The sequence below is a fragment of the Mycolicibacterium wolinskyi str. Jessa 2025 genome (genome assembly GCF_049241375.1).
In the GTDB taxonomy this organism is placed as follows: domain Bacteria; phylum Actinomycetota; class Actinomycetes; order Mycobacteriales; family Mycobacteriaceae; genus Mycobacterium; species Mycobacterium wolinskyi.
This window is the reverse complement of sequence record NZ_CP185960.1, coordinates 4,477,430-5,392,393: the sequence shown is the minus strand read 5'-3', so window position 1 is coordinate 5,392,393 and position 914,964 is coordinate 4,477,430. Positions and strand designations below refer to the sequence as shown.

The 914,964-nt window shown below is 65.5% G+C and carries 908 protein-coding genes, 6 tRNA genes, 1 other RNA gene and 8 pseudogenes (2 of these 923 only partly in view); 569 read left to right on the top strand and 354 right to left on the bottom strand.

The genetic code is table 11. From position 1 onward, the window contains the following. The 4 genes from fdh to ACOI2T_RS26620 all read right to left on the bottom strand — a co-directional run. Positions 1-560, bottom strand: the beginning of a protein-coding gene (gene fdh, locus ACOI2T_RS26635; protein WP_409506339.1) for a formate dehydrogenase. 2,707 nt of this gene lie to the left of the window's left edge; the window shows 560 of its 3,267 coding nt (coding positions 1-560); it begins with the start codon at positions 558-560; its stop codon lies beyond the left edge, outside the window. Between the two features lie 73 nt (positions 561-633). Next, on the bottom strand, positions 634-2,313 hold the full coding sequence (locus ACOI2T_RS26630) for a SelB domain-containing protein (protein WP_409506338.1): 1,680 nt from the start codon (positions 2,311-2,313) through the stop codon (positions 634-636). Beyond that, the gene (gene selA / locus ACOI2T_RS26625) at positions 2,304-3,581 is read right to left on the bottom strand and encodes an L-seryl-tRNA(Sec) selenium transferase (RefSeq protein ID WP_409506337.1); all 1,278 of its coding nucleotides are present in this window, start codon (positions 3,579-3,581) and stop codon (positions 2,304-2,306) included. The genes ACOI2T_RS26630 and selA overlap by 10 nt, the downstream gene beginning before the upstream one ends. A 51-nt stretch (positions 3,582-3,632) precedes the next feature. Further along, positions 3,633-3,727: transfer RNA gene (locus tag ACOI2T_RS26620), tRNA-Sec, on the bottom strand. A gap of 39 nt (positions 3,728-3,766) precedes the next feature. On the opposite strand from ACOI2T_RS26620, the gene selD reads away from it, so the two are divergent. Continuing rightward, the gene (gene selD, locus ACOI2T_RS26615) at positions 3,767-4,759 is read left to right on the top strand and encodes a selenide, water dikinase SelD (protein ID WP_409506336.1); all 993 of its coding nucleotides are present in this window, start codon (positions 3,767-3,769) and stop codon (positions 4,757-4,759) included. A gap of 85 nt (positions 4,760-4,844) precedes the next feature. Next, complete coding sequence (locus ACOI2T_RS26610; protein WP_409506335.1) at positions 4,845-5,726, top strand: LLM class F420-dependent oxidoreductase; 882 nt, start codon at positions 4,845-4,847, stop codon at positions 5,724-5,726. Here ACOI2T_RS26610 and ACOI2T_RS26605 read toward each other — a convergent pair. Continuing rightward, positions 5,681-6,526: a helix-turn-helix transcriptional regulator gene (locus ACOI2T_RS26605; protein WP_409506334.1), complete on the bottom strand. Its 846-nt coding sequence runs from the start codon at positions 6,524-6,526 to the stop codon at positions 5,681-5,683. The two genes, ACOI2T_RS26610 and ACOI2T_RS26605, sit on opposite strands and share 46 nt — an antisense overlap. Before the next feature lie 129 nt (positions 6,527-6,655). Here ACOI2T_RS26605 and ACOI2T_RS26600 point away from each other — a divergent pair, with 129 nt between their 5' ends. From ACOI2T_RS26600 to secA, 10 genes and pseudogenes are all read left to right on the top strand, one after another. Then, positions 6,656-7,885, top strand: coding sequence for an AAA family ATPase (locus tag ACOI2T_RS26600; RefSeq protein ID WP_067854622.1), 1,230 nt, complete (start codon positions 6,656-6,658; stop codon positions 7,883-7,885). Beyond that, on the top strand, positions 7,882-8,904 hold the full coding sequence (locus ACOI2T_RS26595) for a tetratricopeptide repeat protein (protein WP_409506333.1): 1,023 nt from the start codon (positions 7,882-7,884) through the stop codon (positions 8,902-8,904). The genes ACOI2T_RS26600 and ACOI2T_RS26595 overlap by 4 nt, the downstream gene beginning before the upstream one ends. Positions 8,905-8,935: 31 nt before the next feature. After that, on the top strand, positions 8,936-9,331 hold the full coding sequence (locus tag ACOI2T_RS26590; RefSeq protein ID WP_409506332.1) for a hypothetical protein: 396 nt from the start codon (positions 8,936-8,938) through the stop codon (positions 9,329-9,331). 82 nt (positions 9,332-9,413) lie between these two features. After that, complete coding sequence (locus ACOI2T_RS26585; protein WP_409506331.1) at positions 9,414-10,046, top strand: dTMP kinase; 633 nt, start codon at positions 9,414-9,416, stop codon at positions 10,044-10,046. A 53-nt stretch (positions 10,047-10,099) separates the two neighbouring features. Further along, positions 10,100-10,786 carry a two-component system response regulator MtrA gene (mtrA, locus tag ACOI2T_RS26580; RefSeq protein WP_018601429.1) on the top strand — a complete coding sequence of 229 codons (687 nt, stop codon included), beginning with the start codon at positions 10,100-10,102 and terminating at the stop codon, positions 10,784-10,786. Continuing rightward, entirely contained in the window at positions 10,783-12,435 is a 1,653-nt protein-coding gene (gene mtrB, locus ACOI2T_RS26575) for an MtrAB system histidine kinase MtrB (protein WP_409506330.1), read from the top strand. Before mtrA ends, mtrB begins: the two co-directional genes overlap by 4 nt. Beyond that, positions 12,432-14,192, top strand: coding sequence for an MtrAB system accessory lipoprotein LpqB (gene lpqB, locus ACOI2T_RS26570; protein WP_085147160.1), 1,761 nt, complete (start codon positions 12,432-12,434; stop codon positions 14,190-14,192). Before mtrB ends, lpqB begins: the two co-directional genes overlap by 4 nt. Positions 14,193-14,242: 50 nt before the next feature. Further along, positions 14,243-14,872, top strand: coding sequence for a ComF family protein (locus ACOI2T_RS26565; RefSeq protein ID WP_409506329.1), 630 nt, complete (start codon positions 14,243-14,245; stop codon positions 14,870-14,872). A gap of 286 nt (positions 14,873-15,158) precedes the next feature. Continuing rightward, positions 15,159-15,836 (top strand): ribosome hibernation-promoting factor, HPF/YfiA family, encoded by a 678-nt coding sequence (gene hpf / locus ACOI2T_RS26560; RefSeq protein WP_067854607.1) that lies wholly within the window; start codon positions 15,159-15,161, stop codon positions 15,834-15,836. A 197-nt stretch (positions 15,837-16,033) separates the two neighbouring features. After that, positions 16,034-18,933, top strand: a pseudogene (gene secA, locus ACOI2T_RS26555) (preprotein translocase subunit SecA). Here the strand turns inward: secA and ACOI2T_RS26550 are convergent. Beyond that, a complete protein-coding gene (locus ACOI2T_RS26550) occupies positions 18,911-19,417 on the bottom strand; it encodes an Rv3235 family protein (protein ID WP_409506327.1) in 507 nt (168 codons plus the stop codon). The pseudogene secA and the gene ACOI2T_RS26550 overlap by 23 nt on opposite strands. A 178-nt stretch (positions 19,418-19,595) precedes the next feature. Here ACOI2T_RS26550 and ACOI2T_RS26545 point away from each other — a divergent pair, with 178 nt between their 5' ends. The 6 genes from ACOI2T_RS26545 (at position 19,596) to ACOI2T_RS26520 (ending at position 26,834) form a co-directional block, all read left to right on the top strand. Then, a complete protein-coding gene (locus ACOI2T_RS26545; protein ID WP_409506326.1) occupies positions 19,596-21,005 on the top strand; it encodes a WS/DGAT/MGAT family O-acyltransferase in 1,410 nt (469 codons plus the stop codon). 61 nt (positions 21,006-21,066) lie between these two features. Beyond that, the gene (locus ACOI2T_RS26540) at positions 21,067-22,824 is read left to right on the top strand and encodes a BCCT family transporter (RefSeq protein ID WP_409506325.1); all 1,758 of its coding nucleotides are present in this window, start codon (positions 21,067-21,069) and stop codon (positions 22,822-22,824) included. 9 nt (positions 22,825-22,833) lie between these two features. After that, positions 22,834-23,331 (top strand): DUF6912 family protein, encoded by a 498-nt coding sequence (locus ACOI2T_RS26535; protein WP_067854591.1) that lies wholly within the window; start codon positions 22,834-22,836, stop codon positions 23,329-23,331. Between the two features lie 80 nt (positions 23,332-23,411). Further along, entirely contained in the window at positions 23,412-24,548 is a 1,137-nt protein-coding gene (locus ACOI2T_RS26530) for a ferredoxin reductase (protein WP_409506324.1), read from the top strand. 68 nt (positions 24,549-24,616) lie between these two features. Further along, positions 24,617-25,864, top strand: coding sequence for a fatty acid desaturase family protein (locus ACOI2T_RS26525; RefSeq protein WP_409506323.1), 1,248 nt, complete (start codon positions 24,617-24,619; stop codon positions 25,862-25,864). A 340-nt stretch (positions 25,865-26,204) separates the two neighbouring features. Next, positions 26,205-26,834, top strand: coding sequence for a TetR/AcrR family transcriptional regulator (locus ACOI2T_RS26520; RefSeq protein ID WP_067854578.1), 630 nt, complete (start codon positions 26,205-26,207; stop codon positions 26,832-26,834). A gap of 8 nt (positions 26,835-26,842) precedes the next feature. Here ACOI2T_RS26520 and ACOI2T_RS26515 read toward each other — a convergent pair whose 3' ends face one another. Continuing rightward, positions 26,843-27,112, bottom strand: coding sequence for a hypothetical protein (locus tag ACOI2T_RS26515; protein WP_067854742.1), 270 nt, complete (start codon positions 27,110-27,112; stop codon positions 26,843-26,845). A 232-nt stretch (positions 27,113-27,344) separates the two neighbouring features. Between ACOI2T_RS26515 and ACOI2T_RS26510 the strand changes: the two genes are divergently transcribed. Then, positions 27,345-27,770 carry a hypothetical protein gene (locus ACOI2T_RS26510; RefSeq protein WP_409506322.1) on the top strand — a complete coding sequence of 142 codons (426 nt, stop codon included), beginning with the start codon at positions 27,345-27,347 and terminating at the stop codon, positions 27,768-27,770. A gap of 5 nt (positions 27,771-27,775) precedes the next feature. Here the strand turns inward: ACOI2T_RS26510 and ACOI2T_RS26505 are convergent, their stop codons facing one another. Genes ACOI2T_RS26505 through aroA form a run of 3 tightly spaced genes read right to left on the bottom strand, consistent with a single transcriptional unit; the run spans position 27,776 to position 31,047 of the window. Next, entirely contained in the window at positions 27,776-28,702 is a 927-nt protein-coding gene (locus ACOI2T_RS26505) for a class I SAM-dependent methyltransferase (RefSeq protein ID WP_409506321.1), read from the bottom strand. A 53-nt stretch (positions 28,703-28,755) separates the two neighbouring features. Next, positions 28,756-29,736: a ribosome small subunit-dependent GTPase A gene (gene rsgA, locus ACOI2T_RS26500; RefSeq protein ID WP_409506320.1), complete on the bottom strand. Its 981-nt coding sequence runs from the start codon at positions 29,734-29,736 to the stop codon at positions 28,756-28,758. Between the two features lie 6 nt (positions 29,737-29,742). Further along, on the bottom strand, positions 29,743-31,047 hold the full coding sequence (aroA, locus tag ACOI2T_RS26495) for a 3-phosphoshikimate 1-carboxyvinyltransferase (protein WP_409506319.1): 1,305 nt from the start codon (positions 31,045-31,047) through the stop codon (positions 29,743-29,745). Between the two features lie 45 nt (positions 31,048-31,092). On the opposite strand from aroA, the gene ACOI2T_RS26490 reads away from it, so the two are divergent. Continuing rightward, a complete protein-coding gene (locus ACOI2T_RS26490) occupies positions 31,093-31,842 on the top strand; it encodes an SOS response-associated peptidase (protein WP_409506318.1) in 750 nt (249 codons plus the stop codon). Beyond that, positions 31,842-33,332, top strand: coding sequence for a DUF7782 domain-containing protein (locus ACOI2T_RS26485; RefSeq protein WP_409506343.1), 1,491 nt, complete (start codon positions 31,842-31,844; stop codon positions 33,330-33,332). Before ACOI2T_RS26490 ends, ACOI2T_RS26485 begins: the two co-directional genes overlap by 1 nt. A gap of 24 nt (positions 33,333-33,356) precedes the next feature. On the opposite strand, the gene ACOI2T_RS26480 is transcribed toward ACOI2T_RS26485, so the two are convergent. The 6 genes and pseudogenes from ACOI2T_RS26480 to ACOI2T_RS26455 form a co-directional block, all read right to left on the bottom strand. Further along, positions 33,357-34,016 (bottom strand): class I SAM-dependent methyltransferase, encoded by a 660-nt coding sequence (locus tag ACOI2T_RS26480; RefSeq protein ID WP_421877413.1) that lies wholly within the window; start codon positions 34,014-34,016, stop codon positions 33,357-33,359. Positions 34,017-34,187: 171 nt separating this feature from the next. Further along, a pseudogene (locus ACOI2T_RS26475) lies at positions 34,188-35,552 on the bottom strand (13E12 repeat family protein); the annotation flags it as partial. A 155-nt stretch (positions 35,553-35,707) separates the two neighbouring features. Continuing rightward, on the bottom strand, positions 35,708-37,030 hold the full coding sequence (locus ACOI2T_RS26470; RefSeq protein ID WP_409506317.1) for a DUF2339 domain-containing protein: 1,323 nt from the start codon (positions 37,028-37,030) through the stop codon (positions 35,708-35,710). Positions 37,031-37,113: 83 nt separating this feature from the next. After that, positions 37,114-38,172 (bottom strand): GNAT family N-acetyltransferase, encoded by a 1,059-nt coding sequence (locus ACOI2T_RS26465; RefSeq protein ID WP_409506316.1) that lies wholly within the window; start codon positions 38,170-38,172, stop codon positions 37,114-37,116. Between the two features lie 143 nt (positions 38,173-38,315). Further along, positions 38,316-39,164 carry an SDR family oxidoreductase gene (locus tag ACOI2T_RS26460; RefSeq protein ID WP_085147186.1) on the bottom strand — a complete coding sequence of 283 codons (849 nt, stop codon included), beginning with the start codon at positions 39,162-39,164 and terminating at the stop codon, positions 38,316-38,318. A gap of 9 nt (positions 39,165-39,173) precedes the next feature. After that, a complete protein-coding gene (locus ACOI2T_RS26455) occupies positions 39,174-40,052 on the bottom strand; it encodes a LysR substrate-binding domain-containing protein (RefSeq protein WP_085147188.1) in 879 nt (292 codons plus the stop codon). A 143-nt stretch (positions 40,053-40,195) separates the two neighbouring features. On the opposite strand from ACOI2T_RS26455, the gene ACOI2T_RS26450 reads away from it, so the two are divergent. From ACOI2T_RS26450 to ACOI2T_RS26435, 4 genes are read left to right on the top strand one after another with little or no spacing between them, the layout of a single operon-like run. Beyond that, positions 40,196-41,359 carry an acetyl-CoA C-acetyltransferase gene (locus ACOI2T_RS26450; protein WP_421877409.1) on the top strand — a complete coding sequence of 388 codons (1,164 nt, stop codon included), beginning with the start codon at positions 40,196-40,198 and terminating at the stop codon, positions 41,357-41,359. Beyond that, positions 41,356-42,117: a 3-oxoadipate enol-lactonase gene (gene pcaD / locus ACOI2T_RS26445; RefSeq protein ID WP_409506314.1), complete on the top strand. Its 762-nt coding sequence runs from the start codon at positions 41,356-41,358 to the stop codon at positions 42,115-42,117. Before ACOI2T_RS26450 ends, pcaD begins: the two co-directional genes overlap by 4 nt. Next, positions 42,114-42,902: a CoA transferase subunit A gene (locus tag ACOI2T_RS26440; protein WP_085147194.1), complete on the top strand. Its 789-nt coding sequence runs from the start codon at positions 42,114-42,116 to the stop codon at positions 42,900-42,902. The genes pcaD and ACOI2T_RS26440 overlap by 4 nt, the downstream gene beginning before the upstream one ends. Further along, positions 42,899-43,549 (top strand): CoA transferase subunit B, encoded by a 651-nt coding sequence (locus ACOI2T_RS26435; RefSeq protein ID WP_409506313.1) that lies wholly within the window; start codon positions 42,899-42,901, stop codon positions 43,547-43,549. The genes ACOI2T_RS26440 and ACOI2T_RS26435 overlap by 4 nt, the downstream gene beginning before the upstream one ends. An 18-nt stretch (positions 43,550-43,567) precedes the next feature. On the opposite strand, the gene ACOI2T_RS26430 is transcribed toward ACOI2T_RS26435, so the two are convergent. Both ACOI2T_RS26430 and ACOI2T_RS26425 read right to left on the bottom strand, forming a co-directional pair. After that, a complete protein-coding gene (locus ACOI2T_RS26430) occupies positions 43,568-44,128 on the bottom strand; it encodes a M15 family metallopeptidase (protein WP_409506312.1) in 561 nt (186 codons plus the stop codon). A gap of 10 nt (positions 44,129-44,138) precedes the next feature. Then, complete coding sequence (locus ACOI2T_RS26425; RefSeq protein WP_409506311.1) at positions 44,139-46,820, bottom strand: helix-turn-helix transcriptional regulator; 2,682 nt, start codon at positions 46,818-46,820, stop codon at positions 44,139-44,141. A gap of 142 nt (positions 46,821-46,962) precedes the next feature. Here ACOI2T_RS26425 and ACOI2T_RS26420 point away from each other — a divergent pair, with 142 nt between their 5' ends. Then, positions 46,963-47,154, top strand: coding sequence for a hypothetical protein (locus tag ACOI2T_RS26420; protein WP_131807582.1), 192 nt, complete (start codon positions 46,963-46,965; stop codon positions 47,152-47,154). On the opposite strand, the gene benC is transcribed toward ACOI2T_RS26420, so the two are convergent. Genes benC through benA form a run of 3 tightly spaced genes read right to left on the bottom strand, consistent with a single transcriptional unit; the run spans position 47,145 to position 51,243 of the window. After that, positions 47,145-49,364, bottom strand: a complete 2,220-nt coding sequence (gene benC, locus ACOI2T_RS26415; protein WP_409506310.1) for a benzoate 1,2-dioxygenase electron transfer component BenC — start codon at positions 49,362-49,364, stop codon at positions 47,145-47,147. The two genes, ACOI2T_RS26420 and benC, sit on opposite strands and share 10 nt — an antisense overlap. Positions 49,365-49,372: 8 nt before the next feature. Further along, complete coding sequence (benB, locus tag ACOI2T_RS26410) at positions 49,373-49,891, bottom strand: benzoate 1,2-dioxygenase small subunit (protein WP_085147204.1); 519 nt, start codon at positions 49,889-49,891, stop codon at positions 49,373-49,375. Beyond that, positions 49,888-51,243 carry a benzoate 1,2-dioxygenase large subunit gene (gene benA, locus ACOI2T_RS26405; protein ID WP_409506309.1) on the bottom strand — a complete coding sequence of 452 codons (1,356 nt, stop codon included), beginning with the start codon at positions 51,241-51,243 and terminating at the stop codon, positions 49,888-49,890. Before benA ends, benB begins: the two co-directional genes overlap by 4 nt. Positions 51,244-51,461: 218 nt before the next feature. Here benA and ACOI2T_RS26400 point away from each other — a divergent pair, with 218 nt between their 5' ends. The 4 genes from ACOI2T_RS26400 (at position 51,462) to catC (ending at position 54,675) form a co-directional block, all read left to right on the top strand. Beyond that, positions 51,462-52,364 (top strand): LysR family transcriptional regulator, encoded by a 903-nt coding sequence (locus ACOI2T_RS26400; RefSeq protein WP_067854727.1) that lies wholly within the window; start codon positions 51,462-51,464, stop codon positions 52,362-52,364. Then, positions 52,361-53,464: a mandelate racemase/muconate lactonizing enzyme family protein gene (locus tag ACOI2T_RS26395; RefSeq protein ID WP_409506308.1), complete on the top strand. Its 1,104-nt coding sequence runs from the start codon at positions 52,361-52,363 to the stop codon at positions 53,462-53,464. The genes ACOI2T_RS26400 and ACOI2T_RS26395 overlap by 4 nt, the downstream gene beginning before the upstream one ends. Before the next feature lie 70 nt (positions 53,465-53,534). Then, positions 53,535-54,386, top strand: a complete 852-nt coding sequence (gene catA / locus ACOI2T_RS26390) for a catechol 1,2-dioxygenase (RefSeq protein WP_409506307.1) — start codon at positions 53,535-53,537, stop codon at positions 54,384-54,386. Between the two features lie 7 nt (positions 54,387-54,393). Continuing rightward, a complete protein-coding gene (gene catC, locus ACOI2T_RS26385; RefSeq protein ID WP_085147212.1) occupies positions 54,394-54,675 on the top strand; it encodes a muconolactone Delta-isomerase in 282 nt (93 codons plus the stop codon). Here the strand turns inward: catC and ybaK are convergent. Beyond that, entirely contained in the window at positions 54,672-55,163 is a 492-nt protein-coding gene (gene ybaK, locus ACOI2T_RS26380) for a Cys-tRNA(Pro) deacylase (protein ID WP_085147214.1), read from the bottom strand. The genes catC and ybaK overlap by 4 nt on opposite strands. Positions 55,164-55,379: 216 nt before the next feature. Between ybaK and sigH the strand changes: the two genes are divergently transcribed. Both sigH and rsrA read left to right on the top strand, forming a co-directional pair. Then, the gene (sigH, locus tag ACOI2T_RS26375) at positions 55,380-56,027 is read left to right on the top strand and encodes a sigma-70 family RNA polymerase sigma factor SigH (protein WP_067854725.1); all 648 of its coding nucleotides are present in this window, start codon (positions 55,380-55,382) and stop codon (positions 56,025-56,027) included. After that, positions 56,024-56,329 carry a mycothiol system anti-sigma-R factor gene (rsrA, locus tag ACOI2T_RS26370; protein ID WP_085147218.1) on the top strand — a complete coding sequence of 102 codons (306 nt, stop codon included), beginning with the start codon at positions 56,024-56,026 and terminating at the stop codon, positions 56,327-56,329. Before sigH ends, rsrA begins: the two co-directional genes overlap by 4 nt. A 12-nt stretch (positions 56,330-56,341) precedes the next feature. Here rsrA and ACOI2T_RS26365 read toward each other — a convergent pair whose 3' ends face one another. After that, the gene (locus ACOI2T_RS26365) at positions 56,342-56,416 is read right to left on the bottom strand and encodes a 50S ribosomal protein bL37 (RefSeq protein WP_011728008.1); all 75 of its coding nucleotides are present in this window, start codon (positions 56,414-56,416) and stop codon (positions 56,342-56,344) included. 128 nt (positions 56,417-56,544) lie between these two features. Between ACOI2T_RS26365 and ACOI2T_RS26360 the strand changes: the two genes are divergently transcribed. Together ACOI2T_RS26360 and ACOI2T_RS26355 are read left to right on the top strand one after the other, a co-directional pair. Further along, positions 56,545-56,760: a biotin/lipoyl-binding carrier protein gene (locus ACOI2T_RS26360; protein WP_029373615.1), complete on the top strand. Its 216-nt coding sequence runs from the start codon at positions 56,545-56,547 to the stop codon at positions 56,758-56,760. A gap of 48 nt (positions 56,761-56,808) precedes the next feature. Continuing rightward, positions 56,809-58,308 carry a two-component system sensor histidine kinase PdtaS gene (locus ACOI2T_RS26355; RefSeq protein ID WP_409506306.1) on the top strand — a complete coding sequence of 500 codons (1,500 nt, stop codon included), beginning with the start codon at positions 56,809-56,811 and terminating at the stop codon, positions 58,306-58,308. A gap of 293 nt (positions 58,309-58,601) precedes the next feature. On the opposite strand, the gene whiB1 is transcribed toward ACOI2T_RS26355, so the two are convergent. The 7 genes from whiB1 to pcaH form a co-directional block, all read right to left on the bottom strand. Beyond that, positions 58,602-58,856, bottom strand: a complete 255-nt coding sequence (whiB1, locus tag ACOI2T_RS26350) for a transcriptional regulator WhiB1 (RefSeq protein WP_003882795.1) — start codon at positions 58,854-58,856, stop codon at positions 58,602-58,604. A 258-nt stretch (positions 58,857-59,114) separates the two neighbouring features. Continuing rightward, positions 59,115-60,077: a diacylglycerol/lipid kinase family protein gene (locus tag ACOI2T_RS26345; protein ID WP_409506305.1), complete on the bottom strand. Its 963-nt coding sequence runs from the start codon at positions 60,075-60,077 to the stop codon at positions 59,115-59,117. Positions 60,078-60,112: 35 nt separating this feature from the next. Continuing rightward, a complete protein-coding gene (locus ACOI2T_RS26340; protein WP_409506304.1) occupies positions 60,113-60,499 on the bottom strand; it encodes a YchJ family protein in 387 nt (128 codons plus the stop codon). A 10-nt stretch (positions 60,500-60,509) separates the two neighbouring features. Further along, positions 60,510-60,878, bottom strand: coding sequence for a 4-carboxymuconolactone decarboxylase (gene pcaC / locus ACOI2T_RS26335; protein WP_067854506.1), 369 nt, complete (start codon positions 60,876-60,878; stop codon positions 60,510-60,512). Next, positions 60,875-62,071, bottom strand: coding sequence for a lyase family protein (locus ACOI2T_RS26330; protein WP_409506303.1), 1,197 nt, complete (start codon positions 62,069-62,071; stop codon positions 60,875-60,877). The genes pcaC and ACOI2T_RS26330 overlap by 4 nt, the downstream gene beginning before the upstream one ends. Next, positions 62,068-62,622, bottom strand: a complete 555-nt coding sequence (gene pcaG / locus ACOI2T_RS26325; RefSeq protein WP_409506302.1) for a protocatechuate 3,4-dioxygenase subunit alpha — start codon at positions 62,620-62,622, stop codon at positions 62,068-62,070. Before pcaG ends, ACOI2T_RS26330 begins: the two co-directional genes overlap by 4 nt. A gap of 1 nt (position 62,623) precedes the next feature. Then, complete coding sequence (gene pcaH / locus ACOI2T_RS26320) at positions 62,624-63,403, bottom strand: protocatechuate 3,4-dioxygenase subunit beta (protein WP_409506301.1); 780 nt, start codon at positions 63,401-63,403, stop codon at positions 62,624-62,626. 70 nt (positions 63,404-63,473) lie between these two features. Here pcaH and ACOI2T_RS26315 point away from each other — a divergent pair, with 70 nt between their 5' ends. After that, positions 63,474-64,223 (top strand): IclR family transcriptional regulator, encoded by a 750-nt coding sequence (locus ACOI2T_RS26315; RefSeq protein WP_409506300.1) that lies wholly within the window; start codon positions 63,474-63,476, stop codon positions 64,221-64,223. Positions 64,224-64,236: 13 nt separating this feature from the next. Here ACOI2T_RS26315 and ACOI2T_RS26310 read toward each other — a convergent pair whose 3' ends face one another. From ACOI2T_RS26310 to ACOI2T_RS26300, 3 genes are all read right to left on the bottom strand, one after another. Beyond that, positions 64,237-65,577: an MFS transporter gene (locus ACOI2T_RS26310; protein ID WP_067854491.1), complete on the bottom strand. Its 1,341-nt coding sequence runs from the start codon at positions 65,575-65,577 to the stop codon at positions 64,237-64,239. 38 nt (positions 65,578-65,615) lie between these two features. Next, complete coding sequence (locus ACOI2T_RS26305; protein WP_409506299.1) at positions 65,616-66,500, bottom strand: shikimate dehydrogenase; 885 nt, start codon at positions 66,498-66,500, stop codon at positions 65,616-65,618. A gap of 104 nt (positions 66,501-66,604) precedes the next feature. Next, positions 66,605-67,249 (bottom strand): TetR/AcrR family transcriptional regulator, encoded by a 645-nt coding sequence (locus tag ACOI2T_RS26300; RefSeq protein WP_067854484.1) that lies wholly within the window; start codon positions 67,247-67,249, stop codon positions 66,605-66,607. 107 nt (positions 67,250-67,356) lie between these two features. On the opposite strand from ACOI2T_RS26300, the gene ACOI2T_RS26295 reads away from it, so the two are divergent. The 3 genes from ACOI2T_RS26295 to ACOI2T_RS26285 are packed head-to-tail and all read left to right on the top strand — an operon-like array spanning position 67,357 to position 69,964. After that, the gene (locus ACOI2T_RS26295; RefSeq protein WP_409506298.1) at positions 67,357-69,153 is read left to right on the top strand and encodes a bifunctional sugar phosphate isomerase/epimerase/4-hydroxyphenylpyruvate dioxygenase family protein; all 1,797 of its coding nucleotides are present in this window, start codon (positions 67,357-67,359) and stop codon (positions 69,151-69,153) included. After that, positions 69,150-69,590 carry a type II 3-dehydroquinate dehydratase gene (gene aroQ / locus ACOI2T_RS26290; protein ID WP_409506297.1) on the top strand — a complete coding sequence of 147 codons (441 nt, stop codon included), beginning with the start codon at positions 69,150-69,152 and terminating at the stop codon, positions 69,588-69,590. The genes ACOI2T_RS26295 and aroQ overlap by 4 nt, the downstream gene beginning before the upstream one ends. Then, the gene (locus ACOI2T_RS26285) at positions 69,587-69,964 is read left to right on the top strand and encodes a hypothetical protein (protein WP_409506296.1); all 378 of its coding nucleotides are present in this window, start codon (positions 69,587-69,589) and stop codon (positions 69,962-69,964) included. The genes aroQ and ACOI2T_RS26285 overlap by 4 nt, the downstream gene beginning before the upstream one ends. Here ACOI2T_RS26285 and ACOI2T_RS26280 read toward each other — a convergent pair. Further along, a complete protein-coding gene (locus ACOI2T_RS26280; RefSeq protein WP_409506295.1) occupies positions 69,948-70,799 on the bottom strand; it encodes a helix-turn-helix transcriptional regulator in 852 nt (283 codons plus the stop codon). The genes ACOI2T_RS26285 and ACOI2T_RS26280 overlap by 17 nt on opposite strands. A gap of 84 nt (positions 70,800-70,883) precedes the next feature. Between ACOI2T_RS26280 and ilvD the strand changes: the two genes are divergently transcribed. Continuing rightward, positions 70,884-72,872 (top strand): dihydroxy-acid dehydratase, encoded by a 1,989-nt coding sequence (gene ilvD, locus ACOI2T_RS26275; protein WP_409506294.1) that lies wholly within the window; start codon positions 70,884-70,886, stop codon positions 72,870-72,872. Here the strand turns inward: ilvD and ACOI2T_RS26270 are convergent. From ACOI2T_RS26270 to ACOI2T_RS26260, 3 genes are read right to left on the bottom strand one after another with little or no spacing between them, the layout of a single operon-like run. Then, positions 72,769-73,248, bottom strand: coding sequence for a GNAT family N-acetyltransferase (locus ACOI2T_RS26270; RefSeq protein ID WP_409506293.1), 480 nt, complete (start codon positions 73,246-73,248; stop codon positions 72,769-72,771). The genes ilvD and ACOI2T_RS26270 overlap by 104 nt on opposite strands. Next, the gene (locus ACOI2T_RS26265) at positions 73,245-74,336 is read right to left on the bottom strand and encodes an isochorismate synthase (RefSeq protein WP_409506292.1); all 1,092 of its coding nucleotides are present in this window, start codon (positions 74,334-74,336) and stop codon (positions 73,245-73,247) included. The genes ACOI2T_RS26270 and ACOI2T_RS26265 overlap by 4 nt, the downstream gene beginning before the upstream one ends. Further along, on the bottom strand, positions 74,333-74,950 hold the full coding sequence (locus ACOI2T_RS26260; protein ID WP_421874765.1) for an acid phosphatase: 618 nt from the start codon (positions 74,948-74,950) through the stop codon (positions 74,333-74,335). The genes ACOI2T_RS26265 and ACOI2T_RS26260 overlap by 4 nt, the downstream gene beginning before the upstream one ends. 28 nt (positions 74,951-74,978) lie before the next feature. Between ACOI2T_RS26260 and ACOI2T_RS26255 the strand changes: the two genes are divergently transcribed. After that, the gene (locus ACOI2T_RS26255) at positions 74,979-75,806 is read left to right on the top strand and encodes a ParA family protein (RefSeq protein ID WP_207626443.1); all 828 of its coding nucleotides are present in this window, start codon (positions 74,979-74,981) and stop codon (positions 75,804-75,806) included. Between the two features lie 54 nt (positions 75,807-75,860). Beyond that, positions 75,861-76,946: a MerR family transcriptional regulator gene (locus tag ACOI2T_RS26250; protein ID WP_409506290.1), complete on the top strand. Its 1,086-nt coding sequence runs from the start codon at positions 75,861-75,863 to the stop codon at positions 76,944-76,946. Positions 76,947-76,957: 11 nt separating this feature from the next. Here ACOI2T_RS26250 and ACOI2T_RS26245 read toward each other — a convergent pair whose 3' ends face one another. From ACOI2T_RS26245 to ACOI2T_RS26235, 3 genes are read right to left on the bottom strand one after another with little or no spacing between them, the layout of a single operon-like run. Further along, on the bottom strand, positions 76,958-78,175 hold the full coding sequence (locus ACOI2T_RS26245) for an Rv3212 family protein (RefSeq protein ID WP_409506289.1): 1,218 nt from the start codon (positions 78,173-78,175) through the stop codon (positions 76,958-76,960). 17 nt (positions 78,176-78,192) lie between these two features. After that, positions 78,193-79,719 (bottom strand): DEAD/DEAH box helicase, encoded by a 1,527-nt coding sequence (locus ACOI2T_RS26240; protein WP_409506288.1) that lies wholly within the window; start codon positions 79,717-79,719, stop codon positions 78,193-78,195. 32 nt (positions 79,720-79,751) lie between these two features. Beyond that, a complete protein-coding gene (locus tag ACOI2T_RS26235; RefSeq protein WP_264051909.1) occupies positions 79,752-79,874 on the bottom strand; it encodes a hypothetical protein in 123 nt (40 codons plus the stop codon). A 158-nt stretch (positions 79,875-80,032) separates the two neighbouring features. Between ACOI2T_RS26235 and ACOI2T_RS26230 the strand changes: the two genes are divergently transcribed. After that, complete coding sequence (locus tag ACOI2T_RS26230; RefSeq protein WP_409506287.1) at positions 80,033-80,731, top strand: ferritin-like fold-containing protein; 699 nt, start codon at positions 80,033-80,035, stop codon at positions 80,729-80,731. Between the two features lie 9 nt (positions 80,732-80,740). Here ACOI2T_RS26230 and ACOI2T_RS26225 read toward each other — a convergent pair whose 3' ends face one another. Beyond that, entirely contained in the window at positions 80,741-81,532 is a 792-nt protein-coding gene (locus ACOI2T_RS26225) for an MmpS family transport accessory protein (RefSeq protein ID WP_409506286.1), read from the bottom strand. Positions 81,533-81,774: 242 nt separating this feature from the next. Between ACOI2T_RS26225 and ACOI2T_RS26220 the strand changes: the two genes are divergently transcribed. Next, positions 81,775-82,026 carry a DUF3107 domain-containing protein gene (locus ACOI2T_RS26220; RefSeq protein WP_067854448.1) on the top strand — a complete coding sequence of 84 codons (252 nt, stop codon included), beginning with the start codon at positions 81,775-81,777 and terminating at the stop codon, positions 82,024-82,026. A gap of 4 nt (positions 82,027-82,030) precedes the next feature. Here the strand turns inward: ACOI2T_RS26220 and ACOI2T_RS26215 are convergent, their stop codons facing one another. After that, on the bottom strand, positions 82,031-82,690 hold the full coding sequence (locus ACOI2T_RS26215) for an HTH-type transcriptional activator FasR (protein WP_067854445.1): 660 nt from the start codon (positions 82,688-82,690) through the stop codon (positions 82,031-82,033). A gap of 218 nt (positions 82,691-82,908) precedes the next feature. Between ACOI2T_RS26215 and ACOI2T_RS26210 the strand changes: the two genes are divergently transcribed. The 3 genes from ACOI2T_RS26210 to ACOI2T_RS26200 all read left to right on the top strand — a co-directional run bounded on the left by ACOI2T_RS26210 (position 82,909) and on the right by ACOI2T_RS26200 (position 86,135). After that, the gene (locus tag ACOI2T_RS26210; protein WP_409506285.1) at positions 82,909-83,946 is read left to right on the top strand and encodes a DUF3152 domain-containing protein; all 1,038 of its coding nucleotides are present in this window, start codon (positions 82,909-82,911) and stop codon (positions 83,944-83,946) included. 119 nt (positions 83,947-84,065) lie between these two features. Next, a complete protein-coding gene (gene moeZ, locus ACOI2T_RS26205) occupies positions 84,066-85,244 on the top strand; it encodes an adenylyltransferase/sulfurtransferase MoeZ (RefSeq protein ID WP_110883803.1) in 1,179 nt (392 codons plus the stop codon). Positions 85,245-85,280: 36 nt separating this feature from the next. Continuing rightward, positions 85,281-86,135 (top strand): TIGR02569 family protein, encoded by an 855-nt coding sequence (locus tag ACOI2T_RS26200; protein WP_067854440.1) that lies wholly within the window; start codon positions 85,281-85,283, stop codon positions 86,133-86,135. A gap of 88 nt (positions 86,136-86,223) precedes the next feature. Here the strand turns inward: ACOI2T_RS26200 and ACOI2T_RS26195 are convergent, their stop codons facing one another. From ACOI2T_RS26195 to ACOI2T_RS26185, 3 genes are all read right to left on the bottom strand, one after another. After that, entirely contained in the window at positions 86,224-87,621 is a 1,398-nt protein-coding gene (locus ACOI2T_RS26195; protein ID WP_421874146.1) for an IS30 family transposase, read from the bottom strand. An 84-nt stretch (positions 87,622-87,705) separates the two neighbouring features. Then, positions 87,706-88,002 carry an MGMT family protein gene (locus ACOI2T_RS26190; protein ID WP_085144884.1) on the bottom strand — a complete coding sequence of 99 codons (297 nt, stop codon included), beginning with the start codon at positions 88,000-88,002 and terminating at the stop codon, positions 87,706-87,708. A gap of 2 nt (positions 88,003-88,004) precedes the next feature. Continuing rightward, a complete protein-coding gene (locus tag ACOI2T_RS26185; RefSeq protein ID WP_409505936.1) occupies positions 88,005-88,778 on the bottom strand; it encodes an alpha/beta fold hydrolase in 774 nt (257 codons plus the stop codon). Positions 88,779-88,833: 55 nt separating this feature from the next. Here ACOI2T_RS26185 and ACOI2T_RS26180 point away from each other — a divergent pair, with 55 nt between their 5' ends. Further along, positions 88,834-91,977 carry an ATP-dependent helicase gene (locus ACOI2T_RS26180; RefSeq protein WP_409505937.1) on the top strand — a complete coding sequence of 1,048 codons (3,144 nt, stop codon included), beginning with the start codon at positions 88,834-88,836 and terminating at the stop codon, positions 91,975-91,977. Then, positions 91,974-95,249 (top strand): ATP-dependent helicase, encoded by a 3,276-nt coding sequence (locus ACOI2T_RS26175; protein ID WP_409505938.1) that lies wholly within the window; start codon positions 91,974-91,976, stop codon positions 95,247-95,249. Before ACOI2T_RS26180 ends, ACOI2T_RS26175 begins: the two co-directional genes overlap by 4 nt. A 6-nt stretch (positions 95,250-95,255) precedes the next feature. On the opposite strand, the gene ACOI2T_RS26170 is transcribed toward ACOI2T_RS26175, so the two are convergent. After that, positions 95,256-95,645, bottom strand: coding sequence for a DoxX family protein (locus ACOI2T_RS26170; RefSeq protein WP_421874760.1), 390 nt, complete (start codon positions 95,643-95,645; stop codon positions 95,256-95,258). A gap of 69 nt (positions 95,646-95,714) precedes the next feature. Here ACOI2T_RS26170 and ACOI2T_RS26165 point away from each other — a divergent pair, with 69 nt between their 5' ends. Together ACOI2T_RS26165 and nudC are read left to right on the top strand one after the other, a co-directional pair. After that, the gene (locus tag ACOI2T_RS26165) at positions 95,715-96,809 is read left to right on the top strand and encodes an NAD-binding protein (protein ID WP_067854423.1); all 1,095 of its coding nucleotides are present in this window, start codon (positions 95,715-95,717) and stop codon (positions 96,807-96,809) included. Further along, complete coding sequence (gene nudC / locus ACOI2T_RS26160) at positions 96,806-97,741, top strand: NAD(+) diphosphatase (RefSeq protein WP_409505939.1); 936 nt, start codon at positions 96,806-96,808, stop codon at positions 97,739-97,741. Before ACOI2T_RS26165 ends, nudC begins: the two co-directional genes overlap by 4 nt. Positions 97,742-97,750: 9 nt before the next feature. Here nudC and ACOI2T_RS26155 read toward each other — a convergent pair whose 3' ends face one another. Genes ACOI2T_RS26155 through ACOI2T_RS26145 form a run of 3 tightly spaced genes read right to left on the bottom strand, consistent with a single transcriptional unit; the run spans position 97,751 to position 99,112 of the window. Continuing rightward, positions 97,751-98,017 (bottom strand): hypothetical protein, encoded by a 267-nt coding sequence (locus ACOI2T_RS26155; protein WP_409505940.1) that lies wholly within the window; start codon positions 98,015-98,017, stop codon positions 97,751-97,753. A 53-nt stretch (positions 98,018-98,070) separates the two neighbouring features. After that, entirely contained in the window at positions 98,071-98,319 is a 249-nt protein-coding gene (gene mrx1, locus ACOI2T_RS26150) for a mycoredoxin Mrx1 (RefSeq protein ID WP_409505941.1), read from the bottom strand. A 46-nt stretch (positions 98,320-98,365) separates the two neighbouring features. After that, entirely contained in the window at positions 98,366-99,112 is a 747-nt protein-coding gene (locus tag ACOI2T_RS26145; RefSeq protein WP_409505942.1) for an IclR family transcriptional regulator, read from the bottom strand. 127 nt (positions 99,113-99,239) lie between these two features. On the opposite strand from ACOI2T_RS26145, the gene ACOI2T_RS26140 reads away from it, so the two are divergent. The 8 genes from ACOI2T_RS26140 (at position 99,240) to ACOI2T_RS26105 (ending at position 107,432) form a co-directional block, all read left to right on the top strand. Beyond that, positions 99,240-100,478: a CaiB/BaiF CoA transferase family protein gene (locus ACOI2T_RS26140; RefSeq protein WP_409505943.1), complete on the top strand. Its 1,239-nt coding sequence runs from the start codon at positions 99,240-99,242 to the stop codon at positions 100,476-100,478. Next, positions 100,475-101,617, top strand: coding sequence for an acyl-CoA dehydrogenase family protein (locus ACOI2T_RS26135; protein WP_067854412.1), 1,143 nt, complete (start codon positions 100,475-100,477; stop codon positions 101,615-101,617). Before ACOI2T_RS26140 ends, ACOI2T_RS26135 begins: the two co-directional genes overlap by 4 nt. A gap of 31 nt (positions 101,618-101,648) precedes the next feature. Further along, positions 101,649-102,668: an acyl-CoA dehydrogenase family protein gene (locus tag ACOI2T_RS26130; protein WP_421874756.1), complete on the top strand. Its 1,020-nt coding sequence runs from the start codon at positions 101,649-101,651 to the stop codon at positions 102,666-102,668. 10 nt (positions 102,669-102,678) lie between these two features. After that, complete coding sequence (locus tag ACOI2T_RS26125) at positions 102,679-104,022, top strand: MFS transporter (RefSeq protein ID WP_409505945.1); 1,344 nt, start codon at positions 102,679-102,681, stop codon at positions 104,020-104,022. 11 nt (positions 104,023-104,033) lie between these two features. Further along, a complete protein-coding gene (locus ACOI2T_RS26120) occupies positions 104,034-104,813 on the top strand; it encodes an enoyl-CoA hydratase/isomerase family protein (protein ID WP_409505946.1) in 780 nt (259 codons plus the stop codon). Between the two features lie 109 nt (positions 104,814-104,922). After that, positions 104,923-105,480: a flotillin family protein gene (locus ACOI2T_RS26115; RefSeq protein ID WP_409505947.1), complete on the top strand. Its 558-nt coding sequence runs from the start codon at positions 104,923-104,925 to the stop codon at positions 105,478-105,480. Positions 105,481-105,514: 34 nt separating this feature from the next. Beyond that, positions 105,515-106,189, top strand: a complete 675-nt coding sequence (locus ACOI2T_RS26110; RefSeq protein WP_409505948.1) for an IF2 family translation initiation factor — start codon at positions 105,515-105,517, stop codon at positions 106,187-106,189. Positions 106,190-106,256: 67 nt separating this feature from the next. Further along, positions 106,257-107,432, top strand: coding sequence for an acyl-CoA dehydrogenase family protein (locus ACOI2T_RS26105; RefSeq protein WP_409505949.1), 1,176 nt, complete (start codon positions 106,257-106,259; stop codon positions 107,430-107,432). Here the strand turns inward: ACOI2T_RS26105 and ACOI2T_RS26100 are convergent. Further along, entirely contained in the window at positions 107,426-107,902 is a 477-nt protein-coding gene (locus ACOI2T_RS26100; RefSeq protein ID WP_409505950.1) for an RrF2 family transcriptional regulator, read from the bottom strand. The two genes, ACOI2T_RS26105 and ACOI2T_RS26100, sit on opposite strands and share 7 nt — an antisense overlap. Positions 107,903-107,967: 65 nt before the next feature. Between ACOI2T_RS26100 and ACOI2T_RS26095 the strand changes: the two genes are divergently transcribed. From ACOI2T_RS26095 to ACOI2T_RS26080, 4 genes are all read left to right on the top strand, one after another. Beyond that, positions 107,968-108,720 (top strand): SDR family oxidoreductase, encoded by a 753-nt coding sequence (locus tag ACOI2T_RS26095; RefSeq protein ID WP_409505951.1) that lies wholly within the window; start codon positions 107,968-107,970, stop codon positions 108,718-108,720. A gap of 37 nt (positions 108,721-108,757) precedes the next feature. Continuing rightward, the gene (locus ACOI2T_RS26090; protein ID WP_409506027.1) at positions 108,758-110,884 is read left to right on the top strand and encodes an ATP-dependent DNA helicase UvrD2; all 2,127 of its coding nucleotides are present in this window, start codon (positions 108,758-108,760) and stop codon (positions 110,882-110,884) included. A 108-nt stretch (positions 110,885-110,992) separates the two neighbouring features. Continuing rightward, a complete protein-coding gene (locus ACOI2T_RS26085) occupies positions 110,993-111,223 on the top strand; it encodes a hypothetical protein (RefSeq protein WP_131807581.1) in 231 nt (76 codons plus the stop codon). 146 nt (positions 111,224-111,369) lie between these two features. Beyond that, a complete protein-coding gene (locus tag ACOI2T_RS26080; protein ID WP_110775093.1) occupies positions 111,370-111,666 on the top strand; it encodes a WhiB family transcriptional regulator in 297 nt (98 codons plus the stop codon). A gap of 51 nt (positions 111,667-111,717) precedes the next feature. On the opposite strand, the gene ACOI2T_RS26075 is transcribed toward ACOI2T_RS26080, so the two are convergent. Beyond that, on the bottom strand, positions 111,718-113,463 hold the full coding sequence (locus ACOI2T_RS26075; protein ID WP_409505952.1) for a helix-turn-helix domain-containing protein: 1,746 nt from the start codon (positions 113,461-113,463) through the stop codon (positions 111,718-111,720). A 147-nt stretch (positions 113,464-113,610) separates the two neighbouring features. Here ACOI2T_RS26075 and ACOI2T_RS26070 point away from each other — a divergent pair, with 147 nt between their 5' ends. The 7 genes from ACOI2T_RS26070 to ACOI2T_RS26040 are packed head-to-tail and all read left to right on the top strand — an operon-like array spanning position 113,611 to position 119,657. Next, positions 113,611-114,636 carry an ABC transporter substrate-binding protein gene (locus ACOI2T_RS26070; RefSeq protein WP_421874752.1) on the top strand — a complete coding sequence of 342 codons (1,026 nt, stop codon included), beginning with the start codon at positions 113,611-113,613 and terminating at the stop codon, positions 114,634-114,636. Continuing rightward, entirely contained in the window at positions 114,633-115,472 is an 840-nt protein-coding gene (locus ACOI2T_RS26065) for an ABC transporter permease (RefSeq protein WP_409505954.1), read from the top strand. The genes ACOI2T_RS26070 and ACOI2T_RS26065 overlap by 4 nt, the downstream gene beginning before the upstream one ends. Further along, positions 115,469-116,257, top strand: a complete 789-nt coding sequence (locus ACOI2T_RS26060; protein ID WP_409505955.1) for an ABC transporter permease — start codon at positions 115,469-115,471, stop codon at positions 116,255-116,257. The genes ACOI2T_RS26065 and ACOI2T_RS26060 overlap by 4 nt, the downstream gene beginning before the upstream one ends. Positions 116,258-116,285: 28 nt before the next feature. Continuing rightward, positions 116,286-117,023, top strand: coding sequence for an ABC transporter ATP-binding protein (locus ACOI2T_RS26055; protein ID WP_409505956.1), 738 nt, complete (start codon positions 116,286-116,288; stop codon positions 117,021-117,023). After that, positions 117,020-117,991: an amidohydrolase family protein gene (locus tag ACOI2T_RS26050; RefSeq protein ID WP_409505957.1), complete on the top strand. Its 972-nt coding sequence runs from the start codon at positions 117,020-117,022 to the stop codon at positions 117,989-117,991. The genes ACOI2T_RS26055 and ACOI2T_RS26050 overlap by 4 nt, the downstream gene beginning before the upstream one ends. Then, positions 117,984-119,204: an FAD binding domain-containing protein gene (locus ACOI2T_RS26045; protein WP_085144904.1), complete on the top strand. Its 1,221-nt coding sequence runs from the start codon at positions 117,984-117,986 to the stop codon at positions 119,202-119,204. Before ACOI2T_RS26050 ends, ACOI2T_RS26045 begins: the two co-directional genes overlap by 8 nt. A gap of 18 nt (positions 119,205-119,222) precedes the next feature. Continuing rightward, a complete protein-coding gene (locus ACOI2T_RS26040) occupies positions 119,223-119,657 on the top strand; it encodes a cupin domain-containing protein (RefSeq protein WP_409505958.1) in 435 nt (144 codons plus the stop codon). 461 nt (positions 119,658-120,118) lie between these two features. Here the strand turns inward: ACOI2T_RS26040 and ACOI2T_RS26035 are convergent, their stop codons facing one another. The 3 genes from ACOI2T_RS26035 to ACOI2T_RS26025 form a co-directional block, all read right to left on the bottom strand. Continuing rightward, positions 120,119-121,453 carry a macrolide-binding ATPase MABP-1 gene (locus tag ACOI2T_RS26035; RefSeq protein ID WP_067856401.1) on the bottom strand — a complete coding sequence of 445 codons (1,335 nt, stop codon included), beginning with the start codon at positions 121,451-121,453 and terminating at the stop codon, positions 120,119-120,121. Positions 121,454-121,495: 42 nt separating this feature from the next. Next, entirely contained in the window at positions 121,496-122,338 is an 843-nt protein-coding gene (locus ACOI2T_RS26030) for a cyclodehydratase (RefSeq protein WP_409505959.1), read from the bottom strand. A 62-nt stretch (positions 122,339-122,400) separates the two neighbouring features. Next, on the bottom strand, positions 122,401-123,831 hold the full coding sequence (locus ACOI2T_RS26025; protein ID WP_409505960.1) for a zinc-dependent metalloprotease: 1,431 nt from the start codon (positions 123,829-123,831) through the stop codon (positions 122,401-122,403). A gap of 91 nt (positions 123,832-123,922) precedes the next feature. On the opposite strand from ACOI2T_RS26025, the gene ACOI2T_RS26020 reads away from it, so the two are divergent. The 5 genes from ACOI2T_RS26020 to ACOI2T_RS26000 all read left to right on the top strand — a co-directional run bounded on the left by ACOI2T_RS26020 (position 123,923) and on the right by ACOI2T_RS26000 (position 133,294). Then, positions 123,923-124,951: a YlbL family protein gene (locus ACOI2T_RS26020; RefSeq protein ID WP_067856411.1), complete on the top strand. Its 1,029-nt coding sequence runs from the start codon at positions 123,923-123,925 to the stop codon at positions 124,949-124,951. Between the two features lie 96 nt (positions 124,952-125,047). Continuing rightward, a complete protein-coding gene (locus ACOI2T_RS26015; RefSeq protein ID WP_085144909.1) occupies positions 125,048-128,065 on the top strand; it encodes a UPF0182 family protein in 3,018 nt (1,005 codons plus the stop codon). Between the two features lie 101 nt (positions 128,066-128,166). Further along, on the top strand, positions 128,167-131,565 hold the full coding sequence (locus tag ACOI2T_RS26010; RefSeq protein ID WP_409505961.1) for an ATP-binding protein: 3,399 nt from the start codon (positions 128,167-128,169) through the stop codon (positions 131,563-131,565). 185 nt (positions 131,566-131,750) lie between these two features. Continuing rightward, positions 131,751-133,145 (top strand): FAD-binding oxidoreductase, encoded by a 1,395-nt coding sequence (locus ACOI2T_RS26005; protein WP_409505962.1) that lies wholly within the window; start codon positions 131,751-131,753, stop codon positions 133,143-133,145. 75 nt (positions 133,146-133,220) lie between these two features. Next, positions 133,221-133,294, top strand: a tRNA-Met gene (locus ACOI2T_RS26000). Positions 133,295-133,627: 333 nt separating this feature from the next. Here the strand turns inward: ACOI2T_RS26000 and ACOI2T_RS25995 are convergent. Further along, the gene (locus ACOI2T_RS25995; RefSeq protein WP_409505963.1) at positions 133,628-134,092 is read right to left on the bottom strand and encodes a VOC family protein; all 465 of its coding nucleotides are present in this window, start codon (positions 134,090-134,092) and stop codon (positions 133,628-133,630) included. Between the two features lie 352 nt (positions 134,093-134,444). On the opposite strand from ACOI2T_RS25995, the gene ACOI2T_RS25990 reads away from it, so the two are divergent. The 3 genes from ACOI2T_RS25990 to ACOI2T_RS25980 all read left to right on the top strand — a co-directional run bounded on the left by ACOI2T_RS25990 (position 134,445) and on the right by ACOI2T_RS25980 (position 137,743). Continuing rightward, on the top strand, positions 134,445-134,726 hold the full coding sequence (locus ACOI2T_RS25990) for a MarR family winged helix-turn-helix transcriptional regulator (protein WP_409505964.1): 282 nt from the start codon (positions 134,445-134,447) through the stop codon (positions 134,724-134,726). A 92-nt stretch (positions 134,727-134,818) separates the two neighbouring features. After that, positions 134,819-136,264 carry a DHA2 family efflux MFS transporter permease subunit gene (locus ACOI2T_RS25985; RefSeq protein ID WP_067856440.1) on the top strand — a complete coding sequence of 482 codons (1,446 nt, stop codon included), beginning with the start codon at positions 134,819-134,821 and terminating at the stop codon, positions 136,262-136,264. A gap of 96 nt (positions 136,265-136,360) precedes the next feature. Next, a complete protein-coding gene (locus ACOI2T_RS25980; protein WP_409505965.1) occupies positions 136,361-137,743 on the top strand; it encodes an AAA family ATPase in 1,383 nt (460 codons plus the stop codon). A gap of 92 nt (positions 137,744-137,835) precedes the next feature. On the opposite strand, the gene ACOI2T_RS25975 is transcribed toward ACOI2T_RS25980, so the two are convergent. The 4 genes from ACOI2T_RS25975 to ACOI2T_RS25960 are packed head-to-tail and all read right to left on the bottom strand — an operon-like array spanning position 137,836 to position 141,958. Beyond that, positions 137,836-138,276 carry a DUF5078 domain-containing protein gene (locus tag ACOI2T_RS25975; RefSeq protein ID WP_409505966.1) on the bottom strand — a complete coding sequence of 147 codons (441 nt, stop codon included), beginning with the start codon at positions 138,274-138,276 and terminating at the stop codon, positions 137,836-137,838. Beyond that, positions 138,269-138,604, bottom strand: a complete 336-nt coding sequence (locus ACOI2T_RS25970; protein ID WP_409505967.1) for a DUF732 domain-containing protein — start codon at positions 138,602-138,604, stop codon at positions 138,269-138,271. The genes ACOI2T_RS25975 and ACOI2T_RS25970 overlap by 8 nt, the downstream gene beginning before the upstream one ends. Further along, positions 138,604-141,501, bottom strand: a complete 2,898-nt coding sequence (locus ACOI2T_RS25965; RefSeq protein WP_085144922.1) for an MMPL/RND family transporter — start codon at positions 141,499-141,501, stop codon at positions 138,604-138,606. Before ACOI2T_RS25965 ends, ACOI2T_RS25970 begins: the two co-directional genes overlap by 1 nt. Before the next feature lie 31 nt (positions 141,502-141,532). Next, positions 141,533-141,958: an MmpS family transport accessory protein gene (locus tag ACOI2T_RS25960; RefSeq protein ID WP_067856458.1), complete on the bottom strand. Its 426-nt coding sequence runs from the start codon at positions 141,956-141,958 to the stop codon at positions 141,533-141,535. Between the two features lie 203 nt (positions 141,959-142,161). Between ACOI2T_RS25960 and ACOI2T_RS25955 the strand changes: the two genes are divergently transcribed. From ACOI2T_RS25955 to ACOI2T_RS25935, 5 genes are all read left to right on the top strand, one after another. Then, the gene (locus ACOI2T_RS25955; protein WP_067856462.1) at positions 142,162-142,833 is read left to right on the top strand and encodes a TetR/AcrR family transcriptional regulator; all 672 of its coding nucleotides are present in this window, start codon (positions 142,162-142,164) and stop codon (positions 142,831-142,833) included. 204 nt (positions 142,834-143,037) lie between these two features. After that, positions 143,038-144,087: an alpha/beta fold hydrolase gene (locus ACOI2T_RS25950; RefSeq protein ID WP_067856693.1), complete on the top strand. Its 1,050-nt coding sequence runs from the start codon at positions 143,038-143,040 to the stop codon at positions 144,085-144,087. A 31-nt stretch (positions 144,088-144,118) separates the two neighbouring features. Beyond that, positions 144,119-144,865 carry an SDR family oxidoreductase gene (locus tag ACOI2T_RS25945; RefSeq protein ID WP_409506028.1) on the top strand — a complete coding sequence of 249 codons (747 nt, stop codon included), beginning with the start codon at positions 144,119-144,121 and terminating at the stop codon, positions 144,863-144,865. A 12-nt stretch (positions 144,866-144,877) separates the two neighbouring features. Beyond that, positions 144,878-145,696: a hydroxypyruvate isomerase family protein gene (locus ACOI2T_RS25940; RefSeq protein WP_409505968.1), complete on the top strand. Its 819-nt coding sequence runs from the start codon at positions 144,878-144,880 to the stop codon at positions 145,694-145,696. A gap of 44 nt (positions 145,697-145,740) precedes the next feature. After that, the gene (locus ACOI2T_RS25935; RefSeq protein WP_409505969.1) at positions 145,741-146,685 is read left to right on the top strand and encodes a mechanosensitive ion channel family protein; all 945 of its coding nucleotides are present in this window, start codon (positions 145,741-145,743) and stop codon (positions 146,683-146,685) included. A gap of 495 nt (positions 146,686-147,180) precedes the next feature. Here the strand turns inward: ACOI2T_RS25935 and ACOI2T_RS25930 are convergent, their stop codons facing one another. Next, a complete protein-coding gene (locus ACOI2T_RS25930; protein WP_409505971.1) occupies positions 147,181-147,759 on the bottom strand; it encodes a TetR/AcrR family transcriptional regulator in 579 nt (192 codons plus the stop codon). A 74-nt stretch (positions 147,760-147,833) separates the two neighbouring features. On the opposite strand from ACOI2T_RS25930, the gene ACOI2T_RS25925 reads away from it, so the two are divergent. Further along, positions 147,834-148,658, top strand: coding sequence for an alpha/beta fold hydrolase (locus ACOI2T_RS25925; RefSeq protein WP_409505972.1), 825 nt, complete (start codon positions 147,834-147,836; stop codon positions 148,656-148,658). 13 nt (positions 148,659-148,671) lie between these two features. Here the strand turns inward: ACOI2T_RS25925 and ACOI2T_RS25920 are convergent, their stop codons facing one another. Continuing rightward, positions 148,672-149,214: a putative immunity protein gene (locus tag ACOI2T_RS25920; protein WP_409505973.1), complete on the bottom strand. Its 543-nt coding sequence runs from the start codon at positions 149,212-149,214 to the stop codon at positions 148,672-148,674. 76 nt (positions 149,215-149,290) lie between these two features. Further along, complete coding sequence (locus tag ACOI2T_RS25915; protein WP_409505974.1) at positions 149,291-150,817, bottom strand: APC family permease; 1,527 nt, start codon at positions 150,815-150,817, stop codon at positions 149,291-149,293. A gap of 162 nt (positions 150,818-150,979) precedes the next feature. On the opposite strand from ACOI2T_RS25915, the gene ACOI2T_RS25910 reads away from it, so the two are divergent. The 10 genes from ACOI2T_RS25910 (at position 150,980) to ACOI2T_RS25865 (ending at position 160,381) form a co-directional block, all read left to right on the top strand. After that, positions 150,980-151,720: a FadR/GntR family transcriptional regulator gene (locus ACOI2T_RS25910; protein ID WP_067856484.1), complete on the top strand. Its 741-nt coding sequence runs from the start codon at positions 150,980-150,982 to the stop codon at positions 151,718-151,720. Beyond that, a complete protein-coding gene (locus ACOI2T_RS25905; protein WP_409505975.1) occupies positions 151,717-152,448 on the top strand; it encodes a PDC sensor domain-containing protein in 732 nt (243 codons plus the stop codon). Before ACOI2T_RS25910 ends, ACOI2T_RS25905 begins: the two co-directional genes overlap by 4 nt. Positions 152,449-152,584: 136 nt before the next feature. Then, positions 152,585-153,787, top strand: a complete 1,203-nt coding sequence (locus ACOI2T_RS25900) for a cytochrome P450 (protein WP_409505976.1) — start codon at positions 152,585-152,587, stop codon at positions 153,785-153,787. A 24-nt stretch (positions 153,788-153,811) separates the two neighbouring features. Beyond that, complete coding sequence (locus tag ACOI2T_RS25895; protein ID WP_067856493.1) at positions 153,812-154,000, top strand: ferredoxin; 189 nt, start codon at positions 153,812-153,814, stop codon at positions 153,998-154,000. Continuing rightward, positions 154,000-155,223: an NAD(P)/FAD-dependent oxidoreductase gene (locus tag ACOI2T_RS25890; protein ID WP_409505977.1), complete on the top strand. Its 1,224-nt coding sequence runs from the start codon at positions 154,000-154,002 to the stop codon at positions 155,221-155,223. The genes ACOI2T_RS25895 and ACOI2T_RS25890 overlap by 1 nt, the downstream gene beginning before the upstream one ends. A gap of 36 nt (positions 155,224-155,259) precedes the next feature. Continuing rightward, on the top strand, positions 155,260-156,645 hold the full coding sequence (locus tag ACOI2T_RS25885; protein WP_409505978.1) for a glutamine synthetase family protein: 1,386 nt from the start codon (positions 155,260-155,262) through the stop codon (positions 156,643-156,645). Then, positions 156,642-157,352: an ABC transporter substrate-binding protein gene (locus ACOI2T_RS25880; protein WP_409505979.1), complete on the top strand. Its 711-nt coding sequence runs from the start codon at positions 156,642-156,644 to the stop codon at positions 157,350-157,352. Before ACOI2T_RS25885 ends, ACOI2T_RS25880 begins: the two co-directional genes overlap by 4 nt. Then, on the top strand, positions 157,349-158,062 hold the full coding sequence (locus ACOI2T_RS25875) for a gamma-glutamyl-gamma-aminobutyrate hydrolase family protein (protein WP_409505980.1): 714 nt from the start codon (positions 157,349-157,351) through the stop codon (positions 158,060-158,062). Before ACOI2T_RS25880 ends, ACOI2T_RS25875 begins: the two co-directional genes overlap by 4 nt. Beyond that, on the top strand, positions 158,059-158,895 hold the full coding sequence (locus ACOI2T_RS25870) for a gamma-glutamyl-gamma-aminobutyrate hydrolase family protein (RefSeq protein WP_409505981.1): 837 nt from the start codon (positions 158,059-158,061) through the stop codon (positions 158,893-158,895). Before ACOI2T_RS25875 ends, ACOI2T_RS25870 begins: the two co-directional genes overlap by 4 nt. Before the next feature lie 10 nt (positions 158,896-158,905). After that, positions 158,906-160,381, top strand: a complete 1,476-nt coding sequence (locus ACOI2T_RS25865) for a PucR family transcriptional regulator (RefSeq protein WP_409505982.1) — start codon at positions 158,906-158,908, stop codon at positions 160,379-160,381. A gap of 172 nt (positions 160,382-160,553) precedes the next feature. Here the strand turns inward: ACOI2T_RS25865 and ACOI2T_RS25860 are convergent, their stop codons facing one another. From ACOI2T_RS25860 to ACOI2T_RS25840, 5 genes are read right to left on the bottom strand one after another with little or no spacing between them, the layout of a single operon-like run. Next, a complete protein-coding gene (locus ACOI2T_RS25860) occupies positions 160,554-161,654 on the bottom strand; it encodes a CaiB/BaiF CoA transferase family protein (RefSeq protein ID WP_409505983.1) in 1,101 nt (366 codons plus the stop codon). Then, on the bottom strand, positions 161,651-163,111 hold the full coding sequence (locus ACOI2T_RS25855) for an aldehyde dehydrogenase family protein (RefSeq protein ID WP_409505984.1): 1,461 nt from the start codon (positions 163,109-163,111) through the stop codon (positions 161,651-161,653). Before ACOI2T_RS25855 ends, ACOI2T_RS25860 begins: the two co-directional genes overlap by 4 nt. Continuing rightward, on the bottom strand, positions 163,111-164,304 hold the full coding sequence (locus ACOI2T_RS25850; RefSeq protein ID WP_067856516.1) for an acyl-CoA dehydrogenase family protein: 1,194 nt from the start codon (positions 164,302-164,304) through the stop codon (positions 163,111-163,113). The genes ACOI2T_RS25855 and ACOI2T_RS25850 overlap by 1 nt, the downstream gene beginning before the upstream one ends. Before the next feature lie 13 nt (positions 164,305-164,317). After that, positions 164,318-165,670, bottom strand: a complete 1,353-nt coding sequence (gene gabT, locus ACOI2T_RS25845; RefSeq protein ID WP_409505985.1) for a 4-aminobutyrate--2-oxoglutarate transaminase — start codon at positions 165,668-165,670, stop codon at positions 164,318-164,320. A gap of 52 nt (positions 165,671-165,722) precedes the next feature. Continuing rightward, a complete protein-coding gene (locus ACOI2T_RS25840) occupies positions 165,723-166,904 on the bottom strand; it encodes an NAD(P)/FAD-dependent oxidoreductase (protein ID WP_409505986.1) in 1,182 nt (393 codons plus the stop codon). Between the two features lie 123 nt (positions 166,905-167,027). On the opposite strand from ACOI2T_RS25840, the gene ACOI2T_RS25835 reads away from it, so the two are divergent. Further along, positions 167,028-167,294: a YdeI/OmpD-associated family protein gene (locus ACOI2T_RS25835; protein ID WP_409505987.1), complete on the top strand. Its 267-nt coding sequence runs from the start codon at positions 167,028-167,030 to the stop codon at positions 167,292-167,294. On the opposite strand, the gene ACOI2T_RS25830 is transcribed toward ACOI2T_RS25835, so the two are convergent. Together ACOI2T_RS25830 and ACOI2T_RS25825 are read right to left on the bottom strand one after the other, a co-directional pair. Continuing rightward, complete coding sequence (locus tag ACOI2T_RS25830; RefSeq protein ID WP_409505988.1) at positions 167,291-170,158, bottom strand: MMPL/RND family transporter; 2,868 nt, start codon at positions 170,156-170,158, stop codon at positions 167,291-167,293. The two genes, ACOI2T_RS25835 and ACOI2T_RS25830, sit on opposite strands and share 4 nt — an antisense overlap. Next, positions 170,155-170,442: an MmpS family transport accessory protein gene (locus ACOI2T_RS25825; RefSeq protein ID WP_421874739.1), complete on the bottom strand. Its 288-nt coding sequence runs from the start codon at positions 170,440-170,442 to the stop codon at positions 170,155-170,157. The genes ACOI2T_RS25830 and ACOI2T_RS25825 overlap by 4 nt, the downstream gene beginning before the upstream one ends. Positions 170,443-170,747: 305 nt before the next feature. Between ACOI2T_RS25825 and ACOI2T_RS25820 the strand changes: the two genes are divergently transcribed. The 6 genes from ACOI2T_RS25820 (at position 170,748) to ACOI2T_RS25795 (ending at position 178,060) form a co-directional block, all read left to right on the top strand. Then, positions 170,748-171,269, top strand: coding sequence for a TetR/AcrR family transcriptional regulator (locus ACOI2T_RS25820; RefSeq protein WP_234790989.1), 522 nt, complete (start codon positions 170,748-170,750; stop codon positions 171,267-171,269). A gap of 76 nt (positions 171,270-171,345) precedes the next feature. Beyond that, complete coding sequence (locus ACOI2T_RS25815) at positions 171,346-173,376, top strand: acyltransferase family protein (RefSeq protein WP_409505990.1); 2,031 nt, start codon at positions 171,346-171,348, stop codon at positions 173,374-173,376. A gap of 277 nt (positions 173,377-173,653) precedes the next feature. Then, on the top strand, positions 173,654-175,039 hold the full coding sequence (locus tag ACOI2T_RS25810) for a GntP family permease (protein WP_409505991.1): 1,386 nt from the start codon (positions 173,654-173,656) through the stop codon (positions 175,037-175,039). A 16-nt stretch (positions 175,040-175,055) separates the two neighbouring features. Next, positions 175,056-176,273 carry a CaiB/BaiF CoA transferase family protein gene (locus tag ACOI2T_RS25805; protein ID WP_409505992.1) on the top strand — a complete coding sequence of 406 codons (1,218 nt, stop codon included), beginning with the start codon at positions 175,056-175,058 and terminating at the stop codon, positions 176,271-176,273. After that, entirely contained in the window at positions 176,270-177,235 is a 966-nt protein-coding gene (locus ACOI2T_RS25800) for a hydroxymethylglutaryl-CoA lyase-like TIM-barrel protein (RefSeq protein WP_409505993.1), read from the top strand. Before ACOI2T_RS25805 ends, ACOI2T_RS25800 begins: the two co-directional genes overlap by 4 nt. A 39-nt stretch (positions 177,236-177,274) precedes the next feature. Next, on the top strand, positions 177,275-178,060 hold the full coding sequence (locus ACOI2T_RS25795; protein WP_067856541.1) for an IclR family transcriptional regulator: 786 nt from the start codon (positions 177,275-177,277) through the stop codon (positions 178,058-178,060). A gap of 221 nt (positions 178,061-178,281) precedes the next feature. Here the strand turns inward: ACOI2T_RS25795 and ACOI2T_RS25790 are convergent, their stop codons facing one another. Genes ACOI2T_RS25790 through ACOI2T_RS25780 form a run of 3 tightly spaced genes read right to left on the bottom strand, consistent with a single transcriptional unit; the run spans position 178,282 to position 180,702 of the window. After that, a complete protein-coding gene (locus ACOI2T_RS25790; protein WP_374214013.1) occupies positions 178,282-178,707 on the bottom strand; it encodes a nitroreductase family deazaflavin-dependent oxidoreductase in 426 nt (141 codons plus the stop codon). Next, a complete protein-coding gene (locus tag ACOI2T_RS25785; protein WP_409506029.1) occupies positions 178,700-179,950 on the bottom strand; it encodes a Cmx/CmrA family chloramphenicol efflux MFS transporter in 1,251 nt (416 codons plus the stop codon). The genes ACOI2T_RS25790 and ACOI2T_RS25785 overlap by 8 nt, the downstream gene beginning before the upstream one ends. After that, positions 179,950-180,702, bottom strand: a complete 753-nt coding sequence (locus ACOI2T_RS25780) for an SDR family oxidoreductase (RefSeq protein WP_409505994.1) — start codon at positions 180,700-180,702, stop codon at positions 179,950-179,952. Before ACOI2T_RS25780 ends, ACOI2T_RS25785 begins: the two co-directional genes overlap by 1 nt. 77 nt (positions 180,703-180,779) lie before the next feature. Between ACOI2T_RS25780 and ACOI2T_RS25775 the strand changes: the two genes are divergently transcribed. Then, positions 180,780-181,367, top strand: coding sequence for a TetR/AcrR family transcriptional regulator (locus ACOI2T_RS25775; protein ID WP_409505995.1), 588 nt, complete (start codon positions 180,780-180,782; stop codon positions 181,365-181,367). Between the two features lie 86 nt (positions 181,368-181,453). Here the strand turns inward: ACOI2T_RS25775 and ACOI2T_RS25770 are convergent, their stop codons facing one another. Beyond that, positions 181,454-182,008: a TetR/AcrR family transcriptional regulator gene (locus ACOI2T_RS25770; protein WP_409505996.1), complete on the bottom strand. Its 555-nt coding sequence runs from the start codon at positions 182,006-182,008 to the stop codon at positions 181,454-181,456. A 109-nt stretch (positions 182,009-182,117) separates the two neighbouring features. On the opposite strand from ACOI2T_RS25770, the gene ACOI2T_RS25765 reads away from it, so the two are divergent. The 5 genes from ACOI2T_RS25765 (at position 182,118) to ACOI2T_RS25745 (ending at position 186,399) form a co-directional block, all read left to right on the top strand. Beyond that, the gene (locus ACOI2T_RS25765) at positions 182,118-182,975 is read left to right on the top strand and encodes an SAM-dependent methyltransferase (RefSeq protein WP_409505997.1); all 858 of its coding nucleotides are present in this window, start codon (positions 182,118-182,120) and stop codon (positions 182,973-182,975) included. A gap of 85 nt (positions 182,976-183,060) precedes the next feature. Continuing rightward, positions 183,061-183,588 (top strand): helix-turn-helix domain-containing protein, encoded by a 528-nt coding sequence (locus ACOI2T_RS25760; protein WP_409505998.1) that lies wholly within the window; start codon positions 183,061-183,063, stop codon positions 183,586-183,588. Between the two features lie 331 nt (positions 183,589-183,919). Next, positions 183,920-184,705, top strand: coding sequence for an aldolase (locus ACOI2T_RS25755; RefSeq protein ID WP_085144943.1), 786 nt, complete (start codon positions 183,920-183,922; stop codon positions 184,703-184,705). A gap of 24 nt (positions 184,706-184,729) precedes the next feature. Beyond that, the gene (locus ACOI2T_RS25750; protein ID WP_409505999.1) at positions 184,730-185,611 is read left to right on the top strand and encodes a dihydrodipicolinate synthase family protein; all 882 of its coding nucleotides are present in this window, start codon (positions 184,730-184,732) and stop codon (positions 185,609-185,611) included. A gap of 32 nt (positions 185,612-185,643) precedes the next feature. Beyond that, positions 185,644-186,399, top strand: a complete 756-nt coding sequence (locus ACOI2T_RS25745; protein ID WP_409506000.1) for a YggS family pyridoxal phosphate-dependent enzyme — start codon at positions 185,644-185,646, stop codon at positions 186,397-186,399. Positions 186,400-186,407: 8 nt separating this feature from the next. Here the strand turns inward: ACOI2T_RS25745 and ACOI2T_RS25740 are convergent, their stop codons facing one another. Next, positions 186,408-187,379, bottom strand: coding sequence for an NADPH:quinone oxidoreductase family protein (locus ACOI2T_RS25740; protein WP_409506001.1), 972 nt, complete (start codon positions 187,377-187,379; stop codon positions 186,408-186,410). A gap of 83 nt (positions 187,380-187,462) precedes the next feature. Here ACOI2T_RS25740 and ACOI2T_RS25735 point away from each other — a divergent pair, with 83 nt between their 5' ends. Both ACOI2T_RS25735 and ACOI2T_RS25730 read left to right on the top strand, forming a co-directional pair. Then, positions 187,463-188,551 carry an NAD(P)-dependent alcohol dehydrogenase gene (locus tag ACOI2T_RS25735; protein ID WP_409506002.1) on the top strand — a complete coding sequence of 363 codons (1,089 nt, stop codon included), beginning with the start codon at positions 187,463-187,465 and terminating at the stop codon, positions 188,549-188,551. Between the two features lie 41 nt (positions 188,552-188,592). Next, on the top strand, positions 188,593-189,516 hold the full coding sequence (locus tag ACOI2T_RS25730; protein ID WP_409506003.1) for an alpha/beta fold hydrolase: 924 nt from the start codon (positions 188,593-188,595) through the stop codon (positions 189,514-189,516). Here the strand turns inward: ACOI2T_RS25730 and ACOI2T_RS25725 are convergent. Beyond that, on the bottom strand, positions 189,509-190,861 hold the full coding sequence (locus ACOI2T_RS25725; protein WP_409506004.1) for a flavin monoamine oxidase family protein: 1,353 nt from the start codon (positions 190,859-190,861) through the stop codon (positions 189,509-189,511). The two genes, ACOI2T_RS25730 and ACOI2T_RS25725, sit on opposite strands and share 8 nt — an antisense overlap. 28 nt (positions 190,862-190,889) lie before the next feature. Between ACOI2T_RS25725 and ACOI2T_RS25720 the strand changes: the two genes are divergently transcribed. Both ACOI2T_RS25720 and ACOI2T_RS25715 read left to right on the top strand, forming a co-directional pair. Then, positions 190,890-191,861, top strand: a complete 972-nt coding sequence (locus tag ACOI2T_RS25720; protein WP_409506030.1) for an LLM class F420-dependent oxidoreductase — start codon at positions 190,890-190,892, stop codon at positions 191,859-191,861. A gap of 44 nt (positions 191,862-191,905) precedes the next feature. Beyond that, a complete protein-coding gene (locus ACOI2T_RS25715) occupies positions 191,906-193,393 on the top strand; it encodes a flavin-containing monooxygenase (protein ID WP_409506005.1) in 1,488 nt (495 codons plus the stop codon). A gap of 90 nt (positions 193,394-193,483) precedes the next feature. On the opposite strand, the gene ACOI2T_RS25710 is transcribed toward ACOI2T_RS25715, so the two are convergent. After that, positions 193,484-194,224: a helix-turn-helix domain-containing protein gene (locus ACOI2T_RS25710; RefSeq protein ID WP_409506006.1), complete on the bottom strand. Its 741-nt coding sequence runs from the start codon at positions 194,222-194,224 to the stop codon at positions 193,484-193,486. A 45-nt stretch (positions 194,225-194,269) separates the two neighbouring features. Between ACOI2T_RS25710 and ACOI2T_RS25705 the strand changes: the two genes are divergently transcribed. Beyond that, complete coding sequence (locus ACOI2T_RS25705) at positions 194,270-194,635, top strand: DUF4345 domain-containing protein (RefSeq protein WP_409506007.1); 366 nt, start codon at positions 194,270-194,272, stop codon at positions 194,633-194,635. A 273-nt stretch (positions 194,636-194,908) separates the two neighbouring features. Here ACOI2T_RS25705 and ACOI2T_RS25700 read toward each other — a convergent pair whose 3' ends face one another. Both ACOI2T_RS25700 and ACOI2T_RS25695 read right to left on the bottom strand, forming a co-directional pair. Continuing rightward, positions 194,909-196,024 carry an Rv3169 family protein gene (locus ACOI2T_RS25700; RefSeq protein WP_409506008.1) on the bottom strand — a complete coding sequence of 372 codons (1,116 nt, stop codon included), beginning with the start codon at positions 196,022-196,024 and terminating at the stop codon, positions 194,909-194,911. Next, positions 196,025-197,161 (bottom strand): phosphotransferase family protein, encoded by a 1,137-nt coding sequence (locus ACOI2T_RS25695; protein WP_409506009.1) that lies wholly within the window; start codon positions 197,159-197,161, stop codon positions 196,025-196,027. It lies immediately after the preceding gene. A 45-nt stretch (positions 197,162-197,206) separates the two neighbouring features. Here ACOI2T_RS25695 and ACOI2T_RS25690 point away from each other — a divergent pair, with 45 nt between their 5' ends. Genes ACOI2T_RS25690 through ACOI2T_RS25675 form a run of 4 tightly spaced genes read left to right on the top strand, consistent with a single transcriptional unit; the run spans position 197,207 to position 199,978 of the window. Continuing rightward, on the top strand, positions 197,207-197,812 hold the full coding sequence (locus ACOI2T_RS25690) for a TetR/AcrR family transcriptional regulator (protein WP_409506010.1): 606 nt from the start codon (positions 197,207-197,209) through the stop codon (positions 197,810-197,812). A 33-nt stretch (positions 197,813-197,845) separates the two neighbouring features. Continuing rightward, entirely contained in the window at positions 197,846-198,250 is a 405-nt protein-coding gene (locus ACOI2T_RS25685) for a YybH family protein (RefSeq protein WP_409506011.1), read from the top strand. Beyond that, the gene (locus ACOI2T_RS25680) at positions 198,247-198,921 is read left to right on the top strand and encodes a PIG-L deacetylase family protein (RefSeq protein ID WP_409506012.1); all 675 of its coding nucleotides are present in this window, start codon (positions 198,247-198,249) and stop codon (positions 198,919-198,921) included. The genes ACOI2T_RS25685 and ACOI2T_RS25680 overlap by 4 nt, the downstream gene beginning before the upstream one ends. 19 nt (positions 198,922-198,940) lie before the next feature. Further along, positions 198,941-199,978 carry a zinc-dependent alcohol dehydrogenase family protein gene (locus ACOI2T_RS25675; RefSeq protein WP_409506013.1) on the top strand — a complete coding sequence of 346 codons (1,038 nt, stop codon included), beginning with the start codon at positions 198,941-198,943 and terminating at the stop codon, positions 199,976-199,978. Here the strand turns inward: ACOI2T_RS25675 and ACOI2T_RS25670 are convergent. The 18 genes from ACOI2T_RS25670 to ACOI2T_RS25585 all read right to left on the bottom strand — a co-directional run bounded on the left by ACOI2T_RS25670 (position 199,975) and on the right by ACOI2T_RS25585 (position 217,880). Continuing rightward, positions 199,975-200,742 (bottom strand): enoyl-CoA hydratase, encoded by a 768-nt coding sequence (locus ACOI2T_RS25670; protein ID WP_421874731.1) that lies wholly within the window; start codon positions 200,740-200,742, stop codon positions 199,975-199,977. The genes ACOI2T_RS25675 and ACOI2T_RS25670 overlap by 4 nt on opposite strands. A gap of 95 nt (positions 200,743-200,837) precedes the next feature. Beyond that, complete coding sequence (gene nuoN, locus ACOI2T_RS25665; RefSeq protein WP_409506015.1) at positions 200,838-202,403, bottom strand: NADH-quinone oxidoreductase subunit NuoN; 1,566 nt, start codon at positions 202,401-202,403, stop codon at positions 200,838-200,840. Between the two features lie 2 nt (positions 202,404-202,405). After that, positions 202,406-203,992, bottom strand: a complete 1,587-nt coding sequence (locus tag ACOI2T_RS25660; protein WP_409506016.1) for an NADH-quinone oxidoreductase subunit M — start codon at positions 203,990-203,992, stop codon at positions 202,406-202,408. Beyond that, on the bottom strand, positions 203,986-205,866 hold the full coding sequence (nuoL, locus tag ACOI2T_RS25655) for an NADH-quinone oxidoreductase subunit L (RefSeq protein ID WP_409506017.1): 1,881 nt from the start codon (positions 205,864-205,866) through the stop codon (positions 203,986-203,988). Before nuoL ends, ACOI2T_RS25660 begins: the two co-directional genes overlap by 7 nt. Before the next feature lie 7 nt (positions 205,867-205,873). Beyond that, the gene (gene nuoK, locus ACOI2T_RS25650; protein ID WP_036428167.1) at positions 205,874-206,173 is read right to left on the bottom strand and encodes an NADH-quinone oxidoreductase subunit NuoK; all 300 of its coding nucleotides are present in this window, start codon (positions 206,171-206,173) and stop codon (positions 205,874-205,876) included. A gap of 7 nt (positions 206,174-206,180) precedes the next feature. Continuing rightward, complete coding sequence (locus ACOI2T_RS25645; protein WP_409506018.1) at positions 206,181-206,966, bottom strand: NADH-quinone oxidoreductase subunit J; 786 nt, start codon at positions 206,964-206,966, stop codon at positions 206,181-206,183. Beyond that, positions 206,963-207,487 (bottom strand): NADH-quinone oxidoreductase subunit NuoI, encoded by a 525-nt coding sequence (gene nuoI / locus ACOI2T_RS25640; protein ID WP_067856618.1) that lies wholly within the window; start codon positions 207,485-207,487, stop codon positions 206,963-206,965. Before nuoI ends, ACOI2T_RS25645 begins: the two co-directional genes overlap by 4 nt. Continuing rightward, positions 207,480-208,703 carry an NADH-quinone oxidoreductase subunit NuoH gene (nuoH, locus tag ACOI2T_RS25635; RefSeq protein ID WP_409506019.1) on the bottom strand — a complete coding sequence of 408 codons (1,224 nt, stop codon included), beginning with the start codon at positions 208,701-208,703 and terminating at the stop codon, positions 207,480-207,482. The genes nuoI and nuoH overlap by 8 nt, the downstream gene beginning before the upstream one ends. Continuing rightward, positions 208,700-211,087, bottom strand: coding sequence for an NADH-quinone oxidoreductase subunit G (locus tag ACOI2T_RS25630; RefSeq protein ID WP_409506020.1), 2,388 nt, complete (start codon positions 211,085-211,087; stop codon positions 208,700-208,702). Before ACOI2T_RS25630 ends, nuoH begins: the two co-directional genes overlap by 4 nt. Positions 211,088-211,179: 92 nt before the next feature. Next, positions 211,180-212,496, bottom strand: a complete 1,317-nt coding sequence (gene nuoF / locus ACOI2T_RS25625; RefSeq protein WP_409506021.1) for an NADH-quinone oxidoreductase subunit NuoF — start codon at positions 212,494-212,496, stop codon at positions 211,180-211,182. Beyond that, positions 212,493-213,359: an NADH-quinone oxidoreductase subunit NuoE gene (gene nuoE / locus ACOI2T_RS25620; RefSeq protein WP_409506022.1), complete on the bottom strand. Its 867-nt coding sequence runs from the start codon at positions 213,357-213,359 to the stop codon at positions 212,493-212,495. Before nuoE ends, nuoF begins: the two co-directional genes overlap by 4 nt. Then, positions 213,356-214,693, bottom strand: coding sequence for an NADH dehydrogenase (quinone) subunit D (gene nuoD / locus ACOI2T_RS25615; protein WP_409506023.1), 1,338 nt, complete (start codon positions 214,691-214,693; stop codon positions 213,356-213,358). The genes nuoE and nuoD overlap by 4 nt, the downstream gene beginning before the upstream one ends. Then, on the bottom strand, positions 214,693-215,409 hold the full coding sequence (locus tag ACOI2T_RS25610) for an NADH-quinone oxidoreductase subunit C (RefSeq protein ID WP_409506024.1): 717 nt from the start codon (positions 215,407-215,409) through the stop codon (positions 214,693-214,695). Before ACOI2T_RS25610 ends, nuoD begins: the two co-directional genes overlap by 1 nt. Continuing rightward, positions 215,406-215,960 (bottom strand): NuoB/complex I 20 kDa subunit family protein, encoded by a 555-nt coding sequence (locus tag ACOI2T_RS25605; protein ID WP_067856638.1) that lies wholly within the window; start codon positions 215,958-215,960, stop codon positions 215,406-215,408. The genes ACOI2T_RS25610 and ACOI2T_RS25605 overlap by 4 nt, the downstream gene beginning before the upstream one ends. Next, positions 215,951-216,319, bottom strand: coding sequence for an NADH-quinone oxidoreductase subunit A (locus tag ACOI2T_RS25600; protein WP_067856642.1), 369 nt, complete (start codon positions 216,317-216,319; stop codon positions 215,951-215,953). The genes ACOI2T_RS25605 and ACOI2T_RS25600 overlap by 10 nt, the downstream gene beginning before the upstream one ends. Before the next feature lie 171 nt (positions 216,320-216,490). Then, positions 216,491-216,889, bottom strand: a complete 399-nt coding sequence (locus tag ACOI2T_RS25595; protein ID WP_067856644.1) for an Rv3143 family two-component system response regulator — start codon at positions 216,887-216,889, stop codon at positions 216,491-216,493. Between the two features lie 64 nt (positions 216,890-216,953). After that, on the bottom strand, positions 216,954-217,472 hold the full coding sequence (locus tag ACOI2T_RS25590; RefSeq protein ID WP_409506025.1) for a YceI family protein: 519 nt from the start codon (positions 217,470-217,472) through the stop codon (positions 216,954-216,956). A gap of 18 nt (positions 217,473-217,490) precedes the next feature. Then, entirely contained in the window at positions 217,491-217,880 is a 390-nt protein-coding gene (locus ACOI2T_RS25585; RefSeq protein WP_409506026.1) for a nuclear transport factor 2 family protein, read from the bottom strand. 61 nt (positions 217,881-217,941) lie between these two features. On the opposite strand from ACOI2T_RS25585, the gene ACOI2T_RS25580 reads away from it, so the two are divergent. Next, a complete protein-coding gene (locus ACOI2T_RS25580) occupies positions 217,942-218,571 on the top strand; it encodes a class I SAM-dependent methyltransferase (RefSeq protein WP_421874725.1) in 630 nt (209 codons plus the stop codon). A gap of 4 nt (positions 218,572-218,575) precedes the next feature. On the opposite strand, the gene ACOI2T_RS25575 is transcribed toward ACOI2T_RS25580, so the two are convergent. The 10 genes from ACOI2T_RS25575 to ACOI2T_RS25530 all read right to left on the bottom strand — a co-directional run bounded on the left by ACOI2T_RS25575 (position 218,576) and on the right by ACOI2T_RS25530 (position 228,198). Next, complete coding sequence (locus ACOI2T_RS25575) at positions 218,576-218,914, bottom strand: DUF6285 domain-containing protein (RefSeq protein WP_067856656.1); 339 nt, start codon at positions 218,912-218,914, stop codon at positions 218,576-218,578. Then, on the bottom strand, positions 218,911-219,873 hold the full coding sequence (locus ACOI2T_RS25570) for a phosphotransferase family protein (RefSeq protein ID WP_409505934.1): 963 nt from the start codon (positions 219,871-219,873) through the stop codon (positions 218,911-218,913). Before ACOI2T_RS25570 ends, ACOI2T_RS25575 begins: the two co-directional genes overlap by 4 nt. Positions 219,874-219,878: 5 nt before the next feature. Beyond that, positions 219,879-221,123, bottom strand: a complete 1,245-nt coding sequence (locus ACOI2T_RS25565; RefSeq protein WP_409505925.1) for an acyl-CoA dehydrogenase family protein — start codon at positions 221,121-221,123, stop codon at positions 219,879-219,881. Between the two features lie 20 nt (positions 221,124-221,143). After that, the gene (locus tag ACOI2T_RS25560) at positions 221,144-221,755 is read right to left on the bottom strand and encodes a TetR/AcrR family transcriptional regulator (protein WP_067856662.1); all 612 of its coding nucleotides are present in this window, start codon (positions 221,753-221,755) and stop codon (positions 221,144-221,146) included. Between the two features lie 7 nt (positions 221,756-221,762). Next, positions 221,763-222,665 (bottom strand): hydroxymethylglutaryl-CoA lyase, encoded by a 903-nt coding sequence (locus ACOI2T_RS25555; RefSeq protein ID WP_409505924.1) that lies wholly within the window; start codon positions 222,663-222,665, stop codon positions 221,763-221,765. Then, positions 222,665-223,867 (bottom strand): CaiB/BaiF CoA transferase family protein, encoded by a 1,203-nt coding sequence (locus ACOI2T_RS25550; RefSeq protein ID WP_409505923.1) that lies wholly within the window; start codon positions 223,865-223,867, stop codon positions 222,665-222,667. The genes ACOI2T_RS25555 and ACOI2T_RS25550 overlap by 1 nt, the downstream gene beginning before the upstream one ends. Beyond that, positions 223,864-225,090 (bottom strand): alpha/beta hydrolase family protein, encoded by a 1,227-nt coding sequence (locus ACOI2T_RS25545; protein WP_409505922.1) that lies wholly within the window; start codon positions 225,088-225,090, stop codon positions 223,864-223,866. Before ACOI2T_RS25545 ends, ACOI2T_RS25550 begins: the two co-directional genes overlap by 4 nt. A 2-nt stretch (positions 225,091-225,092) precedes the next feature. Further along, positions 225,093-226,184, bottom strand: a complete 1,092-nt coding sequence (locus ACOI2T_RS25540; protein ID WP_409505921.1) for a homogentisate 1,2-dioxygenase — start codon at positions 226,182-226,184, stop codon at positions 225,093-225,095. 240 nt (positions 226,185-226,424) lie between these two features. Further along, positions 226,425-227,012 (bottom strand): GrpB family protein, encoded by a 588-nt coding sequence (locus tag ACOI2T_RS25535; RefSeq protein ID WP_409505920.1) that lies wholly within the window; start codon positions 227,010-227,012, stop codon positions 226,425-226,427. 19 nt (positions 227,013-227,031) lie between these two features. Further along, entirely contained in the window at positions 227,032-228,198 is a 1,167-nt protein-coding gene (locus tag ACOI2T_RS25530) for an acyl-CoA dehydrogenase family protein (RefSeq protein ID WP_409505919.1), read from the bottom strand. Positions 228,199-228,621: 423 nt separating this feature from the next. Here ACOI2T_RS25530 and ACOI2T_RS25525 point away from each other — a divergent pair, with 423 nt between their 5' ends. Next, on the top strand, positions 228,622-229,599 hold the full coding sequence (locus tag ACOI2T_RS25525; protein WP_067856681.1) for an esterase family protein: 978 nt from the start codon (positions 228,622-228,624) through the stop codon (positions 229,597-229,599). Between the two features lie 66 nt (positions 229,600-229,665). Here the strand turns inward: ACOI2T_RS25525 and ACOI2T_RS25520 are convergent, their stop codons facing one another. From ACOI2T_RS25520 to hisN, 4 genes are all read right to left on the bottom strand, one after another. Then, a complete protein-coding gene (locus tag ACOI2T_RS25520) occupies positions 229,666-230,664 on the bottom strand; it encodes an oxidoreductase (RefSeq protein WP_409505918.1) in 999 nt (332 codons plus the stop codon). A 90-nt stretch (positions 230,665-230,754) separates the two neighbouring features. Further along, positions 230,755-231,975, bottom strand: coding sequence for an acyl-CoA dehydrogenase family protein (locus ACOI2T_RS25515; protein WP_409505917.1), 1,221 nt, complete (start codon positions 231,973-231,975; stop codon positions 230,755-230,757). Between the two features lie 14 nt (positions 231,976-231,989). Next, complete coding sequence (locus ACOI2T_RS25510) at positions 231,990-233,387, bottom strand: acyl-CoA dehydrogenase family protein (RefSeq protein WP_409505916.1); 1,398 nt, start codon at positions 233,385-233,387, stop codon at positions 231,990-231,992. A 185-nt stretch (positions 233,388-233,572) separates the two neighbouring features. Next, positions 233,573-234,355: a histidinol-phosphatase gene (gene hisN / locus ACOI2T_RS25505; protein WP_409505915.1), complete on the bottom strand. Its 783-nt coding sequence runs from the start codon at positions 234,353-234,355 to the stop codon at positions 233,573-233,575. A gap of 23 nt (positions 234,356-234,378) precedes the next feature. Between hisN and ACOI2T_RS25500 the strand changes: the two genes are divergently transcribed. After that, on the top strand, positions 234,379-234,732 hold the full coding sequence (locus ACOI2T_RS25500) for a hypothetical protein (RefSeq protein WP_067857411.1): 354 nt from the start codon (positions 234,379-234,381) through the stop codon (positions 234,730-234,732). Positions 234,733-234,865: 133 nt separating this feature from the next. On the opposite strand, the gene ACOI2T_RS25495 is transcribed toward ACOI2T_RS25500, so the two are convergent. Then, entirely contained in the window at positions 234,866-236,245 is a 1,380-nt protein-coding gene (locus ACOI2T_RS25495) for an FAD-dependent oxidoreductase (RefSeq protein WP_409505914.1), read from the bottom strand. Positions 236,246-236,399: 154 nt separating this feature from the next. Between ACOI2T_RS25495 and prfB the strand changes: the two genes are divergently transcribed. The 11 genes from prfB (at position 236,400) to ACOI2T_RS25440 (ending at position 245,338) form a co-directional block, all read left to right on the top strand. Beyond that, on the top strand, positions 236,400-237,506 hold the full coding sequence (gene prfB / locus ACOI2T_RS25490; protein ID WP_067857417.1) for a peptide chain release factor 2: 1,107 nt from the start codon (positions 236,400-236,402) through the stop codon (positions 237,504-237,506). Beyond that, entirely contained in the window at positions 237,496-238,503 is a 1,008-nt protein-coding gene (locus tag ACOI2T_RS25485) for a mechanosensitive ion channel family protein (RefSeq protein WP_067857420.1), read from the top strand. The genes prfB and ACOI2T_RS25485 overlap by 11 nt, the downstream gene beginning before the upstream one ends. After that, the gene (locus ACOI2T_RS25480) at positions 238,500-239,012 is read left to right on the top strand and encodes an Rv3103c family proline-rich protein (RefSeq protein ID WP_409505913.1); all 513 of its coding nucleotides are present in this window, start codon (positions 238,500-238,502) and stop codon (positions 239,010-239,012) included. Before ACOI2T_RS25485 ends, ACOI2T_RS25480 begins: the two co-directional genes overlap by 4 nt. 45 nt (positions 239,013-239,057) lie before the next feature. After that, positions 239,058-239,747, top strand: a complete 690-nt coding sequence (gene ftsE, locus ACOI2T_RS25475; protein WP_067857426.1) for a cell division ATP-binding protein FtsE — start codon at positions 239,058-239,060, stop codon at positions 239,745-239,747. Next, positions 239,748-240,641, top strand: coding sequence for a permease-like cell division protein FtsX (ftsX, locus tag ACOI2T_RS25470; RefSeq protein WP_067857429.1), 894 nt, complete (start codon positions 239,748-239,750; stop codon positions 240,639-240,641). Positions 240,642-240,643: 2 nt separating this feature from the next. Next, the gene (gene smpB / locus ACOI2T_RS25465) at positions 240,644-241,129 is read left to right on the top strand and encodes an SsrA-binding protein SmpB (protein ID WP_067857432.1); all 486 of its coding nucleotides are present in this window, start codon (positions 240,644-240,646) and stop codon (positions 241,127-241,129) included. Positions 241,130-241,298: 169 nt separating this feature from the next. After that, positions 241,299-241,667, top strand: a transfer-messenger RNA (tmRNA) gene (gene ssrA / locus ACOI2T_RS25460). 223 nt (positions 241,668-241,890) lie between these two features. Further along, positions 241,891-242,745, top strand: a complete 855-nt coding sequence (locus ACOI2T_RS25455; protein WP_421874717.1) for a cutinase family protein — start codon at positions 241,891-241,893, stop codon at positions 242,743-242,745. A 57-nt stretch (positions 242,746-242,802) separates the two neighbouring features. Continuing rightward, positions 242,803-243,531 (top strand): YwaF family protein, encoded by a 729-nt coding sequence (locus ACOI2T_RS25450; RefSeq protein ID WP_409505933.1) that lies wholly within the window; start codon positions 242,803-242,805, stop codon positions 243,529-243,531. 55 nt (positions 243,532-243,586) lie between these two features. Further along, entirely contained in the window at positions 243,587-244,285 is a 699-nt protein-coding gene (locus ACOI2T_RS25445) for an Ntn hydrolase family protein (protein ID WP_409505911.1), read from the top strand. Between the two features lie 78 nt (positions 244,286-244,363). Further along, complete coding sequence (locus ACOI2T_RS25440; protein WP_409505910.1) at positions 244,364-245,338, top strand: YihY/virulence factor BrkB family protein; 975 nt, start codon at positions 244,364-244,366, stop codon at positions 245,336-245,338. On the opposite strand, the gene ACOI2T_RS25435 is transcribed toward ACOI2T_RS25440, so the two are convergent. Further along, positions 245,335-246,291 (bottom strand): DNA polymerase domain-containing protein, encoded by a 957-nt coding sequence (locus ACOI2T_RS25435; RefSeq protein ID WP_409505909.1) that lies wholly within the window; start codon positions 246,289-246,291, stop codon positions 245,335-245,337. The genes ACOI2T_RS25440 and ACOI2T_RS25435 overlap by 4 nt on opposite strands. 182 nt (positions 246,292-246,473) lie before the next feature. Here ACOI2T_RS25435 and ACOI2T_RS25430 point away from each other — a divergent pair, with 182 nt between their 5' ends. From ACOI2T_RS25430 to ACOI2T_RS25410, 5 genes are all read left to right on the top strand, one after another. Next, positions 246,474-247,382, top strand: coding sequence for a metal-dependent hydrolase (locus ACOI2T_RS25430; RefSeq protein WP_409505908.1), 909 nt, complete (start codon positions 246,474-246,476; stop codon positions 247,380-247,382). A gap of 1 nt (position 247,383) precedes the next feature. Beyond that, a complete protein-coding gene (locus ACOI2T_RS25425; protein ID WP_409505907.1) occupies positions 247,384-248,541 on the top strand; it encodes a PDR/VanB family oxidoreductase in 1,158 nt (385 codons plus the stop codon). Positions 248,542-248,719: 178 nt separating this feature from the next. Further along, positions 248,720-251,554: an MMPL/RND family transporter gene (locus ACOI2T_RS25420; protein ID WP_409505932.1), complete on the top strand. Its 2,835-nt coding sequence runs from the start codon at positions 248,720-248,722 to the stop codon at positions 251,552-251,554. A gap of 158 nt (positions 251,555-251,712) precedes the next feature. Beyond that, a complete protein-coding gene (locus ACOI2T_RS25415; protein WP_409505906.1) occupies positions 251,713-251,982 on the top strand; it encodes a hypothetical protein in 270 nt (89 codons plus the stop codon). A 467-nt stretch (positions 251,983-252,449) separates the two neighbouring features. Further along, complete coding sequence (locus ACOI2T_RS25410) at positions 252,450-253,901, top strand: glycoside hydrolase family 183 protein (RefSeq protein WP_409505905.1); 1,452 nt, start codon at positions 252,450-252,452, stop codon at positions 253,899-253,901. On the opposite strand, the gene ACOI2T_RS25405 is transcribed toward ACOI2T_RS25410, so the two are convergent. Further along, a complete protein-coding gene (locus ACOI2T_RS25405) occupies positions 253,873-254,535 on the bottom strand; it encodes a TetR/AcrR family transcriptional regulator (RefSeq protein WP_421874713.1) in 663 nt (220 codons plus the stop codon). The genes ACOI2T_RS25410 and ACOI2T_RS25405 overlap by 29 nt on opposite strands. Continuing rightward, positions 254,532-254,771 carry a hypothetical protein gene (locus ACOI2T_RS25400; protein WP_409505935.1) on the bottom strand — a complete coding sequence of 80 codons (240 nt, stop codon included), beginning with the start codon at positions 254,769-254,771 and terminating at the stop codon, positions 254,532-254,534. The genes ACOI2T_RS25405 and ACOI2T_RS25400 overlap by 4 nt, the downstream gene beginning before the upstream one ends. Before the next feature lie 100 nt (positions 254,772-254,871). On the opposite strand from ACOI2T_RS25400, the gene ACOI2T_RS25395 reads away from it, so the two are divergent. Then, on the top strand, positions 254,872-256,632 hold the full coding sequence (locus tag ACOI2T_RS25395) for an N-acyl-D-amino-acid deacylase family protein (protein WP_409505903.1): 1,761 nt from the start codon (positions 254,872-254,874) through the stop codon (positions 256,630-256,632). Between the two features lie 270 nt (positions 256,633-256,902). Here ACOI2T_RS25395 and ACOI2T_RS25390 read toward each other — a convergent pair whose 3' ends face one another. The 3 genes from ACOI2T_RS25390 to ACOI2T_RS25380 all read right to left on the bottom strand — a co-directional run bounded on the left by ACOI2T_RS25390 (position 256,903) and on the right by ACOI2T_RS25380 (position 261,939). Next, complete coding sequence (locus ACOI2T_RS25390; RefSeq protein ID WP_409505902.1) at positions 256,903-257,553, bottom strand: nitroreductase; 651 nt, start codon at positions 257,551-257,553, stop codon at positions 256,903-256,905. 135 nt (positions 257,554-257,688) lie between these two features. Beyond that, positions 257,689-258,867: an NAD(P)/FAD-dependent oxidoreductase gene (locus ACOI2T_RS25385; RefSeq protein WP_409505901.1), complete on the bottom strand. Its 1,179-nt coding sequence runs from the start codon at positions 258,865-258,867 to the stop codon at positions 257,689-257,691. Between the two features lie 294 nt (positions 258,868-259,161). Next, entirely contained in the window at positions 259,162-261,939 is a 2,778-nt protein-coding gene (locus ACOI2T_RS25380; RefSeq protein ID WP_409505900.1) for a helix-turn-helix transcriptional regulator, read from the bottom strand. A gap of 223 nt (positions 261,940-262,162) precedes the next feature. Between ACOI2T_RS25380 and ACOI2T_RS25375 the strand changes: the two genes are divergently transcribed. The 5 genes from ACOI2T_RS25375 (at position 262,163) to ACOI2T_RS25355 (ending at position 266,179) form a co-directional block, all read left to right on the top strand. Further along, positions 262,163-263,110, top strand: coding sequence for an alpha/beta hydrolase (locus ACOI2T_RS25375; protein WP_409505899.1), 948 nt, complete (start codon positions 262,163-262,165; stop codon positions 263,108-263,110). Next, the gene (locus ACOI2T_RS25370; protein ID WP_409505898.1) at positions 263,107-263,859 is read left to right on the top strand and encodes an SDR family oxidoreductase; all 753 of its coding nucleotides are present in this window, start codon (positions 263,107-263,109) and stop codon (positions 263,857-263,859) included. The genes ACOI2T_RS25375 and ACOI2T_RS25370 overlap by 4 nt, the downstream gene beginning before the upstream one ends. Beyond that, complete coding sequence (locus ACOI2T_RS25365) at positions 263,856-264,587, top strand: SDR family NAD(P)-dependent oxidoreductase (protein WP_409505897.1); 732 nt, start codon at positions 263,856-263,858, stop codon at positions 264,585-264,587. The genes ACOI2T_RS25370 and ACOI2T_RS25365 overlap by 4 nt, the downstream gene beginning before the upstream one ends. A gap of 15 nt (positions 264,588-264,602) precedes the next feature. Then, complete coding sequence (locus ACOI2T_RS25360) at positions 264,603-265,025, top strand: cupin domain-containing protein (RefSeq protein WP_409505896.1); 423 nt, start codon at positions 264,603-264,605, stop codon at positions 265,023-265,025. Between the two features lie 134 nt (positions 265,026-265,159). Continuing rightward, complete coding sequence (locus ACOI2T_RS25355; protein WP_409505895.1) at positions 265,160-266,179, top strand: NAD-dependent epimerase/dehydratase family protein; 1,020 nt, start codon at positions 265,160-265,162, stop codon at positions 266,177-266,179. Between the two features lie 95 nt (positions 266,180-266,274). On the opposite strand, the gene ACOI2T_RS25350 is transcribed toward ACOI2T_RS25355, so the two are convergent. Next, on the bottom strand, positions 266,275-266,892 hold the full coding sequence (locus ACOI2T_RS25350; RefSeq protein WP_067857449.1) for a TetR/AcrR family transcriptional regulator: 618 nt from the start codon (positions 266,890-266,892) through the stop codon (positions 266,275-266,277). Between the two features lie 129 nt (positions 266,893-267,021). Here ACOI2T_RS25350 and ACOI2T_RS25345 point away from each other — a divergent pair, with 129 nt between their 5' ends. From ACOI2T_RS25345 to ACOI2T_RS25325, 5 genes are all read left to right on the top strand, one after another. Further along, positions 267,022-267,957, top strand: coding sequence for a metal-dependent hydrolase (locus ACOI2T_RS25345; protein ID WP_409505894.1), 936 nt, complete (start codon positions 267,022-267,024; stop codon positions 267,955-267,957). Further along, on the top strand, positions 267,950-269,101 hold the full coding sequence (locus ACOI2T_RS25340; RefSeq protein ID WP_409505893.1) for a hypothetical protein: 1,152 nt from the start codon (positions 267,950-267,952) through the stop codon (positions 269,099-269,101). The genes ACOI2T_RS25345 and ACOI2T_RS25340 overlap by 8 nt, the downstream gene beginning before the upstream one ends. Before the next feature lie 35 nt (positions 269,102-269,136). Further along, complete coding sequence (locus ACOI2T_RS25335) at positions 269,137-270,096, top strand: LmeA family phospholipid-binding protein (RefSeq protein ID WP_409505892.1); 960 nt, start codon at positions 269,137-269,139, stop codon at positions 270,094-270,096. Between the two features lie 76 nt (positions 270,097-270,172). Continuing rightward, positions 270,173-270,808 carry a hypothetical protein gene (locus ACOI2T_RS25330; RefSeq protein ID WP_409505891.1) on the top strand — a complete coding sequence of 212 codons (636 nt, stop codon included), beginning with the start codon at positions 270,173-270,175 and terminating at the stop codon, positions 270,806-270,808. Then, the gene (locus ACOI2T_RS25325; protein WP_409505890.1) at positions 270,805-271,200 is read left to right on the top strand and encodes a hypothetical protein; all 396 of its coding nucleotides are present in this window, start codon (positions 270,805-270,807) and stop codon (positions 271,198-271,200) included. The genes ACOI2T_RS25330 and ACOI2T_RS25325 overlap by 4 nt, the downstream gene beginning before the upstream one ends. A gap of 8 nt (positions 271,201-271,208) precedes the next feature. Here ACOI2T_RS25325 and ACOI2T_RS25320 read toward each other — a convergent pair whose 3' ends face one another. After that, positions 271,209-272,774 carry a PTS transporter subunit EIIC gene (locus ACOI2T_RS25320; RefSeq protein ID WP_409505889.1) on the bottom strand — a complete coding sequence of 522 codons (1,566 nt, stop codon included), beginning with the start codon at positions 272,772-272,774 and terminating at the stop codon, positions 271,209-271,211. 147 nt (positions 272,775-272,921) lie between these two features. On the opposite strand from ACOI2T_RS25320, the gene ACOI2T_RS25315 reads away from it, so the two are divergent. From ACOI2T_RS25315 to ACOI2T_RS25300, 4 genes are all read left to right on the top strand, one after another. Then, the gene (locus ACOI2T_RS25315) at positions 272,922-273,392 is read left to right on the top strand and encodes a PTS sugar transporter subunit IIA (protein ID WP_409505888.1); all 471 of its coding nucleotides are present in this window, start codon (positions 272,922-272,924) and stop codon (positions 273,390-273,392) included. After that, positions 273,393-274,178 (top strand): glucosamine-6-phosphate deaminase, encoded by a 786-nt coding sequence (gene nagB, locus ACOI2T_RS25310; RefSeq protein WP_409505887.1) that lies wholly within the window; start codon positions 273,393-273,395, stop codon positions 274,176-274,178. Continuing rightward, on the top strand, positions 274,179-275,324 hold the full coding sequence (gene nagA, locus ACOI2T_RS25305; RefSeq protein WP_409505886.1) for an N-acetylglucosamine-6-phosphate deacetylase: 1,146 nt from the start codon (positions 274,179-274,181) through the stop codon (positions 275,322-275,324). A 123-nt stretch (positions 275,325-275,447) separates the two neighbouring features. Continuing rightward, complete coding sequence (locus tag ACOI2T_RS25300) at positions 275,448-278,063, top strand: helix-turn-helix transcriptional regulator (protein WP_409505885.1); 2,616 nt, start codon at positions 275,448-275,450, stop codon at positions 278,061-278,063. Here the strand turns inward: ACOI2T_RS25300 and ptsP are convergent, their stop codons facing one another. From ptsP to ACOI2T_RS25280, 4 genes are read right to left on the bottom strand one after another with little or no spacing between them, the layout of a single operon-like run. Beyond that, a complete protein-coding gene (gene ptsP / locus ACOI2T_RS25295) occupies positions 278,064-280,493 on the bottom strand; it encodes a phosphoenolpyruvate--protein phosphotransferase (RefSeq protein ID WP_409505884.1) in 2,430 nt (809 codons plus the stop codon). Continuing rightward, positions 280,490-281,125, bottom strand: coding sequence for a dihydroxyacetone kinase subunit DhaL (gene dhaL, locus ACOI2T_RS25290; protein ID WP_409505883.1), 636 nt, complete (start codon positions 281,123-281,125; stop codon positions 280,490-280,492). The genes ptsP and dhaL (ACOI2T_RS25290) overlap by 4 nt, the downstream gene beginning before the upstream one ends. A 1-nt stretch (position 281,126) precedes the next feature. Then, positions 281,127-282,125, bottom strand: a complete 999-nt coding sequence (gene dhaK, locus ACOI2T_RS25285) for a dihydroxyacetone kinase subunit DhaK (protein ID WP_409505882.1) — start codon at positions 282,123-282,125, stop codon at positions 281,127-281,129. Between the two features lie 11 nt (positions 282,126-282,136). Next, the gene (locus tag ACOI2T_RS25280; protein WP_409505881.1) at positions 282,137-282,895 is read right to left on the bottom strand and encodes an MIP/aquaporin family protein; all 759 of its coding nucleotides are present in this window, start codon (positions 282,893-282,895) and stop codon (positions 282,137-282,139) included. 117 nt (positions 282,896-283,012) lie between these two features. Here ACOI2T_RS25280 and ACOI2T_RS25275 point away from each other — a divergent pair, with 117 nt between their 5' ends. Next, positions 283,013-283,765, top strand: coding sequence for an IclR family transcriptional regulator (locus ACOI2T_RS25275; RefSeq protein WP_409505931.1), 753 nt, complete (start codon positions 283,013-283,015; stop codon positions 283,763-283,765). Positions 283,766-283,767: 2 nt separating this feature from the next. Here ACOI2T_RS25275 and ACOI2T_RS25270 read toward each other — a convergent pair whose 3' ends face one another. Then, complete coding sequence (locus ACOI2T_RS25270) at positions 283,768-283,968, bottom strand: hypothetical protein (RefSeq protein WP_067857495.1); 201 nt, start codon at positions 283,966-283,968, stop codon at positions 283,768-283,770. Positions 283,969-283,987: 19 nt separating this feature from the next. On the opposite strand from ACOI2T_RS25270, the gene ACOI2T_RS25265 reads away from it, so the two are divergent. Together ACOI2T_RS25265 and ACOI2T_RS25260 are read left to right on the top strand one after the other, a co-directional pair. Beyond that, the gene (locus tag ACOI2T_RS25265; RefSeq protein WP_409505880.1) at positions 283,988-284,347 is read left to right on the top strand and encodes a DUF488 domain-containing protein; all 360 of its coding nucleotides are present in this window, start codon (positions 283,988-283,990) and stop codon (positions 284,345-284,347) included. A gap of 62 nt (positions 284,348-284,409) precedes the next feature. Further along, positions 284,410-285,024 (top strand): GNAT family N-acetyltransferase, encoded by a 615-nt coding sequence (locus ACOI2T_RS25260; RefSeq protein WP_085145004.1) that lies wholly within the window; start codon positions 284,410-284,412, stop codon positions 285,022-285,024. Positions 285,025-285,100: 76 nt separating this feature from the next. Here ACOI2T_RS25260 and mbtN read toward each other — a convergent pair whose 3' ends face one another. The 6 genes from mbtN to crcB (ACOI2T_RS25230) form a co-directional block, all read right to left on the bottom strand. Continuing rightward, the gene (gene mbtN / locus ACOI2T_RS25255; RefSeq protein ID WP_409505879.1) at positions 285,101-286,285 is read right to left on the bottom strand and encodes a mycobactin biosynthesis acyl-ACP dehydrogenase MbtN; all 1,185 of its coding nucleotides are present in this window, start codon (positions 286,283-286,285) and stop codon (positions 285,101-285,103) included. Further along, entirely contained in the window at positions 286,282-287,853 is a 1,572-nt protein-coding gene (gene mbtM, locus ACOI2T_RS25250; RefSeq protein WP_409505930.1) for a long-chain-fatty acid--ACP ligase MbtM, read from the bottom strand. Before mbtM ends, mbtN begins: the two co-directional genes overlap by 4 nt. 5 nt (positions 287,854-287,858) lie before the next feature. Then, positions 287,859-288,128, bottom strand: a complete 270-nt coding sequence (locus ACOI2T_RS25245; RefSeq protein WP_409505878.1) for a mycobactin biosynthesis acyl carrier protein MbtL — start codon at positions 288,126-288,128, stop codon at positions 287,859-287,861. An 80-nt stretch (positions 288,129-288,208) separates the two neighbouring features. Continuing rightward, a complete protein-coding gene (locus tag ACOI2T_RS25240; protein WP_409505877.1) occupies positions 288,209-289,273 on the bottom strand; it encodes a putative PII-like signaling protein in 1,065 nt (354 codons plus the stop codon). After that, positions 289,270-289,638: a fluoride efflux transporter CrcB gene (gene crcB / locus ACOI2T_RS25235; protein ID WP_409505876.1), complete on the bottom strand. Its 369-nt coding sequence runs from the start codon at positions 289,636-289,638 to the stop codon at positions 289,270-289,272. Before crcB (ACOI2T_RS25235) ends, ACOI2T_RS25240 begins: the two co-directional genes overlap by 4 nt. After that, positions 289,635-290,033 (bottom strand): fluoride efflux transporter CrcB, encoded by a 399-nt coding sequence (crcB, locus tag ACOI2T_RS25230; protein WP_409505929.1) that lies wholly within the window; start codon positions 290,031-290,033, stop codon positions 289,635-289,637. Before crcB (ACOI2T_RS25230) ends, crcB (ACOI2T_RS25235) begins: the two co-directional genes overlap by 4 nt. Positions 290,034-290,112: 79 nt before the next feature. On the opposite strand from crcB (ACOI2T_RS25230), the gene pgm reads away from it, so the two are divergent. The 3 genes from pgm to ACOI2T_RS25215 all read left to right on the top strand — a co-directional run bounded on the left by pgm (position 290,113) and on the right by ACOI2T_RS25215 (position 293,202). Beyond that, complete coding sequence (pgm, locus tag ACOI2T_RS25225; RefSeq protein WP_409505875.1) at positions 290,113-291,774, top strand: phosphoglucomutase (alpha-D-glucose-1,6-bisphosphate-dependent); 1,662 nt, start codon at positions 290,113-290,115, stop codon at positions 291,772-291,774. 31 nt (positions 291,775-291,805) lie between these two features. Beyond that, positions 291,806-293,071 carry an MFS transporter gene (locus tag ACOI2T_RS25220; protein ID WP_409505874.1) on the top strand — a complete coding sequence of 422 codons (1,266 nt, stop codon included), beginning with the start codon at positions 291,806-291,808 and terminating at the stop codon, positions 293,069-293,071. Between the two features lie 55 nt (positions 293,072-293,126). Beyond that, positions 293,127-293,202: transfer RNA gene (locus tag ACOI2T_RS25215), tRNA-Ala, on the top strand. Between the two features lie 682 nt (positions 293,203-293,884). On the opposite strand, the pseudogene ACOI2T_RS25210 reads toward ACOI2T_RS25215, so the two are convergent. The 14 genes and pseudogenes from ACOI2T_RS25210 to ACOI2T_RS25145 all read right to left on the bottom strand — a co-directional run. Next, a pseudogene (locus tag ACOI2T_RS25210) lies at positions 293,885-294,847 on the bottom strand (recombinase family protein); the annotation flags it as partial. Between the two features lie 68 nt (positions 294,848-294,915). Next, positions 294,916-295,572 carry a helix-turn-helix domain-containing protein gene (locus tag ACOI2T_RS25205; protein WP_421874703.1) on the bottom strand — a complete coding sequence of 219 codons (657 nt, stop codon included), beginning with the start codon at positions 295,570-295,572 and terminating at the stop codon, positions 294,916-294,918. Next, a complete protein-coding gene (locus tag ACOI2T_RS25200) occupies positions 295,511-296,128 on the bottom strand; it encodes an antirestriction protein ArdA (RefSeq protein WP_421874701.1) in 618 nt (205 codons plus the stop codon). The genes ACOI2T_RS25205 and ACOI2T_RS25200 overlap by 62 nt, the downstream gene beginning before the upstream one ends. Positions 296,129-296,265: 137 nt before the next feature. Continuing rightward, positions 296,266-296,592: a hypothetical protein gene (locus tag ACOI2T_RS25195; RefSeq protein ID WP_421874699.1), complete on the bottom strand. Its 327-nt coding sequence runs from the start codon at positions 296,590-296,592 to the stop codon at positions 296,266-296,268. Between the two features lie 86 nt (positions 296,593-296,678). After that, entirely contained in the window at positions 296,679-297,710 is a 1,032-nt protein-coding gene (locus ACOI2T_RS25190; protein WP_421874697.1) for a DNA-methyltransferase, read from the bottom strand. Further along, complete coding sequence (locus ACOI2T_RS25185) at positions 297,707-298,462, bottom strand: replication-relaxation family protein (RefSeq protein ID WP_421877399.1); 756 nt, start codon at positions 298,460-298,462, stop codon at positions 297,707-297,709. The genes ACOI2T_RS25190 and ACOI2T_RS25185 overlap by 4 nt, the downstream gene beginning before the upstream one ends. 239 nt (positions 298,463-298,701) lie before the next feature. Beyond that, entirely contained in the window at positions 298,702-300,894 is a 2,193-nt protein-coding gene (locus tag ACOI2T_RS25180) for a type IV secretory system conjugative DNA transfer family protein (protein WP_421874695.1), read from the bottom strand. Beyond that, entirely contained in the window at positions 300,887-301,141 is a 255-nt protein-coding gene (locus tag ACOI2T_RS25175; RefSeq protein WP_421874693.1) for a hypothetical protein, read from the bottom strand. The genes ACOI2T_RS25180 and ACOI2T_RS25175 overlap by 8 nt, the downstream gene beginning before the upstream one ends. Before the next feature lie 160 nt (positions 301,142-301,301). Continuing rightward, the gene (locus ACOI2T_RS25170; protein ID WP_421874691.1) at positions 301,302-301,505 is read right to left on the bottom strand and encodes a hypothetical protein; all 204 of its coding nucleotides are present in this window, start codon (positions 301,503-301,505) and stop codon (positions 301,302-301,304) included. Further along, positions 301,502-302,050 (bottom strand): hypothetical protein, encoded by a 549-nt coding sequence (locus tag ACOI2T_RS25165; RefSeq protein ID WP_421874689.1) that lies wholly within the window; start codon positions 302,048-302,050, stop codon positions 301,502-301,504. Before ACOI2T_RS25165 ends, ACOI2T_RS25170 begins: the two co-directional genes overlap by 4 nt. Further along, positions 302,047-302,850 carry a hypothetical protein gene (locus ACOI2T_RS25160; protein WP_421874687.1) on the bottom strand — a complete coding sequence of 268 codons (804 nt, stop codon included), beginning with the start codon at positions 302,848-302,850 and terminating at the stop codon, positions 302,047-302,049. The genes ACOI2T_RS25165 and ACOI2T_RS25160 overlap by 4 nt, the downstream gene beginning before the upstream one ends. Then, entirely contained in the window at positions 302,847-303,959 is a 1,113-nt protein-coding gene (locus tag ACOI2T_RS25155; RefSeq protein WP_421874685.1) for a hypothetical protein, read from the bottom strand. Before ACOI2T_RS25155 ends, ACOI2T_RS25160 begins: the two co-directional genes overlap by 4 nt. Next, positions 303,943-304,725 (bottom strand): hypothetical protein, encoded by a 783-nt coding sequence (locus ACOI2T_RS25150; RefSeq protein WP_421874683.1) that lies wholly within the window; start codon positions 304,723-304,725, stop codon positions 303,943-303,945. Before ACOI2T_RS25150 ends, ACOI2T_RS25155 begins: the two co-directional genes overlap by 17 nt. A 254-nt stretch (positions 304,726-304,979) precedes the next feature. After that, entirely contained in the window at positions 304,980-305,249 is a 270-nt protein-coding gene (locus ACOI2T_RS25145) for a hypothetical protein (RefSeq protein WP_421874681.1), read from the bottom strand. 165 nt (positions 305,250-305,414) lie between these two features. Here ACOI2T_RS25145 and ACOI2T_RS25140 point away from each other — a divergent pair, with 165 nt between their 5' ends. Continuing rightward, the gene (locus ACOI2T_RS25140) at positions 305,415-305,720 is read left to right on the top strand and encodes a hypothetical protein (RefSeq protein ID WP_421874679.1); all 306 of its coding nucleotides are present in this window, start codon (positions 305,415-305,417) and stop codon (positions 305,718-305,720) included. A 12-nt stretch (positions 305,721-305,732) separates the two neighbouring features. Next, entirely contained in the window at positions 305,733-306,323 is a 591-nt protein-coding gene (locus ACOI2T_RS25135; RefSeq protein WP_421874677.1) for a CYTH domain-containing protein, read from the top strand. 53 nt (positions 306,324-306,376) lie between these two features. On the opposite strand, the gene ACOI2T_RS25130 is transcribed toward ACOI2T_RS25135, so the two are convergent. The 5 genes from ACOI2T_RS25130 to ACOI2T_RS25110 form a co-directional block, all read right to left on the bottom strand. Further along, on the bottom strand, positions 306,377-307,858 hold the full coding sequence (locus ACOI2T_RS25130) for a deoxyguanosinetriphosphate triphosphohydrolase family protein (protein WP_421874675.1): 1,482 nt from the start codon (positions 307,856-307,858) through the stop codon (positions 306,377-306,379). Between the two features lie 8 nt (positions 307,859-307,866). Continuing rightward, the gene (locus ACOI2T_RS25125; protein ID WP_421874673.1) at positions 307,867-308,094 is read right to left on the bottom strand and encodes a hypothetical protein; all 228 of its coding nucleotides are present in this window, start codon (positions 308,092-308,094) and stop codon (positions 307,867-307,869) included. Positions 308,095-308,402: 308 nt separating this feature from the next. Next, complete coding sequence (locus ACOI2T_RS25120) at positions 308,403-309,401, bottom strand: SIR2 family protein (protein ID WP_421874671.1); 999 nt, start codon at positions 309,399-309,401, stop codon at positions 308,403-308,405. A 140-nt stretch (positions 309,402-309,541) separates the two neighbouring features. Beyond that, on the bottom strand, positions 309,542-310,063 hold the full coding sequence (locus ACOI2T_RS25115; RefSeq protein WP_421874669.1) for a hypothetical protein: 522 nt from the start codon (positions 310,061-310,063) through the stop codon (positions 309,542-309,544). A 230-nt stretch (positions 310,064-310,293) separates the two neighbouring features. Continuing rightward, positions 310,294-311,451 (bottom strand): hypothetical protein, encoded by a 1,158-nt coding sequence (locus ACOI2T_RS25110; protein ID WP_421874667.1) that lies wholly within the window; start codon positions 311,449-311,451, stop codon positions 310,294-310,296. A 305-nt stretch (positions 311,452-311,756) separates the two neighbouring features. Between ACOI2T_RS25110 and ACOI2T_RS25105 the strand changes: the two genes are divergently transcribed. Beyond that, entirely contained in the window at positions 311,757-312,008 is a 252-nt protein-coding gene (locus ACOI2T_RS25105; RefSeq protein ID WP_421874664.1) for a helix-turn-helix domain-containing protein, read from the top strand. A gap of 21 nt (positions 312,009-312,029) precedes the next feature. On the opposite strand, the gene ACOI2T_RS25100 is transcribed toward ACOI2T_RS25105, so the two are convergent. The 3 genes from ACOI2T_RS25100 to ACOI2T_RS25090 form a co-directional block, all read right to left on the bottom strand. Beyond that, positions 312,030-312,587: an SLOG family protein gene (locus ACOI2T_RS25100; RefSeq protein ID WP_421874662.1), complete on the bottom strand. Its 558-nt coding sequence runs from the start codon at positions 312,585-312,587 to the stop codon at positions 312,030-312,032. A 567-nt stretch (positions 312,588-313,154) separates the two neighbouring features. After that, on the bottom strand, positions 313,155-313,550 hold the full coding sequence (locus ACOI2T_RS25095; protein WP_421874659.1) for a hypothetical protein: 396 nt from the start codon (positions 313,548-313,550) through the stop codon (positions 313,155-313,157). A 257-nt stretch (positions 313,551-313,807) separates the two neighbouring features. Beyond that, positions 313,808-314,005 (bottom strand): hypothetical protein, encoded by a 198-nt coding sequence (locus ACOI2T_RS25090; RefSeq protein WP_421874657.1) that lies wholly within the window; start codon positions 314,003-314,005, stop codon positions 313,808-313,810. A 200-nt stretch (positions 314,006-314,205) separates the two neighbouring features. On the opposite strand from ACOI2T_RS25090, the gene ACOI2T_RS25085 reads away from it, so the two are divergent. The 3 genes from ACOI2T_RS25085 (at position 314,206) to ACOI2T_RS25075 (ending at position 315,926) form a co-directional block, all read left to right on the top strand. Beyond that, complete coding sequence (locus tag ACOI2T_RS25085; protein WP_421874654.1) at positions 314,206-314,751, top strand: hypothetical protein; 546 nt, start codon at positions 314,206-314,208, stop codon at positions 314,749-314,751. A gap of 92 nt (positions 314,752-314,843) precedes the next feature. Beyond that, positions 314,844-315,284, top strand: a complete 441-nt coding sequence (locus ACOI2T_RS25080; protein WP_421874651.1) for a hypothetical protein — start codon at positions 314,844-314,846, stop codon at positions 315,282-315,284. Positions 315,285-315,332: 48 nt separating this feature from the next. Continuing rightward, entirely contained in the window at positions 315,333-315,926 is a 594-nt protein-coding gene (locus ACOI2T_RS25075) for a DUF7255 family protein (protein ID WP_421874649.1), read from the top strand. Between the two features lie 85 nt (positions 315,927-316,011). Here ACOI2T_RS25075 and ACOI2T_RS25070 read toward each other — a convergent pair whose 3' ends face one another. Beyond that, on the bottom strand, positions 316,012-316,209 hold the full coding sequence (locus ACOI2T_RS25070) for a hypothetical protein (protein WP_421874646.1): 198 nt from the start codon (positions 316,207-316,209) through the stop codon (positions 316,012-316,014). A gap of 146 nt (positions 316,210-316,355) precedes the next feature. Here ACOI2T_RS25070 and ACOI2T_RS25065 point away from each other — a divergent pair, with 146 nt between their 5' ends. The 5 genes from ACOI2T_RS25065 to ACOI2T_RS25045 all read left to right on the top strand — a co-directional run bounded on the left by ACOI2T_RS25065 (position 316,356) and on the right by ACOI2T_RS25045 (position 320,015). Beyond that, positions 316,356-316,637: a hypothetical protein gene (locus tag ACOI2T_RS25065; protein ID WP_421874644.1), complete on the top strand. Its 282-nt coding sequence runs from the start codon at positions 316,356-316,358 to the stop codon at positions 316,635-316,637. Between the two features lie 5 nt (positions 316,638-316,642). Then, the gene (locus ACOI2T_RS25060; RefSeq protein WP_421874641.1) at positions 316,643-318,580 is read left to right on the top strand and encodes an HNH/ENDO VII family nuclease; all 1,938 of its coding nucleotides are present in this window, start codon (positions 316,643-316,645) and stop codon (positions 318,578-318,580) included. A 21-nt stretch (positions 318,581-318,601) separates the two neighbouring features. Further along, the gene (locus ACOI2T_RS25055) at positions 318,602-319,132 is read left to right on the top strand and encodes an ankyrin repeat domain-containing protein (protein ID WP_421874638.1); all 531 of its coding nucleotides are present in this window, start codon (positions 318,602-318,604) and stop codon (positions 319,130-319,132) included. A gap of 5 nt (positions 319,133-319,137) precedes the next feature. Beyond that, positions 319,138-319,503, top strand: coding sequence for a DUF2185 domain-containing protein (locus ACOI2T_RS25050; RefSeq protein WP_421874635.1), 366 nt, complete (start codon positions 319,138-319,140; stop codon positions 319,501-319,503). Between the two features lie 164 nt (positions 319,504-319,667). Then, entirely contained in the window at positions 319,668-320,015 is a 348-nt protein-coding gene (locus ACOI2T_RS25045; RefSeq protein WP_421874633.1) for a histone-like nucleoid-structuring protein Lsr2, read from the top strand. A 365-nt stretch (positions 320,016-320,380) separates the two neighbouring features. Here the strand turns inward: ACOI2T_RS25045 and ACOI2T_RS25040 are convergent, their stop codons facing one another. Then, positions 320,381-320,959 carry a uracil-DNA glycosylase family protein gene (locus tag ACOI2T_RS25040; protein WP_421874631.1) on the bottom strand — a complete coding sequence of 193 codons (579 nt, stop codon included), beginning with the start codon at positions 320,957-320,959 and terminating at the stop codon, positions 320,381-320,383. Between the two features lie 134 nt (positions 320,960-321,093). Here ACOI2T_RS25040 and ACOI2T_RS25035 point away from each other — a divergent pair, with 134 nt between their 5' ends. Together ACOI2T_RS25035 and ACOI2T_RS25030 are read left to right on the top strand one after the other, a co-directional pair. Further along, on the top strand, positions 321,094-322,539 hold the full coding sequence (locus tag ACOI2T_RS25035) for a hypothetical protein (protein WP_421874629.1): 1,446 nt from the start codon (positions 321,094-321,096) through the stop codon (positions 322,537-322,539). A 51-nt stretch (positions 322,540-322,590) separates the two neighbouring features. Beyond that, on the top strand, positions 322,591-323,505 hold the full coding sequence (locus ACOI2T_RS25030) for a hypothetical protein (RefSeq protein WP_421874627.1): 915 nt from the start codon (positions 322,591-322,593) through the stop codon (positions 323,503-323,505). A gap of 356 nt (positions 323,506-323,861) precedes the next feature. On the opposite strand, the gene dndA is transcribed toward ACOI2T_RS25030, so the two are convergent. Then, positions 323,862-325,058 carry a cysteine desulfurase DndA gene (dndA, locus tag ACOI2T_RS25025; RefSeq protein WP_421874625.1) on the bottom strand — a complete coding sequence of 399 codons (1,197 nt, stop codon included), beginning with the start codon at positions 325,056-325,058 and terminating at the stop codon, positions 323,862-323,864. Between the two features lie 228 nt (positions 325,059-325,286). Here dndA and dndB point away from each other — a divergent pair, with 228 nt between their 5' ends. Genes dndB through ACOI2T_RS25000 form a run of 5 tightly spaced genes read left to right on the top strand, consistent with a single transcriptional unit; the run spans position 325,287 to position 331,681 of the window. After that, positions 325,287-326,309 carry a DNA sulfur modification protein DndB gene (gene dndB / locus ACOI2T_RS25020; protein WP_421874623.1) on the top strand — a complete coding sequence of 341 codons (1,023 nt, stop codon included), beginning with the start codon at positions 325,287-325,289 and terminating at the stop codon, positions 326,307-326,309. After that, a complete protein-coding gene (gene dndC, locus ACOI2T_RS25015; protein WP_421874621.1) occupies positions 326,306-327,844 on the top strand; it encodes a DNA phosphorothioation system sulfurtransferase DndC in 1,539 nt (512 codons plus the stop codon). Before dndB ends, dndC begins: the two co-directional genes overlap by 4 nt. Further along, positions 327,841-329,817 carry a DNA sulfur modification protein DndD gene (gene dndD, locus ACOI2T_RS25010; RefSeq protein ID WP_421874619.1) on the top strand — a complete coding sequence of 659 codons (1,977 nt, stop codon included), beginning with the start codon at positions 327,841-327,843 and terminating at the stop codon, positions 329,815-329,817. Before dndC ends, dndD begins: the two co-directional genes overlap by 4 nt. 2 nt (positions 329,818-329,819) lie before the next feature. After that, on the top strand, positions 329,820-330,212 hold the full coding sequence (gene dndE / locus ACOI2T_RS25005) for a DNA sulfur modification protein DndE (protein ID WP_421874616.1): 393 nt from the start codon (positions 329,820-329,822) through the stop codon (positions 330,210-330,212). After that, positions 330,209-331,681 (top strand): DNA phosphorothioation-associated putative methyltransferase, encoded by a 1,473-nt coding sequence (locus tag ACOI2T_RS25000; protein ID WP_421874612.1) that lies wholly within the window; start codon positions 330,209-330,211, stop codon positions 331,679-331,681. Before dndE ends, ACOI2T_RS25000 begins: the two co-directional genes overlap by 4 nt. 147 nt (positions 331,682-331,828) lie before the next feature. Here the strand turns inward: ACOI2T_RS25000 and ACOI2T_RS24995 are convergent, their stop codons facing one another. The 7 genes from ACOI2T_RS24995 to ACOI2T_RS24965 all read right to left on the bottom strand — a co-directional run bounded on the left by ACOI2T_RS24995 (position 331,829) and on the right by ACOI2T_RS24965 (position 341,261). After that, positions 331,829-333,136: a DNA sulfur modification protein DndB gene (locus ACOI2T_RS24995; RefSeq protein ID WP_421874608.1), complete on the bottom strand. Its 1,308-nt coding sequence runs from the start codon at positions 333,134-333,136 to the stop codon at positions 331,829-331,831. Positions 333,137-333,165: 29 nt separating this feature from the next. Continuing rightward, complete coding sequence (locus tag ACOI2T_RS24990) at positions 333,166-333,570, bottom strand: GIY-YIG nuclease family protein (protein ID WP_421874605.1); 405 nt, start codon at positions 333,568-333,570, stop codon at positions 333,166-333,168. A gap of 712 nt (positions 333,571-334,282) precedes the next feature. Further along, positions 334,283-334,756 (bottom strand): DNA phosphorothioation-associated protein 4, encoded by a 474-nt coding sequence (locus tag ACOI2T_RS24985; protein ID WP_421874602.1) that lies wholly within the window; start codon positions 334,754-334,756, stop codon positions 334,283-334,285. Beyond that, positions 334,753-336,810: an AAA family ATPase gene (locus tag ACOI2T_RS24980; protein ID WP_421874599.1), complete on the bottom strand. Its 2,058-nt coding sequence runs from the start codon at positions 336,808-336,810 to the stop codon at positions 334,753-334,755. The genes ACOI2T_RS24985 and ACOI2T_RS24980 overlap by 4 nt, the downstream gene beginning before the upstream one ends. After that, positions 336,807-336,968: a hypothetical protein gene (locus ACOI2T_RS24975; RefSeq protein ID WP_421874596.1), complete on the bottom strand. Its 162-nt coding sequence runs from the start codon at positions 336,966-336,968 to the stop codon at positions 336,807-336,809. The genes ACOI2T_RS24980 and ACOI2T_RS24975 overlap by 4 nt, the downstream gene beginning before the upstream one ends. A 43-nt stretch (positions 336,969-337,011) precedes the next feature. Further along, positions 337,012-339,150, bottom strand: coding sequence for a DEAD/DEAH box helicase family protein (locus ACOI2T_RS24970; RefSeq protein ID WP_421874593.1), 2,139 nt, complete (start codon positions 339,148-339,150; stop codon positions 337,012-337,014). Next, positions 339,147-341,261, bottom strand: a complete 2,115-nt coding sequence (locus ACOI2T_RS24965; protein WP_421874590.1) for a sigma factor-like helix-turn-helix DNA-binding protein — start codon at positions 341,259-341,261, stop codon at positions 339,147-339,149. The genes ACOI2T_RS24970 and ACOI2T_RS24965 overlap by 4 nt, the downstream gene beginning before the upstream one ends. A gap of 244 nt (positions 341,262-341,505) precedes the next feature. On the opposite strand from ACOI2T_RS24965, the gene ACOI2T_RS24960 reads away from it, so the two are divergent. From ACOI2T_RS24960 to helR, 5 genes are all read left to right on the top strand, one after another. Continuing rightward, complete coding sequence (locus ACOI2T_RS24960; protein WP_421874587.1) at positions 341,506-342,153, top strand: hypothetical protein; 648 nt, start codon at positions 341,506-341,508, stop codon at positions 342,151-342,153. Continuing rightward, the gene (locus ACOI2T_RS24955) at positions 342,150-342,569 is read left to right on the top strand and encodes an HIT family protein (protein WP_421874583.1); all 420 of its coding nucleotides are present in this window, start codon (positions 342,150-342,152) and stop codon (positions 342,567-342,569) included. The genes ACOI2T_RS24960 and ACOI2T_RS24955 overlap by 4 nt, the downstream gene beginning before the upstream one ends. Positions 342,570-343,211: 642 nt before the next feature. After that, on the top strand, positions 343,212-343,412 hold the full coding sequence (locus tag ACOI2T_RS24950) for a hypothetical protein (protein WP_409505873.1): 201 nt from the start codon (positions 343,212-343,214) through the stop codon (positions 343,410-343,412). 805 nt (positions 343,413-344,217) lie between these two features. Next, positions 344,218-345,411, top strand: a complete 1,194-nt coding sequence (locus ACOI2T_RS24945) for a trypsin-like peptidase domain-containing protein (protein ID WP_409505928.1) — start codon at positions 344,218-344,220, stop codon at positions 345,409-345,411. Between the two features lie 258 nt (positions 345,412-345,669). After that, positions 345,670-347,922 (top strand): RNA polymerase recycling motor ATPase HelR, encoded by a 2,253-nt coding sequence (gene helR / locus ACOI2T_RS24940; RefSeq protein ID WP_409505872.1) that lies wholly within the window; start codon positions 345,670-345,672, stop codon positions 347,920-347,922. On the opposite strand, the gene ACOI2T_RS24935 is transcribed toward helR, so the two are convergent. Continuing rightward, a complete protein-coding gene (locus ACOI2T_RS24935; protein ID WP_409505871.1) occupies positions 347,867-349,363 on the bottom strand; it encodes a potassium/proton antiporter in 1,497 nt (498 codons plus the stop codon). The genes helR and ACOI2T_RS24935 overlap by 56 nt on opposite strands. Before the next feature lie 81 nt (positions 349,364-349,444). On the opposite strand from ACOI2T_RS24935, the gene ACOI2T_RS24930 reads away from it, so the two are divergent. Together ACOI2T_RS24930 and ACOI2T_RS24925 are read left to right on the top strand one after the other, a co-directional pair. Next, a complete protein-coding gene (locus tag ACOI2T_RS24930; protein ID WP_409505927.1) occupies positions 349,445-350,137 on the top strand; it encodes a potassium channel family protein in 693 nt (230 codons plus the stop codon). Positions 350,138-350,158: 21 nt separating this feature from the next. Then, the gene (locus ACOI2T_RS24925; RefSeq protein ID WP_409505870.1) at positions 350,159-350,455 is read left to right on the top strand and encodes a hypothetical protein; all 297 of its coding nucleotides are present in this window, start codon (positions 350,159-350,161) and stop codon (positions 350,453-350,455) included. Between the two features lie 4 nt (positions 350,456-350,459). Here the strand turns inward: ACOI2T_RS24925 and ACOI2T_RS24920 are convergent, their stop codons facing one another. Continuing rightward, positions 350,460-350,981, bottom strand: coding sequence for a methyltransferase family protein (locus tag ACOI2T_RS24920; RefSeq protein ID WP_409505869.1), 522 nt, complete (start codon positions 350,979-350,981; stop codon positions 350,460-350,462). A 90-nt stretch (positions 350,982-351,071) separates the two neighbouring features. On the opposite strand from ACOI2T_RS24920, the gene ACOI2T_RS24915 reads away from it, so the two are divergent. Beyond that, positions 351,072-351,668, top strand: coding sequence for a TetR/AcrR family transcriptional regulator (locus ACOI2T_RS24915; RefSeq protein ID WP_409505868.1), 597 nt, complete (start codon positions 351,072-351,074; stop codon positions 351,666-351,668). Positions 351,669-351,674: 6 nt separating this feature from the next. Here ACOI2T_RS24915 and ACOI2T_RS24910 read toward each other — a convergent pair whose 3' ends face one another. Together ACOI2T_RS24910 and ACOI2T_RS24905 are read right to left on the bottom strand one after the other, a co-directional pair. Next, positions 351,675-352,454, bottom strand: coding sequence for a Fic family protein (locus tag ACOI2T_RS24910; RefSeq protein ID WP_409505867.1), 780 nt, complete (start codon positions 352,452-352,454; stop codon positions 351,675-351,677). Further along, positions 352,451-353,464, bottom strand: a complete 1,014-nt coding sequence (locus tag ACOI2T_RS24905) for a putative nucleotidyltransferase substrate binding domain-containing protein (RefSeq protein ID WP_409505866.1) — start codon at positions 353,462-353,464, stop codon at positions 352,451-352,453. Before ACOI2T_RS24905 ends, ACOI2T_RS24910 begins: the two co-directional genes overlap by 4 nt. 168 nt (positions 353,465-353,632) lie before the next feature. Between ACOI2T_RS24905 and ACOI2T_RS24900 the strand changes: the two genes are divergently transcribed. The 5 genes from ACOI2T_RS24900 to atzF are packed head-to-tail and all read left to right on the top strand — an operon-like array spanning position 353,633 to position 360,271. Further along, the gene (locus ACOI2T_RS24900; RefSeq protein ID WP_409505865.1) at positions 353,633-355,177 is read left to right on the top strand and encodes an amino acid permease; all 1,545 of its coding nucleotides are present in this window, start codon (positions 353,633-353,635) and stop codon (positions 355,175-355,177) included. After that, positions 355,178-356,017 carry an urea amidolyase associated protein UAAP1 gene (locus ACOI2T_RS24895; RefSeq protein ID WP_409505864.1) on the top strand — a complete coding sequence of 280 codons (840 nt, stop codon included), beginning with the start codon at positions 355,178-355,180 and terminating at the stop codon, positions 356,015-356,017. Continuing rightward, positions 356,014-356,622 (top strand): urea amidolyase associated protein UAAP2, encoded by a 609-nt coding sequence (locus ACOI2T_RS24890; RefSeq protein WP_409505863.1) that lies wholly within the window; start codon positions 356,014-356,016, stop codon positions 356,620-356,622. Before ACOI2T_RS24895 ends, ACOI2T_RS24890 begins: the two co-directional genes overlap by 4 nt. Then, on the top strand, positions 356,619-358,616 hold the full coding sequence (locus ACOI2T_RS24885; RefSeq protein ID WP_409505862.1) for a 5-oxoprolinase/urea amidolyase family protein: 1,998 nt from the start codon (positions 356,619-356,621) through the stop codon (positions 358,614-358,616). Before ACOI2T_RS24890 ends, ACOI2T_RS24885 begins: the two co-directional genes overlap by 4 nt. Further along, positions 358,613-360,271 (top strand): allophanate hydrolase, encoded by a 1,659-nt coding sequence (gene atzF, locus ACOI2T_RS24880; protein WP_409505861.1) that lies wholly within the window; start codon positions 358,613-358,615, stop codon positions 360,269-360,271. Before ACOI2T_RS24885 ends, atzF begins: the two co-directional genes overlap by 4 nt. A gap of 216 nt (positions 360,272-360,487) precedes the next feature. On the opposite strand, the gene ACOI2T_RS24875 is transcribed toward atzF, so the two are convergent. Then, the gene (locus tag ACOI2T_RS24875) at positions 360,488-361,066 is read right to left on the bottom strand and encodes a TetR family transcriptional regulator (RefSeq protein ID WP_165765976.1); all 579 of its coding nucleotides are present in this window, start codon (positions 361,064-361,066) and stop codon (positions 360,488-360,490) included. A 190-nt stretch (positions 361,067-361,256) separates the two neighbouring features. On the opposite strand from ACOI2T_RS24875, the gene ACOI2T_RS24870 reads away from it, so the two are divergent. After that, complete coding sequence (locus tag ACOI2T_RS24870) at positions 361,257-362,852, top strand: FAD-dependent oxidoreductase (RefSeq protein WP_409505860.1); 1,596 nt, start codon at positions 361,257-361,259, stop codon at positions 362,850-362,852. On the opposite strand, the gene ACOI2T_RS24865 is transcribed toward ACOI2T_RS24870, so the two are convergent. The 3 genes from ACOI2T_RS24865 to ACOI2T_RS24855 are packed head-to-tail and all read right to left on the bottom strand — an operon-like array spanning position 362,830 to position 366,171. Then, on the bottom strand, positions 362,830-363,726 hold the full coding sequence (locus ACOI2T_RS24865) for a DMT family transporter (protein WP_409505859.1): 897 nt from the start codon (positions 363,724-363,726) through the stop codon (positions 362,830-362,832). The genes ACOI2T_RS24870 and ACOI2T_RS24865 overlap by 23 nt on opposite strands. A 48-nt stretch (positions 363,727-363,774) precedes the next feature. Continuing rightward, entirely contained in the window at positions 363,775-364,926 is a 1,152-nt protein-coding gene (locus ACOI2T_RS24860; protein ID WP_409505858.1) for an acyl-CoA dehydrogenase family protein, read from the bottom strand. Positions 364,927-364,938: 12 nt separating this feature from the next. Beyond that, complete coding sequence (locus ACOI2T_RS24855; protein WP_409505857.1) at positions 364,939-366,171, bottom strand: acyl-CoA dehydrogenase family protein; 1,233 nt, start codon at positions 366,169-366,171, stop codon at positions 364,939-364,941. Between the two features lie 193 nt (positions 366,172-366,364). On the opposite strand from ACOI2T_RS24855, the gene ACOI2T_RS24850 reads away from it, so the two are divergent. Further along, positions 366,365-366,727 carry a PAS domain S-box protein gene (locus ACOI2T_RS24850; RefSeq protein ID WP_409505856.1) on the top strand — a complete coding sequence of 121 codons (363 nt, stop codon included), beginning with the start codon at positions 366,365-366,367 and terminating at the stop codon, positions 366,725-366,727. A gap of 9 nt (positions 366,728-366,736) precedes the next feature. Here ACOI2T_RS24850 and ACOI2T_RS24845 read toward each other — a convergent pair whose 3' ends face one another. Next, entirely contained in the window at positions 366,737-367,393 is a 657-nt protein-coding gene (locus tag ACOI2T_RS24845) for a ScbR family autoregulator-binding transcription factor (protein WP_409505855.1), read from the bottom strand. A gap of 23 nt (positions 367,394-367,416) precedes the next feature. Beyond that, a complete protein-coding gene (locus ACOI2T_RS24840; protein WP_409505854.1) occupies positions 367,417-368,127 on the bottom strand; it encodes a TetR family transcriptional regulator in 711 nt (236 codons plus the stop codon). A 555-nt stretch (positions 368,128-368,682) separates the two neighbouring features. Between ACOI2T_RS24840 and ACOI2T_RS24835 the strand changes: the two genes are divergently transcribed. Next, positions 368,683-369,576 carry an FAD-binding protein gene (locus ACOI2T_RS24835; RefSeq protein ID WP_409505853.1) on the top strand — a complete coding sequence of 298 codons (894 nt, stop codon included), beginning with the start codon at positions 368,683-368,685 and terminating at the stop codon, positions 369,574-369,576. On the opposite strand, the gene ACOI2T_RS24830 is transcribed toward ACOI2T_RS24835, so the two are convergent. The 3 genes from ACOI2T_RS24830 to ACOI2T_RS24820 are packed head-to-tail and all read right to left on the bottom strand — an operon-like array spanning position 369,526 to position 374,302. After that, on the bottom strand, positions 369,526-371,373 hold the full coding sequence (locus tag ACOI2T_RS24830) for a bifunctional diguanylate cyclase/phosphodiesterase (protein ID WP_110775106.1): 1,848 nt from the start codon (positions 371,371-371,373) through the stop codon (positions 369,526-369,528). The two genes, ACOI2T_RS24835 and ACOI2T_RS24830, sit on opposite strands and share 51 nt — an antisense overlap. Before the next feature lie 20 nt (positions 371,374-371,393). Then, the gene (locus tag ACOI2T_RS24825; RefSeq protein ID WP_409505852.1) at positions 371,394-373,553 is read right to left on the bottom strand and encodes an Rv1355c family protein; all 2,160 of its coding nucleotides are present in this window, start codon (positions 373,551-373,553) and stop codon (positions 371,394-371,396) included. After that, positions 373,550-374,302 (bottom strand): hypothetical protein, encoded by a 753-nt coding sequence (locus ACOI2T_RS24820; RefSeq protein ID WP_067857596.1) that lies wholly within the window; start codon positions 374,300-374,302, stop codon positions 373,550-373,552. Before ACOI2T_RS24820 ends, ACOI2T_RS24825 begins: the two co-directional genes overlap by 4 nt. 495 nt (positions 374,303-374,797) lie before the next feature. On the opposite strand from ACOI2T_RS24820, the gene purU reads away from it, so the two are divergent. The 4 genes from purU to ACOI2T_RS24800 all read left to right on the top strand — a co-directional run bounded on the left by purU (position 374,798) and on the right by ACOI2T_RS24800 (position 378,590). Then, positions 374,798-375,688 carry a formyltetrahydrofolate deformylase gene (gene purU, locus ACOI2T_RS24815; protein ID WP_409505926.1) on the top strand — a complete coding sequence of 297 codons (891 nt, stop codon included), beginning with the start codon at positions 374,798-374,800 and terminating at the stop codon, positions 375,686-375,688. 22 nt (positions 375,689-375,710) lie between these two features. Further along, entirely contained in the window at positions 375,711-376,163 is a 453-nt protein-coding gene (locus tag ACOI2T_RS24810; RefSeq protein ID WP_409505851.1) for a MaoC family dehydratase, read from the top strand. A 220-nt stretch (positions 376,164-376,383) separates the two neighbouring features. After that, the gene (locus ACOI2T_RS24805; protein ID WP_421877395.1) at positions 376,384-377,643 is read left to right on the top strand and encodes a flavin-containing monooxygenase; all 1,260 of its coding nucleotides are present in this window, start codon (positions 376,384-376,386) and stop codon (positions 377,641-377,643) included. Further along, positions 377,640-378,590 carry an alpha/beta hydrolase gene (locus ACOI2T_RS24800; RefSeq protein ID WP_409505849.1) on the top strand — a complete coding sequence of 317 codons (951 nt, stop codon included), beginning with the start codon at positions 377,640-377,642 and terminating at the stop codon, positions 378,588-378,590. Before ACOI2T_RS24805 ends, ACOI2T_RS24800 begins: the two co-directional genes overlap by 4 nt. Before the next feature lie 94 nt (positions 378,591-378,684). On the opposite strand, the gene ACOI2T_RS24795 is transcribed toward ACOI2T_RS24800, so the two are convergent. Beyond that, positions 378,685-379,506, bottom strand: coding sequence for a mycofactocin-coupled SDR family oxidoreductase (locus ACOI2T_RS24795; RefSeq protein WP_409505848.1), 822 nt, complete (start codon positions 379,504-379,506; stop codon positions 378,685-378,687). Next, positions 379,503-380,660 (bottom strand): acyl-CoA dehydrogenase family protein, encoded by a 1,158-nt coding sequence (locus ACOI2T_RS24790; RefSeq protein ID WP_409505847.1) that lies wholly within the window; start codon positions 380,658-380,660, stop codon positions 379,503-379,505. The genes ACOI2T_RS24795 and ACOI2T_RS24790 overlap by 4 nt, the downstream gene beginning before the upstream one ends. Before the next feature lie 115 nt (positions 380,661-380,775). Between ACOI2T_RS24790 and fabG the strand changes: the two genes are divergently transcribed. Genes fabG through ACOI2T_RS24760 form a run of 6 tightly spaced genes read left to right on the top strand, consistent with a single transcriptional unit; the run spans position 380,776 to position 386,548 of the window. Continuing rightward, positions 380,776-381,516 carry a 3-oxoacyl-ACP reductase FabG gene (fabG, locus tag ACOI2T_RS24785; protein WP_409505846.1) on the top strand — a complete coding sequence of 247 codons (741 nt, stop codon included), beginning with the start codon at positions 380,776-380,778 and terminating at the stop codon, positions 381,514-381,516. Beyond that, positions 381,513-382,733: an acetyl-CoA C-acetyltransferase gene (locus ACOI2T_RS24780; RefSeq protein WP_409505845.1), complete on the top strand. Its 1,221-nt coding sequence runs from the start codon at positions 381,513-381,515 to the stop codon at positions 382,731-382,733. The genes fabG and ACOI2T_RS24780 overlap by 4 nt, the downstream gene beginning before the upstream one ends. Beyond that, entirely contained in the window at positions 382,730-383,923 is a 1,194-nt protein-coding gene (locus ACOI2T_RS24775) for an acyl-CoA dehydrogenase family protein (protein WP_409505844.1), read from the top strand. Before ACOI2T_RS24780 ends, ACOI2T_RS24775 begins: the two co-directional genes overlap by 4 nt. 3 nt (positions 383,924-383,926) lie before the next feature. After that, positions 383,927-384,595 carry a GntR family transcriptional regulator gene (locus ACOI2T_RS24770; protein WP_409505843.1) on the top strand — a complete coding sequence of 223 codons (669 nt, stop codon included), beginning with the start codon at positions 383,927-383,929 and terminating at the stop codon, positions 384,593-384,595. A 22-nt stretch (positions 384,596-384,617) separates the two neighbouring features. Further along, positions 384,618-385,325: an alpha/beta fold hydrolase gene (locus ACOI2T_RS24765; protein ID WP_409505842.1), complete on the top strand. Its 708-nt coding sequence runs from the start codon at positions 384,618-384,620 to the stop codon at positions 385,323-385,325. Between the two features lie 35 nt (positions 385,326-385,360). Further along, a complete protein-coding gene (locus ACOI2T_RS24760) occupies positions 385,361-386,548 on the top strand; it encodes a CaiB/BaiF CoA transferase family protein (RefSeq protein ID WP_409505841.1) in 1,188 nt (395 codons plus the stop codon). Between the two features lie 59 nt (positions 386,549-386,607). Here ACOI2T_RS24760 and ACOI2T_RS24755 read toward each other — a convergent pair whose 3' ends face one another. The 6 genes from ACOI2T_RS24755 to ACOI2T_RS24730 are packed head-to-tail and all read right to left on the bottom strand — an operon-like array spanning position 386,608 to position 393,378. After that, a complete protein-coding gene (locus ACOI2T_RS24755; RefSeq protein ID WP_409505840.1) occupies positions 386,608-388,098 on the bottom strand; it encodes a class I adenylate-forming enzyme family protein in 1,491 nt (496 codons plus the stop codon). Continuing rightward, entirely contained in the window at positions 388,091-389,554 is a 1,464-nt protein-coding gene (locus ACOI2T_RS24750) for a class I adenylate-forming enzyme family protein (RefSeq protein ID WP_409505839.1), read from the bottom strand. Before ACOI2T_RS24750 ends, ACOI2T_RS24755 begins: the two co-directional genes overlap by 8 nt. After that, positions 389,547-390,995, bottom strand: coding sequence for a class I adenylate-forming enzyme family protein (locus ACOI2T_RS24745; protein ID WP_409505838.1), 1,449 nt, complete (start codon positions 390,993-390,995; stop codon positions 389,547-389,549). The genes ACOI2T_RS24750 and ACOI2T_RS24745 overlap by 8 nt, the downstream gene beginning before the upstream one ends. Next, complete coding sequence (locus tag ACOI2T_RS24740) at positions 390,995-391,774, bottom strand: enoyl-CoA hydratase/isomerase family protein (RefSeq protein WP_409505837.1); 780 nt, start codon at positions 391,772-391,774, stop codon at positions 390,995-390,997. Before ACOI2T_RS24740 ends, ACOI2T_RS24745 begins: the two co-directional genes overlap by 1 nt. Continuing rightward, a complete protein-coding gene (locus tag ACOI2T_RS24735; RefSeq protein ID WP_409505836.1) occupies positions 391,771-392,574 on the bottom strand; it encodes an enoyl-CoA hydratase/isomerase family protein in 804 nt (267 codons plus the stop codon). Before ACOI2T_RS24735 ends, ACOI2T_RS24740 begins: the two co-directional genes overlap by 4 nt. A 9-nt stretch (positions 392,575-392,583) precedes the next feature. After that, on the bottom strand, positions 392,584-393,378 hold the full coding sequence (locus tag ACOI2T_RS24730; RefSeq protein WP_409505835.1) for an enoyl-CoA hydratase/isomerase family protein: 795 nt from the start codon (positions 393,376-393,378) through the stop codon (positions 392,584-392,586). A gap of 108 nt (positions 393,379-393,486) precedes the next feature. On the opposite strand from ACOI2T_RS24730, the gene ACOI2T_RS24725 reads away from it, so the two are divergent. The 3 genes from ACOI2T_RS24725 (at position 393,487) to ACOI2T_RS24715 (ending at position 396,383) form a co-directional block, all read left to right on the top strand. Continuing rightward, on the top strand, positions 393,487-394,254 hold the full coding sequence (locus ACOI2T_RS24725) for a FadR/GntR family transcriptional regulator (RefSeq protein ID WP_409505834.1): 768 nt from the start codon (positions 393,487-393,489) through the stop codon (positions 394,252-394,254). Continuing rightward, positions 394,244-395,134, top strand: coding sequence for an enoyl-CoA hydratase/isomerase family protein (locus tag ACOI2T_RS24720; RefSeq protein WP_409505833.1), 891 nt, complete (start codon positions 394,244-394,246; stop codon positions 395,132-395,134). The genes ACOI2T_RS24725 and ACOI2T_RS24720 overlap by 11 nt, the downstream gene beginning before the upstream one ends. 73 nt (positions 395,135-395,207) lie before the next feature. Further along, positions 395,208-396,383 (top strand): thiolase family protein, encoded by a 1,176-nt coding sequence (locus tag ACOI2T_RS24715; protein WP_409505832.1) that lies wholly within the window; start codon positions 395,208-395,210, stop codon positions 396,381-396,383. 55 nt (positions 396,384-396,438) lie between these two features. Here ACOI2T_RS24715 and ACOI2T_RS24710 read toward each other — a convergent pair whose 3' ends face one another. Continuing rightward, on the bottom strand, positions 396,439-397,212 hold the full coding sequence (locus ACOI2T_RS24710; protein WP_198539019.1) for a TetR/AcrR family transcriptional regulator: 774 nt from the start codon (positions 397,210-397,212) through the stop codon (positions 396,439-396,441). Positions 397,213-397,472: 260 nt separating this feature from the next. On the opposite strand from ACOI2T_RS24710, the gene ACOI2T_RS24705 reads away from it, so the two are divergent. From ACOI2T_RS24705 to ACOI2T_RS24660, 10 genes and pseudogenes are all read left to right on the top strand, one after another. After that, complete coding sequence (locus tag ACOI2T_RS24705) at positions 397,473-398,234, top strand: crotonase/enoyl-CoA hydratase family protein (RefSeq protein WP_409505831.1); 762 nt, start codon at positions 397,473-397,475, stop codon at positions 398,232-398,234. Between the two features lie 10 nt (positions 398,235-398,244). Then, positions 398,245-399,042: an SDR family NAD(P)-dependent oxidoreductase gene (locus ACOI2T_RS24700; RefSeq protein WP_409505830.1), complete on the top strand. Its 798-nt coding sequence runs from the start codon at positions 398,245-398,247 to the stop codon at positions 399,040-399,042. 11 nt (positions 399,043-399,053) lie between these two features. Further along, a pseudogene (locus ACOI2T_RS24695) lies at positions 399,054-399,251 on the top strand (dihydrodipicolinate synthase family protein); the annotation flags it as partial. Between the two features lie 186 nt (positions 399,252-399,437). Next, complete coding sequence (locus tag ACOI2T_RS24690) at positions 399,438-400,265, top strand: enoyl-CoA hydratase (protein WP_409505829.1); 828 nt, start codon at positions 399,438-399,440, stop codon at positions 400,263-400,265. Between the two features lies 1 nt (position 400,266). Beyond that, on the top strand, positions 400,267-401,514 hold the full coding sequence (locus tag ACOI2T_RS24685) for an amidohydrolase family protein (RefSeq protein ID WP_409505828.1): 1,248 nt from the start codon (positions 400,267-400,269) through the stop codon (positions 401,512-401,514). Between the two features lie 8 nt (positions 401,515-401,522). Next, positions 401,523-403,145, top strand: a complete 1,623-nt coding sequence (locus ACOI2T_RS24680) for an acyl-CoA synthetase (protein ID WP_409505827.1) — start codon at positions 401,523-401,525, stop codon at positions 403,143-403,145. Next, complete coding sequence (locus tag ACOI2T_RS24675; RefSeq protein ID WP_409505826.1) at positions 403,142-403,978, top strand: amidohydrolase family protein; 837 nt, start codon at positions 403,142-403,144, stop codon at positions 403,976-403,978. The genes ACOI2T_RS24680 and ACOI2T_RS24675 overlap by 4 nt, the downstream gene beginning before the upstream one ends. Beyond that, positions 403,979-405,022, top strand: coding sequence for an acyl-CoA dehydrogenase family protein (locus ACOI2T_RS24670; RefSeq protein WP_409505825.1), 1,044 nt, complete (start codon positions 403,979-403,981; stop codon positions 405,020-405,022). It abuts the gene before it with no gap. Positions 405,023-405,024: 2 nt separating this feature from the next. Then, positions 405,025-406,215: an acyl-CoA dehydrogenase family protein gene (locus ACOI2T_RS24665; RefSeq protein ID WP_409505824.1), complete on the top strand. Its 1,191-nt coding sequence runs from the start codon at positions 405,025-405,027 to the stop codon at positions 406,213-406,215. 317 nt (positions 406,216-406,532) lie between these two features. After that, positions 406,533-407,588 (top strand): IS110 family RNA-guided transposase, encoded by a 1,056-nt coding sequence (locus ACOI2T_RS24660; protein ID WP_421874559.1) that lies wholly within the window; start codon positions 406,533-406,535, stop codon positions 407,586-407,588. A 34-nt stretch (positions 407,589-407,622) separates the two neighbouring features. Here ACOI2T_RS24660 and ACOI2T_RS24655 read toward each other — a convergent pair whose 3' ends face one another. Next, positions 407,623-408,228 (bottom strand): CGNR zinc finger domain-containing protein, encoded by a 606-nt coding sequence (locus ACOI2T_RS24655; protein ID WP_409506546.1) that lies wholly within the window; start codon positions 408,226-408,228, stop codon positions 407,623-407,625. Between the two features lie 95 nt (positions 408,229-408,323). On the opposite strand from ACOI2T_RS24655, the gene ACOI2T_RS24650 reads away from it, so the two are divergent. After that, positions 408,324-409,214: an alpha/beta fold hydrolase gene (locus tag ACOI2T_RS24650; protein WP_421874556.1), complete on the top strand. Its 891-nt coding sequence runs from the start codon at positions 408,324-408,326 to the stop codon at positions 409,212-409,214. A gap of 30 nt (positions 409,215-409,244) precedes the next feature. On the opposite strand, the gene ACOI2T_RS24645 is transcribed toward ACOI2T_RS24650, so the two are convergent. After that, entirely contained in the window at positions 409,245-411,569 is a 2,325-nt protein-coding gene (locus ACOI2T_RS24645) for an MMPL family transporter (protein ID WP_409505541.1), read from the bottom strand. A gap of 104 nt (positions 411,570-411,673) precedes the next feature. Here ACOI2T_RS24645 and ACOI2T_RS24640 point away from each other — a divergent pair, with 104 nt between their 5' ends. Further along, on the top strand, positions 411,674-412,264 hold the full coding sequence (locus ACOI2T_RS24640; protein WP_409505540.1) for a TetR/AcrR family transcriptional regulator: 591 nt from the start codon (positions 411,674-411,676) through the stop codon (positions 412,262-412,264). Here ACOI2T_RS24640 and ACOI2T_RS24635 read toward each other — a convergent pair. Beyond that, on the bottom strand, positions 412,261-413,445 hold the full coding sequence (locus ACOI2T_RS24635; RefSeq protein ID WP_409505557.1) for an amidohydrolase family protein: 1,185 nt from the start codon (positions 413,443-413,445) through the stop codon (positions 412,261-412,263). The genes ACOI2T_RS24640 and ACOI2T_RS24635 overlap by 4 nt on opposite strands. A 132-nt stretch (positions 413,446-413,577) precedes the next feature. Beyond that, entirely contained in the window at positions 413,578-414,726 is a 1,149-nt protein-coding gene (locus tag ACOI2T_RS24630; protein WP_409505539.1) for a thiolase family protein, read from the bottom strand. 225 nt (positions 414,727-414,951) lie between these two features. Between ACOI2T_RS24630 and ACOI2T_RS24625 the strand changes: the two genes are divergently transcribed. Continuing rightward, on the top strand, positions 414,952-417,078 hold the full coding sequence (locus ACOI2T_RS24625) for a molybdopterin-containing oxidoreductase family protein (protein WP_409505556.1): 2,127 nt from the start codon (positions 414,952-414,954) through the stop codon (positions 417,076-417,078). A 41-nt stretch (positions 417,079-417,119) separates the two neighbouring features. Beyond that, the gene (locus ACOI2T_RS24620) at positions 417,120-418,658 is read left to right on the top strand and encodes an aldehyde dehydrogenase family protein (RefSeq protein WP_409505538.1); all 1,539 of its coding nucleotides are present in this window, start codon (positions 417,120-417,122) and stop codon (positions 418,656-418,658) included. A 32-nt stretch (positions 418,659-418,690) separates the two neighbouring features. On the opposite strand, the gene ACOI2T_RS24615 is transcribed toward ACOI2T_RS24620, so the two are convergent. The 3 genes from ACOI2T_RS24615 to ACOI2T_RS24605 all read right to left on the bottom strand — a co-directional run bounded on the left by ACOI2T_RS24615 (position 418,691) and on the right by ACOI2T_RS24605 (position 421,512). After that, on the bottom strand, positions 418,691-419,407 hold the full coding sequence (locus ACOI2T_RS24615) for a TetR/AcrR family transcriptional regulator (protein ID WP_409505537.1): 717 nt from the start codon (positions 419,405-419,407) through the stop codon (positions 418,691-418,693). Between the two features lie 9 nt (positions 419,408-419,416). Next, positions 419,417-420,637 carry a cytochrome P450 gene (locus tag ACOI2T_RS24610; protein WP_409505536.1) on the bottom strand — a complete coding sequence of 407 codons (1,221 nt, stop codon included), beginning with the start codon at positions 420,635-420,637 and terminating at the stop codon, positions 419,417-419,419. An 89-nt stretch (positions 420,638-420,726) separates the two neighbouring features. Beyond that, on the bottom strand, positions 420,727-421,512 hold the full coding sequence (locus ACOI2T_RS24605; RefSeq protein WP_409505535.1) for an SDR family oxidoreductase: 786 nt from the start codon (positions 421,510-421,512) through the stop codon (positions 420,727-420,729). A gap of 145 nt (positions 421,513-421,657) precedes the next feature. On the opposite strand from ACOI2T_RS24605, the gene ACOI2T_RS24600 reads away from it, so the two are divergent. Then, positions 421,658-423,145: an aldehyde dehydrogenase family protein gene (locus tag ACOI2T_RS24600; protein WP_409505534.1), complete on the top strand. Its 1,488-nt coding sequence runs from the start codon at positions 421,658-421,660 to the stop codon at positions 423,143-423,145. Here ACOI2T_RS24600 and ACOI2T_RS24595 read toward each other — a convergent pair. The 3 genes from ACOI2T_RS24595 to ACOI2T_RS24585 are packed head-to-tail and all read right to left on the bottom strand — an operon-like array spanning position 423,129 to position 426,418. Continuing rightward, complete coding sequence (locus tag ACOI2T_RS24595) at positions 423,129-424,772, bottom strand: medium-chain acyl-CoA ligase Mig (RefSeq protein ID WP_409505533.1); 1,644 nt, start codon at positions 424,770-424,772, stop codon at positions 423,129-423,131. The two genes, ACOI2T_RS24600 and ACOI2T_RS24595, sit on opposite strands and share 17 nt — an antisense overlap. 18 nt (positions 424,773-424,790) lie before the next feature. After that, entirely contained in the window at positions 424,791-425,408 is a 618-nt protein-coding gene (locus tag ACOI2T_RS24590) for a cysteine hydrolase family protein (RefSeq protein WP_409505532.1), read from the bottom strand. Beyond that, positions 425,405-426,418 carry an aromatic ring-hydroxylating oxygenase subunit alpha gene (locus ACOI2T_RS24585; protein WP_409505531.1) on the bottom strand — a complete coding sequence of 338 codons (1,014 nt, stop codon included), beginning with the start codon at positions 426,416-426,418 and terminating at the stop codon, positions 425,405-425,407. Before ACOI2T_RS24585 ends, ACOI2T_RS24590 begins: the two co-directional genes overlap by 4 nt. Before the next feature lie 117 nt (positions 426,419-426,535). Between ACOI2T_RS24585 and ACOI2T_RS24580 the strand changes: the two genes are divergently transcribed. The 4 genes from ACOI2T_RS24580 to ACOI2T_RS24565 all read left to right on the top strand — a co-directional run bounded on the left by ACOI2T_RS24580 (position 426,536) and on the right by ACOI2T_RS24565 (position 430,765). Further along, positions 426,536-426,970, top strand: coding sequence for a nuclear transport factor 2 family protein (locus ACOI2T_RS24580; protein ID WP_409505530.1), 435 nt, complete (start codon positions 426,536-426,538; stop codon positions 426,968-426,970). Positions 426,971-427,051: 81 nt separating this feature from the next. Next, a complete protein-coding gene (locus tag ACOI2T_RS24575) occupies positions 427,052-428,065 on the top strand; it encodes an NAD-dependent epimerase/dehydratase family protein (protein ID WP_409505529.1) in 1,014 nt (337 codons plus the stop codon). Further along, positions 428,062-429,678 carry a flavin-containing monooxygenase gene (locus ACOI2T_RS24570; RefSeq protein WP_421874549.1) on the top strand — a complete coding sequence of 539 codons (1,617 nt, stop codon included), beginning with the start codon at positions 428,062-428,064 and terminating at the stop codon, positions 429,676-429,678. The genes ACOI2T_RS24575 and ACOI2T_RS24570 overlap by 4 nt, the downstream gene beginning before the upstream one ends. Beyond that, positions 429,671-430,765, top strand: coding sequence for an alpha/beta hydrolase (locus ACOI2T_RS24565; RefSeq protein WP_409505527.1), 1,095 nt, complete (start codon positions 429,671-429,673; stop codon positions 430,763-430,765). The genes ACOI2T_RS24570 and ACOI2T_RS24565 overlap by 8 nt, the downstream gene beginning before the upstream one ends. On the opposite strand, the gene ACOI2T_RS24560 is transcribed toward ACOI2T_RS24565, so the two are convergent. Beyond that, positions 430,748-431,347 carry a TetR/AcrR family transcriptional regulator gene (locus ACOI2T_RS24560; RefSeq protein WP_409505526.1) on the bottom strand — a complete coding sequence of 200 codons (600 nt, stop codon included), beginning with the start codon at positions 431,345-431,347 and terminating at the stop codon, positions 430,748-430,750. The two genes, ACOI2T_RS24565 and ACOI2T_RS24560, sit on opposite strands and share 18 nt — an antisense overlap. Before the next feature lie 70 nt (positions 431,348-431,417). Here ACOI2T_RS24560 and ACOI2T_RS24555 point away from each other — a divergent pair, with 70 nt between their 5' ends. From ACOI2T_RS24555 to ACOI2T_RS24545, 3 genes are read left to right on the top strand one after another with little or no spacing between them, the layout of a single operon-like run. Continuing rightward, the gene (locus tag ACOI2T_RS24555; protein WP_409505525.1) at positions 431,418-432,482 is read left to right on the top strand and encodes a phosphotransferase; all 1,065 of its coding nucleotides are present in this window, start codon (positions 431,418-431,420) and stop codon (positions 432,480-432,482) included. Then, complete coding sequence (locus ACOI2T_RS24550; protein WP_409505524.1) at positions 432,479-432,853, top strand: nuclear transport factor 2 family protein; 375 nt, start codon at positions 432,479-432,481, stop codon at positions 432,851-432,853. The genes ACOI2T_RS24555 and ACOI2T_RS24550 overlap by 4 nt, the downstream gene beginning before the upstream one ends. Further along, positions 432,850-433,908, top strand: coding sequence for a TIGR03857 family LLM class F420-dependent oxidoreductase (locus tag ACOI2T_RS24545; RefSeq protein ID WP_409505523.1), 1,059 nt, complete (start codon positions 432,850-432,852; stop codon positions 433,906-433,908). The genes ACOI2T_RS24550 and ACOI2T_RS24545 overlap by 4 nt, the downstream gene beginning before the upstream one ends. Here ACOI2T_RS24545 and ACOI2T_RS24540 read toward each other — a convergent pair. Continuing rightward, positions 433,883-435,973 carry a PAS domain-containing protein gene (locus ACOI2T_RS24540; protein ID WP_409505555.1) on the bottom strand — a complete coding sequence of 697 codons (2,091 nt, stop codon included), beginning with the start codon at positions 435,971-435,973 and terminating at the stop codon, positions 433,883-433,885. The genes ACOI2T_RS24545 and ACOI2T_RS24540 overlap by 26 nt on opposite strands. Positions 435,974-436,166: 193 nt before the next feature. Between ACOI2T_RS24540 and ACOI2T_RS24535 the strand changes: the two genes are divergently transcribed. From ACOI2T_RS24535 to ACOI2T_RS24510, 6 genes are all read left to right on the top strand, one after another. Continuing rightward, positions 436,167-436,517, top strand: coding sequence for a response regulator (locus ACOI2T_RS24535; protein ID WP_409505554.1), 351 nt, complete (start codon positions 436,167-436,169; stop codon positions 436,515-436,517). Between the two features lie 167 nt (positions 436,518-436,684). Next, a complete protein-coding gene (rox, locus tag ACOI2T_RS24530; RefSeq protein ID WP_409505522.1) occupies positions 436,685-438,151 on the top strand; it encodes a rifampin monooxygenase in 1,467 nt (488 codons plus the stop codon). Positions 438,152-438,282: 131 nt separating this feature from the next. After that, positions 438,283-439,329: a cupin domain-containing protein gene (locus ACOI2T_RS24525; protein ID WP_067857131.1), complete on the top strand. Its 1,047-nt coding sequence runs from the start codon at positions 438,283-438,285 to the stop codon at positions 439,327-439,329. Next, on the top strand, positions 439,330-441,534 hold the full coding sequence (locus tag ACOI2T_RS24520) for a xanthine dehydrogenase family protein molybdopterin-binding subunit (RefSeq protein WP_409505521.1): 2,205 nt from the start codon (positions 439,330-439,332) through the stop codon (positions 441,532-441,534). It abuts the gene before it with no gap. Then, entirely contained in the window at positions 441,531-442,052 is a 522-nt protein-coding gene (locus tag ACOI2T_RS24515; RefSeq protein ID WP_421874544.1) for a (2Fe-2S)-binding protein, read from the top strand. Before ACOI2T_RS24520 ends, ACOI2T_RS24515 begins: the two co-directional genes overlap by 4 nt. After that, positions 442,049-443,044 carry an FAD binding domain-containing protein gene (locus ACOI2T_RS24510; protein WP_409505519.1) on the top strand — a complete coding sequence of 332 codons (996 nt, stop codon included), beginning with the start codon at positions 442,049-442,051 and terminating at the stop codon, positions 443,042-443,044. The genes ACOI2T_RS24515 and ACOI2T_RS24510 overlap by 4 nt, the downstream gene beginning before the upstream one ends. Here ACOI2T_RS24510 and ACOI2T_RS24505 read toward each other — a convergent pair. Further along, positions 443,021-444,517, bottom strand: coding sequence for an acyl-CoA carboxylase subunit beta (locus tag ACOI2T_RS24505; RefSeq protein WP_409505518.1), 1,497 nt, complete (start codon positions 444,515-444,517; stop codon positions 443,021-443,023). The genes ACOI2T_RS24510 and ACOI2T_RS24505 overlap by 24 nt on opposite strands. 87 nt (positions 444,518-444,604) lie before the next feature. On the opposite strand from ACOI2T_RS24505, the gene ACOI2T_RS24500 reads away from it, so the two are divergent. Both ACOI2T_RS24500 and ACOI2T_RS24495 read left to right on the top strand, forming a co-directional pair. Further along, entirely contained in the window at positions 444,605-445,642 is a 1,038-nt protein-coding gene (locus ACOI2T_RS24500) for an LLM class F420-dependent oxidoreductase (RefSeq protein ID WP_409505517.1), read from the top strand. An 11-nt stretch (positions 445,643-445,653) separates the two neighbouring features. Further along, a complete protein-coding gene (locus ACOI2T_RS24495; protein WP_409505553.1) occupies positions 445,654-446,868 on the top strand; it encodes a cytochrome P450 in 1,215 nt (404 codons plus the stop codon). Positions 446,869-446,946: 78 nt separating this feature from the next. Here ACOI2T_RS24495 and ACOI2T_RS24490 read toward each other — a convergent pair whose 3' ends face one another. The 6 genes from ACOI2T_RS24490 to ACOI2T_RS24465 all read right to left on the bottom strand — a co-directional run bounded on the left by ACOI2T_RS24490 (position 446,947) and on the right by ACOI2T_RS24465 (position 454,423). Beyond that, a complete protein-coding gene (locus ACOI2T_RS24490) occupies positions 446,947-448,233 on the bottom strand; it encodes an amidohydrolase family protein (RefSeq protein ID WP_409505516.1) in 1,287 nt (428 codons plus the stop codon). 92 nt (positions 448,234-448,325) lie between these two features. After that, positions 448,326-448,463 (bottom strand): CstA-like transporter-associated (seleno)protein, encoded by a 138-nt coding sequence (locus ACOI2T_RS24485; protein WP_234791007.1) that lies wholly within the window; start codon positions 448,461-448,463, stop codon positions 448,326-448,328. Continuing rightward, positions 448,463-450,769, bottom strand: a complete 2,307-nt coding sequence (locus ACOI2T_RS24480) for a carbon starvation CstA family protein (protein WP_409505515.1) — start codon at positions 450,767-450,769, stop codon at positions 448,463-448,465. The genes ACOI2T_RS24485 and ACOI2T_RS24480 overlap by 1 nt, the downstream gene beginning before the upstream one ends. Before the next feature lie 92 nt (positions 450,770-450,861). Further along, positions 450,862-452,397, bottom strand: coding sequence for an ATP-dependent DNA ligase (locus ACOI2T_RS24475; RefSeq protein ID WP_409505514.1), 1,536 nt, complete (start codon positions 452,395-452,397; stop codon positions 450,862-450,864). A 21-nt stretch (positions 452,398-452,418) separates the two neighbouring features. Further along, positions 452,419-452,787, bottom strand: a complete 369-nt coding sequence (locus tag ACOI2T_RS24470) for a GatB/YqeY domain-containing protein (RefSeq protein WP_409505513.1) — start codon at positions 452,785-452,787, stop codon at positions 452,419-452,421. A 115-nt stretch (positions 452,788-452,902) separates the two neighbouring features. After that, positions 452,903-454,423 (bottom strand): molybdopterin-dependent oxidoreductase, encoded by a 1,521-nt coding sequence (locus tag ACOI2T_RS24465; protein ID WP_409505552.1) that lies wholly within the window; start codon positions 454,421-454,423, stop codon positions 452,903-452,905. A 205-nt stretch (positions 454,424-454,628) separates the two neighbouring features. Here ACOI2T_RS24465 and ACOI2T_RS24460 point away from each other — a divergent pair, with 205 nt between their 5' ends. Together ACOI2T_RS24460 and poxB are read left to right on the top strand one after the other, a co-directional pair. Continuing rightward, a complete protein-coding gene (locus ACOI2T_RS24460) occupies positions 454,629-455,396 on the top strand; it encodes an SDR family NAD(P)-dependent oxidoreductase (RefSeq protein ID WP_067857157.1) in 768 nt (255 codons plus the stop codon). Between the two features lie 24 nt (positions 455,397-455,420). Then, entirely contained in the window at positions 455,421-457,157 is a 1,737-nt protein-coding gene (gene poxB, locus ACOI2T_RS24455) for a ubiquinone-dependent pyruvate dehydrogenase (RefSeq protein WP_409505512.1), read from the top strand. Positions 457,158-457,161: 4 nt separating this feature from the next. Here poxB and ACOI2T_RS24450 read toward each other — a convergent pair whose 3' ends face one another. Then, positions 457,162-457,836, bottom strand: coding sequence for a winged helix-turn-helix transcriptional regulator (locus ACOI2T_RS24450; RefSeq protein ID WP_409505511.1), 675 nt, complete (start codon positions 457,834-457,836; stop codon positions 457,162-457,164). A 154-nt stretch (positions 457,837-457,990) separates the two neighbouring features. Here ACOI2T_RS24450 and ACOI2T_RS24445 point away from each other — a divergent pair, with 154 nt between their 5' ends. Then, positions 457,991-458,809, top strand: a complete 819-nt coding sequence (locus tag ACOI2T_RS24445) for a class I SAM-dependent methyltransferase (RefSeq protein WP_409505510.1) — start codon at positions 457,991-457,993, stop codon at positions 458,807-458,809. Positions 458,810-458,832: 23 nt separating this feature from the next. Continuing rightward, complete coding sequence (locus ACOI2T_RS24440) at positions 458,833-459,894, top strand: phosphotransferase family protein (RefSeq protein WP_085145181.1); 1,062 nt, start codon at positions 458,833-458,835, stop codon at positions 459,892-459,894. A gap of 77 nt (positions 459,895-459,971) precedes the next feature. Here the strand turns inward: ACOI2T_RS24440 and ACOI2T_RS24435 are convergent, their stop codons facing one another. The 3 genes from ACOI2T_RS24435 to ACOI2T_RS24425 form a co-directional block, all read right to left on the bottom strand. After that, positions 459,972-460,733 (bottom strand): sulfite exporter TauE/SafE family protein, encoded by a 762-nt coding sequence (locus ACOI2T_RS24435; RefSeq protein ID WP_409505509.1) that lies wholly within the window; start codon positions 460,731-460,733, stop codon positions 459,972-459,974. A gap of 82 nt (positions 460,734-460,815) precedes the next feature. Beyond that, positions 460,816-461,784 carry an isopenicillin N synthase family dioxygenase gene (locus ACOI2T_RS24430; protein WP_409505508.1) on the bottom strand — a complete coding sequence of 323 codons (969 nt, stop codon included), beginning with the start codon at positions 461,782-461,784 and terminating at the stop codon, positions 460,816-460,818. Positions 461,785-461,816: 32 nt separating this feature from the next. Further along, positions 461,817-462,980, bottom strand: coding sequence for a nitrate ABC transporter substrate-binding protein (locus ACOI2T_RS24425; RefSeq protein WP_409505507.1), 1,164 nt, complete (start codon positions 462,978-462,980; stop codon positions 461,817-461,819). Positions 462,981-463,281: 301 nt separating this feature from the next. Between ACOI2T_RS24425 and ACOI2T_RS24420 the strand changes: the two genes are divergently transcribed. From ACOI2T_RS24420 to ACOI2T_RS24395, 6 genes are all read left to right on the top strand, one after another. After that, on the top strand, positions 463,282-464,046 hold the full coding sequence (locus ACOI2T_RS24420) for an ABC transporter ATP-binding protein (protein WP_409505551.1): 765 nt from the start codon (positions 463,282-463,284) through the stop codon (positions 464,044-464,046). Next, entirely contained in the window at positions 464,043-464,912 is an 870-nt protein-coding gene (locus ACOI2T_RS24415) for an ABC transporter permease (protein ID WP_409505506.1), read from the top strand. Before ACOI2T_RS24420 ends, ACOI2T_RS24415 begins: the two co-directional genes overlap by 4 nt. Positions 464,913-464,937: 25 nt before the next feature. Further along, a complete protein-coding gene (locus ACOI2T_RS24410) occupies positions 464,938-465,999 on the top strand; it encodes an isopenicillin N synthase family dioxygenase (protein ID WP_409505505.1) in 1,062 nt (353 codons plus the stop codon). Beyond that, complete coding sequence (locus ACOI2T_RS24405) at positions 465,996-466,640, top strand: GntR family transcriptional regulator (RefSeq protein ID WP_409505504.1); 645 nt, start codon at positions 465,996-465,998, stop codon at positions 466,638-466,640. Before ACOI2T_RS24410 ends, ACOI2T_RS24405 begins: the two co-directional genes overlap by 4 nt. 2 nt (positions 466,641-466,642) lie before the next feature. Next, the gene (locus tag ACOI2T_RS24400; protein ID WP_409505503.1) at positions 466,643-467,884 is read left to right on the top strand and encodes an amidohydrolase family protein; all 1,242 of its coding nucleotides are present in this window, start codon (positions 466,643-466,645) and stop codon (positions 467,882-467,884) included. Between the two features lie 153 nt (positions 467,885-468,037). Beyond that, complete coding sequence (locus tag ACOI2T_RS24395) at positions 468,038-468,514, top strand: 2-isopropylmalate synthase (RefSeq protein WP_067857190.1); 477 nt, start codon at positions 468,038-468,040, stop codon at positions 468,512-468,514. Between the two features lie 92 nt (positions 468,515-468,606). On the opposite strand, the gene ACOI2T_RS24390 is transcribed toward ACOI2T_RS24395, so the two are convergent. Continuing rightward, complete coding sequence (locus ACOI2T_RS24390; protein ID WP_067857194.1) at positions 468,607-470,088, bottom strand: cytochrome P450; 1,482 nt, start codon at positions 470,086-470,088, stop codon at positions 468,607-468,609. 128 nt (positions 470,089-470,216) lie between these two features. On the opposite strand from ACOI2T_RS24390, the gene ACOI2T_RS24385 reads away from it, so the two are divergent. Both ACOI2T_RS24385 and ACOI2T_RS24380 read left to right on the top strand, forming a co-directional pair. After that, positions 470,217-470,879 carry a TetR/AcrR family transcriptional regulator gene (locus ACOI2T_RS24385; RefSeq protein ID WP_409505502.1) on the top strand — a complete coding sequence of 221 codons (663 nt, stop codon included), beginning with the start codon at positions 470,217-470,219 and terminating at the stop codon, positions 470,877-470,879. 22 nt (positions 470,880-470,901) lie between these two features. Continuing rightward, complete coding sequence (locus ACOI2T_RS24380; protein WP_067857198.1) at positions 470,902-471,777, top strand: SDR family oxidoreductase; 876 nt, start codon at positions 470,902-470,904, stop codon at positions 471,775-471,777. On the opposite strand, the gene ACOI2T_RS24375 is transcribed toward ACOI2T_RS24380, so the two are convergent. Genes ACOI2T_RS24375 through ACOI2T_RS24365 form a run of 3 tightly spaced genes read right to left on the bottom strand, consistent with a single transcriptional unit; the run spans position 471,774 to position 474,636 of the window. Then, complete coding sequence (locus ACOI2T_RS24375; protein ID WP_409505501.1) at positions 471,774-472,952, bottom strand: AAA family ATPase; 1,179 nt, start codon at positions 472,950-472,952, stop codon at positions 471,774-471,776. The two genes, ACOI2T_RS24380 and ACOI2T_RS24375, sit on opposite strands and share 4 nt — an antisense overlap. Positions 472,953-472,961: 9 nt before the next feature. After that, on the bottom strand, positions 472,962-474,023 hold the full coding sequence (locus tag ACOI2T_RS24370; protein WP_409505500.1) for a DNA polymerase IV: 1,062 nt from the start codon (positions 474,021-474,023) through the stop codon (positions 472,962-472,964). A 4-nt stretch (positions 474,024-474,027) separates the two neighbouring features. Beyond that, positions 474,028-474,636 (bottom strand): TetR/AcrR family transcriptional regulator, encoded by a 609-nt coding sequence (locus ACOI2T_RS24365; RefSeq protein ID WP_409505499.1) that lies wholly within the window; start codon positions 474,634-474,636, stop codon positions 474,028-474,030. Between the two features lie 96 nt (positions 474,637-474,732). Here ACOI2T_RS24365 and ACOI2T_RS24360 point away from each other — a divergent pair, with 96 nt between their 5' ends. Continuing rightward, complete coding sequence (locus tag ACOI2T_RS24360; protein WP_067857210.1) at positions 474,733-475,275, top strand: NADPH-dependent FMN reductase; 543 nt, start codon at positions 474,733-474,735, stop codon at positions 475,273-475,275. Between the two features lie 64 nt (positions 475,276-475,339). Here the strand turns inward: ACOI2T_RS24360 and ACOI2T_RS24355 are convergent, their stop codons facing one another. Continuing rightward, positions 475,340-476,128, bottom strand: a complete 789-nt coding sequence (locus tag ACOI2T_RS24355) for an SDR family oxidoreductase (protein ID WP_409505498.1) — start codon at positions 476,126-476,128, stop codon at positions 475,340-475,342. A 47-nt stretch (positions 476,129-476,175) separates the two neighbouring features. On the opposite strand from ACOI2T_RS24355, the gene ACOI2T_RS24350 reads away from it, so the two are divergent. The 4 genes from ACOI2T_RS24350 (at position 476,176) to nrdE (ending at position 480,150) form a co-directional block, all read left to right on the top strand. Then, positions 476,176-476,868: a TetR/AcrR family transcriptional regulator gene (locus ACOI2T_RS24350; protein WP_409505497.1), complete on the top strand. Its 693-nt coding sequence runs from the start codon at positions 476,176-476,178 to the stop codon at positions 476,866-476,868. A 424-nt stretch (positions 476,869-477,292) separates the two neighbouring features. Continuing rightward, complete coding sequence (locus tag ACOI2T_RS24345; RefSeq protein ID WP_067857222.1) at positions 477,293-477,532, top strand: redoxin NrdH; 240 nt, start codon at positions 477,293-477,295, stop codon at positions 477,530-477,532. A 39-nt stretch (positions 477,533-477,571) separates the two neighbouring features. After that, positions 477,572-478,015 carry a class Ib ribonucleoside-diphosphate reductase assembly flavoprotein NrdI gene (gene nrdI, locus ACOI2T_RS24340; RefSeq protein WP_067857223.1) on the top strand — a complete coding sequence of 148 codons (444 nt, stop codon included), beginning with the start codon at positions 477,572-477,574 and terminating at the stop codon, positions 478,013-478,015. Next, complete coding sequence (gene nrdE, locus ACOI2T_RS24335) at positions 477,982-480,150, top strand: class 1b ribonucleoside-diphosphate reductase subunit alpha (protein ID WP_084356963.1); 2,169 nt, start codon at positions 477,982-477,984, stop codon at positions 480,148-480,150. Before nrdI ends, nrdE begins: the two co-directional genes overlap by 34 nt. Positions 480,151-480,232: 82 nt before the next feature. Here the strand turns inward: nrdE and ACOI2T_RS24330 are convergent, their stop codons facing one another. After that, positions 480,233-481,066 carry a MerR family transcriptional regulator gene (locus ACOI2T_RS24330; protein WP_409505496.1) on the bottom strand — a complete coding sequence of 278 codons (834 nt, stop codon included), beginning with the start codon at positions 481,064-481,066 and terminating at the stop codon, positions 480,233-480,235. A gap of 121 nt (positions 481,067-481,187) precedes the next feature. Between ACOI2T_RS24330 and ACOI2T_RS24325 the strand changes: the two genes are divergently transcribed. Continuing rightward, a complete protein-coding gene (locus ACOI2T_RS24325; RefSeq protein WP_409505495.1) occupies positions 481,188-481,325 on the top strand; it encodes a hypothetical protein in 138 nt (45 codons plus the stop codon). 17 nt (positions 481,326-481,342) lie between these two features. On the opposite strand, the gene ACOI2T_RS24320 is transcribed toward ACOI2T_RS24325, so the two are convergent. Then, entirely contained in the window at positions 481,343-481,729 is a 387-nt protein-coding gene (locus ACOI2T_RS24320) for a DUF5997 family protein (RefSeq protein ID WP_084356964.1), read from the bottom strand. A gap of 54 nt (positions 481,730-481,783) precedes the next feature. On the opposite strand from ACOI2T_RS24320, the gene ACOI2T_RS24315 reads away from it, so the two are divergent. From ACOI2T_RS24315 to ACOI2T_RS24300, 4 genes are all read left to right on the top strand, one after another. Then, positions 481,784-482,494, top strand: a complete 711-nt coding sequence (locus ACOI2T_RS24315) for a LysR family substrate-binding domain-containing protein (protein WP_409505494.1) — start codon at positions 481,784-481,786, stop codon at positions 482,492-482,494. A gap of 208 nt (positions 482,495-482,702) precedes the next feature. Then, positions 482,703-484,112, top strand: a complete 1,410-nt coding sequence (locus tag ACOI2T_RS24310; RefSeq protein WP_409505493.1) for an OFA family MFS transporter — start codon at positions 482,703-482,705, stop codon at positions 484,110-484,112. Continuing rightward, on the top strand, positions 484,109-484,252 hold the full coding sequence (locus ACOI2T_RS24305) for an MFS transporter small subunit (RefSeq protein ID WP_110775112.1): 144 nt from the start codon (positions 484,109-484,111) through the stop codon (positions 484,250-484,252). The genes ACOI2T_RS24310 and ACOI2T_RS24305 overlap by 4 nt, the downstream gene beginning before the upstream one ends. Positions 484,253-484,315: 63 nt before the next feature. Further along, positions 484,316-485,161: a GNAT family N-acetyltransferase gene (locus tag ACOI2T_RS24300; protein ID WP_409505492.1), complete on the top strand. Its 846-nt coding sequence runs from the start codon at positions 484,316-484,318 to the stop codon at positions 485,159-485,161. Here ACOI2T_RS24300 and ACOI2T_RS24295 read toward each other — a convergent pair. Continuing rightward, a complete protein-coding gene (locus ACOI2T_RS24295; protein ID WP_409505550.1) occupies positions 485,139-485,912 on the bottom strand; it encodes a 1,6-dihydroxycyclohexa-2,4-diene-1-carboxylate dehydrogenase in 774 nt (257 codons plus the stop codon). The two genes, ACOI2T_RS24300 and ACOI2T_RS24295, sit on opposite strands and share 23 nt — an antisense overlap. Beyond that, complete coding sequence (locus tag ACOI2T_RS24290; RefSeq protein ID WP_409505491.1) at positions 485,912-487,279, bottom strand: MFS transporter; 1,368 nt, start codon at positions 487,277-487,279, stop codon at positions 485,912-485,914. Before ACOI2T_RS24290 ends, ACOI2T_RS24295 begins: the two co-directional genes overlap by 1 nt. A 125-nt stretch (positions 487,280-487,404) precedes the next feature. On the opposite strand from ACOI2T_RS24290, the gene ACOI2T_RS24285 reads away from it, so the two are divergent. Next, positions 487,405-488,205, top strand: a complete 801-nt coding sequence (locus tag ACOI2T_RS24285) for an IclR family transcriptional regulator (protein WP_409505490.1) — start codon at positions 487,405-487,407, stop codon at positions 488,203-488,205. Between the two features lie 68 nt (positions 488,206-488,273). Here ACOI2T_RS24285 and ACOI2T_RS24280 read toward each other — a convergent pair whose 3' ends face one another. Continuing rightward, entirely contained in the window at positions 488,274-489,458 is a 1,185-nt protein-coding gene (locus ACOI2T_RS24280; RefSeq protein ID WP_067857251.1) for an NAD(P)/FAD-dependent oxidoreductase, read from the bottom strand. A 152-nt stretch (positions 489,459-489,610) separates the two neighbouring features. On the opposite strand from ACOI2T_RS24280, the gene ACOI2T_RS24275 reads away from it, so the two are divergent. The 3 genes from ACOI2T_RS24275 to nrdF all read left to right on the top strand — a co-directional run bounded on the left by ACOI2T_RS24275 (position 489,611) and on the right by nrdF (position 493,022). Further along, positions 489,611-490,351, top strand: coding sequence for a TetR/AcrR family transcriptional regulator (locus tag ACOI2T_RS24275; protein ID WP_067857253.1), 741 nt, complete (start codon positions 489,611-489,613; stop codon positions 490,349-490,351). Between the two features lie 91 nt (positions 490,352-490,442). Next, positions 490,443-491,984: a flavin-containing monooxygenase gene (locus ACOI2T_RS24270; RefSeq protein ID WP_409505489.1), complete on the top strand. Its 1,542-nt coding sequence runs from the start codon at positions 490,443-490,445 to the stop codon at positions 491,982-491,984. A gap of 75 nt (positions 491,985-492,059) precedes the next feature. Beyond that, the gene (nrdF, locus tag ACOI2T_RS24265; protein WP_067857259.1) at positions 492,060-493,022 is read left to right on the top strand and encodes a class 1b ribonucleoside-diphosphate reductase subunit beta; all 963 of its coding nucleotides are present in this window, start codon (positions 492,060-492,062) and stop codon (positions 493,020-493,022) included. Positions 493,023-493,095: 73 nt separating this feature from the next. On the opposite strand, the gene ACOI2T_RS24260 is transcribed toward nrdF, so the two are convergent. Beyond that, complete coding sequence (locus ACOI2T_RS24260; RefSeq protein ID WP_085145492.1) at positions 493,096-494,547, bottom strand: LLM class flavin-dependent oxidoreductase; 1,452 nt, start codon at positions 494,545-494,547, stop codon at positions 493,096-493,098. Between the two features lie 144 nt (positions 494,548-494,691). On the opposite strand from ACOI2T_RS24260, the gene ACOI2T_RS24255 reads away from it, so the two are divergent. Continuing rightward, on the top strand, positions 494,692-495,018 hold the full coding sequence (locus ACOI2T_RS24255; protein ID WP_085145202.1) for a DUF3349 domain-containing protein: 327 nt from the start codon (positions 494,692-494,694) through the stop codon (positions 495,016-495,018). A 3-nt stretch (positions 495,019-495,021) separates the two neighbouring features. Here ACOI2T_RS24255 and ACOI2T_RS24250 read toward each other — a convergent pair whose 3' ends face one another. The 3 genes from ACOI2T_RS24250 to ACOI2T_RS24240 form a co-directional block, all read right to left on the bottom strand. Next, the gene (locus ACOI2T_RS24250; RefSeq protein ID WP_085145203.1) at positions 495,022-496,071 is read right to left on the bottom strand and encodes an NAD(P)-dependent alcohol dehydrogenase; all 1,050 of its coding nucleotides are present in this window, start codon (positions 496,069-496,071) and stop codon (positions 495,022-495,024) included. A gap of 153 nt (positions 496,072-496,224) precedes the next feature. Next, on the bottom strand, positions 496,225-496,500 hold the full coding sequence (locus ACOI2T_RS24245; protein ID WP_067857267.1) for a YciI family protein: 276 nt from the start codon (positions 496,498-496,500) through the stop codon (positions 496,225-496,227). A 9-nt stretch (positions 496,501-496,509) separates the two neighbouring features. Next, on the bottom strand, positions 496,510-497,577 hold the full coding sequence (locus ACOI2T_RS24240; RefSeq protein ID WP_409505488.1) for an iron-siderophore ABC transporter substrate-binding protein: 1,068 nt from the start codon (positions 497,575-497,577) through the stop codon (positions 496,510-496,512). Positions 497,578-497,741: 164 nt separating this feature from the next. Here ACOI2T_RS24240 and ctaD point away from each other — a divergent pair, with 164 nt between their 5' ends. Genes ctaD through ACOI2T_RS24225 form a run of 3 tightly spaced genes read left to right on the top strand, consistent with a single transcriptional unit; the run spans position 497,742 to position 501,068 of the window. Beyond that, entirely contained in the window at positions 497,742-499,469 is a 1,728-nt protein-coding gene (gene ctaD / locus ACOI2T_RS24235) for an aa3-type cytochrome oxidase subunit I (RefSeq protein ID WP_067857392.1), read from the top strand. 34 nt (positions 499,470-499,503) lie between these two features. Beyond that, entirely contained in the window at positions 499,504-500,757 is a 1,254-nt protein-coding gene (gene serB / locus ACOI2T_RS24230) for a phosphoserine phosphatase SerB (RefSeq protein WP_085145206.1), read from the top strand. Between the two features lie 17 nt (positions 500,758-500,774). Then, entirely contained in the window at positions 500,775-501,068 is a 294-nt protein-coding gene (locus tag ACOI2T_RS24225) for a hypothetical protein (protein ID WP_409505487.1), read from the top strand. A 7-nt stretch (positions 501,069-501,075) separates the two neighbouring features. Here the strand turns inward: ACOI2T_RS24225 and yczR are convergent, their stop codons facing one another. Continuing rightward, positions 501,076-502,515, bottom strand: coding sequence for a MocR-like transcription factor YczR (gene yczR / locus ACOI2T_RS24220; RefSeq protein ID WP_409505486.1), 1,440 nt, complete (start codon positions 502,513-502,515; stop codon positions 501,076-501,078). A 215-nt stretch (positions 502,516-502,730) separates the two neighbouring features. Between yczR and yczE the strand changes: the two genes are divergently transcribed. The 7 genes from yczE (at position 502,731) to ACOI2T_RS24185 (ending at position 508,740) form a co-directional block, all read left to right on the top strand. Next, on the top strand, positions 502,731-503,429 hold the full coding sequence (gene yczE / locus ACOI2T_RS24215) for a membrane protein YczE (protein ID WP_409505485.1): 699 nt from the start codon (positions 502,731-502,733) through the stop codon (positions 503,427-503,429). After that, positions 503,375-504,229, top strand: a complete 855-nt coding sequence (locus ACOI2T_RS24210) for an ABC transporter ATP-binding protein (protein WP_085145210.1) — start codon at positions 503,375-503,377, stop codon at positions 504,227-504,229. Before yczE ends, ACOI2T_RS24210 begins: the two co-directional genes overlap by 55 nt. 74 nt (positions 504,230-504,303) lie before the next feature. Continuing rightward, entirely contained in the window at positions 504,304-505,095 is a 792-nt protein-coding gene (locus ACOI2T_RS24205; RefSeq protein ID WP_409505549.1) for an NUDIX hydrolase, read from the top strand. Further along, the gene (locus tag ACOI2T_RS24200) at positions 505,092-505,763 is read left to right on the top strand and encodes an enoyl-CoA hydratase (RefSeq protein ID WP_067857288.1); all 672 of its coding nucleotides are present in this window, start codon (positions 505,092-505,094) and stop codon (positions 505,761-505,763) included. The genes ACOI2T_RS24205 and ACOI2T_RS24200 overlap by 4 nt, the downstream gene beginning before the upstream one ends. 91 nt (positions 505,764-505,854) lie before the next feature. Beyond that, on the top strand, positions 505,855-506,811 hold the full coding sequence (locus tag ACOI2T_RS24195; RefSeq protein ID WP_198539016.1) for a class I SAM-dependent methyltransferase: 957 nt from the start codon (positions 505,855-505,857) through the stop codon (positions 506,809-506,811). Beyond that, positions 506,769-507,971 carry a THUMP-like domain-containing protein gene (locus ACOI2T_RS24190; protein ID WP_409505548.1) on the top strand — a complete coding sequence of 401 codons (1,203 nt, stop codon included), beginning with the start codon at positions 506,769-506,771 and terminating at the stop codon, positions 507,969-507,971. Before ACOI2T_RS24195 ends, ACOI2T_RS24190 begins: the two co-directional genes overlap by 43 nt. A 70-nt stretch (positions 507,972-508,041) precedes the next feature. Beyond that, positions 508,042-508,740 carry an esterase gene (locus ACOI2T_RS24185; RefSeq protein ID WP_085145212.1) on the top strand — a complete coding sequence of 233 codons (699 nt, stop codon included), beginning with the start codon at positions 508,042-508,044 and terminating at the stop codon, positions 508,738-508,740. On the opposite strand, the gene ACOI2T_RS24180 is transcribed toward ACOI2T_RS24185, so the two are convergent. Further along, the gene (locus ACOI2T_RS24180; RefSeq protein ID WP_409505484.1) at positions 508,737-510,020 is read right to left on the bottom strand and encodes a BamB-related PQQ repeat family beta-propellar protein; all 1,284 of its coding nucleotides are present in this window, start codon (positions 510,018-510,020) and stop codon (positions 508,737-508,739) included. The two genes, ACOI2T_RS24185 and ACOI2T_RS24180, sit on opposite strands and share 4 nt — an antisense overlap. A gap of 95 nt (positions 510,021-510,115) precedes the next feature. Between ACOI2T_RS24180 and ACOI2T_RS24175 the strand changes: the two genes are divergently transcribed. Genes ACOI2T_RS24175 through ACOI2T_RS24165 form a run of 3 tightly spaced genes read left to right on the top strand, consistent with a single transcriptional unit; the run spans position 510,116 to position 511,546 of the window. Continuing rightward, entirely contained in the window at positions 510,116-510,856 is a 741-nt protein-coding gene (locus ACOI2T_RS24175) for an acyltransferase (RefSeq protein WP_409505483.1), read from the top strand. Positions 510,857-510,866: 10 nt separating this feature from the next. Continuing rightward, complete coding sequence (locus ACOI2T_RS24170) at positions 510,867-511,235, top strand: YidH family protein (RefSeq protein WP_409505482.1); 369 nt, start codon at positions 510,867-510,869, stop codon at positions 511,233-511,235. After that, positions 511,232-511,546 (top strand): DUF202 domain-containing protein, encoded by a 315-nt coding sequence (locus ACOI2T_RS24165; RefSeq protein ID WP_409505481.1) that lies wholly within the window; start codon positions 511,232-511,234, stop codon positions 511,544-511,546. Before ACOI2T_RS24170 ends, ACOI2T_RS24165 begins: the two co-directional genes overlap by 4 nt. Here ACOI2T_RS24165 and ACOI2T_RS24160 read toward each other — a convergent pair whose 3' ends face one another. From ACOI2T_RS24160 to ACOI2T_RS24140, 5 genes are all read right to left on the bottom strand, one after another. Then, complete coding sequence (locus ACOI2T_RS24160; RefSeq protein ID WP_409505480.1) at positions 511,547-512,305, bottom strand: ArsR/SmtB family transcription factor; 759 nt, start codon at positions 512,303-512,305, stop codon at positions 511,547-511,549. Then, entirely contained in the window at positions 512,298-513,659 is a 1,362-nt protein-coding gene (locus ACOI2T_RS24155; protein ID WP_409505479.1) for an MFS transporter, read from the bottom strand. Before ACOI2T_RS24155 ends, ACOI2T_RS24160 begins: the two co-directional genes overlap by 8 nt. Before the next feature lie 45 nt (positions 513,660-513,704). Beyond that, positions 513,705-514,946: a glycosyltransferase family 4 protein gene (locus ACOI2T_RS24150; protein ID WP_409505478.1), complete on the bottom strand. Its 1,242-nt coding sequence runs from the start codon at positions 514,944-514,946 to the stop codon at positions 513,705-513,707. Between the two features lie 109 nt (positions 514,947-515,055). After that, on the bottom strand, positions 515,056-516,603 hold the full coding sequence (locus ACOI2T_RS24145) for a 1,4-alpha-glucan branching protein domain-containing protein (RefSeq protein ID WP_409505477.1): 1,548 nt from the start codon (positions 516,601-516,603) through the stop codon (positions 515,056-515,058). Next, positions 516,600-517,373 (bottom strand): class I SAM-dependent methyltransferase, encoded by a 774-nt coding sequence (locus ACOI2T_RS24140; RefSeq protein WP_409505476.1) that lies wholly within the window; start codon positions 517,371-517,373, stop codon positions 516,600-516,602. The genes ACOI2T_RS24145 and ACOI2T_RS24140 overlap by 4 nt, the downstream gene beginning before the upstream one ends. 226 nt (positions 517,374-517,599) lie before the next feature. Between ACOI2T_RS24140 and ACOI2T_RS24135 the strand changes: the two genes are divergently transcribed. From ACOI2T_RS24135 to ACOI2T_RS24085, 11 genes are all read left to right on the top strand, one after another. Further along, the gene (locus ACOI2T_RS24135; RefSeq protein ID WP_085145221.1) at positions 517,600-518,391 is read left to right on the top strand and encodes an electron transfer flavoprotein subunit beta/FixA family protein; all 792 of its coding nucleotides are present in this window, start codon (positions 517,600-517,602) and stop codon (positions 518,389-518,391) included. A gap of 36 nt (positions 518,392-518,427) precedes the next feature. Continuing rightward, positions 518,428-519,384, top strand: coding sequence for an electron transfer flavoprotein subunit alpha/FixB family protein (locus tag ACOI2T_RS24130; protein WP_067857337.1), 957 nt, complete (start codon positions 518,428-518,430; stop codon positions 519,382-519,384). Positions 519,385-519,555: 171 nt separating this feature from the next. Then, positions 519,556-520,299: an SDR family oxidoreductase gene (locus ACOI2T_RS24125; protein WP_067857340.1), complete on the top strand. Its 744-nt coding sequence runs from the start codon at positions 519,556-519,558 to the stop codon at positions 520,297-520,299. A 1-nt stretch (position 520,300) separates the two neighbouring features. After that, a complete protein-coding gene (locus ACOI2T_RS24120) occupies positions 520,301-520,951 on the top strand; it encodes a nitroreductase (RefSeq protein WP_409505475.1) in 651 nt (216 codons plus the stop codon). 100 nt (positions 520,952-521,051) lie between these two features. Continuing rightward, complete coding sequence (locus tag ACOI2T_RS24115; RefSeq protein WP_409505474.1) at positions 521,052-521,900, top strand: GNAT family N-acetyltransferase; 849 nt, start codon at positions 521,052-521,054, stop codon at positions 521,898-521,900. Further along, positions 521,897-522,739, top strand: a complete 843-nt coding sequence (locus ACOI2T_RS24110; protein WP_067857348.1) for a lysophospholipid acyltransferase family protein — start codon at positions 521,897-521,899, stop codon at positions 522,737-522,739. Before ACOI2T_RS24115 ends, ACOI2T_RS24110 begins: the two co-directional genes overlap by 4 nt. Positions 522,740-522,787: 48 nt before the next feature. Beyond that, a complete protein-coding gene (locus tag ACOI2T_RS24105; RefSeq protein WP_409505473.1) occupies positions 522,788-523,999 on the top strand; it encodes a cysteine desulfurase family protein in 1,212 nt (403 codons plus the stop codon). Then, entirely contained in the window at positions 523,999-525,066 is a 1,068-nt protein-coding gene (mnmA, locus tag ACOI2T_RS24100; RefSeq protein ID WP_409505472.1) for a tRNA 2-thiouridine(34) synthase MnmA, read from the top strand. Before ACOI2T_RS24105 ends, mnmA begins: the two co-directional genes overlap by 1 nt. Positions 525,067-525,070: 4 nt before the next feature. Continuing rightward, positions 525,071-526,081, top strand: coding sequence for a uroporphyrinogen decarboxylase/cobalamine-independent methonine synthase family protein (locus ACOI2T_RS24095; protein ID WP_409505471.1), 1,011 nt, complete (start codon positions 525,071-525,073; stop codon positions 526,079-526,081). A gap of 71 nt (positions 526,082-526,152) precedes the next feature. Beyond that, complete coding sequence (locus ACOI2T_RS24090) at positions 526,153-526,647, top strand: SRPBCC family protein (protein WP_409505470.1); 495 nt, start codon at positions 526,153-526,155, stop codon at positions 526,645-526,647. After that, a complete protein-coding gene (locus ACOI2T_RS24085) occupies positions 526,644-526,964 on the top strand; it encodes an ArsR/SmtB family transcription factor (protein WP_067857363.1) in 321 nt (106 codons plus the stop codon). Before ACOI2T_RS24090 ends, ACOI2T_RS24085 begins: the two co-directional genes overlap by 4 nt. Positions 526,965-527,621: 657 nt before the next feature. Here ACOI2T_RS24085 and ACOI2T_RS24080 read toward each other — a convergent pair. Both ACOI2T_RS24080 and ACOI2T_RS24075 read right to left on the bottom strand, forming a co-directional pair. After that, positions 527,622-529,196 carry a 4-coumarate--CoA ligase family protein gene (locus tag ACOI2T_RS24080; RefSeq protein ID WP_409505469.1) on the bottom strand — a complete coding sequence of 525 codons (1,575 nt, stop codon included), beginning with the start codon at positions 529,194-529,196 and terminating at the stop codon, positions 527,622-527,624. 12 nt (positions 529,197-529,208) lie between these two features. Then, the gene (locus ACOI2T_RS24075; protein WP_409505468.1) at positions 529,209-529,610 is read right to left on the bottom strand and encodes an MmcQ/YjbR family DNA-binding protein; all 402 of its coding nucleotides are present in this window, start codon (positions 529,608-529,610) and stop codon (positions 529,209-529,211) included. Between the two features lie 97 nt (positions 529,611-529,707). Between ACOI2T_RS24075 and ACOI2T_RS24070 the strand changes: the two genes are divergently transcribed. The 9 genes from ACOI2T_RS24070 (at position 529,708) to ACOI2T_RS24030 (ending at position 539,679) form a co-directional block, all read left to right on the top strand. Continuing rightward, entirely contained in the window at positions 529,708-530,301 is a 594-nt protein-coding gene (locus tag ACOI2T_RS24070) for a class I SAM-dependent methyltransferase (protein ID WP_409505547.1), read from the top strand. 40 nt (positions 530,302-530,341) lie between these two features. Continuing rightward, positions 530,342-532,453, top strand: a complete 2,112-nt coding sequence (ligA, locus tag ACOI2T_RS24065) for an NAD-dependent DNA ligase LigA (RefSeq protein ID WP_409505467.1) — start codon at positions 530,342-530,344, stop codon at positions 532,451-532,453. A gap of 239 nt (positions 532,454-532,692) precedes the next feature. Then, positions 532,693-533,928: a hypothetical protein gene (locus tag ACOI2T_RS24060; protein WP_409505466.1), complete on the top strand. Its 1,236-nt coding sequence runs from the start codon at positions 532,693-532,695 to the stop codon at positions 533,926-533,928. 50 nt (positions 533,929-533,978) lie between these two features. Continuing rightward, positions 533,979-534,983 carry an AAA family ATPase gene (locus ACOI2T_RS24055; protein WP_085145236.1) on the top strand — a complete coding sequence of 335 codons (1,005 nt, stop codon included), beginning with the start codon at positions 533,979-533,981 and terminating at the stop codon, positions 534,981-534,983. A gap of 6 nt (positions 534,984-534,989) precedes the next feature. Next, the gene (locus ACOI2T_RS24050) at positions 534,990-535,865 is read left to right on the top strand and encodes a DUF58 domain-containing protein (protein ID WP_409505465.1); all 876 of its coding nucleotides are present in this window, start codon (positions 534,990-534,992) and stop codon (positions 535,863-535,865) included. After that, a complete protein-coding gene (locus ACOI2T_RS24045; protein ID WP_085145238.1) occupies positions 535,852-536,328 on the top strand; it encodes a hypothetical protein in 477 nt (158 codons plus the stop codon). Before ACOI2T_RS24050 ends, ACOI2T_RS24045 begins: the two co-directional genes overlap by 14 nt. Beyond that, positions 536,319-537,410 carry a vWA domain-containing protein gene (locus ACOI2T_RS24040; protein WP_409505464.1) on the top strand — a complete coding sequence of 364 codons (1,092 nt, stop codon included), beginning with the start codon at positions 536,319-536,321 and terminating at the stop codon, positions 537,408-537,410. Before ACOI2T_RS24045 ends, ACOI2T_RS24040 begins: the two co-directional genes overlap by 10 nt. After that, positions 537,407-538,474, top strand: coding sequence for a vWA domain-containing protein (locus ACOI2T_RS24035; protein ID WP_067853975.1), 1,068 nt, complete (start codon positions 537,407-537,409; stop codon positions 538,472-538,474). The genes ACOI2T_RS24040 and ACOI2T_RS24035 overlap by 4 nt, the downstream gene beginning before the upstream one ends. Beyond that, positions 538,471-539,679: a hypothetical protein gene (locus tag ACOI2T_RS24030; RefSeq protein WP_409505463.1), complete on the top strand. Its 1,209-nt coding sequence runs from the start codon at positions 538,471-538,473 to the stop codon at positions 539,677-539,679. Before ACOI2T_RS24035 ends, ACOI2T_RS24030 begins: the two co-directional genes overlap by 4 nt. A 7-nt stretch (positions 539,680-539,686) precedes the next feature. Here the strand turns inward: ACOI2T_RS24030 and ACOI2T_RS24025 are convergent, their stop codons facing one another. After that, a complete protein-coding gene (locus tag ACOI2T_RS24025) occupies positions 539,687-540,355 on the bottom strand; it encodes an ACT domain-containing protein (RefSeq protein ID WP_409505546.1) in 669 nt (222 codons plus the stop codon). A gap of 82 nt (positions 540,356-540,437) precedes the next feature. On the opposite strand from ACOI2T_RS24025, the gene gatC reads away from it, so the two are divergent. The 3 genes from gatC to ACOI2T_RS24010 all read left to right on the top strand — a co-directional run bounded on the left by gatC (position 540,438) and on the right by ACOI2T_RS24010 (position 543,312). Continuing rightward, positions 540,438-540,737: an Asp-tRNA(Asn)/Glu-tRNA(Gln) amidotransferase subunit GatC gene (gene gatC, locus ACOI2T_RS24020; protein ID WP_067853980.1), complete on the top strand. Its 300-nt coding sequence runs from the start codon at positions 540,438-540,440 to the stop codon at positions 540,735-540,737. Beyond that, a complete protein-coding gene (gene gatA, locus ACOI2T_RS24015) occupies positions 540,734-542,215 on the top strand; it encodes an Asp-tRNA(Asn)/Glu-tRNA(Gln) amidotransferase subunit GatA (RefSeq protein ID WP_409505462.1) in 1,482 nt (493 codons plus the stop codon). Before gatC ends, gatA begins: the two co-directional genes overlap by 4 nt. A 65-nt stretch (positions 542,216-542,280) precedes the next feature. Further along, positions 542,281-543,312, top strand: a complete 1,032-nt coding sequence (locus tag ACOI2T_RS24010) for an ATP-dependent 6-phosphofructokinase (protein WP_067853986.1) — start codon at positions 542,281-542,283, stop codon at positions 543,310-543,312. A gap of 55 nt (positions 543,313-543,367) precedes the next feature. Here ACOI2T_RS24010 and ACOI2T_RS24005 read toward each other — a convergent pair whose 3' ends face one another. Then, a complete protein-coding gene (locus ACOI2T_RS24005; protein WP_198538961.1) occupies positions 543,368-544,066 on the bottom strand; it encodes an isochorismatase family protein in 699 nt (232 codons plus the stop codon). A 312-nt stretch (positions 544,067-544,378) separates the two neighbouring features. Here ACOI2T_RS24005 and ACOI2T_RS24000 point away from each other — a divergent pair, with 312 nt between their 5' ends. Next, positions 544,379-545,152, top strand: a complete 774-nt coding sequence (locus tag ACOI2T_RS24000; RefSeq protein ID WP_409505461.1) for an SDR family NAD(P)-dependent oxidoreductase — start codon at positions 544,379-544,381, stop codon at positions 545,150-545,152. Positions 545,153-545,206: 54 nt separating this feature from the next. Here ACOI2T_RS24000 and ACOI2T_RS23995 read toward each other — a convergent pair whose 3' ends face one another. Both ACOI2T_RS23995 and ACOI2T_RS23990 read right to left on the bottom strand, forming a co-directional pair. Next, complete coding sequence (locus tag ACOI2T_RS23995; protein WP_409505545.1) at positions 545,207-546,472, bottom strand: MmgE/PrpD family protein; 1,266 nt, start codon at positions 546,470-546,472, stop codon at positions 545,207-545,209. Between the two features lie 8 nt (positions 546,473-546,480). Next, positions 546,481-547,377, bottom strand: coding sequence for an NAD(P)-dependent oxidoreductase (locus tag ACOI2T_RS23990; protein ID WP_409505460.1), 897 nt, complete (start codon positions 547,375-547,377; stop codon positions 546,481-546,483). 411 nt (positions 547,378-547,788) lie between these two features. On the opposite strand from ACOI2T_RS23990, the gene ACOI2T_RS23985 reads away from it, so the two are divergent. Both ACOI2T_RS23985 and gatB read left to right on the top strand, forming a co-directional pair. Further along, positions 547,789-549,198: an MFS transporter gene (locus ACOI2T_RS23985; RefSeq protein WP_421874503.1), complete on the top strand. Its 1,410-nt coding sequence runs from the start codon at positions 547,789-547,791 to the stop codon at positions 549,196-549,198. Positions 549,199-549,252: 54 nt separating this feature from the next. Further along, the gene (gene gatB / locus ACOI2T_RS23980; protein WP_409505459.1) at positions 549,253-550,767 is read left to right on the top strand and encodes an Asp-tRNA(Asn)/Glu-tRNA(Gln) amidotransferase subunit GatB; all 1,515 of its coding nucleotides are present in this window, start codon (positions 549,253-549,255) and stop codon (positions 550,765-550,767) included. A 6-nt stretch (positions 550,768-550,773) separates the two neighbouring features. Here the strand turns inward: gatB and ACOI2T_RS23975 are convergent, their stop codons facing one another. Both ACOI2T_RS23975 and ACOI2T_RS23970 read right to left on the bottom strand, forming a co-directional pair. After that, on the bottom strand, positions 550,774-551,403 hold the full coding sequence (locus tag ACOI2T_RS23975; protein ID WP_409505458.1) for a TetR/AcrR family transcriptional regulator: 630 nt from the start codon (positions 551,401-551,403) through the stop codon (positions 550,774-550,776). A gap of 131 nt (positions 551,404-551,534) precedes the next feature. After that, positions 551,535-552,656, bottom strand: coding sequence for a PQQ-dependent sugar dehydrogenase (locus ACOI2T_RS23970; RefSeq protein WP_198538962.1), 1,122 nt, complete (start codon positions 552,654-552,656; stop codon positions 551,535-551,537). A gap of 135 nt (positions 552,657-552,791) precedes the next feature. Between ACOI2T_RS23970 and ACOI2T_RS23965 the strand changes: the two genes are divergently transcribed. Continuing rightward, the gene (locus ACOI2T_RS23965) at positions 552,792-553,643 is read left to right on the top strand and encodes a DoxX family protein (RefSeq protein WP_067854009.1); all 852 of its coding nucleotides are present in this window, start codon (positions 552,792-552,794) and stop codon (positions 553,641-553,643) included. A 13-nt stretch (positions 553,644-553,656) separates the two neighbouring features. On the opposite strand, the gene ACOI2T_RS23960 is transcribed toward ACOI2T_RS23965, so the two are convergent. After that, positions 553,657-554,055, bottom strand: coding sequence for a PH domain-containing protein (locus ACOI2T_RS23960; protein ID WP_067854012.1), 399 nt, complete (start codon positions 554,053-554,055; stop codon positions 553,657-553,659). Positions 554,056-554,357: 302 nt separating this feature from the next. On the opposite strand from ACOI2T_RS23960, the gene ACOI2T_RS23955 reads away from it, so the two are divergent. From ACOI2T_RS23955 to ilvC, 3 genes are read left to right on the top strand one after another with little or no spacing between them, the layout of a single operon-like run. Further along, positions 554,358-556,232 (top strand): acetolactate synthase large subunit, encoded by a 1,875-nt coding sequence (locus ACOI2T_RS23955; RefSeq protein WP_067854015.1) that lies wholly within the window; start codon positions 554,358-554,360, stop codon positions 556,230-556,232. 33 nt (positions 556,233-556,265) lie between these two features. Beyond that, the gene (gene ilvN / locus ACOI2T_RS23950) at positions 556,266-556,778 is read left to right on the top strand and encodes an acetolactate synthase small subunit (protein WP_085145249.1); all 513 of its coding nucleotides are present in this window, start codon (positions 556,266-556,268) and stop codon (positions 556,776-556,778) included. A 41-nt stretch (positions 556,779-556,819) separates the two neighbouring features. Continuing rightward, complete coding sequence (ilvC, locus tag ACOI2T_RS23945) at positions 556,820-557,833, top strand: ketol-acid reductoisomerase (protein WP_067854021.1); 1,014 nt, start codon at positions 556,820-556,822, stop codon at positions 557,831-557,833. 72 nt (positions 557,834-557,905) lie between these two features. On the opposite strand, the gene wrbA is transcribed toward ilvC, so the two are convergent. Further along, positions 557,906-558,505 (bottom strand): NAD(P)H:quinone oxidoreductase, encoded by a 600-nt coding sequence (wrbA, locus tag ACOI2T_RS23940; RefSeq protein WP_409505457.1) that lies wholly within the window; start codon positions 558,503-558,505, stop codon positions 557,906-557,908. Between the two features lie 76 nt (positions 558,506-558,581). Here wrbA and idi point away from each other — a divergent pair, with 76 nt between their 5' ends. After that, complete coding sequence (idi, locus tag ACOI2T_RS23935) at positions 558,582-559,130, top strand: isopentenyl-diphosphate Delta-isomerase (RefSeq protein ID WP_067854044.1); 549 nt, start codon at positions 558,582-558,584, stop codon at positions 559,128-559,130. On the opposite strand, the gene ACOI2T_RS23930 is transcribed toward idi, so the two are convergent. The 10 genes from ACOI2T_RS23930 to ACOI2T_RS23885 form a co-directional block, all read right to left on the bottom strand. Beyond that, positions 559,063-560,139 (bottom strand): DUF5914 domain-containing protein, encoded by a 1,077-nt coding sequence (locus ACOI2T_RS23930; RefSeq protein ID WP_409505456.1) that lies wholly within the window; start codon positions 560,137-560,139, stop codon positions 559,063-559,065. The genes idi and ACOI2T_RS23930 overlap by 68 nt on opposite strands. Then, positions 560,136-561,665 carry an FAD-dependent oxidoreductase gene (locus ACOI2T_RS23925; protein ID WP_409505455.1) on the bottom strand — a complete coding sequence of 510 codons (1,530 nt, stop codon included), beginning with the start codon at positions 561,663-561,665 and terminating at the stop codon, positions 560,136-560,138. Before ACOI2T_RS23925 ends, ACOI2T_RS23930 begins: the two co-directional genes overlap by 4 nt. Next, the gene (locus ACOI2T_RS23920; RefSeq protein WP_409505454.1) at positions 561,662-562,369 is read right to left on the bottom strand and encodes a class I SAM-dependent methyltransferase; all 708 of its coding nucleotides are present in this window, start codon (positions 562,367-562,369) and stop codon (positions 561,662-561,664) included. Before ACOI2T_RS23920 ends, ACOI2T_RS23925 begins: the two co-directional genes overlap by 4 nt. Further along, positions 562,353-562,694, bottom strand: coding sequence for a lycopene cyclase domain-containing protein (locus ACOI2T_RS23915; protein WP_409505453.1), 342 nt, complete (start codon positions 562,692-562,694; stop codon positions 562,353-562,355). The genes ACOI2T_RS23920 and ACOI2T_RS23915 overlap by 17 nt, the downstream gene beginning before the upstream one ends. Further along, the gene (locus tag ACOI2T_RS23910; RefSeq protein ID WP_409505543.1) at positions 562,691-563,038 is read right to left on the bottom strand and encodes a lycopene cyclase domain-containing protein; all 348 of its coding nucleotides are present in this window, start codon (positions 563,036-563,038) and stop codon (positions 562,691-562,693) included. Before ACOI2T_RS23910 ends, ACOI2T_RS23915 begins: the two co-directional genes overlap by 4 nt. 2 nt (positions 563,039-563,040) lie before the next feature. Then, positions 563,041-563,985, bottom strand: coding sequence for a phytoene/squalene synthase family protein (locus ACOI2T_RS23905; RefSeq protein WP_409505452.1), 945 nt, complete (start codon positions 563,983-563,985; stop codon positions 563,041-563,043). Beyond that, the gene (gene crtI, locus ACOI2T_RS23900; RefSeq protein ID WP_409505451.1) at positions 563,982-565,493 is read right to left on the bottom strand and encodes a phytoene desaturase family protein; all 1,512 of its coding nucleotides are present in this window, start codon (positions 565,491-565,493) and stop codon (positions 563,982-563,984) included. Before crtI ends, ACOI2T_RS23905 begins: the two co-directional genes overlap by 4 nt. A gap of 117 nt (positions 565,494-565,610) precedes the next feature. Continuing rightward, complete coding sequence (locus ACOI2T_RS23895; protein WP_409505450.1) at positions 565,611-566,036, bottom strand: hypothetical protein; 426 nt, start codon at positions 566,034-566,036, stop codon at positions 565,611-565,613. Next, on the bottom strand, positions 566,033-566,248 hold the full coding sequence (locus tag ACOI2T_RS23890; protein WP_409505449.1) for a hypervirulence associated TUDOR domain-containing protein: 216 nt from the start codon (positions 566,246-566,248) through the stop codon (positions 566,033-566,035). Before ACOI2T_RS23890 ends, ACOI2T_RS23895 begins: the two co-directional genes overlap by 4 nt. Positions 566,249-566,273: 25 nt before the next feature. Beyond that, positions 566,274-567,710 (bottom strand): phytoene desaturase family protein, encoded by a 1,437-nt coding sequence (locus tag ACOI2T_RS23885; protein WP_409505448.1) that lies wholly within the window; start codon positions 567,708-567,710, stop codon positions 566,274-566,276. An 88-nt stretch (positions 567,711-567,798) separates the two neighbouring features. Between ACOI2T_RS23885 and serA the strand changes: the two genes are divergently transcribed. The 3 genes from serA to ACOI2T_RS23870 all read left to right on the top strand — a co-directional run bounded on the left by serA (position 567,799) and on the right by ACOI2T_RS23870 (position 571,067). Further along, a complete protein-coding gene (gene serA / locus ACOI2T_RS23880) occupies positions 567,799-569,385 on the top strand; it encodes a phosphoglycerate dehydrogenase (protein ID WP_067854072.1) in 1,587 nt (528 codons plus the stop codon). Beyond that, entirely contained in the window at positions 569,382-570,392 is a 1,011-nt protein-coding gene (locus ACOI2T_RS23875) for a 3-isopropylmalate dehydrogenase (protein ID WP_409505447.1), read from the top strand. The genes serA and ACOI2T_RS23875 overlap by 4 nt, the downstream gene beginning before the upstream one ends. Before the next feature lie 99 nt (positions 570,393-570,491). Next, the gene (locus ACOI2T_RS23870) at positions 570,492-571,067 is read left to right on the top strand and encodes a hypothetical protein (protein ID WP_409505446.1); all 576 of its coding nucleotides are present in this window, start codon (positions 570,492-570,494) and stop codon (positions 571,065-571,067) included. Between the two features lie 11 nt (positions 571,068-571,078). Here ACOI2T_RS23870 and ACOI2T_RS23865 read toward each other — a convergent pair whose 3' ends face one another. Beyond that, positions 571,079-572,272, bottom strand: coding sequence for an MFS transporter (locus ACOI2T_RS23865; protein WP_067854329.1), 1,194 nt, complete (start codon positions 572,270-572,272; stop codon positions 571,079-571,081). Between the two features lie 206 nt (positions 572,273-572,478). Here ACOI2T_RS23865 and ACOI2T_RS23860 point away from each other — a divergent pair, with 206 nt between their 5' ends. The 5 genes from ACOI2T_RS23860 to ACOI2T_RS23840 all read left to right on the top strand — a co-directional run bounded on the left by ACOI2T_RS23860 (position 572,479) and on the right by ACOI2T_RS23840 (position 576,284). After that, positions 572,479-573,642 carry an alpha/beta hydrolase family protein gene (locus tag ACOI2T_RS23860; protein ID WP_421877384.1) on the top strand — a complete coding sequence of 388 codons (1,164 nt, stop codon included), beginning with the start codon at positions 572,479-572,481 and terminating at the stop codon, positions 573,640-573,642. 50 nt (positions 573,643-573,692) lie between these two features. Then, positions 573,693-574,469 carry a fumarylacetoacetate hydrolase family protein gene (locus ACOI2T_RS23855; protein WP_067854079.1) on the top strand — a complete coding sequence of 259 codons (777 nt, stop codon included), beginning with the start codon at positions 573,693-573,695 and terminating at the stop codon, positions 574,467-574,469. After that, on the top strand, positions 574,469-575,929 hold the full coding sequence (gene gltX, locus ACOI2T_RS23850) for a glutamate--tRNA ligase (RefSeq protein WP_409505444.1): 1,461 nt from the start codon (positions 574,469-574,471) through the stop codon (positions 575,927-575,929). The genes ACOI2T_RS23855 and gltX overlap by 1 nt, the downstream gene beginning before the upstream one ends. A 116-nt stretch (positions 575,930-576,045) precedes the next feature. Then, a tRNA-Gln gene (locus tag ACOI2T_RS23845) sits at positions 576,046-576,117 on the top strand. Positions 576,118-576,211: 94 nt separating this feature from the next. Continuing rightward, a tRNA-Glu gene (locus ACOI2T_RS23840) sits at positions 576,212-576,284 on the top strand. A 261-nt stretch (positions 576,285-576,545) separates the two neighbouring features. Here the strand turns inward: ACOI2T_RS23840 and ACOI2T_RS23835 are convergent. Then, positions 576,546-577,247, bottom strand: coding sequence for an IclR family transcriptional regulator (locus ACOI2T_RS23835; protein ID WP_067854085.1), 702 nt, complete (start codon positions 577,245-577,247; stop codon positions 576,546-576,548). A 108-nt stretch (positions 577,248-577,355) separates the two neighbouring features. On the opposite strand from ACOI2T_RS23835, the gene leuC reads away from it, so the two are divergent. The 3 genes from leuC to ACOI2T_RS23820 all read left to right on the top strand — a co-directional run bounded on the left by leuC (position 577,356) and on the right by ACOI2T_RS23820 (position 580,260). Continuing rightward, positions 577,356-578,810: a 3-isopropylmalate dehydratase large subunit gene (leuC, locus tag ACOI2T_RS23830; RefSeq protein WP_409505443.1), complete on the top strand. Its 1,455-nt coding sequence runs from the start codon at positions 577,356-577,358 to the stop codon at positions 578,808-578,810. A 13-nt stretch (positions 578,811-578,823) separates the two neighbouring features. Then, on the top strand, positions 578,824-579,417 hold the full coding sequence (gene leuD / locus ACOI2T_RS23825; RefSeq protein ID WP_067854092.1) for a 3-isopropylmalate dehydratase small subunit: 594 nt from the start codon (positions 578,824-578,826) through the stop codon (positions 579,415-579,417). Between the two features lie 204 nt (positions 579,418-579,621). Then, positions 579,622-580,260, top strand: a complete 639-nt coding sequence (locus ACOI2T_RS23820; protein WP_067854095.1) for an HU family DNA-binding protein — start codon at positions 579,622-579,624, stop codon at positions 580,258-580,260. A 57-nt stretch (positions 580,261-580,317) separates the two neighbouring features. On the opposite strand, the gene mutT1 is transcribed toward ACOI2T_RS23820, so the two are convergent. From mutT1 to cofC, 3 genes are read right to left on the bottom strand one after another with little or no spacing between them, the layout of a single operon-like run. Further along, positions 580,318-581,262 carry an 8-oxo-(d)GTP phosphatase MutT1 gene (gene mutT1 / locus ACOI2T_RS23815; RefSeq protein ID WP_409505442.1) on the bottom strand — a complete coding sequence of 315 codons (945 nt, stop codon included), beginning with the start codon at positions 581,260-581,262 and terminating at the stop codon, positions 580,318-580,320. Positions 581,263-581,310: 48 nt separating this feature from the next. Then, entirely contained in the window at positions 581,311-583,518 is a 2,208-nt protein-coding gene (locus tag ACOI2T_RS23810; RefSeq protein ID WP_409505441.1) for an RNA degradosome polyphosphate kinase, read from the bottom strand. A gap of 29 nt (positions 583,519-583,547) precedes the next feature. After that, positions 583,548-584,210 (bottom strand): 2-phospho-L-lactate guanylyltransferase, encoded by a 663-nt coding sequence (cofC, locus tag ACOI2T_RS23805; protein WP_409505440.1) that lies wholly within the window; start codon positions 584,208-584,210, stop codon positions 583,548-583,550. A gap of 82 nt (positions 584,211-584,292) precedes the next feature. On the opposite strand from cofC, the gene ACOI2T_RS23800 reads away from it, so the two are divergent. The 3 genes from ACOI2T_RS23800 (at position 584,293) to ACOI2T_RS23790 (ending at position 587,630) form a co-directional block, all read left to right on the top strand. Further along, the gene (locus ACOI2T_RS23800) at positions 584,293-585,273 is read left to right on the top strand and encodes an NAD(P)H-dependent glycerol-3-phosphate dehydrogenase (RefSeq protein ID WP_458127393.1); all 981 of its coding nucleotides are present in this window, start codon (positions 584,293-584,295) and stop codon (positions 585,271-585,273) included. Between the two features lie 27 nt (positions 585,274-585,300). Then, positions 585,301-586,419 (top strand): cystathionine gamma-lyase, encoded by a 1,119-nt coding sequence (locus ACOI2T_RS23795; protein WP_409505438.1) that lies wholly within the window; start codon positions 585,301-585,303, stop codon positions 586,417-586,419. A gap of 89 nt (positions 586,420-586,508) precedes the next feature. Further along, positions 586,509-587,630: a D-alanine--D-alanine ligase family protein gene (locus ACOI2T_RS23790; RefSeq protein WP_409505437.1), complete on the top strand. Its 1,122-nt coding sequence runs from the start codon at positions 586,509-586,511 to the stop codon at positions 587,628-587,630. 3 nt (positions 587,631-587,633) lie between these two features. Here ACOI2T_RS23790 and ACOI2T_RS23785 read toward each other — a convergent pair whose 3' ends face one another. Further along, positions 587,634-588,203, bottom strand: a complete 570-nt coding sequence (locus ACOI2T_RS23785) for a DUF3515 domain-containing protein (RefSeq protein WP_409505436.1) — start codon at positions 588,201-588,203, stop codon at positions 587,634-587,636. A 10-nt stretch (positions 588,204-588,213) separates the two neighbouring features. After that, positions 588,214-588,456: an Lrp/AsnC family transcriptional regulator gene (locus tag ACOI2T_RS23780; RefSeq protein ID WP_085145280.1), complete on the bottom strand. Its 243-nt coding sequence runs from the start codon at positions 588,454-588,456 to the stop codon at positions 588,214-588,216. Positions 588,457-588,561: 105 nt separating this feature from the next. On the opposite strand from ACOI2T_RS23780, the gene ACOI2T_RS23775 reads away from it, so the two are divergent. Beyond that, on the top strand, positions 588,562-589,533 hold the full coding sequence (locus ACOI2T_RS23775) for a thiamine-phosphate kinase (protein ID WP_409505435.1): 972 nt from the start codon (positions 588,562-588,564) through the stop codon (positions 589,531-589,533). A 24-nt stretch (positions 589,534-589,557) separates the two neighbouring features. Then, a complete protein-coding gene (locus ACOI2T_RS23770) occupies positions 589,558-590,268 on the top strand; it encodes a uracil-DNA glycosylase (RefSeq protein ID WP_085145282.1) in 711 nt (236 codons plus the stop codon). On the opposite strand, the gene ACOI2T_RS23765 is transcribed toward ACOI2T_RS23770, so the two are convergent. Further along, positions 590,269-590,553 (bottom strand): hypothetical protein, encoded by a 285-nt coding sequence (locus tag ACOI2T_RS23765; RefSeq protein ID WP_409505434.1) that lies wholly within the window; start codon positions 590,551-590,553, stop codon positions 590,269-590,271. It abuts the gene before it with no gap. A 181-nt stretch (positions 590,554-590,734) separates the two neighbouring features. Continuing rightward, complete coding sequence (rpmB, locus tag ACOI2T_RS23760) at positions 590,735-590,929, bottom strand: 50S ribosomal protein L28 (protein WP_067854126.1); 195 nt, start codon at positions 590,927-590,929, stop codon at positions 590,735-590,737. Between the two features lie 247 nt (positions 590,930-591,176). Between rpmB and ACOI2T_RS23755 the strand changes: the two genes are divergently transcribed. The 6 genes and pseudogenes from ACOI2T_RS23755 (at position 591,177) to ACOI2T_RS23730 (ending at position 599,167) form a co-directional block, all read left to right on the top strand. Continuing rightward, entirely contained in the window at positions 591,177-592,817 is a 1,641-nt protein-coding gene (locus tag ACOI2T_RS23755; protein ID WP_409505433.1) for a fatty acid kinase ATP-binding subunit FakA, read from the top strand. Beyond that, entirely contained in the window at positions 592,817-595,051 is a 2,235-nt protein-coding gene (gene recG, locus ACOI2T_RS23750; RefSeq protein WP_409505432.1) for an ATP-dependent DNA helicase RecG, read from the top strand. The genes ACOI2T_RS23755 and recG overlap by 1 nt, the downstream gene beginning before the upstream one ends. Then, a pseudogene (locus ACOI2T_RS23745) lies at positions 595,048-595,314 on the top strand (hypothetical protein); the annotation flags it as partial. The gene recG and the pseudogene ACOI2T_RS23745, both read left to right, overlap by 4 nt. Before the next feature lie 445 nt (positions 595,315-595,759). After that, positions 595,760-597,070 (top strand): HEPN domain-containing protein, encoded by a 1,311-nt coding sequence (locus ACOI2T_RS23740; protein WP_409505431.1) that lies wholly within the window; start codon positions 595,760-595,762, stop codon positions 597,068-597,070. 28 nt (positions 597,071-597,098) lie between these two features. Then, a complete protein-coding gene (locus ACOI2T_RS23735; protein ID WP_409505430.1) occupies positions 597,099-598,211 on the top strand; it encodes a hypothetical protein in 1,113 nt (370 codons plus the stop codon). A 728-nt stretch (positions 598,212-598,939) separates the two neighbouring features. Then, complete coding sequence (locus tag ACOI2T_RS23730) at positions 598,940-599,167, top strand: hypothetical protein (RefSeq protein ID WP_409505429.1); 228 nt, start codon at positions 598,940-598,942, stop codon at positions 599,165-599,167. Between the two features lie 34 nt (positions 599,168-599,201). On the opposite strand, the gene ACOI2T_RS23725 is transcribed toward ACOI2T_RS23730, so the two are convergent. Beyond that, on the bottom strand, positions 599,202-599,525 hold the full coding sequence (locus tag ACOI2T_RS23725; RefSeq protein ID WP_409505428.1) for a hypothetical protein: 324 nt from the start codon (positions 599,523-599,525) through the stop codon (positions 599,202-599,204). 144 nt (positions 599,526-599,669) lie between these two features. On the opposite strand from ACOI2T_RS23725, the gene ACOI2T_RS23720 reads away from it, so the two are divergent. The 7 genes from ACOI2T_RS23720 (at position 599,670) to ACOI2T_RS23690 (ending at position 604,458) form a co-directional block, all read left to right on the top strand. After that, positions 599,670-599,969, top strand: coding sequence for a WXG100 family type VII secretion target (locus ACOI2T_RS23720; RefSeq protein WP_409505427.1), 300 nt, complete (start codon positions 599,670-599,672; stop codon positions 599,967-599,969). A gap of 9 nt (positions 599,970-599,978) precedes the next feature. Then, positions 599,979-600,266 carry a WXG100 family type VII secretion target gene (locus tag ACOI2T_RS23715; RefSeq protein ID WP_409505426.1) on the top strand — a complete coding sequence of 96 codons (288 nt, stop codon included), beginning with the start codon at positions 599,979-599,981 and terminating at the stop codon, positions 600,264-600,266. A 9-nt stretch (positions 600,267-600,275) separates the two neighbouring features. After that, entirely contained in the window at positions 600,276-601,616 is a 1,341-nt protein-coding gene (locus tag ACOI2T_RS23710; RefSeq protein ID WP_409505425.1) for a putative toxin, read from the top strand. 33 nt (positions 601,617-601,649) lie between these two features. Next, entirely contained in the window at positions 601,650-602,513 is an 864-nt protein-coding gene (locus ACOI2T_RS23705; RefSeq protein ID WP_409505424.1) for a HEAT repeat domain-containing protein, read from the top strand. Next, on the top strand, positions 602,510-602,977 hold the full coding sequence (locus ACOI2T_RS23700; protein ID WP_421874481.1) for a YbaB/EbfC family nucleoid-associated protein: 468 nt from the start codon (positions 602,510-602,512) through the stop codon (positions 602,975-602,977). The genes ACOI2T_RS23705 and ACOI2T_RS23700 overlap by 4 nt, the downstream gene beginning before the upstream one ends. A 660-nt stretch (positions 602,978-603,637) precedes the next feature. Further along, positions 603,638-603,787 (top strand): hypothetical protein, encoded by a 150-nt coding sequence (locus ACOI2T_RS23695; protein WP_409506282.1) that lies wholly within the window; start codon positions 603,638-603,640, stop codon positions 603,785-603,787. Between the two features lie 110 nt (positions 603,788-603,897). Beyond that, on the top strand, positions 603,898-604,458 hold the full coding sequence (locus ACOI2T_RS23690) for an HNH endonuclease (protein ID WP_409506281.1): 561 nt from the start codon (positions 603,898-603,900) through the stop codon (positions 604,456-604,458). Between the two features lie 1,071 nt (positions 604,459-605,529). Here ACOI2T_RS23690 and ACOI2T_RS23685 read toward each other — a convergent pair. Continuing rightward, positions 605,530-605,781: a hypothetical protein gene (locus tag ACOI2T_RS23685; RefSeq protein WP_409506280.1), complete on the bottom strand. Its 252-nt coding sequence runs from the start codon at positions 605,779-605,781 to the stop codon at positions 605,530-605,532. A 198-nt stretch (positions 605,782-605,979) separates the two neighbouring features. On the opposite strand from ACOI2T_RS23685, the gene ACOI2T_RS23680 reads away from it, so the two are divergent. Beyond that, positions 605,980-606,549, top strand: coding sequence for a tyrosine-type recombinase/integrase (locus tag ACOI2T_RS23680; RefSeq protein ID WP_409506279.1), 570 nt, complete (start codon positions 605,980-605,982; stop codon positions 606,547-606,549). Between the two features lie 103 nt (positions 606,550-606,652). Here ACOI2T_RS23680 and ACOI2T_RS23675 read toward each other — a convergent pair whose 3' ends face one another. Together ACOI2T_RS23675 and vsr are read right to left on the bottom strand one after the other, a co-directional pair. After that, entirely contained in the window at positions 606,653-608,287 is a 1,635-nt protein-coding gene (locus tag ACOI2T_RS23675) for an Eco57I restriction-modification methylase domain-containing protein (RefSeq protein ID WP_409506278.1), read from the bottom strand. Continuing rightward, positions 608,274-609,926: a DNA mismatch endonuclease Vsr gene (gene vsr / locus ACOI2T_RS23670; protein WP_409506277.1), complete on the bottom strand. Its 1,653-nt coding sequence runs from the start codon at positions 609,924-609,926 to the stop codon at positions 608,274-608,276. The genes ACOI2T_RS23675 and vsr overlap by 14 nt, the downstream gene beginning before the upstream one ends. 273 nt (positions 609,927-610,199) lie before the next feature. On the opposite strand from vsr, the gene ACOI2T_RS23665 reads away from it, so the two are divergent. The 4 genes from ACOI2T_RS23665 (at position 610,200) to ACOI2T_RS23650 (ending at position 614,777) form a co-directional block, all read left to right on the top strand. Then, positions 610,200-612,533: an ATP-binding protein gene (locus ACOI2T_RS23665; RefSeq protein ID WP_409506276.1), complete on the top strand. Its 2,334-nt coding sequence runs from the start codon at positions 610,200-610,202 to the stop codon at positions 612,531-612,533. Then, on the top strand, positions 612,530-613,768 hold the full coding sequence (locus ACOI2T_RS23660) for a hypothetical protein (RefSeq protein WP_409506275.1): 1,239 nt from the start codon (positions 612,530-612,532) through the stop codon (positions 613,766-613,768). The genes ACOI2T_RS23665 and ACOI2T_RS23660 overlap by 4 nt, the downstream gene beginning before the upstream one ends. A gap of 9 nt (positions 613,769-613,777) precedes the next feature. Next, on the top strand, positions 613,778-614,482 hold the full coding sequence (locus ACOI2T_RS23655; protein ID WP_409506274.1) for a hypothetical protein: 705 nt from the start codon (positions 613,778-613,780) through the stop codon (positions 614,480-614,482). A 160-nt stretch (positions 614,483-614,642) separates the two neighbouring features. Further along, positions 614,643-614,777: a hypothetical protein gene (locus ACOI2T_RS23650; protein WP_409506273.1), complete on the top strand. Its 135-nt coding sequence runs from the start codon at positions 614,643-614,645 to the stop codon at positions 614,775-614,777. Between the two features lie 19 nt (positions 614,778-614,796). On the opposite strand, the gene ACOI2T_RS23645 is transcribed toward ACOI2T_RS23650, so the two are convergent. After that, positions 614,797-615,303 carry a GNAT family N-acetyltransferase gene (locus tag ACOI2T_RS23645; protein ID WP_409506272.1) on the bottom strand — a complete coding sequence of 169 codons (507 nt, stop codon included), beginning with the start codon at positions 615,301-615,303 and terminating at the stop codon, positions 614,797-614,799. 54 nt (positions 615,304-615,357) lie between these two features. On the opposite strand from ACOI2T_RS23645, the gene ACOI2T_RS23640 reads away from it, so the two are divergent. Further along, positions 615,358-615,942, top strand: coding sequence for a TetR/AcrR family transcriptional regulator (locus ACOI2T_RS23640; RefSeq protein WP_409506271.1), 585 nt, complete (start codon positions 615,358-615,360; stop codon positions 615,940-615,942). A 62-nt stretch (positions 615,943-616,004) separates the two neighbouring features. On the opposite strand, the gene ACOI2T_RS23635 is transcribed toward ACOI2T_RS23640, so the two are convergent. Beyond that, complete coding sequence (locus ACOI2T_RS23635) at positions 616,005-616,856, bottom strand: aldo/keto reductase (RefSeq protein WP_409506270.1); 852 nt, start codon at positions 616,854-616,856, stop codon at positions 616,005-616,007. Positions 616,857-616,861: 5 nt separating this feature from the next. After that, positions 616,862-617,689 carry an aldo/keto reductase gene (locus ACOI2T_RS23630; RefSeq protein WP_085145297.1) on the bottom strand — a complete coding sequence of 276 codons (828 nt, stop codon included), beginning with the start codon at positions 617,687-617,689 and terminating at the stop codon, positions 616,862-616,864. A gap of 13 nt (positions 617,690-617,702) precedes the next feature. On the opposite strand from ACOI2T_RS23630, the gene ACOI2T_RS23625 reads away from it, so the two are divergent. The 11 genes from ACOI2T_RS23625 to mutM all read left to right on the top strand — a co-directional run bounded on the left by ACOI2T_RS23625 (position 617,703) and on the right by mutM (position 628,489). After that, positions 617,703-618,827 (top strand): alpha/beta hydrolase, encoded by a 1,125-nt coding sequence (locus tag ACOI2T_RS23625; protein WP_409506269.1) that lies wholly within the window; start codon positions 617,703-617,705, stop codon positions 618,825-618,827. A gap of 33 nt (positions 618,828-618,860) precedes the next feature. Continuing rightward, positions 618,861-619,613: a thioredoxin domain-containing protein gene (locus tag ACOI2T_RS23620; RefSeq protein ID WP_085145299.1), complete on the top strand. Its 753-nt coding sequence runs from the start codon at positions 618,861-618,863 to the stop codon at positions 619,611-619,613. Beyond that, positions 619,610-620,242, top strand: a complete 633-nt coding sequence (locus ACOI2T_RS23615; RefSeq protein WP_409506268.1) for a vitamin K epoxide reductase family protein — start codon at positions 619,610-619,612, stop codon at positions 620,240-620,242. The genes ACOI2T_RS23620 and ACOI2T_RS23615 overlap by 4 nt, the downstream gene beginning before the upstream one ends. A 34-nt stretch (positions 620,243-620,276) precedes the next feature. After that, entirely contained in the window at positions 620,277-623,660 is a 3,384-nt protein-coding gene (locus tag ACOI2T_RS23610; RefSeq protein ID WP_409506267.1) for a pyruvate carboxylase, read from the top strand. After that, complete coding sequence (rsmD, locus tag ACOI2T_RS23605; protein ID WP_409506284.1) at positions 623,657-624,211, top strand: 16S rRNA (guanine(966)-N(2))-methyltransferase RsmD; 555 nt, start codon at positions 623,657-623,659, stop codon at positions 624,209-624,211. The genes ACOI2T_RS23610 and rsmD overlap by 4 nt, the downstream gene beginning before the upstream one ends. Positions 624,212-624,247: 36 nt before the next feature. Next, positions 624,248-624,724, top strand: coding sequence for a pantetheine-phosphate adenylyltransferase (gene coaD, locus ACOI2T_RS23600; RefSeq protein ID WP_409506266.1), 477 nt, complete (start codon positions 624,248-624,250; stop codon positions 624,722-624,724). 85 nt (positions 624,725-624,809) lie between these two features. Beyond that, entirely contained in the window at positions 624,810-625,376 is a 567-nt protein-coding gene (locus ACOI2T_RS23595; RefSeq protein WP_409506265.1) for a hemerythrin domain-containing protein, read from the top strand. 187 nt (positions 625,377-625,563) lie between these two features. Beyond that, positions 625,564-626,301, top strand: a complete 738-nt coding sequence (sepIVA, locus tag ACOI2T_RS23590; protein ID WP_067854155.1) for a cell division protein SepIVA — start codon at positions 625,564-625,566, stop codon at positions 626,299-626,301. A 58-nt stretch (positions 626,302-626,359) separates the two neighbouring features. After that, complete coding sequence (locus tag ACOI2T_RS23585) at positions 626,360-626,950, top strand: YceD family protein (protein ID WP_085145303.1); 591 nt, start codon at positions 626,360-626,362, stop codon at positions 626,948-626,950. Further along, a complete protein-coding gene (gene rnc, locus ACOI2T_RS23580) occupies positions 626,947-627,639 on the top strand; it encodes a ribonuclease III (RefSeq protein ID WP_067854160.1) in 693 nt (230 codons plus the stop codon). The genes ACOI2T_RS23585 and rnc overlap by 4 nt, the downstream gene beginning before the upstream one ends. Continuing rightward, complete coding sequence (gene mutM, locus ACOI2T_RS23575; RefSeq protein WP_409506264.1) at positions 627,632-628,489, top strand: bifunctional DNA-formamidopyrimidine glycosylase/DNA-(apurinic or apyrimidinic site) lyase; 858 nt, start codon at positions 627,632-627,634, stop codon at positions 628,487-628,489. The genes rnc and mutM overlap by 8 nt, the downstream gene beginning before the upstream one ends. Positions 628,490-628,493: 4 nt before the next feature. Here mutM and ACOI2T_RS23570 read toward each other — a convergent pair whose 3' ends face one another. Further along, positions 628,494-629,249, bottom strand: a complete 756-nt coding sequence (locus tag ACOI2T_RS23570; RefSeq protein WP_409506263.1) for an Rv0361 family membrane protein — start codon at positions 629,247-629,249, stop codon at positions 628,494-628,496. Between the two features lie 140 nt (positions 629,250-629,389). Between ACOI2T_RS23570 and ACOI2T_RS23565 the strand changes: the two genes are divergently transcribed. The 7 genes from ACOI2T_RS23565 (at position 629,390) to ACOI2T_RS23535 (ending at position 639,606) form a co-directional block, all read left to right on the top strand. Next, on the top strand, positions 629,390-629,797 hold the full coding sequence (locus tag ACOI2T_RS23565; protein ID WP_067854169.1) for an OsmC family protein: 408 nt from the start codon (positions 629,390-629,392) through the stop codon (positions 629,795-629,797). Next, positions 629,794-630,090, top strand: a complete 297-nt coding sequence (locus ACOI2T_RS23560; RefSeq protein ID WP_409506262.1) for an acylphosphatase — start codon at positions 629,794-629,796, stop codon at positions 630,088-630,090. Before ACOI2T_RS23565 ends, ACOI2T_RS23560 begins: the two co-directional genes overlap by 4 nt. Positions 630,091-630,116: 26 nt before the next feature. Next, positions 630,117-633,704 carry a chromosome segregation protein SMC gene (smc, locus tag ACOI2T_RS23555; protein WP_409506261.1) on the top strand — a complete coding sequence of 1,196 codons (3,588 nt, stop codon included), beginning with the start codon at positions 630,117-630,119 and terminating at the stop codon, positions 633,702-633,704. Between the two features lie 54 nt (positions 633,705-633,758). Continuing rightward, positions 633,759-635,129: a signal recognition particle-docking protein FtsY gene (gene ftsY, locus ACOI2T_RS23550; RefSeq protein ID WP_409506260.1), complete on the top strand. Its 1,371-nt coding sequence runs from the start codon at positions 633,759-633,761 to the stop codon at positions 635,127-635,129. Positions 635,130-635,325: 196 nt separating this feature from the next. Beyond that, positions 635,326-636,675 (top strand): ammonium transporter, encoded by a 1,350-nt coding sequence (locus ACOI2T_RS23545; protein ID WP_067854182.1) that lies wholly within the window; start codon positions 635,326-635,328, stop codon positions 636,673-636,675. Positions 636,676-636,708: 33 nt separating this feature from the next. Next, the gene (locus tag ACOI2T_RS23540; protein WP_003881099.1) at positions 636,709-637,047 is read left to right on the top strand and encodes a P-II family nitrogen regulator; all 339 of its coding nucleotides are present in this window, start codon (positions 636,709-636,711) and stop codon (positions 637,045-637,047) included. Positions 637,048-637,146: 99 nt separating this feature from the next. Then, positions 637,147-639,606, top strand: a complete 2,460-nt coding sequence (locus tag ACOI2T_RS23535) for a [protein-PII] uridylyltransferase (protein WP_409506259.1) — start codon at positions 637,147-637,149, stop codon at positions 639,604-639,606. A gap of 7 nt (positions 639,607-639,613) precedes the next feature. On the opposite strand, the gene ACOI2T_RS23530 is transcribed toward ACOI2T_RS23535, so the two are convergent. Then, positions 639,614-641,797 carry a molybdopterin-dependent oxidoreductase gene (locus tag ACOI2T_RS23530; protein WP_421874464.1) on the bottom strand — a complete coding sequence of 728 codons (2,184 nt, stop codon included), beginning with the start codon at positions 641,795-641,797 and terminating at the stop codon, positions 639,614-639,616. An 84-nt stretch (positions 641,798-641,881) separates the two neighbouring features. On the opposite strand from ACOI2T_RS23530, the gene ACOI2T_RS23525 reads away from it, so the two are divergent. The 3 genes and pseudogenes from ACOI2T_RS23525 (at position 641,882) to ACOI2T_RS23515 (ending at position 645,189) form a co-directional block, all read left to right on the top strand. Beyond that, complete coding sequence (locus ACOI2T_RS23525) at positions 641,882-642,514, top strand: TetR/AcrR family transcriptional regulator (RefSeq protein WP_409506257.1); 633 nt, start codon at positions 641,882-641,884, stop codon at positions 642,512-642,514. A gap of 44 nt (positions 642,515-642,558) precedes the next feature. After that, positions 642,559-644,118: a signal recognition particle protein gene (gene ffh, locus ACOI2T_RS23520; protein WP_409506256.1), complete on the top strand. Its 1,560-nt coding sequence runs from the start codon at positions 642,559-642,561 to the stop codon at positions 644,116-644,118. Then, a pseudogene (locus ACOI2T_RS23515) lies at positions 644,118-645,189 on the top strand (amidohydrolase family protein). Before ffh ends, ACOI2T_RS23515 begins: the two are co-directional and overlap by 1 nt. A 61-nt stretch (positions 645,190-645,250) precedes the next feature. On the opposite strand, the gene ACOI2T_RS23510 reads toward ACOI2T_RS23515, so the two are convergent. The 3 genes from ACOI2T_RS23510 to ACOI2T_RS23500 all read right to left on the bottom strand — a co-directional run bounded on the left by ACOI2T_RS23510 (position 645,251) and on the right by ACOI2T_RS23500 (position 648,762). Continuing rightward, positions 645,251-646,864 (bottom strand): diflavin oxidoreductase, encoded by a 1,614-nt coding sequence (locus ACOI2T_RS23510; RefSeq protein WP_409506255.1) that lies wholly within the window; start codon positions 646,862-646,864, stop codon positions 645,251-645,253. Between the two features lie 101 nt (positions 646,865-646,965). Then, a complete protein-coding gene (locus tag ACOI2T_RS23505; protein WP_085145313.1) occupies positions 646,966-647,781 on the bottom strand; it encodes a D-alanyl-D-alanine carboxypeptidase in 816 nt (271 codons plus the stop codon). Between the two features lie 93 nt (positions 647,782-647,874). Then, positions 647,875-648,762 (bottom strand): D-alanyl-D-alanine carboxypeptidase family protein, encoded by an 888-nt coding sequence (locus ACOI2T_RS23500; RefSeq protein WP_409506254.1) that lies wholly within the window; start codon positions 648,760-648,762, stop codon positions 647,875-647,877. Positions 648,763-648,794: 32 nt separating this feature from the next. Between ACOI2T_RS23500 and ACOI2T_RS23495 the strand changes: the two genes are divergently transcribed. The 5 genes from ACOI2T_RS23495 to trmD all read left to right on the top strand — a co-directional run bounded on the left by ACOI2T_RS23495 (position 648,795) and on the right by trmD (position 651,338). Continuing rightward, positions 648,795-649,214, top strand: coding sequence for a nuclear transport factor 2 family protein (locus ACOI2T_RS23495; protein WP_085145315.1), 420 nt, complete (start codon positions 648,795-648,797; stop codon positions 649,212-649,214). A 183-nt stretch (positions 649,215-649,397) separates the two neighbouring features. Beyond that, the gene (gene rpsP, locus ACOI2T_RS23490) at positions 649,398-649,865 is read left to right on the top strand and encodes a 30S ribosomal protein S16 (RefSeq protein ID WP_409506253.1); all 468 of its coding nucleotides are present in this window, start codon (positions 649,398-649,400) and stop codon (positions 649,863-649,865) included. Between the two features lie 8 nt (positions 649,866-649,873). Beyond that, positions 649,874-650,116: an RNA-binding protein gene (locus ACOI2T_RS23485; RefSeq protein WP_003881089.1), complete on the top strand. Its 243-nt coding sequence runs from the start codon at positions 649,874-649,876 to the stop codon at positions 650,114-650,116. Positions 650,117-650,126: 10 nt separating this feature from the next. Beyond that, positions 650,127-650,648 (top strand): ribosome maturation factor RimM, encoded by a 522-nt coding sequence (gene rimM / locus ACOI2T_RS23480; protein WP_067854213.1) that lies wholly within the window; start codon positions 650,127-650,129, stop codon positions 650,646-650,648. A 12-nt stretch (positions 650,649-650,660) separates the two neighbouring features. Then, on the top strand, positions 650,661-651,338 hold the full coding sequence (gene trmD, locus ACOI2T_RS23475; protein ID WP_409506252.1) for a tRNA (guanosine(37)-N1)-methyltransferase TrmD: 678 nt from the start codon (positions 650,661-650,663) through the stop codon (positions 651,336-651,338). Positions 651,339-651,348: 10 nt separating this feature from the next. On the opposite strand, the gene ACOI2T_RS23470 is transcribed toward trmD, so the two are convergent. Then, the gene (locus ACOI2T_RS23470) at positions 651,349-652,293 is read right to left on the bottom strand and encodes a serine hydrolase (RefSeq protein WP_409506251.1); all 945 of its coding nucleotides are present in this window, start codon (positions 652,291-652,293) and stop codon (positions 651,349-651,351) included. Between the two features lie 311 nt (positions 652,294-652,604). Here ACOI2T_RS23470 and rplS point away from each other — a divergent pair, with 311 nt between their 5' ends. From rplS to ACOI2T_RS23445, 5 genes are all read left to right on the top strand, one after another. Next, entirely contained in the window at positions 652,605-652,946 is a 342-nt protein-coding gene (gene rplS / locus ACOI2T_RS23465) for a 50S ribosomal protein L19 (RefSeq protein ID WP_067854222.1), read from the top strand. Positions 652,947-653,013: 67 nt separating this feature from the next. Further along, entirely contained in the window at positions 653,014-653,850 is an 837-nt protein-coding gene (gene lepB, locus ACOI2T_RS23460; protein WP_409506250.1) for a signal peptidase I, read from the top strand. 28 nt (positions 653,851-653,878) lie between these two features. Further along, the gene (locus tag ACOI2T_RS23455) at positions 653,879-654,661 is read left to right on the top strand and encodes a ribonuclease HII (protein WP_084356865.1); all 783 of its coding nucleotides are present in this window, start codon (positions 653,879-653,881) and stop codon (positions 654,659-654,661) included. A 65-nt stretch (positions 654,662-654,726) separates the two neighbouring features. Continuing rightward, entirely contained in the window at positions 654,727-655,032 is a 306-nt protein-coding gene (locus tag ACOI2T_RS23450) for a DUF2469 domain-containing protein (protein WP_019346355.1), read from the top strand. A gap of 5 nt (positions 655,033-655,037) precedes the next feature. After that, positions 655,038-656,261, top strand: coding sequence for an amidohydrolase (locus ACOI2T_RS23445; protein ID WP_409506249.1), 1,224 nt, complete (start codon positions 655,038-655,040; stop codon positions 656,259-656,261). Here ACOI2T_RS23445 and ACOI2T_RS23440 read toward each other — a convergent pair. Both ACOI2T_RS23440 and ACOI2T_RS23435 read right to left on the bottom strand, forming a co-directional pair. After that, on the bottom strand, positions 656,248-656,952 hold the full coding sequence (locus ACOI2T_RS23440; protein WP_409506248.1) for a dienelactone hydrolase family protein: 705 nt from the start codon (positions 656,950-656,952) through the stop codon (positions 656,248-656,250). The two genes, ACOI2T_RS23445 and ACOI2T_RS23440, sit on opposite strands and share 14 nt — an antisense overlap. Before the next feature lie 42 nt (positions 656,953-656,994). Continuing rightward, positions 656,995-658,470, bottom strand: a complete 1,476-nt coding sequence (locus tag ACOI2T_RS23435) for a protein adenylyltransferase SelO (protein WP_409506247.1) — start codon at positions 658,468-658,470, stop codon at positions 656,995-656,997. A gap of 103 nt (positions 658,471-658,573) precedes the next feature. On the opposite strand from ACOI2T_RS23435, the gene ACOI2T_RS23430 reads away from it, so the two are divergent. Next, a complete protein-coding gene (locus ACOI2T_RS23430; protein WP_409506246.1) occupies positions 658,574-659,239 on the top strand; it encodes a DUF899 domain-containing protein in 666 nt (221 codons plus the stop codon). Between the two features lie 11 nt (positions 659,240-659,250). Here ACOI2T_RS23430 and ACOI2T_RS23425 read toward each other — a convergent pair whose 3' ends face one another. The 3 genes from ACOI2T_RS23425 to ACOI2T_RS23415 form a co-directional block, all read right to left on the bottom strand. Beyond that, on the bottom strand, positions 659,251-659,637 hold the full coding sequence (locus ACOI2T_RS23425; protein ID WP_409506245.1) for a DUF2237 family protein: 387 nt from the start codon (positions 659,635-659,637) through the stop codon (positions 659,251-659,253). A gap of 24 nt (positions 659,638-659,661) precedes the next feature. Next, positions 659,662-659,967, bottom strand: a complete 306-nt coding sequence (locus tag ACOI2T_RS23420; RefSeq protein WP_409506244.1) for a DUF2218 domain-containing protein — start codon at positions 659,965-659,967, stop codon at positions 659,662-659,664. 235 nt (positions 659,968-660,202) lie between these two features. Further along, positions 660,203-661,843, bottom strand: coding sequence for a PucR family transcriptional regulator (locus ACOI2T_RS23415; protein ID WP_409506243.1), 1,641 nt, complete (start codon positions 661,841-661,843; stop codon positions 660,203-660,205). Between the two features lie 121 nt (positions 661,844-661,964). Here ACOI2T_RS23415 and ACOI2T_RS23410 point away from each other — a divergent pair, with 121 nt between their 5' ends. The 5 genes from ACOI2T_RS23410 to ACOI2T_RS23390 all read left to right on the top strand — a co-directional run bounded on the left by ACOI2T_RS23410 (position 661,965) and on the right by ACOI2T_RS23390 (position 667,067). Beyond that, positions 661,965-663,458 carry a CoA-acylating methylmalonate-semialdehyde dehydrogenase gene (locus ACOI2T_RS23410; RefSeq protein WP_409506242.1) on the top strand — a complete coding sequence of 498 codons (1,494 nt, stop codon included), beginning with the start codon at positions 661,965-661,967 and terminating at the stop codon, positions 663,456-663,458. A gap of 13 nt (positions 663,459-663,471) precedes the next feature. After that, a complete protein-coding gene (locus ACOI2T_RS23405) occupies positions 663,472-664,857 on the top strand; it encodes an aspartate aminotransferase family protein (RefSeq protein WP_409506241.1) in 1,386 nt (461 codons plus the stop codon). 138 nt (positions 664,858-664,995) lie between these two features. After that, entirely contained in the window at positions 664,996-665,769 is a 774-nt protein-coding gene (locus ACOI2T_RS23400; protein WP_085145324.1) for an HAD-IIA family hydrolase, read from the top strand. 111 nt (positions 665,770-665,880) lie between these two features. Next, complete coding sequence (locus tag ACOI2T_RS23395) at positions 665,881-666,609, top strand: GntR family transcriptional regulator (RefSeq protein ID WP_409506240.1); 729 nt, start codon at positions 665,881-665,883, stop codon at positions 666,607-666,609. After that, positions 666,606-667,067 carry a RidA family protein gene (locus ACOI2T_RS23390; RefSeq protein WP_409506239.1) on the top strand — a complete coding sequence of 154 codons (462 nt, stop codon included), beginning with the start codon at positions 666,606-666,608 and terminating at the stop codon, positions 667,065-667,067. Before ACOI2T_RS23395 ends, ACOI2T_RS23390 begins: the two co-directional genes overlap by 4 nt. Position 667,068: 1 nt before the next feature. On the opposite strand, the gene ACOI2T_RS23385 is transcribed toward ACOI2T_RS23390, so the two are convergent. After that, positions 667,069-667,656: an SRPBCC family protein gene (locus ACOI2T_RS23385; protein ID WP_409506238.1), complete on the bottom strand. Its 588-nt coding sequence runs from the start codon at positions 667,654-667,656 to the stop codon at positions 667,069-667,071. A 146-nt stretch (positions 667,657-667,802) separates the two neighbouring features. On the opposite strand from ACOI2T_RS23385, the gene ACOI2T_RS23380 reads away from it, so the two are divergent. The 15 genes from ACOI2T_RS23380 to ACOI2T_RS23310 all read left to right on the top strand — a co-directional run bounded on the left by ACOI2T_RS23380 (position 667,803) and on the right by ACOI2T_RS23310 (position 684,004). Then, positions 667,803-668,750, top strand: coding sequence for an LLM class flavin-dependent oxidoreductase (locus ACOI2T_RS23380; RefSeq protein WP_234790960.1), 948 nt, complete (start codon positions 667,803-667,805; stop codon positions 668,748-668,750). Next, positions 668,743-669,027, top strand: coding sequence for a hypothetical protein (locus ACOI2T_RS23375; protein WP_067854256.1), 285 nt, complete (start codon positions 668,743-668,745; stop codon positions 669,025-669,027). The genes ACOI2T_RS23380 and ACOI2T_RS23375 overlap by 8 nt, the downstream gene beginning before the upstream one ends. Before the next feature lie 54 nt (positions 669,028-669,081). Then, positions 669,082-670,065 carry an ABC transporter substrate-binding protein gene (locus ACOI2T_RS23370; RefSeq protein ID WP_409506237.1) on the top strand — a complete coding sequence of 328 codons (984 nt, stop codon included), beginning with the start codon at positions 669,082-669,084 and terminating at the stop codon, positions 670,063-670,065. Positions 670,066-670,099: 34 nt separating this feature from the next. Continuing rightward, positions 670,100-670,900 (top strand): ABC transporter ATP-binding protein, encoded by an 801-nt coding sequence (locus ACOI2T_RS23365; protein WP_067854262.1) that lies wholly within the window; start codon positions 670,100-670,102, stop codon positions 670,898-670,900. After that, positions 670,897-671,748 (top strand): ABC transporter permease, encoded by an 852-nt coding sequence (locus ACOI2T_RS23360; RefSeq protein WP_409506236.1) that lies wholly within the window; start codon positions 670,897-670,899, stop codon positions 671,746-671,748. The genes ACOI2T_RS23365 and ACOI2T_RS23360 overlap by 4 nt, the downstream gene beginning before the upstream one ends. After that, positions 671,745-672,542 carry an ABC transporter permease gene (locus ACOI2T_RS23355; protein ID WP_409506235.1) on the top strand — a complete coding sequence of 266 codons (798 nt, stop codon included), beginning with the start codon at positions 671,745-671,747 and terminating at the stop codon, positions 672,540-672,542. Before ACOI2T_RS23360 ends, ACOI2T_RS23355 begins: the two co-directional genes overlap by 4 nt. After that, a complete protein-coding gene (locus ACOI2T_RS23350) occupies positions 672,521-674,854 on the top strand; it encodes a xanthine dehydrogenase family protein molybdopterin-binding subunit (protein WP_409506234.1) in 2,334 nt (777 codons plus the stop codon). Before ACOI2T_RS23355 ends, ACOI2T_RS23350 begins: the two co-directional genes overlap by 22 nt. After that, positions 674,851-675,732, top strand: a complete 882-nt coding sequence (locus ACOI2T_RS23345) for an FAD binding domain-containing protein (protein ID WP_409506233.1) — start codon at positions 674,851-674,853, stop codon at positions 675,730-675,732. Before ACOI2T_RS23350 ends, ACOI2T_RS23345 begins: the two co-directional genes overlap by 4 nt. Then, positions 675,719-676,225 carry a (2Fe-2S)-binding protein gene (locus tag ACOI2T_RS23340; protein ID WP_409506232.1) on the top strand — a complete coding sequence of 169 codons (507 nt, stop codon included), beginning with the start codon at positions 675,719-675,721 and terminating at the stop codon, positions 676,223-676,225. The genes ACOI2T_RS23345 and ACOI2T_RS23340 overlap by 14 nt, the downstream gene beginning before the upstream one ends. Beyond that, positions 676,225-677,223: an FUSC family protein gene (locus ACOI2T_RS23335; RefSeq protein WP_409506231.1), complete on the top strand. Its 999-nt coding sequence runs from the start codon at positions 676,225-676,227 to the stop codon at positions 677,221-677,223. The genes ACOI2T_RS23340 and ACOI2T_RS23335 overlap by 1 nt, the downstream gene beginning before the upstream one ends. Positions 677,224-677,308: 85 nt before the next feature. Then, a complete protein-coding gene (locus ACOI2T_RS23330) occupies positions 677,309-678,529 on the top strand; it encodes an amidohydrolase family protein (RefSeq protein WP_409506230.1) in 1,221 nt (406 codons plus the stop codon). Positions 678,530-678,559: 30 nt separating this feature from the next. Further along, positions 678,560-679,750 carry an acyl-CoA dehydrogenase family protein gene (locus tag ACOI2T_RS23325; RefSeq protein WP_409506229.1) on the top strand — a complete coding sequence of 397 codons (1,191 nt, stop codon included), beginning with the start codon at positions 678,560-678,562 and terminating at the stop codon, positions 679,748-679,750. A 49-nt stretch (positions 679,751-679,799) separates the two neighbouring features. After that, complete coding sequence (locus tag ACOI2T_RS23320; RefSeq protein ID WP_409506228.1) at positions 679,800-681,959, top strand: dehydrogenase E1 component subunit alpha/beta; 2,160 nt, start codon at positions 679,800-679,802, stop codon at positions 681,957-681,959. 12 nt (positions 681,960-681,971) lie between these two features. Then, positions 681,972-683,204, top strand: coding sequence for a CoA transferase (locus tag ACOI2T_RS23315; protein ID WP_409506227.1), 1,233 nt, complete (start codon positions 681,972-681,974; stop codon positions 683,202-683,204). After that, entirely contained in the window at positions 683,201-684,004 is an 804-nt protein-coding gene (locus ACOI2T_RS23310; RefSeq protein WP_409506226.1) for an acyl-CoA thioesterase, read from the top strand. The genes ACOI2T_RS23315 and ACOI2T_RS23310 overlap by 4 nt, the downstream gene beginning before the upstream one ends. Here ACOI2T_RS23310 and ACOI2T_RS23305 read toward each other — a convergent pair. Then, the gene (locus ACOI2T_RS23305) at positions 683,888-686,455 is read right to left on the bottom strand and encodes an AMP-binding protein (protein ID WP_409506283.1); all 2,568 of its coding nucleotides are present in this window, start codon (positions 686,453-686,455) and stop codon (positions 683,888-683,890) included. The genes ACOI2T_RS23310 and ACOI2T_RS23305 overlap by 117 nt on opposite strands. A 151-nt stretch (positions 686,456-686,606) precedes the next feature. Here ACOI2T_RS23305 and ACOI2T_RS23300 point away from each other — a divergent pair, with 151 nt between their 5' ends. The 4 genes and pseudogenes from ACOI2T_RS23300 (at position 686,607) to ACOI2T_RS23285 (ending at position 691,126) form a co-directional block, all read left to right on the top strand. Next, positions 686,607-688,949 (top strand): arylsulfatase, encoded by a 2,343-nt coding sequence (locus ACOI2T_RS23300; protein ID WP_409506225.1) that lies wholly within the window; start codon positions 686,607-686,609, stop codon positions 688,947-688,949. 119 nt (positions 688,950-689,068) lie between these two features. Beyond that, on the top strand, positions 689,069-689,437 hold the full coding sequence (locus tag ACOI2T_RS23295) for a YraN family protein (protein ID WP_067854298.1): 369 nt from the start codon (positions 689,069-689,071) through the stop codon (positions 689,435-689,437). A 1-nt stretch (position 689,438) separates the two neighbouring features. Continuing rightward, positions 689,439-690,365, top strand: a pseudogene (locus tag ACOI2T_RS23290) (YifB family Mg chelatase-like AAA ATPase); the annotation flags it as partial. Between the two features lie 434 nt (positions 690,366-690,799). Next, entirely contained in the window at positions 690,800-691,126 is a 327-nt protein-coding gene (locus ACOI2T_RS23285; protein ID WP_409506224.1) for a hypothetical protein, read from the top strand. A gap of 135 nt (positions 691,127-691,261) precedes the next feature. Here ACOI2T_RS23285 and ACOI2T_RS23280 read toward each other — a convergent pair whose 3' ends face one another. The 9 genes from ACOI2T_RS23280 to ACOI2T_RS23240 form a co-directional block, all read right to left on the bottom strand. Continuing rightward, positions 691,262-691,759: a DUF3846 domain-containing protein gene (locus tag ACOI2T_RS23280; protein WP_409506223.1), complete on the bottom strand. Its 498-nt coding sequence runs from the start codon at positions 691,757-691,759 to the stop codon at positions 691,262-691,264. Positions 691,760-691,822: 63 nt separating this feature from the next. Next, positions 691,823-692,233, bottom strand: a complete 411-nt coding sequence (locus ACOI2T_RS23275; RefSeq protein WP_409506222.1) for a VRR-NUC domain-containing protein — start codon at positions 692,231-692,233, stop codon at positions 691,823-691,825. Beyond that, positions 692,226-692,492 (bottom strand): hypothetical protein, encoded by a 267-nt coding sequence (locus tag ACOI2T_RS23270; protein WP_421874437.1) that lies wholly within the window; start codon positions 692,490-692,492, stop codon positions 692,226-692,228. The genes ACOI2T_RS23275 and ACOI2T_RS23270 overlap by 8 nt, the downstream gene beginning before the upstream one ends. A 685-nt stretch (positions 692,493-693,177) precedes the next feature. Next, positions 693,178-693,264: transfer RNA gene (locus tag ACOI2T_RS23265), tRNA-Met, on the bottom strand. A gap of 867 nt (positions 693,265-694,131) precedes the next feature. Further along, complete coding sequence (locus tag ACOI2T_RS23260; RefSeq protein ID WP_409506220.1) at positions 694,132-694,842, bottom strand: hypothetical protein; 711 nt, start codon at positions 694,840-694,842, stop codon at positions 694,132-694,134. Continuing rightward, on the bottom strand, positions 694,842-695,420 hold the full coding sequence (locus tag ACOI2T_RS23255) for an ATP-dependent Clp protease proteolytic subunit (RefSeq protein WP_421874433.1): 579 nt from the start codon (positions 695,418-695,420) through the stop codon (positions 694,842-694,844). The genes ACOI2T_RS23260 and ACOI2T_RS23255 overlap by 1 nt, the downstream gene beginning before the upstream one ends. A gap of 145 nt (positions 695,421-695,565) precedes the next feature. Continuing rightward, a complete protein-coding gene (locus ACOI2T_RS23250) occupies positions 695,566-695,766 on the bottom strand; it encodes a winged helix-turn-helix domain-containing protein (RefSeq protein WP_409506548.1) in 201 nt (66 codons plus the stop codon). Between the two features lie 184 nt (positions 695,767-695,950). Continuing rightward, positions 695,951-697,270 carry an IS256 family transposase gene (locus ACOI2T_RS23245; RefSeq protein ID WP_064961518.1) on the bottom strand — a complete coding sequence of 440 codons (1,320 nt, stop codon included), beginning with the start codon at positions 697,268-697,270 and terminating at the stop codon, positions 695,951-695,953. A 192-nt stretch (positions 697,271-697,462) separates the two neighbouring features. Continuing rightward, positions 697,463-697,771, bottom strand: coding sequence for an HNH endonuclease signature motif containing protein (locus ACOI2T_RS23240; protein WP_421877340.1), 309 nt, complete (start codon positions 697,769-697,771; stop codon positions 697,463-697,465). 323 nt (positions 697,772-698,094) lie between these two features. On the opposite strand from ACOI2T_RS23240, the gene ACOI2T_RS23235 reads away from it, so the two are divergent. Next, the gene (locus ACOI2T_RS23235) at positions 698,095-698,721 is read left to right on the top strand and encodes a hypothetical protein (protein ID WP_409506535.1); all 627 of its coding nucleotides are present in this window, start codon (positions 698,095-698,097) and stop codon (positions 698,719-698,721) included. A 45-nt stretch (positions 698,722-698,766) separates the two neighbouring features. On the opposite strand, the gene ACOI2T_RS23230 is transcribed toward ACOI2T_RS23235, so the two are convergent. Together ACOI2T_RS23230 and ACOI2T_RS23225 are read right to left on the bottom strand one after the other, a co-directional pair. Further along, entirely contained in the window at positions 698,767-699,174 is a 408-nt protein-coding gene (locus tag ACOI2T_RS23230) for a hypothetical protein (protein WP_421874430.1), read from the bottom strand. A 473-nt stretch (positions 699,175-699,647) separates the two neighbouring features. Next, on the bottom strand, positions 699,648-700,223 hold the full coding sequence (locus tag ACOI2T_RS23225; RefSeq protein WP_409506537.1) for a beta clamp domain-containing protein: 576 nt from the start codon (positions 700,221-700,223) through the stop codon (positions 699,648-699,650). 73 nt (positions 700,224-700,296) lie between these two features. Between ACOI2T_RS23225 and ACOI2T_RS23220 the strand changes: the two genes are divergently transcribed. Then, positions 700,297-700,623 (top strand): hypothetical protein, encoded by a 327-nt coding sequence (locus ACOI2T_RS23220; protein WP_421874427.1) that lies wholly within the window; start codon positions 700,297-700,299, stop codon positions 700,621-700,623. Here ACOI2T_RS23220 and ACOI2T_RS23215 read toward each other — a convergent pair. The 7 genes from ACOI2T_RS23215 to ACOI2T_RS23185 all read right to left on the bottom strand — a co-directional run bounded on the left by ACOI2T_RS23215 (position 700,620) and on the right by ACOI2T_RS23185 (position 704,820). Next, positions 700,620-700,904, bottom strand: coding sequence for a hypothetical protein (locus ACOI2T_RS23215; RefSeq protein ID WP_409506538.1), 285 nt, complete (start codon positions 700,902-700,904; stop codon positions 700,620-700,622). The two genes, ACOI2T_RS23220 and ACOI2T_RS23215, sit on opposite strands and share 4 nt — an antisense overlap. A gap of 221 nt (positions 700,905-701,125) precedes the next feature. Further along, the gene (locus ACOI2T_RS23210; protein ID WP_064961518.1) at positions 701,126-702,445 is read right to left on the bottom strand and encodes an IS256 family transposase; all 1,320 of its coding nucleotides are present in this window, start codon (positions 702,443-702,445) and stop codon (positions 701,126-701,128) included. A gap of 209 nt (positions 702,446-702,654) precedes the next feature. Then, complete coding sequence (locus ACOI2T_RS23205) at positions 702,655-702,891, bottom strand: hypothetical protein (RefSeq protein ID WP_409506542.1); 237 nt, start codon at positions 702,889-702,891, stop codon at positions 702,655-702,657. Then, complete coding sequence (locus ACOI2T_RS23200; RefSeq protein ID WP_421877380.1) at positions 702,855-703,097, bottom strand: KGG domain-containing protein; 243 nt, start codon at positions 703,095-703,097, stop codon at positions 702,855-702,857. Before ACOI2T_RS23200 ends, ACOI2T_RS23205 begins: the two co-directional genes overlap by 37 nt. Positions 703,098-703,109: 12 nt before the next feature. After that, entirely contained in the window at positions 703,110-703,607 is a 498-nt protein-coding gene (locus ACOI2T_RS23195) for a hypothetical protein (RefSeq protein ID WP_409506540.1), read from the bottom strand. 11 nt (positions 703,608-703,618) lie between these two features. Next, entirely contained in the window at positions 703,619-703,861 is a 243-nt protein-coding gene (locus ACOI2T_RS23190; protein WP_421874424.1) for a hypothetical protein, read from the bottom strand. After that, positions 703,840-704,820, bottom strand: coding sequence for a hypothetical protein (locus tag ACOI2T_RS23185; RefSeq protein ID WP_421874421.1), 981 nt, complete (start codon positions 704,818-704,820; stop codon positions 703,840-703,842). Before ACOI2T_RS23185 ends, ACOI2T_RS23190 begins: the two co-directional genes overlap by 22 nt. Positions 704,821-705,692: 872 nt before the next feature. Here ACOI2T_RS23185 and ACOI2T_RS23180 point away from each other — a divergent pair. From ACOI2T_RS23180 to ACOI2T_RS23140, 9 genes are all read left to right on the top strand, one after another. Continuing rightward, positions 705,693-706,418, top strand: a complete 726-nt coding sequence (locus ACOI2T_RS23180) for a replication-relaxation family protein (protein ID WP_409506495.1) — start codon at positions 705,693-705,695, stop codon at positions 706,416-706,418. Positions 706,419-706,527: 109 nt separating this feature from the next. Then, positions 706,528-706,827: a hypothetical protein gene (locus ACOI2T_RS23175; RefSeq protein ID WP_409506494.1), complete on the top strand. Its 300-nt coding sequence runs from the start codon at positions 706,528-706,530 to the stop codon at positions 706,825-706,827. A gap of 184 nt (positions 706,828-707,011) precedes the next feature. After that, positions 707,012-707,263: a hypothetical protein gene (locus ACOI2T_RS23170; protein ID WP_409506493.1), complete on the top strand. Its 252-nt coding sequence runs from the start codon at positions 707,012-707,014 to the stop codon at positions 707,261-707,263. A 681-nt stretch (positions 707,264-707,944) separates the two neighbouring features. After that, positions 707,945-708,130: a hypothetical protein gene (locus ACOI2T_RS23165; protein WP_409506492.1), complete on the top strand. Its 186-nt coding sequence runs from the start codon at positions 707,945-707,947 to the stop codon at positions 708,128-708,130. Positions 708,131-708,142: 12 nt separating this feature from the next. Further along, a complete protein-coding gene (locus ACOI2T_RS23160) occupies positions 708,143-708,805 on the top strand; it encodes a Mom family adenine methylcarbamoylation protein (RefSeq protein WP_409506491.1) in 663 nt (220 codons plus the stop codon). Between the two features lie 498 nt (positions 708,806-709,303). Continuing rightward, positions 709,304-709,720 (top strand): PH domain-containing protein, encoded by a 417-nt coding sequence (locus tag ACOI2T_RS23155; protein WP_421874417.1) that lies wholly within the window; start codon positions 709,304-709,306, stop codon positions 709,718-709,720. A gap of 338 nt (positions 709,721-710,058) precedes the next feature. Continuing rightward, the gene (locus ACOI2T_RS23150; protein ID WP_409506489.1) at positions 710,059-710,418 is read left to right on the top strand and encodes a hypothetical protein; all 360 of its coding nucleotides are present in this window, start codon (positions 710,059-710,061) and stop codon (positions 710,416-710,418) included. 4 nt (positions 710,419-710,422) lie between these two features. Then, positions 710,423-711,028, top strand: coding sequence for a GIY-YIG nuclease family protein (locus ACOI2T_RS23145; RefSeq protein WP_409506488.1), 606 nt, complete (start codon positions 710,423-710,425; stop codon positions 711,026-711,028). Next, positions 711,025-711,276, top strand: coding sequence for a hypothetical protein (locus tag ACOI2T_RS23140; RefSeq protein WP_409506487.1), 252 nt, complete (start codon positions 711,025-711,027; stop codon positions 711,274-711,276). Before ACOI2T_RS23145 ends, ACOI2T_RS23140 begins: the two co-directional genes overlap by 4 nt. On the opposite strand, the gene ACOI2T_RS23135 is transcribed toward ACOI2T_RS23140, so the two are convergent. Then, positions 711,277-711,543, bottom strand: coding sequence for a hypothetical protein (locus ACOI2T_RS23135; protein ID WP_409506486.1), 267 nt, complete (start codon positions 711,541-711,543; stop codon positions 711,277-711,279). Positions 711,544-711,636: 93 nt separating this feature from the next. On the opposite strand from ACOI2T_RS23135, the gene ACOI2T_RS23130 reads away from it, so the two are divergent. From ACOI2T_RS23130 to ACOI2T_RS23120, 3 genes are all read left to right on the top strand, one after another. Continuing rightward, on the top strand, positions 711,637-712,197 hold the full coding sequence (locus tag ACOI2T_RS23130) for a hypothetical protein (RefSeq protein ID WP_409506485.1): 561 nt from the start codon (positions 711,637-711,639) through the stop codon (positions 712,195-712,197). A gap of 89 nt (positions 712,198-712,286) precedes the next feature. Beyond that, positions 712,287-712,757 (top strand): YopX family phage-derived protein, encoded by a 471-nt coding sequence (locus ACOI2T_RS23125; RefSeq protein WP_409506484.1) that lies wholly within the window; start codon positions 712,287-712,289, stop codon positions 712,755-712,757. Positions 712,758-712,820: 63 nt separating this feature from the next. Beyond that, on the top strand, positions 712,821-713,579 hold the full coding sequence (locus ACOI2T_RS23120; RefSeq protein WP_409506483.1) for an ArdC-like ssDNA-binding domain-containing protein: 759 nt from the start codon (positions 712,821-712,823) through the stop codon (positions 713,577-713,579). A gap of 62 nt (positions 713,580-713,641) precedes the next feature. On the opposite strand, the gene ACOI2T_RS23115 is transcribed toward ACOI2T_RS23120, so the two are convergent. Further along, entirely contained in the window at positions 713,642-714,961 is a 1,320-nt protein-coding gene (locus tag ACOI2T_RS23115; RefSeq protein WP_064961518.1) for an IS256 family transposase, read from the bottom strand. A gap of 314 nt (positions 714,962-715,275) precedes the next feature. On the opposite strand from ACOI2T_RS23115, the gene ACOI2T_RS23110 reads away from it, so the two are divergent. The 8 genes from ACOI2T_RS23110 to ACOI2T_RS23075 all read left to right on the top strand — a co-directional run bounded on the left by ACOI2T_RS23110 (position 715,276) and on the right by ACOI2T_RS23075 (position 718,813). Further along, complete coding sequence (locus ACOI2T_RS23110) at positions 715,276-715,485, top strand: hypothetical protein (RefSeq protein WP_409506482.1); 210 nt, start codon at positions 715,276-715,278, stop codon at positions 715,483-715,485. Next, positions 715,478-715,825, top strand: a complete 348-nt coding sequence (locus ACOI2T_RS23105; RefSeq protein ID WP_409506481.1) for an HNH endonuclease signature motif containing protein — start codon at positions 715,478-715,480, stop codon at positions 715,823-715,825. The genes ACOI2T_RS23110 and ACOI2T_RS23105 overlap by 8 nt, the downstream gene beginning before the upstream one ends. Positions 715,826-716,036: 211 nt before the next feature. Further along, positions 716,037-716,351: a hypothetical protein gene (locus ACOI2T_RS23100; RefSeq protein ID WP_409506480.1), complete on the top strand. Its 315-nt coding sequence runs from the start codon at positions 716,037-716,039 to the stop codon at positions 716,349-716,351. 512 nt (positions 716,352-716,863) lie between these two features. Then, the gene (locus ACOI2T_RS23095; protein ID WP_409506479.1) at positions 716,864-717,118 is read left to right on the top strand and encodes a hypothetical protein; all 255 of its coding nucleotides are present in this window, start codon (positions 716,864-716,866) and stop codon (positions 717,116-717,118) included. Beyond that, a complete protein-coding gene (locus tag ACOI2T_RS23090) occupies positions 717,115-717,399 on the top strand; it encodes a hypothetical protein (RefSeq protein ID WP_409506478.1) in 285 nt (94 codons plus the stop codon). Before ACOI2T_RS23095 ends, ACOI2T_RS23090 begins: the two co-directional genes overlap by 4 nt. A gap of 115 nt (positions 717,400-717,514) precedes the next feature. After that, a complete protein-coding gene (locus ACOI2T_RS23085) occupies positions 717,515-717,832 on the top strand; it encodes a hypothetical protein (protein WP_409506477.1) in 318 nt (105 codons plus the stop codon). Positions 717,833-718,061: 229 nt separating this feature from the next. Beyond that, on the top strand, positions 718,062-718,487 hold the full coding sequence (locus ACOI2T_RS23080) for a hypothetical protein (protein WP_409506476.1): 426 nt from the start codon (positions 718,062-718,064) through the stop codon (positions 718,485-718,487). A gap of 44 nt (positions 718,488-718,531) precedes the next feature. Beyond that, complete coding sequence (locus tag ACOI2T_RS23075; protein WP_409506475.1) at positions 718,532-718,813, top strand: hypothetical protein; 282 nt, start codon at positions 718,532-718,534, stop codon at positions 718,811-718,813. Positions 718,814-719,152: 339 nt separating this feature from the next. Here the strand turns inward: ACOI2T_RS23075 and ACOI2T_RS23070 are convergent, their stop codons facing one another. The 8 genes from ACOI2T_RS23070 to ACOI2T_RS23035 form a co-directional block, all read right to left on the bottom strand. Further along, the gene (locus tag ACOI2T_RS23070; protein ID WP_409506474.1) at positions 719,153-719,305 is read right to left on the bottom strand and encodes a hypothetical protein; all 153 of its coding nucleotides are present in this window, start codon (positions 719,303-719,305) and stop codon (positions 719,153-719,155) included. Continuing rightward, positions 719,298-719,528: a hypothetical protein gene (locus tag ACOI2T_RS23065; protein WP_409506473.1), complete on the bottom strand. Its 231-nt coding sequence runs from the start codon at positions 719,526-719,528 to the stop codon at positions 719,298-719,300. The genes ACOI2T_RS23070 and ACOI2T_RS23065 overlap by 8 nt, the downstream gene beginning before the upstream one ends. Continuing rightward, positions 719,529-719,906 carry a hypothetical protein gene (locus ACOI2T_RS23060; protein ID WP_409506472.1) on the bottom strand — a complete coding sequence of 126 codons (378 nt, stop codon included), beginning with the start codon at positions 719,904-719,906 and terminating at the stop codon, positions 719,529-719,531. A gap of 8 nt (positions 719,907-719,914) precedes the next feature. Next, positions 719,915-720,061 carry a hypothetical protein gene (locus tag ACOI2T_RS23055; RefSeq protein WP_409506471.1) on the bottom strand — a complete coding sequence of 49 codons (147 nt, stop codon included), beginning with the start codon at positions 720,059-720,061 and terminating at the stop codon, positions 719,915-719,917. Then, entirely contained in the window at positions 720,058-720,288 is a 231-nt protein-coding gene (locus ACOI2T_RS23050) for a hypothetical protein (RefSeq protein ID WP_409506470.1), read from the bottom strand. The genes ACOI2T_RS23055 and ACOI2T_RS23050 overlap by 4 nt, the downstream gene beginning before the upstream one ends. A 274-nt stretch (positions 720,289-720,562) precedes the next feature. Next, positions 720,563-720,826, bottom strand: a complete 264-nt coding sequence (locus tag ACOI2T_RS23045; RefSeq protein WP_409506469.1) for a hypothetical protein — start codon at positions 720,824-720,826, stop codon at positions 720,563-720,565. Continuing rightward, a complete protein-coding gene (locus tag ACOI2T_RS23040) occupies positions 720,823-721,017 on the bottom strand; it encodes a hypothetical protein (protein ID WP_409506468.1) in 195 nt (64 codons plus the stop codon). The genes ACOI2T_RS23045 and ACOI2T_RS23040 overlap by 4 nt, the downstream gene beginning before the upstream one ends. Before the next feature lie 569 nt (positions 721,018-721,586). Continuing rightward, entirely contained in the window at positions 721,587-722,021 is a 435-nt protein-coding gene (locus ACOI2T_RS23035) for a hypothetical protein (protein ID WP_409506467.1), read from the bottom strand. 160 nt (positions 722,022-722,181) lie between these two features. Between ACOI2T_RS23035 and ACOI2T_RS23030 the strand changes: the two genes are divergently transcribed. The 19 genes from ACOI2T_RS23030 to ACOI2T_RS22940 all read left to right on the top strand — a co-directional run bounded on the left by ACOI2T_RS23030 (position 722,182) and on the right by ACOI2T_RS22940 (position 740,661). Further along, a complete protein-coding gene (locus ACOI2T_RS23030; RefSeq protein WP_409506466.1) occupies positions 722,182-725,388 on the top strand; it encodes an Eco57I restriction-modification methylase domain-containing protein in 3,207 nt (1,068 codons plus the stop codon). 43 nt (positions 725,389-725,431) lie between these two features. After that, positions 725,432-725,974 (top strand): terminase small subunit, encoded by a 543-nt coding sequence (locus ACOI2T_RS23025; protein WP_409506465.1) that lies wholly within the window; start codon positions 725,432-725,434, stop codon positions 725,972-725,974. Continuing rightward, positions 725,937-727,148: a PBSX family phage terminase large subunit gene (locus tag ACOI2T_RS23020; protein ID WP_409506464.1), complete on the top strand. Its 1,212-nt coding sequence runs from the start codon at positions 725,937-725,939 to the stop codon at positions 727,146-727,148. Before ACOI2T_RS23025 ends, ACOI2T_RS23020 begins: the two co-directional genes overlap by 38 nt. A 176-nt stretch (positions 727,149-727,324) precedes the next feature. Continuing rightward, positions 727,325-728,140 carry a hypothetical protein gene (locus tag ACOI2T_RS23015; RefSeq protein WP_409506463.1) on the top strand — a complete coding sequence of 272 codons (816 nt, stop codon included), beginning with the start codon at positions 727,325-727,327 and terminating at the stop codon, positions 728,138-728,140. A 59-nt stretch (positions 728,141-728,199) separates the two neighbouring features. Beyond that, positions 728,200-729,600, top strand: coding sequence for a phage portal protein family protein (locus ACOI2T_RS23010; RefSeq protein ID WP_409506462.1), 1,401 nt, complete (start codon positions 728,200-728,202; stop codon positions 729,598-729,600). Next, positions 729,578-730,357: a phage minor head protein gene (locus ACOI2T_RS23005; RefSeq protein ID WP_409506461.1), complete on the top strand. Its 780-nt coding sequence runs from the start codon at positions 729,578-729,580 to the stop codon at positions 730,355-730,357. The genes ACOI2T_RS23010 and ACOI2T_RS23005 overlap by 23 nt, the downstream gene beginning before the upstream one ends. 340 nt (positions 730,358-730,697) lie before the next feature. Further along, positions 730,698-731,909, top strand: a complete 1,212-nt coding sequence (locus ACOI2T_RS23000; protein WP_409506460.1) for a phage protease — start codon at positions 730,698-730,700, stop codon at positions 731,907-731,909. Next, a complete protein-coding gene (locus ACOI2T_RS22995; protein ID WP_409506459.1) occupies positions 731,910-732,287 on the top strand; it encodes a capsid cement protein in 378 nt (125 codons plus the stop codon). It abuts the gene before it with no gap. 19 nt (positions 732,288-732,306) lie between these two features. Further along, on the top strand, positions 732,307-733,239 hold the full coding sequence (locus ACOI2T_RS22990) for a hypothetical protein (RefSeq protein ID WP_409506458.1): 933 nt from the start codon (positions 732,307-732,309) through the stop codon (positions 733,237-733,239). 9 nt (positions 733,240-733,248) lie between these two features. After that, the gene (locus ACOI2T_RS22985) at positions 733,249-733,527 is read left to right on the top strand and encodes a hypothetical protein (protein WP_409506457.1); all 279 of its coding nucleotides are present in this window, start codon (positions 733,249-733,251) and stop codon (positions 733,525-733,527) included. A gap of 11 nt (positions 733,528-733,538) precedes the next feature. After that, positions 733,539-733,895 (top strand): DUF7210 family protein, encoded by a 357-nt coding sequence (locus tag ACOI2T_RS22980; RefSeq protein ID WP_409506456.1) that lies wholly within the window; start codon positions 733,539-733,541, stop codon positions 733,893-733,895. 446 nt (positions 733,896-734,341) lie between these two features. Beyond that, positions 734,342-734,821: a hypothetical protein gene (locus ACOI2T_RS22975; protein ID WP_409506455.1), complete on the top strand. Its 480-nt coding sequence runs from the start codon at positions 734,342-734,344 to the stop codon at positions 734,819-734,821. A 38-nt stretch (positions 734,822-734,859) separates the two neighbouring features. Next, entirely contained in the window at positions 734,860-735,354 is a 495-nt protein-coding gene (locus tag ACOI2T_RS22970) for a restriction endonuclease (protein WP_409506454.1), read from the top strand. 262 nt (positions 735,355-735,616) lie between these two features. Further along, positions 735,617-735,991, top strand: coding sequence for a hypothetical protein (locus tag ACOI2T_RS22965; RefSeq protein ID WP_069427966.1), 375 nt, complete (start codon positions 735,617-735,619; stop codon positions 735,989-735,991). Between the two features lie 19 nt (positions 735,992-736,010). Beyond that, entirely contained in the window at positions 736,011-737,789 is a 1,779-nt protein-coding gene (locus ACOI2T_RS22960) for a hypothetical protein (protein WP_409506453.1), read from the top strand. 5 nt (positions 737,790-737,794) lie between these two features. Continuing rightward, positions 737,795-738,331 (top strand): hypothetical protein, encoded by a 537-nt coding sequence (locus ACOI2T_RS22955; RefSeq protein ID WP_409506452.1) that lies wholly within the window; start codon positions 737,795-737,797, stop codon positions 738,329-738,331. A gap of 89 nt (positions 738,332-738,420) precedes the next feature. Beyond that, positions 738,421-739,740, top strand: coding sequence for an IS256 family transposase (locus ACOI2T_RS22950; RefSeq protein ID WP_064961518.1), 1,320 nt, complete (start codon positions 738,421-738,423; stop codon positions 739,738-739,740). A 109-nt stretch (positions 739,741-739,849) separates the two neighbouring features. After that, a complete protein-coding gene (locus tag ACOI2T_RS22945) occupies positions 739,850-740,188 on the top strand; it encodes a phage protein Gp36 family protein (protein ID WP_409503702.1) in 339 nt (112 codons plus the stop codon). Between the two features lie 2 nt (positions 740,189-740,190). Continuing rightward, positions 740,191-740,661: a hypothetical protein gene (locus tag ACOI2T_RS22940; RefSeq protein ID WP_409503683.1), complete on the top strand. Its 471-nt coding sequence runs from the start codon at positions 740,191-740,193 to the stop codon at positions 740,659-740,661. Positions 740,662-741,006: 345 nt separating this feature from the next. Here ACOI2T_RS22940 and ACOI2T_RS22935 read toward each other — a convergent pair whose 3' ends face one another. Beyond that, a complete protein-coding gene (locus ACOI2T_RS22935) occupies positions 741,007-741,987 on the bottom strand; it encodes a hypothetical protein (RefSeq protein ID WP_409503682.1) in 981 nt (326 codons plus the stop codon). Positions 741,988-742,064: 77 nt separating this feature from the next. Here ACOI2T_RS22935 and ACOI2T_RS22930 point away from each other — a divergent pair, with 77 nt between their 5' ends. The 14 genes from ACOI2T_RS22930 (at position 742,065) to ACOI2T_RS22865 (ending at position 751,957) form a co-directional block, all read left to right on the top strand. Further along, a complete protein-coding gene (locus ACOI2T_RS22930) occupies positions 742,065-742,238 on the top strand; it encodes a hypothetical protein (RefSeq protein WP_165618244.1) in 174 nt (57 codons plus the stop codon). Next, the gene (locus tag ACOI2T_RS22925) at positions 742,228-743,403 is read left to right on the top strand and encodes a phage tail tube protein (protein ID WP_409503681.1); all 1,176 of its coding nucleotides are present in this window, start codon (positions 742,228-742,230) and stop codon (positions 743,401-743,403) included. The genes ACOI2T_RS22930 and ACOI2T_RS22925 overlap by 11 nt, the downstream gene beginning before the upstream one ends. Before the next feature lie 12 nt (positions 743,404-743,415). Next, positions 743,416-743,754, top strand: a complete 339-nt coding sequence (locus ACOI2T_RS22920) for a hypothetical protein (RefSeq protein WP_409503680.1) — start codon at positions 743,416-743,418, stop codon at positions 743,752-743,754. 199 nt (positions 743,755-743,953) lie between these two features. Next, the gene (locus ACOI2T_RS22915) at positions 743,954-745,651 is read left to right on the top strand and encodes a phage tail tape measure protein (RefSeq protein ID WP_409503679.1); all 1,698 of its coding nucleotides are present in this window, start codon (positions 743,954-743,956) and stop codon (positions 745,649-745,651) included. Then, entirely contained in the window at positions 745,648-746,535 is an 888-nt protein-coding gene (locus ACOI2T_RS22910) for a phage distal tail protein (protein WP_409503678.1), read from the top strand. Before ACOI2T_RS22915 ends, ACOI2T_RS22910 begins: the two co-directional genes overlap by 4 nt. A 4-nt stretch (positions 746,536-746,539) precedes the next feature. Further along, entirely contained in the window at positions 746,540-747,646 is a 1,107-nt protein-coding gene (locus tag ACOI2T_RS22905) for a hypothetical protein (RefSeq protein ID WP_409503677.1), read from the top strand. Continuing rightward, positions 747,637-748,149 (top strand): hypothetical protein, encoded by a 513-nt coding sequence (locus ACOI2T_RS22900; protein ID WP_409503676.1) that lies wholly within the window; start codon positions 747,637-747,639, stop codon positions 748,147-748,149. Before ACOI2T_RS22905 ends, ACOI2T_RS22900 begins: the two co-directional genes overlap by 10 nt. A gap of 8 nt (positions 748,150-748,157) precedes the next feature. After that, positions 748,158-748,376: a hypothetical protein gene (locus ACOI2T_RS22895; RefSeq protein ID WP_409503675.1), complete on the top strand. Its 219-nt coding sequence runs from the start codon at positions 748,158-748,160 to the stop codon at positions 748,374-748,376. Between the two features lie 7 nt (positions 748,377-748,383). Then, a complete protein-coding gene (locus ACOI2T_RS22890; RefSeq protein WP_409503674.1) occupies positions 748,384-749,484 on the top strand; it encodes a hypothetical protein in 1,101 nt (366 codons plus the stop codon). A 115-nt stretch (positions 749,485-749,599) separates the two neighbouring features. Then, on the top strand, positions 749,600-749,863 hold the full coding sequence (locus tag ACOI2T_RS22885) for a hypothetical protein (RefSeq protein WP_409503673.1): 264 nt from the start codon (positions 749,600-749,602) through the stop codon (positions 749,861-749,863). Beyond that, a complete protein-coding gene (locus tag ACOI2T_RS22880; protein ID WP_409503672.1) occupies positions 749,860-750,405 on the top strand; it encodes a hypothetical protein in 546 nt (181 codons plus the stop codon). Before ACOI2T_RS22885 ends, ACOI2T_RS22880 begins: the two co-directional genes overlap by 4 nt. An 18-nt stretch (positions 750,406-750,423) precedes the next feature. Continuing rightward, on the top strand, positions 750,424-751,209 hold the full coding sequence (locus ACOI2T_RS22875) for a hypothetical protein (protein ID WP_409503671.1): 786 nt from the start codon (positions 750,424-750,426) through the stop codon (positions 751,207-751,209). A gap of 7 nt (positions 751,210-751,216) precedes the next feature. Next, entirely contained in the window at positions 751,217-751,426 is a 210-nt protein-coding gene (locus ACOI2T_RS22870; protein ID WP_409503670.1) for a hypothetical protein, read from the top strand. A 153-nt stretch (positions 751,427-751,579) separates the two neighbouring features. Continuing rightward, on the top strand, positions 751,580-751,957 hold the full coding sequence (locus tag ACOI2T_RS22865) for a histone-like nucleoid-structuring protein Lsr2 (protein WP_069425999.1): 378 nt from the start codon (positions 751,580-751,582) through the stop codon (positions 751,955-751,957). Positions 751,958-752,160: 203 nt separating this feature from the next. Here ACOI2T_RS22865 and ACOI2T_RS22860 read toward each other — a convergent pair whose 3' ends face one another. The 6 genes from ACOI2T_RS22860 to ACOI2T_RS22835 all read right to left on the bottom strand — a co-directional run bounded on the left by ACOI2T_RS22860 (position 752,161) and on the right by ACOI2T_RS22835 (position 755,789). After that, complete coding sequence (locus ACOI2T_RS22860; protein WP_069426000.1) at positions 752,161-752,457, bottom strand: hypothetical protein; 297 nt, start codon at positions 752,455-752,457, stop codon at positions 752,161-752,163. 12 nt (positions 752,458-752,469) lie between these two features. After that, entirely contained in the window at positions 752,470-754,815 is a 2,346-nt protein-coding gene (locus ACOI2T_RS22855; protein ID WP_409503669.1) for a type IV secretory system conjugative DNA transfer family protein, read from the bottom strand. A 21-nt stretch (positions 754,816-754,836) separates the two neighbouring features. Next, positions 754,837-755,064 (bottom strand): hypothetical protein, encoded by a 228-nt coding sequence (locus tag ACOI2T_RS22850; RefSeq protein WP_409503668.1) that lies wholly within the window; start codon positions 755,062-755,064, stop codon positions 754,837-754,839. Then, positions 755,061-755,237, bottom strand: a complete 177-nt coding sequence (locus ACOI2T_RS22845; RefSeq protein ID WP_409503667.1) for a hypothetical protein — start codon at positions 755,235-755,237, stop codon at positions 755,061-755,063. The genes ACOI2T_RS22850 and ACOI2T_RS22845 overlap by 4 nt, the downstream gene beginning before the upstream one ends. Further along, the gene (locus ACOI2T_RS22840; protein WP_409503666.1) at positions 755,237-755,464 is read right to left on the bottom strand and encodes a hypothetical protein; all 228 of its coding nucleotides are present in this window, start codon (positions 755,462-755,464) and stop codon (positions 755,237-755,239) included. The genes ACOI2T_RS22845 and ACOI2T_RS22840 overlap by 1 nt, the downstream gene beginning before the upstream one ends. Positions 755,465-755,561: 97 nt before the next feature. After that, complete coding sequence (locus ACOI2T_RS22835; protein WP_409503665.1) at positions 755,562-755,789, bottom strand: hypothetical protein; 228 nt, start codon at positions 755,787-755,789, stop codon at positions 755,562-755,564. A gap of 342 nt (positions 755,790-756,131) precedes the next feature. Here ACOI2T_RS22835 and ACOI2T_RS22830 point away from each other — a divergent pair, with 342 nt between their 5' ends. Continuing rightward, the gene (locus ACOI2T_RS22830) at positions 756,132-756,842 is read left to right on the top strand and encodes a hypothetical protein (RefSeq protein WP_409503664.1); all 711 of its coding nucleotides are present in this window, start codon (positions 756,132-756,134) and stop codon (positions 756,840-756,842) included. On the opposite strand, the gene ACOI2T_RS22825 is transcribed toward ACOI2T_RS22830, so the two are convergent. Beyond that, positions 756,839-758,314, bottom strand: coding sequence for a recombinase family protein (locus tag ACOI2T_RS22825; RefSeq protein WP_409503663.1), 1,476 nt, complete (start codon positions 758,312-758,314; stop codon positions 756,839-756,841). The genes ACOI2T_RS22830 and ACOI2T_RS22825 overlap by 4 nt on opposite strands. Positions 758,315-758,359: 45 nt before the next feature. On the opposite strand from ACOI2T_RS22825, the pseudogene ACOI2T_RS22820 reads away from it, so the two are divergent. From ACOI2T_RS22820 to ACOI2T_RS22785, 8 genes and pseudogenes are all read left to right on the top strand, one after another. Then, positions 758,360-758,959, top strand: a pseudogene (locus tag ACOI2T_RS22820) (ATP-binding protein); the annotation flags it as partial. After that, positions 758,959-760,077, top strand: a complete 1,119-nt coding sequence (gene dprA / locus ACOI2T_RS22815; RefSeq protein WP_409503662.1) for a DNA-processing protein DprA — start codon at positions 758,959-758,961, stop codon at positions 760,075-760,077. The pseudogene ACOI2T_RS22820 and the gene dprA, both read left to right, overlap by 1 nt. Positions 760,078-760,155: 78 nt before the next feature. Beyond that, positions 760,156-761,028, top strand: a complete 873-nt coding sequence (locus tag ACOI2T_RS22810) for a siderophore-interacting protein (RefSeq protein ID WP_409503661.1) — start codon at positions 760,156-760,158, stop codon at positions 761,026-761,028. A 24-nt stretch (positions 761,029-761,052) separates the two neighbouring features. Continuing rightward, on the top strand, positions 761,053-762,213 hold the full coding sequence (locus ACOI2T_RS22805; protein WP_409503660.1) for a lactate 2-monooxygenase: 1,161 nt from the start codon (positions 761,053-761,055) through the stop codon (positions 762,211-762,213). 114 nt (positions 762,214-762,327) lie between these two features. Continuing rightward, a complete protein-coding gene (locus ACOI2T_RS22800; protein ID WP_409503659.1) occupies positions 762,328-762,477 on the top strand; it encodes a hypothetical protein in 150 nt (49 codons plus the stop codon). Next, positions 762,477-763,310: a DUF5995 family protein gene (locus ACOI2T_RS22795; protein ID WP_409503658.1), complete on the top strand. Its 834-nt coding sequence runs from the start codon at positions 762,477-762,479 to the stop codon at positions 763,308-763,310. The genes ACOI2T_RS22800 and ACOI2T_RS22795 overlap by 1 nt, the downstream gene beginning before the upstream one ends. Before the next feature lie 79 nt (positions 763,311-763,389). Further along, entirely contained in the window at positions 763,390-764,277 is an 888-nt protein-coding gene (locus ACOI2T_RS22790; RefSeq protein ID WP_409503657.1) for a tyrosine recombinase XerC, read from the top strand. A gap of 6 nt (positions 764,278-764,283) precedes the next feature. Continuing rightward, positions 764,284-765,153 carry an alpha/beta fold hydrolase gene (locus ACOI2T_RS22785; RefSeq protein ID WP_409503656.1) on the top strand — a complete coding sequence of 290 codons (870 nt, stop codon included), beginning with the start codon at positions 764,284-764,286 and terminating at the stop codon, positions 765,151-765,153. Here the strand turns inward: ACOI2T_RS22785 and ACOI2T_RS22780 are convergent. Further along, on the bottom strand, positions 765,150-766,079 hold the full coding sequence (locus ACOI2T_RS22780) for an LLM class F420-dependent oxidoreductase (RefSeq protein ID WP_409503701.1): 930 nt from the start codon (positions 766,077-766,079) through the stop codon (positions 765,150-765,152). The two genes, ACOI2T_RS22785 and ACOI2T_RS22780, sit on opposite strands and share 4 nt — an antisense overlap. Positions 766,080-766,134: 55 nt before the next feature. Next, on the bottom strand, positions 766,135-766,614 hold the full coding sequence (locus ACOI2T_RS22775) for a M23 family metallopeptidase (RefSeq protein WP_409503700.1): 480 nt from the start codon (positions 766,612-766,614) through the stop codon (positions 766,135-766,137). 506 nt (positions 766,615-767,120) lie between these two features. On the opposite strand from ACOI2T_RS22775, the gene ACOI2T_RS22770 reads away from it, so the two are divergent. From ACOI2T_RS22770 to ACOI2T_RS22755, 4 genes are read left to right on the top strand one after another with little or no spacing between them, the layout of a single operon-like run. After that, positions 767,121-767,432, top strand: a complete 312-nt coding sequence (locus ACOI2T_RS22770) for a PE family protein (protein WP_409503655.1) — start codon at positions 767,121-767,123, stop codon at positions 767,430-767,432. A 1-nt stretch (position 767,433) separates the two neighbouring features. Beyond that, positions 767,434-768,993, top strand: a complete 1,560-nt coding sequence (locus ACOI2T_RS22765; RefSeq protein WP_409503654.1) for a PPE family protein — start codon at positions 767,434-767,436, stop codon at positions 768,991-768,993. 55 nt (positions 768,994-769,048) lie between these two features. After that, positions 769,049-769,342 (top strand): type VII secretion system protein EsxG, encoded by a 294-nt coding sequence (esxG, locus tag ACOI2T_RS22760; protein ID WP_085147856.1) that lies wholly within the window; start codon positions 769,049-769,051, stop codon positions 769,340-769,342. Positions 769,343-769,371: 29 nt separating this feature from the next. Next, the gene (locus ACOI2T_RS22755; protein ID WP_067852580.1) at positions 769,372-769,659 is read left to right on the top strand and encodes a WXG100 family type VII secretion target; all 288 of its coding nucleotides are present in this window, start codon (positions 769,372-769,374) and stop codon (positions 769,657-769,659) included. A gap of 129 nt (positions 769,660-769,788) precedes the next feature. Here the strand turns inward: ACOI2T_RS22755 and ACOI2T_RS22750 are convergent, their stop codons facing one another. Then, positions 769,789-770,199: a nuclear transport factor 2 family protein gene (locus ACOI2T_RS22750; protein ID WP_409503653.1), complete on the bottom strand. Its 411-nt coding sequence runs from the start codon at positions 770,197-770,199 to the stop codon at positions 769,789-769,791. A gap of 114 nt (positions 770,200-770,313) precedes the next feature. Here ACOI2T_RS22750 and ACOI2T_RS22745 point away from each other — a divergent pair, with 114 nt between their 5' ends. The 23 genes from ACOI2T_RS22745 (at position 770,314) to ACOI2T_RS22635 (ending at position 793,732) form a co-directional block, all read left to right on the top strand. Then, a complete protein-coding gene (locus ACOI2T_RS22745) occupies positions 770,314-771,810 on the top strand; it encodes a sugar ABC transporter ATP-binding protein (RefSeq protein ID WP_409503652.1) in 1,497 nt (498 codons plus the stop codon). A gap of 113 nt (positions 771,811-771,923) precedes the next feature. Continuing rightward, the gene (locus tag ACOI2T_RS22740; protein ID WP_409503651.1) at positions 771,924-772,829 is read left to right on the top strand and encodes an ABC transporter permease; all 906 of its coding nucleotides are present in this window, start codon (positions 771,924-771,926) and stop codon (positions 772,827-772,829) included. A gap of 7 nt (positions 772,830-772,836) precedes the next feature. Next, positions 772,837-773,748, top strand: coding sequence for an NAD-dependent epimerase/dehydratase family protein (locus tag ACOI2T_RS22735; RefSeq protein WP_409503650.1), 912 nt, complete (start codon positions 772,837-772,839; stop codon positions 773,746-773,748). 41 nt (positions 773,749-773,789) lie between these two features. Beyond that, positions 773,790-774,881: a substrate-binding domain-containing protein gene (locus ACOI2T_RS22730; RefSeq protein WP_409503699.1), complete on the top strand. Its 1,092-nt coding sequence runs from the start codon at positions 773,790-773,792 to the stop codon at positions 774,879-774,881. Next, the gene (locus ACOI2T_RS22725) at positions 774,878-775,612 is read left to right on the top strand and encodes an IclR family transcriptional regulator (protein WP_409503649.1); all 735 of its coding nucleotides are present in this window, start codon (positions 774,878-774,880) and stop codon (positions 775,610-775,612) included. The genes ACOI2T_RS22730 and ACOI2T_RS22725 overlap by 4 nt, the downstream gene beginning before the upstream one ends. Before the next feature lie 146 nt (positions 775,613-775,758). After that, entirely contained in the window at positions 775,759-776,727 is a 969-nt protein-coding gene (locus ACOI2T_RS22720) for a substrate-binding domain-containing protein (protein ID WP_409503648.1), read from the top strand. A gap of 13 nt (positions 776,728-776,740) precedes the next feature. Then, positions 776,741-777,742: a dihydroxyacetone kinase subunit DhaK gene (locus ACOI2T_RS22715; protein WP_421874378.1), complete on the top strand. Its 1,002-nt coding sequence runs from the start codon at positions 776,741-776,743 to the stop codon at positions 777,740-777,742. Then, positions 777,739-778,401, top strand: a complete 663-nt coding sequence (gene dhaL, locus ACOI2T_RS22710; protein WP_409503646.1) for a dihydroxyacetone kinase subunit DhaL — start codon at positions 777,739-777,741, stop codon at positions 778,399-778,401. Before ACOI2T_RS22715 ends, dhaL (ACOI2T_RS22710) begins: the two co-directional genes overlap by 4 nt. 11 nt (positions 778,402-778,412) lie before the next feature. Beyond that, positions 778,413-778,946 (top strand): VOC family protein, encoded by a 534-nt coding sequence (locus ACOI2T_RS22705; RefSeq protein ID WP_409503645.1) that lies wholly within the window; start codon positions 778,413-778,415, stop codon positions 778,944-778,946. Further along, positions 778,943-779,797, top strand: a complete 855-nt coding sequence (locus tag ACOI2T_RS22700; protein ID WP_409503644.1) for a class I fructose-bisphosphate aldolase — start codon at positions 778,943-778,945, stop codon at positions 779,795-779,797. The genes ACOI2T_RS22705 and ACOI2T_RS22700 overlap by 4 nt, the downstream gene beginning before the upstream one ends. A 7-nt stretch (positions 779,798-779,804) precedes the next feature. Continuing rightward, the gene (locus ACOI2T_RS22695) at positions 779,805-780,908 is read left to right on the top strand and encodes an alcohol dehydrogenase catalytic domain-containing protein (protein WP_409503643.1); all 1,104 of its coding nucleotides are present in this window, start codon (positions 779,805-779,807) and stop codon (positions 780,906-780,908) included. A 244-nt stretch (positions 780,909-781,152) separates the two neighbouring features. Further along, positions 781,153-781,986, top strand: coding sequence for a 30S ribosomal protein S2 (rpsB, locus tag ACOI2T_RS22690; RefSeq protein ID WP_409503642.1), 834 nt, complete (start codon positions 781,153-781,155; stop codon positions 781,984-781,986). A gap of 19 nt (positions 781,987-782,005) precedes the next feature. Continuing rightward, on the top strand, positions 782,006-782,821 hold the full coding sequence (gene tsf, locus ACOI2T_RS22685) for a translation elongation factor Ts (protein WP_067852284.1): 816 nt from the start codon (positions 782,006-782,008) through the stop codon (positions 782,819-782,821). 121 nt (positions 782,822-782,942) lie between these two features. Continuing rightward, the gene (locus ACOI2T_RS22680) at positions 782,943-783,818 is read left to right on the top strand and encodes an LLM class F420-dependent oxidoreductase (protein WP_409503641.1); all 876 of its coding nucleotides are present in this window, start codon (positions 782,943-782,945) and stop codon (positions 783,816-783,818) included. Then, positions 783,815-785,266, top strand: a complete 1,452-nt coding sequence (locus ACOI2T_RS22675) for an amidase (protein ID WP_409503640.1) — start codon at positions 783,815-783,817, stop codon at positions 785,264-785,266. The genes ACOI2T_RS22680 and ACOI2T_RS22675 overlap by 4 nt, the downstream gene beginning before the upstream one ends. Positions 785,267-785,387: 121 nt before the next feature. Next, a complete protein-coding gene (locus ACOI2T_RS22670) occupies positions 785,388-786,572 on the top strand; it encodes an FtsX-like permease family protein (protein WP_409503639.1) in 1,185 nt (394 codons plus the stop codon). Between the two features lie 2 nt (positions 786,573-786,574). Beyond that, positions 786,575-787,141 (top strand): FtsX-like permease family protein, encoded by a 567-nt coding sequence (locus ACOI2T_RS22665; RefSeq protein ID WP_067852292.1) that lies wholly within the window; start codon positions 786,575-786,577, stop codon positions 787,139-787,141. A 2-nt stretch (positions 787,142-787,143) separates the two neighbouring features. Further along, positions 787,144-787,863 (top strand): ABC transporter ATP-binding protein, encoded by a 720-nt coding sequence (locus tag ACOI2T_RS22660; protein ID WP_409503638.1) that lies wholly within the window; start codon positions 787,144-787,146, stop codon positions 787,861-787,863. A 24-nt stretch (positions 787,864-787,887) separates the two neighbouring features. Continuing rightward, the gene (locus ACOI2T_RS22655) at positions 787,888-789,435 is read left to right on the top strand and encodes an APC family permease (protein ID WP_409503637.1); all 1,548 of its coding nucleotides are present in this window, start codon (positions 787,888-787,890) and stop codon (positions 789,433-789,435) included. Next, entirely contained in the window at positions 789,432-791,402 is a 1,971-nt protein-coding gene (locus ACOI2T_RS22650; protein ID WP_067852296.1) for a primary-amine oxidase, read from the top strand. Before ACOI2T_RS22655 ends, ACOI2T_RS22650 begins: the two co-directional genes overlap by 4 nt. Positions 791,403-791,519: 117 nt before the next feature. Beyond that, entirely contained in the window at positions 791,520-792,068 is a 549-nt protein-coding gene (locus tag ACOI2T_RS22645; RefSeq protein WP_110775330.1) for a hypothetical protein, read from the top strand. Next, positions 792,069-793,232, top strand: a complete 1,164-nt coding sequence (locus ACOI2T_RS22640; RefSeq protein ID WP_409503636.1) for a glutathionylspermidine synthase family protein — start codon at positions 792,069-792,071, stop codon at positions 793,230-793,232. A 44-nt stretch (positions 793,233-793,276) separates the two neighbouring features. Continuing rightward, positions 793,277-793,732, top strand: coding sequence for a DUF350 domain-containing protein (locus tag ACOI2T_RS22635; RefSeq protein WP_067852307.1), 456 nt, complete (start codon positions 793,277-793,279; stop codon positions 793,730-793,732). 67 nt (positions 793,733-793,799) lie between these two features. Here ACOI2T_RS22635 and ACOI2T_RS22630 read toward each other — a convergent pair whose 3' ends face one another. From ACOI2T_RS22630 to ACOI2T_RS22605, 6 genes are read right to left on the bottom strand one after another with little or no spacing between them, the layout of a single operon-like run. Next, complete coding sequence (locus ACOI2T_RS22630) at positions 793,800-794,924, bottom strand: glycerate kinase (RefSeq protein WP_409503635.1); 1,125 nt, start codon at positions 794,922-794,924, stop codon at positions 793,800-793,802. 6 nt (positions 794,925-794,930) lie between these two features. Continuing rightward, positions 794,931-795,884 carry a 2-hydroxyacid dehydrogenase gene (locus ACOI2T_RS22625; RefSeq protein WP_409503634.1) on the bottom strand — a complete coding sequence of 318 codons (954 nt, stop codon included), beginning with the start codon at positions 795,882-795,884 and terminating at the stop codon, positions 794,931-794,933. Next, on the bottom strand, positions 795,881-797,374 hold the full coding sequence (locus ACOI2T_RS22620) for a xylulokinase (protein ID WP_409503633.1): 1,494 nt from the start codon (positions 797,372-797,374) through the stop codon (positions 795,881-795,883). Before ACOI2T_RS22620 ends, ACOI2T_RS22625 begins: the two co-directional genes overlap by 4 nt. Before the next feature lie 7 nt (positions 797,375-797,381). Further along, positions 797,382-798,224 carry a class I fructose-bisphosphate aldolase gene (locus ACOI2T_RS22615; protein ID WP_067852315.1) on the bottom strand — a complete coding sequence of 281 codons (843 nt, stop codon included), beginning with the start codon at positions 798,222-798,224 and terminating at the stop codon, positions 797,382-797,384. A 42-nt stretch (positions 798,225-798,266) separates the two neighbouring features. Next, on the bottom strand, positions 798,267-799,355 hold the full coding sequence (locus ACOI2T_RS22610) for an alcohol dehydrogenase catalytic domain-containing protein (RefSeq protein WP_409503632.1): 1,089 nt from the start codon (positions 799,353-799,355) through the stop codon (positions 798,267-798,269). After that, positions 799,352-800,245 (bottom strand): DeoR/GlpR family DNA-binding transcription regulator, encoded by an 894-nt coding sequence (locus ACOI2T_RS22605; RefSeq protein ID WP_421874365.1) that lies wholly within the window; start codon positions 800,243-800,245, stop codon positions 799,352-799,354. Before ACOI2T_RS22605 ends, ACOI2T_RS22610 begins: the two co-directional genes overlap by 4 nt. A gap of 261 nt (positions 800,246-800,506) precedes the next feature. Here ACOI2T_RS22605 and ACOI2T_RS22600 point away from each other — a divergent pair, with 261 nt between their 5' ends. Next, positions 800,507-801,841 (top strand): MFS transporter, encoded by a 1,335-nt coding sequence (locus tag ACOI2T_RS22600; protein WP_409503631.1) that lies wholly within the window; start codon positions 800,507-800,509, stop codon positions 801,839-801,841. 63 nt (positions 801,842-801,904) lie between these two features. On the opposite strand, the gene ACOI2T_RS22595 is transcribed toward ACOI2T_RS22600, so the two are convergent. Next, complete coding sequence (locus tag ACOI2T_RS22595; protein WP_067852318.1) at positions 801,905-802,333, bottom strand: MarR family winged helix-turn-helix transcriptional regulator; 429 nt, start codon at positions 802,331-802,333, stop codon at positions 801,905-801,907. A gap of 36 nt (positions 802,334-802,369) precedes the next feature. On the opposite strand from ACOI2T_RS22595, the gene ACOI2T_RS22590 reads away from it, so the two are divergent. The 6 genes from ACOI2T_RS22590 to ACOI2T_RS22565 all read left to right on the top strand — a co-directional run bounded on the left by ACOI2T_RS22590 (position 802,370) and on the right by ACOI2T_RS22565 (position 807,572). Beyond that, positions 802,370-803,050 (top strand): class I SAM-dependent methyltransferase, encoded by a 681-nt coding sequence (locus ACOI2T_RS22590; RefSeq protein ID WP_409503630.1) that lies wholly within the window; start codon positions 802,370-802,372, stop codon positions 803,048-803,050. 127 nt (positions 803,051-803,177) lie between these two features. Next, positions 803,178-803,924, top strand: a complete 747-nt coding sequence (gene pyrH, locus ACOI2T_RS22585; protein WP_067852321.1) for a UMP kinase — start codon at positions 803,178-803,180, stop codon at positions 803,922-803,924. 14 nt (positions 803,925-803,938) lie between these two features. Further along, positions 803,939-804,496, top strand: coding sequence for a ribosome recycling factor (gene frr / locus ACOI2T_RS22580; protein WP_067852322.1), 558 nt, complete (start codon positions 803,939-803,941; stop codon positions 804,494-804,496). Then, positions 804,496-805,374, top strand: a complete 879-nt coding sequence (locus ACOI2T_RS22575) for a phosphatidate cytidylyltransferase (RefSeq protein ID WP_409503629.1) — start codon at positions 804,496-804,498, stop codon at positions 805,372-805,374. Before frr ends, ACOI2T_RS22575 begins: the two co-directional genes overlap by 1 nt. A gap of 39 nt (positions 805,375-805,413) precedes the next feature. Next, positions 805,414-806,511 (top strand): dual-specificity RNA methyltransferase RlmN, encoded by a 1,098-nt coding sequence (gene rlmN, locus ACOI2T_RS22570; RefSeq protein WP_409503628.1) that lies wholly within the window; start codon positions 805,414-805,416, stop codon positions 806,509-806,511. Between the two features lie 62 nt (positions 806,512-806,573). Beyond that, positions 806,574-807,572, top strand: a complete 999-nt coding sequence (locus ACOI2T_RS22565) for a DUF4365 domain-containing protein (RefSeq protein WP_409503627.1) — start codon at positions 806,574-806,576, stop codon at positions 807,570-807,572. Position 807,573: 1 nt separating this feature from the next. Here the strand turns inward: ACOI2T_RS22565 and ACOI2T_RS22560 are convergent, their stop codons facing one another. The 4 genes from ACOI2T_RS22560 to ACOI2T_RS22545 form a co-directional block, all read right to left on the bottom strand. Continuing rightward, on the bottom strand, positions 807,574-807,999 hold the full coding sequence (locus ACOI2T_RS22560; RefSeq protein ID WP_067852328.1) for a nuclear transport factor 2 family protein: 426 nt from the start codon (positions 807,997-807,999) through the stop codon (positions 807,574-807,576). Next, entirely contained in the window at positions 807,999-809,483 is a 1,485-nt protein-coding gene (locus tag ACOI2T_RS22555) for an aldehyde dehydrogenase family protein (protein ID WP_409503626.1), read from the bottom strand. Before ACOI2T_RS22555 ends, ACOI2T_RS22560 begins: the two co-directional genes overlap by 1 nt. 177 nt (positions 809,484-809,660) lie before the next feature. Further along, positions 809,661-810,212, bottom strand: a complete 552-nt coding sequence (locus ACOI2T_RS22550) for a TetR/AcrR family transcriptional regulator (RefSeq protein ID WP_067852588.1) — start codon at positions 810,210-810,212, stop codon at positions 809,661-809,663. Between the two features lie 44 nt (positions 810,213-810,256). Then, complete coding sequence (locus ACOI2T_RS22545; RefSeq protein WP_409503625.1) at positions 810,257-811,396, bottom strand: phosphotransferase; 1,140 nt, start codon at positions 811,394-811,396, stop codon at positions 810,257-810,259. A gap of 55 nt (positions 811,397-811,451) precedes the next feature. Here ACOI2T_RS22545 and ACOI2T_RS22540 point away from each other — a divergent pair, with 55 nt between their 5' ends. Further along, on the top strand, positions 811,452-812,663 hold the full coding sequence (locus ACOI2T_RS22540; RefSeq protein WP_409503624.1) for a CaiB/BaiF CoA transferase family protein: 1,212 nt from the start codon (positions 811,452-811,454) through the stop codon (positions 812,661-812,663). On the opposite strand, the gene ACOI2T_RS22535 is transcribed toward ACOI2T_RS22540, so the two are convergent. Both ACOI2T_RS22535 and ACOI2T_RS22530 read right to left on the bottom strand, forming a co-directional pair. After that, a complete protein-coding gene (locus ACOI2T_RS22535; protein WP_409503623.1) occupies positions 812,644-814,842 on the bottom strand; it encodes a glycoside hydrolase family 3 C-terminal domain-containing protein in 2,199 nt (732 codons plus the stop codon). The genes ACOI2T_RS22540 and ACOI2T_RS22535 overlap by 20 nt on opposite strands. Next, the gene (locus ACOI2T_RS22530; protein ID WP_067852341.1) at positions 814,839-815,390 is read right to left on the bottom strand and encodes a TetR/AcrR family transcriptional regulator; all 552 of its coding nucleotides are present in this window, start codon (positions 815,388-815,390) and stop codon (positions 814,839-814,841) included. Before ACOI2T_RS22530 ends, ACOI2T_RS22535 begins: the two co-directional genes overlap by 4 nt. A gap of 86 nt (positions 815,391-815,476) precedes the next feature. Here ACOI2T_RS22530 and ACOI2T_RS22525 point away from each other — a divergent pair, with 86 nt between their 5' ends. Then, entirely contained in the window at positions 815,477-816,733 is a 1,257-nt protein-coding gene (locus ACOI2T_RS22525) for a cytochrome P450 (protein ID WP_409503622.1), read from the top strand. 85 nt (positions 816,734-816,818) lie between these two features. On the opposite strand, the gene ACOI2T_RS22520 is transcribed toward ACOI2T_RS22525, so the two are convergent. After that, entirely contained in the window at positions 816,819-817,625 is an 807-nt protein-coding gene (locus ACOI2T_RS22520) for a thioesterase family protein (protein WP_409503621.1), read from the bottom strand. Position 817,626: 1 nt separating this feature from the next. After that, positions 817,627-818,490, bottom strand: a complete 864-nt coding sequence (locus ACOI2T_RS22515; protein ID WP_409503620.1) for an SMP-30/gluconolactonase/LRE family protein — start codon at positions 818,488-818,490, stop codon at positions 817,627-817,629. A 75-nt stretch (positions 818,491-818,565) separates the two neighbouring features. Here ACOI2T_RS22515 and ACOI2T_RS22510 point away from each other — a divergent pair, with 75 nt between their 5' ends. The 8 genes from ACOI2T_RS22510 (at position 818,566) to ACOI2T_RS22475 (ending at position 826,875) form a co-directional block, all read left to right on the top strand. Then, positions 818,566-819,270: an NIPSNAP family protein gene (locus ACOI2T_RS22510; protein WP_409503619.1), complete on the top strand. Its 705-nt coding sequence runs from the start codon at positions 818,566-818,568 to the stop codon at positions 819,268-819,270. A gap of 7 nt (positions 819,271-819,277) precedes the next feature. Continuing rightward, entirely contained in the window at positions 819,278-820,507 is a 1,230-nt protein-coding gene (locus ACOI2T_RS22505; RefSeq protein WP_409503618.1) for a cytochrome P450, read from the top strand. A gap of 1 nt (position 820,508) precedes the next feature. Continuing rightward, positions 820,509-821,477 (top strand): zinc-binding dehydrogenase, encoded by a 969-nt coding sequence (locus ACOI2T_RS22500; protein WP_409503617.1) that lies wholly within the window; start codon positions 820,509-820,511, stop codon positions 821,475-821,477. Further along, positions 821,474-822,259 (top strand): HpcH/HpaI aldolase family protein, encoded by a 786-nt coding sequence (locus ACOI2T_RS22495; RefSeq protein WP_409503616.1) that lies wholly within the window; start codon positions 821,474-821,476, stop codon positions 822,257-822,259. The genes ACOI2T_RS22500 and ACOI2T_RS22495 overlap by 4 nt, the downstream gene beginning before the upstream one ends. Further along, positions 822,256-822,987 (top strand): SDR family NAD(P)-dependent oxidoreductase, encoded by a 732-nt coding sequence (locus ACOI2T_RS22490; protein ID WP_409503615.1) that lies wholly within the window; start codon positions 822,256-822,258, stop codon positions 822,985-822,987. Before ACOI2T_RS22495 ends, ACOI2T_RS22490 begins: the two co-directional genes overlap by 4 nt. After that, entirely contained in the window at positions 822,969-824,501 is a 1,533-nt protein-coding gene (locus tag ACOI2T_RS22485) for a flavin-containing monooxygenase (protein WP_409503614.1), read from the top strand. The genes ACOI2T_RS22490 and ACOI2T_RS22485 overlap by 19 nt, the downstream gene beginning before the upstream one ends. After that, a complete protein-coding gene (locus ACOI2T_RS22480; protein ID WP_409503613.1) occupies positions 824,491-825,426 on the top strand; it encodes an alpha/beta hydrolase in 936 nt (311 codons plus the stop codon). Before ACOI2T_RS22485 ends, ACOI2T_RS22480 begins: the two co-directional genes overlap by 11 nt. A gap of 195 nt (positions 825,427-825,621) precedes the next feature. Beyond that, positions 825,622-826,875, top strand: a complete 1,254-nt coding sequence (locus ACOI2T_RS22475) for a MinD/ParA family ATP-binding protein (protein ID WP_409503612.1) — start codon at positions 825,622-825,624, stop codon at positions 826,873-826,875. A gap of 12 nt (positions 826,876-826,887) precedes the next feature. On the opposite strand, the gene ACOI2T_RS22470 is transcribed toward ACOI2T_RS22475, so the two are convergent. Together ACOI2T_RS22470 and ACOI2T_RS22465 are read right to left on the bottom strand one after the other, a co-directional pair. After that, positions 826,888-827,361, bottom strand: coding sequence for a polyketide cyclase (locus ACOI2T_RS22470; protein WP_067852592.1), 474 nt, complete (start codon positions 827,359-827,361; stop codon positions 826,888-826,890). Between the two features lie 28 nt (positions 827,362-827,389). Then, positions 827,390-828,097, bottom strand: coding sequence for a DUF427 domain-containing protein (locus ACOI2T_RS22465; RefSeq protein ID WP_409503611.1), 708 nt, complete (start codon positions 828,095-828,097; stop codon positions 827,390-827,392). A gap of 233 nt (positions 828,098-828,330) precedes the next feature. On the opposite strand from ACOI2T_RS22465, the gene ACOI2T_RS22460 reads away from it, so the two are divergent. Together ACOI2T_RS22460 and ACOI2T_RS22455 are read left to right on the top strand one after the other, a co-directional pair. After that, positions 828,331-828,915 carry a hypothetical protein gene (locus tag ACOI2T_RS22460; RefSeq protein ID WP_085147971.1) on the top strand — a complete coding sequence of 195 codons (585 nt, stop codon included), beginning with the start codon at positions 828,331-828,333 and terminating at the stop codon, positions 828,913-828,915. Next, a complete protein-coding gene (locus tag ACOI2T_RS22455; RefSeq protein WP_409503610.1) occupies positions 828,915-829,781 on the top strand; it encodes an acyl-CoA thioesterase in 867 nt (288 codons plus the stop codon). Before ACOI2T_RS22460 ends, ACOI2T_RS22455 begins: the two co-directional genes overlap by 1 nt. A 10-nt stretch (positions 829,782-829,791) precedes the next feature. Here the strand turns inward: ACOI2T_RS22455 and ACOI2T_RS22450 are convergent, their stop codons facing one another. Together ACOI2T_RS22450 and ACOI2T_RS22445 are read right to left on the bottom strand one after the other, a co-directional pair. Next, on the bottom strand, positions 829,792-830,046 hold the full coding sequence (locus tag ACOI2T_RS22450; protein ID WP_067852596.1) for a DUF2631 domain-containing protein: 255 nt from the start codon (positions 830,044-830,046) through the stop codon (positions 829,792-829,794). 106 nt (positions 830,047-830,152) lie between these two features. Further along, positions 830,153-831,484: a cryptochrome/photolyase family protein gene (locus ACOI2T_RS22445; RefSeq protein WP_409503609.1), complete on the bottom strand. Its 1,332-nt coding sequence runs from the start codon at positions 831,482-831,484 to the stop codon at positions 830,153-830,155. Positions 831,485-831,533: 49 nt separating this feature from the next. Here ACOI2T_RS22445 and ACOI2T_RS22440 point away from each other — a divergent pair, with 49 nt between their 5' ends. Together ACOI2T_RS22440 and ACOI2T_RS22435 are read left to right on the top strand one after the other, a co-directional pair. Next, positions 831,534-832,397 (top strand): TIGR03619 family F420-dependent LLM class oxidoreductase, encoded by an 864-nt coding sequence (locus tag ACOI2T_RS22440; RefSeq protein ID WP_409503608.1) that lies wholly within the window; start codon positions 831,534-831,536, stop codon positions 832,395-832,397. A 73-nt stretch (positions 832,398-832,470) separates the two neighbouring features. Further along, on the top strand, positions 832,471-833,967 hold the full coding sequence (locus ACOI2T_RS22435; protein ID WP_409503607.1) for a hypothetical protein: 1,497 nt from the start codon (positions 832,471-832,473) through the stop codon (positions 833,965-833,967). 4 nt (positions 833,968-833,971) lie between these two features. Here the strand turns inward: ACOI2T_RS22435 and ACOI2T_RS22430 are convergent, their stop codons facing one another. Beyond that, positions 833,972-835,054, bottom strand: a complete 1,083-nt coding sequence (locus tag ACOI2T_RS22430; protein ID WP_409503606.1) for a hypothetical protein — start codon at positions 835,052-835,054, stop codon at positions 833,972-833,974. 105 nt (positions 835,055-835,159) lie between these two features. On the opposite strand from ACOI2T_RS22430, the gene ACOI2T_RS22425 reads away from it, so the two are divergent. From ACOI2T_RS22425 to ACOI2T_RS22410, 4 genes are all read left to right on the top strand, one after another. Next, positions 835,160-835,630: a histidine kinase gene (locus ACOI2T_RS22425; protein WP_409503605.1), complete on the top strand. Its 471-nt coding sequence runs from the start codon at positions 835,160-835,162 to the stop codon at positions 835,628-835,630. 22 nt (positions 835,631-835,652) lie between these two features. Then, on the top strand, positions 835,653-836,471 hold the full coding sequence (locus ACOI2T_RS22420) for a DUF4097 family beta strand repeat-containing protein (protein WP_409503604.1): 819 nt from the start codon (positions 835,653-835,655) through the stop codon (positions 836,469-836,471). A 258-nt stretch (positions 836,472-836,729) separates the two neighbouring features. Then, a complete protein-coding gene (locus tag ACOI2T_RS22415) occupies positions 836,730-838,007 on the top strand; it encodes an IS481 family transposase (protein ID WP_067860046.1) in 1,278 nt (425 codons plus the stop codon). Positions 838,008-838,098: 91 nt separating this feature from the next. Continuing rightward, positions 838,099-840,021 carry a DUF222 domain-containing protein gene (locus ACOI2T_RS22410; protein ID WP_409503603.1) on the top strand — a complete coding sequence of 641 codons (1,923 nt, stop codon included), beginning with the start codon at positions 838,099-838,101 and terminating at the stop codon, positions 840,019-840,021. A 47-nt stretch (positions 840,022-840,068) separates the two neighbouring features. Here ACOI2T_RS22410 and ACOI2T_RS22405 read toward each other — a convergent pair whose 3' ends face one another. Together ACOI2T_RS22405 and ACOI2T_RS22400 are read right to left on the bottom strand one after the other, a co-directional pair. Next, entirely contained in the window at positions 840,069-840,521 is a 453-nt protein-coding gene (locus ACOI2T_RS22405) for a nitroreductase family deazaflavin-dependent oxidoreductase (protein WP_409503602.1), read from the bottom strand. Positions 840,522-840,534: 13 nt separating this feature from the next. Next, positions 840,535-841,377 (bottom strand): NmrA family NAD(P)-binding protein, encoded by an 843-nt coding sequence (locus ACOI2T_RS22400; protein ID WP_409503601.1) that lies wholly within the window; start codon positions 841,375-841,377, stop codon positions 840,535-840,537. A gap of 81 nt (positions 841,378-841,458) precedes the next feature. On the opposite strand from ACOI2T_RS22400, the gene sigI reads away from it, so the two are divergent. From sigI to ACOI2T_RS22375, 5 genes are read left to right on the top strand one after another with little or no spacing between them, the layout of a single operon-like run. Then, positions 841,459-842,310: an RNA polymerase sigma factor SigI gene (gene sigI, locus ACOI2T_RS22395; RefSeq protein ID WP_409503600.1), complete on the top strand. Its 852-nt coding sequence runs from the start codon at positions 841,459-841,461 to the stop codon at positions 842,308-842,310. 36 nt (positions 842,311-842,346) lie between these two features. Further along, a complete protein-coding gene (gene dxr, locus ACOI2T_RS22390; protein WP_409503599.1) occupies positions 842,347-843,519 on the top strand; it encodes a 1-deoxy-D-xylulose-5-phosphate reductoisomerase in 1,173 nt (390 codons plus the stop codon). Continuing rightward, complete coding sequence (locus ACOI2T_RS22385; RefSeq protein ID WP_067852379.1) at positions 843,516-844,736, top strand: M50 family metallopeptidase; 1,221 nt, start codon at positions 843,516-843,518, stop codon at positions 844,734-844,736. The genes dxr and ACOI2T_RS22385 overlap by 4 nt, the downstream gene beginning before the upstream one ends. A gap of 10 nt (positions 844,737-844,746) precedes the next feature. Continuing rightward, a complete protein-coding gene (gene ispG, locus ACOI2T_RS22380) occupies positions 844,747-845,904 on the top strand; it encodes a flavodoxin-dependent (E)-4-hydroxy-3-methylbut-2-enyl-diphosphate synthase (RefSeq protein ID WP_110775331.1) in 1,158 nt (385 codons plus the stop codon). A 55-nt stretch (positions 845,905-845,959) separates the two neighbouring features. Next, the gene (locus ACOI2T_RS22375; RefSeq protein WP_409503598.1) at positions 845,960-846,814 is read left to right on the top strand and encodes a GNAT family N-acetyltransferase; all 855 of its coding nucleotides are present in this window, start codon (positions 845,960-845,962) and stop codon (positions 846,812-846,814) included. A gap of 2 nt (positions 846,815-846,816) precedes the next feature. On the opposite strand, the gene ACOI2T_RS22370 is transcribed toward ACOI2T_RS22375, so the two are convergent. Continuing rightward, positions 846,817-847,359, bottom strand: coding sequence for a peroxiredoxin-like family protein (locus tag ACOI2T_RS22370; RefSeq protein WP_409503698.1), 543 nt, complete (start codon positions 847,357-847,359; stop codon positions 846,817-846,819). Between the two features lie 81 nt (positions 847,360-847,440). Between ACOI2T_RS22370 and ACOI2T_RS22365 the strand changes: the two genes are divergently transcribed. Next, a complete protein-coding gene (locus tag ACOI2T_RS22365) occupies positions 847,441-848,049 on the top strand; it encodes a TetR/AcrR family transcriptional regulator (RefSeq protein WP_409503597.1) in 609 nt (202 codons plus the stop codon). A 3-nt stretch (positions 848,050-848,052) separates the two neighbouring features. Here ACOI2T_RS22365 and ACOI2T_RS22360 read toward each other — a convergent pair whose 3' ends face one another. After that, positions 848,053-848,964: an arginase family protein gene (locus ACOI2T_RS22360; RefSeq protein ID WP_409503596.1), complete on the bottom strand. Its 912-nt coding sequence runs from the start codon at positions 848,962-848,964 to the stop codon at positions 848,053-848,055. Positions 848,965-849,080: 116 nt separating this feature from the next. Between ACOI2T_RS22360 and ACOI2T_RS22355 the strand changes: the two genes are divergently transcribed. Both ACOI2T_RS22355 and ACOI2T_RS22350 read left to right on the top strand, forming a co-directional pair. Next, a complete protein-coding gene (locus ACOI2T_RS22355; protein ID WP_409503595.1) occupies positions 849,081-850,904 on the top strand; it encodes a penicillin-binding transpeptidase domain-containing protein in 1,824 nt (607 codons plus the stop codon). A gap of 56 nt (positions 850,905-850,960) precedes the next feature. Continuing rightward, positions 850,961-851,548, top strand: a complete 588-nt coding sequence (locus tag ACOI2T_RS22350; RefSeq protein ID WP_409503594.1) for a DUF1707 SHOCT-like domain-containing protein — start codon at positions 850,961-850,963, stop codon at positions 851,546-851,548. A gap of 19 nt (positions 851,549-851,567) precedes the next feature. Here ACOI2T_RS22350 and ACOI2T_RS22345 read toward each other — a convergent pair whose 3' ends face one another. Beyond that, complete coding sequence (locus ACOI2T_RS22345) at positions 851,568-851,960, bottom strand: PaaI family thioesterase (RefSeq protein WP_409503593.1); 393 nt, start codon at positions 851,958-851,960, stop codon at positions 851,568-851,570. Between the two features lie 99 nt (positions 851,961-852,059). Here ACOI2T_RS22345 and map point away from each other — a divergent pair, with 99 nt between their 5' ends. Both map and ACOI2T_RS22335 read left to right on the top strand, forming a co-directional pair. Then, entirely contained in the window at positions 852,060-852,917 is an 858-nt protein-coding gene (gene map, locus ACOI2T_RS22340; RefSeq protein ID WP_409503592.1) for a type I methionyl aminopeptidase, read from the top strand. Between the two features lie 73 nt (positions 852,918-852,990). Further along, positions 852,991-854,427: a cobyric acid synthase gene (locus ACOI2T_RS22335; RefSeq protein WP_421877375.1), complete on the top strand. Its 1,437-nt coding sequence runs from the start codon at positions 852,991-852,993 to the stop codon at positions 854,425-854,427. 7 nt (positions 854,428-854,434) lie between these two features. Here the strand turns inward: ACOI2T_RS22335 and ACOI2T_RS22330 are convergent, their stop codons facing one another. Beyond that, on the bottom strand, positions 854,435-854,845 hold the full coding sequence (locus ACOI2T_RS22330; protein WP_409503590.1) for a PTH2-like family protein: 411 nt from the start codon (positions 854,843-854,845) through the stop codon (positions 854,435-854,437). Positions 854,846-854,914: 69 nt separating this feature from the next. On the opposite strand from ACOI2T_RS22330, the gene ACOI2T_RS22325 reads away from it, so the two are divergent. The 3 genes from ACOI2T_RS22325 to ACOI2T_RS22315 all read left to right on the top strand — a co-directional run bounded on the left by ACOI2T_RS22325 (position 854,915) and on the right by ACOI2T_RS22315 (position 857,041). Next, on the top strand, positions 854,915-855,727 hold the full coding sequence (locus tag ACOI2T_RS22325; RefSeq protein WP_458127389.1) for a helix-turn-helix domain-containing protein: 813 nt from the start codon (positions 854,915-854,917) through the stop codon (positions 855,725-855,727). 9 nt (positions 855,728-855,736) lie between these two features. After that, entirely contained in the window at positions 855,737-856,414 is a 678-nt protein-coding gene (locus ACOI2T_RS22320) for a hypothetical protein (protein ID WP_409503589.1), read from the top strand. A 63-nt stretch (positions 856,415-856,477) separates the two neighbouring features. Then, positions 856,478-857,041, top strand: coding sequence for an alpha/beta fold hydrolase (locus ACOI2T_RS22315; protein ID WP_067852395.1), 564 nt, complete (start codon positions 856,478-856,480; stop codon positions 857,039-857,041). Positions 857,042-857,045: 4 nt separating this feature from the next. Here ACOI2T_RS22315 and ngg read toward each other — a convergent pair whose 3' ends face one another. Continuing rightward, positions 857,046-858,842 (bottom strand): N-acetylglutaminylglutamine synthetase, encoded by a 1,797-nt coding sequence (gene ngg / locus ACOI2T_RS22310; protein WP_409503588.1) that lies wholly within the window; start codon positions 858,840-858,842, stop codon positions 857,046-857,048. Beyond that, entirely contained in the window at positions 858,839-860,644 is a 1,806-nt protein-coding gene (locus ACOI2T_RS22305) for an N-acetylglutaminylglutamine amidotransferase (protein ID WP_085148016.1), read from the bottom strand. The genes ngg and ACOI2T_RS22305 overlap by 4 nt, the downstream gene beginning before the upstream one ends. Before the next feature lie 342 nt (positions 860,645-860,986). Between ACOI2T_RS22305 and ACOI2T_RS22300 the strand changes: the two genes are divergently transcribed. Genes ACOI2T_RS22300 through ACOI2T_RS22280 form a run of 5 tightly spaced genes read left to right on the top strand, consistent with a single transcriptional unit; the run spans position 860,987 to position 866,018 of the window. After that, entirely contained in the window at positions 860,987-862,354 is a 1,368-nt protein-coding gene (locus ACOI2T_RS22300; protein ID WP_409503587.1) for a glutamine synthetase family protein, read from the top strand. Positions 862,355-862,382: 28 nt separating this feature from the next. After that, positions 862,383-863,090 carry a gamma-glutamyl-gamma-aminobutyrate hydrolase family protein gene (locus tag ACOI2T_RS22295; protein ID WP_409503586.1) on the top strand — a complete coding sequence of 236 codons (708 nt, stop codon included), beginning with the start codon at positions 862,383-862,385 and terminating at the stop codon, positions 863,088-863,090. Beyond that, positions 863,087-864,454, top strand: a complete 1,368-nt coding sequence (locus ACOI2T_RS22290) for an aldehyde dehydrogenase family protein (protein ID WP_409503585.1) — start codon at positions 863,087-863,089, stop codon at positions 864,452-864,454. The genes ACOI2T_RS22295 and ACOI2T_RS22290 overlap by 4 nt, the downstream gene beginning before the upstream one ends. Positions 864,455-864,467: 13 nt before the next feature. Then, positions 864,468-865,241 (top strand): 3-oxoacyl-ACP reductase, encoded by a 774-nt coding sequence (locus tag ACOI2T_RS22285; protein WP_067852407.1) that lies wholly within the window; start codon positions 864,468-864,470, stop codon positions 865,239-865,241. Between the two features lie 42 nt (positions 865,242-865,283). Further along, positions 865,284-866,018 (top strand): FadR/GntR family transcriptional regulator, encoded by a 735-nt coding sequence (locus tag ACOI2T_RS22280; protein WP_409503584.1) that lies wholly within the window; start codon positions 865,284-865,286, stop codon positions 866,016-866,018. A gap of 13 nt (positions 866,019-866,031) precedes the next feature. Here ACOI2T_RS22280 and ACOI2T_RS22275 read toward each other — a convergent pair whose 3' ends face one another. Then, the gene (locus tag ACOI2T_RS22275) at positions 866,032-866,796 is read right to left on the bottom strand and encodes a 2,3-bisphosphoglycerate-dependent phosphoglycerate mutase (RefSeq protein WP_409503583.1); all 765 of its coding nucleotides are present in this window, start codon (positions 866,794-866,796) and stop codon (positions 866,032-866,034) included. Next, positions 866,793-867,293 carry an RpiB/LacA/LacB family sugar-phosphate isomerase gene (locus ACOI2T_RS22270; RefSeq protein ID WP_409503582.1) on the bottom strand — a complete coding sequence of 167 codons (501 nt, stop codon included), beginning with the start codon at positions 867,291-867,293 and terminating at the stop codon, positions 866,793-866,795. The genes ACOI2T_RS22275 and ACOI2T_RS22270 overlap by 4 nt, the downstream gene beginning before the upstream one ends. Before the next feature lie 115 nt (positions 867,294-867,408). On the opposite strand from ACOI2T_RS22270, the gene ACOI2T_RS22265 reads away from it, so the two are divergent. Both ACOI2T_RS22265 and ACOI2T_RS22260 read left to right on the top strand, forming a co-directional pair. Beyond that, positions 867,409-867,729, top strand: coding sequence for a 2Fe-2S iron-sulfur cluster-binding protein (locus tag ACOI2T_RS22265; RefSeq protein ID WP_409503581.1), 321 nt, complete (start codon positions 867,409-867,411; stop codon positions 867,727-867,729). A 2-nt stretch (positions 867,730-867,731) separates the two neighbouring features. Then, positions 867,732-868,976, top strand: a complete 1,245-nt coding sequence (locus tag ACOI2T_RS22260) for an NAD(P)/FAD-dependent oxidoreductase (protein WP_409503696.1) — start codon at positions 867,732-867,734, stop codon at positions 868,974-868,976. Here ACOI2T_RS22260 and ACOI2T_RS22255 read toward each other — a convergent pair. Then, positions 868,973-869,893 (bottom strand): ABC transporter substrate-binding protein, encoded by a 921-nt coding sequence (locus tag ACOI2T_RS22255; protein ID WP_409503580.1) that lies wholly within the window; start codon positions 869,891-869,893, stop codon positions 868,973-868,975. The genes ACOI2T_RS22260 and ACOI2T_RS22255 overlap by 4 nt on opposite strands. Before the next feature lie 81 nt (positions 869,894-869,974). Here ACOI2T_RS22255 and ACOI2T_RS22250 point away from each other — a divergent pair, with 81 nt between their 5' ends. The 16 genes from ACOI2T_RS22250 to phtC all read left to right on the top strand — a co-directional run bounded on the left by ACOI2T_RS22250 (position 869,975) and on the right by phtC (position 887,913). Further along, positions 869,975-871,099, top strand: a complete 1,125-nt coding sequence (locus ACOI2T_RS22250) for a zinc-dependent alcohol dehydrogenase (protein ID WP_409503579.1) — start codon at positions 869,975-869,977, stop codon at positions 871,097-871,099. A gap of 2 nt (positions 871,100-871,101) precedes the next feature. Further along, positions 871,102-871,794, top strand: coding sequence for a 4-carboxy-4-hydroxy-2-oxoadipate aldolase/oxaloacetate decarboxylase (locus tag ACOI2T_RS22245; RefSeq protein ID WP_067852419.1), 693 nt, complete (start codon positions 871,102-871,104; stop codon positions 871,792-871,794). Then, a complete protein-coding gene (locus tag ACOI2T_RS22240; RefSeq protein ID WP_409503578.1) occupies positions 871,791-872,813 on the top strand; it encodes an amidohydrolase family protein in 1,023 nt (340 codons plus the stop codon). The genes ACOI2T_RS22245 and ACOI2T_RS22240 overlap by 4 nt, the downstream gene beginning before the upstream one ends. Beyond that, on the top strand, positions 872,813-873,799 hold the full coding sequence (locus ACOI2T_RS22235; RefSeq protein WP_409503577.1) for a substrate-binding domain-containing protein: 987 nt from the start codon (positions 872,813-872,815) through the stop codon (positions 873,797-873,799). The genes ACOI2T_RS22240 and ACOI2T_RS22235 overlap by 1 nt, the downstream gene beginning before the upstream one ends. Before the next feature lie 102 nt (positions 873,800-873,901). Beyond that, entirely contained in the window at positions 873,902-875,005 is a 1,104-nt protein-coding gene (locus ACOI2T_RS22230) for an ABC transporter substrate-binding protein (RefSeq protein ID WP_421874333.1), read from the top strand. A gap of 42 nt (positions 875,006-875,047) precedes the next feature. Continuing rightward, on the top strand, positions 875,048-876,115 hold the full coding sequence (locus tag ACOI2T_RS22225) for a cupin domain-containing protein (RefSeq protein ID WP_409503576.1): 1,068 nt from the start codon (positions 875,048-875,050) through the stop codon (positions 876,113-876,115). After that, positions 876,106-877,026 (top strand): AAA family ATPase, encoded by a 921-nt coding sequence (locus tag ACOI2T_RS22220; protein WP_409503575.1) that lies wholly within the window; start codon positions 876,106-876,108, stop codon positions 877,024-877,026. Before ACOI2T_RS22225 ends, ACOI2T_RS22220 begins: the two co-directional genes overlap by 10 nt. After that, positions 877,023-877,643 (top strand): isochorismatase family protein, encoded by a 621-nt coding sequence (locus tag ACOI2T_RS22215; RefSeq protein WP_085148052.1) that lies wholly within the window; start codon positions 877,023-877,025, stop codon positions 877,641-877,643. The genes ACOI2T_RS22220 and ACOI2T_RS22215 overlap by 4 nt, the downstream gene beginning before the upstream one ends. Before the next feature lie 81 nt (positions 877,644-877,724). Continuing rightward, a complete protein-coding gene (locus ACOI2T_RS22210; RefSeq protein WP_409503574.1) occupies positions 877,725-878,753 on the top strand; it encodes a cupin domain-containing protein in 1,029 nt (342 codons plus the stop codon). Between the two features lie 348 nt (positions 878,754-879,101). After that, positions 879,102-880,208, top strand: coding sequence for an ABC transporter substrate-binding protein (locus ACOI2T_RS22205; RefSeq protein WP_409503573.1), 1,107 nt, complete (start codon positions 879,102-879,104; stop codon positions 880,206-880,208). A gap of 51 nt (positions 880,209-880,259) precedes the next feature. Beyond that, positions 880,260-882,011 (top strand): ABC transporter permease, encoded by a 1,752-nt coding sequence (locus ACOI2T_RS22200; protein ID WP_264051481.1) that lies wholly within the window; start codon positions 880,260-880,262, stop codon positions 882,009-882,011. 25 nt (positions 882,012-882,036) lie between these two features. Further along, positions 882,037-883,209: an ABC transporter ATP-binding protein gene (locus ACOI2T_RS22195; protein WP_409503572.1), complete on the top strand. Its 1,173-nt coding sequence runs from the start codon at positions 882,037-882,039 to the stop codon at positions 883,207-883,209. Between the two features lie 8 nt (positions 883,210-883,217). Continuing rightward, complete coding sequence (locus ACOI2T_RS22190) at positions 883,218-884,462, top strand: MFS transporter (RefSeq protein ID WP_409503571.1); 1,245 nt, start codon at positions 883,218-883,220, stop codon at positions 884,460-884,462. A gap of 60 nt (positions 884,463-884,522) precedes the next feature. Continuing rightward, positions 884,523-885,668 carry a cupin domain-containing protein gene (locus tag ACOI2T_RS22185; protein WP_409503570.1) on the top strand — a complete coding sequence of 382 codons (1,146 nt, stop codon included), beginning with the start codon at positions 884,523-884,525 and terminating at the stop codon, positions 885,666-885,668. Then, positions 885,665-887,200, top strand: a complete 1,536-nt coding sequence (locus ACOI2T_RS22180; RefSeq protein WP_409503569.1) for an ethanolamine ammonia-lyase reactivating factor EutA — start codon at positions 885,665-885,667, stop codon at positions 887,198-887,200. Before ACOI2T_RS22185 ends, ACOI2T_RS22180 begins: the two co-directional genes overlap by 4 nt. Continuing rightward, positions 887,197-887,913, top strand: a complete 717-nt coding sequence (gene phtC, locus ACOI2T_RS22175) for a 3,4-dihydroxyphthalate decarboxylase (protein WP_409503568.1) — start codon at positions 887,197-887,199, stop codon at positions 887,911-887,913. The genes ACOI2T_RS22180 and phtC overlap by 4 nt, the downstream gene beginning before the upstream one ends. Here phtC and ACOI2T_RS22170 read toward each other — a convergent pair. Further along, a complete protein-coding gene (locus tag ACOI2T_RS22170) occupies positions 887,908-888,762 on the bottom strand; it encodes an NAD(P)-dependent oxidoreductase (protein WP_409503567.1) in 855 nt (284 codons plus the stop codon). The two genes, phtC and ACOI2T_RS22170, sit on opposite strands and share 6 nt — an antisense overlap. A gap of 172 nt (positions 888,763-888,934) precedes the next feature. Here ACOI2T_RS22170 and ACOI2T_RS22165 point away from each other — a divergent pair, with 172 nt between their 5' ends. The 4 genes from ACOI2T_RS22165 to ACOI2T_RS22150 are packed head-to-tail and all read left to right on the top strand — an operon-like array spanning position 888,935 to position 892,369. Then, positions 888,935-890,167 (top strand): aromatic ring-hydroxylating dioxygenase subunit alpha, encoded by a 1,233-nt coding sequence (locus tag ACOI2T_RS22165; RefSeq protein ID WP_234790932.1) that lies wholly within the window; start codon positions 888,935-888,937, stop codon positions 890,165-890,167. After that, positions 890,164-890,673 (top strand): 3-methyl-2-oxobutanoate hydroxymethyltransferase, encoded by a 510-nt coding sequence (locus ACOI2T_RS22160; protein ID WP_409503566.1) that lies wholly within the window; start codon positions 890,164-890,166, stop codon positions 890,671-890,673. Before ACOI2T_RS22165 ends, ACOI2T_RS22160 begins: the two co-directional genes overlap by 4 nt. 11 nt (positions 890,674-890,684) lie before the next feature. Then, complete coding sequence (locus ACOI2T_RS22155; protein ID WP_409503565.1) at positions 890,685-891,512, top strand: 3-methyl-2-oxobutanoate hydroxymethyltransferase; 828 nt, start codon at positions 890,685-890,687, stop codon at positions 891,510-891,512. Further along, complete coding sequence (locus ACOI2T_RS22150; RefSeq protein ID WP_409503564.1) at positions 891,509-892,369, top strand: alpha/beta fold hydrolase; 861 nt, start codon at positions 891,509-891,511, stop codon at positions 892,367-892,369. The genes ACOI2T_RS22155 and ACOI2T_RS22150 overlap by 4 nt, the downstream gene beginning before the upstream one ends. Here the strand turns inward: ACOI2T_RS22150 and ACOI2T_RS22145 are convergent. Then, complete coding sequence (locus ACOI2T_RS22145; protein ID WP_409503563.1) at positions 892,355-893,101, bottom strand: FadR/GntR family transcriptional regulator; 747 nt, start codon at positions 893,099-893,101, stop codon at positions 892,355-892,357. The genes ACOI2T_RS22150 and ACOI2T_RS22145 overlap by 15 nt on opposite strands. A gap of 112 nt (positions 893,102-893,213) precedes the next feature. Between ACOI2T_RS22145 and ACOI2T_RS22140 the strand changes: the two genes are divergently transcribed. From ACOI2T_RS22140 to ACOI2T_RS22120, 5 genes are read left to right on the top strand one after another with little or no spacing between them, the layout of a single operon-like run. Beyond that, positions 893,214-893,537: an ArsR/SmtB family transcription factor gene (locus ACOI2T_RS22140; protein ID WP_198538928.1), complete on the top strand. Its 324-nt coding sequence runs from the start codon at positions 893,214-893,216 to the stop codon at positions 893,535-893,537. Between the two features lie 58 nt (positions 893,538-893,595). After that, complete coding sequence (locus ACOI2T_RS22135) at positions 893,596-894,297, top strand: energy-coupling factor ABC transporter permease (RefSeq protein WP_409503562.1); 702 nt, start codon at positions 893,596-893,598, stop codon at positions 894,295-894,297. Further along, the gene (locus ACOI2T_RS22130) at positions 894,294-894,653 is read left to right on the top strand and encodes a PDGLE domain-containing protein (RefSeq protein ID WP_409503561.1); all 360 of its coding nucleotides are present in this window, start codon (positions 894,294-894,296) and stop codon (positions 894,651-894,653) included. Before ACOI2T_RS22135 ends, ACOI2T_RS22130 begins: the two co-directional genes overlap by 4 nt. After that, positions 894,650-895,435: a cobalt ECF transporter T component CbiQ gene (cbiQ, locus tag ACOI2T_RS22125; RefSeq protein WP_421877371.1), complete on the top strand. Its 786-nt coding sequence runs from the start codon at positions 894,650-894,652 to the stop codon at positions 895,433-895,435. The genes ACOI2T_RS22130 and cbiQ overlap by 4 nt, the downstream gene beginning before the upstream one ends. Further along, a complete protein-coding gene (locus ACOI2T_RS22120) occupies positions 895,432-896,187 on the top strand; it encodes an energy-coupling factor ABC transporter ATP-binding protein (RefSeq protein ID WP_409503559.1) in 756 nt (251 codons plus the stop codon). The genes cbiQ and ACOI2T_RS22120 overlap by 4 nt, the downstream gene beginning before the upstream one ends. On the opposite strand, the gene mtr is transcribed toward ACOI2T_RS22120, so the two are convergent. The 3 genes from mtr to ACOI2T_RS22105 are packed head-to-tail and all read right to left on the bottom strand — an operon-like array spanning position 896,184 to position 899,551. Further along, positions 896,184-897,569 carry a mycothione reductase gene (mtr, locus tag ACOI2T_RS22115; RefSeq protein ID WP_409503558.1) on the bottom strand — a complete coding sequence of 462 codons (1,386 nt, stop codon included), beginning with the start codon at positions 897,567-897,569 and terminating at the stop codon, positions 896,184-896,186. The two genes, ACOI2T_RS22120 and mtr, sit on opposite strands and share 4 nt — an antisense overlap. Before the next feature lie 8 nt (positions 897,570-897,577). Then, positions 897,578-898,597 (bottom strand): alpha/beta hydrolase, encoded by a 1,020-nt coding sequence (locus ACOI2T_RS22110; protein WP_067852469.1) that lies wholly within the window; start codon positions 898,595-898,597, stop codon positions 897,578-897,580. A gap of 27 nt (positions 898,598-898,624) precedes the next feature. Further along, positions 898,625-899,551: a TIGR03564 family F420-dependent LLM class oxidoreductase gene (locus ACOI2T_RS22105; RefSeq protein WP_409503557.1), complete on the bottom strand. Its 927-nt coding sequence runs from the start codon at positions 899,549-899,551 to the stop codon at positions 898,625-898,627. Between the two features lie 96 nt (positions 899,552-899,647). On the opposite strand from ACOI2T_RS22105, the gene ACOI2T_RS22100 reads away from it, so the two are divergent. The 10 genes from ACOI2T_RS22100 (at position 899,648) to ACOI2T_RS22055 (ending at position 911,639) form a co-directional block, all read left to right on the top strand. Next, positions 899,648-900,262 (top strand): TetR/AcrR family transcriptional regulator, encoded by a 615-nt coding sequence (locus ACOI2T_RS22100; protein ID WP_409503556.1) that lies wholly within the window; start codon positions 899,648-899,650, stop codon positions 900,260-900,262. A gap of 80 nt (positions 900,263-900,342) precedes the next feature. Next, entirely contained in the window at positions 900,343-901,875 is a 1,533-nt protein-coding gene (mqo, locus tag ACOI2T_RS22095) for a malate dehydrogenase (quinone) (RefSeq protein ID WP_409503695.1), read from the top strand. Between the two features lie 13 nt (positions 901,876-901,888). Then, on the top strand, positions 901,889-902,362 hold the full coding sequence (locus ACOI2T_RS22090) for a GNAT family N-acetyltransferase (RefSeq protein WP_409503555.1): 474 nt from the start codon (positions 901,889-901,891) through the stop codon (positions 902,360-902,362). Further along, positions 902,359-904,227 (top strand): magnesium chelatase subunit D family protein, encoded by a 1,869-nt coding sequence (locus ACOI2T_RS22085; protein ID WP_409503554.1) that lies wholly within the window; start codon positions 902,359-902,361, stop codon positions 904,225-904,227. The genes ACOI2T_RS22090 and ACOI2T_RS22085 overlap by 4 nt, the downstream gene beginning before the upstream one ends. Positions 904,228-904,239: 12 nt before the next feature. Further along, positions 904,240-904,854 (top strand): cob(I)yrinic acid a,c-diamide adenosyltransferase, encoded by a 615-nt coding sequence (cobO, locus tag ACOI2T_RS22080; RefSeq protein WP_409503553.1) that lies wholly within the window; start codon positions 904,240-904,242, stop codon positions 904,852-904,854. 72 nt (positions 904,855-904,926) lie between these two features. Continuing rightward, positions 904,927-906,300, top strand: coding sequence for a cobyrinic acid a,c-diamide synthase CobB (locus ACOI2T_RS22075; RefSeq protein WP_409503552.1), 1,374 nt, complete (start codon positions 904,927-904,929; stop codon positions 906,298-906,300). A 19-nt stretch (positions 906,301-906,319) separates the two neighbouring features. Beyond that, complete coding sequence (cobA, locus tag ACOI2T_RS22070) at positions 906,320-907,531, top strand: uroporphyrinogen-III C-methyltransferase (RefSeq protein WP_409503551.1); 1,212 nt, start codon at positions 906,320-906,322, stop codon at positions 907,529-907,531. 33 nt (positions 907,532-907,564) lie between these two features. Next, on the top strand, positions 907,565-909,169 hold the full coding sequence (locus tag ACOI2T_RS22065) for an MFS transporter (protein WP_409503550.1): 1,605 nt from the start codon (positions 907,565-907,567) through the stop codon (positions 909,167-909,169). A gap of 24 nt (positions 909,170-909,193) precedes the next feature. Next, a complete protein-coding gene (locus ACOI2T_RS22060; protein WP_409503549.1) occupies positions 909,194-909,868 on the top strand; it encodes a VOC family protein in 675 nt (224 codons plus the stop codon). A 25-nt stretch (positions 909,869-909,893) separates the two neighbouring features. Further along, positions 909,894-911,639 carry a proline--tRNA ligase gene (locus ACOI2T_RS22055; RefSeq protein ID WP_409503548.1) on the top strand — a complete coding sequence of 582 codons (1,746 nt, stop codon included), beginning with the start codon at positions 909,894-909,896 and terminating at the stop codon, positions 911,637-911,639. Positions 911,640-911,646: 7 nt separating this feature from the next. Here the strand turns inward: ACOI2T_RS22055 and ACOI2T_RS22050 are convergent, their stop codons facing one another. Beyond that, on the bottom strand, positions 911,647-912,114 hold the full coding sequence (locus tag ACOI2T_RS22050; protein WP_409503547.1) for a ferritin-like domain-containing protein: 468 nt from the start codon (positions 912,112-912,114) through the stop codon (positions 911,647-911,649). Next, positions 912,111-912,686, bottom strand: a complete 576-nt coding sequence (locus tag ACOI2T_RS22045) for a hypothetical protein (RefSeq protein ID WP_409503546.1) — start codon at positions 912,684-912,686, stop codon at positions 912,111-912,113. Before ACOI2T_RS22045 ends, ACOI2T_RS22050 begins: the two co-directional genes overlap by 4 nt. Before the next feature lie 127 nt (positions 912,687-912,813). Between ACOI2T_RS22045 and rimP the strand changes: the two genes are divergently transcribed. The 4 genes from rimP to infB form a co-directional block, all read left to right on the top strand. Beyond that, a complete protein-coding gene (rimP, locus tag ACOI2T_RS22040; protein ID WP_067852489.1) occupies positions 912,814-913,362 on the top strand; it encodes a ribosome maturation factor RimP in 549 nt (182 codons plus the stop codon). Next, positions 913,359-914,387, top strand: coding sequence for a transcription termination factor NusA (gene nusA, locus ACOI2T_RS22035; protein ID WP_067852491.1), 1,029 nt, complete (start codon positions 913,359-913,361; stop codon positions 914,385-914,387). Before rimP ends, nusA begins: the two co-directional genes overlap by 4 nt. Before the next feature lie 51 nt (positions 914,388-914,438). Then, entirely contained in the window at positions 914,439-914,789 is a 351-nt protein-coding gene (locus ACOI2T_RS22030; RefSeq protein ID WP_110883755.1) for a YlxR family protein, read from the top strand. A gap of 102 nt (positions 914,790-914,891) precedes the next feature. Further along, a protein-coding gene (infB, locus tag ACOI2T_RS22025; RefSeq protein WP_085148120.1) for a translation initiation factor IF-2 crosses the window boundary here: on the top strand, positions 914,892-914,964 show its beginning. 2,726 nt of this gene lie beyond the right edge of the window; only the first 73 of its 2,799 coding nucleotides appear in the window; its start codon is at positions 914,892-914,894; the stop codon falls past the right edge of the window.

Sequence of the window (914,964 nt, the reverse complement as noted above, 5' to 3'; positions counted from 1 at the left end):
GCCTGGTTCTCGATCTGCAACGCCCCCAAAGCCGTGAACAGCTTTTTGATCAGGTAATTCTCTTCGTTGTCCAGCGTGGCTCCGCCGAGGCTCGCGATGCCCATGGTGCGGCGCAGCGTGTTGCGGTCGGCGTCGAACTGCTGCCAGCCCTTGTCGCGGGCGTCGAGAACGCGGTCGGCGACCATGTGCATCGCGGTGTCGAGGTCGACCTCGCGCCACTGCGTGGCATACGGCGCGCGGTAGCGCACCTTCGTCAGCCGCTGTGGACCGGTGACGAGTTGCTTGCTTGCAGATCCCTTGGGGCACAAGCGTCCCCGCGAGATCGGGCTATCCGGGTTGCCCTCGATCTGGGTGACCTTGCCGTCTTTGACGTAGACCTTCTGCGCGCATCCGACGGCGCAGAACGGGCAGACGGAATGCGCTATCTCGTCGGCGTCGGCCGTCCGTGGCGTCAGTGTCAGCGAGCGGTCCGACTGGGCGGCCTTGCCGCGGCCCAACTTGTCGGGGCCGGTGAGCTGCCGGTACACCGGCCACGACTCGATCAGCTTCCGGAAGTCCATGGCGTCCTCCTACCCACTTGTCCGCAATCAAACCATCGTCGGCTGGTTGTTGCCTGCGAGTTGGTGCGCGGTGTCAGAGCGTGTGGCGGGTGCCGTCGTCGCCGCGTCGGGTGCAGCCGCGGGCATCGAGCTGTTCGAGTAGTGGGACCGCGACCCGCCGCGTGGTGTTCAGCGCGCGTTTGGCTTCGGCGACGGTGAACGGCTGCGGAAGGGTCTTGAGAACTTCGACGGCGCGGTCGTATGCGTCCGGGCCGAGCACGATGCCGTCGGCGATCCTCGTCAACCGGCCCGCCCGCACCGCCGCCGCCAGTTCCCGGGTGCCAAGGTCCAATTCCGCGAGCTCGTCGGCGTCCGGCGCCCGGAAAGGCTCCGCCGCCAGCCACTTCTGCACGGCCCGCACGGCCTCGTCCACCCGTGGTGGCAGCTGCGCGCCCGGCCGCTGTACGAGCCCGTCCCGCACCTGCAGGCCCGTGCCGGCGAGCAGCGCGGGCACAAGCTCCAGCGCGGGCAATCCCAACTGCGAGCGTACGGTTTCCAGCGGCATACCCGCTGCGACATCGTGTTCGGCGAACCATTGCGTCACCACCTCGAGCAGGTGCCCGCGGCGCTGTGCCCACCATCGCTCATCGACCACCCAGTCGCCGATTCGCTCACCTTCGACTGCAAACCCCATGGCGTGCAGCTCTTTTGCCGTCGCACACACGGGCGGGGCGGCCCGCCCGCCGGCGAGTTCGGCAGCACGGGCCCTGGCGTCACCGCGTCGGCGCAATGGTGCGGGTCGCACGTCGAGCACCCGCACGCCCGCCGCGATCCGGTGCTCGCCGGGATCCCGCAGCAGCCCGACGTCGCCGATTCGTAACGGCAGCGGACGGGCCAGCCGCAGCCGCGCGGCAGCGTCGCCGAGCGGGCGCACGTGCACCGGTACCGCGGCCGACCCGATGTGCAGCATCAACCGTTGGTGCAGCTTGTCCGCCGACCGCAACGCGACGTCGACCGCTGACGTGTCGAGCCACGCGCCGGGCGTTCGCACGGTATGCCCGCGGCCGATGAGGTTGCGGTCGACGCCGCGTAGGTTCACCGCAACTCGTGCGACCGCGCCGACCGCCGTCTCGGCCCGGCCCAGCGACTGCACGCCGCGCACGGTGACCTGCCTGCCCTCGTGTTCGAGTTCGTCGCCGACGCGGATCGTTCCCGCCCCGAGTGTTCCGGTCACCACTGTCCCGGCACCCCGCACCGTGAACGAGCGATCGACCCACAGCCGCACATCGGCGTCGGGGTCGGGCACAGGCAGCCCGTCGACGAGCGACATCAGTTCGGTGCGCACCTGATCCAGGTCGGTGCCGATCACCACACGCGAATCGGGGAACCGTTCGCGCGCGTGCGCCACGGCAGGGGCCGGATCGGCGAGGTCGGCCTTGCTGATCACGACGAGCGTGTGCTCGACGCCGAGTGCCCGGACCGCGGCGAAATGCTCCTGGGACTGCGGCATCCAGCCCTCGGTCGCGGCGACGACGAACATGACCGCCGGGACCGGACCGACCCCGGCCAGCATGTTGGCGACGAACCGCTCGTGGCCCGGCACGTCGACGAACGCGATGTCGCGGCCGTCGATCGTCGTCCAGGCGAAGCCGAGATCGATCGTGAGCCCGCGGCGCTGCTCCTCGGCGAGCCGGTCGGGCCACATGCCGGTGAGCCGGTGCACGAGCGTGGATTTGCCGTGATCGACGTGGCCGGCCGTCGCGACTACGTACATGCCAGCACCGCGTGCGCCAACGTGTCGTCGTCGGCTTCAGCCACCGTTCGCAGATCGAGCAGGCAGCGGCCGTTCTCGAGTCGCCCGACCACCGCCGGGGTGCCCATGCGCAGCGGCGCCGCGTACCACTCGGGCAGGCTCACGGCGGCGCTCGGCAGCGCGACGCCGGGTGCGCCACCGCCGCCCACGGCGGCGATGCAGTCGACCGCGTCCGCATCCGGTAGTCGGGCCGCGAGCCGCGCGGCCCGCACCCGCAGTGATTCCACGTCGACGCGCAGCGCCTCGGCGACCGGCGGTGGTGGACCGGTCAGCGTGGCCTCCAGCGCGGCCAGCGTCATCTTGTCCACCCGCAGGGCTCGCGCCGCCGGATGACGACGTAACCGCTCGATCACTTCCGCCCCGCCGAACAGCAGACCCGCCTGCGGGCCACCGAGCAGTTTGTCGCCGGAGGCGGTCACCAGGTCAGCTCCGTCGCCGAGCACCGTCGTGGCGTCCGGTTCGTCGGGCAGGAGCGGGTGCGCGGTCAGCAACCCCGAGCCGATGTCGACCACCAACGGCGCGTCGAGCGTTGCGAGTTCGGCGACCGGAACCGATGACGTGAAGCCGGTCATCGCATAGTTCGACGGATGCACCTTCAGGACGAAGCCGGTGTCGGGCCCGATCGCGTCGGCATAGTCGCGCAGATGCGTGCGGTTGGTGGTCCCGACCTCGCGGATACGCGAACCGGTTGATTCCATCAACGCCGGAAGGCGGAAACCGTCACCGATCTCGATGAGCTCGCCGCGGCTGATGATCATCTCCTTGCCCGCGGCCAGCGTCATCGCGGTCAGCAGCAGCGCGGCCGCGTTGTTGTTCACGACGTGGACGCCGCCCGCGGTGGGGACGGCCCGCGCCAGGGCGGCCATCGCACCGCGGCCCCGGCGTGCACGACGGCCGGTCTGGAGGTCGAACTCGACGTCGGTGGCGCCGCTCGCCGTCACCACAGCGTCGATCGCCGCGGTCGACAACGGTGCCCGGCCGAGGTTGGTGTGCACGACGACACCCGTGGCGTTGATGACCGGACGCAGGCTCGAGGCGCTCGACGGCAGTGCCGCGACAGCGACGTCGGCTACTCGGTCGGGAGCGATCTCCCCGCTGCGCGCCTTCTGCTGTGCTTCGGCGATCACCGATTTCACCAATGCGCGCCCCAGTGTCCGCTCGGCTTCGGCGAGGCGCGGATCGGCCAACAGTGTGTCGGTGCGGGGCACCCGGCGGCGAGGGTCGGTCATGTGGTTGGTGGGGGGTGAGCAATTTGGCGGAGGCGGACGCGAGGAGCAATATGGCGGAGGCGGACGGGAATCGAACCCGCCAGCGGCAGAAACTGCCGCTCAGCGATTTTGAAGACCGTGCCGGTCACCAGACCGGATACGCCTCCCTGACCCATCGCCCCATCATGACAGGCAACATGGGGTTCATGGCCTACCGACTGACCCAATACGCCCACGGTGGCGGCTGCGCATGCAAGATCCCGCCCGGCGAATTGGAGGAGGTCGTTCGCGGGCTCACCCACGCGGAGCCAAAAGATCCGCTGGGTGAGCTGCTGGTCGGGCTCGATGCCGGCGACGACGCGGCGGCCGTGCGCATCGCGGGCGGGACTGCGCTGATCGCGACGACGGATTTCTTCACACCTGTCGTGGACGACCCATACGAGTGGGGCCGGATCGCCGCCGCCAACGCTCTGTCGGACGTCTACGCCATGGGCGGGCGGCCTGTCGTCGCGGTGAATCTGCTCGGCTGGCCGCGTGAGGTGTTGCCGTTCGAACTGGCCGCCGAAACGTTGCGCGGTGGGCTCGACGTCTGCGGTGCCGCGGGCTGTCACCTTGCCGGCGGACACAGCGTCGACGATCCCGAACCCAAGTACGGCCTGGCTGTCACCGGCATCGCCGACCCGAACCGGTTGCTGCGCAATGACTTCGGCAAGGCTGGTGTCCCGTTGTCGCTCACCAAACCGCTCGGTGTCGGAGTGCTCAACAGCAGGCACAAGAGCACCGGCGAGGTCTTCCCGCAGGCGATCGAGGCGATGACGACGCTGAACGCCGAAGCCTCCGCGGCGGCACTGGCGGCCGGCGTCGAATGTGCCACCGACATCACGGGTTTCGGGTTGCTGGGGCATCTACACAAGCTTGCCCGCGCGAGCGGCGTGAGCGCGGTCATCGACTCGACGGCAGTGCCCTATCTCGACGGTGCGCGAGAAGCGTTGCGCGACGGCTACGTAAGCGGCGGTACCCGCCGTAACCTCGAGTGGGTGGCGCCGCATGTGGACCTGTCCGCCGTGAGCGAGGACGAGGCGCTGCTGCTGGCGGACGCGCAGACCTCCGGCGGGCTGTTGATCGCGGGGGAGATCCCGGGCGCACCGGTCATCGGCGAGCTCGTGTCGCGCGGTGAACACACCATCGTGGTGCGGTGACCGCCAGGATCGGTGAACGTGGTGGTGTCAAACCCACGATGACTGCGCACTGGTGGATCGGCGGACCGGTCGGCACCGTGGAGGCATGAAGTTCGGTGTCAGCACATTCATAACCGACGAGGGGTTGTCGCCCGCGGATCTGGCGGTCGCGCTTGAGGATCGCGGTTTCGACTCACTGTTCGTGGCCGAGCACACGCACATCCCGGTCGACGGTCCGCGCCCGCCCGACGGCGACCTGCCGCCCCACGACTACTACCGCTCACTCGACCCGTTCGTCGCGCTCACGGCCGCGGCCGCCGTCACCGAAAGGCTGCTGCTCGGTACCGGAATCGCCCTTGTGGTTCAGCGTGATCCGATCACTCTCGCCAAAGAGGCGGCCAGTCTGGACCATCTGTCGAATGGGCGGTTCCAGCTCGGTGTCGGCGCGGGGTGGCTGCGCGAGGAAATGCGAAACCACGGTACCGAGCCGCGCACCCGCCTGGCGCTCATGCGTGAGCGAGTGCTGGCGATGAAGCAGATCTGGACCACCGAGCAAGCCGAGTTCCATGGTGAATTCGTGGATTTCGGCCCGATCTACTCCTGGCCGAAGCCGCGGCACGTGCCGGTCCTCGTGGGTGGCAACGGGCCGACAGTGCACGATCGGGTGCTCGAATACGGCGACGGTTGGGCGCCGAATCTGGTCGGGCCGCCCGAAGAACTGGCGGCGCGGGTCAAAGAGTTGCAGCGGCGCGCGGCCGACGCCGGACGCGATCCGATACCCGTCACACTGATCGGCGCCGACCAACGCGGATACCTCGGACCCGACCGGCAGGGCGCCATCACGCCACTGGGTGAGCGCGAGCTGGCGATCCTGGCCGACGGCGGCGTCGATCACTGCGTGTTCTTCCGCGACGCGGGCGCGCCCGAGGGGGAGGCGCTGCGTTATCTCGACGAGCTCGCTGAGCTGACAAGGCCGTTGCGCGACTGAGTCATCAGATGGTCGAGCCGGTCGGCGGTGCCGGTTCCTGGGCGTGGGTTGTATAGCACGAGGTGCCAGCCCGGATGGTCGGTGACGGCCAGGGTGGTCTTGTCGAACACCAGCTCGCCCGCGTCGGGGTGACGCACCGCCTTGACCGCCTGCAGATGCGGACCGACATCGTGCTGCTGCCACAGCTTTTCGAACTCCGGGCTGATGACGCTCAGATCGTTCACGATCTCGCCGAACGCGGCGTCGTCCGGGTAGAGCGCGGCGTCGGCGCGGAACGCGGCAACGACACCCGGCGCGGCCGACGCCCAGTGGACGTACATGTCGCGATAGCGGCTGTTGGTGAAAAACGTGACGAGACAGTTGCGGTCGGTGTCGCGGTAGCCGAACGCCTGCCGCGTCGCGTCGTTGACCGCGAGCAGGTTCCAGTACCGGTCCTGCAGCATCGCGGGCCGCGGCGACCACGCATCGATCAGGTGCCGTAGCTCCGGTGTCACCGGGCTGTCGCGCAACCCGGCCGCAGGCGGCGGGTTCGTCCCCGCCAGCGAGTACAGGTGCGCCCGCTCGGGCTCGGTGAGTCGCAGCGCCGTGCTGATGGCGTCGAGCACGCTCGACGAAACGGTGATGTCGCGGCCCTGTTCGAGCCACGTGTACCACGACGTCCCCACCCCGGCCAGCAGTGCGACCTCCTCACGCCGCAGTCCCGGGGTGCGGCGCCGTCCGCCGTCGACCAGGCCGACGTCGGCCGGTTTGAGCCGGGCCCGGCGGGTACGCAGGAAATCACTGAGCTGCTCGCGCCTCATATGGCGATGGTAGGAGCGCTGCGCGCGTGCTCGGCCACCCCAGCCTGGTGGTGTGAGTCCCCGGATCAGGCGTCGGGACAGGTGCGCGGGGGCGGATAGGATTCTGCTGAGCGATCGACGGGGGTGCGAATGGCTGAGGACGCGGTCATCGAAGAGCTGGCTGCCGCCGTCGAGCGCAGCCCCGAGCTCGCCGAGCTACGCCTGCACCTGGCCACCCTGCTGGTGGAGCGCAGGCGCTATGCCGAAGCGCTCACGCATTGCAGCGCGGTGCTGGCACAAGACGCGGCCAACGCCCGCGCGGTCGCGCTGCTGCAACAGTGCACCGCGGGCCTGGCGGGGGCACCCGCACCGGCCGCTCCAGCAGCGCCCGCCGATGCCGCCCGGACGTTCGACTGGTCGGCGGCCGAGGAACAAGTCGCCGACATCGTCAAGCCCGCGTTCGTCGAGGAACCGGCCGAGGCGGTCAACGAGTACGACTTCGATGCGGTCCGATCCAGCGCCGTCCGGCTGTCGGACATCGCCGGCATGACGGATGTGAAGACCCAGCTGGAACTGTCACTGCTGGGGCCGATCCGCAACCCCGAGTTGATGAAGGCCTACAAGGTTTCGGCGCGCGGCGGTCTGCTGCTCTACGGCCCGCCCGGGTGCGGCAAGACTTTCATCGCCAAGGCGGTCTCGGGCGAGTTGGGTGCCAGCTTCTATCAGGTCGGCATCGCCGACGTGCTCAGCCGCTGGCTCGGCGAGAGCGAGCGCGCCATCCGCTCGGTGTTCGACACCGCCCGCCGCAAGGCGCCCTGCGTGCTGTTCTTCGACGAGGTCGACGCACTCGGGCACCGCCGGTCGGCGCTCGGTGGAAGTTCGGGTCTGCGGTCGGTCGTGAACGCCCTGCTCGAAGAGATGGACTCGGCCACGTCGACCAATGACGGCGTCTATGTCCTCGGCGCCACGAACGCGCCGTGGGACGTCGACCCGGCGCTGCGCAGGCCGGGACGATTCGACCGGATGATCTTCGTCCCGCTTCCGGACGCCGACGCTCGGGCGGCGATCGTCCGATTGCACTTGCAGGACCGCCCCGTCGAGGGCATCAATTTGGCGACGGTTGTCAAACGCACCGACGGTTTCTCGGGTGCGGATCTGGCCCATATGTGCGACAGTGCAACGCAATTGGCGATGGCGGACTCGATGCGGACCGGGCAGGTGCGGCCGGTCCAGATGCGTGACGTCGATGCCGCGCTCAGCCAGATTCGCCCGTCGGCCGGCGCCTGGTTCGACACCGCGCGCAACGTCGTGGATTTCGGCAACCGGGACGGCTCCTACGACGATCTCGCAAAATACCTGCGGCACAGAAAGATCCGGTGACCTCCACAACCGGCGGCGCCGGGTTCGTCGCGCAGGCCTATCTGGACTCCGGCAACTACGCACGCGCCGAGGACGTGCTGCGGTCGGCGCTGACCGAAGACCCCAACAATGCCGACCTGCTCGCCGGCCTGGCGCGCGCCAAGATCGGGCAGAAGGACTACTACGCGGCGGCTTTGGCCGCCCATTCCGCATTGGCGGCCGCACCCGACAGTGAGTACACCAAGCGCCTGTATGCGTTGGCGCTGCAAGGGCAGGGCAGGCTTCCCGAGGCGCTGTGGATGGCGTGGAAGACCGTCACCGAACACCCCGACGTCTATCTCGCCCACTATGTCTACGCGAGCATGCTGTACTCAGCGGGCCACGCCCAGCAGGCACTCGTGGCGGTCAACGAGGCGCTGCGCTTGAACCCGGCATCGGCCGACTCCTGGGTGCTGCGCGGCGACATCTACCGGTCGTTCTGGGGGTTCGCCGCGGCCGAAGCCGACTATCACGAGGCAATCCGCTTGGAACCCGACCATGCGTCCGCGGTGAACAACTTGGCGGTCAGCCGATTACGGCGCGGGAAGACGGGTATGGCACTGCACGGATTTCTCGGCGCAGGCCGGCTCGACCCTGGACTGGGGGAGTTGGCCCGCCGCAACGTCGGTGTCGCACTCACCGGGGTGCTGCGATGGACGACGGCGTCGGTGCTGTTCATGGCGGTTGCGTTGATCGTCGTGGCGGCCATGCACGAGGAAGGCCGCGCCACCGTTGTCCCCAGGCTGTTCGCCGCGGCGCTGACCGCCGGATTTGTGGCCGTGATCGTGTGGGTGTTTCGCCGGGTGCCGTGGCCCGCGCTGCGTGCGGTGCTGCGAGAACGGCTCCTGCTCGCCCTCCGGCTGCTGTTCGTGGGGTTCGCGGTGCTCGCCGGGTTGGCCGTGACGGTGGTGGGCCCGACTCCGCTCACCGATGTCCTGGGTCCGTTGCTGTTGATGGGCGTCGTGGGTTTCACGGTGCTCGGATGGCTGACCGGACAATAGCGATGCCGTCAACACGAGAGGGTTGCCGACGTTGAAGACCATCACCATCGCGTTCGACGTCGACGGAACGCTGCGCGACAACACCATCACCGATGCCTATGTCGCCAACGAGCGCATCCGCACGCTGCTGATCACGCTGGCCGGCATGAAGAACACCAGGATCATGGTCTGGTCGGGTGGCGGCGAGGGATATGCCCGGCGGGCCGCCGACGCGATGGGCATCGTGAAGTACGTCGACGTCTACGCAGACAAGGGCTACGGCGGATACGACGCCGAAGGCAGGCCGATCTTCCACACCGATCTGTTGCCCGACATCGCGTTCGACGACATCGAGGAATGTGAGCTCGGCGCGCTCAATCTGATCGTCGACGAGAGAGGTTTCACGCCCGGCTACGTGCCGCCGGGCGATCGTCCGAGCCGAACGTGAAGAAGATCGCGAGATCAGGCGAGAATCTCGCGATCTTCTTCACGCTCGGCACCCGGTCGTGCGCACCAATTACGCTGCCCGTGTGCTCATCGCGATCGAGGGTGTCGACGGCGCAGGCAAACGCACATTGACCAACGGGCTGCGCGCGGCGTTCGAGTCCGCGCACAAGTCGGTCGGCAGCCTGGCGTTCCCGCGCTATCACCATTCGGTGCCCGCCGACCTGGCCGCCGAGGCGCTGCACGGCGCCCATGGGGATCTCGCCGAGTCGGTGCACGCGATGGCGGTCCTGTTCGCGCTCGACCGCGCCGGCGCGCGCGAGGAGATCGAACACCTGCAGGCCGCCTATGACGTCGTCATCCTGGACCGCTACGTCGCGTCCAACGCCGCCTACAGCGCCGCCCGGCTGCATCAGGGCGCCGACGGCGAGGTCGTCGCGTGGGTCCGCGAACTCGAATTCGACCGGCTGAAGCTGCCCGCACCCGACTGGCAGGTGCTGCTCGACGTGCCGACCGAGCTCGCCGCGAAGCGGGCCGAACACCGCGCCAACACCGAAGCCGGCCGCGCCAAGGACGCCTACGAGCGCGACGGGGGTCTGCAGCGGCGAACCGGGGAGGTCTATGCCGCCCTTGCGGCCGCCGATTGGTGCGGGCGGTGGGCCGTCGCGGGCCCCGATGTCGATCCGGCGGCGCTGGCAGGTCAGTTAAGCAGCGGATAAAGGCGAGACACCCCGCGTGTGGTAGCCCAGTTTTATCGCGAACTGGTGACACCATGGACACCATGAGGCAAAGGATCCTTGTCGTCGATGACGACCCATCGCTGGCCGAGATGCTCACCATCGTGCTGCGCGGTGAGGGGTTCGACACGGCGGTCATCGGCGACGGCAGCCAGGCGCTCACCGCGGTCCGCGAACTGCGGCCCGATCTGGTGTTGCTGGACCTGATGCTGCCCGGCATGAACGGCATCGATGTGTGCCGCGTGCTCCGCGCCGATTCGGGTGTGCCGATCGTCATGCTCACCGCCAAGACCGACACCGTCGACGTGGTGCTCGGCCTCGAGTCCGGTGCCGACGACTACGTGATGAAGCCGTTCAAGCCGAAGGAGCTCGTCGCGCGGGTGCGCGCCCGGCTGCGCCGCAACGAGGACGAGCCCGCCGAACTGCTGTCGATCAGCGACGTCGAGATCGACGTGCCCGCCCACAAGGTGACCCGGCAGGGCGAGCAGATTTCGCTGACACCGCTCGAGTTCGACCTCTTGGTGGCGCTGGCACGCAAACCCCGGCAGGTGTTTACTCGTGATGTGCTGCTCGAACAGGTGTGGGGATATCGCCACCCCGCCGACACCCGTTTGGTGAACGTGCATGTCCAGCGGTTGCGGGCAAAGGTTGAGAAAGACCCGGAGAACCCGCAGGTGGTACTTACCGTTCGAGGAGTGGGATACAAGGCCGGACCCCCGTGATCTTCGGCCCCAGACGGCGCCGCTGGGGAGGCTCCGGCCCACTTTTGCGCGGATTGGGGACACTGGGTAGAGCCCTCAGTCTGGTGTGGCGTCGCTCGCTGCAACTACGTGTGGTGACGCTGACGCTCGGGCTCTCCCTTGCGGTCATCATGGTCCTCGGTTTCGTGCTCACCAGCCAGATCACCGACCGGATCCTCGAGGTCAAGGTACGGGCCGCCACCGAGGAGGTCGAGCGCGCCCGCAACACCGTCAGCGGCATCGTCGGCGGCGAAGAATCCCGCTCCCTCGACAGCAGCCTGCAGCTCGCGCGCAACACGCTCATCGACCGCAAGGCCGACGCACGCGCGGATCTGGCCGGTGCGTTCGACGCCGTGCTCGTGGTGCCCGGGGACGGTCCGCGCGCGGCGACCGCCGCTGGACCCATCCAGCAGGTGCCCAACGCGCTGCGCGACTTCGTCAAGGCCGGGCAGGTCAGCTATCAGTACGCCACGGTGCACACCGACGGGTTCTCCGGTCCGGCGTTGATCGTCGGCAGCCCGACGTCGTCGTCGGTGCCCAATCTTGAGCTCTACCTGATCTTCCCGCTCAACAACGAGGAGAGCACCATCTCGCTGGTGCGCGGCACGATGCTCACCGGTGGTGTGGTGCTGCTGGGTCTGCTCGCGGCGATCGCGCTCGTGGTGGCGCGCCAGATCGTGCAGCCGGTCCGCTCGGCGTCGCGGATCGCCGAGCGGTTCGCCGAGGGTCACCTGACCGAACGCATGCCGGTCCGCGGTGAAGACGACATGGCGCGCCTGGCGGTGTCGTTCAACGACATGGCCGAAAGCCTGTCACGCCAGATCCAGCAGCTCGAAGAGTTCGGAAACCTGCAGCGCCGCTTCACCTCTGACGTCAGCCACGAACTCCGCACGCCGCTCACCACGGTGCGCATGGCCGCCGACCTCATCCACGACCACAGCGAGGATCTCGATCCCGCGCTGCGCCGCTCGACCGAGTTGATGGTCAACGAACTCGACCGGTTCGAGACCTTGCTGGCCGACCTGCTGGAGATCTCGCGCCACGACGCCGGTGTCGCCGAACTTTCGGTCGAGTCGGTGGATCTGCGTTCGACCGTCCAGAGCGCACTGGACAACGTCGGTCATCTGGCCGCCGACGCCGAGGTCGAACTCGACGTCGACATGCCCGCCCACGAGGTGATCGCCGAAGTCGATCCGCGCCGGGTGGAACGGATTCTGCGCAATCTCATCGCCAACGCGATCGACCATGCCGAGCGCAAACCGGTGCGGATCCGGATGGCCGCCGACGAGGACACCGTCGCGGTCACCGTCCGCGACTTCGGCGTCGGGTTGCGCCCCGGCGAGGAGAAGCTGGTGTTCAGCCGGTTCTGGCGCTCCGACCCGTCGCGGGTACGCCGTTCCGGTGGCACCGGCCTCGGCCTGGCCATCAGCATCGAGGACGCCCGCCTGCACCAGGGCCGGCTGGAGGCCTGGGGCGAACCGGGCAAGGGCGCCTGCTTCCGGCTCACCCTGCCGTTGGTCCGCGGCCACAAGGTCACCACCAGCCCCCTGCCACTCAAACCGGTTGCGCCGCAGCGGGGTACCCGGCGACGCGCCGCCAGGGACCGGGAGCCAGCGGAGGAGAGCGTGTGAAGCGCCTGCTGACGGTGTTGATCGTCGGCCTGGTTGTACTGACGTCCGGTTGCGCGGGGATTCCCAGCTCGTCCTCGCCGCAGGCGATCGGCACGGTCGACCGGCCCGCGCCGCCGAGCCTTCCCAAGCCGTCGCCGGAGATGGACCCCGACGTGCTGCTGCGCGAATTCCTCAAAGCCACCGCCGATCCCGCCAACCGGCATCTGGCAGCGCGCCAGTTTCTCACCGAATCGGCCTCGAGCACGTGGGACGACGCGGGCAGCGCGTTGTTGATCGACCGCGTGGTGTTCGTCGAAACCCGGAGTTCGGACCGTGTTTCGGTGAGCATGCGCGCCGACATCCTCGGCTCGCTTTCGGACATGGGCGTGTTCGAGACGGGGGAGGGCGCGCTGCCCGACCCCGGACCCATCGAACTCGTCAAGACGTCGGGCGGCTGGCGCATCGATCGGCTGCCCAACGGCGTTTTCCTTGACTGGCAACAGTTTCAGGCCACCTACAAACGCAACACGCTCTACTTCGTCGACCCGACCGGCACCACCGTCGTGCCCGATCCGCGGTACGTGGCGGTGTCCGATCCCGACCAGTTGGCCACCGAGCTGATCTCGAAACTGGTCGCAGGCCCGCGACCGGAGATGGCCAAATCCGTCCGCAATCTGCTCGACGCGCCGTTGAAGATGCGCGGGCCGGTCACCCGGGCCGACGGCGGCAAGACCGGCGTGGGCCGCGGTTACGGCGGGGCCCGCATCGACCTCGAAAACCTGTCGACCACCGATCCGCACAGCCGGCAATTGCTTGCCGCGCAGATCATTTGGACGCTGTCGCGGGCAGGCATCGCCGGGCCGTACGTGATCAACGCCGACGGTGCCCCGCTCGACGACCGGTTCGCCGAAGGCTGGGAGACCTCCGATGTGGCGGCCACCGATCCGGGTGCGGCGCCGGGCGCGGCGGCCGGATTGCACGCACTCGTCAACGGCTCGCTCGTCTCGCTCGACGGGCAGCGGGCACCGCGGGTGCCCGGTTCGTTCGGGCAGGCGCCGCACCAGGTTTCGGCCGCGGTGTCGCGCAACGGGCAGGACGCGGCCTCGGTGGTGGTGCTACCCCCCGGCGCGCCGGACGCCACCGCCACGCTGTGGATCGGGCCGTTGGGCGGTAGCGCGGTCCAGGCCATGGAGGGGCGCACGCTGTCGCGGCCCAGCTGGTCGCTCGACCAGGCAGTATGGGTCGTCGTCGACGGCATCAACGTCGTCCGCGCGATCCGCGACGCCTCCGGCGCGCCGGCCCGCATCCCGGTGGACGCGGCCGCGGTGTCGACGCGCTATCCGGGCCCGATCACCGAACTGCAGCTGTCGCGCGACGGCACCCGCGCGGCGATGGTGATCGGCGGTCAGGTGATCCTGGCCGGCATCGAGCAGACCCAGGACGGCCGGTTCCTGTTGACCTATCCACGCCGCCTCGGCTTCGGCCTCGGCGACACCGCGGTGTCACTGTCGTGGCGCACCGGCGACGACATCGTCGTGAGCCGCACCGATCCGCAACACCCGGTGTCCTACGTCAACCTCGACGGCGTGAACTCCGATGGGCCGAGCCGCAATCTGCTGATGCCGGTGACCACCGTGGCCGCCAACCCGTCGACGGTGTACGTGGCCGACCAGCGCGGCGTGCTCCAGCTGTCGGCGTCGGCCGCCGAGGACAATCCGGGCTGGGTCGAGGTGCGTCCGCTCATGGTTGCCGGGTCGCTTCCGGTGTTGCCTGGCTGACCCGCGAAAAAGGGGCCGAGGTTGTCACCCCTGACGACCACACTGCGGGCATGCTCGACCTCATCCTTCCGCTCGAATGCGGTGGTTGTGGCGCGCCGTCGACGCGGTGGTGTGCCACCTGTGCCAAAGAGCTGACCGTGCGTGACGACGAACCGCACCTGATCACCCCGCGCCTTGATCCGGGGGTGCCGGTGTTCGCACTCGGTCGTCATGCCGGTGCGCGGCGCCGCGCGATCGTCGCGGTCAAGGAGAAGGGCCGAGCTGATCTCGTGTCGCCGCTCGCGAGCGCGTTGCGCACCGGGCTGGACCGGCTCGTCACCTGGGGAGTCGTCGGGGCGCCGCTGACCGTCGTCCCGGCGCCCACCCGCCGGGCGGCCGCGCGGCGCCGCGGCGGCGACCCGGTGACCAGGATCGCGGCGAGTGCCGCGACCGGACTGCCCGGCGTCGGCGTGGTGCCTGCGCTGCGGTTGCGGCCGTGGGTGCGCGACTCGGTCGGGCTCTCGGGGGTCGACCGCCAGCGCAACATCGCCGGGCGGGTCCGGATCGTCAAGCACCTGACGGGCGAGGTGTTGCTCGTCGACGACATCGTCACGACGGGAGCCACCGCGGCCGAATCGGTCCGCACGTTGCGAGCCGCCGGGATCTGCGTGTCGGCCGTCCTCGCGATCGCGCATGCTTGACGGCCGCGACGATTACCCGCGCATCAAACGCAAGTGAAGAACTGAAAACACGTCGCCGAAATTACTGGCACGATCCGGTGAACACGGACTACCGTCGGCAGCAACCACCCGTGAACACCTCACGGCGGCGCTCAGACCGCAGCGCCACTTCACCGCACACCGGTAGGAGGTGAGTACTCGACACCTTGCGCCGATGGGCGGAGTGACAATTCTGGGCCCATCGCCGCGATTCGTTAAAGCCCGGCACGCTGAGCGTGCGACGTGTGAGAGAAACGAGTTGCCAAGTATGTCAACCCATTCGCTGGATTCAAGCCGCACCATGGTTGTCGAGGACGACCAGGAGAGCACCGCCGAGCCTCGCGCCGAGGTGGTGGTCAAGGGACGCAATGTCGAGGTCCCCGACCACTTCCGCATCTACGTCTCCGAAAAGTTGTCGCGTCTGGAGCGCTTCGACAAGACCATCTACCTTTTCGACGTCGAACTTGACCACGAACGCAACCGCAGGCAACGGAAGAACTGTCAGCACGTCGAGATCACCGCCCGTGGCCGAGGACCGGTCGTGCGGGGCGAGGCTTGCGCCGACAGCTTCTATGCCGCCCTCGAATCGGCGGCAGGCAAACTCGAAAGCAGGCTGCGCCGCAGCAAGGACCGGCGCAAGATCCACTACGGCGACAAGACCCCGGTATCGCTCGCGGAGGCCACCGCGCAGGACCCGCTGCCCGGCCTCGCACCGCCGGTGCGGGACGAGACCCCGGAGTTCACCGACGGCGTCGCCACCCACGAACCCGGCCGCATCGTGCGGACCAAGGAGCATCCGGCCAAACCCATGACAGTCGACGACGCGCTCTACGAGATGGAACTCGTCGGCCACGACTTCTTCCTGTTCCACGACAAGGAGAGTGACAAGCCGTCAGTGGTGTACCGCCGGCACGCCTACGACTACGGGTTGATACGCCTGGCCTGAGCCGGCCGCCCGCCAAAATCGCACCCCGGAGCCTTCCGGGGTGCGATTTTGCTTTTGGGTATGCCCGACGGGTGCCACGCCCGTGGACTCGGCGCGGACTGAGACCGGTCACCGGCGCGTGTCACCTACGATGGATCTCGACTGAAACCCGTGCGATCCCGCCCACGGGATCCATCGAAACCCACAGGGGAAATAGCGTGCTGTCGAAGTTGCTCCGTCTCGGTGAAGGCCGCATGGTCAAGCGCCTCAAGAAGGTGGCTGACTATGTCAACACCTTGTCCGACGACGTCGAGAAGCTCTCTGACGCCGAGTTGCGAGCCAAGACCGACGAGTTCAAGAAGCGGATCGCCGACGGGGAGGACCTCGACGACCTGCTGCCCGAGGCCTTCGCGGTGGCCCGCGAGGCCGCTTGGCGGGTGCTCAACCAGCGTCATTTCGATGTTCAGGTGATGGGTGGCGCGGCGCTGCACTTCGGCAATGTCGCCGAGATGAAGACCGGTGAGGGCAAGACCCTGACCGCGGTGCTGCCGTCCTATCTCAACGCGTTGTCCGGCGACGGTGTGCACGTCGTCACCGTCAACGACTACCTGGCCAAACGCGACAGCGAGTGGATGGGCCGGGTGCACCGGTTCCTGGGCCTCGACGTCGGCGTCATCCTGTCGGGCCTGACCCCCGAGGAGCGCCGGGCCGCCTATGCCGCCGACATCACGTACGGCACCAACAACGAGTTCGGCTTCGACTATCTGCGCGACAACATGGCGCACTCGGTCGACGACATGGTGCAGCGCGGCCACAACTTCGCGATCGTCGACGAGGTCGACTCGATCCTGATCGACGAGGCCCGTACCCCGCTCATCATCTCCGGCCCCGCCGACGGCGCCTCGAACTGGTACACCGAGTTCGCGCGACTGGCCCCGCTGATGGAGAAGGACGTCCACTACGAGGTCGACCTGCGCAAACGCACGGTCGGCGTGCATGAGCTGGGCGTGGAGTTCGTCGAAGACCAGCTCGGCATCGACAACCTGTACGAGGCGGCCAACTCGCCGCTCGTCAGCTACCTCAACAACGCGCTCAAGGCCAAGGAGCTGTTCCAGCGCGACAAGGACTACATCGTCCGCAACGGCGAAGTCGTCATCGTCGACGAGTTCACCGGCCGTGTGCTGGTGGGCCGGCGCTACAACGAGGGCATGCACCAGGCCATCGAGGCCAAGGAGCACGTCGAGATCAAGGCCGAGAACCAGACGCTGGCCACGATCACGCTGCAGAACTACTTCCGCCTCTACAACAAGCTGTCCGGCATGACCGGTACCGCCGAGACCGAGGCCGCCGAGCTCCACGAGATCTACAAGCTGGGCGTCGTCCCGATCCCGACGAACCGGCCGATGGTCCGCCAGGATCAGTCCGACCTGATCTACAAGACCGAGGAAGCCAAGTACATCGCGGTCGTCGACGACGTCGCCGAGCGCTACGAGAAGGGCCAGCCGGTCCTGATCGGCACCACGAGCGTCGAGCGCTCGGAGTACCTGTCGCGGCAGTTCACCAAGCGCAAGATTCCGCACAACGTGCTGAACGCGAAATACCACGAGCAGGAGGCCAACATCATCGCCGAGGCCGGCCGCTCGGCGCGATCACGGTCGCCACCAACATGGCCGGCCGCGGCACCGACATCGTGCTCGGCGGCAACGTCGACTTCCTGGCCGACAAGCGGCTGCGCGAGCGCGGCCTCGACCCGGTCGAGACGCCCGATGAGTACGAAGCGGCCTGGGAGGACACTCTCAACACCATCAAGGAAGAGGCCAGCAAGGAAGCCAAGAAGGTCGTCGAGGCCGGCGGCCTGTACGTGCTCGGCACCGAGCGCCACGAATCCCGCCGTATCGACAACCAGCTGCGTGGCCGCTCCGGCCGTCAGGGTGACCCGGGTGAATCGCGGTTCTACCTGTCGCTCGGTGACGAGTTGATGCGGCGATTCAACGGCGCGACGCTGGAGTCGCTGCTGACGCGTTTGAACCTGCCCGACGACGTCCCGATCGAGGCCAAGATGGTCACGCGCGCGATCAAGAGCGCGCAGACCCAGGTCGAGCAGCAGAACTTCGAGGTCCGCAAGAACGTCCTCAAGTACGACGAGGTGATGAACCAGCAGCGCAAGGTCATCTACGAGGAGCGCAGGCTGATCCTCGAGGGCGAGAACCTGCAGGAGCAGGCCCACAAGATGTTGATCGACGTGGTGACCGCCTACGTCGACGGCGCGACCGCCGAGGGCTACGCCGAGGACTGGGACCTCGAAACCCTGTGGACCGCGCTCAAGACCCTCTACCCGGTCGGCGTCGACCATCACGACCTGATCGACTCCAACGCCGTCGGCGAGGCGGGCGAGCTCACCCGCGAGGAGCTGCTCGAAACCCTCATCAAGGACGCCGAGCGGGCCTACGCCGAGCGCGAGAAGCAGCTTGAGGAAATCGCCGGTGAAGGCGCGATGCGCCAGCTCGAACGCAACGTTCTGCTCAACGTGATCGACCGCAAATGGCGTGAGCACCTCTACGAGATGGACTACCTCAAGGAGGGCATCGGCCTGCGCGCGATGGCGCAGCGCGACCCGCTCGTCGAGTACCAGCGCGAGGGCTACGACATGTTCGTCGGCATGCTCGACGCGCTCAAAGAGGAGTCCGTCGGGTTCCTGTTCAACGTCCAGGTCGAGGCTGCACCCGCCGCCCCCAGCGCTCAAGTCGCTCCGGTGGCCGCACCGCAGGGCCTGGCCGAGTTCGCTGCCGCGGCCGCGGCAAAGGCGTCCGACAAAGCGCAGTCATCGGATTCCGAGCCGGCCGCGGTGGCGACCAAGGAACGCCGCGACGCCGAAGCGCCGGCTCAACCGGCGCCGGCCTTGCGGGCCAAGGGAATCGACAACGACGCGCCGCCGCTGACCTACACCGGGCCGTCCGAGGACGGTTCCGCCCAGGTCCAGCGGACCAGCGGCGGTGGGCGGCATGCCGCGCCTTCCGGTGGTACCCGGCGTGAGCGTCGTGAGGCCGCGCGTCGGCAGGCCAAGACCGGCGGCCGGCGAAATCCCACCGCAAGCCCTAGCCGATCTGCAGGGCCGTGAATTTCCAACGGCCACTGTGGAATTCGATCCGGCCGGCGATCGCGCGCACGCGGGTTCCCCGGGTGTAGGTGGCGAACACCTCGGCCGCCGCCGGATCGGTCACCGCGCGTAGGCGCACCCGGCGCAATGTGGCCGCGGTGCCCTGCCGCGACCGGGTGAGTGCGACGACGGCGTCGAGCAGCAACGGGTTCATCAGCGTCCGGAGTTGGGCCGGTGGTCTGCGCCGGTCGACGACCTCGAGTACGCGGCGCAACGCCAGGTCGGCGAATTCCACGGCGCCGGCGTGCGGTTGGCGCTCCTGCGGCGGCTCGACCAACCGCAATCGACGCGCCGTGTGCCGGCGCAGTGCGGTGGGCGCCGGGCACACCGGCGTCGGTGGTGCCTGCGCGTGCAACGGCAACGCCGGCGGTTCGCAGTCGATCACCGGCGAGGTCAACGATGGCAACTCGGTGGTGGGCCCGGATGTGGCTTCAGGGGTGGTCAATGCAGTCTCCAGCGGTCGGCAGTACAGGGCGACATCTGCTGGAGAGGTGCAGACCTACATATGATCTCACGCGTCGAGCGGGCTCGAAGCACCCATGATGCGCGGTCGCAGAACCGCCGGTTACCGTGACGGAGTTCGACGCGAGTTTCATGGGAGTTGATATGGAGGTTGGCGCCGCATGGTGACCAGGCTGTCGGCGTCCGACGCAACGTTCTACCACCTGGAGAACACCTCGACCCCCATGTACGTGGGGTCGCTGTCGATCCTGCGCAAACCCCGTGCGGGCCTGAGCTACGAGACGCTGCTGGCCACCGTCGAGCAGCGGCTGCCGCAGATCCCGCGGTACCGCCAGAAGGTGCGCGAGGTGGCGCTTGCCCTGGCCCGGCCGGTGTGGGTCGACGACCGGGACTTCGACATCACCTACCACATCCGGCGTTCGGCGCTGCCGTCCCCGGGCAGCGACGCCCAGCTGCACGATCTGGTGGCCCGGCTCGGGTCGCGTCCCCTCGACAAGACCCGTCCGTTGTGGGAGATGTACTTGGTCGAAGGGCTGACCAAGAACCGCATCGCCATCTACACCAAGAGCCACCAGGCGCTCGTCAACGGCATGACGGCGCTGGAGATCGGGCATGTCATCGCCGATCGGACGCAGAAGCCGCCCGAATTCGGTGAGGACATCTGGATCCCGGCCCGCGAGCCCAGCGACCGTCAGTTGGTGATGGGCGCGATCGGCGAGTGGATCACCCGGCCGACGAGCCAGCTGGCGGCCTTGCGCGACACCGTCACCGAGGTGGCCACCAACGCCGGGGAACTGGCTGCGGTGGGACGCCGGGTCGCCGACGTGGCCCGCACCGTCGCACGCGGCACGGCGCCGAGCAGTCCGCTCAACACCAGGGTGTCGCGCAACCGCAGATTCTCGGTCGCCGAACACCGGCTCGACGACTACCGCATGGTGCGCGCCCGCTACGACTGCGATGTCAACGACGTGGTGCTCGCGGTGGTCGCCGGGGCCCTGCGCAACTGGCTGTTGTCACGCGGCGAACCGGTGACGCCCAGCACCACCGTGCGCGCCATGGCGCCGATGTCGGTCTATCCCGATGCCGAACTCGACACCGCCGGACCCGGGCAGGCGATCAGCGAAGTATCGCCGTTTCTCGTCGATCTGCCGGTGGGGGAGGGCAACGCCGTCGTCCGGCTGTCGCAGATCGCGCATGCCACCGAATCGCATTCGACCGCGGCCAGCCTGGTCGATGCGCGCACCATCGTCACGTTATCGGGATTCGCCCCACCGACGTTGCACGCCATGGGAATTCGGGTGGCGACGGGTTTCTCGGCCCGCCTGTTCAACCTCCTGATCACCAACGTGCCCGGGGCCCAGAAGCAGATGTATGTCGCAGGCACCAAACTGCTGGAGACCTATGCGGTGCCGCCGTTGCTGCACAACCAGGTGCTGGCGATCGGGGTCACCTCCTACAACGGCATGCTGTACTTCGGCATCAACGCCGACCGCGACGCCATGAGCGACGTCGACGTGTTGCCGAGCTTGCTGCGGGAGTCCCTTGAGGAACTGCTGGAGGCGGCCAAATAAAAGTTGGCAAACCCACGAAGCATTTGACCTGAGTCGCGGTTCGCGGTCTGATGAATTCACCATGACCGCTGAGATACGAAAAAGTAGATCCGACAAGCACACGCAAGAAGCCAAGAAAACAGAAAAAGCACTCAAGTCACCTACCGGCGAGGTGGTACCGCACCACCCTGTTCTCGACATCCCGGTCGAGGAGAAGGCCTATACCCGCAGGGAGGGACTTGACTGGGTGGTCTTCGGCGTCACCGCCGTGATCGCCCTCGGATTCCTGGTGTGGGGATTTCTCAGCACCGACTCGCTCGCCACCGCCTCGACCAGCGCACTCGGCTGGGTGATGAACAACACCGGCTGGCTGTTCGTGCTGACCGCGTCCGGGTTCGTGGTGTTCGTCGTGTGGCTGGCGATCAGCCGTTACGGCAACATCCCGCTGGGCCGCGACGACGAGGAGCCCGAGTTCCGCACCGTGTCCTGGGTGGCGATGATGTTCTCCGCCGGTATGGGCATCGGCCTGATGTTCTTCGGGGTCTCCGAGCCGCTCTCGCACTTCGTGACGCCCCCGCCCGGCACCGGTGAGCCGGGCAACCCCGAAGCCGTGCAGACGGCGATGGCCACCACGCTGTTCCACTGGACGCTGCATCCATGGGCGATCTACGCCGTCGTCGGCCTGGCCATCAGCTACGGCGTCTACCGCAAAGGCCGGCTGCAATTGATCAGTGCGGCGTTCGAGCCGTTGCTGGGGGAGCGGGCCAACGGGCCGTGGGGCAAGGTCATCGACATGCTGGCGATCTTCGCCACGCTGTTCGGTTCGGCGGCGTCGTTGGGCTTGGGCGCGTTGCAGATTCGTAGCGGACTGCAGATCGTCGGCGGTCTGGGGCAGACCGGCAACGCGATCCTCATCGGCATCATCGTCGTACTCACCATCGCCTTCGTGCTGTCGGCGGTGTCGGGCATCGCCAAGGGCATCCAGTGGCTGTCCAACATCAACATGGTGCTGGCGGTCGTGCTCGCATTGTTCTTGTTCGTCGTGGGCCCGACGGTGTTCATGCTCAACCTGATTCCCACCTCGATCGGCAGCTACATGCAGGACCTGGCGATGATGTCGGCCCGCACGGGAGCCGAGGGCGCCGAGGTGAAGACCTGGCTGCAGGCCTGGACGGTCTTCTACTGGGCGTGGTGGATCTCCTGGACCCCGTTCGTCGGGATGTTCATCGCGCGAATCTCGCGCGGCCGCACGATCCGGCAGTTCGTCGCAGGCGTGCTGTTCGTCCCGAGTGTGGTGTCGCTCGTGTGGTTCTGCGTTTTCGGCGGGGCCGCGATGCGGGCGCAGCAAGAGGGCGCAAACCTGGTCGGCGACGAGATCGGTATCGAGCAGCAGTTGTTCGGCGTGCTCGACCAGTACCCGATCGCCACCGTGGCGAGCGTTCTGGTGATGATCCTGGTCGCCATCTTCTTCGTATCGGGTGCCGACGCGGCGTCGATCGTGATGGGTTCGCTGTCCGAGCGGGGCACGATCAAGCCGACCCGGCCCACCGTCATCTTCTGGGGTGTGGCCACCGGTGCGGTGGCGGCGGTCATGCTGCTGGTGGGCGGCGAGGATGCGCTGAACGGCCTGCAGAAGATCACGATCATCGCGGCGTTGCCGTTCGTCGTCGTGATGGTGGGCCTGGCAGTCGCGCTCGTGCGCGACCTGCGCAACGACCCGTTGGTGGTGCGACGCAAGTACGCCGTGGAGGCGATGAACGACGCGGTCGTCGCCGGTGTCACCCAACACGGCGACGACTTTGTCATCGCGGTGGAGAAAGATCCCGCGGCGGACGGCTAACCTCGCGGGGTGCGCGTCTACATCCCGACGACCCTGGCCGCTCTGCAGCAACTCGTCGCCGACCGGTCGTTGCGCGTCGTCAACGGGACGGCATTCGCGGTGACCCCGACACTGCGTGAGGCCTACGCCGAGGGCGACGACGACGAGCTCGCCGAGGTAGCCCTGCGCGAAGCCGCGCTGGCGTCGATTCGGCTGCTCGCCACCGGGGGCACCTCGGAGCTGCCCACGCGCCGCGCGGTCGTCGTGGCCGAAGTGCCCGAGGCGACCGGACGTCCCGACCTCGACGACGCGGTGGTCCGGTTGAGCGGGCCCGTCGACCTCGACGCCGTGATCGCCGTGTACGTCGACAACGCCGACGCCGAACCGGCGGTGCTTGCCGCGGTGGACGTCATCGACGAGGCTGATCTCGGCGACGAGGACGCCGAACTGACCGTCGGCGACGCACAGGATCACGATCTGGCCTGGTATGCCCCGCAGGAGCTCCCGTTCCTGCTCGAGCTGTTGTGACCTACTGAGTCTGTGACGTCGCTGTCAGATTCAGACGTAGGGCTGGCTACGACACCGTAGGTTACGGTACCGTAGGTTGCATGGCCAAGAACTACATCAAGATCTCGGCCAATGTTGCCGATACGGTCCGCCCCACCATCGCGGGAGCCAAGGAAAACCCTGGCTGGCATGCGGTGCGCAACATCGTCGGGCGGATCACGACGCCGTTGTTGCCGGACGACTATCTGAAGCTGGCCAACCCGTTGTGGTCGGCTCGGGAACTGCGCGGCCGGGTGCTGGAAGTGCGGCGCGAAACCGTCGACTCGGCCACGTTGGTCATCAAACCCGGATGGGGCTTTTCGTTCGACTATCAACCCGGTCAGTACATCGGCATCGGTGTGCTCATCGACGGGCGCTGGCGGTGGCGGTCTTACTCGCTCACGTCGAGCCCGGTGACCGGTGCACGCACCATCACCATCACGGTCAAGGCGATGCCCGAGGGGTTCCTCTCGACCCACCTGGTCGGAGGGCTGGCACCCGGGACCGTGGTGCGGCTGGCCGCGCCGCAGGGCAACTTCGTCATGCCCGATCCGGCGCCGGCCTCGGTGCTGTTCCTGACCGCCGGTTCCGGCATCACCCCGGTGATGTCGATGCTGCGCACGCTGGTGCGCCGCGACCAGATCACCGACATCGTCCACTTGCATTCCGCGCCAACGGAATCCGATGTGATGTTCGGCGGGGAACTAGCGGCCCTGCAAGAGGCGCATCCCGGCTACCGGCTGCAATTGCGCCGAACCAGGACCGAGGGCAGGCTGGATCTGCATCGGCTCGGTGACGAGGTGCCCGACTGGCAGGACCGTCAGGCCTGGGCGTGTGGACCCGAAGCCATGCTCAACGACGCCGAAAAGGTGTGGTCGGCGGCCGGGGTGCCCGACAATCTGCATCTCGAACGCTTCGCGGTGAGCCGCGCCGCCCCGCACGGTGCCGGTGGCACCGTCACGTTCGAGCGCAGCGGCAAGGAGATCGAGGTCGACGGCGCGACGCCGCTCATGGATGCCGGCGAAAAAGTCGGGATCCGGATGCCGTTCGGCTGTCGGATGGGTATCTGTCAGTCGTGCGTGGTGGGCTTGGTCGACGGGCATGTCCGTGACCTGCGGACCGGCGTGGAACACGATCCGGGCACCCGGATTCAGACGTGTGTCTCGGCCGCCTCCGGCGACTGTGTGCTCGACGTTTAGACTTTACTGACTGGTAACCTACGGATTCGTAGGTTACGGTAGCGTAGGTAGGCGAAAGGAGGCTGACGATGGCTGTTACCGACGTTCCCGCGTTCGCGCATCTCACCGATGCCGACATCGAGAATCTGGGCATCGAGCTCGATGCAATCCGTCAGGACATCGAAGACTCCCGCGGCGAGCGCGACGCGCGCTACATCCGCCGCACCATTGCGGCACAGCGTGCCCTCGAGCTCGCGGGCCGGCTCATGCTGGCGGCCAGCTCGCGCCGCTCGGCATGGTGGGCAGGTACCGCGACCCTGGGCGTGGCCAAGATCATCGAGAACATGGAGATCGGCCACAACGTCATGCATGGCCAGTGGGATTGGATGAACGATCCCGAGATTCACTCCTCGACGTGGGAGTGGGACATGAGTGGGGCGTCCAAGCACTGGCGGTTCACCCACAACTTCATGCATCACAAGTACACCAACATCCTCGGCATGGACGACGATGTGGGCTACGGCCTCATCCGGGTGACGCGCGACCAGCGCTGGAAGCCGATGAACCTGCTCAACCTGTTCTACAACACCATGTTGTGCACGTTGTTCGAGTGGGGCGTCGGGTTGCAGCACCTGGAGCTCGGGAAGATCTTCAAGGGCCGCGACGACCGTAAGGCCACGCTGGTCCGCGTGCGTGAGTTCGGCGTCAAAGCCGGCGCGCAGGTGTTCAAGGACTACGTGGCATGGCCGGCGGTGACCTCGCTGTCGCCGGGTGCGACCTACAAGTCCACCTTGAAGGCCAACGCGATGGCCAACATCATCCGCAACGTGTGGGCCAACGCGGTGATCTTCTGCGGCCATTTCCCCGATGGCGCAGAGAAATTCACCAAGACGGACATGGTCGGCGAAACCAAGGGCCAGTGGTACCTCCGGCAGATGCTCGGCAGTGCCAATTTCGACAACGGCCCGGTGCTGCGGTTCATGAGCGGCAACCTGTGCCACCAGATCGAACACCACCTGTATCCGGATCTGCCGAGCAACCGGCTCTACGAGATCTCGATCCGAGTCAGGGCACTGTGCGAAAAGTACGACCTGCCCTACACCACCGGCTCGTTCCTCGTGCAATACGGCAAATCCTGGCGCACCATCGCCAAGCTGTCATTGCCGGATCGGTTCCTCCGCGACACCGCTGACAACGCGCCGGAGACCCGAAGCGAGCGGATGTTCACCGAGCTCGAGGGATTCGGAGTCACCGATCCCCAGACCGGTCGCCGCCGCGGTTTGAAGACCGCGATCGAGACCGTCCGCGGCTGGCGCCGCACCAAGCGCGCCGCGTAGTTTTCGTCCGACCGTGGGCTGTGCCGAATTTCGGTGCAGCCCACGGTTTTTTCTGTGGACGGCTTCGTTGCCGAGTGCCGTTTTGCCCGAGTGCCGACTGCTTCGCTGCCGATTGTCACGCTGGAGTGGCTGTGGGCGTCGTTTGTCACGCTAGCGTGGCTGGCGGTGCTGAGGGTCGCGGCAGCTGGGTGCCTTCGCCGCCGATTGTCACGCTGGAGTGGCTGTGGGCGTCGAATGCCACGCTAGCGTGACAACGGGCAGGGCATCGCCCAGTGCCCCATCAGAAGCCCGCGCCAGCGTCGGGTGAAGTGGACCGGACTGTTCGGTTTACAGTTGAGGCGTGCCGTCGGAACAGGAACCCGCTTCGCGGCCTCGGCTGACGTCTCGGGGCGTGGCGACCCGCAATCGCATCGTGGCGGCCGCTGCCGAGCTGATGCACGTCAAGGGAGTGGCGGCAACGACGATCGACGAGGTGCTGGCTGCGGGCGCGGCCAGTAAATCGCAGTTCTACCAGCATTTCGATGACAAGTCCGAGCTGGTGTATGAGGTGATCAACCTCCGCGCCGACGAGATTCTGTCGTGGCAGCGGCTGCGGCTGGAGAAGGTCGACAGCTTTCGGGGCTTGGACCAGTGGAGAGACGCCATGGTCCAACGGTGTGCGCTGCGCCGTGGCTTGTGGGGATGTGAACTCGGCTCGCTGGCCGCCGAGCTGTCCGACTCTGACGACAAAGCACGCGTATCGCTGGCCGAGCACTTCGCGCAGTGGCGCGATCTGCTGGCGGCCGCACTGCAGCGCATCCGTGACAGCGGAGCCCTTCGCGCCGACATCGACGCGAAGGGTCTCGCGACCGGGCTACTCGCTGCGGTCGAGGGCGGTTACCTGCTGTCTCAGACTGCGCATGATCCGCGTCTGATGCAGTCGGCGCTCAATATGGCGATCGACCACATCAAGTCGTATCAGGCTGCCTGACAAGGGTTTTAGTGGCCGCCCTTGCCGCCGCCGGTGGGCGGTGCCGGGGTGACGATGTGCGTGGGCGTGAACTTGTTCCCGCCGTCGGGGTTCAGTCCCTTCTCGGTGGGCGCCACGCTCGGGGCGGTGGTCGTCGTGGTTGTGGTCGTCGTGGTCGTCGGAGTGCTGGGAGCTTCCTCGCCACCGGTGCCGCAGGCCACGGCGAAACCGCCCATGCCGATGAGGGCGGCCAGGCCGGCCGTGGCGGCAAGGCGGCGGGGTAAACGACGTGAAGTCATCACGAATGTCCTGTCTGTGAGCCGCAAATATCCGAACTGAACTGTATCGTCCAGTTCCGTGACGGTCAATTGCGGTTAGCTGGTATTGACATGTCTAATGCGACACTTTTTCGGACGCGAAAGTCCAAACCGCATCCGATTCCAAGTATTCACCGGCTGTTCTCCCAGGGCCCTCGCAGACACCGCTCCTAACCTCTGGCTCTCAACACGTCGGGTTTGACCGGAGGTCGAAATGAAGAAGCTGCTCGCGAAGGCCGCGGTCGCGGTCGGAATGTCCGGCGTTCCCATGGGGTTGTTGGCCACCGGTGTCGCGGCCGCGGATGACTATGCCGGCCAAACGTATGCCGATGCCCAGTCCGCGCTTGCCGATGCCGGGATGAAAGGGGTTGTCTCGACCCGGTCGGGCGACTCGTTATCGGACGACGACTGTGTCGTCACAAGTTCTGAGCAGGCGCCGTGGCTCAAGGGTGACGACTTCGCACCGGTCACCGACACCGTGCTGCTCAACCTGAACTGCAACGCCGGGGTGGCGACAGCCAAGGCGTCGGGGAACTCCGCCGCCAGCCCGGAAGGCCGGGCGGCGCTCAAGAAGGCGAAGGACGAAGCCGAGCAAGAGCAGGAGCAAGCGGCGGCCGACCAGGCCAAGGCCAAGCGCTGACCGTCCTATTTCCTGACAGCGGTGCTGTAGTAGTTGTCGCTCAGCGAATGCCTGCCGTCGATAGGTGGGGGCACGGCCAGTCCGGTATCGGCGAGCAGGGCGGTGAGCTGCGTACGAACCGTCGTCCAGCCGCGGGCGCCGAGGTAGTCGTCGACGTCGTTGCGCGGGCCCGGATAGCCGAGCTCGCCGAGTTCAACGTCGAAACCGTGTTCCTGCCAGCGTGCGGTGATCGGATCCAGCTCCCGGGTGCTCGCACCGTCCGGGTCGCTTCCGATCAGCGAAACCTCGCAGGCCAGTCTGCTTCCAGAGGCACTCAGTGCGGTGATGTTGTCGAGCAACCGGTCCTGGGCGTCGGCGGGCAGGAACGGCAACAGGCCTTCGGCGCTCCACGCCGAAGGAGCAGTCGGGTCAAAACCGCTCGCGCGCAAGGAAGTCGGCCAGTCGTCGCGCAGATCGATCGGCACCTCCCGGATGTCGGCGGTCGGTGCGGCCCCGAGCTGGGCCAGCGTGCGCGCCTTGAAGGTCAACACGTCGGGAACGTCGATCTCGAACACCACGGTTCCGGCGGGCCAGGCCAGCCGGTAGCCCCGCGCATCGAGGCCCGAGGCCAGGATCACCGCCTGCCGGATGCCCGCTTGCGCGGCATCGGTGAAGAACGCGTCGAAATACCTGGTGCGCGCGGCCAGCAGGTCGGTCATCTGCTGCATGCCCCACGGCGCACCGGGGATGTCGACAGTCGCGGCGTCGAGATCGCCGCTGGCCCAACGGGTGAAGAAGTCGATGCCGACGGCGCGCACCAGCGGTTCGGCGAAAGGATCGTCGATGAGGGCAGGTTCGGCTCGGGTGGCGCGAGCCCGCCCCGCCGCGACCATCGTCGCCGTGGCGCCGACGCTGGTGGCCAGATCCCAGGTGTCGTTGTCGGTGCGTTCCATGCCATCGATTTAACGCTTAGCCGAGCTAACCAGCAAGGTCGGTGGGGGAACTGTCAGCTTTCTTTCAGCGCTGCCAAGAGCCGTCGCGCGGCAGCCACCCGGTCGGCCGCCGCGCCCGAGAGCGTGTCGAGCGCACATTCCGGATCGGCAGGCGGACCCATGTGCCCGCATCCCCGTGGGCAGTCGTCGATGGTGTCGGCCAGATCGGAGAACGCCAGTATCACGTCGTCTGGCTCGATGTGGGCAAGGCCGAACGAGCGGACGCCGGGGGTGTCGATCACCCAACCGTCGCCGTCGATCGGCAACGCGACCGACTGCGTCGACGTGTGCTTGCCCTTGCCGACACCAGAAACCTCACCGGTAGCCCGATCTGCCTCCGGCACAAGGCGATTCACGAGTGTCGACTTGCCGACCCCGGAGTGGCCGAGAAACACGGTGACCTGACCGGTCAGCAGTGGGGCGACGGCGTCGAGCGGGTCGTCGCGGCCGGCGTTCACGATCGTCAAATCGAGCCCGTCGAACTGCGCCGCGAAGGGCTCGGGTGGCGCCAGATCCGATTTGGTCAGACACAGGATCGGTTGCAGGCCACCGGCATACGCGGCGATCAGCGCACGTTCGACGAATCCGGTGCGTGGTGGCGGATCGGCCAGCGCCACGACGATGAGCAGCTGATCGGCATTGGCGACCACCACCCGCTCGGTGGGATCGGTGTCATCGGCCGTGCGGCGCAAGACCGTTCGGCGTTCACCGCGCCGCACGATGCGGGCCAGGGTGTCAGGGCGGCCCGACAGGTCTCCGACGACGTCGACGTCGTCGCCCACGACGATCGGGGTGCGGCCGAGTTCGCGGGCCCGCATGGCGGTCACGCGATGGTGCGGATCGCGGGCGAGCGCACAGCCCCAGCGGCCACGATCCACGGTCACCACCATCGCGGACCGGGCGTCGGCATGGTCGGGCCTGGTCTTGGTGCGCGGGCGGGTACCCCGACCCGGTCTGATGCGGACGTCGGATTCGTCGTATTCCCGCGCGCTCAACGGCTGTCAATCCCCAGGCGAGTCCGCCAGCATGTTCACCCACATCAGCGGAAAGTCGGGCAGCGTCTTGGCCGTCGTCTCGATGTTCTCCACCTCGACACCGGGCACCCGTAGGCCGATGATCGCGCCGGCCGTGGCCATCCGGTGATCGGCGTAGGACCGCCACGTTCCGCCGTGCAGTGGCCGTGCGGTGATGAGCAGGCCGTCCTCGGTCTCGGCGCAGTCCCCACCGAGGCCGTTGATCTCGGCGGTGAGCGCGGCGAGGCGATCGGTCTCGTGCCCGCGCAGGTGGGCGATCCCGCGCAACCGTGACGTGGCGCCCTCCCGGGCCAGGGCCGCCAGCGCGGCCACGGTAGGTGCGAGTTCGCCGACGTCGTGCAAGTCGGCGTCAAAGCCGTCGTACTCCTCGGCGCCGGTGACTTCGAGGTGTGAATCCACCTGTCGGGCAGAGGCGTTCACCTTGGTCAGCAGATCGAGGATGGTGTCGGCGGGCTGGATGCTGACCGTGGGCCAACCGGCGATCCGCACGGTCCCCCCGGTGACGAGTGCCGCGGCCAGGAACGGGGTGGCGTTGGACAGATCCGGTTCGATGTTCCAGGCCCGCGCGGCGATCGGGCCCGGATCGACGTGCCAGCGGTTGGCCACCGAGTCGTCGACGTCCACTCCGGCATCGCGCAGCATCGCCACCGTCATGGCCACGTGCGGGGCCGAGGGGACCGACTCGCCGGTGTGCACGATCGTCAGTCCGTCGGTGAACGACGCACCCGACAGCAGCAACCCGGAGACGAACTGCGAGGACCCCGACGCGTCGATCTCGACAGTCCCGCCGCTGACCGAGCCATTTCCGCGCACGACGAACGGCAGGCCGTCACCGTCCACGTCGACGCCGAGGTTGCGCAGCCCGTCCAGGAGCGGCGCGATCGGGCGCGCCCTCGCCTGCTCGTCACCGTCGAACGTGACCGACGCCGTGCTCAGCGCGGCGACCGATGGCACGAACCGCAGTACCGTGCCGGCCAGACCGCAGTCGACGCGGGCGTCCGGGGCGGGGGCGATGGCGCCGCCGACGGTCAGTTCACTGCCGTCGCCGGTCACGTTCACACCCAGCGTGCGGATGGCCTCGATCATGAGGTCGGTGTCCCGGCTGCGCAGCGCCCCGCTGACCGTCGAGGTGCCCTGCGGGGTGGCCAGCGCGGCGAGGATCAGCGCTCGGTTGGTCAGTGACTTCGAGCCGGGCACCGTCACCGTCGCATCGACAGGCGTGGTGGTCGACGGGGCAGCCCAGGCTGCTTTCTGCTCGTCGTGTCCGCTCACGGCCTATATCCTGCCTTGTCGCCCGATTCTGCAACCATGGGCTCTATGTGTGGACGTTTCGCGGTCACCACCGACCCGGCGCTGCTGGCGCAGAAGATCCAGGCCATCGACGAGACCACCTCGGCCTCCGGTGACAAAGACGTCGCGGGCGCCAATTACAACGTCGCTCCGACCACGACCATCAGCAGCGTGGTCAAACGCCACACCGAGCCGGATGACGAGTCCACCCGGCGGGTGCGGTCGATGCGCTGGGGTCTGATCCCGCCGTGGGTCAAGACGGCAGAGGACGGCACGCCGGACAACAAGGGCCCGCTGCTCATCAACGCACGCGCCGACAAGGTGACCAGTTCGCCGGCGTTCCGCAACTCCGCCAAGAACAAGCGCTGCCTCGTGCCGATGGACGGCTGGTACGAGTGGAAGGGCCAGAAAGGCGAGAAGACGCCCTTCTACATGTACGGCGCGGACGGTGAGCCCCTGTTCATGGCGGGGCTGTGGACGACGTGGCGACCGGCCGGCGCGCCAAAGGACGCACCGCCGCTGCTGAGTTGCACGATCATCACGACCGACGCGGCCGGGCCCCTCGCCGACATTCACGACCGCATGCCGTTGACCATCAGCGCCCCGGACTGGGATCGCTGGCTCGATCCCGATTCCCCGATCGACGAGGGGCTGCTGCGGGGGCATGGCGACCTCGATCGGATCGCGATCCGTGAGGTGTCCCGGTTGGTCAACAGTGTGCGGAACAACGGCCCGGAGCTGATCGAGCCGGCCGAGCCGGAAGCATCCCTGTTTTGATCATCGAGCCTGGCGTCGTCGACGCGATCGGCACTGATCTGCGCGCAGCGCAGTACACGGTCGACGGGGTGGCCGACCTGCTGGGGGCGGACGTGAACGCGGCGCTCGGCCGCGGAGTGTGGTGGCCGGCCCTGCGCGCCACGAACGCCGCACCCGCCGATCGGCAGCGGTTGGCCGTCCTCGTGCGGCTGTTTCTGCTGGGCAGCGACGAGTCCCGGGAACAGGTCGAGACGGCGCTGCCGTCCGTGTCCGTGGAGGCCCTGGCCGCCAACGGTGTGGTCGAAGTGTCCGGCGGTGCGGTGAGCGCGGCTCTCGATATCCGCCCGCACAGCGACGGAGCCCACGATTTGATCGTCGTGTCCGACCAGGACGCCGCGCTGCGCAGTGGCCCGCTCCGGCACGACCACGTGCTCGGCATCGGTGGCGCGTCGATTTCTCTGGCCCGTGCCGTGATTCGCACACCCGTCAACCGCGCACTGGACCTGGGCACCGGCTGCGGCATCCAGGCGCTGCACCTCGACGCGCACTGCGCCGAAGTCGTGGCGACCGATACCAATGAGCGCGCGCTGGCGCTCGCCGCTGCGACGGCGCGCCTCAACGGCATGTCGTGGGATCTGCGCCACGGCAGCTTGTTCGAGCCCGTCGCGGGGGAGCGCTTCGACCTGATCGTGTCCAACCCGCCGTTCGTGGTGGGGTCCGGTGCGCGGGACTACATCTACCGGGATTCCGGGATCGCCGGAGACGCGTTGTGCGAGAGCCTGATCGAACAAGTCGGCGATCATCTGCTGCCGGGCGGCACAGCGCACATCATGGCCAATTGGATCGTCGGCTCGGAAAACCCCGACTGGCGGGATCGCGTGCGCGGCTGGCTGGCCGGCACCGGCCTGCACGCCTGGGTCGTGCAGCGTGAGCTCGCCGACCCGATCAGCTACGTCTCGCTGTGGCTGGCCGATGCCGGTGAGACACCCGAACAGATGGCCGACCGCGGCGGGCAGTGGTTGGACTGGTTCGCCGAACAAGGCATCGCCGGTATCGGCATGGGCCTGATCTCGCTGCGGGCACCGCGCAACGGCGAACGCCCCGAGCAGATTCTCGAAGAGATCACGGCCGCCGACGAACTGGTCACCGGATCGGAAGTCGACGCGTTCTTCGCTCGCCGCGCGTACCTGCGCGACACCTCCGATGACCAGCTGCTGGCCGCCCGGCTCTCGACGGCACCGGTGTTCCTGGAAGAGCAATCTTTGCCCGGCCCGGACGGGTGGCAGCAGATCGGGGCAGCGGTCCGCCGCCCGGGCGGTCCGGCCGCGGTCATCGGCGTCGACGAAGTGTTGCGGGCTCTACTCGCCGGATGCCGCGGAGAAGTCCCGCTCGGCACGCTCATCGAACTGCTCGCGACACATCATGGCGTCGACGCCGATGCGCTCGCCGAGGCCGCGCTGCCGGAGGTCCGCGAGGCCATCGGCCGCGGGATCCTCTATCAGGCGCAGTAACCGAGCCGTCAGGACGCGGCTAGCTCACCGGCGGCGTGCGGTCGCAACCAGGTAGGGACTGGTGAACGACACCTGCCCCGCGTCGTCAGCGCATTCGGTCAGCGCGGTCTCGAATGCCGTCAGCAGCTGACCACGCTGCGGCTCGTCGAGCCGCCCCAGCAGATCGACGTGCATGGGCGACTCCTGGCCGATGAAATGCATCGCGCTCGACACCGATCCGAATTGCCAAGTGTGCAACCGCTTTTCGATCGCGAGGTCGTCGAAGTCGGCGGCCAGCCGTGTCGCCACGATGTCCGGATCGCCCCAGTCGTCGGGGGAGTGGCCGGACGCCGGCGGCTGCCCGAGCGTCTGGACGATCGGGTTGTAGAACGGGCTGCCCGCCCCGTCGCGGATCCATGAGGAGAACCCGAACACGCCGCCGGGCCGCAACAGCCGCGCGACCTCGGCCACCAGACTCTTCGGTTCGACGAAGATGATGCCCATGTTCGACGTCACCGCGTCGAAGCCGGAATCCGGCAGTCCGGTACTGGCGGCGTCGGCCACCACCCAGTTGACTTCGGCGCCGCCCGGCCGGTTGGAGGCGATCTCGATCAACTCGGGCGTGAGGTCGACGCCCGTCACGCCGGCACCGGCGGCCGCGGCTGCCAACGCGGCGCTGCCGGTACCGCACGCAAGGTCGAGCACCGTGGCGCCGTGGATCGGACGACGGCTGTCGACGGCGGCGACGACTTCACCCGCGATGGCTGCGATACGTTCGGCGACGGCTTCATAACGCCCGCCGGCCCAGTTGGTGGGTTTGGCTTCAGTCACAGATCGAGTATGCCTATCGGCTTTCGCGCCATCGTCGCCCTCGCCGGGCGGGGCGGGGTCGTGCAGGAGTTCGTCGGGGTGGTGGACGTGGTTGGTCTGGAGTGCAGTCGTGCCGTCGGTCCAGCCGAGGCGACCGTTGGGCATGACTTCGGTGATGAGTTCGCCGCGGGTGACGCGGGCATGGTCGGGCCCGCATGCGAAGAACAGTTTGTTGGCATCGGTGGCGCCGGCCGGATCCCAATCCGGACTGTGGTGGACCTCGGAGTGATAGCCGGGTTCTGAGCAGTTCGGCCGGGTGCATCCGCCGTCCCGGGCATAGCAGATGATGCGTTGGTCGGCGGTGGCGATGCGGGCCTGGCGGGCGAGGTAGAGGGGACGCTCGGAGTGGTCGTCGAAGATCGCCAGATAGTGGATGGCATCAGCGGCCATGCGGATCAGATCCCGCATCGGCAGTGCGGTATCGCCGCCGGTGCGGGCGGGAGTCGGCATCGGAATGCCGGGGTCATGGACGGCATGCGCGGCCTGATTGAGTTCGGCCAGTGTGGTGCGGGCGATCACGGTGACCGGATGGCCGCGGTGTGAGCCCATGCCGCCGGACGCGATGCCCAGTTTGAGGCCGAGCTTGATGCCGTCGTGGCAGCGCTGATCTCGGGTGCGGTCGTCCTCGACCTTGGCAAGCGTGCCGTCGGGCAGATGGCGGCCGGGGCGAACCGCGGCGGTGGACGCTTCCACAAAGCTGCGGGCTTCGGGGTCGATCCAGCCGTCCAGTCGCGACATGCCGTCGGGGCCTTGCGGGCCGAGGTGCAGGCCGCGGCGGCGCGCCCGGTCTTCTTCGTTGTAATGGCCGTCGGGGTTGAAGATCTCATCGATGCGCCGCCCCGCGGTTTTGACGATCTCGGCGTCGTTCTTTCGGGCTTCGCGCACGAGGCTGCGTTCGACTTCGGCGCGGTCGTCATCGGACACACCGGACGGCAGGGTGTCGACGGCCCGGCAGATGGCGCGTAGATGATCTTCACCGATGGCGCCCTCCTCCAATGCTGCTGCCACCAGTGGGAGTTCGGGCGGGGCCGGCGGGCCGGTCAGCCGGCGGCGCGGACGAAGCCGGGCGGCAGCCTTCATGCGGCGCTTGATCTCTTTCGGCGGAATGCGCAGCCGCGCCCACAGGCTGTCGGCAACCGCCGGTCCCATCCCGGCTTCGTCCGGCGGATCGGCGATCTCGCCGAAGATCCGGTACATCAGGCCTCGGTTCGTGCGCTCTTGAGTCTCCAGTCGCTCGGCCATCTCGACGCGAAACTCATTGCCCACCCCATCCGAGGACAGGCTTGCCATCTCGGCGTAGGCGGCGTCCACGTGGTCGGCCAGCGCACGAAGGTGCTCAAGTGCTGCCTCTGCGGTGGTGAACTGAGCCATGACCCCAACGTATCGAACACACGTGCGAAACGCCGTGCGTATTCGACCTGCCAGGCCGAATCTGTGGACGAAAACGAAACTGGGGATAAAGGCGGGCTTCAGACGGTCCGTGCGCCGAAGGTGTCAGTGGCACGTGGTATGTGGCCACGCGCGTTCTACGGCAACCGGCCGGCGAAACCGGGCTCGACGTCGGGTTGGACGAAGCGGAAATGCGAGTTGGACTTCTGGAGGAATCGGCGTTCGAATTGCCCTTCGATCCGCTTGCCGTCGAGCATGCCGGTGAGCACGAGCCGATCCGGCGCGTCCTGGCGGTAGTAGAGGACGATCGGCTCGGCTCGCCCGGGATGCTTGAGTTCGATGCGGTCGTCGTCGATTTCGAACTCGTGTGACGTGACGTAGCCGGCGGCGTTCTGGGTGACGATGCTCCTGAAATCGCTGGCCCGGTACGTGATCGCGACGTTGATCCAGGGCTCCGGTGCGGTGTCCTGCAGTGTCGCCTGCCGCCCGTCGATGGTGAATGACGTTGTCCGCCAGACCCCGTCGATCTCCGATTTGCGCTCGTGCATGTAGTGGAGCGCCACGATGCTGAAGGTCGTGGTGAGCGCGATGAAAGCGCCCGCGAGCACCCACTTCGTCACCGTGCCGGTGCGGCGCACCCACCGTGTGCCCGAGCCGAGCGGTGCCCACAGCGTCACGGGTTCGACGGGTCCACGCTGCAACAGCATCGCCGCCAGGCTGCGCCAGTACGGTGCGGTGATGCCGATGGCGATGAGCAGGAGCTGTCCGGAAATCTGTTTGACCGGCACGTCGTAGAACAGGTTCAGCAGGAAAACCTGGCCCATCGCGACGATGGCGAGCAACGCACCCATCAACCATGTGCGACGCCACAGGAGCAATACTCCGGACACGAATTCGACCAGACCCGCCGCGATGGAGTATGGAGCGGAGGCGCCCATGAACCCCCACAGGGTGTTCATCAGGCTGACGTCGCCGACGAGCTGAATCTGGTAGGCGGGCAACGCCATGTAGCCCATCTGGGCCGGGATGACTTTGGCCAGCCCGTACAGCAACATGGACACCGCGAGCGCGAATCGCGCGACGACCAGCAACAGCGCCGCAAGGCTGCGGTAGTTCGGCCGTTGCTTGTCGAGCGCGGTCCAGACGGCGGTGATCGCAAGGGCCATAAGGATCCAGCCCAGGTGGAAGTACCAGGTGGCCAGCGAATCACCGGAGCCCGAAAGGGTCAGGGTTGCGCCCGAACCGCCGGCGACGCGCTCGCCCAGGTGTGCGAGCGCGTCCAACAGCGGCTTCCACAACACGCCGAGGCCGAGATTGCCGTAGACGGAGAGAACGACGATGCCTCCGCCGATCGTGAACAACAGTCGAAAGGCGAGCTTCTGCAATGGCGTCCAGGCCGGGACGGGCGGCGTGGATTCTTCTGCTATCTGGTTGTCTGAGAGACCGGCTGCGCTGCTCACGCCAGAACGCTATCTGAGCGCGACGGGTCCGTCGCGGGGGTTAACCTCCAAAATCGTCTGGCACTAGGCGATTTGGATGCGCGTCAGAGTTGTTTGACCAGACTCACCGAACGGTCCACCGTGGTGAAACCCAGCTTCTCGTACAACGCCAAAGCGCCTGTGGGACTCTCGAAGTCGACATCGAGGACCGCACGGTCGAGTCCGTCAGCCCGGTAGGCACGCATGGTGTGGGTGAGGAGCGCCTGGGCGAGCTTGCGGCCGCGCCATTCCCGCGCGACACCCACCGAGTTGATGTATCCGAACGAGTGGCCGACGAGCGCCCATTCTTCCTTGTTCACCTCGCTCAGCACGTAGGCGACCACCTGGTCGTTGCCATCGACGTCGGTGGCGACCGCCAGGAAGGACAGGTCGGGCCGCGTGGTGCTGAGCCGGTCGCCGATCTGCCAGTCCTCTTCGGTGATGGGCTGGCTGCCCCAGTGGTCGCGGAACGCGTCGTTGTGCGCGTGGCGGGTCGGCTCCGACCACTCGGGACCGTAGTTGACGATACGCACCGAGTTATCCAGGGCGACATCGGGAATCGGCTCGGCAAGATTGCGTTCCAACTCGTGCCACCATCTGACCGACTCGTAGCCGTTGCGGTGCAGCAAGCGCACTTTCGCCGTGGCGATCTCGTTCGCCCCCGACCCCAGCCATCCGGGCAGGCACTTGTCCGAGCCGGCGAGGTGCTGCAAGCCACGCTGTTCCTGCCAGCGCAGGAGCGCGGTTCCGATGCCCTCGCCACGACGGTCGGGGTGTACCGCGCCGTCGAGGGCTACCTGCACGAGTGATTCCTGACTCGAGTTCAGGGTCGAGGTCCCGTACGCGACAGCCTGTCCGGATGAGTCGAACGCGATGATCGTGTCGGCTGCGGGATCGAAGTCGGATCGCGTGAATTCCTCGGTGATTTCTTCCTTCGTGACCAGATACCGCGGGTGGTCGACCGTGCCCGCGGCGCCCAGGAGCGCCCAGATGGCCACGATGTCGTCCTTCGTCGCCGCGCGCCACGTCAGGTCGTCGCCGACGGCCGGAATGTCAACCGTCGCAGGGGCAGTGACTCTGGCGCTGAGGGGCAGATCGGGGGCCGGGGTATGGCCGGATGTCATCGTGGTCCTTTCACCATCGTCGTGACATCGCCGACCATACCGACGGCACGCGCAGCGAGCGACTGAATTTTCCACGCCAGCCGACCGCTCGCGAAAGGCTGTCCTCAGTTCCGTTGGCGGCCAACACCATTCAGTCGGCGGTGCTAGGGCTGCACGTAGCCCGGCGGGTTGGGGGTGTCCACCCACAGATCCACACCGAGGTCCGAGCCCGGCACACAGTCGTAGACCGACAGATCGGTGACGCCGTTGTCGAGCAGCACGTCCTCACACAGCAGGCTGTGACCCGTGTACTCACGAGCCGGTTTGTTGAAGATCGCGTATGCGGCGTCGGCGTACACCGCGGGCTTGCGGGCCCGTGCCATCGCCTCGTCGCCGCCGAGCAGGTTCTGCACGGCCGCGGTGGCCACCAGGGTGCGCGGCCACAACGTATTCGACGCGATACCCGCCTCACGCATCTCTTCGGCAATGCCCAACGCGCACAACGTCATCCCGAATTTCGCCATCATGTACGCGGTCGGCTTGAGCCACTCCGATTCCAGCCGGATCGGCGGCGACAGCGTCAGAATGTGCGGATTCTCCCGGCCTTTCATGTGCGGGATACAGGCCTGCGACACGGCGTACGTACCGCGGATCTGGATACCGTTCATCAGGTCGAACCGCTTGAGCGGCACCTCTTCGATCGAGCCGAGGTTGATCGCCGACGCGTTGTTGACGCAGATGTCGATGCCGCCGAAGTGCTCGACGGCCTTGGCCACCGCACCGGCGACCGAATCGCCGTCACGCACGTCACCCACGATCGGCAGGGCCTGCCCGCCGGCCTCCTCGATCTCCTTGGCGGCGGTGTAGATCGTCCCCTCGAGTTTGGGGTGCGGTTCGGCGGTCTTGGCGACCAGCGCGATATTGGCGCCGTCGGCGGCCGCCCGCTTGGCGATCTCGAGACCGATACCGCGGCTGGCACCGGAGATGAACATGGTCTTTCCGGACAGTGTCATGAGGTCACCCTATTCCGTGAGCTCGCGCAACACTCCCAACACATTGGCGATGACGGCCGAATCCTGAGTCCGGGCGGCGACCAGGTCGACGCCCAACGACGCAGGCGCCAACGGCACGTAACGCACCCCGGCGATGTCGAGCGCGGCCGTGGGGGCGGGGACGATCGCGACGCCGATCCCGGCCGCGACGAGCGTCACGAGGGTCGAGGTTTCGGAGACCTCCTGACGGATCCGCGGCACGTACCCGGCATCGGCGCATATCGCCGCGACCAGGTTGCTCATGACCGAGCGGCCATGGCCGGCGTGAACGACGAAATCCTCGTCGCGCAGATCGTCGACGGTCACCTCGGCGCGGCCGGCCAGGCGATGGTCGGCGGGCAGCGCGGCCAGCAACCGGTCGCGGCGCACTGTCTCGGTCACGACGCCGTCGTGCATCACCGGCGGACGCAGCAGCGCGAGATCGATGCCGCCCGAGACGAGGGCCTCGAGCTGGGCGGGCGCCAGCATCTCGCCACGCACACTGACCTCGACACCGGGCAACGATTCGCCGAGCGCCCGGACCAGCTGCGGAAGCAGTGAATACGTGGCCGAACCGACGCATCCAATCGCCACCCGTCCCTCGATACCCGCGGCGATCCGCCGGGCCTGGCCGGCCGCCTCCTCGACGGCGTCGAGAATCTCGACAGTGCGCTGCAGGTAAGCGCGGCCGGCCGGGGTCAGCTCGACCGTGCGGGTGGTGCGGATCAGCAGCTCGACACCGAGCTCACGTTCGAGCTGTCGGATCTGCTGGGACAATGGCGGCTGGGCGATGTGCAGGCGTTCCGCCGCGCGGCCGAAGTGCAGTTCCTCGCCGACGGCCCGGAAGTAGCGCAGGTGACGCAGTTCCACTATTAGGACTCCGTGCATATCAATGGGGCAGATCTGAGTATTTCAAAATATGTGTCCGGTTGCCTAACGTCGAAGGCGTGACTTCGGCTTCATCCGCGTCCCAAGTGGTGATATGCAGCCCGATCCGAACCCCGGTCGGCCGGATGGGCGGCGCGCTGGCAGCCCTGACGGCGACGGATCTGGCCACGATCACCCTGCGTGAACTCGTCACCCGCACCGGCTTGGGTGAGAACGACATCGACGACGTCGTGCTCGGCAATGGATACGCCAGTGGTGAGGCCCCCGCGATCGGCCGGATCGCCGCACTCGATGCCGGCCTCGGCACCGGCGTGCCGGGCCTGCAGATCGACCGCCGCTGCGGGTCGGGATTGCAGGCGGTGCTCTACGCGGCCGGACAGGTCGCGACTGGTGCGGCCCGCACCGTGGTCGCCGGCGGCGCCGAATCGATGTCGAACGTCGAGCACTACGCGCTCGGGCTGCGCACCGGTGTGCGGCAGGGCGGCATCGCCCTACAGGACCGACTGGATCGGGCGCGCGAAACCGCCGGTGGCGCAAGCCATCCCATTTCAGGCGGAATGATCGAGACCGCTGAGAACCTGCGCCGCGAATACGCCATCTCGCGCGAGGAGCAAGACGCACTGGCGCTGCGCTCGCATCAGCGCGCGGTCGCCGCGCACGAGGCCGGCCGGTTCGCCGATGAACTCGTGCCGGTGACCGTGCCGGGTAAACGCAAGCCTGACATCGTCGTCGACCGCGACGAGCATCCCCGCGCCGACATCAGCATCGAGCAGCTGGCGTCGTTGCGCCCGATCCGCGGCAAGGTCGACGCCGAGGCCACGGTGACGGCCGGCAACGCCTCTGGCCAGAACGACGGCGCCGCGATGTGCGTCGTCACCACCCGTGCCGAAGCCGAAAAGCACGGTCTCACACCGCTTCTGATGGTCAAGTCGTGGGCGGTCACCGGATGTGCACCGGAAACGATGGGCATCGGGCCCGTCGACGCGACGGCCGCGGCGCTGGACCGGGCCGGCCTGGTGCTCGACGAGATCGACCTCATCGAGCTCAACGAGGCGTTCGCCGCTCAGGTGCTCGCGGTCCTGGACCGGTGGAAGGTCGACCCGCTCGACGACCGGGTGAATCCCAACGGTTCTGGGATCTCGCTGGGCCATCCGATCGGCGCCACCGGCGCGCGCATCCTGGCGACCGCGGCCCACGAAGCCGTCCGCCGAGACGCCCGCTACGTGCTCGAAACCATGTGTATCGGTGGGGGACAGGGCCTCGCGGCAATTTTCGAGGCGGTGCGATGAGCGTCCACCACATCGTCAGCGGGCGGCCCGATGCGCCGGTCGTCGTGTTCTCCAACTCGCTCGGCTCGACCCACCGCATGTGGGATGCCCAGTTGGCCGCGTTCGAGGAACGGTTTCGCGTGGTGCGTTACGACGCGCGTGGGCACGGCCAGTCGCCGGTGCCCGACGGCCCCTACTCGATCGACGACCTCGCCGATGACGTCGTCACGCTGATGGACGCCCTCGACGTGGAACGCGCGCACGTGGTCGGGCTGTCGCTGGGCGGCATGACCGCCATGCGGCTCGCCGCGCGCAACCCCGAACGCGTCGACCGGTTGGCCGTGCTGTGCACGGGAGCGCAATTGCCGCCTGCCTCGGCGTGGACCGACCGAGCCGCCACCGTGCGGGCCGACGGCACCAAGGCTGTCGCCGAAGCCGTCGTGGCGCGGTGGTTCACGCCCCAATTCCTCGCCGAGCGGCCCGACCTCAAAACTGAGCACGAAGCCATGGTCGCCGCGACGCCGGCCGAAGGCTACGCGGGCTGCTGCGAGGCCATCGCGGCACTCGACCTTCGTGCCGACCTGCCGAACATCACGGCACCGACGTTGGCGATCGCCGGAACCGACGACCCGGCAACCCCGCCCGCGAAACTGGCCGAGATCGCCGACACCGTGCGCAACGGCCGCCTGGTCGAGGTGGCGCATGCGGCCCACCTCGCCAACGCCGAGCAACCCGGCATCATCACGCCCGCCCTCATTGATTTCTTGGAGCGATCATGACCCTCAACAAGGTGGTCGAATCGGCGGCCGTCGCCGTCGCCGACGTCCCCAGCGGCGCCAGCCTCGCCGTCGGCGGATTCGGCCTGGCCGGTATCCCGTGGTTTTTGATCGAGGCACTGTTGGAACAGGGCGCGGACGATCTGACGATTGTCTCCAACAACTGTGGCGTCGACGGCGCCGGGCTCGGCCTGCTGCTGGAGGCGGGCCGCATCAGCCGGGTCATCGCCTCCTACGTCGGCGAGAACAAAGAGTTCGCGCGTCAGTACCTCGCAGGCGAACTCACCGTCGAACTCACCCCGCAGGGCACCCTCGCGGAGCGGATGCGGGCCGGCGGCAGCGGGATCGGCGCGTTCTTCACGCCGACGGGCGTGGGCACGCTCGTCGCCGAGGGCGGCCTGCCGTGGCGCTATCACCCGGACGGCACCGTCGCGCTGGCCTCGCCCGCCAAGGAGGTTCGCACCTTCGGCGGCAAGGAAATGGTGCTCGAGGAATCCATCGTCACCGACTACGCGCTCGTGCGGGCCGCCGTCGTCGACAAGGCCGGCAACTGCAAATTCCACGCCGCCGCACGGAACTTCAACCCGCCGGCCGCGATGTCGGGGCGGGTCACCGTGGTCGAGGCCGAGCAGGTCGTCGAGGTCGGCGAGCTGCATCCCGACGAGATCCACCTGCCTGGCATCTTCGTCAAGCGGATCGTCGCGCTGACGCCGGAACAGGCCGCGCACAAGGACATCGAGAAACGCACGACCCGGGCCCGCCCGGGCTCCGAGGAGGCAGCACGATGAGCTGGACCCGCGAACAGATGGCAGCACGCGCCGCGGCCGAACTGCACGATGGCGACTACGTGAACCTCGGCATCGGGTTGCCCACCCTCATTCCGGACTACCTGCCGGAGGGCTCGGACGTCACACTGCACGCCGAGAACGGCATCCTCGGCGTCGGGCCGTTTCCGTATGACGACGAGGTCGACCCGGATCTCATCAACGCGGGCAAGCAGACCGTGTCCGTGGTTGCCGGTGCGTCTTTCTTCGACTCGGCAACAAGTTTCGCGATGATCCGCGGCGGGCACGTCGACGTCGCGGTGCTGGGCGGTATGCAGGTCGCGGCCAACGGTGACCTGGCCAACTGGATGGTGCCCGGATCGATGGTCAAGGGCATGGGTGGCGCGATGGATCTCGTCAGCGGAGCCGGCCGCGTCATCGTGCTGATGGATCACGTCGCCAAATCCGGTGCTGCCAAACTTGTTTCGTCATGCAACCTGCCGCTCACCGGCAAGGCCGTGGTGAGCCGGGTGATCACCGACCTCGGCGTCTTCGATGTCACGGGTGACGGCTTCCGCGTCGTCGAGCTCGCGCCCGGCGTTGACTACGACGACGTGGTGGCCAAGACCGGCGCGACGGTCATCGGCGGCCGCGTTCCCGCGGGCGTCTAGGGTCCGTCAGCGAGTAGATCAGCCCGCCGCGTTGGGCAGCAGTGGCGGACAGTGGCCCCCCGGGTCGGCGACCAGTTCGAAGTGCCACAGTTCGTTGGCGTAGATCTGGCACAGCCCGAACCGGGAGCCGTTGGCGATCAGCCATTGATCGGCGCCCGCGCCGCCGATGTCGACGGCCTCGCCGGTGACGTGCCGGGATGCCGCCGGAGTCTGTACGTACTCGCGCGCGGCGGCCAGGCTGCCGTACGTCTGCACCGCGTCGTCGAGCAGGCTCTGCTGGAACTCCGCGGACCGCCACCCCGAGGTGACGGTCATCGTGATGCCCTCCGCAGCCGCGGCGGTGGCAGCGTTCTGGATGGCGGTCAGAAGCCGCGGGTCGAGCCGGTTGATGGCCGGATTCTGCACGTCGAACGGGGTCAGGGTCTGACCGTTCGCGAGGGACCCGTCACCGGGATCGATTGCGATCGTGTTGTCGGCGAGCTCGATCTGCGGGGTCGCGGTCGGTGTGCCGAGCGCCGCGACCACCACACCTGCGACCAGCGACGCGACCGCACCGGACCCCAGAAACCTCCCCATCATCGTGCCCACATTACGCACCGTCGGGTGATCTGCGAAGTGCAGCTAACTCTGCACGGGACCGAACGCCCAACTTTGCGTACACCCGGGTCAGGTGGTACTGCACCGTCTTGGGGGAGACGAACAGTTCGGCAGCTACTTCACGGTTCGACAAGCCCTGCGCCACGAGTGAGGTCACCGCGTCTTCCTGCGGGGTCAGTTCGACGCTGTCGCGCGAGCCGCGCAGTTGGTGCAGGCCGCCGGCCTTGAGTTCGCGCTCGCAGCGGGCGACGACGGCGTGCGCGCCGAGCGACAAATACAGGTCGCGAGCAGTGCTGATGACGGCGTCGGCCTCACGGCGCTTCCCGGCCCGGCGCAGGGTCTGACCGTAGGCGAAGTTGATGCGTGCCCGGTCATAGCGCAGTGGCAGGCCGTCGATCAGGGCCAGGGACTCCTCGAACTTCACGCGTGCCGCCGCGAGGTCTCCCTGGGCACCCAGGAGCCTGCCGCGCGCGTATCCGAGACGTGCCATGGCCGAGCGATGCCCACGTTCCTCGGCCTGCTCTTCGTGCGGGCGCAGGAATACGTCTGCGGCCTCCAATTTCCCGTCGATGACCAGAGCGTTGGCCATCAGGTCGGGCCACGGCCAGTAGCCGGGTTCGGCGAGTGAGGTGCCCGACGCCATCGCGGCGAGTGGCTCCACGACGCGTAGTACCTTCGCGTAGTCCGCCTCGGCCTCCGCGACCTGCGCCCGCGCGAGAATGGTGGGTATCCGCATCATCTCGTAGTCCTGGGTGACCACGTCGGCCGCGCGTACCGCGGATTCCGCTGCGGCCCAATCGCCGCGTAACGCATGTATCTGTGCGGCAGTCCATTCCAGGAGCGGTGTGACGATCACGATGCCGCTGGAATCGGCCAGGTCGAGACCGGATTCGACGGTGGCCAGGGCGGCATCCCAGTCCCCGCTGACGAATTGCACGCGGGCCAGCCAACCCTTCGCCCACAATGTGATTCGCGTAGATCCGCCCAAACCTGCCGTGGCCACCGCGCTTTCCAAGTTACTGCGGGCCGCGTCGACGTCGTCGCGAATGAGTTGCAGCCAGCCCCGGCCCATCGTGATGCGCTGCGCCTGCGCACCGTGCCGAAGCCGGCCCGCCAGTGCGTCGTAGGACGCGGTTGCTTCATCCGGACGTCCTGCGGCGGCCAGTCCGAGTCCGCGGATCGCGGCGGACTCGATCCCGGTCGGGGAGTCTCGATCGGCCAGGCGCAATGCGGTATCAGCCCAGCCGACCAGTTCGTCGCCGCGGCAGCGGATGAGGGAGTGCAGCACGTAGCGCCGCGCGATGAGCGCGGCGATCTCCGGATCGCGCTTGCTGTTGACGATGTCCCAGGCTCGGCGCAGCCGGACCTCGGCTTCGGTCGCGCGACCCCGCAGTATTGCGAGATACGCCAGAACGGCGTTGCGCAAGGGAGTTTCGCGGAGAACCTCGACCGAAGGCACGAGGGATGCGGCAGCCGAACAGTCGCCCGCGGCCACGAGCGCGTCGACCGAGCGCGTGAGGCGTTCGTCGCGCAGCAATGGATCCGGTGTCAGCCGACTCGAGTCGCGAAACAAGATCGCGGCTTGCGCCCACGCTCCCTCGTTGCCGCGCGTGTGGGCCAGTGCGTTGACCTCGTCGGCGAGCGTTTCGTCCGGCAGGGGTGCGGCGGCGACCCGGTGCCGAAGCTGCCGCGCCTGGTCGGTGACGATCTCGGCAGCACGGCGATGCGATTCGGCAACGGCGCGTACCCCCATGAGCTGCAGCACCGCGGTCCGGCAGAGTGGATCGGGTAGGCTGGGCTCGAACTGCGTTGTCTGCACCAGTAATCCGGCCGACACGCCGGCGTCGAGGCCGACCAGTGGGTCATCGGCGCCCGCCAGCGCGGCGGCCTCGGCGAGGGATGCGCCAGCACCCAATACGGCGAAGGCCTCCACCAGGGCGCGGCCATCGGTTCCGCAGTGCAACAGCGCGGCCTCGACGGAAGCCAGGACGTGCGAAGGCGCAGGCAGGGTCGCGTCCGGGCGGGACCACACCGCCGCAGGCGCCTCGTCGAGCAGGGCCAGCGCGTGCCGCGGGTTGCCCCGAGTATGGCGGGTCAGTGCGTCGACCATCGCGGGATGCAGTGTGACACCATGCCTGCGGGCGATCTCACCGATCGCGTTCGGAAGCAGCCCGGCCAACCGGATCTGGTGCGCGGCGATGTCGGCGGACACGTCGTCGAGGGTCTCCATGCCGAGTGCGATCAGCACGGGGATCTCACTCTGATGTCGCACCAGGGTCGAAATAGCCTGCAATGAAACAGGATCAGCATTGTGGGCATCGTCGATCACCAGCAGTAGCGTGCCGCGACCGGTCAAATGGTCGACCAGGTGCGCCGCGGCGTCGAGCGGATCCGCGGGCATCTCGTCCTGGAGCAGTTGGGCGAGCACGCCGGCGGGCATCTCGTCCTGGAGCAGTTGGGCGAGCACGCCGGCGGGCAGATCGGACTCCCATGCGGTGGCCTGTGCCCACCGGCCGGACCGTTGTGCCGCGAGTTCCCTCAGCACGGCGGTCTTGCCGATGCCGGGTTCGCCGGTCACTGCGACCACGACCGCGCCGTGCTCGGCCTCGGCGAGCAGGTCTGACAGTTCAGCCAGTTCGCGCTCCCGGCCGATGCATCCTGTCGAACCGACCACATCCACATCGTACGGCGCACGTCCGGGCCGTCAGGCCGAAGAAATTCGATTGCGTGTGTGGACCTTCCGGAGTACCCACATTGGTTGGGTGGAGATCCGATAGAAGGGTTGGGGGATTGTGCGCTGCCGCAAAGGCGACGCCGTGACTGCGCGCCGCCAGATCGAAGGGATTGATGTCCCGGTCGTACCCGCAGGGTCCCGCGGGACGGTGTTGACGACGACCATGCTCGGCAGGCCCAAGAGGGTGTTCTTCGCCGTCTCGGATGGCTGGGGACTCAAGCGGTTTCAGGTGACGGTCCGGCCAGGCGACGTGCAGGTGGCCGATCAGCCCTGATCGCCGCCCGCCACCGGCAACACCGACCCGGTGATGTAGGACGCCTCATCGGAGGCCAGGAAGCAGATCGCCGCGGCTTGCTCGGCCAATGTGCCGTAGCGATGCATGAGCGAGGATTCCAGCGTCTGGTCGATATGGGCTTGGAACCACGCTCGTTCGGTGTCGGTCGTGGCCTGCGGGGTGCCGCGGGATATGCGCCGGGGCGGAGCCTCGGTGCCACCCGGGGCGGTCGCGACGACGCGGATGCCGGCATCGGCATACTCCATGGCCAGCGACGCGGTGAGCGCGTTGATGCCGCCCTTGGCCGCCGAATACGGGATGCGATGAACACCGCGCGTGGCCGCCGAGGACACGTTCACGATCACGCCGGTGCCTCGCTCGACCATCGAGGGCAGCACGGCTCGGCAGGCGTACAGCGTTGTCATCAGCGATCGGGTGATCTCGGCTCGGATCTGTTCTGCGGTGAACGTCGTGAAGGGCTTGAAATTGATGGCTCCGCCGACGTTGTTGATCAGCACGTCGATGCGGCCGAACTCCGTGATGGCCTGCCGCACCAAGGTGTCTGCGCCATCGTCGTGCTCCAGGTCTGCGGTCACCGCCAACGTGCGGGGCCCGGCGGCGGCCAGCTCGTCGGCCAGTTCTTCGACCAGTTCGGAGCGGTCGGCGAGGACCAGGATGCCGTCTTCGGCGCTGATGCGCCGCGCGGTGTGCTCACCGATACCCTGTGCCGCACCGGTGACCACGACGACCTTGCCCGCGAATCGGCCGGGGGTGATGAACTTCGGCCTGCGCGCGGCACGGGCCTGTTCGCTGTCGGCCATCGCGCGCCGCATCGTCTGCTTGGACCGGCCTGCGTGCGCGGTGATCAGTGCGCGCGGCGGCGCGAAAACCGGTTGGCCACCCACCGAACGGGACGCGGAAGCGATGAGCGTCCCGCTGTCGTCGTCGAGTGGATGGATGACACCGTCGGTGACCGGGGCCATCAGTTGGCCAGCGATGCGACGGGCGGTGTCGCCGGTGTCACCGACGGTCACCGGGCGCGGCCATGGGGTGATGGCGGCAGTGGCGTTGCGGGCCAGCATTTCCTGGCCCGCGACCGCACGGACATCGGGGGCAGGCAACAGCGTTTCTCCGCCACCGGTGGCCGTCGTGGTGTCCTGGGCGTGGTCGGCGGGGGAGCCGCCGTGGGCGAGCGCGAACTTCTCGTAGTAGAAGCCCGTCGGCTCGATGCCGGTTGCGGTGACGTGCTTGCGGACCGACTCGACCATGGCGGGTGGCCCGCACAGATAGATCGCCACGTCGCCGTCATAGAGCTGGGCCGGCTCGATCAGCGTCATCACCCGGCCCTGGTTGGCAGCCCGGGTCTGCGGATCGGACACACAGTGATCCCAGGTGAAACCCGGTACTTGCGAGGCGATCTCGCGCAGTTCGTCGAGTGCCACGACATCGTCGTCGGTCTTGGCGCCGTAGATCAGGTGTGCCTTGCGGCGGCTGCCGTCGGCCGCCATCTTGCGCAACATGGACAGGATCGGCGCCAGGCCGGTGCCGCCGGCCAGCATCAGCACCGGACGTTTCGCCTCGCGCAGGAAGAACGAGCCGTTGGGCCCGGTGAACGTGAGGGTGTCACCGACGGCCGCGCGGCGGCTCAGGTAATCCGACATCGCGCCGCCCTCGGTCAGCTTCACCAGGAAGGTCAGCCGGGGCTCATGCGGCGCATTGGCGAACGAGTACGACCGGTGCACGTCGGTTCCCGGGACGGCCACGTTGACGTACTGCCCGGGCAAGAACGCCAACTCGGATCGATTCGGGATCTCGACCGCGAACCGGACGATGGTCGGTGACAGACGGGTGAGTTCGACGAGCGTGCCGGTGTACGTGGCGGCCTGGGTCTTGGCGACGTCGGACGTGCCGGCGATCTGCAGCACGAGATCCGAACGCGGCTTCATGCTGCACGGCAACACATAGCCGGCCTCGGCCTCGTCGGCAGGCAACGCGTCGTCGATGTAGATGCCGCCGTCGTAGCTGCCGGATTCGCAGTGCGCCTTGCAGGTTCCGCAGGCGCCGTCGCGGCAGTCCAGCGGGATGTTGATGCGCTGGCGGTAGGAGGCGTCGGCCACCGTCTGGTCTTCGCGGCATGTGATGAAGCGGGTCACGCCGTCCTCGAAGGACAGTGCCACGGAATAGTTCTGGGGTTCGGTTACGGCAGTCATGGCTGTCCCTAGAAGTGGTAAACGTCCACCACGTGGTGGATGTAGTCGTTCTTGAGCACCACCGTCTTGCGCCGGATCAGCGGCTGCTCACCGGAGAAGTCGATAGTGTAGAACGACGTCCCGTAATACGGGTCCACCGTCTTGTACCGGAAATACATGGTGTGCCAGTTGAACCGGACATCCACGAGGTCGCCGCGGCGTTCGATCACCTCGACATTGCTGATGTTGTGGCTCGTGCGCGGTTCGGGCAGCGACGTCGCCGACGACCGCTCGGTGCGGATACGGAACACGCGATCCTCGAGCCCGCCTTTGTTGGCGTAGTAGATCAGGGAGATGTCGCGTTGCGGATCCTCGACGAGCCGGTCGTCATCGCTCCATGACGGCATCCAGTAGACGACGTCGTCGGCGTAGCACTCGAGCCATTTCTCGAATTCGCGGTCGTCGAGGTAGCGGGCCTCGCGGTAGAGGAACTGCTCGATGGCGTTCTGCGTGATCAGTTTTGCGCCGGTCTGCTGTGCGGTGTTCATCGCTCCGCCCCTTCCTCGTCCGCCAGCGCTTGTCGCATGGTCTGCAGCCAGTACCCGTGCTGGACGGGGTAGAGGCCCTCGTCCTCGTTGCGGATCCCGGCCGACACGATGCCCGTCATGCCGAGCGATTCGGCGAGCGGATCAGGACCGGACAGCCAGTGTTCGGCGCCGCGGCTCATGTCGTTCCACGGTGCGGCCTGGGCCCGGAACGTGAGCTGACATGAGCGGAACTCCTCCAGATCGTCGGGTGTGGCCATCCCGGAGGCGTTGAAGAAGTCCTCGTACTGCCGAATTCGATGTGCGCGGGCCTCGTCGCTCTCACCCTTGGGGGCGATGCAGTAGATCGTCACCTCGGTCTTGTCCGGGGCGATCGGCCGGAAGTGCCGGATCTGCGTCGAGAACTGATCCATCACATACACATTGGGATACACACACAGGTTGCGTGAGCCCTTGACCATGAACTCGCCCTTGGCTTGGCCGAATTGCGCCTTCAGTTCGTCGAGCTTGTCCCACAGTGGACGGTCCTGCGGATTGGCCGCCCAGGTCCACAGGCACAGGTGCCCATGCGGGAACGACCAGTAGCCTCCGCCGGACTTGCCCCAGCCGCCGGCGTCGAGTGCCTTGGTGTCGTTCTTCGATTCACCGGTGTTGCGCCGACTCGTGGTGGCGGCGTAATTCCAGTGCGTCGCGGTGACGTGATAGCCGTCGGCCCCGTTCTCGGCCTGCACCTTCCAGTTGCCGTCATAGGTGTAGGTCGACGAACCACGAAGCACCTCAAGGCCTTCCGGCGACTGATCGACGAGCATGTCGATCACGGTGGTGGCGTCGCCGAGGTGTTCGGTCAGCGGAAGGACATCGGCGTTGAGGCTTCCGAACAGGAATCCCCGGTAGTTGTCGAACCGGGCCACTTTGGTCATGTTGTGGGATCCGTTGACGTTGAAGGTGTCCGGGTAGCCGGCCCCCTCCGGGTCCTTGACCTTGAGCAGGGTGCCGTCGTTGCGGAACGTCCACCCGTGAAACGGGCACGTGAGCGTCGTACGGTTGTCGGTCTTGCGGCGGCAGATCATGGCACCGCGGTGGGCGCAGGCGTTGATCAGACAGTGCAGTTGCCCGTCCTTGTCGCGCGTGACGACCACGGGCTGACGTCCGATGTAGGTGGTGAAGTAGTCGCCCGGGTTGGGCAGCTGGCTTTCGTGGGCCAGGTAGATCCAGTTGCCCTCGAAGATGTGCTTCATCTCCAACTCGAAGATCTCATCGTCGGTGAAGATGCGGCGGTTGGCGCGGTAGATGCCGGCGGCAGGGTCGTCGATCACGGCGTCGGCCAGCACGCTGGCCAGATGGGTGGCTGTCATATCGGTCCTCCAGGTGTGCGCGACGATGCGCGATAACAGCACTGTGGCAGCGAGTGGTCGGCGTCACACTAGGCAGACTCCTAGTCCTGACTCAGGCGCCTATTGATAAAGGTCCGCGATTAATAGAGCGGAAAGAAGTCCTTGTTCGATATCTATCCCGGAGCTACCGTCGATGTGTCAACCATCACAATCGCTCGGACAGCCGGAAGGAGGGCAGCGTGGAGCTCAGGCATCTTCGATACTTCGCAGCCGTGGCCGACACCTGCCACTTCGGCCAGGCGGCCGAACAGCTGCACGTCGCGCAGCCCGCGCTGTCGTATGCGATTCGCCAGCTCGAAGCCGAGCTCGACGTGACGTTGTTCAACCGGACCACGCGCCAGGTCTCGCTGACCGCGGCCGGGGAGTTCCTGCGGGGCGAGGCAATTCGCATACTGGCCGGCGTCGACGATGCCGAGCGCGGGGTGCGCCGCATCGCCCGTGGACGCGGCGGCCTGTTGCGGCTCGGACTGACCGGCACCGCCGCGTTCTCCCATCTGCCGCGCATCGCCCGCATGGTCAAACGCGAACTGCCCGCCGTGGCGCTCGAGATCCAGGCGGATATGTTGACCCCCGAACAGTGCGACGGTTTGCGAACGGGCGCACTGGATCTCGGCGTGCTGCGGCCCCCCGCCGTCGGTGAGGGCATCGAGATGGCGACCATCGACGTCGAATCACTCGTGCTCGCCGTCTCGGTTGACCACCGGCTTGCCGTCGAACCCGTCGTCTCGCTCACCGACCTCCGCACCGAACCGTTCATCGCCTACGCCAGTCGTGACTCCGCGGTCAACGACGCGGTGCTGCGCAGCTGCCGCAGCGCCGGATTCGTCCCGCACCGCGAGCACGCCGCACCGGGCACCGCGGTGCTTCTGGCGCTCGTGGCCGCCGATCTGGGTGTGGCCGTCGTCCCCGAGTCGGTGCGGGCGCTGCCCCTGGACGGTGTGGTGTTCCGCGATCTCGTCGACGGCGGGACCATCGAGCTCGCACTGGCCTGGCGCCGGGATACCGACAACCCGGTCGTCGACACCGTCGTCGAGATCCTTGCATCGGCGCTGCGCCGAGAGCCGCTTGAGGAGAAGCTGTGAAAATCACTGCGGTTGAAGCGATTCCATTCGCGATCCCGTATGTCAAGCCATTGCGATTCGCCTCCGGCGAGGTGCATGCCGCCGAACACGTCTTGGTGCGCGTTCACACCGACGACGGCGTCGTCGGGGTTGCCGAGGCGCCGCCGCGGCCCTTCACGTACGGCGAGACGCAGACCGGCATCGTCGCGGTGATCGACCAGATCTTCGCACCCGCGCTCGTCGGTCTGGCCTTGACCGAGCGTGAGGTCGCGGGCACCAGGCTCGCCCGCACGGTCGGCAACCCGACCGCGAAGGCCGCGGTCGACATGGCGATGTGGGATGCGTTCGGGCGCACCGTCGGGCTGCCGGTCAGCGAGCTGCTCGGTGGCTACACCGACCGCATGCGGGTCAGCCACATGCTCGGCTTCGACGATCCGGCGAAGATGGTCGCCGAGGCCGAACGGATGCGAGACACCTTCGGTATCAGCACCTTCAAGGTCAAGGTGGGGCGGCGTCCGGTGTCGCTGGACACCGCGGTCGTCCGTGCGCTACGCGAACGTTTCGGATCGGACGTCGAACTCTATGTCGACGGCAACCGCGGCTGGTCGGCGTCGGAATCCATGCGGGCGATGCGCGAGATGGCCGATCTGGACCTGCTGTTCGCCGAGGAGCTGTGCCCGGCCGACGACGTGCTCGGGCGGCGCTGGCTGGTCGAGAAGCTCGACATCCCGTTCATCGCCGACGAATCCGTGCCGACACTGGCCGACGTTACGCGCGAGGTGCTCGGCGGTTCGGCGACCGCGATCAACATCAAGACCGCGCGCACCGGCTTCACCGGCTCGGCCCGGGTGCACCACCTCGCCGAAGGACTCGGCCTGGAGATGGTGATGGGCAACCAGATCGACGGACAGCTCGGCACCGCCTGCGCGATCGCGTTCGGCACCGCCTACGAGCGCACGTCGCGCTACGCCGGTGAGCTGTCCAACTTCCTGGACATGAGCGATGACCTGCTGACCATGCCGCTGCAGATCACCGACGGGCAGCTGCACCGCAGGCCGGGCGCGGGCATCGGCGTCGACATCGATCCCGACAAGCTCGCGCACTACCGCACCGACCTGTGATTTGTGCACGTTGAGCGGCGCTGGGCGCCGGTGACTGTGCACAAATCGCCGCAGAGAGAAAGGAATTCACATGACAACCGTTGAAAAGGCGTCAGCCGCCGCCTCGGGCGCGTCGGCCACCGAGCGCTTTCACACCGACAAGTCGCCGTTCGAGGCGGTCCGCGACGTTCCGGCCGAGCGCGTCGACATGCTTGCGCGTGAGGTCCTCGACGCGGTGCACCACACCATCCGCAAGCACAAAGTGACCTACGACGAGTACAACGCGCTCAAGGCCTGGCTCATCAATGTCGGCCAGGACGGCGAATGGCCGCTGTTCCTCGACGTCTGGGTCGAGCACGTCGTGGAGGACGTCGCGACGTCACACCGGCACGGCAACAAGGGCAGCATCGAGGGGCCGTACTACGTCCCGAACGCGCCCGAACTCGGCGCGGACGCAACGCTGCCCATGCGCGACGGCGAGGCGGGCACCCCGCTGGTGTGGGAAGGCACGATCACGTCGACCGACGGGCGCCCGCTGGCCGGCAAGGTCGAGCTCTGGCACGCCGATTCCGACGGGTTCTACTCGCAGTTCGCGCCCGGTATCCCGGAATGGAACCTGCGCGGCAGCATCTCGACCGGGGCCGACGGCAAGTTCCGGATCACCACGATCCGGCCCGCGCCGTACCAGATTCCCACCGACGGCTCGTGCGGCAAGCTCATCGCGGCCGCCGGCTGGCATGCGTGGCGCCCGGCGCACCTGCACGTGAAGGTCTCGGCGCCCGGGCATGAACTGCTCACCGCGCAGCTGTACTTCCCGGGTGATCCGCACAACGGCGACGACATCGCCACCGCGGTCAAACCCGAGTTGATGCTCGCGCCCGTGCCGCGGCCCGGTGGGGGCGAGACCGTCGAGTACGGCTTCGTCCTCGACCCGGAAAGCTGAGCCGCCCGTGCTGTTTCATGTGCGGATGGACGTCCATCTTCCCCACGACATGGACCCTGACGCACGCACGCACCTCGTCGCGCGGGAGAAGGCTTACTCGCAGCAGCTGCAGCGGTCCGGGAAATGGCCGCACATCTGGCGGATCGTGGGGGAGTACTCGAACTTCTCGATCTTCGACGTCGAGAGCAACGACGAACTGCACAACCTCATCTCGGGCCTACCGCTGTTCCCGTACATGGACATCCACGTGACACCGCTGGCGCGGCACCCCTCCGACGTCAAAGACTAAGCGGGAACGCTGATTTCCGCGGTGACCGCGCTGGTGGCCCGGATCAGGTCGGCCGGTGCGAGCGCGACGTCCCAGCCGCGCTTCCCGGCGCTGCACAGCACCTTGTCGAAGTGCAGCGCGGATGCGTCGACGACGGTGGGCAGCGGTTTGCGCTGGCCCAGCGGCGAGATGCCGCCGACCACGTAGCCCGTGGACCGCTGAGCGGCGGCCGGATCGGCCATCTCGGCCTTGGGAACCCCCAGCGCGGCGGCCGCGGCCTTCAGCGACAGCTTGGTGGGCACCGGCAGCACCGCCACCGCGAGACCTTTGGGCAGGGCGATCACCAGAGTCTTGAAGACCTGCTCGGCCACGATGCCGTCCGCGGCGAGCTGGGCCACCGCCTCGGCGCCGAAGGAATCGTTGCGGGGATCGTGGTGGTAGGCCACCACCTCGTGGTCGATGCCTGCGGCCAGCAGAGCCGCGATCGCCGGGGTTGCTGCGCGTGCCACGCGGTCAGCGTAACCGGGAACACCCGGGCCCCTGCGTGCTGTTATTGCTGTCAGCACCGGCGCCGGATGGCAGTCGGCGCTACTTGTCGGTAGCAGGCTCTAGGATCTTAAGGAGGGATTTTGGTGCCAACCGTGTGCCTGGAACGTCCGGCGGATACCGCGTGGTATTCCGGCTCGTCTGGTGGCGCCGCAACAGAAGGGAAGGTGTTTCCCACGATGACTGACGTCGACCGGGTAGAACCCGAGACGCCGGAAGCGACGCACGAGACGGATGCCGAGCTCACCGCGCGGTTTGAACGCGATGCGATCCCGCTGCTGGATCAGCTCTACGGCGGTGCGCTGCGCATGACGCGCAACCCGGCCGATGCCGAGGATCTGCTGCAGGAAACCATGGTCAAGGCCTATGCCGGTTTCCGGTCGTTCCGCGAAGGCACCAACCTGAAGGCGTGGCTGTACCGGATCCTGACGAACACCTACATCAACAGCTACCGCAAGAAGCAACGGCAGCCTTCGGAGTATCCGACCGACGAGATCACCGACTGGCAGCTGGCGTCGAACGCCGAGCACTCGTCGACCGGTCTGCGCTCGGCCGAGGTGGAGGCGCTGGAGGCGCTGCCCGACACCGAGATCAAGGCGGCGCTGCAGGCCCTGCCCGAAGAATTCCGGATGGCGGTGTACTACGCCGACGTCGAGGGGTTCCCCTACAAGGAGATCGCCGAGATCATGGATACGCCGATCGGGACAGTGATGTCTCGTCTGCACCGCGGCCGCAAGCAGTTGCGTGACCTGCTGTCCGATGTGGCCAGGGACCGCGGCTTCATTCGCGGTCCACAGCTTGGTGAGCCCGAGGAGGTGTCGTCATGAGCGAGGGTCGTGAGTCGGACGAGCGATGGTCTCCGCCCATCGGGCCCGTTGATCCCGAGCATCCGGACTGCGCTGCGGTGATCGCAGAGGTATGGACGCTGCTGGACGGCGAGTGCACGCCCGAAAGTCGTGACAAGCTCAAGCACCACCTCGAAGAATGCCCGGCCTGCCTGCGGCATTACGGGGTCGAGGAACGGGTGAAGCGGCTGATCGCGGCCAAATGCAGCGGTGAAAAAGCCCCGGATAGCTTGCGTGAGCGGCTGCGCATCGAGATCAGCCGCACCACGATTATCCGGGGCTAACGGGCGAACAGGTCAGGCGTTGGGACGCTTGCCGTGGTTCGCCTTCGAATGCTTACGGTCCCGCTTCTTGCGGCCGCGCTTGGCCATGATGTTCCTCCAGACGTTTAGAGCTTGCTCCCAAGTGTCTCATGGCCCGGCGACACCTCCCTCCACACGGGGTTGTGGTTCGATATAGGGCGGCAGGCAGACAGCAAGCCGGAGTGAGTGGGGTGAAGATGGCCGAGGACGTTCGCGCTGAAATCGTGGCCAGTGTGCTCGAGGTCGTGGTTCATGAGGGCGATCAGATCGGCGAAGGGGACACCCTGGTGCTGCTCGAGTCCATGAAGATGGAGATCCCGGTGCTCGCCGAGGTGGCCGGCACGGTCACCAAGGTCAACGTCGCCGAGGGCGATGTCATCCAGGCCGGCGACCTCATCGCGGTGATCGACTAACTCTGCGGGGCCCAGCCATTTTGTTGCTCCTCACGTGCGCGGTGGCTGATGTCCACTCTCGGTGATCTGCTCGCCGAGCACACGGTCTTGCCCGGTAATGCCGTCGACCACCTTCATGCGGTGGTCGGGGAGTGGCAGCTGCTCGCCGACCTGTCCTTCGCCGACTATCTGATGTGGGTGCGCCGCGACGACGGTGCGCTGGTGTGCGTCGCGCAGGTGCGGCCCAACACCGCCCCGACGGTGTTGCTCGCCGATTCGGTGGGCACGCTGGCCGGCGCCGAGGACCTCCCGGTGGTCACCACAGCCTTCGAGACCGGTGCGATCGGCAGGGGAAGCGATGGCGCGCAACGAGATTCGTACGACGCGCCAGGCCTGAACGTGGAGGCGGTGCCCGTGCGCCACGGCGGCCGCGTGGTGGCCGTGTTGACCCACCAGACCGCGTTGGCCGCGCGCCGCATGGCCAGTCCGCTCGAGGGTGCCTACCTGGACTGCGCGACCGATCTGCTGCACATGCTGTCGGAGGGCACGTTCCCGAACGTCGGCGATCTGGCCATGTCACGGTCCAGCCCGCGCGTGGGCGACGGCTTCATCCGGCTCGACGAGGTCGGTGACGTGGTGTTCGCGAGCCCCAACGCGATATCGGCCTATCACCGCATGGGCCTGGCGTCCGAACTCGACGGGCACAATCTCGTCACGGTCACGCGCCCGCTGATCTCCGACCCGTTCGAGGCGCAGGAGCTGGCCAACCACGTGCGTGACTCGCTGGCCGGCGGTTCGAGCATGCGCATGGAGGTCGACGCGGGCGGTGCAGCGGTGCTGCTGCGCACCCTGCCGCTGGTCGTGCACGGCGCTGCCGTGGGTGCCGCGGTGCTCATCCGCGACGTCACCGAGGTCAAGCGGCGCGACCGGGCACTGCTCAGCAAGGACGCCACGATCCGCGAGATCCACCACCGGGTGAAGAACAATCTGCAGACCGTTGCGGCGCTGCTGCGGCTGCAGGCCCGCCGCACCAACAACGTCGAAGCCCGTGAGGCGTTGATCGAATCGGTGCGCCGGGTGTCGTCCATCGCGCTCGTGCATGATGCCCTGTCGATGTCGGTCGACGAGGAGGTCAACCTCGATCAGGTGGTGGACCGGATCCTGCCGATCATGAACGACGTCGCGTCGGTGGACACGCCGATCCGGATCAACCGCGAGGGCGATCTCGGGGTTCTCGACGCCGACCGCGCCACCGCGCTGATCATGGTGATCACCGAGCTCGTGCAGAACGCCATCGAGCACGCCTTCGACACCAGCCAGCCGCAGGGGTGTGTGACCATCCGGGCCGAACGTTCGGCGCGTTGGCTCGACGTCGTCGTGCACGACGACGGGCGTGGGTTGCCCGCCGGGTTCAGCCTGGAGAAATCCGACCGGTTGGGTCTGCAGATCGTGCGGACGCTCGTCTCGGCCGAACTCGACGGCTCACTGGGAATGCATGATGTCCCGACCGGGGGTACCGATGTGGTCCTGCGCGTGCCCATCGGCAGGCGCAGCCGCGGCGTTCAGTAGGCCCGCTTTGGCCCCTGTGGTGCGCGCTGCGTCCACCCCGTGCACCTGTTGGCCCCATTGTCACGTTGGAGTGGCGGTGGGTGCTGACAGCCACGCCAGCGTGACAGTGGGCGCCACAGGCAGTCAGCAGGCGGCTGGCAGGCCCGGTGCAGCCACGCCGATTAAATAGGCAGATTCGTCAATGCGAAATGTGACGGCGATTACTCAATTCGCTATTGAATTCGTCGGGAAAAAGGTTACGGCCCCGACTTTTTCGTCGGGGCCGTAGGTGCTTCGGGAAGCTGTGCGAAGGCTCAGACTCCCGTGCGAGCCTTGGTGCGGGCGTTGCGACGCTTGAGCGCACGACGCTCGTCCTCGCTCATCCCGCCCCACACGCCGGCGTCCTGACCGGAGTCCAAGGCCCAGGTGAGGCACTCGGTGGTCACCGGGCAGCGATTGCACACCAGCTTCGCGTCAGCGATCTGGGCCAGCGCCGGGCCGCTGTTCCCCACGGGGAAGAACAGCTCCGGATCCTCGTCGCGACAGACCGCCTTGTGGCGCCAATCCATAAGATCAAACTCCTCGTCAGATTTGTCATGTGTGCGCAGCGAAGCGCACGAGTTTTTCTTCGGCTGTTAACGCGTGCACACGAAATGTTTCTGCACTGTTGCATCCGATGCTTTCACAGGCTGAACAGATGTCAATAGCAGTGAGTTAACACGTGGGCAATGTCACTACCTAGGGCTGTTACCAGAACCCTCATTCGTTTGTACTACACTGAACCCACCTGCGCCCTAAATTGCCGGGTGTGAGATTATTCTCCCAGCTCAGAGCGGTTTTGCCGGTGGTGCGACCACGCGCAGAGCGTCCGGAACCGCGGTGAAGGTCACACTTTCGCGCAAACCGGCGTAATCCCCGTCGATCTGGCACGAAACGGGCGTGTCGCTCGTCACTGTCACGGTCGAGACGTCGTCGTTGCGGATCAGGTGCTTGCCGGTGATCCGTGGATTCTTGGCGACCATCTGGCGTACGAGGCGCAGGTTCGCCCAGAGGTTCATGCTCGTCGTCGCGAACACGCCCAGCCCCGTCTCGAACGTCGTGCCCGGATTGGTCCACACCGGGCGGGTGTTGGCGTACGTCCACGGGCTGGAGTTGGACACGAACGCGAAATGCACGCCGGTGATCGGTTCGATGCCGGGCAGGTGCAGCGTCAGTTCCGGCTCCTTGCGGGCGCTCGCCAGGAACTGCCGAACCGCCACCCGGATGTAGCGGCCCGCGGTGACCTTGCGTCCCTTGGCGCGCTGCGCTTCCACGGCCGCCACGACGTCGCCGTCGACGCCCATGCCCGCGGTGAACACGCCCCACCGCTCGCCGCAGTCCATCAAGCCGATCCGCCGCCACGGCCGGCCCTTGCGGTAGTCGCTGAGCAGGTCGACGAGCTGGTTCGTCGCCTCGATCGGGTCCGGGCTGATGCCGAGGGCGCGGGCGAACACGTTGGCCGAGCCACCCGGCACCACCGCGACTGCGGGCGCCGATGCGGCATCCGGACGGGTGCCGCACGTGGGCAGCACGCCATTGACCACTTCGTTCACCGTCCCGTCACCGCCGTGCACGATCAGCACGTCGACGCCGTCGCGTGCGGCATCGCGGGCGATCTCGATCGCGTGACCGCGATGGTCGGTATGCGCGACGGTGAGCGTGACGCGGCTTTCGAGTGCGTGGGCGAGGAGGTCACGCCCGGCAGGGGTGGTCGAGGTCGCGTTCGGGTTGACGATCAGCACGGCGCGCACGGGGCACCACCCTATCCGGGCAATGTGAAGGACAGTCAGTCCAACAGATCGCCGTCGACGTACATCCACCTTCCGCCGGTACGGGCGAACCGGCTGCGTTCGTGCAGGATGTGCCGTTTTCCGCCGCTCGCGTACTGTGCGCGGAACTCGACGACGCCGTGAGCGTCGTCACCGCCACCGGCTTCGGCGTCGACGATCTGCAACCGCCGCCAGACGACGGTGTCGTCGAGCGTGAGCGTCTTCGGGCGCGTGGTGTGATGCCACGTCGCCATCAGGTAGTCGGCGTCACCGACCGCGAACGCGCTGAACCGTGAGCGCATCAGCGCGAGGGCGGTGGCGGCGTGCTCGCCACGATGCAGCGGACCGCAACAGGCGTCGTAATCGGCGCCCGATCCGCATGGGCAGGCTTCGGTACGCGGCACCCGCCGATTATCACGCCTCCTCGGCGAGCACCCTGCCCGCGATCCGAAACGCCGTGTTGGCGTCGGGCACTCCGCAGTAGATCGCACTCTGCAACAGGACTTCCTTGATCTCGTCGACGGTCAGCCCGTTGCGCAGGGCGGCGCGCACGTGCATGGCCAATTCGTCGTGGTGGCCACGCGCGATCATCGCGGTGAGGGTGATCATCGAGCGTGACCGCCGGTCCAGGCCGGGCCGCGTCCAGATCTCGCCCCACGCATACCGGGTGATGAGGTCTTGGAAGTCCGCCGTGAAATCCGTTGTGGCCGCGACGGCGCGATCGACGTGATCATCGCCGAGTACCTCGCGGCGCACGGTCATGCCGTCCTCATGGGTGGTCATCGTGCATCCTTCAGATAGTGGCGTGCGCGTTCCAGCGCGGTGTCGATCAAGAGGTCGGTGGCGCCCAGATAGCCCGGCGCGGGTTTTCGTCCGGTCAATTCCGCCATCTTCTGTTGTTCGGCGCGAATGTCTTGTGCGGCAGCGAGGTTGGCGGCAGCGCGGTCGGTGCCCACTCGGAGCCCGGCCAGCAGGTCGGCGGCCTCCGACGCGGCCACCACGCTGCGCCGCGTCAGCGTGGCAAGCGTGGCCCATTCGGCGTGCCATCCGCCGTCGGAGCGTTCGTCGACACTCGCGGCCGATGCCGCGTGCAGCGTGGCGCCCAGTGGGGGTGCGGTCAGTGCCGCCCGGCGCAGCAGCACGGTGAGTACCGGATTGTTCTTGTGCGGCATGGTCGATGAGCCACCGCCGGACTCTTCGGACAGCTCGCCGGTACGGGTTGCGGCGGCGATGTCGTTGGCCAGGTGCCCCCAGGCGTCGCAGCAGCCGACCAAGGCATCACCGGCCCGCGTGATCACCGAACGCGTGGTGTGCCAGGGATGGGCCGCCGCGAGTCCGAGACCGTCCGCCCATCGCCGGGCCAACGCCAACGCGGCCTCGGGTGACCCGGCGAGCTCGGTGGTGGCGGCAAAGGTTCCGGCCGCGCCACCGCTCGCAACGGGCAAGGGCGGCAATGCTTTCAGGCCTTCGGCGGCATCGAGAACGGCGGTCAGCCAAACCGAGAACTTCCGGCCTGCGGTGCCCGGTAGCGCGGGCTGAGTCAGGGTGCGGGTCAGCATCGGGGTACCGCGGTGTTTCTCGGTCAGTTCCACCAAGGCGTGAAGCTGCCGACCGATGTCGTCGGTGATGGCCTTCATGGCGTCACGCAGGCACAGCACCAGGGCCGTGTCGAGTACGTCCTGGCTCGTCAGGCCGCGGTGCAGCCACTGAGATGCCTCGCGCTCGGCCCGGTTCCGCAGCAAGGCCACCAGCCCGGTGACCGGGTTGCCGTCGCGTTCGGCACCGGCGGTGATCTCGTCGAGGTCGCCGGGACGCATCAGGGCACGCAGATCGGCCGCGGCCGCACGTGGCGCGATGCCCGAGTCGACAAGTGTTGCCAGCCAGGCGTTCTCGGCGGCCACCAGGGCGTCCAGGAAGGCGGTGGTGCTCATCACGTCACCGGCCCGGTGGTGACCCGGCCAGAACAGATCGCTCATTGGCCCGAGAAGCGCAGGAAGACGGTTTCGTTCTCGCCCTGCAGCCGGATGTCGAATCGCAGCCCTTGCGTGTCGCGTTCGGCGATCAGGGTCTGGCGGCGGTCCTCGGGCAGACTCGTCAACAGCGGCTCATCGGCGCAATCGGGCCCGGGCACGTACGCGCGGGTGAACAAGCGGTTGAGCAGTCCGCGGCCGAACACGGTGACGGCGATGAACGGAGCACGGCCTGGATCGGTCGCGCCGGGCTCGACCGTCGTGAAGCTGTAGTGGCCTTCGTCGTCGGTGGACACCCGACCCCAGCCGGTGAACGTCCAGCCGTCCCGATGCAGCGAGCCGCCCGACCGGGCGACCTTCCCGTCGCCGTCGGCCTGCCAGATCTCCAGCATCACATCGGGTACCGGCTTGCCCTGACCGTCGGTGACCTGGCCGTGGAATCGGATGGATCCCGGAACGCCCGGCGGCACAAGCTCATTGCCCCGGTCGTACGGAAGTGCGTAGCCATAGAAGGGGCCGATGGTCTGGCCCGGGGTGGCGGTCAGGAGTGTGCCCATGTCAGTCCTCCTCGAAGTGCGTGCGGTGTGCGCCGGTCAGGACGATGTCCCAGCGGTATCCGGTGGCCCACTCATGGGTCGTGACGTCGTGGTCGTAGGCCGCGACCAACCGGTCACGGGCCTTCTGATCGGTGATCGACTGGTAGATCGGGTCCAGCGCGAACAAGGGGTCGCCCGGAAAGTACATCTGGGTGATCATTCGCTGCGTGAAATCGGTTCCGAACAAGGAGAAGTGGATGTGCGCCGGGCGCCAGGCGTTACGGTGGTTCTTCCACGGGTACGGGCCCGGCTTGATGGTGGTGAATCGGTAGGTGCCGTCGTCGTCGGTGAGGCACCGCCCGACGCCGGTGAAGTTGGGATCGATCGGCGCGTGGTGCTGGTCGCGTTTGTGGATGTAGCGCCCGGCCGAATTCGCTTGCCAGATCTCGACGAGCTGGCGGCGCACCGGCCGTCCTTCGCCGTCGACGATGCGTCCGGTCACCACCATCCGCTCGCCGATCGGCTCACCGTCGTGCTGGATCGTCAGATCCGCTTCCAGTGGGTGCACGTCGCGCGCTCCGAATACCGGGGCCCATGTCTCGATGGTCTCCGGGTCGGCGTGGTGCAGGTCTTTGGTGGGGTGGCGCAACAGGCTGCTGCGGTAGGGCGCGTAGTCCAGGCGGGGCTGTGTCTCCTCGATACCGGTTTGCAGATACCCGGTTTCGATGGCGGCGATCTCGGCGTTGATCTCCGCCTGGCTCGTCGACGCACTGTCGGGATTGGTGTCGATGGGGGCTGTCATGGATGTGACGCTAATTACCCCGGGGGTTCCGGGGAAGACTAGACTTTCGCTCAGTGAAAGGAATGTGCGGATGGCCGGCAACACTTCGGTTCCTGGCGCCACCGTGGCGTCGCGGCTGCTGGCGATCATCGCCGCCTTCGATGAACGGCACCGTGCGCTCACCCTGACAGAGCTTGCGCAGCGCGCGAATCTCGCGCTTCCCACCGCTTCTCGACTGGCGGGGGAGCTCGTTGCGGGCGCGGCTCTGGACCGCCGTGCGGACGGGCGCTACGTCATCGGCAGACTCTTGTGGGAGGCCGGTCTGCGTGCCCCGGTCGAGGGCAGGCTCAAGCAAGCGGCGGAGCCTTTTCTGCACGACGTATATGCGGCCACGCTGGCGACGGTGCATCTGGCCGTACGTGACGGCGCCCAGGTGCTGTATCTGGAGCGCATGTCGGGCCGTGCATCGGTGCCGATCGTCAGCACGGTCGGCAGTCGGTTACCCCTGCATTGCACGGGTGTCGGCAAGGTTCTGCTCGCCCATGCCCCGAAAGATGTCGAGCGGCAGGCGCTGGCCAACCTCACGCGGGTGACGCCCTACACGATCACCACACCCAATGTGCTTGTGGCACAACTCGAACAGATCCGGCGCGACGGCGTGGCCACGACCGTCGAGGAGATGTCGCTTGGTGCGTGTTCGATGGCGGTCCCGGTTATCCGGGCCTCCGACGACACCGTGGCGGCCGCGATCGGGGTGGTGGTGCCCACCCTCAAACGCGACCGCCAGCGGTTGCTCGGCGCCCTGCAGGTCGCCGCGCGGGGGATCGGGCGCCTGCTCTGATCGACGCGGTGAATCAGTGGTGCACAAGCTCTTTCGCGGAGCCCGGTACCTTGTGCCCCAGCATGTCGGTGGGGATGTCCTTGGTTTCGCGTGCGGTCAGCGCCGCACCCGCGGCGATCAGGCAGACGACCGCGGTGAAGATACTGATCACCACCCAGCCGCCTTCGCGCACCCCGCCCATCGCGGTGACGATCGACGGTGCGAAACCGGCGACCAAAAAGCCCAATTGGGTGCCGATCGCCATGCCGGAGAAGCGGACCTGCGTCGAGAACATCTCGCCGTAGAAAGCCGGCCACACCGCGTTGGCGGCGGCGTAGCCGAACGAGAACGTGGCCACCGCGAGCGCGAACGTCAGCAGTTGGTTCCCGCCGCTCATCGAGAGCATGTAGAACGGCATCAGCGCGGCCGATGACAGTGCGCCGTAGATGAATACCGGCTTGCGGCCGATACGGTCGGCGAGGATGCCGAACATCGGTTGGGTGCCGAGCGCGACGACGTTGGCGACGACGACGAGCCACAGGGTGACGTCGGCGTCCAGGCCGACCTTCTTGCCGTAGGCGATCGCCAGGTTGCCGAAGACCGTTGAGACGGCCGCGATGAACGCGCACAGGATCACGCGCAGCACGTCACGCCAATGGTTGCGCAGCAGCGGCACCAACGGCACCCGGGCGATCGTGCCCGCCGCCTTGGCCTCGGTGAACTGCGGTGTCTCGTGCAGCTGGCGGCGGATGAAGTACGCCACGACCACCACGACGGCGCTCAGCCAGAACGGAACCCGCCAGCCCCAGCCGTATTTGGCCTCGTCGGGCAGCGACACGAACGGAATCAGGACGAGCGAGGCGAGGATCAGGCCGCCCTGGGTTCCGGTCAGCGTCCACGAGGTGAAGAACGCGCGCTGGTGATCGGGGGAGTGCTCGAGGGTCAGTGAGCTGGCGCCGGCCTGCTCACCGGCGGCCGACAAACCTTGCATGAGGCGGCAGACGACCAGCAGCGCGGGGGCGGCCCACCCGATCGTGTCGAAGCTCGGCAGGCAGCCGATGAGGAATGTCGACAGGCCCATCAGCACCAGCGTGAACATCAGCACGCGCTGGCGACCGATCCGGTCGCCGAAGTGGCCGAGGATGAACGCGCCCACCGGGCGGGCCACGTAGGCGAACCCGAACGTCGCGAACGACATCACGAGCGCCGCTTCGTCGTCGGAGGGGAAGAACACGTGCGGAAAGATCAGTGCGGCAGCCGATCCGAACAGGAAGAAGTCGTAGTACTCGACGGCGCTACCCATGAAGCTGGCCAGCGCGGCCCGCTTCGGGGTGCGTGCGCCCGGCCCGTCAGACCGGGATGCGGTGGTGGTCATCAACTGCTCCTTAGCGAATTGTGCTGGGCGGTGGGGCTTCACGCGGCGGTTTGAGCGACGAGATCGCGAAAGTGGGCCGACATTCTGTCGGCGTCGGGGGTGAGTCCGGTGATCAGGGCGAAGGCGTCGACGGCTTGGTATACGGCCATATGGCCGCCGTCGAGGGTCCGGCAGCCGGCTGCCCGGGCCGCCTGCAGCAGCGCCGTGTCGAGGGGGCGGTAGACGATGTCGGCCACCCACAGGCCGGGGTGCAGCAGGGCCGCGTCGAACGGCAGACCGGGGTGTTCGGCCATGCCCGTCGGCGTCGCGTGTACGACGCCGTCGCTGTCGGGCAACAGCGCCGAGAGTTTGTCGAGTGACGAGGCGTCGACGCGCGACAACGCGTGGCGGTCGGCGAGTTCGTGGGCCAGTGTGGCGGCCCGGTCGACGTCGAGGTCGACGACGGTCAGGTGGCCGACGCCGATGCGTAACAGCGCGTCGCCGACGGCAGAACCCGCGCCGCCTGCGCCGACCAGCACCGCGGAGGCCATGGGAACCCCCGGCAGGCCCCCGGCGAATCCGTGCGCGAATCCGGTGGTGTCGGTGTTGTATCCGATGGCGCGCCCGCGGTCGAAGACGACGGTGTTGACCGCGCCGAGCGTGCGCGCGGTTTCGTCGACGTCGTCGAGATGGTCCAGGACGAGCTGCTTGCACGGGTGGGTGATGTTCAGTGCGTCGTAGCCAAGGGTCCGGGCCCACGCCAGCACCTCGCCGATCTGGTGGGGCGCGATCCCGCACGCGTGGAGGTCGACGGTCCGGTAGACGTAGTCCAAGCCCTGGGCGCGGCCTTCGGCCATGTGCAGGGCGGGCGTCAGAGAGGGACCCACACCGGTGCCCACGAGGCCTACGAGGTAGGGCCGCCCTGCATCCGACTTGGGGGTCATCAGGTGCCTTCCTTAATGTACGAACTAGTACGTTCGCAAAGTAGAGCACTGTGTTGCGCGTCGCGTCAAGAGGCGGATGTGAGGTGGCTCTCGCCGAGGCGCCGTTACGGCCGGCTGGTGAGCCAGCCGACCACCATGTCGCCGAGCATGCGACGCAGGTGAGCGCGCTGCGACGTCTCGGTGAGGTCGACGTCGAAGAGGTAACCGAAGGTGTAGCGGTTGGCGACCTGGAACACGCAGTACGAGCTGATCACCAGGTGCACGTCGAGCGCGTCGACGTCGTCGCGGAACACGCCCGCTTCACGCCCGTCGCGCAGGATCTCGTCGAGCAGTGACGTCGCGGGCCGGGAGAGGTCCGGGAGTTCGCGCAACTGCCGGATGAACTCGCCGCGATGGATGTTCTCGATGGACACCAGCCGGATGAACGCGTCGTGGGCGATGTGGTGGTCGAACGTCACCTCGGCGAGCCTGCGGATCGCGATCACGGGATTGGCGTGATCGACGCGCAACCGCTGCTCAGCAGCGCGGATGCCGCGGTAGGCGTTTTCCAGGACGGCGAGATACAGCTGCTCCTTGCCGCCGAAGTAGTAGTAGATCATCCGCTTCGTCGTGCGGGTGCGCTCGGCGATCTCGTCGACGCGCGCCCCTGAGTATCCCGATTCGGCGAACACCTCGGTGGCCACCTCCAGCAGCTCCGCCCGCGTGCGTTCGGCATCGCGTTGCAGTTCGGCTTTCGGCTTGGCGGCCATGTCGGCAGAGCTTACTGGGGCAGGCGTCCATGCCTGCGCAACTCTTCCGCCTCAATTAACTATTTGGTACATTGAGGTCGGTAGTGGCCCCCGTCACAGGAGGAATGATGAAGACGTCGATCGCCACGGTCTCGCTGTCCGGATCGCTCGTCGAAAAACTGCACGCCTGTGCCGACGCCGGATTCGACGGCGTGGAGATCTTCGAACCCGACCTGATCGCCAGCGAGCACTCGCCCGAGGAGATCCGGCATCTCGCACACCGCCTCGGGCTGTCGCTCGACCTCTATCAGCCGCTGCGCGATCTTGAGGGGGTCGACGAGGTGACCTTCGCCGACAACCTGCGCCGCGCCGGTGCCACGTTTGCGACGGCGCAGCGCCTCGGCATCGACACCGTGCTCGTCTGCAGCAACGTCGCGACCGCCAGCGTCGACTCCGATGAGGTCTCGGCCGGCCAACTGCGCCGCATCGGCGATCTGGCCGCCACCTACGGCATCCGCATCGCGTTCGAGGCGCTGGCCTGGGGCCGGTTCATCGACGACTACCGCCGGGCCTGGCGGATCGTGCAGCTCGCCGACCACCCGGCGGTGGGAATCTGCCTCGACAGCTTCCATGTGCTGTCCCGAGGGCACGATCCGGCGGCGATCGCCGACATCGACGGACGAAAGATCTTCTACCTGCAGCTCGCCGATGCCCCGGCACTCACCATGGACGTGTTGTCCTGGAGCCGCCACCACCGGCTGTTCCCCGGTGAAGGCGCCTTCGACTTGGCCGAGTTCGTCCAGTACACCCTCGACACCGGCTACACCGGCCCGCTGTCGCTTGAGGTCTTCAACGACACCTTCCGCCAAACCGACCCGGGCCACACCGCCGTGCACGCGTTGCGGTCGGTGCTGTGGTTGCGTGACCAGGTGTCGTCGACACTCACCGACGCCAAACCTCCCACCGGGTTCGACTTCGTCGAGATCAAAGCCGAAGACACCAGCGAGGTCGAAGTCCTGCTCGGCCAACTCGGTTTCACGCCGCGCGGCAGGCATCGCACCAAGCCGGTGTCGCTGTGGTCGGCCGGCGGAGCGCGCGTCGTGCTCAACGAGCAGCAGGCGCGCGACGAGGTGCCGCACGTCGCCGCCGTCGGCCTTCAGGTGCCCGACGCCGACGCGACCTCCAAACGGGCCGCCGAGCTGATGGCACCCGTGGCATACCGGCGCACGTTCGCCGCCGAGCAGCCGTTCGGTGGTGCGGTAGCCCCCGACGGCACCGGTTTCTTCTGGGTCACCGAGCCCGCCGGCGACGGAATCCCCGCTTGGGTCGCGGAATTCGAACGCGGCCTGCCGGAAGCGGGCCCGAGCTGCGTCCGCGCGATCGACCACGTGAACCTGACCCAGCCGTGGCAGACCGCCGAGGACGCGAGGCTGTTTCTGACGAGCGTGTTCGGCATGACTGCCGACGCGCCTGCCGACGTGCCGGGCCCGACCGGCTTGGTCCGCAGCCAGGTCATGCGCAATGCGGACTCGTCGGTGCGGTTGCCGCTCAACGTCGCCCCGCACATCCTCGACGGTGCCGGCCTGCCGCAGCACATCGCGTTCGCCTGTTCGGACGTCATCGCGCTGGCTCGTGCCGCCGCGACCGCCGGACTGGTGTTCCTGACGGTGCCGGACAACTACTACGACTACCTGTCGGGACGGTTCGGCCTGCCCGACGACACCGTTGCCGAGCTGCGCGAGCTCAACCTGCTCTACGACCGCAGCCCCGACGGGGGGCATTTCATCCACTTCTACACCCGCACGGTCGGCACGGTGTTCTTCGAGTTCGTCCAGCGATTCGGGGGATACGACGGCTACGGCACCGACAACGCGCCGGTACGCCTTGCCGCGCAGCGCGGTGGCGTCGGTACCGTACGCATGTGACCGATCGCCGCCTGCTGCTCGTCAACGGACCGAACCTCAACCTGCTCGGCACCAGGCAGCCCGAGATCTACGGCTCCACGACGCTCGCCGACATCGAACACTCGGCGACCGAGCTGGCCGCCGAACTCGGGTTCGACGTGCGCGCGGTGCAGAGCAACCACGAGGGCGAGCTGATCGACGCGATCCACGCCGCCCGCACCGACTGCGCGGGCATCATCATCAATCCCGGTGCCTACAGCCACACTTCGGTCGCGATCCCGGACGCCTTGACCGCCGTGGAGCGACCGGTTGTCGAAGTGCACCTGAGCAACATCCACCGTCGCGAAGCGTTCCGCCACCACTCGTATGTGTCGGCGGTGGCCGAAGTGGTGATCGCGGGCGCCGGGCCGGCCGGATACGAGTACGCGGTGCGATACCTCGCGGGGCGGGTGTCGTGATTCAGCCGCCCGCGGTCCGGTACGCCGGCTTCCTGACCGCCGCGGAAGGGGTGGCGGCGTTCGTGATGGCCGTCGTACTTGTGGTGCGCGCGGTCGGCGGCGCCGACCAGCACATCGTCAGCGGCTACGGAACCGCGATCTGGTTCGTGCTCATCGGCGGTGGTGTGCTCGCGGGCGGCTGGGCGCTGATCACCGGACGGCGGTGGGGCCGCGGCATCGCGGTCCTGACCAACCTGCTGTTGCTGCCCGTCGCCTGGTACGTCGTCACCTCGCATCACATCGTCTACGGCGTGCTGGCCGGCCTGTTGGCGGTGGTGACGCTGGGCCTGCTGTTCAGTCCGTCGGCGGTGGAGTGGCTCACGAGCCGCGACTGACGGCCCGGCCGTCGGCAAGCCGGCCGAGCTGTTCGGCGGCCCGAGCCGTCGCCGGTGTATACACCACGATGTTGAGGTCCGGGAGATCGGCAGGCGACAGCCGGTGGTATTCCAGATCCATCTCACCGGTCACCGCATGGCGGAACCGCCGGACGCGGGTCTGGAATCCCTCGATCGTGTGGTCGTCCCACGTCCCTTCGAACTCGGGGCTTGCTGCGCGTAAACGGTCGAGCAGCCGTGTGACGGGCCCTTCATGGAGCCTGGCGCCGTTCTGCATTCGATACTCCGAGACGAACCGCCGGCTTTCGACGCCCCAGTCCGGCATCAGTTCCTTGATCGAGGGGTCGGTGAACACGAGCCACAACAGGTTTCGCTCGTCGGCGGGTACCGACTGCACCCGCGGATAGAGCGCTGCGTAGGCGGGATTCCAGGCGACGATGCCCCAGTCCGGATCGATCGCGAACGCGGGGGAGGATCCGAAGGCGTTCAGAAGTCGCTGGATGTGCTCGGGTGGTTCGCCGGGAGCCGGGAGGTTGTGGTGTGTGCCGCCGGACGAAAATCCGGCCAGCGAAAGCAGATACGCCTGATCGGTCGGGGACAGGGTCAGGGCGCCGCCGATCGCCTCCAGCACCTGGCGGGACGGATTGATGTCGCGGCCCTGCTCCAGCCACGTGTACCAGGTGACGCTGATCGAGGACAGATAGGCCACTTCTTCACGGCGCAAACCGGTTTGGCGTCCGCGGATCGGGGGCAAGCCGTGTTGGGCGCGGTCGACGGATTCGCGGCGGATCCGCAGGAACCCGCCGAGTTCGCGGCGAGCAGCCTCGTTGGGCATCAACCGATTCTAGAACCTGGTACTGCCAGTACTAGTGCCAAGAGCGTCTTCGCCGATTACGTTCCGACGGCCACCATGGCAGTCATGCCGGAACTGAGATCGAGAACCATCACCCATGGCCGCAACATGGCAGGCGCCCGGGCGCTGCTGCGTGCCGCCGGCGTATCCGCGAGCGACTTCGGCAAGCCCATCGTTGCGATCGCCAACAGCTTCACCGAGTTCGTCCCGGGCCACACGCATCTGGCGCCGGTCGGGCGGGTGGTCAGCGAAGCCGTATCCGCCGCAGGGGGTATCCCGCGCGAGTTCAACACGATTGCCGTCGACGACGGCATCGCCATGGGGCACGGCGGCATGCTGTACTCCCTGCCGTCGCGCGACCTCATCGCCGATTCGATCGAATACATGGTGAACGCGCACTGCGCCGATGCCCTGGTGTGTATCTCGAACTGCGACAAGATCACTCCGGGCATGCTGATGGCTGCCCTGCGGCTCAACGTGCCCACCGTTTTCGTGTCGGGCGGGCCGATGGAGGGTGGCACCGCGACCCTGGTCGACGGCACCGTGCGGACCCGGCTCAACCTGGTCTCGGCCATGGCGGATGCGGTGGCCGCCGACGTCTCCGACGCCGACATCGGCCGCATCGAAGAGGCCGCGTGCCCGACGTGCGGGTCGTGCTCGGGCATGTTCACCGCCAACTCGATGAACTGCCTGACCGAGGCAATCGGTCTGGCACTGCCCGGCAATGGCAGCACCTTGGCCACTCACACGGCACGTGGTCGTCTGTACGAGCAGGCGGGTGCTGTGGTCGTGGAACTTGCGCGGCGCTATTACGACGAGGACGACGCGCGGGTGTTGCCGCGCAGCATCGCCTCGCGCGCGGCGTTCTCCAATGCGATGGCAGTAGACATCGCGATGGGCGGGTCGACCAATACGATCCTGCACCTGCTGGCCGCCGCACACGAGGCCGAGGTCGATTTCACGTTGGCCGACATCGAGGCGATGTCGAAGCGGATTCCGTGCATCTGCAAGGTCGCTCCGAACGGCGACTACCTGATGGAAGACGTGCACCGGGCGGGTGGGATACCGGCGGTGATGGGCGAGTTGTTGCGCGCCGGGCTGCTCGACACCGGTGTGCGGTCGATTCACGCCGATTCGCTGGTCGACTGGCTGAGCGCATGGGATGTGCGCGGCCCGGCGGTCTCGGCGCAGGCCGTCGACCTCTTCTACGCCGCGCCCGGCGGACAACGTTCGAGTTCGGCATTCTCACAGTCGTGCCGGTGGGAAAGCCTCGATCTCGACGCGGTGTCGGGATGCATCCGCGACATCGCCCACGCCTACTCCGCGGACGGCGGGCTGGCGATCCTGCGTGGCAACCTCGCCGAGGACGGCTGCGTGGTGAAAACCGCGGGCGTCGACGCCTCGATCCTGCGGTTCAGCGGCCCGGCCGTTGTCGTCGAGTCCCAGGAGGAAGCCCAGGAAGTCATCCTGTCCGGTCGGGTGCAGGCGGGCGATGTGCTCGTCGTTCGCTACGAAGGACCTCGCGGTGGACCGGGTATGCAGGAAATGCTTTATCCCACTTCGTATTTGAAAGGAGTCGGGCTCGGCAAGGCGTGCGCCTTGATCACCGACGGCCGCTTCTCGGGCGGATCGTCGGGCCTGTCCATCGGGCACGTGTCACCCGAAGCGGCGGCCGGCGGCACGATCGCGCTCATCGAGAACGGCGACGTCATCGACATCGACATCCCGGCTCGCAGCATCGAACTTCGGGTCGCGACAACGGAACTCGACGAGCGTCGACGCCGCCTGCAGGACAGCGGCGGGTTCTGGCCCAAAGATCGGGATCGGCGTGTCTCACCCGCGCTGCGGGCCTATGCCGCGATGGCGCTGTCGGCCGACAAGGGTGCCGTGCGCGACGTGTCGATGCTCGAGGCCGCGAGCCGGGCCCTCCCGCCGGCCGTTGCCGTCAGTCCTAACCTTCGGCGAGCGCGGTCAGCTCGGCGCCCGAGACGCGGTAGGTGGTCCACTCGGTCTGGGGTTTGCCGCCGACCGCGTCGTAGAGCGCGATGGCATTGACGTTCCAGTTGAGCACGGCCCATTGCAGCCGCGAGTACCCGTTCGTCACGCACTCTCGGGCCAACGTCGACAACAATTTCCGGGCCAGACCGCGCCGCCGGAACGCCGGCCGCACGTACAGATCCTCGAGATAAATGCCCGCCACGCCATCCCACGTCGAGAAATTGAGGAACCACACCGCGGTCGCGGCAACCTGCCCGTCGACCTCGACCATGTGCGCGTAGGCAACCGGCTGGTCACCGAAAAGTGCGTTGTGCATGTGCTTTTCGGTGACGGTGCACTCGTCGCTGGCGCGTTCGAACTCGGCGAGTTCGTGGATCATCGCGGTGATCTCGACCTCGTCGCCGGGCCGTGCCCGGCGGATCAGCTCGGTCATGCTGCTGCCCCCAGTCCAGTCAGGATGGTCCGGAACTTCGTCGTGGTCTCGGCGACTTCGTCGTCCGGATCGGATTCGGCGACGATACCGCCGCCGGCGTGCGCCACTGCGGTGCGGCGATCGGCCGACAACACCGCGCAGCGGATCGACACCACCCAGCGGCCGTCGCCACGACTGTCGCACCAGCCGACGGCCCCCGCGTAAAAGCCCCGATCGCCCTCGATCTCGCCGATCAGTGCGGCGGCCGAATCGGCAGGCACCCCGCCGACCGCGGGTGTGGGATGCAGCGCCATCGCGAGATCGATTGCGGTCGTGTCCTTTTCCCGCAGGCGCCCGCGGATGGGCGTGCTGAGATGCCACAGCGCGTCGGTGCCGTGCAGGTCGGGTTCGGCGGCGATCTGCAGGTCGACACACAACGGGTCGAGGGCCTTGCGCATGACGTCGACCACGAGCTGGTGTTCGTGACGGTTCTTCGCCGAGGCGGCGAGCGCGACGGCGTTGGCCCGGTCGGTCTCCGGATCGGCCGCGCGCGGCGCCGAACCCGCGAACGGTTGGCAGATCACCAGTTCGCCCTCCCGGGCGACGAGCAGCTCCGGGCTGGCGCCGACCAACGCGGTGCCGGAGTGCGGTCCGCCGGCCGGGGTCAGGTCCGTCAGATACACCGTGGCGGCCGGGTCGGCATCGGCGAGCCTGCGCAGTACGGCGCGCGGGTCCCAGGCTGACCGAGCCGTCAGCCGCAAAGCCCGCGCCAGCACCACCTTGTCCAGCGCGGTCTGGGGGTCACGCAGTCGTCGCACGGCTTCGGCCACGCGCTCGCGATGCACAGCACTCGGCGGCATCGTCTCGCGGCCGAGCAGCTCAGGAGCCGGGCCCGTGGCCCAGTGGGGTAGGGCGTCCTCGAAGCGGACGGCGTCCGGTTCGTGCAGCGCCGCGGCAGTCGACAAGTCGAAGGGCAACGCGCCCAACACAATTGACGATGCCCCCGACCGCAACGCGGACTGAGCCGCGGCGATCTCGGCGTATGGCGTCCGGATTCCGTCGGCGATCACCGTGCCGGACGGGCCGGCCAGGACGAAGGATGGGGTCATTGCGGAAGGCACGGGTTGGGATGGGCGGTCAGGCCGAGCGCGGTGATCTGGCGGACCCCGTGCTCGAACCCGCACACCGCGATCGACGCGGGCACCATCGAGACCCGGATACCGTCGGCGACCGGCAACTCCACCCAGCGGGTCAGCATCGCGCGGGAGAAATGACCATGTCCGACGAACACCACGTCGCGGTTCTCCATATGGCTCAGCGCGAGGGCCACGGCACGGTCGGCGCGATCACTCACGTCCGCGACGCTCTCCCCGCCGGGGCAGCCGTGTGTCCACACCAGCCAATCCGGCTCGGTCTCGCGAATCTGCGGGGTGGTCAGGCCTTCGTAATCGCCGTAGTCCCACTCCGCCAGCAGCGGGTCGATCTCATCGACCGTCAGCCCGGCGAGTTCGGCCGTGACCAGCGCGCGGTGGCGCGGGCTGCTGACCACCAAAGGATCCTGCAGCTGCAGCTGCAGCTCGGCGAGGGCTTCGGCGGCCAACTTGGCCTGGTAACGGCCGGTGTCGGTGAGGTCCAGGTCGGTGCGCCCGGTGTGTCTTCCGCTGGCGGACCACTCGGTCTCACCATGCCGAAGCAACATAAGGCGGTGCTGCGTGGCGCTCACACCGGCGATTCTGCCGCACGTCGGGTCGATGCCGCGCAGAGCGTGCTTGGATGAACATGTGACGCGAGTATTAGCGGTCGCCAATCAAAAGGGTGGGGTAGCCAAGACGACGACAGTGGCGTCGCTGGGTGCGGCGATTGCGGAGAAAGGCCGGCGCGTGCTGCTGGTCGACCTGGACCCGCAGGGCTGTCTGACGTTCTCGCTGGGGCAGGACCCGGACAAACTGCCGGTGTCGGTGCACGAGGTGCTGCTCGGCGAGGTCGAGCCGAGTGCGGCGCTCGTCGCGACCGACGAGGGCATGACACTTCTGCCTGCCAACATCGACCTGGCCGGGGCCGAGGCCATGCTGTTGATGCGGGCCGGGCGGGAGTACGCCCTCAAGCGGGCGCTGGCCAAACTCGAATCCGACTTCGACGTGGTGATCATCGACTGTCCGCCGTCGCTGGGGGTGCTGACCCTCAACGGATTGACGGCTGCGCACGATGTGATCGTGCCGTTGCAGTGCGAGACGCTGGCCCATCGGGGTGTCGGCCAGTTCCTGCGGACGATCTCCGACGTCCAGCAGATCACCAACGCCGACCTGAAACTGCTCGGCGCGCTGCCGACGCTCTACGATTCGCGCACCACCCACAGCCGTGACGTGCTGCTCGATGTGGCGGACCGGTACGAGCTGCCGGTGCTGGCCCCGCCGATCCCGCGCACCGTGCGGTTCGCCGAGGCAAGCGCATCTGGCTCGTCGGTACTGGCCGGACGCAAGACCAAGGGCGCGCTGGCCTATCGCGAACTCGCAGAGGCGCTGCTCAAGCACTGGAAGTCGGGCAAAAAGCTGCCGACCTTCACCCCCGAGGTGGGGTAGCGCGCTAGGCGCGTCCTTGACCTTGCCCTACGGGCAGCCGCAATCCTTGGCGGCATGAACGAGGAACTGCTGAGCATCGGGGAGTTCGCAGCCAAGTGTGGTCTGTCGGCGAAGATGCTGCGGTCATACGCGGCGATGGGGGTTCTGGTTCCCGCCGCCGTCGATGAGCTGACCGGCTATCGCTATTACAGCCGCCACCAGATGGCAGAGGCCCGTATTGTCGCGCTGTTGCGTCAGGCGCACGTGCCGGTGGCCGAGATCGAGGCGTACCTCCGGGAGCCGAATGAACCGCAAATCGCCGCTTGGCTGGCCGCATTGGATGCCGAATACGACATGCGCCGCATGGCGCTCGGTACGGTCGGCGCGGAGCTGGCCACACGACCCGCTCCGGTGGTGGCGCACCGCCGGGCGCAACCTGACGACGAGAGGACGTTTCTGATGGCATCGGTTGTCGCGGCAGCCACCGCCTCCGACCAGGGTCCGGTGCGGGAGAGCAACCAGGATGCCGTGCTGGCCGACGGCATCCTCTATGCGGTTGCCGACGGCTTCGGTGTCTGCGGTGAACACGCCAGCCGCATCGCGCTCGAAGTGCTCGCCGCCGGGTTCGCGGCCGCCCCGGACCGGGCCGGGCTGATCGAGGCCGTGCAGCAGGCCAATCAGCAGGTGTGGGATTTCGTCACCGGAGACGGCGCCGTATCCGGTGCCACGCTGACCGCGGTCGCGCTCTTCGGATCCGAGCACGGTGGCCCGCTGGCCGTCAACATCGGTGACTCGCCGCTGCACCTGATCCGTGACGGGGGGATGGACCAGCTCACCGACGACCACAGCGTGGCGGGCGAATTGGTGCGAGCCGGTGAGATCACCCGCGATGAGGCACGCTCGCACCCGCAGCGGCATCTGCTCACCCGGGCGCTCGGCATCGGCCCGCACGTTCAGCCTGATCTGCTCGACATCGACTGTCGCCCCGGCGACCGGTTGCTCATCAGCACCGACGGCCTGTTCGCGGCCGCCGCGGACGCGGCGATCGTCGACGCCGCGGCCACGGCCGGGCCCGAGGCGGCCGTACGTCGCCTCGTCGACGTGGCCAACGACGCGGGCGGCCATGACAACACCACCGTCGTCGTCATCGACATCGGTTGAGCCGCAAGCTTTTACGCAGCGCCGAGCGCCACGAGTTCGGTGCCGCGCTGCTCGAGCACGGTGGAGCCGGCCACCGCGGGCACGACCGGTGACACGCTGGGCTCCCTGGCCACCGCGATGTGCCGCTCACCCGTGCCGGTGGCCGGATCGAAGACGTCGTAGCCGTCGTCGACGGGGACCAGCAGGCGCCCGGCCATCAGCGTGGCCGGTCCGACCGGTACGTGCGGCCCCGACGGGGTGACGGTGAACTTGTAGCGCAAGCCACTGGCACTGAACACGAGCACCGAGTCGCCGGTCCACCAGGTGATCAGATCACCGGCCTTCGTGGTCGTCGACTGCGGTGCGGCCGGCTTCGCCAACAGCGTGCTGGCCACCGTCGCACCCGTCTCGTCGATGATGTTGACCGTCGGTCTCGGTGTCGGCACATACACCGCCGTCGTGGTCTCCGACACGGCGATCACCTGCGCGCCGGAATCGTCGGTGACACCCGGCAACTCGACGTAGCGCACCTCGGGGGTGTCCTCCTCGTCGGCCGGCCGCAGCAACGTCAGCCGCACGTCTTTCTGCTTCGGGCACGCTTCCAGCACCGACACCGCCGACGAACTCGCGGCTGCCGACAGCTTCCGGCACACCGGCGACGCCGGAACGTCCGGCTTGATCCGGGCGTCGAGCGCGCCGTAACTGAGCATCCGAACCATGTCGGAACGCCACAGCTCCAACCGGCTGTCGCCGGCCGACAACACCGTCACACCGTCGGAGGCCAACCTGACCTCGGGATCGGAGTAACCGGAGCGGGCCGGCCCACGACGACCGGTCTTGCCGTCGATCGTGCTGACCTGCCCACAACCGCGGACGTCCGGATAGACCGCCACCGCGTACTGGTACACCGACGTCACACCGCACAACTCGACGTCACGCGCATAGCTCCACAACACCGCGCCGCTGACCGGATCGCGTCCATCGACGGTCCGGCCGTCGCCGGTCACCACGGCGCCACCGGCGACGACCGGGGCGGTGGTCTTCGGGCTCGGCGTGGCCCACAGCTGTTGCAGGCCCGCGGGCACCTGGTCGGCCGGGGTCAGGTACGGCACCGGTGATGCCGCAGGTCGACTGATCGTCGCCCGCGCATCACTGGTCCACCAGATCAATCCGGCGGCGACGGCGACCACTACGACTATCGCCGCGGCCGCGACCATATCGCCGCGCGTGCGGCGTTCGGGTTTGACCATCGGGTGGTGAGTTTAGGTCAGCCCGTGGTTGCTACCTGAGTGGCTGCTTCGGTCTTGCGCGGACGGCGCCGACGCCGACGACGTCCGGCATGCGAGGCTTCACCGGCGGTGTCGTCGGATTCGGCGACCGGCGCGGCGTCACCCTCGTCGGGCGTGGCCGCACCCTCGACATGACCGGTGACGGGCTTGCCGCCGCGCGTGCGACGACGGGTGCGGTTCCTGGTCCTGGCCGGACGGTCCGCCGAGTCGGCCGACGACGAGATCCGCGTTTCCGAGCCGTCGGCGTCGTCGCTGCGGCGCTTGGCGCCGGACCGGCGGGCCGCACCGACATTGCCGGTGGCGTCGGTCGGGATGCCGAGCTCCTCGTAGATGTGCGGCGAGCTCGAATACGTCTCGGCCGGGTCGGGGCAGCCGAGGTCCAGCGCCTTGTCGATCATCTCCCAGCGGGGCAGCTCGTCCCAGTCGACCAGGGTGATCGCGACGCCGGTCTTGCCGGCGCGGCCGGTGCGCCCGATGCGGTGCACATAGGCCTGCTCGTCTTCGGGGCACTGGTAGTTGATGACGTGCGTGACGTCGTCGATGTCGATACCGCGTGCCGCCACGTCGGTCGCGACGAGCACGTCCACCGCGCCCGTACGGAACGACTTCAGGGCCTTCTCCCTGGCACCCTGGCCCAGGTCGCCGTGCACGGCGTCGACCTTGAAGCCGCGTTCGGCGAGTTCGTCGGACACCTTCTGCGCGGTGCGCTTGGTACGCGTGAAGATCATCGTGGCGCCGCGGCCCTCGGCCTGCAGAATCCGGCTGACGAGCTCGGCCTTGTCCAGGGCGTGGGCCCGGTAGGCGAACTGCTCGGTGGTGTCGTGCGTGGCCGCCGAATGGGGCGCCTCGGCGCGGATATGGGTCGGCTGGTTCATGAACGTGCGGGCCAGCGTGATGATCGGGTCGGGCATGGTCGCCGAGAAGAGCATCGACTGCCGGTCGTCGGGCGTGAGCCGCAGGATGCGCTCGATGTCGGGCAGGAAGCCGAGGTCGAGCATCTCGTCGGCCTCGTCGAGGACGAGCACCGAAAGCCCGCCGAGCTGGAGGTGACCCTGCTGGGCCAGGTCGAGCAGTCGTCCCGGGGTGCCGACGACGACGTCGACGCCTTTGCGGAGCGCTTCGATCTGGGGCTCATAGGGCCGTCCGCCGTAGATCGACGTCACGGTGAACTTGCGGTCCGGTCCGGACAGGTACTTCGACGCGGCGGCCAGATCGTCATAGACCTGCAGGCACAGCTCGCGGGTCGGTACCACGACCAGCGCCCGGGGCGTCCCCGTCAGCGGGCGGCTTTCGTCGGTCGAGACGCGGTGCAGCAGCGGAACGCCGAATGCGTAGGTCTTGCCCATACCGGTGCGGGCCTGGCCGATCAGATCGTCGCCGGCGAGCGCCAACGGCAGGGTGAGCTCTTGGATGGCAAAGGGGTGTTCGATGCCGTTGTCGGCGAGTGCGCGGACTATTTCGTCGCGAACTCCGAGTTTGGCAAACGATGGATTGAGTTGAGTCATATGCGGTGGACGTAGCCTTTCACTGTCAAACCTCATGGGCATCCAGCGCGCACGAGTTCGACGATGAAACGGCCGGGTTCGCCGGGATACATCTCGTATCCGGTGGCGCTGCCGATCCGCTGGGCCCAGCTCTCGTGGCGGGCCAACGCGTGCACGCGCATTTCCTGGTAGCGGTTCGTGCGGCCCAGAAACGACTCAGCATCGATCCAAAAGTCGGCCCGAAGCCGTTACCACATGCCATTGTAGCTGGTCGGGGTGATCACGCTGATTTGCCGGCAAGTCGGCACGCCGCGCGGCGTCTAAAGTTGGCCCCATGAACGCGCCGCAGCCTGCCGCAGAACAGATCGTCGAGTCGGTCACCACGGGCGTGACGGCCGACCATCCTGGCGTCAACGAGCTGTTCGCGGTGCTCGCGTACGGAGAGGTCGCGGCGTTCTACCGGCTCACCGAGGAGGCGCGGATGGCGCCCAATCTGCGCGGCCGGATCAACATGGCCAGCATGGCCGCCGCCGAGATGGGTCACTACGAGCTGTTGCGAGATGCGTTGGAGCGCAGGGGAGTTGATGTTGTCCCGGCGATGACGCGATACGCCTCGGCGCTGGAGAACTACCACCGGATGACGACGCCGAGCACGTGGCTGGAGGCGTTGGTGAAGACCTACATCGGTGACGCGCTGGCCGCCGACTTCTATCTGGAGATCGCCGACGCGCTGCCCGACGAGGTGGCTTCGGTGGTGCGTGCGGTGCTGGCCGAGACCGGTCACTCGCAGTTCGTCGTCGCCGAGGTGCAGGCCGCGGTGACGGCCAGCGATCGCCAGCGGCACCGGCTCGCGCTGTGGGCGCGCCGGCTGCTGGGCGAGGCCGTCACCCAGGCCCAGTTCGTGCTCGCCGATCATGATGAGCTCGTCGACCTCGTCATGTCGAGCGGTGAGGGGCTCACGCAGCTGGCCGAGTTCTTCGGCCGGCTGCAGAACACCCACCACAACCGCATGCAGGAGCTCGGCCTGGCGTGATCGCCCGCGCTACTGCGTGCAGGTGGCGATCATGCTGTTGTTGGCCTGCTGCACCAGCACGGCGCCTGCGGCGTCGGTGATCGCGCAGTTGAGCTGGCCGGCCACGCTCGTCGCGGTCACGGACTTGAGCTGCACACCCGGGTTGAGCACCACGGTCTTGGTCCACGGCAGCGCCACGTTGATGTCGGTCTGCAGCGCGCCCTGCGCGTCGGTGTAGACGATCGTCACCAGGTCGATCAGCTGGCGGTTGCCGGTCACCGTGTAGGTGATGGTGCGCGGGTCCGGTGGCGGCGGCGCGGCCTCGGCGGGCGGTGCGGCCGGTGCGGGTGCGGCGGTCGCCGACGGCGCCGGAGCGCTCGGCGTCACCGTCGTCACGGTCTCGGGGGACAGCGGTCCGGTGGGTGCCGCGCGCGGCGGAACGGGCTTCGACGTCGCATCCTGCGGCGCGGTGGTCGCGGGCTGGCTCGTCTGCGGCGGTGCGGCCACGGTGGCCGACACCGAACCGCTGTCTCCGCCGCCGAGGATGACGACCGTGCAGATCACCGCCACGAGCAGGATCGCGCCCGCCACCCCGGCGACCCAGATCCAGCGCCGGTCGATCGACTCTTCGTAGAACTCGATGTCGTCGTCGACGAAGTCGTCGTAGTTCTCGTAGTCACCTGCGTAGGCGCCGTAGTCGCTGCCGTCGTACCCGGGGGAGCCAGGGTACGAGGTGTGCTCGCGGTAGCTTCCCGGCCCCTGCGGGCGTTCCCCGAAGCGTTCGGTCGGCGCGGTGTCATACGGCGAATAAGGCCTGGTCATGCGGCTATCCCAGTCGTCTCGTCCAATGTCGCTGCTGATGCTATCGAGGCTGATGTGACAGATGAGGTTGAGCACGGCGCGTGTCGATCACGGTCCGGACTCGGTTCGGTCGCCGAACATCACTGCGATGTCGCGCGGCTTCGCTCACCGCGAACCGCCTGCGGCGGCAACTCACCCCGTCCGTCCACTAGCCTGCTGATGGACACGAAGTCCAAGAAGAGAGATAGAGAAGGGGTTCCAGCGTGGAGGTCAAGATCGGTGTCACGGACAGCCCGCGTGAGCTGACCTTCAACAGTGCGCAGACACCCAGCGAGGTGGAGCAGCTGGTCACCGACGCACTCGGCCAGGGTTCGGGTGTGCTCGCGCTGACCGACGAGAAGGGCCGCCGTTTCCTGGTGCAGACCGCCAGGATCGCCTATGTCGAGATCGGTGCCGCCGATGTGCGGCGGGTCGGATTCGGTATCGGCTCGGAGCCGGCCGGGGCTTCCGTCTGAGGTTCTAGGAGCGCGTGAGCGGCACGTGTGACAGTCCGCCCCAGGCGAACTGCACCGTGCCCTCAACGGCCGCGTCCTTGTCGATCGGCCGCTCGTTGTTCAGCCAGTAGCGTGCCGAGTCGACGCTGATGGCAACCAGGCCGACCGCGATCATCCGGGCGCGATGGGCCTCGAGTCCCGAGTCACGGCTGATCAGGTCGAACACCGCATCGGTGCACGCTTCGGTGGCCACCTTCACCTGCGAGGCGACCTGCGGTTCGGTCACATAGTCGTTCTCGAAGATCAGCCGGTAGCCCTGGCTGTCATGTTCGATGAAATCGAAGAACGCCTCCACCGCGGCGCGAAGCCGTTGCCGGTTGTCGGTCGTGGTGCGCAGCGCCTGGCGCACGCCCGAGACCAGATTGTCGACGTGGCGTTGCAGCACGGCCAGGTAGAGCTCGAGCTTCGATGAAAAGTGTTGGTACAGAACAGGCTTGCTGACGCCTGCGCGTTCGGCGATCTCGTCCATGCCGGCCGCGTGGTACCCGCGGTCGACGAAAACCTCGCTCGCGGCGACCAGAAGCTGCCCCCGGCGTTCGTCGCGGGGCAGCCGGTTTCCACGTCGTCCACCACCGGTCGCCGGTTTCTCACCTCTCTTCTCGGCGGTGTTGGCGAGATCGCTCATCAAGTCCTCAATCTGTATTGCTCTGGCGCACTTGGACATGTTCGTCCAGGCGGCTCATCGCAACGACATTACTACCGTTGCGCCATACGTTGCGAAATGCCGGCGCCCAACCGCGCTGCGCGGGCGCGCGGCGACCGTTGTTTCGAATTGGCAGCGGCGTGGTTACGGACCAGATGCACAGGCGACAGATCCTCAGGTGGCTATGCCATCCTGGTTCGGTGACCTACGACCCGGGACATCGCGGGGGTGGCCGTGTCCCGGCGCTGCGCAACGAATGGCGGGAGCCGCTGCGCGCACAACGCGATCCGCTCGCGGTGGACTCGGGCCGCCCGCGGTCCAACCGCGACGAGCACCAGCACTGGCGCAAGCAGACGTGGATCGGGCGCTTCGTCTCCACCTACGGCTGGCGCGCCTACGCCCTCCCGGTGCTCATCGTGCTGACCGTGGTGGTCGTGTACCAGACGATCACCGGCACCAGTAGCTCGTCGCCCGCCCATGAGGCCGAAGGCCCCGTGCAGGGCCCACCGACCATCGACGCTGCCAGCACCGCGATCATCGGCGCCCCGCCCAAAGGCCTGACCCAGTTCGACGCCAATCTGCCCACCGGGATCCTGCCTGCGGGCGGGCCGTTCACCGAGGCAGGCGCCAGGACGTGGCACATCGTGCCGGGCACGACGCCGAAGGTGGGCGAGGGCACCACGAAGTCGTTCACCTACACCGTCGAGGTCGAGGACGGTCTGGACACCACGACCTTCGGCGGAGACGAAGGCTTCGCGCGGATGGTCAGCGAGACGCTGGCCAACCCCAAGAGCTGGACGCACAACGGGCTGTTCGCGTTCACCCGCATCGACGCCACCAGCGGGATCGAGCCCGATTTCCGGGTGTCGCTGACCTCGCCCATCACGGTGCGCGAGGGCTGCGGGTACGACATCCAACTGGAGGCGTCCTGCTACAACCCGTCCTTCGACGGCAACCAGCCGCGGGTGTTCGTCAACGAGGCCCGCTGGGTGCGTGGCGCGGTGCCCTTCCAGGGTGACATCGGCTCCTACCGGCAATACCTCATCAACCACGAGGTCGGTCACGCCATCGGCTACCAGCGGCACGAGGCGTGTGCCGCGAACGGAGAGCTCGCGCCGATCATGATGCAGCAGACGTTTTCGACGTCCAACAACGACGCGGCGAAGTTCGACCCGGAAACCGTCCAGGCGGACGGGTTGACGTGCCGGTTCAATCCCTGGCCATACCCCATCGCCTAGCGGGCGTGCACGCGGCTGCCGGAGTACGGGAAGTATGGCGGCCGGATTACCGTTGTGGTTACGAGCACCTGGGATCATGTAGTGACCACAAACTGAGGAGACGTGCGGTGTCCGCGAATTTGGATGTGTCGTTACCGCCGCTGGTTGAGCCGGCTGCCGAGCTGACCCGGGAAGAGGTGACCCGCTACAGCCGGCACCTGATCATCCCGGACGTCGGTGTGGACGGCCAGAAGCGGCTCAAGAACGCCAAGGTGCTGGTGATCGGTGCGGGCGGGCTCGGATCGCCCGCGTTGCTCTACCTGGCCGCGGCCGGGGTGGGCACCATCGGCATCGTCGAGTTCGACGTCGTCGACGAATCGAATCTGCAGCGCCAGATCATCCACGGCCAGTCCGACGTCGGGAAGTCCAAGGCACAGAGCGCCAAGGAATCGATCAACGAGATCAACCCGCTGGTGCAGGTCAATCTGCACGAGTTCCGGTTGGAGCCCGACAACGCCGTCGAACTGTTCAGCCAGTACGACCTGATCCTGGACGGCACCGACAACTTCGCGACCCGCTACCTGGTGAACGATGCCGCGGTGCTGGCAGGCAAGCCGTACGTATGGGGTTCGATCTACCGGTTCGAGGGCCAGGTCTCGGTGTTCTGGGAGGACGCGCCCGACGGACTGGGCCTCAACTACCGCGATCTCTACCCCGAGCCGCCGCCCCCCGGCATGGTGCCGTCGTGTGCCGAGGGCGGCGTGCTGGGCATCCTGTGCGCATCGATCGCCTCGGTCATGGGCACCGAGGCCATCAAGCTCATCACCGGCATCGGGGAGCCGCTGCTGGGCCGGCTGATGGTCTACGACGCACTGGAGATGTCGTACCGCACCATCCGTATCCGCAAGGATCCGGCGACGCCGAAGATCACCGAGCTGATCGACTACGAGGCATTCTGCGGTGTGGTCTCGGACGAGGCCGCGGCCGCTGCGGCCGACTCGACCATCACGCCGCGTGAACTCCGGGAGCTGCTGGACTCCGGAAAGCCGTTGTCGCTGATCGATGTCCGCGAGCCCGTCGAGTGGGATATCAATCACATCCAGGGTGCCGAGCTGATTCCGAAGCCGTCGTTCGAATCGGGTGACGCACTCGCCAAACTCCAGGTGGACCGCACCCCGGTGCTGTATTGCAAGACCGGTGTCCGGTCGGCTGAGGTGCTGGCCATCGTCAAGAAGGCCGGATTCTCCGACGCGGTGCATCTGCAGGGCGGCATTGTGGCGTGGGCCAAGCAGCTCGAGCCCGACATGGTCATGTACTGACGGCCGGTTTGCGGGCTCACACCTTAGGCTGAGCTTGTGACTGTGGAACGCCCGCCGGAACATGTGCTGGCGGCGTTCGGCCTTGCCGGGGTGCGCCCGGTACCGCTCGGCTCTAGCTGGGAGGGTGGCTGGCGCTGCGGCGAAGTTGTGCTGTCGATGGTTGCCGACCACGCCAGGGCGGCGTGGTCGGCCAAGGTCCGCGAAACCTTGTTCGTCGACGGAGTCCGGCTGGCCCGGCCGGTGCGCTCGACTGACGGCAGGTACGTGGTCGCCGGTTGGCGGGCCGACACCTACGTCGCCGGCACGCCCGAACCCCGCCATGACGAAGTGGTCTCGGCCGCGGTGCGATTGCACGAGGCCACCGCCAAACTCGAACGGCCCCGCTTCCTGACGCAGCCGCCGGTCGCGCCGTGGGCCGATGTCGACGTGTTCATCGCCGCCGACCGCGCGGCATGGGAAGACCGTCCGTTGCATTCGTTGCCGCCCGGTGCCAGGGTGTCGCCGGGCTCGGCCGACGGTCAACGCTCCGTCGAACTGATCAATCAGCTCGCCGGGCTGCGCAGGCCGACCAAGAGCGCCAGTCAGCTGGTGCACGGAGACCTCTACGGCACAGTGCTTTTCGCCGGCACGGCGGCTCCAGGCATCACCGACATCACCCCGTACTGGCGCCCCGCGCCGTGGGCCGCGGGCGTCGTCGTGGTCGATGCGCTGTCCTGGGGCGATGCCGACGACGGACTCATCGAGCGGTGGGAATCGCTGCCGGAGTGGCCGCAGATGCTGTTGCGGGCGTTGATGTTCCGGCTCGCCGTTCACGCCCTGCATCCCCGCTCCACCGCGGCGGCGTTTCCCGGGCTCGCGCGCACGGCGTCGCTGGTCCGGCTGGTGCTCTGACTTTTCCCCGGGCTGCCAATTGTCCGGTGGCGGAGCCGTGTCTGAGTGTGCGGTTGTGCGGTTTCATCCGCGACTCGCCGGCTTGGATTCAAGCGGTGGCTGCAACGAATGTGGACGGGTCTGACAGTAGTCGGTGGAGTTCTTCGGCGGGGGTGCGCCATTTGTGGCGTTTGCGGGGTCGGGCGTTGAGTTCGGCGGCGACCTGGTCGAGCCAGCCGGGGCCGTAGAACGACAGGTCGGTGCCTTTGGGGAAGTACTGGCGGAGCAGGCCGTTGGTGTTTTCGTTGGTGCCGCGTTGCCAGGGACTGTGGGGGTCGCAGAAGTAGATCGGCAGGCCGGTGGCTTCGGTGATCTTGGTGTGCAGCGCCATTTCGCTGCCTTGGTCCCAGGTCAGCGAGCGGCGCAGAATCTCGGGTATCTCAGGGACCTTGATCGACATGGCGTTGGCCAGGGTGGCGGCGGTGCGGTCTTTGGGCAGGTGCAGCAACACGACGAATCCGGTGGTGCGCTCGACCATCGTGCCGATCGCTGAGCCTGAGGCGGTACTGCCCAAGATCAGATCACCTTCCCAGTGCCCGGGGATCGCGCGGTCGTCGGCTTCCTTGGGACGATCTGCGATATTGATCATGCCGGCCTTGAACCGATCTCGATCTTCTATCGGTTTGCGGCCCTGTGCTTTTCGCCGAGTTCTGCCGGTGCGCAGCGCGGTCTTGACCAGTCTCGCCAGCTCCCCGCGGGGTTGGACATAGAGGGCTTGATAGATCGTTTCGTGTGACACCCACATCTCCGGATCGTCGGGGAAATCCTGGCGCAGCCGGTTGGCGATCTGCTCGGGACTATGGCCCAGCTTCAAGCGTGCCACCACTTCAGCCAGTAGTCGCGGACGGGTATCGAGGTGGCGTGATTTGGGACGCTTGAGATTGGCTTCGGCGGTGTCTTGCCCCACCCGCGCCCGGTATCCGGCCTCGGTCTTACCGCGATCCATCTCCCGGCTAATCGTGTCGGGATGGCGTTGCAGCACCCCGGCTGCCTGGGCTGGTGAGTGCCCGGTTTCCAGGAGTTGCTCTAACCGGCAGCGCTCGATAAAGGCCATCGGGCCCTTCGGCGGTGACCGATCGGACTCGAGGCCAACAGGCATCGGTGTTCGTGGCACGAATCCAGCCTGTTGAACCCAGCGCCCCGCGGTGTGTTCCGACACGCCGGCGATTACCGCGGCCTCAGCCACCGTGGCCGCTGAATGCAGCGCCTGCCAGAAGCTATCCCGCGCGAGCTGCGAATATCGCCTGCCATAGTGCTTCGGATTGGTCTCATAACCCGCGTCCTTGGCCCACTTGCGGCCCGTCGACCCATGCACCCCAGCAACCGTGGCCGCCGCCGTCGGCGACAGCCCCGAATTCACCGCCTCCCAGAACCGCTCCCGCACCCAATCTGCCAACCCGCCGCCCGGCGGTACACCACGACCACGAAACCCCGTCTGGAAACCCATAAAAGCAACACCCTTCGAATCAAGGTGTTGCAGCCACCACTTGAGTCTGAGCCGCTGCGCGTGTATGGACGCGCACACTCGCGCTCAGAACCTGTGTCGGTACTCGCGCAGCGGCACCCGGCCGTCGGCCGCCAGGACACCTTCGGCGCGCAGTCGTTCCAGCTGGCGGGTGGCCAGATGCGGGGCTGGTCGACCCGACGCGGTGATCACGCGGTGCCAGGGCAGATCCGACGAATCCGTGCGCATGATCCAGCCGACGATGCGTGGGCTGGAAAGCCCTGCCGCATCGGCGATGTCGCCGTACGTCGACACCCGCCCCGCCGGGATCGCAGCGACCAGCCCGCGCACTGTCTCCACCTGTTCCTCGGTCACCGCGGGCATGGCTACCCCAGCCGTTCCCGGATCAGCGCGGCCGTGTCGGCAGGCTTCGCAACCGGCACCATGTGATCGCAATCCCAGTCCAGCAGCGTGAAATCCGCACTCAGATGTGCGGCCAGCCCGTCGATCAACGCTTCCCGCGCGTACGGTGGGTCGGTGCGGGTCGCGCGCACCAAAGCGGTGGGGGTTCCCTTGCGCGGCAGGGCAACCGGCCTGGCGAGTTCGCTCCAGTAGGCCATCATCGCCGGGATGCTGATGCGCCAGCCCCAGCGACCGCCGGGCAGCGCCACCAAATGCTCGTCGAGTTCACGCTCCAACTCGGCGGGCTCGACCTCACCCCACGAACCGTTGACCTTCTCGTCGCGTGCCTCGCCACGGTCCGGGTAATCCGGCGAGGCCATCATGTTGTCGGCGATGTCGCGCATCCATTCCCCGTCGAGCTCGACCGCCGGATCCAACAGCACCAGCCCACTGACGAGATCGGCGTGAGCGGCCGCCAGATTCAGTGCGACGGCACCGCCGAACGAATGCCCCACGACGAGCGTCGGGCCGTCCAGCAGACCCGACAGTGCCGCCACATTCGCGTCCAGTGTCCACGGCGCGGCCCACGACGACCGGCCATGCCCGATCAGATCGGGTGCGACGATCGAGAATTCGGCCAGGTGCCGGGTTGCCAGCGTCTTCCAGCGCCGGCCATGACCGGTCAACCCGTGAACGAGCAAGACCTGCGGAGACCCCGGCGGGCCGAAACGGTGTATGTGCAAAACATCGGCTGACACCCTGTCGATGCTAGATAGCCGCTACTTGTCGGTCCCTTCTGGTGTCATCCCTTCCATGACCGCACAACACGTCGAGTCCGTATCGCCGGCGGGCACCGCCCTGCTCGAACCGGGGCGCAGCGGTGTGGTGCGCCTGCTCGGCGGGCCCGGCACCGGCAAGAGCTCGCTGTTGCTGAGCACCGCTGTCGAGCACATCGTGGCGGGCACCGACCCGGAATCGGTTCTGCTGTTGACCGGTTCGGCCCGGCTGCGCACGGCCGCACGCGCCGCCATCACAGCACGTCTGCTGGGCGCAGGAGAACAGGGCGTCGTACGTGAGCCGCTGATCCGGACGGTGCACTCGTACGCGTTCGCGGTGCTGCGGCTGGCCGCACAGCGCAACGGCGATCCGCCGCCCCGGTTGATCACGAGTGCCGAGCAGGACGGCATCATCCGCGAGCTGCTGGCCGGTGATCTCGAGGACGGCCCGAACTCGCCGGTGGGCTGGCCCGAGCAGTTGTGGCCCGCGCTGAGCACGGCGGGCTTCGCCACCGAGCTGCGCGACCTGATGGCGCGGTGCACCGAGCGTGGGGTGGATCCGATTGCCCTGCAACGCCTCGGCCGTTCCGCTCGGCGGCCGGAATGGCTGGCCGCGGGCCGGTTCGCCCAAGCCTACGAGCAGATCATGTTGCTGCGCTCGGCGGTCGGAATGGCCGCCCCGCAGGCCACCGTGCCCGCCTTGGGAGCCGCCGAGCTCGTCGGCGCCGCCCTGGAGGCGCTTGGCACCGACGCCGAGCTGCTGGCCACCGAACGTGCCCGCATCAAGCTGCTGTTGGTCGACGACGCGCAGCACCTCGATCCACAGGCCGCCCTTCTCGTTCGGGTTCTGGCGGCAGGCGCCGGCCTCACCGTCATCGCAGGTGACCCCGACCAATCCGTATTCGGTTACCGTGGTGCCGATCCGGTGTTGTTGCGCGACGACACCCACCCGGCCATCACCCTCACCGAATCGCACCGCTGTGCGCCCGCGATCGCGTCGGCCATCTCCGGGCTCGCGCAGCGGTTGCCCGGTGTCGGCGCCACCCGGGCACTGACCGGAAACTCAGAAACCGATGGCACGGTGAGCATGCGGCTGGCCGCGTCCCCGCATGCCGAAGGCGCGTTGATCGCCGATGCCCTGCGCCGTGCGCATCTGGTCGACGGGGTGCCCTGGTCGCAGATGGCCGTCATCGTCCGGTCGGTACCGCGTGCCGGCGCCTCGCTCGCGCGTGCCCTGACCGCGGCGGGGGTGCCCGTGCAGGAACGGGCCACCGGTGTGCCGCTCGCGCGTCAGCCCGCCGTCGCGGCGATGCTGACGGTGCTCAGCGCCACCGCGGCAGGCGGCCTGGACGCCGACGGCGCGCTGAATCTGCTCACCGGGCCCATCGGCCGGGTCGATCCGGTGACGCTGCGCCAACTGCGCCGGGCGCTGCGGCGCGCCGACGGCTCAACGCCGCCAAAGGATTTCGGCCAGTTGCTGATCGAGGCGATCGATGCCGATCCGGACGGGTTGTCGGCCGAGCTGCTGCGGCCGTTGCGGCGGCTGCGTTCGGTACTGACCGCCGCACGCCGCAGCGCGGCCGACGGCGCCGATCCCCGGTTCACACTATGGCAGGCCTGGCACGCAAGTGGATTGCAGCGTCGGTGGCTGGCGGCCAGTGAGCGCGGGGGAAGTACGGCCGTGCAGGCCGATCGCGACCTGGACGCGGTGACAGCTCTGTTCGACGTCACCGACCAGTACGTGAACCGGACCGCGGGGGCCTCGCTGGGCGGCTTGGTCGACCACGTGACACGTCTCGGCGCTCCGGCAGGTGACGACAAGCGTCAGGACAATGCGGTCGCGGTCCTCAGTGCGCACGCCGCGCTCGGCGGCGAGTGGGAGTTCGTGGTCATCGCCGGCGTGCAGGAGGGGTTGTGGCCCAACACCATTCCCCGGGGCGGCGTGCTGGGGACGCAACACCTGGTGGATGTGCTCGACGGGGTGGCGACGCCGGCGGATCGCGCGGTGTCGACGCGGGCGCCGCTGCTGGCCGAGGAGCGGCGGCTGCTGATGGCGGCGATGGGTCGCGCCCGCACCCGGCTGCTGGTCACCGCGGTCGACAGCGACGCCGGTGACGAATCCTTATTGCCCTCGCCGTTCTGCGCCGAGTTGGCGGAGCTGGCCACCGAGCCGGTGCCCCAGCCGCCGTTGATCGCGCCCCGCGTGCTGGCGCCCTCGGCGCTGGTCGGCCGGTTGCGGGCGGTGGTCTGCGCTCCCGCAGGCGCCGTCGACGACGATTCGCGGGCCTGCGCGGCAACACAATTGGCCCGGCTGGCCGCGGCTGGCGTGCCCGGCGCCGACCCGGCCCAATGGCACGCGATGACTCCGCTGTCCACTGAGGAGCCGTTGTGGTCGGAAACGGATGGCGCGGTCGCGCCCGTTGTCTCGCTGTCGCCGTCGACGTTGCAGATGCTCACCGACTGCCCGTTGCGCTGGCTGCTCGAACGTCATGGCGGCAGTGACGGCCGCGATGTGCGGTCCACGGTGGGGTCACTGTTGCACGCGCTCGTCGCCGACACGCACAAGACCGAGAGCCAACTGGTCAACGAGCTCGAAAAGGTATGGAGCCAACTGCCTTACGAGGCGCAGTGGTATTCGGACAACGAGCTGGAACGCCACCGCGCGATGCTCGAGACATTCACCCGCTGGCGCGCCGAGACCCGGCGTGAGCTCACCGAGGTCGGCACCGAGATCGACGTCGAGGGTGTCATCGTCGAGCCGGGGGAGGGCGCGCCAGGAATCCGGGTGCGGGGCCGCCTGGACCGCCTCGAACGCGACGAGGCGGGTCGGCTCGTGGTGGTCGATCTCAAGACCGGCAAGAGCCCGGTGACCAAGGACGATGCGCAGAGCCATGCGCAGCTGGCCATGTATCAGCTCGCGGTGGCAGCCGGGCTCCTGCCCGACGGGGACGAGCCGGGCGGTGGGCGATTGGTGTACCTCGGTAAGGCCGGTGCCGCCGGCGCGACCGAACGCGAGCAGGACCCGATGACACCCGCGACCCGGACCGAGTGGTTGGAGTCGGTACGGCAGGCGGCTTCCGCGACGGCGGGCCCGCAGTTCCTCGCGCGCGTCAACGACGGCTGCTCGAACTGCCCGGTGCGGTCGAGTTGCCCGGCACAATCTGGGGAAGGACGGTCATGACCGCTGCGATCTCCGCGCCGGCCGGCGCTCGGTACAGCCCGGCCGAATTGTCCAAAGCGCTGGGCCTTTTCCCGCCCACCGACGAGCAGGCCGCCGTGATCGCCGCGCCGCCGGGGCCGCTCGTGGTGATCGCCGGTGCCGGGGCAGGCAAGACCGAGACGATGGCGGCGCGCGTCGTCTGGCTCGTCGCCAACGGGTTCGCCACCCCGTCGCAGGTGCTCGGCCTGACGTTCACGCGCAAGGCGGCAGGGCAGTTGCTGCGCCGGGTCCGGACGCGGCTGGCCCGGCTGGCCGGCGCGGGGCTGGCGCCGGTGTCCGGCGTCGCCGACGAAGCCGCTGAGTCCGTGACAGTCGGCACCTACCATGCGTTCGCCGGCACGCTGCTGCGCGAGCACGGCCTGCTGTTGCCGGTCGAGCCGGATACGCGCCTGCTGAGCGAGACCGAGCTGTGGCAGCTGGCCTTCGAGGTGGTGTGCGCACATCCGGGCGAGCTCGCCACCGACAAGACTCCCGCGGCGGTCACGGCGATGGTGTTGCGGCTGGCCGGTGCGCTGGCCGAGCATCTGGTCGACACCGACCAGCTCCGCGACACGCACGTCGAACTCGAACGGCTGGTGCACACCCTTCCCGCCGGGCCGTACCAGCGCGACCGCGGGCCGAGCCAGTGGCTGCTGAAGATGTTGGCCACTCAGACCGAACGCACCGAGCTGGTGCCGTTGATCGACGCCCTGCATGAGCGGATGCGCGCCGACAAGGTCATGGATTTCGGGATGCAGATGGCGGCCGCGGCCCAGCTGGCGGCGCGATTCCCGCAGGTCGGCGCGCAGCTGCGCGAGCGTTACCGGGTGGTGCTGCTCGATGAATACCAGGACACCGGTCACGCCCAGCGGGTGGCGTTGTCGGCCCTTTTCGGCGGCGGCGCCGATGACGGGTTGGCGCTGACTGCCGTGGGCGATCCGATCCAGTCGATCTACGGCTGGCGCGGTGCGTCTGCGACGAATCTGCCGCGATTCACCACCGATTTCCCGTACTCCGACGGCACCCCGGCGCCCACGCTGGAACTGCGTACGAGTTGGCGCAATCCGCCGAGCACTCTGCATGTGGCGAACGCGGTGTCGGCCGAGGCGCGGCAGCGCTCGGTCGCGGTGCGCGCACTGCTGCCTCGACCCGACGCCGACCCGGGCACGATCCGGTGTGCGCTGCTATCCGACGTCGTGTCCGAACGTGATTGGGTGGCCGATCACCTGGCGCGGATCTATCACGACGCCACCGGTCGCGGCGTGGCTGCGCCGACGGCGGCGGTATTGGTGCGGCGCAACGCCGACGCCGCGCCGATGGCGGCTGCGCTCACCGCACGCGGGGTGCCGGTCGAGGTGGTCGGCGTGGCGGGCCTCTTGGCGGTGCCCGAGGTCGCCGATCTGGTGGCCATGCTGCGGCTCGTGGCAGACCCGACTGCGGGGTCGGCCGTCATGCGTGTTCTCACCGGACCGCGGTGGCGGTTCGGAGCCCGCGACATCGCGGCGTTGTGGCGGCGCGCGGTCGAACTCGACGACCGGCAGTCGGGGGAGTTGAGCACCGCCGACATCGTCGCGCAGGCCGCGCCCGACGCCGACGCGGCCTGCCTGGCCGATGCGATCTGCGATCCCGGTGCGCCCGAACAGTATTCGGCCACCGGCTATCAGCGCATCGTGGCGCTGAGCCGGGAGTTGACCATGCTGCGGGCGCACCTGAGCCATCCGCTGCCCGAACTGGTCGCCGAGGTTCGGCGGGTCCTCGGCCTCGACGCCGAAGCGCGCGCGGCCCGGCCCGTGACGTCGGGATGGGCCGGCACCGAGCACCTCGACCGGTTCGGCGATCTGGTGGCGGATTTCGCCAGCAGGCCCAGCGCTTCGGTGCTGGCACTGCTGGCCTACCTGGACGCCGCGATGGAGGTGGAGAACGGTCTCGCCCCCGCCGAACTGACTGTCTCGCACGACCGCGTGCAGATCCTCACCGTGCACGCCGCCAAAGGGCTCGAGTGGCAAGTGGTCGCGGTGCCGCACCTGAGTGGTCGGGTGTTTCCGTCGACGGCGCAGGCCCGGACGTGGCTGACCGATGCCGCGGATCTGCCGCCGCTGCTGCGCGGGGACCGGGCAACCGTCTCCGAGATCGGTGTGCCGGTACTCGACACCTCGGACGTCAACGACCGGAAGATCTTGTCGGACAAGATTTCCGATCACAAGCGCAGTCTCGATCAGCGTCGCGTCGACGAGGAGCGCCGGCTGCTCTATGTCGCGATCACCCGCGCCGAGGACACCCTGCTGCTGTCGGGTCATCACTGGGGTGCGACCGAGAGCAAGCCCCGCGGGCCCTCGGAGTTCCTGTGCGAGCTCAAGGCCATCATCGACGAGGCCGCCGCCGAAGGGCTGCCGTGCGGAGACATCGAGCAGTGGGCGGCCGACCCGGCAGCCGGCGAGCAGAACCCGTTGCGCGACAAGGCTGTCGAAGCGATGTGGCCGGCCGTGGCCGCCAATGGCGCGGATGTCGGCGGCGGCGCCGAGCTGGTGACCCGCGCGATGGCCGGTGACCTCGAGTCAGGCGCCGACCGCGAAGACTGGGCCGCCGACGTCGACGCGTTGCTGGCCGAGCGCGACCGCGGGCCACAGTCCGTCGTGGCGGAACTGCCCGGCCAACTGTCGGTCAGCACCCTGGTCGAGCTGAGCCGTGACCCCAAGGCGGCGCGGGAGCGGCTACGTCGGCGGCTACCCCAACGGCCCGATCCGCACGCCTTGCTGGGCACCGCATTCCACGAGTGGGTGCAGCGGTTCTTCCACGCCGAGCGGTTATTCGACCTCGACGATCTACCGGGCGCGGTGGACAGCGACAGCGGACGGGCGTGCGCCGAGGACCTCGCCGATCTGCAGGACGCGTTCGTCAAGTCTCGCTGGGCGGCGCGCACACCGGTCGAGGTGGAGGTTCCGTTCGACATGGTGATCGGGGAGACCCGCAAGACCATCGTGCGCGGCCGCATCGACGCCGTGTTCACCGAGCCCGACGGCACCACGACGGTGGTGGACTGGAAGACCGGCGAACCTCCGGCCACTCCGGAAGCGATGGCACAGGCAGCTATTCAGCTCGCGGTGTACCGGCTGGCGTGGGCCGCGCTGCGAGGCTGCCCGCCGGAATCGGTGCGGGCGGCGTTCCACTACGTGCGTTCCGGCCAGACCGTCAGTCCCGACTCGCTGCCCGGCGCAGACGAACTGGAGGCGCTGTTGGCCGAGCAGCCGGAGTAGGTCCGCTCAGGAGTTGCGATAGACCTTGAGTGCCGTGGTGATCATCGGGATCTGCAGCGGCAGCCGGGCGATCGCGCCGATGCGCATCGGCCACGGCTTGTCCCACCACAGCCGCACCATGTTGACGTTGCCCGGGAACACCGCGACGAACAGGGCCACGGCGGCCAGCGCCCCCAGTCGGCGAGTGCGTGGCGCGGCCAGCAGTGCACCCGTGGCCAGTTCGCCGACGCCCGAGGCGTACATGTAGAACCGGGCACTGCCGGGCAGCTCGGCCGGGATGATGGAGTCGAACGGTTTTGGTGCGACGAAGTGCAGAACTCCCATGCCGAGCAGAAGCCCGGAGAGTCGGCGCGCGGTCGGTGCCACGGAGATCTGCTGAGGCGAGGGTGCGGTCATGGTTACATTGTGGCGTGCGTCTGCTCGGACCGATCCCGGCGCTATCCGGGTCCTGGGTGAATAGTTCGCGTGGCTAAAGGCAGGCTGCGGCGCCGGCTCGCCGCCATCGACCCCAACCTGACCTCGCGGCCGGACGCCGCGCTCGTCGACGTGCTGCGGATTCCCGAGCCGTTCGTCAGCCCGGGGCGCAAGATCGCGATGCGTGTCATGTATGCGCTGGGGGCGCTGTTCGCCGCCGTCTTGATCGTCTACCTCGACCGGCACGGCTACCGCGACATCGAAAGCGCGCCCGACGAGAACAACCCGCTGTCGTTCCTGGATTGCCTCTACTACGCGACGGTGTCGCTGTCGACGACCGGCTACGGCGACATCACGCCCTACACCGAGTCGGCGCGGCTGGTCAACGTCCTCGTGATCACGCCGCTGCGGGTGGCTTTCCTGATCGTCCTCATCGGTACCACGGTGGAAACGCTGACCACCCAGTCGCGGCAGGCGCTGAAGATCCAGCGATGGAGGAGCAGAGTGCGTAACCACACCGTCGTCATCGGATACGGCACCAAGGGCCGCACCGCGGTCGCCGCCATGGTCGGTGACGAGGTCGCACCGGCCGACATCGTCGTCGTCGACGAAAGCCTTTCTGCGCTGGAACGCGCCCGCAGCGCCGGTCTGGTCACCGTGCACGGAGACGCCACCAAGTCCGACATCCTGCGGTTGGCCAGTGCCCAGCACGCGAAGGCGATCATCGTCGCGACCGACGACGATGCGAGCGCCGTCCTGGTGACGCTGACCGCGCGCGAACTTGCCCCGAAAGCCAAGATCATCGCCGCGGCGCGCGAAGCCGAGAACCAGCATCTGCTCAGACAGTCCGGCGCCGATTCCACCGTGGTGTCCTCCGAGACGGCCGGCCGCCTGCTGGGTATCGCGACCCAGACGCCCAGCGTGGTGGAGATGATGGAAGATCTGCTGACGCCCGACGCCGGGTTCGCCATCGCCGAACGTGAGGTCAGCCCGAAGGAGGAGGGCGGCTCACCGCGGCACCTGCACGACATCGTGCTCGGCGTGGTCCGCGAAGGCCGCCTGGTCCGGGTCGACGCGCCGGAGGTGGATGCCTTGGAGGCGGGGGACCGGTTGCTCTACATCCGCAGTGCGGACGCCGAACGATGACCGATCGCCGGTCTTTCAGTCTCCGTAACGTCCCGCTGTTGTCCCGCATCGGTGCTGACCGCGCCGACACCGTGCGCACCGATGTCGACGCCGCAGCGGCCGGTTGGCCGGATGCGCTGCTGCTGCGGGTGGACCGGCGCAATCAGGTGCTGATCTCGGAGGGGCGGGTGGTGCTGGGCAAGGCGATTGCCTACGCCGAGAAGCCGCCCGAGAACGCGGTGTTTCTGGGCCGCCTCTATGACGGCCCGCACGTGTGGGCGGTGCGTGCCGCACTCGAAGGGCCCGAGGACCCCAGCGAGGAAACCGAGGTGTTGGATCTGCGCCGCGCCGGTCAGGTTTTCGACGACACGAGCGCTCAGCTCGTGGCAACCGCAACTGCCCTGCTCAACTGGCATGACCATGCGCGCTTCAGCCCTGTCGACGGCGCGGTGACCAAGCCGGCGCGGAGCGGCTGGGCGCGAGTCAACCCCGACAACGGTCACGAGGAATTTCCCCGCATCGACGCGGCCGTGATCTGTTTGGTGCACGACGGTCATGACCGGGCGGTGCTTGCCCGTCAAGCGGTGTGGCCGGAGCGGCTGTTCTCGATCCTGGCCGGTTTCGTCGAGGCGGGCGAGTCCTTCGAGACGTGCGTGCAGCGCGAGATCGCGGAGGAGATCGGGCTGACGGTCACCGATGTGCAGTACCTGGGCAGCCAGCCGTGGCCGTTCCCGCGTTCGCTGATGGTCGGGTTCCACGCGATCGGCGACCCGGAACAGCCGTTCTCCTTCAACGACGGCGAGATCGCCGAGGCTGAGTGGTTCACGCGCGCCGAGATCCGCGAGGCACTCGACCACGGCGACTGGAACAGTGAGTCGCCGTCACGGTTTCTGCTGCCCGGATCGATCTCCATCGCGCGCGAGATCATCGAGTCCTGGGCTGCCCTGGACTGACCGCACGGTCTACGGCTCGGCGAGCGCGACCTCCCTCAGCAGTCGCCGGGCCTGGTCGCGGTTGATGTTGAGTCGACTCGACAGCACCTCGACCCAAGACCGAGCGCCCAGCGCCGTAGGTGTCGTGAGCGCCTTCAGTCGCGCGATCGCCTGGACCTTGGCTGCATGTGCCTCTTTGACCCGACGGTCGTAATAGGCGATGCCTTCGTGTAATTGCTCGTCGCTCAGTGACGGCAACGATGCGCTGTCGTAATCGCGCCATTGGAAATCCATCATGCATCGAACATTAGTTCGATGGTCCGACAAGTTGGTCGATATGACGGGGCGCCTTAGCCCAGCTTCGCTTTGACCTGTTTGATGCTCGGGTTGGTCAGCGTCGTCCCGTCGGCGAACTTCACGGTCGGCACGACGTGGTTTCCGCCGTTCACCGAACCCACGAATTCCGCTGCACTCGGATCGGCCTCGATGTCGATCTCGGTGTAGGGAATGCCTTCGGCCTTCAGCGCGGTCTTGAGCCGCGAGCAGTAGCCGCACCACGTCGTGGTGTACATGGTCAGCGCCGTGGATGAAGCAGTCATAGTCCTGACAACGTAACCGAACGCCCGGGTATGCCGGTATCCGCGGTCAACCGGTCTGCCGTGCCGACCACTGCCGGGCCTGGTCGGTCAAGATCGCGGTCAGCTCGTCGCGACGTGAGGAAATCTCCTCGTGCGTCGAGATGATGCCCACGGCCGCGACGGTCTTGTCGTTTTCGCGCACGGCGATGGAAATGCCGTCGCCGTGCTCGGAAGCGTTGGGCGCCGCGCAGACTCCCGTCTGCTCGATCTGTGGCAGCGTCGCGAAGAACCGGTCGATCAGCGGCCGCTCGGCGTCCTCCACGCCCCTCAGGTACGCCCACTGATCACGCTTGTCCATGCCGGCGAGCAAAACCCAGCCCGCCGAGGTGCGGATCAACGACCGCTGCACATAGTTCTCGGCGAGGTAGGCGAACCGTGGGTCCGATGAGCAGTAGTCGACGTAGAAGATGTTGGGGCCGACGGCAATCGACAGCACGGTCGTCAGCCCGGACTGCTCGTGGATGTGCGACAGATCGGTGTGGGTGACGGTCGACACCGGTTGGCGTCCCGCCATGCGATTGAGCAGATATGGCGCGCTGCCGAGCACGTATCGGCGGTTGTGCTCGTCGAGGTAACCGGTCGCGACGAGTCCGTTGACCAGTCCCTGCACTGAACTGACCGGTGCGCCAAGCTTTTTGGCGATCTCGCTCAGGGTGGTACCGCCGTGGGCGCGCGCCGCGAACTCCAGGATCTCTGCGACCCGGTCGACGGTGCGATGCCTCGCACGGGGTTTCGCGTCGGATGGCTGTGTCACGGGCGGTCCTCTCGCTGGTGCCACAATCGTACTGTCTATGTATATACGTAAAACAATCCGCTATTGCGTAAATCTCCGACAACTGCGATAGTTTCCGTGCCGCCCGTCACAGCGAAAGGACCTTTCGATGCACATCACACCCGGCGCTCTGGCAGGTCTGCGGGTGATCGATCTGACGACGGTGATCATGGGTCCGTTCGCGACCGCGACGCTCGCGGACCTCGGTGCCGAGGTCATCAAGGTGGAAAACCTCGACGGCGACATGAGTCGCGACATCGGTGCCCGCCGGCATGAGGGCATGGGCGCACTCACGATGAATCTGCAGCGCAACAAACGCAGCATCGCCGTCGATCTCGGTAGTGCCGAAGGCCGGCGGATTCTCGACGATCTGGTGCGTGATGCCGATGTGCTCGTGACCAATCTGCGACCCCGCTCACGCGACAAACTCGGCATCACCTACGAACGGATGTCCGCGCTCAACCCCGGCCTCATCCTGTGCACGGCGCAGGCGTACGGATCGCAGACGGCCTACCGCGACTATCCCGCCTACGACGACATCGTCCAGGCCGCATCGGGCGCCGCGAAACTGTCCGAACTCGTCGATGGCGCTCCGCGGTACGCGCCCTATGTCATCGCCGACAAGGTGGTCGCGCTCTACATCGTCATCGCCGTGCTCGCGGCTGCGATGGAGAAGAAGGTCACCGGCCTGGGCCAAGCGGTCGATGTGCCCATGGTCGACGCGATGATCGGGTTCAACCTCGTCGAGCATCTCGGCGGGCATACGTTTGCTCCCGCCGAGGCGGACTTCGGCTGGACGAGAGTACTGACACCCGAGCGCGTCCCGCACCGAACGGCCGACGGCTGGATCTGCATCATGCCGTACTCCGCACAGAACTGGCGCGACTTCTTCACCGCGGCCGGCCGCCCTGACCTGGTCGACCACCCGCGCTACGCCACAGTCGACGACCGGCACCGTCACATGGGCGAACTGCTCACGGCGGTCCGCGAAGCCGCCCCGAGCAAGACGACCGGGGAATGGCTGAAAATCTGCGAAGCACACGGCATCCCGGCGTCCGATCTGCTCGACCTCGCCGATGCCCACAACGACGACTACGTCACGGGTCAGGAACTGCTCGCCAAGCACACACACCCCACCGAGGGGGACTACTACGCCACGCGGACGCCGTTCGCGATGTCGCGCACCCCGGTGCGGTTGCGGCGACACGCCCCACTGCTCGGCCAGGACACCGCCGAAATCCTCGGCGGCCTCGGCTATCCGGAGGCCGAGATCGCCGCGCTTCTCGATGCCGGCGTCGTGAAAGCCACTTCAACGGTCGCATCGACGGCGACCCAGGGAACGGAGTGAACATGACCAGGCTCGTACCACCGGTGGCCGGTGATCCGCACGACTTGGACGAATTGCGCCTCGAAGTGCGGCAATTCGTCACGGAGCAGCAGCGGTCCGGCAAGATCGGACGTTACGCCGACAGCTGGCTGACGGGCTGGGACGAGGACTTCAGCCGGGCACTGGCCGCGCGGGGCTGGCTCGGCATGACCGTGCCGATCGAGTACGGCGGGCACGGCCGAAGCCATCAGGAACGGTTCGTCGTCACCGAGGAACTCCTGGCCGCCGGTGCACCCGTGGGCGCCCACTGGATCGCCGACCGCCAGATCGTGCCGTCGTTGCTGAAGTACGGCACGGAGGTGCAGAAGCGAAAGTTCCTGCCTGCCATCGCCAAAGGCGAATGCTACTTCGGCATCGGCATGAGTGAGCCGGACTCCGGGTCGGACCTCGCCAGCGTGCGAACCAAGGCCGTACAGACCGACGGCGGCTGGCAGCTCACCGGCACCAAGGTGTGGACCTCGGGTGCACACCTGGCCCACGCGTTCATCTGCCTGGCCCGCACCGCGCCCGTCGACCCCGCACACCGCCACGACGGACTGAGCCAGTTCATCGTCGACTTGCGCGCGCCCGGCGTCGACATCCGCCCCATCATCTCGATGAACGGCAAGCACCATTTCAACGAGGTCATCCTCGACGACACGTTCGTGCCCGACGACATGGTGTTCGGCACGATTGGCAACGGCTGGCAACAGGTGACGTCGGAGCTCAGCTTCGAACGCAGTGGCCCGGAACGCTTTCTGTCCACGTTTCCGTTGCTGGCCGACGTCGCCGGGCACATGGCCGACGGAACTCTGGCCCGGCACACCGATCTGGGTCGCTACGTGGCACGCATCGCCGGGCTTCATCAGATGTCGATCGCGGTCGCCGGCGCGTTGGAGCGCCATGAACCCGCCGATACCGCCGCCGCAGTCGTGAAGGTGCTCGGTACTTCCACCGAGGGCGACATCGCCGATTTCGCCGACCTGCTCGGTGAGACCGACGACGACGCGTACAACGTCATGCTCGCCGATGCCGTGGTCCAACGGCCCGGGTTCACGCTGCGCGGCGGTACCAACGAGATTTTGCGTGGTGTGATCGCGCGGGGATTGGGGTTGCGCTGATGAGCGCTTGCGCGAAGAAGAGAGGGCGCTGATGAAGAGCGTTGACGCCGAACTGGTCAACATGATGTCTGCGGTGTTCGCCGCCCATCGCGAGCGGTACGAACCCGGGCACGGCCTGGACGAATTGTGGGGCCAGTTGAGCGAACTCGGCCTCGTGCGGCTGACCGGATCGGAGGAGTCCGGCGGGAGCGGGGCCGGCTGGCCCGAAGCTGCCGAGTTGTTGCGTGCCGCGGCGTGGCACGGCGTGAGTGCCCCGTTGGCCGAACACGATCTGCTGGCCTGCTGGCTGTTGGAGACGGCTGGTCTGCCGGTGGATGATTCGCGGCGGACGGCGTGCGTGCTCGACGACGGCAGCGCCCGCGGCGTGCCGTGGGCATCGACTGCCGAGCGGCTCGTCATCGTCTGGCACGACGGAGCGTCCTATCGCGTCGAAGATGTGGCAGCCGATTCGGTGTCGGTCAACAGCGGCGAAAACGGTGCGGGTGAACCGCGAGATGAGGTCCGTGTCGACACCGCGGGCCTCACCGGTACGCCCATGCCTGACAACGTGATCCGGCAGTGGCATCTGCGCGCGGCGTTGGTCCGTGCGATCCAGGTGTGTGCGGTGCTCGACCGGATCTTGGAGTCGTCGGTCGCCCACGCGATCGAGCGCACGCAGTTCGGCAGGCCGCTTGCGAAGTTTCAGGCCGTGCAGAACCTCGTCGCCGACATCGCCGCCGAAGCGGCTCTGGCGCGTGCGGCGACCGATGGCGCCCTGGCTGAGGCGCTGCGCAGCGACTGGGGTTCGCCGAACCTGGAGTTCCTTGTCGCCGTTGCCCGTTCGTGTGCGGGGCACGCCGCATCGGTGGTCGTGCGCAACGCGCATCAGGTGCACGGCGCCATCGGCACCACCCGCGAACACCGCCTGCACGAGTTCACCAAACCCGCACTGTCCTGGCGTTCGGAGTACGGCTCCGTACAGCACTGGGACGACAAGCTGACCGATTTCGCCACTGCCGCCGGCGCCGAGGGGCTGTGGGCCCTGACGACCGCGACCGCAGCCCGCCAGTAAGGACATCAGCATGACGACTCACACCGAGCCGCAGCACTCACGCGGCTACTACCTGCGGATGGTGATCGCAGGGTCGATCGGCAACATGATCGAGTGGTACGACTGGTTCGTCTACACCACGTTCGCGATCTACTTCGCCGGACAGTTCTTTCCCAAGGGCGACACCACGGCGCAATTGCTCAACACCGCAGCGATTTTCGCGGTGGGCTTCCTGGCTCGCCCACTCGGCGGCTGGCTGCTGGGACGGTTGAGCGACCGCAGCGGCCGCAAGGCCGGCCTGACCATCACCGTCACGATGATGTCGTTCAGCGCGCTTCTCATCGCGGTCGCGCCGAGCCATGCCACTGCCGGGTATGTGGGCGCGGCAATGCTGCTCATCGCCCGTATCCTGCAGGGCCTTTCGGTCGGCGGCGAGTATGCGACATCGGCGGCCTACCTCACCGAGGTGTCGAAGAAGGGCTGGCGGGGCCTGGGCGCCAGTTTCCAGTACATCTCGGTCACGCTCGGTCAGATCGCCGGTGTGCTGCTGCTGGTGATCTTGCAGTTCGTCCTCACCGACGAACAGCTCAACGACTGGGGTTGGCGCGTCCCGTTCGTCATCGGCGCGGTCGCCGCCGTCGCCGTGTTCTACCTGCGCCGCGGCATGCACGAGACCGACGCGTACTCGACTGTGGAGCAACAGGATTCGCACAACCGCCGCGGCACCCTGGCCGAGGTGTGGAAACACCGCAAGGCTGCGTTCCTGGTGCTGACGCTCACGCTCGGCGGTTCGGTCGCCTATTACACCTACACCACCTACCTGTCGAGCTATCTCGTCAACAGCGTCGGACTGTCGAAGGAGGACGCGGCGCGCGTCAACTTCATCGCGCTTGTGGTGTTCCTGTTCCTGCTGCCGCTCGGCGGCTACATCTCCGACAAGGTCGGCCGCAGGCCGGTGCTCATCTTCTTCGGCCTGGGCACCACGCTGTTCACCTACCCGATCCTGCAGGGCATGCAGAACCAGCCGACCTGGTTGTGGTGTCTGGCCTACACGCTGCTGGGTCTGCTGTTCGTCGCCGGGTATTCGTCGGTCAACGCGGTGGTCAAAGCGGAGCTGTTCCCGACCGAGGTCCGCACCGTCGGCGTCGCGATCCCGTACAACATCGCCCAGGCGGTGTTCGGCGGGACGGCGTCCTACGTCGCCCTCGCACTGCGCGACGCCGGCCACGAACCCTGGTTCTTCGTCTACGTCTCGGTCTGCGCGGCCATCTCGCTCGTGACCTACCTGGTGATGCGCGAGACCCGTGACGTCGAACTGATCGCCGAGCCCTCGAAATCCACTGCCTCCGAGGCCCGGTCCTCGGCCAAAGTCTAGAAAGTCACACGATGTCTGATCTGGAGTACACCGTCGCCGACGGGGTCGGCACGATCCTGCTGAACCGTCCGCACCGCAAGAACGCCTTCACCCTCGACATGCTCGACCGGTGGGCCGAGGCGTTGCGCTCGGCGCGCACCGATCCGGATGTGCGCGTCGTGCTGGTCACCGGCGCCGGCGGTGCGTTCTGTTCGGGCGTGGATCTCGACGACTTCGCTGAGATCACCACGACTCTCGGCCGTCAGCAGGTGCTGCAGGACCGGGTGCACCGGGTGGCGGCGGCTGCCCTCGATCTCGACAAGCCCCTGATCGCCGCGGTGGACGGCGTCGCGGTCGGCGCAGGCATGGACATGGCGCTGGCCTGCGATCTGCGATTGGCCTCGACCCGGGCCCGGTTTTCGGAAGGCTACGTGCGGGTCGGCCTGATTCCCGGCGACGGCGGCGCGCATCTGCTGCCGCGCATCGTCGGGCAAGCCCGCGCGCTGGAGTTGCTGTGGACCGGACGTTTTGTCGAGGCCGATGAAGCCCTGTCGCTCGGCCTGGTGTTGTCGCTACACAGCCCGGCCGACTTCCCGGCCGCGGTCGATGACCTGTGCCGCCGACTGGCCGCCGGTCCACCGGTGGCGATCCGCGCCATCAAACGCTTGGTGCGCAACGGCGAGCGCGTCGACTTCCTCACCTCGCTGTCGATGGTGGCTGCCGAGCAGGCAGTCGTGCAGTCCACCGCGGATTCCGCCGAAGCGGTTGCCGCGTTCCGGGAGAAGCGCAAGCCGGTGTTCACCGGCCGCTGACCGGGTCCTACCGGGACCGGATTCCCGATTGAGTGGCGCACGCCACATTGGGGTTAGGCATTCGGCATGCGTGGAACCCAGGGGGTCAGTTACCGAAGGGGACGCACACATGACTGAGGACAGCAAGGCTGACCAGGCACGCAAAGGTTTCATCGACTCGGTCAAGGGAACCGCGAAAGAGGTCGTCGGTGCCGTGACCGGAAACGACTCACTGACCGCGGAAGGCCAGCTGGAAAAGGCCGAAGCCAAGGAACGCAGGGAAGCCAGCCGGATCGAGGCGGTCGCGGACGCCGAGGCCAAGCAGGCGCAGGCCGAGGCCGAGCAAGCCAGGACAGACGCCGCCCGTGAGCGGATTGCGGCCAAAACCGAGGCTGCGGCCGCCGAGAACGCCGCGCAGGCCGAGAAGGTCGCGCAGAAGCAGGCCGCCGAGCGTGCCGCGCATCGCGATGCCGAACGCGAGAAGTCGCGGGCCGATGTCGAGGCGCAGCGTGACGTGGAGCAGGCCAAGGCCGAGGAGCGGTTGGACGTCGCAGCGGCCCGCGAAGAAGTCGTCGAGGCGGTCGAAGACCATCAGGACGCCGTCAAGGAATCGGCAAGCGCCCGAGCGGAAGCCGACCGCAAGCGGCGGGCAGCCGAGAAATTGACCGACGAAGCCGACCTGCCCTGAGGCCTGGCGGGAACCCGACAATCAGGAGTGACAAGTGAGAATCACCGAAGTTCCTATCGCGGTGCTGCGATTCCAGTACCAACTCGCCCGGCTGCCGCTCCAGTTCATCGAGGATCAGGTGGTCACTCGCATGGACTCCGAAGCGCCCGCCCGACTTTTCTACGAGCGCTCACTCGGCATGCTCGATGTCACGGTCGGCGGCGCGCTGGGAGCGCCGGAGCTGGAGAAGCGGGGCGCGGCACTGATCGAGCGCAGTGATGCGCTTCGCCAGGCAGCGCAACTCGATGCCGAGGCGACCGCGAACGTCGAACAGGCGGATGCCGATATCAAGAGCGCCCGCACGCGCGCGAAAGACGAACAGGAACAGGCCCGCAAGGACAAGGAGCAGGCGGTCAAAGAGGCACGTTCCACCGCGCTCCAGAAGAAGACCGCCGCGACCGAAGCCGCCCAGAAGCGCACTGCCGCCGCCAAGAAGCGGGCCGACGAAGTCGCTGCCAAGCGCACCCAAGCCGCCGAGACCGCCAAACAGCAGGAGGAGGCGGTGATTCGCGCAGCCGAGCAGGCCGAGACCATGGTCGCGCGAGCCAAGGCCAACGATGCGCAGGACAAGCACGCCGACGCAGCGGCCAAGCGGGCGCGTGCCGACGACATGGACGACTTGGCCGACGCCGAGAAGCAGAAGCGTCAGGAAGAACGGGCGACCGACTGACCGACGCCCCGCGATGTCGACCACCGGCGACCGAATATCGTCGGTGGTCACAGCGAGGAGGCGCCTGATGAGTTCGACGAAGCTGACGGCCGAAGAAGAGACCATCGTCAAGACGGTCCACGATTTCGTGGAGAAGCAGGTCAAGCCGGTCGTTCGGGAACTTGAGCACGCCAACACCTATCCCGAAGAGCTGATCGAGACCATGAAGGAGATCGGCATCTTCGGGCTCGCGATCCCGGAGCCCTACGGTTTTGGCGCGGTGTCGATGCCGTGCTACGTGCAGGTCGCCGAGGAGTTGGCGCGCGGCTGGATGAGTTTGGCCGGCGCGATGGGTGGCCATACCGTGGTGTCGAAGTTGTTGCTGCTGTTCGGCACCGAGGACCAGAAGCAGAAGTACCTGCCGCGGATGGCGACCGGTGAACTGCGCGCCACGATGGCGCTCACCGAACCCGGCGGCGGATCGGACCTGCAGGCGATGCGGACCGTGGCCCGCCGGGGCAGCGAAGCCGGGGACGGCTATGTCATCAACGGCAGCAAGACCTGGATCTCGAATGCCCGTCGCTCGGATCTCGTTGCGCTGCTGTGCAAAACGGATCCCGACGCGCATCCTCCCCACAAGGGCGTGTCGATTCTCCTGGTCGAGAAGGTGCCGGGTTTCGAGATCTCGAAGGACCTGCCGAAGCTCGGCTACAAAGGCGTCGAGAGCTGCGAGCTGAACTTCACCGACTGCCACGTGCCTGCGGATGCGTTGTTGGGCACCGAAGAGGGCCGGGGGTTCGCGCAGATGATGAAGGGACTCGAAGTGGGCCGGTTGCAGGTGGCTGCCCGGGCCACCGGGGTGGCGCGGGCGGCATTCGAGGACGCGCTGCGCTACGCGCAGGACCGGGAAAGCTTCGGCAAGCCCATCTGGCAGCACCAGTCGGTGGGAAACCTGTTGGCGGACATGGGAACCAAGCTCTATGCCGCCCGGTCGCTGCTGTTGAGCGCCGCCGAGAAGTTCGACGCAGGCGAGCGCTGCGACATGGAGGCAGGCATGGCCAAGCTGTTCGCGTCCGAGACGGCGATGCAGATCGCGCTCGACGCCGTGCGGGTGCACGGCGGCTACGGCTACTCGACCGAATACGACGTGGAGCGGTACTTCCGGGACGCGCCCCTGATGATCGTCGGCGAGGGCACCAACGAGATTCAGCGCAACGTCATCGCCAAGCAATTGGTCGCGCGCGGCGGTCTCGACATCTACTGACGGTCCCGGGTGAGCAGTGAGCGCGTGCGGGCGGGCGCGGTGGCGGGCAGGTCGGCGAGGATGTCGGCAAGGGTGACGCCGTCGAGGCTCGCGCGCCACGCCTGGTGAGCGTCGGCCATTTTCACCGCGAGAATGCACGTGTGCCGGCACCAGCTGGCAGGCAGTGCGCCGCGCCCCTGTTTGCGGATCTCGCGGCATTCGTATGGCGCTGACGCACCGTCGACCGCCTCGACGATTTGTAGCAGCGTGATGTCGGAGGCCGCCCGGCCGAGCCGAAATCCGCCGCGCGGACCCGTCGTCGCGGCGAGCACGCCCGCGCGGGTCAGCGCCTGCAACTGCTTGGCCAGATAGGCCGCCGGAAGATCGAAGTACTCGGCGAGATCGGCCGCCGACGCGGTCGCGCCCGGCTCCAGCTGCGCCAGCGATGTCGCGCAATGCAGCGCCCACTCCGTGGCTACGGGAAGTTTCACAGCCCGTATTCTATTACAGCTATTAAGGACCTATATTGTCCGAGATATCGACCGAAGGAGTGATCATGCGAATCGCAGTTGCGGGAGCCACCGGAAACATCGGCGCCCGGGTGGTGAGGGCCCTGGAAGCGTCGGGCCACGATGTCGTGCCCATCAGCCGTGCCCGCGGCGTCGACCTGACAACGGGGGACGGCCTCGACGCCGCGCTGGCCGGTGTGCAAGCCGTCGTCGACGCCATCAGCGCCCCGCCCACCGACCGGGACAGGACCGTGGACTACCTCGGCACGGCCACCGCGAACCTGCTCGCCGCCGAGGAGCGCGCGGGCGTCGGGCACCACGTCCTGTTGTCGATCGTCGGTATTCACGCGATCGAGGGCAATCCCCACTACGCGGGTAAGCGCGAGCAGGAGCGGCTCATCGAGGCCGGCCCGGTGCCGTGGACGATCGTGCCCGCGACGCAGTTCCACGATTTCGCCGAGATGGTGGTGGGCTGGACCGCACAGGACGGCCCCGATGGCGTCACCGCCCCGATCGCCCCTCTTCTCGTCCAGCCGATCGACCCCGATGACGTCGCCGCCGTTCTGGCCGAGGTCGCCACCGGCACGCCGCAGGGCCGGTACGCCGACGTCGCCGGTCCGCAGACGCAGGATCTCGTCGACATGGCGCGCCGCACGTTGGCGGCGCGCGGGCGTGACGTCACGCTCGTGCCGACGTGGTCGGCGGTGTTCGGCCTGGACATGTCCGGCAACGCGTTGCTGCCCGGGGACGGCGCGCGCATCGCCCCGACCACGTTCGAGGAATGGTTGGCGCGGCTCTAGAACGGCACGGCGGGCCCCGATGTCGGCCGCCCCTGCCATGATGGGAGCCATGCCGTTGGAGGCTCCTCCCTCAACCCTGAGCGATCTGGACGATGAGCAGCGGGAGGCGGTGCTGGCTGCCCGTGGCCCGGTGTGCGTGCTGGCCGGGGCGGGCACCGGCAAGACCCGCACGATCACCCGCCGGATCGCCCATCTGGTTGCGGCCGGGCATGTCGCCGCCAGCCAGGTGCTGGCGGTGACCTTCACCGCGCGCGCGGCCGGTGAGATGCGGGGCCGGCTGCGTCTGCTCGGCCAGGAATCCGGGGTCGGCACCGGGGCCGTGCAGGCGGTGACGTTTCACGCCGCCGCGCGGCGCCAGCTGCAGTACTTCTGGCCGCGACTCGTCGGCGATACCGGCTGGGAGTTGCTCGACAGCAAGTTCTCCGTCGTCGCGCAGGCGGCCAGCCGGTCCGGGATGCAGCCGAGCACCGATGACGTGCGCGACCTCGCGGGCGAAATCGAATGGGCCAAAGCGTCTTTGATCACGCCGGAGGCATACGGCGCGGCCGTCGCGAAGGCCGGCCGCGACATTCCGTTCGACGCCGCGAGGGTCGCGGCGGTCTACGCCGGGTACGAGGCACTCAAGGCCCGCCGCGACGGATCGGCCCTGCTGGATTTCGATGACCTGCTGCTGCACACCGCGGCGGCCATCGAGAACGACCCCGCGGTCGCGCAGGAGTTCCGCGACCGCTATCGCTGCTTCGTCGTCGACGAGTATCAGGACGTCACCCCGCTGCAGCAGCGGGTGCTCGACGCCTGGTTGGGGGACCGGGACGATCTCACCGTCGTCGGCGACGCCAACCAGACCATCTACTCGTTCACCGGGGCCACCCCGCGCTACCTGCTCGACTTCTCCCGGCGGTTCCCCGACGCCGCCGTCGTGCGGCTGGAACGTGACTACCGCTCCACCCCTCAGGTGGTGTCGCTGGCCAACCGGGTGATCGCCGCGGCGCGTGGCCGGATGGCCGGAAGCAAGCTGCATCTGGTGGGGCAGCGTGATCCGGGCCCGGTGCCGACGTTCTCCGAGTACTCCGACGAGGTGGCCGAAGCCAACGCGGTGGCCAAGGCGATCAAGAAGCTCATCGAATCCGGTACGGCCCCCGCCGAGATCGCGGTCCTGTACCGGATCAACGCGCAGTCCGAGGTGTATGAGGAGGCGCTGACCGAGGCAGGCATCGCGTTCCAGGTGCGTGGCGGGGAAGGGTTCTTCAGCCGTCAGGAGATCCGCCAGGCGCTCGTCGCGCTGCAGCGCAACGCCGATCGGGAGGCCGGTCCGGCAGAGCTGCCCGCTCTCGTACGCGAGCTCCTGGAGCCGTTGGGGCTGACGGCCGAACCACCGTCGGGCACCCGCGCCCGCGAACGCTGGGAAGCCCTGACCGCGCTGGCCGAGTTGGTCGACGAAGAGGTCGCGGTGCGGCCCGACCTCGACCTGCGCGCGCTCGTCGCCGAACTACGCCAACGCGCCGACGCCCGGCATCCACCCGTCGTGCAGGGCGTGACGCTGGCCTCGCTGCACGCGGCGAAGGGGCTGGAGTGGGACGCGGTGTTCCTCGTCGGCCTGGCCGACGGCACGCTGCCGATCTCGCACGCACTCGCACACGGCCCCGACAGCGAGCCGGTCGAGGAGGAGCGCAGGCTGCTCTACGTCGGCGTCACCCGGGCGCGCGTCCATCTGGCGCTGAGCTGGGCCTTGGCGCGCACCCCTGGCGGGCGGCAGGGGCGACGCCCGTCGCGGTTCCTCAACGGCATCGCACCGCAGACCCAGGGGTCGAAGTCCGCCGGGCCCGACCGGCCCCGTCGTCAGCGCGGCCCCGCTCCGCGCTGCCGGGTGTGCAACGCGACGCTGACCACGCCGTCGGCGATCATGCTGCGGCGGTGCGAAACCTGCCCGGCCAATCTCGATGAGCAGCTGCTCGCCGAACTCAAGGACTGGCGCCTGCGCGTCTCCAAGGAGATGAAGGTGCCCGCGTTCGTGGTGTTCACCGACAACACGCTGATCGCCATCGCCGAAACGCTGCCGACCGACGACGCGGCACTCGTCGCCATCCCCGGTATCGGCGCCCGAAAACTCGAGCAGTACGGCCAGGACGTACTGGAGTTGGTCAAAGCCCGCCAGGAATCGTAAAAATCGTGCCAAAACCGCAGGTAGAAAATAGGTTGTGCGATCCGGCTGTTAGGCTTTAGCCTCAAGATCACACTCAGGCGACGAGACGGAAGGAGGGTGCCCGCAATCATGGATATCAACATCACGTTCAGCGGTGTAGCGGTTGCAGGCATGCCGGCGTCCTTCCGTGCGGTTGAAACCGTCGCCAAAGCGGCTTACTTCGTGCCGCAGAGGCTCGCCGAGCACCCCACCGCACATGCCGCTGGCGCTGGATGGCCGGCCGCTGCTGCCGTTGCACCGCAGCGCAAGCGCCGCCCCGCCGCCGCGAACCGCGCGTCCGTGGATTGGAGCCCTCTTTAGGTAGAGCTCCATCACCCGCCGAAATGGCCACGGACCCGCAGTCAACCCGGATCCGTGGCCATATTTGTCGGTAACCCCGAGAAACCTGGTCGCAGATCCAACAACTTCTCCGACAAACAACGACCAGGAAGTAGGGGGACAAGCACATGTCCATTGCGATGAGCGCTCCGGGGATGAGCGTCGCGCCGGTGACATGCGAAGAGCGGCTGCCGGCGGTGCCGTGCCACATCGGTGATCCGGATCTGTGGTTCGCCGAAAGCCCCGTCGAACTCGAGCGCGCGAAGGCGCTGTGCACGGATTGCCCGATCCGGCGCGAATGCCTGTCTGCCGCGCTGGAACGGCAGGAGCCGTGGGGTGTTTGGGGCGGCGAGATCCTCGACCGCGGCACCATCGTGGCGCGCAAGCGGCCGCGTGGACGTCCGCGTAAGGTCGCGGCGGCCTGACACCGGGAACGGCGCCGGGTGCGGATACGCACCCGGCGCCGTTTCGCGCGTTCACCCGATACCGGCGATACGGGCGACGGTCAGTGCGGCGGTGAGCCGTAACAGGTCGCGGGGACGCGAAATTCGCAGTCCGGTCAGTTCTTCGAGCCGATGGATTCGCTGCTGAACCGTGTTGGGATGCAGGTGAAGAACAGCCGCGGCGGCCCGGCGGTCGAGATTGTGATCGAGCAGGATGCGCGCGGTTCGCAGCAGCTCCGTCGACCGGTCACGGTCGTAGTCCAGGGCCGAACCCAGTACCGCAGAGGCGAATTCGCGCAGCCGCCGCGGATCGTCCAGTTGCAGCAGCAGATGTTCGATCGCGACGTCCTGCAGGTCGATGACACGGGACCCGCCGTCGTCTGCGGCGAGCCCGAGCACCCCGCGCAACGTGCGGTAGACGCCGGGAAGCTCGCCAGGTTCGGCCGCGGGCGCGACGGCGGCGATCGCGCGTTCGATACTTCCTGTGGCGGTGAGGGTTTCGACGAGCCGGGCCGCGGCATCGTCGGTGTGGAGTCCGGTCGAGTGTGCATCACGCGGCCAGACGAGAATCAGATCCCCGCGATAGATCGCCGCGAGCGGCCGTGGCGTCACCTGGGCGATGAGCCGGTCCGCGGCGGCGAGCATGCGTTCGGTGGCCGGCCTGCCCGCGGACGCCCGCGCATCGACGCACCGCAGTCCCAGTAGCAGGTGCTCGCCGGAGAGGTCCCAGCCGAGCCGGCGGGCCCGGTCGAGCAACCCGTCGATGTCGGTGCCGTCCGAACTGAGCAGATCGGCCACGAGCGATCCCCGAAGTCGTTGCTCCACTTCGGCTGCCGTGCGTGCGCGCAACAGTTCGAGCGCCGCGACCACCGCGGTGTGCTCGATCGCCCGCACATCGAGCCCGCTGAGGACGTGGCGCTGTGCGTCGACGTGAATGTGGGCCACGACGGCGCCGTCGAGGACGACACCGGCCACCGTGGTGTCGTCGACGCCGACGACCTGGCCGCGTACGAGGTCGTCGGACGCGGGAGTGCTGGGACTCGGCCCCGCCCAGCCTGCTGCGGCGAGGGTTTCCCGGTAGACGTCTGTGATGAGCACGGCCCGTCCGAGCAACTCGGCGAGGGCCTGCGCGACGCCCGTCAGGCCCTCGCCCCGCAGCGCGGTCGCCGTCAGCAACTCGTGCACCTCCTGGGCGCGGCGCAGCTCGCGGATCGTGTTCTGCTCGCTGGCGCGCAGCTGTGCGGTGCCCAGCGCGATCGCAACCTGGGTCGCCAGTGTCGTCACGAGACTGATCTCGGCCGCATCGAATCGATGCGGCAACGCGTGGTAGCCGTTGAGTGCTCCGACGGCATGGCCGGCGCGCCGCAGCGGAACCGAGATCAGTGCGCGGTAGCCCTGTTCGTGTGCGACACCGCCCCACGCGAAGCCGGGATATGCCTCGATGTCCTCGATCGCGACGACGTCGCCGGTCCGGTAAGCGATGCTCGTCGGTGCCTCGTCATCGCCGCGGACATCGAGCAGGATGGGCCGATCGGCGTTCACCTGGGCGATGTATTCGGCCGATAGCCCGTGCGAGCCGACGATCGTGAGAGCGCGGCCGCTGGCATCCGGCAGGAAGGCCGCGCAGAAGTCGTATCCGAGCAATGTGCACGCCGTGCGCGTGACGCGGTCGAGCAGATCGGCGACCGGTTCGTCGCTTCCGACGGCCTCGCCGATGCTGGCCAGCGCGTCGAGCCAGCGCTCCAGAGGCGGGCCGACAGGCGATGTTTCAGCAGACACAACCGACAGCATAAGAGTGTGTAGCCAGACATTGTCGGTGGTTGCGTTTTCCCGGATCGTTGGGGTGCGACGGTGACAGCCGTCACAGACGGTGATCAAGGAGGTTCTCCGTTGCGAAACCCACTACGCGGCCGACGGCTCCGGTCCGTGCTCGCATGGGGACTGGCGGCAGTGACGGTGGCGGGCACTGCCGGCTGCGCAGCCGGCCTCGGCGGCCCGGCCTCGTCACGCGCCGCGCAAGACGGCGTCATCCGCTTCACGTTCGCGCCCGACCCGGTCTGGGACTACATGAACGACACCGGGCTGCTCGAGGAGTTCGAGCAGCAGAACGGCGTGCGGATCGAGACGAGCGCGACATGGGATGAGTTCGGCCTGTTCGCCGGCGGCCACGCCGACATCATCTCGTCAGCGTCGTTCGAGGTGCCCGGCCTCGAGGAGCAGACCGAGCGCGACACCGTGGTGATCGGACGCTACAACTCCGAGCGCAGCCGAATCCTGGTGCGCGCAGACGATCCCGCGCAATCGCTCGCCGATCTGAAGGGCAAACGACTCGGGGTGTTCACCACGGTGTCGGGCACGCTGGTGTGGAGCGCCCTTGTCAAGGAACTGCACGATCTCGATCTGCGCAGTGGGGGAGGCGATTTCGACCTCGTCGTGGCCGATATCCAGAACCTGTCGAACCTGTTGGCGCGCGGCGAGATCGACGCGTGCATCTGCTACCCGGATCTGTCCGCACGCGAACTGAGAGAGCAGACCGTGCGCCCGCTCTACGACGGGAAATCCTCGGCCGAGTTGTTCGCCGAAACGAACGCGCCCGGCCACGACGGCCCGATGGGCAACGTTTTCGTCGCGCGACGCGACTGGGTCGAGAACCACCCCCGCGAGGTGTCGGAGTTCCTCGATCTGTGGAACCGCGGGCTGGCCGAATGGCGCGCGCACCGCGACGAGATCATCGAACGCTACCCGCAGCATTTCGCCGTCGAATCGCCTGTCGACGTCGCGTTCATGAAAGATTATGTCGCCCAGCACGACTGGGTGGTCGACGATGTCCGATTCGACGAGCAGTGGGCCACCGACGAGAGTTCGATCTTCGACCTGATGCGCAAGACCGGGGTCATCGGTGACGACGTCAAGGACCCGGACTTCCTGCCGACCGAAGGAGTCGACAAGTGACCCAATCACCGACCATTGCCCCACCCGAACCCGAGGCGGTCACACTGGCCCGAACCCGGAAGCCGTCTGTCGCCGGCGGGTCGCGTGGGCCGGCCCGCTGGATGATCTCGCTGATCTCCCTCGCGGCGGCGGTCTGCGCCTGGGCTGCGGTCGCCGCCTGGATCGACGACCCCATCGTGCCCTCGCCGGGCGAGGTGTTCGGCCGCGTCGTCGCGATCACGATGTCGGGGGAGGCGTTCACCAACTTCGCTTCCAGCATCGGCAAGATCGCCGTCGGATTCGCACTGGCCATGTTCGGCGGCCTGGTCGTCGGATTCCTCATGGGCCGAAGCTCGTTCATGACCTCGTATTTCTCGTTGCCGTTGTTCGTGATCGGCAACATGCCCGGGCTGACGTATGCGGTGTTCGGACTGCTGATCTTCGGCGTCGGCGCGACCGGGCCGATCGTCGTGTCCGCGCTCGTGGCGCTGCCGTTCATCGCGATGAACGTCGCGGAAGGCGTGCGGTCGGTGGACGGCAAGCTGCTCGACATGTGCCGCGCGTTCGAACGCAACCGGTGGGACATCGCGCGCCACCTCTACCTGCCTGCCCTGGTGACGTTCGTATTCGCCGGTGTGCGTTACGGATTCGCGATGGCCTGGAAGGTCGAGGCGCTCACCGAGGTGTTCGGCGCGCGCGACGGTGTCGGCTTCATGATCCGGCGCGCCTACCAGGAGTTCCAGGTCGACGACATGCTCGCCTGGACCATGCTGTTCATCGTCGCGATGATCCTCATCGAACGCGGACTGGCCCATCTGGAGAACCGGTTCTTCGCCTGGCGGAAGGAAATCGCATGACCACCAGCGCGCTGCCGGTACAGTTCCGGCGCCGGGTCAAAGCCCACACCTCGTCGGCGATCGCCGTGCTGGCCGCGGTGGCCACGCTCGTCGCCGGATGGCAGGTCGCCGTCGTCGTCGGCAACCGGATTCCGTCCCTGGCCGACACCTTCGACCGGTTGGCCGCCGAGCAGGCGGCAGGTGAGCTGTGGCACCAACTCGCCATAAGCACCAACAGATTTCTGCTCGGCCTGGCGCTCGCCCTCGTCGTCGGTGCGGCGCTCGGCGTACTGATGGGGTTGTCGCGGTTGGCCGATCTCGCCTTCTCCGACCTCACGATGGCCGGGTTGGCGATCCCCGCGGTGATCTGGGCGCTGTTGACCACCATGTGGTTCGGATTCGGTTGGCTCACACCGGTTACCACGGTTTTCCTGTCCGGCTTGCCGTTCGTCGTCGTCAACATCGCCAAGGCGACCCGTGCGGTGCCTGCCGATCTGGTGCTCATGGCGCGCGCATTCGGGGTGCCGCGGGTGCAGGTGCTGCGGCAGATCGTGGCGCCCGCCGTCGCCGGTTCCAGTGTGGCGGCCGTGCGGTTCGCGATCATGAGCGCCTGGAACGGGCTGCTGTTGGCCGAGTGGTTCGGCTCCACGTCCGGCGTGGGCTGGCGCTCGCGCTACTGGTACGACGCCAACCAACTCGACGGTTTCTTCGCGTGGGTGCTCGTATTCGTGCTGCTGCTCGTCATCGCCGATCAGCTGATCCTCGGCCCGCTCGAGCGCTACGTCACCCGCTGGCGCTCGGCCTGATCCCTTCCCAACGAAAGCGAGACATCACATGGCATCCATCGAAGTTCGCAGCCTGGTCAAGGATTTCCATGACCGGCACGGCCATCGCACCCGCGTGCTCGACGGTATCGACCTGACCATCTCCGGCGAGACCTTCGTATCGGTCGTCGGGCCGTCCGGCAGCGGCAAGACCACGCTGCTCAACATCGTCTCCGGCATCGAGACCCACACGTCGGGATCGGTCCGTTTGCGCTCGGGCGAGCGGGATGCCCGCGTCGGGTACGTGTTCCAGGATCCGCGACTGCTGCCGTGGCGCACCGTCACGGGCAACCTCGGATTCGTCCAACGGGAGCGCGACGGCTGGGAGCAGCGTGCGCAGCACTACCTCGACCTGGTCGGCCTCGGTCACGTCGGTGAGCGTTATCCCGCACAGCTTTCCGGCGGGCAGCAACAGCGCATCGGCATCGCCAGGGCCTTCTCCGTCGAGCCCGACGTGCTGCTGATGGACGAGCCGTTCAGCCACCTCGACGCCATGACCTCGCGCACGCTACGCGAGCACCTGGAACGGATCTGGCTGGAGACCCGCCGCACGGTCATGTTCGTGACCCACGACGTGACCGAGGCCGTGCAGCTCTCCGACCGGATCGTGGTGCTGGCGCCCGGCGGACGGATCCACGAGATCATCGAGGTCGACCTGCCCCGGCCGCGACGCGCATCCGATCCGGCGGTGGCGGTGCTGCAAGCCGAAGTGCTCGCCCGCTTCGAGGCACTGGAGGTCGCGGCATGAGCGTCGACGTGCACGCACACTGGCTGCCCGAGGAGCTGTTCTCACTGCCTCCCGGCTCACCGGTTCCGCCGTTGAACGGCCGTGACGGGCAACTGCATCTGGGTGACCTGCCGTTGTCCATCGAGACCGCGGCGATGAGCGACGCCGACCGCGTGCTCGCCGACACCGATGCGGCCGGGCTCGCGTCGCGGGTGCTGTCGGCGCCGCCGTTCGCGTTCCCGGTGGCCGACGCGGCCGGTGTGGCCGAATACGTCGGGTCGTTCAACGAGCACCTGGCGCGCGTGTGCCGCGACAGCGATGGCCGGCTGCTCGGGCTCGGCCTGGTGTCGCTGCACGATCCCGCCGCGGCGGCCGCACAGATGGATACGATCAAACGTTCGGAGTTGTTGCGCGGCATCGCCGTACCACCACTCTTGGGTGCGACGTCGTTCGACTCCGGGCCGCTGCGCGAGGTCGTCGAGATCGCGGCCGACCGCCGACTGGCCGTGCTGGTGCACCCGATGCAGCTGCCGCGACCGGAGTGGTCGTCGTACTACCTGGCGAACCTGATCGGCAATCCGACCGAGACGGCAACCGCGGCAGCGGCATTGGTGCTCGGCGGCGTCCTCGACAAGCTGCCCGACCTTCGCATCTGCCTGTTGCACGGCGGTGGCTGCGCACCGGCGCTGCTCGGCCGCTGGCAGCACGGTTGGCAGCAGCGGGCCGACGTACGCAGCGGCGGCGGCCGTCCGCCCGTCGAGGGCTTCGCCGGATTGTGGTTCGACACCCTGACCCATGACGGGCCGACGCTGGAACTGCTGCGGGCACATGCCGATCCGGACCATCTGATGTGCGGCAGCGATTACCCGTTCGACATGGGTGTGGCCCGCCCGCTGGAACTTCCGCGCGCCGCAGGGCTCACCGACGACCTGCTGGCACGCAACGCACGCCGATTCCTCGGCCTCGACGAAGGAGAGACACATGCCTGAACACATCGACCGCGGCTCGACCCGGCAGGACTGGAGTGGGCACCGCGCCCTGGTCATCGGCGGGTCGATCGGCGGCCTGACGACGGCATTGTTGTTGCGCCGCCTGGGATTTGACGTGTCGGTGTTCGAACGGACCCCCACCGCACTCGAGCACCGCGGCGGTGGCATCGTCCTGCAGCCAGACACGTTGCGCTGGTTCGCCGAGTGCAGCACACAGCATCCCGAACAGGTCAGCACGGCCACCGAATACGTCCAGTATCTCGACGCCGCCAATGGTGTGCTCCATCGCGCGGCGGCGCCGTGGCGCTACACGTCGTGGGGCACGTTCTACCGGGCCCTGCTCGCCGACTTCGGAACAGCCGACTATCACCTCGGCGAATATGCCGCCGGGTTCGACGAAGATGCCGACGGCGTCGAGGTGCGGTTCGCGTCCGGTCGCCGCGAGCGCGGTGACCTCGTCGTGTTCGCCGACGGCATCACCTCGCCGAGCCGGCGGCGAATCTCACCCGGCACCGATCTGGTGTACTCCGGCTACGTGGGCTGGCGCGGCACCGTGCCGGAATCCGAGGTGTCACGCGAAACCTTTGAGCTGATGCGTGATTCGATCACCTACAGCGTCGCGCCCCACACGCACATCGTCATCTACCCGATCCCGTCCCACGACGGTGGCCTCGCGGTCGGCGAGCGGTTGCTCAACTACGTCTGGTACCGCAATGTCGCCGAAGGTCACGAGCTCGACGAACTGATGACCGACACCCGCGGATTTCCCACCAAGGTGTCACTTCACGCGGGCCAGGTTCAGGATCGCTTCGTCGGCGAAATGCGCTCGGCGGCAACAGAGTTGCTGGCACCGGCGGCGGCCGAGGTCGTCAACCGCACCGAGCAGCCCTATCTGCAGGCGGTATACGACGCCGGCGTCGACCGGATGGCGTTGGGCCGAGTCGCGCTGATCGGCGATGCTGCCAGTGCCGCGCGGCCCCACGCGGCGGCCGGCACGGCGAAGGCAGCGGCCAATGCGTGGGCGTTGTTCGACGCACTCGCCGACTCCGGTGACATCGCCGAGGCGCTCGCGAAATGGGAGCCCGGACAACTCGAACTCGGGCAACGGCTCCTGCGTCGGGTCAAGGACATGGGCACCCGGTCACAGGTCTCGTGCACCTGGACGCCCGGCGACCCGGATCTGCGGTTCGGCCTGTACGGGCCGGGCCGGTAACAACGAAAGGACGAAAAGTTGACCAGCACACACGAATACCTGACCGACGCGCCACTCGCGGGCACCCTGGTGGCCACCGACTTCGAGGGCTGGACACCCGAGCTGCGGGCCGAGTTCGACGCCCACGCCCACGACGGGCATGTCGGGTCACGGCTGCTCAGCCAGAACGAACGCGTGCGAGTGTGGGAGATCCGGCTGGCACCGGGGGAGCGGTTCCACGCCCACCGCCATGTGCTCGACTACTTCTGGACCGCGGTCAACGCCGGCCGCAGCCGTCAACACACCGCCGACGGCACCACCCGCGAAGTGTCCTACGGCGCCGGTGAAACCCGCCACTTCCACTTCGCCGAGGGCGAATTCCTGCTCCACGACATCGAGAACGTCGGGTCAGGTGACCTGGTGTTCACGACCGTCGAGCATCTCGACTCAGCCAATCGCCCGCTGCCGCTGTAGGTTTCATTTGGTTGTGGGTGCCTGCGCGCCCTTGGCGGGCATGCCGGGGTTGGGTTTGCCCGCCATTGTCACGCTGGAGTGGCTCGGGTGGCTGACTGTCACTCTGGCGTGACACTGGCGGGTGTGCCGGGGTCTGGGTTTGCCCGCCATTGTCACGCTGGAGTGGCTCGGGTGGCCGGGTGTCACTCTGGTGTGACAGTGGCGGGTGTGCCGGGGTCTGGGTTTGCCCGCCATTGTCACGCTGGAGTGGCTCGGGTGGCCGGGTGTCACTCTGGTGTGACAGTGGCGGGTGTGCCGGGGTCTGGTGTGGTGTGCCCGCTGCCGTTTGTCACGCTGGAGTGGCTCAGGTGGCCGGGTGTCACTCTGGCGTGACAATCGTGGGCCAGCCGTGACAATCGCGGGCCAGCCGAGCGACCGCACGCAAGCCAAACGCAAGCACGCCAGGCAAGCGCCCCAAAAAGCTAGGCCGCTTCCTCGGCGAAGCCCGGAACCAGTTCTGTAGCAATGGCTTTCACTGGCACATGGGCGTCGAGTTGGCAGCAGATCGCGATCGTCGATGCGATCACGCGCAATGGGATCGCGAGGTTGGGCGGCAGATCGAGTTGGCGGGCCATCTTGATCTGGGCGACCGAATTGTCCATCTGGCCGGCGGCCATCCGCTGGATCCACCGGCGGGTGTAGTGGAAGACGTCGACCTCGATGGGCTCGACGTACTGGCGCAGCATGTCGTCGACTTCCTGCACCGAAACCTGTTGGCCCTTCTGGATGAAGCCGGCGCCTTCCATGACCGGGATCAGTTGGTCGTAGTCCTTGTCGCGGGCCAGCCGGATCGTCAAGCCGAGCGAGGGCGGGAATCCGCCGGGCAACGGTGCGACGGCGCCGAAGTCGATGACGCCCATACGGCCGTCGGGCAACAGCATGAAGTTGCCGGGATGCGCATCGCCATGCATCATGTCGAGCCGCGCCGGCGCCCCGAAGGTGAGTTCGGTGAGGCGCGTGCCCATCAGATCGCGCTGTTCGGGCGTGCCCTCGCGGATGATCACGGACATCGGGATGCCGTCCATCCATTCGGCGATAACGACTTTCGGCGCGCTCGCGATGACGGCGGGGACGGCGAAGTGCGGGTCGTTGCGATAGGCCTTGGCGAATGCACGCTGGTTGTCGGCTTCCAGCCGGTAGTCCAGCTCCATCTCGGTGCGTTCGATGAGCTCGTCGACCACGCCTTGGATGTCGGCACCGGGTGCGAGCTGCTTGAACACGCCGACGAGCCGCTGGATGGTCTTGAGGTCGGCGCGCAACGCCTCGTCCGCGCCGGGGTACTGGATCTTGACGGCGACCTCGCGGCCGTCAGACCAGACGCCCTTGTGCACCTGGCCGATGCTGGCCGAGGCCACCGGAGTGTCGTCGAACGAGGTGAACCGGTCACGCCACTTGGTGCCCAGCTGCGCGTCGAGGACGCGATGCACCTTGGCCGCCGGCAGCGGGGGAGCGTCTTTCTGCAGTTTGGTGAGTGCTTCGCGATACGGTTTGCCGTATTGCTCGGGGATGGCGGCTTCCATCACCGACAGCGCCTGGCCCACCTTCATGGCGCCGCCCTTGAGCTCGCCCAGAACGGTGAACAATTGCTGAGCGGCCTTGTCCATCAGCTCAGCGGTGACTTCATCCTTGGACTTGCCGGTCAGGCGTTTGCCGAAGCCCAACGCGGCGCGGCCGGCCATGCCGACGGGCAGGCTAGCCAACTTCGCATTTCGGGCGACGCTTCCCCGTTTGATGTCAGACACCAGACCATCATCCACGACTCGGCTGAACGGCCCACAACCAACTGGCAACATTCGTTTTCAACAGGGGCACTCCGGATGCCGTGACCAGCGGCGCGCAACGATCGAGTAGCCGTCGGCGTCGAGTTCGAGCGTGGTGTTCAGGGTCGGCGGCGGATCGGTTGCGGGCGCGGCGGCGTCGCCGACGGCGCGAATCACGAGATCGACCTGGCGCAGCGCGAGCGCGGCGGTGGCCAGGAGAGTAGCGCGGTTCGCGCTGCCGACCGCCCCGCGCAATTGTGCGGCGACCGCGGGCCAGGCCGCGTCTTTGTCGCTGCGGTGCAGGTCAGCGCATTGCAGGCAGCTGGTCACGCCGGGCAGGACCAGTGGACCGACGAGTCCGGCGCCATCCCGAACCCGGACGGGGAGATGTGCGACGCCGGTGCGGTGCAACTCGCGCACCACGCGCGGTTCGGTGATCAGGTAGTCGGCCAGCACCACCAGGTCGGTCTGATCCGGGACGGCCGCCGCGTGTGGCTGGGCGCTGCGCCGGACTCGGGCGCCCGAGCAGCGCAACGCACTGGCCATCAGCTCCGACAGCGGTCCTCGGCCGTGGATGCGAATCGATGCCGTGCGCGCCGGAGGCGGAGGAGGGACGGTGAGCAGCGCCGCTGCGGCGAGCGCGGCGATCACCTCGTCGAGCGCCGCGCTGTCGGGAAAGCCGCACTGCGCTGCCGCAGTGGTCAACTCGTCCCGGCTGATCCCGGCCTGCAGTGCCCGCAGCAGGGCGGCGAGCTGGGTTTGCGTCGTTCCTGCCGGTGGGTGCACGAGCACCGCGCGGCGCGGATCCCAGCCGATCTGAACTGCGCCGTCGGGCCGCAGCAATACCGGCTTGTCCGCCGCCAACACATAGCGCGCCGTCATGCGACGACTCTGCCATGTCCAGCAGGTATGGCGATTCAGTTATCCACAGGCACAAGCCGGCGTCAGTTGTCAGGCTTGTCTTCGCCCTTGGCGGGGCCGTCGTCAGGGCCCTTGCCCTGCTCCTTCTCGAGGTCGGCCAGGCCCTGTTCGAAAGCCTGCTCCAAGGCGCTGTCGATGCCGCTGGTGTCGCCGCCGACCATCCGGTCGATGAATCCGGCGGGTTCGTCGAGATCGGACGAGTTCGGCAGCAGGTCGGGGTGTTGCCACACGCCGTCGCGGGCATCGGCGCCGACGGCCTCGGTCAGCCGTTCCCACAGCGCAGCGGCTTCCCGCATCTTGCGGGGCCGCAGTTCGAGGCCGACGAGCGTGGCGAAGGTCTGTTCGGCCGGGCCGCCGGTCGCGCGGCGCCGCCGCAGGGTCTCCGACAGTGCCGAGGTGCCGGGGATGCGATCGCCGAGTGCGGCGCTGACGACGGTCTGTACCCAGCCCTCGATGAGCGCCAGCAGGGTTTCGAGCCGCTCCAGCGCGGCCTCCTGCTCGGGTGTGGCCTTCGGCTCGAAGATGCCCTGGTTGAGCAGCTGCTCCATCTCCGACGGATCGCTCAGCGACGCCGGATTGAACCCGCGGGCGAAGTCCTCGATGCCCGACATGTCGACCTTCATGCCCTTGGCGAACGCCTCGACGGCACCCAGGAGCTGGCTCGACAACCACGGCACGTGGCTGAACAGCCGGTGGTGGGCGGCTTCGCGAGCGGCCAGGAATGTCAGGATCTCGCTGCGTGGGCGTTCGAGCCCCTCGGCCAGCGATTCGACCGCTTCCGGCATCAGCGCGGCCACGCCCTTGGGTCCCAAGGGAAGCCCGATATCGGTGGAGGTCAACACTTCTCGCGACAACTTGCCCAACGCCTGCCCGAGCTGCGAGCCGAACGCCATGCCGCCCATCTGCGACATCATGGCCAGCAGCGGCCCCGCCATGCTCCTGGCTTCCTCGGGCAGCGCCGAGGCCCAGACCGCCGAAATCTGCTCGGCCACCGGATCACACAACCGCTTCCAGGTCTCCAGCGTGTTGTCGAGCCAGTCGCTGGGCGTCCAGGCCACGGCCTTCGTCGTACCCTCGGGCAACGGCGTCACCCCGTCGAGCCACGTCTCGGCCAACCGGACGGCGTCGGCCACCGCGCCACGGGTCTTCTCGGGCACCGGCGCCACGAAGCCGATCGAGCTCGACGCCAACTGCCGGGCCAGGTCGTAGTTCACCGGCCCCGACTTGCCGCCTGCCATCGCGCCGCCCGCGCCGCTGAACATCTCGCCGAGCTTGGTGAAAATCTGGCCGAGGTCGCCCATGTTGAAGTTGCCCCCGGCCGTGCCGAAGCCGAACGGATCCGACCCCGGACCAGGTCCGGGATTGCTCGGGCCGGACCCCGAATCAGGGTCCTTTTTGGGCTTGTCTTTGTCGGGGTCATCCCCGGCGGAGAAGCCGAAGGGCAGGTCAGCCATACCCTCAACGGTACTCATGCCGGGGTGTCCGCGTGCCCGTGCGGGTCACGCTCTAAGTGAACCTGTAACCGCAGGCTTTACTGTGGGCGGCGTGAACAGGCGGATTTTGACGCTGCTGGTCGCGCTGGTGCCCCTCGTGGCGTTCGGCGTGCTGCTGTCGGTGGTGAAGGTTCCCTTCGTGTCGCTGGGGCCCGGTCCGACGTTCGACACCCTCGGCGAGGTCGAAGGCAAGCAGGTGGTCGACATCGAGGGGCCGGACGCGAATGTCCACCCCACGACGGGGCATCTGAACATGACGACGGTGTCGCAGCGCGACGGGCTGACGCTGGGGCAGGCGCTCACGCTGTGGATGTCGGGTCGCGAGCAGCTGGTCCCGCGTGATCTCGTCTATCCGCCGGACAAGTCCAAGGACGAGATCGACGAGGAGAACACCGCCGATTTCAAGAGCTCCGAGGACAGTGCCGAATACGCCGCACTGTCTTTCCTGAAGTACCCGATGGCGGTGACGGTGCAGGGCGTCACCGATCCTGGTCCGTCGGCAGGCAAGCTGCACGACGGTGACGCGATCGACGGAGTCAACGGCAAGCCCGTCGCCAACCTCGATGAATTCCAGGCGATCCTCAAGGCCACGAAGCCGGGCGACACGCTCGTCATCGACTACCGCCGCAAGAACGCCCCGGCCGGTGTTGCCACGATCACGCTCGGCGACAACCCCGACCGTGACTACGGCTATCTGGGCATCGGGGTGCTCGACGCGCCATGGGCGCCGTTCGACATCGACTTCAACCTGGCCAACATCGGCGGGCCGTCGGCCGGTCTCATGTTCAGCCTGGCCGTTGTCGACAAGCTGACCACCGGCGATCTCAACGACGGCAAGTTCGTCGCGGGCACCGGAACCATCACCGGGGACGGCAAGGTCGGGTCGATCGGCGGCATCACCCACAAGATGCTCGCCGCCAGGGAGGCCGGCGCCACGGTGTTCCTGGTGCCCGCCGACAACTGCACGGAGGCCCGTTCGGCACCGCAGGACGGGCTGGAGTTGGTGAAGGTGGAAACCCTCACCGGAGCCGTCGACGCCTTGCACACGCTTTCCGCTGGTGGCGAACCTCCTCGCTGCTGAGCCGCATGTCGTCGGCACATGACTAGAGTTGTAGAAAATCGGTCGGGCCGCATGGGGCTCGTCACGTTTCGAAGAATCTGAGACTGGAGTTGACGAGTGGGTATGCGGCCCGCGGCAAGGATGCCGAAGCTGACGCGACGTAGCCGGATTCTCATCGGCCTGGCACTGGTCGCGGTGCTGCTGTTGCTCATCGGGCCGAGGTTCATCGACACCTATGTCGACTGGCTGTGGTTCGGCGAGCTCGGGTACCGGTCGGTGTTCACCACCGTCCTGGCCACCCGGATCATCGTGTTCCTCGTGGTGTCGGTGTTGATCGGCGCGATCGTGTTCGCCGGCCTGGCGCTGGCCTACCGGACCCGTCCGGTCTTCGTGCCGACGGCAGGCCCGAACGACCCGGTGGCCCGCTACCGCACCACCGTGATGGCGCGGCTGCGGCTGTTCGGCATCGGCATTCCGGTCTTCATCGGGCTGCTCGCCGGCATCGTCGCGCAGAGCTACTGGGTGCGCATCCAGCTGTTCCTGCACGGCGGCGATTTCGGCGTCACCGATCCGCAGTTCGGCAAGGACCTCGGCTTCTATGCATTCGATCTGCCGTTCTACCGGCTGGTGCTGAGCTACCTGTTCGTGGCGACGTTCCTGGCGTTCGTCGCGAACCTGCTCGGCCACTACCTGTTCGGCGGCATCCGGCTGACCGGTCGCACCGGTGCGCTCAGCCGCGCCGCGCGCATCCAGCTCATCAGCCTGGTCGGCACGCTCATCCTGCTCAAGGCGTTCGCCTACTGGCTGGACCGCTATGAACTGCTCAGCAACACCCGCGCGGCCAAGCCGTTCACCGGTGCCGGCTATACCGACATCAACGCCGTGCTGCCGGCCAAGCTCATCATGCTGGCCATCGCGGTGATCTGTGCGGTGGCGGTGTTCTCGGCAATCGTGCTGCGGGATCTGCGGATTCCGGCGATCGGCGTGGCGCTGCTGCTGCTGAGCTCGCTCGTGGTGGGTGCGGGCTGGCCGCTGATCGTCGAACAGTTCAGCGTCAAGCCCAACGCCGCGCAGAAGGAGAGCGAGTACATCAGTCGCAGCATCGCGGCGACCAGGCAGGCGTACGGGCTGACCGACGAGACCGTGACGTATCGCAACTACGAGAGCAGCGGTCAGACGACGGCGGCCCAGGTCGCCGCCGACCGGGCGACCACGTCGAACATCCGGCTGCTCGACCCGACGATCGTCAGCCCCGCCTTCACACAGTTCCAGCAGGGCAAGAACTTCTACTTCTTCCCCGACCAGCTGGCGATGGACCGCTATGTCGGCCCGGACGGCAATCTGCGTGACTTCGTGGTCGCGGCTCGCGAGCTCAACCCGGACCGGTTGATCGACAACCAGCGCGACTGGATCAACCGCCACACCGTCTACACCCACGGCAACGGCTTCATCGCCTCGCCGGCCAACACGGTGCGCGGAATCGCCAACGACCCCAACCAGAACGGCGGCTACCCCGAGTTCCTGGCCAGCGTGGTGGGCGCCAACGGCAGCGTCGTGTCGCCCGGCCCGGCCCCGCTCGATCAGCCGCGGGTCTACTTCGGCCCGGTCATCGCGAACACGCCCGCCGACTACGCGATCGTCGGCAAGAACGGCGACGTCGACCGCGAGTACGACTACGAGACCAACACCGAGACCAAGAACTACACCTACACCGGCAGCGGCGGTGTGCCGATCGGCAACTGGCTGACGCGCAGCGTCTTCGCCGCGAAGTTCGCCGAACGGAACTTCTTGTTCTCCAACGTGATCGGCGAGAACAGCAAGATCCTGTTCAACCGTGACCCGGCCGAGCGCGTCGAGGCGGTGGCGCCTTGGCTGACCACCGACACGAGCGTGTACCCGGCGATCGTGAACAAGCGGATGGTGTGGATCGTCGACGGCTACACGACCCTCGACAACTATCCGTATTCGGAGCTGACCACGCTGTCGAGCGCGACGGCCGACTCCAACGAGGTCGCGGTCAACCGGCTCGCGCCCGACAAGCAGGTGTCCTACATCCGCAACTCGGTGAAGGCCACCGTCGACGCCTACGACGGCACGGTCACGCTCTACGCCCAGGACGAGAACGATCCGGTGCTGCAGGCGTGGATGAAGGTGTTCCCCGACACCGTCAAGCCGAAGGCCGACATCTCCAAGGAGTTGCAGGACCACCTGCGTTACCCCGAGGACCTGTTCAAGGTGCAGCGGGCCCTGCTGGCCAAGTACCACGTGGACAACCCGATCACGTTCTTCTCGGCGCAGGACTTCTGGGACGTGCCGCTCGACCCGAACCCGACGGCAAGCAGCTTCCAGCCGCCGTACTACATCGTCGCGAGAGACCTTGCGAGCAACGACAATTCGTCGTCGTTCCAGTTGACCAGCGCACTCAACCGGTTCCAGCGTGACTTCCTGGCGGCCTATGTCAGTGCGAGCTCGGACCCGTCGACGTACGGCAAGCTCACCGTGTTGACCATTCCGGGCCAGGTCAACGGTCCCAAGCTGGCGTTCAACGCGATCAGCACCGACACCGCGGTCAGCCAGGACCTCGGTGTGATCGGCCGCGACAACCAGAACCGGATCCGGTGGGGCAACCTGCTGACACTGCCGGTTGCCGACGGCGGTCTGCTCTACGTCGCGCCGGTGTACGCGTCGCCGGGCGCCAGTGATGCGGCCTCGTCGTACCCGCGCCTGATCCGCGTCGCGATGCTGTACAACGACCGAGTCGGATACGGCCCGACGGTCGGCGACGCGCTGACCGAGCTGTTCGGCCCCGGCGCCGCGGCCACCGCGACGAACGTCGCCCCGACCGACGGCCGGCCGCAGGCCGCACCACAGCAGGCGCCGACCGACGGGCAGGCACCCGCCGCGCAACCGCCTGCCGACCAGGACGGCAGGCCGGCCCAGGCCCCGCCGCCGGCAGCCGCGGTGCCGCCGAGTGGTCCGGTGCAGCTCTCCGGACCGAAAGCCGCGGCGCTGCAGGAAGTCCAGTCGGCGCTGACCGCCGCGCAGGAAGCGCAGCGCAGCGGTGACTTCGCCGAGTACGGCGAGGCGTTGCAGCGCCTCGACGACGCGATGAAGAAGTTCGACAGCACCCGCTAACTTCGCACCGCGAGCGACCGTGTTTGTACGCCGACACTCCGTGTCCGGGCGTACAACCACGGTCGCTCGCGCGGCCGGACGCCGACATTTACGATGCCCCGGTGCACTATCGCGTGCTGGGGCCGTTGCAGGTGGTGCACGGAGGCTCGCCCGTCGACATCGGCGCGCCCAAACAGCGTGCCGTGCTGGCGATGCTCCTGCTTGCCGACGGCCGCGTCGTTTCCGTCGATCGCCTGATCGACGCCGTGTGGGGCGACGACCCACCAGCGAGCGCGACGGCCAGCCTGCAGGCCTACATCTCGAACCTTCGCCGGGCGCTGCGCCACGAAACCGCAGTGTCGCCGATCGTGCGTCAACCCCCGGGCTACTTTCTCGACGTTCCGGCGGATGCGGTCGATCTCACGGTGTTCGCGTCCGGGTGCGCGCAGGCCGCCGCGGCTGTGGAGGAGGCCCGCTGGGCCGACGCGCTGGCCGCCGCCGACGACGCACTGGCGTTGTGGCGCGGCAACTTTCTCGACGACCTGCGGGATCAGGAGTGGGTCACCGAGGACGCCGCCCGTGCCGCCGAGATGCGCACCGAGTGTGTCGATCACCGCATCACCGCGTTGCTGGCGCTCGGGCGCGTACCCGCGGCACTCGCCGCCGTCGTGGAGCTGCGCGCGGCCGAGCCGCTGTCCGACCGCGCCTGCTGGTTGCACATGCTGACGCTCTACCGGTCCGGTCGGGCCTCGGACGCGCTCGAATCCTATGGCCGCTACGCCCGACTGCTCGATGAGGAACTCGGCCTTGCACCGGGAGCGGAGGTGCGCGCGCTGCAGTCCGCGATCCTGCGCCAGGCACCTGAGTTGGCGGCGTGGCCGCGGTCTCCTGAATGGACCGGTGCGGGGGAGGTCCACACACCAGCCGGCCCGATGCCGCCGCCTCCGGCAACCGAGGTGCGGCGTGCGGTGATGATCGGGCGGGATCGCGAATTATCCGTGGCTGCAGACCTTCTCGCCGATGTCCGGGCGGGGGAGACCCGCTGGCTGGTGCTGTCCGGCCCGCCGGGTATCGGCAAGACCCGCCTGGCCGAGGAGATCGACGATCGGTTCGATCTCGGGGCGATCTGGGTGACGTGCCCCGACGAGCAGGCTCCGCCGTGGTGGCCGATGCGCCAACTGGTCCGCGGCCTGGGCACTGACCCCGACGAGGTGCTGGAGGTGCCCCCGCACGCCGACCCTGACACCGCGCGGTTCCGCGTCTATGAGCGCGTGCAGACGCTGTTGGAGCAGGCACGACGGCAGGTGGTCGTCGTGATCGACGATGTGCAGTGGGCGGATTCGACGTCGGCGGCCTGTCTGGCCTACATCGCCGGTGCGCTGTGGGGACATCCGGTCGCGGTGCTGCTGACCGTCCGCGACGGCGAGCACAGCGCCGAGGTTTCCCGCCTATTGGCGACGGTCGCCCGCGGCGAAGGCAATCGCCACCTCGTGCTGTCCTCGTTGTCGTCTGAAGATGTTGCCGCACTTGCCAATCAGATCGCCGAGGACGGAGTCGACGAGGACGAGGCACATGTGCTGGCGGAACGGACCGGTGGAAACCCGTTCTTCGTCTCGGAGTACGCACGGCTACCGCGCGCCGAGCGCGGCGAGATACCGGTCGCGGTCAAGTCGGTGCTTGAGCGCCGACTCGCCGGACTCGACCCGGCCGTGCTCGGCGTGCTGCGCGTGGCCGCGATCATCGGTGACGCGATCGACGCCGACGCCGTTCCGGTGCTGGCGCAAGTGGCCGGTCTGGATTTCGACAGTCTCGCAGACCATCTCGACGCCGCAGCCGACGAACGCATCATCGTGAGTGCGCATTCGGCTGACGGCTATGCGTTCGCACATGGGCTCCTCCGCGAGCACCTCGTCGCCGACCTGCCGGCGCTCCGCCGCCAACGGTTACACGCGCAAGTGGCAAAGGTTCTGGCCGACAGCGCATCCGAGGATGCGGTGCCGCGGCGGGCTCAGCACCTGGTGGCCGCGCAGCCGTTGGCCGATCCGCAGGACGTGGTCGCAGCTTGCCGGCTGGCCGCCGAGCAGGCGACCGCGCGCTGGAGCTCGGACATCGCCGCCAACTGGTGGCAGGCCGCGCTGGACGCCTACGACCGGCTGCCCGCGACCTCACGCAGCGATACCGAGCGTGACGCGCTGACCGTGGCGATGCTGGAAGCGCATTCACGCGCCGGCCGTGGCCGGTTGGTGCTCGACACCGTGGAACGCCATCTTGCCGACGCGCTGCGCAGCGAGCGGGCCGAGACGGCGGGCCGGGTCGCGAGTGCGCTGCTGCGGGCCAGTGGGGGCTGGCCGTGGCTGGCTCCCGGCGACGATTCGGGCGCGCTGCTGGCGTTGCTGGAACGTGCGGCGAGGATGGCCGACGCGCATCCGGCCGCAGGCGCGCGTGTGCTCGCTGCGCTCGCCGTCGGCCTCTGCTACCACCCGGATTCGGCGCTGGCCGCCGGGCACCTCGACCGGGCCGAGGAATTGGCCGACAGCACAGGCGATCCCGACATCATCGCCGATGTCGTGATGGGCCGGCTCATCACCTACTCCGGCGTGGCCTCCTTCAGCCGCCAGACGTTCGACTGGATCGCGCGGTTGAACTCCTTGCGCCACACCAGGTCCCGTGAGGACGCGGTGATCGCACACTCGGTCGCGACGATGGCTGCCATGACGCTGGCCGACGTCTCGCTCGCCGAACACCATCTGCGAGCCGGCGTCGAGGGCAGTGAAGAACTGCAACTTCCCGTGCTGCGGGCCCAATTGCGGTGGATGGAAGCGGTGTTGGCGATGTGGCACGGCGACTTCGCCGAAGCGCAACGCCACCACGCGATCGCCGCGCACGTCCATGAGCAGACCGAACTCTACGTCGCCGGTAGCGGTCTCGTCGCGGTCGTGACACTGCTGCGCGAACAGGGCGGACCGATCGGGCCGGGCTGGTCAGGCCTGCAAGCCAGTAGCGAGACCGGCGGCCAGAGCATGGAGGCTCTCGTCCACACCGCGCTGCTCACGATCGACACCGGTTCACGCGCCGAGGCCGTCGCACGGCTCGACGGCTGGCTCGCCGACGGGAATCGCGCCGAGGTGTGGACCACCCTCGGCCATCTGACCTGGCTCGCACATCTGGCGGCCGATCATGAGCTGACTGAGTACGCGACGCCGCTGGTGGCCGCGCTCGAACCGTTCATCGACTGCATCGCGGTGATCGGCCAGGTCGGTCTCGCCGGACCGGTTTCGTTGGCGACGGCGCGCCTACAAGCACTACAAGGGGACCGCGAGCGTGCGCTGGCGGACCTGGCCCGGGCCGAGGACATCGGCCGCCGCCACGGCGGCAAGCCCACGCTGCTGCGGTGCGCGCTGCTGGCCTGCCAACTCGACGAGGACGGGCAGGCCCGCCGCGAGGCAGCCCGTGCCGTCGCACGCGAAGCCGAGGCACTCGGCATGCGCGGCATCGCCGCCCGCGCACTGCTGATTACTTGACACCGCGTGATTACTTGACACCGCGAGCGACCGTGTCTGTACGCCGACACTCCGTGTCCGGGCGTACAAACCCGGTCGCTCGCGCGGCATCGGCTTGCCACATTCTTGAGCTCGGCGCCAAGTGAAAACCAAGCGGGCCGAGCGATGCTGTGCGCAACTCGCCTGGACTGCTTGGAGGACATCCGATGACCCTGACCGACCTGCCGCACGACGGACTTGCCGACGCCCTCGGTGAACTGCGCACCCACGTCGCTGCACCCGTCGCGCTGCCCGGCGAAGCCGGCTACGAACGCGCCACCCCGTGGAACGTGGCCGCAGCCGTCGAGCCCGGCGCGGTCGTGCTGGCGACCTCCGCGTACGACATCGCCAACACCGTGCGCTTCGCGGTGGCGCGCGGCCTGCGGGTCGCCGTGCAGGCCACCGGCCACGGCGCCCTCGCCGTCACCCGTGACACCATCCTCGTGGTCACATCCGGAATGACCAGCTGCACAGTCGATCCCGCCACCCGCACCGCCCGAGTCGCGGCCGGCGCCAAATGGCAGCACGTGCTCGACGCGGCCGCGCCACACGGCCTCGCCGGACTGTGCGGATCCTCACCCAACGTCGGTGTCGTCGGATTCCTCACCGGCAGCGGGATCGGGCCTCTGGTCCGCACCGTCGGAGTGTCCTCGGATTACGTACGCTCCTTCGAATTGGTCACCGGTAAAGGGCAATTGCTGCGCGCGACGCCCGACGAAAACGCCGAGCTGTTCTGGGGCTTGCGCGGCGGCAAGTCGACGCTCGGCATCGTCACCGCGGTCGAGATCGACCTGCTACCGATCCCCGAATTCTACGGCGGTGCACTCTATTTCGACGGCGCCGATGCAGCGGCCGTACTGCGGGCGTGGAGCGGCTGGTCGGCCACGCTGCCCGACTCGATCAACACATCCATTTCCCTGCAACAACTTCCGCCGCTGCCCGGTGTGCCCGAGCCGTTGGCCGGACGGCTGACGGTCGCGGTGCGCTACACGGCGGTTGGTGATTTCACCCGCGCCGAGCGACTGTTGGAGCCCATGCGCGCGGTTGCGACGCCTTTGCTGGATACCGTTGCCGTGCAACCATATGCGGCCATCGGCGCCGTGCACGCCGACCCGGTCGATCCCATGCCGATCTACGAACATCAGACACTGCTGCGTGAGTTCAACGCTGATGCGGTCGACGTCATGTTGGCCGCGGCAGGCCCGGACACCGGATCTGTCCAGACGATCGTGGAAGTGAGAATGGTCGGCGGCGCGCTCACGCGTGAGCCCCGTCACCGCAGTGCCTTCTGCCACCGCGACGCCGCCTATGCGGTGACGATCATCGGTGTGCCCGTGCCACCCGTCGCCGACGAGGTCCGCGAGCAGGCAGCGGCCCTCGTGGCCGCACTCGCGCCATGGTCCACCGGTGGTCAGCTGCCAAACTTCGCGCCATCGCACGATGCGGGCCGGGCCGCACGCGTCTACGACGAAGACACTCGGCACTGGCTGGCCGCGCTCGCCGACCGCCACGACCCCGCGGGGGTGTTCCGATGCGGTCAAGTCGTCCGGTTCATCGAGTGATCTCCGGGCAAAAACACCCACTGACCATACGATTTGGAGCACGCCTCACGCCCCCGGTAACCTTGTGTTCACCGACGCGGGGTGGAGCAGCTCGGTAGCTCGCTGGGCTCATAACCCAGAGGTCGCAGGTTCGAATCCTGTCCCCGCTACTAGCGAGAATGGCCCTCGGACGAAAGTCCGGGGGCCATTCTCTATGGGATGGGAACAATTTTGGGAACAATCGCAACCCAATGACCTTGTTGGGAACGGATCCGGAGATTCCGACCAGCAGCCGACATCGAGGCCCGTCCCCGGCAACAAGTGCTGGCGGATCTCCGCAACGTCTCGGTACTCATTGTCGGCACGGTTGCCGCGGGTGCGGTAGTCGCGGAGATAAGCGTTGTGGACTCGAACTCGGCTGCCGACCCCAGCGCAGATGGACGGCTGTGCTGCGACGGAGGCCGGTTACGAATCAGACAGGCTCGAGAAAGCGACCGGTGACTTCAACCGAGGTCGAAGTGGACAAATTCCACCTGGCTTCCGTCCGGATCGACGAAGTCGAACATCGTTCCCAAGTCCCCGGCTACTTTCCGGATCTCCGATCGCGCAACGCCAGAGGTATCAAGCCAACTCGCCCATGCCTGAAGGTCAGCCAAAGACTCAGCCTCGAGTGCGAAATGATCCAGACCGGTACGTACAGGGTCGAACCGTTCACGTGCGTTGCTTGAATGCTCACATAGGTCAAGCACCTGGCCGCCCAGGCTCAGAATCGCCGCGCGTCCCGAGAAACGACGTTGGTCCTCGCCCTCGGGTGTATCCGCCACCAAAACTGCAGCGCCGAGCACATCGCAATAGAAACGAATGCTGCGCTGAAGGTCGGCAACTGAAAGCCCAAAGTGATGCAGTCCGGCCAAGGGCGGACGAGTTGAATCGCTTCCCACGGGCTTTGATGGTGCCAGCAGCGGCACCTGATGACCTGTCGTTTCGGCGTCTTGGGGCGATGGTGGGCCTCCCACAGCCTTATCGCAGCATTGACAAACGGCAGCCGGCCAAGCAAAAGGGCCGTGGATCCGAGCGGCTCATGCGTCTGGCAGAGCGTGTGAGAATCTGCTGGCGGAAGGGACGTTGCTGGAGCTTGCCAGTTAACACTCAACTATGTCTGAACTGCGCATATGAGACTTGGCGGCACTTCAGAATTTCGGTAAAGCCGGAGTTAGAGCCCAGAGGCCGCAGGTTCGAATCCTGTACCCGCTAATTAGGGAGAACAGCCCTCGGAGCCGGGGGCCAGTTCTCTTTGGGTTAGGTACCCAATTCAGCCTGGTGTACCCGAGATCTGCGCGCGTCGGCGCGGCAGTCGGCATCGCGCAAGGCACCGCGTCGACACTGCTTGAGGCGCTCGTGCGTGATGGGCTCGTGGCGCGCTCCGAGGACTCCGCTGATCGACGCGTAACAAAGATGGTCGCGACTCCGAAAGGCGTGCAGCAGGCAGAGTTATGGCTGCGGGCCTACGAGGCCGCCGCCGAGGAGTTGTTCGCGCCGCTTCCGCGATCCCGCTGGACCGAACTCGTCGACATCATGTCGCTCCTCAGCAGCCAGGACTGAGCGCCACTGCGGCAAAAACGATTTTCGGCCCCAAGGTTTCACACATACCCTGGGGAGCCGCGCAGACGAAGTCGGGGGAGTAGGGAGAGGTAATGACGACGGGCCCGAGCACGGGGGAGACGGTGACGTTGCAGCGTCCCCAGCCGAGCGCCAATGTGATCATCGCGCTGCTGGTCGGTTCGGCGTTCGTGATGATCCTCAACGAGACGATCATGAGCGTCGCGTTGCCTGCCCTGATCGTCGATCTCGACATCGCCGCCAGCACCGCGCAATGGCTGACGAGCGGCTTCCTGCTGACGATGGCCGTGGTGATCCCGATGTCGGGCTCGCTGCTGCAACGCTTTCCGGTGCGCGGCATCTACCTGACGTCGATGGGATTGTTCTGCACGGGCACATTGGTGGCCGCGCTCGCGCCCGGTTTCGCGGTCCTGTTGGTGGGCCGGATCGTGCAGGCGTGCGGTACCGCCGTGATGGTGCCGTTGCTCATGACGACGGTCATGACGCTGATTCCCGCCGAACGGCGTGGGCAGACGATGGGCACCATTTCCATCGTCATCGCCGTCGCGCCGGCGATCGGGCCCACCTTGTCGGGGTTCATCCTCGGTTCGCTCAACTGGCGCTGGATGTTCTGGATCGTGCTGCCCATCGCGCTTGTGGCGCTGACGGCCGGCCTGACGTGGCTGCGCGTCGACGACGAGAAACAGGAGCCGACACCGATCGACGCCGTCTCGGTACCGTTGTCGGCGATTGCCTTCGCGGGCTTGGTGTTCGGGCTCTCGCTGATGGGTGAGTCAAGTCACGGCGAGCAGAGCGTACCCGCGTGGGTACCGATGACGGTGGGCGCCGTCGCGATGGTTCTGTTCGGCGCGCGGCAGGTGCAGTTGCAGCGACGTGATCGCGCGTTCCTCGACCTGCGCCCGTTCACCTACCGACGGTTCTCGGTGTCACTGGCGCTCGTGATCCTCGGCTTCATGGGTCTGTTCGGCGCGATCATCATGGTGCCGCTCTATGTCCAGGATGTGTTGGGGCAGAGCGCGTTGGCCGCCGGTCTGACGAGCCTGCCGGGCGGTGTGCTGATGGGGTTGGCCGGCCCGATCGTCGGCCGGGCCTATGACCGTCACGGTGCCCGGCTGCTCGTCGTGCCGGGTTCGGTGCTCTTGTGTGCTTCGCTGTGGGGTTTCACGATCCTGTCGGCGGCGTCCCCGATCTGGGAACTGATCATCGTGCAGACGATCATGATGGTGGGCCTGTCGATGATGTTCACGCCGTTGATGACCGACGCACTCGCCGTCCTGCCCGACCGGCTCTACTCGCACGGCAGCGCCATCCTGACGACGCTGCAACAAGTCGCGGGCGCAGCGGGTACGGCATTGTTCGTGACGGTCATGACCAAGGCCTCTCAATCGGGTGGCGCCCCGGATCTGCCTGGCGTGCATGCGGCTTTCCTGGTCGCGGCGATCATCAGCATCGCTGCCGTCATCGCGGCGTTCTTCACCGCGCCCCGCCCGAGCCCGGCCGGTGGTACGCCGACGCATTGAGGACGAGCGGGCCCACCGCGCGAAAAACACTTGACCGCACACCCGTCGCGGTGAGACCCTGTTCGACTTGCCTTGTTCCCGAACAACCACGAACTGATGACTCTCACTGAATCCGATACGGATACGACCGCGACGACCGGCGGCGTCGACGCACACCGGCACCCCATCGCAGACGTGGCTGGGTGGCTGGATGGTCTCGACGGGAGCGTGCGGCCTACCCTGCGCGCGCTCGGAGAATTGCTTCTGGGTGTCGCTGAGAGCGAAAGCAGTGAAACCGCAGAACGATTCACTGCCCGGTGTCTGGGCGTTTCAGACTGCGGCAACCTGCTCGATGAGGAACGCTCGTTGAATCCGGTGTCGCGCTTGACGACTGCGGTCGCGCTGGCGCACTGGATCGATGAGTACGCCGACCTCTGTGAGATCGGCCCTGGCGAATACACCAACCCGCCGAAGTGGACTCAGACCGAGATCAGCGGACAGCGCTTTCGTCATCCGATGTGTCTGCGTGTGCATTTCCCCGCAGGCACCCTGCTCGATGACGGCGGGTGCGTCATCCATATCGAGGTCCGCGAGAGTGTCCTGTACTCAGCCGAGGTCAGCGCCTACGTAACGCCGGACCACCAAGGAGATGCGCGCGCCGTGCTGGATCGGCTCGCCGAGCGCGCGAACGCACTCAATCCGTACCGAGGCCGGGCGGTCCGCGCCACCTATGACCAGGGCTTGAGTCTTTCTGTCATTGAACTGCCGTCCACGGCGACCCGCGCGAACGTCATCGTGCCCGACGAAGTATGGAACGAGGTGGACCTCGGCATCACAGCGGTGCGCGACCGGCATGACGTGCTCAACGCGCACGGCCTCGGCGCGAGGCGCGGTGTCCTGCTTTGCGGTCCGCCCGGCACTGGCAAGTCGGCAGTCAGCGCGGTCGTCGCGCGGGCGGTTGTCGGGGAATTCACCGTCATATACGTCGAAGCCAAGGCTGGGGCAGCGCTGCTCACCGCTGTCGTCGAAGAGGCCCAACGGCTGGGCGGCCCGGTGTTACTCGTGTTGGAGGATGTCGACCTGTGGTGCCAGGACCGCGCCGGCGGACAGTCCGGTCTGTCGGAACTATTGCAGGCCATGGATATCGAACCTGAAGCCCGTATCCTCACGCTCGCCTCGACCAACGATGCCGCGACGCTCGATAAGGCAGCGATCCGCACCGGGCGCTTCGACTCCATCGTCGAAGTCGGCTACCCCAACCGCGCAGACGCGGCCCGCATCTTGGCGGCACTCACCACTGGTCTGCCCGGCGGCGGAGATGTCGACGCCTCGGCGGTGGTCAACTCCCTGCCGGAGAACACCAGCGGCAGCGACATTCGCGAAATCGTCCGCCGCGCCGTTCTAGCCGGCGACGACGGCCATGTCAGCACCGCGTCCTTGATGGCTGAGGTGAGTAACGGACGCTACCGGGCTACCGTTCCGACGGGGATGTATCTGTAGTCACCGGCTTCGTCGGCGTCGAGCGTGAACTTCTTGGTGATTATGGGCGAGATTCTCGCCAACAAGCTCACATTCGCGTGGCGCGCCGCGCCTCATCTCCAGTTCCAGACGGACATGTCGTCCGGCGGGTACTGCTGGCAGACGTCGGTGGTGTTGGCGGCGACGCCCTTGTTGTTGAAGAACAGCTTTGCCCAGTTGGGCCAGCGCCAGGCCATGCTCTCGTAGAACGCATTGGTGGCCGTGTTCTCGGAGTACTGGCGACGTCCGGCGTAGTCCAGCGAGAAGAACCAATGGATCCGGTCTCGGGCGCCTTGTTGATCGGCGGCAGGTTTGTTGTTGTAGTCGATCATGTAGCGCTCGTAGTAGACCGGCTCGACGTCGCGCGCGGCCGCCATGATCTGCTCGGCCGTGCACGGCGTCTTGAGAATCCGATTCGGAATCGGGTAATCGTCGGTGGCATCGGCCGACGCCACCCCGGGCGCCGCCGAAAGTGCCACCACCGCAGCCAGACCCGCGATCAGCCGCTTACCCACGAGCTGCCAGCTGTTCCAACACCACTCGCTTCTCCGGGCAGTAGTAGTTGACGGCAGTGCCGAGGAACTGCCACGCCTGCTCCGTGGTGCTGTCCTTGTCGAGTTGATCGGATACAAACTTGGCCGACTCGTGGGCGTCGGCGTCGACACCCTGATACATCCGCTTGCACGTCAACTTCCCGATCCACGCGTTGTAATCCCTCGGCCCGTAGATCCCGTGGATGTGCAACTCGTTGGCGAAGTCGGTGTCCGGGTCCGCATAGGCCGGTGCCGACCACGCCAGAGCCGTTGCTGCACAGGCGATCCCCGCTGCCGCAAGACGCTTCATCAGACGACCGCCTCCTGGGGATCGCGCTGGATCGGCTTCGGCCAGGGCTGTGGTACCGGCCGAGGCCGCACCCGCAGTGGCCACCAGAACCAGCGCCCGAGCAGTGCCGCCAGCGACGGTGTCATGAGCGAGCGCACCACGAGCGTGTCGAACAACAACCCGAGACCGATCGTCGTACCCACCTGGCCGATCACGATCAGATCGCTGACCGCCATGGACATCATGGTGAAGGCGAACACGAGACCGGCGGCCGTGACCACGGATCCGGTGCCGGCCATGGATCGGATGATCCCGGTGTGTAACCCGGCGTGGATCTCCTCCTTCATGCGGGACACCAGCAGCAGGTTGTAGTCCGCACCGACGGCCAGCAACACGATCACCGACATCGGCAACACCATCCAGTGCAACGGGATACCGATCAAGTGCTGCCAGATCAGCACCGAGAGGCCGAACGAAGCACCGAGGCTCAGTACAACGGTCCCGACGATGACGGCAGCGGCCGCGATCGCTCTGGTCAGCACAACCATGATGAGGAAGATGAGGACCAAAGAGGCGACCGCTGCGATGAGTAGGTCGTAGTCGGCACCCTGCTGCATGTCCTTGTACATGGCCGCAGTGCCGCCCACGTACACCGTCGACCCTTCTAGGGGAGTGCCCTTGATGGCGTCGGCGGCAGCGATCTTGAGCGGTTCGATATGCGCGGTGCCTTCTTCGGTCAGCGGATCGCCTTGGTGGAACACGGTGAACCGCACCGCATGTCCGTCTGGCGACAGGAACAGCTTGATACCGCGCTGGAAATCGGCCGTCCCGAAGGCTTCGGGCGGCAGATAGAAGAACTCGTCGTTGAGTGACGCGTCAAATGCCTGCCCCATCGCCGTCTGGTTGTTCTGGTTGGCGATGTTCTGATCCTGCTGGGCCTTTTGCGCCTGGTACTGGTTCAGCAAATACTGCTTCTGGTTCTTCATCGTCTGGATCATCGCCGGCATCACAGCCGCCATCTGAGGCGTCAGCTCTGCCATGCGGTGCAGATCCGGGACGATATCCGCGAAATCGTCGGACATCGTGCTGATGCCGTCCAGCGCGTCGAAGATCGACCGGAGCGAATGGCACATCGGGATGTCGAAGCAGTGCGGTTCCCAATAGAAGTAATTGCGCAGCGGGCGGAACTGATCGTCGAAATCGGCGAGGTGGTCACGCACCTCGTCAAGGTTCTGCGAGGTCTTGTCCATCTTGTCGGCCATGCTGCGGGTGACCTCTGCCAGCTGCAGCGTGATGCCGTAGAGCTTCTCCTGCGAGTCGATGGTCGTCTGCAGCTCGTTGGCCTGCTTGAGCGTGTTGTCCAGGACCTTCTGCTGGTAATCGTTGTTCATCAAAGTGCCTGTGCCGCTTTGGCTCATCGAGTAAGGCAGCGACGCGTGCTCGATGGGCTTGCCGTCCGGCCGGGTGATGGTCTGCACCTGGGCGATGCCGTGCACGCGGGCCATGGCCTTGGCGATCTTGTCGATCACCAGGAAATCAGCCGGGTTGCGCAGGTCATGGTCGGTTTCCACCATCACCAGTTCAGGGTTCATCTTGGCTTCGGAGAAGTGCCGCGTGGCCGCGGCCATGCCGACATTCGCCGGAATGTCGGCGGGCAGGAAGATCCGGTCGTTGTAGGTGGTGTGGTAACCCGGCAGCGTCAAAAGGCCGACGAGGGCCAGTACCACAGCCATGACCAGAACCGCACCGGGCCAACGGACCACGGCCGCACCGACCCGCCGCCAGCCGCGGGCCCGGTCCATGCGTTTGGGGTCGAGAACTTTGCCGAACCGGGTGACGATAGAGATGAGCGCGGGCCCCATCGTCAACGCCGCGGCAACCACGATGGCCATGCCGATCGACAACGGGATACCCATGGTCTGGAAGTACGGCAACCGGGTGAAGTGCAAGCACAGTGTGGCGCCGGCGATGGTCAGACCCGAGGCCAGCACGACATGCGCGGTGCCGTGGAACATCGTGTAGTAGGCCGATTCTTTGTCCTCGCCGATCCGGCGAGCCTCCTGATATCTGCCTATCAGGAAGATCGCGTAGTCGGTGGCCGCTGCGATCGCCAGCGTCACCACCATGTTGGTGGCGAACGTGGTGAGGCCGAACACATTGTGATAGCCCAGGAACGCGACGAGGCCGCGCGCTGAGGACAGTCCGACCACCACCATGAAGAGCGTGATGACCACGGTGATGATGGACCGGTACACGACGAGCAACATCACGGTGATGACCGCGAAGGTCAGCATTTCGATCGTTCTCATGCTGGCATCGCCGACGGCGTTCTGGTCCGTCGTCGTCGCGGCCGGGCCGGTGACGTAGGCCTTGACACCAGGGGGAGCCGGGGTGCTGTTGACAATATTGCGAACAGCTTCCACCGACTCGTTGGCCAGCGTCTCGCCCTGGTCGCCCGCGATGTACACCTGGACGTAGCTCGCCTTGCCGTCGATGCTCTGTGCGCCCGCGGCGGTCAGCGTGTCGCCCCAGAAATCCTGCACATGCTGAATGTGTTTGGTATCGGCACGCAGGGTCCGGACCATCTCGTCGTAGAACGCGTGGGCATCCGCGCCCAGCGGATTCTCGCCCTCCAGCACGATCATCACCGAGCTGCTGGTGTCGTACTCATCGAACACCTTGCCGACGTGCTTGGTCGCGATGAGTGCGGGTGCGTCGTTGGGGCTCATCGACACCGCGCGCATCTTGCCGACTTCTTCGAGCTGTGGCACAACGGTGTTGAGCAGCCCAACGATGACCAGCCAGCCGAGGACGATCGGGATCGAGAAGGTGCGGATGAACCGCGGTAGCCAAGGCCGCGCCGAGTGGCGCGCCGGAGGAATGGAGTCGGTCGGGGTTTCGTCGGTGAACGTGCTCATGCGCGATCCGCCTTCGGGTCCTCGCTGATGCTCATGCGGCCTTCACCAAGCAATACGTCGCAGCGTTCACGCCGTGCGCCGTCCTTTCGTCTTTGACCTCGTCGTCGACGGTGACCCGGCAGCTGATCGAATCACCGTTGCCCTGCACCATGAGGTTGGGCTGTACGGACGGGATCGTCGTCTCCAATCGGAGGGTCCACGGCAAGCTGGCGGATTCGACTCGCTGCGGCAGGCCCTGTAGATCCATGTAATTGACGGTCGCTGTCGTGCCGGTGCCGAAAACCTCGTAGACGACAACCTTGGGATTGAACTTCTGTGCGGTATCGGCTCCCACCGGCGTCACCACTGCCCCATCTGAGCCGAACACCGACCGCAGGTTGCTCACGGCCACGGCGCCGATGGCGATGGCGACCACGATGAGAATCGGTAACCACGCGCGTTTGACTACGGCGTTCACGGATGCGTCCGTCTGTGCGAAGCGGCGCGGTGTCCGGAAATGGTTTTGCGCACAGGACGGCGCTCCGGGACGACGGTCACAGTCGAGCCTTTCCATATGGGTCCGCGGCCGGCCGGGACGGGACGTGTTAGCTAGGTAACCTAAACGGAAAAAGTGGATCGAGTCAATCCACTTATGATGATCATCACCTAAACTTGCGGGTCATGACCACCTATGAGCCTCAGCGCGCATTGCGAAAGGATGCGGAGCGCAACCGGCAGCGCGTGCTCGACGCCGCGCGCGAGCTGTTCGCCGAAAAGGGTCTCGAGGCGACGCTCAATGACGTGGCGCGTCACGCCAATGTCGGTGTGGGCACGGTGTACCGGCGATTCGCCACGAAGGAGGAACTGCTCGACGCGGTCTTCGAGGACGGTATCGACCAGGTTGTCGCCCTCGCGGAATCCGCTCTGGAGTACGAAGATTCGTGGGACGGGTTCGTGTGGTTCGTCGAGCACATGTGCGAACTGACGGCCACCGACCGCGGCCTGCGCGAGATGGTCTACAGCAAGGCCTACGGCGGCTGTGGGGTCGAGTCGTCGCGGCTGCGCCTCATCCCGCCGATCTCGAAACTGGTCGAACGCGCCCGCAATGATGGCCACCTGCGGCCCGATGTGGAACATACGGACATGCCGATCTTGGGCCTGCTGGCCGGCACTGTGAGCGAGTGGTCCGGCCACGTCAAACCCGAACTGTGGCGACGGTATGTCGCATTGTTGCTCGAAGGCATGCGCCGACGGGACGGGCAGCCTCGGCTGCAAGTCGAAGCACTCTGCGAGGAGCGGATGGAAGCCGCGATGCAGGGGTGGCGCCCCGCTGGGTGCCCGATGCAAAGCTGACGCACACAACCGCAGCGGCGATTTCGCCGTCTTCGCTTGACGCGGCTCGGCGAGCGTGTATGTTCAGTCGTGTTATTCCCATTTGGAAGTAACTGACTCGTCACGCCACGGAAGGTGCGACATGGCCCGCCATTGAAGCGCCTGTGGCACAAGCGGATTCAACGATTGTCGGTATCCGGTCCCATCCGCCCGAAGGAGCTCATCGTGCCGCCACCCACCGATGCCGAGTACTTCGACCTCGGCGACTTCACCCTCCAGAGCGGTTTCACGCTGCGCAACGCGCGCCTCGCGTACAAGACCTACGGCACGCTGAACGACGACAAGTCCAACGTGATCGTCTATCCCACTTGGTATTCGGGCTGGCACACGGACAACGAATGGTTGATCGGCACCGACAAGGCGCTCAACCCCGACGAGTGGTTCATCATCGTCCCCAACATGCTGGGAAACGGACTGTCGTCGTCGCCGTCGAACACTCCGGCACCATACGATCGGGCCCGCTTCCCGGCGGTGACGTTCTACGACCAGGTAGAGGCACAGCACAAGCTCGTCACCGAGAAGTTCGGGATATCCACGATCGCGCTCGTCACGGGATGGTCGATGGGTGCGGGCCAGACCTACCAGTGGGCGGTCAGCCACCCGGAGATGGTGCAACGCGCGGCACCGTTCTGTGGTTCGAGTATCACGGCGCCGCACAATAAGGTGTTCCTGGAATCGCTCATCTGCGCGCTCACCGCGGACGCCGCGTGGGCCGACGGCGATTACTCGCCGGAGGCGCTTCCCATCAAGGGTTTGCGGGCATTCGCTCGCGTGTACTCCGGCTGGGGATTCTCGCAGGCGTTCTACTGGGAAGAAACGTGGCGCGAGCTCGGCTTCACGTCATTCGACGACTTCCTCTACGGATTCTGGGAGAACTTCTTCCGCGACGGACGCGACCCCAACAATCTCATCGCGATGCTGCGCACCTGGCACAGCGGAAACGTCGGCAACACACCGGGTTTCGGCGGTGACGTCGAGAAAGCGCTGGCTTCGATCAAATGCCCGTTGCTGGCGATGCCTGCCGAGAAGGACCTGTACTTCCCGCCCGAGGACGAACAGTGGGCGAGCCAGTTCATCGCGCACGGTGAGGTGCGGGTCATCCCCGGTGTCTGGGGCCACTTCGCCGGGGGCGGAGCGAACCCCGTCGACACAGCGTTCATCGATGCGGGCATCCGCGACCTGATGTCGAAGCCGGGTTATTCGCCCGCGGGCTGATTCACGTGGCCTGAGCGCATCTCAAGGCACAATCGACCACGTGCGAAAAGTCGTCGTCATCACCGGGGCAGGAAGCGGAATCGGACGGGCCACGGCGCGGGTGCTGCTGGATGCCGGCCACGATGTCGTCCTGGCCGGTCGGCGTGCCGACAGGTTGTCCGAAACGGCGCAGAACCGGCCCGACGCCCGGATAGTGCCGACCGACGTCACGGATGTCGGGTCGGTTAAGGCACTGTTCGCAGACGCGGTCGCGACATTCGGACGAGTCGATGTGTTGTTCAACAACGCCGGAGTGTTCGGGCCTTCGGCCTCCGTCGCGGACATCGACGATGAGCACTGGCACGCCACGTGGCGGACGAATGTCGATGGGGCGGTGTTCTGCGCGCGCGAGGCCGCACGGGTCATGGCGGGGCAGCTGCCGCGCGGTGGGCGGATCATCAACAACGGCTCGCTGTCGGCACACCGGCCCCGCCCGAACAGCTTGGCCTACACGGTCACCAAACACGCGATCAGCGGGCTGACCGCGTCGATGTTGTTGGATTTACGTGACATTGACATCTGCGTGACGCAGATCGACATCGGCAATGCCGCCACCGATATGACCGCGGGCTTCGGCAACCAGACCCGGCAAGCCGACGGAAGTCTCGCTGCGGAGCCGATTTTCGATGTCGAGCATGTCGCGCGCGCTGTCGCGCATCTCGTCGATCTGCCGTTGGAGGTGTCTGTCCCGTCGCTGACCGTGATGGCGCGGGCGATGCCGTACTTCGGCCGCGGCTGACGTGGGGGACGCGTGACTGCGCACTTCGTCGTCAACTGTTCGACGTTGTTCACCGATCTTCCGGTGCTGCAACGTCCGCAAGCCGCGCGCGACGCGGGCTTCGAAGCCATCGAGTTCTGGTGGCCGTTCGCCGATGCGGTACCTGGCGACACCGAGGTCGACGTGTTCGTGCGGGCAGTCTCAGACGCGGGGGTCACGCTCACGGCACTCAACTTCGCAGGCGGCGACATGGCGGCGGGGGAGCGGGGGTTGGTGTCAGATCCCCGACAGCGCAACGTGTTCCGCGACAACGTCGACATAGCGATCGGCATCGCGGAACGACTCGGCACCACGGCGTTCAACGCGCTCTACGGAAATCGCGTCGACGGCGTAGATCCACGTCAGCAAGATGAGGTCGCCGTCGAAAACCTCGCGTACGCGGGCCGCGTGGCCGAACGCGTGGACGCGACCGTGTTGGTCGAACCCCTCAGCGGTGTCGCCGCCTACCCGCTGCGCACGGCCGCCGATGTCATCGCCGTGACCGATCGTGTCCGCGATGCCGAAGCAGTCACCACGCTGCGGCTCCTCGCGGACCTGTATCACCTGCACGTCAACGGCGATGACCTCGGCACCGTGATCGACAATTACATCCACCGCATCGGCCATGTTCAGATTGCCGACGCGCCCGGGCGTGGTGAACCGGGCTCGGGCACCATCGATTTCGCTGGACATCTCGCGCATCTGAAAAACCGTGGATATCGCGGAAACGTCAGCCTGGAGTACTTTGCCACCGGCCCGGATCCATTCGCGTGGCTACCACCGTCGCGGCGTGGCGCGAGTCCCTGGAGCTGAAACAGGCCTTTGAATGCATAGATGCAGTCCGTACGGTCGGGCATATGCATGTGTACAACCTGGCTTTCGAATGGACGGACACCAATCGACATTGGCTCATCGAAGTACCCGTGCGGATCGTCGCGTACATCGTCATCGCACTGATCGCGCGCTATGTGCTGCACCGGCTGATCGACCGGGCCACCACCGGCCGACCGCATAAGGCCGGGGCGGCGCCCGACCAGGAGAAGACCAAGCCGCCGCTGCTGCGGCATTTACGCGATCGCACCCCGAAAGCGGCCAGCGGTCAGCGGATCGCCGAGCGACGCCAGCAGCGCGCGCAGACGATCGGATCCGTCCTCAAGTCGACGGTGTCGATCGTCCTGCTGGTCTGGGTCGTCCTGACGGTCCTCAACGTCCTCGGCGTCAACATCGCGCCGTTCATCGCGTCGGCCGGTGTGGTCGGGCTCGCGATCGGCTTCGGTGCGCAAAACCTCGTGCGTGATTTCGTCACCGGTGTATTCATGCTGCTCGAAGATCAGTACGGCGTCGGCGACAACGTCGACCTCGGCGAGGCCGTGGGTGAGGTGCAGAGTGTGGGCTTGCGGATCACGACCGTCCGCGACATCGACGGCACGCTCTGGTACGTGCGCAACGGTGAGATCGCGCGTGTGGGAAACATGAGTCAGGAGTACGCCGTCGCGCGCATCGAGGTGCCGGTCGCGTTGACCGCTGACATCGATCGGGCCGAAGAGGTCGCAGTCGAGGCCGCCGAAGCCGCCATCGCCGACCCGTCGTTGGCCAACAAGGTGCTGGGCAAGCCCGAGATGCTCGGCGTGCAGGAACTGTCGCCCGACCTTCTCAAGTTGCGGATGACCGTGAAGACGAAGCCCAACGCGCAATGGGCGGTGCAGCGCAAGCTTCGCCGCGAGGTCTTACGGTCGTATGACGAGCACGGGATCGACCTGCCCTATCCCAGCGGGCGGTTCCAAGCCGTGGTCGGGGGATGACGGCACCCCGGAAAACAACAGAGCCGGGGCCTGTGGGCCACCGGCTCTGTAAGGCGAATCTGTCGCGTCAGCGACGAGCTTCCTCAAGCTCGTACCGCTGGGCCACTGCGATCAACTCTTCGCGGACCGTCGACTCGGGCAGTGCGCTGATCCGTGCATACAGGCGCCGCCGATTGTTGGCACGCTTCATATTTGCGCGAAACTGCGCGAACGGCATTTCTTCTCACTCCTCGTAAAGTTCCCCGGATCGCGGGGAACCGTTTGATTCCATCGCCCACAGGCTGGGGGTCTCCCAAAATGTGGAACACTTCGATCCTCCTTGTTAATTCTGAGTAAAGCAACTTTCCCGATGTGAGTTTCACTACAGCACTTTGCGGTTCTGAAATCGCGTGCCATTTCGATTGTGTCTCCGCCACTTTCAGATTGAAATGTCGCGCAGGTCACTTCCGATGACTATCGCATTACCGCACAACGCCATTCGACTGACCGAGGCCACTACTTCGCTGCGCGTACGGCATCCACGGCGGCCTGCACGCCGATGCCGGCGTCGATCATCGGCTCGGTCGACCGCAGTGTGCGGCACAACACGAACGCCCCCTCGAGAGCGGTCAGCGTGATCGCCGCCAAGCGCCGGCTCTGCTCGGCGGTGAGCTCAAGTTGCATGAACCAGTCCGCGAGCCGCGCCAACCAGCTCTCGAACACCTCCGCGGCTTCAACGCGCAGCCGTTCATTGGTGCTCGCCACTTCCAGGGCGATGGTCTCGATCGAACACGCCTCGCTGTAGTCCTGCGATTCCAGGAGCCGGCCCGCGTTCTCGAACAGCTGTGGGATGCCGTCGGCCGGGTCGGTCTGCGCGAGCTGTGCACTGACCAACTCGCCGTACCGCACCCCCTCGCACCGGATGACCTCAACGCTGATCGATTCCTTGCCGCCGGGGAAGTGGTGATAGATCGAACCGAAGGGCGCGCGGGAGGCCCTCGAGATCTGTTTGAGTCCGGTGGCCGCCATGCCCTGGCGCCGGTACAGCTCCGCCGTCGCTTCCAAGATCCGGTCGCGGGTCCCGATATCGGCCATGGCATCTGTCCTTGCGCGTGGTGTCGGGACAGCATATCGTCAGCTGAGTAGAACGATCTTTCTAGGAGCGTCGAATGCCCACAGTCGACCTGCCTGCGGGACCCGTCGCGTACGAAGACACCGGTGGTGACGGCCCCGTCCTCGTCTTCGGTCACGGCCTGCTCATGGACGGCAGGCAATGGCGCAAGGTCCTGCCGTTGCTTCCCGGGTACCGCTGCATCACCCCGACGCTTCCGATGGGGGCGCACACCACACCGATGAACGACGACGCGGTCCTGACCGAAGTCGGCATGGCCCACATCCTCGCCGACTTCCTCGACGCCCTCGGCCTCGACGACGTGACGCTGGTCCTCAACGACTGGGGCGGAGGGCAATTCGTGATCTCGGAAGGCCGCGACAAGAGGGTGGGCAAGCTGGTGCTCGCATCCTGCACGGCGTTCGACAACTACCCGCCCAAGCCGGCACGTCCGGCAGCGCTGCTGTGCCGTATGCCGGGCGGGGGATGGCTGCTGAGCAGAATGTTCGGCACGAAGTTCTTCCGGCGCAACCGCCGGGCCTTTGGTGCGATGAGCAAGAAGGGACTGCCCGACTCCCTGTACGACGACTGGTTCCGGCCCGCTGTCGAGAACCCGGCGATTCGCCGCGACCTCGTCAAGTTCGCTACCGGCGCGCCCTCGCGCCGCCGGCTGCTCGAAATGTCCGAGCAGATGCGGACATTCACCCGACCCGTGCTCGTCGTCTGGGCGCGCGAAGACCTGATGATGCCGCTTGAGCACGCGGACCGCCTGATGGCGCTCTATCCCGACGCCACCAAAATCGTCATCGACGACTCGTGGACGCTCATTCCCGAGGATCAGCCCGAAGCGATGGCAAAAGCGTTGCGGGAGTTCGTACCGTGATCCGACTCCGGCCTCACCGCGCGCCGCGGCGCAGTTGAGAATCCAACTGGCGCATCAACTCACCGACTCGGCCGCCACCGGCCGGCGCGTACGGGAATCGGCGGAGGACGGCGACGACGGTCGGCGTCGCTCGCTTTGCCGCCTCATCGAGGTGGGCGGCGCCGACGGCGGGATCGCCGCCCGTGACGAGTTCAGCCGCGCGTGCCGCGAATGCGCCTGCCCCGACAATGTGTTTCACTTGCGTGGCCTTCGCCAAGGGATGTAGGTAGGCGGCGCCCGCGGCGCACATCGCTGCCATCGCCGCTTCCCGCGCAGCGGTGTCGTCGGTCTCCTTGGCCGCTCGGAGTGCCGCCCATGCGGTATCGCGCAGCGCTTTGCCGCGCCGCCCGCCCCGCGCGAACTCCCACGCAGCCTCGATCGCCGCGCGCGGGCGCGTGTCGTCGGGCCGATCGGCCTGAAAGATCTCGAGCGCACCCTCCGCGCAGCCGGCGGCGAACGCCGTGACCTCACGGAGGTCCGGCACGCTCAGGACGATATCGGTCGCGTCGGAGGTCATGACGCCATTGTGAGCCAATGCGAAACGGCCCAGGAGCGGACTCCGGGGCCGTTTCGTCGGGCGACTTCGTCGGGCCTTACGCCGTCGGAACCTTGCGCGCCTCGGTCTTCTGCGGGATGGCATCGCTGAAGGGTGCGGTGCTGCGGTCGTGCAGCGGATGAATCGTCATGTACACCAACCCGATTCCCACGACGACCACCGCAGACAACGCGACGATCCAGTTGTCGTACCACGGGGCGTCCGGGGTCCGCGGCCACGCCATGTTGATCATCGCGGTGACGCCGTAGGCCAGGGCCGCGATGTTGACCGGCAGACCCCATTTTCCGAGCGTGTACTTGCCGCTGGGCACCGAGCCCTTGAGGCGGGCCCGCAGAGCCGCGAGCACCACCATCTGGAATCCGAGGTAGATGCCGAAGGCCGCGAAGCTGATGATCTTGGTGATCGCGTCGGTGGACACCTTCGAACCGATCACGATCACGGCCGGCACCAGAGCCGCAAGCAGCAGCGCATACGGCGGGACGTGGCGCGTTGCCGAGAACTTCTTGAGCAGCGAGCTGCCCATGATCATGCCGTCGCGGCCGTACGAGTAGGCCAGCCGGCTCGCCGCGGCCTGCAGGCTCATCGCGCAGGACAGGAACGAGATCAGAACGATGACGAGGATGACCTTCGAGCCAACCGGGCCGAACGCCTCGTTGAGCACGGTGCTCACCGGGTCGGTGTCCTCGCCGGCGATGACGGCGGGGATGTCGGCGACCGCCAGCACCAAGGCGAGACAGACGAAGGTCGCGGCGGCGCCACCGATGTAGATCGTGCGGCGCATGGCCTTGGGGATGAGACGTCCCGGATTGGGAACCTCTTCGGCGACGTCGCCACAGGCCTCGAAACCGTAGTACTGGAAGACGCCGATCAGTGCCGCGGCGGCGAAGGCCCACAGGTAGTTACCGTCGCCACCGGCACCGAAGCTGTCGAACAGGACACCGAGGTTATGGTGGCGGTGGGCGATGAGCAGCCAGCCGCCCACGATCAGCGCGCCGATGATCTCGGCGCTGAAGCCGATAATCGCCGCTTTGGCAAGGACTTTCGTGCCCATGAAGTTGACGGCCGTGGCCAGTGCCAGCAGGGCGAGGGCGAATGCGATGGTGTTGTTCACGGTCGCTTCGAACCCGAATGTCGCGGCGATGAACGGGCCCGCGCCGTAGACCACGGAGGCGATGGTGACGAGCAGTGCCACCAGGTAGACCCAGCCGGTCATCCATGCGTATCGACGGCCCCACAGTCGCCGGGCCCACGGATACACGCCGCCCGCCACCGGGAACTGCGCGACGATCTCGCTGAAGATCAGTGCGACCAGCAGCTGGCCGACGCCGACGATGAGGAAGCTCCAGATCATCGGCGGTCCGCCGGTCGCCAAGGCGAACGCGAACAGCGTGTAGACGCCGACAACCGGGGACAAGTAGGTGAAGCCGAGCGAGAAGTTCGCCCACGGGCTCATGTCGCGCTTGAACTCCGACTTGTAGCCGAGAGCGTGCAGATGCGCGGCGTCGTCCTCATCGTGGTACGAGTAATACCCCTCGTCGGGGCGGTCTGGGCTGGAGGTTGACATCGCCCTACTTTCTTGGGTGATTGAGGTCACTGTAGTGAAGTAGTGCGAAAAACTACAGTCCTATTGTTTAACCGGCAACCGGAACGGCAGAATTCGTTCAAAATCGGGTAGATTGCCGACGACGGACTCTCCAGTGAGGGTGTTCGCGGAGGAGGAGCGCCGGTGTCGTCGTTGTCACCCCTCGTCGCGCCAGAGGCCCCGGTGGGCCGGGCCGACGAGATCGTGCAGCGCATCACCGAGGCGATCCATCTGGGGTTGCTCGACGACGGTGAGCGGCTGCCGGTCGAGGTCGACCTGGCCGCCCAGTTCGGTGTCGCACCCATGACCGTGCGGGAAGCGCTGGCCACTCTGCGCGAACAGGAGTTGGTCGAGACGCGGCGCGGACGCAGCGGTGGATCGTTCGTCCGGCGGCCCGCGGGCCCGCCCGTCGACCAGCTCGCCGCGCGGCTGTCTGCGATGAGTGCCTCGGACCTGCGTGATCTGTTCGACGAGCACACCGCGATCGCCGGCCAGGCGGCCCGGCTCGCGGCCGAACGGGCGGCCCCGTATGTGGTGCGTCGGCTCTTTGCCTTCACCGATCAACTCGACTCGGCCACCACATTGGGCGACCGCATCCGCGCCGACAGCCGGTTTCACATCGAGGTGGCCGTGGCCTCCCAATCGGCACGGCTGGCGCGCCGGGAAGCCAACCTACAGGCCGAGGTGGCGGGCCTGATCTGGCTGCCGATCGGCCCGCCGATAGACGTCGGCGCATATGTCGAGGAGCTGCACGCGATCGCCGCGGCGGTGGCCGCCGAGAACCCGCTCGAGGCGCGTCGCCTTGCCGAAGACCATGTGATGGGCCAGCTTCCGCGTCTGACTTCGGTCCATCTCGACCTGACGACCCAGGAATCCGCCGGATGATCGACGACACGCTGGCACACCGCCTCGCCGAGCAGGCCTCGCAGCCCTTGGAGCCGATCTATGCGCTGCTCGGCCGCATCGCCGAGGTGGTCCTGCGCAGCCGCCCGCCCCGGGCCGCGCTGACCGAGGGCCACTTCAGTGGACTGCAGCGCATGCTCGCCGAGCTTCTGCAGGACGAGCGGGGCGTGTGGGGCATGGGTTTCATCGCGGCCCCGTTCGTCGTCGAAGGTCGTGAGCGCTATCTGGCCTGGTGGCAGCGACGCGACGACCGAGTGGCCCGGCTGCGCCTCAACTTCGACCCGACGAGCGTCGACGTCTACGACTACCTGCAGATGGACTGGTATCAGCTCGCGCTGCGAGGTCAGGCGCGCGTGGCCTACGGCCCCTATGTCGACTACAGCGGGTCGGACATGTACACGATCACCGCGACGATTCCGATCGTCACCGACGACGGGACCTTCCTCGGGGTGGCGGGCGCTGATCTGGTGGTCGGCGACGTCGAACGCAAGCTGCTCGAGGTGCTGCGGCAGACGAGCGAGGACGCCGTCGTGATCAGCACCGAACGGCGAGTCATCGCCGCGAACACGCCCCGCTGGATCGTCGGCTCACGGCTTCCCGCCATGCCCACCGCGGGCCCGGCAGGCGATTCGTCGGCATTCCGCGAGGTGGCCGAGATGCCATTGGGCATCGGCTGGGTTCTGGCGATCGCCTGGCCCGAAGCCCGCTGAGACCAGCGCTCAAACCGGCGGTGAACTCTTCGTAATCGGTACTTAACGACCAACTCGCATTCACCTATTGACATTAAGAATCTACTTCTAGAGTATTTAGTGACCATTCGGTCCCGAGATCTCGGAGGTAATCCCGATGTCGTCCACCACCCTCGGCCCCGTCCCCGTCTTCGACGTCGCCGATCCGGCGTTCTCCATCACGTCGGCCGAGGTGCACGAGGCCCGCGAGCAGAGCTGGTATGCCACCACCCCGTACGGCATCGCGGTGCTGCGCTACGAGCAGGTCAGCCGCCTGCTCAAACACCCGAAGCTGCGGCAGGGCAGCGTCGCCTGGCCTGCGCACAACGGCGTGACCGAGGGTCCGTTCGCCGAGTGGTTCGCCAGCTGGATCCTCAATAAGGAGGGCGAAGAGCACCACCGGCTGCGCCGGCTCATGAATCCCGCGTTCTCGCCCAAGCTCATCGGTGGTCTGGTGCCGAGATTCCAGGCGCTGGCCAACGAGCTCATCGACAACTTCGCCGAGCCGGATCGCTGCGAATTCGTGAGCGAGTTCGCCGAACCGTATGCCGCGCGGGTGATCGCGATCATGCTCGGCATCCCCGAGGGCGAGTGGCGGATCATCTCCACCGAATCGGTGACGATCGGGCTCGCGCTGGGCGTGACGCTGCGCGAAGACCTGCCCAAGATCGAGGCTGCGTTGCAGCGGCTCTACACCTACTGTGACGACCTCATCGCCGATCGCCGGAAGAACCCGCGCGACGACTTCGTCACGGCACTGGTCAACGCGTCACGCCCCGAAGACGGCAGGTTCAGCGACACCGAGCTGCGAGATGCCATGGTGCTCTTGATCTTCGGCGGATTCGACACGACCCGCAACCAGCTCGGCCTCGCGATGCAGACCTTCATGGCCAACCTGGAGCAGTGGCGGCTGCTCGCCGACCAGCCGGACCTCGGCGGCAAGGCCGTCGAGGAGGTCATGCGGGTCAACCCGACCGTGCGGTGGGTGACGCGAGAAGTGCTGGAGGACTTCGAATACGAAGGCGCCATGCTCACGGCGGGCACCACGGTCCATCTCTACAGCGAGTCGGCAGGCACCGACCCCCGCGTGTTCGAGCCGGGGTTCGACATCACCGCTGAGCGTAAACCGCACTTCGGGTTCGGCGGCGGCGCCCATCACTGCCTCGGACACTTCGTGGCCCGCTCGGATATGAGCGAGGCGCTGCCCCTGCTCGCCCGCCGGCTGCGCGAACCCCACGAATTGCCCGGTGCCACCTGGTTGCCCGACTCGGGGAACACCGGGCCGATCCAGCTGCCCATCGGCTTCACCCCAGCCCCCTGACCGAACAGCACGAAAGGACTATCCATGCGCGTCACCGTCGATCTCTCGCTCTGCCAGGACCATGGCCAGTGCGCCATCGCCGCCCCCGCCGTCTTCACGATGAACGACGACGGAAAGCTCGAATTCAACGGCAACCCCGATGATTCCGAGCGCGACTACGTCGAGGAAGCCGCGGACGTATGCCCGGCCCAGGCCATCTTCATCGAGGACTGATGTCGGCCCCGCGTCACGTCGCCGTCGTCGGCGGCTCGCTGGCCGGCCTGCGGTCTGCCGAGCAACTGCGCGCGCTCGGCCACGCCGGACCCATCACGGTGTTCTCCGCGGAGCCGCACTTTCCCTACAACCGCCCGCCGCTGTCGAAAGATGCTCTCGCCAAACCTGATTCGGTGACACCCGACGAGCTGGCCGGCCGTCTGGCCTTCCGCCGCCGGGCCAGTGTGGCCGACGTCGACTTCCACTTCGGCGCGTACGTGCGGGACGCCGACCTCGACGCCCACACCGTCACGGTGGATTCCGGCGAGACGGTGTCCTACGACGGGCTCGTGATCGCGACCGGGTTGCGGCCGCGCCGGCTCACCGTGCCCGGCCCCGAGCGGGGACGCCACGTGCTACGCACCGTCGAAGACTGTCTCGGCCTGCGCAATGCGTTGCCGGCCCACGGCCGTGTCGTCGTCGTCGGTGGCGGGTTCATCGGCTGCGAGGTGGCGGGAACCCTGAGTGCACTCGGGCACCACGTGACCGTCGTCGAACCGGTCGGCCCACCGATGCAGCGCGTCCTGGGCACCGAACTGGCCACCGCGATCCAGCGCCAACACACCGCCAAGGGCATCGACTTCGTCATCGGAACCGGGGTTGCCGCGTTCACCGGCGACGACGTCGTCACCGGCGTCGAACTCGGAACGGGCGAAACCTTGTCCGCCGACGTCGTGGTCGAGGCCGTCGGATCGGTCTGCAACGTCGAGTGGCTCGACGGCCATGGGCTCGACCTCGGCGACGGCGTCCTGACCGACAACCATCTCGCGGTCGTCGGGGCCGCCGATGCCGTCGCGGTCGGAGATCTCGCCCGCTTCCCCAACCCGCTCTTCGACGACGTGGCCCGCCGCGTCGAGCACTGGTCGATTCCGAGCGACACCGCCAAACGGGCCGCGGCGACCCTGGCCGGACGACTGGCCGGCGAGCCCGACGACACCACGCCGTTCGCACCCATTCCGGCGTTCTGGAGCGATCAGCTAGACCTGCGTCTGCAGAGCTACGGATCGCCCGCTCTCGCCGACGAAATCCGTTTCGACGACGGCACTCTCGACGACCTCACCGGCGGCGTCATCGCGACCTACCACCGCGACGACCGGCATGTCGGGACGGTCGCCGTCAACCTCAGCCCCGCACGGTGCCGCGTGCTCCGTGAAGCCTTCACCGCCGTCGACGTGACGGCGTGAGAACTTCCGATCCCTTCCCAACAAAGAGGTGACCCGATGACTACGACACCACTCGACTCGCATCGCCAGACGAACGCCACCAGTCCCGATCTCGCCGCGGCCCTGGACACGATCGCCGACCGCGGCGTGGAATTCGTGTATTTCCAGGCGATCACGATCACCGGTCGGGTGGTCGGCAAGGTCGCCCCGGCCCGGCACTTCGAACGACTGGCCACCAAGGGCGTACAACAGCACCAGACCGCGGTCGCCAACCTGCAGGCCACCCGCGAGGGTGTGCTCCTCGCCGGCGGCGTGAACGCCCCCGAATACACCGCGGTCCCGGACCTGGAGACCTTCGCGGTGCTGCCCTGGGACACCACGTTCGCCCGGGTGTTCTGCCGGCTCTACGAGCCCGACCACCTGGCCGAGGGTGCCGGCGCCGAATTCGCCTGCGACACCCGAGGTTTGCTGCGACGCATGCATACCGCGTTCATCGACCGCACCGGGCTGGAACTGCGCACCGGCTGCGAACCCGAGATGACATGGCAGGGCGAGGGTTTGGAGGCGAGCTTCCGGCCCGGATCGAGCCCCGCGTATCACATCGAGCACCTCGAGCGGAACCGGCCGATCGTCAAGAGGGTGATCGAGTACGCGCAGGCGCTCGGTCTGGACATGATCGAAGGCGACTACGAAGACGAGTTCCAGGTCGAGCTCAACTTCATGTACGACCGCGCCGATCTCACCGCCGACCGGCTGACCACCTACCGCCAGATCTGCAAGCAGGTGGCGCGCGAACTCGGTATCCACGCGAGTTTCATGCCCAAACCGGCCACCGGGATGATGGGCAACGGCTGCCACCACAACTTCAGCTTCTGGCGCGACGACGTCAACGTGCTCGCCGATCCTGGGGTCACCGAGCTGCACCTGTCCGAGATCGGCCAGCACGCACTCGGCGGACTGCTGGCGCACACGGCCGGCGCCATGCTCGTCAACGGTTCGACCGTCAACTCCTACAAGCGGTATTGGGACGCAGGGCAGTTCGCGCCGTCGCGGATCAACTGGGGACTGGACAACAAGACCTGCACGGTCCGGTTGTCGGCCAACGGCCGCCTCGAGTACAAGCTGCCCGACGCGAGTGTGAACCCCTACCTGTCGCACGCGGTGATCCTCGCGGCTTGCGAGGACGGGATGAAGAACGCCATCGACCCGGGACAGCCGACCCAGGGCTCGTCGTACGACACCGCGCAGGACACACGGTTCCCCGCCCTGCCGCTGACGCTGGGTGAGGCCATCGATGCCTTCCGGGCCGACGAGGTGCTGACGCAAGCCTTCGGACCGAAGTTGTCGGATCTGCTCATCGACTTCCATGCCGATGAGTGGGCTCGATTCTGTGGATACGTCACTGATTGGGAGCGCGATATGTACTGGGATGACACGCCGTGAGCGCCACGCTGAGGCTGGCTTGCCTCGACGCCGAAGCACCGCCGCTGTTTTCGCTGTGGACGCCGGAGCACGGCCGTACGGGCTACGAACCCGGCGTCGCCGAAGCGCTGGGCGCCGAACTCGGCCGGCCCGTCGAGTGGGTACGGGTGCCGTGGGTCGACATGATCCCCGCCGTGCAGCGCGGCGACGCCGACGCGGTGCTGTGCGGTCAGGGCATCACGGCCGAGCGGCAGGCGCAGGTCGACTTCACCCGGCCGTATGCGATCTTCCACGAGGGGGTGTTGGTCCGGCGAGGTGCCGGCATCCACACACCCGAGGATCTCGTGGGCCGCAAGGTCGCCGCGATCGAGAACAGCACCAACATGGCGCTCGTCGAAACCTTCACCGGCGCAGTGCCGGTGGCGTTCGGACCCGGCTCCGACGACGTGTACGCCGACATGTTGGCCGCATTGCTCGCCAAGGACGTCGACGCGGTGGTCGACGACGACGTGGTGTTCGTCCCGCTCGGCACGACGCACCCCGACTACGAACTGGCCTTCACAGTGCAGACTGCCAACAAGTGGGGGATCGCGGTCGCCAAGGGCCGGCCGGACACGTTGGCCGAACTCGACGGCGCACTCGGCCGGCTGATCGATTCGGGACGCCTGCACGAGGTATGGAAGGAATGGCTGCCGACCCTCGACTATCCGTTCGGCGGGTCGCAGTGATCAGACCGCTGGTCGCCGTCATCGGCCGGCGGGCCGTGCAGGTGCCGATCCTGCGCTTCTCGGCAACCCTTGCCGCCGAAGCCATCTGTGAAGCGGTGTGGGCGGCGGGCGGCGAGCCCGTCGTCCTGCACGGCCCCGCCGCCGATCCGGTGGCCGAATTGCCGGGCCGCTTGGCGGCTTTCGACGGCGTTCTGCTTCCGGGCGGCGCCGACATCGAACCCGGCCGCTACGGGCAGGAACCCGCCGACGAGACGCACGATACGGTGGCGTTTCAGGACGACTTCGATCTCGGCGTCACCCGTGCCGTCATCGAACTCGACATACCGGCCCTGGCCATCTGTCGGGGTATGCAAGTGCTCAACGTCGCGCTCGGCGGCAGTCTCACGCAGCACGTGTGCGAAACGAACACCCTGCACCACAACGCCATTCACGACGTCGAGGTCGTGACGGGCTCGCGACTGCACGCCATCGTCGGTTGCGAGAGCATTGCGGTGTCGTCCTACCATCATCAGGCACTGGACCGATTGGGCACCGATTTGACGGTGACTGCCGTCGCCGCCGACGGCATCGTTGAGGCGGTCGAGCACCGGCGGTCCGACATCGTCGCGGTCCAATGGCATCCCGAGGACCGGCATGCCACATCGGACACCGACGCCGCACTGTTCGCCGATCTGGTCGATCGTGCCCGCAAACGAAAGGAAACCAAGTGAGCAGCCCTCAGTCCGCGGCAGACCGGGTGAGCGGTCAAGACGTCACCCCGGATCTGGCGATGCCGCAGACGCCCCGTGCCCACGTGTGCGTGCTGGCCTCGCTCAACTTCCCGGACATCAGCGCCGAGGACGTCGCGCTCATCCGCCGGTTTACGCGCCTCGCATTGACAACGTTGATCGAGCTCGGCGCGTCGTACGAACTGTGGGACACCACCGAAGCGCTCGACAACCCGTCGGCTGCAGCAGAATTCGACGGTCTCCTGCTGCTCGGCGGGGGCGACATCGACGGTTCGTGCTACGGCGTCAGCACGCCGAACCCGAAGGCGTACGGTGTCGACGCGCGTGCCGACCGCGACGCGTTCGCCGCCATCGCCGCCGCGGAGGCCGCCGAACGTCCGATATTCGGAATCTGCAGAGGCTCGCAACTGCTCAATGTCGCGCGAGGCGGCACCATCATTCCCGACATCGTCGACTACAAACTGCATCACGGCGCACCCGGCGAACCCGAGTTCGTCGACGAGCCGATCGACATCGTTGCGGGCACGCGACTGGCGTCGATCCTCGACGCCGAGCGGATCACCGGGCGGTCCGGCCACCACCAGGCGGTCGACCGTGTGGGCGAAGGACTCGTCGTGGCCGCTCGGGCGCTGGACGGCATCGTCGAAGGCATCGAGGATCCATCGCGCTTCTACCTCGGCGTGCAGTGGCATCCCGAAGACGAATACGGACCGGAAGCCGACCGGCTGCGGTTGTTCAGTGCGTTCGTCTCCGCTGCGGAGCAGGCTCGGCAGGGGAGGGTGGCCTCGGTGGCTTGTGCGGCAGTGAGCGAGTAAGACTGCTCCTGTGGCGATCACTGCACGGGACCTGGCTCAAGTCGAGAGCCTTGGCCTGTCGTTGGTCGCCGGAACGCAGGCCGCCGACCGCGAAATCTCCTGGGCGCACGCGATCGAGCTCGCCGACCCCACCCCGTACCTCGCGGGGGGCGAGCTCGTGATGACGACGGGTATCAACATCGGGGCTGATGCCGCTGCACAAGCCGAATACGTCGCGCGACTGGCAGCGGCAGGCACCGCTGCGCTCGCCGTCGACACGGGCACGACCTTCACCGATGTGCCGGCCGGTGTGCGCGCCGCCAGTGAACAGGCCGGCATTCCGGTGCTGAAGGTGCCCGCCTCGACACCGTTCATCGCGATCGCGCGGGTGGTGATCGATGCGCTCAAGGCCGACGAGCTGCGCTCGGTCCAACAGGTCGTCGACCAACAGGAAGTGCTCGCCCGCGCGACGTTGCGGGGCGGCATCCCCGGCGTGGTGAGTGCACTCGCGGACTGCTTGTCGGCGACCGTCGTCGTCGTCGACACCGACAACACCGTGCTGGCCGCCGCAGGCGCCGAACAGGAGCGGCTGATCGGGGTGCTGACCGAGTCGGTTCCACCGGGCCGCCGGCACGGCGGCTACGTGACCGCTGACGACGACGCCTTCGTCACGATCCAAAACCTCAGGGCCGCCCAACCGGTGCGCGGTCAGCTGGCGGTGCGGTCGGCGGGGCCGATGACCAACTCGGACCGCCTGCTCGTGGCGCACGCGGTGTCCCTCATTTCGATCGCGATCGAGAAGCCGGCACGAGTGAGCGACGCCGAACAACTGTTACGCACCGCGGTGACGCGTGAACTGTTGTGTGGCTCCGGGTCGGTGGACAATGCGGTGTTGCGCTACTTCGGTTTTGAGCCGGACAGCGAAGTCGTCGTGGTGGTGTTCAACAGCGTGGGGCCGGTCCTGGAGGCCGAACAAGCGCTGGGGCGGCTGCTGAGCAGCTTCCTGATGGCGCCGATCGGCGACGAACTCGTGATCGTGCTGCCGGCCGACGGCAGCCGGCGTCGGTTTCTCAACATCATCTCCGATGACAAGTTGCCACCAGGCGGCGGAGCCAGCCTGCCCGTCCGGATCTCGGATGTCACCGTGGGCCTGGAGCAAGCGCGTCTCGCGGTGCGGTCGGGTTCCGGTTTCACCGAGTTCGGCGAATTGGGCGCCTACGGCGTGCTTCTCGGCGGCCGCAGTAGCGCCGAGCTCCGGGTGCTCGCGACTCCCGTGGATCCTCTCGTTGGTGACGAACTGGTCGATACGCTCGAGGCGTTCCTGCGGCGCAATGGCCAGGTCGAAGCCGCCGCATTGGATCTCGGGGTCCACCGGCACACCCTGCGCAATCGCCTGCGCCGCATCAGCGAGGTTTTGGGCGACGACCTCGAATCCGCGGACAGCCGGGCGCAACTCTGGTTGGCGCTCAAGGCGCGACGGCTGCTCGCGAGCCGGCGGTCCGGCTAGATCTGTCGGGTGAGCCCAGGCCCACCAGGTTCGGACCTCTTTGTGCTGCACTGTGACGAACGTGCAGGCTCTTGCGCCCGGAATGCGGCGACATCGCAACAGGCTGCACGCTCGTCACAGGAATCGGCCCAGCACATATCGACATCCCCGCAGGCGCCGTCTCCCCAGGGACCTATCCCAGTGCGGGCGGCCCGCTGCGATAGGTGACCGGAGTCGCCGACAACGTGACCGGGTTCGCCACCTGCGGGGTGGGCGAATCGGGCACCGACACCTCGGCCTCGATCCCGAGCTCACGGGCGAACGCGAACGCTTCGGCGAGGTCGTTGATCGGGCCGGCCGGCACGCCCACCGCGGTCAACACGGTGTACCAGTGGTCGGCGCCGTTGCTCTTCAACTCGGTTTCGATCAGCGCGCACAACGCATCGCGGTTCGCCACGCGTTGGGGATTCGACGAGAACCGGGGATCGTCGGCAAGCTCGGGGCTGCCGATGGCGGCGGCGAAAGCGCGGAACTGCTTGTCGTTTCCGACGGCGATCGCGATGGGCCGGTCGGCGGTGTCGAAGGTTTGGTAGGGCGCGATGCTGGGATGACGGTTACCCATGATCTGCGGCACCGCGCCCGCCCCGAGGTATCCCGAGGCCTGATTCACCATGGACGACAACAAGACCGACAACAGGTTGGTGTCGACGCGCTGCCCTTCGCCGGTGCGGTTGCGGTGGTTCAGCGCGGCCAGGATGCCGCTCAACGCGTGCAGGCCCGACAGGACATCCACCAGCGCCACACCGGTTTTGGTGGGATCGCCCGGCTCGGTGCCGGTCACGCTCATCAAACCGCCTACGGCCTGCACCAGCAGGTCATACCCGGGCAGGTCAGCACCGCCGTCGCGGCCGAATCCGGTGATCGAGCAGTAGATGACGTCCGGGCGGATCGCGCGGAGATCGTCGTACCCGAGCCCGAGTTTCTCCATGGTCCCCGGCCGGAAGTTCTCCACCACGATGTCGGCCCCGGCCACCAGGTCGCGGGCCCGGTGCACATCAGCCGGATCGGTCAGGTCCAGCACCACAGATCGTTTGTTGCGGTTCACGGCGTTGAAATACGTTGCCACGCCGGCCGAATCGTATGGCGGTCCCCACTGGCGCGTGTCGTCGCCGACGCCGGGGCGTTCGACTTTGATGACCTCGGCGCCGAAGTCACCCAGCATCATCGTCGCGTACGGGCCCGCGAGCACCCGGCTGAAATCCACCACGACCACGCCGTCGAGCGCGCCAGTCATACGCCTGCCTTTCCACCGCGCAGATACACCGTGGTGGTGTGGGTGAAGAACTCGCGAGCCGCGCCACCCTGTTCTTTCGGACCGAGCCCGCTCTTCTTGGCCCCGCCGAACGGTACGTGCGGATCGGCGCCCGCCGACTCGGAGTTGATGTGCAGCACTCCGACGTCGATGTGGTCGACGGCCTGCAACGCCCGCGTGACGTCCTGCGTGAACACCGCTGCCGACAGCCCGAATTCGCTGTCGTTGGCCAAGGCGAACGCCTCATCGGCATCGCCGGCCCGTTTGACGGCGAGTACGGGGCCGAACAACTCCTCGGTCCAGACGTCCGCGGATGTGCCGTTGAGCTCGACGACCGTCGGAGGAATGAAATAGCCCTCGGTGAGCGGACCGTCGGTGTAGGGAACACCGCCGGCCACCAGCGTGGCGCCCTGAGCGGTGGCGGCCTCGATGCCCGTCGAGATCGACTTGTGTGCGGAGTCGTTGACGACGGGGCCCATCTGCGTCGCATCGTCGGTCGGGTCGCCGACGGTGAGCGCCCCCGCCCGCTCGGCCAGCACGGCCAAGAACCGGTCGGCGATCCCGCCGGTGACGATCAATCGTGATGTGGCCGTGCACTTCTGGCCCGTCGACCGGAACGCGCCCAGCATCACCTGTTCGACGGCGAGGTCGAGGTCGGCGTCATCGAGCACCACCGCGGCGTTCTTGCCGCCCATCTCGGCCTGCACCGGCACCCCGCGCGCGGCAGCGGCTGAGGCGATCCGGCGCCCGATTCCGGTGGACCCGGTGAAGGTGATGGCGTCGATGCCGGTGTGGCCGACGATCGCATCGCCGATGGCCGAGCCGCCGACGAGCAGGTTGAGCACGCCGGCAGGTAGCCCGGCGGTCGTCAGCGCCTCGGCAAGCCGCATCGCCAGCAGCGGAACGGTGCTCGCGGGCTTCCACACCACGGCGTTGCCGTACACCAGAGCAGGCGCGATCTTCCACGCCGGGATAGCGATCGGGAAGTTGAACGGCGTGATCACCCCGACGACACCAATGGGCTTGCGCGTCACCAGGATCTGTTCACCGGCCCGCGGTGAGGCGAAGATCTCGCCGGCCTGGCGATCGCCCTCGTTGCCGTAGTACCGCAGGATCTGCGCGGCCCGGCGGACTTCGCCCACGCCCTCGGCGCGCGTCTTGCCTTCCTCGGTGGCCAGCTCAAGACCCCACGCCTCGGCATTACGGTCGGTCACGTCAGCGGCGGCGAGCAGCACCGCGCCGCGCTGGTGGATCGGCGTGGCTGCCCACGCGGCGAACGCCTCGCCGGCGGCGGCCACGGCCGCGTCGACATCGGATGCGACGGCGCCTGCGCCCTCGGCCACGACGATGCTGGGGCGGGCCGGGTTGAGGCTGCGCAGTTCACCGCCGCTGCCCGTCAACCACTCGCCGCCGATGAGGTGCTGGATCTGTGCGCTCATCAGCGAAAGGCCGCCTGACCGGTCAACGCCTTACCGATCGAGAGCAGATGCATCTCGGACGTACCCTCATAGGTCAGCACCGATTCCAGGTTGTTTGCGTGCCGCAGCGGCGAGTACTCCAACGTGATTCCGCTGCCGCCCAACAAGGTTCGGCATTCGCGGGCGATCGCGAGGGCTTCGCGGACATTGTTGAGCTTGCCCAGCGACACCTGCTCGGGACGCACGCCTTCGGCATCCTTGATGCGGCCCAGGTGGATCGCGAGCAGCATGCCCTTGCCGAGCTCGACGGTCATGTTGGCGAGCTTCTCCTGCGAGAGCTGGAAACTCGACAGCGGCCGGTCGAACACCTCGCGCGACTGCGCGTAGGCGATCGCGGTTTCCAGGCTGTCGCGGGCCGCGCCGAGCGAGCCGAACACGATGCCGAACCGGGCCTCGTTGAGGCAGGACAGCGGCGCGCTGAGCCCTTCGGCAAGCGGCAGCTGTGCCGATGCGGGCAGGCGGACGTTGTCGAGCACCAGCTCGGAGGTCACCGAAGCCCGCAGCGAGAGCTTGCGGTGGATCTCGTTGGCGGTGAATCCCGGGGTGTCGGTGGGGACGAGGAAGCCCCGGATGCCGTCGTCGGTCTGCGCCCACACGGTCGCCACGTCGGCGAGATTGCCGTTGGTGATCCACATCTTGGTGCCGTTGAGCACCCAGTCGCTGCCGTCACGGCGAGCACGCGTGCGCATGCCTGCTGGGTTGGAGCCGAAATCGGGCTCGGTCAGGCCGAAGCAGCCGATCGCGTCACCGGTCGCCAGTCGGGGGAGCCATTCGTTCTTCTGCTCCTCGGATCCGTAGCGGTGGATCGAGAACATCGACAGCGAGCCCTGCACCGACACGAAACTGCGGAAACCGCTGTCACCGGCTTCGAGCTCCATGCAGGCCAGGCCGTAGCTGACGGCATTGGTGCCGGCGCAGCCGTAGCCCTCCAGATGCATGCCGAGGACGCCCAGCTTGCCGAATTCCTTGCCGAGTTCTTTTGGCAGCGTTGCCGATTCGAACCACTGCTCGACGTTGGGCTTGAGCTGGGTGTCGACGAACTTGCGGACCGTGGCGGCGATGTCGCGCTCGTCTTCGTCGAGCAGCCGGTCGGTGTCGAACAACTCGAGCGGCGCGTAGGTGGCCTTCTTGGCCGGTGCGGTTGTAGCGGTCATGGTCAACTCCTTGTCAGAGATTCGCAAAGCCGTCGCGTACGACCTCGAAGGCCTCGGCGAGCAGGTCGTCGGAGATGGTCAGCGGTGGCAGGAAGCGTAGGACATTGCCGAAAGTTCCTGCCGTCAAGGTCAATACCCCGTTGTCCTGGCAGTGCCGCTTCAGTGCGGCAACGGCCTCGCGGTTGGGTTCGCGCGTGCCGGGCTGCACCAGCTCGGCGGCGATCATGGCGCCGCGGCCACGGATGTCGCCGATGACGTCGGCGGTGGTGGCGATCTCGCGCAGTTGTCGGACCATCAGATCGCCGATCGCGCGGGCACGCTCGATCAGACCGCCGGCCTCGATCTCCTCGAACACACCGAGTGCGGCGGCGCACGCGACCGGGTTGCCGCTGTAGGTGCCGCCGATACCGCCCGCGTGTGCGGCGTCCATGATGTCGGCGCGGCCGGTGACCGCGGCCAGCGGCATACCGCCGGCCAGTCCCTTGGCCGTGGTGATGAGGTCGGGCACCAGGCCTTCGTGTTCGCAGGCGAACCAGGCGCCGGTGCGGGCGATGCCCGTCTGAACCTCGTCGGCGACAAGCAGGATGCCGCGGTCGCGGCAGAAGTCGGCCACCTTCGCGAGGAACCCGTCGGCCGGCACGATGAACCCGCCCTCGCCCTGGATGGGTTCGACCACGACGCAGGCGACGGCGTCGGCGCCGAGCTGGGCGTCGACGAGCTGGGTGAACTGGCTGAAGGCTTCGGCGGCGCAATTCTCGGGTCCCGACGGCCACCGGTACGGGTAGGCCATCGGTGCCCGGTACACCTCGGGGGCGAATGGCCCGAACCCGTGCTTGTACGGCTGGTTCTTGGCCGTCATGGTCATGGTCAGCAACGAGCGGCCGTGGAACGCATGGTCGAACACCACGACCGCTGGGCGGCCGGTGGCCGCGCGCGCGTATTTGACGGCGTTCTCGACGGCTTCGCTGCCGGTGTTGAACAGCGCGGTGCGTTTCTCGTGGTCACCCGGCGTGAGCCGGTTCAACGCCTCGGCGACCTCGATGTACGGCTCGTACGGGGTGGCCAGAAAGCACGTGTGGGTGTACTGCGCGAGCTGCGCGGCCGCCTTGGAGACGACGGCCGGCGCGGCGTTGCCGACGGTGGTGACTGCGATGCCGCTGCCGAGGTCGATGAAGGAGTTGTCGTCCACGTCGACCACGACACCGCCGCCTGCCGCGGCCACGTACACCCCGGCCGCGCTCGCCAGCCCGGCCGGCAGTGCCGCTGCGCGGCGTTCGGCCAGTTCGAGCGAGCGGGGGCCGGGTATGTCGGTGCGGACGCGGCGCACTTGCTGCAGTGCGGGTCCGCCCACCAGAGACGCAGTCATGCGTCCAGGCTAGGCCCGCCGACCCGATCAGCCGATGGCCGATCCGTACAGCTCAGGAGTAAAGGCTGTCCAACTCGGCGATAGCGGGTCGGGTGCCACCCTTCGGCCAGACCGTCGAGCCCGGCTTGCGAGCCTCGCGGCGGATGCCCCACAGCGTGCCCTTGGTGACCGCCTCCTTGAGCGAGCCGGCGATGCGGCTGCCGATCCGGCCGCCGAGATAGATGTTGACCGGGGTGTCGTCTTTGCGGGTGAGCTGGAAATGCGCTGCTCGCCGGCCCAGGCCGACATTGGTGGCCATGTACGCCAGGCTGAGCAGGCCGGGCTCGACGCCGGCGATACGGCTGAGGACCGTGTCCGCAGCGGTGGCGGCCGTCGGTCCTGCCGTATAGCAGCTCATCCGCAGCGGTTGTCCCGACGGGGCGACCGCGTCGCCTGCCGCCACGATGCGGTCGTCGTCGACGCTGGTCAGTGTTTCGTCGGTCAGCAGCCTGCCCAACGGGTCGGTGCGCAGCCCACTGCGCACGGCGAGATCGGGTACACCGAACCCCGCGGTCCACACCGTGACGGCGCTCGGCAGGTCGGTGCCGTCGGCAAGCACCACACTGTCGGGGCGCACCTCGGCCACCACGCCGGACTCGACCACACCGACACCGTGTTTGGTCAGCCAGTTGGCGACCGAACGCCGGGCGGGTTCGGAGAACGACGGAGCGAGCCTGCCGCCGCAGGCCAGGATGACCTTGTGGCCCTGTTCGGCGAGTTCGGCCGCCGTCTCGATCCCGGTGAGGCCACCGCCGACGACGGTGATCCAGGCGTCCGGGCCCAGGTCGGCGATGGCGCTGCGAAGACGGGCGGCGTGCTCCAATTCCGCTATGGGATAAGCGAACTCGGCGGCACCGGGAACCGTTGCCGGGGTGGCGCCCGTGCTGCCGACCGCGTAGACGAGGTAGTCGTAGGTGAGCGCCCGGCCCGAGGCCAGATGCACTGTCCGCGCGGACGCGTCGATACGGTCGGCGTTGTCGACCACCAGATCGACCCGGCGGCCCAGAAGCGCGCCGTAGTCGGCCGTGGCGTCGCCGGTGCCCGCGGCGAACTGGTGCAATCGCAGGCGCTGGACGAATCGCGGGCGCGGATTGACGAGCGTGATGTCGATATCGCTGTTCTGCTGCAGCCGGTTGGCCGCCAGTGTTCCGGCATAGCCACCGCCGATGACGACGACGTGCGTGCGGGCGTTCATGGTGTCTCCTGTCCTCACGGGTTTCGTGCACACCAGATGCCGCCCACCGCCGAACTGTGACACGGTGTGACGGGAGTCACTGTCATGTCTCGGGGGAGCGCACGCACGGGTTACCGTGACTGCATGAGCGGCCAGCGAGTTCCCGGAGGCGTCGTGCACAACCTTCCCGCGGACCTGCGGGAGGCGCTGATCGGCAACGACACGGCCCTGGCGGCGTGGAAGGACATCACGCCGCTCGCGCGCAACGAGTTCATCTGCTGGGTCGAAGACGCCAAGCAGCAGGCGACTCGCGAGCGCCGGATCCGCCGCACCCAGGAGGAATTGGAGGAGGGCATGCGCCGGCCGTGCTGCTGGCCCGGCTGCAAGCACCGCGAGCGCAACGGCCGCTAGCGGTCGACTGCGGCTCTCCGCCGAAGGATGTTCTCGGGCCACCAGAACCAGCGACCGGTCAGGGACGCGATGGCGGGGATGACATAGGAGCGCACGATCAGGGTGTCCAGGAAGAGGCCGATGCCGACGACGGTGCCGATCTGGGCGATATTGTGGGCCGAGCTGGCGAGCATGCCGAACATCGTGAGCCCGAAGACAAGTCCGGCGGTGGTGACGACGCCACCGGTGTTGACCATGGATCGGATGATGCCGGTTTTGATCCCCGCGGGAAGCTCTTCTTTGAAGCGCGCGACCAGCAGTAGGTTGTAATCGGCGCCGACGGCGACCAGGAACGTGAATGCGATCGGCGCGACCGACCAGTGCAGCGGATTGTCCAGCAGGTGCTGCCAGATGAGGATCGACAGCCCGAGCGCGGACAGATAAGCGATTGCCACCGTTGAGATCACGGTGATCGCCGCCACCAGACTGCGCAACAGGATCAGGATCACGCAGAACACGAACGCGAACGCGGCGACCACGCTGGTGGTGAAGTCCTCCTTGGTGAAGGCTTCCAGATTCAGCAGCGTGCCGCCGGGCCCGCCGACGCTCACGGTGCTGCCGGCCAGCGATGTGCCCTTCATCGCCTGCAGCGCAGTCGGAACCAGTTCGGCGGCCACGTCCATGGCTTCCCGGCTGAAGCCTTCCATCTCCGGTGTGACGATCATGCGGGTGACCTTGCCGTCGGCCGAGAAGAACAACGGCAGGGCGCGATGAAACAGCGGGCTTTCGAACGCCTGGCTCGGCAGGAAGAAGAACTCGTTCGGAGTGCCCTCGGCGAAGGTGTCACGAATTTCGTTGGTGAACTCGGTGATCTGCGAGATCTGTGGGATGAGCACACCGAGCGCGGCCTGCAACGGTGAGATCAGCTGTGTCAGCTGGTCGACGAACGATGTGAGACTTCCGATCTGGGTCGACAACTGGGGCAGCGTCGACGATGCCGTGCGAGCGCCGTCGGCCAGTCCGGTGATCGGCGCGTTGATGCGGTCGACGTCGTCGAGGAGCGCGAACCCGGTGAGCACCGATTGGCACGGTGCCAGGGTTTGGCAATTGGGCAGCGAGCCGATGAACTGCCGTGCCGGTTCGGCCGTGCCGCGGATGTCAGCGAGTTTCGTTGTCACATCGGTGAGTTGTGACTGCAACTGCGCAGCACTGTCGTTGACCCGGTCGAAGCCCTGGTTGGTGTCCGTCAACGCTTTTCGCGCGCCCGAGATCGTCCCGTTCAGCCGGCCGAGAAGTGCGCCGAGCGCGTTGAGATCGTCGAGCCGTTGCGTCAGCAGCGACGTGATCTGGTCGATGCGGTTGCCGATGTATCCGGCCTGATTGGGCAGGGTCGCCTGCTCCAGTGGTATGCCGAGCGGGCGGGTGATGCCTTGGACGTTGTCGATGCCGCGGATCTGCAGGATCGCGTTGGTGACCTTGGCCAGTGCGAGCAGATCGGCCGGGTTGCGCATGTCATGATCGGCTTCGATCAGAAACAGACTGGGCGCCATGATGTTCGGTGGAAAGTGGCGGTCGGCCGCGGCGAACCCGAGGTTCGCCGGGGTGTCGCCGGGCTGCGTGATGCGCTCGTTGTAGCTGACACGCAGGGTGGGCACCAGCAGCATCAGCACGATGAGAACCGACATCGCACCCACCAGGACGGGGCCCGGCCAGCGGACGACCGTGGTGGCGATACGCCGCCACCGGCGCAGCGACGGTTGAGGTTTGGGTTCGAAGAATCCCAGGCGGCTGCCGAGCGCGAGCAGGGCAGGGCCGAGCGTCAGGGCGGCGGCCAGTGTCGCCGCGATGCCGATCGTGCAGGGCAGACCCGCCGTGCTGAAAATGGCCAAGCGCGTCACGCACATGCACGCCGTCGCACCGGCGACCGTGATCCCGGAAGCCAGGATGATGTGCTGTGTGCCGCGCATCGCGGTGTAGTAGGCACTGGCGGGGTCTTCCCCGGCGCGACGGGCTTCTTGGTACCGGCCGAGCAGGAAGATGCCGTAATCGGTTCCGGCGCCGAGGACGATGACCAACAGCAGCGCGGACGCGAAGATGGACACGCCGATGATTCCGTGGTCGCCGAGGAATGCGACGAGTGGCCGCGCGACGGCGATGCCCATGCCGACGGTCAAGAGCGGAAGCGCCACGGTGATCGGCGAGCGGTAGACCCAGAACAAGATGATCGCGATCAAGGCGGCGCAGGTCACCATGATGATCAGAATCGAATCGTTGATTTCGACCAGTTCGTCGTTGACGATCGCCGACGGCCCGGTGACATGCACCTGGATGCCTGGCGGAGCGGGCATGCCGGCGATGGTGTCGCGCACCGCCTGCGTCGACTCCATGGCCAGCGCCGTGCCCATGTTCCCGGCCAGATTCACCAGCGTGTAGGCACTCTTGCCGTCAGCGCTCTCGTTGGCCGCCGCGAAGTCGGGCTCCGACCACAGGTCCAATGCCGACACGACGTGTTCGGTGTCGGCGGTGAGCGTGGCCAAGAGCTTGTCGTGAAACTCGTGGGCCTGCGAGCCGAGCGGCTTGTCACCTTCCAGCAGCACGTAGACGAAGTTGTTGGTACCCGTCTGCCCGAAGTACTGGCCCATCTTCGAAATCGCCTGCACCGACGGGGCGTCGTCGGGCAGGAAGGACCGGGCGTGCTCCTTGATGACGGTTTCCAGTTGCGGCACCGCAAGATTCAGCACCCCCGCAAGCGCGACCCAGCACACGATGACCGGGATCGCCAACACATAGAGCGCGTGTGCGAACCGGGGCCGTCCCGGTTCGCGGCGGAATCGATTGCGGTCGAACAGAAGTGCGAGTTCGTTGCGCACGTCGTCGATCTTCATGACACCAGCACCTGGCAGTTCACGGCTCCCGGTTGGGTTTCCGACTGACGTTGATCGCGCACCGCGCCGTCGATCACGATCCGGCAGGTCAGGCCGCCTGCCTCGGACTGCGCGATCACGCCGCCCGTCACAGTGAGGCTGCGGGTCTGCAACTGCAGTGTCCACGGCAGCGCCACGGTGGTGTTCCGGGCAAACCCGGACTCATCGAGATACGACACCGTCGTCGGCGCCCCGACGGGTCCTTGCACCTCGTAACTGATCACTTTCACCCGTGATTCGGCCATCGAGGCCGGGCGGCTCGAAGTGACCGATGGCGAGATCGGGGATATGGCTCAACCTCAGGCTGGCGATGAACAAGCCGGTGGCGGTCAATACGAGCACGACCGTGATCGGCACCCATCGTTGTCGCATCGGCAAACCCCCAGCCGCCTCGCGTCAGTACAGCCTCCAGCTATACCGATCGGTCTACGTTTGTTTACGGCAAAGTAGTAGACCGATCGTGATAGTGTCAATGGGCTGTCGGGGGACGAACAAGAAGGGCTCCACCGTGGCCGTACGAGACCGCCTCATTGCCAGCGCTATTGGGTTGATGCGCCGGCATGGCGTCGCGGGCACCGGAATCTCCGAGCTCATCGACCAAGCCGGCATCGCGCGCCGTTCGTTGTATCTGAACTTTCCGGGCGGCAAGGCCGAGCTGCTCGCCGAGGCGACCGCGGTGGCCGGCCACACCATCACACAGACCGTCACCGCGCTGTCCGGGCACGGGCCGGTACGTGCCCTTCAGACGTTCATCCAGGGATGGCGTGACATGCTCGCCGACAGCGAATTCACCGCGGGCTGCCCGATTGTCGCAGCGGCGTTGGGGCGCACCGAAGCCCCCGAAGTGGCAGAAGCCTCGGGGCAGGTCTTCACCGAGTGGGAGCGCAAGCTCACCGACGAGTTCTGCGCCGCCGACATCGAACCGGCGACGGCCCAAGATCTCGCCACCACGACGCTCGCGGCCGTCGAAGGCGCCATCGTGATGGCGATCGCCACCCAGACGGTCACACCGCTCGATCGCGTCGGGCGGGTGCTCACGGAGTTGATCGGACAGCACGTCGACGTCAGATGACCGCGATGAGCGGTCCGGCCGCCGGGCCGCTGCGGTCGTTATGCTCTGTGCGGCGAAAGGCGCAGGAAACTTCACCGTGCAGACGACACAAACACATTCGGTTCCCACCCAGCCCATCGAGCGGACGAGACGCGACGACCTGACCGGTTTGGCCGGCGTCGCCGTTCTCTTGGTGGTCGTCTGCGGTGTCTGGTTCGGACGGGCGTCCAGTGGCATCGACGTGCTGCTGGTCCTCGCGGGATATGTGGTCGGGGAGCGCGTGCTGCGCACCCTCGGCACTGCGCGGGCGGGCGGATTGCGCGAAGACTTGGCCTGGGCGGCCCGAAGGCTTTTGCCCGCACTGGTTCTCGTGCTTGCGGTGTCTGCGGCGTTGACGGTGATCGTGCAACCGCAAACGCGTTGGGAGGCGTTCGCCGATCAGACCCTGGCGAGTCTGGGTTTCCACCAGAATTGGTTGTTGATCTGGACGGCAAGCGACTACCTGCAGGCCAGTGAGGCGGTAACGCCACTTCAGCACATGTGGATCGTGTCGCTTGCCGGGCAATTCGTGGTCTTCATGTTCGTACTCGCCGGGATGGTCACCCTCGCAACGGCGCGGGCCGGTCACCGCCATCGGCGGAAATTCTTCGTGGCGGCAGCAGCTTCGGCGATGATCGTGTCGTTCGGGTACGCCGTTGTCGAGCACACGGGCGATCAGTTGACCGCCTACTACAGCACCCTCACCCGGGCATGGGAGCCGTTGGCCGGTGTCATGGCCGCGGTGGTTGCGTCGCGCATTCACTGGCCGCGCTCGCTGCGTGCGGTCACCGCGGCCGTCGGGTTGTCGGCAATTGTGTTGTGTGGCCTGCTGGTAGACGGAGCCGTGCCGTACCCGAGCATGTGGTCGCTGATATCGGTGGGTGCGACGGTGGTGATCATCCTCAGCGGCGCGCAGGGTGTCACGACGGCGAACGAATTCCTCGGCAGCCCAGCGTTGGTGGCATTGGGATGGCTGACTTCTCCGGCGTATCTGTGGCATTGGCCGTTGCTGATCTTCTGGCTCGCCCACACCAACAACGATGCCGTCGGACTCGTCGACGGCGGCGTCGTCATCGTGCTGACGGTCGTGGTGGCCTACCTGACCACGCGCCTGCGTCCGGTGCGGGCGAGGCTGCTGTCGGGCTCGTTGATCCTTCTCGTCGTCTTGGTGCTCGCCGGCCTGTCGATCGGCTGGCGCGGGCACGTCGCCCAGGCCCGCTCCAACGGCGTGGAGCTGACGACGTTGTCGGCGCGGGACTATCCGGGCGCACGCGCGTTGCTCGACCAACGCAGGGTGGCCAAGCTGCCGATGCGTCCCACTGCGTTGGAGGCGTCGGGCGACGTGCCGCCGTCGACGGTCGACGCATGTGTCACGGGATTCGACGGCTCGGATGTCGTCAGTTGCGTATACGGCAATCCCAAGGCGCACCGCACCATTGCATTGGCCGGGGGATCGCATTCAGAGCATTGGCTCACCGCTCTGCACCTCATCGGGCGACAACACGGCTTCAAGGTGACGACGTATTTGAAGTTGGGCTGCCCGCTCACGACCAAGGAGGTGCCGCTCATCGCGGGGCCGTTCGAGCCCTACCCGTCGTGCCGGGCGTGGTCGGACAATGCGCTGGCGCGCATCATCGCCGACCGGCCGGACTATGTGTTCTTCACGACCACCCGGCCGATCCTCAACGGCCCAGGCGATTACGTGCCCGATTACTACCTCGGTATCTGGGATGAGTTGTCCGCCAACGGAATTCCCATGCTTGGGATACGCGATACTCCGTGGATGCTGCGCGAGGGCATGTTTTTCTCGCCCGTCGACTGTCTGTCCGCGGGCGGCGACGCCGACACCTGCGGGTCGCCCCGCCACGAAGCGCTGGCCGACCGCAATCCGACTCTGGATCATCTCGCCGACCATCCGTTGTTGAAGCTGCTCGACCTCAGTGACGCGGTCTGTCGCGAGGACATCTGCCGGGCCGTCGAGGGCAACGTGCTGATCTATCACGACGCCCACCACCTGTCCGCGACGTATGTGCGGACGCTCGCCGACGAACTCGCCCGTCAACTCTCGGACGCCACGGCGTGGTGGTGAGGGTGCCGCGCACCCGCGCCGGCTAGGGTTCGACCTTCGCCCTGTGACGCACTGTGCCGAACGTGCAGGCTTTTGCGCTCAGCGATCGAGATCGCCACAACAGGTTGCACGTTCGCCACAGGAATCGCATCAGCGCATGCCCATGGATCGAACGTGGCCAACGAGCTTGTTTATATTGTGGGTGTGTGCTCATAATGTGAGTGAGCCGTAGATCACACCGCGCTGTGCCAGTGATGTGACCCACCGGCTGGCAAGAGTCGATCTAGGGAGTTCGCCCATGTCACACACCGCAGTGTTGATCAATACCGCGGTCGCGATCCTCGCCGTTGTCGTGATGATCGTGAAGTTCAAGTTCAACCCGGTGGTATCGCTCGTGATCGGGTCCGCCTATCTCGGGTTGGCGGTCGGTCTCGGTGTCGAGAAGACCATCGAAGCCATCACGGTCGGATTCGGCGACATCATGGCCGAGGTCGGGTTGTTGATCGCCTTCGGTGTCCTCATGGGAGCGATCCTGCAGCAGACCGGAGCCATCGAGCGTCTCGTCGAGATGCTGCTGCGCCTGTTCGGCCCGAAACGGATGCCGTATGCGATGTCGCTGACGATCGCAACCGCCCTGCAGTCGATCTTCCTCGACGTTCTCCTCGTCATCTCGGCGCCGCTGGCGCGCAACCTCGCCAAGCGCATCGGCAAGAACGGCACCGCACGGATGGCCGTGGCGATGGCGATCGGCCTGGAGTGCGGCATCGTCTTCACGGTTCCCGGGGTGGGCGCGCTCGCGCTGGCCGGACTGCTCGGTGTGCCGCTCGGCAAGATGCTGCTGTTCGGTGTGTGCCTCGTGATCCCGACGGTCGCGATCTCGGTGGCCATCATGTCGTTCCTGTTCAACCGCGGCTGGTGGGACGCCGACCGCGACGAGCAACCGTTCCTCGGCGATGAGCCGACCACCGACGAGGCCGGTGACACCGACACCGACGCGACCGGCGGCGTGGCGGTCAAGACGACGACGACACCTCGCACGCAGACCCCGCTGCTCGTGTTGTTCGCCCCGATGCTCGCCGCGCTGGTCCTCATCGCGACCGGCGCGATCCTCGACGCGGCCGAAATCCACAATCCCATCGTCAAATTCGTGTCCTCGCCGGTCATCGCGCTGCTGATCGGTCTGGTCGGCACGAGTTTCGTCGGCCGTCACGCGCTGGGAGCCGAGCCGATTCAGAAGGCGATCGCGACGGGCTTCAAGGAGAGTGGGCAGATCCTCATCCTGACCGGTGTCGGTGGTTCGCTCGCCGCGACCATCAAGGCCGCCGGTCTCGGCGACATCCTCGGTGAGTACTTCACCGCCAGCACCGCGGCCCCGCTGTTGGTGGTGTGGGCGATCGCCGCGGCGCTGCACATCGCGGTCGGCTCGGTCACCATCTCGGCGATCACCTCGGCCGGGATCCTGGCCCCCGTCGCCCCGATCATCGGACTGGACCCGGTGCTCATCGCGCTGGCCGCCGGTGCGGGCTCACTGTTCGCCGTCCACGTCACCAGCAACACGTTCTGGCTGCTGCAGTCGCTGATGGGGCAGTCCACCCGCGGTGCGCTCAAGACCGTGACGGTCGGCGTGTCGGTGGCCTCTGTCGTCGCGATCCTGCTGATCCTGCCGGCCAGCCTCCTGTTCTGATAGCTACGGAAAGACCATGACTGACAACGATATTCGGGTTATTCGCCCGCTCGCCGGTGTGCGGGTGCTCGAGCTGGGCAACTACATCGCCGCACCGACCGCGGGCCGGATGCTCGCCGATTTCGGAGCCGAGGTGATCAAGGTCGAGCGCCCGGTCACCGGTGACGAGCTGCGCAACTGGAGGCTCTACGCCGGCACCACATCGATGCTGTACCGCACGATCAACCGCAACAAGAAGTCGATCGTCCTCGACCTGAAGACCGAGCAGGGCCGGGGCGTCGTGCTCGATCTGCTCAAGCACTGCGATGTCCTGCTGGAGAACTTCCGGCCCGGCACGCTCGAGAAGTGGGGGCTGGGACCAGAACAACTCGACGAGGCGAATCCGAATCTGGTGATCACGCGCATCTCGGCGTTCGGCCAGACCGGTCCGCTCGCCCAGCGGCCCGGCTTCGCGGCCGTCGCCGAAGCCTACGGCGGGTTACGCGAACTGGTCGGCGATCCCGACCGCCCGCCGGTGCGCACCGGGGTGTCCATCGGTGACTCGATCGCAGGCATCTACGCCGCGTTCGGCACCGTCATGGCGCTCTTTCAGCGCGAGCGCACGACTGTGCCGCTGGAACAACGCATCGTCGACGTCGCACTCAACGAGGCGATTCTGTCGGTGATGGAATCACTGGTCCCGGACTATCTGGCCTACGGCGTCAAGCGGCAGCGCGTCGGCGGACGGATGGAGGGCATCGCGCCGAGCAATGCCTACCCGTGCGCGGACGGCACCAGCATCATCGTCGCGGGCAACGGCGACGCGATCTACCAGCGTTACATGACCACGATCGGCCGCCCGGATCTCGCCGCCGATCCCGACTTGCAGACCAACGCCGGACGTTGGCAGCGTCGCGACGAACTCGACGCCGCGATCGCCGAATGGTCGAGCCGGCTCACGCGCGACGAAGCGCTCAAGCTGCTCGACGAGGCCGGGGTGCCGTCCGGGCCGATCTACACGGCCGCCGACATCTGCGACGACGAACAGTACGAGTCGCGAAACATGATCCAGCACTTCGAAGTCGACACCGGTGGCGCCGAACCGCAATCGGTCGGATTCCCCGGCATCGTGCCGGTCATCGGCGGCGCATCGCTGCCCATTCGCAGCGTCGGACCCGACCTCGGCGAGCACACCCACGAGGTGTTGTCGAACCTGCTGGGTCTCGATGACGATGAAATCGGAGCTCTCACATGACCATTCCGCAGCCCCGTTCATACACCCCGCAAGCCGAGCTGCGCGATGTGACGTTGCGCGACGGCCTGCAGCTGACCGCCAAGATGCTGCCCACCGAGCTCAAGGTCGAAGTCATCCGTGAGCTGCTGGCGATCGGCGTACCGGCACTCGAGATCGGTTCGATGGCCCGGCCCGATCTCGTGCCGCCGCTCGCCGACACCCTCGACGTCGTGTCGGCGTTGACGCCCGAGGAACTGGACAAGTGCTGGATCTGGGTGGCCACCCCGAGGCACGTCGAGAAGGCGGCAGCGGCGGGTGCGCGTCACTTCCAGTACTGCTTTTCGGCATCGGACTCCCACAACAAGGCCAACATCGGCCGCGACACCGAGACCAGCGTCGCCGCGATGCCCGACGCCGTGCGCATCGCGTCCGAAGCGGGCGGCTCGATCCAGCTGTGCATCGCGACCGCGTTCACCTGCCCGTTCGAAGGGCTCATCGACCCTCGGCGAGTGTGGGCGATCGCGGCGGACCCGCGCACCGACGGTGCGAGTGACGTCGTCGTGTGCGACACCATCGGCCAGGCCATCCCCACCCAGGTCGGCGATCTGATTCGCGGCCTGGCCACGTCGAATGCCGAGCGCCGCATCGTTTTTCACGGCCACGACACGTGGGGCCTCGGCGTGGCCAACAGCTTGGCGGCCATCGACGCCGGTGCGACGATGGTCGACGGCTCCCTCGGCGGCCTCGGCGGTTGCCCGTTCGCGCCGGGTGCCAGCGGCAACACGTCGAGTGAGGACCTGCTGTTCGCCTTACGGCCGCACTGGCTGACCCCGGATTCGTTGGCGTCGCTTGTGCGCCTGTCCGAGAAGGTCCTCGCCGAGATCGGTGAACCGAATCGGTCGAAGACCGCGCAGGGCGCGCGGTCGAGTGCCACCGCATTCCCGTGGGTCATCGGTGGGGCAGCCGCGGAGAGCACTGTCTGAACACCGCGTCCGGCACGAGCGGTTGGGTAGATTCACGGCATGGCCAAGGAAGACGTGGATTCGTCCGGCAAACAGCAGACCCTGTTGGTGCTGGCGAAGATCACCGAGATCCTCAACGCGTTCACCTTGGCACGGCCCGCGATGACCCTAGGGGAGATCCAACAGGCCACCGGGCTTCCGACCTCGACCGTTCAGCGCCTGGTCAGCAACATGGTCGCGCAGGGCATGCTGGACCGCATCGGCGACCAGATCCGCATCGGCATCCGGATGTCGTACTGGGCGGCCACCGCGCGCAAGGACGTCGACGTTCTGGCAGTGGTCAATCCGGTGCTGAAGGAAGTCCGCGACAAGACTGGCGAGACCGCATGCTTCTTCACGGTGGAGCAGAACTTCCGGGTGTGCGTCGCCGTCGCCGAAACCCATCACGCGCTTCGCCGGGACATGTATGTCGGCAAAGTCATTCCGCTGCACGTGGGTTCGGCCTCGCGCGTGCTGCTCGCGTGGGACCCCGACCTCGCCAGACGCATTCTGAGCGCGCCCTTGGAGCCGATGACCGAAGGGACCGTCACGAGCGCCGACGAGCTGGCCGGTCTGATCGCGGCCACCCGGTCCGACGGCTACGCCATCACGGCGGGGGAGCGTGAGGACTCCGCGTCCGGACTGTCCGCGCCGGTATTCGACTCTGCGGGCGACATTCTCGGGGCGCTGACGGTGAGCGGTCCCACGGTCCGCATGCCACGCGAGCAATGCGAGGCCTGGGTGGACCTGGTGGTCGGCTATGCCGAGCAGATCACCAGGACGCTGGGTGGCCGGCCACCGCAGTGAACCGTTGATGGTTTTGTGCAATGCGGCACGGAATTCGAAGGCGCTCGATGAGCGCGTCTCCTACGGTCGTCACGCGTCCTGTGAAAAGGCGTCGGGGACGCGCTACCCGGTCGCCCGGTTGACCTCCGTGGTGTGACTGGGTTCTGCCCTCGGGCGGAGAGCACAAAGCGGCCCCGGATTTCTCCGGGGCCGCTTTGGTGTCTTCAGGTGTGGGCGAAGCTCTACTCGACCACGAAGACGGGGATCAGTCGGTCGGTCTTCGTCTGGTATTCGGCGTAGGGCGGGTAGGCCTCGACAGCGAGCTTCCACCAGTGTTCGCGCTCGTCACCTTCGAGCTCACGGGCGGTCAGGTCCTTTGCGACCTTGTCGCCGTCCTGCACCGTCACGGTCGGGTTGGCCTTGACGTTGAAGTACCACGACGGGTGCTGGGGATCGCCACCCTTCGACGCGACCATGGCGTAGCGGCCGTTTTCCTCGACGCGCATCAGCGGTACGTAGCGCTTCTTACCGGACTTCGCGCCCGTGGTGGTGAACAGGACGATGGGCCGGTCCAAAACCTCGACCCCGTCGGTGGTGCCCTGCTCCAAAATGCGTTCGGTCTGCTCGCGAACCCAATCGGTGGGGCTCAACTCGGCGTGTTCAGTCACCCACCGCGCAACACGCGCGACCCCGCCCGTATTCCCCCTGCACCGCGACTGTCCGTGTCGGCTGCCCGCCACGCCGCGGATCCTCGGCAGTTTGCGCACGCTCGCGGCCACCCACGCGTACGTCGATGACCAGCAAGACCAGGGCCAACACCGCCAACGCCGCGCCGATCCACGGCACCGCCGGGTATCCGAGACCCGCGGTCAGGGCGATCCCGGCCACCCACGGGCCGACGCTGATGCCGACGTTGAACGACGCCACGTTGCCGGCGGCGGTCAGCGTCGGCGCGGACGGTGCAAACGCGAACACCCGCGAGTTGAGAGCCGGGTTGGTCCCGAAGCCCGCGAAACCGAGCAGGCATGCGAGCGCGCTGACGGCGGTGACGTGGCGGGTGGTGAGTGCGAGTGCCACGAGGACCACCAGCAGGGTCGTGAAACCGGCCGCGAGCGTCGCGCGCGGCCAGCGGTCGGCCGCCTGGCCACCCACCGCCATGCCGACGAGCGCGCCCAACCCGTACCCGAGCAATACGGCGGGCACCCACTGCGGCTGCAGCCCGCTCGTCGTGATCAGCATCGCGGCCAGGTAGGTGAATGTGCCGAGCAGCGCCGCCGTCGAGACCGCGGTCATGGCATAGGACAGCCACAGCCGCGGCACGGCGAGCCCGCGAAGCTCGTCACCGATACGCGGTTCGGTGTCCGGGCGGGTGTCGGGCACCGCGGCGAGCACGGCGCCCGCGGCGACACAGGACAGTGCGGCCACCGCCCAGAACGCACCGCGCCAACCGAGGTGCTGGCCGATCCAGGTGCCGGCGGGCAGACCGATGACCGTGGCGACCGTGAGCCCGCCGGCGACGATGCTCATGGCCCGGCCGCGTCGCTCGGCGCCGACCAGTGCCATCGCGGTCCCGGCGCCGACCGCCCAGAACCCGGCGTACACGAACGCTGCGACGAACCGAGCGGTCATCAGCACCGCGTACGAACTGCTCAGGGCGCTGACGATGTGCGCGACGACGAAGATCGCCAGAAACGCGACCATCGCACGGCGGCGGGACCACCGCAGGGTGGCGATCGCGAGAATCGGTGCACCGACGAGCATTCCGAGGGCGAACACCGAAACCAGAAGGCCCGCCTGAGGAATCGTCACACCGAGGTCGTCCGACATCTCGGGCAGCAGGCCGGCGAGCATGAGTTCGCTTGTTCCCTGGGCGAAGATCGCCAGGCCGATGATCCAGATCGCGACCGGCATCAGAGCATCGACCCGCCGCTCGCGTCGATCCATTGGCCGGTGACCCATCTCGCGTCGTCGGACGCGAGGAAGGCGACGATGTCGGCGATGTCGTCGGGTCGAGCGACGCGGTTGAACGGAGACTGCGCCGCGACCGTCGCGCGGCCTTCCGGAGTGGCGAGCCGGGCCGCGTTCATGTCGGTGTCGGTACTTCCCGGGCCCACCGCGTTGACGGTGATGTTGCGGGCGGCGAGTTGTTTGGCCAGCGTCGCGGTGAACGAGTCGATCGCTGCCTTCGTCATCGCGTACGTCATCAATTCGGGTATGCGGGAACCGTGCGTGAAGCGCGTCGACAGGTTCACGATGCGGCCGTTGTCCCGTAGCCGCGCCAATCCCTGCTGGGTGACGAAGAACGGCGCTTTGGTGTTCACGGCGAAGATCTCGTCATAGGCCGGTTCGGCGACGTCGGTGAATGCGACCCGCCCGCCGAGGATTCCGGCGTTGTTCACCAGGATGTCCACGCCGGCGGCGTGTGCGTCGAACGCGGACCACAGGGCAGCCGCATCACCGGGGACACCGAGTTTTGCCTGCACCGCGAACGCGTCGCCGCCGCTGTCGACGATGTCTTGCACGGTCTGCTTCGCGGCGTCGGCACTCGCGCCGAAGTGCACGCCGACCCGCGCGCCGTCGCGGGCCAGCCGCAAGGCGATCGCACGGCCGATCCCGCGGCTGGCGCCCGTCACCAGTGCAGTTCTGCCAGTAAGAGCGGACACGCTGAATCCTTTCTTTAGCGAGTGATACAAAATTCGACGCTAGCACATTATCTAGCGACCGCTATAGAATGGTGGGCATGGCACCGGTGCGCGGGCGCCCCCGCTCTTTCGATCGCGATGCCGCCCTCGACAAGGCCATCCGGCTGTTCTGGGAGCGGGGTTTCGAGGCGACGTCGACGCGCGACCTCAGTAGCGCGCTCGGCGTCGGAATCCCCAGCATCTATGCGGCTTTCGGCGACAAGCAGCAGCTGTTCACCGAAGCCGTGGCGGTCTACGACACGCGATACGGCGGATTCATCGAAGCGGCGCTCACCGAAGAACCGACCGCACGCCGGGCCGTCGCGCGGATCCTCACCGAAGCGCCCGGGCGCTATACCCGGCGCGGGCTGCCCAGCGGATGTCTGGTCGTGAGCGGCGACGACGGCACTGCCGACGAGGGCGTGAAAGCGTGCCTGCGCTGCATCCGCCGTCAGAAGACAGACATGCTCGCCGACAAGATTCGCACCGACATCGCCGCCGGCGACCTACCCGACGACACCGATGCCCGAGCACTGGCGCAATACGTGATGACCACGCTCAGCGGTATCGCGCAGGCCGCGTCCGACGGCACGTCGCGGGCCATGCTCGACCGCGTCGCGGCGATCGCGCTGCGTGCCTTCCCATGACCCCTGCACCGCGAGCGACCGTGTCTGCCCGTAGACACGCCGCGAAATAGCGGTGTTTTGCGGTCGCTCGCCGGCGTGCGAGACCGTCAGCTCCGGTTGTAGATGCCGAGCGCGATCGTCAGCGCGGTTTCGTTGCACTGTTCGTCGGTCAACGGCAGATCGCCCATCATCGCCACGCTCCACGACATCGTCAGCAGCGCCTGGCGCGCATGGAACACCGCGAGGGGGTCGTGGTCGGGTGCGGTCATCGCGTCCGCGACCGCGCGGAACTGATAGCGCAAGTCGGTACCGATGCCGAGCCGATTGAACGCGGCATAGTTCTCGTTCATGAATCGCGTCATGGCCCGACCGGTGCCGTGCAGCACCGCGCCGTAGCGGTGAAGGATCTCGCGGCCGGTGCGCTTGCCGGGCGGTTGGCCGGCGGCCCAGGACAAGATGTCGTCCACGCCGGTGCGCAGATCGTTCGACAGGCTCACCACGATGTCTTCCTTGGCGGAAAAGTGGTAGTAGATCGCCGCTTTGGTGATGCCGAGTTGTTCGGCGATCTGCCGGATGGAGGTCTGGTCATAGCCATGGGTCGAGAACAGATCCAGCGCGACGGATCGGATCTTGTCTCGTGTGTCGGTGCGGCGACCCGCCACGGCCGGGCTCCCATCATTACTTGACGACCGGTCAGCAATGAGCCTAGCGTTGCGGCCAGGCGATCAATACTTACCGGCCGTCAAGTAATGACATGGACCAGGGGGACCCATGACAACGCGACCACTACCCGAGATCTTGAGCGGCGCGCCGTTGACGGCTGTGGGCGTCGCGGTGATCAGGGCCAGAGAATCCGAGCGTGACGATCGGCTGTACGACGATCCCTATGCGCGCCGGTTCGTCGAGGCGGCCGAACAGGCGTATCTGAGTCCCAATGCACCCGCGGGGGCGGCCGAGACCTGGGCGTCGGTGCTGCGACTGGCCGATGTCATGTACGAGCCCCGCACCCTGGGGGTGCGGATCGCCGACGATGCGTTGCTGCAGGCGGCGGCCGAGGGTCGCACCCAGATCGTGCTGTTGGGGGCGGGTCTGGACACCCACGCATACCGGCTGTCCTGGCCGAGGGCGGTGCACCTCTTCGAAATCGATCTGCCGCAACTGTTCGCGTTCAAAGAGCCGGTGCTCGAAGGGATCCGGCCGGCGTGTGATCGACACGTCGTACCCGCAGATCTGGGCGGCAGCGAGTGGCCGAGAGCCCTTCTCGACAGTGGTTTTCAGCCGGAAGTCCCCACCCATTGGGTGGATCACGCGTTGATGACCCTGCCCACCGACGTGGCTCGTGCGGGGGTTCGCGCCGTGACCGAGCTCTCGGCTCCGGGTAGCCGGTATGGCTTTCCGGTCATGGCCGGTGCCGCGTTCCGCAACACCCTGCGGTCGGTGGCGGCCGAGGGCCTGTATCGGGATATGCCGAACACCGAGCGGGGACTTGGTGAGGATGCCCGGGAGTGGCTTGAGAGCATCGGTTGGACAACGTCTTTCAAATCCACAGCTGAACTGACCGAAGGATATCCGCGCCAGGTCGCTGCCGAAGACTCCGGCGGACACGTCGTCGCGACCCGGCGCGGATAACCGGTGACACCTCCACAGGACACCTGATGTCCTGTAGTGGATATGTCACACTGTCAGGCGTGGCACCGACGACTGCTGAGCAATCATGAGCGCCCTGCTGCGTGCCGTGCGTCAGCAGCGGGGGATGACGCTCGATGAACTGGCCGAGGCCACCGGCTTGACCAAGAGTTACCTGTCGAAGATCGAACGGCAGCGCTCCACACCGTCCATCGCCGTTGCGATGAAGGTCGCGCGGGTCCTCGAGGTCGACGTGGCTCAACTGTTCGCCGAGGACCCGGCCGCCGCGACGTTGTCGGTCGACCGCGCCGACGAACGGCCGGACGCCCGTTACCACGCTGTCGCGTCCGCCATGCTCGGGAAGACGATGTCGCCGTTCATCGTTCGCCCGACACTCCGGTTCGCCGAGCATCCGCATCCAGCTCATGCCGGCCAGGAAATGGTCTTCGTGCACCGCGGGACAGTCGAATTGCGCTACGAGGACCAGCTGGTGACGCTCGAGGCCGGCGACAGCGCCTACTTCGACGCCTCCCGCCCGCACCAGCTGCGTCAACGGGGAAGTGCCCCGAGTGAGGTGCTGGTCGTTACCCACACGGAGTACCCCCGTAACCGCTGAATCCGGTCAGCAATTGAGGCTGATGTGCACGGTGTGGATGGGCTCGAGGTCGGGCAGACCGTGGATCGTGACGGTCTTTGCCTGAGGACGCACCGCACTGACTCAGCGGGCCGGTGCCGACCTTGTCAGGTGCTTCATCTCGGTTCTCCTCGTTGTTCGCATTGATAACGCAGGGGCGATGATAGGACACAAAGTGTCCTTCCGGTAGCCGCCAACCTCCGGCGGACGGGTGCAGATCCGTCGGGTGGGAAACGATCTTGACTGAAGGACACAAAGTGTCCTAACGTCGGCGGTGTGTCACCGATCGCGAAATACTGGAAAGGGGCTCCCCATGACGAGCACACTTGGTGATTCGAAGCAGGTCTTGATGCAACGCGCCCTCGACGGACTGGCGAATCACATCGAGGACTCTGCGCTGACCATCCGGCAGAAACTTGCGCTGACGTGCCGGGCGCTGTTCGACGCCGGTCATGATTCAGGCCTGGCCGGTCAGATCACCGCGCGCGCCGAAGCGCCGGGAACCTATTACACGCAACGTCTCGGTCTTGGTTTCGACGAGATCACCGACGAGAACCTGCTGCTCGTCGACGAGGACCTCAATGTTCTCGACGGCAGCGGAATGGCCAACCCCGCCAACCGTTTCCATTCCTGGATCTATCGTGCCCGCCCGGACGTGCAATGCATCGTCCACACGCATCCGTTCCATGTGGCGGCGCTGTCGATGCTGGAGGTTCCGCTGAAGGTGTCGCAGATGGACATCGCCCCGCTCTACGACGACTGCGCGTTCCTCGCCGATTGGCCGGGTGTGCCCGTCGGCAACGAGGAAGGCGAGATCATCAGCGCGGCGCTTGGCGACAAGAAAGCCATTCTGCTGGCCCACCACGGACATGTGGTGGCAGGCGCGAGCGTCGAGGAGGCGTGCTCGCTGGCGATGCTGATCGAACGCGGCGCCAAACTGCAGCTCGCCGCGATGGCCGCAGGCACCGTGGCCGACCTTCCGCCGCGGCTGGCCCGCGAAGCCCATGACTGGACGCTTCGCCCCAAACGCAGCCAGGCCAACTTCGCCTATTACGCGCGGCGTGCCCTCGTCCGCCATCCCGACGCGATCACCAACTAGACCCGAGCCGAAAGAGAGAAATAAATGTCCACGAACGAAATCCACGGCATCCTCGCCTATCCCGTCACGCCGTTCACCGCGGACAACGACGTCGACACCGGAAAATTGGCCGCACTCGTCGAACGCCTGGTGGCCGATGGCGCGCACGGGATCGTTCCGCTCGGCAGCACCGGCGAGTCCGCCTACCTCACCGAGGCCGAGTTCGATGCCGTCGTCGACACCACGATCGGCGTGGTGGGCCGTCGCGTGCCGGTCATCATCGGCGCGTCCGATCTGACCACCGCCAACACCATTCGTCGCGCAAAGTATGCCGAGCGCGCCGGTGCCGATGCGGTGATGGTGGTGCCGATCTCGTACTGGAAGGTGTCGGAGCGTGAACTGCGTCAGCACTATGCGGCGCTCGGCGCAGCCATCGGCATTCCCATCATGGTGTACAACAACCCGGCGACCAGCGGCATCGACATGAGCCCTGAACTGCTGGTGTCGATGTTCGACGACATCGACAACGTGACGATGGTCAAGGAATCGACCGGAGATCTATCGCGCATGCAGCGGATCGCCGAGCTCAGCGACGGGCAGCTGCCGTTCTACAACGGCAACAACCCGTTGGCGCTCAAGGCATTCAACGCGGGGGCCAAAGGCTGGTGCACCGCGGCGCCGAACCTGCGCCCACAGCCCTGTCTCGACCTCTACGAGGCGGTCCGGGCCGGTGACGGCTCACGTGCTGAAGCGTTGTACGAGGAGATGCGGCCGTTGTTGGAGTTCATCGTGGCCGGCGGGCTGCCGACGACGGTCAAAGCCGGCCTCGAGCTGCTCGGGCAAGGTGTGGGCGATCCGCGCCCGCCGCTGCTCCCGCTCGACGACGACGGCCGGGCACAACTCAGCCGTCTGCTGACCACCGCGTAACCCGGACGGCTGGCCGGAGGAGAATTCGGTTCATGAGTCACCCGACCGCTTACCCGCAGGCTCGCACCGTCGCCGACTTCGCCCACAACCTCCGTGAGGTCGGTGAGCGGATCGAGGCGGCGCTGCAGCGGGCCGGCCGCGAGCCCGGTGACGTGCGGCTGTTGCCGGTGAGCAAGACGGTCGACGAGGATCGGCTGCGACTCGCGGCCGCCGCCGGATGCACGATGTTCGGGGAGAACAAGGTGCAGGAGGCCAAACGCAAGTGGCGCAACCTGTCCGACCTCGACGTGCAGTGGTCGGTGATCGGCCACCTCCAGACCAACAAGGCCAAAGACGTCGCGGAGTTCGCCGCGGAGTTCCAGGCGCTCGACAACGCGCGGGCGGCGCAAGCCCTCGACCGGCGCCTGCAGGCCCTGGGTCGCTCTCTAGACGTCTTTGTCCAGGTCAACACCTCGGGTGAGGACTCGAAATACGGCTTGGCGCCCGACGACGTGATCGGGTTCCTGCGGACACTGCCGACCTACAGCGCGCTACGCGTTCGCGGGCTCATGACCATCGCCGTCTTGAGTTCCGATGTCGAGCGCATCCGGCCCTGCTTCGTACTACTGCGCAAGTTGCGCGATCACGCACGCGAACTCGACGTCGTCGGACCCGGCGAACTGTCGATGGGTATGTCCGGTGACTACGAGGTCGCGATCGAGGAAGGCGCGACGTGCGTGCGGGTCGGGCAGGCGATATTCGGCGCCCGCGCGACTCCGGACAGCCACTACTGGCCCACGAGCCAATAGCACCGGACTCACCGCAGCTTCAGCACCACCTTGCCCTTGGCGGTCCGATTCTCAAGGGACGCAATGGCTTCGGCGGCCTGTTCCAGTGGATACACCTCGGGTTGCGGTGCCGCGACGGCTCCGGAGGCCAACAGCGGTTCGAGCTCGGCCCACTGCTCGGCGAGGTAGCCGGGGTGCGAGAAGCTCCACGCACCCCAACCGGCACCGACCACGTCGACGTTGTTGAGCAGTAGGCGATTGACCTTGACGGTGGGAATCTCACCACCGGTGAAGCCGACCACCAAGAGTCGCCCGCCGACCGCGAGCGAGCGCAGGGAATCGGTGAAGCGGTCACCGCCAACGGGGTCGAGGACGATGTCGACGCCCCGCTCACCGGTGAGTTCTTTGACCGCGTCGCGAAAACCGTCGGCCAGAACCACGTCGGAAGCTCCTGCGCTCCTGGCGATTTCGGCCTTCTCCTCGGTGGACACCACCGCGATGGTGCGTGACGCGCCCAGCGCGGGCGCCAGTCGCAGCGCCGAGGTACCGATGCCACCGGCCGCGCCGTGCACCAAAACCGTCTCGCCCTGCGCGAGTCTGCCGCGGGTACGCAGCGCGAACTGCACCGTCAGGTCGTTGAACAGAATGCCCGCACCGGCCTCGAACGACACCGCATCGGGCAGCTTGAACACCCGATCGGCAGGTAGCGCAACCACTTCGGCCATCCCGCCGGACAACATCGTCAGACCGAGTACCCGGTCACCGGCCGCCACGTGCGCATCGGCCGGTGCAGTGCGCACCACGCCGGCGATCTCGGCACCCGGGCTGAACGGCAACTCCGGCTTGTACTGGTAGAGCCCGCGGGTCAGCAGCGCGTCGGGAAACGCCACCCCGGCGGCGTGGACGTCGATGACGACGGCGTCGTCGCCTGCCGGCTCGTCCACGTCGGCCACCTGCACCGCATCGGGACCGTCGAGGCGGGTGATCAGTGCTGCACGCATGAGGGCCTTCCTGTTGTCGTCGTGCCACATTCTGCCCGGAACCGATTGTGACAGGTGTCAAGTTTGTCGCTTAACATCACCGGATGCTCACTGCCCGCGCCGCGGTCCTGCTCGACGCCGGAGCCGATCCGCAATTGACCGACGTGCAGATACGCCCGCCGGTCGAGGACGAAGTGCTGGTCAAGATCGATGCGGTGGGCATCTGCCACACCGACGTCAGTGTGGCTGCACGCTTCCGCAAGCTGCCGATGGTGTTCGGACACGAGGGAGCGGGGACTGTCGTCGAGGTCGGCCCCAAGGCGCAGCGGCGGGTTGGCGAACGGGTGGTGCTGACCTTCGCGAGCTGCGGAGCCTGCACGAACTGCGTCGCGGATCGTCCGGCCTACTGCGACCAGTCCACGGACCTCAACATGCGTGGCAGCCGCCGCGACGAGTCCAGCGCGCTGCGGCTTGACGGTGCCCCGATCGGCGGCGGATTCTTCGGCCAGTCCAGTTTCGCCACGTACGCGATCGCCCGAAGCCGCAACGCCGTCGTCGTACCCGAATCGATCGATCCCGCGCTGGCCGCCCCGCTCGGCTGCAGTGTGCAGACCGGCGTCGGCGCGGTGCTCAACGTGCTCGCATCTCGACCCGAGGACGCGGTCGTCGTGTTCGGCGCTGGCGCGGTCGGTTTGTCGGCCGTCATGGGCGCCCGCATCGCGGGGTGCCGGACCATCGTCGCGGTCGATCCGATCGAGCAACGACGTACGCTTGCAACAGAATTGGGCGCGACCGCGACCGTCGATCCGACTGCCACCGATGCCGCGGCTGCGGTGCTCGAGTTGACCGGGGGAGCGGCGGGCGCCGTGGACACCACTGCGCGGCCCGACGTCATCGCGTCGGCCGTCGCGGTGTTGCGATCCCGCGGGACGCTGGCGCTGCTGGGCCTGGGCGCACTGACCGCCGAGCTTCCGGTCGCCCTCATCATGGGCCGGGGCCTGACGGTGCGCGGGGTGGTGGAGGGCGACAGCGAGCCGCACACCTTCATCCCGCGACTCGTCGATTTCTACCGAACTGGCGAACTGCCGCTCGACAAACTGGTCACGTCGTACCCCTTCGGCGACTTCGACCGGGTGTGGGCCGCCGCCAAGGCCGGTGAGGTGGTCAAACCAGTGTTGGTTACCGAGCGGTAGGATCGCACGACCAGGCAATGAAGCCGATGAACGGAGCAGCCATGTCTCTTCCCCAGCTACCTTCCGGGCGCACCGTGGAGGTGCGTGCCGTCGACGGGGTCAAGCTGCACGCGCAGGTGTTCGGGCCCGAGGACGGCTATCCGGTCGTGCTCGCACACGGCATCACGTGCGCCATCGAAGTCTGGGCTCATCAGATCGCCGACCTGGCCGGTGATTACCGGGTCATCGCCTATGACCACCGCGGGCACGGCCGCAGCGAGACGCCCCGCGGCCGCAACCGCTACAGCCTCAATCACCTCGCCGCCGACCTGGACGCGGTGCTCGACGCCACGCTGAAGCCCGGCGAGCACGCCGTCATCGCCGGTCACTCGATGGGCGGAATCGCGATCACGTCCTGGTCTCAGCGCTACCCGAACCGGGTTCGGTCGTGCGCGGATGCCGTCGCCCTGATCAACACCAGCACCGGCGACCTGCTGCGCGACGTCCAGCTGGCCCAGGTACCCGCCCGCCTCACAGCGACCCGGATCCGCACCGCCGGGACGGTACTACGGACGTTCGGCAGCACCCGTATGCCGAAGATGGCCGAGGGACCCAACAAGCGCTTCGTCGCGCAGCTCGCGGTCGGCCGGGACGCCGAGCCGTGGGTCGCCGACTTCGTCTACCAGCTGTTCGCCGCGACCCCGCCGGCCGGGCGCGGCGCCTGGACGCGCGTACTCGTCGACAACCTCGGCCCCAAGCACATCTCGCTGCGCAACCTCACGGTGCCGACGCTCGTGATCGGCAGCGCGAAGGACCGGTTGCTGCCGATCAACGCGTCACGGCGCATCGCCGCCGACGCCCCCAATCTGGCCGGGTTCGTCGAGCTGGGTGGCGGGCACTGCGCGATCCTCGAACGCCCCGACGACGTCAACGCCCAACTGCGGTCACTGACCGAGTCGGTGACGGCCGCGCAGCGGATCAGCTAGCCAGCCGCTCGGCCACCTCGACGGCCGCGCGCCGGCCGGACCGTACGGCGCCGTCGAGGAATCCGGTCCAGGCGTCGGCCGTTTCGGTGCCCGCCCAGAAGATTCCGTCGACGGGTGTGCGCAGCCAGCGCCCGTAGGTGGTCCAGGCCAGGGGCGGCACCGCCGCGGTAGGCCCGCCTGGCGCGAATTCTTCTGTGCCCCAACAATGATCGATGTAGTCGATGGGATTGAGCGCGGCGTCGCCGAACAACGCCGCGAAGCCGGCGAGTGCCTGCTCGCGGCGCTGCTCGGACGGCAGCTCGTCGAACGACCGGGAGTCGGTGAAGCCGAGCAGGATGCCCGGGCCGTCGTCGCCGGGACTGACGTCGAACGTGATGAACACCGGACCCTCGTCCGACAGCGCCTCGCCAGAACAGCCGTTGGCGCGCCAGTACGGGCGGTCATACGCCGCGTACGCCTTGCTCAGGCTGCCCTGCGGCCAGTGCGCCGCCAACTTGTCATAGTGCTCGGGCAGCGGCGGGTCGAACTCGATACCCGAGCGGTGTTGCGGTGCGATCGCCACGATCACCGCCCGAGCGCTCACATGGCCGTCCGAGCAGCTGACGGCCACCGTCCCGTCGGCGAGCCGCTCGATCCGCTCGACGGGCGCCTTCAGCACGACGCGGTCGCCCAGCTCATCGGCCATCCGCACGGCGATCTTCTGGGTGCCCTCGGGGAACCGGTCCTGCTGCGCACCGCCCCTGACGTCGAGCAACCGGTCCAGCCCGCCGGCAGCCTTCACGTAGCGCACGGCGTGCAGCATCGACACCGCCTCCGGTTCGGCGCCCCACGTGACCCGCGACATGATCGCCATCAGATTCCGCGTCGACGCGCTCGCATGCAACGAGCGCAGCCACCGTTCCAAGCTGATCTTGTCGAGCTTGTGCGCCTGGGGGCCGCTCCATGGCTCGTCGACGCGGATACCGCGGCACAAGCGCTCGAACCGCCACTGGATGCGGGACACGTCGAGCAGTTCCAGGATCGACAGCCGCGGGATCGTGCTGCGGTAGGACCGCACCTTGCCGTGCCAGCGGATCAAATTCTTACCGCGGCTGTAGGTGGGGACGGTCTGGCAGCCGAGCTCGGCCGCCAGGGCCAGTACGGCATCCTGTGTGGGGCCGACGAACGTGCCGCCCAGATCCACCGGCACCCCGGCGATCGTGGCGGTCGACGAGCGGCCACCCACCCGGTCGCGGCCCTCGAGCACCACCACCTTGTGGCCGAGGCGGACCAATTCGCGGGCGGCTGAGAGCCCGGCGAAGCCTGCTCCCACGATGACGACATCGGCACTCGGTGGAATGCTCACGTGACTAGGCTCTCACGGCGTGAAGGTCATGACGGCGTTGTTCGGGCCGATGGATGCAATTGAGCGGGCGCAAGCACTGCGAGAGGCCGGGGCGAGCGGGGTGTTCACGTTCGAAGGCCCGCACGATGTGTTCGCGCCGCTGACACTGGCCGCCACGGTGGGTGGCCTCGACCTCATGACCAATGTGGCAATCGCATTTCCGCGCAATCCGATTCACCTGGCGCACCAGGCGATCGACCACCAGCTGCTGTCCGGCGGCCGGTTCACCCTCGGACTGGGCACGCAGATCCGCACGCAGATCGAAAAACGGTTCGGCGCCGACTTCGACCGGCCGGTGGCCAGAATGAGCGAACTGATCGGGGCGCTGCGCGCCATCTTCGCCGCGTGGCAAACCGGCGAGCGGCTTGATTTCCGCGGCGAGTTCTACCGGCACACGCTCATGACGCCCACGTTCAGCCCCGGCGCGAACCCGTACGGGCCGCCACCGATCTACGTCGGTGCGCTCGGGCCTCGGCTCACCCGGGCCACCGCCGAGTTGGCCGACGGCCTGCTGGTGATGCCGTTCGGCTCCAAGCGCTTTTTGAACGAGGTGACGATGCCTGCGGTGCGTGCCGGCCTGGCCGCGGCCAATCGCGATCCGGACGCCTTCGCCGTCGTGCCGGAGATCATCGTGTCGGTCGGCGACGACCACGACGCCGCACGACGGCTGCTGGCGTTCTACGGGTCCACCCCGGCGTATCGGCCGGTGCTCGACGTGCACGGCTGGGGTGAGTTGCAGCCCGAGCTGAACGCGCTGTCCAAGCAGGGCCGCTGGCTGGAGATGGGTTCGCTGATCGACGACAAGGTGCTGCACACCATCGCGGCGTGCGGTAGCCCCGCCGAGATCGCCGCACACATCGCCGATCGCGTCGCCGGTGTGTCCGATCGGATCTGTCTGTATCAACCCGGTCCGATCGCGGTGGATTCGCTCGCGCAGATCGTTGACGCGCTGGCCACCTGAGCACCTAATGTGGTGGTACGCAGCGGGACCAAAGGAGGTTCGCCATGGGTGCCAACGAGCCGGGAGACCCGGAGTATTCGGACGTGCTCATCATCGGCGCGGGGATATCCGGATTGGGCGCGGCCTACCGCATCCACGAGAAGTGCCCGGGGTTGACCTACACGCTGCTGGAACGCCGTGCGCGCATCGGTGGCACATGGGACCTGTTCCGCTATCCGGGCATTCGGTCCGACAGCGACATTTTCACGCTGAGCTACCCGTACGAGCCGTGGACCCGGCCCGAGAACGTGGCCGACGGCGCCGATATACGCGAATACCTCACGCAGACGGCTCACAAGCACGGCATCGACCGTCATATCCAGTTCAACACCCATGTGCTGTCGGCGGATTGGGACTCGACCACCGACACCTGGACCCTGCACACCGAACGGGACGGTGAAGCCAAGGACTACCGCGCGCGGTTCGTGTTCTTCGGTACCGGCTATTACAACTACGACGAGCCGTACACCCCGGAGTTCCCCGGCATCGAGAACTTCCGCGGCGACGTCGTGCACCCGCAGTTCTGGCCCGAATCGCTGGACTACACCGGCAAGCGTGTCGTCGTCATCGGTAGCGGCGCCACGGCCATCAGCCTGATCCCGGCGCTCGCCAAACAGGCCGGGCACGTGACGATGCTGCAGCGCTCACCGACCTACATGATGTCGATGGCCCGGATCGACCCGATGGTGCAGGCCATCCGGAAAATATTGCCGCGCAGGCTGTCTCATCAAGTCGTGCGGTTCCGCAACGCGATGGTGCACGTGTTGATGTACTTCTTCTTCCGTAAGGCGCCCAAGGCGGGGCGGTGGCTGATCCGCAACCGGAACACCGCCGCGCTGCCGCCGGGCTACCCGGTCGACGTCCATTTCAAGCCGCGCTACAACCCATGGGATCAACGCATGTGCCTTGTCCTCGACGGCGACCTGTTCGAGCACATCAGCGACGGCCGCACCGAAGTGGTGACCGATCACATTGACCACGTCGACGCCGACGGCATCGTCCTCAAGTCCGGCAACCGCATCGACGCCGACGTGATCGTCACCGCCACCGGCCTGCAACTCCAGGCACTCGGCGGTATCGCACTGCGGGTCGATGGCACCGAGGTCAAGCCGACCGAACGGTTCGTCTACAAGGAATTCCTCCTCGAAGATGTCCCGAACATGGCGTGGTGCATCGGATACACCAACGCGTCATGGACGCTGCGCGCCGACATGACGGCACGTGCCGTCGCTAAGCTCTTGGCGTACATGGGTTCTCACGGCTACACCCATGCCTACCCACACAAGGGCGCGGTACCCATGCCGGAGAAACGGACGTGGGACCTCGAGGCGGGTTACATCCAGCGATCCGAACATGCGTTGCCGCGCTCCGGCACCCGACGTCCATGGCACGTCCGCCACAACTACATCCTCGATGCCATCGACCACCGGTTCGACCGCATCGAGGAGTCGATGGTCTTCGGCCGCGCCCCCGCCGCGCAGTCCGTCGCTTAGTTTTTTCTGGGTGCTTGGCACCTTGGCACCGCGAGCGACCGTGTTTGTACGCCGACACGCCGCAAATTCCCGGCATTCAGCGGTCGCTCGTCAGGGTATCCGGACCGCCAAACCCGTCGCGAGAAGCTGTGTCGCAGAAAGTCCGAACGTCGTCTTGAACCGGTCGGCGAGGTGCGATGGGCTGGCGAAGCCCGCCTCGACGGCGGCAGTGGTGAGGTTTCGCCCGGCAGCGATCTCGGCCCCCGCCCGTAATAACCGACTCCACAGCCGGTAGCGACGCAGACTCGAACCGATCTCCTGTCGGAACAGATGCAGGAACCGCGATTCGGACAGTCCCGCCGTCGCCGCCAACTCGCGGGCCGACACATCAGCAGCGAGATCCTCTCGAATCTGCTTGGCGGCCAACTCAATACGCGGATCGATATCGTGCACCGCCGATGGCGCAGCCGTGTCCAACCAGCGCAGTGCGGCACCGTCGTCGTCCGGTGGTACCAGCAGCAGGTCCTCGGCCCGGTGGCCTACCCCGATGCCGTGATGCGTTGCGTCGAACTGCTCCCGGCACGATGCCGCGCGGTGTGAGGCCGGATCCAGGTAGCAGGACACGAGGGGTCCGGTCATCACGAGGTGATGGGTCAATCGCGGTGGGATCAGCACCGTCCGCGCGACGACCGTCTCGCCATCGACAATCACCGTCAACGGCGCGTCGACGCCTACCGCCAGACACCACACCGATCCGGAGTGCGGTTCCAACCCCAGGCCGGGCCCGGAGTAAAGAGCCTGCCCCGGCCACAGCCACACCGCCGGATAGCAGGTTTGTGGAAGCGCTGTCATGGATTCAGTCTGCATGCTGATCGGACAACTGATCAGGAGGCTACCGTGGTTATCGCAGTGATCGTCGTCGTCGGGGTGTTCTTCCTCGGCATGGGTGTGTATGCGTTGGCCGCTCCGCAGGCGATGCTGCGTCCGTTCGACTACACGCTCAAGACGGGGGCGTCTCGTGCGGAAGTGCGTGGTGTGTATGGCGGTTTCGGCCTCGCGATCTCGGCGGTGTTGGTCTATGCGGCCGCCACACCGGGGGACATACGGACGGGGATACTCGTTACGGTCGGCGCTGCCCTGGCCGGAATGGCAGTCGGCCGCAGCGTCTCGGCGGTCTTCGATGAACGGACCGCGTTCTACCCCAACTGGTTCTACTGCCTGGTCGAGATCGTCGGCGCGGCAGCGTTGCTCTGGGCGGCGTGATGGCTTGGGCGAGTGTGTTTGGGGCTTGGCGCGGTTGTCACGCCAGAGTGACGCGGGTGGTCGAGGGCCACGCTGGCGTGACAACGGGCGCGGGATAGGCCCGCCGAGCGCATGCTTAGCCCGCGGTTGTCACGCCAGAGTGACGCCGGCAGCCGAGAGCCACGCTAGCGTGACAATCGGCGGGGAAGTGACAATCCGCGGAAAAGTGACAACCGGCGGGGAAGTGACAAGCCACGCTGGCGTGACAATCCGCGGGAACTCACAATCGCGCAGCTAAGGCGCGACCGTCAACCAGTCAGCAAAACCTGACGGATCATGCCGCCCGAGCGCGCCATGCTCGAACAGCCCCCAACCCTCGGCGCGCGGAGCATCGCCTTCTGTGCACACCGCACGGCCGACATGGTCGATGACGCCGAACCCGGACCGGCCGATGATCGCCGGATCGTTCATGTCGTAGGTGAGTCGCTCGGTGAACTTCTCGCCCTTCCACACGCCGTGAATCCAGTCGGAGTCGCCGCCGTAGCCGCCGCCTACGTGAATCGGCACGGGCAGTTTGGATTCCACGTCGAACCGGACGGGCGAACCGTCGGCTGCGGTGGCGTCGATCGTGGCCCCGGTGGGAATACGAGTTCCCGACCGGTAGTGAATCTTGATGCGCGGCCAACCAAGCTGCTCGATACGGCCGTCCTTCCAGATCCTCGTGCAGTCGTTGAGCGATCGGAACCCGTTGGGCTCCTCCTGGATGATGATGACGATCGAGAACTCGTCGAACGCCATCGGCACGTACAGCCACCACATGCCCTCGAATGGCGGATCGGCGGGTCGGCCCGCGGGCTCGGCCTCACCGATCGGGCGGATGCCCCATGACCGGTCGCGTGATCCGATCCAGCTGGCGGGGTCGACGGCGATGCGCTCGCCGTCGATTGTCAAATGTCCGCTCCACGAACCCAATTGAGCGAACCGCTGAGCGTTCAAGGTGACCCGGTTGCCCGAGCGCAGGATGTGTGGTTGTTCCTGGACGACGTCGAACAACCCGCTCCACGTGAGATCGGCAGAGATGCCCTCGGTCTCGTCGAGCGTGATGCGCAGCTTGTGCAGCGGTTGCTCGACGTCGACGCGGTAGCCCATCACGTGCTGGTTGAGCCGGTCCTGGTCGATCGCATCGGACAGATGCACAGCGGTCTGGGTGTCGCCGCGGCGCACCAGCAGAAACGCATCCTTCACCCCGAGGTTCGGGTAATAGCCGATGCCCGTGATGACGAAGATGTCGCCGGTGCGGTCGTGGGCGTTGAAGTATGAGCGGTCGTAGAAGTTCCGGTCCGACGAGCCGGGCCACGCGATCGGCTGCGGAACCTGGTGTACCGGAAACTCATCCATCGGGCCGAGCATCTAGGACTCCTCGATCAGTCGGCGCAGCAGAGACGCGTGGTAGAAGGTCGACTCGACGTCGTCGGGCTTTTCCATCTCGCCGAACCGCACCCTGCGGGCCGACGTTCGCATGAACACGCAACACCAGATCACCCCGGAGTAGATGTAGAACCACTTCAGGTCGCCGAGCCGTGCGCCGGTCAGTTCCTCGTAGGTGGCCCGCACATCGTCCTCGCGCATGACATCGGGCAGTCCCGGCAGCCCGGCCAAGCCGGACAGTTCCTGGAACACCATGTGCGCGAAGATGATCCAGGCCACGTCGAGCTCGCGGGGACCGACGGTGGCCATCTCCCAGTCCAGCACCGCGACCGGCCGGAAGTCGTCGTATAGCACGTTGCCGATGCGTGAATCACCCCATGCCAGCACCGGTTCGGAGGCGGCGACGTCCTCTGGGAAGTGGTTGTCGAGCCATGTCAGCGCCTGTTCGACCAGCGGGGAACGCCCGATGTCGGGAACGGAGAACTCGTACCATTCCTTGAGCCAGCCGAAGTGCCGGTGCAGCGGGGTGTCGCCGGGCGGGTCCACTTCGGTGAGGAACCCGAACCGGTTCTGCGCGTCGGGAATCGAATGCAGCTTGGCGAGCACGGCAACAGTGCTGTCCTGAAGTTCGCGACGCCGTTCGGCCGGTGCGTCGAAGAACCAGTTGTCGCCGAACGTATAGGGCATCACGTCGGGCGGCACGACGCCGTCGACACGGTCCATGAGGAAGAACGGCGTCCCCAGCACCGCGCCGGTGGTCTCCAGCCAGCGCACCCGGGGGACCGGGACGTCGGTGAGTTCGGCGACCTGACGCATCAGCTCGAATTGGTGATCGAGCCGGTACGACGAGAACACCGGCACGTCCTCGTCGGTCGGTGCGACGCGCGCGACGAGGCGCTGCTCGACGGCCGAGCCGTCCTCGTCCCAGCGTGCGGTGAGCAGAATGGTCTCCGACGACATGCCGTTGGAATCCACCCCGCTCTCGACGGTGACCTGTGGGTTCGCCCCGCCGGGCAACACCGTCGAGAGCCAGTCCGCCAGAGCGATCGGCAGGGTGGTGACGTCGCGACTCGAATGCTGCAGGCGGCTGACATCTTCGACAGCCGGTTCATGTGCCATGCGATTCTTCCTTACGACCGCAATTACGATACTGTTAGTAGCGTTATGAAAGCAGAGCCATCAATCGTTGGCAAGACTGCCGGCGCAGGACGTCCCCGCGACCCACGTATCGACGCTGCCATATTGCGCGCCACCGCGGATCTGCTTGTGGAAATCGGTTATTCGAACGTCACGATGGGCGCCGTCGCCGAACGGGCCCAGACCACGAAGACAGCGCTGTACCGGCGCTGGTCGAGTAAGGCCGAGCTCGTCCACGAAGCGGTGTTCCCCGCCGCCCCGACCGCGCTTGCCACGCCCGCCGGCGACATCGCCGCCGACGTCCGCGCGATGATCGGCGCGGCTCGCGACGTGTTCACCAGCCCGGTGGTGCGCGCCGCGTTGCCCGGGTTGGTGGCCGACGTCGCCGCGGATGACGATCTCAACGCCCGGGTGATGGGTCGGTTCACCGACATGTTCGCCGCCGTACGGGAGCGCATCGTCGACGGCATCGCACGCGGCGAGGTCCACGCCGACGTGGACCCCGATCGGCTGGTCGAGATCATCGGCGGGGCCACCATGCTGCGGATGCTGCTGTGGCCCGATCGGGACCTCGACGACGACTGGGTGGCGCAGACCTCGGCGATCGTCGTGCACGGCGTCACCAAGGGTTGACCTCAATCACTGTTCAGGTTCCACACTGGACGTGTGAACGCGAAAGATGAACAGGACATCAAGGCCGTCATCGCCGCGACCACCGATTTGTGGATCGCGCACGATATGGACCGGTGGGGTGAATACTTCACCGACGACGCCGACTTCGTCGCGCACAGCGGGCGGTGGTGGACCTCGCGGGACGCCAACGTCGCCGGCCACAAAGACGTCCCGGAATCCGTTGTCGCACAGAAACGCAACTACCGCCAGCAGGTCGTCTCGGTCGCCGACGTGGCGCCGGGTGTCGTGCTGGTACACACGCACTGGTCTTGGCCCGACCATGTGCAGCCCGGAGCGGATGCGCAGGACCGGTCCGGCATCATTACCTACGTAATGGTCAAGCGGAACGGCCAGTGGCTGATCCGCGCCGCCCACAACACCCGAGTGAGCCAGCCATGAATATCCAGCCCTTTCCGACAGATTGGCGCACCGCACTGGTCCTGGTGCCGCATCCCGACGACCCCGAATACGGAATCGGTGCGGCCGTGGCGAAATGGACGACTGAGGGCAAGTCCGTCCATTACGCGCTCGCATCACGCGGCGAGGCCGGTATCGCGGGAATGCCCGCCGAACAGGCCGGTCCGATACGCGAAGGTGAGCAGCGACGGTCCGCGGCGATCGTCGGGGTCGACGACGTCGTGTTCTGGGACTTCCCGGACAGCGCCATTCGCAACACTGCCGAACTGCGCGCCAAGATCGCCGAAACCATCACCGCGATCGCTCCCGATCTCGTCATCACCATTTACAGCGGGCCGAGTTGGGCTCCCGACGCACCGAACCAGAGTGATCACATCGAGTTCTCGCATGCCGTCGCGGCGGCTTTTGACAGCTTGGCCGCCCCGCCGCGGTGGCTGTTCGAGAACGGTCCGGAACCCACCCACGGGGAGGTGATCGACGACTATGTCGACGTCGCCGTGGAGTCTCTTGCCGCGCACAAGGTCTACCTGGAGGTCCTCGACCCCGGCACGCCCGTCGTCGAGCAGGCACGTCGGCAGGTGGACATGTCGACACCGAAGAGCTCCGAATTGGGCGGGCGCATCGCCGAGTTCATCCTCAAGCGACACCGCTGAGCGAACGTACGATCAGACGGTGCGTGCAGTCGTCTATCCCGATGTCGGCGTGGTACCGGCAGTTGTCGACGTGGCCGACCCGGAGTGTGCCGACGATGGGGTGATCGTCGAGGTGGCGGCCACGGGGGTGTGCCGTTCGGACTGGCACGCCTGGCGCGGACACGATCCCGTTGAGTTGCCGATCATTCCCGGCCACGAATTCGCCGGTGTGATCGCGGCGGGGGGCGCCGACGTGTCCGGCTGGCGGATCGGCGATCGGGTGACCACACCGTTCGTGCTCGGGTGCGGCTGCTGCGAATTCTGCCTGGCCGGTGACGCGCAGGTGTGTCCCGATCAGCTGCAGCCCGGTTTCACCCTGGCGGGCACGTTCGCGCAACAGGTAGCGGTACCGCGCGCTCAGTTCAACCTCGTGCGCCTGCCCGACACCGTCTCGTTCGTCGCGGCAGCGTCGCTCGGGTGCCGGTTCGCCACATCGTTCCGCGCGGTGGTGACACACGGACGGGTGCAGCCGGGACAATGGGTGGCGGTCCACGGCTGTGGCGGGGTTGGTTTGTCGGGGGTGATGATCGCGAAAGCGTTCGGAGCCAAGGTCATCGCGATTGACGTCAGCGCCGAGGCGCTGGCGATCGCTGGGCGCCTCGGCGCCGACGAGCTCGTCAATGGCAACGAAACCCCCGACACGGCAACCGAAATCGTGCGGCGAACCGGTGGCGTGCACATCGGGATCGATGCCGTCGGCCATCCCGCGCTCGCCGCGGCGTCGGTTTCCTCACTGCGCCGACGCGGCCGGCACATCCAGGTAGGTCTGCTGCTCGGCGCGGCCGCCCAGACCGCGTTCCCGATGGACCGGGTGATCGCGCAGGAGTTGGCGATCCTCGGATCGCACGGGATGCCTGCCGTCGACTATCCCGCGATGCTCGAACTCCTCGCGTCGGGTGCCCTGGACCCCGAGCAATTGGTGACACGCCGGATCGGGCTCGACGGCGCCGGTGCCGCACTGGCGGATATGGACAACCCTGCCGGGCACGGCATGACCATCATCGAACCGGGCGCTTAGCCGCCGATCTGGTTCTTGTTGCGTTGTGCGACGGCCCGGTACTGGTCGCCGAGGGCATCGAAGTCGCGTTTCTGGGCGCCGGCGATCTCTCGTTCGGCGGCCAGTGCGGGCGAGATGACGGGATCGGTGCCGCGCACGTAGATCTCCTTGAGTCCGGCCATGATCGGACCAGGCACCTCCGCGATCTGACCGGCCAGTTCGAGAGCCCGCTCCATGAGTTGCGAATGAGGAACCACCTCGGTCACCAGACCGAGGCGTTCGGCGCGCACCGCGTCGACAACCTCACCGGTCATCGACAGCCGGCGTGCCATCGCGGCCCCCACCACATGGGGAAGCCGAGCCGTCATACCGCCGCCCGGCAGGATGCCCACGCGAGCATGGGTGTCCGCGAACACGGCGTGCTCGGAGGCGATCAGGAAGTCACAGTCCAACGCCATTTCCAACCCGCCGGTGAACGTCGCACCGTTGATCGCGCCGACGATCGGTGTGCGCATCTGACCGGTCTTGGCGATGCAGTTGTGGGTCTGGAACCGCTCGAAATACTCGAGGCCGAGCGACTGCGCCTGCTTGAGGTCGACCCCCGCGCAGAAGGCGGGATCGGTTCCGGTCAAGACGACCGCCCGGACCGCCTCATCGGAATCGGCGGCATCGAGCGCCGAGTACAGCGCCTCGATCAACTCCGCGCCCAGCGCGTTACGCGCCTCCGGACGGTTCATCGTCACTACGCGGACGGCGCCGTGGTCGGCGGTGAGCACGATGGTCATGGATCGAACGTAGCCCTCGGTAGCACGACCAGACGCTAAGGCACCCTGGATTGCGCATTCCCGGGTGCCTGCACGTCTGCTCGCGCAGGGAAGGTTCAGCGCAGGAACGCCTCGGCGTTGTTGGCGAGGTCCAGCAATGGTTGTGGCAGTGCGCCGAGCGCGAAGGTGACTGCCGCGGTGACGGTGACGACGGCGGTCGTGAGCCCGCTCGGCACCACCACCTCGGGTGCGTCGTCGGGCGGGTCGGTGAAGAACATCAACACGATCACCCGGACGTAGAAGTAGGCTGCGACCGCGCTGGCGATCACGCCGACGATCACCAACGGAATCGCCCCGCCTTCGCCCGCTGCCTTGAACACCGCGAACTTGCTGACGAATCCGCTCGTCAACGGGATACCGGCGAAGGCGAGCAGGAACAACGAAAAGACCACGCCGACAAGCGGATAGCGACGGCCGAGCCCTGCCCACGCCGACATCGCGGTCTCCTCGTCACCGGCGGCGTTGCGCACGAGCCCCACCACCGCGAACGCGCCGAGTGTGCTGAACCCGTAGGCGAACAGATAGAACAGCGTTGACGACACCCCGGCGGCGTTGGCGGCGATCACGCCGGTGAGGATGAAGCCCGAGTGCGCGACGGCCGAATACGCCAGCATGCGCTTGACGTCGTTCTGGGTGACCGCGGTGACGGTGCCGACCACCATGGTCAGGATCGCGATCGCCCACAGCACCGGCCGCCAGTCGTCGCGTAGCTGCGGGAGCGCGACATAGAAGATGCGCAGCATCGCACCGAACGCCGCGATCTTGGTGGCTGCCGCCATGAACGCGGTGATCGCGGTCGGCGCACCCTGGTACACGTCGGGAATCCACGAATGGAACGGCACCGCGCCGACTTTGAACAACACCCCGACCAGCAGCAGACCCACACCGATCAGCGCCAGCGGTGTGTTGCCGGCACCGGCATCGACCGCGTCGGCGATTCCGCCGAGGTCCAGCGTGCCCGAGTAGCCGTACAGCATCGCCGCGCCGTACAGGAAGAACGCCGACGAGAATGCGCCGAGCAGAAAGTATTTGAGTGCCGCCTCCTGTGACAGCAGCCGGCGCCGGCGGGCCAGCCCGCACAACAGGTACAGCGGCAGCGACAGTACCTCGAGCGCGATGAACATGGTCAGCAGATCGTCGGCCGCCGGGAACAGCAGCATGCCGCCGATCGCGAACATGGTCAGCGGGAACACTTCGGTCTGCATCACACCGGTCTTGGTGGCGAGCTGTTCGGCAACGCTGCCGGCCACCGCCGAGGCCTGCGGCGTGAACCCGTCCAAACCTCGTGCACCGTCGGCTGTTTGGCTGACCTTCTCTCGTTCGGCGATCAGCAGGATTCCGAGAATGCCGACCAACGCGATCGTGCCTTGCAGAAACAGCGCAGGCGCGTCGAGCACGACCGCGCCCAGCACCGCCGGCTTGCCCGCCGTGCCGTGCAGGTCGCGGGCCACCAGCACCACGGCCACCACTGCGGCGACCAAACCGCCGAGGGCGATGGTCACCTGGGCGGGGTAACGGGCTTGGCGGGGTGCGAACGCCTCGATGAGTACGCCGAGGACCGCCACGCCGAACACGATCAGCATGGGGGAGAGCAGGCCGTATTCGATACTGGGTGTGACCATGTCTAGCGTCCCCCCTCTGCCACGGTCGGCGCACTCGGCGGTGGATCGGTCTCACCGATCGTGGTCATGGTGTGCTCGACGGCCGGGTTGATCACGTCGAGTGCGGGCTTGGGGTAGATGCCGAGCACGAGCAACAGGGCGATCAACGGTGCCACCACGACGAGTTCGCGCGGCACCAGATCGCGGATCCGGTGCTCACCGTCCGCGAGGCCGTCGCGCACCGGGCCGGTCATCATCCGCTGATAGGTCCACAGGATGTAGACGGCCGAGAGTACGAGGGCCGTCGCGGCGAACACCGCGAGAACCGGGTATCGCGTGAATGTCCCGATGAGAACCAGGAACTCGCTGATGAACGGCGCCAGCCCGGGCAGCGAGAGGGTGGCCAGACCGGCGACCAGGAAGGTCCCGGCCAGCACCGGCGCCACTTTCTGGACTCCGCCGTAGGCGTCGATCAGTCGGGTGCCACGCCGGGACACGAGGAAGCCGGCGATGAGGAACAGTGCGGCCGTGGAGATTCCATGGTTGACCATGTAGAGCGTCGAACCGGACTGTCCCTGGCTGGTCATCGCAAAGATGCCGAGGATGATGAACCCGAAATGCGATATCGACGTGTAGGCGATCAACCGCATGACGTCGACCTGACCGATCGCCAGGATTGCGCCGTACACGATGCCGATCACCGCCAACGTGATCACGACGGGACGGAAATACGTTGATGCGTCCGGGAACAACTGCAAGCAGTAGCGCAGCATGCCGAATGTGCCGACCTTGTCCATGATCGCCATCATCAGCACCGCACTGGCCGGCGTGGCCTCCACTGCCGCGTCCGGCAGCCATCGGTGGAACGGCCACAGGGGTGCTTTGACGGCGAACGCGAACATGAAGCCGAGGAACAGGAAATTCGCGACGGCCGGGCTGATCACCAACTCACCGGACGAGACAGCTGCGACGATCTCACGGAAGTCGAACGTCCCTGACGCGAACGCGTCGCTGCCCGCGGTCACCACGTACAGCCCGATCACCGCGGCCAGCATGACCAATCCGCCGAACAGGTTGTACAGCAGGAACTTCACGGCCGCTCTGGACCGGTTCTCGCCGCCGAAGCCCCCGATCAGGAAGTACATCGGGATGAGCATCGCCTCGAAGAACACGTAGAACAACAGGATGTCCAGCGCCACCAGGGACATGAGCACCAAGCCCTCGACGGCGAGCGTGAGCGCAAGGTAGGCCTGCACCGACCGGCCCGCCAATCCGGACTGCCCGGCGGCGTCGTTCCAGCCGGCGACGATCAGCAGTGGCACCAGGACGACGGTCAGCACGATCAGAGCCAGTGCGATGCCGTCGACCCCTAGGATGTACCCCGTCCCGAACGACGGTATCCAGCGGTGGGATTCGACGAACTGATACTGCTCACCGGCCGGTTCGAAACCCACTGCGATCACAACGGTGAGGCCAAGGGCCGCCAGCGAGATTGCCAGTGCGAGCCACTTGGCCAATGCCCGCTGGGCAGCAGGCAACAGCATGACCACGGCAGCTCCGATGGTCGGGGTCGCCCACAACGCCGTCAGCCACGGGAAGGAATTCACCACAGTCGCACCGCCAGGATCGCCGCCACCACCAGGGCCGCACCGCCGAGCATCGACAGCGCGTAACTTCGGGCGAACCCGGTCTGCAACTGCCGCAGGCCGTTCGAGGTTCGGCTCACCAGTGCGGCCAGCCCACCGGCGGCGCCGTCCACGCCCTTGTCGTCGACCACCACCATCGCCGCGGTCAACGCCTGGCCACCCCGCATGAACACCGCCTCGTTGAATGCGTCGCCGTAGAGGTCGCGGCGCGCGGCCACGGTCAACTCCGAACCCTCCGGAACCTCGACCGGCACAGCCTGCTGCGCGTACATCCGGTAGGCCACGGCGATGCCGATCGCCACGACCGCGAGCACCACGATGGTGACGACCCATACCGGCACCGCGTGATGGGCCTCGTGTGCGCCGACGACCGGTTCGAGCCAGTGCGACAGCGTGCCGCCGATGGCCAGTGCGCCACCTGAGACCACCGAGCCGATCGCCAGCAGGATCATGGGCCAGGTCATGACGGCGGGTGCCTCATGCGGATGTGCGCCGTCGGCCCAGCGCTTTTCACCGAAAAAGGTCATCAGCATGACGCGCGTCATGTAGAACGCCGTGATGCCCGCGCCCAATATGGCCGCACCGCCGAGGATTACGCCGCGGACACCGCCCGCACCCAAGGCGGCCTCGATGATGCCGTCTTTGGAGAAGAACCCGGCCAGCGGCGGCACGCCGATGATCGCAAGATACCCCAGGCCGAATGTCGCGAACGTTATCGGCAGGGCCTTGCGCAGGCCGCCGTAGCGGCGCATGTTGACCTCGTCGTCCATCGCGTGCATGACGGAGCCGGCGCCGAGGAACAGGCCGGCCTTGAAGAAGCCGTGCGTGAGCAGGTGCATGATCGCGAAGGCGTATCCGGCCGGGCCGAGCCCGGCGGCGAGCACCATGTAGCCGATCTGGCTCATGGTCGAGGCGGCAAGGGCTTTCTTGATGTCGTCCTTCGCGCAGCCGATGATCGCGCCGAACAACAACGTGACTGCACCGACGAGCACGACGCCGGTCTGCGCGACCGGCGCCAGATCGAAGATGGGCCCCGACCGCACGATCAGATAGACGCCGGCCGTCACCATGGTGGCCGCGTGGATGAGCGCCGACACCGGTGTCGGACCTTCCATCGCGTCGCCCAGCCAGGACTGCAGCGGTACCTGTGCGGACTTACCGCAGGCGCCGAGCAGCAGGAGCAGCCCGATCGCGGTGAGTGTCGGTTCGCCGAGTGCCGGGGCGGATCCGAACACGGCGGCGAACGAGATCGAGCCGACGGAGGCGAACATGACCATCAGTGCGATGGCCAATCCCATATCGCCGACGCGGTTGACGATGAACGCCTTCTTGGCCGCGGTGGCGGCTGACGGCTTGTGCGACCAGAACCCGATCAGCAGGTACGAGGCCAGGCCGACACCTTCCCACCCGGCGTACAGGCCCAGGTAGTTGTCGGCGAGAACCAGCAGCAGCATGGCCGCGAGGAACAGGTTCAGATAGGCGAAAAACCTTCTCCGGTCCGGATCGTGGGCCATGTAGCCGACCGAGTAGATGTGAATCAGCGAGCCCACCCCGGTGATCAACAGCACGAAACACATCGACAGTTCGTCGAGTTGCAGGCCGAAGTCGACCTGGAGGCCGGCCACCGGAACCCACGAGAACAGATTCTCGTGGACCGCGCGGTCCTCCCCGTGGCGCCCCAGCATGTCGACGAACAACAACGCGCCCACGACGAACGACGAGAGCGCGGCGGCGCAACCCAGCAGGTGCCCCCACCGGTCCGCGCGCCTGCCCGCCAGCAGCAGGATCGCTGCGCCAGTGATCGGTAGGTCGATCAGCAACCACACTGGAAGTGACATGGCGCCCTTAGTTCTTCAGCAGACTGGCGTCGTCGACGGAAGCCGACCGGCGGGTGCGGAAGATCGTCATGATGATGGCCAGGCCGACGACGACTTCGCACGCGGCGACCACCATGGTGAAGAACGCCACCACCTGACCGTCGAGGTGGCCGTGCATACGGGAGAATGCCACGAAGGCCAGGTTGGCCGCGTTGAGCATAAGCTCGACGCACATGAACATCACGATGGCGTTGCGCCGCAACAGAACCCCCGCCGCACCGATGGTGAACAGCAGCGCCGACAGATACAGGTAGTTGTCGGGATTCATCCTGGCATCACCCCTCCCCGTTCCTCGAATTGCTCATCGCCCGCTGCGGCAGGATCGAGCTGACCGATATCGCGGCGTCCGAACCGTCGGGCAGCCGCGCCGGGATGTCGACGGCATTGTGCCGGGCATAGACACCGGGATTCGGCAACGGTGTCGGGTGTCCGCCGCCCTGGAATCGCTCGACGGCCAGCTCACGCTGAGTTTTGCGGCGTTCGAAGCGCTCGCGGTGCGCGAGCACCATCGCCCCGAGTGCTGCGGTGATCAGCAGCGTGCTGGTCAACTCGAACGCCCACAGGTAGCGCGTGAAGATCAGTGCCGCCAAGCCTTCCACGTTGCCGCCGGCGTTGGCCTCGGCCAGGCCGGTGAACCCGGCGACCGAGACATTGCCGATGCCGGCGATCAGCAGCACTCCGAAACCCACTCCGGCGGCCAGTGCCGCGACGCGCTGCCCGCGCAGGGTTTCCACGAGTGACTCCGACAGATCGACGCCGATGAGCATGAGCACGAACAAGAACAGCATCATGACGGCGCCGGTGTAGACGACGATCTGCACGACACCGAGGAACAGCGCGTCCTGGGCGATGTAGAGCACGGCGAGCACGATCATCGTGCACGCCAGGAATACCGCCGAGTACACGGCTTTCGGCGCGGCCACCACCCCGATCGCCCCGAGCACCGCGACCGCCCCGAGAATCCAGAACAGCACGGCCTCGGACGTCGACGTGCGGGCCACGCCGTCGACCGCGGCGAGCCGCGAAATATGCTCCGCCAGCAGCACCACCTCCGGCGTCATCGAACGTCCTCCGTGATCGGGGTGATCTTGCCCAGGTAGTAGTCGTCATCGGTGCTGCCGGGCGCCATCTCGTGCGGCGGTGCCTGCATGCCCGGCTGCAGGGGAGCGAGCAGCTTGTCCTTGCCCCAGATCAGATCTGCCCGGTTGTCGTCGGCCATCTCGTACTCGTTGGTCATCGTCAACGCCCTGGTGGGGCAGGCTTCGATGCACAACCCGCAGCCGATGCAGCGCAGGTAGTTGATCTGGTACACCCGGCCGTAGCGTTCGCCGGGCGAAAAGCGTTCGCCTGCTGCGTTGTCGGCGCCTTCGACGAAGATCGCATCGGCCGGGCAGGCCCAGGCACACAATTCGCAGCCGATGCACTTCTCCAGTCCATCGGGATATCGGTTGAGTTGGTGGCGGCCGTGATAGCGGGGCGCGACCGGTCCGGGTTTCTCGGGATACTCCTCGGTGAGCGGCTTTTTGAACATCGAACGGAACGTCACCGCGAACCCAGCGAGCGCGTCGAGGAACTTAGGCATCAGCGGTCTCCTTGCTGGCAGCCGGCAGCGGTGGCACGGGATAGGCTCCCGAACTCTGCTGCGGCGCCGGTTGAACAGTTCTGCGGCGCAGGGTTTTCCACAGCGCCCAGGCGAGCACGACGATCGCGATCACGGCTGACGTGACCAGCCAGGTCGCCCAGTTGTGGTAGCCGTGTTCGCGCAGGCTGTGCGTGGTAGCGACGATCATGATCCAGGCCAGTGACACCGGTATGAGGACCTTCCAGCCCAGTGCCATGAACTGGTCGTAGCGCAGCCGGGGCAGTGTCGCGCGCAGCCAGATGTAGAAGAACATGAACGCCCACACCTTCGCGGTGAACCACAGCAGTGCCCACCAGCCGCTGTCGGCGCCGTCGATCATGTTGAACGGGAACGGTGCGTGCCACCCGCCGAGGAACATCGTCGTGGCGAGGGCCGAGACCGTGGTCATGTTGACGTACTCGGCGAGCATGAACATCGCGAACTTCAGCGACGAGTACTCGGTGTGGAATCCGCCGACGAGCTCACCCTCGGCTTCGGGCAGATCGAATGGGGCCCGGTTCGTTTCGCCGACCATCGACGTCACGTACACCAGGAATGACGGCAGCAGCAGGAAGACGAACCACGTACCGTCCTGCGCGGCGACGATGCCCGACGTCGACATCGTGCCCGCGTAGAGGAACACCGCGGCGAACGACAACGCCATCGCGATCTCATAGGAGATCACCTGCGCGCTCGAGCGCAGGCCGCCCAGCAGGGGATAGGTGGAGCCCGATGCCCAGCCGGCCAGCACGATGCCGTACACGCCGATCGAGGTGACCGCGAGGATGTAGAGCACCGCCACCGACAGGTCCGTCAACTGCAGCGGGGTGCGAAGCCCGAACACCGACACCTCGCCGCCCATCGGGATGACCGCGAACGCCATGAACGCCGGGATCACCGAGATGACCGGGGCCAGTAGGTAAATGGGCTTGTCGACCCCGGCCGGGGTGAGGCCCTCCTTCAGCGCGAGCTTGATGCCGTCGGCCAGCGATTGGAGCAGGCCCCACGGGCCGACGCGGTTGGGGCCGGGCCGCATCTGCATGCGGCCCAGGACTTTACGTTCGATCAAAATCGCCGACAGCACCGTCAGGAGCAGAAACACGAAGATGGCGAGTGCTTTGGCGAGAATCAGCCACCACGGGTCGTGGCCGAACAGCGTCGGGTCCGGATGTGTCATGAGGTGGCCCGTCCGATCGATACCAGGGCGCCTGCCGTCACGCCGAGTTGGGCATGCACGGCCGAGCCGGGGGAGTTCATCGGCAGCCACACCACGCGTTCGGCCATGTCGGTGATGGCCAGCGGCAGCGTGATCGCACCGCGGTCAGTGCCGACTGTCACCGGATCGCCATCGGCCGCGCCGATTTCGGCGGCGGTCGCCGCGGAGAGCCGCGCGACGGCCGGCCTGGCGGTTCCGGCCAGATGCGGTTCACCGTCTTGCAGCCGGCCGGCGTCGAGCAGCATGCGCCAGCTGGCAAGTACCGCCTGACCGGGTCCGGGCTCGACCGGCTCGGTCGACGGCACCGTTGGTGCAGGTGCGCGCGCGCCGGTCCATGCCCCGAGACGGGTCAGTTCGGCGTCGGCGGCATCTGCGGTCGTGAGGCCGAGGTCGACGCCGATTTCGTCGGCGAGATAGTGCAGCACCCGCAGGTCCGGTATGGCGTTGGACTGCAGCGACGGCTTGAACGGCCGGAATCGGCCCTCCCAGTTGAGGTATGCACCGGCCTTCTCCACCACCGGTGCGACGGGGAACACCACGTCGGCCAGATCGGTGACCGCGCTCTCGCGCAACTCGAGGCTCACCACGAACGGCGTCATGCGCAACGCGCTGAGTGCCAGCTCAGGATCGGGCAGATCGGCGATGTCGACGCCGCCGAACAGCAGGGCCGCGAGGTTGCCGTCGGCGGCCGCGGCGAGGATCTCGGCGCCGTCACGCCCTGGCGATCCCGGCAACTCTCCGGTGTTCCAGGCTTCGGCGGTCTGTGCGCGGGCGGTCGCATCGGCGACCGGACGGCCGCCGGGCAGCAGATTGGGCAGCGCACCGGCTTCCACTGCGCCACGCTCGCCGGCTCGCCGCGGAATCCACGCGAGCCGGGCACCTGTGCCGGCCGCAAGCCGCACGGCGGCGGACAACGCACCCGGTGAGGTGGCCAGCCGTTCGCCGACGAGGATGACCGCACCCGGCCGGCGCAGCCGGTCGTCGTCGGCGAGGCTGTCCAGGGCCGCAGCTTCGCCGCCGGGCGCGGCGGGGATCAACGTGCCCGCCATCTTCGTCAGCCCGCGACTGGCGAACGGCGCCACCGACAGCACCCGAACCCCGTTCTTGCGGGCACCTTTGCGCAGCCGTAGGAAAACGATCGGCGATTCTTCTTCGGGCTCGAAACCGGCAAGCAGCACCGTCGGCGCCTGTTCGAGTTCCGCGTAGCGCAGCGCCATCGCCGTACCAGCCACCTGCGCGGCCAGGAACTCGGCCTCCTCCGCGGAGTGCGGGCGCGAACGGAAGTCGATGTCGTTGGTGTTGAGCACCATCCGAGTGAATTTCGAGTACGCGTACGCATCCTGAACGGTGCACCGACCACCCACGAGCACGCCGGTGCTACCCGCCGCCGCGAGAAGTCCCGCTCCCGCCACCCCGAGCGCTTCCGACCACGACGCCGGACGCAACACCCCGTTGTCCCGCAGCAGCGGTGTGGTGATCCGATCGCCGACGGTCGCATAGGTGAAGGCCCAGCGACCCTTGTCGCAGTTCCACTCCTCGTTGACCTCGGGATCGTCACCGGCCAACCGGCGCATGACTTTTCCGCGCCTATGGTCGGTGCGCTGCGCGCATCCCGACGCGCAGTGCTCGCACACGCTCGGACTCGAGACGAGGTCGAAGGGACGGGCCCGGAACCGGTACGCGGTGCCGGTCAGTGCGCCCACGGGGCAGATCTGAACGGTGTTGCCGGAGAAATAGGACTGGAACGGCTCGCCGGGCGCGATGCCGACCTGCTGCAGCGCCCCTCGTTCGAGCAAGTCGATGAACGGATCGCCGGCGATCTGCGCCGAGAACCGTGTGCAGCGGGCGCACAGAACGCACCGCTCGCGGTCCAGCAGCACCTGGGACGAGATGTTGATCGGTTTCGGGAAGGTCCGTTTGACGTCTTCGAACCGGGTCTCCGGGCGCCCGTTGGACATCGCCTGGTTCTGCAGCGGACATTCGCCGCCCTTGTCGCAGACCGGGCAGTCCAGTGGATGATTGATCAGCAGCAGCTCCATCACCCCGCGCTGCGCCTTGTCGGCGGCCTCGGAGCTGAACTGAGTGCGCACCACCATGTCCGGCATGACCGTGGTGGTGCACGACGCCATCGGTTTACGCTGACCTTCCACCTCGACCAGGCACTGCCGGCACGCCCCGACCGGATCGAGAAGGGGGTGGTCGCAGAACCGGGGAATCTGGACGCCCATCAGCTCGGCGGCGCGGATCACCAACGTGCCCTTGGGAACGCTGATCTCATGCCCGTCGATGGTCAGCGACACCATTTCCACCGGCGGGCTGTCCTTGGTCGGTTCGGCCAGCGTCATCGACGTGCCCCCTTTCCCTGCGCGAGAAGACGCGTAGGTACCCGTACCGGCGGCGTTTCGGGTACCTGCGTGTCTGCTCGCCGAATGGACATCTACACACCGACCTCTTCGGTCGCCATCAACGTCGAGGCGTGTGGATCGAATGGACACCCGCCGCTCAGGTGCGCCACGTATTCGTCGCGGAAGTGCTTGATGGACGACATGATCGGGCTCGCAGCGCCATCACCCAACGCGCAGAACGACTTACCGAAGATGGTGTCGGAGATGTCCAGCAGCTTGTCGATGTCGGCCTCGGACGCGGCACCGGTCTCCAGCCGCGCATAGATCTGTGCGAGCCAGTAGGTGCCCTCGCGGCACGGCGTGCACTTGCCGCAGGATTCGTGCGCGTAGAACTGAGTCCAGCGGCGCACGGCCCGCACCACACACGTCGTCTCGTCGAAGATCTGCAATGCCTTGGTGCCCAGCATGGACCCGACCGAGGCCATGCCTTCGTAATCCAGTGGCACGTCGAGATGTTCACCGGTCAGCAGCGGCGTCGAGGATCCGCCCGGTGTCCAGAACTTCAGGGTGTGTCCCGTTCGGATGCCACCGGCATAGCCGAGGAGTTCGCGCAGCGTGATGCCGAGCGGCGCCTCGTACTGTCCGGGCCGATTGACATGTCCCGACAGCGAATACAACGTGAAACCAGGGGATTTCTCCGATCCCATGGAGCGGAACCAGTCGACTCCGTTGACCAGGATCGGTGGGACGCTCGCGATGGATTCGACGTTGTTGACCACGGTCGGGCAGGCGTACAGGCCGGCGACGGCCGGGAACGGCGGCCGCAGACGAGGTTGTCCGCGCCGGCCTTCCAGGGAATCCAGCAGCGCGGTCTCCTCGCCGCAGATGTACGCGCCCGCGCCGGCGTGGACCGTCAGCTCCAGGTCGAATCCCGAATCGAGGATGTTCGAGCCGAGATACCCGGCGTCGTAGGCCTCGGCGACCGCGGCCTGCAGGCGCCGCAACACCGGAACCACCTCGCCGCGCACATAGATGAACGCGTGCTTGGCGCGGATCGCGTACGCCGCGATGATCACGCCCTCGATCAGGAAGTGCGGAGTGGTCAGCAGCAGCGGAATGTCTTTGCAGGTGCCGGGTTCGGACTCGTCGGCGTTGACCACCAGGTAATGCGGCTTCGCGCCGGCACCGTCGTCACCTTGGGGAATGAACGACCACTTCGTGCCGGTGGGGAATCCCGCGCCCCCACGGCCGCGCAGGCCGGAATCCTTCACGAGCGCGATCACATCGTCGGGTGCCATCGACAGCGCGCGCTGCAACCCCTGATAACCGTCGTGACGGCGATAGGTGTCCAACGTCCACGGATCGGGTTCGTCCCAGAACCGGCTGAGTACCGGCGTCAGTGCGGTCATGAGCGCGAATCCGTTGCGTCCGGGTCGGTTTCGGTGGTGTTGGGCTCTGGCGGCACGGTGGCGGACGGCCCGGGCGCCGGCGCGTCCTGCGTGGCCTCCGCGGCCGCCTGCTCGTCGTCGACGGTCTCCTCCGAGGACGCGGATGCGTTGCTGTCGGGTGCCGTCATGCCGCGTTCCCGCGCGACGCGCAGCCCGGCGAGGGTGGCATCGCCTGGCGCGCCGCCGGGGACGCGGGGGTCACCCAGCCCGGCCAGCGTGCGTGCGGTCTCGCGAAAGTTGCACAACGGCGCGCCGCGACTGGGTGCCGGTGCGTCACCGCTGCGCAGCCCGTCGACGAGATCGCGCGCCGACGAAGGAGTCTGGTTGTCGTAGAACTCCCAGTTGACCATCACGACCGGCGCGTAATCACAGGCGGCATTGCATTCGATGTGCTCGAGCGTGACTCGACCGTCGGCAGTCGTCTGTCCGGCGTGGATGTCCAGATGATCCTGCAGCGCGTCCAAAATCGCGTCGCCGCCCATGATCGCGCACAGCGTGTTGGTGCACACGCCGACGAGGTATTCGCCGGTAGGTGTGCGCCGGTACATCGAGTAGAACGTGGCCACCGCGGTGACCTCGGCCTCGGTCAGGCTCAATTGGTCGGCGCAGAAAGCGATTCCGGCCGGTGTCAGGTAACCGTCCTCGGCCTGCACGAGGTGCAGCAGGGGAAGCAGGGCTGATCGGGCATCCGGGTAGCGGGCGGTGATCTGCTCGGCGTCGGCGCGCAGGCGAGTCGTCACATCGTCGGGATATGCCACGGGCCCGTTGATCGGCGGGCCCGCTTCGTCGGGGCGCTGCCCCAGTTCCAGGAACACTTCTGTCACCTGTCAACCCCTCCCATGACCGGGTCGATCGACGCCACCGCCGCGATCGCGTCGGCCACCATGCCGCCTTCGCACATCGCCGCCACGGCTTGCAGGTTGGTGAACGACGGGTCGCGATAGTGCACCCGATACGGCCGGGTTCCGCCGTCGGAGACCATGTGCACCCCGAGCTCGCCACGCGGCGATTCCACCGCGACGTAGACCTGACCCGCAGGCACCCGGATGCCCTCGGTGACGAGTTTGAAGTGGTGGATCAGCCCCTCCATCGAGCGGCCCATGATCCGGGCGATGTGTTCGGGCGAGTTGCCCAAACCGTCCGGACCGAGCTTGAGATCGGCAGGCCACGCCAGCTTCTTGTCGGTGATCATCACCGGTCCCGGGCCGAGCCGCTCCAGCTTGTCCACGCACTGCTCGACGATCTTGAGCGACTCCCGCATTTCCTTCACGCGAATGATGTAGCGGCCGTAGGAGTCACACCGGTCGTCGGTGATGACGTCGAATTCGTAGTTCTCGTAACCACAGTACGGTTGCGCCTTGCGCAGATCGTGTGGCAGGCCGGTGGATCGCAACACCGGGCCGGTGATGCCGAGCGCGATGCAGCCGGTCAGGTCGAGGTAGCCCACGTCGACGGTGCGGGCCTTCCAGATGTAGTTCTCGTTGAGTAGATTCTCCAAGTCGCGCAGACGTTTCGGGAGCAGTTTGAGAAGGTCGCGAACCTGGCCGATCGCCTCGTCGGGCAGGTCGGCGGCCAGGCCGCCGGGCCGGATGTAGGCGTGGTTCATCCGTAACCCGGTGATGGTCTCGAAGACCCGCAGAATTTCCTCGCGTTCGCGGAAACCGTAGAACATCGCGCTCATCGCGCCGAGTTCCATCCCGCCGGTCGCCAATGCCACGAGGTGCGAGCTGATCCGGTTGAGCTCCATGAGCATCACGCGGATGACGCTGGCACGCTCGGGGATGTCGTCGGTGATGCCGAGCAGCTTCTCGACGCCGAGACAGTAGGCGGTCTCGTTGAAAAACGGTGAGAGGTAATCCATCCGGGTGACGAACGTGACGCCCTGGGTCCAGTTGCGGTATTCGAGGTTCTTCTCGATGCCGGTGTGCAGATAGCCGATGCCGCAACGGGCTTCGGTGATGATCTCGCCTTCGATTTCGAGGATCAGCCGGAGGACCCCGTGTGTCGACGGGTGCTGGGGACCCATGTTGACGACGATCCGCTCGCCGGCCTGGGCGGCGGCGCTCGACCGGGCCGCGGCCACCACCTGGTCCCAATCCGCGCCGCCCACGACGACGACTTTTTCCCCGCCCTCGGGCGGCATCGTTGAGGTGCTCATCAGTTGTAGGACCTCCGCTGATCTGGCGGTGGGATCTGGGCGCCGTGGTACTCCACCGGAATTCCGCCCAGCGGATAGTCTTTGCGCTGCGGATGGCCCACCCAGTCGTCGGGCATCTCGATGCGGGTCAGTGCCGGATGGCCGTCGAAGACGATGCCGAAGAAGTCGTAGGTCTCGCGTTCGTGCCAGTCTGTGGTGGGGTAGATCGCGTACAGCGACGGTATGTGCGGATCGGCGTCGGGTGCGGCGACTTCCAGCCTGATCCGCCGGTTGTGCGTGATCGACATCAGCGGATACACCGCATGGAGTTCGCGGCCGGTGTCGTCGGGATAGTGCACGCCGCTCACCCCGAGGCACAACTCGAAACGCAGGGCGGGATCGTCCCGCAACACGCTTGCCACCGCGGGCAGTTGGACACGACTCACTTCGAGGGTCAACTCGTCGCGGTACACCACCACGCGCTCGATCGACACGGCGTAGCGTTCCTCGCCGAGGACCGCGGCCAGTTGGTCGACCACCTCGTCGAAGTAGCTGCCGTACGGCCGGGGAGAACTCCCCGGCAGGGCGACCGGACGGACGAGGCGTCCGTAGCCGGACGTGTCACCGGTGCCCTTGGCGCCGAACATGCCCCGCCGCACACCGATCACCTCGGGCGTGTCGCCGATCCCGTTCCGGATGCCGTTGGTGCCGTTGGAGGATTCGTTGGAATTACTCACCGCAGCAACCCCTTGAGCTCGATGGTCGGGGTGACGGAGAGCGCGGCCTGTTCGGCTTCGCGGATGGCTTCCGCACGGTTCACCCCGAGCGGCATCTGCTGAATCTTGTCGTGCAGCTTGAGAATTGCATGCAGCAGCATCTCCGGGCGGGGCGGGCAGCCGGGTAGGTAGATGTCCACCGGGACCACGTGGTCGACACCCTGGACCACCGCATAGTTGTTGAACATGCCGCCCGACGACGCGCACACACCCATCGCCAACACCCATTTCGGCTCGGCCATCTGGTCATAGATCTGCCGCAGTACCGGCGCCATCTTCTGGCTGACCCGGCCCGCGACGATCATGAGATCGGCCTGCCGCGGGGTGGCCGAGAACCGTTCCATGCCGAACCTGGCGATGTCGAACCGCGGCCCCGCCGTGGACATCATCTCGATCGCACAGCAGGCCAGGCCGAAAGTCGCGGGCCACAGCGAGCCTTTGCGGACGTATCCGGCAACCGTCTCGACCGTCGACAGCAGGATCCCGCCGGGCAGCCGTTCCTCTAGTCCCAATTCAGGCCTCCTCGGCGCCAGACGTACGCGTACGCCACGAAGACTGTCAGCATGAACAACAGCATCTCCACCAGCGCGAACAGGCCGAGACTGTCGAACGCGACGGCCCACGGGTAGAGGAAGACGATCTCGATGTCGAACACGATGAACAACATCGCCGTGAGGTAGTAGCGGATCGGCATCCGTTGGCCGGTGGCCCCGGCCGCGCCGGCCGGCATCGGCTCGATACCGCATTCGTACGCTTCGAGTTTGGCCCGGTTGTAGCGCCTGGGTCCGATGACGAGCGCGATCACCACGGACACGACGGCAAAGGCAGCCGCAATCGCTCCGAGAACCAGGATCGGCGTGTAGAGATTCATGCCTCGCGGTCGCTCCCTCGGTGGGCTGTCGATGTGAGCTAACCCACAGCCTAGCGAGGTTTGCGGCCCGTGCCACATATTTTGGTTAGTATCGTTTCATACCGCGGCAGCGCACAGCTGCGCCACAGCCGTGCCGTGAAGAACCAACGGCTACAGGGTAATTCGCTGGAATTACTGAACCGGGGCGCGCAACAGGCGCACGACCGCGTCGCCCAGCCGGATCGGATCGATCGGGTGGGGGACAGCGGCTTCGGCGCGCGACCAGCTCGCGAGCCAGGCATCGTCGGGACGTCCGGTGAGCACCAGGATGGGCGGGCACACGTCGAGTTCGTCCTTGAGTTGCTTGGCGACACCCATACCGCCGGCGGGTGTGGCCTCGCCGTCGAGGATTGCCAGGTCGAATCCGCCGGCGTCCATCTGCGAAATCACCATCGGCGCGGTGGCCACCTCGACGTAGGTGAGCTCCGGCAGATCGGGGTGGACGCGTTTGCCCAGCGCGAGTCGCACCTGTTCGCGGGTGCGTGGGTTGTCGCTGTACACCAGGATGCGCAGCGGCGCGGGGCCGGCCATGCCGCCGATGCTACTGCGTGCCGGGTCGGCGATCGGGCAACTCGCCGAATCCTGTTGCGCCGCTTCAGGCGCGGACGAATACCAACGTCGCCGACAGCGCGGTCGCCGGTCCGACCATGCCGAGCAGGTTGCCCGAAACGCCGAATTCGCCGCGGTCGACCGTGCACTGCCCGGCCATCTGCACCGCGCCGTCGTCCAGAACCTGCACGCTGACCGGCAATTCGATCGGCCGTGTCGCACCCCGAACGGTCAATGTCGCTGCCAACCGGGCATCGTCCGGACCCGACGGCTGCGCGTCGCTCACCTCGACGGTGATCTCCGGGTGATTGTCGACGTCGAAGAAATCGGCGGAGCGCAGGTGCTCGTCGCGCTTGCGGATTCCGGTTCGCAGCGACGCCGCGTTGATCACCACCCGGCCGCTCACCCCGCCGTTTGCCCGGCCTTCACCGCGGAACTCGGCAAATCTGCCGGTCACGGTTGCCAAACCCCACATGGTCTTGTTGCGGAAGGTCACCGTGGACCGGTCAGGCGCCAAGGTCCAGTTGCCCGCACTGGCGGTGAGGATGTCCTGCAGCGTCGTCATGTTGCCTCCGTGGTGAACTCAGCCGAGCAGTGGTGCGATGTCCTTGGGGTCGAAGTACTCGTCGATGCGATGGATCAAACCGTCGGGTCTCACCTTGATCACGATGCAGACCCGCAGCGCGATCGACGCACCGTCGCGCCCGGTCGCGTGTACGACATGCTGCTGCACGAATCCACCGTCGAAAACCTGTCGGTCGAGCACCTCGTAGCGGCGCTCGGTGGTGGCGTCGATGAACCAGTCGATGACCCGCAGGGCGCGGGCGCGTTCGTTGTCCCTGCGGTCCCCGGAATGCCACACCGTGACATCGTCGGCCCACATCCCGGCGATCGTGGCGCGGTCGCTGCGTTCGATCGCGTCGAACAACCGATCGGCTACCTGGTCGATGGCCTCCGCGTCGGTAACGGGCATCAGTTCACCTTCTCCGGCTGGTGCTTGACCTCAAGCGACATTGAGGTTGAAGACTTGGTCCATGGATACGACACCGGCACTCTCCCTGTTCGATGAAGCGTACGAGTCCCGCACCGCCCCGTGGGTGATCGGCGAGCCGCAACCTGCGATCGTCGAACTGGAACGGCGCGGCTTGATCCGCGGCAAGGTGCTCGATGCGGGCTGCGGGACGGGTGAACACACGATGCTGCTGACGCGCCTCGGCTACGACGTGCTCGGCATCGACTTCTCGCCGCAGGCGATTGCTCAGGCTCGCGAGAACGCAGCTCAACGTGGCGTTGACGCCCGTTTTGCGGTTGCCGACGCGACGCGGTTGGATGCCGAGCCGGGCTACGACACGATCATCGACAGCGCGCTGTTCCACATTTTCGACGACACCGACCGGCCTGCGTATGTCGCGAGCTTGCACACGGCGTGCCGGCCCGGCGGGTATGTCCACGTGCTGGCACTGTCCGACGCCGGGCGCGGCTTCGGGCCCGAGGTCAGCGAGGACGTCATCCGCGGTGCGTTCGCCGACGGCTGGGAGCTCGAGGCGCTGGACACCACGACGTACCGCGGGGTGGTCGGCCCGGCCCAGACCGAGGCCATCGGTCTGCCGGCGGGCTCGCATGTCGACGAGCCCGCATGGCTCGCGCGAGCACGCCGGGTGTGAGCGCTCAGGGCACGTCATAGCCCGGGTGTGCGGCCGCCAACCGCTGCCGTACCAGCACGCGTAGACATGCGGTGACGTCCTCGGCTCGGTCGTCGAGTTCGCCGGACCTGATGGCCGACGCGAGCGCAGCCTCGCCGGAAAAGCCGAGCTCGGCCAGGGCGGCATCGCAGTCGACCGGATCACCGGCGAGCAGTTCGCGTTCGACCATGCGCAGCGCGTTGGCCGCGACACGGGCGTGGAAATTGACCGCTCCGCCGGTCTCGGCGCGCACCTCGGTCTCGAGGAACTCGGCCACCGCGGCGACGAGTTCGGCGGCCGTGGGCCGGCCGTAGAGGTCACTCATGGCGCGCTCCCGTCCAGCAGGTCGAGCAGATCCCACTCCGTTTCGCAGACCCGGCGCCCGATGGTCGCCAACTCCACCGACCTGGTCTGGCCGCTGAGATGGCGTTCGGCCTGGTAACGGCAGATGATGCCCCAGCGCAGGGTCGCCTGCACGAGCCACCAGCGGATCGCGGCGCGGTCGAGCGGCATCCCGCCGGCCTCTTCGTAGGCGGCCAGGAAACTCTCGATGCTGCCGAGCCCGCCTGCGCCCATGGATTGCGGCGCCCCGAACCGCCATGCGCGGATGCAGAACCAGGCCAGGTCTTCGTACACCTCACCCAGGTGCACTAGCTCCCAGTCCAGTACCGCGGCCAGGTCGGAGCCGTCGACGATCAGATTGCCCATCCGGAAGTCGCCGTGGACCAACCGATGTGGTGACGGCGGCGGCCGGTTGGCCGCCAGCCAGCGAAACGCCCACTCGAAAGTGGCTGTGGTGTCGCCCATCTCGTCGAGCTGAGCGCGCCACTGGGCCAGCTGGTCCTGTTCGGCCAAACCGGGCAGCTCCGGTGGTTCTGCTCGGTGGATCGCGGCGAGGGCATGCGCGCACTGGGTGAGCAGCTTGGCGCGCCCGGCGTCGTCGAGCTGACGCTGGATGCGCCGCACGATCGTCTCCCCGGCGATGAAATCGCAGATGAGATACGGATTGCCCAGCGCGGCAGCCGAATTGTCGGCGACGAGGACATGGGGGACGGGGGCGCCTGCCGCAGCGGCCGCACGCTGCGTGCCCGCCTCCAACTCCATGCCGGCGTGGACTTCGTCGGGTGGTCCGGTGCGCAGGATCAGCGCACGACGTACCGAGGACGTGATGGCGTCGAACGACCACGTCGTGCGGCTGGCGCCGCCGGTGAGTTCACGCAGGTTCTCGACGGTCACGTCCGGGCCGAGCACCGGCGCGAGCACCTTGGCCAGCGCACCCGGCAGGTCGGTCACTTCGCGGCCTTGCCGAACCCGAAGAGCCGCTGCGCGACCCGGCGCATCTGGATCTCCTCGGCGCCCTCGGTGATCCGGTAGCGGCGGTGGTGGCGGTAGATGTGTTCGAACGGCTCATGGCGGCTGTAGCCGATACCGCCGTGCACCTGCATCGCCCGGTCGGCCGCCTCGCACACCAACCGGTTGGCGCGGTAATTGGCCATCGACACCTTGTCCGACACTTCCATGTGGTGGTTGGCGTCCAGCTGGGTTGCGGCGTACCGCACGAGCAACCGCACCATCTGTGCTTCGGTCTGCAACTCGACGAGCGGCCACTGGACCGCCTGGTTGACCGCCAGCGGCTTGCCGAACACGACGCGGTCACCGGCGTAGGCGACGGCGCGGTCGATGCAGTACTGGGCGGCCCCCAGGCTGCTCGCGGCCTGGCGAATCCGGTTCTCGTGCAAGAAGGTCTGGCCGACCTCCAGCCCCCGGTCGACCTCGCCGAGCACCGCGTCGCCGGGAACCCGGACGTCCTTGAGCTCGACCTCGCCGTGGTCGGTGGGCATGTTGAACGTCCACCAGTAGAAGGGGACATGAAAGCCCGGCGCATCGGTCGGGACGAGGAACGCCGTGATCCCACGGGCCTGGCCCGGTTCACCGGACGTGCGGGCGAAGATGAGGTCGTGGGTGGCGCGGTGCACGCCGGTGTTCCAGCGCTTGGTGCCGTTGATGATCCAGCCGTCCCCGTCGGCCACCGCGGTGGTCTCCAGCCAGGTGGCGTCCGAGCCGTGGCCGGGCTCGGTCAGCCCGAAGGCCATCGAGCGCTTGCCGGTCAGCATCGCCTCCACCCATTCGCTCTTCTGCGCTTCGGTGCCGAACCGGTCCATCATGATGACCTGTGGGAAGTTCCCGACGATCGACGACTCGTCCTGCAGATCGTTGTGCAGGCCAAGACCCTTGTGCGCGAGGTGTTCCCGGATCACCGCCATGTCGAGGTTGCTGCCGTCCCGGCCGCCGAACCGGGCGGGCAGCCCATACCGCAGCCAGCCCGCGGCGTCGGCACGCCGACGCATCTCGTCGAGAAGGTCCTCCCACTCCCGCCGGGGTATGCCACCGTTCTCCCAGTCGGTGCGGGCGTATTCGCGCCGCTGGTCGAAGTACTGGATGTGTTCGCGTTCGAGCGGCTTGATCTCCGCCTCGATGAACGCGTCCATTTCCGCGAGCAGACCTGGAAGGTGTTCTGGTAAAGCGAAATCCACGGTGATCTCTCTTCCTGGCTTCAGAAGCCGTACAGGGTTTTCTTCCAGATCGTCGACAGCGTGGTGATGGCCTCGGAGTCGGTGAGTTCGATGCCGAGCGTGGAGGGTCCCACGAACACCGTGGTGAAGTTCTCGAACAGCAACGCGATCGCCGCCGCCACATGTTGGGGATTCAGGTCTCTGGCGTGGCCTTGTTCCTGTGCGCGCTCGACCGACGCGGCGACGATGTCGATACCGAAGCGGCGGAACTCGTTCTGCACGTCGGCGAACCGTTGCTGGGTCGCGGCCAACTGCGCGACGGCGATCATGATGCCGATGTTCTGTTTGAAGATGTTCCAGTAGCCGGTGACGACGGCTGTGAAGAACTCGGTGTCGTCAGGGGAGTCCGGCAGGTGCAGGTTGAGTCCGGACGGTTCGACGACGTCGTGGAGGAACGATTCGGCGAGTGCCGCCAGCAGATCCTCCTTGTCGTCGAAATAGCGGTAGAACACCGCCGGACTCTTGCCTGCCGCCGATGTGATGTCGGCGAGGGTCGTGCCGTGAAAGCCCCTCTCCGCGAAGAGCTTCCGGGCGGCCAGCTCGATCGCCGAGCGGGTCTGGCGTCCCTTGGAACTCAGTTCACCGGCAGCCATGGCGGGTTCAGTTCAGGATCCGGTCACCGGCGCGCAGCAGCGCGCTGGGTAGGTCGTGCCCGACGGCTCGCTGAACCACCCGAGCCGCGTCGATGGCCGCGGTCAGGTCGACGTCGACACCGATGCCGCAGTCCCGCAACAGATACACCAGATCCTCGGTGGCGATGTTGCCGCTGGCTCCCGGCGCGAAGGGGCAGCCGCCCAGACCGCCCACCGATGCGTCCAGGCGGGTCACCCCGGCCTGTACCGCGGCGTAGGCACTCGCCAGGCCACAACCCCGGGTGTTATGGAAGTGCGCGCCGAGCGGTGTCGCGCCCAGCAGCGGTGTGACGGCGGCGACGAGTTCGGTGACCCGTTTCGGCGTCGCGGTGCCGATGGTGTCGGCCACCGCGATGCGGTCGACGCCGAGATCGACGGCCGCGGAGACGATATCGAGCACGCGGTGCTGCGGCGTCGGGCCGTCGAACGGGCAGTCCCACGCAGTGGCGACGATGACTTCGATCGAGGCGTCACTGTCGTGCGCGATGCGCGTGACGTCGGCTATGGCGACGGTCGCCTCGGCAGTCGACCGCCCGACGTTGGCGCGACTGTGGCTGTCGGCCGCCGACACCACATACTCGATCGAGTTCAACCCCGCGGCGATCGCGCGTTTCGCGCCGTTCGGGCTCGCTACGAGCGCCGAGAACTCCACGGCGGGGAACCGGTGCAGTTCGGCGGCCAGTTCGGCCGCGTCGGCCAGTGCGGGCACCTTCGACGGCGACACGAACGCCGTCGCCTCGATCTCCTTCACCCCCGTCGCGACGATGGCCTCGAGGATCTCGAGCTTGGCGGCCAAGGGAATTGGATCCTCGATCTGCAGGCCGTCGCGCAGGCAGACCTCGCGGATGTCGACGTGGGCGGGCAGGTTCATCACAGCACCCCCTCGGCGCGTAGGGATGCGAGCTCGTCGGCGCTGCGCCCCAGCAGCCCGCGATACACCTCGTCGTTGTGCTGCCCCGGCCGGGCCGGACCCGCGTTGCGGATGCTGCCGGGTGATTCGGAGAGCACGGGGACGATGCCCGGACCCTTGACGGCCCGTTCGACGCGTTCGTCCCAGTGATCGGCGATCATGCCGCGCGCCTGCAGTTGCGGGTCGTCGACCACCTCGGCGACGGTGTTGATCGGACCGCTGATCACCCCGGCCGCCGACAGTGTGGCGATGATCTCGCCGGGTTCGCGTTCGGCCGCCCAGGCGCCGATGATCTTGTCCAGCTCGTCCTGATTGCGGCCACGCGCAAGGTGATTGGCGAACCGCTCGTCGGTGGCCAGCTCTGGGCGGCCCATCGCCTCGCACAGCCGCCGGAAAACGGTGTCCTGGTTCGCCGCGATGACAACCCAGCTGCCGTTGGCGCTCTGGTAGATGTTCGACGGCGCGATACCCTCCAGCCGGGTGCCCGACGGACCGCGGACCACGCCGCCGATGTCGTAGTCGGGGATGGTGGATTCCTGGATGGCCAAACATGATTCGGTCAGTGCGGTGTCGACGATCTGGCCCTCACCGGTGACGGTGCGCCGGTAGAGCGCGGCCAGTGCGCCCTGTGCGGCGAACATTCCGGCCAGGCTGTCACCCAACGACAGGGCGAGTCGCGGGGGAGGACCGCCGGGAAAACCGTTCATATGCCGCAGCCCGCTCGCGGCCTCGGCGACCGAGGCGTATCCGGCCTTGCCTGCGTCTGGCCCCGTCTGCCCGTAACCGGACACCCGAACCAGGATGATGCCCTTGTTCCGTTCCCGCAGAACGTCGTAGCCGAGGTCCCACTTCTCCAGCGTGCCGGGGCGGAAGTTCTCGACGATGATGTCGGAGTGCTCGACGAGGTCGAGGAAAATCTCGCGGCCCCGCGGAGCACGCAGATCGAGGGTGACGGCTTTCTTGTTGCGGGCGTGCACCGTCCAGAAGAAGTGGTGCCCGTCGAGTTCGGCCTGGCCCCAGGTGCGCAGTGGGTCAGGCGTTTTCGGCAGCTCGATCTTGATGACCTCGGCCCCCATGTCGCCGAGCAGCCGCCCGGCGAACGGCCCGGAGATCAGGGTGCCGAGTTCGATGACCCTGACCCCGTCCAGCGCTCCGGTGCTCACTGTGCCGAATCCCCGTCCGTCGCGGTTCCACCCTCCGATGAAAACCCGTGCCGGTGCAGCCAGTCGGTACAGACCTCGACGGCCTGGCGCAGCTTGTCGCGCTGGTCCGGCCCGGAGTAGTAATGGTTGGCGCCGGGAATCTCGTGCATCTCCTTGTCCGGGTGTCCGATCGCCTCGTACAGGCGGCGGGTGTGGCTCGGCGTGCAGGCGTCATCGGCGAGATTGCCGATGACGAGTGCCGGAACCGCGATGTCCGGGCCTGCCTTGACCGCGTCGCCGTTCGCGTCGTCGTAGCTCCACTGCGAGAGCCAGCTGCGCAATGTGCAGAACCGCGCCAGTCCGACCGGGCTCATGTTCACCACCTGAGGATCGCCCAGATAGCAGGTTCCCGGGGTGCGTTCGTTCGGATCGACCGTCGGGTCGAGCCAGCGCGGGTCGGCCATCGTGCCGTGCACCACGAACGCGAACTCGTCATCGGGCCGGCCGGCTGCTTTGAGTTCGGCGAGTTTGTCCTTGACCCACTTGGTGATCCGCCGGTTCCGCGCGATCTGCGCCCGGTGATAGCGCTCCAGGAACTCCGGTGTGTAGGGGGGCTGGTTCGGGTTGTCGGGGTTGTAGATGTCGAGCTCTGGGTCGCGTCTGGTCGGGTCGTTCTCGTCGAGGATCGACGCGTCCATCCATTCGGTCATGGTGCCGTGTCTGCTGATGTGCGCGGCCAGCAACATGATCCCGTCGGCGGGGATCAAACCGAGCTTGGTCAGGTCGGGACCGTCGCCCGACGGGCTCGCGGTGACGGTCGGATGCTGCGCCTGTTGCTGATAGAACACCGAGAGCGAGCCGCCGCCGCTCCAGCCGGCGAGCACCACCTTCTCGTAGCCCAGGCGGTTCTTGGCGTCCTTGATGCATTCACCGAGATCCTCGACCACCTTTTCCATCAGCAACGCGGAGTCGGTTCCGCGGAACCGGCTGTTGCAGTAGATGACGTGATGTCCGGCGCGGGCCAGCGCGTTGATCATCGGCAGGTAGGCGCCGCCGCCGATCGGGTGCATGAACACGAGCACGGTGTCACTCGGCCTGGCCTTGGGCTTCAGCAGATAGCTTTCCAGGACCACCAGCTCGGCGACGCCGCCATAGACGTCACGCACGGACGAATTGTTCTGGTAGGCCACCAGATACGGGATGCGGTCGTACTCGAATCTCACCGGCGCTTCGGTCGTCGTCATGTCTAGTGCTGCCCCAGGTCGTTGGCCAGAATCTCAGCGGACGGGACGAGTCGACGGCGCGTGTCGATCGCGATCACCGACCAGTCCACCCGGTCATATTCGTTGAACTTGCGGCGAGCCCGCTCTCGCGCCTTCTCCGGTGCGCCGTGATGGACTCCTTGTGGCGCATGGGAAATCAGACCCGGCGGCATCGGGATGCCGTACAGCGAGCCGGCATGGAAGAACGCGATCTCGTCGTAGTCGACGTTGCGGTGATACCACGGGGTGCGTTCGGTGCCCGGCACACTTTCGGCGGGTTTGGGCAGGAAGTTCATCACGTACACGCCGGTTGCCTGCATGAACAGGTGCACCGTCGGCGGCAGGTGCACGCTTTCGGACGTGATGACGGTGTAGTCCTCGATGTTGAAGGTGAACGGGAAGTTGTCGCCGCGCCACCCTTCCACGTCGAGCGGATTGTGTTGGTAGAACAGAGAAGTCGGGCCTCCGTCATGGACAAGCCGGACCTCGTACTCATCGCGGCCGTCGTCGTCGATCGGTGCCGGCTCGGGGATGGTGACCTGTGCGGGATCGAACGGGAAGTGGCGCCCAAGAGTCCCGGCCGGCGGGACGCGGAAATCGTCGGTCGCCTGGATCATGAGCCACGTGGACTCCGCATCGGGCACCTGACGGAACGTGCAGGCCTTGGGGATGTACACCCAGTCGCCCTCGCGGTAGCGCAACGGTCCGAATTCGGTCTCGAGCAAGCCGGAACCCTTGTGAACGAACAGCAGCAGGTCGCCGTCGACGTAGCGGACGAAAAATGGCATCTCCTCGCCACGTCGGCTCAGCAGCACCTGGCAGTCGGCGTTGGAGAACATCAGCAGTGGGCCGCCGTGAGCGTCGGTGCTGTCGCTGGGCTTGAGCTCACTGGACAGCACGTCGGTGGGGCGAAGAGGGCCCACGGTCCGGTAGGCGGTCGGATCGTTGCGGCGGTACATGTTCGCGGTGCGGCCGACGAATCCTCCGCGGCCGAGTTCGTCATCCTTGAGGCCGTCGAGATCAGCGTGTATTCGCTTGGGCGTCTTGCCTTTGCGGAGGTGAACGAAGGATTCCATGCCAGCTCCTGAGCATTTTCTGAGGGAGTTCACGGCGAAAACTGAAAGTGACTTTACTTTTCGTTTCGGTGCTGGGCAAGACTGTTTCGGGATTCGACTCTGGCGCTCTTACGGTCGGATGTCGATCCCTGTGGCGAGCGTGCAGCTTGTTGCGCTGCTCGCCGACCGCTGAGCGCAAAAGCCTGCACGTTCGTCACAGTGCTTCGTGAGAGGTGCGACCCGGCCTGGCCCGCCGGCGTCCTACAACAATCCGTGTGCGCGAAAGATCCGGTCGTAGATCTCGCGGATCACGGGCTGCTTGCGCAGGTTGTAATCCATCACGTGGCCGCCGCCGGGCGCGGCGGATCGTTTGGCCTGCTCGTATCGCATCCGATCGTCGGGATGAATGCGCAGCCAGTCGCGAAACAACTTGTGCCGGATCGTCTCCGGGCAATCGGGCCCGAAGACGTGAAGATTCACCCGCGGATGGTCGAGACGCAGGCAGCGGTGCTCGTGCCAGCCGGGTTCGCGGATGGTCAGGCGATAGCCGACGGTCTGCAGCCTGGGGACGTATGCCTCTTCATCGCGAGGGTCGGCGACTGTGAGATCGATGTCGATCACGTCCTTGGCGGCCAGGCCAGGAACCGCGGTCGAGCCGACGTGTTCGAGGTCGAGCAAGTCCGAGCCCATCGTCGCCCGGATGTCGGCCGCCAACGTGTCGTAGCGGGCCGGCCACTGCGGGTTGTACGGCACGAGTTCGATCAACTCGGGCGACGGTGGCCCGTCGACCCAGGGGTTCTCGTCGGGGTCGGGATCGTGGTGGCGGGTGATCTGTTCAGGCGTGGGCACTCGATCGAGGCTATGCGATTCAGACCATGGCGATCGGGGAGATCTTCATGCCGACCGAGAGCGCGCCCGCGAGTTCGCGGCTGGTGTCGTAATCGAAGATCACGTGTCCGGAGAGCACGCCGACGTCACGGCTGATCCGCTGCAGCGGATTGGCGAGGAAGTGTGCGCTTGCTCCGGACGACGCCAGCAGGAGCGCGATGACGGCTTTCGACTCGTGGACGATGTGGGCTGCGGCCAGTCGCGCCTGGCCCCGGACGTCGCGTGACACCGGGTCGCCGGTCGCCAGGATGTCCTCGATCTGCCCGACGGTGTCGGCCAACAGGCCACGCAACGCCCGAAGTCGCACACGCGCCTCGCCGAGATGTGCTTGGGCGGCCGGCTTGTCCTTCTGTTTCACCCCTTCGTATGCGATCACACGTTCGGCCAGTCGTTCGGCGTAGACGTCGGTGGCGCGTTCGGCACTACCGAGGGCGGGCATCGCCGCCAGCAGGGCGAGCGCGGGGACCATGGGCCAGCGGTAGGTGGCCGCGTGGTGGATCTTCGCGCCGGGCGCGGTACCGGAATAGATGTCGACGACGCGTACGAGCCGATGCTCGGGCACGAAGACGTCGGTGACGACCACATCGTTGGACCCGGTGGCCCGCATCCCGTCAGTGTGCCACACGTCCTCGACGCGGATCTCGGAGGCGGGCAGCAAGGCCAGAGCGGGATATATCGCGTCGTCCGGCCCGCACAGTGCGCCGACCATGATCCAGTTGGCGTTCATCACGCCCGTCGCCCACGACCATCGCCCGGTGAGGCGTACGCCGCCGTCGGCGGGAACGCCGCGTCCGGTGGGTGCGAGCGGGGCCGGGGCCAGGAACGGCCGGGTCGCGTACGCCTCGGCCTGGGCCTGCTCGTCGAACAACGCCAGCATCCAGTTGTGCAGCGCGTAGAAGCCGATGGTCCACGCGCTCGACGCGCAGCCGTGAGCCATGCGCCGGACCGGGTCGAGGATGGCTCCGAAATCCGCCTGTTCGCCGCCATAGCGCGCGGGCACCAATAGATCAGTGAATCCGGACTCGGCGAGGTCGGTGACGGTCGCGTGGGGCAGCTGCCGTAGTTCCTCGGCTTCGCGGGCCCGATCGGCCAATCGCGCGACGAATTCATCCGTGATCGACGACGCCACGGAGGTGCTGGAGGTCATGGCCGGAACGTAGCATACTTTTTAGTATGGACAGGCGGCATACGTATTCGGCGACGATCGGATAACCCTCCGGACACCACTTGTGAACGGATCAGAATCGACGGTTCGGCGACAGCCGCGGCACGCTCGGCGAAGTATCGGCATTTCCCCAGGCAGCGGCCCTGCCGGCCGCGGGACGGCGGGTCGGCGCGCGCCTTTTGTTTTCGACAGATGCGCTGCTCGACGGCGCGCCGCGGGTTTTCCCTAATTGCAGCCCCATGATTTACTCATGGCGCAACAACTGAATTCTCTCGGTCCGCTCTTCCGAGGCACCGGCTCAGTCGAGCGGGCGCGACGCCGCAGTGAAACCATCGCTGCGGTGCCGCTGAATGATCGATGATCGCGCCTCAGGCGTAATGACCGGATGACGGATGGATTCGCAGTATGACCTTCATTGACAAGATTCGTGGCCGTTGGGCGCGCCGGATGACGGTGGCGGCCATGGCAGCACTGTTGCTGCCTGGCTTGATCGGCGTTGTCGGCGGATCGGCGACCGCGGGAGCCTTCTCCCGCCCGGGTCTGCCGGTTGAGTACCTGATGGTCCCGTCGCCGTCGATGGGCCGCGACATCAAGGTTCAGTTCCAGAGCGGTGGGCCGGGTTCGCACGCGGTGTACCTGCTCGACGGCCTGCGGGCACAGGACGACTACAACGGCTGGGACATCAACACCAACGCCTTCGAGATGTTCCTCGACTCGGGCCTGTCGGTGGTCATGCCCGTCGGTGGCCAGTCGAGCTTCTACAGCGACTGGTACAACCAGGCGTGCGGCAAGGCCGGTTGCACCACTTACAAGTGGGAGACCTTCCTGACCAGCGAGCTGCCGAACTGGCTGGCCGCCAACCGCGACGTCGCAGCGACGGGTAACGCCGCTGTCGGTCTGTCGATGGCCGGCTCCGCCGCGCTGATCCTGGCGACCTACCACCCCGACCGGTTCATCTACGCCGGTTCGATGTCGGGCTTCCTGAACCCCTCCGAGGGCTGGTGGCCGTTCCTGATCAACATCTCGATGGGCGACGCCGGTGGCTACAAGGCCAACGACATGTGGGGCCGGACGGAAGACCCGAACAGCGCCTGGAAGCGCAACGACCCGATGCTGCAGATCCCGACGCTGGTGGCCAACAACACCCGTCTGTGGATCTACTGCGGTAACGGCCAGCCCAACGAGCTCGGCGGCGGCGACCTTCCCGCCACCTTCCTTGAGGGCCTGACCATCCGCACCAACATCACCTTCCGCGACAACTACATCGCCGCGGGCGGCAACAACGGCGTGTTCAACTTCCCGGATGCCGGTACCCACAACTGGGCGTACTGGGGTCAGCAGTTGCAGGCCATGGTTCCGGACCTGCAGCGGGTCCTGGGCTAACCTCACGCGATAACGAAATCGCCCAGAACACTTGATGTTCTGGGCGATTTCGTTTGTTCGGGACTCTCAGAACCCGCCGGCCACCTTCACCACGGCCCGGCCGGCATAGCGGCCGGCGCGCACCTCGTCGAGCACACCCACCACGTCCTTGACGTCCACTTCGTGCGTGACGTCGTCGAGGTGGCGTGGCTTGAGCGGCCCGCCGAGCTGCTCCCACAGCGCCCGCCGCGGCCCGATCGGCATGAGCACCGAGTCGATCCCGAGAAGAGCGGCGCCGCGCAGGATGAACGGCATCACGGTCGTGTTGAGCGCCGCCCCGCCGGTGAGGCCGCTTGCCGCGACCGCGCCACCGTACTGCAGCGTGCTCAGTACGTCGGCCAGCGTCGCACCGCCCACGCAGTCCACCGCACCCGCCCACTGTGCCTTGCCCAGCGGCCGCGGTTTGGCGTCCGGATCGGCGGGCAGCCTGCCGATCACGTCCGCGGCCCCCAGCGCCCGCAACTCATCGGCCCGGTCGGCCTTACCGGTCGACGCCACCACGTGATAGCCCGCGGCGGCGAGTAGATCCACGCTCACCGAGCCGACGCCGCCCGTCGCGCCGGTCACCACTATCGGCCCGTCCTGCGGCGTGATGCCGCGGTCTGCCAGCGCCTGCACACTCATCGCCGCGGTGAACCCGGCGGTGCCGATGGCGGCGCCTTCGCGCGGGGTCAGGGCGCCCAATGCGACCACCTGATCGGCGGGGAGGCGGGCGTATTCGGCGTACCCACCGTGGTGGCCGGTGCCGATCTGGTAACCGTGGGCGAGGACGAGGTCGCCGGGTTTGAACTCGCCGGAGTCCGAGGCCACCACCTCACCGGTCAGGTCGATACCCGGCACGATCGGATAGTCGCGGACCACACCGCCTTTCGGCGTCAGCGCCAGCGCGTCCTTGAAGTTGACGCTGGAATACAGCACCCGGACGGTCACCTCACCCGGAGGAAGATCTGACTCCTGCAGGGTTTCGACCGACGCGGTGATGTGGTCGTCGTCTTGCCGTGCGATGAGCGCCTGAAACGTGTCCATGCCGCCCACCCTATTGGCCGAGCAGACGTGAAAGTGCCCGGTTTTCATGAAAACCGGGCACCTCAGCGTCTGCTCGCGCAGAAGGAAGGACTACTTCAGTTCGGCCGAGGACAGGCCGAGCAGGCGGCGGGCGACCACGAGCTGCTGGATTTGCTGGGTGCCCTCGAAGATGTCGAGGATCTTGGAGTCGCGGGCCCACTTCTCCAGCAGGGTCTGCTCGGAATAGCCGGTGGTTCCGGCCATTTCGACGGCCTTGAGGGTGATGTCGCTGGCCACCCGGGCGGCCTTGGCCTTGCCCATCGAGGCCTCTTTGGAGTTGGGGATGCTGTTGTCGGCCTGCCATGCCGAACGCACCGTCAACAGGTAGCCGGCCTCCCAGTCCGCTTCCATCCGAAGGAACTCCGCGGCCGCGGCGCTCTGCGCGTGTGCCGGCTTGTCGTAGGAGATCTCCACACCGGCGTCCGTGAGGATCGCGCGCAGATCCTCCAACGCGGCGCGGGCGATGCCGACGGCCATGGCCGCCACGATCGGCCGGGTGTTGTCGAAGGTCTCCATGACCCCGGCAAAACCCTTCTCCACGTGGATCTCCGGATCGCCCAGCAGGTTGTCCTTGGGGATGCGGGCGTTCTCGAAGCGGATCACCGCGGTGTCCGAAGCCTTGATGCCGAGCTTGTGCTCGAGACGCTCGACGGTGACGCCGGGATGTTCGCGCGGCACGATGAACGACTTGATCGCCGCCCGGCCCAGTGACTTGTCCAGGGTCGCCCACACCACGATGTGAGTGGCCCGCGAACCGGCCGTGACGAAGATCTTCTCGCCGTTGATCACATACTCGTCGCCGTCGAGGACCGCGGTGGTGGACACCGCCGCCGAGTCGGAGCCGAAGCCCGGTTCGGTGATGGCCATCGCGGCCCAGACATCCTTGCCGAGCCGTTCGAGCTGCTCGGGCGTCGCCACCGACGAGATCGCGGCATTGCCGAGGCCCTGCCGCGGCACCGAGAGCAGCAGGGCCACATCGCCCCAACTGATCTCCAGCGCGTTCAGCAGCGCGGACATGTTGGCGCCGTTGACGGTGGTCTTGTTGCCGTCGCCGTTGGCGTCGTCGCGGAACGCCTCGGCACCCGCGAACGAGATGGTCTTGGCGCTCGAGATCCCCTCGAACAGGTTGGCCAGGGTGTCGAGCTCGACGGGGTAGGCGTGCTCGGCGAGGTCATACTTGCGCGAGATCGGGCGAAGCATCTCGGCGGCGCCCTGATGGCCCTTCTCGATGACTGCCTGGAGCTTGCGGGGCATTTCCAGATTGATTGCCATGATTCGTCTTTCGCTTAGAGGACCACGACACCCTCGGCGACGCCGATGGCCCGCAGATCGCGGTACCAGCGCTCGACCGGGTGTTCCTTGGTGTAACCGTGACCGCCCAGCAGCTGCACGCCGTCCAGGCCGATCTGCATGCCCTTGTCGGTGCCGAGCTTGCGGGCCAGCGCGGCCTCGCGGGCGAACGGCAGGCCCTGCTCGGCGCGTGCGGCGCCGCGCCAGGTGATCAGCCGCAGACCGTCGAGCTCGATGGCGATGTTGGCCGTCATGAACGCCACCGACTGGCGGTGGGCGATGGGCTCGCCGAAAGCCTGGCGTTCCTTGATGTAGGGGATCACGTAGTCGAGCACCGCGTGCGAGGTGCCGACCGCCAGCGCGGCCCAGCCGAGCCGTGACAGGGCGATGGCCTCGGAGTAGTCCTGATCGGACGCGCCGTCCTCGCCAAGCCGGGCGCTGAGCGGCACGGCCACGTTGTCGAGCTCGACCTGGCCGAGCGCGGCGGCCCGGATCCCCATGCTCGGATCGGCCTTGACGGTCAAGCCCGCAGACGACGCCTCGACGATGAACAACGCCGGCTTGCCGTTGAGTTGTGCTGCCACGATGAACAATTCGGCATCGGCGGCGGCGGGCACCAGCGACTTGACGCCGGACAGCCGGTAGCCGCTGGGGGTGCGGACCGCGGTGGTCTTGAGTGCGGTGGGATCGAACAGGGCGTGCGGCTCGGCGATCGCCACGCACGCTTGCGGGACGTTCTCGCCTGCGAATTCCTTGAGGTAGGTGGCCTGCTGATCGGCGCTGCCCCAGTGGGTCAGGGCGGACGCGACGCCGCCGGGTGCGAGGATCGGCAGCGCCAGCCCCATGTCGCCGTATGCGAGCGCCTCGGCGACCAGGGCGTTCGTTACCGTGCTGCGGTGCTCGGCGATGCCGTCGAAGTCCTCGGGGACGTTGACGGCCGTGATGCCGAGCTCGGCGGCCTTGGCGATCAGATCCGCCGGGTAGGCCGCGGCCTCGTCGGCGTCGTGCGCGGCGGGCCGCAGGATCTCCTCGGCGAACTCGCTGACGGTCTCGACGATCATCTTCTGGTCGTCGTCAGGCGTCAGGTCGAACAGGTCGGCACTGCCCGCCTTGAGCCGGGTCGGCGCCTTGCCGAGCCCCTGGATCTTCTTGAACTGCCGGGTCGACGCGCCCGCGACTGAAAAGACTTGCTTCACACCGTATTTCAGGCCGCGGTTGAGTGGGTCGCGCAGTCCGTAGCGATCCAGGAACTCCTGGCCGACGATGGGGGTGATCAGCGCCAACCCGATGTCGGTCGCTGTCCGCTTGTGCTTTTGCAGGCCCACGGCACTTTGCTGGCCGGAGCGGATGGGACGAGTTGCAGAGCCGTTCTTGGACGGCAGGGTGTTGGTCATGTCAGCTGCCTCTGGTGGTAGTGGCGACGCTTCTGACCGTATCTTACTCCGGAGTAAGATACGGTGGCGCTGTTACCAACCTCACAACTATCGACTGACAACACGGTGAGACTGCGCACGGGGTCGTGATCCCCGCCGAACCACAGCCCAGTGCGCAGTTTGGACGCGAGAAGCCGCGTCGGCCCTCAGTCGGTGGACAGCCTGTCCAGCACGGCGCCATGTAGCAGACCGTTGGTGGCCAGCGCACTGCCGCCGTGCGGGCCTGCCTGGCCGTCGATGCTCGTGAACGTGCCGCCGGCCTCGCGGATCAGGATGTCGAGCGGTGCGATGTCCCACAGCTTCACCTCGGGCTCGCACGCGATGTCGACCGCGCCCTCGGCCACCATGCAGTACGACCAGAAGTCGCCGTAGGCCCGAACCCGCCACACCGCGTCGGTCAGTTCGACGAAGCGCTGCCGACGGTCCTCCCACCCTGTCGTCAGGTCCGAGTACGACAGGCTCGCCGATTCCAGCTCCTTGACGCCGGACACCGCCAGTTTGCGGGTCACGCCGCCGAACGAGCCGAACGCGCCCTCGCCCTGCCCGGCCCACCACCGGCGCGCCAGGGCAGGCGCGCTCACCACGCCGACCACGGGAACTCCGTCGGCGATGAGCGCGATCAGCGTGCACCACACCGGGACCCCGCGCACGAAGTTCTTGGTGCCGTCGATCGGATCGATGACCCACTGCCGGCCGCTGAAAGTCGTTGTACCGCCGAACTCTTCGCCGAACACCGTATCGTCGGGACGCGCGGCGGCCAACGCCTCGCGCAGCGCTTCCTCGGCGCCGCGATCGGCATCGGTGACCGGTGTGAGATCGGGTTTGGTCTCGACATGCAGATCCATCGCACCGAACCGGTCCATGGTGAGTGCGTCGGCCTGATCGGCCAGGGCCAGTGCCAATGTCATGTCATCTGCGACGGTCGTCATGGGAGCAGTCCTACCATGGCGGGGTGTGGGAATTCGGCATGCTCGTGTTGCTCGTCGGTGCGCTCGTGTTGCTGCTCGCGCCTCGGATCATGCGGCGCCGCGGAATCGGCGGTGAACTGGCGAACGGCACCTTGCTGGTGACGGGGGTGAGCCCGCGGCCGGACGCGACAGGGGAGCAGTTCGTCACCATCACCGGCGTCATCAACGGGCCGACCGTCCGAGAGCACGTCGTGTATCAGCAGATGGCCGTCGATGTGAACGAATGGCCGACGATGGGCTCACTGTTCCCGGTGGTGTACTCGCCGAAAAACCCCGACAAGTGGGCGTTCGCGCCGGCAGACCCGCCACCGGCACCCCACGAGCCGCCGCCCGTCTGACCGCGGAACTGCATTCCCGGTCGTAACCGGCGCCGCGCAACAGCCGTGACGTCAGTTTGGGCGTACAGCGGCGTTCAGCCGTGTTGGATGGGCTGATTCCTCCGCGGGGCTCGTTCCTCGCCTCGCATCGTCATCAGCCGTGCCCGATCCGCAACAACTCCGCCACACTCGCGAGCTTCACCCGCGGCCGGCCCGTCGGCTCCCCGGCGGCCCGCTCGTGGGAGTCGATGAGCTTCCAATGGTCGCCGGTGACGAGTTTGGGCTGACGTTCCAACAGCCACGCAACGAGTTTCTCGTCGTGGTCGGGCCCGAAGTCGGGTAGCTCGCGGGAGTGCAGATCGTCGAGCAGGGTGTTGACGGTGTCCTGCGAGTCCTTCTTGTTGCTGCCGATCACGCCCGACGGCCCGCGCTTGATCCAGCCGACGACGTACTCGTTGGCGCTGCCGTCTACACGGCCGTCGGTGTGGGGGATGGTGCCCGACCGTTCGTCGAACGGCAGGCCCGGCGTCGGCACACCGCGGTAGCCGACCGCACGGACCACCAACTGGACCGGCAACTCCTCGCGGTCGCCGGTGTCCTTGGCGACAACTCGTCCGTCGGCGTCGCGCACAAGTTCGTTGCGGCCCAACACGATCGATTCGACTCGCCCGTCACCCCGCAGTTCGATCGGCGAGGTGCGGAACCGGAACACGATGCGCCGCTTGGCACCTCGCGGTTCTTGTTCGGCATAGCCCCGCAACACCTTGATGTTCTGTTTGACGGTCTTGCCCGCCGCTTCGAGGTCCTCGTCGGTGATGTCGGCGAAGTCGGCGGGGTCGAGGATGACGTCGACGTCGTCGAGCCCGTCGAGATCGTGCAGCTCACGCAGCTCCAGCGTCGTGAACGTCGCCTGCAGGGGCCCACGGCGCCCGATGACGACGACCTCCTCCATGCCCTGCGCGCCCAACGACTCCAGGGCGTGGTCGGCGATGTCGGTGTTGGCCAATGCCCGCGGATCACTCACGAGGATGCGCGCCACGTCGAGGGCGACGTTGCCGTTGCCCACGACGACCGCGCGACCGCCCGACAAATTCGGCGCCATCTCACCGAAATGGGGGTGGGCGTTGTACCAGCCGACGAAATCGACGGCCGCGACGCTGCCCGGCAAGTCCTCGCCCGGGATCTTCAGTGCGCGATCGGACTGTGCGCCCACCGCGTACACCACGGCGTCGTACTGCTCGGCCAGTTCGGCGGCCTGCACGTGCTCGCCGACGGCGATGTTGCCGAAGAAGCGGAACCGGGGATCGGCCGCGGTCTTCTCGAACTGGGCGCTGATCGACTTGATCTTGGGATGGTCGGGCGCGACCCCGGACCGCACCAGACCCCACGGGGTCGGCAGCATCTCGAGCATGTCGACGCGCACATCGCGGTCGGCGTCGGGGGATTCGGCAAACTTCAGCAGTGATGCGGCAGCAAAGAAACCCGAAGGTCCTGAGCCGACGATCGCCACGTGGTATGGGCGCATCTTGGGCATGTAGTGCCTTACTCATCGACGACAATCGCTCGCCCTGCCACGCGCAAGGGGCTGTCGCGACGCGGCAGGGCCGGGTACACCCCGATGCTAAACGCGGAGGCGCCGCCCTGCCGCCGGTCGGGAAGAACTGCCTCGACCGGTACCCTGAACCGTTGTGGATCCAGACCGTCAAGCCGATATCGCCGCACTCGACACCACTCTGACAACGGTGGAGCGGGTGCTCGACGTGGATGGTCTGCGCGGCCGGATCGAGAGGCTCGAGGCCGAAGCGTCGGACCCGAACCTGTGGGACGACCAGACCCGCGCGCAGAAGGTGACCAGTGAGCTGTCGCATGCGCAGGGCGAACTGCGCCGCGTCGAGGACCTGCGCAGCCGGCTCGACGACCTCCCGGTGCTCTATGAGCTGGCATCGGAAGAAGGCGGTGCCGACGAGCTCGCCGAGGCCGACGCCGAGCGCAAGAAGCTGCGCGAGGACATCGAGGCGATGGAAGTGCGCACGCTGCTGTCGGGGGAGTACGACGAACGCGAAGCCGTTGTCACCATCCGATCTGGCGCCGGCGGCGTCGACGCCGCCGACTGGGCCGAGATGTTGATGCGCATGTACATCCGCTGGGCCGAACAGCACAAGTACCCGGTCGAGGTGTTCGACACGTCCTACGCCGAAGAAGCGGGCATCAAGAGCGCGACGTTCGCGGTGCACGCGCCGTTCGCCTACGGCACGCTCTCGGTCGAGCAGGGCACCCACCGGCTGGTGCGGATCAGCCCGTTCGACAACCAGAGCCGCCGCCAGACGTCGTTCGCCGATGTCGAGGTGCTGCCCGTGGTGGAGACCACCGACCACATCGACATCCCGGAAACCGACGTGCGTGTCGACGTGTACCGCTCGTCGGGTCCGGGCGGGCAGTCGGTCAACACCACCGACTCCGCTGTTCGACTCACCCATATCCCGACCGGTATCGTGGTGACCTGCCAGAACGAGAAGTCGCAGCTGCAGAACAAGGTCTCGGCGATGCGAGTTCTCCAAGCAAAGTTGCTGGAGCGCAAGCGCTTAGAAGAACGTGCAGAGCTCGACGCGTTGAAGGGCGACGGCGGCAGTTCCTGGGGCAACCAGATGCGCTCCTACGTATTGCATCCGTACCAGATGGTGAAGGACTTGCGCACCGAGTTCGAGGTCGGCAACCCGGCAGCGGTACTCGACGGAGACATCGACGGATTCCTGGAGGCAGGGATCAGATGGCGCAACAGAAAAGATGACGATTAATACTCTGGCCTCCAACTGGGCCGCCACCACGCTCGCCTTCCCCATGGCCGAACGCTGGCACGACTTCTGGCACGGCGAGATCGGCGCCTGGATCCTGACCAAGGGTCTGCGGATCGCACTGCTGCTGATCGGTGCGTTGCTCGCCGCCCGCTTCATCAACTGGGCGGCACAGCGGGTCGTGCGGCGCATCGACGCGGAGTATGAGGAAAGCGATCAGCTGGTGCGCTCGGAGAGCGCCAAGCACCGGCAAGCCCTCGCATCGGTGATCTCGTGGGTGTCGGTCGCGTTGTTGTTCGTCATCGTGCTGGTCGAGGTGACCGACGTGCTGGCGGTGCCGATCGCCTCACTGGTCGCGCCCGCGGCGGTGCTCGGCGCCGCCCTCGGTTTCGGTGCGCAACGCATCGTCCAGGACCTGCTCGCCGGGTTCTTCATCATCACCGAGAAGCAGTACGGCTTCGGTGACCTCGTCAGGTTGACGATCGGTGCGGCCAACGAAGCCGAGGGCACCGTCGAAGACGTCACCCTGCGCGTCACCAAGCTGCGCTCGTCCGAAGGGGAGATGTACACCGTCCCCAACGGCCAGATCGTCAAGGCACTGAACCTGTCCAAGGACTGGGCGCGGTCGGTCGTCGACATCCCGGTGCCGGTGGGCGCTGATCTCAACCTCGTCAACGACGTGCTCAACGAGGTCGCGGAGAAGGCCGCCGAGGATCGTGAGCTGTCGAAGCTGGTGTTGGACAAGCCGCAGCTGATGGGTGTCGAGAGCATCGGCGTCGACACCGTGAACCTGCGGATGGTCGCACGCACGCTGCCCGGCAAACAGTTCGAGGTGGGCAGGCGGCTGCGCGTGCGGGTCGTGCGGGCCCTGCGCCGGGCGGGCATCGTGACCGCGTCCGACGGTTCTGTCGCCGCCGCGGGCGACATCGTGCATCCGGTCGCCGTCGCCGAGGTGCAGAAAGCCGCACCACCGGCCGCGTCCGAGGAGCAGAAGAAGTGAAGTTCCATCTGAGTGCGGTCACCGACTGGGGTGCGCGCCTGTGGCGCAGCCGCCTCGGCAGGCTGCGGACGTCCACGCTCGTGCTGATCGTGGCGTTTATCGCGCTGTCGTGGGTGCAGCAGAACTATGCGCCCAAGCCGGCGAGCACCGAGTCGCCCGCCACGCAGGTCGTCCCGCCCGGCTTCGTGCCCGACCCGGATTACACGTGGGTGCCGCGAACCAACGTCGCGCCGCCGCGCACCACGACGTCGACGACGACTCCGACGACGACACCGGAAACCACCACGACGACCGAGGAGACGCCCACCACGACGTCCCCGACGGAGACCACGAGCCCGACAAGCCCGGCGACAACAACACAAGGGCCGCAGACCACGGTCGTCGACCCCGACGGCCCCGGCCTGCTGCCGCCGATCACGCTTCCGGTTTTCCCTGGCCCCGCGCCGCAGACGCCCGCGGGCCAGCCGCAAATCACCGACGAACCGGTGGCACCGGCACCGCCGCGATAGCTTGGCTCGCTCTATTAGTTCACACCGCTACACTGGCGTGCCGTGATGATCACCCTCGACCACGTGACGAAGCAGTACAAGTCTTCGGCGCGCCCAGCACTCGACGATGTCTCGTTGAAGATCGACAAGGGTGAGTTCGTCTTCCTCATCGGCCCGTCGGGGTCGGGCAAGTCGACGTTCATGCGGCTGCTGCTGGCGGCCGAACATCCGACGGCCGGCGACATCCGGGTGTCGAAGTTCCACGTCAACAAGCTGCGCGACCGGCACATCCCGAGCCTGCGTCAGGTGATCGGGTGTGTGTTCCAGGACTTCCGGTTGCTGCAGCAGAAGACGGTGTTCGAGAACGTGGCGTTCGCCCTCGAGGTGATCGGCAAGCGTTCCGACGTCATCAACCGGGTCGTGCCGGACGTGTTGGAGATGGTCGGCTTGTCCGGCAAGGCCAACCGCCTGCCCAGCGAGCTCTCCGGTGGTGAGCAGCAGCGTGTGGCGATCGCCCGCGCGTTCGTCAACCGCCCGCTCGTGCTGATCGCCGACGAGCCCACCGGAAACCTGGACCCCGAGACCAGCAAGGACATCATGGATCTGCTTGAGCGGATCAACCGCACCGGGACAACGGTGCTGATGGCCACCCACGACCATCACATCGTCGACTCCATGCGGCAGCGGGTCGTCGAACTCGAACTCGGCCGGCTGATTCGTGATGAGCAGCGCGGTGTCTACGGAATGGATCGCTAAGTGCGCTTCGGCTTTCTCGTCAATGAAGTTCTGACCGGGCTTCGTCGCAACGTCACCATGACGGTCGCGATGATCTTGACCACGGCGATCTCCATCGGCCTGTTCGGCGGTGGTCTGCTGGTGGTGCGGCTCGCCGACCAGTCGCGCGACATCTATCTGGACCGGGTCGAGAGTCAGGTGTTCCTGACCGACGACATCTCGGCCAACGACGCCACGTGCGACTCGGACGCGTGCAAGGCGCTGTACCGCGAGATCGACGACCGTGACGACGTCCGGTCGCTGCGGTTCCTCAACCGCGAGCAGGCCTATGACGACGCGATCAAGAAGTTCCCGCAGTACAAGGACGTCGCAGGCAAGGATGCGTTCCCGGCCTCGTTCATCGTCAAGCTGAACGACCCCGAACAGCACGAGGCGTTCGACAAGGCGATGGTCGGCCAGCCCGGCGTGCTCAACGTGCTCAACCAGAAGGACCTGATCGACCGGTTGTTCGCGGTGCTCGACGGCCTCAGTAGCGCGGCGTTCGCCGTCGCGCTCGTGCAGGCGATCGGCGCGGTGCTGCTGATCGCCAACATGGTCCAAGTCGCGGCCTACACGCGCCGAACCGAGATCGGCATCATGCGGCTGGTCGGCGCGACCAGGTGGTACACCCAGCTGCCGTTCCTCGTGGAGGCGATGCTCGCGGCCCTGATCGGTGTCGTCATCGCCGTCGTGGGATTGATCGTGGTGCGGGCGGTGTTCCTGGAGAAGGCGCTCGACCAGTTCTACCAAGCGAATCTGATCGCCAGAATCGACTACGCCGACATCCTCTACATCTCGCCGATACTGTTGTTCGTCGGCGTGGCAATGGCCGGTGTCACCGCGTATGTCACCCTGAGGCTTTACGTACGAAGGTAATTGTGACCAAGAAGTCCAGCCCCGCCGGCAACAAACAGATTGTGGCAAGCAATCGCAAGGCGCGGCACAACTACACCATTCTCGACACCTACGAGGCCGGCATCGCCCTGATGGGCACCGAGGTGAAGAGCCTGCGCGAGGGCCAGGCATCGCTCGCCGACGCGTTCGCGACCGTCGACGACGGCGAGATCTGGCTGCGCAATGTCCACATCGCCGAGTATCACCACGGCACCTGGACCAACCACGCGCCGCGGCGCAACCGCAAACTCCTGCTGCACCGCAAACAGATCGACAACCTCATCGGCAAAATCCGCGACGGCAACCTCACCTTGGTCCCGCTGTCGATGTACTTCTCCGACGGCAAGGTCAAGGTCGAGCTCGCGCTGGCGCGCGGTAAACAGGCCCACGACAAACGCCACGACATGGCCAAACGCGACGCCGAACGCGAAGTGATCCGCGAACTCGGCCGCCGCGCGAAAGGGATGTGACCCCGTCACCCCGCACCGCGAGCGACCGTGTCTGTACGCCGACACGCCGTCAATCCTCGGCATGTTGCGGTCGCTGACCGGCCGCGAGCGACACGGAATAATCACTTGGCATTCCCGGTTGAGACTGGCGTACCATTGACTGTCCTGCCGAAAGTCGGCGGGGATGCGAGGGGCTGATCGGTTTCGACTTCGCGCATCGAATCAAGGGAAGCGTGCCGGTGCAGGCAAGAGACCACCGTAAGCGTCGTTGCAACCAATTAAGCGCCGATTCCAATCAGCGCGACTACGCCCTCGCTGCCTAAGCGACGGCTGGTCTGTCAGACCGGGAGCGCCCTCGGCCCGGACCCTGGCATCAGCTAGAGGGACCCACCCACGGGTTCGGTCGCGGAACCCATGGGGACATCAAACAGCGACTGGGATCGTCATCTCGGCTTGTTCGCGTGACCGGGAGATCCGAGTAGAGGCATAGCGAACTGCGCACGGAGAAGCCTCGAGGACATGCCGTAGGACCCGGGTTCAATTCCCGGCAGCTCCACCGAGAAGATGCAGGTCAGGGACACAGTCCCTGACCTGTTTTCTTTTGTCCTCCCCGCCCGGTGCGGGGCAGGGCGAGACACCGCAAAGCATCCACAGCCATCGTTGCTGGAAACACGTTAGATTGAGGCGTGTTTTCTCGCCGCTTACACAGCCCCCGGTCGGGCAGTACGCGGTCAAGTGGTCGCTGGGTCGGGCTTGGCGCTACTGCACTTTTGGCCGCGGGCATGCTGCTCGTGGCACCGAGCACGCCGCAGGCGTCTGCCGCCGACTGCGCCGACGCGGAGGTCATCTTCGCGCGCGGCACGGATGAGCCGCCGGGTCTCGGCCGTGTCGGCGCTGGCTTCGTCGATTCCCTGCGTAAGCAGACCGCCGGCATGGACATCGACACGTACGCGGTCGACTACAAGGCCGGCAAGCTGCAGCTGAGCGGTGGTGACGGCGCGAAAGACGCGATCTCCCACATCAAGTCCACGGTGTCGTCCTGCCCTGACACCAAGATCGTGTTGGGCGGCTACTCGCAGGGTGCGAGCGTGATCAACATCGTCGCCGGCAACCAACTGGGCGGCATCACGTGGGCCGATCCTCTTCCGGCCCAGTACGCGACCAACGTTGCGGCGGTCGCGACCTTCGGTGACGTGGCCACCCGCACGGGGGAATCGCTCGCGAGCCGAAGCACGCTGCTCAGCTCCAAGGCGATCGACCTGTGCAACCCCAATGACCCGATCTGCCATGCCGGTCCGGGCAACGAGTGGAGCGGACACACCGACGGGTACGTTCCCGTATACACCACCCAGGCAGCGGTTTTCGTTGCGGCCAAGTTGCTCGCCGGGTTCGGTCAGACGCTGCCCGGGTATGGCCCGGACCTCGGGTACGGCCCGGCGAGCCCCGCGTACGGACCGCCGACGGGATACGGCCCCGGGACGCCGGGGTACGACCCGAACACGACGCTGCACGGCCCGCCGCCGGGGTACGTTCCGGAGACACCGGGGTACGGCCTGCAGCCGCCCGGGTCTGTCCCGTCGACAACCGCGCCTGCGACGCCGTCTCCGGAAGTCGGATTGGTCTCCGCGGTTCGCTGACGCGGTGGCCGCCGTCAAGCAGCGGCAGAGGCGTGGACGACACAGGAAGTGATCGAACTGATCTCGGCGGAACGGGAATTCACGGCGTACGGCCCATCGCATTTGGTCGTGCTCGCAATATTCGCGATCGGCGCGGCGTTGCTGGTCTGGTTCGGACGTCGGCAAACCGATTCGCAAGCCCGGCTGTTCGGCCGCGTCCTGGCGGTGTTGATTGTCGTGGCGTTCGGCGTGGCGCTGGTCTACAAACTGATCAGGCCGAATCTCGAGACGTCGATACCGCTGCAGCTGTGCGATATCGCGGAACTGATGGCGGCCTATGCGTTGTGGTCGCGGCGGCAATGGGCGTTTGTGCTCACCTATTACTGGGGACTCGTGCTGAGTTCGCAGGCGCTGCTCACACCGGACGTGGGCACGCCAGAGGAGGGTGCGCCGGATTTCCCCCACCACCTGTTCCTGACGTTCTTCACACTGCACGTACTCGTCGTGTGGGCGGCCATCTATCTCACGTGGGGCAGGGGGATGCGCCCGACGTGGGCCCACTATCGCTTCGCGGTGGTCGTGACCCTGGCGTGGGTGATCTTCACCTTCACGTTCAACGCCATCACCGGAACCAACTACGGCTACCTCAACAGAAAGCCACCAACGGCGTCCATCCTCGACGTGTTGGGCCCGTGGCCGATCTACCTGCTGAGTGAGGTCGCGGTCGTGCTCGTCGTGTGGGCGCTGATGACCTGGCCGTGGGAGCGGATGCGTCGGCACTCCGAGAAGAGTGCGACCGCGGTCTGAGCCCCTTTCGCTTTTCTCGGCGTCAAGGCCACCCAAGCGTGGAACCATCGCAACGGTGACCGTGGTTCTTGCATTGCGTTGTGCCGACGGAGTCGTGATGGGCTCGGATTCCCAGATCACCGACCCGGGCCGCGGCCTGAGCTATCCCGCGCAGAAGCTACATCCGTTGGGCAAGCGCGCGGCTTGGGGTGGCAGTGGGTCGCGCGCCGTCCTCTACGATCTGGAGCGCATTTTCAGTGCCGAGCCCGAGGCCATCCTGGAGGCCGACGACGTCGGCCGGGCACTACAGCAGCGCACCGTGCCGGTGCTCAAGCACCACTACGAGAACTTCATCGAAGATGTGCCCGCCGCGAAGTCCGAGGGCGCGACGCCGTCCACCTATGTGCTCGCGGCAGGCTTCACGGCCGACCGGCCTTTCATCGTCGATATCGACCCCCACGGTCTGATCGGGCATCACGAGGAGACCGGCTTTCAAGCCGTCGGCAGCGGAGCACCGATGGCGCAGCAGGCATATGCGCTGCTCGCGAACTTCCGGATGATCGAACGCGGCGTCGATTACGGCTTGGTCGCGGCGCTGCGGGTGCTCGATGCACTGGACGCGTCGTCGCCCAGTGTCGGCGGCCCCATGGACCTTTGCCGGATCACCGCCGACGAGGCCCGTCACCTCGATCCCGAAGCAATCGACGATGTCCGCGACCTGGTCGGCCGCTGGTTCAAGCTCGAGGAACACGCCCTCGACACGTTGTTCGACTGAACCACGATTCCCGTTTGCGCGGCCTGGGTATTCCAGCCACGTGCGGACCTTGCCGCACGTCGTGCGGTGGGGTTCATCATGGTGGGTTGGCTCGATCGACTGCAGCGGCGGAGCCGCGTCGCCGGCTTCCTGATCGCCGTCGTGTACAAGTACGTCGACGACCAAGGTAGCTACCTGGCCGCGCTCATCACGTATTACGCGTTCGTATCGCTGTTTCCGGCACTGCTGCTGCTGACCACCGTGTTGGGCGTCGTGCTGGTGGGCCGTCCCGATCTGCAGGAGCAGATCCTGCAATCGGCCGTCGCCCAATTCCCGGTCATCGGTGACCAACTCGGGCAACCCCAAGGGCTCAGCGGCGGGACGATCGGGGTGGTCATCGGCATCGCGGGCGCGCTGTACGGCGGTCTCGGCGTCGGGCAGGCCGTGCAGAACGCGATGGACACGCTGTGGGCGGTGCCGCGCAACAACAGACGCGATCCGATCCGGGCGCGGCTCCTCAGCTTCCTCCTGCTTCTGGTCCTCGGCACAGCGCTGATAGCGACGACGATTCTCGCGGCCGTCGGGCGCGCGTCGGCGTCGTTCGGAATCGCCGGACGCGTGGGCATCGTGGTGGTCTCGGTACTGATCAACGCCGGCGTGTGCCTCATCGTCTTCCGGTTCGCGACGGCAAGGACCGTGACGTTCCGGCAAGCCGCGCCGGGTGCCTTTCTGGCAGCGGTCATCTGGCAGCTTCTGCAGTGGTTCGGTGCCGTTTACGTCGCGCAGATCATCAAGACGTCGAGCGCGACCAACAGTGTGTTCGCTCTCGTGCTCGGCCTGTTGGCGTTCCTGTACCTGGTCGCGACGACGTTGCTGCTGTGCGCCGAAGCGAATGTGGTGGCCGCCGACCACTTGTATCCACGTGCGCTGCTGACTCCGTTCACCGACAACGTGAAGCTGACACGCGGTGACCGCAAGACTTACACAGGTCAGGCTAAAGCACAGCGCGCCAAGGGTTTTCAGCGTATCGACGTCAGCTTCGACGATCGCAGGCCCAAAGACGGGGAAAGCTAGTCTTGCGCACGGCGGGCGCGGGCGCGGCGCTTGCCCTCGTGCATGGCGGCGACTCGGGCCACCGGGATGGTGTGGCCTTGTTCGATGAGGTCGCTCGGCAGCCGCTGGGTTGCGGGCATCGTGTCGGTCCACGACCGCCGGCCCGCCAGCGCGTCGAGCGCGGTGTGAACCGTGAAATCAGTTGGCTTGACGTGCTTTAATTCCGGCCACTCCACCGGGAAGGACACCGGCAGGCCCGGGCGCAGACGTGGACTGTAGGCCGCGGCGACGGTCGCGCCACCGGACCGCGTCGAATCCACGAACACCTTTCCATGCCGGTCCTCGACGATGAATGCCGTTGTCGCGATGGACGGGTCGAGCGCCTCGGCCCGGGCGGCCAGTGCGCGGGTGGCTGCGGCGACGTCGTCGACGGGGGAGCCGGCGTCGATCGGCACGAACACGTGCAAGCCGCGGGATCCGCTGGTCTTGACCGCGCCCGCCAAACCACAATCTGCGAGCGCCTGCCGCGCCAGGTACGCAACGGCGACGACTGCGGAGAAGTCGTCTCCGGCAGGCGGATCAAGATCGAGCACCAGATGAGTTGGCCGGTAGATGTTGTCGGCAAGGCCGAGCGCGGGGTGATATTCGACGGCGCGCTGATTGGCGAGCCACAGCAGTGTGCGTCGGTCGTTGCACACCGCGTAGTGGATCTCGCGTTTGGACGCCTCGGCCCAAATCGGAACTCGTGGCACCCACTCCGGGGTGTATTTCGGAATGTTCTTCTGGATAAAAGGTTTTTGCCCACGCAAGATTCTGAGCACCGTCAGCGGGCGGTCGGCGAGGACCGGCAGCAGATACTCGGCGACGCCGTCCAGGTAATCCACCAGATCCCGCTTGGTGGCCTCGACATCCGGCGCCAGCGGCTCGTCCAGATTCGTCAGGCTCACCCCGGCGCGCTGCTCTCCGACGCTCATGAATACAACCCTACGGAACTCGAAACACCGAGGGCACGGCGGAACTTATGACGTTTCGTCGTTTGTCGGCGAAAGACGCCAACCGGCGAGCGGGGCGACGTTAGGGTGGCCGGAATTCTGACGCGAACGTCGACATCCGGACCATCCGTTTGGTTCGTGCGGTGGGCGGGAAAGCAGGGGCGATGAACACACACCGGCGCTTGCCGGCCGCCGCGGACGAATTCGAACCTGAAGAAGTCGCCTTGCGCCCGAGAAACGTCCGCTTCGACTTAGCCACCGCGCCGCTGCACTGGATTCCCGGCGATCGCTACGCATCGCACGCTGCCACCGCGTTGAACCTCTTTCTGCCGGTCGCGGAACGATGGTTCAGCAAGTTGCTGGCCGACTCCCTGGAGTACGTACGCGACGACCACCTCCGGGAGGAGATCGTCGGATTCATCGGTCAGGAGGCGGTGCACGCCAAGACCCATGACGACGTCCTGGTCGAGTACCTACACCGGCACGGGATCGACCCGGCGCCGTTTTTGAGCCAGCTCGAATGGGTGGCCGAGCAGTATGAACACCGGATATCGCAGGCGTCCCCACTGCGCAGGCGCAAGGCTCTGGCCTCGGGGACACATGCGCTCAGCGCGGCTGAGCATTTCACCGGAGTCCTCGGGCAGTGGTCGCTCAACAACGCATGGGACGGCTTGGGAGTCGATCCGACGCTGGCCGACCTCTACCGCTGGCATGGCGCCGAAGAAGTCGAACACCGCCACGTCTCCTACAACGTCGCAAAGTACTTCGGCATGGATTATGTCGCTCAGGCGGTGGCCGGAGTCATGGTGAGCTTCGCCTTCTTCGCGATGATCTTGCGTGGCCTGAAGTTCATCGTTCACGAGGACCCGACGCTGCCGAACGACGGATATCTCCGGATCTTGTGGCACCTGCGCAAATCGGGCCGCAGCGGTGCCATACCGACGATGGGCTTTCTGGTCCGCTCGGGGCTGACGCTGCTCCGGCGTGATTACAACCCGGCCGACGAGGGGAGTACCGCACAGGCGGTTGCCTATCTGGCCACCTCCCCGGCCGCCCGGGCCTGCGATGGATGAGATGTCGCCAGACCCGGTCAGGCGGACGGGTTTGGGGCGGCGCCTTTCGGCATTGACCAAGCCGTATGCGGGCGAACCGCCGCCGGGCCTGTATAACCGCGCCACGCCGGACCTGTTGATCCGCGTGGCCGGAACCGCGATACCACACTTCCTCTCGGTGGTGATGCGCCTCGGCGGTGACCGGGAGTTGCCGGACCTTCCGACGGCTGTCAACCGCAGGGAGGTACGCGTCATCGGCAGGAAAATCGTTGCGCACGACCCGATCACGGTTGAGTTGATCTTCGCCGCACCAGACCGCGGTGAACTCGGACGCTGGCACGCGGGTGCTCATGTCGACCTGCACCTGCCGTCCGGACGCACCCGGCAGTACTCGTTGTGCGGAGACCCGAGCCGTCGCGATGAGTATCGAATCGCCGTGCGGCGCATCGCCGCTCCCGACGGCGGGTCCGCGGAGGTGCATGGTCTCTCGGTCGGCCAGAGCGTAGAGGTCGGCGATCCGCGCAACGCCTTCATGATGCCGCTGCCGGGATCCGGGTCGCGGGCCGCGAAGTTGCGTTTCATCGCAGGCGGTATCGGGATCACCCCCATCCTGCCGATGACGAAGATCGCCGAAGGACGCGGTGTGCCATGGACATTGCGCTACACCGGTCGCCACCGTGGCAGTCTGCCATTCCTCGACGAGCTGCAGACGTACGGGGACAAGGTACACGTGCGGACCGATGACGAGTGCGGCCTGCCGACCGCGGCCGATCTGCTCGACGGGGTGGACGAGAAAACCGCGGTGTACATGTGTGGTCCCCCTCCGATGATGGAGTTGGTGCGGCGGAGCATTCCAGTTGGCTTCGAGGTGCACTCCGAGCGGTTCTCGCCACCGCCGGTGGTCAACGGAGCACCGTTCGAGTTGAAGCTCGCGCGCACCGGGGAAGTGGTGCCGGTCCGCGCGGACCAGAGTGCCCTCGCTGCGTTGCGGGAGGTCAGGCCGGATGTGAGTTATTCGTGCCGCCAAGGCTCTTGCGGCACGTGTGTCCAGCAGGTGACAGCGGGCGAGGTGGAACACCGCGACAGTACCCTCACCGGACGGCAACGTGAGCTCGGCCAGATGTTGGTGTGTGTATCGCGCGCCAAATGCAACGGTGGGCAACTGGTCCTGGACATCTAGCCGAGCCGAAACCTGCGATCAAGCTGTGAGAATGCTGTCAGCGGGCCCGGATATCGGTGATTGACACCCGACACTTCGACCGGCTAGGTGTATTACACGCGAGGGCGGATGTGTATCGCCTGCGACCTGTCCACGGGGCGACAGTGGCCTGATCGAAGGGCGGGCGTGGGTGAGCGGTATCGATGCCACAGGCACGCGGCCGAGATCGGGCATCGCCAAGATCATCCGGGCACTCGCGCTCCCCATCCTGCTCGGTTGGCTGGCCGTGACCGTCCTGACCAATGTGCTCATCCCGCCGCTGGAGAAGGTAGGGGAGGCGAACACTGTCGGCCTGAGCGCCAAGGACGCACCCGCGATGGTCGCGATGCGCAAGATTGGCAGCGACTTTCAGGAATTCGATTCCGACAGCAACGCGATGGTGGTCCTGGAAGGCGAGCAGCCGCTCGGTGACGACGCCCATCACTACTACGACGGGGTTGTCGCCAAGTTGGAAGCCGACACCGCTCACGTGCAGCATGTGGCGGATTTCTGGGGTGATCCCCTCACGGCATCCGGCGCCCAGAGCAACGACGCCAAGTCGGCATACGTCCAGGTCTACCTCCGCGGAAACCAGGGCGAGACGCTCGCGAACGAGTCCGTCGCGGCGGTGCGGGAGATCATCTCGCATTCGCCTCCGCCGCCAGGGATCAGCGTGTATGTCACCGGCGGAGCGCCGTTGGTCTCCGATCAGCACCATGCGGGTGACAAGAGCATTGCGAAGGTCACGGCGATCACTCTCGTGGTGATCGCCGTGATGCTTCTGATCGTCTACCGATCGATCGCGACCATGATTCTGGTGTTGCTGATGGTATTCCTCGAGCTCGGGGCTGCCCGCGGAATCGTGGCCACTCTCGCTCACTTCGGGATCATCGGACTGTCGACCTTCGCGGTAAATCTGCTGACGCTGATGGTGATCGCGGCTGGGACCGACTACGCGATCTTCGCGATCGGTCGCTATCAGGAAGCGCGGGGCGCAGGGGAATGTCCCGAAGCCGCTTACTACACGATGTTTCGTGGCACCGCCCACGTCGTTCTCGGGTCCGGCATGACGATCGCGGGTGCGATGCTGTGCCTGAGTTTCACTCGCCTGCCGTACTTTCAGACGATGGGTGTGCCGTGCGCGGTGGGCACATTCGTCGCTGTCGTCGCCGCGTTGACGATGGGCCCCGCGGTCATCGTGCTCGGCAGCCGGTTCGGACGGTTCGAACCCAAGCGCAGCATCCGCTCGCACGGTTGGCGTCGCGTCGGCATCGCGGTCGTGCGGTGGCCTGGGCCGGTTCTGGCCGCAACAATGGGCCTGGCGCTCATCGGCCTGCTGACCTTGCCGGGCTACAAGACGAACTACGATGCGCGCAAGTACCTGCCTGCCGATCTGCCGGCGAACGTCGGATACGCCGCAGCCGAAAGGCATTTCAGTGCCGCTCGGATGAACCCCGAGCTGCTGATGGTCGAGACGGATCACGACCTGCGCAATCCCGCGGACTTTCTCATCATCGACAAGGTCGCCAAGGCAATCGTCCGGGTGCCCGGCATCTCCCGGGTTCAGGCGATCACCAGGCCGAACGGTCGTCCGATCGAACACACGTCGATCCCGTTCCTGTTGAGCCGGCAGGGCACGACCAACACGATGAACCGGAAGTATCAGCAGGATCGGATGGCCGACATGTTGGTACAGGCCGACGAGATGCAGAAGACCGTCGACACGATGGAACAGATGTCGCACCTGACCCAGCAGATGGCCGACACAACGCATCAGATGGTGGCCAAGACCAAAGCGATGACGATCGACATTGCCGAATTGCGCGACAACATAGCAGATTTCGACGATTTCTTCCGGCCCATCCGAAATTACTTCTACTGGGAGCCGCACTGCTCCGACATCCCGGCATGCTGGTCGATCCGGTCGATCTTCGACACGCTCGACGGTATCGACACCATGACCGACGACATTCAGGCGCTGTTGCCAGACTTGGAACGCCTCGATTCTTTGATGCCGCAACTCGTCACGCTGTTGCCGCAGCAGATCGAGACCATGAAGACGATGAAGACCATGATGCTGACGATGTATGCGACCCAGAACGGTCAGCAAGATCAGATGGCTGCCATGCAAGAGAATTCGACAGCCATGGGCAAGGCGTTCGACGACGCGCGCAACGACGATACGTTCTATCTTCCGCCGGAAGCCTTCGACAACAAGGACTTCAAGCGCGGTATGGAGAACTTCATCTCACCCGACGGTAAGTCGGTCCGGTTCATCATCAGCCACGAAGGCGACCCCGCGACGCCCGAGGGTGTCGACCATGTGGATCCGATCAAGTTGGCTGCCAAGGAGGCGATCAAAGGTACACCACTGGAGGGCTCGAAGATCTACCTGGCCGGCACGGCGGCAACGTACAAGGACATGCGAGACGGTTCGTTCTACGATCTGCTGATCGCCGGAATCGCCGCGGTGTCATTGATTTTCATCATCATGTTGATCATCACCCGGAGTGCGGTGGCTGCGGCCGTGATCGTCGGGACCGTACTGCTGTCGCTCGGCGCATCGTTCGGTTTGTCCGTGCTCGTCTGGCAGCACCTACTGGGGCTTGAGTTGCACTGGATGGTGCTCGCCATGTCGGTCATCCTGTTGCTGGCGGTCGGTTCGGACTACAACCTGTTGCTGGTGTCGCGTTTCAAGGAAGAACTTCCGGGCGGGCTGAAAACCGGAATCATCCGAGCGATGGCGGGCACCGGATCCGTCGTGACTTCGGCGGGTCTCGTGTTCGCCTTCACGATGGCATCCTTCGCGTTCAGCGATCTACGGGTCATGGCGCAGGTCGGCACGACGATTGCCCTCGGATTGCTGTTCGACACACTGATCGTGCGGTCCTTCATGACCCCCGCGATCGCGGCCTTGCTCGGACGTTGGTTCTGGTGGCCACAGGTGATCCAGTCGGCCGCGTCGAAGCGTCGCCTCGCGCAGTTGCGTACGTGATCGCAATATGCAAAGCGGGCACACAGCCGGTACTTAATAAGCAGACCTAATCTATTGAGTGGAGTGGCCAGCCAGCAGGTGGGATGAATCCACTCCGGTGACTCTGGACCGACGGGGCGATCCACAGTCTTGGGTGAACAAGTCACGGAGGGTTTGACATGGTGAAATCCATCGCGATCGGTGCTATTGCGGCCGGGGCAATGGGCCTCGCCGCCCTCGGCGTCGGCGCGGGCGTCGCAAATGCCGCGCCTGCACCGGCGGGTCCGGGTTGGGCAGAGCGCCCCGGTTGGGGTTGGGGACCCGGCGGGCCCGGCCCTTGGGGGCCGCCGCCTCCGCCGCCGCCCGCATACGCGGGCCCCGGTTGGGGTTACGGTGTGCCGGCCGTGTGTGCGACCGGCCCGCTGCGCCTCGTGCAGGTGTGCACCTGAGCGACAGCCGAAACTGCCCGCTTGCGAATGCAAATCGCGCGCAAGCGGGCAGTGCCCATATAGGCGTCGTCAACCCGCGCGCCGGCCGGGACAGTGCCTGGTCACGCGCGGATAGCGTCCTGGATCAGGTGGTTACTTGTCTTTGCGTCCAGGGCGTGGCGGTGGCGGCGGCTGTGCCTTGGTGGTCGGCGAGAACTTGCCGCCCTTCTTCGGGTCGTACGTTCCTTTCTCGGCCATGGTGACCTCCTTTTCGTTCGACCAACTTCCACGCTAGCGAAGGATTCGGCACCCGGTCGCGGAACGGTCGATTGCACACGCGACACGCCGACCGTGACTTATCCGGTTGCGACACGATCACGGATACATCTCTATCAATGCATCACTGGGCACAGCAGCCTCTTTGATCACTATCGTCACACCTGCTAACTGTTGACGTCTCTGCGGCGTCCCCTCTGGGAAGGTGTGACATGTCGCGACGTCCTCCGTTCACCTCCAAGTCAGTGGCGACGGCGGCTGCCATCGGACTGACGGTCGCGATCGGCGTTGCCGCGCCGGCCGCCGCCGAACCGTGCACCGGGGCCGCCGCGGCGGTGCAACCGCCGGCAGCCCCGAACGCCGCCGCGACACCGGCCTTGCCCGGTGGTCTGCCGCGCGGACACCGGCCCGCCGGTGCGAACGAAGCAGCGCCGTTGCCCAGGCTGGGACAGCTGTCGCGGGCGCTGCTCAATGCGCTGTCGCCGCGTTCCGCGCCGGTGCGCCAGCAAGCGCAAGTGCTACCGCCACAGCCGGTTCCGCAACCGCAGTCTGCCGTTCAGAACACTCAACCGGTGCCGAACGTCGCTCAGCCTGCGCCCAATCCGGCTCCCGCACCGCCATCGCCGCCCGGTACGACACTTGTCGGCTGGGTCACCGGACCGGAGAGCCCGAACGACACCATCAAACGCTTCGCGATCACGGGCACCGATCTCGGGATCATGTGGGACAACGGCGATCCCAATGCCCATCAGGTACTGATGGCCTTCGGTGATACCTACGGGTATTGCAGTGTCCGCGGCCAGCAATGGCGCTACAACGTGCTGTTCCGCAGCCAGGACGGCGCGTTGTCGAAAACCATCAGCGTGCCCAACGGCGCTGCCGCCAACAAGTATTCGGGCTCGCCGGTGTGGGGTCCTGGCCTGTCCAAGCAGATCATCAACAGCACGAAGTGGGCGGCGACCGAGAAGGGGATCATTCCGACTGCGGGCGTCGCCGTCGGAACGACGCAGTACCTCAACTTCATGTCGATCAGGAACTGGGACAGCGACGGTCGGTGGACCACGAACTACTCGGCGATCGCCGTCTCCCCGGACAACGGTGAGAACTGGGGCGTCTATCCCGGTACGGTTCGCACGCCGGCCGACGGCAGCGTCGCGGGTGCGCGGTATGTGCGGGGCAACGAGAACTTCCAGCAGGGCGCGTTTCTCAAGCCGGGACCGGGCGATCCGTACCTCTATACGTTCGGGACACCGTCGGGGCGCGGCGGTGCGGCCTACATCGCGCGGGTGCTGCCGGGTTATGTGCCCGACTTGACGAAGTACGAGTACTTCAACGCTCCGTCGAACTCCTGGGTCCCGCGGGATCCGGGCGCTGCGACACCGGTGATCCCGGGCCCCGTCAGTGAGATGTCAGCCCAGTACAACACGTATCTGAAGCAATACCTGGTGCTCTACGGCAACGGTGCCAACGACGTCGTGATGCGGACTGCGCCGACCCCGCAAGGCCCGTGGAGCCCTGAGCAGCTGCTCATTCCGTCCTCGCAGTACCCGGGCGGGATCTACGCACCGTTCCTGCACCCGTGGTCGACCGGCAAGGAGCTGTACTACAACCTGTCGCTCTGGTCGGCCTACAACGTCATGTTGATGAAGACCGTCCTGCCTTGACGATTCGCCGACCGCGCAGCGACACGAGCAGGGCGTCGAGCCCGTATTCGAACACCGCGTCGTAGTCGGTCGGCGACTGCAGGGCTGCGACGAGCTCCTGATCGGGCCACTCCGCGGTCCACAGCGAAGGATTCTCTTCCTGGTGCGCGGGACCGCGGACGGCCGAGAACTGCATGACCGCAGAGGAAATCACGTGCACCTCGACGGCGCGCAGCGCGAGCGCCGCATCGGTTCCCGAGATCCCGAGTTCGGCGAGCTGGGCCGCCAGACGTTGCTGGACCGGCAGGAACAACGTGGGCGTGCGGTCGCGTTCGTGGGCGAGTGCGAGAAGGTGCTGGCGTTCGATCAGCAACCTGCGCTGGGTTCTCGCGAGTGAGGCGATGCGCTCCAGCGGCCCGGTGCCGTCCATGGGCAGATTGGCCATCTCACCGAGCAGACGATCGACCAGGCTGTCGAACAGTTTGTCGCGTCCCCCGACATGCCAGTAGATCGACGTGACGGCAACGCCCAAGCGTTCGGCCAGGCCGCGCATCGAAAACCCGGCCACGCCATCGCGTTCGATGAGCGCCGCGGCGGTGTCGAGGATGAGCTCGGCGTCGACGGTGTTCGGGCCGGCCTTCGGTTTTCCGCTCATGTATCCATCCCGGTGACCAGTGCGTCCTCGAACAGCTGGAGATATCGCTCAAGGTTGCGGTGCACGTTGATGATTCGCCGTTCCTCGCCGGACAACACGAGGTGGGTGAAACCGGGCGCGGGGGAGTAGTAGCGCTCGGCCGGTATCAGGGTGGGCCGCTCGGGTGGAGTGCCGATCGCGTCCTCGCGCCGAGGGCGAGCCGTGTCGCTGATGGTCTCGCCGGTGTGCGTCGCCATGGGAACTCCTCCACGAGATGGGTTCAAACTCGGCACGGACGTTCTGTAACGGTGTTACATTGCCACCGTAGCGGCCGGCAGGCATCCAAGGGAGTGAAACGTGTTCGATCTGAAGATCACGGGCGGCACCGTCGTCGACGGCACCGGTGCCGACAGATTCACCGCTGACGTGGCACTCAAGGACGGAAAGATCGTCGAGGTCCGCCGTCGTCGTCCCGGCGACCCGACGCTGGCGGGGGATGCCGTCGAAACGATCGACGCCACGGGCAAGATCGTCGCGCCCGGGTTCGTCGACATCCACACCCACTACGACGGCCAGGTCAGCTGGGACGACGTGCTCGAGCCGTCGAGCAACCACGGGGTGACCACGGTTGTCGCCGGCAACTGCGGCGTGGGGTTCGCACCCGTGCGCCCCGGGCAGGAGCAATGGCTCATCGAGTTGATGGAGGGTGTCGAGGACATCCCGGGCACCGCGCTGACCGAAGGCATCACCTGGGGCTGGGAGAGTTACGCCGAATACCTCGACGTGATCGGCAAGCGTGAACTCGCCGTCGACATCGGCAGCCAGATCGCGCACGGAACCGTGCGGGCCTATGCGATGGGCGAGCGCGGCGCGCGCAACGAACCCGCGACGCCGGAGGACATCGCGGCGATGAGCCGATTGGTCCGGGAGGCGGCCGAGGCCGGGGCACTGGGCTTTTCGTCATCGCGCACGCTGGCCCATCGGGCGATGGACGGCGAGCCGGTGCCGGGAACGTTCGCCGCGGAAGAAGAACTGTTCGCCCTCGGCCGCGCGATGGCCGCCGGCGGCGGCGCGGTGTTCGAGCTCGCCCCTCAGGGCGCGGCGGGCGAGGACATCGTGGCGCCGAAGAAAGAACTTGAGTGGATGCAGCGCCTCGGCGCCGAGATCGACTGTGCGTTGAGCTTCGCGCTGATCCAGGTGGACGCCGATCCGAAGCTCTGGCGCGAGCAATTGGACATCTCGGCGGCGGCCCACGAGAAGGGTGCCCGCCTGCACCCGCAGGTGGCCGCCCGGCCGTTCGGGATGTTGCTCGGATTCCCCGGCCATCATGCGTTCACGCATCGCCCGACCTACCGCAAGCTCAAGGCCGAATGCACTCGCGAGGAGCTGGCCGCCCGCCTCGCCGAACCCGCGGTGCGCTCGGCGATCCTGTCCGAAGACGACCTTCCCATCGACCCGAATGTGTTGTTCGACGGGATGTTCGCGCTGGCGCAGTACTCGGCGGAGCGGTTGTACGCGCTCGGTGAGCCGCCCGACTACGAACCCACCGCCGAGCGCACCGTCGCGGCGATCGCACGCGAACGCGGCGAGGATGTCTTGACGACGATGTACGACCTGATGCTGGAAGCCGATGCCGGGTCGATGTTGATGCTGCCGATGTTCAACTACGCCGACGGCAATCATGACGCGATCCGCGAGATGATGACCCACCCGGCGGCCGTACTTGGGCTCTCCGACGGCGGCGCGCACTGCAGCATGATCTGCGACGCGTCCTATCCCACGTTCCTGCTGACACATTGGGCGCGGGACCGGCATCGCGGCGAGAAGTTGCCGCTGGAATACGTCATTCGCAAGCAATCCCATGACACCGCACAGCTTTTCGGCTTGTCCGACCGCGGCGTGATCGCCGTCGGGAAGAAGGCCGACGTCAACGTCATCGACTTGGACGCGCTGACATTGCACGCCCCGCGGATGGCCTATGACCTTCCTGCCGGGGGCCACCGCCTCGTCCAGGGCGCGTCCGGCTACACCGCCACGATCGTCAACGGAGTTGTCACGCGCCGCGATGGCGTCGACACCGGCGCGCGACCGGGCCGGCTGGTGCGCGGAGCCCGCTGAAACACAGTCAGATACGATCCGCGCCGTCGACCCACCGGCGGACCGCTTCACGATCCATCATGCAGTCGTCGCGGAGGCGTTTCGCTCGCATATGTCCGAGAAGGGCTGGCTGGGTGGGGCGCCACTGCTGTTGGTCCACGGATACATCGTGCCGAATGTGCGCAGGCTGGAAGCTGAATCGCGGGGGTCTCTTCGTAGGTCGGCTGCGCGGGCGGTGCTCGCAGGGCAATTATCGGGTCGGCCGGTGTCGAGGGATAGCGCGGGGGCCATCTAGTTTTCGGCGAGTGTGACGTTCTCGGTCAGCGGGTTTCGTGGAGTCTGAATGTAGTTGGCAGGAAAGGCGGGATCGGCGTATCCGATACAGAGGCCGCACAGCACGGCGTATTCGGCTGGGATGCTCAGCTGCTCTCGCGCCACGTCGGGGTACAGCGCGGTGGAGACCTGCACGCAGGTATCGAGGCCACGCTCAGTCAACGCCAGCAGAAGCGTTTGCAGAAACATGCCTACTCCCACGGCGTCAGGTAAGCCGAGATCCTGGTGCATGGCCACGATTCCGGCGACTGGGGCATTGAAGAAGTCCCAGTTGCGCAGCTGAGCGTTCCATCGTCCTTCGTCGTCATCGTGGGCTACCCCCATGGTGCCGTACAACAGTGCGCCTAGTTGGCGGCGGAGGTGGCTGTGCGATTCGGGAAGACCTAGCGTGGGAGGCGGGGTGGTCCGCACCCGCTTCGCCAGTGCCGCGGCGAGCCGGTCACGTCGAGTGCCTGACGCCAGGAACAACCGCCATGGTTGGACGTTGGAGTTCGATGGCGCCCGCATGGCCAGTGTCAACGCTTCGCGTAACAGCTCAAGCGGAACGGGCTTGTCCAACAGAAACATTCGTGATGAGTGGCGGCGCTGAATTACGTCACCGAGTTCCATGCGAGTCCTTTCACACGTCGGTGACACCTGTCACCGTCGAACGTGCCGGTCATTAAGCAGCCAGATTCACTCGCCGTGAGGCCGACCGGTCCGTCCGCGACCACGCGTCGTCATCCGGCGACGCGCCACAGCTGATTATCGATTGCCTTGCCATGCATTGTGTTTCGTCAGGGTCTTCTGCCGTTTGCCGCCTCGCGGCCAAAAGTAGCTGCCCGGCTTGCGGGCTTCTTTGGCAAGGAACGACAATGTGCCCTTGCACACTGACTCTTTAATGCTCGCCGCGAGGTGACCGCCGATGTGCATAGGCAAGGCCTCGTCGTTGAGACGCGACATCTGGATCGTGCCGGCGTGGCGGCCAAGGCTGATGCACTGACCTACTGAGGCGGGGCTCAGGGTTCTGGTCTTTGTGCCGGCGATGCGGGCCAGCACGGTATCGGCGGCGTGTGAGGCTAGCGGCATGGCGAGTTGACAGCTCATCCGCAACGGCTGTCCCGACGGGGACGCGGCGTCGCCCGCGGCGATGATTGTGGGATCGTCGAGGCTGGTGAGGGTTTCATCGGTGAGTAGCCGGCCGAGTCGGTCGGTGCGAAGACCACTGTCTGCGGCCAGTTTTGGTACACCGAATCCAGCTGTCCACACCGTGACCGCGCTCGGTACTTCATGCCCATCTCGCAAATGGATTCGGTCAGCATCGATCCGGGCGACGGTGGCGTTGTCGCGGATGGTGACACCCATTTTCTTGAGTCGCCTGGCCACCGAGCGGCGGCCACCTTTGGCCAACGTTGGCCCCAGCGCGCCGGTCACAAGGGTGATGTTGCGGCCCGCCTCAGCGAATTCGGCGGCGGCTTCGATACCGGTCAGGCCGCCACCGACGACAACGACCGGAGCGTGCGGCGGGATGCCGGCCATTCGAGCCGTCAGGCGCTGTGCTGCCTCGAGTTCTCCGAGTGGGTAGGCGAATTCGCTGGCTCCTGGCACCTCTGCTGGTGTTGGGGCGGTACTGCCGACGGCGTAGATCAGGTAGTCGTAGACCAGCGTGGCGCCCGAGGCCAATCGCACTTTGTGGGCGGTGCTGTCGATGCGTTCGGCGCTGTCGACCACCAGCTTTGCGCGGTCGGTGAGGATCGTCGTGTAGTCCGCTACGGCGTCGTCGTTTCCGGCCACCAACTGATGTAGGCGAATTCGCTCGACAAAGGTTGGTCGCGGGTTCACGACGGTGATGTCGATGTCGGAGCGCTGGCTCAGGCGGTTCGCGGCCAGCACGCCGGCGTAGCCGCCGCCGATGACCACGACGCGGGTGGTAGGGGTCGTCATATTTTCTCCTCGGTCATTCTGCGTTTCTGGAAGCGGCCAGCTTCCGTCGGCAGCGCTTCGGTATCGGTGGGATAGATTCACGGCGACACGCTCGCCGCGATCGCGTGGGTCAGAGGTGAGAAGCCGCCTCCGAAAACGTTCTTCGTACTGTCATCGCTTTGGGCCAGACTCGATGATGGGCATGGTTGACGATGGCACGGCTTGGGGCGGTGAAGGACCACGGAAAACCCGTAGTTCTAGGAGTCAGCGGTCGAGCTGGACCGTTTCGTTTGCGCGTCGTCGATCAGACGCGTGTCAATTGATAGGTGAGTTGCGCAGTTCTCGGCGCGAGCGGATCTGCAGTTTGGCGAACACTTTACGTAGGTGCCAGTCGACGGTGTGGGCGCTGATGAACATCTGCGCTGCGATTTCTTGGTTGGTGAGGCCGGTGCTGGCGAGTTGGGCGATTTGACGTTCTTGTGGGCTGAGGTCGCTGCCGGCGGCCGGTCGGGTGCTGCGGGGTTTCTCGCCGGCGGCGAGGAGTTCTCGGCGGGTCCGTTCGGCGAAGGCAGTAGCGCCGATGTGGGTGAACTGTTCGTGGGCCGTGCGCAGTGGTTGGCGGGCGAGGGTGGGGCGGCGTTCGCGGCGCAGCCATTCGCCGTAGAGAAGGTGAGCGCGGGCCAGGTGGGTGGCTAGTGGTGTCTGTTGTAGGCGGTGAATCGCTTCGAGGTAGAGGTCTTCGGCAGCAGGGCCGGTAGTGAGCAGGGCGCGTGAGCGGGCAAGCGCTCCGAGGGCCCATTCGGTGCCGCTGGCGGTGGTGCGTTCCGTGAGGTGTTCCAATGCCTCGGTGGCGGTCGCGTGGTCGTCGGCGCGGGTGGCGGCTTCGATCAGTTCGAGAAGTACGCGCCCATGGATGCCGAGGTCGTCGTACTGGTGGGCGGTGATGGCGGCTTGTAGTGCAATTTGATAGCGGCCGAGGCCGTTGTTGAGAACTGCGGTGGCGTAGTGGGCCAAGCCGGCGAGCCGGCCTTCTCCGTGTAGGGCGGCGTCGCGGTGGGCGGCGGTGACGAGCTGCATGGCCGATGCCTCGTTGCCGCTCCAGGCGGCGAGGGTGAGCCTGTGGTATCTCGGCGGGGTGTAATTGATTGCGGCGTAGATGCTTTCGGCCTCGACGATGAGGGTGTTGGCGTCGGTGTATTGCCCGGCGTCGATGTGGGCGCCGGCGCGTGAGATCAACGCGGCAGGCAGCATGGTGAGGGCGCCATTGATGGTGGCGTTCTGTATCGCATGGTCGGCCAACTCGGCCCAGCTGTGGTCGTCCCATGTTTCGTGGACGAGGGCTTCGTGCGCGATGGGGTAGGCGCGCCAGAACCACTCCATCGTGGTGTGGTCGTCGCCGTGTAAGTGGTTGCTGACGGTTCTGATTGCGCGCTGCATCGCCGACATCGCGGCGGCGGGTCCTTCTGTGAGCCGGGTGGCCAGCGCGAAGGTGAGGTGCTGTGCCGGTGTCGTGACGGTTCGACGTGGCGTGCGAGAGATGAGAGTCCGTGCAATGGTGCCGATGGCTCCGGTGGTGTCCTGGCGGCCGACGTACATTGCCGCACTGAGCGCTTCGAGCGATGTTTCGGTCGCCAATGTGGGATCCAGCGCTGCGGCGTGCTGTGCGGTTTGGGCGAACTGCGCCACGGTGTCGGCGAGCGCATCGGCGCTGCGGCTGGTTCGTGCGGTCGAGAAGGCCAAACGTGTCTGGAGTTGGGTCAGTCGTGCGCGTTGGTGGTTGGTAAGTGGGGCCAGGGCCGCGGCGGCGAGGAGGCGGCCCGCAGTGTCGAAGGATGCGATGTGGCGGTGCGCTTCGGCGGCGTCGAGGGCTCGGTTGCCACGGGCGGCGGCGTCGGGCGTTAGTTCGACGGCGCGGGTAAGGAAGGCGGCGGTGGCGGCAGTTCCGCCGCGTTGGCGTGCTCGGCCGGCTGCGGATTCCAGCTCGCGTGCGACGTCCTCATCGGGGGCATCGGCAGCGGCGGCGCGATGCCATGCTCGCCGGTCGGGGTCGAGTTCGGCGTCGGTGGTCGCAGCCAACGCGGCGTGAACCTCGCGGCGTGCTTCGGGGGTGGCTGCGCGGTAGGCGGCTGCTCGCAGTAACGGGTGCCGGAACTCCACGCGTGCGGCGATCCTGATGCGGTTGGCCGCTACGGCTGCATCTAGTGCGCTGTGTTTGAGCCCCAGGTGTGCCATGGCGCGATAGAGCAGGGCGGGGTCACCGACCGGTTCGGCCGCGGCGAGGAGGAGGAGGTGACGGGTGTCGTGGGGTAGGTCGCGCAAGGCGCGGCTGTAGTGGCGCTCGATCGCGGTGGCGGTGGGATGTGCATCAGGGTGGTGGTAGCCGCCAGCCAGATCGGCGGCGGTCAAGCCTTTGGGAATCTCCAGCAGCGCCAACGGATTTCCGCGGGTCTCGGCCACGATGCGGTCGGCAACGGCTTCATCGAATCGCCCGGGAAAGGTGGCGGCCAGGAGTTGTTTCGCGGCGCTGTCAGACAGTCCGGTCACGCTCATGGTGGGGATCCCGTTGATGTTGTGAATCGCGTCGCGCAACGCGAATATCATCCCGACCGGCTCGGCGCTCAGTCGGCGGGCGATGAAGAACAGCGTGTCTTGTGAGACGGTGTCGAGCCAGTGAACGTCATCGATAAGACACAGCACGGGGCGCTGACGGCCGGCAGCGGCGAGCATGCCCAACACGGCCAGGCCGACGAGGAAGCGCTGCGGCGCGGCGCCATCTCGTAAGCCGAATGCGCATTCCACGGCGCGACGCTGCGGCGGCGGCAACGCGGCACGGTGGTCGAGGACTGGCCCGCACAGCTCGTGCAGGCCGGCATAGGCCAGTTCGACGTCGGATTCGATGCCGCGGGCGCTGAGGACGTGGAAGCCATCAGCTGTTTCGCGCAACCAGGTCATCAGCGCCGTCTTGCCGATGCCGGCTTCACCGCACAAGACGACAGCTCGGCTGCTCCCTGACCGGATCTGGGTGAGCAGTTCGCGCAGGCATCCTTCTTCTGCTTCTCGCCCGCGCAGAGCTGGAGCTGATTCGGGGGCCATGCCGTCTTCGCTGTCCTTCGTCGCCGTGGGGTGAGGCTCACCCTGGGTGTTTGCGGCCGACCCCCGGCCACATCTCTGACTGGTGTCGATGGTGGCATACGTGAATGGGGCTCGCACGGCGTTGCGGGTGGTTGTCGACGTGAGGTGCGGCACGCTGCCCGGGTAGCAGAACTACGGGGTTTCCGTGGTCCCTGACACCGCATTGCGTTGGCAGGCTGACGGAATGACTGATCACGTGCTCGAACCGGCGGCCAAGGAGTTCGCCGATGCGACCGCGAACCCTCCGTTCCTCTACGAACTGGGTCCTGAAGGTGCTCGTGAGGTACTCGACGAGGTGCAGGCCGCGCCGATCGACAAGCTCGACGTCGAGGAACGCTGGGTCACGGTGGCATGTGATCACGGTGATGTGGGGGTGCGGATCGTGACGCCACTGGCGGCGCAGGGCCCGCTGCCGGTGGTGCTTTACATCCATGGCGGCGGCTGGGTGCTGGGCAACGCCGCCACCCATGACCGGCTGGTGCGTGAGCTGGCCGTGGGTGCGGAGGCGGCGGTGGTGTTCGTCGAGTATGACCGCTCGCCGGAGGCGCAGTACCCGGTGGCGATCGAACAGGCCTACGCCACCGCGCAGTGGATCACTGAGCGCGGCGCCGCGGAGGGGTTGGACACCGCGCGGATCGCGGTGGCCGGTGATTCGGTAGGCGGCGATATGGCTGCGGCAGTGGCGATCATGGCCAAGCAGCGCGGCGACGTCACGTTCATCCATCAGTCCCTGTACTACCCAGTGACCGACGCCGGCCAGGACACCGACAGCTACCGTGAGTTCGCCGACGGGCCGTTTCTGACCGCCAAGGCAATGGCGTGGTTCTGGGACTGTTATCTGCCCGAGGTCGCGATGCGCGCGGAGATCACCGCCTCACCGCTGCGCGCCACCGTCGAGGACTTGCAGGGTCTGCCGCCGGCACTGGTGATCGTCGACGAGAACGACGTCCTGCGCGACGAGGGCGAGGCCTACGCCCGCAAGCTCACCGCGGCCGGTGTGCGCACCACCAGCGTCCGGTTCAACGGCATCATCCACGACTTCATGATGCTCAACCCTGTCCGCGAGACCGCGGCGACGAGTGCGGCGATCGAACTGGCCATCCACACTCTGCAAAAGGCGTTCCAGAAATGAGAGTCACCGTTGTCGGAGCCACCGGCCAGATCGGGTCGAAGGTGGTAGATCTGCTCAGTGCAGTTGGGCATCAGGTTGTTAGCGCGTCGCGGCGAACAGGCATTGACGTGCTGACCGGCGAGGGACTGCAGGAAGCGCTGGCCGGTGCGCAGGTCCTCGTCGACGTCACGAACTCTCCGTCGTTCGACGACGAAGCGGCGATGGCCTTCTTCACCGCGTCGTCGGCGAATCTCACCACGGCGGCCAAGGCCGCAGGTGTGGGCCATTACGTGGCGTTGTCGATCGTCGGTGCCGATCGACTGCCCGACAGTGGATACATGCGCGCCAAAGTGGTGCAGGAACACACCATCACCGATTCCGGGGTGCCCTACACCATCGTGCGGGCCACACAGTTCCATGAGTTCGCCGAGATGATCGTCGGCTCCCTTGTGGTCGGGGACGAGATCCACGCGCCAGATGCGCGCATTCAGCCCATCGCGGCGGCCGATGTCGCGGCCGAGGTCGCGGAGGCGGCCCAACGCGAGCCGACCGATGCGGTGATCAATATCGGTGGCCCGGACAAGATGACCTTCGCGGACCTGGCTGAAGCGGTGACGACCGCGCACGGCGAACAAACCGCGATCTTGGTCGACCCGGCCGCCACCTACTTCGGCACGCCGGTGGACCAGCACAGCTTGGTCACCGGTGACGATGACCTCGACGCCGTCATCACGTCCACCCGGTTCGCCGACTATCTCGCCGCCCGATGAGCAGCGGAGAACTCGCGGGCTTGACGGCTCTGATCACCGGCGGAACCGCCGGCATCGGGTTGGCCTGCGCGGCGCTGTTCACCCGCGTAGGCGCCACCGTGGTCGTCAGCGGGCGTGACCAGGACCGAGGTCAACGGGCGGTGGAGTTGCTCGGGCCAGCAGCACGATTCGTCGCCGCGAATATGGCCGACCTGGGATCGGTGGGCTCCCTGGCCGACCAGGCCGGCGAGGTCGACATCTTGGTCAACAACGCCGCATACTTCCCCGGCGCGATGACCGTGGACGAAGATCCGGGTGTCTTCGACAAGGCCTTCGCCACCAACGTGCGCGGCGCCTATTTCCTCACCGCGGCCCTGGTGCCCGCGATGCTGCACCGTGGCCGGGGAAGCATCGTCAACGTCACCTCCATGGTGGCGCACAAAGGCGTGCCTGGTGCCTCGACCTACAGCGCCTCCAAGGCGGCGCTGGAAGCGTTGACCAAGACCTGGGCCGCTGAGTTCGGCGCCGCCGGTGTCCGGGTCAACAGCGTGGCGCCCGGACCCACCGACACCGAAGGCGTCGTCACCGAGTGGGGTGACACCAACGACGAACTTGGACGGCAACTACCCCTCGGACGCACGGCACAACCTGAGGAGGTCGCCGAGGCGATTCTGTTCTTGGCCCCGCCACGGGCACGCTTCATCACCGGATCCACCTTGCACGCCGACGGCGGCGGCGCCGCCATCTGAAGAGGAACCCGCATCATGTCTGACACCGCTCATGGTCATGTCCCCGACTTGACGACCGCGCTGACTGTTCTGCAATCCGTTACACCACCGTTCATTCCGACCCAAGCCGACGTCATGGCCGTGGTCATCGAATGGCCTCCCGGTGGCGCCGGTGCACCCCCGCACCGCCACCCGGGCGGGCCTGCGTTCGGCTACGTCATCGAAGGCGAGATGCTGTTCGAACTCGAAGGCGAGCCGCCCCGCATCATCAAGGCCGGAGAAGCGTTCTGGGAGCCGGGCGGTGATGTCATTCATTACTCCGACGCCAACAACCGAGACGACATCCCGCTGCGCTTCGTGGTCACCATGATGTGCACCCCAGGCCAACCGATGCTGGTTTTCGTTGACGCCGACGAAATCAGCCGACGTCGGCACCGCCGAGTCGCAGCCGGTGGATAGCTCCGACGTTCCGACCGCGGTGACGTCATCACCGCATCGTCGACGGCGGCAGAAGTGATAGCGGACGTGTATATGTCCGGCCGTAAACGAAACGGACTGCGATACAAGCGTTTTACGCAAGAGTGAGGAACATCATGGCAGAAAAGTCGTTAGTGCTGGTGACTGGGGCGGCGGGCTACGTCGGCAGCCACGTTGTCAACAAACTGCTGAGGGACAACTACCGGGTACGCGCCGCGGTGCGCAGCGAAGCCCGCGCCGACGAAGTGCGCCACAACGTCGACTCCCAAGGACTTGATCCCAGCACGGTCGAGTTCGCCTTCACCGATCTGGGTGTCGACGACGGATGGGTCGATGCGGTCAGCGGCGCCCGCTACGTGCTGCACATCGCCTCACCGTTCCCCGCGCAGAATCCGCTCAATGATGACGAAATCATCACCCCCGCCCGCGAAGGCACCCTGCGCGTGCTGCGCGCCGCGCGTGACGCCGAATGTGCGCGTGTGGTGCTCACCTCGTCATTCGCCGCGGTCGGATATTCACCCAAAGGCACCGACGACTGGACCGAAGACGATTGGACCGACCCCGCCGACGACAACATCGCCTACATACGTTCCAAAGCCATCGCTGAGCGAGCGGCCTGGGACTTCATCGCCGACCAACGGGCAAACCTAGAGCTGACAGCCGTCATTCCAGTAGGAATCTTCGGGCCCACCATCGGCACGCACCTGTCCACCTCGGTGCAGTTCGTACAGGCAATGCTCACCGGCCAACTGGAACGGGTCGTGCCGCAATACTTCGGTGTCGTCGACGTACGCGATGTCGCTGACGCACATATCCGCGCCATGACTGCTGAAAACGTCGCCGGCGAACGCATACTCCTCGTCGCTGACGGCCCGCCGCAGAGCTTCCTAAGCCTCGCCACCATCCTGCGAACCGGACTGGGAGATGCTGCCAGCAAGGTTCCGGTCAGTGAATACTCCGAAGACGAGGTACGCCAGCTCGCCCGAACTGAACCCTCTTTCCGTGAGTCACTGACCCAGTTGGGTAAGCGCCCTCGAATCAGCAACGCCAAAGCCAAAGCGCTGCTGGGCTGGTCACCACGACCGGTCGAAGACACCATCCTTGACACCGCCCGTTCGCTGCTGGACCGGCGGTGAACGGCTGTCACGCTTTGGATTTGAGCAACACGACGCTTAGCGGCTGCGAGGGCGAACTCGCGAATACGTCCCGCCCGCGGCTGCCTTCGCTGACGTCACCGCCCGCCATCGACCGGTTGAGCCAGGATGGCGCCACCCAGCCAGCGTCTGATGAAGCGCCGCAACTCATCTCGGGACCGCGTCGACTCGTTCGGTGCGACGAAGAACGACATCATCACGCGCAGCGTGAACTCGACGAGTTCGCGTTGCGCCGGCTCGTCGTAGCCGTACTTGTCCCAGTCGACGTCGAATCGCGTCAGCATCCGCATGCCGAAGGTCTGGGCCTCATCGGAAGCCAGATTGCCGGAATGTGAATGCAGGTAGGGCTCGGAGAGCAGGATTCCGAGGTGAGGTGTTCGGGTGACTTCCTCGAGTGTGAAGACGACCCCTTCGGTCATCGCCTCCGCCGGATCGGTGATACCGCGGACAGCCTCGGCGAGTCGATCGAAGAATCCGTCGACCGAGGCCAGGGCTGCCGCATGCATGAGCGAATCGGCCGTGGGAAAGTAGCGGTACACCGTCTGCCGGATCACGCCGAGTGACGCGGCGACGTCGGCGATGCTGACGTCGGATCCCGTCTCGGAGATCAGCTTGACCGCGGCATCGACGATGCGCGCGGTGGCCTCTTCGTCGCTGCTCGGTGGGCGTCCGTCCCACCCGCGCCTACGCGCCACCGACCAGATCTCCTGCCAACGACATTCCTGCAGGATATCGCCCCGGCCGTTGACGATCGGCGTCTCGTGAAGTAATCATACAACCACTGCGAGTTTTGTATGATTACTTCGATCGAACGAAGGTGCTCGATGACTGACCTGATAGTGCGGAAGATGCGGTTCGCGTTCGCCGACCACCACGTCCCGTTCCTGTGGAACGAAACCAACCCGGCGTTCTCGAGCATGGCCAACGCGGTGTCCTTCCTGGCCATCGCCTTCGAGAAGATGATCGGCCACATGATCACCGAGGCCATGCCGCACATCACCGACCCCGAGATCGCCGAGGAAGCACAGGCTTTCGTCCGGCAGGAGGGCCAGCATTCGATGGCCCACCGCCAGCACGCGAAGGGCCTCATCAAGAGCTATCCCGCGCTGAAAGGGACACTCGACGAGGTGATGCGCGCGTTCGACGACCTGACGGCCAACACGCCGCTGAAATACCGGCTCGCCTACACGGCCGATCTCGAGGCGACGTTCACGCCGGTGTTCAAGCTGATGCTCGATCACGACGACACGCTGTTCGCGCCGGGGGACGACCGCGTTGCGTCGCTGTTCCTGTGGCATTTCGTCGAGGAGGTCGAGCATCGCAGCTCGGCATTGATCATCTACGACGCGGTGGTCGACGATCCGTGGTACCGCATGCGGGTGGCGCCGTCGATCTTCAAGCACGTGTGGGGCGCGCTACGGATCGCCTGCGAAGGCTTCAACCAGCATGTCCCGCTCGAGGAGCGCAAAATCGACGCGCTGTCGATGTTCGGGATGCAGGCGAGGAAAAAGGCACTGATGCAACGGCTTCCGTTCTTCGATGTGCCGAACGACGGGCCGTTCGCCAATGCCTTCGGCCACCTGCCGGTCCGTGAGATGCTCACCGCGCTGAGCGGCGTGGTGCGCAGTCAGATCCCGGGCCACAACCCCGCCCACGAGAAACTGCCGGCGTTGGCCGACGAGTGGTTCGCCCGCTACGAAGCCGGTTACGAGGTCACCCAGTGGTACACCGCGGGGAAGAAGGACACCGCCAATGTCTGACCTGTGCACTCCGACGTTCGCCGATCTGGCAGCGCGACTTGGCTTTTCCTGTGACAGTGCGGGCGGCCTCGTCGAGTTCCGCAACCCCTTCGGTCTGGAGAACTGGACGCTGCCCGTCCTGGAACTCACCGTGATCGTCGGGGCGGTGCTCGCCCTGGTCTACGCGATCACCAGGCTGCGCCGCCACAACGACCCGACCAACCTCGTCCTGTGGTTCGGCGCGATCGCATACTTGTTGATCATCGAACCGCCCCTGTACTTCCCGGGTGCGTTCGGCATCAGCGAGTATGTCGATACGATGTTCGCTCACAACGTGTTCACCGTCGATTTCCTCTGGGGCCGGCTGCCGCTCTACATCGTCGCGATCTATCCGATGATGGCGACCGTGGCGTTCGAGATCGTCCGTACCCTGGGGGTTTTCCGGCGATACAGTGCGTTGGTGGGCGCGGTCTGTGTTGGATTCGTTCACCACGCGTTCTATGAGATCTTCGACCATCTGGGACCGCAATTGCGTTGGTGGGAGTGGACTTTGGACCACCCGATGAATCAGCCGTTCTTCGATTCGGTTCCGCTGCCCAGCGTCGTGGTGTTCGCCGCGCTGTGGCCGATGTCGCTGGCGTTCTGCGTGCAGATCTTTGTCGGCCGCTACGTGGACGAGGGCAAGACTTTCACCGGACCGCAGCTGCTGTGGCGGACGATCGTCGTCGGCGTGCTGGCATCGATCGGCACCGCGGTGCTTCCCATGCCCGCGACGATCGGCGCGGCGATATCCGGCAGCACCGGCGTCGGCGGGTTCATCTACGCCGCCGAGCTCGTGGTGCTCAGCGTGGTGGCGATACCGGTCCTCATCAGGCAGTGGTCGGTGGTGCGTCACCAACCGACCGAGCCGTATTCGAACCCGCTGATCCTGCGCTATGCCGTGGTTTACCTGGGTGTCATGGCTGTCCTGTGGGCCACCGCCCTTCCGGCGTACTTCGGCGCCGTCGACGGTGTCACCGCCGACGGCGATCCGATCGGCAGCCTCTGGTACACCGTGGCGTGCCTGGTGATCGCGGGGTTGTCCATCGCGGCGGCCGCGACGGCAACCAACGCTGCCCGCCGAGACTGCACAGAGATCGCAACTGTCGGCGAAAACGCGATCTGAGCGCAGGCTCGCGCAGATGGGGCACAATTGCGGAGGTGCCGACACCGCCGCAACGCCCAGGGCAGCCTGGCTGGCGCGGGCAGGGGCGTCCGCCGTCTGACCCGGCCACCCGGCGGTTGCCTCGTGCCGGCCGGCCGGAACCGCATACCGAGCAACTCCGGGCGCGTTACCGGCCGCCCGACGCGGCGACAGAGAAGATCGCTCGGCCCCGCCCGCCCGAAGCGGCGACCGAGAAGTTGACGCGACCCGCCGCCTCACCTCCTCGTGGTGGTCAGCGCCGCAATCGGCAAACCATCATTCTCGTCGTCGTCATCGCGTTGGCCGCGGTGGTCGGCGGTCTGGCCGCCGCCGAACTGTACGCGCGGCACCGGGCAGGCAATCTCCTCGTCGGGGTGGCCGAGTGCGTGGTGCAGGATTCGGCGTCGGTGTCGTTCGGCGTGAACCCGCCTTTCCTCTGGCAGCACATCACCGGTCACTACACCAACATCTCGGTGGACACCGGAGGCGCGAGGGTGCAAGCAGCCGAGGGCATGACCGCCGACGTGACGCTGGAAGACATCCGGCTGCAGGGTACGGCGGACTCCAAGGGCACCATCGGATCGCTCAACGCAACGCTGGCCTGGACGGCGGCAGGCATCAAAGACACTGTCGCCGCCAACCTGCCCGGCGTGGGCAGCCTGGTGACGGGAGTGAGCACGGACCCCGCCGCCGGCACCATAACCCTGGAGGCCGCAGGCGATACGCGAATCACCGCGCAGCCTGTCGTCGCCGACGGCGACCTCAACCTCCAGGTGCTCGACGTCACCGGTCCGTTCTCGAAAGAGACCGTGCAGACGGCGCTGAACGAACTGACCACAAAGCTCAACGACAACTACCCCCTCGGGATCCATGCCGACAGCGTCGCGGTCACCGAATCCGGCGTCGTCGGCAAGTTCTCCAGCCAGGACGCGCAGATCCCCAACGACGACTCCGAACCCTGTTTCGAGCGACTCTGACAGGGCGCGTGACCGCCCGAAAATTGACGTTTCTGCAGACAAGTAGCGGGTATTCCGCCGTGCAGGAGGTCTGGAAATGCCTACGTGGAGTTGGATTGCAATAGCAGTGGTTGTCGCGGTCATCGTCATCCTGGCGTTGATCGTCGCCGTGTCGATGAGCCGTCACAAACGGTCGGAGCGGTTGCGCGACCAGTTCGGTCCGGAGTACGAGCGCGCAGTCGACGCGACCGGTGACGAACGCGCCGCGGAGAAGGAGCTTCTTGCGCGTCAACGCAAACGGAAGAAGCTGGACATCGTCGGCTTGACCCCGGAGTCACGAGCGAGGTACGCCGAGGCCTGGGCCACCACCCAAGCCGGCTTCGTCGACAACCCGTCACGTGCGGTGGACGAAGCCGATCGCCTCGTGACCGAGGTGATGAACGAGCGCGGTTACCCGGTAAACGATTTCGAACAACAAGCGGCCGACATCTCGGTCGATCATCCCAAGGTCGTCGAGCACTACCGGGCCGCACACATCCTGCAGATGGCGCAGGCACAGGGTGACATCGGCACCGAGGCCCAACGGGAGGCGATCGTCCACTATCGAGCGCTGTTCGAACAGTTGCTGGGCGGCGCAGAGCAGGGTCTTCACGCCGACGAGCAGCGTCGTCCCGTCGCTGAGCAGCGTCACGATGTCCCGCCTGCCGACTCGCCGAAGGAGGCGCGCGCATGACCACCCACGAGCGGCCGATGTCGACCGCCCAACCGGGACTCCAGGAAGCCGACGCCTCGGACGGCCAGGTCCGGGACACCGGCACGCCCGCACAGCCGGCCGGTGATCAGGCCCTGGAGGACAACACCTTGCTGTTCGCCGACGAACATCGCTCCGGACTACGGTCGCGCTGGGATGAAGTCCAGGCCGGGTTCGTCGACGATCCGAAGCAGTGCGTTCAGAAGGCGGACAACCTCGTGGCCGAAGTGGTCGAGCAGCTCACGGCGAGCTTTGCCGACACGCGGTCGCACCTGGAGGCGCAATGGGCGCGTGGTGAGGACGCCTCGACGGAGGATCTTCGCCTGGCGCTCAAGCGGTATCGCGATTTCTTCCAGCGGTTGCTGTCGGTCTGAGGAGCGGGCTAAAGGCTCTCGATGATGGCGTTCTTGATGGCCTCGGAGTTCGTGCCGAAGACGGCCTGAACGCTGTTGCCGACTTCGACGACGCCCGCGGCGCCGAGAGCCTTCAGCCGGTCTTGATCGACCTTGCTCTTGTCGGCGACTTCCATCCGCAGACGCGTGATGCAGGCGTCGACATTCACCAGGTTGTCGCGCCCCCCGAACGCCGCGATGATCTGTTCGGCCTGGGTTTCGGCGCGCGCGGGCGCGGCCAGTGTGCCGCCGGCGGTGACGGCCGTGGTCGACTCGTCGCCTTCGCCGAGGTTCGCCGCTTCGTCGGCCTCAAATTCCGATTCGGGTTCGCGCCCCGGTGTGCGCATGTTCCATCTCGTGATCGCGACGTAGAACAACACGAAATAGACCACGAAGAACACCGCGCCCATCGCGATGAGCAGCCAGATGTTCTTCGCCGCGGGCGCCCCGCCGTAGAGCATCAGGTCGATGAGCCCGGCCGAGAACGAGAAGCCCAGATGGATGTCGAGCAGATACGCGATCGCGAGCGACAGTCCGGTGAGCACGGCGTGGATGACGTAGAGCGGGAACGCCACGAACATGAACGCGAACTCCAGCGGTTCGGTGACGCCCGTGAGGAACGCGGTGAGTGCCGCGGCCGAAAGGATGCCGACGGCGAGTTTGCGTTGCTTTCTGTTGGCGGCCAAGATCATCGCGAGCGCGGCCGCGGGCAACCCGAACATCAGCACCGGGTAGAAACCTGAGGTGAGAATGCCCGCGGTCGGGTCGCCTGCGGCGAACCGGGTGAGCTCACCGGTGACGACCTCGCCGTCGGCGGTCTGGTAGTCGCCGTAGATGAACCACACGTACGAATTCGGAATGTGGTGCAGCCCCAGGGGAATCAGCATGCGGTTGGCGAAGCCGTACACGAACGCGCCCAATGCGCCGCTGCCGCCGATGAACTTGCCGAGCGCTGTCAGACCGGCATCGAAGATCGGGTAGAAGTAGCTCATCAGGAAGGCGATGAACAAGCTCGCCAGTGACACCACGATCGGGACGAACCTTCTGCCGCCGAAGAATCCGAGATACGACGGCAGCTGGATGGTGTGGTAGCGGTCGAACAGCCATGCGGTCAGCAGGCCGACGACGATGCCCGCGAACACGCTGTAGTTGATCAACGCCTGCTCGCCTGCCTTGTCCACCTCGCCCGCCAGCACGATCGGCGACATGGTCTCGAACACCGCATCCATCACGAGATAGCCCACGACGGCGGCCAGTGCGGTCGAACCGTCGGCCTTGCGCGCGAACCCGATCGCGACGCCGACGGCGAAGAGCAGCGGCAGGTTACTGAAGAGCGCGTCACCTGCCGCGCTCATCGCCTTGAAGAACGGGCCGATGACCGGTGACTCGATGCGGCCCAACAAGTCGGGCTGGCCGAGTCGCAGCAGGATGCCTGCGGCGGGCAACACTGCGATGGGCAGCATGAGGCTCTTGCCGAGCCGCTGCAGCTGGGCGAACCCCGGTATGCGCATCCGGGTGTTGGTCTGTGCGCCTTGCGGTTTCGTTGTGCTGTTCATCGCATCATCGCCCTTCCGGTCGCGTATCGCGACCCGCCGCCCAAGCTGAGCGGAAGCTTAGACGAGAACATGCGCAGAAGAGGCGAAGTCCAGTCCATCGGTGGATCGCGCTCGTATTGTTGAAACACGAGCAAAGGAGTCACGACCGTGAGCACAACCCAGGTATTGGCCCCCGTCGCCGGTCGGGCCGTCGCACTCGCCGATGTGGACGACCCCGTGTTCTCGGCGGGCATGGTGGGTTACGGCGCGGCGGTGGATCCTCCGCATGGGGTGGTCGACGCGGTGGCCCCGGTCAGCGGCAGGATCCTCAAACTGATGCCGCATGCGTACGTCGTGATGACGCCCGACAACGTGGGTGTGCTGGTCCATCTCGGCCTGGACACCGTGCAGCTCAACGGCGAGGGGTTCACCACCCACGTGAGCCAGGGCGACGACGTCACCGCGGGCGATGTCGTCGTCACTTATGACGTCGGCGCAGTCGTGGCCAAAGGCCTCAATCCGATCGTCCCGGTGGTGGTCATGGACGAACGCGAACCCGGCAACATCGTGCCGTCGCAAGCGGTGGCCGCCGGGTCCGACATCGACTCGGGCACCGCACTTTTCGTCGCGAACAAGTAGATGGAAGTCATCATCCTCCCCGATGCCGAGCAGATCGGCACCGTCGCCGCGGATGCGATCGGCGCACTGCTCGGCCGCAAACCGAATGCGGTCCTCGGCTTGGCCACCGGATCCTCGCCGTTGGCCATCTACGACGAACTGGTGTCGCGCTACGACGCCGGGCTCATCTCATTCCGGCAGGCCCGGGGCTTCACCCTCGACGAATATGTCGGCCTGCCCGAAGATCATCCCGAGCGATACCGCAATGTCATCGACTCCGTGTTCGTCTCGCGCGTCGACTTCGCGCCCGGCGCGGTTACCGGCCCCGACGGCCTGGCCGCGGACATACCCGCGGCCTGCGCGGCATTCGAGGAGGCGATCAACGACGCGGGCGGTGTCGACCTGCAGATCCTCGGGATCGGCACCGACGGACACATCGCGTTCAACGAACCGGGGTCCTCCCTCGGATCGCGTACCCGGATCAAAACACTGACCAGACAGACCCGACTCGACAACGCCCGGTTCTTCGACGGCGATCCCGACAAGGTGCCCACCCACTGCTTGACGCAAGGGTTGGCCACGATCATGGCGGCCCGTCATCTGATTCTCGTGGCCACGGGCCGCAGCAAGGCAGAAGCCGTGCACCATCTGGTCGAGGGCGCGGTCAGCGCGATGTGGCCGGCGACCGTACTCCAACACCATCCGCACGTGACGGTATTGCTCGACGATGCCGCGGCGCAGCGTCTGCAGCTCGTCGACTACTACCGCGAAACCTACCGCGCCAAGCCGGAATGGCAGGGCCTCTGAGTGCTGTTGACGGCTGACACCGTGCTCACGGGCACAGAACTGTTGCGGCCCGGGTGGATCGATGTCGCGCATGGCGTCGTGACGGCCACCGGCGCAGGCATCCCGCCGCGCGCGGCGGACCGTCACCTCGGCGCGGTGACGGTGGTGCCGGGCTTCGTCGACACGCACGTGCACGGCGGGGGAGGAGGAAACTTCTCGGCGGCGTCGACCCGCGAAACGTCCGCTGCGGTGGACCTCCATCGTCGGCACGGCACGACGACACTCGTGGCGTCCTTGGTCACCGCCGCCCCCGACGAACTTCTGCGCCAGGTCACCCAATTGGCGGGAGACGTCCGCAACGGCCTGATCGATGGAATCCACCTGGAAGGTCCGTGGCTGTCGGTCAAACGGTGCGGCGCGCATCAACCCGCGCTCATGCGGGATCCGGACCCGGCGGAGATCGATCGTGTGCTGACAGCGGGCGCCGGCACCATCCGGATGGTCACCATCGCGCCGGAACGCGATGGCGCACTTGCCGCGATCGCTCAGTTCCTCGACGCGGGTGCGGTGGCCGCGGTCGGCCACACCGAGGCGACGTACGAACAGACGCGCGCCGCCATCGCGGCAGGCGCGACGGTAGGAACGCATCTGTTCAACGCGATGCGTCCGATCGATCGCCGTGAGCCGGGCCCCGTCATCGCGCTGGTGGAGGACGAGCGGGTAACTGTCGAGGTCATCACCGACGGTGTGCACGTCGCTCCGGCGATCTACCGGCACATCACGCAAAGCGTTGGTGCGCAACGGCTGTCGATGATCACCGACGCGATGGCCGCGACCGGCATGTCCGACGGTGTCTACCGCCTGGGGCCGCTCGCGATCGACGTGGTGGCCGGGGTCGCGCGAGTTGCGGGAACCGACACGATCGCAGGCAGCACCGCGACGATGGACCAGCTGTTCCGATTCGCCGTCGCCCACTGCGGCCTCGCCGGAGACGAGGCACTGATGCTGGCCGTGCGCCAGTCTTCGCTCAACCCGGCCCGAGCGCTGGGGCTGCCGGACGCCGGGCTCGTGCCGGGCAGCCCGGCCGATCTCGTGGTGTTGGACTCTGCCCTCACTGTCGTGGCGGTGCTGCGTCACGGCGCATGGGTGGTCGAGCCGACAGAGTAAGCGCCCCGCAGAAGTGGTTTCGGCCGCAAGGATCCGAGAGGCGGCAGCCCCAAAACACCGATACAAATATTTGCGGGAGCGTAAAGTCAGGCCGGCACAACGGGCTCACGTTGGGGGTTGCCGGTGTCGGGTTGGCCGTTCGTCGCGCGGGGAGTGGAGCTCAGCGAGGCTTCGCTCGCGTTGCGTGATGGATCCCGTGGGGTCGTGCTCGCCGGGCCGGCCGGTGTGGGAAAAACCGCGCTCGCTCGTGCGCTTGCCGGTGAACTCGAAGCCGACGGCTACCCGACGCGCTTTGTCCTCGGTACCGAGACCGGACAGGCCGTGCCGTTCGGCGCCTTCCACCATGCGCTGACGCTGTCCGATGCGCACGAACCGACGGTCATGCTCGCCGCCGCCCACCAAGCGCTGTCGTCCGTGCCGAACCTCGTCATCGTGGTCGATGACGCCCAGCATCTCGACCCGTTGTCGGCGTTGCTCGTCCAGCAGCTCGCCGTGCACGGGTCGACGAAACTGATCGTCACGATCCGTTCCGGTGAAACCCCGTCGGATGCGGTGACCGCGCTGTGGAAAGAACAGTTGCTGCTGCGGCTCGACATCGAACCGTTCACTCGCGCGCAGACGGCTCAGCTGGTCTCGGTGGTGCTCGACGGCGAGGTCGACGACCGGGCCGTCGCCGAACTGCACCGGTTCTCGTCCGGCAGCCCGCTGTATCTGCGTGGGGTGCTCACGGCGGCCATCAGTGATGGCGTACTGGTACGTGACCACAACCGCTGGCGGTTGCGTGGCGAATTACGTCCCAGCGCAGATCTGCACGAGCTCGTGGCGACGCGACTCGACGCCCTCGCCGACGACGAACGCGATGTCGTGGAAGTGGTTTCCACGGCGGAGGTGCTCGACTGGGGCGTTCTCCTCGGGATCTGCGGAGCCGACGCGCTCGCGCGTGCCGAGCGGCGGGGCGCGGTGCAGGTCACGACCGACGCCGTGCACGCCCTGGTGCAACCGGGTCATCCGATCATCGGCGAGGTCACCAGGCGCCGCTGCCCGGTCGCGCGGGCGCGTCAGATCAACACGATTATCGCCCAACATCTTTCGGAACATCTGCGCACGACGGGTAACGGTCCCGCCGCGGACGTGCGGGCCCGGATCCAACTGGCCCGGATCATGACCCGCGCCGACGTGCCCCCGGATGCATGCGCGATCACCGACGCCGCCGCCAGTGCCGTGACCATGTCGAATCTGGTTCTCGGCGAGGAACTTGCGCGGTTCTCGCTCGACCATGGCGGCGGCCTGCATGCCGCGATCGCCCTCGCCGATGCGATCAGCTGGCAGGGCCGCGGCCAGGAGGCCGAAGACCTGTTGGCGCGGTACGAGCCAGACGACGACGAGTTCACCGTGGCGCGATGGGGTTGTCTGCGCGCGGCGAACCTGTTCTTCGGTTGCGGCCGACTGGAGTCCGCCCGGTCGGTGCTGGCCGCCGTCCGCGAGCGGGTGCAGTCCGGCCAGATGTTGAGCCTCGTCGTCTCGATGGAGGTGGCGTTCGCGTTCTTCTCCGGCGATATGCCCGCTGCCATTGCGCTCGGCACGCAGGCACTGGAATCGGACATGTTGCCGCCCGCTACGGTGTGGGCCGGGCTCGCCACCGCGGGTGCGTTGGCGCTGTCCGGCCGGTTCGATGAGGTGGCCGCTGCGGTGGCGGCCGGCGAGCGTGCGGCCGAGCAGTGCGAGTCGGGGCCGCAGCGTTATTCGCTGGCCCTCGCCGACGTGCTCGCCGGAACCTGTTCGGGTCAGCTGAGCAGCGCGCAGCGCGTCTGCGATCGGTATGCCGGCGCCGCGGCCGGTGCGCTGCAGGCAGATTCGATCGTGACCGCCCTGACCGGCAAGGTGCAACTGACGCGGGGGCGCCTGTCGCAGGCTTGCGAGGCGTTGCAGGCCTCGGTGTGGACGATGTCGGACGGTCTACCGCCGGGCTGGCTGATGCTCGTCGCCTCGTGGCTGGCGCAGGGCGAGGCGGCCCGCGGCAATGTCGATGCCGCCGCGGCTGCACTGGCCCGAGCCGAGGCCGCCTACGGGCCGCAAGTCGACGTGTTCGTGCCCGAACTCGAGCTGGCCCGCTCGTGGTTGGCGGCCGCGACCGGCGAGACCACGGTCGCCCAGCAGCACGCGCTTCGCGCTGCCCAGATCGCCGGTACCGGCGGCATGCGCGCGGTCGAACTCACCGCATTGCACACCGCGCTGCGGTTCGGCGACCGGTCACACCATGCGCGGATCCAGCGGTTGGCCGGACAGCTGGACTGCCCGCTGGCCGACACCATCGCCGTGCACAGCCGCGGGCTCGCCGAACACGACGGTGTGCTGCTCACACAAGCCGCCGAGGAGTTCGAGCACCTCGGTGCGCTGGTCCTCGCCGGTGACGCGGCCGCACATGCCGCGCGAGAGCACGGCCGTGCGGGCCGTCGGGGAAGCGAACTCGAAGCGGCGACCCGAGCGCACTGGCTGGCCAGTCAATGCGGGGCGGTCACGCCGGCACTTCGCTGTGCCGCCGATCCGTTGCCGCTCACCGACCGGGAATGGGAGATCGCCAATCTGGTCGGTGTCGGGCTGAGCAACCGGCAGATCGCCGACCGCCTGTGCCTGTCGGTCCGCACCGTGGACGGTCACCTCTACCGCATGTTCGCCAAGCTCGGCGTCGAGGACCGCGACCAACTGTCGCGGCTGGTCCGCTTCCGGCCCGCGACCTGATCAGCCGAGCTGTTCGCGCACCGCGGCCGCACTGTCGGCAGCCAGTGCCGATTCGGCTCCCCCCTGGGCCTGTTGCCGGTCGACGTTGCGCACCGCTTCCTTGGTCGCGGGGATGGCCGGGGGAGTGACACTCAACGCATCGACGCCGAGACCGATGAGAAGCGTGGTGGCACGCTCGTCGGCGGCGAACTCACCGCACACCGACACCGACGCGTGCCCGGCCGCGCCGCGGCAGGTCGCGGCGATCAGGCGCAGCAGGCCCGGATCGAACGTGTCGCCGATGGTCGCGACGGCGTCGTTGTTGCGGTCGGCGGCCAGCGCGTACTGCGTCAGATCATTCGTGCCGATGGACAGGAAGTCGACGTGGCGGGCGAATGCTGCTGATTTCAGTGCTGCGGCGGGCACTTCGACCATCATGCCCACCTGCAGCCCCGTCGGCGGCCGCGGCCCGGCACGCCGTACCGCCTCGTCGAGTGACCGGCGCGCGGCTAGCAGCTCGTCGAGCGTGCTGACCATCGGGAACATCACGCTCACCGGCGTCTGTTGTGCGAGCCGGGCCACGGCCAACAACTGGTCGGACAGCAGTTCAGGATGGGCCAGCGCGAGCCGGATGCCCCGCACGCCGAGGTAGGGGTTGAGCTCGGCCGGCGTGGGCAGGAACTCGAGAGGTTTGTCGCCGCCGACATCGAGTGTGCGCAGCGTAATACGCTTGCCGTCAAGCGATTCGGCGATCTTGCGGTATACCGCGAGTTGTTCGTCGACATCGGGTGCCTGCGCGCGCCCCAGGAACACGAACTCGGTTCGGATCAGGCCCGCGAAGTCGGCGCCCTGGGATGCCGCAGCCCGCGCATCGTCGACCGAGCCGATGTTGGCGCCGACGCCGATGGTCACGCCATCGCGGGTGACCGCCGGTTCGGCTGCGCGTGCCCGGGCCTCGCGCTGACGCCGCGCCGATAGCGTGACCCTGGTCTGGAAATCCTCGCGGACATCCTCGGCCGGGTCGACGATGAATTCGCCCCGGGTTCCGTCGACGGCGACAGTGGTCCCGTCCGGTATCGCGAGCACGCCGGGACCGGCTCCGACCACCACCGGAATCCCTTTGGCGCGCAGCAGGATCACGTTGTGGGCGTGTGGGCTGCCGAATGCCAGCAGGACCGCGGCGACGCGGTTCGGATCGAGTTCGGCGGCCTCGGCCGGGGTGAGGTCGCTGGTCACCAACACACCGCTGGCCGAAGCTGAGCCTGCGGCGGTGCCCAGTATGGCGCGCAGCACCTGATCGCCGACCGCGCGGACATCCTCGGCCCTGGCCTGCTGATACGGGTCGGGCAGTGCGGCGAACTGTGCGGCCAGCTCGGACACTTCCGCCGACCAGGCGGCTGCGGCGTTGTGGCCCTTGTCGATTCGCTGCCTGGCACCGCCGAGCAGCGCGTCGTCGTCGAGGAGTAGTAGGTGAGCGTCGAAGATCGAGGCCTCGTCCTCGCCGACCTCACGTGCCGTTCTGGCCCGTAGCGTGGTGATGGCGCGGCGCACCTCGGCGATCGCGGTGCCGAGCCGGCGCCATTCGACCGCCGGCTCCTCGCCGGGGGTGTCCGGGACCGAGATCGCGCCTGCGCGTGCCGAATACGCCGGGCCGATACCCAGGCCGGGTCCCGCGCCGATGGGCTCGTGTGACGTGGCGGGAGCCGGTGCCGGTGGTGTGTCGGACGTCGACTCGTCGAAGTTACGGGCGGCCAGCGCGAGAATGTGGTCGAGTGCCTCGGCGGCCTGACTGCCCGACACGGCGATTTCGACCTCGTCACCGCAGCGCACCCCGAGCGTGGCGATCGCCGACAGGCTGCCGGCATCAACCCACGGTGACCCGGTGCGCTGGTTGCGGATCCGGACGCGGGCGTCGCGGCGTCGCACCTCACCCGCGAGCCGGGCGGCCGGGCGGGCATGCAGCCCATGGGGGTTGGCGACGACGAAGGTGCGCGTGAGTTCGTCGGCGCCCGCGGTCATGTCGGCTGCCGGCGCCGGCGCTGCTTGACCGAGATGTGCGATCTTGCCTGCCAGCGCTCCGGACGCCTCGGCGGCGACCTCGGCTGCCGAGGCCCCGCCCGCCGCCGCGACCGCGGCCACCACCAAGCCCTCCACCAACGGTGCCGGGCACAGGACGGTGCGGGCCCGGGCCTCGTCGTCGAGCAGTTCCAGCGCGAGTTCGGCAGACAGCACCGCGCTGCCGAGGTCCATCAGCACCACTGCGCCGTCACCGGTATCGGCGCCGGTCACGGCGTCGAGGATCTCGGCGGCATCGGTTCCGAACGTGGTCTCGTCAAGACCCGCCGCGACCGCGATGCGAATCTGCTTGCCGTGCAGCATTTCCTGCGCCAGTGCCACGGCGGCGCGGGCCAGCGGCCGGCTGTGGGATACGACGACCAGACCAACCGTCATGTCGCGCTCCCGCCTGCCACCTTCGCCGCGGCGGCGATCAGCAGCGCGGCCGACGTCGCACCCGGGTCGACGTGTCCCACGCTGCGCTGCCCGAGGTAGCTCGCGCGCCCTTTGCGGGCGACCATCGATTCGGTGGCGTCCCTGCCCTTTTCGGCGGCTGCGGACGCGGCGGCCAGACCCTCTGCCAGGCTCGCGCCCGAGGACAGCGCAGCGTCCAGCGCGTCGAGCGCCGGCGCCAAGGCGTCGAACATGGTCTTGTCGCCGGCCTCGGCGCGTCCGCGCTGCACGACGCCGTCGACACCGGCCCGCAATGCCTTGGCGAAGTCTGCGCCGCTCACCGCGTCACCGGAACCCAAGGCGGGTGCCATTCTCAGGAAGAATGTGCCGTAAAGCGGGCCGCTGGCTCCGCCAACGGATTTCACGAGCGTCATGCCCACCTGCTTGCACAGGGCCGCCATGTCGGCCGGCGCCGATTCCTCGAAGGCCGCGATCACCGCTGTCATGCCGCGCTCCATGTTGATGCCATGGTCGGCATCGCCGATGGCCGCGTCGAGATCGCTGAGATTCTGTGCGTTGTCGGCGATGACCCGGGCATATTCGCGGATCCATTCGGTGAGTGTGGTCAAATCCATGTCAGCATCCCTTCCGTAGCGCGGGCGTGTTCACCGGGTGATCCCACAGCCGCAGCAGCTCGTCGTCGGCCTTCAATACCGTCACCGAACAACCCGCCATGTCCAGGCTGGTGATGTAGGGGCCCACCAGGGAGCGTGCGATCCGGACCCCGGCTTTGTCCAGGATGGCCGCGAATTCCGAATACATGACGTACAACTCGATGAGCGGCGTGGCGCCCATGCTGTTGACGAACAAGATGACCCCGTCCTCCCCGGCGAAGTCGAGGTCGGCCAGGACGGGCTCGGCCATCAGTTCGGCGACCGCCCGCGCCGGTTGGATCGGCACTCGCTGACGGCCGGGTTCGCCGTGGATTCCGATGCCGACCTCGATCTCGGATTCGGGAAGGTCGAAGGTGGGATGGCCGACCGCGGGCACGGTGCACGAGGTCAGGGCCACACCCATGCTGCGGGATGCGGCATTGACCCGGCGCGCGACGTCGGCGACCTCGGCCAGCGACCGGCCCTGCTCGGCGGCAGCGCCTGCGATCTTCTCGACCAGCACGGTCGCGCCGACGCCGCGCCGTCCGGCGGTGTACGTGCTGTCCTGCACCGCGACATCGTCGTCGACGATCACCGATTCGACCGTGATGCCTTCCGCGGCAGCGAGTTCGGCGGCCATCTCGAAGTTCATCACGTCGCCGGTGTAGTTCTTGACGATGTGCAGCACCCCCGCACCACTGTCGACGTTCGTCGTCGCCTCCAGCATCTGATCCGGCACCGGCGAGGTGAACACCTCACCGGCGCATGCGGCGTCGAGCATGCCCGCGCCCACGAACCCGCCGTGGAGTGGTTCGTGCCCCGACCCGCCTCCCGAGATGAGGCCGACCTTGCCGGCCACCGGCGCGTCGCCGCGGTAGACGATGCGGTTGGCGTGGTCGATGCGCAGTTCCGGGTGAGCAATGGCCATGCCGCGCAGGGCTTCACCGATCACGTCGGCGGGATCGTTGATGAGCTTCTTCATGGTGGGCGTCCTCAGGCTGCGGTGGTCTGGGCGGGGGCGGGTGCGGTGGCCGGCGGGGCGTCGGAGCGGGTTCGGGAGATGGCGACGTAGGCGAGCGCCGCCAGGGCGCCGGCGAGGAATTCGGCGGCGAGGTAGACGGGCAGTTGGTTCCACGACACCGAACCGCCCGCGATCTGTTGGACGAGCATGGGGCCGAATGTGCGGGCGGGGTTGATCGAGGCGCCGGTGGTCGGTGCCACCGGGATGATCGCGGCGAACACCACGAGGCCGATCGCGACGCCGGCGAAGCCCGCGGTGGCCTTGCGGTGTATCACGCCGAAAACGGTGAACACGAGAATGAACGTACCCACGAACTCTGCGAATAACGCCTGTACTGCGCTGATGTCGGCGGTGTAGGTCGCGATGCCGAGTCCGGCGTCACGGGCCGCAGTGCCGAGAACGCCGATGATCGCGGCCGCACCCGCGATCGCACCGAGTGCCTGTGCGCCGATGTACGCCGGGACACGGGACCACGGGAACTGCCCGGTGACAGCGAGTCCGAGCGTGACAGCCGGGTTGATGTGATTGCCGGATATGTGTCCGAGCGCGTAGATCGTCGCCACCACGACCGTCGCGAAGGCGAACGAGATCATGCCCAGGTCGGCCATGGTGAACGGGGCATCGCCGTTGACGATGATCGTCGCAGGCACCGATCCCACCCCCACGAAGACCAAGAAGGCGGTTCCGAATGCCTCGGCCGCCAGTTTCTGGATTAACGAGGGTTCGTCCATGACGTTCTCCTGGAGTGTGAGTCGACCATCTCGGATATCATTCGACAATGTCGAATGTGATCTGGAACATACGCTTATGCTTCGGTGAGCACAAGACCCGAGTCGAAGGGGGCAGCGATGATCCAGGCGGTGGATCGTGCGCTCCGCATCCTCACGGTGCTGGGCGGCGGGCGGCGGATGAGCCTGGGTGAGATCGCCGCCGCGATCGAACTCGCGCCGTCGACCGTGCACGGCCTGGTGCGCACGCTGCTCGCGCACGGCATGGTCCAGCAGGAGCTCGACAGTGGCCGTTACCGGCTCGGCCCGGCGACGCTGCGGCTGGGCAACGTCTACCTCGACACGCTCGAACTCCGCTCGCGCGTGACGATTTGGGCTGAGAACCTCGCGCGGCGGACCGGCTGCGCGGTTCGGACCGGCGTACTGCTGTTCGACGAGGTCGTTGTCGTCGCCCACGAACCACGGCCGGACGGAACCCGGCAGATGCCGGAAGTCGGGATCGTCATACCGGCGCACGCGAGCGCGCTCGGCAAGGCCCTGCTCGCGTTCCAGGCGGAGCGGCCGCCGGTGACATCGCTGCGCAGCATGACCGGTGAGACCATGACCGATCCGGCGGCCTTGGCCGATCAGCTCGTGCAGGTGCGGGCGACGGGTATCGCCACCGAAGCCGAAGAAGCGGTGCTAGGCGAATGTTCGGCGGCCGCAGCGGTTTTCGACACGACCGCCGAGGCGGTCGGCGCGATCAGCTTGGTGGTGCCCGCCGCGCGGTGGCCGCTCGAACCCGACGCGCTCGACGCGTTGCGCGACACCGCCCGCACCATTTCCCGGGAACTGGGCGCGCCGGTGTGGCCGCCGCGCCCTGACTTGCCGTAGGTCTACTCGGGTTCCTGGCTGCTCGAGCGACCACCCACGTAGTCGAGCAGGCTCGGATCGATCGAGGTGAATCGGTCGACTTCTTCGCCGCCGTCACAGCGCAGGAGCGCGACGGTGAGGCCGTCTTTGGTTCGCGCGATCACCTGCCAGTGGCCCCCCGAGTCCTCCCAGCGCTGCAGATCGGCGACGCGATCTTCACTCATCCTTCTACGATGGCACGCCATGGGGGATGAGCGGCAGGTGCGATTGGCGCGGGTCTATGAACAGCCCGAACCCGGCGAGGGAACTCGGGTCCTGGCCGACCGCCTGTGGCCCCGTGGCCTGCGGAAAACCGATCCGCGGGCCGGCAAGTGGTTACCCGGTGTGGCACCCTCCACCGAACTTCGCCGCTGGTATGACCACGCGCCGGAGCGGTTCGACGAGTTCGCCGAGCGCTATGCCGAGGAACTGTCGGCACCCGCGGGCGCCGCGGCACTGGAAGAGCTGCGGGAGATGCTGCGGGACGGGCCGGTCACGCTGGTGACGGCCACCCGCGAGCTCGAACTGAGTCACTTGACCGTGCTCGCCAAACTCCTGGTCTGACGTGTGACGGGCCGGAGGAAGGTAAACCTATCCTCACTGGCTACGGTAGGCTCGGCGCTCAAATGACCGAGATCGATGAGGCGCTTGAACCTGTTCTGAAGCGCGAGCTGACGGATATTGCCGATGCGGTGCGTGTTGTCCCCGCACCCCCCATACCGGTCGTGGCCGAGCCGTACGGCATTCGGCTGGCGGACGCGGACGCCGATGCCGAGATGGTGTCGGAGTGGATGAACCGCCCGCACCTGGTGGAGGCCTGGGAGTACGACTGGCCGCCGGAGCGTTGGCGGCGTTATCTGCAGGCGCAGCTCGACGGTGAATACTCGCGACCGTTGATCGCGAGCTTCAAAGGCACACCCGCCGGCTACATCGAGGTCTATCGCGCCGCGAAAGATTCGATCGCGCCGCGCTACGACGCCGATCCGCACGACATCGGCGTGCATGCCGCGATCGCCGATCTGAATCTCGTGAACAAGGGCATCGCCCCGTTCCTGCTGCCCAAGGTTGTGGCCAGCGTGTTCGAGCTCGATCCGAACTGCAGGCGCATCATGTTCGATCCCGATCACCGCAACACCGGGGCGCGCCGCGTCTGCGAGTGGGCCGGTTGTACGTTCCTCGGCGAACATGACATGTCCAACCGGCGCATGGCCCTGTACGCGCTGCCGCGCACCCCGGCCTGACTCCCGGCGAGCAGACGCGCAGGTACCCAAGAACGCTCGTTCTCGGGTACCTGCGCGTCTGTTCGCCGAAGGGAACTCAGTCCTGCCCGAACTCGGCGTATCCCTCGTAGTCGGGTTTCATGGCCGCGGCCACCAACTCCCACAGCACTTCGTCGGTGCCGCCGCCAACCCGCGCCAACTTCATGTCGCGCCACCACTTGCCCAGCGGTGTCTCGTCGACGAGATAGCCCGAGCCGCCGAAGATGTGCATGCACTCGGAGAGCACCTCTTCGCCGAGCCGGGCCGCGGTGACCTTGATGGCTGCCGCGGTACGCAGGTCGAGCTTGCCGCCCGCGGCGATCCCGGCCAGGCCGTGGCGCAGCAGGTCCACCCGCGCCTGGAGGTCGGCCATCCGCATCCGCAGCGCCTGGTGCTCATACAGCGTGTGGCCGAACTGGCGCCGTTTCATCATGCGGGCCAAGGTGATTCCGAGGACGCGCTGTGCTCCGGCGGCCACCTGGCCGGCGATCGACATGCGTTCGTGCGCCAAGCCCCACGAGATCGCCGCCAGCCCCGTACCGGCCCGGGCCACGAGCGCATCGGCGGGCACCCAGGTGTCGATGTGCACCGCGGCCGTGTCGAGCGGTCCGGCGCCGACTTTGCGGTACGGCGTCTGCACCTCGACCTGCGCGGTGGGGACGGCGATGACGACGACGTTGCCGTGCCGGCTGGTCGGGTCGTGATCGAGGCTGCGCGCCACCACCATGATGTGGTCGGCGATCGGTGACAGCGAGACGAACTTCTTGATGCCCTTGATCTCGAAACCGTCCCGGGCCGTGCGCACTTCGGTCTCGACGATCTGCAGATCGGAGCCGCCGGATTCTTCCGAGGCGCCGATGCACAGCACCGCTTCGCCGCGGACAGCCTGCTCGCAGATGGTGCGCAGGTAGTCGTTCTTGCCGAAGCGGCGCAGGATCGAGATCGCCGAGTCGTGCAGGCTCACGCCGACGCCGATGCCCGCCGAACCGGTGCGGCCCAGTGAGAATGCGAGCTCGATCAGCTTGGCGACATCGGGTTGTTGACCGTCGCCCCACTTCTCGGTGAACACGCCGTTGCGTCCGAGGTGTTCGATGAGTTGGCGCGGAAAGCGTTCGGTCTCTTCGGCTTCCGCGGTCCAGGCCTTGACCTGGTCGTCGAAGACCCGGTCGAGCAGATCGCGGTATTCGTCGATCGTGGTGGTGGCCGGTGTCCGTTCCGCAGTGGTCGGTGTTGTCGCGGTCATGACTTCACACTCTCCAGATGTTGTTTGACCTCCAGTCGGCGCAGCTTGCCCGAGGAGGTTCGTGGTAGTGAGCCGGGCGGTAGGAACACCACATCTGCCGGCACCACACCACATTCGGATGCCACCCGCTGCACCACTTCGCTGCGGGCGCCGGCCTCGTCGGTGCCGCGGAACTCCGCGGCGATCACCAGTCCCGGCCGTACGGCGCGCTCGTTGGTTCCCACGGCCACCACCGCGCCTTCGCGAACACCCTTCACCTGGGCGGCAATCCGCTCGATCTCGGTGGGGAAGATGTTGCGCCCGGCAACGGTGATCAGCTCCTTCTTCCGGCCGCATATCACCAGCCCGCCGTCGACGAAGTAGCCGAGGTCGCCTGTCGGGAACCAGTCGTCGCGGTTGAGTGACGGCTCGCCCCGGTATCCCGACATCATCGAGGTGCCGCGGATCTCGAGTTCGCCCACCTCGCGGTCGGAGATACCGGCGTTGTCGGCACTGGGCCGCAGCCGCATCTCCATGCCCGGGATGGCTTGCCCGAGGACGGCCAGCTGTTGCATGTTGGCGCCGTTTTCGGTTTCGACCTTGATCTCGTCGATCTGAAGTCCGACACCGGGAACGGGAATCGTGACCGCACAGTTGGATTCGGCGAGGCCGTAGGACGGGCACAGACTGCCCGGGTCGAATCCGAATCGGGCCAGCTCGCTGCCGAACCGCGCCGTACCCTCACAGTCGACCGGCTCACCGCCGTTGAGCGCGAACCGCAGCGATGAGAGATCGACGTCGACGAGCCGTCGCGTGTACTTGCCGATCAGGCCGTACGCCATGTTCGGTGCCGCGGTCAGCGTGGCCCGGCTTTCGGTCAGCCAATGCACCCAGCTGAACGGTGAGGCCGCGAACGCCGTCGTCGGTGCCTGCCATACCTCACAGCCGGCGAACACCCCGGTGAGGAGGAAGGTCAGGCCCATGTCGTGGTACAGCGGCAGCCACGAACAGCCGACATCGTTGCGCGACAGGCTGATTCGTTCGCCGAGACCACGCAGGTTGGCCAGCACGGCGTCGGGAGCGATCTGCGCCGTGCGTGGCACTCCGGTCGAGCCCGCGGTGCCCTGCAGGACCGCGAACTCGCTCGCCGGTGCACCGAGGTTCAGCGTGGACGAGCGCTTGTCGTGGGCGACCTCGGTGTCGTCGTGGATCACCAGTGTGGTTTCGCCGCCGCGCAGTTGTTCGAGATATTTGCCGTGGCTGAACACCGTTCCCACGCCGATGCCGGCGAGGCGGTTCAGCGTCGACTGTGCCCACTGGCCGGGATCCGCGCCGCGCACTGGCCCAGGCAGAATCGACAGCGCCGCACCGGATACCAGGGTGCCGATGATGGCGGCGATGGCTTCGACGGTCGGTTCGGCGACGACGCCGACGGCCGAGGACCCGTCCTGCCCGATCCGCTCTGCGACATTCTCCGCACGCGCGTACACCTGGCCCCACGGATGGCGGCTCCAGGTGCGGGCTTCGGAGTCGAAAACGACGAGATCGGCGCTGCTGGACGTCAGCGACTCCGTCAGCGCTGCGGCCAGCGGGTTCACTGGTTGCTCTGGGCGGCAGGCACTTTCGCCAGGATGGCGGCCTCCAGATCGCCCACGGTGTCGCAGCTCAGCAGGTCTTCTTCGGAAAGCGCCACGCCGAGCTTGTCTTCGATTGCCACCATGCCGACCGCGAACGCCACCGAGTCGAGGCCGACGTCGTCGACGAGCCGGGAATCTCGGGTCACCCTGCCGATGTCGACATTCATGTCGTCGCGCAAGATCTCGGTGAGGGCGGCGCTGATCGCTTCAGGGGATGTTGACTGCATGGGTTGGGACGGTACACCTGAAAGTAAAGTTAGGCTAGGCTTACATCAAGCTGTGAGTCTCCTGAAAGGATGCTGGGAACTCAGTAGTTGTATCGGCCGAGATCGGTGCTGCCGGAGCGGTATCCGGCATCGACCGTCGTCGCCGACGGAACCAATTCGGCGGTCACGAGGCCGTGGTCGGCGGTGAGTGCGTCCACGATGTCGAACGTCGCGGCGATGCGGTCCGGGGTGTCCACCACGACCGTGGTCAGCGGAACCTGGCGACCGATTTGAAACAACCTGTCGCCGTGAGGTTTCCCGTCTCCGCTGAACCCCCAGACGCCACGCAGCACGGTGGCGCCTCCGGCGGCGCCGGATTCCAGCAGTCTGCGCACGATGGCCCGGTGGATGGGCACACCGCCGTGCAACGCGGTCTCGGACGTGTGGATCATGAGTTTCTGCCACAGCGCCCGGCCCTGCTTGTCTTGCCCCGGAAGCGCTTTCGGTCGACTCAATAGTTCGCCGTTGCTCTTGCACAGCTGCGCGCGTTCGACGGTGAACAGCGGCTCCGCCAACAGCTCGGCCAATTCGCCGAGCACCGCGGCAACCTGATCACCGGTCCCGATCGCGACGATCATCATCGGCACATCGGCGTTGGGGCTGAAGAATCGGGCGCGGCGTCGCTGTCCGTGCTCGGTGCCATCGACACCGAGGAACACGGTGGCACCGGCGAACCCGTGGCGATGCAGCACCGCGCAGACGGCGCGATATGCCGGCGTGCCCGCGACGCGGTGGTGGCGGCCGACATAGATGGTCAGTTTGGCCGTCTCGGGTACGGCCGCCGGTGATCCGGCGCTCACCAGGACAGCGCGCTCGTGGGTGATGAGCCCGCGGGGGACCATCTCGACTGCTCGGTCGGCCAGTGCCGAAATCTTGTCGGCGGTGTCGACCGCCGCGATCGCCACCGGCGGATCCTCGGACATGCTCAGCGTCTCGTCGCTGCGCAGCTGGTGGCGCGGACCAAAGCTGGCGATGCCGCGCAGCATGACACTGGTGGCGACGTCGGCCTCGCCGAACAGGTCGAGCAGTGCGTCGGCGGCGAACCGCCGCCCGTGACGCTGCCGTTCGCCGAAGTAGGCGGTCAGCTTGAGGTGGTCCGCTCTCACAGCCGACCGCCCAACCACATGCCCAACCATGCAGCGGTCAGACCCAGTGCGACGCTGACCACGATGTTGGCGGCCGCGGGCCAGCCTTGACGTTCCTCGGTGAGGCGCTGGGTTTCCAACATCCACGTGGAGAACGTGGTGTACGAGCCGACGAAACCGGTGCCCACCAGGAGTGCGGTATGCGGGCTGAGCGCCAGCCCGGCGAGAAAACCGAGCAGCAGCGCACCACTGATGTTCACGACGAGGGTGCCGAACGGGAAGCCGCGCTTGAGTCGCGTCGAGACGGCTCGGTCGATCAAGAACCGGCAGACCGCGCCGGCCCCACCGAGGAGCGCAACGCCGGTCCACACCAGTGCGTTTGTCATGCGCGCACACTCACCCGCCGCACCACGGCGGTGCCGATGACCACCGCGAGCAATCCGGCGACGATGCTGGCCGCCGTATAACCCGCGGCCAGCGCCCAATGCCCGTGCTCGAGCATCGTTATGGTCTCGACCTGCATGGTCGAGAACGTGGTCAAACCGCCGCAGAAACCGGTGCCCAGCAGCGGCCTGCGGTAACTCGACACCGGCAGGCGTTCCAGCAGCCGGGTGGTGAAATAACCCAAGAGGAACGCGCCGACGATGTTGACGCAGAACGTCGGCCACGGCCACCGGCCGGGATCGGGAGCCAGGAGCGTCTCAAGGCCGGCGCGGGCCAGCGTGCCCAGGGCGCCGCCGACGAACACGGCGGCAAGCTCTCGTGGGTCGTGGCCGAACATCCGAAACACGGAGTAAAAGTATGGCGGCAACTCGGCGACTGTCGCGCACCGACATTCGCCAGGGAGCAGAATCGAGATCATGGCTGCCAATCCACGAGCCGGACAACCGGCACAACCCGAGGATCTCATCGACGTCGCACAGGTGGTGACCGCCTACTACACCAAGCGACCCGACCCGGAGGACGTGGCGCAGCAGGTGGTGTTCGGCACGTCGGGGCATCGCGGTTCGAGCTTGGACGCGGCGTTCAACGAAGCTCACATCCTCGCCACCACGCAGGCCATCGTCGAGTACCGCGCGGCGCAGGGCACCACCGGCCCGTTGTTCATCGGCCGCGACACCCATGCCTTGTCGGAGCCGGCGTGGGCGTCGGCGCTGGAGGTTCTCGCCGCCAACGACGTTGTGGCGATGATTGATTCGGCTGATCGCTACACGCCGACGCCCGCGGTCAGCCACGCGATTCTGACGTTCAACCGGGGCCGAGGCTCCGGCGGTACATCCTCCTCGCGTGCGGGCGACCTGGCTGACGGCATCGTCGTCACCCCGTCCCACAATCCGCCCCGCGACGGCGGGTTCAAGTACAACCCGCCCAACGGCGGGCCCGCCGACACCGATGCGACGGGCGCCATCGCCAAGCGGGCCAACGAGATTCTGCGCGACGGGCTCAAGCCGGTGAAACGCATGCCGCTGGCCCGTGCCCTGCAGACCGCGCAACGCCACGACTATCTCGATGCGTACGTCTCGGATCTGCCGAATGTCGTCGACCTGCATGCGATCCGTGCCGAGGGCATCCGGATCGGCGCCGACCCGCTCGGCGGGGCCAGCGTCGACTACTGGGCCGCGATCGCCGAACGGCACAACCTCGACCTCACCGTGGTCAATCCGCTCGTCGATGCGACGTGGCGGTTCATGACACTCGACACCGACGGCAAGATCCGGATGGACTGCAGCTCGCCGAATGCGATGGCCTCGCTGATCGCCAACCGGGAGCGCTACCAGATCGCCACCGGCAACGACGCCGACTCCGACCGGCACGGCATCGTCACCCCCGACGGCGGCCTGCTCAACCCGAACCATTACCTCGCCGTCGCGATCGACTATCTGTACACGCACCGGCCCAACTGGCCGGGCAGCACCGCGGTGGGCAAGACCGCCGTCAGCAGCTCGATCATCGACCGCGTGGTCGGCGGGCTGGAACGCAAGCTCGTGGAGGTTCCCGTCGGCTTCAAGTGGTTCGTGGACGGGCTGATCGGCGGCAGCATCGGGTTCGGCGGAGAGGAGAGTGCCGGCGCGTCGTTCCTGCGCACCGACGGCTCGGTGTGGACCACCGACAAGGACGGCATCATCCTGGCGTTGCTGGCCTCGGAAATTCTCGCGGTGACCGGTTCGACGCCGTCGCAGCGCTACGCCGAACTCGCCGAACGTTACGGCGCGCCGACCTACGCCCGTATCGATGCGCCCGCCGACCGCGAGCAGAAGGCGCGGCTGGCCAAATTGTCGCCCGAGCAGGTGGCCGCCACCGAACTCGCCGGCGAGCCGATCACCGCGAAACTCACCGCCGCGCCCGGCAACGGCGCCGCGCTGGGCGGGCTGAAGGTGACGACCGAGAACGCGTGGTTTGCCGCCCGGCCGTCGGGCACCGAGGACGTCTACAAGATCTACGCCGAGTCGTTCCGCGGTGCCGACCATCTGGCAGAGGTGCAGCAGGCCGCCAAGGACGTGGTTAATACAGTCATTGGGTGAGTATTCAGCGAGAAGCGCAGCGGGATCGCGCGTGAGTTCTGTAGCGGAGGGTGACTGTTCCAGCCAGACCAAGCCGAAGCTGCCCGGTGAAGTCTGGGTCCTGATCGTCGCGAATGCGGTGATCGCCCTCGGCTATGGCGTCGTCGCGCCGGTGCTGCCGTCCTACGCACGGCACTTCGGCGTCAGCATCAGCGCCGCGACCTTCGTCATCACCGCGTTCGCCCTGATGCGGCTGTGTTTCGCGCCGGCCACCGGCATGCTGATCCAGCGCATGGGGGAGCGGCGGATTTACGTCAACGGGCTCGTCATCGTGGCCTTGTCCACCGGCGCGTGCGCCTTCGCCCAGACCTATTGGCAGTTGCTGCTGTTCCGGTCGTTGGGCGGGATCGGCTCGACCATGTTCTTCATCTCGGCGCTCGGACTGATGATCCGGGTGAGTCCAGAAGACGCCCGTGGCCGCGTGGCCGGGATGTTCTCGTCGGCGTTTCTGGTCGGCTCGGTCGGCGGGCCGGTGCTGGGCAGCCTCACCGCGGGGCTCGGGCTGAGCGCGCCGTTCCTGATCTACGGCGCAGCCCTGCTCGTCGCGGCGGCCGTCGTGTTCATCAGCCTGCGTCACTCATCGCTGGCCGCGCCCGCCCCGGAGGAGGGCGACAAGGTCACGTTGCGCACCGCGCTGCGCAACCGGGCCTACCGCGCCGCGCTGCTGTCGAACTTCGCCACCGGATGGTCGGCTTTCGGGCTGCGGATCGCGCTCGTGCCGCTGTTCATCGCCGAGGTGTTCCACCGCGGTGCCGGCATGGCCGGGCTGGCCCTGGCCACCTTCGCGATCGGCAACGTGTCCGCCGTGATCCCTAGCGGCTACCTGTCCGACCGGGTGGGCCGGAAGATGCTGCTGATCGTCGGGCTCACGGCAGCGGGGATCTCGACGGTGCTCGTGGGCTTCACCGATGGTCTGACGCTGTTCCTCGTCAGCGCCTATATCGCGGGCTTCGCGACCGGCATCTTCACGTCGCCACAGCAGGCCGCGGTCGCCGACATCATCGGCAACAAGGCCCGCGGCGGCACGGCAGTCGCGACATTCCAGATGATGGCCGATGTCGGTTCGATCGGCGGTTCACTGCTCGTCGGCTTGATCGCGCAGTACCTCTCGTTCTCGTGGGCGTTCGTGATCAGCGGGGCGATCCTCCTGCTGGCCGCCCTGGGCTGGACATTTGCGCCCGAGACCCGCCCACGGCCGCCCGCGGAGCACACTCCGGCCCGCGCGCTCGGTCCAGAGGCCGGCGGCGAGGTCCCCTGACCAGCGATTTTGAACCAGGGGTAGCCGTGGTGTAACTTCGATGAGCACGACATCAGGGGCTATGGCGCAGTTGGTAGCGCACCACACTGGCAGTGTGGGGGTCAGGGGTTCGAATCCCCTTAGCTCCACCAAAGAGTTCTTACTCGAACCCGCGTCCGAAAGGATGTCGGCGAGAGTAGGAGCTGAATCAGATGTTGAATGATCCGCTGCTCGTTTCAAGGCTCCCGTAAGGGGTCCTTGTTTCGTTGTATTGGGTGTCGAGGGCGACGACGCTGGTGATGGGGTCCGTCTCATCGTTGCGAATGCCAAATGGATGTCCTCGAAGGGCTGGTTCATGTCACTTGCTTGGACTCCATGCTCATCGAGGTAGATGCGTTGGTAGAACGTCTCGTTGAGGTTCCGGCGAATGCTGTTCGTGCCGTTGGCATAGCTGGACTCAGGGTTGGACATCAAGTCAAGAGCATTAAGCAGCACGCCTGCCCCAGCAGCCAGTTCTGCGCTCGTGTTTGCAAGGCTTGCTTCGGCGGCAGCGCGCTCGTTTTGGATCTTGCGAAGCTTGGCCTTCACCACAGTCGTGGGAAGGGCGTCGTCGGCAAGCAGGTCCACTAGGCGGCTTTCTTTAGCTTCGAGTTCTTTGAGTTTGCGACTGACGGCAGCGTGAAGATCTGCGACGCTGCGATGTTCGTGGTTAAGCGTTTCCTGGAGCAGTTCGCGGATGTCGGACACGAAGGTCGTGGGCAAGTTCAGCTTTGCGTAATGGTCAACGACGGCTTGTTCGACTCTGTCGGCTGGAAGGTATGGCAGGTCGCACACCCCGTCCTGGCGTCCGCGGCAGAGGAAGTACCCGTAGCGGGTTTTGAAGCGGTTGGTTGCCTCGGTGTAGATCAGTCGTGATGTCCGCTCTCGCCGCTCGCAGCGGTCGCAGAACAGCATTCCCTTAAGGTAGTGCTGAAGCACTCGATCGCGCTGACCGCTCTTGCTGCGCAACTCGATGACCTCTTGTACGCGGTCAAACAGAGCCTGGCCGACGATCGGCTCATGGCGACCAGCGTAGATTTCGCCTTTGTATACGATGCAGCCGGCGTAGTACGGGTCGCGCAGCATTCGGTGTAGCCACTTGAAGGTGACCGGTCGTTCGGGGTGTTTCCCGGTGGCGCGTGCAGTTAGTCCGAGGTCCGCCATGGTGGCTTCTAGCCGCTGCAGACCGTAATCGCCAGTAGCGTAGAGCTCGAATGCTTTACGGACGAGCGGGGCACGTTTCGGGTCGGCCTGCACGGTGTTCATGAGTCGGCCGTCGTGTTCGACCCTCACGTTGAGATAGCCCAGTGGCGCTTTGCCGGTCGTACCGCCGTTCTCGGCCTTATGTTGCAGTTTGATGCGGATGTCTTGTCCACTGAGCTGGTTCTGCGTGTAGTTGAAGATGTCGGTGATGCCCTCCATGGCTTCGGCGTACACGCCGTCGCCGAAATCCTCGCGCGCCGATACAAGTTTGACATTGAGCTTGTCGAGCATGCGTTTGGTAATCGCGGCATCGATGTAATTGCGGAATGCGCGCGATCGCGCGTACACGACGACGTAACGGACATCCGTGTTTTCCTGCAGGAACGTCAACATGTCCTGAAAGGCTTGGCGTTTCTCGATTGTGGATGCCGAGACACCCGGCTCGACGAACTCCCGAACGACAACGGCATCTATGGCGTCGGCCTTTCGAGTGCTTACCTCGCGTTGCGTAGCAATGGAGTTGCCGTCCGGATCGATGTCAGCAGCAGTGCCCATTTGCTTCTTGCTTGATACACGAAGGTACAGAACCGCTTTGGCGGGCTCTTCGAATCTGTCCGATACGCTCATGATAATTCCTCCTTTTGTGGCGGCTGAGTATGCGGTGGAATCTGGGCGCGGTTGCCTATCAGTTTTGTGGCCGCGGATGCAGCGCGAGCGTGGCTGTCAGCCAGGCTGTACACGTAAGTTGTTCGGTGGACGTAGTGCTCGATGTCGCTGATCGCAGCGTCCGAAAGATGGCCGAACTTGGCCCGCAGGTAGGTGCCGAGTGATGGCAGGTCGTCGCCGGTAAGCCAACCTACGGCGGTGAACAGATCCACAGTGTTGATGTCGAGCACTCGGGCGATCGCAACCAGGCTCTCCATCCGTGGTTTTGCGATCATGCCCTGCTCTATTCGCCAGACGGTCCCAGGGTCGACGCCAGCTTGCCGCGCAACTTCGTTGACGCTTAGGTGCAATGCACCACGTTTTTCTGTTAGTAGATTGATTAGTTTTACCGTTTGTTCTGGTGTCATTCTAATGGCGCCCCCTTGTATCCATAATTGTACGACAGGGTATTGATTCAAATCAATATTGATTTGCCATTCACCGACGGTAAATACGCCTAATTCATAAAGAGCTATTGCAATAATTAAACGTCCTTTGGTGGAATCGCCGCTGCTATGTGTCGGCGCGAAAAACCCACAGCCCGCCCTGTGGAGCCGACACAGTGGCGATTTCACCGGATGCCTCCATGTCGCGGGCGATGGCGGCATAGTCGATACGGACGAAGCTGCGCAGGTGCTCTGGCAACTTATCGAGTTCCTCCTCGTAGCCGAGGTCGCCGACCATCTGCTCGACGTATGCGGTGATCGAGTCGTAGTGGCCGAGGTAAGACTCGTGGAAGCTGGCGTCGTCGGCGCCGGTGTCGTCAACGTCGAAGACGTTTGCCCACGCTGAGTAGGCGTAGCCGTGTTCGACGATGCCTTTCGCCACGCGGGATACCTGCTCGACGGTTTCGTACTCGCCGACTTTCCAGGTTCCGAACTGTTCGTAGTCGTGGATGGCCCATTCTTCGGCGTCCGGTTCGCGGGAGCTGGCCAGGATGGCATTGATGTCGGAGTAGATCTCGTCGGGGTCGCGGGCGGCGTCGATCCACTTTCCGTGGAGACGCCCGTTGTTGTGGTCGGCCAGGCTGGCGACGTAGATCGCCGGCGATGGTTTTGATTCAGCTTCATGATGTAACTCTGCGTCTGGCTGCTGTGTGGGTCGTGTTGATTCGTGGTGGGATTCATTCATTCTCACCTCCTCTCATGATCTTGTTTGGTTGTGCGGGGCCGGTCGGGAAGCAGTGAGCGCGGTGGCTCGAGCTGCTTCCCGCCGGCCCCGTGGGGTGCGCCGTAAGTGTCACGAACGCCTATGTCCTACCGGCACACTCAGGTGTCTGATGGGCTGTCGCCTCCCTTCGTGCTCCGGCGTGGCCGGGGTGTTGCGGGTTCACCGCCGTCGGCAAACAGGGTGGCGATGGCCTGCTGGCGGGCCGCAGCTTCCCGCTCGATTTCGGCGCGAGCTTCGGCGGCCTTGCTGGCCAGTTCCGGATCGGTTTTCGCGCGGGCGACGTGCTCGGCGATGGCGATCTGGATTTCATCGGTGATAGTGCCGTCGCGCAGCTGGGCGATGAAGCTCAGTTGAGCGTGGACATCGGGCTTGAGTTTGATGCCAAGGGTTTTGAAGCCTCGGTTCAACTCGTCGGGTGCGGACATTGCGACCTCCTCGGTGCGTTGCGGCCGGCAATCACGGGTTGTGGTTACTGTTGCGGCCGCATGACACCGACGAGGCAGCCGCCGATTCATGCGGCTGCCTTTTTGGGTGGGGATGATCGTGACTTCCTTTGAGTGGCAGCGATACGTTCGCGGGCAGCAGTGGCGAAGTCAGGGTTGAGTTCGATACCAATCCAGTCCCGCCCGAGCCTCTCGGCCGCGACGGCGGTGGTGCCGCTGCCCATGAAGGGGTCAAGCACCACACCGAGCTCAGCCGCCTTGGGGCACGTACAAGTGGGCGCCAGTGCCGTACGGGTGGCCGTGCGGCCGAGCTGCCGGATGACGCGGCGTTTCCATGGCAGGCGGCAGTAGACGCAGCGGGCTTCGGGGCAGCCGGCGGCGATCATGCGTTCGGCGAGTGCCACCGGATAGATGGCGTGGTGGGTGCTGCGGTAGCCGCCGGGGGCGATCGTCCAGACGTCCCCGGGGTTCTTGCCGAGTGGATGACCGACCTGTCCTGAGGCTTTGACTGCGGCAAGCCCTGTGGCGGTGTCGGCGTTCGGTCCGCGCCAGCTGTCATTGCGGTGCGCCACGATGCGCGACGACTTAGCAGGACCGGTGCGGTGCGGGACGCGGACGGCCTCTAGGTCGAAGAAGTACTGCGGTTGTCGGGCCAAGACGTAGATGACCTCGTAGGTACAGTTCAGCCGGTCGGGAACGCTGGTCGGCATCGGATTCGGTTTGGCCCATACGATTTTGTTGCGGATGATCCAGCCGTCGCGTTGCAACCGCAGCGCCAGCCGCTCGGGCGCCATGAGCAGACTTTTGCGTCCAGCGCCCTCGCGCGGATGCGTGGCGTAGGTGTCGCCGACATTGAGCCAGTACGTGCCGGTGGGCACCAGGATCCGGGCGACTTGTGCGCTGATCACCCCTAACTGCTCGACCCACTGATCGACGTGTGCTTCGAGGCCAAGCTGTCCGTCGGCGGCGTAATCGCGTAGTCGGAAGTACGGCGGACTGGTGATTACGCAGTCAGCCGATGCTGCCGGCAGGCGTGACAGCTTGGTGAGGGCGTCGCCGACGATGATGCGGTTGCGCGGTAGCGCGCTCGGCCGACTCATCGACCGCCTCCGAGAAGCACCGTCAGCACATTGTCCGGGGCAACAATCCGGAACAACGCGCTCGGAAGCCGTGGGTCGCGGGCGATGGCGTTAGTGAGCATGTCACGGCGCCGTTGGGCCGTTGCTTGGTCGGTGTGCGCCATGGACCAAATCACCAGTGGAAATGCGCCGTGGTGGTCCTGTTCGATGCCGGTCTGTCGGTAGGCCTCGTACTCTCGGCATTTGGTGAGCAGCGTCGGGATGTGTTCGGTGCCGAGGTCGACCTCGATGAACCAGGCTCGCACCATGTCGCCGCCTCCGTGCGGTGCGGTTTCGGCGAACAGGTCGGGTTTGAGGATGCGCCGTGCGGCACCGATGCCGGTGTAGCGGCGCCAGGTGCTCGGTTCGACTGCGCTGTCGATGAGTTCGAGTGCCTTGTTGCCGTCGGCAACGACGATCGCGATGTGGGCGTCGGCGACCGCCAGCCGGTGCGCGAGGAATCGTGTCGACGGTTCGTAGCGCAGTCGTGCCCCGCGCCGGACGGGTCGCTCCAGGATCCGGTCTCCGGAAACGCCGACGTGATATATCAGGCCCTGGGAGCCAGACCGGATGCCGCCAATGTGGCGGTCGAGGACATCGAGCACGCGCAGACTGCGGAGCCGGGCCAGCACGCGCCGGGTAATGCGCCCGCGAGCAGTAGGAGTGATCGAGGCGAAGTGCAGGGTCTCGATGTGGTGGACGGTTAGGAATTGGTGCTGATCGACAGAGCGCAGGATGGCTCGGTCACGATCCGTGAGTTGACGGTTGATGGCATCGATGGCGGATGCGGAGATTCGTTGGTCTGGGGTGCGGCTGGCGGATGCTGTGGTGCCCTGTGGGGCACCACTATTCCCTGACGGTATCGACGGGGATTGGCCGTCTACCGGCGGGGATGTGACCCGGGTGGTCGACGCGAGCGGACCAGCGACCGGACCAGTTGCCGGGTTCTGCCGCATACCGTTCATCGGGCGATTCATGGTTGCCTCCTGCGGCGTGGTCCGCCGATGTCGGCGGCATCGGCACCACCTGCGCCCTCGATCAGCGCGGCGAAGCCGGCTTCGATGTCGGCGATCGGCTGGCCATATCGCTCGCGGCTGAGGCGGCGCATCGTGGCGGGATCGCACGTCGGTGCTGGTGCGGGTTTGGTGACACCGGAGGCCCACGGCTGCACGGCGTTGTCGCGGACGAGGCTGGCGTAGACGTGGTGGGCCGGGAGATTGGTGAAGTCCTCCACAGTGAGCACGGATTGGCCGGCGGTCATCTCCTTGGCGTCACCGGATTGGAGTTGGAAACAGACGCGGGAACGGGCGTTGTTACGGAAGGCGTCGAGCATCGAAGGCGGCAGTTGCTTTTCATACTGATGCGCCAGATGGAAGCCAGCGCCGAGGCTGCGGGCGGTCGCCAGCGCGTCACCGAGATCGGTCGGCAGCCGTAGGTAGTCCTGGACCTCGTCGACGTAGACCATCACCGGATCGCGGGTGTTTTCCGGCGTACCGGCGCGTTCGCGGATCGCCTGCCAGAGTTCGGCAATGACCAGCGCGCCGAGTAGTTGAGCGTTCTCCGGCCCGATGACGCCCTTCTGCAGCGGCACCAACAGGACCTTCTTCTCACGTAGGACTTGGCGAACGTTGAACTTCGGATGCTGCTGGGCCAGCACATCGCGCAGTGGTTTGCTCAGGAGCGGACGCAGCTTGTTGCTCAGCGGCGCGATGGTGGTTGCGGTGGCTTCGGGGGAGAGGCTGTCGAACCATTGCCAGAACGGTCCGGCGGCAAACGGATCGGACTGCATGACCCCCTTGGTGAGCCGACGGCGAAAGCCCGGATTGGTCAGCAGCAGTGGCAATTGCACGAGCGTGGCGTCGTCGCGGCGGGCCAGCAGATCCAGGCAGTTGCGCAGGATGTCGGATGAGCGTGGTCCGAGGCTGTCGCCCCAAATGGCTTTGAAGGTGCCGAAGAGGCTGTCGGCGACGACTTCGGGAGCGCGACCGCGCCGGTGCGCGGCGTCCAGCGGGTTGATGCCGACCGGTGCCTCATCGAACGGATCGAGGACCACAACGTCGCCTCTGCGTTTCTCCGGGATGCGCGCCAGCAGATCGGCGATCAGATCCTTGGGTTCGACCACCACAACCGGACGGTCGGCTTCCAGATCCTGCAGGATCAGGTTGAGCAGCAGCGTTGACTTACCTACTCCGTTCGGTCCGATCACCCAGGTGTGGCGCAGTGCGTCGATCGGCTCGTAGCCGACGGTGCCGCCCGCACCAGGAGCCGAAGCATCAGCGACCACCCGAGTACCGGATTGCATAGCTGGGCTGGGGCGCACGGGTCGCGGATGCAGCGGGGGCTGGCCGGGAAAGTGCTCATCCTTATCGGCGATAGGCCAGCCGGACAGCCGGGCGATTTCGGTAACCGTCAGTTTCTGCGATGGGGTGAACAGCGACCAGGACGCGCGCGGGGTGTTCATCCGGTCGGGCTTCTCGTTCTTCACCGTGACGCGTACATCTGGGGATTCAGCGGTGCCGATAGCTGAGGCGAGGCTCAGCAGCAGGCTGCGGCGGCGCTCAGCCGTTGCGGCGTGTACACCGAGGCGCACTGCGGCGGTGAAGGCGTGCTGGCCAAGCTTGTGTGCCAGGGCTTGCCGTGCACCGGGCCGGGTGTCGGTCTGCACGCCGTGGAGCAGTCTGGAGATGACCTGTTGGTTCTCCCGTTTGGCCTCCCGTGGTGGGGATTTAGGGTGATGGCGCGGGCCGAGCACGATCTGGATGGTGAGGCGCTCGCCTTTTCTGGCGGCGGTCAGCGCATGCAGGATGGAGCGCTGCGATGCCACCGCGTCAGCGGGTTCAAGCTGGCGAGTAGTGGTGCTCAACTGGATGCGCCGGGCCGTGGCCACGTGGTCGCGATCGGCAGCTTCGAAGCTGGTGACGATGGCGCCATCGACCAGCTGCTCGACGGCACGGCGGACGGCCGCATGGTGCCGGAGCTGGCAGCCGAGAAGGTATTCCACGCCGCGGTCGTCGGCCCGGGCCTCCAGGATAAGCTGCGGCGCGTGGGTGCGTGCGGCGAAGTACCGCAGCAGTCCGAGGGCCGTCGCCTCACTAAGGGGTTGTGGCCAGAACAGCTGCAACCACACCAGCGATCCCGCTGACACGGGGGCACTGTGGTCAGTCATTGGCGGGCTCCAGGTGGTCGCCGTTTGCGGCCGGAGTTGCGTCGACCCTGGTTTGATCGGCGCTCGTGAGGGCCTGGCGGGCTTCGGCTTCGGCCTCGGCGTCACGCAGCGCCATGGCGATGACCGCGCGGCTCAGCTTGCGCAGATCGGGCGGGTCGCGGCGGACGCTTCTCACCGTGATCTGGCGCTCAGGTTTGGGGGTGCCGCGTGAACCGCGGCGGTAGTTGGGGCGTCCTGTTTTCGACATAGGTATCCTCCATTCGGAATTAGTGCTAAAGGGATTTCGGCTATTGCTTCAATTCAATGCCGTGGCCGCATTGTCTATTGAATTGATTCAATAAGCAATAGGTGGAGAATTTCGCAAAACATGTTGGAGCATCTGTCAATAGAGGTCAGAAGCGCGAAAATCACCATCGATTTCGCCATGTATTAATTACAACAACAGCACCAATCGCGAGCCCGATGAGTGCCAGAACGCCGATGATCACGATGAGTGTCGGTAGGATCGACTCGATCAAGCTGAACGCGCAGTAGAGCGCGACGACGCCGAACAGAATGCCTAAGCACCAGCCAATCATGCGGTCTACCCAGCTGCCCGGGTCCTGGCTCACGACGGCTCCGAGCGTTTGAGCTCGGCGAGCAGGCCGTGGTCGAATCCCGCAGTGACGCAGCCGGTCACGAACCGATGCTGATCGAACGGAAACCGCTGTGCGAAGGCCTGGACGTAGGCTTGGCCGGTGAGATCGGCATGCAATAGTCGCCAGACCAGTGATCCCCGCGGGTGGCCAGCCTTCTCCAGTTCACCCAGGTGCCACAGCGACAGTTCGAGCTCGTCGACCAACCCGAAGTCGAGCTGGCGGCGGACGTGGTTGACGTCATGCCAGAAGCGCAGTGCCCCATTGACGCTCGCTGGACTGTAGATGACGTCGTCGCTGTTCTCCGAGGAGATCGGCAGCGGTGCCCCGGTGGCCAGACTCTCGGCGTAGGCGGCGCTCAACATCGGGAACGTGTCCGGCGCGTCCGGGACGAGGACGTAGCCGAAACCGAGCTGTTCGGCGGTCAGCGCGGCGGCGCTCATGATGAACACCGACAAGGTGTCGGCGGCGTCAAGGAAGTCGTCGCCGAGCCGGTCGCGGAGGTCGGTATGGACGGTCATGCGATGAGTTCTCCTTCGCTGTCGGGTGTTTCATGGGAGCGATGGGCGGCGCTGCCTGGATCGGTGTCCGTGGTGGTGCGGAAGCGTGTGAGCCCTTCCAAGACCGCGCGGGCTGCGGCGCCGGGCGGCGACGTCGGCGTCAGGCGGGTGACGGTGACGTTCGGATCGGTCACCAGGACGCTCGGCGGCTGCGCGCCGAGCACTACGGCGTGCACGTGACCCGGGAATGCGCGCAACCGGGACATCACGTTGGTCGGGTTGTGATCGGTGAGCAGGAAGTCGGAGAACACCACGATCCCGGTCTGCGCGTCCCGCTTCGCTGTCTGCATTTCGACGCGATCCAACGCCGGGCCGAGTTGGCTGGACATCCCGCACGTGGCGGCGAGGCGTCGCAGGCCTCGGTCGAGGCGGCGTACTCCGCGGGTGGTGAGCGGTTGCGGCGCCACATGCCCCGGCGATCCGGTGTCGAAAGGCTCCAGGGCGATACGGTCGCGGCCACACCGGCACGCCGCAGCGACGTGGCGGATCGCCAGCGCCGTCTCGTCGTAGCGCCGCGAGAGCGGATCGTTGCCGTCGCTGCCCTCGACGCTGGGAGAGCTGTCGATGAGCACCCATGTCTGCGATCCACAGACAGGGCAGGAACCGGGGTCACCCAAGACGATCGGCTCGCGACCAGTACCTGCCACGTACTCCTTGGGGGCGGGACTGGCGGCGGCACCGAGGATCTGGGGTGGCAGACGCTGCCCGTCGAGCAGTCCGGTCGGCAGCGGCGACACGATGCGGGGCGTGGTAGCGATCATGCGGACTTTGCCCGCTTGATCGGCTGCGTGGGAGGCATCGGGGCCGGTACCGAGGCTGGTGCGGGGCCGTGCCCGACCACATCGGGACTGGCCAGCAGTGCCCGGTATTTGTCGGCCTCGATGTGGGCGCCAGCGGCCACGCCGCGGTGCGTGTACTCGGCGACGATCGACTTCTCCTGCGCCCCGGCCTGTTCGGCTTTGCGGATCAGCTGGCCTCGGGCCAAGCGCCGGTGACGTCGATCTGCGACGAGTGCGTCGTGGAGAGCTGATTCGATGACGTCGGCGATCAGGTCGGCGTGGTACCAGCTGTTGATGAAGCTGGCCAGTGCGATGGCGGCGGCCAGCCCGCCGAACGTCAGCCCGGAGATTGGTCCCTCGATCGCGCTGCGCAGGGCGAAGATTCCGACCGAGACCAGCAGCACGATCACTGCCGCCAGCAGGAACACCACGCCGTGCAGCCGCATGTTCTTGGCCGGTCCGTTGAAGAGATGCCGGTACGGTGTCAGCGCCTCGGGCAGATCATCGGTCTGGCGTTCGGCGGCCTGCTGGGTGTGGCGCAGCTGCGTTGCGGCCATCCCGGCCGTCACGGTGGCCACCCCTGCCGAGATCGCCTGAGCCACCGCCAGTGCCGGGTATTCGCCCAGTGCGATCCCTGCCCCGGACAGCCCGGTGACATCGCCGAGAAGCAGCGCTGCGGTGCGTGCGACGTAGCCGCGCGAGGAGGTCGCTTTGCGACGTGCGTAGGACCCAAGATGGTCGCGGATCTGTTCATAGCGACCCGATGCCTTGTCCGCAGCCAACCTTGCCCGCGCCACCGACGCTTTCATTTCGCCGACCGCGTAGGCCAGCGACTTGGCGGTGCCCGCGTCGGTGCGGGAGTCGACCTCGCCCTTGGCGGCGAACAGCTGCTCCTGTTCTACAGATAGGGCGTCCCGAGCCAGTTCGAGGTAGGTCTTCTCAATGGACTCCGGGCGGGCCGTCGCCGTCGCGGACTCAACCGGGATCAGCCGTGCGCCTTCAGGACGCGATGTCGCGGCACGTGGGGCAGGACGTCCGACGCCTCGCCGGATAATGGACGGGATACGGGGCATGTCAGGCACCCGCCGCATCGGTCACCACGGTGCACGTTGCCCCGGTGGCTTCGCAGATCGTGGTGTGGAAGGCGCGCAACGCGGCGATGTAGGGCGTCGGCAGGGGCGTGTTGTCAGCTTGGCGTCCGATCCCGATCAGACGCACCGTCGCGCCGGTCAGATCGGGCATCGCGAAGGTCGCGGCCAGCGACTCGGCTTGCGCGACGGTCAACGAGGGGTCGCTGAGATCCTTACCGGCGGTTTGGATACCGTCGGTCAGGATGGTCTGCTCCAACACGGCGGGGCCTGTCGCGGCGAGCTGCGCCGCGTACTCCGCGCCCAGCCGGTACTGACTCACGATGTCGGTCGAGCTGCCTACCAGCTCATTCCCGGCATCGGGAAGTGCGGCATCGATCTGCTCCAGCACCGTGTCGACGGCCTTGGGCGCCTTGCGCAGACGGGCGTTGGCTGTAGCGCCGTCCAGTTGCAGGTCGTCGTCGAAGACGGTCACGCCGATCATCGAGCTGGAGAACAGCGTTACCCGCAGACGCCCGCGGCAGATAGCGGTGCGCTCGGCGGTCACCCGCATGACCTGCTGCTCATCGGGGGTAGCCTCGGTGCTGCGGCGGCTGCCCGAGCGATCGACCTGTACGAGGGCGGCGATTCGTGTTCCATCGGCCGGGCAGGAAGCGGCGATGTGTTCGGCGTGCGCCAGAGAGGCGGGTGCGCGGGTGTCGCAACCGCACACCATCCCGGCGACGGTGGACGCCGCCACGAGGAGGTGGACACTCCTGTACTTGTGCATCGGAGACTCCTTCTATTGGTCGGATATCAGCGGCGCTGACGACGGGCACCTCGCTGCTGTGCGAGCCAGGTCTCGCCGACGAATCAAGGCGGAATCGGCGGGTTCGATTCGGGTTGAGCGACTCGTCCAGACCGGGTACCGCGCAACGCATCTCCCTGGTTGCGCCCTCTTCGTCGGGGAACGCGGCGAATGGTTTGCATGGTTAACGGCTGCGGGAAGCCGATGTTGAGAAGCGTTATGGAAATGAGCGGACTTCACACCTGACCCACTTCGATGTCGATGAACATTGCGAAGTGGGCCAGCGCTCCGGCGACTTGATTTGGAGGATCGAGCAGAACTGGGCGGCGGTTGACCTTCCCGCTGTCGCTTATGAGTGCTTCCTGAGGTGCTAGCCCCGCTCCGTTCTCTCCTCGTCTGCAAACGCGATCGCCTACCGCGTGGCAGCGACAACTCGTGCACAGGCCCGCATTTCTGCGCTGCACCACTTCGTTGCTGCTGTTTGACGGATCGCCCTGGTTGCTCATGCGACTGGAACCTCCTCACGTGTCGGTAGCCGTATGTCAGTTGGCGTTGGTAGTCTGTTGACGTTCTTCAAGGAGATCGATCATCTATCAACGGCATGTGGTCTTCATCAACACATGTTGATAGTATGACGATCTCGCCGAGTCGGCAAGAGGAGGTAGCAACGTATGGCAGACGACGACGTCGGCGAGGAGCCAGAAACCGCGGGCATCGTGCGGCAACTGCTCGATTCAGCCGCATACCGTCAGAGCGCGTCCGACAGGCAGGCCGAGTTGCTTGATGCGATTCGTCGGCTGCATGTCGAGATTGAAACGAGGCAGCGCGACCTCTTTCGTCTCGTGGAGGAAGCGCAACGCCAAGGTGTCAGCTGGAGCAAAATTGGTCAGGCGCAAGGCGTTTCGGCGCAGGCGGCGCAGCAGCGGGCTAAGCGCCGCCAAGCGGTAGGTTCCCACAAATCAACTCAGAAGAGATAGGCGGTAACAGCATTGTCCAACGCAGACCAGCCCACGTACGAACGTGAGCGCAAGTTCATTGTGGCCGATAAAACGATACTGAAGGGAGCAAGTTGGGAGCTCATCGAGCAAGGTTACGTGTGGGCAAAGGACGGATTCGCGATCCGCGCACGCGTCGTTCTTGATCCCGTTCGTGAGGGGGGGGAGCTTACTTACGTAGATAAGCTCGCCCGTATCACAGCCAAAGGGCCAAACTATGGCGATGAGCGTGAAGAGTACGAAATGTCGGTACATCTGCCGTTCGCGCGCGACATCATCAAACTGACAGATCAGATAATTCGGAAGCGTCGGTATCATATCGTCGATCAAGATTCGGAACAGACGTGGGACATCGACGAGTTCTTGGGCGACAACGAAGGATTGATAGTCGCAGAGCTCGAAGGAGCTAAAGGCGCGGGTTTGGAAGAACTTGATTCCGTTCGAGCCACGAAGATGCCCAAGTGGGCCTACCGGGAAGTAACTGGCGATTCGCGTTTTAATAACGAGAATCTTGCGGCGAATCCGGTGAGCAAATGGAAGGAAGAGGGCGATTGGAAGCCTGAATCACCCTGGGACTGGGACTAGAAGCGATGAGCGTGTCGAGACAGCTAGTGTCGTGTCGACACGCTCATCGCATACTAGAGTTTGAATGCGTATGGCGACAGCGCAATAGGGCTATCGCCGACGATTCGCTGATGTATGATTCGCGCCTGCCTGTCGGTTAACGAGCACATGAAGTCGACAGTGGCTCTTGCTAAGCGTGATTCATCGTTGCGATAGCCACTGTCCCCGAGGTCTGCGCGTAGGCTAAGGTTTGCGTACTCCACTAGCCGTGCAGGTAATACACTCTCTTTTGCTCGTCCATCAACAAACACTTTTACCGTTGTATGATGGAGATATGAGAATATTTCTCTAATAGCAACGCGCTGGCCTTGTTGCATGGTATGTATCAGCGGGTTCTCGATCACGTAGAATGCCGTAAGCGCCTTAAGGAACTCGGCAATGATCCGCGAGCGAAGAGTTACCTTGAAGCTTAAGTCATGTACATCAGTTCCGACCAGGGAGCACCCGGCTTGCAGCTGGTCGATCATCCCACTCGCGAAGCTTTGGACATTAGCATGAGATTCGCGCGTGCCCTGAAACTCGATTTTAGGGATGTACCTAAGAATGACTTTTTCAAACACGACTCCACACATTTTGCGAAGACTTGTCTCTGTTTCGTGGTTATTCTTGGATACTTCCATATTCAGCTCCGGCAAGAGCTTGTAAACTTTGTCACAGGCATAATCGAAAAGGTTATTCCACTCAGACGATCGGACTGAATGAAAATATGGCAAATAGTTGAGAGGCGTGCGTCCCGATTTAAAAAAGTCTTCTAAATCATGGACGGCATACGAAATGTCATCGGCGAAGTCCATAATCTCGGCTTCGATACAGCGGCGCGGTGGTGCGAGTTCAGAACTGGGAATTAGTCCCGTCGCCTTTAAATGATCCAGGTGTGATTTTTCGCTGCCATAGAATCCCCATTTCTTCGCGAGTTTAGGCACCTCGCTTGGGTGCTCACCTCGGAGCCATGGATACTTAGACGCAGCAGCAAGCGATCGCCAAGTTAAGTTCAATCCCAGCGGATCGCCAGCGGGCTTCCTCAAACTAAGGACTGTGACGGTTCTAAAGGACTGGGCGTTTCCCTCAAACGAGTCTGAAAGAATCGGGCGATTAGTTACGGTACCAAGGGATGCCGATTGTTCCAGTATTTCCTGGAGGACGGACTCTGCGCCATGTCCAAAGGGCGGGTGCCCGAGGTCGTGAATCAGCGCTGCAACATAACAAACTTGGGGGTCAATCGGAATGTCACGCTTCTTGATTTTCTGTGAAACCGAATAATTCCGGATCACATAGCTCGCCAAACGCTGGGCGACCTGGGCAACTTTTAGAGTGTGTGTCAATCGGTCATGAAAAACATACTCTTCTTGGGGTGGAATAACTTGGGTGACACCAGCCAACCGGCGAAACTCGGCGGAATAGAGAATGCGGTCAGCATCGACTTCGTATGGAGAACGTCCGTCGTCGTTAGGGGGAGTGTCTACAGGACGATCTTTGCCAAATGAAGGTGTTGTCATCTGACGTATCAGCGACTAGATTTTTCAAACTTGTCGTAGGCTAAATTGACAGTCGCTAGGCTGATGCCCGTCTTCCGCACCACTGCCAGCATCAGGTCCATGGGAGGCCAATCGCTGTGCTTCTTTGCCAGGTTCGCCAATTCCGCTTCTGCCGCTTTCAGTGCCTGAATTTCGTGCTGCTCGCGCTCCCGGGCCCGTTTCATGGCCGGGGTTGAATAAGGCGAGGTAATGGTCATTTCAACGACCTTTTGCGCTAGTGCCGATCCCGGCGGCGGCAAATCCAATTCGTGCCCACATTGAGGGCATTGGGAGAGCTCGTGTTGATGGGATGTCGGGGCGCGTTCCATGTACTGTTCCCATTATCACGATATCTAACCCCTTGTCAAGAGCCTGGCGAAATTTTCTGGTGCCCCCGTGGCACGAGGACGATGTTACTGGTGGTTGCCGACATCTGTGGGATCTCGGCAGGTCTGTCACCTGCTTGTACCGAAAATGCTGCGGAAACGGCAGGCCGCAACATGCTTTCATTGCGGGCCCGTGCGCGCTAAAGCGGGATGAGCGCCTCCTGCACGCTCATGGCGATACCCGTTTTTGCCGATGCTGGTACGTGCCGAAGCTGGAACGCCGGCGCTCTCCCGGCATGGGTGATCAGCCACTGCCCCGTCGACGTCTTATGCCAGTTAGTACTACGCGACACGATAATCAGGCGTTTCGGTTGTTCGGTGCGGGCCCATTGGATGAGGAGCCCATTTACGTGTGTGTCGGCGAAGGCGTACCCAACGATGATGAGCCGTGAGCACTTGGCTAGCTCGGAGCGCCAGCGCCAAAGCAGGTCCAAGTATGGGCCCCGGGTGGTGAGCTTATTGCGGCCTCCGAAAATGATTCCTGGTTCAGTCGGATTAACGGTCACGATCCGCCGTCGGTAGTGGTCCTCTGAATCCCGTTGCCAGTTCAGTGAGCCGTGAAGCTTGTGAAGTGCGATGTCGGCGGTTTCAAATATATCCGTCTCGCCGTCAATCCAGCTTTCGAGACCATCTGAAACAGTAACGCCGCTCTCGGCGCAGATCGTTTCGAGCCCTAGGTCGTAGTTCAACGTGGCAACCGCAAGCTGCTTGCGGCCATCAACAAGTGCGAAGAGATCTGCTAAGTATGAAAGTTTCGTCGTGGCTGGAACTTCCAGGAGTTCCGCAACAATCCGTGGTAGTTGGTCCCGCAGCTTTATAAGTAACGAGTTACTAGCGCTAGGGCGCATTGCGGCGACTAGGTCTGCCGCCCATTTAGACCAGTCCTCATGGATAGTGTCGATGTCTCCGATAGAGGCGTCAATGAATTTCCGCTGGAGCAGCTTCGCGACTCGTTGAGTACTTCCGATCGAGATATCGTCTGCTTCATCGACATGCCGGAGCAGTGGGTTCCACGAAGCTACGAATGGCCCGATATCTGAACTATCTCTTTCAATTAATGCATCAACAGAGTTGGCTACATCCTCAATAGTCGGCCATGTCGGCTGGCGCCCAGTTATTTGCGCGGATGCTGTGCGCATGAGACAGCCAGCATGAACGGCGTCGAAAAGGGCACGTAAGCGCACATCCTCTAGGTGGTCCCCGACCTTCTCGAGCAGCTGCGAGGACGTTGGGATGCCACCGTCCATCGATGCACCGGCCCCGAGCAACACACTAGTGGTCAAAATGGCTCCTGGATCCAGGTGCAGTCCTCATAAGCGAGGTTCTCGTTGTTGTACCGCGTATCGGCTGTGACCTCCAGATCCGCCCATTTAGGTGGAGTGATCGCGTCGATTGCCGCACGGTCAGGAGAATGAACTTCAGCGATTATTAGGCCAGCGTGCTTACCATGAAACTCGTCGAGCTCCCATGTCACCCCGCCCTCATCGAAGAAGGAACGGGTCTTGTCGATCGCATACGGCTGCCCGGTTCCCAGCAACGCTGTGAGGAGAGGGAGAGTCTGGATTTTCTCATCATCAGACATACTTTCGAAAATCGGCATTCTCATCTCAGGCCGATCCGAGCCCTTCCGGGGGCCTTTAATTGCGACTGTTTGTTTGTAATCAGTAGGTTCGTCTTCCTGACGTATTCGGAGCGACCATCCGTGTCCGAGCCGCCAGTAAACCTGATGGATTCGAACGGTTCTTGTGAACGCAAAGTTCTGCTTCTGACCAAGCCTAAACCTGCGCTCGAAGGTGCTCATCGCTCTCCTCTGTGTCCGATGCCGCATTCTAAGCATTGAAATGCTGATCGCGCTTGATCATCGTAACCACAGGGATTCGACGCCCTTCGACACTCTGAGGTAATCCTTGCAAAGCGGCAGCCGCGGTAGCTCGATTTTCGCCCTATGCTTCGGCTCACCGATTCGTGCGTTGTCGGACGGTTCATGTTGATGCGAGGCTCGGCGATCCCTGCGGATATCCTTGGTTCGATTCAGTTAGAAGTGGCGGTCGGACGTTCGAGCTGTCGGATGGCCTTCCGATGGCTAATCCAGACGAATCCGACTCCGTTGCGTGGAAAGGCCCACCCATCGAACGACACGCGAACCGACCTCTCTGGCACCGAGACTGGCGTTCGTTCCACTCGTGTTGACTTACTGCTGGCAATCAGATCGAGGACACTCACCCGCTCGATGTCGCAGTCTCCGTAGTCCAGGTCCACCTCGATGCCGCGAGTCGGCTGTTCGATGTCGATATAGAGCAGGTGCCCGCGCTCGGCGGTCACAGTGCGGTAGGTGTAGCTGAGGTTGACTGGCGATTCGTCGCCAGCTGCAGTGCCGATGCCAACCGTGTAGACCTGCCCGCCCTTGCGCTCGGTCCTGCGGATAGGCCGTTCTTCGCCGTTGACCGCGAACTGGACCACTTCGAAAGCCTCTTTGGAGTTGGCGTCGACTCCGCCCTTGGGTGTGAAATACCAAGCGCTGGTGCCGTCATACTCCTCGATCAGGTCGCGATATTCGTCTTTGTCCGAGATGCAGACGAAGCGGCGCGTATGGAATCGGGGAACGACTGTGTACTCCCAGCGCACGGTGACGACGTATAGGGATTCTGGGTCGCCGTTTGCAGAGGCGGATCCTTCGGCAGTCCCTGTCGGTGTCGCTAGGGGAGAGAGCTGGACCTCGACCCTGGCGTCATGCCAGCGTTCGGGCGCTTTGACGGCCTGGTCGCGGATGTCGTTGTAGACCTCTTCGGCGAAGCTCTTGTCGCCGAGGCGAAGTGCCAGGCTGTTGCGAATGACGTTATCGAGCGTCTCGGGATTGGATACTCGTGAGAGATCGTCGTGGCCGAAAGCGAACCCGTCGATAACGGCGTCCCGGATCGCCGGCGCGGATTCCTGAAGCACGCTCCGTAGTCGCTCGGTGTCGCGGGCTTCTTTGTCCTTGTTGATGAGGTAATCAAAGACGATCCCCACCAGGGCCAGGGTGATGAGGGTGTCGCCTATGCCGGACCAGGACACGAAGCCTAGCCACTGCAGCGCGGGGGTGCGCTGAAGTTGATCGTCGAAGACCATGAGTGCAATACCGCCGATCGCGACGGCCAGTGCGAAGAGGACGGTCTGAAGCTTGATAATGCGTTGAAGCGGGCTATGCATGAACTCACTACATTGTAGCAAGCATTGTTGTGCGTGAACAGTCGGATAATAGCTCAAAGGAAAAGGGGTGCAGCGCAATTCGCGCTACACCCCTTTTCTGATGCGCCGTGACGGATTAGCCGTCACCGCCGCCAACGAAACCATCGCCGCCGCCCATGCCGTTCACCCGCCTCCCATGGTTCGCCGTGCCACCCGATCCGGTTCTCCGGTCGGTCCGACAACCGTACGAGGAAATCTACCAGGATTCAAGGGCATGGGATTCATTGTCTCTGGATTGATAGTCATGCTACCTATGGGCTTGGGTCATGCCCGCGCCATCCCAATCGCCAATCTCGGATACGACCCGAGAATTCGGCCGCCGGGTCGCCGAACGACGGAACGAGTTGGGATTGAGTCAGGAAGCCGCTGCCGAGCGGATCGGCCTGCACTGGACCTATCTCGGTCAGGTGGAACGCGGGCGACGAAACCTGACGCTGCACAACATCATCAAGATCGCGCGTGGCCTCGAAACTGATGCGGGCAAGCTTGTAGAGGGATTGCCCTCGCCGCCTGAGTAAGCGTCGAGCGGCAGAATCGATCTACACGAGGTCCATCGGATCCACCTGGTACCCAGTGCAGCTGCAGTCATCAAAGCAGCCGTACACCTGGCAGCCGTGAGCATCGTGGTCGATCGCCGGATGCACACAGTCCGCGCAGCAAAGGGTGCGGTGATCGACCTGTGGGCCGGAATCGAGTTGGTGCTCGATGACGGGAATGCCCGCGATGCGTGCGCGGGTCATGCAGTCGATGGAACCCTTCGAAGCCGTGCTGATGAAGGCGAGGCACAGATCGGCGCCGCGGTCGACCATGCGCTGATTGCGTGCCGCGATGCCACCTATCCCGTCGGCGCGCAGGTCAACGGGGTAACTTTCCTCCAGCTGGCGCATCACCCGTTGAATCTGCGGATCGCAGCACGGCTTGTCACATACCGGATCATCGAGATAAAGCCATGCGTGAGCGAGGGCGTCAACGCCGGCTGGCAGCCCGCCGTGGACAAGCACGACCGGGCCGTGGTCTCGCACCTGCTCTGAGAGCGCACCCCAGACGAGGCGGTCATCTGGCCAGTCGCGGGCACCCGTTACCAAGATGACGCGCATGGTTGTCCATGGTGGCCGACGACGCTTTCCGCAGCAACCGAATTGCGCCGCCGCTCAGGTCGGCTACCAGAACCGGGTACGACCCGGTTCGGTGAGGTCATCGAACGCCGAGTCGTCACCAGCGGACCACTGTTGCGCCGCAGTGCGCAGCGCGATCCGGCTGCGCTGCCGGACGCGGCGGTTTGATCGGCGAAAGTCCCAGCCTGCGTGGCACATCCAGCATGAGCAGATGGCGGTGCCGGTATAGCGAAACGACCAGTGGCACTTCGTGGCTGGTCGGTGTGTTAGCCGTTCGACCGACGGGCGCTCGGGAAGATCGCAGTGGTCATGGGCGGACGCATGATGCGCCTCGACAGCGAGTTCGCCGCGTAAGAGACGAATCCAAAGTGGGCGTGGGCATCGGTACGAGACAAGGCAAAGCCTCCGGGGACAAGGCCCCTGCCCGTTACCCCCGGATGAGGACGAACAGGGGCCGCGGTGTCTCCACCGAGTCCCGTGGCCTGCGCCGCCCCATGTTCATGTCTGCGAACTTACCGCCGAGCACTGACACCACGCCAGCAGTTTCACCTACCCGTTGATCGCCGGACGGCGGTCAACGACGCGCTCTGATGCGACGTGGCGGGTGCGCAGGCTGTTCACTACGTCAGCGACCCACTCCGCATCGGCCGGCGCCACCGAGACGCGGATATTCAGTCCCGCATAGTGTCCGGCACCGATGACAGCTTTGGCGGCGTCGCTGATCACTGAAGTGAACTCGTCGGTCTGCACCTGGTCGTAGAACTCCGGCGGCACCTCCAGGACGGCCTCGTACTGCCCACCGTCCCAATTGTCGACGTGCTCGGGGTGGTACACGGACAATGCAACGATGGCCGCTGCCTGCGGTTCACCTCGGGCTTGCAGAAGCCGCGCGATTGCGTGGCGGTCGGCTTCGGACGGATCGGCATGGTCTGGCCAAGCAGACATGAGCGGCTCCTCTCCTCTTGTGGGCCTGCGAGCATGACACGGCGGTCTGACAAGCCGAGCTGATCGGGATCGGCCTGCGCTGGGGGATCGCTTGGGCCCCGCTGAAGGCCGCCAGCCATGATTCGGCACCTGCGCGGAAATGTGTCCGCTGTCATCACCCAGCTGCCCACGGCGAAAGCTCGCCGTTCCTGGCCTTGGCGCGATGTGGCCGAACTGGGCTCGGCGGAAGGTCGTGTACTGCGCCATCCCGAGATGTGTCAGTGGGGAGCGGTAGCGTCGATGTTGAGCGAAAACCAACACGACGACACGCGGGAGGTGATGAAAATGGCAGGACGAAAGACAAGCGCGAAAGCGGCAAAGGCGGCTTCGAAGGTGCTGAGGAGTTCCGGCACGAGCAAGGCGTCGAAGACCGCCGCCGCGTCCGCGCTGAGCCAGCGCGCGCCGAAGGCGGGCAAATGTAAGTAGCAAGGCTCGCTGGCGAAAGTCGCTGCAGCAGAATCGCTCGGCGTCCGCTGCTACGTGCAATCCGCCCGCTTATGGCCCCTTCTCTGCAGGTGGGCAGCATTCGAAGCGCTGCAGGTTCAGCGACGGTGCGCTAGGTTTTCGTGCCAGGTGCACTGTCCGGTTTCAACTAATTAGGGTATCCTAAGTGCAGATGGAACGGCGTCCTCAGCAAGCGGCCAACGATGAAACGCCGCTCCCTGAGCGGGAGCGCCATCTTCGCGTGGTCGGCGAGGCAGCCATGCACTCCACCGACGTCGTACCCCTGCCCTTGCCTGACCTTTCCGTCACGAGCGAGATGGAGCGTCGGCTCAACTGGCCGACGCACCGCGTCGCGATTCAGATGTGGGTCAGTTCCGACACACAGTCGCATCCGCGGGTTCTGTACCGCGTTTCGGAGCGGTTGCGCGGCCGGCATTCGGCAAGCTGGTTCATTCCCCCGAACGGAGTCCGCATCCATTTTTCACTGGGCGACTGGGAAGGCAACCTCGATGAAGCCATCGGCAGTTTCACCGAAGAACTCGGGGAACTGCTGGGCGCGGATCCCAGTTACACGCGGTGCGATCGGATACCGGTCGATATCCCGGCCGCGTTGGCGAAAGCGCGTGAGTTAGGTATCGAGGCCGCAGAAATGTTCGTGGCTGGTGGGTCTCCTGTTGCCGCTGGAGCGCCTGAGGCGACCGACCTTACTTCAAAGTAACAATTCGGCATCTCAAACTGCCCTGACCTGCGGTGACGTCGTATGCTCATCGTGTCCGGCGCGTAACACTGCTACGTCGGGAGGCGGGCACCATGGAACAACCACCCCCTCGGGGATTCGGCTCTCACTCCGATGCTTACCAGGCCATCCTCCAACAACTTTCCGCTCTGGGGCGAGTCGTGGCGTACCTCAGCGAGCAGGGCGGTCCAGGTGGTCCTGCCGCTCCGCCGCCCGGTGATGAATCTTCTGGCAACCCGAACCCCGTCGTATTGCGCGACGGGGTTCGTGTTTTAGACATGCTCTTCGATGACCAGATCACGGCCGCCTCGACGGGTAGCGCCGACGTGCGTGCAGAATCGGTTGATGGCATCGCCCTTCGTGATGTTTTTCGAGAGGGCCAGTTTCCGACGAGTGTGGTGAAAACGATGGTCGCGATGGCCGTGAGGGACCAGCGCGGCGAGCTGCGACTGCCGTTCGAGAGCCGCGAAGCCGCGATGGGGTTCATCGACGCGCTGATGGCAAAGAAGCGGTAGCCGAGCGGAACGGCTGCCGCGAAGCACTGCGGCTGACACAATGTGGGCGTGCCGGTTGGCGAGACGCAGCGAATGTTCGCAGAGGCCGCGGCGGACGACGGTATCGAGTTATCAGGCCAATCGGTCGACTGGCTCACTCAGCGCGGCCACCTCGGGCTACCTACTGACCAGGAACGCCGTCCCATCGTCGAGGTGCTCGAACGCATCTATCTCGCACTGGGTGGTGATCTCGCGGTGCTTGACACCGCCCGCCCCACTCGACTCCGTGGCGACTTCATCCATGCAGCGACTCAGACGTTGATCGAAGTCGATGAGTCACAACACTTCACGTCATTCCGATTGCAGACACTGGAGTTGTACCCGCCGGAGACACCGCTCGGTTTCGGCCTCCAGGAATACAAAGAGCTATGCCGAAAATGGCAGCGCCAGTCTGATGGCTACTTTCGCACCAAAGCTGCGCGTGGCTTCGGCACCGGAGGCAGGCAGCGCCAGCGCGCCTACTACGACGCGCTCCGCGACCTCGCGACACCGGCGATGGGCTATCCACCACTGATCCGCATTGAAGCGGCCGATCGAGATCCTGCCGATGCATACCGCCGTCACCGTGGATCGCTGAGGGCCACACTCAAGCTCGATCCGTAGGGCTTGCCCCGTCGGCGTGTGTCGAGGTGTGAGCACTGTCTGCAACGCCCTTTGAAATGACAGACCCGGCTGCAAGTGGTCTCCGTCAGTTGGCGGCCAGGCGTAGTTCGAGCCCCACGATGGCCAGCGCATCGAGCATGCGCCTGCCCTCCTCGTCTCGGCTCACGGCGGCGAGACGTTCGGCCATTATCTCGTCGGGGTAGCAGCCGGCGTCGAGGTGCGAAACGAAATCCATCGAGTACGGCGGTTCGAACTCGATCGGCGGTATCGGCTGGTCGTACATTCCTCGATTGTGACCGGGTTGGAGATCCACTCGGCGCACGCTTTGCGTCGTCGGCAAACTGGAGAAGCGGCGGACATTTTCCTGCGCATCGCACCTCACGACGTCCGGTAGCGTGCTCGGTAGGCATACGTCGGGTTGGAGGGGCCATGGCGGACGAACTTGAAGTCGACAGCAGTGGGCTGCGGACGGCCGCGTTCGATAGCGAGCAGATTGCCGCGGACGTGCTGGCGGATGGCGCCGAGGCCGGGCCTGTCGGCGCTCGGCCGAGCGGCACGGGTATCGCAGCGCTGGATGCTGCCGCCGCCGCAGTGCGCCAGCGCCAAGCGACCAGGATCACGGGGCAGTCCGGAGATGTGTCAGCGGCCAGCCACAGTTACGACGAGACAGACGGGGGCAGCGCCGAGGCCATCACCTCGGTGTCAGTGTGAGCCCAGTGGCCGCACCGGGCACCGGGGCGGCCGTGCCGACCCGTTCCCAGGTGCAGGACTGGGACACCAAGGATCTTGACGCTGCAGCCACGCGGTGGCGGGCTGCTGCTGCGACCGGTGAGACTGCCTTCGAATCGCATCGGCAGAACATTCTGCATCCCGGCGGCACGACCTGGGCGGGTGACGCGAAAGATGCCGCTCTCGACCGGGTGACCGCCGATCTGGCAGTAGCGCGCCACCACGGCGATGTGCAGCGAGAAGGTGCCGAGATCGCCGCCCAGGGTGCGCAGGACATCGCGGGTGCGCGCAGCCGGGTGCTCGACGCAATCGCGGAAGCTGAAGCCGACGGCTTCACTGTCGGCGAGGATTTGTCGGTTACGGACACCCGCGCATACGACGTGGAGACCGCCGCTGCACGAGCGACCGCTGCAGCAGAGCACGCCGAGTACATCCGCTGGCGCGCTGAGCAACTCGCGGCCACCGATGCGCTTGTCGGACAACGGCTTCAGGACAAGGCCGCCGAGCTGGAAGGCATTCGCTTCGAAGGCGAGGCTTCAGCCGACGGCCGTGACCCCACGATTCAGCTTGTCGACAATAAAACCGAAGCCGCTGGCCCGGACTCCGACGAGCCCGGCAAGACCTGGCAGGACATGCTGCTGCCCCCGGAGTCAATAACGGAGGAAGTCGGAGACACCGGCACGGAACCTGCCACCGCCGCCGATGAGGCCAAGAGCCCGTTGGATGAGCTCCTCGTTCCAGAGAAGACCACCGACCCTGACCAGCCCGAGAACCTCAACGAAGCGTTGGACGAGGTCGCCGGGCAACCAGTTCCTGCTGCCACCGGACCTCGTCTTGATCCGGCCAAAGTCGAGGAGTTCAAGGCGACTGCCCGAAAGCTGATGCAGCAGGACGGCGTGCCGGCCGATCAGATCGAGCAGCGTCTCAACGACATGGTGACCAACGCCCAGAAACCGCTCGTGCCCTACTCTCCACCCGAAGCGCCGCCCTTGGACCGTCCCACCTTTGGTGAAGGCGTCGGTAATCGGTTGCGCGAAATCGAGGACAGCGTCGACAATCTCGCCGGGCAGAACGGGTGGGACACGTTCAAGGAGTCGTGGGAGAACGTCGGTACCGGCCTTGCCGAGACGGCATTGGATCCGTACGGCACGGCGGCACGAACCGCCGTTGAGGAAGCTGAGATGGCCCGCCGCTACCCCGAGTATTGGCTCGGTGGGAAAGCGGTCGACGTCGGCGCTACCGCGGCGACATTGCCGTTCGGTGCGGAAGGCGCGGCCGCAGCGCGTCTGGGCGCACTCGACGATGTCGCACGCAGTGGCATTCCGCATGAGGTGATCGATGTTCCTCGGACAGCACACAACCCGACGCCGATTTTCGATCAGTCCACACCTGCCCTGCATCCTGGCTCGCTCGACAATCCTGTCGCTACCGGGTCCGGCGGAGATCACAGTTCGCCGCCGACTGGGCATCTACCGCTCCAGGGAGAGCCTGGCTCCTTTGGCTACGACGCCAGCGGCGACCGCCTTCCGTATGCGAACAGTCGGCCTGACTTCGCACCCGGGCAAGTGGCAAGCGTCTGGGACCTCTCACGCGATGAGCAACTGTTCGATATACGTGACAGCAGAGTCGGACTGCCCGAGCCAGGGCCGAATCAACAATGGGTTCGCCTGCATCCCGACGGTCCGATTGGTGAGGATTGGATCATCGAAGATGGCCACCGTCTCATCGAATGGCAGCCTGGAGATCCACGAAAAGGGTTGTGGGATATGGGGCATGTCGAAGGTGGGGAGTACCGTTTCCTCCGCGAAGACTATCTGAGCGGTGTCACAACCTACGAGGAATTCCTTGAAACGTTCCGCGATCCCGCGCAATATCGAGTGCAGGACCCGTTCAGGAACCGATCGCATATCGACGAGGGGCCGTGAGAGTGAGAAGGACGGGATGAAGTGAGTCTGCAGTACCAAGCTCAGTCAGGGTCCTATGACGACTTCATGGGGGAGTACTCGCCAGCTGACGCGACTCGCCTCGCCGCAGGTGGCAGATCACTGCTATTCAAATCCGTTGCGAACAAGGACATCGACGCCCGGGTGGCGATTACCAACCAACTCCTTGACGACGGTGCTGATCCATCGATTGTTTCGAACGGGATCAATGTGCTGCATGTCCTGTTTGGCTCTCGCTATCACGATGCAGCGAAGGAAGCGCCGATGCTGCGCCGCCTAATCGAAGGCGGAGCCGACATTAATCAGGATTCGAAGCGTTCGGGGCCACCGCTTGCGGTTCTCATCCAGCACGGGCCGAGGCCCGAAACTGCATGTGAGCCGTTCTACGACGTCATCTTCGCGCAGCCGAACCTTGACCTAAATGCACCGTACGAAAAAGGGACCCTCCACGAACTCATCTTCGATTCGGTGTGGAATCTCCCCCTGCTACGCGAGCGGGTACGCGCCTATGAAATCGCAGTAGGGACGAGCTAGTAACCGTGAGCGACTATATCGAATTTATCCCCAAGGCTGGGGTGTGCCTGGCTACCAGGAACGTCATGGAGCGTCGAGGTGTGGTGCGCTGGATGGTGCGGCACCCGTCCCAGCGGCCAGCAGACAACGGCTGGCGAATCATGAGTCATATCGACACAAGTGAGTACCTCGACGTGCCGACTAACTGGCAGATCGTGGACTTTAACGAGGTCTGCTACATCGAACCGGCGCTTATTGGAATCTATGACTTCCCCGTTGGCTCAGACCTTCAGATCGTTCGCGATGACGAAGGAATCCACATCGTCGAGACGGCGTCAGGGCGCGAGATCCCGCACGAGAACTTCTACGTACCGCCACAGTTTCGAGCGTAGTCACGCGTGGCGTCGGCTCGTGGCCGCATAAGTTTTGGCTAAGGATAGGAATATCTCGAGACTATCGTTATGCGTCGACCGTGAGGCTTTGGCTAGGTGTTCGGAACCGTCGGTATCGTTTAGTGGTAGCGTGTCCGTGCACGTTCTAATAGATGAGGAATACCATGGCTGAGCGCATTGTCCGCCAACTTATTGACGATATCGACGGCTCTGAAATCTCCGATGGTGGTGGTGAACGTATCGAGTTCTCGCTGCGCGGCGTTCAGTACCAGATCGACTTGTCGAGTGCGAATGCTGCCAAGCTCGATAAGGCGCTAAAGCCGTATGTCGATGCTGCAGCGAAGGTGCGCGGCGGCGGTGCCCGGCGAGTGAAATCGACTGGCGCCAAGGCAGTTAGCTCGAAGGAACAACTCTCTGCGATTCGTGAGTGGGCCCGTAACAGTGGTTATGATGTGGCTGACCGGGGGCGCGTCAAAGCGGAGATCGTTGAGGCATTTGAGGCCGCGCATTAGCCATAGCTGGTGAGTATGAAATCGATCGATGAGTGGTGGCCACTTCTTCATGAAGAAGTTCGCCGTTGGATCGTAAATAATTTGTGGTCGTCGCTCCCTGAGTATTCGCTGTTCGAAATTGAGCGGCTAGGCGGACCGTCCAGCGCTGACGACTATTGGAAGCATCAAGACCGCGAGATCTACTTACCCGGCGAAGCGGTGCAGTGGATCGCGCGTTCTTCAGATTTCAATCGACTCAACATCCCGAAGGAGCCAGATCCCCGCGCGGCATACTTCCGGCGGGGATGGCCTCGGCGCCAGCCCTAGCAGGGGCTTGCCGTTCGACGGTGACGGCAACCTCGCACGAGGACGAACAGCTGCACTGCTCAATCGGCGGAGATCATCGCGGCCACTCGGGCGTAGGCCGCAGTCTGTTTGTTGATTCGCGCTTGGCGTTCTGTGGGGTTCGGAGTCCACAGCGCTTGCCTGCCCGGATGAATGCTCTCGACGGCTTCGATGCCTCGCTCCTGCGGGAGCGTCGGTGACAGCTTGAGCATGCGGTGCCACACATCGACGGCGTGGGTGCCTTGAAGTAGTACGACGCAGCACGTTGGCACCAGGTCAAGGAGCTGCAGGAGCACGGCTGCGCCGGCATTGAGCTCACCCGCCTTCGGCGCGCGGTTGACATACCAGGGATATGCGTTCCACGGCAGGACTTTTCGGGGTGAAATGCCGTGCTGCTCAAACAGCTGTAGTTGGCGCTCGGCCGTCGGGTCGTCGTTCTCGATGCAGAGAAACCCTGAGCCGCTGCCGAGTTGCGTCTTCGGGCCAGGGTCGCGGAGGACCGAGAGCACTTGCGCATCGATCCCGCCGTGCATCGGTGCGACCTCGGGCAACCAGAGGTTGTTCGCCACATCCCGCAGGTCAGCGACGAATTGATTGATCGGCGCGATATGTGAGTCCATGCGGTGGTGTTGCTGGTGGAGTAGAAATGTTTCGTTTGCCATCAGTCGGCCATTCTTCGACGATAGGTGCTCGACCCGACTGAACCGACCCCATTGAATCGCGTCTCGCGGCGGGATCGCAGACAATCACGGCTATGGCGCTTGATGCTCCGCTGAATGCACGTCAGATTGAGGTCCTCAGCTGGATCAGCGACGGCTGCCCAGACGGACGCTGGAGCGACTTCACCTTCAAGACTACGGCCACGGCCCTGTCGTCTCGCCGGTTGGTGGCGGTCTCCAAACGCGGCGGCATGTGGAGCGCGACGATCCTGCCCGCGGGCGAGCACTATCTGGCCAAAGGCGACTACCCCGCGGGCCACTGGACCAGGGCGCGTCGCAGCCAGGGCGTGAATGTGATCACCGTCGACCGTCCCACAGGTGCTGCTGTGCGACCCGTCGCAGACCGATGTCAAACTACCGCGGCAGTCGAGACCGGCGATCAGCGCCTACACAGTCGGGCTCGCGAACTGGTCGATACGGTGATCGAAGCTGGTGGGGAGATACATCGTGAGTCGAAAGACGGCACAAGGACGTACTCGTCGCTGATCGCGGCGGTGAACCGCCACAAGCTTGCGCCCGAGGGCAAGAAGCTCACGATCGAGATGGGCAGCCGCTGGGAAATTGCCGTCATCCGCCTGGAGAACGCACCGTACTGGCGAACAATGCCTGCGTCCGAAGTCGTTGAGGCTCAACGTATCGGCAAGTGGCATCCCGCACTGGCGCCGCTTCGCGCAGTCGAGTTCGTGTCCATGTCTGTCACGGCAGAGCGCCGGATGCTGCGCATCCTGCAGGCCGTAGCCGTGGAATGCGAGGCACGTGGGTGGGGGGTCGAATCCGCGAACCCCGAGCGCAGCTATCACTACAGGCAGTCAAGAGCTGGTCATGTGGCGATCGGCATTCGCGATCACCGCTACCTGATCGGGGTGTGGCAGAAATACCGAGAGGTACCACCGCCGCGGTGGGGCCAACCTCCCAAGCGTCCACCGTCCGATCCGCAAGAATCGCTCGCGGTCGGGCTGCTCTGGGAGGCACATGGGCGATCCGGGATTACCGAGTCATGGTCGGACTCGCCCGCCAAGCGTGGCCGAGTCGAACGATTGCTTCCCAAGGTGCTCTGGGAACTGGAGCGACGGGCCGATCAGACCGATCGGCGGCAAGAACAAGAGCGACTGGCTGCAATTGAGCGAGAACGCTTGCTGACTGAAGCCGAGCGGCGGGCGCGCGTCGTGCACGCCGAGAATGTCCGTGGCGAAGTACTCAGAGCGCAGCACGCACAATGGCGCGAAGTACTCCAGCTTCGCGAGTACCTCGGTGCCATGGATATGGCGATCGATCAACTGCCCGAAGTGGCCGACCGCACAGCGGCATTGGAGTGGAGAGATTGGTGTCTGGGCTACGTCAACGCAACGCTCGATCCCCTTGCCCATCGTCTAGAGCTGCCTGACATCCGCGAGTGGACTCTTGAAGAACGAGATAGTCTGGTAAACAGCATGCTTCGACAATTGAAACGGGAAGAATCGCAACCAGGCCCCTTCGCGTAGTTGTGTGCTGTCGCTGCGCAGCGCTGCTCATACCCTGCAACGATCGAGACCATGGAAATCGGCGACGAATGGATCTACCGACTGAGGACCTACAGCCCGACCGAGCGGGTTAGGATCCTCGGGATCGAGAAACGCAAGCAGTCGGTACGGGTCGATATCGAGTTCCTTGACGGTAATGACGCTGGACGGCACGAAAACGTACCGGGCTCACGACTGCACGGTCCGTGGAGCACCCTCGCCGCGTTCGATGAACGCTGGGCGAACTGGCAGCGCTTAGACGGCGACGGCCTCGATGACGTTGAACAGCGCGCGGTCCTCATGGTCCTCATCGCGCTGATACCGGAAGAGATCGTCATGTATGACAACTCACCAGCTCGACACGGCGTTACGGTCAGCGACACGGCGGCGCTGGAGAAGCTGATGAAGCGGCCGATGTCGGATGTCCTGGGGCAGGTTGACTGGTTCGAATGCGACGGGGATATCGAATTATCTTCTTACGGAACGCTGCTAATAGCGGAGTACGTCTGCGCCGCGAATCCAGTACCACTCCTGGAAGCTGTCATGGCAGAGGAAGCAGAAGCGCGCGAGCACTGCAAACGCGGGTGCGAGCGTGACTTCTTCGACGGGTCCGGCAAGCAGATGTCCTCTCCTGAGCGCGAATTCTTTGTGTACCGCAAGTACGTACGTCCCAAGCACGAGCTTGTCCGGGCTTGGTGCGGCCACCGCTCGGTGAGCTTTGTTGAACGGCTGGAAGCCGCAGAAGGAGAGGTCCGCCGACTCGACGTTCTCGTTGCAGAGCTGATCGATGTAGTGCGAGAACACAACACATTCAGCGCTCAAGCCTTCGAGATCCGGCACAACGATGACCGAATTCGACCAGAAACAGTTCGCCCGCTTATCGACCGGCCGCTTGCCCCGTGGGAAATTCCAGTGAAGGAGATTCGGGTCCGAGGGCGGCGGTGGTGACCAAGCGACCGAGAGATGCGGCGAACGTTCAGCCGCAGAGACTCGATCGGTGCGAGGTCATTATTCTTCGCCGCTGAAATCAAATAGCTCGCGTGCTATTTCGCCCTCTGTGATTGACAGTAGTAAGTAGTCGATCGCTTCCTGGATATGGTCCAGATCAGTCTGTTCGTGTGTGATTTCGTCAGTTTTTCTATCCGAAATATGAACGGTCGCACCACTATACGTGACGGTTATCTGGACATCGTATTCTTCGGGAAATGCATCCAATGCTCAGCGTCCTCTCAGGCGACGGATGCGCAGGAATTCTATGCGCGTATCCCAGCGAATTCAACCCCCGAATTCGACGGTCGCACCCGTCATGTCAATTGCGAAAGACGCTGCGCGACAACATCCCACGGTATATCGTGAGTCAGATAGCTCCACGAGAAGCGGAGGGCGCCGTCGATCTGCGTCTGCGGGAGGCCGGCGGCAACGAGTACATGACTCGGTTCGTATTTCTGCGAGGTGCAGGCCGATCCATTTGAAACTGCGACCACATCTTTCAGTGCGACGATGGCAGCCTCGGCATCGACGCCGGGGACTGAAAAATTCAATGTATGGGGGACCGTTCGCGACTCGTCTCCACTGGTTTGAATGCCGAGTGTTGAAAGTGCCGCCAGCGCGTCACGCTTGATCGCGGCGACAAGTTCTTCACGTGATTCGTGCTCCTTCAATGCCAGTTCGGACGCGAAGCCGAGGCCCGCGATGAGTGCGACGGGGAGCGTTCCCGGTCGAAGCCCTCGCTCCTGGCCACCGCCAAACATCAGTGGTTCCAGCGGGATGCGGCGAAAACCGCGTCGCCGTGCGACCAGCGCGCCGATGCCTTTCGGTGCGAACACCTTGTGGCCGGAGATGCTCAGCATGTCGATTCGTGGGTTCTGGAGGGGCTCGATGATCTTCCCGAATGCCTGAGCGGCGTCGACGTGGAAGTGCGCATCGTGCTCTTCGAGCGCGGAAGCGATCTCAGCAAGTGGCTGAATGACGCCCGTTTCATTGTTGACCGCCATGGTCGACACCAAGAGCGTGTCCGGACGCAGTGCCGCGGCGATGTCTCGCGGCTCGACCCACCCGCCGCGCGTGGGGGCCACTAACGTGACCTCGAAGCCACGGCTGGCGAGAACATCGAGTGGCTCCAGGACCGCCTTGTGTTCGATCTGGGTCGAGACGATGTGCCGGCGGCCTGATTTCTCGCCGGACGGCGCCAGTCCGAGGATCGCCAGATTGTTGCTCTCAGTCGCCCCGCTGGTGAACGTCACTTCGTCCGGCTGAGCGCAAACCACTGCCGCAACCTGGTCGCGGGCACGCGCCACCCGCTCTTTGGCGATTTGGCCGTAGCCATGCGTACGGCTTCCAGAGTTTCCGAACTCGTGGGCCATGTACGTCATAACTTCGGCGGCCACCCGCGGGTCTACCGGGGTGGTCGCATTGGAGTCAAGGTAAACGGGCCGACCTGCGGTTTCGTCGGCCGGGAATCGCATCTGGGCCGGTCTGTCGGTGGGCGTGTCTACCGTCATGGCGAAGACGTTACGCGTAGGTTCGGACAGGTGTTTGGAGAATCGCCGTCGCCTGTTCGGATCATTTGTTCCGAACAACGAGATATGGTAGGAAAGTGAGAGGTGACACCAAATAACACCGTCTCGCCGCCACTGCCTCGATCTCCGGGTCGCCCCCGCACGGGTGAATTCGAGTGGGTGTTCCCCGCGATTCGGGGCGTCCAGGCTGGACGCGAGTACTACGTGACAATGTGCCCGTTGCGGCTGATTCCCCGGATGTTCTTGTTCGATGAGGAAGAGCTGACGGCAGAGATGCGTGCGCAGCGCACATTGAATAAGAGCCGCGTACCTGAGATCGCTCGGTACATCCTCGAGAACAGTGACAGCTACGTATTCTCCGCGTTGACTGCGTCGGTGGATGTCGACGTGCGATTCGATCCGATTGCGACGGACGGGCCCAGCGAGCGAGTAGGTACCCTCGTCATCCCGATGTCGGCGCGCTTTGTCATCAACGACGGGCAGCATCGACGCGCCGCCATACAGCAAGCATTGATAGAGAATCCCGCACTGGGTGACGAGAGCATCGCTATGGTGTTATTCCTCGACGTGGGCCTCGAACGCTGCCAGCAGATGTTCGCTGATCTCAACCGTTATGCGGTTCGGCCTGCGAAGTCGATCGGCGTGCTGTATGACCACCGCGATGAGATGTCCGCGCTGACAAGGCTTGTCGTAATGCGGTCAGCTTTCCTGCGTGATCTCACTGAGATGGAAACGTCGAACTTGGCTCAGCGCTCGCGAAAGCTGTTTACGCTATCTGCGCTTCACTCAGCCACAAAGGCACTCCTGGATGGGATCGAGGAGAGTACTTTTGAGCGCCGCGTGGATCTGGCGGCGAAGTACTGGGAGCTGGTAGCTGACCAGTTCCCTGAGTGGGACCTCGTTTTCAACCGCGAGATCACCGCAGGCGAGGTCCGCCGGGACTTCATACACACGCATGGAATCGTGCTCCACGCGTTGGGCAAGGTCGGCAATAGTCTGCTGAGTCAGGGCAAAGGTGTTCGGTCCTGGACGCCGGCGGTGAAGAGGTTGCGCGAGGTGGACTGGCACCGTTCGAGCAGCCTTTGGGAAGGCCGGGCTGTCATTGGCGGACGCGTCTCGAAGAGTGCAGCGAACGTCCTGCTGACCACTGCCGCGATGCGCACGGCCATGGGACTTCCACTGCCACCTGACGAGCAGCGTGCTGAAGACGCATTCCGAGGAGGAAACAAATGATACGTAGCCTGCCGATCACGCCTAAGAGACGTTCGGCATTCGATGAGTTGGGGTTCGCGGCGACCGTCGATGCGGTTGTGACCAAGACGCAAGAGCTCTACGCGGCGGACAACGTGCCGTGGGTTGTGGGCTATTCGGGTGGCAAGGACTCAACCGCGGTGCTTCAGATCGTGTGGCTAGCGATCCAGGGACTTCCGGAAGAGCAGCGGCACAAGCCTGTCCACGTGATCAGCACTGACACCCTCGTTGAGAACCCCGTCGTGGCAGCGTGGGTGACGCATTCGCTGGAGGTCATGGAATCAGCTGCGCGCGACGCGGCCCTGCCAATCACGCCGCATCGGTTAACTCCAGCCGTTGCAGATACATTCTGGGTCAACTTGATCGGCCGTGGTTATCCGGCACCGAGGCCGAAATTTCGGTGGTGCACGGAGCGGCTGAAGATCAAGCCGTCGAACTCGTTTATCCGCGAGATGGTGAAGACCCACGGCGAGGCGATTCTGGTGTTAGGCACCAGGAAAGCCGAGAGTTCGGGCCGGTCTCATCGGATGACCGAACTTGAGTCGCGCCGGGTGCGAGATCTACTGAGCCCTAACAACTCACTGCCGAACTGCCTTGTGTACTCGCCAGTTGAGAATTGGTCTAACGATGACGTGTGGACTTTCCTCATGCAGGTGGCCAACTGCTGGGGGTACTCGAACAAGGAACTGCTCACGATGTACCAAGGCGCGTCACCTGACGGTGAGTGCCCACTGGTGGTCGATTCGACCACGCCAAGCTGCGGTGACAGCCGTTTTGGGTGCTGGACGTGCACACTCGTCGATAAAGACAAGTCGATGTCGGCCATGATCCAGAACGACGAGGAGAAGGAGTGGATGCTTCCACTGCTCGATCTGCGTAACGCGCTCGATGTTGCCGACGACCGGCATCTTCGTGATTTCCGCAGGATGAACGGCTCCGTTCAGCTGTTTCACGGCAAGCCGATTCCAGGCCCGTACACGCAAGCGTCACGCGAAGATTGGTTGAGGCGATTGCTTGAGGCGCAGGCGTTTATCCGGACGGAGGGTCCCGAATACGTCCGCTCGATTGATCTCATCACCCAGCCGGAGCTGGATGAAATCCGGCGCATTTGGGTGGTGGAGAAGCACGAGTTCGAGGACCGCCTCCCTGCGATCTACGAGAAGGCAATGAACGTACCCTATCCCGGCGGGCCTCTTGACGAGCATCTGCCACTTGGTGCCGAGCTGATTGACACGCTCCGAGACGTGACGGACGGCGATCGGCTCCATTTCGAACTCGTGCGAGAACTGCTTGACGTCGAGCAGCGTTACCGATCTCAGGCGCGTCGTGCCGGACTGTTCGATTCGCTCGAAGGGGCGATTCGGCGGAACTTCTACGACAACGAAGAGGATGCTCTCATGCTTGCTCAGCGGCGAAAGGCCGCAATGGAACGCAGCGACGAGCTGACAGATGAACCCGATCCGCTCGATGTCATCGACGGGTACGTGCGACAGACCGCGGAGGAGGTCGTCCAGTGATTCTCGATTCGATCGTCTTGGAGAACGTTGGGACGTTCCGCGGAAAGAACGAAATCAAGCTCACACCAACGTCTTCAAAGAAACCGGTTATTCTGATCGGTGGCTTGAACGGCGCCGGCAAAACGACGATCCTGGAAGCGATCCACCTGGCCCTGTATGGCCCTTTGTCTCAAGGGCGTGGCCGACGGACCGGCAGCTATGACAGCTACTTGCGGAGCTTGATCCACCACGGCGTCCCCGCCTCCGAGGGCGCCGCCGTCGAGCTGACGTTTCATGTCTTTCAGCAAGGTGCGAAGCGTTCTTACCGGATTCGGCGCCGATGGCAAGGTGCTGGGGCGGCCCTACGGGAGTTCGTTCTCGTATGGGTTGACGGCAAGTTTGACGAGTCCCTCGCATCTACGTGGAGCGAGTATGTGGAGACGTTCATTCCCCGAGGCATCGCCGGCTTGTTCTTCTTCGACGGCGAACAGATCGAAGCGCTGGCCGACCTTGAACAGTCGCGGCATGTTCTCCAATCCGCGCTGGCTGCGCTGCTGGGACTCGACCTGATCGATCGCCTGGCGACCGATTTGGCGGTCATCCGGCGGCGGCATCGTGGTGCCGAGGTTCCAGAAGAGTTGCGGCAACTCGTCGAGGCCAACCGGACGACGGTTGCGTATGCGCGGCAGACGGCCGAACTTGCCTACGAGCAGGTGGGCACTGCGAAGGTGGAGGCAGAACGCGCCGAAAAGCGCCTGCACAAAGTCTCTGAACAGTACCGAGCCGCGGGCGGCGGACTGTTTGAACAGAGGGAGACTGCCGAAGCCCGACTAATGGTGGCGCGCCAACAGATGACTACCGTGGACGAGGAGCTGCGGAGCGAGGCCGCGGAATCGGCTCCATTTCTCCAGGTCGCTGAGCTTCTCACGTCCTTTGCGAACCAGGTTGCCTCGGAACAGGGTGCGCACCGGGATTCCCTTTTATTGGACGTCGTTTCCAGGAGAGATCAGGACCTACTGGACCAGCTGCGAAAAGCCAAGGTGCGAAGCGCGGCTCTCCTGGCACTCGAATCTTATATGTCGAGCGATGTAGCCAAGCGGCAGGAAGCGTCGAGCAACGTACCGATGATCAGTGGACTCCGCGATAGCCACGGCCTTGAGGCGTTGCATTCGACCATCTTGCCATCGGTGCGGAAACGTCTCTCCGCGTTGATCAATCGCAGGGAAAAGCTCGCCGCAGAGTTGGTGCAGGCCGAGCGGGCGATCGTTTCCATTCCTGACCCGGAAGCTTTGGCAACGTTGAAGCGCGAATTCGATGACGCGTCGGATGATGCGATACGTTGCCGCGCTTTGCTTCGCCAAGGTGAGGAACGGCTAGAAGCGGCGCGGCAGGAACGCGCCCGTGCTGACACCGTCTACGAGGCTGCGATGGATAAAGCAGCGAAGGCGACCCTTGACGCCGACGACGACCGCCGCCTCGTCGAGCATGCCGAACGCGCGCGGACGACGTTGGAGTCCCTAAAGGTCAAGGCGACGGAGCGGCACCTCGGACGGATATCGCAGTTGGTGCTCGAAGCCCTCGGCCGACTGCTGCGGAAAGATCGCCTCGTTACCGACGTGCAGATCGACCCCTTAACCCACGCGGTGGAGTTGGTCGGTGCTGACGGACAGAGCCTCGCGGCGACCGAACTGTCGGCGGGGGAGCGTCAGCTGCTCGCGGTAGCGCTGCTTTGGGGGCTCGCGCAGGCAGCTGGCCAGCCACTGCCGATGGTCATTGACACCCCGCTCGGGCGGCTGGACGGTGCGCACCGAGAACGGCTCATCGAACGGTACTTCCCACATGCGGCCCACCAGGTCGTGCTGCTGTCGACCGACACCGAGGTCGACGAAGGGGCCTTGAAATTGCTGCGGCCCTTCGTGGGACGGATGTACCGGCTGGACTTTGACACCGAGAGCAATGCCACAACGGTCCGTTCTGGCTATTTTTGGGAGTGAGTATGAGTATTGAGCACATCCGACTGACCACGACGGCCCGTGATCAACTCAACACCCTAAAGCGCCGCACAGGAATTAAACAATGGAATGTTCTGTGTCGCTGGGCATTGTGTCGTTCACTCGCGGAACCAGCACCTCCTCCAGCGGCGAAACTGGTATTCGACAGCAATGTTGAGATGACGTGGCGGGTATTCGCCGGGGACCACGGCGACGAGTTGCTCGCACTGGTGCGCTATCGCTGCCACATCGACGGTCTCGGGACTGATGAGGAGACGGTGGCGAACCAGCTCCGTCTGCATCTTCATCGTGGCGTCGGGTATCTCGTTGGCGATCCAAGGGTTACCAACATCGCAGGACTCGTATCCCTCGCGCTGGACCAACCGCCTGCGGCATGAGTGAGCAGGTCGCGCGTCACCGAACGGCAATGACGCGGGCAGCATTGTCCCGTCCGGTGGCTCTGGCGATGGCTGACGGCGTGCTGAGCACAGCCCTGTCCGTCTTCGATTACGGATGTGGACGAGGGGACGATCTTCGGAACCTGAGCGCGCTGGGATATCGCATCGATGGTTGGGACCCGAGCCATCGACCCGGAACCGCGCTGTATCGAGCCGATGTCGTCAACATTGGATACGTGGTCAACGTCATCGACGACCAGGCGGAACGCCGAGAGACGTTGCAGCGTGCATGGGACCTCGCCCAACAGGTGCTGATCGTATCCGCCAGGTTGGTATGGGAAGCCCGAGATCTCGAAGGTCGTCCCCACGCAGATGGACTCGTCACGCGCACAGGTACATTCCAAAAGTTCTATGAACAAGCGGAATTGGCGGGTTGGATCGAGGATTCCCTAGGCGTCAAGCCGGTCGCGGCCGCTCCAGGCATCTTCTATGTATTCAGAGATCCCGGGCGTGCTCATGAGTTCCTCGCAACACGGGCGTACACATACCGGCCTCGTATGCGTGTCGATCCGCATGCGGTGTATGAAGCGCACCAGGAAACCCTGGCGCCTCTGATGGAGTTTCTCAGTGTGCACGCTCGCCCCCCGCGTGCGGGTGAGCTAGCCCCTCTCGCTGAGAGATTGATCCGGGAGCATTTTTCCTCGATCCCGCGCGCTACCAACCTCATTCGGCAGGTAACCGACGACGGATACTGGGATCAGGTCACGTTGCAGCGGCGTCAGGAGCTGCTCGTCTACATCGCAATGTCTAGGTTCGGCCGACGTCCTCGATTCGGTGAGCTTGCGAAAATGCTTGCTGCAGACATCAAGACGCACCTCGGGAAGTACAGCGATGCCTGCCTCCAAGCCGACCGGCTTCTTCTTGCTACCGGCGATCCGGCGATCGTCCTCGTCTCGGCACGAAGCAGCAGCGTGGGCAAACAAACGCCGTCCGCGCTTTACGTGCACCGATCCGCTCTTGGCCATTTGCCGCCGGTGCTACGCGTGTACGAGGGCTGTGGTCGTGTCCTGGCTGGCACGGTGGAGCACGCGAATCTAGTCAAGTTGTCGGTGACAGAGCCGCAAGTCTCGTACTTGACCTACCCTGACTTCGACCGCGATCCGCATCCGACGCTGCGGTCGGCGGTCACCGTGAACCTCCGAAGGCTGAGTGTCGACTGGCGTGACTACAGCCGCTCAGACAATCCGCCGCTGCTCCACCGCAAGGAGGAGTTCCTCGGCGCCGATCACCCGAAGCGTCCGCTCTACGAACGCCTGACCCGTGCGGAGGTGAGAGCGGGACTCTACGAGCATCCCGAACGTATCGGTACACGTAACGGATGGTTGACGACTATGCGTGAAGCTGGTTTGGCGATCCGAGGACACCGACTGGTGGCGGCAGGCTCCGGAGGAGCCGTAGACCACCAATAAGGTGCTCAGGCCAAATCGTTATGTACTGCAAGGCCAAGATCCGCCGTTCCGAATGGCTACGCCAGGCCCGCCGAACATCCCGAGGGTTCAATGGATGGAGTCACGTGGCGTCAATACATGCACAGGTACGTGTTGGGTAGTCCGGCATCACAGCTCCTTCACGACGGGCTTGAGCAGCTCGGAGATCTGATCCAGGTCGGTGTGCCCGCCGAGGGGAAGATTGCCCTCCCCGCCCTTGATCTTCACGACACGCTTGCGCACGTTTTCAACTGCATCGTGCTTCATCCTGTCTCCGGCAATGAGGTAGGCGATGAGATCCGCTGCGGTCTCGTAGTTCTCGTTGCGGGCGATGATGCGGCCGTTGGGTGCGATGAGTACGTCCTTCCACTGCTCGCTCTGGATGTTCCAGTCGATCTTGTTGGCTCGGACGATCGCTTCGTCGAGAGTGAGCCCGAGGTCCACTGCTCGCACGAGTGCCCGGAAGAGCACGATGTGGGCAGCGGGCTTGAGCAGCAGACTCCACTTCTGGCCATCCTTGCGCATGGCAGGGATCTCGACGGGATTCGCCAACGCCTCCTTGAAGGCATCCATCCCATGAAGAGCGGCCAACCACCAGTCCTTGACGTGCTCATAGGCTTCGTCAAGTCGTTCTTCGGCGGGACGCACGACGTTCTTCTTCTCGTTGAACTCTTCAATCATCTTGAAGTGCGCGAGAATTGATTGCACGGTGTCGTATACGGCACTGATCGTCGTGAACTGGGCGCTGCGATCGGCAAGTGTGTTGCTCTTCCAGTTGACGATCAAATTGCCCTTTGCATCCTTTTGCCCTAAAGGCTCACCTTCCCGCAACAGCCACCGAGTCAGGATGGCATACCCGTCGTCCTCGCTGGTGATGATGTTGTCGCCGCGAGAAGTGGGCTTTGCGTTGCGGTTGATCTTGTTGAAGATCCGCCGGATGTGCTCCGATTCGTTGAGATCGACGAAGATGACTGCCAGCTCGTCGTTGGCGACCTCCTTCGTGAACTCCCCCAGGTCGACCTTGGACTTGATGACCTTGCCTAGCGCCGACGTACGGTGCTGACCGTCCAGCACGACGAGTTCGCCGCCGTTGATGGTCAAGAATCCGATGTCCTTGGCGACCGACTTGTACGCCGCCGGCAGACCCTTGGGGATGATGTCGGACAGGGACTCGTACGTGACGTCGGCGTTGCAGATGAGGACCAAGATGGACGAGAAAAACCTGTCGCTGGATTTGGCCAGGTAGGGAACGATCTCGTCATCGACGCGCTTGTCATTGAGTTCACGCTGTAGGCGCTCTTCGAGTGAGAAGTTCGCCCAGCCGTCCATGTCCCGGGGAGCCCGGGTGGAGGCCACTAGTTCTCGGGCGCTCATCTTCGCTTCGTAGAACTCCGTAGATCCCATCTGGCCCTTGATCACGGGCACTGTTGTAGCCATTGTCGTAATTCCCTTTCGGTGTGTGTGAATTAGATGGATTTGTAGAGCAATTGGTTGCACAGCGGCTGGATGGCGCGAATCAAGTCACGTTCTACGCGAACCTGTTCGCACAGGTCGACCCTCATCCAGCTGAACTCCAACCGACCCAAAGGGCGCCGCTGCACCGCGGTGACGCCGGAGTTGTGACTGTCGAAATAGTGCTGCAGATAGCGCTTGTACAGGTTTCCGGTTCGCCCGATGTAGAGCACGCCACGCAAATCGTGGATGAGGTACACGCCCGGTTCCTCGGGCACCGACAGCGATCCGCCGATCGTGTAGGACACTGTGCCGTCCAGCACGACTTCGGGGGGATTGTGTACGAGTGCTTCCCGTGCCTTGTTGAGCGCATCTGCTTCGGCGGTCGCCCGGGGCAGGGCTACCTCGTTACTGATCACGCGAGCGCGTCCTTTCGTCTAGTACGTGTAAGTGGCGGGATGGGCCGGACGGGGCGTTTACCGTCCCGGCGGTGAACTGAGCTCATCGACGGACCACGGGGTGCTCCTTATCTCCAGTGGTGTTGGTAGAACCTTGGGCGGTCGCCCTGAGCGTGCTTCGCCGTCTGCGCCGGAACCGGATAGCGATTCGGCTCGTCGATTCGAGCGCTGAGCCATGGAGCTACGAAGGTCCCTGTGCGAACATCTCTGCTGTTTGCATAGTTATGACGAATGTTTGCGACTTCGAGCTCGATGCTACCAGCTGTTCCTCTAGTTTGCAAGTATATTGCTAGTGTTTGCGCAAACGTGTCGGAACGCCTTGGGCTGTTTCTCTACAATCGCAGTCGGCGACATGCCTGGGCCGCAAGCCAGCACTGGCACACGCCGCTTTGCAGCCCCGATCGACGCCGTCAAAGCGCCATAGGACTGCGGGGGCTGGGGGCAGGGGCGGCCAAGTTCTAACGGCCGCGTTCCTCGCAGTGCCGGCTGCCGAAGCAAGCGCAGAACACAGCCCGGAGCGACTTCCGGCAACCGGAATCGCCGACGGAAGTGTCAAAGAACCGTGACCACTTTGCATGATCCCTTGATCGCATTGGCAGTGCGTGTTGCTTCTTGGCGGCAAGCGCCAGGACAGCAAAACTGGGTCTACATAGCCAACGCTGGCGGGCTGATGTCAGCTCCAGCTGACCCCGCCTAGGAGTTCATCAACCGACAGCGGCTTCGCTCCACCACTAGCGGTGAGAACCTCCGTCACGAGGTCGATGAGGACGAGGTCAACCGGTTGGTGCCGGACGTTAATCTGCTCCTGAATGTATTCGAGGCCGCCGTTCGCGAATTCTTCGAAGATCTTGATGCGCTCCTCCAGCCGGGAGCCGTCCATAATTTCAGGATCATCCGAGACGACGTTGGCGGCAATCATGTTGATGAGCGTGTCGCTGAATCCCGGATATGTCAGTACCTCGTACCGAATTGGGTCACCTGAGCTTGCAGTGAACGCAACTCGTCGCTGCTGGTGGAAGCCCACTGCCGCGGCGAACAGGAGGATGTCGCGGTAAGTCGGGAACTTGGCCTCGCTCTGCATCTCCAGCATGAGCGCCTCATGCTGCTGTGGTCGGCGGGCGCGAATCTCGCCTGGTGCAGTGGTCACTTGATCACCTTCAGCTCGGAATGGTCAGAGTCGTCGGACCGGATGTACGGATACGACATTCCTTCGAGCTCGATGTCTTCGGCGATGCCGCCTTCAACGGTGGTGTGAGCCTCGATGACACCGAGATGACTGACGTATGGGAGCAGCTCCGTGACGACCTTGCCAAGACCTTGGCTCTTGCTCACAAGCACCACCAACTGCGGGGCCATCTTCGCCAGTGCCCGTGATACCGCTTCCTGGTAATCCTGATCGAGCGATCCGAACGCTGCGTCCATCACGATTGGGAAGGTGCCGGCATCGACAGCGGCGTCGCCTTCGGCGCGGCCGCCCTTGCGTATCTCGCGAGCTAGTTTGGAGACCGCTGCCACGAAGCTTAGACTGAGGATCTGGTTCTCTCCGGTGGACTTTGGAACCGGCAGCTCCACTCCATTGACGTTCTGGTGAAGCGTCAGTTCAAAGCCCTCGTTGAGGGTGGGGACGTACGGCTTAAACGTAATTCCCTTGAACACATTCTTGACCTCAGCGTCGAGTCGGTGGCGCATATCCTCTTCGCGGAACGCGAGGATCTCTTCCAGCGCCTTCTTCACGGACTGCACTAGGTCGGAGCGTGAACGAGCCTTCTGAGCCAATTCGTCGGTCACTTCTGCCCGCGAACGCTCCTTTGACTTCTGTTCGATGTCCTTGGCGATGGAGTCCAGCTCGGTTTGAATCGAACCTTTGCGCTGGTTCCCAACCGCGATACGGCCTTCGAGGTCTATGCGCTTCGTCTCCAGCTCGGGGACACCCTCCATCCGACTGCCCTTGAGCTTTCCGTCGAGTTCGGATTTACGCGCCTCAAGACGCGAAACCCGTTCGCGTTCAATCTGAATACGATTCAACAGTGTGCTGAGGGCATCCTTGAGATTGCCGCGGGCGTCGGCCAGCGGCGCGATCTGACCGCTAACTTGCTGCCAGGCCGTTTCTACGGCTTGCAACCCCGCCCGCTGCCGCCACTCCTTGACGTGGCCCCACGCAGCACTGTGCTCAGAAAGCGCTGTGCCACAAATGCATGAGCCTTCATCAAGTAACTGATCGACAAATTCGCGTTTCAATGGTGCGGGTAAGGCACCCCGCTGATAGAGGTTGTCTGCCATTGCCTTGGTCTTTTCACCGAGTATCTCGGTGAACGCCTGGAAGCCCTTGGTTGCGATTAACACCGAACGCTCGGTCAGCGCGGCATCTCTAGCAGACCGCGCTTCGTCAAGTTCAGTCGAAACTTTGTCGCGCTCTTCTTGGATCGGAGCCGCCTCGGCATGCTGTCGCAGCAATTCCGTTGTGGCGTCTCGTTCTTCGGTCAGTGTGGCGATCCGGCCCTCGGTCACCTTCAGTTCATCTTTGGCCTTCTCCTGCCTGTCGGTAAGCGAGTCGATTGCATCCTGGATTGCGCTCGCGGTTTCGCCTCCGTGCTTCTTCAGTTCGTCGGTGAGCTTCCGGTTCACTTTCGGCAAGTGTGCGATAGCGCGCTCCACCTGCTCCAGGTCCAGCAGGACCTTGATGTCTTTCTGAACCTCCGCGTAAGCGCCTTTCTTAACTAGGTTTTCGATGCGCTCGCCGTTGAAGAAGAAGAACCGACTGACGCCGATCGGAAGAATGCTCAGGATCGTCTCTTGCGGGGCATGGCTGATGTCGGATGAGCCATCGGATCGCGTCGTCCACAATTCCAATGTGGGGGACATCGGGCCTTGGTTATCCGACTCCTTTCGGAGGTTCGCGCCGCGACGCAGCCGATAGTCCCGCCCCTCGTGGTCGAATCGGATCTCCACCGCGACCTCAATCGAATCGCCGATGGGGAGCGCACGCCAGACGCTGTCTGTGATCATGCGGTTTTGTTGCTCGACGTCCTCGGACATGCTGCCGTACAGGCCCCACGTGAACGCATTGAGCAGCGTAGTCTTACCTGCACCATTGGCACCGAAGACGAGTGTCACTGGCTTAATGCCATCGGAGGTCATATCAAGGGTTTGAGTTCCCCTGAACTGTCGGAAATTCGTCAGGGTGATGGACTGCAATTTCACGGAATGATCTCCTTCACCGCGGCCAGTAAGTCGTCGGTCGCGTCGTACGCGGCGATATGAAGCTTGGCCCGCTCGATCTCCAGCACTCTTTTGAGGAGCGCCAATTCTTCAGGGCTCAACTCTTCGAGCACCTGTCGTTCGGTACGCTTATCCGTCACACTGTCCCCTCACTTTCGGTTCCTCACCAGCAGCGTCTGTTACTCACATGTCCATGAGCTGGTAGCGCTCTTTGAGTGGACGCAATACTTGCAGCGTCGTCTCGTAATTTTCCGATAGCTTCCCGAACTCGTTGGCCCGCTCCAGCTCTCGAACGAGGAGGGCGCGTTCAATCGTAAAACTAATCGGTGTTCCATCTGGCGGAACGGCCAGGTAATCGAGGATCTCGGCACGATCCTTACCCGGCGCACGGCGGAGCAACCGTCCGCGGCGTTGGATGAACTGTCGGGGATTGCTGCTGCTCGCCAGCAGGTAGCCGATTCGGGCGTCGGGGATATCGACTCCCTCATCAAGGCAGCGCATCGCGATCAGGGTGCGGAGATCGCTTCCGCTGCCGAACCGCCGCAGTAGCGCTTTGCGCTCGCTCCGCTGTGTGTCCGACACGTAGGTGTGTCCCGACAAGTGGAGTTCATTGCCAACGAGGTGCATCACCTCGTCGACCTGCTTCGGTCCTGGCGGCTCGCCCGGCTCTGCCGGTCGCCGACCTTCGGCGCAGTAGATGAGTTGGAACCACTCGTCGCGCCGTGCAGTCAGATCGTCCCTCAAGGCAGCAATTTTACCTTCGGCGTGTCCCAGCACCCCAGCTCGTTGACGTAGTAAAAACCCCAAAGGTGAAGTGGGATCCGAGTTCCGGAGGTCATCGCCCGACGCGATCCGCTTCGCGATCTGTGCCGAGAGGTCGACGTAGAGATTGGTTTCAGCGTAGTTCAGCTCGATCAGCCTCGGGACGTAAAGGTATCGCGTGAGCGCGCCCATCTCGATTGCCTTAGCAAGTCCGAGCTCGAAGCAGACTGGCCCGAAATATCCGGTAAGTGCATCTGTACCTTCGTCATCGAACCAACGTTCGGGTGTCGCTGACAATCCCAACCGGTATGTAGCGTTCTGGGGGAGCGACGAACGGAAGGTCTGAGAGCCGAGATTGTGTGCCTCGTCGGCGATTACGAGAAGCGGCTGCGAAATACGCGCCAAGACCGATTGGAATCGCTGGCCTGAAAAGGAGTCATTGGTGGCGACGATGGCGACTACAGGACGCTGCCCCATACGTGCTGCGGCGAGCTGTTCTTCTAGGACAGGAAGCCACTTCTCGCTCGATTCATATACGGCAATCGGCCGGACGCCAAAGCCTTCGACCTCGGAGATCCACTGATCCACGAGGTGGGTGAGCGGCGCCAAGACTAGCAACACCAACGGCTGTTCACGCTGCCGAAGTAGATCGCCAAGCTTGGTCGCTGCGATCATCGCCGTCTTTGTCTTACCCGTGCCCGTGGCCATCTTGAGGATGCCGCGGCCTTGCTGTCCTAGCCACGCGACGACCGCATCCCGTTGATAGTCACGGACTTCAAGGCCTGAGGGAATGCTCAGGCGAGATGGCTCGCTGACCACCGCCGACGCTGGAGTCAAGGCGTTGTCGACGCCCGGCAGCGGCCGGTGCGGCCTGTCGTTTCCTAGCTTGATGAGCCGGTCGCGCGCCACGTCAGGAAAACGCTCTATCTGGAGATTCGGAGTCTGGTTCGACCACAATGATTGAAAGTCGCTCTCCAATCGCAGCGCTCGCACGCCGTCTCCAGAGACCCACCCGCTGTAGACCTCTACCGACTCGAAATTGGCCATTAGGCCGCCGTACGTCTCGTTGCTGCTGCCGGTGAACCCGATAAGGTCTCCGAGATCGTCGCGGAAGATCCCGATCTTCTCGTGGTAGATGCCGACCCGCCCATCCTGCTCCACGAACGCCAGCTTGATGTCGAGTCGGCCCTCGGCAATAAGTCGCCCCAGCAGACCGAGCCCGTCAAGCACTGTGACCGGCTGATCGTCACTTTCCAGCTCCCGCAGCGTGGCGCGCTCCATGACGGCGCGCACATCGTAGCCACGTTCGATATCGACGATGTCGTCCTCGTTCAGGTGAGGCGACGCGATGAGCCGCATTGATCCACCGCGCCCGGCGAAGACCTCGATACCGCGGGCATAGAGCGCCAGGCTGGTGGAAGTGAAATAGCCAACCGCTCGGCTATAACTCGTTGCCACGGTGAACGCAGGTACGAAGAAACTACCGACGACGTCTTCCCTGTCACTGCGATAGCGATTGTGCAGTGTGAGTGATCGGAGGCCGCGGGGTTTGTCGGTCACAGAAGGTCCAGGATCTCGTCCACTTCGGCGCTATGGGTGCGGACCGCCGGAACATGGCCCGTCTCAAGTTGCTCGCGAATAGCGAGCAGCAGATCCGCGACGTCATTATCGCCGCGGGCGCGGTAGTCACCAATGATGCTGGCGACAGGAGCGTCCTCAGGTAGAGCGATCGCCGTCGCCAGGGCGATGCGGGCCGCCGCTGGGTCAGACGTTGGTTGCGCTCCGACTAGCGACAGAGCGTCAGCAAGTGGGTCACCGATAAGGTCCCGCGCCTGCTCGAAACTAAAGGTGTGGTCGTCATAGATGACGAGGAACGCCTCGGTGTCGGCCGCCACGTCTTCCTCCATAAGGAACCGACGAATCGTTCCGAATTGCGGTTGGATGCCAGTCCAGGCGATTGACTGTGGTCCGAGCGCAGAATCGAGCTGCAGCGTCTCGCCCTCACTGAGATCGAGGATCGTCGTGATAGCCATCGGCGCAACGGAACCACTGCCGCGCAGATGGTCGGTGGTAATGCGCACGCGATAGCTCCACGCGCCCAACCGCCGGAAGAGACGCCGAGTCTGCTGGGGTGATTTGCGGACGGTACGTTCTCCACCTAACTGCACAATTCGGTCCTTGGTGGTGAACGGTGCCGCAGCTGCATAAGCGATCACACTGCTGCCGCTGACGCTATATCGAGCGGTGATGTACTCGACAACGTCCTCCAATCGCGCGCGACCACCGCCACGTGCGACGAGTTCTCGGATCATCGACCGGATGCCCGTGTATGCTTCCATGCCCCACTCTTTGAGTGCCCAGCGGTCCCGGTCCACACGTTCGAATCGAACATCTGCGCCCAAAGCGTTGCCCAGTGAACGAGCGCTCCGGTCGAAGACGAATTGATCGACGATCTCTTGAGAACTGAGCGGCGATCCCGCCAAGGACAGGACTGCGGCTGCGTAGTCGCCCACGGATGATGTGCGCGTCAGGACAGACTCGCCCTGAATGACGTACCCGCAGTGCGCCAGCCACGACGCAGTAAAGCTAGGTCGATGCTCGGTCCGCTGCGACTCGATCAAGTCCAGGTCGCCGAGCAGAACGACACCGAATTGATCTGCTCGCTCGGCCAATTGGGTCCGTGTGAACTCCAGCGCGGCGGTCATCGTGGGTACGACACACCACCCGCCCTCAATCTCATATGCGTCATCTAGTCGGTCGAGCACTCTCCAGGCGGGTTGACCCGCACGGTCGACATTCTTGCCGAGTGCCGGCATTGTTTCCAGGAGATCGTCGAGTGGTCGGATAGTCCCGATGAGGTCGCGCGCACTCTCGGCGGCCATTGCCAAGGGTCCCTCTTCGGAGATCACCGTCATCATGGTGCCGCGTGCCTTACCCTCGATCTGGCGGATTCGCTCGCGCGTGACGTCATACTTCTGGCCAAGCTGGTCAAGAGTCGGCGGATCATCGGCGAACAGTCGCGCCTCTAGAATGTCCATCGCACGGGAATCGAGCACGCTGAGGGCCTCGTCGAACAGTGCTGCGATGTCACGTTCGGTCTCCGGCTCGCTGGAGACATCGCTCACTCGAAGTGCCTCGATGCGTTGTCTAGCCTTGACGATCTCGTCGGGCGTCCCGGGAGGGATGTGGCCGCCTATTAGTGGCTGATCGACCCTCCCTACCGTGCGGTACCAAGCGGCGATTCTGTTGACGTCCTCAATTAGGGATGCCGCCCACGCAGGATGTGCCGGTACAGAGAACGACACAGAGATAGAATCGTGCCCGGAAGGCGTCGCCCTGATGGTGGCTGTCGCTTGTGACGTCGATACGTCGGCCAATGCCTGCAAGATCGCGTCAGCAGTCCCGACGCCCATGTTCTGCCAGCCGAGCATGTCGTCGAGACTGATGGACTGCAGTCGGCCCGGCTTCGAACGTCCGTATTTGCCGAATGCATTGCGTGCACGTGCCGGAATGTCCAGCCCAAGCACATCAATATTGCCCGGCAGGCCTGGGAAGATCTCACCGATGGTCCAGCGCGTCAACCGCTCCATCGCCAGCGCCGAAATTTGGGCTAGGCGTGCTTGCCGAGCGTCAGCACTGGTGCTTTCGATCGGCTCGTTCCACCAGTCCACGGCCCCGATTCCTGAGGCTCCAGATATCCATGGAAATGCATCTGACCAGCTCCGCGGCTGTACCTCGTCCGGCATCGTGTCATCTATCATCGCGGTCTCTGCCCCCTTCATCCGACGCACCGTCTGTATAGCAGCGAACTGTGACAGAGGGGGGCGAGCCGGTCGAAAGTAGTGGTACTAGCACGGAACTTTCACGTTCTAATGAGGGGACGAACTTGTCGGTGGGCGTCGATACGCTCGTGGCATGGCAATCTCGGAACCTGTGACATTCCTGGCATCAGTGGGACACGTCGTACTAGCTGCAGCCGAGACGACTTCGACGAGCGGGATGGACACATCGAAGGGCTGGTGGGAGACATACGGCGGACCTGCCGTCATCGCTGCACTGATCACCGTTGTTCTTGGCAGCGTGATCCAGTACCTGTTCACCATGCGGAAAGAGCGCACAACGGCCCTGCGTGACCTTCGGGTGAAGGCGCTCAACGAGTTCTACGCCCCGATTAAGACGCTGCTCGGTGGCAACCTGGTGCTCCGAGACGCACTCTTCGACGAGCTTGGCGTTGTGGCCGGAGAAGAGTGGCACATGTTGGACCACCTTGACGAGATCCGTGGGAACGCGATGGCACGGGAGATCGTGGAGGAGGTGCTGGGTATCAACAAGAAGATTGGGGAGATCCTCGAATCGAAATCAGGGCTTGACCTGGGGCAATCCGCATTCAAGGCGCAATGGGAGGTTCACCGGAGGCTCCTTGACCGCGCATTTAGTGGGGCGCCCGGTCAGATCAAGGGAAAGCTAACTTACTTTCCGAAGAGCTTCGAAGACGACATCAATCGGATGCACGATGAACTACTTCGCGCAGTTAAGTCGGGCGTTGGGATGAAAACAGAATGACCGACGGCTGCAAGTTCTGCGCATTGTCCGCCGCGCCAGAGGCGCTCATCGTCGGCTCCGTCTATGTCCTGCCAGACGCCTATCCCGTAACACCGCATCATGTTCTAGTCATACCGCTGCGTCACTGCAGTGATTACTTCGAGATGACGCAAGTTGAGCTAGCAGACACCCACCGGGCGCTCCAGCGATTGCGGGCCGATTTGGTCCGTATTGGCGTGGACGGCTTCAATGTTGGGTGGAATTGCGGCGACGCCGCCGGCCAGACTGTCGGTCACGCTCACTGCCACCTCATTCCGCGGCAGTCAGGTGACATGGTTGACCCGACCGGCGGAGTCCGGGGCGTCATTCCTTGGCGCCAGAAGTATGGGGAGATGGAGTCGATTGGGAGCCAGCGCGGAGTCGCAGCACGTCTCTAAAGGATTCGGTAGTTAACCCTGTGAGCGCTGTCCCCATCCTGGGCGCGGTCGTAACCTGACTCCCTGCGTCCGCAGTGCGGCCGCAACAGTGGTGTGCGAAACCCCCAATCGATCACCGATCCAAGCAAGAGACTTGCCGGCGGCGTAAAGCTCGGCGGCTTCCCTAGCTTGGTCGGCAGTTATACCTTTGCGTCGGATAACAACACCGTGTTCGCGGAGGATTGTCGCGACTCTCGTCTTGGACATGCCGTAGTGCCTGCCTATATCCGCTGTGGTGTTCCCGGCTTCGTAGCGCTCGACGATGATGGCTATGTCATCTGGGGTGAGGAAGCGTTTGGAGCGAGGTATCTGGTCACCCCGCCTGGGCGGTTCGGATCGGGATGGCGAGGTATTGATACGTTCTTGCAGGTCATGCCACTTTTTTGACAAGTGCGCAAGGTTCGAGTTTCTTCCTATTAGCTCCACGTTTTGAAGCCCGCGTTCAGCGGGCTTTTTCATTGGGTGGACGTGGCGCTGCTTGGTCACATGCGTAACACCGGTAACGCCAGGACAAGGCGAAGTGCTTTCTCAAGTGCGATATCGCGGGTGATATCGCTCTCGAAGGAGCGTTCACCGGAAACCGCGGGAAACCAGAAATCATCCATGGTTCAACGACCCCGGCAGGGGACCGCTGCCGGCCGCGAAGGTCTGCGGGCGTTGTTTGCCCGTGATCAAGCGGTTGAATCCTGGCTTCGCGATGAGGTGGCCGCCGCCTATGACGCCGTGGTTGCGGATCGCGCACGGGCGATTACCGCGCAGGCCGTGCGGGCACGCTTGGCCGCGGAGCAGGCCGGAACCGTGTGACGGTCAGCGTCGCCTTCACACCGGCGGCGGAAGATCAACTCATCGAGTTGTACCGCTATATAGCCGCGAGTAGCACGGCAGTCGCGGCGCGGTATGTGGACGATCTCGTGACGACCCCCGGTAGGGGCTCCGGGTCATAGGGCTTCAAGCGCCGAGCGATCGTCGCGTTCGCAGTACTGGGCGAACAGGGTGGTGATTGTCGGCATCTTCTATGGGGGAGGGGACTACGAAACCATCCTGAAGCATTCGGAATTGGAGCCGGAGTAGCGGACCCGTCGACGAGTTTGGTTTATGGGGCGTTGCGCCCCGCACAGACGTCTACATCCCACCGGTTTGGGGGTAGGGGGTTCGAATCCCCTTGGCTCCGCTAGTCGAAAGTCATCTGTCATCTCCGCGGGTCGCAACCCCCACCAAAGGTCTCGGCAAAGTCTTGGCGTGCGCAGAACGTCTTCTCAGCACACCCTCAGCGAACACGGGCACCTTGGAGGAGAGCGCGGCGCGGCCGCGCAGCTCGTCGTCGACTCTTAGAGGAAGAAGAACGTACGCCATGACGCATCGGCCAGAGTACCCGCCGTCTCCGGACAATTACGAGGCGGTTCCGGGACATCATGCGAGAAAGCAGTATCCGAGCCCGTGGTCGCGGGAAGGCTATCGGAGGTACGGCGGTGCGCGCGCCATCTCGCAGCCGCCGTTCCCGGAAGGATCCGCGGATATCAATGACACACAACGCATCCCGGTGCAATTTCCCGATAATGACCAGCCGCAGAAGCGATCCCGGGGCCGCGTCGGCGCGCTCGTCGCAGGCATGGCTGCCGTTGCGGTGACGTCTGGTGCGGTCGCGGGCATCGCGGTGGTCAACCACGAAGCCCAGCCGACGGCAAACTCCGCGACACCGGCAGCGACCGCGCCGAAGCCGGCTGACGTCCCGCGGCTTCCCGCGGCGGCAGCGCCGAACGGTTCGGTCGAGCAGGTCTCGGCCAAGGTGCTGCCGAGCGTGGTGAAGCTGCAGATCGACCTGGGCCAGGGAAGCGCCGAGGGGTCGGGCATCGTCATCAGCCCGGACGGCATGATCCTGACCAACAATCACGTGGTGGCCGCGGCCAAAGAGGCTGCCTCGCAACAAGGCCCGCTGCCCGGCCTCGGTGGGCCGATGGGCTCGGACGGCCAGGATCCATTCGGCGGCCTGTTTGGTCCTGGATCGGACACTCCGACGGCGCGCACCGCTGCGGCTCCGCAGGCCACGGTGACCTTTTCGGATGGTCGCACCGCACCGTTCACGGTGATTGGGACGGACCCGGCCGATGACCTGGCCGTGGTCCGCGCCGAAGGGGTTTCGGGACTCACCCCGATCGCGATCGGATCGTCGAAGGACCTCAAGGTCGGCCAGGACGTCGTGGCGATCGGCTCCCCGCTGGGACTGCAGGGCACCGTGACGACGGGCATCATCAGCGCCCTGGACCGTCCCGTGGCCACCGGTGACGAGGAGACGGGCCAGGCCTCGGTGATGAACGCGATCCAGACGGATGCCGCGATCAACCCGGGTAACTCCGGCGGTGCCCTGGTGAACATGAACGGCGAGCTGATTGGCGTCAACTCCGCAATCGCGTCTCTCGGCGGGGGACAGGGTTCCGGTGGGGCACAAAGCGGTTCGATCGGGTTGGGTTTCGCGATCCCGGTGGACCAGGCCAAACGCATTGCCGATGAACTGATCTCGACGGGCACGGTCCAGCACGCGTCGCTGGGCGTGCAGCTCAGCACTGCCGGCGGTGCCAACGGCGCCGCGATCGCCGGCGTCGCCAACGGTGGCCCGGCCGCGCAGGCGGGGCTGCGCAGCGGGATGGTCATCACCAAGATCGACGACCGTCCGATCGACGGGCCGGAAGCGCTCATCGCCGCGGTCCGCTCGAAGGCCCCCGGCGACCAGGTGACGTTGACGTACGAAGATCCGTCGGGCGACACGCAGACCACCCAGATCACGCTCGGGGCCGTGCAGGCCTGATTCGTGCACCCATCCGTCTCGTGACAACGGCGAGGCGACCGTCGAAGAAGCAGCGACCGGAACAATTGGGTACCGGGCCTCGTTGACTAACGGTCGCGAGCCCGCACCCACGGATGGCTATGGGAAAGAATAAGGAGGAGCTGCTGCTCCGTTCCCCTTCCAACGTATAGCGGACAGGGGGCTTGCGGCAAGGCCGGGGTGATGGCGCAAAATCGCTGGCCGGAGCCGGACGCGGAGAGATGGGATAACGAGAAGCACGTGTCGAATCGAGAGTACGAAGACGAACTGCAGTCCGAGCGCAACTATGTGGCCGGGTTGTATGCGCGACTCGATGCCGATCGTGCTGACGCCAAGCGCCGGTACCAGGACGCGCTGCGGAGCCCGGTCGACGCCCAGGACGGCGGGGCTTTCGTGGGCCGCGACGCAGAGGTGCGCGCCATGGCCAAGGAGATGCAGCGACTCGACGTCGCCGACAACGGCCTGTGTTTCGGCCGGTTGGAAACCGTTGAGGGCGAACATCTCTACATCGGCCGCCTCGGCATTCTCGACCGTGACAACGACTACGAGCCGTTGTTGCTCGACTGGCGTGCGCCGCTCGCGCGCGCGTTCTACGTCGCGACGGCCGCGAGCCCCGAGAACATGCGCCGCCGTCGCCAATTCCACACGCGTGGCCGGCGGGTGATGGATTTCACCGACGAGATCCTCGGCAGGCCGACCGGGGCCGAACTCGGCGATGAGCGCGACGGTCCCGGGGATGCCGCGCTGCTGGCCGCGGTCAACGCCCCGCGCGGTGAGGGCATGCGTGACATCGTCGCGACGATCCAAGCCGAGCAGGACGAGATCATCCGGTTCGATCACTCCGGGGTGCTGGTGATCGAGGGCGGTCCCGGCACCGGCAAGACCGTGGTCGCGCTGCATCGCGTCGCCTACCTGCTCTACACCCAGCGCAAGCAGATGGAGCGGCACGGCGTGCTTGTGGTCGGGCCGAGCCCGGCATTCCTCAACCACATCGGCCGCGTGTTGCCGTCGCTGGGTGAGTCGCAGGCCGTGTTCATGACGACGGGCGACTTCGTGCCGGGTCTTCGCGTGACGGCCGAGGACACGCCGGCTGCGGCACGGCTGAAGGGTTCGTTGAAGATCCTCGACGTGCTCGCCGCGGCGGTCGCGGACCGCCAGGAACTGCCGGAGGATCCGATCCCGATCAACCTCTCGGACGTCACGGTGCAGATCGACGCCGAGACCGCGAAGTGGGCCAGGGACGAGGCGCGTAAAACGGGCCTGCCGCACAACGAGGCCCGTGCCGAATTCGTCGACGTCGTCACGTACGTGGTCATCGAACGGGCCGTCGCCCGGATCGGCCGGGGGTGGCTGACCCGCGAGGACAAGCACGCGTGGGAGCAGATGCGCGCCGACGTGCTCAATGAGCTCGAAGACCACGAACAGTTCGCCGCCGCACTCGACAAGTTGTGGCCGGTGCTGACGCCGGAAAACGTTCTGGCAGAACTGTATACGTCATACGAGCGGCTCCGGGCCGCGGGTGCCGACGAGGCCCTGTGGCGCTCCGACGGCGAAGCGTGGACAGTGTCGGACGTACCGTTGCTCGACGAGCTCGTCGACCTGCTGGGGCGTGACAAGGCCGCGGACCTGGCCGCCGAGCGGGAACGGAGGGTCGAGGAGGCGTACGCCGCGGGCGTGCTCGAACTGATGGTCGCCCGTGAGGATCTGATGGACGACGAGGACCGCCTGCTCGCCGGCGACCTGCTCGCCGCCGAAGATCTCGCGGAGCGTTTCCAGGAACGCGACAACCGTGAACTCGACGAACGAGCCGCTGCGGACCGGGACTGGACCTACGGGCACGTCGTAGTCGACGAGGCCCAGGAACTGTCGGAGATGGACTGGCGGGTACTCATGCGCCGTTGCCCGCGCCGGTCGTTCACGATCGTCGGCGATCTCGCCCAACGCCGGTCCGCGGCCGGGGCGACGTCGTGGGATCAGATGCTGCAGCCCTACGTGCCCAATCGGTGGGTGTACCGGTCGTTGACCGTGAATTACCGCACCCCCGCGGAGATCATGGCAATCGCCGCCGCGGTGCTCGCCGAATTCGCCCCGGATGCGCAGCCGCCGGAATCGGTTCGTGCGTGCGGTGTGGTGCCGTGGTCACGACAGGTTTCAGGCGATGAACTCGCCTCTGCCATAGCTGAATTCAACCAGGACGAAGCCGGACGCGAGGGCACCTGTGTCGTGATCGGCCCACCGGGCGTGCCTGGCACGGTACCGGCCTCGGAGACCAAGGGTCTGGAGTTCGACGCCGTGTTGGTGGTCGAGCCCGAACGCATCCTCGCCGACGGGCCGCGCGGCGCGGCCGAGCTCTACGTCGCGCTCACGCGGGCGACGCAGCGCCTCGGCGTCCTGCACGTGGGTCCGCTGCCGCAGGCGCTGAGCGGCCTGGTCGCGATCAGTCCGGATGGCCGTACTCGTCGAACCAGTACGCAAGCTTGCCCCGTCGACTGACGGCCCGCAGCCGAGCTTCTGCGGCAGCGCGGGTTCTGCTGGTCGTGACGATCAGCAGTTCGTCGCCCACCGCGATGCGCGTGTCGGGCAGCGGGACGAACGTGTGACCGTTGCGGATGATCAGGGTGATGACCGCGGGGTCGGGCAGTCGCAGTTCGAGAATCGTGACGTTGTGTAGCCGCGATCCCGGGCGCACCGTCATGGTCAGCAGATCTGCGTCGATCACGTCCAGCGGTGCGGCTTCCACCTGAATCTCGCGGGTGGTATCCCGGCTCACCAGGCCGAGCCCATGCGCGACGATCCGCAGGCTGGGTGCCTGCACCAGGGTGAAGATCACCACCAGGACGAAGACGATGTTGAGCAGCCGGTAACTGTCGGGGACGCCCGCGACGATCGGAAAGGTCGCGAGCACGACGGGGACGGCGCCGCGCAGCCCGGCCCAGGACAGGAAAAGCTGTTCGCGAAACGGGATTCGAAAGGCGACGAGCGACAGCATCACCGACAGCGGCCGGGCGACCAGAAGCAGGACGAGGCCGATCACGATCGCCGGGATGATGTCGGAGCCCAGATCGTGCGGGTTCACCAGCAGGCCCAGCAACACGAAGAGCCCGATCTGTGCGAGCCAGCCGACGCCCTCGGCGAACGATCGGGTCGCCGACCGGTGTGGCAGCCCGGAGTTGGCCAGCACCACCGCGGCCAGATACGCGGCGATGAAGCCGCTGGCGTGCGCACTGCCTGCGGCGGCGAACGCGACGAGCCCCAGCCCGAACGTCGCGATCGGGTACAGACCGGAGGCCGGCAATGCGATACGACGAAGCGCCTGCGCTCCGACGAATCCGACCGCAAGACCGAGCGCGATGCCGGCGAGCAGTTCGTAGATGAGGTCGGTGACCGCGCCCTCCGGATCCAATACGAACGGCACCACGCTGAACATCAGCACGAGGATCACCGCGGGCGCGTCGTTGAACCCCGATTCGGCCTCGAGCAGCCCCGCCAGGCGGCGGGGCAACGGCAGGACGCGCAGGACCGAGAACACCGCCGCGGCATCGGTCGACGCGACGATCGCGCCCAACAACAACGCGAGCTGCCAGTGCATGTCCAACAGCAGATGAGCCCCGACCGCGGTGACGAGTGTGCTGATGAGGACGCCGAGGGTGGCCAGCGAGGCCGCGGGAGCCAACACCTGGCGGATGTCGGAGTACCGCGTGGTCAAACCGCCTTCGACGAGGATCACCGCGAGCGCCGCAGTACAGACGTTCCTCGCCAGTTCGACGTTGTCGAAGTCAAGCCCGATACCGTCCACGCCGAGCACGACACCGACCAGAAGGAACAACAGAAGGCTCGGAAATCCGACCTTGGTTGCCACGCGCGTGCCGACGATGCTCGCGAGCAACACAAGGCCGCCCACCAACAGGGTGAGGTACAGCTGATTCAAGCTCATTGTGCGGTCAGTTAATCACCGACCAAGCGCATCGGGTGGGCGGTGCGGATAGGTCAAAATGACTGAGTGGCGGAACGAAAGATGCGCATCGGGGTTGCAGGTGCGGGCAACGTGGGTCGTTCCGTCGCGCGCGAGTTGTTGGATTACGGCCACAAGGTCCTGCTGATCGAACGGGAGCGCCGCAGTTTCGAGCCGCAGACCGTGCCCGCCGCCGACTGGTTGCTGGCCGACGCCTGCGAACTCTCCGCGCTGGAGGAGGCGGGCACCGAAACCTGCGACGTGCTCATCGCGGCGACCGGCGACGACAAGGCCAACCTGGTGGTCGGGCTCCTCGCCAAGTCCGAGTTCGGGGTGCCTCGTGTGGTGGCCCGTATCAATGACATCCGCAACCAGTGGCTGTTCAGCCAGCAGTGGGGTATCGATGTGGCCGTGTCGACGCCGGGCGCGCTGGTTGCCGGTGTCGAAGGCGCGATCGACGTCGGGCACCTGGTGCGGTTGATGGGGTTGCGCGAGGGCCGGGCGGAGCTGACCAAACTGACGCTCCCCGAAGACAACCCGGTGGTGGGGCAACGGGTGGACCGGTTGGATCTGCCGGCCGACACCGCGCTGGTCACGGTGGTCCGGGGCAGCAAGGTCATCCTGCCGAAACCCGACGATGTGCTGGAAGCCGGCGACGAGATGTTGTTCGTGGCCAATCGCTCGTCGGAAAGCTCACTGCTGGCCGCGATCCACGGTCGCGAGTTCCTTCGTGAGGTGATCGGCGACGAGGCATGACCGCCGTTCTACCCTCGTGCCATGGATGCCATCGAGGACGCACCGCCCGCTCCGGAGAAGCGATTGGTCATCAGGGTCAATTCGAACGCCAAGATGTCCCGGGGCAAGGCCGCCGCGCACGCCGTTCACGCGGCGCTCAAGCTCTACGGCATCGAGTACGAACATCCGGTGATCGTCATCGGGGGCAAGCCTGACGAGATCCTGGCGCAAACGGTGCACATCCGTGATGCCGGACGGACCGAGCTCGAGCCCGGCACCCTGACCGCGGGCGCGAGCTGGGAGTGGCGCGACCGCGGCGAACCAGATCCCACGCAATAGCCCGTCAGTCAACATATTTCGGCACCCACGGCGTCACGCGGGGAATCCACCGGGGGACATTCTGCCGGTATGCCTCGTATTCCGCACCGAACCGGCGGAGCAGGTGTGGCTCCTCGACGGTGGGGATGGCGATCGTGACGACCGTGCAGAACAGCACGAACCAACCGAACAACCACGGCGAGGCGGTCGCGACCGCCGTCCCGAGTTGGATGGAGAACACGGCCGTCATCATCGGATTACGGACGTATCGATAGGGACCACGCAGCACCAGGTGAACCGGTGAACCGATCGCCAGCGTGCCTTCGCCGACTCGGTCGAACAACACGACCGTCCACACCAGAAACCAGAGCCCGAGCCCGATGAGGGCGGCCCCCGCGACCGCGAGCAGCAGGCCTTCCGTCGTGCCCAGATCGGGTGCATTCACCTCGGTGAACTGGGCGATCACCGCCGGTATGAACACCGTCATCGTCGCAGGGGCGATCAGCACCGAGATCAGATGCCGCCACCACAGCCGTCGTCTCGTCATCGTCGGATCCTTTCTTCAACCGCTGTTGAAGAAAAACGCTACGCCGCCGGGGTGCGAAAGGTCAACGCTTGTTGAAGTAAACTTCGGAGCATGTCGGAGACCCGGCGCAGCGGCCGGTGGCGGACCGGCCAGCAGAGCAGACAACGCGTCATCGACGCCGCGCGCGAGCACTTCATGCGTGACGGCTACGAAAAAGCGACGGTCCGGGGCATCGCTGCCGCGGCCGGCGTGGACGTCGCGATGGTGTACTACTTCTTCGGGAACAAGGAAGGCCTGTTCACCGCGTCGGTGCTCGACACCCCCGAGCATCCGCTGCACCAGTTGGCACATCTGCTCGACGACGGTCCCGACGACATCGGTGCGCGACTCGTGCGGGACTTCATCCAACGGTGGGACGAGGGAGCGTCGTTCGACCCGCTGCTCACGGTCTGGCGGTCGGCAGCCATACAGCCCTTGGCGCGCAAGCTGTTACACGATTCCCTCGCCGGACCGGTGGCAGAACGGGTTTCGGCTCAGTTCGGCGTGACCGATGCCGAACTGCGCGTCGAACTGGTGACGACGCATCTGGTGGGCCTGGCGTTCGCGCGCTATCAGCTCAAGATCGAACCACTGGCTTCGGCGAGTGCCGATGAATTGGTCGAGTGGGTTGGGCCGACGATGCAGCGTTACCTGACCGAGCCGAGATAGTTGGCCTCATATGTCGCAGTCCCGTAGGCAATTCCGCAGGATCGGGATGAACGGTCGCGGATCTGGCGGTCCGTCACGCCGAAAGGGCAGCGAGTCGCGGGACGCGGTGATCCAATCGGCGCGCGAGACGTCGGTCAGGCACAACCGTCGGCGGGCTCGGACGGTCAGCAGGTGCAATAGCAGGGTCCCGGTGCGGCCGTTGCCTTCCCGGAACGGATGAATCTGGTTGTAGACAGCGTAAATTCGGGCGAGCCGATAAGCGAGCTCGCCGCCGTCGAGGGCGGCCGCCGCTCGCGCCAGCGAGTCGATGTCGCTCTGCAGCGCCCGCAGCGCGCGTGGGATGCGTTCGCACGAGCCGAACGTGCTGTCGCCGCGGCGGAGTTCGACGATACGCGGCTCGCCGGCCCACGCGTACACGTCACCGAACACGTGCTGGTGCAACCTTCGGGCGTCGAGGTCATGGTCTTCGGGTCGTAGGTGAACCTGCACAATCCGGCCCGCTGTGGCCACGAACTCGAGCCGGGCCAGCGTCGCGGCGTCATGGACGCCGAAATTGTTGCGCAGCACCGTGGTACCCGGGATGAGATAAGGCTTGCGCCGCGCAAAGAGCGGCCGCCGGTACCGGTGGATCTCGTGCGGCAGATGGCGTCCGAGATACTGCCCGAAAGTGACTGCCCCCGTGGCGAGTTCGGTGAGATCGGAAACCTCCGCGGAAGTGGGCCGCCAACCTTCGAGGCGTTCTGCGGCAAGTGTCTGGGCGAGCGCATGACGCTCGCGCCTGCTCACCACTCCGAAAACGTCGACGTCGACGCCAGATAGTCGAGTTTGCGCCGGACGCCGTTGAGTTCGCGGCCGATGCTGCGCAGCGCGGTGCGGTCCTGGGGCGAGAGCTCCGACAAATCGGTGCGATCGTCGACAGGCCCATGCGGTGTCCAGCGGGTGGCGCGTAACCGCCAGCGGATGCTCGAGCCGATCGCGTAACACTTCTCCAGTGCCGTGGCATCGTCTTCGTCGAGGTAGCGGCTGCCTGCCGCGTCGCGAATCCGCTCGCTCGTCGGCAGTGCCGTCGAGCCGCAACTGAGTGCGGCCCAGCGTGCGATGCGCACCACCGGGTCGACGGCCGCGTACTTGACGTCCACGCCGCTCTCGCCGGTGGTCAGCACCCGCAGTCGGGACGGGACATGGCCACGGGCATGCGTCGCATCTTGCAACATGGCCGCCAACGCGCCGGGATGCCGGCGGGCCGCGACACCGAGCCGGCCGCGCAGGTCAGGTCCATCGGTGACCGGGACCGCATCGGCGAGCAGTCCCATCATCACCACGCCGCGGTCGGCCGAAGCGTCGGCGGTCCACGTGTCGATTCCGGCGGTCCACTCGTGCGCGGAGCGGTTGAACCGGGCCCGCGCCGCGGTCGCGCCCTTCGCGTCGGCGGGAAAGCCGCACTCGGCGAGGAGGTCGTGAACTTCGATCGCATGGCCGAGGCCGGCATCCGGCGGGGTGGTGTCCGCGCGTACGAAGAGCGTGTCGAGGTCCGAACCCGGCAGCGCGTCGCCTCGTCCGATGCTGCCCGACGCGTACCACGTTCCTGCTGCCGCATGGGAGAGGGTCCGCGCGGCGCTGGCAAGCGCGGACCGTCCGAGGGCCGACCAGGCGGCCGCGACGGTCGCTGCGCCCGTGCGGGTTTCAAGCAGGTGGCGGACCCCGTCGTGCGCTGACCGGCACGCCGTCAGCAGCGCTTGTGCACTGCCTGCCGCCGCTACCTCGCGCTGCGCGCGTTCCAGCAGACCCTCGGGCATACCGGCGATTCTGACAGGCCAGACCGCCGTGAGGTTTCGGCAACCAAATCCTTACCGGCGGCTACATGAACGAAACATCCGGGTGACGCTCACGACATGCGCAAACGGTTATCTGTCGTCTGACAGTTAAGCCCGTGGCGGCAGCGCCCCAACCCGAGAGAAACGCTTATGACCAGCAGCGCAACGGCGCCGGGAAACGACGTGTCGGACGGTCACTCCGGCGATCACCAGGACCTGGCCGAGTTTGGTTATGACCAGCAGTTGCACCGCAGGCTCGGCAAGTTCGAGTCGTTTGCGGCGGGCTTCTCGTTCGTCTCGATCCTGACGACGATCTTCCAGTTGTTCGGCCTCGGGTTCGGGTTCGGCGGGCCGGCGTTCTTCTGGACGTGGCCCGCGGTGTTCCTCGGCCAGTTCCTCGTCGCGCTCTGTTTCGCAGAGCTCGCCGCGCGCTACCCGATCTCGGGGGCCATCTACCAATGGTCGCGGCGGATGGGCGGCGAGGTGGTCGGTTGGTTCGGCGGCTGGTTCATGATCCTGGCGCAGATCGTCACCGCCTCGGCCGCCGCGATCGCGCTGCAGGTGGTGTTGCCGTCGATCTGGTCCGGGTTCCAGATCCTCGGTGACGATCCGGCGCTGACCTCGCCGAGCGGCGCGGCCAACGCGGTACTGCTCGGCACGGTGCTGCTCGTGGTCACCACGACGATCAACTGCCTTGGTGTGAAATGGATGTCACGTGTCAACAGCGCGGGCGTCGTCTGCGAGATCGTCGGCGTCGTCGCCGTCATCGGGGTGTTTTTCACCCACGCCCAGCGCGGACCGCAGGTGGTGTTCGACACCGGCCATGCCGGCGGTCAGCCTGGCTACATCTGGGCCTGGATCGTGTCCGGTCTGATGGCGGCTTACGTGATGGTCGGCTTCGGCTCGGCCGGTGAGCTTGCTGAGGAAACCCGCAACCCACGCCGGGTCGCACCGCGCACCATTCGTCTTGCGCTTTCGGTGTCGGCGCTCGGTGGCGGGCTGATGATTCTCGGCGCACTGATGGCCGCGCCGAGCCTGACCGACGGCCGGCTGGCCGCCGAGGGACTGCCGTACGTGCTCGACACGGTGCTGTCCTCGCCGTGGGGCACGGTCCTGCTGATCGACGTCTGCATCGCGATCATGATCTGCACGTTGGCAATTCAGACTGCCGCGTCACGACTGATGTTCTCGATGGCCCGCGATGACCGGCTGCCGGCGTCGGCGATCCTGTCCCGCGTCAACGGGCGCACCGGTACCCCGATCTGGCCGTCGGTGCTCATCGGCGTGCTGTGCATCGCGGTGCTACTGGTCAACATGGGCAACTCGGCGATCTTCGCGACGCTGGCCAGCGTCTGCATCATCCTGATCTACCTGGCCTATCTGCTGGTGACCGCGCCGCTGCTGTATCGCCGCCTCAAAGGCTGGCCGGTGCAGCGCAGCCAGGTGGATGCCGAAGGGCTGCCGCTGTTCTCACTCGGCCGGTTCGGCCTCGTGGTGAACGTTCTCGCCGTCGTCTACGGCGCGCTGATGATCGTCAATCTGGGCTGGCCCCGCGCCGAGATCTTCAACCCGACCGGGGAACTGCCGATCCTGCAATGGGCGGGACCGCTCAGCATCGCGGCCGCCGTGCTGCTCGGCGCGCTGTGCTTCCCACGCGGCAAGACCCACCCCAAGCCCGTCACGATTGGAGCCTGAATGTCCACCACGACAGAGACATCCACAACCGCGGGTGCGCGTGAACACGCGCGCGCTCAAGCAACAGCGATCACCGACTCGATGCCGGTGGTGCCGGCGTCGAGCTGGCCGTCGCCGCCAGACGGGATCGCCGCCGAGAAGCTGACGTGGGCCGAAACGGTTCCCGGTGGCCGCTACACCACGAAGGTGCTCGCGCGCGGAACCCGGCTGCGGCTGCGTGACCTGCACGGCACGGCGTGCGCGCACCTGCTGCTCTGGCGTGCCGACGCACCATGGGAGCGGCTCAATGTCGCCGACACCGTGAAAGTGCCCTGGCAGGCGTATCTTTCGTCCGGACACCCCCTGCTGAGCGATCAGGGCCGCGTGCTCGCTACCATCGTCTCGGACACCTCGGGCCATCATGACGCGGTCTGCGGCACCACCACGCTGTCCGGCAACAACGCGAAATACGGTGCGGGAAGCCCGGAATCGGCCAGCCCGGCCGGAGGCGAACTGTTGGCGCTTGCCGCGCTCAAGAACGGCCTGACCCGGCGGGACGTGGCGCCGAGCGTGTCGTTCTTTCACGGCGTGCGGGTACAACCCGACGGGGCGTTGGTGTCGACCGGATCGGCAGGCGCGGGAACGGCCGTCGAACTGCTCCTGCACCTGCCGCTGATCGTCGCGATCGCCAATACCGCACACCCACTCGATCCGGCGCCGACCTTCGACGTGGGCTCACTTGAGGTGCTGGCGTGGTCGGCACCCGACGACCTCGCCGAGATCGGTGCCCACCTCACCGATCGGGACCCCGAATACCAACGTGCCTTTCTCAATTCCGAAGATGTCTGGAGTGCCCGATGACCGCGACAATCGTTGACGAAATCGTCGCCCCCCGGGGGCGATGGTCGAAGATCGTGACGGCCGGAGACGTGTTGACCATCATCGACCTGCACGGAAACCAGGCCGTCGACACCCTGTTCTACGGTGCCGACGATCACGGTGTCCGATACAGTGCGCCCGCCACCGTCGCCGCGCAAGGCAACATCTTTCTGACCAGCGGATCGGTACTGCGCGACAGTGATGGCGAGCCCATGCTCACGATCATCGACGACGAAGTCGGCAATCACGACACGCTCGGTGGCGCATGCTCGCAGGAGTCCAACACCCTGCGCTACGGCCACCACACCAAACACCAGCACGCGTGTGTGGAGAACTTCATCGGCGAGGGTGCGCGGTGGGGCCTGACGAAGGCCGACATCGTCAGCAACATCAACTTCTTCATGAATGTGCCCGTCGATCCCGACGGATCGCTTGGCATCGTGGACGGGCTGTCTGCTCCCGGCAAGAAGTTGTCGTTGCGTGCCGAGATCGACACCCTCGTGCTCGTCTCGAACTGCCCGCAGATCAACAACCCCTGCAACGGATTCGACCCGACGGCGGTGCGGATGGTTGTGACCCGCTCATGACGAGCGGTATCGAGGTCATCCGCCCCGGCATGGCCACCACGGTCCAGGACTGGCCGGGCCGCATCGGGTACTGGCAGGTCGGCGTACCGCCGTCCGGACCGATGGACGACGTGTCGTTCCGGCTCGCCAACATCGCGGTGGGTAATCCAGAGGGCGCGCCGGGTTTGGAGGCCACGATGGGTGGCCCGGCACTGCGCTTCGACACCGACACGTGGGTGTGCGTAGCAGGTGCGCCGGCCCCGGTGACCGTCGATGGCAGGCGGGTCCCGCAGTGGGAGCCGGTGTTGGTCGAGGCCGGTCAGGTGCTCGACGTCGGTATGGTCGACGGTCCAGGCCTGCGCATCTACCTCGCCGTGGGCGGGGGCCTGGCTGCCGACGAATACCTCGGCAGCGCAGCGACATTCACGCTGGGCCGGTTCGGTGGCCATGAAGGTCGCGTGCTGTGTGCCGGCGACAAACTGGAAACTGCCGGCACGCCGGTGGGCAGGCGTCGGCGCATTCTGTTCGACGAGCAACCGGCCATCGGCAAGCACTGGTTCGTCGCCGTGACCGTCGGTCCGCACTCGGCTCCCGAGTTCTTCACGCGCGACGACATCGACACCATGCTCAGCCATGACTACGAAGTGCACTTCAATTCCGACCGCACCGGTGTCCGGCTCATCGGGCCGAAGCCGGAGTGGGCCCGTCCCGACGGCGGCGAGGCCGGGCTGCATCCGTCGAACATCCACGACAACGCCTACTCGGTAGGCTCGCTCGATTTCACCGGCGACACCCCGATCCTGCTCGGCCCCGACGGACCCAGTTTGGGCGGCTTCGTCTGTCCGGTCACCGTCACGGCCGCCGACCGCTGGAAGTTGGGTCAGCTGGCTCCGGGTGCCACGGTGCGGTTCGTACCGGTGCGGACCGCGGCAGCGCCGCCGGCCGCGACGGTCGGACGCGAGCGGCGCGCGTTCCTCCCCGCCGTGTTCTCCGCGGGCGGCGACCAGGACAACGGGATCCTCGCCCGCACAATATCATCGGACGAAACCACGAACGTCACCTACCGCCGGATCGGGGACGACAACGTCCTCGTCGAGTACGGCGAGATGCGCCTCGACCTGGCGTTGCGTGCACGTGCCCATGCACTGCACGCCGCGCTGGAACAGCACCGGCCGGATGGCCTGATCGATCTCACACCCGGTGTGCGATCGCTGCAGGTCAAGGTGGATCCGGGGCGGCTCCCGTTGTCGGCGTTGGTGCCGATGCTCATCGAGATCGAGGCGTCATTGCCCGCCGCGCAGGAGCTCGTCGTGCCGAGCCGAACGGTCCGGCTCCCACTGAGCTGGGACGATCCTTCCACCCGTGAGGCGATCGAACGTTACATGCACGGCGTGCGGGCCGATGCCCCGTGGTGCCCGTGGAACATCGAGTTCATCCGGCGGATGAACGGGCTGGCCTCCACTGACGACGTGCACCGGATCGTTTACGACGCCGAGTATCTCGTGCTTGGGCTCGGCGACGTCTACCTCGGCGCGCCGGTCGCCACGCCGCTGGATCCCCGCCACCGCCTGGTGACCACGAAGTACAACCCGGCCCGCACGTGGACGCCCGAGAACGCGGTGGGTATCGGTGGCGCCTATCTGTGCATTTACGGCATGGAGGGGCCGGGCGGCTACCAATTCGTCGGTCGGACAACGCAGATCTGGAATCATCGGCATCCGCTCGCCGCACAGGGATTCGAACCGCAGCACCCGTGGTTGTTGCGGTTCTTCGACCGGATCCAGTGGTACCCCGTGTCCGCTGAGGAGTTGTCGGATCTGCGCGCCGACATGGCGGCAGGCCGAGGTCAGGTCGAGATCACCGACGGCGTGTTCTCGCTCGCCGAGCACGAGGAGTTCCTCGCCGCCAACGCCGACGACATCGCCGCCACCCGTGCCATGATGGAGGCCGCGCGGGCCGGGGAACGCGAACGTTGGGCGGCGGCAGGAGAATTCGTGAGGAAGGAGTCCGCATGATGCGCATCGCCGACATCTACGGCCGGATCGAGCAGAGCGGGCGCAGTGAAGTCTTCATCCATCTGCGTCCACAGGATGACGTTGAGGCCGAATATCGCGCTGCCGAGGGCCCGTTGGCGGGTCTGGTGCTGGCGGTCAAAGACAATGTCGACGTCGCCGGGGTGCCGACGACGGCGGCCTGCCCCGGGTTCAGTTACACCCCCGATGCCGACGCACCGGTCGTCTCCGCTCTCAAGGCGGCCGGTGCCGTCGTCATCGGCAAGACGAACCTCGATCAGTTCGCGACCGGACTCGTCGGAACCCGTAGTCCCTATGGGCCCGTGCGGGATTCACGTCGTCCCGACTACATCTCCGGCGGCTCCAGCTCCGGGTCGGCGGTGGCGGTCGCGTTGGGCTTCGCCGACATCGCGATCGGCACCGACACCGCAGGATCGGGCCGGGTACCTGCCGGGCTGCAGGGCATCGTCGGGATCAAACCGACGATCGGGGTGGTGTCCACGGCCGGTGTGGTGCCGGCATGCGCGAGCTACGACTGTGTGACGATCCTCGCCGGGGACCTGAACACGGCCCAGCGGGCGATGGCGGTCATGAGTGCCGGTGCTCCGCAACGCCATTGGGCACCGGACACGCCGCTCGCCGGCGCATCGGCTCCGCGTGTCGCGATACCCGATCAACTGCCCGAACTCGATGCGGATTGGCGCGATGCGTTCGGCGCGGCGGTGCGCCAGGCGCAGGCGGCGGGCTTTGAGACCGTGCCGATCGCAATGGACGCGTTCTTCGCGGCGGCCGATCTGCTGTACAACGGCGCGCTTGTCGCTGAACGATTCGATGCCGTAGGCGAATTCGTGACCACCGCAGAAGCAGACGCTGGTCTCGACCCGACCGTGACGGCCATCGTCGCGGCCGGCGGTTCCTACTCGGCGGCGGATCTGCTACGAGACCGCCGTCGAGTAGAAAAGCTGCGGCATGAGGCATTTGCACAACTGGCCGACTGCGACGCCCTGCTCGTGCCGACGGCACCCGCGCATCCGACAATCGCCGAGGTCGCCGCCGATCCCATCGCGGTGAACGCCCGCATGGGGCGATACACCAACTTCTGCAATCTGTTCGACATGTGTGCCATCGCGGTTCCCGCCGGCACAGTGTCCGACGGTGCCCAGTTCGGTGTCACGCTCTTGGCGCCGGCATTCCATGACGGTGTGATCGCTGATCTGGCGGCACGTTTCCTCGCCGAACCGGCAGGTGCCGCCTGGCCGGAATTCGCAGGGACGCCCGTCACCGAACTCGCGGTATTCGGCGCCCACCTGCGCGGGCAGCCCCTGGAGCATCAACTCACCGAACGTGGAGCGCGGTGGGCCGGGCCACTCGCGACCGCACCGCGATACCGGCTGTTCGCACTCGACACGGTTCCGCCCAAGCCGGGGCTCGTGCGCGCCGACGACGGCGGTGCGGCGATCGTAGGGGAGCGGTGGGTGCTCTCAACCGCGGCGCTCGGCGAATTCCTCGCTGAGCTCCCCGCCCCGATGCAGCTGGGCAAGGTCGAACTGGATGACGGCAGCTGGGTCACCGGCTTCGGCTGCGACCATGTCGCGCCGGCGCATGGTCGCGATATCACGGAATTCGGAGGATGGCTGGCAGCGCAAACCCGGGTCTGACGGGGTTGTGGATCGGCCGGCGCTCGCGATTGTCACGCCAGCGTGACGCAGGCGCTCGATTGTCACGCCAGCGTGGCGCAGGCGCTCGATTGTCACGCCAGCGTGGTTGACGCGCGATTGTCACGCCAGCGTGGCGCAGGCGCTCGATTGTCACGCCAGCGTGGCGCAGGCGCGCCAATGCCACGCCAGCGTGACAATGGCGGGCGTGGGCGGCTGCTAAGCCTCGGGCACGATCAACGCGACCATGGTCTCGAGTTGGCGGGCCATCTGCCGATAGCTCATCGCTCCGGTTTGGGCCTGCAGCAACGCGCCCCAGAACACCGACTCCAGCGTCGCGAGCACCTCGGGCCATGCGCCCGCGCCGAGTGCGGTCGAGATGCGTCGCCGCACCTCGGCCACGATCCGTGACCGGACGTCGGCGACAGCGTCATCGTCGCTGCGAACGAGGGCCTCGGTGCACGCACGCGCCAGGCGGGGCTCGTCGGCCAACAGCAGCGTGATCGCCGAGAGCTGCTCGCTGACTCGGGTGGCGTGGTTTGCGGCGGGATCTATGACGAGCGGCAACACCGAGAGCCGGTGCAGGTAGAGCTCGGCGAACACCACCTCGACCGTCGGGAAGTGGGCGCACAGGGTTGCCGGTGCCATCTTGGCGCGTGCGGCCAGCGCCGGTACCGAGACGTCGCTTTGCGTGTCGAGCAGTTGTGCGGCCGCACCGAAGACCCGCTGGTAGGTGTGCGTGCGTTGGGCATGCGCGTCGCGCAGACGAGTGACAGTGGTCACCGCTGAACTGGACATGTGTCCAGGGTATGGCGCATCTGGGCGCATGGCAATGCCTTGATCAAAGTCGCGGTCAATCACTACTTTTCGGTGCAAGCGTAGGTTGCCGGGCCTCATGGATCCGCGACTGGGAATCAGGAGTTCCAATTCTGCATGTGCAAACCGGACAGGTGTCCAGTAAGCTTGCCGATCGTTGAGAGGGGGCCGCGTGGCTTATGTGATCACCCAGAACTGCTGCAAAGACGCCAGCTGCGTACCGGTGTGCCCGGTGGACTGCATCCGTCCGGCCGACGGATCCGGCGAGTTCAGCGGCAGCGAGATGCTCTACATCGACCCCGAGTCGTGCATCGACTGCGGGGCCTGCTTCGAAGAGTGCCCCGTCGGCGCGATCCACTACGAGGAAGACCTGCCCGACGAGCTGCGGCGCTTCAAAGACCTCAACGCCGAATACTTCGAGCGGCACCCTCTTCAGCCCGACACGACGCCGGCGCGCGCGTCCCGACCGGGCATCGCGGCGGGCGCGCTGCGGGTGGCGATCGTCGGTTCTGGCCCGGCGGCCTGCTACGCGGCCGCCGAACTCATCGAAGTCGACGGCGTGGAGATCAATCTCTTCGAGCGCCTGCCGACACCGTTCGGTTTGATCCGCGCCGGGGTGGCGCCGGACCATCAACAAACCAAGTCAGTCGTCGGCATCTTCGATCGGATGTTCACCAACCCCCGGTTCACATGTCACTTCAATGTCGAGATCGGCAGAGACGTCAGCCACGACGAACTGTTGGCGCACCACCACGCCGTCATCTACGCCGTCGGCGCCGCAGACAGTCGCCGGCTCGGCATCCCGGGTGAGGAGCTGGCGGGCAATCACCCGGCCGCGGATTTCGTCGGCTGGTACAACGGTCACCCCGACCACGCCGGGCACACATTCGACTTGTCCACCGAGCGTGCGGTCATCGTGGGCAACGGCAATGTCGCCCTCGACGTCGCCCGCGTGCTGTTGATGAGTCGCGATGCGCTTGCGGCGACGGACATCGCCGAACATACGCTGGAAGCGTTGGCCGACAGTGCAATCGACGAGGTTGTCGTGATCGCCCGGCGCGGTATCCGGAATGCGGCGTTCTCGGTCGGCGAGTTCGCGGCCCTCGGGCACCTCGACGGCATCGACGTCGTGATAGATCCCGCCGACCTGCCGGACACCGACGAGGACGACGATGTCGAAACCTCGTTCAAGCTGAGGGTCGCCCGCGAGCACGCACACCGCGAACACGTTGCGGGTAACAAGCGCATCGTGTTCCGGTTCGGCACGTCACCGGTTGCCGTCGTTGGCGAACATCGCGCAGAAGGACTGGAGGTGCGAAGCGACCGGTACGGCACAGAGTTGATCGAGACGTCGCTCATCCTGCGTTCGATCGGGTACCGCGGGCAGCCGATCGACGGGCTGCCCTACGACGAGCGCACCGGGACGGTGCCCAACGATGCGGGCCGGGTCATCGACGGTGCTGCGGGAACCTACGTCACGGGGTGGATCAAACGCGGCCCCCGCGGTGTCATCGGCACCAATCGGCTGTGCGCCGAACAGACCGTCGCGCAGTTGTGGGCGGACTTCGACGCCGGCGTGCTCGCGCGGGAGATCAACGACGGCGAATCGTTGACCGCGCTGCTGACCCGCCGCGGGTGCGAGGCGGTGGGCTGGTCCGGTTGGCGCGCCATCGACGCCGCCGAACGCTCTCGTGGCGAGCAAGAGGCCCGTCCGCGCATCAAGTTCGTCACGATCGACGAACTGCTCACCGCGGGCCGGCCCGGCTAGGTTCGGTGAGCTCGGGCTCCGGTTCGCGTGGCTTGCGGGTGGCGAGTACCGATCCGGTGAGGATGAGCGCGAGGCCGGCGACGTTCCATGCGGTCAACGGCTCACCGAGCACGATGACCCCTGCGGCCAGTGCCACCGCGGGGTTGACATAGGTGAAGACCAGCGCCCGCGCGGCGCCGACCTCGCGGATGAGCGCGAAGAACACGATGAAAGCCAGCGCCGTGCAGATGACCGCGAGCGCGGCGAGCGCGAAAAGCACGCGTTCGGACGGCATTTCGTCGGGCCACGTCAAGGCGGCCGGGGTCGCGTAGATGAGCGCGGCGACCGTCAGGCACGCCGCGGTCAAGGGAAGCGTCGGAACGTCACCCAGATAGCGGGCCGCCACGAGCGGCGCGATCGCGTAGCACGTCGCCACCAGCAGAACCTCGGCGATCGGCCAGGCGTGCCCACCGGCCAGGCCGGGCCCGGCGAGCACCGCAACGCCGGACAGCCCGACACCGAGGCCGACGATCCGCTTGGCGCCCAGCCGTTCGCCGCCGGTCACGCGGTCGAGCACCGCGGCGATGATCGGCGCGGCAGCGATGAGCAAGCCCGTCATCGAACTGCTCAGATGCCGTTCGGCGTCGGTCAACAACAGCCAGGCGGCGATGATCTCGAAGAACGCGAAAGCCAACACCGGTTTCCAATGCCGCAGAACCGGAGCCCAGGCCGCGCGCGACATCGCCAATGGCAGCAGCACGGCCGCGCCGACCGCGGTGCGGGCCAGGACCAGAACCGGTACCGAAACCCCTTCGACCGCGATTTTGATCAGCAGGTACGGAATGCCCCAGATGATGCTCATCGCGCCGAACAGCAACCAGCCGCGAAAGCTCACCGTTCCACCCTACGGCTGGGGTACGACAGGGCTCACCGCCCGCCCTCGTTATCGACTACGGGGCCGCGTGAGCTCCGCGTATCGAGTGACGTGGTAGTCGGTCGAGCCGAACTCGTACTGCATCGCCGTGAGCCGCTTGAAATAGTGACCGATCGCGAGTTCCTCGGTCATGCCCATCCCGCCGTGCAGTTGCACCGCGTTCTGGCCGACGAAGCGGGCGGCCCGGCCCACCGTCGCCTTGGCGGCCGACACCGCTTTGGCTCGCGCGGCGGGTTCGGCGTCCAGGTTCAATACCGCCAGATAGACGGCGGCGGCGGCTTGTTCGACCTCCATGTGCATGTCCACCATGCGGTGCTGCAGCGCCTGGAAACGGCCGATCGGCTGGCCGAACTGCTGGCGCTGCTTGCAGTACTCGACGGTGTCGGCGAGGACCTTGCGCATCCCGCCGACGGCCTCCGCGCACACCGCCGCCGCACCTTCGTCGCGGGCCAGGTCCAGCGAGGGCCAGGCCCGGCCTTCTTCGCCCAACAGCGCGTCGCCCGGCAACCGGAGGCCGTCGAAGGTCAGATCCGACGCCCTGCGGTCGTCCACGGTGCGGTAGTGGTGTGCCGTGAAACCGCTGGCCGCCGCGCCCAAATCCACGAGGAACAGCGAGATCCCGTCGGCGTCGCCGCGTTCCCCCGAGGTACGCGCCGTGACCAGCAGGTGGGTCGCGAGCGGGGCGCTCACGGCCATGATCTTCGTGCCGTTGAGCACCCAGTCGTCACCATCGCGCCGAGCGGTCGTGGCGACATCGCGCCAGTTGTCCCCGGACGCCGGCTCGGTAGCCGCGAGTGCGACGACGGCTGCCCCGGCGACCAGGTCCTCCAGGAGTGTCTGGGCGCCTTCGGTGCCCGCCCGGTGCAGCAGGCCACCCGCGACCACCACGGTGTCCACGAACGGTTCGACGACCAGCGCGTGTCCCAGCGTCTCGGCGATGACCATCGCCTCGACCGGTCCGCCGCCGATCCCGCCTGCTTCCTCGGGCAGGGGCGCGCCGAGGATGCCGAGCTCGTCGGCGAATCCGCGCCAGATCTCCGGTTGCCAGCCGGCGCCCAACTTGGCCGCGGATCGGCTCGATTGCATGTCATAGCGGCTGGACAGGAACTTGCTGAGCCCGTCGCGCAGCAGTTCCTGTTCCTTGGTCAGGTTGAAGTCCATCACTGGTTCCTGTCAGAGTCCGAGTGCCGCTTTGGCGAGGATGTTTCGCTGAATCTCATTGCTGCCGGCGTAGATCGAGCCGGCCCGGTCGTTGAAGTACCGCAGCGGTGCCACGGCCTGCCATGGCTCGCCGCTGACGTATCCGTCCGCCGGGGGCTGGTACTCGGCGATCGGGCCGCCCGGGCACGTCGCATGCGGTTGATAGGCGCGGCCACGTGGGCCTGCGGCCTCCATCGACAGCTCGGTCAGCGTCTGGCTCAGTTCGGTGGCCAGAACCTTGAGCATGGACGACGCGGTGCCCGGGTTGCGTCCTTCGGCCACTGCCGCGAGCACTTGGTACTCGAGGATCTCCAACACGTCGGTGCGGATCCGGGCGTCGGCGAGCTTGCGGCTGAACGCCGGATCGTCGATCAGCCTGCCGCCACTCGGACCCGGCTGATCTGCGGCCGCCCCTGCGATTTCCTCCGCGAGCACCTGCAGCGCCGGTGCGGACGCGCCGCCGCCTCGCTCGAACTCGAGTAGATACTTCGCAACCGTCCAACCATCGTCGATCGTGCCGATCACATTGGATTTCGGCACTCGTACCTCGTCGAAGAAGACCTGGTTCTGGACTTCCTCGCCGGACGTCATGACGAGCGGCCGGATCTCGATCCCCGGTGCGGACATGTCGATCAGCACGAACGTGATGCCCTGCTGCTTCTTGCCCGTGCGGGAGGTGCGGACCAGGGCGAACATCCAGTTCGCCTCGCGCGCGTGCGTGGTCCAGATCTTGCTGCCGGTGCAGACGAGGTCATCGCCGTCGGAGATTGCGGACATGGACAGCGCGGCCAGATCCGAGCCGGCCTCGGGTTCGGAATAGCCTTGGCAGAAGAACACCTCACCGGTCAGGATGCGGGGGAGGAAGTATTCCTTCTGCGCGTCGGTGCCGAACGCGATGATCGCGTGGGCCACCATCCGAATACCCATGGGGGACAACGATGGTGCGCCGGCCAGCGTCGATTCTCTGCTGAAGATGTAGTGCTGGGTCAGGCTCCAGTCGCAGCCGCCGTGCTCGACCGGCCAGGCCGGCGCGGCCCAGCCCCGCTCATGCAGGATCGCCTGCCAGGCCATGCTGGCGTCGTGGTCGGCATAGACGCTCGTCATCAACCGACCGGCGCGCCGTAGTTCGGGAGTCAGCTTCTGCGCGAGAAAGTCGCGCACTTCGTCGCGGAACTCCTGGTCGGATTTCGACCACTTCAGGTCCATGCCTGCCCCTGTCTGCCGATGTCCCCACAGAGTAAACCTAGTTACCCATGTGGCGTGCACCACCCTGGCCGAGCGTGGACACTGTTGCCCCGGCGAACCGAAGTCGCTGGCCACGGCTGGTAACCAGCGCAGCTGAGCGGCAATAATCGGAGGCGTGGAGCGGCGACAGAACGGTCAGGGCACAGACTCACCGATGGCACTTCTGCGGCAAATGCCTGCGCTCGTCGTTTTGGAGCGGTTTCCAGTACCGGTCCTCGCAATCGCGGCGGACGGAGCTATCCTCTTCGCCAACAGCGCTTTTGCCGAGATGGTCGGGCACAGCGCCGATGCGGTCAACGCCATGAAATTTGCTGACATCTTCCATTCGCTACCCGCGGACGAGTCGGCGGTATCGGTCGTGCGTGCACATGCCGATCTGATCGTCGAGTTGGTTCATCGGGATGGCTCGATCGTGCGCGCCAGAATGAGTAAGTCGGCATTGTTGCGTGGCGACGATCCCGTAGCGCTCGCGACGTTCCAGGACCTCACCGAGCGGTTGTGGGTGGACGAGCTGTGACGTCGTGTCCTAATCGGGGGCCGGTGGGGACCGCCGAAGGGACTCACGCGCCAGAAACTCGCGGAAGTAGCCGAGCGATTCCTCGCTGACGATCGACGGCAGCAACAACTCCCAAGTGCGCGCGACCCGCTGCCGCAGATCGAGGTCTGTCACGCCGGCGCGAGACAGCGCTTCAGCGCCGAGGACCGAACCCAGGATGACGTCGGCGACGGCCTGGACGTCCAGATCCGTCCGAAGGTCGCCTTCCGCGGCCGCCTTGCCCATCTGCTCGGTCAATTCGTCCAGCCAGCTCGTGTAGATACGTTTGGCGACCTCGTTGATCCCGGTGAACGTGCGCAGCAACTGGATACCGATCTCCGCCACCTTGTCGGTGCGGCTGAAATCGCACACCACGAACATCCCGTGGATGATGTTCTCGAGTGCGGGCGACGCCGATTCGGTGATGGAGCGAAGGGCGGCCAGCATGGTGGCCCCGCTCTCGTCGATGATGGCCTCCGCCAACGATTCCTTGGAGTCGAAGTGGTAGTAGAGGGCACCCTTCGTCATCTCGGCTCGCTCGATGATCTCACCCAATCCCGTTGCCGGGTAACCCATCTCGCTGAACACGTCGACGGCGGCGGTGATGATCTTGCGTCTGGTTACCCCGGAACGGGCTTGGCGTGGCATGTCGATGTCTTCGGACGGTCCGGTCAGCCTGACCCGGTGCGGGCGGTCGTGTCGAGATCGGGTTCGTCGCGGCCGAACGGCGAAGCCTTGCGTATCGTCAACGCGGTGCGCCGCCGGATGAACTGGCTGAGGTAGCCGAGTCGGTCGGGATTGGCGAAGCCGGGTAGGACCAGGTTCCAGTTCTGTTCGAGGTCGGTGAGAAAACGCTGCGGATCGTCGAGGTCGCTGGTCTGACGGGTGCCGAGATACATCGACACCAGCAGTCTCGCAACCGTCCGGGGATCGCTGTCGTCGACGATGTCACCTTCGTCGACGGCCCGTCGCGCGATGTCGGTGAAGCCGTGTATCCAGGCGTCCAGGACGCGCGGTCCCAGCCCGTCGGTGCGGCCGATGGACTCGACGAGATTCAGGCCTGCCCGCGCCATGGTGTCACCGATGTCTTCGGCGGCGACCAGGCACGTGATGTCGATGAGCGTCTCCAGTCCGGACAGGTTGCGCGCCAATACCTCGTCGACGGCGATGCGCGACTGCTCGGCGCGGTGGTCGACGATCGACGATGCCAACGCATGCTTGGACCGGAAGTGGAAGTAGAGCGCGCCTTTGGTCACCGCGGCGTCGGCCAAGATGTCGTCGAGGCTGACCAGGCTGTATGGCTTGCGGGCGAACTGGCCGGCCGCGGCTTGAAGGATCTGAAGCCGGGTGAGGTGTGCTCGGCGGTCGAGCTGCTCGGTCACCAACCAACCTCGAAATCTTTGCGACTGCAATGTCGGGCGAAAATGCGGATCCCGCCGGGTGCGGGGTACGGCAATTCTTTCATCTGGTCTTCCTGACGCAGACACGCCAGCGGTCGTGTCCTCATTGGCCTCGCCGTGGTCGTGAAATACTCAAAGTCTCCGCGGGGCGTGCATAACATTCTAAAGGTATGTAAGGTGCGTAGCGTGATAACTCTTGGTTCGCCGTGGCTGAGCCGAGCAGCGTTGGATCGCGCCCCCGCTGCCGGCACTGCGTCGTACCGTGCAACATCGCCGTCGGCGATCGCGCAGAGTTATCCTGTGTGCGTTGCCATGGCCTGCACCGGCAATCCCCCTCGAATCCCGGTGCGGGCCGTGGCAACCTCAATCCCACGGTTTCCGATTCCATATCCGGCTGCCCCGACACGGGTGCCGGACAATGCGTCAGCCACCCAACGTCCGCTGGTCAACAGCGCTGTTTCGGTGTCCCGTCGGAGACGCATGCCAGGGCTGACCGCCGGCACCGCGCTCACTCGCGATGGCTCGGGACGTCGATAGATGATGTGGGACGACGAAGTCGACGTAATTTGCTGTGGCACGGGCTTCGGTGGCCTGGCCACTGCGATCGCGGCGACCGACGCCGACCTCGACGTGTTTGTGGCGAGGCCCGGTCAGCCGGCTCTGAACACGACGCCGGGCGCGTGGCTGGGTGAGGGGATCGACGATCCTGAAACCCGCGAATATTTCGACGGCCTCACCGAAGACTTGGGTCCGCGAGCGACCGCCGCACCCGACGCCGATGTGACGATCCGGGTCATGGATGACCTGAAACCAGCTGAGCTCAGCGTCCCCGTCGCACCGTTCTACGGTGCCCGCCTCAGGGACTGGGCGTCGCGGTGTCTGCTGTCACCCTACGGTGTGCTCTACACCCGGATTCTGGACCGCGGAACCACTCCGATGAGGACTCCGACCGGCGCCGAGATCGACGTCAAAGTCATCGGTGCGATCGAACCCGACCGCGGGATCAGCGCGTCATCGGCACTCAACGAGTGGCTGCTGGATCAGACCCGCCAGCGCGGTATTCAGATATCCGACGGCACCTCGCTGGAGCGCATCGTGTTCGAGGAAGGCGAGATCGTGGGGGCGGTGCTCACGACCGCCGACGGTCCACTAGCGCTGCGGGCCCACCATGGCTTGGCGATCGCCATGCCCAGCCGGCACATCGCCGGCCGCGCCCACAAGCTTGCCGAGCACGGGCACTCGCTGCACATCGCGCTCGTGGGCGACAGCGCGAGCAGATTCGGCCGAGTCGAACTGCTCGCCACCGACGCCGCCAAACCACAACGGTCGGGCTACTGCCGGGTCACCCGTCTACACGATGGACTGCACGACGCAGGACGTTCACATACGCGGGGCGGCCGAGAAGTGCACGGGTACCCGCCCCTTGGCTAGCAGCGTCTGCATTTCGCTGCCCAGAATCGGCTTGGACAGCAGGAAACCCTGCGCGCGATAACACCCGTGCCGCAACAGCGTGAGCGCGGCTCGTTCGGTTTCCACACCTTCGGCCACCAGCTGTAGCCCGAAGGCTCCGGCCAGGGCGATCACGGCCCGCACGATCGGCAGGTCACCGGGGTTGGAGCCGAGTTCGGCCACGAAGCTGCGGTCGATCTTGAGGGTGTCGACCGGAAGCGACTTCAACAACGACAGCACGCTGTACCCGGTCCCGAAATCGTCGATGGCGACTTGCACCCCGACGTTGTGCAAGCCGGTGAGGGTCGTGCGGGTCGTCTCGATGTCCTGGACCACAACGCTTTCGGTGATCTCCAGGCACACTGACCCACGGGGCAGACCGAACTCGCTCATGATGCTCGCCACCGACTCGACGAACCCGTCGGTCACCAGCTGAACCGGCGACACGTTGATCCGCAACACGATGTTGCGGCCCACGCCGTTGGCGCGCCAGCGGGAAAACTCGGCGCACGCCGTCCGCAACACCCAGCGGCCCAACTCGCCCGCCAGGTTGATCGATTCCGCCACGCCGATGAACGAATCCGGCGCCAGCAAGCCTCGGGTCGGATGCTGCCAGCGGACCAGCGCTTCGGCGGCCAGCACCTCGCCGGTGCGCATGTCGATCTCGGGCAGGTAGTGCAGCAGCAGCGCGCCGCCCTCGATCACGCTCTGCAGATGAAGCTCGATGTCGTTGCGGAAATCGATCTCCATCGCCATCGCGTCGGAGAACACGGTGACCTTGTTGCCGCCCGAGCTCTTGGCGGTCAGAACCGCGTGGTCGGCGCGGTTGAGCACATCCGACGTCGAGTCCCGGCCCGGGATGCCTTCGGCCAGACCGATACTGACCGTGCGGGTGAGCATCTCCCCGTCGACGGTCACCCGTTCGCGCAGCACCGACTGCAGCCGGTAGGCGAGCGCGGTCGCCGCCTCGGCCGACATCGGAGCCGCGGGAACGACGACGAACTCGTCGCCGCCGAGCCGCGCGATGAGTTTGGGCTGGTCGTCGCCGCGCTGGAGTCGCTGGGCCAGGATGCTGATGAACGCATCGCCGGCGGTGTGGCCCAGGTAGTCGTTGATCGCCTTCAACCGGTCGAGGTCGAAGAACAACACCGACACCGGGCCCGGCTGTCCCGGGGCCAACCGGGCCTCCAGATGCGCCATCAGCGCGCGCCGGTTGTGCAGCCCCGTGAGATGGTCGTGGTCGGCGAGGTAGCGCAGCCGTTCTTCGGCCTCGATACGGGCCTGCACTTGCGCGAACAGCGAGGCGATCGCCTTCAGCGCGTTGAGTTCGGCGGGCTGCCACTCGCGGTCGCCGAACTTGACGAAGCCCAGCACGCCGGTGGTGACGTCGCCCGACAGCAACGGCACACACGCCATCGACGTGCTCGGGATGTGCCGCCCCGCCTCGATGGTGCGCTGGTAGTCGTCGGTGGCCGGCTCGGGCCGGAACACCGCCGGCTCCTTGAGATGCTCGGCCATCGCGAACACCGGGTCGGCGTCGGCGAAGTGGATGACGGCGATGGGATCGGTCGGCGAGTCCAGGGGACGCGGCGGCCACTCGGCGACCAACCGTGTCGCGTGTGCGCGATGGTCGTTGTGGCGCAGAAAGCTCACGTCGACGTCGAAGAAGGACACCAGTTCGGCCAGTACCTGCTGACTGACCGGCACCGAGGTTGCCGCGTCGACCGCCATCAGCTGCGTGGCGACCGACGTGACAAGAAAGTCCAGGCTGCCTGGCACCCAACTACCTCCGGTCTTCCTCAGCCGTACTGCGGCGTCTGACCCGGCAGATGGGCCCGGCGCCGACTGCGTACGGAGGGGCGTGGTGCGAAGGACAACCTGAGCACCAACGCCTGCGATTCGTCGCGCTCGGTCGTGGTCAACCTGCGGAAAGAGTACTGCAGATCACGCAGCGTCCCGGCGTGGGCTGCGGACAACTCTTCGAGGTCACGATCGTCGTGGGCATACAGGAACACCGGCGACACCGGTTGGACGGCAAGCCCGTTCTGCTGCGCGGCTACCCACACCGACTCCACGGCCGAGCCCGCTTGCGCGTAGTCGGTCAGCCGGCGTCCCGGCACCGAAACGACCGCGAGGGCAGAACTCGACGTCACCCGCTCGTAGGTGTCGTCACCGAGCGCCGCCCCGGCGTCCCAGTCCGACAGCTTTGCCATGACGTCGGGTCGGCGCAGGATGTCGAGCAGCACCAGGTCGGCGGGATCGAGCCCGAGCGTCGTCACGTCGATACCGGAGTCCTGGGCCGGGTCGCCGGGCCAACGCAGTTCGGAGATCATCTCCCGGTGCAGCGTGGGGGTGAGATAGCGGATGCGGTCGGTTGCGGCGAGAAGACCTGCCGCCGTTTCGATATCGGCACGGCTGTCGAGAACCGTCAGCCTGGCGCCTTCCCGAACGGCTGCCGAGCGCAGCGTCTGGAGCACCTCCGCCGCGATCGGCGCAGCGGTTCCGCGTAGCCGATTGGTCTCGCGCTGCAGCATCGGTTCATACAGCGCCGCCAACTCCGGAGCCGCGCCGGGGGCCAGCTGCATGGTGCCGTAGAGCGGCGTGCCTTCGTCACCACGCGACCACTCGAACTGGCCCGCCAGCCCGTGTGCGGCCGCCGCGACCCGGGCGTTGAACGCCGCCGCGCCCAATGCCACTGCGCTGCCCCGATAGCCCACGTCCATCGTGGTGGTGTACTTGATCGCCAACCGCAGGCTGAGCCGGGTATCGCTCGACTCGATGTGCCACGGTTGGACGTTGCCTCCCGACGGGGCACGTGCGGCGGCCATCGCGATGATCCCGGCCACGTCGGTCGGCTCATCCGCAAGCTGGTCGTCGTCGTGCTTCGGCTGCTCGGACCGAGTGGTCAGCGGGTCGTCGATCCGGTCGAGCGTGTCGGCGATGTCCACCCGCACCCGGCCGGATCGCATCGGCTCGCCCAGCCCGATACGCCGGACGGCGTCCGCCACGACGGTGGCGCCGAGGATCACCTCCGCGGCCAGTTGCGGCCAGGTCGTCAACGTTTTGCCGACCTCGACCAGCGACGCGGCCATACGCGGCGACAGCTGCGGCGCGTCGAGTATCCGCAGCACGTGCGGCACCTTGTCCTTGCTGCTCAGACCCGCCAGCTGTGCGGTTTCGATGTTGCCGAGCAGGCCGTGCAGAATCGGTCGCGTCGGGTCCAGGTCGAACCGCTCCACGTCGAGCAGGCCCCGGTCGGCGGTCGCCATCAGCACCGGCAGGTGCCGGGCCCGGGCCGCCTCACGCACAAGGACTTTCGCGTCGAGCGAATCGCATTCCTCGACCACGACGTCCAGGCCGGCGACGAACTCGTCGATCGTCTCCGGCCGAGCACCGCCGAGGTCGACCCGAACCGGTAGATACGGGTCCATCTCGGCGATTCTGCGGGCAGTCACCACGGCCTTGTTGACGCCGAGGTCGAACACGGTTCCAGGCACCCTGTTGAGGTTGGGCAACTCCAACTCGTCGAAGTCGGTGAGCCGCAACTCCCCGCAAAGGCCTTCTGCGGCAAGGTTGTATGCGATGGCGTGGCCCACGCTGAGACCGATGACCCCGACCTTCAGCTTCGCCAGACGCTGTTGTTCGGCAGCGCTGATGAGGTTGCGGTTGCGGTCCAGGCGTAGTCGGTGAAATGCCCGCGGGCCGACGACGTGCACCACGCAGCGCCGCCACGGGTAGTACGCCCATCGTGTCGGCTCATCGAGGATGTCCGCCTCGACCGCAGGCACGAGCTCGGCGAGCGCGTCCTGCTGCCGCCCGCAGTTGTCGATGACGGTGATCCGTGGATCGGCACGCAGCTTCTCCAGGGTGCTGACACCGGCGGCGCTGTCGGTGCCGATGATGACGGCACTGTGCGACGCGTTGTCGTCTATGTCAGTGAGATCGTTGTTGTCGGTCATTGCCCTGCCGCGGTAGAAGTGTCGGTGTCGTCGTTGTCGTCCATCCGGGGCCCGACCCGCTGGGCTTCGGTAAAGTAGGACGAAAGTTGTTTGGGGTCAGCATGATTGGCGAAAGTTCGGCGGTCCCACCACATCATCTTGGTCTGGTAGCGCTCATCCGGGTACGGCGTTGCCGGAATCTTGGCGGCCAACACCCCGCCCGATGACAGCCAGCGCTTGAGCACATAGGCCGCCGCGGTCGCCATCGCGAACTGCGTGTTGAGCAGTGTCATGGAGTGCAGCGGCATCCGTGCCAGCGTGTCGGTGAGCGCGCGACTCTGATCCGGGTCATCGCATACCCAGGCGGTCTTCATCTCGACGACACCGAAGGGCAGCCGGTCGGCCACCATCTTGCGCACCGCATCGAGCCCGGCCTGTCCGCTCCATTCGACGACCGCATGGCATTCTTCGGTCTTCTGGTAAGGGCCCTTGGCGCGTAGACCGCCGACGACGCGTCCCGCGTCGTTGATTCCGACGCAGAACAACGCGGTGTCAGTACCGGTGTGCAGTGCCTCCATATCGAGGGCCCGCTCAACACCATGCTTACGATAGTTCCGTTCGGCGCCGCGGACGTATTCCGACCACAGTTCGCGCTCCATACCGGGCTCGGCCACCACGATCGTGCATTCGCTTCCCGGATCCCACCAGCTGGGGCTTTTTGCCAGAGTGACGGGGGAGCGGCCTGCGGCATCGAGATGAGGAGCGGTCATGTGGTGTCCATTTCGTCCGGTCAGCCGTACCCCCGACTGGTCCGGCTGATTTGGTGCGCAGCACGGTTGTGCGAATACGCGACATGAGTATCCCGCCGGTAAGCGTTGTAATTCCAGCTAGCCGAGAAAGCTTGTCCAGCGGCGTGTTGAATTTCCCCGTCCCGCGGCCCATTTACCCGCATGCACGTGCGATTTTGGCAAATTCGAGAGCCGTGATAAATGGCGTTTACGACGCAAAATCGGCGGAGATAGCAAATTTTCATATTGACGCTGGCGTCGAATGTTCTTTGTCGGCGTCCGTTTCGGCCGGTTTTGCTGTCCTCGCTCGAGCCAGCGCTTCGCGACGTTCTGGACGAACGTGAACTCGAATGGGCTCTACGCGGTCGGCTGCACGGCGGATCGGTAAATGACGATGTCTTCTTCGCGGTTTTCGGAACGCCCGGCGTACGGCCGGTTCTGCTACCCGAACCCAGGTCGGGTGAGAATCTGGTGGTGATGGCGCAGGAGTATCCGAAAGTAAACGCCCTGCCGGCCCACGACATGGGCCGGTTGCTGCTGCGGTGTGCCGACCGGCCGGGGCTGGTCGCTGCCATCAGTAGCTTCCTCACCGGGGCCGGCGCGAACATCGTGTCGTTGGACCAACATTCCACCGAGCAGTCCGGTGGCACGTTCATCCAGCGCACGATCTTTCACCTCCCCGGCCTCACCGCGGTGCGCGACGGGCTCGAACGCGATTTCCGTGAGCGGGTTGCGACTCCATTCGACATGGATTTCCGGCTGACAGAGGCGTCCAAACCCAAGCGAGTGGCATTGATGGCGTCGCGTGAGGACCACTGCCTGTTGGATCTGCTGTGGCGCAACCGGCGGGGCGAGCTGGATATGTCGGTGGTGATGGTGATTTCGAACCATCCCGACCTCGCCGAGCAGGTCCGGGCGTTCGGAGTTCCGTTCCTCTATGTGCCGGCCACGAAAGAGAACCGGGCCGAGGCCGAACAACGACTCCTGGACCTGTTGCGGGGCAATGTCGACCTGGTGGTGCTCGCCCGGTACATGCAGATCCTCACCCAGGAGTTCCTCGACGCGGTGGGTTGTCCGTTGATCAACATCCATCATTCGTTCCTGCCTGCGTTCATCGGTGCGGCGCCGTACCGCCGGGCCAAGGAGCGCGGGGTCAAACTCGTCGGCGCGACAGCGCATTACGTCACCGAGGATCTCGACGAGGGGCCGATCATCGAGCAGGACGTGGTGCGGGTGGATCACCGCCACACGGTCGACGATCTGGTGCGGCTCGGTGCCGATGTCGAACGGCTGGTGTTGTCGCGAGCAGTGCTGTGGCACTGTGAGGACCGCGTAATCCGGTTTGGGAACCAAACGGTGGTCTTCTGACCACGGTTCGAGAGGAGTGACGGTGAAGGTCTTCAACAATCTCGATGAACTGGTCGCGGCAGCGGGCAGCGAGCTCGGGCCGACTGACTGGATGGAGATCACCCAGGATCGGGTGAATCTGTTCGCCGATGCCACCGACGACCACCAGTGGATCCATGTCGACCCCGACAAGGCCGCCGGCGGCCCCTTCGGCGGGACGATCGCGCACGGCTTGCTCACGCTGTCACTGTTGCCGCATTTCACCCATCAGCTCTATCGAGTCGACAACGTCACCATGGCGATCAACTACGGCTACAACAAGGTTCGCTTCATCACGCCCGTCCGGGTGGGTGCCAAGGTGCGGGCTCGTGCACACATCGCCGACGTCGCCAAGCTCGACGGGGCCGTGCAGGCCACGATGACCGTGACGGTCGAGATCGACGGTTCGGAGAAGCCGGCCGCGGTCGCGGAGTCCATCATTCGGTTCATCGGCTGATTTCCTTCGCGAGCAGACGCCGCGATACCCAGAAATTGGCTTTCTCGGGTACGGCAGCGTCTGCTCGCGGCGCTTCTGACAGCTGTCAGAATTCATTGACGTCCGTCAAATCGCGCTGTTAGTGTGCTGCATCACAACGTGAGGAGCACTTGTGTCGCAGCAATCGCCGCCACGGACCGCGATCATCGGGGCGGGCATCAGCGGGCTCACCGCCGGCAAGATGCTCAAGGACTACCGCGTGCCCTACACGACGTTCGAGAACTCAGACCGAATCGGCGGAAACTGGGCTTTCGGCAACCCCAACGGACACAGCAGCGCCTATCGGTCCCTGCACATCGACACGAGCAAGCATCGATTGTCGTTCAAGGACTTTCCGATGCCCGAGCACTACCCGTCGTTCCCGCACCACTCCGATATCAAGGCATATCTGGACGCCTACGCAGACGCGTTCGGCCTGCTCGACAACATCGAGTTCAACAACGGCGTCGTGCATGCGTCGCGGGCCGACGGCGGCGGGTGGGAGATCGAGGACCAGGCGGGTGCGCGGCGCCGGTTCGACCTGCTCGTCGTCGCCAACGGTCATCACTGGGATCCGCGGCTGCCGGATTTCCCCGGCACCTTCACCGGCCAGACGATCCACTCGCACCACTACATCGACCCCACGTCACCGCTTGAGCTCACCGGCAAGCGGATCCTTATCGTCGGCATCGGCAACAGTGCCGCCGACATCACCGTGGAGCTGTCCTCCAAAGCTCTGCAGAACCAGGTCACGCTGTCGACCCGGTCGAGCGCCTGGATCGTCCCGAAGTACATTGCGGGACAGCCCGGTGACAAGTTCTTTCGCACGACGCCGTATCTGCCGTTGTCCTGGCAGCGCAGAGCGGCACAGCTGATCGCGCCCATGCTCGGCACGGATCCGACGGCCTACGGTCTGCCCGCCCCGAATCACAAACTGTTCGAAGCACATCCGACCCAGTCGGTGGAACTGCCGCTGCGGCTCGGATCTGGTGATGTCACGCCCAAGCCGAATGTGACCCGCCTCGACGGTGACACCGTGCACTTCGAGGACGGCACCAGCGGGGTATTCGACGCGATCGTGTACGCGACTGGGTACAACATCACGTTCCCCTTCTTCGATCCCGACCTCGTCAGCGCTCCCGACAATCACATCCGGCTCTACAAACGCATGTTCAAACCGGGTATCGAGGACTTGGTGTTCATCGGGTTCGCACAAGCGATCCCGACGCTGTTCCCCTTCGTCGAATGTCAGGCCCGGCTGCTGGCGGCCTATGCGGTCGGTCGTTACGCGCTCCCGTCGGTGGCCGAGATGGAACGTGTGATCGACGCCGATCAGCAACTGCACGCCGGGCACTGCACCGATCGGCCCCGCCACACCCAGCAGGTGGACTACTTCTATTACGAGCACGATATCCAGAAACGCGAGTTGCCGGCCGGCGCGCGAAGGGCCAAGGTCGCATGAAGCCTGACGTTCTCACCTTCTACTCCGAAGGTGAGCAGTGCAGCGCATGGCATTTCCCCGGCGTCGGAGACGGTTTCGCCGGGGCGGCGGGCCGCCCGCTGGTGGTGATGGCGCATGGCTTCGGAGGTACGAAGGACTCCGGCCTCCAACCGTTCGCGGAGCGGTTCAGCGCTGCCGGTCTGGACGTGCTGGCGTTCGACTACCGCGGCTTCGGTGCCTCGGAAGGCTCTCCGCGGCAGAGCGTTTCGGTCGATCGCCAGCTCGCCGACTACGCCGCCGCGGTCAGTGCGGCACAACGTCTACCTGGCGTGGACGCCGCGCGCGTGGTGTTGTGGGGATCGTCCTTCTCGGGCAGCCATGTGCTGCGTACGGCGGCGCGATGCAACGACGTCGCCGGCGTCATCGCGATGACCCCGCTGACCAGCGGGCTGGCCGCGAGCCGAGCCGCGGTGGCCCATCGCGACGTTGGTTCGGCGTTGCGCTGGACGCTGGTTGGGCTCAAGAGCCGCGTGGCTGTGGCACGGGGTGGTGCTCCGACGTTGATTCCGTTGGCCGCGCCGCCCGGCGAGCCTGGCGCACTGGCCCTCGACGGCGCGTACGAGAGCTATCTGTCGATAGCGGGCCCCACGTGGCGCAACGAGGTCGATGCCGGTATCGGCATGGAACTCATACGTATTCGCACCGCCGCGGCCGCCAAGAGCCTGAAATGCCCGGTGCTGGTGCAGATCGCCGACTTCGACCGGTTCGTCCCGGCGGACTCGGTGGTCAAGACAGCGGTGCAGGCCAGGGCTCAGGTGCACCACTATCCGTGCGACCACTTCGACGTCTGGCCGGGCCACGACTGGTTCGACACTGCGGTCGAGGATCAGCTGCGGTTCCTCACCCGTTCCTTAGCCGGCGCGAGCAGACGCGCGGGTACCCAAATTGCCGCGGATACGGGTACCTAGGTGTCTGCTCGCGAGTGGTAAAGCGAGAAACGGCCGTTCGCCGTAGCCGGCCAAACCGGCCGCGAGCGTTTCGGCGAAGTCTGCGGTCATCCGGTCAGAACTGTGTGGAGCCCAGGTCGACCGCGACCCGGCTGGCGGTGACGAACCGTGATTCGTCGCTGGCCAGCCACACCGCGGCGTCGGCGATGTCCTCCGGCTCGGCGATGAAGTCCGGCAGGAACGGCGTGACCATGTTCATCAGACCGGGATTGGTCTCATTGGCCCGATTCAGAGCAGCCATCATGTCACCGGTGCCCATCGGAGTGTTGACGGCGCCGGGATGCAGGCTGTTGACCCGGATCTTGTGCTTGCCGAGTTCGGCCGCGAACGCCCGGGCCAGGCCGGTGACGCCGTGCTTGCTGGCGGTGTAGTGAACCATGAACGGCTGCATCTTGATTCCGGCGGCTGAGCTGATGAGGATGATCGAGCCGCCGCGGCCGCCGTCGATGATGTGTTGAGCGCCCGCCATTACGGTGTTCCAGGTGCCGGTCAGGTTGATGTCGATGACATCGCGAAAAGACTCGGGCGTCGTCTCGTTCCAGGCTTCTGGGACCGTGATGCCCGCGTTGGCGACGATGATGTCGAGCCGGCCGAACTCGGCCACGCCCTTGTCGACCACAGCCCGCAGGGCGTCGAGGTCGCGGGTGTCGGCGGCAGCAGCCAAGATTCGCCTGCCGGTGGCTTCTACCAGGCGCACGGTTTCGGCGAGGTCCTCCGGCGTGGCCGAGTCGTAGGGCACGCTCGGCGGGAGGGGCCCGGCGATGTCGACCGCGATGATGTCGGCGCCTTCCTTGGCCATCCGCACCGCATGAGCACGGCCCTGTCCGCGGGCCGCTCCGGTGATGAAGGCGACTTTTCCGGTGAGCCGTTCGGTCATTTCTGCGCTCCTTTGACAAGGTTCGAACCGATGATGAGGCGCTGGATCTCGCTCGTGCCCTCGTAGAGGCGCAGGAGCCGAACTTCCCGATAGATCCGCTCCACCGGAACCTCGCGCATATACCCGGTGCCGCCGTGGATCTGGACTGCGAGATCGGCGACATTGCCGGCCATCTCAGTGCAGAAGAGCTTGGCCGCCGAAGGCGCGATGCGTCGGTCTTCACCGGACACCCACTTCTCGGCGGCATCTCGCACCAACGCCCGCCCGGCGAGGACCCCGGTCTGCTGGTCGGCGATCATCGCCTGGACCAGCTGAAAACTGCCGATCGGTTGACCGCCCTGCGTGGCGGCGGCAGCGTATGCGACCGATTCATCGAGTGCGCGCTGCGCGGTGCCGACGGCCAAGGCGGCGATGTGCACGCGGCCGCGGGCCAGTGACGTCATGGCGGCCCGGTAACCGACATCTTCACTGCCGCCCACGAGCGCGCCTGCCGGGACATGTACGTCGGTGAAGCTGACGTCGGCGGTCCACGCGCCTTCCTGGCCCATCTTGGCGTCTTTCGTGCCGACTTCGACACCTTCGGCGTCGGCCGGTACGAGGAACACCGCGATACCGGGGCCGGCCTCGTCTGCCGGGCGCGTGCGAGCGAACACGACGAACAGATTGGCGGTGGGTGCGTTGGTGATAAAGCGCTTCTGGCCGGTGATGATCCAGTGGTCCCCATCGCGAATGGCCTTCGTGCGCAAGCCCGCCGGGTTTGACCCGGCGCCGGGCTCGGTGAGCGCGAAGGATGCGACGACGTCCCCGGACGCGATGCCCTCCAGCCACTGGGTCTTCTGCTCGTCGGTGCCGAAGCCGACCAGAACCTGACCCGCGATGCCGTTGTTGGTGCCGAACATCGAGCGCAGCGCGAGTGAGGTGTATCCGAATTCCATTGCCAGCTCGACGTCCTGGGCCAGGTTGAGCCCCAGACCGCCCCACTGCTGGGGGATGGCGTAGCCGAACAGGCCCATCTTCTTGGCCTGGTCGCGCAGATCGTCGGGGACCGCATCGGTCGCGAGGATTTCGTTCTCTCGCGGGACGACGGCAGTCCGGATGAAGCTGCGGGTCTGCGCCAGGATCTCCTGGAAATCCTCGCTGCTGACTTCGGTCACAGATTTGACTCCTTCGCTTCATCGCATCAGGGGGTCGTGGATCGCCAATATCGTATATGAAATATGATTCTGGCTTGACGGTGCCCCGGCTTCGAGAGTTAGGACAGGTGATCAGGTGTCATTGCTGACCGGTCAGACGGCGGTGGTTACAGGTGGAGCCCAGGGTCTGGGCCTTGCCATCGCGAAACGCTTCATCGCCGAGGGTGCCCGAGTGGTACTCGGCGACCTCAACCTCGACGCCACCGAGGCCGCGGCCCAAGAGCTCGGCGGGGCCGAGGTCGCAACGGCCGTGCGTTGCGACGTCACGTCGTCGGCGGAGGTGCAGGCCCTGGTCGATGCGGCGGTGGAGCGCTTCGGCGGGCTGGACATCATGGTCAACAACGCAGGCATCACCCGCGACGCGACCCTGCGCAAGATGACCGAAGAGCAGTTCGATCAGGTCATTGCCGTGCACCTCAAAGGCACCTGGAACGGCACGAAGTCGGCCGCAGCGATCATGCGCGAGAACAAGCGCGGCGCGATCGTCAACATGTCGTCGATCTCTGGCAAGGTCGGGCTGATCGGACAGACGAACTACTCGGCGGCCAAGGCCGGCATCGTCGGAATGACCAAAGCGTCGGCCAAGGAACTCGCGCATCTGGGCGTGCGGGTGAACGCGATCCAGCCCGGCCTCATCCGGTCGGCGATGACCGAGGCCATGCCACAACGTATCTGGGACCAGAAACTTGCCGAGGTGCCGATGGGGCGGGCCGGTGAGCCAGACGAGGTCGCCAAGGTCGCGCTGTTCCTCGCCAGTGACCTCTCGTCGTACATGACGGGCACCGTGCTCGAGGTGACCGGTGGGCGGTACGTATGACAACGCGCGACGCCGTCATCTGTGAACCCGTCCGGACTCCGATCGGCCGCTACGGCGGCATGTTTCAATCCCTGACCGCGGTCGAGCTCGGTGTCACCGCGCTCAAGGGCCTGCTGGCGCGCACCGGTGTCGCACCCGAACAGGTACAGGATGTCATCCTCGGGCACTGCTATCCGAACAGTGAGGCACCGGCGATCGGCCGCGTCGTGGCTCTCGATGCCGGACTGCCCGTGACGGTTCCGGGCATGCAGGTGGACCGGCGATGCGGCTCGGGTCTGCAGGCCGTGATCCAAGCCTGCCTGCAGGTCCGCAGCGGCGACAACGATCTGGTGGTCGCGGGCGGCGCGGAGAGCATGAGCAACGTCGCCTTCTACTCGACCGACATGCGGTGGGGCGCAGCGCGAACGGGCGTGCAGATCCACGACGGACTCGCGCGTGGACGCACCACTGCGGGCGGACAGTTCCATCCCGTGCCCGGCGGCATGTTGGAGACCGCGGAGAACCTGCGGCGCGAGTACGGGATCACCCGGACCGAGCAGGATGAGCTCGCGGTGCGGTCGCACCAGCGGGCGGTGGCCGCCCAGGCCGAAGGCGTGCTGGCCGAGGAGATCATCCCGGTGACGGTCCGGACCCGAAAAGGCGAAGAAACGGTCAACACCGACGAGCATCCGCGGGCCGACACCACGGTTGAGGCGCTCGCCAAACTCAAACCTGTTCTCCTGAAACAGGACCCTGAGTCCACTGTGACGGCGGGCAACTCGAGCGGCCAGAACGATGCGGCCTCGATGTGCATCGTCACGACGCCGGACAAGGCCGCCGAACTCGGGCTGAGACCTCTTGTGCGACTGGTGTCGTGGGGTTCGGCAGGCGTCGCCCCGAACGTGATGGGCATCGGTCCGGTTCCGGCCACCGAGGTCGCGCTGGCGAAAGCCGGCCTGCAGCTGAGTGATATCGACCTGATCGAACTCAACGAGGCCTTCGCAGCGCAGGCGCTCGCGGTGATGAAGGAATGGAAGTTCGGCGCGGCCGATCACGAGCGCACCAACGTCCGCGGATCGGGGATCTCGCTCGGGCATCCGGTGGGCGCCACCGGCGGACGGATGCTCGCGACCCTCGCGCGCGAACTGCACCGGCGCGAGGCCCGCTACGGCCTGGAAACCATGTGCATCGGCGGCGGGCAGGGGCTGGCTGCCATTTTTGAGAGGGTGGCATCGTGACCAGACTCGCCCAGACGCTGGGACTCACCGAGTTCCAGACCGAGATCGTCTCAACGGTCAGGCAATTCGTCGACAAAGAAATCATTCCCGCCGCTCAGGAGCTCGAGCACTCCGACACCTATCCGCAGGCCATCGTCGACCAGATGAAAGAGATGGGGCTGTTCGGGTTGATGATTCCCGAGGAGTACGGCGGCCTCGGCGAATCCCTGCTGACCTATGCTCTGTGCGTCGAGGAACTCGCCCGCGGCTGGATGAGCGTGTCCGGGGTGATCAACACCCACTTCATCGTCGCCTACATGATCCGCCAGCACGGTACCGACGTTCAGAAGCAGAAGTTCCTGCCGCGCATGGCCACCGGTGAGACCCGAGGTGCGTTCTCGATGTCTGAGCCCGAGCTCGGCTCGGACGTGGCCGCGATTCGAACCCGCGCCACCAAGCAGGCCGACGGTGACTATGTGATCGACGGCCAGAAGATGTGGCTGACGAACGGTGGCAGCTCGACACTGGTGGCCGCGTTGGTGCGGACCGACGAGGGTGCCGACAAACCACACTGCAACCTGACGGCGTTCCTCGTCGAAAAGCCAACGGGTTTCGGCGAAGTCGTTCCGGGACTGGTGATCCCCGGAAAGCTCGACAAGCTCGGCTACAAGGGCATCGACACCACCGAGCTGATCTTCGACGGATACCGCGCCAGCGCCGATGACGTCCTCGGCGGCGTGCCGGGGCAGGGCTTCTTCCAGATGATGGACGGCGTCGAGGTCGGACGGGTCAACGTGTCCGCGCGGGCGTGCGGGGTCGGTATCCGGGCCTTCGAGCTTGCCGTGCGTTACGCGCAGCAGCGCCAGACCTTCGGCAAGCCCATCGCCGAACATCAGGCGGTGGCGTTTCAATTGGCCGAGATGGCAACAAAAGTCGAGGCCGCCCACCTCATGATGGTCAACGCGGCACGGCTCAAGGACTCCGGCGAACGCAACGACGTGGCCGCGGGCATGGCGAAATACCTTGCCAGCGAGTTCTGCTCGGAGGTCACGCAGCAGAGCTTCCGAATCCACGGCGGTTACGGGTACTCCAAGGAATACGAGATCGAGCGCTTGATGCGTGACGCGCCGTTCCTATTGATCGGCGAGGGCACCAGCGAGATCCAGAAGAACATCATCAGCAAGCGCCTGCTTGCCGACTATCGGATCTGACACATGACCGTCCCGGATTTCGCCGCCCGCCCACAGCTCGCCGAAGACGTGGCGCGTTTGATCCGTCGGCGGATCTTCGACGGCACTTACCCGGCGGGTAACTACATACGGCTCGAACAGCTCGCAGCCGAGCTGGGCATCAGCGTGACGCCGGTGCGCGAAGCCCTGTTCGGGCTGCGGGCCGAAGGTTTGCTCACCCAGCAACCCCGCCGCGGATTCGTGGTGCTTCCGGTCACGCGACGCGACATCGACGACGTGGCCGGGGTGCAGGCTCACATCGGCGGGCAGCTGGCGTCCCGCGCCGCAGGGCAGATCAGCGACGGCCAGCTCGATGAACTCGAGCGGATCCAGCGTGAGCTCGAAGATGCCTACGCGAAAAACGATCACGAACGTGCCGTGCGCCTCAACCATGCCTTTCACCGTGGCGTCAATCTCGCCGCCGAGTCGCCGAAGCTCGCTCAGTTGATGTCCCAGATCACCCGGTACGCACTGGAATCGGTATACCCGACCGTCGAGGGCTGGCCCGAACAATCGACGCATGATCACCGGCGGATCCTCGAGGCGCTCAAGGCGCGTGATGGGGATCAGGCCCGCGAGGCCATGTCGGAGCACCTGTGTGCGGCATCGAAGCCGCTGACCGACCATCTCGCGCGGCTCGGCGTGTTGGAATAGCACTTTCGAGCTGGGGGTGAATGTGCGAGCGCAAACGGTGGCGGCCGACGACGGCACTCTGCTGCACGTCGGCGTCACCGGAGAGGGTCCGGACGTTGTGGTGCTGTCCGGCGGACCGGGGTGTGTCCACTACCTCGAAGACGACACACTCGCGCCTCGCGGGTTGCGCGCGTGGTTTCCCGAGCCGAGAGGTGTCGCGCGCTCTGCGGGTGGCCCGCACGACCTCGCGCAGGCGGTGGCCGACCTCGAATCGGTACGGCGATCCCAGCGGATCGACAGGTGGGTGGTGCTCGGCCATTCCTGGGGGTCCGACCTGGCCGTGCGTTACGCGCTTGACCATCCGGACAGGGTCGCCTCGGTCGTTGGCGTCGCCGGACACGGATTGCACAAGGACCGAACCTGGTCACAGGCGTATGAGGCGGCGCGCCATCTCGAAGCCGATCTGCAGATCCCTTGGGAGCCGGCGGTTCACGCCGCATTGACCGAATCGTTCGTGCAGTGGATACATGAACCGGACCTACTCCGTCGACTGGCCGACTCCGATGTTCCCATGACATTCCTCGCCGCCGAACACGACATCCGTCCATCATGGCCACTGTGTCAACTCGCCGCCTTGGTGCGGCACGGCCGGTTCGAGGAAATACCCGACGTCGGCCACAACCTGTGGTCAACCGATCCGGACGTGTGGGTTGACCACATCACCAAGGCTTGTCGCGGCGTCGTACTGTAATACTTACAGTCGACCATTCGACGAAAGGGTGAGCAATGCCGGGTGTGCTCGACGGGATTCGGGTGCTCGACTACGGGCGCTTCATCGCGGCCCCGTGGTGCAGCGCCATCCTGGCCGACATGGGCGCCGACGTGCTCAGGGTGGAGAAGCGCGAAGGTGGCGAGGACCGGTGGGTGCAAGCTGTCACCGAAAGCGGTGAAGGTGGCACGTTCCTGCAGTGCAACCGCAACAAGCGGTCGCTGACACTGGACTCGACGAAACCTGAAGGCGCCGAGATCACCCGGCGGCTCGTGGCGCGGTCCGACATCGTGATCGCCAACATGCCTGCCGCCGGGATGCGCGCGAGTGGGCTCGACTACGACACCCTGAAAGCCGTCAAGCCGGACATCATCCTGGCCAGCGCTACCGCCTACGGCGAGGGCGGTCCGTACAGCGACCGGATCGGCTTCGACGGGGCCGGCCAGGTGATGTCGGGCGCGGTGTACCGGCAGGGTCTGCCCGAGCAGCCGATCCGAACCGTGGTGCCGTACGCGGATTTCGGTACCGCGCTCACACTGACGATCGGCGTGATGATGGCCCTCTACCACCGTGACCGGACGGGGGAGGGGCAGCACGTCGAAGGTGCGCTGCTGCCCACCGCGCTCATGTTGTCCAACGCCTTCCTCATCGAGCGCGAGCTGCTCCAGGTCGACAAACCTCGGATGGGCAATCGCGGCGCCTCGGTGGCGCCGTGCGATCTTTACCGCACCTCGGACGGCGAGTGGGTGCTGCTGCAGGTGGCCGGCCAGCCGATGTTCAAACGCTGGTGCCGACTGGTGGGTCGCGAAGAACTTTTCGACGATCCGCGGTTCGCCGACGACGACTCACGCTGGCAGCACGGCGATTACCTCAATGACATCATGCAGTCCTGGTGCGCCGACAAGACCAAGGACGAAGTGCTGAAGCTACTAGAGCAGGCGAAAATGCCTGCTGCGCCGCTGCATTCGACGCAGGACGTGCTCGACGATCCACACGTACACGCGATGGGCTATCTGCAACGGGTGCCGTTTCCAGGAGCCGCCCGCGACGTGCCGATCGTCGAGACCCCGTTTCGGATGTCGGCGACGCCGGGGACCATTCGCCACCGCGCTCCGCTGCTGGGCGAGCACACCGACGAGGTGCTCGGGGAAATTGGCTACGGCTCGGACGAAATCGCGAAGCTGCGGGCGAACGCGATCGTGTGAACCGTTGAGATTGCGCACAGGGTCGCGAAGTTCGGGAAACAACAGCCCTGAGCGCAGTATCAACGTGCGAGGAGCATGGCGCGCAGTCGGTTGTTGTCGACCTTGCCGGTCGGCCCGCGCGGCACGGCCTCCTCGTCGGTGAGCAGTAGCCACATCGTGGGCACCTTGAACGAGCTCATGGCCTTCCGCGCGGCCACTCGCAGGGGCTCAATCGTTGAGAAGTCGGACACCACGGCCGCTCCTACCCGATTGCTTTCACCATCAGGAACATTGGTGACGAATGCGGCCCGCACGCCCTTGATCCCACGCAGGGCGCGCTGCACCTCGCTCGGGTAGACGGTGGCGCCGCGTACCTTGAACATGTCGTCGGATCTGCCGTGGCAGAACAGGAATCCGTCGGCATCGAGATGGCCGCGGTCACCGGTGGGGTAATAGCCGTCCCGAGTGAACACATCTTCGCGGCTGCGGCGGCAGATGCCTCGCATGACGTGTCGGCCGCGGATCTGGATCTCACCGACCGCACCGGCGGGCAACGACGAACCCGCGTCGGCATCGACGATGCGGACTTCCATGCCGGGGAACGGTTTACCGCAGCTGCCCCAAGCTGACCGCGGCATGTCGGTATCGGCCGGGTACCCGCAATACGGCCCGAACGATTCGGTCATCCCGAACAACGATGCTCGCGCACCCGGCCGCGATCGCAGGTGAGGCGGCAACAGTGCCTCAAGACTTCCCGGCTGCAGCGCCGACAGGTCAGCACCGCCGGCATGGCGCGCCAACGCCTCAGCTTGCTCGGGCCAGCCCCGAAACAGCGTGACTCGCTCTCGCTGAAGAAGTTCCAGCGTCGACTCAGGGCTTGGGATGGGCTCGGTCACCAAGGTCGCACCGGCGAGCAGCACCGAGAGGATTCCCGCCCCGAAGCCGCCGACCCAGAAGAACGGCATCGGCAGATACAGCCGCGTCGCAGCTGTGATGCACCGAGCGTCCAGTCCGGACCGCACGGCGCCCAGCGCGTTCGCGTGTGAGTGCATGACGCCCTTCGGCGGTCCGCTGCTCCCGGAGGTGAACATGATGACCAACGAGTCGCTGGGGCGCACCCTTGCGGTCAACGCGTCGACCCGCTCGACATCGGGCCCAGTCAGCGCCAGTGCTTCGCAATCCGTCCAGACCTCTCGCAGTGCCGGGAGTTGCGCACGGTTCACCGGGTAGCGACGGCCACGGAACTCGTCGACTGCGATCAGGAATTGCACGGACGCCATCCGCAATTGCGCGGTGAGCTCGGCTGGGGACAACAGCATGCTCAGCGGAACCAGCACCGCGCCGATCCGAGCCACGGCGATCGCGATCTGCACCCAATCGGCTCCGTTGGGCATGATCAAGCCGACCCGCGTGCCCTTGCCGATACCGGCAGCCAAAAATCCGGCCGCCAACGCTCGCGTGTTGGAGTCCAATTCGGCATAGCTGAGCCGAGTGTGCGGGTCGATCACCATCGCCTTGTCGGGTGTGGCGGCCGCATGAGATCGGACGAGCGCATCGATCGTGTCAACCATCGAACAACCCTGCCAACCTTGCCATGTCGACCTTGCCGCTGGACAGCACGGGCAGTTGGGCCGGGCGGATTACCGCGAAGCGTTTGGGCACCTTGTACGCCGACAGCTCGTCGCGCAATGCCGTGCGAATGGCAGCCTCATCGAACGTGGATGGATCATCCATGACGATCACCGCCGCCACGACCTGCCCGCGTTCGGCATCGGGCAGCCCGATGACATGGACGGCGCCACAGCCCAACAATTTGACGAGCGCCTTCTCCACCTCGCCGGGTGTGACGTTGGCGCCCGCCGTCTTGATCATCGCGCCGGCACGACCCAGAAAATAGTAGAACCCCTCGTCGTCGACACGCACGAGATCGCCGGTGTGGAACCAACAGTCGGCGTCGAAGCAGTCCTCGCGGTTGCGACCGTGGTAGCCCAGCATGACGTACGGCCCACGGATGCAGAGCTCGCCTGAGGCGAGCACCTTCGTCTCGAAACCGGGCGCGGGGCGGCCGTAGGATCCGCGCCGGTGTTCGGGTTGATCGCTGTCGTCGGCGTCGATGAGTACGACGCTGCCCGCCTCGGTCATGCCGAGCATGTTGTGGCGCAGCTCGGGATCGGCGGGCCTGGCATCAGGCGTCATGATCGGGTACAGGTTACCGCGACGCATCGATGGCAGATCGCGATGAGCAAAGCTCGGATGGCGAGTCAGGTGGGCGATACCTGCCGCGAAACCGTTGGTCAGCGTCGGCTTCTCGGACTCCAGGAGGTCCAGCGTCGCACCAGCGTCGGAGGCATTCGAACAGATCAGGGTCGCACCGGCGACCATCGTGGCCAGTAAGCCGAACGCAAAGCCGCCGACCCAGAAGAACGGCGAGTTGCAGAACAGCCGGTCCGCTGCGGACAACCCGCGAATCGCATTGAGGTTGCGTTGATGTGCCAACAGCCCGTTGTGGGAGTGGACGACGCCCTTGGGCGCCCCGGTCGAGCCGGAGGTGTAGATGATCGCCATCGGATCGCAGCAGTCGACGTCGGCTTCGAGGCCGGCGATGTCAGGCTCGTCAGCCTCGGGTAGCTCGAACAGCACGTGTCGCAGGCACGGCGCGTCACCAATTTCAGCCAACCGCTCTTCATAGTCGTGATTACGAAAACGGCGGGACGACAACATGATCACCACATCGCTGTCGAGCACCTGGGTCCGCAGCTCGGCTGATGTGAGGAACGTCGAGAACGGCACCACGACCGCTCCGATGCGGGCCGCGGCCAGCATCGCGACCACGAACTCGACACCGTTCGGATACAGGAGGCCGACATGGGTACCTTTGCCTGCACCGAGAGCCACGAGCCCGCGGGCCAACCGCGCCGAGCGGGCCTCGGCTTCGGCATAGCTGATGCGAGTGTCGTCGCAGATCAGCAACGGGTGGTCGCCCCGGTCGCGGAGACCTGCGAGCAGGTCGACAAGCGACTCAGACACCGGCCGCGAACTGGTCACGGATTGCGCCCAGGTCAGGCTTGCCAGAAGGAGTCCGGGGAATCGTCTCGACGATCGCGATCCTGGCGGGTATCTCGTACCGGGCCAAGCGGCCCCGCAGATACTCGGTCAGCTCACCTGGGGACGCGTCTGTCCGCAGCTCGACCATGGCCACCGGTGTTTCCCCCAACCGCTCGTCCGGCCACCCGATCACGGCGGCGCCGCGTACCGCGGGATGGCTTTCGAGCGCCGTGCGGACATCGTCGGGCATGACCTTGAAGCCGCCGCGGATGATGGCCTGATCGGCACGTCCCAGAATCCACACGAATCCGTCACTGTCGATGCGTGCGAGGTCGGTGGTGCGCAACCAGTCCGAGGTCGGGTCGAGCTGTGCGGGTTTGACCTCCAGCAGGCCCTGTTGGTCCGGCCCGAGTGGATTACCGTCGTCGTCGACGACGCGCAACTGTGCACCCGGGTTGGCGCGACCGACGCTGCCCCGTTTGGCTTTCCAGTACTTCTGATGGTCGGCAAGCGTCCAGCTGGCGACCCCGCCGCCGAATTCCGTTGCCGCGTAGGACGTCAACACCGGAATACCGAACTTCTCGGTGAACGCGTCGGCGTCGTCGGCCGACAACGGCGCGGTGCCGGACGTGACGGCACGGATACTTGCCAGGTCGTCGCGGGTGAGATCGGAGTGCAGCACCATACGCAGTGCCGCCGGGACCAGCGACACCGCGCGCGGCCGGTGTTCGCGCACCGCGGCGGCCCAGCGCTCGAGGTCGAACTTCGGCAGCAGCACAAACGGACGCGCCTCGGCGATGCACAGCAGTACCCGGAACACCCCGCCGACATGTACGAGCGGCGAGTTGACGATCGCGACCCCGTGCCGCAATTCGGTGGGGGCGGGCGATGTCCCGGGTTCGCGCCCCATGACGCTGCGGGCCAGCATGTCGTAGGTGAGGTCGACTCGTTTCGGCGGGCCGGTGGTGCCGCTCGTGAGCATCCACACCGCCACACCAGGCCGGCCATCGTCAGCGACCGATGTCTCGGCGGCGCTGACCGCCGGTGGGCTGTCCAGATCGGAGATGACGACGGTCGTCGTCGCCGCTGACGGTGTCACCAGGTGGGCGATGTCTTCGGCGAGACCCACGATGACCGGTAGCGCCATGGCCGCGATATCGGTGCGGGTGCGGTCATCGCCGCGTGCCGGATTGATGACGACGACGGTTCCGCCGGCGGCCAGCACGCCGAGCAGGGCGGCGACGTGCGCCGGCTGGTTGCGCAGCATGATGCCGACCCGGCCGGAGCCTGCCAGCGCGCCGACGCGGCGGGCCAAACCGGCGACCTGTCCCCACGTACACCATCGACCGTCGTATTGGATGGCCGCCGCTGTCGGATCCAGATCGAACACGTCGTCGATGCGCTGCGAAAGCGGATGGGCCATCAGCGGATCCGTGGTGCCGGCTTGGCGGCCTTGAGCTCGGCCAGTTCCGCCTTGGCGATCGGATTGCCCAGCCGGGTGTAGATCAAGCCCTGATCCATGGCGGCCCGGTACGGCTTGTCGAGAGATTCCCAGATTGCCTTGACGGTGCCCTGTGTGGCGGTCGGAGGTTTGGCGGCGATGGTCGCCGCGATCTCGTGTGCCCGCGCCCACAAGTTGTCACGAGCCACCACCTCGGTGACCAGTCCGATCCGCAATGCGGTGTCGGCGCAGACCCGTTCGTCGTTGCCCATCAGCGCGATTCGCAGGGTGTCGCCGAGGCCGACCCGGCGCATCAGCCCGACCGGCTCGAGTGCGGACACCAGGCCCGCGCTGACGTGGGAGTCGAAGAATGTCGCGTCCTGCGAGCAGATGACCACATCGGCCTCGTTGACGAAATACAGTGCGCCCGCCGTGCACATGCCCTGCACGGCGCACACCACGGGTTTCCACATTTTTTGCCACTTCGGGCTGAGCAGCTCACCCGGATCCTCGTGATTCCACACGATATTCGGTTGCCCGTAGCTCGTTTTCACGTCGAGCCCGGCGCTGAACGCGCGGTCGCCTGCCGCGCGCAGCACCACGGCGTTGATGCCCTCGTCCGCCTTTATCGTCTGCCAGACATCGCGCATCTCTTCGCACATCGTGCGGTTGAAGGAGTTGAGCGCCTCGGGTCGGTTGAGCGTGACGGTCGCGACGTGCGCATCATGGTCGAGGTTGAGCAGGATGGTGTCGAAGCTCATCGGCACTGCCAGTTCGGTGCCCGCTTTTCCACGAACGCCAGCGGACCCTCTTGGGCGTCCTCGGTGCGGACCACCCGTTCGCGGAACGTCTCGGCCAGAATCTCACCCTCCAGTAGGGGCAGGTCGAGCGTCTTGTGGATCGCCAGCCTGGTGCCCCGTACCGCGAGGGGCGCATTGGAGTTCACGATGTCGGCGATCTCGTGTGCCCGATGCAGCAGCTTGTCGTGTTCGACGACCTCGGTCACCATGCCGAGTTCATAGGCGCGTTCGGCGCTCATCCGTTCGTGCTTGCCCATCAACGCCATTCGCAGGGCGACCGAACGCGGCAGCGCGCGGGCCAGGCGCACCATCTCGCGCGCGGCGACCAAGCCGATGCTGACGTGTGGGTCGAAGAAGGTCGCCTTGTCGGATGCGATCACGATGTCGCCGGTGGTCACCCAATCGAGCCCGGCGCCACAGCAGATGCCATTGATGGCCGCCAGCACCGGTTTGGCCATCCGGCGAAACGGTGGAGTGCCCTCTTGCGGTGCCTCCCACTGGTCATAGGTGGAGAGGTAGGGCCGTTCGTAGATGACCTTGCCATCATCGGGAATTTCTTTGACGTCGGCGCCCGTGCAGAACGCGCGGCCGGTGGCCGTGACGATCATCAGCCAGATGTTGTCGTCGTTCTCGGCTTCGTCGTACGCCGCGCGCAGTTCGTTGATCATGTGCGGGGACAACGCGTTGAGCGCCTCGGGGCGGTTCAGCGTGATGGTCGCTTTGTGCCCGTCGACCTCATATTTGATGGTGTCGTAGGTCATGAGTTCCTTTCAACGTCCTTGGAAGTCCGGGTCGCGACGCTCCCGGAACGCGGCCATGCCCTCTTTGAAATCGCCGGTGCGGCACGACAGTTCGAGATTGGACAGCTCCTGGTTGAGCGACTGGGTCAGGGTGGCGTGTTGGCCGTAGGCCAGCGCTTGTTTCGCCAACCCGATCGCGACGGTGGGTCCGGCCGCCAGTCGGGTGATCAGATCTTCCGCCGCGGCGTCGAGTTCGCCGGAGGGAACGGCGCCGTGAATCAGTCCCCAGTCGGCCGCCTGTGTGCCGCTCACCTTCTCGCCGAGCAGCAGCATGCGTCTGGCTCTGGCCACACCGGCCAACCGGGGCAACAGCCACGTCGCGCCCGAATCCGGGCTGAACCCTCTGCTCACAAACGGCTCCCAGAACGTGGCGTCGGCGTCGGCGATCGTGAAATCCGCTGCCAAGGCGAGGTTGCAGCCGAGCCCGACGGCCCAGCCTCGCACCGTGCAGATCACCGGTAGCTGAATGGTCGCCACGAGTTCGATGACGCGGTGTGCGGTGTGGGGGATGCGCCGGACCAGATCACCCGTGCGGGGCCGCCGCCCGCCACTGTTGGTGGCCACCCAGTCTGCGCCGGTACAGAAATCGCCGCTTGCGCCGGTGATCGCGATCGCGCGTAGAGAATCGTCGCTCGCAGCGGCGGTGAGAACAGTGACAAGCTCATCGATCATGCGATGGCTCAAGGAATTCCGTCGATCCGGACGGTCAAGAACGACGCGCAGAACAGCGCCGTCGCGGGATGTGGAAACCGCCCCGTCGTTCACTGCTGACCTGCCTCCATATCCATACAGTTGCCCATACAGTAGACGATGCGATTACTATCCTGTACAAGTTAGCAAGGAAAAGCCGTCGGCGGAACAGTGGAGGAACGGGTGCCGGCACACCGGATACGCCAACCGCGGGTCGCCGAGATCGTCGCGTCGAAACTGCGTGACGACATCCTGTCCGGCCGGTTGTGCGAGGGCGATATCCTGCCGACGCAGGAAAGCCTGTTTCAGCAGTTCGGTGTGAGTCCGCCTGCGCTGCGGGAGGCCATCCACTTGTTGGAGACCGACGGGTTGGTCTCGGTGCGCCGCGGCAACATGGGCGGGGCGGTGATCCGGCAGCCGTCGGCCGAGCGAACCGCGCACACGATCAGCATGGTTTTGCAGTCCCGCGCCGCGACCCCCGCCGATGTCAGCGAGGCCCTGTTACACCTGGAGCCGATCTGCGCGGGAATGTGTGCGGCCCGGACGGATCGGGCCACCGAGGTGGTGCCGTATCTGCAGGCTGAAATCGACACCCACACCGCACAATTCGGTGACACATCGCGGTTCGTGCCCAACGCTCGCAGGTTCCATGAAGTGCTGGTGGCGCGGTGCGGCAACGAACCCATGATTCTGCTCATCGGATCCTTGGAGTTGATCTGGTCGGCGCACGAATCGTCGGTGTGGGGCGGCGAAGTGGACGACGGGATGAACGAGAAGACGATGCTGGCCGCGTTGCGCGACCATCAACGGTTGCTCGACGCCATCGCCGACGGCGACTCCGCCCGCGCCGGCAAGCTCGCGGCTGACCATCTGACCACGGCACGCCGCACCACGCTGGCGGTCGGTACCGACAAAACCATTGAAGCGAGGCTGATTTCGAATGACCGATGACCGCGTGCTTTTCGAGGTCGACGATGACCACCGGATCGCCACCATCACACTCAACAACCCGAAACAGCGCAATTCCTACGACGCGGCGATGCGTGACGAAATTGCCCGCTACCTCGACGTCGTCGCCGAGGACGACGATCTGACCGTGGTGCTGTTGCGCGGAGCCGAGGGAGTCTTCAGTACCGGGGCCGACATGAACAACGCCTACGGCTGGTATGGCGATGAGCGCTCACGCCACGAACAGACGGGCGACCAGAAGCAGAAGAAGTCCCGCCCGAGCCAGCGGCGCCGTCTCACCGTCGACCGCAAGTCGTTCGGGTTCTACCACAACTTCATGGGCTTCCCGAAGGTCACGGTCGCTGAGATCAGTGGTTATGCACTGGGCGGCGGATTCGAAATGGCGTTGATGGCAGACATATCCGTGATTGCCAGGGACGCGAAGATCGGGATGCCGGCCACTCGGTTCCTCGGCCCGGCGCTGGGCAGCCTGCACATGTTCTTCCACCGACTCGGCCCGGTGCTGGCGCGGCGGATGCTGCTGACCGGCGACATCATCGAGGCCGGGGCGATCGAGCACCTCGGCATCTTCACCGACACCTGCGACGCCGCCGACGTCACCGCCCGGGCACGGTACTGGACGCATAAGGCCGCGAAAATGCCCGCCGACGGGGTGGTGATCGCGAAGGAAGCGTTCCGGCTCGTCGAGCAGAGCCAGGCATATCAGGGCGAGGAAGTGGCGAGCTACATATTCCATGCCTACGGCACGAACCTGCAGTTCTCGCCGGGAGAGTTCAACTTCGTCAAGATCCGTGCCCAACACGGAACCAAGGAGGCGTTCCGGCTGCGGGACGAGCACTTCCACGTACCGGAGCCGCAATAGCAGACCCACTACCGGCATGCGTACGGTAGCTGGTAGGGTTTACACAATTCGCGAATAACGTAAAGGTGGAACTATGCCAACACCCGTCATAGTCGGTGCGGCTCGCACGGCCATCGGCCGGTCCTTCAAGGGCACGCTTGTCAACACACCGCCCGAAGCTCTGATCACCACGGTGCTGCCCGAGGTCGTGCGTCGCGCCGGCATCGCTCCGGAGGCGATCGATGACCTGATCTTCGCCGAATCCAATTACGGCGGTGGCGATATCGCGCGCTATGCGGCCGACGCCCTCGGCTGGCAGTCGGTTCCGGGGCAGTCCGTCAACCGGCATTGTGCGGGCAGCCTGACGTCAATCGGCAATGCATCGGCTCAGATCGCTTCGGGTATGGAGCGAGTACTGGTGGCCGGCGGTGTGCAGTCGCTGTCCTCGTCACCGCTGATGAAATGGCGCGTGCCCGGGCCTGAGTTGACGTTCATCGAGCCGTGGATGATGCCGACGCATGTGGAGACTCCGGACGCCCCGATGCGTGACATGTCGATCACCGTCGGCTGGAACACCGCGCAGGCCGTCGGAATCACCCGCGAGGAAATGGACGCCTGGGCGGCCCGGTCGCACCAGCGCGCAATCGCGGCCATCGACGCTGGCAAATTCCTCGACGAGATCGTGCCGCTCAAGGTGACCCAGCCCGACGGCTCGGTGACCGAGTTCAGCGTCGACGAGCATCCCCGTCGCGGTACCACGGCCGAGAAGCTGGCCGAGCTCAAAGTCTTGCATCCGGAGATCGAAGGATTCTCCATCACCGCGGGCAACAGCAGCGGCACCAACGATGCTGCCGCTGCTGTCGCGCTCGTCGGCGCCGACTATGCCGCGGCGGAAAACCTCGGCGTGCTGGCCACGGTGAAGGCCTGGGGCGCGGTCGGCGTGGCAGCGCGGGACACCGGTTTGGGCGGAGTCAACGTGATCGGCAAGGTTCTCGACCGGGCCTGCCTCAAGCCGTCCGACGTCGCGCTCTGGGAGATCAACGAGGCGTTCGCGTCGGTGCCCATCGCGGCGTGCCGCGAGTACGGCCTCGACGAGGAGCTGGTGAACTTCTCCGGAAGTGGCTGCAGCCTCGGCCATCCGATCGCCGCATCGGGTGCCCGCATGGTCACCACGCTGGTCTACGAACTGCAGCGGCGTGGCGGCGGTATCGGTGTGGCCGCGATGTGCGCAGGTGGCGGTCAGGGCGGCGCGGTCGTCATCGAGGTCTAAGAGTTGACTCCGCGTCCCCGGTGCAACGTCGGTGACGGGCGCCGTGGGCGCAGAGTCAGCTGGCTGCGGCCTTGCGCTTCGCGGGGGCCTTCTTGGCCTTGGCGGTGCCTGCCGCGTTCGACTCGATCAGCCGGGCGGCGTGGTCGAGGATGCACTCGAGCCCGTATTCGAAGTTCTTCTCGTCGGCGGCGCCGATGCGATGGCCCTCGCTGGTCACTTGCGCCAGCAGTGGGGTGACCTCGGGGTCGATGATCATGGTCTCTTCGTAGTCACCGGGCGCGTTGTCATTGGCCCGGTTCTTCTCGTAGAGGCGGTGCAGCACGACCGAACCGCGGACGTGCACCGACACCGCCGAATAGGTGTCGAAAGCGTCTTCCACCGAGAGTCCGGCCTCGACCAGACCGGCGATCGCGGTTTCCATCTCCTGCACGCCGAGTCGCGCGGCCCGCGGGCTCAGCGCCGACCTGATGAGGATGAGGTCGCACAGAATGGGGTTGCCCATGAACGCTTTCCGCATGGTCCTGGCGTGATTGGCCAGTGACTCGCGCCAGTCCTTGGCCTCGACGTACGGGGTGGCGACGACGAATTCCCGTAGCGCCCGGTCGGTCATCGCGTTGAGCAGATCGTCCTTCTTGCGGAAGTACCAGTAGATGCTGGTGACACCCACGCCGAGGTGCTTGCCGAGCAAGGGCATGCTGAGGTTGTCGATCGACACCTGCTCGGCCAGTTCGAAAGCACCCTTGATGATGTCGTCGGGATTGATGGAACCGCGTTCGCGCCGTTGGCGTTTCTCAGCGGTCGGTTGCTTTGCCACTACGGGCACCTCCATCAAAATCGATACTGCTCAAGCAGTCCCGCGCCGCGGGCCAATATCACCGAATTTACCGTCGGCTACCGCCTGAACTGCGCCTATGGACGCGTGTCGTCGGGTGTTGTCACCGTCAACCTTACCGGTAGCCATCCCGTCGCTCCGCTCTACGGTTGCCCTCGGCACGTCGCTGCGGTACTGAGTGCGGGGGCTCGGGTTTGTACTGTAATCCCTATAGTAGGCTTTTCGGCGGTTATCGGACCGCGAGCGAAGGGGCAACGGTGTCGGATGTAGTTCTGCGGGAGCGTCGAGGTAGAACGCTCATTATCACGATCAATCGGCCGGAAGCGCGTAATGCCTTCAACCTGGCCGTGGCCCAGGGTCTGGCCGAGGCCATGGACGAACTCGACGCGACGCCCGAGCTCTCCGTGGGGATCATCACAGGCGCCGGCGGCAACTTCTGCGCGGGCATGGACCTCAAGGCCTTCGCGTCGGGCGAGGTGCCCCACGTACCCGGCCGTGGAATCGGGTTCACCGAACAGCCGCCGCGCAAGCCGCTCATCGCCGCCGTCGAGGGCTATGCACTGGCCGGCGGTACGGAGATCGTGTTGGCCACCGACCTCGTGGTGGCTTCCAAGGTCGCCAAGTTCGGCATTCCCGAGGTCAAGCGCGGACTCGTCGCCGCGGGTGGCGGCCTGTTGCGGTTACCGCACCGCATCCCGTACCAGAAGGCACTCGAGCTCGCACTCACCGGCGACAACTTCACTGCCGAGGAGGCCGCCGCGTGGGGCTTCGTCAACAAACTGACCGAACCCGGTGAGGCTTTGACAGGCGCCATGGTGTTGGCCGAACGCATCACCGCCAACGGCCCGCTCGCGGTCGCGGTCACCAAGGAGATCATCGTCAAGTCCGCAGGATGGTCAGAGGACGAGATGTGGAAGAAGCAGGGCGAGTTGATCATGCCGGTGTTCTCGTCCAAGGACGCGATCGAAGGCGCGACGGCATTCGCCGAGAAACGCGCCCCCAATTGGACCGGTTCCTAGCCGGCACGCGATGGAGCTGGGTTTCGAAGGCGCGGCCACTGTCGTTGTCGGCGGTGGCCGCGGGATGGGTTTCGCGACGGCGCAGTGTCTGGCCGACGACGGAGCGAAAGTGGCGCTCGTCGGGCGTTCCAAAGACGTGCTCGACGCTGCTGCAGCCGATCTGGCACGGAGAGGCAGCCCGGATGCGGTGGCCATCGTCGCCGATACGGGTGACCAGGCCCAGGTCGAGCGCGCGTTCGCCGAGATCGGTGAGCGATGGGACGGTGAGCTCAATGCGCTCATCAACACGGTAGGGCCGGGCGCGGCGGGCAACTTCGAACAGTTGACCGACGAACAATGGCAAGAGGCGTTCGACGCCGGGTTGATGGGCATGGTGCGCTGCGTCCGGGCGGCACTGCCGTTGCTACGCAAGGCGGAATGGGCCCGGATCGTCAACTTCTCCGCCCATTCGACTCAACGGCAGAGCACCCGCCTGCCTGCCTACACGGCGGCCAAAGCCGCGGTGAACAGCGTGTCGAAAAACCTCTCGCTGCTGTTGGCCAAGGACGAGATCATGGTAAACGTGCTCTCGCCGGGCAGCATATCCTCGGAAGCTCTTCTGGGATGGGCTGATTCAGTCGGCGTCGACGGCACCGACCCGTACAAGCTGATGGCTGCGATCGACGAGCATTTCGGCCATCCCGCACATCTGCCGCGTGCCGGCCTGCCCAATGAGATCGGCCCGGTGGCGGCCTTTCTCGCTTCCCGGCGCAACTCCTACATGACGGGTGCGAACGTCAACGTCGACGGCGGTTCAGACTTCATCTAGAGGGATGCACCATGGCGACAGGCGCAGAAGCTCGGGACTGGGCGCGTGTCGCCCTACGTGGTATCGGCGATTCCCTCTACACACCGTTCAGCGGGGCTGACGGCGACGACATCGGCTGGGCTGCGTACCGCATCCTGGTGCGTTACTGCGTGGCCGATCTCGGGCATCAGATGCTTTGGTGTACCAGCGGACTACCCGCATTCACGGCCTCCGCAAGCCGTGCTGCCCGACGGCGCAAAGGACCAGATCGCCGCTGCCTATCGCGGGCTCGGTCTGATCCCGCACTGACGGTCTTTTCCCCAGGTCGCAGCCTGATTGGAGATGGTGTCGACGCTTGCGGAATGCTCTACCGATAGGTATACAGTATGTGTGCCTGAACGAGAGGTGGCCCGCGTATGACCCTCGCCGACGACGGTGTCACCACCGAGGCGGTGCTCTACGACGTCAACGACGATGGCGTCGCCATCGTCACGCTCAACCGGCCCGACCGCTTGAACTCCTGGGGAGCCGACATCTCGGCCGGCGTGTACGCGGCATTCGACCGTGCCGAGGGAGACCCCGACGTGCGGGCCATCGTGTTGACCGGAACCGGCAGGGGATTCTGCGCGGGTGCCTACATGGGATCGATGGCAGCGCTTGGCGAATCGATCGATGCCGACACCGACGTCAGCAAGATCGTGGGTGAACGGCATCCGCATTTCCTCACCACGTTGCGTAAGCCCGTCATCGCCGCGATCAACGGCGCATGCGTGGGCATCGGCCTGACCCATGCGTTGATGTGCGACGTGCGGTTCGCCGCCGCCGGCGCGAAGTTCGCCACCGCGTTCCCGCGTCGCGGCCTGATCGGCGAGTACGGGATCACCTGGATCCTGCCACGACTGGCCGGCTGGGGTGCGGCGGCCGACCTGCTGTTGAGTGGTCGGACGTTCTTCGCCGAAGAAGCTGCACAGCTGGGGCTCGTGAAAGAGGTTGTGCCACCGGAAGATCTGTTGCCCCGGACGTTGGAGTACGCCGGAGATCTGGCCCGCAACTGTTCGCCTGCCTCGATGGCGGTGATCAAACGCCAGCTCTACGGCGACGCCAACGGCGACGTGTCCGACGTCAGCGCCCGCGCCGAGACGCTCATGCATGAATCCATGGTGCGGCCCGACCTGATCGAGGGCATCACCGCCTTTTTCGACAAGCGGCCGCCGAACTTCCCGCCACTGAAAGAAGGTCGATGAAATGACTGACACACCAGAACGTTTGCCGTACCTGGCCGTCGACGTCGACAACCACTACTACGAACCGCTCGACGCGTTCACCCGGTACCTGCCCAAGGAATTCCGCAGCCGTGGCGTGCAGATGGTCCAGGACGGCAAGCGGACCCTCGCGGTGATGGGCGGGACCGTCAACCACTTCATCCCCAATCCCACGTTCGACCCCATCATCGAGCCGGGCTGCCTAGATCTGCTGTTCCGGGGCGAGATTCCCGAGGGCGTCGATCCCGCCTCCCTGATGAAGGTCGACCGCCTGTCCGACCACCCCGAGTATCAGAACCGCGATGCCCGGCTCGAGGTGCTCGACCGGCAGCGCCTCGAAACCGTGTTCATGCTGCCGACTTTCGCGTGCGGCGTGGAGGAGGGGCTCAAGCACGATATCGAGGCCACGATGGCCTCGGTGCACGCCTTCAACCTGTGGCTGGACGAGGACTGGGGTTTCGACCGGCCCGACGGGCGCTTCATTTCCGCACCGATCATCTCGCTGGCCGACCCGGTGAAGGCGGTCGAGGAGGTCGAATTCGTGCTCGGCCGCGGCGCCAAGCTCGTGTGCGTGCGCCCGGCGCCGGTGCCCGGCGAGGTCAAGCCCCGGTCACTGGGCGATCCTGTGCACGACCCGGTTTGGGCGAGGCTGGCCGAGGCCGGTGTCCCGGTGGTGTTCCACCTGTCGGACTCCGGGTACATGGCGGTCCCGGCGTTGTGGGGTGGCAGCGGTGTCTTCAAGGGATTCGGCAAGCGGGATCCGCTCGACATGGTGATCATGGACGACCGCGCGATTCACGACACGATGGCCTCGATGATCGTGCACCAGGTGTTCACCCGGCATCCCAAGCTCAAGGTGGCCAGCATCGAGAACGGCTCCTACTTCGTGTACCGCTTGATCAAGCGCCTGAAGAAGGCGGCCAACAACGCGCCGTACCACTTCAAGGAAGATCCGGTGGAGCAGCTCAGAAACAACGTCTGGATCGCGCCGTACTACGAAGACGACGTGAAGCTGCTCGCCGACACCATCGGCGTCGACAAGATCCTGTTCGGCTCGGACTGGCCGCACGGCGAGGGGCTCGCCGACCCGACGACCTTCACCGCCGACATCCCGCAGTTCCCCGAGTTCAGCCTCGAAGACACCCGAAAAGTCATGCGGGACAACGCTCTCGAACTGCTCGGCGATGTCACCCGCACCGCGCCCGGTGTGTCGCACCTGGTGTCGGTGTAGCCGCCGCCATGGCCGAATGGACGATCGGTGCCGTCGTCGACGCGATCGCCGAAGCGGTGCCGGACCGGGAGATGACGGTGTGCGGCGCGCGCCGCACGACATTCGCGCAGGGCGCCGACCGGACGCGGCGGCTGGCCAACTTCCTGTCCAGCCACGGGCTGGGTGCGCACCGGGAACGTGGCGAACTCGATCGCTGGGAGTGCGGACAGGATCGCGTCGCACTCATCATGCACAACGATCAATACCCCGACATGGTGATCGGCTGCCTGAAAGCGCGCACCGTACCGGTCAACATCAACTACTACTATTCGCCGCGCGAAGTGGCCGAACTGCTCGCCTACCTTCAGCCGCGGGCGGTGATCTATCACCGGTCGTTGGGCGCGAAGTTCGCCGACGTGCTGCCACCACCTGGCGCGCAGCTGCTCATCTCGGTCGATGACGGGCCCGGGCCCGACCTTCCGGGTGCGGTGCCCTTGGAAAACGCGTTGGCTGAGTCAGATTCGAACTGCACGCCGCAGGCGTCACCGGATGATCTGCTGATGATCTGTACCGGTGGAACCACCGGCAGGCCCAAGGGTGTCATGTGGCGGCAGGCCGACATCTACGTGTCATCGATGAACGGCGCCGATCACGTCTCGGTGTCGGAAATCCACGACAAGGTCCCCAATGCCGGACCGCCGTGGTTCGCCGTGTCACCGTTGATGCATGCCGCCGGCATGTGGACGGCTTTCTCCGGACTGCTCTCCGGGCAGACCGTCGTATTGCACGACACCAAACCGAAATTCGACGCGCGTGCGGTACTGGAAACCGCCGAGCGCGAGAAGGTCGGACTGATGACCATGGTCGGCGACGCGTACGCGGCGCCGATCGTCGAGGAACTCGGCCGACGGGCCTACGACCTGTCCTCGCTGTTCGCCATCGGCACCGGGGGTGCGGCCACCAACCTCAAGCACCAGCGCGCGCTACTCGACCACATCCCGCAGATCACCCTGATCAACGGGTTCGGTTCCTCGGAGACGGGCAACATGGGGTTCGGGCACAGCCAACGTGGCACACACGCCGAGACGTTCCAGTTGCGAGCCGGGGGACTGGTGCTGGCCGAAGACTATTCCCGATTCCTCCGGCCGGGTGAGGCCGAGGTGGGGTGGGTGGCGCGCAATGGCCGAATCCCCCTGGGCTACTACAACGATCCCGACGCAACCGCGAGAACCTTTCCCGAGGTCGAGGGGCAGCGCGTGGTCATATCCGGTGACCGGGCCGCGTTGGACGCCGACGGCACGCTGCGGTTGTTCGGGCGCGACTCGCTGGTGATCAACACCGGCGGGGAGAAGGTTTTCGTCGAAGAAGTCGAAGAGGCGCTGCGGGCGCATCCAGATGTCGCCGATGCGCTCGTGGTCGGCCGGCCCAGCGAGCGGTGGGGCGAGGAGATCGTGGCGCTGGTCGCACTGCGCGGCGGTTCGGCGGTCTCGGGCGATGCGCTGCGGGAACACTGTTCGTCGCGGTTGGCGCGGTTCAAGTCCCCCAAGGATGTGCTGTTCGTCGATCAGGTCCGCAGGCTCGGCAACGGCAAGGCCGATTACCGCTGGGCCAAGTCTCACGCGGTACGCGACGACGGGAAGGTTCGAGCATGACTCCCAAAGTGATTGACTGCCTGGCGAATGTGCACTTCGGCGAAACGCAGAATCAGCCGACGTTCATGAAGAAGGTGCGCGACGACTACTTCAAGGGTCCCAAGTCGATGTATGACCCGATCGACCTGTCGGAACTCCTCGATGAGATGGACACGCACGGTGTGCAGAAGGCGATCCTGATGGATTCGCTGGCCAAACCGTCGGTGACGGCGCGCAAGTTCGTCGAGGCGCACCCGGAGCGGTTCGCCCTGGCGATGGGTGGCGTGAACCTGTTGCGCCCGATCCCGTCACTGCGCGAGCTCGCCGCGGTAGCCAAGGACCTACCTGTCGCCTATGCCGTTGTGGGGCCGAGCTTCTGGGCCGACGGGCAGTATCCGCCGAGCGACGCGGTGTATTACCCGCTCTACACGAAATGTGCCGAACTCGAGCTGCCGCTGTGCGTCAACACCGGGATTCCGGGACCACCGATCCCGGGCGAGGTGCAGAACCCCATCCACCTCGACCGGGTGTGCGTGCGGTTCGCCGAACTCAAGCTGTGCATGATCCACGGAGCCGACCCCTGGTGGGACATCGCGATCCGCATGTTGATCAAGTACCAGAACTTGCGGCTGATGACGTCGGCCTGGTCGCCGAAGCGGTTGCCGGAGAGCCTGTTGCACTTCATGCGCACCCGCGGACAGGCCAAGATCATTTTCGCGTCGGACTTCCCGGTGCTGCGGATGCAGCGCGTGGTGCCGGAGGCGTTGGCACTCGACCTACCGCCCGAAGTCCTCGACAACTACCTCTACAACAACGCCGCGGAGTTCTTCTTCGGCGAGGAGAAGGAGATCTGAATGGATCGTTTCGAGTTGCGCAGGCTGGATTACAGCCTGACCGAGGACCACGTCGATCTGCAGACCGCGTACAAGCAGTTCTTCAAGACCCACTGCTCGATCGACACCGTCCGCGCCGCCGAGCCAAGCGGATTCGACAAGAGCCTGTGGGAGCGGTTGTGCGCCATGGGCGCAACGACGATGGCACTGCCGGAATCGGTTGGTGGTGACGGCGCGACCCTCGTCGACCTGACATTGGTGGCGGAGGAACTCGGCCGCTCGCTGGCACCGGTGCCATGGATCGACCACGTCGTCGCGGCACGACTCCTCGCGGCGCTCGGCGGGATGGAGTCCGAAGACATCCTCAACGGAACACAGCTCGTCGCTTTCGACCCGCAGCAAGTGGCGCCCGTCGGCACTCGGCTGATCCCCGCCGGATCCATCGCCGACCACATCATCGTCCGAGACGGCGGCGACGTCGTGCGGCTGACCTTCGGCACCCGTCCAGCGAAGGTCGACAACATCGGCAAGTTGCCGATGGCCTGGGTGGATCCCGGGGCCGCGGACAGCCGCACCATCGTCGCAAGCGGGCCGGATGCGCTCGCCGCCTACCAGCGCGCGTTGGACGAATGGCGGCTGCTCACCGCTGCGGCGTTGGTGGGTCTGGTCGAGGAGACCATGACGATCGCCGCGGAGTTCGCCAAAACCCGTTATACGCTGGGCGTTCCGATCTCCACGCTGCAGGCGATATCGCATCCGCTGGCGAACATGGCGATCACGGTCGAGGGCGGGCGCGGACTCTCCCGTCGCGCGGCGTGGTTTCTCGACAACGAACCCGACGAGCGTCCCGAACTCGCACCATCGGCGTTCGTGTTCATGGCCGAGGAGGCCTCGAAGGCCGCCACGATGGCCGTCCACATCCAAGGCGGCCTCGGCGTCTCGGCAGAAGCCGCCGCGACCGCCTACCTCGTCCGGGCGAGAGGCTGGGCGCTCGCAGGGGGAGATCCCGCCGCCACCGCCGTTCACATCGCCGGAATCGTCGCCGCACGCGAAAGCAAGGACTAGACATGGATTTCTCACGGGTCGAGCTCTCCGCGGAGGACGCTGCGTTCCGCGACGAGGTGCGCAGCTTTCTGGCCGCCCAGGTGACCGAGGACGTCATCCGGCGGGACCGGGAAACCGGCGACAACTTCGACGAGGGCGTGCACCTGGCGCTCGGAGCGGCCGGCTACCTGGAGAAGGAGTGGAAGGCCGAGGCGGACGGCGGGTTCAGCCGGGTACGCCGCCGGATCTGGGAACTGGAGAAGCGGCGCGCCGAAGTGCCATGGGTGACATGGGGCACCACGGCGATGGTGGCCCGTTCGGTCACCAAATTCGGATCACCCGAACTCAAGGACGAGGTCATGCCTCGAGTGTTCGACGGCACCGTACGACTCTGTCTGGGCTACACCGAACCCGAGGGTGGTTCGGACGTCGCAACGTGCAAGACGCGGGCCGTGCGCGACGGTGACGCTTGGATCATCAACGGCTCGAAGATGTTCACGACCGGCGCGCACAACTGCCAGTACGTCTTCCTGATCACCAATACCGACCCCGAAGCGCCGAAACACAAGAGCCTGACCATGTTTCTGGTTCCGCTCGACTCGCCGGGCATCGAGATCCAGGGCATCCGGACCGTCGACGGCGACCGCACCAACATCGTCTACTACAGCGATGTGCGCGTCGACGACAAGTATCGGCTGGGCGAGGTCAACGGCGGCTGGGCGGTGGTCCGCGAGCCACTCGACGCCGAACACGGCGCGGTGGCCGCGGCTGTCGACGGACTGGCCGACGTGTCGATCATGATGCACCAGGCCGGGTTCATGGCCGAGGCTGCCGACAACGTCGCCGCGTTGGTGGGGCGACCAGATGCGAACGGCCGCCGTGGTATTGACGACACCTCCGTGGCATACCGGCTGGGCCGTAGCCACGCGCGAATGGAGGTGGCGCTGTCCAGCCCGAGCATCTTCGGTCGGGTCGCAATCGCCCAAACGATGCGTGATATCGCGCCGGACCTCATGGACATCGCCGGTTCGGTATCCGCACTGCCGATCGGGGCCGACGGGGGAGCCGACGATCGCAGCGAGTACGTGTACCGATTCGCGCCGCTGGTGGGCATCTACGGCGGCACGCTCGAGGTGTTCCGCAACATGATCGGGCAATACGTGCTCGGGCTCGGCAAGCCGAACTATTCGCCGCCGAAGGCGAAGGCGTCCTAGCGCCAGCAGACACGTAGGTACCCGAGAACGCGCGTTCTCGGGTACCTACGCGTCTCAGTGTCATTGTGAGTGTGCCGGGTTTACGGCGGGTCTGCGTGACAGCTGCTGTGGCGCGGTGGTTGGTTACGTTTCACCTGGTGTCTGGCTCCCTACGCGTCTGTCGCCCTCGGGGTTGGCGTTGAGCAGTAGTGCCGGCATCAGGTGAGACGGACCGGCCGACCTGACTTGATAGGAGCGTGGCATCGCCCCGACTGAGATGTGTCGGCCGACCGGTCCAACCTCAACACCCTCTCCACAGAGCGAAGGAGGCAACTCTCATGATTGTTGTTGGCGCCGATGTGCACAAGCGCTCACACACCTTTGTCGCCGTCAACGAGGTGGGCCGGCGGCTGGGCGAAAAGACCGTCAAGGCCACCACCGAGGGCCACCAGGCGGCGTTGATATGGGCACGCGAACAGTTCGGCACGGATCTGATCTGGGGTATCGAGGACTGCCGCAACATGTCGGCACGGCTCGAACGTGACCTGCTTGGTGCCGGGCAGAAGGTGGTGCGGGTACCCACCAAACTCTCAGCCCAGACACGCAAGTCCGCACGCACCCGGGGCAAGTCCGATCCCATCGATGCCGAGGCGGTCGCGCGGGCGGTATTGCGTGAACCCGACCTTCCAGTGGCCTGCCATGACGAGACCTCACGCGAGCTCAAGCTGCTCACCGACCGCCGCGATATCCTTGTCGCCCAACGCACCTCGGCGATCAATCGACTGCGCTGGCATGTCCATGAACTCGACCCCGAGCAGGCCCCAGCCGCGCGCAAGCTCAAATTGACCACACACCAGCAAGCCCTACAGGACTGGCTGCAGACCCTTGCCGGGCTCATCGCCGAGATCGCGCGTGACGAGCTGGCCGACATCATCCGACTCACCGCTGAGATCAACGCCCTCGAAAAGCGCCTGGCCGCCCGCATCCGCGACCTCGCTCCCACACTGCTGGCCATCGACGGCTGCGCGGAGCTGACCGCGGCCAAGATCGTCGGCGAGGCCGCCGGCATCGAACGGTTCACCGGCGAGGCCGCCTTCGCCTGCCATGCCGGCGTGGCACCCATCCCGGCATGGTCGGGCGCCAACGCCGGCCAAATGCGGTTAAGCCGCTCAGGCAACCGCCAACTCAACACCGCCATCCACCGCATCGCCGTCACCCAGGCCCGGATGGAAGGCAGCCAAGGCCATACCTACTATCACCGACTGATCGCCGAGGGCAAAACTAAGGCCAAAGCCCGACGCTGCCTCAAACGCCGCATCAGCCGCCGCGTCTACCAAGCCCTGCTCACCGACCGCCAAATCCCACACCACACCCAACAATCAGCTGCCGCTTGACATAGGAGCTATTGTTCGGCAGTGAACGGCGGCTTCAGGCGTGCTCCCGGTGGCGTGAGACTTTCTCGCGGTTTCCGCAGATCTGCATGCTGCACCAACGGCGCTTGCCGCCGCGTGACGTGTCGAGGAACAGCCATTCGCAGCGAGGGCAGGAGCGCAGCCTTTCGCGAGGCAGGGTGTAAAAGCCTTCGATCGAGAGCATCGCCAGGACGGCCGCGACGGCGTCAGGGTCTCGCCAAAGAGCAAGGGCCAGTCGGGGTCTCGTGCCGTCCAGTTTGATCGCATTTCCGGCAAGCCCGCGTGCGGCGGACTCGAAGAGAACGCTCAACGCCTCCGCGGCGGGCGCCGTGTTCGCCGCGATCAACCCGAAGATCGCGGCCGATGCCTCCCGCACCGCGTGAACCTGCTGCACGAATGGTTCACCTGCTATGCCGGAGACTGCCGCGGCCTCGCGAGCGCTGGCAAGCCCCGACGCTTTGAACCAGTTTCCGATGTCGCGGGCCGATTTGAGCAACTCGTTGTCGGGTTCGGGCACGCGCCGGTCGAACACGGCATTCGCGAGATCGAGGGCGGGATGCCCGCCGACGAAGTGCTCGGGCACCCATTTCGTCTCTGCGTCCGACACCGGATGTAACCCCATTTCCCATGTTTAGCAGTTACGGTGAACGGTAACCGCTATAACGATGTTATCCGGTAGGCGGTGCGGCCGCCACGTCCGACGAGGAGGAACAGGAAATGCACAGCTCGCGCCACAAGACCCGTCACGAAACGATCGACGTCCACGGCTTGGACATCTTCCACCGGCATGCCGGAGACCCGGACATGCCGACGGTCCTCCTGCTGCACGGCTATCCGAACTCGTCTTACGCCTATCGCAACCTCATCGAGCCGTTGGCGGAATCCGCCTATGTCGTTGCGCCGGATCTGCCGGGCTCCGGATTCTCCTCCGCGCCCTCCGGTGACGCATTCGACTACGCCTTCGAGAACCTGGCCGACACGGTCGACGCCTTCCTCGATGCGCTGGGTGTCGAGACGTTCTTCCTGTTCGTCACGGATTTCGGGACGCCCGTCGGCTACCACCTCGCCACGCGCCGGCCGGACCGGATCCGTGGCCTGATCGTGCAGAACGGCAATACCCACGACGAAGGGCTCGGGCCGGACTGGGACGCTCCGAAGGCATACTTCGCCGATCCCACCGAGGAGAACCGGGCAAAGCTCACCGAGTGGATGAATTTCGAGACAACCCGATACCAGTACATCGGCAACCAGCCCGAGCGCGTGGCATGTCTCTATCCTCCCGAGGGCTGGCACTTGGACTGGGAGCGCCTGTCGCGGCCGGGAATCACCGACATTCAGTTCCAGATCTTCTCCGACTACGGGTCACACATCGCGCGCTTCCCGGCCATCAGGTCCTACCACCGCGATCACCAGCCGCCCTGCCTTCTGCTGTGGGGCCGTCACGATCCGTTCTTTGATCTGAACGAAATCATGGCCTACAACGAGGTTCTCGAGTCGCTGGAGATCCACGTCTTCGAAAGCGGCCATCAGCTGTTGGAAACCCATCCCCACGAATGTGCCGATCTCATCGCCCGTTTCATGCTCGATGTCGAGGCCGGACGGCTGTGAGGACTGCGCCGGAGATTCACTCACCCATGCTCAGCGGTGAACCAGCCGCGATGGCTCGCCCGACGACAGCTGGCGGTTGAGCTGATCACCTTCGATGTCGAGATCGGGGAGGACCCGCTCTAGGCGTTTGGGCAGCCACCAGGCGCGATCGCCGAGCATCGACATCACGGCCGGCACCACGGTCATCCGCACGACGAAGGCGTCGATCAGGACTCCGAAGGCCAGGGCGAAGCCGATCTGCTTGATCATCGGGTCGGCGTTGAACACGAATCCGGCGAACACCGACATCATGATGACGGCTGCTGCGACGACGACGCGGCTGGCCTGGGCGAACCCGTGGGTGACGGCGGCGTCGCCGCGATGCCCATGCACGTGCGCTTCCTTCATCGACGACACCAGGAACACCTCGTAATCCATTGCGAGCCCGTAGAGCACGCCGACCACGATGATCGGCAGCAGGCTCAGGATCGGCCCGGTCGCGCTGAGACCGAACAGCTCCTGGAACCAGCCCCATTGGAACAGCGCGGTGGTGGCGCCGAATGTGGCGAGCACACTCAGCAGGAATCCAAGGGTGGCCTTGACCGGCACCGCGATCGAGCGGAACACGACCAGCAGGACCAGCAGTGAGAGGCCGACCACGACACCGATGTACAGCGGCACGGCTTCGGCGAGTCGGTCGGTGGTGTCGACGCCCATCGCGGTGATGCCGGTGACCCCGAGGTCGACATTGCGCAGTTCCGCCAGGGGACCGGCGTGCGCACGGATGTCACGAACGAGCTGTGCGGTCGCGTCGTCGGTGGGGCCGTCGGCCGGGACCACCGAGAACAACGCGAATTCCTCGTTGTCACTGACCTTTTGCAGGCTCACCGATTCGACGCCGGGCAGACGCTGGAGGTCGCTGTTGGTGTTCACCAGATCAGCGGTCGACAGCTTGGTGTTGCCGGCCGCCGGCTCGGCGACCACGATCAGCGGGCCGTTGTAGCCGTCGCCGTAGTGGGTGGCGACCAGGTCGTAGCTCTCGCGCTGTGGCGTGCCCTCGTTGTAGCTTGAGCCCGCGGGCAGCCCGAGGGACATGTTCAGTGCGGGAAGGGCCAGCAGTGCGGCGACGATGACACCGCCGATCGCGACCGGAACGCGGTGGCGCAGCACGGCGCCGACCCAGGCCGTCGCGAAGCGGTGGTTCGAATTGTCTTGTCCGGACTGGTTGTTGCGGGCCTTCTCGGAGCAGATCCGCTCACCGACGAGTCCGAGCAACGCGGGCAGCAGCGTCAGCGATGCGATGACCGCGACGACCACGGTGCCCGCTGCGGCAAGGGCCATCGGCGTCAGCAAGGAGATCCCGACCACCGTCAGCGCGACGAGCGCGATGACGACCGTTGTGCCGGCGAAAACCACGGCGCTGCCCGCCGTGCCGATCGCACGGCCGGCCGCCTCGGCGGCACTCAGGCCCTTGTCGAGGATCAGGCGACGCTGCCGGTTGACGATGAACATCGCGTAGTCGATGCCGACGGCGAGGCCGAGCATCAACGCCAGAACTGCGGTCATCGACTGCATGTTGACCAGATGCGAGAACAGGAACGTTGCGCCGACACCGATGGCAACCGAGCTGAGCGCGGTGGCCAGCGGCAGGCCCGCGGCGACCAGCGAGCCGAGCGTGATGATCAGCACGAGTGCGGCGACCGCCAAGCCGATGACCTCGCCTGCGCCGACGAGTTCGGGCATTTCCACCATGCTCGCCGAGGGCAGCACGTTGATGTCGGTGTGTGCCACCGCATCACGCGCGGCGTCGACGGTGTGCTCGACCGTGCCGGTGGGCAGTTCAGCTGTCTGCTTGTCGAATTGGAATTGATACAGCGCGGCCGCACCGTCGGCGGATATCAGGACACCCGGGACCGGCTGTCCGTTCAGGACCAACGGCCGCGGGGCGTCTGCGGCTGCGGGCGCGGCGGTCTGCGTCTTCGCGATCGCTGCCGACGCGGCCAACGTCGGGCTTGCCGGACCCTTGGCGAGCTCGGCCTGAGCCAGCTCGGCCGGATCGAGCACGTGGTCGGTATGCGAGACAGCGTCGACCGCACGCAGCAGTGCGGCGCGGTTGTCGCCGTCGTCCATGCGCTGGCCGACGGGCGCGGCGAAGGCGATCAGGCCTTGCCCTCCGGACGATTCGGGCATGCGCTGCGCCAGGTCGTCGATCACCTCTTGAGCGGGCGTGCCGTTGATGCGCATCTCGTTGGATATCTTCGGCGGGTTGAGTACGAGGAACCCGGCCACGACCCCGATCAGCGCCAACCAGGTGCCGATGACGAGCCATGGGCGGCCGAACGCGAAGCGTCCCAGGCGGTACAGAAAGGTCGACATACAAGTGAGAGTAGGCTCCCAATATGGGAGTCAGCTATCATTTGTTGCCAAGCCCACCACCGGCGTCAGGGCATGACCTACGCCACGTCCGTTGAACTGGAGAAATGACCGCACGTACCGATCGTCGCCGTTCAGACGCATACGCCAACGAAAGTCGAATCATCGCCGCCGCGCGCGAGATCTTCGCCGCCGACGGGGTGGCCGCCACGCTGACTCAGGTGGCGGCTCGTGCCGGGGTGGGTAATGCGACGTTGTATCGCCATTTCCCGAATCGGCAGGCGCTCGCGGCGGCGGTGTATGAGGACGTTTTCGCGACCGAGATCGAGCCGGTGGTCATGGAGTTGGTCGACAGTGACGCGCCGCGAGAGGCGTTCATCGACGTCATAGAGCGCATGGCCGAGCTCATGTACGCGCAGCGTCCGTTGCTGCCGTCGCTGGACCACCTGACCGAACTCACGACCCGGCTGTTCGGCAGGAAGCGTGAACTTCTCGAGGCGGTGGTGCGGCGGGGCCAGGAAGTGGGTGAGCTACGCGCCGATCTCACCGTCGAGGATGTGCCCACGTTCGTCGCGATGGTGACGGCGGCGTCCGTCGCACTCGAACAGCCCCCGGCACTGAGGCGCCGCTACCTGAGCCTCATGCTCGACGCGCTCAACCCGGCCGACGCCCAACCGCTTCCGCCGTTGCCCGCCTAGGCGCCGGTCACCGCCGGAGGCTTGGCGGCCTGGGGATCGGGGTTGGCGATCGGCAGGCCCATGAACCGTCGAGCGTTGTCACCCATGAAGTCGTAGGTGCGTCGCCGATCCATGCCCTCGGCGTATTTCCAGAACCCCTTGGGCTCGGCCAGCCCCTCCGGGTGTGGGTAATCCGAGCCGAACAGCACGCGGTCCCAGCCGACTGTCTCGACCACGTCGGACACGCAGCCCTCCCAGAACGGGCTGACCCAGATGTTGCGCCGGAACACGTCATGCGGATGTTCGGGGAAGTTCTGCGGCATTTTCTTGTACAGATCGGCGAAATCGTGGAACAGCGGGAAGATCCAACTGCTGCCGTTCTCGACGCTCGCGATGCGGAGTTTGGGAAATCGGGTCAGCGTGCCGTGGCAGATCAGCGCGGTGATCATGTCGGCGATCTCGCGGTGGCCCAGCACCATCCAGCGAAAGGCGCTCTGGGTCATGAAGTTCTGCGTGTACGGCGGCTCCCACTTGCCGACGTAGTCGTCGAGCGGCGGGAAGCTGGCATGTAGCACGATCGGCAGCCCGGCGGCCTCGACGTCGCGCCAGAACGGGTCGAATTCCGGTAGCGCGGGGGAGCGCCACCCGTGCAGACCGTTGACCGGGCCGGGCTTGATCAACGCGACCTTGGCTCCGTTGGCCAAGATGTATTCCAATTCTCGTTGCGCGGCATCGACTTCGGACAAGTTGATGATCGGCGTGGAGAACACCCGATTGTCGAAGTTGTAGGTCCAGTGCTCGAGGATCCACTCGTTGAGCGCGTGGATGATCGCGAGTGTCAGCTGCGGGTCATCGGCGCTGGAATGCTCGACGAGGCTGCCCAGGGTCGGGTAGTTGAGCGCCTCGACGACGCCCTGGCGGTCGAGTTCGGCGATGCGGTCCTCGGGGTTGCGGGTGGCCGCAGGCGCCTCGATCGCCTTGCCCTGCATCTCCCGCAGGGTCAGCCCCTCGGTGTTCTCGCCGGCGAAGAACTTCTCGTGCGCGCCTGGCGCGGCGACCCGCTCGAACGTCGGGTTGGGGATGAAGTCGGTGACCCGATTGTTGATCACGACTCGGGTCTGGCGGCCGATCTGGGCGTATTGGACGGCACGCCGGTAGCGCTCGGGAAGAAACTTCGTCAGCGCATCGCCAGTCTCGTACATGTGCTGATCGGCATCGAATATCGGTGCGTCCCTGAACTGTTCAGCCACTTCCGTGGGTTCCTTTCTCCCGCGAGCAGACGCGCGGGTACCCCGGAAAACGCATTCCGAGGTACCCGCGCGTCTGCTCGGCCATCAAAGTGTCAGGACTGTTGCGCCGGCAGTGCCTGGCGCGCCGTAGAGCTGTGCGAAGCCGACCTTCGGTTCACCGGGCACCTGGCGGTCGCCGGCTTCGCCGCGTAGCTGGCGCACGAGTTCGTGGATCTGGCGCAGGCCCGATGCTCCGATCGGTTCCCCGTTGGCGATGAGCCCGCCGTCGGTGTTCACCGGGAGCGATCCGCCGATCTCGGTGGCACCGTCGGCCAGCAGCTTCTCCTGGTCGCCGTCGGCGCAGAAGCCGCACTCGGCCATGTGGATGATCTCGGCCCCGGCGTCGGTGTCCTGCAATTGCACGATGTCGACGTCTTCCGGTGCGACACCGGCCTTCTCGAATGCGGCACGTGCGGCGTACACCGTCGGCGCGACATCCTCTTCGACGGGCGCACACGTGGTGTTGACTTCGTAGGCGCCGTAGCGGCGCGTGCGGACCTCCACTGCTTTCAGATACACCGGTTTGTCGGTGTAGCGGTGCGCGATGTCGGCGCGGCACATCACCACCGCGGCAGCGCCTTCGTCGGGTGCGCAGAACATGTACTGCGTCAGCGGGTAATTGAGCATGGTCGAGTTGAGGATGTCGTCCTCACTGATCGGCTTGCGCCGGAAGGCGTTCGGGTTCAGTGCCCCGTTGCGGAAGTTCTTGGCCGCGACCCTGGCCAAGGTGCGCTGGGAGATGTTGTGGTCGTGCAGATAGCGATTGGCCTTCATGCCGAAGAACTGGGTTGTCAGATATTGGCCGTTCTCGGCGTACCAGCTGGGCATCCCCACCAGTGCGGGATCCTCGGTGAATGCGCCGCGCGGGTGCTTGTCGAGGCCGACGGCGATGCCGATGTCGTAGTCGCCGAGCCGAATTCCGTCGGCGCACGCCTTGGTGGCGCTGGCTGCGGTGGCGCACGCGTTGAACACATTGGTGAACGGAATCCCCGACAGGCCGACCATGCCGACGATGGCGTCCGGGTTGGCCACCGTCCAACTGCCGCCGGTGGCGGCGCCGATGTCCTTCCACTCCACGCCGGCGTCGGCGACCGCGGCGAATATCGCGTCGACGCCCATCTGCATGGCGGACTTCCCCTCGAATCGTCCGAACGGGTGGATGCCGACTCCGACGATGGCGACGTCGTTGGTCATTTGTCGGTCCCTTCCGGGGTGAAGGCGAAGGTGATGATGAGCTGGGGGTTCTCCTCGGGCCAGGTGGAGATCTCCGGCGCCAAAGCCTTCTGCATACGTCGAATCCTCCCTGTTCAACCAAAACGGTGAAGCAACTGTAACTCTTACAGTAACCTAGTCCCGGTGATCGAGGGCAAGGCCGAGCACAAAGCCACGTTCTGCCGAATCTGCGAGCCGTTGTGCGGCATGATCGCCACCGTCGAGGAAGGCCGGTTGACCGCATTGCGGCCGGACAAGGACCATCCCCTTTCGGCAGGCTTCGCATGCCAGAAGGGCATCGCGTTCGCCGAGGTGGTCAACGATCCCGACCGCGTCACCACACCGTTGCGCCGGACCGATTCCGGATTCGTGCCCGTTGGCTGGGACGAAGCACTCGACGACATCGCGGCCAGGCTCACGCGCATCCACCGCAAGCACGGTTCTGGTGCGGTGGCCTGGTACATGGGCAACCCCGCGGCGTTCAGTTACTCGCATCTGTTCGCGGCAATCGCGTTCGCCAAGGGGATCGGTCCGGACAGTCATTTCTTCAGCTCGTCGACCCAGGACACCAGCAGTCGGCTGCTGGCCAACCAATTCCTCTACGGTGCACCGTTTCCGGTGCCGATACCCGATCTGATGCGCACCGACCTGCTGGTCATGCTCGGTGCGAACCCCGTGGTGTCGCACGGGAGCTTCCTGACGGCGCCGCGCATCAAGGACCGCATGCACTACATCGTCAAGCGCGGCGGACGTGTCGTCGTCATCGATCCAAGACGAAGCGAGACGGCCGCCCAATTCGAATGGCTCGGCATCGTGCCCGACTCCGATGCGTACCTGCTGTTGTCGCTGCTGCACGTGCTGTTCACCGAAGGCCTCGTCGATCGGCTCGCCCGCGCACAGGCCGACGGGCTGGACTGGCTGCAGGCGCAGTGCGCGCCGTTCAGCCCGGAGGCCACGAGTCGCCACACCGGCATCCCCGCCGACACTGTGCGAGCGTTGGCGCGTGACCTCGCGGGCACCGAACGTGCCGCCGTCTACGGACGGCTCGGCACGTGCGTCGGCCGCAGCGGCACGCTCACCACCTACCTGATCGACGCGGTCAACCTCGCCGCGGGCAACCTCGACGTCCCCGGCGGCAGTGTCTTCAGCACCCTCGGAATGCCCGGGCAGAAGTGGGGTTCGATGGCGATGGGTGCGTCACTTCGGCGCAGCTACCGGCGGAAGCGCACGCGCGTCGGCGGCTTCCGCTCGGTCATCGGCGCCGAGCCCGCCGCGCTGATGGCCAAGGAGATCTCCACGCCCGGCCGGCGGCAGATCAAGGCGATGTTCATCGGCGCGGGCAACCCCGTGCTGTCGGTACCCAACGGCGACGAACTCGAGGCGGCGTTCGCCGATCTCGACCTGTCGGTTGGCTTGGATCTCTACGTCAACGAGACGACCGCGCACTGCGACTACGTGCTGCCGGTCACCTCGATGTACGAACGCGACGACTTCGCGGTGACGTTCCAGATGTTCCAGGCGACCCCGTTCCGGCAGGCGACCGATGCCGTCGTGGCGCCACCCGGTCAGGCGCGCACCGAATGGGACATCATCGCCGATTTGATCGGCCGAACCGCCATCCGCACACCGGTTTTCACCACGTTGCGATCGGCCGCCAGGGTCGTTGCCCGCCGGGGTAAGCGGCTGAGCCCCCGTCCGGCGATCGACGTGATGATCCGGCTGTCGGAGGGCGGGGACCGGTTCGGCCTGCGCCGCGGCGGGTTGACGTTTCGCCGGCTGATCGATCGTCACCCGCACGGCGTGGTGGTCGCCCCCGAGATCCGTACCGGAGTACTGGGAAACGTGGTGGTGTACCCGAAGGGGCGGGTTCGGCTTGCCCACGAGGACATCGCCACCGAGATCTCGGCCCTCGCCGCGCGGAGGCAGCCGCCCGGTTATCCGTTGCGGATGATCGGCATGCGGGAGCCGCGCTCGGAGAACTCGTGGCTGCACAACTCACCGCTGCTGATGCGCGGCAAGCGGGTTCAGTATGCGCTCATGCATGCCGATGACGCGGCCACACGGCAGTTGTCGGACGGTGACGAGGTATGTGTGCGGTCGCCGTACGGCCAGATCGCCATTGCTGTTTCACTGACCACCGATATCGTTCCGGGAACGGTGGCGATCCCGCACGGCTGGGGGCACAAGGGCAGCGGTGGCTGGCAGATCGCCAACCGGGCCGGCGGGGCCAATGTCAACAGGCTGATGTCCAGCGACCCGGCCGATGTCGAAGCATTGGCCGGAATGTCGTGGCTGACCGGGGTGCCCGTGCAGGTGGAGCCGGCCCGTTCCTGATACCGTAAGGGTTACGGTTACGAGGTGCTCTGGAGGTAGTCGTGAGTGAAGCCGTGGCCGCAGCCACGAGCGTGGACGTCGGTGTTCGTGCGGCCGGCCGCGCCGAGAAACGAATGTTGATCGACGGCGTGCTGTTGGCCGCTGCGTCGGGCGCTGAGTTCGACAACATCAGTCCCGCAACGGGTCTCGTCCTCGGTCAGACGTCGGCGGCAGGTCCAGAGGACATGGACAAGGCGATCTCGGCGGCCCGCCGTGCGTTCGACGAGTCGGACTGGTCGACCAATCGCACGCTGCGACAGCGTGCGCTGCTTCAGTTGCAGGACGCACTGGAGGACGAAAAGGAAGATCTGCGTGAGGAATTGATCGCCGAGGTGGGGTGCCCGGTGATGACGACGCAGAACGCGCAGCTGGACTGGCCGCTCGCCGACGCGCTCCGCTATCCGTCAAAGCTGATCGATGAGTTCGAGTGGGAACGCACCCTCGACGGCGGAGGCCTGTTCGGCGAGCGCAACGCCCGCACCGTCGTCAAGGAGCCGGTCGGCGTGGTCGCGGCCATCACGCCGTCCAATTTTCCGATCGAAGTCATCCTCAACAAGCTCGGTCCGGCGCTGGCCGCGGGTAATACCGTGGTGCTCAAACCGGATCCCAACACGCCATGGAATGCGACGCGGATCGGACGGCTCATCGCCGAGCGCACCGACATCCCACCCGGGGTCGTCAACGTGGTGCCAACGCCGTCCAACGAGGTCGCCGGATTGCTCGGCACCGATCCCCGGGTCGACATGGTGTCGTTCACGGGTTCGACGGCGGTCGGCAAGCACCTCATGCGGATGGGTGCCAACACCATGAAGCGCACTTTCCTTGAGCTGGGCGGCAAGTCGGCGATGATCGTGCTCGACGACGCCAACCCCGCGCACACCATCCCGGGTGCGGTCGGCGCGTGCGTGCACGCCGGCCAGGCGTGTGCGGCCAACACCCGCATGCTCGTGCACCGATCGCTGTTCGATGAGGCCGTCGCCAACGTGACGATGGCGTTCGGCGGAGTTCCCGTCGGCGACCCCGCACTGCCCACCACGCTGGTCGGGCCGGTGATCAGCGCGGCGCAGAAACAGCGCGTGTTGGACGCGTGCGATCACGCTCGCCGCGACGGCGCTGAGATCGTGGTCGGCGGAGGCGCGTTCGAAGATCTGTCACCCCATCTCGCCGACGGCCACTTCGTGGCGCCCACGGTGATCGTCGGTGCCGATCCGCGCTCGGCGATCGCGCAGGACGAGGTGTTCGGACCGGTGCTCGTCATGATCCCGTTCGACGACGACGACGAGGCGGTGCGGCTGGCCAATGACAGCGCGTTCGGACTCGCGGGCGCGGTGGTCTCTGCGTCGGCGGAACGCGCCATGGGCATCGCCCGACGGATACGCACCGGAGCCATCGGTGTCAACGGCGGCATGTACTACGGGGCCGACGCACCGTTCGGCGGCTACAAGAACAGCGGCGTCGGCCGGCAGTGCGGCATCGAAGGCTTCGCGCAATACACCGAGACCAAGACCATCGGGTGGCGGCGACCGCGGGGGCAGGGCTGATCACCCGCGAGCAGACGCTGGTGTACCCGCAATCAAGAGTTTTCGGGTACCGCCGCGTCTGTTCGCGACAACAGTTGAGCGCGATCGAGGATGCTGTCGAGGATATGGTCGAAATTCGCGTCGTCGGCCATCCCGATCCGATAGCCGTGGCCGGGTATCGAAGAGATCAGCGGCATGGACTCGGGATCGAGGACCTGCTCCCAGTATTCGCGGGGGAGTTGAGTTTTCGTCGACTTGGTCGCGAGCCGGTGCAGGACTGCTGAGCTACGGACGAGAACCGAGATCGCGGTATAGGTCTCGAGGGCCTGGTGTGGCGTCAGGCCGGCCCGCACCAGCGCGGCAACGGGTTGCTCGATCTTCTCCAGCGCGTGACGCGCGGCGGGAGTGCTTCCGGTGCCGCGGATCAGGATCAGATCGCACAGGATGGGGTTGCGCTGGAACGTCTCCCGCATCCAATGCGCGTGTGCGCGTAAGGATTCGCGCCATGAGCCGGCGTCGATGGACAGCACGCTGAAGTCGTATTCGGTGAGCGCACGCTCGGTCATCGCATCGAGCAGGTCGTCCTTACGGCGGAAGTACCAGTAGATGCTGGTGACGCCCACGTCGAGGTGCTTGGCGAGTTGCGGCATGCTGAGGTTGTCGACCGACACCTCATGCGCGATGTCGAATGCGCCGCGCAGGATTTCGTCGACGCTGATCGAACCGCGTTCCCTCCGCGGACGTCCGCCATTTGTCGCGGGTGTGGCCATGTCCAAGCCTCAGGCGACCGGTTCGAATGTGACCGGTATGGCGGTGGGGGACCGGAATGGTTGGCCGAAGATGTGCGGGTCGTCGTCGGTGACGAGCCGGATGTCGGTGACTCGGCTGAACAGGCTTTCCATCGCGACCCGGGTCTCCATCCGCGCCAGATGCAGACCCATGCAGGTGTGTTCGCCTGCGGCAAACGTGATGTGGGGAACGCGTTTACGGAAGATGTCGAATTCCTCGGCACGCTCCCAGCGTTTTTCGTCGCGGTTGGCCGATCCGATGCAGACGTCGATCACCGCACCCGCCGGGAGCTCGACACCCTCCAGTACGGTGTCCTGGTTGGCGGACCGCTGCACCGTGGTCAGCGGGGTCTCGTACCGTAGCCCTTCCTCGATCGCCTGACCGATGAGCTCATGATCGTTCTGCACGGCGGTGAATTGTTCGGGATGGGTGAGCAGCAGGTAGAGCAGATTGCTCGACGACCGATACGTGGTTTCCAGCCCGGCGGGCAGCAGCAGCCTCAGAAACGAGTAGATGGCCTCGTCGGTCAGCTTCTCGCCGTCGATCTCGGCCGTGACCAGGTCGCCGATGATGTCGTCGGTGGGTTTGGACCGGCGCCGTTCGATCTGGGTGAGGAAGTAGTCCTTCAACGCGGCCGAGGCCTCGAACGCTCGCTTGTACTTGACGGTGTAGCTGATCAATTCGACCGCGCGCTGGCGGAACCACGGCAGGTCCTCTTCGGGCAGGCCAAGTAACTTCGAGATCACTCGGGTGGGGAACTCGAACGTGTAATCACGGACGAGATCGGCGCTGCCCGCCGAGATGAACTCGTCGACAAGCGCTTCACAGATCGGCCGCACGATCTCGGGCTCCCAGCGCTGCAACGACCTTGCCTTGAATGCGGCCGAGACCAGGTTGCGGTGATCGCGATGCGTCTTGCCTTCCATCGCGAGGATGCTCGGCCCGATGAACAACCCGATGGTGCTGTCATAGATCTTCGAATTGAAGGTTTTGCCGTCCCGGAACACTGTGTTGACGGCGTCGAACGATACTGCGGCGTACTGATGCTCGGGCAGCATAGAGGCCGGCGTCTTGGACCAGTCCATCACCGATCCGCGGAACACCCCGTGCTCGGCGCGGTGCCGGGCGAAGATCGGATACGGATCGCGCAGGAGGTTGTCCGCGGCTTCTCTGACGGATTCTTTCGGGCTGTCCTGCACTTGGCTCTCCACCGCTCACCCCGCAACTCGCAACCGACCGACTGTGCCAAGAATATTACTGTAATTCTTACAGTAAGAAAATCGACGCGCGTTTTGCGTCGTCAGAGCGCTATCGGGACACCGCCCGTCATGGCAGCGATGAAGCCGGCGTCGACCTGGATGTCCTGGCCGTTGATCCATCGCGATTCCGGGGACGCCAAGAACGCGATCAGGGGCACGACGTCGTCGACCGTGGCATGCCTGCCGACCGTCGACCGCACCATGTCGAGGACGTCCTTGCCCATGGTCTGCTCGAAGTCGGCGAGGATGGGCGTCTCGACGGGGCCCGGGCTCACCGTGTTGACGCGCACCCCGTACTTGCTCCATGCCGGGCCCGCGATCCGCTTGGCGAACAGGATCGCGGCCTGCTTGGAGGTTGTGTACACGGGGAAATCCGGGTCCTGGCCGGCCTGCCACCGTTCCACATCGTCACCCGCGGTGAGCTCGAGCAATCCGGTCAGGATGTCGATGCGCTGCTCCCAGCCGAGTGCCGCCGTCGAGGCGACCCCGATGACGGACCCGCCCTGACGCAACAGCGGCAGCATCCCTTCGGTCATCAGCCGCATGCCCAGGTAGTTGACCCGCAGGACATCGGCTGGGGGCGCGGTGCCCGGAACGCCGGCCACATGTGCGAGGACGTCCCAGCCGCCGCCGATCTCTCCGAGGAGTGCCGTGATGCTGTGCGCGTCGCGCAGGTCGCACGTGAGGTGCTGTGACGCCGGAGTGTTGTTGGGGCGCAGGTCGACTGCGAGCACGTGGTCGCCGCGGTCGTGGAAGTGGGCCGCCGCGGCGGCGCCGATTCCGGATCCGGCTCCGACGACTACGACCCTGCGCGCGGTTTCCGACATGCCACCATTCCTCACTGAAGTTACGACAGTAAGGAAAACTGTAAACAATTCCGGTTGGGCGGACAAACATGTTCGTCGTGGCTGCCCGGTGCTACCGTTAGCCTTACCGGATGGTCCTACAGCCTTCGAGGAGGAGCCGCCACCGATGAGCGCGATCGAAGAACGTACGGCCGTGGGCTCCCGGCCCAGCGGACTCGGCGGCCTACTCGCGGTGCAGCGCGAAGCCTTCATCGCAGACGGTCCGCCGGATGTTGCGCTGCGCCGCAACCGGATCGACCGTTTGATGGCCATGATTCTCGACAACTGCGAGGACTTCGTCAGCGCCACCGCGTCCGACTATGGTTCACGGTCGAAGTCAGCGGCGTTCTTCGCCGAGATACTCGGCATGATCTCGGTGATTGAACACACCAGATCCAATGTGCCGCAATGGATACGCTCCACCAGGCTGATGCGGGCAGCCCGGCTGGCGCGGTTGCGTGCCGAGGTGGTGCCGTCACCTCTCGGCGTGGTGGGAATCATCGGGCCGTGGAACTTCCCCGTGCAGCTGACGGTGCTGCCCGCGGCTGCAGCCTTCGCGGCAGGCAACCGCGTGATGATCAAGATGTCGGAGGTCACCCCGAACACCGCTGAACTGATGGCGGCCACCGCGCCGCGATATTTCGACGAGCGTGAGCTCGCGATCGTCATGGGCGGGGCAGACGTGGCAGCCGAATTTGCCGGCTCGCCGTTCGACCACCTTTTCTTCACGGGTTCACCGGCGATCGGGGCGCTCGTGCAGCAAGCGGCGGCCCGCAACCTCGTCCCGGTCACGCTCGAACTGGGCGGCAAGAATCCGGTGGTCGTGGCGCCCGGTGCCGATATCGCTCGGGCAGCGAGCCGAATCGCCCAGGGCCGTATGGTCAACGGCGGCCAGGTGTGTGTGTGCCCGGATTACGTCTTCGTTCCCGACGCGCGCGTCGACCAGTTCGTCGACGTCGCGCGCCGGACTTTGAGTTCGATGTTCCCGACCATCGTGGACAACGGCGATTACTGCTCGGCGGTCAATCAGGCCAACTTCGACCGGATCGTCGGCCTGATCTCCGACGCCCGGGCACATGGTGCCCGCATCGATTCCGTCGTCCCCGCCGGGGAGACCCTGCCCGATCCGGTGTCGCGAAAGATCGCACCGACCATCATCCGCGACGTCGATGACCGCATGCGCATCGCCGAGGAGGAAGTGTTCGGACCCGTTCTCGCGGTACGCGGCTACTCGGCTCTCACCGACGCGATCGACTACATCAACGCGCGCCCGTCGCCGTTGGTGGCGTACTGGTTCGGACCAGACGACGACGACTTCCGCCGTTTCGTCGCGCGCACGCGCAGTGGCGGAGTCGCCCGCAATGACTTTGCCGCCCACATGATTCCGTCGTCAGCTCCGTTCGGTGGAGTCGGCCGCAGCGGAATGGGCGCCTACCACGGCAAGGCCGGGTTCGACGCGTTCAGCCACTACCGCACGGTTGTGGGCAGCGACCTGCCGTTCAGCATCACCGCGCGCGCCGCCCAGCCGTTCACCGCTTCGATGCGGGTCAGCGCCGATCTCGCGCTGCGCCGGGCCCGCAGCCGAACCAGCAGTCGTCTCAGGAAGTTTCGCTGACCGCCTGCTCGCGGGCCCATCGATAGTCGGCTTTGCCTGCTGGGCTGCGCTCGATCGACGGCCGGAACACCACGGCCTTGGGCAGTTTGTAGCGGGCGATGGACTTCACGGCGTGGCGAACGAGCTCGTCGGCATCTACCGGCGTTGCATCGTCGGCCAACGCGACGATCGCGACCACTTCCTGTCCCCACCGTTCACTCGGGCGGCCGGCCACCACGACATCGCGAACCGCGGGATGCGATGCGATGGCCGCCTCGACCTCCTCGGCGAAGATCTTCTCGCCGCCGGAGTTGATGGTGACCGAGTCCCGCCCGAGCAGCTCGATGATGCCGCCGTCGAGGTGACGCGCCCGGTCGCCGGGGACCGCATACCGCACCTCGTCGATCACCGGGAATGTCGCGGCCGTCTTGGCGGCGTCGCCCTTGTAGCCGAGGGGAACATAGCCTCGCTGCGCGAGCCACCCCAGGCCGTCGTGGCCGGGCGCGAGGACCGCGGTGAAATCCTCGGTGACGACACAGGTGTCGGGGCCAGGGTTGAACGTGCCGGTCGAGACTGCACCGGGTGCCGACATGTGGGTCATCTGCGCACCGGTTTCCGACGATCCCACCCCGTCCACCACGATGAGACTCGGTTTGGCATCGATGAGTTGCTGCTTCACATGCGGCGTCAGTTGGGCTCCGCCGTTGGCGACGACCGAGAGCGTCGACACGTCGGCGATCCCACTGCGGATGGCATCGACGAGAGGCCGGGCCATGGCGTCGCCCACGACCGTTGCGACCAGGACCTGCTCGCGTTCGATGGTGCGCACGACGTCATCGACGTCGAATCGGTCGACGACACTGGGGAACACCAGCGTCTGTCCGGTGGTCACCGCGGTCATCGCGGCCCATTGAGCCGCGCCGTGGATCAGCGGCGGCAGGATCATCAACTTGGTGCCCGGGTTCTCGGCTGCCCTGGTGACGATCTCATCGACCGACTGCGCTTTGTCGCCGGTCATCATGTTGCGGCCACCGAATGCGGTCATGAAGATGTCATGCTGGCGCCACAGCACGCCCTTGGGCATCCCGGTGGTGCCGCCGGTGTAGAGGACGTAGAGATCGTCGGGGGAGGGCTCGACAGGCGGAGGAGCGGCGTCGCGCGTGACGACGGACTCGTAGTCGACCGCACCGTACAGCAGGTCGTTTCCGGAGTCGTCGGCGATCTGGATGAGCACCCGCAGTGCGGGCAGCTCCGGCAGGATTTCGGCGACCCGGGGCGCGAACGTCGCATGGTAGACGAGTGCGGTGGCTCCGGAATCGGCCAGCAGGTACTGCAATTCGTTCTTGACGTAGCGATAGTTGACGTTGAACGGGGCGACCCTGGCGCGGAACGAGCCGAGCATCGACTCGACGTACTCGGGCCCGTTGTGGGCGTAGATGCCGAGCAGATCCTGGCCCACCTCGTGGCCGGCCAGGGCGTCGCGCTCGGTGTGGGCGCCCAGCCCCCGGGAATGCAGGTAGGCGGCGAGCCGGTTCGACCGATCGACGATCTGGCGGTACGTGTAGTGCCGGTTGCCCTGGGCGATGAGCGGGCGGTCCGGGATGGCGGCGGCGACGGCTTCGGCTACAGCTGGGACGGTGAACAGCACATGGTCTCCTTGCGTGGGTCAGCGCTGCCAAGCCTGCAGCAGTTCGTCTGTGGTGGTGACGGTAGCCAGCAGGGCCAGGGTGTTGTCAATGACCGCATCGGCATACGCGGCGGGTATCCCGGCGACGGCATCTCGGGGAAGCACCACGCGGTACCCGGCATTGACCGCATCCATCACCAGGTTGATGATCGCGACATTCACCGAAACCCCGACGGCCACGATCGTCGTCACGCCGAGGTTGCGCAGGATCGGATCGAGATCGGTGCCACCCATGGGGCCAAGGCCGTGCCACCGCGACAACACGAGATCGGTTGGTTCCGGACCGAATTCGGGTAGCAACGTGGCGCCGGGGGTGCCGGGCACGATGCCGACATCGGAGCGGCCGATGGCGAAGATCTTGGCGTTGTGGTTGGAGCCGAGCCCGTCCTGGCGCCGCTGGACCAGGCAGTGCACAACGTGCGCGGACGCCGCGCGGGCTGCCGGCAGCAGTCGCCCGTTGTTGGGCAGTGCGACCCGTCGCGCTTCGTCGGCGAGTGCGGCGAGTCCGGCGTCGGGGCCGACCACTGCTCCCTGACATTCCTGCGTGACGATCGCGGTGTGCCCGGGTGCGACGAGCGCTCTCAGGTCAGGCTTCATACGTGGGCGGGTACGTCGGCCGGCGGTACCTCATAGAACTGCGTGGCCCACTTGCGCATGGCCATATAGGGTTTCGCGTCGATCTTCGCCAGTGGCGGATGCTCGACGTACTTTTGGTAACGCCAGATGTCGCAGTCCTCCCACACGGTTTTGAGAAACTGCTTTTCGACCTGTTTGCGCACCTGTTCGGGCGGGATGTCGGAAGTCTCGCCGGGGAGCTTGGGCCACCAGATCGAATAGAACATGTCCGACACCTCATCGTCGACCGGTGTGCAGGCGAAGATCAGCCGGTGATTCGACGAGCCTTCGAACGCGCTCATCGCAAAGCCGAGCCCGGAGAAGTGGCTGTGAATACGCAGTGCCATCTTGTCGGGATCGTCGCTGCGCGCATCGGGCCAGCCGGTGAGAAACCGCCACTCCTCGTCCACGTGCTCCCAATGGAGGCACACCGGCGTCACGGTGGCGCCGTGCACGTAGCGGAAATGTGAACTGTCCGGGCCGTTTTCAGCGACGATCTGCGGGTGCACCGGGATGGCGTCGGCACGGCTCGAGAACTCGGGGTAGGGCCGGTAGTAGGCATTCGGGTCGGTCTCGAACTGCGGAAACTTGTGAAAGATGTCGGGCAGCTCCCACTGCGGCGGCTTCCCGTCGGGCTGGTACCACATGAAGATGCACCCGTATTGCTCCTTGACCGGGTACGACCGCAGCCGCAGGCCGCGGTTGGGCCGGTCGGGCTGATAGGGAATGTAGGTGTTGTTGCCCTCCGGTCCCCACCGCCACCCGTGGAACGGGCATTCGACGCAGTCACCGACGACCTTGCCGCCGTGTCCGATGTGGGCGCCGAGATGCTTGCAGTGCGCTTCCAACACATGCAATTCGCCCGCCTCGTCGCGATAAGCCGCCAGGTCTTCGCCGAAGTACTTCAGCGCCTTGACGTCACCGACCTCGAACTCGGCTGACCAGCCGATCATGAACCAGCCGGTGACCTTCCAGGTGAACGGCACCTTCATGCCAGCTGCCTCCCGTGTTCCACTGCTCCCGCAATAGGTACGGAAGACATTACAGTATAGGTTTCCACAGGCGAAAGCATCGGGTAGCGTTCGACGCGAGAAACGCGAGGAGGTCCCATGCCCGATGACATCGAGGCGATCAAGAAGCTCAAGGCGCGCTATTGCCGGTTCCTGGACACCAAGGACATCGACGCGTGGCGGGCGCTGTTCGCCGAGGATGTCGTCGTCACGCTGGACATGGCCGTCTCGACAGGCGGGGCCGACCCGCAGACCGCGCCGCCGTTGAACGGCTTCGACGAGTTCTTTCCCGTGGTCTGGGGCGGCGTCGAACAGGCGGCGACCGTGCACCACTGTCACACCCCCGAGATCGACCTGACTTCTGAGACGACGGCGACGGGCATCTGGGCGATGGAGGACATGTTGTTCTTCGCCGACGGCAGCGAACTCCACGGGGCGGGCCACTATCACGAGACGTACGAAAAGCGTGACGGCACATGGCAGATCACGAGCCTGCACCTCACGCGGACTTTGTTGAAGTTCAAGAGCGCCTAGCTCGACATGTCCCGTTCCGCCGCGTTACTGTAATGATTACCGTAACATCCATTGCCGACCGCTCGATGGGACGGAGCAGCGATGGGACGCAAGGTGCTCGTGATGGGCGCGAGTGGCAACGTGGGCGCATGCGTCACCCGCCGACTGGTCGAACGCGGAGACGACGTGCGCGTACTTCTTCGCCACACCAGCTCCACGAAGGGCATCGACGGTCTCGAAGTCGAGCGGCACTACGGCGACATCTTCGACACCGACGCCGTGGCGGCCGCGATGGAAGACCGTGAAGTCGTCTTCTACTGCGTGGTCGACACCCGGGCTCATCTGACGGATCCGGCGCCGTTGTTCGCCACGAACGTCGAGGGCCTGCGTAACGTTCTCGACGCCGCGCTGCAGGCCGACCTTCGGCGGTTCGTCTTCCTGAGCACCATCGGCACGATCGCCGTTGGGCGCAACGGTGCGACGGTCGACGAAGACACGCCGTTCAATTGGGCCGGTAAGGGCGGGCCCTACATCGAATCCCGCCGGGCAGCTGAAGATCTCGTGCTGTCCTACGCCGCCGAGCGAGGGCTGCCCGCGGTGGCGATGTGCGTGTCGAATCCGTATGGCCCACCGGATTGGCAGCCGAAACAGGGCGCCCTGATCGCGATGGCCGCGTTCGGCAAGACGCCGGTCTACATCCGAGGCGTCGGAGCCGAAGTCGTGGGTATCGACGATGCCGCCGAGGCAGTCATCCTGGCCGCCGAGCACGGCCGGATCGGCGAGCGCTACATCGTCTCCGAAAGCTACATGACACAGCGGGAGATGTTCACCGCGGCGGCCGAGGCCGTGGGGGCAAAGCCGCCGAGGTTCGGCGTTCCGATGGCGTTGGTCTACGCGTTCGGCTGGCTGGCGGGCATGTCGAATCGACTGTTCGGAACCGACTTTCCGATGAACCTGACGGCCGCGAGGCTGCTCTGGATGACGTCGCCTGCCGATCACAGCAAGGCGGCCAGGGATCTGGGCTGGAAGCCTTCGCCGACGGCCGAATCCATCGCCCGTGCCGCCCAATTCTACGTCGAGCGGAAAAATCGCCGAGAGAAGGTCATCGATCTGTGACAGCTTCCGATTACGACGTCATTGTCATCGGCGCCGGTTTCTCCGGACTGTACGCGTTGCACCGGCTCCGAGATCTCGGTCTACGTGTGCGGGTGCTCGAGAAGGCCGATGATGTCGGCGGCACGTGGTTGTTCAACAGATATCCGGGCGCTCGATGCGATATCGAGAGCATCGAGTATTCCTACAGCTTCTCCGACGACATCCAGCAGGAGTGGGTGTGGACCGAGACCATGCCGGCCCAGCCCGAGATCGAGGCGTACCTGAACTTCGTCGCGGACCGGCTCGATCTGCGGCGCGACATCGCGTTCGAAACCGAAGTCGTCGCGATGACGTTCGACGAGACCGATGCGGCATGGACGCTGGAAACCCAAGGGGGTCAATCCTTCACGGCCTCCTTCGTCGTGGCCGCCACAGGCATCCTGTCAGTGCCGTTGGAGCCTGAAATCCCGGGGATGGCGCAGTTCACCGGGACATCGCTGTTCACGAGCCGTTGGCCGCGGGATGGCTACGATCTGAGCGGTAAACGCGTCGGTGTGATCGGGACCGGATCCACCGGCGTGCAGCTCATACCTGTGGTGGCCCGAGAGGCTGCGCAGCTCACGGTGTTTCAGCGTTCGCCCGCCTATACGTTGCCCTGGCAGGTGCGGCCGTTCGAGCCGGGCGAACTCGACCAATTGAAGGCCGATTACGACCAGATTCGCGCAGCTCAGCGCGAGCATCCGGTGGGTGCCGCGCGGCTGAGCGCGTTCTCGGTTCTGCTCGACATGCTCGGCAGGCCCCCGGTGAAATCGGCTTCCCGGGAGGAACGACTGCGCGCCGTCGAGGAGGGCGGCGTGATGGGAGCGTTGAACTGGGGCGACGTCTTCTTCGACATCGAGGCGAATCGGATGGCCGCTCAGCTGTACGGGGAAGCGGTGGCGCGGATCGTCGACGATCCCGACGTGGCAGCCGCGTTGACGCCGAGCCATCCGTTCGCCTGCAAGCGGCCGATCATCGATCAGGGCTACTACGAGACGTTCAACCGAGACAACGTCGCGCTCGTCGATCTTCGCAGAGGCGCGATCCGCGAGGTGACGGCTACCGGCATCGCCACTGAACAAGGGGATTACGCACTGGACGTGATCGTGTACGCCACCGGCTTCGACGCGATGACAGGTGCGCTGAGCCGGATCGACGTGCGGGGCCGGGCGGGTTTGGCCTTGGGCGACTACTGGGCCGAGGAAGGCCCGCTGTCCTACCTCGGGCTGGCGGTGGCCGGGTTTCCGAACCTGTTCACCGTGCAGGGGCCGGGCAGCCCGTCGGCCGCAACGAACTTCGTCACGGCGCTCGAGCAGCACGTTGACTGGATCGGTGACTGTATCGCCTACCTGCTCGACAACGCGCACCGCACCATCGAGGCGACCGCCGAGGCGCAGCGCGACTGGATCGAACACGCGACGGCCCTGGTGGCATCGACCGTGCTGGTGCATCCCAGCTGCAATTCCTGGTACAACGGCGGAAACGTCCCCGGGAAGAAACGGATGTACATGGGCTACACCGGAGGCATCCCGGAGTACCGGCGCCGCTGTGACGAGATCGCCGCGGCGGGTTACAAGGGCTTCACCCTTGCGTAGAGCGGGCCAGATCGTCTGGGAACTCGGCGGGGTGCTGCCGCGGTCAGTGGCCGCGCTGCGCAACTCGCGCGATTGGAACGCGCTGTCGTTGTGTGGCCTGCGCCAGCTCGGCGAGGTCGCGCTCGATGAACTGGTGGTCACCGGGATGACGCTGACCGGCCCGCCACCGCAATTGCCGCGGCCGCTGGCCGACTACGAAGCCGCGGCGGATGAACTCGCCCCGCTCGGCATCGACGGCGCACATGTTTCTCCGGAACCCTTGGAGATCACCGAGATTCGGCGGGCCACGTTCGGGTCACTGAAGTTCGAGGAACTCACCTTCGAGCATGAGCCACACTTACCCGCATCGGTGCTCGCGGACGGGCACGGTGGTGTCGCGACTGCCCGGGCTCGGTTGTACCGGTCGGGCGATGACACGCGACCCTGGCTGATCTGGGTGCACGGCGCCGGGCAGGGTGATGCGATGGATCTGATGGTGGCGCGGGCACGACGCCTGCAGACCCAACTCGGCTGGAATGTCGCCCTGCCCGTTCAGCCGGGCCACGGTGTGCGGCGCCGGTGGTGGCCCGAATACCCGGCTCGCGATCCGCTGGCGAACGTCGCGGGCATGATGCGCGCGGTGTCGGAGGTCCGTGCGCTGATCGGCTGGCTCGTACCGCAATCGACCGCGATCGCACTGGGTGGCCTGTCGCTGGGAAGTGCGGTGGCAGCACTGGTGTCCCATCTCGACGACCGGGTCGGCGCGGTCGCGGTGTACACGCCGATCCTGGGGCTCAACACCATGATCGGCATGCATCTGCGGCGCTGGGGGAGGGTGGGCCGCGAAGCGGGGGCGCTGCTGCAGTCGGACACGATCGCGGCGCTGACCTCGGTCGTCGATCCGCTTCACACCGTGCCGCAGACGGAGCGTCGGCTCATCGTCGGGGCGTGGCACGACCGGATGGCGATGCGTGATTCAGCACTGGCGTTGCATGAGCGGTGGGGCGGCGAACTGCATTGGCATGACGGCAGCCATGTGGGGCACCTGTTCTCGGCTGGTGTGTGCGCGGCGACGGAACGGTTTCTCGGCTCAAGCGCCGTAGTGTGAAACGATCCGGGTGCGAACGCAATTGAGCTCGTGGTCGAGGTCATGCGCTTCGGGTAGCACCACCCACTGGAAGGCAATGCCGAACACCGAGGACGTGATGTCCTGTCGTGCCGTGTCGACGTCGATATCTGGCCGGATCGACCCGTCCCCGATGCCGTGGTGTAAGCCGGCCTCGATCTTGACTGCTGCACCGCTGAGTTGTGTTCGGACTGCATCGCGGAGCGGCGACGTCGTCTTGACGGCTTCGAATGCGGACACGAACATCGCCCGCATCAGCGACGGATCCTCGGCATGAATCTCCTGGATGCGATCGAAGTGCGCGAGCACCTGTTGAAGTCCGGTGGCGCCGGGTTCGGGATCGGGGTTCAAGCGCACGACATACGTCTGCTGGAAGGCGTCGAGGATCGCGTCCTTGCTGCCGTACCGAGCGTGCACCATGGCCCGGCTGTATCCGGCGCGCCGGCCGATCTCGGCGGCTGTCGTTGCTTCCCAGCCTTTTTCGACGATGAGCTCGGCCGCCGCCAGCAGCAGGCGGCGCGATGACAGTTCGACACGTTCCGGTTGGGTCAGGCGGGACGGCACCCTTGTATATTAGACGCTCGACAACTAACTTAGTTGTTCGGCGTCAAATTTCTTTCATCGGAGGTCGCGGATGACTTCAGCCATGGCGGCCATCCCGTCGACCATCGACGAGGTCACGCCGGCGTGGCTGACGGATGCACTGCCCGGACCGGCCGTCGTCACGGCCGTGCAAGCCGAACGGATCGCCGAGGACAGCGGCTTCTCCGCGCTGCTCTACCGCTTGCACCTGACCGGAAATCATGCCGTCCCTTCGACTTTGATCGTCAAGCTGCCCGCCGAATCAGAAGCGCGCGGCGCAATGGAGATGCTGGGCGGTTACCGCAAGGAATTGGAGTTCTATCGGGAGGTGGCCCCAGCCGCGCCCATCTCGACCGCACGCTGCCACGTCGCACGAATCGCCGAGGGATCGGCCGATTTCGTGCTGGTGCTGGAGGACCTGCGCGACTGGGAGAATGCAGACCACCTCGCCGGGCTGTCGGTCGAGCGGGCCTGCCTGTGTATCGGCCAACTGGCCGGCTTGCACGCCTGGTCCGTGTGCGGCGCGGACGACTCGGTGCTCGAAGCTTATCCGGTGGTGGACAACCCCATCACGCGCCAACTCTTCCTGCCGGTATTCGCGCCGGCGTGGCAGGTATACCTCGATCACACGAGCCAGCGTGTGCCGCAAGCGGTGTCGGAATTCGCCGAGCGGTTCGGCGAGCTGGCTCCGCACGCGCTGACCGCGCTGTCCGAGCGAACCATGTTGCTGCACGGCGACATCCGTGCCGACAACATGTTCTTCCGGGAGCCCGAGCTCAAGATCGTCGACTTCCAGATGGCTGTCAGGGGATGTGGCGTCGCCGACATCGCCTACCTGGTGAGTCAAGGCCTGCCCACCGAGAAGAGGCGCGGCAACGACGAGTCGTTGGTACGTGAGTACCTCGGGCATCTGACCCGGCACGGCGTCACGGACTACTCGTTCGGTGAGGCGTGGCGCCAGTACCGATTCGGTGTCGCGTATCTGATGATCCTGCCGGTCATCACGCTGATCGGCTGGGATACGTTGCCGGAACGGTCGCGCCGGCTGTGCTTGACATTGGTCGACCGCGCGGTCGCGGCCGTCGATGACATCAAAGCGTTGGAGGTGTTCGAATGACACGCACGGCGCGCGAGGTCGTCGAACTGTACAACCTGGTGGTGTGGAACCAGCAGGATTTTGCTCTGGCCGATGAGCTGATGGGTGAGACTGTCATCCGCCACGACGTGGGCGAGGCGCAGACGCTCACCCACCAGCAGGCGGTGCAGCGGATCGTCGACCACTGCGACTTGTTCGAGAAGATCCGCTTCGATCTCAATCTGGTGGTGGCCGGTGACGACGGCGAACATGTCGTGATCGTCTATGAATCACCGATGACCCTCAATGACGGCACGGAAATGACCATAAGCAGCATGGAGATCTTTCGGGTGCGCGACGGGCGGATCACCGAAGTCTGGAATTGCGGCTACAAACAAGGAGTTTGGGCGTGAGCACCGACGTACTCGACGAACTGGGCTACTACCTGCTGGCCGGTGCCGGCGGTGAAGGACCTGCCACCCTGATGGACGAGGCCCGCCGTGGTGAGGAACTCGGTTTCGGCACCGCTTTCATCTCCGAGCGGTGGAACGTCAAAGAGGCGTCGTCGCTCGTCGGTGCGGCGTGCGCGGTCACCAACCGTATGCAGATCGCCACCGCGGCAACGAATCACAACACCCGCCACCCCTTGATCACCGGATCGTGGGCCACCACGATGCACCGACTGTCCGGCGGCCGGTTCACCCTCGGCATCGGCCGGGGCATCGCCGCGATGTACAACGCATTCGGAGTACCGGCGGTCACCACCGCCCAGATGGAGGACTTCGCGAAGGTCATGCGCAGGCTCTGGCACGGCGAGGTGATCTTCAACCACGATGGTCCGATCGGCAAGTACCAGGTGCTGTTCCTCGACCCGGATTTCAACGAGGACATCCGGTTGGCGATCGTGGCCTTCGGGCCGCAGACCCTCGCGCTGGGCGGGCGCGAATTCGATGACGTCATCCTGCACACCTATTTCACCCCCGAGACGCTGCAGCGAGCCGTCAAGACCGTCAAGGAGGCCGCCGAACAGGCGGGCCGTGATCCCGACAGCGTTCGCGTGTGGTCGTGTTTCGCGACGGTCGGCGACCACCTGCCCGAGGAGCTGAGGCTCAAGAAGACCGTCGCCCGGCTGGCCACCTACCTGCAAGGTTATGGCGACCTCATGGTCAGCACCAACAACTGGGATCCTGCAGTGCTGCAACGCTTCCGCGAGGATCCGGTGGTGACTTCGATCCCGGGCGGCATCGATCACAAGGCCACGCCCGAGCAGATCGAGCACATCGCGACCCTGATTCCCGACGAGTGGCTGGAACCGTCGGCAACCGGCTCGGCCCGGCAGTGCGTCGATCGCATCCGCAAGGAGTTTGCCTACGGCGCCGACGCGGTGATCATGCACGGCGCCACACCCGACGAACTCGAGCCGATCGTCACCGAGTACCGGGCTACTCGGGCCCCAGCGGGATCGTGACCGACAGGGTGGTGCCGTCGCCGGGCGGGCTGGAAATCTCCAGCCGGCCCGATAGTGCCTCCACCCGATCCTTGAGGCCGATCAGTCCGGAGCCCGCGCCGGAGACCGCCCCACCGATTCCGTCGTCGGCGATGCATACGGTGAGTTGGTCGTCGGTTGCTGCCGCGCGCACGGTCACCTCGTCGGCGGACGCATGCTTTGCCGCGTTCGTGAGCGCCTCGGCCACGACGTAATACGCTGCCACCTCGACCGATTCAGGTAGTCGCCGGTCCACGTCAAGATCGAGGACGACCGGTATTGACGATCGTCGTGCCAGGGTCTTCAGCGCAGGCCCCAGTCCGCCCTTCGACAGGATCGCGGGGTGAATGCCACGCGAGAGTTCCTGCAGATCGGCGTAGAGGCCCGCGAGTCCGTCGACCACATGCGACATCTGGTCGTGGAGCGCCGACTCTTCGGCGGGCAGCGACGCCTGTACGGCGCGCAGTTCGAGCCCAAGCGAGACGATCCGCTGCTGGGCTCCGTCGTGCAGATCCCGCTCGAACCCGCGTCGGGCCTGGTCGGCCGCCGCGACGATACGCGCCCGGGACGCGGTGATCTCGGCGCGGGACTCGGCATTGAAGATGGCGGTGGAAATCAGGTCGGCGAAATCGCCTATGCGGACCTCGGTTCCAGGAGGCATCGGTTGGTCTCGAGAGGTGCCCGCCATGAGGGCACCCCAGATCCGCCCGTCGACCGTTACCGGGGCACCGACGCCTGCCCGGACGCCGAATCCGCGCAGCCGGTCGGCGATCTCGCTTTCGACACCGTCATAGGAGTCGAATCGGGCCGGTTCACGACTGTGCAGAATCCGGGCGGCGAGGCTGTCGCCGTGCAGCGAAAGGCGTTCGCCGACAACCAGTCGGCTACTGGACTCGGTGTCCAGCGCGGCGACCACGACGCAGGTGTTGTCCGGCTCGTACCGGATCAGCGTCGCGTGGGTCACGCCCAGCCCGACCGACAACTCGGTGACGGCGCGAGGGTAGACATCGGCCGGCGCTGCGCCGCGCGCCACCAACGTCGCCACGCGCCGCAATGCGGTCTGCTGCTCGACGAGCGCACGTCGTTCAGTGACGTCGCGGCCCGCCCCGAACAGCAGGCCGTTGTCGGAGACGACGCTCCATTGAAACCAGCGGATCTCGCCGTCGTTGCGGACACATCGGTTCTCGAACCGGGCTTCACGCTGGTCGGTTTGCAACTCATCGAGGATGCGCCGGGTGTGATCACGGTCGTCGGGGTGGACCAGGTCGAGGAACGGCCGCGTCGTCAACTCGGTACGTGAGTAACCCAACGTCCGAACGAATGCCGGGTTGATCCGGGTCAGCGTGTGATGGTCACTGATATAGAGCAATTCGGAGGCAACGGCGAAGAAACGTTCCAACTCCTGCCGGCTCGTCTCCAGCTCGGCGGTCATTCGTTCGCGGTCTCTCGCGGCGATCAGCAGTGCCTCCAAGGACGGAACCATCCGCTGCCATCGGCGTAGTGTCTCGACCCCCAGCTCGGCAGGGACCAGCAACGTGCCGATCCGGTTGCCTCCGTCGTGAAGTGGGATCGCGGTCTGGGCGCCGTCGGGCTCGACGCGCCCGAGCGCGAGCGTCACCTCGCCTACATCGAGCACTTGTGCCATGCGCCTCCCGGCGCGGTCGAGCGCGTGCCGAAGGTCGCCCGCACCGAGCATCAGCCGCGCGAGCTCGGCCGACAGGTCAGCTTCGCGACGTCGTTGCTCTGACTCCTGTGCACGCAACCTCGCCTGGCCGGCCAACACGTTGGCCAACAAGGCGAGGGGCAGAAAGACGAACACCGCGGGGGCCAGGCTGTCGGCGCCTTCGAGATGAAAATAGACGTAGACGAGAGCACTCACGAGCGATGTCGCGACCGCCAACGGAAAACTCCAGCCGGCCGAGATGACCAGAACGCCCAACAGGAAGATCGCGCCGAACGCGTTCTCCGGTGCCACGCGCTTGAGCTGGAACACCAGCAGCGTCTCGGCGATGATGAATGCGGCGGCCACCAACACGCCCCACCGCAGCGGGCGGGCGGTGGGCCGCACGACGAACGTCAGCAGCCGCTGCGGTAACGATGGCAAGCGGCTGTCCGGGCTGTCGACGGATGGTGGCACCGGCCGATGGTAGTTCGCGCTGTTGGAAACTTCCGGCTAACGGTAGTGCCGCCGGTTTGCTGATCTGCGAAGCTCGTCATATGTGTGCATGGGGAGGGCCGCAATGCACTGTCTGATCGTCGATGACAGCGCGCAATTCCGTGCCGCTGCGAGCGCGATGCTCGAGCGTGCGGGTATCACCGTCGACGTCGCGTCCGACGGGGCCGAAGCGGTGCGGTGCTACCACGCGCACCCGCCGGACGTCACACTGGTGGACGTCGATCTCGGCGTCGAGAGCGGATTCGACGTTGCCGAGCAACTGCACCGGATCGAACCCCCGGGAGCACCCGTGATCCTCATCTCGACCCACGACGAACAGGACCTCGCCGATATGATCGCGGCCAGTTGCGCCGTTGGGTTCCTGCCGAAAATTGCGTTGTCACCCGACGCGATCCATCGCATGATCAAGGCATAAGCCGCCGGTATCAGATTGGCAGAGCGCGGCTTTCGTATCCCGCCACTTTCAACGTATATCGCACCCCCGGCCTTGCGGCAAGCCCCCCGTCGTGCTGCAGAATCTCCCAGCCGAGGCCAGAACCTGCGGGAATCGCTGTTCTGAGCGGAGTGCAGATTGGGGGATTGATGATCGATGTGATCATTGCCGGCGCCGGGCCGACCGGGTTGATGCTCGGCTGCGAGTTGCGGCTACACGGTGTCAACGTCGTCGTACTGGAGCGAGACACCGAGCCGACGAAAGTGGTCCGCTCCCTGGGCCTGCATGCCCGCAGCATCGAGGTGATGGACCAGCGCGGCCTGTTGGAGCGGTTTCTCGCGGTCGGCAGGCAGCATCCGCTCGGCGGCTTCTTCGCCGCGATCCGCAAGCCCCCGCCCCAGCGGCTCGACACCGCACACGCCTACGTCCTCGGCATACCGCAGACCATCAGCGACCGCCTGTTGACCGAACGAGCGGTCGAACTCGGGGTCGACATACGCCGCGGCCACGAGCTGGTCGGGCTGAGCCAGGACGAGCACGGCGTGCGCGTCGAGGTGGCCGGACCAGGTGCGCTTGACGGCGCCACGCTGCGCGCACGGTATCTGGTCGGCTGTGACGGCGGCCGGAGCACGGTCCGCAAACTGCTCGGCGTCGGCTTTCCCGGTGAACCCGCGACGGTCGAGACCCTGATCGGGGCGGTCGAGGTCGGGGTGTCACCGGAGACGTTGGGCGCGGTCGTGGCGGAAGCCCGGAAAACCCAGATCCGGTTCGGCGCGATGCCGCTCGACGACGGCGCGTACCGAATCGTCGTCCCCGCCGACGGCCTGGCCGAAGACCGCAGCGCGGCGCCGACCCTCGCCGAATTCAAGAGGCAATTGCGGGCGACCGCGGGTACCGACCTCGGCGTGCACTCGCCGCGCTGGCTGTCACGTTTCGGCGACGCCACCCGCTTGGCCGATCGGTACCGAGTAGGTCGAGTGTTGTTGGCAGGCGACGCCGCGCATGTCCATCCGCCTGCCGGCGGGCAGGGGCTTAACCTCGGTATCCAGGACGCGTTCAACCTCGGCTGGAAACTCGCTGCCGAGATCGGGTGGGCGCCGAGCGGTCTGCTGGACACCTACGAGGTCGAGCGCCGTCCGGTGGCGGCCGACGTGCTGGAGAACACCCGCGCTCAGATGACGTTGATGTCGCTGGACCCGGGCGCACAAGCGGTCCGCCGGTTGGTCGACGAGCTCATGGACTTCGACGAGGTGAACCGGCACCTGACCGAGAAGATCATCGCGACCGCCATTCGCTACGACTTCGGCGACGGGCACGACCTCCTCGGTCGGCGGCTGCGCGACATCCGAATGCACCGGGGCCGCCTCTACGAACACATGCACACCGGCCGAGGGCTGCTACTCGACCAGACCGGCCGGCTTTCCGTCGCCGGCTGGGGTGATCGCGTCGATCGGGTCGCTGACGGCAGCGACGAGCTGGCCGAGCCCGCGGTGCTGCTGCGGCCGGACGGGCACGTCGCGTGGGTCGGCGACGAACAGCAGGATCTGCGGCGGGCGCTGGTGAGGTGGTTCGGCGTGAGTGACGCACATTCAGTGCACGCGGTCAATGGTGGCTAGCAGGAGTCCACGTATCCGGCCAGCGTGCGGCGGAAATGGCGGTCAGCATTGACGACTCGATACCCGTCGGCCAGCGAAGGTGATAGCACGCCGCAGCGGCGCCAACGGCTATCGCAGAGGAGACCGCGGACATGACCACGTCACTGACCCACAGCATCCACGCCGCCTCTCTACTCGACGGTGAGCTCGTCGAAGAGACCGACCACGGTTCGATCCGCCGTCTGACCGCGGACAACTTCCCGATCCTGCAAGGCCTTTCGATCAAGCGCCTGGTGCTCAACCCGGGCGCCATGCGCACGCCGCACTGGCATGCCAACGCGAACGAGCTCACGTACTGTGTGTCCGGCGCGGCGCTCGTCAGCGTGCTCGACTCCGGCAGCCAGTTCGCCAGTTTCACGATCAAGGCCGGCGAGATGTTTCACATCGACTCCGGCTCACTGCACCACATCGAGAACATCGGACCCGACCCCGCCGAATTCATCATCACGTTCCGCCACGAGCGGCCCGAGGACTTCGGCCTCGCCGGTGCATTCGGCGCCATGACCGATGCGGTGCTCGGCAACACCTACGACCTCGATGCCGCGGACTTCACGGCGATCCGCCGAAACCTGGTCGACCGCTCGATCGTCGCGCGCACCGGCGACGCCGCGGTGCCGTCCACGGCGCACTTCAACGATCCGCACAAGTTCGGCGTCGAGGACATGACACCGCCGGTGCAGGCCGCCGTCGGATCGGCGCGCACAGCCCGCGTCCAGTTCTGGCCCGCACTCAAAGACTTGTCGATGTATTCGCTGCGCATCCGCGAAGACGGTATGCGGGAACCGCACTGGCACCCGGCGACCGCTGAAATGGGCTATGTGCAGAGCGGTTCCGCACGCATGACGGTGATGGATCCTGACGGCACCCTGGACACGTGGTACCTCAACCAGGGCGACGTCTACTTCATCCCGCGGGCCTATCCGCACCACATCGAAGTGTTCGATGCACCCGAGTGGCATTTCCTGATCTTCTTCGATCAGCCGTTCCCGGCTGACATCGGTTACCGCACGTCGATCAGCGCCTATTCGCGTGAGGTGCTCGCGGCGACGTTCAACACACACATCGATGACTTGCCGAACTTCCCCTTCACCAAGTCCGATCCGCTGATCGTCAACCGGCACAACCCGCTGGACCGCTAGATGGCTGACGTCGAAGTCGGCCGGCCGGTGAACCGCGTCGAGGGCCGCGACAAGGTCACCGGCAAGGCGGTCTATACCGCTGACACGTCTGTCGCGGGCGTGACCTACGCGGCGCTGGTGCAGTCGGAGATCGCGTGCGGCACAGTCACCGAGGAGTCGCTGCGTCACGGCACGCGGATGGCCGCTGAAGCACCGGGCGTACTGCAAGTGCTCACCCCGCTCAACTGTCCACCGCTGCATGCGCTTCCGGACGAGCTCACTGCGGATTTCCCGATGGAACGACGCCCGCCGCTGTCGGATCTATCGGTCCACTACGTGGGCCAGCACATGGCACTCGTGGTTGCCGACAGCCCGGAGAATGCGGTGGCGGCCGCCGAGCGGATCAAGCTCGAATATGTCGTCGAGCCTGCCCGCATCGGCATGGCGGATGTACCGGACGACGATCGCTACCAACCCGATCACTTCGTCAAACTGGTCGACGAGAAGCTGCAGGACCGCCGGGGTCCCGCCGACGAACCCGACACCGGCACGAAGGTGTGCGCGTATTTCCGCACCCCGGTGAATGCGCATTACCCGATCGAACTCTCCGCGACGATCGCCGAGTGGTCGGGCGAGGACCTGACCGTGCACGACGCCACCCGCTGGATCGCGGGCGAACGCCGGGTGCTGGCTTGCTATCTCGGGATCGACGAGGACCGGATCAGGGTCCTGTCACCGTTGGTCGGCGGGGCATTCGGCTCCAAGAGCTTTCTGTGGATGCACGTCGTGCTGTGCGCGGTCGCCGCCCGGGCCGTCGGACGCCCGGTCAAACTGGTGCTCACGCGGGCCCAGATGTTCACCTCGACCGGACATCGTCCCCGCACCGAGCAGCGGGTGTCGCTCGTGGCCGACGAGCACGGAACGCTGCTCAGCACCGAACAACACACCCTGACCGAGACGTCGCCGGTGGCCCACTTCTGCGAGCCCGTCGGCTTGTCGGCACGGTTCCTGTATCACTCGCCGCGGCTGGTGACCACGCATGCGGTTGCCCCGATCAACGGCGCGACACCATGTTTCATGCGTGGCCCCGGCGAGGCACCGGGCCTGTTCGCGCTCGAATCGGCGATCGACCAGCTGGCATACGCCTGCGGCGTCGATCCGCTGGCATTCCGGTTGGCCAACGACCCCGACTACGACCAGACCAACGGCAAACCGTGGTCGGGCAAGCACCTGCGGGACTGCTTCGTGGACGGCGCCGAGCGGTTCGGCTGGGCACGACGGCCGATGGCACCGCGGTCCATGAGCCGAGACGGCGTCCTGGTCGGCTGGGGCATGGCGACCGCCACCTATCCGGGGCGGCGGATGCCCGCCGGATGCGGGGTCACCACGGCTGACGGCGTGGTCCGATTCGCGTCGGCCACCCATGAGATCGGCACCGGCGTGCGGACCGTGATGACCCAGGTGGCCGCCGACGCCACCGGATTGCCTTTGAGCGCAGTCTCTTTCGCCACAGGTGATTCTGAATTCCCGTCGGCGCCCTACAGCGGGGCGTCACAGACGACCGCCACCGTCGGGTCGGCCGTGCACCGTGCCGGCACGGAATGGAAGCGACGGCTGCTGTCCTGGTTGTCGAGTCTGGACGGCGCGACGGCACTGGACGTCCGCGACGGTCTGATCGTGTGCGAGGGGCGCACCGTGGCAACGGTGGCCGACGTACTGCGCGACGGCGGTACCGCGTTGGCGCAGATGCTGACCTTCACCGTCACCAGCGACGGCGGCGCCCACGACAGCGCGGTGTCGCAATCGTTCGGCGCGCACTTCTGTGAGGTCGAAGTCGACGAGGCGATCGGTCGTGCCACCGTCACCCGCTGGGTTTCGATGCTCGACTGCGGGCGGGTGCTCAACCCCAAACTGGCCCGCAACCAGGTGATGGGCGGCGTCATCTTCGGACTGGGGATGGCACTGCTCGAGCAGGTGCCCTACGACGCGCGGACCGCCCAGTTGATCGGGGAGTACTACGTGCCGACGCACGCCGACATCCCGGAATTCGACATCGCCTTCGTCGACACCGCCGACTACGGCCTCGATCCGATCGGAGTTCGCGGCATCGGCGAGATCGGCGCGTGCGGAGTGCCCGCCGCGATCGCCAACGCCATCTTCTACGCCACCGGAAAAAGGCTGCGTGACCTGCCGATCACGCTCGAAATGTTGATGGGAGAACAATGATGACCGGATTGTTGATCGAGCTGAACGTGAACGGCAAGCGCTACTCCGTGCACGCGGACGTGCGCACCACGCTGCTGGACCTGTTGCGCGAACGGCTGCATCTGACGGGCACCAAGAAAGGGTGCGACCACGGCCTGTGCGGAGCGTGCACCGTAGACGTCGACGGCGAACGGGTGCTGAGCTGCCTGACCCTCGCGGCGTCGGTTGCGGGCAGCTCGGTGGACACCGTCGAAGGTCTTGCCGATGGCGACGAACTCGCGCCCCTTCAACAGGCGTTCGTCGATCACGACGCATTCCAGTGCGGTTACTGCACGTCTGGCCAACTCTCGTCGGCTCAGGCGATGTTGCGCGAACACGCCCGCGGCGATCTGTCCGCCGAATCGTTCTGCACCAACGACATGACATCGCCGCCATGCCTGACGCACCGCGAGATCCGAGAGCGCATGGCAGGCAACATCTGCCGGTGCGGAGCGTACGCGAACATCGTCGCCGCGATCCAGGACGTCGCCGCGCGATGAGAACCTTCGAATTCCGCCACGCCGCGAGCGTCAGCGACGCCATCGAGTCGGCGGCCTCGGGTGCCAGGTACTACGCGGGTGGAACCAATCTGCTCGACCTCATGAAAAACGGTGTGGAAAAGCCGGATTCGCTGGTCGACATCGGCAGGTTGGGCTTGCGCTCCATCTCGCCGACCCGATCCGGCGGTGTGTTCATCGAATCAGGGGCGACCAACAGCGCGGTCGCCAACCATCCGTTGATCCGCGCCCAGTACCCGGTGCTGTCGCAGGCCATCCTGTCCGGGGCCACCACGCAGCTGCGCAACATGGCGACCGTCGGGGGCAATCTCATGCAGCGCACCCGCTGCCCGTACTTCATGGACACGGTGTTCGACCACTGCAACAAGCGCAAGCCGGGATCGGGCTGTGCGGCGCTCGGCGGATTCAACCGCGAACACGCGTTGTTCGGGGCCAGCGCCGCGTGCGTTGCGGTGCATCCCAGCGATATGGCGGTGGCGTTGACGATGCTCGACGCGACAGTGCACGTCATGGGGCCCGACGGCCCGAGAAGCATTGCGATTGCCGACTTCTTCGTGCTGCCCGGTCACCATCCGCATCGCGAGAACACGCTTCGGCCCGCCGAGCTGATCACCGGTGTCGAGTTGCCGCGATCGGTATTCGGCTCCAGCAGTTGGTATCTCAAGGTTCGTGACCGGCACAGCTACGCCTTCGCGCTGGTGTCGGTCGCGGCGGGCCTGCAGATCGAAGACGGTGTGATCCGTGCGGCCGCGATGGCACTGGGCGGGGTGGCCGCCAAGCCGTGGCGGGTTCACGAAGCCGAGCGCAGCCTGATCGGCGAACCGGCTGACGAGGAAAGTTACCGGTATGCCGCCGATCTGCTGATGACCGGTGCGGAACCGTTGAGCGAGAACGGCTTCAAAGTGCTGCTTGGCGTCAACAGCGTGGTACGTGCGCTCACCGTGGCAGCGTCACGGCATGATCAGCGTACGTGAGACGGGCTCGGCGACCGCCTGGCGACTGAATATGCCGTGCTGCAGCGTGACCAGCAGCGCGTTGCGGGTTTCCTCGGGGGAGATGAGCTCGTCGAAACCGAGGTGGCCCGCCGACCGGAAGGACGCCTCGAGCTCCATACGCTTGAGCACCTCCGCGTAGTCCTCGCCGGCATGCGTCGCGGCACTGAGCGCCGCCGCGCCCATCGCACCCATGGTCGCACCCGGATAGGCGAACGTCGCGACCTGATCGTCGAAACCCAACAGCGACATCACCATCGAGCCGAATCCGAACGCCTTGCGCAGTGTCACATGCAGTTTGAGCGTCGTGGCCGCGGTCTGGGCGGCGAACATCCGGGCGCCGCTGCGCAGCACACCGCTGCGCTCGGACTGGCTGCCGGGGAGCATGCCCGGATTGTCGGCGAGAAACACGATCGGTAGATGAAACGAGTCCGCGACGGTGATGAAATGCGCGGCCTTGTCGGCGGCGTCGGCGTCGATCGACCCCGCTAGCACCTGCGGCTGGTTGGCCACCACGGCAACCGGATAACCACCGAGATGGGCCAGCGCACAGATGATGGCCCGGCCGAACCTCGGCTGGACCTCGAACCAGTCTGGGCGATCGAAGATTTCGTCGAGCACTGCACGCATGTCGTAGATGTGGCGGTTGTCGCGTGAGACGATGTCGAGAATCTCGGGGGTCAGCCGCGGCTCGGCGGTGTCGTCGGCGAGCCTGGTCGGGGGATAGGACCACGCGCTCGACGGGAAATACGAGAGGTAGCGCCGGATGTCGTCGATGGCCGTCTCGTCGTCCTCGGCGTAGTTGTGGATCACGCCGCTCGGCAACGCCACGTCGGGGCCGCCCAGATCTTCTTTCGAGATGTCCTCGCCGGTCGATTCTTTGACGACCGGTGGGCCCGCGGTGAAGATGGCGCCCTGACGACTCATGATCGTGAAGTCGCACACCGGTGCGACGAGTGCGCCATGGCCGGCCGAGGGCCCGAGAATCGCCGATACGGTGGGCACCTTGCCCGAACACTTCGCCTGGGCGATCAGATCGGTCGGCGTTCGTCCATAGTGTTCTCCGCTGGGGCGGAACCCCGCGCCTTCCAACAGCATCACGAGTGGGATCTTGTTGCGCAGAGCCAATTCCGCGAGGCGGTAGCGCTTGGAATTTCCGCCGGGCCCGATGCTGCCCGCCAACGTGGTGAAATCCTCGGCGCCCACCATCACCGGTGTTCCCTCGACGCGGCCCGAGCCCGCGACCAGTCCGTCCGCCGCGATATCACCGCCGACGAGCGTGCCGAATTCCTGGAAGGTGCCCTGGTCCAGTAGGCGCGCGATGCGCGCACGGGCATCGAGCTTGCCCTTGCCGCGGTGTCTGGCGAGGCGCTCGGGACCACCCATGCCGTACGCATGCTCGCGTCGGCGGGCGAGGTCCTCGAGCGTTTCCTTCCACTCCGGGTCGTTCGTCATGCCGCGTCCTTCGGTCGAGGTTCGCCAACGGGTGTCAAGCCTACCGCCGTTGACCATACTGAATTGCTTACTGTAGCGTCTGCGGCTATGGCTGACGGTACCGCGTACGGCCTCAAGATCGACCGGGGTATTCCCAGTGACCTGAGGCGCGTTCCCGAAGTGGCTGCGGCACTGGAGCGTCAGGGCTACGACGGCTGCTGGACCGGCGAGCTCAGCCACGATCCATTTCTGCCACTGTTGCTGGCCGCCGAACACACATCTCGGCTGGAGATCGGCACGAGCATCGCGGTCGCGTTCGCCCGCAGCCCCATGACCGTGGCCAACCTCGGCTGGGACCTGCAGGCCTATTCGCACGGCCGCTTCATACTCGGCCTGGGATCGCAGATCCAGCCGCACATCGAGAAGCGGTTCAGCATGCCGTGGAGCCATCCGGTGCGCCGCATGCGTGAGTACATCCTGGCGTTGCATGCGATCTGGGACTGCTGGCGCGACGGTACGCCCTTGAGGTTTGCCGGCGAGTTCTACACGCACACGCTGATGACCCCGATGTTCACCCCGGAGGCCCATCCGTACGGCGCGCCCAGAGTTTTCGTCGCGGCGGTCGGTGAAGCCATGACCGAGATGTGCGGTGAGGTCGCCGACGGCCTGCTGGCCCACGCCTTCACCACAAGGCGCTATCTCGACGAGGTCACCATCCCGGCGCTGGAGCGTGGCATCAAGATCGCGGGCCGCGCGCGTGACGACGTCACAGTGTCATGCCCGGTGTTCGTGGTGACCGGCGAGGACGAGTCCCAGATGCGGGCGGCGGGGTTGCCGGTACGCAAACAGCTCGCTTTCTACGCGTCGACGCCGGCCTATCGGAAGGTGCTCGAACTGCACGGTTGGGGTGAGCTTCAGACCGAGTTGCACCGGCTGTCGAAAGCCGGTGAGTGGGATGTGATGGGAACACTGATCGATGACGACATGCTCGAGGCGTTTGCCGTCGTCGCACCTGTCGACACCTTGGCGGCAGCGTTGCACCGCCGCTGTGCGGGCGCTATCGACCGCGTCCTGCCGAGCTTTCCCGCCGCCGTACCGCAGTCAACGGTGACGGCTGTTTTAGAGGAACTGAGGAGTTGTCCGTGAGCACACGCGTTATCGACGAGGCCGCACAGGCATTCGCCACGCCGTCGGCCTACGCCGACGAAGCGAAATTCCATGCGGCCCTGACCCATCTGCGGGCCAACACGCCGGTGTCATGGGTCGAGGTACCGACGTACAAGCCCTTCTGGGCGATCACCAAGCACGCCGACATCATGGCGATCGAACGGGCCAACGATGTCTTCACCAACTCACCGCGGCCTGTCCTGATGACGAGTGAGAACGACGACAATCAGGCTGCCGTCGGCGTGCGCACCCTCATTCACATGGACGATCCCGAGCACCGTGTCATGCGGGCGATCGGGGCGGACTGGTTCCGTCCGAAAGCCATGCGCGCGTTGAAGGTCCGCGTCGACGAACTGGCCAGAATTCACGTCGACAAGATGGCGGAGGCGGGCGGCGAGTGCGACTTCGTGCAAGAGGTCGCGGTCAACTATCCGCTGTATGTGATCATGTCGCTGCTCGGGGTGCCCGAGGCCGATTTCCCGTTGATGCTCAAGCTCACCCAGGAACTGTTCGGCAGCGACGACGACGAATACCAGCGCGACTCAGGGGATTCCATGACCGCGCTGATCGAGATGTTCCAGTACTTCACCGCGCTGACCGCGTCCCGCCGGGAGAACCCGACCGACGACCTGGCGTCGGCGATCGCGAATGCCCGCGTCGACGGTGAACCACTCAACGACATCGAGACGGTGTCCTACTACGCGATCGTGGCGGCCGCTGGGCACGACACCACAAGCGCGACCATATCCGGTGGCATGCTCGCGCTGCTTCAAAACCCCGACGAGATGGCACGGTTGAAGGCAGAACCGGGATTGATGGCGTCGGCGACCGAGGAGATGATCCGCTGGGTGACCCCGGTGAAGGCGTTCATGCGCACCGCCGCTGTCGACACCGTGGTGCGCGACGTGCCGATTGCGGCGGGGGAGTCGGTATTGCTGTCGTACCCGTCGGGCAACCGCGACGAGGAGATCTTCGATGACCCGTTCCGGTTCGACGTCGGGCGCGAACCCAACAAACATGTGGCGTTCGGCTACGGCGTGCACTTCTGCCTCGGCGCTGCGCTCGCCCGCATGGAGATCAACAGCTTCTTCAGTGAGCTGATGCCGCGGCTGGATTCGATCGAACTGACCGGGCCGGCTCAGCACACCGCGACGACGTTCGTGGGCGGGCTCAAGCACCTTCCGGTGCGCTACACATTGCGCTAGAAGTCGCCGAGCAGACGCAGAATCGCATAAAATTGCGCTGTTTCATGTGATTCTGCGACTGTTCGCGGTAGAACGCGCCTAGTCGCTACCCGAGTTACCGCGCGCCGCGGCGTGCAGTGCGTCGCCGCGGGTGCCCTTCTCGTGATGGCTCAACGCCCGGATCGACACGTCGTGGCCTTCGGCGGCCTTGCGCAGCGCGCCGACGGTGGCCTGTTCCCGCGAGATGTGGCTGAACGGATCGAACGAGTACCACCGCATGGCATTCTCGTACGTCATCTTGTTGATCTCGTCGTCGGGCACGTTGTTCTCGGTCAGCACCTCCCACAGCTCCTCGGGCGCGCCGGGCCACATCGAGTCGCTGTGCGGGTAATCGGCTTCCCAGCAGATGTTGTCGATGCCGATCTTGTTGCGCAGGGCCACGCCCACCGGATCGGAGATGAAGCACGTCAGGAAGTGGTCACGGAACACCTCACTGGGCAACTTGCCGCCGAAGTTCTGATGCGTCCAGGTCGAGTGCATCTCGTAGGTGCGGTCGACACGCTCGAGGAAGTACGGAATCCATCCGGTGCCACCCTCGCTGAGCCCGATCTTGAGATCCGGATAGTCCTTGATGGGTTTGGACCACAACAGATCTGCCGCCGCTTGCACGATGTTCATCGGCTGGAGCGTGATCATCACGTCCAGTGGCGCGTCCGGGGCGGTGATCGCGAGCTTGCCCGAAGACCCGATGTGCACGTTGAGCACGGTGTTGGTGTCGCACAATGCTTTCCACAGCGGCGTCCAGTAGTCGTCGTGAAAACTCGGATATCCCATGGCCGCCGGGTTCTCGGTGAACGTGAGCGCGTGCACGCCTTTCTTCGACACCCGCCGCACCTCGTCGGCGCAGGCCTCGGCGTCCCAGATCACCGGAAGCGCCATCGGGATGAAGCGGGCGGGGTAGGCGCCGCACCATTCGTCGATGTGCCAGTCGTTGTAGGCCTGGACGAGTGCGAGCGAGAACTCGGGATCCTCGGTGGCGAACAGGCGCCCGGCGAAGCCGGGGAAGGACGGGAAGCAGATCGAGCCGAGGATGCCGCCGGCGTTCATGTCCTTGACCCGCTCGTCGACGTTGTAGCAGCCCTTACGGATCTCGTCGAGGCCCTGGGGCTCGAGGCCGTATTCCTCCTTGGGTCGGCCCGCCACCGCGTTGAGTGCCACGTTGGGGATGACGATGTCGCGGAACTGCCATGTATCCGAGCCGTCGGGGTTGTGGACGAGACGTGGCGCCTCGTCGACGTACTTCTTCGGCAGGTGATTTTTGAACATGTCAGGCGGTTCGACGATGTGATCGTCAACGCTGATCAGGATCATGTCGTCTTTGTTCACGGGCGCGCTCCATTCACGACGGCCTTACCGTATGGGCGACAGTTTAGCGGAATGTCGTCCTGCCAGGACAGGTGATCGCGCAGATTCGACCGTCAGCAGCAGCGTGCCGACGGGTTCGCATCCGTGTTGCGGTGGCGCATCTTCCAGTAGTCGCGCTCGGAGAGCACCGGCTCACCGGGATGGGTGCGGGCCCGGTGCTCGACGTACCGCCGATAGTGGTTGTCGCCCATCAATGTGCCCCAGTACCAGCCGATTTGGCGTGCGGCCGCGCGTGCGCGCCGGGCAATGCGTCCCACTGTTTACCCACCTCCTTTTCCGCCGAAGTCGGGATCAGGCCGGATGGTGCGAAGATGCGCGATGGCACGGGCTCGTCCTCGGTCATCGGTTTACCGGTGCCTTGAATCGCTCTGAGGGCCACGATGACACCGGCCACGAACACGATGATCACGAGCAGCGCGAACACGATTGACAGGGTGCCCTGGATGAACGTGTTGCGGATGACGTCGCTGATCTCATCGGGATTCTTCGCCGCCCCGAACGTCGTCGCACCCGCCTCCTGCGCCTCGCGATAACGGAAATGCTGCGTCCAGTAGCCCACCCGGGGATCGCCGGAGAAGATCTTCTGCCAGGACGCCGTCAGCGTGACGATGAGATCCCACACCAGCGGAATCGCGGGAATCCACGCCCATTTCAGCAAGCCCTTCTTGATGACCACCACGGTGACCACCGTCAGCGCGATCGCGGCCAGAAGCTGGTTGGCGATGCCGAACAACGGGAAAAGGGTATTGATGCCGCCGAGCGGATCGGTGACACCCATCAGCAAGATGCTGCCCCAGCCGGCGACCACCAGCACGCTGCAGATCCAGGCGCCGACGCGCCAGCTCGGATCCTTGAGCTTGCGCAGCGGCCCCCCGAGGTTGCTCAGGCCGTCCGACAACATGAACCGGGCCACCCGGGTGCCGGCGTCGACGGTGGTGAGAATGAACAGCGCTTCGAACATGATCGCGAAGTGATACCAGAAGGCTTTGAGCCCTTCGCCGCCGAAGACCTGATGCAGTACCTCGGATATGCCGATCGCGAGTGTCGGGGCGCCGCCGGTACGGGATACGATCGACTCCTCGCCGACGTCTTCGGCGGCCTGGGTGATCTGCTCGGGCGTGATGTCGGGCCCGGACAATCCGAGGCTGTTGGCATAGGCGGCTGCGGTTTCCGCCGTGCCACCGGTCTGGGCCGTCGGTGCGTTGAGGGTGAAGTACAGATGCTGGTTGAGGATCGCCGCGGTGATCAGTGCCATGATCGCGACGAACGACTCGGTGAGCATGCCACCGTAGCCGATGAGCCGCATCTGACTTTCCTTCTCCACCAACTTCGGTGTGGTGCCCGATGAGATCAGGGCATGGAAGCCCGACAGGGCACCGCAGGCAATGGTGATGAACAGGAACGGGAACAGCGAACCCGCGAACACCGGGCCGTCGCCGCGCGTCGCGAAGTCGGAGATCGCCGGGGCTTGCATGACGGGTTGGGCGATGAGGATGCCGATCGCGAGCAGCGCGATGGTGCCCACTTTCATGAACGTGGACAGGTAGTCGCGGGGCGCCAGCAGCAGCCAGACCGGCAGCACCGAGGCGGCGAAGCCGTAGATGATGAGGCACCAGGACAGCGTCACCTTCGACAGCGTGAACCAGTCTGCACCCCAGTCTGTTTCGGCAACCCAGCCGCCGGCGACGACCGCGAGCAGCAGCAGGGCGACACCGATGAGCGACACCTCAGACACCCGGCCGGGGCGCAGGAAGCGCAGGTACACACCCATGAACAGCGCGATGGGGATCGTCATCGCAATCGAGAAGACGCCCCACGGGCTCTCGGCGAGCGCGCCGACCACCACCAGCGCCAGCACCGCGAGCAGAATCACCATGATGGCCAGGACGCCGACGATCGCGGCCACGCCACCGACGGCGCCGAGTTCGTCGCGGGCCATCTGACCCAGCGACCGGCCACGGCGGCGGGTCGAGATCGACAGCACGAGATAGTCCTGCACACAACCGGCCAACACCGCACCGATGATGATCCAGATCGTGCCTGGCAGATAACCCATCTGCATCGCGAGGACCGGGCCGACGAGCGGGCCCGCGCCGGCGATCGCGGCGAAGTGGTGACCGAACAGCACCCGGCGATCGGTCGGCATGTAGTCGGTGCCGTTCTCGAAAAGCTCGGCCGGAGTGGCGTTGTCGTCACGGGGCTTGACGATCTTCATCTCGATCAGCCGCGCGTAGAACCGGAATCCGATGACGTAGGTACAGATCGCGGCGATCACGAACCAGACCGCGTTGACCGTCTCCCCGCGGAAGAACGCGATGACGGCCCAGGCCACCGCACCCACCAGTGCGATGATCGCGAAGATGATCTTGTGCTTGGTGGTGATCGGCGAGCGGTCGATGATCGCCACCGGCGGCAGATCTTTGTCCGTGCGGATATAGGTGATGTCGCCGTCGTGCTCCTCGATGCGATCCGCCGTTGGGGCATCAGGTGTAGCCACGGTCTCTCCTCGCTGGCCCGGTGTCGTGTGCGTATCGATTCCGATCCTTGCATCGCACGAAACGATGCGGCTGTAATTCCCGGTATCGAGTGTTATCCGCCGCGCTCGTAAAATGCGCGGACGGTGTCGACCGTATCGGCCTCGGCCGGCGCCTTGTCGTCGCGGTATCGCAGGACCCGCGCGAATCGCAATGCCATCCCGCCCGGATACCGCGTGGATTTCTGCACACCGTCGAATGCGATCTCGACGACCTGCTCGGGCCGCACCTTGACGACGTAGCCGTCGGTCGGGCCGTCGGCCAGCTCGGTGAAGCGAGTGGTCTGCCAATCGAGCATGGCGTCGGTCATGCCCTTGAACGTCTTGCCCAGCATGACGAAACCGCCGTTGGCCGGATCGCGGGCGCCCAGATGGATATTCGACAGTTTGCCGGTGCGCCGACCCGAGCCCCACTCGACGGCGAGGACCACCAGATCCAGAGTGTGCACAGGCTTGACCTTCAGCCAGCCCGCACCCCGCCGGCCGGCTTCGTACGGTGCCGTCGGCGACTTCGCCATCACGCCTTCGTGCCCGGCAGCCAAGGTGCGGTCGAGGAATTCTTGTGCCGCGCCGGCTTCCGTCGTCACCAGGCGGTCGACGCGCTGCGCAGCCGGCACGATCGCGTCGAGTGCCGCGAGCCGCTCGTGGGTGGGCAGGTCGAGCAGATCCCGACCGTCGACATGCAACAGGTCGAAGAAGAACACCGACAGCGGCTCGAGGTCGCGCGGGTTCTTGCTGCCGAACCTGGCTGCGGTGACCTGAAATCGGTGCGGGCGACCGTCCGGGCGCAACGCGATGGCTTCGGCGTCGGCGATCAGCTCACTGGCCGGCAGTGCCCGCGTCGCCTCGACCACCTCGGGCAGGCGCGAGGTCACGTCGTCGAGGCTGCGGGTGTAGACCGACACCTCGGCGCCCTTGCGGTGGATCTGTACCCGTGCGCCGTCGAGCTTCGCCTCCAGAACGGCTTTGCCGCCAAGCCGTTCCAGCGCATCTGCGACGCCCGTCGCGGTCTGCGCGAGCATCGGCCCGACCGGACGGCCGACCTGCAAACGGAACTCGTTAAGGGCGGCGCTGCCGCCGGTGAGCGCGGCGGCGGCGACCGCGGGCAGGTCACCGGCCAGCATCGCCGCGCGCCGGACCTCGGGTGCGGGGATGCCCGCGGCCTTGGCGACTGCGTCGGCCATGACCCCGGCCAGGGCGCCCTGGCGCAACTCGCCGCTGAGCAACCGGCGCAGGAACGTCTGCTCGGTGTCGGTGGCGGTGCTGAACAGGTCGCGTACGAGCTCGGCCCGCCGGGCCTGCGAGCCCTTGCCGGAGACCCCGCCGATCTCGCTGAACCGCGCGTCGACGTCGACGACGGTCAGCGTGGCTGTCGCTGCGGGCGCGGGCAGCGAACGCAACGCCGCCCAACCGACCCCGATCTGGCGCTGCGGCAGTTCGCCGGACAGCCACGACACGGTGACCGCCACGGCCCGGGCATCGCCGTCGCCGGCGACGTGGGTCAGCAGTGTGGCGATGCGGCCGATCTTCGCCAGCCGCGCCGAAGCCGCCGCGACGTCGGTGGAGGCAGCAGCGACTTCGGCGAGCAACATCCCCTCAGCGTGCCACGGTGCTCAGACATCGCCGAGGGCTTCGGCGAGCACCTCGGCCTGTGAGCGAAGATCGGCCGCTTGGGTGTGGTGACCGCCTGCGGTGTATTGCTCTGCGGCGGCGAGGCGTTCGTCGATCTCGGCCTGGATGAGGTCGCGGATCTCGCCGTCGGTGAGTTCGCGGCGGGCGACCTCTCCCGCGCCGAGGCCCGACAGTGCGCCTGCGACGGGCCCGTCCATGTTCGCGTCGAGCGTGACGGCGTCGGGCGCCTCGGCGTTGTCGATCGCGCTCAGCGCCGAGCGGATCGCCGCGACGCGTGCGGTGTGACGCGCCTTGCGCGCTGACAGCAGGGACTGACGGAGCGTGTCGCGCCATTGCTGTGCCGGTGTCATGGCACGCCAACCTATGCGATGTGTTGCGCCGTGAGCGACCGCTTTTGTACGGCGAAATGCGGCGTGGCGCGGTACAGACACGGTCGCTCGCGGTGCGGGGTGATCAGAGGGGTGATCAGGTCACGTCGAAGGTGACGGTGTGCCAGCCGGTCGCGCCGTCGGGGACGGGGTCGGCGCGCTCCGCGGTCTGCACCGCGCCGGTGTTGTCGGTGGCGCGCACCGTGATGGTGTGCTCACCGGTTTCGGTGGCCGTCCAGTCGAAGCTCCACAACCGCCAGGTGTCAGCGGAGTAGGCAGCGCCCAACTCGGCCGCCGCCCAGTCGCCTTGCCGGTTCGGGCCGTCGATCTTGACCTCGACGGTGCGCACGCCGCGATTCTGGGCCCATGCGACGCCACCGAAGCGGACCGGCCCGCGGCTGACCTCCTGGCCGTCGCGGGGGACGTCGATGCGCGACTGGGTCTTGATCGGGCCGTGCGCGGCCCAGCCGAGCTTGGTCCAGTACGCCTCGGCGCGGTCGAATCGGGTCAGCTCCAGATCGACCACCCACTTGGTGGCCGACACGTAGCCGTACAACCCGGGCACCACGAGCCTGGCCGGATAACCGTGCTTGGGCGGTAGTGGCTCGCCGTTCATGCCGATCACCAACAGCGCGTCGCGGTCGTCGGTGAGTGCTTGCACCGGTGTGCCCGCGGTGAATCCGTCGATCGACGTCGAGAGCACCATGTCGGCATCCGGCGACACGCCGGCCTCGGCGAGTAGATCGCGGACGCGGTAGCCGGTCCAGCGGGCGGTCGAGATCAAGTCGCCGCCAACGACGTTGGACACGCACGTGAGGGTGACGACCTTTTCTACGACCTCGAACCGCTCCAGGTCGGCGAACCGGTAGACGACTTCGCGGTCGGTCATGCCGTGGATGCGCAGTGCCCAGTCGGCGCGGCTGAGCTGCGGCACGCTCAACGCGGTGTCGATCCGGTAGAACTGCGGCGTCGGGGTGACGAACGACGGCAGCGCCACATCCGCCGGTTGCACGGTCGGCGGTACGGGCGGCGCGGGAACCGCCGCGCGCGGCAGCGCGAACGCGTTGCGGTCGTCGGCCACCGATGCGGCGAGCCGCGACAGGACGGCGCCCGCCACACCCGTCACCGCGCCCGCGGTCAGGAACCCGAGGGTGACGAGTGAGAGCCGCCGGCCCGGGTCGAACCCGTCGTCGGGTTCGGCGTTCGCGGGCGGATCGCCGAATCGGCCTGACGTGAGCAGGCGCAGCACCGCGATACCGCACATCGCTCCGACGAGGGTCGGCACGATCGCCCACCCGGACGCGCCCGGGCGCGACAGCACGGCCGCACAGCCGAGCACACCGCCGAGGCCGATCGCGATGCTGCCGACCGGGACCCTGCGGGTTTCCCACGGGGCGGTGAGCGCGGCGATCACCGCGATGACCGCGAGCACGAGCAGCGTCAGCACCAGTTTGTCCGCGGTGCCGAATGTCGTGATGGCCCATTCCTTCACCGGGCCCGGTGTCAGGTCGATGACGGCCGAGCCGACCGCCGTACGCGCGTCGGCGGCGGGTCCGAACGGCACGGCGACGATCTCGGCGACACCGAGCGCGACGGCAGCGGCGGCGACGCCGGCCATCGGTGCCGCAGGACGGGTGCGATCCGGGGCCGGCGTGCTGAGCCCGCGATCTGCCATGGTCAAAACCTACCGCCGCGGCCGGCGTGCAGACCTTACGAAGTCGTGACATGTGCGTTTGCGCGCGGCCAGAACCCGAAAGCCTTACCGGAAGCCTCCATGGGTTAAGTTACTTTACGATTTCGGTCATTTTTGGAAAGGGAGCTAGATGGAGATCGAAGGCAAGAAGGCTGTCGTTGTCGGCGGCGCGTCCGGCTTCGGCCGGGCCACCGCGGAGGCGCTGGCCAAGCGTGGTGCCAGCGTCGCGGTGCTGGACCGGCCGCAGTCGAAGGGCCAGGAAGTGGCCGACCAGATCGGCGGCTCGTTCTTCGAAGTCGACGTCACCGACTTCGCGGGCACCGAGGAGACCCTGCAGCGCGCGGTCGACGCATTGGGCGGCCTGCACATCGCGGTGACGACGGCGGGCGGCGGCATCGGCGAACGCACGATCAAGAAGGACGGCCCGCACAGCCTCGATTCGTTCCGGGCGAGCATCGACCTCAACCTCATCGGCACGTTCAACATCAGCCGGCTGGCGGCGTGGCACATGAGCAAGAACGAACCGGTCGACGCCGAGGCCGAGGAACGCGGCGTCATCATCAACACCGCCTCGATCGCGGCGTTCGAGGGCCAGATCGGTCAGGTCGCCTACACCGCGTCCAAGGCCGCGATCGCCGGAATGTGCCTGACCATGGCACGTGACCTCGGAAGCTTGGGCATTCGCGCGCTGGCGATCGCGCCGAGCCTGTTCGCGACGGGCCTCACCGAGGGCATCCCCGACGAGTTCGCCAACGTGCTGACCAAGGACGCCGCGTTCCCCAAGCGGCTGGGCCGGCCGGAGGAGTACGCCAAGCTCGCGGTGGCGATCGTGGAGAACGCGATGCTCAACGGCCAGTGCATCCGCTTGGACGCCGGCCAGCGCTTCGCCCCCAAGTAGGGGCGGCCGCGCTACGCTTCGGCCATGGCGACTGTCGCTGATCACGTCATCTCCGCGCTCAAGATCAGCGGCGTCCGCCGGGTCTACGGGCTTCCCGGTGACAGCCTCAACGGATTCACCGACGCCATTCGCCGCAGCGGTGACATCTCGTGGGAACACGTTCGCCACGAGGAGTCGGCGGCGTTCGCGGCCGCCGCCGACGCCGGCCTGACCGGGCAATTGGCGGTGTGTGCGGGCAGTTGCGGTCCGGGCAATCTGCATCTGATCAACGGCCTGTTCGACGCGCACCGCAGCCGCGTACCGGTGTTGGCGATCGCCGCGCACATTCCGCGCACCGAGATCGGCTCGGAGTATTTCCAGGAGACCCACCCGCAGGACCTGTTCCGCGAGTGCAGCGTCTATTGCGAACTCGTCAGCACTCCGGAGATGGCGCCGCGCATCCTGCAGATGGCCATGCGCGCCGCGGTCGAGGAGAACGGCGTCGCCGTCGTCGTCATCCCGGGTGAGATCTTCTTGCAGCGAGCCGCCGAGACCGAGTGGGCACTGCGGCCGGTGCTGCCGACTCGCTCGGTGATGCGCCCCGACGACGAGTCGCTGCGCCGGGCCGCCGACATTCTCAACGCCGCCAGGCACGTCACCATCCTCGGCGGGGCGGGCGTGGCCGGATCGCATGACGCGCTGATCCAACTCGCCACGATGCTGCAGGCGCCCATCGTGCATGCGTTGCGCGGCAAGGAGTTCATCGAATACGACAACCCGTTCGACGTCGGGATGACCGGGCTGCTCGGGTTCGCCTCCGGCTACAAGGCCATCAAGGAGGCCGACACGCTGCTGATGCTCGGCACCGACTTCCCGTATCAGCAGTTCTATCCCGAGGGCGCCAAAATCATCCAGGTCGACATCCGCGGCCGCAACCTCGGCAGGCGTACCCCGATCGACCTCGGCCTGCGCGGAACCGTCAAAGACACGCTGGCCGCGCTCATGCCGCTGCTGCGACCCAAACAGGACCGCGAACACCTCGAGCGGGCGCTGTCGCACTACCGCAAGACCCGCAAATCGCTCGACGCCCTTGCGGTCAACGACCGCGACCGCACCCCGATCCGGCCCGAATACGTTGCTGGCCTTGCCAACCGGCTCGCGGCCGACGACGCCGTGTTCACCTGCGACGTCGGATCGCCGGTGGTCTGGGCGGCGCGATACCTGACGATGAACGGCAGGCGCCGCCTCATCGGCTCGTTCAACCACGGCACGATGGCGAACGCCTTGCCGCACGCGATCGGTGCGCAGACCGCGTTCCCCAACCGGCAGGTGGTTGCGCTGGCCGGTGACGGTGGCTTGACGATGCTGTTCGGCGAACTCGTCACGCTCATCCAGAACCGCCTGCCGGTCAAGCTGATCGTCTTCAACAACTCGTCGCTGAACTTCGTCGAACTGGAGATGAAGGCGGCGGGCATCGTCACGTTCGGTACCGATCTGGTGAACCCGGACTTCGCCGCGGTCGCGCAGTCGATGGGTGTCTTCGGCAGGCGGGTGACCGAACCGAGCCACCTCGAAACGGCGCTGCGCGAGGCGTTCTCCCACGACGGGCCGGCCGTCGTCGACGTCGTCACCGCACGCCAAGAGCTCTCGATACCTCCGGCAATAACCGCCGAACAGGCCAAAGGCTTTTCGTTGTACGCGATCCGCACCATCCTGGCCGGCCGCGCCGACGAACTACTCGACCTCGTCAGTACCAACGTCGCGCGCCGGCTCCTGGACTGAGTGCTCAGGCCGGTCGCGGAATCGCCGCCGACAGGCTCTGCCCGAGCCACTTCGGGATGGCGCGACGGACTTCGGCGGACCCCGAGAGCGCGACGCTTCCGTCGAGCACCGCATGCGACCAACCGACATCGCCCCGCCAGATGCGGGTGAGCGTGGCGAGGGTGGTTTCGACCGTGCCGGTGACGTCATAGCCGGGATCGAAGTCACACACATCGGCCTGACCGTCGGCTACCACCAACCACCAACGCGACGCCCTCGGCGCCACACCGTCGAGAATGAACGCGACGGTGGTGCGCGTCCGTGGCCAGTCGTCGATGGGAATCGTGCGGCGCATGTCCCAGAAGAGGAGGTGCGGGTCGAGGTCTTCCTCGCCGAGGTCGCCGATCCACCGCACCCCCCATGCGCCGAGCGCATCGACGACACCGGCCAGCTCCCGCCCGCACGGCGTGAGGGAATACGTTGCTCGGCCGTCGATCTCGCTGCGTTCGATGACGCCGGCGCGGGTGAGCGACTTCAGTCGCTTCGACAACAGGGCAGGCGACATCTTCGGCACGCCGCGGCGCAGATCGTTGAAGTGGGTGCTGCCCAGTAGCAGCTCACGGACCACGAGCAAGGTCCAACGCTCATCGAGAAGTTCCATGGCCTTGGCCACGGGGCAGAACTGACCGTAGGTCGACATCGGCGACACCTCCAGGAGACCCTGCGCATAAGTACACCGCTGATAGCCGCCGAAGCCAATACAGATTTTGAACCACCCCCAGTACAGATCTGGTACTGGACCGCACGGGCAGCCGGCGTGACGATGGTCGCAACCGTCTGAGAGGAGCCCTCCCATGAACTCCGTGATATCCGATCGCGAGATAGCGACCAAACATCGCGCCATGTGGGCGTCCGGCGACTATCCGAAACTCGCCGCCGAACTCGTATCACCACTCGGCCCCGTCCTGGTGCAAGCCTGCGGCATCGGCCCGGGCGACCGCGTGCTCGACGTGGCCGCCGGGACCGGAAACGCGGCGATCCCCGCCGCGCAGACCGGCGCCAGCGTCATTGCCAGTGACCTGTGTCCGGAGCTACTCGAGCATGGGCGAGCGCTGGCTGCCGAGCGCGGCGCCGAACTCGAATGGCGGGAGGCCAACGCACATCAATTGCCGTTCGGGAACGACGAATTCGACGTCGTCATGTCGTGCATCGGCGTGATGTTCGCGCCGTTCCACCAACAGGCCGCCGACGAATTGATCCGGGTGTGCAAACCGGGTGGCAGGCTGGGTGTGCTCAGCTGGACCCCCGAGGGGCACATCGGGCGGCTGTTCGCGACGATGAAACCCTATGTGCCCGCGCCGCCGCCCGGCGCGCAGCCGCCTCCGCTGTGGGGCCAAGAGGACCATGTGCGTGGGCTGCTCGGCGACCGGGTCGGCGATGTCGTCACCGAACGGCGCACGCTGACCGTCGACCACTTCGCCGACGGCGCCGCCTTCCGCGACTACTTCAAGTCCGTGTACGGGCCCACGATCGCGGCGTACCGCAACATCGAGGGAAACGAGGACCGCGTCGCGGCGCTCGACGCCGACATCGCGCGCATCGGCGATGATTTCCTGCAGGGTGGCTCGTCGATGGAGTGGGAGTACTTGTTGGTGACCGCCCGCAAGAACTGAAGGACGGCTGGCACGATGTCTGCATGCCCGGTGATGTGCAGCAGCTGCCAACGTTGAGCGATACCGATCAGGCCGCGCTTCAGCGGTGGGTTCGGGCGCAGGGAATCGGGTCGCGGGTGACCGATGTGGCGCCGCTGACCGGGGGAACGCAGAACATCGTCGTGCGGCTGCACCTGGACGGACGGCCGATGGTGCTGCGCCGCCCACCCGTGCATCCCCGCCCCACGAGCGACAAGACGATGATGCGTGAGATCGCCGTGCTGCGCACCCTGGCCGGGTCGGGCGTTCCCCATCCCGGCTTCATCGCCGGCTGCACCGACCTCGACGTGCTCGGCGTGGTGTTCTACCTGATGGAAGAGGTTGACGGCTTCAACCCCGGGAACGAAGTGGCGCCGGCGTACCAGGATGCGGGTATGCGCCACCGCGTCGGCCTGTCATACGCGGGCAGTTTGGCGCAGCTCGGCAACGTGGCGTGGGAGAACAGCGAGCTTGCGGCGATCCGGCGGCCGGGATCCTTTCTGGCACGCCAGGTTCCGCAGTTTCTGAAGCTGCTGGAGAGCTACCGCCACGACGACTACCAGCCCGAATCGCTGACCGACGTGGGCGAGCTGGCTCGGTGGTTGGAAGACAACCGGCCACCGGACGGTGAGCCGGGCATCATGCACGGCGACGCGCACCTCAACAATGTGCTGCTGCGGCGTGAGGTGCCCGAGCTCGCCGCGTTCATCGACTGGGAGATGTGCACGGTCGGTGATCCACTGCTCGATCTGGGCTGGATGCTGGTGTGCTGGCCCCACGACCCCAATCCGATAAACGCCGGGGCTGCGCTTGCGGCACTGGGCGATCTGGCGGGCCGCGGTGAGCTGCTCGATGCGTACCGCGATGCCGGGGGACGCGAAACCTCAAGGCTCGACTGGTATGTGGCGCTGGCGTGTTTCAAGCTCGGCATCGTCATCGAGGGCACCTGGTCGCGTTACCTGGCCGGGCAGGCCAGCCGCGAAGCGGGTGAGCAGTTGCATGCGTCGGCCGAGAACCTCATCGCGCTCGGTACCCGGGTTACCAAGGGCGACAGTCCGTTCAGCTGACTTTTCTCCGGCCAGCAGACGCTGCCGTACCCAGGATGGCGCTTTCCCGGGTACCGGAGTGTCTGCTCGCGCGGGGGTCAGTAGGCGTCGAGGGCGAGTTTGACCGCCAGCGTCACCCCGGCCGCGCCGATGAGCACCCGCAGCGGCGTGGCCGGAGCGTGGCGTACGACGATCGGACCGAGCCGGCTGCCGATCAGGCATCCGAGGCCCAGCGGCGCCACCGCAGCCCAGTGCACCGGCGCGAATACCGCGAACGCGAGCGCCGCGACCGAGTTTGCGACCCCGAGGAGGACGTTCTTGCCCGCGTTGGCATGCGGTAGTGTCGCACCGCCCGCCCGCAACAACAGGGCCAACAACAGCACACCGGCCGCAGCGCCGAAATAGCCGCCGTAGATCGTGATCAAGAAGATCGCGCCGGCCTCGACCAGAACCTTGATCATGTGATCGCGATAGCTGGCGACCCGGGCTTCGCGATGTTCCTTGCGCGGCAGCAGGATTGCCACCGACGCGAACGCGAGTAGGAACGGCACCACCTTCTCGAAGCCCTCGGCCGGCGTACACAGCAGTAGCGCCGCACCGGTAGCGCCCCCGATTACGGCAATCGGAACGACGCGTTTGAGCCACGCACCCTGGCCCGCCAGTTCGGGCCGCGATCCCCACACCGAGCCGATGCCGTTGAACACCATCGCCACGGTGTTGGTCACATTCGCCGTCACCGGTGGCAAGCCGACCAACAGCAAGGCGGGATAGGTGGCCACCGACGCCAGCCCGGCGATGCTGCCGGCCAATCCGCCGGCGATCCCGGCGACGAACAGCAGCGCGATGTCCGCGAAGGTCATGCGCTGGTCTGAGTGGTCGGGATACAGGGAAGCATCCCGATACGCTACTGTCCCCGCACACGCTGCCCGACGGCCGGTCCGGCTACCTGGTGAAGTTCGCTGTGATGCGTTGTTGCAGGTAGTCTTTCGCGCTGATCGGTGGATACTCCCGGTGCGGGCCCGCGATCATGACCTCGCTGTTGGCCTGAGCGAAGAATGCGATGCTGTAGCGCGCTCCGCGGTGCTCATCAGGTCCGGGGCTGCGCACACGGTGAAAGTTCGACGGCAGCGCATCGTCACTCCACCGCATCAGCATGTCGCCGATATTGCAGGTGATCACGTCGTCGGACGGTTCGATCGGCGTCCACTCCTGCTCGGCGGACTCTTTGCCTGGGCACACCTGCAAGCCGCCCTGGCCGGCGCGCTGAAACAGCAGTGTGAGGCAGTCGAAGTCGGTGTGGGCCCCCGCCCGCCACATTCCGTCGAGGTCGGCGTCGGCCGGCACGGCGAAGTAGTGCAACAGTCGTAGCGTGCTCTGGTAGGTCGCCGACGAAGGGTCGTGGGCGCGGGTGAAGAAGTCACGGTCGAAGCCCAGCTTGTCGGCGAAGAGCGAGAGCAGCTCCATCGCCAATGCCCAGCACTTGTGCTCGAAGTCCAGCATCGTCTCCTGGAACCCGGCCAGTTCCTCGGCCGTCGGCCACAGCCCGTCCATGTCGGACAGGCTGACCTGGTAGGACTCCTTCTGGTCGGGTGTTCCGACCGAGGGGCGGATCTGCGTCAGGCTCTCCCAGCCGGAGTTGAACCGCTTCGGCCGGCGTGCCTTGACGTCGTCGGGCAGTGTGAAGAACGCCTCGGCCATCGCGAACGCGCGCCCTACGTCGTCCAGGTCGATACCGTGGTCGACGACCTGGAAGAAGCCGATATCCGTTGCTGCCGACCACAATTCGTCGGCAATGTCGGCGCGTCGGGTATCGAGGCCGGCCAGGGAGATGCGCCGGACCTCGCGGGCTCGTTCGGTGCCCAGCCCGCCCATACCGCGCTCACGCTGCAGTTCGGTCATGTCAGATGTCATCGAAAGATGCCTCTCAGGTGGTCGTGGCGCCGTCAGCCGATGGAGATGGACTTGTCGGTGAACTGGTTGGTGAAAAGGTCTGCGGCGGAGGTGGTGTCGGGGACGTCGTTGCCGGTGGCCGCGAGCACCGGTCGGAGGTCATCGACGTTGCGCTGCACGCGGGCCTCGTCGTAGACGCCGAACGCACCGCTGTCCTCGTTGGCCATAAGCCCCTTGTCCGTGAGCAGCTTTGCGCTGTAGGCGGCCTCGGCCTCGGTGTAGGGGGAGTACGTGGGATCCTGCCCGACCACGTCGACGATGACCTTGTTGGTTTCCTCCGGCGCGGCGACGTAGTCGACGCCGGATTGCTGGATGATGGGCACGAGCCTCTGCAGGCACGGTGCGAACTGCTGTAGGCGGTCGGCGCGGACGACGACGTTGGATGCGTAGATGTCATAGCCGACGTCTTTGATGAGCCCGTAGGCGACCGGCCGGCTCCAGGCAGGGGTGTCGAACTCATAGGTGTAGGGCTCCGAATTCGCAAAACCTTGCTGTGCGAACGTCGGGTCGCCGACGAAGCGCGACGGCGCCCCGTCATAACTGGTGTCGATCTGCGATTGCTTCAGCAGGCCCTTGCTCACCATCCACTGCGGGAAGATCTGGTCCTTGGACACCACGACGGTGGTGTCTGTTTTGCCGATGTCGGCCACCGACGACCACTGCGGGTGGCTCTGCGGATCCCACATCAGGATGGCGGGACTGTACTTCAGCAGCGGCGTCACACCGACCACCGGCTGTTTGGCGGCCGCGGCGATCAACTGGTCGCCGTGCACGATGCCCAGCATCGCCGAATCATCCACATACATCTGGGATGTCACGGACTGAAAGCCGATGGCGGGGCCACCGGACTTCAGTGTCAACTCCACGCCGGTGTCCAAGCCGCCGGCCACCAGCGGGCCGGTCACCGACTTGCCGTCGGTGTCGACGCGGTAGCCCGGGCCCAGCATCGCGAACACCGCGCCCATGTCGGACTGTGGCTGCCACTGCAGTTGGATTCCGATGTTCTCCGGACAGACATCGGCGAGATTCGGGCCGCCGGCCGTCGGCGCGGATTGTGGTGCCTCGCCGGCATTCTCGGATGTATAGGCGCATGCCGACGTGACGAGAGCGGCAACGGCAAGAGTAATGGCACCGGCGCGGCGGGTGGACTTCGGCACGGGCTCTCCTCGGGATTGGTTTGGGGGTGCGGTCACGCTCGCAACCGTGGATTACATGCAGTCACCTCTTTCGTTTCATTCGTGTTACCGATCGCGCCGGCAGCTACGGACGCCTGGAATGCCTTGAAAATCCCAGTATCTCGGCCACTTGCTTACGTGTCTGTAACGCAGGGCAACCCGGACGTCATGCATGTAATCAATTCTGGGCCTACGCAGACGACAACGTGTTGCATGCAGATCGGAGAGTTCCGAAGTGCCCCTTGCCCCGTTCAAGCGCCCCGTCCGACAGTTGGCCGACCCGATGCATGAGGGCGACGCGAGCCGGCTCACCCGCAATCTGCGCGTTCTCTTCGCCGATGTGACCAAGCGCTTTTCCACCGGCACCGTCGCCATCGACCGCGTCGATCTGGAGATCGAACGCGGATCCTTCGTCGCAGTGGTCGGGCCCTCGGGCTGCGGCAAGTCCACGTTGTTGCGGATGGCGGCGGGACTGGAACGGCCCACCACCGGCTCGGTCGCCCTCGATACCGATTCGGTGGGATTCATCTTCCAGGAACCGACCCTGCTGCCGTGGCGTACGGTGCGCGCCAATGTCGAGTTGTCCGCAGAGCTCGGCAAGGTACCCCGATCGGACACCAAACGACGTGCCGCCGAGGCGATTTCGACAGTCGGCCTGCAACAGTTCGCCGACCAGTTGCCGAACTCCCTGTCCGGCGGCATGAAGATGCGGGTTTCGCTCGCCCGAGCCCTGACCCTCTCACCTCAGCTGATGCTGCTCGACGAGCCGTTCGGTGCCCTCGACGAGATGACGCGGCTGGACATGCAGGTGGAACTGCAACGCCTCTACACCCAACAGCAATTCACGGCCATGTTCGTCACGCACTCGGTCGCCGAGGCGGTGTACCTGGCCAACCGGGTGGTCGTGATGACCCCGCGACCCGGCCGCATCGCCGGCGTCATCGACATCGACTTCCCCTATCCGCGTACGCCCGACCTGCGCTTCGACGCACGCTTCACCGGATACGTGGAACAGGTTTCGGGCATGCTGCATGGGAGGGAACGATGACCGCGATCGGAACCCTGCTCGGCGCGTCGGTGCGGCCCCGCAGCCTCACCTTGGCCCCATCCCGGACCGGTCGAAAAGGCCGGCGAATGGTGGTCGCGGTGGGTTACCCGCTGCTGTCCCTTCTCGGCGCCCTGGCGGCGTGGTCGGCGGTCAGCTACGGGATCCTCTCGCCGCAACGGCGTTTCCTGCTGCCGCCACCCATCGATGTGCTGCGTGATTCGCTGCTCAACCCGGCTGCGCTGCGGCCGATGCTGGCCGCGTTGTCGATCACCGCCCAAGTGACCGCGGTCGGATTCCTCGTCGCGGTCGTGGTCGGCGTCGGCACCGGAATACTCATGAGCCAGGCCCGCTGGATCGAACGGATCATCTACCCGTATGCGGTGGTGATCCAGGTGATTCCGATCCTGGCGATCGTCCCGCTGATCGGCCTGTGGTTCGGCTACGGGATGGCGGCGCGCACCCTGGTGTGCGTGCTGATCGCGGTGTTCCCGATCATCACCAACACCCATTTCGGGATCCGGTCGGTGAACCGGGGCCTGCACGAACTGTTCACCCTGTCGGGCGCGTCGCGCTGGGACCGGCTGGTGAAACTCGAACTGCGCGCGGCACTCCCGACGATCCTGACCGGTATCACCACCGCCTCCGGCCTCGTGGTGGTGGGCGCCATCATCGGCGACATGTTCTTCGCGAAAGGCCAGCCCGGCATCGGCACGCTTCTCGACGTGTACCGCGGCCGTCTGCAATCCGACGATCTCATCGCCGCGATCGTGCTCGCCTCCGTGTTCGGTGTGCTGGTTTTCGGCGCGATGCGCGTCTTCACCCGGTGGGCCGTGGGCAGCTGGCACGAATCCGCACAACGTCTCTGACCGACCTACGAGCAAAGGAACCACCATGACCACGCGCGAATTCGCGGTGCCCGTGATCGACATCGCCCCCTACCTTCGCGGCGGCGAGGCCACGTCGGACGCCGAATGCGCCCGGGTGGCACGAGAATTCGACGCCGCGTGCCGCGAGCCCGGGTTCATGCAGATCGTCGGGCACGGACTGGATCCCGAAACGGTCACCGGCCTGACGGCGGCGCTCGACGAGTTCTTCGCGCTGCCACTCGATGTCAAGAAGCGGTATCGCCGCGATCCGGCCGCCAACCGCGGCTATTCCCCGCCGAAGAGCGAATCGTTGAGCATGAGCCTGGGCATCGCGGCGGCCAACAAGATGAACGACTACTACGAGGCCTACACCGTCGGCACCGAAGCGTCGTCGTTCCCGGATCACGACCTGCCCGACAACGGTTATGCCGCCAACAACTGGCCGGAGGCCGCACCGGGATTTCAGCCCGGGGTGATGCAGTACTTCACCCGAGCGCAGGACCTCGCGCGGATTCTCATGCGGGTGGTCACCGACGCGCTCGGCTTGTCGAAGGGCTATTTCGACCCGATGATCGACCATTCGATCGAGGTGTTGAAGATGAACAATTTCGCTCTGCCAGAAGGGGATACCGAGTTCGCCGGTGACCTCACCGGCATGGGTGCACACTCGGATTTCGGCATCCTGACGATCCTGTGGGCCGATCAGGTGCCGGGGCTGCAGGTGCTCGACCGCGACGGTGGGTGGCACGATGTGATGCCCGCCGACGGCGCGCTGTTGATCAACCTCGGCGACGCCATGGCGCGTTGGACGAACGACCGGTGGATGTCGACGATCCATCGGGTCGACCCGCCGGTGCGTGACGGGCGTATCCAGCGCCGCCGGTCTGCCGCGTTCTTCTTCGACGGCAACTACGACGCGGTGCTCGAAGCGCTGCCGGGCACGTTGGCACCGGGTGAGGTTGGGTATGAGCCGATCACCGTGGCCGAGAACATCGCGATGAAGGTGGCTGGTCTGCGTACCGGTGTGGCGCCGGAGGCTTCCCTGCGGGAGGCGGCGCGGGTCGCGGCTGCGAGTGATCGGCGGTGACGGACCCCGATCGGACCCTGCTCAACGACTCGGTCCACGATGCCTTGCAGGAGCTGATCTTCAGCGGTGAGCTGCCGCCGGGCAGCCCGCTGAGCGTGCCGGCCCTGGCGGCGCAGCTCAACGTGAGCCGCACCCCGGTCCGGGAAGCCGTGCAACAGTTGATCTATGAGGGGCTGGCCACCCACACCCGCAACGCCGGGGCCAGGGTTGCCTCGCTGGACGCCGCCGCTGTCAAAGGGGTCTTCGAGGTCCGCGAGGTTCTCGACGGCCTTGCGGCGCACAGTGCCACACTGATGGCCGGCCGCGCCACCGTCGAGCAGCTGACGAAAATGGTGCAGGTACAACGAGATCTGCTCGACGAGCCGCCGGACCAACGCCGCGACGCGGCCCTGGACCTGCAGTTCCACACCCTGATCCGCGAGACGTCGGCCAACCGTTCGCTGTGTGACGCGCTGGCGCGGCTCGACGGTCAGGCGCATCTGTACCGCTCCGACATGTGGGTCACCGAACTCAACCGGCGCCTGGCGGTCGCCGAGCACGAGCGCATCGTCACGGCGATCGAGGCCGGCGACGCCGAAGGCGCCCGTACGGCCGCCAGCGCCCATGTCGCCGGACTGTACGTGCGCACCCGCAGGTCATGAGGATGATGAAAGAGCAATCACCCAAACAGGTTTCACTACTGGCCGGGGCGACCCTCATCGACGGATCGGTGGTCGACGTCGAACTCGGACGCGACGGTGACCACGCCGTCGTCACCCGGGTGATACCCGCCGCCGCCGACCGAGATGACGAGGCGACCGTCGACTTGCGCGGCTATCTGCTGATGACCGCGCCGGCCGAACCGCATGCCCATTTGGACAAGGCGCTGTCCTGGGACACGTTGCGCCCGCAACTCACCGATCTGCACGGCGCGATCGCCAGTTGGCGGCAGGGCTCGGCGGCCTTCGACGAGGAGTCGTTCCGCGACCGTGCGGCGACCGCGGCACTTGCCTTGGTGCGCAACGGAACCACCGCGGTGCGCACCCACGTCGACATTCTTCCCACCGGCGACCCGCTGCGCGGTGTGCGCGCCGTCGCGGCGGTGCGCGAGCAACTACGCCACCTGATCGACATCGAGATCGTGGCCCTGCTCAAGGACTACTCGGGCGCCGACCTGCTGCACGCCGCCCTCGACGCCGGGGCCGACCTCGTCGGTGGATCACCGCACAGCACCGCCGACCCACACGCCGAGTTGGGCCGGTTACTCGACGTCGCCGAACAACGCGGGGTGGGCGCCGACCTGCACACCGACGAATTCCTGGTGGGCGATCACCACACCATCGCGCAATATGCGCAGCGGGCGCGCGACTGGCCCGTCGACCGGATCCGCACCGCGAGTCACTGCACCCGGCTGGGGACCATGACCGCCGACGAGTTGGCCGGGCTGCTGCCGCGCGTGGCCGAGTCCGGCATCGGCGTGGTCGCCAACCCCATCACGAACCTGTACCTGCAGGGGCGCGACCACCCGGTCGCGACACCGCGGGGACTCACCGCGATCACGGCGCTGCGTGAGGCCGGGGTGCCCGTCGCGGCAGGCGCCGACAATGTGCGCGACCCGTTCAACCCGCTGGGGCGCAGCGACGCGCTGGAGACCGCGGCGCTGGCCGTGATCGCCGGCCACGTTCATCCGGAGGTCGCCATCGCGATGGTGACCGACGACGCGCGGCGCGTGATGGGGCTGCCCGCCGCCGGACCCCGGGCGGGTGCGCGCGCGGAACTGCTGGCCGTGCGGGGCGCGGGATTGCTCGAGGTGTTGGCGACGGCCCCCGCCGACCGCGTGGTGATCCATGACGGCGCGGTGGTGTCGGTCAGCGAGACCAGGACGTGGACCGCCTGTACGGCGTGAAAATGTTTGCGTCACTCCCGCAGCGGCGCCTAAGATCGCCAACGTGCCGAGGCGACTCGTAGTAGCAACCCGCAGCGGGGTCTGATCTGACCGACCCCTCGCTGTGGGTCGTCGCTACTCGTCGGTCATCCTCTGAGCAGAGAAGACCGGCACATGTTTCCTTCTTCAACACCCCAGGCCCCGTCGTTCGCGGCCAACTTCACCGCCCCGCTGCCACGTGATCTGCGCTCCCTGGGCGACACCACCTGCTGGGACGCGTTCCTGGCAGAATTCGCTCCCAGCGCGGGACCACTGCGGCTGGGCCATTGGGCCTGCACCGACAATGCCGACCGGTTGGGACCGCAGGCCCGCAGATATCAGGCCACTCTGGCCATCGGCGACACCATCAGCACCTCGACAGCAGCCGCCAGCGGACCGGTGGCGGCGTTGACCGAGATGCTGTACCAGCGCGGCATCGCCGTCGAGACCACGTCGTTTCACCAATTGCCGACCGGCGGGCAGACCGCCACGTTCATCAAGGGCAGCGACGGCGTGCACACCCAGTGGGCGATGGGTCTGGCCGACGATCCGGAGCAGTCGGCACTGCGTGCCGTGATCGCCTGCGCCAACCGGTTGTTGGCGGCAGCCTGATTGCCCGCTTGGCCGCCGGAACTGCATTCCCGGTCGTCAACCGCGCGCGGTTGACGACCGGGAATGCAGTTCCGCGAGAGAGAGCGGGAGACCTACTGCAGTGGTCGCAGCACGATCGGCATGCCGTCGATCGGCACGGGCATGCCGCCGTAGTCGTAGCGCGGCTTGTAGCCGGGGTGTGCGAGCTCCAACCGGTACCGGCGCAGCAGCCGGTGCATGACGGTCTTGATCTCCAATTGGCCGAACACCATGCCGATGCACTTGTGCGCGCCGCCGCCGAACGGCGCGAACGCATAGCGGTGCTTCTTGTGCTCATTGCGTGGCTCGGCGAAGCGCTCCGGGTCGAATCGTTCGGGATCGGTCCACAACTCCGGCAGCCGGTGGTTGATCGACGGCCAGGTGACAACGCTCGTGCCGGCCGGGATGAAGTAGCCCAGCAGATCGGTATCGCGCACGGCCTGACGGAAGTTGAACGGCAGCGGCGTCATCATCCGCAGTGCCTCGTTGACCACGAGGTCGTACATCTCCAGCTTGTCGAGCGCCTCGATGTCCAGCGGACCGTCGCCGATGCGCTCGGATTCCTCCCGCAGCCGGTCCTGCCACTCGGGGTTGGCGGCCAGGTGGTAGGCCATCGTCGTCATCGTGGACGTGGAGGTGTCGTGCGCGGCCATCATGAGGAAGATCATGTGGCTGACGATCTGATCGTCGGTGAAGCTCTGGCCGTCCTCGTCGGCCGCGTGGCACAGCACGCTGAACATGTCGGTGCTCTCCGAGCGCCGCTTCTCGGTGATGCGGCTGGAGAAGTAATCCTCGAGAGTCTTGCGTGCCTTGAGCCCGCGCCACCAGGTCAGCGGCGGTACCGGCTTGCGCACGATCGCGTTGCCGGCGCGCGTGGTGGTGGTGAACGCGTGGTTGACCGTGGTGACCAGAGCGCGGTCGGTGCCCGCGGGAACGCCCATGAACACCTCGGACGCGATGTCGAGCGTGAGCTCTTTGATCGCCGGGTGGAACAGGAACCGCGGGTCGTTGGCCACCCAGTCGTCGGCCAGCACGGCCGAGGCCACCGAGTCGATGTGGGAGACGTAGCCGGTGAGCCGGGTGCGCGTGAACGCCTCCTGCATGATCCGGCGATGGAACATGTGCTCGTCGAAGTCGAGGAGCATCAGCCCGCCTTCGAAGAACGGCCCGATGACCGGATCCCACGCGCGCTGCGAGAAGTCCTTGTTGCGGTTGGAGAACACGGCCTGCGTGGCATCGGGGCCCAGCGCCATGACCGATGACAGCGCGGGCGACTGCGCGTAATAGATCGGCCCGTACTTGCGGTACAGCTCCAGGATGAAGTCGGGGCCGCCGCGGAAGATCTCGATCATGTGGCCGATGATCGGCAAACCGGCGTCGCCGACGATCGGTTTGAGGCCGCTGCCTGCCGGCGGCTCGGCGAACACGAACTGATCCCACTCCTTGGCCTTGAGCCGCTTCTCGACCGCGCCCATGCCGGGCATGGTGTTCGGCGTCGGGGTGAACCGGCGCTTCGCCTGGTCGAGAAGATAGTGCGGGGTGCTGATCGTGGCCATATACCGCTCCTGACGTTGCTGACGCTGCAAGTCTGTGGTGGAAGTCACCTGTGACCCCCATCCTGAATGCCACACTTGACGCATGTCAAGTTTTGTTCTGGCGTGCCGCGGTGCAAAGGTTTAATGCCATGACCGCCGAATCTCTACCCGAGGGCAGCAACGGCCCCGTCGGCGTACCCGCGTCCTCGCAGGCCCGCCGCAGCCGGGGTGACCGGCAACGCGACGCGATCGTGAAGGCCGTGCGGGAACTGCTGGAAAAGGAGTCGTTCGCCGACCTGTCGGTCAGCACCATCAGCGAGCGCGCCGGCGTGGCGCGGTCGGGGTTCTATTTCTACTTCGACTCGAAGTACGCGGTGCTCGCGGTGATCCTTGCTGATGCGATGGAAGAACTTGCCGCGCTGACCCACGACTACGCACCGCGCGAACCGGGGGAGACACCGGCGGCGTTCGCGAAGCGCATGGTCGGCAGCGCGGCCGCGGTGTTCGCGACCAACGACCCGATCATGTCGGCCTGCACGGTCGCGCAGAACACCGATGCCCAGATCCGGGAGTTGATGAACGACTTCGAGGACGTCGTCATCGGCAAGATCGTCGGCCTCATCGAACAGGACGAGGGCGCGCGCCCCATCTCCGACGACCTGCCTGCGCTCGTTCGCACCCTGACCGCGACGACCGCGATGACGCTTTCGCACGACTCGGCCTTCGTCGGGCGGGATACCGATCCCGGCCGCGCCCTCGAGATTGTCGAGCGGCTGTGGCTCAACGCACTGTGGGGTGGCCTGCCCGAATAACGCCGCGGGTAAGGTCACCGCTATGGCGCAGGGGAGCGACGTCCGGGAGCACTTTCGCGGGAAACGGTGCTTCGTCACCGGTGCGGCGAGCGGAATAGGACGCGCCACCGCACTCGCGCTCGCCGCCCATGGTGCCGAGCTGTACCTGACCGACCGCGACGACGAAGGGCTCGCACAGACGGTCGCCGATGCCCGCGCGCTCGGCGCGCAGGTGCCCGAGCACCGGGTACTCGACATCTCCGATTACGACGAGGTGGCGGCGTTCGCCAAAGACATCCATGCCGCCCATGCGCCCATGGACGTGGTGATGAACATCGCCGGGGTATCGGCATGGGGCACGGTCGACCGGCTCAGCCACGAGCAGTGGCGCTCGATGATCGACATCAACCTGATGGGCCCGATCCATGTGATCGAGACGTTCCTGCCGCCGATGGTCGAGGCTCGCCGGGGCGGACATCTCGTCAACGTGTCCTCGGCGGCCGGGCTCGTCGCGCTGCCGTGGCACAGTGCCTACAGCGCCAGCAAGTATGGGCTGCGCGGGCTGAGTGAAGTGCTGCGCTTCGATCTGGCACGCCATCGCATCGGGGTGTCGGTGGTGGTGCCCGGAGCTGTGAAAACCGGTCTGGTGCAGACGGTTCAGATCGCCGGGGTCGACCGGGAAGACCCGAACGTCCAGAAGTGGGTGGACCGGTTCGCCGGCCATGCCATCTCACCGGAGAAAGCCGCCGCCAAGATTCTGGCGGGCGTGCGCCGCAACCGGTTCTTGATCTACACCTCTTCCGACATCCGGGCGCTGTACACGTTCAAGCGGGTCGCGTGGTGGCCCTACAGCGTCGCGATGCGTCAGGTGAATGTCTTGTTCAGCCGCGCGCTGCGGCCAAAACCTGTGCAGCGCTAGCGTTTACCCCAATGCCACGAGGGAGTGGTCAACATGCCCAGCCCACTGACCTTCGTCTCGCCCCACTGCTTGTAGAGCTCGATCTCCACCGCTGTGCCGCGGTCCTCGTCGGCGACCGGTGTGGTGCCGAGGAATTCCAGCAGTGCGCGGGAGTGGGTGACCACCACGACCTGCGTCTGGGTTGCGGCGGTGCTGATCAGCGTGGCCAGTGGCCGCACGAGATCGGGGTGCAGCGAGGTCTCGGGTTCGTTGAGGACCATGAGCGACGGTGGCCTGCGGCTCAGCAGCGCAGCTGCCCACAGCAGGAAACGCAGTGTGCCGTCGGACAATTCGGCAGCACGCAGCGGCCGTAGCATCCCGCGCTGCCGTAGCTGCAGGTCGAACAACCCGTCGGTGACCGCGACCGAGATCTCGGCGCCGTCGAAGGCCTCGGCCACGGCGCGCTCCAGATCGCCGAGCTCGGCCTCGATGATGGTCTGCACGGCGGCGGCGAGGTCCGAGCCGTCGTCGGCGAGCACCGGTGTGCGGGTGCCGACGTGCGGCCTGCGCGCGGGTGCGCCAGCGTCGACCCGAAAGCTGTCGTAGAACCGCCAGTCGCGCAAGCGGTCGGAGACCGCCGACAGCTCCGGAAGGGCGTGCGGGTGCGCGTACTCGGCGAGCACGCTGCGATAGGCCGGCAGGGACCGGCTCAGCTCGTCGAACCCGCGTCCCGACTGCGCGGCCGCCTCGGCGAACTCGCGCGTGCGGCGCACCAATGTCGAGCTCGGTCGCAGCACCGGCCCGGCGAACACGACCTCACGCTTGATCTCGGGGTCGAGCGCAAATGCCGACGGCCTGCCACCCGATCCGGCCATCTGCGGCAGGCCCAGGTCCACGAGATAGCCGAAATCATCTGCGGCAAAACCCAATTCGAGTGAAACCGGCCGGGTCCTCGTGGTGCCCTGGGCTTCCTCGGCCGGTTGCTCGGGGCCGGCCCACAACACCGATTGCAGCCCGCCCTCGCGCGCGAGCGATCCGATCACCTGCCCGCGACCGCAGTCCGCCAGTAGTCGCAGCGCACGGTAGATCGAGGATTTCCCGGTGCCGTTCGCGCCCGTGATCACCGTGAGATCCGTGAGCGGCAGGATCACCTCACGCAGTGAGCGGTAGCCCCGAACGGCGATGGTCTGCAGCATGAGTCGAGGTTATTGGCCGTCACCGACAACTGGTTCGGTGGTCTGCTCCATGGCCAGCTCGAGCCGGACCCCAAGCAGCCGGATCGGCCGGTCGAGCTCGAACTGGTCGAGCACCGCCAGCGCGGTGTCGGTGATCACGCCGCGGTCCGTGGTCGGTGCGGGCAGCTTGCGGATCTTGGTCCGGGTGTAAAAGGTCTTGGTTCGAACGGTCACCGCCACCCGGGTGACGATGCGGTGCTGTTCGACCACCTCGGCCAGCGTGCGGTGCGCCAGTTCCACGACGGCAGCATCGATCTCACTGCGATCGGTCAGATCCTGGGCGAACGTCACGACATGACTTCGCGAACGTGGCACCCATGGTTCGGAGCTGACCTCGGTATCGCCGCCGCCCTTGGCGAGTAACAGAATCCACAAACCCGTGCTGGGCCCGAATGCCGCCGTCAGCACCGCGGAATCGGTCGCGGCGAGGTCGGCGACCGTGCTGATGCCCATGGTGGCAAGCTTTTTCGTGGTCTTGGGCCCCACACCCCACAAGGCGTCGGGCGGGCGGTCACCCATCACCGCCATCCAGTTGTCTTCGGTGAGCACGTATACGCCTGCCGGTTTGGCCAAGCCGGTCGCCACCTTGGCGCGTTGCTTGTTGTCGCTGATGCCCACCGAGCAGGACAGTCCCGTCTCGGCGGCGATCACGGTGCGTATCCGCTCGGCCAGCTCGACCGGATCGGTGACATCCGCGCCGAGGTAGGCCTCGTCCCAGCCCCACACCTCCAGCGGGTGGCCGAGGTCGCGCAGCAGGCCCATGACCTGTTCGGAGGCTTCGTCATAAGCGGCCGGGTCCGAAGGGAGGAAGGTGGCATCCGGGCACCGCCGCGCCGCGGTACGCAGCGGCATGCCGGCGTGGACGCCGAACTCCCTGGCCTGATACGACGCGCAGGTCACCACCTTGCGCGGTTCGGTGGGGTCACCGCTGCCGCCGACGATGACCGGCAGGCCTTCCAACTCCGGGTGGCGACGCAGCTCCACCGACGCCAGGAACTGGTCCAGGTCGACGTGAAGCACCCAGCTGGTCATCGCGCTAATGGCCACACAACTTACGGGCGGTGTCCTCCCAAGCCGCCGCCAGTTCATCGAGGGTTCGGCCGCGATCGGCCGTCTGATGCGCCACGTAATCGGCGTCCAGCAGGGCGATCAAGGCATCGGTCTGTGCATCCAGGTCGCCCGTGGTGCCTGCGGCGTCGAGCAGCATCCGCACGTGCGACCGGTGCAACATGAACGGGCCCGCGAACCGCATCTGCGGGTCCCGCACCGCATCGGACAGCAGGGCCTGGTGACACTGCACGAATCTCAGGCGCTCGCGGCCGTAGGCCAGCAGTCGGTCGAGAGGCGGCGCGCCGGGGCCAAGCGGCGGCGGGCCGAACATGAACGCTTCCTGCTGGGCCGTCTCGTCCTCGTCCAGGAGCACCATCATCAGACCGGCTCGACTGCCGAAACGGCGAAACAGCGTGCCCTTCCCGACACCGGCGGCCACCGCGATATCGTCGGTGCTCACCGCGTCCGGTCCACGTTCGGCGATCAGCTTGCGTGCGGCGTCGAGCAGGAGGGCCCGGTTGCGGGCGGCGTCACCACGTTCGTGTGGCATCGCGTCGGTGACCGCGAGCTGGGTCGGGCGGTCGGAGGCTGCCACCCTTGCACTTTAACTCAGGGGGAATTAATCGGACCACGGTCCGGTTGATGGGTGGGACGATCGGAAAGACCGGCTCAGAGGAAAGGGAACGCGAACATGGCCGATATCAAGGTGCTGGTGCTGGTGGGGAGCCTGCGCGCGGCGTCGATCAACCGACAGCTCGCCGAACTCGCCGTCGAGACGGCGCCCGACGGCGTGGATCTGCGGATTTTCGACCGGTTGGCGGAGCTGCCGTTCTACAACGAGGACATCGACACGCAGGACGTCGCCGAACCCGTCGCCGCGCTGCGGGAAGCGGCGGCCGGCGCTGACGCCGCGCTCGTCGTGACGCCCGAATACAACGGCACCATCCCGGCCGTGCTGAAGAACGCGATCGACTGGCTGTCGCGGCCGTACGGCAACGGCGCACTCAAGGAGAAGCCGGTGGCCGTGATCGGCGCCGCCCTCGGCCAGTACGGCGGGGTGTGGGCGCACGATGAGACGCGCAAGTCGTTGGGTATCGCGGGCCCGCGGGTGGTCGAGGACCTCAAGCTCTCCATCCCGGCCAAGGTGTTCGACGGCAAGCATCCGCGCGAGAATGCCGAGGTTGCCGCGAATCTGCGCGATGTCGTCGGCAAGCTGGCCGCCGAGGTCGGCTGAGCCGACGATCTGACTGGCGTCGGCTGAGCCGACGATCTGACTGGCGTCGGCTGAGCCTGCTCGATCAGGCCGTGCGCAGGCTGCCGCCGTCGATCACGTATTCGGCGCCGGTGATGTAGGCGGCGCGATCCGAGACCAGGAATCCGACGAGTTCGGCGACGTCGCGCGGGCGTCCGGGTGCGCCAAGTGGGATGCCGCCGATCGAATCCATGATCGCGCGGCGCGCGGCGGGCAGGTCGACGCCGTTCAGCTCTGCCAGGGTTGCCGCCATCGCATGGGCCGATTCCGTCTCGACGTAGCCGGGTGACACCGCGATGACGCGAATGCCGCTGGGCGCCAACTCGTTCGACAACGCCTTGCTGTAGTTGGCGAGTGCGGCCTTGGCGGCTGCGTACGGCACGGTGGTCGGCAGTGGCGAGTGGCGCTGGATCGAGGTCACGTGCACGATCACGCCGCTGCCCCGGTCGACCATGCCGGGGACCAGGAGCCGATCGAGCCGGACTGCGCCGAAGAAATTCTGGTTGAACGTCGACAGCCAGTCGTCGTCGGTGAGGGTCGCGGTCGGACCGTCGTGCTGACCCGACCCGCCGGCGTTGTGCACGACGATGTCCGCCCCGCCCCACCGTGTGACGACTTCGGCCGCTGCCGTCGCGACGCCCTGTGGGGTCGCGATGTCGGCCACCACCAGTTCGTCGGCGGGGTGGTCGTCGGATGCGGTCCGCGCCACCGCGACGACAGTCGCTCCGGCCTCGCGGAGGCGTTCGACGATGGCGCGGCCGATGCCGCGGGTGCCGCCGGTCACCACGGCTCGCTTGTCGTGCAGATCTTGCGGGGTGGACACGTGTGTTGGCATGTCGTTCTCCTCGGGTTGTAGCGGCGCTATAGAGTTACTATAGCGATGTGAAAGACAACGCGAAGGACCGGCTGTTGCGGGCGGCCGCCGAACTGCTCGATGCCGCCCCCGGTGAACCGGTGTCCACTCGGGCGGTGTGCGAGCGGGCCGGCGTGGCGGCGCCGACGCTGTATCACCACTTCGGCAGCAAGCAGGGCCTGTTGGATGCGGTCGTCGAGTTCGGGCTCGGTCAGTACGCCGCGCAGGGCGATGCCGACGACGATCCGGTCTCCGACTTGAGGCGCGGCTGGGACCAGCACGTCCAGTACGGGTTGGACCATCCCGCGTTCTATGTCCTGTTGTACGGCGGGATCGCGCCGGGCCGGCCGTGCAAGGTCACCGCTGTCGCCCAGGCGCAGCTGACCCGGCTGCTCGAGCGGGCCGAGCGGCGGGGCCTGCTGCGGGTGCCGGTGGACGAGGCCGCCGAACAGATCGTCGCGGCCAATGTCGGCGTGACGTTGCAGTTGATCGCCGAGCCGGCCGGCGCCGCCGATCTGGGGTTGTCGGTCGCGCTGCGAGAGAACGTCCTCGCCGGCCTGCTCGTCACCTCCGCGCCGGAACGCGGGCCGGTGTCGGAGGTCGCGCAGGCCGCTGCTGCGCTCGCTGACGTGCTCGCCGGGCCGGGCGGCGGTGGGCCGTCGTTGAGCGATGGCGAACGGGTGCTTCTCGGCGAGTGGTTGTCAAGGCTGTCGCGGACTTGACAACCGTCACGGGCGCTTTGCTGCGTGCCGGTTTCGGCCCGATGGTTGTCGGTGCCTGGTGGTAGACACCTCTATATAGGGCGACACGGCCTTGCGCCCGGTTTGCGACACGCCGGGGGCGAGGCGCTCGGCAAGCTTACGACCTGGGAATTTCAAAAATGTTATTCAGAACATGTTGTATGGCTTCGGATGGCGGGCCACTAGGTGTAGTGTCTGTGAGACCGACAGGCCACCACAGTTCGGGAGCCCGCCGGAGCGCAGCGAATCCGGCGGAGTCGGTTTCAGAACCGGCCGGAGAGCGGCCTCGGGCAGCAGGAATTTTGGCGGCCCGGCGGTCGCTGATGTATAGCGAGATGCAGTACCTGACCAGTTGCCAGTCACTGTCTAGATTTCTTCACTTACCGCAAGAGGAGCCGTACCGAAGATGACCGTCACCGTGTACACCAAGCCCGCATGCGTGCAGTGCAACGCCACCTACAAGGCGCTGGACAAGCAGGGCATCGCCTACGAGAAGGTCGACATCACCCTCGACAGCGAGGCCCGCGACTACGTCATGGCGCTGGGCTACCTGCAGGCGCCTGTCGTGGTGGCCGGCAACGAACACTGGTCGGGCTTCCGTCCGGACCGCATCAAGGCGCTCAGCTCCGCAGCGGTCAGCGCATAGACATAAGGCAGTAACAACCGGGGGAGAGGATGAGGACAGATGGCCAATCTCGTCTACTTCTCCAGCGTCTCGGAGAACACCCATCGTTTCGTCGAGAAGCTGGGCCTCCCCGCCATCCGGATCCCGCTGCACGGCCGCATCGAGGTGGACGAACCCTACGTCCTGATCCTGCCGACATACGGCGGTGGCCGTGCGACCCCGGACATCAATGACGGTGGCTACGTTCCCAAACAGGTCATCGCGTTCCTCAACAACGAACACAATCGGTCGTTGATCCGCGGCGTCATCGCCGCGGGCAACAACAACTTCGGTGCGGAGTTCGCCTACGCGGGCAATGTGGTCTCGCGCAAGTGCGGTGTGCCGTACCTCTATCGCTTCGAACTCATGGGAACCCCGGACGACGTGGCTGCCGTCCGCGCGGGCTTGGAAGACTTTTGGAAGGACCAGACGTGCCACCAACCGTCACAGCTGCAGAGCCTGTAAGCGACAGCACGCACGCGCTCCCCGGGGAGACCGACTACCACGCCCTGAACGCGATGCTGAATCTGTACGACAAAGACGGCAAGATTCAGTTCGACAAAGACAAGCAGGCCGCGCGCGAGTACTTCCTGCAGCACGTCAACCAGAACACGGTCTTCTTCCACAGCCAGGACGAGAAGCTCGACTACCTGATCGAGAAGAACTACTACGAGCGCGAGGTGCTCGACCAGTACAGCCGCAACTTCGTCAAGGGGCTGCTGGATCGCGCCTACGCCAAGAAGTTCCGGTTCCCGACGTTCCTCGGTGCCTTCAAGTACTACACGAGCTACACGCTCAAGACCTTCGACGGCAAGCGTTACCTGGAGCGGTTCGAGGACCGCGTCGTCATGGTCGCGCTGACGCTCGCCGCCGGTGACACCGAACTGGCCGAGAAGCTGGTCGACGAAATCATCGACGGGCGGTTCCAGCCGGCGACGCCGACGTTCCTCAACTCGGGCAAGAAGCAGCGCGGCGAGCCGGTGTCGTGCTTCCTGCTCCGCATCGAGGACAACATGGAGTCCATCGGGCGCTCGATCAACTCGGCACTGCAGCTGTCCAAGCGCGGCGGCGGAGTTGCCTTGCTGCTCACCAACATTCGTGAGCACGGCGCGCCGATCAAGAACATCGAGAACCAGAGCTCGGGCGTCATCCCGATCATGAAGCTGCTGGAGGACTCGTTCTCCTACGCCAATCAGCTCGGGGCGCGTCAGGGCGCCGGCGCGGTGTACCTGCACGCGCATCATCCCGACATCTACCGGTTCCTCGACACCAAGCGCGAGAATGCCGACGAGAAGATCCGGATCAAGACGCTCTCGCTGGGCGTGGTGATCCCGGACATCACATTCGAGTTGGCCAAGAAGAACGAGGACATGTACCTCTTCTCGCCGTACGACGTCGAACGCGTCTACGGCGTTCCGTTCGCCGACATCTCGGTCACCGAGAAGTACTACGAGATGGTCGACAACGCGCAGATCCGCAAGACCAAGATCAAGGCGCGCGAGTTCTTCCAGACGCTGGCCGAGCTGCAGTTCGAGTCGGGTTACCCCTACATCATGTTCGAGGACACGGTGAACCGGGCAAACCCGATCGAGGGCAAGATCACCCACAGCAACCTGTGCTCGGAGATCCTGCAGGTGTCGACCCCGTCGGTGTTCAACGACGATCTGTCCTACGCCAAGGTGGGCAAGGACATCTCGTGCAACCTCGGCTCGCTCAACATCGCCAAGGCCATGGATTCGCCGGACTTCGCGCAGACCATCGAGGTCGCGATCCGGGCGCTGACGGCAGTGAGCGATCAGACCCACATCTGGTCGGTGCCGTCGATCGAGCAGGGCAACAACAGCTCGCACGCGATCGGGCTCGGGCAGATGAACCTGCACGGGTACCTCGCCCGCGAGCGGATCTTCTACGGGTCCGAAGAGGGCATCGACTTCACCAACATCTACTTCTACACCGTGCTGTTCCATGCCCTGAGGGCATCGAATCTCATTGCCATCGAACGTGATACGCGTTTCGGCGGCTTCGAGAAATCCAAGTACGCCTCAGGTGAGTTCTTCGACAAGTACACCGAGCAGGTCTGGGAGCCGAAGACCGACAAGGTGCGGCAGCTCTTCGCCGACGCCGGGATCCACATCCCGACGCAGGACGATTGGAAGCAGCTGAAGGAGTCGGTGCAGAAGCACGGCATCTACAACCAGAACCTGCAGGCGGTTCCGCCGACCGGGTCGATCTCCTACATCAACCACTCGACGTCGTCGATCCACCCGGTCGCATCGAAGATCGAGATCCGCAAGGAAGGCAAGATCGGTCGCGTCTACTATCCGGCGCCGTACCTGACGAACGACAACCTGGAGTATTACCAGGACGCGTATGAGATCGGGTACGAGAAGATCATCGACACCTATGCGGCGGCCACCCAGCACGTGGACCAGGGGCTCAGCCTGACGCTGTTCTTCAAAGACACCGCCAACACGCGCGACGTCAACAAGGCGCAGATCTACGCCTGGCGCAAGGGCATCAAGACGCTCTACTACATCCGCCTACGCCAGATGGCTTTGGAAGGCACCGAGGTCGAAAACTGCGTCAGTTGCATGTTGTAGCCCTCTGACAATCACGAGCAGGCCAGGGAATTTCCCTGGCCTGCTTGTGTTCTGGACCCGATGGCGCCGCAGTGTGAGTGCCTTACTGAACCGGCACGTACACCTTCGTCCGCACCCGCTCCTCGGGTACGTCGCATGGGTCGTCGAGGTACACGTTGTAGTGGTGCGTCGTGATGTCGTCGGCGGTGCGCGTCAGGGCCAATCCGTGTTGGGTCATGTAGGCGCTGATGAGCTCATGCGCCTTTGAGATCGCCTCGGCGTATGGCCCCGTGACGGTGGCCACGACCGCCCGTCGGGCGGGGACCGTGAGCACTTCCAGCGGATCCCGGGCCGTGGTCTCGGCGGGTACCTCGACGAACACCGATTCGTCGACATCCGATTCGCGGAACTCGTCGTCGTGTTCGATGCATCCGCCCAACATGCCCGGCATGATGTTTTGCTCGGCGATGGCGGGCATGAACCGCTCCCACAGCTGCCCTTCGGCGGCGTAGTTGGGAACGGTGTCGCGCAGGTACACGATGGTCCGGCCGGGGACGGTCTCTTCGGTGACGGTGTCGGTCATGGTGAGTTCCTTCTCGGAAAGTAGGTGGTCGATGAGCCGGAGCCGCGCGGTGGCCTCCTCGGCCGCCGCCACCAGTTCGATGCGTTGGGCCTTGAGGGCCGCATCGAACGCTGGGGTGCCACGGACAGCGAGCAGGGCTCCGATGGCGGACACGCCGAATCCGATGTCGCGCAGTCGCCGGATCGCGGCGGCGTCAGCCAGCTGCGCCGCGGAATATCTGCGGTAGCCGCTGATCGTGTCCACCTGTGCGGGCACCAGGACACCGTGGGTGTCGTAGTGGCGCAGCATGCGAACCGAGATACGGCTCAACGAGGAGAACCGGCCGATCGGCATCAGGGACGGGGTGTCGGTCATGGCCACGATCGTGCAGTCTCACATCGTGTGAGAGTCAACCCGCCCTCGCCGTGTCCGAACACGGAGGAGCGACCACGTGCGCGAAGATGTTCCGATGTCGGCAACCGCTGAGGTAATCCTTGTGACCGCCCTGGTTTTCGGCATCGTGATCGCGATGTTCGGCTTGATCTACGTGTGGGAGAAGTGGGGCAAAGGGACTCGGCTGGAGAGGCGCGTCGATCGCTTCTTCGATCGCGTCAGCCACATCTTCGACCGGTAGCCGGCGTGCTTCCGTGATCAGCTCTCGCGAGCCTGCTCCGCACGCACGGCCTTCAGGCGGCGTTCTTCGCTCAGGACATTCTGGTAGCTCTCCCGTTCGGCGACCAGCCAGTCCGGCTTCTCCTCGAGCAGCTGATTGATCTGCTCGGTGGTGAGTGCCTCGGTAACCCCGCCGCGCGCGAGACCCGCGATCGAGACACCGAGCTTGGCCGCCACCAGATTCTTGGGGTGCGGCCCGTTCTTGCGGAGATCCTTGAGCCACTGCGGCGGATCGGCTTGCAGCGCCGCGAGCTCGGCGCGCGTGATCGCATTCTCCTGGAACTCGGCTGGCGTCGCCGGCAAGTACACGTCCAGCTTCTTCGCCGCCGTGGCGGGTTTCATGGACTGCGCATTCGGCCTGCTCATGCTGCTCCCTCGCAAGCGTCGCTCATGGCCTCAGCCTATCGGTAGCCTGAGGCGGTGACCCAGTCGTCGCTCACCCTCGGGTACGTCCCGGGCGGGACGCCCGCGAAGTGGGCCCGGATCTGGGCGGAGCGCCATCCCAACGTTCCCCTGCAGTTGTGCGCCGTGGAGGCGGCCGATGCGGCAGACGCGGTGCGGGCCGGCACCGTCGACGTGGCGTTGTTGCGGCTGCCCGCCGACACATCGGGGCTTGCCGTCATCCCGCTGTATGAGGAGACGACGGTGGCCGTGGTGCCGACCGATCACCTTCTCACTGCCGATGATGAGATCACCGCCGCGGACCTCGACGGTGAGTCGACGTTGCTTCCGCTCGACAACGTCGTCACCTGGTCGGCCCCGGGTTCCCCGCTTGAGCACCGACCCGACACCACGAAGGACGCAATAGAACTCGTTGCCGCTGGAATGGGCGTGCTCGTCGTACCGCAGTCGCTGGCGCGGCTGTATCACCGCAAAGACCTCACATACCGCCCGATCACCGACGCGCCCGCGTGCCCCGTCGCGCTGGCTTTCCCGGAGGGCCCGCAGTCGCCGCTCGTCGAGGAGTTCATCGGTGTTGTGCGTGGCCGCAAACCGAGTTCGTCGCGGGGGCAGGCCGAGCCCGCTCCGAAACGCACCGCACGGGAGAAGACGCTGGCGAAGCAGGCTGCCCGCGCCGCGGCGGGGAAGGTCGCCCGTAAGCCGAGTCGAACTCAACGCGGTCGACGCTGATCAGCCAGATGGCTTCCGAGGGAAGCGAAGTGGCGGATTTGCACAGGTCATGACCGCTTGCGTCGGCAATTTCCGTGAAACGTTTCAAAACCGGCGGGCGTTCGCTAAGGTCCGTCGAGGAATCGCTTCATGTGTCCCCGACCACGTCGTGGCGGGTGTGGCGCTCGCGGTGGCAGCACGGGCGTCGTCAGGCAAGGAAAGGCCCAAGATGACAGTGTCCACCGCATCGACGTCCACCGCACCGACCACGGCGCCCTTCTTCAGCCGCGAGCGCATCATCGCGCCGCCGGGTTGGAGTCGATGGCTGGTGCCGCCGGCGGCATTGTCGATCCATCTGTCCGTCGGCGCGGCTTATTCGTGGAGCGTGTTCAAGAAGCCGCTCGAGGGAGCGCTCGGCATCTCCGGCACGCTGAGCGCCCTGCCGTTCACGATCGGGATCGTCATGCTCGGGCTGTCGGCGGCGGTCTTCGGCACTTGGGTCGACCGCAACGGGCCGCGGATGGCCATGTTCGCGGCGATGTGCTGCTTCTGCGGTGGATGGCTCGTCGGTGCCGCCGGGCTTGCCCTGGGCCAGTACTGGCTGGTGCTGCTGGGCTACGGCGTGTTGGGCGGGATCGGTTGGGGCATCGGTTACATCTCGCCGGTTTCCACGCTGATCAAGTGGTTCCCGGACAAGCCGGGAATGGCGACCGGGCTGGCGATCATGGGCTTCGGCGGCGGCGCGCTCATCGCGTCACCGTGGTCGACGGCGATGCTGGGCGCGTTCGGCACCGACACCGCCGGGATCGCGAAAACCTTTGTCGTACATGGATTGGCGTATGCGGTCTTCATGTCGTTGGGCTGGCTCCTCGTGCGGGTGCCCCGGCCGGATTGGCGGCCGACGGGCTGGACGCCACCGCCGGTGCAGGCGGGGTCGATCGTGACCGGCGGGCAGGTATCGGCAGGCAACGCGGTCAAGACCCCACAGTTCTGGCTGCTGTGGGTGGTCTTGTGCTTCAACGTGACTGCCGGCATCGGCATCCTGGAGAAGGCCTCGCCGATCTACCAGGACTACTTCCCGATGGCGGGCGCGGCGGCGGGTGCGTTGGCTGCCGCGGCGGCCGGATATGTGGCGATGCTGTCGCTGGGCAACATGCTCGGCCGTATCGGCTGGTCGAGCCTGTCGGATGTGATCGGCCGCAAGAACGCCTACCGGCTCTACCTGGGTGTGGGTGCGCTGCTCTACCTGACGATCACGGTGATGGAGAACTCCAACAAGCTGATCTTCCTGATCGCCACCATCCTGATCCTGTCGTTCTACGGTGCGGGTTTCGCCACCGTCCCCGCGTATCTGCGGGATCTGTTCGGCACGTTCCAGGTCGGCGCGATCCACGGCCGGCTGCTCACCGCGTGGTCGGCAGCGGGAATTCTCGGACCGATCATCGTGAACTCGGTCGCCGACAGTCAGGCCGCGGCGGGCAAAGACGGCCCGGCGCTCTACACCGTGTCGTTCTCGATCATGATCGGCCTGCTCGTGATCGCGCTGGTGTGCAATGAGCTGATCCGCCCGGTGTCCTCGAAATGGCATGAACCGGAAGGCAATCCGGCGAAGTCCGTCGCGAAGGAGGTGGCCCGGTGAACGAGCCTGCTGTCGAGTATCACGAGTACACACCGACGGTCCCCAAGGCCTACATCGCGCTCGCATGGCTGTGGGTCGTGGTGCCGTTCGGATACGGCGCCTACCAACTGCTGCTCAAAGTCGGGCAGTTGTTCGGCTGACACCGAGGACTTGCCGGCGAAAATCACTGGAGACCCACGCCGCGAGTTGTCACGCTCGAGTGCATGATCGCCCATCTGCATTCGTCACCGAGCGACTTCGGCGCGGTAACCGGTGCGCTGTACGGCGCGGACCCGGTGCTGTTCACCTCCGAGCTGACGACGCTGCGCACCGAGCCATGGCCGGCAGATCAAGTCCTGCTCTCGGTGTCGAACGGTGGCACCGTCGCCGGTGCGGCCGTGCAGATACGCGAGTCGGTGCTGTTGGTCAGCGGTCTGCCTCCGGACGCCTCGCGGTCGGCGGCCGATGCACTCGCGTCAGCAAATGCTCAGCTGTTGGGTGTGCGCGGAACCCCCGCTAACGCAACGGCTTTCACCCGGGCTTGGCGTGCGGTCACCGGGGTTGCGGCCCGCAGGTCGTCGGAAGACGTGCTGTATCGCTTGGGCGCGCTCACGCCGCCGACCGGGGTCGCCGGCAACTGGCGGCTCGCGGCAGATCCTGACGCCGAGCTCTTCGAACATTGGCTCGACGCGTTCTACGTCGATGCGTTCGGCGCCGAGCCGAACATCGAGGCGAACCGCGGCATGCTCGCATCGGTTCGCGCTGCCGGCGGCCACGTCCTGTTGTGGTTTGCCGGAGATGTGCCGGTCAGCATGGCGCGGCTGCATCCGGCCGTGCTCGGCACGTCGCGCATCGGCCCGGTCTACACGCCCAGCGAACATCGCGGCCACGGCTATGCCGCCGCGGTCACCTCCGCGGCAGCGCAGTTCGCGCGTGACCGCGGGGTGAGCGATGTCGTGCTGTTCGCCGATGCCGCAAACGCCGTGTCCAACGGCGTCTACAAACGCATCGGCTTTGTGCCCGTCGCCGAGAACGTCCGGTACGCGCTCAGCCCCGATCGCCGCCGCTGACTTCCAGCACGGTGCCGGTGATGTAGCTGGCGTCGTCGGATGCCATGAAAAGGATTGGCGCCACCTGCTCTTCGATGCTGCTGTACCGCTTGAGGAACGTGCTCTGGGTGCTTTGCACGACGGTTTCCTCATGCCAGCGGATCTCGTCGTCGGTCAGCGGATCGGGATTGCGGGGAATGCCGCCGGGCGGTGCCGCGGTTCCGCCGGGGGCGGTGGCGACGACGCGAATGCCCTTGCTCGCCGCTTCGAACGCGAGCGACGCGGTGAGCGCGTTGACGCCGCCCTTTGCGGCCGCATACGGCACGCGGTTGATGCTGCGGGTCGCGTTCGACGACACGTTGACGATGACTCCGTGGCCACGTTCGATCATGGACGGCAGGGCCGCGCGCGTACACCACAGCGTCGGCAACAGCGAGCGATGCAGTTCGGCGAGGATCTGGTGCTCCTCGTAGAACTCGTACGGTTTTCGCCAGATGGTCCCGCCGACATTGTTGACCAGAATGTCGATCCGGCCGAACTCGGCGATCGCGAACTGCATCAGATCGCATGCGCCGCTGTAGGTTTCGAGATCACACACGAAACCGCGCGCTGCGCTGCCCGCCGATGAGATCTCGTCACTGGCACCGTGGACGCGGTCGGATCTGTCGGCGAGCACCACGGCTCCGCCCTCCGCGGCGATACCGCACGCGACGCCTTTGCCGATACCCTGCGCCGCACCCGTGACAACGGCAACCTTGCCCGTGAAGCGCATCACCGGCTCTCCACCGTGACCGCGGACTCATCGGTTGCCTCGGGCGAGGACACGCCGCGGTGCTGCGGGCGCAGCATCAACGTCGCGAGCGCAGCGATGGCCAGCGGGACGGCGATCAAGCCGAAGTAGCCGCCCACTCCGAAGCTGCCCAGCAGCCAGCCGCCGAGTGCTGAACCGATGATCGAACCGGTGCGGCCCACGCCGATGGAGAAGCCGGTTGCGGTGCCGCGCAGCTGAGTCGGATACGTCTCGGCGATCAGGTAATTCAGCACCAGCTGTTGACCGCCGATGCCGAGCCCGGCCACCGCGATCAAGGCGAACGTCAACGTCCAGTTCGAGCCACTCACCGCGAGGCCCAGCGCCACGGCGATCCCGAGGCCGAACATGCCGAGCAGCAGCCGGCGGATCGGCACGCGGGACAGCAATGCGGTTACCAGGAACGAGAAGACGATGAACGCGCCGTTGACCACGATGGTGCCCGATGCGGCCTGTTCTTTCGACAGCCCGGCCTGGTGCAGGGCCGTCGGGGTCCACTGCAGCAGCAGGAACCACGCGATCCAGTTCGCGAGATAGATCGCGCAGATCGTGATGGTCGAGGTGCGGTAGTCCGAGGCGAACAGCGCGCGGACCGAGCCGGCATTCTGCTCGCGCTGCTCGGCCGCGAGGATCACGTCGTCGGGGATGGACGCCCCGGTGATCCGGCGCAGCAGATCGCGGGCTTTGTCCTGGCTCGCGGCGTCATCGCGGGTCGCGAGATAACTCGGGGACTCGGGCAGGAAGACGACGACGATGGCCAGCAGAAGCAGCGGCAGCAGGCCGCCGAGGAGGAAGATGCCGCGCCAGCCGAGGGCCGGAAGCCAGGCCGCCGCCACCACGCCGCCGAGCATCGCGCCGCCGGGCAGGCCCAACAAGACCAGCGTCATCGACAGTTTCCGGGACCGCTCGGGGCTGTATTCCGCCGCGAGAGCCAGCAGTGACGGCGTCGCACCACCCATGCCCAGGCCGATGAGGAACCGCAGCAGCACGATCTGCCACGGGGCCTGCGCGAACGCGCCGAGCAGCGAGAAGACGCCGAAGATCGAGAGCGCCAACAGGATTGCCCGCTTGCGGCCGATGCGGTCACCGATCGATCCGAGCGTGATGGCGCCCAGAGCCATGCCGACCGTGCTCGCGGTGATCACCGCGGTCATCTCGGCGGTCGCCATGGAGAATTCCTCGGCGATCGACGATCCGATGAACGCGATCGACTGGGTGTCGAAGCCGTCGAGGAGGGCGATGGCGAAACACAAGCCGACGACACCCCAGCGCTTGAGATTCATGGGGGTGTCGTCGATGACCGATTGCACGCGAATCGGTGACGACGGCATGGCGTGGCCTTTCTGAGAACAAGAGCCTGTGAACAAGGCCTCAAGTAGGGCACAGAGTGAGGCGCCGTCTCTATAGTGAGCGCCAGAAGTCTCGCGATACGGGACTAATAAGCGCCATCGGCCGATTGAGACACTTTTTTGTTCCTAATACCGGGACAAGTGAGGAGCTGAGCATCGACGTCGAACCCATCGGCGAGCATCTGTCCTCGCTGGATTCCGGCCTGCGGGTGATGACGATGTTCGTCAACTCCGACAGCATCAACGTCACGTCGGTGGCGCGGGAACTGTCGTGCTCGCGCTCGAGCGCGTACCGCATCCTCAACACCCTGCGCAACAGGGGCATCGTGATCCTTGGGCCGACGGGCCGCGGGTATTTTCCCGGACCGGTGCTGCTCGACCTGGCTCGCCCGCGTGGACTCGACCTCGATGACCGCACGCGCCTGCTGCCCGTGCTGCGGCGTGCCGTCGACCTCACCGGCGAGACCGTCCACGTCGCGACCCTGGTGGGCACCCAAGTGCTGTTCTTCGACGGGATAGAGCCTGACCGGCCCGTGCGCGCGACGCTGCAACAGGGGTATTTGCGTCCGGCACATGCCATTTCGGCGGGCAAGTTGTTGCTGTCCCAGCTCACCGACGATCAGGTGCGCGCCCTGTACCCGGCGCAGCAGCTCGCCAAGGTCACCCCGTGGACCATCGACACGGTGACCGGTCTGCTCGACGAGTTGGCCACCATTCGCCGTACCGGCCAAGCCTTCAGCAGGCAGGAAGCGGCGGTCGGGTTGTGCGGGACGGCCGTTGCGCTGCCGGGCCGATCGTGGCGCGAGCGAGTCGCGCTGTGCGCCACCGTCCCGCACGATCGTGGCGACGACGCCGGCCTGCTGGCGACGCAGGCAGGCCTGCTCGAGGCGGCCGCAGGGCTGACATAGACGAATGGCCAGTCATGACACGCAGAAAACGAAAAAGCGTGTCACAACTGGCCATTCGGCACAGACGGCTACTTGATGGTGTGCTGTGGGCCCTGGGCCTTCTTGTAGAGAGCCTTGAGCATCCGGTCGCGGAACGCGGCGTTGTCGATCAGCTTGACGCCGGCATCTGCCAGCTTCGGGTAGCCGATCAGCTTGTGCATGTAGCGGCCACGCCGGTACTCCCGACCCCACGCGGCTTCCATGCGCTGCGCGTAGTTCGTGAAGTCGTCTGGCCCGCCGTTCTGCAGCGCCGCGATCGCGCACTCACCGGCGGCCAGCCCGGACTCGAGCGCCTTGGAGATGCCTGCGCCCGAGGCCGGCTTGCCCGCACCCAGCGAGTCGCCGGTGAACAGCACACCCGGACGCCATGGCGGCCATGCCGTGAAGCCCATCGGCAATCGCCATGCCCGCACGCTCTTGTTCTTCTTGAGCTCTTCGATCGGCGGCAGCTCCCACTCGGCGGGCAGGGTCCGCAGGAACTCGCCGAGGAACTGGGTGGCGTTGATCGACTGCCAGTTCTTGTAGGAGTTCACATAGCCGAGGCCGATGTTGAAGATGCCGTTGCCCATCGGGAACACCCAGCCGTAGCCGGGCAGCTGGTCGCCCTGGAACATCAGCTTGAGGTAGATGTCGAGGCTGTCCGAATCGGCACGGTTGGCGTGCATCTCCGAGCGGATCGCGATCGCGGAGTAGCCGTTGTACTCCGAGTCGATCTTGAGCGCGCGCTTGATCGGGGAGTAGGCGCCGTCGGCGGCGATGACGGCGTCGCCGAACACCTTCTCACCGCTCTTGAGCACCACGCCGACGACGCGGCCGTTGGCGTCGAACTCGGGCCCGGCCACCTCGGCGCCCTGGCGCACCTCGGCGCCAGCCGATTCGGCGTGCTTGAGCAACACCGTGTCCAGATGGGTCCGGCTGACGGTATGGCCGTGATCGGGCATCCCGGGGCGCCGCGGGAACGACAGCTCCCACGCGCTCGGGCTGAACACCGTCACCCGGTTGACCCGGTGATAGGTGGCGACCTCGTCGGCCAGTCCCATCTTCTGCAGATAGCTCACCGCGCGTGCGGTCAGTCCGTCGCCGCACGGCTTGTCGCGGGGAAACTCCGCTTTGTCCAGGACGACCACCTTGGCGCCGGTCTGAGCGGCCTGCCATGCGGCGGCCGACCCCGATGGGCCACCTCCGGCGATGACCAGGTCGTATCGCTGCGTCATGAGCCTCGTCTCGTTCGTTGAGTGTCGCAGAGATAGTACCCAAGCAAGATGTACCCAGCTTGCCGGGAGAAATCCCCGGGTCAGCGGCACCGTCAGGCGTGTTACTGCGCGGTCTGAGCAGGTCAGCGCCACCAGGCGAGTACAGTGATCGCGTGCGACGAGGGTCGAGGACACATTCCAGCAGCGAGGCGGGCGTCAAGGTCGATGCCCGCAGCGAGCGCTGGCGTGAACACCGCAAGAAGGTGCGGTCCGAGATCGTCGACGCCGCGTTCCGGGCGATCGACCGCCTCGGCCCCGAGCTGAGCCTGCGGGAAATCGCCGAAGAAGCCGGGACTGCGAAACCGAAGATCTACCGCCACTTCGCCGACAAATCCGACCTGTTCCAGGCGATCGGGGAGCGGCTGCGCGACATGCTGTGGTCGGCGATCTTCCCGTCGATCAACCTCGCCGCCGACCCGGCCCGCGAGGTCATCCGGCGCAGCGTCGAACAGTACGTGCAGCTTGTCGACCAGCACCCCAACGTGCTGCGGTTCCTGATCCAGGGCCGATTTGCCGAGCAGAGCGAATCGACCATGCGGGCGCTCAACGAGGGGCGGGGCATCACGCTGGCGATGGCCGACATGTTCTCCAACGAGCTCCGGGAGATGGAACTCGACGGGGCGGCGATCGAGCTGGCCGCGTTCGCGACGTTCGGCGCCGCGGCGTCGGCCACCGACTGGTGGCTGGGCACCAAAGAGGACAGCCCGCGGCGGATGCCGATCGACGAGTTCGTCGCGCACCTGACCACGATCATGGTCGGCTCGATCAACGGCACCTGCGAGCTGCTCGGCATCTGGATCGACCCCGATCTTCCGCTCCACGAAGGTGTGCAGCGCCGCGAACACGTGGGCTGATCGACCACCTCACCGGCGCGTTGACAGCCGAGCACTGGGGCCGGACACTGGCAAATAGCCGGTACCGGCGTTCCCAGGAAAGGATCTGACTATGACGGCTGCCGAACAGGCCGCTGCCAGCCAGCAACCCGTGCAGACCCGCGCGCTGATCATCGGCAGCGGCTTCTCCGGGCTGGGCATGGCCATCGAGCTGCAACAGCGCGGCGTTGACTTCCTGATTCTTGAGAAGGCCGACGAGATCGGCGGCACCTGGCGCGACAACACCTATCCGGGTTGCGCGTGTGACATCCCGTCGCACATGTACTCGTTCTCGTTCGAGCCGAAGGCCGACTGGAGCTACATGTGGTCCTTCCAGCCGGAGATCCAGGATTACCTGCTCGGCGTGACGGCGAAGTACGGGCTGCGCCGCTACATCACCTTCGGCGCGCACGTCGACCGCGCGCACTGGGACGACGACGAGTTGCGCTGGCACGTGTTCACCAAGGACGGGCGCGAGTACGTCGCACAGTTCCTCGTCTCGGGCGCCGGTGGCCTGCACATCCCGCAGATCCCGGATATCGAGGGTCGCGACCAATTCGCCGGTGCCGCATTCCATTCCGCGGAATGGGATCACAGTGTCGACATCCGCGGTAAGCGGGTGGCGGTCGTCGGCACCGGTGCGAGCGCCATCCAGATCGTGCCGGAGATCGTCGAGGACGTCGCCGAGCTGCATCTCTACCAGCGGACCCCGGCGTGGGTGATGCCGCGGGTCAACAACAAGTTCCCGCTGTGGCTGCGCCGCGTGTTCAGCTACGTGCCGGGCACCCGCGCGCTGCTGCGTGCGGGGATCTACTGGATCCACGAGGGCGTCGGCTTCGCCATGACCAAGCAGCCCCGGCTGCTCAAGATCGGCGAGATGATGGGCCGCTACAACATCAACCGCAGCATCAAAGACCCCGAGCTGCGCCGCAAGCTCACCCCGGACTACCGCGCGGGCTGCAAGCGAATCCTCAACTCCGACACCTACTATCGCGGCATCGCGAACCCGAAGACGCAGGTGATCACCGAGCGCATCGCCCGGATGACCCCGACGGGCATCGTCACCGCCGACGGCGTCGAGCACCCCGTCGACGTCGTGGTGTGGGCGACCGGATTCCACGTGACCGACTCCTACACCTACGTCGACATCAAGGGCGCGGGCGGCGAGGACCTCGTCGACCGCTGGAACCGCGAAGGCATCCAGGCGCACCGCGGCATCGCCGTCGCCGGCATGCCCAACCTGTTCTTCCTGCTGGGGCCGAACACCGCGCTCGGGCACAACTCGGTGGTCTTCATGATCGAGTCGCAGATCCGGTATGTCGGCCAGGCGATCGCGGCCGTCGACAAGGCCGGCGCCGCCGCGCTCGCGCCGAGCCGCCGCGCGCAGGACGAGTTCAACGCCGGACTGCAGCACGATCTCACCGGCACGGTGTGGAGCACCGGAGGTTGCCGGAGCTGGTACCTCGACGAGCACGGCGTCAACCGCACGCTCTGGAGCGGCATGACCTGGCAGTACTGGTTGGCAACGCGCTCGCTGGACCCGTCGGAGTTCGATTTCTACGACACGGAGCGCGACACGAAAACACAAGGTGTTGCGGTCACGGCCGGTGGCTGACCCCAGGGGTAGTGTCGGTGGTGCCGTCCGGCAAACACAACGACCTGGTGGAATGGGGTTCTGGTGAGCGAAGGCATGAAGCTGATCGACCGCGTCTCAGCGATCAACTGGAACCGGCTCCAGGACGAGAAGGACGCCGAGGTCTGGGATCGGCTGACCGGTAACTTCTGGTTGCCGGAGAAGGTCCCGGTGTCCAACGACATCCCGTCGTGGGGGACTCTCACCGAGCACGAGAAGCAGCTCACGATGCGGGTGTTCACGGGCCTCACACTGCTCGACACCATCCAGGGCACCGTCGGCGCCGTGAGCCTCATCCCGGATGCGCTCACGCCCCACGAGGAAGCGGTCTACACCAACATCGCGTTCATGGAATCCGTGCACGCCCGCAGCTACAGCAACATCTTCTCGACGCTGTGCTCGACCGCCGAGATCGACGACGCGTTCCGCTGGTCGGAGGAGAACCCGAACCTGCAGCGCAAGGCCGAGATCGTCATGCAGTACTACAAGGGCGACGAGCCGCTCAAGCGCAAGGTGGCCTCGACGCTCCTGGAGAGCTTCCTGTTCTACTCGGGCTTCTACCTGCCGATGTACTGGTCGAGCCGGGCCAAGCTGACCAACACCGCCGACATGATCCGGCTGATCATCCGCGACGAGGCCGTGCACGGCTATTACATCGGCTACAAGTTCCAGCGCGGCTTGGCCCTGGTCGACGAGGCCAAGCGCCAGGAGCTCAAGGACTACACGTACGAGCTGCTGTTCGAGCTCTACGACAACGAGGTCGAGTACACGCAGGATCTCTACGACGGCGTCGGGCTCACCGAAGACGTCAAGAAGTTCCTGCGCTACAACGCCAACAAGGCGTTGATGAACCTCGGCTACGAGGCGTTGTTCCCGCGTGACGAGACCGACGTGAACCCGGCGATCCTGTCGGCGCTGAGCCCCAACGCCGACGAGAACCACGACTTCTTCTCGGGTTCTGGTTCGAGCTATGTGATCGGCAAGGCCGTCAACACCGAAGACGAGGACTGGGACTTCTAGTTCCAGCGCCAGCAGACGCGTAAGTACCCGAAATCAACGATTTTCGGGTACCCACGCGTCTGCTCGGCGGTGCTCAGCGGCCCCGCGCCGGCTGAGCGGCCGTCGACGCCGATGACGACGGCACCGTGGACGGCCGCTCGATGATCGTCGAATTGCGGCCGCCCACACGGTAACTGGCCCCGCGGTGTTCGTCGGCGAGCCGGTCGCCGTGGCCCAGCAGTTTGTTGCGCAGGCTGCCCGGTGCATAGCTGGACTGGTAGGCGCCTCGCGCGGTCAGCACGGGGACCACGTGGGAGATGAAGTCGGCGAATGAGCCGGGCGTGATGGCGTAGGCGAGGTTGAAGCCGTCGACGTCGGTTTCGTCGACCCACTCCTGCAGGGTGTCGGCCACCCGGACGCCCGAGCCGACGATGCGCGGACCCATGCCACCGATCTCGCCCCATTCGGCGATATCGCGCACGTTCCACTCGCCACCCTTGTCCGAAGCGGATTGAAAAGCTTTGACCGCGGACAGGATTGCGTTGGAGTCGACGTTGCCGATCGGCTCGTCGAGGCCGTAGCGGGCCAGGTCCACGCCCATCCAGCCGGACATGAACACCAGTGCGCCCTCCGGATCCCCGTAGGAGAGGTACTCGGCGTGCTTGGCGTGGGCCTCCTCGTCGGTCTCGCCGGTGATGACGGTGGTGAGATTGAAGATCTTGGCCGAGTAGGGATCGCGGCCGGCCAGCTCGAGCTCGGAGCGGATCGTCGAAACCGTCTCCCGCAGAATGGCTTTGGTCGGCGCGGCGGTGAAGATCGCCTCGGCGTTCTCGGCGGCGAACCGGACTCCGCGTGGCGACGAGCCGGCCTGATAGATCACCGGGGTGCGCTGCGGTGACGGTTCGGCGAGATGAACGCCCGGAACGCTGAAATGTTCACCGGCATGGCCGATGTGGTGCACCTTGGCCGGGTCGGTGAACACGCCGCGCTCGGCGTCGCGCACGACGGCGTCGTCCTCCCACGAGCCTTCCCACAGCTTGTAGAGCACTTCGAGATACTCGTCGGCGTGGTCGTAGCGTGCGTCGTGCGCGGGCTGGTCGGTCTGGCCCATGTTGCGGGCCGCGGCAGGCAGATACCCGGTGACGATGTTCCAGCCGATGCGGCCGTTGGTGAGGTGGTCGAGCGTCGACATGCGCCGCGCGAACGGATACGGATGTTCGAAGCCGGTGCCGGTGGTGATGCCGAAGCCCAGATTCTCGGTCACCAGCGCCATGGCCGATACCAGCAGCATCGGATCGCCCACCGGGATCTGTGCCGCCTGGCGGATGGCGGCCTCGTCACTGGCGCCGTAGACGTCGTACGTGCCGAGCACGTCCGCGATGAACAACCCGTCAAATCGACCGCGCTCCAACAACTTCGCAAGCTCGGTCCAGTAGGTGATGTCCTTGTAGCGCCAGGACTGATCGTCGGGATGTCGCCACAGCCCGGGGGATTGGTGGGCGACGCAGTTCATGTCGAAGGCGTTGAAGCGGATCACGCGGGTCACCGCGCCGAGGATGCCGGGTGACCGCGGTGATTTCACCGGTTGTGTTCAGCGGGATTGTTTCTCGCGGTGAACGACGGGTGAAGGGGCGACCAACTGTCGGCCCCTCGAGTGGTGCGCTCATCGCCCACCCACCAAACTGGCGCAGTGACCACACAGTCGCTGGTGATCTCGATCCTGAACTGGTTGCGTGCCGGATATCCCGAGGGTGTCCCCGGCGACGACCGCGTGCCGCTGTTGGCGTTGCTGCGCGCCACCCCGTTGACCGATGAACAGGTCAAAGAGGTGGTGCGGAATCTCACCGCCGACGGTTCGACAGCGCTCGTCGACGGCTCGATCGATCATGACGAGATCGCGGCCTTCATCGCCGAGGTGTCGCACCACGACGCCGGCCCGGAGAACATCAACCGGGTCGCGGCCAAACTGGCCGCCGCGGGTTGGCCCCTGGCCGGCGTCGAGCGCGAAACCGTCTGAGTACTAACCCCGCAGCGATGCGGTGTCGATGACGAACCGGTAGCGCACGTCACTGGCGAGCACGCGCTCGTAGGCCTCGTTGATGTAGTCGGGCGCGATCACCTCGATCTCGGGCAGCGCGTCGTGCTCGGCGCAGAAATCGAGCATCTCCTGGGTCTCGGCGATGCCGCCGATCATCGACCCGGACAGGCTGCGGCGCATACCGGCCAGCGGGAACGGCGGCACCTCCATGGCGTGCTCGGGCATACCGAGTTCGACGAGCGTGCCGTCGACCTTGAGCAGGCCGAGGTAGGCGCCGAGGTCGAGGTTGGCCGACACGGTGTTGAGGATCAGGTCGAACGATCCGCGCAGCTTCTTGAAGGTGTCCGGATCGGCGGTCGCGTAGTAGTGGCTGGCGCCCAGACGCAGGCCGTCTTCCATCTTCTTGAGTGACTGGCTCAGCACGGTGACCTCCGCGCCCATCGCCTTGGCCAGCTTGACGGCCATGTGGCCGAGCCCGCCGAGACCGATCACGGCGACCGACTTGCCGGGGCCGGCGTTCCAGTGCCGCAGCGGGGAGTAGGTGGTGATGCCTGCGCACAGCAGGGGAGCGGCCGCGTCGAGCGGAATGCTGTCGGGGATGCGCAGCACGTAGTTCTCGTCGACGACGGTGGCGCCGCTGTAGCCGCCGAACGTCGGGGTGCCGTCGCGCTCGGTCGAGTTGTAGGTGGCGATCATGCCGGTACCGGTGCAGTACTGCTCCAGGCCGGCCTTGCAGTTGTCGCATTCACGACAGGAGTCGACGAAACAGCCGACGCCGACGTGATCGCCGACCTTGTACTTGGTGACCTCGGAACCCACCTCGGTCACCACACCGGCGATCTCGTGGCCGGGGACAACGGGGTAGTTGGGCGTGCCCCACTCACCCTTGACGGTGTGGATGTCGGAATGGCAGATCCCGGCGAAATGGATGTCGAAGGCTACGTCGTGCGGGCCGACCTCGCGGCGCTTGATCGTGGTTTTGGTCAGTGGCTCGGTCGCCGAGTTCGCGGCGTAGGCGGAAACAGTGCTCATCAAAGCCCTCTTTTATCGTCGTCAGTGCATACTTCTGGGGACATTAGCCCAGTTAACTGGCGCCTGCTGAACACAGCAGAGCCCGTATGAGAAACGACGAGGCGCGTAGCGCTAATCCCGGCTTTCGCTGTGACCTTGGTCCCGGCTACCTGGCTACAGGCTGGGCGCGCGGAACGATCCGTTGAACGACACGCGCTCGACGCTGACCAGGCCGGCCAACGTGTAGGGGTCGCGGTCGATGATGCTCTGGGCTTCCTCGGCGCTGATGTCGCCGGTGATCAGGACGGCGCCGGTCGGGGTTTCCTGGCGGCCGGCCAGCAGGATGCGCCCCGCGGCCACTTCCTCCTTGAGCCAGGCGATATGGGCGGGCCGGGTCTGCTCGACGACGTCGAGCGGCTTCAGGTAAGTCGTGGTGAGTACGTGGAACACGCTGCGAGATTAGTTGATCGGTGCGTTGACCCAGCGCAGGTCGTCGAGGATCCCGCGCGCCGCCACGATGTTCTGCCCGGTCTGCCACACCTCGTCGTTGACCACGAACACCCGGTTGTCGCGCGCGGCCGACAGCGCGCGCCACGCGTCGCTGTCGAGGATCGCGGTGGCGTTGTCCCTGGCCGCCGCAGACGCGAACGAGACGTAGACGATGTCGGCGTCGGCGATCGAGTAGTCGGCGTCGGACGTGCTGAGCTCCTCGTACGGCTTGTCGGTGAACCGTTGGGCCGCAGGGCGATCCAGGCCGACCGCGGCCAGCACGCTGCCGGGGAAGTTGTCGGCGCCGTACACGCGCACGGTGTTCTCGGTCAGCTGCACCACCGATGCCTGGAAGTGGGCGGCGTCGTTGTCGGCACCGGTCTTGCGGGCCGCATCGTCGAACTTCTCGATCAGATCGTCGGCGGCACCGGCGCGTCCGGTCGATGCGCCCACCGCGCGCAGGGTGTCGCGCCAGTCGGCGCCGGGCGTGCCGGTGAACACGGTCGGCGCGATCGCCGCGAGCGCCCCGAACGACGACGGCGTCAAGGCCTGCGACCCCAGGATCAGGTCGGGTTTCGCCGCCTCGATCGCGGCGAGGTCGGGGGCGCCGCGGGTGCCCGCCGGTGCCACCTCGTGGACGACGGTGCCCAGGTATGAGGGCTGGGTGGACGAACCGTCCGGAAGGGCCGCCGCGACGATGCGCGCTTGCAGGCCGAGCGCGCACAGGGCGTCGAGCTGGTCGCCGGACAACACCACGATGCGCTGCGGATCGCCGCGCATCTCGGTCGTCTCGGGGATGTCGGCACCTCTCGCATTGCGGACCTCGCGGGGCGCCGGGTCGGCGGGCGCCGGGTCCGGTGCACAGGACTCGTCCGGTCTGCGCTGGTTGCCGAGGACGCCGGCGTCGGCGATCTTGGTCACGCTGGTGGTCATCGACGGCTGGCTCGCCCGCGTGGCGTCTTCCGAACCGCACCCGCTGGCCAGCGTCATGGCTGCGACAGTCAACAGGGCGCTTGCCAGTGCGCGGTTCCTCAGCACGGGGCGACGTTAACACCCGACCGCTTGCGGCTGGTCAGGGCTTCGTCCGGGGTAGGGGCCCGGCCAGTACGACACTTTGTAGGACCCACGGGCACGCATGTCGCGGGGAGAGTTAGGATTCAGTTCGATAAGCGGGATTTCCCGACGAATCTTTGGAGGACCTCTTGGTAGCCGAAGCGCCCCCAATCGGAGAACTCGAGGCACGTCGTCCGTTTCCGGAACGTATGGGCCCCAAGGGGAACTTGATCTACAACCTGATCACCACCACCGATCACAAGCTGATCGGCATCATGTACTGCGTCGCGTGCTTCGCGTTCTTCGCGATCGGTGGCCTGATGGCGCTGTTCATGCGTACCGAGCTGGCGATGCCGGGTCTGCAGTTCCTGTCCAACGAGCAGTTCAACCAGCTGTTCACCATGCACGGCACGGTGATGCTGCTGTTCTACGCGACGCCCATCGTGTTCGGCTTCGCCAACCTGGTGTTGCCGCTGCAGATCGGTGCGCCCGACGTGGCGTTCCCGCGCCTCAACGCGTTCTCGTTCTGGCTGTTCCTTTTCGGCGCGCTGATCGCGATCGCCGGCTTCATCACCCCTGGCGGTGCTGCTGACTTCGGCTGGACGGCGTACTCGCCGCTGACCGACGCGATCCACTCGCCCGGTGCCGGTGGCGACCTGTGGATCATGGGCCTGGCCGTCGGTGGCCTCGGCACGATCCTCGGTGGCGTCAACATGGTCACCACCGTGGTGTGCATGCGCGCACCCGGCATGACGATGTTCCGCATGCCGGTGTTCACCTGGAACATCCTGGTGACCTCGATCCTGGTGCTGCTGGCCTTCCCGCTGCTGACCGCCGCGCTGTTCGGCCTTGCCGCCGACCGCCACCTGGGTGCGCACATCTACGACCCGGCCAACGGCGGTGTGCTGTTGTGGCAGCACCTGTTCTGGTTCTTCGGCCACCCCGAGGTGTACATCATCGCGCTGCCGTTCTTCGGCATCGTCTCCGAGATCTTCCCGGTGTTCAGCCGCAAGCCGATCTTCGGTTACACCACCCTGATCTACGCCACCATCAGCATCGCGGCGCTGTCGGTCGCGGTGTGGGCGCACCACATGTACGCCACCGGCGCGGTGCTGCTGCCGTTCTTCTCGTTCATGACGTTCCTGATCGCGGTCCCGACCGGCATCAAGTTCTTCAACTGGATCGGCACGATGTGGAAGGGCCAGTTGACGTTCGAGACACCGATGCTGTTCTCGGTCGGCTTCCTCATCACGTTCCTGCTGGGTGGCCTGTCCGGCGTGCTGCTGGCCAGCCCGCCGCTGGACTTCCATGTCACCGACAGCTACTTCGTCATCGCGCACTTCCACTACGTGCTCTTCGGCACCATCGTGTTCGCCACCTACGCGGGCATCTACTTCTGGTTCCCGAAGATGACGGGCCGCCTGCTCGACGAGCGGCTGGGCAAGCTGCACTTCTGGCTGACGTTCATCGGCTTCCACACCACGTTCCTGGTGCAGCACTGGGTGGGTGACGAGGGCATGCCGCGTCGCTACGCCGACTACCTGCCCAGCGACGGGTTCACGACGCTCAACGTCATCTCGACCATCGGCGCGTTCATCCTCGGTGTGTCGGTGCTGCCGTTCGCCTGGAACGTCTTCAAGAGCTGGCGCTACGGCGAGCCGGTCACGGTCGACGATCCGTGGGGCTACGGCAACTCGCTGGAGTGGGCGACCTCCTGCCCGCCGCCGCGGCACAACTTCACCGAGCTGCCGCGCATCAGGTCGGAGCGTCCGGCGTTCGAGCTGCACTACCCGCACATGGTCGAGCGGATGCGTGCCGAGGCCCACGTGGGCCGGTCGCATCACCCCGAGCTCGAAACCGCGGACAAGTCCAGTTGACGGTAGGCGGCATCCGGGGGAGGTGAGTCGGAAGGTGCCTTCGCCTATCGGTCCTTCGCGCGAGCGCTCATCGGTTCTGATCACCGTCACCGGCGTCGATCAACCAGGCGTCACCTCGGCCCTGTTCGAGGTGCTGTCCCGACACAAGGTGGAACTGCGCAACGTCGAACAGGTCGTCATCCGCGGCCGGCTCACCTTGGGTGTGCTGGTCGCGGTGCCTGCTGACATCGCTGACGGAGACGGCCTGCGCAGCGACGTCGAGGCCGCCATACACGGCGTAGGTCTCGACGTCGTGATCGAGCGCAGCGACGACCTTCCGGTGATGCGGGAGCCGTCCACGCACACGATCGTGGTGCTGGGCCGCCCCATCACGGCGGGTGCGTTCAGTGTGGTGGCCCGGGCAGTAGCCGAACTGGGCGTCAACATCGACTTCATCCGCGGAGTCTCGGACTATCCGGTGACCGGCCTCGAGCTTCGCGTCTCCGTGCCGTCAGGAGCCGCGTACGGGCAGCTGCAGACCGCGCTCGCGAAGGTCGCGGTCGACGAGGGTGTCGACATCGCGCTGGAGGATTACAGCCTGTCGCGCCGGGCCAAGCGGCTCATCGTCTTCGACGTCGACTCCACGCTGATCCAGGGCGAGGTGATCGAGATGCTCGCCGCGCGGGTGGGCGCGGAGGCTGCGGTCGCCGAGGTCACCGAGGCGGCCATGCGCGGCGAACTGGACTTCGCCGAGTCGTTGCACCGCCGAGTCGCGACGCTGGCCGGGTTGCCTGCCGAGGTACTCGACGACGTGGCCGAGCAGCTCGAGCTGACGCCCGGCGCACGCACGACCATCCGAACCCTGCGGCGGCTGGGCTTTCACTGCGGCGTGGTGTCCGGCGGTTTCCGCCAGGTGATCGAGCCACTCGCGCACGAGTTGATGCTCGACTACGTCGCGGCCAACGAACTCGAGATCGTCGACGGCAAGCTCACCGGACGCGTGATCGGATCCGTCATCGACCGGCCGGGTAAAGCCAAGGCGCTGCGCGACTTCGCTCAACAGGTCGGTGTGCCGATGGAGCAGACCGTGGCCGTCGGTGACGGCGCCAACGACATCGACATGCTGGCGGCAGCCGGGCTGGGTGTCGCGTTCAACGCCAAGCCCGCACTGCGGGAGGTCGCCGACGCATCGCTGAGCCACCCCTACCTCGACACCGTGTTGTTCATCCTCGGCATCACGCGCGGTGAGATCGAGGCGGCCGACGCCGTCGACGGTGTGGTGCGACGCGTCGACATTCCGGACGACTGACGTAGGCTTAGCCCGTGATGACGGTCAAGCACGCAGTTCTGGTTGGTGGTTTCGCAGTCGCAGCGGTCCTCGGACAGGTGGCAGTCGCGGCACCGGCCGAGGCCAAGCGTTGCCCGTCGGGCACCGTTCAGTCGAAGTTCGAAGGCGTGTGCGTCAAAGGCGCATCGGGCGGCGGGCTCGTTCCGGTGCTGCCGCCGAGCGCCGGTGGCCCGGTGATCGGTGGGCAACCGGGTGGGCTGGCGACCGTGAACGGCATCCCGTGCACCGAGGAGCACTACGGCACCTGCCTGGCGATGACCCAGCAGCCGTAGCGGCCCGCTACACCACCAAAGCCTGCTGCTGCGGTTCGACCGTGCCGGTTATGCTGTGCCAGGCCCGGACCAGGAGTTCGACGGCTTCTTCGAGTTGCGGTTCCGGTAACGCGTAGGGCAACCGGACGAAGCGCTCCAGCGTGCCGTCCACACCGAAGCGGGGGCCCGCAGGCAGATCGACACCCATGCGCGAGGCCGCGGCCGCCAACGCGGTGCTCATCGGGGCGGGTAGCTTGACCCACAGCGACATACCGCCGCGGCCGGGCCCCGGCTGCCAATCCGGCAGTTCGCGCGCCAGCAGCGAGACCAGGAACTGTCTACGGGCGCGGATCACCTCGCGGCGTTCCGGCAGCACCTCGTCTCGCGTGGCGAGCAGCCTTGCCGCGGCGAGTTGTTCGAGGATCGACGTTCCGAGGTCAACAGAGGGCCTGATGGCGGCTATGGTCGCCAGCGTGGCGCGCTCGGCGCGGATCCAGCCGACCCGCAAGCCGCCCCAGAACGACTTCGACATCGAGCCGACCGTGAGCACCAGGTCATGGCGTCCCACCGCCGCGGCGAGCGGCTCGGGCGGCGCCTCGTCCATCCACATGTCGATGATCGATTCGTCGACGATGGTTCGGGTGCGCGTGTCGGAGATGATCTGTCCCAACCGTTTTCGATCCTCCGGGGGCATGATGAAGCCGGTCGGATTGTGGTTGTCGGGAATGAAGTAGGCCAGGCTGGGCGCAAGTTGCCGCACGGCGGCATGCACGGCATCCAGCTCCCACCCCTCCTCGGTGAGTGCGACCGGCACGGCGCGGGCGCCGGCAGTTGAGATCGCCGACAGCGCACCGTGATAGGTGGGTTGCTCGACCAGCACCCGATCGCCCGGCTGGGTGTGCGTCGCGAGGATCAGGCCGATGGCGTGTTGTGCGCCGCTGGTCACCATGATCTGGCTGGGGTCGGTGGGAAGGCCACGGGCGCAATATCTTTCGGCGATCGCCGCGCGGAGTGCGCTGACGCCCATCAACTCGTGGCCGGGCTCCTGCAGATAGGGCGGGATGTCTTTCGCGGCCTCGGCGAACGCCTCGAGGACCGGGTTGCTCGGTGCGGCGAGCGCTGCCGCGGCGAGGTTCACGGTAGGGGTGCCCGCCTCGGCGGGCACCTGGGGGCGGACCGGCAACGCCGTGGTGCTGCGGGCGCCGCGGCGGGCGTTGAGGTAGCCGTCCTCGCGCAGCTGGGCGAACGCCGCGGTGACCGTGGTGCGCGATACCCGCAGGGCCTCGGCCAGGGCTCGCTCGCTGGGCAGGCGCGAACCGACCGGAACCCGGCCGTCGACGATGAGCAACCGGATCGCGTCCGCGAGGCCGAGATAGGCCGGTCCACTCACACTGGATGTGCGCCAGTTTCCTAGTTCGCGGGCCAAAAGGTCCACATCGAGCGCTCTGGCAGCCATATCGGGACTCATAATGATGCCAGTATCCGCCAACTGGCTATTGATGAGCAAGCCAGATCGCCAGATTATCGGGATATGCGAACAAATTGGCTTTCTCGACTGGCCGAATCCCTGGCGAATACGTTCAGGTGGCCCGGCCTCAACGGCAGCTTCGACTTTGCGGACCGCGACGAAGAGCGCATGCGCCGTGAGCTGGAGCTGATCCGGCTGCGTTTCCAGCACCATTCATGAGGGCCGCGATCACTCGCGGGACCCTGCTGATAACTGGCCTGATCGGGTACGGCTTCTCGATGGGCATGATGGTCCGCGCCGGACTCGGCCTGGACCCGTGGGATGTCTTCCATCAGGGCTTGACCCGCCACACCCCGATGACCATCGGCATCGCTTCGGCGGTCGTCGGGGTGGTCGTGTTGTTGGCGTGGATCCCGCTGCGTAACCGGCCGGGGATCGGCACCGTCGCCAACGTCATCGTCATCGCCATCACGGTCGATGCGACGCTCGCGCTGCTGCCGGCGCCGTCGGCCATGCCGGCGCGCATCGCGATGATGGTGGGCGCCGTGGTGCTCAATGCCGTCGCCACCGTCCTCTACATCGGCGCAGGCCTCGGACCCGGTCCGCGCGACGGTCTGATGACCGGCCTCGTCGCGCGTACCGGTTTGTCGGTTCGGTTGGTTCGCACCGCCATCGAGGCGACCGTGCTGGTGATCGGCTGGCTTCTGGGTGGCACCGTCGGCGTCGGGACGGTCGTCTACGCGTTCGGCATCGGACCGCTCGTGCAGCTGTTTCTGCGACTTATGCCACGTCGCATACTTTTCCACGACTTCAGCGGTGGCGACCGAGCCCGTCGGGAACGCGTCACTACGATGAGCGAGTGCCCACAACCGGAGAAGACGCAGCCGACGGTTTCCACGACGAAGACCTGCTGATCGACTTCGCCAGGGTGACGCTGCGCCGGGGTGGCAACACCCTGGTGGGGCCCGTCACCTGGGCGGTTGAACTCGACGAACGCTGGGTGGTCATCGGGCCGAACGGCGCGGGCAAGACCTCACTGCTGCGCATCGCCGCAGCGCAGGAGCATCCCTCTTCGGGCACCGCCTATGTGCTCGGTGAACGGCTCGGCCGCACCGACATGTCCGAGCTGCGTTCCCGCGTCGGCTTGAGCAGTTCCGCTCTGTCCCAACGGATTCCCGACGGCGAGATCGTGCGCGACCTCGTGGTGTCGGCCGGATACGCGGTGCTCGGCCGGTGGCGCGAGAGCTATGAAGAGGTCGACTACGCGCAGGCCGTCGACATGCTCGAAAGCGTGGGCGCCGAGCATCTCGCCGAGCGTGCCTACGGCACGTTGTCCGAAGGCGAGCGCAAGCGCGTGCTGATCGCTCGGTCGTTGATGACCGATCCGGAACTGCTGCTGCTCGATGAACCCGCGGCCGGGCTCGACCTCGGCGGGCGCGAGGAACTCGTGGCGAGATTGACCGACCTGGCCGCCGACGCGGACGCGCCGGCCATGGTGTTGGTGACCCACCATGTCGAGGAGATCCCACTAGGGTTCACCCACGGCCTGATTCTGTCCGAAGGCAAGGTCGTTGCGTCGGGTCTGTTGACCGACGTGTTGACTGCAGAGAACCTGTCCAAGGCGTTCGGCCAGTCGATCGCCCTGGATGTGATCGACGGACGGTACTTTGCGCGTCGGGTCAGAAGCCGCGCAGCGCACAGGAGGCGAGATTGACCAGTAACGATGAGCGCTTGCGCGAGGACCCGGCCGGTACGGATCCATTGGTGCCGCGGCCTGCCGCGACGGTGATGTTGGTCCGTGACACGGCCGAGGGAATCAAAGTTTTCTTGATGCGCAGGCATGCGGCGATGGATTTCGTCGCCGGTGTCATGGTGTTCCCGGGCGGTGGCGTCGACGATCGCGATCGCAACGCCGACATCGCCTGGTTCGGTCCGGAGCCGGCGTGGTGGGCTCAGCGGCTCGGCGTCGACGTCGGCCTGGCCGAAGCGCTCGTGTGTGCGGCCGCCCGGGAAACGTTCGAGGAGTCGGGCGTGCTGTTCGCCGGCCCGGCCGACGATCCCGACGGAATCGTCCGCGACGCCTCGGTGTACGGCGACGCGCGGGCCGCCCTGGCCAACCATTCGTTGTCGTTCGCGGACTTCCTGCGCGACGAGAAGCTCGTCCTGCGGGCCGATCTGCTGCGGCCGTGGGCCAACTGGGTGACGCCCAAAGAGGAACGCACACGTCGCTACGACACCTACTTCTTCGTCGGCGCCCTGCCGGAGGGGCAGCGGGCCGACGGCGAGAACACCGAGAGCGACCAGGCGTTCTGGAGCACTCCGCAAGCGGGGCTCGACGACTTCGAGGCAGGTCGCAGCTTCCTGTTGCCGCCGACCTGGACCCAATTGGACTCGCTGAACGGCCGTACGGTCGCCGAGGTCCTCGCGGTCGAGCGCAAGATCGTGGCGATCGAGCCCAGCCTGGCGGTCGGCGGCGGGAACTGGGAGATCGAGTTCTTCGACAGTGAGCGGTACAACGCGGCGCGGAATCACCGGTCACCGGCGGGCAGGAGCGAAGCGACCGGGGAATCGTCTCAGTGAACGAATTCGTCAGCGTCGTGATCGGGGCCGTGCCGGAGCAGGCCGGGGTGGCGACCTTGCTGCTGTCGCGGCCGCCGACCAACGCCCTCACGCGGCAGATCTACCGGGAGATCTCGTCGGCCGCCGCCGAACTCGCCGAACGCGCCGATGTGGCCGCCGTGATCCTGTTCGGCGGCCATGAGATCTTCTGTGCCGGCGACGACGTGCCCGAACTGCGCACCCTCGACGTCGAGGAGGAGGCCGCGGCCGACCACGCGCTGCAACGCTGCATCGAGGCCGTGGCCGCGATCCCCAAACCCACCGTGGCGGCCATCACCGGCTATGCCCTTGGCAGTGGGCTGACGTTGGCGCTCGCCGCGGATTGGCGCGTGAGCGGTGACAACGTCAAATTCGGGTCGACCGAGATTCTGGCCGGCCTCGCGCCCCGCGGTGGGGGCGGCACGCGGCTTGCGGGCGCCATCGGGCCCAGCAAGGCCAAAGAGCTGGTGTTCAGCGGACGTTTCGTCGGTGCCGAGGAAGCCCTGGGGTTGGGCCTGATCGACGAGATGGTGGCGCCCGACCACGTCTTCGACGCCGCCCTGGCGTGGGCCCGACGCTTCGTCGACCATCCTGTCGATGTGCTGGCCGCGGCAAAGGCCGCCGTCGACCGGGTCGTGGACCGGCCCTGACGCGCATTGGACAACGGCCGTTAGGCTGCCCTTCATGACGGAAACGAAGGAACCCGGCACCGACTTCGATGCGCCGGTCGATGCGGCTGGCATGCCGGCTCCTAACCCCCACGCCACGGCCGAACAGGTCGAGGCCGCGATGCATGACAGCAAGCTCGCCCAGGTCCTCTACCACGACTGGGAGGCCGAGACGTACGACGAGAAGTGGTCGATCTCCTATGACCAGCGCTGCATCGACTACGCCCGCGGCCGGTTCGACGCGATCGTTCCCGAGGAGGAGCAGCGCAACCTGCCCTACGACAGGGCGCTGGAACTGGGGTGCGGCACCGGGTTCTTCCTGCTCAACCTCATCCAGTCCGGGGTCGCGCGGCGCGGTTCGGTGACCGATCTGTCGCCGGGCATGGTCAAAGTCGCCACGCGCAACGGACAGTCGCTGGGCCTGGACATCGACGGCCGCGTCGCCGACGCCGAGGGCATCCCGTACGAGGACAACACGTTCGATCTCGTCGTCGGCCATGCTGTGCTACACCACATCCCCGACGTCGAGCTGTCGCTGCGCGAGGTCGTCCGCATCCTCAAACCGGGCGGTCGTTTCGTATTCGCCGGCGAGCCGACGACCGTCGGCAACCGCTACGCGCGTGAGCTGTCCACATTGACGTGGCACGCCACCACGAATCTCACCAAGCTGCCTTGGCTGAACGGTTGGCGCCGCCCGCAGGCTGAGCTCGACGAGTCGTCGCGGGCCGCCGCGCTCGAGGCCGTCGTCGACCTGCACACGTTCGATCCCGCCGATCTGGAGCGCATGGCCACCAACGCCGGTGCGGTCGAGGTCCGCACGGCGAGTGAGGAATTCACCGCCGCCATGCTGGGCTGGCCCGTTCGCACGTTCGAGGCGGCCGTGCCGCCCGGACGACTGGGCTGGGGCTGGGCGAAGTTCGCGTTCAACAGTTGGACCACGCTCAGTTGGGTGGATGCCAACGTGTGGCGCCGCGTGGTTCCCAAGGGCTGGTTCTACAACGTGATGGTCACCGGAGTCAAGCCGTCGTAGCGTTCGACAGCGACGCGGTCGCGTTCCTGCGTTCGGAGGCGGGTAGGCACGCGTTGCGGCAGGTCGCCGGCCACCCGCTGACCGGGGCCACGTTGGTGAGCGACATCGCCTCGCTGCGAACACAATTCGGTGACCGCGCCGCGGTGCTCGTCGAGACCGTCCAACTGCGCCGACGCGCGGCGGCCAAGTTCGACGACCCGTCGGACTGGTTGTTCACCGACGAGGCGCTGCAGCAGGCCACCGCGGCGCCGGTGGCCGCCCACCGGGCTGCCCGGTTGCGTGGTGCGCGTGTGCACGACGCGACGTGTTCGATCGGCAGTGAGCTTGTGGCGCTGAGGGATACGGCCGAGCAACTGGTGGGCAGCGACATCGATCCGGTGCGCCTGGCGATGGCTGCCAACAACGTCGGTGGCGTGGACCTGTGCCGCGCCGACGCATTGCGGCCCATCACCCGCGACGCGGTCGTGATTGTCGACCCCGCCCGGCGCCAGGGTGGGCGGCGCCGGTTCGACCCACGTGCCTACACCCCGGCCCTCGACGCCGTCCTCGAGACGTACCGAGATCGAGACATGGTTGTAAAGTGCGCTCCCGGAATCGATTTCGATCAAGTCGAGCAATTGGGGTTCGCCGGTGAGATCGAAGTGACCTCCTCAGGTGGGGGAGTGCGCGAAGCGTGCCTGTGGTCTTCGGGGCTCACCGAATCCGGCGTACGGCGACGGGCCACCGTGCTCGACCGTGGCGAGCACATCACCGACGTCGAACCCGATGACTGTCCGGTCGCCCCCGCCGGTCGCTGGATCGTCGATCCCGACGGAGCGGTCGTGCGGGCCGGACTCGTGCGGCACTACGCGGCACGGCACGGGTTGTGGCAACTCGATCCCGATATCGCCTACCTGTCCGGTGACCGGTTGCCGGACGGGGTGCGCGGGTTCGAGGTGCTCGAACAGCTCGGCTACCACGAGCGGCGGCTGCGGACGGCGCTCGCAGCCCGGTCGGTGGGCGCGGTCGAGATCCTGGTCCGCGGGGTCGACGTCGACCCCGACGCGCTGAGGGCGCGGCTGCGGCTGCGGGGTCACGAGCGCCTCGCGGTCGTCATCGCCCGGCTGGGATCCGGGGCCGCCAGTCGGGCAACGGCATTCATTTGTCGGCCGTCCTGGTGACCCGCCAGTAGGCTTGAATCCGATGCGCCGGTGTCCGGCGTGACCTGACCCCTTACGAGGACGACTGAGGATGCGAATTCCCCCTGTGCTGGCGCTGATCGCGGCCGGTCTGCTCGGAGGCTGGGGCGGCTTGCCGACGGCGGCCGCCCAGACCGCATGCGCCGAACTCGGCGGCACGGTTGACCAGGATCAGGTGTGCCAGGTGCATACCGCCAACGCCGCCTACACGCTGGACTACACGTTCCCCGAGGGCTACCCCGATCAGCAGGCCATCACCGGCTACCTGATCCAGACCCGCGATGGCTTCGTGAACGTCTCGGACATGCCCGGTTCCCGTGACCAGCCGTACGTGTTGGACGCCAGGGGAACTGCCTACACGTCCGGCGCGCCCGGGCTGCCGCCGCGCACCCAGAGCCTGGTGTTCGAGGTGTATCAGAACGTCGGCGGCGCTCACCCGCAGACGTGGTACAAGGCGTTCAACTACGACCTGCTGACCCGCGCGCCGATCACGTTCGACCGGCTGTTCAAGCCCGGCACCAGGCCGCTCGACGTCATCTTCCCGATCGTGCAGCGCGAACTGCAGAAGCAGTCGGGCGTCGAACAGGCGATACCGCAGTCCGTCGGGTTGGACCCCACGCACTATCAGAACTTCGCGATCACCGACGACTCGGTGATCTTCTTCTTCGGTCAGGGCGAACTGCTCTCCGAAGCGGCCGGAGCCACCCAGGCATCGGTGCCACGCTCCGCGCTGGCGCCGATGCTTGCTTAGGCGGGCGCGAAGCCGTACACCTGGCCGTCGCTCGTGGCGGTGACGACGCGGCGGTCGTGGGCGATCGAGACGCCGACCGGCCAGCCCGTGGCCTCGGGCAGGGCATAGGTGTTGATCGTGCGTCCATCGGCGCTGTCGAACACCAGCAGCGCCTGGCCGTGTCCGCCCTCGCGGGCCACGGTGTAACCGACACCGCCCGAGCGGCTCGACGTGGACAGCGGTGTGACGTCGTCGCGCGTCCACACCACTTCGCCGCGGTCGCCCTCGTCTCGCACGGCCATGAGTTTCGCGTCCGGTCCGCCGCCCGCCACGATCAATCCGTCGGGAGACACGGACGGCGGAGTTTGAGCTAGATAGTCCAGGGGCACCGACCATTTCGCCGAACCGTCGGCGGTGTTGATCGCCCACAACTGTTCGTCACGTCCGTTGACGTAGGCCGTCGCGCCATCCGCGGAAAGCACCGGGCTGGCGAACGGACCCCGGCCCACGGCATCGCTGGTCCACTCGCGCGCCAGCAGCGGCGTCTGACCGGGCCGGTACTTCAGCCCGACCAAAACGGGCGCTTCCGCTCCTGGTTCCCACAACGTCAGCACGATGGTGCTGCTCGCGGCGGAGAACGCCGGTGCGGCCGCCACCGGGCAACGGGACCGCGCCAGCTGGCAGTCGCCCAGGCCGCGCTGCGGATCGGTCGGGTCGACGCCCGACACGAGGTCCAGCGGTGTGCCCTCGACCGTTCCGCGATGCGCGTCGAACACCAGGACCTGACCGAGATGGGTGATCACCAACAGTTGGCCGTCGGTGAGAATCCTCGGTGTCGTCGGCATGCCGATCACCGGCTGGCGCCACCGGATCCACTGGGTGGGCGGGAAGGACAGCATCGCGCCGGGCTGGCCGACGTACACGTTGTCGAAGCCGTCGAAAAGCGGGCTCGACCAACCGCCGCCCTGCACCAGACGTGTGCACCAGCGTTGCCGGGCGTTGTTGTCGGCTTCCCAGACCATCAGCGAGCAACCGCCCGCACTCTGCGCGTTGACCGCGAGGTACTGGCCTGAGCCGAGTGCCACCTGCGCGGCCATGTCACCCTTTGCCGACCGGCTCCACTCGAGGCGCAGATTGTCGGCGCCCGGGGTCGCCGTGAAGCTGCTGTTGGCGGCGTCTCCGTACTGCGCCGCCCATCCTGACGCGGCGTGCGCCTCGACCCAGGAATCGGTGTTCTCACAACCGGCGAGCAGGCCCGTGAGCAGCGCAGCTACCGCCAGCGCAAGGTATCGCCGGATCACGGTGTCCTTTCGTCGGGAAGCCGGACTGGGCCGCATGGATCGACCACGTGAGGGTAACCCGTCGGCCCGGCTGCGCTCGCGTAGGCTTTCCGGCCATGACGACGATGTGGGGCGCACCGATTCACAAAAGGTGGCGTGGGTCCCGGCTGCGCGACCCGCGCCAGGCCGACTTTCTCACGATGGCATCGCTGAAGTGGGTCATCGCCAACCGTGCGTTCACCCCGTGGTACCTGGTGCGGTATTGGCGGTTGCTGAAATTCAAGTTGGCCAACCCGCACATCATCACCCGCGGCATGGTGTTCCTCGGTAAAGGCGTGGAGATCCAGTGCACCCCGGAGCTGGCTCAGATGGAGATCGGCCGCTGGGTGCACATCGGCGACAAGAACACCATCCGCTGCCATGAGGGTTCGCTGCGGATCGGCGACAAGGTGGTGCTCGGCCGCGACAATGTCATCAACACCTATCTCGACATCGAGCTCGGTGACTCGGCGCTGATGGCCGACTGGTGCTACGTCTGCGACTTCGACCACAAGATGGACGACATCAACGTTCCGATCAAAGACCAGGGCATCATCAAGAGCCCGGTGCGCATCGGCCCGGACACCTGGATCGCCGCCAAGGTGACGGTGCTGCGGGGCACGACGGTCGGGCGAGGTTGCGTGCTCGGCGCGCACGCGGTGGTCAAGGGCGACATCCCGGATCACTCGATCGCGGTCGGATCGCCCGCCAAGGTCGTCAAGAACCGCAAGCTGGCGTGGGAGACGTCGGCAGCGGAGCGCGCCGAACTCGCTGCGGCGCTGGCCGACATCGAACGCAAGAAGGCGGCGAGCAACTAAGCTCTCAGCGGTGCAGCAGTCCGGCCAGACCCCAGAGCCCGACGACGAGCCTGACTACCGCTTCACGCTCGCCAACGAGCGGACATTCCTGGCCTGGCAGCGCACTTCGCTGGGGCTGCTTGCGGCCGCGGTGGCGGTCATCCAGTTCGTTCCGGACCTGGGCCTGCCCGGCGCCCGCCACATTCTGGGGTTGGTGCTGACAATGCTGGCGACGGCGACCGCCGCGGTCGGGCTGTGGCGCTGGCGCCAGGTCGATCGCGCGATGCGGGCAGGCACTGCGCTGCCACGCCATCCCACTCCGGGCTATCTCGCGGTGGGATTGTGTGTGATCGGCCTGCTGGTCCTGATCGCCGCGGTGGTAAGGCTGGTCTCGGGTTGAGGACCTTCGAGCAGACCCTGCCTGCACAGCGCACGGCGTTGTCCTGGACGCGGACGTCGTTCGCCGTGCTCGGCACCGGGGCGGTGCACATGCTGCACGACATCCAGGACCATCGGGCCGGCTTCGGATTGGTCGCGGCGGGCGTGGCGGTGGTGATCTCGCTGCTCACCTATCTGGTCGGGGTCCGCAGGCAGCGCCTGCTTACCCGTGACCCGCTGCCGAAACGACTGGCGGCCACCGTTGAGGTGCACGCGGTGACGGCGGCCGTGCTGATTCTCATTGCCGTGTCGGTGCTTTCGTTGCCGCTGTAGTCAGCACTCGATACCGAATGTTTCGCTGAAGGCGGTGCGCCCCGGGTCGGTGACCGTGAGTGCCCGGCCGCGCGGTGCGCGCTTGAGCCAACCGGCCGACAGGCTTCGGTCGAGCACGGCCCGGCCGAGCCGGCCCGACAGGTGATGGCGCTGTTCGGTCCAGTCGACGCAGTACCGGACGAGTGGTCTTCGGCCCGAGGGCAATTCGATGCCGATGTCGGTGAGAAAGTCTCGTCCGGTCGCGGTGAGGGCGTACTCGACGTCGTGGCCGGGGCTGCTGAGCGCGTCGTGCATATCGCGTTCGGGGTGGTAGCGGCCGTCGCCGCCGACGAGGACCTCCCGGTCGATGAGGCTGCCCATGATCTGCACCCCCAGCCGTCCCGCGATGTGGTCGTAACAGGTTCTCGCGCTGCGCAACCGCGCCGCCCTGGTGCCTTCGCGCAACGAGGTCACCGGGCGTGCCGGGGCGAGTCTGCCGAGTTGCTCGAGCAGCGCGCCGACCTCTGGACCGGCCAGCCGGTAGTAGCGGTGGCGGCCGTGGGTCTGGACCGAGAGCAGGCCGGCATCGGTGAGTTTGTGCAGGTGACTGCTTGCGGTGGGCCGGCTGACGCCTGCCTCGTCGGCGAGGACGCTCGCGGGCAGGGCACGACCGTCGTCGAGGGCGAGCAGCACTTTGCATCTGGCCGGATCGGCCAGCAGCGCGGCCACTGCCGCGATGTCGATGTCGGCCGCCGACGGTAGTTCGTGCGCCTCATACACGGCATGCCTCCGTTTCGCGCGTGCGGACCATCGCCGTCACCGCGATCGCGGCAGCCAGCTGGCACAGCCCGCCGAGCAGCAACGCAGCGCGCACGCCTGCGTCGCCGCCGATCGCCGCCATGGTGCTACCCAACACCGCCACACCGACAGTGATACCCAGCAGCCGGGCAAGATTCACCACGCTCGCTGCCATCCCGGACCGCCGCGCCGGCGTCGCCTCCATCGCGAGCGCGACGGCCGGACCGGTGGTCAGTGCCAAACCCGCCCCGGCAAGGACGAACGACGCTTCCAGCAGCCAGATCGGCGATGTGGCGCCTGCCGCGGCATAGAGCAGCAGGCCGCCGGCCATGAGCACCAGGCCCATGGTCATCGCGGTGCGCGGGCTGGTTCTTCTGGTCAGGCTGGTCGCCGTCGGGATCAGCAGCAGGTAGGTCACCGGCATCGGAAGGAACCAGACCGCGGTCGCCAGCGCACTGAGGCCGCGAAGTTGTTGGAAGGCAAAGGTGTTGACGAGCAGCAGCCCGTAGATACCGAACGTCATGACGAATGTCGCGAGCAACGCCGCAACAAGCCGACGGCTGCCGAACATGTCCAGCGGCAGCATCGGGTTTCGGCTGCGGCGCTGCCGCAGGAGGAACCCCGCGATCGCGAGCGCCGCCACGATCGCGACCGCAGCGATCCGGTCCGGCGGCCACGCGCGTCCTTCGATGAGAGCGACGGTCAGCGAGCCGAGGGCCAGCATCGCGAGCAGTTGTCCCGCCGGGTCGATGTGAGCGGCGGCCGGATCTCGGGATTCCGGCAGGTGACGGTAGCTCAGCAGCAACGCGAGCACGCCCACCGGCGCGTTGAGCCAGAAGATCCAGCGCCAGCCGGCGGTGTCGGCGAGGACACCGCCGAGCAGCGGTCCGATCGCGGTGCTGCTCGCGGCGGCCATCGCCCAAGCTGCGGTCGACCTGGCCCGGTCCGCGGGATGTGGGAACGCGGCCGCCGTGATGGCCAAACCCTGCGGCAGCATCATCGCGGCCCCGACGCCCTGAACGGCTCTGGCGGCCAACAAGAATGGCGTCGTCGCGGCAAGGGCGCAGGCCAGGGAGGCGGCGACGAAGGTCACCAGGCCGATACGCAACAACCGGCGCCTGCCGAATCGGTCACCGAGCGAACCCGCGGCGAGCAGCAGCGCGGCGAACGTCACGTTGTAGGCGTCGATGGTCCATTGCGCAGCGGATACCCCGCCGCCGAGCTCTGTCCCGATCGCGGGCAGTGCCAGGTTGACCGCGTTCGCGTCGACGAGGCCGACGAAAAGCCCGAGGTAGGCCGCGATCAGAGTGAGAATCTGGGAACGCGTGAGTGCCATACCCGCACGCTAGGCGTGGAATGATTCGACGCCGGTCGAAGTGTTTCAGCGGTCGGGCAGTGCGTGCTCGACGATCGGGCGTCGGGGATGGGGTTCGCGTTCGCGGCGTTTGGCCGCGAGGTACACCTGCGAGGTCTCGGCTGCGACGGTGTGCCAGTCGAAGTCTGCGGTGAGCCGTTCCCGTGCCGCCACCGCGCGCCGTTGTGCCGCGTCGGGGTCGTCGAGCACCGCGCGCACGGCAGCGGCCAATCCGGCCACATCCCTTGGCGCGAATGACATCCCGGTCTGGCCGTCGATCACTGCCTCGCCGAGCCCGCCGACGTTGGAGGTGACGAGCGGGGTTCCGGTCGCCGCTGCCTCGAGTGCGACGATGCCGAACGGCTCGTAGTGACTGGGGAGGACGGCCGCGTCGGCCTCCTGCAGCGCCCGTACCAAATCGTCGTGGCCGAGACGCCCGACGAAGCGAGTAGCCTTGACCACCTTGTTTTTTCGGGCTTGCTCGATGAGCCACTGCTGCTGTGTGCCGTCGCCGGCGATGGTCAGCGTGGTGCCGGGGTGGGCCCGGCGGATCCGGGGAAGCGCCGCGATCGCGTCGTGCACGCCTTTTTCGTACTCCAGCCGACCGACGTAGAGCAGCTGGGCCGGGCCCTGCCGGGGTTTCCGTCGCGCGAACGGCCAGAGCTCGGCGTCGATCCCGTTGCGGATCACGCGGATCTCGGCGAGGTCGGGACCGAAGAGCTCGGTGATTTCGTCGTTCATCGAGGCCGAACAGGTTATGAGCGAATCGGATTCACGCACCAGCCACGACTCGACGGCATGCACCTGACGGCTGATCGGGCCGGAGACCCAGCCGGAATGTCTGCCGGCCTCGGTCGCGTGGATCGTGGAAACCAGTGGTACATCGAAGAATTCGGCCAACGCGATGGCGGGGTGGGCGACGAGCCAGTCGTGGGCGTGCACCACATCGGGCAGCCATGGATTGCCTGAACGGTCCCGGACCGCCAGGCCGGTGCGCACCATGGCGTGGCCCATCGCGAGCGTCCAGGCCATCATGTCGGTGCCGAACTCGAACTCGTGCGGATCCTGCGCGGCCGCGACGACGCGGACGCCCTCGCTGACCTCGTCGGTCGACGGGTGCGTGCTCGGGTCGGTGCCGGAGGGGCGGCGGCTGAGCACGACGACCTCATGGCCGTCGGCCGCGAGCGCGGTCGCCAGGTGATGCACGTGACGGCCGAGGCCGCCGACCACAACGGGCGGGTACTCCCATGACACCATCAGGATTTTCACAATTGCGTGCCTTTGAGCCGGTGCGAGCGACCGCAGAATGCCAGGATTTTGCGGCGTGTCGGTGTACAGACACGGTCGCTCGCGGAGCGGGGGTGGGGAGAGGTGGTCATTATCTCGGCAGCCGCCGGGCGTCGAGGGCGCCGAACAGGCCGTCGGCTTTGTTCCAGCCGTCGGCGAGGCGCTCGGCGTGCTCGCGGCGGCCGGCCGCGAGCGCGTCGGAAATCTCGCGGGTGGCGTGGGCGTGCAGGTGCGCGCGGTAGCGCGCGTAGTCGGCCGCCGAATCCTTGCTGACCATGAACGGCCAGTCGCTGGAAACGGTCAGGAGGGTTTCGCGCAGGATCTGGTCGGCGACGCGGTCACGCGGGGTGGGCGACCCGATCGCGGCGTGCTGCGTCAGGGCTTTGTCGACGGTGCTGAGCGCGCTGTCGACGACTTCGTTGTTGAGCTGCACGAGATCGCTCACCGGCTCGCCGTTCCAGACTTGCCAGTCTTTACCCGAACCCCATGAGCTGGGCGGCAATTCGACTGGGGCGCCGACGAATCCGTCATCGATGGCATCCGACAGCGTGCCGACCCGCACCCCGGCCTCGGGCAGTGCCCGCAGCACGCGCTCCAGCCAGACCGGGCCCTCGTACCACCAATGGCCGAACAACTCGGTGTCGAATGCGGCGACCACGTGGGCGGGCCTGCCGATCCGTTCGCTTTCCGCCGTGAGCCGCCTGCGCACGACCTCGACGAAATCGGCGACGTGGTCGTCGACGGCGCGGTCGGCGCGTTGCGGGTCGTAGGGTGCCTTCTCCTCGGAGGGCACATTGCGTCCCGTGACACGTGCGGGTTTGAGGCCCGTCGTGTGGTCGTAGGTGTGGAAATCACGGTAGGCGGCATGGCCCGGATACCCCGACTTCGGTGACCACACGCGGTAGCTGACCTGCAGGTCACGGCCGAATGCGATGACATCGGAATCACCGACCGGGCGCCCAAGCGCCGTATCGCCGTGCAGTGACGGACCGTCCACCATGAAATGGCCGACACCCGCTGCGGCATAACCGGTTTCCATACCCGGCGCATACGCACACTCGGGCGCCCAGATGCCATTTGGGGTGTGCGCGAAACGCTGCTGGGCGTCGGCCAGCCCTTCCCGCAGCGCGAACTCGCGAAGCCGCGGATTGAGCAGCGGCTGGAACGGGTGAGACAACGGGCCGCCGAGGAGTTCGATGGCCTCGGCGTCGATGAGCTCGCGCAGCAGCGGGCTGGCGCCGTGCCGCCAGCGGCCGGTGAAATCCTCGAGTGCGGAACCGGCCTCGTCGTATTCGCGAGCGCCGAACTCGCGCAACGCTTTCGGGTCACGCAGCGTGGTGGCCTCGAGTGCCCGCAGCTGCCAGTTGGCCAGCCAGTGATGCATGCCGGTCAGGCAGTACGGGTCGTCGAGCTGTGCGGTCACGACCGGCGTCATGCCCAGCGTGATCAAGTGCCTGCGATTCTCGGCGGCCAGCGTGCGCAACACCCGCAGCAGCGGCAGGTAGGCCGCCGCCCATGACTGGTAGAGCCATTCTTCCCCGACCGGCCAGCGGCCGTGATGGGCCAGCCACGGCAGATGCGTGTGCAGTACGAGCGTGAATAATCCGGGGACCGGATCGGGGTTCGACGGCTCGGTCACGGTCGCACCGCGATCGCGACGAGGTCGAGGCTGTCGTCGATGTTCCGCTCACCGGCGGGCGTGAGGTCGAAGTCGTCGGTACGCACCGCGGCGACGTCGGCGAGCAGTTGGTCGGGCCACGGCGCATCGGCCACCGCGCGCTGCACCTGTGCCTCGATGATCGAACCGCCGTGGCGCTCGTCCATCACGGTCAGAGCGGCGCCGTGAAAGACACCGAGCATCGATTCGAGCGTGAACCCGGCCGTCACCAGCAGTTCGGTCAGCTCGGCGGCGTTGAGTTCGCGCGTGTGGAACGGGTTGAGCGGCGTGTCGCGGCCGGGGGAGAAGGTGATGCGGTTGGGCGTTGAGACCAAGAACACGCCGCCCGGCCGAAGCACGCGGTAGCACTCGGCAACGAATTGCGCTTGGTCCCAAAGGTGTTCGATGACCTGGAAGTTCACCACCACGTCGACCGAGTTGTCGGCGAGCGGCAGCTCGGCGAGGTTTCCGTGGCGGATGTCGACCCGCGGATAGCGGGCCCGCACATGGGCGACCGTTGCCTCGTCGTAGTCGAGACCGATGACATTTCGGGCCACATCGGCGATCAGGTCGGCCCCGTATCCCTCGCCGCATCCGGCTTCCAGGACATCCCGGTCGATGCAGCGGTCAGCCAGCCGTTGGTAGACCACTTCGTGACGACGGAACCAGTAGTTCTCCTCGGCCAGGCCGGGGATGGTTCGCTCGCCGGTCAGGGGTAGGGCGTTCCCCGGGTCGCCCACGAATGCGCTCATTGGAAGGCAGGCTAACCCAGGCTTACCCAAGGTGAAGGTGTTGGTGGCGGATCCACCAACACTTGCCCGCTGTGGCGGTGTGATAGGGGCGCCCGGAATACGAACTTCGACCAGCTATGGTGTTCCTGCGAACCACCAAAAGTTACCGACGGGTAACATGGTGCTAGTAGCTTAGAACGTGATATGGGCCGGTTACCGGCCTCATCGAGGAGGACGAACCAGAGTCATGACGAACATCGTGGTCCTGATCAAACAGGTCCCAGACACTTGGTCGGAGCGCAAGCTTTCCGACGGCGATTTCACCCTCGACCGTGAGGCTGCGGACGCCGTGCTCGACGAGATCAACGAACGTGCCGTTGAAGAGGCACTGTTGATCAAGGAGCGGGAGGGCGGCGACAGCACCGTGACCGTGCTGACCGCCGGTCCGGAGCGTGCCACCGAGGCGATCCGCAAGGCCCTGTCGATGGGTGCCGACAAGGCGGTGCACCTCAAGGACGACGGCCTGCACGGCTCCGATGTCATCCAGACCGCATGGGCGCTCGCCCGCGCGCTGGGCACCATCGAGGGCACCGAGCTGGTCATCGCCGGTAACGAGGCCACCGACGGTGTCGGCGGCGCGGTTCCCGCGGTCATCGCCGAGTACCTGGGCCTGCCCCAGCTCACGCACGTGCGCAAGCTGAACGTCGAGGGTGGCAAGGTCACCGCCGAGCGCGAGACCGACGAGGGTGTGTTCACCCTCGAGGCGTCGCTGCCGGCCGTGGTCAGCGTCAACGAGAAGATCAACGAGCCTCGCTTCCCGTCCTTCAAAGGCATCATGGCCGCCAAGAAGAAGGAAGTCACCGTGCTCACGCTTGCTGAGATCGGTGTCGAGGCCGACGAGGTCGGTGTCGCCAACGCCGGGTCGAAGGTGCTGTCCTCGACCCCGAAGCCGCCGAAGACGGCTGGCGAGAAGGTGACCGACGAAGGCGACGGCGGCACCAAGATCGCCGACTACCTGGTCGCTCAAAAGCTCATCTAGCCCATTCACGAGACGCGAAAGACATAACGAGAACCCATGGCTGAAGTACTTGTGCTCGTCGAGCACGCCGATGGCGCACTGAAAAAGGTCAGCGCCGAACTGCTTACCGCCGCCCGGGTGCTGGGTGAGCCTGCCGCTGTTGTGGTGGGCAAGCCGGGCTCGGCGGCGTCGCTCACCGACGGACTGAAGGCTGCCGGCGCGGCCAAGATCTATGTCGCCGAGTCCGATGACGTCGAGAACTACCTGATCACCCCCGTCGTGGACGTGCTGGCCGGGCTGGCCGAGTCGGCCGCGCCTGCGGGCGTGCTGATCGCTGCCAGCGCGGACGGCAAGGAGATCGCCGGACGTCTGGCCGCCCGCATCGGCTCGGGCCTGCTGGTCGACGTCGTCGACGTCAAGGAGGGTGCGGTGGGTGTCCACAGCATCTTCGGTGGCGCGTTCACCGTCGAGGCTCAGGTCACCAGCGACACCCCGGTGATCACCGTGCGTCCGGGCTCGGTCGAGGCCGCCCCGGCCGACGGTGCAGGCGAGGTCGTCAACGTCGAGGTCCCGGCCCAGGCCGAGACGGCGACCAAGATCACCAAGCGCGAGCCCGCCGTGGCCGGCGACCGCCCGGAGCTCACCGAGGCCACGGTCGTGGTCGCCGGTGGCCGCGGTGTCGGCAGTGCCGACAACTTCTCGGTCGTCGAGGAGCTGGCCGACTCGCTCGGCGGCGCCGTCGGTGCCTCGCGCGCCGCGGTCGACTCGGGCTACTACCCGGGCCAGTTCCAGGTCGGCCAGACCGGCAAGACCGTCTCGCCGCAGCTGTACATCGCGTTGGGCATCTCCGGTGCGATCCAGCACCGCGCCGGTATGCAGACGTCGAAGACGATCATCGCGGTGAACAAGGACGAAGAGGCGCCGATCTTCGAGATCGCCGACCTCGGCATCGTCGGTGACCTGTTCAAGGTCACCCCGCAGCTGACCGAGGCCGTCAAGGCTCGCAAGGGCTGACGCGTCACAGCAGTTCGACAAGACTCCGGTGCACCTGGTGCGCCGGGGTTTTGCGTTGTGCGCAGCCCCTTGGTTTTCGCCGGAAACTACGGACTTTCCGGGGTTCATGGCCGGACCCTCGAGTGCCAGTGTGGTTTCAGGCAACAAGCACACCGAGGAAGGCACCCGCACATGAAGATCACAGTTTTCGGCGCTACCGGTCAGATCGGTTCGAAGGTGGTGGAACTGCTCACCGAGTCCGGCTATGACGTCGTCGCCGCATCGCGGCAATCGGGGGCCGATGTCCTGACCGGTGACGGGCTCAAGGAAGCGCTCGACGGGGCCGAGGTACTCGTCGACGTGGTCAATTCACCGTCGTTCGCCGACGACCCGGTGATGGACTTCTTCACGACGTCGACCCGCAACCTCGTCGAGGCGGCCAAGGCCACCGGCGTCGGACACTATGTGGCGCTGTCCATCGTGAACGCCGACGAACTGCCCGCGAGCGGCTATATGCGCGCCAAGGTTGCCCAGGAGAAGGCCATCGTCGCCTCGGGGCTGCCCTACACGATCGTGCGGGCAACACAGTTCCATGAATTCGCCGAAGCGATCACGGGATCGCTCGTCGTCGGCGACGAGGTGCGGGTTCCCGACGCGCGGATCCAGCTCATCGCCGCCCCCGAGGTCGCTGCCGAGGTGGCCAGGGCCGCACAGACCGCTGCGATCAATGGCGTGGTGAACATCGGTGGGCCGGAGAAGCTTTCGTTCGCCGAGATGGCTCAGACGGTCCTGGACAAGCAGGGCGACGACAAGCCCGTCGTCGTGGACCCGAACGCCACCTATTTCGGCACGTCCGTCGACGACAACAGCCTCGTCACCGGTGACGACGGCAAGCTTGCCGGCATTCGCTTCGCGGACTGGATCGCCGCACGGTGACATGGAGCTCGACGAGGTAGTCCGCGCGCGCCGGTCGATCCGGAGATTTCTCCCGGACCGGCCGGTGCCGCGCGAGCTGGTCGAGGAGGCGCTCGCACTCGCGATGCGGGCGCCGTCCAACTCCAATGTGCAGCCGTGGCGGGTGTTCTTCGCGGCAGGGGCACGGCGGGACCGCCTGGTCAAGGCGCTGTCGGCCGAGGTGCGGGCACGGCGCCCGCAGTCGCTGGGGTTGCCTGCCAGTTTCAACCACCTGCGTGCGGAGCTTGGCGCGCTCGTCTACGGGTCGATGGGTATCGCGCGTGCCGACGCCGCCGCACGCTGGCAGGCACAGCTACGAAACTGGGAATTCTTCGGGGCTCCACTGGCCGGGGCGGTGTGCATGCACCGCGATCTGGGCCCTGCCGACGCGATCGGCGTCGGCATGTTTCTCCAGACGTTTCTGTTGGCGCTGACCGAGCGCGGTATCGGCAGCTGCGTGCAGGTCTCGATTGCGATGTGCCCTGACGTGCTGCACGACGTACTGGAGATTCCCGACGAGTTGACCGTGCTGTGCGGGGTGTCGATCGGCTATCCCGACCCGGACTTCGCCGCCAACCACCTCGACATCCCCCGAAATCCGGTTGAGGCGAACGTGGTGTTCCACGACAACTGAGGGTGACGAACCTCACACCGAACAATTCGTCACCTGCCGCTCACAGACACGTCACGCGCGCGATGCCGTCCAGAGACCCAGCTGGGCGACCGTGCTGGCTATGAGCGCTGCATCCGTACTCATCGCCGCTGATCATGCCGACGGCGCGGCGCCCGACGCGCCGCGCTACACCTTGCTGCTGTCCACCGACGCCGAGCTCATCGAGGCAGCCCAGCGGCTGCGCCACGACGTCTTCACGTCCGAGCCCGGATTCGCCCTCAGCGGGGCGGTCGACGGCCGGGACGCCGATCGCTTCGACGAGCACTGCGATCACCTGCTGGTGCGCGAAGACGGAACCGGTGAGCTGGTGGGCTGCTACCGCATGTTGCCGCCGCCGGGTGCCATCGCCGCAGGCGGTCTGTACACGGCCACCGAGTTCGACGTCCGCGGGCTCGATGCGCTGCGCCCGTCGTTGGTCGAGATGGGCCGCGCGGTCGTACGTGCCGATCACCGAAACGGCGGTGTCGTGCTGTTGATGTGGGCGGGCATCCTGGCCTACCTGGACCGCTCCGGATACGACTATGTGACGGGCTGCGTTTCGGTTCCGGTCGCCGGCAACGCGGACGGACCGCCCGGCACCCAGATCCGCGGGGTTCGTGACTTCGTCCGGCGCAGGCACGCCGCACCGGACGAGTACACGGTGTACCCCTATCGGCCGGTGGTGCTGGACGGAAAGGGGCTCGACGACATCGACCCGCCGTCCCGGACGACGGTGCCCCCACTGATGCGCGGATACCTTCGGCTCGGCGCCCAGGTGTGCGGGGAACCGGCCCACGACCCGGACTTCGGCGTTGGCGACTTTCCGGCCCTGCTGGACAAGCGCAAGGCCGATGTCCGCTACCTCAAGCGCCTGCGTTCGGTCTCGGCGGCAGCCGACATGGCCGACGGCATGACCGTGGAATCGCGATGACCACCGCCGGGTGCGAACACTCGTGGCTGCCCAGGGCCTCGTGTGACGCGAGTTGCGTGCACGCAGGCAGCGCGGACGCCGGCCGCCGGCCGGTGGTCTGGGTCCGTACGACTGTGCGGGTCGCGATGGCGATCCTGCTGGCGCCCGGCGTGCCGCTGCTCGCGGTGCCGATGCCGGGCCGTTCCCACATCCAGCGGTTCTACTGCCGGCTGATGCTGCGCTGCTTCGGCGTGCGAATCTCGGTGTCGGGCGGGCCCATTCGCAATCTTCAAGGCGTGCTCGTGGTCAGCGGGCACGTGTCGTGGCTGGACATCTTCACGATCGGTGCCGTGCTGCCCGGCTCGTTCGTCGCACGCGCCGACCTGGTCGAGTGGCCGGCCGTGGGCCGGCTCGCCCGCATCATGAAGGTGATCCCGATCGACCGCGGCAGCCTGCGCCGGCTGCCCGCCGTGGTGCACACGGTGGCCGAACGCCTGCGCGCCGGCCACACCGTGGTCGCCTTCCCCGAGGGCACCACGTGGTGCGGGCTCGCCTACGGGCCGTTCCGGCCGGCGATGTTCCAGGCCGCGATCGACGCCGCCCGCCCGGTGCAGCCGCTGCGACTGAACTATCGGCACCGCGACGGCAGGCCGTCGACCACACCGGCGTTCGTCGGTGAGGACACCTTGCTTCAATCGATCAAACGGGTCATCACCGCACGTCGCACCGTCTGCCACATCCATGTGGGGTCGCTGCAGCTGCCCGGTGACGACCGGCGGGCACTGGCGGCGCGTTGCGAGGCGGCGGTGCGCAGCGAGCAGTTGCTGCCCAGCGCCCCGGCGCACGCATTGGCGGCCTGACCCGGCGATCGGGGCCGGCCGCAAAACGGCGGCTATTCTGGAGAGGTTATGACCTCTACCTCGACCGCGTCCTCTGGCCGGCAGGTCTACCTCGATCATGCCGCGACGACGCCGATGCACCCAGCCGCCATCGAGGCGATGACGGCTGTCCTGGCGAGCGTCGGCAACGCCTCGTCGTTGCACGGATCGGGCCGGTCGGCCCGCCGCCGGATGGAGGAAGCGCGCGAGGCCCTGGCGCAGCTTCTCGGTGCCCGGCCGTCGGAGGTGATCTTCACCGCAGGAGGTACCGAGAGCGACAACCTCGCGGTCAAGGGCATCTACTGGGCGCGGCGTGACGCCGAACCGGCGCGGCGCCGGATCGTCACGACGTCGGTCGAGCATCATGCCGTGCTCGACGCCGTCCAGTGGCTCGTCGACCACGAGGATGCGGAGGTGACGTGGCTGCCCGTCGATGCCGAAGGAGCCGTCTCGCCTGCCGCCCTGCGTGAGGCGCTTGCCGGTGACGATGTCGCCCTGGTCTCGATCATGTGGGCCAACAACGAGGTCGGCACCATCATGCCCATCGCCGAACTCGCGGCCGTCGCCGCTGAATTCGACGTTCCGATGCACAGCGACGCGATCCAGGCGGTCGGGCAGATCCCGGTCGACTTCGCCGCCAGCGGGCTTGCGGCGATGAGTATCGCCGCGCACAAGTTCGGCGGCCCGATGGGCGTCGGTGCGTTGTTGCTGCGCCGTGACACCGCATGTGTGCCGCTGCTGCACGGTGGTGGCCAGGAACGTGACGTGCGTTCGGGCACACCGGATGTGGCCGGTGCGGTGGCGATGGCCACGGCGGCCAAGGTCGCGATCGCGGGCCTTGCCGACAACAGTGCCCGCATCCAGGCTTTGCGTGATCGCCTGATCGAGGGCGTGTTGTCGACCATCGACGACGCTTACCTCAACGGTGCCCGTGGCGCCGACCGGCTGCCGGGCAACACTCACTTCACTTTCCGTGGCTGCGAAGGGGATTCGTTGCTGATGCTGCTCGATGCGAAGGGTGTCGAGTGCTCGACCGGCTCGGCCTGCACCGCTGGGGTGGCGCAGCCGTCGCACGTGCTGATCGCCATGGGCGCCGATGCGGCAAATGCCCGCGGGTCGCTGCGACTGTCGTTGGGGCACACCACTACCGACGCCGACGTCGAGGCCGCGCTGGAAGTGCTGCCCGCGGCGGTCGAGCGGGCCAGGCAGGCGGCGCTCGCGAGTGCGGGAACGGTGAGCTGATGCGGGTCTTGGTCGCGATGAGCGGCGGGGTGGATTCGTCGGTGGCCGCCGCCCGGATGGTCGACGCCGGCCATGAGGTGGTCGGCGTGCACCTGGCGCTGTCGTCGGCGCCCGGCACGCTGCGCACCGGGTCACGGGGCTGCTGTTCGAAGGAGGATGCGGGTGATGCCCGCCGCGTCGCCGACATCCTCGAAATCCCGTTCTATGTCTGGGATTTCGCCGATCGTTTCAAGGACGACGTGATCGACGACTTCGTCGAGTCCTATGCGCGCGGTGAGACCCCGAACCCGTGTGTGCGGTGCAACGAGAAGATCAAGTTCTCCGCACTGGCGGCCAGGGCGCTCGCGCTGGGCTTCGACGCCGTCGCCACCGGACACTACGCACGGCTCTCGGAGGGTCGGCTGCGCCGGGCCGTCGACGCCGACAAGGACCAGTCCTATGTGCTCGGCGTCCTGACCGCCGAGCAGCTGCGGCACGCGCTGTTCCCGATCGGCGACACCCCCAAGCCGCAGATCCGGGCCGAGGCTGCCCGCCGCGGCCTGGCCGTTGCGGAAAAGCCCGACAGTCACGACATCTGCTTCATCCCGTCCGGCGACACCCAGGCGTTCCTCGGCGCGCGAATCGGCGTCCGCCGCGGCTCGGTTGTCGACACGAGTGGGACGGTGCTCGCCGAGCACGACGGTGTCCACGGTTTCACGATCGGTCAGCGCAAGGGTCTCGGTATCGCCGGGCCGGGCGCGGACGGCAGGCCCCGCTATGTCACATCGATCGACGCGGTGAGCGGCACGGTGCGCGTGGGATCGGTCGAGGACCTCGAGGTGCGGGAGCTCGTCGGCGACAAGCCCGTGTTCACCAGCGGGACGCCGTTCACCGGGCCGGTCGAAGGCCAGATCCAGGTGCGCGCGCACGGCGGTATCACCGATGCCGTGGCCGAACTGCGGGATGGCCGGCTCGTGGTCAGCCTGCGCGTGCCGCTGCACGGTGTGGCGCCCGGGCAGACCATGGTGCTCTACCGGCCGGACCCGGCCGGTGACGAGGTCATCGCCAGCGCGACCATCGCGCGGTGAGCGCGTGAGCATTTTCGCGGCAGCGACCGGAGTCGGGTCCTGGCCGGGCACCACGGCGCGGCAAGCGGCCGAAGTCGTTGTCGGAGAGTTGCATACGCTGTCACATTTGGTGGAGCTTCCGGCTCGCGGGCTCGGCGCGGATCTGATCGGCCGAGCCGGAGCCCTGCTGGTCGACATCGGCATCGACACAGTGCCGCGCGGCTACCGCATCGCGTCGGGCCGCAGCACTGCGCTACGCCGCGCGGTCAGCCTGCTCGGCGAGGACATCGACGCGTTGGAAGAGGCGTGGGAGCGGGCGGGGCTGCGGGGTAGCGGACGCGCGGTCAAGGTGCAGGCGCCCGGCCCGATCACGCTCGCCGCCCAATTGGAGCTGAGCGGGGGACATCGCGCCATCACCGACCGTGGCGCGTTGCGCGATCTGGCGGCCTCGCTGGCGGAGGGGGTCGCCCTGCACCGGGCGGAGGTGGCCCGCCGGCTGGATACGCCGGTCGTGGTGCAGTTCGACGAACCCTCGCTGCCCGCCGCGCTGCAGGGCAGGCTGACCGGCGTCACGAGCCTGACCCCGGTGCATCCGGTCGACGAGCCGCTGGCGATGAGCCTGCTCGACGCGTGTGTCGCCGCGGCGGGAGCAGATGTCGCATTGCACAGCTGTGCCGCCGAGCTGCCCTGGAAAGCGTTGCTGCGCAGTACCATTCACGCCGTATCCGTCGACGTGTCGACGCTGGCACCCGGCGATCTCGACGGTGTCGGTGAATTCGTGGACTCGGGCCGCACGGTGCTGCTTGGCGTCGTGCCGGGCAGCGCACCCGAGCGCAAGCCGTCGTCGGAGGAGGTCGCGAAATCAGCGGTGGTGCTGACCGACCGGCTCGGGTTCTCCCGCGCCGTGCTGCGTGACCGGATCGGCATCACCCCGGCGTGCGGACTGGCCGGAGCCACCCCCCAGTGGGCGCGCACGGCGATCGAGCTCGCGCAAAAGGCCGCTGACGCATTCGCCGAGGATCCCGACGCGATCTGAGCCAGAAGCAACCGAAAGGTTGCGCTTCGCGTGGTTCAGTCCTACGCTGAGAAGCAACTGAAAGGTTGCATATGAGTACTGATCGTATCGAGAAGGAAGTCCTGCTGCGTGCGCCCCTGGATCGCGTGTGGCGGGCCATCAGCGACGCCGACGAGTTCGGGCGGTGGTTCGGAGTCCGCTTCGACGGCCCGTTCGTCGCGGGCACATCGGTCACCGGGAGGATCACGCCCACCGAGGTGGACGAAGAGGTCGCCGCCATGCAGGAGCCCTACACCGGCCAGGCCGACACCTGGCAGATCGTCGCCGTCGAGGCGCCGCACCGGCTCGCGTTCCGCTGGCATCCCTATGCCGTCGACCAGGATTCCGACTATTCGGCCGAACCCACCACACTCGTCGAGTTCAGCCTGTCCGAGGCCGCGGACGGGGTGTTGCTGCGCATCGTCGAATCGGGATTCGACGCAATTCCAGCCGAACGCCGGGCCTCCGCCTTCGAAGCCAACAGTGACGGTTGGGCACACCAGACCGAACTGGTGCGCAAGTATCTGGCATTGCACGAGTCGGTGTGACCGCCGTCGACGAACGCGCGCCACTCTTTGACGCGCTGGGCGATCCCAACCGATTGCGGATCGTCACCCGACTCTGCGACGGCGGCCCATGCTCGACCGCGCAACTGACCGAGGTCATCGCGGTCTCACGGCAGGCCGCGACCAAGCACCTGCTGTTGATGGAGGCAGTCGGTCTGGTGAGCAGCCATCGTCAAGGCCGAGAACGGATCTGGGAGATCCGGCCCGAACCACTCGCCGAGGCCAGCGACTACCTGACCGCACTGTCCCGCCGCTGGGATCGCGCGATCGATCGGTTGCGTGCCTACGTCGAGGACTAGCGGGGCGCTGTTTGGGTGCGTTTGCGTTTGCGTTTGTCACGCTAGCGTGGCTCTGGGGTTGGGCCGTCACTCTGGTGTGACATTGGCGGGCAAGCTTTTTCGCGTGCTGGCGTGTTTGTCACGCTAGCGTGGCTGTGGGCGTCGGCTGCCACTCTGGTGTGACGTTGGCGGGTGGGCCGTCTCGTGTGCTGGTGTGTTTGTCACGCTAGCGTGGCGGTGGCATTCGGCTGTCACTCTGGTGTGACGTTGGCGGGTGGGCCGTCTCGTGTGCTGGTGTGTTTGTCACGCTAGCGTGGCGGTGGCATTCGGCTGTCACTCTGGTGTGACATTGGTGGGCAGGCCGTCTCGTGTGCTGGTGTGTTTGTCACGCTAGCGTGGCGGTGGGATTCGGCCGTCGCTCTGGTGTGACATTGGCGGGTGGGCCGTCTCGTGTGCGTGCGCGTTTGTCACGCTGGCGTGGCTGTGGGGTTGGGCCGTCACTCTGGCGTGACAATGGCGGGCAAGCCTTCTCGCGTGCGTGTGCGTTTGTCACGCTAGCGTGGCGCCTGGCGTCGGCTGTCACTCTGGCGTGACAATCGCGGGCGGACAGGGCAATCGCACCCAGGCAATCGCGGGCCGGCCGCGTTGGCTGCGCACCCGGCCAAGAACCCCGCGAAACTACTTGCCGCGCAATTGCCGACGGAGGATCTTGCCCGCCGCCGATTTCGGCACGGCATCGATGAACTCGACTTGCCGGACCTTCTTGTACGGGGCGACCTGGTCGGCGACGAACGCGATCACTTCGTCGCCGGTCAGGTCGGCGTCAGGTTGTTTGACCACAAAGGCTTTCGGCACTTCTTCGCCGGATTCGCTGTCGTGCACGCCGATGACGGCGGCGTCGGCGATGCGCGGATGGGTCAGCAGAACCGCTTCGAGTTCGGCGGGCGGCACCTGATAGCCCTTGTATTTGATGAGCTCTTTGAGCCGGTCGACGATGTAGACGCAGCCGGTGGCATCGACTTTGGCGAGATCGCCGGTGTGCAGAAAACCGTCGGCGTCGATGGTTTGGCGGGTCGCCTCTTCATTGCCGAGGTAACCTGCCATCACGTTGGGGCCCTTGAACCACAGTTCGCCGGTCTCACTCAAACCCTCTGCCGGAATGCCGATCTCGGCACCGGTATCCGGATCGACGAGCTTGCTCTCGGCATTGGGCACGGTCCATCCGCATGAGTCGAGTGGTGCCACCTTGCCGATCGTGGCGAGTCCGCCGTCGTGCGGGGTGATGTGGCTGACGGGGCTGAGCTCGCTCATGCCGTAGCCCTGTACGACGTTGCACCCCAACCGTTTTGCCACGGCGTGGCCGAGTTCGGCATCGAGCGATGCCGCACCCGACATGATGCCCCGCAGGGATGAGAGATCATACGAGTCGACGAGCGGATGCTTGGCCAATGCGACGGCCACCGGGGGAGCGATATAGGCGTACGTGCACTTGTGGGCGGCGATGTTGCCGAGGAATTCTTGGAGATCGAATGACGGCATGATGATCAGCCGTGCCCGCGCGTGCAGTGCGGCGTTGAGCAGCACGGTCATCCCGTAGATGTGAAAGAAGGGCAGGACGGCCAGCAGGCGGTCGTCGGCCTGCATGCCCTGCAGCGGCCGGATCTGGGCCACGTTGGCGGTCAGATTCCCGTGAGTGAGCATGACGCCCTTGGGATTTGCCGTCGTGCCCGAGCTGTAGGGCAGCACGGCGAGATGTGTCGCCGGGTCGAAGCTCACGTCGGGGGCGCGATGTCCGTCGGGCAGGCCCGCGCCGTCGAGGACCACCACCTGGTCCTCACCGAGACCGGCTCCGCTCGCACCTTCGACGGCCTGCGGCAGCAGCGCGTTGACCGTGATGAGCATTTTCGCCTTGGCATCGGTCAGCTGCTTGGCAATGTCCTTGGCGGTGAACAAGGCGTTCACCGTGGTCGCGGTGGCGCCCGAGCGGAGAATGCCGTGGAAGGCGATCGCGAACGCCGAGCTGTTCGGTGACAGCAGGGCGACCACGTCACCGGGTCCGATGCCGCGCGCGGCGAGCGCACCGGCGAATGCATCGATGCGCTTTACCAGCTCGCCGTACGTGGTCTCGGCGCCGCTCTTGGCGTCGACGAGGGCGATCCGGTCGGCGTCGGCCGCGGTGAGGTCGGCGAACAGATATTCGTAGACGCTCACCGTGGGGATCTGGACAGCGGGAAAGGGGCTCGCGAAACTCAAGGGTGCCTCCGGTCAGCGTTCGTCGAGTTGTTTGATGAGCTTCTTCGGTGCGACCAAGCGGAACGAGGCGTCGACGAGTTCACGCACTTCGTCCCAATCGACCTTCGCCGCAGTGAAATCCAGGCCCAGCCACCCGAACGGTCCCATATAGGCGGGGAAGTAGAAGCGGCGGTCCTGTTCGAGCGCTTTGCGGTCGCTGTCGTCGACCTTGACCAGCACTGAGTGCGGGTAGGCAATCATCTCGCCCGGGGTCTCGGTCTTGGCATTACCGCCGTACATGGCGAACATCTTCGGCGCACAGAACACCGGCCGCCCCCACGACACCTTCTCGAACGCCTCCGGGAAAGCCAACGTGATGGCACGCAGCTCAGGCAGCCCGGGATCGTCGTCGCTGAACATGATCGGGTGCGGCATGTCGTCAGAGTAGCGGCATGAAGCAATACCGCAGGTACTAAATTAGGGTAGCCTTACCTCATCACGACTCTGGAGGTGCTCGATGCCCAGTACCTGGTTGGATGGCCTGGCCCGGCAAACGCGCCGCGCGACAGGCACCTTTCCCTACCCTCATCAGGCCGCTTTCTTTCTGAACAACCCACTGCGGCGTCTCACGGGCAGTCACGACCGGGCGGCGAGAAGCCTTGAGCTCACCGGGTCGGAGCGGGTCCTGGAACTGGGCCCCGGCCCCGGATACTTCAGCGTGGCGATCGCCCGCAGGCTCACCACCGGCCGCCTTGACTTGTTCGACATCCAACCCGAAATGCTCGACAAGGCCAGACACGCGCTCGACCGCGCCGGCTGCTACAACAACGGGTTCCACGTCGGCGAGGCCGATGCCGGGCTGCCGTTCGACGACGACACCTTCGACGTGGCGTTCCTGGCCGCGGTGATCGGTGAAGTACCCGACCGGCCGGCGTGCCTGCGATCGCTGCATCGCGTCATCAAGCCAGGCGGCCTGTTGGTGTTCCGGGAGGGATTCCCGGACCCAGACCGGCTCAGCGTCAACGAGTTACGCGATCTCGCCGAATCCGAGGACTTCGTCTTCCAGGATGCCGGCGGGGATCGCTGGCATGACATCGTGCGGTTTCGGCGCCTGCCGTTGGCCTGACCCGTCCCGGCCTGTCGCAGGGCTCGGATAGCCTGCCAGAGTGAGCGCGAAGCAAACCGGAGATCCCGAGACGGTGCTGCCCGAACAGCCCGACGCCGATGTGCGGCGACGCTGGCAGGAGTTGGCCGACGAGGTACGTGAGCACCAGTTCCGGTACTACGTCAGAGACGCGCCGATCATCTCCGACGCCGAGTTCGACAAGCTGCTGCGTGAACTGCAGGCCCTCGAGGATTCACACCCAGAGCTGCGCACCCCGGATTCGCCCACGCAGCTCGTGGGTGGCGCCGGGTTCGCGACCGACTTCGCTCCGGCCGAGCATCTGGAGCGAATGTTGTCGCTGGACAACGTCTTCGATTCCGATGAGCTGACTGCCTGGGCTGCCCGCATCAGCGGCGAGACCGGGGATGCCGCCCACTACCTGTGCGAGCTGAAGATCGACGGCGTCGCGTTGGCGCTCGTCTACCGGAACGGCCGGCTCGTGCGGGCGGCCACCCGTGGTGACGGCCGCACCGGTGAGGACGTCACGCTCAACGCCCGCACGATCGACGACATCCCCGAGCAGCTCACCGCATCCGACGAGTTCCCGGTGCCGGACGTCCTCGAGGTGCGCGGTGAGGTCTTCTTCCGGGTGTCCGACTTCGAAGACCTCAATGCGGGACTGGTCGCCGAGGGCAAACCACCGTTCGCCAACCCGCGCAACAGTGCCGCCGGCTCACTGCGGCAGAAGAACCCGGCGGTCACCGCGCGGCGCAAGCTGCGGATGATCTGTCACGGGCTCGGCCGTGTGGAGGGCAATGCAGGGTTCACCTTCAAAACGCTGCACGACGCCTACCTCGCGCTCGGTGCGTGGGGGCTGCCGGTCTCCGAACACACCGTCCGGGTGTCCGGCGTCGCCGAGGTCGCCGAACGGATCGCGTACTGGGGCGAACACCGCCACGACGTCGAACACGAAATCGACGGCCTCGTCGTCAAAGTCGACGAGGTCGCGCTGCAGCGCCGGCTGGGCTCGACCTCGCGGGCGCCCCGCTGGGCCGTGGCCTACAAGTACCCGCCCGAGGAAGCCACCACCAAGCTGCTCGACATCCGGGTCAGCGTGGGGCGCACCGGCCGCGTCACGCCGTTCGCCTACATGGAACCGGTCAAGGTCGCCGGCTCGACGGTCGGACTCGCCACCCTGCACAACGCCACCGAGGTCAAACGCAAAGGCGTGCTGATCGGGGACACCGTGGTGATCCGCAAAGCCGGCGACGTGATCCCCGAGGTGCTCGGGCCGGTCGTGGACCTGCGCGACGGTTCCGAACACGAGTTCGTCATGCCCACAACGTGTCCCGAGTGCGGGACGGTGCTGGCGCCGGCCAAGGAGGGCGACGCCGACATCCGCTGTCCGAACACCCGCAGCTGCCCGGCACAGTTGCGTGAGCGGGTTTTCCACGTCGCCGGGCGCGGTGCATTCGACATCGAAGGCCTGGGCTACGAAGCCGCGACCGCGTTGCTGCAGGCCGGCGTCATCGCTGACGAAGGGGACCTGTTCACCCTCACCGCCGACGAACTACTGCGCACCGAGCTGTTCACCACCAAGGCCGGTGAGCTGTCGGCCAACGGCAAGCGGCTGCTGGCCAATCTCGACAAGGCGAAGGCGCAGCCCCTGTGGCGCGTCCTCGTGGCCCTGTCCATCCGCCACGTCGGACCGACCGCGGCGCGCGCGCTGGCGACCGAGTTCGCGAGCCTAGACGCGATCGTCGAAGCCTCGGAGGAAAGGTTGGCCGGCGTCGAGGGCGTCGGGCCGACGATCGCGGCCGCCGTGGTCGATTGGTTCACCGTCGACTGGCACCGGGCGATCGTCGACAAGTGGCGCGCGGCCGGCGTGCGGATGGCCGACGAGCGCGACGCCAGCGTGGAGCGCACGCTCGAAGGCCTGTCGATCGTGGTCACTGGTTCGTTGCCGGGCTTTTCGCGCGACGAGGCCAAGGAAGCGATCATCAGCCGCGGTGGCAAGGCCGCCAGTTCGGTCTCGAAGAAGACGGCCTACGTGGTCGCCGGGGATGCTCCCGGATCGAAATACGACAAAGCCGTCGAACTGGGCGTGCCGATTCTCGATGAGGACGGATTCCGGCAACTCCTGGCCGAGGGTCCGCCGCCAGCTTCGGAATAGGCCGGGAGTCTCTGTTCTCGCACCGACGGTCGCCGACCCCGCAGCAAAGTTGCTGAAATCGGCGGACGGCGATTGTTCACCGTACCGCGGGTCCGGAAAATTGATGTCGGCGCGCCCAGCAATGGCTGGTTACAATGCCTCCGAGCGATGGAAAGTTCCGGGCTTGTTTGTGCGCAGTGATCAAGTTGCGAGAAGTGGGGTTTGCCGGTGAGGCGCTGGCCACGGTTGGGGGTTCTGCTGTGACGAATTGGCCAGGAGGACAGGGCTACGGAGGCCCCAGCCCGATCGGCGGTTCGGGTGGTCAGGGGGGTGGCAACCCGCCCGGCGGATGGGGTGCCCCGCCGCCGGTTCCGCCGCCGGTTCCGCCGCAGCAACCGCCGCCCCAGCAGTGGTCACCGCAGCAGCCGCCGGCCTGGGGTCAGCCCGGCCAGCAGGGCTGGCCCGGCGGGCCCCAGCAACAGCCGGGACCCCAGTTCGGTTCGCAGTTCGGCGGCTTCGAGCCCGCGCCGGGCGGTCCGCGACGAAACCGCAAGGCCCTCCTGGTCACCATCGGCGCGGGTGTGGCGGTGTTGTTGGTGATCGTTGTGGTCGGTGTGATCGCGTTGACCGGCGGCGGGGGAAGCGGCGGGTCCAGCGACTCCGCAGGCGCGACAGTGCAGGGCTACCTTGAGGCGCTGGCCAAGGGCGACGCGGAAGCGGCGCTGAGTTTCGGGCGCGACCAACCCGCGTCCAAGGAACTGTTGACCGATGAGATCCTCAAGCAGCAGATCGAGAAGATGCCGATTTCGAACATCCGGATCCTGGGTGACGATTCGAAGAGCAGCGATATCGGTTATGCCCAGGTGCACGTGACGGCGAATTTCGGCGACCAGGTCTCCGACTCCACGTTCTCGATGAGAAAAATGGGCGGCAAGTGGAAGCTCGATTCCGCGGCGGCACGGCTCGACTTTTCGAGCCAGGCGTCAAGCAAAGCAGCGAGCAGCCTGACGGCGTTCGGTAAACCGGTCGGCACATCGGTCGTTTATGTGTTCCCCGGTTACGTCGAATGGGGCTCGAACAACAAGAATCTCGCCGTGGAGGGCAAACCACTGCTGCTGGATTCCTTGACGGGCTACGCCGGCGGCACCTTTCCCACCTTCAAGTTGAGCGATTCGGCGCATCAAGAAATCGTCTCCAGCATCAAGGGTCTGCTGGACGGGTGCGCGCGCTCCCGGCAGCTGTCGCCGCCGGACTGTCCGCAGAGTCTGTACGAGTACGGAGCGGTCGACGGCACGGTGGAGTGGCAGGCGCCGAGCGCCGACGACGCCCAGATTTCGTTCTCCGAGTATTCGATGTCGGCCAGCATCTCGATGTCGGGCAGCTTCGGCTACTCGGTGCAGGGTCGCGACGGCGCCCGGTTGACCGGCACGGAGACCTTCTCGATCTACGGGGACGCCGACCTCAGCCAAACCCCGCCAACAGTCAAGTTGAACTGAGCGTCAGTCAGCGCCATTCGGCGGTCCGACCATGCACCGAAAGTGAACAGATGACGACAGCCGCGCGTGTTCAACCCAACCAGCACGAGATGGCGAACGCCCATCGCATAGTCAACGCGATCGCCCAGGTGTTCTCCAGCAAAGTCGTCGGGCAGGAGAATCTGCGCGAGTCGCTCCTGATCGGCGTGCTCACCGGCGGCCACATTCTGTTGGAAAGCGTTCCGGGGCTCGCCAAGACAACGGCCGCCCGGGTGGTGGCCGATTCGATATCCGGTGGGTTTCAACGTATTCAGTGCACTCCCGACTTGCTGCCGAGCGACATCATCGGGACGCAGATCTACGACTCGTCCTCGGGCCAGTTCGTCACCCAACTCGGCCCGGTGCACACCAACATCGTCCTGCTCGACGAGATCAACCGTTCCAGCGCCAAGACGCAGAGCGCCATGCTCGAGGCGATGGAGGAACGGCAGACGACGATCGCAGGCAAGCTGTACCCGATACCCGAGCCGTTCGTGGTCATCGCCACCCAGAACCCGGTCGACCAGGAGGGCACCTATCCGCTCTCCGAGGCGCAGACCGACCGGTTCATGCTGAAAGAGGTACTGCGGTATCCGACGCCGCAGGAGGAGGCCGAGGTCATCTTCCGTATCGACGCCGGTGTCTACGATCGCGGCGAGAAGCCGAGACCGGTTGTGGGCCTTGAGGATATGCGGCGTCTGCAGAACGTGGTGCGCAGCGTCCACCTGGACCCGGTGCTGGTGCACTACATCACCCAGCTCATCAACGTCACCCGCAACCCGCAGCAGTTCCTGCCGCCGCAGATGGCGAAGCTCGTGCAGTACGGCGCGAGTCCGCGGGCCAGCATCGCGTTCAGCCGGGCAGCTCGGGCGCTGGCGGTCCTGCAGGGCCGCAATCACGTTCTCCCGGACGACATCCAGAAGTTGGCCCACCGCGTGCTGCGGCACCGGCTGATCCTCGGTTTCGAAGCCGCGCGGCTCAACGTCACATCCGAGACGATCATCGACGCGGTGTTGCAGTCGGTCCGAGTGCCCTGACCGGACATGGGCAAGTACCTCAATCGCGCCAAGCAGTACTTCGGTACGGACGCCAGGGGCCTGCTGGAGGGCGGTCGGTACGCGCTACTGCACACCAGGACACTGGAACTCGACGACCTGCGGCCCTATGTGGCCGGTGACGACGTCCGCGACATCGACTGGAAGGCATCCGCCCGCGCGGGCTCGGTGCTGATCAAGCGGTTCGTCTCCGAACGCCATCACAAGATCCTGCTCGTCGCCGACGCCGGGCGCAACATGTCGGCCTTGACCCCCGCCGGCGAGGTGAAACGCGAGGTCGCGACCAACGTGATGGGCGCCATCGGCCTGATCGCGACGGGACGCAGCGACGAAGTCGGCATGGTCTACGGGGATTCCAGGGGCTCGGCCAACATCCGTAACCGACGCGGGGAAACCCATATCGAGAGCATGCTCGAGCATTACTACGGCCACAGCTACGGCGACGTCGGCCCCACCGACATCGTCAGCCAGCTCGAGTTCGTGGCCCGCGCCCACCGGCGCCGGTTGTTGCTGATCGTCGTCTCCGACGAACCAGATATCAGTCCCCGGCTCGACGAAGTACTCAAACAGCTTGTCGGACAACACGAAATGATCTGGTTGATGGTCACCGACATGCCGGCGGTCGGAGCCGACGACGGCGAGCACGATGGGTTCGACGTGGCCACCGGGCGGTTCGTGCTCAACGGAGCCACCCTCGGGCCGCGCGTCGTTGCCGCCTACCGGGCCGCTGAACAGGCCCGGGTCGCGCAGCTCGACGATTTCCTCGCCTCGCACGAGATCTCGTTCGCGCGAATCGGAAGCAGCGTGGAGATCCGCGACCGGATCGTCGAGATGAACGAGGTGTTCAGCAATGCCGTCCGATGACCTGTTGCGGTTCGTCGGCGGGCCGCTGCCGTTCTCGTTGTGGTGGTTGTGGTTCGGGCTCCTGCTGATCGCACTCGTGATCGCCTGGTGTGTGGGTGTTTACGTGTGGACGATGTCTCCGGCGCGGCTGCGGACCATCCCCGTGATCGGCAGCCTGCACGGCAAGCTGGTGCGGCAGCGATTCGCCCGAACCGTGCGACGCACGAACGAGCAGTTCTTGGCCGGCGGCCTTTCACCGCAACAGGCCGGCGCCAACGTCAGCCGCACAGTGCGCAGCTTTCTCTTCGTCGCCACCGGAGTGCGCGCCCAGTATCTGCACGCCGGCGACATCGCGACAGGTGAACTCGCTGCCGCAGGCCCACTGTTGCACGCGCTCAACGACGTTCAGTTCAACCGCGGTGCGCGCGCCGACATGGTCGCGCTGGGCCGGTCCGCCGAGGAGTTGATCCGGTCATGGACCTGAAATGGTGGCCGGTGATCATCGCCGGCGTGGTGTGCCTGCTGGCCGCCGTCGCTGCCGCCGCGCTGCTGCCGATGGCGAAGGTCGAGCGGGTGCTGCGGCCGTTGGCGCACGTCGACCGGCTCACACGGCTGCCCGAGTACGCACGGGTGTACCGCATCTACTTCCTGTCGATGATCATCACCGGGGTGCTGTTGTTGGCCACGTTCGCCGCGGCTCTCACCGCGAGCGCACGCCCCATCGGCGCGTCGACCACGACGAAGGAATTCGACACCGAGCACCCCGAAGACATCATGCTGTGCGTGGGTGAGCCGGTCACCGACCCGACCACCGCCAACTTCCTCAACTACTACGCGCAGCAGGCGAAGTCATTCGACACCCAGCGGATCGGGCTGACGTCGTCGAGTCTGCGGGTGGTGCCGCTGACCCGCGATCACGAGTATGCCGCCCAGCGGTTCGAGTACTTCGCGAAAATGGCGCGGATCCAACAGGATCTGGACACGAACCGCGACGTGTCGGACGCCGATCGCGCCGAATTGCAGACGGGGATCGAGAAGTTCGCCCAGTCGATCACCTACGTGGACTATGCCCGCAGCGTCGAGGACATCCTGGCCTTGTGCCTGACCGGTTTCCCGTCGTTCGAAGGCAAGAGCCAGCACCGCAGATCGCTGGTGTACATCGGGTACAGCGCATTCCGGTCGCCCGACGAGCAGCGGGCCCAGCTCTACACCGAGCAGGCGATCAAGGACATGGCGACGAAGGCCGGTGTCCAGATCAACGTCATCTCGCGATCGGATGTGACCGAGAGTTCACCCGAGGCCAACAATCGGCTGCAGTCAATCTCCGAAGCGACGGGTGGAAAGTTCTCGCTCTACAACCCTGCCGGTACCGCACAGACCGAGGCAGGGGAGGACGCCACCCTGACGCGGCTGCTCGACGAGATCCGCGACAACCCACCGGAAGTCGTGTTGTCCAGCGGGCGAGTGGTGACGAGCGAGTCGTGGGACGCGCCGCGCGATGCGCTTCTCGCCGCGGTGGTGGCAGCGGTGCTGCTCTGCGTGTCGTTGGCGGTGCTGCGTCGATGACCTTCGATCCGATCCTGTCCCCGATGCTGCTGTTCGTCGTCGGCATCGTGCTGATCGTCATCCGGATGTTCGCGTTGTACCGCGTCCTCGTCCGCACCGGGACCGGTCAGTACCGGCGTGTCGTGCTGCGATGGTGCGGGCTCACCCTTGCGGTGCTGATGCTCGTCTTCGCCGCTGCGCGGCCGGGATTCGATCTCGACGACGGCGAACAGCCCGAACAACCGCAGGGCACGCTGGCGGTGGATCCGAACCTCAACGTCTTTTTCCTGGTGGACCGTTCGGTCAACTCTCGGGTGGAGGACTTCGGTGACCGCGAAACTCGGATGACCGGCATCCGCGCCGACATCGAGTCGCTGATCAACGAGTACCCGCGCGCGCGATTCGGCGTGATCTCCTTCGCTTCGAAGGCGGTGCTCGACTGGCCGCTGTCCGACGACTCGTGGAGCCTGAACTCGATGGTGCACGGGATGTCGCCGTACACGTTGGTGGCACCGGACGCGATGTACCAAACCGACCCGACCGCCGCCAGAGACGTTCTGAAACAACAGCTCGAGGCGGCCGCGACCCGCTTCCCGGATTCCAAGAGCCTGGTGTTCTATTTCGGGGAGGGCGGTGGTGGGAGCCGCGTGGACGACGCACCGTTCGACCTGCCGGATGGCGCCGTCACCGGTGGGGCCGTTCTGGGCTACGGCACCCCGGCGGGCGGGCCGATACCGCAGGGCTGGGTGGACGGCACCAAGGTGTACCAGAGTGATCCGGGCACCGGCGCGCCGCTGAACTCCGTTCTCGACGAGTCGAAGCTCAAGGAGATCGCCGAAGAGCTCGGGGTTCCGTACTTCCATCGCGAAGCCGGGCAGCCGATCACCGCGGTACTGCCTGCGGTGGATCTGTCCACGACGTCGGCTGACGACGAAAACGCGGTCAAGGCATCGAAATTCGTCGAGCGGCGCGAACTGTTCTGGGTGTTCACGATGCTCGCGGCCATCTTGGTGCTCGTCGAGATCGCCTTGACCATCCGCGAGTTCAGGCGAAACCGCATGTCGCGCAAGGACGTAACCGCATGATGCTCAAGCAGGCCCCCGCGGCGGCGGTGAACGAGGCGTTCCGGCGGATCCGCACCGCGTTCCGGTCCGGGCCGTCGCGGCTGCGGCTACGGCGGCGGCTGTACCTCTATTCGGCCCCGGTGCTCATCGTGCTGCTCGCGGTCGCCGCGAAGATGATCAGCGTGGTGATCGCGGGCAATTCGGCGGTGACGGATTTCGACCGCCACGACATCGACGCGTTGCGTGGGGACATCTCGATCCTCGAGTTCGTCGACGTCATCGACCCGGCCAAGACGTCCTTCGCGACGGGCGACCTCATGGTGCTGGAGGGCAGGCTGGCCGACGCCGAGGCACGGTTTCAAGAATCACTGTCGCGGACCGACGCCGCGGCGTCGTGCCCGGTGCGGGTGAACCTGGAGTTGGTACAGGAAACGTTGGGCGACATAGCCACCCGCAGCAACGACAGGGCGGCGGCCGAAAAGTGGTACAACACTGCGATTTCGGTCGTGAAGGAAGCCCCGGCACAGTGTTTCGAAGGCAACGACGACGCCAACGAAGATCGGCGCGCCATCCGGGCCGAAGCGCTGCCGCGCCTCGAGCAGAAGCTGAAGAACCTGGACCGGCCACCCCCACCGCCGCCGTCTCCACCGGAGACCATCACGCCGCCACCACCGCCGACCTCGCTGACCCCGACCTCGGCGCCGCCCCTGCCGGGTCTGGGTGGCGGTGGATCTCCGTCGCCGTCGCCCGGGGCGCCACCGTCGCAAGGTGAATCCCCCGGGGGGTCGCCATCGCAGGGTGAAACGCCGGGTGCCCAACCGTCACAAGGGCAGGCCCCCGGTGGTCCGCCGTCGGCCGGTCAATCACCTGACGGCGCACCGTCGCCGGGACAAGCGCCCGGCGGCGCCGGCCAGACCCCCGGGGCAGCGCCACCTCCGGGCCCCGGGCCGAACATGCCGTCCCCGCAGGCGCCCGAGCCCACGATGACGCCCGGTCCCGGACCGAACATGCCGACGCCGCCGACCGCGGCCGGTGGCGATGCCCCGGTCGTCGGTCCTGAAGGAGGTGGCCCGGACGTGCTCAACCCGGTCAGCCCTGACCGGTTGCCGAGTGTCGGGGGTGGCACCGCACCGGGCCAGAGGCTGGGTGTCGGACGGGGAGAGCCGCTCGACCAGCTGAAGGATCTGCTCGACAACGCCAACGCGCACGGCGAGAACCGGGAGTGATCGGCGCTCAGCGCAGGATGGTCGCCACGATGCCGGCGAGGTAGCCCAACCGCGCGACCTCCGAGGGCCGGAAACCGGGGCCACCGGGCCTGCCGAGCATCACCGCGGTGTCGTGATCGCCCAGCGGTGCGGCGGCCAGTGTGGTGTCCATGTCGCGCCACACCTGCGGCACCCAGTCCGCGGTGGCGTCGAGTGCGGCCGCTCTCCGTAACGGCAGCCACGGTGCGGATTCCGCCTGGGTTTCTGGCGCGCTGTGACTGGCGGCGACGCGCGCCACCCCGTTGCCCGACGAGTGGACGACCGTGCACCAGCCGACGCGCAGGACGCGGGGCGCTTCCTCGGCGAGGACCTGAAGCCGTGCGGGCTTGGTGTGCGCGGCGGCGATGTGGTCGATCAGCTCGAGTTCGCGGTGCGCCTCCAGCAGCCCCGTGTGTGGCCGGATGCTGTCGACGTAGACGCCGGACAGGTTCTCGGCCGCCGTGATGAGGGTGTCGGGCATCGCGCCGGCAGGCAGTTCGACCACCAGATCGTCGATGGCATAACCCGCACCGCGTTCGACCACGTCGAGCGAGAGAATGTCGGCGCCTACCGAGCCGAGCGCGACTGCGAGGGAGCCGAGGCTGCCCGGCCGATCCTCCAGTTGCACGCGCAGCAGATACGAAGGCACGCGCAACACTGTCGCACAGGGCAGGCGCCCGGGCATGACGGGCACCTGCCGCCCGATCCCGGTCTTCACGGCTTGACTAGGCTGCTTTGTCGTGTCGCAGATCTCCCGAGACGAGGTTGCCCACCTCGCGCGCCTGGCCCGGCTGGCGCTGACCGACGACGAGCTGGACAGTTTCGCCGGCCAGTTGGACGCCATCCTGGGCCACGTCAGCCAGATCCAGTCCGTCGATGTCACCGGCGTCGAGCCCACCGACAACCCGCTGAAAGACGTCAACGTGAGCCGGCCGGACACCGTCGAGCCGTGCCTGTCGCAGGACGAAGCCCTGGCAGCAGCACCGAATGCGGTCGACGGGCGCTTCGCGGTGCCGCGGATCCTGGGAGAGGCAGAATGACCGAGCTGATTCGTCGCGACGCAGCCACCCTGGCCGCACAGATCGCGGCCAAGGAAGTGTCGTCCACGGAGGTGACCCAGGCTCACCTGGATCAGATTTCGGCCACCGACGACCGGTTCAACGCGTTCCTGCACGTGGCCGCCGACGAGGCGCTCGCCGAGGCGGGCCGCATCGACGCCGCTGTCGCGGCCGGCGAACGGCTGCCGTCGCCGCTCGCCGGCGTGCCGTTGGCGCTCAAGGACGTCTTCACCACCACGGACATGCCGACCACGTGTGGGTCGAAGATCCTCGAAGGCTGGCGTTCGCCCTACGACGCCACCGTGACCGCAAAGTTGCGCGCAGCGGGCATCCCGATCCTCGGCAAGACCAACATGGACGAGTTCGCCATGGGCTCGTCGACGGAGAACTCGGCGTACGGCCCGACCCGTAACCCGTGGAACACCGAGCGGGTACCCGGCGGGTCGGGCGGAGGCAGTGCCGCCGCGCTGGCGGCCTACCAGGCGCCGCTCGCGATCGGCTCCGACACCGGCGGGTCCATCCGCCAACCCGCTGCGCTCACCGCGACCGTCGGCGTCAAGCCGACCTACGGCACGGTGTCGCGCTACGGATTGATCGCGTGTGCGTCGTCGCTCGATCAGGGCGGACCGTGTGCGCGCACGGTGCTCGACACCGCGCTGCTGCACGCCGTGATCGCCGGCCACGACCCGCGGGATTCCACGTCCGTCGACGCCGCGGTTCCCGATGTGGTCGCGGCGGCCAAGGCCGGCGCCTCGGGCGACCTGAAGGGTGTCCGGGTCGGCGTCGTCAAGCAGTTGCGCGGCGAGGGCTACCAGCCGGGCGTGTTGGAGTCGTTCAACGCCGCCGTCGAACAGCTCACCGCGCTGGGTGCCGAGGTCACCGAGGTCGATTGCCCGCACTTCGATCACGCGATGGCGGCCTACTACCTGATCCTGCCGTCCGAGGTGTCGAGCAACCTCGCCCGCTTCGACGCCATGCGCTTCGGCCTGCGCGTCGGCGACGACGGCACGCACAGCGCCGAAGAGGTCATGGCTTTGACGCGGGCAGCCGGATTCGGACCGGAAGTCAAGCGCCGCATCATGATTGGCACATACGCGTTGTCGGCCGGCTATTACGACGCCTACTACAACCAGGCGCAGAAGGTGCGCACGCTCATCGCGCGCGATCTGGACCGTGCCTACGAGAACGTCGACGTGCTGGTGTCGCCGGCGACGCCCACCACGGCATTCGGGCTGGGGGAGAAGGTCGACGATCCGTTGGCCATGTATCTGTTCGACCTGTGCACGCTGCCGCTAAACCTGGCCGGGCACTGTGGCATGTCGGTCCCGTCGGGGCTCTCGCCCGACGACGGCCTGCCGGTCGGATTGCAGATCATGGCGCCGGCACTGGCCGACGACCGCCTGTACCGCGTCGGGGCGGCATACGAAGCGGCGCGAGGCCCGCTGCCGAGCGCGCTGTGACCTGATGACATCGTGAACGCCCCTCCGTGCGGCGTGGCTGCTCCAGTGCGGGCAAGATAGAGCTCATGCGGATAGGAGTTCTCACCGGCGGTGGCGACTGTCCTGGCCTGAACGCGGTGATCCGGGCGGTGGTGCGCACGTGCGACCAGCGGTACGGATCGTCCGTCGTCGGGTTCCTCGACGGTTGGCGCGGTCTCTTGGAGGACCGCCGGATCCAGCTGGCCAACGACGACCGCAACGACCGGCTGCTCGCCAAGGGCGGCACGGTGCTCGGCACCGCCCGGGTGAACCCCGACAAGCTGCGGGCCGGGCTGGACCAGATCAAGCAGACGCTGGAGGACAACGGCATCGACGTCCTCATCCCGATCGGGGGTGAGGGCACGCTCACGGCGGCCCATTGGCTGTCGGAAGAGAACGTTCCGGTGGTCGGCGTGCCGAAGACCATCGACAACGACATCGATTGCACCGACGTGACATTCGGCCACGACACGGCGTTGCAGATCGCCACCGAGGCCATCGACCGATTGCACAGCACCGCCGAGTCGCACCAGCGCGTGATGCTCGTCGAGGTGATGGGCAGGCACGCCGGCTGGATCGCGCTGAACGCCGGTTTGGCGTCCGGCGCGCACATGACGCTGATCCCCGAGCAGCCCTTCGACGTCGAAGAGGTGTGCCGGCTGGTCAAGAAGCGGTTCCAGCACGGTTCGTCACATTTCATCTGCGTGGTCGCCGAAGGTGCCAAGCCTGCCGAGGGCACCATGCAGTTGCGGCAGGGCGGCATGGATGAGTTCGGGCACGAGAAATTCACCGGCGTCGCACAGCAATTGGCGCTCGAAGTCGAGAAGCGGATCAAAAAGGACGTTCGGGTCACGGTGCTCGGCCACGTCCAGCGCGGTGGCACGCCGACGGCCTACGACCGTGTGCTGGCCACCCGGTTCGGCGTGAACGCCGCCGATGCCGCGCACGCCGGCGAGTACGGGATGATGGTGTCGCTGCGCGGGCAGGACATCGGGCGGGTGTCGCTCGCCGATGCGACCCGCCAACTCAAGCTCGTGCCGCAGAGCCGCTATGACGATGCCGTGGAGTTCTTCGGCTGAATTATCTTGCGCGAGCAGACATGAACTCGCAGGAATTGGCGTCAGAAAGTGCGATTTACAGCCCCTTGAGGTAATTGATCGTCTGGCGCACGCCGATGACATCCGCGTACTTCATGTGCATGTCGAACAGGTTCACTTTGTGCGAGATCTGGCTGCGGTCGGCCGTGCATTCGTGCGGCACGATCACATGGAAGTTGTACTGGAACGCATCGAGGACGGTGGCGCGAACGCAGCCGCTCGTGGTCATGCCCGTCACGATCGTCGTGTCGCAGCCGGCGTGAATGAGGTAGGACGCCAACGGGGTTCCGAAGAATCCACTCGGCTTGCCGCCCTTGTTGATCACTATCTCGTCAGGCTGTGGGGCGAGTTTGTCGGCGATGACGTCACCGGGCGGTGTTCCCTCGGGTAGCGCGGCTGGGGCGGCGTTGAGTTTCCAGCGGCCACGTTCGGCCGGGAGGGGTTGATGATCTGCCTCCGGATAGGCCTTGGTGAAGAAGATGGGCACGCCTGCTGCGCGCGCTGCCGTCAACAGTTCGGCAGTGGCATCGACCGCCGGATAGCCGGTTTCACTCCAACCGGTCGAATAGGTCGAGTCGACGAACGCCCGCGTCATATCGATCACCAGCACGGCGGGCCGAGTGCCCGCTGTCAGCGGTCGGTCCTCCTTGTCGAACTCGCGCGCGAAACTGGCCAGATCTTCGGCGGGTATCACGCCTTCCCAAGGTTTGGTCTCTGAGTCCATCCCGCTGGTCATTCGTCGCCTCCTGTTGTCTGAACGGCCCGCCCGCGAGTTTGCCGGTGGAAGGCGGCGTGCTTCGTACTGGCGACGCTACTTCATCGGGCGGTTGTTGATGTGACGTTATCGGATATGTCGAACATTAACGCCGAGTTGTGTTTCTGGTCAATGGTTGGCATGGGCTCTGGTCGCACTATCTGGGAAACGCGTGGGAAGTTCTCAGAATTATGCAGGTAGATCTGCTACCAATTCTCATCATCTGGAAACGTAACTGACGGGTCGGGCTTTGATTGTTATTGTCCAACAAATAACCAAATGAAGGGGTGCATCATGGATCTCCGGCTGGCTGACCGAGCGTTTCTGGTAACCGGCGGAACACGCGGTATTGGTCTCGCGACGACTCGACTATTGCTGGACGAAGGGGCGAGTGTCATGGTCGCCGCCCGCACTCCGGCCTCGATAGCCAAGGCGTCGGCCGATCTCGGAGAACAGACGCGCCTGGGATTCGTTCAGGCCGACCTGCGCGAGGCGAACTCGGGCCGAGTGGTCGTGAAGGCAGCAGTAGACCGGTTCGGGCGGCTCGACGGTGTCGTCAACAACGCGTCAGCGTTCTCGATCGACCACGGCCATCCACAGCGCGCGGATTGGGCCGACCTGTTCGAGCTGAAGCTGCTCGGTTACGAGACCGTGGTGCAAGCCGCGCTGGACAGTTTCGGAGACGACGGCAGCGTGGTGAACATCTCGGGGATTGCGTCGAGGCGGTACTGGCCGGAATCGCCGCATGTGAGCGCGGTGAACTCGGCTGTCGAGGCGCTGACCCGACACTACGCCGCGGCGCTGGCGGGACGGCGTATCCGCGTCAACACCGTGGTGCCGGGCACGACTGCGACTGATCGATACCGTGGTCGCGTCCATCGGCTGCAACAACGGGACGGGTTGGATGCTGCGGAGGCGAAGCGCGTCGTCGATGCATCAGTACCGCTGGGGCGGCCGGTAGAGCCCGAGGAAATCGCGGCGGCTGTGGTGTTCCTGCTTTCGGAAGTGTCGGCGAGCACGACCGGAGCCACTCTCGTCGTCGATGGTGGGGCCGTGGTCACGCCGTGATGGCTCACCGCCGCGCGTCGAACCATGCCACGGATCGACGCGCGGCGGACGCGTTCAACCCGCGCGCCAGATCTCCAGCAGCTTGTCGAGCCTGTCCTCAGCCGAGATGCGGTACGCCGCGTCGCAGAGTTCTGGGCTGCCTGATGTCGCGATGCAATGCATACGAAAGTCGGTGGCGTCCCATTCCCGGGTATCACCGTTGCCATCGGCGGTGTATTCCGTGCCATCTGCCAATTCGACACCGATTCGCGCAGACAGCGGATCGATACGGGGGTCGGGGATGACCACCAATTGTCCGGTGTCTTCGAGCAGACGAATATCGAGATCCGGATGAAACTCGCGTAGGGCTTGCAATGCGATGCCCGGAACGCTTGAAATCGACGTTATTGAGGCCCCATTCTGGGAGCCGTACCGTGCTGCGAATGGTGCGACGGTGATTGTCGACCGGGTTGCCTGACCGGTCAGCGTCGGAAGCTTGCCGAACGCGTCGAATATCGATTGCCCGTACATTGCCACGGGATATCGCTTGAATGTGACCGCGTGTACCGCAGGTGCTCCGGGTTGGCGGGTGATCGGCATCGCAGCACCGAACAGCTCGTAATAGCCGTGCCGTGCAGCCAGGTAGTCGGCGCCGATGCGTAGTCCGGCCTGTGCGGCAAGCGCCGCCGACACACCGGCCTGTACGGCAAGTGCCGGCTGTAATCTCCAGCCGTCTCCGGAAGTCGATACCACCGCGAGCGGCCCACCGGCTGTGGTTGCTGCGAGAGCTATTGCATCGCAAGCGGTCTCGCTGGGCAAGTCGAGCATCAGCGCCAATGTGGCGGCGGCGCTGAGTGGGGCGATGACAGAGGTCACGCGCCATCCCCTGCTCGAAACCTGGGGGAGTAACCGTTCGGCGAGCAGGCAGGCGATCTCGTATCCGCCGACAATGGCCCGGAGCACGGCTTGGCCGGTTGGCATGATGCCGGTGATGTCTGCGGCATGCTCGGCCGCGGCGAGTGCCACCGGCACGACAGTCAGTCCCGGATGGGCGGCGACCTCGAAAGAGTCATCAGTCAGACGGGCGTGCATGAGGTAGGCGTTCGCCGCGGCAGCGTTCGGAAGCCAGGCGCCCCTTGACGATCCGGTGACGGTGCACGGCCCATGTCCGGCGGCCAGCACCGAAGCGACCGCGCGATGCCTGGGCGTTCTGCTCGACACGAGCATGTCGGTGAGGGCGGCCGCGAGACAACCTGCCGCGCGTTCGAGCGTCTCGGGATGTGCGGATCGCGCGACCGTCGACGCCGCATCCCACAACGAGTTCGCCGTATCGGGCTCCATCGGTTCGGTCATCCCTGCGCCTCTGGGCTGACTTGCGCAGCCCGCTCGTACACGGTGACGATGTGGGTGCAGTCATCTTCGCCGTACCCGGCCGCGACGGCGTGCTGCCAGCAATCCTGCACGGCGTCACCCAGTGGGGCGACGGCGCCGAGCTCATGAGCCAGCTCGGTATAGAGCGACACATCTTTGAGCGCGCCGGCGGTCGGAAAGCCGAAATCGTAACGCCCGCTGAGGATATGTCTCGGGAACTTCACCGCGGTGGCGGAATTGCGTCCGGAGCTGGCATTCAGCACGTCGAGCGCGACATCGAGCGGAATCCCGGCCTTGCGCGTGATCACCGTCGCTTCTGCTGTCGCGGCCAGGGCTCCCAGCGACAGCACGTTGTTCGCCACCTTCATCGCCTGCGCCTGGCCCGGCTCGGTACCCACCGTGAAGACCTGGTCACCGATCACGGCGAAAACCTCAGCGCATCGGTCAACGGATTCGGGATCGCCGGAGGCGATCACGGTCAGCCGGCCGTGCTCGGCGCCGGCCGCCCCGCCGCTCACCGGAGCATCGACGAACCGGTAGCCGGCCGCCGAAACGATCTCGGCGGCCCGTCGAGCCGCCGACAGTCCGACCGTGGAGGTGTTGATCACGACAGGGCGGTCCACGGCAGGCGTCGCCGCCAGTGCCTGGACGACTGTGTCGAGAACACTCGCCGACGGAAGGCTCAGGACGACGAACGAAGTGGCTTTCGGGAGTGACTCGACATCGTCGTACACGGTGGCGAATCGATGGCTCTCGAACGGCGCGGTGCGATCCGGCACGGGGTCGGTCAAACAGACCCGCCAACCACGGTCGAGGAAACGCCGTGCCATCGGGGTGGCCATTGTCCCTACTCCGATGAATGCGATGTCGTTCATGTGGGCTCTACTCTTTCGTCGATCCCGGTCAATCGGGTGAGATATGGACGTCCCTCGCGGAATGAGTGCTCACCGAGCCGCGGCACGCCCGCTGTCGAGGAGCCGCTGTGGATTAGACAATAACGCAGATGTTCGACATTTGATCGTCGTTCGGGCGACTTGGCCCGATCTTGTGCCTTGTCGCAGTCAGAGGATGTCATGACGTCGAAAAACGCTGCAGGTATTGGTACAGGCGAACCAATTGTCATTCCACGATATGAGATCCGACATGCTGTGGAAGCGGCCGGTCAACGATGGTTCTCATAACGTGGGATTGGATCCATTCTCATCAAATGAGATGAAATCCGTCCGAATGGTGAGACGGTCATTGAACTGTCCATCAATTAAAAGTTGGACCTTAAACACACTGGCTTGTTGACCTACTGTTGCGTCACAATCCAACCCAGGGCACTGTCGCCCCATAGAAAGGTGTCACCCATGGTCGATGCCACACCCGGTCAAACGGTGTCAGTTCCGAAGGTCGCCTTTGCGAGCTTCATCGGTACGTTGATCGAGTTCTTCGACATGTTCATCTTCAGTACCGCATCGGCACTGGTGTTCAACCATTTGTTCTTTCCATCGCTGGATCCCCTCTCCGGCACATTGGCCTCATTCGCAGCTTTCGGTGTCGCATTTGTGGTGCGGCCGTTGGGCGGGGTGGTATTCGGTCATTTCGGCGACCGGCTTGGGCGCAAAACCATGTTGGTCACCAGCTTGGTCCTGATGGGCGTCGGGACCGCGACGGTGGGCCTGCTGCCGACGTACGCGCAGATCGGGATATGGGCGCCGGTCCTACTCGTCGGCACGCGCCTGCTCCAAGGGCTGGCGATCGGTGGTGAGTGGAGTGGTGCGGTGCTCATGGCCGTCGAGCATGCGGCGAAAGGGCGGCGCGCTTTCTACGGGAGTTGGCCGCTGTGTGGTGTTCCCGCGGGGTTGGTGCTTGCCGCCGTGGCTTTCTTTCTCGTCGAACTACTGCCGGAGGATGCGATGCTGGCGTGGGGCTGGCGCATTCCGTTCCTGGCGAGTGCCGTTCTATTGTTGATCGGCCTTTACATTCGAATCCGGATATCGGAATCGCCTGCGTTCCGCGCTGTTCAAGAGGAGCGCCGCGAAGCACGTTATCCCGCAGTCGAGGTGGTCACCAAAGCCCATCGCGGGATCATCACGGCGATCTTCGCGATGGCCGCCAACAGTGTCGTGTTCTACATGGCGACGGTGTTCGCGTTGAGCTACGGCGCCAAGCAAGGCCTGTCGCGCGGTGAGATGCTCGTCGCCGTCATGATCGCGGCCTTGGTTCAGATCGTGACGCTGCCCATTGCGGCTGTCTTCGCCGACCGGCTCGGCAGAAGGCCGGTGATGTTGGCCGGTTGCCTGATCGCGATTGCGATGGCGTTCCCATTCTTCTGGTTGCTCGACACGGGGTACTTCGGCGCTGCGGTGATCGCGATGATCATTGCGGTTCCCGTGATTCATTCGATGACGTATGCGCCGATGGCAAGCTTCATATCCGAGCTGTTCGAGACGCGTCTGCGATACAGCGGATCGGCGATCGGTTACCAATTCGGCAGCATGACGTGGAGCGCGCCGGTGCCGTTCATCGCAGCTGCGCTGTTCGCCTGGGCCGGCTCGAGCTGGCCGCTCTCCGTCTACATCGTCATCGGCGGCTTGGTGTCGTTCGTCGCGATATATGGCGCACGCGAGTCCTACCGGGACGACATCGTCGATGTCGAGGCGGCAATGCCGACCGGGCATCCGAAAGCTGAATCGGCCGAAGCGTTGTAGGCAGGCCGCTGGCTGCTCAGAACCGGCCGAGCAGGGGACACTAAAATCACGGTCATGACCGTTGCCTCCACCGCTGAACTCGTTGACTACGACGATGTGATCGCGCGCTACGAACCCGTGATGGGCATGGAGGTGCATGTCGAGCTGTCGACGGCCACCAAGATGTTCTGCGGTTGTGCCAACAGGTTCGGCGCCGAGCCCAACACGCTGGTCTGCCCGGTGTGCCTCGGTCTGCCGGGATCGTTGCCGGTGCTCAATCAGGCGGCCGTGGAGTCGGCGATCCGGATCGGCCTGGCGCTGAACTGCCAGATCGCGCCGTGGGGCCGGTTCGCCCGCAAGAACTACTTCTATCCGGACCAGCCCAAGAACTATCAGATCTCGCAGTACGACGAGCCCATCGCGATCAACGGATACCTCGACGTCCCGCTCGACGACGGCACCACGTGGCGCGTCGAGATCGAACGCGCCCACATGGAAGAGGACACCGGCAAGCTGACCCACCTCGGCAGCGACACCGGCCGCATCGCCGGCGCGACGACATCGCTCGCGGACTACAACCGCGCCGGTGTGCCGCTCATCGAGATCGTCACCAAGCCCATCGAGGGGACGGGGGCGCGGGCGCCCGAGATCGCCCGCGCCTACGTGACCGCGTTGCGGGATCTCTTGCGCGCGTTGGGAGTGTCCGACGTCCGAATGGATCAGGGTTCGATGCGTTGCGATTCCAACCTCTCGCTCAAGCCGATCGGCGCGGCAGAGTTCGGCACCCGCACCGAGACCAAGAACGTCAACTCGCTGCGCAGCGTCGAGGTCGCGGTCCGGTACGAGATGCGCCGTCAGGCAGCGGTTCTCGATGCAGGTGGCAAGGTCACGCAGGAGACGCGGCACTTCCACGAGGACGGCTACACCTCGCCAGGTCGGAGCAAAGAGACCGCCCAGGACTACCGGTATTTCCCCGAGCCCGACCTTGAGCCCGTCGCACCCAGCGCCGAACTCGTCGAGCAGCTGCGTGAGACGATCCCTGAGCTTCCCTGGTTGTCGCGCAAGCGGATTCAGGACGAGTGGGGTATCTCCGACGAGGTGATGCGCGACCTGGTCAACAACGGTGCCATCGACCTCGTCGCGGCGACCGTCGCCCACGGTGCCTCCAGCGAGCAGGCCCGCGCGTGGTGGGGCAACTTCCTGGTGCAGAAGGCCAACGAGGCGGGCGTTGAGCTCGAGGCGCTGGCGATCACGCCGGCTCAGGTGGCGGCGGTGGTCAAGCTCGTCGACGAGGGCAAGCTGTCGAACAAGCTGGCCCGCCAGGTCGTCGAAGGTGTACTGGCCGGCGAGGGTGAGCCCGAGCAGGTGATGACCGATCGGGGCTTGGCGCTCGTGCGCGACGATTCGGTGATCCAGGCCGCCGTCGACGAGGCGCTTGCGGCCAATCCCGATGTGGCCGAGAAGATTCGGGGCGGCAAGGTCCAGGCGGCCGGAGCGATCGTCGGCGCGGTCATGAAAGCCACCAAGGGTTCGGCCGACGCCGCGCGGGTCCGTGAGTTGGTGTTGGCCGCCTGCGGCCAGGGCGGGTAACGCCGGTCAGTGGCTCTGGCCGGCGAACATCGTCATCGCGACGACGGCGTACTGCTCGAGCCGCTCGCGCGGATAGCGCTCCGGGTCGTTGACGGCGAGCCGGCCGAGCATCTCGGCGAACGACAGCATGGTGTGGCCGAGCAATACGGGATCAAGCTCGGCCAGCCGCGGATCGAGGGCCGAACCGGCTTTCGCGAATTCCTCGGCCTGGGCGATGACCCGGGAGCGGGCATTACGCACGGCGGCGCGGTAGTCACGCGGCGCGTTGTCGGGAACCGTCAGGATCAACCGCCACCGGGTCGGGTTCTCCAGAACCGACCGAAGGAACGCCGAAACCGTCGCGGTGTAGGCGCCGGTGGGTCCGGCTATCGACAGATCCTCGGGTAACGCGGCGCGTACCTGCTCGATTCCGTGCCGGTGCTCGCGGGTCAGCAGCGCGGTGACGAGCTCGGCCCTCGTCCGAAAAGCGGTGTACAGGACTGGTTTGCCGACGCCGGCCGCCTCGGCGACCGCCTCCATGCTCAACTCGTGCAAGGGGCAATCGTCGAGGACTGTCAACGCCGCATCGAGCAGTTGCTGGCGCCGTTGCTCACGCGGTAGCCGCGGCGCATATCTGCGGCGTTGGCGGTCAGGCACCCGGGTAATAGTACGTCATGTCAATTTCGGCCCGCGGGACGATCGTGACACTCTGCGTCCAACCTGTCACGATGCGTCCGACGCGGCCGCTCGGGCGCGGACGACCGCGGTGAGCTGAAATGTGTTGTGTATCAGGTCTTGTCGGCGTTGGTGCGCGGGAAGCCGCCGCCCTGCGGGAAGAGCGGGAACACGACGTCGTCGAGTTTCTCGGCATCGCCGGCCGTGCGGTTCACCGTCGCGCCCCAGACGTTGCCGTCGGGAGACAGCTGCAATGCCCAGGCATGCCCGCGCACGTTTTCGCGCAGCACCTCGGGATCACCCGTCACCGCACCGGTGTCGGGCGCCAGCCGCACCGCGACGGTTTTCTTGGTGTTGACGAGGTTCACCAGAACGGTGCCGTCGAGCGCTGCGCAGCCGGCGACGCCGGGACGGTCCGGCCACGTCCACACGGTCGTCACCTTCGAATCCTTGGTCATTCGCTGCAGACGGTCGGCGGTCGGCGTGCGGTCGGTGATGTAGAGCGATCCGTCGGAGGGATCGATGCACATGCCGCCACCGGCTCCCATGCCGCTCAGCGCGGTGGTGATCGGCGCCTGATTGACCGTGGTGGGCTGCTCGATGCGCAGCACCTTGCCCGCCATCGAGGCGGGATCGCCTGCCTGTGCCGGATTGCCCGCATCGCCGGTCTGCACCAACAGCGTCGTGGGGCTCGTGAAGATCAGTGAGCCGGTGTTGCCGGTCGCGCCCTTCGGAATCCCGGTCAGAATCGGTTTGGGCACGTCGCCGTCGGCGATGCGGACCACGCGGTTGTCGGTGGGGGTGCTGACGTAGGCGTACATCAGCCGGTCCTGTGAGTAGGTCGGTGACAGCACGATGTCCATCAACCCGCCGTCACCCGATGGGTCGACCGGGATCACGGTCTTGACCTTCGGTTCGGCGCGCACCGAAACCTCTTTCACCGCACCCGTCAGCCGCTCGGCGACCAGCGCGGACTGGCTGTCGGGCCCCATGATCAAACCGCTCGTGCTGTCCAGGCAGCCCTGCATGACGCCGGGGGCCGGGCATTCCTTCGGGAACGGCTTGGCGGGCAGCGGCGGCGGGGGCGGCGGTGTCGACGTCGGCCCCGGCTGCATCTCGGGTTCGGTGGTGAACGGCTCGGACTGCGCGGAGTCGAACCGGGCGCATCCCACCCCGACCAGCATCGCGGCGCACAGAATGGCGGCCACCCTCGTCATCCGCCGGCGCGATTTCATGTTCGCCAGATTACGGATCGCCCAGCGGTGCGCGCCACGCTGGGACTCGGTGCCGTTGCGGTAGCCGTCCAATACCAGGCGGAAGCGCCGCGGTAAATACCCGGATACCGACGAACTTGCACTTACCCTGGCAGCGTGACCAGTCACTCACAAGACCCGCTAGCTTGGCAGAGACCTGATCATTCAGGGCCAAACGATTCCGCCAGGCCCGCTGCGGCGAGCCTGGTCGACCCCGAAGACGACCTACCGTCGTCGACGTACGGCGGCGACTTCGAGACCACCGCCATACCGCGCTATGACTCGGCCAAAACCCCGGACCAACCGGCATTCAGCATGGTTGGCGATCCCGAGCCGCTGCCATACATTCAGCCCGGCGGCCGGGCCCCGCTCGGGCCGTTCGCGGCCGAGCCGACCGAGATCGAACCCGACGAGGTCATCGACGACCGCGTCCGAGCTGCCGGACGGCGCGGAACGCAGGACCTCGGCCTGCTGATCCTGCGGCTCGCGGTCGGCGGACTGCTTCTCCTGCACGGCCTGCAGAAGGCGTTCGGGTGGTGGGGCGGTCCCGGACTCGACGGGTTCAACACCTCGCTCGACGAGATGGGTTTCAAGTACGCCGACATCGTGACCTATGTGGCGACGGGCGGGCAGATCGCGGCAGGCGTGCTGCTGATCTTGGGCCTGTTCACGCCGGTGGCCGCGGCCGGTGCCCTGGCCTATCTGATCAACGGGGTGCTGGCCGAGGCGATGGCCGCCCACGAGCAAGCCAGACTTTCCGAGTTCCTCACCGACGGACACGAGTACCGGCTCATCGTGGTCGTCGCGACGGCCGCGATCATCCTGACCGGCCCGGGACGCTACGGATTCGACGCCGGACGCGGTTGGGCGCGGCGCCCCTTCGTCGGTTCGTTCGTGGCGCTGCTGCTCGGAATCGGCGCAGGCATCGGCATCTGGGTGCTGCTCAACGGCGGCAACCCGCTGGGCTGACGGCTTCGGTAGTTCAGGCGTACGGGTTCGGCACCCGCCCGCCGCTGACCTCGGCCAGCAGCGGGAGCGTGGCGAACGTGACGCCGGGTAACCGCAGGTCCGATCCGTTCGTCCGATGGGCGATCGCCCACGACGCCCGGTCGAACCGCAGACCCTCGATATCGCTCCAGGGCACCGTCTCACTGCCGAGCAGCGACCGCGCGGTCACGGTGTCCGCGTCGGCCACCGTGCGATAGCGAACGATCGCAACAGAGAGCGCGATCGGGATGACCAGCAACGGCGCGAACCACTCGGGCTCGGTGAACACCAGTGCCAACAGGCCGAGTGCGAAAAATCCGACCGCAAAGTGCGCCATGGGGGATATCCGGATGACGACGGGGGCGGTGGCGGATCGTGCACTCACGCTGTCCATCCTTGCACTGGTGAATTTGACCGCCCCGGCGGTGCCGGGAATTTGACCGCCCCGGCGGTGCCGGGAATTTGACCAGTGACCAGTACGGCAGCTACCGTCAACAATTATGCAGACCCCGGGATTGCTCGTAGTAATTGGTTGGCGCGTTGATGCCGCGCTGGCCCTCTGCCGGGCATAGCCAACAGCATCGACGCGCCACCCTCGTACAGCAGCCTGCTGACGGGGGTTTTTTGTTGCCCACAAGCGCGCCAGCCATCATTACAACCATCGAAAATTCCGCGAAGAGGACAAAAGAGGACACAGTGAGCGCACCGACAACGCGACCGCCGCAACGGCCGGCCACTGCGCCGGCGAACGGCGCCGCCGCAGCCAAGTCCCCAGCAGGCTCCGACCAGGCCGAGCCCAAGCGGGTCGCACCGCAGCAGCTCACCGGGGCGCAAGCCGTCATCCGATCGCTCGAAGAACTCGGCGTCGACGTCATCTTCGGCATCCCCGGCGGTGCCGTCCTGCCGGTCTACGACCCGCTGTTCGACTCGCAGAAACTGCGGCACGTGTTGGTGCGCCACGAACAGGGCGCGGGCCACGCGGCGAGCGGATACGCCCACGCCACCGGCAAGGTCGGCGTCATGATGGCGACCTCGGGGCCCGGTGCCACCAATCTGGTGACCCCGCTGGCCGACGCGCAGATGGACTCGATCCCGGTCGTGGCGATCACCGGGCAGGTCGGTCGCGGGCTGATCGGCACCGACGCCTTCCAGGAAGCCGACATCTCCGGCATCACCATGCCGATCACCAAGCACAACTTCCTGGTTCGCGACGGTGACGACATCCCGCAGGTGCTCGCCGAGGCATTCCACATCGCCCGCAGCGGCAGGCCGGGCGCGGTTCTCGTCGACATCCCGAAGGACATCCTGCAGGGCCAGTGCACGTTCAGCTGGCCGCCGCGGATCGATCTGCCCGGTTACAAGCCGAACACCAAGCCGCACAACCGCCAGATCCGCGAGGCTGCCAAGCTCATCGAACAGGCCCGCAAGCCGGTGCTCTACGTCGGTGGCGGCGTGATCCGTGGTGAGGCCAGCGCAGAGCTGCTGGACCTGGCCGAACTGACCGGCATCCCGGTGGTGACCACGTTGATGGCGCGCGGCGCCTTCCCGGACAGCCATCCGCAGAATCTCGGCATGCCCGGTATGCACGGCACGGTCGCCGCCGTGGCCGCGCTGCAGCGCAGCGACCTGCTGATCGCATTGGGCACGCGGTTCGACGACCGTGTGACCGGCAAACTCGACTCCTTTGCGCCCGGCGCCAAGGTGATCCACGCCGACATCGATCCCGCCGAGATCGGCAAGAACCGCCATGCCGACGTGCCGATCGTGGGCGATGTCAAGGCCGTCATTTCGGACCTGATCGATTCCCTGCGCAAGACCGGGATCAACGCCGACACACTGAAGCTCGACACCTGGTGGGAGTACCTGTCGGGGATCAAGGCGACCTACCCACTCAGCTACGGTCCGCAGAGCGACGGCAGCCTGTCGCCGGAGTACGTGATCGAGAAGCTGGGCCAGATCGCCGGTCCGGAGGCCGTCTACGTCGCCGGTGTGGGTCAACACCAGATGTGGGCCGCGCAGTTCATCTCCTACGAGAACCCGAAGACCTGGCTCAACTCGGGCGGCCTTGGCACCATGGGCTTCGCCGTGCCGGCGGCCATGGGCGCGAAGTTCGCGCGGCCCGAGGCCGAGGTGTGGGCGATCGACGGCGACGGCTGCTTCCAGATGACCAATCAGGAACTGGCCACGTGCGCCGTCGAGGGCGCGCCCATCAAGGTTGCGCTGATCAACAACGGCAACCTTGGCATGGTGCGGCAATGGCAGACGCTGTTCTACGACGAGCGTTACAGCCAAACCGATCTGGCCACGCACTCGCGGCGGATCCCGGACTTCGTCAAGCTCGCCGAGGCCCTGGGCTGCGTCGGATTGCGTTGTGAGCGAGCCGAAGACGTCGAGGACGTGATCAACCAAGCTCGTGCCATCAACGACCGCCCGGTGGTGATCGACTTCATCGTGGGTGCCGACGCCCAGGTGTGGCCGATGGTCGCGGCGGGCACCAGCAACGACGAGATCATGGCGGCCCGCGACATCCGGCCGCTGTTCGACGACGAAGATGGCGAGGGGCACGCCTGATGAGCGCTCGCGCGAAGAAGAGAGAGTCCTGACATGAGCAACGCAACCCCCACGCACACGTTGTCGGTGCTCGTCGAGGACAAGCCCGGTGTCCTTGCCCGTGTCGCATCACTGTTCTCGCGGCGCGGCTACAACATCCAGTCCCTGGCGGTCGGCGCGACCGAGCAGAAGGACATGTCGCGCATGACGATCGTGGTCAGCGTCGAGGAATCGCCGTTGGAGCAGATCACCAAGCAGCTCAACAAGCTGATCAACGTGATCAAGATCGTCGAGCAAGAGGAAGACAACTCGGTTGCCCGCGAACTCGCGCTGATCAAGGTGCGCGCGGACGCGGGGACCCGGGGGCAGGTCATCGAAGCGGTGAACCTGTTCCGCGCCAAAGTCGTTGATGTTTCGACCGAGTCGCTGACGGTCGAGGCAACGGGCACGCCGGAGAAGCTCGAAGCGCTGCTGAGGGTCCTGGAGCCCTACGGCATCCGGGAGCTCGCGCAGTCCGGTGTGGTGTCGGTGTCCCGCGGTCCGCGCGGCATCGGCACCGTGAAGTAGCGTCAAATGGCTGTATAGCTAGAAAGAAGGAAATTCACGCAATGGCAGTTGAGATGTTCTACGACGACGACGCGGACCTGTCGATCATCCAGGGCCGCAAGGTCGCCGTCATCGGCTATGGCAGCCAGGGGCACGCGCATTCGCTTTCGCTGCGCGACTCGGGCGTCCAGGTGAAGGTCGGTCTCAAAGAGGGGTCGAAGTCCCGCGAGAAGGTCGCCGAGCAGGGCCTGGAGGTCGACACTCCGGCCGAGGTCGCCAAGTGGGCCGATGTGATCATGCTGCTCGCGCCCGACACCGCGCAGGCCGAGATCTTCAAGAACGACATCGAGCCCAACCTGGAGGACGGCAACGCGCTGTTCTTCGGCCACGGCCTCAACATCCACTTCGGCCTGATCAAGGCGCCGGCCAACGTCACCGTCGGCATGGTGGCCCCCAAGGGCCCCGGCCACCTGGTGCGCCGTCAGTTCGTCGACGGCAAGGGCGTGCCGTGCCTGATCGCCATCGACCAGGATCCCAAGGGCGAGGGACAGGCCCTGGCGCTGTCGTACGCCGCGGCGATCGGTGGCGCGCGCGCAGGCGTCATCAAGACGACGTTCAAGGAAGAGACCGAGACCGACCTGTTCGGTGAGCAGGCCGTCCTGTGCGGTGGCACCGAGGAACTGGTCAAGACCGGTTTCGAGGTCATGGTCGAGGCGGGCTACGCCCCGGAGATGGCCTACTTCGAGGTGCTGCACGAGCTCAAGCTCATCGTCGACCTGATGTACGAGGGTGGCATCGCCCGGATGAACTACTCGGTGTCCGACACCGCGGAGTTCGGCGGCTACCTGTCGGGTCCGCGCGTCATCGACGCCGGTACCAAGGAGCGCATGCGCGACATCCTCAAGGACATCCAGGACGGCACGTTCGTCAAGCGCCTGGTCGCCAACGTCGAGGGCGGCAACAAGGAACTCGAGGACCTGCGCAAGAAGAACGCCGAGCACCCGATCGAGGTCACCGGCAAGAAGCTGCGCGATCTGATGAGCTGGGTCGACCGGCCGATCACCGAAACGGCCTGATCCTCTTACGCCGACTGGCCAGTTATTGCACGCCAAGCTCGAAACAGCGTGCGATAACTGGCCTTTCGCGTTCTATGTGGCGAGCCGATTCGCGATATCGACCACCCGACGCGCGAGGTGGTCGAGCGCGTCGTTGGTGGTGTCGTCGAACTCCGCGATGTTCTCGCGGTTGGCCACCAACCCGACCCCGTAGGGATTGCCGTCGTTGAACTTGACGGGGTCGGTATAGCCGGGCGGCACGATGATTCCCCCGAAGTGCATCAGCGACACATACAGGTTGAGCAGCGTGGACTCCTGGCCGCCGTGGGCGGTCTGGGTTGACGTGAACGCCGCGTAGACCTTGTCGGCCAGCTTCCCTTGTGCCCACAAGCCGCCGAGTGAGTCGATGAAGGCGCGGAACTGCGCTGTCGGCGAACCGAATCGGGTGGGGGACCCGAAGATCACCGCGTCGGCCCACACGATGTCGTCGCCGGTGGCGGCCGGGTCGTCTTTGGTGGCTTCGTAATTGGCGGTCCAGGCCGGATTCTGGGCGAACGTCTCGGGAGCCAACGTTTCGGCGATGTGGCGCAACCGTACTTCGGCACCGGCTGATTCCGCTGTGCGGGCGATGCGCTTCGCCATGGTGGTGCCGTGGCCGGTGGCCGAGTAATAGATGACTGCGAGTTTGGTCACCGGTTCAGTGTAGGAAGACCCGTGCTTTCGAGCGGGTAGATGCATCGATCGTTCGTCTGCGGGGTAACCAGGGGAGATGGCGGTTTCTACGACGGACGAGTTGGTGGTCCTGCTGGACGAAGACGGAGCCGCGATCGGGTGTGCGCGGAAGGCCACGGTCCATCACCGCGACACCCCATTACATCTCGGCTTCTCCTGCTATCTCTTCGATGACGACGGGCGGGTTCTGCTCACCCGCCGCGCCTTGGGCAAGCGCACGTGGCCGGGCGTGTGGACGAACTCGTTCTGCGGGCATCCCGCGCCGGACGAAGAGCTGTCGGACGCCGTGGCCCGGCGCGCCCGCCAGGAACTCGGCGTGGCGATCGATTCGCCCACGTGCGTTCTGCCCGACTTCCGGTATCGCGCTGTCGCGCCCGACGGCACCGTGGAAAACGAGATCTGCCCGGTGTTCTGGGCACGGGTCGACGGAACCGTCGCGCCCGCGGCGGACGAGACCATGGACGTGCGCTGGGTGTCCTGGCAGGACCTGCGCACGGCGGCTGCCCTGGCGTGGGCGATCAGCCCGTGGGCGGCCGAACAGGTTCCGTTGCTTGAGCGGGCAGGCCTTGTCGACCAGGTGAGCTGAGCGTGCGGCGCCGGCGGATCTCGAACAACCGCTCGGCGTAGGCGAGGTCGTCGCGCCACAGCCGAGCTGCCGTGTAGCGCATGAACGGCGTGAGGATCGGTGCGGCGCGCGTCGCGTACCGGAACCCGTTGCGGTCGGAATGCGCGATGACCGCTTCGATGACAGCGGTGCGGGGCAGCCCGTCAGGGCCCAAACCCAGGGGGGTGGCGTGGGTTTCGACGACGCTGCCCCGGCCCTCGCCGTCGATGATGCGCATCAGGATCGTGCGTGGCTCGGGACTGACGAACTCGGCGATCACCGGCACACCGAGCCTGCCCATCCGGAAGGTGACTGCCACCGTCAGACGATCGTGTTCGTCGGGCAGGTCCCCGGCCGCCGGCGGCGAGTGCAGAACGTCGAGCTTGGTGAACGAGTATGGGTGAAACCACGATCCGTGCCACGGGTCGAGCCGGTTCGCGATGACGTCGGCGGGCTCGCACGTACCCGTGAGACGCGCGACGGCCGCTACGGTCGGATTGTCCGGCCGATGCACGATCACGGGCGCGTCGGTGGGCGCTTCGCCCCCGGTGTGGTCGATCCGGACCCACACCAGCACACCGTCGTCGAAGCTCGGATAGGGCTTCCACCCGGCTTGGCGGCGGCCGGTCAGGCGCAGGCCATGCCATGGGCAGATCAGTGCGCCGCATTCGACCCGTCCCGTCGACAGATCGCCGCCGAGATGCGGGCATTCGGCCGGACCGACGTGTAGCGTATCGGCGTCGTCGCGCCACGCCACCAGTTCCGTTCCGGCGACGTTGGTGCCGAAGGGCTTTCGCGTCACGTCGGTACTGGCGCCGAACACGTACCAGTTGCCGCTCGGCCGGCGCTGCGAACGGGCAAGGGCGGCTTGGATGACGGCCGGCGACGCGTCGGCATGGGTGGGCCGCTGGGTGGCCCACTGCAGTCGTGGAAGCACCTCGAACGGCCAGGCCTTCGCCAGCCGCGAGCGCAGATCCCTGACAGTCGTCATGCGGAAAGACTCCTCCGTTGTCCGGCAAGTCGACGCAGCACCGCGTACCGGCCCTCGCCGGGCACGGTGTGCAATTCGTGGCCACGCACACCGAACTGCGCCAGGATCGCGTTCGCGGCCGCCCATCCCGTGGTGGCGGCGCGTTCCATGAGCGCGACGGGAAGGTCGATACGAATGCCGTCGCCGGCAAGAACCACGTTCGCGTGCGGGGTGGTGATCGTCGGCCTCGACGAGAAGTCGCCCGGTGCGAATCGCGGGCAGTCCTGCCGGTACAGCACCCGCTCGTCGACGACAGCGGCCGAAGCGGTCTCCGGATAGATCTCGTGGAGGCGGCCCAGCAGGCGTTCGCTCAGTCCCTCGTCGGCGCCATCCGCTGCGTACGCGTGTAGTTCGAGCACCGAACCGCCGGTGCGGCGGCACCATTCGGCGGCCTCGTGCTCGTAGCGGCCCAGCACGCTGATGTTGTCGAGCGGTGGCCGGCCACCGGTGCCGAGGAAGGCAGGGCGGTCGTTGCGCACGGGTTGGTCCAGCCACAACCGGTGCACGACGAACGGCGGTGCGGTACCGAGTCTTTCGATCGACGCGCGCCATGCGGTGTCTCCCAGTGCCGGCGAGGCCGCGAGGATGCGCTGCAGCCCGGTCACGTCGGTCGCGAGTACGACTGCGTCGGCCGCCACCTCGGCGGTGGTGCCTGCGGTTTCCACGATTACCCGGCCTGCCGGATCGACCGCCGTCACGGGTGCTCCCGTGCGGAAGTCCACACCGAGCGACTCCAGGTAGGCCCGCAACGGGCTCCACAGTGCGACATCGAAATTGGCGTTCGCCACATCGAACACCACGCCCTCACTGGAACCCAGGAAGTAGATGTGGAACATCGTCGCGAGTTCGGCGGCCGACAGCTCGGCGGGCTTGGCGAAGAAGCTGCGCGAGAACACCTCGAAGGCGAGGTGGCGCGCGGCCTCGGGAAAGTTGATGTCGCGCAAGAACTCTTCGGCGTTGCGGTGATCGAGGCGATCGTAGGTCGCGGGCACCGACACATCGGCCAGCGGCGCAGCGGCGCGGGCGTTGAGCCGGACGAGGTCGCGCAGCCGAAAGGTGGGGCTGCGCAGCGCGAACGCCAACGCATTCAACGGCGGCACGGTTGGCAGCCCACGGAAGGTGTCTTGCCTGCCCTGCGCATCGACCAGCGGGTAGTCCTCGACGGGTACGAGCATGGAGAGGTCGTCGTCGACCCGTCTAAGCAATGCGCGCAGGTTGTAATACTGGCGGAAGAAGGCGTGAAACCCACGGTTCATGGCCGCCTCGGAACCGTCGCCGAGTGGCTCGTTCCAGCCCGCGACGCGACCTCCGAGATACGGTTCGCGTTCGACGACCGTGACGTCGATACCCCGCTCGGCGAGGCCGGTGGCGGCGGCGAGCCCGGCGATACCCGCCCCGACCACTACGACGCGGGGCCGGGCCGTCAGGGCGTCCGCGTGTGACGCGCCTGGCGGTGCGGGATGGGTGACACGCCGGCTGTCGGTCATCGCGGCGACTCCGCGAGGAAGGTGTGTACCACGCCGCGCTGCCAGCCTGACACGGTCGCGCTGCGGGTGTTGACAAATCCGTTCTGGCGCAACCTGTTCAGAAATTCCGAGACCCCGTCGAAGCCGTTCACGCTGTCGCGCAGGTAGCGGTACAGCGCGGCGTCACCGGTGCGGATCCGTCCCATCGGGATGATGATCGCGGTGCTGACGAGATTCCACATCATCCTGGCCGATCGCGAGTCGCGGACCGAGTACTCGTGTACGGCAAGTGTCGAGCCGGGCCTCAACAAATCCCGGAATGTGCGAAGCACGGTGTCCGGGTCGGCGAGATTGCGCACCAGATATGCCGCGAAGATGCCGTCGAACGGGCCGTGCACGTCGTTCGCGGCCAGATGCTCGACGTAGGACTGGATGAAGGACACCGACTTGGGCCAATCCTTGGCACGCGCCTGCGCCAGCATGCCCGCCGACCCGTCGACCGCGACGATCTCGGCGTGCGGCGCCGCGGCGAGCAGGGCAGCGGTCGAAGCGCCGGTGCCACAACCGGCGTCGAGAAGGCGCAGTCCCCGGCCGCCGTCCGGCAACGCCATTCGTCGAGCCGAGAGGCGCAGATGGTCGTGATAGCCGGGATTGGCGTTCACCAGCCCGTCATAGGCCGCCGCGCCCGCATCGAAGGCCGCGGGCACGTCATGGCGAATGTTCACGATCCGCCTCCTTCGCGTACCGCTTGCGTTGGTACTGCCAGAGAATCAGGACGGCGGTCACCATCGCCCAGCCGAACAGGAAATCCTCCACCGGGATGTCCCACGGGAAGCGGATGCCCGTGGTGTGCCGGTCGTCGTAGAGGACGATCGGAGCGCTGAGTTTCGTCAACCAGCCGTCAACGGGAATCTGGAAGCCCAGAACGATGGCCATCGAGATCCAGTACGTCGTCGTGCGGAAGATGCCGGTGCGAAACACCTTGAGCTCCAACGCGATGACCACGCCGACGGCGATCACCGCGGGCAATGTGTACCCGAGCCCGCTCACGTCCGCACCTCGCGTCGCCGCGACCACAGCCGCAGCCCCTTGTGCAGCAGATTGTCAACCGCGGTGAAAGTGAGGAGGCCGCACAGCGGGATCACGATGAAGAACAGCAGCTCCTCCAGGGGCATCACGCCGAAAAGGTGTATGCCGCTGATGTAGCGCGGATTGTAGGTCCACACGTCGGCACCGATCGCGAGCGCATCCCAGACCACGAACACCGCGGCCACGGGCAGCACGGCGCGTGCTGTGCGCGCCGGTCGCCGGTACACACCGGTGCCGAGGAACTCCAGCGGAAGGGTGATCAGCAGACACGCCCCGAGTACGAGCAGGTAATGCCAGCGGTCCACTGTCACGGCCTCCGATCGAACAGGCGCGCCCGCCACGCGCCGGCCAGACCGCTCGTGGCAACGGCGAGGCGGCGCCCGGTTCCGACGGTGGCGCGCTGACTGAAGACCGCGAACTCGATGGCCTCGATGCGGTCGAGTATTTCGGAGTAGAGGGTCAGCGCGGCAGTGATGCAGGGCCGCGACCGTGGCTCGAGCATGCCGATGCCGCGTTGGGCGTACGCGTACACCCGACGGGTGATCGCGTGTTGCTCGACGAGCGCGCGCCGGACCCGCTGATCGGTGCGGCGATTGGTGTGACACCACTCGAGCACGTCGCGATCGACGTTGTAAGCCGACAGTTCATCGGCGGGAAGATAGACCCGGCCGAGTTCGAGGTCCTCATCGATGTCACGCAGGAAGTTGGTGAGCTGGAACGCCTTTCCGAGACCGGCGGCGTACGGCGCGGCCTCCTCACGGGGGCCCACAGTGCCGAGCACCGGCAGCATCTGCAGACCGATCACCTCCGCCGATCCGTACATGTACCGGTTCAGCGCGGCGCGGTCGGCGTAGTCGGTCACCGTCAGGTCCATGCGCATGGACCGCAGGAAGTCATCGAACAGCTGCCAGTCGATCCCGTAGCGTCGTGCTGCGTGCACCACGGCGGTCAGGGTTGGATCGTCGCCCGAGCACTCATTTTTGACGAGACGTTGGAACAGGTCGGTCCCGAGATCGTCGAGCCTGCGCGCACGATCCGCGGTGCTCGCGCCGTCGAAGTCGTCGAGGATGTCATCGGCATGCCTGGCGAAGCCGTACAACGCGTGCACGGCGGGTCGCTGATCGGGCGCCAGCAGTCGGGTCGCCAGGAAGAAGGTACGGCCGTGTTGGGCGTTGATCGCCCGGCAACGTCCATAGGCTTCCCGCAACTCGGGGTCGCGCACGCCCGCCGCGTTCAGTTCTGATGAGATCACGTCACCACCGCCCGAGTTCGCTTGTCCAACAATGGAATGCCGGTCACCCGGTCGGCCGCCAGCCGTCCGGAGATGACGGCGGTGGGCACCCCTACGCCGGGAATCGTCGACGATCCGGCCAACACCACGTTGTCGATGCCGCGCACGGTGTTGGCGGGTCGGAACGGGCCGGTCTGACTGAAGGTGTGTGCGAGCGCGAACGGCGTCCCGGCCGCCATCCCTTGCCGTTCCCAGTCCGCGGGGTCGACGACGTGCAGCAGCTCGTGGTCGTCGCCGACGCCGGGCAGCCGTTCGCGGACCGTATCGAGCATGTGCTGCACGTAGTCGGCACGCGTCGCGGCCCAATCGATCGCGCCCACGGCGGTGTTCGGGGCGGGTGCCAGGACGTAGAGCAAGTCCCGCCCGCTCGGTGCCAGGGTGGGATCGCTTGCGGTGGGGCGAGTCACCAGCAGCGAGGGATCGCTCATCACCCGGCCGTCGTCGATGATGTCGGTGAACGTCTGCTGCCACGCGGCTCCGAACAAGATGTTGTGGTGTCCGGCCTGTTGCTCGGTCACCGCGCGGCAACCTACATGGGCGACGACCGCCGACGGGGCAGGGCGCAATCGCATCGGCCGCCGCGGGGTACGGCCCAGCAGGCGGTAGGTGTCGGGCAGTTCGGTGGTCAGCACCACCGCATCGGCATCGAACCGTTCACCGGTGTCCGTGACGACCGCACGCACCCGGTCACCGGACCGTTCGAGGTTCGATACCGTTGCGCCGTAGTGGAATTGGACCCCGGCGTCCGCGGCGGCCGCCGCCATCGCGTTGGGCAGTGCGCGGACTCCGCCGGTGGGAAAGTGGACGCCGGAGACGGTGTCCATGTAGGCGATGATCGCGTATACCGCCAGCGCGCGCTGCGGCGGAACCCCGACATAAAGCGCCTGGAAGGTGAACAGACGCTTGAGGCGTTCGTCGGTGATGAATCTGTTGACCACGGTGTCCCAGCGCCGGAACCCGCCGAGGGCGATCACCCGGGCTAGTTGCGGTGTGACGAGCGACAGCGGCGAGTCGAAGTTCGCGTTGATGAACCCGTCGAATTCGACCTGATAGAGCCGGGACAGCCACCGGCGCAGTTCCAGGTAGCCGTCGGCCTGGCGGCGGTCGGTCAACCTCTCGATCTCGGCCGCCATCGCGTCCGGGCTACTGTGCACGTCGATGCGGCTGCCGTCGGCGAACGCCGCGCGGTACGCCGGCTCGACCGGACGCAGTTCCATTCTCGACGACAGGGATTCGCCGACGGCGTCGAAAGCCGCGTCGAGAATGTCGGGCATGGTGAGCACGGTCGGCCCGGTGTCGATCCGGTATCCGTTGACGTCGCATCGGCCCACGCGACCGCCGGGGTGCGTGCCGCGCTCGACGACCGTCACGATGCGGCCCCGGCCCGCCAGGTGCATTGCGGCCGAAAGGCCGGCCAGCCCGGCGCCGACGACCACCACCTTCTCGGTGGATCCCCCGACGGTGCGCATCACGCGACCCGGTCGGCGCAGCTGGCGACGGCCGACGCCGTCAGGTCGGTGCTCATCACGCAGACGATGTACCCCGCCTGCGCAAAGTCGAACCGTCGAATACGGCCCGATCGAGCGCTACGGTGTTGCCTCGTGCCCGTCGCGGCCCTGAGACCGTCGCCGCTCCTTCATCTCCGCCTCGTACACATGGCGTTTGCCGTCCATCAGATCGTCGCGAACCCGCGTCTCATGCGCGCGGAACCGCGACCAGTACCCGTCGTCGAACTCCTCGACCACCTGAAAGGTCCAACGGCCGTTGATCACGTTGCGGCCGACGAGATCTTCGGTCAACCGGTCGGCGATCTCGCCGTGTCCGGCTTCGCGCAACTTGTCGCACGCTTCGCCGAGCAGCAGGTCCGCATGGCCCATCACTTGGTGAAACGAGTACAGATGTCCGCGCGCGCGTTCGACGTGTTCGAGTGCCTCCGACACCACACCAACGGCCTCGACGGTCGCGTCGTCCACGCCGGACGGTCTGATGTGGTCATCTTCCTGCGCGGTCATGACGGGTGCCGCTTGAGTGCGTCGGGTTTGTGCACCGCGTCGCGGCCGGTTTTGTCGCTGCGCACCCGGTACTGCGGCTCGTCCGCACTCGCCCGGACCTGACGACCGGCCGTCTTGGTATCGGTCGTGATCTTCTCGACCACCGTGCCGGGCGCAGCGGCGCCATGGCTTTGCCACGACACCTTGTCGCCTTTCCGGAATCCTTCGCTCACACGGGTGCTATACCCACTTTTCCGGTCAGGTCACGGCCGCCAGATGCGGCAGATTTCCGATCCCGAATTCGCGTTTCAAGACCGTACGGGCGGCATAGAAGCCCGACATGCCGTGCACCCCGCCGCCGGGAGGCGTGGCCGACGAACACAGATACGCCTTGGGAATCGACGTGGACCACGGGTTGACCCGCAGTGCCGGCTCGGTCAGCGCACTGATCATGTTGTTGCCACCGACTCCGATATCGCCGCCCACGAGGTTCGCGTTGTGTTCGGTCATGTTCGACGCGGGCACGCTGCGTACCGCGACCACGACGTCACGAAAGCCCGGGGCGAACCGCTCGAAGATCGTCGTCACCGTCTCGGCCATGTCCGCCGTCGAGCCGTTGGGTACGTGGACGTAGGTCCACAGTGGCCGCCGGCCCTGCGAATCGATGCGCCCCGGGTCGGCGGTATGGGGGAGCGCGGCAAGCACCATCGGCCATTCGGCGTGGCGACCCGCGGCGATCTCGGACTCGGCCAGCGCCATCTGTGCGCGGCTGCCGCCCAGATGCAGCGTCGGAGCGTGCGCCAGACGCGGGTCTTCCCAAGGGATTTCGCCGGAGAGCACGAAATCGACCTTGGCGACGCCCGGCCCGTAAGTGTAGCGCCGCAACGACTTCGCGTAGCGATCCGGCATCCGATCGCCATAGATCGACAGCAACGCCGTCGGCGCGGTGTCGTAGATGACCACGCCCGGCGGCGGTTCGGTGACCTCCTGCTCGAGCACGAGTTCGCCGCCGTGCGCCTTGAGGTCGGCGATCAGCGCGTCCGGTATCGCCTGTGACCCGCCGACCGGGATCGGCCAGCCGACCGCGTGGCCCAGGGTGGCGAGCATGAGCCCGGCCCCCGAGGAGACCAACGACGGCATCCGCGAGATCGTATGCGCGGCAACACCACTGAACAACGCGCGGGCGTCTTCGCCTTTCAGTGACCGCCACAACGGGGTGCCCTGGACCAGGAGGCGGGGCGCGACCCGCAGCGCCGCCGGGAGTGAGGGCGGGACCGACCGTTTGTCGCCGAGCAAAAGCCCGACCACGCCGTCGCAATCGTCGGCGAGCGGGCCGAGCAGGCGCCGCCACGAGTCCCCATCCTCGAGTTCTTCGCACGTGCGGTCGATGTCGCGGTAGCCGATGACCGCGGGGCGGCCGGGCAGCGGGCTGGCGTAGGAGATCTCCGGAACCGACAGCCGCACCCCGCGTGCGGTCAGGTCGTATGCCGCGAAGAACGGCGACGCCAACGCCAGCGGGTGCACCGCCGAGCAGATGTCATGGCTGACCCCGGGAAACTCGGGGTCGGGGAGGGTGCGGGCGCCGCCGCCCGGTGTCGACTGGGCTTCGATGACCCGCACGGACAATCCGGACCGAGCGCAGATGACCGCCGCCGTCAACCCGTTGGGACCGCTGCCGACCACTGTGACGTCCACAACTCAAGTAGAACGCATGCGCGGCGGGTGTGACGGATCTCCGGTAGCGGGCGTCCCGGTGCAAATCCGCACACACTAGGCTGACCGCGTGAGTCTTCCCGTTGTACTGATTGCCGACAAGCTCGCGGAATCGACCGTTGCCGCCCTCGGTGACCAGGTAGAGGTCAGATGGGTCGACGGTCCGGACCGCGAGAAGCTGCTCGCCGCCGTTCCCGAGGCCGACGCATTGCTGGTGCGGTCGGCCACCACGGTGGACGCCGAGGTCATCGCCGCGGCGCCCAAGCTCAAGATCGTCGCCCGCGCGGGTGTGGGTCTGGACAACGTCGACGTCGACGCCGCCACCGCCCGCGGTGTGCTGGTGGTCAACGCCCCGACCTCCAACATCCACAGCGCAGCCGAACACGCGCTCGCGCTGCTGCTGTCGGCGGCCCGCCAGATTCCGGCCGCCGACGCGACGCTGCGCGAACACACCTGGAAGCGATCGTCGTTCTCGGGCACCGAGATCTTCGGCAAGACCGTCGGCGTCGTGGGCCTCGGCCGGATCGGTCAGCTCGTCGCGCAGCGGCTCGCGGCCTTCGGCGCGCACATCGTCGCCTACGACCCCTACGTGTCGCAGGCGCGTGCCGCACAACTCGGAATTGAATTGCTCACGCTCGACGAGCTGCTCGGGCGCGCCGACTTCATCTCGGTGCACTTGCCCAAGACCAAGGAGACCGCCGGCCTGATCGGCAAAGAGGCGCTGGCCAAGACCAAGCCGGGCGTGATCATCGTCAATGCCGCACGCGGCGGCCTGATCGACGAGCAGGCGCTGGCCGACGCGATCACCAGCGGCCATGTCCGCGGCGCCGGACTCGACGTGTTCGCCACCGAACCGTGCACCGACAGCCCGCTGTTCGAGCTGCCGCAGGTCGTGGTCACCCCACATCTCGGCGCATCGACCGCCGAAGCCCAGGACCGGGCCGGCACCGACGTCGCGGCGAGTGTGAAGCTCGCGCTCGCAGGTGAGTTCGTGCCCGACGCGGTCAACGTGGGCGGCGGCGTCGTCGGCGAGGAAGTCGCGCCGTGGCTGGATCTGGTCCGCAAGCTGGGCCTGCTGGTCGGCGCGCTGTCGGATGCGCCTCCGGTGTCACTGTCGGTGCAGGTGCGCGGCGAGCTCGCGTCCGAAGATGTCGAGATCCTGCGGTTGTCGGCACTGCGCGGCCTGTTCTCTGCCGTGGTCGACGAGCAGGTCACGTTCGTCAACGCCCCGGCGCTGGCCGCCGACCGTGGGGTGGCCGCCGAGATCAGCACCGCGACCGAGAGCCCCAACCACCGCAGCGTGGTCGACGTGCGCGCGGTGCACGCCGACGGTTCGTCGATCAATGTCGCGGGTACGTTGTCCGGTCCGCAGCTGGTCGAGAAGATCGTGCAGATCAACGGCCGCAACTTCGACCTGCGCGCCGAGGGCTACAACCTGATCGTCAACTACAGCGACAAGCCGGGTGCGCTCGGCAAGATCGGCACGCTGCTCGGTGGTGCCGAGGTCAACATCCTGGCCGCGCAGATGAGCCAGGACGCGACCGGCGACAGCGCGACCGTGATGCTGCGCCTGGATACCGATGTTCCCGAGGATGTGCGTGCCGCGATCGCCACCGCGGTCGGCGCGAGCACGCTGGAAGTGGTTGACCTGTCATGAGACTCGCTGTCATCGCCGGCGACGGCATCGGACCGGAAGTCATCGACGAGGCCGTCAAGGTGCTCGACACGGTGCTGCCCGGGGTCGAGAAGACCGAATACGACCTGGGTGCCCGCCGCTACCACGCGACCGGTGAACTGTTGACCGACAACACCATCGAGGAACTGCGTGGCCACGACGCGATCCTGCTCGGTGCGATCGGTGATCCCTCGGTGCCGAGCGGTGTGCTGGAGCGCGGACTGCTGCTCAAGCTGAGGTTCGCGCTCGACCATCACGTGAACCTGCGGCCGGGCCGCCTCTATCCGGGTGTCACGGGTCCGCTCGTCGGCAATCCGCCCATCGATTTCGTGGTGGTGCGCGAGGGCACCGAGGGGCCGTACACCGGTAACGGTGGTGCGCTGCGCGTCGGCACCCCGCACGAAGTGGCGACCGAAGTCAGCGTCAACACCGCGTTCGGTGTCGAGCGCGTCGTCCGCGACGCGTTCGCCCGGGCCCAGAACCGCCGCAAGCACCTGACATTGGTGCACAAGACCAATGTGCTGGCGTTCGCCGGCAGCCTGTGGTCGCGCGTGGTGTCCGAGGTGGGCGCGGAGTTCCCCGACGTCGAGGTCGCCTATCAGCACATCGACGCGGCGACCATCCACATGGTCACCGACCCGGGCCGGTTCGACGTGATCGTCACCGACAACCTGTTCGGCGACATCATCACCGACCTGGCCGCGGCCGTGTGCGGTGGCATCGGTCTGGCCGCCAGCGGCAACATCGATGCGACGCGCACCAATCCGTCGATGTTCGAGCCCGTGCACGGCAGTGCGCCCGACATCGCGGGGCAGGGGATCGCCGATCCCACCGCCGCGGTGATGAGCGTTGCGCTGCTGCTGGCCCATGTCGGCGAAACCGACGCGGCGGCCCGGGTCGACAAGGCGGTCGGCGAGCACCTGGCCACGCGCGGTGACGAGAAGTTGTCCACCAGCGAGGTCGGCGAGCGGATCCGGGCGCTGCTCTGACTTTGTTGATCCTGCGTTGAGGGCGTTGGTCTCTCGTTGTTTTGCGTCCTCAACGCAGAGTCGATCCGGTGCTAGTCGACTGCTCAGCGAGGTCGGGGCGTGACTGACCAGTTCGCGACGCTCACCCGGCAGTGCTGGCTGTTCGTCATCGGTTCGTCGTTCTTCGCGGTCGCCACTGCGCCGGGCTTTCCGGCGCTGGCCGGCGCCGGTGCGACGAACGTGTTGTGTTTCGTCGGCTCATGGTTTTTCACGACTGCCGCGTGGATGCAACTGGCACTCGCAGATCGGACGCGCGGTACCGAATGGTGGTCGGCGCTCACACAATTCGTGGGCACGCTGATGTTCAACGTCAGCACCGGCACCTCGGTGTGGGTGCATGCGGTGCTCGCCGAACGTCGTTTCGTGTGGGCGCCGGACGCCACCGGGTCGTCGGCCTTCCTCGTCAGCGGTGTGCTGGCGATCTTCGCCGTCGGCATGTGGGCGCCGAAATCCGTTGACTGGCAAGCCGCCTGGATCAACCTGGCCGGCTGTGTGGCGTTCGGCGTGTCCGCCCTGGCGGCGTTCGTCCGGAAGACCGGGGTCACCGTGGACGAACGGCTCGCCAACTTCGGCACGTTCCTCGGTGCGCTGTGCTTCCTGACGGCTGCGCTGCTGCTGCGCCCGCGCGGGAGTTGAGCGGTTCGCGTTCAGCGTTCGTCGCGCAGACCTTCGTCGGGGGGAACCAGGGGAACCGCCAACAACGGCAACAACGCGCACACCGCGAAGGCCGCCGGATATCCGGCCACGCCGATGAGCGCGCCGAAGAGCGGTGAGGAACTCGCGGTGGCCAGATGTTGCGTCGTGTTCTGCGTCCCCAACGCGCGGCCGCTCCAGAACGGCCCGGCGATCTCGGCGATCGCCGTGAACGCCAAACCGTTGTCGGAGACCGTGATCACCGAGGCGATGACGATCAGCGCGATACTGATCGGGGAGTCCAGCCAGTCGGTGAAAGCCAGCAGCGCCATCGTCGCCGCCGCCCCGAGGGCGATCGTGCGGATGGGCCGCAACCGCTGACCCACCACGTCCGACCATCGTCCGGCCGCGATCCGTCCGGCGGCGCCCAACAGCTGGGCCACCGTCACCAGGGCACCCGCCGACGAGGCCGACCAGCCGCGGTCGCTCATGAGCCACACCAGGGTGAAGGTCCACACCATGCCCTGCGGAATCACCAGCAGCACCGACACGGCATGGATGCGCCACAACACACTTGAGCCGCGGTACGGATTGGCCAGATGTTCGCGGGGTGCCTCGTGGCGAGGCGGTCGCGGTGGGTCGAGCACGCCGATGGCGCACACCACGGCGGACAGCACGCAGACGACGGCGGGGAACAGCAGTGCGGTCGACGCACCGTGACTCTCGGCGACCCGAGGGATGACCAGCGCGCCGAGGCCCACGCCCAGCGGGGTGGCGGTCTGCCGGATACCCATTGCCAGGCCACGCTGTTCGGGCGGGAACCAGCCGACGACCACACGGCCGCTGGCCGAATTGCTGCTCGCCGCGGCCATCCCACCCAGCAGCAGGAACACGCCGACGGCCACCAGTGACTCTGCGGAGGCCGCTGCGAAGGCGGCCGCGGCGGTCAGTGCCGAACCCACCGTCAGCACGATGCGTTCGCCGACCCGGTCCACGAGGTATCCCCACGCGATGAGCGTGATGACCAGGCCGAAGCTCGGCATCGCCGACAGCAGACCGGCCTTGGCCAAATCCAGACCGCGCTCGGTGTGCAGCGTGGGAATGAGGAATGCCGCGCCGTTGATGAAGACATTGGCGCAGGTGGTCGCGGTCAGTGCGATGCCGAGCATCGACCAGCGGCGAATGGTGCTGATCGATGAGACGGACATATCTGGATCGTGCCACATGGATCTCAATATGCTGAATCAGTTTCTCAACATTCGAGATGGATGCTCGGTGTGTTCCGCATCACGGGAGTCGTTCGGGTTTCCGGTGTTTCGCGATCGTGGCACCGAATGATCTGGTGTCCGAACATGCCTCGAACAGACCGGTGCTCGCGGTCGCCTAGCCTGGGCTCGTGAAATGGTTGACGGTGATTGCTCTGGTGCTCCTCGCGTTCATTGCCGGTCCGGTGCCGACGGCGGCCGCGGCGGCACCGAACTGGTCCGGTTTGGACGCGCGCCATTTCGACGGCCCGATTCCCGCTCCTGGCACGCTCATCGAGTCGGTGCCGCTGGATCCGGCGCTGTCGCTGCCGGGTGCGGGGGCCGCGTATCGGATCCTGTATTCGACGATCGACCAACATGACTCACCCGCTGTCAGCACCGCGGCGGTGTTCCTGCCGCACGGCGAGGCGCCCGACGGCGGCTGGCCCGTGATCGCGTGGGCGCACGGCACCGTGGGGCTCGGTGATGACTGTGCACCGTCGGCGCAGCCGCGCAGTGAACGCGACAGCGAGTATCTGACGCACTGGCTCGATCAGGGTTACGCGGTCGTGGGCTCGGACTACGCGGGCCTTGGCACGCCGGGTTTGATGAGCTACCTCAACAGCGTCGCGACCGCGCACAGCGTCGTCGATTCGGTGATCGCCATGCACCACATGGACCTGCCGTTGTCGCCGAAGTGGGCGCTCGTCGGCCAGTCTCAGGGCGGCGGTGCCGCCGTCAACAGCGCGCGCTGGGCCACCGAATTCAGCCGCGGGAGCGGACTGGACTATCGCGGTGTCGTGGCGACCGGCACGCCGTTCAACGTCGAGAGCATCGTCAAGCAGGCCGGCCCGGACATGGCGCTGCCGCCGAATCTCGGACCGGCAGCCAACAGCTACACCGGCTACATCCTCGCGGGCTTTCGCGAGGCCCGCCCCGACATCGACGTCAACAGCGTGCTGACCCCCGCCGGGGTGGCCGCGGTCGATAAGGCCGAGACGCTGTGCAAGTCCGAACTCGACGCGGCGCTTGCCGGCATGACCCCGACCGGGTTCTTCCGCGCCCCGCTGAGCACCCTGCCCGGCATATCGGATGCGCTCGACGCCTACCTCGGTACCCCGACCAGTGGCTATGACCGCCCGATCTTCCTCGGCGTCGGCCTGCTCGACCACGATGTCCCACCGAACATGTCGATGCAGCTCAACGATCAGCTCCGGGCCAACGGACAAGACGTCACACTCAAGATCTACCCGGACGAAGATCACTCCGGGACTGTGCTCGCCTCGCTGCCGGACTCCACGCCGTTCCTGCGCGCGATGTTCGACGGGAGCTGACGCAGGGCGTCTCGACCGAGCGCCACACCTTGAGCACTACGCTGACAAAAATGCGCTTAGGTCGAATCGCCAGTCCCGACGGCGTCGCGTTCGTCAGCATCGAAGGCGACGGGGCAGATGCCGTCTGCAAAGAGATCGCCGAGCATCCGTTCGGTAATCCGAACTTCACCGGGCGCACCTGGCCGCTGGCCGACGTGCGGCTGCTCGCGCCGATTCTGGCCAGCAAGGTGATCTGCATGGGCAAGAACTACGCCGCGCATGCCGAGGAGATGGGCGGTGTGGCGCCGGAAGATCCAGTGATCTTCCTCAAGCCCAACACCGCGATCATCGGGCCGAACGTGCCGATCCAACTGCCGGCCGACGCGTTCCCCGTCCACCACGAAGGCGAGCTGGCCGCCGTCATCGGCAGGCCTTGCAAGGACGTGCCCGCCGCACGCGCGGCCGAGAACATCCTCGGCTACACCATCGCCAACGATGTTTCGGCGCGCGATCAGCAGCAGAAGGACGGTCAGTGGATGCGGGCCAAGGGCCACGACACCTTCTGCCCGGTCGGGCCGTGGATCGTCACCGACCTCGACCCGTCGGACCTCGAGCTGCGCACCGAGGTGAACGGCGAAGTCCGTCAGCGCAGCCGGACCTCGTTGATGATTCACGACATCGGCGCGATCGTGGAGTGGGCTTCGGCCGTCATGACACTGCTGCCGGGCGATCTCATCCTGACCGGCACCCCAGAAGGCGTCGGCCCCATCGAGCACGGTGACACCGTCAGCATCACCGTCGAAGGCATCGGGACTCTGACGAATCCCGTTGTGCGTAAAGGAAAGTAATGAGTAACGACACCGTCCGCGTGCGGTTCTGCCCGTCACCCACCGGCACCCCGCACGTCGGCCTCGTGCGCACCGCGCTGTTCAACTGGGCCTACGCCCGCCACACCGGAGGGACTTTCGTCTTCCGCATCGAGGACACCGACGCCGCGCGGGACAGCGACGAGAGCTACGCCGCGATCCTCGACGCGCTGCGCTGGCTGGGTCTGGACTGGGACGAGGGTCCGGAGGTCGGCGGTCCCTATGAGCCGTACCGGCAGTCGCAGCGCAGTGAGATCTATCGCGACGTGATCGCGCGCCTGCTCGAAGCCGGCGAGGTGTACGAGGCGTATTCGACGCCCGAGGAGGTCGAGGCCCGTCACCACGCGGCGGGTCGCAACCCCAAACTGGGCTATGACAATTTCGATCGCACCCTGACCGATGAGCAGCGCAAGGTTTTCGCCGATGAGGGCCGTAAGCCGGTGCTGCGCCTGCGCATGCCCGACGAGGACTTGTCGTGGAACGACCTGGTGCGTGGCCCGACGACGTTCCCCGCGGGGTCCGTCCCGGATTTCGCGATCACCCGCGCGAGCGGTGATCCGTTGTACACCTTGGTCAACCCGGTCGACGACGCGATGATGAAAATCACACATGTGCTCCGCGGCGAGGACATCATGCCGTCGACCCCACGCCAGATCGCGCTGTACCGGGCGCTCATGCGTATCGGTGTGGCCGAGCGGGTGCCCGAATTCGCGCATCTGCCAAGTGTTCTCGGCGAGGGCAACAAGAAGCTGTCCAAGCGCGACCCGCAGTCGAACCTGTTCTTGCATCGCGATCGCGGGTTCCTCCCGGAGGGTCTGCTGAACTATCTGGCCCTGCTCGGCTGGGGCATCGCCGACGATCACGACGTGTTCAGCCTCGACGAGATGGTGGCCGCGTTCGACGTCGTGAACGTCAACTCGAACCCGGCCCGTTTCGATCAGAAGAAGGCCGACGCCATCAACGCCGAGCACATCCGGTTGCTCACCCCAGAGGATTTCACCGCGCGGCTGCGTGAGTACTTCGTCACACATGGATACGACACCGGGCTCGACGACGCCGGGTTCGCCGAAGCCGCCGCGCTCGTGCAGACGCGCATCGTGGTGCTGGGCGACGCCTGGGGCCTGCTGAAGTTCTTCAACGACGACGCCTACGAGATCGATGAGAAGTCGGCGGCCAAGGAGCTCAAGCCCGAATCTGCACCGGTGCTCGACGCGGCGCTCAGCGCGTTGGAGCCGGTCGGGGAGTGGACGACGGCCAACATCGAGGCCGCGCTCAAGACGGCTCTGCTGGACGGGCTGGAGCTCAAGCCGCGTAAGGCGTTCGGCCCGATCCGCGTCGCGGTCACCGGAGCGACCGTCAGCCCGCCGCTGTTCGAGTCGATGGAACTGCTCGGCGCCGACCGTAGTTTGGCGCGGCTGCGCGCCGCGAGGGACCGCGTGTAAAAAGTAGGTGCAAATCTTTGGTAGTCTGCTCGTCGGCCCGGAAAGCGGAGCGGGGAAGCCCCCGGTACGCGATTCGGACCGAAAAATGCCCGTGACCTGCGGTGATGGGCAGCCAATGGGGTATGGTGTAATTGGCAACACAGCTGATTCTGGTTCAGCCATTCTAGGTTCGAGTCCTGGTACCCCAGCTGCGATGAGCGCTCTTCCGAAGAGCGTTCGAGCACAGCGGAGCGATTAGGTCAGGCTGATCACCTGAGCTATGCTTTTCCTCCGGAAGTTCTAGCCCCCGTCGTCTAGCGGCCTAGGACGCCGCCCTCTCACGGCGGTAGCGTGGGTTCGAATCCCATCGGGGGTACAGCGCGAAACACCCAGTTCAATCGAACTGGGTGTTTTGTCGTTTCGGGGTGTCTTCTGCGGGCTCAGCCCGCGATTGTCACGCTGGCGTGGCTGTGGGTGTCGAACGTCACTCTGGCGTGACAACCGGCGTCGTCGGCGCGTGCGGTGACGTGTGCTCGCCCGCCATTGTCACGCTGGCGTGGCTCTGGGCGTCGAGCGTCACTCTGGCGTGACAAAGGCGCGCGACGGCGGAGGCGGGGGAGCAGGCGCGCGACGCGCCTCACAGCCGGCGCGTGAGGGCGTCGGCCGCGGCGAGCAGATCCGCGGCCCAGCGTGCCCCCGGTCGACGGCCCATGCGGTCTATGGGGCCCGATACGGACACCGCGGCGATCACCGCGCCGCGGCTGTCGCGTACCGGCGCCGAGACGCTCGCCACACCGGGCTCACGCTCGGCGGCACTCTGCGCCCATCCGCGCTTGCGGACTTCGGCCAGTGTGCGGTCGGTGAACTTGGCGGTGGGCAGCACGGCCTGCTGCGTGGCCGCGTCGGCGTATGCGAGCAGAACCTTGGCGCCCGAGCCCGCGGTCATCGGCAGCTGAGTTCCGACGGGCACGGTGTCGCGGAGTCCGGCCGGCGGTTCCAGTGCCACGACACACACTCGCGACAGGCCCTCACGCCGGTACAACTGCACGCTCTCGCCGGTGATCTCGCGCAGCCGGGGGAGTACCGCGGCCCCTGCCGCCAGCAGCGGATCGTTGACGTGGGCGGCCAATTCGGTCAATGCCGGGCCGAGCCGCCAGCGGCCGTCGCCGTCGCGTGCCAGTAGCCGGTGGGTTTCAAGGCCGGCGGCCAAGCGGTGCGCGGTCGCCCGGGGAAGCCCGGTCCGCTCGCAGAGTTCGGCCAGACCGCAAGGTGACTCGGCCACGGTGTGGAGCACACCCACCGCTTTGTCGAGCACGCCGATGCCGCTATCATTTCTCACAGAGAGATACTAACGTCTCGAATGCTGAGATGGCAGGTGAGACGGCAACAGGATCTCCCAGCCCCTTACTGCAGCCCGCAGCGCACTGAACCGAATCGAGTACTGGCGATGGATCAATCGACAAAGACATCTGCGAAACCGCGCACCCTGGCCGAAAAGGTCTGGGACGACCACGTCGTGGCCCTCGGCGAGGGTGAGGGCGCCTCGAAAGAGCCCGACCTGATCTACATCGATCTGCATCTCGTACACGAGGTCACCAGCCCGCAGGCGTTCGACGGACTGCGCTTGGCGGGCCGGCCGGTGCGGCGGCCCGATCTGACGATCGCCACCGAAGACCACAACGTGCCCACGGTCGACATCGACAAGCCGATCGCCGATCCGGTGTCGCGCACGCAGGTCGAGACATTGCGGCGCAACTGCGAAGAATTCGGCATCCGGCTGCACCCGATGGGCGATACCGAACAGGGCATCGTGCACATCATCGGGCCGCAGCTCGGCCTGACCCAGCCCGGCATGACGATCGTGTGCGGTGACAGTCACACCTCGACGCACGGTGCGTTCGGCTCCATCGCGATGGGTATCGGCACATCGGAGGTCGAGCATGTGATGGCGACTCAGACGCTGCCGCTCAAGCCTTTCAAGACCATGGCGGTCAACGTCGACGGCGTGCTGCCGCCCGGGGTCAGCGCCAAGGACATCATTCTCGCCGTCATCGCGAAGATCGGAACCGGTGGCGGACAGGGCCATGTCATCGAATACCGGGGCAGCGCGATCGAAGCGCTGTCGATGGAGGGCCGGATGACGGTCTGCAACATGAGCATCGAAGCGGGCGCGCGCGCCGGCATGGTCGCCCCCGACGAGACCACATTCGAATTCCTCAAGGGCCGTCCGCACGCCCCGAAGGGCGCCGACTGGGACGCGGCAGTCGAAGCGTGGAGTCAGCTGCGCACCGACGAGGGGGCCGAGTTCGACACCGAGATCTACCTCGACGCCGCCGAACTCGCCCCGTTTGTGACGTGGGGCACGAATCCAGGTCAGGGTGTTCCGCTGTCGGCCTCGATTCCCGATCCCGAACTCATGGGCGACGACGCCGCGCGGCAGGCCGCCGAAAAGGCTTTGACCTACATGGATCTTCGCCCCGGTACCGCCATGCGGGACATCGCCGTGGACACCGTGTTCGTGGGCTCATGCACCAATGGCCGCATCGAGGATCTGCGCGTGGTGGCCGATGTGCTGAAGGGCCGCACGGTCGCCGACGGCGTGCGGATGCTCGTGGTGCCGGGTTCGATGCGCGTCCGTGCGCAGGCCGAATCGGAAGGCCTCGACCGGATATTCATCGATGCCGGAGCCGAGTGGCGCCAGGCCGGCTGCTCGATGTGCCTGGGCATGAACCCCGATCAGCTGTCGCCGGGGCAGCGTTGCGCCTCGACGTCCAACCGAAATTTCGAGGGCCGCCAGGGCAAGGGCGGCCGTACCCACCTGGTGTCACCGGCCGTCGCAGCCGCCACCGCCGTGCGCGGAAAGCTGGCGTCGCCAGCCGATCTGCCTGCCGCAACCCGCTAGAGGAGCCCGAAAAATGGAAGCATTCAACACTCACACCGGCATCGGCGTCCCGCTGCGGCGGTCCAATGTCGACACCGACCAGATCATTCCGGCGGTCTATCTGAAGCGGGTGACCCGAACGGGTTTCGAGGACGGACTTTTCGCCGCGTGGCGGAATGACCCGTCGTTCATATTGAACCTGCCGCCATTCGACAAGGGCTCCGTGTTGGTCGCCGGGCCCGATTTCGGCACCGGATCGTCGCGCGAACATGCCGTCTGGGCGCTCATGGACTACGGCTTCCGGGTGGTTATCTCCTCCCGCTTCGCCGACATTTTTCGGGGCAACGCGGGCAAAGCGGGGCTATTGGCGGCAGAAGTCGCCCAAGATGATGTCGAGCTGCTCTGGAAGCTCATCGAGCAGAATCCAGGCCTGGAAATCACTGTGAATCTTCAAGATCGAAATGTGTCCGCAGGAACGGTCGTGGTGCCGTTCAGGATTGACGATTACACGGCATGGCGGCTGCTCGAGGGACTCGACGATATAGGCCTTACGCTGCGGAAACTCGATCAGATCGAGGCCTATGAGCAGCGCAGGCCGGGGTGGAAGCCGCGCACCCTGCCGGCCTGATTCGGGGCCCTCGGCGACCCCAATTCGCCGCCTTCCGAACCGGTTCTGAACCCCCCTGGCAGGAGTCCAAGTGGGGCAACCAGATTGCCGGAAAGTTCGCCAGCTACGCCTGAAATTGCGCGTGGCTCTTGGAAATCAGTGGTCAGAGGGTTTACCGTGTCCTCTAGTCGGTCCAAGGTGGACCACTGGTTTCGGAGGTTTTGAATGAACAAAGCGGAGCTCATCGACGTACTCACAACCAAACTGGGCACCGATCGTCGGCAGGCTACCGCCGCGGTGGAGAACGTTGTCGACACCATCGTGCGCGCGGTGCATAAGGGCGACAGCGTGACGATTACCGGTTTCGGTGTTTTCGAGCAGCGCCGTCGCGCTGCCCGGGTCGCGCGTAACCCGCGTACCGGCGAGACCGTGAAGGTCAAGCCCACCTCGGTGCCGGCCTTCCGGCCCGGCGCACAGTTCAAAGCCGTTGTCTCTGGCGCACAGCGTCTCCCGGCAGAAGGCCCGGCGGTCAAGCGCGGTGTGACCGCGGGCCCCGCCAAGCGGACTGCCGCCAAGAAGACTGCTGCCAAGGCTCCGGCCAAGAAGGCTGCCACGAAGGCTCCGGCCAAGAAGGCTGCTACCAAGGCTCCGGCCAAGAAGGCTGCCACGAAGGCTCCGGCCAAGAAGGCTGCCACGAAGGCTCCGGCCAAGAAGGCTGCCACGAAGGCCCCCGCCAAGAAGGCTGCCACGAAGGCCCCCGCCAAGAAGGCTGCTACCAAGGCTCCGGCCAAGAAGGCTGCCACGAAGGCCCCCGCCAAGAAGGCTGCTGCCAAGAAGGCCCCGGCCAAGAAGGGCCGCAAGTAGATTCCCCTCAGGCACGCCGTGGGCCCACAAGCCCACGGCGTGTCTTTGCGTGTGGGGCTATTTCTGTTTCGGCAGGGCGCTGCACATGTAGTCGGCGGCCACGAGCTCGCCACCGGACAATGACAGCACCCAGGTGCTGCCCTTGCGGTTACCGCTGGTTTCCGGGCGCACGTTCGCGCGCTCGCACCACCACGCGATGAGGTCTGGAATCACCTTGCCCTGCGTGCAGATCACCGGGGTACCGGCGCGGGCGGCGATGTCGAGCACGCGGCCGCGGGCAGCTTCCCGATCGGAGGAATACGCTTCCTCGGTCAGCAGCGGTTCGTTGTGGACCTCGACGCCGAGTTCTTGAGCCAACGGCTCGACGGTCTGGTGGCAGCGCACCCGATCGGCGGCGTACAGCGTTGTGGCACCGAATGCCAACAGTTGGTCGACCAGAGACTCGGCCTGCGCCCGGCCGTGCTTGTCCAGCGGGCGTTTGCGGTCGTCGCCCTTGTAGCCGGCCTTGCTGCCCGCGGTGCCATGCCGGACGATCATCACGGTCCTCGTTTCCGGTGGATGAGATATGAAGCGCTGCAATACTTTTCGATCGTAGGGATATTGCAGCTGCTCCATCGCGGCGTCGATCGGAAGCCAGACAAGTTTGTCTACTTCACCATTGGGGGTGAAATCACCACCGGTGGCCTTGGCCGCCCAGTACCAAACCCGTTTGGTGCCCTGCTGGATCGGGTAGGTCACTGCACCGAGGCGGCGACCGAGTTGGGCGGTATACCCCGTCTCCTCGGCGACCTCGCGCAGGGCGGTGAGCGGTTCGGTCTCGCCGGATTCCAGCTTGCCTTTGGGCAGTGACCAATCGTCGTACCGGGGGCGGTGGATGACCGCCACTTCGATCGGCGCCGGTTCGTCACCGACCGGCTCACCGCTTCGGCGCCACAGCACCGCGCCCGCCGCGGGTACCGTTTTCTGCATCGCCTTGGCGGCTGCTGTGCTGTCGTTCGACACCTCTACTCCTGCAGGTCAATCGCCGGCATCCGCCACCGGCCCGCCAGTTCAGGGATGCCGGTGCCGTTCCATCAGTGACACCTGGTGGTCTCTGACCGTCTGGCCTTCTTGCGGCAGTGCCGTCCAGTGGCTGTCGTGGCGCAGTTCCCAACACCGGGTGGCCGGATCCATCGCGGACTCGAACACATCGTTGAGCTGTGCGGTCAGCCTCGGGTCCTTGACCTGAGCCATGACCTCGACACGTCGGTCCAGATTACGATGCATCATGTCGGCGCTGCCAATCCAGAACTCGTCGATGGCGCGGAAGTGAATAATCCGTGAGTGCTCCAGGAAGCGGCCGAGGATCGACCGCACGGTGATGTTGTCGGAATATCCCGGCACGCCGGGGCGTAACGCGCAGATGCCCCTGACCACGACCTCGACCGGGATCCCGGCCTGAGAGGCCCGGTACAACGCGTCGATCACCTGTTCGTCGACGAGCGCGTTGGCCTTCAACCGGATTCCGGTTTGGGCACCGTCACGCTGGGCCGCGATCTCGCGGTCGATGCGCTCGATGATGCCCTTGCGCACACCGCGCGGTGCTACTAGCAGATTGCGGTAGGAATCCTTGCGGGAGTATCCCGTCAAGGAGTTGAACAGGTCGGTGAGATCGGCGCCGATGTCCGGGTCGGCCGTGAGCAGGCCCACATCCTCATAGAGGCGTGCGGTTTTCGGGTTGTAGTTTCCGGTTCCGATGTGGCAGTAACGCCGGATGGTCGAGCCCTCGCGCCGCACCACCAGACACGTCTTGCAGTGCGTCTTGAGACCGATCAACCCGTAGACCACATGCACGCCGGCCTGTTCCAGTGTGCGTGCCCATTTGATGTTGGCCTGTTCGTCGAATCGGGCTTTGATCTCGACGAGCGCGACGACCTGCTTGCCTGCCTCGGCGGCGTCGATCAGCGCGTTCACGATCGGTGAGTCACCGGAGGTGCGGTACAGCGTCTGCTTGATCGCGAGCACGTTGGGATCGGCGGCGGCCTGTTCGATGAAGCGCTGCACGGTGGTTGAGAACGAATCGTAGGGATGGTGCACGAGCACGTCCCCGTCGCGCAGCGTCGAAAAGATGCTCTTCGGGGTTTCGCGTTCGCCGAATGCCGGTGGGGTGGCCGGGACGAACGGCCGGTCCTTGAGGTCGGGCCGATCCACGCTGTAGATCTGCCACAGCGCGGACAGGTCGAGCAGCCCGGGCACCTCGATGACATCGCCTGGGGCCACGTCGAGTTCACGCAGCAGCAGCTCGAGCATGCTCTCGGTCATGTCGTCGGAGACTTCCAACCGGACCGGCGAGCCGAATCGCCTGCGGGCCAATTCGCGTTCGAGGGCCTGCAGCAGGTCCTCGTCCCGGTCCTCCTCGACCTCGAAGTCGGCGTTGCGGGTGATCCGGAAGGCATGGTGTTCCACAACTTCCAGACCGGGGAACAGCACCGGCAGGAACGCCGCGATGAGTTCCTCCATCGGCAGGAACCGTGCCACCGCGGAACCGTCCGGCGAACCCAGCTCGACGAACCGGTCGACGTTGTCGGGCACCTTGATTCTCGCGAAGTGCTGCCCGCCGTCGTCGGGATGTTTGACGGTGATCGCCAGATTGAGACTCAGGCCGCTGACGAAGGGGAACGGGTGAGCCGGGTCGACCGCGAGCGGTGTCAGGACCGGGAACACCTGTTCGTGGAAGTACCGCGAGAGTTTTTCGCGTTCGGACTCGTCGAGTTCGGCCCAGGTGACGATGAAGATGCCCTGTTCGGCCAGCGCCGGGCGTACCGCGTTGGTGAACACCCCGGCATGACGGCTCGCAATCTGCTGCGTGCGTTCGCTGATTCGGCGCAACTGTTCGCGCGGCGACAGTCCGTCTGCCGACCGGACCGACAGGCCCATCTCGTCGCGCCGCTTCAACCCGGCGACACGCACCATGTAGAACTCGTCGAGATTCGAGGCGAAGATCGCCAGGAACTTGGCTCGTTCGAGCAAGGGCAGCGACGGGTCGGCGGCCAACGCGAGCACGCGCGCGTTGAAGTCCAGCCAGCTGAGCTCGCGGTTGAGGTAGCGATCTTCCGGCAGTGCGTCGTCCACCGCCGGTGAGGTTGCCGCAGGGGGCGCCTCCGGTGTCGCGACGGCTTCCACCGCCTGCTGCGATCGCGCTGAACCGTCGCCCAGTTGGGTTTCGTCGGTGCGGGTGTCAGGCTCCGCTTGGGTGGCTTCGCTCACCTGTCCGATCATTCCCTATGTGCGCGCTCCGCGGCTACCCGCTAGCGATGCCGGGCGACCGCTTGCGAAGTGGCGGCCCCGACCCCGAGGCGCCGTGCCGTCTGCAGGTCGTCGGGTGTGTCGATGTCGCATCGCAGGCCCGGCCACGCACCGGTCAACTCGATTGCTCCGGAGTGCCGGTGGTGCGCGGCCGAATCGGCGCCGAACAGCGGTTGCAGCGGAACTCCGAACGCGAACAACGCCGAGGTGCCGGTGCCGTGCCGGTCGCCGACGAAACTGCGCTCATACCCGCGCGCCGAGGCGAGTGCCTCCGCCAGTTCCTGCGGCTGCAGAGCCGGAAGATCGCCTTGCAGGACAACGATGTTCGGTGTGCTGGCCCGCAGCTCGGATTCGGCCGCCGTGATCGCGTTGTTCAACGGGTCGTGGTGACCCTGCGGAGTCGGGTCGGTCAGCACCCCGGCGCCCAGTTGACGTGCGGCATCCGCGGCGACGTCATCGGGCGTCACCACCGTGACCGGTGCGACGCTCGACGCCGCGGTGATGGTGTCGACGAGCATGGCCAATACGACGGCCTCGCGGGTCGGTGCCGAAAATATGGGTGCCAGCCGAGTCTTGGCCGCGGCGAGCCGTTTGACCGCGATGATCAACGCCACGTCAGCGCCCGATGTGGCTGCTGCGGCGCTGGCTGTTCTCGTGCCGCTCATGGTGCCATCCTGCCAGCCGCGCCGGTGCCGTCGCCCGCGGCGGTGTGAGGGTTAGGGTGAACGCGTGGTGGAGGCTGCGGTCATGGGGGCAGGCGCGTGGGGAACGGCGCTGGCCAAGGTCTTGGCGGATGCGGGCAATCCGGTGACGATGTGGTCCCGGCGGCCCGAAGTCGCCGACGAGATCAACAGTGAGCATCGCAACGCCGAATACCTCGGTGACGTGAAGTTGCCGTCCGCGATCCGGGCGACGAGTGACCCCGCGGAGGCGCTGGACGGTGCCTGCACAGTGCTGCTCGCGGTTCCGGCGCAACAGCTGCGCGCCAACCTCGAGGGCTGGAAGCACTTGATCGGCGACGACGTCACCCTAGTGAGCCTGGCCAAGGGAATTGAGCTCGGCACGCTGATGCGCATGAGTCAGGTCATCGTCCAGGTCACCGGAGTGGATCCGGCTCGCGTCGGCGTGGTGACCGGGCCGAACCTGGCCAGTGAGATCGCCGACGAGCAGCCCGCCGCGACCGTCGTCGCCTGCAGCGACTCCGGGCGGGCAGTCACCCTGCAGCGCGCGTTGGCCACCGGATACTTCCGTCCGTACACCAATGCCGATGTGGTGGGTGCCGAGATCGGCGGCGCGTGCAAGAACGTCATCGCGCTGGCCTGCGGGATGGCCGTCGGTGTCGGCCTCGGGGAGAACACCGTCGCGGCCATCATCACGCGCGGTCTGGCCGAGATCATGCGGCTGGGCATCGCTTTGGGCGCGACGCCCGCCACGCTAGCCGGGCTGGCCGGGGTCGGTGACCTCGTCGCGACCTGCACGTCGCCTCATTCGCGCAACCGCACCTTCGGCGAGCGGCTCGGCAAGGGCGGAACCATGGAGTCGGCGCTCGCCGCCGCCGGCGGGCATGTGGCCGAAGGGGTGGCCTCATGCGAGTCGGTGCTCGCGCTGGCCTCCAGCTACGGGGTCGAGATGCCGTTGACCGATGCCGTACACCGGGTCTGCCACAAGGGTTTATCGGTTCACGACGCGGTCGCGCTACTGCTGGGCCGCAGCACCAAACCGGAGTAGGTTCACCCCCGGACGCGAGGACACGGTATGGATGGCACGTACGGCGACTCCACTCGTAGCGTCAAAGCCGTTGGGGTAGAGGCAGTCCCGGGGAAACCCGTCGCGCCGATGCCGGTACCCGCGTCCACCTTCCACCTCTCGCCCGACGAAACCGAGCAGCTCGACAGTTACGGCCGGACCTCCAATCCGTCATGGCGCCAGCTCGAAACCGCGCTCGCCGAGCTCGAGGGCGCCGCGGCAGCGCTCACGTTCGGCTCGGGGATGGCGGCGATCACCTCGGTGCTGCGGGTCCTGACCAGATCGGGTTCGACCCTGTTGGTCCCGGCCGACGGCTACTATCAGGTTCGTCGATATGCCGCGGAATATCTTGCGGCACAAGGTGTTACGGTGATCGAGGCGCACACTGCCGAGATGTGTGAGGCCGCGTCGGCCGCGGATGTGGTGCTGGCGGAAACGCCTGCCAATCCCGGCCTCGACGTCGTCGACCTGCACCGGCTGGCGATGACCTGCCGTCGGCGCGGTGCGACTCTGGTGGTCGACAACACCACTGCGACTCCGCTCGGGCAGCAGCCGCTGTCGTTGGGGGCCGACCTGGTGGTCGCTAGCGCCACCAAATCCCTGTCCGGACACAGTGATCTGGTCGCCGGTTACGTCGCGGGCAGTCAACCGGAGCTGATGGCCGCGGTAGAACGTGACCGACTGTTGGCCGGGCCGATACTCGGCGCGTTCGAGGCTTGGCTGGTGTTGCGAAGCTTGGGTAGCGCCGGGCTGCGGTTCGAGCGGCAGTGCCAGAATGCGCGGGCGCTCGCGGTGATGTTGCGCAGCCACCCCGCGGTGGTCTCGGTGCGGTATCCCGGACTGCCCGACGATCCGGCGCACGAGTTGGCGGCGGCCCAGATGAAGCGGTTCGGCGGACTCGTCGCCGTCGAGCTCGCCGACGCCGCCGCCGTGCACGCGCTCGTCGAACACAGCGAACTGCTGATCGCGTCGACCAGCTTCGGCGGCATCCACACCTCGGTCGATCGGCGGGCCCGGTGGGGTGACCCGGTCCCGCCCGGGTTCGCGCGCATCTCGGCGGGCATCGAGGACACCGACGATTTGCTCGGCGACGTCGAAGCGGCGTTGTCGGCCGCCGCCGACGCCTGATTCGAGCTGTCTCTTGGGCCTGCGACGAAGGCTGCGGGCCGGATGCGCCCACGTGCGGGGTCGGCCCGGGACGGTAGCCTCTCTAGGTTGTGACTGCCCGCAACCAGCCTCCAGGACGCATCCGCGTCGCCGTCGTATACGGCGGGCGTAGCTCCGAGCACGCGATCTCGTGCGTGTCTGCAGGCAGCATCCTGCGCAACCTCGATCCGCAGCGCTTCGAGGTGGTCGCCGTCGGTATCACCCCGGACGGGTCATGGATGCTCACCGACGGTCGGCCCGAGACGCTGGCGATCACCGACGGTCAACTGCCCGCGGTGACCGAGGACTCCGGCACCGAGCTGGCGTTGCCCGCCGCGCCCAACCGCAGGGGGCAGTTGTTGTCCCTGACCAGCGGCCCCAGCGAGGTGCTCGCGGCCGTCGACGTGGTGTTTCCCGTGTTGCACGGCCCCTACGGCGAGGACGGCACCATCCAGGGCCTGCTCGAGTTGGCCGGGGTGCCCTACGTCGGTTCGGGTGTGCTGTCCAGCGCTGCGGGCATGGACAAGGAGTTCACCAAGAAACTGCTGGCCGCGGAAGGTTTGCCGATCGGCGATCAAGTGGTCCTACGACCGAAGGACGCCACGCTCGGCCTGGGCGATCGGGAGCGGCTCGGCCTGCCGGTGTTCGTCAAACCGGCCCGCGGCGGCTCGTCGATCGGCGTCAGCCGCGTCTCTGCCTGGGACGAACTTCCCGCGGCGATCGAGCTCGCCCGCCGTCACGACCCGAAGGTCATCGTGGAGGCGGCGGTTCCGGGACGCGAACTGGAATGCGGTGTCCTCGAATTCCCGGACGGCCGGGTCGAAGCCAGCACGGTCGGCGAGATCCGGGTGGCCGGGGTTCGGGGTCGTGAAGACGGCTTCTATGACTTCGCCACCAAATACCTGGTCGACGCCGCCGAGCTGGACGTGCCTGCCAAGGTCGACGACGATGTCGCCGACGAGGTTCGCCGGCTCGCGGTGCGCGCATTCACCGCGATCGACTGCCAGGGCCTGGCCCGCGTCGACTTCTTCCTGACCGAAGACGGTCCGGTCATCAACGAGATCAACACCATGCCCGGTTTCACCACCATCTCGATGTTCCCGAGGATGTGGGCGGCCAGCGGCGTGGATTACCCGACGCTGCTGGCTGCGATGGTCGAGACCGCGCTGGCCCGCGGTACCGGCCTGCGCTGAGACTCAGCGCGCCGGGGCCGGATCGATCGGCCGGGCCGCCATGGTTCGGGTGATCTGTCCGGAGATCAGCTGAATCGGGGTCGGCCCCGAGCCGGCGGGCAGGGTGAGCGCGACGTACACCGGCCGGTCCACCGCGTACCACGTGCTGCGGGCGTCCTCGGGCGCCTCGGTACCGGCGCCGGGATCGCGGACCTGGAACCACTGCACGGCATCGACCAGTTGCAGCGGCGCGCCGACCACGAAGTCGCCGGGCCGCTCAAGACCGCACCGCAGGATGACGGGCTCGGTCTCGGCTCCCGCGCGCCACGCGGCCGCGCCCGGCGGAGTCGGATCGACGGTGGGGGCACGACGGAAATCGCCGAGCTGCTCGGGCAGTGCTCCCAGCAGCGCATGGCATTCGGCGGTGTCGGCCTGTGGGGCGGGCACCGAGGAAATGACGACAGGTTGCTGGTCGGGCGACTGCTGGCGGGACGCCGCAATCCCCAGCACGGTGATCAACGCCGACACCGCAACGACGACCGCCGCAATCAAGAGAGCGCGGGGTGGTCCATCGGTGGTCTGCGGATCGGTCACACCACCAACTCTATGGCTGCGCTCCGTTGGCGATCGGGCAGGTCAGGGTCCGGGTGATGCCGGTGACCTGCTGCACGCTCGGCATGACATCGCTCTGCAGGGCGGTCAGCGTGTCGGCGCTGATGCGGAGCACCACGTCGTACGGCCCCGTGACGTACTCCGCCGAGATCACGCCCGGCAATGCGGCGAGCTGTTTGGCGACGACCTCGGCGCGGCCCACCTCGGTCTGGATCAGCACGTAAGCCTGCACCACCCGCCGTCTCCTCCGTCTCGCTGCATAGACTCCTCGCCGCAGGCACCAAACGTACCGCAGGTGTGGCCAGTGTTCATGGCGCAGCCGCGAAGGGCAGAAGGGCATATGGCCGACCGAGACCCAGCCACCGACACCAACGACAGTCTCGCGGCGGTCGGCGAGTTCGCGGTCATCGACCGGTTGCTGGCCGGGCGAGCACAGCCGGAATCCGTCACGCTGGGACCGGGTGACGACGCCGCCGTGGTGGCGATCCGTGACGGCCGGACGGCCGTTTCCACCGACATGCTGGTGCAGGACCGGCATTTCCGGCTGGACTGGTCGCGGCCCCACGACGTCGGACGCAAGGCGATAGCGCAGAACGCCGCCGACATCGAGGCCATGGGCGGCCGGGCCACGGCGTTCTTCGTGTCGTTCGGTGCGCCGGCCGACACGGCGACGGCGGACGCGGTCGAACTCGCCGACGGAATGTGGCATGAGGCCAGGAAACTGGGGGCGGGCATCGCCGGTGGTGACCTCGTGCGCGCACCGCTGTGGGTGGTCTCGGTGACCGTGCTGGGCGATCTCGGCGGCCGTGCACCGGTCCGGCGTGGCGGGGCCCGCAGCGGCGACGTCGTCGCGGTGATCGGCGACCTCGGCCGGTCGGCTGCCGGATACACGTTGTGGGACAACGAAATTGACGGCTACCCCGAGTTGCGGGACCGGCACCTGGCGCCGCAGCCGCCGTACGGTCAGGGCGCGGTGGCAGCCGCGGCCGGTGCGACGGCGATGACCGATGTCTCCGACGGGCTGCTCGCCGATCTCGGCCACATCGCCACCGCGTCAGGGTTCGGCATCGACGTGGACACCGGTGGTCTTGCCGACGATCGGGCCGCGGTTGCCGCTGCCGCCACGGCCGTCGATGCCGACCCATTGCAGTGGGTCCTGGGCGGCGGTGAGGATCACGCGCTGGTAGCGACGTTTTCGGGGGCCCCGCCCGACGGTTGGCGGGTGATCGGCCGAGTGGTCGACGGGCCGGCCCGGGTTCTCGTCGACGGCGCGCCGTGGACGGGAAGCCCGGGATGGCAGTCGTTCGGTTAACGGTTCACGCTAAGTTGGCTTTTCGTGACTGCGGACGCGACTAGCAATTCAACCGGTGCACGCCCTCTCAACGAACTCGTCGAAGACGGCTGGGCCCGCGCGCTTGAGCCCGTCGCGGCCCAGGTGGCACAGATGGGGGAGTTCCTGCGCGAAGAGCTGACCGCGGGCAGGCGTTATCTTCCGGCCGGCCAGAACATCCTGCGGGCCTTCACCTTTCCCTTCGATCAGGTGCGCGTCCTCATCGTCGGACAAGATCCCTATCCCACGCCGGGACATGCCGTCGGACTGAGTTTCTCGGTCGCATCCGACGTTCGGCCGCTGCCGCGCAGCCTGTCCAACATCTTCACCGAGTATGCCGACGACTTGGGGTACCCGCCGCCCAGCACCGGTGACCTCACGCCGTGGGCAGAACGCGGCGTCCTGCTGCTCAACAGGGTGCTGACGGTGCGCCCCGGTACTCCGGCGTCACACCGCGGGAAAGGCTGGGAACCGGTCACCGAGTGCGCGATCCGCGCATTGGTGGCGCGCCGCAAGCCCATGGTGGCCGTGCTGTGGGGACGCGACGCGTCGACGCTCAAGCCGATGCTCGCGGAAGGCGACTGCGCCACGATCGAATCCCCGCACCCGTCACCGCTGTCGGCCTCGCGCGGATTCTTCGGATCGCGGCCGTTCAGCCGTGCCAACGAACTCCTGCAACAGCGTGGCGCCGAGCCGATCGACTGGCGACTGCCCTGACTACCCCGGCATCGGGATGGGCGGCGGCGACGGAATCGGCGGGGGTGAGGGAATGGCCGGCGGCGATGGGATCGCCGGCGGGGACGGGATCTCGATCGTCGCGTCCCCGTCACCCTCGGTGGTCACCGTCGGAGGCGACGCGGGAGACGTCGGCGCCGGAGACAACGTGGTCTCTTCGATCGGAGACTCCGTCGTCTCGATGACCGTCGTCTCGGTGGTCGTGGTCTCCGTCGTGGTTTCGTCACCGGAGTCGCCGCCACCGCATGCGGTCAGCAACGCACCCACGGCAAATCCGGAGGCGACAGCGTACAGCGCTGAGTGTGATACGCGAGAGGTCATGACGACAGGAGCTACCCCGCCGACCTCTCGGTTAAACCACGGCGACCGCGCGCAAGCGCTCAGCCGTGCTGGTCTTCGTCTTCGCGCAAGCGCTCAGCCGTGCCGGTCTTCGTCTTCGCGCAAGCGCTCAGCCGCGCGCGACCTTGCCGGCCTTGATGCAAGAAGTGCAGACATTCACGCGCTGCTTGTTGCCACCCGGGCGCGTCACGGCGCGCACCGACTGGATGTTCGGATCCCAGCGCCGGCTGGTCCGCCGATGCGAATGCGACACCGACTTGCCGAAGCCCGGCGCCTTCCCGCAGATATCGCACACGGCAGCCATATCAACAACTCCTCGAAATCAGTACTTGGGGGCCAACGACCACAGGCGGGGTGACCCGACAACCTGATCAGAATACCGGCCAGGCTGGCTATCGCCAAAATCGGCCGTGAGCACCGCCTCAGGTTATCCACAGGCGACGGTGGTCTCATCGGGTTTGTCGCCGTCACTGGCTAGGCTTGCGCCCACTATGGGTGGTGTAACCGGCACCCACACCGCACCGGGGATTCGGCTGAAACTGGGAGGTCCGATGTCTGCTCGGCGGCTCGATGCCACCGCCTTGCGGGATTGGGCACACACCGCCGTCGGCGATCTGATCACCCACACCGACGAGATCAACCGGCTCAACGTCTTCCCGGTCGCAGACGCCGACACCGGCACCAACATGCTTTTCACCATGCGGTCGGCGTGGGCGCAGATCGATGCCGCGCCGGCCGGCGGCGACGTCGCCCAGGTGGCGAGCGCGCTGGCCGCGGGCGCGCTGCAGGGCGCCCGCGGCAACTCCGGGGTGATCTTGTCGCAAATCCTGCTCGGGGTGGCCGAAGTCATCACGTCGGCTGCGGCCCAGCGCGACGGCGACCTCACCGATGTCGACGGCGCATTGTTCGGGGCGGCGTTGCGGCACGCCGTCGGGTTGGTCAACACGTCGATGGGCGAACCGGTGCCGGGCACCATTGTCTCGGTGCTGCAGGCCGCGGCAGGCGCCGCCGAAGACCGTGCCGCCGATGGCGCCGAGCTCGGTCAGGTTGTCGCGGCGGCGGCCGACGCCGCGGCCGATGCGCTCGACCACACCCCACAGCAGCTCGACGTGCTCGCCGAAGCCGGGGTCGTCGACTCCGGTGGTCGGGGCCTGCTCGTGCTGCTCGACGCGATGACCGCGACGATCGTCGGCCAGGCCCCCCGCAGGGCCACCTATACACCCGAGCCGCCACAGGCTGCGCCGGCCGCGCGCACACAGACACCGACCACCGCTCCGCCACAGTTCGAGGTCATGTATCTGCTGAGTGGCTGCGGAGCCGACGCGGTCGAACAGTTGCGGGCCGGTCTTGAGGAATTGGGCGAGTCGGTTGCGATCGCGGCCTCGGGCAGTGACCAATACTCCGTCCACGTCCATGTCGACGATGCGGGCGCGGCAGTCGAGGCGGGGCTGGCGATCGGCACCCTGACGCGTATCCAGATCACCGCGCTCATCGGAGCAGGCGGAGCCCGCCCGGTCGGCGGCTGGGAACGCGAGCGCGCAGTGTTGGCCATCGTCGACGGTGACGGCGGCGCCGAGCTGTTCGGCGGCGAGGGTGCGCATGTACTGCGTCCGGATGCCGGCGAGCCGGTCAGTGCCAAACAACTGTTGCGCGCGCTCGTCGACGTGGGCGCCGCGCAGGTCATGGTGTTGCCCAACGGTTATGTGGCCGCCGAAGAACTCGTGGCCGGGTGTACCGCGGCGATCGGTTGGGGCATCGACGTGGTTCCGGTCCCGGCGGGTTCGATGGTGCAGGGACTGGCTGCACTCGCCGTGCACGACGCAGGCAGGCAGGCGGTCGACGACGGCTACACCATGGCGCGCGCCGCGGCGGGTGCGCGGCACGGTGCCGTGCGGATGGCCACCGAGGAGGCGCTGACCTGGGCCGGTGCCTGCAAACCTGGCGACGGCCTCGGCATCGCCGGAGATGAGGTGCTGATCGTCGGGCCCGACATCACCGCCGCGGCGGCCGGGCTGATCGATCTGTTCCTGGTGGCGGGTGGCGAGCTGATCACCGTGTTGACCGGCGACGGCGTCGACCCCGCGGTGGGTGAGGCACTGCAGGCGCACGTCCACAAGGAACACCTCGGGGCGGAGTTGGTGACGTACCACACCGGCCATCGCGGCGATGCGCTACTGATCGGGGTGGAGTAGTGGTAAACCTCGGCGACCGGCTCGACATGGTGATCGGCACGAAGGCCGCCGGTCCGCTCGAAGAGCACTTCGGCATCCGCACCGTCAACGATCTCCTGCGCCACTACCCCCGCAAGTACAGCGACGGCATGACGGTGCGTGGTGAGGGTGAGGCGCTCGACCTCGAAGAGGGCGAACACGTCACGTTCATCGATGTGATCACCAAGGCCGAGGCGAAGCCCATGCGCAGCCAGCCCGGCAAACGCCCACGCAGGTATCTGCGGGTGACCCTCGGCAAGCACCGGCCCGAGGTGACGGCAACCTTTTTCAACGCCGACTGGTTGATCGACAAGCTTGAGGTCGACACCCGGCTGATGCTCTCGGGCGAGGTCAAGTATTTCCGCAACACCCTGCAGCTGAACCATCCGGCGTTCCTGGTTCTCAATCCGCCCGCAGGCAAGCAGATCGGGACCAAGTCGCTCAAGTCCATCGCGACCGCGTCCGGCGCCAGCGGTGAAGACATGTTGGCCGAGTTCGAGAAAGAGTTCTTCCCGATCTACCCCGCGTCGGCGAAAGTGCAGAGCTGGGATATCTACCGATGCGTGCGCCAGGTGCTCGACGTGCTCGACCCCATCGTGGATCCGCTGCCGGAATCGTTTGTCCGCCAGCGGAATCTGATGTCGGAGGACGAGGCGTTGCGGGCCGTGCACCTGGCCGAGACCGCGGCGCAGCGGGACCGGGCCGCCGAGCGGCTGACCTACGACGAAGCCGTCGGCCTGCAATGGGGTTTGGTGGCACGACGCTACGGCGAGCTCAGCGAGTCGGGTCCGGCGGCGCCGCGAACCGATGACGGGTTGGCCGCCGCGATGCAGAGCCGGCTTCCGTTCGAGTTGACGGTGGGCCAGCGCGAGGTGCTCGACGTGATCTCCGATGAGCTCGCATCGACGCGTCCGATGAACCGCATGCTTCAGGGCGAGGTCGGATCGGGCAAGACGATCGTCTCGGTGCTCGCGATGTTGCAGATGGTCGACGCGGGATACCAGTGCGCGTTGCTGGCGCCGACGGAAGTGCTTGCCGCCCAACATGCCCGGTCGGTGCGTGACGTCCTCGGGCCGCTGGCCATGGCCGGACAACTCGGCGGAGACGACGACGCCACGCGGATCGCGTTGTTGACGGGCTCGATGTCGCCCCAGCAGAAGCGCCAGGTGCGAAGCGAGGTGGCCTCGGGTGAGGCAGGCATCGTGATCGGCACACACGCGCTGCTGCAAGAGGCGGTTGAGTTCCACAACCTCGGCATGGTCGTGGTCGACGAGCAACATCGGTTCGGCGTAGAGCAGCGTGATGCCTTGCGCGCCAAGGCTCGTGATGGCCTGACCCCGCATCTGCTGGTGATGACGGCGACGCCGATCCCGCGGACGGTCGCGCTCACGGTCTACGGCGATCTCGAGACCTCCACGCTGCGCGAGCTTCCGCGGGGGCGCCAACCGATCACCACCAACACGATCTTCATCACGCAGAAGCCGGCTTGGCTCGACCGGGCGTGGGCCCGGATACGCGAGGAAGTGGCCGCGGGCCGCCAGGCGTACGTGGTGGCTTCCCGTATCGACGAGAACGACAAGAACGGCAATGACAAAGGCGGCCAGGGCGGGCCGCCGCCGATCACCGTCGTCGAGCTGTTCGACCGCCTCAAGTCCGGGCCGTTGTCCGGTCTGCGGCTCGGCCTGATGCACGGCCGGCTGTCCGGTGACGAGAAGGACGCCGTCATGTCGGCATTCCGGGCCGGTGAGATCGACGTATTGGTATGCACGACGGTCATCGAGGTCGGTGTCGACGTGCCGAATTCCACCGTGATGGTGGTGATGGATGCCGACCGGTTCGGCATCAGCCAGCTCCACCAGTTGCGGGGCCGGATCGGTCGCGGTCAACACCCGAGCCTGTGCCTGTTGGCGACGCGGCTGCCCGAGGGCTCCAAGGCGGGGGAGCGGATCAAAGCGGTCGCAGGCACGCTGGACGGTTTCGCCCTCGCCGACCTGGATCTCGACGAGCGCCGCGAAGGGGACGTGCTCGGGCTCAACCAGTCGGGCCGGACCATCAATCTGCGCTTCCTGTCATTGCGTGAACATCTGGAAGTGATCACCGACGCGCGCACGTTCTGTGAGGGGATGTACGAACAGAATCCGCAGGATCCTGGGATGGCCTTGCTCGCAGCGCAATTCGTCGAAACCGAGCGCGTCGAGTATCTGGAAAAGGCATGACCCGGCGCCGGGTGGGGTGGCTGGCCGCAGCCGTCGCACTTGCGGTTGTGGTGGCCATTCAGGTGATGGTGTCGGATCAGCGCAGCGCGCGGTTCGTCGCGCAGGCGCAGACCCCTACCGTGGCCGCGGGCATCGATCCGCTGGCCGGGCTGGCGGAGATCCCGATTCGCGTGCGCGGCAACGACTATCGGCACGCTGCATTCGGTGAGGCATGGGACGACGAGAACAGCGCGCCCGGCGGCCGAAACGGCTGCGACACCCGATTCCTTGGGGGGTTTCTGCGTGTTGCGTAGGTCTGTTGCTGTTGATCCAGGTCACTGTGCCCTTTGCGGTACTTGCCCGCGTATCGCAACGTGCGGGATTGGTGAAGATGTTCTGAGGGGTGGCCTATCCGGTGGGAACCGAGTTGTCCTGTTCTGCGTCTAACTGGGTGTGGATGCAGAGGAGCGTCAAGCATTGATGGCTGATGGGTTCGACCCGGATGACCCGAAGGTTGTTGCCGGCATCGACTTGGTGCGGTGGGAGCTGTCGCTGGTGCTCGGTCTGGATGGGTAGAGGGATGAGTTCGATGAGCGGCGTCGTCGGGCGGCGGGCGAGTGTCGGAGGGCAAGGATGGAAATAGTCACTTGTGGGTTGTTCTGGGTCGCTGGAACGCCTGAACCTTGCGCAGGTGGTGAATTCAGTCATCGAGCTGGCGCAGATCCCGAGGTGACCCTGGACGCCGGCCTCGTCGATGATCCGCGGATACGACGCTTCCCGGGTGGCGTCGGCATTTCAGGTAGAGCAGAGGATTCGGTGGCGTCATTTCTACCGATCACGCTTCATGGTGAGCTCGATACCGGCGAGCGGATCACGATGCTGAACGCCCGCAATCACGGCGGTGCAGGACAGTGGTTTCGTGGCTCGCCGCGGTACGTCGCTGACACCGTCGTGCTAGGTGAACACATCGATACAGACCAGCCCGTTAACGCCGTTCGGTTCCGGCTTGGTCATCGATATTGGTTCGACCATCTCAACGCTGGTGACGTCGTCGTCGATGAGCACGGTGCTGTCTTGGGTATCGAAGATGCAGAAAACGGCAACTGGCTGACCTACACGCCGGCATCGCCACAGACGTTGCGACGCCTTGAGGTTCTTGTTGTGTCAGGAGTGCGAGCACTCATGCAGCTAGCGCTCGACCAGCCGCTCGCAGCCGAAGATGTGGAGATTCGCGTCGCACTGGATGGTCCGTGGCTGCCTCTGCTAAGCGACGTGGCGGACACCTGTGTAGCGCAGACAAGCTTAAATTCGTTGTTGCCTCGCGAAGTTCTCACACTTGAGATGGTTGCGAACTGGATCCCGCTGAACGACCGGCTAGACGGTCTGGCGGCGGCCGTGTTCTCACCTATGAAAGGGGCGTTGCAGGCGGAGGCGCTGGTTGTCACCTCCCTAGTTGAGGGCATACATCGCAGGTTGCCCTATCAGCAGTCGAAATTCCCCGGGATCTCCAAGAAGGCCCGGAGGGCGATCGTGGAAGCAGGTCGACTCGCCGGCCGGGCCGAAGCGACGGCGTATGGTCTCGACTCCGAAGTCGTCGGTGATTCGTTGCAGTTCCTTACCGACGTGAGCTTCCGGATGCGGGCGACCGAGATTGTCAGCGAAGTGTGTTCGGTGATTCCGGAAATCACCGAGTCTTTGGTAGACCTGCCCGGACAAATCACCAAGGCACGCAACGACTTTGCGCATCACCTGCCCATCGACGAAGCGAAGGAGCCGCTAGAGAAGAGCTATCTTCGATGGTTGATCGTGGTGACCGCCACGCCCTGGTTATTGCGTGCACTGCTGCTCCTTCATGCGGGCGTTCAACCTGATGTCATTCGGGAGGGCTTCTTAGAGTCCAATCGGTTCGACCACGTCCGCGCGAACATTGCGCAGTTAGTTCGAGAACTCGGGTGGGAGTACCCTTCGCCACCAGCCGAGGTGCGGCCGCTGGAGCAAGATTCGGGCCGATCAACTGGCACCAATGGAAAGACAAGCTGAGAACCAACGTGCCGGATACCCTTCAGCTGTGACCACGCGTGAGGCCGTGCAGCGGTGGCAGTCGGTGCTGCTGGATATCGAGCAGTATCAGTCGATGCCCACCGGACGCAGGGAACGAGAACAATTGCAACGCCCGGAAGCCCGCGCCGGATTTCGGTTGGTCAACTCCACCTTCGTCTATGGAGTAGTCACGGGCACGTTGACAACCCCCGTCATCGACTTGTGGACCGTCGATAGGCCGACCAACCCGTCGATGCTGGCGGTGCTGCAGCCGGTGTACGACGCCGCGACGACCTTCACCCGGCAACGTGAGCTACTACCGCAATGGGATGAATTCGGACAAGTGGTTCGCACGGCACGACTGGCGCTCGACTCAATCGACATCGGTGAGCCTACCGTCGTCGACTTGATCTCGGAGATGCAGCTGTCGCTGAAGACCACTCTCCTCGTCGCGGGCACGGGTCTTCATGGCTCGATGACAGTCATCGCTCGCGAGCTAGCCGCGCGGCACCTCAGTTTCGCGACACTAACCCCCCGTCCGCTGCGCCATTACGACTTAGCGACCAATTCGATGGTGGATCAGCCGTCCAAGACGACTCTGAGTTTGGCTGGATTCAAAGCCATCGTTAGCGTTGACCCGGGAGCACCTCATGGGATTGCTGATGATGCACCACCTCCGTCGGTGATGAAACAGTTTGCATCCCAGTCGATTGTGAGCTTCTACACGGAGTGGGAAGAGTATTACCGAGCGGCGCTCGCCCAAGCGCACGAGTGCTCCCCGCGCGATTTTCAGCTCGACTACTTTGGCGATTTGTCGAAACTGCGGCAGGATTACGTCCACCACCGGGGCGTGTGCGCCAACTCGGCGAAGTGCAAGATCCTCAAGTGGTTCACCGAGGGCCAGTTGATGATTCCCACGGCGGAGAACTACCTGCAGCTGATTACAGACTTTCCGGACCAGGAGCTAGCCAACAAGCCCACCGCCACTACGTCTTCACGAGTGTCAGTACCAGGCAAGGTTGATCCTCATGTCAGAAAGGCATTCGAACAGCGAGTGAGGGACGTTCATGTCAATCTCGATGATGCGCTTGATGAAGCGCTCAATGATTGGATCAACAAGTCGGCCCCGACATCTTCCTAGTATTCGGCGTGGTGCGGTTGCCTGAGCCCGATCGAACTCAGGCCTCGTCGCCTGAACGAGGATTGCCGAGTTGGGTCGACAGCTCCCCGAACGTGACCGTGTACGCGGCTGGTTCGAGCGTTTCGCGTACGACTATGGCGCGGAGGGTGTCGGTTCCGCTCGAATCTTGAGCAGTTACTCCCGGGGCGAGTTCTAATCAACGTCGCAACACCGACGGACTTTGCGAGCTAGCAGGGTGGCGAATAGGTGCGCGGGACAATGGTCTTGGAGGACCATTCGGGGCCTGCGGTAGTCACCGCCGCAGGGCACGCTCTTATCAGCAGGCGCGTATCTGTCGGTGCCTCGATGGTGTCGAGCACCGTGGCGATATGGTGAGTTGTATGAGGTACCCGTCGCTACCGCATTCTGATCCGGGGCCTGGTCAGGCTCTGGATGGCTACAACGGCAGCGCCGCGGTTCCGAGTGTGTCGTCCCAGGCGTCGCGTGCACGACTTGTGCGGCCGGCCGCGTTGATTGGGGGCGCGATTCTGGTGTCTGCTGTCGCTGTCGCGGCGGTGGCGGGTTGGATCGACCGGGAGAGGGTGACCAGCGGGCACGCGGTCTCTGCGGCTGGTCAGGTGTCTGGAGATCGTGAGGAGTGGTCGGGGGCCGTTTGCGCAGATGGGTCCGTTTCGACAATCTCTAATGGGAAGATCAGATTCCCGAATGTCGAGAATTACGCATCGTGCATGTCACGGGTGCCTGGCTCGGGTGGCGGGGTCGTCCCGATTTTGATCGGCGAATGGGAGGACGAGCCGACGATGCGCCAGGAGTTGGCGCATTACAAGACAATTCGCTCTTTCGCGTCGGCAGAGCTTGGCGACGTCGTCATCGTTTTCGCGCCGATTGGAGACATAGGGACCGCCACGCTTGAACCACTTACCGAATTCGGCTTCAGCATCGCTCCACTGCAGTGAACTGCGTTGGCTCTCACCGGCGGTGGTAGCGCCGTCACGGTGAACTGGTCGGCCACAAGCGGGCGACATCGACCGAGGCCGTCATTGCGTTGCCGTCGATCGTGATGCCGTCTCCGGTTGTCCGGTACGGCACCAAGATGTCGATCGCCTGGCCTTCCCGGTGTTCGAGACGGACGTTGATCGCGTCGCCGGCAAACGGTTCACGCACCGCGACGTCCATGACGGTCGCCCGGGCGCGCAAGTTCTCGGCGTCGGTTTCCTCTTGCAGTGCCGTGATGACGGCTTCGACTCCGCGTTGCCGCGACGGCGCCCCGAGATTTCGCATGGCGCGGTCACCGTTGGTGCCGATGACCAGCATGAACGGCGCCAAATTTTGGTGTTCTAGGCCTATGGCAGCCACTTGTATGCTGTCAGCAAACAGTCGATCGAGGTCAGCTTGGGCTGCCTGACTCAGTGATGCACGCCAGTCCATGATTACCTTGCGGTCCAGGGGGAGGTGTCGATGGACAACAGCCTACGGGTGAATCCGGAGGTCTTGGTCGCCGGTGCTCAGCGACTGCACGACATCCGCGACGAGATGCGTGCGGTCCTACACACCCTGCATGTGGCGCAGGACCGCCTGCGCGGCACATGGACTGGTCAGACCGCCGACATCGCCGACACCAGGTTGTCGGAGCTGCTCGCAATCTTCGACAAGCACCTCGACGTCCTAGCGGGCGAGGCAGACGATTTGCGCACCGCCGCTGAGCTGTATGGGACTGAGGACGGCGAATCCGGCGCTGTGATCGCCGAACAGATGTGAAGCCGCGTTATGCCGACCTACCGTTACGACCTGAATCAGCTCGACGAATTCGTCGAGCTGCTCGACCGCTCGATTGAGGAACTGTCGGCCTACCGCGACGGTGCAAAAGCGACGGTGGCATCCATCGGTGAGCAGTACTCCGGTACCTCGGCGACAGCGTTCGCGCAGTCCCACGACCGCTGGCAAGCCGCGCTCCAGCAGCACCTCGACAGTCTGCAAATTCACCGTGCCTTTGTCGCGAACGCTCGGGCGAACTACGCCGAGGCGCAACGCAAGAACGTGGAAATGCTGGGATAGGGCCCGTTCATGACGCAAGTTACGCCCGAGGACTACTACGCTGTCGCAGCGAAGCTCTGTGAACTCTCGAAAACCCTGGAGACCGCGCTCAAAGATCTGGACAACAAACTAGACGTCAGCCAGAGCGCGGGCACCTACGACAGCGGCGGGCCGGTGTGGGCGACGAGCTTTGACCAATCGGCCTCCGATGTCTTCGAGATGGCATCCACGACGTCGATGGCGGCACGTGAGCTCGGCTACCTGGTCCACCAGGCCGGCCTGAACCACGCGGATGTGGAGAATGAATCCAGCGGAGGACCAGGCACACAACCGACACCGCCACAGCCGCAGGGATCGTCGCTGGCCACGAATCTGCACCCCACCAAACACGCGGTGGGAGGTACCCGCGAGAAACCCGCCCATTGGGATCTGATCGAAAAGTATGTGACCAAGCAGTGGGCCGACTGCGACGAAGGCCGAATCGGTACTGCGGGAACGGACTTCACCACCTATGGGAACACGACGAAGGCGACCGCTGCCACGTTGAGGTCCGATGTATTGGGGGTATTCACCCAAGCCGCCCAGGACCAAAGTCCCGAGGTCGACGGCATCGTCGACGAAGTCGCCAACGTCTACCAGGCCCTTAGTGATACTGGGGACATGGGTATCGCACTCGGCGCTGCATGCCAGGAAGTGCACCGCGTCGCCGACATCGACAAACGCACCGGCCGTACAAGTTTGCAGATCCTGAACGCGATTGTCTTCTCCTACGAGGTCGACAAGATCGGCGCACGACGTATCGGGGCAGGTTGGCTTGTACGCCTTCTTGACAGCTTGATTGAGCAGAACAAGCGTGCCTACGCCCGCGGCATGGACGCACTCATCGAAGGCATTAACGGCACAGTCAGCACCGCAGCCGAGTCCAATAAGGGGATTTACACGACAGCGACGACCAGTACCCAACTACTGTCATCGATCCTCGACCGCACACCGCGGCAAACGAACCCGGTGCGCAATCGCAGCGATGAAGAAAACAGGAAAGCTGGCGAGCAGGGCGAAGAGCGGGCCGGTATTCCACCGCACGAAAAGCGCAGGGTACCGATCACATATAACGGCGTCCCCTCGCTGATCGAACCGGATTATATTGACGACGAGAACCAGAATGTCGTCGAAGTTAAAAATACGAATGAAATCAGGCCGTATAAGACCCAGATACTGAAGGAACTGCAGTTCGCCCAAGAAGAGGGTTACACCATGACCCTTGTCGTGGATCACCGGACACAGATCAACGATCCCGATATCCAGAAGGCGATCGACTCTGGGCAGATCCAAATAATCCGCAAAGAACTCGACGACAACGATGACCACTAACCACAACGCCCGCCCCCTCCGAGGCACCGTCTGATGAATCAGTCCGCCGACACACCACCCAACCGCCATAGATCCGAGGTCCTCGCGAACCTCCGCAATGCCATCGGCAGCATCGAAGCCACGAGCAACGATCTGGTCCGAGCGCCGCGCTCATCGACCCAGACTGATCACGATCACACAGCCGGCAGCCGCCCCAAAACACCGGCGTCCAACGAACCCATCACCTACCCAGGAATGCCTGAAGGCCCAAACTGGATGGAGCGCCTGCCCGCCCGCTACAAGGACGGACAGCGCGGATTCGACCGCCGCATCATGGAAGAACTTTCCGCTGTGGGCGTGCCGTGCTACACGCTGGGCGACCTGTCCAACCGTGTGCGGACCATTCCCCAGGGAATCCCCATCTTCATCGACTGGCTAACCCACCTCGAGGAACGCATCCCCGGCGAGGAAACGCCCCATCGCGAATCTATCCGAGCGGGCCTCATCCGCAACCTCAACGATCTCGCAGCCCGCGGCAATCCAGCCGCGATCGAGGCACTCGTTGCCCAACTGCGGCGGCGGCCCCAAATGCGTAACGGCCTCATCGGTTATGCCACAGTCGCCCTGGCTCGTATCGCGACCAAAAGCGACTTCCCCCTGATCGCCGAACTCATCGACGAATTACAGCATCAGGGCGCAGCGGCGGGCCCGCTGATCGAATATCTAGGCAAGGTGAAAACCGACGACGCGCGCGACCTTGCCCTGAGGTTTCTCGACACCTTCACGTACTTTTCGATTCGCGCTCTGATCCAGATGAAGGCACCCGGTGTCCGAGCTCGGATCGAGCCCTACCTCACCCACAGCGACGCGTCGATCCGGAAGGAAGCACGTCGCGCCATGGAACGGCTCCCCGAATGAGTAACGACCACAGTTTCGACACAGATCTCGACCTCGACAGCCTCGAAGGTCAAGCCGAAGCGTTCCGGCGAGCTCGACAAGCCATCGACTCCATCGGCGAGGTCGACGGTGTGTCCGACAATGGGCTTGTCCGCGTATGGGTCACGGCCTCGGGCGACCTCGCTGACGTCGAACTGGCCGACGACACCCAGTATATGGATCGTGAGCGGCTTGGTCGGCTGATCGTCGAAGCCGCCCAGCAGGCCTCGTTCAACGCAGCATTAAAGGTCGCTGAAGTACTCGAGCCTCTAGAACAGCACCGACAACGCCTCCTGGAGGACCTCGAAGGCACCGACACGTTCACCGCGGCGGCCCTACGCAAAGTCACAGCCGAGGCCCTGCCGGGATTCATGCGAGCCCCATCAAGCGACCCTGGCTTCAGCCACGGGCTTTTCCGCCGCCCTTGGCGGACAGATGGGTCCTAGACAGCGGATCCAGTACGGATGGCCATCCTAAGTCTGAGCGCATGGTCACGTTCTCCGCGTGGAGCGGTCGTCGGCCCAGGACTGTCTAAATAACGGTGGATCTGGTCTTGGTCTGATTATCTGTAGGTCAGTGCGTGGTGTACTCCACTGTCGCTGATGGAGGATCCTTGGTTATCGAGGTCCGTGGGCGACAGACTCATCTGTAGGCCTGTACTCGATGGTGTTTCGGGCACCGAAAGTTGGACTGATCGTTTTCGCGCGTTGGCCCGGGTGGGCGCGAGCAGCAACGGGCGGCCCACGGAGTGCTGGGAACAATCGAAGAGTGTGCGCGTGGTCGACGGTTTTGCGCCGGATGGTGGTCCGAAGCTCATTGGCGTTGCCGCTAGCCACGTTTGGCTGCGACAGACACCGTCGGGATTCATCAGCCAAGGCAAGATGCCAAGTATGTTGCGAAACATGCAGTCGCGCATAAATTTCGAGATCACGGTGGAAAATCGGAGGGCAGCTCCGAAGTGTTGTCTTCAGTTGCCATCCGTAAGGCACTAAAGAGGAAATGGATCAACGAAGTTGACTTTACGCTTAGTTGGGATCGCAGCAACCTGGTGTTGATGAGGTTTACAGCTGGTTGCCCGCGAGCTTTCCGAAGCTGATTTAGAGCACTTGCTGGAGCTGCCAACCCGCGACGCGTACGGTAACGATCAGCTGGCCGGCATGTTGGATTTCTTGGAATATCTCAAGGAGTGCAACCCGGGCATTGTCTCGGAGAAAGTCGAGCGTCGGATCGAAGACGAGCGGCGTGGTGCGCTCTGATCCGGCGGCAACAGATTTCTCACTTGAATCGAGGGCCGGCTTGTGTCACCGCGTGGTGACGGTGCCACTATATGGGCAGAATGCGGTTGCGGCCTGTTTAGATTGACAGTGTGGCTGACTCCCGACCCGCTATCCCGGCCGCGCTGAAGCGGCAGGTTCTGGTTGAGGCTGGCCATCGCTGCGCAATCCCCACGTGCCGGAGCATCCCGGTTGAGGTTGCTCACATCGTGCCGTGGGCAAAAGTGCGCGAGCACACCTTCGACAATCTGATCGCGCTGTGCCCGACGTGTCACACCCGTTTTGATCGGGGTGATATCGACCGCACGTCGATGCGCCAGTACAAGTTGAATCTCGGTGTCGTCGCACACCGGTACAACGACATCGAACGTCGAGTGTTGGAGTCATTGGGGAATCGGGCGGGAGGTGTCGACTGGATCGTCCTGCCGTGGGCGATGAGTGTGACCTACCAGTATCTGCTAGACGACGGGATGCTGGAAGAGCTCGATGTCGAGGACGCGTATTTCCACATCGACGGCATCAGAGTTGGCACGAACCGGCGATTCAAACTTTCGCCGAAAGGTGCTGCCTTCGTCCAGCATTGGTTCGGGGCGCAGCCGCTCGACGAAGTCGATGTAGCGATCGATGGTACGGAAGACGCGGCGCAACCCTAGGGCCAGATAGCCGTGGGCGGCACTGGCGCGACTTCGAGCGCGAGGGCAGCGTTCGGTGTGTTGCCTGGGATTTGGTGCGGGGTGGTGGGTCTGTGATCGGTAGGCACCGGTGTTCGACGCTGCCGTAGTCACCCTCAGCGCCCTGTCGATCACCGGCCGACGCTGCGGATGCTGCTCCAGCAGTGCGAGGACTGGGTTGATCTGCCGTTTCGGCTAACCCGAACAGATCATCCGCACCTTGGCGGTCGTCCTCGCAATGACCGCACCACAATCCGCGCTCCGTCGGTGAATTCGTGGGACAACCGTCTCGTGCTCGGATTTGCCATTTGGATGGCGAAACGTGTCCGCCAAATCCGTGACAACATCAGGAAAGACTCATGTCAGAGAGCCGTCGTCCGCCACCCAAAATGGCAATCGACATTTGTTGACGGATGATGATGGCCGCCACTATCGGACGATCGAGTTGTGTTGTGCCAAGGCGAGAGTCAGGAAGGCCGAGATCGGGAAGGCCGGGTTCGGCGGAAGCGGTAAGAACGTTTTCAGCGACTCGGTCCGTCTGCTGGAGTATCCGGCAGCCTGTCGACACGGGCGATCTCGCTACCGAGGTACCACTCGTTGTCGGTCGCCGTATTCCGAGAAGAGTACCCCCTTGATGCTACAATTGGAACACGTTCTAATTTCGATTGAATTTTGGTTTGGTGCTGTTCACCTCCGACCCGGGGGATCGCGCCCGCTGCGGCTCGCGCCGGCTTGCTCGGCTACAAACCAGGAAACTGGAAAGCCAACGACCTCAAGCGTTCTCGTGCCGAGGAAGACATCGTTGAGCAGGAGTCAGCACCATCGTCCGGCGCGGTCAACTCGAGCTGTTCAGCGCCCGCCGTGACTGGACGGCCATCACGAAACGGGCAGCTTTACCCCAGTTGACCCCGGCCGGGCAGTTCGTCATCGACGATATCGATCGCATGGCACGCGAACACTCGTGGAATACGCTGTCGCTGTCGCTGTCGCTGTCGCTGTCGCTGTCGCTGTCGCTGTCGCTGTCGCTGGTGAAACGTACGCTGCGCATCCTGCTCAGTTGGCTCGGTGCAGAAAGTCCTGTCCTGGAAGACGACGTCCGAGCCGTTGCAGGAGGACCACCCAGCCGCCACGACAGCTCGCGTGCTTCTCATCCTCGTCGAGCATCACCTGCTCGTTCGATCTTCCGACAGAGAGAAGACTGCCGATCAACGTTGGGTCGAAACGCAAATAGATGGCTTGGCGTTCAGCGGCGAACTGCATGTCTGGGTCCACGTCATGCGTGGTGAAGGCCGGCGCCGTCGGCATCCGCGTTCCTGGGAGGTAATCCGCAATTATCTGCGAGCGGCATTGCCGTACTGCGGTCCTGGAACGACGATCTGACGAGCTTGCGGGAAGTCGCCCCAGACGACGTACGAGCCGCACTGATAAAAACTCAACGGCACGTCAGCGCAAGGCGTCCGAACTGGACTGCGTAGCATCTTCTTCGCGCTGCGGCAGCAGCGTGTGGTGTTCCGTGACCCTACTCGCGGTATTCGACTGGGCAGTGTCCTGACCCTGCGGACTGAGTTGCACGACGATAAACTACGCGGGCTCATTGAACGAGGCGAGTCGTCGCTGGAACGCGCGATACTCGCCCTCGTCGCCATACATGCCGTTCAGGCCAGGGAAATCCGTTCTCTTGGAGTAAGAGACGTGGACTTCGCCCGCTCAACGGTCAAGGTCGTACGCCCGCACTTGCCGGAACGGATTATCCACCTCGACGAGCTCACATCCCGGCTGCTCACCGAGTGGATACGTGGCCGAAATCGTCAATGGCCCACCACTGAAAACGATTACCTGTTCATGTCTGCCAACGGCGCCTTCAGCATCCAACGTCCTCCCGTCGGCGCGTCGAAGATCAACGCGATCTTTCGACGACTTGGCCTGACGCCCCGACAGGTGCGGATCGACCGCATCCTCCACGAAGCGCGGGTCGCTGCGGACCTGGTGCATCTCATGCAGGTTTTCGGAATCTCGGTCACTACCGCCGTAACTACGTCCAAACGGCCTATCCCGAACGCAGCGGACCTCTGAAACGCTATACAGCACAGTAGATTACGCGTGCCAACCACCGGAAGGGCTACCAGTCCGCCACGAGGGAGAGTGCTCGCCCTCTCGGCGACCAGTGTCTTAGCTCCTACAGATAACCATCAACGCCGTAGGCCGCACGGGCGGCGTGATTGACCAACTCGGGATTTTTTTCCTCAAATGCGACAATCAGGTCGCGACGGATCCGCAGTGGGATCGCGCGGTATTGTGGAATACGGACTTTTCGCAGATACTGGGCAGTCATTCGAAGATATCCGCCTCTCATTTGCACCGAGTACGTCTCGATGAATGCCCTGGCGATTTCAGACATCAGAAGTGCCCCAAGAACACGGAGATCCCAGGTCGATGAGCGCACGAAGTACACACTATGCATCGGCACGAAGTGACCGGGATCGAGAACCGGGACCATCCTGTTGTTGATATCGCGGATAAGTAGCTTCGGTGTAGTCATCAAACCGGGTTTGACCCGATCAATGGTGCGCCACCACTGTTCTGGGTGCGCCTGAGCGGTGTGTCGCCCTGCGAGTTGGCGTCTGTGTCTGTCCAGATACCGCTTAAGCCGTGGGTAGTCTGCGAGACTGACCAATCCCTGGTGATCCCAAGGGTTTACGAGATACCGTCCTGCCCAGTCGAGTCGGCCGTCACGAATTTCTGTTGAGCCGATAACCGGAAGCAGTCGATCTGGTTCGACCACAGTGCGGTCTGGAGTGATGAAGACATGATCGGCTCCGGTGGCCGGTCCGACCGACACTGTGATCCCGGCGTCGACCAGGGTGGGATGTGCCAGTTCGAGTGACGCGATGTCTAAGCTGCACTGATTGCCGCTGCGCGGCCAGCTTGAGGAACCGGTGGTCCAGGTCTCGTGCCACTTCGAAGATGCGCGTTCGGCGGCGGCGGTGTCCGTGGGGCCACGGCGCCATGCCTCTACGAGTCGGGGACCGCTGGACTCGTCCAGCGGGGTCGTGGGCTCGAATGTCAGGGCCGGGCCCTGCCGTGATCTTCGGATCCGAGTCACTGCCGTATAGACCGAGACCGGGGACTGAAAGGCGCGTACGCCGTACATGGATATGCAGGCGTCGACTGAACAGGTTTGGGCGATGAGTTGACGAAGCGATGCTCCGTAATGGTTACGCATCCAGCGGTCGGCGCAGATTGTGGTCATGACGCCGTCCTTGGCCAGAGTCGCAATACCGGCCTCGAGGAAGCCGATGTACAAGTCGGCCCGAGCGCGCATTGTTGGCCAGCGTTCCCTATAGCTGGCTCGGCGGCGTCGATCCAGATGCTCCAGACGGACGTAGGGTGGGTTGCCGACTACCCATTTCGCGGCGGCGGGCCTCGGGTCGGTTAGGAGGAAGTCGTCGTGGCGAATCCATGTTGAGGCCAAAGTGTTCGCTTCGAGTGTGCTGACACCCGCACACGTCAGTACTTCGACAGTGCGTTGCCGTGTCTCGCTGACTGCTTCGAGATCAACGTCATATCCCATGATGGCGTCAATCGCGTCGATCAGTTTGATGCGTCGTCGGGCACATGACTGGATCAGACGCGTGATGATTGGGACGATGAATGCGCCGCGACCGACCGCTGGTTCGACGATTGTGTTGGCTGCCAGATCCTGGTCGGTTGTGTAGCCGGCCAGGTCGAGGATCATTTCCACGACCCATGGCTGGGTATAAACGACGCCGCTGGTCTTCGGCGCTATTGGCCGCTGTTTAGTGCCGGCCACCGGTGGCCCCGTCGCCGACACGAACGATGCCAGCGCACGAGGCGGAACTTAAGCGCTCTTGCACGACGTGGGCGATACAGTCGGCGGCCGTTGGGATGTCGTCATGCTCCCACACGACGATCACTGTCCATCCGTTGGCGACCAGGATCGCCTCGGTATCGGCGTCGCGTGCGGCATTGCGATTCAGTTTGGCCTGCCATCGGTCGGCGTTGAGTGTCGGATTCGAGCCGTGCGCTGGGCATGCGTGCCAGAAACACCCACGTACGTCGACTGCGACTCGGGCCCGCGTGAAAACGATGTCGAGTCGACGCCGGAGATCTCGAACTGGCCTATATTGCACACGATATCTGAAGCCTCGCGCAAAGAGCGCACGCCGTAAGAGCATCTCGGGCCGGGTGTCGCGCTGAGGTTGACGACTCATCCGCGCCCGCGTCGCATCCGTGGTGGGCCAGGTTGATGTCTGCTTTGTGAGGACGGGGCGCGTTTCGGACTGGTGGTGTTCGAGATCGGCGTAGAAATCGGCGGGCACCTTGAGGCGTGACTCATCGAGTCGGCGCAGGAAACCGGAGGTGGCGCGATGCGACAATGCACTACTCTCGAACGGCCGGATGATGTCGGTGAGTTCTATCATCGCCGAGTGGCGTGGAAAGCGCGACACATCTGCTCGCCACGCTGTGCCTTTGCAGCCCCAGGCTGCGTCGGGCCAACGGCCCTGACGGTGTCGATCCAGCATGACCGCGTGGGCTGCCGTCGATGTGCTCGGTGAACCCGCGGCTCCGGTGATTCGTTCAGCCACCCATGCGCCGATGCCGGTGGGCACTGCGTTGCCGATCAGTTTCCACCGATGGTCAGGTTCTCCGGACCGGACGGCAGGACGTGTCCATCCCCGTGGCAGGCCTTGGAGGGCTTCGCCGTCCTCCACGCTCGGCAACAGGAAGCGCCGCCCGTGTGGGTTTCTCGGGAACCACACAGCTGGCGCCGACGGCAAACCAATCGTCGAGCCGCCTTTGAGGGTGGGTACCGCTCCGAAGACCAAGCCCGTGCCGTGACGCCCCTCAGTCCAGTAGAAGCCCGCCTCGGGCGGGGCGACCTTCGCCTCGTGATTGCCGGCGTCCTCGCCCAGCAACACGTCGGCGGGGTCGCCGTCGCTGCTGGCGAGGACCAACACCCGTGGCCGCCGTTGAGGGACGCCGGTAAATCTCGCGTCGACTACTCGGTAGGCCCACCGGTAGCCGAGACGCTCGAACTGCGCTGTCAGGTGGCGGATTCCGGCGGCGGAGTGCAGCACGAGCAGATTGGGCACGTTCTCAAGGAGCACCCACCGTGGCTGCAGGAGACGCGAGAGTCGGAAGACGTGCTCGACCAATCCCGACTGACTACCGGTGATACCAGCTTTGGATCCTACGTGGGAGATATCGGTGCATGGGAATCCTGCGGCGATCAAGTCGACCGCCCCCACATCGGGTACCAAGGTGGCCACGTCAGGGTAGATCTCAAGATGTGGCCAATGGCGCTGCAGGACGCGGCGTGCCGGCTCCCAGGACTCACACTGGGCGACGATCTCACAGCCTCCAGATTCGAGCCCTAGATCGAGGCCGCCGATTCCGGAGAAACACGACAGCGTTCGAATCGTCGGCACGATCCTCCAAGTTTCGAAGTGCCACACTAAGTTCGTGTCGCACAGTACTCGAGTTCGGGCAAAACCTCGAGTCCGATCCGCTCTCTTTACCGAATGGTTCTCATAACGGTGGCGCGCTCACGCCGCGCGGTTGGTCGCGCGCAGTTGGTCGATTGTGAGACCACCTGCTCGGGCCTGGTCCTAGACTCGCCATGGTGACTTGTCGTTATCCGCACGACGTCTCCGTATGTGGGCTCGTATCACTTGGTGTCACTGATGAGGGGCCGGCGACTCGTGCGTGAGAAGGAATTCAGTTTCACCGTCGATGCTCAGTTGCTGCGCGAATTGGGCGAGCGTCTGGTCGGCCGTCCGCACATTGCGTTGGCTGAACTCATCAAGAACGCCTACGACGCCGATGCGACGGTCGTGGAGATCCACGTGGACGCCGAGTCCATCGTGGTAAGCGACAACGGTCATGGCATGACCGAAGCCGAGTTCGTCAAGACGTGGATGCGGGTCGGCACCACCCACAAGGCATCCGAACGCACGTCCCGTGACAAAAACCGCGAGATGACCGGGTCAAAAGGCGTGGGGCGGTTAGCGGTTCAGCTGCTGTCTCGGCGCACGCTGGTCACCACGGTCGGCCAGTCGAGCGGGCGGCACCAACGGCTCACCGCCGATATCGACTGGGACGGCGCCGTCCAACATGGTGATCTCACCTCGGTTACGGTCCCAGTCACCATCGAACCCGCCAAAGCGACGGAATTCCCCGGAGGCTCACCCACCGGAACCCGAATTGAATTGCACGACTTGGTCGACAACTGGACCGCAGCTGACTTCGCAGAACTGGCTAAAGAAATCTGGTCGCTGCAACCTCCGTATCAGGTGCCCGACGATTCGTCCGAAGCGTTCCAGATCCGCTTCGACACACAGCTGCAAGAGGCCTACGACCAGTTCCATGCTCAAATGGCTGCGCTGCTCGACATATGGTCGGCCCGAATCACCGGCAAATTGGTCGACGCGTCGCGATACCGCGGAGATATCGTCGGCGATCTGCCTGCTCGCCTCAGAGAGGAATTGGCTGTCGATACCGACCACGACGACACCGATTCTGAATCAGTGAAGATGATCGAGCAACTTCCCGCCAAGGTGCTCAAGCTCACCATCACGCTCCGAGATCGCAGCCCGGTCGAGGTGGGCTTGCTCGTACGGCAATGCCCGATCGAACACGTGCGGTTCGACATCCGGATATTCGACCTGGTGTACCGACAGGGCAAGGGCATTCGAGTGGGACAGGCACGCGAATACCTCGACAAATACGGTGGAATCAACGTCTATGACGGCGGTTTTCGGCTGCCGTACTACGGAGCGGACCAAGACTGGGTAGACCTCGAAGAAACCCACGCCGCGCGGCGGTCCAAATCGCAGTTGCTGCCTGATGAGTTGCACGTCGACCGGGGCCTGCTGAACCTGCCGACGAACAGGCGCGTGTTCGGTCGAGTCCATGTGTCCACAGCGGCAGAAGCGCATTGGTTCCGCAAACGTCAGCAGAGGCCACGCAATGTCCGCACAGTGATGGAACCGCCTCTGACCATCCAGATCACTCGGGACCGCTTGGTCCCGAACAACGCGTACGAACGCCTGCGGGTCATGGTGCGGGCCGCCCTCGATGCCTACGCGATGGAACGCACGCGTCTGCGGGTAGAAGAAAACCGAAACCAACGAGATCGCCAACCCACGCCTCCGTCGGACTTGTTGGCGGACGTGTCGGCAGCAGTGGAGGAGGCGAGTGCGCATCTACCGGCGACGACTTACCGTGAGATCGCAGCCAAAGTCGAAAATGCCAGCAAAGGCGTAAAAGCTCTCGAACGGTCCAGCCGCGACTACGCCGCACTGCTGGGAGCGCTGGCCACGGCCGGCATCACCGCCATGGCCTACAACCACGAAGTAAATCGACAAACAAGTCAACTGCAAACCCTCAAAGACAATCTCTACACAGTTGCCACGCAGATCGACGAGCCGGCACGCAGCGAAATCCTCGACGCGGTGAGCGTCATAGACCGCTGGCTGGAACGGGCGACCGGATTGAGGAGACTGCTCAAGCCGTTGATGGACGAGGAATCCCGCAAGCAGAAACGTCGTTATCCCGCGCGGGAAGTCATCACCGACGTCTGCAACGACCTTGAGCCCCTGCTGCGAGGCATCAAAATCGAGCTTTCCGACGTCCCCGCCGACCAGCAATTGCCTGCCGCCACTATTGCTGCCTGGTGGGCGGTGTTCCAGAACCTCTTGATCAATTCGATGAATGCCCTGCTGGCGCGCGGCAACCACACCCCGCCTCAGACGATTGCCGTTGATGGTGATGTGGACGGCGCTCGTCGATGGCTAAGGGTCCAAGACAACGGCGTAGGCGTGGGAACCGATCTCGATGAGGCCAACACCTTGTGGCAGCCGTTCGAGCGTCGCCTCAAACTGCCGCCCGAAACGGTTGAGCTAGGGCTCGGCGGAAGCGGCCTAGGGCTGACCATCGTGCGCATGATCCTCGATGAGGTCGGGGCTAAAGCAGCATTCACGAGGCCCGCCGAGGGGTTCTCAACCGCCGTCACGATCAGCTGGGAGGCAATGTGACATCATCGAAGCCTAAAGTCGTGATCTGCGACGACGACCCGCAACGCGCTGAGACATGGCAACGCAACATCGCCTCCGCATCCAAGCGACCCGAGTTCGAATACCAGGTGGTGTCGGGCGAACACCTGGTAGATGAGATCGATATCCTGAACCGGCGGCGAGACGCAGCCCGCAAGACCGCAGACCCGACCGATCAAGTGTCGGTTTTCGACTCCGCCGCCCTGGCCATCCTCGATTTCGATCTCACGCCTGACATCGGCACTCGCCATGATTTCGCCAACGACCATGCATTCGCCCAACTCCAGCAGGACTTGCGAGGACGAACCGGCGAACTACTGGCCTACCTGGCACGCTGTTACTCCAGCGTGGGGTACACCGTCGTGGTGAACCAGGGATACCAGGATCAGTCGTTTGACTTGACACTGCAACGTTTTTCGGCGTCGAAGGCCGACCTCAACGTAACGCACCCAGCTCTGACATCTGCCGCCCTGTGGACTGGCGTCGATGTTCCGGAGAACCTCAACTCGTGGGCGTGGCCTCGGCTTGACTATGCCGATCAACTGTGGCGTTCGCGTCTGGACAATGCAAAGCTCGACGCGCCGGTGTTCGACACACTGGGCATCAATCCTGCGGTCGATCGCCTGGCGCCGCGTCAGATAGACCTCCTCACCGACTCACCTGAGGTCAAAGAGACTGCACCCGAGGATATTACGTTCGACGATGTCGTCTCGTCATCGCTGGGATTGTTCCCCAAGGATCAGCAGCGCGATCCCGACCTTCGGCTTCGCATCGCAGTCTCGGTCGTCGGCCGGTGGTTGGACCATTGGGTCATACCCGGTCAGAACGTGTTGGTTGACGAACCGCACATCGCGGCGTTGTTCCCCGCGGCATACCCTGACATCGATTTGTCGGAGCGCGACTGGAAAAGAGGAAGCGGCGTCCATGTCGACACCGCTGACGGCCTCGACTATCCGTTGAAATCGACGCCTCCCGCGGCTCAGATGTATTGCCAGCGACCAGTTTGGCGAGTGTCCGAAGTCCGTGAAGTCGCTCGGTCACACCGACTGCCGGACAGGCCAGTGCAGATGGTCTTTTGTGAGGATGTGTCGGCGTTCGCCGACGTCTCCGCGTGTGTAGAAGTCGAGACCGATGTCCCCGGACCGTTCGTCCGACGCTACATTAAACGGCTCGCCAGCGTCCGCTATTACCCACTGCCACGCCTATATTCGGCTTAACTGCGGCCGATGGCGAGCGACAACGCGGTGAAAGGACACCTCACCGCATTAGGAAAAATCGGCGAAGCATGGGCTACCTACAGAGGCGTCGAACCAACCGCAACAGCAGACCCGCGAATCGAACAGATGCGCAATTCGTTCCGACCTTTCGAGCGTCGGTCGTTGAGTGGATTTGCCGGCGGCACATCCAACAAATGGCGCAACGCTGGGTTCATCATTCCGCCTCCAGTGACTGTCGAACGACCGCATCTCTACCCGGTGGCGTGGCCACTCGTGCGCATCTCGGGTTCGACAATCGACGTAATGATTCGTGTGGGCCTCCTTCGCCGGTCCTCGGAAGACGAGATCGACGAGTCCGAAGGATGGCGGTTCGAGACGCCTGACCCGGATCCTGTCGAGGCATCCTACACCGGCCACTACCGCGCTCACTCACAGCGAATTGCAGGATGGGACAAAGACAGCACATTTGGTTTCGGACCCGACAAGCTTCCGTCGGAGGCCCTCGACGCGAACGGTCCGGGGCAGAACTCCGGTGATGTCGTCATTAACTGCGTCCGCCCCGCGTTCCCACTCGCATCCCACAGCCCGCCCGGCCTGATGTTGGCTACCATCGTCGCCTTATATGGGGCCAGGGCTGCGGGCGAGATCGTCGAGGCGGCCGGAGTCGATCTCGGTTTGAAACGCGAGTTCGAAGGGATCGCCTATCAACGATGAAAACATCGGCCGTCAGACCAACTCGGATTGCCCACATATCACCGACCATTGCTTCGGAGATGCTCCGGCCAACCATTTCTCGCTGAGATCGGCGGCGCGTTCGTCAGCGACCAGAACCCGCACCATTTAGGACAAGGGCGATCAGGAACCGGCGCATTGGATGCCGCCCAATCGTGCGTTCTGGTGTCAATACGCCGTGCAGTTCGTCGAGGTGTTACGCGGTTACCGCCTGCCGGTCGATGCCTCGTCGGCGGTCGTGCTACGCGAAGCCGCCGGGACGTGCCCGACGGGCTGAATCGTCTGCTCGCCGGACTTCAGAGGTCGAGCAACCAGTTCTGGCCGTTGAGGTCGTGGCCGAAACTGTGGTGACGTTCCTCGTCGACAAGCCGGAAACCGAACGCCTCGTAGATCTTTCGAGCGGCGGTCAGTACGTCGTTGGTCCACAGCGTCACGCGTTGATAGCCCGTGTCGCGCGCGAACTGCAGGCACTGTTCGACGAGCCGGGTGCCGAGTCCGAGGCCGCGAGCGTCCGGGGTCACCAACAGAATCCGCAGCTTCGCCACCTGGGGTTCATCGCCGGCGACGCAGAAGATGCAGCCCGCCCGCTCGCCGTCGACTTCGGCAATCCAGCCTGATTCGCGTGCGGGATCGTGGTTCGCGGCGAAGTCGGCGACGATCGTCGCCACCAATTTCTCGAAGTCGGTGTCCCAGCCGAACTGCCGGTTGTAGACCTCGCCGTGCGCCATCACGACCCAACCCAGATCGCCGGGGCGGTCGGCTCGGCGCACGAGAACCTGTCTCTGATCGACGGCCTGCGACATCGAAGAACCTCCAGAACACTGAAACACTCGTTTCAGTAGCGGTAGGCTACCAACGTGCCCACAGCCGCGACAAGCCCCTCGGCCCGGCAGACCGAACTGTTGGAAGCCGCCTACCGGTACGCCCTCACCCACGGCTTGGGGGACATGTCGTTACGTCCGTTGGCCGCGGCCATCGGATCGAGCCCGCGCGTGCTGCTGTTCCTGTTCGGCAGCAAGGACGGGCTGGTGCGGGCGCTGCTCGCGCGGGCACGCAGCGACGAACTGGCGCTTCTGGATCGGCTCAGGCGAGCCGCCGACACCGAACCCATCGGACTTGGCGCCGCCGTTGAGGAGACCTGGAAGTGGCTTGCCGCGGACGAGCATCGGCCGTTGCTGAAACTCTGGGCCGAGGCGTACGCGCGATCGCTCTCAGAACCGGATGGGCCGTGGGCCGGCTTTGCCCGCGCTACGGTGGAGGACTGGCTCGATGTCCTCGCGAATTGCCAACCGACGCAAGACAAAACCAGTGCCGACGGGATCGCGAGTCGCACCCTGGCGCTTGCAGTGCTGCGCGGGGGACTGCTCGACCTGCTGGCCACCGGCGACCGGGACCGGGTCACGAGCGCCGTACGCGCGCAAACGGCTCAGTTTCGCGTGTGACGAGCAGGCGCAAAAGCACCCCAAACCTGTTGATCTAGGGTGCTTTTGCGCCTGCTGGCGGTTTAGGTGCCGGTGTAGGTGGCCGGATCCGGACGGAACCGGGTGCCCTCGTCGAGGCCGTTGAGGGACGCCATCTCGTCCTCGGTCAGCTCGAAGTCGAACACGTTCAGGTTCGACGCGATGCGGTCGGGATTCGCCGATCGCGGGATCACGATGTTGCCCAGTTGCACACTCCACCGAATGAGCACCTGCGCCGGGGTCTTGCCGTGCGCCTCGGCGACGGCCGTGACGGCCGGGTTGTCGAGCAGGCGGCCGACGCCGAGCGGCCCGTACGCCTCGGTGGCGATGTTGTGTTCGGCATTGGCCGCGCGCAGCTCGGCCTGGTTGAGCAGCGGGTGCAATTCGATCTGGTTGACCGCGGGGGTGAAGAACGTCAGATGGACGATCGTCGAGAGGTCGTCGGCGCTGAAGTTGCTGACGCCGATCGAGCGGGCGACACCATCCTCCTTGGCCCGCATCAGGCCGCCCCAACTGTCGACGTACTTGCTGGTGTCACCGCCGGGCCAGTGGATGAGGTACAGGTCGACGTAATCGAGGCCGAGGCGCTCGAGGCTCGCGCGGGCCGCGTCCTGCGACGACTGGAAGCCCTGGTCGCTCGTGGCGAGCTTCGTGGTCACGAAGATCTCGTCCCGGGGGAGGCCCGACGCGGCGATCGCACGCCCGACGCCGGCCTCGTTGCCGTAGGCGGCCGCCGTGTCGATCAGCCGGTAACCGGCCTCCAGCGCGGCCGAGACCGAGCGCTCGGCCTCTGCGTCGGACATTTCGCCGACACCGAGGCCGACGACCGGCATCGTGTTGTCGTCGTTGAGCGTGACGGTGGGAATTGCTGCCGCCTGCCCATGGGACGAGGTCATGTCACCTACCCTGTGAAATTGAAGGTTCGTGGATCGGGACCCAACCGTGTTCCGTTTTCCAGCGACGCGATGGACGTCATGTCCTCTTCGCTGAGATCGAAATCGAACACGTCGAAATTGCTCACAATCCGTTCTGGGTTCACCGACTTGGGGATGACGATATTACCCAGGTGTATATGCCACCGAATCAGCACCTGGGCGGGCGTTTTCCCGTGCCGATCGGCGATGCCCGTGATCACCGGGTCGGACAGCAACGATCCCTGCCCGAGCGGACTCCACGCCTCGGTCGCGATGCCCAATTTGGCGTGCACGTCCCGCAGTTCCTGCTGCGGCATTAGCGGGTGGAGTTCGATCTGGTTCACCGCGGGAACGATGCCCGTCGCGTCGATCAATATGTTCAGGTGTTCGGGCTCGAAGTTGCTGACGCCGATCGAACGAACACGTTGCTGGTCGTGTAGATGTGCGAATGCCTTGAACGTGTCGATGAAGGTGTTTTTCGCAGGCATCGGCCAATGGATGAGGTAAAGGTCGAGGTAGTCGACTCCGAGCCGCTCCAGGCTCGCGTCGAAGGCCGCGAGCGTGGAGTCGTACCCCTGGTCGCTGTTCCAGAGCTTGGTCACGAGGAAGATGTCCTCGCGCGGCACACCTGAGTTGGCGATCGCGCGGCCGGTTTCGGTCTCGTTCTGATACGCCGCCGCCGTGTCGATGTGTCGGTAGCCCGCCTGCAAGGCCGCGGTGACGGCGCGTTCGGTGTCTTCGGCAGGCGTCTGCCAAACTCCCAACCCGACCTGCGGTATCGAATTACCGTCGTTGAGCGTGACGCGAGGATTCACAGAGGAAGCTGCCATGACCAGAAGTCTGCCAGGCGACGACGTCGCTGTCGGAAGTCCAGGTGAACGGACCGGAACCGTCCGCGACATGCTGCTGGGCCGCGCCACCAAGTTCACGCTCAACGCCATCCCGAACATCTCGGACCGGCGTAAACGCCTGCTGCTCGGCGGGCGCACCGTAACCATCGACGGCAACACCCTGGACACCACACTGCAGTTCATGCTGGCCGCCCAGCAGTCCGCCGGGCTGGCCGGCCTCGTGGCGGATTTCACCCCGGTTTCCGGGGTGGCGGTGTCGCGCGCGCAGCTGCGCACAACCGCGGCCATGATGCCGGGCAGCATCCACGTGGACGTGAGCGACATATCCATCCCGGGCCCCGCCGGGCCGATGGCGGCCAGGCGCTACATGCCGGTCGACGCCGGGCCGGTCACCGCACTCCTGCTCTTCTTCCACGGAGGCGGCTTCGTGATCGGTGACATGGACACCCACGACGGCTTGTGCCGGCTCATCTGCCGTGACGGCGGTATCCAGGTGGTTTCGGTCGACTACCGGCTCGCGCCCGAACACAAGGCTCCGGCGGCGGCGGAAGACGCCTATGCCGCCTACCAGTGGGCGCTCGACCATGCCGCCGGATTGGGCGCGACACACATCGTGGTGGGCGGCGACAGTGCCGGCGGCAATCTCGCCGCCGTCGTGTCCCAGTGGGCGCGCGACGACGAACTGCCGCTGCCGGCATTGCAGCTGCTGCTGTACCCGGTCACCGACTTTTCGAGCGAGACGCGTTCGCGGACGCTGTTTTCCGACGGCTATTTCCTGACCAAACGCGATATGGACTGGTTCAGGGACCACTATCTGGATGGCGCGGACGTCACCGCCGAGGATCCGGCGGTATCGCCCCTGTTGGCCGAGGACCTCTCCGGGCTTCCGCCTGCGCTTGTGATCACGGCCGGGTTCGATCCGCTGCGTGACGAAGGCAACCGTTACGCGCGCGCCATGCGAGATGCCGGTGTGCTGGTTGACCTGCGCGAGGAGCGTTCACTGATCCATGCCTTCGCCAACTTCTTCCCGCTCGGCGGCGGCAGCGCCAAAGCGACCGCGGTCATGATCTCGGCGCTGCGGGCTCATCTGAGCCACGCCTGAGGTGGCGGTCGTCGCCGCCGGTACGCTTGTTCCGTGGCCAAACCGAAGAAGACCGCCAAGTACGACCTCAAGGCAGCCGACCGCAAGCGCAACCTGTGGGTGCAGATCGGGCTGACCTCGGTCGTCGTGCTGTTCGCCGTCGCACTGGTGCTCTACATCGTGATGACCGGTGAAAAGCGGCCCGACGCGAATGCGGGCAAAGCCGTCCGGGTGGCGTCGAGCAACGTGATCACCAACGAGGGCTCGAGCGATCCCAAGGCCGTGATCGGCCTCTACGAGGACTTCCTGTGCCCCGCGTGCGGCAACTTCGAGCGTCAGTTCGGTCCGACCATCCGCAAGCTCATCGACACCGGCGCGGTGGCCGCCGACTACTACATGGTCGGCATCCTCGACCGTGCCGGCAACGGCTACTCGTCGCGGGCCGGCGGTGCGGCCTATTGCGTGGCCGACGAGTCGAACGACGCGTTCCGTCGCTTCCATGAGGCGCTCTACACCAAAGAGCTTCAGCCACAGGAGAACAGCGGCATCTACCCGGACAACGCCCGGCTGATCGAGCTCGCCCGGCAGGCCGGCGCCGCGGGAGGCGTGGCCGACTGCATCAACAACGGGCGCTACGTCGAGATGGTCCAGGGCATGGCCGGCGCGACGGGCATCAACGCCACCCCGACCATCCGGATCAACGGTGAGGACTACGAGCCGTCCACGCCGCAGGCCCTGGTGGACAAGATCAAGGAGATCGTCGGCGACGTGCCGGGTCTCGAAGCCGTGGCACCGGCACCGCAATGACCGTCACCGCGCGGCCGGCAGCTGACTCCGAGCACACTCCCGACGACCGCCCGTCGGGGGTGCCGGTCGCGCGGGCCAGCGCGGTGTGGGTGCTGATCGCCGGCGTGATCGGCCTGGCGGCATCGTTGACGCTCACGGTCGAGAAGATCGAAATCCTGATCAACCCGGCGTACGTGCCGTCCTGCAGCATCAATCCGGTGCTGTCGTGCGGTTCGGTGATGGTCACCCCGCAGGCGTCGGCGTTCGGTTTCCCCAACCCGCTCATCGGCATCGTCGCGTTCACGCTCGTCACGATGACGGGCGTGCTGGCGGTCGCGGGTGTGCGCCTGCCACGCTGGTACTGGGCCGGGCTGGCCGCCGGGACGCTGCTGGGTGCCGCGTTCGTGCACTGGCTGATCTTCCAGAGCCTCTATCGCATCGGTGCGCTGTGCCCGTATTGCATGGGTGTCTGGGCGGTGACGATCCCGCTGCTCGTCGTGGTGAGCTCGATCGCGCTGCGTCCACTGGCAGGCAACGCGGTCGCGCGGGGCATCTACCAGTGGCGATGGTCGCTCGTGGCGCTGTGGTTCACGGGCCTGATACTGCTGATCCTGGTCCGGTTCTGGGATTACTGGTCAACACTGTTGTAACACTGCGGAAACATCTGGGCGGTTAGGGTTACGCGTGATCTCCAAGGTGCTGGTAGCCAATCGTGGCGAGATAGCGATCCGTGCGTTCCGTGCTGCATACGAGATGGGCATCGCCACGGTGGCGGTGTATCCGTATGAGGATCGGAATTCGCTGCATCGTCTGAAGGCGGACGAGTCGTACCAGATCGGCGACGTCGGTCATCCGGTGCGGGCGTATCTGTCGGTGGACGAGATCATTCGGGTGGCCAAGCATGCCGGCGCCGATGCGGTGTATCCCGGCTACGGCTTCCTGTCGGAGAACCCCGAGCTCGCCGCGGCGTGCGCCGAGGCGGGCATCACGTTCGTCGGCCCGTCGGCCGAGGTGCTTGAGCTGACGGGCAACAAATCGCGTGCGATCGCTGCGGCGCGGGCCGCGGGCCTGCCGGTGTTGGCGTCGTCTGAGCCGTCGTCGTCGGTCGAGGATTTGGTGGCGGCCTCGGCCGGCATGGAGTTCCCGCTGTTCGTCAAGGCCGTGTCGGGTGGGGGCGGGCGCGGCATGCGCCGGGTCACCGACCGCGAGGCGTTGGCGGAGGCGATCGAGGCGGCTTCGCGCGAGGCCGAGTCGGCGTTCGGCGACGCGTCGGTGTATCTGGAGCAGGCGGTGCTCAATCCCCGCCACATCGAGGTGCAGATCCTGGCCGACGGGCAGGGCAATGTGATGCACCTGTTCGAGCGCGACTGCAGTGTGCAGCGGCGCCATCAGAAGGTCATCGAGCTCGCGCCCGCGCCCAATCTGCCCGAGGAGCTGCGCGCCAAGATCTGCGCCGACGCGGTGGCGTTCGCGCGCCAGATCGGTTACTCGTGTGCGGGCACCGTCGAGTTCCTGCTCGACGAGCGCGGCCATCACGTCTTCATCGAATGCAACCCGCGCATCCAGGTCGAGCACACGGTGACCGAGGAGATCACCGACGTCGATCTGGTGGGTTCGCAGCTGCGCATCGCGGCCGGCGAGACGCTGGCCGATCTCGGCCTGAGCCAGGAGCGGTTGGTGTTGCGTGGCGCGGCGATGCAGTGCCGCATCACCACCGAGGACCCCGCGAACGGTTTCCGTCCGGACACCGGCCGCATCACGGCATACCGGTCGCCGGGCGGGGCGGGCATCCGGCTCGACGGTGGGTCGAACCTTGGCGCCGAGATCAGCGCGCATTTCGATTCGATGCTGGTGAAGCTGACGTGCCGCGGCCGGGACTTCTCGGCGGCGGCATCGCGGGCGCGCCGGGCGTTGGCCGAGTTCCGTATTCGCGGTGTGTCGACGAACATCCCGTTCCTGCAGGCCGTGATCGACGATCCGGATTTCCGGGCGGGTCGGGTGACGACGTCGTTCATCGACGACCGGCCGCACCTGCTGACCTCCCGCGAGCCCGCCGACCGCGGCACCAAGATCTTGAACTATCTGGCCGATGTCACGGTGAACAAGCCGAACGGGGAGCGGCCCTCGGCGGTGTATCCGCAAGACAAGCTGCCTGCCATCGATCTGGAGGCGCCGCCCGCGGCGGGCTCCAAGCAGCGCCTGGTCGAGCTGGGGCCGGAGGGGTTCGCCCGCTGGATGCGTGACAACCCGGCGGTGGGCGTCACCGACACGACGTTCCGCGACGCTCATCAGTCGTTGCTGGCGACGCGGTTGCGGTCGACGGGTCTGCTCAAGGTGGCGCCATACGTTTCGCGGATGATGCCCGAGTTGCTGTCGATCGAGTGCTGGGGTGGGGCGACTTACGATGTGGCGCTTCGCTTCTTGAAGGAAGACCCGTGGGAGCGGCTGGCCGCGCTGCGCGAAGCGGTGCCCAACATCTGTCTGCAGATGCTGCTGCGGGGCCGCAACACCGTCGGCTACACGCCGTACCCGGAGATCGTGACGTCGGCATTCGTCGAGGAGGCGACGGCCACGGGCATCGACATCTTCCGGATCTTCGATGCGCTCAACAACGTCGATTCGATGCGTCCGGCGATCGATGCGGTGCGTAACACCGGCACCGCGATCGCCGAGGTCGCGATGTCCTACACCGGTGACCTGAGCAACCCGGCCGAAAACCTCTACACCCTGGACTACTACCTGCGGCTGGCCGATCAGATCGTCGAGGCCGGTGCGCATGTGCTCGCGATCAAGGACATGGCCGGGCTGTTGCGGCCGCACGCCGCCCACACGTTGGTGAGCGCGCTGCGCAGCCGGTTCGATCTGCCGGTGCATGTGCACACCCATGACACGCCGGGCGGACAGTTGGCCACCTATCTGGCGGCCTGGCAGGCGGGAGCGTCGGCGGTCGACGGCGCGGCAGCGCCGTTGGCGGGCACCACGAGCCAGCCGGCGTTGTCCTCGATCGTGGCTGCCGCGGCGCACACCGACCGTGACACCGGGCTGGACCTGGGTGCCGTCTGCGAGCTCGAGCCGTACTGGGAGGCGCTGCGAAAGGTGTACGCGCCGTTCGAGTCTGGGCTGCCCGCCCCGACCGGCCGGGTGTACTCCCATGAGATCCCGGGCGGTCAGCTGAGCAATCTGCGCCAGCAGGCGATCGCCCTCGGGTTGGGGGACCGGTTCGAAGACATCGAGAACGCCTACGCCGCGGCCGACCGGATCCTGGGCCGGCTCGTCAAGGTCACCCCGTCGAGCAAGGTGGTCGGGGACCTCGCGCTGTCGTTGGTGGGTGCGGGAATCAGCGCCGAGGAGTTCGCCGCCGACCCGGCACGCTTCGACATCCCCGACAGTGTCATCGGCTTCCTGCGCGGCGAGTTGGGTGATCCGCCGGGCGGCTGGCCGGAACCGTTGCGCACCAAGGCTCTTGAGGGTCGCGGCCCGGCCAAGCCGACCGAGGAGCTCTCGGCCGAGGATGAGGCGCTGCTGGCGGCGCCCGGGGTCAAGCGGCAGGCCGCGCTCAACCGGTTGCTGTTCCCCGGCCCGACCAAGGAGTTCGAGGCGCACCGCGAAACCTACGGCGACACTTCATCGTTGAGCGCCAACCAGTTCTTCTACGGGCTGCGCCACGGTGAGGAACACCGCGTCGCACTGGAACGCGGTGTGGAGCTGCTGATCGGTCTGGAAGCGATCTCGGATGCCGACGAGCGCGGCATGCGCACGGTGATGTGCATCCTCAACGGCCAACTGCGGCCGGTGCTGGTGCGCGACCGCAGCATCGCCAGTGAGGTCCCGGCCGCCGAGAAGGCCGACCGGAACAATCCCGACCACGTCGCGGCACCGTTCGCCGGGGTCGTCACGGTCAACGTGGCCGCCGGTGACACCGTCGAGGCGGGCGCGACGATCGCCACGATCGAGGCCATGAAGATGGAAGCCGCGATCACCGCACCCAAGGCAGGCACCGTCGACCGTGTCGCCGTGTCAACCACCGCACAGGTCGAGGGCGGAGACCTCCTGGTGGTCGTGCGCTGACCCGGATCATCGCCGGGGCCCTCGGTGGTCGCCGAATCGCGGTGCCGCGCAGCGGGACACGGCCCACGTCGGATCGTGTGCGCGAGGCCGTGTTCAACGCGCTGACGGCGCGCGTGGATTTCACCGGGCTGGCGGTGCTCGACCTGTATGCGGGCTCGGGAGCGCTTGGCCTGGAAGCGCTTTCGCGTGGCGCGGCCTCGGCGCTGTTCGTCGAGGCCGATCAGCGGGCGGCGGCCGTCATCGCCAAGAACATCGCGGCGTTGGGCGTGACCGCAGCGACGGTGCGGCGGGGAACCGTCGCTTCGGTGCTCGCGGCCGGTACCGATCGGCCCGTCGACCTGGTGCTGGCCGATCCGCCGTATGACGTCGAGGCCGCTGCCGTCGATGCGATGGTCACCGCACTGGCCGACGGTGGATGGGTCGGCGAGGGAGCGGTGGTGATGGTCGAACGGCGTGCGACAAGTGATCCGGTCGCCTGGCCGGACGGCTGGACCGCGCTGAGCGCCCGTCGATACGGCGACACCCGTGTCGAGCTCGCCGAGGTGGGGTAGCCCCAGCCGCGTGGCGACCCTGTACCGTCGTCACCCATGAGCGGCGCGGTGTGCCCAGGATCCTTCGACCCGGTGACCCTCGGGCATATCGACATTTTCGAACGCGCGGCCGCGCAATTCGACGAGGTCGTGGTGGCGGTTCTGGTGAACCCCAACAAGAAAGGCATGTTCGACCTCGACGAGCGGATGGCGATGATCGTCGAGTCGACGGCCCATCTGCCGAACCTCCGGGTGGAGTCCGGTCAGGGTCTGGTGGTCGACTTCGTGAAGTCGCGCGGACTCACCGCGATCGTCAAGGGCCTGCGCACGGGTACCGACTTCGAATACGAGCTGCAGATGGCTCAGATGAACAAGCACGTGGCAGGCGTGGACACGTTCTTCGTCGCCACCACACCGCAGTATTCGTTCGTGTCGTCGTCGCTCGCCAAGGAGGTCGCCTCGCTCGGCGGCGACGTCTCGGCACTGCTACCCGAGCCGGTCAACGTCCGGCTCCAGGCAAAACTGAACGGTTAGCGCACACCGGTAAGCGGGTAATCAGCGAGCGGCGCACAGCCCATGGCGCCCACTCGTCCAAGCCCGATTTCCGGAGGTGGCCACCGTGCCCAACACATTCGTCCAATCCACCGACGACGTCGTCAAGTTTCTCCGCGACCAACACAACCTGATCAAGGATCTGTTCGAAGAGGTGTTCTCCGCCTCGACCGACGAGGCGCGCGAAAAGGCCTTCATCGAACTGCGTCAGCTGCTGGCGGTGCACGAGACCGCCGAGGAAATGGTGGTGCACCCGCGGGTCCGGCGTGAGGTTGCCGACGGCGAAGAGATCGTCGAGGCCCGGCTCCACGAGGAGCACGCCGCCAAGGAGCAGTTGTCCAAGCTGGAGAGCATGGACATCGGCTCCGAGGAGTTCATCACCGAGCTCACGAAATTCCGTGAGGCGGTGATCGATCACGCAGACCACGAGGAGCAGGAAGAGTTCAACAAGCTCCAGCGCAAGCTCGACGCCGACGATTTGGAGCGCATGGCCAAGGCTGTGCAAGCGGCCGAGGCCATCGCACCGACGCGGCCGCACGCCGGTGTCGAGTCGGCTGCCGCGAACTTCGCCATCGGTCCGTTCGCGTCGATGCTCGACCGCGCTCGCGACCTGATCGGTGCCGCGCTGCGGTAACTCATAGCTGTTCGGCGCCCCGTCGGTCACCCGGCGGGGCGCCGACGCATGTGTCCCATTGCCATAATGGCGTCGAGGCGAATGTGCTGGGTGTGGCCGTGCGAGCGACACACCGCCAGTGCTCCACAGTCACAGGCGTAACACCAGGCACACTAGTCACTAACAACGACGCCTGGAGGGTTTTGCCGTGTACCGAGTTTTTGAAGCGCTCGACGAGCTCGGCGCGATCGTCGAAGAAGCGCGCGGTGTGCCGATGACCGCGGGTTGTGTGGTGCCGCGCGGTGACGTGCTCGAGCTCATCGACGACATCAAGGACGCCATCCCCGGCGAACTCGACGACGCGCAGGATGTCCTCGACGCGCGCGATTCGCTGCTTCGGGAAGCCAAGGAGCATTCCGAGTCGGTGATGTCCAAGGTCAACGCCGATGCCGACGGCATGATCAACCACGCCAGGGCCGAAGCCGATCGGTTGCTGGCCGATGCGAAAGCACAGGCTGACCGGATGGTTGCCGAGGCGCGCCAGCACAGCGAGCGCATGGTGGTCGAGGCGCGTGAGGAAGCTGCCCGGATGTCGGCGGCAGCAAAGCGTGAATATGAGGCGAGCACCGGCCGGGCCAAGGCCGAGGCCGACCGTCTCATCGAGAACGGCAACATCTCCTATGAGAAGGCCATCCAAGAGGGCATCAAGGAGCAGCAGCGCTTGGTGTCCCAAACGGAGATCGTCGCGACCGCCAATGCCGAGGCCACCCGCGTCATCGACGCCGCGCACGCCGAAGCGGACCGGCTGCGCGGTGAATGCGACATCTACGTCGACAGCAAACTCGCCGAGTTCGAGGAGTTCCTCAACGGAACGCTGCGCTCGGTGGGTCGAGGCCGTCATCAGCTACGCACCGCCGCGGGTACGCACGACTACGCGACTCGCTGACGGCGCCGTCAGCCATAACGCGTCGTCGTTCGCTGAAGCGTCGCCGTAGGATTGCTGCATGGCGACGCATGCGAGCGCGGGAAGGCACCGCGAGTCACGATCGCCGCTGGTGATCAGTGTTTCCCGACTGGGCCGGCGGCCGGGATCGATGCTGACTCACCGCGAGACGGTGCCAAGCCCCGCGCGAATCGGTCTGGAACTGGTCGGAATCGAGGCCGGTGCCCCGCTCGATCTCGACCTTCGGCTGGAGTCGGTGTCGGAGGGCGTGCTGGTCACCGGAACGGTGTCGGCGCCGACGGTCGGCGAATGTTCGCGCTGCCTGACCCCGATCACCGGTGACGTCGAGATCGATCTCACCGAGCTGTTCGCCTACCCCGACAGTGCGACCGATGAGACGACCGAGTCCGACGAGGTCGGGCGGGTCGTCGATGACACCGTCGACCTGGAGCAGGCGATCGTCGACGCGGTGGGATTGGCGTTGCCGTTCGCGCCGCTGTGCCGGCCGGATTGCGCCGGGCTGTGCTCGGAGTGCGGCATCGCGCTGGCCGACGCCGAACCCGGGCATCACCACGAACGGATCGATCCGCGCTGGGCCAAGCTCGCGGCGATGCGGCCGGCCGACGAGGATCCCAGCGGGAGCGGCGAGTGACGGATTCGCACGCGGCGCTGCTCGCGGCGCTGGGGGTCGCGCTGCCCGAAGAGCTGCTGACCATCGCGCTGACCCATCGCAGCTATTCCTACGAGAACGGTGGTCTGCCCACCAACGAGCGCCTGGAGTTCCTCGGCGACGCGGTCCTCGGTCTCACCATCACCGAGGAGCTCTACCACCGCCACCCCGACAGATCCGAAGGCGATCTGGCCAAGCTGCGCGCGAGCATCGTCAACACCCAGGCGCTCGCCGATGTCGGCCGCGGGCTCAGCGACGGTGGGCTCGGTGCGCACCTGTTCCTGGGCAAAGGCGAGGAGAACTCGGGTGGCGCCGACAAGTCGAGCATCCTTGCCGACGGTGTCGAATCTCTGCTCGGCGCAATCTATCTGGAGCACGGTCTGGAGGTCGCCCGCGAGGTCATCCTCCGGCTCTTCGGTGAGCTGCTGGACACGGCGCCGACGCTCGGGGCCGGGCTGGACTGGAAGAGCAGCCTGCAGGAGCTGACCGCGGCCCGCGGGCTCGGCGCGCCGTCCTATGTGGTGACGTCGACCGGCCCGGACCACGACAAGGAGTTCTCGGCGACGGTGGTGGTCGGTTCGGTCGAATACGGCAGGGGCGTCGGGCGGACGAAGAAGGAAGCCGAACTCAAGGCGGCCGCCAACGCCTGGCACGCGCTCGACGATGCCTGAGCTGCCCGAGGTAGAGGTCGTCCGGCGGGGGCTGCAGGAGCACGTCGCCGGCCGATCGATAACCGCTGTGCGAGTGCATCATCCACGCGCCGTTCGTCGCCACGAGGCCGGACCCGCCGACCTGACCGCCCGGCTGTTGGATGCCCGCATCACCGGAACCGGTCGCCGTGGCAAGTACCTCTGGTTGACGCTCGACGAGACCGAAGCGCTTGTGGTGCATCTCGGGATGAGCGGCCAGATGCTGCTCGGCCCCATCCGCGACGACCGGCATCTTCGTATCGCCGCGGTACTCGACGACGGCACCGCACTGAGTTTCGTCGACCAGCGCACGTTCGGCGGCTGGCAACTGGCCGACATGGTCACCGTCGACGGCACCGACGTACCGCAACCGGTGGCGCACCTGGCCCGGGATCCGCTCGATCCGCTGTTCGACCGGGAACGTGTCGTCACGGTGTTGCGCCACAAGCATTCTGAGATCAAGCGGCAACTGCTCGACCAGACCGTGGTGTCGGGCATCGGCAACATCTACGCCGACGAGGCGCTCTGGCGGTCGAAGATCAACGGCGCCAAGATCGCCGCGTCTCTGGCGCGCCGCCGCCTCGGCGAGTTGCTCGACGCGTCGGCCGAGGTGATGCGGGAAGCCCTCGGTCAGGGCGGCACGTCGTTCGATTCGCTCTATGTCAACGTCAACGGCGAATCCGGCTACTTCGAGCGGTCATTGGACGCCTACGGCCGCGAAGGCGAACCGTGCCGGCGGTGCGGCGCGGTGATGCGTCGCGAGAAGTTCATGAACCGGTCGTCGTTCTACTGCCCGAAGTGCCAGCCCCGCCCGCGGGTGGTGACGCGGTAGTCGGTCAGGGCAATCCCGCGATGTCGGCCAGATTGGGCGAATCCGTCATGCAGATCTTCCAATCGCCGCTCTCTTTGCGGAAATGCATTGTGCCCGAGCCGCTGTCGCTTTCGACCTTGGCGGTGGCGGTATCGCCGTCGACCTTGATGTCGCCGATGGTCGCGGACTCGTCCGGCTTCTCCATCGGAAGGCTGTTGATGTCGGGCGGTTCGATGCCGAGGTCTTCGAGAACGGAGAAGTTGAACAGCTCCTGATCGCCCGAGCAGAAGTACTGGTCGAGTGCGGCCGAGAAGTCCTCGGTCGAGCCGACGTCCTTCAGCAGCTGCCCGATGGCCCGTTCGTCGCTGGACGGCATCACCATCGCGATCACGACGCCGACGATCACCACGAGCGCCACGACCGCCGCCACCACACCGCCGATGATCAGGCCCTTGCGATTGCCGCCCGACGGCTGTGGCTGCGGATACGGATAACCCGGCTGCGGCGCGCCGTAACCATAAGGTTGTTGCGGTGCGCCATATGGCTGCTGGGGCCCGCCGTACTGCTGCCCGTACGGCTGCTGCGGCGCGCCGTACTGCGGCTGCTGCCCGTAAGGCTGGCCAGGCGCCCCGTACTGCGGTGCACCGTATGGCGGCTGCGCCCCGTACTCAGGCGCACCGTATTGCTGCTCACCGTACGGCGACGGTTGCTGCGGCGGCTGCCACGGGCCATCGGGGCCGGGCGGCGGCGAGGCGGGCGGGTTGTTCGGGGGGTAAGTCACTGTGCTCCTTGACGGATGGCGGTACGCCAGTCTATCCCCAGCACGTGGGCCGGGGGTGGCCGAGAAACCGCGCGCCGGAGCCGTGATGTGGGGACCTTGCTGGGGGAATACCGGTTCGCCGCGGAGTGTAGAAATACCCCATGACCGAACTTTGGGTTGAGCGCACCGGCGTGCGCCGCTATACCGGGCACAGCTCGCGGGGCGCTGAGGTGCTCGTCGGCAGTGAGGACGTCGACGGCGTGTTCACGCCGGGCGAGCTCATGAAGATCGCGCTGGCCGCCTGCAGCGGGATGTCCAGCGACCAGCCGCTGCGCCGGCGCCTCGGCGACGACTATCCGGCGACGATCCGCGTGTCCGGCCCGGCCGACCGCGAACAGGAGCGTTATCCGCTGCTGGAGGAAAAGCTCGAGATCGATCTGTCGGGCCTGTCCGAGGCCGATGTGGCCCGGCTGCTCACGGTCGTCGAACGTGCCATCGACCAGGTGTGCACGGTGGGACGCACGCTCAAGTCGGGCACCGAGGTCAAGTTCGAGGTCACGCCCACATGACCGGACCGGAACCCGCAAACCCCGAGGTGCGGCTGAGCGCCTGGGTGCACGGCCATGTCCAGGGCGTCGGGTTCCGGTGGTGGACGAGATCACGGGCGCTGGAACTCGGGCTCACCGGGTTTGCCTCGAACCGGCCGGACGGCCGGGTGCATGTGGTGGCCCAGGGTCCGCGCGACGCGTGCGAGCGTCTGCTTGACCTGCTGCAGAGCGGGGAAACCCCAGGTGCGGTGGACAAGGTCGTCGCCGATTGGTCCGAAGCCGACGCCCCGATGGCGGGGTTTAGCGAACGGTAGCCGGCTCGGCGGTAGGGTTTGACCCCGTGCACCTCAAGAGTCTGACGCTGAAGGGCTTCAAGTCCTTCGCCTCGCCGACGACTCTGCGTTTCGAGCCCGGCATCACCTGCGTCGTCGGCCCCAACGGGTCGGGTAAATCCAACGTCGTCGACGCCCTGACCTGGGTGATGGGCGAGCAGGGCGCCAAGACGCTGCGCGGCGGAAAAATGGAGGACGTGATTTTCGCCGGGACCTCGTCCCGGGCGCCGTTGGGCCGCGCCGAGGTCACGCTGACCATCGACAACTCGGACAACGCCCTGCCCATCGAGTACTCCGAGGTGTCGATCACCCGCCGGATGTTCCGCGACGGGGCAGGCGAATACGAGATCAACGGCAGCAGCTGCCGGTTGATGGACGTGCAGGAGCTGCTGAGCGACTCGGGCATCGGCCGGGAAATGCACGTCATCGTCGGGCAGGGCAAGCTCGCCGAGATCCTGGAGTCGCGCCCCGAGGACCGGCGGGCGTTCATCGAAGAGGCCGCCGGGGTGCTCAAGCACCGCAAACGCAAGGAAAAGGCGGTCCGCAAGCTCGACTCGATGGCGGCCAACCTCGCCCGCCTCACCGACCTGACCACCGAACTGCGGCGCCAGCTCAAACCGCTGGGCCGACAAGCCGAGATGGCCCGCCGGGCCCAGACCATCCAGGCCGATCTGCGCGACGCGCGTCTGCGCCTGGCCGCCGACGATCTGGTGCGAAGACAGGTCGAGTTCCACAACACCAATCAGGCCGAGACGATGCTGCGGCGCGAGCACGAAGAGGTCGCCGCGCGCCTGCAGACCGCGACGGCCGAGCTCGAAGCCCACGAGAGTGCGGTGGCCGAGCTGACGGCACGTGCCGAGGCCGCACAGCAGACCTGGTTCCGGGCGTCGGCACTCGCCGAACGCGTCAGCGCGACGGTGCGCATCGCCACCGACCGGGCGCAGCTGCTCGATTCCGAACCCGAGGCGTCGAGCGGGCGCGATCCCGACGCCTTGGAGGCCGAGGCCGACGAGGTCGCCGAGCTCGAGATGGAACTGCTCGGTGAACTGGAGGAATCACGCATCGCGCTGGAGACCGCACGCGCCGAATTGGCCGAGCGGGAACGGGTCGCGGCAGAGGCCGAGCGGGCACATCTTGCCGCCGCGCGCGCGGAGGCTGACCGGCGCGAGGGCCTGGCCCGGCTTGCCGGCCAGGTCGACACCATGCGCACGCGCGTGGAGTCCATCGACGAGGGTGTGCTGCGGCTGTCGGTCAGCATCGAGGAAGCCGCTGCGAAATCCCAACAGGCACAAGCGGAATTCGAGACGGTGGAAAGCCGGGTCGGTGAACTCGATGCCGGTGAGGTGGGTCTCGACGAGCACCATGACCGCTCGGTGGCCGCGTTGCGGCTCGCCGACGAACGGGTCGCCGAACTCCAGGCGGCCGAGCGTGCCGCCGAGCGTCAGGTCGCGTCGTTGCGGGCCCGTATCGAGGCACTGTCGGTAGGCCTGGACCGCCGGGACGGCGCCGCGTGGCTGCAGAAAAACCACACGGGCGCAGGGCTTTTCGGCACCATCGGCGATTTCTTGAAGGTGCGCCCCGGTTACGAAGTGGCGGTAGCCGCGGTGCTCGGTGCGGCCGCCGACGCACTGGCCGCGGAGAACTTCGGGGCCGCGGCCTCGGCTGTCGCCGCACTCAAGGAGTCCGACGGTGGCCGCGCGGCCATCGTCCTTGGTGACTGGCGGAGCGACGGATCGTCGCCTGCGGTTCCGTTGCCGGACGGCGCGATCTGGGCGACCGAGCTCGTCTCGGTTCCGGACCGGTTGCGCGGTGCGGTCACCGCGATGCTGGCCGGGGTCGCGGTGGTGCGTGACATGCCCGCGGGGCTGCACCTGGTGTCCACACGGCCCGAGCTTCGCGCGGTGACCACCGAAGGCGATCTGGTGGGCCCCGGCTGGGTCAGCGGTGGTTCCGACCGCAAGCCCAGCACACTGGAGATCGCCTCCGAGATCGACAAGGCCCGCGCCGAACTCGAGGCCGCCGAGAAACAGACCGACGAGCTGGGTGCGGCGTTGGCGGGCGCGCTCGCCGAACAATCGGCCCGACAGGATGCCGCCGAGCAAGCGCTGGCCGCGCTCAACGAATCCGACGCCGCGATCTCGGCGATCTACGAACAACTGGGCCGTCTCGGTCACGAGGCCCGCGGCGCTGAGAACGAATGGCAGCGCCTGATCAAGCAGCGCGACGAGCTCGAGGTCGGCCGCACCAAGACCGTCGAGGAACTCGTCGAACTCGAGAACCGGCTGCGCAATGCCGAGCAGGCGCCGCTCTTCGAAGCCGAGCCGGTCGACCGGCAGGAGTCGGTGGCCGCGGCCGAGGCGGCCCGCTCGGTCGAGGTGGAGGCCCGCTTGGCCGTACGCACCGCCGAGGAGCGGGCGAATGCCGTTCGGGGACGGGCGGATTCGTTGCGACGAGCGGCGGCCTCCGAACGGGAGGCGCGCCTGCGGGCACAGCGCGCGCGGGAGGCGCGCGAGCACGCCGCACGGGTGGGTGCTGCCGTCGCAGAATCGGGACGCGTTGTGGCGCAACGGCTGAGCGCCGTCGTCGCGGTGGCCGCTCGTACCCGTGACGAGCTCGCCACCGAACGCCAGGTCCGGGTCGCAGCCCTGGCCAAGGCCCGCGAGGAGACGACAGAACTCGGCTCCCGCATCAATGCCCTGACCGATGCGCTGCACCGCGACGAGATGGCCAAAGCCCAAGCGTCACTGCGTATCGAGCAGTTGGAAGCCCAGGTGCTCGAGCAGTTCGGGATGCCCGCCGCGGATCTGATCGCCGAGTACGGGCCGCAGGTGCCGCTGCCGCCAACCGAACTCGAGATGGCCGAGTACGAACAGGCACGGGAGCGCGGCGAGCAGGTCACCGCACCCGCGCCGATGCCGTTCGACCGGCCGACGCAAGAGCGGCGCGCCAAGCGGGCCGAACGGGAGCTCGCCGAGCTCGGCCGGGTCAATCCGCTCGCGCTCGAAGAGTTCGCCGCATTGGAAGAGCGGTACAACTTCCTGTCCACCCAACTCGAGGACGTCAAGGCCGCCCGTACCGACCTGCTCGATGTGATCGCCGAGGTCGACGCCCGCATCCTGCAGGTGTTCGCCGAGGCGTACGCCGATGTGGAACGCGAGTTCGAGCAGGTCTTCTCGACGCTGTTCCCCGGCGGCGAAGGCCGGTTGCTGCTGACCGATCCCAGCGACATGCTCACCACCGGCATCGAGGTCGAGGCCCGGCCGCCGGGCAAGAAGATCAAGCGGCTCTCGCTGCTGTCCGGTGGCGAGAAGTCGCTGACCGCGGTGGCGATGCTCGTCGCGATCTTCCGCGCCCGCCCGTCGCCGTTCTACGTCATGGACGAGGTCGAGGCCGCCCTCGACGACGTCAACCTGCGCCGTCTCATCAGCCTGTTCGAACAGTTGCGGGAGCGGTCACAGCTGATCGTCATCACCCACCAGAAGCCGACCATGGAGGTCGCCGACGCGCTCTACGGCGTGACCATGCGCGGCGACGGCATCACGACGGTGATCTCACAGCGCATGCGCGGCCAGGAACTGGTCTCCAACCCGGGCTGAGGCCGCGCGTGAGGGCGTGCCGTCGCCGATCAACGGCCCTGAGACAATGGCTGCGTGACTGATGGTGCGTTGATAGGTCTGTGGATCGCGATCGCGGTCGTCGCTGTGCTGCTGATCGTTGCCCTGGTCGTGGGCCTGGTGCGTTATCGGCGGCGGCGGGTCAGCCTGTCCGAACCCGACAAACCGGCCTCCATCGACCGCTCAGGCGGCTATACGGCGTCGTCGGGAATCACCTTCAGTCAGTCGACGACCCCGACCGTCGAACGCATCGACACGAGCGGGCTACCCGCCGTCGGCGACGACGCGACTATCCCTCGTGACGCGCCCAAGCGGCCCATCGCCGACGTCCAGCTGCCTGACGCTCCGGTAGCGCCGCCCGCCGAACCGCAGGCCCCTCCGGCGCCCGCCGAGCCGACGGCTCCTGCTGAGCCGCAAGTACCTGCCGAACCGGCGCCGACCGAGGCGCCGGTCGAGGAGGCCGCGCCGTCCGAAATCGAAGACATCGCACCGCCCGAGGGCCGGCTCGACCGGCTGCGCGGCAGGCTCTCCAAATCCCAGAACGCGCTCGGCCGCAGCATGCTCGGCCTGCTCGGCGGCGGCGACCTCGACGAGGACTCGTGGGAAGCGGTCGAGGACACCCTGCTGATCGCCGATCTCGGACCGGTGGTGACGCAGTCCGTCGTGGCTTCGCTGCGGGCCAAGATGGCCAGCAAGGGCGTACGCAACGAGGCCGATGCCCGCGCGGTGCTGCGCGAAGTGCTCATGTCGGAGCTGCGGCCCGAGCTGGACCGCTCGATCAAGGCTCTGCCGCACGCCGACAAACCGTCGGTGCTGCTGGTGGTCGGCGTCAACGGCACCGGCAAGACGACGACCGTCGGGAAACTCGCCCGCGTCCTGGTCGCCGATGGCAGGCGGGTGGTGCTCGGCGCCGCCGACACCTTCCGCGCAGCCGCGGCCGACCAACTCCAGACCTGGGCGGCCAGGGTCGGCGCGGACGTGGTGCGCGGTCCCGAGGGCGCCGACCCCGCGTCCGTCGCGTTCGACGCCGTCGACGAAGGGATCTCCGAAGGTGCCGATGTCGTCGTCATCGACACAGCGGGCCGGTTGCACACCAAGACCGGCCTGATGGACGAACTCGGCAAGGTCAAGCGGGTGGTCGAGAAGCGTGCCGCCGTCGACGAGGTGCTGCTGGTGCTCGACGCGACGATCGGTCAGAACAGCCTGCCGCAGGCCAAGGTTTTCGCCGAGGTCGTCGACATCACCGGCGTGGTGCTGACCAAGCTCGACGGCACGGCCAAGGGCGGCATCGTATTCCGCGTGCAACAGGAACTCGGTGTGCCCGTCAAGCTCGTGGGCCTCGGCGAAGGACCCGACGATCTGGCGCCGTTCGAGCCGGGGGCATTCGTCGACGCGCTCCTCGGATAGCTGCTCGAAACTGCGGTTTACACCTGCGGGTTTCGGTGCATCGGGCGTGGTGAGCGACCGGGAAACATGAGCGTAACAGTGATCCGGACTGCGTTCACTTTCCGGAAACGCAACTGCATCACCGATGAAACGCCAGCAATCGAATCTCATCGGGAGGCCGATCCGTCGGCGCACTTCCCAAGGAGGTTCACACAAAGTGGTCTTAGCCCTACCTGACGAATCGTTCGCCGCGTTCGACAGCGGCGATACGGCGTGGGTGCTCGCAAGCGCCGCGCTGGTGTTGCTGATGACGCCGGCCCTGGCGTTCTTCTATGGCGGACTCTCCCGGCAGAAATCCGTACTGAACATGATGATGATGTCCTTCGGAGCCCTGGGTGTCGTCAGCGTCATCTACGTGCTGTGGGGCTACTCGATGTCCTTCGCGTCGGCGCACACCAAAGAGTCCGACATCCTGGGCATCTTCGACAATCCGTTCTCGCTGTTCGGTGTCAGCCAACTGCTGGAGACCCGCGAGATCGGCGGCGAGGAACTGCACGTCATCGGCGGATTCGGGTCGGTACCGGCCATCGTGTGGGTCGCCTTCCAGCTGACCTTCGCGGTGATCACCGTCGCGCTGATCAGCGGTGCGCTCGCCGAGCGGGTCAAGTTCGGCACCTGGCTGGTGTTCTCCGGCGTGTGGGTCACCCTGGTGTATTTCCCGCTCGCACACATGGTTTGGGGCGGCGGCCTGCTGTCCAACAATGAGCGTGGTTTCGCGTCATGGCTGTTCGGCACCACGGTCGGGGACGACGGGACCGCGACCGCGACGGTCGCGCCGATCGACTTCGCCGGCGGCACGGTGGTGCACATCAACGCCGGTATGGCCGCGCTGGTGCTGGCGATCCTGGTGGGCCGGCGTCGCGGCTTCGGCAAGACGGCGTTCCGTCCGCACAACATCCCGTGGGTCATGCTCGGTGCGGCGCTGCTGTGGTTCGGCTGGTTCGGGTTCAACGTCGGTTCGGAAGGTGCGGCCGACGCGGTCGCCGGCTTGGTGTGGGTGAACACCACGGCCGCCACCGCCGCCGCGATGCTCGGCTGGTTGCTGGTGGAGCGGATCCGCGACGGTCACCCGACGAGCGTCGGTGCGGCCTCGGGCATCGTCGCCGGCCTTGTTGCCATCACCCCGGCGTGCGGTGCGCTCAGCCCGGTCGGGTCGCTGTTCCTCGGCGCGATCGCCGGTGCCCTCTCGGCACTCGCCATCGGCCTGAAATACAAGTTCGGCTACGACGATTCGCTCGACGTCGTCGGTGTTCACCTTGTCGCGGGCCTGTGGGGCACCGTCGCGATCGGCTTGTTCGCCACCGAGACCGGCCTGTTCTACGGCGGCGGAATCCAGCAGTTGGTCGTGCAAATCGTGATCGCCGTCGTGGCAACCGCATTCACCGCGGTGATGACTGCCATCATTGCGTTGGCCCTCAAACCACTGGGCTGGCGTGTCACAGATGAAGATGAGGCCACCGGTATTGATGAGACCGAGCATGCGGAAACCGCTTACGAGCTCGCCTGATCGGGAACAATTGCCCTGGAAGGGATGGAATTTATGAAGCTGATCACTGCGATCGTCAAGCCGTTCACGCTGGAGGATGTCAAGACCGGCCTTGAGCAGACGGGCATTCTCGGGATGACCGTCAGCGAGGTGCAAGGCTACGGTCGCCAGAAGGGCCACACCGAGGTGTACCGAGGCGCCGAGTACTCGGTCGACTTCGTGCCCAAGGTCCGGGTCGAGGTCGTCGTCGACGACTCCGCGGTCGACAAGGTCGTGGATGTCATCGTGCAGGCCGCCCGCACCGGCAAGATCGGTGACGGGAAGGTGTGGGTCAGTCCCGTTGACACTGTCGTCCGCGTCCGCACGGGGGAGCGCGGCGCCGACGCCCTGTAGTCGCGGAGCGGTCCGGACTCCGTGCCGGAGTGATCGACCGCGTCTCCCGGCCAGGGCAGTGTCAGTGGTAGTTGGTGATTGGCCGGGGGAGGATGCGAAATGACAGAGCACAAACCAGAAGCCGCCGGAGCCTCACATGAGGCTCCGGCGGGCTCGTTACGGCCCGCGACCGATCTGGCCGCGGCGTCCGAACAATTGATTTCCGGTGCCCGTCAACTTGATTCGGCGGCGCTGCGCGACGCACTTCTCGATCTGCACGAATTCTGGCTCACCACAAAGGCAACCGAGATCGGCATCACGCCGACGAGTGGGTTCGCGATCGTCGCCACCGGAGGTCTGGGCCGCGGTGAGATGTTGCCGTACTCCGACCTGGATCTGATGCTGCTGCACGACAACATGCCGACCGACGTCGTCAGCGAGATCGCCGAGAAGCTGTGGTACCCGTTGTGGGATGCCAACATCCGCATCGATCACAGCGTGCGCACGGTTCCCGAAGCGCTGCAGGTGGCCGGTGACGACATCTCGGTGGGGTTGGCGATGCTCGACGTCCGGCACATCGCCGGCGATGCCGACCTGTCGTCGCTACTGGTCGGTGGCGCCCGGCGGCAGTGGCGCATCGGAATCGCCTCGCGCTTCGACGAACTCGTCGAACATGCGCAGGCACGCTGGCAGCGCAGCGGTCAGATCGCGCACCGGGCCGAGCCGGACCTGAAGTCGGGGCGCGGCGGTCTGCGCGACGTTCAGCTTCTCAACGCGCTGGCGATCGCACAGCTCGCCGACGTCTATCCGAGCCGGGCGCTGGCATCGCCGACCGGCACATTGGGCGGCGCCCACCTGGCATTGCTGAACGTGCGCACCGAACTGCACCGGGTGTCCGGGCGCGGCCGCGAGCTGCTGCTGGCCCAGCACGCCGACGAGATCGGCGCGGCGCTGCGGATCGGCGACCGGTTCGATCTGGCGCGCATGCTCTCCGACGCCGCCCGCACGGTGAGCTACTACGTCGACTCGGGGATCCGTACTGCCGCAAATGCGTTACCGCGACGCGGGTTCGCCGCGCTACGGCGCCCGGTGCGCCGCCCGCTCGACGAAGGCGTCATCGAGTACGCCGGTGAGGTGATCCTCGCGCGCGACGCCCGGCCCGAGCGTGATCCCGGCCTGATCCTGCGGGTCGCGGCGGCCTCGGCGTCCACGGGTCTGCCGATGGCGGTTTCGACTCTCAGTAGGCTCGCCGAGACGGCCCCCGAACTGCGTACGCCGTGGCCGCGGCAGGCGCTCAAAGATCTGCTGGTGCTGCTGGCGGCGGGCCCGGCCGCGGTCGCGACCATCGAGGCGCTGGACCGGACCGGCTTGTGGGGCCGGCTGTTCCCGGAATGGGGCGCGGTGCGCGACCTTCCGCCGCGCGATGTCGTCCACATCTGGACGGTGGATCGCCACCTGGTCGAAACCGTATCGCGGGCAAGCGCATTCACCACTCGGGTGTCGCGGCCCGACCTGCTTTTGCTCGGCGCGCTGTGCCACGACATCGGCAAGGGCCGCGGCGGTGACCACAGCGTCATAGGTGCGGAGTTGGCCACGCAGATCGGCACCAGGCTGGGCCTGTGGCCGTCGGACATCGACGTGCTGTCCAAGATGGTGCGCTACCACTTGCTGTTGCCCGAGACCGCGACACGGCGGGATCTGCAGGACCCCAAGACGATCGACGGTGTCGTCGCGGCGCTCGGCGGCGACATGGTCCTCCTGGAGTTGCTCGACGTCCTCGCCGAAGCCGATTCGCTGGCCACCGGGCCGGGCGTGTGGGGTGACTGGAAGGCGTCCCTGATCGGTGATCTGGTGCGGCGTTGCCGTCTGGTGATGGCCGGTGAGCCGTTGCCGCAGCCGGATCCCATCGACCCCCGTTTCCTGGAACTGGCGGCCCAGGTGGGTGTTCACGTCGAGCTGACCCAGGGCGACGGTCCGCACATCTTCAACGTCACGATGATCGCCCCGGACCGGCGCGGGCTGCTGTCCAAGGCGGCTGGGGTGCTGGCGCTGAACTCGCTTCGGGTGCACTCGGCGTCGGTGAACAGCCACGAGGGTTCGGCGATCAATACGTATGTGGTGTCACCGCATTTCGGTGCGCCACCGGCCGCGGAGTTGCTGCGTCAGCAGTTCATCCTCGCGCTCGACGGCGAACTCGACGTGATCGCGTCGCTGGAGAAGCGCGAACGCGACGCGGCTCAGTATCCGACAACGCGCGCGGGGGAGATTCTCGCCGCGGTACCCGCCAACCACGTTCCGGCGCGTCCGCGGATCCTGTGGTCGGAGGGCAGTGTGCCGGGCGAGCTCATCGTGCAGATCCGCACGATCGACCGGGCCGGTCTGCTGGCCCGCCTCACCGCGGTGTTCGAGCGCGACGGCGTCGACATCGCCTGGGCGAAGGTCACGACGCTGGGATCCTCGGTGGTCGACGCGTTCGGTATCACGACCGCCGGCAGTCTGGCGCGCGACGACCTCGAACGCGATCTGTACGCGGTCCTGCCCACACCCGCGCCCGCCAAACCGGCCGAACAGGCGAGCTGACGGCGGTTCAGCGGGCGGCGACCGCGACCCAGGTGTTGTTGACCGCGGCCGTGCCGGTGAAGGAGTCCACTCGATCCGGGTCGTGCAGCAGATTCACATTGGCGCCCGGCAGCGTGCGGGCATGGCGCCAACCGCTGCGTTGATGTCCCCAGCCGTGCGGAACGGCGACGGTGCCGACCCGGATGTCGTTGCTGATGTCGAGCGGCAGTTCGATGGTCCCGACCGCTGAGGTGACGGTCACGGTGTCGCCCTGTGCGAGACCGCGCGCGGCGGCGTCGTCGGGATGCATGAGCACCGTGCACGTGTTGTTGCCACCGGTCATGGTCGGGACGTTGTGCAGCCAGGAGTTGTTGCTGCGCAGTTGCCGTCGCCCGATCAACTGGAGGTCGTAGCGCTGACCTGGACCGCGTGCCGCCTTGTCGAGCAGGGCGCTCGCGGCGTCGACGAACTCCTTTGGTGCCAGATGGATCTTCCGGTCGCTCGTCGCGATCACCTTACTCAACCGGGGTCGCAGCGGCCCGAGGTCGATACCGCCCGCGCTGTTCTTGAGATCGCTCATCGTGACTGCGTTGCGGCGGCGACGGATCCGGCCATACGGGCCGGTGGCGATGGCCAACGACGCCAGCCGCAACGGATCGATCGACCTGATCAAGCGGTCGCGCAGCGGCTTGGTCAACTGCCGGACAGGGGAGGGGAGCAGCTCCATCGCCAGCCGGGTCAGGATCTCCCAGTCCTCCTTGGCGCCGGCCTGCGGCTCGAACGCGCGGTGTTGATAGCGAATGTTGTTGTGCACACTGAAGATCGGGATGAGCAGCCCGACGTCCTCGCGTTCCAGCGGGGACACCGGCGGCAAGATGAAGTCGGCGTGGCGGGTCGTCTCGGTGACGTACATGTCGACGGCCACGTACAGCTCCAATTCCGACAGCGCTTCGTCGAGGCGGCCCTTCTGCGGGATCGACGACACCGGGTTGCCCGCGTAGGTGATCATCGCGCGAATCTGCCCCTTGCCGGGGTTGAGAATCTCGTCGGCCATGATCACGGCGGGCAGTTCGGCGCGGAAAGCCTTGTGCCGACCGGACCGGTCCGTCCACAATCCGTGTCCCACGGGGATGTAGCGCGCGAGCCTTGGCACATCGACGACGGGCGTGGAGAACATCGTGCCGCCGGCCCGGTCGACATTGCCGGTGACGGCGTTCATGACCATCACCAGCCAGCTGACCAGGGTCCCGGTCTCCTGTTGACAGATGCCGATTCTCGCGTAGATCGCCGCCGATTCGGCCGCGGCGTGCTCGCGGGCCAGGGCGCGGATGTCCTCGGCGCTGACACCGGCCCGCTCCGCCACTGCCTCCGGCGTGGCGTCGGCCACCAGGGCGGCGAGTTCGGAGAATCCGGCCGCGTTCTCGACCGCGTGTGCGTCACAGAGGTTTTCGTCGATCAGCACGTGCAGCATGCCGAGCAACAGGTACGCATCGCCACCGGGCCGGACCGCCACATGCTGATCGGCCATCCGGGCGGTCTCGGTTCGCCGCGGGTCGATCACGACGACCTTGCCCCCGCGGTCCCGGATCGCCTTGATGCGGCGTTTGGCCCCGGGCATGATCGACAGCGACCCGTTGGACACCGCCGGGTTGGCACCCAGGATCACCAGTCGGTGCGTGCGGTCGATATCGGTGATCGGTACCAAGACGTTGGAGCCGAAGACTTTCCACGCGGCGTACTCGTGCGGCATCTGGTCGATCGAGGATGCGGTGAAGAAGTTCGGGGTCAGCAGCGCGGTGCGCAGCAGGAATCCGTACAGCGCGCCCGAGCTGTGCGCGGCCGGATTGCCGAGATACATTCCGAGCGAACGGAATCCGTGCTGCTTGCGGATCCGCCGGAGGCGGGCGCCGATTTCGGCAAGCGCGTCGTCCCAGCTGACCGGTTCGAATGTGTCGCCGACCCGCCGCATCGGGGTGCGCAACCGGTCCGGGTCATGGTGCAGGCCGCCCATCGCCGTGGCCTTGGGACAGATGTATCCCTTGGAGAAGACGTCGTCGGGGTTGCCCGCGATGCGGCTGACCGTCCCGTCGGTCACCGTGACGTGAAGGCCGCAGTGCGCCTCGCAGAGCGTGCACTGGCTGACGACCGTCGTACTCGAGGCGTCGCGGAGGGCGCCGCGTTCGTCGTGGAGGGGGACGTCGATTGCGGTCATGCGAGCCTCTCGGCCGATCTGTCATCGAGCGTTGATAGATGTGACGACGCTAACAATCTGTCTACGCGTGTGTCAAGATTGGGTGTGGGCGGAGCGCGACGGTACGGCGGTGCCACCGGTGAGGAGCGGATTGCCGAGCGGCGCAATCGTTTTCTCGACGCCGGCCTGCAATTGATGGGCACCAGGGGCATCGCCGCGACCACGGTGCGCGGGGTCTCCGACGCCGCCGGCCTGGCGCCGCGTTATCTCGCCGAATCGTTCCCGACGATCGAGGATCTACATATCGCGGTCTTCGAGCGCATCGCCGATGAGATCGAGACGGCGTGCCTGGCCGCGATCGCGCAGGCACCGGACAACCCGCGGGCCCGGACCTGGGCCGCGCTCGCGGCATTGACCGACGTGATGCTCGGTGACCCGCGCAAGGGACGGGTCATGCTCACCGAATCCGCGTCCTCACCTGCGCTCGGCCCGCATCGCCGCGCCGGGGCGCAGCGGTTCGCCGCCATCCTGGCCGATCTCGCGCGCGGTGGTCCCGGCGACCGCGAGTTGCTCGAAGACCGGCTCGCCGCGCACTTCGTCATCGGCGGGGTATCGGAGGCCCTGGCCGCGGTGTTGGCCGGGGAAATTGACATCGACCGCAGTCACCTCATCGATCGGCTCACCGCGCTGCTCTTCGGTGTGACGGTCGGCAGCCGGTCCCCTCAGCGTCTGGGTTGAGTGGGCGGACGTTCGCTCGACCCGCCGACCGTTAGGCTGGTCACGTGTTTGAAAGCCTGTCTGACCGGTTGACCGGAGCCCTGCAGGGCCTGCGTGGCAAGGGGCGGTTGACCGACGCCGATATCGATGCCACGACCCGCGAGATCCGGTTGGCGCTGCTGGAGGCCGACGTCTCGCTGCCCGTGGTGCGCGCGTTCGTCGCGCGCATCAAGGACCGCGCGAAGGGTGCCGAGGTATCGGCGGCGCTGAATCCCGCTCAGCAGGTCGTCAAGATCGTCAACGAGGAGCTCATCGGCATCCTCGGCGGCGAGACCCGCCAGGTGGCGTTCGCCAAGACCCCGCCGACCGTGATCATGCTGGCAGGCCTGCAAGGCGCCGGTAAGACCACGCTGGCCGGCAAGCTCGCGAAATGGCTTAAGGGACAAGGGCACACACCGCTCCTGGTGGCGTGTGACCTGCAGCGCCCCGGCGCCGTCCACCAGCTGCAGATCGTCGGTGAGCGGGCCGGTGTCTCGGTCTTCGCGCCGCACCCCGGCACGTCTCCCGAAGGGCTCGAGAACGCCGGGCACGGCGACCCCGTCGCGGTGGCGGCGGGCGGTCTGGCCGAGGCCAAGGCCAAGCACTTCGACGTCGTCATCGTCGATACCGCGGGCCGGCTGGGCATCGACGAGGAGCTGATGGGCCAGGCCGCCGCGATCCGCCAGGCCGTCAACCCCGACGAAGTGCTGTTCGTCCTCGACGCGATGATCGGTCAGGACGCGGTCGCGACGGCCGAGGCGTTCCGCGAGGGCGTCGGCTTCACCGGCGTCGTGCTGACCAAACTCGACGGCGACGCCCGCGGCGGCGCCGCGCTGTCGGTCCGCGAGGTCACCGGCGTACCGATCCTGTTCGCCTCCGCAGGCGAGAAGCTCGACGACTTCGACGTCTTCCACCCTGACCGCATGGCCAGCCGCATCCTGGGCATGGGCGATGTGCTCACCCTGATCGAGCAGGCCGAGCAGGTCTTCGATCAGCAGAAAGCCGAGGAGGCCGCGGCCAAGATCGGCTCGGGCGAGCTGACGCTGGAGGACTTCCTCGAGCAGATGCTGGCGATCCGCAAGATGGGCCCGATCGGCAACCTGCTCGGCATGCTGCCCGGCGCGGGCCAGATGAAAGATGCGCTGGCGGCCGTCGACGACAAGCAGCTGGACCGCGTGCAGGCCATCATCCGCGGTATGACGCCCGCCGAGCGCGCCGATCCGAAGATCATCAACGCCTCACGGCGCCTGCGCATCGCCAACGGCTCCGGGGTCACGGTGTCCGAGGTCAACCAGCTCGTGGACCGGTTCTTCGAGGCCCGCAAGATGATGTCGTCGATGGCCGGGCAGATGGGCATGGGCTTCGGGCGCAAGAGTGCGACCCGCAAGGCGGCCAAGGGCAAGAACAAGCAGGCAGGCAAGAAGGGCCGCAAGTCGGGGAAGGGGCCGACCCCGCCGAAGGCGCGCAACCCGCTGGGTATGCCCGGCGGATTCCCCGACCTGTCGAACATGCCGAAGGGGCTCGATGAGCTGCCGCCCGGCCTTGCCGACTTCGATCTGTCCAAGCTGAAGTTCCCCAAGAACTAGTGCTCCACGTCAGGGGACGCGGCCTGCCCGATGGCGAACCCATCGAATGGTGGGTGGCCCAAGGGCTGCTGTCGGCCGAGCCAATTGCCAACGCCGAGACGGTTTTCGGGGCCGATGGGGTTGGCGGCTGGATCATCCCGGGTCTCGTCGACGCGCACTGCCACGTCGGCCTGGGGCCGGGTGGCCCGGTGTCGACGGATGAGGCCGTCGTGCAGGCCGAGACCGAGCGCGATGCCGGTGCGCTGCTGCTGCGCGACGCGGGATCCCCGGTCGACACCCGCAGCTTCGACGATCGTGACGACCTGCCGCGCATCATCCGCGCGGGACGGCATCTGGCCCGGCCCAAGCGCTACATGCCGGGATTGCCGATCGACATCGAGGACGAGTCGCAGCTGCCCGAGGCCGTGGCCGAGCAGGCCCGGTGGGGTGACGGGTGGGTGAAACTCGTCGGCGACTGGATCGACCGGGGGATCGGCGATCTCGCGCCACTGTGGTCCGACGACGTCCTCAAGGCCGCCATCGACGCCGCACACGCCGAGGGCGCCCGGGTCACCGCCCACGTGTTCGGCGAGGACGCCCTGCCCGGCCTGATCAACGCGGGCATCGACTGCATCGAGCACGGCACCGGCATCACCGACGACATCATCGAGCTGATGCTGGCGCAGGGCACCGCGCTGGTGCCGACGTTGATCAACATCGAGAACTTTCCGGGCATCGCCGACAAGGCCGCCAAATATCCCACGTACGCCAAGCACATGCGCGATCTGTACGCGTCGTGCCATCAACGCGTCGGCGCGGCGCACGAGGCCGGGGTGCCGATCTTCGCCGGAACCGATGCCGGCGGGATGATCGCCCACGGCCGGATCGGCGACGAGATCAAGGCACTCGGCAAGGTCGGCCTGAACCCCACCGATGCGCTCGGCGCGGCGTGCTGGGATGCGCGGGCCTGGCTCGGCAGGCCGGCGCTGGAGCACGGCGCGTCGGCCGACCTGCTGTGTTTTGCCGACGATCCCCCGTGTGGTCGGCGTGGACCGTCCCGATCTGGTGATCCTGCGCGGCCGCGTGTTCTGACCCGGTGATTTGTGCACCTGCCGTAACGCCCACCGTTACCGCAGGTGCACAAGTCGCCTGACTAGTACACGTCGCGGACGTAGCGGTGCGTCTTGATGAGGTCGTTGACGTAGGCGTGCGCGGCGTCGGCGTCCATCCCGCCGCATCGCGCGACGATGGCGTGCAGTGTGGCATCGACATCCTTGGCCATGCGGTCGGCGTCGCCGCACACATAGACGTGGGCGCCGTCCTGCAGCCAGGCGAACAGTTCGTCCGCGTTCTCCGACATGCGTTGCTGGACATACACTTTCGTGTCCTGGTCACGCGAGAACGCCAGATCCAGTCGGGTCAGGGTGCCGGACTCGACGAAGCCCTCCAACTCGTCGCCGTAGAGGAAGTCGGTGGCGCGGCGGCGGTCGCCGAAGAACAGCCAGGACCGGCCAGAAGCCTGCGTGGCCCGGCGCTCCTGGAGGAATGCGCGGAACGGTGCGATACCGGTGCCCGGGCCGATCATGATGATCGGTACGTCAGCCGCGGGCAGGCGGAAGTTGTGGTTCGGGCGCAGGTGTACCCGCAGCGCCTGGCACCGCTCGGCCAGGAATGTCGAGGCCACGCCGCCGTGGTGACGATCGTCGTTGGTGTAGCGCACGGTGGCCACGGTCAGGTGCACGCGGTCGGGGTGGACAAGCGGACTCGACGCGATCGAGTAATCGCGGAACTGCAGCGGGCGCAAGGTGTCGACGAACTCGTCGACGGACAGTGCGGCCAGCCGGATCAGATCGAGCACGTCCTTGCCGTACAACCACGAACCTTCGCCGGTAGCGGCGTCGGCGCCGAGTGCGGCAGCCACGCGCGGGTTGCGGGTGCGCGACGCCACCAACGCCTGCAGCGCCCGCGAGGGGGTTCTGATCTCCAGCTGCTCGGTGAGCAGGACCCCGAGAGGCTCGTCGTGGTCGGCGACAGCGTGGTCCGGCCCGACGCCGAGTTCGGCCAGGATCTCCGCCACGAGGGCCGGGTCGTTGGTGGCGTGCACGGCGATCGAATCGCCTGCGTGATAGGTGAACCCGCCGGGGAGATCCACCTCGTAGTGGCGGACCTCCTTGTCGGATGCCGACGCGGTGAGTAGCCGGTTGACGCTCAGCCGGGCATCGACGGGTTGATGATGGCGATCGCGGCTCGGCTGTTCGGTGCGCTCGGGTGTGCTCGCGACCATTGCGCCCGCGGCCGGGGCGGCGTGCTCGGCGGCCAGCAGTTTGACGAGGTCGGTGGTCCACGCCTTGGCCGGTTGTTCGTAGAACCCGTCGACGTCGACGCGCTCCAGCATCCTTGTGGCGCCCAGCGTCTCGAGCCGCTCGTCGAGCAATTTGCCTGCGTTGCAGAACAATTCGTATGAGCTGTCGCCGAGTGCGAGCACCGCGAAGCTCATGTGCTCAAGACGATCGGTCTCGGCGCTGATCGCCTCCCAGAACAAGGTGGCGTTGTCGGGGAATTCGCCGTCGCCGAAAGTCGAGGTGACCACGACGAAGTGCGTGGCCTGCTGCAGTTCCGCCACTTCGATCTGGTTGAGTTCGCGCGCTTCGGATTCGATGCCGAGCGCGTCGGCTGCGGCCTCGCAGAAGGTCATGGCGGCATCTTCGGCATTGCCCATATCGGTGCCGAAGGCGACGATCAGCGAGAAGTCGCGTCGGTCGGTCACATGGCTCCCCTCAATCGCGCGCCGCGGATGGACGGGCGCTGAATTTAGGGTGACCTTACTTTGGCGAGGCCGGTTGCGGGGCTCTCCCTTCGGCGGCTGGCCTACTGGCCGAATCCGTAGTCGAACAAGTTGATCGCCTGGCCGTACAGGTCGCCGGTGCCGTACATCTGGACGACGACCAGGCGGCGGTTACCTCGTTGTGCGGCACCGACATAGGTCTTGCGCGCCAGGTTCGTGTAGCCGGTCTTGCCGCCGATGTCGCCGGGATAGCGCGTCAGGAGCTCGTTCTGGTTGGTGATCGTCTTGCCGGGAAACTGGGCCGACGGCTGGCGCATGATGTGGGCGATCAGCGGATACTTCAACGCCGCGCGGAAGATCACCGCGAGGTCGTGCGGCGTGGTGATCGACTCCCATCCGGGTCCGTCGAGACCCGAGGGGGAGGAGGCGCGCGTGTTGCGGGCGCCGACGGCGGCGGCCTTGCGGTTCATCGCCGCGACGGTGGCGCGTTGCCCGCCCAGCATGTCGGCAAGCATGTTCGCCGCGTCGTTGCCCGACACCATGAGCAGCGCCTCGAGCAGTTGGCGCGTCGTGTACGGGCGGCCGGGCTCGAGTCCGACACATGAGCACTCGACTTTGGTGTGAGATGCGTTGGCGCGCGCGAAGTTATCGGGCCTGAGGTGGTCGAGCACGACCATCGCGAGCAACGGTTTGATCGTGCTCGCGGGTGCGTAGGAACCGTACGGGTCTTTCGATGCGAGGACGCGGCCGGTGTCGAGGTCGGCGACGAGCCACGCCTTCGCCGGTCCGTCCGCGATCGCTTGTGCGCCCGCGGGTTCCACGGCGGGCTGTGCTGCCACGGCGGGCGCCGAAACGATCGCGCCGAGGGCGAGCGCGGCCGCCGCGAACAGTCTTCGCACGAGCGCCGAGGCTACGGAACCCAGGACTCGTTCAGCGCGCGATCAGGTTTCCGTACGGTCTCGACGGCAGACCCGGTTCGCTACGGCGTGGTTTCACAGGGCCCCGACGCTTGCCGACCGGTCCTGCGCGAACCCCCAGTCCAGCAGCGTGGCGGCCTGGTCCCAGTACGTCGGGCCGCCCTCCTTGACGAGCCCGAACATCAGCGCGACGACCAGACGCCGGCCGTCACGCTGGGCCGCGCCGACGAACGTCTTGCGGGCGATGTCGGTGAATCCGGTCTTGCCGCCGATGGCGCCCGGGTAGCGGTGCAGCAGCTCGTCTTGGTTGACGAGCACCCGGTCGCCGGTCTTCGTGGGGAACACCGTCGAGGGCATGGCGGTGATCTGTGCGAACACCAGATTGGCCATCGCGGCGCGGAAGATCACCGCGAGGTCGTGGGGCGTGGACCAGAACGGCATGCCGGGCCCATCCAGTCCGGACGGCGTCACGACGTTCGTGCCGTGCGCGCCCAGCGCCGCGGCCTTGGCGTTCATCTTCGCGACCGCGGCTTCCTGGCCGCCCAGCATGCGCGCCAGCGTGTTGGCCGCATCGTTACCCGAGGCCAGGAGCGCGGCCTCCAGGAGCTGGCGCGCGGTATAGGTATGACCGGGCGCGACGCCCGCACAGTTGCACTCGACGTGGGTGTCGGCCTCGTCGGCGACGATCGTGGCGTCGAGCGGTACCTCGTCGAGCACCACCTGGGCCAGCAGCGTCTTGATCGTGCTCGCGGGCGCGTAGCGGACGTTCTCGTTGCGTCCGGCCAGTACCTGTCCGGTGTCCATGTCGGCGACGATCCAGGCCTGCGCGGGCCCGTCCGGGATGGGCACCGAGCCCACCTGCTGTACGTCGATGTCGGCACCGGCCAGCGGCGCCGAGACAGTCGTCAGAGCGGTGAACACGGCGGTGACGGACACGATGAGCGCGCAGACGATCCTCCCCATGGCGGGACAGCGTAATCGTGTTGAATCGAGACATGTTGAGCCTGGCGGAGATTTCGGATCGACTGGAGATTCAGCAACTTCTCGTGGCCTACTCCACGGCGATCGACCGGCGGCAGTTCGATGACCTGGACTCCGTGTTCACCCCGGACGCCTACATCGACTACCGCGCCATGGGCGGCATCGACGGCCACTATCCGGAGGTGAAGGCGTGGCTGGCCGAGGTACTGCCGAACTTTCCGGCCTACGCCCACATGCTCGGCAACTTCGACGTGAGAATCGACGGCGACACGGCCTCGTCGCGCACCATCTGTTTCAACCCGATGGTGCTGGGCGGTGACGACCAGCAGGTGCTGTTCTGCGGGCTCTGGTACGAGGACGAATTCATCCGCACCGCCGACGGCTGGCGCATGAGCCGGCGCGTCGAGACCAAGTGCTTCGACCGCGTGATCTGACGATTGCGCCGAACAGCCGCGATTTTGGGCTGTACTGCCTGCTCTGGCACAATGAACGGCTGTCTGTCGTGCGACCCGTTAAATGTGCTGCACGGCGGTCATACACGTAAGGCAAAACCGGATCGGGCAATTCCGCCCGCATCGCCGAATTGCAGCGTGACACCACAGGAGAAACGCTTAACCATGGCTGTCAAGATCAAGCTCACCCGGCTTGGCAAGATCCGCAATCCCCAGTACCGCATCGCCGTCGCCGACTCGCGCACCCGCCGCGACGGCCGCGCCATCGAGGTCATCGGCCGTTACCACCCCAAGGAAGAGCCGAGCCTGATCGAGATCGATTCGGAGCGCGCGCAGTACTGGCTGGGCGTCGGTGCTCAGCCCACCGAGCCGGTTCTGGCCCTGCTGAAGATCACCGGTGACTGGCAGAAGTTCAAGGGCCTGCCTGGCGCCGAGGGCACGCTGAAGGTCAAGGAGCCCAAGCCGTCGAAGCTCGATCTCTTCAACGCGGCTCTCGCCGAGGCGGAGAGCGGTGGCACCACCGAGGCCACCACGCCGAAGAAGAAGAAGGCTCCGAAGAAGGACGAGGCGCCCGCCGAGGCCGCTGAGGCCAAGGCCGACGAGCCTGCTGCCGAAGCAGCAAGCGAGAGCTGAGCAGCCCGGTGAGTTCTGTCGTGGTCGACGCGGTCGAGCACCTCGTCCGCGGAATCGTGGACAACCCCGACGACGTGCGTGTGGACATGGTGACCAGCCGTCGCGGCCGGACCGTCGAGGTGCATGTGCATCCCGATGATCTCGGCAAGGTCATCGGCCGCGGTGGCCGCACCGCCACCGCGCTGCGCACCTTGGTCGCGGGCATCGGTGGGCGCGGTATCCGCGTCGACGTGGTGGACACCGACCAGTAGTAGTCGACGTATGGACCTCGTTGTCGGGCGGGTCGTCAAAGCTCACGGGATCTCCGGTGAGGTCGTCGTCGAGGTCCGCACCGACGACCCGGACGCCCGTTTCGCGCCGGGCGGCGTGCTGCGCGGCCGGGCCAAGGGCGGTGCCGAGCGTTCGTTCACGGTCGAATCGGTCCGTGAGCACGGCGGCCGGTTGCTGATCCGGCTCGCCGGGGTCGCCGACCGCAACGCGGCCGACGAGCTCCGGGGAACCGTGTTCCTGGTCGACACCGCCGAGTTGCCCGCGATCGACGATCCCGACGAGTTCTACGACCACGAACTCGAAGGGTTGCGCGTCGTGACGGTCGACGGCGCACCGGTGGGCTCGGTCACCGAGGTACTGCACACCGCGGCGGGGGAGCTGCTCGCGGTGAAGGCCGACGGTGACGGGCGCGAGGTGCTGGTGCCGTTCGTCGGCGCCATTGTCACATCCGTCTCCCGGGAGACCGGAACGATTGTCATCGACCCGCCCGAGGGTCTGCTGGAACTGGGCTGAGGATGGCCGACCGTGCGTATTGATGTCGTCACGATCTTCCCGGCCTATCTCGATCCCATTCGGCAATCGTTGCCGGGCAAGGCGATCGATGCCGGGATCCTCACGCTGCACGTGCACGATCTGCGGTCCTGGACCCACGACGTGCATCGCTCGGTCGATGACTCCCCGTACGGCGGGGGACCCGGAATGGTGATGAAGGCCCCGGTCTGGGGCGCGGCGCTCGACGAAATATGCACCGAGGACACACTTCTGGTGGTTCCGACGCCGGCAGGCCGGTTGTTCACGCAGGAGATGGCCCAGCAGTGGAGCGGTGAGCGGCACCTGGTGTTCGCGTGTGGCCGGTACGAGGGCATCGACCAGCGCGTCGTCGACGATGCGGCCCGGCGTATGCGGGTCGAAGAGGTGTCGATCGGCGACTACGTGTTGACCGGTGGCGAATCGGCTGCGTTGGTGATGATCGAAGCTGTCGTCCGGCTGATGCCCGATGTACTGGGCAATCCCGCGTCACACCAACAGGATTCGCATTCCGACGGGCTGCTGGAAGGGCCCAGTTACACCCGGCCGCCGAGTTGGCGCGGCCTCGATGTCCCGCCGGTCCTGTTGTCGGGGGACCACGCCAAGGTCGCGGCCTGGCGGCATGAGCAGTCGCTGCAACGGACCCGGGAACGACGGCCCGATCTGCTGGACTGACTGCCCGAGTTCAGATGTGCCCGTCGGGGAACATCGTCTTGACCGCGTCGGTGATGGTCTTGCGGGCGGTGGACGAGTCGGTCGGCTGCAGCGCGCCGATCACCATGACGAAGCGGCGGTCGGGGCCGATCACGCCCGTGGACAGGTGCATCCAGTCCGAGCCGATGCAGCACATCCAGCCTTGTTTGACCGCGACGGGCTCGGCGTAGAGACCGTCGGGGATGCCGAACCGTTGGGGGTAGATGCCCCCGGGCTGGGTGCCGTCGATCGCGTTCGGAGTCGACTGCGCGAGGTTGGACAGGATGACGTTGGCCTGTTCGGCGGGCAGCCCGCCGCTGCCGTTCATCAGCATGTCGTAGTAACGCACCAGGTCGGCCGCGGTGCTGATGGTGTTCCACCATCGGCCGTCATTGGGCGGTCGGGTCGAGCCCAGGCCGTAGCGCGCAGCCACCCGGGTGACGATCGAGTCGCCGCCACTGCGGTTCCAGAAGACCTCGGCCGCGCTGTCGTCGGACGACCGCAGCATGACGTCGAGTTGCTTGCGGTCCTCCGGGCTGATGACCGTCTCGCCGTTGGCCTCCTGCAGCAGCAGGTCGTCGGCGATGAACAACTTCACGACCGATGCGATCGCGATGGTGGTCCCGTTGCCGTTGGAGACGAGTTGACCGGTGTTGCGGTCGAGCACCAGAACGGTGATGTCGGCTCCGGCGTCCGACGCGACCGCCGTCGCCTGCTGGGCGCGGTCCTGAAGGCCCTGAAAGCTCATGGGAGGCTCGTCGAGCGCGGCTTCGGGGAGCGGCGCCATGCCGCCCTGCGGGACGACGACGGTGAGCTGCGGCGCGTCCGGGGTGTCCGACGGTGTGCCGTACACCCGGGCTTCGCATCCGGTGACGACCAGCAACGCAGCCGCGCTGAGCGCTGCCGCCGACTTGCGTATCGACGGCCGCCGTTCCATCGCCCTCCCTCGAACCTCGCTGGAACTTCGTGCAGCCTAACCGCTGGCGGGCGCCCTCGCGTAGTTAGGCGGACTCATCGTTGGCGGTGGTGATGTTGCCGGTGGTGATGAGGCGTAAACCATCGAGGATGTCGCCGGATTTCACTGGACGGGGTCCCATCTGGCACAATTGAGCAGTTGTCTGTGCAGGACGGGGACGGGTCAACCTCCCGCCCGCTGCGAGATGCACCCCGATACACCCGAAAAGATAGCTCTGGCTGCGCGACTGCGCGCACTCGACCGGAGCCGCGAACAACAAGGAAGTGTCACCGATGAACACGCTGGACTTCGTCGATCAGACGTCGCTGCGCGACGACATCCCGACCTTCAGCCCCGGCGACACCGTCAACGTGCACGTGAAGGTGATCGAGGGCTCCAAGGAGCGCATCCAGGTCTTCAAGGGCGTCGTGATCCGCCGCCAGGGCGGCGGCATCCGCGAGACCTTCACCGTGCGCAAGGAGAGCTACGGCGTCGGCGTCGAGCGGACCTTCCCCGTCCACTCGCCGAACATCGACCACATCGATGTCGTCACCCGCGGTGACGTGCGCCGGGCCAAGCTGTACTACCTGCGTGAACTTCGCGGCAAGAAGGCGAAGATCAAGGAAAAGCGCTGAGCGACGCGTCGCACATGGCGCAGCTGTCGTCACAGAGCCTGATACGACGCTCGCTACTGTGGATCCCGTGACCGGATCCACCGACTCAACCGACGCGTCGTCGGAGGACGAACTCGACACCGATTCCGATACGTCCCACTCGGTGGCCGAAGAGGACAAACCCCAGAAGCGCAAGCACTCCGCGTTGCGCGAAGGGGCCATCCTCGTCACCATCGCGCTCGTCCTGTACTACGTGATGCTGACGTTCGTCGCCCGTCCGTACCTGATTCCCTCGGAATCCATGGAGCCGACGCTGCACGGCTGCCCGGGGTGTGTCGGCGACCGGATCATGGTCGACAAGCTCACCTATCGGTTCTCCGAGCCGGAACCCGGCGACGTCGTGGTGTTCAAGGGCCCGCCGTCGTGGAACATCGGCTACAAGTCGATCCGCTCCGACAACACCGCGATCCGGTGGGTGCAGAACGCGTTGTCCTTCGTGGGATTCGTCCCGCCGGACGAGAACGACCTCGTGAAGCGAGTCATCGCGGTGGGCGGACAGACCGTGGAGTGCCGTGCGGCCACCGGTCTGACGGTCAACGGCAAGCCGCTGAACGAGCCGTACCTGAATCCGACCACGATGATGGCCGATCCGAACATCTACCCGTGTCTCGGCAACGAATTCGGTCCGGTAACCGTGCCGAAGGACCGTATCTGGGTGATGGGCGACAACCGCACCCACTCCGCGGATTCGCGAGTGCACTGCACGAATCTGCCCGCGGATGCGCAGAAGGGTCTGCTGTGCACGGGTGACCCGATGGCCGGCACCGTCCCGGTGGAGAATGTGATCGGTAAGGCACGATTCATCGCATGGCCGCCCTCCCGGTGGGGCGGGATCAGCAGCGTGAATCCGCAGACCAACTCTTAGGAGCAGCCTCGTGCCCTCCGAGGTGAAGATGTCGTGGCCGCCTCGAACGGTGATCCGGAAGTCCTCGGGTCTGCGCACGCTGGAGTCTGCGCTCTATCGCAACGGCCTCGGTCCGGTTGCCGGGGTCGACGAAGTGGGCCGGGGTGCCTGTGCCGGTCCGCTCGTGGTCGCGGCCTGCGTGCTGGGGCCGAACCGGTTGGAGAGCCTGGCCGCGCTCGACGATTCGAAGAAGTTGGGCGAGAAGGAACGCGAACGGCTGTTCCCCCTGATCCGCCGCTATGCACTGGCCTACCACGTGGTGTTCATCCCGTCTGTCGAGGTCGATCGCCGAGGCGTGCATGTCGCCAACATCGAGGGCATGCGCCGTGCGGTGGCGGGTTTGGCGGTGCGGCCCGGCTACGTGTTGTCCGACGGTTTCCGGGTGCCCGGCCTTTCGGTGCCGTCGCTGCCGGTCATCGGTGGCGACGCCGCGGCCGCGTGCATCGCGGCGGCGAGCGTGCTCGCCAAGGTCAGCCGCGACCGCCTGATGGTCGAGATGGAGCGTGACCACCCTGGTTACGGGTTCGCCGAGCACAAGGGGTACAGCACGCCCGCCCACACCGCGGCGTTGGCCGAGTTGGGTCCGTGTGCGGAGCACCGCTACTCGTATGTGAACGTGCGGCGGGCCGCAGCGACGACAGATGTGCGGCGGGCCGCAGCGACGACGAACGTGCGGCGGGCCGCCAAGACGGGCGCACCGATGCGCAATGGCGACGGGACGTACGCAAAGATGGGCAACGAATGCCTGAGCGAAGAGCAGACTACTGGGTGAGCGCTTGGGCGAAGAGCGGACAATGTGACTGAGGCCGTGGATCTACGAGAAGGACAGCAGAGCAGATGAGCGCCGAGGATCTCGAGAAGTACGAAACCGAGATGGAGCTCTCGCTGTACCGCGAATACAAGGACATCGTCGGTCAGTTCAGCTACGTGGTGGAAACCGAGCGACGGTTCTACCTGGCGAACAGCGTGGAGTTGATTCCGCGTAACTCCGACGGCGAGGTGTATTTCGAACTGCGCTTGGCCGACGCCTGGGTGTGGGACATGTATCGCCCGGCGCGCTTCGTCAAGCAGGTCCGCGTGATCACGTTCAAAGACGTCAACATCGAAGAAGTCGAAAAGCCCGAGCTGCGGCTGCCGGAGTAGCCGGGATGGGCAACCGGGTCGATGCGGTGCTGGCGGGCTTGCCCGACGCGCGTGCCTGGCAGGAGCCGTTGTACCGGGACCTGCATCAGCACCCGGAACTGTCGCATCAGGAGCATCGCACGGCCGGTCTGGTGGCCGAGCGGTTGGCCGATGCGGGTCTGGACGTCCATACCGGTATCGGTGGCACCGGGGTCGTCGGCGTCCTGCACAACGGGGACGGGCCGCGGGTGCTGCTGCGTGCCGACATGGATGCGCTTCCGGTGACCGAAGCGACCGGGCTGCCCTACGCGAGCGCCGAACCCGGCGTCATGCACGCATGTGGCCACGACGTCCACGTGACGTGCTTGCTGGGTGCGGCTGAATTGCTTGCCCGCGCAACGCAACACTGGAGCGGTACGCTCGTCGCCTTGTTTCAGCCCGCCGAGGAGGTCGGTGACGGCGCACGAGGCATGGTCGATGACGGCCTGGCCGATCTGGTGGGTCCCGTCGACGTGGCGCTGGCCCAGCATGTGGGGCCCGCGCCGGCCGGCATGCTCGGTGTGCACAGCGGGCCGTTCCTGTCGGCCGCCGACAGCATGCGCATCACGGTGTACGGCCGCGGCGGCCACGGCTCCATGCCGCAGGCGACCGTCGATCCGGTGGTGCTCGCGGCGATGATCGTCATCCGGTTGCAGACGATCGTGTCCCGCGAGATCGCACCCACCGAGACGGTCGTGCTGACCGTGGGCAGCATCCGGTCGGGCATGAAGAGCAATGTGATCGGCGACCATGCGGTGCTCGAACTCAACCTGCGGACCTACGATCCCGCGGTGCGGACGGCGGTGCTCGATGCGATCCGGCGCATCGTTGTCGCGGAATGCCAGGCCTCGGATTCGCCGAAGGACCCCGAATTCGAGCTGTACGACAGCTTTCCGCTCACCGTCAACGACGACGACGTCACCGCCCGGGTGCACCAGGCGTTCACCGAGTTCTTCGGCGCGCGGGTGCAGACGATCGGTCAGGCAACTGCAAGCGAGGATTTCAGCGACATCCCCGCCGCGTTCGGTGCGCCCTACACGTACTGGGCGATCGGTGGTATCGACCCGCAGAAGTACCGGACCGCGGCCGAGGCGGATCGAGTGAGCATCGACATTCCGGTGAACCACTCACCCTCGTTCGCGCCCGAGATTCAGCCGACGCTCGATGTCGGGACGCAGGCCCTCGTGGTGGCCGCGCTCAGCTGGCTTTAGGCCGCAGGTGCTGTCCGAAGAACGTGAACACGCGTGACCAGGCGTCGGCGGTGGCCGCTTCGTCGTAACCGAAACCGGTGATGCGCATCAGGGGCTGCGCCGGTAGTTGGTTGGCGAAGCTGTGGCCGGCCTGCGGGTACACCTTGATGTCGGCGGGGATGTTGTTGGCCTGGACGACCTTGCGTAGCTTCGCCGGTGCGCCGATGCCCATCGGGTCGCGGCGGCCGAAGCTCGCCACGATGGGGCAGGACGCGTCGAGCGTCTCGTCGAGACGACGGGGGAGCGGCGTGCCGTAGAACGGCGCCGATGCGGCGAAACCCTTGGGCCCCATGATGAGTGCGAACTGTCCGCCCATGCAGAAGCCGACGATGCCGACGGTTCCGGTGCACTGCGGATGTGCGAGCAGGTGATCGCGTGCGGCCAGGATGTCGTCGAGTGCGCGGCCCCGCTGGGTCAGCAGTTCGCGGAACACCCGCGTGATGCAACGCGCGCGGCCGCCGCGCGAGTACAGGTTCGGGGTGATCGCCAGGTAACCGGCGGCCGCGATGCGCGTGGAGATCGACTCGTTGTCGGGCCCGTAGCCGATCGCGTCGTGGATCACCACGACACCGGGCCACGGCCCTGCGTCTTCCGGAGTGCCCAGCAGGGCGTCGATCGGACCGTCGGGGGTGGTGATCGAGATCGTCGTCACGTCACCGAATGTAGCGGCTCGGCGGCCGCGGGTCACCGGCGATCAGGTTCCGCAGAACGTGCGGTAGGCGCCGAAGTCCTGCGGGGCCGGCGCGGCATACCGGTCCAGGCCCGCGCGTTCCCGGTACGGAGCGGCAAGAACTTCCATGAGCCGGTGCACCGGTTCCAGGTCGCCCGCCGTCGCCGCGCCCAGCGCCTCCTCGACGATGTGGTTGCGCGGTATGTAGATCGGGTTGACCTCGTCCATCGTGTCGGCGGATGGGCCGAGTGTGCGCCAGCGCCCGAGCCATTCGTCGAGTGTCGACGGCACGGCGAACAGATCGCGGACAACCGAGGTGTCACCGCGCGCGGCGCGGCCGAGGGCTCGGAAGAACGATGTGTAGTCGATCTGATTCTGCTGCAACAGCACCAGCAGGTCGTCGATCAGTGCCCGGGCCGTCTCGTCGTCGGCCTCGGCGGGAAGTCCCAGCTTGGCGCGCATGCCCGTCGACCACGCGTGATCGAACCTCTCGCGGAACCCGCTGAGCGACTCGGTCAGAATCGCGACCGCCTGCTCGCCGTCGTCGGCGATCAGCGGCAGGAGGGTTTCGGCGAACCGGGCGAGGTTCCACTGGGCGATCGCGGGCTGGTTGCCGTAGGCGTAACGGCCACCCTGGTCGATCGAGCTGAAGACGGTGTCCGGGTCGAACGCTTCCATGAAGGCGCATGGCCCGTAGTCGATCGTCTCACCCGAGATCGTCATGTTGTCGGTGTTCATCACGCCGTGCACGAACCCGACGAGCAACCATTGCGCCACCAGGCTCGCCTGGACCGACACCACGGCGTCGAACAACGCGAGATAGCGGTTCTCGGCTTCGGCGGCTTGGGGGTGGTGGCGTGCGATCGCGTGGTCGGCTAGACGCCGCAACAACTCGAGATCCCGTGCGGCATTGCAATATTGGATGGCGTACTGGAAACTGCCGACGCGCAGATGGCTGCTCGCGGTGCGGGCCAGCACCGCACCGGGCAACTGGGTTTCGCGCCACACGTCGCGCCCGGTCGCCACGACGGCCAGCGATCGCGTGGTCGGAATGCCCATGGCGTGCATCGCCTCGCTGACGATGTACTCGCGCAGCATCGGGCCGACGGCGGCCAGTCCGTCGCCGCCGCGCGCGAACGGGGTGCGGCCCGACCCTTTGAGATGCAGATCCCGCGGGCACCCGTCGCGGTCGGTCAGTTCGCCGAGCAACAGCGCCCGGCCGTCGCCCAGCCGGGGCACGAAACCGCCGAACTGGTGGCCCGAGTACGCCTGTGCGACGGGCGTGGCGCCACTGGGAACCGCGGTGCCCAGCAACAGGCCGAGCCCCTCGGGTCCGCGCAGCCAATCCGGATCGAGTCCGAGGTCGGCGGCCAGCCCATCGTTGAGCACGAGCAGTCGCGGGTCCGGTGCCGCTTCGGCCTGCCAGGGCACGGCCATCTCCGGCAGTTCGCGCGCGAAGCGGTTGTCCAGGACCACCGCCGTCTCCGGTGTCACACTCACTCCCCGAGCCTACGGAGAATTCCGGCCGGGTCACACCGATGAATTCTGGGCGCAGTGCTTGTCTGCATACCGGAGCAGCAGAAGCGGGAAGGCGGAAATGGTCATGAAGACACCTCCGATCGTGTCGCACGCCGAGTGGGAGCGCGCGCGGCAGGAGCTGTTGGTGAAGGAAAAACAGTTGACCCGGGCCCGCGACGAGGTGGTCGCGCAGCGCAGGCGCATGCCGTGGCTGGAAATCGAGCGGGACTACCGGTTCGACGGTCCGGACGGGCAGGCGAGCCTGCTGGATCTGTTCCACGGACGCCGGCAGTTGATCGTCTATCGGGCGTTCTTCGAACCCGGCGTGCACGGCTGGCCCGACCACGCCTGCCCGGGCTGCTCGATGCTCGCCGATCAGGTCGCGCACCTCGCGCATCTCAATGCCCGTGACACCACCCTCGTATTCGCCTCGCGCGGAACGCAATCCGATATCGCACGGTTGAAGGACCGGATGGGATGGGCGATGCCGTGGTACACGATCACCGACACGTTCGATGTCGATTTCGACGTCGACGAATGGCACGGCACAAATGCGTTCATCCGTGACGGCGACCGGGTCTTCCGCACCTACTTCGTCAACAACCGCGGCGACGAGGCGATGGGCAGCACGTGGAGCTACCTCGACATCACCGCGCTCGGACGTCAGGAGACGTGGGAGGATTCACCGTCGGGCTATCCGCAGACGCCGCCGTACGACTGGTGGCGCTGGCACGACGACTACCCGCAATAGGCGTCGGCGGTTCAGATGTCGGCGAGGTCGTCGGGCACGTCGACCGCGTACTGCGAGAGCACCTCGAGTGGCACCACATCCAGCGTGCGCTCGTGGGTGGCCGCGAGCACGACCGGTGCGGCGTGTCCGTCCTCGTGTGCCCGCAGCCAGTTCGCCGCGGTGACGCACCAGCGGTCGCCGGGCACCAGGCCGGGGAACCGGAAATGCGGTGCGGGCGTGGACAAGTCGTTTCCGATGGATCGCTGGTGTTCGAGAAACTCGGCGGTCACGACGGCGCATATGGTGTGTCGGCCGAGGTCGGCGTCGCCCGTCGAGCAGCAGCCGTCGCGGTAGAACCCGGTCAACGGGTCGGTGCCGCATTCGTCCAGCGGGCCGCCCAGCACATTGCGATCAGCCATGGCACCAGTATCGCGCGGCGTTGCTCAATCAGCCGCCCCATCCCAGGCGACCGTGAGTTCGTCGCGCTCGCCGAACCGCACCAGGTGACTGCCCACGACATCCTGAAGGCGCGCGAGTTCGTCGGCGGGCGCGGTCACCGTCAGCTCGAGCTCGCCATCCCGAGCGCTGACGGTCGCGCGTCCGCTGCCGAGGTCGATCCAGCCGGATCGGGACTCCGGTGACCATTCGCCGCCGTTGCGCCGCCCGAGGTGGGATACGAGCTGTTTGCCGTAGCGATCCGGCCGGTCGGTCTGCACGACGGCGTGCGTCGTCGCGGAATCGTTCGACATATCGGTCCTCTCCGTCGGCGTCACTCACCGAAAAGCCTGTCGGAGGAGTCTGGGGTCGAGCTATGCGGAAGCTATGTGGCGACTATGCGCCCGCGGACGGCGTCACCGCAACGATTCGGGCCTCCATTCGCGGGAGGCATACAGCTTCGAGTGTGCAGCCTCAGCGCCGAGCGTGCGCCAGGGGCGGCCGCACAGCCGATTGACCGCCCTCAGCGCACACTGGTCGCGCACGGGTTCACCGCAACGATTCGGGGCTCGCGCTGCGCTGAGCGTCGAGTATCAGCAGCGCCACGTGCAACGACGTCATCGACTCGCCGTCGTCGAGGTCGACGCCGAGGCGGCGCTGGATCGAGTCCAGCCGGCTGTAGAGCGCCGGCCTGCTCATGTGCAGCCGTTTGGCCAGCGCGGATTTGTTGCCGGCCAGCTCCAGGTAGCCCCGCAGGATGGCCATGTCGTTCTCACCGTGGTCGGCGTCGTGGATCAGCAGTGTCTTGAGTTCGGTTTCGGCGAACGTCTGCACGCGCGGATCGTCATGGAGCAGCGTGATCAGCCCGCGCAGGCGCACATCGGAGGCCCGCACGAACGGACGCTGCAGCCCCGTCATCGACATCGCCACCTCCGCGACGTGCGCGGCCTCGCGCAGCCCCGGCACGGCCTCGGCGAATGCGGACGCGCTGCTGCCGACGGCGACCGTGATCCTCGGGCTGGCCTTAGGTCCCGCCTTCGCGCCGACCCGGTCTGCTTCGCCGCCGCGGCCGATCGCTTCGCGCAGACCTTCGGCGAGGCGGGCGAGCGCCGCGTCCTGACTCATGCCGCGCCGCGTCGACACCGCCAGCACGAGGCCGACCTCGCCGTCTTGGCGGGTCGAGCAGATTGCGGTGTGCCCCTGGGATTTGACGCTGTGGGTGACCGCGTCGAGGATGCGGATGTTGCGTCGTTGCACGGCAACCGGATCGAGCCGGTCGGCCGGTGCGGCCACGCGCACCGTGACCGGAAGGTAGGGACCGGTGGCACGCAGTCCGAGCGCGACGGCCCGGGCATCGGCCTCACGGTCGTCGGCGATCCGCCCGCCGAGCACGTCGTCGATCAGGCCGCTCTGTGCCTGGTTCTCCAGTCCGGAACGGCCCCGCTCGGCCATGCGGTGCAGGGCGAGGGCCTGCGCCGCGCGCTCCAGGACCATCTTGGCCTTCGCCGGTGCGGCCGGGGTGTGCGGAATGATGAGCCGCCCCCACTCCTCGGTGCGGGGACCGACGGTGGTCGTCGACCAATCCTCGGTCATCGCCCTCGAGCGTCGCTGCCAGTCGGTCAGTACCGCGGTGGCCGGTTCGCCCCGTGGTGATATCGCCAGCACCTGGTGAGACAGATCTTCGAGCACGACCGATTCGTCGACCATGTCGGCGGCCGCCCGCACGATGTCGGCGAGCGAAGCGCGCTTCATGCTCAGATCGGTGAAGGTCTGATGCGTGCGGTGGGCGAAAGCCAGCTCCTCGTACTGGTCGGCGACGATCATCCGGTGCACCGCCTCGGTGACCTCGACGAACTTCGTCTCCCGGTGCAGCAGCACGAGCGCGAGACCGAGCGACTGGGCGATGCGCCCCACCGAGGCGGGCAGGCATTTGATGCGGGTGCCCAGTTCCACGACCACGCCGACCGCACCTGCGGCGCGCATGCGTTCGAGGTAGTCGCGAGGCGCGTCGCGCAGCGCCGAGCCGGTGGTCAGCACGAGTTCGCCGCCCTGCAGCAGCCCGGAGAGGTCGGGCATGTCGCTGACGTGCACCCATCGCACCGGTCTGTCGAGGTGCTCGGAGCTGACGATCTCGGGTACACCGGCTTGCACGACAGGCAGCTCGATGACGTCGCGCACGGTCGGGATCATTTACAGAGTGTAATCAACGGCTTCTCATCGAATACAGATTGACGCTCGATGACAGGTAGTCGGTGCCGCAAAGTGGTGCAGGAAAGAGCAGTGAACCATCGCCATAGAGAGGTTTCGATACATGAGCACAGTCATCCAGCATTGGCGCGACGGCAAGGTGTTCGCCGGCAGTTCGACGGCCACGGCGCCGGTGACGAATCCGGCGACGGGTGCGGTGACCGGTGAGGTCGCGTTGGCCAGTGTGGAGGATGCGCGTGCGGTGATCGATGCGGCGGTGGCGGCGTTTCCGGCCTGGCGGGACACGTCGCTGGCCAAGCGGACGTCGGTGCTGTTCGCGTTTCGCGAGTTGCTCAACGCCCGCAAGGACGAGCTGGCCGCGCTCATCACCGCCGAGCACGGCAAGGTGCTCTCGGATGCCCTCGGTGAGGTGAGCCGTGGCCTGGAGGTCGTCGAGTTCGCCTGCGGCATCCCGAGTCTGCTCAAGGGCGGGTTCACCGAGAACGCCTCGACCAATGTCGATGTGCATTCGGTGCTGCAGCCGCTGGGCCCGGTCGGCATCATCTCGCCGTTCAACTTCCCGGCCATGGTGCCGATGTGGTTTTTCCCGATCGCGATCGCGGCGGGCAACACCGTGGTGCTCAAGCCCTCGGAGAAGGACCCGTCGGCGTCGCTGTGGATGGCGCGGTTGTGGGCCGAGGCCGGCCTGCCCGACGGCGTGTTCAACGTGCTGCAGGGCGACAAGACCGCGGTCGACGAGCTGCTGACCAACCCGAAGATCAAGGCGATCTCCTTCGTCGGGTCGACCCCGATCGCCCAGTACGTCTACGCCACCGCGACCGCGACCGGCAAGCGCGTGCAGGCACTGGGCGGGGCCAAGAACCACGCGGTGATCTTGCCGGACGCCGATCTGGACCTGGCCGCCGATGCGATGGTCAATGCCGGCTTCGGGTCGGCCGGGGAGCGGTGCATGGCCATCAGTGCGGCGGTGGCGGTCGGCCCGATCGCCGATGATCTGGTCGCCAAGATCGCCGAGCGCGCCGCCACGATCAAGACCGGGGACGGCACCAAGGATTCGGACATGGGTCCGCTGGTGACCAAGGTTCACCGCGACAAGGTGGCGTCCTACATCGATGCCGGTGAGGCCGCGGGCGCCAAGGTGGTGCTCGATGGGCGCACGGTGATCGCCAACGGCGGTGAGGACGGGTTCTGGCTGGGCCCGACGCTGCTGGACAACGTCACCCCGGAGATGAGTGTCTACACCGATGAGATTTTCGGGCCGGTGTTGTCGGTGCTGCGCGTCGACACCTACGACGAGGCCCTTGAGTTGATCAACAGCAACCCGTACGGCAACGGTACGGCGATCTTCACCAATGACGGTGGGGCGGCGCGGCGGTTCCAGAACGAGGTCGAGGTGGGCATGGTCGGGATCAACGTGCCGATCCCGGTTCCCATGGCCTACTTCAGCTTTGGTGGGTGGAAGGCCTCGCTGTTCGGTGACAGTCACGCCCACGGTGCCGAAGGCGTGCACTTCTTCACCCGCACCAAGGCCATCACCACCCGCTGGCTCGACCCCTCCCACGGCGGCATCAACCTCGGTTTCCCCGAAAACAAGTGAGAGACTGGAATTCATGACTGTGACTCAAGAGTCCGCCGTGCTGCCCAACGGTCTGAGCATCGAGGAAGCCAAGGCGGAGGCTGCGCGCGCCTACGAACTGGACCGCGCACACGTGTTCCACTCCTGGTCGGCGCAAGAGGAACTGTCGCCGATGACGATCACCGCGGCGCAGGGGTCCTATGTGTGGGACGGCCACGGCAACCGGCTGCTCGATTTCTCGTGTCAGCTCGTCAACACCAACATCGGACATCAGCACCCGAAAGTGGTTGGCGCCATTGCCGAACAGGCGGCCAAGCTGTGCACGGTCGCGCCGCAGTATGCCAACGCGGCGCGCTCCGAGGCGGCCCGGCTGATCGCCGAGCGCACCCCCGGTGAGTTGAACAAGGTGTTCTTCACCAACGGTGGCGCCGATGCCGTCGAGCACGCGGTCCGCATGGCCCGCCTGCACACCGGCCGGTACAAGGTGCTCTCGCGGTACCGCGCCTATCACGGCGGCACCGAGACGGCGATCAACCTGACCGGTGATCCGCGCCGCTGGCCCAACGATCACGGCAACGCCGGCGTGGTGCACTTCTTCGGCCCGTTCCTGTACCGGTCGCAGTTCCACGCGACCACGGAGGCCGAGGAGACCGAGCGGGCGCTGGCCTACCTCGACCAGCTGATCCGGCTCGAGGGTCCGTCGACCATCGCGGCCATCATCCTGGAGTCGATCCCCGGCACCGCGGGCATCATGGTTCCCCCGCTGGGATACATGGCAGGCGTGCGGGAGATCTGTGACCGCTACGGCATCGTCTTCATCGCCGACGAGGTGATGGCTGGGTTCGGCCGCAGCGGAAAGTGGTTCTCCATCGACCACTTCGACGTCGTGCCGGATCTGCTGACGTTCGCCAAGGGCGTCAACTCCGGTTACGTGCCGCTGGGTGGTGTGGCGATCAGCCCCGCCATCTACGAAACCTTCGCGCACCGCGCATATCCGGGCGGCCTGACGTACTCGGGCCATCCGCTGGCGACCGCCGCGGCCGTGGCCACCATCAATGCGATGGAAGAAGAAGGCATGGTCGACAACGCCGCCAAGATCGGGGCCGAGGTCATCGGGCCCGGCCTGGCCGAGCTGGCGGCCAAGCATCGCAGCGTCGGCGAGGTCCGCGGTGCCGGTGTGTTCTGGGCCGTCGAACTCGTCGCCGATCAGGAAACGCGGGAACCGTTGGCGCCCTACGGCGGATCCAGCCCGGCGATGAACGCCGTCATCGCGGCGTGCAAGGCAGGCGGCCTGCTGCCGTTCGCCAACTTCAACCGCATCCACGTTGTGCCACCGTGCAACGTGTCGGCGGACGAGGTGCGCGAGGGCCTGGCAATCCTCGACAAGGCGCTCGACGTCGCCGACGAACACGCGAGCTGACGCTCCGCGTCTTCATTCAACGGGACTGCGCTCAGGGACAGAAATCGCGAGAGATCTGTCCCTGAGTTCAGTTTCGGTGGGCGGCGTTGGCGTCCGGTTAGCCCGTGAACTGCCGCCCGACTTGAGACACTGGGACTCGTGCGTTCACATGCCCAGTGCTGGCTGACCGATATGGATGGTGTCCTGGTTCGCGAAGAACACGCGTTACCGGGTGCCGCGGAGTTTCTGCAGACGTTGGCGGACAAGGAACGGCCGTTCCTGGTGTTGACCAACAATTCGATCTTCACGCCGCGCGATCTGGCCGCGCGGCTCACGCGTTCGGGCCTCACGGTGCCCGAGGCGTCGATCTGGACCTCGGCGCTCGCGACCGCGACATTCCTCGACGATCAGCTCCCCGGCGGGTCGGCGTATGTCATCGGCGAAGCCGGGCTGACCACCGCACTGCATGAGGTCGGCTACACCCTGACCGATACCGAGCCCGATTTCGTGGTCCTCGGCGAGACCCGCACCTACTCGTTCGAGGCGATCACCAAGGCCATCCGCCTGATCCTCGGCGGTGCCCGGTTCATCGCCACCAATCCCGACGTGACCGGTCCGTCGGCGGAGGGACCGCTGCCCGCAACCGGGTCGGTGGCCGCGATGATCACGAGGGCCACCGGCCGTGATCCGTATTTCGTCGGCAAGCCCAACCCGATGATGTTCCGCAGCGCGCTCAACCGGATCGAGGCCCATTCGGAGAACACCGTCATGGTGGGGGACCGCATGGACACCGACGTGGTGGCGGGCATCGAGGCGGGCCTCGACACCATCTTGGTGCTCACGGGCTCGACATCCGTCGACGACATCGAGCGCTACCCGTTCCGGCCGAGCCGCGTGCTGCCGTCGATCGCCGAGGCGATCGACCTCATCTGACCGCGCCATGGGCGGCAACGTGGAGGTTTACCGGCCGGAAACGCGCGGAGGAGATGGCACCGGGACCGGGTGATCGCATAGAGTATCCAATATCAGCGAAAGCGAGACCCGATGCCACCGCGAACAGCCAACCGACGCACTGCCCCTCAGTCTGCCTCCGGCAACGGCAAGTCGGACTTCGTCAGGCCCAAAACCGCGCAGCAAGCAGTAGCCGAGGCGCTGCGCCGGGACATCACGAGCGGCAAGCTCGCGCCGGGCAGCTGGATCGTGCAGGAGAGCCTGGCCGAGCATTTCGGCATGTCTCGGATCCCGATTCGCGAGGCGCTGAAAACGCTTGAGGCCGAGGAATACATCACCTACGTGCCGCACAGCGGATACCGCGTGGCCAAGCTGGGCCTCGAGGAGCTCCTCGAGGTGTTCCGGCTGCGCGACATCCTGGAGGCCGAGCTCATCCGCGACGCCATGCCCGACGTCACCGACGAGGTGATCGAGCGGATGCGCGAACAGATGGCGGAGATGGATCGTGCCGCCGCCGCGGGGGATCTCATCGGGGTCGGCCTGGCCAACCGGGAATTCCACTTCCTGACGTTCGAGGCGAGCCGGATGGCGCGCACCAAGCGGATCGTCAACCAGCTGTGGAACACCGCGGACGCGTACCGGCCGCTGTACGCCCATCTGATGGACCTCGACAAGGTGAACAGCGAGCACGTTCTGCTGGTCGAGGCGATGGCGGCGCGCGATGTGGACCGGGTGGTGGCGCTCAACCACGAGCACCGCATGCACGCGATCGATCATCTGCACATCGTGTTCGGTCGCGAGGACGCTGAAGCCGACTCGTGACGCCACGGGATCGTTTGGCGGCGTTGGGATTTGAGGTTCCCGCTCCGGCTGAGCCCAAGGGCGCCTATTTTCCGAGCCGGCGGTGCGGCGACCAGCTCTGGATATCGGGGACGACGGCGCGTCGCCCGGCGGATCCCGGTGCCGTTGGCGTCGTGGGCGCCGACGTCACTGTCGAGCAGGCGCGTACCCAGGCGCGCCATGCGGCGCTGAACCTCGTGGCGGCGATCGATGCGGCCGTGGGACTCGACGCGGTGACGGCGCTGGTGCACCTGCGGGGCTACGTGCGGGCGACATCGGACTTCGACGCACATCCGGCGGTGATCGACGGCGCCTCGACGCTTCTGCTCGACGCCTTCGGCGCGCAGTGCGGCGCGCACGCGCGCACGGCCGTCGGCGTGGCGTCGCTTCCGGGTGGAGCCTGCGTCGAACTCGAACTCGTCGCCACCGTGCGCGGCTGAGTCAGGCGAGCCGCTCGGCGGTACGCCCGATCGCCAGGCCGAGCGCGACGCCGGCGAGTGCGGTCAGTGCTATTGCCACCCAATCGTTTTCGCGCACATGCGGTCGCGGTGCGGCAGCGCCGGTCGCGGGAGCCGGTTCGGCGCCGGGCGATGCGATGAGGGCGTCGAGCTTGCGCACGAACTGCCCGATGATCCGGTTACTCACCTGTTTGATGACGCCACTGCCGAACTGGGCGATGCGGCCACCCAGTTCGAGGTCGGTGCGTACCGTCACCTCGGTGCGTCCACCGGTGTCGCGGGCAGCCATCGTCACGGTGGCCTCCGCCGTCCCGTTGCCCTTGCCGTCCCGGGCCCGCCCGCGCACCACCATCTGGTGTCCGGCGTCGTCTCGGCTGACGACGGTCGCGGTGCCGGAAAGTGTGAGCCCGACGGGGCCGACCTTGACCGCGACCTTCGCCCGGTAGTCGTCGCCGTCGTGGCCCTCGAGTTCCGCGCCGGGGATGCACGCCACCACGCGGGGGATGTCGGTGAGCGTCGCCCAGGCGATGTCGAGCGGAGCGGCAACGGAGAACTCATTGACTAGTTGCATGACGTTTTCTGGCCTCTCAATCGCCGTTTCCAGTTGTGCGACCTGAATCACCCGCTTACGATTGGATACGATATCCAACGTCGCCCAGGAGGTCGATAGTGCTGAGTAAAGGTGTTGGTCTGTTTCCGACCGAACCGGTGGGCACGATGTGTGAATACGTCCGGCTGAGTGAATCGCTCGGTTATGACAACGTGTGGTTCGGGGATTCGCAGAACATCTGGCGGGAGTCGTCGACCGTGATGGGCGCCGCCGCCGTCGGCACCGAACGCATCATCTTCGGCACCGGCGTGACCAACGCCGTGACGCGGCATCAATCGCTTCTCGCGTCGACATGGGCGACGCTCGCCGAGTTCACCGGAGGCCGCGTGGCCCTCGGGATCGGCACCGGCGACTCCTCGCTGCGCACCATGGGTCTCAAGCCGCAGAAGCTCGCCGAACTCGAACAGTCGATCCAAGAGCTCCGCACGCTGTTCAAAGGTGAGAAAGTGGTGGAGCCGACCAGCGGCGCCGAATACCACCTCAACTATCTGACTGAACCGATGGACATCCCGATCTACATCGCTGCCTCCGCACCGAAGATCCTGCGGATGTCGGGCCGTATCGCAGACGGCGTCATCGTGCTCGTCGGCACCGCACCGCACTTCATCGAAGCCGCGCTCAAGACGATCGAAGCCGGCGCGGCCGAGAGTGGCCGCACGCTCGACGACATCCACATCGTGCTGTGGACGCCCACGGCCATCGACGACGATCGCACGACGGCCCGCGATCTCGTCCGCGCACACGTGTCGCGGGTGGCGATCCGGCCGCTGCCGGCCAAGGTGGAACCGTCGCTGGAGAAGGCGATCGACCGTATCCGCGATTCCTACGACTACTACCAGCACATGAACACCGAGGCGTCGCACGCCGACCTGGTGCCCGACGAGCTCGTCGATCTGTTCGCACTCGCAGGCACCCCTGACGAGTGCGGGCAACGGCTCAAGGAGATCGAGGCCCTCGGTGTCGACCAGGTGTCGATCGTTCCGTTCGTCCGGCCGGGGGAGAGCCGGGCGCCGACGATTCGGACGTTCGCCGAGATCGTCGGCGGGCATGGCTGACACCGGGTCTTCGGCACGGCAGTTTCCCGCCCCGGGAAGTGCCGTGCCGGGTGCGCCGCCTCCGTTGAAGCGTGCCCTCACGCCGGCCGACGGGGTGAGCGTGGCGATCCCACGGGAACCGGCAAGCGTGGCTTCGGTGCCCGATGCCACGACGACAGTTGGCGGCACGCGTTTCACGGCGGCAGCGGCACTCCTCGGCGTCGCGGTGGGGCTCGAACTCGCCGGGGTGCTCTCGCGGGCGTTCGCCACATCACGAGCCCGCAAAATGTTGACCTAGATCACAGTAATTCGTATAGTGTATCCAATATTCACGACCCGGAGGTTGCCCCGAATGTCCTGGTTCCCCAAAGCCTTTGCCGCGGCGTGTACCGCGGTCGCCCTCATCGCGGGAGCGACGGCGTGCGCCGACGAATCCGCGGGTCCGGACACCGAGGGCACCGATGCGTTGAGCATCTCGGCCACCGGGGTCGACAGCTTGCCGTTCATGGCCATCTTGCAGGTCGGCATCGACAAGGGCTGGTTCTCCGAGCAGGGGCTCAACGTCGATCTGTACTCCGGCGGCGGTGGTGGAAATACCCTGCGGGTGGTCACCAGCGGGGACGCCGACATGGCCATCGCCGGGAACAGCTCCGTGATTCTCGCTGCGCAGCAACCGAATTCGAACCTGAAGGTGGTTGCCCCGTGGTTCCAGATCAACGATTTCTCCTGGATCTCCCCGCCGGGACGCAAGCTGGAGAATGCGACCCTCGGGTTCAGCTCCGCAGGCTCGTCCACCGAACTCATCGTCAAGGGGCTCGAGCGCAAGCTCGGCGTCAAGTCGCAGGCCGTCGGGCCGATGGGTGACAACTGGACCGCGGCCAAGGCGGGCCAGATCACCGCCGGCTGGGCCATGCAGCCGTTCATCGCCGACAAGCAGGCATCCGAGCGTGCCGAGGTGCTCGTCGACTCGCGCGACGTCGTGGGCGATCTGCCTGCCGACCTCGTCGCCGTCAACACCGAATACGCCGAACAGAACCCCGACAACATCCGCAACTTCTTCGTGGTCGCCAACCGGCTCAACGAATGGCTCGTGGCCAACCCGGACGAAGCCGCGGCCGAGATCGCACCGCTTGTCGGCGTCACGCCCGAGGTGATGAAGTCGGCCTTCGCCAACAATCCCGACCTCGCGAAGGGATACTCGTTGAAGGTCGACACCGCGGGGCTGACCAATCTCTCGGAGCTGATGGTGGGTGCGGGCCAGATCTCCGAGCCGATCGACTGGGCCACCATGCTCGACCAGCAGTATCTGCCCGACGACGCACGGGCGGACTTCTGAGCCAGCACACCCACTAACTCCGAGAGGCATACCCATGGATCGCGACGGCATCCAGATCGACGACGTGTCGGTCGTGTTCGACGCCCCGGCAGGCAAGGTGACGGCCGTAACCGGTATCACCCAGCATGTGCCGCACTCCAGCTTCGTGTCCATCGTCGGGCCGAGTGGATGCGGGAAATCGACCCTGCTGGCGGTGATCTCGGGACTGCAGAAGGCGTCGACCGGGCAGGTCCGCGTCGCCGGAAAGCCCGTGACGGGCCCGGACCCCTCGATCGGCGTGGTGTTCCAGGAGGATTCGACCCTGCCGTGGCGCACGGTCGAGGAGAACGTCGCGTTCGCCATGGAGATGATCGGTGTCGACAAGGCCTCGCGCCGTCAGCGGGCCAAGGACGCGATCGAGCTCGTCGGTCTCGACGGGTTCGAGAAGTCCTACCCGTCCATGCTTTCCGGCGGCATGCGGCAACGCGTCGCGCTGGCGCGCACGCTCGCGGTGCAGCCCGAGGTCGTGCTGATGGACGAACCGTTCGCGGCACTCGACCAGCAGACCCGGCTGTTCCTCGGCGCCGAGGTGCGGCAGATCTGGGCGCGCACCCACCAGACCATCGTGTTCGTCACGCACGACATCTCCGAGGCGATCCTGCTGTCGCAACAGGTTTGGGTGATGTCGTATCGGCCCGGTTCGATCATCGACGTCGTCGACATCGACCTGCCCGACGAACGAGACGCGAGCATGGTCTCCACGCCTCAGTTCAACGAGCTGCAGAACCGCATCTGGACGTCGCTGCAGGCCGAATCCATGCGCGGGTTCAAGCAGCAGGAGGCTGCCAGCACGTGACGACTTCGTATGTGGCACAAGACGACTTGCCCACCGAAACCATGTCGCCCAACAATGGCCCGGCGCAGCCCGTCCGCCGCAAGCGCAAGGTCAGCAACTTCGCGCTGAGTGGCATCTCGACGGTTGTGCTGATCGTCGCGTTCCTGGTGTTCGCCGAGATCGGGGCCCGCGCCGGGTTGTGGAGCGACCGGGTCCTGCCCGCGCCCTCGGTCATCCTGGCCGAACTGGGCCGGCTGCTGGGCCGGGCGCAGTTCTGGGACGACGCCGCACGCACCGGCATCGAGGTTGCGTTCTCGATCGTGTTCGGCAGCCTCTTCGGTTTCGCGGCCGGGCTGATCTTCTGGAAGTTGCCCGCCGTGGGGCGGATCTTCGAGCCGTATCTGGTCTCGTTCTACGCCGTGCCGCTGGTGCTGTTCTATCCGGTGATGATCGTGCTCGTCGGGATCAACGCCATGTCGGTGATCATCCTCGCGACCATCATGGCCGCGATCCCGATGGCGCTCAACACCGCGGTCGGGCTCAACTCGATGCCGCCGGTGTACATGAAGCTGGCCCGCTCACTCAAGGCGTCCCCGCGCCAGACCCTGTTCGCGATCGCGATCCCCGCGGCAGGCCCGTTCATCGTCGCGGGTCTGCGGCTCGCCGTGGTCTACGCGTTGATCGGCACCATCGCGATGGAGTTCACCACCGCGCAGGCCGGCCTGGGGTATCGCATCCGGTACCTCTACGAAATCTTCAACAACAACGAGATGTTCGCCTACATCGCCGTGGTGCTCGTGCTCTCGTGCATTCTCACGGTGCTGCTGGCACTCGTGGAACGTGTTTTGCTGCGCGGGAGGAATCGATGACTTCGACCGAGAGCAAGCCCGTGGCGCCACCGCGGGCCGCGGCACCATCGACGTCGCAGCGGCTGCGCGCGCTGCTGGGTAACCAGGCGGTCGGTGCGACGCTGCTGGCCGTCCTGGTGGTGCTCATCTGGGAGGTCTTCTCCGACCTGACCTTCGTGATCCCCTCGCCGGTCCAGACGATCGGCGTGCTGATCGAGAACCTGTCCGACCCGGCCTATCTGTTCGATCTGCGGGTCACCGCGCAGTCGGTGTTCCTGGCCTTCGTGATCGGAACCGCGATCGGCGGCGGGCTCGGGCTGCTGCTCGGCCTGTCGGAGCGCTTGCGGCTGATCTTCGAGCCGATCCTGATCATGCTCAACGGCATTCCCAAGATCGTGCTGTACCCGGTGTTGCTGCCGATCTTCAGCCTGACGGGTTCGAAGGTCGTGATGGGTGTGCTGTTCGCACTGTTCCCGGTGCTGATCAACGTGTCCACCGGCGTGCAGGAGATCCCGCGGGTCTACTGGAAGCTCGCCCGTTCGGTCCGCGCCAACGCGTGGCAGATGCTGGTTCACATCATCATTCCCGCGATCCGGCGCCCGCTGCTGACCGGTATCCGGCTGGCGGTGAGCCTTGCGGTGGTCGGTGTGGTGCTCTCCGAGTTCTTCGCCACCAGAAGGGGTTTGGGCCGGGTCGTGCTGCAGTCCTACAGTCACGGCGACTACCCGTCGATGGTCGCCACGATCATGTTGCTGATCACCATCTCGTTCGCGATCTCGATCGCCTTGTGGCAATGGGAAAAACGACTTCATTGACCGGCTACATCGGCAGTTCGGTGCGACGTCGCGAAGACGAACGGCTGCTCGACGGGCGGGGGCAGTTCGTGGCGGACCGCGCCGCGGGTGCACACCATGTCGTCTTCGTGCGGTCCACCGAACCGCACGCCGCGATCAAGCGGATCGACGTGTCGGCCGCCGAGCACATGCCCGGCGTGGTCGGTGTTTTCACCGCAAGCGATCTCGGTATCTGCGGCGTGCCCATCCCGACGCTCACCACCCCTGATCCGCAGTTCACCGCGGCGACCTCCTGCGTGCTCGCCGAACAGCGACTCCCGATCCTGGCTTCCGATCGCGTGCACTACGCCGGCCAGCCGATCGCCGTCGTCATCGCCGAAGACCGGTACCGCGCCGAGGATGCCCTGGAAGCGATCGAGGTCGTCTACGAACCCAGGCCCGCGGTCACCGATCCGCTCGAGGCGCTCGAGCCCGACTGCGCGGTGCTGTTCGATCACCTCGACGGGAACGAGGCAGCGCGGCTGAACTACTCGTTCGGTGACCCCGACGCCGCATTCGCCGCCGCCGCGACCGTCGTCACCGGCACGTACCGCATGAACCGGCACGGGGCCGTACCGCTCGAATGCCGCGGTGTGCTCGCACAGTTCGACGCGAGGCGCGCGCGCGTCGAAGTGACCACGTCGACGCAGGTTCCGCACATGGTGCGCAACGCGATCTGCGCGGTGACCGGTTGGTCACGCCAGGAGATCAAGGTGTCGGTGCCCGATGTGGGCGGCGGATTCGGCACCAAGGCCAACGTGTACGCCGAGGAGATCCTGCTCGCCCTCCTGTCGCGGCAGACCGGGCACCGGTTGATCTGGGTGGAGGATCGCCAAGAGCATCTGGTGGCCAGCGCACAGGGCCGCGATCAACTGCACCGCACCCGGCTCGCGCTGGACGGCGAAGGCCACATCCTGGCCTGGGCCGATGATTTCGTCGTCGACATCGGCGCCGGAAGCCTGTGGGTCGCGGGCATCATCGCCAACACCGCGATCCATCTGCTCGGCCCGTACCGCATCCCGGCCGCCGACATCGCCGGGCGGGCGGCTCTGACCAACAAGACCCTGGTCGCGCAATACCGCGGCGCGGGCCGGCCGGAAGCCACGTTCGCGCTCGAACGCAGCCTGGACGCCGCGGCTCGCGAACTCGGCCTGACCGGTGACGAGATCCGGCGGCGCAACCTGCTCACCGATGCCGACATGCCGTACCCGCGGCCCATCCCGTACCGCGACGGGGTCCCGATCTCCTACGACGGCCGCGACTACCGGGCCTGTCTTGAGTCGGTGCTCGACGCGTTGCCGCGCGACGAGGTGACGCGTTGTGCGGCAAGGTATCCGCAGTACCGCATCGGCTACGGCCTGGCGTCGTACCTGGAGGCCACCGGCCGTGGACCGCACGAGACCGCCCGGATGCGGCTGCTGCCGGGCGGCCGGTTCGAGGTGACCGCGGGAGCGGCATCGGCCGGGCAGGGACACGAGACGGTGTTCGCTCAGGTGGCTGCCGAGGCGTTGGGCGTGCCCATCGCAAATGTCGCCTATGTCGCCGGCGACACCGAACGATTGCCCGACGGGGTAGGGACATTCGCGAGCAGGTCGGCCATCCTGGCGGGTTCGGCCGTGCACACGGCCGCGGGTCAACTCGTCGACCTCGCGATCGATCGCGTCGCCCGCCTGTCGGGTGCCGAGCACTGCGACATCCAATATGCCGACGGGCGTTTCCATGTCGCCGCCGGTCACGCCGTCAGCTGGGAGGAGTTGGCGTGTGCCATCGCGGTGGGCGGTGACCAGGAGGGCGGTGGGGCACTCGATGTCACCGCGGTCTACCGGGTACCGACCGTGACGTGGACGATGGGCGTGCACGCGGCGATCGTCGGTGTGCACCGCCGGACGGGCATCGTCAAGGTGTTGCGCTACGCGGTTTCTCATGAGGGCGGACGCGAGATCAACCCCAAGATCGTCGAGGGACAGATCATCGGCGGCGTGGCCCAGGGCGTCGGCGGGGCCCTGTTCGAGCACTGGGAATACTCCGATTCCGGCCAGCCCCAGTCGACCACGTTCGCCGCGTATCACCTGCCGTTGTCGACCGACGTGCCGCGCGTACGGGTGCGGCACCTGCATGTCGACACCCCGGTGAACCCGATCGGGGTCCGCGGAGCGGGGGAGAGCGGCACCATCGCCGTCTACGCTGCGCTCGCCGGTGCCGTCGACGATGCACTCGGCGGCCGGATTCACGTGGACAGCACACCGATCTCCACCGGCGTGTTGTGTCGCGCCCTGGCGAGGACGGCCTCGTGAAACCCGCGCCGTTCCACTACCTTCGCCCCGAATCGGTCGCCGAAGCACTCGAACAACTGGCGGCGTACCCGGATGCCAAGTTGATGGCGGGTGGGCAATCGCTGCTGGTGTTGATGAATCTGCGGTTGGCGCGGCCAAGCGTCATCATCGACATCGGCCACCTCGACGAACTCAAGCGAATCTTCGACGACACCGATGACCTGGTGCTCGGCGCGCTGGTGACCCACCGCACCGTCGAGGTCGATCCGCTGATCTCGGCGCGCACTCCGCTGCTCGCCGATGCCGCGCGATACATCGGCCACATCGGCATCCGCAACCGTGGCACCATCGGCGGATCGGTGGCCCATGCCGACCCCGCCGCCGAGATGCCCTTGGCGACACTGGTTCTCGGTGCGACATTCCATGTCGAATCGGCGACCAATGGGCGACGACAGATCGGCGCCGACGAGATGTTCGTGTCCTTCTACACCAATGCCCTGGAGCCCGACGAGATTCTCACCTGGATATCGGTCCCCGCCATCCGCGCCGGACAGGGCTGGGGCTTCGTCGAATATGCCCATCAGCACGGCGATTACGGCCTGGCCGGCGCGGGCTGCCTACTCGAGGTCGGCACCGACGGACGGATCGAATCGGTGCGGTGTGCGGTGCTCAGCGCCGCGGACCGGCCGTTGCTGTTCGTCGGTGACGACGCGGTCGGGCAGGCTCCGTCGGTTGCACTGTGGGAGGAGTTGGCTTCCCGGTGGGCCGACGCGACCGAACCGTCCTCGGCTGACCCGGACTACTCGCGGCGACTGTGCGAGACGGCGCTGATCCAGGCGCTCACCGCGGCCCAGCAACGGATCGGTGAAGATCAGGAGCGAATCCATGCAGGCAACTGAGCTGTCCGAGCCCGCGGCAGGGGTGGCCATATCGGTCATCGTCAACGGAAGGCTCGTGCAACGCACGGTGCCGCCGCGGCTCATGCTGGCGGACTTCCTTCGCGATGAACTCGCTTTGACGGGTACACATCTCGGTTGTGAGCACGGTGTGTGCGGTGCGTGTTCGGTGTTCGTCGACGGGCGCAGCATGCGGACGTGCCTGATGCTGGCGGTGCAGGTCGACGGGCTGCGGGTGACCACCGTCGAGGGCCTCGACGAGTTCGAGGAGACCCGGCGGCTGCGGCAGGCGTTCTCCGAACGAGGCGGCCTGCAGTGCGGTTTCTGCACACCCGGGTTTCTGGTGACCGCCGTCGAATTGCTGCGGGATCCCAACACCGACAAGCCCTTGACTGAAGACACGGTGCGAGAGGCGTTGTCGGGCAACATCTGCCGCTGTACCGGCTACCAGGGCATCGTGCAGGCCGTGCTGGACGCGGCTGACTGTTCTGAGTGATGCCGGTCCAGCTCCGCACGCCCGAGCTGCTGCGGCCGACCGGTAGCAGCCGCTGGGGTATGGCGGCCGCGCTCGCGTTTTCGCTTGGCGCCATCCTGGTCGTCACCGCGCTCGCCGGCCACGCCGAGCTCGGATCGGCCGTGGGGCTCGGTTTCGTGCTGACCGCGGTACCCGAACTGCCGACCACGTGGCGGCCTGGGCTTTCGGCCCTGTGCGTGCGGACGCTCACCGTGGTGGTCTGCGCCGGGATCGTCGTCCGGTTTGCGCCGTACGAACACCTTCTCGGTGCCGTCACGGTCCTGGCGGCCGTGTTCGGTGCGTTGGTTCCGCGGGTGGGGGCGACGGCGGGGCTCGCGGTCGTACTCATCGCCATCGATCTCGATGTCGGCGATCTTGCGGGCACCGGACGCCTGATCGCGCTGGTCCCGTATGTGATTGGTGCGGTGGTGGTGTCGGCCGCGTGGTTGGCGTGGTTCGGGGCGGCCCGGCTCAGCGGCCTTGCGCCGGATGAGGAGCGGGAACCGCGTCGGCCCGATCTCGGCCACGCGGCGCGCGTCGGTGTCGCCGTCGGATGCGCAGTCGCCGTGGCGGCGCTGCTGCCTGCCGACATGGTGGGCGGGCACTGGCTGGTGACGAGCGTGCTGCTGACGATCCAGCCCAGTCAGGGGCAGACCGGTATGCGCTTGGCGCAACGGCTTTCGGGCAACACCGTCGGTGCGGTGATCGCCGCGGTGCTGCTCGGTGCGCAGCCGCCTGCGCCCGTGACGATCGCGCTCACGGTCGTCCTGTTCCTGCTGGCGATGGCCCTGCGTCCGGTCAACTACACCTGGTGGGCCATCACCGGGCCGCCCGTGCTGTTGGTGATCAGCGAGTATCCGGAGCTGTTTCCCTGGTACGAGGGCGGGGTGCGGCTCGCGATGAACATCGGCGGTGCGCTCATCGTCGTGCTGGTCGTGTTCGCCGTGCCGACGCTTGTGCGGTTACGTGGGCGTCGGTGAGTGCGCGGCAGAAGGACTCATCGCACTATGCCGCACGCGAATTATCGGATAGTGTATACAAAATCCAACTGACTCAGGGGGGTATGTGACCACACTGCTCGTGGAGGACATCGGTCTCCTCGTGCACGGCGACGCGACGATCGCACCGGTGCGCGACACCACGCTGCTGATCGAGGACGGTCGCGTCGCGGGTATCGGCGTGGAGCACCCGAACCCCGATCGGGTGCTGTCGGCAGCCGGGTTGACTGTGATGCCCGGCCTCGTGGACGGCCATGTGCACCCAACCTTCGGCGAATGGACGCCGGCCCAGAACTCGATCGGGTGGATCGGCAACTACCTGCACGGCGGGACCACGTCGATGGTGTCGGCCGGCGAACTGCACATCCCCGGGCTCGACTTCGGCTCACTGACACCGGAACTTGTGCTCAGCATCGCCATCACGTCGAAGCACACGACCGGCCGCTCGCGGCCGTCGGGCGTCAAGGTCAACGCCGGAACGGTGCTGCTCGTGCCTGGCATGACCGAGGAGCATTTCGACCGCGCGCACCGCGAAGGCATCGAGCACCTGAAATTCATCTTCTACGACTGGAACCGGTTGGGGGACGGCGAGGCTCAGCGCTACGTCGACTGGGCGCACGACCGTGGCATGACCGTCAAGATGCATTCGGGCGGGGTGTCTCGCTCGGGATCGAGCCGGGTCGCCGGCCGCGACGTCGCGGTCGCGGTACGCCCCGACGTCGTCGGGCACATCTCCGGCGGCCCCATCCCGTCACCCGACGAGGACATCATCGGCATCATCGCCGATCTGCCGTCGGCCGCCATCGAGGTGTGCAGCTCGATGAACTACCGGGCCACCAAACTGGTGGCCGAGCAGCTCTCGGCGCGTGGTGAACTCAGCCGGCTGACCCTCGGGACCGACACGCCTGGCGGCACCGGCGTCATCCCGCGCGGAATGTTGCGCAACATCTGCTTCCTGTCCTCGATCTGCGGTGTCGACCCGGTGGCCGCAGTCGCTGCCGCAACCGGCCAGACCGCCAAGGCGCACGGCCTCGACACCGGTGTGCTGACCGAAGGAGCGCCTGCCGACCTGCTGGTCCTCGGACCGATCACCGGATCGACCGCAGCTGACGGGTTGGAGTGCTTTGCCCTGGGCGACCTGCCTGGCATCGCAGCCGTGCTCGTCGACGGCGTTCCGCTGGTCAAGACCCGAAGCGAACAGACCCCACCGCCCAGCCGTGCGGTGAGCTGGCGCGGTGAGTCCGTGCCGTCGGCGGCTCCGGCGCCGCCGCGCACCGGCTGCTGCTGAACCCGAACCACGACGAGAAAGATGACAGATATGACTGCGTCCCAGCGTGTTTCCGAGCCCGTGACCGCCGATACGCTGATCGGAACCGACGCGTTGCTCAGTGCCGAGGAACGCGAGATCCGCGACACCGTGCGATCTGTCGTCGACCGCCGGATCCGCCCGGACATCGCGACCTGGTACGAGGACGGCGAGCTACCGGCGCGCGAACTGGCCGTCGAACTCGGCAAACTGGGCCTGCTCGGCATGCACCTCAAGGGCTACGGGTGTGCCGGGACTTCGGCCGTGGCTTACGGTCTGGCCTGCCTTGAGCTCGAGGCGGGCGACTCCGGCATCCGCTCGTTGGTGAGCGTTCAGGGCTCACTGGCCATGTACGCCATCTACGCGTTCGGCAGCGACGAGCAGAAAAACCACTGGCTGCCCGACATGGCCACCGGTCACCGGATCGGCTGCTTCGGTCTCACCGAACCCGACCACGGATCCAATCCGGCCGGGATGCGCACCCGTGCAACGCGTTCGGGCGACGACTGGATCCTCACCGGCACCAAGATGTGGATCACCAACGGTTCGGTCGCCGACGTCGCGGTGGTCTGGGCGCGCACCGACGACGGTGTCCGCGGCTTCGTCGTCCCCACCGACACCCCAGGTTTCACGGCCAACACCATCAAATCCAAGATGTCCCTGCGGGCTTCGGTCACCAGCGAGCTCGTGCTCGACGGCGTGCGGCTGCCCGACAGCGCGCGGCTGCCCGGCGCGACGAGCCTCGGCGCGCCGCTGCGCTGCCTCAACGAAGCCCGGTTCGGCATCGTGTTCGGCGCGCTCGGAGCCGCCAGGGACTGTCTGGAAACCGCGCTCGACTACGCCAGATCGCGCGAGCAGTTCGGCCGTCCGATCGGCGGGTTTCAGCTGACCCAACAGAAGCTCGCGGACATGACGCTCGAATACGGCAAAGGCTTTCTGCTGGCGCTGCACCTCGGCAGGCGCAAGGATGCCGGCGAGCTGATTCCCGACCAGGTCAGCCTCGGCAAGCTCAACAACGTCCGGGAGGCGATCGGCATCGCCCGCACGGCCCGCACGATCCTCGGCGCGAGCGGCATCACCGCCGAATACCCGGTGATGCGCCACGCCAACAACCTCGAATCGGTATTGACCTACGAAGGCACCAGCGAGATGCATAGTCTGATCATCGGGCAGGCACTCACCGGAATCGGCGCGTTCCGCTGACGGCACAGCGACCGCATCGTTCAAACCAGCCGCGAGCTCAGGAGGCCAGGTGGCTCGTCCTCATCGAGAGTCGATCGACGAACACTTCACCACGACCGTCTCAGCGCTGCCGGCAGGCAGCGAGTCCTGGCCGGCTGGATCGGCGCTGACCGACGAGAAGGCGTTGGCACTGTTCGACGCCCAACTGGCCAGCCGCCACCTCGACCTCGCGGCCCGCTGGCTGCGTTCGCAGGGCAAGGGTTTCTACACGATCGGGTCATCCGGGCACGAAGGCAACGCCGCGGTGGCCGCGGCCCTGCGCCCGACCGATCCGGCACTGCTGCACTACCGGTCCGGCGGCTTCTACCTCGCCCGCGCCGCCCAGGTCCGTGGTTCCGACCCGGTGCGCGACGTGCTGCTCGGCATCGTCGCGGCGACCACCGAACCGATCTCGGGCGGGCGGCACAAGGTGTTCGGGCGTCACGACCTCAGCATCATCCCGCAGACCTCGACGATCGCGTCCCACCTACCGCGGGCGCTCGGCGTGGCCTTTTCGATCGCGCGGGCCCGCAAGCTCGACGTGACATGTGCCTGGCCCGATGACGCGGTGACGGTGTGCAGCTTCGGCGACGCGTCGGCCAACCACTCGACCGCCGTCGGCGCCATCAACGCCGCCCTGCACGCCGCCTACCAAGGGCTGCCCATGCCGCTGCTGTTCGTGTGCGAGGACAACGGCATCGGCATCAGCACCAAGACGCCGCGCGGTTGGGTCGCGCGCACCTACGCCCACCGCGAGGGGCTGGAGTACTTCGCGGCCGACGGCTGCGACGTGACCGACGCCTTCGACACCGCGCAGGCCGCCGCGAACTGGGTGCGCAGCCACCGCAAGCCCGCGTTCCTGCATCTGCGGACCGTGCGGCTGATGGGTCACGCCGGATCCGACTATGAACCGGCGTACCGCAGGCCCGACGAGATCATCGCCGACTACGACCGCGACCCCGTCGTGAACACCGCCAAAACTCTGATCGCGCACGGCATCCTGACACCGGCCGACGCCATCGAACGCTACGAGGCCAAACGCGCCGAGGTGATCGGAGCGGCGCGCGAGGTGAGCGATCTGCCGCAACTCGACAGCGCGCCCGCCGTGACCAGACCACTGCGCGACACCCTCGACGAGGCCAGAGCCGTCACCGTCACCCCCGGCGGCCCGGCAGGCGACGCGCTGACCCTGGCGCTGTCGATCAACAGGGCACTCAAGGACATCCTGGCCGAGCATCCGGAGGCCATCGTCTTCGGCGAAGACGTCGCACGCAAAGGCGGCGTCTACGGCGTCACGCGCGGCCTGCAGAACACCGCGGGCCCGGCGCGCGTGTTCGACACGCTGCTCGACGAACAGACCATCCTCGGCCTTGCGCTGGGCGCCGGGGTTTCCGGGTTACTGCCGATCCCCGAGATCCAGTACCTGGCCTACCTGCACAACGCCGCCGACCAGATCCGCGGCGAAGGCGCCACCCTGCAGTTCTTCTCCAATCGCCAGTACCGCAACCCCATGGTGGTGCGGATCGCGGGCTACGGATATCAGAAGGGCTTCGGCGGCCACTTCCACAACGACAACTCGATCGCCGCGATCCGCGACATCCCCGGGGTGGTGATCGCATCCCCCGCGCGACCCGACGACGCCGCGGCCATGCTGCACACGTGCGCCGCTGCGGCGAAAAGCGCTGCGGCGGTGTGCGTTTACCTCGAACCCATCGCGCTGTACCACACCAAGGACCTGTATGAGGACGGCGATTCGGAATGGCTGGCGCCCTATCCGCAGCGGCCGGTCCAGATCGGGCGGGCCCGGACGTACGGCGAAGGTGCCGACCTGACGATCCTGACGTTCGGCAACGGGGTGTGGATGAGCCTGCGCGTCGCGCGCCGACTGGAGCGGTCGGACATCGCCGCACGGGTGGTGGACCTGCGCTGGCTGGCGCCGCTCCCGGTCGATGACATGATCCGCGAAGCCAACGCCACCGGGCGCGTGCTCATCGTCGACGAAACCCGCGAGACGGGCGGTGTCGGTGAGGGTGTGCTCGCCGAGCTGCTTTCGCACGGATATACCGGGCGGGTGGACCGGGTCGCCAGCAGCGACAGCTTCATCCCGCTCGGCGACGCGGCGCTGCAGGTGCTGCTGTCCGAGGACACCATCGAGGCCGCCGCGGTGAAGCTTGCAACCGAACGGGCTTGATAGCTTGACCGGATGGCCGAACCTGTAACGCCGCCGGATTCCACCCGTCCGCTGGCCGGCGTGCGGATCATCGAGATCTCGAGCTTCGTCGCGGTGCCGCTGGCGGGCATGACCCTGGCTCAGCTCGGGGCCGAGGTGATACGCGTCGACCCCATCGGCGGTGCCGCCGACTACCGGCGCTGGCCGGTGACCGAGCACGGCGACAGCATCTACTGGGCCGGGCTGAACAAGGGCAAGCGGTCGGTGGCCGCCGATCTGCGGTCCCCCGAGGGGCAGCAGCTGGTGTCACGCCTGATCGCCGAGAGCGGTGTGCTGATCACCAATATCGCCGGGCGGCAATGGCATTCGTACGACACACTGAGCGCGCTGCGCGCAGACCTGATCCACGTCGAGGTGTCCGGCCGGGCTGACGGCGGTACCGGTGTGGATTACACGGTCAACGCGGGGCTGGGTTTCCCGCTCGTCACCGGGCCTCCACAGCTGTCCACTCCGGTCAACCACGTGCTGCCGGCCTGGGATGTCAGCTGCGGACTGTACGTCGCGCTCGCGGTGAGTGCCGCGCTGCGCCACCGCGACGCCAGCGGTGAGGGCGCACGGATCAGCATCCCGCTGGAGAACGTCGCGCTCGCGACCGCGGGCAATCTGGGCTTCCTCACCGAGGTGATGGTCAACGGAAACTCACGCGAACGCCTGGGCAACACCCTGTTCGGCACATACGGTCAGAACTTCACGAGCAGCGACGGTGTCGGCTTCATGCTCGTCGCACTCACCGGCCGTCACTTCCGTGACCTCACCGAGGTCACCGGAACCACCAAAGCCGTTGCGGCACTTGCCGAGGCGCTCGGCGCGGATTTCGGGGACGAGGGCCAGCGCTATCTCCACCGCGACGCGCTGACCGGGCTGTTCACGCTGTGGTTCAGTGAGCACACCGGCGCCGAGATCACCGCCGCCCTGTCGGGAACCTCGGTGCTGTGGGAGCGTTACCGCAGCTTCGCCGAGGTCGCAGGCGACGAGCGGGTCACGGCCAACCCGTTGTTTCGCGAGCTGGACCAGCCGCGCATCGGGCGCTACCTCGCGCCGGGCCTGCCGGTTCAGATCGGCGGTGCCTACCCGCCGGCCGTCGCCGCGCCCGCGCTCGGCGACGACACCGCAGCCGTGCTCGCCGACCACCTGGGGCTGGACCCCGCCGAGATCGCCGCACTGACCGAATCCGGCACGGTGGCAACAGGTTCCGCAGAGAAGTGAACACACTGCTGCAACTGCTCGACGTCGCGGGCGATGGCGATGTCTGGACCGGACGCGCCAGCGGACCGGCAGGCAAGCGAGCCTACGGCGGGCTGCTCGCAGCGCAGAGCCTGGCGGCGGCGTGCCGGACGGTGGACGGCGACCGGTCGCCGACCAACATGCACATGCAGTTCCTGCGCGGCGGCGACGCGGGAGAGCCCGCCGAATACCGCGTGCACCGCAGCTATGACGGCCGCACCGCGTCGGCGCGGCGCGTCGAGGCCTTCGAGCACGGAAGGATGCTGACGACGGCCACGGTGTCGTTCGCGACGCCACTGCCCGGCCCGGCGCACGGCCACCGTGCCGACCTGCCGCACGATCCCGAATCGCTGCCGCGCACCGGGCCGCCCGGCCCTGCGCCGTCACTTCCGCTGGACGAACTCGACATCCGGATCGCCGACGACGGTTCGAGTGGCGAGTTCGTGCGGCGGTTCTGGTGGCGGGTCACGACCGCGCTGCCCGATGATCCGACGCTGCACATGTTGGCGGCGGTGTATGTCACCGACCTGTACGGGATCGATCCGGCGCTGGCCGTGCACGGCCACAGCATGCGGTCGCGCAGCCACCGCAGCGGGACCACCGATTCGTCGATCTGGTTTCACCGCCCCGTGCGGGCCGACGCGTGGAACCTGTTGGAGCAGACGTCACCGGCGGCCGCGCGCGGTCGCGGGATCATCACCTCGAGCCTGATCGGCGTCGACGGCGCCATCGCCGCCACGCTGGTGCAGGAGGGGCTCGTGGCCGATCGCACGCCGGATTGACCGGCCGGCCCACCACTTCCGTGCCGCGGTCACGAGGTAGGTGAGGGCACACCCGACGATCAGCGAGGCCAGCACTCCGGCCGCGGGGTGCCCGTCGAACAGCGGGTACACCTGGTAGTGCGTGAGGTAGATGTAGAGCGAAGCCTCCGCCAGCACCCCGCACACGGCCGTCACCACCGGCGGGCAGCGCAATGCGGGCAACCAGATCAGGAGCGCAAAACCGGCCAGCACCAGCGCCTCCCGATGACTGTTGGCGAAATAGCCGTGCAAACCGACCGCCACTGCCACCGTGACCACCGCGCGCTGCCAGGTGTTGACGGCCTTGGCGGCCGCCCAGCCCACCGCGAAGAACCAGAAGGCCAACACCGTGAACCACGCCTCACGCCCCAGGCCGAACCCGGCCAGGTCGTAACGCAGCACGAGCCCGAACACCAGGAACGCCGCCGCGAATGCGAAGGGCCGGTGCCGTTCCCAACGGTCGACGCCCGGTAGCAAGCACACCACCGCCAGTCCCACGAGGATCCAGACCAGCACCTCCACGAACCACAGCCGACCCGCGGTCATGCTGTCGGGCGGCCCGAGAAACTTGTTGGCCAGCAACAGATTTGACAGGTGGTAGTCATCGGTGATAACCAGGGCGATGGCGACCCACACGATCGACGGCACCGCAACCCACGCGATCGTGCTGCGCAGGTGCCGCAGACGCTGAGTGCGCGACACCGGCGTCAAGCAGAAACGCCCGAAGTTGAAACCGGCGACTCCGAGTAACAGATGGGCGCCGCCCCACAACTTGAACAGGTCGGCATGTGAACCGACGATCAGGATGATCGCTGCCGCGCGCAGTGCGACGCTGGTCTCGACGGTCGAGGTCCAGCGGCGCCGCGGCGTGGAGAGCCGTTCGAGTTCGGCGAGCGTCATGCGATGCCAGTTCGCCGGAAGTCGGCCGAGCGCACGCTCCAGCCGCACCGACATCGCGACATAGGACAGCGAGTTTCCGCCGAGATCGATGAAACTGGCGTGCGGGTCGATGGCTGCGCGGTCGGTCTGCAGCACCTCGGCGAACAGCGTGCGAAGGTCGGTGCCGTCGGTGCTGGTTGTCGCGCGGCCGACGAGCTTGCGCACCGCGGGGTAATCCGGTTTGCCCGAGGGCAGCGTCGGCAGGTCGGCGACCACTGCCGCGCGCACGGCCGCCGCGGGAACGGCAGCCGCCGTGGCGGCGAGCTGCTGCACGTGCCGGGTGTCGTGGTGGCCTGCCGCGGCGACGGCGATGGCGTCGTCGTCGCCCGTGCACAGTGCTGTCACACCGTGTTCGGACAACGCGGTCTCCACCCGCTGCAGATCGATACGCAGACCGTACAGTTTCACGAAACGGCTTTTCCTGCCGACGATCTCGTACAGTCCGTCCGGCCCGCGGCGTGCGATGTCGCCGGTACGCAGTTCGTCGACGGTGCGGCCGAGCGCGAGGTCGTCGCGTCGTTGTGCGTAACCCAGCATCACGTTCGGCCCGCGATAGACCAGCTCGCCGGTGCCGTCGGGCCACCCGTCGAGCGGGTCGATGCGGAACTGACCGCCCGGTATCGGCCTGCCGATCGCCTGCGGCCGTGAGCGCACGAATTCCGGTGGCACATAAGCCATCCTGGCTGTCGCCTCGGTGGCGCCGTACATCACGAACACCTGCCAGCCACGCTGCTCCCCGAGGGTCGCGAGGTTGCGGACCCGTTCGGGTGCCAGCCGTCCGCCCGCCTGGGTGACATAGCGCAGATGGGGGAGTGGCATCGCGTCGAGGCCGATGCGGTCGAGCAGGTCGAACGTGTGCGGTACACCGGCGAAGCTCGTGCCGCGATGGTCGGCGAACAGCTGCCAGAACTCATCGTCGACCACCGATCGGTCGGTGAGGATCAGAGTCGCCCCCGACAGCAGGTGGCTGTTGACGACCGAGAGGCCGTAGCAGTAGTGCATGGGCAATGTCGTTGCGGCCCGGTCGGTCTCGCGGATATCGAGGTAGTCGGCGATCGCGGCGGCATTGCTCAACAGGTTCGTGTGCGACAAGCGCACGAGCTTCGGCGACCCGGTGCTGCCCGAGGTCGACATCAGCAGCGCGAGGTCGTCGTGCAACCGGTGCGCGCCCGTGCGCCGTCGATGGTGAACCCCGGCCGCGTCGACCACGGTGTCGGGTGAGTAGGTCTGGGTGATCGCCGAGTGGTCGCCGCCGGCCGGCACGGGCAATGCCACGTGTCCGCCGTCGAGCGCGCCGAGGTAGTGGACCAGGGTGGTGAGATCGTTGCGCGTCTCGAGCAGCACGAGCCGTCGCCCTGGCCCGATGGCGTCGACGGCCGCCGATACCCGGTCGGCGAGATCCCGATAGGTCACGCGCTCGAACTCGGTGAACACCGCAATCCGGTCACCGTGCCGGCGCAGCGCGTCGGAAAGGAAGTTCGAGGCCGACTGCATCACATCCGGCAAACCCTTCCGTGTCGCGCGTGTGTATCGACTTTACCGGCGCCGCCGATACCCGGAGACGTCATGCGGGAAGCCGCTGCGACCGGATGTCCGTACGGTAGTAAGCGCGGCTAGCTAACCCGTCCAGCAGTGGAGGAAGTACATGGTGGAATTCGACGGCACGGTTCGCGAGGACATCAGGGACTCGGTGCCCGACTGGGCGCCCTACCGGGGTGCCACCGCACCCGCGGGCGCGCCGAACGTGCTGTATCTGCTGTGGGACGACACGGGCATCGCGACCTGGGATTGCTACGGTGGCCTCGTCGAGATGCCCAACATGTCGCGCATCGCCGACCGCGGGATCCGGTTGACGCAGTTCCACACCACCGCGTTGTGTTCGCCGACCCGAGCCTCGCTGCTCACCGGGCGCAACCCGACCTCGGTGGGGGTGGCTTCCGTACTGAATCTGGCCGACGGATATCCCGGGCACAACGGGCGCATCCCCGCCGAGACCGCGCTGATGTCGGAAGTGCTGGCCGAACGGGGATGGTCGACATATGCCGTCGGAAAGTGGCACCTCACACCGCTCGAGGATTGCCACGCCGCGGGGTCACGCCGCTACTGGCCGTTGAACCGCGGATTCGACCGGTTCTACGGATTCCTCGACGGCATGACCGACCAGTGGTACCCGAGCCTCGTCCGGGACAACCAGCCGATCGACCCACCGTCCACCCCGGAGCAGGGCTATCACCTGTCGAAGGATCTCGCCGACAACGCCATTGGCTTTCTGCGCGACCACCGTGCCGCCGCGCCGGACAAGCCCTGGTTCATGTACCTGTGTCCGGGCGCCGGGCACTCGCCGCACCAGGTCTCTCCCGAATGGGCCGACAAATACCGCGGCCGTTTCGACATGGGCTACGAGCAGTACCGCGAGCTCGCGCTGGCCAATCAGAAGAAGCTCGGTCTGGTGCCGCCCGAAACCGAACTCTCCCCGATGAATCCGTACGCTCGAGCCACCAGCCCCGACGGCATACCGTGGCCCGAGCACGAGAACGTCCGGCCGTGGGAGTCGCTGTCGGACGATGACAAACGCGTGTCCTGCCGGATGGCCGAGGTGTTCGCCGGATTCCTCAGCTACACCGATGCGCAGATCGGACGGGTGCTCGACTACCTGGAAGACACCGGGCAGCTGGACAACACGATCGTCGTCATCATGTCCGACAACGGGGCCAGCGGCGAGGGCGGCCCGATGGGAGCCATCGACGAATCCGTACCCATGTTCGGCAGCGCCGACACGACCGGGGAAGGACTGCGGCTCTACGACGAACTCGGCGGGCCCGCAACGCAGCTCAACTACTCGAACGGTTGGGCGATGGCATTCAACACGCCGTACAAGCTGTTCAAGCGCTACGCCTCGCACGAAGGCGGGATCGCGGATCCGTGCGTGATCTCGTGGCCGGCCGGGCTGTCACCGCGGGGCGCGGTGCGCGATCACTATGCCCATGTCAGTGACGTGACGCCGACGGTCTACGACCTGCTGGGCATCACCGACGTGGGCGAAGTCAAGGGCATCGCACAGCGGCCGCTGGAGGGCGTCAGTTTCGCTGCGGCCCTGCACGATCCGGCTGGTGGGACGGCCAAGGATACGCAGTTCTATTCGATGATGGGCACCCGCGGTATCTGGCACGACGGGTGGTTCGCCAACACCGTGCACCCGCCGACGTGTGCGGGTCCGCGGGGCTGGTCGCAGTTCGATCAGGATCGCTGGGAATTGTTCCGGATCGAAGCCGATCGCAGCCAGATCCACGATCTCGCGGCCGAGCATCCCGACAAGCTGGCCGAGCTCAAGGCGTTGTGGCACGAGAAAGCTGTTGAGTACCAGGCATTTCCGCTCAGCGATCTGAGCACCGGGGAACTCATCGCCCGTGGTGCGGCCACCGCCGCTGCGCCGTTGCCACGCGCGGTCTACCACGCGGGCACGCCGGCCGGGCACACGTCGTTTCGTGGGCTGGTCAGGGGCCGGTCCTTCGTGGTGACCGCGGTGGTCACGGTCGAGAGCGACGCCGCAGCGGGAGTGTTGTTCTCGCAAGGCAACCGGTCGGGCGGCCACGTGCTGTTCCTCCAGGGCGCGCGCCTCCGATACGTCTGCAATATCGGCGGCGTCGAGCGCGCCGTCACATCCGACGAGCCGATTACAGTGGGGCGGCATGTTTTCCGTGCGGCATTCACGCGGACCGGATCGATCGACGGAACCTTCGCCATGATCGGGGACGTCGTGTTGTCGGTCGACGACCGTGTCGTCGGCGCGGCCGAGGGCGTCGCGATCAACGGTCTCGACATCATGCAGACCGTGTCGGCGGGCCGCAGTGTCGTGTACTCGGTGTCGTCGGCGTTCGACTCGCCGTATCCGCTCACGGGCGGCGTCCTGGACCACGTCACCGTCGACTTCGCCGGGGACGCCGCGGGCGCGGGCGGAGTGCTCGACGTGGCGTTTCAGCGTGACTGACGTCGGGTTGCCGATGTCCGACCCGCGAGCCCTGTGGATGAAGTCAAGGTTGGGGATAACCCGGTGAGTTGAGCCCGTTCCGGGCCGGATCTGTCGGACCGTGGCTGCACGGTGTCGACATGACTTCTTTGACACGGGCCGAGATCGGCGCTCTCGGCGAACAGTTGGCGGTCGACCATCTGACGGCCGCCGGGTTGCGGACGTTGGTCCGCAATTGGCGGTGCCGGTACGGCGAACTCGACGTGATCGCGGAAGACCCGGATGCGCGCACCGTGGTCTTCGTCGAGGTGAAGACCCGCACCGGCGACGGCTTCGGGGGCATCGCCGAGGCGGTCACGGCCCAGAAGGTGCGCACCATCCGCCGGTTGGCCGCGCTGTGGCTGGCCGAGCAGGACACGCGGTGGGCCGAGGTGCGGATCGATGTGATCGGCATCCGGATCGGCCGGCGCCGTGAACCCGAGCTCACTCACCTGAAAGGGGTGGGTTGAGATGGGTTTGGGCAGGGCGTATTCGGTTGCGGTACGCGGGCTCGACGGGGTGATCGTCGAGATCGAGGCCGACATCACGTCGGGATTGCCGGGCGTGCATCTCGTCGGATTGCCCGACGCCGCACTGCAGGAGTCACGCGACCGCGTGCGTGCGGCGATCACGAATTGCGGCAACAGCTGGCCGATGTCGCGGCTGACGCTGGCGTTGTCGCCGGCGACGCTGCGCAAGGTGGGATCGGTTTACGACCTCGCCCTGGCGAGTTCGGTACTGTCGGCCCACACCAAGACGGCGTGGCCGCGGTTGGAGAAGACCGTGTTGCTCGGTGAGCTGGCCCTCGACGGGCGGGTACGTCCGGTCAACGGCGTGCTGCCCGCGGTGCTCGCCGCCAAGCATGAGGGCTGGCCGTCGGTCGTCGTGCCCGCCGACAACCTGGCCGAGGCCAGCCTGGTCGACGGTATCGAAGTGCTCGGCGTGCACAGCCTCGGGCAGTTGAAGGCCTGGTTCGAGGGCAAAGCCGAGTTGCCCGGCCGGGTCGCCGCACCGGGGCGAGCGCCCGAGCCGACCGCCGACCTCGCCGACGTCGTCGGGCAGGGGCAGGCCCGGTTCGCCGTCGAGGTCGCGGCCGCCGGCGCCCACCACCTGATGCTCACCGGCCCGCCGGGGATCGGCAAAACGATGTTGGCGCAACGGCTTCCCGGATTGCTGCCGCCGTTGTCGTATGCCGAGTCGCTGGAAGTGACGGCGGTTCATTCGGTGGCGGGCCTGCTGTCGGACGACACGCCGTTGATCACCCGGCCGCCGTTCGTCGCGCCGCACCACACCTGCAGTGTCGCGGCCCTGGTCGGTGGGGGCAGCGGGATGGCCCGGCCCGGCGCGGTCAGCCAGGCTCATCGTGGAGTGCTGTTCCTCGACGAGTCTGTCAAACTTTATATGCCCCACGTCTCGATGCAGTCTATGCGACGGCGTAGGCACTCCATGGGAGGAATCCCGATGAGGAAATACAGGTACTCGGCCAGGTATTGATTGCACAGGAACATGCCGCCTTCACACGTTCCGACGTACCAGACCGCAGTCGCGTGTTCACCGCCGCGACGACGATAGGTACGACAGGGGATTAACATCTCAGTGGATCAAGCGTCGAACGACAAGGGACAGCACCGCAGTCCCACTGATACGCAAAGGGACTCCGCTGTCATTGGTTGACTTACGCACGTAATCGGCGAGGTTGAAACTCTCATTCATCTATCCCTATTATCGTACGAAATGCCTTGCAATTAAATAGGATTCGTGCGATTAATGGGACAGCACAAGTCGACCGGCTGGTGTTTCGCACATTCCAGGTATAGGAGGAGGTGATTTAGATGGCCTATCGCCAGGTGAGGATCTCTGATCTCACGGGTGTTGAACTCGATGAGAAGGAGGCCGTGGAGGTTACCGTCAAGGGTGCCAACAAGAAGTTCGATGCTAGCGCTGAAGAACTCAAAGCCCTGAAACCGCTGACCTCGGTGGTTGAACTCGAACTCAGGTACGCCAGTGGCCAAGTCGGTCAGATGCTGGTATCCCAAGCCGAGTTTAAGAAGGTTGTGTCCGACGACAAACTCGCCGGATTCGACTCGGCTCGAGGCCGGCGCAGCGGGTATAGCCCGCGTAACAACGGCCAGGCTCCATCGCCAGCCAAAAGCGAGTGATCGCCACTCAGCTGTCCCATCCCTACAACCACCCTCCTAGTCACATGGAGACGCGATCCGTCTTCGTGGCTAGGAGGGCTTTTAATTGGACCGCAAAAAGTAAGAAACCCCAGCCACTTGGACTGGGGTTTTATCTCAGGCTGCAACGACCTTGACACGCTCAACCAAGGTCCAGCGCCTGGCGAGACTGAGTGCGTCGTTGTAAGCACGCACCCAATCATCGAATATCACGCCGTTTCCGTGCCATCCGTCTTCGCCGATTGTCTTGACCAGGTACCGATACCTCTCGGTTTTGAAGAGTAGTTCGATCAGTTCATCGGGAACGCCGAGCGTTTCGCCAGTGTTTTCATCGGTTGGCCCGAGCAAAAGAACGTCGCCGGCCAACACGTCCCGATCGATGAACTCTGAGTGGTGGACCCAAAGTGCCATCGTCGCTCGCCGGTTCAAAGGGAGCCCGATATTCTTGCCCTCTTCGTTCATGACGAATGTGCAGGGCGGCCGATAGCCCTCGACCATCTCAATCCATCCTCCGACGAATCCCTGAAGCGCCTTCAGGTCTCCCTGTTCGAACTCGACCAGCTCGGCTGGTACAGACTCATCAGCGCGCACGAGGATGCCCTTGATGACTGTCATTGTTATTGCCTCTCATGAGGGTTCAGCACGGTCGGTTGACCGCGCAGTCACACTCACGAGGTGTCAGAACATTGAGACCGGTCCGCCAACAAGATGGTTCAGAACAACTTCTCGAGCTTCGTCCCACCCCTTGGCCACATGCGCCTCGATATGTGGTGACTCAAGCATCATGAAGGCGGTCAACCACTCGCGCTGCTCCTTACTGACCGTTCCACCCTTGCGCCGCTTCATTTCGATCCACAGCAGGTGACCTTCGCCATCCTTGGACCGGTGTGGCGGGACTAGGACCATCAGATCTGGCACTCCTGGCCGTACGCCAAGACGATGATTCTTCATCTTCACACCCATGTGTTTGGTGTAGGTGCTCATGGGGATGTGTGAGAAGCGCAGCCCGACAAGTTCAAGCCAGTCAACAAGAGCGATCTGCTCTTCGTCTTCAGTCGGGATTGGTGCGTCGAAGATGGAGCTAGACATCACCTACCTCACCCAACTCTGGCACCACCTCACTTAGCACCACAGGCCGCTTGCGGCTCTTCTTCACGAAGTCCTGCTCTACCAACTCATCTCGGCATACATACGCCACCTGTAGCCACTCCTGAGCACGTTGAAGGGCCAGGACGCCCAGTGCATGGATGTACTCAGGTTCTTGTGCTGCGACGTGCTCCTGCGGGCTCTGAAGGTCAAGCTGCTCATCGGCGTCAAGATGGCCGGCTGTTTCAATCAGCTCTTCCAATGGGGTCTCAAATCGTGGTCTGAAGGCGGGCATTATTCACCTACCTCCACAACCCCTAGATGAGACAGGATCTTTGGCCGTAGCTCGCGCATGTGTTGGATAGCGGCTTCACGGGTAATCTCGCCGTGATCTGCCTGTTCCATAGTGCGCTCAAAGGCACTATGTAATGCGAGACGGGCGATACCTTGCCTGCGGCGCTTGTCCTTGTAGTAACTCTCTTCTAGTTTGTTGGGCTGTTGTTCCATATATATTGCCGATTATGATTTCTTACGTTTGATTGTCAATCCAGGTGGCGCCAGGTAAGGGTGGGCATCACCTAACGCCGCCAGGATGCCCCAGTGAGTACTCCTCCATGGAACCTCACTGGGGCGGTCGAACTCTCTGCCGGTTCAAGTTCGCAATCAACCGGAACCTATTAAATAAGGAGAGGCAGAGTAGGACGCTTGAGAGGAATACCGTGAGGTAAAGATCAAGCGCCCAGTCCGTCCGTGCCAGGTGCCTAGATGAGCGCGCATCTATCTCACACGGCGGACTGGCTCACCCATAAAGCGAGGGTGGCGACATATCTCACAGCTTTAAGTGCTGTGAAGACGTAGGGTTGTCGCCATCCGTAAAAATGGGTGTAGGTGCAAGGGATCATTCCTGAGCCCTCGCATTATGGGCGATCCTGGTTGATCAGCTGAGATGGTTGCGGGAGTGGGAATCGAACCCAACGTGTCATGACTGACATCGGCTTATGAGACCGAAAGCTTGACCTCTACTTCATCCCGCATCGTGCTAGCAACCTCTAAGGACATTTGGAACGGCGCGCTTACCGCTTTGTCACCTCCACGGCCTCACGCCCCGAAGACGTTACTAGCTGCTAGAGCGTATGGTGCCAGCAGTAAGTCCAGCCGTGAATACGTCCCGCTTGGCCAAATTATTTAGCAAGTCATTCCAGACCCGGCCTGCTGGGTGATTCTTCCGTTAAACTTTCCGAGGCACTGGTACGTGGTTAGCGACTTCAGGGCTTATCTCCCGCTAACGTGTTGCCCTTACTCTTACTACTAGCACTACTACGCTCTAGCTTGGCGGATTGAACTGGCCACCCGAGAAGTGACCTCCGAAGAAATCACGCTGCGCTGTCGTCTCCTAAGCGCTGCCCTTCAATCCGTCTGGCAAGCGAGATAAGCTGGATACTCATACCAGCACTCCGATTAACAGCTCGGTGTTGTGGCCGCTATTTCTTATCTCGCCATCTCAGCCGATCATTTAATGTGCGCCTCTCTGGCTCTCGCATTGCCAAAGAGGATGGGAATCTGCCGGTGCTGCCGGAGGTACGTTAGACGCTCTCCATGGCCATAAGGGCAACACCCTGGACTATTTTAACCTTGAAAGCTTCAACCGTGGCAGGATGCTGGCGAGGTAGATCGCTATACTGCGCTTGATCTCTTCACGCTTCTCGCGACGACGATCTGCCGCTGCCTGCATGATTACTTCGTAGTCTCGTTCGTTGTACTCGTATGCAAGATTGAATCGGGACAACAAACTTTCTTCTTGTGTGGTTTTGATGATTGCGTTCTCCTGTTTATTACATATTCAATTATGTATCAATGAGTCTGTTAATTCAATAGTGAAATTAGCGGGACTGTGGAAAACTCTAACGATCAAAAATGTGAACCGATCCATCAAGCGCTTCCCCCAGGTGGACCTGCTGTGCAAGCTCTGCTTCAAGTTCCTCGATAGATGGCGGGTTGTCCAGCTCGGACGCGATGTACTCGGCGTAGTCGCGGAGGGATGGCCACTTGCCGTGGTAGTGCTCCTCGAAACGTGCTGCGGCGGTGTTCAACTCATCTAGGTTGCGGAAGCCGACGTAATCGAGCCACATCAACAGTCCGTCGCCGTGTTCTGTCTGAAGTTCCTGCACTCGTTCCAATTGTTCGGAGGCATCAATCCCGAGCGGACAACCGACACGGTGGTTCCGGCTGATGTGCTCGTGACAACATGGACATAGATCCAGATCGCCGCGGTCTTGTAACCACAGTCCAGACCAGTCGGGGTCAGCCGCAACATCACCTCGGCTTCTACGATCCGCGATATAGAGGGCCAGGTGCGCAAGCTTACGTTGTTCTGGCGGTTGGTCTTTGAACTCTTCATACGTGCGGTTGATCTCGCTCAGTAGATCGTCGCTAATACTGCCGGTAGAGGCGAACGAGTACAGATCGGATGCTTGGCCGGAGTGGAACTGGCTCGCGATCATGCGGCTCGTTGCATCGTCTATGACTGCCTCGACGTCTTCGAAGAAGTCGAGCGACTGGGCGATCAGTTCGTCGTCGGTGAGGCGACGGTCGCGGTTGGGGGAGTGCTCCATTACTGAAGCTCCTCCATGTACTTGTCTGCGAGTCCCCACTTGATGCACTTATCCGCCGGAATGAAGAAATCATCATCCTTCATGTGGTCGACAAGGTCCGGTACGTCTGCGAACTTCTCGTAGTGCTTGAGGACAGTCTTGGTCCATCGTTTCCATCGGTCAGTTCCACGTTCTATCTGTAGCGGAGTCGTTTTTCGGTAGCCATCGAACTGGCCGTAGTGGACGAGATGTTCTGCGGCGCTGTCGATGTATCGCTCTCCTTTTGTGCCAACGACCGCGAGGATTGATCCTGAGCTGTATGCCGCTCCGGTCACTACAGTTCGGACGACAATGCCGTTCCGCTTGGCAAGCTCAAGTAGCGACACAAGGTGAAAACACAATTCGCCAGAACCGCCGTAGCTGTTGATGTAGACAGTGATCTTTGCTTCACGTTGCTTCTTGAGCTCATCGATCTTGCGTGTGAGCGCCCAAACTAGTCCGTCCCGCATCTGATCATCGAAAACCCCTAGTACATAGAATGTGTCACCATCGGCGAACACTCGATTGGACTCTTGGTTTTCCTTTGCTTTTACTTCCACACCACCTCCTTTCAGGTGTTTAATTACGTTCTGTCACTTCACATCCCAGTCCACATAGCCAGAACGAGCATCAGCGGTGCGCCGACGATGATGAGGGTGGCTATAGCTATAAGGGCTATGGCTCGTAGGTCACGGAGGAGGGGCTTCATGTGCGCTCCAGGCCAACCACACCCCAGAAGATCACCCGTCGTCGTGTCTTCGCATAGACATCTCGATACTTCTCTTCGACCTTGCCCATCTCGACAAGCTCATTCATGCGGGGTGTGACGGAGTTGATCGGCCAGTTCAACACTTCTGCGACTTCTTGATTGCACATGGGTCTGCCGCCGTTCATCTGAAGTGCCACAAGCACCTTCAGTTGTTTGTCACCGATAGTCGGCGCAACTTCACGACTGTATGCCTTCCGACTCGTCGACCGCACTCCAGGTGTCCGGCCGGCGAGTGGATGTTTCGTCGGTTCAACCGGTTGGGACGCTTCGGGTAGTGGCTTCGGCGGGGAGGAATTGTCAATACCTGTGGATCGGCGTGTTTCAGGCGACCTCCGTTCCGGCTTGCTGATCGCCGTCTGAGGGCGGTGTCGGTGGGGTGATTTCGGTGGGGCGTTCGAGCAGTTTGCCCTTGTGGAAGACCGCGCCGGCGCGGACCAGGGCGACCAGGTGTGGTGCGTTGACGGCACGCCAGCGGGCCGCGGCGGCGTCGATGAGCTTGTAGGCCATGGCCAGACCAGCCGCACGTGATCCCGGCCCCTTGGTGACCTTGGTTCTCAAACGTACTGTGGCAAAGGTGCTTTCGATCGGATTTGTCGTGCGTAGGTGGATCCAGTGCTCGGCGGGATAGTGGTAGAACTCCAGTAGGGTGTCCAGATCGTCGGTGATCTTGGCGACCGCCTTGGGGTACTTGGCCCCGAAGTCGACCGTGAAGGCCTTGACCGCGACCTGGGCCTTGTCGATATCCTCGGCGTTGTAGATCTCCTTGAGCGCCGACAACGCCGACGCGTGCGCTGATTTCGGCAGGGCGGCAAGCACATTGGCTTGCTTATGAAACCAGCACCGCTGTTCTTTGGTGGCCGGGAACACCTCGCGTACCGCTTTCCAGAAGCCGAGTGCGCCATCGCCGACGGCGAGCACGGGTGCGGTCATGCCGCGTCGTTTACAGTCGCGCAGCAGATCAGCCCACGACTCGGTCGATTCCCGGTAGCCGTCGGTGATCGCCACGAGCTCTTTGCGGCCGTCCGCGCGCACGCCGAGCATCACCAGCAGACACAGCTTTTCCTGGTCCAGGCGGACCTTGAGGTGGATGCCGTCGACCCACAGGTAGACGTAATCGGTGCCCGACAGGTCCCGGGCGGCGAACGCGCGGGCCTCGTCCTGCCACTGGCTGGTCAGCCGGGTGATCGTGGTGGCCGAGAGCCCGGCACCCGAGCCCAGGAACTGCTCCAGAGCGGGGGTGAAGTCGCTGGTGGACAGCCCGTGCAGGTACAGCAGCGGCAGCACTTCGCTCATCTGCGGTGACTTGCGTGCCCAGGCCGGCAGGATCGCCGAGGAAAACCGTTTCCGCTCACCGGTGTCGGGGTCGACGCGTTTGTCGTTGACTCGCGGTGCTTTCACCTCAACTGCCCCGGCTGCCGTCAGCACCTCGCGGGCCTGGTGATAGCCGTTGCGGACCACCAGCCGATGCCCCTTCTCATCGAGCTGATCGGCGAACTGGGCCACGTAGGCGGCGACCTCAGCCTTCAACGCGGCGGCCAGCATCTGACGGGCGCCGTCGCGGACGATCTCGTCCAACAACGACCGACCAGCACCGCCAGTGCTTTCGTTGGCCTCGATGGCATCGTGAACTACGGTGAGCATGGGCGTACCTTCCCGAACCAGCGCGCCAACGCCGGCTCATGATCGGACCTTCGGATATTCAGATCATCCTCGGGAAGGTGCGCCCACTTTCACGCCCCCTCACCGAGGCTCATCCACAGGTTCTGATCATTGCTCTCGGCGGGCGATAGGTGTTGCGGTCCATGTAGGCGAGATCTGAGGGGGAGTAGTCGGTCATGACGCGACTCCACTCAAGTCTTTTCGTTTTTCGTACTGATCACGTTTGTACTTATTTCGACAAGGCAAGCAGATCTGACCACTACCATTTGACCGGATATTTTCTGGCACCCATGGGTGGATTCCAGCCTTGCAGTACTCGCGCGCAGCGTTCTTAGCTCTCATGTATGCACTGAGTTCACCGCGCGCTATGTTCTCCTGCTGCGTCACAGGTTCGAGGTGATCAGGGTTGATACAGTCGCGAACTCGACACAGGTGGTCAACCTGGTGATTTTCCGGGATGTCGCCGACAACCAATTGATACATGACTCTGTGTGCATAGCGTCGGATTGGCTGGTGCGAAGGGGTCCAACCAATGACGACCTTAGCGTAGCCATCGTCGCTAAGGGTGGATGCCCAGCGTAGACATTCGCCATCTGCATATATGCGTTCAATCAGGCGATGAAATAGTATTTCGGACGCGTTCTCGCCGTGACGAAGTCCCTTTGATTGCATAACTCAACTCCTTATTTAATTGTGTAATTCAATTATGCAGTATTAATGCGGTTAATTCAATAGTGAAATAGCCAACTGTGGATAACTCTAACGGCAGATAAGATGTGACGGCAGTTTTTGCTACTGTCTCCGTCATGGTTTCGAAGCCCGACGAGCGCGAGCGCAACAAGCAAGAGATCGAGCGCATGCTTGCCGAGCAGAAGGATCGCCGCGATTTCCAGCTCAAGCTGCGCGACCAACGGATTGCGCTGATGGCCGTCGTCGCGACCGCAGTACTCGGTGTAGTCGGCAGTATCACGACGTACTTCGTTGCGGTTAATCAGGCGGACACGCAAGCAGACCAGTCGGCAGCCGACTTCAGGCGTGAACAGCAGATCACGGCCTACTCGGAGTTCCTGACATCGACAGACGAGTTTGGGGCGGTTGAGGGTGACTACCTGCTCGCCATCGACCGATGCAGAGAAGGAACATCCGCAACCCAGCTCCCGCGCTACGACGATCTAAACGCCAAGTACCAGAACGCAGCTCAGAAGAACAACGTCATCCACATCATCGGGTCCGCCGATACCCGAGTAGCAGCCGACAACTTGTTGGTGTTCCTCAGTACGTTGCAGAACAACACGTTTATTCAGTGTGAAAACCTGCGGAAGTCACCGCCGGATGAATCGTTGAACGATGCCGTGTACGGGTTTCGGGATGACCTCGCCGCCAAGCAGATTGCGTTCTCTGAAGCTGCGCGCAAGGATCTGGACATCAACTGAAAACAGCCCGCGTGGACTCCACACGGGCTGTTGGGTTACAGCGAGTTACTTGGATCCGACCGGAATGTCAGGACTGCACACCACGACGCCGTTGATCCGGTCGCACCCAACGGTGCCCATGTCAGCGACTTTGGGCGGGGGCTTTGGCTGAGAACCTTCTGGGACGATCCAATCGGCCCATACGTTCGCGGGGTCAGTGGAGTACGAACCTGGGCGGAACTCGCCCATGATGCGGGGGATGGACATCGGCGCGGCGATAAACAGCCCTGGCGTGGAACCTGGCTTGGCGCAAGTGATGTCCGGTGAGCCGATGATGGGCATTGCGACGGTGCCTGGGCTCTTGTTGTCGCAGATCTGCTGGACGGTCCAGGTGTAGTCGGCGTGAGCAACCGGCGCCAGGCCTATCGCCACACAGACCGCGCCCGCACCGACGACCAGTGCTTTCATCCCCATTGTTTCCCCATGTTCTCGGAATCGGCTCGCGTAGCAGGTCGCTGGGCTGTAACCGGAATAGCAGCGTATCCCGCTGGGAGGTTGCTGTGAAGGCCTCTGGCGAATATGTAGGCCATACGTATGACGGCCAGTGCGAGGACGAAAACCACAGTTAGATCATCATTTCTAGGATCATGCGATTGTCGTTGTAGAGTGCACAATCATCCTTGACGTGAACCCGGCGATTGTTGCCACATCTTCTGTCTGTGCCGTCAACCTGTGGAAAACTCTGCGTTTTAGTGCGCCGCTGGCCGTAGTGGTAAATCTTGCCGTTTTATGGTCTAGCAGCCGTGAATGTACATGCAAGACAACAAATTTGACATTCTCTCCATACGCAGAAACTTCGAGATATGGTGTAGTACTGCGCCACCCCTGTTGCGACGGCCTGATCTTACTTCGCGCAAGCTACCTTCCAAGTTCTGCACTATGACGCACTATGACTTGAGCGGCATCAGCACGCCCATGATGTCATGCTCGGATCCTTCGTTTCGAAACACGACGGGCTTGAGCTTATCGTGAACCTCCAGCGTGATTGATTGCTCATCCTTAAAGATCTTGAGCAGCTGTACGAGTAGCTTTGGATTGACTGTGACGACTACCTTCGCTTCGTCGGTGTTCGGGATCAGTTGCTTGTAGTCCGGGAAGCTTCCCTCGATGGGGTGGTCATTGAAATTCTGAGTATGTTCTAGGTCTGTGACCGTGACGCCATCAGAGCCCACGTGTGCGTAGCTTAGAATCGGTAAATGCTTATGCTTCTTTATCGCCTTCGCGACAGCATCTGCGGTGGATGACTGAAGTAGCGTTTCTTTTGCATCCGTCGATCCGTCAATATTCGGAAAGTCTTCGATGTCCTGCATTGACTCACGAATCTCAGATAGTATGTATCCGTCCGTTGCCACTGCCACTACCTCATCCTTCTCAACCGTGATTTTTATGGCGTTGAGTACGGGCCTGGTCCTATCAGTGCTAGCTGTGTACCTTGCCTTTAAATGATTTTTGCTTATGAGCATTGAATTCTCCTGTGTTATTAATAGTTATAATGCCTCGCTATCGTGGATACGATCTAGACGAACTCCGTGCCGCTTGGGAAAGCGGTCGGTTCACGACGGCTCCGAAGTGATGGAGTACCTCGGGATCGACGGTCGCCACTTGCGCGGTGTCCAGGCGACAATCCGCAGGTACTACGGGCGCCGGCCCCGTCGAGCCGCGGACTCGATCAGAGAAGATCCGATCAAGCGGGCGGTCATCAACCATCTTGTCGAGGTCAATCACCTGCGCCGCGACTACTGCGGTATATGCCAGACGTACTGCGGCAGTGAGGTCTATCTGCGGCAGCTCAACCATATGGATGAGCGGCTAGACAGTGTTGTGGTGGTGGGGAAGTGCTGTAAACGAGCGGGTGACTACTAGTCGCGGTGCGGTGTTGGGTTAGGTAATGGCTTCGGTATATGACTCTCGCCGCTCGCGTCAAAGCCCAACACACGGGGCTGTGGCTTCACCCGCACCCCATCGCCGATCTTCTTTGCATACGCCGAAGATATATAGGTAATGCTCGGTATGGAGTCGCCCTTACGGCTTCGTATCCCGTACTCAATACCACCGTCGAGATACCGGACCTCTGCAACCACAATGCCTTTGAAACCAGTTGTGATGTCTTCGGCTTCGTCACCGAGACCGACCGTCTTGGTCATTCGATGCCTCCAAAATCTCCCCGCTCTTCGTGCATCCTGTAATGCCGACGCCAACAGACCGCCATCGCCGCAACGAATATCCAAGAGCCGAAGCTGAAGGCGCAACCAAGGACTAGGTGATCGGTAAACAAGGTCAGGTAGAGGCCGATGAGTGCGATGATGATAGTGAGCTTTCGCCACGTTCCCTCGAGGAATTGTCAATACCTGTGGATCGGCGTGTTTCAGGCGACCTCCGTTCCGGCTTGCTGATCGCCGTCTGAGGGCGGTGTCGGTGGGGTGATTTCGGTGGGGCGTTCGAGCAGTTTGCCCTTGTGGAAGACCGCGCCGGCGCGGACCAGGGCGACCAGGTGTGGTGCGTTGACGGCACGCCAGCGGGCCGCGGCGGCGTCGATGAGCTTGTAGGCCATGGCCAGACCAGCCGCACGTGATCCCGGCCCCTTGGTGACCTTGGTTCTCAAACGTACTGTGGCAAAGGTGCTTTCGATCGGATTTGTCGTGCGTAGGTGGATCCAGTGCTCGGCGGGATAGTGGTAGAACTCCAGTAGGGTGTCCAGATCGTCGGTGATCTTGGCGACCGCCTTGGGGTACTTGGCCCCGAAGTCGACCGTGAAGGCCTTGACCGCGACCTGGGCCTTGTCGATATCCTCGGCGTTGTAGATCTCCTTGAGCGCCGACAACGCCGACGCGTGCGCTGATTTCGGCAGGGCGGCAAGCACATTGGCTTGCTTATGAAACCAGCACCGCTGTTCTTTGGTGGCCGGGAACACCTCGCGTACCGCTTTCCAGAAGCCGAGTGCGCCATCGCCGACGGCGAGCACGGGTGCGGTCATGCCGCGTCGTTTACAGTCGCGCAGCAGATCAGCCCACGACTCGGTCGATTCCCGGTAGCCGTCGGTGATCGCCACGAGCTCTTTGCGGCCGTCCGCGCGCACGCCGAGCATCACCAGCAGACACAGCTTTTCCTGGTCCAGGCGGACCTTGAGGTGGATGCCGTCGACCCACAGGTAGACGTAATCGGTGCCCGACAGGTCCCGGGCGGCGAACGCGCGGGCCTCGTCCTGCCACTGGCTGGTCAGCCGGGTGATCGTGGTGGCCGAGAGCCCGGCACCCGAGCCCAGGAACTGCTCCAGAGCGGGGGTGAAGTCGCTGGTGGACAGCCCGTGCAGGTACAGCAGCGGCAGCACTTCGCTCATCTGCGGTGACTTGCGTGCCCAGGCCGGCAGGATCGCCGAGGAAAACCGTTTCCGCTCACCGGTGTCGGGGTCGACGCGTTTGTCGTTGACTCGCGGTGCTTTCACCTCAACTGCCCCGGCTGCCGTCAGCACCTCGCGGGCCTGGTGATAGCCGTTGCGGACCACCAGCCGATGCCCCTTCTCATCGAGCTGATCGGCGAACTGGGCCACGTAGGCGGCGACCTCAGCCTTCAACGCGGCGGCCAGCATCTGACGGGCGCCGTCGCGGACGATCTCGTCCAACAACGACCGACCAGCACCGCCAGTGCTTTCGTTGGCCTCGATGGCATCGTGAACTACGGTGAGCATGGGCGTACCTTCCCGAACCAGCGCGCCAACGCCGGCTCATGATCGGACCTTCGGATATTCAGATCATCCTCGGGAAGGTGCGCCCACTTTCACGCCCCCTCACCGAGGCTCATCCACAGGTTCTGATCATTGCTCCGTTCCCTCCCAGGCAGCGATGCTGTCATGCCGCTCTTCCCAGGCCACCAGCTCGTCTTCAGTGAGGCGTTCCATCAAGCGCCCCTCCGCTTCATCTCTTTATTGATGATGGAATTCAACTGTGCGACCTCTAACTGGCGATCGGTCTGGCTCCTCGCAAACTTCGGTAGTTTGACGCCAATCTTGCGCAGGGCGACTGCCTTGACAGTGACAGCCTCGGGGCTCATGCCTAGTGCGTTAGCGACCTCATCGCGGGAGCTTGAGTTCATATACGTCACGACGAACTCCCTGTTGTCGATGCGCTTACCCATTTATCGAGTCCCCCCCCGTTCGAGTCGGTTGGCTTACGACGACTGATGCGGCCACCTTTGGCACTGGCTGCTCGATGAACCTCACGATCCATGAGAGCGAATCCTTTGGTGATACCGCGGGCACGCCCACCCTTAGCGCCGATGCGGCGGTAGAAGTCGGGGTCTTTGGCCTTGTTTGTAGCCGCAGCCTTACGACCGCCGGCCATGGTCCCGGACATCTAGCGGTTCCTCCACGGCCATACAGATCGTCTAACCGCCTTCACCTCTGTCGGCTGTAACTCAGCGATAAGTTCCTTGAGCTTCGCAACGGTGCGTTTCGTCTTATCCAGCTCGGACTTGACCGATGCGACCTCAATCTTCAGACGGGTGTACTCGTCCTCGTATTTCTTCGCAGCGGCGATGGCTTCTTTGTATGCCTCTTGAAGAGGGCGCGGGTCGATGACCGTCTTTTTGAACTTAACCGGTTTGGCGATCGTTGGTTTGGTGTCGGCCTTCGCCACCGGACGATCGTTCACCGCCGCGAGATCGAGCATTGGCTTGTTGATCTTGCCAGTGACCTTCACACCCTCGTCTGTCACTGTGACGATTCGCGCCTTGGCCGCACGCTTCGGTGGGGTAGTGGTGGCACTCTTCTTTGGGCGTCCTACTGGGCGCTTGGTTGCTTTAGTGGTGGACTTAGATGGTTGTTTCTCCTTACTCACATTGCTCTCTGCCACTGAGTGGCGCGTTATTTGCTTCTATCTGCGGTGCACATCCCGCACCCACAGTCGTCCTTATGCCAGTGCAGGCGTCGGACTCGTGCACTGTCTCCGTTGAGAACTGCGACGATTGCTCTTGCGTGCTTGCGGTCGGCCTCGGTGAACGGACGCTCCTGGTCCTGGTCGAGCAGATTGTTGTATTCGGTGTCTGCTTCGGTGAGGCGCATGTGTGCGTTAATTAAGTCGTCCATCAGGCCGCGGTCTTCAGCCACTCTTGGGGCTTCTCAAAAGTGCCGGCCTCGATCTCCTCGATGGCTTCGGCTACCTTGGTCATCTCTTCAGGCGTGCAATTCTTCAAGAACGGCTTGCCTGTGACGACGCGGACCAGCGACCGTTTATGTTCCATCGGCAGATCAAGTTCGATGATCTTCTTCTGGATGTTGGCTTCTACGTCGTCAGCGTCATCAACCGTTGAGCTGCCCTCGTCTAATGACTCAGGATCATTCGCTCTCTCGACGATCTCTGCCTCTTCGGCAGCGATGTCGCGGTAGACGGTCTCCGCCGGATCGACTACTTCCGCGTCAGCGGTCTGCTGGCGTGCCTCAGACGGTGCAGATTCGCTCTTATCAAACTCACCGCTAATCTCACCCTCGACGTACACCGGAGCGCCGTAGAACACGTCTGGCGTGTATATACGAACGCCGTTGCTCATGGCACGCGCGAAGTACATGTTGCGGGCGAATTTGCGCCAAGTTTCAGCGTTTCGACCGGTCGATAGTCCTGCCATCTTGGCGTCCTCGGAGTCAAAGGATGATTCTCCGAGCACTTCCTTGGTGCCGTCGCTGCTGATCTCTAGAAACTCCAGTACGCAACCATCACGGTCCCATTTCTTGACGCGGTAGTCATACTTCGGGTGCTTCTTTACCTTGGCAGCCATCAAGTTTGCGCTCATCTCGGCGTTACCGTTGATGATGTTGATTCCGCGCATGGCGGCGAACGGTTGAATACCGAACTCAACGCCAGCGATGATCTTCACGCCCGCCTGGTAGATCTGCTGGGCCTGGCCGAGTGATTTGTCACCCTTGAACATGCCCGAGCCGATGAAGATGGTGGAGAGGCGCTTGATGTCGTCCAGGGACCGTACGGCAATCGCCGACGTACCAGCGTCATCGTTGTAGCGCTCGATCGACTCGTCGCTAACCTTCGGTAGTTGGTTGTCCTCCTGCTTCACTCGTTTGTTCCTGTTTAGATTTGATGATCGCCCGTGCCTTTGGCAGCAGGTTTTGTACTGTCCGCGAGCGATTGAGAATGTCCAGGACGGCGTCCGAAGGCGATACTGACCGCTTACCTAGCTCACGGGCGATGAAGTCGCTGTGGAGCTGGATGGCCAGGTCGAAGTCCTCAGGCACGCTCAGAACGATCCTCTTGCGGTTGTAGCCGCGTCGTCGCTTGAATAGTTGCTTCGGTGTGTACTTTGGGCGTCCTGCCATATCTATAGTGCTTTCATTGATGCCGCCGCTAGTCTCCCCGTCTAACTTCGATTAGGTTGGTTTGGTTCGTACAGCAACAGGTCGGACCTTCTCTTACCTGTCCATCCCCTGGTTGCCCACTTGATGAATTCCTTGTCCTCATGTGCGTTCTGGATACTCTCAAGTCGCTAACTCTCACCATCTCCATCACCGCGCCCGTACGTCATAGCGTTTTGTGTCACCATGAGGCGGGGGTAGCGTCCGAATCGGTTAATTCCTGCCCTTACTGGCGATCAATCCAGTATGGAAGGTCCAACGTGCTGCTGTACGAACTGTAAATGTGTAACCGATAAATCAGTTTTACTGTCGAGCTCACAAATCGCTCCGTCGATCTATCTGCTACTAATTATGCACAAACGATACTGTTAATTCAATAGTGAAATGTCTGTATTACTGCTAAAGCTGTGGAAAAGTGACTTAATAAGCATTCTGCGATTTAATAGACCTCAAGATGTCGTATGTCCAAACTCCGCCCAATCCACGCCTGAACCACGCCGTTGGGGGCATGGGCCGAACAGCGCTGACCTGGGGGAATCTGCCCGCCGGCCCGCGCGCTTACCGGTACGTTAGAGGGGTGAAGCTATGGGAACGAGACCTATCGATCCTGGAGGGTGTTGCAAGCTTCGGGGCGATGACTACGGGGCAGATCAGGGAGCTGTACTTTCATGGCCTCAAGTCGCCTACCTCGTGCAAGGTAGTGCTCCGTCGTCTGGTGGCCAATGGTGCTTTGTCCCGCGTTCATGTCAACATGCCTGATAATCCCAAAGGCGGCAGTCCCACCGGCTGTTACCAGATCGGCAAGACGACCTGGAAGTCGATGTATGGGAACACCCCGTACAAGCCGATTCGCGACCAGTACAAACTGATGCACACGCTCTTCGTGGTTGAGGTGTTCATCGCTATCAAGCGCTTGGAACGCACCGGCGCGCTCAAAGTGGAAGATGTGGCGGTCGAGTCCGACGCCTGGGCCAGCTTGGGCGGGCATGAAGTCCACCCAGATATAGACCTGCGGATCGATGCAATAAACCGTGGCGAGCCACTAGCTCTATGGGTTGAGGTGGACCGTTCGAACGAATACGAACGCCAGATTCAGGACAAGATTCACCGCTATATCGGCGCGTATCAGTCCGACGATTACCAGGCTGATCCGCATCGGGTTGTGTTCGTTGCACGTGGTGAGGACCGCGTGAAGACGCTTAAACGGTATATACGCAAGGTGTCTGATCTTCCGCGCGGGTTGTTTGTGGTGTTTACGCTGGATGATTTTGTCGAGATGCTGGGACGCGAGCGTAACGATTAGTTGTTGACTATTCGGCAACGATAATCGAGTATTTTGCTATTGAATTTACAGATGAGTTGGCGCATAAAAAAGATATTAACAAAGTAATTCATAGAAAGGCTTTAAACCTATGGATACAATCAACAAAACGCAGTACGATCTAGTCGCACGTGAGATCAATCAACTGTTCGCACGTTGTTACTCAAGTAGTCAGACTGGCTGGGATCTGCACCCACGTGTTTCAGTCCTCGCGGAAGGCGACGACGGCTATAACATCGTTATGAACGACGATGCTCATACACTCGCAGCTCGCAAAGGCTACGTTCAGGACATGTTCTATGCGGCAGACTACACGTTTGTGGTCGGGGATGATGATTTTATACTTCTTCCCGATGCGAAGCTGGATAACGTCTTTACGCTTGCGCGTTAGTTTTGGAAGCGACCCAGGCATGTCGTTAAACTGCCTAGCCTCGTACATTCACACGGGTACACAAGACAAGTCACCGGTCATTAAAAGGACTCAAGGTAATCACTGACCAGATGCCGATGCTTGTGTAGCCATGTGACTGTACGGCTCAGTCAATCGCAATCAACAACTAAATAAGGAGCACGGAATGGAAGATGTAGACAAACTCATAGCGGATATTGACACCGCACTTGCAACTAGAGGCGATTATCACGCCCCCGCAAAGAAGTTCTTTGAAGAGCGCCCAGTAGAAGAGGCATGGTTGTTTCACAATTTTAAGTCCTCCGGCCATAAGCGAATAGATGCAATAGTCCGAGTGGCGGCCAAAAAACGTACAGCGTATTGGCTTTCTGCTGGCAAAACTATCGCCGAACTAGATAATGGGGGAGTCGCGCAATGACATCAATAACAAGCATCATCAAGACCTATACCCAGGACAAAGATCAGATGGTCCATACCGGATACTTCGTCCTGACGAACAATCATCCGATGAAGTACGCCACGAAGTGGCAATGGGAAAGGATCAAACCGTCGCACTTGGACGTACACCTTGACAGAGTAATTCAATCTCTGCCGAACGCGCAGTAGGTATACGCGTCTATGCCGTACATCTACCGTGACTCGGAGACTGGCGAGATAGTCGATCTGCGACCGCTTCGCCGTACAAACCGCTTCAGACGCGCCACAAAACGCGCCAGGGTGAAGAGGGGACTCATAGTCCATCATGAGGGTTTCATAGCGCTGGTGGCGACACTCGGGCTATGGATAGCACTGATCAATAACTGAATAAGGAGATAACCGATATGACAGCTACAAAAAGTCAAGTAATCACGGAACAAGATCTACATCCTGGCGACCGCGTAACCGCTGAAATTAGGTGGGCGGACGGTAACGGCTACACAACTAGCCGAGAAGTCGTCGAACGCGACAAAGTTCTTTGGGGAATTAATGGAAGACGTGTGTGGCACTACAAGGGAGAACCGCGCAGAGTTAGTCGCGAGATTGATGCGCCAATTTCAATGCTGCGGTTGGAGCGGTATACGGTCACGCACAGTAACAAAATACAGGGGGATAATTGAATATGATCTACCGCGACCACACAATCACTCTTGAAAAAGGCATCTACTACGCCATCTACGACGCCGATGGTAAGTATCAAGAATCAGGCTTCTCACTTGATGAGGCCAAGCGATACATCGACTGGCTGCTTGATGAAGAAGAGGGTTCGTTTACGTTCGACCCGATTAACGTTGCCTCTGAGGCATGACCTGGGCGGTGTATGGATGATCTCGTTATCCGGCCTATCCCGTCGCAACTGGCAAGCAAACTAGTGGTCGAGTCGCACTATCTGCACCGGCGCCCACCGATCAGCTTTGCCTATGGGGTATTCAAAAACGGCATCATCATGGGATGCGTTACATACGGTGTTCCTGCGAGTAGGCACCTGCAAAAGAGCGCTTGCCCATCTAATCCCGATCTCGTGCTTGAACTAAACCGCCTGTGGCTGAGCGACAAGCTCGCCAAGAATACCGAGTCCTGGTTTGTCTCGCGCACGCTCAAACTCTTACCACCACGCATCATCGTGTCGTACGCCGATCCAGTTGTCGACGGCAAGGACCGACCTCATTTCGGGTACATCTATCGTGCCCTGAATTTCTACTATGCGGGCTGGACCGATATGCACCGCAAGACGCCGCGACCGGACTACATACCCGCCGATCCAAATACCCATACCAGGGACGCATTTCGTAATGGATATGTCGAGAAGAGATACCGGGTGAGTAAGGTCAAATACTGGACCGTGACAGGGGATAAGCGCCAAAGACGGGATCTGATCAAGCTGTGTCCCTGGCCGCGTCTGAATTGGCAGCAGTTGCCGCCGCCGGCCCCAGGCGCACACCAGTATGTGAGTGAAGACAGCATCCGCGATATGGCTGCATAAAGATTGCCCCGCTGAAGCGAAACAGCGGGGCGTTTTGTTGCCGGTGATCCGGCGAAGCGGTGTTTGTGTAGTGGGATGGCCTGATGCGAGTCGAGGTCATCCAGAGAGTGGAGTTTTGGGAGGTTTGAATTTTATGGAATGTGCGAGCGGCTGCGCGAGTAGCCTGCTATGTCTTAGTTGTACCACGAAACGTATGGACTGGATACTACGCAAAACGGCCACCGGTAAATCGGGGAGAAATACTGGTGGCCGATCTGCTTAGATTTTTCAGTTACACACTTCGATTATGCGGGACAAGGGGAGGGTTGGCAAGGATTGTTAAATCGTGGAACTGTGGTTTGTTAGATATTTTTTCGGTCCACGCCAGGGGTGGATGTTAAGAGTCGTGGTTCGTGGCATTAAATACTGGATTGACTTACCAATCGTCCTGGCGCACTCTAAAAGCAGATGCCACCGTTACCCTTCACGATCAGACGCTCCATCCTTGGAATCATCGCCATGGTGATCGCCTGGTTCATTGTGAACGTGGTTGTCTTCTACGGTCTGAGTGTCACGGATGTTGATCCCAGCACTAAGATCATCCTGGCCCAACTCGCCGGGCTTATCGCGGTTATCACGGGCGTTGTGTTGCTTGTGTCCATCTATCTGTATTGGGCCGCGTCTCTGACTATCACGGCAAGCGGACTGCGTGTCGTGCGGTATAAGAGTCTGTTTTGGTCGGTCCAGTCTGAAGTGGAATGGGAGAACGTGGAGGAGGTGACGGTTTCGTCTCACGGGATATTGAAGAGTTTGTTCGGTGTCGGGACGATCCTTGTGCAGACCGCGAGCGCGGAACCTAACTTGGCCCTGAACTACATCGGTAATGTCGACCGGGTACGTGAGTGGATCGCTAGTTTGGCAGATGCGGCGGATTAGATAGCTGCTCGGTTCTATAGAAGAAGAGGTTTATAAACAGCTTCTTCTATAGAAGCAGGCGTTGCAATTAAGCTCGATGTGTGATTAATTAGGAACACTGCCGTCGATACAATTTCCAAAGCATCGAACGGCGAAATGTCAAAACTTATGTGCTATTGCATTAGTGGTGCTTTTTTGTTACAGTAAATGTAGGAAATTGTATCGGCATCCCTTCGCAATAGCGGAGGGATTCTTTTATGGCTAGCGACTTAGTAAACCGCGCCCATCAACTACAACAGAGCAGGCGTCAAACCGCTTCTAGAGCCTCTGGTGAGCTTCCAGGTGAGATAGAGGCACTTGTGGACAACAAGGCGTTTCTGCCGCGCCACAGGAAGCTACAGCGTGAGTACGGTGACGAGGTTCTGTTGAAGATCGCAGAGCTGGCCCAGTCCAAAGACAAGCCGTCTCACTGGTACGCCAAGGTGACGAGCGTCAAATGCTGGGACCGCACGTTGAAGATGGTAAAGAAGCTGATCGCGGCGGCTAAGCGCGCGGTATTGGCGATGGAGAAACTTGGCGCGAAGGCTGAGTGGCTTCCCTGGTACACATCGATCACTTATCGGAACAGTGAGGCGACGGTGGCCGGCTGGGTCGAACAAGCATCGCGGGGTAGAAATCCGGCCCGTTACTTTGGATGGTTAGCTGGTCACGCGGAGTAGAACGATGCCGATTCTTGGAGTCGCTGGTGATGTTGTCTCTCGTCTCAACGGCAAGCGGAGAACTAGTAGTGGTCGAGCGATACGCAAGAATCGAGCGAAGAAGAATCGAGATCGATCTAAAAACCGGCTCGCAATACAAGTTTCTTCACGTCCACAACCGGGAAAGCGGGTGGTGCGCGCCGATCCGGTTTTGAAGCAGCGCTTGCTATACGTCCTGGAGCTCGAAGACGGCAAGTACTATGTAGGTCAGACATCATCCAAGGATGCGACGAAACGATTTAATCAACACGTCTCAGGTGGCAAGAGGGCCGCGAAGTGGACGAAGTTACATAAGCCATTGCGGATTCTGGAGACTCGAGAGATCGGCGAATGCTCGGTATCTACTGCCGCAATCGCAGAAGACGACCTAACCATTGAGTACATGTCAAAATACGGTATCGGCAATGTCCGTGGCGGCGGCATGTGTCAAGTTGTTGAAGCACAGGTAATCAAAGCCTATGAAGCGAAATTGATTAGAGTCGAGCGATCACAGAAGTTTGTTGAGCGGCGGAATGATGTGGAGGCGCACTACCAGGAACGTCTGGGGAAGTGGTATCGGGAAAATCTATGAGTAACAAATTTCAAGCAGGCATCACCGATGAACAACAACCCGACCCCGCCAAACAGTCAACCGAAGCCCTCTTCGCCGACGAATCCTTCGAACCCCAATGGATGAAGGACCGACGCGAAGCAGAACGCCAGGCGCTTGAAGAGGGTGTCACCATAGGAGTCCGCAAGGCCTGGGATAAGGCTGCGGCTATCTCACGGCAGCGCATCGCTGATAAATACCCGAGTAAGAAGCGGCTCGGTCGCGGTTGATCACCCGTCCCCAAAGACGTAGACGCCGGCGGCGATAGACGCGACCAACAACCCCACGGTGATCAGCCACAGATAGAACTTCATCATTTGGTCGGTGCGTTCTGCGTCGCCTTCAGCCTCCATCTTCCGTACCGCCTCGCCGGACAAATGATCCCAGACGCTGTAGTCCGCTGGATTGGTCGTCTTAGGTGGTGGGGCAGTGGTGGCGAGGATGGACAGCACCAGGAACAGCACGAAGCCGATCACCGACAGCACGAACCAGAACATGGCGATGAGTATGCCTGGTGGCGGGGACAGAGAGCCGGGATAACGCACGGCTGAGAACGTTTGCCTGTCGGGGCGCTCGGCTAGCGTTTAGACATGTGGGTCTACACGCTGATCGGCACTGTCACTGGCGTCCTGGGTTTCGGCCTGGGTCTCTATAACCTCTGGCGCTCGCACCGTGAGCCCGTACGTAATCTGCAACGAGATCGCCGGAAGTTCCTGAAGCAGTATTGCGAGGCGCTGTACCACAACACGAAGCCAGGCGAAGAGGCATTGGCGAAGAGCCAGTGGCCAAGCGACACCATGATGGATCAGCTGGCCGCCGCAAAAGACGGCTTTGAGCGGTTGAGTAAAGAGCTGGTCGTCCCGACGCGTGATCAGTTGCTCGTACTCCGCGACCGAGTGATCGCCGCGGAAGAGGCGATTGATAACCACATCATTCCGACCGATGATCGAGTACTCCATGGCTACATCCCTGAGATCGTGAAGACGACACTTGCCGATCTGAACCGGGATCTGGAGTACACGATGGATGGTCTGCGGCGAATCGAACAGGGCAAGTCGCTGCGGTACAAGCGCGAGTTCAAAGCGCTGCGCTCGACGACGAAGGCACTGCCGGAAGCTGAACCAGAGATGTTGACCGAGAAGACGGTTTAGTTATCCACAACCTCGCATTTCACTATTGAATTAATAGGTTTGTTTGTGCATAATTGAATTAGATAATTAAATAAGGATAACAACCACATATGCGAGAAATAAAGTTCAGGGCTAAGCGCACGGATGGACGTGGATGGGCCGTCGGCCACTACGTGAAGACACCGATCACCGATGAGTTCCACGCTAACGAGAGCAGCCAGTACTTCGACTCCGGTGTTGGTCGTCATTGCATCGTTCAGGATGGTGTCGCGCATGAGGTTGATACGGATGCTTTGGGCCAGCACACCGGCCTCAAAGACAAGAACGGTGTGGAGATATACGAAGGCGACATCTTGTCGCTCGCGTGGCTCGATGGCCATGTCTTTGGTCGAGGCAATGTCGTATGGGATACGGATGATTGTTGTTTTCTCCATAGATTCCTTGAGTTCAGTGGAGATATGTGTCTCGGAACATGGCGGCCAAAGAAACGGCTGTGGGCGAATGACGATGTACGCGTAGAGGTCATCGGCAACATCTACGATCACCCCGACCTCCTAGGCGGTGACACGGGGGCTGCCTAGATGGTCGGTCGCTATAACCGACCACCAGCCGAGGTTCCTGAGCCGCCGTCAATGACGGAACTTATGCAAGAAGCCCTCACTGCTCCTGGGCGGCTTACTGATACCTACGAGCGATTTTGGACTTACAGCTACGGAAACCAGCTCTGGTTGCGAATGCAGGGCGCGAGAGAGCCCATAGCGTCGTACAAGGGTTGGCAGAAGCTTGGTCGCCAGGTCATCAAGGGCGCCCGTGCGTACTACATCCTGCGTCCTATAACCGTGAAGTCAAAGACCGAGGTTGATGACGACGGAAAGCCATTGACCTACACCAGATTCAAGCCAGTCAAAGGCGCGTTCCCGTACTCCATGACCGAGGGTGAAGACCTGCCGGAAGTAGAACCGCGTGAATGGTCCAAGGAACGAGCGCTCGGTGCGTTGGGTATCAACCTGGTCGCCTTCGACGAGATAGACGGCAACAAGGCCGGCTTCTCCTATGACCGGAACGTCGCGGTGAATCCGGTCGCGAAGTACCCGCTCAAGACGCTGTGGCATGAGGTCGCTCATATCGAGGCAGGACACACCGAGGGTGATCACGCGGAGTATCTGAAGCACCGCGGCTCGATGGAGTTCGAGGCCGAGGCAACTGCATATCTCGGACTGCATGAGATCGGTGAAGAAGATCAGATGGACGCGAGCGAGAGCCGTGCGTACATCCAGAACTGGCTTGGCGGTGAGACCCCACCGGACAGCTCGATTCGCAAGGTGTTCAAGCTCGTTGACCTGATTCGTAGAGCCGGATATGCGCCCCAGGAGGCAGGTGACGCCGAGGGGGCAGTGGCATGAAACATAAACGTCTATCTGTAACAAGACTTGAGGAATTGTCAATACCTGTGGATCGGCGTGTTTCAGGCGACCTCCGTTCCGGCTTGCTGATCGCCGTCTGAGGGCGGTGTCGGTGGGGTGATTTCGGTGGGGCGTTCGAGCAGTTTGCCCTTGTGGAAGACCGCGCCGGCGCGGACCAGGGCGACCAGGTGTGGTGCGTTGACGGCACGCCAGCGGGCCGCGGCGGCGTCGATGAGCTTGTAGGCCATGGCCAGACCAGCCGCACGTGATCCCGGCCCCTTGGTGACCTTGGTTCTCAAACGTACTGTGGCAAAGGTGCTTTCGATCGGATTTGTCGTGCGTAGGTGGATCCAGTGCTCGGCGGGATAGTGGTAGAACTCCAGTAGGGTGTCCAGATCGTCGGTGATCTTGGCGACCGCCTTGGGGTACTTGGCCCCGAAGTCGACCGTGAAGGCCTTGACCGCGACCTGGGCCTTGTCGATATCCTCGGCGTTGTAGATCTCCTTGAGCGCCGACAACGCCGACGCGTGCGCTGATTTCGGCAGGGCGGCAAGCACATTGGCTTGCTTATGAAACCAGCACCGCTGTTCTTTGGTGGCCGGGAACACCTCGCGTACCGCTTTCCAGAAGCCGAGTGCGCCATCGCCGACGGCGAGCACGGGTGCGGTCATGCCGCGTCGTTTACAGTCGCGCAGCAGATCAGCCCACGACTCGGTCGATTCCCGGTAGCCGTCGGTGATCGCCACGAGCTCTTTGCGGCCGTCCGCGCGCACGCCGAGCATCACCAGCAGACACAGCTTTTCCTGGTCCAGGCGGACCTTGAGGTGGATGCCGTCGACCCACAGGTAGACGTAATCGGTGCCCGACAGGTCCCGGGCGGCGAACGCGCGGGCCTCGTCCTGCCACTGGCTGGTCAGCCGGGTGATCGTGGTGGCCGAGAGCCCGGCACCCGAGCCCAGGAACTGCTCCAGAGCGGGGGTGAAGTCGCTGGTGGACAGCCCGTGCAGGTACAGCAGCGGCAGCACTTCGCTCATCTGCGGTGACTTGCGTGCCCAGGCCGGCAGGATCGCCGAGGAAAACCGTTTCCGCTCACCGGTGTCGGGGTCGACGCGTTTGTCGTTGACTCGCGGTGCTTTCACCTCAACTGCCCCGGCTGCCGTCAGCACCTCGCGGGCCTGGTGATAGCCGTTGCGGACCACCAGCCGATGCCCCTTCTCATCGAGCTGATCGGCGAACTGGGCCACGTAGGCGGCGACCTCAGCCTTCAACGCGGCGGCCAGCATCTGACGGGCGCCGTCGCGGACGATCTCGTCCAACAACGACCGACCAGCACCGCCAGTGCTTTCGTTGGCCTCGATGGCATCGTGAACTACGGTGAGCATGGGCGTACCTTCCCGAACCAGCGCGCCAACGCCGGCTCATGATCGGACCTTCGGATATTCAGATCATCCTCGGGAAGGTGCGCCCACTTTCACGCCCCCTCACCGAGGCTCATCCACAGGTTCTGATCATTGCTCACAAGACTTCATATCCACTTTCAAAGTGAATACCCGCGATTGCCGTCCTGGTCGGTCAACTTTGAGTACACGACTCTTATCAACGGTGATACGACAGAAGTCAGTGCGAAGAAACAGTTCAAATCACTCGATGAGCTATTGCGTTGGGTTCGCGAGAATCTGAGCTTGGGGGATGAATCATGACCCAAGACGAAAAAGACGCCCTCTATCGCCGCTACTGGTGCAACAAGAAGGGCAACCCTGTCCCACGCGCCGTCCCGCAAGATGAACTCGATGATGACGACTACGAGCGCCTGGCCAGTCTTGCGCGTTGGGAAGATTCAGGGAACAAGCCGCAGATACCGGGGGTGAATGTCGCACTGCCAGAACAGGAGTGCGGCGATGTGTAAGTGCGGCAACCCTTCCCGTGTCGACAAGAACGGCTACGTCCATACGAGCTGCAACACCTGTCGACGCCGCCGCCAACGGGCAAGCCGCGCGGCGCGCATAGGCCGCTCGCGTGTCTATCCGACCCAGTACTGGACAAGACGCCGTAAGTGGATCATCGGCAAGCGCTGCGAATTCTGCGGCACCACAGACGATCTGACGGTCGATCACAAGGTGATGCTGCGGGATGATCCGAGCCTGAAGAACCTGATGGACACAAGCAACTGGCGGGCGCTATGCCGACCGTGCCACGACGCCCACACCAGGGAGGTGCATCGGGCGCTGGCGGGAGCAGTGGCATGACCGAACACCTCGCACCCGTAATCGACATTCGAACCCGTCGCCGCATCGACCATCTGCGCCCAGTCGAACCGTCACATGACGAAATGACACCCGCCATGCGGAGCCAGCTGTGGGCGGACCTGGAGTTCCACGAACGAATGGTGGAGGGGTGTCGTCGGAAGCTCGGATTGCTCGCGGTGGAGAAGGGGATTAGTGAACGAGAGGAGGAATCGTGAAAGACGAACAAGGATCAGGACAGACGGTACGGGAGATACTGCAAAACCATAGTTACGTGCAGCGATATGCACTAAAGCTTATACCTGCGGCAGACAAGCAGCATATGAATGGTTATGAAGTAGCCGAAGCAGCCAATGACATTAGGCTAAATAATCAAATGGAGACTGAAGCCGCTATCAACGCCCACATCGTGAGTGTGTTGGAGGAGCTGAAAGAACAGCAGTGGACTTTTGGGCCAGATAACGATGCTTTAGCCGTACCTACCCGCTACATCGACGCTGTCATAGAGAGGCACAGCGATGGGAGTTAACGCCACACCAGGATACCTGTGCTGGGCGAGCATGATTCAGCGGTGTACTAACCCGAATCACGACAGCTATAGATACTACGGAGGTAGGGGCATCACTGTCTGTGACGAATGGCGGCAGTTTAAGAACTTCATACGCGATGTAGGAAACCGACCATCGGATGGCCACACCATAGAACGTTTGGACCCCAACCTTGGCTATGAGCCAGGGAATGTTGTTTGGGCCGATATTACTACGCAAGCCATTAATAGGCGCCTTTCTACACGAAATACGACCGGTTATCGAGGTGTCTCACCAATACCGGCAAAAGTACCTCGTTGGAGAGTGCAGGTTTGCATTAAGGGTCGGGTCTTTAACGTCGGTGTGTTCACTGACATGGACGAAGCGGCGTGGATGTATGACCAGTGGGCATTAGCCATACATGGAGATGTTGCGCAATTAAACTTTAGCTATAAGCAGAAAGGGAGTGAGTGATGGACGAGAGATCAGGTAATGACGTAATTGAGGTTGGGATATGACCAAGCTACTCAATGAGGAAGAGCTGCGAGATGCGGTTACACAACTTCGCCGAGAGCGTGACGCGCATCAGATGGACGAGTCGGACTACACAGATGCGGTGGTCATGCTTATTCAATCCCAAAAGCAAGCCCATGCAGATATGGTGATAGGTGAAGACGAGCAACGGCTTGAGAACCTAACAGGTGTTGATCACGACCGTTTTACCCGTAACCGGCTTCGTGCTAAGCAACGAGAAAGGAATATGACATGACCAGACCGAACACAATTGAAGAAGTGCTGACCAAGGTATATATCGACGGTATGGCGGCGAAAGAGAAGGAACTTGAGGCCATGGCCGACGGAGCAAGAGCCTACATCCATCGTCCACTTCAGGCTGCTGTAAGCCAACCCCTCGCCACCATAGAGCAGCTAGTGCTTGAGAGGGTACAGGAAAACCAGACTGGACAGTTTGAAGACGATGCGGGAAATATCTGCTGGTATCTCGATGACTTAACTATAGCCCTCAAACAACTAATAGGAGGGAGGAAATGACGCACATACCACCGCTTGTATACCCAGAAGATATTGCCGCTAATCGTGAGTGGTTTGGTGAAGGCGACCCGCCAAAGAACTATTCGGAATGCGATATAAACGAGGGCACGGCTGAATGTCCGAAACAGAAACACTATCATCCCAGCGCTATTTTGCATTTGATGAAGATACTTGGAGGCAAGAAGTGACCACACCACCTACACCAGACGAAGTACAAGTTGAGGTACAAGATGGAGTACAAGTTGATCCCAGTGCGTTACCTACGCTGGATGACATGCATGAAATAACACTCAATACTCAGCAATGTGCGGAGGTTGCATACTACATGTATCGGCAGTGGCAAGAAGCAATGAAACCCCCACTATTCTCATACGTGACATTCGACCAGTGGCTCCAGCAACTAATAGAACGTAAGGAGGACGAGAGTGTATGAGTGAACAACCGAAAATTAGCAGGCGACAAGCGTATGTCTACAAACCATTACATGAACTATTCAATAATAGTGGGCTAGATGATTTCAAGCCTAGCAAAAGTAGCTGGTTCGGGTTACACCGGGCACTATGGCTGGCTACTAATCGCTTGGTTTGGAATGAGGGACGTCGTTTGTCTCAAAAACACGGCACCCACGGCTTTAGGCCGAGAACAGGCTGGAGGGGCTTGCTATGACCCATACAGCCTCAAAAGACCTATGCCAGGAGCTGTATGAGCTGAGTGGGTGGGATGATACTGGCCTCTACTGGTATGAAGAGCATGATTACGATGATAACCCTGACGGCCGGGGCGACTTCTATCACGAGCCACGGATTTATACGCAAATGGAGATCGAAGAAACTGGTAGTGGCGGCGGGGGTAAACGTACCCAAGCTTATGACCTTGGCTGTCTACTGAGGAAGCTGCCGAAGTCGGATGATGACATCGGAGACCTCACCATTACCTTCCGGGAAGGAAGCTCATGGTTTTGTGGCTATTTCGTTGTAGGTGATCCATTCCCCAACAGCGGCGCATGGGCAAACACTCCCGAAGACGCCGCCTGCAAGCTTGCCATCGAACTATTCAAGAACGGAATACTCACTAGAAGCGAGAACTAATATTCCGCGTCCCTGCGGTGTCGTACACTGCTAGTCTTCCTTCCATGGAGAGCCGGCATTTTGAGGGATTCCTCGTCAACACGGATCGGGCAGAGATTCGACAGCGCCTTGCGGATGCGATCAGGGACGAGGCACCAATGACATTGAATGTCATGGGCGATGAGGGCGCAGAGGACTTGACGTTCTCAATTACGAATACGGCTATCTCGTCAGATGACGTTTCTATAGACTTGATACTTGGCGAGACTGACGACGGCATGAACGTACAGGTATTTATCCCAACGACCGCAACTCCTACTCTTGCTTTGCGAGAGCCTGAAGCCTAATGGTGAGTAACGAAGAGTGCCAGTTCTACGTCGAAACATTCAAAGACCCGTATCTCACCGAGCATGACATTCAGGTCATCGCGGATCACATGATGGCTTGTGTTAGATGTAGGCACGCCATAGGCGGAATGATCAATGATCGAAGCGGAGGTAATGAAGCAGGCTAGCGTTGCTCCGACCGGATCTCAGTGGCACGCCGTGTCCACACACCTGCCCTGTGACGCCACATACGCCACGCTGAGGCCGGTCTGACCTTCACGATGGACCCAATGTCATAGAGCTGGCCATCAAGCACTGCCGGCCGCGTGAGGCGCATCCGCACGAACTTATTTCGGGACATTAGGTGTTCTCCAGTCGCTGCGTCTTCATGTACCGGGCGATGGTCATCAGGAGGCGAATGTCTTCAATCGTCATGTGGTACATGCAGATATGAATCTCACGCGCCGCTGCCTCGCGCTCTTCCAACTCTTCGGCGGGTGGCGGATCACTCATCAGCGATCTTTGCGCCTTCGATCTCCACGCCGAAGTGGGCCGCGTTTCGTTCGGCCCACTGACGGTGCGCATTCTCGTCGATGCCAACCGATTCATACCGATGTACTTCAGGCTCGCCATCGACGGTGTAGTTGGATGTCTGAATCAAGACGTACTGCCACCGCGCCCAGGTGATGGACCACTCATGGACGATGCGGTAGGTGAAGTCGGGATCGTTTGACATTTAGAGCCTTTCAATAGTCTTGACGGTTGACTTGTTCTCGCACTGGACGCACCGATGGATGGAGTACAGGAACTCGTAGCGCCTGGCCGTGAGCGCCGTTTCGCAGCACGGGATAAGGCAGCCACAGACCATGTTGATCAGCCACCGGGCAGGGTGCGAGGTGCTATCGCAATACCGGACGTGATCGCGGCACGGGATGACCGGGTCGAACTCGAGTGCGGCCAACGCCTTGTTGATGTTGATGTCGACAAGGCGTTGGCTCCGACGACTAAATGTCCGAAGGTATGCCCTCATTAGCGCCTTGAACCGCTCGTCGTCGGGATCGAACATCATCTCGGAGAGGATCACCACGCGGTCCGTGGGGATGTCATCGTCCATCGGCCGATTCAAAAGAGTGCTCCAATCAGCTTGATCAGCAGCCAGATACCGAAGAAGAAGCCGACCAGCGGCCAGAAGAACACGTGCATCAGGCTGTCAAGCGAGCAGGCATAGAGCACGTAGCCGATGAAGAGATAGATCAGCATTTTGATCATGCGAGTACCTCTGCTCCGTTCTTTACCATCTCAATCGCTGTTCCTAAGGTCACATCGGCGACGAACAAGATGACTCCTTCGATTTGTTCGGGATCTACTGGGGACTCGCATACGACCCATATAGGCAGTTGTTTCGGGCGACCAACTCGCACCGCGACGTACTGCTTATCGGGGTCGAGACCGGCAGTTTCTCCGGCTCGTATAGCTTCGCGCTCTTTGTCGAGCATGGAGCGGAACGTGTCGGAGATTGGGGCAAGGTACGGCTCAAGGCGCTTGAACCTCTTTCCCTTCCAAGGCATTAGAAGTCCAGAATGTCGTAGCGCTTAATGGCAACGTCTCGTCGTCCACAAGACGGGCAACGATGCAAACCTATGTTCAGTCCGTTTGACACTGCTTTGACGCAGTACACGGCCTGACAACCGCAACTGAGCGTGGTCTTGTAGTGCGCAGGATGATGAAAGTCTCTGTCGCACAGGCCAGAGACGCAGTTTGGACGTGCCTTCACCACCATCGCTGTAAGAGCTGGATGATCGCGGAAGGTACGACATACAGGTTCCATACGGTGAGTAGCGCGTTGAATATGACCATCGAGGCATCGGAATCGAGGTGAGCCGTGTCCCAGGCCAGGAGTGTGCAGTAGACCTCCCATACCGAGAGCAACGCGATGGGCAATGACCGCATATACCAGGGCCATTCGATGTCTCCGCGACGCCCGTAGCGAAGGGTCCACAGCAGCCCCAGGAGGAAGGTGATGCGGCGGTTCACTCGGTGTCTTCTATCTCGATCCCGTAGTGCGCGGCCTGGCGGTCGGCCCATTCGCGGTCGCCGGAGGTACCGGTCGTCACGTAGCGGAGGTATTTCGTCACCTTGAGCTGGTAGCGGTACTCAGCGCGTCCGTCGTCCCAGAAGCGCACGATGCGAGGCTCATCAGCCGGAAGTTCGAATTCGTCAGGCATGGTTCTCCTGCGGTCGGTTAGTGGGAATCCTCAATTGTCTCAACCGCGAATTTCCCTGTCTACCAAGCGAATTTGATAGGAGAGATCCAAGTTTGTCGGTACTCGGAACTAGTCTCGCGGGTTATGGCACGACTGAGGCGTACACGCCGCGGCTGGGAAGAGATTGCGCCGGCCTTTTGCCCTCGGGGTCACAGGTTGAAGGGAAACGCTCTCGTGGGATGTCGGCACTGCACATGCGGCACGATCCATCGTTCGCACTGGTGCAAGACGTGTGGCGAGACTATCTACACGCCACTGATGGGGAAGAACTGCCGAGCTACTGACTTCGACGGACGCTAGTGGACTGTCAATCGCCGGACGTACGGTTACCGCGATCCCGCCTGCGTCTGGAAGAACCAGTCAACTTTGTCGCAGATTGCGGGTCCGTTGTCATGTAACCACTGCTTGGCATTGACCTTAGCAGTCTCGGTAATGGATATGGTGTTTTGATGCTTAACTATCATCTATCTTTATTAAAGCACATTATTCAGATAATTGCAATAGTAAAGTTGTGGATAACAGAGGTAAGATTATTTCTTTGTTGGTTCTTGGAAGGTTGAAATCTCTGTGTAGTAGATACCATTGGTATTAGCGCTAGTATTGGTTGGGATACTGGTCTGCGGCTTGTTGTTCGAGTAGTCGAACTCGTTGATGACAGTCGATTGGTAGAGATTCGGCTGCTCAACCGGTGCTGGCGTAGGGGCCGGTACTTCCGGCGTGACAGGCTGATCGGATGATTGACCCTCTGATTTGCTCTGCTCAGTGGCTTGTGGTGTCGGAGTTGGTTTCGGTAGCCAGTCCGCCTTGCCTTCAGTGATATAGACACCTTCAACCTTCACGGCATCGACAGGTGGTTTCTGTGTAGTTCCGCCAGTAACGGCCTGAACGCCGACATAGGTGCCAAAGGCCATAGTCAAGATGGCGGTGGTGGCGATAGTTATACGTAGGGGTTTGATCAATTTCATATGGCGATTATCTCCTTATGATTTAATTATGCACAATCGTATCTATAAATGCAATAGTAAAATCAGACATTCTTGCGCTAATAGATGCGACGATGGGAAAATAGACCATCTGAAATTCCCATTCCCTTTATCGAATGGCAGGTGATCTATGCCCACTGGCATGACGCCGGATGAGACTGGTGACCACGGCGAGCCGATCGCCGACGTTGGTGTGTACCTTCAAGCATGGATCGAGCGCCAGGTGTCGGTGGCAGGTTCTAAGCTGCATCGCATGGCAGGGTTGTTCGGCAAGACAAAGCTGCGCGAGGCAGCACAGAAGATCTCCACGGATGAGATCGCGGTCCACATTGATCTTGTGCGTACTTGGCACAAGGACTACCACGACGGCACGTTGAAGACGGACACTGAGACCAGCCGTGAGCAGCAGTACAACCAGGATTTCTTCGGAACGATCCTGGGCTACAGGGCGCTGCCGACTGTCCCGACAACCTTCAAACCCAAAGATGTCACTGAAGGCCGACAGATTCCTGACGCCATCCTGAAGTATGACGACCCGAATCAGGACATCTTCAACATCTTCGCTGTTGTCGAGCTGAAGGGCGCGGCCATTGCCCTCGACAAGCCGCAGCAGCGGGAGGGTAACCTCACTCCCGTTCAACAGGCCTTCAAGTACAAGCCTCAGTACCCGACGTGTCCGTTCGTCGTGGTAAGCAACTTCTGGGAATTCCGTCTCTATAACACCAATGAGCTGGTGTATGAGAGCTGGACGCTGGACGACCTCGTTGATCCCGAAGACGACTACATCAAGTTCAAGACGTGGTATGTCCTGATGCACGTCGACAATTTCACCATTGCTCGCGGGCTGTCGAAAACTCAGGAACTTCTTCGTGCGATCCAGACTGCTCAAGAGAAGATCGGTAAGGAGTTCTACGAGAAGTACAAGAAGGCTCGAATCAACCTGCTGGCGGACATCCTCAAGAAAAACCCCTCGATCGATTCCGACCTTGCGATTGAGAAGGCGCAGACGATCGTGGATCGTGTCGTATTCGCCTGCTTTGCGGAGGACATCAACCTGTTGCCGCCGGACACCATCGGCCTGGTGATTAGGGAAGCGGACGAGTCACGGATCGACTCGAATCTTTTCAACGCGTTCAAACGGCTCTTCACTGCTATCGACAAGGGTAGTAGACAACTTGAGATCCCCAACGGCTATAACGGTGGACTCTTTGCGTACGACGAAGTGATCGACAGCCTCGATATTTCAGACGACGTGATGCGCAGTCTCGGAAAGCTGGGGGAGGACTACGAGTTCGAGGATGAGCTGCCGGTCAACGTTCTTGGCCATATCTTCGAGCAGTCGATCACTGACTTGGAGGGCATCCGCCGACAGATTCATGCCGGTGTCGATCCTGATGACCTCGCCGCCGACATAACGGCTCATGCTGGACAACGTCATCGTGAAGGCATCTACTACACGCCCGACTACGTTGTTCGCTATATCGTCGACAACACTGTCGGTGAATACCTTCGGGAGAAGGAACGGGAAATCCAGGCCAAGCACAAGCTGACTGGACGACTCGGTGAGAAGGGCTACGAGGAGCGCCAGCAGAAGGCGTACATCGAGTACCAGTTCATTCTGCAAGGCCTGAAGGTGCTTGATTTGGCCTGTGGCTCAGGTGCATTCCTGGTGTATGTCTTCGACTATCTGCTGCGGGAGAACCAGCGTGTAGCCGACATCCTTGGCGATGCGGCGTTGTACTCGAGTGAAGAGTTCGTCCGAAATATCCTGACAACAAACATCTTCGGCGTTGATCTGAACCGTGAGTCTGTCGAGATCACCAAGCTTAGTCTCTGGTTGAAGACTGCCGAGAAGAACAAGCCGCTCGCATCACTGGATGGAAACATCAAGTGCGGTAACTCGTTGGTTGACAACCCCATGTTCACGGACAAGCCCTTCAACTGGGCTGAGGACTTCGCTGACATCATGGAGAAGGGTGGCTTCGACGTGGTGGTGGGCAACCCGCCATACGTCAATGCCATCGAGATGAGCCGGAACATCCCGGAGGCCGAGCGGCGTCACATGCGCTCGGGTTATACAACGGCAGTCGGCGCGGTAGACCTCTACATCTACTTCTTCGAGCGCGGGTTCGAACTGCTCAAGCAGGGCGGGAAGCTGGGCTTCATCACCCCGAACCGGTGGCTGTCTATTGGGTACGGGGCGGCGCTACGGAAGTGGTTGGTCGAGAACGCCACGTTCGTCTCGATCCTGAATGCCACTGACGCCAACGTTTTTGAGGACGCGGATGTGTATCCGGTCGTCACTATCCTTACCAAGGAAAAGGCAAAGGGAACCTACAAGATCACTGCCGGTCGACTTGAAGAGATGACCGCGGTACCGCTGGGCGAGGATCATGACTCGTCAAAGCTGACATCCCTCCCCGACAACATCATGGGGTTCCTGCTCAACGACAAGCTGCCGATTACGGAGAAGGTATTCGCACAGTCCACCAGGCTCACGGCAGTTGGTGAGATCAACGCCACGTCGACGGCGGCTGAGGCCGACGCGTACGGGCAGCATGTCAGTGACACCAGTGGCCACAAGATCATTAACACCGGCACCATCGACCAGTACACGAGCCTCTGGGGATTGCGTCGGTTCACCAAGCAGGGCCGAACTTACATGAAGCCCTACCTGGATCTAAGTCAGGTCAGTCCTGGCCGCAAGGAGTTGTACGAGTCGCCGAAGATCATCTTCGCCAAGATTGCCCTGCGAGCTGAGGCGGTTTACGACAGCCTCGGCGAGTACGCGTCTATCGACACCAACTGTGTCCACAAGTTCAAGGACGACTATCTGCCTGAATACGTTCTGGCATGGGTGAATTCGCGTCTCTACAACTACGTGTTCACCTGCTTGTTCGATGGCGCCAGGATGGCCGGCGGTTACCTCGGATTCTCCGCGCCCAATCTGCGTGTGACGCCGATCAAGAAGATCGACCTTGATGCGCAAGAGCCGTTCGTCAAGCCCGCTGCCAAGTTGTCGACGCTCTATCGCGAGAAGGTGGAGGCCGACGACAAGTTCAAGACGCTGATCAGTACGACGTTCGGGTTGACCTCGTGGCCTACTGCAAACAGTGAGTGGTGGTCGCTCGAATCGCCCGCGTTCGTCACGAACTTCCGAAAGAAGTTCAAGACGACGGAAGTCGAGGATCTTATGGAGTCGCACACGAAACACTCCGCGATCCTGGAGGAGAAGGTTTCCGAGATCGTCAAGCTCAATCAACAGATTGACCGGGGGTTCTACAAGCTGTTCGGGTTGACTCGGCGGGAGATCGCGACTGTCGAGGCTATGGAGTTCGACTACTTATAGGACTCGACATGAAAGCCGTTGTGTGGCATTAATAGTGATACACATGGCAGATCAACAGGAGCAAGATCAGCAGAAGCATCCAGGCGGGCGTCCGCTGAAGTTCCAGTCTGTCGCTGAGTTGGATGCGGCAATTCAGTCTTACTTCGATTCCTGTGATCCGCACATCATCAAGCAGATGGTTGCAACTGGTCTCAATGCAAAAGGTCACACAATGTTCGAGACTCGCGACGTCATGTCTGAACAGCGTCCGTACACTATGTCTGGTTTGGCCAGGGCGTTGGGTGTGGACAGAAAAACCCTCCTGAACTATCAAAATCGCGACGAGTATTTCCCCTCGATTCAGGCAGCCAAGAACCGCTGTGAAGAGTATGCCGAAGAGCAACTGTTCGGTCCGTACGCCAATGGCGCAAAGTTCAACCTGATCAACAACTACCAGGGCAAGCACGTCGACTGGACGGACAAGCAAAGCGTCGACCACACAACTAAGGATCAGCCGATCCCTCTGCTCGCCGGCCTTGCGCCGACCAAGTTGGAAGTAGAGGACGAAGATGCCGCTGGTTCAAACGACAGCTCTACGGAAGATTAGTGCGCTCACTAAGCGCCTGCGCATCATCCAGGGTGGAACGAGCGCTTCAAAGACGTTCTCGATACTCGCTTATCTGATCCATACTGCGCAGTCCAACGACAACCTGGTCATCAGTGTTGTCTCAGAATCGCTGCCGCACTTGAAGCTTGGCGCTATTCGCGACTTCAAAAACATCATGAAGATGCAGCGCTACTGGGACGACAATGCTTGGAGTAAGGGCGAGTTCGTTTACACGTTCCCTAACGGGTCAATCATCGAGTTCTTTAGCGTTGACAACGCCGGTAAGGCTCACGGACCTCGACGTGACATCCTGTTCGTCAACGAGGCGAACAACGTACCGTGGCCCATCTACCGCCAGCTCGCCGGTCGTACCCGGCGATTGATCATCATCGACTTCAACCCGGTATCGGCGTTCTGGGCACATGAGAAGTTGATGCCCTACCGCGTGCACGACTTCCTCAAGCTGACCTACCGCGACAACGAAGCGCTCGAAGCGTCACTGGTCCGCGAGATCGAGGAGAACGCCGCAATAGACGAGAACTACCGCCAGGTGTACGCAGAGGGGGAGATTGGTCGGAATGAAGGCCAGATCATGACCAATTGGATACACATACCCGAGATCCCCGCAGAGGCTCGCCTGGTGCGCCGAGGGTTGGACTTCGGCTACAGCAATCACCCTTCTGCCATCGTTGACATATACGAATGGAACGGCGGCTACATCTGGGATGAATGCTTGTACGAAAAAGGTTACGACAACCCGTCTTTGGCGCGTCACATCCTCGAACAAGATGAGCAGGTGCTTGTGGTGGCTGACTCCGCTGAACCGAAGTCGATCGATGAGATTTCATCGGAGGGCGTGATGATCATCGGCGCGGAGAAGGGCGCAGACTCGGTTCGGAACGGCATCCAGAAGGTGAAACGGGTCCAGGTCTATGTAACTGAGCGCAGCACGAACATCATCAAGGAGGAGCGGAACTACCTCTGGAAGCTAGACAAGAACGGGGAGCCATTGAATGTACCGCGCGACCTCTTCAACCACGCCATGGACGCCGGACGGTACGCGCTCGACGATCTGATCGAGAACAAGCCACAGCCCTTCCCATCCGGTGAAGACGACGACACCGATTCCTCGAGTGCCCCAATCACTTCCGGTTTGATCGGATCGAGCTTCTAGAGGCGATACCGCTGGTCACGTCATCCGAACGTAGGCTGCGCAGATTTGCTCTGTGTGGTTAGTATGAGCCGGTTCGGGGGAATCGTATTGCGTCTCAGGGGAGTTGCCGCATGTCCAACATGTCTTCAGGTGGTCCTGGCCGGTCGGGTGGGGGAGCATCGAGGTGGCCGCTATGGGTGGGGATAGCACTTGCAGGGGTGCTGTGTATCGCCGGTATCTCGTACGGGGTCGGCTATCTGATGACCAAGGGATCGGTCGACGCACTAACCGACGCTGCGCAGCGAGACACGAGCGTTCAGCCGCCAACTGCTTCTGAGCAATCGAGTGCTCCAGAGGCGATGACTATCGATAACGCACTCCCTAGCGAATTTCGAAGCGACGAATATTTCAGTGACCAAGAGCGTGTTGCATGGGCATGGAATCAGCTCCAGCAACCAACCAATGAACCAGGCTACGAAGGTATGACTCGTATCCAAGCGGCAAACGCAAAGCTCATGAAGGAGAATCCTCTTGCCGAGAAGATTGTTGAGCCGTCACTTGAAATGACAGGCGATCAGATACTTACCAGTGAACAGTCGATTTATTACTTCGCAGCCACAACAACAGAACTGTCGGACAGGGACCGAGCGAAGGTTATTGCAGCGGCTATTGATAATTCAAACCCTGTATATGATACAGTCATGCAAAATGTATTAGAGCGAGATGACAACCTTAGTGGCGTCTCTAAGGTTGACACAAGTGCAGTGAATCACTTACCGGTTGAGTCACCTGTGTTTAAATACACCGTCCTTAATAATGGCTTCGACCCTAAGGGGGTTGAGACTAAAGTAATGAACGTGTCTTTAAAGAATGTGTCAAAAGACGCAGACTACGATGGATCAAAGCAAAAGTACTATCAGTTCATCGATGGCAAGCCGATTCAAGTGTACCAATGCGACTCAAGAGACAAGACCCTGCGTGCCAGCAACCCGCAAAACATTCCTGCATACTAACGCGTTGGCGTCTTGGTCCCGTTTACCAAACGCCCCGTCTGTGGTTAATTAGTCAGTAGATGGCCAAGACTCGACAAAAGAAGAACCCAATCGAACTCGGTGACTCCGGTGTTCAGATATTCAACGGGATCATCTCGAGTGACGAGTACCGGCCAGAACTCCGTGGGCGCTACGCCATCAAGATGTACGAAGAGATGCGCCGCGGCGATGCAACTGTGCACGCCGGTCTGATGGCGGTGAAGTACCCGATTATCTCGGTAACCTGGAACACCGAATCAGGTGGGGAAGACACGGTCGACGAGGACGCCAAAGAGCTGATCGACTACAACTTCACCGAGGTACTGAACTGGCGCGAGACCCTTACCGAGATGCTGACCATGCTGGACTTCGGCTTCTACGTGGCAGAGCTGGTGTTCGATGTGCGGCCAGTCAACGGCGTCGACCGCATCGTCCTGGTGAAGATCGCTTACCGCAAGCAGACCACCATCGAGGCCTGGGAGACAAAGGAACACACGCCAGGGATCACCCAACGTCTTACCAGCGGTGAGACGGTTTCCATCCCAATGGACAAGCTGATCATCCTCAGCCACCAGAAGGAGGGGGACAACTGGGAAGGGCTGTCGATTCTGCGCAGCGCTTATCAGAACTGGTACTACAAGAAGACCTTCTACCAAATCGACGCTGTGAAGCATGAGCGCCAGGCGCTCGGTGTCGTGAAGATCAAGTACCCCAAGGGTGCCGATCAGAAGATGCGCGATGAAGCCAAGGCCGCTGCCGCGAATGTCCGCGCCAACGAACGGGCGTACATCGAGGAGCCTGAAGGCTGGGACATCAACTTCATGGACATGCAGGCCAACACCACAGCTGACCCGAAAGAGTCCATCGCTCACCATGATCGCCAGATCCTGAAGAACATGGCAGTCCAGTACATCGACATCGGCGCACAGTCCAGCAGCGGATCATTCGCCGCTTCAACCGACCAACGCGCACTGCTTGAACAGCAGGACCAAGCCATCGCCGAACAGATCGCCGCGGCGGTCAACGAGGTCATCGTGAAGAAGATTGTTGACCTGAACTTCACCGTGAACGACTACCCGAAGTGGAAACCAGGCCGCGTGGCTCACGAAGACGTAGCGGTTCTGGCTGAAGCTGCGACCAAGTTCAAAAGCGCAGGCATGCTGACCGTCACCGACGAGGACGAAGAGCACGCTCGCAGCATTCTCCACTTCCCAGACATGAACGAAGACATCAAGGGCCAGGTCCGCCAGACGAAGACCGAGGAAACCACCAAGGCGCCGGCGGAAGACACTGAAACCGACGAATCAAAGACAGACGATAAGACCAAGGCTGAGGACGTGAAGGTCGAAGCGTCTCTGATCGACACCGCCCGCCAGCTCCGCGCCGCGATAACGGAGAAGCTGTACACGGAGACTGCCCATGAATCGCCAAACGCTGCTTGAGGCTAGAGCCGAACTGACACAGGGCATTCGGGCAAGCGAAGAGTGGACACCCAGCTACAGACGCCATCCTGAGACGTTCAAAGCGCTTCTACGCTACGAAGCGCAGTTGGATGGACAAGTTGCCGAGTATCTCGCTGGACTGGCTGAGAGAGCCCCACAGTACGTCGACTGGACGCTGGTTCCTGAGCCCATCAAGGCCGCCAGCTCGCCGCTGGCCAACAAGGACGATGCAGTGTGGGCGGGGGAGGCCATCGACCTGACGAATGCCGTGATCGATGCCCTGACCATGCTGACCGTGACCGGCGCACAGTTCGGCGAACTCGAGTACGGCATTACCCTCGGCGTGGACTCACTCACTGACTGGATACTCACTGCCGCAAGGGAACACACGGCAGGCCTGGTGAGTCAGGTGACCGATACCAACCGCAAGCTGATCCAGGAAGCCATCAAGAGGGGCATTGCGCTCGGTGAGAACCGGGACGCCATGGTCGCCCGTATCCGCAAGGTGATCAACAACCCGGTGCGGGCTGAGATGATCGCGCAGACCGAAAGTGTGAACGCGTACCAGTCGGGGTTGATGAACTTCGGGCTGGAAACGGGAGCGAAGCGCAAGGTCTATGAGGCGCTGGCTGGAGCTTGTCAGATCTGCGCGCCGCTCGATGGTGAGACGGTGGCGATAACCAAGACGTTCAGCAATGGTGTAGACCATCCACCGTCACATCCCCGCTGTAGGTGTTCGAGCTTCCTTGAGTATTAGTGTTCGGTCCATCGACGGTTGATCTCATCGATAATTTCATCCGGACTAGAATCTTTGGCTAACCGGCGGCGGGTATCAAACGGCCAACCGGGTCTACCTCGCGGCTTAACCTTCCACCGTCCGCGCCGCTTCATCTCGGATTTGATTGCTTCATGCAGCACGTCTCGTGGCTGCATTCGCTCCATGGCGACCTTTAGCCTAGCTAGTTCGGCGCGTGACAATCGTGGTCGTTGATTTTTCATTTCTGCATACAAGTGTCGCACAGTTTGACAGTTTTTGAAATGGGGCTATTTACCCCTGTTGACAACAGCATTATGTTGCCGCATTTTATTAACAGAATATGCCAGCTCGATCATTACTCACCAAAGTTTCCATCAAAGCCGACAGGTCGGGTAATGCTCCAAGTGAGATTGAACTGCTCCGCACTGGAACCTGGCATACACCTTGGCACGGTGACTTTGAAATCACGCTTGCCGACCTGCACGAGTTTGCGGCCAACTTCGCTAAGGGCGTTGGCTTGGTCGAAGCCGACAAGAAGGCTCCGATCAACTACGCCCATGAGTCATGGGACAAGGCTGCGGCATGGGTGCCAAAGGTCCGTGTCGATGAAGATCGAGAAGCATTGGTCGCCTACGACATTGAGTGGACCGACGCTGCTATCACTGCGCTCAAAGCTGGTGAGTGGCGTTATATTTCGCCGGAATTCAACCCTCGCGGCTTCCCATGGGAAGACCCAGAGGCTGAGTTTGAGTTCGTCGACAACGTCCTGACTGGCGCTGCCCTGACGAATATCCCACTGTTCAAGAAACTGAAACCGATCATGGCGTCCCGTGTGCCCTCTAAACCAAAGAAGGCAGACGTGACGTCAGGAGACGGCAATAAACCTAATCGAGAAGGAGACAAGATGAATCTCGAAGACATTCGAAAGAAGCAAGTTGCGGATCTCACGGACGAAGAAAAGACGTTCCTGGGTGAGCACAAAGACGAGCTGACCGATGACGAACGCACAGCGTTTGGCTTGGTCGAAGCTCCTGCTGAGCCGGAGACACCGGAGACTCCCGAAACACCGGAAGAGCCTGAGACCCCAGCGGAACCAACCAAGGTGCAAGCCAGTGCAGTCACAGGCGTCCAGATCAGCCAGGACGAACTAGACAAGCTGCGCGCCGACGCTGAAGCCGGTCGCCAAGCGAAAGCTGAACTGGAACAGAAGAAAGCCGAAGACATCATCGGCGGCGCAATCAAAGCGGGCCAGATCAAGAGCGGTGACAAAGAGAAATGGGTCAAACAGTTGCTCGCATCTCGCGGTGAGAGCCGTACGGCGCTGGAGAACCTGATCAGCACCCTGCCGAAGAACGAAGAGCTCGGTAAAGAGCTTGGTGACAAGGGCCAGGACGTGAAGGTCGAAGCTTCTGTCGAACTTGACAAACGTGTTCGCAAGATCCAAGCGGACGCCCGCGCTGAAGGCAAGCAAATTGCTTACTCAGCCGCTCGCGCCCAGGTGCTGGACGCAGACGCAAACCTTAAAAGCCAACTCGCAGAGGAGGAACAGTAAATGACAGCAATCCAACCAGGCGAACGCTACAGCGCTCCTGCGGGAGCAGATCTGTCGGCGAAGCGCTACCACATCGTCAAACTTGATTCGAGCGGCAACGTTGTCCTCGCATCGGCAGCGACAGACCCAATCCTGGGCGTACTCGACAACACGCCAAAGCTCGGCCAGACAGCAGATGTTGTGCTGCTCAACGGTGTCGGCACGTTCAAGGTGAAGTCGGCCAACTCAGGCATCTCGAAGGACGCGTATATCACGTCTGACGCCAACGGCCAGGCCGTCGCAACCACGACATCAGGCAACCGCGTCATCGGTCGCGCCGTACGCACCACGACTGCCAACGAGGTCGTCGAGTACATCAAACATAACGAGAAATACTAGAAAGTAGAGACAACTGAATATGGCCAACTCACCTATCTATCTCGATCCAGCGCTGACGAACGTCGCCAACGCATGGGTCAACTCGCAGGATAGCTTCATCGCTGACAAGCTGTTTCCTGTTGTGCCAGTTAGCAAACCAACGTTCAAGGTTCCTGAATACGGTAAAGAGAACCTGGAACTGATCGGCAACACGACACGTACCGGTCTGTCGAAAGCCAAGAGCGTCAGCTACACCCGTACATACAAAGACGGCAAGCCACTGGCTGAGCACGCGTTGTCCGGTGAAGTCACGAAAGATGACTACGAACTGACCGACGATCCGTTCAACCCAGAAAGCGACACAACCGAATTCATCTTGGAGCGCATGGCTCTCTACGATGAGAAGAACCTGGCTGACTATGTCACCAATCTGAGCAACGTACCTGGTACGGCTCTTGTCGGCGCGGCTCGCTGGAGCAACCCAGATGCGGACCCGCTCAACGACATCCGTCTTGCACTCGCGAACTTCCCATTCCGCAAACCGAACACCATCGCACTGAGCCTTGACAGCTTCCTACAGTTCGTCAGCCACCCTGCGGTAGTCGACAAGTTCAAATGGGCAGTCGGCGGCGCGGTTGGTCTCGACCAGCTGAAGCAACTGCTCGGCGGTTTCGGCATCACTAACGTCCTGATCGGCCAGGCGAACGCGAACCTCGCAGCAGAAGGCTTGACCGCGGACATCAACGAAGTCTGGGGCAGCGACGTGGTTCTCGCCTACGTCACACCAAAGCCAGGCCGCAAAGAGATCAACGGCGGTTACAAGTTCTCACTGGAGAATGGTCGCCAGGTCACCAAAGACCAGAAACATAACCCTTCGTACACCGAGATCGTGGTTACCGACTACTACAACTACGAACTGTTGCTGCCAGAAGCCTTCTACACCTTCACAGACGCGTTTGCGGACTGGGAATAGGAGGTCCACATGGCACGTAATGAAATCGGATTCAAAGGTGCAGTCCTGAAGGGCGCGAAGATCGACGGCGCAGCGAACATCTCAACGAAGACGGTCACGGTGAACGCCAGCTCTACGTCTGGCACCGCGACCGTCACGGCCGGCTCGGTGGTCCTCGGGATCTACCCAGCCGGTAACCAGGATCAGTTCGTCGACAACGTAGCGATTGCTACCACGACGCTCACGGTCACCCTGGCCGCTGCCGCGACAGCCAACAATGTTTTTCACGTAACGGTGCTCGAACCGTAAGGAGGTAAGTGATGGGAGTGAAAGTAAAACTGACCGCAGGCGTCAAGCACGAAGGCAACTGGTACAAACCAGGCGATGTCTTCGAAGGTGATCAGAAGACAGTTGACTATCTGATAAAGACTGGCGCCGCCCGCGATCCCAAGGCGGATGCCGAGAAGGTAGTGGTCGACACAAGCGAAGCAGATGCCAAGGCAGCGGAGATCATCGCCGCTGCTGAAGATGAGGCAGAGAAGATCGCAGCCAAAGCCAAAGAAGACGCCGAAGCAGTCGTTGCGCAGGCTGAAGCTGAGGCAGATCGCATCGTCAAAGAGGCTCAGGACACCGCCAAGAAGGCTCCAGAGTCAAAGACGACCACACAGTCGAAGTAGACGACAGAATCCACCACACGCGACGAGACGGCCTGAACGGGCCGTCTTTTGTTTGTGATTACTCCGCGCTGGTATGGCTGGCGGTGCCAGAATATTGCTGATGTGACAGTCCGGCCATGTCTACGCGAAGGGACTCAGGCTTATGATCGATAACCCCTACGACGCTCTGAAAGACGGTTTACAGCATGCGTCGATGACTGTCGATTCATACTCCGATATAAATCCATCGATCGTGTACGACGATATACGTGTTATGCAGTCTGTCAACACTGCGTTCGAACAGATGCTTACTGCTGAGGCGCCATTCGTCGTTATCCGATTCGCTGTCGAGTTTGTTGCTCTAAGCGAAATCAAGAGGATCCAAAATGATATGCCACCGCTAACGGAGAGCGACGTTAGCGAGATTGTGCAAGACTTTTGGAGAAAAGTTCTGGAATGGATAATCGGTGACTGATTCCCGTACGGTCGACGCATGGCTGTCGGCATTTGAGAGGCGCGACAAAAAATGCGTCTATATCGGTGGTGCTGTGGCAGCCCTCCTGGTAGCAGGTGGCCTTGCTGACAAGCTGTTTGGAGCCACATCACCTCTATTTCGTGCCTGGTTCATAACTTCCGCTATATTGTCCGGCGTGCTTATTGGTCTTTGTAAGATCGTTTTCGAGCAGACGGCTACCAACCTTGCGAAAAAGAAGGCAGACAACATCGTTAGTGGTAGCGACCAACTGCCAAAGGACTCTGACAAGCTTGGATACCCTTCGTATTACGGTCCATTTTTGTTCGGCAGTGGAATTTTTGTTCTCATCGTGTCCGCGAGCATACTAATCGCGGCTGCGTTCTTTGCGGCGTATGCGCCTCAGGAGCCGGACAAGTGCATCATTCAGTTTGATCATAAAAGCCATTCCATTGTTTGCCGTCCAGGTGACTAACTCGATTTATTGTCGTATTTATGGTTCGCTTGAAGTGAATGCTCATCACCACCCCCAAGCAAGCCGAACTCAACGCCGCTGAAGTTCTGCGGTCCTGGGGCTACGTGGATGCAGTCTCGCCAATGCACGGAGCGGACGGGGGCATTGATGTCCGCTCTAGCCAGGCCCTCGCACAGGTGAAGTTCCGCAGCGTTAAAGCAGGTCGGCCTGAGATCCAAAACCTCTGGGGCGCGGCAGCGGGGGAGATGCCAAAGGCGTTGTTGTTCTTCGACTTCAAGGGCTACTCACCCCAAGCCGTCGAGTACGCGAATCAGATGGGAATCAGTCTGTACGTCTACGACCAGACCGGCAAGGTGACGCCGGTTAACGACGCGGCTCGTCGGCTGATGACCGTGTCGACCGGCGCTAAGATCCTTGCCCTGGTGATGAGCCAGCAATTCAGATGGATCGGGACGGTCGTCGTCGGCGTGGTCCTGGCGCTCGTACTCATCGGCCTTGCCCTACCGGGAACCGGGTGGAACCGGATGCGGTAGCACTGCGTCTAACCGGGTATGGAAGAAGATTCGTTTGACCGGATGCTGCGCGACACGTTCGATTTGATTCGGTGGGATCAAGAGTTGCAGGAGGCCGGTATCGACTGGCCAGAGCAAGGCTGAGTATTCCAAAACAGTTGGCACTGTGATTAATTGGAGGTAGATAACTAAACAAGGAACTGCGCCTCATGTCAGCCGACATCATCATCGAACCGGAGAACGTCAACATCAAGATCCCTCGGGTGACGGAGGGACAGGGACGATGAGTAAGTACATCCCTGACGGCGTTCTTGACGACATGTTGGAGGTCATCTCGCAGTCCTGCACCCGCATCACGATCTGTTCGACCCAGCCAACGACGTATACGGAGGCGAACGCAACCTACGCACTGGCCAACGTGACAGTTGACAGCAGCGATTTCACGGCTGCGAACGGTGATACGAGTGGTCGGAAGATCACCGTCGCACAGCAGACCGGTTTAACCATCACTGCTACCGACACCGCGGCGCACATCGCTTTGCTCGACGTATCGAATAGCACGCTATTGGCTGTCACGACCTGTACGAGTCAACCTGTCACGACCGGAAACACGGCTACCATCAACAGTTTTGACATTGAACTCTCGGATGTCGCTTAGTCGGTAGGGGACTTCCCCTATGGAGAACTTCGGCAAGACATCCAACGGCGGCAGTGTCAACACCGTCACCGGACCGCGCATCTTTGTCTCGCGGCACATGGCTCCGAGCAACGGCATCGTCAAGACCATGAGTATCCGCCAGTGGCTGTCGGGCGCGGGCAGCAAGACCATCCGTGGGGTGATCTATTCGGATTCCTCGAACGCTCCCGACACGCTATTGGCTGTCACCGATGATGCAGTCCTCACGGCTACAGCCGAGACCCTGACGATCCTCGATTTCACCTCGTCAAATCAGATCTCGATTACCTCGGGCACGTACTACTGGATCGGGACTCACTTCGATGCGGGTAGTCCGAACGTGCTGATCTCGCGCGATAACGTCGCGAACAGCACCCGGTTGAGTTCAACCACGATCGCCATTAGCTCGACGCCCAGTACGTTCACCAGCACTCTGACGGCCGGTCCGCATGATTTCTATGTCACCTACAGCGAACCTGTGACTGTGGATCCTGAAGACCTCGGCCTGAGCACGAGCGCTGATGCGACGACCATCGAGGTGGATCACTCTGCGGTCGAGTTTTCACCCGCAGATCTGGCAGTTGCGTTGTCGGCAGATGGAAGCACCGTCAGCCAGGTTTATGAGATTGACCCGCTTGACATCACATCTACTCCAACGCTGGACGATGGAGCAGTTGAACAGATCCACCATGTATCACCGGACGACTTGGGCGCCACGGTCTCCGAAGACAGCACGGTCATCGCACAGATCCACGCTCTCACCGCTGTTGACGCAACCTTGTCGCTTACCGGGGGATCGGCAATCATCAGCCAATCGCACCTACTGGCAGCAGATGATCTGGCACTCACCCTGGCAGAAGACGGAACATCAATCAGCCAGGTTCATCAGGTGACGCCGGCTCATTTGGAATTCGGGATGTTTGCAGACAGCACGACGGCGCAAGAGTCAGGGTTCATGTTGACAGCACACGGCCTGGCGATCGGTCCGGTCATCGACACGGCGACTATCGGCCAGATCCACCTGTTTGCTTCAACTGACCTCGGTATTGGAGTAACGGCGGATCTGATCACACTCGAGCAGAACCATCAGATGGATAGTCAGGACGTGACGGTGGTATCGTCTGCGGACGAAATATCGGTCACGCAGACGCATGAAATCTCGGCGGACGCACTGTTGTTCGGTGTGTCGGTGGACGGTTCGACCGTCGAGATCGGTGTCATCCCAATCGCTCCGTCTGATTTGCGCGTAGGCACCGCGATGGATAGCACCGCGATTGCCCAGGCGCACGACCTCGCCGCCGCAGACATCCGGTTATCGATGGCTACGGATAGCGTGGCAATCGGCCAATCCCAAGTCATGTCGACCGCCGATTTGACATTCTCAACCCAGATCGATGATGGCAGCGTGGTTATCGACCATCATTTTGCCCCTGCTGAGTTGATGGTTGGTCTGGCTACAGATAGCAGTGTCCTTGGCCAACACCACTGGCTCGCGACTGACGACGTAAGTATCACGTCTCGGGTCGATTTCGTTATTGTGCTTGGACCGGGCAAGACGCACAGTATTCCGACAGTCTTAACCACGCACCGTTCGACGCAAGCTTTGTCCGCAGTGGGCGCGACGGCATTGGTGTCAGATAAGCGTGTGCAGACCCTTGGCGGTCATGCTGCATCAACTCTGAAATCGACTGTTGCAGTGGGGGTATTGGGTCGCCAGCGCGGTTCATCGGTATTGACCAACAGCACGCGTCAAACGATACTAAGAGCCAGAAGGAAATAACCTGCGTGCCAACAACTCTCGCTATCGAATCATTCAACGAAATCAACATCCGCGAACGGTCCACCCTTAGCATTGGCGCGGCAGCAGACGCTACCGAGCTGAAGTTCGAAAGCACCCAAGGTTTCCAAGCTGGCGACCTGATCTATGTCGGGCAACTCAGCCGCGAAGGCTGTGAGAAGGCCGCGATTGCGTCCGTCGACGACGCAACGACCGTGACACTGGATTCAGCACTTACCTTGCCTCACGGGCGCTTTGAAGCGGTTTCAAGCGTGGTTGGGAACAAGATCCGCATCTACCGAGCGCCGAATGTGGACGGCAGCGTGCCAGCCAATGAGAACTTCACTGTCCTGGTTGACCGTGAGATCGATCCCGACCAGCAGACGACCTACTACACCGACAGCTCAGGCGATTCGAATTATTGGTACCGCTACACCTACTACAACCCGGTTACTGAGGACGAGACGTCACTTGACGATTCGCAGCCCGTGCGGGGCGAGAGCAATGATCAGAACCTGTGGATGAGCCTCGGTGAGGGGGCGTGAAAGTGGGCGCACCTTCCCGAGGATGATCTGAATATCCGAAGGTCCGATCATGAGCCGGCGTTGGCGCGCTGGTTCGGGAAGGTACGCCCATGCTCACCGTAGTTCACGATGCCATCGAGGCCAACGAAAGCACTGGCGGTGCTGGTCGGTCGTTGTTGGACGAGATCGTCCGCGACGGCGCCCGTCAGATGCTGGCCGCCGCGTTGAAGGCTGAGGTCGCCGCCTACGTGGCCCAGTTCGCCGATCAGCTCGATGAGAAGGGGCATCGGCTGGTGGTCCGCAACGGCTATCACCAGGCCCGCGAGGTGCTGACGGCAGCCGGGGCAGTTGAGGTGAAAGCACCGCGAGTCAACGACAAACGCGTCGACCCCGACACCGGTGAGCGGAAACGGTTTTCCTCGGCGATCCTGCCGGCCTGGGCACGCAAGTCACCGCAGATGAGCGAAGTGCTGCCGCTGCTGTACCTGCACGGGCTGTCCACCAGCGACTTCACCCCCGCTCTGGAGCAGTTCCTGGGCTCGGGTGCCGGGCTCTCGGCCACCACGATCACCCGGCTGACCAGCCAGTGGCAGGACGAGGCCCGCGCGTTCGCCGCCCGGGACCTGTCGGGCACCGATTACGTCTACCTGTGGGTCGACGGCATCCACCTCAAGGTCCGCCTGGACCAGGAAAAGCTGTGTCTGCTGGTGATGCTCGGCGTGCGCGCGGACGGCCGCAAAGAGCTCGTGGCGATCACCGACGGCTACCGGGAATCGACCGAGTCGTGGGCTGATCTGCTGCGCGACTGTAAACGACGCGGCATGACCGCACCCGTGCTCGCCGTCGGCGATGGCGCACTCGGCTTCTGGAAAGCGGTACGCGAGGTGTTCCCGGCCACCAAAGAACAGCGGTGCTGGTTTCATAAGCAAGCCAATGTGCTTGCCGCCCTGCCGAAATCAGCGCACGCGTCGGCGTTGTCGGCGCTCAAGGAGATCTACAACGCCGAGGATATCGACAAGGCCCAGGTCGCGGTCAAGGCCTTCACGGTCGACTTCGGGGCCAAGTACCCCAAGGCGGTCGCCAAGATCACCGACGATCTGGACACCCTACTGGAGTTCTACCACTATCCCGCCGAGCACTGGATCCACCTACGCACGACAAATCCGATCGAAAGCACCTTTGCCACAGTACGTTTGAGAACCAAGGTCACCAAGGGGCCGGGATCACGTGCGGCTGGTCTGGCCATGGCCTACAAGCTCATCGACGCCGCCGCGGCCCGCTGGCGTGCCGTCAACGCACCACACCTGGTCGCCCTGGTCCGCGCCGGCGCGGTCTTCCACAAGGGCAAACTGCTCGAACGCCCCACCGAAATCACCCCACCGACACCGCCCTCAGACGGCGATCAGCAAGCCGGAACGGAGGTCGCCTGAAACACGCCGATCCACAGGTATTGACAATTCCTCGCGGGGCGACGACTTCGGCCACTACGCGAGTCTGTCTGAGATCCGCAAAGAGGCTGGCTTCGACAACGCGCATAACTTGAACGACACCACTATCGACCAGCAGCGCCGCGCGGCTGAGTCCGAGATCAACACCGCACTGGCGAGTCGGTACACCACGCCGTTCAGCCCTGTACCCGAGATCATCCATACCCTGACCATCCAACTGGCCGCCGGCCTTTTGCTTCAGAACGCGTACCGCGGCACCGACCGCGGCAAGGACAAGCTGAAGGCCGCGCGCGATCTGATCTATGCGCTTCAGATGGGGGACCAGACGATCACTGACGACGATGGTCAAGTCATCACGAGTGGCGAAGGAATTTCGTTCTGGCCTGACGAGGATGCGCCACGGGCGTTTCATATGGGGGACAGATTCTAGCTATGGCTGACAGTCTCGACATGCGACTGGAAGTCAAAGGCGACAAAGAGATCGTAAAGATGCTGACCGGCGTCGGGCTCGATGTGAAAGACCTCAAGGGCGCGATGACCGATGTAGGTAACCACGCCAAGAAGTACTTCAGTGGTCAGGTGTTCGCTTCGCGTGGTGGAGTGCTCGGTCAAACCTGGCCGCGCCTGAGCCCTGCCTACGCCGCACAGAAGGCGAAGCGTTATCCAGGTAGGCCAGTGTTGGTGCGAACTGGCGTGATGCAGCGCAGCTTTGTATCGACACCGTCGAACATGAGCGTCACGATCAGCAACGATGACCCGAAGTTCAAGTACCACCAGTCATCGGCGGCTCGAAAGAAGATCCCGCGTCGCGTCATGATCGGCGTCTACAACGGCATGCAGTCTGATGTCACGAACATCATCGCCAGGGCACTGACGAAGAAGATCCAATCGAGGGCGGGCTGATGTATCAACAGCCCATCGACAAACTGATCGAGTTCCTCCGCGAAGAGTTCGGCAGCCAGTTCAAGGCGTACTACAACGGCGATCCTGACGTGATCCCTGACTTCAACCTACCGTGCGTGAGCGTGGTGAAGAACAGTGACCAGATTGCCAACGGCCCAACCGGATTGCAGCGCGTCACCGAAGAGCTACAGGTGAAGATCATCTACAACAAGGCAGATGACTGGACAGCTGAGACTGACGAGGTCGACCTGACTGAGAAGAAGATCCGTGACATCGTCGAGGCGCGCGACCCTGAGACCGGCAATTATCTACCCCAGACGCTGAAACATGCGCTCCTGACACGGTTTACTGCGTCGGGTCTTGAGTTGAATCAGGCGATGACGTTTGAACTTGGGGTTCTTCCGCGCTCGGAGGAACTGGTGACTCAGGAGGGGCATCTGACGCTGACGGTGACGTATCTGGTGCAGAATCCGCGGCAAGTGTAGGTCTCTTTGTGGTCCAGCCCCGGGTCTGCCTTGCTTCCGCGGCTTGTTCAGGTGTCTCAGCCCACCAGCCGACTATGGGCGTTTGCGGTTGCGGTGTCGTTTGATAGTCCGTGTACAGCGTCTGATAGGCCTGCATCAGTGGATGGTCCTCTTCAGCCTTCGAGATGATGGGATTGAGGCCGAGTCGAATCCGCCATCGGTTGAAGATGATTGACCCGTACAAGAAGATGCCCACCACGTACGTACGGGCCTGTTCGTTGGATATAGCGACCTGGTTTCCAAGCGAGAAGCCAAGTTGGCTCGTGACTTTGAGGAACTTCTCGTCGGCGACACCGGCCTTGTGCGCCCAAACATGCCGGATCTGCCGGGACTCATGGATCGCATCTTTTATCGGGTCTGGTACGGCTGCACTGAGCTGGACAGCCTTCAGGATGGCTTCGAACCTCGCGACTCCATCGCGCGCCTCTGACTTGTCCTTGATGGCTTTGTAGACACGCATCGTCTTATCGTCGCCTTCGGCCAGCAGGTCGCTGATCGGGACTTTTATGTCTTTGATTCTCTCCTCATCGAGTATGTCAGGCTCCGTCTTGAGTATCGCCACGACAAAATCGTCAAAGAACGCTTCAAATGCACCCCAAGCGCCCACCAGATATAGAGCATGGATGAACGCGTCATGTCTCGATCTGTCGATCGGCTCTTTCTTGAAGACGTTAATGATGCCAAACATTGCTGCCCTGCTGAGATCTGCTTGATTCATTATGGCTTTGAGATCATCCATGTACCGAAGAAAGCTCAGTACCGATTTGCCTACCGGCGTGGCGAAGAACTCCTGGTCATTCATGCAGCACAGTATCTCACAAGCTACCGACACCCATAATCCTATTGACGAAACACGCGGCCTGTTCGATATTAGAAGTAATGACAACCTATCGCTACAAAAACACAACCGACCAAGACCTCACTATCGTAGGTGTCGGTGTCGTGGAGGCTGGCAAGGTTATCGAGTCGGATACGCCAGTCGATAACCCGAATCTTGAACCTGTGAGCGATAAGACGAAAAAACTAAACAAGGAAGATGGTGATGTCGAGTGAACTTAGTTCAAACCAAGGCTATTTTGCGTTAAAACGGGAGGTCACCGAAGGTACTGCCGTCATCCCCGACGTGTATGTGCCGATCTATGAGGAGTCGCTGAAAACTGCGATGAATCCTGAGACGGCTACCAGCGTGTTCGGCAATAAGTTCGCTCGTCTTCAGGTCACGCCAGGTATCCGTTCGCACGGCGGCGACGTGACGATCATGGCAGAACCAAACAGCACAATGCGCCTGTTCGACATGCTGCTGACGAGGGGATCGGTGTCTGGTGGTGGTCCATACACCTGGCCGTTCACCGCGAGCTTCACCAAGCCAGCCAGCTACACCGTCGACATCTCAAGCGGCAATCAGGTGTTCCGCTACATCGGCGTTCAGGCCAGCGAGATCAGTCCTGAGTTCACGGACAACGAAGCCCGCTGGAAGGTGAAGGTAGCCGCTCTCAAGTCATTCCTCGGCGCGGAGATCGCGAGCATTGCCAGCGATACCGTGACGCTGAAAACCCCAACGAACTATCCAGCACCGGCTACCGGCCTTGTGGCTGGCGACATCATGGCCATCGTCAAGGCATCTGACAACAGTCGTCAGAACGTGACGGTTGATGAAGTCACTGCGACCACGGTCAAATTCACGACCACGCCAACAGGTGTCACAGCAGGGGACATGCTGATCCTGCGACCTGCTGCGCCAAGCCTCAACGTCCTCATGCCGTTTCTGTGGTCTCGTACTGAGTTCCGTTATGGTGCAACGGCTGCGGCTGCCCTGAGCGCGACTCATACGCCGCTCGAAGATGGCAGTGAGTTCACGATCACCCATGGTTTCGAAGACGACGCGGGCGCGAAGTCGAGCGGTTCGTTCGATCCATCACGCCTCGTCCGCGCCAAGACTGTCGACTACACGTTCAAAGCGAAGAAGTTCTTCTACAACCCTGACGAGATCCGCAACTTCAACTCCCTGACCAAGCAAGCCGTCGTGGTCCGCATGTTCAGTGAGACCGGATACGAATGCCGGATCACGATGAACAACCTGACCATCACTGCCGGCGGTGACAAGCCGCTGATCAAGGACCAAGAGTCCGAGTACTACGAGCTTGAATACACCCCTGTTTACGACCAGTCAGACGGCCAGGGCATCAAGGTCGAGGTCATCAACAACATTGCTTCATAGGAGGAACGGTGAATGCCATCATTTGCGAAGTCGGATATACAAGAATTTGAGTTGCCATCGAGCACACCAGAAGACAAAGCGTTAGTCAGCTTGGATCTCACGGTCTACGGAGGTCAGGCGGAGGACATCTTTGATTCTGCGGGTCAGTTGAAGAGGCCAGTCTCGTCGATCTTGGCAGGTGCTATCAAGTCATGGAACTTCGTTGACGATGCGGGCAACCCCGCTCCGATCACCTCCGATAATGTGCGTCGTCTCTCCCCAGAGGACTTCAACTTCATGTCTGAGAAGATATTGCCGAAGCTAAACGTCGTCGCCACAGCTCAGGTGAAACCTGCCGAAAAAAAAGCTTGATCGTCGCGCTGAGCGCCGCGCACGACGGTAAGGATTCCAACCAGGCGCTGTCGATTCAATACTTGATGTACAAATGGCGTCGGATCATGCACGTCTCTCCGCGAGAGGCCGCGCAGACACCTATTGACGTAATCTTGCGAGACCTTGAATATATAGGTATAGAGCGCACGATAAGCGCTGCGAAAGCCAAAAGCCAGTAATGCCAACCCTATCCAACAATGAACTCACTCTTACTATCCGCGCAATAGACGAGGCGACGGCAACTCTCAAGAAGGTCCGCGACAACGTCGATGGGGTCAGTGACTCAAGTGAGCGCAATACCGGCATCATTGCCAAGCTCAGGGCAAACTGGGCACCAATCGCGGCGGTCACGGCCGCTGCTGGTGTCGCCTTCAGCGGAACCATGCAAGCGATGGACACCACCATCACAGCTGCGAACAATCTCCAGGGTGCATTGACTGGACTATCCTCCGTCGCACGGGCGTTCGGAGCTGATCAGAACCGAGCTAATCAAGCGGCGCGGGATCTGGCCAAGGATGGCTTGATGTCTGTCACGGAGGCCGCGACGGGGCTCAAGAACCTGTTGGCATCGAAATTCAGTCTCGACCAAGCGATCACTTTGATGGAGCGTTTCAAGGACAGCGCGGCATTCAACAGACAAGCATCACTCGGGTTCGGACAGGCCGTCGCGAGCGCCACGGAAGGTATTAAGAACCAGAACAGCATCCTGGTCGACAACGCGGGCGTGACGAAGAACCTGTCGGTAATCCTTACCGAGGCCGGCTATAGCCAAATGGATCTACAGAAGGTCACAACTGATGCAGGTGTGCGACAAGCCCTTTACAACGGCATTCTCAAGGAGACTAACGCGCAAGTTGGAGACGCGGCGAAGCTCGCAAACCTGTACGCAGGAGAGCAGTCCAAGGTGGGCGCTGCCACTCTTACCCTCCAGCAGAATATTGGTACGGCTATACAGAGTGCACTGTTGCCGCTCATGAAGGCTGTCACGCCAATCATCACTGCCGTGTCGAATTGGGTCCAGCAGAATCAGAAGCTCGCCGCTGCCATAGCAATTGGCGTCACTCTATTTCTCGGCCTCGCCGCTGCGGTTGGCGCGGTTGCGGGCATCATCGCCCTCGTCGGTTCGACAGCAGCCGTAGTGTTCGGCGGTGTTATCGCACTCATCGCCGCGATAGCTGCCGCTGTCATCGTCTACTGGGAGCCGATTACTGGATTCATCAGCGGGGTCTTCTCAACCATCGGTGACATCATCTCGAACGTCTTCAACTGGATCGGTGACCGCGTAACCTGGCTCAAGGATCACTTTTGGGAAGCCATTGGTTTCATCATTGGCTTCTTTGCAACATTGCCAATCAAGTTGCCTGTACTCGTGATTCAGGCGTTTGTGGCGATCATCAACTGGCTTGCCAGCATCAACTGGGGACAGGTCTTCGCAGCAATCGGCAATGCGTTTGTCGGTGCGATGAACTGGGTCAAGGATGCTGCGGTCAACGCCTGGAACTTCATCAAGTCCATCAACTGGGGTGACGTACTCGCAGGTATCGGTAAAAGCATCGGCAACGCCATCATCGGCCTCATAGAAGGCGCTATCAACGGTGCCCTGTCCGGTTTGCCTGGCTCGCCGAAGGTCAAGTTCCCTCGCTTCGCACGTGGAACCAACTACGCCCCAGGCGGTCTCGCACTCGTCGGTGAAGAGGGTCCAGAGCTGGTCAACTTGCCACGTGGGTCTCAGGTCAAAACGGCGGCTGAAACGCGACAGGCGTTGTCTCAAGCGGGATCAGGGGCACAACTTCAGGTCACACAGCACATCTACAACCAGATGGACTACGACAAGTCGTTTGCCGAACTGGGCTTCATGTTGAGGGCTGCGAGATGAAAGAGTTCTCCATCGGCGATTTCCAACTGATGACCGGTGGCAACGTGGTGCCTGGCTTCCTGTTGCAGACACCCATCAAGGGGCTAGAGAGCCCGAAGCATAGAACGACGAGTTATCCCCGCCCAGGTCGCGACGGCGTCACCGTATCGGCAAAGTTTCTCGACGGTCGGCTGATCGAGCTGGTCGGGATGATCCTCGCAGAGGTGGGGGAGTCATACGCGGACTACGAGTTCAGACGCCAGGCTTTCATCGCCGCGACTATGAACCAACGCGATCCCAACGGCAACCCGCGACCAATACGGGTCAGCTTCACCACGCTCGCCGGCAAAAGCTACTACTGCGACGCATACTTCAACGAGCCCATCATGCCGCTCGAGAACCCGGTGAGCACTTCGTTCATGGTGACCGCGGTCGGCAATCTGATCTACGGCCAGGATGCGGTTTCGTCAGGCAACATCAGTCGCCCCGTCGGTGGTGGCTTGATCATCCCGTTCACGATTCCTGCGGTGTCGTCAGCTTCGACAGGTGGAACGATGATCCTGACGAACAACGGCACGACGACGGCCTTTCCGACGATCGATGCCGATGGAAACGGCGGGATCATCCTGACGGGTCCGCTCACCAACCCTGTTCTCTCTAACCAGACGACTGGCAAGTTCATCCAGCTCAACCACACACTTCAGAGCGGCGATTACATCCAGATCGACATGGAGAACCAGCTGATCCTGTTGAACGGTTCGTCATCGCTCATCAGCACGAAGACAACCACTTCGGACTGGTGGGGACTAGAGCCAGGACCAAACAGCATCAGCATCGACACGTCGAGTGGTGCGGATACTGGCTACGTCACGATCAACTTCAACCCGGCGTTCATAGGGGTCTAGCGGTATGAAGTGGTCGTCAAAGTACAGCATCGAGTTCTGGGACAAACATGGCAATCAGCTCGCTGATTACAGCGGGCGTGCCTACAACCGCCGGATTATGAAGAGCCGCAACCAACCTGACGAAATCCGATTCAGCCTGGACCTGAACGAATTCGAGGACTACTGCGAGCGATCAAAAGTCGATCCGCAAACCATCTTGATCGCAGGCAGCACCGAGGTTCGTGTCCGAAGACTTGGTACCTATCTATCGGGTGGGCAGTTGGTCTACTGCGAGCCGGTCATTGATGACAACAATCAACGGATTGACTGCATCGCCTACGGCTTCCTGTGGTTGTTCAATAAGCGACGGACGGGCGAGTCCCCGGCTGGTCAGGTACTGGAAGTCCACACTGCCGACTATGGAACGGCAAAGAGCCGCAAGGATTTGGCGTGGTATCTGATCAGTGCAAGTCAGGCACTGACGAACGGCGACTTTGGCATCACTCGTGGTCTCACTGGTGGATCGGACACTCTCTACGACAAGCAGTACAGTCTCACGAATATCAAGGACGCTCTGCAAGCGATGACCGAGCTGGAGACCGATCCGATCGACATTGAGTTCACGTATGACAAGGTCTTCAACACGTACGATGTGATCGGTTCTGACCGACCCGACATCGTCTTCGAATGGCCGTACAACATCCTCACGTTCAATGCGCCGGATGATGCGACCGACCTCTCCAATGAGGTACGCGGGATGGGCGAGGGAGCCAACGACGGCACACAGGTCTTCCGCTTCGCCGAGGACATCCCGTCTCAGACTGACTATCAATTGCGTCAAGAAACGTTGCAAACTAACGGAACTAATGACAGCGATGGCGGTATCACCGATGCAGCCGAGGCCTATAAGAACGCCAAGAGCCGGCCACTCCGCGTGCCGCGATTCACCGTGGATGGAAATAAGCCTCCCTATGTGACGGACTATCAGATCGGTGATCGGGTCACGGTGAAGGTGAACAACCATCCGTTCGTGGGTTACGTCAATGGCACCTACCGCATAGAGAAGTGGTCGCTCGATATTGATGACAACGACACAGAGGTGGTGACGCCGGAGGTAACGCGATGGGCATGAACCAGGCAGAAGATCGACCCGAGTCAGCGCTGGTAGCAGAACTTCGCCGCCTGCGACGTGAGTTCGACGAGTATCGCAGCAAGCCGCAGCAGATCGGCAACGGCTCAATCAACTACGCGGTCTTCACCGAGTTCAACGCGGGTCCGTTCACCGTGCCATCGGGCTTGACCGCGAACTATGCCCTCACCTTCGCGCCGATCTCCTTGCCGTTCTATTACGACGGCAAGGAGGCGATCAACAAGGCGACACTGGAGAGTCTGCGCTGGAGTGTCAAGGTAGATGTGAACGACTACGACCATGCCGTCCCTTACGGCGCAGCGCTTGTCGGGCCAGAGCGCAGTCCGATTACCAACCAACGGATTGACTACTACAACTCGGGCATGAGCGACACGAACGGTCAGATGTACGTGATCATGCAGATCACCAACAACGACACGGTAACGCACACTTACTGGATCACTGGCAGCATGCTCATCCCTCGACCAGCATTAAAACCACAATAGGAGAGACCATGGATCAGATTGAAAGAAGAATTCTCATCACTGAAGGCGGACAACAGATTCCGGTCGAGACCGGCGCGGGCATGATCTCGACATTCTTTTTTTCCGATGACCAGGTCAAAGAAGAGGTGAAACTCGATGTCACCGAAGCCGAATTCGAGAAGATCAAAAAACAGGCCCTGACAAATAAAATCCCTGCTGCTATATTGAGGAGTAAGAAAGCTAAATAAATATTGTATGGCCCGATTCGTAAGTTTCCTCAATCCCTCCCTCGTCGACCAAGAAGGTCTGCATAAATATCTCACTCGCCTGTTCGGGCCAGGTGTAGCGACGGCGTTCAATGCCAACGGGTGGAAGGTCACTCAGCGCGGAGCCGGTGCGAATATGTCGGTCGACATCGCGGTTGGGGACGGGCTACTGGCTCGTCCTAGTGGTGATTACGGATTTTGGGGCTGGACGACAGCTACTGAGAACGTGGCAGTGACGGCGGCGAACCCAACCAACCCGCGCATCGACACGGTTGTCGCCTGGGTTGATACCTCCGTCACGACGACTGGTAGCGCCAACTCCCCGAACGCGTTGAAGTTTCAGATCATGGCTGGCACGCCTGGGGGATCACCAGTGGCGATGCCTGATGTGACGATTCAGTCGACATTGGGAGCAGCGGTTGCGTGGATCAAGCTGGCGACGATCAACGTGGCAGCTGGATCTACGAGCGTGGTGAACGCGAATATCTCGGATGTGCGGACCGGTATCACTGGACTGGTGAATTCTGCTGTGGCCGATGGCTCGATCACCACTGCGAAGCTTGCGGCCACATCGGTGACATCGGCGAAGGTCGATTTCAGTACTGGTATCTGGTGGGAAGAGATCGGCAGGACGACGCTTACAACATCGGCATCGACTATCTCTCTTACCTCATTACCTGCACGAAAGTATTTGAAATTGAAGCTTATTGCGCTAAATGCAGGAGGCACAATCGCACCCGGTATCCGATTCAACAACGACTCGGCGGGAAGCTATGCGGTGAACAGGTTCATAAATGGTAGTCAGTCCACACTCGGTAATATATCAAATATCGATATGAACATCGGGGGCGCAACAGCCGAGATGCATACCATTGATTTAGATATATTTAATGTTGCTGGAGCAGAAAAGCTATGTATAGGTCATGCTATGCGGCCAAACGGTACTGGATCGGCTGTTGTACCTATCCTTGAGATAACTGGAAAATGGTATACAACTACAGGGCAGATCACGCGTATCGATGCCGTACTACCTACAGGCACAGGGCTATATGCGGCAGGTTCGGAGCTAATACTGTTGGGGCATAACTAATGGACACTCTAAACCCAATCAACGACCACGATCTCCTGGTCAAAGTCAGCACCAACGTCAAGAACCTGGCTGGCGCACTAACTGCCAAGGAGGCAGCTCCCTAAGGACGCGCCGTATGGAATTTGCAATGCCAAAGTACACAAACAAAGAGCTAGCGAAGATGATCGAGGCCATCGGCGATCGTTTGAAGCCGATTGAAGATTACATCATCATCCAGAAGGATCGGGAGGAACGCGGTATGGCGCAGAAGGACGTACCGCGTTCGAAGTCCGATTGGGCCTCGGTGATGAAACAGGGATTCATTGTCATCGGTACAGCACTCAGCATCATCGGAACCCTCGTTATCGCGTTCATACAGATGACGCAGGGGAAGCAATGAAAGCAATCCTATCCAAGATAACCACAAACTTCATTCGTTACCGTGAGAGCATTAAGATCGGTGCGGTTCTGGGCAGTTTGATCGCGAACTTTATTATCCTCGGCATTGTTTTTAATAACAGCCAGCAGACCGCAGACCTCGCCCACAGTGTCCGTCAACTGGTGATCAATCGAGATAAGGACGATGCTGACCGGCAGCGGGAGAGCGAGGAACGACTAGCCCGCGCGCTCGCCGACAACGTGAGACAGCATGAAAAAACACAACGATACATGCTGTGTATCGCGAACATACTGCTCAAACCAGTTGCCGAGCGTGATGCTGCCGCCTTTGACCGTTGTGGCTTTGTTGGTGTTGACGGTTCATCGAGTAGTAGCTCTTCGAGCAATGTTTCTCCGGTCGCACCTACTCCTCAATCCACTTCATCGCCAACATCGCCACAACCGACAACAAGCGGTCCACCCGATCCTGAAAAAGAAGGTGGATTAGTTGGGGGACTGCTGAGAACCGTTCAGGGACTGGTGGATTGGTTATTGGGAAACTAGGTAAATAGGAGACGACAGATGGCTTGGCAACAGTTAGTCACACCCAATACCGACATCACTGAAAAGGCTGGCATGTGTCTCTCTTACTCTCGCCGTGCCTTCGGGGCGCCAGCGGTCGAACCGACAGCCTGGGACGCGTGGACGAAGGCAAAATATCGACATGAGGACCGGGCTTTTCCAGAAGGTGTTGCGCATCCTGTTTGGTTCTACTGGAAGAACAAGCTTCCGGGAGACACGGTCGCTCAGGAATACGGCCACGTCGCAGTCAGGAAGGCAGACGGAAAGATCTGGTCGTCGCCCTTATCGGGCGTTGGACGTGCCTGGTTTAACTCAGTTGATGATCTGGTACGTGCGTTCGGCGGTGGCATGAGGTACGTGGGCTGGTCGGAAGACATCAGCGGAGTGAAGGTAATCGAAATGAAAGGAGATGACATGAGAAACCCAACTAAGGATGAAGTAGTTCACGCGTTTATGTTCGGCATGGGCGCGGAGCCTACTGAAAAACAGATCAACGACTACACGACCAATCCGACTGGGTGGTTGGCCTTGTTTGACGACATCATGACGATTCGCAACGACCAGGTGAAAGCCGCACGTCCGAGCAAAGAAGATGTGGAGTCGGCGTTCAAGCTGCTGGGCTACCCGCCATCAGGTGACGATCAGGTCAGCTACTACATGTCACGAGACAAGGCGGTGCTGTGGTCAGACGTGGCGAAGGCTTTGGTCAAACAACAGGCGGACGGCTCTGAATATGTCCGGCTGGATCAACCGGTGTTCGTCAGGAAAGTAAAAGAAACTAAGTAGGAGGTCTATGGAAACTTTTATCAACTCACTCAAGCCATACACGAAGGCAATCGTCGCGTTCATCATCGGCGTGCTTCAGGTCACAGCGCTCTACGTTGCACTGAACGCGGACGGTGAACTGTCACCCGACGACATCAACGCCATCATCAACGCGACGATCATCGCACTTGGTGGTACCGGTCTGGTCTATACGCTGCCGAACACTAAGGCCAAGTAGATAGTCCCTCATACCGCTTCAAACCAAGCCTGTCGCATGTCGGCAGGCTTTCGCGTATCAACGAACGTTTTGTACTTCACATAGTCTTCTAAGCGGTATGAGCGTTTGAGTATGTTAGCGTGTGCCAACTGACCTAACGATGAGAGGGTTGAGATGGCTGAAAAAGTTGTACGCCTGTTGATTGACGACATCAGCGGCGAGGAACTGAAAGACGGTGAGGGCGAGCGTCTCGACTTCACCTGGCGCGGCGTGACCTACCGGATAGACCTCAGCAGTAGTAACGTTGCCAAGTTCGAGAAGGCAATCCAGCCGTATGTCAACGCGGCGGCAAAGGTCTCCGGTGGGCGCGGGCGACCCAAAGGTTCCGGCTCTGGTTCCAAGTCTTCCATGCCAAAGGAGCAACGCAACGCGATTAGAACATGGGCGAACGCGAACGGGTTCAGCGTTGGAGATCGTGGGAGAATCTCGCAGGAGGTTATCGACGCGTTTGAGGCCGCGCACGAGTCAAAGCCAGCGTTCTCATCTGCGTAGACTGAACACAAATGTTGTTCAACTTAAAGAGCCCGGTTCCCAACTGCGGAACCGGGCTTTGCGTTTTTGTTGACTGGTTTACAACGAACAGATGTTCTATGCCCTACCCCGAACAAAAATAGAACAAAACAATAGGCTTGAGCATATTCACCCCTATAAATCATGCGCATAAGCACGATAGGGGAGAGTAACCATAACCGCCATCACCTCCTGTAGAAATCAACTGCTCTTCTGAGGTCATTCACTTCGTTGATCGAATCTCCGATCGACCGACGAATCTGGCTCACGGAACCGGACACAAGGTTCCAGAGATCCTGTGCCTTGCTGAGGATCTCATAGTCTTCCGTGTCGTCGTTGAACCGTACGGTGCTGAGATCCTTGATCGTGTGCACCAGGTCGTCCAGGTGATGTCTCAGGTCTGAGATGTCATCGCCGAGACTGTCGGCATCGTTGGCGCTGTTGGTCACTTCTTCGGACCAACGGTAGATCGCATCTTCCATGGTTGTACCCTCCTAATTCTTGACGATGGGAATGTCGAGTTCAGCGTCGGATAGATCGGCTACTTCCGACTTGTCCTGTGGTTCGGCGATTTTCGTTCCTTTCTGCACTCGACGTCGTTCGATGATCTCCTGCCGAACTTGATCAACTGGTCGGCCATACTGTCGCCGGGAGTTCTCCAGTAGTTGCTTCGTCAGGTTGGTGTCGGGAGCTGGCTTCAGCGCCTTGAACGTGACCGGTGACCTGTCGTCGACTGGATTCGCAACTTGCGCGAAGGCGTGGTACTTGTGCAATCGGGTGATGTCGTTCTCAGTCACGATCTTTCGTCCGAACTCCCTCGACCACTTGTCTGCTTCGCCGGATGCTGACCGGAACACGATCCTGGTTGCTGTGTTGTTGAAGACCGCGCTCTGCAACTCACGTGGAATATCTTCACGTGTCACGTATTGCGTCGAAAGCACAAGACCCAAGTTGAGTGCGCGCGCACGGGCCAACATGTCCGGTAGGCCACCCTGTATGCGCGTCGACACTTGGAACTCGTCCAGGAACAGGACGTTCGGCTCTTTCGGTTCGACTGACTGCGCGGCGGTCCAGACCATTTGCGTGATGAGCGATGCCAGTAATTGTGCAGCGTCGGCATCGTCCATACCGCCTACGCTGAAGAGCAGGATCTTGTTCTGTTCCAGGACATCCTTAATCTTGATGGTGCTCTTCGTCTGGCCCAGCAGATAGCGAATCTCGGGACGGCTAGCGAGTTGCCACAAACGCCGGTGCGTCGGGGCAACATACTTGTCCCAGTCGGCACGCCCGCGGGTATCTGAGAGTGGCTTTACCGCACCTGGATGTCGCGCCCAGAAGTCTTTGAGCTCGGGATCTTTGACATTGTCAATGAGGCTCTTGGACCACTGCCACTCCCGCTCGTTGCGGGGACTGAGCAATGAAGCTAGATCGACCAGGGTGTAGCCACCAGCTTCAATAAGCGTCCACATACAGTGCTGAAGAACGTCACCGACAGACACCACTCCCTTACTTGCGTCGTTGTACAGCGACTCGAACACACCCTTGACGATGCTGATCGCGCCCATACCGAAGTCCTGGTCCAGGATGTTGATCGAGACTGGATTGTCTGGATCCTCGGCAGGGTTGATACAAATGACATCCGGTGCCCGGTCAGGCGGCAAAGCGTCGAGTGTGCGGTAGAACAACCGCTGAGTTGATACGTCCTGTCCGGCGTCGATGACAAAGATGCCTAGTCCAGCTTTGGCGAACTGCACGATGCCGTTGGTAAGAAACACCGTCTTGCCACTACCAGAGCGGCCGACGACACTGACATGCTGAGATGCGAACTCCTTAGACAGCGTGATCGGCTTCTCATGCCCGTGAATATCGTTGTGGCCGAGTAGCCACTCACCGTCACTCGGGATCGCATCGGTAGCCGGCAACCGTCTGGCTGCACCTTGAGCGAGGCCAGGAACGGCTGGGTCGTTGATCGGTGCCGCCATGAGTGCAGACAGTTCGGTAACGGTCAGTTGAGCTGAGCGCCTTCTTGGCGTCAAGGCGTGCGACATTGTCTGCGCTATATCACCGTGCATGACCTTGCCGTTGAGTTGGACCCGTCGGTTGTTTGTCTGGCGCATGGTGCGCACCAGACCGCCCGCTAGTTCGCGGCCCCGAATCTCGCTCGCGGCCTGGACACCGATTCGTAAGGCGACGTTGAAGTTGTGCTCACGCCGCTTGGCCTCCATGTCTTTGAGCGTCTGGGTGTCGGGTTCCTGTTGTCCGAAGATAAGCGAATGAAGTGGCTTTGACTTAGGCGTAGCCAGGTTGCTTGTGTGGCTCACTATCGCCTGATACGTAACGATCTCGCCCTCGCTCACTGTGGGAACGCTGTGCAAGATGCCGTTGGCTACTTCTTCGACAGTCTCGATACTGAGCAGCATTGAGCAGTCGGTCATCTCCACTGTCAGAGCGAACGCGGGATCGATGTCGAGACGTTCATCTTCGGTATCGACCGGGTCGTAGGTGATGCCAGGCAGGTGCGCGTCGAGCATCAACTTAACGTGGGCATCGTCCTGTGGGGTGATGCGGATGATGTGTCGGACTCCTTTCGGTGTCCACCGGACTTCGAAGACGAGTGTGGGAGTCGCGCCGCGGTCGTCCTTGTTCGGCACCAAGGACGTGCCGATCGAGCGGAGGAAGGTTTGAATCTGTTTGTCAGTAGTGCCTGTCGGATACACCAGTGTGTATGACTTCCGACTTAGGTCCATTTTCATTTGTGCGTGTTGAGACATTTTAAATATTCCCCAAACGAGAAGTGATAGAAATGAAAAAGCGACGCCGATGATGAATAAATAGATCATTCATATCTAGCGTCGCATGTTTTACTCGCCGTTGAAAGTGCCGCTGTTACGCAGTTTGGTGTGGAGATAACGAATTGCCGCGACTACTCCGACAATGGCAACGGCCACGAGTAAGACGATCACCATGATTGCGAACGTTCGCCCGATCCACGAGAGATACGGCTGGATCGCGCCGATAGCCAACTGGATGATGACTACCGCGAGTATGAGCGAGAAGATCAGCTCGGGGAGCTTGCCGAAGAGCTTCATCGCTTGTACCTGTCGCCCGCGTGCTTCTTGACCTTGCCCATCAACCAGCCGATGACCAGTAGCAGAACCAGCACCAGGATCGCGGTCATGTAGGGAGCCATCAGCGCCATCAAGACGTGCATCCCGACGATGGCCGCGATAAGGCCGATGATCATCTGCGGGAACCAGTGCATCAGCCCGTCCCCTTCAATCGTTCGAAGGTCGTGCGCTGGTAGTCCTGGATCATCTCGAACATCGACTCGAAGAGTTCCTCGTGCTCGCCTGCGATGTCCTTGGCGTAGTTCACCAGGTCAAATGAGGAGACTAGGACTTCTTTGTATTGGTCGATGTCAGTGTTGCGGTCGATGTTTTCGTGAGGCCATGTCGGGCGTTCAAATCCGTAGTCGGGGAGTAGGGACATTGTAGAAAACCTTTCGTCTGTGATTAGGATTCTCATGATTCTTATAGGGATGAAAATGAGGGGCGTACCTGTTCGAAATACGCCCCTCTGCAATGTGTTAGTCGTCTTCATCGAGCAGACGCCGCATGGCGTCTCCGTTCATTCGGGCGTCAATGCGCCCCAACCTCATCGCGTCTTTACGGCGGTTGACTTCCTTTTCGTAGGCGTACTGCGTTGGTGTCTTGCCCGTGAAGATGTAGGTCAGTGCTGATCCGCCACCGATCACGATGACGAATGGTGCTGCGATGAGTGCCAAGATAAACAGCACTCCGAGAATGCCTTCCATTACCAGTACCTTTCTTCGATGATGATTTCTTCCTCGATGAGAGTGACGGAGTCTTCTGTCACGTGGACCTCGCGCCGCCGGCGAGTTTGGATGCGGGCTTCTTGCTCCCGCCACCCAAGTTCTTGACCCATCCGGTAAGCCATGTCACGGCCTGGTGAAGGTCGGACGGGTCTTCGGTCTGTCATGTGACCTCCTCGTGTTCGTTGGTGCTCGGTGTACGGTGTAACCTTCATGTCATCTACTGGTCGTCTCATCTACTGGTCGTCGCTGGCAAGTGGATGACGTATCAAAGTTCCCACACTGACCAGTGTGTGTCAAGACAGCAAGTTGAGGTGCCTGACTGTGGAAGAGATCGAGATGCGTCGCGTGATTGCGGACGAGCTTAAGGAGATGCGGAAAGGCCCAGGTCTGCCGGGTTTTGACATGGGAAGTAACTCGATACTGGTAGCTGCTGCTGCCGGCGACCAATCAGAGTTGCGGGCATTGATCGAAGAACAGCTTGATCAAATGAGTTCGGTGTCCGGGGTGCCAGCTCTCGTCAACGCTCTAGCGATCGGCCCTGGCAAGAAGTGGTTCCACCTGCAAGAGAACCCTTCGGAAGAGCTGACTATGCGTCGCCGCATGTTCGCTTCGCGGACAAACATCAGCGAGCGAACGCTTTCACGGCGCGAGGACGACGCCATTGAGAACCTGTCTGTTCGTCTGGCAAGAAAGTTTCAAAACCATGTCTACTTGAAGCGGATTCAGAGCGGCTACCAGGCGTCGAGTGATCTAGATGACTTAGCGCGGGCTGCGTATGCGGTGGCGGGGAGACAGAAGTCAAGTGCCCAACCAACGACTGCGTCAACTAATGCGGCGCACCGGCCTCAGAAAGCCCAGCAGATCGAGAACGGTGTTCCGAGTCTCGTGAAGTACCAGGACAAAGCTATCAAATACTTGTCGCTGTCCATCGAATCAATGACAGCGGAATTGGATCAGATGAGGTCACTGCTAGCTGATCTGACAGAATCGAACCGGAGACTGGCGGCAACGTGGGAGATCAAACTCGACTAAACCCGCCACCTAATCTTGATCAGATCAGGGTCAAACCAAAACCGATCCTTGTATCTCGGCGGGTAGTACCCCTTAGTCTTCGGCTTTGGCATGACTTCGATCCGTTCGATGACCTGGAACAACAGGTCTCGCTTCCACTCCAAAGATGCTGTCTCCCATGCTGTCCTGATGTTGCCGCTCAGTGAGACAGACGGCAGCATGGTTGAACGGGTGGACTTCTCAATGGCTTCATCAATTGCCTTGAGTTCGGCGTTGGCTGACAGTTTCACCCGCTCGAACTCGTCACGGTCCAGTAGGCCGCGGACATAGAAGTCGTCCGACAGTTGTGCTATGCGTGCGTTCAAAGCGCTTTGTTTGGACAGTAAGTCGGCAAGTTCAGTCGAGTTCGTCTGCTGACGTTGGATCTGCTGGGCAAGCTCAGGCGAGTCCAGGCGGTAAATCAGTGCGTCAGTCACGAGGTCAATGATCGGTTCGACGCGGCGACTTACCTTGCCGCAGCCGTGCCACTCGCCGGTCTGGCTGTGCGTCTTACCGCACGCGGCAGCGGTCTTGTATGAGCCATCGCGCTGCTGCTTACTCTTGTGAAACATCTTTGCGCCGCAGTTGCCGCAGAAGAGAAGTCCGTTCAACATGTGCTTGCGAAACCTTCCGGGATGGTTGGACTTTGAGCGATTGATGCGGATAGCGGCTTGCAGGGCTGCCCACTCTTGAGGCGTGAAGATGGCGGGAGTCTTTGCCTTGTACTGAACGCCATGGTGGTCAACGATGCCCGCGTTGATCGGCCGTATCAGGACATTGCGTACGTTGATCGCCGCCCACTTCTTGCCGTGTTGTGTGCGGATACCACGGTGGTTCATCTCGAACGCGACTGTTCGGTATGAAGAGCCGTCGATGATCATCTGAGCCATCTCGCGAAGAACCGCTGCTTCTTTCTCGCGGATGCCTTCACGCCGTGGCTCGAAGCCGTAGGGACGTTGGCCGCCAAGGAACTTGCCGTTTTGAGCTAGCTCGAGTTTCTTGCGCAGGAGCTTCTCTTTGGCGCTGCGAACGTAGTTCTCCGCGAACACCGCGCCCATCTGCGCTTGAGCGATTCCCATGGCCGTCGATAGGTCGATGTCACCTGCCTTCACTGTGACGGTTTTCGTACTGGCTTTCTCTACCGCATCGCAGTAGTCAAGTAGGTCGCGAAGGCGACGGTGCAATCTATCGGTGTGCCACGAGACGACGTAGCCGATCTCGCGGGATTCGATGAGGCGCAACAGCTCTTCGTAGCCAGGGCGCTTCTTGCCGCTATAGGCGCTGATGTCGTTATCGACCAGGACGTGTTTGACTTCGAGCCCGAGCCGGTTAGCGAGTTCGCGACAGTCAGCCTCCTGGCGCTCCACACCCAGGCCAGCACCCGTCTTGTCGGAGCTGATGCGACAGTAGATCGCGGCAAAAGTGTTGTGAGACTGAGTAACTGGGCGTTCCATCTATACCCCTATTTTCGCAGGTCGTGGGGTATTTTGCAATGTTTCGACGAGTTCGCCGAGATCGGCGTCAGTTCCCTGGAAGCGCTGCGAACGCCCTTGGAGGACGGGGAGATCAGGCTCGCCCGCCGCGACGGCGTGGCATGCTATCCGGCCCGGTTCCAGTTGGTGCTCGCCGCCAATCCGTGTCCGTGCGCACCGCCGAACCCCGTCGATTGCATCTGTTCGTCACAGGCCCGGCGACGTTACATGGGCAAGCTGTCCGGCCCGTTGGTGGACCGCGTGGACTTGCGCGTCGAACTACACCCGATGAGCGCGGGCGCGTTCACACCGGACGCGGGGGAGTCCAGTGCCACGGTCCGCGAACGGGTCGCGTTCGCGCGACTCACGGCCGAGGAGCGGTGGCGGCCATACGGTATCCGCACCAATGCCGAGGTGAGCGGTCCGCTGCTGCGGCGAAAGTTCAGGCTGCCCAAGGCGACGATGGAGCCGTTGCGCACCGCACTGGAACGCGGCGTGATCAGCATCCGCGGCGCGGACCGTTGTCTGCGTGTCGCGTGGACGTTGGCCGATCTGGCGGGGCGCAGTATGCCCGCGGTGGAAGATGTGACGGCTGCGTTGAGTTTCCGTCAGGCCGGGAGGGTGTGATGGCCGACGAGACGCGGCTCGCGTGGGCGTATCTGTCGAGGGTGGCCGAGCCGCCGTGCCCGCAGCTGGCGGCCCTGGTCGAGGCGGTGGGCCCGGTCGAAGCGGCGGCGCGAGTGAAGGCAGGTGACGTCGATCCGAGCCTCGCCGAGCGTGTCGAGGCGCGGCGTGAGCTGGATTGTGCGGGAAGGGATCTCGACGTCCTGGATCGGCTCGGCGGCCGGTTGATCACCCCGCACGACGACGAATGGCCGCTGCTGGCGTTGCGGGCGTTCGACAGCGTGGACAAGTCGAATGCCCACCCACCGTTGGTGTTGTGGGCGGTCGGACCGGAACGTCTCGACGACGTCTCCTACCGGGCAGCCGCGATCGTCGGCACCCGCGCCGCCACCGCGTACGGCGAGCATGTCGCGGCCGAACTCGCCGCGGGTCTGGCCGAGCGCGACGTGACGGTGATATCCGGTGGCGCCTACGGGATCGATGGCGTGGCGCACCGCGCCACGCTGGCATGTGAGGGCACCACGGTCGCCGTCGTGGCCGGCGGCGTCGACAATCCTTACCCGGCCGGGCACAGCGCCTTGTTCCGTCGTATTCGCGAACAGTGCTTGCTCATCAGTGAATACCCGCCGGGTGTCGCGCCGGGGCGGTTGCGGTTCCTCACCCGCAATCGACTGGTTGCCGCGCTGTCCGGCGCGACGGTGGTCGTGGAGGCCGGGCTACGCAGCGGTGCGGCGAACACCGCGGCGTGGGCCAAGGCGATCGGCAGGCCCGTGTGCGCGGTGCCGGGTCCGGTGACATCGGCTGCGTCGGCGGGCTGTCACGCATTGTTGCGCGGCGGTGCCACGCTGGTCGGCCGGGCCGCCGAGGTAGTCGAACTCGTGGGGCGAATCGGTGAGTTGGCGCCCGAACAACAGCACCCGGCCGGTCCGCTGGATGAGCTCAGCACGAACGAGAAACGGATCTATGACGCCTTGCCCGCCCGTGGTTCGTGCACCGTGGACGAGATCGCCGTGTCCGCGGGCGTCCCGCCACACCAGGTGCTGGGCCCGCTGACGATGCTGGAGATCGCGGGCCTGGTGGTCGCTGAATCGGGCTGCTGGCGGCTGAGCAAGCGGCGGTAGAACCCATAGGCGCTGGCGGCCTCCGTATAGTCGATGAGGTCGGCTAATGAACGACCGGCGGATGAGTTTGGAGGCGGTATGGCGGGACGACCCATACACACGTTTGAGGTGGTGCGGCGCGAGCAGGTGACGCCCCACATGGTGCGAGTGGTGCTCGGGGGAAATGGCGGTGGCGACGGCAATGCGTTCGGCACCTTCAAGCCCAGTGAATACACCGACTCCTACGTCAAACTCGTCATCGTCCCCGACGGCGTCGACGTGGCCGCCCTACCCCAGCCGCTCACGTTGGACAGCTTCGGCGAACTGCCTGCCGAGCAGCGGCCGACCGTGCGCACCTACACGGTCCGCCGGGTCGATGAAGAGCGCGGCGAGATCACCGTCGATTTCGTCGTACACGGAGATCACGGTGTAGCCGGGCCGTGGGCGGCCGCGGCCACCCCGGGCCAGCCGGCCTATCTCATGGGACCCGCCGGTGCCTATTCACCCGATCCGGCTGCGGACTGGCATCTGCTCGCCGGTGACGAAGCCGCGCTGCCCGCCATCAGCACCGCACTGGAAGCCTTGCCCGCCAACGCCATTGGCCGGGTGTTCATCGAAGTCGCCGGGCCTGACGACGAGATCGAGCTGAACGCACCCGCAGGCGTCGAGGTGCGCTGGATCTACAGGGGCGGCCGCGCCGACCTGGTGAGTGACGAGCGGGCCGGCGACAACGCACCGCTGATCGCCGCGGTCAAGGAGTCTCCGTGGTTGCCCGGCCAGGTGCAGGTGTTCATCCATGGCGAGGCCCAGGCCGTCATGCACAACCTGCGGCCCTACATCCGCAAGGAACGCGGCGTCGACGCGAAATGGGCCGGGTCGATCTCGGGCTACTGGCGGCGCGGGCGCACCGAGGAGACCTTCCGCGAGTGGAAGGCCGAGCTGGCGAAAGCCGAGGCCGGCAGCGCAAGCTGAGCGAAGGCTGGCAAGGTAACCGTCATGGCATACGGCGATTACCAGCTTGAGATCTACCTCCAGGGCCTGTCCGGTGTACTGCCGAACCTGCCCATGGATTACGCGAACCTCGAGGCCAAAGCTCAGGCCGCGATGCCGCCGTCGGTGTGGTCCTACGTCGCCGGGGGAGCAGGCGACGAGCGCACCCAGCGGGTCAACCGCACGGCGTTCGACCGCTGGGGCCTGATACCGCGGATGTTCAACGCCCAACGCGAACGCGACCTGTCCGTCGACCTGTTCGGGCTCAAGCTGCCCTCGCCGTTGTTCATGGCACCGATCGGCGTGCTGGGCATCTGCGGTCAAGACGGCCACGGCGACCTGGCCGGCGCCCGGGCGGCCGCGAAGACCGGCGTCCCGCTGGTGCTCTCGACCCTCACTGAGGATCCGCTGGAGGATGTCGCAGCCGAATTCGGCGACACCCCAGGGTTTTTCCAGCTGTACACGCCGACCGACCGCGAGTTGGCGGCCAGCCTCGTGCAGCGTGCCGAGGCAGCCGGATTCAAGGGCATCGTCGTCACCCTCGACACCTGGGTGCCGGGCTGGCGGCCCCGCGACCTGTCCACGTCGAACTTCCCGCAGCTGCGCGGCAAGTGCCTGGCCAACTACACGAGCGACCCCGTGTTCCGCGCCGGGTTGCCGCAGCCGCCGGAGGAGAACCCGCAGGCGACCGTGCTGCGGTGGGTGAGCCTGTTCGGCAATCCGCTGACCTGGGACGACCTGCCGTGGCTGCGATCGCTGACCAAGCTTCCGCTGATCCTCAAGGGAATCTGTCATCCCGACGATGTCCGGCGGGCCAAGGACGGCGGCGCCGACGGCATCTACTGCTCGAATCACGGTGGGCGGCAGGCCAATGGTGGTCTGCCCGCCATCGATTGCCTGCCCGGGGTGGTCGAGGCCGCCGACGGATTGCCGGTGTTGTTCGACTCCGGCGTCCGCAGCGGCGCCGATATCGTCAAGGCCCTGGCCCTCGGTGCCACCGCCGTGGGCGTGGGCCGCCCGTACACGTTCGGGTTGGCGTTGGGCGGCGTCGACGGCATCGTGCACGTGCTGCGGTCGCTGCTCGCCGAGGCCGATCTGATCATGGCCGTCGACGGTTATCCGACACTCGCCGACCTGACCCCCGACACACTGCGCCGGGTCGACTGACCGGAATTGGGGTAGTCGACTACCCGTGTCAGGAGCGTGCTGAGCAGCCGAGCATGAAATCCGACAACGACGTCAGACACCGTCGATGCGGAAGCCTGAGCTGTGGGGTATGCGATGAATGCCGGAACCGCGATCGTGTTGATCGCACTTGTGGGTCCTCTTCTGACCGTTTCCGTGACAGCGGTCGGTCTCGCGGTGGAATGGTGGCGGACCGAGCGTGACGTCGAGCCGCCCCATCCGGGTGATCTGGCGCCGGAGAACTGATGGCCCAGCGTCCGCCCCTCACGCCGTTGCCGTCCGCGACGACGCTCGATGAGGTCGTCGACACGATCGATTCGGTGATCCAGTGGTCGATCGAATCATCAAGCCGGCTGGGCTATTTCGCAGCGCTGTACAAACGCATCACCATCGCGGTGCGGACTGCGGTCGCCGAGGGCGTGTTCGAAGACGGTCCGCGGTTGCAACGCCTGGACGTGGCGTTCGCCAACCGGTACTTCGATGCGCTGAACGGCCACTTTCACCCCGGCAGCTACGCCAAGCCGACCCGGTCCTGGCAGGCGACGTTCGACGCCGCCACCCGGGCAGAGCCGATCATCCTGCAACACATGCTGGCTGGGATCAACGCCCACATCGGCCTCGACCTCGGAATCGCGACTCAGGAATTGGTTCCGGCTGCTCGATTGTGGCAGCTGAAAACCGATTTCGACCGCATCAACGCGGTGCTCGCGAGCCAGGTCACCGGCATCGTCGTCGACATCAACGAACTGTCGCCCGCCTTGGCCGACATCTACGCCGTCCTGATGGACAACCAGATACTCCTGATCAACGAAGCGGTGCGCGGTTTTCGCGACGACGCATGGCGGTTCGCGACCGTCCTTTCGGTGCAGCCGCGTTTCACGCGTCCGGTCACGATCCGGTTGCGGGACGTGCGGGTCGCCAGGCAAGGCGAACTGATCTACGACCCGCCCGGCGTGGTCGGTCTCATCCAGTGGGCGGTCACGGCTGTCGCGGCCAGGGAGAGCCGCGACATCGTGAAGAACATCCGGGTCCTCGACGAGATCGCCAACTCGCCGGCACCCATCGCCACCGCGTTGTGACGGCGGGCGTAAGGTCACGCCCCGATTGCGCACCGGCGCGTTGGATGGACACCGGTGCGACATCTGACACGGTGGGGGAGTGCAGGCTCTTCTCGATGAGTTCGACGAGTATCTCGCGCTGCAGCGTGGCCGCTCCGAGCACACCCGCCGCGCCTACCTCGGCGATCTCCGGTCGCTGTTCGAGTACACGAACGGCGGGCTGGAGACCCTGACGCTGCCGCGGTTGCGGTCGTGGCTCGCGGCGCAGGCGGCCGCGGGCGCGGCGCGCACTACGCTCGCGCGCCGCACCTCGGCGGTCAAGACGTTTTGCGCGTGGGCCGTCCGCCGGGGCCTGCTGGCCACCGACCCCGCGGCTCGGTTGCAGACCCCCAAGGCGCGCCGCACGCTACCTTCGGTGCTACGCCGCGATCAGGCGGTCGAAGCGATGGAGGCGATCAATGCCGCTGCGCAGGAAGGGGATCCGCTTGCACTACGGGACCGGTTGATCGTCGAGATGCTCTACGCCACCGGGATCCGCGTCAGCGAACTGTGCGGGCTCGACGTCGACGACATCGACACCTCGCGCCGCGTTCTCCGGGTGCTGGGTAAGGGCAACAAACAACGCACCGTGCCGTTCGGTGAACCGGCACACCGGGCCCTGGCGTCGTGGCTGTCCAACGGCAGGCCGGCCCTGGCAACACCGGATTCCGGGGCGGCGTTGCTGCTCGGGGCGCGAGGGCGCCGGCTCGACCCGCGACAGGCGCGCACGGTCGTGCATGAGACCGTGTCCGCGGTCGACGGGGCGCCCGACATCGGGCCACACGGCTTGCGCCACAGTGCGGCCACGCATCTGCTGGAGGGCGGTGCCGATCTGCGCATCGTGCAGGAACTGCTCGGCCACACGACGCTGGCCACCACCCAGCTCTATACGCATGTCACCGTGGCACGGCTGCGTGCCGTCCACGACCAGGCCCACCCGCGAGCCTGATACGTGGTGACCCGGTCAAGCATCGATCTACCGTCGGGCACGGTTTCCTACCTCACCTGGGAGCCAGATGACTCGACATTGTCGGTCGTCCTGTTACACGGCGGGGGCGTGGACAGTGCGTCATTGTCGTGGGGCAGTACCGCGCCGCGACTCGCCGAGGCCGGTTATCGCGTGATCGCCCCGGACCACCCGGGTTTCGGGCACAGCCCTCCCGCGCGGCTGCCGGTCACTCAGGAGCGCCTGGTCACCTACGTGGCAGAGCTGACCGAAGCCCTCGAACTCGACCGGTATGCGATCGGTGGACTGTCCTTGGGTGGGGGAATGGCCATCGGCCACGTACTGGATCGCCCTGATCGCGTGACCGGCGCCATGCTACTGGGCAGTTACGGCATCATGCCGCGGCTGTCCGACGGTCGGTGGTCGGCGCTGCGGCAACTGGTCACCTGGGTCGCACTTCGTAGCGGCCTGCTCGGCGCGACCACGCGGTGGGTGGGCGGCAACCGGGCAGCGATGATGCGTAGCATGCAAGCCCTGATCAAAGATCCGGCGCAACTCACCGGGGAGCTGATGGACGAGATCATGGCCGCCGCACGCCAGCCGGGTGGTTTCGAGGCTTTCGAGCAGTGGCAGCGCGACCAGGTCAGGTGGAACCGGCAGCGCACCGACTACACCTCGCAACTGGCGTCGTTCCCGTGCCCCGCGCTCATCATTCACGGTGAACGCGACGCCGGAGTTCCGGTCACGCACGCTCGCGCCGCAGCTCGGCTCATTCCGAACGCGCATCTGAAAGTCGTTGCCGGTGCGGGGCATTGGGTGCAGCGAGACCAGCCCGACATCGTTGCAGAGGCGATGATCGGATTTCTCGACGCACGCTAGCGCAACAGCTTGATCACTTCGGCGATGTCGGGCATGGCCGACTCCCGTCCTGGCCAGGCGTCGAACACGGTCCAGTAGCTGATCCCGAAGCGGTGTTGCCGTTCGGACAGCGCCTCGGCCATCTGCTCGTACGTCCCCAGCAGTACGAACGGGGATTCGAGCACGAGTTCGGGATCGGCGCCCAGCGGCGCGGCGAATGCCTCGGCCGCGGCGGCCCGGTCATCGGTTCGAATCACGACCTGGATCAGGCCGTTGAGTTCGATCGCATCGAAGCGATCACCGGCGGCGTCGCGCACGACCGCGATCCGGTCCAGCAGACCTGTGGGGCCGAAGTGGGTCAGCCGCACCTCGGTCGCGTCGCGGTTGTGGCTGAAACCCGCCAGCCCGGCAATGTCGGCGACGCGACCCGCCAACTGCAGGACCCTGGTGCCGTTGCCGCCGATCAGGAGCGGCACCGCGACGCCGGGCGCCGCGACGAGCTCGCCGGCACCGGCCCGCACACAGTAGTGCGCACCGTCCACGTCGACGGCCGTACCGTTCAGCAGTGGCCGGATCACCTCGACGGCCTCGATCAGCCGGTCCACGCGGACACCGCCACGGTCGAACTTGAGCCCGGCCGCGTCGTACTCGGATTTCATGTGCCCGGCGCCGAGTCCGAGCTCGAACCGGCCGCCCGAGAGCATCGCCACACTGGCCGACTCACGCGCCGTCTCCACCGGATGCCGCAGATCGTTGTTGAGCACGAGCGTGCCCGTGTGCAGCCGCGTGGTGTGCGCGCATGCGGTTGCCGCGCCCGCGAATGGGGACAGCGACGCAACGAGATGGTCGGGGATGGTCAGGACGTCGAACCCGGAACTCTCGACCTCGGCCGCGAATTCGGCGAAATCGGTGGCCCGCGGCAGTGCGGTGTGCAGGCCGAAGCGCATGGTTCTGTCGCGATGGGCCTTCGCGGCCGCCGGGGTGGTCACCGCTTCGAGGGTATTAGCCCGGCACTGGTTTGAGCCGGATCGGCGTCTCGACCAGCAGGCCGAGCGGATCGACATAGTCGGCTCGCGAGGCCGGGCCCCACATTGCGCCCCAGTGCAGACACGCCGCCACCGGACAGCCGGGATGACCCGCCATGAGTTCGCCGACGACCGAGCCGGACGCGACGAGCTGGCCCGTCGTCACCGCAGCCCGCACCGGTTCGTAACTGGTGCGAAGGCCGCCGGGGTGGGCGATGGACACCACCGGTCGGCCGGCGAGGACGCCGGCGAACACCACGGTGCCTGCCGCGGCGGCGTACACCGGTTGGCCCGGTGCGGCGGCCAGATCGACACCGCGATGCCCGCGCTGCCAGTTGGGGGTAGGGGCGTCGAAGCCGCGGGTGACAGAAGGTCGGGGCGCAACCGGCCACCTCAGCCGGTCACCGTCGGCGTATGCCGGCGCCGCCGAGGCCAGAGCGAGGGCCCACAGCGCCATCGACAGCAGAACAGCCAGGTATTTCACCCGTTCAGTCCACCGAAACCCGCGGCGTCGCAGTAGTCCGAATCGCGCCGGTTGTGGATAAGTACCGAAACCGGGGGCAGGCAAACGGGTGTTCATTGCTGGGCGTTGGGGTGTGGACGGTCGCAGCTATGTATCCCGGTGCCCGCGTCGCCGTTTCGGCCGACCTGTTTCTCAGGCCCGTTGGCGCGCATATCCACCGCCGCTGTCCACCTCGCCGGTATGTACTCACACCTTGCCGTGCAGCAGTTTTCGGCGGTCAAACGCCGCTGTGGCCGGATGGTGGCGGTTAGCCTCGCAAACCGCGTGCCGCGGAGATAGGGGTCGACAGGGACCGCCGCTACTCGTACAGTGGCCGCAGCAACATGGCAAACAAGAGTGGAGCCGGGGGAGGCTCTGGATTGTTGTGAGGTAGCGAATTCTCACCGGGTGTCTGGTGGCCCGGTGACCGGCGGCTTGTTCGGTGAACGGGGAGGATGACTGTGACATTGCGGGTTTTGCCTGAAGGTTTGTCCGCTGCCGGTACGGCGGTGGAGGCGTTGACGGCACGGTTGGCGGCCGCGCATGCGGCGGCGGCGCCGGTCGTGTCGACGGTGGTTCCGCCTGCCGCTGACGCGGTTTCGTTGCAGACGGCCACGGGGTTCAGTGCGCACGGTGCGCAGCATTCGGCGCTGGCCGCCCATGGTGTGGAGGAGCTGGGCCGGTCCGGCGTCGGCGTCGGCGAGTCGGGCGCGAGCTATGCGACCGGTGATGCGATGGCGGCATCGTCGTACCTGATCGCGCGCGGCGTCTGAGATGACCGCGCCGATCTGGATGGCCCTGCCGCCGGAGGTGCATTCGGCGCTGCTGTCCAGCGGGCCGGGCCCGGGGTCGTTGTTGGCCGCCGCGGGGGCTTGGCAGTCGCTGAGCGCTGAATATGCCTCGGCGGCAGCCGAACTGACCACTGTGTTGGGTGGGGTGCAAGCAGGCGCCTGGGAGGGTCCGAGCGCAGAGCAGTACGTCGCCGCCCACGGGCCCTACCTGACCTGGCTGACGCAGCAGAGCGCGAACAGTGCTGCGGCGGCGGTTCAGCACGAGACGGCGGCGGCAGCGTATTCGACTGCGTTGGCGACCATGCCGACGCTGCCGGAACTGGCACTCAACCATGTGGTGCACGGCGTGCTCGTGGCGACGAATTTCTTCGGTATCAACACGATTCCGATCGCGCTGAACGAGGCCGATTACGTGCGGATGTGGGTTCAGGCCGCGACGACGATGAGCACGTATCAGGCGGTGTCGGGTGCGGCGGTCGCCGCGACGCCGACGAGCTTGCCGGCGCCCTTCGTGCTCAAGCCGGGTGTGGGCGAGGCGGGCACCGCATCGGCGAATGTGCAGCAGATGGCCGCACAAGGGCAGGCGACGGATTCCGGTACCGCACTGCAGAATTCGAATATCATCAGCGATCTGCTTGAGCAGTATCTACAGAATGTCCCGGGCGGACAGGAGATCATCGACTTCCTGAAGGACCCGATCGGCAATCTCGGCAAGCTCATCGACGACTTCATGACCAACCCGTCGGCTGCGCTCGTCACGTGGGGGCCCTTGCTGTTCGCGGTCGCCTATCAGGTGTTCTTCAACCTCGTGGGCTGGCCGACATGGGCCATGATCTTGGCGTCGCCGTTCCTGATCCCGGCTTTGGTCGCGCTCGGCATCACCGGTCTGGTGCTGCTCATCGATCACCTCACGCAGCCGCCCGCCGACATTGCGCCCGAAGACAATCCCGCGGCCGTGATCCCGCGTGCCGAGCAACAGAACCAGTACCCGCTGGCCGGGCTGCCCGCTCCCGGTGGTGGAGCGGTTGGCACCGTGGGCGCACCCGGTGGCGGCGCGTCAGCGGCGACGGCCCCTGGCGCACCGGCCGCGCCGGCCGCTCCGTTGCCCATGTATGCGGTCGCGGGTCGCGATCCGGGTGAGGGGTTCACGCCGACGTTGCGGGACAAGTCGAGTGCGCAGGCTCCGGCGTCGGGGGTTCCGGCGGCGGCTTCTGGGGTGGCGGCGTCGTTGGCGGCGCGGCGTAAGCGGCGGCGTAAGCGTGGTGCTGAGGTCGAGGAGCACGCGTATGCCGATGCCTATATGGACTATGAGGGGCCTGGTGCTGATCCGGCGCCGGAGCCGCGGACGGGGGTGCGGGCTTCGGAGCGGGGTGCGGGGGCGATGGGGTTCAGTGGTACGGCGGCGCGGTCGGATGCGGCTGCGGCGGGGTTGACGACGTTGTCGGGTGACAGTTTCGACGATCGGCCGGTCAGCCCGATGCTGCCGGGCACCTGGAACCCCGACGACACCCCAGAGGGGCCGGAAGGCGGTCCGCGCCGCTGAACCCAGACCACATCTCGCTGAACGTGTACCGGTTATCGATCTGAAAGGAACATCCATGAGCATGTTGGACGCTCACATTCCCCAGCTGGTTGCCTCTGAGGCGGCGTTCGGGGCCAAGGCTGCGTTGATGCGCAGCACGATTGCGCAGGCTGAGCAGGCGGCGATGTCGTCGCAGGCGTTTCACATGGGTGAGGCGTCGGCGGCGTTTCAGGCTGCTCATGCGCGGTTTGTGGAGGTGTCGGCCAAGGTCAATGCGTTGCTGGATATCGCTCAGCTGAACTTGGGTGATGCGGCCGGTACGTATGTGGCCCAGGATGCCGCCGCGGCCAGCACTTACACCGCTATCTGACCGGATCTCGAACGGATATAGGAGTTTTCATGTCTCAGATCATGTACAACTACCCGGCGATGCTGGCGCATGCTGCCGAGATGAACACCTATTCGGGTGCGTTGCATGCGGTGGGTGCCGATATCGCGGCCGAGCAGGCGGCGTTGGGCAGTGCTTGGCAGGGTGACACCGGGATGACCTATCAGGCGTGGCAGGCGCAGTGGAACCAGGCCATGGAGGAGCTGGTGCGTGCCTACCGGTCGATGGCGGCCACCCACGAGACCAACACCATCTCGATGAACGCCCGCGACCAGGCCGAAGGCGCCAAGTGGGGCTGATGCCCTGACTTCGTCCACACGCGCCCGCCCCGCCCTGGTGCAGCACTGACCAGGTAGGGCGGGCGCGCTGCGTGATGCGGTCCGAGCCGCACGACGGCGCTGGCTCACACGGTCGGGAATCCGGTCTGCCTAGCCGTGTGCCGCATAGAGTGCGTCGCAAACGTGCAGCGTGTCGCAGTACTCACGAATCGACGTGATCCTCGAGTGCTCGACGGTGAAGAAGAACGCGTACTCGTTGTCGTAGGCCCGGCCGTCGACACTCGTTCCGACGGCATTCCATTCGATCGCGACCACATCGCCGTCGGAGACGATTCGGGTCAAGTCGAGCTTGAGCGATCCGGCGCGGTACAGCCCTAGCCCTTGGCGCAGAAAGTCATTGAGTATCGCCTGCCGACCTACATAATGCCCAGCGACCGGCAGCCTGCCGTGCAGGTGCCACGTCGCATCGGGCGCGAGAATCGCCGCCAGGGTAGCGGTGTCGCCTGATTCGATCGCCGCGACGAACTGCCGAATCACGTGCTCGTTTGACGGGTTACTCACTGTGCCTCCTTGGCAATGGGGCCGGTGCCGGCAGTGCTTGACATCGATGGACGACTCACTCTAGCGTTCGTTCATGATTTCGTTCTAGTGAGCGAAATAATGGACGGAGATGCCATGAGTTCTCGCCTGGAAGTCCGCGGCGTATCCAAGCGCTACCCAGGTGTGCGTGCACTGGACGGGTTCGACTTGTCGTTAGAGCCAGGCGAAGTACGGGCGCTCCTCGGCAAGAACGGGGCAGGCAAGTCGACTCTCGTCAGAATCCTTTCGGGCGCCGAACGCCCTGACGAGAGCACGATTCATCTCGACGGTAAGCCCGCCGTCATCACTTCGCCGGGGCGTGCGCGTGAATTGGGCATCGCCACCGTGCACCAGGAACTCAGCCTCGTGCCCGAGCTCAGCGTGGCCGACAACCTCCTGCTCGGTCGTTGGCGCGTGGCAGGCGCGGTCGGTCCGCTGATATCGCCGTCGGCGATCATCGCCCAAGCCTGCGAGCACTTGGGCGCGCTGGACCTTGTAATCGACCCGCGAGCCAGGATCAAGTCGTTGAGCATTGCGGCGCAGCAGAGTGTGGAGATAGCCCGCGCCGTCTCCTTGGGTAGCCGGGTGCTGATTCTCGACGAGCCCACCAGCTCGTTGCCGGCTGCAGAAGTCGACGTGCTGATCAAACTAATTCGGCGTCTGGCGGATTCAGGTATATCGGTGATCTACGTTTCGCACCGAATGGACGAGATTCCACTTGTTGCGGATTCGGTGACGGTGGTCCGTGACGGCAGGCTCGTCGAGACGCGGCCGATCGAAGATGCGGGAACTGACGACATTGTCCGCATGATGACCGGTGGTGCAACGCATTCGCCCCGTACGGCACCCGGGAAACTGTCGGATGACGTCATCCTCGCCGTCGAAGGTTTACGCTCCGGGGATCGCGTGAATGGTGTTGACTTCGTTCTGCGCCGCGGCGAAGTACTCGGTATCGCAGGCCTATTGGGCTCAGGTCGTACCGAAATCCTGCGCTGCCTGTTCGGCCTGGACCCCATCGATGCCGGCCGGATGGTCCTCGAAGGGCGCAGTTACGCACCTAGGTCGCCAAAGGAGGCCATAAACACCGGCATCGGCTTCACACCCGAGGATCGGAAACGTGACGGTGTTGTCTTGGGCATGTCGGTCGGTGCCAACCTGGTGCTGGCGGTGCTGGATCGGCTCTCGCGCCGAGGATTGCTGTCGCGCAGAGCTGAAAAGAAACTCGCGGTATCGAGCAGCGCGCGCCTGGCGGTGAAGGCGCCCTCGTTGCGCTCTGCGGTCGGAACGCTCTCGGGCGGCAATCAGCAGAAGGTGATTCTCGGCAAGTGGCTCAACGCGGGGGTGCGGTTGTTGCTGCTCGACGAACCAACGCGGGGCATCGACATCGAAGCCAAAGAGCAGATATACCAAGTGATCCGTGAGTTGGCAGCGGATGGCGTGAGCACCATCGTCGTCTCGTCGGAGACCGAGGAACTGTTTCACGTCTGCGACCGCATCGTTGTCCTCGGCGCAGGCCGGGTCGTGGCGGAACGTGCGACCGACGCGGCCACGCCATCGGAAGTGTTGGCACTCGCAATGGAAGGCAAACAATGACAGCGGTATTCAGTGGTCCGGTTGTCCCACCGACAGGAAGCGATTCCAACTCGCCGTCTCGCAGGAAGGCGATCCTGACGACGGTGCGGCATTGCGGTGGGCAACATCTAGGCTTGCTCGGTGTTCTCAGCGTGCTGGTTGTCGTGCTGTCCGCGACGGCACCGAACTTCCTCACCTCGGCGAACCTTCTCGATGTGGCCCGCCAACTGTCATTCACCGGGATCATCGCGTTCGGCATGACATTGGTCATTGTCGCCGGTGAGATCGACATCAGCGTTGGCTCTGCAATTGCCTTCGGCTCGGCGCTTTTCGGTGTGCTCGCGGTACAGCAGGCGTTGCCGCTTTGGCTGGCCGCACCGGCAGTATGCCTCACCGGCGCAGCGATCGGCGCCGCAGCCGGTGCCACCCGGGCCTGGCTGAATGTGCCGTCATTCATCGTGACGCTGGCGTTGTTCTCGGCGCTCAGCGGCGCGGCGTTGATCTTGACCAACGCTGTCCCACTGCCGATCATCGACGAGGGCTTCGCGGAGTGGGGCAACGGTACGCTTCTCGGGATCCCGATTCCGGCGCTGGTCATGGTCCTCACCTTCGCGGTGTTCTGGTTGATCGCCAACCGAACCGCGTTCGGTCGAGCCGTTTACGCGATCGGCGGAAACCCAGAGGCTGCGCGGCTGTCGGGGATTCCGGTTGCCCGCATCCGCACCATGCTGTTCGGTCTGACCGGCGTGCTCGCCGCGATCTCGGCGGTTCTGCAAACTTCGCAGCTGGGTGCCGGTAACCCGACGATCGGCCGCGGGGTCGAGTTCGCGGTTATCACGGCGGTTATCGTCGGTGGTGCCAACCTCTACGGGGGCCGCGGGTCGATGGTCGGCACACTGATCGGTGTCGTCTTCATCGGCATCCTCAACAACGGCATGGTGCTGCTCGGAGTCAACAGCTATGCCCAGTACGTGGCCAACGGGCTGATCGTCCTCCTCGCCGTGCTAGTCAGCGGCATGCGCCCACGAGTCGGGAGATAAAGCCAGCATGCGGATATTCATCACCGGCGCAACCGGATTCATTGGTGGCACGCTTGCCGTCCGCTTGGCGTCAACACACCAAGTGCGTGGGCTCATCCGGTCCGGCGACCATGTCGAAGCGCTTGTTGCCGCCGGTATCGAGCCCGTGCTCGGCCACCTCGAAGACGCAGAGATCCTCGCAGCGGAAGCACGCGCCGCCGATGCCGTCATCAACGCCGCCGACAGCGACCACGCTGACGCCGTCGACGTTCTCCTCGATGCTCTCGGTGGCAGCGGTGGTAAACCGTTCCTGCACACCAGCGGATCGAGCATCGTCGGCGAGGCATCCGGAGGTGAGCCGCAGCAGGCTGTCTACACCGAGGCGGATGTCGTCGGCGACAGCGGTTGGGTGCCTGCCGAAGACAAGCAAGCGAGAGTCGCCATCGATCGCCGAGTGCTGGCAGCGCGGGACCGCAACATCCGTTCGGTCGTGTTATGCAACTCGATGGTCTACGGGACCGGCGAGGGTTGGCGGCGAGACAGCGTGCAGATACCTCGGCTTGTCGAGACAGCCCGGCGAAGCGGTGTGGTGCGGCACGTCGGGCGAGGTCTGAACGTGTGGTCCAACGTCTCACTCAGCGATGCGTGCGATCTGTACCTGCTGGCGCTGGACAAGGCGGCCCCCGGTTCCTTCTTTTTCGTAGAGAACGGTGAGGAGAGTTTCCGGGCCATCACGGAGGCGATCGCGGTGGCCTTGCGGTTGCCGCCGCCGAGCGCGATATCGGTAGCTGAAGCGATCGCAGAGTGGGGCTTTGAGCCCGCGGTCTACGCGTTGGGCTCCAACAGCCGGGTGCGGGGCCGAGCATCCCGTGACCAACTTGGTTGGCGACCCATACACGGCTCTGTCACCAGTTGGATACGCGAGAATGTGCGTCCCTGACCGGATGGGGCATGCTCGGCTCGTATCCTGACGGCGTGGGCATGGAGCCGGGCGCATCGCCGCGCGTGCCGGCTGTCGGCCGGGCATTTCAAGTGTTGTCGGAAATCGCTGTGCGTGGTCCGGCCACGCTGTCCGAACTATCTCGTCGGGTCATGCTCCCGAAGAGCAGCCTGCTCGGGATATGCCAGGCCCTGGTCGACCAACGGTTGCTCACGATGTCGGATGGCAACTATGGCCTCGGGCTGGCCGTCATCGAGTTGGCAGCGGCCTACGGGCGGCAGCCGGTGCGGATGACCCGTGTCGGTGTCTGTGTGCAGAACCTCGACAACCCATTCTTCGTCGCCGAGGTCGCCGCGATCAAGGCGGTCGCGTCGGCCCAGGCGATCGACGTCGAGATCCGCGATGCGGAGCAGAATCTGGGGCGTCAGGCCGAGCAGATCGACGGTCTGGTGGCCGACGGTGTACAGGCGTTGTTGCTCGACAGCGTGGACTCCGTCGGCGTCGGCGCGGCGGTTGCCCGCAGCAGGGATTCTGGGGTGCCGGTAGTCGCGCTCAACGTAGGCGCCGAGGGCGCGGACGCGACGGTGACAACCGACAACGTCGCGGCCGGCGCGATGGTCGGTCGGTATCTCGCCACATCCATCGGGGGGCGGGGCCGGATCGCGATCGTCGACGGTACGTTCGTGACGGCTACCGCCGACCGCGTCGCCGGATTCGTGTCGGCATTGCGTGACTACCCCGACATCGCGATCGTGAGTCGCCAACGCGGTGACCACTCGGAAGCCTCGGGACGTACCGTGGCCCGTCGCATTCTCGCTGAATCCGGTCCGATCGACGGCTTTTTCGGCATCAACGACCCCACTTCCCTCGGTGTGTTGAGCGCGGTCCAAGAGGCTGGACTGAGAATTCCGATCGTCAGTGTCGACGGATCACAGCGTGCCGCAGCCCTTTTAGATCGAGGTGCCGGCCTGATCGCGACCGCGGCGCAGGACCCGGCCGAGATGGCCCGCGTCGGTCTGTCGGTGGCTGCCGATGTGATCTCGGGGCTTGCCCTCACCTCTCGCCTTCGGCTGCTGGCGCCGCGGCTCATCACGCCGGATGTCGATGACTATGTCCCGTGGGACGCTATATGACGAGCCCTGGTTCACCTGCCGTCCATCGCGCCGCTCGGGTGTTGGCCGAGCTTGCGGCCAACCCGCACGGGGTTTCGGTTCCTGAGCTCGCTCGGCGGCTCGGTACTGCGAAGAGTTCTGTTTCCGATCTGGTGTCGACGTTGCTCGTGGAGGGGGCGGTGACTCGCGACGAGCAGGGGACGGTACGGCTGGGTGCGCGAATTGCCGAGATCGCCAGAGGTTTCGTCGGGGGCACCAGATTGATCGAGGAGTTCCGGCGAGCGTGCGCGCGTATCAGCGAGTTGGACGGCGCCGCGGTCGTGCTTGCGGTGCTCGTGGGTGGCGACATCGCACATGTCGCCGTGCGTGAGGGGGATAGGCCACTGCCGCTCACCCTCACGCCCGGCATGCGCCTGCCCGCGTGGTCTACGGCAACGGGAATCGCCCTGTTGACCGAGCTGCCGGACGTTGTGGTCGACCGGCTGTACCGGAACGAACCGGCCGCATCACCCAGCGGGCTGATTTTTGACGCCGACCGACTGCTGTTGGCCCGCAAAGCATGTCGTACACGCGGATGGGCTTCTAACGAAGGTGTCGAGGAGATGACGCTCGCCGGCACCGCGGCTGTGATCGTGGTTGACGGCCGTCCGCTCGCCGCAGTCGGTGTCGTCCGAGCTCAAGGAAGCGCGAGGCACGCGACCGACGCGGCCGCGATCGGCCGACTCGCGCACGAACTCGCATCCCGCGCTTAATCACCACTCGGGTGAGGGGTTGACGGTGGTCACTCCGCGCGCTTATGGTGTTCTATATCTCGTTCAATAGAACGAAGTATCGAACATCGCTGAGAGTGGAAACGCGGCGCAAGCGGTGCTCTCGCATCAGAAAGTCAGGTAAATCAATGAGATTCGCTCGGATGGCCGTTGTGGCGGCAGCGGCGGTGGTCGCCTGTGGGTGCCAAGCCGGCAGTGGAGGTGGTGCACCGGACGGCACGTACACCGTCGGCGTGACGACGTTGTTTCCCACCGGAACGTTCTCGGAGTTTGTCGACCGGCTCAACGAAATCGGCCAGGAGAACGGGATTTCGTTCGACATCGCCGATATCAACAACGACGTGATCAAGGAAAATCAGGTACTCAGCGGTTTCGCCACCAAGGGTGTGGATCTGGTCGTGACCAGTGTGGCCAGCGCGACCGGGTCGGCGGCCGCGATCCGCAGGCTCGGCAATGCCGGCGTGCCGGTGGCCTGTTACAACACGTGCCTCGCAGCACCCCTCGATGAACAACTCACCGAAGCGTTCGTCACCAACGACCAGAAGGGACTCGGCACGAGCACCGGACGCGCGGTGGCGCACTACTTGGGCGGTCGGCCGGGGCCCGCGAAGATTGCCTACCTGACCTGCGAGACGTACGACGTGTGTAAGGACCGACGCGCCGGTCTGGATGAGGCACTTGCCGCACTGGACGTGCAGACGGTCACTGCCCAGGAAGGGTACGTGGTGGACGCCGCGACGCCCGTCGCCACCGCAATGCTCGCCGCACACCCCGATATCGACGTGTTGATCGCGGAGAACGAGGACGGCATCGTGGCAGCTGCCAAAGCTGTGGAAGCGCGTGGGCTTCAAGGCAAGGTTGCGGTTTTCGGTATCGGCATCAATCCGACTGTCGCGCAGTTGTTGCTTGCCGAACCCGGCATCGTCGAACACACCACCGGCCAGGATGCCGCTGCGTGGGCCGACGAGGTGATCGCCGTTGCGACTGCAACCCGCGACGGCAAAGACACCGGTGAATATCTGCACTACACGCCATCGCCCGAATTCAACCGCCACGACGTCGACGCCGTCAGGGAGTACCTGGCCGCACGCCAGTGATCAGAAACGAGACATGCTCATGCGAAAGTTCATCAACAAGGCCAGTGACGTCGCGGCTGAGACTCTCGAAGGCTACGCGGCTGCCCACGGTGCTCGAATAGCTCGTGTTCCAGGAACTCTCGGCCTGATTCGCCGCGATCTCACCGACCGGGTCGTTGTGCTCGTCGGCGGAGGGAGCGGCCATGAACCGGTGTGGCTGGAATACGTCGGAGAGGGTCTGGCGGACGCGGTCTGCCAGGGCGACGTATTTGCCGCACCCAATCCGATGTCGATTGTCACGGTGGCCGCTGAGGCGCACCGAGGCCACGGAGTGTTGTTCATGTACGGCAATTACGCGGGGGACAGACTCAATTTCGACCTGGCTGCAGAAGAACTCGAAGCCGATGGAATCGCGACGCGTACCGTCCGGATCACTGATGACGTCGCGTCCGCGCCTTTGGAACGTCGCAATGACCGTCGCGGTATCGCCGGAGGGTATTTCGCCACTCGGATCGCTGCAGCCGCTGCCGCGCGGGGAGACGATCTCGACGCAGTCGCCTCGATCGCGCAGCGAGCCGTCGATCACACCCGCAGCATCGGAGTTGCCGGCGCCGGTGGCACGATTCCGGGCTCGAGCGAGCCGACCTTGGTCGTGGCAGCGGGCCGCCTCGAGATCGGCATGGGCATGCACGGTGAAAAAGGGGTGTGGGCAGGAGACTTCCTCGGCGCGGACGCGACAGCGGACAAGATGCTCGAGTTGCTTTTCGCCGACCGCCCGCTCGATCGCGACCACGCTGTCGCAGTGCTGGTGAATGGTCTGGGGGCCACGACTCGCGCCGAGTTGCTGATCGTGAGCCGTCGACTGCTGCACCGGCTCGCCGAAGAGTCAATCGAAATCGCCGACACCCACATCGGTGAGTACGCGACAAGCCAAGAGATGCACGGGTTTTCGATTACCCTCTTCGAGCTGGACGAGGACCTCGCGCAGCTGTATCACCGCCAGGCCCACGCGACATTCGCGGGAGTGTTGACATGAGCGCTCCAGCGATCGAGACAACCGACGTCATCGGCATGCTGACGGCGGTGTGCGAGCGGATGATCCTCAGCGAGGAACTGTTGGCACGCGCAGACCGCGAAATCGGTGATGGAGACCATGGCCAGGGTATGGCGCGCGGGTTCCGGGCGGCCCGCGACCATCTCCGGCGCTGTCCGGCGAGCGCCAGCCCGCACGAGATTCTCGTCGGCGTAGGCACAACCCTGATCGAATCCATGGGCGGGGCCTCCGGCGTCGTGTTCGGAACGCTGTTTCGCAGCGCCAGAACCTCATCCTTTGCGGGACCGTTGACGACGGCGGCTTTGGCAGACCATCTCGACGCCGCTGTCGCAGAGATTCAGCGTCGTGGCGGAGCGCAGCCGGGCGACAAAACCATGCTGGATGCCGTCATCCCGGTTGTCGAGGCATTGCGGAAGCAATCCGCGGAAACTCCAGTGGCGCAGGCGCTCAAGGAAGCCGCTCTGGCGGCGGAGGCGGGCGCGGACGCGACTCGAACCATGACAGCCAGGCATGGAAAGTCTGCGGCCCTCGGTTTGCGTTCGCTTGGCTTCCCCGACCCCGGCGCAATCTCGGTAGCGCTCATTTTTCGCGAGATGGCCGACTGGCTCGCTCGACACCACCTGCAAACCTCGACACACTGAAAGGCACAACGATGACCGCATCCCTGACTGCCGACGAACTGCGGCGACGCAACGCGGATCGCAAGATATTCCAGATCGCGCTTGTTACAAGCGATCTGGAGAGAAGCATGAAAGCCTGGGTGGAAAACTTGGGGATCGGCCCGTGGACGGTTCTCACGTTCACCGAGGACTCGGTGCGAGACCTCAAGGTGGGTGCTCAACCGGTGACCGTTCCGTTCAAGTTCCTCATAGCCATTGCCACGGTGGGGGACATCGATTTCGAACTGATCCAGCCGGTCTACGGGCCCACAATCTACGAAGAGTTTCTGCAACGTCGCGGGGAGGGCCTGCATCACATCAAGGAGAAGATCTCCGAACGTGATCTGGACGCGGTGATCGACGACTACGCCGCCAAGGGGATCGGCGTGCTGCAGACGGGCTGGTTCGACGTAGACGTGCACTACTACATGGACACCGAGCCCAAACTCGACTTCATCTTCGAGCTGGGCAACTGCCCGCGATTGAAACTGCCAGAAGGCTCGTACTCGACGTACCCGGCCGAATGAGCAACGCAGACTTGCTTCCTCGTCTGCAAAGGCTACTGGGCGAGGACGGAAAACTGCTCGATGTCGCGGTTGATCATGGTGCGGTCAACGAGCCTGCATTGCTGGGCGGGATCAGCGACATGCGGGAGGCATTGGAGACCTTGCGCGCCGCCGGCCCGGACGCGATCCAGCTGACCCCGGGGATGGCTCGCCTCCTGGCCGGGCGGCGCAGTTCAGCGGACCCGAGGCTGGTGTTGCGCACCGATGTGTCCAATGTCTATGGCGCTGCCGTGCCGCGCTCACCGTCCTGCGAGTTGCTGCCGGGGGCCGTCACGACGGCGGTACGCATCGACGCGGCGTGCGTGGTGGCGAACTTGTTGCTACTTCCGGATCAGCCCGAACTCCACAGCCAGTGCGTGCGCAATGTCGGCGCGCTGCGGCAGGAATGTGAGCGTGTCGGTATGCCACTGATGGTGGAACCGCTGGTGATGGCTCCGAATGAGACTGCAGGCGGCTATCAGGTCGATGGAGATCTCGACCGGATCACCGCTCTGGTTCGACAGGCAGCGGAACTGGGCGCTGATGTCATCAAGGCTGACCCGTGCAGCGTGCCTGCCGAGTTTCACCGGGTGATCACCGCAGCCTCTGGGGTTCCAGTACTCGTTCGCGGTGGTGGACGCGCCCAGGACACCGAGATTCTCGAGCGAACCGTAGCGATCATGCGGCAGGGCGCTATCGGAATTGTGTACGGGAGGAACATCTTTCAACATCAAAACCCCACCGCTATGGTCGCCGCCTTGATGGCCGTGGTCCACGACGATGTCGATGCACCCACGGCCGCCGAACTCCTACACCGTCACAGCGCCGCATGAGGGCTGTATGAGGATCGTTGGTGCCGTCCTGGACCATAGCCGGGCGGAGCGGCCTTACCGGGTCAGTGCGCCGCTCGCCATCACCGAACTCGATCTGTCGGAGCCGCGCGCCGGCGAGATCCGCGTCGCCATCGACGCGGCCGGCGTGTGTCACTCGGACCTTTCGGTCGTGGACGGGAACCGGGCCCGTCCCTTGCCGATGCTCTTGGGGCACGAAGGCACCGGCCTGGTCGAGGCGGTGGGGGACGGCATTGCCGATATCCATCCGGGTCAACGCGTGGTGATGACATTCCTGCCGCGGTGCGGTCAATGTGAGGGTTGCCGTAGCGGCGGCCGGATCCCGTGTGGCCGGGGGAGCGCCGCCAACGCCTCCGGAGAACTGATGAACGGAGGAACTCGCCTGGCGCGGAATGGCGGTCTGGTGCACCACCATCTCGGGGTGTCGGCCTTCGCGACCCACGCAGTGGTGGACAGGCGATCTGTCGTTCCGATCGATGCAGATATCCCGCCTTCCGTCGGGGCGCTGCTGGGTTGTGCCGTGCTCACCGGCGGCGGTGCGGTGCTCAACGACGGCAATGCGCGGGCCGGCGAGCCCATCGCTGTTGTCGGTCTCGGCGGCGTGGGAATGGCGGCCGTGATGACCGCGCTGGCCCTGGGCCACGACGTGATCGCGGTCGACAACGTCGAGACGAAGCTCGCACTGGCCCGCGACCTCGGCGCGACCGAGGTGGTCACCCCGCAGCGGGCCACGGAACGCGGTATACGAGTGCCGGCCGTGATCGAAGCCGCGGGTCACCCGCGTGCCTTCGAGACCGCCCTCGCCTTGACAGCGGCGGGCGGACGGACAATCACCGTCGGACTGCCCGCACCCTCAGCAATGGCGGCGGTGTCACCGCTGCTGATCACCGCAGAGGCGCGAACCATCGTCGGCAGCTACCTCGGCTCGGCGGTACCCGATCGCGACATCCCGGTTTTCGTCCGGCTCTGGCGGGACGGCGTTCTGCCCATCGAGCGGCTCGTCACAGCCGAAATCGAGCTCGCTCAGATCAACGCGGCCATGGATGATCTTGCTGACGGTCGGGCGATCCGCCAGATCGTTCGCATGGCTTAGCCGTCGCCGAGCGGCACCTGCCGCGTGGTAAAAGCACCCCTGTTCAGCGTGTAAACTTCAATCCGCAGCTCGCCCGAGCGGGCTGACTTCGCGTGTCTGCGCCACGGCCGCCTTACCGGGGTCGTATCCGGATGCCGGCGGTCCTGACCTGGGAGTTCCCAGGCGGGTCCGGCAACCAGTAGGCACCAGGGCCCGGCATCACCCGACGCCGGGCGACAACCGACATAAAAGGAACCATGGACTCATGGCTGTTGTAACCATGAAGCAGCTGCTCGACAGCGGCACCCACTTCGGGCACCAGACCCGTCGCTGGAACCCCAAGATGAAGCGGTTCATCTTCACCGACCGCAACGGCATCTACATCATCGACCTGCAGCAGACGCTGACCTACATCGACAAGGCGTACGAGTTCGTCAAGGAAACCGTCGCCCACGGCGGCAGCGTTCTGTTCGTCGGCACCAAGAAGCAGGCGCAGGAGTCCATCGCCGATGAGGCGACCCGCGTCGGCATGCCCTACGTGAACCAGCGCTGGCTGGGCGGCATGCTCACCAACTTCTCCACCGTGCACAAGCGTCTGCAGCGCCTCAAGGAGCTCGAGGCGATGGAGCAGACCGGTGGCTTCGAGGGCCGCACCAAGAAGGAAATCCTCATGCTCACGCGTGAGAAGAACAAGCTTGAGCGCAGCCTCGGCGGTATTCGCGACATGCAAAAGGTGCCTTCGGCCATCTGGGTCGTCGACACCAACAAGGAGCACATCGCCGTCGGCGAGGCCCGCAAGCTGGGTATCCCGGTCATCGCGATCCTGGACACCAACTGCGATCCCGACGTCGTCGACTACCCGATCCCGGGCAATGACGACGCCATCCGTTCCGCGGCCCTGCTCACCAAGGTGATCGCCTCCGCGGTGGCCGAGGGTCTGCAGGCCCGGGCCGGCCAGGGCAGCGGCGAGAAGCCCGAGGAGGGCGCCGAGCCGCTCGCCGAGTGGGAGCAGGAGCTGCTGGCCGGTGCGACCGCCGGTGCTACCGACAGCCCGGCCGGTGGTGCGACCTCCACCGAATCATCCACTGACGCTTCGTAATTTTCAGGGGAAGGCTTACATGGCTAACTACACCGCTGCCGACGTCAAGCGACTTCGGGAGCTGACCGGCGCCGGCATGCTCGACTCGAAGAACGCGCTGGTCGAGGCTGACGGCGACTTCGACAAGGCTGTCGAGCTGCTGCGCATCAAGGGCGCCAAGGACGTCGGCAAGCGCGCTGAGCGCGCGACCGCCGAGGGTCTGGTCGCGGCCAAGGACGGCGCGCTGATCGAGCTCAACTCCGAGACCGACTTCGTCGCCAAGAACGCCGAGTTCCAGGCACTGGCCGACCAGGTCGTGGCCGCCGCGGCAGCCTCGAAGGCCGCCGATGTGGACGCGCTGAAGGCTGCCAAGGCCGGTGACACCACCGTCGAGCAGGCCATCGCGGACCTGTCGGCCAAGATCGGCGAGAAGCTCGAGCTGCGGCGCGTTGCCTACTTCGACGGTCAGGTCGAGACCTACCTGCACAAGCGGGCCGCTGACCTGCCGCCTGCCGTCGGCGTGCTCGTCGAGTACACCGGTGATTCGCAGGAGGCCGCGCACGCGGTCGCGCTGCAGATCGCCGCGCTGAAGGCCAAGTACCTCACCCGTGAGGACGTGCCGGAGGACATCGTCGCCAACGAGCGTCGCATCGCCGAGGAGACCGCGAAGGAAGAGGGCAAGCCCGAGCAGGCGCTGCCCAAGATCGTCGAGGGTCGCGTGACCGGCTTCTACAAGGACGTCGTGCTGCTCGATCAGCCGTCGGTGTCCGACAGCAAGAAGACCGTCAAGGCACTGCTCGATGAGGCAGGCGTGACCGTGACCCGGTTCGTCCGGTTCGAGGTCGGCCAGGCCTAGCGAGAAGACCTGAGCGGCGCACCAACCGCTCAACGTAAAACCCCGCGTCAGATCCGGCGATCCCGGAGACGCGGGGTTTTGCCTTTGGATGGGATCGCCGGGAACGGTTGTTGGAGATGCCATGCGCATAGGAGTCGTCTTTCCCCAGACCGAACTCGGCGGAGACCCGGGTGCCGTACGGGCCTACGGACAGCGGGTCGAAGAGCTGGGATACGCCCACATCCTGGCCTACGACCACGTCGTCGGGGCCGACCCGGCGGTGCACCAGGGCTGGGCCGGGCCCTACGACATCCGCACGACGTTCCACGAGCCGTTCGTGATGTTCGGCTATCTCGCCGCGGTGACCACACTGGAACTGGTGACCGGGGTGATCATCCTGCCCCAGCGGCAGACCGTGCTGGTGGCCAAGCAGGCCGCCGAGGTCGATCTGCTCACCGGTGGACGACTGCGCCTCGGTGTCGGGTTGGGTTGGAACGCTGTCGAATACGAGGCGCTCGGCGAAGAGTTCGGTAACCGCGGCAAGCGTTCGGAGGAGCAGGTCGAGCTCATGCGGCGGCTGTGGACCGAGCCGACAGTGACGTTCGACGGCCGATACCACCGGGTCACCGGGGCCGGGTTGGCGCCGTTGCCGGTCCAGCGACCGATCCCGGTGTGGTTCGGTGCCGCCACCGAGCGTGCGCTTGAGCGCGCGGGCCGGCTGAGCGATGGCTGGTTCCCGATGGTGGCGCCGGGCACCGAGCTCGACGAAGCCCGGGCACATGTCGAGCGGGCGGCCCTGGCTGCCGGCCGCGACCCGGCATCCATCGGAATGGAGGGCCGGGTGACCTGGAGCGGTGATGCCGAGCGGGCCGCACGCGAGTTGTCGGCCTGGGCAGCGGCGGGAGCATCGCACGTCTCGGTCAACACCATGGGCGCGGGCCTGGACACCGTCGACGCTCATCTCGCCGCGTTGGAGAGGGTGGCGGCAGCGGTACCACTTGGTACCGTCGGCGCATGAGTGTAATCAGCGCCTTCGGCGACGATGCTCTGGGCGATCATGACGCGGTCGGCCTGGTCGAGGAACTGCGCGCCGGCCGGGTATCGGCCGCCGACCTCATCGAAGCGGCCGTGACGCGGGTCGAGGCCGTCAACCCCACCCTGAACGGGCTGGCGTTCGAAGCCTTCGACCGGGCCCATGCGCGGGGCGCGGCGCCCAGCCCGTACGGCGGCTTTTTCGACGGCGTACCGACGTTCGTCAAAGACAATGTCGCGGTCGAGGGCATGCCGACCATGTCGGGTACCGATGCCTGGGAGCCGCGGCCCGAACCCGCCCACGGCGATTTCGCCCGGGCCTATCTCGCCACCGGCCTGGTGCCGCTCGGCAAGACCCGGCTGTCGGAATTCGGCTTCAGCGCCTCGTGTGAGCATCCCCGGCTGGGGCCCGTGCGCAATCCGTGGAACCCCGACTACACCGCGGGCGCATCGTCGTCGGGTTCTGGCGCGTTCGTCGCCGCCGGCGCGGTGCCGATCGCGCATGCGAACGATGGCGGTGGGTCAATTCGGATCCCGGCGGCATGCAACGGTCTCGTGGGGCTCAAACCGTCGCGTGGCCGGCTCCCGCAGGACGCGAATCTCCGACGGATGCCGCTGCGCATCGTGTCCGACGGAGTGGTGACCCGCTCCGTCCGCGACACCGCCGCGCTCTACCGCGAGATGGAGCGGGTGTACCGCAATCCCAAGCTGCCACCGATCGGAGATGTCAGCCGGCCCGGCAAGCAGCGGCTGCGTATCGCGGTGTGCACACAGTCGATCGCCCGGGAGGCCAGCCCGGAGATGCGTGAGCTCACCCTCAAGACCGCGGCGCTGCTCGAAGAGCTCGGCCATCGGATCACGCCGATCGGCAACCCGGTCCCCGCCAGTTTCAAAGACGACTTCCTGCTCTACTGGGCGTTTCTCGCATATGCCTTGGTGCGCGGCGGGACTCGCACATTCGGTCCGAGCTTCGACCGCGGCCGCCTCGACAACCTGACCCTCGGGCTCGAGCGTTTCGCCGGCCGCAATCTCTACCGCCTGCCGGTGGCGATCACCAGGCTGGCCCGGACCCGGCGCATCACCGAGCGGCTGTCGAACAGTTATGACGCGGTTCTCATGCCGACGCTCGCCGAACCGACGTTGCCGATCGGCCGGCTCGATCCGACCGCGGACTACGAACAGATCATCGAGCGGCTCATCGACTGGGTGGCGTTCACGCCGCTGCAGAACGCCACCGGTGACCCCGCCATCTCGCTGCCGTTGGCGCAGACGGCAACTGGGCTCCCGGTCGGAATGATGTTGTCGACGACGGTGGGCCGCGAGGCGCGGCTGCTGGAGCTCGCCTACGAACTGGAGGAAGCGCAGCCGTGGCGTCGGATCCAGGATTCGGTGGTGGCGCCCCGACGTAAACGGGCCCGAAAAGCGGTCAAGTAAGCGGTTATTGCGCGTCTCTGAAGAGGATGGCGACGGATTTCGTCGTCGCGGCGACATGACGTCGTAACGCCGGCTGGGCGCTGTTAACTCCCGCGACACCGTGAACTGCTGCGGGCGAAACATGTGGCTCGCAGCATCGCTCATTGTGGAAACGGCTACTTCGGCCCGCCGATCGCCGGAGATCGCAACGACGACCGGCAACACCTTCGGGTGTCTGATCCGGTTCGCGCTGGCGAACATTCGCCGCCGGCCGGAACGGTTCGTGTTGTCGGTGCTCGGCATCGCCTTGGCGATCGCGTGCGTGACGGTTGTCCGGACCATCTCGTCGAGCTTCGCCATCACCGGCGCCGATTCGGTCACCGATGTTCTCGGCGGTGCGCAGCTGTGGGCCGTGCCCGCGGCCGGCGTGCACTACGACAGCGATGTTCAGGCGCTCGTGGCTGACGGCCCGGCGCCGACGATCACCGCGCCCGACGGATGGCGTGCGGTGCAGACCCAGTCCGGTGTCGCGATGGTCGGCGACACCAGCGTGTCGCTGCGCGGCACCGACGAAACACCTTCCGGCCAAGCATATTTGGGTACCGGACTGGCGGACCGGCTGGGTGTCGCCTCCGGCGACGTGATAGATCTCGGCGGCCGGTCACTCACGGTGAACGTCGCGGGCGCCGGTCAGTCGATGACCGTGTCCTCGGCGCTGGCGCGATCCCTGGTGGGTGACCACGGGTGGTGGACGGTCTATGCGCCTGCCGGTGAAGAACACAGTCGTGAGCTGGCCAAGACGTTCGGTGCGGCCGTCGGTCTGCCATCCACCGCCGACCCATCGGTACGGCCCGAGGCCGGTGGCTCCGGCCTGATCTACGACACCGTGGGCGGATCGGGTCCGCTGACGTTCGAGCAGAAGTTCTCGGCGCTGTTCTCGGGCAAGGTCACGAGCTCGACCCTCGGTCTGATCTCGACCGTCGGGCTCGTGCTCGGCTTCGTCATCGCGGTGTCGTCGTTCCTCGCCGCGGTGGCCGAACGCAAACGCGAGTTCGGCATCATGAGCAGCATCGGCCTGGCCGACGAGGTGCTCTACTTCTTCCTGGTCGAGTCGGCGATGGTGTTCGTGGTCGCCTATGTGGTCGGTGTCGTCGGCGCGGGTGTTGCGGTGGCGCTGGTGATTCCGGGTATCGCGACGCCGACCGCCTGGGCCCAGGCCGCGGCCATGGTGGCGGCAATTCTGCCGGCGATGGCGATAGTCGGTGCGCTCGTACCGGTGCACCGGTTGTTGCAGCAGCGTCCGGTCGACCTCCTCGGGGCGAGGTGACGATGATCAGCAAAGGCCTGTCCTACGGTGTGCTGTCCGCGCGCCGCCGGATCCGCGAAATGGTGTTGCCGGTGCTCACGACCGCCACCGGAGCGTTTCTGGTGGTGCTGGTGTTCGGGATGATGTCGGGAATCCGTTCGCAGTCGGCGGCTTTGGGCCACGCCGACGATATCAATCGAGCCGTGATCCTGATCGCTGTGACCGTCCTGCTCGTCGGCGTGGTCGAGGTGGCGGTCGCCACCACCAGGACGGTCGCGCACCGCACCCGCGAACTGGGGGTGCTCGGCGCCAACGGCATCCCGCGCGGCCCCGTGGTGGCGGCGCTTCTCGTCGAACCTGTTGTCGCGGCAATCCTGGGTGCGCTGCTCGGCGCTGCGCTGGCTGCGGGCACCGGAATCGTGGCGGCACTGGCCGGTTTCGCACCGACGGGTGTCTCGTACGTCGGACTGGGGCTCGGCGCATTGCTCGCCGTCGGCGTGAGCATCGTCGCCGCCGTCGCCACCAGCATCGTCCCCACGTGGAACGCCGCATCGCGTCCACCCATCCGATCCCTGACCGCGGGAGGCTGACAATGACTGCACTGGACGACGCTCCGACGACGGCATCAGCCGACGTCAAGAAACCGGTCATCGAGATCAGCGATGTCTGGAAGCTGCACAAGCTCGGCGACGAGGTCGTCAAGGCGCTCGTGGCGACCGAACTGCAGGTCATGCCAGGCGAATTCGTGTGTCTGATGGGGCCGAGCGGAAGCGGCAAGTCCACGCTGCTCAACATCATGGGTGGGCTGGACCGGCCTACCAAGGGCACGGTGAGGATCGGCGGTCGTGACACCGCGCAACTGACCGAGAGCCAGTTCGCCGCGCTGCGGCACGACACCATCGGGTTCATCTTCCAGAGCTACAACCTGATCCCGTTCCTGTCGGCGGTCGAGAACGTAGAACTCCCGCTGATGTTCGAACCCTATGACCGTAAGTCGTTGCGTAAACGGGCGATCGAATTGCTGGAGATGGTTGGGCTGAGTCATCGCGTACATCACCAGCCGACGAAAATGTCGGGCGGGGAACAACAGCGGACGGCGATCGCACGGTCGCTGATCAGCAGCCCGACCCTCGTCCTCGCCGACGAGCCGACGGCCAATCTCGACCACCGCACGGGGGAGACGGTGGTGCGCATGCTGCGCGACCTGTGCTCGACGATGGGCGTCACGGTCGTCGCGAGCACCCACGACCCCACGGTGGCCGACGAAGCGAGCCGTGTCGTCCGGATGCGAGACGGACAAATCATCAATTGACTCAAAGGCTTTGGGAGATTAGCGATGACCCAAGAATTAGAGGCTGCGTCACCGTCGGGCCCTGACACCAACGGGGCGGCCGGCATGGCCGAGCGTGACAAACTCATGACCACCGAGCTCGTGCCTGAGCAGATCCTGCCCAAGGTCATGAGCACGTTCGGCCTGACGGCGGCCTACGTGTTCATCATCTGCTGGGTCACCGGATCCTCGGTGATGGCAGGCGGTGGCTGGACGGCGATCCCGATGTGGGTGCTGGGCATTCTCACCTTCCTGATTCCGGCGGGTATGGCCGTGGTCGAACTTGGCAATCTCTGGCCCGGCCAAGGTGGGGTGTACATCTGGGCGACCCGGACGATGGGCGAAACCTGGGGTTTCATCGGCGGTTACCTGTCGTGGGTGCCGGTGATCCTCAACGCTGCGTCGTCGCCCGCGGTGGTGCTGCAGTTCCTGCTCTTGGCATTTCACGCCGAACTCGGCCTGACGACGAGCATCATCCTGCAGCTGGTGATTCTCTGGACGGTGATCGGGCTGGCGCTCGCGAAACTCGCCGCGAACCAGAAGATCATGAACGTCGTCTTCGTCGTGTACGGCATCCTCTCGCTGACGATCTTCATCTCCGGTCTGCTGTTCGCGGTAAACAACGGCTCGGCCACACCGTTCAGCTGGGCCGAGGCGACGATTCCGAACTTCGCGGTTGCCGGCTTCCTGTACGGCACGGTGCTGCTGTACCTGCTCGGCGTCGAGACGCCGTACAACATGGGCGCCGAGTTCCTCTCGGTGCGCAAGAGCGGTCCGCGGATGATCCTGTGGGGTTCGGCCGCGCTGGTCGCGATCTATCTGCTGACCACGCTCGGCACCATGATGGCGCTGCCGGGCGACGAGATCGACCCGGTCACCGGCGTCATCGGCATGCTGGACGTCGCGGGCTTCCCCGGCCTGATGGAGGTCTGCGCGATCGTGCTGGCATTCATCATCGTCGTCGCGCTGATGACCTACCAGGTTGCCTACTCCCGGTTGATCTTCGTTTCGGGGCTCGAACGTCACCTGCCGCGCATCTTCACCCACCTGAACCCGCGTACCCGCAACCCGGTCACCGCCATCCTGATCCAGGGCGTGATCTCGTCGCTGATCCTGGTGGGGCTGTACTCGCAGAGCAGCATGGCCAACGTCACGATCTACCTGCAGGGCGGACTGTCGACGGTGTGGTTGCTGTCCGGATTCTTCTTCCTGATCCCGGTGATCGTCGCGCGCAAGAAGTACGCGGATCGCTATGCCAACGAGCAATTCTGGCGGATTCCGGGCGGCACGGTCGGGGTGTGGATCACCGTCGTCGTCGGCACGCTGGGCACCATCGGTGGTATCTACTACTCGTTCGTCACACCCTGGCTCGACGTGCCGTCGGGCACGTGGATGACGTGGGTCGGCGGCATCAGCCTCGGCATGTTCGCGCTCGGGCTCGTCGTCTACATCTTCGGACGCCGTTCGGCGCACAAGATGTCGCAGGAGGATGCGCTCGCCCATCTCGCGGTATTCGACCTCAACAAGACCGAAGCGGAGGACGTGGCCAAATGACCATGGACAGCACGGTGCTGCCTGCCGAGTCCACCGGGGATGCCACCCGGTACCCGCTCGACCCGCTGAGCGGCGCCGAGATCGAGGCGGCGGCCGCGATCATCACCGGATCCGACTATGCGACACCGACATTGAAGTTCGTCATGATCCAGCTGGCCGAGCCGGCCAAGACCGCGACGCTGACGTTCGAGGGCGCCGACGACATCCCGCGCCGCGCGTTCGTCACGATGTACGACGCCAAGCTGATCTACGAAGCCATCGTCGACCTCGATGCCCGGGTGATCGATTCGTGGACACCGGTTCCCGGGCGGTTCCCGTCCTATCTCGTCGAGCACATGACCGGTGTCGAGGAAAAGGTTCGTGAGGATCCGAGGTGGCAGGCGGCCATGCGCAAGCGCGGGGTCACCGATTTCAGTCTCGCGATGATCGACCCCTGGCCCGCCGGGTATTACGGCCCGCAGGATCATTACGACAACTCGCCGCTCATCTGCCGCCCGTTGACGTTCATGCGAACCGCCCCGTCGGAGAACGGGTATGCGCGTCCGGTCGAGGGCCTGATCGTCACGTTCGACCTGGACACGATGACCGTCGTCGACGTCGAGGATCACGGTGTCGTGGCGCTGCCGCCGAAGGGCGGCAACTATGCCGAGAAGTTCATGTTCGACCCCGACAACCGCCCCGCGTTCACAGAGTTCCGCTCCGACGTCAAGACTATCGACATCACCCAGCCCGACGGGCCGAGCTTCACCGTCGACGGGTGGAACGTCAAGTGGCAGAAGTGGTCACTGCGCGTCGGGTTCAACCCTCGCGAGGGCCTGGTCCTGCACGAGCTCACGTATGACGACCGCGGCACGGTGCGGCCCATCATGTACCGTGCGGCGCTGTCGGAAATGGTGGTGCCGTACGGTGACTCGTCACCGACACACTGGAACAAGAACGTCTTCGACATGGGCGAGGTCGGCATGGGGTTCTCGGCCAATCCGCTGACCCTGGGCTGTGACTGTCTCGGTGAGATCTACTATTTCGACGGCACGGTCAACGATTCGAGCGGCAACGCGGTCACGATCCCGAACGCGATCTGCATGCACGAAGAAGACTTCGGGATCTCGTGGAAACACACCGATTTCCGGACCGGCGAGGTCGAGGTCCGGCGGTCCCGGCGCCTGGTCATCTCGATGATCTGCACCGTCGGGAACTACGAGTACGGGTTCTTCTGGTACCTCTACAACGACGCGTCCATCGAGATGGAGGTCAAACTCACGGGCGTCCTGACCACCGGTGCCATCGCCGACGGTGAGTCCCCGCGGTGGGGGAAGATGGTCGCGCCGGGCATGTACGGGCCGAACCACCAGCACTTCTTCAACTTCCGGATGGACATGAGTGTCGACGGGCCGGGAAACAGCGTGTACGAGGTGGATTCGATTCCCGAGCCCGACCCGGCGCTCAATCCGCACCACAATGCCTGGATCACGCAGGACACCTTGGTGGCGTCGGAGTCGGAGGGGGCGCGGGACTGGGACCATGCGACGGGGCGGTACTGGAAGGTCGTCAACCCGTCGAAGCTCAACGAGTTCGGGGCGCCGGTCGCCTACAAGCTGATGCCCAAGGACATCGTGCCGGTGATGGTGCAGGAGGGATCGGTCATTTACGACCGGGCCCGGTTCGTCCAGCACAACCTCTGGGTGACCAAGTACGACCCGAAGGAGCTCTACGCGGCGGGGGACTACATGTACCAGTGCGCCGAGGCGCAAGGGCTGCCCGAGTACGTGGCCGACGACGCCCCGCTCGAGAACACCGACGTCGTCCTCTGGTATACCGTCGGCGCCCACCACGTCGTGTGCCCGGAGGACTGGCCGGTGATGCCGTGTCACTACACGGGGTTCAAACTCAAGCCGGTCGGCTTCTTCGACGGCAACCCCGCACTGGATCTGCCGCCGTCCCCGCCGGCGGCCTGCCACCACCACTGACAGCCTCGGCCGCTACCCCCGCCGTCCCGGGCAAACCGGCACATTGGTGCTGTCGTCGCGTCGGCGGGGGCTTATGCTCGTCTGCGGCAGGCGGGTGGCGCTGTGGTGGGGGTGTGAATGACTTCTGGGCCGGACAACGAGACGGGTGACCAGCGCGGCTCGATTCGCTGGCAGGAGCCGGGTAAGACCAGGCCACGGCAGCCGACCGTCGCCGAGGCCCGGCAGCGGGACAAGGCCCAGAAGGCCCGTGAGGCCGCGGCCCGATTCGCCGAGCTGCAGGAGCAGAAGGCGCGCGAGCGGTCCGCCAGGAACGGCAAGATCCTGATGGGTTCGGTCGCCGTGGTCGGTGTTGTCGGGGCCGTGGCCCTCGGCTATCACCTGTTGCACAAGGAGGAAGTCGACGCCGCGTGCGTCAAGGACGGCACCAACGAGGTGGTGCCGGACGAGTACTGCTCCAGCGGGTACAGCAGTTCGGGCGGCACGTTCATCTACGCCGGCTCGCCGTACCGCTACTACTACGGCGGCACCAACGGCGGTGTAGGGACCACCGCGCGCGGTGGAACGCTGGAGCTCCCCAAGGGCACCACGGCGAAGACGAAGTCCGGATCCTCGATCTCCCGGGGTGGCTTCGGGTCGTCGTCGAGCTACGGAAGCTCGGGTAGCTGAGTGCGGCGCCAGCGCAGTTCCCCGCGAGCCGGCTGGGAACAGATCGTCGCCGACCAGGGCATGTGTTACGGCACGCCGGCGCGTGACGCCAGTGGCGCCGACCGGCCCTACTGGGATGAATCGGTGCACTACGTATTCGACATGGACGAGGTGCTGTCGATCGAGGCGTCGGTCGAGGTGCTGCACTCGATGTGTCTGGAAGCCGTCGAGCAAGTCGTGCTGACCGAGCGTTACCGTGACTTCGGGCTCCCCGAATGGAGTTGGGAGCACATCGAAAAGTCTTGGCGGCGAAGCGATCCGCATCTGTACGGGCGGTTCGACCTGCGCTACGACGGCCGCAGGCCGCCGGTTCTGCTCGAATACAACGCCGATACGCCCACCACGCTGCTGGAAGCCGCGATTCTGCAGTGGCACTGGAAAACCGATGTGTTTCCCGACGACGATCAGTGGAACTCGCTGCATGAACGCCTGGTGGCACGGTGGGCCGAGATCCGCGATCGCCTTCCGGGCTCCGAAACCCACTTCACCTGGTCGGGAGCCGAGATGACCGGCGAGGACAACGTGACGGTGGCCTACCTTCAGGAGTGCGCCGCCGAGGCCGGCCTGCACACGGTGGGGCTGGCGATCGAGGACATCGGGTTCGACGAGGACCTCAACCGGTTCGTCGATCTAGAGGAAGCGCCGATGGCGTCGGTCTTCAAGCTCTACCCCTGGGAATGGATGCTCGACGACGACTTCGGCCGCCATGCCGTCGAGCAGCTGCCGACCACCATGTGGGTCGAACCGTTGTGGAAGACCCTGCTGAGCAACAAGGCGATCCTGGCGATCCTGTGGGAGATGTACCCGGGCCATCCCAACCTCTTGCCCGCCTACGTCGACGATCCCCATGAACTGACCGAATACGTGCGCAAGCCGAAACTCGGACGCGAAGGCGCCAACATCACCATCGTCGGTGCGGGATACGAAACCGAGACCGGCGGCGTGTACGGCGAAGAGGGGTACGTGTACCAGCTGCTGGACCCGCTGCCGCAGTTCGACGACATGCGCCCGGCCCTCGGGGCCTGGATCGTCGGCGATGAATCGGCGGGCCTCGGGATCCGCGAGACCTCGGGTTTCGTCACCGACAACGGCGCCGCCTTTGTGCCACACCGTATTCCGCTGTGACCTCCCACTGTGACCTCCCACTGTTCCCTCGGAAGGATCAACCTGTGACCACAACCACCGTCGCGCTCAGTTCCGACTACTGGTCGATCCTCGGCCACGGCGTCTCGGCGATCGTGCTGTACACCATCGTCGGCATCGCCCTGATGGTTCTCGGGTTCTACGTGATCGACTGGACCACGCCGGGACCGCTGCGGGTACTGGTCCAGGCCGGCCGCCCCAACGCCGCGGCGGTCGCCGCGTCGGGTGTGCTGTCGATGGCGATCATCATCGTCCTCGCGATCTACGCGTCATCGGGTGATCTGATCCAGGGCCTCATCATGACGCTCGTGTTCGGGCTCTTGGGCATTGCGGCGCAAGCGTTTTCGGTACGGCTGATCGGCGCGATCAAGGGCATCGACATGGGCCGGGTGCTCGCGCAGGAGACGTTCACGCCCGAGGTGCTGGTGATCACGGCCGCCTACCTCGCCTTCGGGCTGATCGTCGCGGCGGCGATCCTCTAGCCGACGAGCAGACGCGGGGGTACCCAATTTTCATGCGCACGGGGTACCCGAGCGTCTGCTCGCGGAGTCAGGCGATCGCGCGGCACACCTCGGCGGCGGCGCGGGTCAGCGACGCCGGCCCCTCGCGCAGTGCCTGTTCGAGGGGCGTACCCGGCACGGTGATCGCGACAAGCCGGTCCACACCGTTGTCCAGCAGAACACCGGCATCGTCGCCGACTCGGCCCGCGAAGATCACCACGCGGGCACCGGCGCGGCAGGCGACCTCGGCCACTCCGAACGGGGTCTTGCCGAGCATGGTCTGCGCGTCGACGCTGCCTTCGCCGGTGAAGACCCAGTCCGCGCCTGCGACGGATTTTTCCAGACCCACGGTTTCGGCGATCACCTGCACACCCGGATCGCATTCGGCGTCAAGGTATTCAAGCAGCGCGAAGCCGAGGCCGCCCGCGGCGCCTGCGCCGGGGGTTTCAGGCCGAGCACGCCCAAGGGTCGTCTCGGTCACTTCGGAAAACCGCGTCAGTGCCGCCTCGAGAACCTCGACGTCGGCGGGTGTTGCGCCCTTCTGCGGTCCGAAAACCGCGCTGGCACCGCCTGTTCCGAGCAGCGGGGCAGTGACGTCCGACGCGATCCTGATCCGGACGTCGGCGAGCCGGGCGTCGAGTCCGGTGAGGTCGATGCGATCCAGCCGGGCGAGCGCGGCGCCACCGGGCGGCAACGGTGCGCCGTCCGCATCGGCGAGCACAGCGCCGAGCGCGGAGAGCATGCCCGCGCCGCCGTCGTTGGTGGCCGACCCGCCCAACCCGATCAGCAGTTCGGCGGCGCCGTGGTCCAATGCGTTCGCGATCAGCTGGCCGACGCCGAAAGTGCTGGCCCGCAACACATCCCGATCAGACGGTGCCACGAGCTCCAGGCCCGAGGCCGTGGCCATCTCGACGACGGCGAGCTTTCGGTCGGGTATATAGCCGTACTTCGCCTGCACCGGCCTGCCGAGCGGATCGGACACCTCGACCGTGATGTGCTCGCCGGCAAGGGCGTCGACCACGGCATCGGCCGTGCCTTCACCGCCGTCGGCCATCGGCACTCCGACGCACTCGGCATCGGGCAGTACCGACAGAATTCCTTCGCGCATGGCGGAAACCGCTTGCGACGCGGTCATCGACTCCTTGAAGGAGTCCGGGGCGAGAACGATTTTCATCCGGTGCTATCGAACAGGGGTAAGCGCCGGTTTCCCGGCGAGAACCGCGGCGGCATTGTCGACTGCGAGGATACCCATCGCGTCTCGTGTCGCCTCGCCCGCACTGGCGATGTGTGGAGTGAGCACGAGGTTCGGCGTATCGAGCAGCGCCGGGTCGACGTCGGGTTCGTTTTCGAAGACGTCGAGCGCGGCGCCGCGGAGCCGGTTTTCGTGCAGAGCCGCCATCAGAGCCGATTCGTCGACCACTCCGCCCCGCGCGGTGTTGATCAGGTAGGCGGTCGGTTTCATCTTCGCCAGGGCGTCCGCGTCGATCAGATGGCGGGTCTGCGGCGTCAGCGGGGTGAGCACACTCAGCACGTCACTTTCGGCGAGCAGCGTGTCGGTGTCGACGAACCGGACACCGTCCTCCTCGGTGCCGGGCTGTCGGCTGCGTGCGGTGGCCAGCACTGTCATGTCGAAGGCTTGTGCGCGCTTCGCGACGGCCTTGCCGATCCGGCCGTAGCCCAGGATGCCGAGGGTGGCACCGGCGCTGACGTCGAGCCCCACGAGCATGCGGGGCCCCCACACCCATTCCCGGCGGGACCGCAGAAATCGGTCGCCGTCGACCACGCGGCGCGTCGCGGCCAAGATCAGCGCGAACGTGTGGTCGGCGGTGGCCCGGTCGAGCACCCCTGGCGTGTTGGTGACCGTGACGCCGGCCGCCGTTGCGGCGGGTACGTCGATGTTGTCGTAACCGACGGCGACGTTGGCCACGACCTTGAGCTGGTCACCTGCCGTGGCGAGCAGCGCGGCATCGATCCGTTCGGTCAGCGTGACGACGGCCGCGGTGGCGCCCGCGATCCCGGCCTCGAGGTCGGCCCGCCTCGGCGGTTCTTCGCCACCGACGCGCACCGGCACACCCAGTGAATCGAGATGAGCCATGGCGCGGTCGGTGAGCAGTCTCGACACGTAGATCGTCAACAGAGATTCCTTGTCTTTGCCTCGTCGAGGGTGTCGAGCGGTGCGACACCTGTGACTGTGCACCATACGTCGCGATAGCGGTCCCACCGCTCGGCCACGGCCTCGCGCCATTCGGCGCGCGGCGATACGCGACGGGTTTGCGGGGGCGTCATGACCCGACCGTCGAGGACCTCGCCGCACATGGCGGCCGCTCCGAGCGCGGGCAGGTGACTTTCGTCGACCACGAGGATGTCGCGGTCAAGGACGTCGGCGAGCAGCTGCGGCAGCGCGGGCTCGTCACCGAACGCGCCGCTGACGTAGAGGGTGCGCTGGTCGGCGCCGACGCACGACTCGATGATCATGCGGTCGGCGAACAGGACGCCTTCGACCACGCCCCGGGCCGCGACGGGCGCAGGCGTTTGCGCATCGAGGCCAACGAGCGCCGTTCGCGGTTCGTCGAACCACAGTGGGCCGCGCTCCGGCCGGGTGTGCGGGATGAATACCGGAGCGTCCGCGTCGGCCGGGCCGGCTTTGAATGCGGCCGTGACGAGGCGGGCGACTGCCGCGTCGCCCGTGCCGAATCCGAGCCTCGCGGCGCCGTCGGCCAGCGCGTCGCCGCCGTTGATCACCCCGTTGATGAGCCATTGCCCGGTCCGGACGTCGGAGCGTTGCAAGGCCAACGCCCTCGGGTCGGGCTCGGCCAGCGCGTTCGACACCACATGGGTGGTGCCCATGATGAACAGCGGTCGGCCGCCCGGTGCGGCGCCCAGAGCGTACGAGGCGGCGGGAGTGTCGCCCGAGCCCACGAGCACCGGAATGCCGTGGGGGAGCCCGAGGATTTCCGACGCGCCGCGGGTGAGCAGGCCCAGCACGCTCAACGACGGCTTGATCGGCGGCAGCTGGTGTGCCGGCACGCCGAAGCGGGCCAGGACGTCGGTCAGCCAGCGGCAGCTGCCGTCTGTGCTCGACATCAGCGCGGTGTAGGAGGCCTGCGTCGGGTCGATGGCCCGTTGCCCGGTCAACCATTGGCCCAACCACGTTCCGGCGAGTCCGAATGTGGTTGCCGCGCTGAGGGCTTCGGATTCGATGGACTGCAGCAAGCGGTATGCCGCGCCCATCGCGGTCGCAGGCATCAGATGATTGCCCACGAGCCGTATTTCGTCCGGACTGAGCGCGTTGATCAGATCCGCGGTGGGGCCGGCCAAACCCGGATGGTCCCACGTGACACCGGCGGTCAGCGGCCGCCCGGACGCGTCGAGCAGTAATGCGGTGGGGCAGTGGGTGTCCAGACCGACGCCGGTGACCGCAGGGGCGTTCGTCCCGAGTGTCTCCACGACGGTCCTGACGGTGGCGATGACGCTGCTGCGCCACGCGGCCGGATCCGCCCGGCCGGGGCCGCACCCGCGCGCTGACGGGTGCGGCACCCGGGACCGGGCGAGAACCGTTCCATCCGAGTCGATTACGACGGCCTTGGTGGCCGAGGTGCCGACATCGATTCCCAGGTAGGCCACGGGAACGTCAGTCCAGCAGCTTGGCGGCGACCTCGGGCGCGTCGCCGCCGTGGATGACGGCCTTGAGCGCATTGACCATCTTCGCCGGATCCGCGGCCTGCCAGATGTTGCGGCCCGCGGTCATGCCATGACCGCCGGCCTCGACGACCGAGGCGGCCTGCTTGAGCACATCGAGCGGGCTGGGAGCCGGCGCGCCGCCCGCCGCGACGACGATCGCGGGCGTGCCCTCGACGACCTTGGCGAACTCGGCGGTCGAACCGGTGTACCAGGTCTTGACGATGTCGGTGCCGAGCTCGGCGGCGGCCCGAGAGGCGTACAGCACCGACTCGGTGGAACCTTTTCGGTCGCCCCACAATTCGCCGGACGGGTAGGCGTGGCACACCACCGGGAGACCCCAGGTGTGGGCCTCCTCGACGACCTTGGTGAGCATCTCGAACATCGCAACCTGATTCGACGATCCGGCCGAGATCCCGACGGCCACCGCGTCCGCACCGAGCCGGATCGCGTCGTGGACGGTTCCGATGGTGGCGTCGTAGGTGGGATGGAACTCCACGGAGAACATCGAGGCCTTGAGGATCCAGGGCATGGGTGTGGCGCGTCCGCCGAACAGCGGGCCCGCAAGCCCCTTGGTGATGGTGACCGCGTCGGGCTCACCGTCGGCGATGCTGTCGAAGGTCGGCCCGATGTTGGCCAGCCGCGGAGCCACACCGCGCGGCACGGCCTGATCGAGCGCGACCGTCACGGTGCGACCGTCGGCCGCGAAGAGCCGGCGCAGCCGCAACTCGCGGCCGAGCGCGGGCGTGGTGCCGGATCGGTTGATGTCGAATGCGGGTGTGAATGTCGTTGTCATACTTCGTTCTCCTTGTGTGGGGGCGTGGGGCGGGCCGGTTGCTCAGGCCCAGGGATCGACGCCGACGCGCATGTCGGCACCGGAACCGGCCAGCGCGATCGCCTCTACGGCGCGGTCCAGGGGCAGCTGCGTGCCGATCAGTTCGGCAACGGGGAGTTGCCCCGAGGCGACCATCGGCGCGACGGCGTGAAACCCGTCCAGCCGGCACGACGACGCGCCGACGATGGTCCATTCGTTGTAGTGCACATCGTTGGCCGACACCGCGAGGTCGGCGTCGGCGCCGAATCCGGCGAACACCGACACCCGGGCACCCGGCGCCAGACTGCCCAAATACGGTGTCAGCGCGTCGATCCGGCCGATGGCCATGACGAGTACGTCGATGCCGCCGTCGGTGAAGTCGTCGAGCGCGGCGGCGGTGTCGGGACCCGGCTCCAGCACCAGGTCGGCACCGAACCGGGTGGCCATCGACCGACGTCCGGCGATCGGGTCCACCGCGGCGACCTTCTCCACGCCGAAACTCTTCGCGAGGCCCGTGTGAATGAGGCCGAGGGGCCCGCAGCCGACGATCAGCGCCGTCTGGGCCTTCGACATCCCGGCGAGCTGCTGGCCGTTGTAGGCGCAGGCCACCGGTTCGATGATGGCGGCCTGCGTGGCCGGAACGCCGGGCACCGGCACGAGATTCTGTCGCGCGACGGCAGGCACGTGGACGTACTGGGACAATCCACCCGTCAGCTGGTATCCGAACGCCCGGCGGTTGCGGCAGATGTTCTCGTGACCGCGGCGGCATGCCGTGCACGAACCACACGTGACGAGCGGATAGACCGCGACCTGGTCACCCATCCCGACCCCGTCGGGCAGCGGTCCGTTGGCGTCGACGACGGTGCCGGCGAACTCGTGGCCCAGCACCGACGGGAAGGTGACGTTCTTCTGTTTGCGGCCCTCGAAGATCCGGACGTCGGTGCCGCACAACAGGGCCGCGTCGACGCGCAGCAGGACGTCGCCGGGCTGCAGCACCGGCATCGGCGAATGCTCGATGCGCATGTCGTTGGGTTGGTACAGAACCGCCTGGCGGAAGGTCTGGGACTCGGAAGTGCTTGCGATGTCGCGTGATTGCGACGTGGCGGTCGTCACGACTGGGTGCCTCTCTCGTCGGCGGTGTCGGTCAGGGCGCGCAGCGGATGCGCGAGTTCGATGTGTGCGCCGATCCGGCGCAGTTCGTCGAGGGCGGTTGCGGGGGCTTCGGATTCGGCGCCGTCGTCGGTGATGAACCGCCACTGCGCCGGGAGTTCCGACCAGTAGCTGAACTGGTCGGTTCCGAGCTTGCGGTGATCGGCGACCACGATCGTCTGTCTGGCCCGTTGCATCATCAGCGTTTTGAGCCGGCTCTGTTCGAGCGTGCGCGAGGCGACGCCGTACCGGGGGTGCACCGCGTCGGCGCCGATGAACGCATAGTCGGCGACGACCGCGCGCAACATGTGCTCGGCTTCGGCCCCGCTGATGGTCTCGTTGACCCTGCGCAGCCGGCCACCGAGCACGACCACCGAGACGTCCTCCTTGCGCATCAGGATGTTGATCGCGCCGATGCCGTTGGTGAACACCGTGAGGTCCTCGGCGTCGAGGTACCTGGCCACGAACTCGGTGGTGGTGCCTGCGTCGACGATCACGACCGCGCCGTCCGCGACGGACTCGGCGGCGAGCCGCCCGATCGCGTCCTTCTCCCGGGTGAACTCCAGGTGGCGCTGGTGGATCGACAGCTCGGTGGGCACCGTCAACGCCACGCCGCCGTAGGTTCGGGTGATATGGCGGTCCTGGTGTAGCCGGGCCAGATCACGGCGCACGGTCGCGAACGAGACGCCGAATCGTTCGGCGATCTCCTCGACGCTCAGTGAACCCGACTCGACGGTCTGCAGCAGATTCAGGATCTGCTCACGACGCTTCGCGCCACGTACATCGCGTCGGCGGACGATGCCGTCATCGCCGCCGTCGAACGGCTCGGCGTCCGGATCTGTGGGCTGTGTCACGAGCCAAACGCTACATGCGCGATGTGCGCAAGTCAACGTTAGATGCGCGAATCGCGCACATAAGCGGAGTCTAAATGTGTTGTGTGCGCGAAAACTGCGCACAAGCTCCACAGGCAACGCCTATTGACAATCGCGATGATTGGTTCAATCATGGCGATCTGACAATGTGATTGTGTCGCGCACCACAGCGCACCCGCGGCATCCCCTCACTGCAGATGAGCGAAACAATCACGAAGTTCTGATCCTGGAGGCTCGACGACAATGACCAGCACACCGGCAATGACGCACGGTAAACCCGGCAGAGAACCCGACCCGGCGCCAGGCGGTCGCAGTCGAGCGACCCGGATCCGATGGGCCGTCGCGGTCTTCTGTGCGGTCGGTCTCGCGATCAACTACATCGACCGATCCGCGGTGTCGGTGAGCCTGCCGTTCATGACCGAGGACTTCCACCTCACACCGACCGAGAAAGGCCTCATTCTCAGCGCGTTCTCGTGGAGCTATGCGCTCATGCAGATTCCGGCGGGCCGGCTGATCGACCGGTTCGGCGAACGCGTGATGTTCGGTGCCTCGGTGCTGGTCTGGTCGCTGTTCACCGGCGCGACCGGCGTGGTGAACAGCTTCGGCGCATTGCTGGGGTTGCGGTTGGGCCTCGGTGTGGGTGAGGCCGGCGCCTACCCGGCGGCCGCCAAGACGGTGTCGCACTGGTTCCCGCTGCGGCTGCGCAGCCGCGCCACATCGGTCTACGACAGCGGTGCCCGTATCGGCAGTGCCGCCGCGACACCGCTGATCGCCCTGATCATCGGCCTGTGGGGGTGGCGCGCGGCGTTCCTGTTCGCCGGTGCGCTCGGCGTGCTCTGGGCGATCGGCTGGTGGGCGTGGTACCGGCGTCCTGAGGTCATGTCGGCGGTCAACGAAGCCGAACTCGCGATCATTCACGAAAGCCACAAGGAGCAGGCCGCGACCAACCTCGATCCCACCGCCAAGCCCATGCGGCTCGTCGAACTCTTCCGCCGCCGCACGGTGTGGGGCATGATGCTCGGCTTCTTCTGCCTCAACTTCATGATCACGTTCTTCCTGACCTGGTTCCCGTCGTACCTGGTGGAGGAGCGTGGATTCGACCTGCTGAAACTCGGTGTCTTCGGGATGATCCCGCCGCTCGCGGCCATCCTCGGCAGCTGGATCGGCGGATTCGTGGGCGATTACCTACTGGCGCGTGGCTGGTCTCTCAATCGCGTCCGCAAGACCTGCCTCGTCGGCGGCATGCTGGTGTGCTCGGTGATCGCCCTCGCTGCCGTCGCACCGCAGGCCTGGCAGGCGCTGACGCTGATGTCGATCTCGTATGCGGCCTCGGCGTTCACGATCGTCACGATCTGGTGCCTGCCGGCCGACGTCGTCGACTCCAGCACGGTTGCCAGCTTGGGTGCCACGCAGAACTTCTTCTCCAACATCGGAAGCGCCCTCAGCCCGATCGTGATCGGCGCACTGTACGGCGCGACCGGTTCGTTCGAGTTCCCATTGGTGCTCACCGGCGTCGTCGTGGTGGCCGGGGCGCTGTGCTTCGGGCTGCTGATCAAGCGGGTGGAGCCCATCCGCTAGCCCGCGGCAGCTGCGAAATCCCCCGATTCCCAAGGGAACCGGGGGATTCGTGGCGTTCGGCGCTCAGTCCACGGCGTGCGCCAACAGGCGTTTGAGTTCCCGCCGCTGGTCGACGGTGAGGCTGGCGAGAACATCCGCTTCGGTGGCAAGCACCGCGGCCTCGGCGCGCTTGAGCAGTGCGGCCCCTTCCGGCGTCAGCTCGGCGGGCAGGGCGCGGCCGGACGTGACGGTGTCCGGCCGCCGCACCGCACCCTTGTCCTGCAGTCCGCGCAAAACGTTGTTCATGGCCTGCGGGGAGACGTTGGTGTGGCGCGCGAGCTCGGCGTTGGACTGCCCGGGGGCCATCGACAGGATCCGCAGGCAGACGAACTCGGGCAACGTCAACCCCAGCGGCTGCAGCTGCGCGGCGACCTTGGGTTGCAGTACCGCGACCACGCGATACATCAGGTAGCCGAGAGGCTGCTCCTCAAGAAAGTCACTCATATCAAGCATATTGACACATATCAACCAGGTTGATATACCGGACACATGACCACACCACAGGACATCTTCGAATCTGCATACCGCGGTGAAGCTTCGGAGTTCGCGGGCGTCCGGCCGCCCTGGAGCATCGGCGAGCCCCAGCCCGAGATCGCCGCGCTCATCGAAGCGGGCAAGTTCCACGGCGACGTGCTCGACGCCGGCTGCGGCGAAGCCGCCACCGCGCTGTACCTGGCCGAGCGCGGCTTCACGACGGTCGGGCTCGACCAGTCGCCGACCGCAATCGAACTCGCCCGTGCCGAGGCCGCCAAGCGGGGTTTGACCAACGCCAGCTTCGACGTCGCCGACATCAGTTCGTTCACCGGATATGACCGCCGCTTCGGCACGATCGTCGACAGCACGCTCTTCCACTCCATGCCCGTCGAACTCCGCGAGGGCTACCAGCAGTCGATCGTGCGCGCTGCCGCGCCCGGCGCGTCGTACTTCGTCCTCGTATTCGACAAGGCCACCATGGGCGACACCGGGCCGGCCAACCCGGTCAGCGACGACGAACTACGCGACATCGTCGGCAAGTACTGGGTGATCGACGACATCCGCCCGGCCCGCATCCACGCCAACGTGCCACCGGAATTCGTGAACTTCAGGGATTTCGCAGGTCTCGACATCCGCGACGAGGGCAACGGCCGCAAGTCGGTCGCCGCCTGGTTGCTGCAGGCCCACCTCGGTTAGTCCCGGCCGGCCGGCGACACTCGGCTCCCCCCGGCAACGCGAAAGCCCCGACATAGGGCAGGATGGAGTTGCCGTCCTGGGCAATCGCCGGGATGGCTCTCTAATGCGAGGAGTGCCGAGGAGAGCGATGGCGGATCCGAATGTCGCCGGCCAGGCAGCACCTATTCGACCGCTCTATTCGCGGGTGCTGCTGAAACTCGGCGGGGAAATGTTCGGCGGCGGACAGGTCGGGCTCGACCCCGACGTCGTCGCCCTGGTCGCGCGCCAGATCGCCGAAGTCGTCCGCAGCGGCGCTCAGATCGCGGTTGTCATCGGCGGCGGCAACTTCTTCCGCGGTGCCCAGCTGCAACAGCGCGGCATGGAGCGCACCCGGTCCGATTACATGGGCATGCTCGGTACCGTCATGAACAGCCTTGCCCTGCAGGACTTTCTGCAGAAGGAAGGTATCGACACCCGCGTGCAGACGGCCATCACCATGGGTCAGGTCGCCGAGCCGTACATACCGCTGCGGGCGGTACGCCACCTGGAAAAGGGCCGCGTCGTCATCTTCGGCGCAGGCATGGGCCTGCCGTACTTCTCCACCGACACCACGGCTGCCCAGCGTGCCTTGGAGATCGGCGCCGAGGTCGTGCTGATGGCCAAGGCGGTCGACGGCGTGTTCACCGCCGACCCGCGCGAGGACCCCAATGCCGAGCTGCTGACGGCGATCACCCACCGCGAGGTCATCGATCGCGGACTCAAGGTCGCCGATGCGACGGCGTTCAGTCTCTGCATGGACAACGGCATGCCGATCCTGGTGTTCAATCTCCTGACCGACGGCAATATCGCTCGTGCGGTGGCGGGTGAGAAGATCGGAACACTGGTCACCACCTGACGGGAGAAAGAACAGTGATCGACGAGACTCTCTTCGACGCCGAGGAGAAGATGGAAAAGGCCGTGACCGTGGCCCGCGACGACTTGGCGTCGATTCGTACCGGCCGGGCCAACCCCGGCATGTTCTCCCGCATCAACATCGACTACTACGGCGCGATGACGCCGATCACGCAGCTCGCGAGCATCAACGTGCCCGAGGCGCGCATGGTCGTCATCAAGCCGTACGAGGCTTCTCAGCTGCGGAACATCGAGGACGCGATCCGCAACTCCGACCTCGGCGTCAACCCCAGCAACGACGGCAACATCATCCGGGTGGCCATCCCGCAGTTGACCGAAGAACGTCGTCGCGACCTGGTCAAGCAGGCCAAGTCCAAGGGCGAGGACGCCAAGGTGTCGGTTCGCAACATCCGCCGCAAGGCGATGGAAGAACTCAGCCGCATCAAGAAGGACGGCGAGGCCGGCGAGGACGAGGTGGGCCGGGCCGAGAAGGAACTCGACAAGTCGACCCACACCTACACCAATCAGATCGACGAACTGGTCAAGCACAAAGAAGGCGAGCTGCTGGAGGTCTAGTGACCGATCAGCAAGCAGGATCCGTGGCAAGCACACCGGTCGGAGAACCGCCGAAGAAGCAGTCCCGCGCCGGTCGCAACCTGCCGGCGGCCATCGCCGTCGGGGTGGCGCTCGGCGGCTCCATCATCGCCATACTGCTGTTCGCACCGCACGTCTGGGTCGCGGTGGTCGCCGTCGCCATGGCGGTCGCCACGCACGAGGTCGTCCGCCGGTTGCGCGACGGCGGGTTTTCGATCCCGGTGGTGCCGCTGCTGCTCGGCGGCCAGGCCATCGTGTGGCTGACCTGGCCATTCGGGGCGGCAGGCGCGTTGGGCGCCTTCGGCGGCACCGTGGTGCTGTGTCTCATCTGGCGGCTGCTGGGCGGCGGGTTGTCGACCGCCCCGGCGAACTACCTGCGCGATGTCTCGGTCACGGTGTTCCTCGCGGCGTGGATACCGCTGTTCGGCGCGTTCGGCGCACTGCTGATCTACCCGGACGACGGTGCCGGCCGCGTGTTCTGTCTCATGCTCGGCGTGGTGGCCTCCGACGTCGGCGGCTACACGGCCGGCGTGCTGTTCGGCAAGCATCCGATGGTGCCCGCGATCAGCCCCAAGAAATCCTGGGAAGGGCTGTGCGGCTCGCTCGTGCTCGGCATCGTCGTGTCGGTACTTGCCGTGCAGTTCCTGCTCGACAAACCGGCGTGGGTCGGCATCCCGCTCGGGATCATGCTGGTGATCACCGGAACCCTCGGCGACCTCGTCGAATCCCAGGTCAAACGCGATCTCGGGATCAAAGACATGGGCACGCTGCTACCCGGTCACGGCGGCATCATGGACCGCATCGACTCGGTGCTGCCCTCGGCCGTCGCCACGTGGATCGTGCTGTCGCTGCTGGCGTGAGCGAGCACCGGGCGCCGGGTGAGATACTGGTGTTTCATCATGCCCGGATCCCTGCCTTTGATCTTCGATGCCCCGCGCCGCGCCATGCCGCCGCGGCACCTTGCCGACCTCGACGAAGCCGGGCGTGCGGCCGCGGTCACTGAACTCGGGCTTCCGGCGTTTCGGGCCAAGCAGCTCGCCAATCAGTACTACGGCAGGCTGATCGCCGACCCGCAGCAGATGACCGACCTGCCCGCCGCGGTGCGCGACCAGGTGGCCGAAGCGCTGTTCCCGACGCTGATCTCGCCGGCCCGCGAAATCCAGTGCGATGCCGGTGAGACGCGCAAGACGCTGTGGCGTGCGGTTGACGGGACGACGTTCGAATCCGTGCTCATGCGGTACCCGCAGCGCAACACGGTGTGCATCTCGTCGCAGGCCGGCTGCGGCATGGCCTGCCCGTTCTGCGCGACGGGCCAGGGCGGACTCAAGCGCAACCTGTCGACCGCCGAGATCCTCGAACAGGTCCGCTCGGCGTCGGCCGCGATGCGCAATGAACATGACGGACGGTTGTCGAACATCGTCTTCATGGGCATGGGGGAGCCGCTGGCCAACTACAACCGCGTGCTCGCCGCCGTCCGCAGGATCACCGCACCGTCGCCCAACGGCTTCGGGATCAGCGCCCGGTCGGTGACGGTGTCGACCGTCGGTCTGGCGCCCGCGATCCGCAAGCTGGCCGACGAGCGCCTCGGCGTCACCCTCGCGGTGTCACTGCACACGCCCGACGACGAGCTGCGCGACACGCTCGTCCCGGTCAACAACAGATGGCCGGTCCACGAAGTTCTCGATGCCGCCCGGTATTACGCCGACGTCACCGGTCGCCGCGTGTCCGTCGAGTACGCGTTGATCCGCGATGTCAACGACCAGCCTTGGCGCGCAGACCTTCTCGGCAAGAAGCTGCACGCCGCACTTGGGCCGCTTGTACACGTCAACCTCATCCCACTGAACCCGACACCGGGCAGCGAATGGGATGCCAGCCCCAAGCCGGTCGAGCGCGAATTCGTCAAGCGGGTACGCGAGCGGGGCGTGTCGTGCACGGTGCGCGATACCCGTGGCCGCGAGATCGCCGCGGCCTGCGGTCAGTTGGCAGCCGAGGGCTGAGGCTTCACACCGCTTGTCGGTCTTCGTTCGTATCGTTGTGCGCAACGTGCGGAGGGGGAGCGATGGTTCGGCGAAGGGCCAATCTCGGTGTCGAGCGTGCGGGGGTGAACGCCGTTGTCGCCCTGCTCGAGGCGGCGGGGCACATTGTTCATCAAGTGGACGGCACAAAGGACCACGGCCTGGATCTGTACGTCCAATTGGTAGAGGACGGCCGTCCGACCGGGGCCCACATCGCCGTTCAAGTGAAGTCGGGGAGTACGTATCGCAGATCGTTCGGGTATGCGATCCCGGTCGGAAAGCACGCCGAGATCTGGCGAACCACCAACGTTCCCGTCATCGGTGTCGTCTACGACCCCGAGATGCGGATGCTGTACTGGTGCAACGTCACCGGGCACCTCCAGGAGACGCCGGACTCGAGGGCGGTGCCGGTGGGCGAGGATCAGGTGCTGACGCGGCAGAACGTCGTCGCGATGATCGCCGAAGTCCATGGCTTCATCCATCCGGTCGACCACACCCGGCGGGTGATCGCGCGGTTGGTGAGGGCACGCCACGCCCCCGCTGAGCCGTCGGTTGTCGGAGGAATGCCCAACAAGGCGTTCTCGTTCATCGCGAAATGGGTGGAGCGCAATCACGGTTCGGTCGGTAAGGCGGCCATATTCGCCGCGCTGGCAGTCATCGTGATGAGCGGTGCGCTCACCCTCGCGTTGGTCCATCTTTTCGCGGTCCGGCATGTGTCGATCACGAACACCTGGACGTGGACCGCTGTGGTGGCTGCGTTCGCGATATTAGCTTTGGGGGCAGCATATTTCGAGCAGATTGCCGGGCGGTCGGCCGTGCTGCTGCGTTGTCTGGGCGGCGTGCCGCTCATGGTTTACTGCGTGCTGTCCCAGGTGGAGTTGTCGCCGAGGGCGGCGCGGGTGATCTCGACGGTGGGTGCCGAGCTCGCAGGCAAGGGCATGCTGATCTTGGCGCTGTTCTTCGTCATTCGAGAGTTGGATCGGCGCCGCCGGATGCGCGCGGCCTACGGTGCCCCGACGGCTGAGCACCTCGGCGCTCGATGAGCTAGGCCCGCGCCGGCGCGTTGGTGAACCACAGGTTCTCCTCGCGGAGACTGCGGCTGCGCCAGCCGTCGGCGGTGCGCACCAGTTCGTGGTGGTAGTAGCCGCCGCATGCACTCATCTCCGACATGCCCGGCAACTGCATGGGGTTGTAGAACATCGCCCGCACGGTCGCGGTGTCGCCGTCGATCTGCGTGTCGATGTTGGTGATGTAGTGCATCGTCCACGGGATCGCCGCGAAACCGGCGGCCAGCCAGTCGGCCACCTCGTCGCGGCTGCCTGCGATGGCACCGGCCGAGGTGTAGTCGATGTGGGCGTCCTCGGTGAACACCGACCGGTAGGTGTCCCAGTCTTTTGAGTCGACCCCGCGGGCGTAGCGGGTCAGCAGGGCCGAGATCGCCAACTCGTCGGCAAGCCGCTGCACGTCCACTAGTCGGGCATCCCGATGGTCTTGGACTCGAAGTACTCCTTGAACCCTTCCTCGCCGTTGCGCCTGCCGAGGCCGCTCTGCTTGGTGCCGCCGAACGGGCTGTTGATCCCGAAATGGCTGCGGCTGTTGATCGTGACGTTTCCGGTGCGGATCCGTCGCGCGATCGCGAACGCCCGGTCGAGGTCGGTGGAGGAGACCTCGCCGGACAGGCCGTAGATCGAGTTGTTGGCGATGGCAACGGCGTCGTCGTCGGTGTCGTACGGAGTCACCGTCAGCACCGGACCGAAGATCTCCTCCTGCGCGACGCGGGCGTCGGGATCGACGTCGGCCAGCAGGGTGGGCGCGACGTAATAGCCGGTGGGCAGGCTCTCGGGCACGCCGCCGCCGGTGACGAGCCGGGCCCCCGAGTCGAGTCCGGATGTGATGAGCCCCAGCACCTTTTCGCGCTGGGTCGCGCTGATCTGCGGGCCCTGCATGATGCCGGGTGTCCACGGGTCGCCGACCGGGAAGTTCTCCATGGCGCCCTTGAGAATCTCGATGCCTTCGTCGTAGCGGCTTCGGGGGAGCAGGATACGGCTGGGCAGGATGCAGGACTGCCCGCTCATCACGCAGGCCATCATCGCCGCGATCGGCAGCGCGGAGTTGAGATCAGCGTCGTCGAGCACGATGTGGGCGGACTTGCCGCCGAGCTCCAGCAGCGTCTTCTTGACCGTCGGCGCACCGGCGGCCAGGATCGCGCGCCCGGTCGCGGTGGACCCGGTGAACGTGATCATGTCGACCCGCGGATCGGCCGACAGCGCGGCACCGACCTCGTTGGCGTTCGAGACCACGACGTTGAACACACCCGCCGGGATATCGGTGTGCTCGGCGACGATGCGCCCGAGCTCGGTACCCGACCACGGCGTCAGCTGGGCCGGCTTGAGCACGACGGTGTTGCCTGCCATCAACGCGGGAACGGTCTCGGCGATGTTGAGGTAGAACGGCACGTTCCACGGTGTGATCGCCCCGACCACACCGACCGGCTCATAGGCGATCTTGCGCCGTGCCGGTCCCAGCTGGGTCTGGTGCACGCCGGTGTCGACGACGTACTCGAAGTTCTTGCCATGCTCGGCCCAGTGCTTGACCTCGCCGATCGGGTCCTCGATCTGGCTGCCGGTCACGGTGACGGGACAGCCGACCTCGGTCACCAGGATCCGGCGCAGCCGTTCCTTGTCGGCTTCCAGGGCCTCGTGCAGCTGCATCAGGCAGTGGTGGCGGAACTCGACGTCACGGCTCCAGTCGGTTTCGTCGAACGCCCGCCGCGCGGCGCCGACGGCCTTCTCGACATCGGCCACCGTGCCGTCGCTGGCCTGGCCGGCGACCTCTTCGGTGGCCGGGTGGATCACGTCGAATTTCGCACCGCTGCCGGTGTATTGGAGTTCACCGTCGATGAGCATGCGTTCGTCGCCGGCCAGCACGCCGCTGTCGCTCTGCACCTGGGTCATGCCGACTAGCTTTACAAAATTGCGCGCCAGTGTCATCCCCTTGGCGGAACTTGTCGAGCAGTCGCTCAATGCCGCCCGAGCGTGGTCCTTGGCCGCCATTGTCACGCCAGTGTGACTGTCGGCGCCGAGTGCCACTCCTGCGTGACAATGGCGGGCTGCCGGGAGCGGTGGCGGAGATCAGTCGGGCTGTTTGATGCCGACGGCGTGGCGCAATTGGGCCAGGAATTGGTCGCCGTCGTCGCTGCGCACGATGTAGTGCGATACCGCGACGCGGATGGCGGTGGCGGCCTTGACCGCGGCGTTGGGTCCCGACAGCAGTTTGAGCAGCCGGGCCCGCATGATCGGGATGACGTGGGTCAACTGGGCGATCACGACCTCGGGTTCGATGTCGACCAATCGGACGCCCGAATAGGACTGTTGGTACTGCACGATGAACCGCAGTGCGGCATCGAGCTTTTCGGTGCCCCGCAAACCGACGGTCGCGCGGCCGATGCCGTTGTCGAACATCTCGCGCTCATAGCGTCCGAACGCGTCGAGCAGTTCCTGCTTGTCGGCGAACCAGCGGTACAGCGTCGGCCGCGACACCCCGGCCTGCAGCGCGACCTCGGACAGGCTCAGCTTGGTCTGACCGCTGCGCGCGAGTACCTCGGCCGTCGCCACCAGGATCCGGTGGCGCGTCGAGGTGTCTTCGTTCGGCACATCCCGCTGCGCGGGCAAAGGTTCATTCACGTCCAAGCCTCAATGGTTGTGGTTCCCCCAAAATGGTAGGGCCATCACATCAACTTCTTGAGCAATGCCACAGTCTCGAGGTCCTCCAACGCCGCAACCCCACGTCGAGCGCCTTCCAGGGCGATACCCTCGGCCTGCATACCGCCCATGCCCGCGGTGATCACCGGCGCGGTGTAGGCGTACAGCGCGCCCATGCGGTAGCGCTCCCAGAGCTCGTCGCGGTCGAGGCTGGGTCCGCCTGCCGCGGCAAGCGCGCTCCGGTAAGTGTCGAGAAGATCTCGCTCGGCGGACTGTCGGTCGGTCGTGGTCATGCTGGTGATCAGGGTATACGCGAGCTCCCGGCCGGGGTGGCCGCGCCGCACCGCCTGCCAGTCCAGCAGGCCGACGGCGCCGCCGCGGAAGTACAGATTGCCGGGGTGTGCATCGCCGTGCATCACGGTGTGCGGGGGTCGATCCAGCAGTTGCGCCGCGGCGCGATAGTTCTCGTCGATGAACCGGCCGCCGGCCACCGGTATGTCGGTGCGTTCGGCGAGGCGTCGCGTCGACATCTTGAGCAGCGACCCGGTCAACAGCGACGTGTGATCGCCGGATGCCGAGTACAGCCAGCCCAGCCGACCGCTGCCTGCGCGTTCCGGCAGACGGCCCCAGAAGGCCGCGTGCAGCCGGGCGAGGAGTTCGACCGTGAGGCCGGCCCGGTCCTTGTCGAGCGGGTGCAGCGTGTCGGGAAAATCGCACTTTTGCAGTGCGAGGTCCTCGAGCACGAGCACGAACCGGCCGGTCAGCGGATCGAATGCCGAGCCGTATGACCGTGGCACCCCTGGCAGGCCGGGGGCCAGCTGCTCGTAGAACCTGACCTCGGTCTGCGCGAGGCGGCCGAGTTCGCCCATGAGCCGCGTCGCGGCCGTCTCGGCGGGCATCTTGACGAACACCGATTCCGGTACGTCGTCGCCGACGAGCGCGAGCCGGGCCCGCGACGAGGTACCCGCGTCGCCGTCGATCACCGCGACCGAGCGCACGGTGCGTCCGATGAGCCGCGACAGGTGGCCGGCGTCCAGGTCGGCAACCCGGCGCGGAATGCCGCGCATGCGGCCGACGGTCGCGTCTGTTGCGATACGTTGCACGCCGTGGCCGAGGTGTGCGGCCAGGCCGAGGGCGGGGGTGACGCGACGAGCTGTCGTGAGCATCCGCCAAGTTTACAAATTGTGCAGTAATTGTAAATGCGAATGAGAAAGGGCGTCGATGGCAGGTCCGATGGAGGGGTTCCGGGTCGTCGAACTCGGCGTCTGGGTGGCCGCGCCCGCGGCAGGCGGAATACTCGCCGACTGGGGTGCCGACGTCATCAAAGTCGAACCGCCGGCCGGTGATCCTGCGCGGACCTTCGGCCGCATGCTCGGCCTGGACACCGACGTCAATCCGCCCTTCGAGATGGACAACCGCGCCAAGCGCAGCATCGTCGTCGACCTGACCACCGACGAGGGCCGCGCCACCATGGCTGAATTACTCGGTGGCGCAGACGTTTTCCTGACCAACGTGCGGCCGGTCGCGCTGAGCCGGTTGGGCCTGGATTTCGCGACGGTCGCCGCGCGCAACCCGCGTCTGGTCTATGGGTTGATCACCGGATACGGCCTGTCCGGACCCGACGCCGACCGTGCCGCCTACGACGTCGCGGCATTCTGGGCCCGCGCCGGGCTGGCCGACCTCCTGACCCGGCCCGGTGACACGCCGCCGTTCCAGCGCGGCGGTATGGGAGACCACGCCGCCGGAATGACGTTGGCCGCCGCGGTCTGCGCGGCGTTGCTGGCCCGAAGTCGTACCGGTACCGGGCAATTGGTGAGCACATCGCTCTACCGTCAGGGCGCCTACACCGTGAGCTTCGATCTGAACACCTTGTTGATGACCGGCCAGCAGATCGCGATCGGCCGGCGCGAGACGATGGCCAACCCGTGTATGAACAACTACGCCGCCGCGGACGGCAAGCGGTTCTGGATCGTCGGCCTGCAAGGCGACCGGCACTGGCCCGCGCTGTGCCGGGTGGTCGGGTGCACCGAGTGGCTCACCGATGCGCGATTCGCCACGGCGCGTGACCGATTCGCCAACTCCCGCGAACTGATCGCCGAGTTGGACGAGCTGTTCGCCGCGCGTCCACTCGCGCAGTGGGCCGAGCTGTTCGCCGCGCGTCCACTCGCGCAGTGGGCCGAGCTGTTCGATGCCGAGCCCGATTTCTTCTGGTCACCCGTCAACTGCCTCGACGACGTCGTGGCAGACGAACAGTTCCACGCGGCCGGAGGCATTGTCTATGTGCCCGACGCGGATTCGAGCATGCCGATGGTGGCGACTCCGGCCGATTTCTCCGCGACACCCGCCGAGCCCCGCCGCGCCGCTCCGGCGCTCGGCGAGCACACCGAGGAGATCCTCGCCGAGCTGCGCGGTGTCAGGGGCGGCGGGAGTTGATGGCGGTCAGCAGTTCGTCGAGTTGGTCGCGCGTAACCCGGCCGCCGGAGAACCCGATCATCCGCTCGATCGGGATCGAGGCCAGCATTCGCAGCAGGTCGGTGCCCAGGGCCGTCGTGTCGGTGCCCGCCGGGGCGGCTTTGCTCAAGGCGTCGAGGGCGATCGGCGCCGCGACCGGGTCGGCCAGGATCTCGCCGAGCGTCGATTCGCGGGTGAACGGCACGCGGATCTCGTCACCCGCCAGCGTCGTGGTGGCGTGCAGGCGCAGATCCCGGCTGGAGGCGCCCACCGACACGGTGTAGTCACCGCCTTCGAGAACCCAGCCCTCGATGTTGACGTCCCAATACGTGAGAGCTGTTCTGCTGACCGGGATCTCGACGGAACGCTGTTCGCCGGGCGATAACGTGACGCCGGTGAAACCGACCAGCCAACGGGGTGGCCTGCTCACCCGGGATCCCGGCAACGAGGCATAGACCTGAACCACTTCCCGGCCCGCCCGCGAGCCGGTGTTCGTCACCCGCAGCAGCACCGTCAGGTCGTCGGACACCTCCAGATCCGAGTACTCGAACCGCGTGTAGGACAGGCCGTGGCCGAACGGATAGGTCACCTCCAGGTCGCGGGCGTCGAACCAGCGGTAACCGACGAAGATCCGCTCGCCGTACACGGTGTGGCCGTTCTCGGACGGGAAATTCAGATACGCCGGGGTGTCCTCCAGGCGTAGCGGCACCGTCTCGGCGAGCCGTCCCGACGGGTTGACCACGCCGAACAACACGTCGGCGATCGCGCCGCCACCGGCCTGGCCGAGCAGCGCGCCGTCGAGGATCGCCGGAGCCAGTTCCGCGACGGGGCCCAGACGTACGACGCCACCGTGCGAGAGCACCACGACCGTGCGCGGCTGCACCTCGACGACGGCGCGGAGCAACTCGATCTGATCGGCAGGCAGGTCGATGTGCTCGCGGTCGTAACCCTCGGATTCCTCCTCGGCGGTCAACCCGAGAAATACGATCGCGGTGTCCGCGGCTGCCGCGGCCGCGACGGCCGCCGACGCGCCTGCGGTATAGGTGACATCGTAATCGCCTGCGAGCGCGCGTATCTCGTCGAGGGGGACGTCCACCCGGGTCGGGTTCACGTGCGAACTGCCCCCGCCCTGATACCTGGGGTGCTGCGCGAAGGTGCCGATGACGGCCAGTGTCGACGGAGCCAACGGGAGCAGATCGCCGTCGTTCTTGAGCAACACCACGGCCCGCCGGGCCGCCTCACGGGCCAGGTGATGGTGCGCGTCACCGTCGAACGATCCAGTGGTCACCGCGTTTTCGCTCGCGCGGACCGCCAGGCGCGCGACCCGCTCGGCGGCGCGCGTCACCGCCGCATCGTCGAGCGTGCCCGCGGTCACCGCGGCCACCACATCGGCGTCGGTGACACCGCCGGCCGACGGCATCTCCAGATCCAGTCCCGCGGCGACCGCCGCGACCCGGTCGCGCACCGCGCCCCAGTCGCTGACGACGACGCCGTCGAACCCCCACTCGTCGCGCAGCACTTTCGTGAGCAGCCACGCGTTCTCGGCGGCATAGACGCCGTTGATGCGGTTGTACGAGCACATCACCGTCCAGGGCTGCGCCTCGCGCACCACGTGTTCGAAGGCCCGCAGATAGATCTCGCGCAGGGTCCGGTCGTCGACGTCGGAGCTCGCCCGCATCCGGTCGTGCTCGGCGTTGTTGGCCGCGAAATGTTTGACCGAGGCGCCGACCCCGCGGCTCTGCACCCCGCGCACCCAAGCCGCCCCGAGCACACCGGACAGCAGCGGATCCTCCGAGTAGTACTCGAAGTTCCGGCCACACCGCGGGTCACGTTTGATGTTGACGCCCGGGCCGAGCAGCACATGCACGTCCAGCGACAGGCACTCGTCGCCGAGCGCCGTGCCGATGCGTTCCACCAGTTCGGGGTCCCAGGTCTGGCCGAGCCCGGCCGCGGGCGGAAAACACGTGGCCGGCTTGCTGCCGCCGATACCCAAATGATCTGTCGCGTTGCCGGATTGCCGACGTACGCCGTGCGGTCCGTCGGTGAGCACGATCGCGGGGATCTCGCCGATCGCCTTGGTGGTCCAGAAGCTCGCACCGCTGCCCAGGGCGGCCCGTTGCTCCAGGCTGAGCTCGGTGATGTCGGTTCGGGGTTCGTTCACCCTTCCCGAGGGTAGCTTCGGTTCCTCACCCGGGCGGCATGTCGCAGCTGGGCCAGGAAGTCCTCGTCGTCGTCGCCGCGGACCAGGTAGTGCGATATCGCCACGCGTACCGCGGTGGCAGCGGCCAACGAAGCATCCGGTCCCGACGACAGCCGCTCGAGCCGCTCGCGCATGAGGGGAATGATCTGCGCCAGCCGTCTGATCACCTGCTCCGGTTCGATGTCGACCATGCGCAGGCCGGGATAGGACCGCTGATACTCGGCGGTGATGCGCAGCGCTGCGTCGAGACGTTCGGCGGCGGGCAGGCCTGCCGACGCTTTCGCCACCGCCTGCTCGAAGTACGAGCGTTCCCATACGACGAACGCGTCGAGCAGATCCTGCTTGGAGGCGAACCAACGGTAGAGGGTCGGCCGCGACACCCCGGCCTGCGAAGCCACCTCGGACAGGCTGAGTTTCGTCATCCCGTTGCTGCCGAGCACCTCGGCGGTCGCGACCAGGATGCGCTCGCGCGTGGTGTTCTCGTCATCGGCGGACGACACGTCAGGCATCGTCACAGCTTTACAAAAGAATGGAGAACTGTCACGCTAAATCTGGCGTGCCGCCGTCGTCGCACGCCCCGCAGGAGGGAATCCACGTGACAGTTGCCAGCTCGCCGCAGGCACGCGAATACAGCCCATTCGACATCACGTCGCACGACTTCTGGAGCCAGCCGTTCGCCAAGCGCGACGAGACGTTCGCGCAGTTGCGGGCCGGCGAGGGGTTGAGCTGGCATCAGCCGCTGTCGACGCTGTTCGACGTCGAGGAGCCGGGTTTCTGGGCGCTCACCCGCCGTGCCGACATCCAGTTCGCCAGCCAGCATCCGGAGATCTTCACGTCGGCGCAAGGCGTTGCACTCGACCCGATGCCCGCCGAGGTGCAGAAGTTCGCGACGTTCTTCTTGATGATGGATCCGCCCGAGCACACCACGTACCGCCGCCTGATCAGTTCGGCGTTCACCCCGCGCAACGTCCGCCGGATCGAGGAACAGATCCACGCCAACGCCGTCGCGGTGGTCGACGACCTGATCGGTGCCGGCGACATCGACTTCGTGGAAGCCTGTTCGGCGCGGCTGCCGATGCTGACGATCTCGGAGATGCTCGGGGTTCCCGCCGCCGATCAGCCCGCGCTCGCGAAGGCCGCCGAGAAGTTGTTCAGCATGAGCGACGACGAGTACTCGAGCATCGAAGAACGCGCCATGGACACGATCAACGAGATCATGCTGATCTCCAACACCGGTGTGGAGTTGGCCAAATTCCGCCGGGCCAATCCCGGTGACGACCTGATGACCAGCATCGTGAACGCCGAAGTGGACGGCCACCGGCTCACCGACGAGGAGATCGGGGCCTTTCTCATCCTGCTCGCGTCCGCGGGCAACGACACCACCAAGCAGACCACGACGCACGCGATGATGGCGCTTGCCGCCAATCCGGACCAACGGGATTGGCTCATGGAGGATTTCGACGGCCGGATCGGTTTGGCGACCGAGGAGTTCGTCCGGTGGGCGACGCCGGTGATCCAGTTCGCGCGGTTCGCGACGCAAGATGTCGAGCTGGCCGGGCAGAAGATCAGCGCGGGGGACAAGGTCGGCCTGTTCTACTGCTCGGCCAATCGCGACGAGACGGTCTTCGACAATCCGCAGCGCTTCGATCTGAGCCGGTCGCCAAATCCGCAGATCGGATTCGGCGGCGGCGGGCCACATTTCTGCCTCGGCAACCAACTTGCCAAGAGCGAGTTGCGAAACCTGTTCCGCGAGTTGCTGACCCGACTGAAAACCATCGAGTTCGGCGAGCCGGAAATGCTCTACAGCAGCTTCGTCCACGGCATCAAACGCGTGCCCGCCCACGTGCGGTAGCCTCGACTTCTCCTGCGCGAACAGACACGTAGGTACCCGAAAACCCTTCAAAGAGGGCACCTTCACGTCTGCTCGCGGGAGAAAATCAGCGGGGGCGCACCAGCACCGACTGCTGGATGGCGCCCACCGCACCCTCCTGATCGAACAGTGTTCCCACGGTGGTGCCGATACCGTCTGGTCCGTAGTTGGTGTCGGCGCGGATGCCGATCCACTCGCCGTCGGGGATCCGGTGGATGTGCACCACCAGGTCGGTGTTGAGGAACGTCCACTTGCGGATGTCGATCTTCGAGCCGATGCCGTTCGCGTCGTCGGCGACGGCGAACAACCGCTGCAACGGCGTCATGGCCTCGCCCTTGACCAGATCGACGGTCGGCTTGAGCCACGACTCACCCGGGCCCGGAACCTGCGGTACGGTCAGCCACCGCCAGTCCAGGCTGTGCACGTAGTTGGGCTCCCAGTTCTTGGCCATGTCGCGGCTGCGGGCCTCGTCCAGCGGGGGCAGGGGCGGCGCGGCAGCGTGCTGCAGCGCGGCGGTGTCGAGTGTGCGCATGCGCCACCCGCTTGCCCGCGCGACCGGCCGCGGTGTGCCGTCGGGACCCGGGGCCAGCATCTCGGCGGTCAGCAACTCGATCTGCTTTCCGGGACGCTCCACCGTCGCGCGAACCCACAGGTCGCCCTCTGACGGCACACCGCCCAACAGGTCGATCGCGACGCGGGACAGGCGGGTGTCCGCGCGCCGCGCGCAGGTTTCCAGAGCGCGGACGAGGAGCGCCGACACCGGTGCGGCGTGTTGGATGGCCGCCGACCACGTGCCGCGCACCATGTCCGTGGCCCGGAATCGCTGGCCACGCGGATCGGCGTCGTCGATCAACTCGTAATAGGAATCCGACATGTCAGTGGTGGTGATCGCCGGAACCCGAGTGGTCGCCCGGTGCGGGTACGTCGACCATCGCGGCGTCGACCCGCGACAACTTCGTGCCGACCAGCCGTTCCGGGTAGGCGTCGGTGGTCGTGACCATGAACAGCATTCGGCCTTCCGGGCCACCGAGCGCGCATGCGATCGCGGTGCGGCCGTGAGCGTCGATGCGATCGGTGACCGTGCCACCGTCGACGATGCGCTGGAACCGGTGTGCCAAGGTCAGCGCCGTCCAGACGCCGCCATCGGCGTCGACGGCGATGCCGTCGGGCGGACCGTCGAGACCATCGGCGAACACGCGACGCTCGGTCAAACCGCCGACGGAATCGATGGCGAACGCGGTCAACCGCCGTGCGGTCGACTCCGCGACGATCAGGGTGGCGCCGTCGGGCGTGATCGCCATGCCGTTGGGGAAGTCGAGGTGCTCGGCGACGACGTGGACGGTGTCATCCGGGTCGATCCGCACGATCACGCCGCCGCTGCGGGCCTGTGAACCGACGTACGCCCGGCCGTGATCGTCGATCACCATGTCGCCGAGGGCCGCTGGGACCAGGTCGCTGAGATCGGCGAGCAGTTCGACGGTGTCGCCGTCGTAGCGCAAGATCTGGCGACGCTGCGTCGACACGATCAGTAGCGTGCCGTCGGGTCGAAAACCCAAGCCGGACGGCGAATGTCCGGGTAACGGCAGAGTCGTCATGGAACCGGACAGCGTCACGGTGTGCACGGCTTCACCCAGCATGTCGGAGAACCACAACAGGCCCTCGAACCAGCGTGGGCCCTCGCCGAAACAGAACCCGTTGGCGAGTTCGGTTGTCGACACGAGTTCGGCTCCGACCGTCATGACAGCGCACCTTTACAAAACACGCCTCGAGTGTCACGCTCTCGAGGTGTCACTGTCAACCACCGGAGCGGCGTGATGAAGAAGTTCTACGGCCACACGCTGCTGTATCTGCACGAGACGATCGACCTGGGGGCGGGCCGCGCGGACCAGTTCACACAGGCATTCAGCGACGTCTACCAGCCTATGATGGAAGACCTCGGGGCCCGGTTGTTCGCGATCTGGGAGACGACGCCCTACAACGGACACTGGCCGCAGGTGACGATCATCTGGGAGATCGACGCGTTCGCCGACTATGCCCGGATCGGCAAGGCGCAGGCCGCCGGTGGCAGCCACGAGAAGCCGGCGACGCAATGGGCGACGTATCTGTCGGAGATCGGTGCCCGTGGCGAGGGCCGGATCATGTACGCGGGCAAGTACAACAGGACACTGGCCGAGTTGCGGGAGGAGGGGTTCGGCGCGAGCCTGGTGATCCAGGAGATCATGCAGACCAAACCCGGCAGGCAGGACGACTACATCCGCGAACTGGAACGGCTGTACGTGCCGTGGTCGGAACGGACCGGCAAGCGTTGGCTCGGCTCGTTCATCACCACGTTCCGGTTCAACGAGGTCATCCACTACTGGGCGCTGGACGGCGACTGGGATTGCTTCGAAAACCACTACCCGTCCTGGAAGGACAGCCCGCCCGCCGAGATCGTGACATGGATGAGTGTCGCCCCGGCCCTGCGGGACGGCTGGGAGGATTCGATCCTGGCGGCCCTGCCGCCGTCTCCGTTGAAGTAGGCGCGTGATGAATCGACCTGTGCTCCAGGACTTCACATACGATCCGTTCGACCCGGATGTGATGGCCGATCCGCTGCCGTACTACCGGATCCTGCGTGACGAGCATCCGGTGTACTACATCGACAAGTGGGACACCTACGCGCTGTCGCGGTTCGACGACATCTGGGAGGTGCTCGGTATCACCGACGGGACCTTCGTCGCGTCCGAGGGAACGTTGCCGGCCGCCACCGTTCTGAGCCACCACAACGACGGGCCGGTGCCCGATCCGCCGTTGCACCCCATGCCTTTCCACGCAAACTTCGATTCGCCCATCTACGAGAATGTCCGGCGCTGCACCTCGGCGCAGTTCCGGCCACGGGCGGTGCCGAAGCTCGCGGACCGGATCCGCACCCTCGCCAACGAGCGCCTCGACGAGCTGCTGCCACGCGGGCGCTTCGACCTCACCCAGGACTACGCCGGAATCGTGGCGGCCGCGATGGTGTGCGAATTCGTCGGTCTGCCAGCTGAACTCGCTCCGGAGGTGCTGGCCACCGTGAACGCCGGGAGTCTCGCCCAGCCGGGGGAGGGCGTCGAGGTCGGCAACGCCAGGCCCGGCTACCTGTCCTACCTCACGCCGATCGTCGAACGGCGGCGCGCCGAAGGGCCCGACGGCAGCGTGCCGATCGCCGACAGCCTGATCGGCTTCCGGCTGCCCGACGGCTCTGCCCTCGGCGACATGGAGGCCGCCGTCCAGATGCTCGGCGTGTTCATCGGCGGAACTGAAACGGTGCCGAAGATCACTGCGACCGGACTGTGGCAGCTGCGCAGGCACCCCGACCAGTTGGCGGCGGTCCGTGCCGACCTCGACGGGAACGTGCCGATCGCCCGCGAGGAGATCATCCGGCACAGTGCCCCGGCGCAGTGGTTCGCCCGAACGGTGCGGCGGCCCTACACCATTCACGACACGACCCTCAAACCGGGGCAACGCGTCATCACGCTGCTGGCTTCGGCGGCCCGCGACGAGCGGGAGTACGACAACCCCGACGCGTTCATCTGGAACCGGCCGATCGAGCGGCTCTTGTCGTTCGGTCGTGGCCAGCACTTCTGCCTCGGCGTGCACGTGGCCCGGCTCGAGATCACGGTCATGATCCAGGAGTGGCTGAAACGCGTGCGGGACTACCACATCGACGAGCAGGCGGCATCGCGTCCGCCGTCGAGCTTTCAGTGGGGCTGGAACAACATCCCCGTGGAGGTGTGAGATGTGGTGCTATCGCCTCGTCGCGCCGTACACGTTCGAGCGTACCGAGGCCGAAAAGCCCGCGCCGGGATCGCTGAGCGACGGGCAGGTGCTCCTGCAGTTCCTGGCGGCCGGGGTGTGCGGCAGTGATCTGCCCGGTTTCCGTGGTACGCAAGGCAAATTGCCAGGGGACACCGGTCGGAGTGCTGCCGAGATGAACGGATTCCCGATCCACGAGATCGTCGGCGAGGTGCTCGCGAGCCGCCACCCCGACCACCGCACGGGTGACCGGGTGGTGGGCTGGGCCTCGGGGTTCGACGGCCTGATGGAACGCATCGTCGCCGACGGAAGCGGCCTGGCGTCCTACGATCCGGCGCTGACGCCACCACTCGCGGTGGCGCTGCAACCCCTTGCGTGCGTGCTCTACGCGATGGAACAGCTGGGCGACCTCACCGGCCGCCATGTCGCGGTGATCGGTCAGGGGTCGATCGGCCTGCTGTTCAGTTATGCGGCAAAGGCTTTCGGTGCGAGACGCGTCACCGGGGTGGATCCGGTGGACCGGTCGGCGATCGCCGCGCGATTCGGGGTCGACACCGTGGTCCGCGCGACGAGCGATCGTTGGGTCGGCCACCTCGATGGCGCCGACCGGCCGCACGTCGTGATCGAAGCCGTCGGCCACCAGGTCGCGACGCTCAACCATGCCCTGTCCGCCGCGGCGTTCGGCGGCACGGTGTTCTACTTCGGCGTTCCCGACGACGACAGCTACCCGATCAGTATGCGAACCATGCTGCGCAACAACCTCACCCTGAAATCCGGTGTGACACTGGACCGGCGCCGGGTGCTGGCGCGCGCCGACGAATTCGCCAGGCAGCATCCCGACCTGCTGCCGAACTATGTCACCCACACCTTCGGCATCGACGAGGTGCAGTCGGCGTTCGAGCTGGCATGCCGCCCGGTCCCGGGCCGCGTCAAGATCGCGATCACCGCATGAGCGTCAGCAGACTGCAGGATGCGCTCGCGGCGAACGCGACGATCTGGGGCGGCTGGGTCGTCGGCCCCACGATCATCGGACCAGAGGAGTTCGCCCATGCTGGTTATCACTACGTCGGATTCGACGTGCAGCACGGCTATCTCGACGATGCGGACGTCGCACTGCTGCTGCGGCGCCTCGAACACGTTCCGATCGCCACCGCGGTGCGCCTGCCGTCGCCCGACCCGGCACCCATCGGGCGGGTACTCGATGCGGGCGCGGACGCCGTGATCATCGCCATGGTGGAAACGCACGAGCAGGCTGCCGCCGCCGTCGCCGCGACCCGCTACGCACCCGACGGGGTCCGCAGCTTCGGGCCCCTGCGCGCGAGCCTCGGGCACGACACCGCGGCGCTGGAGAGCAGGGCGAGCGTGTTCGCGATGATCGAAACCGCGCAAGGAGTTTCGGAGGTCGACCGGATCTGCGCGGTACCCGGACTGTCCGGCGTCTACGTCGGCCCGGCCGATCTGGCGATCTCGCTGGGCCACCGGGTTGCCGATGCCTGGACGCATCCCGACGTCCGCGCTGCAATGGTCACGATCCGCAGCGCGGCCGCGGCCGCCGGAATCGTGAGCGGAATCCATGCCGGTAGCGGGAGGCTCGGAAGAGCCATGGCGGATCTGGGTTTTCAGATGGTCACGCTGGCCTCGGAATCGCAGGCGCTGCGCCGCGGCGCGGCCGAGCACCTCAACGAGGCGGCCGGGCACACGCACGACGAATCAGCGCAAGGGGGATATCAGTGACCGAAACCGACCGCGTGGCCCTGGTCACGGGTGCAGCCCGCGGACAAGGCGCCGCGATCGTGAGCCGGCTGGTCGCCGATGGCTTTCAGGTGGCGGCCACCGATGTTCTCGTCGACGAGCTGAGCACGGCAACAGCGGGTTTCGGGGACAAGGTCACGGCGATCGGGCTTGACGTCGCATCGGCCGAGCAGTGGCAGCGAGCCGTCGAGGCCACAGTGCAACGGTTCGGTGCACTGAGCACGCTAGTCAACAATGCCGGCGTGCTGCACCGGGCGTCGATACCCGACGAGACACCGCAAGGATTCGAGGGCAGTTGGCGGATCAACTGTCTCGGCCCGTTTCTCGGGATTCGCGCCGCGCTCGAACACCTCCGCCGCGCCGAGAACGCTGCCGTCGTCAACACCTGCAGCACCGGAGCCATCCGCCCGTTCCCTCATCACGTGGCCTACGGCTCGTCGAAGTGGGCGCTGCGCGGGCTCACCCAGGTGGCCGCGGCAGAACTCGGCCCGCACGGCATCCGGGTCAACGCGGTGTTTCCGGGCCCCGTCGAGACGCCGATGCTCGACGAGACCACGCAAACCAGGCTGGCGGCCCGATCAGTCGCCGGGCGGCTGGGTAAACCGGCCGAGATCGCCGACGCCGTCGCGTTCCTGGTGTCCGAACACGCGTCGTTCATCACCGGGTCCGAGCTCGTGGTCGACGGCGGCCAATGTCTGCAGATCGGATGAGGATGTCCAAATCACTCTCGGTGGGCATCATCGGCGCCGGGCCGGGCGGCCTGGCACTGGGAATCTTCTTGAAGAAGGCCGGTTTTGGCGACTTCACGATCTTCGACCGCGAGGACGGGGTTGGCGGAACCTGGCGGATCAACACCTATCCCGGGCTGGCATGCGACGTGAAATCGCATCTGTACTCGTATTCGTTCGATCTGAACGCCGAGTGGTCACGGCTGTGGTCGGGGCAGCCGGAGATCCTCGAGTACTTCGAGCGTTGCGCACAGCGATACGAACTCGCGCCGCACCTCGCACTGCGCACCGAGGTGGTGAGCGCGCACTGGGAACCGGACGACAAGACCTGGCGGCTCACCACCGCGTCGGGCGATGAGCACCGGTTCGATGTCGTGGTGTCGGCGGTCGGGCTGTTCACCCAGCCCGTCCTGCCGAATCTCATCGAGGAAGAACCCTTCACCGGCACGGTGATGCACTCGGCACGCTGGGACCACTCCGTGGAGATCGAGGGGCGGCGGGTCGCAGTGCTCGGGACCGGCTCGACCGCGTCGCAGGTGGTGCCCGAACTGGCGAAGGTCGCCGAGAAGGTGTACTCGGTGCAGCGGTCACCGACCTGGATCCTGCCGAAACCCGATCGCCCGTACACCGATCGGGAACGCTGGCTGTTCGCGCACGTGCCGTTCGCGAAGAAGATCTACCGCACGCGGCTGTGGCTGCGCAGCGAGGCCAATATCTCGGTGATCGAGAACGGCAGCGACAAGACCCACGAGTTCCGCGGTATCGCACTCAAAATGCTCGAATCGGCCGTCGCCGACGAGGCGTTGCGGGAGAAACTCACGCCGTCCCATCCACTCGGCTGCAAACGGCTCGTGTTCTCGTCGGACTTCATCCCGACCCTGACCCGGCCGAACGTGGAGGTGGTGTCCAGCCCGGCCCGCGCGCTGCGGGCCCGGACCCTGGTGACCGAGGACGGCCAGGAACTCGACGTCGACGTCGTGGTGTGCGCGACCGGATATGCCGCGGCCGACTACCTCGGCCAGATCGAGGTGGTGGGGGAGGCCGGTGTGACGCTGCGCGACACCTGGCGCGACGGCGCATACGCCTACCTCGGCATGGCCGTGCCAGGCTTCCCGAACTTCTTCATGCTCTACGGGCCGAACACCAATGTCGGCTCCAACAGCGTCATCTTCATCCTCGAAGCGCAGGCCCGATACGTCGTGCGCGCGCTGAAGTACCTGCGGCGCAAGCGAAAGCGATACGTGGCGGTGCGCGCCGACACGACCGCGCGGTACCTGGCCGACATCGACGAATGGATGCAGGGCACGGTGTGGCTCACCAGGTGCAGCAGCTACTTCCGCGCGCCGAACGGGCGAGTGGTCACCCAGTGGCCGCGCAGCGCCCGAGCGTTCTGGACGATGACGCGCCGATTCCGCGCCGCCGACTACCAGTTCGAGCCCGCGGCAGCACAGCCGGTGCGGCTCGCGCCTACCGCAGCCACGGCCGATGACCGCTGAGCGCAAGGCCTGGCTCGATCGGCTCGACCCGGCACTGCGTGGCTTCGCCGACGCTCGTACCGACCTGTCGGCCAATGCACTCGGTGTTGTGCGGACGTCGATCGACCAGCGGCGCCGCGACGGCGCACAAGCTCTGGACACTCCCGGCGTCGACATCGCGGGCGGCCGCGTGACATTGGGGCGGCGTAGTGTCCCGGTGCGCGTCTACCGGGGCGGCCCGTCGCCATCGCCGGCCGTCGTCTACTGCCACTCCGGTGCGTTCGTGCTCGGCAATCTCGACATCGACCAGATCCAATGTGTGGAGCTGGCCAGACGCGCCCGCTGCACAGTGATCTCGATGGACTACCGGTTGGCGCCGGAGCATCCGTATCCCGCTGCGCTCGACGACGCGGTCATGGTGCTCAACTGGGTGATTGCGCTCGCCGGCGAACTCGACATCGACGCTGGCCGAATCGCGGTGGCAGGCAGCAGCGCGGGCGGGGCGCTGGCGGCGGCGCTCGCGCAGCAGGCCGCTGCCGGCTCCGTTCCGCCGATCGTCTACCAGCTGCTGCATCAGCCCGTCCTTGACAACCGGCCGACCGCCTCGAAGGACGAGTTCGCCGACACACCCGGGATCGACGGACCGGCGACCGTCCTGATGTGGGACCACTATCTCGGTCGTCGGGAGGCCGTGCCCGCGGCGGTGCCCGCCCTCGCCACGGACCTCGCCGGTCTCGCACCGGCCTGCATCACGTGCGCTGAACTGGATCCGCTGCGCGATGAGGCACTCGACTACGCGCGACGGCTGCTTGCGGCGGGCGTGCCGGCCGAGCTGCACGTCTTTCCCGGGGCCTGCCACGGATTCGATTCGCTGCTGCCGGATTGGGAACTGAGCCAACAGCTGTTCGCCCTGCAAGCCGCGGCATTGAGGCGTGCACTGTATTGACGTATTCGTTAGCTCGGTGCCTCGACGGCGCACAGCCCCGGCGCGATGGGCGATAATGCCATGTCCACTTCACGAGAACTTCGCAGGGACAATCGGTCGAGCCAGTGCGACGATGACTGAAGTCCAGGTGTGACGGGGACACCTGACAGATATCCGTTGGTCCGTCAGGAGCAGGTCAGCGATTGAGAGGTATCTATGTCGGCCGACAACGACCGGCTCACGTACTCCAGAGACCCCAAGCATGCCAAGGACCCGGCTGACTATGGCGAGCACGGTCTCTTCCTGGGCGGAGCGCGGCACAGTGACGTGAGGACCGATACCAGGACACCTCAGCCGGCGGCGACCCCACCGGCCGTACTGACCTCGACGTTCCCGGGCTCGGCCCGGCCGCCGTCCGAGGCCGAGGTCACCGTCAGACTGCAGCCGGTCGCCCCGACGACCTGGCACCAGGGGAACGGGCACGCTCCGGAGGGTGGGCTGTGGAACCGCCAGGCGCCGGGTAACGCCGCACTCGGTGAGCACCGCGCGATCGACAATCTCGCCCACGTCGGCGTGAAGTCCGCGGTCAAGATGCATTCGCGCCGCGGCTGGCGTCGCGTGCTGTACCGCACCACCCGCATCAACCTCGGCCTCTCACCCGACGAGCTGTACGAGCTCGAGTTGTACGCGCGCATCCGCCGCAACGCGCGCGAGTCCTATCAGATCGGCGTCTTCGGCTTGAAGGGCGGCGTGGGGAAGACCGCCGTGACGGTCGCGCTCGGATCGACGTTGAGCAAGGTGCGCGGCGACCGGATCTTGGCCATCGACGCCGATCCGGCCAGCGGCAACCTCGGTGACCGCGTCGGACGGCAGTCTCCGGCCACGGTGTCGGATCTGCTTTCCGCCAAGGACCTCTCGCGCTACAACGACGTCCGCGCTTTCACGAGCATGAACGAGTCGAAGCTCGAAGTGCTCTCCAGCGCCGAGTACAGCAGCGCGACCCGCGCGTTCGACGACGCCGACTGGATCGCCTCCACCGGGATCGTGTCGCGGCACTACAACCTCGTGCTCGCCGACTGCGCGGCGGACATGTTCCAGCCCGCGGCGCGCGGTGTGCTCGAGACGGTGTGCGGCGGGGTGATCGTGGCCAGCGCCTCGATCGACGGTGCACGCCAAGCCGCGGTGACGATGGACTGGATGCGGCAGAACGGCCATCAGGACCTGCTGAGCCGGTCGTGCGTCGTGGTCAACCACGTGGCGCCCGGCAAGCCCAACGTCGATATCGGCGATCTCGTCCATCAGTTCCAGAAGCACGTGGCGCCGGGGCGGGTGTTCGTGTTGCCGTACGACAAGCACATCGCCGCGGGCACCGACATCCACCTCGATCTGCTGCGGCCCAAGTTCCAGCGGCGGATCCTCGAACTGGCCGCCGCGCTGTCGGAGGATTTCGAGAACCCTCTGATCACCTGATCGGCGAAACCGTCAGCCCGCGGCCAGTTCCCGTGCCACGGCCGCGTGGTATTTGTCGATGTTGGCCGGATTCACCACCCGGAACAGCGCATCCGGCAGCGGGGAGTCCTTGTAGGCCTCGATGGTCATGGTCCGGCTGAACAGCGTGATGTCCGCACCCGGCCGAGTGAACTGATACTGCACCGTGATTCGGCCCTCCATGCCGCCGTTGCCGTCGCGGTCGTGGCCGAGTCTTCCCACGGAGTTGAACACCCACATCCGCGGCCGCATCGCGATCGCGAGATGCCAGGTGTAGATCTGAGCGCCGTCCGGTCCCGCTTCGGTCCAGGTGTCACCGACCTGCAGTGGCAGTCGCTGGGGGAGATCGCCGATGTGCGCGCTGCCGGGATAGGTCTTCGTCCAGTTCGCCGGGTTGGTGACGAAATCGTAGACAGTTTCCGCGGATTGGGTGAATGCCGTCTCCGAGCTGGTGGTCACGATGCCCAATGCGTTCGCCTTTCTGGTTGTCCGTACCTCAGCGATCACAGCCGCACGCCGGTGTGGCCCCTGGCGCGGGTAGCTCGGCGAGCACGTCCACGCGTGCCGCGTCGAAGCTCAAATATCCCCTGATCGGCAGCGCCTCGGACGGCGGGTCCGCGTAGCTCCAGGCCACGTCGCTGAGCACGGTGTCCCCGACGACCGCCGACCAATACGTCGCGGTGCCCTTGTAGTTGCAGTAGGTCGTGGTGTCGGTTCGGTGCAGCAGGTCCGTGCGAACCAGCGCCGGATTGACGTACAGCCGAGGTTCCAGGGCGGTCTCGAACAGGATGATCGTGTCGTCGGTGTCGACGAGGACGGCACCAGCCGCGTTCACCCGCAGGCCTCGTCTGGTCGGTCGGCAGTCGATGCGGTGGTAGGGGTTCGGGGGATAGTGCACGAGCTTGCGCCCCTCCTCGACCCACACCTCGACCGCGTCCCACGGCACCGATACGTAGCCGGGAGCCTCGGCGACCGGCTCGTTCGGCAGGTCGCCGACCTCCCCGCGCGGGAACGCGTAGCTCAACGGATGGCCCGCGCGGTGCACCAGGAGTGCATGTTCGGTGTCGAGCTTGACGACGTCGCCGGCAACGGCCTGGACGCGCCGCGGGTGTGGCTCGATATACACCACCGGTCCGGACACCGGAGGTACGGACCAACCGGCCGGTTGTGTACTGAACGGCCCGCGTCCCGCGACGAGACTCATTGCGATACCTCCACTTTGACAGCCAGTCCCGGCGCGGGCACTTCTGCCGATGACACTCGGTAGGAATAGGAGCTTTACAGATTCTCTCGCAAATGTCACGCTGTTGTGTGAGGCGGGCCATATCCGGGGAAGGCGGCGGAATGACGGTGCCGGAAGTGCCGTATTCGTCGCCTCGATGGACGGCCCGCGCGGGGACTTCGAAAACACGGCCCACTGAACCGGATTGGATGCATATGTCGCCACAGACCTCCACCTCCGAGCCCAGCCCTGTCGCGTTCGGACGCAGGCAGGTGCACGGGAGCCCCCGCGTACTGCAGTACGAACTGAATGTCGCCGGATCCGGCGTGGGCGACCTGGTGTCCAGCGTCGGCGGCTGGCTGTTCGACCGGGCGATGGCAGGCTGGAACGTCCGTGTCGCGCTGACCGAGCCGGGCGAGGACGCCGCGCTACGCATCCTCGGTGTGAAAACCGTTGAGGTGAAAGGTCTGTGGCAGTCGATGGCCGGCGGCCCCGAACATGTGGCGATGACCCTGATCGCGACCGATCGCTTCGATGCCGACGACGATGTCCGGCTGCGTGGGCTCACCGCGCTTCGGGCCGGCGCCAGTACGCTCGCGTTCTGGGGCGCCGGCGGTCCCGGGCAACTCGGCGGGCAGGTGCACCGTGCGCAGTACCGGCTGAGTGCGGCCGCCCGCGCGTTCAAGGCGCATGCCCTCACCGCGGCGGGACGTGCGGCTGAGCCGGTCGATCCGGTGGAGACGATCTTCCGCTGCGGCCATGCATCCCGCGTGATGGACACCGACCTGGTTCCATACTGATGAGAGCGGTGGCGTCGGTCGCCGGGCTGCTCGAGGTGTTCGATGTCGCCCCGAGCGGACCCGATCGTTTCATCGGCACGACGGGTGCGATCGGGACCGACGGCAGGCATGTGGCCAAGGGCGCACAAGCTCTCGGTCAGGCGATCGTCGCCGCGGCAAAGCGGTTTCCCGACAAGGTCATTCGCTCGGCGCATGCGGTCTTCGCGCGGCCGATCGCAGTCGCATCCACGGTCGAGCTGTTCGTCGACGTCGTCCACGAAGGACGTTCGACCGCCACGGCCGTCGTCGGGGTCAGCCAGGACTCCCGGCGCTGCGCGACCGTCACCGTGCTGGCCGATGTGCCGTCGCCGGACGTGATCTCACACCAGGCGTTACGCCCTGATGTCGACACGCCGGACGACGCCCGCCCCGCTACGCCGGCGATGGCCGGCCACGATCTCCGCCTCGTCGACGTCGTCGATGTCAACAGCCCCGACGAGGTCGGGCCACCTGAGCTATACGCCTGGCTGCACTACGACCCGATTCCGGATCGCGACGACCTCGCGAAGGCGTTGCTGGCGTATTTCACCGGCCAGCTCGGGATCTCCACGACGATGCGTCCGCATCGTGGCATCGGGACCGCGCAGGCGCATGTGACGGTGTCGACGGCGCTGATGTCTACGTACATCAGTTTCCACGAGCCCGTGCAGTGGGACGCGTGGTTGCTCTACGGCCACGAGAGCACACAGGCAGGTGCGGGGATGTCCTACGTGCGCGGACAGGTGCACACCGAGGACGGTGACCTGTTGGCCTCATTCGCCCAGGAGGGGCTCATCCGGTCGATGCGCTCAGCCGATGCGGCGTTCGACACCCCGGCGCGGCTCTAGGTGAGTGCGGTTACCGGATCCAGCCGCGGCGGCGCAGCCACCAGTCCCGCGCGACCGCGAACACGATGATCGCGGCGAAACCGATGAGGAACCAGTCCTCGACATGGCCGACGTGGTTGCCGTGCATCATGATCAGCAGGAAGGCCGCCGAAAGCAGGCCGCCGATGTGGATGACCTTGATGTTCTCCTTGGACCAGCCCCACTCCGCGGATGGCACGTCCTCGACGTCAACGCCGTTGGTTCGATCCACTTCGGTGCTGGCCACGGATTGCTCCTCGGTATCAGGCTGGCTGTCTGCCCACATTCTGACATACGACACTGCGTCGTATGCCGCCCGTCCGGGGGCAGCGTCACACCGGGCCGGTCCGGTGTCAGCTCAGCGCACGGTAGCGCCGCAGCGCCTCGAGCCGTTCCTGGCTGTGGTCGACGATCGGCTGCGGGTACGGCGCGGGTCGCGAACCGTCCAGTTTGTGCACGTCGTCGACGTGCGCGAGCTCGGGAACCCAACGTCGGATGTAGGCACCCTCGGGATCGAACTTCGCGCCCTGCAGCGTCGGGTTGAACACCCGGAAGTAGGGCGCGGCGTCCGTGCCGCAACCGGCCGCCCACTGCCAGCCGTGCTGGTTGTTGGCCATGTCGCCGTCGACGAGTTGGTCGAGGAACCAGCGAGCGCCCCACTGCCAGGGCAGGTGCAGATCCTTGACGAGAAACGACGCCACGATCATGCGAACACGGTTGTGCATGAATCCCGTCTGCGCGAGCTGACGCATGCCGGCGTCGACGATCGGGAACCCGGTCATGCCCGCCTTCCAGGCCTCGAACGCCTCCTTCGCGTCGTCGCCGTCATCGGTTTCGATGGCGTCGAAGTCGCGGTTCCAGTTCCACCACGCGCTGTCGGGCCAGTGGTGCAGAACCGCGGCGTAGAAATCGCGGAACGCGAGCTCGCGCAGATACGCGTCGGCTCCGGTGCGGCGGCCGTCCAGGTCGGCCGCCATGGTCCGCGGGTGGATCGCACCGAATTTCAGGTGTGCCGACATCCGGCTCGTGGCGTCGAGATCGGGCCGGTTGCGGTCGGTGGCGTAGCCGGCCAGATCGTCGCGGACGAACGCGACCCATTGCGCACGGGCCGCGTTCTCGCCCGGTGCCACCTCCAAAACTCCTGTTGCCCTGGGTATTTCCGTTCCGTTCGGCACCGCGGCGGGGTCGATCCAGCGAGCCGAGTCGGGTCCGGACTCCGCGGGCGGACGCCACCCGTGCCGACGCCAGGCCCGGAAGAACGGTGTGAAGACCTGATAGGGCGTGCCGTCCGGCTTGGTGATCCGGCCGGGCGCCACCAGGTAGGGCGATCCGGTCGCACACAGCGGCACGTCTCCCAGCGCTGTGCGCACGGCGTCGTCGCGGCGGCGACCGAACGGCGAAAAGTCTTGCGACACATGGACAGAAGCCGCGCCGATGGCGTGCGCCAGCGCCGGTATCCGTTTCTCGGGCCTGCCGCGGGTCACCAGCAGGCGTCCGCCCAGGCTGTCGCGGAGCTCGTGCAAGGCGGCGTGGAGATACTGCAGGCGGCGGGCACCCGACGACGCGGTGAGCCGCGGATCCAGTACGTAACAGCCGAGCACGTCGCCGTCGTGTTGCGCGGCGTCCAGCAGGGCGGGGTGATCATGGCACCGCAGATCCCGCCGGAACCACAACAGCGTGGGCATGACTCCCATGCTGCCCGATCGCGGCAGTTCAACCGAGGAAGGGCGACAGATGCAGTTCTGGAGCGGTACGGCGTTCATGGACACCAGGGATGCGCTCGTGGTGGCGCCGCTGCTCGACGAGGCCGGCTTCGACGGGATCGTGTGCTCCGATCACATGATCTACCCGCGTGAGCTGTCCTCGCCGTATCCGGATTCGGACACCGGCAAGCCGGGCTGGGCGCCGGAGACCGCGTGGCCGGATTCGTGGGTGTTGATCGGCGCCATGGCCGCGGTGACGCAGCGCCTGCGGTTCTCCAATGCCGTGTACGTCGCGCCGGCCCGCCCGCTGCTGGAAGTCGCCAAACAGGTCGCGACGGCCGCGGTGGTGTCGAACGGACGCGTGTCACTCGGGGTCGGCGTCGGTTGGATGCGCGAGGAGTTCGAGCTGATGGGCCAGGATTTCGACACGCGCGGCAAGCGGCTCGACGAGATGATTCCGGCGCTGCGCGAGCTGTGGCGCGGTGGCTGGGTCTCCTATACGGGGCAGTACTACCAGGTGCCCGAGATGATGATCGAACCTCACCCGCCCGCGCCGGTGCCCATCCTGTGCGGCGGTGAATCCGAAGCCGCGCTGCGGCGTGCGGCCCGGTTGTGCGACGGCTGGGTCGGCTACGCCTACCCGCTCGATCGGGCCGCCCGGTACGCCGAACGGCTCACGACGCTGCGCCGGGAGTACGGGCGAGAAAACGAGCCGTTCGAGATCCTGCTGGCACTGCTCGACCCACCGTCGCCGGACCTGTACAAGCGGGCCGAAGACCTCGGCATCACGGCCGTGATGTGTGCGCCGTGGTTCGGCCAATCCGACGGGACACCCGCTCGGTTTCGGGAGTCGATCGCGCGGTTCGCGGAAACGATCATCGCGGCGGTGCGCTAGAGCATCCCTGACGAGCGGCGTCGACAAGATCACTATGATCACGCGCAACCAGCGCGAACAGGGAGGGCGCCCGATGACGAGGACGGTGGTACGGGTCTGCCGGGCCGGCGTCGCCGGCGCCCTCCTCGCTCTCGGTATCGGACTGGGCGCCTACAACGCCTGGTGGGTGGCGCTTCTCGCGGTCCCGCTCATCATCGGGGGGTTTGTCGTCGTGCCTTGGCACTCACGGACTTCCGAGTTGCAACCGTTTCAGCCGGTGCTGGGCGAGGAGCGGGTGCCGGTTCGTGTCGAGGCTCTCACCCGCAGCAGTCTGGCCAAGGAAGACCTGCAGCCGACGCTGGTGACCGCGACGATCAGCCCGCCGCATGACACTGCGTATCAGGCGCGGTGGATCGCGTCGATGTCACGCCGCGAATTCCGGTCGCTGACCGACAATCCGGTCGTCACCCTGGCGCCCGACCGACTGCCGCCGAGGGAGCAGGAGCGCACGCCGGAGTTCGGCGATCATCCGGGCAAGTGGACGGTGATCTATCCGGCGATCACCGTTCTGGTGGCGCTGACGGTGCTCTTCGGCGTCGGCGATGCCTGGCACATCTCGGTCGACCGGCCCGCGACGCCCGCGCCGCGCGCCGACAACGGTCCCACGTCGAAGAGCTTGAACCTGAACGCCAGGCGGGACAGCATGATCCGCGAGATCACGGCGCAGTTCGGACCCGCCGCGGCCAACAATCTGCTCGATCTCCGCTTCACCGGCAGTGGGTCTGACTACGGCACGGTGCTGAACCCCACCAACGGTGATACGACGATCGTCTACGTCAACAACAGTGGCGACGCGTTCACCACGCCCTCAGCCCAGGTATTACGCAAGGACAGCACCTTCACCGCCGGCGACGTCGCCGCAACCGATCTCACCGCGATCACCGACAAGATGGCGGCGCAACTCGATTCCGCCGGACGGCGCAGTGACCTGGAAACCCTTGAGATCAAGCGGCCGAGACCAGGGGCGGTGATCCTTACCGGCACGTTCGGTAGCAAGACCGTCGACGCGCTCCCGGACGGCACGGTGGGCGAGATCTTCGATCCAGCCGATTTCGCGGTGTCGTTTCAGCGGGCGCGGGATGCTCTGGCGCTGGCCGGGTTCGCCCCGTCGGATCGGGTGTTGACGAACTTCGAGATCCGGGGCACCCACCGGGCCACGCCGACTGCGCACGCGAGTGAACTGCAGAGCAGTGGTGGCGTGTTGCTCGAGTTCCAGAAAGATGACCGGTCCGGCCAGATCGTCATCGTGCCGGGCGAATTACCCGAGGTGACCGACGACGGGCCACACCGCTCACCGTCGCAGACGTTCGCCTTCGACGACATCTCGCAGGAGGTGTTCGAAGCTGTTCGGGCACAGGCGATGCAGCGCGGCGCACTCGAACCCTACGAACGCGAGGCCGTCGAGATCTGGATGACGGACCGGGAGATCGACGAGCACCGGCTGGCGATCCGGATCGAACTCGCGGGTGTGGAAGCAGCGACCGGAACGTACTCCGTCACCGGCGAATTCCTTGCGCCGGCGGCAATCTGACCCGTCAGTCGGACCGCGCCGCCTCGATCGCCCGGCGGGTGACTCCTTCCAGTTGCGCGAGTTGGCCTTTGGGCGGATGTAAGACGCCGCGGTCGGTGAGCCGCGTGACGATCTCGCGGACGCGGCCGTAGTACGTAGCCTGCTCGGCCGGAGTGTTGCTGGACGCGGCGTGGTTGTAGAGCTTGAGCGCGGTGTCGAGTTCAGTCCGGTCGGCCGGATCCAGGTAAGCGGTACCCACCTTCTTCCCGTGTGTTTCACATGCGATCCAGGCGCGGCGCAACGTCACCACCGCCTGCTGGTAGGCGTCCGCCAGGCCGCGGTTACCCGGGTAGGCATCGGTGCGTAATGCGGCGGCCTCGTCGAGAGCGACGTGAAACGTCTGCGTCTGTTCGACGGTCACATCGGTGATGGCGGGATAGCGCAACAACATTCCCGCGTCGAGTTCGTACCTGCCGTACGCGCCGAGAATGTCGTCGTGGCGCCGGGAGGCTTCCTCCCACAACCGCTTCGCCGCCTCGTCGGTACCGGCGTCGGCGATCCGCGCACCCGAAACCGCCGGGCCGGCCTCCGGTTGCGCGTCGGGTAGCGCCTTTTCCAGACGCCGCAGTACCTCTGCCGCCGCGGGATCCCATGCGGCGACAGCCACCCACCACTCGTCGGTTCCCGTGTCCGTGGCGAAAGTCAGTTTCACGTACTTGTGTCCACGGACCGTCAGGCGACGGGCCTCCGGTGTCGTTTCGTCGGCCGGACCGGCCCGGCCGACCGCGATGAGCGACGACAGCGGATATCCGACGATGCCACGGTGCTCGTCGCCGACTTGCACGGTGTGGCCGTCGACGGTGATCAGTACCGCGCCGGGCTTCTCCACGCGCCGATAGGCCACCGCACCGAACGTGACCGTGACGAGCGCCGCGACGACAGCCGCCGTGAACGCGCCCGGTGCTCCGGCGTAATTCAAAGCGACCAACGCAACGAGCCCAGCTGCGAGTGCCGTGGCCGCCGTGATGGCGGCGATGCGATGACGGCCGGTCAGGTATTCGGTCCGAGCGGTCACCGGGACCACCGCGGCATGCTCGGCTGATCTCATTCGGCCAGCATAGGGCCGCCGTGAGCGGGCTCACTTCGCATGGCGGCCCCGAGATGCGCCAATGTGATGCTTGAAATGACGTCAAAGTGATGTCACCATAACGTCATGGATTTGCAGCCCTATGTCGAAGCCGTCCGGCATGAACTTGCCGTCGCCGCGGCCGCCGGCGGCGCCGACGCCGAGGCACTTGCGCAACGCCTGACCGCACCGCTGGAGTCGGCCCTGCGGCTGGCACTGCTCGAGGCCCTGTCGGAGGCCGCCGAGCAGATCACGCGCGAACTGGCACCCGGCTCGGTCGAGGTGCGACTGCGGGGTCGTGACCCCGAGTTCACGGTCGAAAACGCTCCGCCGGAGGCGACCACGTCGGTGGCGCCCGAAATGGACGACGACGGTGGCGGCACCTGGCGCGTGACATTGCGGTTGCCCGAGGGTCTGCGGACCAACGTCGATGCGGCGGCCCGCCGCGACGGTGTCTCGGTGAACGCGTGGCTGGTGCGTGCGGTCGGCAGTGCGCTGCGTGGCCCGCTGCCGCCATCCCATTCCACCGACAAGACCTTCAGCGGCTGGGTCCGCTGAACCTCACCCGAAGGAGAGTTGCATGACGACATATCAGACACCACAACCGATTACCGCCGTCGTCGAGGTGGTCGCGGGCGCAGTGCGCCTGGTCGCGTCCGACCGCGATGACACGGTCGTCGAGGTGCGCCCCCGCGATCCCAACCGCGCGTCGGACGTCCGGGTGGCCGAGCAGGCCCGCGTCGAGTTTCACAACGGCACGCTCAAGGTGTCGGCCGGTCGCAAGGTCCTTTCCCTCGGCCGTGGCGGTGCCGTACACGTCGACATCGAGCTACCTGCGAAGTCCCGGCTCAAGGCGTCCTCGGCGTCGGCGGATGTCAAGGCCGACGGCTCCTACTCCGAGTGCCGGTTCGCCTCGGCGAGCGGACATGTGCGGATCGGCACCGTCATCGGAAATGTCAAGGCCGACAGTGCTTCCGGTGATGTCACGGTCGACGACGTGGTCGGCAATGCTTCGATCTCGACGGCGTCGGGAGAGGCCGCGATCGGCCGCATCGAAGGCGACGTGAAATTCCAGGCCGCCAGCGGTGGCATCACGGTCGGGCTGTTGCGCGGAAATATGAAGGCGCAGACCGCATCCGGATCGGTGGCGGTCACCGCGGCGGTCAACGGTGGGCTCAACGCGCAGACCGCAAGCGGCGAGGTCGAGGTCGGGATCCCGGAGGGGACCGCCGCACGCCTGGAACTGGCGTCCAAGTCCGGTTCGGTCACCAACGCGCTGCAGACGGCGGATGGCCCGGTCGACGGCGACGACACCGTGGTCGTGCACGCCCGCACCGGTTCCGGCGACATCTCGATCCGCCGCGCGGCCGGGCCGGTCCCCGCGAGTGAGGCCACTTAGGCATTGCCTGTGTTCGGCAGGCTTGTTATGTCTCAGGACATCGGTGACATTTCCGCCTCGAAGCTCGGCTGTGGCTGTCGAACCTGCCCGCACGCCGCATCGCCTACGTCGGCAAATGGCCGACCCCAGAGCCCACCCGAGACATCAACAGTCGAAAACGATGTTATGTCTCAGGACATCGGTGACAGTTCTGCATCAGGACATCGGTGACAGTTCGGGTCGTCTTGGTGGTGACACTTCTGCCTTGAGGCTCGGGCGGTGGCTGTCAATGAACCTATCGATCCTCGTGTCCGCCTCGCGATCTCGCAGTGGCCCGATGATGCACCCCGCGGCGCGGTATCGACGTTCTGCGCCGAACACGGCATCTCTCGAAAGTCGTTCTACGAGTTACGCAAACGCGTCAAGACCGACGGGCCGGCCGCCGTACTCGAGCCCAGAACCCGACGGCCGAAGTCGAGCCCGTCGGCGCTGACCGATGAGGTCAAACAACAAGCCGTGGCGGTGCGGGCCGCCCTGGAAGCTTCCGGCCTTGACCACGGGCCGATCAGCGTCCATGACAAGATGGGTGCGCTCGGCCTGGGTCCAGTGCCCTCGGTCGCATCGCTGGCCCGGATTTTCCGCCGGGAAGGTGTGGCCAAGGCCGAGCCGAAGAAGAAGCCCCGCTCGGCGTGGCGGCGGTTCGTCTATCCAGCCCCGAACGCTTGCTGGCAGCTCGACGCCACCGGGTACGTGCTCACCGGTGGACGCCAGTGTGTGATCTTCCAACTCATCGATGACCACTCCCGCTACGCCGTCGCCTCCCATGTGGCCTGCAGCGAAACGGCCGAGGCTGCGATCGCGGTGTTCGACAAAGCTGTCGCCGCCCATGGTGTGCCGCAAAGGCTGTTGTCGGACAACGGAATCGCGCTCAACCCTTCACGGCGCGGATACCTGGGCAAGCTTGTCGAACACGTCTCGAGGCTGGGTGTCGAGGCGATCACCGGCAAGCCCTACAAGCCGACCACCCAGGGCAAGAACGAACGCTTCCACCAGACCTTGTTCCGCTACCTGGACAAGCAACCGCTGGCTAACACGCTGGCCGAACTGCAAGCCCAAGTCGATGCGTTCGACGACATCTACAACACCGAACGCCCCCATCAGGGGCTGCCCGGGCGCGTGACACCCCGCACGGCTTGGGAGTCCACGGCGAAGGTACCGGCCCCACGCCCCAAACACGATCTGCCCTGGTTCGTCCCACTCGCCCCGAAGCCCAAGCGGCCAGCACCGCAGCCACAGGACCTGCCCGCCGGGACCCACATCATGACGCTGAGTACCGCCGGCACGGTCAGACTCGCCGGCGTCACCTACAAGGTCGACGGACGACTGGCCTGCCAACAAGTCCTGGTCGTCACCAACGCCGAGAGCATCATCGTGGCCGACCTGGACGGCGAAGTCCTCATCGAGCACACCCGACCCCAAGCCGGAGTGAAATACGTCGGCAACGGACGCCCCCGCGGCCAACGCCCGAAGAGTGATGAAACGTCACCGATGTCCTGACACATCAACTGTCACCGATGTCCTGATGCAGAACTGTCACCGATGTCCTGAGACATCACAACAGTCGAAAACGATCCTTGTCGGTGGTCGAATGTATGTTCGAGTCATGCAGGCGGGTGCGGTCGAGGCGATGGCGGGGTTGCGGGCCGCGTTCGACGTGTTCGCCACGTGTGACTTCGCCTCGTTGAGCCGGGCTGAACTGCTGACCGTGATGGATGAGTACGAGGCCCTGACCTGTCAGTTGCCTACCGGATGGCATCGCCTGCTGGCCCAACTGCAGGCCGAGACCACGCCGCGGGAGTTGGGCGCCAAATCGTGGAACACGGTGCTGCGCATCCGGTGGCGCCTGTCGACCGCCGAGGCCGGGCGCCGATTGGCCGAGGCCGCCGCATTAGGTCCACGGCGTGCCCTGACCGGGGAACCGCTCGCGCCGCTGCTGCCGGTGGTCGCAGCTGCCCAGGCGGCCGGGTTGCTCACCGGCGATCACGTCAAGGTGCTGCGTGATGCGGTCAGTGCCCTGCCGGGGTGGGTCGACCAGGCGACTCGTGAACAGTTCGAAGCCGATCTGGTCCGTGTCGGGGTCGGGGTTTCGCCCAAAGAACTCAAAGAGACCGCCGAACTGCGGTTGTTCTTGCTCGACCAGGACGGGCCCGAGCCCGACGACACCGAACGGGCGCGCAAACGTGGCGTCAACGTGGCCAAGCAGGACCGTGACGCGATGACCGGCCTGACTGCCAACCTCACCCCCGAAACCGCCGCGGTCTGGGAGGTGCTGTTCGCGAGATTCGCCGCGCCGGGCATGTGCAACCCCGACGACGACGAACCCTGCACGACCGGTACCCCGTCGCAGGCCCAGATCGACAACGATCACCGCAGCCTCGCCCAGCGCCAGCACGATGCGCTGCTGGTCGTCGGGCGCATCGCCCTGATGAGCGGCGACCTGGGGCAACTCAACGGCCTACCCGTGTCGGTGATCATCCGCACCACGCTGCAGGATCTGGAATCGCGGGCCGGGATCGGGGTGAGCGGTGGTGGTACCAAGATTCCCATCAAAGATGTCATCCGCATGGCCGGGCACGCCAACCATCACCTGGCCGTCTTCGACGGGGCCACCGGTGCGGCGCTGGACTACTTCCGGGCGCGGCGCATCGCCAGCCCGGCCCAGCGAATCATGCTGATCGCCCGCGACGGCGGCTGCACGAAACCGTGCTGCACGGTCGGTGCATACGGATGCCAGGTGCATCACGCAGTGGCCGATTGGGCCGATGACGGCAATACCAATGTCGACGAGTTGGCCTTGGCCTGCGGGCCGGACAACCGCCTGGTCAATTCTGACGGCGGATACACGACCACCATCAACGGACGCGGTGAAGTCGAATGGCACCCGCCGCCGGGGCTGGACCACGGCCAGAACCGCATCAACTACCACCACCGGCCCGAACTGCTCCTCGCCCCACCCGACGAGGAACCCGAACCCAACGACGAACCGGACCTCACGCTGGAACCGGAGTGTGAGTTGGAGGAGTGCGATGCTGAACCCGACTTCACGCCCGAACCGGAGTGCGAGTTGGAGTGCGATGCTGAACCCGACTTCATGCCGGAACCGGAGTGCGAGTTGGAGTGCGATGCTGAACCCGACTTCATGCCGGAACCGGAGTGCGAGTCGGAGGGTGTCGCTGAACCGGACCTCACGCCCGAACCGGAGTGCGAGTCGGAGTGCGATGCTGAACCCGACCTCACGCTGGAACCGGAGTGCGAGTCGGAGCGCGAGGCCGAGCATGCACCGCAATGGGACCTGGAGTGGGACTTGAAGTGGGAAGACCACTTCGACCCACCCACACCCGACCCGCCCAGCGTCGAACACCTCTGGGACGCAGAGCTATTCGGCCCGGAACTGTCCGGCCTGCAACCCATCGACCCCGGACTCCCACCTGGCTGGATACTGCTCGACCCAGACCCACGGCAACGCCTGAACGGCCACGCCCTCAGCGGCAAAGCAGTGCGCGGTCCTTGACGAGCCACGCAAGCCCGGCGCTTGCCCGGCGCCGACGTCGAAATCGTCTAGGCCGGATCGATCCGGAACACCGTCAACCGCCCGGCGAGCGCCTCGAACTCGTCAGGCGTGCCGTCGGTGACCAGACCCGAGCGTTTGGCGAAACCGACGCCGACCGGAACCTTGACGGCAAAGCTGCGCAGCACCGAGCGGGACTGCTCGGGCGTGAGTTCGACGATCGTCACACGGCGGGAGCGCCTGCCCTGCGACAGGGTCCCGGCTCCGGCGGCCCGCGCGTTGGCCGCCCAGTCGGCGCCCGGATAGCCCGCCACGGTGTACAGGCCGCCGTCGTGGACGAACGGCGTCATCGGGGTGCTGCGCGGCAGGCCGGTCTTGCGGCCCGGCACGGTCAACACCATTGCCGGGCCGGTGCGGATGCCGAGCCGTTGGACGGCCATCATCACCTTGTTCATCGGCTTGAGCCAGCGTGGCGGGCTCGGCTCCGCCGTTCGTTTGTACATGTGTTGTCTCCCTTCACTTCTCGGTGAACAGGTGCGAGTGGCCCGACGCCCACTCGGCGAACGTCGTGGCACGCCGGCCCAGGATCTTGTCGACCTCGTGTGTCACCAATGCAGGGGTTTTCACGGCGTCGGACATCAGGGCCAGATAGCCGTCGGCGAACTCGGCGGGAAAGCCGATCGCGACGAAGTGCTCGCGCACCAGATCGGCGGGCACCTCCTGGTAGCGCAACGGGCGGCCCAGCGCCGAACCGATCGCCGCAACGAGCTGGGTGTTGGTGAGCGCCTCCGGTCCGGTGAGTGGAACACGTTGCCCCACAAGGTCGTCGGTGAGCAACGCCACCGCGGCCACCGCCGAGATGTCGGCATCGGCGATGGGTGCGAGGGACGCGTCGGCGTACGGGCCGCTCACGATGTCGCCGAACCGGATCTGTGCCGACCACATCCCGGCGAAGTTGGAGGCGAAGTAGGTCGGCCGCAGGCTCACCCACTCCAGGCCCGAAGCCACGGCCAGCTGTTCGGTTTCCCGGTTGCGGTCGCCACGGACGCGGGAGGGCTGGCGGGAATCGTCTTCGTCGGCGTTGATCGCCGACAGGGCCACGAGCCGTCGCACTCCGGACGTGCGCGCGAGGTCGATCGTCGCGGCCAGTTCGTCGCCGAGCCCGCGCGAATTGAGGAAGACCGCGGTCGCATCGGGGATACCTTGTGCGGCCGACTCCACGAGCTCGACCTCGGGCGGAAAAGTTGCGGCGTGCGGGTTGCGGGTGACGGCGCGCACGCGCGCACCGGCCTTGACGAGTTCGGAGACCAACGGCCGACCGACGTTTCCGGTTGCGCCCGTTACAAGGATTGTGTTCATGCATCCAAGGACGGACCGCGACCGCAGAAAGTTACAGATGCCCGCCGGTAACTTTCCGGACTGCTGGTTCGTCCTAATTGCATGACCGATTCCGCACTGGTCGAACAGGCGTGGCGCGACCACCGCCCGTACCTGGTCAACCTCGCCTATCAGATGCTTGGTGACATCGGGGAAGCCGAAGACGCGGCGCAGGAGGCGTTTCTGCGGCTGTCGAGGGTCGAGGAACAGCACATCGACGACGTTCGGGCCTGGCTGACGGTGGTCACGGGGAGGTTGTGTCTCGACCAGGTCCGCTCGGCCCGGGCCCGGTTGGAACGGCCCGATGCCGGTGAGGCGGTCCAGACGACGCCGGCCGCCGATCCCGACCCCGCCGACCGCGTCACCCTCGACGATCAGGTCCGCGCCGCACTGCTCACCGTGCTGGATCGGCTCAGCCCTGCCGAACGGGTGGCTTTCGTGTTGCACGACGTGTTCGGCGTGCCATTCGACGAGATTGCCGAGTCGGTGGGGAGGCCGGTCGGTACCTGTCGGCAGCTGGCGCGCCGCGCCCGCTTGAAGTTCGCCGAGACCACGCCCCGGCCGGCCCAGATCGAAGCGACCGAGCATCAACTCGTGGTCGAGAAGTTCATCACCGCATGCGCCAACGGGGACCTTCAGGCGTTGACCGAGGTGCTCGATCCGACCGTGTGGGGTGTCGCCACCTTCGTCGGTGATCCGGCCCCGCCGCCCCAGATCAATCACGGACGCGACCGAGTGGCGCCCAACCTGCTGCACCACCTCGCAGGCGGCACGTTGGTCGGGGGTGCGGTGGGCGAACCGGGAGTGCTCGCGTTCCTCGACCGACGGCTCGTGGCCGTTTTGGTCTTCACCGTGCGCGGTGGGCGGATCGCGAAGATCGAGGCGACGGTCGATCCGTCGGCCCGCAACCGCTGATTGGGTCGGGGACCGTGGGCGCGGCACAATGGATCAGTGAGCGACAGACGGCGCGTGCTGGTCCTCGGCAGTACCGGTTCCATCGGCACCCAGGCGCTGGAGGTGATCGCCGCCAACCCTGACCGCTTCGAGGTGGTCGGGCTGGCCGCCGGCGGTGGCAATCCAGAACTGCTGTCCGCCCAGCGTGCTGAGACGGGTGTCAGCAATATCGCGGTCGCCGACCCCGCGGCCGCCGAGCGGATCGGGGACGTGACCTACGCCGGGCCCGACGCCGTCACCCGGTTGGTCGAGGACACCGAGGCCGACGTGGTGCTCAATGCGCTGGTCGGGGCGCTGGGTCTGCAGCCGACGCTCGCGGCGCTGGCTTCCGGTGCCCGGCTGGCGCTGGCCAACAAGGAGTCTCTGGTGGCCGGCGGGCCGCTCGTGCTCAAGGCCGCCGCGCCCGGCCAGATCGTGCCGGTGGACTCCGAACACTCGGCGATGGCGCAATGCCTGCGCGGCGGATCCGCCGACGAGGTGGCCAAGATCGTGCTGACCGCGTCGGGCGGCCCGTTCCTGGGCTGGTCGGCCGGCGATCTGCGCTCGGTAACCCCGGAGCAGGCGGGCAAGCATCCGACCTGGTCGATGGGACCGATGAACACGCTGAACTCGGCGACTCTCGTCAACAAGGGTCTCGAACTCATCGAAACGCACCTGCTGTTCGGCATCGACTACGACCACATCGAGGTCGTCGTGCATCCGCAGTCGATCGTTCACTCGATGGCGACGTTCACCGACGGTTCGACGCTGGCCCAGGCCAGCCCGCCCGACATGAAACTGCCCATCGCATTGGCGCTGGGCTGGCCCGATCGGGTCCCCGGCGCGGCGCTGGCCTGCGACTTCACCACCGCATCGACGTGGGAATTCCTGCCGTTGGACAACGAGGTGTTCCCGGCGGTCGATCTCGCGCGCCAAGCCGGCAAGCGTGGTGGATGTCTGACCGCGGTCTACAACGCCGCCAATGAAGAAGCCGCGGACGCGTTCCTTCAGGGCAGGATCACGTTCCCCACCATCGTGGAAACCGTCGGTGACGTGTTGCACGCTGCCGACCAGTGGTCCGCCGAACCAGCTACCGTGGATGACGTACTCGATGCGCAGCGGTGGGCCAGAGATCAGGCCCGGCGTGCCGTCGAGCAGAAATCCGTCAGAAAAGGGCTCGTCACCAAATGATGTTCGCAATCGGCATCGCGTTGTTCGCGCTGGCCATCCTGGTTTCGGTGGCTCTGCACGAATGCGGGCACATGTGGGTGGCCCGGGCCACCGGCATGAAGGTCCGCCGCTACTTCGTCGGGTTCGGTCCGACCCTGTGGTCGACGCGCAGGCCCAACCGCCTGGGGGAGACCGAATACGGCATCAAGGCCATCCCGCTCGGCGGGTTCTGCGACATCGCGGGCATGACCTCGGTCGAGGAGCTCAAGCCCGAGGACCGGCCGTACGCGATGTACCGGCAGAAGGTGTGGAAGCGGGTCGCGGTGCTGTTCGCCGGGCCCGCGATGAACTTCATCATCGGCCTGGTGCTCGTCTACGGCATCGCCATCGTCTGGGGCCTGCCCAACCTGAATCAGCCGACCACCGCCATCGTCGGTGAAACAGGTTGTGTCGCATCGCAAATCAGCATCGACAAGATGGGCGAGTGCACCGGTCCAGGTCCTGCGGCGCAGGCCGGCATCCAGGCCGGCGACGAGATCGTGAAGGTCGGTGACACCGAGGTCTCCGACTTCCCCTCGATGGCCGCGGCGATCCGCAAGCTCGACGGCCCGGTGCCGATCGAGCTGAAGCGCGACGGCCAGACCATCACGACCGTCGTCGACGTGACCCAGACGCAGCGGTTCACGAGTGCCGACTCGAAGGAGCCGACGACCGTTGGCGCGATCGGCGTGGCCGCGCCGGAAGCGCAGCCACCCACGCAGTACAACCCGCTCACCGCGGTGCCCGCGACGTTCGCCTTCACCGGTGACCTGGCAGTCGAACTGGGCAAGGCATTGGCGAAGATCCCCACCAAGATCGGTGCCCTGGTCGAGGCGATCGGCGGCGGCGAGCGCGACAAGGAAACCCCGATCAGCGTCGTGGGCGCCAGCATCATCGGCGGCGAGACCGTCGACGCCGGGCTGTGGGTGATGTTCTGGTTCTTCCTGGCCCAGCTGAACTTCGTGCTGGGCGCGGTGAACCTGGTGCCGCTGCTGCCGTTCGACGGTGGCCACATCGCGGTGGCCACGTACGAGAAGATCCGCAATATGATCCGAGCGGCGCGCGGCAAAGTGGCCGCCGGGCCGGTCGACTACCTCAAACTCATGCCCGCCACGTATGTGGTGCTGGTGGTCGTGGTCGGTTACATGCTGCTGACCGTGACCGCAGACCTGGTCAACCCGCTCAGCATCTTCCAGTAGGAGATCCCACATGACCACGTCCATCGGTCTGGGTATGCCGGCTCCTCCGGCACCCACGCTGGCTCCCCGGCGCAAGACCCGCCAGCTGATGGTGGGGAATGTCGGCATCGGCAGCGACCATCCGATCGCGGTGCAGTCGATGTGCACCACCAAGACCCACGACGTCAACTCGACGCTGCAGCAGATCGCCGAGCTGACCGCGTCGGGATGCGACATCGTGCGCGTCGCGTGCCCGCGCCAGGAGGACGCCGACGCGCTTGCGGAGATCGCCCGCCACAGCCAGATTCCGGTGATCGCCGACATTCACTTCCAGCCGAAGTACATCTTCGCCGCGATCGACGCGGGCTGCGCCGCGGTGCGCGTCAACCCGGGCAACATCAAGGAATTCGACGGCCGGGTCAAGGAAGTGGCGAAAGCCGCCGGTGATGCCGGCATCCCGATTCGCATCGGTGTCAACGCAGGCTCACTCGACAAGCGGTTCATGGAGAAGTACGGCAAGGCCACTCCTGAGGCGCTGGTCGAATCCGCGCTGTGGGAAGCATCGCTGTTCGAGGAGCACGGTTTCGGCGACATCAAGATCAGCGTCAAGCACAACGACCCGGTGATCATGGTGGCCGCGTACGAGCTCCTGGCCTCGAAATGCGACTACCCGTTGCACCTCGGCGTCACCGAGGCCGGCCCGGCATTCCAGGGGACCATCAAGTCCGCCGTCGCGTTCGGCGCGTTGTTGTCGAAGGGCATCGGCGACACCATCCGGGTGTCGCTGTCGGCGCCGCCGGCCGAGGAGGTCAAGGTCGGCAACCAGATCCTGGAATCGCTGAACCTTCGCCCGCGTGGCCTCGAGATCGTGTCGTGCCCGTCGTGCGGGCGCGCCCAGGTCGACGTCTACACGCTGGCCAACGCGGTCACCGCGGGCCTGGACGGGCTCGACGTCCCGCTGCGCGTCGCGGTGATGGGTTGTGTGGTCAATGGTCCGGGTGAGGCCCGCGAAGCCGACCTCGGCGTGGCCTCCGGCAACGGCAAGGGGCAGATCTTCGTCAAGGGTGAGGTCATCAAGACCGTTCCGGAAGCCCACATCGTCGAGACGCTGATCGAAGAAGCGATGCGGCTCGCCGAGGAGAGAGGTTCAGATGATGCGAGCGGTTCGCCCGTGGTGACCGTAAGCTGAGAACGACCCTGTGAGCGGGGTCACCACACCCTCGGGTTGAGCAGAGAGAATCTGGATGTCGGCTCCGCCACTTTTCCGCCTCGTCGATGAACGGCGGGTGTCCGTGGTGCGTGACGCCGCGGCAGTGCTCCAGGTGTTCGACGAAGACCCGGTCGGCTCCTGCATGGTGGCTGCCCGCGTGGCCGAGTACGGTGTCGAGCCCAGTGCCATCGGCGGTGAACTGTGGACGCGGCGCCGGGTCAACGAATCACTGTGTTACGCGGGGCCGAACCTGATTCCGTTGCGCGGCGACGCCGACGATCTGAAGGCGTTCTCCGACAAGGCGATGAGCACAGCGCGGCGCTGCTCGTCACTGGTGGGCCGAGCGGAGTTGGTGTTGCCCATGTGGCAGCGCCTGGAGCCCGTGTGGGGAACCGCACGCGACGTGCGTGAGCAGCAACCGTTGATGGCCCTGAACTCCATGCCGCAGTGCCCGATCGATCCGGCCGTTCGGCCCGTGCGCATCGAAGAGCTCGACGCGTATCTGGTGGCGGCCATCGACATGTTCATCGGTGAGGTCGGAGTCGACCCCAGGCTCGGCGACGGCGGCCGCGGCTACCGCAGGCGGATCGCCGGGCTCATCGCCGCCGGGCGGGCGTGGGCGCGGTTCGAACGCGGCGAGGTCGTGTTCAAAGCCGAGGTCGGTTCGCAGTCACCGGCCGTCGGGCAAATCCAGGGGGTCTGGGTGCATCCGGACTGGCGCGGGCACGGCCTGGGCACCGCAGGCACGGCGGCGCTGGCGGCCGCGGTGGTCGGTGCCGGCCGCACCGCGAGTCTCTACGTCAACAGCTACAACACCGTGGCACGGTCGACCTACGCACGTATCGGCTTCGAACAGGTCGGTACGTTCGCCACGGTGCTGCTCGACTGACGTCAGAAGCGCACCGCAGCGGCCTGCGTGAGCAGCTCGTCGACCGACCATTGATCGTCGGCGTGCGCGCCGTACTTCGCGTCGAGCACGGTGCCGTCACGGCCGACGAGGAAGTCCGCGGGTAAGCCGAGCCGTCCGCCGGCCTGCCTGGCCGCCGGTGCGCGGAAGCGGCCACGAAGGGTCTGGGCGCTGCCGCCGATGATCGCCGGCCAGCTGCGGGGATCGACCAGCGCGCGGACGCCGGATTCCACGCCGAATCGCCGGTAGGTTTCCTTGTCGGGATCGGCGACGGTCGCGAACGGCAGATCCGCTGTGTGCTCGGCCAATTCGGATTCCGGCGAATGGAAGAACACCACTTCGCGGATGCCGGCGGCGCTGATCTCGTCGTGGCGACTGACGAAAGACCGCAGATGCAGATTGCAGATCGGGCAACCGGCGAACCTGCGGAACTGAAGGTGGACCAGGTGTTCTGGATCCGGTACCGGGATGTGTTCGCCTGTCACACTGCGGAATTCATGTCCCGCGATGGTGGCGGGCGGGTTGATACGGGGCACGGTGACTCCTTTTAGCGTGCGATGTACGCCTACGTGCCCACTATAGCCGTACGGTGTACGCTTTCAATCGTCATGCCACGTCCACGTTCATTCACCGCCGATCAGATCGCCGCGGCCGCGTTGGCTGTTGTCGACGCCGACGGGCTCGCGGCATTGTCGATGCGCACCGTCGCGCGTCGGCTCGGGATCGGCACGATGTCGCTCTACCGCTACGTCGCCGACCGTGACGAACTCGAGCTGATGGTGGTGGATCTGGTGCTCGCGCGGGTCGATCTCCGGGTGCCCCGAGGCGGACCCGCCCGCCAGCTCACCGAACTGGCCGAGCGTGTGCGCGACGCTGCCGCAAGGCATCCCGCAGTGGTGCCGCTTGTGCTCATCCACCGTCACCGTGCACCGGCATCGCTTCGGTGGGGTGAGGTGGTGCTTGGTGTGCTCACCGATGCGGGCTGTACCGGCAAGCGGCGCGTGTATGCGTTCCGGGCAGTGCTGGCGTACGTTTTCGGCGCGCTTGCGGTCGAACAGTACGGTGCGCTGGCCGGGCCGGGGACGCAAGCGCTCGCCGAGTTGCCCGCCGACCAGTTCCCGCTGCTGTCGGAGACCGCCCAGACGGCGCGCGGTATCGGGCCGGTCGAGGAATTTCGCCGCGGCCTCGACATCCTGGTGCGCGGCCTGGATGTCTGATGACTACCTCGGGCGGGCGGTAGTCAGCCGGTCGCGGACGAACGCGATGAAATCCGCGATGCGGCCGGCTGATCGGCCGTCGTCGAGGTCGGGGTTGTAGATCACCACGCTGGCGCCCAGACAGCCGGGGACGTTCAGGCACGCACTGGTCACGTCCTCCAACTGCCCCCACGTCAGCCCGCCGGGCTGCGGGTAGTCGACCGCGGGCAGAGATGCGGTGTCGAGCACATCGAGGTCGACGTGGCACCACCAGCCGCCGGGTGCGGCACCGGCACTGGGCGCCACGAGATCTGCGATGCCTGCGACATCGGTGCGGGCGGCGAGGTCGGAACCGTCGACATATACCGCGACGTGGTCGCGCAGGCTTGGTTGGCCTGCCTCCAGGAGTTCGGCTTGATCGCGCGGCCCCAGCATCGCGACATGCTCCGCCCGCAGGCACGGCAGGTGTGCGTCCAGCGCTTCGGGTCCGCTGAACAGTCCCAGGGCCAGGCCCATTTCGCAGTCCGACGCTTCTCCGGTCGGTGTCCCGTGGGGATCCCAGGCGTCCTCGTGACCGTCGATGAACACCAGCCCCGCTTCGCCGCCGTTTGCGGCGGCCGCGATCGATGGCGCCAGCAGGACCGGGCAATCGCCGGCAACGACGATCGGTATTGCGCGGCGCTGCCAGGCGGCGGCCAGTGCGGCCGCGCTGTCAGTCACCATGCGTGACAGCGCCGCCTCGCTCAACAAGCCGGAAGGGCCTCGGGCCGTGGTCATTTCGGTCACGGATATCCACGTGGACCGGGCCGGCGCGAGTGCCTGCTCGACGCCGGCCGCCTGGATGGCCTGCGGCATCCGCGCCACTCCGGTGGGAACCCCGGCGGCGTTGAACGGCACGTAGATCAACTCGGTGGCGGGCATGGTTGCCTTCGCCACGATAGTCCCCGCGCTCCGCACGGGAGAGGCCCCGCGCTCAGATCTCGGCACAGTCTCGATTCGATCTCGGTGCGCCTCCGACGAAACGGACCGCAACGTTCTTACCATCAGCCTCAATGGCAACTACAACATCATCAGTCACACGGACCATCGGCCTTTTGACGGCCGTCACGGTCTTCGGAGCATTGGCGCTGAGTGGTTGCACGCCGCGACCGGACGGCCCGGAGCCGGCAGCCGAGAAGTTCTTCGCGGCACTGGCCACCGGCGACACCGCGGCTGCCGCCGAGCTGTCCGATCGCCCGGCCGATGCCAAGACCGCGCTCAACGAGGCGTGGAACGGCTTGCAGGCCACCCGCCTCGACGCCCAGATCCTCGGTTCGAAGTACTCGCAGGACACCGGAAGCGTGGCCTACCGCTACACGTGGCATCTGCCGAAGAACCGCACCTGGACCTATGACGGCCAGCTCAACATGATCCGCGACGAAGGCCGCTGGGAGGTGCGCTGGAGCGCCACCGGCCTGCATCCGCGGCTCGGGGAGCACCAGACCTTCGCGCTCCGCGCCGATCCGCCGCGGCGGGCCTCGGTCAACGAGCGCGGCGGCACCGATGTGCTCGTCCCCGGCAAGCTCTACCACTACGCCCTCGATGCGCGAGCCGCCGGCGCGGGCCTGATGTCGGCGGCCAGGGTGGTCGCCGACGCGTTGCGGCCGTTCGATCCGGGCATGGACGCCCAGCGCCTTGCCGAGCAGGCGAGCTCGTCCGCGCAGCCGCTCAGTCTGATCACGCTGCGGCAACCCGACCATGATCGGGTGGCTCCCGCGGTCGCGGGCCTCGACGGTGTCGTCGTCACGCCGCAGGCCGAACTCCTGCCGACCGATGACAAATTCGCGCCCGCGATCGTCAACGAGGTCAAGAAGGCGGTGATCGACGAACTCGACGGCCAGGCCGGTTGGCGAGTGGTGACGGTCAACCAGAACGGCGTCGACGTCGACGTGCTCAACGAGGTGCCGGGGGAGCCCGCGCCGTCGATCACCATCAGCCTCGACCGGGCCGTGCAGAACGCCGCCCAGAACGCGGTGAACACGACCGGCAAGAAGGCCATGATCGTCGCCATCAAGCCGTCGACCGGGGAGATCCTGGCCGTCGCGCAGAACGCCGCGGCCGATGTCGACGGACCGGTCGCGACCATGGGGCTGTATCCGCCCGGGTCGACGTTCAAGATCGTCACGGCCGGTGCGGCAATCGAACGCGACATGGCCACCCCGAACACGCTGCTGGGTTGCCCGGGCCACCTCGACATCGGTCACCGGACGGTGCCCAACTACGGCGGCTTCGACCTCGGTGTCGTGCCGATGTCGCGCGCGTTCGCGAACTCGTGCAACACGACGTTCGCGGAGCTGGCCAGCCGGATGCCGCCGCGCGGACTCACCCAGGCCGCCGCGCAGTACGGGATCGGGCCCGACTATCACGTCGAGGGAATCCCGACCGTGTCGGGATCGGTGCCGCCCACGGTCAACCTCGCCGAGCGCACCGAAGACGGCTTCGGGCAGGGCAAGGTCCTCGTCAGCCCGTTCGGCATGGCATTGGCCACCGCGACCGTGGCGGCCGGGAAAACCCCTGTGCCCCAACTGATCGAAGGCCACCAGACTCAGGTCGACGGCGCGGCGGCCGCCCCGATCAGCCAGAAGATGGTCGACGGGCTGCGGCCCATGATGCAGTTGGTGGTCACCAACGGAACCGCAAAAGAACTCAACGGCGTCGGCGATGTGCGCGGCAAGACCGGTGAGGCCGAATTCGAGGGCGGATCGCATTCGTGGTTCGCCGGCTACCGCGGCGACCTGGCGTTCGCGGCGCTGATCGTCGGCGGCGGCAGCTCGGAATACGCGGTCCGGATGTGCAAGGCGATGTTCGACAGCATGCCCGCCGATTACCTGGCATAGTGCGGCGCGCTCGCGACGTCGTCGGGAGAGCGGGTAGCGGTAACGTGGGACTCGCCATGACGGGGACCAATGAGCAATCCGTGGAGATGCGGGTATCGGACGCCGACCGCAACGGCACGCTGCGTCGGCTGCACAACGCTGTGGCGCTCGGCCTGATCGACATCGCCGAGTTCGAGGAGCGCTCGGCGCTGGTGTCGCAGGCGCGATTGCACGCCGATCTCGATGCGCTCGTGGGCGATCTGCCGGGCCCTGGTGCGATCGTCACGACGGCCGCCGACCGGGTCGAACTGCGCGGCGTGCTGGGTTCGCTGAAACGGCACGGGGAGTGGACGGTGCCGACTCGGCTGGCATTGGTGCGCCGGATGGGCTCGGTCGAGCTCGACCTCACGCGGGCCCGTTTCGCCGGACCGATGGTCGTGGTCGAGATCGACATGAAGTTCGGGTCGCTGGAGATGAGGCTGCCCGACGGCGCCAGCGCCTCGATCGATGACGTCGAGGTGATCGTCGGCAGTGCCACCGATCGCCGTCGTGACGCGCCTGCCGACGGCACCCCGCATGTGATCCTGACCGGCCGCGTGGTGTGCGGCTCGGTCGACATTCGCGGGCCGCGCAAGGGCTGGTTCGGCCGCGGTACGAAAACCTAGGGCGCGTCGGCCGACGAGATCACCGCGGGTCCAGGACCGCGAAACTCAGCGTGGCCCGGGCCGCCAGGCGGTCGCGCCCGGCATCGGTGACGTCGACTGAGGTGACGATGAGCCGTCGGCCTGCGCGCACGATGGTGGCCACGGCGCGCGCCGGGCCGGTGATGATCGGCGCGAGGTAGTGCACGTTCAGGTCGGCGGTGGTGACGTCCTGCCCCGGGCCGACGTGGCGGCCGGCCAATCGGCCCGCCGCGCAATCGATGAGCGTCGCGACCAGGCCACCCTGTAACGCGCCGCGGATGTTGGCGAGGTCGGGGCGGTTGTCCATCTCGATGACCAGCCGCTCGTCGTTCTCTTCGACATCGCGGAATCCCAGCTGGTTCAGCAGATGGACCGGCGCAGGCTCGGTGAGCATGGCGCTACGTTAGCATTGTTCTCGAAAACGGAGAGTTTCATTCTCTCTCTCGGTGCTCCGATGCCGGTCCGACCGGCCGAGATCGGTACCCTGACCGGTATGTCAGTTCGTAGTGCCCTGCGCCCCGGCGTGCTCTCACCGACCCTTCCGGTGCCCAAGTCCATCCCGCGGCCGGAGTACGCGTGGCAGCCGACCGTGCAGGAAGGCAGCGAACCGTGGGTGCAGACGCCCGAGGTCATCGAGAAGATGCGCATCGCGGGCGGCATCGCCGCCCGCGCCTTGGCCGAAGCGGGCAAGGCCGTCGCACCGGGCGTGACGACCGACGAACTGGACCGCATCGCCCACGAGTACATGATCGACCACGGTGCGTATCCGTCGACGTTGGGCTACAAGGCATTTCCCAAGTCCTGCTGCACCTCGCTCAACGAGATCATCTGCCACGGGATCCCGGATTCGACCGTCATCGAAGACGGTGACATCGTCAACATCGACGTCACCGCCTACATCGACGGCGTGCACGGCGACACCAACGCCACGTTCCTCGCCGGTGACGTCTCCGAAGAGCACCGGCTGCTCGTCGAACGCACCCACGAGGCCACGATGCGCGCCATCAAGGCCGTCAAACCGGGCCGCGCATTGTCGGTCGTCGGGCGCGTCATCGAGGCATACGCAAACCGGTTCGGCTACAACGTGGTTCGCGATTTCACCGGGCACGGGATCGGCACGACGTTCCACAACGGACTCGTCGTGCTGCACTACGACCAGCCCGCGGTCGAGACCGTGCTCGAGCCCGGCATGACCTTCACGATCGAACCCATGATCAATCTGGGGTCACTGGACTACGAGATCTGGGACGACGGCTGGACCGTGGCCACCAAGGACGGCAAGTGGACCGCGCAGTTCGAGCACACCCTGGTGGTCACCGAGGACGGCGCCGACATTCTCACACTGCCGTGAGACTGGTGCTCGCGGGCGCACAGTGAGCGGCGCGCTGCTGGTCGCCGGCACCACCTCCGACGCGGGCAAGTCGATGGTCGTGGCGGGACTGTGCCGGTTGCTCGCCCGTAAAGGCCTTTCGGTCGCGCCGTTCAAAGCCCAGAACATGTCCAACAACTCGGCGGTCACCGTCGAGGGCGGTGAGATCGGCCGCGCGCAGGCCATGCAGGCCCGCGCCGCCGGGCTGGCGCCCAGCGTCCGGTTCAACCCCATCCTGCTCAAGCCCGGTGGTGACCGGACCTCGCAGTTGGTGGTCCGGGGGACCGTGGCCGGGTCGGTGGCCGCCGCCGACTACATCCATCACCGCGAGCACCTCGCCGCCGTGGTCGCCGACGAATTGGCCTCACTGAGATCGGAATTCGACGCGGTGATCTGTGAGGGCGCGGGCTCGCCCGCCGAGATCAACCTGCGGGCCACCGACCTGGCGAACATGGGACTCGCGCGCGCGGCAGGCCTTCCGGTGATCGTGGTCGGTGACATCGACCGCGGCGGGCTGCTCGCCCATTTCCACGGCACGGTCGCCGTGCTCGAGCCCGCCGACCAAGCCCTCGTCGCCGGGTTCATCGTGAACAAGTTCCGCGGTGACCCGACACTACTGGAGCCAGGCCTGCGCCGGCTCGAAGAGCTGACGGGCCGGCCGACCTACGGCGTCGTCCCGTTCCATGACGGAATGTGGCTCGACGCCGAGGATTCCGTGTCGGTCGTCGCAGGCGGTCTGGTCGGCAGACCACAGCCACCACGGGGCGAGCAGGCGTTGACCGTCGCCGCGATCCGGCTGCCCCGCATCTCGAACTCGACCGATGTCGAGGCGTTGGCATGCGAACCGGGTGTCGTGGTTCGCTGGGTTGCCGACGCGGCCGACCTCGCCGATGCAGATCTCGTCGTGATCCCGGGCAGCAAGTCGACCGTGACCGATCTGGCGTGGCTGCGCGAACGAGGTCTGGCTGACGCGATCGTCGACCATGCCGGCCGGGGCCGCGCCGTGCTCGGGGTGTGCGGCGGATTCCAGATGCTGTGCCGCCGGATCGACGACCCGGTCGAATCCCGCGCAGGCGTGGTCGACGGCATGGGCCTGCTCGACGCCGAGATCGTGTTCGCGCGCGAGAAGACGTTGCGGCACTGGGAGACTCCGCTGCGGGGGTACGAGATCCATCACGGTCAGGTCGCGCGATCCGCCGAGGCGGACTGGCTCGGGATCGGGGTGCGGCGCGGCGTCGTCTACGGCACGCACTGGCATGGGCTGCTCGACAACGACGAACTGCGCCGGGCCTGGCTCACCGAGGTCGCCGGCGCAGCCGGGCGTGCCGGGTTCGTCGTCGCCGACGATGTCGACGTGCCTGCCCGCCGTGACGCCCAACTCGACCTGATGGCGGATCTGCTTGCCGATCACATCGACGTGAACGCCGTGCTCGACCTGTTGGAGCGCGGGACACCGCGTCGGCCGACGATGGTCACCACACTGCAGACCTGACCGTTCCTCAGGTGTGCATGCGTGCGCCTTTGAGGATCTTGTCGACCACGTTGCGGCGGGCATGGACGGCCAATCCGACGAGGTCGAGATCGGCACGCGCGACAGCGCGGACCGCCGCCCGGTTGTCCCGGTCGTTGCCCGTGGCGAACAGGTCCGCGGTGAATATCGACATCGGCGCGCCCCGCGTGAGCGCCCGGGTGTGGGCGGCGCGCAGCGTCTCCTTGGAACCCTCGAACACCAGCACCGGCTGGCCGAACATGGCCAGATACTCGGTGTCGTCGGCGTCGACGTAGGGGTCGCCGACGGTGTCCGGATTGGCGGCCGCGATGCCGCTCGCCACGAACGCGCAGACGTTGAGGCGTTGCCATGCTTCCAGGTCGTCGCGCAGCAACACCGCGATCTTCGTCTCGAAACGCACTGGGGATTCATCACTTTGCACGCAACCATGCTGCGAGACGAGGCGGCCGCCGTCTTGTACGTTCTTGATGTGGTTGCAGACGCGGAGACCACCGCGTGGCGTCCGCACGTGGGTGGCATCACCGAGGTCTTCCACGCGCGGTACCGCAGCCATGCCTACCCGCAGCACACCCACGACGCATGGACGCTGCTCATCGTGGATTCGGGAATCATCGGCTACGAACTCGACGGGCGCGGGCACGGCTCGGCCGGGCAAGCCGTCACCCTGTTGCCGCCGCACGTACCGCACGATGGCCGGGCGATCCGCCCCGGCGGATTCCGCAAACGGGTGCTCTACCTCGAACCGGGCGTATGGACCGGGATCGGGGCCGCCGTCGACACCCCCACGCTGCAGGACGCGGCACTGCGGGACCGCATCGATCGGCTTCACGATGTGCTGGGGCCGGGTGACGAGCTCGAAGCCGCGAGCCGGCTCGCGTTCATCGTCGAACGCGTTCAGGCACACCTCCGGCGGGCCGTGACCGAACCGCCCCAGGTGCGTGACCGCCGCCTGGCGCATCAACTGCGCGATCTGCTCGACAGCCGGATCGAAACCGGACTGACCCTCGACGAGGCCGCGCGGGTTCTGCACGCCGATCCGGCACACCTGGTGCGCACGTTCGGCCGGGAGTTCGGCCTGCCGCCGCACCGGTACCTGACCGGGCGCAGGGTCGATGCGGCCCGGCGTTTGCTGCTCGACGGAATGCGGCCGTCCGACGTCGCCGCCGCGGTCGGGTTTCACGACCAGTCGCATCTCAACCGCCACTTCAAACGAATGCTCGCGACCACACCGGCGCACTATGCGCGCACCGGGACACGATCTCGATCCACGGATTGTCGGTAGCCTGGGGCCATGATCAGCCTGCGCGAGGGAAGGCTGTTTCTCGCTGTACTGCTGGCCGCGATGTTCGGCCTCGGCGGGTGCGCGACCGTGGTCGCCGGTACCGCGACGTGGCCCGGCGCCACGCTGCAGAGGGTGGTGCTCACCGCGGCCGACTTCCCACCCGGGGTGCGATACGACCGCGTCATCGAGGAGCCCGGCCAACCCGACGGGGCAGGCGGGCCGCCCAGCATGCTGTCCTCACCCGAGGGCTGCTCGGACGGGCTGACGCGGGTGATCGCCGAATCCGCCGAACGCGGTCCGGGCAGTGCCGGCAAGTTCGTCGCCGCATACGACGGGGCGCGCATGGTGCTCACCGTGCTGAGTTCGCCGCTTCCGCTCGATCGGCTCGCCGCCACCGCCGACCGCTGCGCCGAGTTCCGCACCTTCTTCGATCCGTCGGACGAGGGCATCCCGATCACCACCACCCGGCTCGCCGGAGCGAACCCGTCGGCATTGGCGTATCAGCAGACCATGCGACTCAACGGGGCCGACGAGAGCGTGTACTTCGCCTTTGAAAACGTCGGGAACTGGGCGGTTTTCGGCATCGCGTTTCCCACCCAGAATCCGTCGATCACCGTCAAAGGCCCGTTGCCGCAGACGTTTCTGGACACGTTCGCCAAACAGGTCGAGCGCGTCCGAACACGCTGACGCCGCCGTTAGGACAAACTGATTTCTGCCCCACCGGCCGAACCGGGACGGTAGGTTGGCCCAATGCTCACCAGCGTGACCACCATCGACGGCTTCTCCATCGCCGTCGACGTGGCCGGTCCCGAGAAGGGAGCCACGGTGGTGCTGCTCAGCGCAGGCCATCACGGACCAGCGGCCTACGAGGCGGTTTGCCAACGCCTGCACACCGCGTCGCTGCGGACCATCGTCATCGGGCCCGACCCACGGCTGACCGCGAAATCGGTCGTCGGCATCCTCGACTCACTCAACATCAAATGGGCGCTGCTGGTCGGCGACCGCCTCGGCGGTGAGCTCGCCTGGGAGCTGGCCGCCACGCGGCTGGACAAGTTCATCGGCCTCGTCGTCGTCGACCGCGGCCACCCACGGGTCGCCGATCCCACCGGCGTGATCCGCGACGGCGGCTGCCCGCCGGTGGAGATGAACACCACCGCGCTCGTCAGCAACCCCGCGGCCCGGGCCGTCGCCAAGGCCAGCCAGCGCTACGTCTACGGCGACTTCCGGCTCGTGGAGATGCTGGGCAGGCGCAACGCCCAGGACTCCACCGCGCAACTCGCCGCCGAGATCGTGCTGCGCACCAGCAGCTGGTAGGCGCTCAGTCAGCCGCCTCGGAAGGCGTCCAGGCTTGCGGCAACCCCGGCTGCTGCGGGAACAAGAAATCGACGAAAGCGGCTGCGGTGGGCTGTGGTTCGTGGTTGGCCAGCCCGGGACGTTCGTTGGCCTCGATGAACACGTACTGGCGGCCCGTGACATCGGGCACCAGCAGATCGATGCCCGTGACGGGGATCCCGATCGCCTCGGCCGCCTTCACCGCGACACGGCACAGTTCGGGATTCACCTCGGCCGTCACATCGTGAATCGTGCCGCCCTGATGCAGATTGGCGGTACGCCGCACCCGCAGATGCTTGCCTTCCGGCAGGATGTCGTCGAATGACCAGCCCGCCTCCTTGACGGTCGACAGCGTGATGTCGTCCATCGGGATGCGGGATTCGCCGCCCGTCGCGGCTTCCCGGCGCCGGCTCTGGGTCTCGATCAGTTCGCGCACCGTGTGCTTACCGGTACCGATCACCTCGGCGGGTTTGCGGATCGCGGCGGCAACCACTTTGCCGTCGATCACCACGAGCCGCAGGTCGTCGCCGGTGGCCCGTTGTTCGATCAGGACCTCGGGATACTGCTCGCGGGCCCGGTGCAGGGCGGCGTCGAGTTCCTCGGAACTGTCGACCCCGACGGTGATGCCCTTGCCCTGCTCGCCGCGCGTTGGCTTGACCACGACATCGCCGACCTCGGCCAAAAAGGCGTGATCCTCGTCGTTGAAGGTGGCCAGTCGACCCTTCGGCACCGCGATACCGGCATCGGACACGATGCGCCGGGTCTGGCGCTTGTCGTCACATCGGGCCATCGCCACCGCAGACGTGAACTCCGACAGCGATTCTCGGGTGATGACACTGCGGCCGCCGTGCGCCAGCCGCATCTCACCGGCGCCCGCGTCGAGCACCTCGACCCAGATGCCGCGGCGCATGGCCTCGTCGGCGATGATGCGCGCGTACGGGTTGAGATCGTCGACGGTTTCCGGGGGGTGGGTGAACAGCGGTTCGTTGATCGCGTTCTTGCGCTTTACGGCGAGCACGGGAACCCGTTGGAAGCCAAGCTTTTCGTACAGGGCGATCGCCGCGGTGTTGTCGTGGGCGACCGAAAGATCCATGTAGGCGCGCCCGCGATCACGGAAGATGCCCGCGAGGGTCCGGGTCAGGGCATCGCCGACCCCGGGCAGCCCGGCAGCCGGGTCCACCGCGAGGCTCCACAGACTCGAACCGTCCTCGGGATCGGCGAACAGCCGCTTGTGGTCGACGCCCGTCACGGTTCCGACGACACTGCCGTCGTCGTCGCGGACCGCGACAAGATAGACGACCGCCGGGGTCAGGGTGTGGTTGTGCCAGATGACGTCGACGGGTGCGGGCACCATGCCGCATCGCACGTACACCCGGTTCATCGCGTCGGCGTCTTTCGGCGTCTGCAGTGTCCGCACGGAGAAGCCGATCGGTTCCGCCGGGCCGAAATCGTCGGTGAACCGCAACCGGTAGGTGTGGCTCGGGTCGATGAACAGCTCGGCGGGGGAGCGCGCGATCAGCACATGCGATTCACGGGCGTAGATGCAGATGTCGCGACGCCCGGGGCCCTCCTGCTGCAGCACCTCGGCGAGCTTCTCGGGATCGGCGAAGGTCTGGCCGAAAATCAGTCGGCCCCAACCCAATTCGAGCTCGACATCGTCGGCCATCGCATCGACCAGATGCTGCGGTGAGGCATCGTGCAGGCCGAGCGTGATGGCTTCGGTGTGGTCCTCGCCCGACTCGGGTGCCTGCGGCCGGGCGGCATCGGGGTCGGTGGTCGTCATGCCGCGGCTCCTGTCACGCCGTGGCGCTGCAGCCACAGTTCCAGCAACGCGATCTGCCACAACTCGTTGCCGCGCAGCGGCGTGAGCCTGCCGTTCGGGTCGGCCAGCAGCCGGTCGACGGCTTCGGGGCGGAACAGGCCGCGTTCCTTGGCTTCCGGTGCGTACAGCGCGTCGCGGACCAGGTCGAGATACGGGCCCTCGAGATGGGTCAGCGCGGGCACCGGGAAGTAGCCCTTGGGCCGGTCGATCACCGCGGCCGGAATCACCCGGCGGGCAGCCTGTTTGAGCACACCCTTGCCGCCGTGCGCGGTTTTCAGCCCGGGCGGGCAGGTGGCGGCGAGCTCGACGAGCTCGTGGTCGAGGAACGGGACGCGACCCTCAAGGCCCCACGCCATGGTCATGTTGTCGACCCGTTTGACCGGATCGTCGACGAGCATGACCGTGGTGTCGAGGCGCAGCGCCCGGTCCACCCCGGTCTGGGCGCCCGGCGCGGCGAAGTGCTCGGTGACGAACGCGCCGCTCGGATCGCCGTCGGCCCAGTACGCGTCGCTGATCAGGGCCCCGACGCCGGCGCTGTCCCGGTCGAAGAACGCGCTGCGGTAACTCGCGACCGAGCCGTCCAGCGACGCCGCGGCCGGATCGGCCATGGGCGGATACCAGTGATAGCCGGCGAACACCTCGTCGGCGCCCTGCCCGGACTGCACGACCTTGACGTGCTTGGCCACTTCCTGGCTCAGCAGGTAGAAGGCCACGCAGTCGTGGCTGACCATCGGTTCGCTCATCGCGGCGATCGCGCCGTCCAGCGCGGGCAACATGCGGTCGGTACCGATGCGGATCTGATGATGATCGGTATCGAAATGCTTGGCGATGATGTCGGAGTACTTGAACTCGTCGCCGGCAACGCCGCCGACGGATTCGAACCCGATCGAGAACGTCGCCAACCCGTGTTGGCCTGCCTCGGCGAGCAGCCCCACGATCAGGCTCGAATCGACTCCGCCCGACAGCAGGCAGCCGACCGGGACATCGGCGACCAGCCGACGCTCGACGGCGAGCCGAAGCGACGCCAGCACCGCGTCTTCCCAATCCCGTTCGGACCAGTCGGACCGGTCCTCGTGGCGGGTGAAATCCGGTGACCAGTAGACGGTGGTACGTCGCGTTCCGTCCGGTTCGATCGCGACGATCGAGGCCGGCGGAACCTTCTTGACGCCGCGCAGGATCGTCAGCGGCGGCGGAACCACCGAATGGAACGTGAGGTAGTGGTGCAGCGCGACGGGATCGATGCGGGTGTCTACCCCGCCCCCGGCCAGCAGCGCCGGAAGGGACGAGGCGAACCGGATCCGGTCGCCGTCCTCACTGAGGTAGAGCGGCTTGATCCCGAGGCGGTCCCGGCCCAGCAGCACCCGCCCGCTGTCGCGCTCGGCGATCGCGAAGGCGAACATGCCCTTGAGCTGGTCGACAAAGCGGTCACCCCAGTGGTGGTAGGCCTTGAGCAGCACCTCGGTGTCGCTGTGCGAGAAGAAGCGGTAACCGTAGCCGGACAGCTCCGCGCGCAGCTCTTGGTAGTTGTAGATGCAGCCGTTCCAGCAGATGGTCAGGCCCAGGTCCGGGTCCACCATCGGCTGCGCGCCCGCTTCGGTCAGGTCAATGATCTTCAGACGTCGGTGGCCCAGGGCAACCCGACCTTGCGACCACACGCCGGCCGCATCGGGACCTCTGGGCGCCATCGCCTCAGCCATGGCCGACACCGCGGAAACATCAGGTGTCCGGCCATCGAGACGCACCTCTCCGGTGGCTCCACACATCAGTTCGACCCTACAAGGGTCGGGGTCGGATGTCCCACCGGTGGTGGTGCCTGGATCGGGTCAGTTGTGTCTTCGGAGCGCTCCACCTGCGGTATTTACCTGTTTAATCTGGCCTTTAAACCCCGCCTTTTCTCGGCGGGGTGCCGGTGCGCGATTCCGCCCGGCGGTTGGGGACACAGCTGAGCCCAATAGAGTGCTATTGGTTGGTAGTCAGACCTTTTGTGCGTGACATTCCCGCGGATTCGAGGGACGATCTTCGAGTCCACGTGAATGCACACGGACGCAAAGGTCGGCTTTCCGTCGTGTTGGCCCGCCAGTTGTCTGTGGACAGAAAGGTGCGCAATGAGCCCGAACCCCGGCATGCTGGCGCAGGCTGACCTGGAGCAAATGGTGGCCGCGGGCGAGATCGACACGGTGATCGTCGCATTCTGCGACATGCAAGGCCGGCTGACCGGCAAGCGTGTGTCCGCGCGGCTGTTCGTCGAGGAGGTCGCCGCCCACGGCGCCGAGTGCTGCAACTACCTGTTGGCCGTGGACGTCGACATGAACACCGTCGACGGCTACGCGGTGTCGAGCTGGGAAACCGGCTACGGGGACATGGTCATGACGCCGGACTTCGCCACGTTGCGGTTGATCCCGTGGCTGCCCGGCACCGCGCTGGTGATGGCCGATCTTTCGTGGCTCGACGGCAACCCCGTGACGGTTGCGCCGCGCAGCATCCTCAATCGCCAGATCGACCGGCTCGCCGAGCGCGGCCTGGTGCCCTTCGTCGGGACCGAACTCGAGTTCATGGTGTTCGACAACACCTTCCGCGAAGCCTGGGCCAACGGCTACCGCGACCTGACGCCCGCCACCGATTACAACGTCGACTACGCGATGCTGGCGTCCACCCGGATGGAGCCGCTGTTGCGCGACATCCGCCTTGGCATGGAAGGCGCAGGCATGTACTGCGAGGGCGTCAAGGGGGAGTGCAACCGCGGCCAGCAAGAGATCGCGTTCCGGTATGACCACGCGGGCGTGACGTGCGACAACCACACGATCTACCGCAACGGCGCCAAGGAGATCGCCGACCAGCACGGCAAGAGCCTGACGTTCATGGCGAAATTCGATGAGCGCGAAGGCAACAGCTGCCACATCCACATCTCGCTGCGTGGTGAGGACGGTTCGGCGGTATTTGCCGACGAATCCGCACCCCTCGGTATGTCGGCGATGTTCCGCAGCTTCATCGCCGGGCAGCTGGCCACGCTGCGGGAACTGACGTTGTTCTACGCCCCGAACATCAACTCCTACAAGCGGTTCGTCGACGGCAGCTTCGCGCCCACAGCGGTGGCGTGGGGCATGGACAACCGCACCTGCGCGATGCGGGTGGTCGGCCACGGGCACGGTATGCGCGTCGAATGCCGCGCGCCAGGCGGCGACGTCAACCAATACCTCGCGGTTTCGGCGCTGATCGCCGGTGGCCTCTACGGTATCGAGCACGAGCTCGAATTGCCCGATGCGCTGCCAGGTAACGCCTATACCAGTGGCGCGCAGCGGCTTCCGACCACACTGGCCGAGGCGGCCGAGCTGTTCGAGAAATCCGAGGTGGCGCGTGCGGCGTTCGGCGACGACGTCGTCGAGCACTACCTCAACAATGCGCGGGTGGAACTGACGGCGTTCAACGCCGCCGTCACGGATTGGGAAAGGGTGCGCGGTTTTGAACGGCTCTGAGCGGGTCGGCGGTCGGCCGATTATCGGCATGACGACATATCTGCAGCAGGCACAGACCGGCGTCTGGGACGTTCGTGCCAGTTTCCTGCCGCAGATCTACTTCAACGGGGTCAACCTCGCCGGTGGCATCGCCCTTCTGCTGCCGCCGCAACCGGTCGACGACGAGGTCACGGAACGGGTCCTCGATCGAGTGGACGGGCTCGTGATCACCGGCGGCCCCGACGTCGATCCCGCCCGCTACGGACAGGCTCCGCACCCCAGCACCAACGAACCCGCACACGACCGCGACGAGTGGGAGTTCGCCCTCCTGGCAGGCTCACTGCGCCGCGGTATCCCGGTGCTCGGGGTCTGTCGCGGCGCCCAGGTGCTCAACACCGCGCTGGGCGGCACGTTGCACCAGCATCTGCCCGACGTCATCGGCCACACGCACCACCAGAAGGGCGACGCGATCTTCGGGACATCGGCGGTGCGGACGGTTCCCGGCACCAAGCTGGCGGAGCTGATCGGCGAGACATCCGACGCGCAGTGCTACCACCATCAGGCCATCGACCGCCTGGGCGACGGACTGGTGGTCAGTGCGAGGGACACCGACGGCGTCATCGAGGCCGTCGAGCTGCCCGGTGACGGATTCGTGCTCGGCGTGCAATGGCACCCCGAGGAGCGCCTCGACGATCTGCGGCTCTTCACCGCGATCGTGGAGGCAGCCAAAGCTCATGCGACAGAAAGGGTGTCATGACAGCGAGCCAGGTGATCAACCCGGCGACCGAGGAAGTTCTGGCCAGCGTCGAGCTGCTCGACGAGAGCGCCGTCGACGAGGCGGTCGCGCGGGCCAGGGCGGCACAACGGAAGTGGGCCGCACAGGCTCCGGCCGAACGTGCCGCGGCCCTGCGGGCGTTCGCGGCGGCCGTCGACTCGCACATCGATGAGCTCGCTGCGCTCGAGGTCGCCAACTCCGGGCATCCGATCGGGCAGGCCGAGTGGGAGGCGGGCCACGTCCGCGACGTGCTGAACTTCTACAGCGCAACCCCGGAGCGGTTGTCGGGCAAGCAGATTCCGGTCGCGGGCGGGCTCGATGTCACGTTCAACGAGCCGCTCGGCGTGGTCGGCGTCATCACGCCGTGGAACTTCCCGATGACGATCGCGGCCTGGGGCTTCGCGCCGGCACTCGCGGCCGGCAACGCCGTCGTGCTCAAACCCGCCGAGTGGACACCGCTGACGACGATCCGGTTGGGCGAGATCGCGGCCGAGTCAGGCCTGCCCGCCGACCTGTTCCAGGTGCTGCCCGGCAAGGGCTCGGTCGTCGGGGAGCGGTTCGTCAGCCATCCCGATATCCGCAAGGTCGTGTTCACCGGTTCGACCGAGGTCGGCATGCGGGTGATGGCCGGCGCCGCGAAGCACATCAAGCGGGTCACCCTCGAGCTCGGCGGCAAGAGCGCCAACATCGTGTTCGACGACTGCGATCTGGAGAAAGCGGCGGCCACCGCGCCCTACGGGGTGTTCGACAACGCCGGGCAGGACTGCTGTTCGCGCAGCCGGATCCTGGTGCAGCGCAGCGTCTACGACCGTTTCATGGAGCTGCTCGAGCCGGCGGTCAAGGGCGTCGTGGTCGGCGACCCGGCCGTGCGCGACACCGAGATGGGACCCCTCGTGTCACGCCCGCACTGGGAATCGGTCTCGTCCTACGTCCCCGACGACGCGCCCGTCGCGTTCCGCGGTTCGGCGCCCGAGGGACCCGGGTTCTGGTTCCCGCCAACCGTTCTGACGCCGCAGCGTACGGACCGCACCGTGACCGACGAGATCTTCGGCCCGGTGGTGACAGTCCTGCCGTTCGAGGACGAGGCCGACGCGATCGCCCTTGCCAACGACACTCCCTACGGGTTGTCCGGATCGATCTGGACCGACAATCTCTCTCGCGCGCTGCGGGTTTCGCGCGCGGTGGAATCCGGCAACCTCAGCGTCAACTCACATTCCTCGGTGCGCTACAACACCCCGTTCGGCGGCTTCAAGCAGTCCGGGCTGGGACGCGAGCTGGGCCCCGACGCCCCGCTGTCGTTCACCGAGACCAAGAACGTCTTCATCGCAGTCGAAGATTCGCAGTAGAGGAGCTGCCCACATGGACTTGACCCAACGTCTCGCCGGCAAGGTCGCCGTGATCACCGGTGGCGCCAGCGGTATCGGCCTGGCCACCGGCCGCCGGTTGCACGCCGAAGGCGCCACGATCGTGGTCGGCGACATCGATCCGACCACCGGCAAGGCTGCCGCCGACGAACTCGACGGTCTGTTCGTCCCCGTCGACGTGTCCGACCAGGCCGCCGTCGACAACCTGTTCGACACGGCCGCATCGACTTTCGGCAGCGTCGACATCGCGTTCAACAACGCCGGGATCTCCCCGCCCGAAGACGATCTGATCGAGAACACCGAGCTGCCGGCCTGGGAGCGGGTGCAGGACATCAACCTCAAGTCGGTGTACCTGTCCTGCCGGGCGGCATTGCGGCACATGGTTCCCGCGGGCAAGGGATCGATCATCAACACCGCGTCCTTCGTGGCGGTCATGGGCTCGGCGACCTCGCAGATCTCCTACACCGCATCCAAGGGCGGTGTGCTCGCGATGTCGCGCGAACTCGGCGTGCAGTACGCGCGCCAGGGGATCCGGGTCAACGCGCTGTGCCCCGGGCCGGTCAACACCCCGCTGCTGCAGGAGCTGTTCGCCAAGGATCCGGAACGTGCCGCGCGCCGGCTCGTGCACATCCCGCTGGGTCGGTTCGCCGAGCCCGAGGAACTCGCCGCCGCCGTCGCCTTCCTGGCCAGTGACGACGCGTCGTTCATCACGGGCTCGACGTTCCTGGTCGACGGCGGCATCAGTTCCGCCTACGTGACACCCCTGTGACGGTGTGAGAGCGACACCACTGTGATACCCCTTTAGGTCACGATGACCGCCGAACCGGATCCGCAGCCCGCATCAGCCGAAACGGCTGATGCCCTGCTGCGTCCGGTGCGGCTCGGGAACGCGTTCGAGGACACCGTGGGCCGCCTGCTGGAGACCATCCGGCTCGGCGTGCTGGCACCCGGCGAGTCGCTACCGCCGGAACGGGAACTCGCGACGCGCCTGGGCGTCAGCCGCGACACCGTGCGGGAGGCGATCAAGTCGCTCGCCGACGCCGGTTACCTGGTGTCACGGCGAGGCCGTTACGGCGGCACCTTCCTGGCCGACGAACTGCCGCGCCACACCGCCGACACTCCCAGGCCGACGCGCGAGGAGATCGACGACGCACTGCGGCTGCGCGAGATCCTCGAGGTCGGTGCCGCCCGGATGGCGGCCGGGCGCACGCTCAGTGCGGCCGAGCGCGACGGCCTTTGGTCGCGGCTGGCCGATGTGCGCGGCGCCGATCCCGACGACTACCGACGACTCGATTCCCGCCTGCACCTGGCCATCGCGGAGGCCGCCGGATCACCATCCCTGGTGCCGCTGGTCGCCGAGAACCGGATGCGGCTCAACGCGCTGCTCGACCAGATTCCGCTGTTGCCACGCAATATCGCGCACTCCGACGAACAGCACGAGGCGATCGTCATCGCGATCCTCGCCGGCGACGCCGACGGCGCGGCGACGGCCATGCTGGCCCATGTCGCGGGGTCGGCCGCGCTGCTCCACGGCTTCCTGGACTGATCCCTTCGCGGGGTCAGCGGGTGCCCTGGGCGATGACTTCGGCAATGCCGGCCGTCGCTCGCGCCGGGTCGAGATAGACGCCTCCGGGCACCAACGGCGTCAGATCCCCGTCCAGGTCGTAGCGCAACGGCACGCCGGTGGGGATGTGTAGCGAGCGCACCCGGTCGGGGGTCAGGCCGTCCAGATGCGTGCACAGCGCGCGCAGCGAGTTGCCATGAGCGACAACGAGTGTGACGTGGCCGGCCATCAGATCTGCCGCGATCGCGTCCTGCCAGTACGGCACCAGCCTTCTGCGCACTGCCGCCAGCGACTCTGCGGCGGGAAGCTCGTTCGGCGGCAGGGCGGCGTACCGGGCATCGTGGCGCGGATGAGCGGGATCGCCCGGCGCCATCGCGGGCGGAGTGAGGTGGTACGAGCGGCGCCAGTCGTTGAACAGCTCGGTGCCGAACTCCCTGCGGACGCTACTACGCCGCCGGCCCTGCAGCACACCGTAATGGCGCTCGTTGAGGCGCCAGCTTCGACGTATCGGTGTGGCGGTCGGCTCCAGCTCGTCCAATGCGATCGCTGCGGTGTCGATCGCGCGCATGAGCACCGACGTGTGCACGGCCGTCGGACGTAGTCCGGCCTCCCGTATCAACCGGCCCGCCGCGGCGGCCTGGTCACGGCCACGGTTCGTCAGTGGAAAATCAAGCCAGCCCCCGAACACGTCGTCGGCATTGGCCGTGCTCTCGCCGTGCCTCAGCAACAGCAGCACACGCGAATCTCGCAGCTTCGTCATGCTCGGCTCGTCCTCACCTGTTGGAGTTCGCGGGCCTCCAGTGCGCTGATCTGGTCGAGCCGCAACTGGTGACGTCCACCCTTGAACCGGGTGGTCAGCCAGACGTCGAGAATGCGCTCGGCGAGGTCGGGTGCCACCACTTTGGCACCCATCACGAGGACGTTGGCATTGTTGTGGGCCCGGGCGATCTCGGCCGTGAACACGCAGTGGCACAACACGGCCCGTACGCCGCGAATCTTGTTGGCCGCGATCTGCTCGCCGCAGCCGCTGCCACCAAGGACGACGCCGAAGTCGTGCGAACCATCGACCACCACCGCTCCGACGTCCGCGCACAGCGGTGGGTAGTCGGCCGTCTCGGCGGCGTCGTGCACCCCGCGATCGTCGACGTGGTGGCCGCGTTCGGTCAGCCAGGTGGTCAGCCGCGACTTCATCGCGACGGCATTGTGGTCGGCTGCGATCGCGATGCGCATCTTCACCTCGGTTCCCTCGGTTCGCATCAGTAGAGTATTGGCCTGATGGTAACACCATAAGACGTCGACGGTACCGCTTGAGGAAACGCCTGAGCTCAATTAAGGTAGAATGGTAATACCATAATGAGTGTCAGGAGTTCGCATGCCGAAGGTCGTCTTCATCACGCTCGACGGGGCGTCGCGCATCGTGGATGCCCAGGCGGGGGAATCCGTCATGGCCGCGGCGGTTCGCAACGGGATTCCGGGCATCATCGGTGAATGCGGCGGTAACTGCAGCTGCGCCACGTGCCATGTCTACGTCGATGACGAGTTCATCTCCGCCGTCGGGTCCGTGGGCGACATGGAAGACGACCTGCTCGACCTCGGTGTCGCCGACCGCCGTGCGGGCAGCCGGTTGTCGTGCCAGATCCAGGTGACCGAGGACCTCGACGGTCTCACCGTGCGCATGCCCGAGGAGCAGTGAGCATGCATGCGGGCACGCTCGTGGTCGGCGCCAGTCAAGCCGGGCTGCAGCTCGCGGTGTCGCTTCGCGAATCGGGAGAGACCGGCCCCATCACGCTGATCGGCGAAGAACCGCACGCGCCCTATCAGCGTCCGCCTTTGTCGAAGGCGTATCTGCTGGGCGGGACGGAGTTCTCGCAACTGTGGCTGCGTACCTCGGAATTTCTGGACAGTTGTGACATCACGCTCGTCACAGGAGAACGGATCGAGAGTGTCGAGCTGAATTCCGGCGGGCCGTCGGGGTGGGCGCGTACGGCCAAGGGGCGCGTGCTGACCTTCGACCGGCTGGCCCTGACCGTCGGGGCGCGACCACGCCGCCTCGAGGTGCCCGGCGCCGACCTCGGTGGCGTCACCTATCTGCGTACTGCGGCCGATGCGGCCGAACTGCGAGAACTGCAGTCGGAGGCGGAATCCGTGGTGGTGATCGGCGGCGGTTTCATCGGCCTCGAGGCCGCCGCGGTCGCCCGAGCTCAGGGAAAAACCGTGGCCGTCGTGGAAGCGGCGGACCGGCTCATCGGACGCGCCGTGGCACCCGTCGTGTCGGAGTTCTATCGCGGTGCGCACATCCGGCGTGGTGTGAACATCAGGCTCGGCACCCAGGTGAGATGGCTCGCCGGCAAGAACGGCCGGGTCCAGGCGGTCGAATTGGCCGACGGCACTTGGATTCCCGCCGACTGTGTGATCGTCGGCATCGGCGTCGTCCCACGCACGAAACTGGCCAGGCAACTGGAACTGCATTGCGAAGGCGGCATCGTGGTCGATCGTTACGCCCGCACGAGCAACCCGAACGTGGTGGCGGCCGGGGACTGCACCGTGCAGCCCAACCCCGTAACCGGCAGCGGCAGGGTGCGGCTCGAATCGGTGCAGAACGCGATCAGCCAGGCCAAGACGGCCGCCGCAACGCTGTCCGGGAGATGTGAACCCAACGCGGGTGTGCCGTGGTTCTGGTCCGATCAGTACGACCTCAAACTCCAGATCGCCGGTCTGTCAGCCGGTCATGACCGGTACGTGGTGCGCGGTGACATCGACGGCGAGTCGTTCGCGGTGCTTTACTACCGAGACGATGCGCTGCTGGCCGTCGATGCGGTGAATGCCCCTCGTGACTACATGGCCGTACGAAAAGCACTCACTCAGGGCTCGACGATCCCCGCCGAGTCGGCGGCCGACAGCGCCATCGCGTTGCGCGATCTCGTCGCGGCGCGGGCCTAGCCCGTGAACACCTCGTCGATGTCGACCGGCTTCGTGAGGATCCGCTGCGCCAGCGCGAAATCGATGATCTGCTCGAGCATCGCCCGGTTGGCTTCGAGGCCATAGGGGAGCGGATCGGTGCCGATGATCTCGAGCACCCGGGCGTACATCCGGTCGGCGTCCGAGGTGATCGCCCCGTCCCGCAACCGCGTCACATACTGTTGTTTCGCCTCGGTGAACGCGTCGATCAACGCCGGCACCGCATCTGGATGCTGGTGCAACACTTCGTCTTTCACCACGACCAGATGGTTGATCGGGTAGAAGGCATGGTCGCGCAAGGCCTCGGCCGCGGCGTCGTCGGGTTCGCTGATGAGGGGTGCTACGTCCGGATGGTCCACATCGACGCCGATCACGGCATCGAGTTCACCGCGGATGAGCATGTCGCGCAGGTGGGTTCCAGGGGGTGCCGGCACGACGTTGGCGGGCGGCACATAGGTCTCGACGTGCTCGTCGCCGGACAACACCCACGTGACCCGGTCGAGGTCGACGCCGTACTGCGCGGCGAGGATGCCGCGCGCCCACACCCCGGTGGTCACCGTATAGCCGCGGTTCACACCAACGCGCCGACCCTCGAGGTCCTTGGGTTCGCGAATCGACGAGCGGGTGTTGTAGCGGATCGCGCCATGGTGGAAACCGCGCACGAGGAATATCGGCAGTGCGGTGAAGGCCACCCCGTGTTCACGGGCGGTCAGGTAGGTGGTCAGCGCCATCTCGCTGACATCGAACTCGAGATTGCGCACCATCCGGCGGAATCCGTGGACCAGGACCGGGATTTCGGTGAACAGCAACGAGAATCCGGCGGGCGACACCGAACCGTTCTTGAGTGCTTCGTTGGCGCCCTGGGTGCGGGTGAGCGTGGTCAATACCGGTTCAGACATGTCACTTCCGTCTCTGGTGATCCCGAACAGTGCGGTGGTACATTGGCATGACCATAATGCCATAGAGTCAAGAGGTGATAGATGGTCGAGCAGGTTCTGGCCGCCATACGAACTGCGCCGGGTACCACCGAATTACGCGAACTCGCCATGCCGGAGTTGTCTGACGATGCCGCCCTGCTGAAGGTCGAGGTGGCGGGCATCTGCGGCACCGACGTGAAGATGTATGCGAAGCCGCCGTTCGACGCCCCGGTGATCATGGGACACGAGAACGTGGGGACCATCGCGGTCGCCGGTGACAAGTTCAAGCAGTTGCACGGTGTCGCGGAGGGCGACCGCGTGTTCGTCGAGCACTATGTGGGCTGCTACAACTGCGAATGGTGCCGTATCGGCGAATACCGGCACTGCGAAGCGACCGACTGGCGCACCAACGTCGACGCTCGCCGCTACGGCTATACCTCCGCGGAGAATCCCGGCACACTCTGGGGCGGATTCTCCGAGTACATGTATCTGCCGTGGAATGCGGTGTTGCACAAGGTTCCGCACGGCGTCAGCCCGGAGCTCGCCGGACTCGTGACGCCGTTGTCGAACGGCATCGAGTGGGCGTTGCTGGCCGCGGGCGTCGGATACGCCGACACGGTGCTGATCCAGGGACCCGGCCAGCAGGGGCTTTCGCAGGTCGTGGCGTGCAAGCAGGCCGGTGCATCGAAAATCCTCATCAGCGGCACGAGTCGGGACAAGGCCCGCCTTGACCTGGCCCGCGATCTCGGCGCCGACGACGTGATCGACGTCGAGCAGGGCAGCCCACGCGAGCAGGTGATGGACCTGACCGGCGGGCGCGGGGTCGACTTCGTGCTCGACTGCACGTCGCGGGCAGGCGTCGGTCCGGTCCTCCTCGGCATCGACGTCCTCAAGCGTCGCGAGGGCACGCTGCTGATCCAGGGCGAGCTCGCGGCATTCCCGGACTTCCCGATCAAGTTGCTCACCGAGAAGGCCATCACCATCAAGAGCGCCCGGGGCCACAGCTATCGGGCGTGTGAACTGGCATTGCAACAACTCGCGTCCGGCCGGTTCCCGCTTGAGCGTTTGTCCACTCACCGGTTCGGCCTGGACCAGGTCGACTACGCGATCCGTGCGTTGGCGGGCGAGACCGACGAGCGCGACGTCATCCACATCTCGCTGATGCCGTGGCTGGGAAAGGAGTCCTGACCGTGTCGACCGTCATTCGGAATGTGCCCAAGGCCGATCCTCAGGTCAGGGACGGCCTGGGGGAGTACGGCGTGGCCACGATCCATGAAGCGCAGGGCCGCGCCGGGCTGGTCGCGCCGTATATGACGCCGATCTACGTCGGAGCCCGGGTCTGCGGAACCGCGGTGACGGTGAGTGTGCCGCCCGATGACAACTGGATGCTGCACGTCGCCGTCGAGCAGTGCGGCGATGGCGACGTGCTCGTGGTGGCACCCGAATCGCCCTCGGAATACGGCTATTTCGGCGAGCTGCTCGCCACGAGTCTCGCCGCCCGCGGAGTACGCGGGTTGGTGATCGACGCGGGATGCCGTGACGTCGCCGAGCTCGCGGCGATGAAGTTCCCGGTGTGGTCCAAATGCGTATCGGCTCAAGGGACGGTCAAGAAACGGCTCGGCTCGGTCAACGTCGCGGTGACGTGTGCCGGTGCTGCCGTCGAACCCGGCGATGTCGTGGTGGGTGATGACGACGGCGTCGTGATCGTGCCTCGTGGACAGGCGGCGTCGGTGTTGGCGGCAGCCAGGGCCAGGGAAGAAAAAGAGGCCCGCTCGCGTGAGCGTTATCAGCGCGGCGAGCTGTTCCTCGACATGCATGACGGCATGCGCGGCGACCTGGAACGGCTCGGCCTGCGATACGTCGACTACGGAGACGGCGCGTGATCATCGACATCCACGGCCACTACACCACCGCTCCGCCGCAGCAGCAGATGTTCCGCGACGCGCAGTTGGCGGCGCTGGCGGACCCCGGCCTACCCGCACCGCGGCGGGTTCGGATCCACGACGACGACATCCGTGAGAGCGTCGAGAACAATCAACTGCGCGTGCTGCGGGAACGCGGCGGCGATTTGATGCTGTTCTCGCCCAAGGCATCCGGGATGGAACACCACATCGACGATCAGCCGACGGCGAATGCGTGGGCGAGTGCCTCCAACGATCTGGTGCACCGGGTCACCGAACTCTTCCCGGAGTCGTTCGCCGGGGTCGCACAACTGCCGCAGACCCCTGGCGGCGACCTCGCACCCGTGATCGGAGAGCTGCGACGCTGTGTCGAGGATCTGGGTTTTGTCGGCTGCAATGTGAATCCGGATGCCGCCGCCGGATATTGGACGACGCCGCCGATGACCGACGAGTACTGGTATCCGCTCTACGAGGCGATGGCTGAGCTGGAAGTACCCGCGATGCTTCATGTCTCGACATCGTGCAACCCGAACTTCCACACGCTCGGCGCGCACTACCTGAATGCCGACACCAGCGTGTTCATGCAGTTCGTGCAGGGTGACGTGTTCGACCGGTTCCCGACGCTCAAGTTCGTCATACCGCACGGTGGCGGCGCGGTGCCCTACCACTGGGGCCGCTATCGGGGCCTGGCGATGCGACAGGGCCGGCCCGACCCGGGCGAGCTGCTGCGCAACGTGTTCTTCGATACCTGCGTGTATCACCAGCCGGGAATCGACCTGCTCCACAAGGTGATTCCGGTCGACAACATCCTGTTCGCGTCGGAGATGCTCGGCGCCGTGCGGGGCATTGATCCGCACACCGGTGTGGCATGGGACGACACGCTCGCCTACATCGACAACCTCGACCTGCCCGTCGAGGACCGCCACGCGGTGGTCGAGGGTAACGCTCGCCGGGTGTACCCACGACTCGACCGGCGGCTGGCCGCCACGAAAGGTGAATGATGGCCCGTCTATCCCTGACGTTCGCCTGCGGCGACTACGACCGGACCAGAGCGCTCGAGGACGGCAGTGTGCGCGCCGACGGCATCGAGCTGACGTATCTGCGTCTACCGGTCGAGGAGACGTTCTTCCGGATGCTGCGACACCAGGAGTTCGACGTCGCCGAGATGTCGCTGTCGACCTATGTCGCGACACTGGACCGCGATCCGAGACCGTTCGTGGCGCTGCCCGTGTTCACCTCCCGGATGTTCCGGCACGGCGGTATCTACATCAACGCCGACGCGGGCATCTCAGCGCCATCGGACTTGCGCGGCAAGCGGGTCGGGGCCCCCGAATTCCAACTCACCGCAGGGGTCTGGATCAGAGGGATCCTGGCCGAACATCATGGTGTGCCGATAGATTCGGTGACCTACTACACCGGTGGCCAGGAGTCACCGGGCCGTGTCGAGAAGGGCAAGGTCGACACGGGGCTCGACATCCGCCCCATACCGGCGGGCGCCACGCTGGCGCAGATGCTGGCCGGCGGCGAGATCGACGCTTTGCACACGCCGCGGGTGCCCAGCCCGTTCCGGGACCGCGATCCGCGCGTCAAGCGGTTGTTCGCCGACGTGGTGGCCGCCGAGAAGGAGTACTTCGCGGCCACCGGGATCTTCCCGATCATGCATGTCGTCGTGATTCGGCGGGACGTCTACGAACGCCATCGCTGGGTGGCGCAGTCGCTGTACAAGGCGTTTCTGGCCGCTCGTTACGACGCATACGGCCGCATCTACGACTCGTCGGCTCTGCGATTCATGGAGCCGTGGCTGATCCAGCATCTCGAGGACGCACGCCGGCTCCTCGGACCCGACTACTGGTCCTACGGGCTGGCGGACAACGAGAAGACCCTCGACGTGTTCCTGCGCTATCACCACGATCAGGGGCTGTCCCGAACACGCTATGCCCCCGTCGATCTGTTCGCACCGGAGACATCGGAAGCGTTCGTCATCTGAGAAGTGAGGGGCTTCACAACCGGTTGTCGGCATGATAGAAATCACACTAATGGTCTGAGTGTCAGTCCATTGACTTCATCCCCAGCCCCGAGGAGTGAGCCCGTGAAGAAGCAACTGGCCGGCTGCCTGCTGGCGGCCGTGACGTTGGCGGTCGCGGCCTGCGGCGGAAGCCCGACGGCGAGCAACGGCGCCTCGTCCGCGTCGGAAGCGACAGCAGCCCAACAGGTCTACGACCAGATCAACGGCCTGTCCGGCGACGAGCGGAGTCAGACCCTGCTCGAACTCGCCAAGAAGGACGGCCAGCTCTCCCTGTATACGTCCAACACCGACATGGACGATGTCGTCAAGGCATTCGAGGACAAATACGGGTTGCATGTCGAGACCTATCGGGCCAACTCCGAGACCGTCCTGCAGCGTGTGCTGCAGGAGTCGAGTGCGCAGTACCAGGGCGCCGACATCGTCGAGACGAACGCGGGCGAACTCAATGCGATGGGCGAGCAGCAACTGCTCTACCCCTACCGGGGCGAGTTGCGCGAGAAGGTGCGGCCGGAAGGGCGCAAGGACGGTTGGACCGCCGACCGATTCAACGCCTTCGTGATCGGCTGGAACACCAACGGGGTGCCAGCCGGCACCGAGCCCAAGTCGCTGATGGAACTGGCTGGGCCGCAATGGAAAGGGCGCGTCGGACTCGAGATCGGCGACTACGACTGGTTCGCCGCGATGTACCAGTACTACCAGTCGCAAGGCATGTCCGACGCCGACATCACGAACTTCTTCCATCAGCTGGCGGGCAATTCGAAGATCTCCAAGGGCCACACCGTGATGGGTGAGCTTCTGGCCGCAGGCCAGTTCGATGTCGCGGCGTCGGTCTACTCGCACACGGTCGACAACGCGGCCGCGAAGGGGGCCTCCGTCGCGTGGAAGACGAACGGCAAGCCGGTCGAACCGGTTGTCCTGCGGCCCAACGGCGCCGGACTGTTGAAGTCCGCCAAGCACCCCGCCGCCGCGATGCTGTTCCTCGACTTTCTGCTCACCGACGGTCAACAGGCCATCGCGGGTGCCAACCGGATCGGCGCGATCCCGACGGCCGACGACCCGCTGGCCGGGGTCTCGACGGTCGTCGTCCCCGAGCAGGAACTGCTCGACAACCCGCGCAAATGGAGCGACGCCTACAAGGCAGTGACCGATGCCGGCGGGCAGGCCTGACCGCGCCGTAATCGATTCGACCGCAATCCAGGAAAGGACAACATGGCCTCGCGTACGACCACCAAGGTGACGCACTACCACGTGCAGAAGAAACGGCGTGCCGACTTCATCGAAGAATGGCGCGGCTACCAGAAGACCGTCGTCGCGCTCGAGGACGTGACGATGGCGCAGACCGCACGCGGCACCCGGGTCGGCGTGTACGTCGGTGCCGACGGAGACCGGCCGACCCGCTCGATGGACGCACTGGCGCACGAGATCGACCCGGGCGTCGTGTCCACGATCCACCGGCATTCGTGGGACGCGATGGTGCTGGTCGTCGCCGGACAGGGCTGGACCGAGATCGACGGCGAGCGAATCGATTGGGGGCCGGGCGATTCCATCCACATCCCGGCCTGGGCCTGGCACCGGTCTGGTAACGACGGCGATGACACGGCGCGGTATCTCACGTTCTCCAGCGAGCCGTTGCTGGAGACCATGGGCATGTCGATGATCGAAGACGCCGGGCACACGCCGGTGAGCGAGTTGCCGGGCAGGCCCGACTTCTCGGCCGCCGTCACGGGCGACGATCCCTACGCGCGCCGCGTGCGCCGGTTGGCCGCCGATCAACATGCCCGACGGTCGGGACGGTTGCACACGAGCTGGGACGAACTCGAACTGCTGCCGACGCCGCGCGGCACGCGCACGACGTTCCTCCTCGATCGGGCAATCGGGTACCAGGCATCCGGGATATCGATGGCGATGTTCGAAATAGGTCCTGGCCGTGGACAATCGATGCACCGGCACGCCGGTGAGGCATGGCTGTACGTTCTCGAGGGGTCGGGTCACAGTTATCTGGGTACCGAGCCCGAGGGCGGTACGAATTATCCGTGGAAGAAGGGCGACCTCATCGTCGTCGACCATTTCTTGTGGCACCAGCATTTCAACGACGACCCGCAGAACACCGCCAAGGTCGTCCGCATCCACATGTTCGACAGCCTGCTCGACACCATGCGGGTCCTGATGGATCCGATGGTGCTGTTCGAGGAGCCGCCGGAGCACATCCGCGATGCGCAGGCCGGTGATCCCACGACGGTCGACTGGCCAGAGGTCACCAGGCCGACATGGCCGTGACGCCGGCTGCGTTGCCGCCCGGAGTGCTGTCCGTCCACGCGCTACCGGCGGACCACCACGACGGTCCGTGGGACCACATCATCACGGCCGACGGCGTCAAGGACCGGTTGCTCAACCATGCTCTGCTGACGCTGTTGCACGGCCCGGCGCTGGGAACCCTCGCCGGGCTGCCACACGGTCTGATCATCCTCGCGGGCCCGCCGGGCACCGGCAAGACCACGCTGGCTCGCGGGCTCGCCCAGACGGCAGCGCGCGCGGTGGCCGGGCGGGGTGCGACCACCTATGTCGAGATCGACCCGCATGCGTTTCCGTCGGAGTTGCTGGGGGAGAGCCAGCGCAACATAACGACGTTGATGACCGGCACGATCCCGGAGCTGGCCGCTCGGCGCCCGCACACCATCGTGCTCGTCGACGAGGTGGAGAGCTTCGCGGTGTGCCGCTCCGCCGCCTCGTTCGGTTCCAATCCCGTTGACGTGCACCGAGCGACCGACGCGTTGCTGGCCGGTATCGACGCAGTGGCGGCCGACCTGCCGAGGGTGTTGTTCGTGGCGACGACGAACTTCACCGAAGCGGTCGATGAGGCGTTCCTGTCGCGGGCAGACCTGGTGCTGGAGCTGTCGCTGCCGGACACCGCCACGATCGCCGCGATCATCCGGCACAGTTTGCTCGAGCTGGCCGTACTGTGGCCCGGCATCGCGCCGTTGACCGGTGACGACGGATTACATGCCCGGCTCGCCGATGTCTGGGCGGGCCTCGACGGGCGACGCGTGCGCAAGCTCGTGCTGTCCGCGCTCACCCTGCGTCGTGAGGTGGTCCGTGATCCGAACACACTGACCGCCGATGACCTGCTGGCCGCCGTCAACGTGGTCACGCCGGATCCGGCTTCACTTCGGGAGCTCGAATTGCGATGATTCACTACGATTTCCGCAGCACCGGCCTGGTCGTGTTCGACATGCTCGAGGCTTATCGAGAGCCGATCGAGGCGGCCGGCTCGCTGGGCCCCACCACGAGACTGATCGGGGCGTGCCGGAGTGTCGGTGTTCCCATCTTCTACGCGCGGGCCGACCATCGCGGTGACGGTGCGGATTTCGCGCGGACGATAGCCGACACCGACAGTCACTTCCGGCCATGGGGAGCCGACAATCCGTACCGGACCTTACCGCCGTATGGTTCGGGGGATCCCGAGCTGGCGGTCTTGTCCGAGATCGCGCCACGTCCTGGGGATTACGACATTCCGAAACACCGTTGGTCTGCGTTTCACGGCACGCATCTGGAGTTGTCGTTGCGCAGCCGAGACATCGACACCATCCTGTTGGTCGGCGGTTCGGTGCATGTCGGGATCGCCTCGACCGTCTACGGTGCGCGTGACATGGACTTCCAGATCACCGTCATTCCCGAGTGCTGTCACGGTTTCGCCGAGCAGCGGGCGTTCTTCATGGAGAAGGTGTTCCCGCGGATGTGCAACGTCCGCGCGGTGGACGAGGTCATCGCCGGGCTGACGCCGAGGTTCGCGGCGATCCGGAGGTGACGGCCATGGACAAGCGTTGTGACGTGTCTTACCATGGCTAATGGTAAAACCATTGTACAAAAGATGATCCAAGGAGAAGGTATGGCGAAGAAGGGCCGCGTATTCGTCCGCGGACTCACGTCCGAGACCTATGGTCTCGGCGAGTTCCGGCGCCAACAGCTGGCCGTCGAACGGGTTCGTGACGATTCGGTCGTCGTCGACGACGCCAAGGTCGCGCATTCTGGCGACAGTGAGAAGTCGCGTACGTGGTGGCGCATCGGCCCGGGCGACGAGGATTTCCTGACTCAGACGATTCAGGTGCATTTCGTCGAGTTGCCGCCGCAGTCGTCCAATCACGGGCACGGTCACCAGAACGAGGCCGCGTTCTACATTCTGGAGGGCCGTGGCTACGAGATCCACGACGACAAGCGCTATGACTGGGCCAAGGACGATCTCGTGTACGTCCACACCGACTCGGTGCACCGCCACTTCAACCCCTATGACGAAAAGGCGCTCGCCCTCGTCGTGAAGGCCAAGTGCACGTGGATGTTCATGGGTCTGATCCAGCAGGGGCGCAGTGGTCCGGTCGAGAACGAAGAGGCGTTCGGCCCGCGCGAGGATTGGTCCAAGATCTGGACCCCCGGAGTGTTGGACCGCAAGAAGGTCGTCGGCCCGGCCGATACGGTCTGGGAGCAGACGCCGCTCGGCCGGGTCCGGGTGATCGCGTCACCGCGGCACACCGACGGCCGCATCTTCAGCATCGACGCCTTCGAACTCGAGATCGAAGCCGGCGGGCACTCCGGCAAGTACTGGAAGATGGCCGACGAGGTCTTCTACGTCCTATCCGGCGGGGGCTATGCCCTGCAGTGGGAAGTCGAGGCCGAGATCGCCGAGAAGTATTACGCGCGGATCGCCCGGGAGCCGAAGCGGTACGACATCAAGCAGGGCGACACTCTGTACGTCCCGCAGAACCACGTCTGTCAGATCTTCGCCGCGGACGGTACGCCGTTGCGGTTGTTCAACGCACAGAACCGCGTGTTCAAACACCTCGGCTACGACACTGTGCACTATTTCGAGCCGGCGTCCGGCTCGGATCAGGCGCTCGGCGAATTGGCCGACACCTCCGCCTGATCGCTCTGAAGACCGGCTGAACCTGACAAACCCAGGGTTCGGTCCGGCGGCTCGCGAACCGGCCGCCGGGCCGAACCCTCATGTTCATCTCGGCTTTCTCTCTGCCGATTCCGCATCGCCCCGTGTTGGCCGCGGGCGGGAAATTCACTCGATCCGGCGTGTCCGGTGGCATCGCTGCGCGCCCATCGGTCGGACCTTCGAAGGCGTAAATACAATACTGTTAGCCCCTTCACAGCGGCCACCGGACATGGTAGAAATCACACAGCAATGGTCTTACAATAAGTCCACTGCTACCGCCGGGCTCCAGCTCACGGGCTCCTCGCAACCGACAGATAGGACTGCAAGGCAATGTCACCACGTCTCGGCCGGCTCACCGTTGCCATCGGCCTGACCTTCGCTCTGGTCGCCTGCGGCGGTTCCCCGACAGCGTCGAACACGAACGTCGGTGCTGCGGAAACCGCGGCGAAGTACCAGCAGTACGAAGGGCTCAAAGGGCAGGAGCGGCGGGAGCGCCTCGTCCAGGACGCCAAGGCCGAGGGCGGTGAGGTGTCGTTGTACACGTCGATGACCGCCGATGTCGCCGAGGCCGTCACCAAGGCGTTCACCGAACAGACCGGTATCCGCGTGAAGCTGTATCGCGCCGCTTCCGAGACCGTCCTGCAGCGACTCCTGCAGGAAGCGAGTGCCAACCATCCCGGTGCGGATGTGGTCGAGACCAACGACCGTGAGATGAGCGCGATCGGTGGGGAAGGGCTGGCGGCGCCGTATACGGGCGAACGCCGCGACCTCGTGGGGGAGGAGGGCCGGTTCGACGACTGGACCGCCACTCGCTACAACCTGTTCACCCCCAGCTGGAACACCACCAAGGTGCCCGCCGGCCAGCAGCCCAAGAGCTGGGAGGACCTCGCCGATCCGAAGTGGGACGGCCAGCTCGCCATGGAGCTCTCCGATTACGACTGGTACCTGACCCTCTACAGCTACTGGCAGAAGAAGGGCAAGAGCGACAGCGAGATCGACCGTCTGTTCGCCGACATGGCCAACGGCGCCAAGGTGGTCAAGGGACACACCGTGATGGGCGAATTGCTCTCCGCAGGACAGTTTGCCGTTGCCGCGTCCAACTACTCGTACCTGGTCCAGCGCGTGAAGGACAAGGGCGCGCCGGTCGCCTACGAGCCCTTCGTGCAGCCCGTGATCGCGCGGCCGCAGGGTGCCGCCCTCATGAAGTCCGCCGCACATCCGGCCGCTGCCCTGTTGTTCGTGGACTGGCTGCTCACCGAGGGCCAGCAGGTGCTCGTCGACATGGCTCTGACTCCCGCGATCGAGCCGGAAGGCCTACCGGACCCGCTGAAAGGCATCGAGGTCATCCCTGTCGACGTCGACAAGCTCGTCAACGAAGCACAGCAGTGGAGCGAGCGGTACAGCGCCTTGCTCGAGAAGAGCGCCAAGGTCGGCTGACCCGATCGTGTCCTCGCCCATGTCCGCACGCGTCTGTTCTGAGGTGAATACATGACCACCACCGCGCCGCCCCGGCCGACACCCCGCACGCCGTCGATCAACTCGTTGCCGGCCGAACCAGCCCGTTGGCGGCGTTGGCTGCCGACCCCGAAGGTGCTGATCCTCGGCCTCGTGGCCACCGTCATCGCCTACCTGGCGATCGTGCCGCTCTACTACCTGTTCTGGGGCACGTTCTTCGACGCGTCCGGGTTCACCGTGTCGGGCTTTCAACGTGCGTACGGCAACGACCAGATCTTCAGCCTGGTCGGGAACTCGCTCTGGTTCGCCGCAGGGGCCGCGGTCGTATCACTGGTGATCGGCACCGGTTTGGCGTACCTGAACGTGCGGACAGACGTGCCGTTCAAAGCGTTGTTCTTCGCAGCGTCGATCATCCCGCTCGTCATACCGGGGATCTTGTACACGATCGCCTGGATCCTGCTCGGCAGTCCGGACATCGGGTTGATCAACCATTATCTCGAGCCGATCTTCGGCCGGGCGGTGATCGATGTCTTCACCGTCTGGGGAATGGTCTGGGTTGAGGGCCTTCAGCTTTCGCCGATCGTGTTCCTGCTCATGGTGGCGTCGTTCCGTTCCATGGATCCGTCCCTGGAAGAGTCGGCACTGATGTCGGGCGCGAGCCGATGGACCGTGTTTTTCAGGGTCACGGTGCCGCTGGCGCGGCCCGCGATCGTCGCGGCGATCCTGATCATGGTCGTGCGCAGCCTCGAAAGCTTCGAGGTGCCTGCGCTTCTCGGCTTGCAGAACGGTATCTACGTATTCACGAGCCGGATCTATTTCGTGCTCAGGGACTACCCGCCGGACCTGTCGGCCGCTGGTGCCCTGGCCATCGGCCTTCTCGTGATCGCGATCATCGGCGTGGTGATCTCCAACTTCGCGGGCCGCGCCAGCAAGAACTTCCAGACCGTGACCGGCAAGGGTTTTCGGCCTCGCCCCATCCAGCTCGGCAAGTGGCGCCCCGTCGCAGGCGTGTTGATCATCCTGTACTTCCTGATCTCCGTCGTCGCCCCGCTGCTGGTGTTGCTCTACACCTCGCTGCTGAAGTTCTACGCCCCGCCGTCGAAGGACACCCTGTCCAACATCACCTTCGACAACTACCGGCAGCTCGCGCACACCTCCGATGCGATCACCGCACTCAAGAACTCGTTGATCCTCGGCCTGTCGTCGGCCACGCTGGTGATGGCGTTCATGGCGGTGGCGGCCTGGATCGTGGTCCGATCACGGATCCCGGGCCGAAAGATATTGGACGGCTTGGCATTCATGCCGCTCATCGTTCCTGGCTTGGTGATGGGCCTTGCGCTCAGTTTCGTCTACCTGCGCAGCCCGATTCCCATCTACGGCACGCTCTTCATCCTGCTCATCTCCTATTGCACGCGGTATCTGCCCTACGGCATGCGCTACTCCGTGACGTCGATGCAGCAGATCTCGAACGAGCTCGAGGAGTCCGCACTCGTGAACGGCGCCAGCTGGTGGCAGACCTTCCGCCGGGTGTTGTTGCCGCTCTTGATGCCCGGGCTCATCGCCGGCTGGATCTACATCCTCGTCGTGTCGTTCCGGGAGTTGTCGAGCTCGATCCTGCTCTACAGCCCGGGAAACGAAGTCCTGTCCATCCTCATCTTCGAGCAGTTCGAGAACGGGCAGTTCACCGTGTTGTCCGCACTGGGCGTCGTCATGGTCCTGACCCTCGTCGTGCTGGTCACCGTCGCTTACAAACTCGGGGCCAAGGTGGGCCTCAAACAGGATTGACCTCCGGGTCGGAAGGAACACCGAGATGCTCGAAGTCCAGAATCTGGTCAAGTCATTCGATGGCGAGCGGATGAAGCGGCGCGTCCGGAAGGATCGGCCTGCCGGCCGGCCGGGCGACGACGCAGCACCGGTCCGGGTGTTCGCCGTCAACAACGTCAGTTTCGAGGTCAAGCCGGGTGAGCTCTTCACCTTGCTGGGACCGTCGGGGTGCGGCAAGTCCACCACTCTGCGCTCGATCGCGGGACTTGAGCAGCCAGATTCCGGCGTGGTCTCGGTCGGTGGCACCACGTTGTTCGCGGCGGGCGCCGACACCGCCAAGAGCGTGAATGTCCCCGCCAACAAACGGGGATTGGGCATGGTCTTCCAGTCCTACGCGATCTGGCCCCATATGACGGTGTTCGACAACGTCGCGTTCCCGCTACGGGTCCGGCCGCGCAAGCAACGGCCCAGCAAGCACGACATCACCGAACGGGTGCACCGCGTGCTCGAAACCATGGAGTTGCTGCAATACGCGGATCGGCATGCGACCAAGCTGTCGGGCGGGCAGCAACAGCGGCTGGCGCTCGCCAGGGCGTTGGTCGTCGAGCCGGCGCTGCTGCTGCTCGACGAGCCATTGTCGAACTTGGACGCGAAACTGCGAGAGTCGCTGAGATTCGAGCTCAAGCGCCTGCAGCGAGAACTCGGCATCACTTCGATCTACGTGACGCACGACCAGATCGAGGCATTGTCGTTGTCTTCGAACATCGCGGTGATGCGCGCCGGCGAGGTGGTGCAGCTCGGGAAGCCGCGCGACATCTACGAGAACCCGCAGAGCAAGTTCGTCGCCGAGTTCATCGGCACCTCGAACTTCATTGACGGCACGGTGAAATCGCGTAACGGCGACCGGCACGTCGTGGAGACGCGCGACGGCCGGCTCACCCTCGATGCGGCCGCGCACATGCCACCGGGCGCGGAGGTCGTGGTTTCCATCCGCCCGGAAGCGGTCTTGCTGAGCACCGATCGGCCCATGGATGCGGTCAACGTCTGGGAGGGCACCGTCACCACCCGTGCGTTTCTCGGCGACGCCGTCGACCACGTGGTGTCCGTCGGCAAGCATGACATTCGGGCGCGCTGCCTCCCGCACATCTCCCATGCCCCGGGCTCGGCGGTATACATGCAGATGGATCCGGCGAAGCTGGCCCTCGTTCCCGTCGACTGATCGCGGAGATGGGTGTTCCGGCGGTACTGAGGAACCGAGATTTCGATCTCTACTGGACGGGTGTCGTCTTCTCCCAGATCGGCACACGCGGGACGGTTGCGGCGAATCTCTACCACGTATATGCGCTGACCGGTTCGGTGATGCAGACCGGTCTGGTGGGCGCCGCACAAGCGATTGTGCTGCTCGTGCTGAGCCCACTCGGCGGCGTCTACGCCGACCGCTGGGACCGGCGCAGACTTCTGCAGGTGTCACAGGCGGCGGCGATGCTGGTGGCCGGTGCGCTCGCGGTGCTCACGCTGACCCGCCACATCGCCGCCTGGCAGGTCCTGTTGTCGGTCGTCTTGACCACTGCCGCAGCGACTTTCGATCAACCGGCCCGACAGGCGCTGATCCCGGCCCTGGTGCCGCGATCGCAGTTGCCGCAGGCGTTCGCGCTCCTCAACCCGTCGCGCGAGATCGCCGTGTTGCTGGGCCCGGCATTGGCGGGCATCTTCATCGGCATCGCGGGCCCGGGTCTGATGTATGCGGTGGACGCCGGGACCTATGCGGTTCTGGTGGTGCTCCTACAGGCACTGCGGACAGGCAAGCTGGACGGGGCGGGCAAGCACATCTCGGTGTGGCGGCAGATCGGCGAGGGCGCGCGGTTTGTGGCGCGCCGCAAGATCATCTGGATGCTGATGTCACTCGACCTGTCGGCGACCCTGTTCGGCGCCTACCGAGTTGTGCTTCCCGCGTTGTGTGCCACCGTCTTTCACGTCGGGCCGCAGGGCTACGGTCTGCTCTCGGCGGCCCCGTCCGCGGGCGCGTTGCTCGCCACCTATACGGTGTTTCGCGTCGTGGACCGGGCTCAGCGACTCGGGCGGGTGCTGCTGATCGCCACCGTGCTCTACGGATTGGCCAACGTTGTGCTGGCGCAGGCACATGTCTTCCTGATCGCGCTGATCGCGGGTTGTCTGATCGGCGGATTCGACGCGATGGCAACGACGATCCGGCACGCGGCGGTACAGCTGGAGACCCCGGACGAGCTGCGCGGCCGGGTGTCGGCCTTCTACCAGATGTCGTCGCGGGGCGGCCCGGCGCTGGGAGACACCCTCATCGGCGCCGCGGCCGGAGTGCTGGGCCCGGTGGTCGCGCTGACCCTGGGCGGGCTGGTGGCCGCGCTGTACCCGGTCGTGTTCCTTGTCCGGCCCAACCCGGTGCGGGTCTACGAGGGGGTGGCCGCCGAGGATGAGGGCGCGGTGGCGCGAAAGTGACCTTGACACAACAAGTATTGGTAATACCATTAGATCAAAATAGGACGATGGAGGATGCACGTGGCCAAAGATGCGATCGTTTCCGAGGATCTGGCGAAGAAGTTCGCCACCGAGAAGGACTCGCCATACGTGCGATGGGTCCGCGATGAGGGACTCGACATCATCAGCGCGCATTACGTTCCGGACCTCAACACGGTCGAGCTCAAGCCATGGGCCCGCCGCGGTGGGCGCGGTGTGTTCATCAACCACGAGGCGTCGCGAACCTCGAACGACTGCTATGTCTGCGAGATTCCGGCCGGCAAGGAACTCGCCCCGCAACGGCAGTTGTTCGAGGAGATGATCCTCGTACTGTCGGGGCACGGTTCGACGACGGTGTGGAACGACGCAGGCCAACGGGTGACGTTCGAGTGGGGGCCCGGTGCGATGTTCGCCATCCCGCTCAACACCTGGCATCAGCACTTCAACGGTTCGGGCAGCCATGCGGCACGGTTCGTGTCCTCCACGAACATGCCGCCGGTCATCAACCTGTACGACGAGCCCGAGTTCGTGTTCAACACCGCCCACGACTTCACGGGCCGGTTCGCGGGCGAGCCGGACTACTTCGCCCCCAAAGATGAGCAGGACGGGTTGTTGTTGAAGACGAACTTCGTCGCCAACACGGTCGACCTCCCGTTGATCTCGGCGAAGGAGCGCGGGGCGGGCGGCGGCCACATCCGCTTCTCGATGGCGAAAGGCTCGATGAACAGCCATATTTCGCAGTTCGGCACGGCGACGTACAAGAAAGGTCACCGGCATGGCCCCGGTGCGCACGTCATCATTCTCAGCGGCGAGGGATTTTCCCTGATGTGGCCCGAAGGTGAGGAACCGCGCCGCTACGACTGGAAGCGGGGCACCCTCATCGTTCCGCCGAACATGTGGTTCCATCAGCACTTCAACACCGGCGCCGAACCCGCTCGCTACCTTGCCTTCAAGCACGAGGTCGTGTCGATCCGGAACGCGCAGGGTGTTCCGAAGGCTTGGATCAGCAGGCGCATCGGCGGTGATCAGATCGACTACGCCGACGAATCCCCGGTTGTCCGTGAGACGTTCGCCAAAGCCCTGGCGGAGAACGGTTTGGAGCCCAAGATGGACGATGCCTATGCCGCCGAGTTGGCGGATCTGCCGCCGAAGCCGGCCGAGTCGATCGCGGTGGCGTCCCACGCATGACCCATGACGCGGATCACCACCACCATGACGAACCGGACCTGCCACTCGAGGAGAATCCGATCTGGCAGCAGGACAACGTCACGCTGTACAGCGTCGGTATCGACATCGGCAGTTCCGGTACCCAGGTGGCCTTTTCGCGCCTGCAATTACGCAGGCGCGGTGAGGACCTGACGAGTCGGTACGTGGTGGTGTCCCGCGACACGATCTACGAGTCCGAGGTTCACCTGACCCCGTACACCGACGATCTGCAGATCGACGCGCAGACCCTCGGGCACATGCTCGACGCGGCGTACACCGAGGCAGGGCAGGAACCGCGCGATGTGGACACCGGCGTGGTGATCCTGACCGGAGAGGCGCTGCGCCGCCGCAACGCCGAACGGATCGCGTCGGTCGTGGCGGAGCGGGCCGGCGATCTGGTGTGTGCCACCGCCGGCCACCATATGGAGGCCATGTTGGCGGCGTACGGGTCGGGTGCGGCACTCACGTCTCATGAGATGGGCGCGCGCATCCTCAACGTCGACATCGGTGGCGGGACGACGAAGCTCGCCCTCATCGACAAGGGCAGAGTCGTCGCGACGGCGGCCTTCCATGTCGGCGGGCGGCTGATCGCCGTCGCGGGCGACACCGTGACGCGGATCGAGCCCGGCGGGTCCATGCACGCGGCGGCGGCCGGGTTCGACCTCGCGCTCGGCAACCGGGTGTCTGAACCGGAACTTGACGAGATCGCCTCGGCGATGGCCGATCTCGTCATCGCGGCGGTTCGGGGCGAACCCGCGGCCGATCATCTCTATCTGACCGAGCGCATCGGCGGTGAGGCGATGGACGAGGTGGACGGGATCATCTTCTCCGGAGGTGTCGCCGAGTACGTGTACGGCACCGAGCACAGAGATTTCGGCGACCTGGGCCGACGGCTCGGCGTGGCACTGGCCGCCCGCATCGGGGCGGGCGCACTGACCGCACCCGTGTTGCCCGCGGCCGAGCGGATCCGGGCGACCGTGCTCGGGGCGTCCGAATACACCGTGCAGCTCAGCGGAATCACGAGCTTCATCCCGTCGGCGGAATCCACCTTGCCGCGCCGCAATCTGCAGGTCGCGCGACCGCAGTACGAACTCGGTGAGACCGTCGATCCGGATGCGGTGGCAGCGGCGATCTCTGCCCACCTCACGCTGTTCGGCCTGCTGGAGACGCCCGCCGACGTGGCGGTGGCATTGCACTGGTACGGCGCGCCGAGTTATCGGCGGCTGCGGGCCTTCGCCGAGGGCGTCGCGACGGGGCTCGGACGCCGGAGGGCCGAGGGCAGGCCGCTCTACCTGATGATCGACGGCGACATCGCGCTCACCCTCGGCACGATCCTGCGCGACGAACTCGCGGTGACCAACGACCTGCTGATCCTCGACGGAATCGCGCTGCGCGACTTCGATTTCGTCGACCTCGGGCGTGTACGCGAACCGTCGAGAACCGTGCCGGTCACCATCAAGTCACTCGTGTTCGGTGCCGATCAGGCCGCATCCCGCGCGCCGGCGCTGACATGAGCGATCTGAGGGGCGTCGTCGCCACCGCATGCCGGATGCTGGCACACCAGGGTCTTGCGGCCGACGTGCTCGGTCACGTCAGTGTCCGGCTCGATGCCGACCGAATCCTGTTGCGCTGCCGCGGCCCGCTGGACCGCGGCCTGTTGTTCACGGTCCCCGACGACGTCCGGGTCGTGCACCTCGACGGTCGCGCGGACCTCGCAGGCGGCTACGCCGTGCCCAACGAGGTCCACATCCACACCGAACTCTTTCGCGCACGGCCCGACGTGCAGGCGATCGTGCATGCCCACCCAAGCGATGTGGTGGTCGCGGATCTGGCCGGACTCGAACCGCGACAGGTGTTCGGCGCATACAACATTCCCGCGTCCCGGCTCGCACATCGGGGTGTGCCCGTGTACCCACGCGCTGTCCTCATCCGAACGCCGGAACTGGGCCGAGCCGTCGCGGCGGCGGTCGGCGAATCCGCCGCGTGCATTCTGCGGGGGCACGGCATCGTCACGGCGGGGGAGTCGGTGGAGCAGGCGACCATGTGCGCGCTCGATCTCGCCGAACTGTCGCGCATCACCGCCGAGATCAAGCGACTCGGCGGGGCACCGGAACCCTTGCCCGACGAGGACCGCGACGAATTACCCGATCTCGGTGCATCGTTCAACGACAGCTCACGCTGGCGGCACTACGCCAGCCGGTTGGAGATCGCCGGCCTGGCGCTATAGACCGCCTTCGGCTTCGGGAAGCGGCGCGATCCGGCGACCGAGGTAGGTGCATTCCGGTCCGTACAGCAACTCGGCGACGTCGGCCGCACTCATCGTCTTGATGAGTTGGTCGACATGCCCGGAGAGCGGCAACACCAAACCCGCATCCTGTGCGAGCTCGATGACGAAATCCATGTCCTTCTCCTGCCAGGTGAACCGCGTGCTGTCCCAACGCCGCAGAGTGCCGTTGTCACCGGGACACTTCATGAGCACCTCGCGCATGCGTGCGGCGTCAACGCCGTAACGCTTCGCGATCGCGAGCGTTTCGAAGTTCGCGACGCAGTGAATCCAGTGCAGCAGGTTGTTACAGGTCTTGGCGAGCTGACCGGCGCCGAGCGGGCCGACATGCTCGACGCCACGGCTGTAGGTCATCATCACCGGGCGGGCACGCTCGACGTCCGCCGCGTCGCCTCCGCACAGCGACAGCAGGTTACCGTCACGGGCACCCCTGGCGCCGAAGACAACCGGGGCGTCGATGAGGCGAAGTCCCTTCGCCTCGACACTGCGCGACAGTTGCCGCATGAACCCCACGCTGTGAGTGCCTGTCACGACGACGAGTTGACCGGGGTTGCCATGCGCAGCCAGATCCTGGGCTACGCACGCCATCTGGTCATCTGTTCGCAGGCACGCCACGACGATGTCGGCGATCGGCGCGAGATCGGCGATCGCCGTGGCGGCGCGTGCGCCACCGGCGACGGCGGCAGCCAGCCGGTCCGGGTCGACGTCGTGGGCGATGACCTCGAATCCGCCTGCCACAAGGTGGCGTGACATCGGCAGGCCCATATCGCCGACACCGATCCATCCGATCATTTCGTCGCCCTTTCCGCCGACCCGCTTGGCCTTAAGAGCTAATGGTATTACAGTTAGGTTGATCGTGTTCAAGGTCTCACACATCGAGTGGGGCGAGGACAGTTGAGAGGGCGGACGGGTGCTACGGGCAGAAATCAATGAGCTTTTGACCAGGACGGGGCCGGGGACGCCGATGGGCGAATTGTTCCGGCAGTACTGGATGCCGGCGTTGCTGGCCGAGGAGCTCCCGGAGGATGACTGCCCTCCCGTGCGGGTGAAGCTGTTGAGCGAGCGCATGATCGCATTCCGGGACAGCGAGGGCCGGTACGGGCTCATCGACGAGTTCTGCGCTCACCGCGGGGCGTCGTTGTGGTTCGGCCGCAACGAGGAGGGCGGACTGCGCTGCCCCTATCACGGGTGGAAGTACGACGTGACCGGTCAGGCCGTCGAGATTCCATCCGAGCCGGAGAACTCGACGTTCTGTGCGCACGTCAAGCTGACGTCCTACCCGTTGGTGAAGATCGGCGATGTGCTGTGGACCTACATGGGAGACCCCGAAAAGCAGCCTCCGCTGCCCGAATTCGAGTTCGCGCTCGTGCCGCCCGAGCAGACCTACACCTCGAAGCGGTGGCAGGAGTGCAACTGGCTGCAGGCGTTCGAGGGTGGGATCGACTCGAGCCACGTGTCGTTTCTGCACTCGGGCGGACTCAAGTCAGATCCGCTCTTCAAGGGCACCAAGGGCAACGAGTACAACATGGGTGACCTCAAGCCGTTCTTCGAGGTCGCCGATTCCGACGGCGGACTGTTCGTCGGTGCGCGTCGCAACGCCGAGGACGACACCTATTACTGGCGCATCACGCCGTGGGTGATGCCGTGCTTCACGATGGTCCCGCCGCGCGGAGATCACCCGGTGCACGGTCACTTCTGGATTCCCATCGATGACGAGAACTGCTGGGCCTACTCATTCGACTACCACCCGGTGCGCGCGCTGACCGCGACCGAGGTGCAGGCGATGAAAGACGGCCACGGTGTGCACAGCGAGAACATTCCCGGGACGTACCGGCCGGCGGCCAACAAGGACAACGACTACCTGATCGACCGCGAAGCGCAGAAGCGCGGGGACACCTACTCGGGAGTCAAAGGCATCGCGATGCAGGACGCCTCGCTGCAGGAGAGCATGGGCCCGATCGTGGATCGCACCAAAGAGATGCTGGTCTCGGCCGACAGCGGCATCATCAAGGCGCGCCAGAAGCTGAAGCGGGCCGCGGAGGCGTTGCGAGACAAGGGCACGACACCCCCGGGCGTGGACCCGGCCCATCACCGCGTGCGATCGGCGGCCGTCGTGTTGCCGCGTGACGCTTCGTTCGTCGAGGCGTGTCGCGAAGACCTGTCGGTCCGCGAGGGTGTACGGCAGTCGTCGGTATGAGTAGGCCGATACTCGGAAGCAGTTGCGCGCGTGCGGCATCCGCCGCTGAGATGCGCTATCGCATCGACCGCCCGATCCGCGGCCGCAACGGGGCGCGCATCATCGGACTCGATGCGGGCGCGGATGCGATCGTGGAGCGGATCGCACATGAACCGTGGGGGCACGCCCGGTTCCTGTCGCTCGCCGAACGTGTCGGCGATGTGGGCGACCGCGGATCGGAGTCGGTGTCGCTGCGCGACACCGCCGGTGACGTGTCGAGCCTGTTGGTCGAACTCGAGGATGCCGACGTGGTGATCATGGTCGCGACGACCGACGCCGACACCGCGGCGGCCACGATCGTCGGGGCTGCCTGCACGGTTCGAGCCATCATGACGGCAGCGCTCGTCATCGGCGACCGGGAGCGCATCGGAGCAACCGTGGCCACGCTGCGACCGCACGCGCGGGTGCTGATGGTCAGTGGCGACGAACGCGACGTGGTCGACCTACTCACCGCGCTACGCGCATGAAAGGAGCCGACGTGATTGTCGAAGACCGGGTGAAGCTCGGCGATCTTCAGGCGATGAAGCGCGCGGGCCGCAAGATCGTCGGTGTCGTCGCCTGGGATTACCAGATGGCACGGGTGGTCGATCGCGCAGGCGTCGATCTGGTGTCGGTGGGCGATACCGTCGGCGCCAACCTGTGGGGTCAACCAAATCCCCTTGAGATCACGATGGACGAGATGCTCGTGGTGTGCCGGGCCGTGCGCCGCGGCGTCCGGCATGCCCTGCTCAGCTGTGACTTTCCCTTCGGCCCCGTGCAGGAAGGAACGAAGAGCGCAGTGCGCGCGGCCATCCGGTTCGTCAAGGACGCCGGAGTGGACATGGTCAAACTCGACGCAGCGGCCGAGCACCTCGATGCGGTGGAAGCGGTCACGCGCGCAGGCATTCCGGTCTTCGCTCAGTTCGGCATCACACCGCAGACCTCGCTGAAGTACGGCGTCTCCTACAGCGCGACGCCGGGGGCCGGCGACACGGTGCCCGACGAACTTCTCGACGAGATGGTCGGGGAGGCAAAGCGTCTCGAGGGGGCCGGGGCCGTCCTGCTGAACTTCACCAACTCGGGCCCGGTCGTCGGTCCCGCCGTCGCTCAGTCGGTGTCGATTCCCGTGGTCGGTGGATTCGGCGGCGGCCCATGGCTGGACGGACGGGTCCGGATGGCGACCGCCGCGATCGGCTACAGTGCCGACGGGCTGGACAATCCGCCCGACACCTATGCCAATGTCGCGCAAGTGGCATTCGATGCGATCGCCGCCTATGCGAACGACGTTCGGTCGGCACGACAGATCGTCGGTGGCATCGGACGATGAACGTGAACACTGCGGTGATCGACGGTATCTCGACCCGGTTCGAGGTGGCGGGGTCCGGGCCGCCACTGTTGATGTTCTCTCCAGGCGGTTTCAGCGCCACCATGGCGAACTGGGAACACCACGGCCTGTACGGGCGCACCCGGATGCTCGCGCAGCTCCGAGAGCGTTTCACCTGTATCACATTCGACAAACGGGAATCCGGTGGCTCGGGTGGCCGCGTCGAGCGCGTGAAGTGGTCGGACTATGTCGACCAGGGCGTCGGGCTGCTCGACCACCTGGGGATCGAACGCGCGCACGTCATGGGTGCCTGTGTGGGTTGCTCGATCGCAGCGCTCATGGCAACGACACACGCGGGGCGTGTGTCGGCCATGGTGTTGTATTCGCCGGCAGGCGGGGTGAAGTACCGACGCAAGCAACATGGGCGTTTCCTGGCGCATCTCGCTTATGTCGCCGAGCACGGGCTGGATGGCGTCGCCAAGCTGACGAGCACGACCGAGGCGGGATTCTCCGACGACGGGCGAGTCGGTCCCTGGGTGTCGGTGTTGCGTTCCGATCCCGAATTCGCGGCGGACTACGTCGATTTGGATCCCGACCGCTATCGAATCGTCGTCTCCGGGATGAGCACAATGCTGTTCGACCGGGACACGGTTCCCGGGCCCGAGCCCGAAGACCTTCTGGCCTCAGACATTCCGGCGCTGATCGTTCCGGGCCAGGACAGCTCGCATGCCCCGTCGGCGGCACGTTATCTGCAGGAGTGCATACCCGGGAGTCAGTACTGGGACGTTCCCGTGGAAGAACAGACCGCCGAGACCGCGCCGGGGCGGGTCATCGAATTCTTGGCGTCAGTTGCCCTTTGAGACGTGCCGCGCGGTGCGGCCGATGTGGGTACGCATCACGGCGGTGGCCTTCTCGACATCGCCCTTCTTGATGGCGGCCACGAACTGGCGGTGCTCGCGATTTCCACGGATACCCATCTCTGGATGGCCTTCCTGGATGTGGCGCAGCGACATCAGCGTCGGCCCGTGGAACGACTCGGCAAGCATGACGATCGCGGCGTTGTGGCTGGCCTTGGCGACACGGGTGTGGAATTCCGCCGACAACTCCATCGGGTATGAACCGTTCTCGGCCGCGGCATCACCGCGATCGCAGATCTCGAGCAGCTCCTTGATGTCCTCTTCGGTGGCGCGCTCACACACCAGCGGGATGATGCCGAGTTCGAAGACCTGCCGCGCTTCGGTGACCTCCCGGTCGGTGAGGCCCGACATGGTCAGCAGATCCATGATTCCCTCGCCGACGCGGGCGCTCGTGGGTGCCGTGACGAAGGCGCCGCCGCGCGCACCGACCTTGATCGTGACCATGCCGTTGGCTTCGAGGCCGCGCAGTGCCTCGCGCACCGTCACCCGGCTGACGCCGAACTTCTCGCCGAGTTCCCGCTCGGCCGGTAGCCGGTCACCGGGCTTCAGTTGCCCGTCGCGGATCAGCAACCGGACCTGGTCGACGATCATCTCCGAGGCCCGGCCGGGATTGACCCGGGTGAAGATGTCGTCGGATCCGCCCCGCGACGAAGTGATGGAACCGTCAGCCGTCATGGCCCAATGATAAAGCCACCAGACCCTTAGCGGGGGCTTTGGGTGGTCACCGGCGCGTGATGTCAAGCCGAGTGTGCGCCGCATCGGAGGCGGATTGGATTACATTCCACATGTGGACGAGTCGGACAATCAGATCGAGCGGGCGACATCGGCGCTCGTCGATGTCGATACCGCCACCTGGGCCCGGCGCTTCGACCTGCTCTCGGACCCCAATCGCCTGGAGATCCTGCTGGTGCTCCACCGCGCCCCTGGCATTTTCGTCGGCGATCTCGCTGCCGCGTTGGGACGATCGGAAAATGCGGTGTCCCAAGCTCTTCGCGTGCTTCGGCAGCAGGGCTGGGTGACCTCGACCCGGGTCGGCCGCGCGGTGAGCTACCGATTGGAGGACGAGATCGTGCACGATCTGCTGCACCGGATCGGCGCGCGACACGGCTGACGCCATCTGTATATCTGTTCATCTAGACAGGTGACGGTGGCGGGCTTAGGCTATTGGTATGGCCATTCAAAACGTCGCCATGCACATGAGCGACGGCATCGTCAACGCGCCGACATCATTGGTATTCGGCGTCATTGCGGTCGTCGCGCTCGGATACTGCTCTATCCGGGCCCGTGCCGAACTCGATGAGCGAGCGGTACCGCTGGCCGGGCTCGTGGCCGCGTTCATCTTCGCCGTCCAGATGGTGAACTTCCCGATCCTGCCCGGAGTCAGCGGTCACCTCCTCGGCGGCGCCCTCGCGGCGATCCTGGTGGGGCCCTACACGGGTGCGCTGTGCATCGCGATCGTGCTTGTGGTGCAGTCTCTGCTGTTCGCCGACGGCGGGGTGAGTGCGCTCGGCACCAACATCACCAACATGGCGCTGATCGGGGTCGCCGCCGGATACCTCACGGCGGTCCTGCTGTACCGGTTGGCCGAACGCCGCACGCAGCAGATATCGATGCCGGTGCTCGGCACGGTCGCGTTCGGGTCCGCACTTGTCGGCACCGTCTGCGCGGCAATGGGTTTCGTCGTCGAATACGCCATCGGCGGGGCAGGTTCGACCGGGCTGGGCGCCGTGTCGGCCTACATGTTCGGCACCCATCTGTTGATCGGGGCCGGTGAAGGGGTCATCACCGCGCTCACGGTGACGGCGGTCGCGCACACCCGGCCCGATCTGGTCTACCTACTTCGCACCACGAAGACGGAGGTCGCCGTATGAGCACACGCGCAGGCCGGCGCGCGCGGTTCTGGATCGCATTCGCCGCGGTAACCCTGCTCATCGCCGGCGTGGTGTCCTACTTCGCAAGCTCCAGCCCGGACGGGCTGGACTCGGTCACGCTTCAGGGCTGTGAGGTCGTCGAGACCGGCGGCACGGAGACTCTCACCGGCAACTGCATCGCTCAACACACCACCGATCACGCGATGGCAGGCTCGCCGTTCGCTGACTATTCGATCGGCGGCCGCGACGGCACCGGCGGCCTGGCAGGCGTCGTCGGTGTGCTGGTCACGGTTTCGGTGGCCGGCGGCGCGTTCTGGTTGATCGCCCGCAGATCCAAGTCGAACGCCGGACGCTGACGGATGGGGCCGGCCACGCGCATCCGCTGTACCGCGACGGAAATTCGGCACTGCATCGGACGGCGCCCGAGGCCAAGATCGTGTGTCTGGTGGTTTTTGTCGTCGCAGTGGTGGCCACGCCGCGGGAAACCTTCTGGCCCTACGCCGTCTACGCGGCGATCATCGTCGCACTGTGGCTCGTCGCACGAATTCCACTTCGATGGGTTCTGCCGCGCATGCTGATCGAGGCGCCGTTCTTGATCCTGGCGGTGCTGCTGCCGTTCTCCGAGGGCGGTGAGCGGATACATGTTGCGGGTCTGCATCTTTCGGTGGCCGGTTTGTATGCCGCCTGGGGGATCGTGATCAAGGGGACGCTCGGCGTCGCGGCCTCGCTCACCCTGGCCGCCACCACTGCAACCAGTGAACTGCCCCTGGCGCTGAGCCGGCTCGGCGTCCCCGGTCTGGTGGTCTCGATGCTCACGTTGATGATCCGCTACATCGACGTGCTGGCCGGCGAGATGAGCCGCATGCGCATGGCCCGGATCTCGCGCGGCGATTCGCCGCGCGGCCTGCACCAGGCCGGGGCGATCGCGAAAGGCGTTGGCGCGCTGTTTCTTCGGTCCTATGAGCGAGGGGAACGGGTGCATCTGGCCATGCTGTCGCGCGGTTACGGCGGGCGAGTTCCCGCGCTCGCCTTCGGCGCCGGATCGTCGGTGGCCGCGGGCGGCAGACAGTGGCTGCTGGCGATGCTGCCTGCCACCGCAGCGGTTCTGGTCGCGGCCAGTGCATGGGTGCTGAAATGACGACTCCAGACATCGACATCGAAGGTCTGCACCACGTCTATCCGGACGGCCACGTCGGGCTGAGGGGTGTCGACATCGCCATCGCGAGCGGCGAACGAGTCGCGGTGCTGGGGCCCAACGGTGCCGGCAAGACCACGCTCATGTTGCACCTCAACGGAGTTCTGCGGGCGACATCGGGCGCGGTGCGGATCACCGGCCTGCCGGTGACCCGTGAAAACCTCCGAGAGATCCGGCGCAGGGTCGGGTTGGTGTTCCAGGATCCCGACGATCAGCTCTTCATGCCGACCGTTGCCCAGGACGTCGCATTCGGGCCTGCCAATTTCGGCGTGGCGGGCGACGAACTCGCGGCTCGGGTGCGGCGAGCGCTCGCCCAGGTGTCGTTGACCGAACATGCCGACCGGAATCCGGCTCATCTCTCCGGAGGCCAGCGCCGACGTGCGGCTTTGGCCACCGTTCTCGCGTGCGATGCCGAGGTTCTCGTCCTGGACGAACCGTCGGCGAACCTCGATCCGGTGGCCCGCCGCGAACTGGCCGAAACCCTCGCGACGCTGGACGTGACCATGGTGATCGTGACGCACGACCTGCCCTACGCCGCGCAACTGTGCAGCCGGGCCGTCATCATGGACGAAGGCCGGATCGTCGCCGACGGCGCCATCGACACCGTCCTGGCCGACGCCGACCTACTGGCCGCGCACCGGCTTGAATTGCCTTGGGGTTTCGAGGTTCCCGTGCGGCGGGCCGTCGAGTACTAGTCCGTCAGGCCGAGCAACGCATTCTCGATCACCTCGGGCAGGGCCGGGTGAATCCAGTACTGGCCGCGCGCGATCTCGTGCGCGGTCTGTCCCAGGCTCATCGCCTGGATCAGGGGTTGGATGATCGACGACGCCTGGTAGCCCATGATGTGTGCGCCGAGGATCTTGCCGGTCGCGCGGTCGCCGATCAGTTTGGCGATGCCGGTCGTGTCCTCCATCGCCCAGCCGTAGGCGGTGTCGCCGTAGGCCTGAACTTTCGTCACGATGTCGTACCCGGCGTCGCGGGCCTGGGTCTCGGTCAGGCCGACCATCGCCATCTGGGGATCGGTGAACACCGCCGACGGCACGAATCGGTGATCACTGCGCATCAGCGCCGCCGTGTCGTCCCAGTCCCGCAGCAGGTTCTCCTTGACCACGCGGGCCTCGTGGTTGGCGACGTGCTTGAGCTGATAGTCGGAGGACACGTCGCCGAGCGCGAAAATGCCACGTGCCGTGGTGCGTTGATACTCGTCGACGATGACCCGGCCATCCTCGTCGACCTCGACGCCCGCCAGTTCGGCGTCGAGCAGGTCCCCGTTGGGGACGCGGCCGGTGGCCACCAGCAGCATGTCGGCGGCCAGGGTCTTGCCATCGTCGAGTTCCAGCACGATGCGGTCGCCGTCCTGGTGTGAACCGACGACGTTCTCGTGCGTGCGCAGATCCCATTTCTCCGCGGCCAGCGCACTGAACTTGTGGCACAGCGTCTCGTCGCAGTGGGTGAGCAGACCGGCACCGCGCACGACGATCGTGACGTGGACGCCCAGCGCCGAGAACACGTGCGCGAACTCCGCCGCGACGAAGCCGCCGCCGACGATCACGAGGTGATCGGGCAGCTCGGGAATCCGCATGACGTCGTCACTGGTGTAGTACTTGCAGCCGCAGTCGACGATGTTGGGCGGGACGAACGCACGCGAACCCGCGGCGATGACCACCTGATCGCTGGTGAACTCGTCGCCGGCCTCGGTGCGCAGGGTGTAGCGGCCGTCGTCGGTCTTCGGCCCGAACCGGGTGTGGCTGGCGTACACCGTGATGTTGGAGGCCGACCGGCGGTAGTCCTCGCCACCCGCGGCGATCGGGTCGATGCGGCCGAACACCCGCGACACGATGTCGGGCCAGCGCACCTTGTCGATGTGGGAATCGATGCCGAAACGGGCGGAGTGGGCCACAGTGTTGGCTACTTCGGCGGCATACACGAACATCTTGGTCGGGATGCAGCCGACGTTCAGGCACGTGCCGCCGAACGTGCCCTGCTCGCAGATCGCCACCTTCTTGTCGGCGTAGCGGTCGTCGATGATGCTGTTGCCCGAGCCGGTGCCGATGATCGTCAGATCGTAATGCTCCACGCGATGTCCTATCCGGAATGTGTTGTGCTCGAAGAAGATTGCAGACTTTCATAGTGGTCAAGCCAGCGGTCGAGCTCGCGGTAGGCGGCGGCCCGCGGCTCGGCCAGCGACAGGAACACATCGTGCTTGGCGTCGACGATCGGGGTGATGGTGCTGTGGTCGCCCACGCAGCCCGCCCATCGGGCGATTTGCTTGACATCGAGGACGGCGTCGCCGCGTTGAATCGCGGCCGGGTCCGGAGTTTCGGTGACACTGTGGTCGGAACGCAGGATCAGGTTCGGCACGCCCACGTCGAGGCCGCGGTGCAGCCGGGCCTGGCCGCGGCGGATGGCGTTGATCCAGCCGAATGTGACGGGGAATCCGCCCAGCGGCTTCCAGTCGAGGTTGTACTCGAACTCGCCGCCGTAATCGCGGTGCAGGCTCGTGCCGTAACCACCCTCGGTGGGTTTGCGGATCACATACAGCTTGCGCAACCGTGCCAGCGCGATCAGAGCGGCCGAGGTGGGCGCCGTGCGCAGGATCGCCGGACCGTGCAGATCGAAGAACGGGCTGTTGAGCACCAGCCCGCCGATGTTGTGCGTCGCCAATCGACCGCGTTGCCGCATCCGGTCGGTGAACAGCGTGACGATCAGACCGCCCGCCGAGTGGCCGTACATGCAGACGCGCGCGCCGCCGGTGTCCGCGGCGATGATGCCGAGAGCCTGTTCCAGTTCGGAGTCGTAGCGGGCGAGGTCGGTGGTGAAATGCGGGGTCTGGCCCTCGCGGCGGGACCGGCCACATTTGTGGAGGTCCACGGCGTAGAACGCGAAACCGCGTTCGGCGAACCGGTCGGCCAGTTCGGTGTGGAAGAAGTAATCGGTGTAACCGTGCAAGCCCAGGACGGCGTGGGCGCTCGGCGCTGCGTCGCCGCGACGCACCAGCGTGGCCACCAATTCGCCTTCGCCGTCGGGGTCCGGTCCGACCGTAATTGTCCGCTGCCAGAAGCCTGGCAACACATCCGGCTCCCAGGTGGGCTCCCGTGACGTCACGATCCCACCCTAACGGCGCGGCAGATGTCAGAGCCGCAGGGACGACAGGAATTCGATCGTGCGGGCGGCCTGGGCCGCGTCGCCATGGGGTGAGGCGACGAACTCGGTCACACCGATCTCGCCGAGACGGCGCAGCTGCCGCTCGACATGAGTCTCGTCGCCGACGACACAGACGTCGCCGACGCTGGACGCACCCTCCTTGGCCAGCACGGCCCCGTAGGCCGGCGTCTGGCTCGCCATTTCGAATCTCGTAGCGAGCTGTTCGCGCGCGTGATCGGGATCGGTGGTGACGACCACCGGCAAGCCGGCGATCACCTGGGGTGCCGGGCGGCCCGATCGGGCCGCCGCGCGCGTGATACCCGGAATGATGTGTTTTTCCAACGCATTCGGACCGGCCCAGCTTGTGATCGTGCCATCGGTGAGTTCGCCGGCCAGATCGAGCATGCGCGGTCCGAGCGCCGCGGTGACGAGGCGCGGAGCGGGCGCGCCCGCGAGGGTGACTTGCCCGATCGCGGTGATGTGGCGGCCATGATGGTCGACGGGCTCGCCGGCCAGGGCGGGTGCGAGCACTTCGAGGTATTCGCGCAGGAACGCCGCGGGTTTCTCGTATGAGTAGCCCAACGCCTCGACCATGAACGGATGGCTGACGCCGATGCCCAGGGTCAATCGGCCGCCGGTGGCGGCGTTGGTGGTCAATGCCTGCCTGGCGAGCGCCAGCGGATGCTGTGTGTAGGCGACCACGACACCGGTGCCGAATCGGATCCTGCCGGCATCTCGGGCGGCGACGGTCAGGGCGGTCAGTGCATCCCATGGCGCCATACCGGCCAGCGGCGGCAGCTGTGGCAGCCAGGCCCGGTGAAAACCGGCTCGATCGGCGTCGACGATGGGTTCGGTGACCGCGCTCAGTCCGCGTGGATCGGTCGGATCAGGCATCGCCATCACGGACAAGTGCATGAGCTCTCCCTGGACGTAATATGTGGAGACTGTCTCCGGTCAATATATGGAGACGATCTCCGGTTGTCCACGTGAACCGAGTTGCCGAGGGGGAGTATGTCCGCACCGCCATCCCGCGGCAGGCCGCTGCGCGCCGACGCCGCGCGCAACCGGCAGGCGCTCGTGGCCGCGGCAGGCGACGCGTTCACGAAACACGGCGTCTCCGCCTCCCTCGACGATGTCGCTCGTGCGGCGGGAGTGGGGCCAGGGACGCTCTACCGGCACTTCCCGACCCGTGACCAGTTGGTACTCGCGGTGATCGACGACGGCCTGCGCGGCCTCTGTGAATACGGCGAATTGCTCTTGGCTGAACCCGACCCGCTTGCCGCGCTCCGCAATTGGCTCGACGCCTACATCCGGCAGGGCGGCGTCTACGACGGGCTGGCTGCAACGCTCGTCGACGTGGCACCGGGCGGCGACGCCATGAGCAGTTGTCACCTGGCGCGCGCGGCCGGCGCACAGCTGATCCGCCGCGCCGCCGATCACCGGCAAATCGATCCGGATACCGATGTCGACGACGTGCTGGACATGGCCGCGGCGATCGCCTGGGTGGGCCGGCGGCGGGATCAGGACGTGGGCAGGTGCGACCGCCTGCTGACGCTGCTGTTCGACGGGCTGCGGGTGACCGACGGCACTGGTATGCCCGGCCAACCGGGAACGGGCGCGCGATAACCTGAGCATAAGTATCAGCCGTCAACGCTGACGGGCCGCGCGATTACAAAGGACGAGCGATCAGGGTGTCTGAGGCAAACGTGGGTACGACCGCGAAGACTGACGTCGTGCTGGTTGGCGCCGGCATCATGAGCGCAACGTTGGGTGCCCTCATCCGGCTGCTCGAGCCGAACTGGTCGATCACGCTCATCGAACGGCTCGACGGGGCGGCGGCCGAGAGCAGCGACCCGTGGAACAACGCAGGCACCGGTCACTCCGCGCTGTGCGAACTCAACTACACGCCCGAGCGCAGCGACGGCACGATCGACATCGCCAAAGCCGTCAACGTCAACGAGCAGTTCCAGGTGTCGCGGCAGTTCTGGGCCTACGCCGTGGAGAACGGCGTGCTGTCGGATGTGCGTAGCTTCCTCAACCCAGTTCCGCACGTCAGTTTCGTCCACGGCGCGGCCAACGTCGACTACCTCAGGCGCCGCTACGAGGCTCTCGTCGGCAACCCGCTGTTCGCGTCGATGGAGTTCATCGACGACAAGGACGAGTTCACCCGCCGCCTGCCGTTCATGGCCGCCAAGCGTGACTTCTCCGACCCCGTCGCGTTGAACTGGGCCCAGGACGGCACCGACGTCGACTTCGGTTCGTTGTCGCGACAGCTGATCGGCTACACCGCGCAGCGCGGCATGACCACGTTGTTCGGCCACGACGTGCGCGATCTGAGCAAGAACTCCGACGGCAGCTGGACGGTCAAGGTGCGCAACCGTCGCACCGGTGCGAAACGCAAGATCAACGCAAAATTCGTCTTCGTCGGCGCCGGTGGCGGAGCCCTGCCGCTGCTGCAGAAGGCGGGCATCGCCGAAGCCAAGGGGTTCGGCGGCTTCCCGGTGGGCGGACAGTTCCTGCGCACCGGCAATCCGGACGTGACGGCACGTCACCGCGCCAAGGTCTACGGCCTGCCGCCGCTGGGCGCACCGCCGATGTCGGTGCCGCACCTCGACACCCGGGTGATCAACGGCAAGTCCTACCTGTTGTTCGGGCCGTTCGCCGGCTGGACACCCAAGTTCCTCAAGCAGGGCAAGCTCACCGATCTTCCGCTGTCGGTCAAACCGAACAACCTCGCATCGATGCTCGGCGTGGGGCTTACCGAGATGGGACTGGTCAAGTACCTGATCGGCCAGCTGCTGCTCAGCGAGCCCGCCCGGGTCGACACGTTGCGCGAATTCGCGCCCAGCGCAGTCGATTCCGATTGGGAGCTGGTCATCGCCGGGCAGCGGGTGCAGGTCATCCGGCGTAAGGGCGCCGGCGGCGTGCTCGAGTTCGGCACCACCGTGCTCACGGCCGCCGACGGCAGCATCGCCGGGTTGCTCGGCGCCTCGCCGGGCGCCTCGACCGCCGTGCCTGCCATGCTCGATGTGCTCGAGCGCTGCTTCGGCGACCGCTACCAGGGCTGGGTGCCCAGACTCAAGGAGATGATCCCGTCGCTCGGCACCAAGCTGTCCAACGAACCCGGCCTGTTCCAAGAGGTGTGGGATTGGGGTACCAAGGTACTCAAGCTGGATCCCACGGCGGCCCTCGATTCCGGCACCGGGCCGGGCACTGCCGGCACACCCGTGACGGTGTGACGGCGGCAGGCAGATGACGGTCGCATTGCGCCGCAGCTGGGCCAAAGATCTCGACGTGCCAACGCTTTACGAGCTGCTCAAGCTGCGCATCGAGGTGTTCGTGGTCGAGCAGGCCACGCCGTACCCGGAGCTGGACGGCCGCGATCTGCTCGCCGAGACCCGTCATTTCTGGCTCGAAGGGCCTGGCGGCGAGGTGATTTCGACACTGCGGCTCATGGAAGAGCATCCCGGCGGCGAAAAGGCGTTCCGCATCGGCCGGGTGTGCACGAAGCGCAGCGCCCGCGGTCACGGACACACCACCCGGCTGATGCAGGCCGCACTGGCCGAAGTCGGTGACTACCCGTGTCACATCAATGCCCAGACGTATCTCGAGGACATGTACGCCCAGCACGGTTTCGTGCGCGACGGTGACGAGTTCCTCGACGACGGCATCCCGCATGTGCCGATGGTGCGTGCCGGATCACGGGTGGACACCGAGCAATCGTGACTTCCGCTGGTATTCATACGTATCCGTTCAGCGCGCTCGTCGGCCAGGATCGCCTGAAGTTGGCGCTCGTGCTGTGCGCGGTGCGGCCGGAGATCGGCGGCGTGCTGATCCGCGGCGAGAAGGGCACCGCGAAGTCGACGGCCGTACGGGGCCTGGCGGCGATACTCGCCGCGGTCGATGCCGACGCCAGACTCGTGGAGCTGCCGATCGGCGCGACCGAGGACCGTGTGGTGGGGTCGCTGGACCTGCAGAAGGTGCTGCGCGACGGCGAACACGCGTTCTCCCCGGGCCTGTTGGCGCGCGCGCACGGCGGTGTGCTCTACGTCGACGAGGTCAATCTGCTGCACGACCACCTCGTCGACGTGCTGCTCGACGCGGCCGCCATGGGGCGCGTCCACGTCGAGCGGGACGGCATCTCGCATTCGCACGAGGCCCGCTTCGTGCTGATCGGCACCATGAATCCCGAAGAGGGCGAGCTACGCCCGCAGTTGCTGGACCGGTTCGGCCTCACCGTCGACGTCACGGCGTCGCGCGATGTCGACGTGCGGGTCGACGTGATCCGCGCGCGCATGGAGTTCGAAGCCGACCCTGGGAAATTCGTGCGCCGATACGCCGACGCCGATGCCGAATTGTCCCGGCGCATCGCCGCGGCGCAAGCGGCGGTCGGGTCGGTGAAGTTGCCCGACAGTGAATTACGCCGCATTGCCGCCCTGTGCGCGGCGTTCGACGTGGACGGCATGCGTGCCGACCTGGTGGTGGCGCGCACCGCCGTTGCCCACGCGGCCTGGCGGGGGAGTCCCGTTGTCGAGGAGGAAGATATCCGGGTCGCCGCCGAGCTGGCACTTCCACATCGGCGTCGCCGCGATCCGTTCGACGATCCGGGGCTCGACCCGGACCGCCTCGACGAGGCGTTGCAGCAGGCGGGGGAGTCGACGGCAGAGTCGCCTGAGCCCGAGCCGGACCCTGATCCGCCGGGCGGCGGCGCGAGCGCCGAAGGCGAAGCGTCGCACAATGATTCGTCGTCCCAGTCGTCGGGAAAGTCGTCGGGCACCCGACAGAGCGGCCCGCCGTCGGCGGTGTTCCGGACGAAGGCGCTCGTCGTGCCCGGAGTCGGTGAGGGTGCGCCGGGTCGACGGTCGCGAGCCCGTAACCGGACGGGCACGCCCATCGCGGCCACCGCGGAACCGGGCGCCGGCCATGGACTGCACGTGTTCGGCACACTGCTCGCGACGGCCGGCCGGCAACGGGCCGCGGGTCGCCCGCGGCCGCAGCCCGATGACGTGCGCCGCGCCATTCGTGAAGGCCGAGAAGGAAATCTGGTCATCTTCGTCGTCGATGCGTCGGGTTCGATGGCGGCGCGGGACCGGATGTCGGCGGTGACCGGCGCGACGCTGTCGCTGCTGCGCGATGCCTATCAACGCCGGGACAAGGTCGCGGTGATCACGTTCCGCCAGCAGGACGCTCAGGTGTTACTACCGCCGACGTCGTCGGTGCACATCGCGAGCCGCCGCCTGTCGCGCGTCGACACCGGCGGGAAAACCCCACTCGCGCAAGGGTTGCTGGCCGCGCGGGACGTCGTGGTGCGTGAGAAGGCGCGTGACCGCGCGCGCCGCAGCTTGGTGGTGGTGCTCACCGACGGGCGCGCAACCGGCGGAGCCGATCCGCTCGGGCGCAGCAGGCAGGCCGCGGCCCGGCTGGTCGCCGAGGGAGCTGCGGCGGTGGTGGTCGATTGCGAAACGTCTTTCGTCCGACTGGGTTTGGCGCAAGACCTGGCCCAGCAACTGGGCGCGCCCGCGGTGCGGCTCGAGCAGCTGCGGGCCAGTGAGCTGACGCGGCTGGTCAAGACCCAGTCGCAGGCCGCGTAGGAAGGACCGTCAATGCCACAGGGACAGCCGGTTGCCGTACCCGATGACGGCCTGACCACCCGGGCCCGGCGCAATGCGCCGCTGCTGGCCGTGCATACCGGGCCGGGCAAGGGAAAGTCGACGGCCGCGTTCGGGATGGCGCTGCGCGCATGGAATCAGGGGTTTTCGATCGCGGTGTTCCAGTTCGTCAAGAGCGCCAAGTGGAAAGTGGGCGAGGAGGCGGTGTTCCGCGAACTCGGCCGGCTCCACGACGAACACGGTGCCGGCGGCCCGGTCGAGTGGCACAAGATGGGGTCGGGCTGGTCGTGGACGCGCAAGCACGGCAGCGAGGACGACCACGCCGCTGCCGCCGCTGACGGCTGGGCCGAGATCCGCCGCAGGCTCGCCGAGGAACGCCACGATTTCTACGTGCTCGACGAGTTCACCTACCCCTTGAAGTGGGGTTGGGTCGACGTCGACGACGTGGTGGCGACGCTCGCGGACCGGCCGGGCCGACAACATGTCGTCATCACCGGCCGTGACGCTCCGCAGGCTTTGGTCGACGCCGCCGATCTGGTCACCGAGATGACCAAGATCAAGCACCCGATGGACGTCGGTCGCAAGGGGCAGAAGGGCATCGAGTGGTGAGCGCTGAGCGACCGCGGCGGTACGCGATTTGCGGCGTGTCGGCGTACAAACACGGTCGCTCGCGGTGCTGAGGTGAGCGCTGTCCCCACTCCGGCGGTCGTGATCGCCGCGCCCGCCTCGGGTAGTGGAAAGACCACGGTCGCAACGGGTCTGATCGGGGCGCTGCGCACGGCCGGCCATACCGTGGCCCCCTTCAAGGTGGGGCCGGATTTCATCGATCCCGGCTACCACGCCATGGCGGCAGGCCGACCGGGACGCAACCTCGACCCGGTGCTGGTGGGCGAGGAGTTGATCGGTCCGCTGTATCGCCACGGCAGTGCCGGTGCGGATCTCGCGGTGGTCGAAGGCGTCATGGGTTTGTTCGACGGCCGTATCGAAGACCAGATGACGGGCACCCCGCGGGGGTCGGCCGCGCAGGTTGCCGGCTTGATCGGCGCACCGGTCGTCCTGGTCGTGGATGCGCGGGGCCAGAGCCAGAGCATCGCAGCGTTGTTGCACGGGTTTCTCACGTTCGACCCAGCGGTGCGGATCGCGGGGGTGATCCTCAACCGGGTCGGGTCGTCACGCCACGAGGCCGTGCTGCGGCAGGCGTGCGAACATGCGGGCGTCGCGGTGTTCGGCGCCATCCCGCGATCCGACGAATTAACGGTTCCCTCACGGCATCTCGGTCTCGTGACGGCCATCGAGCATGGTAGGCAGGCGCGGGCCGCGGTGGCGGCGATGACCGAGCTCATGGCCCGGCATATCGACCTCGCGGCCGTGGTGTCGGCTGCCGATGCGCGGGTGGCTGCGCAACCGTGGGAGCCGGGCGGCGCCGAGCCCGTGACCGACGTCACCGTCGCCTTCGCGGTGGGTAAGGCATTCAGCTTCGGCTACACCGAGCACAGCGAACTGCTGCGCGCCGCGGGTGCTCATGTCGCCGAGTTCGATCCACTGGTCGACCCGTTGCCTCCCGGTACCGACGCCCTGGTGCTGCCCGGTGGTTTCCCCGAGCAGTTCTCGGCCGAACTGTCCGCCAACACCGCTGTGCGCCAGCAGATTCGTGACCTCGCCGCGCGCGGGGCGCCGGTGCATGCCGAGTGCGCCGGGCTCACCTACCTCGTCGACGATCTCGACGGCGCGCCGATGTGCGGCGTGCTCGCGGGCTCGGCACGGTTCACCGAGCGCCTCACCCTCGGCTACCGCGACGCGGTCGCGGTGGTCGACTCATCGCTGCACGCCGCGGGCGACCGCGTCACCGGGCATGAATTCCACCGCACCGCAGTCACATTCGCCGACGATCATCCGCCCGCCTGGGCATTCGCCAAGCCCGGCCAGGCCGCCCACCGCGACGGCGCGGTGCATCGCGGTGTGCATGCGGGCTACCTGCACACCCACCCCGCGGCGCACCCGCAGGCCATCACCCGCTTCGTCGCCTCGGCGGCACGCTCTAAGCTCGGCGGGTGATGCGGACGCGAGGAGCAATGTGAACACCGAGGATGCCTACCTCGTCGGCCTGCGCCTGTCGGGCAAGAAGGTCGTCGTTGTCGGCGGCGGAACCGTCGCACAGCGCCGGCTGCCCCTGCTGATCGCCAACGGCGCCGACGTACACGTGATCGCGCGCGCCGCGAGCCCTGCGGTGGAGGCCCTGTCCAAAGACGATCCGGGGATCAGCTTGCAGCTGCGGGACTTCCGCACGGGCGATCTGGACGGCGCCTGGTATGTCATCGCCGCCACCGATGATCACGACGTCAACGCCGCCATCGCCGCCGAGGCCGAGCAGCGCCGCATCTTCTGCGTCCGCGCCGACATCGCGCGGGAAGGTTCGGCGGTGACGCCGGCGACGTTCGACTACGACGGTCTGTCGGTGGGTGTCCTCGCGGGGGGCGAGCATCGCCGCTCCGCGGCGATCCGTTCCGCGATCCACGAGGCGTTGCAGCAGGGCGTCATCACCGCGGAGGTGCCGGGCGAGGTGACCGCCGGGGTGGCCCTCGTGGGCGGCGGACCGGGGGATCCCGAGTTGATCACGGTGCGCGGGCGCCGGTTGCTGGCGCGCGCCGACGTCGTCGTCGCCGACCGGCTCGCGCCTCAGGAACTGCTCGCCGAGATCGGCCCGCACGTCGAGGTGATCGACGCCGCGAAGATTCCGTACGGGCGCGCCATGGCGCAGGACGCCATCAATCAGCTGCTCGTCGACCGGGCCAAGCAGGGCAAGTTCGTGGTGCGCCTCAAAGGCGGTGACCCCTTCGTCTTCGCGCGCGGCTACGAGGAGGTGCTGGCGTGCGCCGAGGCGGGCATCCCCGTCAGCGTGGTCCCCGGTGTGACAAGCGCCATAGCCGTACCCGCGCTGGCCGGCGTCCCGGTCACGCATCGCGGCATGACGCACGAGTTCGTGGTGGTCAGCGGCCATGTTGCGCCGGGGCATCCGGAATCGTTAGTGAATTGGAATGCGCTGGCCGCGATGAGCGGCACGATCGTGCTGTTGATGGCCGTCGAGCGCATCGAGCTGTTCGCCGAGGTCTTGCTGGACGGCGGACGACCTGCGGATACCCCGGTGCTGGTGGTGCAGCACGGCACGACCGTCGCGCAGCGGACGCTGCGGGCGACGCTCGGCGACGCGCCGGAACGGATTCGTGAGGAAGGAATCCGACCTCCGGCGATCATCGTGATCGGCCAGGTGGCGGGCTTCGCCGGTTAAAGGATTCTTAAGATTACTGTAAGGTAGCCCGGTATGACGGCTCTCAATGATGCAGAGCGCGCAGCCATCGAACGAGGCGCTGATGGCGGGGCGGACCGGGCTCTTCCCGTGTACGTGCCGGCCACCGGCGAGGCCGGACGACGCGAGGGGCTGGCAGCCCGTCTCCCGTCCTGGTTCCCCTCCTGGGGATTCCTGTCGGCGGTCATCGCCATCGGCGGTATGCAGCTGCTCGCCACCATGGACAGCACGGTCGCGATCGTCGCGTTGCCGCAGATTCAGGACGAGCTCGGCCTGTCCGACGCCGGCCGTAGCTGGGTCATCACGGCCTATGTGCTGACGTTCGGCGGCCTGATGCTGCTCGGCGGACGGCTGGGCGACACGATCGGGCGCAAGCGCACGTTCATCGTCGGTGTCGCGCTGTTCACCATCGCCTCGATCCTGTGCGGCATCGCCTGGAACGAGGCCACGCTGGTGATCGCGCGGCTGCTGCAGGGAATCGGTGCCGCGATCGCATCGCCGACCGGACTCGCGCTCGTCGCCACCACGTTCCCCAAGGGCCCGGCCCGTAACGCGGCCACCGCGGTGTTCGGCGCCATGACCGCGATCGGGTCGGTCATGGGCCTCGTCGTCGGCGGCGCGCTGACCGAGGTGTCGTGGCGGTGGGCCTTCCTGGTCAACGTGCCGATCGGGCTCGTGATGCTCTACCTGGCCCGCACCGCGCTGCGCGAGACGAACCGCGAGCGGATGAAGCTCGACGCCGCAGGCGCGCTGCTCGCCACGCTCGGCTGCACGGCCGCGGTGTTCGCCTTCACCCAGGGACCCGAAAGCGGCTGGCTGTCGCCCATCACGCTCGGCTCCGGCGCGGCGGCGGCGGTCTTCGGCCTCGCGTTCCTCATCGCCGAACGCAACGCCGAGAACCCGGTCGTGCCGTTCGACCTGTTCCACGAGCGCAACCGCGTGGCCACCTTCGCCGCCATCTTCCTGGCCGGCGGTGTGCTGTTCACGCTGACCGTGCTCATCGGTCTGTACGTGCAGGACATCCTCGGCTACAGCGCACTGCACGCCGGTATCGGCTTCATCCCGTTCGTGATCGGTATGGGCATCGGCCTCGGTGCGTCCTCGCAGCTGGTGCGGATGTTCCCGCCGCGCGTACTCGTGATCGCAGGCGGCATCCTCGTGCTCGGCGCCATGATCTACGGCTCGACGCTGCACCGGGGCATCCCGTACTTCCCGAACCTGGTTCTGCCGATCACCATCGGCGGTATCGGGATCGGCATGATCGTCGTCCCGCTGACCCTTTCGGCCATCGCGGGCGTCGGATTCGACCGGATCGGCCCGGCCTCGGCGATCGCGCTCATGCTCCAGAACCTGGGCGGCCCGCTCGTGCTGGCCGTGATCCAGGCCGTGATCACGTCGCGCACCCTCTATCTGGGCGGCACCAACGGCCCGGTGAAGGACATGAACGAGCCTCAACTGGCCGCACTGGACGCGGCCTACACCTACGGCCTGTTGTGGGTCGCCGCGGTGGCGGTGCTCGTCGGCGGCGCGGCGCTGTTCATCGGCTACACCTCCGAACAGGTCGCGCACGCGCAGGACGTCAAAGACGCGATGGACGCGGGCGAGATCGAGGTCGACTGATCCGTTCGCCGCTACGCTGACCACGTGGGCGACAGGCTGACCCGCCAACACATCTCCGACACCGTCGGGCCACTCGGCTGGCGTCTGGTGCTCGGTGCCGTGTACACCGAGGTGCTCGTCCCGTCGATGTCCGACGCCGTGGCTGCCGCGTCTCATGCGGTCGCCGCGACGGGCACCGACGCGTCGGGGCATCTGAGCGTCGACATCCGTGCCGACCGCGCGATCCTGCGGCTGCGGTCGGCGCAGGCCGGCACGGTGACGACGCGCGACCTCGAGTTGGCACACGCGGTGTCGCAGGCGCTTTCCGGCCGGGGATTCGAGATGGCGGTCGGCCACGAGGTGATCCAGTCGTTCGAGATCGCGATCGACGCACTCGACATCGAAGCCGTCCGGCCGTTCTGGAAGGCGGTCACCGGCTACGAAGACGAGCCGGGACCGTCGGATCTCAACGCGGGGCTCGTCGACCCGTTCGGGCGCGGTCCGGCCATCTGGTTCCAGCAGATGGATTCCCCACGCGCGCAACGCAACAGGATCCACATCGACATCGATGTGCCGCACGACGCGGCCCGCGCGCGTATCGACGCCGCGCTCGCCGCGGGCGGCACGCTCGTCAGTGACAAGGCCGCGCCCGCGTTCTGGGTTCTCGCCGACGCCGAGGGCAACGAGGCGTGCATCTGCACCTGGCAGGGCCGCGACTGAAGACGACGCTTTAAGGTTGTCGGCTGTGATCACCCGTATGTCCGAGCTGTTCCTGCGAACCCTCCGCGACAACCCCGCCGACGCCGAAGTGCCCAGCCACAAGCTGCTGATCCGCGCCGGGTACGTCCGTCCGGTGGGCCCGGGCATCTACAGCTGGCTGCCGCTGGGCCTGCGGGTGCTGCGCAAGATCGAGAACATCGTCCGCAGTGAGATGAACGCGATCGGCGGCCAGGAGATCCTGCTGCCCGCGCTGCTGCCGCGCACCCCGTACGAGACCACCAATCGGTGGACCGAGTACGGCGACACCCTGTTCCGGCTGCAGGACCGGCGGGGCAACGACTACCTGCTCGGCCCGACGCACGAGGAGATCTTCACCCTGACGGTCAAGGGCGAGTACTCGTCGTACAAGGACTTCCCGGTCATCCTGTACCAAATCCAGACCAAATACCGCGACGAGGCGCGGCCCCGGGCAGGCATCCTGCGTGGCCGCGAGTTCGTCATGAAGGACTCGTACTCGTTCGACGTCGACGACGACGGGCTGAAGACCGCCTATCACGCGCACCGCGAGGCCTATCAGCGCATCTTCTCCCGGCTCGGAGTGCGGTACGTGATCGTCTCCGCGGTGTCGGGCGCGATGGGCGGCAGCGCGTCGGAGGAATTCCTCGCCGAGAGCGAGGTCGGCGAGGACACCTTCGTACGGTGCCTGGAATCGGGCTACGCCGCGAACGTCGAAGCCGTCATCACCCGCGCGCCCGAGGAACTGCCCATCGAAGGACAGCCCGAGGCGAAGGTGTACGACACCCCGAACACACCGACCATCGCGACGCTGGTCGAATGGGCCAACTCGGCCGATCTCGGCCGCGAGATCACCGCGGCCGACACGCTCAAGAACGTGCTGCTCAAGACGCGCGAGCCCGGCGGCGACTGGGAACTGCTCGGAGTGGGCGTGCCCGGCGACCGCGAGGTCGACGAGAAGCGTCTCGGCGCGGCGCTCGAACCGGCCGAGTTCGCCCTGCTCGACGACGCCGACTTCGCCAAGAACCCGTTCCTCGTCAAGGGATATGTGGGTCCGAAAGCATTGCAGGACAACGGTGTTCGTTACCTCGTCGACCCGCGGGTGGTATCGGGCACGTCCTGGATCACCGGTGCCGACGCGCCCAACAAGCACGTCGTAGGACTGGTCGCCGGGCGTGACTTCACGCCGGACGGCACCATCGAGGCGGCCGAGGTGCGCGACGGCGACCCCTCGCCCGACGGCGCAGGCGTGCTGACCTCCGCCCGTGGCATCGAGATCGGCCACATCTTCCAGCTGGGCCGCAAATATGCCGACGCGTTCACCGCCGACGTGCTGGGGGAGGACGGCAAGCCGGTGCGGCTGACCATGGGCTCCTACGGCATCGGCGTGTCGCGACTCGTCGCGGTGATCGCCGAACAACAGCACGACGACCTCGGGCTGCGCTGGCCGTCGTCGGTCGCGCCGTTCGACGTCCACGTCGTCGTGGCCAACAAGGACGACGCGGCCCGCACCGGCGCCGCCGAGCTGGTCGCCGACCTCGACCGGCTCGGGCACGAGGTGCTCTTCGACGACCGCCAGGCCTCGCCAGGCGTGAAGTTCAAGGACGCCGAACTGCTCGGCATGCCGTGGATCGTCGTCGTCGGCCGCGGCTGGGCCGACGGCGTGGTCGAACTGCGCAACCGGTTCACCGGTGAGATCCGCGAGGTTGCCGTCGACGGCGCGGCCGCCGAGATCTCGTCGGCGCTCTCGACCTAGCCGGCGCTCACTCCGCACCGCCCGGGAACGCGACGGTGACCGGCCAGACGTCGAGGAACTCGTTCCACTTCGCCGCGGTCACCGCGGCCTGGGTCAGCGCGGTCACCGCGAACGAGCGGTCTTCGCTGGTCGTGGCCTGTTCGAGGACCGCGCGCCAGGCGACCGCGGCGTCCTGTTCCATCCGGACCGCCAAGTTGGCGGCGTCGATCGGATTCTTGACCTCCGCAGGCAACTGATAGCCGGCGGCAGGTAGCGGCGCGGCGACCGAGCGTCCGTTGAGCAACGCGATCGCGGCCTCGCGCCGCGCCCGGTGCTCGGCCATCGCCGCCGCGACGAGGGAGTTCTCCTCCGGACTGGAGTGCGCGGACACCAGCCCATAGCCGTAGATGATGCCGTGCTCGGTGGCGACCGCGTCGAACAGTGCGCCGTCGGCGGCAGAGGTCGGCCGTGCCGGTGCGGATTCGGGTGACGTCATCGCGCACCGCCCAGCGCGACGGTGTGGGCGGCCGTGCACGATGCCGCGATCGACCCCACGAGCCCGGCGCGATAGCCGGAGAGCCGCGGGGCGAGGTCGGTCGCGCTCTTGGCGGACTGCTCGAGTGCGTCGACGACGTCGTCGACGCTCGGCGCCTGGTCAGGGTCAGCGGTGGGTGCGGGGGACGCCGACGTCGGTGCGGCGGTGGTCGATGCCGGGAGCTCGCCGGTCATGCGCGTCAACTCGTCCGACAGCGCCTGGGCATGTGCGGAACGCTCGTCGGCCACGGCCGTCAGTGCCCGGGCCGCGGGCGCTTGCGGTGGCAGCGCTGCGGCCGCGTCGGCGGCGAGCTTGCTGTCGGCCCGCGCGCGGTCGAGCTGGGCGGTGAGATCGGCGAGTTCGGGCGGCGGTGGCGTCGTACCGCAGGCGGCTGCGGATGCGCCCAGCAGGGCGAGGGCCGCGGCCGAGAACAACGCCCGCCGCCGGCTGATGTTCGTCAGGGCGCTCGGCACCAGAACATCCTGCCATTGGCCGGCCGCGGCGCAGCGTGGGCTCCGGACGTGCAGGTCCATGGCATTCGCTGCTTGGAGGAAATCGGATTGACGCTTGCTGCCGCGGGCCTGGCGTATCGTGGATAGGCGATTCCAGGGGGAGTTACCAGGGAATCGTGTCCGGACAACTCAAGATGAGGAGCTCGCCGTGGCACCGGATCCTAATTTGCGGTCTGCGGATCTACCGTCGCAGAAGCAGGTGATCGAGCTACTTGACGGCGAGTTCGCGCGCGCCGGTTATGAAATCGACGATGTCGTGATCGACGCTGCGGCGCGCCCACCCCGGATCACGGTGGTGGCCGACGGCGACGAGGGTCTCGATCTGGACTCGATCGCGACGTTGTCGCGGCGGGCTTCCGAGCTGCTGGACCAGTTGGATCGGGGCAACACGCCGTATGTGCTCGAAGTCACCTCGCCGGGTGTGGACCGTCCGTTGACCACCGAGAAGCACTTTCGGCGCGCCCGCGGCCGCAAGGCCGACCTGACGCTCGCCGACGGTACGCAGCTGACCGCCCGGCTCGGCGCCACGGACGGCCAGACGTTGCAAGTGGTGGTGCCAGACGGGCCGCGGGACTTCGCAATTCGCGAGATCCCGCTCGGTGAGATCGCCAAAGCTGTTGTCCAAGTGGAGTTTTCAACGCCCAACCGTCGTGAGTTGGAGCTTGCCGGACAAACTGGGAAGGGGGCCCGGACATGAACATCGACATGGCGGCGCTGCATGCCATCGAAGCGGACAAGGGCATCACGGTCGACGTGGTCGTGGAGACGATCAAATCGGCACTGCTGACGGCCTACCGCCACACCGAGGGCCACGAACCCGACGCCCGCATCGACATCGATCGCAAGACCGGTGTGGTGAAGGTGATCGCCCGTCAAACCGATGCCGACGGCAACGTCATCCACGAATGGGACGACACGCCAGAGGGTTTCGGCCGGATCGCGGCCACCACGGCGCGGCAGGTGATCCTGCAGCGGCTGCGCGATGCGGAGAACGAGAAGAACTACGGCGAGTTCTCCGCCCGCGAGGGCGACATCGTGGCCGGCGTGATCCAGCGCGATGCCCGCGCCAACGCGCGCGGCCTGGTGGTGGTGCGGATGGGCAGTGAGACCAAGGGGTCGGAAGGCGTCATCCCGTCCGCCGAGCAGGTGCCGGGCGAGCGCTACGAACACGGCGACCGGTTGCGCTGCTACGTCGTCGGTGTGACGCGTGGTGCCCGTGAGCCGCTGATCACGCTGTCGCGTACGCACCCGAACCTCGTGCGCAAGCTGTTCTCGCTCGAGGTGCCCGAGATCGCCGACGGCTCGGTCGAGATCGTGGCCGTGGCGCGCGAGGCCGGGCACCGCTCCAAGATCGCCGTCACCTCCCGGGTTCCCGGCCTCAACGCCAAGGGCGCGTGCATCGGGCCGATGGGGCAGCGCGTGCGCAACGTGATGAGCGAACTGTCCGGCGAGAAGATCGACATCATCGACTACGACGAAGACCCGTCGCGGTTCGTCGCCAACGCGCTCTCACCGGCGAAGGTGGTCTCGGTGTCGGTGATCGACGAGGCCGGCCGGGCGGCGCGAGTTGTGGTGCCGGACTTCCAGCTCTCGCTCGCCATCGGCAAGGAAGGTCAGAATGCCAGGTTGGCGGCCAGGTTGACCGGCTGGCGGATCGATATTCGCAGCGACGCGGCCCCCGCGCCGGACTCGGATGCCCGCCACGGGGCGGTACACGATTGACGGCAGTGACCGGCGTTTCAAATCACAAGGCATGGGGCGGTAGACTCAGCCGTGATCCAGCGCGAGACTCCGGCTTCGACGCGTGAACGCAGCCCCGGCACCCCTGCCGGACCGGTGCGGACATGTATCGGCTGCCGGAAGCGAGAGTTGGCCGCCGAACTGCTTCGTGTAGTCGCAGTGACAGACGGGAACGGCGAATGCGCCGTCACCGTTGACACCACGGCAAGCCTGCCCGGGCGAGGTGCTTGGTTGCACCCCGACCAGCAGTGCGCACAGGTGGCAGTCCGGCGGCGGGCCTTCGCACGAGCACTGCGAATCACCGGTTCACCGGATACATCCGCGGTGGTCGCCTTCGTCGAGAGACTTGGGACGCCCGACCACCCCGGTCAAGAGAACAGGTAGCGAAGAACATGAGCACACCGTGAAGTCCCGATGACCATGCGTCATAGCTAAACCCGAGGCGCGGCGCCTACCACCGCTGTTGCCTCCAGACGAGGAGATGTAGTGGCAGGTAAGGCCCGTGTACACGAGTTGGCCAAGGAACTCGGTGTCACAAGTAAAGAACTCTTAGCAACGC

Coding starts and splice junctions, on each gene's coding strand:
- ACOI2T_RS26630 (WP_409506338.1), bottom strand. CDS start 2,313: ATGTACGTAGTCGCGACGGCCGGCCACGTCGATCACGGCAAATCCACG.
- selA (WP_409506337.1), bottom strand. CDS start 3,581: ATGACCGACCCTCGCCGCCGGGTGCCCCGCACCGACACACTGTTGGCC.
- selD (WP_409506336.1), top strand. CDS start 3,767: ATGGCCTACCGACTGACCCAATACGCCCACGGTGGCGGCTGCGCATGC.
- ACOI2T_RS26610 (WP_409506335.1), top strand. CDS start 4,845: ATGAAGTTCGGTGTCAGCACATTCATAACCGACGAGGGGTTGTCGCCC.
- ACOI2T_RS26605 (WP_409506334.1), bottom strand. CDS start 6,526: ATGAGGCGCGAGCAGCTCAGTGATTTCCTGCGTACCCGCCGGGCCCGG.
- ACOI2T_RS26600 (WP_067854622.1), top strand. CDS start 6,656: ATGGCTGAGGACGCGGTCATCGAAGAGCTGGCTGCCGCCGTCGAGCGC.
- mtrA (WP_018601429.1), top strand. CDS start 10,100: ATGGACACCATGAGGCAAAGGATCCTTGTCGTCGATGACGACCCATCG.
- ACOI2T_RS26565 (WP_409506329.1), top strand. CDS start 14,243: ATGCTCGACCTCATCCTTCCGCTCGAATGCGGTGGTTGTGGCGCGCCG.
- hpf (WP_067854607.1), top strand. CDS start 15,159: ATGTCAACCCATTCGCTGGATTCAAGCCGCACCATGGTTGTCGAGGAC.
- ACOI2T_RS26545 (WP_409506326.1), top strand. CDS start 19,596: ATGGTGACCAGGCTGTCGGCGTCCGACGCAACGTTCTACCACCTGGAG.
- ACOI2T_RS26540 (WP_409506325.1), top strand. CDS start 21,067: ATGACCGCTGAGATACGAAAAAGTAGATCCGACAAGCACACGCAAGAA.
- ACOI2T_RS26530 (WP_409506324.1), top strand. CDS start 23,412: ATGGCCAAGAACTACATCAAGATCTCGGCCAATGTTGCCGATACGGTC.
- ACOI2T_RS26525 (WP_409506323.1), top strand. CDS start 24,617: ATGGCTGTTACCGACGTTCCCGCGTTCGCGCATCTCACCGATGCCGAC.
- ACOI2T_RS26515 (WP_067854742.1), bottom strand. CDS start 27,112: ATGACTTCACGTCGTTTACCCCGCCGCCTTGCCGCCACGGCCGGCCTG.
- ACOI2T_RS26510 (WP_409506322.1), top strand. CDS start 27,345: ATGAAGAAGCTGCTCGCGAAGGCCGCGGTCGCGGTCGGAATGTCCGGC.
- ACOI2T_RS26505 (WP_409506321.1), bottom strand. CDS start 28,702: ATGGAACGCACCGACAACGACACCTGGGATCTGGCCACCAGCGTCGGC.
- ACOI2T_RS26490 (WP_409506318.1), top strand. CDS start 31,093: ATGTGTGGACGTTTCGCGGTCACCACCGACCCGGCGCTGCTGGCGCAG.
- ACOI2T_RS26465 (WP_409506316.1), bottom strand. CDS start 38,172: ATGACATCCGGCCATACCCCGGCCCCCGATCTGCCCCTCAGCGCCAGA.
- ACOI2T_RS26460 (WP_085147186.1), bottom strand. CDS start 39,164: ATGACACTGTCCGGAAAGACCATGTTCATCTCCGGTGCCAGCCGCGGT.
- ACOI2T_RS26450 (WP_421877409.1), top strand. CDS start 40,196: ATGGGCGGCGCGCTGGCAGCCCTGACGGCGACGGATCTGGCCACGATC.
- pcaD (WP_409506314.1), top strand. CDS start 41,356: ATGAGCGTCCACCACATCGTCAGCGGGCGGCCCGATGCGCCGGTCGTC.
- ACOI2T_RS26440 (WP_085147194.1), top strand. CDS start 42,114: ATGACCCTCAACAAGGTGGTCGAATCGGCGGCCGTCGCCGTCGCCGAC.
- ACOI2T_RS26435 (WP_409506313.1), top strand. CDS start 42,899: ATGAGCTGGACCCGCGAACAGATGGCAGCACGCGCCGCGGCCGAACTG.
- ACOI2T_RS26430 (WP_409506312.1), bottom strand. CDS start 44,128: ATGATGGGGAGGTTTCTGGGGTCCGGTGCGGTCGCGTCGCTGGTCGCA.
- benC (WP_409506310.1), bottom strand. CDS start 49,364: ATGACTGCCGTAACCGAACCCCAGAACTATTCCGTGGCACTGTCCTTC.
- benB (WP_085147204.1), bottom strand. CDS start 49,891: ATGAACACCGCACAGCAGACCGGCGCAAAACTGATCACGCAGAACGCC.
- benA (WP_409506309.1), bottom strand. CDS start 51,243: ATGACAGCCACCCATCTGGCCAGCGTGCTGGCCGACGCCGTGATCGAC.
- catA (WP_409506307.1), top strand. CDS start 53,535: ATGACAACCGTTGAAAAGGCGTCAGCCGCCGCCTCGGGCGCGTCGGCC.
- sigH (WP_067854725.1), top strand. CDS start 55,380: ATGACTGACGTCGACCGGGTAGAACCCGAGACGCCGGAAGCGACGCAC.
- rsrA (WP_085147218.1), top strand. CDS start 56,024: ATGAGCGAGGGTCGTGAGTCGGACGAGCGATGGTCTCCGCCCATCGGG.
- ACOI2T_RS26360 (WP_029373615.1), top strand. CDS start 56,545: ATGGCCGAGGACGTTCGCGCTGAAATCGTGGCCAGTGTGCTCGAGGTC.
- ACOI2T_RS26355 (WP_409506306.1), top strand. CDS start 56,809: ATGTCCACTCTCGGTGATCTGCTCGCCGAGCACACGGTCTTGCCCGGT.
- whiB1 (WP_003882795.1), bottom strand. CDS start 58,856: ATGGATTGGCGCCACAAGGCGGTCTGTCGCGACGAGGATCCGGAGCTG.
- pcaC (WP_067854506.1), bottom strand. CDS start 60,878: ATGACCACCCATGAGGACGGCATGACCGTGCGCCGCGAGGTACTCGGC.
- ACOI2T_RS26330 (WP_409506303.1), bottom strand. CDS start 62,071: ATGAGCGATCTGTTCTGGCCGGGTCACCACCGGGCCGGTGACGTGATG.
- pcaG (WP_409506302.1), bottom strand. CDS start 62,622: ATGGGCACACTCCTGACCGCCACCCCGGGCCAGACCATCGGCCCCTTC.
- pcaH (WP_409506301.1), bottom strand. CDS start 63,403: ATGACAGCCCCCATCGACACCAATCCCGACAGTGCGTCGACGAGCCAG.
- ACOI2T_RS26315 (WP_409506300.1), top strand. CDS start 63,474: ATGGCCGGCAACACTTCGGTTCCTGGCGCCACCGTGGCGTCGCGGCTG.
- ACOI2T_RS26310 (WP_067854491.1), bottom strand. CDS start 65,577: ATGACCACCACCGCATCCCGGTCTGACGGGCCGGGCGCACGCACCCCG.
- ACOI2T_RS26305 (WP_409506299.1), bottom strand. CDS start 66,500: ATGACCCCCAAGTCGGATGCAGGGCGGCCCTACCTCGTAGGCCTCGTG.
- ACOI2T_RS26300 (WP_067854484.1), bottom strand. CDS start 67,249: ATGGCCGCCAAGCCGAAAGCCGAACTGCAACGCGATGCCGAACGCACG.
- ACOI2T_RS26295 (WP_409506298.1), top strand. CDS start 67,357: ATGAAGACGTCGATCGCCACGGTCTCGCTGTCCGGATCGCTCGTCGAA.
- ACOI2T_RS26280 (WP_409506295.1), bottom strand. CDS start 70,799: ATGCCCAACGAGGCTGCTCGCCGCGAACTCGGCGGGTTCCTGCGGATC.
- ilvD (WP_409506294.1), top strand. CDS start 70,884: ATGCCGGAACTGAGATCGAGAACCATCACCCATGGCCGCAACATGGCA.
- ACOI2T_RS26270 (WP_409506293.1), bottom strand. CDS start 73,248: ATGACCGAGCTGATCCGCCGGGCACGGCCCGGCGACGAGGTCGAGATC.
- ACOI2T_RS26265 (WP_409506292.1), bottom strand. CDS start 74,336: ATGACCCCATCCTTCGTCCTGGCCGGCCCGTCCGGCACGGTGATCGCC.
- ACOI2T_RS26255 (WP_207626443.1), top strand. CDS start 74,979: ATGCCGCGCAGAGCGTGCTTGGATGAACATGTGACGCGAGTATTAGCG.
- ACOI2T_RS26250 (WP_409506290.1), top strand. CDS start 75,861: ATGAACGAGGAACTGCTGAGCATCGGGGAGTTCGCAGCCAAGTGTGGT.
- ACOI2T_RS26245 (WP_409506289.1), bottom strand. CDS start 78,175: ATGGTCAAACCCGAACGCCGCACGCGCGGCGATATGGTCGCGGCCGCG.
- ACOI2T_RS26240 (WP_409506288.1), bottom strand. CDS start 79,719: ATGACTCAACTCAATCCATCGTTTGCCAAACTCGGAGTTCGCGACGAA.
- ACOI2T_RS26230 (WP_409506287.1), top strand. CDS start 80,033: ATGAACGCGCCGCAGCCTGCCGCAGAACAGATCGTCGAGTCGGTCACC.
- ACOI2T_RS26225 (WP_409506286.1), bottom strand. CDS start 81,532: ATGACCAGGCCTTATTCGCCGTATGACACCGCGCCGACCGAACGCTTC.
- ACOI2T_RS26215 (WP_067854445.1), bottom strand. CDS start 82,690: ATGAGCGATCTCGCCAACACCGCCGAGAAGAGAGGTGAGAAACCGGCG.
- ACOI2T_RS26195 (WP_421874146.1), bottom strand. CDS start 87,621: ATGGGTTTCCAGACGGGGTTTCGTGGTCGTGGTGTACCGCCGGGCGGC.
- ACOI2T_RS26190 (WP_085144884.1), bottom strand. CDS start 88,002: ATGCCCGCGGTGACCGAGGAACAGGTGGAGACAGTGCGCGGGCTGGTC.
- ACOI2T_RS26180 (WP_409505937.1), top strand. CDS start 88,834: ATGACCGCACAACACGTCGAGTCCGTATCGCCGGCGGGCACCGCCCTG.
- ACOI2T_RS26175 (WP_409505938.1), top strand. CDS start 91,974: ATGACCGCTGCGATCTCCGCGCCGGCCGGCGCTCGGTACAGCCCGGCC.
- ACOI2T_RS26170 (WP_421874760.1), bottom strand. CDS start 95,645: ATGACCGCACCCTCGCCTCAGCAGATCTCCGTGGCACCGACCGCGCGC.
- nudC (WP_409505939.1), top strand. CDS start 96,806: ATGACCGATCGCCGGTCTTTCAGTCTCCGTAACGTCCCGCTGTTGTCC.
- ACOI2T_RS26155 (WP_409505940.1), bottom strand. CDS start 98,017: ATGATGGATTTCCAATGGCGCGATTACGACAGCGCATCGTTGCCGTCA.
- mrx1 (WP_409505941.1), bottom strand. CDS start 98,319: ATGACTGCTTCATCCACGGCGCTGACCATGTACACCACGACGTGGTGC.
- ACOI2T_RS26140 (WP_409505943.1), top strand. CDS start 99,240: ATGCACATCACACCCGGCGCTCTGGCAGGTCTGCGGGTGATCGATCTG.
- ACOI2T_RS26130 (WP_421874756.1), top strand. CDS start 101,649: ATGAAGAGCGTTGACGCCGAACTGGTCAACATGATGTCTGCGGTGTTC.
- ACOI2T_RS26125 (WP_409505945.1), top strand. CDS start 102,679: ATGACGACTCACACCGAGCCGCAGCACTCACGCGGCTACTACCTGCGG.
- ACOI2T_RS26120 (WP_409505946.1), top strand. CDS start 104,034: ATGTCTGATCTGGAGTACACCGTCGCCGACGGGGTCGGCACGATCCTG.
- ACOI2T_RS26115 (WP_409505947.1), top strand. CDS start 104,923: ATGACTGAGGACAGCAAGGCTGACCAGGCACGCAAAGGTTTCATCGAC.
- ACOI2T_RS26105 (WP_409505949.1), top strand. CDS start 106,257: ATGAGTTCGACGAAGCTGACGGCCGAAGAAGAGACCATCGTCAAGACG.
- ACOI2T_RS26095 (WP_409505951.1), top strand. CDS start 107,968: ATGCGAATCGCAGTTGCGGGAGCCACCGGAAACATCGGCGCCCGGGTG.
- ACOI2T_RS26090 (WP_409506027.1), top strand. CDS start 108,758: ATGATGGGAGCCATGCCGTTGGAGGCTCCTCCCTCAACCCTGAGCGAT.
- ACOI2T_RS26085 (WP_131807581.1), top strand. CDS start 110,993: ATGGATATCAACATCACGTTCAGCGGTGTAGCGGTTGCAGGCATGCCG.
- ACOI2T_RS26080 (WP_110775093.1), top strand. CDS start 111,370: ATGTCCATTGCGATGAGCGCTCCGGGGATGAGCGTCGCGCCGGTGACA.
- ACOI2T_RS26060 (WP_409505955.1), top strand. CDS start 115,469: ATGACCACCAGCGCGCTGCCGGTACAGTTCCGGCGCCGGGTCAAAGCC.
- ACOI2T_RS26055 (WP_409505956.1), top strand. CDS start 116,286: ATGGCATCCATCGAAGTTCGCAGCCTGGTCAAGGATTTCCATGACCGG.
- ACOI2T_RS26050 (WP_409505957.1), top strand. CDS start 117,020: ATGAGCGTCGACGTGCACGCACACTGGCTGCCCGAGGAGCTGTTCTCA.
- ACOI2T_RS26045 (WP_085144904.1), top strand. CDS start 117,984: ATGCCTGAACACATCGACCGCGGCTCGACCCGGCAGGACTGGAGTGGG.
- ACOI2T_RS26030 (WP_409505959.1), bottom strand. CDS start 122,338: ATGACGGCGCGCTATGTGTTGGCGGCGGACAAGCCGGTATTGCTGCGG.
- ACOI2T_RS26025 (WP_409505960.1), bottom strand. CDS start 123,831: ATGGCTGACCTGCCCTTCGGCTTCTCCGCCGGGGATGACCCCGACAAA.
- ACOI2T_RS26005 (WP_409505962.1), top strand. CDS start 131,751: ATGACCCTGACCGACCTGCCGCACGACGGACTTGCCGACGCCCTCGGT.
- ACOI2T_RS25985 (WP_067856440.1), top strand. CDS start 134,819: ATGACGACGGGCCCGAGCACGGGGGAGACGGTGACGTTGCAGCGTCCC.
- ACOI2T_RS25980 (WP_409505965.1), top strand. CDS start 136,361: ATGACTCTCACTGAATCCGATACGGATACGACCGCGACGACCGGCGGC.
- ACOI2T_RS25970 (WP_409505967.1), bottom strand. CDS start 138,604: ATGAAGCGTCTTGCGGCAGCGGGGATCGCCTGTGCAGCAACGGCTCTG.
- ACOI2T_RS25965 (WP_085144922.1), bottom strand. CDS start 141,501: ATGAGCACGTTCACCGACGAAACCCCGACCGACTCCATTCCTCCGGCG.
- ACOI2T_RS25955 (WP_067856462.1), top strand. CDS start 142,162: ATGACCACCTATGAGCCTCAGCGCGCATTGCGAAAGGATGCGGAGCGC.
- ACOI2T_RS25935 (WP_409505969.1), top strand. CDS start 145,741: ATGCATGTGTACAACCTGGCTTTCGAATGGACGGACACCAATCGACAT.
- ACOI2T_RS25930 (WP_409505971.1), bottom strand. CDS start 147,759: ATGGCCGATATCGGGACCCGCGACCGGATCTTGGAAGCGACGGCGGAG.
- ACOI2T_RS25925 (WP_409505972.1), top strand. CDS start 147,834: ATGCCCACAGTCGACCTGCCTGCGGGACCCGTCGCGTACGAAGACACC.
- ACOI2T_RS25920 (WP_409505973.1), bottom strand. CDS start 149,214: ATGACCTCCGACGCGACCGATATCGTCCTGAGCGTGCCGGACCTCCGT.
- ACOI2T_RS25915 (WP_409505974.1), bottom strand. CDS start 150,817: ATGTCAACCTCCAGCCCAGACCGCCCCGACGAGGGGTATTACTCGTAC.
- ACOI2T_RS25905 (WP_409505975.1), top strand. CDS start 151,717: ATGATCGACGACACGCTGGCACACCGCCTCGCCGAGCAGGCCTCGCAG.
- ACOI2T_RS25900 (WP_409505976.1), top strand. CDS start 152,585: ATGTCGTCCACCACCCTCGGCCCCGTCCCCGTCTTCGACGTCGCCGAT.
- ACOI2T_RS25895 (WP_067856493.1), top strand. CDS start 153,812: ATGCGCGTCACCGTCGATCTCTCGCTCTGCCAGGACCATGGCCAGTGC.
- ACOI2T_RS25890 (WP_409505977.1), top strand. CDS start 154,000: ATGTCGGCCCCGCGTCACGTCGCCGTCGTCGGCGGCTCGCTGGCCGGC.
- ACOI2T_RS25885 (WP_409505978.1), top strand. CDS start 155,260: ATGACTACGACACCACTCGACTCGCATCGCCAGACGAACGCCACCAGT.
- ACOI2T_RS25860 (WP_409505983.1), bottom strand. CDS start 161,654: ATGACTGGCGCGCTCGACGGCGTGGTCGTGGTGGATTTCAGCCGGGTG.
- ACOI2T_RS25855 (WP_409505984.1), bottom strand. CDS start 163,111: ATGAGCGCACAGATCCAGCACCTCATCGGCGGCGAGTGGTTGACGGGC.
- ACOI2T_RS25850 (WP_067856516.1), bottom strand. CDS start 164,304: ATGACCGCTACAACCGCACCGGCCAAGAAGGCCACCTACGCGCCGCTC.
- gabT (WP_409505985.1), bottom strand. CDS start 165,670: ATGACTGCGTCTCTGGTGGGCGGACCCGCACTGCAGCAAGTGCGCCGC.
- ACOI2T_RS25840 (WP_409505986.1), bottom strand. CDS start 166,904: ATGAACGCCCGCACGCACGTCGTCGTCATCGGCGGTGGCTATGCCGGA.
- ACOI2T_RS25835 (WP_409505987.1), top strand. CDS start 167,028: ATGAGCGGCCAGCGAGTTCCCGGAGGCGTCGTGCACAACCTTCCCGCG.
- ACOI2T_RS25830 (WP_409505988.1), bottom strand. CDS start 170,158: ATGAAGATCGACGACGTGCGCAACGAACTCGCACTTCTGTTCGACCGC.
- ACOI2T_RS25825 (WP_421874739.1), bottom strand. CDS start 170,442: ATGGCCGAATCACGGGTGAAAGTGATCAGTTACGAGGTGCAAGGACCC.
- ACOI2T_RS25820 (WP_234790989.1), top strand. CDS start 170,748: ATGCGCCGGCATGGCGTCGCGGGCACCGGAATCTCCGAGCTCATCGAC.
- ACOI2T_RS25810 (WP_409505991.1), top strand. CDS start 173,654: ATGTCACACACCGCAGTGTTGATCAATACCGCGGTCGCGATCCTCGCC.
- ACOI2T_RS25805 (WP_409505992.1), top strand. CDS start 175,056: ATGACTGACAACGATATTCGGGTTATTCGCCCGCTCGCCGGTGTGCGG.
- ACOI2T_RS25800 (WP_409505993.1), top strand. CDS start 176,270: ATGACCATTCCGCAGCCCCGTTCATACACCCCGCAAGCCGAGCTGCGC.
- ACOI2T_RS25795 (WP_067856541.1), top strand. CDS start 177,275: ATGGCCAAGGAAGACGTGGATTCGTCCGGCAAACAGCAGACCCTGTTG.
- ACOI2T_RS25785 (WP_409506029.1), bottom strand. CDS start 179,950: ATGCCGGTCGCGATCTGGATCATCGGCCTGGCGATCTTCGCCCAGGGA.
- ACOI2T_RS25775 (WP_409505995.1), top strand. CDS start 180,780: ATGGCACCGGTGCGCGGGCGCCCCCGCTCTTTCGATCGCGATGCCGCC.
- ACOI2T_RS25765 (WP_409505997.1), top strand. CDS start 182,118: ATGACAACGCGACCACTACCCGAGATCTTGAGCGGCGCGCCGTTGACG.
- ACOI2T_RS25760 (WP_409505998.1), top strand. CDS start 183,061: ATGAGCGCCCTGCTGCGTGCCGTGCGTCAGCAGCGGGGGATGACGCTC.
- ACOI2T_RS25755 (WP_085144943.1), top strand. CDS start 183,920: ATGACGAGCACACTTGGTGATTCGAAGCAGGTCTTGATGCAACGCGCC.
- ACOI2T_RS25750 (WP_409505999.1), top strand. CDS start 184,730: ATGTCCACGAACGAAATCCACGGCATCCTCGCCTATCCCGTCACGCCG.
- ACOI2T_RS25745 (WP_409506000.1), top strand. CDS start 185,644: ATGAGTCACCCGACCGCTTACCCGCAGGCTCGCACCGTCGCCGACTTC.
- ACOI2T_RS25740 (WP_409506001.1), bottom strand. CDS start 187,379: ATGCGTGCAGCACTGATCACCCGCCTCGACGGTCCCGATGCGGTGCAG.
- ACOI2T_RS25735 (WP_409506002.1), top strand. CDS start 187,463: ATGCTCACTGCCCGCGCCGCGGTCCTGCTCGACGCCGGAGCCGATCCG.
- ACOI2T_RS25730 (WP_409506003.1), top strand. CDS start 188,593: ATGTCTCTTCCCCAGCTACCTTCCGGGCGCACCGTGGAGGTGCGTGCC.
- ACOI2T_RS25720 (WP_409506030.1), top strand. CDS start 190,890: ATGACGGCGTTGTTCGGGCCGATGGATGCAATTGAGCGGGCGCAAGCA.
- ACOI2T_RS25715 (WP_409506005.1), top strand. CDS start 191,906: ATGGGTGCCAACGAGCCGGGAGACCCGGAGTATTCGGACGTGCTCATC.
- ACOI2T_RS25710 (WP_409506006.1), bottom strand. CDS start 194,224: ATGACAGCGCTTCCACAAACCTGCTATCCGGCGGTGTGGCTGTGGCCG.
- ACOI2T_RS25700 (WP_409506008.1), bottom strand. CDS start 196,024: ATGCTCGGCCCGATGGATGAGTTTCCGGTACACCAGGTTCCGCAGCCG.
- ACOI2T_RS25695 (WP_409506009.1), bottom strand. CDS start 197,161: ATGGCACATGAACCGGCTGTCGAAGATGTCAGCCGCCTGCAGCATTCG.
- ACOI2T_RS25690 (WP_409506010.1), top strand. CDS start 197,207: ATGAAAGCAGAGCCATCAATCGTTGGCAAGACTGCCGGCGCAGGACGT.
- ACOI2T_RS25680 (WP_409506012.1), top strand. CDS start 198,247: ATGAATATCCAGCCCTTTCCGACAGATTGGCGCACCGCACTGGTCCTG.
- ACOI2T_RS25670 (WP_421874731.1), bottom strand. CDS start 200,742: ATGACCATCGTGCTCACCGCCGACCACGGCGCCGTCCGCGTAGTGACG.
- nuoN (WP_409506015.1), bottom strand. CDS start 202,403: ATGGTCACACCCAGTATCGAATACGGCCTGCTCTCCCCCATGCTGATC.
- nuoL (WP_409506017.1), bottom strand. CDS start 205,866: ATGTCACTTCCAGTGTGGTTGCTGATCGACCTACCGATCACTGGCGCA.
- nuoK (WP_036428167.1), bottom strand. CDS start 206,173: ATGAATCCCGACAACTACCTGTATCTGTCGGCGCTGCTGTTCACCATC.
- ACOI2T_RS25645 (WP_409506018.1), bottom strand. CDS start 206,966: ATGACGCCGGAGGTGGTGCTGCTGGCGGAGCATATTTCGCGGCTCGCC.
- nuoI (WP_067856618.1), bottom strand. CDS start 207,487: ATGCCTAAGTTCCTCGACGCGCTCGCTGGGTTCGCGGTGACGTTCCGT.
- nuoH (WP_409506019.1), bottom strand. CDS start 208,703: ATGACACATCCGGACCCGACGCTGTTCGGCCACGACCCGTGGTGGCTG.
- ACOI2T_RS25630 (WP_409506020.1), bottom strand. CDS start 211,087: ATGACGCTGGCCGAACCGACCAAGGACAGCCCGCCGGTGGAAATGGTG.
- nuoF (WP_409506021.1), bottom strand. CDS start 212,496: ATGACCGCACTGACGCCGGTACTCAGCCGGTTCTGGGACGAACCCGAT.
- nuoD (WP_409506023.1), bottom strand. CDS start 214,693: ATGAGCACCTCAACGATGCCGCCCGAGGGCGGGGAAAAAGTCGTCGTC.
- ACOI2T_RS25600 (WP_067856642.1), bottom strand. CDS start 216,319: ATGAATCTCTACACGCCGATCCTGGTTCTCGGAGCGATTGCGGCTGCC.
- ACOI2T_RS25595 (WP_067856644.1), bottom strand. CDS start 216,889: ATGGCCGGCCCCGCGCCGCTGCGCATCCTGGTGTACAGCGACAACCCA.
- ACOI2T_RS25590 (WP_409506025.1), bottom strand. CDS start 217,472: ATGACGACGCTGCAGGACATCCTCACCGCCAGTGCGGGCAACTGGACC.
- ACOI2T_RS25585 (WP_409506026.1), bottom strand. CDS start 217,880: ATGCCCGTTACCGACGCGGAGGCCATCGACCAGGTAGCCGATCGGTTG.
- ACOI2T_RS25580 (WP_421874725.1), top strand. CDS start 217,942: ATGGATACGACACCGGCACTCTCCCTGTTCGATGAAGCGTACGAGTCC.
- ACOI2T_RS25575 (WP_067856656.1), bottom strand. CDS start 218,914: ATGAGTGACCTCTACGGCCGGCCCACGGCCGCCGAACTCGTCGCCGCG.
- ACOI2T_RS25560 (WP_067856662.1), bottom strand. CDS start 221,755: ATGGCTGCCGGTGAACTGAGTTCCAAGGGACGCCAGACCCGCTCGGCG.
- ACOI2T_RS25555 (WP_409505924.1), bottom strand. CDS start 222,665: ATGAACCTGCCCGCCCACGTCGACATCCGCGAGGTCTGCCTGCGCGAC.
- ACOI2T_RS25545 (WP_409505922.1), bottom strand. CDS start 225,090: ATGACGACGACCGAAGCGCCGGTGAGATTCGAGTACGACCGCATCCCG.
- ACOI2T_RS25540 (WP_409505921.1), bottom strand. CDS start 226,184: ATGGAATCCTTCGTTCACCTCCGCAAAGGCAAGACGCCCAAGCGAATA.
- ACOI2T_RS25530 (WP_409505919.1), bottom strand. CDS start 228,198: ATGACCTCCAGCACCTCCGTGGCGTCGTCGATCACGGATGAATTCGTC.
- ACOI2T_RS25525 (WP_067856681.1), top strand. CDS start 228,622: ATGACCTTCATTGACAAGATTCGTGGCCGTTGGGCGCGCCGGATGACG.
- ACOI2T_RS25520 (WP_409505918.1), bottom strand. CDS start 230,664: ATGGACACGTTTCAGGCGCTCATCGCACGGCAAGACGACGACCACATC.
- ACOI2T_RS25515 (WP_409505917.1), bottom strand. CDS start 231,975: ATGGCAATCAATCTGGAAATGCCCCGCAAGCTCCAGGCAGTCATCGAG.
- ACOI2T_RS25510 (WP_409505916.1), bottom strand. CDS start 233,387: ATGACCAACACCCTGCCGTCCAAGAACGGCTCTGCAACTCGTCCCATC.
- hisN (WP_409505915.1), bottom strand. CDS start 234,355: ATGACGACCGTCGCAGATGACATGACATTGGCACTGGCCCTGGCCGAT.
- ACOI2T_RS25495 (WP_409505914.1), bottom strand. CDS start 236,245: ATGCCCAAGATGCGCCCATACCACGTGGCGATCGTCGGCTCAGGACCT.
- ACOI2T_RS25485 (WP_067857420.1), top strand. CDS start 237,496: ATGACGATTAATACTCTGGCCTCCAACTGGGCCGCCACCACGCTCGCC.
- ftsE (WP_067857426.1), top strand. CDS start 239,058: ATGATCACCCTCGACCACGTGACGAAGCAGTACAAGTCTTCGGCGCGC.
- ACOI2T_RS25455 (WP_421874717.1), top strand. CDS start 241,891: ATGCTGCTCGTGGCACCGAGCACGCCGCAGGCGTCTGCCGCCGACTGC.
- ACOI2T_RS25440 (WP_409505910.1), top strand. CDS start 244,364: ATGGTGGGTTGGCTCGATCGACTGCAGCGGCGGAGCCGCGTCGCCGGC.
- ACOI2T_RS25435 (WP_409505909.1), bottom strand. CDS start 246,291: ATGAGCGTCGGAGAGCAGCGCGCCGGGGTGAGCCTGACGAATCTGGAC.
- ACOI2T_RS25430 (WP_409505908.1), top strand. CDS start 246,474: ATGAACACACACCGGCGCTTGCCGGCCGCCGCGGACGAATTCGAACCT.
- ACOI2T_RS25425 (WP_409505907.1), top strand. CDS start 247,384: ATGTCGCCAGACCCGGTCAGGCGGACGGGTTTGGGGCGGCGCCTTTCG.
- ACOI2T_RS25415 (WP_409505906.1), top strand. CDS start 251,713: ATGGTGAAATCCATCGCGATCGGTGCTATTGCGGCCGGGGCAATGGGC.
- ACOI2T_RS25410 (WP_409505905.1), top strand. CDS start 252,450: ATGTCGCGACGTCCTCCGTTCACCTCCAAGTCAGTGGCGACGGCGGCT.
- ACOI2T_RS25405 (WP_421874713.1), bottom strand. CDS start 254,535: ATGAGCGGAAAACCGAAGGCCGGCCCGAACACCGTCGACGCCGAGCTC.
- ACOI2T_RS25400 (WP_409505935.1), bottom strand. CDS start 254,771: ATGGCGACGCACACCGGCGAGACCATCAGCGACACGGCTCGCCCTCGG.
- ACOI2T_RS25390 (WP_409505902.1), bottom strand. CDS start 257,553: ATGGAACTCGGTGACGTAATTCAGCGCCGCCACTCATCACGAATGTTT.
- ACOI2T_RS25385 (WP_409505901.1), bottom strand. CDS start 258,867: ATGACGACCCCTACCACCCGCGTCGTGGTCATCGGCGGCGGCTACGCC.
- ACOI2T_RS25380 (WP_409505900.1), bottom strand. CDS start 261,939: ATGGCCCCCGAATCAGCTCCAGCTCTGCGCGGGCGAGAAGCAGAAGAA.
- ACOI2T_RS25375 (WP_409505899.1), top strand. CDS start 262,163: ATGACTGATCACGTGCTCGAACCGGCGGCCAAGGAGTTCGCCGATGCG.
- ACOI2T_RS25370 (WP_409505898.1), top strand. CDS start 263,107: ATGAGAGTCACCGTTGTCGGAGCCACCGGCCAGATCGGGTCGAAGGTG.
- ACOI2T_RS25365 (WP_409505897.1), top strand. CDS start 263,856: ATGAGCAGCGGAGAACTCGCGGGCTTGACGGCTCTGATCACCGGCGGA.
- ACOI2T_RS25360 (WP_409505896.1), top strand. CDS start 264,603: ATGTCTGACACCGCTCATGGTCATGTCCCCGACTTGACGACCGCGCTG.
- ACOI2T_RS25355 (WP_409505895.1), top strand. CDS start 265,160: ATGGCAGAAAAGTCGTTAGTGCTGGTGACTGGGGCGGCGGGCTACGTC.
- ACOI2T_RS25345 (WP_409505894.1), top strand. CDS start 267,022: ATGACTGACCTGATAGTGCGGAAGATGCGGTTCGCGTTCGCCGACCAC.
- ACOI2T_RS25340 (WP_409505893.1), top strand. CDS start 267,950: ATGTCTGACCTGTGCACTCCGACGTTCGCCGATCTGGCAGCGCGACTT.
- ACOI2T_RS25330 (WP_409505891.1), top strand. CDS start 270,173: ATGCCTACGTGGAGTTGGATTGCAATAGCAGTGGTTGTCGCGGTCATC.
- ACOI2T_RS25325 (WP_409505890.1), top strand. CDS start 270,805: ATGACCACCCACGAGCGGCCGATGTCGACCGCCCAACCGGGACTCCAG.
- ACOI2T_RS25320 (WP_409505889.1), bottom strand. CDS start 272,774: ATGAACAGCACAACGAAACCGCAAGGCGCACAGACCAACACCCGGATG.
- nagB (WP_409505887.1), top strand. CDS start 273,393: ATGGAAGTCATCATCCTCCCCGATGCCGAGCAGATCGGCACCGTCGCC.
- ptsP (WP_409505884.1), bottom strand. CDS start 280,493: ATGACGGTTGGTCTGGTCGTCGTATCCCACAGCCGGCCGCTGGCCCGC.
- dhaL (WP_409505883.1), bottom strand. CDS start 281,125: ATGGATTTGACCACACTCACCGAATGGATCCGCGAATATGCCCGGGTC.
- dhaK (WP_409505882.1), bottom strand. CDS start 282,125: ATGAAGAAGCTCATCAACGATCCCGCCGACGTGATCGGTGAAGCCCTG.
- ACOI2T_RS25280 (WP_409505881.1), bottom strand. CDS start 282,895: ATGGACGAACCCTCGTTAATCCAGAAACTGGCGGCCGAGGCATTCGGA.
- ACOI2T_RS25275 (WP_409505931.1), top strand. CDS start 283,013: ATGATCCAGGCGGTGGATCGTGCGCTCCGCATCCTCACGGTGCTGGGC.
- ACOI2T_RS25270 (WP_067857495.1), bottom strand. CDS start 283,968: ATGAGTGAAGATCGCGTCGCCGATCTGCAGCGCTGGGAGGACTCGGGG.
- ACOI2T_RS25265 (WP_409505880.1), top strand. CDS start 283,988: ATGGGGGATGAGCGGCAGGTGCGATTGGCGCGGGTCTATGAACAGCCC.
- ACOI2T_RS25260 (WP_085145004.1), top strand. CDS start 284,410: ATGACCGAGATCGATGAGGCGCTTGAACCTGTTCTGAAGCGCGAGCTG.
- mbtN (WP_409505879.1), bottom strand. CDS start 286,285: ATGACCGCGACAACACCGACCACTGCGGAACGGACACCGGCCACCACC.
- ACOI2T_RS25245 (WP_409505878.1), bottom strand. CDS start 288,128: ATGCAGTCAACATCCCCTGAAGCGATCAGCGCCGCCCTCACCGAGATC.
- crcB (WP_409505876.1), bottom strand. CDS start 289,638: ATGACAAACGCACTGGTGTGGACCGGCGTTGCGCTCCTCGGTGGGGCC.
- crcB (WP_409505929.1), bottom strand. CDS start 290,033: ATGTTCGGCCACGACCCACGAGAGCTTGCCGCCGTGTTCGTCGGCGGC.
- pgm (WP_409505875.1), top strand. CDS start 290,113: ATGGCTGCCAATCCACGAGCCGGACAACCGGCACAACCCGAGGATCTC.
- ACOI2T_RS25200 (WP_421874701.1), bottom strand. CDS start 296,128: ATGAATGAATCCCACCACGAATCAACACGACCCACACAGCAGCCAGAC.
- ACOI2T_RS25195 (WP_421874699.1), bottom strand. CDS start 296,592: ATGTCCGCACCCGACGAGTTGAACCGAGGCTTCAAAACCCTTGGCATC.
- ACOI2T_RS25190 (WP_421874697.1), bottom strand. CDS start 297,710: ATGAGTCGGCCGAGCGCGCTACCGCGCAACCGCATCATCGTCGGCGAC.
- ACOI2T_RS25180 (WP_421874695.1), bottom strand. CDS start 300,894: ATGACTGACCACAGTGCCCCCGTGTCAGCGGGATCGCTGGTGTGGTTG.
- ACOI2T_RS25175 (WP_421874693.1), bottom strand. CDS start 301,141: ATGTCGAAAACAGGACGCCCCAACTACCGCCGCGGTTCACGCGGCACC.
- ACOI2T_RS25165 (WP_421874689.1), bottom strand. CDS start 302,050: ATGACCGTCCATACCGACCTCCGCGACCGGCTCGGCGACGACTTCCTT.
- ACOI2T_RS25160 (WP_421874687.1), bottom strand. CDS start 302,850: ATGATCGCTACCACGCCCCGCATCGTGTCGCCGCTGCCGACCGGACTG.
- ACOI2T_RS25155 (WP_421874685.1), bottom strand. CDS start 303,959: ATGCGGCGGGTGCCTGACATGCCCCGTATCCCGTCCATTATCCGGCGA.
- ACOI2T_RS25150 (WP_421874683.1), bottom strand. CDS start 304,725: ATGCACAAGTACAGGAGTGTCCACCTCCTCGTGGCGGCGTCCACCGTC.
- ACOI2T_RS25145 (WP_421874681.1), bottom strand. CDS start 305,249: ATGAGCAACCAGGGCGATCCGTCAAACAGCAGCAACGAAGTGGTGCAG.
- ACOI2T_RS25140 (WP_421874679.1), top strand. CDS start 305,415: ATGGCAGACGACGACGTCGGCGAGGAGCCAGAAACCGCGGGCATCGTG.
- ACOI2T_RS25130 (WP_421874675.1), bottom strand. CDS start 307,858: ATGACAACACCTTCATTTGGCAAAGATCGTCCTGTAGACACTCCCCCT.
- ACOI2T_RS25125 (WP_421874673.1), bottom strand. CDS start 308,094: ATGACCATTACCTCGCCTTATTCAACCCCGGCCATGAAACGGGCCCGG.
- ACOI2T_RS25120 (WP_421874671.1), bottom strand. CDS start 309,401: ATGCGCACAGCATCCGCGCAAATAACTGGGCGCCAGCCGACATGGCCG.
- ACOI2T_RS25115 (WP_421874669.1), bottom strand. CDS start 310,063: ATGAGCACCTTCGAGCGCAGGTTTAGGCTTGGTCAGAAGCAGAACTTT.
- ACOI2T_RS25110 (WP_421874667.1), bottom strand. CDS start 311,451: ATGCATAGCCCGCTTCAACGCATTATCAAGCTTCAGACCGTCCTCTTC.
- ACOI2T_RS25105 (WP_421874664.1), top strand. CDS start 311,757: ATGCCCGCGCCATCCCAATCGCCAATCTCGGATACGACCCGAGAATTC.
- ACOI2T_RS25100 (WP_421874662.1), bottom strand. CDS start 312,587: ATGCGCGTCATCTTGGTAACGGGTGCCCGCGACTGGCCAGATGACCGC.
- ACOI2T_RS25095 (WP_421874659.1), bottom strand. CDS start 313,550: ATGTCTGCTTGGCCAGACCATGCCGATCCGTCCGAAGCCGACCGCCAC.
- ACOI2T_RS25085 (WP_421874654.1), top strand. CDS start 314,206: ATGGAACGGCGTCCTCAGCAAGCGGCCAACGATGAAACGCCGCTCCCT.
- ACOI2T_RS25080 (WP_421874651.1), top strand. CDS start 314,844: ATGGAACAACCACCCCCTCGGGGATTCGGCTCTCACTCCGATGCTTAC.
- ACOI2T_RS25070 (WP_421874646.1), bottom strand. CDS start 316,209: ATGTACGACCAGCCGATACCGCCGATCGAGTTCGAACCGCCGTACTCG.
- ACOI2T_RS25065 (WP_421874644.1), top strand. CDS start 316,356: ATGGCGGACGAACTTGAAGTCGACAGCAGTGGGCTGCGGACGGCCGCG.
- ACOI2T_RS25045 (WP_421874633.1), top strand. CDS start 319,668: ATGGCTGAGCGCATTGTCCGCCAACTTATTGACGATATCGACGGCTCT.
- ACOI2T_RS25040 (WP_421874631.1), bottom strand. CDS start 320,959: ATGGACTCACATATCGCGCCGATCAATCAATTCGTCGCTGACCTGCGG.
- ACOI2T_RS25035 (WP_421874629.1), top strand. CDS start 321,094: ATGGCGCTTGATGCTCCGCTGAATGCACGTCAGATTGAGGTCCTCAGC.
- ACOI2T_RS25030 (WP_421874627.1), top strand. CDS start 322,591: ATGGAAATCGGCGACGAATGGATCTACCGACTGAGGACCTACAGCCCG.
- dndA (WP_421874625.1), bottom strand. CDS start 325,058: ATGACGGTAGACACGCCCACCGACAGACCGGCCCAGATGCGATTCCCG.
- dndB (WP_421874623.1), top strand. CDS start 325,287: ATGTGCCCGTTGCGGCTGATTCCCCGGATGTTCTTGTTCGATGAGGAA.
- dndC (WP_421874621.1), top strand. CDS start 326,306: ATGATACGTAGCCTGCCGATCACGCCTAAGAGACGTTCGGCATTCGAT.
- dndE (WP_421874616.1), top strand. CDS start 329,820: ATGAGTATTGAGCACATCCGACTGACCACGACGGCCCGTGATCAACTC.
- ACOI2T_RS25000 (WP_421874612.1), top strand. CDS start 330,209: ATGAGTGAGCAGGTCGCGCGTCACCGAACGGCAATGACGCGGGCAGCA.
- ACOI2T_RS24995 (WP_421874608.1), bottom strand. CDS start 333,136: ATGGCTACAACAGTGCCCGTGATCAAGGGCCAGATGGGATCTACGGAG.
- ACOI2T_RS24960 (WP_421874587.1), top strand. CDS start 341,506: ATGGCAATCTCGGAACCTGTGACATTCCTGGCATCAGTGGGACACGTC.
- ACOI2T_RS24955 (WP_421874583.1), top strand. CDS start 342,150: ATGACCGACGGCTGCAAGTTCTGCGCATTGTCCGCCGCGCCAGAGGCG.
- ACOI2T_RS24950 (WP_409505873.1), top strand. CDS start 343,212: ATGGTTCAACGACCCCGGCAGGGGACCGCTGCCGGCCGCGAAGGTCTG.
- ACOI2T_RS24945 (WP_409505928.1), top strand. CDS start 344,218: ATGGCTGCCGTTGCGGTGACGTCTGGTGCGGTCGCGGGCATCGCGGTG.
- ACOI2T_RS24935 (WP_409505871.1), bottom strand. CDS start 349,363: ATGAGCTTGAATCAGCTGTACCTCACCCTGTTGGTGGGCGGCCTTGTG.
- ACOI2T_RS24930 (WP_409505927.1), top strand. CDS start 349,445: ATGCGCATCGGGGTTGCAGGTGCGGGCAACGTGGGTCGTTCCGTCGCG.
- ACOI2T_RS24925 (WP_409505870.1), top strand. CDS start 350,159: ATGGATGCCATCGAGGACGCACCGCCCGCTCCGGAGAAGCGATTGGTC.
- ACOI2T_RS24920 (WP_409505869.1), bottom strand. CDS start 350,981: ATGACGAGACGACGGCTGTGGTGGCGGCATCTGATCTCGGTGCTGATC.
- ACOI2T_RS24915 (WP_409505868.1), top strand. CDS start 351,072: ATGTCGGAGACCCGGCGCAGCGGCCGGTGGCGGACCGGCCAGCAGAGC.
- ACOI2T_RS24905 (WP_409505866.1), bottom strand. CDS start 353,464: ATGCCCGAGGGTCTGCTGGAACGCGCGCAGCGCGAGGTAGCGGCGGCA.
- ACOI2T_RS24900 (WP_409505865.1), top strand. CDS start 353,633: ATGACCAGCAGCGCAACGGCGCCGGGAAACGACGTGTCGGACGGTCAC.
- ACOI2T_RS24895 (WP_409505864.1), top strand. CDS start 355,178: ATGTCCACCACGACAGAGACATCCACAACCGCGGGTGCGCGTGAACAC.
- ACOI2T_RS24890 (WP_409505863.1), top strand. CDS start 356,014: ATGACCGCGACAATCGTTGACGAAATCGTCGCCCCCCGGGGGCGATGG.
- ACOI2T_RS24885 (WP_409505862.1), top strand. CDS start 356,619: ATGACGAGCGGTATCGAGGTCATCCGCCCCGGCATGGCCACCACGGTC.
- atzF (WP_409505861.1), top strand. CDS start 358,613: ATGATGCGCATCGCCGACATCTACGGCCGGATCGAGCAGAGCGGGCGC.
- ACOI2T_RS24875 (WP_165765976.1), bottom strand. CDS start 361,066: ATGTCCAGTTCAGCGGTGACCACTGTCACTCGTCTGCGCGACGCGCAT.
- ACOI2T_RS24860 (WP_409505858.1), bottom strand. CDS start 364,926: ATGGACTTCAACCTGACCAAGGAACAGGAACTGCTGCGCGACGGGCTC.
- ACOI2T_RS24855 (WP_409505857.1), bottom strand. CDS start 366,171: ATGGACCTGAAGTGGTCGAAATCCGACCAGGAGTTCCGCGACGAAGTG.
- ACOI2T_RS24850 (WP_409505856.1), top strand. CDS start 366,365: ATGGCACTTCTGCGGCAAATGCCTGCGCTCGTCGTTTTGGAGCGGTTT.
- ACOI2T_RS24845 (WP_409505855.1), bottom strand. CDS start 367,393: ATGCCACGCCAAGCCCGTTCCGGGGTAACCAGACGCAAGATCATCACC.
- ACOI2T_RS24835 (WP_409505853.1), top strand. CDS start 368,683: ATGATGTGGGACGACGAAGTCGACGTAATTTGCTGTGGCACGGGCTTC.
- ACOI2T_RS24825 (WP_409505852.1), bottom strand. CDS start 373,553: ATGACCGACAACAACGATCTCACTGACATAGACGACAACGCGTCGCAC.
- ACOI2T_RS24820 (WP_067857596.1), bottom strand. CDS start 374,302: ATGACCGCTCCTCATCTCGATGCCGCAGGCCGCTCCCCCGTCACTCTG.
- purU (WP_409505926.1), top strand. CDS start 374,798: ATGGCGCAGGAGTATCCGAAAGTAAACGCCCTGCCGGCCCACGACATG.
- ACOI2T_RS24805 (WP_421877395.1), top strand. CDS start 376,384: ATGCTCAAGGACTACCGCGTGCCCTACACGACGTTCGAGAACTCAGAC.
- ACOI2T_RS24800 (WP_409505849.1), top strand. CDS start 377,640: ATGAAGCCTGACGTTCTCACCTTCTACTCCGAAGGTGAGCAGTGCAGC.
- ACOI2T_RS24795 (WP_409505848.1), bottom strand. CDS start 379,506: ATGACCGAACGGCTCACCGGAAAAGTCGCCTTCATCACCGGAGCGGCC.
- ACOI2T_RS24780 (WP_409505845.1), top strand. CDS start 381,513: ATGACAACGCGCGACGCCGTCATCTGTGAACCCGTCCGGACTCCGATC.
- ACOI2T_RS24770 (WP_409505843.1), top strand. CDS start 383,927: ATGACCGTCCCGGATTTCGCCGCCCGCCCACAGCTCGCCGAAGACGTG.
- ACOI2T_RS24760 (WP_409505841.1), top strand. CDS start 385,361: ATGCCGGGTGTGCTCGACGGGATTCGGGTGCTCGACTACGGGCGCTTC.
- ACOI2T_RS24755 (WP_409505840.1), bottom strand. CDS start 388,098: ATGGTTGACACGATCGATGCGCTCGTCCGATCTCATGCGGCCGCCACA.
- ACOI2T_RS24745 (WP_409505838.1), bottom strand. CDS start 390,995: ATGGCCCATCCGCTTTCGCAGCGCATCGACGACGTGTTCGATCTGGAT.
- ACOI2T_RS24740 (WP_409505837.1), bottom strand. CDS start 391,774: ATGAGCTTCGACACCATCCTGCTCAACCTCGACCATGATGCGCACGTC.
- ACOI2T_RS24735 (WP_409505836.1), bottom strand. CDS start 392,574: ATGACCTACGACACCATCAAATATGAGGTCGACGGGCACAAAGCGACC.
- ACOI2T_RS24720 (WP_409505833.1), top strand. CDS start 394,244: ATGACCGATGACCGCGTGCTTTTCGAGGTCGACGATGACCACCGGATC.
- ACOI2T_RS24715 (WP_409505832.1), top strand. CDS start 395,208: ATGCCAACACCCGTCATAGTCGGTGCGGCTCGCACGGCCATCGGCCGG.
- ACOI2T_RS24710 (WP_198539019.1), bottom strand. CDS start 397,212: ATGGAGGTGCCCGTAGTGGCAAAGCAACCGACCGCTGAGAAACGCCAA.
- ACOI2T_RS24700 (WP_409505830.1), top strand. CDS start 398,245: ATGGAGCTGGGTTTCGAAGGCGCGGCCACTGTCGTTGTCGGCGGTGGC.
- ACOI2T_RS24690 (WP_409505829.1), top strand. CDS start 399,438: ATGACCCTCGCCGACGACGGTGTCACCACCGAGGCGGTGCTCTACGAC.
- ACOI2T_RS24685 (WP_409505828.1), top strand. CDS start 400,267: ATGACTGACACACCAGAACGTTTGCCGTACCTGGCCGTCGACGTCGAC.
- ACOI2T_RS24680 (WP_409505827.1), top strand. CDS start 401,523: ATGGCCGAATGGACGATCGGTGCCGTCGTCGACGCGATCGCCGAAGCG.
- ACOI2T_RS24675 (WP_409505826.1), top strand. CDS start 403,142: ATGACTCCCAAAGTGATTGACTGCCTGGCGAATGTGCACTTCGGCGAA.
- ACOI2T_RS24670 (WP_409505825.1), top strand. CDS start 403,979: ATGGATCGTTTCGAGTTGCGCAGGCTGGATTACAGCCTGACCGAGGAC.
- ACOI2T_RS24665 (WP_409505824.1), top strand. CDS start 405,025: ATGGATTTCTCACGGGTCGAGCTCTCCGCGGAGGACGCTGCGTTCCGC.
- ACOI2T_RS24660 (WP_421874559.1), top strand. CDS start 406,533: ATGATTGTTGTTGGCGCCGATGTGCACAAGCGCTCACACACCTTTGTC.
- ACOI2T_RS24655 (WP_409506546.1), bottom strand. CDS start 408,228: ATGGGGTTACATCCGGTGTCGGACGCAGAGACGAAATGGGTGCCCGAG.
- ACOI2T_RS24650 (WP_421874556.1), top strand. CDS start 408,324: ATGCACAGCTCGCGCCACAAGACCCGTCACGAAACGATCGACGTCCAC.
- ACOI2T_RS24645 (WP_409505541.1), bottom strand. CDS start 411,569: ATGTCGACCTTTCTGTACCGCCTGGGACGCTTCGCGTTCGGCCGCCCA.
- ACOI2T_RS24640 (WP_409505540.1), top strand. CDS start 411,674: ATGACCGCACGTACCGATCGTCGCCGTTCAGACGCATACGCCAACGAA.
- ACOI2T_RS24635 (WP_409505557.1), bottom strand. CDS start 413,445: ATGTACGAGACTGGCGATGCGCTGACGAAGTTTCTTCCCGAGCGCTAC.
- ACOI2T_RS24630 (WP_409505539.1), bottom strand. CDS start 414,726: ATGACCAACGACGTCGCCATCGTCGGAGTCGGCATCCACCCGTTCGGA.
- ACOI2T_RS24625 (WP_409505556.1), top strand. CDS start 414,952: ATGATCGCCACCGTCGAGGAAGGCCGGTTGACCGCATTGCGGCCGGAC.
- ACOI2T_RS24615 (WP_409505537.1), bottom strand. CDS start 419,407: ATGGCCACACCCGCGACAAATGGCGGACGTCCGCGGAGGGAACGCGGT.
- ACOI2T_RS24605 (WP_409505535.1), bottom strand. CDS start 421,512: ATGTCGGAAACCGCGCGCAGGGTCGTAGTCGTCGGAGCCGGATCCGGA.
- ACOI2T_RS24600 (WP_409505534.1), top strand. CDS start 421,658: ATGAGCGCGATCGAAGAACGTACGGCCGTGGGCTCCCGGCCCAGCGGA.
- ACOI2T_RS24590 (WP_409505532.1), bottom strand. CDS start 425,408: ATGAAGCCTGACCTGAGAGCGCTCGTCGCACCCGGGCACACCGCGATC.
- ACOI2T_RS24585 (WP_409505531.1), bottom strand. CDS start 426,418: ATGAAGGTGCCGTTCACCTGGAAGGTCACCGGCTGGTTCATGATCGGC.
- ACOI2T_RS24580 (WP_409505530.1), top strand. CDS start 426,536: ATGCCCGATGACATCGAGGCGATCAAGAAGCTCAAGGCGCGCTATTGC.
- ACOI2T_RS24575 (WP_409505529.1), top strand. CDS start 427,052: ATGGGACGCAAGGTGCTCGTGATGGGCGCGAGTGGCAACGTGGGCGCA.
- ACOI2T_RS24555 (WP_409505525.1), top strand. CDS start 431,418: ATGACTTCAGCCATGGCGGCCATCCCGTCGACCATCGACGAGGTCACG.
- ACOI2T_RS24550 (WP_409505524.1), top strand. CDS start 432,479: ATGACACGCACGGCGCGCGAGGTCGTCGAACTGTACAACCTGGTGGTG.
- ACOI2T_RS24535 (WP_409505554.1), top strand. CDS start 436,167: ATGCACTGTCTGATCGTCGATGACAGCGCGCAATTCCGTGCCGCTGCG.
- rox (WP_409505522.1), top strand. CDS start 436,685: ATGATCGATGTGATCATTGCCGGCGCCGGGCCGACCGGGTTGATGCTC.
- ACOI2T_RS24525 (WP_067857131.1), top strand. CDS start 438,283: ATGACCACGTCACTGACCCACAGCATCCACGCCGCCTCTCTACTCGAC.
- ACOI2T_RS24520 (WP_409505521.1), top strand. CDS start 439,330: ATGGCTGACGTCGAAGTCGGCCGGCCGGTGAACCGCGTCGAGGGCCGC.
- ACOI2T_RS24515 (WP_421874544.1), top strand. CDS start 441,531: ATGATGACCGGATTGTTGATCGAGCTGAACGTGAACGGCAAGCGCTAC.
- ACOI2T_RS24510 (WP_409505519.1), top strand. CDS start 442,049: ATGAGAACCTTCGAATTCCGCCACGCCGCGAGCGTCAGCGACGCCATC.
- ACOI2T_RS24505 (WP_409505518.1), bottom strand. CDS start 444,517: ATGACGAACGACCCGGAGTGGAAGGAAACGCTCGAGGACCTCGCCCGC.
- ACOI2T_RS24500 (WP_409505517.1), top strand. CDS start 444,605: ATGGCTGACGGTACCGCGTACGGCCTCAAGATCGACCGGGGTATTCCC.
- ACOI2T_RS24485 (WP_234791007.1), bottom strand. CDS start 448,463: ATGGGCGACAACCACTATCGGCGGTACGTCGAGCACCGGGCCCGCACC.
- ACOI2T_RS24475 (WP_409505514.1), bottom strand. CDS start 452,397: ATGTTGCTCGCCGAAGTCGCTGCTGCCTCCACCGACGTCGCGGCGGCT.
- ACOI2T_RS24470 (WP_409505513.1), bottom strand. CDS start 452,787: ATGACACCGGCACAGCAATGGCGCGACACGCTCCGTCAGTCCCTGCTG.
- ACOI2T_RS24465 (WP_409505552.1), bottom strand. CDS start 454,423: ATGGCCGGCGTCGCCGCCGCTGCCGTCGCGCTCGGTGTCGCCGAGATC.
- ACOI2T_RS24460 (WP_067857157.1), top strand. CDS start 454,629: ATGGAGATCGAAGGCAAGAAGGCTGTCGTTGTCGGCGGCGCGTCCGGC.
- poxB (WP_409505512.1), top strand. CDS start 455,421: ATGGCGACTGTCGCTGATCACGTCATCTCCGCGCTCAAGATCAGCGGC.
- ACOI2T_RS24450 (WP_409505511.1), bottom strand. CDS start 457,836: ATGTCGACCTACGGTCAGTTCTGCCCCGTGGCCAAGGCCATGGAACTT.
- ACOI2T_RS24445 (WP_409505510.1), top strand. CDS start 457,991: ATGAACTCCGTGATATCCGATCGCGAGATAGCGACCAAACATCGCGCC.
- ACOI2T_RS24440 (WP_085145181.1), top strand. CDS start 458,833: ATGCCCGGTGATGTGCAGCAGCTGCCAACGTTGAGCGATACCGATCAG.
- ACOI2T_RS24435 (WP_409505509.1), bottom strand. CDS start 460,733: ATGACCTTCGCGGACATCGCGCTGCTGTTCGTCGCCGGGATCGCCGGC.
- ACOI2T_RS24430 (WP_409505508.1), bottom strand. CDS start 461,784: ATGACATCTGACATGACCGAACTGCAGCGTGAGCGCGGTATGGGCGGG.
- ACOI2T_RS24420 (WP_409505551.1), top strand. CDS start 463,282: ATGCATGAGGGCGACGCGAGCCGGCTCACCCGCAATCTGCGCGTTCTC.
- ACOI2T_RS24415 (WP_409505506.1), top strand. CDS start 464,043: ATGACCGCGATCGGAACCCTGCTCGGCGCGTCGGTGCGGCCCCGCAGC.
- ACOI2T_RS24410 (WP_409505505.1), top strand. CDS start 464,938: ATGACCACGCGCGAATTCGCGGTGCCCGTGATCGACATCGCCCCCTAC.
- ACOI2T_RS24400 (WP_409505503.1), top strand. CDS start 466,643: ATGATGAAAGAGCAATCACCCAAACAGGTTTCACTACTGGCCGGGGCG.
- ACOI2T_RS24395 (WP_067857190.1), top strand. CDS start 468,038: ATGTTTCCTTCTTCAACACCCCAGGCCCCGTCGTTCGCGGCCAACTTC.
- ACOI2T_RS24390 (WP_067857194.1), bottom strand. CDS start 470,088: ATGGCCACGATCAGCACCCCGCACTATCTTCTCGACCAGGCGAAGCGC.
- ACOI2T_RS24385 (WP_409505502.1), top strand. CDS start 470,217: ATGACCGCCGAATCTCTACCCGAGGGCAGCAACGGCCCCGTCGGCGTA.
- ACOI2T_RS24380 (WP_067857198.1), top strand. CDS start 470,902: ATGGCGCAGGGGAGCGACGTCCGGGAGCACTTTCGCGGGAAACGGTGC.
- ACOI2T_RS24375 (WP_409505501.1), bottom strand. CDS start 472,952: ATGCTGCAGACCATCGCCGTTCGGGGCTACCGCTCACTGCGTGAGGTG.
- ACOI2T_RS24370 (WP_409505500.1), bottom strand. CDS start 474,023: ATGACCAGCTGGGTGCTTCACGTCGACCTGGACCAGTTCCTGGCGTCG.
- ACOI2T_RS24360 (WP_067857210.1), top strand. CDS start 474,733: ATGGCCGATATCAAGGTGCTGGTGCTGGTGGGGAGCCTGCGCGCGGCG.
- ACOI2T_RS24355 (WP_409505498.1), bottom strand. CDS start 476,128: ATGCCAACACACGTGTCCACCCCGCAAGATCTGCACGACAAGCGAGCC.
- ACOI2T_RS24345 (WP_067857222.1), top strand. CDS start 477,293: ATGACCGTCACCGTGTACACCAAGCCCGCATGCGTGCAGTGCAACGCC.
- nrdI (WP_067857223.1), top strand. CDS start 477,572: ATGGCCAATCTCGTCTACTTCTCCAGCGTCTCGGAGAACACCCATCGT.
- ACOI2T_RS24330 (WP_409505496.1), bottom strand. CDS start 481,066: ATGACCGACACCCCGTCCCTGATGCCGATCGGCCGGTTCTCCTCGTTG.
- ACOI2T_RS24320 (WP_084356964.1), bottom strand. CDS start 481,729: ATGAGCAGGCCGAATGCGCAGTCCATGAAACCCGCCACGGCGGCGAAG.
- ACOI2T_RS24310 (WP_409505493.1), top strand. CDS start 482,703: ATGACAGTGTCCACCGCATCGACGTCCACCGCACCGACCACGGCGCCC.
- ACOI2T_RS24300 (WP_409505492.1), top strand. CDS start 484,316: ATGATCGCCCATCTGCATTCGTCACCGAGCGACTTCGGCGCGGTAACC.
- ACOI2T_RS24295 (WP_409505550.1), bottom strand. CDS start 485,912: ATGCGCTTCACGGGCAAGGTTGCCGTTGTCACGGGTGCGGCGCAGGGT.
- ACOI2T_RS24290 (WP_409505491.1), bottom strand. CDS start 487,279: ATGCCGTCGTCACCGATTCGCGTGCAATCGGTCATCGACGACACCCCC.
- ACOI2T_RS24280 (WP_067857251.1), bottom strand. CDS start 489,458: ATGACGCAGCGATACGACCTGGTCATCGCCGGAGGTGGCCCATCGGGG.
- ACOI2T_RS24270 (WP_409505489.1), top strand. CDS start 490,443: ATGACGGCTGCCGAACAGGCCGCTGCCAGCCAGCAACCCGTGCAGACC.
- nrdF (WP_067857259.1), top strand. CDS start 492,060: ATGAAGCTGATCGACCGCGTCTCAGCGATCAACTGGAACCGGCTCCAG.
- ACOI2T_RS24250 (WP_085145203.1), bottom strand. CDS start 496,071: ATGAGCACTGTTTCCGCCTACGCCGCGAACTCGGCGACCGAGCCACTG.
- ACOI2T_RS24225 (WP_409505487.1), top strand. CDS start 500,775: ATGACGGTCAAGCACGCAGTTCTGGTTGGTGGTTTCGCAGTCGCAGCG.
- yczR (WP_409505486.1), bottom strand. CDS start 502,515: ATGAGTCCCGATATGGCTGCCAGAGCGCTCGATGTGGACCTTTTGGCC.
- yczE (WP_409505485.1), top strand. CDS start 502,731: ATGAGGGCCGCGATCACTCGCGGGACCCTGCTGATAACTGGCCTGATC.
- ACOI2T_RS24205 (WP_409505549.1), top strand. CDS start 504,304: ATGTTGGTCCGTGACACGGCCGAGGGAATCAAAGTTTTCTTGATGCGC.
- ACOI2T_RS24195 (WP_198539016.1), top strand. CDS start 505,855: ATGCCGGCTCCTAACCCCCACGCCACGGCCGAACAGGTCGAGGCCGCG.
- ACOI2T_RS24185 (WP_085145212.1), top strand. CDS start 508,042: ATGCGAATTCCCCCTGTGCTGGCGCTGATCGCGGCCGGTCTGCTCGGA.
- ACOI2T_RS24175 (WP_409505483.1), top strand. CDS start 510,116: ATGACGACGATGTGGGGCGCACCGATTCACAAAAGGTGGCGTGGGTCC.
- ACOI2T_RS24155 (WP_409505479.1), bottom strand. CDS start 513,659: ATGGCACTCACGCGTTCCCAGATTCTCACTCTGATCGCGGCCTACCTC.
- ACOI2T_RS24140 (WP_409505476.1), bottom strand. CDS start 517,373: ATGAGCGCATTCGTGGGCGACCCGGGGAACGCCCTACCCCTGACCGGC.
- ACOI2T_RS24135 (WP_085145221.1), top strand. CDS start 517,600: ATGACGAACATCGTGGTCCTGATCAAACAGGTCCCAGACACTTGGTCG.
- ACOI2T_RS24130 (WP_067857337.1), top strand. CDS start 518,428: ATGGCTGAAGTACTTGTGCTCGTCGAGCACGCCGATGGCGCACTGAAA.
- ACOI2T_RS24125 (WP_067857340.1), top strand. CDS start 519,556: ATGAAGATCACAGTTTTCGGCGCTACCGGTCAGATCGGTTCGAAGGTG.
- ACOI2T_RS24120 (WP_409505475.1), top strand. CDS start 520,301: ATGGAGCTCGACGAGGTAGTCCGCGCGCGCCGGTCGATCCGGAGATTT.
- ACOI2T_RS24115 (WP_409505474.1), top strand. CDS start 521,052: ATGAGCGCTGCATCCGTACTCATCGCCGCTGATCATGCCGACGGCGCG.
- ACOI2T_RS24110 (WP_067857348.1), top strand. CDS start 521,897: ATGACCACCGCCGGGTGCGAACACTCGTGGCTGCCCAGGGCCTCGTGT.
- ACOI2T_RS24105 (WP_409505473.1), top strand. CDS start 522,788: ATGACCTCTACCTCGACCGCGTCCTCTGGCCGGCAGGTCTACCTCGAT.
- mnmA (WP_409505472.1), top strand. CDS start 523,999: ATGCGGGTCTTGGTCGCGATGAGCGGCGGGGTGGATTCGTCGGTGGCC.
- ACOI2T_RS24090 (WP_409505470.1), top strand. CDS start 526,153: ATGAGTACTGATCGTATCGAGAAGGAAGTCCTGCTGCGTGCGCCCCTG.
- ACOI2T_RS24075 (WP_409505468.1), bottom strand. CDS start 529,610: ATGCCGCACCCGATCATGTTCAGCGACGACGATCCCGGGCTGCCTGAG.
- ACOI2T_RS24055 (WP_085145236.1), top strand. CDS start 533,979: ATGACGACAGCCGCGCGTGTTCAACCCAACCAGCACGAGATGGCGAAC.
- ACOI2T_RS24050 (WP_409505465.1), top strand. CDS start 534,990: ATGGGCAAGTACCTCAATCGCGCCAAGCAGTACTTCGGTACGGACGCC.
- ACOI2T_RS24045 (WP_085145238.1), top strand. CDS start 535,852: ATGCCGTCCGATGACCTGTTGCGGTTCGTCGGCGGGCCGCTGCCGTTC.
- ACOI2T_RS24040 (WP_409505464.1), top strand. CDS start 536,319: ATGGACCTGAAATGGTGGCCGGTGATCATCGCCGGCGTGGTGTGCCTG.
- ACOI2T_RS24035 (WP_067853975.1), top strand. CDS start 537,407: ATGACCTTCGATCCGATCCTGTCCCCGATGCTGCTGTTCGTCGTCGGC.
- ACOI2T_RS24030 (WP_409505463.1), top strand. CDS start 538,471: ATGATGCTCAAGCAGGCCCCCGCGGCGGCGGTGAACGAGGCGTTCCGG.
- gatA (WP_409505462.1), top strand. CDS start 540,734: ATGACCGAGCTGATTCGTCGCGACGCAGCCACCCTGGCCGCACAGATC.
- ACOI2T_RS24010 (WP_067853986.1), top strand. CDS start 542,281: ATGCGGATAGGAGTTCTCACCGGCGGTGGCGACTGTCCTGGCCTGAAC.
- ACOI2T_RS24005 (WP_198538961.1), bottom strand. CDS start 544,066: ATGACCAGCGGGATGGACTCAGAGACCAAACCTTGGGAAGGCGTGATA.
- ACOI2T_RS24000 (WP_409505461.1), top strand. CDS start 544,379: ATGGATCTCCGGCTGGCTGACCGAGCGTTTCTGGTAACCGGCGGAACA.
- ACOI2T_RS23995 (WP_409505545.1), bottom strand. CDS start 546,472: ATGGAGCCCGATACGGCGAACTCGTTGTGGGATGCGGCGTCGACGGTC.
- ACOI2T_RS23990 (WP_409505460.1), bottom strand. CDS start 547,377: ATGAACGACATCGCATTCATCGGAGTAGGGACAATGGCCACCCCGATG.
- gatB (WP_409505459.1), top strand. CDS start 549,253: ATGACCGTTGCCTCCACCGCTGAACTCGTTGACTACGACGATGTGATC.
- ACOI2T_RS23970 (WP_198538962.1), bottom strand. CDS start 552,656: ATGAAATCGCGCCGGCGGATGACGAGGGTGGCCGCCATTCTGTGCGCC.
- ACOI2T_RS23960 (WP_067854012.1), bottom strand. CDS start 554,055: ATGGACAGCGTGAGTGCACGATCCGCCACCGCCCCCGTCGTCATCCGG.
- ilvN (WP_085145249.1), top strand. CDS start 556,266: ATGAGCAACGCAACCCCCACGCACACGTTGTCGGTGCTCGTCGAGGAC.
- ilvC (WP_067854021.1), top strand. CDS start 556,820: ATGGCAGTTGAGATGTTCTACGACGACGACGCGGACCTGTCGATCATC.
- idi (WP_067854044.1), top strand. CDS start 558,582: ATGGCGGTTTCTACGACGGACGAGTTGGTGGTCCTGCTGGACGAAGAC.
- ACOI2T_RS23930 (WP_409505456.1), bottom strand. CDS start 560,139: ATGACGACTGTCAGGGATCTGCGCTCGCGGCTGGCGAAGGCCTGGCCG.
- ACOI2T_RS23925 (WP_409505455.1), bottom strand. CDS start 561,665: ATGACCGACAGCCGGCGTGTCACCCATCCCGCACCGCCAGGCGCGTCA.
- crtI (WP_409505451.1), bottom strand. CDS start 565,493: ATGCGCACCGTCGGGGGATCCACCGAGAAGGTGGTGGTCGTCGGCGCC.
- ACOI2T_RS23895 (WP_409505450.1), bottom strand. CDS start 566,036: ATGACCGCGCAGGAAGATGACCACATCAGACCGTCCGGCGTGGACGAC.
- ACOI2T_RS23875 (WP_409505447.1), top strand. CDS start 569,382: ATGAGACTCGCTGTCATCGCCGGCGACGGCATCGGACCGGAAGTCATC.
- ACOI2T_RS23865 (WP_067854329.1), bottom strand. CDS start 572,272: ATGTCCGTCTCATCGATCAGCACCATTCGCCGCTGGTCGATGCTCGGC.
- ACOI2T_RS23855 (WP_067854079.1), top strand. CDS start 573,693: ATGCGCTTAGGTCGAATCGCCAGTCCCGACGGCGTCGCGTTCGTCAGC.
- gltX (WP_409505444.1), top strand. CDS start 574,469: ATGAGTAACGACACCGTCCGCGTGCGGTTCTGCCCGTCACCCACCGGC.
- leuC (WP_409505443.1), top strand. CDS start 577,356: ATGGATCAATCGACAAAGACATCTGCGAAACCGCGCACCCTGGCCGAA.
- leuD (WP_067854092.1), top strand. CDS start 578,824: ATGGAAGCATTCAACACTCACACCGGCATCGGCGTCCCGCTGCGGCGG.
- ACOI2T_RS23820 (WP_067854095.1), top strand. CDS start 579,622: ATGAACAAAGCGGAGCTCATCGACGTACTCACAACCAAACTGGGCACC.
- ACOI2T_RS23810 (WP_409505441.1), bottom strand. CDS start 583,518: ATGATCGGACAGGTGAGCGAAGCCACCCAAGCGGAGCCTGACACCCGC.
- cofC (WP_409505440.1), bottom strand. CDS start 584,210: ATGAGCGGCACGAGAACAGCCAGCGCCGCAGCAGCCACATCGGGCGCT.
- ACOI2T_RS23800 (WP_458127393.1), top strand. CDS start 584,293: ATGGGGGCAGGCGCGTGGGGAACGGCGCTGGCCAAGGTCTTGGCGGAT.
- ACOI2T_RS23795 (WP_409505438.1), top strand. CDS start 585,301: ATGGATGGCACGTACGGCGACTCCACTCGTAGCGTCAAAGCCGTTGGG.
- ACOI2T_RS23775 (WP_409505435.1), top strand. CDS start 588,562: ATGGCCGACCGAGACCCAGCCACCGACACCAACGACAGTCTCGCGGCG.
- rpmB (WP_067854126.1), bottom strand. CDS start 590,929: ATGGCTGCCGTGTGCGATATCTGCGGGAAGGCGCCGGGCTTCGGCAAG.
- ACOI2T_RS23755 (WP_409505433.1), top strand. CDS start 591,177: ATGTCTGCTCGGCGGCTCGATGCCACCGCCTTGCGGGATTGGGCACAC.
- ACOI2T_RS23730 (WP_409505429.1), top strand. CDS start 598,940: ATGTCACGGGTGCCTGGCTCGGGTGGCGGGGTCGTCCCGATTTTGATC.
- ACOI2T_RS23725 (WP_409505428.1), bottom strand. CDS start 599,525: ATGCTGGTCATCGGCACCAACGGTGACCGCGCCATGCGAAATCTCGGG.
- ACOI2T_RS23720 (WP_409505427.1), top strand. CDS start 599,670: ATGGACAACAGCCTACGGGTGAATCCGGAGGTCTTGGTCGCCGGTGCT.
- ACOI2T_RS23715 (WP_409505426.1), top strand. CDS start 599,979: ATGCCGACCTACCGTTACGACCTGAATCAGCTCGACGAATTCGTCGAG.
- ACOI2T_RS23710 (WP_409505425.1), top strand. CDS start 600,276: ATGACGCAAGTTACGCCCGAGGACTACTACGCTGTCGCAGCGAAGCTC.
- ACOI2T_RS23705 (WP_409505424.1), top strand. CDS start 601,650: ATGAATCAGTCCGCCGACACACCACCCAACCGCCATAGATCCGAGGTC.
- ACOI2T_RS23700 (WP_421874481.1), top strand. CDS start 602,510: ATGAGTAACGACCACAGTTTCGACACAGATCTCGACCTCGACAGCCTC.
- ACOI2T_RS23685 (WP_409506280.1), bottom strand. CDS start 605,781: ATGCCGACGGCGCCGGCCTTCACCACGCATGACGTGGACCCAGACATG.
- ACOI2T_RS23655 (WP_409506274.1), top strand. CDS start 613,778: ATGGCGAGCGACAACGCGGTGAAAGGACACCTCACCGCATTAGGAAAA.
- ACOI2T_RS23650 (WP_409506273.1), top strand. CDS start 614,643: ATGCCGCCCAATCGTGCGTTCTGGTGTCAATACGCCGTGCAGTTCGTC.
- ACOI2T_RS23645 (WP_409506272.1), bottom strand. CDS start 615,303: ATGTCGCAGGCCGTCGATCAGAGACAGGTTCTCGTGCGCCGAGCCGAC.
- ACOI2T_RS23635 (WP_409506270.1), bottom strand. CDS start 616,856: ATGACCTCGTCCCATGGGCAGGCGGCAGCAATTCCCACCGTCACGCTC.
- ACOI2T_RS23625 (WP_409506269.1), top strand. CDS start 617,703: ATGACCAGAAGTCTGCCAGGCGACGACGTCGCTGTCGGAAGTCCAGGT.
- ACOI2T_RS23615 (WP_409506268.1), top strand. CDS start 619,610: ATGACCGTCACCGCGCGGCCGGCAGCTGACTCCGAGCACACTCCCGAC.
- coaD (WP_409506266.1), top strand. CDS start 624,248: ATGAGCGGCGCGGTGTGCCCAGGATCCTTCGACCCGGTGACCCTCGGG.
- ACOI2T_RS23585 (WP_085145303.1), top strand. CDS start 626,360: ATGGCGACGCATGCGAGCGCGGGAAGGCACCGCGAGTCACGATCGCCG.
- mutM (WP_409506264.1), top strand. CDS start 627,632: ATGCCTGAGCTGCCCGAGGTAGAGGTCGTCCGGCGGGGGCTGCAGGAG.
- ACOI2T_RS23565 (WP_067854169.1), top strand. CDS start 629,390: ATGACCGAACTTTGGGTTGAGCGCACCGGCGTGCGCCGCTATACCGGG.
- ACOI2T_RS23560 (WP_409506262.1), top strand. CDS start 629,794: ATGACCGGACCGGAACCCGCAAACCCCGAGGTGCGGCTGAGCGCCTGG.
- ACOI2T_RS23540 (WP_003881099.1), top strand. CDS start 636,709: ATGAAGCTGATCACTGCGATCGTCAAGCCGTTCACGCTGGAGGATGTC.
- ACOI2T_RS23535 (WP_409506259.1), top strand. CDS start 637,147: ATGACAGAGCACAAACCAGAAGCCGCCGGAGCCTCACATGAGGCTCCG.
- ACOI2T_RS23530 (WP_421874464.1), bottom strand. CDS start 641,797: ATGACCGCAATCGACGTCCCCCTCCACGACGAACGCGGCGCCCTCCGC.
- ACOI2T_RS23500 (WP_409506254.1), bottom strand. CDS start 648,762: ATGGGGAGGATCGTCTGCGCGCTCATCGTGTCCGTCACCGCCGTGTTC.
- ACOI2T_RS23495 (WP_085145315.1), top strand. CDS start 648,795: ATGTTGAGCCTGGCGGAGATTTCGGATCGACTGGAGATTCAGCAACTT.
- rpsP (WP_409506253.1), top strand. CDS start 649,398: ATGGCTGTCAAGATCAAGCTCACCCGGCTTGGCAAGATCCGCAATCCC.
- rimM (WP_067854213.1), top strand. CDS start 650,127: ATGGACCTCGTTGTCGGGCGGGTCGTCAAAGCTCACGGGATCTCCGGT.
- ACOI2T_RS23470 (WP_409506251.1), bottom strand. CDS start 652,293: ATGGAACGGCGGCCGTCGATACGCAAGTCGGCGGCAGCGCTCAGCGCG.
- rplS (WP_067854222.1), top strand. CDS start 652,605: ATGAACACGCTGGACTTCGTCGATCAGACGTCGCTGCGCGACGACATC.
- ACOI2T_RS23455 (WP_084356865.1), top strand. CDS start 653,879: ATGTCGTGGCCGCCTCGAACGGTGATCCGGAAGTCCTCGGGTCTGCGC.
- ACOI2T_RS23450 (WP_019346355.1), top strand. CDS start 654,727: ATGAGCGCCGAGGATCTCGAGAAGTACGAAACCGAGATGGAGCTCTCG.
- ACOI2T_RS23445 (WP_409506249.1), top strand. CDS start 655,038: ATGGGCAACCGGGTCGATGCGGTGCTGGCGGGCTTGCCCGACGCGCGT.
- ACOI2T_RS23430 (WP_409506246.1), top strand. CDS start 658,574: ATGAAGACACCTCCGATCGTGTCGCACGCCGAGTGGGAGCGCGCGCGG.
- ACOI2T_RS23425 (WP_409506245.1), bottom strand. CDS start 659,637: ATGGCTGATCGCAATGTGCTGGGCGGCCCGCTGGACGAATGCGGCACC.
- ACOI2T_RS23420 (WP_409506244.1), bottom strand. CDS start 659,967: ATGTCGAACGATTCCGCGACGACGCACGCCGTCGTGCAGACCGACCGG.
- ACOI2T_RS23415 (WP_409506243.1), bottom strand. CDS start 661,843: ATGATCCCGACCGTGCGCGACGTCATCGAGCTGCCTGTCGTGCAAGCC.
- ACOI2T_RS23410 (WP_409506242.1), top strand. CDS start 661,965: ATGAGCACAGTCATCCAGCATTGGCGCGACGGCAAGGTGTTCGCCGGC.
- ACOI2T_RS23405 (WP_409506241.1), top strand. CDS start 663,472: ATGACTGTGACTCAAGAGTCCGCCGTGCTGCCCAACGGTCTGAGCATC.
- ACOI2T_RS23395 (WP_409506240.1), top strand. CDS start 665,881: ATGCCACCGCGAACAGCCAACCGACGCACTGCCCCTCAGTCTGCCTCC.
- ACOI2T_RS23385 (WP_409506238.1), bottom strand. CDS start 667,656: ATGCAACTAGTCAATGAGTTCTCCGTTGCCGCTCCGCTCGACATCGCC.
- ACOI2T_RS23380 (WP_234790960.1), top strand. CDS start 667,803: ATGTGTGAATACGTCCGGCTGAGTGAATCGCTCGGTTATGACAACGTG.
- ACOI2T_RS23375 (WP_067854256.1), top strand. CDS start 668,743: ATGGCTGACACCGGGTCTTCGGCACGGCAGTTTCCCGCCCCGGGAAGT.
- ACOI2T_RS23370 (WP_409506237.1), top strand. CDS start 669,082: ATGTCCTGGTTCCCCAAAGCCTTTGCCGCGGCGTGTACCGCGGTCGCC.
- ACOI2T_RS23365 (WP_067854262.1), top strand. CDS start 670,100: ATGGATCGCGACGGCATCCAGATCGACGACGTGTCGGTCGTGTTCGAC.
- ACOI2T_RS23355 (WP_409506235.1), top strand. CDS start 671,745: ATGACTTCGACCGAGAGCAAGCCCGTGGCGCCACCGCGGGCCGCGGCA.
- ACOI2T_RS23350 (WP_409506234.1), top strand. CDS start 672,521: ATGGGAAAAACGACTTCATTGACCGGCTACATCGGCAGTTCGGTGCGA.
- ACOI2T_RS23340 (WP_409506232.1), top strand. CDS start 675,719: ATGCAGGCAACTGAGCTGTCCGAGCCCGCGGCAGGGGTGGCCATATCG.
- ACOI2T_RS23335 (WP_409506231.1), top strand. CDS start 676,225: ATGCCGGTCCAGCTCCGCACGCCCGAGCTGCTGCGGCCGACCGGTAGC.
- ACOI2T_RS23325 (WP_409506229.1), top strand. CDS start 678,560: ATGACTGCGTCCCAGCGTGTTTCCGAGCCCGTGACCGCCGATACGCTG.
- ACOI2T_RS23315 (WP_409506227.1), top strand. CDS start 681,972: ATGGCCGAACCTGTAACGCCGCCGGATTCCACCCGTCCGCTGGCCGGC.
- ACOI2T_RS23305 (WP_409506283.1), bottom strand. CDS start 686,455: ATGCAGTCGGCCTCGAACTTCCTTTCCGACGCGCTGCGCCGGCACGGT.
- ACOI2T_RS23300 (WP_409506225.1), top strand. CDS start 686,607: ATGGTGGAATTCGACGGCACGGTTCGCGAGGACATCAGGGACTCGGTG.
- ACOI2T_RS23295 (WP_067854298.1), top strand. CDS start 689,069: ATGACTTCTTTGACACGGGCCGAGATCGGCGCTCTCGGCGAACAGTTG.
- ACOI2T_RS23285 (WP_409506224.1), top strand. CDS start 690,800: ATGGCCTATCGCCAGGTGAGGATCTCTGATCTCACGGGTGTTGAACTC.
- ACOI2T_RS23280 (WP_409506223.1), bottom strand. CDS start 691,759: ATGACAGTCATCAAGGGCATCCTCGTGCGCGCTGATGAGTCTGTACCA.
- ACOI2T_RS23275 (WP_409506222.1), bottom strand. CDS start 692,233: ATGTCTAGCTCCATCTTCGACGCACCAATCCCGACTGAAGACGAAGAG.
- ACOI2T_RS23260 (WP_409506220.1), bottom strand. CDS start 694,842: ATGGAGCACTCCCCCAACCGCGACCGTCGCCTCACCGACGACGAACTG.
- ACOI2T_RS23245 (WP_064961518.1), bottom strand. CDS start 697,270: ATGCTCACCGTAGTTCACGATGCCATCGAGGCCAACGAAAGCACTGGC.
- ACOI2T_RS23240 (WP_421877340.1), bottom strand. CDS start 697,771: ATGTATCAATTGGTTGTCGGCGACATCCCGGAAAATCACCAGGTTGAC.
- ACOI2T_RS23235 (WP_409506535.1), top strand. CDS start 698,095: ATGGTTTCGAAGCCCGACGAGCGCGAGCGCAACAAGCAAGAGATCGAG.
- ACOI2T_RS23230 (WP_421874430.1), bottom strand. CDS start 699,174: ATGGGGATGAAAGCACTGGTCGTCGGTGCGGGCGCGGTCTGTGTGGCG.
- ACOI2T_RS23225 (WP_409506537.1), bottom strand. CDS start 700,223: ATGCTCATAAGCAAAAATCATTTAAAGGCAAGGTACACAGCTAGCACT.
- ACOI2T_RS23215 (WP_409506538.1), bottom strand. CDS start 700,904: ATGACCAAGACGGTCGGTCTCGGTGACGAAGCCGAAGACATCACAACT.
- ACOI2T_RS23210 (WP_064961518.1), bottom strand. CDS start 702,445: ATGCTCACCGTAGTTCACGATGCCATCGAGGCCAACGAAAGCACTGGC.
- ACOI2T_RS23205 (WP_409506542.1), bottom strand. CDS start 702,891: ATGGGTAAGCGCATCGACAACAGGGAGTTCGTCGTGACGTATATGAAC.
- ACOI2T_RS23200 (WP_421877380.1), bottom strand. CDS start 703,097: ATGGCCGGCGGTCGTAAGGCTGCGGCTACAAACAAGGCCAAAGACCCC.
- ACOI2T_RS23175 (WP_409506494.1), top strand. CDS start 706,528: ATGGATACAATCAACAAAACGCAGTACGATCTAGTCGCACGTGAGATC.
- ACOI2T_RS23170 (WP_409506493.1), top strand. CDS start 707,012: ATGGAAGATGTAGACAAACTCATAGCGGATATTGACACCGCACTTGCA.
- ACOI2T_RS23165 (WP_409506492.1), top strand. CDS start 707,945: ATGATCTACCGCGACCACACAATCACTCTTGAAAAAGGCATCTACTAC.
- ACOI2T_RS23160 (WP_409506491.1), top strand. CDS start 708,143: ATGGATGATCTCGTTATCCGGCCTATCCCGTCGCAACTGGCAAGCAAA.
- ACOI2T_RS23155 (WP_421874417.1), top strand. CDS start 709,304: ATGGTGATCGCCTGGTTCATTGTGAACGTGGTTGTCTTCTACGGTCTG.
- ACOI2T_RS23145 (WP_409506488.1), top strand. CDS start 710,423: ATGCCGATTCTTGGAGTCGCTGGTGATGTTGTCTCTCGTCTCAACGGC.
- ACOI2T_RS23140 (WP_409506487.1), top strand. CDS start 711,025: ATGAGTAACAAATTTCAAGCAGGCATCACCGATGAACAACAACCCGAC.
- ACOI2T_RS23135 (WP_409506486.1), bottom strand. CDS start 711,543: ATGTTCTGGTTCGTGCTGTCGGTGATCGGCTTCGTGCTGTTCCTGGTG.
- ACOI2T_RS23130 (WP_409506485.1), top strand. CDS start 711,637: ATGTGGGTCTACACGCTGATCGGCACTGTCACTGGCGTCCTGGGTTTC.
- ACOI2T_RS23125 (WP_409506484.1), top strand. CDS start 712,287: ATGCGAGAAATAAAGTTCAGGGCTAAGCGCACGGATGGACGTGGATGG.
- ACOI2T_RS23120 (WP_409506483.1), top strand. CDS start 712,821: ATGCAAGAAGCCCTCACTGCTCCTGGGCGGCTTACTGATACCTACGAG.
- ACOI2T_RS23115 (WP_064961518.1), bottom strand. CDS start 714,961: ATGCTCACCGTAGTTCACGATGCCATCGAGGCCAACGAAAGCACTGGC.
- ACOI2T_RS23110 (WP_409506482.1), top strand. CDS start 715,276: ATGACCCAAGACGAAAAAGACGCCCTCTATCGCCGCTACTGGTGCAAC.
- ACOI2T_RS23105 (WP_409506481.1), top strand. CDS start 715,478: ATGTGTAAGTGCGGCAACCCTTCCCGTGTCGACAAGAACGGCTACGTC.
- ACOI2T_RS23095 (WP_409506479.1), top strand. CDS start 716,864: ATGACCAAGCTACTCAATGAGGAAGAGCTGCGAGATGCGGTTACACAA.
- ACOI2T_RS23090 (WP_409506478.1), top strand. CDS start 717,115: ATGACCAGACCGAACACAATTGAAGAAGTGCTGACCAAGGTATATATC.
- ACOI2T_RS23085 (WP_409506477.1), top strand. CDS start 717,515: ATGTCCGAAACAGAAACACTATCATCCCAGCGCTATTTTGCATTTGAT.
- ACOI2T_RS23080 (WP_409506476.1), top strand. CDS start 718,062: ATGACCCATACAGCCTCAAAAGACCTATGCCAGGAGCTGTATGAGCTG.
- ACOI2T_RS23075 (WP_409506475.1), top strand. CDS start 718,532: ATGGAGAGCCGGCATTTTGAGGGATTCCTCGTCAACACGGATCGGGCA.
- ACOI2T_RS23070 (WP_409506474.1), bottom strand. CDS start 719,305: ATGAGTGATCCGCCACCCGCCGAAGAGTTGGAAGAGCGCGAGGCAGCG.
- ACOI2T_RS23065 (WP_409506473.1), bottom strand. CDS start 719,528: ATGTCAAACGATCCCGACTTCACCTACCGCATCGTCCATGAGTGGTCC.
- ACOI2T_RS23060 (WP_409506472.1), bottom strand. CDS start 719,906: ATGGACGATGACATCCCCACGGACCGCGTGGTGATCCTCTCCGAGATG.
- ACOI2T_RS23055 (WP_409506471.1), bottom strand. CDS start 720,061: ATGATCAAAATGCTGATCTATCTCTTCATCGGCTACGTGCTCTATGCC.
- ACOI2T_RS23050 (WP_409506470.1), bottom strand. CDS start 720,288: ATGCTCGACAAAGAGCGCGAAGCTATACGAGCCGGAGAAACTGCCGGT.
- ACOI2T_RS23040 (WP_409506468.1), bottom strand. CDS start 721,017: ATGCCTGACGAATTCGAACTTCCGGCTGATGAGCCTCGCATCGTGCGC.
- ACOI2T_RS23035 (WP_409506467.1), bottom strand. CDS start 722,021: ATGAAATTGATCAAACCCCTACGTATAACTATCGCCACCACCGCCATC.
- ACOI2T_RS23030 (WP_409506466.1), top strand. CDS start 722,182: ATGACGCCGGATGAGACTGGTGACCACGGCGAGCCGATCGCCGACGTT.
- ACOI2T_RS23025 (WP_409506465.1), top strand. CDS start 725,432: ATGGCAGATCAACAGGAGCAAGATCAGCAGAAGCATCCAGGCGGGCGT.
- ACOI2T_RS23020 (WP_409506464.1), top strand. CDS start 725,937: ATGCCGCTGGTTCAAACGACAGCTCTACGGAAGATTAGTGCGCTCACT.
- ACOI2T_RS23010 (WP_409506462.1), top strand. CDS start 728,200: ATGGCCAAGACTCGACAAAAGAAGAACCCAATCGAACTCGGTGACTCC.
- ACOI2T_RS23005 (WP_409506461.1), top strand. CDS start 729,578: ATGAATCGCCAAACGCTGCTTGAGGCTAGAGCCGAACTGACACAGGGC.
- ACOI2T_RS23000 (WP_409506460.1), top strand. CDS start 730,698: ATGCCAGCTCGATCATTACTCACCAAAGTTTCCATCAAAGCCGACAGG.
- ACOI2T_RS22995 (WP_409506459.1), top strand. CDS start 731,910: ATGACAGCAATCCAACCAGGCGAACGCTACAGCGCTCCTGCGGGAGCA.
- ACOI2T_RS22990 (WP_409506458.1), top strand. CDS start 732,307: ATGGCCAACTCACCTATCTATCTCGATCCAGCGCTGACGAACGTCGCC.
- ACOI2T_RS22985 (WP_409506457.1), top strand. CDS start 733,249: ATGGCACGTAATGAAATCGGATTCAAAGGTGCAGTCCTGAAGGGCGCG.
- ACOI2T_RS22980 (WP_409506456.1), top strand. CDS start 733,539: ATGGGAGTGAAAGTAAAACTGACCGCAGGCGTCAAGCACGAAGGCAAC.
- ACOI2T_RS22970 (WP_409506454.1), top strand. CDS start 734,860: ATGCTCATCACCACCCCCAAGCAAGCCGAACTCAACGCCGCTGAAGTT.
- ACOI2T_RS22965 (WP_069427966.1), top strand. CDS start 735,617: ATGAGTAAGTACATCCCTGACGGCGTTCTTGACGACATGTTGGAGGTC.
- ACOI2T_RS22960 (WP_409506453.1), top strand. CDS start 736,011: ATGGAGAACTTCGGCAAGACATCCAACGGCGGCAGTGTCAACACCGTC.
- ACOI2T_RS22950 (WP_064961518.1), top strand. CDS start 738,421: ATGCTCACCGTAGTTCACGATGCCATCGAGGCCAACGAAAGCACTGGC.
- ACOI2T_RS22940 (WP_409503683.1), top strand. CDS start 740,191: ATGGCTGACAGTCTCGACATGCGACTGGAAGTCAAAGGCGACAAAGAG.
- ACOI2T_RS22935 (WP_409503682.1), bottom strand. CDS start 741,987: ATGAATGACCAGGAGTTCTTCGCCACGCCGGTAGGCAAATCGGTACTG.
- ACOI2T_RS22930 (WP_165618244.1), top strand. CDS start 742,065: ATGACAACCTATCGCTACAAAAACACAACCGACCAAGACCTCACTATC.
- ACOI2T_RS22925 (WP_409503681.1), top strand. CDS start 742,228: ATGTCGAGTGAACTTAGTTCAAACCAAGGCTATTTTGCGTTAAAACGG.
- ACOI2T_RS22920 (WP_409503680.1), top strand. CDS start 743,416: ATGCCATCATTTGCGAAGTCGGATATACAAGAATTTGAGTTGCCATCG.
- ACOI2T_RS22915 (WP_409503679.1), top strand. CDS start 743,954: ATGCCAACCCTATCCAACAATGAACTCACTCTTACTATCCGCGCAATA.
- ACOI2T_RS22910 (WP_409503678.1), top strand. CDS start 745,648: ATGAAAGAGTTCTCCATCGGCGATTTCCAACTGATGACCGGTGGCAAC.
- ACOI2T_RS22905 (WP_409503677.1), top strand. CDS start 746,540: ATGAAGTGGTCGTCAAAGTACAGCATCGAGTTCTGGGACAAACATGGC.
- ACOI2T_RS22900 (WP_409503676.1), top strand. CDS start 747,637: ATGGGCATGAACCAGGCAGAAGATCGACCCGAGTCAGCGCTGGTAGCA.
- ACOI2T_RS22895 (WP_409503675.1), top strand. CDS start 748,158: ATGGATCAGATTGAAAGAAGAATTCTCATCACTGAAGGCGGACAACAG.
- ACOI2T_RS22890 (WP_409503674.1), top strand. CDS start 748,384: ATGGCCCGATTCGTAAGTTTCCTCAATCCCTCCCTCGTCGACCAAGAA.
- ACOI2T_RS22885 (WP_409503673.1), top strand. CDS start 749,600: ATGGAATTTGCAATGCCAAAGTACACAAACAAAGAGCTAGCGAAGATG.
- ACOI2T_RS22880 (WP_409503672.1), top strand. CDS start 749,860: ATGAAAGCAATCCTATCCAAGATAACCACAAACTTCATTCGTTACCGT.
- ACOI2T_RS22875 (WP_409503671.1), top strand. CDS start 750,424: ATGGCTTGGCAACAGTTAGTCACACCCAATACCGACATCACTGAAAAG.
- ACOI2T_RS22870 (WP_409503670.1), top strand. CDS start 751,217: ATGGAAACTTTTATCAACTCACTCAAGCCATACACGAAGGCAATCGTC.
- ACOI2T_RS22865 (WP_069425999.1), top strand. CDS start 751,580: ATGGCTGAAAAAGTTGTACGCCTGTTGATTGACGACATCAGCGGCGAG.
- ACOI2T_RS22860 (WP_069426000.1), bottom strand. CDS start 752,457: ATGGAAGATGCGATCTACCGTTGGTCCGAAGAAGTGACCAACAGCGCC.
- ACOI2T_RS22855 (WP_409503669.1), bottom strand. CDS start 754,815: ATGATCTATTTATTCATCATCGGCGTCGCTTTTTCATTTCTATCACTT.
- ACOI2T_RS22850 (WP_409503668.1), bottom strand. CDS start 755,064: ATGAAGCTCTTCGGCAAGCTCCCCGAGCTGATCTTCTCGCTCATACTC.
- ACOI2T_RS22845 (WP_409503667.1), bottom strand. CDS start 755,237: ATGCACTGGTTCCCGCAGATGATCATCGGCCTTATCGCGGCCATCGTC.
- ACOI2T_RS22840 (WP_409503666.1), bottom strand. CDS start 755,464: ATGTCCCTACTCCCCGACTACGGATTTGAACGCCCGACATGGCCTCAC.
- ACOI2T_RS22835 (WP_409503665.1), bottom strand. CDS start 755,789: ATGGAAGGCATTCTCGGAGTGCTGTTTATCTTGGCACTCATCGCAGCA.
- ACOI2T_RS22825 (WP_409503663.1), bottom strand. CDS start 758,314: ATGGAACGCCCAGTTACTCAGTCTCACAACACTTTTGCCGCGATCTAC.
- dprA (WP_409503662.1), top strand. CDS start 758,959: ATGGCCGACGAGACGCGGCTCGCGTGGGCGTATCTGTCGAGGGTGGCC.
- ACOI2T_RS22810 (WP_409503661.1), top strand. CDS start 760,156: ATGGCGGGACGACCCATACACACGTTTGAGGTGGTGCGGCGCGAGCAG.
- ACOI2T_RS22805 (WP_409503660.1), top strand. CDS start 761,053: ATGGCATACGGCGATTACCAGCTTGAGATCTACCTCCAGGGCCTGTCC.
- ACOI2T_RS22800 (WP_409503659.1), top strand. CDS start 762,328: ATGAATGCCGGAACCGCGATCGTGTTGATCGCACTTGTGGGTCCTCTT.
- ACOI2T_RS22795 (WP_409503658.1), top strand. CDS start 762,477: ATGGCCCAGCGTCCGCCCCTCACGCCGTTGCCGTCCGCGACGACGCTC.
- ACOI2T_RS22780 (WP_409503701.1), bottom strand. CDS start 766,079: ATGCGCTTCGGCCTGCACACCGCACTGCCGCGGGCCACCGATTTCGCC.
- ACOI2T_RS22775 (WP_409503700.1), bottom strand. CDS start 766,614: ATGGCGCTGTGGGCCCTCGCTCTGGCCTCGGCGGCGCCGGCATACGCC.
- ACOI2T_RS22765 (WP_409503654.1), top strand. CDS start 767,434: ATGACCGCGCCGATCTGGATGGCCCTGCCGCCGGAGGTGCATTCGGCG.
- esxG (WP_085147856.1), top strand. CDS start 769,049: ATGAGCATGTTGGACGCTCACATTCCCCAGCTGGTTGCCTCTGAGGCG.
- ACOI2T_RS22755 (WP_067852580.1), top strand. CDS start 769,372: ATGTCTCAGATCATGTACAACTACCCGGCGATGCTGGCGCATGCTGCC.
- ACOI2T_RS22745 (WP_409503652.1), top strand. CDS start 770,314: ATGAGTTCTCGCCTGGAAGTCCGCGGCGTATCCAAGCGCTACCCAGGT.
- ACOI2T_RS22735 (WP_409503650.1), top strand. CDS start 772,837: ATGCGGATATTCATCACCGGCGCAACCGGATTCATTGGTGGCACGCTT.
- ACOI2T_RS22730 (WP_409503699.1), top strand. CDS start 773,790: ATGGAGCCGGGCGCATCGCCGCGCGTGCCGGCTGTCGGCCGGGCATTT.
- ACOI2T_RS22725 (WP_409503649.1), top strand. CDS start 774,878: ATGACGAGCCCTGGTTCACCTGCCGTCCATCGCGCCGCTCGGGTGTTG.
- ACOI2T_RS22720 (WP_409503648.1), top strand. CDS start 775,759: ATGAGATTCGCTCGGATGGCCGTTGTGGCGGCAGCGGCGGTGGTCGCC.
- ACOI2T_RS22715 (WP_421874378.1), top strand. CDS start 776,741: ATGCTCATGCGAAAGTTCATCAACAAGGCCAGTGACGTCGCGGCTGAG.
- dhaL (WP_409503646.1), top strand. CDS start 777,739: ATGAGCGCTCCAGCGATCGAGACAACCGACGTCATCGGCATGCTGACG.
- ACOI2T_RS22705 (WP_409503645.1), top strand. CDS start 778,413: ATGACCGCATCCCTGACTGCCGACGAACTGCGGCGACGCAACGCGGAT.
- ACOI2T_RS22700 (WP_409503644.1), top strand. CDS start 778,943: ATGAGCAACGCAGACTTGCTTCCTCGTCTGCAAAGGCTACTGGGCGAG.
- ACOI2T_RS22695 (WP_409503643.1), top strand. CDS start 779,805: ATGAGGATCGTTGGTGCCGTCCTGGACCATAGCCGGGCGGAGCGGCCT.
- rpsB (WP_409503642.1), top strand. CDS start 781,153: ATGGCTGTTGTAACCATGAAGCAGCTGCTCGACAGCGGCACCCACTTC.
- tsf (WP_067852284.1), top strand. CDS start 782,006: ATGGCTAACTACACCGCTGCCGACGTCAAGCGACTTCGGGAGCTGACC.
- ACOI2T_RS22680 (WP_409503641.1), top strand. CDS start 782,943: ATGCGCATAGGAGTCGTCTTTCCCCAGACCGAACTCGGCGGAGACCCG.
- ACOI2T_RS22675 (WP_409503640.1), top strand. CDS start 783,815: ATGAGTGTAATCAGCGCCTTCGGCGACGATGCTCTGGGCGATCATGAC.
- ACOI2T_RS22670 (WP_409503639.1), top strand. CDS start 785,388: ATGTGGCTCGCAGCATCGCTCATTGTGGAAACGGCTACTTCGGCCCGC.
- ACOI2T_RS22665 (WP_067852292.1), top strand. CDS start 786,575: ATGATCAGCAAAGGCCTGTCCTACGGTGTGCTGTCCGCGCGCCGCCGG.
- ACOI2T_RS22660 (WP_409503638.1), top strand. CDS start 787,144: ATGACTGCACTGGACGACGCTCCGACGACGGCATCAGCCGACGTCAAG.
- ACOI2T_RS22655 (WP_409503637.1), top strand. CDS start 787,888: ATGACCCAAGAATTAGAGGCTGCGTCACCGTCGGGCCCTGACACCAAC.
- ACOI2T_RS22650 (WP_067852296.1), top strand. CDS start 789,432: ATGACCATGGACAGCACGGTGCTGCCTGCCGAGTCCACCGGGGATGCC.
- ACOI2T_RS22645 (WP_110775330.1), top strand. CDS start 791,520: ATGACTTCTGGGCCGGACAACGAGACGGGTGACCAGCGCGGCTCGATT.
- ACOI2T_RS22630 (WP_409503635.1), bottom strand. CDS start 794,924: ATGAAAATCGTTCTCGCCCCGGACTCCTTCAAGGAGTCGATGACCGCG.
- ACOI2T_RS22615 (WP_067852315.1), bottom strand. CDS start 798,224: ATGACAACGACATTCACACCCGCATTCGACATCAACCGATCCGGCACC.
- ACOI2T_RS22600 (WP_409503631.1), top strand. CDS start 800,507: ATGACCAGCACACCGGCAATGACGCACGGTAAACCCGGCAGAGAACCC.
- ACOI2T_RS22595 (WP_067852318.1), bottom strand. CDS start 802,333: ATGCTTGATATGAGTGACTTTCTTGAGGAGCAGCCTCTCGGCTACCTG.
- ACOI2T_RS22590 (WP_409503630.1), top strand. CDS start 802,370: ATGACCACACCACAGGACATCTTCGAATCTGCATACCGCGGTGAAGCT.
- pyrH (WP_067852321.1), top strand. CDS start 803,178: ATGGCGGATCCGAATGTCGCCGGCCAGGCAGCACCTATTCGACCGCTC.
- rlmN (WP_409503628.1), top strand. CDS start 805,414: ATGCCCGGATCCCTGCCTTTGATCTTCGATGCCCCGCGCCGCGCCATG.
- ACOI2T_RS22565 (WP_409503627.1), top strand. CDS start 806,574: ATGGTTCGGCGAAGGGCCAATCTCGGTGTCGAGCGTGCGGGGGTGAAC.
- ACOI2T_RS22555 (WP_409503626.1), bottom strand. CDS start 809,483: ATGACCCAGGTGCAGAGCGACAGCGGCGTGCTGGCCGGCGACGAACGC.
- ACOI2T_RS22545 (WP_409503625.1), bottom strand. CDS start 811,396: ATGCTCACGACAGCTCGTCGCGTCACCCCCGCCCTCGGCCTGGCCGCA.
- ACOI2T_RS22540 (WP_409503624.1), top strand. CDS start 811,452: ATGGCAGGTCCGATGGAGGGGTTCCGGGTCGTCGAACTCGGCGTCTGG.
- ACOI2T_RS22530 (WP_067852341.1), bottom strand. CDS start 815,390: ATGCCTGACGTGTCGTCCGCCGATGACGAGAACACCACGCGCGAGCGC.
- ACOI2T_RS22520 (WP_409503621.1), bottom strand. CDS start 817,625: ATGTCGGATTCCTATTACGAGTTGATCGACGACGCCGATCCGCGTGGC.
- ACOI2T_RS22515 (WP_409503620.1), bottom strand. CDS start 818,490: ATGACGGTCGGAGCCGAACTCGTGTCGACAACCGAACTCGCCAACGGG.
- ACOI2T_RS22510 (WP_409503619.1), top strand. CDS start 818,566: ATGAAGAAGTTCTACGGCCACACGCTGCTGTATCTGCACGAGACGATC.
- ACOI2T_RS22505 (WP_409503618.1), top strand. CDS start 819,278: ATGAATCGACCTGTGCTCCAGGACTTCACATACGATCCGTTCGACCCG.
- ACOI2T_RS22500 (WP_409503617.1), top strand. CDS start 820,509: ATGTGGTGCTATCGCCTCGTCGCGCCGTACACGTTCGAGCGTACCGAG.
- ACOI2T_RS22495 (WP_409503616.1), top strand. CDS start 821,474: ATGAGCGTCAGCAGACTGCAGGATGCGCTCGCGGCGAACGCGACGATC.
- ACOI2T_RS22485 (WP_409503614.1), top strand. CDS start 822,969: ATGTCTGCAGATCGGATGAGGATGTCCAAATCACTCTCGGTGGGCATC.
- ACOI2T_RS22480 (WP_409503613.1), top strand. CDS start 824,491: ATGACCGCTGAGCGCAAGGCCTGGCTCGATCGGCTCGACCCGGCACTG.
- ACOI2T_RS22475 (WP_409503612.1), top strand. CDS start 825,622: ATGTCGGCCGACAACGACCGGCTCACGTACTCCAGAGACCCCAAGCAT.
- ACOI2T_RS22465 (WP_409503611.1), bottom strand. CDS start 828,097: ATGAGTCTCGTCGCGGGACGCGGGCCGTTCAGTACACAACCGGCCGGT.
- ACOI2T_RS22460 (WP_085147971.1), top strand. CDS start 828,331: ATGTCGCCACAGACCTCCACCTCCGAGCCCAGCCCTGTCGCGTTCGGA.
- ACOI2T_RS22455 (WP_409503610.1), top strand. CDS start 828,915: ATGAGAGCGGTGGCGTCGGTCGCCGGGCTGCTCGAGGTGTTCGATGTC.
- ACOI2T_RS22445 (WP_409503609.1), bottom strand. CDS start 831,484: ATGCCCACGCTGTTGTGGTTCCGGCGGGATCTGCGGTGCCATGATCAC.
- ACOI2T_RS22440 (WP_409503608.1), top strand. CDS start 831,534: ATGCAGTTCTGGAGCGGTACGGCGTTCATGGACACCAGGGATGCGCTC.
- ACOI2T_RS22435 (WP_409503607.1), top strand. CDS start 832,471: ATGACGAGGACGGTGGTACGGGTCTGCCGGGCCGGCGTCGCCGGCGCC.
- ACOI2T_RS22430 (WP_409503606.1), bottom strand. CDS start 835,054: ATGAGATCAGCCGAGCATGCCGCGGTGGTCCCGGTGACCGCTCGGACC.
- ACOI2T_RS22425 (WP_409503605.1), top strand. CDS start 835,160: ATGGATTTGCAGCCCTATGTCGAAGCCGTCCGGCATGAACTTGCCGTC.
- ACOI2T_RS22420 (WP_409503604.1), top strand. CDS start 835,653: ATGACGACATATCAGACACCACAACCGATTACCGCCGTCGTCGAGGTG.
- ACOI2T_RS22410 (WP_409503603.1), top strand. CDS start 838,099: ATGTATGTTCGAGTCATGCAGGCGGGTGCGGTCGAGGCGATGGCGGGG.
- ACOI2T_RS22405 (WP_409503602.1), bottom strand. CDS start 840,521: ATGTACAAACGAACGGCGGAGCCGAGCCCGCCACGCTGGCTCAAGCCG.
- ACOI2T_RS22400 (WP_409503601.1), bottom strand. CDS start 841,377: ATGAACACAATCCTTGTAACGGGCGCAACCGGAAACGTCGGTCGGCCG.
- sigI (WP_409503600.1), top strand. CDS start 841,459: ATGACCGATTCCGCACTGGTCGAACAGGCGTGGCGCGACCACCGCCCG.
- ACOI2T_RS22385 (WP_067852379.1), top strand. CDS start 843,516: ATGATGTTCGCAATCGGCATCGCGTTGTTCGCGCTGGCCATCCTGGTT.
- ispG (WP_110775331.1), top strand. CDS start 844,747: ATGACCACGTCCATCGGTCTGGGTATGCCGGCTCCTCCGGCACCCACG.
- ACOI2T_RS22375 (WP_409503598.1), top strand. CDS start 845,960: ATGTCGGCTCCGCCACTTTTCCGCCTCGTCGATGAACGGCGGGTGTCC.
- ACOI2T_RS22365 (WP_409503597.1), top strand. CDS start 847,441: ATGCCACGTCCACGTTCATTCACCGCCGATCAGATCGCCGCGGCCGCG.
- ACOI2T_RS22355 (WP_409503595.1), top strand. CDS start 849,081: ATGGCAACTACAACATCATCAGTCACACGGACCATCGGCCTTTTGACG.
- ACOI2T_RS22350 (WP_409503594.1), top strand. CDS start 850,961: ATGACGGGGACCAATGAGCAATCCGTGGAGATGCGGGTATCGGACGCC.
- ACOI2T_RS22345 (WP_409503593.1), bottom strand. CDS start 851,960: ATGCTCACCGAGCCTGCGCCGGTCCATCTGCTGAACCAGCTGGGATTC.
- map (WP_409503592.1), top strand. CDS start 852,060: ATGTCAGTTCGTAGTGCCCTGCGCCCCGGCGTGCTCTCACCGACCCTT.
- ACOI2T_RS22335 (WP_421877375.1), top strand. CDS start 852,991: ATGGTCGTGGCGGGACTGTGCCGGTTGCTCGCCCGTAAAGGCCTTTCG.
- ACOI2T_RS22320 (WP_409503589.1), top strand. CDS start 855,737: ATGATCAGCCTGCGCGAGGGAAGGCTGTTTCTCGCTGTACTGCTGGCC.
- ACOI2T_RS22315 (WP_067852395.1), top strand. CDS start 856,478: ATGCTCACCAGCGTGACCACCATCGACGGCTTCTCCATCGCCGTCGAC.
- ngg (WP_409503588.1), bottom strand. CDS start 858,842: ATGACGACCACCGACCCCGATGCCGCCCGGCCGCAGGCACCCGAGTCG.
- ACOI2T_RS22305 (WP_085148016.1), bottom strand. CDS start 860,644: ATGTGTGGAGCCACCGGAGAGGTGCGTCTCGATGGCCGGACACCTGAT.
- ACOI2T_RS22300 (WP_409503587.1), top strand. CDS start 860,987: ATGAGCCCGAACCCCGGCATGCTGGCGCAGGCTGACCTGGAGCAAATG.
- ACOI2T_RS22295 (WP_409503586.1), top strand. CDS start 862,383: ATGACGACATATCTGCAGCAGGCACAGACCGGCGTCTGGGACGTTCGT.
- ACOI2T_RS22290 (WP_409503585.1), top strand. CDS start 863,087: ATGACAGCGAGCCAGGTGATCAACCCGGCGACCGAGGAAGTTCTGGCC.
- ACOI2T_RS22285 (WP_067852407.1), top strand. CDS start 864,468: ATGGACTTGACCCAACGTCTCGCCGGCAAGGTCGCCGTGATCACCGGT.
- ACOI2T_RS22280 (WP_409503584.1), top strand. CDS start 865,284: ATGACCGCCGAACCGGATCCGCAGCCCGCATCAGCCGAAACGGCTGAT.
- ACOI2T_RS22275 (WP_409503583.1), bottom strand. CDS start 866,796: ATGACGAAGCTGCGAGATTCGCGTGTGCTGCTGTTGCTGAGGCACGGC.
- ACOI2T_RS22270 (WP_409503582.1), bottom strand. CDS start 867,293: ATGCGAACCGAGGGAACCGAGGTGAAGATGCGCATCGCGATCGCAGCC.
- ACOI2T_RS22265 (WP_409503581.1), top strand. CDS start 867,409: ATGCCGAAGGTCGTCTTCATCACGCTCGACGGGGCGTCGCGCATCGTG.
- ACOI2T_RS22260 (WP_409503696.1), top strand. CDS start 867,732: ATGCATGCGGGCACGCTCGTGGTCGGCGCCAGTCAAGCCGGGCTGCAG.
- ACOI2T_RS22255 (WP_409503580.1), bottom strand. CDS start 869,893: ATGTCTGAACCGGTATTGACCACGCTCACCCGCACCCAGGGCGCCAAC.
- ACOI2T_RS22250 (WP_409503579.1), top strand. CDS start 869,975: ATGGTCGAGCAGGTTCTGGCCGCCATACGAACTGCGCCGGGTACCACC.
- ACOI2T_RS22235 (WP_409503577.1), top strand. CDS start 872,813: ATGGCCCGTCTATCCCTGACGTTCGCCTGCGGCGACTACGACCGGACC.
- ACOI2T_RS22225 (WP_409503576.1), top strand. CDS start 875,048: ATGGCCTCGCGTACGACCACCAAGGTGACGCACTACCACGTGCAGAAG.
- ACOI2T_RS22220 (WP_409503575.1), top strand. CDS start 876,106: ATGGCCGTGACGCCGGCTGCGTTGCCGCCCGGAGTGCTGTCCGTCCAC.
- ACOI2T_RS22215 (WP_085148052.1), top strand. CDS start 877,023: ATGATTCACTACGATTTCCGCAGCACCGGCCTGGTCGTGTTCGACATG.
- ACOI2T_RS22210 (WP_409503574.1), top strand. CDS start 877,725: ATGGCGAAGAAGGGCCGCGTATTCGTCCGCGGACTCACGTCCGAGACC.
- ACOI2T_RS22205 (WP_409503573.1), top strand. CDS start 879,102: ATGTCACCACGTCTCGGCCGGCTCACCGTTGCCATCGGCCTGACCTTC.
- ACOI2T_RS22200 (WP_264051481.1), top strand. CDS start 880,260: ATGACCACCACCGCGCCGCCCCGGCCGACACCCCGCACGCCGTCGATC.
- ACOI2T_RS22195 (WP_409503572.1), top strand. CDS start 882,037: ATGCTCGAAGTCCAGAATCTGGTCAAGTCATTCGATGGCGAGCGGATG.
- ACOI2T_RS22190 (WP_409503571.1), top strand. CDS start 883,218: ATGGGTGTTCCGGCGGTACTGAGGAACCGAGATTTCGATCTCTACTGG.
- ACOI2T_RS22180 (WP_409503569.1), top strand. CDS start 885,665: ATGACCCATGACGCGGATCACCACCACCATGACGAACCGGACCTGCCA.
- phtC (WP_409503568.1), top strand. CDS start 887,197: ATGAGCGATCTGAGGGGCGTCGTCGCCACCGCATGCCGGATGCTGGCA.
- ACOI2T_RS22170 (WP_409503567.1), bottom strand. CDS start 888,762: ATGATCGGATGGATCGGTGTCGGCGATATGGGCCTGCCGATGTCACGC.
- ACOI2T_RS22165 (WP_234790932.1), top strand. CDS start 888,935: ATGGGCGAATTGTTCCGGCAGTACTGGATGCCGGCGTTGCTGGCCGAG.
- ACOI2T_RS22160 (WP_409503566.1), top strand. CDS start 890,164: ATGAGTAGGCCGATACTCGGAAGCAGTTGCGCGCGTGCGGCATCCGCC.
- ACOI2T_RS22150 (WP_409503564.1), top strand. CDS start 891,509: ATGAACGTGAACACTGCGGTGATCGACGGTATCTCGACCCGGTTCGAG.
- ACOI2T_RS22145 (WP_409503563.1), bottom strand. CDS start 893,101: ATGACGGCTGACGGTTCCATCACTTCGTCGCGGGGCGGATCCGACGAC.
- ACOI2T_RS22135 (WP_409503562.1), top strand. CDS start 893,596: ATGGCCATTCAAAACGTCGCCATGCACATGAGCGACGGCATCGTCAAC.
- ACOI2T_RS22130 (WP_409503561.1), top strand. CDS start 894,294: ATGAGCACACGCGCAGGCCGGCGCGCGCGGTTCTGGATCGCATTCGCC.
- ACOI2T_RS22120 (WP_409503559.1), top strand. CDS start 895,432: ATGACGACTCCAGACATCGACATCGAAGGTCTGCACCACGTCTATCCG.
- ACOI2T_RS22105 (WP_409503557.1), bottom strand. CDS start 899,551: ATGCACTTGTCCGTGATGGCGATGCCTGATCCGACCGATCCACGCGGA.
- ACOI2T_RS22100 (WP_409503556.1), top strand. CDS start 899,648: ATGTCCGCACCGCCATCCCGCGGCAGGCCGCTGCGCGCCGACGCCGCG.
- ACOI2T_RS22090 (WP_409503555.1), top strand. CDS start 901,889: ATGACGGTCGCATTGCGCCGCAGCTGGGCCAAAGATCTCGACGTGCCA.
- cobO (WP_409503553.1), top strand. CDS start 904,240: ATGCCACAGGGACAGCCGGTTGCCGTACCCGATGACGGCCTGACCACC.
- ACOI2T_RS22065 (WP_409503550.1), top strand. CDS start 907,565: ATGACGGCTCTCAATGATGCAGAGCGCGCAGCCATCGAACGAGGCGCT.
- ACOI2T_RS22050 (WP_409503547.1), bottom strand. CDS start 912,114: ATGACGTCACCCGAATCCGCACCGGCACGGCCGACCTCTGCCGCCGAC.
- ACOI2T_RS22045 (WP_409503546.1), bottom strand. CDS start 912,686: ATGGACCTGCACGTCCGGAGCCCACGCTGCGCCGCGGCCGGCCAATGG.
- nusA (WP_067852491.1), top strand. CDS start 913,359: ATGAACATCGACATGGCGGCGCTGCATGCCATCGAAGCGGACAAGGGC.